The organism is Plesiomonas shigelloides, assembly GCF_900087055.1.
GTDB lineage: Bacteria > Pseudomonadota > Gammaproteobacteria > Enterobacterales > CAMTGL01 > Plesiomonas > Plesiomonas shigelloides.
The window spans coordinates 2,360,780-3,283,525 of sequence record NZ_LT575468.1 but is presented as its reverse complement, the minus strand read 5'-3'; the positions used below and the strand labels follow the sequence as shown (position 1 = coordinate 3,283,525).

770 protein-coding genes, 46 tRNA genes, 12 rRNA genes, 2 other RNA genes, 4 pseudogenes and 2 riboswitches (1 of these 836 running past the window's edge) are annotated in these 922,746 nt (G+C 53.5%); of the genes and pseudogenes, 493 read left to right on the top strand and 341 right to left on the bottom strand.

Annotated elements, in window-relative coordinates; all coding sequences use genetic code 11:
- Positions 1-15 precede the first annotated feature (15 nt).
- The 3 genes from NCTC9997_RS14595 to NCTC9997_RS14585 are packed head-to-tail and all read left to right on the top strand — an operon-like array spanning position 16 to position 3,167.
- Positions 16-945 carry a hypothetical protein gene (locus NCTC9997_RS14595; protein WP_064978337.1) on the top strand — a complete coding sequence of 310 codons (930 nt, stop codon included), beginning with the start codon at positions 16-18 and terminating at the stop codon, positions 943-945.
- Between the two features lie 15 nt (positions 946-960).
- The gene (locus NCTC9997_RS14590) at positions 961-2,082 is read left to right on the top strand and encodes a BamA/TamA family outer membrane protein (RefSeq protein ID WP_230405843.1); all 1,122 of its coding nucleotides are present in this window, start codon (positions 961-963) and stop codon (positions 2,080-2,082) included.
- A complete protein-coding gene (locus NCTC9997_RS14585) occupies positions 2,082-3,167 on the top strand; it encodes a DUF4056 domain-containing protein (protein ID WP_064978336.1) in 1,086 nt (361 codons plus the stop codon). The genes NCTC9997_RS14590 and NCTC9997_RS14585 overlap by 1 nt, the downstream gene beginning before the upstream one ends.
- Before the next feature lie 88 nt (positions 3,168-3,255).
- Here the strand turns inward: NCTC9997_RS14585 and NCTC9997_RS14580 are convergent, their stop codons facing one another.
- Positions 3,256-4,626 carry a sodium-dependent transporter gene (locus tag NCTC9997_RS14580; RefSeq protein WP_064978335.1) on the bottom strand — a complete coding sequence of 457 codons (1,371 nt, stop codon included), beginning with the start codon at positions 4,624-4,626 and terminating at the stop codon, positions 3,256-3,258.
- Positions 4,627-4,813: 187 nt separating this feature from the next.
- Between NCTC9997_RS14580 and NCTC9997_RS14575 the strand changes: the two genes are divergently transcribed.
- The 4 genes from NCTC9997_RS14575 to fre all read left to right on the top strand — a co-directional run bounded on the left by NCTC9997_RS14575 (position 4,814) and on the right by fre (position 9,841).
- Positions 4,814-6,385 carry a sensor domain-containing diguanylate cyclase gene (locus NCTC9997_RS14575; protein ID WP_064978334.1) on the top strand — a complete coding sequence of 524 codons (1,572 nt, stop codon included), beginning with the start codon at positions 4,814-4,816 and terminating at the stop codon, positions 6,383-6,385.
- A 165-nt stretch (positions 6,386-6,550) separates the two neighbouring features.
- Entirely contained in the window at positions 6,551-7,315 is a 765-nt protein-coding gene (gene udp / locus NCTC9997_RS14570; RefSeq protein WP_039046783.1) for a uridine phosphorylase, read from the top strand.
- 164 nt (positions 7,316-7,479) lie between these two features.
- The gene (gene ubiD, locus NCTC9997_RS14565; protein ID WP_064978333.1) at positions 7,480-8,976 is read left to right on the top strand and encodes a 4-hydroxy-3-polyprenylbenzoate decarboxylase; all 1,497 of its coding nucleotides are present in this window, start codon (positions 7,480-7,482) and stop codon (positions 8,974-8,976) included.
- Between the two features lie 163 nt (positions 8,977-9,139).
- Positions 9,140-9,841, top strand: a complete 702-nt coding sequence (fre, locus tag NCTC9997_RS14560) for an NAD(P)H-flavin reductase (RefSeq protein WP_010864998.1) — start codon at positions 9,140-9,142, stop codon at positions 9,839-9,841.
- A gap of 96 nt (positions 9,842-9,937) precedes the next feature.
- Here the strand turns inward: fre and NCTC9997_RS14555 are convergent, their stop codons facing one another.
- The 4 genes from NCTC9997_RS14555 to hemC are packed head-to-tail and all read right to left on the bottom strand — an operon-like array spanning position 9,938 to position 14,084.
- The gene (locus NCTC9997_RS14555; RefSeq protein WP_064978332.1) at positions 9,938-11,131 is read right to left on the bottom strand and encodes a heme biosynthesis HemY N-terminal domain-containing protein; all 1,194 of its coding nucleotides are present in this window, start codon (positions 11,129-11,131) and stop codon (positions 9,938-9,940) included.
- Between the two features lie 12 nt (positions 11,132-11,143).
- Positions 11,144-12,367 (bottom strand): uroporphyrinogen-III C-methyltransferase, encoded by a 1,224-nt coding sequence (gene hemX, locus NCTC9997_RS14550; RefSeq protein WP_064978331.1) that lies wholly within the window; start codon positions 12,365-12,367, stop codon positions 11,144-11,146.
- Positions 12,368-12,383: 16 nt separating this feature from the next.
- Entirely contained in the window at positions 12,384-13,127 is a 744-nt protein-coding gene (locus tag NCTC9997_RS14545; protein ID WP_047708262.1) for a uroporphyrinogen-III synthase, read from the bottom strand.
- A gap of 18 nt (positions 13,128-13,145) precedes the next feature.
- Positions 13,146-14,084, bottom strand: a complete 939-nt coding sequence (gene hemC / locus NCTC9997_RS14540) for a hydroxymethylbilane synthase (RefSeq protein WP_039046785.1) — start codon at positions 14,082-14,084, stop codon at positions 13,146-13,148.
- A 389-nt stretch (positions 14,085-14,473) separates the two neighbouring features.
- On the opposite strand from hemC, the gene NCTC9997_RS14535 reads away from it, so the two are divergent.
- Positions 14,474-17,026, top strand: a complete 2,553-nt coding sequence (locus tag NCTC9997_RS14535; RefSeq protein WP_081632909.1) for a class I adenylate cyclase — start codon at positions 14,474-14,476, stop codon at positions 17,024-17,026.
- Between the two features lie 87 nt (positions 17,027-17,113).
- On the opposite strand, the gene cyaY is transcribed toward NCTC9997_RS14535, so the two are convergent.
- Positions 17,114-17,428, bottom strand: a complete 315-nt coding sequence (cyaY, locus tag NCTC9997_RS14530) for an iron donor protein CyaY (protein WP_010864992.1) — start codon at positions 17,426-17,428, stop codon at positions 17,114-17,116.
- Between the two features lie 75 nt (positions 17,429-17,503).
- Between cyaY and lptM the strand changes: the two genes are divergently transcribed.
- From lptM to corA, 8 genes are all read left to right on the top strand, one after another.
- The gene (gene lptM, locus NCTC9997_RS14525) at positions 17,504-17,659 is read left to right on the top strand and encodes an LPS translocon maturation chaperone LptM (RefSeq protein ID WP_010864990.1); all 156 of its coding nucleotides are present in this window, start codon (positions 17,504-17,506) and stop codon (positions 17,657-17,659) included.
- A 92-nt stretch (positions 17,660-17,751) separates the two neighbouring features.
- On the top strand, positions 17,752-19,005 hold the full coding sequence (gene lysA / locus NCTC9997_RS14520; RefSeq protein ID WP_064978330.1) for a diaminopimelate decarboxylase: 1,254 nt from the start codon (positions 17,752-17,754) through the stop codon (positions 19,003-19,005).
- A gap of 14 nt (positions 19,006-19,019) precedes the next feature.
- Complete coding sequence (dapF, locus tag NCTC9997_RS14515) at positions 19,020-19,844, top strand: diaminopimelate epimerase (protein WP_064978329.1); 825 nt, start codon at positions 19,020-19,022, stop codon at positions 19,842-19,844.
- A 27-nt stretch (positions 19,845-19,871) separates the two neighbouring features.
- The gene (locus NCTC9997_RS14510) at positions 19,872-20,606 is read left to right on the top strand and encodes a DUF484 family protein (protein WP_064978328.1); all 735 of its coding nucleotides are present in this window, start codon (positions 19,872-19,874) and stop codon (positions 20,604-20,606) included.
- A gap of 57 nt (positions 20,607-20,663) precedes the next feature.
- On the top strand, positions 20,664-21,635 hold the full coding sequence (gene xerC, locus NCTC9997_RS14505; protein WP_082935573.1) for a tyrosine recombinase XerC: 972 nt from the start codon (positions 20,664-20,666) through the stop codon (positions 21,633-21,635).
- An 88-nt stretch (positions 21,636-21,723) separates the two neighbouring features.
- Positions 21,724-22,440: a 5-amino-6-(5-phospho-D-ribitylamino)uracil phosphatase YigB gene (gene yigB / locus NCTC9997_RS14500; RefSeq protein ID WP_064978327.1), complete on the top strand. Its 717-nt coding sequence runs from the start codon at positions 21,724-21,726 to the stop codon at positions 22,438-22,440.
- A 36-nt stretch (positions 22,441-22,476) separates the two neighbouring features.
- Positions 22,477-24,648, top strand: coding sequence for a DNA helicase II (uvrD, locus tag NCTC9997_RS14495; RefSeq protein WP_064978326.1), 2,172 nt, complete (start codon positions 22,477-22,479; stop codon positions 24,646-24,648).
- 602 nt (positions 24,649-25,250) lie between these two features.
- A complete protein-coding gene (corA, locus tag NCTC9997_RS14490) occupies positions 25,251-26,201 on the top strand; it encodes a magnesium/cobalt transporter CorA (RefSeq protein ID WP_010864982.1) in 951 nt (316 codons plus the stop codon).
- Positions 26,202-26,292: 91 nt separating this feature from the next.
- Here corA and NCTC9997_RS14485 read toward each other — a convergent pair whose 3' ends face one another.
- The gene (locus NCTC9997_RS14485; protein ID WP_156669273.1) at positions 26,293-26,874 is read right to left on the bottom strand and encodes a hypothetical protein; all 582 of its coding nucleotides are present in this window, start codon (positions 26,872-26,874) and stop codon (positions 26,293-26,295) included.
- Between the two features lie 245 nt (positions 26,875-27,119).
- On the opposite strand from NCTC9997_RS14485, the gene pepT reads away from it, so the two are divergent.
- The 4 genes from pepT (at position 27,120) to NCTC9997_RS14465 (ending at position 31,493) form a co-directional block, all read left to right on the top strand.
- Positions 27,120-28,370, top strand: coding sequence for a peptidase T (pepT, locus tag NCTC9997_RS14480; protein WP_064978531.1), 1,251 nt, complete (start codon positions 27,120-27,122; stop codon positions 28,368-28,370).
- Positions 28,370-29,728 carry a C4-dicarboxylate transporter DcuC gene (dcuC, locus tag NCTC9997_RS14475; RefSeq protein ID WP_064978324.1) on the top strand — a complete coding sequence of 453 codons (1,359 nt, stop codon included), beginning with the start codon at positions 28,370-28,372 and terminating at the stop codon, positions 29,726-29,728. Before pepT ends, dcuC (NCTC9997_RS14475) begins: the two co-directional genes overlap by 1 nt.
- 271 nt (positions 29,729-29,999) lie before the next feature.
- Positions 30,000-30,803, top strand: a complete 804-nt coding sequence (locus tag NCTC9997_RS14470; protein WP_064978323.1) for a DUF4396 domain-containing protein — start codon at positions 30,000-30,002, stop codon at positions 30,801-30,803.
- A 498-nt stretch (positions 30,804-31,301) separates the two neighbouring features.
- Positions 31,302-31,493 carry a hypothetical protein gene (locus NCTC9997_RS14465; RefSeq protein ID WP_039046110.1) on the top strand — a complete coding sequence of 64 codons (192 nt, stop codon included), beginning with the start codon at positions 31,302-31,304 and terminating at the stop codon, positions 31,491-31,493.
- A 94-nt stretch (positions 31,494-31,587) separates the two neighbouring features.
- Here NCTC9997_RS14465 and gorA read toward each other — a convergent pair whose 3' ends face one another.
- From gorA to NCTC9997_RS14450, 3 genes are all read right to left on the bottom strand, one after another.
- Positions 31,588-32,940, bottom strand: a complete 1,353-nt coding sequence (gene gorA / locus NCTC9997_RS14460) for a glutathione-disulfide reductase (protein WP_064978322.1) — start codon at positions 32,938-32,940, stop codon at positions 31,588-31,590.
- A gap of 30 nt (positions 32,941-32,970) precedes the next feature.
- The gene (locus tag NCTC9997_RS14455; protein ID WP_064978321.1) at positions 32,971-34,584 is read right to left on the bottom strand and encodes an EAL domain-containing protein; all 1,614 of its coding nucleotides are present in this window, start codon (positions 34,582-34,584) and stop codon (positions 32,971-32,973) included.
- 348 nt (positions 34,585-34,932) lie between these two features.
- Positions 34,933-35,775: a 23S rRNA (adenine(2030)-N(6))-methyltransferase RlmJ gene (locus NCTC9997_RS14450; RefSeq protein WP_064978320.1), complete on the bottom strand. Its 843-nt coding sequence runs from the start codon at positions 35,773-35,775 to the stop codon at positions 34,933-34,935.
- A 104-nt stretch (positions 35,776-35,879) separates the two neighbouring features.
- Here NCTC9997_RS14450 and prlC point away from each other — a divergent pair, with 104 nt between their 5' ends.
- The 3 genes from prlC (at position 35,880) to NCTC9997_RS15195 (ending at position 39,082) form a co-directional block, all read left to right on the top strand.
- Positions 35,880-37,943, top strand: a complete 2,064-nt coding sequence (prlC, locus tag NCTC9997_RS14445) for an oligopeptidase A (RefSeq protein WP_064978319.1) — start codon at positions 35,880-35,882, stop codon at positions 37,941-37,943.
- Between the two features lie 138 nt (positions 37,944-38,081).
- Positions 38,082-38,831, top strand: a complete 750-nt coding sequence (rsmJ, locus tag NCTC9997_RS14440; RefSeq protein ID WP_052021690.1) for a 16S rRNA (guanine(1516)-N(2))-methyltransferase RsmJ — start codon at positions 38,082-38,084, stop codon at positions 38,829-38,831.
- A gap of 89 nt (positions 38,832-38,920) precedes the next feature.
- A complete protein-coding gene (locus tag NCTC9997_RS15195) occupies positions 38,921-39,082 on the top strand; it encodes a hypothetical protein (protein WP_010864970.1) in 162 nt (53 codons plus the stop codon).
- 88 nt (positions 39,083-39,170) lie between these two features.
- On the opposite strand, the gene uspA is transcribed toward NCTC9997_RS15195, so the two are convergent.
- Positions 39,171-39,602 carry a universal stress protein UspA gene (gene uspA, locus NCTC9997_RS14435; RefSeq protein WP_010864969.1) on the bottom strand — a complete coding sequence of 144 codons (432 nt, stop codon included), beginning with the start codon at positions 39,600-39,602 and terminating at the stop codon, positions 39,171-39,173.
- Positions 39,603-40,068: 466 nt separating this feature from the next.
- On the opposite strand from uspA, the gene fabG reads away from it, so the two are divergent.
- From fabG to uspB, 4 genes are all read left to right on the top strand, one after another.
- The gene (gene fabG / locus NCTC9997_RS14430; RefSeq protein ID WP_010864967.1) at positions 40,069-40,800 is read left to right on the top strand and encodes a 3-oxoacyl-ACP reductase FabG; all 732 of its coding nucleotides are present in this window, start codon (positions 40,069-40,071) and stop codon (positions 40,798-40,800) included.
- Positions 40,801-41,134: 334 nt separating this feature from the next.
- Positions 41,135-42,175 carry an extracellular solute-binding protein gene (locus NCTC9997_RS14425; RefSeq protein WP_064978317.1) on the top strand — a complete coding sequence of 347 codons (1,041 nt, stop codon included), beginning with the start codon at positions 41,135-41,137 and terminating at the stop codon, positions 42,173-42,175.
- A 101-nt stretch (positions 42,176-42,276) separates the two neighbouring features.
- Positions 42,277-42,804, top strand: a complete 528-nt coding sequence (gene ftnA, locus NCTC9997_RS14420; protein WP_010864965.1) for a non-heme ferritin — start codon at positions 42,277-42,279, stop codon at positions 42,802-42,804.
- A gap of 56 nt (positions 42,805-42,860) precedes the next feature.
- Positions 42,861-43,205, top strand: a complete 345-nt coding sequence (gene uspB, locus NCTC9997_RS14415; protein WP_010864964.1) for a universal stress protein UspB — start codon at positions 42,861-42,863, stop codon at positions 43,203-43,205.
- A gap of 55 nt (positions 43,206-43,260) precedes the next feature.
- Here uspB and NCTC9997_RS14410 read toward each other — a convergent pair whose 3' ends face one another.
- Positions 43,261-44,739, bottom strand: coding sequence for an inorganic phosphate transporter (locus NCTC9997_RS14410; RefSeq protein WP_064978530.1), 1,479 nt, complete (start codon positions 44,737-44,739; stop codon positions 43,261-43,263).
- A gap of 404 nt (positions 44,740-45,143) precedes the next feature.
- Between NCTC9997_RS14410 and NCTC9997_RS14405 the strand changes: the two genes are divergently transcribed.
- The 3 genes from NCTC9997_RS14405 to spfP all read left to right on the top strand — a co-directional run bounded on the left by NCTC9997_RS14405 (position 45,144) and on the right by spfP (position 49,953).
- Positions 45,144-46,358 carry a BaiN/RdsA family NAD(P)/FAD-dependent oxidoreductase gene (locus tag NCTC9997_RS14405; protein WP_064978316.1) on the top strand — a complete coding sequence of 405 codons (1,215 nt, stop codon included), beginning with the start codon at positions 45,144-45,146 and terminating at the stop codon, positions 46,356-46,358.
- Positions 46,359-46,927: 569 nt separating this feature from the next.
- Positions 46,928-49,729, top strand: a complete 2,802-nt coding sequence (gene polA / locus NCTC9997_RS14400) for a DNA polymerase I (RefSeq protein ID WP_064978315.1) — start codon at positions 46,928-46,930, stop codon at positions 49,727-49,729.
- A 176-nt stretch (positions 49,730-49,905) separates the two neighbouring features.
- Complete coding sequence (spfP, locus tag NCTC9997_RS15520) at positions 49,906-49,953, top strand: small protein SpfP (RefSeq protein WP_071892919.1); 48 nt, start codon at positions 49,906-49,908, stop codon at positions 49,951-49,953.
- Between the two features lie 931 nt (positions 49,954-50,884).
- Here the strand turns inward: spfP and yihA are convergent.
- Complete coding sequence (yihA, locus tag NCTC9997_RS14395; protein ID WP_010864959.1) at positions 50,885-51,538, bottom strand: ribosome biogenesis GTP-binding protein YihA/YsxC; 654 nt, start codon at positions 51,536-51,538, stop codon at positions 50,885-50,887.
- A gap of 175 nt (positions 51,539-51,713) precedes the next feature.
- Here yihA and NCTC9997_RS14390 point away from each other — a divergent pair, with 175 nt between their 5' ends.
- The 4 genes from NCTC9997_RS14390 (at position 51,714) to hemN (ending at position 55,332) form a co-directional block, all read left to right on the top strand.
- Positions 51,714-52,340, top strand: coding sequence for a c-type cytochrome (locus NCTC9997_RS14390; protein ID WP_010864958.1), 627 nt, complete (start codon positions 51,714-51,716; stop codon positions 52,338-52,340).
- 535 nt (positions 52,341-52,875) lie between these two features.
- Positions 52,876-53,430, top strand: a complete 555-nt coding sequence (gene yihI / locus NCTC9997_RS14385) for a Der GTPase-activating protein YihI (RefSeq protein ID WP_047706592.1) — start codon at positions 52,876-52,878, stop codon at positions 53,428-53,430.
- A complete protein-coding gene (locus NCTC9997_RS14380) occupies positions 53,430-53,900 on the top strand; it encodes a DUF2489 domain-containing protein (protein WP_064978314.1) in 471 nt (156 codons plus the stop codon). Before yihI ends, NCTC9997_RS14380 begins: the two co-directional genes overlap by 1 nt.
- A 43-nt stretch (positions 53,901-53,943) precedes the next feature.
- Complete coding sequence (hemN, locus tag NCTC9997_RS14375) at positions 53,944-55,332, top strand: oxygen-independent coproporphyrinogen III oxidase (RefSeq protein ID WP_064978313.1); 1,389 nt, start codon at positions 53,944-53,946, stop codon at positions 55,330-55,332.
- A 150-nt stretch (positions 55,333-55,482) separates the two neighbouring features.
- Here the strand turns inward: hemN and add are convergent, their stop codons facing one another.
- The 5 genes from add to glnA form a co-directional block, all read right to left on the bottom strand.
- Positions 55,483-56,490 (bottom strand): adenosine deaminase, encoded by a 1,008-nt coding sequence (gene add / locus NCTC9997_RS14370; RefSeq protein WP_064978312.1) that lies wholly within the window; start codon positions 56,488-56,490, stop codon positions 55,483-55,485.
- A gap of 113 nt (positions 56,491-56,603) precedes the next feature.
- Positions 56,604-58,019: a nitrogen regulation protein NR(I) gene (glnG, locus tag NCTC9997_RS14365; protein WP_064978311.1), complete on the bottom strand. Its 1,416-nt coding sequence runs from the start codon at positions 58,017-58,019 to the stop codon at positions 56,604-56,606.
- Positions 58,020-58,145: 126 nt separating this feature from the next.
- The gene (gene glnL, locus NCTC9997_RS14360) at positions 58,146-59,198 is read right to left on the bottom strand and encodes a nitrogen regulation protein NR(II) (protein WP_064978310.1); all 1,053 of its coding nucleotides are present in this window, start codon (positions 59,196-59,198) and stop codon (positions 58,146-58,148) included.
- 129 nt (positions 59,199-59,327) lie between these two features.
- Positions 59,328-59,930 (bottom strand): hypothetical protein, encoded by a 603-nt coding sequence (locus tag NCTC9997_RS14355; protein ID WP_064978309.1) that lies wholly within the window; start codon positions 59,928-59,930, stop codon positions 59,328-59,330.
- A gap of 276 nt (positions 59,931-60,206) precedes the next feature.
- Positions 60,207-61,616, bottom strand: a complete 1,410-nt coding sequence (gene glnA, locus NCTC9997_RS14350; protein WP_010864950.1) for a glutamate--ammonia ligase — start codon at positions 61,614-61,616, stop codon at positions 60,207-60,209.
- 536 nt (positions 61,617-62,152) lie between these two features.
- Here glnA and typA point away from each other — a divergent pair.
- The 6 genes from typA (at position 62,153) to fabY (ending at position 68,293) form a co-directional block, all read left to right on the top strand.
- Positions 62,153-63,973, top strand: a complete 1,821-nt coding sequence (typA, locus tag NCTC9997_RS14345) for a translational GTPase TypA (protein ID WP_010864949.1) — start codon at positions 62,153-62,155, stop codon at positions 63,971-63,973.
- 186 nt (positions 63,974-64,159) lie between these two features.
- Positions 64,160-64,765: an HAD-IA family hydrolase gene (locus tag NCTC9997_RS14340; RefSeq protein ID WP_010864948.1), complete on the top strand. Its 606-nt coding sequence runs from the start codon at positions 64,160-64,162 to the stop codon at positions 64,763-64,765.
- Between the two features lie 71 nt (positions 64,766-64,836).
- Positions 64,837-65,703: a virulence factor BrkB family protein gene (locus NCTC9997_RS14335; protein WP_010864947.1), complete on the top strand. Its 867-nt coding sequence runs from the start codon at positions 64,837-64,839 to the stop codon at positions 65,701-65,703.
- A gap of 69 nt (positions 65,704-65,772) precedes the next feature.
- On the top strand, positions 65,773-66,756 hold the full coding sequence (gene pip, locus NCTC9997_RS14330; protein ID WP_064978308.1) for a prolyl aminopeptidase: 984 nt from the start codon (positions 65,773-65,775) through the stop codon (positions 66,754-66,756).
- A gap of 46 nt (positions 66,757-66,802) precedes the next feature.
- On the top strand, positions 66,803-67,237 hold the full coding sequence (gene dtd, locus NCTC9997_RS14325; protein ID WP_047706580.1) for a D-aminoacyl-tRNA deacylase: 435 nt from the start codon (positions 66,803-66,805) through the stop codon (positions 67,235-67,237).
- Between the two features lie 111 nt (positions 67,238-67,348).
- Positions 67,349-68,293: a fatty acid biosynthesis protein FabY gene (fabY, locus tag NCTC9997_RS14320; RefSeq protein WP_010864944.1), complete on the top strand. Its 945-nt coding sequence runs from the start codon at positions 67,349-67,351 to the stop codon at positions 68,291-68,293.
- Here fabY and NCTC9997_RS14315 read toward each other — a convergent pair.
- From NCTC9997_RS14315 to NCTC9997_RS14265, 11 genes are all read right to left on the bottom strand, one after another.
- Positions 68,227-70,293 (bottom strand): AsmA family protein, encoded by a 2,067-nt coding sequence (locus NCTC9997_RS14315; protein ID WP_064978307.1) that lies wholly within the window; start codon positions 70,291-70,293, stop codon positions 68,227-68,229. The genes fabY and NCTC9997_RS14315 overlap by 67 nt on opposite strands.
- Positions 70,294-70,338: 45 nt before the next feature.
- Complete coding sequence (locus tag NCTC9997_RS14310) at positions 70,339-70,632, bottom strand: hypothetical protein (protein ID WP_010864942.1); 294 nt, start codon at positions 70,630-70,632, stop codon at positions 70,339-70,341.
- Between the two features lie 148 nt (positions 70,633-70,780).
- Entirely contained in the window at positions 70,781-72,175 is a 1,395-nt protein-coding gene (locus tag NCTC9997_RS14305; protein ID WP_039046096.1) for a uracil-xanthine permease family protein, read from the bottom strand.
- 438 nt (positions 72,176-72,613) lie between these two features.
- Entirely contained in the window at positions 72,614-74,701 is a 2,088-nt protein-coding gene (gene recG, locus NCTC9997_RS14300) for an ATP-dependent DNA helicase RecG (RefSeq protein ID WP_064978306.1), read from the bottom strand.
- Between the two features lie 3 nt (positions 74,702-74,704).
- Positions 74,705-75,400, bottom strand: coding sequence for a tRNA (guanosine(18)-2'-O)-methyltransferase TrmH (gene trmH, locus NCTC9997_RS14295; RefSeq protein ID WP_064978305.1), 696 nt, complete (start codon positions 75,398-75,400; stop codon positions 74,705-74,707).
- A 6-nt stretch (positions 75,401-75,406) separates the two neighbouring features.
- Positions 75,407-77,527: a bifunctional GTP diphosphokinase/guanosine-3',5'-bis pyrophosphate 3'-pyrophosphohydrolase gene (gene spoT / locus NCTC9997_RS14290; RefSeq protein WP_010864938.1), complete on the bottom strand. Its 2,121-nt coding sequence runs from the start codon at positions 77,525-77,527 to the stop codon at positions 75,407-75,409.
- A gap of 26 nt (positions 77,528-77,553) precedes the next feature.
- Positions 77,554-77,829, bottom strand: a complete 276-nt coding sequence (gene rpoZ, locus NCTC9997_RS14285; protein ID WP_010864937.1) for a DNA-directed RNA polymerase subunit omega — start codon at positions 77,827-77,829, stop codon at positions 77,554-77,556.
- Positions 77,830-77,892: 63 nt separating this feature from the next.
- On the bottom strand, positions 77,893-78,516 hold the full coding sequence (gmk, locus tag NCTC9997_RS14280; RefSeq protein ID WP_010864936.1) for a guanylate kinase: 624 nt from the start codon (positions 78,514-78,516) through the stop codon (positions 77,893-77,895).
- A gap of 389 nt (positions 78,517-78,905) precedes the next feature.
- On the bottom strand, positions 78,906-79,265 hold the full coding sequence (locus NCTC9997_RS14275) for a YgiW/YdeI family stress tolerance OB fold protein (RefSeq protein WP_010864935.1): 360 nt from the start codon (positions 79,263-79,265) through the stop codon (positions 78,906-78,908).
- Positions 79,266-79,825: 560 nt separating this feature from the next.
- Positions 79,826-81,709 (bottom strand): methyl-accepting chemotaxis protein, encoded by a 1,884-nt coding sequence (locus tag NCTC9997_RS14270; protein ID WP_064978304.1) that lies wholly within the window; start codon positions 81,707-81,709, stop codon positions 79,826-79,828.
- Between the two features lie 245 nt (positions 81,710-81,954).
- Entirely contained in the window at positions 81,955-82,821 is an 867-nt protein-coding gene (locus tag NCTC9997_RS14265) for a LysR family transcriptional regulator (RefSeq protein WP_064978529.1), read from the bottom strand.
- A 131-nt stretch (positions 82,822-82,952) separates the two neighbouring features.
- Here NCTC9997_RS14265 and NCTC9997_RS14260 point away from each other — a divergent pair, with 131 nt between their 5' ends.
- Positions 82,953-84,404: a glycoside hydrolase family 1 protein gene (locus NCTC9997_RS14260; protein WP_064978303.1), complete on the top strand. Its 1,452-nt coding sequence runs from the start codon at positions 82,953-82,955 to the stop codon at positions 84,402-84,404.
- Between the two features lie 104 nt (positions 84,405-84,508).
- On the opposite strand, the gene NCTC9997_RS14255 is transcribed toward NCTC9997_RS14260, so the two are convergent.
- Entirely contained in the window at positions 84,509-85,585 is a 1,077-nt protein-coding gene (locus NCTC9997_RS14255) for an NAD(P)H-quinone oxidoreductase (protein WP_082935571.1), read from the bottom strand.
- A gap of 134 nt (positions 85,586-85,719) precedes the next feature.
- Between NCTC9997_RS14255 and NCTC9997_RS14250 the strand changes: the two genes are divergently transcribed.
- Positions 85,720-86,592, top strand: coding sequence for a LysR family transcriptional regulator (locus NCTC9997_RS14250; protein WP_064978302.1), 873 nt, complete (start codon positions 85,720-85,722; stop codon positions 86,590-86,592).
- 167 nt (positions 86,593-86,759) lie between these two features.
- Here the strand turns inward: NCTC9997_RS14250 and NCTC9997_RS14245 are convergent, their stop codons facing one another.
- Both NCTC9997_RS14245 and NCTC9997_RS14240 read right to left on the bottom strand, forming a co-directional pair.
- Entirely contained in the window at positions 86,760-86,963 is a 204-nt protein-coding gene (locus NCTC9997_RS14245) for a hypothetical protein (protein ID WP_064978301.1), read from the bottom strand.
- Positions 86,964-87,547: 584 nt separating this feature from the next.
- A complete protein-coding gene (locus NCTC9997_RS14240) occupies positions 87,548-88,411 on the bottom strand; it encodes a YicC/YloC family endoribonuclease (RefSeq protein ID WP_010864928.1) in 864 nt (287 codons plus the stop codon).
- A 166-nt stretch (positions 88,412-88,577) separates the two neighbouring features.
- Between NCTC9997_RS14240 and rph the strand changes: the two genes are divergently transcribed.
- Together rph and pyrE are read left to right on the top strand one after the other, a co-directional pair.
- Positions 88,578-89,294, top strand: coding sequence for a ribonuclease PH (gene rph, locus NCTC9997_RS14235; protein ID WP_039046090.1), 717 nt, complete (start codon positions 88,578-88,580; stop codon positions 89,292-89,294).
- 230 nt (positions 89,295-89,524) lie between these two features.
- On the top strand, positions 89,525-90,178 hold the full coding sequence (gene pyrE, locus NCTC9997_RS14230) for an orotate phosphoribosyltransferase (RefSeq protein WP_047708917.1): 654 nt from the start codon (positions 89,525-89,527) through the stop codon (positions 90,176-90,178).
- 133 nt (positions 90,179-90,311) lie between these two features.
- Here pyrE and NCTC9997_RS14225 read toward each other — a convergent pair whose 3' ends face one another.
- The 6 genes from NCTC9997_RS14225 to coaBC form a co-directional block, all read right to left on the bottom strand.
- Entirely contained in the window at positions 90,312-91,256 is a 945-nt protein-coding gene (locus NCTC9997_RS14225; RefSeq protein ID WP_064978528.1) for an urea transporter, read from the bottom strand.
- A gap of 80 nt (positions 91,257-91,336) precedes the next feature.
- Positions 91,337-91,735: a CrcB family protein gene (locus NCTC9997_RS14220; protein ID WP_010864924.1), complete on the bottom strand. Its 399-nt coding sequence runs from the start codon at positions 91,733-91,735 to the stop codon at positions 91,337-91,339.
- A gap of 15 nt (positions 91,736-91,750) precedes the next feature.
- Positions 91,751-92,134, bottom strand: a complete 384-nt coding sequence (crcB, locus tag NCTC9997_RS14215; protein WP_039046088.1) for a fluoride efflux transporter CrcB — start codon at positions 92,132-92,134, stop codon at positions 91,751-91,753.
- Between the two features lie 365 nt (positions 92,135-92,499).
- Complete coding sequence (gene slmA / locus NCTC9997_RS14210; RefSeq protein WP_010864922.1) at positions 92,500-93,090, bottom strand: nucleoid occlusion factor SlmA; 591 nt, start codon at positions 93,088-93,090, stop codon at positions 92,500-92,502.
- Positions 93,091-93,186: 96 nt separating this feature from the next.
- Positions 93,187-93,642 carry a dUTP diphosphatase gene (gene dut / locus NCTC9997_RS14205; RefSeq protein WP_010864921.1) on the bottom strand — a complete coding sequence of 152 codons (456 nt, stop codon included), beginning with the start codon at positions 93,640-93,642 and terminating at the stop codon, positions 93,187-93,189.
- Entirely contained in the window at positions 93,639-94,862 is a 1,224-nt protein-coding gene (gene coaBC / locus NCTC9997_RS14200; protein ID WP_064978300.1) for a bifunctional phosphopantothenoylcysteine decarboxylase/phosphopantothenate--cysteine ligase CoaBC, read from the bottom strand. The genes dut and coaBC overlap by 4 nt, the downstream gene beginning before the upstream one ends.
- Before the next feature lie 282 nt (positions 94,863-95,144).
- On the opposite strand from coaBC, the gene radC reads away from it, so the two are divergent.
- The 5 genes and pseudogenes from radC to mutM form a co-directional block, all read left to right on the top strand.
- Entirely contained in the window at positions 95,145-95,828 is a 684-nt protein-coding gene (gene radC, locus NCTC9997_RS14195) for a RadC family protein (protein ID WP_010864919.1), read from the top strand.
- Between the two features lie 35 nt (positions 95,829-95,863).
- Positions 95,864-96,715 (top strand): glycosyltransferase family A protein, encoded by an 852-nt coding sequence (locus NCTC9997_RS14190; RefSeq protein WP_010864918.1) that lies wholly within the window; start codon positions 95,864-95,866, stop codon positions 96,713-96,715.
- Positions 96,716-96,876: 161 nt separating this feature from the next.
- Positions 96,877-97,113, top strand: coding sequence for a 50S ribosomal protein L28 (gene rpmB / locus NCTC9997_RS14185; protein ID WP_010864917.1), 237 nt, complete (start codon positions 96,877-96,879; stop codon positions 97,111-97,113).
- Between the two features lie 11 nt (positions 97,114-97,124).
- A complete protein-coding gene (gene rpmG, locus NCTC9997_RS14180; RefSeq protein ID WP_010864916.1) occupies positions 97,125-97,292 on the top strand; it encodes a 50S ribosomal protein L33 in 168 nt (55 codons plus the stop codon).
- Positions 97,293-97,482: 190 nt separating this feature from the next.
- Positions 97,483-98,307: pseudogene (gene mutM / locus NCTC9997_RS14175) on the top strand (bifunctional DNA-formamidopyrimidine glycosylase/DNA-(apurinic or apyrimidinic site) lyase); the annotation flags it as partial.
- Between the two features lie 239 nt (positions 98,308-98,546).
- Here mutM and coaD read toward each other — a convergent pair.
- Positions 98,547-99,032 (bottom strand): pantetheine-phosphate adenylyltransferase, encoded by a 486-nt coding sequence (gene coaD / locus NCTC9997_RS14170; RefSeq protein WP_064978527.1) that lies wholly within the window; start codon positions 99,030-99,032, stop codon positions 98,547-98,549.
- 3 nt (positions 99,033-99,035) lie between these two features.
- Entirely contained in the window at positions 99,036-100,313 is a 1,278-nt protein-coding gene (gene waaA, locus NCTC9997_RS14165; protein ID WP_064978298.1) for a lipid IV(A) 3-deoxy-D-manno-octulosonic acid transferase, read from the bottom strand.
- A 196-nt stretch (positions 100,314-100,509) separates the two neighbouring features.
- Here waaA and NCTC9997_RS14160 point away from each other — a divergent pair, with 196 nt between their 5' ends.
- A complete protein-coding gene (locus tag NCTC9997_RS14160) occupies positions 100,510-101,274 on the top strand; it encodes a glycosyltransferase family 2 protein (protein WP_064978297.1) in 765 nt (254 codons plus the stop codon).
- Positions 101,275-101,399: 125 nt separating this feature from the next.
- Here the strand turns inward: NCTC9997_RS14160 and NCTC9997_RS14155 are convergent, their stop codons facing one another.
- From NCTC9997_RS14155 to rfaQ, 3 genes are read right to left on the bottom strand one after another with little or no spacing between them, the layout of a single operon-like run.
- Positions 101,400-102,497, bottom strand: coding sequence for a glycosyltransferase (locus tag NCTC9997_RS14155; protein ID WP_064978296.1), 1,098 nt, complete (start codon positions 102,495-102,497; stop codon positions 101,400-101,402).
- A complete protein-coding gene (locus tag NCTC9997_RS14150) occupies positions 102,494-103,624 on the bottom strand; it encodes a glycosyltransferase family 4 protein (protein ID WP_064978295.1) in 1,131 nt (376 codons plus the stop codon). Before NCTC9997_RS14150 ends, NCTC9997_RS14155 begins: the two co-directional genes overlap by 4 nt.
- Positions 103,617-104,717, bottom strand: coding sequence for a putative lipopolysaccharide heptosyltransferase III (gene rfaQ, locus NCTC9997_RS14145; RefSeq protein WP_064978294.1), 1,101 nt, complete (start codon positions 104,715-104,717; stop codon positions 103,617-103,619). Before rfaQ ends, NCTC9997_RS14150 begins: the two co-directional genes overlap by 8 nt.
- Positions 104,718-104,873: 156 nt before the next feature.
- On the opposite strand from rfaQ, the gene NCTC9997_RS14140 reads away from it, so the two are divergent.
- Positions 104,874-105,833 (top strand): polysaccharide deacetylase family protein, encoded by a 960-nt coding sequence (locus NCTC9997_RS14140; RefSeq protein WP_064978293.1) that lies wholly within the window; start codon positions 104,874-104,876, stop codon positions 105,831-105,833.
- 61 nt (positions 105,834-105,894) lie between these two features.
- Here NCTC9997_RS14140 and NCTC9997_RS14135 read toward each other — a convergent pair whose 3' ends face one another.
- The 7 genes from NCTC9997_RS14135 to rfaD all read right to left on the bottom strand — a co-directional run bounded on the left by NCTC9997_RS14135 (position 105,895) and on the right by rfaD (position 113,424).
- On the bottom strand, positions 105,895-107,127 hold the full coding sequence (locus NCTC9997_RS14135; RefSeq protein WP_064978292.1) for a glycosyltransferase: 1,233 nt from the start codon (positions 107,125-107,127) through the stop codon (positions 105,895-105,897).
- A complete protein-coding gene (locus tag NCTC9997_RS14130; RefSeq protein ID WP_010864906.1) occupies positions 107,124-108,230 on the bottom strand; it encodes a glycosyltransferase family 4 protein in 1,107 nt (368 codons plus the stop codon). The genes NCTC9997_RS14135 and NCTC9997_RS14130 overlap by 4 nt, the downstream gene beginning before the upstream one ends.
- Positions 108,211-109,434: an O-antigen ligase family protein gene (locus tag NCTC9997_RS14125; RefSeq protein WP_064978291.1), complete on the bottom strand. Its 1,224-nt coding sequence runs from the start codon at positions 109,432-109,434 to the stop codon at positions 108,211-108,213. The genes NCTC9997_RS14130 and NCTC9997_RS14125 overlap by 20 nt, the downstream gene beginning before the upstream one ends.
- Entirely contained in the window at positions 109,431-110,369 is a 939-nt protein-coding gene (locus tag NCTC9997_RS14120; protein WP_167550144.1) for a glycosyltransferase family 2 protein, read from the bottom strand. Before NCTC9997_RS14120 ends, NCTC9997_RS14125 begins: the two co-directional genes overlap by 4 nt.
- Positions 110,370-110,377: 8 nt before the next feature.
- Entirely contained in the window at positions 110,378-111,337 is a 960-nt protein-coding gene (gene rfaC / locus NCTC9997_RS14115; RefSeq protein WP_064978290.1) for a lipopolysaccharide heptosyltransferase RfaC, read from the bottom strand.
- On the bottom strand, positions 111,325-112,380 hold the full coding sequence (gene rfaF, locus NCTC9997_RS14110; protein WP_064978289.1) for an ADP-heptose--LPS heptosyltransferase RfaF: 1,056 nt from the start codon (positions 112,378-112,380) through the stop codon (positions 111,325-111,327). The genes rfaC and rfaF overlap by 13 nt, the downstream gene beginning before the upstream one ends.
- A 96-nt stretch (positions 112,381-112,476) precedes the next feature.
- On the bottom strand, positions 112,477-113,424 hold the full coding sequence (gene rfaD / locus NCTC9997_RS14105) for an ADP-glyceromanno-heptose 6-epimerase (RefSeq protein WP_010864901.1): 948 nt from the start codon (positions 113,422-113,424) through the stop codon (positions 112,477-112,479).
- Positions 113,425-113,531: 107 nt separating this feature from the next.
- Between rfaD and NCTC9997_RS14100 the strand changes: the two genes are divergently transcribed.
- Both NCTC9997_RS14100 and NCTC9997_RS14095 read left to right on the top strand, forming a co-directional pair.
- Positions 113,532-114,182, top strand: a complete 651-nt coding sequence (locus tag NCTC9997_RS14100; protein ID WP_010864900.1) for a TetR/AcrR family transcriptional regulator — start codon at positions 113,532-113,534, stop codon at positions 114,180-114,182.
- A gap of 141 nt (positions 114,183-114,323) precedes the next feature.
- Positions 114,324-114,791, top strand: coding sequence for an AraC family transcriptional regulator (locus tag NCTC9997_RS14095; RefSeq protein ID WP_152135658.1), 468 nt, complete (start codon positions 114,324-114,326; stop codon positions 114,789-114,791).
- A 29-nt stretch (positions 114,792-114,820) separates the two neighbouring features.
- On the opposite strand, the gene NCTC9997_RS14090 is transcribed toward NCTC9997_RS14095, so the two are convergent.
- From NCTC9997_RS14090 to gpmM, 3 genes are all read right to left on the bottom strand, one after another.
- Entirely contained in the window at positions 114,821-115,897 is a 1,077-nt protein-coding gene (locus NCTC9997_RS14090; protein ID WP_167550143.1) for a divergent polysaccharide deacetylase family protein, read from the bottom strand.
- A gap of 122 nt (positions 115,898-116,019) precedes the next feature.
- Positions 116,020-117,261, bottom strand: a complete 1,242-nt coding sequence (envC, locus tag NCTC9997_RS14085) for a murein hydrolase activator EnvC (RefSeq protein WP_064978287.1) — start codon at positions 117,259-117,261, stop codon at positions 116,020-116,022.
- Positions 117,262-117,268: 7 nt separating this feature from the next.
- Positions 117,269-118,813 (bottom strand): 2,3-bisphosphoglycerate-independent phosphoglycerate mutase, encoded by a 1,545-nt coding sequence (gpmM, locus tag NCTC9997_RS14080; protein WP_039046068.1) that lies wholly within the window; start codon positions 118,811-118,813, stop codon positions 117,269-117,271.
- A 286-nt stretch (positions 118,814-119,099) separates the two neighbouring features.
- Here gpmM and NCTC9997_RS14075 point away from each other — a divergent pair, with 286 nt between their 5' ends.
- The 5 genes from NCTC9997_RS14075 to cysE all read left to right on the top strand — a co-directional run bounded on the left by NCTC9997_RS14075 (position 119,100) and on the right by cysE (position 122,421).
- Positions 119,100-119,534, top strand: a complete 435-nt coding sequence (locus NCTC9997_RS14075) for a rhodanese-like domain-containing protein (protein ID WP_010864894.1) — start codon at positions 119,100-119,102, stop codon at positions 119,532-119,534.
- Between the two features lie 92 nt (positions 119,535-119,626).
- Positions 119,627-119,881, top strand: a complete 255-nt coding sequence (gene grxC, locus NCTC9997_RS14070; protein WP_039046067.1) for a glutaredoxin 3 — start codon at positions 119,627-119,629, stop codon at positions 119,879-119,881.
- A gap of 193 nt (positions 119,882-120,074) precedes the next feature.
- Complete coding sequence (secB, locus tag NCTC9997_RS14065) at positions 120,075-120,539, top strand: protein-export chaperone SecB (RefSeq protein WP_010864892.1); 465 nt, start codon at positions 120,075-120,077, stop codon at positions 120,537-120,539.
- Positions 120,540-120,560: 21 nt separating this feature from the next.
- Complete coding sequence (gpsA, locus tag NCTC9997_RS14060) at positions 120,561-121,565, top strand: NAD(P)H-dependent glycerol-3-phosphate dehydrogenase (protein ID WP_039046066.1); 1,005 nt, start codon at positions 120,561-120,563, stop codon at positions 121,563-121,565.
- A gap of 34 nt (positions 121,566-121,599) precedes the next feature.
- Positions 121,600-122,421 carry a serine O-acetyltransferase gene (cysE, locus tag NCTC9997_RS14055; protein WP_064978286.1) on the top strand — a complete coding sequence of 274 codons (822 nt, stop codon included), beginning with the start codon at positions 121,600-121,602 and terminating at the stop codon, positions 122,419-122,421.
- A 146-nt stretch (positions 122,422-122,567) separates the two neighbouring features.
- Here the strand turns inward: cysE and trmL are convergent, their stop codons facing one another.
- From trmL to cpxR, 3 genes are all read right to left on the bottom strand, one after another.
- Complete coding sequence (gene trmL, locus NCTC9997_RS14050; RefSeq protein WP_010864889.1) at positions 122,568-123,035, bottom strand: tRNA (uridine(34)/cytosine(34)/5-carboxymethylaminomethyluridine(34)-2'-O)-methyltransferase TrmL; 468 nt, start codon at positions 123,033-123,035, stop codon at positions 122,568-122,570.
- A 186-nt stretch (positions 123,036-123,221) separates the two neighbouring features.
- Complete coding sequence (gene cpxA, locus NCTC9997_RS14045) at positions 123,222-124,595, bottom strand: envelope stress sensor histidine kinase CpxA (protein ID WP_064978525.1); 1,374 nt, start codon at positions 124,593-124,595, stop codon at positions 123,222-123,224.
- Between the two features lie 32 nt (positions 124,596-124,627).
- The gene (gene cpxR / locus NCTC9997_RS14040; protein WP_010864887.1) at positions 124,628-125,314 is read right to left on the bottom strand and encodes an envelope stress response regulator transcription factor CpxR; all 687 of its coding nucleotides are present in this window, start codon (positions 125,312-125,314) and stop codon (positions 124,628-124,630) included.
- A gap of 202 nt (positions 125,315-125,516) precedes the next feature.
- On the opposite strand from cpxR, the gene NCTC9997_RS14035 reads away from it, so the two are divergent.
- The 3 genes from NCTC9997_RS14035 to pfkA all read left to right on the top strand — a co-directional run bounded on the left by NCTC9997_RS14035 (position 125,517) and on the right by pfkA (position 128,326).
- Complete coding sequence (locus tag NCTC9997_RS14035) at positions 125,517-126,029, top strand: Spy/CpxP family protein refolding chaperone (RefSeq protein ID WP_010864886.1); 513 nt, start codon at positions 125,517-125,519, stop codon at positions 126,027-126,029.
- 146 nt (positions 126,030-126,175) lie between these two features.
- A complete protein-coding gene (gene fieF, locus NCTC9997_RS14030) occupies positions 126,176-127,087 on the top strand; it encodes a CDF family cation-efflux transporter FieF (RefSeq protein ID WP_010864885.1) in 912 nt (303 codons plus the stop codon).
- 276 nt (positions 127,088-127,363) lie between these two features.
- On the top strand, positions 127,364-128,326 hold the full coding sequence (gene pfkA / locus NCTC9997_RS14025) for a 6-phosphofructokinase (RefSeq protein ID WP_010864884.1): 963 nt from the start codon (positions 127,364-127,366) through the stop codon (positions 128,324-128,326).
- Between the two features lie 306 nt (positions 128,327-128,632).
- Here pfkA and tpiA read toward each other — a convergent pair whose 3' ends face one another.
- A complete protein-coding gene (gene tpiA / locus NCTC9997_RS14020) occupies positions 128,633-129,397 on the bottom strand; it encodes a triose-phosphate isomerase (protein WP_064978285.1) in 765 nt (254 codons plus the stop codon).
- A gap of 363 nt (positions 129,398-129,760) precedes the next feature.
- On the opposite strand from tpiA, the gene NCTC9997_RS14015 reads away from it, so the two are divergent.
- The gene (locus NCTC9997_RS14015; RefSeq protein WP_010864882.1) at positions 129,761-130,204 is read left to right on the top strand and encodes a GNAT family N-acetyltransferase; all 444 of its coding nucleotides are present in this window, start codon (positions 129,761-129,763) and stop codon (positions 130,202-130,204) included.
- A 151-nt stretch (positions 130,205-130,355) separates the two neighbouring features.
- Entirely contained in the window at positions 130,356-130,769 is a 414-nt protein-coding gene (locus tag NCTC9997_RS14010; protein WP_064978284.1) for a DUF805 domain-containing protein, read from the top strand.
- 106 nt (positions 130,770-130,875) lie between these two features.
- On the opposite strand, the gene NCTC9997_RS14005 is transcribed toward NCTC9997_RS14010, so the two are convergent.
- Both NCTC9997_RS14005 and NCTC9997_RS14000 read right to left on the bottom strand, forming a co-directional pair.
- Entirely contained in the window at positions 130,876-131,622 is a 747-nt protein-coding gene (locus tag NCTC9997_RS14005) for an FAD-binding oxidoreductase (RefSeq protein ID WP_064978283.1), read from the bottom strand.
- Positions 131,623-131,632: 10 nt separating this feature from the next.
- Complete coding sequence (locus tag NCTC9997_RS14000) at positions 131,633-132,280, bottom strand: helix-turn-helix transcriptional regulator (protein WP_064978282.1); 648 nt, start codon at positions 132,278-132,280, stop codon at positions 131,633-131,635.
- Between the two features lie 382 nt (positions 132,281-132,662).
- On the opposite strand from NCTC9997_RS14000, the gene emrD reads away from it, so the two are divergent.
- Complete coding sequence (emrD, locus tag NCTC9997_RS13995; protein ID WP_010864877.1) at positions 132,663-133,871, top strand: multidrug efflux MFS transporter EmrD; 1,209 nt, start codon at positions 132,663-132,665, stop codon at positions 133,869-133,871.
- A 114-nt stretch (positions 133,872-133,985) separates the two neighbouring features.
- Here emrD and glpX read toward each other — a convergent pair whose 3' ends face one another.
- The 3 genes from glpX to NCTC9997_RS13980 all read right to left on the bottom strand — a co-directional run bounded on the left by glpX (position 133,986) and on the right by NCTC9997_RS13980 (position 137,763).
- Entirely contained in the window at positions 133,986-134,996 is a 1,011-nt protein-coding gene (gene glpX / locus NCTC9997_RS13990) for a class II fructose-bisphosphatase (RefSeq protein ID WP_010864876.1), read from the bottom strand.
- Positions 134,997-135,324: 328 nt separating this feature from the next.
- The gene (gene glpK / locus NCTC9997_RS13985) at positions 135,325-136,827 is read right to left on the bottom strand and encodes a glycerol kinase GlpK (protein ID WP_036770049.1); all 1,503 of its coding nucleotides are present in this window, start codon (positions 136,825-136,827) and stop codon (positions 135,325-135,327) included.
- Positions 136,828-136,920: 93 nt separating this feature from the next.
- On the bottom strand, positions 136,921-137,763 hold the full coding sequence (locus NCTC9997_RS13980) for an MIP/aquaporin family protein (RefSeq protein ID WP_064978281.1): 843 nt from the start codon (positions 137,761-137,763) through the stop codon (positions 136,921-136,923).
- A gap of 529 nt (positions 137,764-138,292) precedes the next feature.
- Here NCTC9997_RS13980 and zapB point away from each other — a divergent pair.
- The gene (gene zapB, locus NCTC9997_RS13975; RefSeq protein ID WP_010864873.1) at positions 138,293-138,532 is read left to right on the top strand and encodes a cell division protein ZapB; all 240 of its coding nucleotides are present in this window, start codon (positions 138,293-138,295) and stop codon (positions 138,530-138,532) included.
- 164 nt (positions 138,533-138,696) lie between these two features.
- On the opposite strand, the gene rraA is transcribed toward zapB, so the two are convergent.
- From rraA to priA, 7 genes are all read right to left on the bottom strand, one after another.
- Positions 138,697-139,182, bottom strand: coding sequence for a ribonuclease E activity regulator RraA (gene rraA / locus NCTC9997_RS13970; protein WP_010864872.1), 486 nt, complete (start codon positions 139,180-139,182; stop codon positions 138,697-138,699).
- 123 nt (positions 139,183-139,305) lie between these two features.
- Entirely contained in the window at positions 139,306-140,208 is a 903-nt protein-coding gene (locus tag NCTC9997_RS13965; RefSeq protein ID WP_039046057.1) for a 1,4-dihydroxy-2-naphthoate polyprenyltransferase, read from the bottom strand.
- Between the two features lie 208 nt (positions 140,209-140,416).
- Positions 140,417-141,751 (bottom strand): HslU--HslV peptidase ATPase subunit, encoded by a 1,335-nt coding sequence (hslU, locus tag NCTC9997_RS13960; protein ID WP_010864870.1) that lies wholly within the window; start codon positions 141,749-141,751, stop codon positions 140,417-140,419.
- A gap of 10 nt (positions 141,752-141,761) precedes the next feature.
- Complete coding sequence (gene hslV, locus NCTC9997_RS13955) at positions 141,762-142,292, bottom strand: ATP-dependent protease subunit HslV (RefSeq protein ID WP_047709348.1); 531 nt, start codon at positions 142,290-142,292, stop codon at positions 141,762-141,764.
- Between the two features lie 85 nt (positions 142,293-142,377).
- Positions 142,378-143,286 carry a cell division protein FtsN gene (gene ftsN, locus NCTC9997_RS13950; RefSeq protein ID WP_010864868.1) on the bottom strand — a complete coding sequence of 303 codons (909 nt, stop codon included), beginning with the start codon at positions 143,284-143,286 and terminating at the stop codon, positions 142,378-142,380.
- A gap of 268 nt (positions 143,287-143,554) precedes the next feature.
- The gene (gene cytR, locus NCTC9997_RS13945) at positions 143,555-144,559 is read right to left on the bottom strand and encodes a DNA-binding transcriptional regulator CytR (protein ID WP_010864866.1); all 1,005 of its coding nucleotides are present in this window, start codon (positions 144,557-144,559) and stop codon (positions 143,555-143,557) included.
- Between the two features lie 211 nt (positions 144,560-144,770).
- Entirely contained in the window at positions 144,771-147,017 is a 2,247-nt protein-coding gene (priA, locus tag NCTC9997_RS13940; protein WP_064978280.1) for a primosomal protein N', read from the bottom strand.
- Between the two features lie 280 nt (positions 147,018-147,297).
- Between priA and rpmE the strand changes: the two genes are divergently transcribed.
- Together rpmE and NCTC9997_RS13930 are read left to right on the top strand one after the other, a co-directional pair.
- Positions 147,298-147,507: a 50S ribosomal protein L31 gene (gene rpmE / locus NCTC9997_RS13935; protein ID WP_010864862.1), complete on the top strand. Its 210-nt coding sequence runs from the start codon at positions 147,298-147,300 to the stop codon at positions 147,505-147,507.
- Between the two features lie 205 nt (positions 147,508-147,712).
- A pseudogene (locus tag NCTC9997_RS13930) lies at positions 147,713-148,741 on the top strand (malic enzyme-like NAD(P)-binding protein); the annotation flags it as partial.
- A gap of 378 nt (positions 148,742-149,119) precedes the next feature.
- Here NCTC9997_RS13930 and metJ read toward each other — a convergent pair.
- Positions 149,120-149,437 carry a met regulon transcriptional regulator MetJ gene (gene metJ / locus NCTC9997_RS13925; RefSeq protein ID WP_010864860.1) on the bottom strand — a complete coding sequence of 106 codons (318 nt, stop codon included), beginning with the start codon at positions 149,435-149,437 and terminating at the stop codon, positions 149,120-149,122.
- Between the two features lie 279 nt (positions 149,438-149,716).
- Between metJ and metB the strand changes: the two genes are divergently transcribed.
- The 3 genes from metB to metF all read left to right on the top strand — a co-directional run bounded on the left by metB (position 149,717) and on the right by metF (position 154,535).
- Complete coding sequence (gene metB / locus NCTC9997_RS13920) at positions 149,717-150,874, top strand: cystathionine gamma-synthase (protein ID WP_064978524.1); 1,158 nt, start codon at positions 149,717-149,719, stop codon at positions 150,872-150,874.
- Positions 150,875-150,878: 4 nt separating this feature from the next.
- On the top strand, positions 150,879-153,320 hold the full coding sequence (locus NCTC9997_RS13915; RefSeq protein ID WP_064978278.1) for a bifunctional aspartate kinase/homoserine dehydrogenase II: 2,442 nt from the start codon (positions 150,879-150,881) through the stop codon (positions 153,318-153,320).
- A 327-nt stretch (positions 153,321-153,647) separates the two neighbouring features.
- Entirely contained in the window at positions 153,648-154,535 is an 888-nt protein-coding gene (metF, locus tag NCTC9997_RS13910) for a methylenetetrahydrofolate reductase (RefSeq protein WP_010864856.1), read from the top strand.
- Between the two features lie 203 nt (positions 154,536-154,738).
- On the opposite strand, the gene pstR is transcribed toward metF, so the two are convergent.
- From pstR to argE, 3 genes are all read right to left on the bottom strand, one after another.
- Positions 154,739-155,329, bottom strand: a complete 591-nt coding sequence (pstR, locus tag NCTC9997_RS13905) for a PadR family transcriptional regulator PstR (protein WP_010864855.1) — start codon at positions 155,327-155,329, stop codon at positions 154,739-154,741.
- Between the two features lie 671 nt (positions 155,330-156,000).
- Positions 156,001-158,634: a phosphoenolpyruvate carboxylase gene (gene ppc, locus NCTC9997_RS13900; RefSeq protein ID WP_064978277.1), complete on the bottom strand. Its 2,634-nt coding sequence runs from the start codon at positions 158,632-158,634 to the stop codon at positions 156,001-156,003.
- Between the two features lie 144 nt (positions 158,635-158,778).
- The gene (gene argE, locus NCTC9997_RS13895; RefSeq protein ID WP_064978276.1) at positions 158,779-159,954 is read right to left on the bottom strand and encodes an acetylornithine deacetylase; all 1,176 of its coding nucleotides are present in this window, start codon (positions 159,952-159,954) and stop codon (positions 158,779-158,781) included.
- 371 nt (positions 159,955-160,325) lie between these two features.
- Between argE and argC the strand changes: the two genes are divergently transcribed.
- The 4 genes from argC to argH all read left to right on the top strand — a co-directional run bounded on the left by argC (position 160,326) and on the right by argH (position 165,072).
- The gene (argC, locus tag NCTC9997_RS13890) at positions 160,326-161,330 is read left to right on the top strand and encodes an N-acetyl-gamma-glutamyl-phosphate reductase (RefSeq protein ID WP_064978275.1); all 1,005 of its coding nucleotides are present in this window, start codon (positions 160,326-160,328) and stop codon (positions 161,328-161,330) included.
- Positions 161,331-161,398: 68 nt separating this feature from the next.
- Complete coding sequence (gene argB / locus NCTC9997_RS13885) at positions 161,399-162,193, top strand: acetylglutamate kinase (RefSeq protein ID WP_039046822.1); 795 nt, start codon at positions 161,399-161,401, stop codon at positions 162,191-162,193.
- Positions 162,194-162,346: 153 nt separating this feature from the next.
- Positions 162,347-163,555, top strand: a complete 1,209-nt coding sequence (locus NCTC9997_RS13880) for an argininosuccinate synthase (RefSeq protein ID WP_010864850.1) — start codon at positions 162,347-162,349, stop codon at positions 163,553-163,555.
- Between the two features lie 122 nt (positions 163,556-163,677).
- Positions 163,678-165,072 (top strand): argininosuccinate lyase, encoded by a 1,395-nt coding sequence (argH, locus tag NCTC9997_RS13875; RefSeq protein WP_064978274.1) that lies wholly within the window; start codon positions 163,678-163,680, stop codon positions 165,070-165,072.
- 228 nt (positions 165,073-165,300) lie between these two features.
- On the opposite strand, the gene NCTC9997_RS13870 is transcribed toward argH, so the two are convergent.
- The 3 genes from NCTC9997_RS13870 to NCTC9997_RS13860 form a co-directional block, all read right to left on the bottom strand.
- The gene (locus tag NCTC9997_RS13870; RefSeq protein ID WP_010864848.1) at positions 165,301-165,600 is read right to left on the bottom strand and encodes a hypothetical protein; all 300 of its coding nucleotides are present in this window, start codon (positions 165,598-165,600) and stop codon (positions 165,301-165,303) included.
- Positions 165,601-165,889: 289 nt separating this feature from the next.
- Positions 165,890-167,338: a dihydrolipoyl dehydrogenase gene (locus NCTC9997_RS13865; protein ID WP_010864847.1), complete on the bottom strand. Its 1,449-nt coding sequence runs from the start codon at positions 167,336-167,338 to the stop codon at positions 165,890-165,892.
- A 133-nt stretch (positions 167,339-167,471) separates the two neighbouring features.
- Positions 167,472-168,203 (bottom strand): glutathione peroxidase, encoded by a 732-nt coding sequence (locus tag NCTC9997_RS13860; protein WP_010864846.1) that lies wholly within the window; start codon positions 168,201-168,203, stop codon positions 167,472-167,474.
- 157 nt (positions 168,204-168,360) lie between these two features.
- On the opposite strand from NCTC9997_RS13860, the gene oxyR reads away from it, so the two are divergent.
- Positions 168,361-169,269, top strand: coding sequence for a DNA-binding transcriptional regulator OxyR (gene oxyR, locus NCTC9997_RS13855; RefSeq protein WP_010864845.1), 909 nt, complete (start codon positions 168,361-168,363; stop codon positions 169,267-169,269).
- A 99-nt stretch (positions 169,270-169,368) separates the two neighbouring features.
- On the opposite strand, the gene sthA is transcribed toward oxyR, so the two are convergent.
- The gene (gene sthA, locus NCTC9997_RS13850; protein WP_064978273.1) at positions 169,369-170,778 is read right to left on the bottom strand and encodes a Si-specific NAD(P)(+) transhydrogenase; all 1,410 of its coding nucleotides are present in this window, start codon (positions 170,776-170,778) and stop codon (positions 169,369-169,371) included.
- A gap of 258 nt (positions 170,779-171,036) precedes the next feature.
- On the opposite strand from sthA, the gene fabR reads away from it, so the two are divergent.
- On the top strand, positions 171,037-171,663 hold the full coding sequence (fabR, locus tag NCTC9997_RS13845; RefSeq protein ID WP_010864843.1) for an HTH-type transcriptional repressor FabR: 627 nt from the start codon (positions 171,037-171,039) through the stop codon (positions 171,661-171,663).
- Between the two features lie 90 nt (positions 171,664-171,753).
- The gene (locus NCTC9997_RS13840) at positions 171,754-172,113 is read left to right on the top strand and encodes a YijD family membrane protein (protein ID WP_010864842.1); all 360 of its coding nucleotides are present in this window, start codon (positions 171,754-171,756) and stop codon (positions 172,111-172,113) included.
- 122 nt (positions 172,114-172,235) lie between these two features.
- Here NCTC9997_RS13840 and trmA read toward each other — a convergent pair whose 3' ends face one another.
- The gene (gene trmA, locus NCTC9997_RS13835) at positions 172,236-173,345 is read right to left on the bottom strand and encodes a tRNA (uridine(54)-C5)-methyltransferase TrmA (protein WP_047709338.1); all 1,110 of its coding nucleotides are present in this window, start codon (positions 173,343-173,345) and stop codon (positions 172,236-172,238) included.
- 105 nt (positions 173,346-173,450) lie between these two features.
- A riboswitch (cobalamin riboswitch) is annotated at positions 173,451-173,675 on the top strand.
- Between the two features lie 72 nt (positions 173,676-173,747).
- Here trmA and btuB point away from each other — a divergent pair.
- The 5 genes from btuB (at position 173,748) to rrf (NCTC9997_RS13810) (ending at position 181,700) form a co-directional block, all read left to right on the top strand.
- Positions 173,748-175,619: a TonB-dependent vitamin B12 receptor gene (gene btuB, locus NCTC9997_RS13830; RefSeq protein WP_064978272.1), complete on the top strand. Its 1,872-nt coding sequence runs from the start codon at positions 173,748-173,750 to the stop codon at positions 175,617-175,619.
- Positions 175,609-176,430: a glutamate racemase gene (gene murI, locus NCTC9997_RS13825; RefSeq protein ID WP_064978271.1), complete on the top strand. Its 822-nt coding sequence runs from the start codon at positions 175,609-175,611 to the stop codon at positions 176,428-176,430. Before btuB ends, murI begins: the two co-directional genes overlap by 11 nt.
- Positions 176,431-176,808: 378 nt before the next feature.
- Positions 176,809-178,350: ribosomal RNA gene (locus NCTC9997_RS13820) — 16S ribosomal RNA — on the top strand.
- Between the two features lie 191 nt (positions 178,351-178,541).
- A 23S ribosomal RNA gene (locus tag NCTC9997_RS13815) occupies positions 178,542-181,445 on the top strand.
- A 139-nt stretch (positions 181,446-181,584) separates the two neighbouring features.
- A 5S ribosomal RNA gene (rrf, locus tag NCTC9997_RS13810) occupies positions 181,585-181,700 on the top strand.
- Together the 16S, 23S and 5S rRNA genes form the textbook arrangement of a ribosomal RNA operon.
- A gap of 338 nt (positions 181,701-182,038) precedes the next feature.
- On the opposite strand, the gene NCTC9997_RS13805 is transcribed toward rrf (NCTC9997_RS13810), so the two are convergent.
- The 5 genes from NCTC9997_RS13805 to NCTC9997_RS13785 all read right to left on the bottom strand — a co-directional run bounded on the left by NCTC9997_RS13805 (position 182,039) and on the right by NCTC9997_RS13785 (position 188,589).
- Positions 182,039-183,697, bottom strand: coding sequence for a cation acetate symporter (locus NCTC9997_RS13805; protein ID WP_047707603.1), 1,659 nt, complete (start codon positions 183,695-183,697; stop codon positions 182,039-182,041).
- Positions 183,694-184,005, bottom strand: coding sequence for a DUF485 domain-containing protein (locus tag NCTC9997_RS13800; RefSeq protein WP_010864837.1), 312 nt, complete (start codon positions 184,003-184,005; stop codon positions 183,694-183,696). Before NCTC9997_RS13800 ends, NCTC9997_RS13805 begins: the two co-directional genes overlap by 4 nt.
- Positions 184,006-184,077: 72 nt before the next feature.
- A complete protein-coding gene (gene acs / locus NCTC9997_RS13795) occupies positions 184,078-186,039 on the bottom strand; it encodes an acetate--CoA ligase (RefSeq protein ID WP_010864836.1) in 1,962 nt (653 codons plus the stop codon).
- 70 nt (positions 186,040-186,109) lie between these two features.
- A complete protein-coding gene (locus tag NCTC9997_RS13790) occupies positions 186,110-186,733 on the bottom strand; it encodes a 3'-5' exonuclease (protein ID WP_064978270.1) in 624 nt (207 codons plus the stop codon).
- Positions 186,734-186,738: 5 nt separating this feature from the next.
- Positions 186,739-188,589 (bottom strand): DUF294 nucleotidyltransferase-like domain-containing protein, encoded by a 1,851-nt coding sequence (locus NCTC9997_RS13785; protein WP_064978269.1) that lies wholly within the window; start codon positions 188,587-188,589, stop codon positions 186,739-186,741.
- A gap of 234 nt (positions 188,590-188,823) precedes the next feature.
- Here NCTC9997_RS13785 and NCTC9997_RS13780 point away from each other — a divergent pair, with 234 nt between their 5' ends.
- The 15 genes from NCTC9997_RS13780 to birA all read left to right on the top strand — a co-directional run bounded on the left by NCTC9997_RS13780 (position 188,824) and on the right by birA (position 212,016).
- Entirely contained in the window at positions 188,824-189,957 is a 1,134-nt protein-coding gene (locus tag NCTC9997_RS13780) for a 3-phenylpropionate MFS transporter (RefSeq protein WP_064978268.1), read from the top strand.
- A gap of 75 nt (positions 189,958-190,032) precedes the next feature.
- Positions 190,033-193,515, top strand: coding sequence for a PAS domain-containing hybrid sensor histidine kinase/response regulator (locus tag NCTC9997_RS13775; protein ID WP_064978267.1), 3,483 nt, complete (start codon positions 190,033-190,035; stop codon positions 193,513-193,515).
- A gap of 523 nt (positions 193,516-194,038) precedes the next feature.
- A 16S ribosomal RNA gene (locus NCTC9997_RS13770) occupies positions 194,039-195,580 on the top strand.
- Positions 195,581-195,654: 74 nt separating this feature from the next.
- A tRNA-Ile gene (locus NCTC9997_RS13765) sits at positions 195,655-195,731 on the top strand.
- Positions 195,732-195,768: 37 nt separating this feature from the next.
- Positions 195,769-195,844, top strand: a tRNA-Ala gene (locus tag NCTC9997_RS13760).
- Positions 195,845-196,039: 195 nt separating this feature from the next.
- Positions 196,040-198,943: ribosomal RNA gene (locus tag NCTC9997_RS13755) — 23S ribosomal RNA — on the top strand.
- 144 nt (positions 198,944-199,087) lie between these two features.
- Positions 199,088-199,203 (top strand): 5S ribosomal RNA (rrf, locus tag NCTC9997_RS13750).
- A 923-nt stretch (positions 199,204-200,126) separates the two neighbouring features.
- Positions 200,127-201,278, top strand: coding sequence for an efflux RND transporter periplasmic adaptor subunit (locus tag NCTC9997_RS13745; RefSeq protein ID WP_197665215.1), 1,152 nt, complete (start codon positions 200,127-200,129; stop codon positions 201,276-201,278).
- A gap of 9 nt (positions 201,279-201,287) precedes the next feature.
- Positions 201,288-204,389, top strand: a complete 3,102-nt coding sequence (locus NCTC9997_RS13740; RefSeq protein WP_064978265.1) for an efflux RND transporter permease subunit — start codon at positions 201,288-201,290, stop codon at positions 204,387-204,389.
- Between the two features lie 457 nt (positions 204,390-204,846).
- A 16S ribosomal RNA gene (locus NCTC9997_RS13735) occupies positions 204,847-206,388 on the top strand.
- 57 nt (positions 206,389-206,445) lie between these two features.
- Positions 206,446-206,521 (top strand) — tRNA-Glu (locus NCTC9997_RS13730).
- A 129-nt stretch (positions 206,522-206,650) separates the two neighbouring features.
- Positions 206,651-209,554 (top strand): 23S ribosomal RNA (locus NCTC9997_RS13725).
- A gap of 139 nt (positions 209,555-209,693) precedes the next feature.
- Positions 209,694-209,809: ribosomal RNA gene (gene rrf, locus NCTC9997_RS13720) — 5S ribosomal RNA — on the top strand.
- A 171-nt stretch (positions 209,810-209,980) separates the two neighbouring features.
- Entirely contained in the window at positions 209,981-211,045 is a 1,065-nt protein-coding gene (gene murB, locus NCTC9997_RS13715) for a UDP-N-acetylmuramate dehydrogenase (RefSeq protein WP_230405842.1), read from the top strand.
- A complete protein-coding gene (gene birA, locus NCTC9997_RS13710; RefSeq protein WP_039046779.1) occupies positions 211,042-212,016 on the top strand; it encodes a bifunctional biotin--[acetyl-CoA-carboxylase] ligase/biotin operon repressor BirA in 975 nt (324 codons plus the stop codon). Before murB ends, birA begins: the two co-directional genes overlap by 4 nt.
- Before the next feature lie 76 nt (positions 212,017-212,092).
- Here birA and coaA read toward each other — a convergent pair whose 3' ends face one another.
- Positions 212,093-213,040, bottom strand: a complete 948-nt coding sequence (coaA, locus tag NCTC9997_RS13705; protein WP_010864829.1) for a type I pantothenate kinase — start codon at positions 213,038-213,040, stop codon at positions 212,093-212,095.
- A gap of 207 nt (positions 213,041-213,247) precedes the next feature.
- Here coaA and NCTC9997_RS13700 point away from each other — a divergent pair.
- The 13 genes from NCTC9997_RS13700 to rpoC all read left to right on the top strand — a co-directional run bounded on the left by NCTC9997_RS13700 (position 213,248) and on the right by rpoC (position 227,146).
- Positions 213,248-213,323 (top strand) — tRNA-Thr (locus NCTC9997_RS13700).
- A gap of 13 nt (positions 213,324-213,336) precedes the next feature.
- Positions 213,337-213,421 (top strand) — tRNA-Tyr (locus NCTC9997_RS13695).
- Positions 213,422-213,455: 34 nt separating this feature from the next.
- A tRNA-Gly gene (locus NCTC9997_RS13690) sits at positions 213,456-213,530 on the top strand.
- 7 nt (positions 213,531-213,537) lie between these two features.
- Positions 213,538-213,613: transfer RNA gene (locus tag NCTC9997_RS13685), tRNA-Thr, on the top strand.
- Positions 213,614-213,728: 115 nt separating this feature from the next.
- The gene (gene tuf / locus NCTC9997_RS13680; RefSeq protein WP_064978262.1) at positions 213,729-214,913 is read left to right on the top strand and encodes an elongation factor Tu; all 1,185 of its coding nucleotides are present in this window, start codon (positions 213,729-213,731) and stop codon (positions 214,911-214,913) included.
- A 192-nt stretch (positions 214,914-215,105) separates the two neighbouring features.
- Entirely contained in the window at positions 215,106-215,489 is a 384-nt protein-coding gene (secE, locus tag NCTC9997_RS13675) for a preprotein translocase subunit SecE (protein ID WP_010864827.1), read from the top strand.
- Between the two features lies 1 nt (position 215,490).
- The gene (gene nusG, locus NCTC9997_RS13670) at positions 215,491-216,036 is read left to right on the top strand and encodes a transcription termination/antitermination protein NusG (RefSeq protein WP_010864826.1); all 546 of its coding nucleotides are present in this window, start codon (positions 215,491-215,493) and stop codon (positions 216,034-216,036) included.
- A gap of 115 nt (positions 216,037-216,151) precedes the next feature.
- Positions 216,152-216,580 carry a 50S ribosomal protein L11 gene (gene rplK, locus NCTC9997_RS13665; RefSeq protein ID WP_010864825.1) on the top strand — a complete coding sequence of 143 codons (429 nt, stop codon included), beginning with the start codon at positions 216,152-216,154 and terminating at the stop codon, positions 216,578-216,580.
- Positions 216,581-216,584: 4 nt separating this feature from the next.
- Positions 216,585-217,286, top strand: a complete 702-nt coding sequence (gene rplA, locus NCTC9997_RS13660) for a 50S ribosomal protein L1 (RefSeq protein ID WP_010864824.1) — start codon at positions 216,585-216,587, stop codon at positions 217,284-217,286.
- A 261-nt stretch (positions 217,287-217,547) separates the two neighbouring features.
- A complete protein-coding gene (gene rplJ / locus NCTC9997_RS13655) occupies positions 217,548-218,045 on the top strand; it encodes a 50S ribosomal protein L10 (protein WP_010864823.1) in 498 nt (165 codons plus the stop codon).
- 63 nt (positions 218,046-218,108) lie between these two features.
- Complete coding sequence (rplL, locus tag NCTC9997_RS13650; RefSeq protein WP_010864822.1) at positions 218,109-218,474, top strand: 50S ribosomal protein L7/L12; 366 nt, start codon at positions 218,109-218,111, stop codon at positions 218,472-218,474.
- A 322-nt stretch (positions 218,475-218,796) separates the two neighbouring features.
- Entirely contained in the window at positions 218,797-222,825 is a 4,029-nt protein-coding gene (gene rpoB / locus NCTC9997_RS13645) for a DNA-directed RNA polymerase subunit beta (protein ID WP_010864821.1), read from the top strand.
- 97 nt (positions 222,826-222,922) lie between these two features.
- On the top strand, positions 222,923-227,146 hold the full coding sequence (rpoC, locus tag NCTC9997_RS13640) for a DNA-directed RNA polymerase subunit beta' (protein ID WP_064978261.1): 4,224 nt from the start codon (positions 222,923-222,925) through the stop codon (positions 227,144-227,146).
- 410 nt (positions 227,147-227,556) lie between these two features.
- Here rpoC and NCTC9997_RS13635 read toward each other — a convergent pair whose 3' ends face one another.
- A complete protein-coding gene (locus NCTC9997_RS13635) occupies positions 227,557-228,051 on the bottom strand; it encodes an Rsd/AlgQ family anti-sigma factor (protein ID WP_064978260.1) in 495 nt (164 codons plus the stop codon).
- Positions 228,052-228,162: 111 nt separating this feature from the next.
- Here NCTC9997_RS13635 and nudC point away from each other — a divergent pair, with 111 nt between their 5' ends.
- From nudC to hupA, 5 genes are all read left to right on the top strand, one after another.
- A complete protein-coding gene (gene nudC, locus NCTC9997_RS13630; RefSeq protein WP_064978259.1) occupies positions 228,163-228,972 on the top strand; it encodes an NAD(+) diphosphatase in 810 nt (269 codons plus the stop codon).
- An 87-nt stretch (positions 228,973-229,059) separates the two neighbouring features.
- Positions 229,060-230,127 (top strand): uroporphyrinogen decarboxylase, encoded by a 1,068-nt coding sequence (gene hemE, locus NCTC9997_RS13625; protein ID WP_064978258.1) that lies wholly within the window; start codon positions 229,060-229,062, stop codon positions 230,125-230,127.
- Positions 230,128-230,214: 87 nt separating this feature from the next.
- Positions 230,215-230,958, top strand: coding sequence for a deoxyribonuclease V (nfi, locus tag NCTC9997_RS13620; protein WP_064978523.1), 744 nt, complete (start codon positions 230,215-230,217; stop codon positions 230,956-230,958).
- A gap of 122 nt (positions 230,959-231,080) precedes the next feature.
- Positions 231,081-231,686 carry a YjaG family protein gene (locus NCTC9997_RS13615; protein WP_010864815.1) on the top strand — a complete coding sequence of 202 codons (606 nt, stop codon included), beginning with the start codon at positions 231,081-231,083 and terminating at the stop codon, positions 231,684-231,686.
- A 213-nt stretch (positions 231,687-231,899) separates the two neighbouring features.
- On the top strand, positions 231,900-232,172 hold the full coding sequence (hupA, locus tag NCTC9997_RS13610; protein WP_010864814.1) for a nucleoid-associated protein HU-alpha: 273 nt from the start codon (positions 231,900-231,902) through the stop codon (positions 232,170-232,172).
- 244 nt (positions 232,173-232,416) lie between these two features.
- Here the strand turns inward: hupA and phaC are convergent, their stop codons facing one another.
- From phaC to aspA, 10 genes are all read right to left on the bottom strand, one after another.
- A complete protein-coding gene (gene phaC, locus NCTC9997_RS13605; RefSeq protein ID WP_052242339.1) occupies positions 232,417-234,288 on the bottom strand; it encodes a class I poly(R)-hydroxyalkanoic acid synthase in 1,872 nt (623 codons plus the stop codon).
- 64 nt (positions 234,289-234,352) lie between these two features.
- On the bottom strand, positions 234,353-234,706 hold the full coding sequence (locus NCTC9997_RS13600) for a phasin family protein (RefSeq protein ID WP_010864812.1): 354 nt from the start codon (positions 234,704-234,706) through the stop codon (positions 234,353-234,355).
- 361 nt (positions 234,707-235,067) lie between these two features.
- Positions 235,068-236,381, bottom strand: a complete 1,314-nt coding sequence (purD, locus tag NCTC9997_RS13595; protein ID WP_064978257.1) for a phosphoribosylamine--glycine ligase — start codon at positions 236,379-236,381, stop codon at positions 235,068-235,070.
- A gap of 87 nt (positions 236,382-236,468) precedes the next feature.
- A complete protein-coding gene (gene purH / locus NCTC9997_RS13590) occupies positions 236,469-238,058 on the bottom strand; it encodes a bifunctional phosphoribosylaminoimidazolecarboxamide formyltransferase/IMP cyclohydrolase (protein ID WP_047709318.1) in 1,590 nt (529 codons plus the stop codon).
- Between the two features lie 327 nt (positions 238,059-238,385).
- Positions 238,386-239,006 carry a MarC family protein gene (locus NCTC9997_RS13585; protein ID WP_010864808.1) on the bottom strand — a complete coding sequence of 207 codons (621 nt, stop codon included), beginning with the start codon at positions 239,004-239,006 and terminating at the stop codon, positions 238,386-238,388.
- A 31-nt stretch (positions 239,007-239,037) separates the two neighbouring features.
- Complete coding sequence (locus NCTC9997_RS13580; RefSeq protein ID WP_064978256.1) at positions 239,038-239,697, bottom strand: response regulator transcription factor; 660 nt, start codon at positions 239,695-239,697, stop codon at positions 239,038-239,040.
- Positions 239,698-239,792: 95 nt separating this feature from the next.
- On the bottom strand, positions 239,793-241,655 hold the full coding sequence (locus tag NCTC9997_RS13575) for a protein-disulfide reductase DsbD (RefSeq protein WP_064978255.1): 1,863 nt from the start codon (positions 241,653-241,655) through the stop codon (positions 239,793-239,795).
- Positions 241,631-241,966 (bottom strand): divalent-cation tolerance protein CutA, encoded by a 336-nt coding sequence (cutA, locus tag NCTC9997_RS13570; RefSeq protein ID WP_010864805.1) that lies wholly within the window; start codon positions 241,964-241,966, stop codon positions 241,631-241,633. The genes NCTC9997_RS13575 and cutA overlap by 25 nt, the downstream gene beginning before the upstream one ends.
- 258 nt (positions 241,967-242,224) lie before the next feature.
- Positions 242,225-243,523, bottom strand: coding sequence for an anaerobic C4-dicarboxylate transporter (locus NCTC9997_RS13565; RefSeq protein ID WP_010864804.1), 1,299 nt, complete (start codon positions 243,521-243,523; stop codon positions 242,225-242,227).
- A 114-nt stretch (positions 243,524-243,637) separates the two neighbouring features.
- Positions 243,638-245,071, bottom strand: coding sequence for an aspartate ammonia-lyase (gene aspA / locus NCTC9997_RS13560; RefSeq protein WP_010864803.1), 1,434 nt, complete (start codon positions 245,069-245,071; stop codon positions 243,638-243,640).
- Between the two features lie 299 nt (positions 245,072-245,370).
- On the opposite strand from aspA, the gene NCTC9997_RS13555 reads away from it, so the two are divergent.
- The 3 genes from NCTC9997_RS13555 to groL all read left to right on the top strand — a co-directional run bounded on the left by NCTC9997_RS13555 (position 245,371) and on the right by groL (position 248,198).
- On the top strand, positions 245,371-245,892 hold the full coding sequence (locus NCTC9997_RS13555) for an FxsA family protein (RefSeq protein WP_370635670.1): 522 nt from the start codon (positions 245,371-245,373) through the stop codon (positions 245,890-245,892).
- 312 nt (positions 245,893-246,204) lie between these two features.
- Positions 246,205-246,498, top strand: a complete 294-nt coding sequence (locus tag NCTC9997_RS13550) for a co-chaperone GroES (RefSeq protein WP_010864801.1) — start codon at positions 246,205-246,207, stop codon at positions 246,496-246,498.
- A 53-nt stretch (positions 246,499-246,551) separates the two neighbouring features.
- A complete protein-coding gene (gene groL, locus NCTC9997_RS13545; protein WP_010864800.1) occupies positions 246,552-248,198 on the top strand; it encodes a chaperonin GroEL in 1,647 nt (548 codons plus the stop codon).
- Positions 248,199-248,488: 290 nt separating this feature from the next.
- On the opposite strand, the gene NCTC9997_RS13540 is transcribed toward groL, so the two are convergent.
- The gene (locus NCTC9997_RS13540; protein WP_039046340.1) at positions 248,489-248,821 is read right to left on the bottom strand and encodes a hypothetical protein; all 333 of its coding nucleotides are present in this window, start codon (positions 248,819-248,821) and stop codon (positions 248,489-248,491) included.
- A gap of 448 nt (positions 248,822-249,269) precedes the next feature.
- On the opposite strand from NCTC9997_RS13540, the gene NCTC9997_RS13535 reads away from it, so the two are divergent.
- The 3 genes from NCTC9997_RS13535 to ppnP all read left to right on the top strand — a co-directional run bounded on the left by NCTC9997_RS13535 (position 249,270) and on the right by ppnP (position 250,195).
- Complete coding sequence (locus NCTC9997_RS13535; RefSeq protein WP_064978253.1) at positions 249,270-249,401, top strand: entericidin A/B family lipoprotein; 132 nt, start codon at positions 249,270-249,272, stop codon at positions 249,399-249,401.
- Between the two features lie 41 nt (positions 249,402-249,442).
- A complete protein-coding gene (locus NCTC9997_RS13530; protein ID WP_010864797.1) occupies positions 249,443-249,796 on the top strand; it encodes a DMT family protein in 354 nt (117 codons plus the stop codon).
- 114 nt (positions 249,797-249,910) lie between these two features.
- Entirely contained in the window at positions 249,911-250,195 is a 285-nt protein-coding gene (gene ppnP / locus NCTC9997_RS13525; RefSeq protein WP_010864796.1) for a pyrimidine/purine nucleoside phosphorylase, read from the top strand.
- Positions 250,196-250,395: 200 nt separating this feature from the next.
- On the opposite strand, the gene NCTC9997_RS13520 is transcribed toward ppnP, so the two are convergent.
- Positions 250,396-251,469, bottom strand: a complete 1,074-nt coding sequence (locus NCTC9997_RS13520) for a DUF2157 domain-containing protein (protein ID WP_082935566.1) — start codon at positions 251,467-251,469, stop codon at positions 250,396-250,398.
- A gap of 142 nt (positions 251,470-251,611) precedes the next feature.
- Between NCTC9997_RS13520 and NCTC9997_RS13515 the strand changes: the two genes are divergently transcribed.
- Together NCTC9997_RS13515 and sugE are read left to right on the top strand one after the other, a co-directional pair.
- The gene (locus NCTC9997_RS13515; RefSeq protein ID WP_064978252.1) at positions 251,612-252,820 is read left to right on the top strand and encodes an MFS transporter; all 1,209 of its coding nucleotides are present in this window, start codon (positions 251,612-251,614) and stop codon (positions 252,818-252,820) included.
- A 116-nt stretch (positions 252,821-252,936) separates the two neighbouring features.
- Positions 252,937-253,251, top strand: a complete 315-nt coding sequence (gene sugE / locus NCTC9997_RS13510) for a quaternary ammonium compound efflux SMR transporter SugE (protein WP_010864792.1) — start codon at positions 252,937-252,939, stop codon at positions 253,249-253,251.
- A 158-nt stretch (positions 253,252-253,409) separates the two neighbouring features.
- Here the strand turns inward: sugE and NCTC9997_RS13505 are convergent, their stop codons facing one another.
- The 5 genes from NCTC9997_RS13505 to frdA all read right to left on the bottom strand — a co-directional run bounded on the left by NCTC9997_RS13505 (position 253,410) and on the right by frdA (position 257,503).
- Complete coding sequence (locus NCTC9997_RS13505; RefSeq protein WP_064978251.1) at positions 253,410-253,982, bottom strand: lipocalin family protein; 573 nt, start codon at positions 253,980-253,982, stop codon at positions 253,410-253,412.
- A 214-nt stretch (positions 253,983-254,196) separates the two neighbouring features.
- Positions 254,197-254,556: a fumarate reductase subunit FrdD gene (frdD, locus tag NCTC9997_RS13500; RefSeq protein ID WP_010864790.1), complete on the bottom strand. Its 360-nt coding sequence runs from the start codon at positions 254,554-254,556 to the stop codon at positions 254,197-254,199.
- Between the two features lie 12 nt (positions 254,557-254,568).
- Positions 254,569-254,967, bottom strand: coding sequence for a fumarate reductase subunit FrdC (frdC, locus tag NCTC9997_RS13495; RefSeq protein ID WP_010864789.1), 399 nt, complete (start codon positions 254,965-254,967; stop codon positions 254,569-254,571).
- Positions 254,968-254,975: 8 nt separating this feature from the next.
- The gene (locus NCTC9997_RS13490; protein WP_010864788.1) at positions 254,976-255,710 is read right to left on the bottom strand and encodes a succinate dehydrogenase/fumarate reductase iron-sulfur subunit; all 735 of its coding nucleotides are present in this window, start codon (positions 255,708-255,710) and stop codon (positions 254,976-254,978) included.
- Positions 255,710-257,503, bottom strand: a complete 1,794-nt coding sequence (gene frdA, locus NCTC9997_RS13485) for a fumarate reductase (quinol) flavoprotein subunit (protein WP_010864787.1) — start codon at positions 257,501-257,503, stop codon at positions 255,710-255,712. Before frdA ends, NCTC9997_RS13490 begins: the two co-directional genes overlap by 1 nt.
- 392 nt (positions 257,504-257,895) lie before the next feature.
- Between frdA and epmA the strand changes: the two genes are divergently transcribed.
- Positions 257,896-258,870, top strand: coding sequence for an elongation factor P--(R)-beta-lysine ligase (gene epmA / locus NCTC9997_RS13480; RefSeq protein ID WP_010864786.1), 975 nt, complete (start codon positions 257,896-257,898; stop codon positions 258,868-258,870).
- A 274-nt stretch (positions 258,871-259,144) separates the two neighbouring features.
- On the opposite strand, the gene mscM is transcribed toward epmA, so the two are convergent.
- The 3 genes from mscM to rsgA form a co-directional block, all read right to left on the bottom strand.
- Complete coding sequence (gene mscM / locus NCTC9997_RS13475; RefSeq protein ID WP_064978250.1) at positions 259,145-262,498, bottom strand: miniconductance mechanosensitive channel MscM; 3,354 nt, start codon at positions 262,496-262,498, stop codon at positions 259,145-259,147.
- Between the two features lie 77 nt (positions 262,499-262,575).
- Positions 262,576-263,496, bottom strand: coding sequence for an archaetidylserine decarboxylase (gene asd / locus NCTC9997_RS13470; RefSeq protein WP_064978249.1), 921 nt, complete (start codon positions 263,494-263,496; stop codon positions 262,576-262,578).
- Positions 263,497-263,824: 328 nt separating this feature from the next.
- Positions 263,825-264,868 (bottom strand): small ribosomal subunit biogenesis GTPase RsgA, encoded by a 1,044-nt coding sequence (gene rsgA / locus NCTC9997_RS13465; protein WP_010864782.1) that lies wholly within the window; start codon positions 264,866-264,868, stop codon positions 263,825-263,827.
- 86 nt (positions 264,869-264,954) lie between these two features.
- Here rsgA and orn point away from each other — a divergent pair, with 86 nt between their 5' ends.
- The 5 genes from orn (at position 264,955) to NCTC9997_RS13440 (ending at position 266,113) form a co-directional block, all read left to right on the top strand.
- Entirely contained in the window at positions 264,955-265,500 is a 546-nt protein-coding gene (gene orn, locus NCTC9997_RS13460; RefSeq protein WP_010864781.1) for an oligoribonuclease, read from the top strand.
- A 196-nt stretch (positions 265,501-265,696) separates the two neighbouring features.
- Positions 265,697-265,772: transfer RNA gene (locus NCTC9997_RS13455), tRNA-Gly, on the top strand.
- 34 nt (positions 265,773-265,806) lie between these two features.
- Positions 265,807-265,882: transfer RNA gene (locus tag NCTC9997_RS13450), tRNA-Gly, on the top strand.
- A 44-nt stretch (positions 265,883-265,926) separates the two neighbouring features.
- Positions 265,927-266,002, top strand: a tRNA-Gly gene (locus NCTC9997_RS13445).
- Between the two features lie 35 nt (positions 266,003-266,037).
- Positions 266,038-266,113: transfer RNA gene (locus NCTC9997_RS13440), tRNA-Gly, on the top strand.
- A gap of 490 nt (positions 266,114-266,603) precedes the next feature.
- On the opposite strand, the gene queG is transcribed toward NCTC9997_RS13440, so the two are convergent.
- Positions 266,604-267,800 carry a tRNA epoxyqueuosine(34) reductase QueG gene (gene queG / locus NCTC9997_RS13435; protein WP_064978248.1) on the bottom strand — a complete coding sequence of 399 codons (1,197 nt, stop codon included), beginning with the start codon at positions 267,798-267,800 and terminating at the stop codon, positions 266,604-266,606.
- Between queG and NCTC9997_RS13430 the strand changes: the two genes are divergently transcribed.
- The 12 genes from NCTC9997_RS13430 to NCTC9997_RS13375 all read left to right on the top strand — a co-directional run bounded on the left by NCTC9997_RS13430 (position 267,799) and on the right by NCTC9997_RS13375 (position 281,526).
- Positions 267,799-269,439: a bifunctional ADP-dependent NAD(P)H-hydrate dehydratase/NAD(P)H-hydrate epimerase gene (locus NCTC9997_RS13430; protein ID WP_064978247.1), complete on the top strand. Its 1,641-nt coding sequence runs from the start codon at positions 267,799-267,801 to the stop codon at positions 269,437-269,439. The two genes, queG and NCTC9997_RS13430, sit on opposite strands and share 2 nt — an antisense overlap.
- A 27-nt stretch (positions 269,440-269,466) precedes the next feature.
- Positions 269,467-269,931, top strand: a complete 465-nt coding sequence (gene tsaE / locus NCTC9997_RS13425; RefSeq protein ID WP_010864777.1) for a tRNA (adenosine(37)-N6)-threonylcarbamoyltransferase complex ATPase subunit type 1 TsaE — start codon at positions 269,467-269,469, stop codon at positions 269,929-269,931.
- 2 nt (positions 269,932-269,933) lie between these two features.
- Positions 269,934-272,090, top strand: a complete 2,157-nt coding sequence (locus tag NCTC9997_RS15455) for a LysM peptidoglycan-binding domain-containing protein (RefSeq protein WP_064978246.1) — start codon at positions 269,934-269,936, stop codon at positions 272,088-272,090.
- Positions 272,091-272,092: 2 nt separating this feature from the next.
- Positions 272,093-274,174, top strand: a complete 2,082-nt coding sequence (mutL, locus tag NCTC9997_RS13415) for a DNA mismatch repair endonuclease MutL (protein WP_064978245.1) — start codon at positions 272,093-272,095, stop codon at positions 274,172-274,174.
- A complete protein-coding gene (gene miaA, locus NCTC9997_RS13410) occupies positions 274,167-275,093 on the top strand; it encodes a tRNA (adenosine(37)-N6)-dimethylallyltransferase MiaA (protein ID WP_039045738.1) in 927 nt (308 codons plus the stop codon). Before mutL ends, miaA begins: the two co-directional genes overlap by 8 nt.
- A gap of 93 nt (positions 275,094-275,186) precedes the next feature.
- The gene (gene hfq / locus NCTC9997_RS13405; protein WP_010864772.1) at positions 275,187-275,480 is read left to right on the top strand and encodes an RNA chaperone Hfq; all 294 of its coding nucleotides are present in this window, start codon (positions 275,187-275,189) and stop codon (positions 275,478-275,480) included.
- A gap of 23 nt (positions 275,481-275,503) precedes the next feature.
- Complete coding sequence (gene hflX, locus NCTC9997_RS13400; protein ID WP_010864771.1) at positions 275,504-276,802, top strand: ribosome rescue GTPase HflX; 1,299 nt, start codon at positions 275,504-275,506, stop codon at positions 276,800-276,802.
- A gap of 42 nt (positions 276,803-276,844) precedes the next feature.
- Positions 276,845-278,044: an FtsH protease activity modulator HflK gene (hflK, locus tag NCTC9997_RS13395; protein WP_010864770.1), complete on the top strand. Its 1,200-nt coding sequence runs from the start codon at positions 276,845-276,847 to the stop codon at positions 278,042-278,044.
- Positions 278,045-278,046: 2 nt separating this feature from the next.
- Positions 278,047-278,946 carry a protease modulator HflC gene (hflC, locus tag NCTC9997_RS13390; RefSeq protein WP_010864769.1) on the top strand — a complete coding sequence of 300 codons (900 nt, stop codon included), beginning with the start codon at positions 278,047-278,049 and terminating at the stop codon, positions 278,944-278,946.
- A gap of 123 nt (positions 278,947-279,069) precedes the next feature.
- Positions 279,070-279,258: a DUF2065 domain-containing protein gene (locus NCTC9997_RS13385; protein ID WP_010864768.1), complete on the top strand. Its 189-nt coding sequence runs from the start codon at positions 279,070-279,072 to the stop codon at positions 279,256-279,258.
- A gap of 142 nt (positions 279,259-279,400) precedes the next feature.
- Complete coding sequence (locus NCTC9997_RS13380) at positions 279,401-280,699, top strand: adenylosuccinate synthase (RefSeq protein ID WP_047706696.1); 1,299 nt, start codon at positions 279,401-279,403, stop codon at positions 280,697-280,699.
- A gap of 197 nt (positions 280,700-280,896) precedes the next feature.
- The gene (locus tag NCTC9997_RS13375; protein WP_039045740.1) at positions 280,897-281,526 is read left to right on the top strand and encodes a tetratricopeptide repeat protein; all 630 of its coding nucleotides are present in this window, start codon (positions 280,897-280,899) and stop codon (positions 281,524-281,526) included.
- A gap of 110 nt (positions 281,527-281,636) precedes the next feature.
- On the opposite strand, the gene hmpA is transcribed toward NCTC9997_RS13375, so the two are convergent.
- Positions 281,637-282,824: an NO-inducible flavohemoprotein gene (hmpA, locus tag NCTC9997_RS13370; RefSeq protein ID WP_064978244.1), complete on the bottom strand. Its 1,188-nt coding sequence runs from the start codon at positions 282,822-282,824 to the stop codon at positions 281,637-281,639.
- Between the two features lie 176 nt (positions 282,825-283,000).
- On the opposite strand from hmpA, the gene nsrR reads away from it, so the two are divergent.
- From nsrR to alr, 9 genes are all read left to right on the top strand, one after another.
- Positions 283,001-283,429 (top strand): nitric oxide-sensing transcriptional repressor NsrR, encoded by a 429-nt coding sequence (gene nsrR / locus NCTC9997_RS13365; protein ID WP_010864764.1) that lies wholly within the window; start codon positions 283,001-283,003, stop codon positions 283,427-283,429.
- Between the two features lie 39 nt (positions 283,430-283,468).
- Complete coding sequence (rnr, locus tag NCTC9997_RS13360) at positions 283,469-285,877, top strand: ribonuclease R (protein ID WP_010864763.1); 2,409 nt, start codon at positions 283,469-283,471, stop codon at positions 285,875-285,877.
- A gap of 6 nt (positions 285,878-285,883) precedes the next feature.
- Entirely contained in the window at positions 285,884-286,624 is a 741-nt protein-coding gene (gene rlmB / locus NCTC9997_RS13355; RefSeq protein WP_010864762.1) for a 23S rRNA (guanosine(2251)-2'-O)-methyltransferase RlmB, read from the top strand.
- A gap of 304 nt (positions 286,625-286,928) precedes the next feature.
- Entirely contained in the window at positions 286,929-287,315 is a 387-nt protein-coding gene (rpsF, locus tag NCTC9997_RS13350; RefSeq protein ID WP_010864761.1) for a 30S ribosomal protein S6, read from the top strand.
- Positions 287,316-287,323: 8 nt separating this feature from the next.
- Complete coding sequence (gene priB, locus NCTC9997_RS13345) at positions 287,324-287,671, top strand: primosomal replication protein N (RefSeq protein ID WP_071849706.1); 348 nt, start codon at positions 287,324-287,326, stop codon at positions 287,669-287,671.
- A complete protein-coding gene (gene rpsR, locus NCTC9997_RS13340) occupies positions 287,646-287,873 on the top strand; it encodes a 30S ribosomal protein S18 (protein ID WP_010864759.1) in 228 nt (75 codons plus the stop codon). Before priB ends, rpsR begins: the two co-directional genes overlap by 26 nt.
- Before the next feature lie 43 nt (positions 287,874-287,916).
- Positions 287,917-288,369, top strand: a complete 453-nt coding sequence (rplI, locus tag NCTC9997_RS13335; protein WP_010864758.1) for a 50S ribosomal protein L9 — start codon at positions 287,917-287,919, stop codon at positions 288,367-288,369.
- Positions 288,370-288,538: 169 nt separating this feature from the next.
- Complete coding sequence (gene dnaB / locus NCTC9997_RS13330; RefSeq protein WP_010864757.1) at positions 288,539-289,939, top strand: replicative DNA helicase; 1,401 nt, start codon at positions 288,539-288,541, stop codon at positions 289,937-289,939.
- 12 nt (positions 289,940-289,951) lie between these two features.
- On the top strand, positions 289,952-291,034 hold the full coding sequence (gene alr, locus NCTC9997_RS13325) for an alanine racemase (RefSeq protein ID WP_010864756.1): 1,083 nt from the start codon (positions 289,952-289,954) through the stop codon (positions 291,032-291,034).
- Between the two features lie 182 nt (positions 291,035-291,216).
- On the opposite strand, the gene NCTC9997_RS13320 is transcribed toward alr, so the two are convergent.
- Positions 291,217-291,951: an MOSC domain-containing protein gene (locus tag NCTC9997_RS13320; protein ID WP_064978243.1), complete on the bottom strand. Its 735-nt coding sequence runs from the start codon at positions 291,949-291,951 to the stop codon at positions 291,217-291,219.
- A gap of 235 nt (positions 291,952-292,186) precedes the next feature.
- Here NCTC9997_RS13320 and pgi point away from each other — a divergent pair, with 235 nt between their 5' ends.
- A complete protein-coding gene (pgi, locus tag NCTC9997_RS13315; protein ID WP_064978242.1) occupies positions 292,187-293,836 on the top strand; it encodes a glucose-6-phosphate isomerase in 1,650 nt (549 codons plus the stop codon).
- Positions 293,837-293,978: 142 nt separating this feature from the next.
- Here the strand turns inward: pgi and zur are convergent, their stop codons facing one another.
- Positions 293,979-294,431 (bottom strand): zinc uptake transcriptional repressor Zur, encoded by a 453-nt coding sequence (zur, locus tag NCTC9997_RS13310; RefSeq protein WP_064978241.1) that lies wholly within the window; start codon positions 294,429-294,431, stop codon positions 293,979-293,981.
- Positions 294,432-294,642: 211 nt separating this feature from the next.
- Between zur and dusA the strand changes: the two genes are divergently transcribed.
- The 8 genes from dusA to NCTC9997_RS13270 all read left to right on the top strand — a co-directional run bounded on the left by dusA (position 294,643) and on the right by NCTC9997_RS13270 (position 302,778).
- Positions 294,643-295,707 (top strand): tRNA dihydrouridine(20/20a) synthase DusA, encoded by a 1,065-nt coding sequence (gene dusA / locus NCTC9997_RS13305; RefSeq protein WP_081632904.1) that lies wholly within the window; start codon positions 294,643-294,645, stop codon positions 295,705-295,707.
- A gap of 292 nt (positions 295,708-295,999) precedes the next feature.
- A complete protein-coding gene (gene pspG, locus NCTC9997_RS13300; protein ID WP_010864751.1) occupies positions 296,000-296,227 on the top strand; it encodes an envelope stress response protein PspG in 228 nt (75 codons plus the stop codon).
- A gap of 284 nt (positions 296,228-296,511) precedes the next feature.
- A complete protein-coding gene (locus NCTC9997_RS13295; protein ID WP_064978240.1) occupies positions 296,512-296,958 on the top strand; it encodes a copper chaperone PCu(A)C in 447 nt (148 codons plus the stop codon).
- A gap of 87 nt (positions 296,959-297,045) precedes the next feature.
- The gene (locus NCTC9997_RS13290; RefSeq protein ID WP_010864749.1) at positions 297,046-297,663 is read left to right on the top strand and encodes a TIGR04219 family outer membrane beta-barrel protein; all 618 of its coding nucleotides are present in this window, start codon (positions 297,046-297,048) and stop codon (positions 297,661-297,663) included.
- Positions 297,664-297,948: 285 nt separating this feature from the next.
- The gene (gene cysJ, locus NCTC9997_RS13285; protein ID WP_064978239.1) at positions 297,949-299,754 is read left to right on the top strand and encodes an NADPH-dependent assimilatory sulfite reductase flavoprotein subunit; all 1,806 of its coding nucleotides are present in this window, start codon (positions 297,949-297,951) and stop codon (positions 299,752-299,754) included.
- A complete protein-coding gene (gene cysI, locus NCTC9997_RS13280) occupies positions 299,754-301,484 on the top strand; it encodes an assimilatory sulfite reductase (NADPH) hemoprotein subunit (protein ID WP_064978238.1) in 1,731 nt (576 codons plus the stop codon). Before cysJ ends, cysI begins: the two co-directional genes overlap by 1 nt.
- Before the next feature lie 96 nt (positions 301,485-301,580).
- Positions 301,581-302,324 carry a phosphoadenylyl-sulfate reductase gene (locus NCTC9997_RS13275; protein WP_413463054.1) on the top strand — a complete coding sequence of 248 codons (744 nt, stop codon included), beginning with the start codon at positions 301,581-301,583 and terminating at the stop codon, positions 302,322-302,324.
- 244 nt (positions 302,325-302,568) lie between these two features.
- Complete coding sequence (locus NCTC9997_RS13270) at positions 302,569-302,778, top strand: cold-shock protein (RefSeq protein ID WP_010864745.1); 210 nt, start codon at positions 302,569-302,571, stop codon at positions 302,776-302,778.
- 95 nt (positions 302,779-302,873) lie between these two features.
- Here NCTC9997_RS13270 and NCTC9997_RS13265 read toward each other — a convergent pair whose 3' ends face one another.
- The gene (locus NCTC9997_RS13265) at positions 302,874-303,494 is read right to left on the bottom strand and encodes an FKBP-type peptidyl-prolyl cis-trans isomerase (RefSeq protein WP_064978237.1); all 621 of its coding nucleotides are present in this window, start codon (positions 303,492-303,494) and stop codon (positions 302,874-302,876) included.
- Positions 303,495-303,664: 170 nt separating this feature from the next.
- Here NCTC9997_RS13265 and NCTC9997_RS13260 point away from each other — a divergent pair, with 170 nt between their 5' ends.
- Positions 303,665-304,663 (top strand): LysM-like peptidoglycan-binding domain-containing protein, encoded by a 999-nt coding sequence (locus tag NCTC9997_RS13260; protein ID WP_156669270.1) that lies wholly within the window; start codon positions 303,665-303,667, stop codon positions 304,661-304,663.
- A gap of 111 nt (positions 304,664-304,774) precedes the next feature.
- Here NCTC9997_RS13260 and NCTC9997_RS13255 read toward each other — a convergent pair whose 3' ends face one another.
- Positions 304,775-306,748 (bottom strand): bifunctional 2',3'-cyclic-nucleotide 2'-phosphodiesterase/3'-nucleotidase, encoded by a 1,974-nt coding sequence (locus NCTC9997_RS13255; protein ID WP_156669269.1) that lies wholly within the window; start codon positions 306,746-306,748, stop codon positions 304,775-304,777.
- Positions 306,749-307,065: 317 nt separating this feature from the next.
- On the opposite strand from NCTC9997_RS13255, the gene cysG reads away from it, so the two are divergent.
- From cysG to cysQ, 5 genes are all read left to right on the top strand, one after another.
- Positions 307,066-308,487, top strand: a complete 1,422-nt coding sequence (gene cysG, locus NCTC9997_RS13250) for a siroheme synthase CysG (protein WP_064978235.1) — start codon at positions 307,066-307,068, stop codon at positions 308,485-308,487.
- Between the two features lie 9 nt (positions 308,488-308,496).
- Positions 308,497-309,405, top strand: a complete 909-nt coding sequence (gene cysD, locus NCTC9997_RS13245; RefSeq protein WP_010864740.1) for a sulfate adenylyltransferase subunit CysD — start codon at positions 308,497-308,499, stop codon at positions 309,403-309,405.
- A 10-nt stretch (positions 309,406-309,415) separates the two neighbouring features.
- The gene (gene cysN / locus NCTC9997_RS13240; protein ID WP_064978234.1) at positions 309,416-310,837 is read left to right on the top strand and encodes a sulfate adenylyltransferase subunit CysN; all 1,422 of its coding nucleotides are present in this window, start codon (positions 309,416-309,418) and stop codon (positions 310,835-310,837) included.
- Positions 310,838-310,991: 154 nt separating this feature from the next.
- Positions 310,992-311,645, top strand: a complete 654-nt coding sequence (gene cysC / locus NCTC9997_RS13235) for an adenylyl-sulfate kinase (RefSeq protein ID WP_082935565.1) — start codon at positions 310,992-310,994, stop codon at positions 311,643-311,645.
- A gap of 13 nt (positions 311,646-311,658) precedes the next feature.
- A complete protein-coding gene (gene cysQ, locus NCTC9997_RS13230) occupies positions 311,659-312,414 on the top strand; it encodes a 3'(2'),5'-bisphosphate nucleotidase CysQ (RefSeq protein WP_064978233.1) in 756 nt (251 codons plus the stop codon).
- 264 nt (positions 312,415-312,678) lie between these two features.
- On the opposite strand, the gene NCTC9997_RS13225 is transcribed toward cysQ, so the two are convergent.
- Positions 312,679-313,563 carry a TIGR03899 family protein gene (locus tag NCTC9997_RS13225; RefSeq protein ID WP_010864736.1) on the bottom strand — a complete coding sequence of 295 codons (885 nt, stop codon included), beginning with the start codon at positions 313,561-313,563 and terminating at the stop codon, positions 312,679-312,681.
- Positions 313,564-314,170: 607 nt separating this feature from the next.
- Positions 314,171-314,728, bottom strand: coding sequence for a YtfJ family protein (locus tag NCTC9997_RS13220; RefSeq protein ID WP_039045750.1), 558 nt, complete (start codon positions 314,726-314,728; stop codon positions 314,171-314,173).
- A gap of 502 nt (positions 314,729-315,230) precedes the next feature.
- Here NCTC9997_RS13220 and NCTC9997_RS13215 point away from each other — a divergent pair.
- Positions 315,231-315,437, top strand: coding sequence for a DUF1107 domain-containing protein (locus NCTC9997_RS13215; protein WP_010864734.1), 207 nt, complete (start codon positions 315,231-315,233; stop codon positions 315,435-315,437).
- Between the two features lie 192 nt (positions 315,438-315,629).
- Here the strand turns inward: NCTC9997_RS13215 and paeA are convergent, their stop codons facing one another.
- The gene (gene paeA / locus NCTC9997_RS13210; protein ID WP_047706716.1) at positions 315,630-316,985 is read right to left on the bottom strand and encodes a polyamine export protein PaeA; all 1,356 of its coding nucleotides are present in this window, start codon (positions 316,983-316,985) and stop codon (positions 315,630-315,632) included.
- A gap of 185 nt (positions 316,986-317,170) precedes the next feature.
- Positions 317,171-317,812, bottom strand: coding sequence for a peptide-methionine (S)-S-oxide reductase MsrA (gene msrA / locus NCTC9997_RS13205; RefSeq protein WP_064978231.1), 642 nt, complete (start codon positions 317,810-317,812; stop codon positions 317,171-317,173).
- A 191-nt stretch (positions 317,813-318,003) separates the two neighbouring features.
- Here msrA and tamA point away from each other — a divergent pair, with 191 nt between their 5' ends.
- Both tamA and tamB read left to right on the top strand, forming a co-directional pair.
- Entirely contained in the window at positions 318,004-319,674 is a 1,671-nt protein-coding gene (gene tamA / locus NCTC9997_RS13200) for an autotransporter assembly complex protein TamA (RefSeq protein ID WP_010864731.1), read from the top strand.
- Positions 319,671-323,582, top strand: a complete 3,912-nt coding sequence (gene tamB / locus NCTC9997_RS13195) for an autotransporter assembly complex protein TamB (RefSeq protein WP_064978230.1) — start codon at positions 319,671-319,673, stop codon at positions 323,580-323,582. The genes tamA and tamB overlap by 4 nt, the downstream gene beginning before the upstream one ends.
- A 103-nt stretch (positions 323,583-323,685) precedes the next feature.
- Here the strand turns inward: tamB and ppa are convergent, their stop codons facing one another.
- Positions 323,686-324,213, bottom strand: a complete 528-nt coding sequence (gene ppa / locus NCTC9997_RS13190) for an inorganic diphosphatase (protein ID WP_064978229.1) — start codon at positions 324,211-324,213, stop codon at positions 323,686-323,688.
- A 163-nt stretch (positions 324,214-324,376) separates the two neighbouring features.
- Positions 324,377-325,393 (bottom strand): class 1 fructose-bisphosphatase, encoded by a 1,017-nt coding sequence (gene fbp, locus NCTC9997_RS13185; protein ID WP_010864728.1) that lies wholly within the window; start codon positions 325,391-325,393, stop codon positions 324,377-324,379.
- A 180-nt stretch (positions 325,394-325,573) separates the two neighbouring features.
- On the opposite strand from fbp, the gene mpl reads away from it, so the two are divergent.
- A complete protein-coding gene (gene mpl / locus NCTC9997_RS13180; RefSeq protein WP_064978228.1) occupies positions 325,574-326,938 on the top strand; it encodes a UDP-N-acetylmuramate:L-alanyl-gamma-D-glutamyl-meso-diaminopimelate ligase in 1,365 nt (454 codons plus the stop codon).
- A 252-nt stretch (positions 326,939-327,190) separates the two neighbouring features.
- Positions 327,191-328,648, top strand: a complete 1,458-nt coding sequence (locus tag NCTC9997_RS13175) for a TrkH family potassium uptake protein (RefSeq protein WP_010864726.1) — start codon at positions 327,191-327,193, stop codon at positions 328,646-328,648.
- Between the two features lie 127 nt (positions 328,649-328,775).
- On the opposite strand, the gene NCTC9997_RS13170 is transcribed toward NCTC9997_RS13175, so the two are convergent.
- Positions 328,776-329,222 (bottom strand): universal stress protein, encoded by a 447-nt coding sequence (locus tag NCTC9997_RS13170; protein ID WP_010864725.1) that lies wholly within the window; start codon positions 329,220-329,222, stop codon positions 328,776-328,778.
- Positions 329,223-329,345: 123 nt separating this feature from the next.
- Positions 329,346-329,819, bottom strand: coding sequence for a transcriptional regulator ArgR (gene argR / locus NCTC9997_RS13165; RefSeq protein ID WP_010864724.1), 474 nt, complete (start codon positions 329,817-329,819; stop codon positions 329,346-329,348).
- Positions 329,820-329,917: 98 nt separating this feature from the next.
- Between argR and NCTC9997_RS13160 the strand changes: the two genes are divergently transcribed.
- Positions 329,918-330,685: a transporter substrate-binding domain-containing protein gene (locus tag NCTC9997_RS13160; RefSeq protein ID WP_039045757.1), complete on the top strand. Its 768-nt coding sequence runs from the start codon at positions 329,918-329,920 to the stop codon at positions 330,683-330,685.
- 142 nt (positions 330,686-330,827) lie between these two features.
- Positions 330,828-331,769 carry a malate dehydrogenase gene (gene mdh / locus NCTC9997_RS13155; RefSeq protein ID WP_064978227.1) on the top strand — a complete coding sequence of 314 codons (942 nt, stop codon included), beginning with the start codon at positions 330,828-330,830 and terminating at the stop codon, positions 331,767-331,769.
- 216 nt (positions 331,770-331,985) lie between these two features.
- On the opposite strand, the gene ispB is transcribed toward mdh, so the two are convergent.
- A complete protein-coding gene (gene ispB, locus NCTC9997_RS13150) occupies positions 331,986-332,954 on the bottom strand; it encodes an octaprenyl diphosphate synthase (protein WP_010864721.1) in 969 nt (322 codons plus the stop codon).
- Between the two features lie 261 nt (positions 332,955-333,215).
- On the opposite strand from ispB, the gene rplU reads away from it, so the two are divergent.
- From rplU to folA, 7 genes are all read left to right on the top strand, one after another.
- The gene (rplU, locus tag NCTC9997_RS13145) at positions 333,216-333,527 is read left to right on the top strand and encodes a 50S ribosomal protein L21 (protein WP_010864720.1); all 312 of its coding nucleotides are present in this window, start codon (positions 333,216-333,218) and stop codon (positions 333,525-333,527) included.
- 18 nt (positions 333,528-333,545) lie between these two features.
- On the top strand, positions 333,546-333,803 hold the full coding sequence (gene rpmA, locus NCTC9997_RS13140) for a 50S ribosomal protein L27 (protein WP_010864719.1): 258 nt from the start codon (positions 333,546-333,548) through the stop codon (positions 333,801-333,803).
- Between the two features lie 77 nt (positions 333,804-333,880).
- Entirely contained in the window at positions 333,881-334,834 is a 954-nt protein-coding gene (locus NCTC9997_RS13135; RefSeq protein ID WP_039045759.1) for a DMT family transporter, read from the top strand.
- Positions 334,835-334,863: 29 nt separating this feature from the next.
- Positions 334,864-336,045, top strand: a complete 1,182-nt coding sequence (cgtA, locus tag NCTC9997_RS13130; protein WP_010864717.1) for an Obg family GTPase CgtA — start codon at positions 334,864-334,866, stop codon at positions 336,043-336,045.
- A gap of 165 nt (positions 336,046-336,210) precedes the next feature.
- Positions 336,211-336,993, top strand: coding sequence for a threonine/serine exporter family protein (locus NCTC9997_RS13125; protein WP_010864716.1), 783 nt, complete (start codon positions 336,211-336,213; stop codon positions 336,991-336,993).
- Entirely contained in the window at positions 336,990-337,454 is a 465-nt protein-coding gene (locus tag NCTC9997_RS13120) for a threonine/serine exporter family protein (protein ID WP_036770028.1), read from the top strand. Before NCTC9997_RS13125 ends, NCTC9997_RS13120 begins: the two co-directional genes overlap by 4 nt.
- Before the next feature lie 75 nt (positions 337,455-337,529).
- A complete protein-coding gene (gene folA, locus NCTC9997_RS13115; protein WP_064978226.1) occupies positions 337,530-338,021 on the top strand; it encodes a type 3 dihydrofolate reductase in 492 nt (163 codons plus the stop codon).
- A gap of 82 nt (positions 338,022-338,103) precedes the next feature.
- On the opposite strand, the gene apaH is transcribed toward folA, so the two are convergent.
- The 6 genes from apaH to lptD all read right to left on the bottom strand — a co-directional run bounded on the left by apaH (position 338,104) and on the right by lptD (position 344,949).
- Positions 338,104-338,934, bottom strand: a complete 831-nt coding sequence (apaH, locus tag NCTC9997_RS13110; RefSeq protein ID WP_047706726.1) for a bis(5'-nucleosyl)-tetraphosphatase (symmetrical) ApaH — start codon at positions 338,932-338,934, stop codon at positions 338,104-338,106.
- A 6-nt stretch (positions 338,935-338,940) separates the two neighbouring features.
- Complete coding sequence (gene apaG, locus NCTC9997_RS13105; RefSeq protein WP_010864712.1) at positions 338,941-339,333, bottom strand: Co2+/Mg2+ efflux protein ApaG; 393 nt, start codon at positions 339,331-339,333, stop codon at positions 338,941-338,943.
- A 27-nt stretch (positions 339,334-339,360) separates the two neighbouring features.
- A complete protein-coding gene (gene rsmA / locus NCTC9997_RS13100; RefSeq protein ID WP_010864711.1) occupies positions 339,361-340,197 on the bottom strand; it encodes a 16S rRNA (adenine(1518)-N(6)/adenine(1519)-N(6))-dimethyltransferase RsmA in 837 nt (278 codons plus the stop codon).
- The gene (gene pdxA, locus NCTC9997_RS13095) at positions 340,194-341,189 is read right to left on the bottom strand and encodes a 4-hydroxythreonine-4-phosphate dehydrogenase PdxA (RefSeq protein WP_064978225.1); all 996 of its coding nucleotides are present in this window, start codon (positions 341,187-341,189) and stop codon (positions 340,194-340,196) included. The genes rsmA and pdxA overlap by 4 nt, the downstream gene beginning before the upstream one ends.
- Positions 341,190-341,260: 71 nt before the next feature.
- The gene (surA, locus tag NCTC9997_RS13090) at positions 341,261-342,562 is read right to left on the bottom strand and encodes a peptidylprolyl isomerase SurA (protein ID WP_039045763.1); all 1,302 of its coding nucleotides are present in this window, start codon (positions 342,560-342,562) and stop codon (positions 341,261-341,263) included.
- A 62-nt stretch (positions 342,563-342,624) separates the two neighbouring features.
- A complete protein-coding gene (gene lptD / locus NCTC9997_RS13085) occupies positions 342,625-344,949 on the bottom strand; it encodes an LPS assembly protein LptD (protein WP_064978224.1) in 2,325 nt (774 codons plus the stop codon).
- Between the two features lie 230 nt (positions 344,950-345,179).
- Between lptD and djlA the strand changes: the two genes are divergently transcribed.
- Positions 345,180-346,001 (top strand): co-chaperone DjlA, encoded by an 822-nt coding sequence (gene djlA / locus NCTC9997_RS13080; protein WP_010864707.1) that lies wholly within the window; start codon positions 345,180-345,182, stop codon positions 345,999-346,001.
- Positions 346,002-346,112: 111 nt separating this feature from the next.
- Here djlA and NCTC9997_RS13075 read toward each other — a convergent pair whose 3' ends face one another.
- On the bottom strand, positions 346,113-348,323 hold the full coding sequence (locus tag NCTC9997_RS13075; protein ID WP_064978223.1) for a GGDEF domain-containing protein: 2,211 nt from the start codon (positions 348,321-348,323) through the stop codon (positions 346,113-346,115).
- 347 nt (positions 348,324-348,670) lie between these two features.
- Positions 348,671-349,429 carry an enoyl-CoA hydratase-related protein gene (locus NCTC9997_RS13070; protein WP_064978222.1) on the bottom strand — a complete coding sequence of 253 codons (759 nt, stop codon included), beginning with the start codon at positions 349,427-349,429 and terminating at the stop codon, positions 348,671-348,673.
- A 215-nt stretch (positions 349,430-349,644) separates the two neighbouring features.
- Positions 349,645-349,735: riboswitch (TPP riboswitch) on the top strand.
- 167 nt (positions 349,736-349,902) lie between these two features.
- Here NCTC9997_RS13070 and thiB point away from each other — a divergent pair.
- The 3 genes from thiB to thiQ are packed head-to-tail and all read left to right on the top strand — an operon-like array spanning position 349,903 to position 353,217.
- On the top strand, positions 349,903-350,880 hold the full coding sequence (thiB, locus tag NCTC9997_RS13065) for a thiamine ABC transporter substrate binding subunit (RefSeq protein WP_064978518.1): 978 nt from the start codon (positions 349,903-349,905) through the stop codon (positions 350,878-350,880).
- The gene (thiP, locus tag NCTC9997_RS13060; protein WP_064978221.1) at positions 350,856-352,529 is read left to right on the top strand and encodes a thiamine/thiamine pyrophosphate ABC transporter permease; all 1,674 of its coding nucleotides are present in this window, start codon (positions 350,856-350,858) and stop codon (positions 352,527-352,529) included. The genes thiB and thiP overlap by 25 nt, the downstream gene beginning before the upstream one ends.
- Positions 352,513-353,217, top strand: a complete 705-nt coding sequence (gene thiQ / locus NCTC9997_RS13055; RefSeq protein WP_047706736.1) for a thiamine ABC transporter ATP-binding protein ThiQ — start codon at positions 352,513-352,515, stop codon at positions 353,215-353,217. The genes thiP and thiQ overlap by 17 nt, the downstream gene beginning before the upstream one ends.
- Before the next feature lie 169 nt (positions 353,218-353,386).
- On the opposite strand, the gene NCTC9997_RS13050 is transcribed toward thiQ, so the two are convergent.
- Together NCTC9997_RS13050 and NCTC9997_RS13045 are read right to left on the bottom strand one after the other, a co-directional pair.
- Positions 353,387-354,154: a DedA family protein gene (locus NCTC9997_RS13050; RefSeq protein WP_010864699.1), complete on the bottom strand. Its 768-nt coding sequence runs from the start codon at positions 354,152-354,154 to the stop codon at positions 353,387-353,389.
- A 231-nt stretch (positions 354,155-354,385) separates the two neighbouring features.
- A complete protein-coding gene (locus NCTC9997_RS13045) occupies positions 354,386-355,765 on the bottom strand; it encodes a PhoH family protein (protein ID WP_039045769.1) in 1,380 nt (459 codons plus the stop codon).
- Positions 355,766-355,999: 234 nt separating this feature from the next.
- On the opposite strand from NCTC9997_RS13045, the gene rapA reads away from it, so the two are divergent.
- The 5 genes from rapA (at position 356,000) to NCTC9997_RS13020 (ending at position 362,349) form a co-directional block, all read left to right on the top strand.
- Positions 356,000-358,912 carry an RNA polymerase-associated protein RapA gene (gene rapA, locus NCTC9997_RS13040; RefSeq protein WP_047706740.1) on the top strand — a complete coding sequence of 971 codons (2,913 nt, stop codon included), beginning with the start codon at positions 356,000-356,002 and terminating at the stop codon, positions 358,910-358,912.
- A 21-nt stretch (positions 358,913-358,933) separates the two neighbouring features.
- A complete protein-coding gene (gene rluA, locus NCTC9997_RS13035; RefSeq protein ID WP_071596491.1) occupies positions 358,934-359,683 on the top strand; it encodes a bifunctional tRNA pseudouridine(32) synthase/23S rRNA pseudouridine(746) synthase RluA in 750 nt (249 codons plus the stop codon).
- Between the two features lie 28 nt (positions 359,684-359,711).
- Positions 359,712-360,620, top strand: coding sequence for a manganese-dependent inorganic pyrophosphatase (locus NCTC9997_RS13030; protein WP_197665213.1), 909 nt, complete (start codon positions 359,712-359,714; stop codon positions 360,618-360,620).
- 380 nt (positions 360,621-361,000) lie between these two features.
- Positions 361,001-361,471 (top strand): Dps family protein, encoded by a 471-nt coding sequence (locus NCTC9997_RS13025; protein WP_010864694.1) that lies wholly within the window; start codon positions 361,001-361,003, stop codon positions 361,469-361,471.
- A 287-nt stretch (positions 361,472-361,758) separates the two neighbouring features.
- Positions 361,759-362,349 carry a cytochrome b/b6 domain-containing protein gene (locus NCTC9997_RS13020; RefSeq protein WP_010864693.1) on the top strand — a complete coding sequence of 197 codons (591 nt, stop codon included), beginning with the start codon at positions 361,759-361,761 and terminating at the stop codon, positions 362,347-362,349.
- Here the strand turns inward: NCTC9997_RS13020 and NCTC9997_RS13015 are convergent.
- Positions 362,338-363,219, bottom strand: coding sequence for a LysR family transcriptional regulator (locus tag NCTC9997_RS13015; protein WP_010864692.1), 882 nt, complete (start codon positions 363,217-363,219; stop codon positions 362,338-362,340). The genes NCTC9997_RS13020 and NCTC9997_RS13015 overlap by 12 nt on opposite strands.
- Positions 363,220-363,398: 179 nt before the next feature.
- On the opposite strand from NCTC9997_RS13015, the gene NCTC9997_RS13010 reads away from it, so the two are divergent.
- Together NCTC9997_RS13010 and NCTC9997_RS13005 are read left to right on the top strand one after the other, a co-directional pair.
- A complete protein-coding gene (locus tag NCTC9997_RS13010) occupies positions 363,399-363,749 on the top strand; it encodes an SMR family transporter (RefSeq protein WP_010864691.1) in 351 nt (116 codons plus the stop codon).
- Positions 363,749-364,063 carry an SMR family transporter gene (locus tag NCTC9997_RS13005; RefSeq protein ID WP_010864690.1) on the top strand — a complete coding sequence of 105 codons (315 nt, stop codon included), beginning with the start codon at positions 363,749-363,751 and terminating at the stop codon, positions 364,061-364,063. The genes NCTC9997_RS13010 and NCTC9997_RS13005 overlap by 1 nt, the downstream gene beginning before the upstream one ends.
- 139 nt (positions 364,064-364,202) lie before the next feature.
- On the opposite strand, the gene leuD is transcribed toward NCTC9997_RS13005, so the two are convergent.
- Genes leuD through leuA form a run of 4 tightly spaced genes read right to left on the bottom strand, consistent with a single transcriptional unit; the run spans position 364,203 to position 368,927 of the window.
- Positions 364,203-364,817, bottom strand: a complete 615-nt coding sequence (leuD, locus tag NCTC9997_RS13000) for a 3-isopropylmalate dehydratase small subunit (protein WP_064978219.1) — start codon at positions 364,815-364,817, stop codon at positions 364,203-364,205.
- A 14-nt stretch (positions 364,818-364,831) separates the two neighbouring features.
- Positions 364,832-366,241: a 3-isopropylmalate dehydratase large subunit gene (leuC, locus tag NCTC9997_RS12995; RefSeq protein WP_064978218.1), complete on the bottom strand. Its 1,410-nt coding sequence runs from the start codon at positions 366,239-366,241 to the stop codon at positions 364,832-364,834.
- An 11-nt stretch (positions 366,242-366,252) separates the two neighbouring features.
- On the bottom strand, positions 366,253-367,350 hold the full coding sequence (gene leuB / locus NCTC9997_RS12990) for a 3-isopropylmalate dehydrogenase (protein WP_064978217.1): 1,098 nt from the start codon (positions 367,348-367,350) through the stop codon (positions 366,253-366,255).
- Positions 367,351-367,358: 8 nt separating this feature from the next.
- Positions 367,359-368,927 (bottom strand): 2-isopropylmalate synthase, encoded by a 1,569-nt coding sequence (gene leuA / locus NCTC9997_RS12985; protein WP_010864686.1) that lies wholly within the window; start codon positions 368,925-368,927, stop codon positions 367,359-367,361.
- A 467-nt stretch (positions 368,928-369,394) separates the two neighbouring features.
- Between leuA and NCTC9997_RS12980 the strand changes: the two genes are divergently transcribed.
- From NCTC9997_RS12980 to ilvN, 5 genes are all read left to right on the top strand, one after another.
- Positions 369,395-369,919, top strand: coding sequence for a phosphatase PAP2 family protein (locus NCTC9997_RS12980; RefSeq protein WP_039045776.1), 525 nt, complete (start codon positions 369,395-369,397; stop codon positions 369,917-369,919).
- The gene (locus NCTC9997_RS12975; RefSeq protein WP_064978216.1) at positions 369,916-371,022 is read left to right on the top strand and encodes an MJ1255/VC2487 family glycosyltransferase; all 1,107 of its coding nucleotides are present in this window, start codon (positions 369,916-369,918) and stop codon (positions 371,020-371,022) included. The genes NCTC9997_RS12980 and NCTC9997_RS12975 overlap by 4 nt, the downstream gene beginning before the upstream one ends.
- 178 nt (positions 371,023-371,200) lie before the next feature.
- Positions 371,201-372,985 (top strand): AMP-dependent synthetase/ligase, encoded by a 1,785-nt coding sequence (locus tag NCTC9997_RS12970; RefSeq protein ID WP_010864683.1) that lies wholly within the window; start codon positions 371,201-371,203, stop codon positions 372,983-372,985.
- A 399-nt stretch (positions 372,986-373,384) separates the two neighbouring features.
- On the top strand, positions 373,385-375,109 hold the full coding sequence (ilvI, locus tag NCTC9997_RS12965) for an acetolactate synthase 3 large subunit (protein WP_064978215.1): 1,725 nt from the start codon (positions 373,385-373,387) through the stop codon (positions 375,107-375,109).
- The gene (gene ilvN, locus NCTC9997_RS12960) at positions 375,109-375,603 is read left to right on the top strand and encodes an acetolactate synthase small subunit (protein WP_010864681.1); all 495 of its coding nucleotides are present in this window, start codon (positions 375,109-375,111) and stop codon (positions 375,601-375,603) included. The genes ilvI and ilvN overlap by 1 nt, the downstream gene beginning before the upstream one ends.
- Positions 375,604-375,689: 86 nt before the next feature.
- Here the strand turns inward: ilvN and NCTC9997_RS12955 are convergent, their stop codons facing one another.
- Positions 375,690-376,376: a GntR family transcriptional regulator gene (locus tag NCTC9997_RS12955; protein WP_010864680.1), complete on the bottom strand. Its 687-nt coding sequence runs from the start codon at positions 376,374-376,376 to the stop codon at positions 375,690-375,692.
- Between the two features lie 282 nt (positions 376,377-376,658).
- Between NCTC9997_RS12955 and cra the strand changes: the two genes are divergently transcribed.
- Positions 376,659-377,696: a catabolite repressor/activator gene (gene cra / locus NCTC9997_RS12950; protein WP_036770611.1), complete on the top strand. Its 1,038-nt coding sequence runs from the start codon at positions 376,659-376,661 to the stop codon at positions 377,694-377,696.
- A 77-nt stretch (positions 377,697-377,773) separates the two neighbouring features.
- Here cra and NCTC9997_RS12945 read toward each other — a convergent pair.
- The 7 genes from NCTC9997_RS12945 to gltB all read right to left on the bottom strand — a co-directional run bounded on the left by NCTC9997_RS12945 (position 377,774) and on the right by gltB (position 387,462).
- A tRNA-Ile gene (locus NCTC9997_RS12945) sits at positions 377,774-377,849 on the bottom strand.
- A gap of 159 nt (positions 377,850-378,008) precedes the next feature.
- Complete coding sequence (locus NCTC9997_RS12940) at positions 378,009-378,614, bottom strand: TRIC cation channel family protein (protein WP_064978214.1); 606 nt, start codon at positions 378,612-378,614, stop codon at positions 378,009-378,011.
- A gap of 88 nt (positions 378,615-378,702) precedes the next feature.
- Positions 378,703-379,545 (bottom strand): vitamin B12 ABC transporter substrate-binding protein BtuF, encoded by an 843-nt coding sequence (gene btuF / locus NCTC9997_RS12935; protein ID WP_064978213.1) that lies wholly within the window; start codon positions 379,543-379,545, stop codon positions 378,703-378,705.
- On the bottom strand, positions 379,542-380,501 hold the full coding sequence (locus NCTC9997_RS12930; protein WP_064978212.1) for a cobalamin biosynthesis protein: 960 nt from the start codon (positions 380,499-380,501) through the stop codon (positions 379,542-379,544). Before NCTC9997_RS12930 ends, btuF begins: the two co-directional genes overlap by 4 nt.
- A gap of 21 nt (positions 380,502-380,522) precedes the next feature.
- Complete coding sequence (mtnN, locus tag NCTC9997_RS12925; RefSeq protein WP_010864671.1) at positions 380,523-381,221, bottom strand: 5'-methylthioadenosine/S-adenosylhomocysteine nucleosidase; 699 nt, start codon at positions 381,219-381,221, stop codon at positions 380,523-380,525.
- 341 nt (positions 381,222-381,562) lie between these two features.
- A complete protein-coding gene (locus NCTC9997_RS12920; RefSeq protein ID WP_064978211.1) occupies positions 381,563-382,978 on the bottom strand; it encodes an FAD-dependent oxidoreductase in 1,416 nt (471 codons plus the stop codon).
- 17 nt (positions 382,979-382,995) lie between these two features.
- Positions 382,996-387,462, bottom strand: coding sequence for a glutamate synthase large subunit (gene gltB / locus NCTC9997_RS12915; RefSeq protein ID WP_064978210.1), 4,467 nt, complete (start codon positions 387,460-387,462; stop codon positions 382,996-382,998).
- A 596-nt stretch (positions 387,463-388,058) separates the two neighbouring features.
- On the opposite strand from gltB, the gene mnmL reads away from it, so the two are divergent.
- Genes mnmL through arcB form a run of 3 tightly spaced genes read left to right on the top strand, consistent with a single transcriptional unit; the run spans position 388,059 to position 392,593 of the window.
- Positions 388,059-388,985, top strand: coding sequence for a tRNA modification radical SAM protein MnmL/YtqA (gene mnmL / locus NCTC9997_RS12910; protein ID WP_047706795.1), 927 nt, complete (start codon positions 388,059-388,061; stop codon positions 388,983-388,985).
- Positions 388,986-389,040: 55 nt separating this feature from the next.
- Positions 389,041-390,168: a diguanylate cyclase domain-containing protein gene (locus NCTC9997_RS12905; RefSeq protein ID WP_082935564.1), complete on the top strand. Its 1,128-nt coding sequence runs from the start codon at positions 389,041-389,043 to the stop codon at positions 390,166-390,168.
- A 43-nt stretch (positions 390,169-390,211) separates the two neighbouring features.
- Positions 390,212-392,593 carry an aerobic respiration two-component sensor histidine kinase ArcB gene (gene arcB / locus NCTC9997_RS12900; RefSeq protein ID WP_064978208.1) on the top strand — a complete coding sequence of 794 codons (2,382 nt, stop codon included), beginning with the start codon at positions 390,212-390,214 and terminating at the stop codon, positions 392,591-392,593.
- Positions 392,594-392,763: 170 nt separating this feature from the next.
- On the opposite strand, the gene arcA is transcribed toward arcB, so the two are convergent.
- Entirely contained in the window at positions 392,764-393,480 is a 717-nt protein-coding gene (arcA, locus tag NCTC9997_RS12895; protein ID WP_064978207.1) for a two-component system response regulator ArcA, read from the bottom strand.
- Between the two features lie 507 nt (positions 393,481-393,987).
- Here arcA and NCTC9997_RS12890 point away from each other — a divergent pair.
- Positions 393,988-394,527, top strand: coding sequence for a putative 4-hydroxy-4-methyl-2-oxoglutarate aldolase (locus NCTC9997_RS12890; protein WP_064978206.1), 540 nt, complete (start codon positions 393,988-393,990; stop codon positions 394,525-394,527).
- 131 nt (positions 394,528-394,658) lie between these two features.
- Here the strand turns inward: NCTC9997_RS12890 and NCTC9997_RS12885 are convergent, their stop codons facing one another.
- Positions 394,659-395,222, bottom strand: a complete 564-nt coding sequence (locus tag NCTC9997_RS12885) for a hypothetical protein (RefSeq protein WP_010864663.1) — start codon at positions 395,220-395,222, stop codon at positions 394,659-394,661.
- A 161-nt stretch (positions 395,223-395,383) separates the two neighbouring features.
- On the bottom strand, positions 395,384-397,126 hold the full coding sequence (gene aceK / locus NCTC9997_RS12880) for a bifunctional isocitrate dehydrogenase kinase/phosphatase (protein ID WP_064978205.1): 1,743 nt from the start codon (positions 397,124-397,126) through the stop codon (positions 395,384-395,386).
- 222 nt (positions 397,127-397,348) lie between these two features.
- Here aceK and NCTC9997_RS12875 point away from each other — a divergent pair, with 222 nt between their 5' ends.
- The 4 genes from NCTC9997_RS12875 (at position 397,349) to thrC (ending at position 403,321) form a co-directional block, all read left to right on the top strand.
- The gene (locus NCTC9997_RS12875) at positions 397,349-398,047 is read left to right on the top strand and encodes a tRNA/rRNA methyltransferase (RefSeq protein WP_010864661.1); all 699 of its coding nucleotides are present in this window, start codon (positions 397,349-397,351) and stop codon (positions 398,045-398,047) included.
- 578 nt (positions 398,048-398,625) lie between these two features.
- Positions 398,626-401,085 carry a bifunctional aspartate kinase/homoserine dehydrogenase I gene (thrA, locus tag NCTC9997_RS12870; protein ID WP_064978204.1) on the top strand — a complete coding sequence of 820 codons (2,460 nt, stop codon included), beginning with the start codon at positions 398,626-398,628 and terminating at the stop codon, positions 401,083-401,085.
- Between the two features lies 1 nt (position 401,086).
- Positions 401,087-402,034 (top strand): homoserine kinase, encoded by a 948-nt coding sequence (gene thrB / locus NCTC9997_RS12865; RefSeq protein ID WP_010864659.1) that lies wholly within the window; start codon positions 401,087-401,089, stop codon positions 402,032-402,034.
- Between the two features lie 3 nt (positions 402,035-402,037).
- Positions 402,038-403,321 carry a threonine synthase gene (gene thrC, locus NCTC9997_RS12860; RefSeq protein ID WP_064978203.1) on the top strand — a complete coding sequence of 428 codons (1,284 nt, stop codon included), beginning with the start codon at positions 402,038-402,040 and terminating at the stop codon, positions 403,319-403,321.
- Positions 403,322-403,616: 295 nt separating this feature from the next.
- On the opposite strand, the gene NCTC9997_RS12855 is transcribed toward thrC, so the two are convergent.
- The 4 genes from NCTC9997_RS12855 to NCTC9997_RS12840 all read right to left on the bottom strand — a co-directional run bounded on the left by NCTC9997_RS12855 (position 403,617) and on the right by NCTC9997_RS12840 (position 407,088).
- The gene (locus tag NCTC9997_RS12855) at positions 403,617-404,774 is read right to left on the bottom strand and encodes an SPOR domain-containing protein (RefSeq protein ID WP_064978202.1); all 1,158 of its coding nucleotides are present in this window, start codon (positions 404,772-404,774) and stop codon (positions 403,617-403,619) included.
- A gap of 22 nt (positions 404,775-404,796) precedes the next feature.
- Positions 404,797-405,972, bottom strand: a complete 1,176-nt coding sequence (locus NCTC9997_RS12850; protein ID WP_064978201.1) for a dicarboxylate/amino acid:cation symporter — start codon at positions 405,970-405,972, stop codon at positions 404,797-404,799.
- Between the two features lie 228 nt (positions 405,973-406,200).
- On the bottom strand, positions 406,201-406,584 hold the full coding sequence (grcA, locus tag NCTC9997_RS12845) for an autonomous glycyl radical cofactor GrcA (RefSeq protein ID WP_010864655.1): 384 nt from the start codon (positions 406,582-406,584) through the stop codon (positions 406,201-406,203).
- Positions 406,585-406,773: 189 nt separating this feature from the next.
- Positions 406,774-407,088, bottom strand: a complete 315-nt coding sequence (locus NCTC9997_RS12840) for a hypothetical protein (RefSeq protein ID WP_010864654.1) — start codon at positions 407,086-407,088, stop codon at positions 406,774-406,776.
- Between the two features lie 193 nt (positions 407,089-407,281).
- On the opposite strand from NCTC9997_RS12840, the gene ung reads away from it, so the two are divergent.
- The gene (gene ung, locus NCTC9997_RS12835) at positions 407,282-407,953 is read left to right on the top strand and encodes a uracil-DNA glycosylase (protein ID WP_413463044.1); all 672 of its coding nucleotides are present in this window, start codon (positions 407,282-407,284) and stop codon (positions 407,951-407,953) included.
- A 284-nt stretch (positions 407,954-408,237) separates the two neighbouring features.
- Entirely contained in the window at positions 408,238-408,783 is a 546-nt protein-coding gene (locus NCTC9997_RS12830) for a hemerythrin domain-containing protein (RefSeq protein WP_064978199.1), read from the top strand.
- Between the two features lie 91 nt (positions 408,784-408,874).
- Here the strand turns inward: NCTC9997_RS12830 and NCTC9997_RS12825 are convergent, their stop codons facing one another.
- Together NCTC9997_RS12825 and tal are read right to left on the bottom strand one after the other, a co-directional pair.
- Entirely contained in the window at positions 408,875-409,054 is a 180-nt protein-coding gene (locus NCTC9997_RS12825) for a DUF3545 family protein (RefSeq protein ID WP_010864651.1), read from the bottom strand.
- Between the two features lie 190 nt (positions 409,055-409,244).
- Positions 409,245-410,198 carry a transaldolase gene (gene tal / locus NCTC9997_RS12820; RefSeq protein ID WP_064978198.1) on the bottom strand — a complete coding sequence of 318 codons (954 nt, stop codon included), beginning with the start codon at positions 410,196-410,198 and terminating at the stop codon, positions 409,245-409,247.
- Positions 410,199-410,690: 492 nt separating this feature from the next.
- On the opposite strand from tal, the gene NCTC9997_RS12815 reads away from it, so the two are divergent.
- Positions 410,691-412,136 (top strand): alanine/glycine:cation symporter family protein, encoded by a 1,446-nt coding sequence (locus NCTC9997_RS12815; RefSeq protein ID WP_036770007.1) that lies wholly within the window; start codon positions 410,691-410,693, stop codon positions 412,134-412,136.
- A gap of 169 nt (positions 412,137-412,305) precedes the next feature.
- Entirely contained in the window at positions 412,306-413,082 is a 777-nt protein-coding gene (yaaA, locus tag NCTC9997_RS12810) for a peroxide stress protein YaaA (RefSeq protein WP_064978197.1), read from the top strand.
- A 136-nt stretch (positions 413,083-413,218) separates the two neighbouring features.
- Here yaaA and srmB read toward each other — a convergent pair whose 3' ends face one another.
- A complete protein-coding gene (srmB, locus tag NCTC9997_RS12805) occupies positions 413,219-414,631 on the bottom strand; it encodes an ATP-dependent RNA helicase SrmB (RefSeq protein ID WP_082935563.1) in 1,413 nt (470 codons plus the stop codon).
- Between the two features lie 114 nt (positions 414,632-414,745).
- Here srmB and NCTC9997_RS12800 point away from each other — a divergent pair, with 114 nt between their 5' ends.
- Both NCTC9997_RS12800 and brnQ read left to right on the top strand, forming a co-directional pair.
- Positions 414,746-415,534: a tRNA1(Val) (adenine(37)-N6)-methyltransferase gene (locus NCTC9997_RS12800; RefSeq protein ID WP_082935562.1), complete on the top strand. Its 789-nt coding sequence runs from the start codon at positions 414,746-414,748 to the stop codon at positions 415,532-415,534.
- Between the two features lie 278 nt (positions 415,535-415,812).
- Entirely contained in the window at positions 415,813-417,123 is a 1,311-nt protein-coding gene (gene brnQ / locus NCTC9997_RS12795) for a branched-chain amino acid transport system II carrier protein (RefSeq protein WP_010864645.1), read from the top strand.
- Between the two features lie 76 nt (positions 417,124-417,199).
- Here the strand turns inward: brnQ and fldB are convergent, their stop codons facing one another.
- Entirely contained in the window at positions 417,200-417,730 is a 531-nt protein-coding gene (gene fldB / locus NCTC9997_RS12790; RefSeq protein WP_010864644.1) for a flavodoxin FldB, read from the bottom strand.
- 169 nt (positions 417,731-417,899) lie between these two features.
- Here fldB and xerD point away from each other — a divergent pair, with 169 nt between their 5' ends.
- The 7 genes from xerD (at position 417,900) to cspE (ending at position 425,193) form a co-directional block, all read left to right on the top strand.
- Positions 417,900-418,748, top strand: coding sequence for a site-specific tyrosine recombinase XerD (gene xerD / locus NCTC9997_RS12785; protein ID WP_115150356.1), 849 nt, complete (start codon positions 417,900-417,902; stop codon positions 418,746-418,748).
- 55 nt (positions 418,749-418,803) lie between these two features.
- Positions 418,804-419,502, top strand: a complete 699-nt coding sequence (gene dsbC / locus NCTC9997_RS12780) for a bifunctional protein-disulfide isomerase/oxidoreductase DsbC (RefSeq protein ID WP_064978196.1) — start codon at positions 418,804-418,806, stop codon at positions 419,500-419,502.
- Positions 419,503-419,615: 113 nt separating this feature from the next.
- Complete coding sequence (gene recJ, locus NCTC9997_RS12775; protein ID WP_010864641.1) at positions 419,616-421,343, top strand: single-stranded-DNA-specific exonuclease RecJ; 1,728 nt, start codon at positions 419,616-419,618, stop codon at positions 421,341-421,343.
- A gap of 86 nt (positions 421,344-421,429) precedes the next feature.
- A protein-coding gene (prfB, locus tag NCTC9997_RS12770; protein WP_106911789.1) for a peptide chain release factor 2 occupies positions 421,430-422,528 on the top strand; the annotation gives its coding sequence in 2 pieces (ribosomal slippage) (positions 421,430-421,504 and positions 421,506-422,528; 1,098 coding nt in all).
- A 9-nt stretch (positions 422,529-422,537) separates the two neighbouring features.
- A complete protein-coding gene (lysS, locus tag NCTC9997_RS12765) occupies positions 422,538-424,052 on the top strand; it encodes a lysine--tRNA ligase (RefSeq protein WP_010864639.1) in 1,515 nt (504 codons plus the stop codon).
- Positions 424,053-424,316: 264 nt separating this feature from the next.
- A tRNA-Gly gene (locus NCTC9997_RS12760) sits at positions 424,317-424,390 on the top strand.
- 590 nt (positions 424,391-424,980) lie between these two features.
- Entirely contained in the window at positions 424,981-425,193 is a 213-nt protein-coding gene (cspE, locus tag NCTC9997_RS12755) for a transcription antiterminator/RNA stability regulator CspE (protein WP_010864638.1), read from the top strand.
- Positions 425,194-425,770: 577 nt separating this feature from the next.
- Here the strand turns inward: cspE and NCTC9997_RS15350 are convergent.
- Positions 425,771-426,013: a hypothetical protein gene (locus NCTC9997_RS15350; RefSeq protein ID WP_152135732.1), complete on the bottom strand. Its 243-nt coding sequence runs from the start codon at positions 426,011-426,013 to the stop codon at positions 425,771-425,773.
- Between the two features lie 37 nt (positions 426,014-426,050).
- Here NCTC9997_RS15350 and NCTC9997_RS12745 point away from each other — a divergent pair, with 37 nt between their 5' ends.
- Entirely contained in the window at positions 426,051-426,395 is a 345-nt protein-coding gene (locus NCTC9997_RS12745; protein ID WP_064978195.1) for a cystatin domain-containing protein, read from the top strand.
- Between the two features lie 122 nt (positions 426,396-426,517).
- Here the strand turns inward: NCTC9997_RS12745 and NCTC9997_RS12740 are convergent, their stop codons facing one another.
- From NCTC9997_RS12740 to nfrB, 3 genes are all read right to left on the bottom strand, one after another.
- Positions 426,518-427,381: a DUF4434 domain-containing protein gene (locus tag NCTC9997_RS12740; RefSeq protein ID WP_082935599.1), complete on the bottom strand. Its 864-nt coding sequence runs from the start codon at positions 427,379-427,381 to the stop codon at positions 426,518-426,520.
- 74 nt (positions 427,382-427,455) lie between these two features.
- Complete coding sequence (locus tag NCTC9997_RS12735) at positions 427,456-430,452, bottom strand: NfrA family protein (RefSeq protein ID WP_064978194.1); 2,997 nt, start codon at positions 430,450-430,452, stop codon at positions 427,456-427,458.
- The gene (gene nfrB / locus NCTC9997_RS12730) at positions 430,452-432,671 is read right to left on the bottom strand and encodes a cyclic di-3',5'-guanylate-activated glycosyltransferase NfrB (RefSeq protein WP_064978193.1); all 2,220 of its coding nucleotides are present in this window, start codon (positions 432,669-432,671) and stop codon (positions 430,452-430,454) included. The genes NCTC9997_RS12735 and nfrB overlap by 1 nt, the downstream gene beginning before the upstream one ends.
- Before the next feature lie 475 nt (positions 432,672-433,146).
- Between nfrB and NCTC9997_RS12725 the strand changes: the two genes are divergently transcribed.
- On the top strand, positions 433,147-434,406 hold the full coding sequence (locus NCTC9997_RS12725) for a dicarboxylate/amino acid:cation symporter (RefSeq protein ID WP_039045838.1): 1,260 nt from the start codon (positions 433,147-433,149) through the stop codon (positions 434,404-434,406).
- Between the two features lie 129 nt (positions 434,407-434,535).
- Here the strand turns inward: NCTC9997_RS12725 and NCTC9997_RS12720 are convergent, their stop codons facing one another.
- The 4 genes from NCTC9997_RS12720 to mutH form a co-directional block, all read right to left on the bottom strand.
- A complete protein-coding gene (locus NCTC9997_RS12720) occupies positions 434,536-435,009 on the bottom strand; it encodes a Dps family protein (protein WP_010864632.1) in 474 nt (157 codons plus the stop codon).
- A gap of 609 nt (positions 435,010-435,618) precedes the next feature.
- A complete protein-coding gene (locus NCTC9997_RS12715) occupies positions 435,619-436,653 on the bottom strand; it encodes an NADP(H)-dependent aldo-keto reductase (RefSeq protein ID WP_064978192.1) in 1,035 nt (344 codons plus the stop codon).
- An 87-nt stretch (positions 436,654-436,740) separates the two neighbouring features.
- Positions 436,741-437,484, bottom strand: a complete 744-nt coding sequence (locus tag NCTC9997_RS12710; RefSeq protein ID WP_010864630.1) for a TerC family protein — start codon at positions 437,482-437,484, stop codon at positions 436,741-436,743.
- A 134-nt stretch (positions 437,485-437,618) separates the two neighbouring features.
- Positions 437,619-438,296 carry a DNA mismatch repair endonuclease MutH gene (mutH, locus tag NCTC9997_RS12705; RefSeq protein ID WP_413463043.1) on the bottom strand — a complete coding sequence of 226 codons (678 nt, stop codon included), beginning with the start codon at positions 438,294-438,296 and terminating at the stop codon, positions 437,619-437,621.
- Between the two features lie 793 nt (positions 438,297-439,089).
- Between mutH and rppH the strand changes: the two genes are divergently transcribed.
- The 6 genes from rppH (at position 439,090) to NCTC9997_RS12675 (ending at position 444,657) form a co-directional block, all read left to right on the top strand.
- Positions 439,090-439,620, top strand: coding sequence for an RNA pyrophosphohydrolase (gene rppH, locus NCTC9997_RS12700; protein WP_064978190.1), 531 nt, complete (start codon positions 439,090-439,092; stop codon positions 439,618-439,620).
- 7 nt (positions 439,621-439,627) lie between these two features.
- Positions 439,628-441,892 carry a phosphoenolpyruvate--protein phosphotransferase gene (gene ptsP, locus NCTC9997_RS12695; protein ID WP_064978189.1) on the top strand — a complete coding sequence of 755 codons (2,265 nt, stop codon included), beginning with the start codon at positions 439,628-439,630 and terminating at the stop codon, positions 441,890-441,892.
- A 102-nt stretch (positions 441,893-441,994) separates the two neighbouring features.
- A complete protein-coding gene (locus NCTC9997_RS12690) occupies positions 441,995-442,783 on the top strand; it encodes a sulfite exporter TauE/SafE family protein (protein ID WP_010864626.1) in 789 nt (262 codons plus the stop codon).
- Positions 442,784-442,790: 7 nt separating this feature from the next.
- A complete protein-coding gene (lgt, locus tag NCTC9997_RS12685) occupies positions 442,791-443,600 on the top strand; it encodes a prolipoprotein diacylglyceryl transferase (protein WP_039045843.1) in 810 nt (269 codons plus the stop codon).
- Position 443,601: 1 nt separating this feature from the next.
- Positions 443,602-444,396: a thymidylate synthase gene (gene thyA, locus NCTC9997_RS12680; RefSeq protein ID WP_039045844.1), complete on the top strand. Its 795-nt coding sequence runs from the start codon at positions 443,602-443,604 to the stop codon at positions 444,394-444,396.
- A gap of 69 nt (positions 444,397-444,465) precedes the next feature.
- Positions 444,466-444,657 (top strand): hypothetical protein, encoded by a 192-nt coding sequence (locus tag NCTC9997_RS12675; RefSeq protein ID WP_156669268.1) that lies wholly within the window; start codon positions 444,466-444,468, stop codon positions 444,655-444,657.
- Between the two features lie 43 nt (positions 444,658-444,700).
- Here NCTC9997_RS12675 and NCTC9997_RS12670 read toward each other — a convergent pair whose 3' ends face one another.
- A complete protein-coding gene (locus NCTC9997_RS12670; RefSeq protein ID WP_010864623.1) occupies positions 444,701-445,852 on the bottom strand; it encodes a Na/Pi symporter in 1,152 nt (383 codons plus the stop codon).
- A 307-nt stretch (positions 445,853-446,159) separates the two neighbouring features.
- Between NCTC9997_RS12670 and nhaA the strand changes: the two genes are divergently transcribed.
- The 3 genes from nhaA (at position 446,160) to NCTC9997_RS12655 (ending at position 448,778) form a co-directional block, all read left to right on the top strand.
- Positions 446,160-447,329 carry a Na+/H+ antiporter NhaA gene (gene nhaA, locus NCTC9997_RS12665; protein WP_010864622.1) on the top strand — a complete coding sequence of 390 codons (1,170 nt, stop codon included), beginning with the start codon at positions 446,160-446,162 and terminating at the stop codon, positions 447,327-447,329.
- Between the two features lie 90 nt (positions 447,330-447,419).
- Complete coding sequence (gene nhaR / locus NCTC9997_RS12660) at positions 447,420-448,337, top strand: transcriptional activator NhaR (protein WP_010864621.1); 918 nt, start codon at positions 447,420-447,422, stop codon at positions 448,335-448,337.
- A 60-nt stretch (positions 448,338-448,397) separates the two neighbouring features.
- Positions 448,398-448,778 (top strand): ArsR/SmtB family transcription factor, encoded by a 381-nt coding sequence (locus NCTC9997_RS12655; protein ID WP_081632920.1) that lies wholly within the window; start codon positions 448,398-448,400, stop codon positions 448,776-448,778.
- A gap of 477 nt (positions 448,779-449,255) precedes the next feature.
- Here the strand turns inward: NCTC9997_RS12655 and rpsT are convergent, their stop codons facing one another.
- On the bottom strand, positions 449,256-449,516 hold the full coding sequence (gene rpsT / locus NCTC9997_RS12650; RefSeq protein WP_010864619.1) for a 30S ribosomal protein S20: 261 nt from the start codon (positions 449,514-449,516) through the stop codon (positions 449,256-449,258).
- 210 nt (positions 449,517-449,726) lie between these two features.
- On the opposite strand from rpsT, the gene murJ reads away from it, so the two are divergent.
- The 10 genes from murJ (at position 449,727) to carB (ending at position 463,075) form a co-directional block, all read left to right on the top strand.
- Positions 449,727-451,310 (top strand): murein biosynthesis integral membrane protein MurJ, encoded by a 1,584-nt coding sequence (gene murJ, locus NCTC9997_RS12645; RefSeq protein WP_064978187.1) that lies wholly within the window; start codon positions 449,727-449,729, stop codon positions 451,308-451,310.
- 67 nt (positions 451,311-451,377) lie between these two features.
- Positions 451,378-452,316, top strand: a complete 939-nt coding sequence (gene ribF, locus NCTC9997_RS12640) for a bifunctional riboflavin kinase/FAD synthetase (protein WP_010864617.1) — start codon at positions 451,378-451,380, stop codon at positions 452,314-452,316.
- Between the two features lie 37 nt (positions 452,317-452,353).
- The gene (ileS, locus tag NCTC9997_RS12635; RefSeq protein WP_064978186.1) at positions 452,354-455,164 is read left to right on the top strand and encodes an isoleucine--tRNA ligase; all 2,811 of its coding nucleotides are present in this window, start codon (positions 452,354-452,356) and stop codon (positions 455,162-455,164) included.
- Complete coding sequence (gene lspA / locus NCTC9997_RS12630; RefSeq protein WP_010864615.1) at positions 455,164-455,685, top strand: signal peptidase II; 522 nt, start codon at positions 455,164-455,166, stop codon at positions 455,683-455,685. The genes ileS and lspA overlap by 1 nt, the downstream gene beginning before the upstream one ends.
- Before the next feature lie 235 nt (positions 455,686-455,920).
- On the top strand, positions 455,921-456,367 hold the full coding sequence (gene fkpB, locus NCTC9997_RS12625; RefSeq protein ID WP_039045891.1) for an FKBP-type peptidyl-prolyl cis-trans isomerase: 447 nt from the start codon (positions 455,921-455,923) through the stop codon (positions 456,365-456,367).
- An 11-nt stretch (positions 456,368-456,378) separates the two neighbouring features.
- The gene (gene ispH, locus NCTC9997_RS12620; protein WP_064978185.1) at positions 456,379-457,323 is read left to right on the top strand and encodes a 4-hydroxy-3-methylbut-2-enyl diphosphate reductase; all 945 of its coding nucleotides are present in this window, start codon (positions 456,379-456,381) and stop codon (positions 457,321-457,323) included.
- An 88-nt stretch (positions 457,324-457,411) separates the two neighbouring features.
- Entirely contained in the window at positions 457,412-458,221 is an 810-nt protein-coding gene (gene dapB, locus NCTC9997_RS12615) for a 4-hydroxy-tetrahydrodipicolinate reductase (RefSeq protein ID WP_064978184.1), read from the top strand.
- Between the two features lie 207 nt (positions 458,222-458,428).
- A complete protein-coding gene (locus tag NCTC9997_RS12610; protein ID WP_152136883.1) occupies positions 458,429-458,623 on the top strand; it encodes a hypothetical protein in 195 nt (64 codons plus the stop codon).
- 43 nt (positions 458,624-458,666) lie between these two features.
- The gene (carA, locus tag NCTC9997_RS12605; RefSeq protein WP_036770580.1) at positions 458,667-459,827 is read left to right on the top strand and encodes a glutamine-hydrolyzing carbamoyl-phosphate synthase small subunit; all 1,161 of its coding nucleotides are present in this window, start codon (positions 458,667-458,669) and stop codon (positions 459,825-459,827) included.
- A 29-nt stretch (positions 459,828-459,856) separates the two neighbouring features.
- Complete coding sequence (gene carB / locus NCTC9997_RS12600; RefSeq protein WP_010864609.1) at positions 459,857-463,075, top strand: carbamoyl-phosphate synthase large subunit; 3,219 nt, start codon at positions 459,857-459,859, stop codon at positions 463,073-463,075.
- Positions 463,076-463,364: 289 nt separating this feature from the next.
- On the opposite strand, the gene dacB is transcribed toward carB, so the two are convergent.
- Positions 463,365-464,795, bottom strand: a complete 1,431-nt coding sequence (gene dacB / locus NCTC9997_RS12595) for a serine-type D-Ala-D-Ala carboxypeptidase (protein ID WP_064978181.1) — start codon at positions 464,793-464,795, stop codon at positions 463,365-463,367.
- Between the two features lie 219 nt (positions 464,796-465,014).
- On the opposite strand from dacB, the gene greA reads away from it, so the two are divergent.
- Positions 465,015-465,491: a transcription elongation factor GreA gene (gene greA, locus NCTC9997_RS12590; protein WP_010864607.1), complete on the top strand. Its 477-nt coding sequence runs from the start codon at positions 465,015-465,017 to the stop codon at positions 465,489-465,491.
- A 201-nt stretch (positions 465,492-465,692) separates the two neighbouring features.
- Here greA and yhbY read toward each other — a convergent pair whose 3' ends face one another.
- A complete protein-coding gene (gene yhbY, locus NCTC9997_RS12585; protein WP_010864606.1) occupies positions 465,693-465,986 on the bottom strand; it encodes a ribosome assembly RNA-binding protein YhbY in 294 nt (97 codons plus the stop codon).
- A 112-nt stretch (positions 465,987-466,098) separates the two neighbouring features.
- Here yhbY and rlmE point away from each other — a divergent pair, with 112 nt between their 5' ends.
- From rlmE to NCTC9997_RS12505, 16 genes are all read left to right on the top strand, one after another.
- Positions 466,099-466,728, top strand: coding sequence for a 23S rRNA (uridine(2552)-2'-O)-methyltransferase RlmE (gene rlmE / locus NCTC9997_RS12580; protein WP_010864605.1), 630 nt, complete (start codon positions 466,099-466,101; stop codon positions 466,726-466,728).
- A 46-nt stretch (positions 466,729-466,774) separates the two neighbouring features.
- Complete coding sequence (gene ftsH / locus NCTC9997_RS12575; RefSeq protein WP_197665211.1) at positions 466,775-468,811, top strand: ATP-dependent zinc metalloprotease FtsH; 2,037 nt, start codon at positions 466,775-466,777, stop codon at positions 468,809-468,811.
- A 90-nt stretch (positions 468,812-468,901) separates the two neighbouring features.
- Positions 468,902-469,732 (top strand): dihydropteroate synthase, encoded by an 831-nt coding sequence (gene folP, locus NCTC9997_RS12570; RefSeq protein WP_064978179.1) that lies wholly within the window; start codon positions 468,902-468,904, stop codon positions 469,730-469,732.
- Between the two features lie 12 nt (positions 469,733-469,744).
- On the top strand, positions 469,745-471,082 hold the full coding sequence (gene glmM / locus NCTC9997_RS12565; protein ID WP_047707976.1) for a phosphoglucosamine mutase: 1,338 nt from the start codon (positions 469,745-469,747) through the stop codon (positions 471,080-471,082).
- 242 nt (positions 471,083-471,324) lie between these two features.
- On the top strand, positions 471,325-471,669 hold the full coding sequence (gene secG / locus NCTC9997_RS12560; protein WP_010864601.1) for a preprotein translocase subunit SecG: 345 nt from the start codon (positions 471,325-471,327) through the stop codon (positions 471,667-471,669).
- A gap of 14 nt (positions 471,670-471,683) precedes the next feature.
- A tRNA-Leu gene (locus NCTC9997_RS12555) sits at positions 471,684-471,772 on the top strand.
- Between the two features lie 63 nt (positions 471,773-471,835).
- Positions 471,836-471,912: transfer RNA gene (locus NCTC9997_RS12550), tRNA-Met, on the top strand.
- A 223-nt stretch (positions 471,913-472,135) separates the two neighbouring features.
- Positions 472,136-472,591: a ribosome maturation factor RimP gene (gene rimP, locus NCTC9997_RS12545; protein ID WP_071849703.1), complete on the top strand. Its 456-nt coding sequence runs from the start codon at positions 472,136-472,138 to the stop codon at positions 472,589-472,591.
- Between the two features lie 21 nt (positions 472,592-472,612).
- Positions 472,613-474,106, top strand: a complete 1,494-nt coding sequence (gene nusA, locus NCTC9997_RS12540; RefSeq protein ID WP_039045855.1) for a transcription termination factor NusA — start codon at positions 472,613-472,615, stop codon at positions 474,104-474,106.
- 25 nt (positions 474,107-474,131) lie between these two features.
- Positions 474,132-476,846, top strand: a complete 2,715-nt coding sequence (infB, locus tag NCTC9997_RS12535; RefSeq protein WP_010864598.1) for a translation initiation factor IF-2 — start codon at positions 474,132-474,134, stop codon at positions 476,844-476,846.
- Between the two features lie 84 nt (positions 476,847-476,930).
- Complete coding sequence (gene rbfA, locus NCTC9997_RS12530) at positions 476,931-477,341, top strand: 30S ribosome-binding factor RbfA (RefSeq protein ID WP_010864597.1); 411 nt, start codon at positions 476,931-476,933, stop codon at positions 477,339-477,341.
- Positions 477,341-478,276 carry a tRNA pseudouridine(55) synthase TruB gene (gene truB, locus NCTC9997_RS12525; RefSeq protein WP_039045856.1) on the top strand — a complete coding sequence of 312 codons (936 nt, stop codon included), beginning with the start codon at positions 477,341-477,343 and terminating at the stop codon, positions 478,274-478,276. The genes rbfA and truB overlap by 1 nt, the downstream gene beginning before the upstream one ends.
- A gap of 160 nt (positions 478,277-478,436) precedes the next feature.
- Positions 478,437-478,706: a 30S ribosomal protein S15 gene (gene rpsO / locus NCTC9997_RS12520; protein WP_010864595.1), complete on the top strand. Its 270-nt coding sequence runs from the start codon at positions 478,437-478,439 to the stop codon at positions 478,704-478,706.
- A 448-nt stretch (positions 478,707-479,154) separates the two neighbouring features.
- Entirely contained in the window at positions 479,155-481,269 is a 2,115-nt protein-coding gene (gene pnp, locus NCTC9997_RS12515; protein ID WP_010864594.1) for a polyribonucleotide nucleotidyltransferase, read from the top strand.
- A gap of 101 nt (positions 481,270-481,370) precedes the next feature.
- Entirely contained in the window at positions 481,371-482,249 is an 879-nt protein-coding gene (gene nlpI / locus NCTC9997_RS12510) for a lipoprotein NlpI (protein WP_010864593.1), read from the top strand.
- Between the two features lie 156 nt (positions 482,250-482,405).
- Complete coding sequence (locus NCTC9997_RS12505) at positions 482,406-484,334, top strand: DEAD/DEAH family ATP-dependent RNA helicase (protein WP_010864592.1); 1,929 nt, start codon at positions 482,406-482,408, stop codon at positions 484,332-484,334.
- A gap of 147 nt (positions 484,335-484,481) precedes the next feature.
- Here the strand turns inward: NCTC9997_RS12505 and NCTC9997_RS12500 are convergent, their stop codons facing one another.
- From NCTC9997_RS12500 to NCTC9997_RS12490, 3 genes are all read right to left on the bottom strand, one after another.
- Positions 484,482-485,360, bottom strand: coding sequence for a U32 family peptidase (locus tag NCTC9997_RS12500; RefSeq protein WP_010864591.1), 879 nt, complete (start codon positions 485,358-485,360; stop codon positions 484,482-484,484).
- A 14-nt stretch (positions 485,361-485,374) separates the two neighbouring features.
- Positions 485,375-486,370, bottom strand: coding sequence for a ubiquinone anaerobic biosynthesis protein UbiU (ubiU, locus tag NCTC9997_RS12495; RefSeq protein WP_010864590.1), 996 nt, complete (start codon positions 486,368-486,370; stop codon positions 485,375-485,377).
- A 106-nt stretch (positions 486,371-486,476) separates the two neighbouring features.
- Positions 486,477-488,510 carry a putative bifunctional diguanylate cyclase/phosphodiesterase gene (locus NCTC9997_RS12490; RefSeq protein ID WP_064978178.1) on the bottom strand — a complete coding sequence of 678 codons (2,034 nt, stop codon included), beginning with the start codon at positions 488,508-488,510 and terminating at the stop codon, positions 486,477-486,479.
- A 306-nt stretch (positions 488,511-488,816) separates the two neighbouring features.
- On the opposite strand from NCTC9997_RS12490, the gene ubiT reads away from it, so the two are divergent.
- From ubiT to NCTC9997_RS12445, 9 genes are all read left to right on the top strand, one after another.
- Positions 488,817-489,338, top strand: coding sequence for a ubiquinone anaerobic biosynthesis accessory factor UbiT (gene ubiT / locus NCTC9997_RS12485; RefSeq protein WP_039045858.1), 522 nt, complete (start codon positions 488,817-488,819; stop codon positions 489,336-489,338).
- Positions 489,332-489,838 carry a GNAT family N-acetyltransferase gene (locus NCTC9997_RS12480; protein ID WP_010864587.1) on the top strand — a complete coding sequence of 169 codons (507 nt, stop codon included), beginning with the start codon at positions 489,332-489,334 and terminating at the stop codon, positions 489,836-489,838. Before ubiT ends, NCTC9997_RS12480 begins: the two co-directional genes overlap by 7 nt.
- Before the next feature lie 106 nt (positions 489,839-489,944).
- Complete coding sequence (locus tag NCTC9997_RS12475; protein WP_064978177.1) at positions 489,945-491,048, top strand: efflux RND transporter periplasmic adaptor subunit; 1,104 nt, start codon at positions 489,945-489,947, stop codon at positions 491,046-491,048.
- On the top strand, positions 491,045-494,167 hold the full coding sequence (locus NCTC9997_RS12470; RefSeq protein ID WP_064978176.1) for an efflux RND transporter permease subunit: 3,123 nt from the start codon (positions 491,045-491,047) through the stop codon (positions 494,165-494,167). The genes NCTC9997_RS12475 and NCTC9997_RS12470 overlap by 4 nt, the downstream gene beginning before the upstream one ends.
- A gap of 199 nt (positions 494,168-494,366) precedes the next feature.
- Positions 494,367-495,971 (top strand): peptide ABC transporter substrate-binding protein, encoded by a 1,605-nt coding sequence (locus NCTC9997_RS12465; protein ID WP_010864584.1) that lies wholly within the window; start codon positions 494,367-494,369, stop codon positions 495,969-495,971.
- A 340-nt stretch (positions 495,972-496,311) separates the two neighbouring features.
- The gene (gene speFL, locus NCTC9997_RS15515; RefSeq protein ID WP_071596488.1) at positions 496,312-496,413 is read left to right on the top strand and encodes a leader peptide SpeFL; all 102 of its coding nucleotides are present in this window, start codon (positions 496,312-496,314) and stop codon (positions 496,411-496,413) included.
- A gap of 601 nt (positions 496,414-497,014) precedes the next feature.
- Positions 497,015-499,177, top strand: coding sequence for an ornithine decarboxylase SpeF (speF, locus tag NCTC9997_RS12455; RefSeq protein WP_010864583.1), 2,163 nt, complete (start codon positions 497,015-497,017; stop codon positions 499,175-499,177).
- Positions 499,178-499,323: 146 nt separating this feature from the next.
- Complete coding sequence (potE, locus tag NCTC9997_RS12450) at positions 499,324-500,703, top strand: putrescine-ornithine antiporter (protein WP_081995635.1); 1,380 nt, start codon at positions 499,324-499,326, stop codon at positions 500,701-500,703.
- 340 nt (positions 500,704-501,043) lie between these two features.
- On the top strand, positions 501,044-501,325 hold the full coding sequence (locus tag NCTC9997_RS12445) for a GIY-YIG nuclease family protein (protein WP_052242181.1): 282 nt from the start codon (positions 501,044-501,046) through the stop codon (positions 501,323-501,325).
- Between the two features lie 157 nt (positions 501,326-501,482).
- On the opposite strand, the gene NCTC9997_RS12440 is transcribed toward NCTC9997_RS12445, so the two are convergent.
- The 7 genes from NCTC9997_RS12440 to yfcC all read right to left on the bottom strand — a co-directional run bounded on the left by NCTC9997_RS12440 (position 501,483) and on the right by yfcC (position 509,051).
- Positions 501,483-501,558: transfer RNA gene (locus NCTC9997_RS12440), tRNA-Thr, on the bottom strand.
- Between the two features lie 17 nt (positions 501,559-501,575).
- Positions 501,576-501,651 (bottom strand) — tRNA-Phe (locus NCTC9997_RS12435).
- Between the two features lie 143 nt (positions 501,652-501,794).
- A complete protein-coding gene (gene hisS / locus NCTC9997_RS12430; RefSeq protein WP_064978175.1) occupies positions 501,795-503,048 on the bottom strand; it encodes a histidine--tRNA ligase in 1,254 nt (417 codons plus the stop codon).
- 93 nt (positions 503,049-503,141) lie between these two features.
- Entirely contained in the window at positions 503,142-504,278 is a 1,137-nt protein-coding gene (locus NCTC9997_RS12425) for a histidine decarboxylase (RefSeq protein ID WP_064978174.1), read from the bottom strand.
- Between the two features lie 33 nt (positions 504,279-504,311).
- Positions 504,312-505,658 carry a histidine-histamine antiporter gene (hdcC, locus tag NCTC9997_RS12420; RefSeq protein ID WP_064978173.1) on the bottom strand — a complete coding sequence of 449 codons (1,347 nt, stop codon included), beginning with the start codon at positions 505,656-505,658 and terminating at the stop codon, positions 504,312-504,314.
- Between the two features lie 750 nt (positions 505,659-506,408).
- The gene (locus NCTC9997_RS12415; protein WP_197665209.1) at positions 506,409-507,473 is read right to left on the bottom strand and encodes a succinylglutamate desuccinylase/aspartoacylase family protein; all 1,065 of its coding nucleotides are present in this window, start codon (positions 507,471-507,473) and stop codon (positions 506,409-506,411) included.
- Positions 507,474-507,575: 102 nt separating this feature from the next.
- Positions 507,576-509,051 carry a putative basic amino acid antiporter YfcC gene (gene yfcC / locus NCTC9997_RS12410; protein WP_010864576.1) on the bottom strand — a complete coding sequence of 492 codons (1,476 nt, stop codon included), beginning with the start codon at positions 509,049-509,051 and terminating at the stop codon, positions 507,576-507,578.
- Between the two features lie 561 nt (positions 509,052-509,612).
- Here yfcC and NCTC9997_RS12405 point away from each other — a divergent pair.
- A complete protein-coding gene (locus NCTC9997_RS12405) occupies positions 509,613-510,995 on the top strand; it encodes an amidohydrolase family protein (RefSeq protein ID WP_064978172.1) in 1,383 nt (460 codons plus the stop codon).
- A 289-nt stretch (positions 510,996-511,284) separates the two neighbouring features.
- Here the strand turns inward: NCTC9997_RS12405 and NCTC9997_RS12400 are convergent.
- The 9 genes from NCTC9997_RS12400 to NCTC9997_RS15190 all read right to left on the bottom strand — a co-directional run bounded on the left by NCTC9997_RS12400 (position 511,285) and on the right by NCTC9997_RS15190 (position 515,407).
- Positions 511,285-511,360, bottom strand: a tRNA-Asn gene (locus NCTC9997_RS12400).
- A gap of 43 nt (positions 511,361-511,403) precedes the next feature.
- Positions 511,404-511,479, bottom strand: a tRNA-Phe gene (locus NCTC9997_RS12395).
- A gap of 38 nt (positions 511,480-511,517) precedes the next feature.
- Positions 511,518-511,593, bottom strand: a tRNA-Asn gene (locus tag NCTC9997_RS12390).
- An 81-nt stretch (positions 511,594-511,674) separates the two neighbouring features.
- Positions 511,675-511,750: transfer RNA gene (locus NCTC9997_RS12385), tRNA-Phe, on the bottom strand.
- Positions 511,751-511,861: 111 nt separating this feature from the next.
- Positions 511,862-513,046 (bottom strand): NupC/NupG family nucleoside CNT transporter, encoded by a 1,185-nt coding sequence (locus tag NCTC9997_RS12380; RefSeq protein ID WP_010864574.1) that lies wholly within the window; start codon positions 513,044-513,046, stop codon positions 511,862-511,864.
- Between the two features lie 336 nt (positions 513,047-513,382).
- On the bottom strand, positions 513,383-514,576 hold the full coding sequence (locus tag NCTC9997_RS12375) for a CD0519/CD1768 family membrane protein (protein ID WP_036769987.1): 1,194 nt from the start codon (positions 514,574-514,576) through the stop codon (positions 513,383-513,385).
- A gap of 110 nt (positions 514,577-514,686) precedes the next feature.
- Positions 514,687-514,762, bottom strand: a tRNA-Asn gene (locus NCTC9997_RS12370).
- A 37-nt stretch (positions 514,763-514,799) separates the two neighbouring features.
- Positions 514,800-514,875: transfer RNA gene (locus NCTC9997_RS12365), tRNA-Phe, on the bottom strand.
- A 154-nt stretch (positions 514,876-515,029) separates the two neighbouring features.
- Positions 515,030-515,407 carry a C40 family peptidase gene (locus tag NCTC9997_RS15190; RefSeq protein ID WP_010864572.1) on the bottom strand — a complete coding sequence of 126 codons (378 nt, stop codon included), beginning with the start codon at positions 515,405-515,407 and terminating at the stop codon, positions 515,030-515,032.
- A gap of 147 nt (positions 515,408-515,554) precedes the next feature.
- Between NCTC9997_RS15190 and NCTC9997_RS15185 the strand changes: the two genes are divergently transcribed.
- Positions 515,555-515,794, top strand: a complete 240-nt coding sequence (locus tag NCTC9997_RS15185; RefSeq protein WP_167550141.1) for a hypothetical protein — start codon at positions 515,555-515,557, stop codon at positions 515,792-515,794.
- Positions 515,795-516,197: 403 nt separating this feature from the next.
- Here NCTC9997_RS15185 and NCTC9997_RS12355 read toward each other — a convergent pair.
- The 4 genes from NCTC9997_RS12355 to mutY all read right to left on the bottom strand — a co-directional run bounded on the left by NCTC9997_RS12355 (position 516,198) and on the right by mutY (position 519,022).
- Positions 516,198-516,273, bottom strand: a tRNA-Asn gene (locus tag NCTC9997_RS12355).
- A 259-nt stretch (positions 516,274-516,532) separates the two neighbouring features.
- Entirely contained in the window at positions 516,533-517,612 is a 1,080-nt protein-coding gene (gene mltC / locus NCTC9997_RS12350) for a membrane-bound lytic murein transglycosylase MltC (RefSeq protein WP_047708176.1), read from the bottom strand.
- A gap of 55 nt (positions 517,613-517,667) precedes the next feature.
- On the bottom strand, positions 517,668-517,940 hold the full coding sequence (locus tag NCTC9997_RS12345) for an oxidative damage protection protein (protein ID WP_064978170.1): 273 nt from the start codon (positions 517,938-517,940) through the stop codon (positions 517,668-517,670).
- Positions 517,937-519,022 carry an A/G-specific adenine glycosylase gene (gene mutY / locus NCTC9997_RS12340; RefSeq protein WP_064978513.1) on the bottom strand — a complete coding sequence of 362 codons (1,086 nt, stop codon included), beginning with the start codon at positions 519,020-519,022 and terminating at the stop codon, positions 517,937-517,939. Before mutY ends, NCTC9997_RS12345 begins: the two co-directional genes overlap by 4 nt.
- A gap of 188 nt (positions 519,023-519,210) precedes the next feature.
- Here mutY and trmB point away from each other — a divergent pair, with 188 nt between their 5' ends.
- From trmB to NCTC9997_RS12315, 5 genes are all read left to right on the top strand, one after another.
- Positions 519,211-519,927 (top strand): tRNA (guanosine(46)-N7)-methyltransferase TrmB, encoded by a 717-nt coding sequence (trmB, locus tag NCTC9997_RS12335; RefSeq protein ID WP_010864566.1) that lies wholly within the window; start codon positions 519,211-519,213, stop codon positions 519,925-519,927.
- Positions 519,927-520,253, top strand: a complete 327-nt coding sequence (locus tag NCTC9997_RS12330; protein WP_010864565.1) for a YggL family protein — start codon at positions 519,927-519,929, stop codon at positions 520,251-520,253. The genes trmB and NCTC9997_RS12330 overlap by 1 nt, the downstream gene beginning before the upstream one ends.
- 199 nt (positions 520,254-520,452) lie before the next feature.
- Positions 520,453-521,373, top strand: a complete 921-nt coding sequence (glsB, locus tag NCTC9997_RS12325; protein WP_039045862.1) for a glutaminase B — start codon at positions 520,453-520,455, stop codon at positions 521,371-521,373.
- Between the two features lie 67 nt (positions 521,374-521,440).
- Positions 521,441-522,178, top strand: a complete 738-nt coding sequence (locus tag NCTC9997_RS12320; RefSeq protein WP_082935560.1) for a DUF2884 family protein — start codon at positions 521,441-521,443, stop codon at positions 522,176-522,178.
- A gap of 398 nt (positions 522,179-522,576) precedes the next feature.
- Positions 522,577-522,870, top strand: coding sequence for a hypothetical protein (locus NCTC9997_RS12315; RefSeq protein WP_010864562.1), 294 nt, complete (start codon positions 522,577-522,579; stop codon positions 522,868-522,870).
- 75 nt (positions 522,871-522,945) lie between these two features.
- Here NCTC9997_RS12315 and hemW read toward each other — a convergent pair whose 3' ends face one another.
- The 7 genes from hemW to NCTC9997_RS12280 form a co-directional block, all read right to left on the bottom strand.
- Positions 522,946-524,088 (bottom strand): radical SAM family heme chaperone HemW, encoded by a 1,143-nt coding sequence (gene hemW, locus NCTC9997_RS12310; RefSeq protein WP_064978168.1) that lies wholly within the window; start codon positions 524,086-524,088, stop codon positions 522,946-522,948.
- Positions 524,081-524,686 (bottom strand): XTP/dITP diphosphatase, encoded by a 606-nt coding sequence (locus NCTC9997_RS12305; RefSeq protein ID WP_064978167.1) that lies wholly within the window; start codon positions 524,684-524,686, stop codon positions 524,081-524,083. Before NCTC9997_RS12305 ends, hemW begins: the two co-directional genes overlap by 8 nt.
- A 193-nt stretch (positions 524,687-524,879) precedes the next feature.
- On the bottom strand, positions 524,880-525,383 hold the full coding sequence (locus NCTC9997_RS12300) for a DUF4426 domain-containing protein (protein ID WP_082935559.1): 504 nt from the start codon (positions 525,381-525,383) through the stop codon (positions 524,880-524,882).
- A 68-nt stretch (positions 525,384-525,451) separates the two neighbouring features.
- Positions 525,452-525,739 carry a DUF167 family protein YggU gene (yggU, locus tag NCTC9997_RS12295; protein ID WP_010864558.1) on the bottom strand — a complete coding sequence of 96 codons (288 nt, stop codon included), beginning with the start codon at positions 525,737-525,739 and terminating at the stop codon, positions 525,452-525,454.
- Positions 525,740-525,750: 11 nt separating this feature from the next.
- Positions 525,751-526,305 (bottom strand): YggT family protein, encoded by a 555-nt coding sequence (locus NCTC9997_RS12290; protein ID WP_010864557.1) that lies wholly within the window; start codon positions 526,303-526,305, stop codon positions 525,751-525,753.
- A gap of 28 nt (positions 526,306-526,333) precedes the next feature.
- Entirely contained in the window at positions 526,334-527,152 is an 819-nt protein-coding gene (gene proC / locus NCTC9997_RS12285) for a pyrroline-5-carboxylate reductase (protein WP_064978166.1), read from the bottom strand.
- 82 nt (positions 527,153-527,234) lie between these two features.
- Positions 527,235-527,942, bottom strand: a complete 708-nt coding sequence (locus NCTC9997_RS12280; RefSeq protein ID WP_039045867.1) for a YggS family pyridoxal phosphate-dependent enzyme — start codon at positions 527,940-527,942, stop codon at positions 527,235-527,237.
- 22 nt (positions 527,943-527,964) lie between these two features.
- Here NCTC9997_RS12280 and NCTC9997_RS12275 point away from each other — a divergent pair, with 22 nt between their 5' ends.
- The 3 genes from NCTC9997_RS12275 to npr all read left to right on the top strand — a co-directional run bounded on the left by NCTC9997_RS12275 (position 527,965) and on the right by npr (position 530,669).
- Positions 527,965-529,065, top strand: coding sequence for a type IV pilus twitching motility protein PilT (locus NCTC9997_RS12275; protein ID WP_010864554.1), 1,101 nt, complete (start codon positions 527,965-527,967; stop codon positions 529,063-529,065).
- A complete protein-coding gene (locus tag NCTC9997_RS12270; protein WP_010864553.1) occupies positions 529,049-530,158 on the top strand; it encodes a PilT/PilU family type 4a pilus ATPase in 1,110 nt (369 codons plus the stop codon). Before NCTC9997_RS12275 ends, NCTC9997_RS12270 begins: the two co-directional genes overlap by 17 nt.
- A 235-nt stretch (positions 530,159-530,393) precedes the next feature.
- Positions 530,394-530,669 carry a PTS phosphocarrier protein NPr gene (gene npr, locus NCTC9997_RS12265; RefSeq protein WP_010864552.1) on the top strand — a complete coding sequence of 92 codons (276 nt, stop codon included), beginning with the start codon at positions 530,394-530,396 and terminating at the stop codon, positions 530,667-530,669.
- A gap of 16 nt (positions 530,670-530,685) precedes the next feature.
- On the opposite strand, the gene ruvX is transcribed toward npr, so the two are convergent.
- The 4 genes from ruvX to rsmE all read right to left on the bottom strand — a co-directional run bounded on the left by ruvX (position 530,686) and on the right by rsmE (position 533,604).
- Positions 530,686-531,105, bottom strand: a complete 420-nt coding sequence (ruvX, locus tag NCTC9997_RS12260; RefSeq protein WP_064978165.1) for a Holliday junction resolvase RuvX — start codon at positions 531,103-531,105, stop codon at positions 530,686-530,688.
- A 24-nt stretch (positions 531,106-531,129) separates the two neighbouring features.
- The gene (locus tag NCTC9997_RS12255; RefSeq protein ID WP_064978164.1) at positions 531,130-531,693 is read right to left on the bottom strand and encodes a YqgE/AlgH family protein; all 564 of its coding nucleotides are present in this window, start codon (positions 531,691-531,693) and stop codon (positions 531,130-531,132) included.
- A gap of 213 nt (positions 531,694-531,906) precedes the next feature.
- Entirely contained in the window at positions 531,907-532,860 is a 954-nt protein-coding gene (gshB, locus tag NCTC9997_RS12250; protein WP_047708158.1) for a glutathione synthase, read from the bottom strand.
- A gap of 9 nt (positions 532,861-532,869) precedes the next feature.
- On the bottom strand, positions 532,870-533,604 hold the full coding sequence (rsmE, locus tag NCTC9997_RS12245) for a 16S rRNA (uracil(1498)-N(3))-methyltransferase (protein ID WP_010864547.1): 735 nt from the start codon (positions 533,602-533,604) through the stop codon (positions 532,870-532,872).
- Between the two features lie 181 nt (positions 533,605-533,785).
- On the opposite strand from rsmE, the gene NCTC9997_RS12240 reads away from it, so the two are divergent.
- The 4 genes from NCTC9997_RS12240 to NCTC9997_RS12225 are packed head-to-tail and all read left to right on the top strand — an operon-like array spanning position 533,786 to position 537,211.
- A complete protein-coding gene (locus NCTC9997_RS12240) occupies positions 533,786-534,298 on the top strand; it encodes a MarR family winged helix-turn-helix transcriptional regulator (RefSeq protein WP_010864546.1) in 513 nt (170 codons plus the stop codon).
- The gene (locus tag NCTC9997_RS12235) at positions 534,295-534,504 is read left to right on the top strand and encodes a DUF1656 domain-containing protein (protein ID WP_010864545.1); all 210 of its coding nucleotides are present in this window, start codon (positions 534,295-534,297) and stop codon (positions 534,502-534,504) included. Before NCTC9997_RS12240 ends, NCTC9997_RS12235 begins: the two co-directional genes overlap by 4 nt.
- Before the next feature lie 31 nt (positions 534,505-534,535).
- Positions 534,536-535,543: an HlyD family secretion protein gene (locus NCTC9997_RS12230; protein ID WP_064978163.1), complete on the top strand. Its 1,008-nt coding sequence runs from the start codon at positions 534,536-534,538 to the stop codon at positions 535,541-535,543.
- A 3-nt stretch (positions 535,544-535,546) separates the two neighbouring features.
- Positions 535,547-537,211: an FUSC family protein gene (locus tag NCTC9997_RS12225; protein ID WP_064978162.1), complete on the top strand. Its 1,665-nt coding sequence runs from the start codon at positions 535,547-535,549 to the stop codon at positions 537,209-537,211.
- Between the two features lie 127 nt (positions 537,212-537,338).
- Here the strand turns inward: NCTC9997_RS12225 and endA are convergent, their stop codons facing one another.
- The 3 genes from endA to metK form a co-directional block, all read right to left on the bottom strand.
- Positions 537,339-538,067, bottom strand: coding sequence for a deoxyribonuclease I (endA, locus tag NCTC9997_RS12220; RefSeq protein ID WP_064978511.1), 729 nt, complete (start codon positions 538,065-538,067; stop codon positions 537,339-537,341).
- Positions 538,068-538,157: 90 nt separating this feature from the next.
- A complete protein-coding gene (locus NCTC9997_RS12215; protein WP_052242174.1) occupies positions 538,158-538,766 on the bottom strand; it encodes a SprT family zinc-dependent metalloprotease in 609 nt (202 codons plus the stop codon).
- A gap of 217 nt (positions 538,767-538,983) precedes the next feature.
- Entirely contained in the window at positions 538,984-540,138 is a 1,155-nt protein-coding gene (gene metK, locus NCTC9997_RS12210; protein WP_010864540.1) for a methionine adenosyltransferase, read from the bottom strand.
- Between the two features lie 997 nt (positions 540,139-541,135).
- Here metK and speA point away from each other — a divergent pair.
- Both speA and speB read left to right on the top strand, forming a co-directional pair.
- Entirely contained in the window at positions 541,136-543,034 is a 1,899-nt protein-coding gene (gene speA, locus NCTC9997_RS12205) for a biosynthetic arginine decarboxylase (protein WP_082935598.1), read from the top strand.
- Positions 543,035-543,125: 91 nt separating this feature from the next.
- Complete coding sequence (speB, locus tag NCTC9997_RS12200; protein ID WP_010864538.1) at positions 543,126-544,046, top strand: agmatinase; 921 nt, start codon at positions 543,126-543,128, stop codon at positions 544,044-544,046.
- A gap of 93 nt (positions 544,047-544,139) precedes the next feature.
- Here the strand turns inward: speB and NCTC9997_RS12195 are convergent, their stop codons facing one another.
- The 4 genes from NCTC9997_RS12195 to map all read right to left on the bottom strand — a co-directional run bounded on the left by NCTC9997_RS12195 (position 544,140) and on the right by map (position 549,218).
- The gene (locus NCTC9997_RS12195; RefSeq protein WP_039045872.1) at positions 544,140-544,559 is read right to left on the bottom strand and encodes a DUF3461 family protein; all 420 of its coding nucleotides are present in this window, start codon (positions 544,557-544,559) and stop codon (positions 544,140-544,142) included.
- A gap of 235 nt (positions 544,560-544,794) precedes the next feature.
- Positions 544,795-545,619: a 2,3,4,5-tetrahydropyridine-2,6-dicarboxylate N-succinyltransferase gene (dapD, locus tag NCTC9997_RS12190; RefSeq protein WP_047708152.1), complete on the bottom strand. Its 825-nt coding sequence runs from the start codon at positions 545,617-545,619 to the stop codon at positions 544,795-544,797.
- A 97-nt stretch (positions 545,620-545,716) separates the two neighbouring features.
- A complete protein-coding gene (gene glnD, locus NCTC9997_RS12185) occupies positions 545,717-548,338 on the bottom strand; it encodes a bifunctional uridylyltransferase/uridylyl-removing protein GlnD (protein ID WP_082935558.1) in 2,622 nt (873 codons plus the stop codon).
- A 94-nt stretch (positions 548,339-548,432) separates the two neighbouring features.
- Positions 548,433-549,218, bottom strand: coding sequence for a type I methionyl aminopeptidase (gene map / locus NCTC9997_RS12180; protein WP_010864534.1), 786 nt, complete (start codon positions 549,216-549,218; stop codon positions 548,433-548,435).
- 315 nt (positions 549,219-549,533) lie between these two features.
- On the opposite strand from map, the gene rpsB reads away from it, so the two are divergent.
- The 23 genes from rpsB to tilS all read left to right on the top strand — a co-directional run bounded on the left by rpsB (position 549,534) and on the right by tilS (position 578,690).
- Complete coding sequence (rpsB, locus tag NCTC9997_RS12175; protein ID WP_010864533.1) at positions 549,534-550,259, top strand: 30S ribosomal protein S2; 726 nt, start codon at positions 549,534-549,536, stop codon at positions 550,257-550,259.
- Between the two features lie 129 nt (positions 550,260-550,388).
- On the top strand, positions 550,389-551,243 hold the full coding sequence (gene tsf / locus NCTC9997_RS12170; RefSeq protein WP_010864532.1) for a translation elongation factor Ts: 855 nt from the start codon (positions 550,389-550,391) through the stop codon (positions 551,241-551,243).
- Positions 551,244-551,389: 146 nt separating this feature from the next.
- Positions 551,390-552,112 (top strand): UMP kinase, encoded by a 723-nt coding sequence (gene pyrH, locus NCTC9997_RS12165; RefSeq protein WP_010864531.1) that lies wholly within the window; start codon positions 551,390-551,392, stop codon positions 552,110-552,112.
- An 85-nt stretch (positions 552,113-552,197) separates the two neighbouring features.
- Entirely contained in the window at positions 552,198-552,755 is a 558-nt protein-coding gene (gene frr, locus NCTC9997_RS12160; RefSeq protein ID WP_010864530.1) for a ribosome recycling factor, read from the top strand.
- Between the two features lie 238 nt (positions 552,756-552,993).
- Positions 552,994-554,184, top strand: a complete 1,191-nt coding sequence (ispC, locus tag NCTC9997_RS12155; RefSeq protein ID WP_064978510.1) for a 1-deoxy-D-xylulose-5-phosphate reductoisomerase — start codon at positions 552,994-552,996, stop codon at positions 554,182-554,184.
- A gap of 288 nt (positions 554,185-554,472) precedes the next feature.
- Positions 554,473-555,219 (top strand): (2E,6E)-farnesyl-diphosphate-specific ditrans,polycis-undecaprenyl-diphosphate synthase, encoded by a 747-nt coding sequence (gene ispU, locus NCTC9997_RS12150; protein WP_064978159.1) that lies wholly within the window; start codon positions 554,473-554,475, stop codon positions 555,217-555,219.
- Between the two features lie 34 nt (positions 555,220-555,253).
- Positions 555,254-556,108 (top strand): phosphatidate cytidylyltransferase, encoded by an 855-nt coding sequence (gene cdsA / locus NCTC9997_RS12145; protein ID WP_010864527.1) that lies wholly within the window; start codon positions 555,254-555,256, stop codon positions 556,106-556,108.
- Between the two features lie 57 nt (positions 556,109-556,165).
- Complete coding sequence (rseP, locus tag NCTC9997_RS12140) at positions 556,166-557,530, top strand: sigma E protease regulator RseP (protein ID WP_064978158.1); 1,365 nt, start codon at positions 556,166-556,168, stop codon at positions 557,528-557,530.
- A 31-nt stretch (positions 557,531-557,561) separates the two neighbouring features.
- Positions 557,562-560,003: an outer membrane protein assembly factor BamA gene (gene bamA, locus NCTC9997_RS12135; RefSeq protein WP_010864525.1), complete on the top strand. Its 2,442-nt coding sequence runs from the start codon at positions 557,562-557,564 to the stop codon at positions 560,001-560,003.
- A gap of 36 nt (positions 560,004-560,039) precedes the next feature.
- Positions 560,040-560,549: an OmpH family outer membrane protein gene (locus NCTC9997_RS12130; protein ID WP_010864524.1), complete on the top strand. Its 510-nt coding sequence runs from the start codon at positions 560,040-560,042 to the stop codon at positions 560,547-560,549.
- Positions 560,549-561,580 carry a UDP-3-O-(3-hydroxymyristoyl)glucosamine N-acyltransferase gene (gene lpxD / locus NCTC9997_RS12125; RefSeq protein WP_064978157.1) on the top strand — a complete coding sequence of 344 codons (1,032 nt, stop codon included), beginning with the start codon at positions 560,549-560,551 and terminating at the stop codon, positions 561,578-561,580. The genes NCTC9997_RS12130 and lpxD overlap by 1 nt, the downstream gene beginning before the upstream one ends.
- Before the next feature lie 142 nt (positions 561,581-561,722).
- Positions 561,723-562,175: a 3-hydroxyacyl-ACP dehydratase FabZ gene (gene fabZ / locus NCTC9997_RS12120; protein ID WP_010864522.1), complete on the top strand. Its 453-nt coding sequence runs from the start codon at positions 561,723-561,725 to the stop codon at positions 562,173-562,175.
- A gap of 3 nt (positions 562,176-562,178) precedes the next feature.
- Positions 562,179-562,967: an acyl-ACP--UDP-N-acetylglucosamine O-acyltransferase gene (gene lpxA / locus NCTC9997_RS12115; protein WP_010864521.1), complete on the top strand. Its 789-nt coding sequence runs from the start codon at positions 562,179-562,181 to the stop codon at positions 562,965-562,967.
- 38 nt (positions 562,968-563,005) lie between these two features.
- The gene (lpxB, locus tag NCTC9997_RS12110; RefSeq protein WP_064978156.1) at positions 563,006-564,178 is read left to right on the top strand and encodes a lipid-A-disaccharide synthase; all 1,173 of its coding nucleotides are present in this window, start codon (positions 563,006-563,008) and stop codon (positions 564,176-564,178) included.
- The gene (gene rnhB, locus NCTC9997_RS12105; protein WP_039045876.1) at positions 564,171-564,764 is read left to right on the top strand and encodes a ribonuclease HII; all 594 of its coding nucleotides are present in this window, start codon (positions 564,171-564,173) and stop codon (positions 564,762-564,764) included. The genes lpxB and rnhB overlap by 8 nt, the downstream gene beginning before the upstream one ends.
- Before the next feature lie 107 nt (positions 564,765-564,871).
- The gene (dnaE, locus tag NCTC9997_RS12100; RefSeq protein ID WP_010864518.1) at positions 564,872-568,351 is read left to right on the top strand and encodes a DNA polymerase III subunit alpha; all 3,480 of its coding nucleotides are present in this window, start codon (positions 564,872-564,874) and stop codon (positions 568,349-568,351) included.
- Positions 568,352-568,364: 13 nt separating this feature from the next.
- The gene (gene accA / locus NCTC9997_RS12095) at positions 568,365-569,324 is read left to right on the top strand and encodes an acetyl-CoA carboxylase carboxyl transferase subunit alpha (protein WP_010864517.1); all 960 of its coding nucleotides are present in this window, start codon (positions 568,365-568,367) and stop codon (positions 569,322-569,324) included.
- Between the two features lie 234 nt (positions 569,325-569,558).
- Positions 569,559-571,169, top strand: a complete 1,611-nt coding sequence (cadC, locus tag NCTC9997_RS12090; RefSeq protein ID WP_064978155.1) for a lysine decarboxylation/transport transcriptional activator CadC — start codon at positions 569,559-569,561, stop codon at positions 571,167-571,169.
- A 1,181-nt stretch (positions 571,170-572,350) separates the two neighbouring features.
- A complete protein-coding gene (gene cadB, locus NCTC9997_RS12085) occupies positions 572,351-573,661 on the top strand; it encodes a cadaverine/lysine antiporter (protein ID WP_010864515.1) in 1,311 nt (436 codons plus the stop codon).
- A gap of 114 nt (positions 573,662-573,775) precedes the next feature.
- The gene (locus NCTC9997_RS12080; protein ID WP_010864514.1) at positions 573,776-575,911 is read left to right on the top strand and encodes a lysine decarboxylase CadA; all 2,136 of its coding nucleotides are present in this window, start codon (positions 573,776-573,778) and stop codon (positions 575,909-575,911) included.
- 139 nt (positions 575,912-576,050) lie between these two features.
- Positions 576,051-576,908 carry a pyridoxal kinase PdxY gene (gene pdxY, locus NCTC9997_RS12075; RefSeq protein ID WP_010864513.1) on the top strand — a complete coding sequence of 286 codons (858 nt, stop codon included), beginning with the start codon at positions 576,051-576,053 and terminating at the stop codon, positions 576,906-576,908.
- 83 nt (positions 576,909-576,991) lie between these two features.
- Positions 576,992-577,381 carry a VOC family protein gene (locus NCTC9997_RS12070; protein WP_047708953.1) on the top strand — a complete coding sequence of 130 codons (390 nt, stop codon included), beginning with the start codon at positions 576,992-576,994 and terminating at the stop codon, positions 577,379-577,381.
- Positions 577,371-578,690: a tRNA lysidine(34) synthetase TilS gene (gene tilS / locus NCTC9997_RS12065; protein WP_064978154.1), complete on the top strand. Its 1,320-nt coding sequence runs from the start codon at positions 577,371-577,373 to the stop codon at positions 578,688-578,690. Before NCTC9997_RS12070 ends, tilS begins: the two co-directional genes overlap by 11 nt.
- A 91-nt stretch (positions 578,691-578,781) precedes the next feature.
- Here the strand turns inward: tilS and NCTC9997_RS12060 are convergent, their stop codons facing one another.
- Both NCTC9997_RS12060 and NCTC9997_RS12055 read right to left on the bottom strand, forming a co-directional pair.
- A complete protein-coding gene (locus tag NCTC9997_RS12060; RefSeq protein ID WP_010864510.1) occupies positions 578,782-579,033 on the bottom strand; it encodes a Rho-binding antiterminator in 252 nt (83 codons plus the stop codon).
- Positions 579,034-579,043: 10 nt separating this feature from the next.
- Positions 579,044-579,244 (bottom strand): YaeP family protein, encoded by a 201-nt coding sequence (locus NCTC9997_RS12055; RefSeq protein ID WP_064978153.1) that lies wholly within the window; start codon positions 579,242-579,244, stop codon positions 579,044-579,046.
- A gap of 185 nt (positions 579,245-579,429) precedes the next feature.
- On the opposite strand from NCTC9997_RS12055, the gene NCTC9997_RS12050 reads away from it, so the two are divergent.
- Positions 579,430-580,161, top strand: a complete 732-nt coding sequence (locus NCTC9997_RS12050; RefSeq protein ID WP_064978152.1) for a copper resistance protein NlpE N-terminal domain-containing protein — start codon at positions 579,430-579,432, stop codon at positions 580,159-580,161.
- Positions 580,162-580,381: 220 nt separating this feature from the next.
- Here the strand turns inward: NCTC9997_RS12050 and proS are convergent, their stop codons facing one another.
- From proS to metN, 6 genes are all read right to left on the bottom strand, one after another.
- On the bottom strand, positions 580,382-582,100 hold the full coding sequence (proS, locus tag NCTC9997_RS12045) for a proline--tRNA ligase (protein ID WP_064978151.1): 1,719 nt from the start codon (positions 582,098-582,100) through the stop codon (positions 580,382-580,384).
- An 87-nt stretch (positions 582,101-582,187) separates the two neighbouring features.
- The gene (gene tsaA / locus NCTC9997_RS12040) at positions 582,188-582,904 is read right to left on the bottom strand and encodes a tRNA (N6-threonylcarbamoyladenosine(37)-N6)-methyltransferase TrmO (RefSeq protein ID WP_230405867.1); all 717 of its coding nucleotides are present in this window, start codon (positions 582,902-582,904) and stop codon (positions 582,188-582,190) included.
- A gap of 36 nt (positions 582,905-582,940) precedes the next feature.
- Positions 582,941-583,318: an Rcs stress response system protein RcsF gene (gene rcsF, locus NCTC9997_RS12035; RefSeq protein ID WP_064978149.1), complete on the bottom strand. Its 378-nt coding sequence runs from the start codon at positions 583,316-583,318 to the stop codon at positions 582,941-582,943.
- A gap of 230 nt (positions 583,319-583,548) precedes the next feature.
- Complete coding sequence (locus NCTC9997_RS12030; protein WP_064978148.1) at positions 583,549-584,358, bottom strand: MetQ/NlpA family lipoprotein; 810 nt, start codon at positions 584,356-584,358, stop codon at positions 583,549-583,551.
- 102 nt (positions 584,359-584,460) lie between these two features.
- Positions 584,461-585,114: a methionine ABC transporter permease gene (locus NCTC9997_RS12025; protein ID WP_052181467.1), complete on the bottom strand. Its 654-nt coding sequence runs from the start codon at positions 585,112-585,114 to the stop codon at positions 584,461-584,463.
- Entirely contained in the window at positions 585,095-586,138 is a 1,044-nt protein-coding gene (gene metN / locus NCTC9997_RS12020) for a methionine ABC transporter ATP-binding protein MetN (protein ID WP_064978147.1), read from the bottom strand. Before metN ends, NCTC9997_RS12025 begins: the two co-directional genes overlap by 20 nt.
- Before the next feature lie 402 nt (positions 586,139-586,540).
- Between metN and gmhB the strand changes: the two genes are divergently transcribed.
- The 7 genes from gmhB to NCTC9997_RS11985 all read left to right on the top strand — a co-directional run bounded on the left by gmhB (position 586,541) and on the right by NCTC9997_RS11985 (position 592,633).
- Positions 586,541-587,101: a D-glycero-beta-D-manno-heptose 1,7-bisphosphate 7-phosphatase gene (gmhB, locus tag NCTC9997_RS12015; protein ID WP_230403538.1), complete on the top strand. Its 561-nt coding sequence runs from the start codon at positions 586,541-586,543 to the stop codon at positions 587,099-587,101.
- A gap of 357 nt (positions 587,102-587,458) precedes the next feature.
- Positions 587,459-589,000: ribosomal RNA gene (locus tag NCTC9997_RS12010) — 16S ribosomal RNA — on the top strand.
- A 57-nt stretch (positions 589,001-589,057) separates the two neighbouring features.
- Positions 589,058-589,133: transfer RNA gene (locus NCTC9997_RS12005), tRNA-Glu, on the top strand.
- A 129-nt stretch (positions 589,134-589,262) separates the two neighbouring features.
- A 23S ribosomal RNA gene (locus NCTC9997_RS12000) occupies positions 589,263-592,166 on the top strand.
- A 145-nt stretch (positions 592,167-592,311) separates the two neighbouring features.
- Positions 592,312-592,427 (top strand): 5S ribosomal RNA (rrf, locus tag NCTC9997_RS11995).
- A gap of 46 nt (positions 592,428-592,473) precedes the next feature.
- Positions 592,474-592,550 (top strand) — tRNA-Asp (locus NCTC9997_RS11990).
- A 7-nt stretch (positions 592,551-592,557) separates the two neighbouring features.
- Positions 592,558-592,633, top strand: a tRNA-Trp gene (locus tag NCTC9997_RS11985).
- Positions 592,634-592,667: 34 nt separating this feature from the next.
- Here the strand turns inward: NCTC9997_RS11985 and NCTC9997_RS11980 are convergent.
- The 4 genes from NCTC9997_RS11980 to smpB all read right to left on the bottom strand — a co-directional run bounded on the left by NCTC9997_RS11980 (position 592,668) and on the right by smpB (position 595,684).
- On the bottom strand, positions 592,668-592,949 hold the full coding sequence (locus tag NCTC9997_RS11980; RefSeq protein WP_156669267.1) for a hypothetical protein: 282 nt from the start codon (positions 592,947-592,949) through the stop codon (positions 592,668-592,670).
- Between the two features lie 12 nt (positions 592,950-592,961).
- Positions 592,962-594,488, bottom strand: a complete 1,527-nt coding sequence (locus NCTC9997_RS11975; protein WP_064978144.1) for an EAL domain-containing protein — start codon at positions 594,486-594,488, stop codon at positions 592,962-592,964.
- Positions 594,489-594,754: 266 nt separating this feature from the next.
- Positions 594,755-595,118: a transfer-messenger RNA gene (gene ssrA, locus NCTC9997_RS11970) on the bottom strand.
- A gap of 80 nt (positions 595,119-595,198) precedes the next feature.
- Positions 595,199-595,684 carry an SsrA-binding protein SmpB gene (gene smpB, locus NCTC9997_RS11965; protein WP_010864458.1) on the bottom strand — a complete coding sequence of 162 codons (486 nt, stop codon included), beginning with the start codon at positions 595,682-595,684 and terminating at the stop codon, positions 595,199-595,201.
- A gap of 146 nt (positions 595,685-595,830) precedes the next feature.
- On the opposite strand from smpB, the gene NCTC9997_RS11960 reads away from it, so the two are divergent.
- Together NCTC9997_RS11960 and NCTC9997_RS11955 are read left to right on the top strand one after the other, a co-directional pair.
- Positions 595,831-596,265 carry a type II toxin-antitoxin system RatA family toxin gene (locus NCTC9997_RS11960; protein WP_010864457.1) on the top strand — a complete coding sequence of 145 codons (435 nt, stop codon included), beginning with the start codon at positions 595,831-595,833 and terminating at the stop codon, positions 596,263-596,265.
- On the top strand, positions 596,258-596,548 hold the full coding sequence (locus tag NCTC9997_RS11955; protein WP_010864456.1) for an RnfH family protein: 291 nt from the start codon (positions 596,258-596,260) through the stop codon (positions 596,546-596,548). Before NCTC9997_RS11960 ends, NCTC9997_RS11955 begins: the two co-directional genes overlap by 8 nt.
- A 209-nt stretch (positions 596,549-596,757) precedes the next feature.
- Here NCTC9997_RS11955 and bamE read toward each other — a convergent pair whose 3' ends face one another.
- From bamE to nadK, 3 genes are all read right to left on the bottom strand, one after another.
- The gene (bamE, locus tag NCTC9997_RS11950) at positions 596,758-597,111 is read right to left on the bottom strand and encodes an outer membrane protein assembly factor BamE (protein ID WP_010864455.1); all 354 of its coding nucleotides are present in this window, start codon (positions 597,109-597,111) and stop codon (positions 596,758-596,760) included.
- 91 nt (positions 597,112-597,202) lie between these two features.
- The gene (gene recN / locus NCTC9997_RS11945) at positions 597,203-598,864 is read right to left on the bottom strand and encodes a DNA repair protein RecN (protein WP_064978143.1); all 1,662 of its coding nucleotides are present in this window, start codon (positions 598,862-598,864) and stop codon (positions 597,203-597,205) included.
- 136 nt (positions 598,865-599,000) lie between these two features.
- The gene (nadK, locus tag NCTC9997_RS11940; protein WP_010864453.1) at positions 599,001-599,882 is read right to left on the bottom strand and encodes an NAD(+) kinase; all 882 of its coding nucleotides are present in this window, start codon (positions 599,880-599,882) and stop codon (positions 599,001-599,003) included.
- A gap of 139 nt (positions 599,883-600,021) precedes the next feature.
- Here nadK and grpE point away from each other — a divergent pair, with 139 nt between their 5' ends.
- Positions 600,022-600,612 carry a nucleotide exchange factor GrpE gene (gene grpE / locus NCTC9997_RS11935; protein ID WP_010864452.1) on the top strand — a complete coding sequence of 197 codons (591 nt, stop codon included), beginning with the start codon at positions 600,022-600,024 and terminating at the stop codon, positions 600,610-600,612.
- A 138-nt stretch (positions 600,613-600,750) separates the two neighbouring features.
- On the opposite strand, the gene NCTC9997_RS11930 is transcribed toward grpE, so the two are convergent.
- A complete protein-coding gene (locus NCTC9997_RS11930; protein WP_197665205.1) occupies positions 600,751-601,350 on the bottom strand; it encodes an acetate uptake transporter in 600 nt (199 codons plus the stop codon).
- Between the two features lie 358 nt (positions 601,351-601,708).
- On the opposite strand from NCTC9997_RS11930, the gene dnaK reads away from it, so the two are divergent.
- Together dnaK and dnaJ are read left to right on the top strand one after the other, a co-directional pair.
- A complete protein-coding gene (dnaK, locus tag NCTC9997_RS11925) occupies positions 601,709-603,628 on the top strand; it encodes a molecular chaperone DnaK (protein ID WP_010864450.1) in 1,920 nt (639 codons plus the stop codon).
- Positions 603,629-603,719: 91 nt separating this feature from the next.
- Positions 603,720-604,853: a molecular chaperone DnaJ gene (gene dnaJ, locus NCTC9997_RS11920; RefSeq protein WP_010864449.1), complete on the top strand. Its 1,134-nt coding sequence runs from the start codon at positions 603,720-603,722 to the stop codon at positions 604,851-604,853.
- A 277-nt stretch (positions 604,854-605,130) separates the two neighbouring features.
- On the opposite strand, the gene NCTC9997_RS11915 is transcribed toward dnaJ, so the two are convergent.
- On the bottom strand, positions 605,131-606,393 hold the full coding sequence (locus NCTC9997_RS11915) for an MgtC/SapB family protein (protein ID WP_010864448.1): 1,263 nt from the start codon (positions 606,391-606,393) through the stop codon (positions 605,131-605,133).
- Between the two features lie 179 nt (positions 606,394-606,572).
- Between NCTC9997_RS11915 and NCTC9997_RS11910 the strand changes: the two genes are divergently transcribed.
- The gene (locus NCTC9997_RS11910) at positions 606,573-607,415 is read left to right on the top strand and encodes a M48 family metallopeptidase (RefSeq protein ID WP_064978142.1); all 843 of its coding nucleotides are present in this window, start codon (positions 606,573-606,575) and stop codon (positions 607,413-607,415) included.
- 39 nt (positions 607,416-607,454) lie between these two features.
- On the opposite strand, the gene NCTC9997_RS11905 is transcribed toward NCTC9997_RS11910, so the two are convergent.
- Positions 607,455-607,826 (bottom strand): type IV pilin protein, encoded by a 372-nt coding sequence (locus NCTC9997_RS11905; RefSeq protein ID WP_064978141.1) that lies wholly within the window; start codon positions 607,824-607,826, stop codon positions 607,455-607,457.
- A gap of 103 nt (positions 607,827-607,929) precedes the next feature.
- Between NCTC9997_RS11905 and NCTC9997_RS11900 the strand changes: the two genes are divergently transcribed.
- The 12 genes from NCTC9997_RS11900 (at position 607,930) to recD (ending at position 628,556) form a co-directional block, all read left to right on the top strand.
- Positions 607,930-608,430, top strand: a complete 501-nt coding sequence (locus NCTC9997_RS11900; RefSeq protein ID WP_064978140.1) for a pilus assembly FimT family protein — start codon at positions 607,930-607,932, stop codon at positions 608,428-608,430.
- Positions 608,427-609,290 carry a PulJ/GspJ family protein gene (locus tag NCTC9997_RS11895; RefSeq protein WP_064978139.1) on the top strand — a complete coding sequence of 288 codons (864 nt, stop codon included), beginning with the start codon at positions 608,427-608,429 and terminating at the stop codon, positions 609,288-609,290. The genes NCTC9997_RS11900 and NCTC9997_RS11895 overlap by 4 nt, the downstream gene beginning before the upstream one ends.
- Positions 609,287-610,405 carry a hypothetical protein gene (locus NCTC9997_RS11890; RefSeq protein ID WP_152136444.1) on the top strand — a complete coding sequence of 373 codons (1,119 nt, stop codon included), beginning with the start codon at positions 609,287-609,289 and terminating at the stop codon, positions 610,403-610,405. The genes NCTC9997_RS11895 and NCTC9997_RS11890 overlap by 4 nt, the downstream gene beginning before the upstream one ends.
- Positions 610,389-610,820 carry a type IV pilus modification PilV family protein gene (locus NCTC9997_RS11885; protein ID WP_064978137.1) on the top strand — a complete coding sequence of 144 codons (432 nt, stop codon included), beginning with the start codon at positions 610,389-610,391 and terminating at the stop codon, positions 610,818-610,820. Before NCTC9997_RS11890 ends, NCTC9997_RS11885 begins: the two co-directional genes overlap by 17 nt.
- Before the next feature lie 130 nt (positions 610,821-610,950).
- On the top strand, positions 610,951-611,949 hold the full coding sequence (locus NCTC9997_RS11880) for a BMP family lipoprotein (RefSeq protein WP_064978136.1): 999 nt from the start codon (positions 610,951-610,953) through the stop codon (positions 611,947-611,949).
- A 155-nt stretch (positions 611,950-612,104) separates the two neighbouring features.
- Positions 612,105-613,715, top strand: coding sequence for an ABC transporter ATP-binding protein (locus NCTC9997_RS11875; RefSeq protein ID WP_064978135.1), 1,611 nt, complete (start codon positions 612,105-612,107; stop codon positions 613,713-613,715).
- Positions 613,712-614,815 (top strand): ABC transporter permease, encoded by a 1,104-nt coding sequence (locus NCTC9997_RS11870; protein WP_064978134.1) that lies wholly within the window; start codon positions 613,712-613,714, stop codon positions 614,813-614,815. Before NCTC9997_RS11875 ends, NCTC9997_RS11870 begins: the two co-directional genes overlap by 4 nt.
- On the top strand, positions 614,815-615,789 hold the full coding sequence (locus NCTC9997_RS11865; protein ID WP_064978133.1) for an ABC transporter permease: 975 nt from the start codon (positions 614,815-614,817) through the stop codon (positions 615,787-615,789). Before NCTC9997_RS11870 ends, NCTC9997_RS11865 begins: the two co-directional genes overlap by 1 nt.
- 364 nt (positions 615,790-616,153) lie before the next feature.
- Complete coding sequence (gene recC, locus NCTC9997_RS11860; protein ID WP_064978132.1) at positions 616,154-619,618, top strand: exodeoxyribonuclease V subunit gamma; 3,465 nt, start codon at positions 616,154-616,156, stop codon at positions 619,616-619,618.
- A gap of 62 nt (positions 619,619-619,680) precedes the next feature.
- Positions 619,681-622,557: a pitrilysin gene (ptrA, locus tag NCTC9997_RS11855; protein WP_152136446.1), complete on the top strand. Its 2,877-nt coding sequence runs from the start codon at positions 619,681-619,683 to the stop codon at positions 622,555-622,557.
- A gap of 192 nt (positions 622,558-622,749) precedes the next feature.
- Complete coding sequence (gene recB, locus NCTC9997_RS11850) at positions 622,750-626,607, top strand: exodeoxyribonuclease V subunit beta (RefSeq protein WP_064978130.1); 3,858 nt, start codon at positions 622,750-622,752, stop codon at positions 626,605-626,607.
- Between the two features lie 11 nt (positions 626,608-626,618).
- Complete coding sequence (recD, locus tag NCTC9997_RS11845) at positions 626,619-628,556, top strand: exodeoxyribonuclease V subunit alpha (protein ID WP_064978129.1); 1,938 nt, start codon at positions 626,619-626,621, stop codon at positions 628,554-628,556.
- 159 nt (positions 628,557-628,715) lie between these two features.
- On the opposite strand, the gene argA is transcribed toward recD, so the two are convergent.
- Positions 628,716-630,050, bottom strand: a complete 1,335-nt coding sequence (argA, locus tag NCTC9997_RS11840) for an amino-acid N-acetyltransferase (protein ID WP_064978128.1) — start codon at positions 630,048-630,050, stop codon at positions 628,716-628,718.
- Between the two features lie 382 nt (positions 630,051-630,432).
- Between argA and NCTC9997_RS11835 the strand changes: the two genes are divergently transcribed.
- Positions 630,433-630,651, top strand: a complete 219-nt coding sequence (locus NCTC9997_RS11835; RefSeq protein ID WP_156669266.1) for a hypothetical protein — start codon at positions 630,433-630,435, stop codon at positions 630,649-630,651.
- Between the two features lie 399 nt (positions 630,652-631,050).
- Here NCTC9997_RS11835 and NCTC9997_RS11830 read toward each other — a convergent pair whose 3' ends face one another.
- From NCTC9997_RS11830 to NCTC9997_RS11815, 4 genes are all read right to left on the bottom strand, one after another.
- Entirely contained in the window at positions 631,051-632,163 is a 1,113-nt protein-coding gene (locus NCTC9997_RS11830) for a M20 family metallopeptidase (protein ID WP_197665203.1), read from the bottom strand.
- Between the two features lie 17 nt (positions 632,164-632,180).
- Positions 632,181-632,642, bottom strand: a complete 462-nt coding sequence (locus NCTC9997_RS11825; protein WP_010864431.1) for a YjiG family protein — start codon at positions 632,640-632,642, stop codon at positions 632,181-632,183.
- An 11-nt stretch (positions 632,643-632,653) separates the two neighbouring features.
- On the bottom strand, positions 632,654-633,385 hold the full coding sequence (locus NCTC9997_RS11820; protein WP_010864430.1) for a nucleoside recognition domain-containing protein: 732 nt from the start codon (positions 633,383-633,385) through the stop codon (positions 632,654-632,656).
- A gap of 651 nt (positions 633,386-634,036) precedes the next feature.
- Positions 634,037-634,113: transfer RNA gene (locus NCTC9997_RS11815), tRNA-Met, on the bottom strand.
- A gap of 440 nt (positions 634,114-634,553) precedes the next feature.
- Between NCTC9997_RS11815 and mltA the strand changes: the two genes are divergently transcribed.
- The 3 genes from mltA to NCTC9997_RS11800 all read left to right on the top strand — a co-directional run bounded on the left by mltA (position 634,554) and on the right by NCTC9997_RS11800 (position 636,890).
- Positions 634,554-635,615: a murein transglycosylase A gene (mltA, locus tag NCTC9997_RS11810; RefSeq protein ID WP_064978508.1), complete on the top strand. Its 1,062-nt coding sequence runs from the start codon at positions 634,554-634,556 to the stop codon at positions 635,613-635,615.
- 57 nt (positions 635,616-635,672) lie between these two features.
- Positions 635,673-636,497 (top strand): tRNA cyclic N6-threonylcarbamoyladenosine(37) synthase TcdA, encoded by an 825-nt coding sequence (tcdA, locus tag NCTC9997_RS11805; protein WP_039045197.1) that lies wholly within the window; start codon positions 635,673-635,675, stop codon positions 636,495-636,497.
- Between the two features lie 195 nt (positions 636,498-636,692).
- Complete coding sequence (locus NCTC9997_RS11800; protein WP_064978127.1) at positions 636,693-636,890, top strand: hypothetical protein; 198 nt, start codon at positions 636,693-636,695, stop codon at positions 636,888-636,890.
- Positions 636,891-637,031: 141 nt separating this feature from the next.
- Here NCTC9997_RS11800 and csdE read toward each other — a convergent pair whose 3' ends face one another.
- Both csdE and csdA read right to left on the bottom strand, forming a co-directional pair.
- A complete protein-coding gene (gene csdE / locus NCTC9997_RS11795) occupies positions 637,032-637,472 on the bottom strand; it encodes a cysteine desulfurase sulfur acceptor subunit CsdE (RefSeq protein ID WP_064978126.1) in 441 nt (146 codons plus the stop codon).
- A 21-nt stretch (positions 637,473-637,493) separates the two neighbouring features.
- On the bottom strand, positions 637,494-638,711 hold the full coding sequence (gene csdA / locus NCTC9997_RS11790) for a cysteine desulfurase CsdA (RefSeq protein ID WP_064978125.1): 1,218 nt from the start codon (positions 638,709-638,711) through the stop codon (positions 637,494-637,496).
- A gap of 377 nt (positions 638,712-639,088) precedes the next feature.
- Between csdA and NCTC9997_RS11785 the strand changes: the two genes are divergently transcribed.
- From NCTC9997_RS11785 to rlmM, 3 genes are read left to right on the top strand one after another with little or no spacing between them, the layout of a single operon-like run.
- Positions 639,089-640,003 carry a transcriptional regulator GcvA gene (locus tag NCTC9997_RS11785; protein ID WP_010864424.1) on the top strand — a complete coding sequence of 305 codons (915 nt, stop codon included), beginning with the start codon at positions 639,089-639,091 and terminating at the stop codon, positions 640,001-640,003.
- Positions 640,004-640,061: 58 nt separating this feature from the next.
- Positions 640,062-640,451 (top strand): DUF423 domain-containing protein, encoded by a 390-nt coding sequence (locus NCTC9997_RS11780; protein ID WP_039045194.1) that lies wholly within the window; start codon positions 640,062-640,064, stop codon positions 640,449-640,451.
- Entirely contained in the window at positions 640,444-641,565 is a 1,122-nt protein-coding gene (gene rlmM / locus NCTC9997_RS11775) for a 23S rRNA (cytidine(2498)-2'-O)-methyltransferase RlmM (protein WP_010864422.1), read from the top strand. Before NCTC9997_RS11780 ends, rlmM begins: the two co-directional genes overlap by 8 nt.
- Before the next feature lie 77 nt (positions 641,566-641,642).
- Here the strand turns inward: rlmM and xni are convergent, their stop codons facing one another.
- The 5 genes from xni to queF form a co-directional block, all read right to left on the bottom strand.
- Positions 641,643-642,437, bottom strand: a complete 795-nt coding sequence (gene xni / locus NCTC9997_RS11770; protein ID WP_064978124.1) for a flap endonuclease Xni — start codon at positions 642,435-642,437, stop codon at positions 641,643-641,645.
- Between the two features lie 464 nt (positions 642,438-642,901).
- Complete coding sequence (gene ppnN / locus NCTC9997_RS11765; protein WP_064978123.1) at positions 642,902-644,266, bottom strand: nucleotide 5'-monophosphate nucleosidase PpnN; 1,365 nt, start codon at positions 644,264-644,266, stop codon at positions 642,902-642,904.
- Between the two features lie 131 nt (positions 644,267-644,397).
- Positions 644,398-645,945 carry a GGDEF domain-containing protein gene (locus tag NCTC9997_RS11760; protein WP_010864419.1) on the bottom strand — a complete coding sequence of 516 codons (1,548 nt, stop codon included), beginning with the start codon at positions 645,943-645,945 and terminating at the stop codon, positions 644,398-644,400.
- 51 nt (positions 645,946-645,996) lie between these two features.
- A complete protein-coding gene (locus NCTC9997_RS11755; RefSeq protein ID WP_064978122.1) occupies positions 645,997-648,339 on the bottom strand; it encodes a tetratricopeptide repeat protein in 2,343 nt (780 codons plus the stop codon).
- A 119-nt stretch (positions 648,340-648,458) separates the two neighbouring features.
- Entirely contained in the window at positions 648,459-649,322 is an 864-nt protein-coding gene (gene queF, locus NCTC9997_RS11750; RefSeq protein ID WP_064978121.1) for an NADPH-dependent 7-cyano-7-deazaguanine reductase QueF, read from the bottom strand.
- 60 nt (positions 649,323-649,382) lie between these two features.
- Here queF and syd point away from each other — a divergent pair, with 60 nt between their 5' ends.
- Positions 649,383-649,949, top strand: a complete 567-nt coding sequence (syd, locus tag NCTC9997_RS11745; protein WP_052181470.1) for a SecY-interacting protein — start codon at positions 649,383-649,385, stop codon at positions 649,947-649,949.
- A gap of 106 nt (positions 649,950-650,055) precedes the next feature.
- Here syd and NCTC9997_RS11740 read toward each other — a convergent pair whose 3' ends face one another.
- On the bottom strand, positions 650,056-650,340 hold the full coding sequence (locus NCTC9997_RS11740; protein WP_064978120.1) for a hypothetical protein: 285 nt from the start codon (positions 650,338-650,340) through the stop codon (positions 650,056-650,058).
- Between the two features lie 2,008 nt (positions 650,341-652,348).
- Positions 652,349-653,386: a DUF3549 family protein gene (locus NCTC9997_RS11735; RefSeq protein ID WP_064978118.1), complete on the bottom strand. Its 1,038-nt coding sequence runs from the start codon at positions 653,384-653,386 to the stop codon at positions 652,349-652,351.
- 108 nt (positions 653,387-653,494) lie between these two features.
- Between NCTC9997_RS11735 and NCTC9997_RS11730 the strand changes: the two genes are divergently transcribed.
- The 6 genes from NCTC9997_RS11730 (at position 653,495) to pgk (ending at position 660,015) form a co-directional block, all read left to right on the top strand.
- On the top strand, positions 653,495-653,818 hold the full coding sequence (locus NCTC9997_RS11730; protein ID WP_064978117.1) for a YqcC family protein: 324 nt from the start codon (positions 653,495-653,497) through the stop codon (positions 653,816-653,818).
- Complete coding sequence (truC, locus tag NCTC9997_RS11725) at positions 653,818-654,651, top strand: tRNA pseudouridine(65) synthase TruC (RefSeq protein WP_082935556.1); 834 nt, start codon at positions 653,818-653,820, stop codon at positions 654,649-654,651. The genes NCTC9997_RS11730 and truC overlap by 1 nt, the downstream gene beginning before the upstream one ends.
- Positions 654,652-654,714: 63 nt before the next feature.
- Entirely contained in the window at positions 654,715-655,161 is a 447-nt protein-coding gene (locus NCTC9997_RS11720; RefSeq protein ID WP_010864410.1) for a flavodoxin, read from the top strand.
- Between the two features lie 257 nt (positions 655,162-655,418).
- Positions 655,419-657,416: a transketolase gene (gene tkt, locus NCTC9997_RS11715; protein WP_064978116.1), complete on the top strand. Its 1,998-nt coding sequence runs from the start codon at positions 655,419-655,421 to the stop codon at positions 657,414-657,416.
- 319 nt (positions 657,417-657,735) lie between these two features.
- Positions 657,736-658,749, top strand: coding sequence for an erythrose-4-phosphate dehydrogenase (gene epd / locus NCTC9997_RS11710; RefSeq protein WP_010864408.1), 1,014 nt, complete (start codon positions 657,736-657,738; stop codon positions 658,747-658,749).
- A 102-nt stretch (positions 658,750-658,851) separates the two neighbouring features.
- Complete coding sequence (gene pgk, locus NCTC9997_RS11705) at positions 658,852-660,015, top strand: phosphoglycerate kinase (RefSeq protein ID WP_039045184.1); 1,164 nt, start codon at positions 658,852-658,854, stop codon at positions 660,013-660,015.
- A 61-nt stretch (positions 660,016-660,076) separates the two neighbouring features.
- On the opposite strand, the gene NCTC9997_RS11700 is transcribed toward pgk, so the two are convergent.
- Positions 660,077-660,316, bottom strand: coding sequence for a hypothetical protein (locus NCTC9997_RS11700; protein WP_139799992.1), 240 nt, complete (start codon positions 660,314-660,316; stop codon positions 660,077-660,079).
- A 24-nt stretch (positions 660,317-660,340) separates the two neighbouring features.
- On the opposite strand from NCTC9997_RS11700, the gene fbaA reads away from it, so the two are divergent.
- The 6 genes from fbaA to ric all read left to right on the top strand — a co-directional run bounded on the left by fbaA (position 660,341) and on the right by ric (position 667,318).
- Entirely contained in the window at positions 660,341-661,417 is a 1,077-nt protein-coding gene (fbaA, locus tag NCTC9997_RS11695) for a class II fructose-bisphosphate aldolase (RefSeq protein WP_010864406.1), read from the top strand.
- 269 nt (positions 661,418-661,686) lie between these two features.
- Positions 661,687-662,565 (top strand): small-conductance mechanosensitive channel MscS, encoded by an 879-nt coding sequence (gene mscS / locus NCTC9997_RS11690; RefSeq protein WP_010864405.1) that lies wholly within the window; start codon positions 661,687-661,689, stop codon positions 662,563-662,565.
- Between the two features lie 610 nt (positions 662,566-663,175).
- The gene (locus tag NCTC9997_RS11685) at positions 663,176-663,892 is read left to right on the top strand and encodes an oxidative stress defense protein (protein ID WP_064978115.1); all 717 of its coding nucleotides are present in this window, start codon (positions 663,176-663,178) and stop codon (positions 663,890-663,892) included.
- 228 nt (positions 663,893-664,120) lie between these two features.
- Positions 664,121-664,780, top strand: a complete 660-nt coding sequence (rpiA, locus tag NCTC9997_RS11680; RefSeq protein ID WP_010864403.1) for a ribose-5-phosphate isomerase RpiA — start codon at positions 664,121-664,123, stop codon at positions 664,778-664,780.
- A gap of 278 nt (positions 664,781-665,058) precedes the next feature.
- On the top strand, positions 665,059-666,288 hold the full coding sequence (serA, locus tag NCTC9997_RS11675) for a phosphoglycerate dehydrogenase (RefSeq protein ID WP_010864402.1): 1,230 nt from the start codon (positions 665,059-665,061) through the stop codon (positions 666,286-666,288).
- A gap of 328 nt (positions 666,289-666,616) precedes the next feature.
- Positions 666,617-667,318 (top strand): iron-sulfur cluster repair di-iron protein, encoded by a 702-nt coding sequence (ric, locus tag NCTC9997_RS11670; protein ID WP_064978114.1) that lies wholly within the window; start codon positions 666,617-666,619, stop codon positions 667,316-667,318.
- A gap of 151 nt (positions 667,319-667,469) precedes the next feature.
- On the opposite strand, the gene NCTC9997_RS11665 is transcribed toward ric, so the two are convergent.
- The 5 genes from NCTC9997_RS11665 to zapA form a co-directional block, all read right to left on the bottom strand.
- The gene (locus NCTC9997_RS11665; RefSeq protein ID WP_064978113.1) at positions 667,470-670,511 is read right to left on the bottom strand and encodes an efflux RND transporter permease subunit; all 3,042 of its coding nucleotides are present in this window, start codon (positions 670,509-670,511) and stop codon (positions 667,470-667,472) included.
- A gap of 9 nt (positions 670,512-670,520) precedes the next feature.
- Positions 670,521-671,582: an efflux RND transporter periplasmic adaptor subunit gene (locus NCTC9997_RS11660; RefSeq protein WP_064978112.1), complete on the bottom strand. Its 1,062-nt coding sequence runs from the start codon at positions 671,580-671,582 to the stop codon at positions 670,521-670,523.
- Between the two features lie 204 nt (positions 671,583-671,786).
- Positions 671,787-672,467 carry a 5-formyltetrahydrofolate cyclo-ligase gene (locus tag NCTC9997_RS11655; protein ID WP_082935555.1) on the bottom strand — a complete coding sequence of 227 codons (681 nt, stop codon included), beginning with the start codon at positions 672,465-672,467 and terminating at the stop codon, positions 671,787-671,789.
- 254 nt (positions 672,468-672,721) lie between these two features.
- Positions 672,722-672,905: non-coding RNA, 6S RNA (gene ssrS, locus NCTC9997_RS11650), on the bottom strand.
- Between the two features lie 152 nt (positions 672,906-673,057).
- A complete protein-coding gene (gene zapA / locus NCTC9997_RS11645; RefSeq protein WP_010864397.1) occupies positions 673,058-673,393 on the bottom strand; it encodes a cell division protein ZapA in 336 nt (111 codons plus the stop codon).
- Positions 673,394-673,602: 209 nt separating this feature from the next.
- Here zapA and NCTC9997_RS11640 point away from each other — a divergent pair, with 209 nt between their 5' ends.
- The 8 genes from NCTC9997_RS11640 (at position 673,603) to dcuC (NCTC9997_RS11605) (ending at position 685,248) form a co-directional block, all read left to right on the top strand.
- Entirely contained in the window at positions 673,603-674,172 is a 570-nt protein-coding gene (locus tag NCTC9997_RS11640) for a UPF0149 family protein (RefSeq protein ID WP_039045179.1), read from the top strand.
- A 142-nt stretch (positions 674,173-674,314) separates the two neighbouring features.
- Entirely contained in the window at positions 674,315-675,643 is a 1,329-nt protein-coding gene (gene pepP, locus NCTC9997_RS11635) for a Xaa-Pro aminopeptidase (RefSeq protein ID WP_064978111.1), read from the top strand.
- A gap of 64 nt (positions 675,644-675,707) precedes the next feature.
- Positions 675,708-676,955 carry a 2-octaprenyl-6-methoxyphenyl hydroxylase gene (gene ubiH, locus NCTC9997_RS11630; protein ID WP_010864394.1) on the top strand — a complete coding sequence of 416 codons (1,248 nt, stop codon included), beginning with the start codon at positions 675,708-675,710 and terminating at the stop codon, positions 676,953-676,955.
- The gene (locus tag NCTC9997_RS11625; protein ID WP_010864393.1) at positions 676,942-678,147 is read left to right on the top strand and encodes an FAD-dependent 2-octaprenylphenol hydroxylase; all 1,206 of its coding nucleotides are present in this window, start codon (positions 676,942-676,944) and stop codon (positions 678,145-678,147) included. Before ubiH ends, NCTC9997_RS11625 begins: the two co-directional genes overlap by 14 nt.
- A 467-nt stretch (positions 678,148-678,614) precedes the next feature.
- Positions 678,615-679,712, top strand: a complete 1,098-nt coding sequence (gcvT, locus tag NCTC9997_RS11620; RefSeq protein WP_064978110.1) for a glycine cleavage system aminomethyltransferase GcvT — start codon at positions 678,615-678,617, stop codon at positions 679,710-679,712.
- 56 nt (positions 679,713-679,768) lie between these two features.
- Positions 679,769-680,185 (top strand): glycine cleavage system protein GcvH, encoded by a 417-nt coding sequence (gcvH, locus tag NCTC9997_RS11615; RefSeq protein ID WP_047708992.1) that lies wholly within the window; start codon positions 679,769-679,771, stop codon positions 680,183-680,185.
- Positions 680,186-680,394: 209 nt separating this feature from the next.
- Positions 680,395-683,319 carry an aminomethyl-transferring glycine dehydrogenase gene (gene gcvP / locus NCTC9997_RS11610; RefSeq protein WP_064978505.1) on the top strand — a complete coding sequence of 975 codons (2,925 nt, stop codon included), beginning with the start codon at positions 680,395-680,397 and terminating at the stop codon, positions 683,317-683,319.
- Positions 683,320-683,895: 576 nt separating this feature from the next.
- The gene (gene dcuC, locus NCTC9997_RS11605) at positions 683,896-685,248 is read left to right on the top strand and encodes an anaerobic C4-dicarboxylate transporter DcuC (RefSeq protein WP_010864389.1); all 1,353 of its coding nucleotides are present in this window, start codon (positions 683,896-683,898) and stop codon (positions 685,246-685,248) included.
- 172 nt (positions 685,249-685,420) lie between these two features.
- On the opposite strand, the gene NCTC9997_RS11600 is transcribed toward dcuC (NCTC9997_RS11605), so the two are convergent.
- Positions 685,421-686,629 (bottom strand): acetylornithine transaminase, encoded by a 1,209-nt coding sequence (locus NCTC9997_RS11600; RefSeq protein ID WP_064978109.1) that lies wholly within the window; start codon positions 686,627-686,629, stop codon positions 685,421-685,423.
- A gap of 309 nt (positions 686,630-686,938) precedes the next feature.
- Between NCTC9997_RS11600 and NCTC9997_RS11595 the strand changes: the two genes are divergently transcribed.
- The 3 genes from NCTC9997_RS11595 (at position 686,939) to NCTC9997_RS11585 (ending at position 691,446) form a co-directional block, all read left to right on the top strand.
- Positions 686,939-687,445: a DinB family protein gene (locus NCTC9997_RS11595; protein ID WP_064978108.1), complete on the top strand. Its 507-nt coding sequence runs from the start codon at positions 686,939-686,941 to the stop codon at positions 687,443-687,445.
- Positions 687,446-687,754: 309 nt separating this feature from the next.
- Positions 687,755-688,408 (top strand): PAQR family membrane homeostasis protein TrhA, encoded by a 654-nt coding sequence (gene trhA, locus NCTC9997_RS11590; protein ID WP_047708995.1) that lies wholly within the window; start codon positions 687,755-687,757, stop codon positions 688,406-688,408.
- 323 nt (positions 688,409-688,731) lie between these two features.
- Positions 688,732-691,446 carry a glycosyl hydrolase family 18 protein gene (locus tag NCTC9997_RS11585; RefSeq protein WP_082935554.1) on the top strand — a complete coding sequence of 905 codons (2,715 nt, stop codon included), beginning with the start codon at positions 688,732-688,734 and terminating at the stop codon, positions 691,444-691,446.
- Positions 691,447-691,627: 181 nt separating this feature from the next.
- On the opposite strand, the gene ygfZ is transcribed toward NCTC9997_RS11585, so the two are convergent.
- A complete protein-coding gene (gene ygfZ, locus NCTC9997_RS11580; RefSeq protein ID WP_064978105.1) occupies positions 691,628-692,620 on the bottom strand; it encodes a tRNA-modifying protein YgfZ in 993 nt (330 codons plus the stop codon).
- 279 nt (positions 692,621-692,899) lie between these two features.
- Here ygfZ and sdhE point away from each other — a divergent pair, with 279 nt between their 5' ends.
- Positions 692,900-693,166 (top strand): FAD assembly factor SdhE, encoded by a 267-nt coding sequence (gene sdhE, locus NCTC9997_RS11575; protein ID WP_036770508.1) that lies wholly within the window; start codon positions 692,900-692,902, stop codon positions 693,164-693,166.
- Positions 693,147-693,653: a protein YgfX gene (locus tag NCTC9997_RS11570; RefSeq protein ID WP_064978104.1), complete on the top strand. Its 507-nt coding sequence runs from the start codon at positions 693,147-693,149 to the stop codon at positions 693,651-693,653. The genes sdhE and NCTC9997_RS11570 overlap by 20 nt, the downstream gene beginning before the upstream one ends.
- A 186-nt stretch (positions 693,654-693,839) precedes the next feature.
- Here the strand turns inward: NCTC9997_RS11570 and nadB are convergent, their stop codons facing one another.
- Positions 693,840-695,498, bottom strand: coding sequence for an L-aspartate oxidase (nadB, locus tag NCTC9997_RS11565; RefSeq protein ID WP_064978103.1), 1,659 nt, complete (start codon positions 695,496-695,498; stop codon positions 693,840-693,842).
- Positions 695,499-695,742: 244 nt separating this feature from the next.
- Between nadB and rpoE the strand changes: the two genes are divergently transcribed.
- The 11 genes from rpoE to acpS all read left to right on the top strand — a co-directional run bounded on the left by rpoE (position 695,743) and on the right by acpS (position 705,013).
- Complete coding sequence (gene rpoE, locus NCTC9997_RS11560) at positions 695,743-696,318, top strand: RNA polymerase sigma factor RpoE (RefSeq protein WP_010864380.1); 576 nt, start codon at positions 695,743-695,745, stop codon at positions 696,316-696,318.
- 148 nt (positions 696,319-696,466) lie between these two features.
- Positions 696,467-697,075, top strand: coding sequence for an anti-sigma-E factor RseA (gene rseA / locus NCTC9997_RS11555; RefSeq protein ID WP_010864379.1), 609 nt, complete (start codon positions 696,467-696,469; stop codon positions 697,073-697,075).
- Positions 697,075-698,181: a sigma-E factor regulatory protein RseB gene (gene rseB / locus NCTC9997_RS11550; RefSeq protein ID WP_082935553.1), complete on the top strand. Its 1,107-nt coding sequence runs from the start codon at positions 697,075-697,077 to the stop codon at positions 698,179-698,181. Before rseA ends, rseB begins: the two co-directional genes overlap by 1 nt.
- A 101-nt stretch (positions 698,182-698,282) precedes the next feature.
- Positions 698,283-698,786, top strand: a complete 504-nt coding sequence (locus NCTC9997_RS11545) for a SoxR reducing system RseC family protein (protein ID WP_010864377.1) — start codon at positions 698,283-698,285, stop codon at positions 698,784-698,786.
- Between the two features lie 83 nt (positions 698,787-698,869).
- Positions 698,870-700,663 (top strand): translation elongation factor 4, encoded by a 1,794-nt coding sequence (gene lepA / locus NCTC9997_RS11540; protein ID WP_064978102.1) that lies wholly within the window; start codon positions 698,870-698,872, stop codon positions 700,661-700,663.
- A gap of 13 nt (positions 700,664-700,676) precedes the next feature.
- The gene (gene lepB / locus NCTC9997_RS11535; protein WP_039045167.1) at positions 700,677-701,573 is read left to right on the top strand and encodes a signal peptidase I; all 897 of its coding nucleotides are present in this window, start codon (positions 700,677-700,679) and stop codon (positions 701,571-701,573) included.
- 15 nt (positions 701,574-701,588) lie between these two features.
- Positions 701,589-702,266 carry a ribonuclease III gene (rnc, locus tag NCTC9997_RS11530; RefSeq protein ID WP_010864374.1) on the top strand — a complete coding sequence of 226 codons (678 nt, stop codon included), beginning with the start codon at positions 701,589-701,591 and terminating at the stop codon, positions 702,264-702,266.
- Positions 702,263-703,171 (top strand): GTPase Era, encoded by a 909-nt coding sequence (era, locus tag NCTC9997_RS11525; RefSeq protein WP_010864373.1) that lies wholly within the window; start codon positions 702,263-702,265, stop codon positions 703,169-703,171. Before rnc ends, era begins: the two co-directional genes overlap by 4 nt.
- A gap of 21 nt (positions 703,172-703,192) precedes the next feature.
- Complete coding sequence (recO, locus tag NCTC9997_RS11520; RefSeq protein WP_010864372.1) at positions 703,193-703,909, top strand: DNA repair protein RecO; 717 nt, start codon at positions 703,193-703,195, stop codon at positions 703,907-703,909.
- Complete coding sequence (gene pdxJ / locus NCTC9997_RS11515) at positions 703,902-704,633, top strand: pyridoxine 5'-phosphate synthase (protein ID WP_010864371.1); 732 nt, start codon at positions 703,902-703,904, stop codon at positions 704,631-704,633. The genes recO and pdxJ overlap by 8 nt, the downstream gene beginning before the upstream one ends.
- Positions 704,633-705,013 (top strand): holo-ACP synthase, encoded by a 381-nt coding sequence (gene acpS / locus NCTC9997_RS11510; RefSeq protein WP_010864370.1) that lies wholly within the window; start codon positions 704,633-704,635, stop codon positions 705,011-705,013. Before pdxJ ends, acpS begins: the two co-directional genes overlap by 1 nt.
- 175 nt (positions 705,014-705,188) lie before the next feature.
- Here the strand turns inward: acpS and barA are convergent, their stop codons facing one another.
- Entirely contained in the window at positions 705,189-708,026 is a 2,838-nt protein-coding gene (gene barA, locus NCTC9997_RS11505; RefSeq protein WP_064978101.1) for a two-component sensor histidine kinase BarA, read from the bottom strand.
- Between the two features lie 64 nt (positions 708,027-708,090).
- On the opposite strand from barA, the gene rlmD reads away from it, so the two are divergent.
- From rlmD to rpoS, 14 genes are all read left to right on the top strand, one after another.
- Complete coding sequence (gene rlmD / locus NCTC9997_RS11500; RefSeq protein ID WP_064978100.1) at positions 708,091-709,461, top strand: 23S rRNA (uracil(1939)-C(5))-methyltransferase RlmD; 1,371 nt, start codon at positions 708,091-708,093, stop codon at positions 709,459-709,461.
- Positions 709,462-709,577: 116 nt separating this feature from the next.
- Entirely contained in the window at positions 709,578-711,809 is a 2,232-nt protein-coding gene (gene relA / locus NCTC9997_RS11495) for a GTP diphosphokinase (RefSeq protein ID WP_010864367.1), read from the top strand.
- 192 nt (positions 711,810-712,001) lie between these two features.
- Complete coding sequence (gene mazG / locus NCTC9997_RS11490; protein WP_064978099.1) at positions 712,002-712,907, top strand: nucleoside triphosphate pyrophosphohydrolase; 906 nt, start codon at positions 712,002-712,004, stop codon at positions 712,905-712,907.
- A gap of 164 nt (positions 712,908-713,071) precedes the next feature.
- Positions 713,072-714,709, top strand: coding sequence for a glutamine hydrolyzing CTP synthase (gene pyrG / locus NCTC9997_RS11485; protein ID WP_010864365.1), 1,638 nt, complete (start codon positions 713,072-713,074; stop codon positions 714,707-714,709).
- 95 nt (positions 714,710-714,804) lie between these two features.
- On the top strand, positions 714,805-716,106 hold the full coding sequence (gene eno, locus NCTC9997_RS11480) for a phosphopyruvate hydratase (protein WP_010864364.1): 1,302 nt from the start codon (positions 714,805-714,807) through the stop codon (positions 716,104-716,106).
- Positions 716,107-716,464: 358 nt separating this feature from the next.
- Positions 716,465-716,758, top strand: a complete 294-nt coding sequence (ftsB, locus tag NCTC9997_RS11475) for a cell division protein FtsB (protein WP_010864363.1) — start codon at positions 716,465-716,467, stop codon at positions 716,756-716,758.
- On the top strand, positions 716,755-717,495 hold the full coding sequence (gene ispD, locus NCTC9997_RS11470) for a 2-C-methyl-D-erythritol 4-phosphate cytidylyltransferase (protein ID WP_413463042.1): 741 nt from the start codon (positions 716,755-716,757) through the stop codon (positions 717,493-717,495). The genes ftsB and ispD overlap by 4 nt, the downstream gene beginning before the upstream one ends.
- Before the next feature lie 77 nt (positions 717,496-717,572).
- Positions 717,573-718,055 carry a 2-C-methyl-D-erythritol 2,4-cyclodiphosphate synthase gene (ispF, locus tag NCTC9997_RS11465; protein WP_010864361.1) on the top strand — a complete coding sequence of 161 codons (483 nt, stop codon included), beginning with the start codon at positions 717,573-717,575 and terminating at the stop codon, positions 718,053-718,055.
- Entirely contained in the window at positions 718,048-719,094 is a 1,047-nt protein-coding gene (gene truD / locus NCTC9997_RS11460) for a tRNA pseudouridine(13) synthase TruD (RefSeq protein WP_230405840.1), read from the top strand. The genes ispF and truD overlap by 8 nt, the downstream gene beginning before the upstream one ends.
- Positions 719,075-719,824 carry a 5'/3'-nucleotidase SurE gene (gene surE, locus NCTC9997_RS11455; RefSeq protein ID WP_010864359.1) on the top strand — a complete coding sequence of 250 codons (750 nt, stop codon included), beginning with the start codon at positions 719,075-719,077 and terminating at the stop codon, positions 719,822-719,824. Before truD ends, surE begins: the two co-directional genes overlap by 20 nt.
- Positions 719,825-719,826: 2 nt before the next feature.
- Positions 719,827-720,456, top strand: a complete 630-nt coding sequence (locus NCTC9997_RS11450) for a protein-L-isoaspartate(D-aspartate) O-methyltransferase (protein WP_064978097.1) — start codon at positions 719,827-719,829, stop codon at positions 720,454-720,456.
- Positions 720,453-721,028, top strand: a complete 576-nt coding sequence (locus NCTC9997_RS11445) for a YqaA family protein (RefSeq protein ID WP_010864357.1) — start codon at positions 720,453-720,455, stop codon at positions 721,026-721,028. The genes NCTC9997_RS11450 and NCTC9997_RS11445 overlap by 4 nt, the downstream gene beginning before the upstream one ends.
- Before the next feature lie 15 nt (positions 721,029-721,043).
- The gene (nlpD, locus tag NCTC9997_RS11440; protein ID WP_010864356.1) at positions 721,044-721,979 is read left to right on the top strand and encodes a murein hydrolase activator NlpD; all 936 of its coding nucleotides are present in this window, start codon (positions 721,044-721,046) and stop codon (positions 721,977-721,979) included.
- Positions 721,980-722,033: 54 nt separating this feature from the next.
- Positions 722,034-723,017, top strand: coding sequence for an RNA polymerase sigma factor RpoS (rpoS, locus tag NCTC9997_RS11435; RefSeq protein ID WP_010864355.1), 984 nt, complete (start codon positions 722,034-722,036; stop codon positions 723,015-723,017).
- 245 nt (positions 723,018-723,262) lie between these two features.
- Here rpoS and mutS read toward each other — a convergent pair whose 3' ends face one another.
- A complete protein-coding gene (gene mutS / locus NCTC9997_RS11430) occupies positions 723,263-725,836 on the bottom strand; it encodes a DNA mismatch repair protein MutS (protein ID WP_064978096.1) in 2,574 nt (857 codons plus the stop codon).
- A 303-nt stretch (positions 725,837-726,139) separates the two neighbouring features.
- Here mutS and pncC point away from each other — a divergent pair, with 303 nt between their 5' ends.
- The 19 genes from pncC (at position 726,140) to luxS (ending at position 737,847) form a co-directional block, all read left to right on the top strand.
- Complete coding sequence (gene pncC, locus NCTC9997_RS11425) at positions 726,140-726,628, top strand: nicotinamide-nucleotide amidase (RefSeq protein WP_039045159.1); 489 nt, start codon at positions 726,140-726,142, stop codon at positions 726,626-726,628.
- A gap of 78 nt (positions 726,629-726,706) precedes the next feature.
- Positions 726,707-727,771 (top strand): recombinase RecA, encoded by a 1,065-nt coding sequence (recA, locus tag NCTC9997_RS11420; protein ID WP_039045158.1) that lies wholly within the window; start codon positions 726,707-726,709, stop codon positions 727,769-727,771.
- Between the two features lie 8 nt (positions 727,772-727,779).
- Entirely contained in the window at positions 727,780-728,322 is a 543-nt protein-coding gene (locus tag NCTC9997_RS11415) for a regulatory protein RecX (protein WP_413463041.1), read from the top strand.
- A gap of 227 nt (positions 728,323-728,549) precedes the next feature.
- On the top strand, positions 728,550-731,177 hold the full coding sequence (gene alaS, locus NCTC9997_RS11410; RefSeq protein ID WP_064978094.1) for an alanine--tRNA ligase: 2,628 nt from the start codon (positions 728,550-728,552) through the stop codon (positions 731,175-731,177).
- Positions 731,178-731,446: 269 nt separating this feature from the next.
- Entirely contained in the window at positions 731,447-731,632 is a 186-nt protein-coding gene (csrA, locus tag NCTC9997_RS11405) for a carbon storage regulator CsrA (protein ID WP_010864349.1), read from the top strand.
- 302 nt (positions 731,633-731,934) lie between these two features.
- A tRNA-Ser gene (locus tag NCTC9997_RS11400) sits at positions 731,935-732,024 on the top strand.
- A 14-nt stretch (positions 732,025-732,038) separates the two neighbouring features.
- Positions 732,039-732,115 (top strand) — tRNA-Arg (locus NCTC9997_RS11395).
- A 36-nt stretch (positions 732,116-732,151) separates the two neighbouring features.
- Positions 732,152-732,228: transfer RNA gene (locus tag NCTC9997_RS11390), tRNA-Arg, on the top strand.
- 43 nt (positions 732,229-732,271) lie between these two features.
- Positions 732,272-732,361, top strand: a tRNA-Ser gene (locus NCTC9997_RS11385).
- Between the two features lie 19 nt (positions 732,362-732,380).
- Positions 732,381-732,457: transfer RNA gene (locus NCTC9997_RS11380), tRNA-Arg, on the top strand.
- 71 nt (positions 732,458-732,528) lie between these two features.
- Positions 732,529-732,605, top strand: a tRNA-Arg gene (locus NCTC9997_RS11375).
- A 79-nt stretch (positions 732,606-732,684) separates the two neighbouring features.
- A tRNA-Arg gene (locus tag NCTC9997_RS11370) sits at positions 732,685-732,761 on the top strand.
- A gap of 83 nt (positions 732,762-732,844) precedes the next feature.
- Positions 732,845-732,921: transfer RNA gene (locus tag NCTC9997_RS11365), tRNA-Arg, on the top strand.
- Positions 732,922-732,996: 75 nt separating this feature from the next.
- Positions 732,997-733,073, top strand: a tRNA-Arg gene (locus NCTC9997_RS11360).
- A 380-nt stretch (positions 733,074-733,453) separates the two neighbouring features.
- A complete protein-coding gene (locus tag NCTC9997_RS11355) occupies positions 733,454-734,467 on the top strand; it encodes an NADP-dependent oxidoreductase (RefSeq protein WP_064978093.1) in 1,014 nt (337 codons plus the stop codon).
- Positions 734,443-735,015, top strand: coding sequence for a fructose-1-phosphate/6-phosphogluconate phosphatase (yqaB, locus tag NCTC9997_RS11350; protein ID WP_064978092.1), 573 nt, complete (start codon positions 734,443-734,445; stop codon positions 735,013-735,015). Before NCTC9997_RS11355 ends, yqaB begins: the two co-directional genes overlap by 25 nt.
- Positions 735,015-735,458: a YqaA family protein gene (locus NCTC9997_RS11345; RefSeq protein WP_064978091.1), complete on the top strand. Its 444-nt coding sequence runs from the start codon at positions 735,015-735,017 to the stop codon at positions 735,456-735,458. The genes yqaB and NCTC9997_RS11345 overlap by 1 nt, the downstream gene beginning before the upstream one ends.
- Before the next feature lie 92 nt (positions 735,459-735,550).
- Positions 735,551-737,107, top strand: coding sequence for a glutamate--cysteine ligase (gshA, locus tag NCTC9997_RS11340; protein ID WP_064978090.1), 1,557 nt, complete (start codon positions 735,551-735,553; stop codon positions 737,105-737,107).
- Between the two features lie 236 nt (positions 737,108-737,343).
- Positions 737,344-737,847 carry an S-ribosylhomocysteine lyase gene (gene luxS, locus NCTC9997_RS11335; protein ID WP_064978089.1) on the top strand — a complete coding sequence of 168 codons (504 nt, stop codon included), beginning with the start codon at positions 737,344-737,346 and terminating at the stop codon, positions 737,845-737,847.
- A 117-nt stretch (positions 737,848-737,964) separates the two neighbouring features.
- Here luxS and NCTC9997_RS11330 read toward each other — a convergent pair whose 3' ends face one another.
- On the bottom strand, positions 737,965-739,212 hold the full coding sequence (locus NCTC9997_RS11330; protein WP_370599034.1) for a CNNM domain-containing protein: 1,248 nt from the start codon (positions 739,210-739,212) through the stop codon (positions 737,965-737,967).
- 229 nt (positions 739,213-739,441) lie between these two features.
- A complete protein-coding gene (locus tag NCTC9997_RS11325; RefSeq protein ID WP_010864342.1) occupies positions 739,442-740,233 on the bottom strand; it encodes a cytochrome C assembly family protein in 792 nt (263 codons plus the stop codon).
- 161 nt (positions 740,234-740,394) lie between these two features.
- On the opposite strand from NCTC9997_RS11325, the gene ffh reads away from it, so the two are divergent.
- The 6 genes from ffh to NCTC9997_RS11295 all read left to right on the top strand — a co-directional run bounded on the left by ffh (position 740,395) and on the right by NCTC9997_RS11295 (position 744,690).
- Complete coding sequence (gene ffh, locus NCTC9997_RS11320) at positions 740,395-741,756, top strand: signal recognition particle protein (RefSeq protein WP_064978088.1); 1,362 nt, start codon at positions 740,395-740,397, stop codon at positions 741,754-741,756.
- Between the two features lie 162 nt (positions 741,757-741,918).
- The gene (rpsP, locus tag NCTC9997_RS11315) at positions 741,919-742,167 is read left to right on the top strand and encodes a 30S ribosomal protein S16 (protein ID WP_010864340.1); all 249 of its coding nucleotides are present in this window, start codon (positions 741,919-741,921) and stop codon (positions 742,165-742,167) included.
- Between the two features lie 18 nt (positions 742,168-742,185).
- Positions 742,186-742,716 carry a ribosome maturation factor RimM gene (gene rimM / locus NCTC9997_RS11310; protein ID WP_010864339.1) on the top strand — a complete coding sequence of 177 codons (531 nt, stop codon included), beginning with the start codon at positions 742,186-742,188 and terminating at the stop codon, positions 742,714-742,716.
- A 64-nt stretch (positions 742,717-742,780) separates the two neighbouring features.
- Positions 742,781-743,533, top strand: a complete 753-nt coding sequence (trmD, locus tag NCTC9997_RS11305; RefSeq protein WP_010864338.1) for a tRNA (guanosine(37)-N1)-methyltransferase TrmD — start codon at positions 742,781-742,783, stop codon at positions 743,531-743,533.
- 33 nt (positions 743,534-743,566) lie between these two features.
- Positions 743,567-743,914, top strand: a complete 348-nt coding sequence (gene rplS, locus NCTC9997_RS11300; protein ID WP_010864337.1) for a 50S ribosomal protein L19 — start codon at positions 743,567-743,569, stop codon at positions 743,912-743,914.
- A gap of 401 nt (positions 743,915-744,315) precedes the next feature.
- Complete coding sequence (locus NCTC9997_RS11295; protein WP_064978087.1) at positions 744,316-744,690, top strand: hypothetical protein; 375 nt, start codon at positions 744,316-744,318, stop codon at positions 744,688-744,690.
- Between the two features lie 147 nt (positions 744,691-744,837).
- On the opposite strand, the gene NCTC9997_RS11290 is transcribed toward NCTC9997_RS11295, so the two are convergent.
- From NCTC9997_RS11290 to NCTC9997_RS11265, 6 genes are all read right to left on the bottom strand, one after another.
- Entirely contained in the window at positions 744,838-745,287 is a 450-nt protein-coding gene (locus NCTC9997_RS11290; RefSeq protein ID WP_039045500.1) for a GNAT family N-acetyltransferase, read from the bottom strand.
- Between the two features lie 62 nt (positions 745,288-745,349).
- Positions 745,350-745,739, bottom strand: a complete 390-nt coding sequence (locus tag NCTC9997_RS11285) for a DUF2799 domain-containing protein (protein WP_010864334.1) — start codon at positions 745,737-745,739, stop codon at positions 745,350-745,352.
- A 91-nt stretch (positions 745,740-745,830) separates the two neighbouring features.
- Positions 745,831-747,177: an anaerobic C4-dicarboxylate transporter gene (locus tag NCTC9997_RS11280; protein ID WP_010864333.1), complete on the bottom strand. Its 1,347-nt coding sequence runs from the start codon at positions 747,175-747,177 to the stop codon at positions 745,831-745,833.
- Between the two features lie 568 nt (positions 747,178-747,745).
- Positions 747,746-749,176 carry a carbon starvation CstA family protein gene (locus tag NCTC9997_RS11275; protein WP_039045502.1) on the bottom strand — a complete coding sequence of 477 codons (1,431 nt, stop codon included), beginning with the start codon at positions 749,174-749,176 and terminating at the stop codon, positions 747,746-747,748.
- Between the two features lie 347 nt (positions 749,177-749,523).
- Positions 749,524-750,240: a two-component system response regulator BtsR gene (gene btsR, locus NCTC9997_RS11270; protein WP_010864331.1), complete on the bottom strand. Its 717-nt coding sequence runs from the start codon at positions 750,238-750,240 to the stop codon at positions 749,524-749,526.
- Positions 750,228-751,940: a sensor histidine kinase gene (locus NCTC9997_RS11265; protein ID WP_064978086.1), complete on the bottom strand. Its 1,713-nt coding sequence runs from the start codon at positions 751,938-751,940 to the stop codon at positions 750,228-750,230. Before NCTC9997_RS11265 ends, btsR begins: the two co-directional genes overlap by 13 nt.
- A gap of 248 nt (positions 751,941-752,188) precedes the next feature.
- Between NCTC9997_RS11265 and NCTC9997_RS11260 the strand changes: the two genes are divergently transcribed.
- Together NCTC9997_RS11260 and tyrA are read left to right on the top strand one after the other, a co-directional pair.
- Positions 752,189-753,265, top strand: coding sequence for a 3-deoxy-7-phosphoheptulonate synthase (locus tag NCTC9997_RS11260; RefSeq protein ID WP_039045505.1), 1,077 nt, complete (start codon positions 752,189-752,191; stop codon positions 753,263-753,265).
- 21 nt (positions 753,266-753,286) lie between these two features.
- Positions 753,287-754,417: a bifunctional chorismate mutase/prephenate dehydrogenase gene (gene tyrA, locus NCTC9997_RS11255; RefSeq protein ID WP_039045506.1), complete on the top strand. Its 1,131-nt coding sequence runs from the start codon at positions 753,287-753,289 to the stop codon at positions 754,415-754,417.
- Between the two features lie 129 nt (positions 754,418-754,546).
- Here the strand turns inward: tyrA and NCTC9997_RS15345 are convergent, their stop codons facing one another.
- The 4 genes and pseudogenes from NCTC9997_RS15345 to bamD all read right to left on the bottom strand — a co-directional run bounded on the left by NCTC9997_RS15345 (position 754,547) and on the right by bamD (position 758,689).
- Entirely contained in the window at positions 754,547-755,230 is a 684-nt protein-coding gene (locus NCTC9997_RS15345) for a hypothetical protein (RefSeq protein ID WP_230405866.1), read from the bottom strand.
- Between the two features lie 210 nt (positions 755,231-755,440).
- Positions 755,441-756,580: pseudogene (gene pheA / locus NCTC9997_RS15340) on the bottom strand (bifunctional chorismate mutase/prephenate dehydratase); the annotation flags it as partial.
- Positions 756,581-756,982: 402 nt separating this feature from the next.
- Complete coding sequence (raiA, locus tag NCTC9997_RS11245; protein ID WP_010864326.1) at positions 756,983-757,366, bottom strand: ribosome-associated translation inhibitor RaiA; 384 nt, start codon at positions 757,364-757,366, stop codon at positions 756,983-756,985.
- Between the two features lie 585 nt (positions 757,367-757,951).
- Entirely contained in the window at positions 757,952-758,689 is a 738-nt protein-coding gene (gene bamD / locus NCTC9997_RS11240) for an outer membrane protein assembly factor BamD (protein WP_010864325.1), read from the bottom strand.
- 145 nt (positions 758,690-758,834) lie between these two features.
- Here bamD and rluD point away from each other — a divergent pair, with 145 nt between their 5' ends.
- Positions 758,835-759,812 carry a 23S rRNA pseudouridine(1911/1915/1917) synthase RluD gene (rluD, locus tag NCTC9997_RS11235; RefSeq protein WP_064978084.1) on the top strand — a complete coding sequence of 326 codons (978 nt, stop codon included), beginning with the start codon at positions 758,835-758,837 and terminating at the stop codon, positions 759,810-759,812.
- Positions 759,812-760,543: a purine nucleoside phosphorylase YfiH gene (yfiH, locus tag NCTC9997_RS11230; RefSeq protein WP_047706661.1), complete on the top strand. Its 732-nt coding sequence runs from the start codon at positions 759,812-759,814 to the stop codon at positions 760,541-760,543. The genes rluD and yfiH overlap by 1 nt, the downstream gene beginning before the upstream one ends.
- 332 nt (positions 760,544-760,875) lie before the next feature.
- Here the strand turns inward: yfiH and NCTC9997_RS11225 are convergent, their stop codons facing one another.
- Positions 760,876-761,238: a hypothetical protein gene (locus tag NCTC9997_RS11225; protein WP_010864322.1), complete on the bottom strand. Its 363-nt coding sequence runs from the start codon at positions 761,236-761,238 to the stop codon at positions 760,876-760,878.
- 369 nt (positions 761,239-761,607) lie between these two features.
- Here NCTC9997_RS11225 and clpB point away from each other — a divergent pair, with 369 nt between their 5' ends.
- The 9 genes from clpB (at position 761,608) to pgpA (ending at position 771,770) form a co-directional block, all read left to right on the top strand.
- Positions 761,608-764,181 (top strand): ATP-dependent chaperone ClpB, encoded by a 2,574-nt coding sequence (gene clpB / locus NCTC9997_RS11220; protein WP_010864321.1) that lies wholly within the window; start codon positions 761,608-761,610, stop codon positions 764,179-764,181.
- Between the two features lie 207 nt (positions 764,182-764,388).
- Positions 764,389-764,838, top strand: coding sequence for a transcriptional regulator NrdR (nrdR, locus tag NCTC9997_RS11215; RefSeq protein WP_010864320.1), 450 nt, complete (start codon positions 764,389-764,391; stop codon positions 764,836-764,838).
- A 753-nt stretch (positions 764,839-765,591) separates the two neighbouring features.
- Entirely contained in the window at positions 765,592-767,088 is a 1,497-nt protein-coding gene (gene proP, locus NCTC9997_RS11210; protein WP_010864319.1) for a glycine betaine/L-proline transporter ProP, read from the top strand.
- Between the two features lie 254 nt (positions 767,089-767,342).
- The gene (gene ribD, locus NCTC9997_RS11205) at positions 767,343-768,446 is read left to right on the top strand and encodes a bifunctional diaminohydroxyphosphoribosylaminopyrimidine deaminase/5-amino-6-(5-phosphoribosylamino)uracil reductase RibD (protein WP_064978083.1); all 1,104 of its coding nucleotides are present in this window, start codon (positions 767,343-767,345) and stop codon (positions 768,444-768,446) included.
- 94 nt (positions 768,447-768,540) lie between these two features.
- Complete coding sequence (locus NCTC9997_RS11200; protein WP_010864317.1) at positions 768,541-769,209, top strand: riboflavin synthase; 669 nt, start codon at positions 768,541-768,543, stop codon at positions 769,207-769,209.
- Between the two features lie 137 nt (positions 769,210-769,346).
- Positions 769,347-769,811, top strand: coding sequence for a 6,7-dimethyl-8-ribityllumazine synthase (ribH, locus tag NCTC9997_RS11195; RefSeq protein ID WP_010864316.1), 465 nt, complete (start codon positions 769,347-769,349; stop codon positions 769,809-769,811).
- Positions 769,812-769,843: 32 nt separating this feature from the next.
- Positions 769,844-770,254 (top strand): transcription antitermination factor NusB, encoded by a 411-nt coding sequence (gene nusB / locus NCTC9997_RS11190; RefSeq protein WP_010864315.1) that lies wholly within the window; start codon positions 769,844-769,846, stop codon positions 770,252-770,254.
- A gap of 56 nt (positions 770,255-770,310) precedes the next feature.
- On the top strand, positions 770,311-771,285 hold the full coding sequence (thiL, locus tag NCTC9997_RS11185; RefSeq protein ID WP_064978082.1) for a thiamine-phosphate kinase: 975 nt from the start codon (positions 770,311-770,313) through the stop codon (positions 771,283-771,285).
- On the top strand, positions 771,285-771,770 hold the full coding sequence (gene pgpA / locus NCTC9997_RS11180; RefSeq protein WP_370586010.1) for a phosphatidylglycerophosphatase A: 486 nt from the start codon (positions 771,285-771,287) through the stop codon (positions 771,768-771,770). Before thiL ends, pgpA begins: the two co-directional genes overlap by 1 nt.
- 133 nt (positions 771,771-771,903) lie before the next feature.
- Here the strand turns inward: pgpA and dxs are convergent, their stop codons facing one another.
- From dxs to xseB, 3 genes are read right to left on the bottom strand one after another with little or no spacing between them, the layout of a single operon-like run.
- Positions 771,904-773,808 carry a 1-deoxy-D-xylulose-5-phosphate synthase gene (gene dxs / locus NCTC9997_RS11175; protein WP_010864312.1) on the bottom strand — a complete coding sequence of 635 codons (1,905 nt, stop codon included), beginning with the start codon at positions 773,806-773,808 and terminating at the stop codon, positions 771,904-771,906.
- Positions 773,809-773,835: 27 nt separating this feature from the next.
- The gene (ispA, locus tag NCTC9997_RS11170; protein WP_047706654.1) at positions 773,836-774,729 is read right to left on the bottom strand and encodes a (2E,6E)-farnesyl diphosphate synthase; all 894 of its coding nucleotides are present in this window, start codon (positions 774,727-774,729) and stop codon (positions 773,836-773,838) included.
- Positions 774,726-774,971 carry an exodeoxyribonuclease VII small subunit gene (xseB, locus tag NCTC9997_RS11165; protein WP_010864310.1) on the bottom strand — a complete coding sequence of 82 codons (246 nt, stop codon included), beginning with the start codon at positions 774,969-774,971 and terminating at the stop codon, positions 774,726-774,728. The genes ispA and xseB overlap by 4 nt, the downstream gene beginning before the upstream one ends.
- 263 nt (positions 774,972-775,234) lie before the next feature.
- Here xseB and pomA point away from each other — a divergent pair, with 263 nt between their 5' ends.
- The 3 genes from pomA to thiI all read left to right on the top strand — a co-directional run bounded on the left by pomA (position 775,235) and on the right by thiI (position 778,653).
- Positions 775,235-775,999: a flagellar motor protein PomA gene (gene pomA, locus NCTC9997_RS11160; protein ID WP_010864309.1), complete on the top strand. Its 765-nt coding sequence runs from the start codon at positions 775,235-775,237 to the stop codon at positions 775,997-775,999.
- Positions 775,999-777,033, top strand: coding sequence for a MotB family protein (locus NCTC9997_RS11155; protein WP_064978080.1), 1,035 nt, complete (start codon positions 775,999-776,001; stop codon positions 777,031-777,033). The genes pomA and NCTC9997_RS11155 overlap by 1 nt, the downstream gene beginning before the upstream one ends.
- Positions 777,034-777,198: 165 nt before the next feature.
- Positions 777,199-778,653 carry a tRNA uracil 4-sulfurtransferase ThiI gene (thiI, locus tag NCTC9997_RS11150; RefSeq protein ID WP_010864307.1) on the top strand — a complete coding sequence of 485 codons (1,455 nt, stop codon included), beginning with the start codon at positions 777,199-777,201 and terminating at the stop codon, positions 778,651-778,653.
- A gap of 127 nt (positions 778,654-778,780) precedes the next feature.
- Here thiI and yajL read toward each other — a convergent pair whose 3' ends face one another.
- Positions 778,781-779,386 carry a protein deglycase YajL gene (yajL, locus tag NCTC9997_RS11145; protein WP_010864306.1) on the bottom strand — a complete coding sequence of 202 codons (606 nt, stop codon included), beginning with the start codon at positions 779,384-779,386 and terminating at the stop codon, positions 778,781-778,783.
- Positions 779,373-780,296, bottom strand: a complete 924-nt coding sequence (panE, locus tag NCTC9997_RS11140) for a 2-dehydropantoate 2-reductase (protein ID WP_230405839.1) — start codon at positions 780,294-780,296, stop codon at positions 779,373-779,375. The genes yajL and panE overlap by 14 nt, the downstream gene beginning before the upstream one ends.
- Positions 780,297-780,366: 70 nt before the next feature.
- Between panE and NCTC9997_RS11135 the strand changes: the two genes are divergently transcribed.
- Positions 780,367-780,858: a YajQ family cyclic di-GMP-binding protein gene (locus NCTC9997_RS11135; protein ID WP_010864304.1), complete on the top strand. Its 492-nt coding sequence runs from the start codon at positions 780,367-780,369 to the stop codon at positions 780,856-780,858.
- A 143-nt stretch (positions 780,859-781,001) separates the two neighbouring features.
- On the opposite strand, the gene NCTC9997_RS11130 is transcribed toward NCTC9997_RS11135, so the two are convergent.
- The 7 genes from NCTC9997_RS11130 to NCTC9997_RS11100 all read right to left on the bottom strand — a co-directional run bounded on the left by NCTC9997_RS11130 (position 781,002) and on the right by NCTC9997_RS11100 (position 786,695).
- Entirely contained in the window at positions 781,002-781,733 is a 732-nt protein-coding gene (locus tag NCTC9997_RS11130) for an outer membrane protein OmpK (RefSeq protein WP_039045514.1), read from the bottom strand.
- 149 nt (positions 781,734-781,882) lie between these two features.
- Complete coding sequence (locus NCTC9997_RS11125; RefSeq protein WP_064978079.1) at positions 781,883-783,253, bottom strand: AmpG family muropeptide MFS transporter; 1,371 nt, start codon at positions 783,251-783,253, stop codon at positions 781,883-781,885.
- A 172-nt stretch (positions 783,254-783,425) separates the two neighbouring features.
- Complete coding sequence (locus tag NCTC9997_RS11120) at positions 783,426-783,758, bottom strand: hypothetical protein (RefSeq protein ID WP_010864301.1); 333 nt, start codon at positions 783,756-783,758, stop codon at positions 783,426-783,428.
- Between the two features lie 115 nt (positions 783,759-783,873).
- A complete protein-coding gene (locus NCTC9997_RS11115) occupies positions 783,874-784,440 on the bottom strand; it encodes a peptidylprolyl isomerase (protein WP_039045516.1) in 567 nt (188 codons plus the stop codon).
- Positions 784,441-784,448: 8 nt separating this feature from the next.
- Positions 784,449-785,024: a YajG family lipoprotein gene (locus tag NCTC9997_RS11110; RefSeq protein WP_010864299.1), complete on the bottom strand. Its 576-nt coding sequence runs from the start codon at positions 785,022-785,024 to the stop codon at positions 784,449-784,451.
- Between the two features lie 266 nt (positions 785,025-785,290).
- Positions 785,291-785,593 carry a P-II family nitrogen regulator gene (locus NCTC9997_RS11105; protein WP_039045517.1) on the bottom strand — a complete coding sequence of 101 codons (303 nt, stop codon included), beginning with the start codon at positions 785,591-785,593 and terminating at the stop codon, positions 785,291-785,293.
- 160 nt (positions 785,594-785,753) lie between these two features.
- On the bottom strand, positions 785,754-786,695 hold the full coding sequence (locus NCTC9997_RS11100; RefSeq protein ID WP_064978077.1) for a sodium-dependent bicarbonate transport family permease: 942 nt from the start codon (positions 786,693-786,695) through the stop codon (positions 785,754-785,756).
- Positions 786,696-786,927: 232 nt separating this feature from the next.
- On the opposite strand from NCTC9997_RS11100, the gene bolA reads away from it, so the two are divergent.
- From bolA to dinB, 10 genes are all read left to right on the top strand, one after another.
- The gene (gene bolA / locus NCTC9997_RS11095) at positions 786,928-787,239 is read left to right on the top strand and encodes a transcriptional regulator BolA (protein ID WP_010864296.1); all 312 of its coding nucleotides are present in this window, start codon (positions 786,928-786,930) and stop codon (positions 787,237-787,239) included.
- Between the two features lie 506 nt (positions 787,240-787,745).
- A complete protein-coding gene (locus NCTC9997_RS11090; RefSeq protein WP_010864295.1) occupies positions 787,746-789,089 on the top strand; it encodes a Na(+)-translocating NADH-quinone reductase subunit A in 1,344 nt (447 codons plus the stop codon).
- Between the two features lie 5 nt (positions 789,090-789,094).
- Positions 789,095-790,339 (top strand): NADH:ubiquinone reductase (Na(+)-transporting) subunit B, encoded by a 1,245-nt coding sequence (locus NCTC9997_RS11085; protein ID WP_010864294.1) that lies wholly within the window; start codon positions 789,095-789,097, stop codon positions 790,337-790,339.
- A complete protein-coding gene (locus NCTC9997_RS11080; protein ID WP_064978076.1) occupies positions 790,332-791,111 on the top strand; it encodes a Na(+)-translocating NADH-quinone reductase subunit C in 780 nt (259 codons plus the stop codon). The genes NCTC9997_RS11085 and NCTC9997_RS11080 overlap by 8 nt, the downstream gene beginning before the upstream one ends.
- Positions 791,104-791,733: an NADH:ubiquinone reductase (Na(+)-transporting) subunit D gene (locus NCTC9997_RS11075; protein WP_010864292.1), complete on the top strand. Its 630-nt coding sequence runs from the start codon at positions 791,104-791,106 to the stop codon at positions 791,731-791,733. The genes NCTC9997_RS11080 and NCTC9997_RS11075 overlap by 8 nt, the downstream gene beginning before the upstream one ends.
- Before the next feature lie 6 nt (positions 791,734-791,739).
- Positions 791,740-792,336 carry an NADH:ubiquinone reductase (Na(+)-transporting) subunit E gene (gene nqrE / locus NCTC9997_RS11070; RefSeq protein ID WP_010864291.1) on the top strand — a complete coding sequence of 199 codons (597 nt, stop codon included), beginning with the start codon at positions 791,740-791,742 and terminating at the stop codon, positions 792,334-792,336.
- A gap of 22 nt (positions 792,337-792,358) precedes the next feature.
- A complete protein-coding gene (nqrF, locus tag NCTC9997_RS11065; RefSeq protein WP_010864290.1) occupies positions 792,359-793,582 on the top strand; it encodes an NADH:ubiquinone reductase (Na(+)-transporting) subunit F in 1,224 nt (407 codons plus the stop codon).
- A gap of 8 nt (positions 793,583-793,590) precedes the next feature.
- Positions 793,591-794,625: an FAD:protein FMN transferase gene (locus NCTC9997_RS11060; protein ID WP_010864289.1), complete on the top strand. Its 1,035-nt coding sequence runs from the start codon at positions 793,591-793,593 to the stop codon at positions 794,623-794,625.
- A gap of 9 nt (positions 794,626-794,634) precedes the next feature.
- Positions 794,635-794,856: a (Na+)-NQR maturation NqrM gene (gene nqrM / locus NCTC9997_RS11055; RefSeq protein ID WP_010864288.1), complete on the top strand. Its 222-nt coding sequence runs from the start codon at positions 794,635-794,637 to the stop codon at positions 794,854-794,856.
- A 177-nt stretch (positions 794,857-795,033) separates the two neighbouring features.
- Entirely contained in the window at positions 795,034-796,089 is a 1,056-nt protein-coding gene (gene dinB, locus NCTC9997_RS11050; protein ID WP_010864287.1) for a DNA polymerase IV, read from the top strand.
- Positions 796,090-796,201: 112 nt separating this feature from the next.
- Here dinB and NCTC9997_RS11045 read toward each other — a convergent pair whose 3' ends face one another.
- Positions 796,202-797,662 (bottom strand): aminoacyl-histidine dipeptidase, encoded by a 1,461-nt coding sequence (locus NCTC9997_RS11045; RefSeq protein WP_064978075.1) that lies wholly within the window; start codon positions 797,660-797,662, stop codon positions 796,202-796,204.
- Between the two features lie 1,118 nt (positions 797,663-798,780).
- On the opposite strand from NCTC9997_RS11045, the gene gpt reads away from it, so the two are divergent.
- From gpt to NCTC9997_RS11005, 8 genes are all read left to right on the top strand, one after another.
- Positions 798,781-799,242: a xanthine phosphoribosyltransferase gene (gpt, locus tag NCTC9997_RS11040; RefSeq protein ID WP_010864285.1), complete on the top strand. Its 462-nt coding sequence runs from the start codon at positions 798,781-798,783 to the stop codon at positions 799,240-799,242.
- Positions 799,243-799,336: 94 nt separating this feature from the next.
- Positions 799,337-800,581, top strand: a complete 1,245-nt coding sequence (frsA, locus tag NCTC9997_RS11035) for an esterase FrsA (protein WP_064978074.1) — start codon at positions 799,337-799,339, stop codon at positions 800,579-800,581.
- A 61-nt stretch (positions 800,582-800,642) separates the two neighbouring features.
- Complete coding sequence (gene crl, locus NCTC9997_RS11030; protein ID WP_010864283.1) at positions 800,643-801,047, top strand: sigma factor-binding protein Crl; 405 nt, start codon at positions 800,643-800,645, stop codon at positions 801,045-801,047.
- A gap of 119 nt (positions 801,048-801,166) precedes the next feature.
- Positions 801,167-802,270 (top strand): glutamate 5-kinase, encoded by a 1,104-nt coding sequence (gene proB / locus NCTC9997_RS11025; protein WP_039045525.1) that lies wholly within the window; start codon positions 801,167-801,169, stop codon positions 802,268-802,270.
- A gap of 10 nt (positions 802,271-802,280) precedes the next feature.
- The gene (locus tag NCTC9997_RS11020) at positions 802,281-803,546 is read left to right on the top strand and encodes a glutamate-5-semialdehyde dehydrogenase (protein WP_064978073.1); all 1,266 of its coding nucleotides are present in this window, start codon (positions 802,281-802,283) and stop codon (positions 803,544-803,546) included.
- A 166-nt stretch (positions 803,547-803,712) separates the two neighbouring features.
- Positions 803,713-805,005 (top strand): efflux RND transporter periplasmic adaptor subunit, encoded by a 1,293-nt coding sequence (locus NCTC9997_RS11015; protein WP_082935551.1) that lies wholly within the window; start codon positions 803,713-803,715, stop codon positions 805,003-805,005.
- 15 nt (positions 805,006-805,020) lie between these two features.
- Entirely contained in the window at positions 805,021-808,245 is a 3,225-nt protein-coding gene (locus tag NCTC9997_RS11010) for an efflux RND transporter permease subunit (protein ID WP_064978072.1), read from the top strand.
- Positions 808,242-809,651: an efflux transporter outer membrane subunit gene (locus NCTC9997_RS11005; RefSeq protein ID WP_064978071.1), complete on the top strand. Its 1,410-nt coding sequence runs from the start codon at positions 808,242-808,244 to the stop codon at positions 809,649-809,651. Before NCTC9997_RS11010 ends, NCTC9997_RS11005 begins: the two co-directional genes overlap by 4 nt.
- Positions 809,652-809,848: 197 nt before the next feature.
- On the opposite strand, the gene lipA is transcribed toward NCTC9997_RS11005, so the two are convergent.
- The 13 genes from lipA to leuS all read right to left on the bottom strand — a co-directional run bounded on the left by lipA (position 809,849) and on the right by leuS (position 822,937).
- A complete protein-coding gene (gene lipA / locus NCTC9997_RS11000) occupies positions 809,849-810,814 on the bottom strand; it encodes a lipoyl synthase (protein ID WP_064978070.1) in 966 nt (321 codons plus the stop codon).
- Positions 810,807-811,478: a lipoyl(octanoyl) transferase LipB gene (gene lipB, locus NCTC9997_RS10995; protein ID WP_010864276.1), complete on the bottom strand. Its 672-nt coding sequence runs from the start codon at positions 811,476-811,478 to the stop codon at positions 810,807-810,809. Before lipB ends, lipA begins: the two co-directional genes overlap by 8 nt.
- A 55-nt stretch (positions 811,479-811,533) precedes the next feature.
- A complete protein-coding gene (gene ybeD / locus NCTC9997_RS10990; RefSeq protein ID WP_010864275.1) occupies positions 811,534-811,800 on the bottom strand; it encodes a DUF493 family protein YbeD in 267 nt (88 codons plus the stop codon).
- Between the two features lie 290 nt (positions 811,801-812,090).
- Positions 812,091-813,269, bottom strand: coding sequence for a serine hydrolase (locus NCTC9997_RS10985; protein WP_064978069.1), 1,179 nt, complete (start codon positions 813,267-813,269; stop codon positions 812,091-812,093).
- Between the two features lie 84 nt (positions 813,270-813,353).
- Entirely contained in the window at positions 813,354-814,118 is a 765-nt protein-coding gene (locus tag NCTC9997_RS10980) for an SPOR domain-containing protein (RefSeq protein ID WP_064978068.1), read from the bottom strand.
- Positions 814,119-814,126: 8 nt separating this feature from the next.
- Positions 814,127-815,245 (bottom strand): peptidoglycan glycosyltransferase MrdB, encoded by a 1,119-nt coding sequence (gene mrdB / locus NCTC9997_RS10975; RefSeq protein WP_010864272.1) that lies wholly within the window; start codon positions 815,243-815,245, stop codon positions 814,127-814,129.
- A complete protein-coding gene (gene mrdA / locus NCTC9997_RS10970) occupies positions 815,238-817,139 on the bottom strand; it encodes a peptidoglycan DD-transpeptidase MrdA (RefSeq protein WP_039045527.1) in 1,902 nt (633 codons plus the stop codon). The genes mrdB and mrdA overlap by 8 nt, the downstream gene beginning before the upstream one ends.
- Before the next feature lie 41 nt (positions 817,140-817,180).
- Entirely contained in the window at positions 817,181-817,651 is a 471-nt protein-coding gene (gene rlmH / locus NCTC9997_RS10965) for a 23S rRNA (pseudouridine(1915)-N(3))-methyltransferase RlmH (RefSeq protein WP_010864270.1), read from the bottom strand.
- Positions 817,652-817,654: 3 nt separating this feature from the next.
- Positions 817,655-817,972 (bottom strand): ribosome silencing factor, encoded by a 318-nt coding sequence (gene rsfS, locus NCTC9997_RS10960; protein ID WP_010864269.1) that lies wholly within the window; start codon positions 817,970-817,972, stop codon positions 817,655-817,657.
- 75 nt (positions 817,973-818,047) lie between these two features.
- A complete protein-coding gene (gene nadD / locus NCTC9997_RS10955) occupies positions 818,048-818,725 on the bottom strand; it encodes a nicotinate-nucleotide adenylyltransferase (RefSeq protein ID WP_064978067.1) in 678 nt (225 codons plus the stop codon).
- A complete protein-coding gene (gene holA / locus NCTC9997_RS10950; protein WP_064978066.1) occupies positions 818,722-819,759 on the bottom strand; it encodes a DNA polymerase III subunit delta in 1,038 nt (345 codons plus the stop codon). Before holA ends, nadD begins: the two co-directional genes overlap by 4 nt.
- A 10-nt stretch (positions 819,760-819,769) precedes the next feature.
- A complete protein-coding gene (lptE, locus tag NCTC9997_RS10945; protein ID WP_010864266.1) occupies positions 819,770-820,336 on the bottom strand; it encodes an LPS assembly lipoprotein LptE in 567 nt (188 codons plus the stop codon).
- 15 nt (positions 820,337-820,351) lie between these two features.
- Positions 820,352-822,937 carry a leucine--tRNA ligase gene (gene leuS / locus NCTC9997_RS10940; protein ID WP_039045529.1) on the bottom strand — a complete coding sequence of 862 codons (2,586 nt, stop codon included), beginning with the start codon at positions 822,935-822,937 and terminating at the stop codon, positions 820,352-820,354.
- A gap of 243 nt (positions 822,938-823,180) precedes the next feature.
- Between leuS and NCTC9997_RS10935 the strand changes: the two genes are divergently transcribed.
- Positions 823,181-823,663: a zinc ribbon-containing protein gene (locus NCTC9997_RS10935; RefSeq protein ID WP_039045530.1), complete on the top strand. Its 483-nt coding sequence runs from the start codon at positions 823,181-823,183 to the stop codon at positions 823,661-823,663.
- 141 nt (positions 823,664-823,804) lie between these two features.
- Here the strand turns inward: NCTC9997_RS10935 and lnt are convergent, their stop codons facing one another.
- From lnt to miaB, 5 genes are all read right to left on the bottom strand, one after another.
- Complete coding sequence (lnt, locus tag NCTC9997_RS10930; RefSeq protein WP_064978065.1) at positions 823,805-825,328, bottom strand: apolipoprotein N-acyltransferase; 1,524 nt, start codon at positions 825,326-825,328, stop codon at positions 823,805-823,807.
- A 5-nt stretch (positions 825,329-825,333) separates the two neighbouring features.
- On the bottom strand, positions 825,334-826,212 hold the full coding sequence (gene corC, locus NCTC9997_RS10925) for a CNNM family magnesium/cobalt transport protein CorC (RefSeq protein ID WP_010864262.1): 879 nt from the start codon (positions 826,210-826,212) through the stop codon (positions 825,334-825,336).
- A 17-nt stretch (positions 826,213-826,229) separates the two neighbouring features.
- On the bottom strand, positions 826,230-826,703 hold the full coding sequence (gene ybeY, locus NCTC9997_RS10920) for an rRNA maturation RNase YbeY (protein WP_112866333.1): 474 nt from the start codon (positions 826,701-826,703) through the stop codon (positions 826,230-826,232).
- Positions 826,703-827,809, bottom strand: coding sequence for a PhoH family protein (locus NCTC9997_RS10915; protein WP_010864260.1), 1,107 nt, complete (start codon positions 827,807-827,809; stop codon positions 826,703-826,705). Before NCTC9997_RS10915 ends, ybeY begins: the two co-directional genes overlap by 1 nt.
- A gap of 61 nt (positions 827,810-827,870) precedes the next feature.
- Entirely contained in the window at positions 827,871-829,295 is a 1,425-nt protein-coding gene (gene miaB, locus NCTC9997_RS10910; protein WP_039045532.1) for a tRNA (N6-isopentenyl adenosine(37)-C2)-methylthiotransferase MiaB, read from the bottom strand.
- Between the two features lie 304 nt (positions 829,296-829,599).
- Between miaB and ubiF the strand changes: the two genes are divergently transcribed.
- Positions 829,600-830,787, top strand: coding sequence for a 3-demethoxyubiquinol 3-hydroxylase (gene ubiF, locus NCTC9997_RS10905; protein WP_064978501.1), 1,188 nt, complete (start codon positions 829,600-829,602; stop codon positions 830,785-830,787).
- Positions 830,788-831,071: 284 nt separating this feature from the next.
- On the opposite strand, the gene NCTC9997_RS10900 is transcribed toward ubiF, so the two are convergent.
- The 15 genes from NCTC9997_RS10900 to nagB all read right to left on the bottom strand — a co-directional run bounded on the left by NCTC9997_RS10900 (position 831,072) and on the right by nagB (position 840,164).
- Positions 831,072-831,146, bottom strand: a tRNA-Gln gene (locus NCTC9997_RS10900).
- 22 nt (positions 831,147-831,168) lie between these two features.
- Positions 831,169-831,243 (bottom strand) — tRNA-Gln (locus tag NCTC9997_RS10895).
- A gap of 19 nt (positions 831,244-831,262) precedes the next feature.
- Positions 831,263-831,339 (bottom strand) — tRNA-Met (locus tag NCTC9997_RS10890).
- Positions 831,340-831,398: 59 nt separating this feature from the next.
- Positions 831,399-831,473 (bottom strand) — tRNA-Gln (locus NCTC9997_RS10885).
- Between the two features lie 25 nt (positions 831,474-831,498).
- Positions 831,499-831,573 (bottom strand) — tRNA-Gln (locus NCTC9997_RS10880).
- 22 nt (positions 831,574-831,595) lie between these two features.
- Positions 831,596-831,672: transfer RNA gene (locus tag NCTC9997_RS10875), tRNA-Met, on the bottom strand.
- A gap of 48 nt (positions 831,673-831,720) precedes the next feature.
- Positions 831,721-831,795, bottom strand: a tRNA-Gln gene (locus NCTC9997_RS10870).
- Between the two features lie 34 nt (positions 831,796-831,829).
- A tRNA-Leu gene (locus tag NCTC9997_RS10865) sits at positions 831,830-831,914 on the bottom strand.
- Positions 831,915-831,926: 12 nt separating this feature from the next.
- Positions 831,927-832,003: transfer RNA gene (locus NCTC9997_RS10860), tRNA-Met, on the bottom strand.
- Between the two features lie 527 nt (positions 832,004-832,530).
- A complete protein-coding gene (gene asnB, locus NCTC9997_RS10855) occupies positions 832,531-834,201 on the bottom strand; it encodes an asparagine synthase B (protein ID WP_064978064.1) in 1,671 nt (556 codons plus the stop codon).
- A gap of 154 nt (positions 834,202-834,355) precedes the next feature.
- Positions 834,356-836,005 (bottom strand): cation:proton antiporter family protein, encoded by a 1,650-nt coding sequence (locus NCTC9997_RS10850; RefSeq protein WP_064978063.1) that lies wholly within the window; start codon positions 836,003-836,005, stop codon positions 834,356-834,358.
- Positions 836,006-836,129: 124 nt separating this feature from the next.
- Positions 836,130-836,879, bottom strand: a complete 750-nt coding sequence (locus tag NCTC9997_RS10845; protein WP_010864255.1) for an HAD-IIA family hydrolase — start codon at positions 836,877-836,879, stop codon at positions 836,130-836,132.
- Between the two features lie 112 nt (positions 836,880-836,991).
- Positions 836,992-838,209: a DNA-binding transcriptional regulator NagC gene (gene nagC, locus NCTC9997_RS10840; RefSeq protein WP_064978062.1), complete on the bottom strand. Its 1,218-nt coding sequence runs from the start codon at positions 838,207-838,209 to the stop codon at positions 836,992-836,994.
- A 3-nt stretch (positions 838,210-838,212) separates the two neighbouring features.
- Positions 838,213-839,352: an N-acetylglucosamine-6-phosphate deacetylase gene (gene nagA / locus NCTC9997_RS10835; RefSeq protein WP_064978061.1), complete on the bottom strand. Its 1,140-nt coding sequence runs from the start codon at positions 839,350-839,352 to the stop codon at positions 838,213-838,215.
- Positions 839,353-839,363: 11 nt separating this feature from the next.
- Positions 839,364-840,164 carry a glucosamine-6-phosphate deaminase gene (gene nagB / locus NCTC9997_RS10830; protein WP_010864252.1) on the bottom strand — a complete coding sequence of 267 codons (801 nt, stop codon included), beginning with the start codon at positions 840,162-840,164 and terminating at the stop codon, positions 839,364-839,366.
- A gap of 337 nt (positions 840,165-840,501) precedes the next feature.
- Between nagB and nagE the strand changes: the two are divergent.
- From nagE to glnS, 3 genes and pseudogenes are all read left to right on the top strand, one after another.
- Positions 840,502-842,004, top strand: a pseudogene (nagE, locus tag NCTC9997_RS10825) (N-acetylglucosamine-specific PTS transporter subunit IIBC); the annotation flags it as partial.
- Positions 842,005-842,118: 114 nt separating this feature from the next.
- Positions 842,119-844,794, top strand: a complete 2,676-nt coding sequence (locus tag NCTC9997_RS10820; RefSeq protein ID WP_064978060.1) for a beta-N-acetylhexosaminidase — start codon at positions 842,119-842,121, stop codon at positions 844,792-844,794.
- Positions 844,795-845,092: 298 nt separating this feature from the next.
- The gene (glnS, locus tag NCTC9997_RS10815; protein WP_064978059.1) at positions 845,093-846,754 is read left to right on the top strand and encodes a glutamine--tRNA ligase; all 1,662 of its coding nucleotides are present in this window, start codon (positions 845,093-845,095) and stop codon (positions 846,752-846,754) included.
- Positions 846,755-847,002: 248 nt separating this feature from the next.
- Here glnS and fur read toward each other — a convergent pair whose 3' ends face one another.
- Positions 847,003-847,452, bottom strand: a complete 450-nt coding sequence (gene fur / locus NCTC9997_RS10810; protein ID WP_010864248.1) for a ferric iron uptake transcriptional regulator — start codon at positions 847,450-847,452, stop codon at positions 847,003-847,005.
- 242 nt (positions 847,453-847,694) lie between these two features.
- On the opposite strand from fur, the gene NCTC9997_RS10805 reads away from it, so the two are divergent.
- Positions 847,695-848,240 (top strand): DUF4442 domain-containing protein, encoded by a 546-nt coding sequence (locus tag NCTC9997_RS10805; protein WP_082935549.1) that lies wholly within the window; start codon positions 847,695-847,697, stop codon positions 848,238-848,240.
- 85 nt (positions 848,241-848,325) lie between these two features.
- Here NCTC9997_RS10805 and fldA read toward each other — a convergent pair whose 3' ends face one another.
- From fldA to NCTC9997_RS10785, 4 genes are all read right to left on the bottom strand, one after another.
- Positions 848,326-848,853, bottom strand: a complete 528-nt coding sequence (fldA, locus tag NCTC9997_RS10800; RefSeq protein WP_010864246.1) for a flavodoxin FldA — start codon at positions 848,851-848,853, stop codon at positions 848,326-848,328.
- A gap of 18 nt (positions 848,854-848,871) precedes the next feature.
- A complete protein-coding gene (gene ybfE / locus NCTC9997_RS10795) occupies positions 848,872-849,186 on the bottom strand; it encodes a LexA regulated protein (RefSeq protein ID WP_010864245.1) in 315 nt (104 codons plus the stop codon).
- Between the two features lie 30 nt (positions 849,187-849,216).
- Positions 849,217-849,438, bottom strand: a complete 222-nt coding sequence (locus NCTC9997_RS10790) for a DUF2788 domain-containing protein (protein ID WP_010864244.1) — start codon at positions 849,436-849,438, stop codon at positions 849,217-849,219.
- 61 nt (positions 849,439-849,499) lie between these two features.
- Positions 849,500-850,264, bottom strand: coding sequence for an alpha/beta fold hydrolase (locus NCTC9997_RS10785; protein WP_064978057.1), 765 nt, complete (start codon positions 850,262-850,264; stop codon positions 849,500-849,502).
- Between the two features lie 89 nt (positions 850,265-850,353).
- On the opposite strand from NCTC9997_RS10785, the gene seqA reads away from it, so the two are divergent.
- From seqA to phbB, 7 genes are all read left to right on the top strand, one after another.
- Entirely contained in the window at positions 850,354-850,875 is a 522-nt protein-coding gene (gene seqA / locus NCTC9997_RS10780; RefSeq protein WP_010864242.1) for a replication initiation negative regulator SeqA, read from the top strand.
- A 20-nt stretch (positions 850,876-850,895) separates the two neighbouring features.
- The gene (gene pgm, locus NCTC9997_RS10775) at positions 850,896-852,539 is read left to right on the top strand and encodes a phosphoglucomutase (alpha-D-glucose-1,6-bisphosphate-dependent) (RefSeq protein WP_010864241.1); all 1,644 of its coding nucleotides are present in this window, start codon (positions 850,896-850,898) and stop codon (positions 852,537-852,539) included.
- 224 nt (positions 852,540-852,763) lie between these two features.
- Positions 852,764-852,964 (top strand): YbfA family protein, encoded by a 201-nt coding sequence (locus NCTC9997_RS10770; protein ID WP_010864240.1) that lies wholly within the window; start codon positions 852,764-852,766, stop codon positions 852,962-852,964.
- A gap of 210 nt (positions 852,965-853,174) precedes the next feature.
- On the top strand, positions 853,175-854,122 hold the full coding sequence (locus tag NCTC9997_RS10765) for a YbgA family protein (RefSeq protein WP_064978056.1): 948 nt from the start codon (positions 853,175-853,177) through the stop codon (positions 854,120-854,122).
- Positions 854,112-855,584, top strand: a complete 1,473-nt coding sequence (gene phrB / locus NCTC9997_RS10760) for a deoxyribodipyrimidine photo-lyase (protein WP_064978055.1) — start codon at positions 854,112-854,114, stop codon at positions 855,582-855,584. Before NCTC9997_RS10765 ends, phrB begins: the two co-directional genes overlap by 11 nt.
- A 46-nt stretch (positions 855,585-855,630) precedes the next feature.
- The gene (locus NCTC9997_RS10755; protein ID WP_010864237.1) at positions 855,631-856,392 is read left to right on the top strand and encodes a Nif3-like dinuclear metal center hexameric protein; all 762 of its coding nucleotides are present in this window, start codon (positions 855,631-855,633) and stop codon (positions 856,390-856,392) included.
- A gap of 230 nt (positions 856,393-856,622) precedes the next feature.
- Complete coding sequence (phbB, locus tag NCTC9997_RS10750; RefSeq protein ID WP_039045541.1) at positions 856,623-857,369, top strand: acetoacetyl-CoA reductase; 747 nt, start codon at positions 856,623-856,625, stop codon at positions 857,367-857,369.
- Between the two features lie 200 nt (positions 857,370-857,569).
- Here phbB and NCTC9997_RS10745 read toward each other — a convergent pair whose 3' ends face one another.
- Positions 857,570-858,862: a citrate synthase gene (locus tag NCTC9997_RS10745; RefSeq protein WP_010864235.1), complete on the bottom strand. Its 1,293-nt coding sequence runs from the start codon at positions 858,860-858,862 to the stop codon at positions 857,570-857,572.
- Positions 858,863-859,392: 530 nt separating this feature from the next.
- Here NCTC9997_RS10745 and sdhC point away from each other — a divergent pair.
- The 8 genes from sdhC (at position 859,393) to sucD (ending at position 869,088) form a co-directional block, all read left to right on the top strand.
- Complete coding sequence (gene sdhC, locus NCTC9997_RS10740) at positions 859,393-859,782, top strand: succinate dehydrogenase cytochrome b556 subunit (RefSeq protein ID WP_064978054.1); 390 nt, start codon at positions 859,393-859,395, stop codon at positions 859,780-859,782.
- Positions 859,776-860,123 (top strand): succinate dehydrogenase, hydrophobic membrane anchor protein, encoded by a 348-nt coding sequence (sdhD, locus tag NCTC9997_RS10735; RefSeq protein ID WP_010864233.1) that lies wholly within the window; start codon positions 859,776-859,778, stop codon positions 860,121-860,123. Before sdhC ends, sdhD begins: the two co-directional genes overlap by 7 nt.
- Positions 860,124-860,181: 58 nt before the next feature.
- Positions 860,182-861,891, top strand: coding sequence for a succinate dehydrogenase flavoprotein subunit (sdhA, locus tag NCTC9997_RS10730; protein WP_230403198.1), 1,710 nt, complete (start codon positions 860,182-860,184; stop codon positions 861,889-861,891).
- A gap of 19 nt (positions 861,892-861,910) precedes the next feature.
- A complete protein-coding gene (locus NCTC9997_RS10725; RefSeq protein ID WP_064978053.1) occupies positions 861,911-862,630 on the top strand; it encodes a succinate dehydrogenase iron-sulfur subunit in 720 nt (239 codons plus the stop codon).
- 272 nt (positions 862,631-862,902) lie between these two features.
- Positions 862,903-865,710 carry a 2-oxoglutarate dehydrogenase E1 component gene (gene sucA / locus NCTC9997_RS10720; protein ID WP_010864230.1) on the top strand — a complete coding sequence of 936 codons (2,808 nt, stop codon included), beginning with the start codon at positions 862,903-862,905 and terminating at the stop codon, positions 865,708-865,710.
- Between the two features lie 23 nt (positions 865,711-865,733).
- A complete protein-coding gene (odhB, locus tag NCTC9997_RS10715) occupies positions 865,734-866,960 on the top strand; it encodes a 2-oxoglutarate dehydrogenase complex dihydrolipoyllysine-residue succinyltransferase (RefSeq protein WP_064978052.1) in 1,227 nt (408 codons plus the stop codon).
- An 89-nt stretch (positions 866,961-867,049) separates the two neighbouring features.
- Entirely contained in the window at positions 867,050-868,216 is a 1,167-nt protein-coding gene (gene sucC / locus NCTC9997_RS10710) for an ADP-forming succinate--CoA ligase subunit beta (protein ID WP_010864228.1), read from the top strand.
- Positions 868,216-869,088, top strand: coding sequence for a succinate--CoA ligase subunit alpha (gene sucD / locus NCTC9997_RS10705; RefSeq protein WP_010864227.1), 873 nt, complete (start codon positions 868,216-868,218; stop codon positions 869,086-869,088). Before sucC ends, sucD begins: the two co-directional genes overlap by 1 nt.
- A gap of 150 nt (positions 869,089-869,238) precedes the next feature.
- Here the strand turns inward: sucD and znuB are convergent, their stop codons facing one another.
- Positions 869,239-870,024, bottom strand: a complete 786-nt coding sequence (gene znuB / locus NCTC9997_RS10700) for a zinc ABC transporter permease subunit ZnuB (protein WP_039045543.1) — start codon at positions 870,022-870,024, stop codon at positions 869,239-869,241.
- The gene (gene znuC / locus NCTC9997_RS10695) at positions 870,017-870,778 is read right to left on the bottom strand and encodes a zinc ABC transporter ATP-binding protein ZnuC (RefSeq protein WP_010864225.1); all 762 of its coding nucleotides are present in this window, start codon (positions 870,776-870,778) and stop codon (positions 870,017-870,019) included. The genes znuB and znuC overlap by 8 nt, the downstream gene beginning before the upstream one ends.
- 121 nt (positions 870,779-870,899) lie before the next feature.
- Here znuC and znuA point away from each other — a divergent pair, with 121 nt between their 5' ends.
- The 5 genes from znuA (at position 870,900) to NCTC9997_RS10670 (ending at position 876,663) form a co-directional block, all read left to right on the top strand.
- Positions 870,900-871,811, top strand: coding sequence for a zinc ABC transporter substrate-binding protein ZnuA (gene znuA / locus NCTC9997_RS10690; protein WP_039045545.1), 912 nt, complete (start codon positions 870,900-870,902; stop codon positions 871,809-871,811).
- A gap of 18 nt (positions 871,812-871,829) precedes the next feature.
- Entirely contained in the window at positions 871,830-873,149 is a 1,320-nt protein-coding gene (mepM, locus tag NCTC9997_RS10685; RefSeq protein WP_010864223.1) for a murein DD-endopeptidase MepM, read from the top strand.
- A gap of 762 nt (positions 873,150-873,911) precedes the next feature.
- Positions 873,912-874,145: a FeoA family protein gene (locus NCTC9997_RS10680; RefSeq protein WP_010864222.1), complete on the top strand. Its 234-nt coding sequence runs from the start codon at positions 873,912-873,914 to the stop codon at positions 874,143-874,145.
- Positions 874,142-876,424, top strand: a complete 2,283-nt coding sequence (gene feoB / locus NCTC9997_RS10675; protein ID WP_064978051.1) for a Fe(2+) transporter permease subunit FeoB — start codon at positions 874,142-874,144, stop codon at positions 876,422-876,424. The genes NCTC9997_RS10680 and feoB overlap by 4 nt, the downstream gene beginning before the upstream one ends.
- Positions 876,421-876,663, top strand: a complete 243-nt coding sequence (locus NCTC9997_RS10670) for a FeoC-like transcriptional regulator (protein WP_010864220.1) — start codon at positions 876,421-876,423, stop codon at positions 876,661-876,663. The genes feoB and NCTC9997_RS10670 overlap by 4 nt, the downstream gene beginning before the upstream one ends.
- Positions 876,664-876,799: 136 nt before the next feature.
- Here NCTC9997_RS10670 and NCTC9997_RS10665 read toward each other — a convergent pair whose 3' ends face one another.
- From NCTC9997_RS10665 to NCTC9997_RS15255, 3 genes are all read right to left on the bottom strand, one after another.
- On the bottom strand, positions 876,800-877,246 hold the full coding sequence (locus NCTC9997_RS10665) for an HIT family protein (protein ID WP_064978050.1): 447 nt from the start codon (positions 877,244-877,246) through the stop codon (positions 876,800-876,802).
- Between the two features lie 24 nt (positions 877,247-877,270).
- The gene (locus NCTC9997_RS10660) at positions 877,271-879,874 is read right to left on the bottom strand and encodes a bifunctional diguanylate cyclase/phosphodiesterase (protein WP_064978049.1); all 2,604 of its coding nucleotides are present in this window, start codon (positions 879,872-879,874) and stop codon (positions 877,271-877,273) included.
- Between the two features lie 348 nt (positions 879,875-880,222).
- Positions 880,223-880,882: an META and DUF4377 domain-containing protein gene (locus NCTC9997_RS15255; RefSeq protein WP_064978048.1), complete on the bottom strand. Its 660-nt coding sequence runs from the start codon at positions 880,880-880,882 to the stop codon at positions 880,223-880,225.
- 342 nt (positions 880,883-881,224) lie between these two features.
- On the opposite strand from NCTC9997_RS15255, the gene lpxM reads away from it, so the two are divergent.
- Positions 881,225-882,184: a lauroyl-Kdo(2)-lipid IV(A) myristoyltransferase gene (lpxM, locus tag NCTC9997_RS10650; protein WP_036769922.1), complete on the top strand. Its 960-nt coding sequence runs from the start codon at positions 881,225-881,227 to the stop codon at positions 882,182-882,184.
- A 149-nt stretch (positions 882,185-882,333) separates the two neighbouring features.
- Positions 882,334-883,629, top strand: coding sequence for a polysaccharide deacetylase family protein (locus NCTC9997_RS10645; RefSeq protein WP_230405838.1), 1,296 nt, complete (start codon positions 882,334-882,336; stop codon positions 883,627-883,629).
- 164 nt (positions 883,630-883,793) lie between these two features.
- Here NCTC9997_RS10645 and pyk read toward each other — a convergent pair whose 3' ends face one another.
- Together pyk and NCTC9997_RS10635 are read right to left on the bottom strand one after the other, a co-directional pair.
- Entirely contained in the window at positions 883,794-885,236 is a 1,443-nt protein-coding gene (gene pyk, locus NCTC9997_RS10640; protein WP_010864214.1) for a pyruvate kinase, read from the bottom strand.
- Positions 885,237-885,497: 261 nt separating this feature from the next.
- Complete coding sequence (locus NCTC9997_RS10635) at positions 885,498-886,352, bottom strand: MurR/RpiR family transcriptional regulator (RefSeq protein WP_010864213.1); 855 nt, start codon at positions 886,350-886,352, stop codon at positions 885,498-885,500.
- Positions 886,353-886,698: 346 nt separating this feature from the next.
- Here NCTC9997_RS10635 and zwf point away from each other — a divergent pair, with 346 nt between their 5' ends.
- Complete coding sequence (gene zwf, locus NCTC9997_RS10630) at positions 886,699-888,168, top strand: glucose-6-phosphate dehydrogenase (protein ID WP_010864212.1); 1,470 nt, start codon at positions 886,699-886,701, stop codon at positions 888,166-888,168.
- An 80-nt stretch (positions 888,169-888,248) separates the two neighbouring features.
- Entirely contained in the window at positions 888,249-888,956 is a 708-nt protein-coding gene (gene pgl / locus NCTC9997_RS10625) for a 6-phosphogluconolactonase (protein ID WP_047709259.1), read from the top strand.
- A gap of 135 nt (positions 888,957-889,091) precedes the next feature.
- Here pgl and NCTC9997_RS10620 read toward each other — a convergent pair whose 3' ends face one another.
- Complete coding sequence (locus tag NCTC9997_RS10620) at positions 889,092-889,745, bottom strand: class I SAM-dependent methyltransferase (protein ID WP_064978047.1); 654 nt, start codon at positions 889,743-889,745, stop codon at positions 889,092-889,094.
- A 166-nt stretch (positions 889,746-889,911) separates the two neighbouring features.
- On the opposite strand from NCTC9997_RS10620, the gene NCTC9997_RS10615 reads away from it, so the two are divergent.
- Positions 889,912-890,742, top strand: a complete 831-nt coding sequence (locus NCTC9997_RS10615; protein WP_010864209.1) for an SDR family oxidoreductase — start codon at positions 889,912-889,914, stop codon at positions 890,740-890,742.
- A gap of 112 nt (positions 890,743-890,854) precedes the next feature.
- Here the strand turns inward: NCTC9997_RS10615 and rimO are convergent, their stop codons facing one another.
- Both rimO and NCTC9997_RS10605 read right to left on the bottom strand, forming a co-directional pair.
- A complete protein-coding gene (rimO, locus tag NCTC9997_RS10610; RefSeq protein ID WP_010864208.1) occupies positions 890,855-892,168 on the bottom strand; it encodes a 30S ribosomal protein S12 methylthiotransferase RimO in 1,314 nt (437 codons plus the stop codon).
- A gap of 120 nt (positions 892,169-892,288) precedes the next feature.
- The gene (locus tag NCTC9997_RS10605) at positions 892,289-893,530 is read right to left on the bottom strand and encodes a GGDEF domain-containing protein (RefSeq protein ID WP_167550139.1); all 1,242 of its coding nucleotides are present in this window, start codon (positions 893,528-893,530) and stop codon (positions 892,289-892,291) included.
- A gap of 320 nt (positions 893,531-893,850) precedes the next feature.
- Between NCTC9997_RS10605 and NCTC9997_RS10600 the strand changes: the two genes are divergently transcribed.
- The 3 genes from NCTC9997_RS10600 to NCTC9997_RS10590 all read left to right on the top strand — a co-directional run bounded on the left by NCTC9997_RS10600 (position 893,851) and on the right by NCTC9997_RS10590 (position 898,014).
- Positions 893,851-894,345, top strand: coding sequence for a SixA phosphatase family protein (locus NCTC9997_RS10600; protein WP_052181539.1), 495 nt, complete (start codon positions 893,851-893,853; stop codon positions 894,343-894,345).
- A gap of 685 nt (positions 894,346-895,030) precedes the next feature.
- Entirely contained in the window at positions 895,031-895,714 is a 684-nt protein-coding gene (locus NCTC9997_RS10595; protein ID WP_170919677.1) for a TetR family transcriptional repressor PsrA, read from the top strand.
- Between the two features lie 35 nt (positions 895,715-895,749).
- The gene (locus tag NCTC9997_RS10590; RefSeq protein ID WP_152136388.1) at positions 895,750-898,014 is read left to right on the top strand and encodes an acyl-CoA dehydrogenase; all 2,265 of its coding nucleotides are present in this window, start codon (positions 895,750-895,752) and stop codon (positions 898,012-898,014) included.
- A 119-nt stretch (positions 898,015-898,133) separates the two neighbouring features.
- Here NCTC9997_RS10590 and NCTC9997_RS10585 read toward each other — a convergent pair whose 3' ends face one another.
- A complete protein-coding gene (locus NCTC9997_RS10585; RefSeq protein ID WP_010864203.1) occupies positions 898,134-899,819 on the bottom strand; it encodes an aspartate:alanine antiporter in 1,686 nt (561 codons plus the stop codon).
- 298 nt (positions 899,820-900,117) lie between these two features.
- Between NCTC9997_RS10585 and ybjM the strand changes: the two genes are divergently transcribed.
- Complete coding sequence (gene ybjM / locus NCTC9997_RS10580) at positions 900,118-900,567, top strand: inner membrane protein YbjM (RefSeq protein WP_052181548.1); 450 nt, start codon at positions 900,118-900,120, stop codon at positions 900,565-900,567.
- 309 nt (positions 900,568-900,876) lie between these two features.
- Here the strand turns inward: ybjM and NCTC9997_RS10575 are convergent, their stop codons facing one another.
- Positions 900,877-901,143, bottom strand: a complete 267-nt coding sequence (locus tag NCTC9997_RS10575) for a GrxA family glutaredoxin (RefSeq protein ID WP_010864201.1) — start codon at positions 901,141-901,143, stop codon at positions 900,877-900,879.
- Between the two features lie 419 nt (positions 901,144-901,562).
- Here NCTC9997_RS10575 and NCTC9997_RS10570 point away from each other — a divergent pair, with 419 nt between their 5' ends.
- From NCTC9997_RS10570 to rimK, 5 genes are all read left to right on the top strand, one after another.
- On the top strand, positions 901,563-901,748 hold the full coding sequence (locus tag NCTC9997_RS10570) for a hypothetical protein (RefSeq protein ID WP_039045554.1): 186 nt from the start codon (positions 901,563-901,565) through the stop codon (positions 901,746-901,748).
- 550 nt (positions 901,749-902,298) lie between these two features.
- Positions 902,299-902,694: a DUF1499 domain-containing protein gene (locus NCTC9997_RS10565; protein ID WP_010864199.1), complete on the top strand. Its 396-nt coding sequence runs from the start codon at positions 902,299-902,301 to the stop codon at positions 902,692-902,694.
- 17 nt (positions 902,695-902,711) lie between these two features.
- Entirely contained in the window at positions 902,712-903,014 is a 303-nt protein-coding gene (locus NCTC9997_RS10560; RefSeq protein ID WP_010864198.1) for a DUF1418 family protein, read from the top strand.
- A complete protein-coding gene (gene nfsA, locus NCTC9997_RS10555) occupies positions 902,998-903,720 on the top strand; it encodes an oxygen-insensitive NADPH nitroreductase (protein ID WP_064978044.1) in 723 nt (240 codons plus the stop codon). The genes NCTC9997_RS10560 and nfsA overlap by 17 nt, the downstream gene beginning before the upstream one ends.
- Positions 903,721-904,617 carry a 30S ribosomal protein S6--L-glutamate ligase gene (gene rimK / locus NCTC9997_RS10550; protein WP_064978043.1) on the top strand — a complete coding sequence of 299 codons (897 nt, stop codon included), beginning with the start codon at positions 903,721-903,723 and terminating at the stop codon, positions 904,615-904,617.
- 77 nt (positions 904,618-904,694) lie between these two features.
- Here rimK and NCTC9997_RS10545 read toward each other — a convergent pair whose 3' ends face one another.
- The gene (locus NCTC9997_RS10545) at positions 904,695-904,889 is read right to left on the bottom strand and encodes a DUF4250 domain-containing protein (protein ID WP_010864195.1); all 195 of its coding nucleotides are present in this window, start codon (positions 904,887-904,889) and stop codon (positions 904,695-904,697) included.
- A 334-nt stretch (positions 904,890-905,223) separates the two neighbouring features.
- On the opposite strand from NCTC9997_RS10545, the gene NCTC9997_RS10540 reads away from it, so the two are divergent.
- From NCTC9997_RS10540 to rlmC, 6 genes are all read left to right on the top strand, one after another.
- The gene (locus NCTC9997_RS10540) at positions 905,224-905,697 is read left to right on the top strand and encodes a YbjN domain-containing protein (protein WP_039045557.1); all 474 of its coding nucleotides are present in this window, start codon (positions 905,224-905,226) and stop codon (positions 905,695-905,697) included.
- Positions 905,698-906,104: 407 nt separating this feature from the next.
- On the top strand, positions 906,105-907,163 hold the full coding sequence (potF, locus tag NCTC9997_RS10535) for a spermidine/putrescine ABC transporter substrate-binding protein PotF (RefSeq protein ID WP_413463053.1): 1,059 nt from the start codon (positions 906,105-906,107) through the stop codon (positions 907,161-907,163).
- A gap of 222 nt (positions 907,164-907,385) precedes the next feature.
- On the top strand, positions 907,386-908,519 hold the full coding sequence (gene potG, locus NCTC9997_RS10530; RefSeq protein ID WP_039045558.1) for a putrescine ABC transporter ATP-binding subunit PotG: 1,134 nt from the start codon (positions 907,386-907,388) through the stop codon (positions 908,517-908,519).
- A gap of 22 nt (positions 908,520-908,541) precedes the next feature.
- Positions 908,542-909,438: a putrescine ABC transporter permease PotH gene (potH, locus tag NCTC9997_RS10525; protein ID WP_010864191.1), complete on the top strand. Its 897-nt coding sequence runs from the start codon at positions 908,542-908,544 to the stop codon at positions 909,436-909,438.
- A complete protein-coding gene (locus NCTC9997_RS10520; RefSeq protein WP_010864190.1) occupies positions 909,438-910,280 on the top strand; it encodes an ABC transporter permease subunit in 843 nt (280 codons plus the stop codon). Before potH ends, NCTC9997_RS10520 begins: the two co-directional genes overlap by 1 nt.
- A gap of 135 nt (positions 910,281-910,415) precedes the next feature.
- A complete protein-coding gene (gene rlmC / locus NCTC9997_RS10515; RefSeq protein ID WP_064978040.1) occupies positions 910,416-911,558 on the top strand; it encodes a 23S rRNA (uracil(747)-C(5))-methyltransferase RlmC in 1,143 nt (380 codons plus the stop codon).
- A 206-nt stretch (positions 911,559-911,764) separates the two neighbouring features.
- Here rlmC and NCTC9997_RS10510 read toward each other — a convergent pair whose 3' ends face one another.
- The 13 genes from NCTC9997_RS10510 to hisG all read right to left on the bottom strand — a co-directional run.
- On the bottom strand, positions 911,765-912,265 hold the full coding sequence (locus tag NCTC9997_RS10510) for a methylated-DNA--[protein]-cysteine S-methyltransferase (protein WP_064978039.1): 501 nt from the start codon (positions 912,263-912,265) through the stop codon (positions 911,765-911,767).
- A gap of 277 nt (positions 912,266-912,542) precedes the next feature.
- A complete protein-coding gene (gene artM, locus NCTC9997_RS10505; protein ID WP_010864187.1) occupies positions 912,543-913,211 on the bottom strand; it encodes an arginine ABC transporter permease ArtM in 669 nt (222 codons plus the stop codon).
- Positions 913,211-913,885, bottom strand: a complete 675-nt coding sequence (gene artQ, locus NCTC9997_RS10500; protein WP_064978038.1) for an arginine ABC transporter permease ArtQ — start codon at positions 913,883-913,885, stop codon at positions 913,211-913,213. The genes artM and artQ overlap by 1 nt, the downstream gene beginning before the upstream one ends.
- A 6-nt stretch (positions 913,886-913,891) precedes the next feature.
- Positions 913,892-914,635: an arginine ABC transporter substrate-binding protein gene (locus NCTC9997_RS10495; RefSeq protein WP_010864185.1), complete on the bottom strand. Its 744-nt coding sequence runs from the start codon at positions 914,633-914,635 to the stop codon at positions 913,892-913,894.
- Positions 914,636-914,665: 30 nt separating this feature from the next.
- Entirely contained in the window at positions 914,666-915,394 is a 729-nt protein-coding gene (gene artP, locus NCTC9997_RS10490) for an arginine ABC transporter ATP-binding protein ArtP (protein ID WP_010864184.1), read from the bottom strand.
- Positions 915,395-916,054: 660 nt separating this feature from the next.
- Positions 916,055-916,672 (bottom strand): bifunctional phosphoribosyl-AMP cyclohydrolase/phosphoribosyl-ATP diphosphatase HisIE, encoded by a 618-nt coding sequence (gene hisIE, locus NCTC9997_RS10485; protein WP_064978037.1) that lies wholly within the window; start codon positions 916,670-916,672, stop codon positions 916,055-916,057.
- Entirely contained in the window at positions 916,666-917,442 is a 777-nt protein-coding gene (gene hisF, locus NCTC9997_RS10480) for an imidazole glycerol phosphate synthase subunit HisF (RefSeq protein WP_010864182.1), read from the bottom strand. The genes hisIE and hisF overlap by 7 nt, the downstream gene beginning before the upstream one ends.
- Positions 917,424-918,161, bottom strand: a complete 738-nt coding sequence (hisA, locus tag NCTC9997_RS10475) for a 1-(5-phosphoribosyl)-5-[(5-phosphoribosylamino)methylideneamino]imidazole-4-carboxamide isomerase (RefSeq protein WP_064978036.1) — start codon at positions 918,159-918,161, stop codon at positions 917,424-917,426. The genes hisF and hisA overlap by 19 nt, the downstream gene beginning before the upstream one ends.
- A 5-nt stretch (positions 918,162-918,166) precedes the next feature.
- Positions 918,167-918,775 (bottom strand): imidazole glycerol phosphate synthase subunit HisH, encoded by a 609-nt coding sequence (hisH, locus tag NCTC9997_RS10470; protein WP_010864180.1) that lies wholly within the window; start codon positions 918,773-918,775, stop codon positions 918,167-918,169.
- Positions 918,776-919,828, bottom strand: coding sequence for a bifunctional histidinol-phosphatase/imidazoleglycerol-phosphate dehydratase HisB (gene hisB, locus NCTC9997_RS10465; protein WP_064978499.1), 1,053 nt, complete (start codon positions 919,826-919,828; stop codon positions 918,776-918,778). It abuts the gene before it with no gap.
- Between the two features lie 77 nt (positions 919,829-919,905).
- Positions 919,906-921,045, bottom strand: a complete 1,140-nt coding sequence (gene hisC, locus NCTC9997_RS10460; RefSeq protein ID WP_082935546.1) for a histidinol-phosphate transaminase — start codon at positions 921,043-921,045, stop codon at positions 919,906-919,908.
- Positions 921,042-922,394, bottom strand: coding sequence for a histidinol dehydrogenase (hisD, locus tag NCTC9997_RS10455; protein WP_064978035.1), 1,353 nt, complete (start codon positions 922,392-922,394; stop codon positions 921,042-921,044). Before hisD ends, hisC begins: the two co-directional genes overlap by 4 nt.
- Positions 922,395-922,399: 5 nt before the next feature.
- Positions 922,400-922,746 carry the 3' portion of an ATP phosphoribosyltransferase gene (hisG, locus tag NCTC9997_RS10450; RefSeq protein ID WP_064978034.1) on the bottom strand. Its footprint extends 553 nt past the window's final position, so the window shows 347 of its 900 coding nt (coding positions 554-900); the start codon falls outside the window, past its right edge; the stop codon is at positions 922,400-922,402.

Genomic DNA, 922,746 nt, shown 5'->3' with positions numbered 1-922,746 from the left:
GCACGTGGAAATAGCATGCAAACATGGCGAAGTGGACTGACGGCAGCAATGGTGTTGTGGTCGGGAATGATGGTTCCGACTTATGCACAAGACTCGGCTCGGATGTTTCCTATCTGGGGTGAAGAGGCGAAAGCTGCTGGGTATGAAATCCCTGAGCCATTTGGCCTGAATATTAGCCATATGCAGGTAAAGCAAGGGATCCAAGTCGATTCCATTAGCTTTTCTGGTTTATTGCCTAAAGTAGCGATTATGCCTGGAATTGCTGCTGAAAATATCAAGTTAGCGCCTACTGTTCGAGAGACAAAACAACGCTCAGATACTTCAACATTACGTGCTGATATGTGGGTTTTCCCCTTTCTAAATGTTTATGGCTTAGTTGGAAAAACCGACGGTAGAACTGATTCTATTCTTGATATGCAGGGCTCACTGGATGTGAAGTTACATAAGCTTTCTATCCCTGTACCAATCGAAATTAAAGATATCCATTTCCCTCTGGAATTTCATGGTGATACTTTTGGCCTCGGCTTTGTCTTGGCCGGCGGTTACGGCAACTGGTTTGCGCTCACCGATGTCAGTTATACCCAAACTAAGATGGATATTCTGGATGGCAAAATTGATGCCTTAGTCGCATCACCGCGAGTTGGCTATCAGTTTTCCGTGCTCGATCGTCCGCTGCGGGTCTGGGCCGGTGGTATGTACCAGAGCATTGACCAATCATTTAGTGGCAATATTGCTGACCTGGCATTGCCCGCCAATCTCAAACAGATGCTACTGCTGGTCGACCCAAGCAAGAGTGGCAAATTCCATGTTGAGCAGCATCTGGAATCTCCATGGAATACTTTGCTGGGTGCTCAATATCAGATCACACCGAATTTGCTGTTGCTGACCGAATGGGGTCTCGGCAAACGCACCAGTGCATTTTTCACTTTGGATATGCGTTTTTAACGGAGGCGTTTGCTGATGCGACAGACTCATTTTTCCCTGTTGATGCTGAGTACGCTGCTGATGACGCCGCCGTTGTATGCAGCGCAGTGGGTGGATTCCCTTCTGGAGGATTTAGGCTCTTCCGAGACGGTTGATGAGAGTAAGCCGATTGATTGGGGGGTACTGCCGGGGCCGTTTTATAACCCAGAGATGGGCGTGGGCATTGGCGCGGCGGCCATTGGGTTATACCGCGTCGATAAGCAGGATCGGGACACGCAATACTCCACACTGTCATTTACTGGTTTTGCCAGTTCAACCGGTGCCTTTGGGGTGGGTTTCGAGAACAACACCTTTTTGCAGCAAGATGCTTGGCGGTTGTTTCTCAAAGGCGCGGTGAAAAATGTACCGACCTCGTTTTGGGGAATCGGCTATGCCGCAGGCAGTCAGGACTGTAATAAACGTGAGTATACCGCCAAGGCGTTGGAGCTGACCCCAGAGCTGGCCTATCGGGTGGCACCTGACTTGTATGCGGCGCTGGGCGGCTCTTTGGTCCGGTTAAGCACGGAGAGCGACGAACCGCTGTTTACCGCATTGCCAGGCGGTGAGCGTAATCAGAGTATCGGTGTGAGTGCGCGTTTGTCGTATGACAGCCGTGATTTTCTGCCCAATCCTTACCGTGGTCAGGTAGCCAGTGTGAAATACACGCGCTATTTGCCCGCGCTGGGTAGTGATGCTGATTTTTCCACCGTAGAGGCGCGTTATAGCTACTACTGGCAATTAAGCGCGCGCACCATTTTGGCCTCTGAGGTGTATGGCTATTTTACTCACGGTGATGTGCCGTGGAATCAGTTGGCCCAGCTCGGTAGTGATAAGCGGATGCGCGGTTATTACGAAGGGCAATATACCGACCGCAATTTACTGACGACGCAACTGGAATTGCGTCAGCAGCTGAGTGGGCGGCACGGCGTAGCGCTGTGGGCTGGTGCGGGAACCGTGACTGCCCATGCTCGTGAGTTGCTGGATGCGGAGGCCCATTGGCTGCCAAATGCTGGGGTCGGCTATCGCTTTGCGTTTAAGCCACGGGTCAATATTCGTCTTGATTGGGGTGTTGGACGCAACACATCTGGTTTTTATTTTCAGGTGAATGAGGCTTTCTGATGAAACGCGGCTTGGTCCCACTGTTATTGGTCTGGGGGATGGGCGGCTTGCCGCTGCCGGCACAAAGCGCACCGGTGGCACCGGATGCGCTGCGGCCTTGCTGTGCGCTAGGCATGGATTTACGTACTTCGCTGTTAGGTGTGCCGCTACCCTGGTATCGGATCCCTAATGTGTTGGACACCCAATCACTCGGTCATCATCACTATAACGATAGCGTGATGCGCTCGGCAGGTGCGGTGCTAGGCTTAGGCGATGAGAAAAATGGTCTTTTGGTTACCCACGATGGCGGAATTTTAGATACCGCGCACATCCGAGATACCGCCGATAATACCTTTTATCTTTACCAAACCCTCTTACCGCGCTTAGGCCAGGCATTCTCGCTGGTACTGGCATCTGAGTTAGGCCAGCGCCATGTGGTGCTGCGTCCCTTTACCCCACCTAGTGCGATGGCGGATCGGCGCTTACTGGCCGCGCGTATGGCGGCTTTAATCGCCTTCCAGCTGGCGGAATGGCATGAGATAGCGCAGTGGTACGGTTATCGCTCGGTACCGGCGATGGCTGAGACGGTATCGGCGTTTTCGCCAGAGGATCTGTACTCTAACTTACTCGGTGCGCGGCTCAGCTCTGAGCTGTTGCGTGAGCCGGGGGCGCCGGTGTCGGCGGAGGATTTTAATCACCGCTTTGATCGGGCGTTGCGAATGTATTTAGCGCAGGCCGGTGTTTATCCTGAGGCGCAAGCGCGTCAGGCGTTACAGCAATTGGATGGTGTGTGGTGGGATAGCACACGGCGCTTGCCAGATCGGCGCTTAGTGCTGCAGCGTAATTATCAGTTGGGTTGGGTGCGAACGCCGATGTTACCGCCCAATTGGCCGGCACCGGGACGCCGTTTGTGGTTGGCCAGTCGCTGGCAGGGGCAACCGCTGAGTGAATACGTACAGCTGCAGATTTGGCCGGATAAATCGACCCCTGCGTCGTTGAAGGCGGTATTGCCGCAGACCTTTTGGACGCGCGATGATTTTGTCCATTTTGCAACTGCTGCCGAGCAGCGAGAGGCAACTTGGCTGGCACAAAGTGAGCAGGATTAACGCGAAGAGAAAAAACAACAGGCGACCATCTGGTCGCCTGTTGTCTATATTAAGCTCAAATTAAGCACATCAGCGATATTCGAAGGGGTTAGAACAGATTCAACCCTTTGAGCATCACGATCAGTACCAGCAGCGGCGAGACAAAGCGCAGCAGCAGGAACAGGATGCGAGTCAGTGAGGCGTTGTGCAGCTGCCCGTGATTGCTGACTGCTTGGCTCAGGTGTTGGCGTCCCCATACCCAGCCGACAAACAGACTCAGCAAGATCCCACCTAGTGGCATCAGTACCTTAGAGCTGAGCGCGTCGAACAGATCAAACATGTTCAATCCGGCCACGGTGATATGGGCCAAGGTGCTGTTGGATAAGGCGCAGGTGGAGCCGATCAGGGCTAAGAACAGCACGTTGATCAGCACCGAGCGGGTACGGCTAATCTTAAAGCGCTCGCTGATCACCGATACCGGGACTTCCAGAATCGACAGCATCGCGCCGGTTGCCGCAATCGCCGATAGTACAAAGAATACCACCATCAGTAAGTGACCGAATGGCATCTGGGCAAATACCGCTGGGATAGTGATAAACAGCAGTGATGGGCCTGCGGATGGGGTAAAGCCAAAGCTGAAGACCGCAGGGAAGATGGCGATCCCCGCCAGCATCGAGACAAACAGATCGGCGGTCATCACGCGTAACGCGGTGGCGGGGATATTCTGGTCATCGCGAAAGTAGCTACCGTAGGTCAGCATGGTGCCCATCCCGATCGACAGCTTGAAAAACGCCAAGCCCATTGCGGTCAGGATCACGCCAGCATCAATTTTGCTAAAATCGGGGCTGAACAGGAAACTTAAACCTTCTGCCGCACCCGGCAGAGTCAGGCTGCGCACGGCAATAATCACCAGCAGCACAAACAAAATCGGCATCAGTTTCTTGGTTACCGCTTCAATCCCTTTCGAGACCCCGATAATCAGCACCCCGCCGATCACCAACAGGACTAACCATTGCCACAGTAGGGCTTGCCACGGATTGTGGATCAGCGCATCAAAGGCTGCGCCTGTCGCTTGCGGGCTGCTCGAGAGCAATGAACCGTCGGCGGATTTGAAAATGTAAGCAAAGACCCAGCCGGCCACTTCCGAGTAGAAACCCATGATCAAGTAGGCGCAAATAACGCCGAGCAGACCAATCACCCACCACGCTGAGCGGCGCGGGGCGAGTTTGACGAAGGTGGTAATGGCATCGGCTTTGGCGGCGCGGCCTAAGGTGAGCTCCGCAATCATGATCGGCAGGCCAATCAGCAAGGTGGCGAGCAGGTACACCAGCAGGAAGCTGGCACCGCCGTTGGCACCGGTCAGATAGGGAAATTTCCAGATATTGCCCAGTCCAACCGCAGAGCCTAACGTGGCGGCAATGACGCCAAAACTGGAGGTGAAACCATCGCGCTGCGCGGGTTTGGGAGTCGCATTACTCATAAATCAGAATATTCCTGTTTTATTATGATACATAAACCATGAGTGCACGTGAGATTGTTCTATCCTGCCTTTTATAGCCAAGAGCTTTTTGTCTGATTTATACTAACCCAATCATCGACATCATGCCCAAGTTTCACGCCAAGGCTATTTTGTGCCGTATTTGAGCCAAGGCAGGAGTTAAGATTACATGGAAAAACGCAAACCGCGGGCATTCTGGCAGGTATGGCGGTGGACTTTTTTTGTTTTTATTCTGTTATTCTTCGTGGATGTCAGCGCGTTTTACGAGTTGTCGCGTCAGAATAAAATTGAGCAACAGCGATTCTTTGCTGCTGAAGCTCGCGCGTATGTCGCGAAAGTCCGCGGTTCTATCAAAACCGATTTGCAATTATTGACGTCATTATCCTTAGGGTTCCGGCTCAATAATTACGTGCCACTGCGCGATATTCAGGCCTATATCGAGAGCATGCGCTTAAGTGCGCCACAAACCGTCAAGTTAGAGTGGTTTCCGCTGGTAACACAAGACCAAGTGGCTCCTTTTTTACAGCAGATGCGCAATATTTATCCGGCTTATCATTATCAAGGATGGTTATTTAGTGACAATACGCCGCTCGACACTCTATTGGCGCAGCCGTATATCTTTCCATTAGCGTTTGTCTATCCGGCTACCGAGCAAAATCAGCAATATTTAGGCTTGTTATTTGGCGGCGAAAAACGTGACAGTTATTTGGCTGATATTATTGCGGGCGCGGAGCAAATAATTACTGACCCGATTCGGTTATGGAATCAGCAGAGCAAAAATAACAATCGGAAAAATGGTTTTTTGGTGATCAACGCGGTGCGTAATATCCGCGATAAAAGTTTAGATGGCATATTTGTTTCGGTGATTAACAGCTATGCTTATTTTTCTCATGTGATAAACACCATTAATCCACGTCCGGGGATGGCGATTCAAATCAGTGACGTTTCATCGAGCTCAGAAATTGTGTTGTATCACTCAGCCGCCGCTGTTGCTGCGCCGCGCTCGGCAGGGCCGCTCATGCAGCACGTGGAATATATTGCCCAAGGTGATCGACACTGGAAGGTTTCGGTAACCGGCCATTGGGCGCTGTACGCCGAAAATCGCCTGCTGCTGAAGATTTTGTGGTGGGGCGGGCTGGTGGTTTCCCTGTTGGTCAGCTTGATTGTCGGTTATGTGGTGAACCGTACCGGTCTGTATGAATTTTTGCTGCAACAGCGCACGCGCGAGCTAGAGTTTATGTTGGAGCATGATCACTTAACGCGGGTGCTCAATCGCCGCGCTTATGATCGCTTGCTGGGGGAGTTTTGCCAGAGTACTCGGCCGTTCACCCTGTTTATGATCGATATGGATTATTTTAAGCGCATCAATGATTGCTTTGGTCATGCGGCGGGGGATGCGGCGTTAATTGAGGTGGCGCTGCGCTTGCAGCAAGCCGCCGGCAGCGGTACTTATCTGGCGCGCATTGGTGGCGATGAGTTTGCGCTGATGACGCCGGTGACTCAAAGCGATGCGGTGCAAAGTCTTGGCGAGCGAATGTTGCTGGCGGTGCGTGAGCCGGTATTCAGTTTCCGTCAGCAGGCAATTCATCTGAGCATTACCCTTGGCGCAGCGGTGTATCAGGCTGGACAAAATCCCGATCAGATCCAAGATTGTGCCGATCAGGCGCTGTATGCGGCGAAACAGCGTGGGCGCGGATGTTGCGTACAATATGTGCAATATATGAACGGACGCGCGCCATAGTCTGATATACATCACATAATTTAGGTAATATGTTGTATGTTAATTGCCTAGATTTGGCATTCGTCACATATCAGCAGGCGGCTCTTCGCTACAGTAATGACTTAATAGTGCAAGGACTCGCCTCCTGTATTCTGACCCATTCGATTAAAAGAAGGAGCCATGACCATGGCGAAATCAGATGTATTCCACCTTGGATTGACTAAAAGTGACCTGAAAGGCGCTACCTTGGCGATTGTTCCGGGCGACCCGGAGCGTGTGAAGAAAATTGCCGAGCTGATGGATAACCCGGTTCATCTGGCCAGTCACCGTGAGTTTACGTCTTGGTTGGGCGAACTGGACGGCAAGCCAGTGGTGATCTGCTCTACTGGGATTGGCGGTCCTTCTACTTCGATTGCAGTGGAAGAGCTGGCACAACTGGGCGTGCGTACTTTCCTGCGTGTAGGTACCACCGGTGCCATTCAGCCACACATCAATGTTGGTGACGTGCTGGTCACTACTGCCTCGGTACGTCTGGACGGTGCGAGCTTGCACTTTGCGCCAATGGAATACCCTGCGGTGGCTGACTTTGATTGTACGACTGCGCTGGTTGCGGCAGCGAAAGAGCGCGGCGCGAAGACCCATATCGGTATTACCGCTTCTTCCGATACCTTCTACCCAGGTCAAGAGCGTTATGACACCGTTTCTGGCCGTGTGGTGCGTCGCTTCCAAGGCTCGATGCAAGAGTGGCAGGATCTGGGCGTGATGAACTACGAAATGGAATCCGCGACCTTACTGACCATGTGTGCGAGCCAAGGCTGGCGTGCGGGTATGGTGGCCGGCGTGATCGTAAACCGCACCCAACAGGAAATCCCGAACGCCGAAACCATGAAAGCGACCGAAAGTGATGCGGTGCAGATCGTGGTTGAAGCGGCGCGTCGTCTGCTGGATTAAGCATTCTGACCTCTTCTGTACCGCCTGCAGCTCTGCAGGGCGTGGACGAAAAAACGCGGCGATGGCCGCGTTTTTTTATGCCTGTGATTCACCGCGCGGTGGTCGCTCGGCTTTAACCGCCAGAATGCTTATAATGGCGGACGCCGCCGAGAAAAGGACTGCCGATGAAATATAAAGATCTGCGAGAATTTATCGCCTTGCTGGAAGCGCGAGGTGAGTTAAAACGCATCCGGGTACCGGTATCGCCGGATTTGGAGATGACCGAGATTGCTGATCGCGTACTGCGCGCGGGTGGCCCGGCACTGCTGTTTGAAAATCCGACCGGTTATACCATGCCGGTGCTGTGCAATCTGTTCGGTACGCCGCAGCGAGTCGCGCTGGGGATGGGGCAAGATGATGTCAGCGCCTTGCGCGATGTCGGCCAGTTACTGGCCTTTCTCAAAGAGCCAGAGCCGCCGAAGGGATTTCGTGACCTGTGGGAAAAAATGCCCAAGTTTCGCCAGGTGTTGAATATGCCGACCAAGCGTCTCAGCAGTGCTCCGTGTCAGGAAGTGGTGCAACAAGGTGAGGCGGTGGATTTGACCGCGTTGCCGGTGATGCGCTGCTGGCCCGAAGATGCGGCGCCGTTGGTGACGTGGGGGCTGACGGTCACCCGTGGTCCGGTGCGGGAGCGGCAGAACCTTGGCATCTATCGTCAGCAACTGCTCGGTCGTAACAAACTGATCATGCGCTGGTTATCGCACCGTGGTGGCGCGCTCGATTTTCAAGAGTGGCAGCAGGCCCATCCTGGTGAGCGTTTTCCGGTGGTGGTGGCATTGGGCGCCGATCCAGCCACTATTTTGGCGGCGGTAACACCTATCCCCGATACCCTGTCAGAATATGCGTTTGCCGGTTTGCTGCGCGGTACTAAGACCGAAGTGGTGAAATGCTTAACCTGCGATCTGGAAGTGCCGGCGTCGGCGGAAATCGTGCTGGAAGGTTACATCGAGCCGGGTGAACTGGCACCAGAAGGGCCGTATGGCGATCACACCGGTTATTATAACGAAGTAGATAACTTCCCAGTCTTTACTGTCACCTGCGTGACCCGCCGCCGCGATGCTATCTATCACTCCACCTACACCGGACGGCCACCGGATGAGCCGGCGGTACTCGGGGTGGCGTTGAACGAAGTGTTTGTGCCACTGCTGCAAAAGCAATTTCCTGAGATTGTCGATTTCTACTTGCCGCCGGAAGGCTGTTCATACCGCATGGCGGTGGTGACGATGAAGAAACAGTATCCGGGGCATGCTAAACGGGTGATGATGGGCGTCTGGTCGTTTTTACGTCAGTTTATGTACACCAAATTTGTGATTGTGTGTGATGATGACGTTAATGCCCGTGATTGGAATGATGTGATCTGGGCCATTACCACGCGGATGGATCCGGCGCGTGATACGTTGCTGGTGGAAAACACCCCAATCGATTATCTGGATTTTGCCTCACCGGTTTCCGGTTTAGGCTCCAAGATGGGGATGGATGCGACCAGCAAATGGCCGGGGGAAACGGATCGTGAATGGGGCCGTCCGATTGCACGCGATCCCGCGGTGGTAGCCAAGATCGATGCGATCTGGGACAGCTTACAGCTGGATCCGCCGGCGTCAGAGGCTGCGGCGCAAAAATAAAGCGTTGCGGTAATCAATAAACGTGCATCTCGTTGGTCACAGGCTCATCGCTTGCCCGATGTGGTCAACGGGAAAGGGTCATCAGCCCTTGCTGAGTACGATAACAAGATCCAACACGAACAACAGACAAGAAAAACGCCGCTCGGGCGGTAGAGGAAAAGTCATGACAACGTTTTGCTGTAAAGTGTCGCTGGTTGAGCCGATCACCGAAACCGTCTATCGCGTCCGGCTGCAACCGGATCAGGCGGTCAGTTTTCGTGCTGGCCAGTATCTGATGGTGGTCATGGGGGAGCGCGATAAGCGTCCGTTCTCCATTGCATCGACACCGGACAATAGCCATGAGATTGAGCTGCATATCGGCGCTTCCGAGCATAATCCGTATGCCATGGCGGTGATGGATAAGATTAAAACCGGCGAGCCAGTGACGGTGGAAATGCCGTTCGGTGAGGCCTGGTATCGCGCCGATAGCCAAGCGCCGGTGATCTTGATTGCCGGTGGTACCGGTTTTTCCTACGTGCGCTCCATTGTGCTGGATCTGCTGGCGCAGCAGCCGCAGCGTCCGGTCTCTTTATATTGGGGCGGCCGTGAGCTGACCCACCTGTATGACCTGCCAGAATTGCAGGCACTGGCCGCCGAGCACCGTAACTTGCAGGTGATCCCGGTGGTGGAGCAACCTGCGGATAACTGGTCTGGACGCAGTGGCACCGTGTTGGCCGCCGTGATGCAGGATTTTGCTTCCTTGGCCGGTTATGACATCTATATCGCGGGACGGTTTGAGATGGCCAAAGTGGCGCGCGAGCTGTTCTGCGAGCAGCGTGATGCCGATGCCGCGCATCTGTACGGTGATGCGTTTGCCTTTATCTAATTTGCTCTGCGCGAAGCGCTAGGCATAAAAACGCGACATAAAAAAACGGGAGGCTAAGCCTCCCGTTGTTATTAGTACGCTGGTGATGGGGCCGAGTTAGGCGTGGTGCTCACCATCGACCAATGCCAGACCACGGCGGCGCATCTCACCGGCATCTTGCGGGTGACCGGCTTTTTCCAGCACGTTAGCCAGCAGCGCATAGTCAGCGGCGTTCGGCTGTTGTGCCAGTGCTTTGCGCAGGGCGCTTTCTGCTTCCGGATATTGGCCTTGTACCGCCAGTAGGTGACCCAGCGCGCGGTTCAGCAGTGCGTTCTCCGGATCTTTTTTCATCAGATGCTGCAGCACTTTTTCCACCGCAGCAGGATCGGTTGGGTGCAGACGACTCAACACGGTTAGCAGCTGTGGCTCGGACGATTTACGCAGACCGCTCAGCAGCACTTCTTGCGCGTGATGGTGATCATCACACTCAATCAGATGGTTGGCCAGCAGTGCTAAGGTCCGCGGATTGGTGCGACGACGACGTGGCTGATTGCGCAGCCAAGCCATCAAGCCTTCACTGCCGTTTTCCTTCATCGCCTTGTTCATCAGGCCATCTTCGGCATTCAGCTCGATTTGCTCCAGCTCTTGCTCTGGGAACAAACCGGATTTGGTCAGCTGTGGCAGCAGATCCAGCAGCGCGGCATACGCGCCCGCTTGGGTATAGGCTTGCTCGGCCAAACGCAGCACCTGTGGATGACGTGGCGCGACGGCCAGCAGATGATCGACGCCATGACGAGCGGCATGGATCTCGCCTTGGGCCAGTTGCAGGCGCACGCGGGTGATATCGACCGGCAGGGTATCGTTACCGGCCAACTCGGCGGCGCGGTGCAGATACTGGTTGCAGCTTAAGTTATCGCCGCGTTGCTGTGCCGCTTCGGCGGCCATCAGCAGGTTCACCACCGGTTGATCAGCATGCTCGGCGCTCTTCGCCATCAGGCGCTCGGCCTGTTGGTAATCACCTTCGGTCAGTTTCAGCAGACCGGCTAGGGTTTGTTTACGGGCGCGGTTTTGTTTGCGGCGTGCAAACCAGCCGTGGGTGGATGAGCCAATACGCAGCAGACGGCGCAGCACCGCATCCAGAATAAACAGCGCGGCCAGCGTCAAGATCACCAAGATGATCATGCTGGTCAGGCTCATTTCCACGGTATACGGACCGGCCACAATCAGCACATAGCCCTGATGACCGGCAAATTCCGGCCCGATCACCAGTCCGCCGATGATGATGGCAAGCAGTATAAAAATACGTGTCATGACAACTCCCGGTTAGTTAGTGGCGGGTGCCGGTGCCGCATTGGCTGGTGCACTGGTCACCGGAGCCGGTGCGGCATTGACGCCAGGCTGAGCCAGCAGGTTACGCACACGGGTTTGCAGCGCATCTTCAAGCAGCGGCTGGCTCTTGAGCGTGGTTGGCAAGTCCATGTAGATAGACTCTTGGCTCAAGGCTTCCAGCTCATTTAAGAACGCTTGGGTGCTGCTGTCTTGCATATCGAAGTAGGAGCGAACCCAGGTATCCACTTTTTCCAGTGACTGCTTATACAGCTCGTTCTGGTGCCGTGGAATAGCCATCGCAGCCATTTGCAGACGCTGACGGATATTTTCCCGCAGGTAGTAATCCTGATTAGGTGCCAGCAGTGGCTCGACATTCCCATCGCGACGACGCACGGTGATGAAGTCGTTCACGAAACTGTCCCAGCTCTTCATCAGGTTGGATTTCCAGTCGTTAATCGAGCTGCTCAGAGTCAGATCTTCGGTCGCCCCTTCTGCTGGTGGCAGTTGGGTGTCGGCCAGTTTCAGGTTATCAACCTTATTGGCCAGACTGGTGATCTCGAGGATCAGACCGTCGGTGTCCACTTTGTTGATGCCGGCCAGGGCGCTGATGTCATCTTTCAATGCTTGGCGGATTGGCAGCAGGCTGGGGTCATTCATCTGCGCCAAGCTGAGATCGGCACTTTTCAGCAGGGCACCGGCGGAGGTGACATCTTGCTCCATCCACAGTTTGCGACCGGCATTTTTGACCAGATAGTCGGCTTCGGCCAGCAGCCAGTCATTCGAGCGACGTCCGGCAACCTCGGTCAGCTGACGCTGCAGGGTGCGGATTTGCTCTTCTTGGGCCGCTTGGGTTTGGCGCGCCTTTTCCAAGGTTTGATTCATTTCGCTGCTCATCTCACCGGCCAGTTTTTTCTGGTTATCCAGAGCCTGAGTGAGGGCGCTGCTCAAGGTATCGACCTGTTGGCGCATCTGGGCCAGATCGCTCATCTGACTCTGATTTTGCTGGTGGCCGTGGTAGTACAAGCCGCCGCCGAGGGCAATCACCAGCGCAATGGCGATCGCGCCCAGCGTCTGACCCCCGCTGCGCGCAGGAGCGGCAGTGTCCGGCTTGGCCGGTGCGGGCTGAGTGACCGGCTGGGAAGCTGCTGTCTCTGGTACAGGGGTAGAGGAGGCTTGTTCATCCGCAGCGGGAGATGACTGGGGCTTTTGATCCGTCATTGAGATTCGTCCCGAGTTATTCAAATTGTTCAACTGCGGCAATCAGCGATCGGTTATCGGCGCGGTCGGAAATCACGATTTCCTGCCAGCCAAACTCCCGGGCCATTGCAGCAATACGTTTACTGACAACCACTAACCGGCAGGATGTCAGCCAGTGATGGGCAGTGTCAGGTACCAGTGCAACAAGTTGTTGCAGTATATCGCCGCTGGTGATCACCAGCAGATTTACATTGGCGCGCTGCCAGATATCGGTCTGTTGCGCGCCGCAATATTCCAAAGGAACGCGTTGATAGCATTCGCAAAAATTCACTTCGGCACCGCGCTCACGCAGCACCTGCGCCAATAACGGTCGACCGCCATTGCCGCGTAAAATCAGTACCTGCTGACCGCTCACGGTTTGCAGGGCGGGCAGCTGTAACAGCCCTTCGCTGGTTTCATCGCACGCCGGGAACAACACCGGTTGCCCACAAGCTTGTTGCAGATGCAGGGCGGTACTACGGCCGACCGCGGCATACTGCACGTGTGGCCAGCGGCCACCAATTTGCTCAACCGTTTGCTCAGCATAGCTGACCGCGTGCCCAGACGCAGCAATAATCCAATCACCGGGATTCAAGCGACTGAAATAGCCCGGCAGCAAGTTCAATTCACTGCCGGCGGCCAGTGTAAATAACGGCGCATGGATCGCCGCTCGTCCGGCGGCGGACAAGGCGGTGGTCAATTCGATGCCGGCCTGATCTGGCCGGGTGACTAAAATGGTCATGCCGCTGTGCTACTTCCGTTACTTCACTGCATGGCCGTACACGGCAGACAAGATACTACCGGCACCGGCGTCCAGCAGTTGTTCTGCCAGTGCGCTGCCGAGCTGTTCGGCTTCCGTGCGCGGGCCGCGGATCTCGGCTTGCAACAGGCGCGAGCCATCGGGCGCGCCGACCAGTGCGCGCAAATAGAGCTGATCGCCCGTCAGTTCGGCATAGCTGCCTATCGGCACCTGACAGCCACCTTGCAGGCGGTTGTTCATCGCCCGTTCGGCCACGACGCGATCGGCGGTGTCGGCGTGATTGAGTGGTGCTAACAGCGCGCGAACCCGCGCATCATCCAGTCGGCATTCGATGCCGATGGCACCCTGACCGACTGCTGGCAGCGATTGCTGCACGCTCAAACGGGCGCGAATACGCGCTTCTAGCCCCAAGCGGCGCAGGCCTGCAGCGGCCAAAATGATGGCGTCATATTCGCCGTTATCCAGCTTGCTCAAGCGAGTGCCGACATTGCCGCGCAGATCTTTGATGTGCAGATCGGGGCGCGCGGCGCGTAGCTGACATTGGCGGCGTAAACTGGAGGTGCCAACGATGGCACCCTGAGGCAGCGCATCCAGCGAGTCATAGTGATTGGATACCAGCGCATCGTGCGGATCATCGCGCTCGCAGATGCAGACCAAGCCTAAACCGTCTGGGAATTCGACCGGCACGTCTTTCATCGAATGCACGGCGATATCGGCGCGCTGTTCGAGCAGGGCCAATTCCAGCTCTTTGACAAACAGCCCCTTGCCACCGACTTTGGCCAGCGGGGTATCGAGGATCACATCCCCCTTAGTAACCATCGGCACCAGCGTTACCTCCAGATCTGGGTGCTGGGCACACAGTAACTGGCGAACATGCTCGGCCTGCCATAAGGCAAGCGGACTTTGACGGGTGGCGATGCGAATAAGCTGTTTGGACATGCTGTTAACCGTATGACGAAGATAGCTAATCCTACCACCGGGCGGTAGCAGGTGTCAGCGCATCGGATCGCACTCTGTGCGTTTGGCGGCGATATTCGGCGGCATAATTGTGAGAGCTATTGCGTTTTTCGTTATTTAATGTAAATAATTTGTGAACTTGATCTGGGTTTCACGACGGCCTGCTTTTTTCACTGTGGTGGTTGACGTGCAACAGGATTTCGTGGCTGGATTAACCTTGTTGTCTTTACGGTGACCGTTGAAAATGTTAAATTGATCACGTTTTCGACATCATCAAAAAGTAACAGCACAAGGCTTGGGTAAGACACGGATGTGCATGGTGTCGGTGGGTAGGTTACCGGGGCTCCGGTATTAATGTCAGGCAATGCGTATTGTACCTGTATATTGAGACACTCAAACGGCGAATGGATGCCATAAACCAGCTGCGCGTTGAACGTGCGTTGGCGGCGATGGGGCCTGCTTTTCATCAGGTCTACAGCCTGTTGCCCGTTTTGTTAAATTACAACCACCCGATGATGCCGGGCTACCTCGATGATGGGGTGCCGCATGGCGTCTGCCTGTTTACGCCTGATGAAATGCAACAGCAGTTCATCGACGACTGCTCCCGCGCTTGGGGGCAGCCACTCAGTGAGCCGCATCAAGGCGAGCTTCCGATCACCGCCATCTATTCGATGGGCAGTACCTCTTCCGTGGGTCAAAGTGCCGATTCCGATCTGGATATCTGGGTCTGTCACCAGTCGTGGCTGGATCGCGATGAGCGTCAGCGTCTGCTGGATAAATGCACTTTGCTCGAGCAATGGGCGCGCTCGCGTGGCGTGGACATCAGCTTCTTCCTGATTGATGAAAATCGCTTCCGTCACAACGAATACGACACCTTAAGTACCGAAAACTGCGGCTCGATGCAGCACCTGTTGCTGCTGGATGAGTTTTACCGCACCGCGGTGCGTTTAGCCGGTAAGCGGATTTTGTGGAATATGGTGCCGGTGGAGATGGAAGAGCAGTATGACGAGTATGTCTTGCTGCTGTACGCACAAGGGGCGCTCAACGCCAACGAGTGGTTGGACTTAGGCGGCCTAGGCAAATTGTCGGCGGCGGAATATTACGGCGCCAGCTTGTGGCAGCTGTACAAGAGTATCGACTCGCCGTACAAAGCGGTGTTGAAAAGCTTGCTGCTGGAAGCCTATTCCTGCGAATACCCCGAAACCGAATTACTGGCGTTGGAGATGAAGCGTTGTCTGCACTCCGGCGACATTATCAGCTGCGGTCTGGATGCTTACAGCATGATGCTGGGGCGGGTGACCCGTTACCTGACTTCGGTCGGTGACGAAACGCGTCTTGATCTGGCGCGCCGCTGTTTTTATCTCAAAGTGTGCGAGAAATTATCGCAGACTCCGACCGTGATCAGCTGGCGGCGTGAAGTGCTGCAAGGCTTAGTGGCCGAGTGGGGCTGGGATGCGGCCAAGATCCGTAAGCTAGATAACCGCGCGCACTGGAAAATCGAGCAGGTTCGCGAAGCGCACAATGAGCTGCTGGAAGCGTTGATGCAAAGCTATCGCAACCTGATCCGCTTTGCCCGTCGCCACAACCTCAGTGTCAGTGCCAGCCCTGAAGATATCGGGGTGCTGACCCGTAAACTGTATGCCGCATTCGAAGTGCTGCCGGGCAAGGTCACCTTGGTGAACCCGCAAATTTCGCCGGACTTATCCGAGCGTGACTTGACCTTTATTCAGGTACCGGATGGTCGCAGTAATGCCAAAGGCTGGTATCTGTATAACAAGGCGCCATTGCTGTTTGAAATTGCTGGTCGACCGAATCTGGAATACAACCGCTACCTGAGTAAGCTGGTGGCGTGGACCTATTTTAATGGTCTGCTGACGCCGCAAACCCGGCTGCATGTGCAGGGCGGCAGTGCCTGTGATACCGCCAAGCTGTGTCAGCTGGTGCAAGATATTCGCAGCCACTTCCCGATTAAGCGGCCGATGCCGAGCCAGAAAGAGCTGTATAGCCCGTGCGAAATTCGCCACCTCGGCATCATCATCAATCTGGAAGTCGATCCCACCGCTGATTTTAACAACACGGCGGTGCGTTTTGATTTTAGCCAAACCGATGTGTTCAGCTTCGGTCAGCAGCAGCAAAGCTTAGTCGGCAGCGTTGATCTGCTGTATCGCAATTCGTGGAACGAAGTGCGGACCCTGCATTTTCGTGGCGAAGAGTGCCTGCTGGATGCGATTAAAACCATCCTCGGCAAGATGCATCAGGATGCGGCCTTACCGGAAGCGGTCGAAGTGTTCTGCTACAGCCGTCATCTGCGGGCGATTATCCGCAACCGAGTCTCGCAGCTGGTGGCCGAGTGTATCGATCTGCGCTTGTCCAGTGAGCGCCAAGAGCCGAAACGCTTTAAATCGCTGCGCATTGCCGGCCAGACTTGGGGCTTGTTCTTCGAGCGGCGCGGTGTTTCGGTGCAAAAGTTGGAAAACGGCGTCGATTTCTACGGCTGTATCTCCAACACCAAATTGCACGGCTTCCCGCTGATGTTGGGTAGCGAAGAGCCCAATTTGCCGCCGATTGTCGATGCTTACGCCAGCGAAGGGATCATTCAGTTCTTCTTCGAAGACAGCGAACGTGGTTTTAATATCTACATTCTGGATGAGTCTAACCGCATCGAGGTGTATCAGAACTGCGAAGGTAACAAAGATGAGTTGGTGCAGGATGTGAACCGCTTCTACGCGGCATCGCATGACAAGCTGACATTCGGTGCCAGCATTATCAACTTCAACCTGCCGCAGTTTTATCTGATGGTACAGCGCGATGGGATGACCCAGATAGAGCCGTACCGCAGCGGCGCGCCGCGTGATACGGCGGCCAATCAGGATACGACCTGGACGCCCGAGGCGCTGTTTCAGCACAGCCGCTCACAGGCGTAAGCGTGACGGCGGCTGATTGACCGTTACCGCATTATGCGCCATTGAGTCAGTGGTGCAGGCAACATGGGTAACGGTCAATAACGCGCTTTAGCGCAGATCCACCTCTTCCTCGGCCTGACGGGTGCAGGCGACCGACATAAAATCCCAGAACTCCGCACCGCTGCGATCGCAGATCCACTCTTGGTCGACAAAGTTGAAATGGAAGCCGCCAAATTTGGTGGCGACCCAGATCTGATGCAGTGGCTGCTGGCGGTTGAGGATGATTTTGCTGTCGTTCTCAAAGGTCAGGGTCATCACCCCGCCTTGGGTGTCATAATCGATATCGGTATCGATCGCATCCAGTTTCTCTTCCAGCGCCAGCCAGATGGCGTCTGCGGCCTGATGAAATTCAGTGTCATTCATGGTGGCTATCCTATTGCTTTTCATGATCGAGCTGCGATTATAGAAGTCTTATTATCGTAAATAACAGGCAATCTCATGAAGAATTCTCTTTGCCGTGCATGGGCACTGGGTGTGGTACTGACGTTGGCGGGGTGTGGCGTAAAAGGTCCACTGTATATGCCAGCGCCAGAAAAGCCGGCGCCGACCGCGCCACAAGCGGCACCAGCCGCGGAAACCGCACCGGCAGCGTAATCGCCCACGCCGCATCGCGATGGACGCGAGGCGGCGTAGCATCCCAGCTCCCGGCAAGCAGAGCTTGATTGCACAACTCAAGGAAGGGCACGTTGGATCATTTTAACTATCAGGACGATCAGCAGTTATATGCTGAAGGCGTGGCACTGCCTGCATTGGCCGCGCAGTTTGGTACCCCGCTGTATGTCTATTCCCGCGCGACGCTGGAGCGTCACTGGCACGCCTTTGATACTGCAGTGGCCGGTCATCCACACCTGATTTGCTATGCGGTCAAAGCCAACTCCACCTTGGCACTGCTCAATCTGCTGGCCCGCTTGGGTTCGGGGTTTGATATTGTGTCTCGTGGCGAGCTGGAGCGCGTATTAGCCGCCGGCGGTGCGCCAGACAAGGTGGTGTTTTCTGGGGTGGCGAAAAGCCGAAGCGATATCGAGCGCGCCTTGGAGGTCGGGATCCGCTGCTTTAACGTGGAGTCGGAAGCTGAATTACAGCGCCTCAATCAGATTGCCGGTGAACGCGGTTGCCGCGCGCCAGTCTCGTTACGGGTAAACCCCGATGTGGATGCCAAGACCCATCCGTACATCTCCACCGGTCTGAAAGAGAACAAATTTGGCATCAGCCATCAAGACGCGCGGCGCATTTACCGTATCGCGCGCGATCTGCCGCATCTGCAGGTGGTGGGCATTGATTGCCATATCGGCTCGCAATTGACTGAATTAGCGCCGTTTTTGGACGCATTAGACCGTTTACTGCTGCTGATTGACGCATTAGCGGAAGATGGCATCCATTTACGCCATGTGGATGTCGGCGGCGGCCTTGGGGTGCGCTATGATAGCGAAACCCCACCGCAACCGGCGGAGTATGCCGCGGCGCTACTGGCCAAATTGGCCGGACGACCTGAGCTGGAGCTGGTGTTTGAGCCCGGTCGTGCGATTGTCGCCAATGCTGGGGTGATGCTGACACGGGTGGAATACCTGAAAGCCTCCGCCGATCGTCACTTTGCGATTGTGGATGCGGGGATGAACGACCTGTTGCGTCCGGCACTGTATCAGGCGTGGATGCAAATCCTGCCCGCCGATCGCGCCTTAGTACGCCCGAGCGCTTGCTACGATGTGGTGGGGCCGGTGTGCGAAACCAGTGATTTTCTCGGTAAGCAGCGAGAACTGGCCATCGCCCAAGGCGATTTGCTGGTGGTGCGCTCAGCTGGGGCCTACGGTTTTAGCATGAGCTCGAATTATAACTCTCGGCCACGGGCGGCTGAGGTGCTGGTTGACGGCACCGAATTTCACCTGATCCGAGAGCGAGAAACTTTAAGCGATTTATGGCGCGGGGAGCACCTGCTGCCGTGATAACGGAGAACCGCGTGCAATTTTCCAAGATGCATGGACTGGGCAACGACTTTATGGTTGTGGATGCGGTGACCCAGAACCTGTTTTTTTCACCGGAGCTGATCCGCAAATTAGCGGATCGCCATCGGGGGGTCGGCTTTGACCAGTTGCTGGTGGTCGAGCCGCCGTACGATCCGGATCTGGACTTTCACTACCGGATTTTCAATGCCGATGGCAGCGAAGTGGCGCAGTGTGGCAATGGCGCGCGCTGCTTTGCTGCGTTTGTGCGGCAAAAAGGGCTGACCAATAAGCGCGAAATTCGAGTCAGTACCCAAGTCGGCAAGATGATTTTGCAAGTGCAAGACGACGAGCAGATCACCGTCAACATGGGAGTGCCGGAGTTTGAACCGTCGCGCATCCCGCTGCGGGCGGTGAAAGAGGAAAAAACCTATATCCTGCGCGCCGGCGAGCAAACCGTGTTTTACGGCGCGGTGTCGATGGGCAATCCTCACTGTGTGTTGCAAGTGGAGAGCACCGATAGTGCGCCAGTGGAAACCTTAGGGCCGCTGCTGGAAAGTCATGAGCGTTTTCCTGAGCGGGTTAACGTCGGCTTTATGCAGGTGGTCAGCCGTGAGCACATCCGTTTGCGGGTATACGAGCGTGGCGTGGGGGAAACTCAGGCCTGCGGGAGTGGCGCTTGCGCGGCAGTGGCCGTTGGCATTATGCAAGGGCTGCTTGGCGAGTCGGTGCAAGTCGATCTGCCGGGGGGCAGTCTGCAGATTCGCTGGCGCGGCGCCGGTCAGCCGTTGTACATGACGGGCCCAGCGACCCACGTTTTTGATGGATTTGTCACCCTGTAAGAGGGGCTGAGAGGGAGTAACTCCGGCATGAGTGATGCCAGTATCAGTGAGCGGCCAGTGGCCGAGGCGCCGGCGTTGACCGACCGTCAGGTAGCGGACTATTTACAGCGCCAGCCGCAGTTTTTTATCCGTCAGCCGACGCTACTGAACAGTTTGCAGATCCCGCATTACAGCCGCGGCGCGGTGTCGTTGGTGGAGTTGCAACTGCTCAGCTTGCGTCAGCAAGTCAGTGACTTACAACAGCAGCAGCGTGAGCTGTTGGCGCGTGCCGCGGAAAACGAACGTTTGTTTTTCAGTCTGTTACCACTGCAACGTCAGCTGTTACAGGCACCGACCTTGGCCGACGGACTGCAGGCGCTGCAGCAATGGAGCCGCGCGCAAGGCTTATTGGCCTGTGGTTTGCGCCTCTTTAGTGACAGCTGGCAGCTAACCGCGCCGAGCACGGCTCATGAGCTGGCATTGAGTCAGCTGCAGTTTGAGCCAATCCGGGTACAGCGCTTTGGCCAATGTTTCTTTCCGGGGGCCAGTTACTTGGGACCCTTGAATGCCGTCGAGCAGCAATTGCTGTTACCGGATGTGGTGCGAGTAGGCTCGGTCGCCCTGCAGCGGTTGGGTGTCGAGCGCGAATGGGGGGTACTGGTGTTTGCCAGCCGCGACCCGCAGCATTTCCAGCCCGGTATGGCCACCCACCTGTTACAGCAGGTGGCGACGATGGTGGAGCACGCGTTGCCTGCGTGGGTGGCGCTGCGCGCACCGAGTTAAACTGGCGCGCGTGAGGGTATTCGCCTCACGCACCCGCCTGATAAACGGACATTCCTGATGCGAACCACGTTACCTTCTGCTGCGTCCTCTGCGGTGTCTACGACATCGACCGATTCGCCGGTCGACGATAACCCGCTGCACTCTTTGGCGCAGCAGTACTTGGACTTTTTACGCAATGAGCGCCAACTGAGCCCGAAAACGCTGGAAAGCTACCAACGCCAGTTAGGCGTGATCCAGCAACAGATGTTGGGCATAGGACTGCGTAGCTGGCCACAGTTGGATGCCGCATGGATCCGCCAGTTGGTGGCACGCGCTAAGCGCGAAGGGCTTAAAGAGAGTGCGCAGGCGCTGCGGTTGTCAGTGCTGCGCAGTTTTCTCGATTATTTGGTGCTGCACGGCGAGTTGGCGGCTAATCCGGCGCGCGGCATAGCGGCGCCGAAAAAGCCGAAACGATTACCGAAAAACATGGATGTGGATGAGGTCGGTCACCTGCTGACGGTCAACGACAGCGATCCGCTGGCGGTGCGCGATCGCGCCATCATGGAGCTGATGTACGGTGCGGGACTGCGTTTGTCGGAGCTGGTTGGTCTTAATTGCAACATGCTGGATCTGGCCGGTGGCGAGGTGCAGGTGTTGGGTAAAGGCAGCAAAGAGCGGCGGGTGCCGTTTGGCCGTACCGCGTTAGCATGGTTAGAGCGCTGGTTGGCGCTGCGGCCAAGTTTTGCGCCGCAAGATGAGGCGCTGTTTGTCTCACAGCGCGGCACGCGCATCAGTACTCGCAACGTGCAAAAACGGATGGCCGAATGGGGCATTAAGCAGGAAGTCAGCAGCCACGTGCATCCGCATAAACTGCGCCACTCCTTTGCCAGTCACTTGCTTGAGTCGAGCGGCGATTTGCGCTCGGTGCAAGAGCTGCTCGGGCACGCCAATTTATCGACCACTCAGATCTATACCCACCTCGATTTTCAGCATCTGGCTAAGGTGTATGATGCGGCGCATCCACGCGCTAAACGCGAATCTGATTCATAACGCGGCGCAATGGCCACGACCCCGCTCGGCTAACTCACGAGGCTAACTGGGCGGCGGGCATTGCGGCAGTGTATTACGGGAGCATGATATGCAGTTTTTCCGTCCGCTGCGGCCGATTGCGGCCCTCAGCTTTGATCTTGACGACACCCTGTACGACAACGAGCCGGTGATGCACGCCTGCGAGCAGGATGCGGCCGCGGCGTTAGGGCGTCGCTATCCGCAGTTAGCGCATTTGAGCGCCGCCGATTGGGCGGCACGCCGCCATCTGCGCGCCCAACGCGAGCCGGCGTTGCAGCATGATATGACGGCGCTGCGTGGGGCGACCATTGCCGCCGAGCTGGTGGCGCACGGTATGGCGGAAAGTGAGGCTGAACGCGGCGCGCAGCAAGGGATGGCCGAATTTATCCGCTTGCGAAATCGCATCCGCGTACCGCAAGAAACCTTGCAGGTGTTGGCGACGTTGGCTGAACGTTGGCCGCTGGTGGCCATTAGCAATGGCAATGCCGATCCGGCCTTGATTGGTCTGGCGCCGTACTTTCAGTTTTGTCTGCGCGCCGGCCCCGATGGGCGCGCTAAGCCCTATCCCGATATGTTCCAGCTGGCGGCGCAGCGTCTCGACATTCGTCCAGAAAGCTTGCTGCACGTTGGTGATCACCTGCAAACGGACGTGCAAGGGGCGATCCATGCCGGCGCACAAGCGTGCTGGTTGAACGATCATCAGCGGCAGCTGCGCCGCGACGATCACAGCCGCACCCTGCCGACCTTGGAAATCCGTCGGTTGGCCTCGCTGTGTGAGCTGTTATAATCCCTCATATTGTATAAAAACACAGTAGGTTTCCCGATGGATGTGTCCCTTCTGCTTGACGGCCTGAACGACAAACAGCGCGCCGTGGTTGCCGCGCCGCGCAGCAATTTGCTGGTACTGGCCGGTGCCGGCAGTGGTAAAACCCGCGTTCTGGTACACCGGATCGCTTGGTTGATGGCGGTAGAGCACAGCTCGCCGTACTCCATTTTGGCCGTGACCTTTACCAACAAGGCCGCCGCCGAGATGCGCCACCGGATTGAACAGCTGGTCGGCACCGCGCAAAACGGCATGTGGATTGGCACCTTCCACGGCATCGCGCACCGTCTGCTGCGCGCACACCATCTGGATGCCGGCTTACCGCAAGACTTCCAAATTCTCGACTCGGACGATCAGCTGCGCTTGCTGAAGCGTCTGATCAAAGCCATGAATCTGGATGAAAAGCATTGGCCGCCGCGTCAGGCTGCGTGGTACATCAACGGCAAGAAAGACGAGGGGCTACGCCCTGCGCACATTGAAACCTACGGCAACCCAACCGAAGCGGTATGGCTGAAAATCTATCAGGCTTATCAGGAAACCTGTGATCGCGCCGGACTGGTCGACTTTGCCGAATTGCTGCTGCGCGCCCACGAATTGTGGCTGCACAAACCGGCGATTTTGCAGCATTATCGCAGCCGTTTTGCCAATATTTTGGTGGACGAGTTCCAAGATACCAACCGCATTCAATATGCGTGGATCCGCATGCTGGCCGGCGATGAGAGCAAGGTAATGATCGTGGGCGATGATGACCAGTCGATCTATGGCTGGCGCGGGGCGCGGGTCGAGAATATCCAGCAGTTTCTGCATGATTTTGCCGGCGCCGAGACGATCCGTTTGGAGCAGAACTATCGCTCCACCGGCAACATTCTGGCCGCCGCCAACGCCTTGATTGCCAATAACAGCGAGCGGATGGGCAAAAAGCTGTGGACCGATGGTCAAGGCGGCGAGCCGATTTCCCTGTACTGTGCGTTTAATGAGTTAGATGAAGCGCGGTTTGTGGTCGGGCGGATTAAAGCTTGGCAAGACAAAGGCGGCGCGCTCGGTGATTGTGCCATTTTGTACCGCAGCAACGCCCAATCGCGGGTGCTGGAAGAGGCGTTATTGCAAGCCAGTATGCCGTATCGTATTTATGGCGGGATGCGCTTTTTTGAACGCCAAGAGATCAAAGATGCGCTGGCCTATCTGCGCTTGATTGCCAACCGCAATGATGATGCGGCGTTTGAGCGGGTGATCAATACCCCAGCTCGTGGCATTGGCGATCGCACGCTGGATTTAGTGCGTCAAGCGGCGCGCGATCAGCAGCAGACCCTGTGGCAGGCGGCGGAATACCTGCTGCGCGAAAATGTGTTGGCCGGTCGCGCGGCTGGCGCATTGCTGCGCTTTACCGAGCTGATCCGCGCGCTGGAAAGCGAAACGTGGGAGATGGACTTGCATCGCCAGACGGATCATGTGATCCGGCACTCTGGGCTGTGGCAGATGTACGAGCAGGAAAAAGGCGAAAAAGGTCAGGCGCGCATCGAAAACTTGGAAGAATTGGTGACTGCCACCCGTCAGTTCGAAGTGCCAGAAGAGGCCGACGAAATGACGCCGCTGCAGGCCTTCTTGACCCATGCGGCGCTGGAAGCCGGCGAAGGGCAAGCCGATGCCTACGACGATGCGGTGCAGTTGATGACTCTGCACTCGGCCAAAGGCTTGGAGTTCTTGCAGGTCTTTATTGTTGGTATGGAAGAGGGCATGTTCCCGAGCCAAATGTCCGCCGAAGAGAGCGGACGACTGGAAGAGGAGCGCCGTCTGGCCTATGTGGGCGTGACCCGTGCCATGCAAAAGCTGACCTTAACCTATGCCGAGTCGCGGCGGGTGTACGGCAAAGAGCAATATCATCGTCCATCGCGCTTTCTCAAAGAGCTGCCGGATGAGTGTGTCGAAGAGGTGCGCTTGCGCGCCACGGTGTCGCGTCCGGTTACGCAGACGCGCTTTAACAGCGCGCCGGCGGCGATGCGCAGCAATGACAGCGGCTTTTCCCTCGGTCAGCGGGTGCAGCATGCCAAGTTCGGTGAAGGTACCATCATCAATACCGAAGGCAGCGGTGAGCATGCGCGGGTGCAAGTGGCCTTTAATGGCGCGGGCATCAAGTGGCTGGTGGTGGCGTTCGCCAATTTGAGTCCGCTCTAACGACTGCCTTTGTGGGCGGAATCCGCTACAACACTTCATTTGCTATAACACTTCGCAATGGTGCGCGGTCAGCGCCATTGCGAAGCCTGTCATCCGTGTGTCATGGTCGTCCGCCAAGCTGTGGTTTGGGGGTTGTAAACCGAGAGTGAGCCGGTGAGCATGTTGACAGCATGGCGCTATTTTTCGCCCTTAATGGCGGGATTTTACCCAGAAAGCGCAAAAAAACGGCTTATTTTACTCAACTGTCTGAGATAACGGCCATCCTGTACCGCTGAGCGGACAAAATTTATCCGTTACAGACCGGTTGCGCGGTTGACAGTCTTTTCCTGTCAGGCGTAACATTCGCGCACTATCATTTGAGAGGACACCGCCTTGGACACACCCAGTCGATGCTGGAATGAGATTTTTGCCCGTTAACCTGTCCTCTCCTGCGTGTGAGTTGACAGAGTTTGGCTGTCAGCAAGCACCGCGTCATCATTACCTGAAGTCCGCTGCATCTGATTAAATCTCATTGCACCAGTTTTGAATTGGTGGAAGCTGCGTGCTTCTGGCAGTGCTTCAAAGCGTTGTTCATATCGTAACCGCAAGGGGAGGTATGACACATGCTGAGCGCATTTAAACTTGACGATTGCCGTTTACAGCGTCTGGAATTGGACGAGCAGGATAAACTCACCTCAGCACTGTGGGTTGACTTGATCGAGCCAGACGAAGAAGAGCGGGATCGGGTACAACATGAGCTGGGACAAGGGTTGGCGACCCGTCCTGAGTTGGAAGACATTGAGGCCAGTGCGCGTTTCTTCGAAGACGAAGATGGCCTGCACATTCACTCCTTCTTCTATTACGAAGACAACGAAGACTATGCCAGCAACGCCACGGTGGCGTTTACCATCCGTGATGGGCGTTTGTTCACCTTGCGTGAGCGTGAGCTGCCGGCGTTTCGTTTGTATCGGATGCGGGCGCGGACTCAGCGTCTACAAGAAGGCAATGCCTACGAGCTGCTGCTGGACTTGTTCGAAACCAAAATCGAGCAGCTGGCCGATGTCATTGAGAACATTTATAGCGAGCTGGAGACCATCGGTAAGGTGATCTTGGAAGGCAAGCAGGGCGATGATTTCGATGAGGCGTTGTCTAATCTGGCGGAGCAAGAAGATGCCGGTTGGAAAGTGCGTTTGTGTCTGATGGATACTCAGCGCGCCTTGAGCTTTTTGGTGCGCAAAGCCCGTCTGCCAGCAAATGAGCTGGAGCAGGCGCGTGAGGTGCTGCGCGATATCGAATCTTTGCAGCCGCACAACGAATCGCTGTTCCAGAAAGTGAACTTCCTGATGGATGCGGCGATGGGTTTTATCAACATCGAACAAAACCGGATCATCAAGATCTTCTCGGTGGTCTCCGTGGTGTTCCTGCCGCCAACACTGGTGGCGTCCAGTTACGGGATGAACTTTGAGTTTATGCCTGAGCTACATTGGGAGCTCGGCTATCCGTATGCCTTAATCTTGATGATTTTGGCCGGTTTAGCGCCGTACCTGTACTTCAAACGCAAGGGCTGGTTATAACCAGCCCCGCGCTATTTTCCCGACTTTCCTCTTGATTTGGCCTACCGATTTGGCCTACCGATTCAGCTAGTCTTGCCTCTCTTCTCGGCAGTTAACGCGCTAGCGTAAAACCGCACAGCAGGCCTTGTTCAATCAGGGCCGGCAGCAGCTGGCTCGGATCCATCGCTTGCACTTGGCCTAAGGTGCCACCTTGCTCAAAGTGGGCCAGTAAGACAAAGGCAAAATCATCCAACGGCAACAGCGCCGCTTGTCCGTTACGTGGAACCACGGCCAACTGACACGGCTGCTCAAGCTCGAGCACACTGCCTTCTTGCGGGGCCAACACCTGCTGATACAACGCCAACACCGCAAAGTCGGACTGGATCAGGCTCATACCCGGCGTAGGCGTGAAGACCAGATCGGCGTACTCATCGGCGGATAACGCCTGCAACGCGGCCAAATCAAACGCAGGGCTCGGCGTGGCTTGCACCGCCTGCTCAATGGCCCACTCTAATTCGGCCAAGTCGGCCAGCCATGGGCTGTCTGCTTCTTGCTGTTGTAATAGCGCGATCAGCTGCGCCGCAGTGCTCGCGGCTGGTTCGGCCGTGAGGGCATGCGTCTGGCACAGCGCATCAAATTCAGGAACACCCAGCAGGGTGCGACAGGCAGGAAACAGGGTGCCCAGTTCGGTCATGGTTCTCTCAAAAATGTTCAGTTGATCGGAATATGCACCGGCGTGAATGGGGCGGCCGGTCACGGTAAAACAGGTCGGCAGCAAACTGGTTGCATCTGTGTCACAACGCTTTGTGACATCACAAAACAGACGCGGACTTACTGAAAAGTGCGTCGCTTATCCGCATGCTGTGCGCCGGTGGCCGCGTTCAGACGGCCGTAAGCAGAATAATAACCGAATTTATTGTCGTCGGGATGGATGTGATGATGAATATTGTTGACCGATTTATTGCCTATACCGAGATTAACACCACCACCAACCGTGAAAACGGTGCAGCGGGGATCATGCCGTCGTCCCCGAATCAGTTGGTGCTGGCCAAAAAGCTGGGCGCTGAGCTCGAAGCGCTGGGCTTGATTGATGTGGTAGTGCGCGATACCGCCATTGTGACTGCTACCTTACCGAGCAATGTGGCGTACCCATTGCCGACCGTGGCCTTCTTCGGTCACTTAGATACCAGCGCCGAGCTCAATACTGATACCCACGCGCAGGTGGTGAACTATCAAGGCGGCGATATCTGCCTCAATGCCGAGCTGGATATCCATTTGCGCCAATCGGAGTTTCCTGAGTTGGCCAACTACCAAGGTCAGGACATTATCGTCACCGACGGCACCAGTTTGCTAGGCGCCGATGATAAAGCGGCGTTAGCCGCGATTATGGATGCGTTGCAATTCTTGCAAGCCAACCCTGATATCCCACACGGGACGGTGAAAGTGGGCTTTGTGCCGGATGAAGAGCAGGGGCTGCGCGGCGCCAAAGCGTTTGATGTGGCCAATTTCGGCGCCGACTTTGCTTATACGCTGGATTGCTGCGGCATTGGCGAGCTGGTGTATGAGAACTGGAACGCCGGCGATGTGGAAATCGTATTCACCGGTCAATCGGCGCACCCGATGTCAGCCAAGGGCAAGTTGAAAAACTCCCTGCTGATGGCGCATAAATTTATCGCCATGCTGCCGGGCGGCGAAGCGCCGGAGTACACCGAAGGGCGTGAAGGTTACTACTGGGTCAAGACGATGCAGGGCAACAGCGCGCGCACCGTGCTGAAGATGGATGTGCGTGATTTCACGCAGCAAGGCTATGAGAAGCGCATGCAGTTTTTGCGTCAGCTGAGCGAAAGCTGTGAAGGATTGTGGGGCGAAGGCAGTGTGCAGTGCAAGCTGGCTGACCGTTACGCCAACGTTTTCAATAGTCTGCAGGGCGATTCCGCCTATCCGATTGAGATCGTGAAGCAAGCCTATCGCAATCAGGGTATCGAGCCGAAAGTGATCCCAATGCGCGGCGGCTATGATGGCGCCGTGTTGTCGCAAAATGGTCTGCCATGCCCGAATATCTTTACCGGCGCCCATAACTTCCATTCCATCTACGAATACCTGCCGGTGGACTCACTGCAAGCCGCCAGTCGCGTGGTGGCCGAAGTGGTGCAAGTGACCGCCCAGCGCTTTGCTCCGCAGGAGGCGTAATGTTTCAGATTATTCTGGCACTGCTGGTTATTCTGGTGGTCGCCCGTCTGATCCTGCGCGGTTATAAAGCGGAGCCAGTTTTGCTTTTGGCCGGGTTGCTGCTGATGGCAGCAACCCAGTTATTCGGCTGGGGTAAGATCTTACAGTCCTCCGTGCCATCAACCGGTATTGCGGCATTAGATGGATTTGAAGTCATCCGCGATCTGTTTAGCAGTCGGGCAGCGCAGTTAGGCATGATGATCATGGCGCTGATGGGCTTTGCCCATTATATGGATCACATTGGTGCCAATGCGGCCGTCGTGCGGGTTGCCACTAAGCCACTGAAAAACCTTCGTTCACCCTACGCACTGTTGTTTTGCTCATATCTGCTGGCCAGTGCGTTGCAATTGGCAATCCCTTCGGCAACAGGTCTGGCTGTGCTATTGATGGGCACGATGTTCCCGATCATGCTGGGGCTGGGGTTGTCGGCGGGCTCCGCGGCTGGCGTGATTGCAACTTCGTTGGCGGTGGCATATACGCCGACAGCGATTGATGCGATCCGAGGTGCGGCGGCGGTGCAGCAAGATGTGGTGCAGTATGTTCTGTTCAGTCAGGGGCCGGCGGCACTGGTCACCGTATTGCTGATGGGGATCGTGCATATTTTCTGGCAGCGTCATTGCGACCGTCAGGAAGGTTTTGTGCCGCAGCCCGCCGCTGTTTCTGAGGGTGAAAAACAAGGCGCGCCAGCGTTATATGCCTGTTTGCCAATGCTGCCGATTGTGATGGCTGTCGGCTCATCGCAGCTATTTGTGCAAGGGATCCGGTTGGATGTCACCACTATCGTGCTGATCAGTATGGCTATCTGTATGTTACTGGAGTTGATTCGGTTACGAGATGCCAAGCAGGTCTGTGCTGGATTTGATGTGTTCCTTAAAGGGATGGGGCAAGCCTTTACCGGCGTGGTTGGGCTATTGGTTGCTGCAGGTGTCTTTGCTCATGGAATTAAGGTGTGTGGTGCAATAGATGTGTTGATTGAATTGGCGCTGCATGTTGGTTTGCCGCCATTTGCCATGGCTGTGGTGTTTGCCATTGTGACGTTTGCCGCCGCAATGGTCATGGGCTCTGGTAATGCGCCTTTCTTGGCATTCGTTGAGTTGATCCCGCAAATTGCCAGCAGCATGGGTGCTAATGCGGTCAGCATGATCCTGCCTATGCAGCAGGCATCACATATGGGGCGCGCAGTATCACCGGTCTCCGGTGTCATTATTGCGGTTTCCAGTGCCGCGCATTTAACACCATTTGCGGTAGTTAAACGCACAATGGTTCCGGTTGTGGCGGGATTAGTGATCCATACCATTATTATTGGTGTGTTTTATTAATTGATTGCGCTAAGTGAATTCCCTCTGAAAAAGACCGGCATTGCCGGTCTTTTTATTGGCGCACCAAGTGCGTCGGTTTACGCTCCTGCTATCGTTAATTGACCAATTATTCCACTGAAACGCATTCTTGCCGTTTGCAACATCCTGCTGTGTTACCGTTTTACTACTGTTCATTTATCGTGCATGACGCCGTTTGCTATTTTGGTCGTCTCTTATTCAAGCGTTCTTGACTAGAGTTATTACGGGGCCGATGCGCACAAGGAGTTGCTGTATGTTATTTCCCGCATGGTTGCAGACGCTGGCTTGGTTTTGGCTGCTCAGTGCTTTGGTGAGCGCCGTCATTATTTATTGGGATATTCGACATCATCCGCAAGCAATGTCGATCATGGCGATTGCGTGGCCCATTAACGCCTTGTATTTCGGCTTATTGGGATTAATCGCCTATTTTTGGTTTGGTCGTGCCAATGCAGTTTCGAAGGGCGCGCATGCCATGGTGCATTCTCATACCATGCCGGGGATGACAAACGCGCCGGCGGGCGAACACACTGCGCACGATATGCACGATATGCACGATATGCACGATATGCACGATATGCACGATATGCATGGCATGATGATGATGCATCACGGCAAAGTGACTTGGAAAAACGTGTTTAAAACCAGCACCCACTGCGGCACTGGCTGTACGTTGGCCGATATTATCGGTGAAGTGTGGGTTCTGTGTGTGCCGGTAACCTTGTTTGGCAGCGCGATATTTGGCAGTTGGACACTGGATTTTTGCTTGGCATTACTGCTTGGCATTGCCTTTCAGTATCTGCCTGCCCGTCAGATGGGTATGGCCCCGGCGGCGGCGTTGAAAAACGCCATCAAGGCGGATGTGTTATCCCTGATCTGTTGGCAGATTGGGATGTATATCTGGATGGCGATTGTGCTGTTTGGTTTGTTTGCCCCCGATATGCCACGCCTCAGTGCGGTGTACTGGTTCATGATGCAAATTGCCATGGTGGCCGGCTTTTTTACCGCTTATCCGATGAACTGGTGGCTGGTGAAAAAAGGCATCAAACACGCTATGTAAGCGGTGTTTTTGCCTGATGAGGCGCGCTATACCCTTCCTACTTGAAGCTGCAGCGGTGTTGGCTACGTTTGTTCACCCCAATCACATAGTTTACCTATGTTCATGGGGATTCACTCACTTGCCGCCTGCCTGCAACTTCAAGTTGTTTGGGTATATATCCGCCTGCGATATTTAAGCGGTGGGCGAGAGATTTCCTGCATTTTTCCTGCGCTTTGCTGTGGGGCGATGTGGGAATTTTTTTATTTGCGATTCGGTGGATGCGCGGTTCGGTCAGAACAATGCTAGCTGAAAGTCAGTCTTAGATGCAGTGAGTGCTGTTGCGTATCAGTTGCGAATGGTTTGTAGTGGTTTGTTTATGTCTTATATTTCTTTACGATTTTAACCGTGATCACAACGTATTGTTTTGCGAAACAAATATATTTTTTCGCCTTGCTATAGCACCATTTAGCCAAACTTGCAGGATGTAGGGTGGTAGGCCTCATGTCGTATGAAATCAGGATGATTTTATTCCTTGGTATTTTTATTATCGCCAGTTTGTGTTTATTCGATGTGCTGGTGGATTATCTGTTAGTTAATTATCGCGGCGGCATTTTACGTGTCATGATGCGTTTGATGATGGATTCGCCGTTTAATTATTGGCCCGGCCAAGATGAGGAAATGCTGCAGGCGTTGTGTGAGCCGTTAAGCTAATTGGCTGGATAATGTGAGAGCGGCGAGCAGTGGTAGCGGACAGTAAAAGGCGGCCACCTGCGGTGGCCGCATCAGTAGATCTTGGCATTGCGCCTTAGCGCATGGTCACAAACTCTTCGGCTGCCGTTGGGTGAATCGCCACGGTATTGTCGAAATCGCGCTTGGTCGCGCCCATCTTCATGGCGACAGCAAAGCCTTGCAGGATTTCATCCATACCAAAGCCGATGCCGTGGATACCAACAATCTTCTGCTCGGCACCGACACACACCAGTTTCATCCGGCACGGCTGACGGTGCTGAGTGACCGCCGTGTACATGGCAGTAAAGGACGAGGTGTAGACCTTCACATTGGCTTCGCCATACTGTTCGATTGCCTGTGGCTCGGTTAAGCCCACTGTACCGATTGGTGGATGGCTGAACACCACGGTCGGCACGTTGTCGTAGTTCAAGTGCTCGTTCGGCTTGTTGTTGAACAGACGCTCAGACAGACGACGACCCGCTGCTACCGCAACCGGTGTCAGCTCGATGCGACCGGTATTATCCCCTACCGCATACACGCCCGGCACATTGGTGTTCTGGTACATATCAACGCGGATATAACCGCGATCGTCAAGCTCCACGCCGCTGGCATCCAGATTTAGACGATCGGTAGCCGGTTTACGGCCAATGGCCCAAATCAGGCAATCGACGTGCAGACTGCGGCCATCTTCCAGATGCAGCGTTAAGCTGCCATCTGTGTGTTTTTCTACGCGCTGTGGCACCGCTTGAGTGTGCAGCTCTGGGCCTTCAGTTTTAATCACTTCCAGCAGCGTATCGACCAACATCGGATCAAAGCTGCGCAGCGGGGCGTGCTTACGCACCACCAGATGAGTTTCCGCGCCGAGGGCATGCATCACGCCGGCAATCTCTACCGCGATGTAGCCTGCGCCAACCACGGCGACCCGTTTTGGCAGCTCGCGCAGGGCAAAGAAACCATCGGAATCAATCCCGTATTCGGCTCCGGGAATGGCAGGGCGGGTTGGATAGCCACCGGTAGCAATCAGGATGTGATCGGCAGTGATTTGCTCGCCGTTGACTTCCACGGTGTGGGCATCGACAAAACGGGCAAAGCCTTGGATCACGTCAACCTTGTTGTTGCCCAGAACCCGCTCGTAGGATTGATGAATGCGATCGATGTACGCTTCGCGGCTGGCGATCAGTTGCTGGAAGTCGAACTGTTTTACATCCACATCAAAGCCATAGTCTGCTGCGTAGCGGTGCATGGCTTCTGCAATCTGGGCGCCGTGCCACATCACTTTTTTCGGCACACAGCCGACATTCACGCAGGTACCGCCGAGGGCTTTCGCCTCAATCAGGGCACACTTCTTGCCGTACATTGCTGCTCGGTTGACCGAGGCGATCCCGCCGCTGCCACCGCCGATTGCCAGATAATCATAATGTTTGGTCATTGTTTGCCGTCCATTGTCAGGAGCCTTGCTCTAATGGATTGATTCTAGCGATAGAGGGCAGGCTCCGGCAAATTTCTGCATCGGGTTTTGTAGCCACTCCTGCAGTTCCTCAATCCGCATAGGGCGGGCAAACAAGAATCCCTGCAGGGTTTGCACCCCTTTTTGGCGCAGATACATGGCCTGCACCCCGCTTTCGACCCCTTCGGCAATCAAGGCGATCCCTAGGCGCTGTGCCAGCGCAATGATGCTGTCGAGCACCACGGTATCCATCCCTTGGGCATCAATGCTGGCGGTAAAGCGTTTATCGATTTTCAGGTAATCAGGGCGCAGTTGGTTTAAGTAACCTAGCGTGCAGTGGCCGGTGCCGAAATCATCCAGTGCTAGGTGCACATCCGGCAGTGCTTGTAAGGCGTCGAGCTGGCGAATTTGGCTGGCATTGAAATGCAGCGGGCTGCGCTCGGTGATCTCCAAAATCAAGCGCGTTTGTGTCGGCAGCGCTTGGCGTAAGGTGCGGGTGTTATCCAGCAGCGCCGGCTCGTTGAAGTGATCGGGGGAGATATTCACGGAGACCCGAAAACCGGCGGGCAGGTTATCCAGCGGTAGCCGCTGCATGTCTTGGGCAATCAGCTGCATCAGGTGATGGGTCAGGTGCGGCATCAGATGATGCTGTTCCAGCTGGCTGATAAAGGCATCCGGCGATTGGGTGATGCCATGTGGTGTCCAACGCAGTAAGGCTTCCACCCCGACGCAGCGACCGCTTTGGCAGTCGATCAGCGGCTGATAATGCATGCGCAGTTTTTTCTGTCGGATCAGCGCACGCAGATCGTGACTGAAATGGTGGCGGTCACTGTACAGATGGAACACCAGCATAAACACACACAAGCCGAGTAACAGGGCAACGGAGACCGGCATCCCGCTCAGTAGCGGCACCAGCTGCCACCCTTCTGGGCCATACACGTTGAGGGTGACGTGATGGGCGCTGTCTTGCCAGCGGGCTTTTGGCGTGGCGAAGGTGGCGTCATCGGGCGCGATACTGCGCAAGGTCTGTGGATAGGGGTAGCTCACATCCATACTCAGGCCGGTGATATACGGCAGCTGTGGACGCAATAGGATATGGGTGAGCGGGTAGATATCTTGCACGTACAGCACCCCTTGCTCGGCTTGGCTGCTGTGCGGCCACCAGTACACCAGCACTGGCGCGCTACCAGCCATCTCTTTGAGCAACATCGGCGTGCGTGGGTGTTGCAACAGTAAATCGAGGTACGGCTGTAACATGCGCGCTTCATCGGCGGTGGACGAAGAGCAGTGGATTTGGCCTTGCTGAACCAGTAAGTAGCTACGCGCACTGTGATCTTGGGTGGCCGCTTGTTGCAGCTGCGGTTGCACCTGCGTGCACGGGTAGTGGCTTAAGGTCAGTAACCGATTTTGCCAGTTACGGCTAAAGGGCTGCTGGGTTTCAAAATAATCGCGCAGTTGTTGAACCGCTTTGTGCTGTTGCTGTAAGGCTTGCTGGCGCAGTTGTTGGTAGCTGCTAAATAACGACAATAGCGCGCACACGATGCCCGCCACCAAGGCGATCCCGCCACGGTGCAAAAGATAACGCTGGCGCAATAAGCTGCAAGTTGCGGTGGTGCGTACTGGCACTGTGCTGCCTCATCCTTGATGGCCGTTGTGTGGGTCAGGTGATTGCTGACGTGGCCTAACTTCCTGTTGATGCTTTCACTGAGCGTCAGGTTCATGTGCGATGTGTAAAAACGCGGTTGGCTATACCCGAGTGACGCTATTTGATTTCACTATATCTGACTGCGCGCTGAAAACCTGCTTAGGTGGATGCTTGCAGTGTGAAATTGCGGCCAAGGTCTAAGATTGTCACGGGGAAATTTAGCGCAGATGACAAAACGCCGCCCAGTCAGGACGGCGCAGTGCACCGGAGTGCTTACTTACTCGTGACATTCCCCAAGGGGAAATGGTGAGCCGAGTTTATGCCAGCATTTATTCCGGAACGACCCAAGTCACGCTGTGATGGCCAGTACCTTCTGGCACCATCACCTCGGTCAGCCATGGCAGCAGCTCTTGCATCTGGCTTTCCAGCTTCCACGGTGGATTGATCACAATCATACCGGAGGCGGTCATGCCGCGCTGATCGGAGTCCGGGCGCACGCCCAGCTCGATTTGCAGGATGCGACGAATGCCGGTGGCTTCCAGATCGCGCAGCATGCGCTTGATGGTCTGGCGCAGCACGACTGGATACCAGATGGCATAGGTACCGGTCGCAAAGCGCTTGTAGCCTTCGGTAATGGCGGTCACGACCTGCTGGTAGTCATCTTTAAGCTCGTACGGCGGGTCAATCAGCACTAAACCGCGACGCTCTTTCGGTGGCAGCTGAGATTTCAGCTGTTGGTAACCGTCACCGCGCTTGGCTGAGGCACGCGGGTCTTCGCGAAATTCATGGCGCAGCAGAGGGAAATCGGTCGGATGCAGTTCGGTCAGCAGCAAGCGATCGTGATCGCGCAGCAGATGCTGGGCAATCAGCGGCGAGCCCGGGTAATAAAACAGCTGCGGACCGCGGTTAACCGCTTTCACCGCCGACAGGTAAGGCTGCAGCAGCTCGGGAATATCATCGCGCTGCCAAATTCGGCCAATGCCTTCCAGATATTCACCGGTTTTCTCTGAATGGTCGCTTTTCAGGTAATAACGACCGGCACCAGAGTGGGTATCCAGATACACGAACGGCTTATCTTTTTGTTTCAGGGCGTCGATGATCAGCGCCTGAACGGTGTGCTTTAAAACGTCGGCGTGGTTGCCGGCATGAAAACTGTGTCGATAGCTGAGCATGGTGACCTCTCTCTTAGGTCGCATATTATGCCTGAGTGAGCATTGAATTTCGCCTGCAGGATCGCCATCTTAATAGAGATAATACATTTTAAGGATAACTGACCATGAGCAACCTGCAGTCTTCCAACCCACTGCTAAGCTTCACCGGATTACCACCGTTCTCACAAATCGAGCCGCAGCACGTGCTGCCGGCGGTGGAGCAGGCCATTGCCGACTGCCGCGCCGAGGTTGAGCGCGTATTGGCGCAGGATACCCCGTACACGTGGGCGAACCTGTGTGAGCCATTGGCAGAGGTGAATGACCGCCTGAGCCGCTTGTGGTCACCGGTCGGTCACTTAAATGCGGTGAAAAATTCCCCCGAATTGCGTGAAGCTTATCAGCAGTGTTTGCCGCTGTTATCCGAATACGGTACTTGGATGGGCCAACATGCCGGTTTGTATCAAGCCTACAAGGCGCTGCATGACAGCGAAGAGTTCAGCCGTCTGACTTCCGCCCAGCGCAAAGCGGTGGAAAACAGTTTGCGTGATTTTGAGCTGTCCGGCATCGGCTTGCCTGCCGAGCAGCAGCAACGCTACGGCGAGATCATGACTCGCCTGTCAGAGCTGTCTAACCAGTTTAGCAACAATGTGCTGGATGCCACTATGGGCTGGAGCAAGCTGGTCACTGACGTTAACGAACTGCAAGGGATGCCAGAGAGCGCGCTGCAAGCGGCCGCTGCTGCCGCGCAGGCCAAAGGCCAAGAGGGCTACCTGCTGACGCTGGATATCCCGAGCTATCTGCCGGTGCTGACCTATTGTGATAACCAAGTGCTGCGCCAAGAGCTGTATCAGGCCTATGCCACCCGCGCTTCCGATCAAGGCCCGAATGCCGGCCAGTGGGATAACTCGCCACTGATCGCTGAAATTCTGGCGCTGCGCTATGAGCTGGCCCAATTGCTGGGCTTTGCTACCTATGCCGATAAATCGCTGGCCACCAAAATGGCAGAAAACCCACAGCAAGTGCTGGAGTTTTTGAACAATCTGGCCAACCGCGCTCGCCCACAAGGGGAAAAAGAGCTGGCGGAGCTGCGCGCGTTTGCCCGTGAACAGTGCGGCGTCGATACGCTGGAAGTGTGGGATATCGCCTATTACAGCGAAAAACAAAAACAGCACCTGTTTGCCATCAGCGATGAGGCGCTGCGTCCGTACTTCCCAGAAGATCGCGTGATCAGCGGCTTGTTCGAAGTGCTGCGTCGGGTGTTTGGTATCGAAGCGCGCGAGCTGCCAGCCGGCAGTGTGGATGTGTGGGATCCGAGTGTCCGATTCTTTGAGCTGATTGACGGCCAAGGCGAGCTGCGCGGCAGCTTCTATCTAGACTTGTACGCCCGTGAACACAAGCGCGGCGGGGCGTGGATGGATGATTGCATCGGCCGTAATCGTCGCCTCGATGGCAGTTTGCAAAAACCGGTTGCCTACCTGACCTGTAACTTCAATAAACCGGTTGGCGATAAGCCGGCGCTGTTTACCCATGACGAAGTCACCACCTTGTTCCACGAATTTGGCCACGGCATTCACCATATGCTGACTGAAGTGGATACGGGCGCGGTGTCCGGTATCAATGGCGTGCCGTGGGATGCAGTCGAGCTGCCAAGCCAGTTTATGGAAAACTGGTGCTGGGAAGCCGAAGCGCTGGCGTTCATCTCCGGTCACTATGAAAGCGGCGAGCCGCTGCCACAGGAAATGCTGTCCCAACTGCTGGCGGCGAAAAACTATCAGGAGGCAATGTTTGTTCTGCGTCAGCTGGAATTCGGGCTGTTCGATTTCCGTCTGCACCACGAATACTCTCCGGCCGAGGGTGCCAAGGTGTTGGAGATGCTGCACGATGTGAAAGCCAAAGTGGCGGTACTGCAAGCGCCAAGCTGGCAGCGGATGCCGCATAGCTTTAGCCACATCTTCGCCGGTGGCTATGCCGCGGGTTACTACAGCTACCTGTGGGCGGAAGTGCTGTCTGCCGATGCGTTTGCCCGCTTTGAGGAAGAGGGCATTTTCAACCCGCAGACCGGACAAGATTTCCTGCACTGCATTTTAGAGCGTGGCGGCTCGGAAGAGCCAATGGCGCTGTTTAAGCGTTTCCGTGGTCGCGCGCCACAGCTGGATGCCTTACTGCGTCATAAAGGCATTGCCGGCTAACTGCTGCGTTAACTCGCGTGTAGCGTGAAATACCGCGCGTGAGATGTAGTATCATAAGGGTGCATAATTGCACCCTTTTTTCTTGCCGGCGCTAAGTATGCGGCGCTGCCAACCTGCGGGAGTTGAGCTTTGTATTCGATCCACCTGTCCACTGACGTTGCGGCGCGTGCGCCTGAGCTGGCCGTCTTAGCTGAGCGCTGGCAGCTGCAGCATGATGAAGAGGCGCAGTTTGCGCTGGTATTGACCGCTGAGCGTCTGGAGCTGCGTAAACGCGATGAGCCAAAGCTGGGCGCGATTTGCGTGGATTTTGTCGGTGGTACTATGGCGCACCGTCGCCGCTTTGGTGGTGGCCGCGGTGAAGCGGTGGCGAAAGCGGTCGGCGTAAAAAAAGGCTATCTGCCGGATGTGGTGGATGCGACCGCCGGCCTGGGCCGCGATGCCTTTGTGCTGGCCAGTATCGGCTGTCGGGTGCGTTTGTTAGAGCGTCATCCGGTAGTCGCCGCCTTGTTGGATGATGGTTTGCAGCGGGCGTATGCCGATCCGGAAATCGGCGGCTGGATGCGCGAGCGCATGCAACTGCTGCACGCCTCGGGCATCGAGGTGTTGGCCACTTTGTCGCCAGCGCCAGATGTGGTCTATCTCGATCCTATGTATCCGCACAAAACCAAATCGGCCTTGGTGAAAAAAGAGATGCGGGTATTTCAGTCGTTGGTGGGCGCGGATCTGGATGCCGATGATTTGCTGACCCCAGCGCGCGCCGTGGCACGTAAACGGGTGGTGGTTAAGCGGCCGGATTACGCCGAGCCGTTAGCCAATCAACCGGCGAGCGCGGCCATCAGCACCAAAAATCACCGTTTCGATCTTTATGTTACGCCTGCTGCCAGTTAACCGATTGACGCTATCGCGCCGGTGTGCCAGCGTGTAGAAAACGGCCAGCCACGGTGGTTTGGTCTAGAGAGTCACCGGAGGTCATCAAGGTGGAAATTCGCCGGTTATGCAAATGGGGGCGGGATGAATACAGCGAGCACTTCGCCTTGCTGTGCGAGATCACCCGTAAGCCGAAATTTACCTGTGAGCGTTGTGGCCGCAGTGCGCGCAAAAAGCGTTATCTGTGTAAGCCGCGTAAACGCGACGAGTGATGAATAATGAAAACTCCCGCCGTGGGCGGGAGTTGTATGAATGCTCAAAACGCGCGTTGGCGATGCGCGCTATCGGGCTCTGCTGAGCTTAGTCTTCGTCGCGCAGCGGCACAATCAGCATATCAATCGGGATATTGTTAATCAGCTGGCGTGCAGATGACATCAGCTTGCTCCAGAAATCCTGATGGTGGCCACACACCAGCAGATCCACGTCATATTGCTTGATCGCATCCATCAGAACCTGTCCCAGATCGCCGCTGCCACTTAAGGTTTCGGTGATCGGATAGCCGGCATTCAGCGCCAGTTCACGCAGGGCAGAATGGGTTTCTTCGGAAATCTTCTGCTGCATATCCCCAAGGTTGACATCAATCAGGCCGGTATACAGGTCTGAGTAATTGACATCAACATGGATCAGCGAAACTTTGGCATCGTTACGCTTGGCGACGCCGATGGCTTTTTTCAGCAGATAGTGACTTTCCGGCGACAGGTCGACAGCGACCAGAAGATGTTGATATGCCATGATGTTGCTCCTTTTCCATTCTTCCATACTCGGATACTAACATTAGTATAGATGGCGAAATGTTCAGTGGATCACAGCCCGTACCGCCATTGCCAGCCTCACAAAATGCCCTCACAAAAGGCTATAAAAGCCGCCATTTTAGCTTCAGCGCGTTCTAATGCGTTGACGGTCATTAACCAGTAAAAATCGGGGCACTTTTCCTTGTCACAAAAAAAATTTTCGGTTGAAAAAATGCGCGGCGTTAGCGTAACTGCGAGGTGGTGAGTATTGCCGTTGGTTTGTCGGGCTGCCTGTGCCCTTTTCCTTGCCATAAAACTTCACTGTAACTGACAGCTAAAAATTTGCCGCGATGAATTTCTGGTGCCATTGATTGCAGTATCTGACCGGACATGGTGACCCGTGCCACGGTGACAGCAAGGGCAAAGCCCAAAGTCTTACGACGGTAAAACTGAGCGGGAGTAGTGGTATGCAAAATAAAATCTGTGTCGTGACCGGTGGCGGTCGTGGGATTGGACGCCAGATAGTCAATACGCTGGCTGATGCTGGGGCGGCGATGGTGATTGCCTGCGATCTGGATGCGGCCGCCTTAGAAGAGACCGTCAACGGACGCGCTAACGTGCGCGGCCAATTACTGAACGTCAGTGACCGTAATAGCATGCCAGCATTCGTGGCGGCGGTGGTGGAGGAGTTTGGCCGCATCGATGTGCTGGTCAATAACGCCGGTGTTACCCGCGATAACTTAATCCAGAACATGAGCGAAGCGGAGTGGGATCTGGTGCTGGATATCAACCTCAAAGGGGTATTTAACCTCACCCAAGCCATCGCACCGGTGATGATGGCGCAAGGCAGTGGCGCGATTGTCAGCCTCTCGTCGGTGGTAGGGCTGGATGGCAACATCGGCCAGAGTAACTATGCCGCCAGTAAAGGCGGGGTGATCGCGCTGACCAAAACCTGGGCCAAAGAATTTACCCGTAAAGGCGCGGTGGTGCGCGTTAACGCGATTGCGCCAGGATTTATCCGCACCCCGATGACCGCGGTGGTGCCGGATAAAGTCATCGATCACATGGTCAGCAAAACCCCCTTGGGGCGGATGGGTACGCCGGAGGATATCGCCAACGCGGTGCGGTTCTTAGTCAGTGAGCAGGCGGCCTTCATTACCGGACAGGTATTGCGTGTCGATGGTGGGCTGACGATATAACATCAGAAACCCACTCGCGCTATGGCCACGTCAGAGGCCATGCACCTGAATAAGCCATAAGCACAAGAAAGTCAGTTCTGTGTATCTATTGCCCCGCTGGTCGGGGCTTTTTTTGTGCGTGCGATCTCGCTCTGCGGGATCGGCGTATGCAACAAGGCCAGAAAAGATCGTATCAGCAGTGAGTTTAGTTACAATCGCCGGGTGACCGGCGGCCATAGCCAGCGCGTTTGGACATGGCCAGTCACAGGGCAAGGCGCAGGCTAACGGTGTGCGCGTTGCGGAATAATCACCCGAATTCGATGTCCGCGGGACATCATGGGAGGAAACAACGACGATGAGTAAGCTGTGGGTGCAAAGCCTGGTTCTGAGCGCGACTGCCGTCATGAGCAGCGCAGGCGCCGCGCAAGAACAACTGTATGTGTATAACTGGACTGATTATATTCCGGCCGCGTTGCTGGAGCAGTTCTCCAAGGAAACCGGTATTGAAGTCATCTACTCCACGTTTGAAAGTAACGAGGAGATGTACTCGAAACTGAAACTCACTCAGGGTGCCGGCTACGATTTAGTGGTTCCTTCCACGTACTATATCAGCAAGATGGCCCGCGAAGGATTGTTGCAGGAAATCGATCAGAGCCAGCTGAAAAACTTCGCTAATCTTGACCCCGCATTACTGCATCGCGAGTTCGATCCGCAAAATACCTACTCCGTCCCTTATGTATGGGGTGTGACTGGGATTGCGGTCAACAAATCCGAGATTGATCCGGCCACGGTGACCTCATGGGCTGACCTGTGGAATCCGGCGTTTAAAGATCGCCTGTTGCTGACCAATGACTCGCGCGAAGTGTTCCACATGGCGCTGCTGGTCAACGGCAAATCGCCCAATACCACGAATCCCGATGACATCCGGCAGGCCTATGAAAAGCTGCAGCCGTTGATGCCGAACGTGCGGGTGTTTAACTCCGATGCGCCAGACGTGCCGTATCTGCAAGATGAGGTTTCGGTGGGCATGATCTGGAATGGTCCGGCGTGGCGCGCCAGCTTAGAAAACCCAGATTTAACGTTCGTCTATCCGAAAGAAGGGGCGATTTTCTGGATGGATAGCTTCGCCATTCCGAAAGCGGCCAAGAACAAAGCCGCCGCGCATCGCTTCATCGATTTCTTGCTGCGCCCAGAAAGTGCTGCCGCCATCATCAAAGAGCTCGGTTATTCGGTACCGAATCAAGCTGCGCTTAAACTGCTGCCGGTGGAGATGGTCAATAACCCAACCCTGTTCCCGCCAGAAGACGCCAAACAACGTGGCCAATTCCAAGCGGATGTGGGCGATGCGGTTCAGATCTACGAAGAGTACTGGAATAAACTGCGGACGGGGAAATAATCCGTTACGGGGGCCGGGATTGAATTCCCGGCCCGACGCGCTATTGTGTCAGCAGAGGGTGAAACTCTGCACCGTCACCGAATACATAACAAGGAGTCGCTATGTTGTCGCAAGCCATGACCGATAAGCTCAATGAGCAGTTGAATCTGGAATTTTTCTCATCCAACTTGTATTTGCAGATGAGCGCTTGGTGTGATCATCACGGCTTTGATGGCGCGGCGCTGTTCTTACGCCAGCATGCGCAAGAAGAGATGCAGCATATGCAGCGTTTGTTCACCTATGTCAGCGAAACCGGTGCGTTGCCGCTGATTGGTGCCATTGAGGCACCGGACAGTGATTATCAGTCATTGGCCGATGTGTTTCATAAAACCTACAGCCACGAGCAGCTGATCACGCGCAAGATTAACGAGTTGGTGCATGTGGCCTTCAGCACTCAAGATTACTCTACCTTCAGCTTCCTGCAGTGGTATGTGGCAGAGCAGCATGAAGAAGAGAAGCTGTTCAAAAGCATTCTGGATAAAATCGAGCTGGTGGGCGAAGATGGTAAAGCGCTGTTCTTTATCGATAAAGACTTGCGTGCACTGGCCGCTCAGGGCGAGCAGGCATCGTTGGCTGCCAGCAATCAGTAAATCGCTGTTGGCGTACAACTGAACTACCCTGAGTAAGGATACTTAGGAGAGCAGGAATGGATTTGAATATCGTCTTTTGGGTGTTGCTGCTGATGAGCGCGCTGAATATTGCGCGCTATCTGTCCAGTTTGCGGGTGCTGTTGTTTATCATGCGCGACAGTGATCCCTACCTGTATTTGCTGGTGGATGGCCGCGGTTTTTTCCGACCGACCGGCGTGATCTCAAAGCAGATCCGGCTGTTTCACTACCTGCGTGAACAGCGTTATGTCTCGCATCATGATCCGCGCTTTATCGCCAAGTGTGTGCAGGTACGTCAGCAATTTGTGCTGAGCAGTGCGTTGTTACTGTTAACGCTGGTGGTGTTAGTTCTGGGATGGGTGATGCCGGGAGTGACCCACTGATACCCGCCCGAAGGCGGGTATCGTGGTTGAACTGATAACGGTAGGAATGGGGCTGTCAGAGCAGGATATAGCTAGCAACCCAAAACAGCGTACAGGAAAGCAACATGGTTGCTGGCAAGGTGAAAATCCATGCCATCAGGATACTTTTAACCGTACCAGACTGCAGACGGTTTTTGTTTGCCAGCATTGAGCCGGCAACCGCTGAAGACAACACATGTGTGGTGGAAACCGGCATACCGGTGACGCTGGCAATACCGATTGCAGAGGCGGCGGTAATTTGCGCTGCCATCCCCTGTGAATAGCTCATCCCGCGCTCACCGATTTTCTCACCGACGGTGACCACGATCCGGCGCCAGCCGACCAAGGTTCCCAAGCCCAGAGCCATCGCCACCGCAACGATCACCCAAGTCGGGGCGTATTCGGTGGTGCTGTTCAGGTCATGGCGGAAGGTCGTCAGGCTTGCAGCATCGGCTTTGGACATTCCCGGCGCCGCGGCTACTTTCTTGGCGGTATCGTCAATGCACAGGATCAAACGACGCGCCATCCGGCGTTGGTCGGTATCCAGCTGTGCGTAATCTGATACGCCGTTCAGTAGCGAACTTAACCCATCCAGTGACTGACGTGTATTGGCCACATCGCAGTGGAACTTACCTTGCGGGATAGCGTTATCCTGCGCTTTTGGATGTGAGGCAATAAAGGCATCCAGCACGGTTGGGTTGCGCTCGTAAATGGCGGCAATATGCTGCGCAGCATCGGCGGTTTTCGCGATTTGATACTGGCTGGCATTCATGTCGACCACAAACTTGGCCGGTGCAATCCCGATCAGTACCAGCATCAGCAGGCCGATCCCTTTTTGTCCATCATTCGAGCCGTGTGCAAAGCTCACCCCGAAAGAGGAGAGGATCAACACAGTACGTGCCCAGAATGGCGGATGCTTTTTCCCGTCCAGCAATTGGCGCTCTTCAGGATTCAGGTGCATGTGCGAGGTCGGGAATAACCGCTTTAACAGCAGGAACACCGTTCCCGCCAGCAGCAAGCCGACAACAGGAGACACGATCAGTGACAGCATGACATCAACCGCTTTTTTGAGGTTAACGCCATCACTGATAGAGGTATGGGTCATCAGTGCGTTTGCCACACCCACGCCCAGAATAGAACCGATCAGTGTATGTGAGCTGGAAGCCGGCAAACCCAGATACCAGGTACCGAAATTCCAGACAATCGCGGTGAACAACATGGAGAACACCATGATGAGACCGTGAGTCGAGCTGATATTAACAAGCAGGTCGATAGGCAGCAGATGCACGATGGCATACGCTACGCTTAATCCTCCCAATAACACCCCGAAGAAATTAAAAATTCCAGACAGCACCACAGCCAGCTGCGCCGGCATCGCTTTGGTATAGATTACCGTGGCAACAGCGTTGGCAGTGTCGTGGAATCCATTAATAAATTCATAAGCCAAAACAAACAATAACGCCAAACCAAGCAGAATGGCGATATGGGCATCAAGACCGGTAAATATATCAAACATAAAATAAGCCATAAAACCGTCATCAGACCGGCGCATTATCGATATAAATACAGTCGCTAGAAAGGGGAAATTCCAGTTATTTTGCAAAAAGTGCGAATAATTTGCCGCGATAATCTGGTTTGTTACGCGTAACTTTGCGAATAAAATTTGTATAACCTAATGATTTAAAAGATTATTTAAAAACAATATAGAAATGAGACATGGCGCGCATTCAGTTGCGCTAATCGCACGGCGATTTGAACTGTATTTTGTGCCGGATTTGACACAATTATCTGCTTTGTCTGTTTTATCTGCAAAAGGCGTATGCAAGCTATCCAGCTGTCAACTAAAACCGGGTAATACTGGCTGTCTGCAGCAAAGCCCTTTACAATCGCCGGCGTTTTTACAGCGGCCGGGAGTAAACGGTGAAATCAGCATTTGATGTGGTCATTATCGGCGCCGGGGCAGCCGGATTATTTTGTGCAGCGCAAGCCGCCGCACGCGGGCTCAATACCTTGGTGGTGGATAACGGCAAAAAAGCTGGTCGAAAAATTCTGATGTCCGGTGGTGGGCGGTGTAATTTCACCAACCTCTATATTGAACCGGCCGCCTATTTATCTGCCAACCCGCATTTTTGCAAATCGGCACTGTCGCGTTATACCCAGTGGGATTTTATTGCCTTAGTGGCGGCGCACGGGATTGCCTATCATGAAAAAACGTTAGGCCAGTTGTTTTGTGACGACTCCGCCGAGCAGATCGTCGAGATGTTGCTGAGCGAGTGCGATAAAGCCGGCGCGCAGATCCGTTTACGCACCGAAGTGTTAAGTGTCGCGCGTAGCGATAGCGGACTGTTCACCCTGACTACCGCGCAAGGTGAGGTGCAGACGCACTCACTGGTGGTGGCTAGCGGTGGTTTGTCGATGCCGGGACTGGGGGCTGGGCCTTTGGGTTACCGCATTGCCGAACAATTTGGTTTACCGGTGCAGCCAACGCGGGCTGGCTTAGTGCCGGTCACTTTACATAAAGAGATGCTGCAAGCGCAGCAGTCACTGGCGGGGATTGCCGTTCCCGTCACCGTGAGCACCAGCCGTGGCCCACAGTTTCGTGAAAACCTGCTGTTTACCCACCGCGGCCTCTCCGGTCCGGCGATTTTGCAAATCTCCAGCTACTGGCAGCCGGGGGAAACGCTGGAGATCAATTTGCTGCCGGATTGCGATCTGGATAATGAGTTGGAGCAGCTGCGCCGCAGTCAGCCTAATTTAAGCCTGAAAAATGCCCTGACGCGCTGGTTACCTAAGCGCTTAGTGGAGTGCTGGATTGAGCAGCAGCGCTTGCCGAGTCCGACCTTAGCTCAACTGAGCCATGCGCAAAAACAGGCGGTGTGTGAGACGCTGCAGCAGTGGCGCATTAGCCCGAACGGCACCGAAGGCTACCGTACCGCAGAAGTCACGCTCGGTGGTGTAGATACGCGCGCTCTGTCATCGAAAACCATGCAGGCGACCAGCGTACCGGGCTTGTACTTTATCGGCGAAGTGGTGGATGTGACCGGCTGGTTGGGCGGCTATAACTTCCAGTGGGCGTGGAGCTCTGCCTATGCCTGTGCGCAGTCATTACCACTGCCCGAGGCGGCGGTGGAATAAAACGCGCAAGAATTCTGCGATTTGGCTTTACAAGGATAATGATAATCGTTATCGTTTGTTGGCTGGCAGAGCGCCTCGGGAAGGAAAGCTTTGCACGCACGACATTGCTCACAATTGCTTCCACATATCTTCTACCGGTTCTCCTTGTCGTGAACCGGTATTTTTTTGCCTCTCTTACACCGGTTGTCCACCGCTTACACGCCGAGTAGGTATGGTGGAGAGACGGCGATCGCGGCCAGCGCCTTGCCCCGTCTGCGCTCCAGCAAAGTCAAGTCTAAAAATGGTATCCACAGCAGATGATCATCAAATGATCGCGCGCCGATCAGGGTGCGCTTGCGTAACCTAATGAAATTTAATGGTAATTAACCATACATTCACCTGCTAACGCCAAACGATCACATCCCCTCGTTTTATTGTTCACAAAGTTATCCACAGGCTACGCGTCATCGGTAGGAAGGAATGGGGGGCGCGCCAGATACGTAGTGGGACAAAAATCCCGACCGGTAAATTCGTTTCTGCCGCTGGCTGTGGCATCCTTTAGGGATGATGACTGACCGGATAGTGTAATTATGGCCCAGATAGCGCCCAACCCGTTGATTCTGGTCGACGGCTCTTCTTATCTTTATCGTGCATTTCATGCGTTCCCACCGCTGACCAATGCTGGTGGTGAACCGACCGGCGCCATGTATGGCGTATTGAACATGCTGAAAAGCCTGCTTAACCAATTTGCGCCGACCGAAATGGCGGTGGTGTTTGATGCCAAAGGCAAAACCTTTCGTGATGAGATGTTTGCCGAGTACAAGGCGCATCGCCCACCGATGCCCGATGAGCTGCGCAGCCAAATTGAGCCGCTGCATCAGATGATCCGCGCACTCGGCTTGCCACTGTTGGTGGTGCCGGGGGTGGAAGCCGATGACGTGATTGGTACGCTGGCCAAACAAGCTGCCGCTAATGGGCGCGACGTGCTGATCAGCACCGGCGATAAAGACATGGCGCAGCTGGTGAGCGATAAGATCACCTTGATCAACACCATGAACAACACGGTGCTGGGGCCGCAGGAAGTGCGCGAGAAATACGGGGTCGGGCCGGAGCTGATCATCGATTTTCTGGCGCTGATGGGCGACTCATCGGATAACATTCCGGGCGTGCCAGGGGTGGGCGAGAAAACCGCGCTGGCGCTGCTGACTGGGATCGGCAGTCTGCGTGAGATCTACGCCAATCTGGATGCGGTGCCCGCTCTCGGTTTTCGCGGCTCGAAAACGCTGCCGGCCAAGCTGGAATTGCACCGTGACAATGCCGATCTCTCCTATGCACTGGCCACCATCAAAACTGATGTGGAATTGGAGCCCATTCCACTGACGCGCCAAAGCGCCGATACCGACACCCTGATTAGCCTGTTTGGCCGTTATGAGTTCAAACGTTGGTTGGCTGAGCTGCTTGATGGCGGCGATATGCTGACGCCTAATCCGGCAGCGGCTGCGCCACGCGCCCGACCAACCGCCTCGGTGAGCGATAGCGCCGAACCTGCCGCAGCGGCCATGGCGTCGGTGACGCTGGATCGCAGTGCCTACCAGACCATTTTGCAGATGAGCGAGCTGGACGCATGGTTGGATAAGCTGCGCGCGGCGCCTTACTGGGTGCTGGATACCGAAACCGACGGGCTGGATTACATGACCGCCAACCTGATTGGCTTGTCATTTGCCACCGCCGCTGGTGAGGCCGCCTATTTGCCGGTGGCGCACGATTATCTGGATGCGCCGGATCAACTGGATCGCGATACGGTGTTAGCGCGCCTGAAGCCGCTGCTGGAAGATACCGATTCGCGCAAAGTTGGGCAAAACCTGAAGTTTGATCAGAGCATTCTGGCGCGTTATGGCATCGAGCTGCGCGGTATTTGGTCTGATACCATGCTGGAGTCGTATGTTCTCAACAGTGTGGCTGGTCGTCATGATATGGATAGCCTGTCTGAGCGCCACTTAGGTCACCAGACCATCACTTTTGAGGAAGTGGCTGGCAAAGGTAAAAACCAGCTGACCTTTAACCAGATCCCGCTAGAGCAAGCGGCCACCTACGCCGCCGAGGATGCGGATGTCACCCTGCGCTTGCATGAAGTGCTGTGGCCACAACTGGAGCAAGAAGTCGGTCTAGCCTCGGTGCTGCAAGAGATGGAAGTGCCGCTGCTGTCAGTGTTGTCGCGGATGGAGCGCAACGGCGTGTTGATTGATCCGGCTTTGCTGGGACGGCATTCCATGGAGCTGACCACGCGTCTGGCGGAGTTGGAAAGCAAAGCCCATGAGCTGGCCGGTGAGCCGTTTAACTTGGCCTCTACCAAGCAATTGCAGGGGATCTTGTTCGAGAAGCTGGGCTTGCCGGTGCTGAAGAAGACCCCGGGCGGCGCGCCATCTACCAACGAAGAGGTGTTGGCCGAGTTGGCGCTGGATTACCCATTACCGGCAGTGCTGCTGGAGTACCGTGGGCTGGCCAAGCTCAAATCAACCTATACCGATAAACTGCCGCAGATGATCAATCCGGCGACCGGTCGCGTGCACACCTCCTATCATCAGGCGGTGACCGCTACTGGTCGTCTGTCATCCACCGATCCGAACCTGCAAAATATTCCGGTGCGTAACGAAGAAGGGCGGCGCATTCGTCAGGCCTTTATTGCTGGTGCAGGGAATCAGATTATCGCGGCCGACTACTCGCAAATTGAGCTGCGCATCATGGCGCATTTGTCGGGCGATGCCGGTTTACTGCGCGCTTTTAGCGAAGGCAAGGATATCCACCGCGCCACCGCTGCCGAAGTGTTCGGCTTGCCGCTGGAGCAGGTGAGCGCTGAACAGCGTCGTAGTGCCAAGGCTATCAACTTCGGTCTGATTTACGGCATGAGCGCCTTTGGTCTGGCGCGTCAGCTCGGTATTGGCCGTAACGATGCTCAGCGCTATATGGATCTGTACTTTGAGCGCTACCCGGGCGTGCTGACTTATATGGAGCGCACTCGTGAGCAGGCGCATGCGCAAGGCTATGTTGAAACCCTGTTTGGTCGTCGTTTGCAGTTGCCGGATATCCGTTCGCGCAATGCGATGCGGCGCAAAGGCGCTGAGCGCGCGGCGATCAACGCCCCAATGCAAGGCACAGCGGCTGACATCATCAAGCGCGCTATGCTGGCAGTGGATGCATGGTTGGCGACGTCAGAGGCAGACGGTATTCGCATGATCATGCAGGTACACGATGAATTGGTCTTCGAAGTGCCGCAAGAGAAAGTGGCGCTGTGCAGTGCCAAGGTGCGTGAGCTGATGCAGCACAGTGCCACGCTGGATGTGCCGCTGCTGGTTGAGGTCGGCGTGGGTGATAACTGGGATCAGGCACACTGATCGGGTGCTGCCGCGACTCACACTGAGCCTGAGCTATTTTCACTGAGAAAAATAACCTCGGGCTAATGTTACCGTCAGTAGTGAAGTGCGACATAAAAGTGAAAACAAACTACAAAAATTGCTTTCCTCGTCCGTCGAATTGTTGTACAGTTTTTCGCGTAGGGTACAGAGGTAAGATGTTCTATCTTTCAGACCTTTTACTTCACGTAATCGGATTTGGCTGAATTTTTAGCCGCCCCGCTCGTTAGAGCGGGGCGTTCTTTTATCTGCGTTTTGCCGCTTTTTTCCCCACAACGTCGCCCCTTGTTACCGTTTTTCCCGCTGCTGGTTACTCTTTTTCCCGTTGATGATGGCTCTTTTTCTCACACTGCGTCGTTTTTGTGAGCGCGGTCGCCGATTTTATCGCCTAGAAATTAGAGTAATTACTTTAAAATGTTTCTAAGTGCGATATAATCATTTCGCTCTTCTTGTTTATCTTATTTTTTGTCTGTGTGATGGCGGCGTTGTCACCAGACTCACATTTTTGCTTACGTATTTTTTTCGGGCCGGCTTTTGCCGGCCTTTTTGTTGCCTGTCTACCCGCTGCCCACCTTCTCCAGTAATTTGTTGTAAAGCTACAGCTTGCGCACACTTATTTCTCGATGAAAAATCAAATTGCCCTGTTGCGCGTGCTGCTGCACAAGCGCCGCACAAGCATAGTGTGGCATGGGTTTGCTAAGAGAGATTCGCACCACCGATTGTGAATACAAAGAGGTGTGGCCGTGAGCAGGGAAAAGGACAGAGAAGCAGAACAGGGAAACAGAACCGGTCGGGCGTATAACCGAATGCGCCAAACATAACACTGTCGTGTTAGATCGCGGCAGGATCTGACGTATCGTTGCTAAATCGGGCTTTTATCAGACAAGGTGCTATGAAGTAATGTGCGTATTCGTGAGGGGAATCAAGAGTGCAGCGCAAACTTATGTATGATGGTGCGATCTTACACAAAGATCTTGCGAAACCGCGCAGGATCGAAGATCCTTAACGGCATAACAATAAAAACCTCCTATTTCTCTCCCGTTGCCCCACCGTACGGTGGGGACTTATTTCCCTTTTCGCGACCCATCTCGCTTCGATCTAGCATAACGTGACAGGCAACGTGTCAGTCACCGAACTTTATTCTGCGTCGCTATCGTCCGCATCCAGTTCAGCCTGATTCAGGGCATCAATCTCGGTGGTAAACCAGGTATCCAGCTTCTGGCGCAGCTTATCCACACCCAGTTTTTTCAGGGAGGAGAACGCTTCGACTTGAATATCACCTTCGAACGCCAGTACGGCTTCGCGCACCAGATTCACCTGATTTTTACGGGCACCACTGGCCAGCTTATCGGCTTTCGTCAGCAGCACCAGCACCGGCAGGCCGGACTCTACCGCCCACGCAATCATCTGCTGATCCAAGTCTTTGAGTGGATGGCGGATATCCATCAGCACCACCAGACCACGCAGGCATTCGCGTTTTTGCAGGTATTCACCCAGCGCGCGCTGCCATTTGCGCTTCATCTCTTCCGGTACTTCGGCATAGCCGTAACCTGGCAAGTCGACCAGACGCGCCTGCTCGGCCACTTCAAACAGGTTAATCAGCTGAGTACGGCCAGGGGTTTTACTGGTACGCGCCAAGTTTTTCTGATTGGTCAGGGTATTGAGCGCGCTGGATTTGCCCGCATTCGAACGGCCGGCGAAGGCCACTTCGATGGCGTTGTCCACCGGAAGGTGACGGATATCCGGTGCGCTAGTAACAAAATGGGTAACGTGATAATTAAATTGAGCCACGGAGCGATCTCCACCTTAAGTCAAATGTGGTGTGATGATTTCTTTTATGTGAAAATGTGTAAAATATCTGTTGTAATAGTGCGTAAGGCACTGCGCTGACCGCCGAAACCTTACGGTAACGGACAGGATTATCCGTTATTGGCATAACAACAATCATATAGCTAAATGGAACGCCATGAAAAAATTTGCGCTCGTGATTTCAATGATGCTGGGTGTCAGCGGTGTTGCGCAGGCACAGGGAAACGCAGAAGCGGGTAAGAAGATCGCCGCTGCGGTGTGTGTGGCCTGCCATAATGCTGACGGGAACAGTACCATCCCCGTCAATCCAAAATTGGCCGGACAACATAACAAATATCTGCTCAAGCAGCTAAAAGAATTCAAACTGGCGGCGGACTCCGGCGGTAAGCAGGGGCGCGCGAATGCCATCATGCAAGGTCAAGTGGCGGCCTTGTCTGAGCAGGATATGCAAGATTTGGCCGCTTGGTTCTCCGAGCAAGTCTCGGCTCCTGCCTATACCGATAAAGCCAGTGTGGAGCTTGGCAAACAGCTGTACATGGCCGGGGATAAGCAGCGCGGCATTCCGGCCTGTGTCGCCTGTCATGGTCCGCGTGGTAATGGCACCGGCTTGTCGGGCTTCCCGAAAATCTCCGGTCAACATGCTGACTATATCAGTGCTCAGCTGACCGCGTTTCGCGCCGGACAGCGACAAAATGATCCGAACTTGATGATGCGGCAAGTGGCTGCGCATCTGACGGATGCAGAAATCAAAGCGCTGGCCGGTTATGTTGGTGGCTTGCACTGACCGTGTTGCTCGCTGGCCAGATTCTCTGGCCGGTGAGCAAATCGCGCAATGGTCAAATTTTCCGCTTTTTTACTGTGAAGTGGCGCACAATCACTGGGCCTTACGATTGCCTGCGCAGTACGGACGCGTAGATTAGCTGGGGCAGTGGAACCGGTATGGCGGGAATGCCGTGCCAGATAATGCGTCACCACCGACGCTGCTGTCAGGCAGTGGGTGAGTGGGGTTAGCGGCAGGACGCCGTGGTGGACATCAAAGATTGCACGGATGATAGAAAGCATCAGGATGGTGTGATAGCAAGAGCTTACGCGCAGGGAAAGCGGACAGACCAGTTTAGGATGCACTCGGGGAGAGTTGTTATCCCCAGATGAAAAGAAGACACGATTCTTTCATGGGCAGCGTTGAACGCTGCCTTTTTTATTTGCTATTTACCCTCTTTTTGCTAGATTCCGGCGCTTATATTCCAGAATGCTCTATTTCTGAGCGTAAACACTGGCATAATGTTGTTTACTGATCCCGCATCACAATTGGTGTTGATATGACCCGCGAAAAGAAATCCCGTAAAGTGCCTGCTCTGAAAAGTGCCCCTCGTGCGCCGAAAAAGAGCCGCGCTGAAATTGATCAGCTCTCCCGTGAGCAAAAACGTCTGAAAAAGCGTAAAGGTCTGCGCTCTGGTTCACGCCAGAATGTGGCTGAGCAAGGCCAGCAAAATGAAGGTCGCGCTGTAAAAGACCCACGTATCGGCAGTAAAAAGCCGGTGCCGTTGATGGTGGAATTTGTCAACCGTCAGCCGAAAAAACCGGCGGTTGCTGCCGCGCCAGCGAAACCAAAACTGACCCCAGCAGAAGAGTTGGCGATGCTGGAAAATGACGAGCGTCTGCACCTGTTGCTGGATCGCGTCGACGCTGGCGAAAGCTTGAGCAGCGAAGAGCAATCCTACGTGGATAACGCGCTGGATCGCGTGGATGAGCTGATGCAAATCCTCGGTCTGACCGACGAGGAAGAGAGTGCAGAACAAGACTCACAGGCGCCGGGCAATAGCCCAGAAGATCTGTGGGAGCGCTTTAACAACAGCGATCCGAAAGCATTCTGATGGCGTGGCAACAGGGATTAGTGCTTGCAGCAGTCATGGTACTGCTGCCGCTCGGTCTGTATGCCGGCTGGCTGCTCGGACGCCTCTGGCGTCAGGGGCAGCTGCAACGTCAGCAACAGGCTGCGCTGGCGGCGCATCGTCGCCAGCATATGCTCGATAGCATCCGTACCATCGCACGGGCGATGCAAAGCGGGCAGTGTGAATTGGCTGAAGGCGTGCTGCGCATTGGGCGGCTGCTGGAGCTGTTGGCGGAACAGGACAAACCGGAACTGGCGCGCGACTTTCCGGCGATGGCAGAGCTGTATCAGGTCGTGGCAGAAATGCCGACCCATGACGCTCGCAAGCAACACAAGCGCAATCAAATAATGAAATGGGATTTGGAGCGAGTCCGGGCCGAAGAGCGCCTGCAGCCCGCCATTGAACAGGAGTTGCCGCAGTTGCTGGCATGGTGCGCCAAATACCCTGAATAAAGTGCCGTCGCTGGAGCGGCGGCCATGTGGAAGGAATTAAAGCATGTCTGAGTCAGTGTCAGTGACGAACCCAACGCAGTGGGATTTAGATCTCATCCAAAAATATAACTATTCTGGGCCTCGTTACACCTCCTACCCGACCGCTCTTGAGTTTCACGAGGGCTACCAGCACAGCGATTTTGCCGAAGCGGCCGCCCGTTATCCAGAGCGTCCACTTTCGTTGTACGTACACATCCCATTTTGCCATAAGCTGTGTTATTTCTGCGGCTGCAACAAAGTCATCACCCGTCATGCTCATAAAGCCGACCACTATTTGGACGTGCTGGAGCAAGAGATCCGCGCCCGCGCCCAGCTGTTTGCTGGACGTCTGGTGACGCAAATCCACTGGGGTGGCGGTACGCCGACCTTCTTGAGTAAAGCGCAGGTTTCTCGCCTGATGGCACTGCTGCGGGAGAACTTCCACATCCTGCCTGAGGCTGAAATTGGCATTGAGCTGGACCCGCGTGAAATCGAGCTGGATATGCTGGATCACTTGCGTAGCGAAGGCTTTAATCGCATGAGCATGGGGGTGCAGGACTTTAACAAGGAAGTGCAGCGTCTGGTCAACCGCGAGCAAGATGAAGAGTTTATCTTTGCCCTGATGGCGCGGGCGCGTGAGCTGGGTTTTATCTCCACCAATATCGATTTGATTTACGGTCTGCCGAAGCAGACACCGGAAAGTTTTGCGTTTACCTTGCAGCGAGTGATTGAGCTCAATCCGGATCGGTTAAGCGTATTTAACTATGCGCATTTGCCAGCCCGCTTTGCTGCACAGCGTAAAATTCGCGATGAAGATTTGCCCTCTCCGGTGCAAAAGCTGGCTATCTTGCAAGAGAGTATCCAGATGCTGTGCGGGGCCGGTTATCAGTTTATCGGGATGGATCACTTTGCCCGGCCGCAAGATGAGCTGGCGGTGGCGCAGCGTAACGGCGAGTTGCACCGCAACTTCCAAGGTTACACCACCCAAGCGGAGTGCGATCTGTTGGGCTTAGGGGTCTCGGCGATCAGCATGCTGGGCGATCACTATGCGCAGAACCAGCGTGAGCTGAAGCATTATTATGCCGAGGTTGAAGCGCACGGCCATGCCTTAGCCAAGGGGCTACGCATGAGCGACGAAGATTGTCTGCGCCGTGATGTGATTAAAGCGCTGATTTGTAACTTCCAACTGCGCTTTGCCGATATCGAGCAGCAGTATAGTATCGATTTCAACCAGCACTTTGCCGAAGATTTGCAGCTGTTAGCGCCATTGGCCGCTGATGGATTGTTGGAGATGGATGCACAGGGCATTCGAGTGTTGCCGCGAGGTCACTTGCTGATCCGCAATATCTGCATGTGCTTTGATACTTATCTGCGCCAGCAAGCGCGTCGCCAGCAGTTCTCGCGTGTGATTTAAAACCTGCGAATGTGTGGGCGGCGTAAGCTGCGAGTACGAGTGAGTACGCAAAGCTCTCAGTACAGCAAATCAGGACAAAAAAAAGCGGCCTTTGGCCGCTTTTTTCTTGAACGCAATACGCACTGCTGTGGCGCAGCGTCGCGCGATGTATTACATGCTGCGCGCACGTGCTTGCGCACGCAGTTCGGCTTTATCGCTATCGCTTAAGAACGCTTGATGCATGCCGTTTTCCTGCGCTTGGCGAATTTGCGCTGGAGTCAGACCCGCTGCTGGTGCGGCGACATTGTATTCGTGCGCAATTTCGATGCCTTCTACTGCCGGATCGTCGGTATTGATGCTGGCGACAATGCCGTGCTGCAAGAAAGTTTTCAGTGGGTGGTCGGCTAGCGCGCTGACCGTGGTGGTCTGCACGTTGGAGGTCAGGGCTGATTCAATGCCAATGCGGTGCTCGGCCAGATAATCCATCAGACGCGGATCTTCGATGGCTTTTACGCCATGACCAATTCGCTCTGCGCCCAATTGCTGAATAGCTTGCCACATGCTGGCTGCGCCCGCCGCTTCTCCGGCATGCACGGTGATGTGTAAGTCGGCATCGCGTACTTGGCTAAAGTGCGGCACAAACAGCTCACCCGGTTGGCCGAGTTCATCACCGGCCAGATCGATAGCGACTAAGTGTTGGCGACAGGCCAGCAGCGCATCCAGCTCTTGCTGGCAGGCGGTGGTGCCGAACGTACGGCTCAAAATACCAATCAGGTTGGCTTTCACGGTAAAGTCACGGCGGCCTTGCGCAATGCCGTCGGCGACTGCTTCCACCACGCCCTGTACTGGCAGGTTGTGTTTCATCGCCATGTAGTATGGTGAGAAGCGCAGCTCGGTGTAATCCAGACCGGCGTTATCGGCATCTTGCATGTTTTCATAGGCAACGCGGCGGCAGGCATCCAGATCGGCCAGTACTGCCACGCCCCAATCCAGCTTTTGCAGGAAGCTGACCAGTGTCGGGGCATTCTCGGTGATTTGTACGTGCGGCAGCAGATCCGGCAGGTTATCGGCGGGCAGCATGATGCCGTGCTGTTGACCCAGCTCCAAAATGGTCGATGGACGAATATTGCCGTCCAGATGACGGTGTAAGTCGGTCAACGGTAAATCGCGTGCAATCATGCAAAGGCTCCCCAGTGTATTTTAGTTGGTGTGACAGTATAGACACTGGGGTGAAAATCGCCTAACCCTGTTACGGTTAAAAGTGTGACGAATATCGCTTTAATTTGCCGTGGTCAGTGGATCCCTAATTCCTTAAGTTTACGGGTCAGGGTATTGCGCCCCCAGCCCAGCAGGCGGGCCGCTTCTTGTTTGTGACCTCGGGTATGTTGCAAGGCAGCATCGAGCAGTAATTGCTCAAACTCCGGTTGCAAAGTGGTGAGTAAATCCTCCTGACCCCGCGCCAGTTGTTGTAACACCCACTGTTGCAGCGGTTGCTGCCAGTTTAGCGCCGAGGCGGCTGTATCAACACTGCTGGCGGGGCGGGTTAATTCAGCCGGTAAATCGGAGACAAAAATCTCCTTACCGGCGGCCATGACGGTCAAGCCACGACAGATGTTTTCCAGTTGGCGCACATTGCCCGGCCAGTGAAACTCGCTCATGACCCGTAGGGTATCCGGATGCAACGTTTTTGCTTCAACCCCGAGTTCGCGTGCGGCACTGAGCAGAAAATGGCGACTTAACGCGGCGATATCTTGGCGTCGCTCACGCAGGGCGGGCAGCTGTAAACGGATCACATTCAGGCGATGGAAGAGGTCTTCGCGAAACAGCCCTTCGCGCACGCGCGCTTCCAGATCTTGGTGGGTGGCGGCGATGATGCGCACATCCACGTGCAGCGGAGTATGGCCGCCGACGCGGTAAAATTGGCCGTCGGCCAAGACCCGTAGCAGGCGAGTTTGGATATCCAGTGGCATATCGCCGATTTCATCCAAAAACAAGGTGCCGCCGTTTGCCTGTTCAAAGCGCCCCTGACGTACCGCGCCGGCACCGGTAAAGGCACCTTTCTCATGGCCAAACAGCTCCGATTCAATTAAGTCTTTCGGAATGGCCGCCATATTCAGGGCGATAAAGGGCGCGCTGGCACGTGGGCTGTGGCGATGTAGGGCGTGGGCAATCAGCTCTTTACCGGTACCGGACTCGCCATTAATCAGCACGCTGATGGCGGTGCGTGATAGGCGGCCAATGGCGCGAAACACCTCTTGCATGGCCGGCGCTTCGCCGATGATTTCGGATTGCGCGCCGCGCACTGGTTCATTGGCGGGGGCGCGTTGCTGGCGCTGTTCAAGGCTGTGTTGCAAGGCGCGCTCAACCAGTGCCACCGCTTCATCTAAATCAAAGGGCTTGGGCAGGTAATCAAAGGCTCCGCGCTGATAAGCGCTGACCGCGGCATCGAGATCGGAGTGGGCGGTCATGATGATCACCGGCAGCTGCGGTGCTTGCTGTTGCAGCTGACCGAGCAGGGTCAGGCCGTCCATGCCCGGCATGCGGATGTCAGAGAGTAGGACATCCGGTTTGCTCTGTTGCAGCGCGTCTAGCACGGCGGCGGCGCTGTCGAATGTTTCACAGCGGATCTGGCTGCTACTGAGGGCCTTGTCCAGTACCCAGCGGATGGCGCTGTCGTCATCCACCACCCATACCCGTCCTTTCGTCATGCCGTGCGCCTCGTGAACTTGCTGATTGGTCTATGTCGCGATATTAGGCTATCGCGTGGGCTTAGTTTAAGCCGCTGGGAATTAACGTTCCAATATTCGAGCTAAATTCATGCCAACTTGATGCCGCTATTTGCGTAGCGGCAGGTAAATGGAAAATTCGGTATGCCCTGGCCAGCTGCTGCACTCAATCTTGCCGCGATGTTGGTCAATCAGATTACGGGCAATCGATAGCCCTAAGCCGTGGCCGCCTTCGCGTCCGCTGACCATCGGGTAGAACAGCGTATCTTGCAGCTGTGCCGGAATTCCGGGGCCGCTGTCGATGATATCGAGCCGTACCGCCAGCCGGTAACGTTCACCGTGCAGGGTTTGCTGAAAGGCGGTGCGGGTGCGCAGGGTGATGGTGCCGGGTTGTTCACCGAGGGCTTGGACGGCGTTGCGCACAATATTGAGGATCGCTTGCTCAAGCTGCTCAGGATCATGCTCGAACTCCGGCAGGCTGGGGTCGTAATCACGAATTAAGGTGATGTGGGTGGGGGTTTCCAGCTCCACCAGCTTGCGTACTTGCTCCAGTACCACATGCAGATTTTGTTCGCTGCGCACGCCCGGGCGCTGTGGGCCAAGCAGCCGGTCGACCAGATTACGTAAGCGATCGGCTTGGGCGATGATCATGCCGGTGTACTCGGTCAGTGCCGGATCGGGCAAGGCGCGCTCTAGCAACTGCGCCGCACCGCGCAGGCCACCGAGCGGGTTTTTGATTTCATGCGCTAGCCCACGTACCAGCTCGCGCGCTGCCGATTGTTGCGATTGTTGCAACTGCTCTTGGCTTAGGCGGCGATGGGTATCCAACGGGTGCAGCTCCACCAGCACGGTGTGCTGAGCACCGGTATGCAGGTGCTGGGCGGTGAGCTCGACGATGCTGGCTTTGCCGTCAATCACCAGCGTGACTTCGTTATCGGTAAAGCTTTGCTGCTGCTCCAATGCCTGGCGCATCAGCGTCAAATCCAGCGAGATATATTCAATCAAGGCAGGCAGCGGCACGCCAATCAGCTTGCGGGCGCTGTGCGACAGCAATTGTTCGGCGGCCGGATTGGCATAGTGGATGTTCAGGCTATTATCCAGCAACAAGACGCCGGTTTTCAGGTTGTGCAGCAGGGATTGAGCAATATCCGGCTCCATCATGGCTCCTTGGCAGCAAAGGTGCGCCGCGGGTGGCGGCGCACGGAAACTGTCTGTCACTATAATCGAGCCGGCGGCCTTTGCCACCTTAACTTATCGACGCGGGTCGGCACTGGCGCTGCATGATAGGCCTTACTTGGCGCGCGGCTGAATCGGCGGGTTGAGCGCTTCGCGGTTCAAAATGCTGGCGCGGTGTAAAAATACCGTGACAGGCGGTGCGGAGGCGATCACTTTACCGTTTTCCAGCAAATCCGCACTCAGCTGATGCGAGCCGCGATCGATATTGTTCAATTGCTGCTGGATACTGCGGCTCGGTTCCCCTACCGCTTGGCCATCGATTTTCAGCTGAATGGTTTGCTGCTCGGCCAATTTCGGCACCACCATCACGGTGACATCAATATTGCCGCTGTTGTTACGCACGGTCGCTTCATCAATCGGTGACAAGATGGCTATTTGGGTCGCCACGTTGCCTGCGAGTGCGGGGCCGGCATTAGTGCTGCTGCGGGTACTGCGCGCGGGCGCGTTCGCGTTATTGTTCAGGCGCGTCGAGGGCAGCTTGCCGCTGTCATATTTGATGGGAGCGGCCGGGGTGATTTCACGGCAGGTGGCCCCTTTGGGCTGGTTAGTGCTGAAGTGGGTAATGCCGTTGGCATCGGTCCATGAACAGATCAGCCGAGTCTCACTGGCAAACGCCGATAGGGTGGCAAACAGCAGTGTCAGGCAAAACAGGCGCATGACGTTCTCCGCAGATGAAAAAGGAAATGGCCGAGCGGGTAGCGCGTACTGCCAAGCAGTGGGGCGGACGCGGTTGGACGCTCAGACAATGATGCTTAAATAGCGGTGCTTAAATGATGGCGTCTAAATTATGGAGCCATAAGTTATGGCGCTAAGTGTCGATGCTCGGGGGCCGTGGCGGCAACCATAAAAAAGCCCGCCTGTGAGGCGGGCTGAAAGTTTCCACGGCAACAAAAAAGGTTGTTACACGCACTGCCGTTGAAATGACACGGCGTATTACACGCTGTAGTACATTTCGAACTCAACTGGGTGCGGCATCATGCGCACGCGGTCGATATCGGCGTGTTTCAACTCAATATAGGAATCGATAAAGTCGTCGGTGAAGACGCCGCCACGGGTCAGGAACTCACGGTCGGCATCCAGCTCGCTCATGGCCTCTTCCAAAGAGCCGGCCACGGTTGGGATCTCAGCGGCTTCTTCTGGCGGCAGATCGTACAGGTTCTTGTCCATCGCATCGCCTGGGTGGATCTTGTTGGCGATACCGTCCAGACCGGCCATCAGCTGAGCAGCAAAGGCCAAGTATGGGTTAGCACCTGGATCCGGGAAGCGTACTTCGATACGGCGCGCTTTCGGGCTCGCAACCACTGGGATACGGATAGACGCGGAGCGGTTACGCGCTGAGTAAGCCAGCATAACTGGCGCTTCATAACCTGGTACCAGACGCTTGTACGAGTTGGTGGTTGGGTTGGTGAAGGCGTTCAGCGCTTTGGCGTGCTTGATGATGCCGCCGATGTAGTACAGTGCCATTTCAGACAGGCCGGCGTACTTGTCACCGGAGAACAGGTTCACGCCGTTTTTCGCCAGTGATTGGTGGCAGTGCATGCCGGAGCCGTTGTCACCGAACAGTGGTTTTGGCATGAAAGTCGCGGTCTTGCCGTAGGCGTGCGCCACGTTGTGTACCACGTACTTGTAAATCTGGATTTCGTCAGCCTTGATGGTCATGGTGTTGAAGCGGGTCGCCACTTCGTTTTGACCGGCAGTGGCCACTTCGTGGTGGTGAGCTTCTACCACCAGCCCCATCTCTTCCATCACCAGACACATTGCAGAGCGCAGGTTCTGGGAAGAATCAACCGGTGCCACAGGGAAGTAGCCGCCTTTTACGGCTGGACGGTGGCCTTTGTTACCGCCATCGTATTCGGTGCCGGTGTTCCATGCCGCTTCGATATCATCCAGTTGGAAGAAGGAGCCGGAGATGCCGGTTTTGAAACGCACGTCATCGAACACAAAGAATTCTGGCTCTGGGCCAAACAGCACGGTGTCGGCGATGCCGGTGCTGCGCATGTAGTCTTCGGCGCGTTTGGCGATAGAGCGTGGGTCACGATCGTAACCTTGCAGGGTGCCTGGCTCTAAGATGTCACAACGGATAATCAGGGTGCTGTCATCGGTGAATGGGTCTAAAACCGCGGTTGCCGGATCCGGCATCAGAACCATGTCAGATTCGTTAATCCCTTTCCACCCTTCGATGGAAGAGCCATCGAACATTTTACCTTCTTCGAAGAAGTCGGCATTCACTTGGTGAGAAGGAATGGAAACGTGCTGCTCCTTGCCTTTGGTGTCAGTAAAGCGCAGATCAACGAATTTCACTTCGTGCTCTTGCAGCATAGCTAATACGTGTTCAGCTGACATGGTGTAACCTCCGATGTTGTCGCAATGTTTTATGTTGTCGTGGACTGCCAAAAATACTTTGTAGCGATGTAGGTCTTGGTCACTAGGCCGCTGCGGACCTTCATGGGGTATATAGCGAGAAGTGTGCCAAGTTTTCAAAACCTGTTTTGCCGCGTGCGGCTGCGGCTGGTCAGGGTGCAACGGCGCGGTATCCACAGAGGCGTTGCCATTTTTTGCACCGTGATGGGGAATCATTGCGCCATTTTGGTGCAATGCAGGAATTGATATCCTCTATAATAGGTTGGTTGTATAATCCTTCAGCAAAATTATGCGCAGAAAGCGCAACCCTGCCGTAAAGATCATATTGCCTGCGATATGTGGCAGCAAAATTACGATTCTTCTGTAATAATGTTCACACTTTGATTGTGCAGCTTGTGAAACGGCTCACGCCGGCAGTCAGCTAAACTTGCCAGTAATGTTTTGCTGTGATCTGTTTAGTCTTTTGCTCAAGCTGTGTACAATATCCGCTAATTTGTTAACCCCCAGAGACCACATCTGTGATTGAGAATCTGCGTAATATCGCCATCATTGCCCACGTTGACCACGGTAAGACCACCCTGGTTGATAAGTTGCTGCAACAGTCCGGTACCCTCGGAGATCGTAGCGACGCCACTGAACGTGTAATGGACTCCAACGATCTGGAAAAAGAGCGTGGGATTACCATCCTGGCTAAAAACACGGCCATCGAGTGGAATGGATACCGCATTAACATCGTTGATACCCCAGGTCACGCCGACTTCGGTGGTGAAGTAGAACGTGTGATGTCGATGGTAGATTCCGTACTGTTGCTGGTAGACGCAATGGACGGTCCTATGCCACAAACCCGTTTCGTTACGCAGAAAGCCTTTGCTTACGGCCTGCGTCCGATCGTGGTTATCAACAAGGTTGACCGTCCGGGCGCGCGTCCTGACTGGGTGGTGGATCAGGTGTTTGACCTGTTCGTGAACCTGGGTGCAACTGACGAGCAGTTGGACTTCCCTATCGTTTACGCTTCTGCTCTGAACGGTATTGCCGGTCTGGAAGCGGACGAGATGGCTGAGAACATGACTCCACTGTTCGAAACTATCGTTAAGCACGTTGAGCCGCCGAAAGTTGAGCTGGAAGCTCCATTCCAGATGCAAATTTCTCAGCTGGACTACAACAACTACGTAGGTGTTATCGGTATCGGCCGTATCAAGCGTGGTTCTGTTAAGCCAAACCAGCAGATCGTTATCGTGGATAGCGAAGGCAACCGTCGTAACGGTAAAGTCGGTAAAGTGCTGGGCCACATGGGTCTGCAACGTATCGAAGCGGAAGTGTGTGAAGCGGGCGATATCATCGCAATCACCGGTCTGGGTGAGCTGAACATCTCCGATACCCTGTGCGATCCATCCGCCGTTGAAGCGCTGCCAGCGCTGACTGTGGATGAGCCAACCGTAACCATGTTCTTCTGCGTTAACACCTCTCCATTCTGCGGCCGCGAAGGTAAATTCGTGACTTCCCGCCAGATCCTGGACCGTCTGCGCAAAGAGCTGGTACACAACGTGGCCCTGCGTGTTGAAGAAACCGAAGACCCGGATGCATTCCGTGTATCAGGTCGTGGTGAACTGCACCTGTCCGTTCTGATCGAAAACATGCGTCGTGAAGGTTACGAGCTGGCGGTATCCCGTCCGAAAGTAATTTTCCGTGACATCGATGGCCGCAAACAAGAGCCGTTCGAGCAAGTGACTCTGGACATCGAAGAGCAGCACCAGGGCTCTGTGATGGAAGCGATGGGTCTGCGTAAGGGTGAAATGCGCGACATGATCCCGGATGGCAAAGGCCGTATCCGTCTGGATTACATCATCCCTAGCCGTGGCCTGATCGGCTTCCGTACCGAGTTCATGACCATGACTTCCGGTACTGGTCTGCTGTACTCCAGCTTCAGCCACTACGATGACGTGCGTCCAGGTGAAATCGGTCAGCGCATCAACGGCGTTCTGATCTCTAACGGTACCGGTAAGGCTCTGGCGTACGCGCTGTACAGCCTGCAGGATCGTGGTCGTCTGTTCCTGGGTCACGGTACCGAAGTGTACGAAGGCCAGATCATCGGTATCCACAGCCGTTCTAACGACCTGACCGTTAACTGTCTGCAGGGTAAGAAGCTGACCAACATGCGTGCTTCTGGTACTGACGAAGCGACCACGCTGACTACCCCAATCAAGATGACTCTGGAACAAGCGCTGGAGTTCATCGATGATGACGAACTGGTTGAAGTGACTCCGCAGAGCGTGCGTCTGCGTAAGAAACACCTGACCGAAAATGATCGTAAGCGTGCGCATCGCGGCAGCAAAGACTAATTTGTCAGGCTAGTATAAAAAGACCGCAGGCATTAAGCCTTCTGTCGAATAATCCAAAGAGGGAGCCGGTAGGCTCCCTTTTTTTATGCTTTTTATCAGTGCGTTATAGCTGTGATTGGCTTTTGTCCCCAGCAGGTACTTATTAGACATCTGGCGATATTTAAGGCAACAGCAAGGAGTGAGCGGGTGTTATATATCTTTGATTTGGGCAATGTGATTATCGATATCGATTTTCAGCGCGTGCTACAGGTATGGAGTCAGCACAGTGGGGTGCCGGTGGCTACTTTGCAGGCGCGCTTTACCCATGATGCGGCGTTTTGTGAGCACGAGCGCGGGACCTTGAGTGATGCCGAGTTTGCCGAAGCGGTGAACCGAGTGTTAGGCATGCAATTGAGTTTTGCCCAGTTTGCCGAAGGGTGGCAGGCGATTTTTGGCGCGCTGCGTATGCCGGTGATTGAGCGCATGCAGCAACTGCGTGCGGCGGGTGAGACGGTGGTGGTGCTGTCGAACACCAATGCGCTGCACTGTGAGTTATGGCCGAGCCTATACCCACAAGTGGCGCACAGCGCCGATCGGGTCTATCTATCCAACGAGATGGGATGGCGTAAACCACAGCCGCAAATTTATCAGCAGGTGCTGGCAGATACCGGATTTACGCCGGCACAAAGCTGCTTTTTTGATGACAATGCCGACAATATTGCCGCCGCGCGCGCCTTAGGTATTGAGAGCGTGTGGGTAAAAGATGCGCAAACTGTCTTGGAATATTTCCGGCAGCGGGATCTCGGGGCGTAATTCGGCAACAGGATCGTTACTATAGGCACTGATTAATACAACGTGATTGATACAGTGAGAAGGACATTGTCATGGATACGCCATCTTTTGTGCGCAGTTGGGCGCAAGTACGGGCCTTTGCCGGTCTGCTATTGGCGCGCAGCAATGAAAACCGCCTGACGGTGACGGCCGGTTATTTAGCTTATGTGACGTTGCTGTCGTTGGTGCCGCTGGTGACGGTGGTCTTTTCGGTCTTTACCGCCTTTCCGGTGTTTGTCGGGGTGACCGATAAGGTGAAGCACTTTATTTTCAGCAACTTTGTCCCAGCGACCGGGGATGTGGTGCAAACCTATCTGGACGAGTTTGTCTCTAACTCCAGCAAGATGAGTGCGGTGGGGATCATCGCCTTGGTGGTGGTGGCGCTGCTGTTGATTTCGGCAGTGGATAAAACCCTGAACCACATTTGGCGTAGCCAGCGGCGTCGTCCGGCGGTGGTGTCGTTTGCCATTTATTGGATGATTTTGACGCTGGGGCCGTTGTTGGCCGGTGCCAGCTTAGTGACCAGCTCGTATCTGTTATCCCTGAAATTGCTTACCGATACGGGGATTAACGGGGTGCTCGACAACTTGCTGCTGCTGTTCCCGTTTGTGTTGTCCTCGCTGGCGTTTTGGTTGCTGTACAGCGTGGTGCCTACCGAGCGGGTACCGACTCTACATGCGCTCAGTGGCGCGCTGATCGCGGCGTTACTGTTTGAGATCAGCAAAAAAGTTTTCACCCTGTACATCACTTTTTTCCCATCGTATCAGGTGATTTACGGTGCGCTGGCGGTGATCCCGATTTTATTTGTCTGGGTTTACTTAAGCTGGTGTATTGTGTTGTTTGGTGCCGAAGTGACCGCAACCTTGGGTGAATGGCGACGGACACAGGCGCTGCAAGACGAGCCGTCACCCACGTTATAAATCGTGAACCGCTGGCCGCCATCAGGCTGGCACATATAGCTCGGCACCTATTCGCAGGAGGGAAGGCTTATGTTTCATCTGTATCCGCCCATTCAGCCGTATTACAGCGGGTTTATCCGCCGCGGTCAGCACCAGATTTATCTGGAGCAGGTTGGTAATCCGCAGGGGCTGCCGGTGCTGTTTGTGCATGGTGGACCGGGGGCGGGGTGCAATGAGACCAGCCGGCGCTTTTTCGATCCGCAGCGCTTTCGGGTCATTTTGTTTGATCAGCGCGGTTGTGGTCGATCATTGCCGCATGGGCAGTGGCACGATAATCAGGTCAGTGATCTGTTAGCCGATATTGAAGCGATCCGCGAAGAGCTGCAGATCCCACGCTGGCTGCTGTTTGGTGGCTCGTGGGGCAGTACGCTGAGCTTGCTGTACGCCGAGGCCTTCCCTGAGCGGGTGCAAGCGTTGGTGTTGCGCGGGATTTTCTTGGGGCGTCAGCGCGATCTGGAATGGCTGTATGGGCCCCATGGTGCGGCGCAAATGTTCCCGGAGCATTATCGGCACTTCATTGCGCCGCTGATGCCAGACATTGATGAGAGCAATGCACGTTTGTCGGCCGATACGGTGCTGGAAGGCTATTGGTCACTGCTCACTTCAAATAATGAGCTGGAGCGCAGCGCGGCAGCCCGGAGCTGGGCGTTGTGGGAAGCGCATCTGATACAGCTGCTGCCCGATCCGCAAATCTTAGAGCAGATGGGCAGTTTGCAGCATGCGGTGGCGCTGGCTACCCTCGAGTGCCATTACTTCCGCCATCGGTTATGGCAACCGGATAATCATATTTTGCTCAATGCCGAACGCTTGGCGGCGATCCCTCTGTATCTGGTGCATGGCCGTTATGACATGATTTGCCCGCTAGAAAATGCGTGGCTGGTGCAGCAGGCGTTGCCGCATGCTCAGTTGCAGGTGGTGCCAAATGCCGGTCACTCGGCGTTAGAGCCGGGGATCACTGATGCATTGATCCGCGCGTTGCACAGCGCGGCCGCCGACGCGGAGTCGGCCTCGTAAATCGTAAGAAAATCAGCAGTAGGTTGTACACAAGGAGTTGCAGTAAATGATTGGATTGATTCAGCGCGTCAGTGAAGCCAGTGTGACCGTTGACGGAGAAGTGACCGGCGCTATCGGCCCGGGCTTGTTGGTGTTGCTCGGTGTGGAGCAAGGGGATGATGAAGCCAAGGCGCGCCGTCTGGCGGATAAAGTGTTGGGTTACCGCATTTTTGAAGACGAGCAGGGCAAGATGAACCTGAACGTGCAACAAGCCGGTGGCAGTGTGCTGGTGGTATCGCAGTTTACCTTGGCGGCGGACACCCAAAAGGGGCTGCGCCCCAGCTTTTCCCGCGGCGCAGCGCCCGATGACGCGCAAGCGTTGTATCGCTATTTTACCGATTACTGCCGTGGCCAATTGCCGACCGAAGAGGGCCGGTTTGCCGCCGATATGAAAGTGGCTCTGGTCAATGACGGTCCGGTGACCTTCTGGTTGCAGGTGTAACCGGCAAGCTCTTCTTTGCTGCGCCGGCCAAACCGGTGCACTGGGTGAGTTTCTCACCGATACATCTTAGATCGATAGATCTCAGAGCGATGGATTGCAAGGAGTACAAGGATGTACCGCTTAAGTACCCCCACCACTGATGAAGCGCTGGCGCGCTATTATCACTTTCGCTGGCAGATGCTGCGGGCACCGCTGCACCAACCGCCCGGCTCAGAGCGCGATGGCTATGACGCCGGTGCGCATCACCAGATGGTGGTGGATGAGCACGATAATCCGGTGGCCATCGGGCGGGTCTATATCAATGCCGATGATGAGGCGGCGATCCGTTTTATGGCGGTGCATCCCGATTTACGCGGGCGCGGTTTGGGCACGCTAGTGGCCATGGCGCTGGAGTCGGTGGCACGGCAAGAAGGCGCGCGTCGTGTGGTATGTAGTGCACGGGAAGAGGCGGTGGCCTTTTTCACCCAACTGGGCTACCAGAATCAGGGGGAGTTGCAGACCGCCAGCAGCACGCCGGTACGCCATTTTCTGATGATCAAGCCGCTGGCTGACCTCGAGACTATCTTGCACCGTCCAGATTGGTGTTTGCAGCTGCAACAGGCGTGGTATCAGTCGATCCCGATCAGTGAAAAGATGGGGATCAAAATCATGCAGTACACCGGCCAGCGCTTTGAAACCAGCTTGCCGCTGGCGGCCAATCAAAATCCGTATGACAGCGTGTTTGCCGGAAGCCTGTTCTCGCTGGCGACTTTAACCGGCTGGGGCTTGATTTGGTTACTGCTGCGTGAGCGTAATCTGGGCGGTGAGATTATTCTGGCCGATGCCCATATTCGCTATCCGCATCCGGTCGGCAATCGACCACGGGCGGTGGCTGATTTGAACGATTTGGGTGGCGATTTGGATCGTTTAGGGCGCGGACGCAAGGCCCGCGTTCAGATGAAAGTGCGGTTGCTGTCGGATGACAGCCCCGGCGCGGTGTTCGTCGGGACTTATTTGGTATTACCGGCCGGTTGTGGGCCACATGCCGGTAACGGCGTGACGTCGACGCTGCTTTGAAGCGGCGGGGCTGCTACGGAATCGTCGGCGACAGCATTTGCTGGCGTGTTGGATTGCCAGTAGCGCGTGAGGTGCTCACACAAGCTGGGATTGGAGAGCGTCAGCTGCAACTGGGTGCGCTGGACGGCATCTGGCGTGCTGACGGTGCGTGCATAGCGACCGGTGAGGCTAAAGGGAAGCTGACCGGCGGCGCTGGCTTGTTCAATGTTCACCATCCCGCCAGCGGCGCGCAGGCGCAGTTGCAGATTACGCAGCAAGGTCATTTGCCCTTCTTGCTGGCTCAGATCCAACCAACGCCGTGGGTTGTCACCGGCTTTGGCTTCGGCAAACAGGCCGGCGGCCGCCGTATTTTGCAGCATCGCTTGCTCGGCGCTGACGGTCAGTTGTCCACTGAGTGGGCGTAGCCCTTGATCTGGGGCGCGTGCGCTGCTGGCCAGTTCCAGATGAATATTACCAAAGCCACGTAATGGCAGCGCTGACCAACCCCAGCGTTGCAGGCTATCTAAGGCCACTTGCTGGCCGGTGAGGCTTAAGGTGAACGGCCACTCCCCTTGTTGCTGCAAGCTGCCACTCCCTTCCCACAATCCTTGTCCACCAAAGGCGCTCAGCTCATGCAAGGTCAACTGACCGTCTTGTGCCTGCAGGTCTAACAGCAGGTGGCGTAAGTCCACTTTGTTGACGGTGGCATCGCGAGCATTCAGACGTAGACTGCCTTGCCACAGCCCCCAGTGCTGGTCACGGATCAGTTGCAGGTTACTGCCACTGGCACCCAGCGCGGTGAACTGGAAAGGAAAACGCGGACGGATATCCACCAGTAAGTTGTTATTTACATCGAGGCGCAGCACATTCAGCTGTTGCAGCCAGCTCGGTAGCGGTTGGGCGAGCCAGTGCAGCCAGCTATCAGGCAGGGTGTACTCAATACCGCTGATCCCCACTTCATCCAGCTGCAGGCTGTGTTGGGCGGCATTCCAACGCCCGTAGGTGCGCAGCAGTCCGTTTTCAAAGCGGGTGCTGACATCATCCAGCGTAATGCCATCAGGGGTGAAGGTCAGCTTGAGTACCGGATCGCGCAGGTGTACATCGCGGTAGACCAGATCGAGTGCATTCAGACTGAGCAAGCCATCGCGGGATTGCAGGCGGCCTTGGCCGAGTTGCAGGTCTTCGGCGCTCAAGTCCAGATCGTTAACCGACCAATCATTGCCCTCAAAGCGCGCATCCACCAGATCCAGATTGTGTAAGGTGATGGCCGGTAAACGCTGCCACAGACGACTGAGGACTTGCGGCAGACGGTTATCTTGCAAGCGCAAACGGGTTAGACGCAGATCGCGCAGACTCCAGTGGCCGTCGCGGCTACGCTCGCCGCGGCCACTGATTTGGCCTTGCAGCATATCAGCACCAAAATCTTGCAGCAGTAACCGGCCTTGTTGCCAGCGGCCGCGCAGCAACATCCGCTGCAATTCCAGTTCGCCATAAGTCAGGCTCTGGGCGCTGAGTTCAAAGCGTGAATCATCGCCGAGCCAGCCGCCGGGGCCGGGAATAAACGGGGTGATCCCGCCACTGACCGGATGCGCCACCAGTAAGCGGCCATCGAGTGGCGTACTGAGCGCCATGTTTTGCAGCAGCAGTTGGCGCGCTTGCAATGGGGGTTGGGCTTGCGGCTGTAATACCGCCGGTAGGCGCAGTTCACCGTCTTGCAGGCGAATTTGTTGCCAGTGGCGCGGATGGGTCAGGGTGTACCAACCCATGCGCAGGGTGACCGTTCCGGCATCCAGCAGCGGTTCACTTCCACGGCTGAGGCGTACTTCACGCAGGCGAATTTCGGCGGGATTAAGCGGACTGTGTTGTACGCCGGCAATGGTTATCTGGTACCCACTGCGGCGCGAGAGCAGATCACTGAGCCAGCCAGCACCGGTTGGCGTTTGCAGCAAGGCATAGGCGAGAACCAGCGCCAGAGCCAGCAAAATCAGAAGGGTGCACAGAAATTTGCTCAGTAATTTCATAGGCCATGCATCTCGTTTGGGTCCGCGCCATTACGATCGCCGCCGTCAGGATAACAGCAGATCGTTACATTTCTCCGCGTCACGGCGGGCCGCACCGGTGGCGAGCGGAGTGGCAGTCTCGGGCAGCCAATCGATAGTCAGTCCGCCGCAGCGCTGACGCAGTCGCGCCATGTGCTGTAACAGCTCGGGCACCGGTCCTAATTGCTGATGGGCGCTTTCCAGACAGCGTAAGGCCGGATGCAGCATATCTTGCTCGATAAGTAACGCGGCCAGCAATAACAGCTCTTCTGGGCGGCGTTGTTGCAGGATCTGATTGAGCAGGCGGAAATTATCGGTCATCACTCCTCCATGAGCAGATGGCTGCCTGATATAGCAGTCTGCCTGTTTCCGAGCAGCCTTACTAGAGGGTAGCCCAATAACTTGTCAGACAGATCACGTTCATCGGATGTGACAGACACCGGCCACCGATGTGGCCGGTGAGATGGGATCAGCGTGGTTCGGCAGGCAGGATCAGATTCAGGGCAATTGCAGTCAGGCCACCGGCGGCAAGGCCAGATGACAGCACGCTTTTTAGCCACTCAGGGGCAAATTGCAGAATTTGTGGTTGCTGCGCCACACCCAGCCCCATCGCTAACGAGATAGCGATGATCAGCACGGCGCGGCGATCCAGTTGTTCACGGGCCATGATGCGCACACCGGCAGCGGCGATCGAGCCGAACATCACGATAGTGGCGCCGCCTAAGACCGGCTCAGGGATACTCAGCACCCAGGTCGCGATAACCGGGAACAGACCCAGCAGGGCCAGCATGGCGGCCACGGCATAGCCTACGTAGCGGCTGGCTACGCCGGTCATTTGGATCACGCCATTGTTCTGGCTAAAGGTGGAGTTCGGGAAGCTATTAAACAGGCCGGCCAGCGCGGAGTTTAAACCATCGGCCAGCACGCCGCCTTTGATACGGCGCAGGTAGACCGGGCCACACACCGGTTGTTCGGACACTTCCGAGGTGGCAGTGATATCGCCAATCGCTTCCAGCGAGGTGACCAGAAAAACCAGCACCAGCGGCAGCAGCAAACTCCAATCGACACTCAGACCGTAGTAGAGCGGAGTAGGGATCATCAGCAGCGGCGCATCGTGGCTGGTGGTTGGCAGCATATCCAGCGCCCACGCCAGCAGGCAGCCCGCGCCCATGGCAATTACCAGTGACGCCACGCGCAGGTATGGATTACGCTGACGATTGAGCAGGACGATAATGCCCAGCACGGTACCGGCCAGCAGCAGGTTTTTCGGGTTACCGAAGCTGCCATCGCCGAGCGCACCATAGCCGCCACCGATGGAGACCAGCCCCACTTGGATCAGGGTCAGGCCAATTAAGGTGACCACAATGCCGGAGACCAGCGGGGTGATCACTTTTTGTGCCAGATGCAAAATGCGGGATAACAGCACTTCGCTAAAGGAGGCCAGAATGATGGTGCCAAACAGTGCCGCCATCATGGTCGGGACATCGGCGCCGCCTTGTTTGAGCGCCAAGCCACCGGCGATGATCGGGCCTAAAAAGTTGAAACTGGTGCCTTGAATCGAGAGTAAACCGGAGCCAATCGGGCCTAAAGTCCGGATGGTCAGGAAGGAGGCCAGACCGGAGACAAACAGTGACATGCTGATGATGCGTTGGGTGTCGGCAGCAGGCAGGCCCAGCGCCTGACAAATCAACAGAGGCGGGGTGATCACGGCCACGAACATTGCCAGCAGATGCTGACCGGCGGCAAACAGGGTTTGCGGCAGCGGCGGGCGGTCGTCAAGGCGGTAAACCAGATCCGGATTACGGCGGGAAGTGCTGGCAGGAGTGGTATCGAGGTGTTCCGTTTCGATAGCTTGTGAGCTCATGCTGATTCCAAAATGTCAGAGTAAAAGGATTCGGTTAACTGCTGTGACCAAGGCGATGGCTCGCCGTGCGGGTGGTCGTGCGTTCGGTATCGGTGCGGCGTCTGCGCCGTCTTATCGTGTCGGGGGGCAAGACGGCAGGTCATGCGTCTTTTCCTCTTATCCGGCGATAAATTATTCCAGTAATAGCGGAAGCAACCGTAAGTTCAGTACTGGCTGGTGTGCACGTTAAGCAGATAATGGCGCGCATTTTAGCCAGCTTTCGCCAAAAAGCAAACGTTTGCTTGTGATGGCGGTAACTTTTTTGCCGTGACATGCGTGTGGCTGCATAGCGGTGGATATATCAGAGAATATCTCGGGAAATACAGTGCAAGAACGCAGAGGACTATCAGGCGAGCCAGTTGGCGCGCATGCGGGAGTACACCGCAGTGTGCCGCGAGATTAAGCCTGAGAGTAATCGGTTCGCCGTGGCAGCCAGCGCTCGATTAAGGCGGCGGCGTGCTCGGGATAGCGCTCGTGCAGGTGACGGGCCAGTTTTTGCACTTCGGGGATCAGCGCCTGATCGCGCAGCAAGTCAGCAATTTTAAACTCAGCCAAACCGGTTTGCCGAGTCCCCAATAGCTCACCGGGGCCACGGATTTCCAGATCGCGCTGGGCAATCACGAAGCCATCGTTACTGTCGCGTAGCACGCTCAAGCGCTTTTGCGCGGTGGCGGTGAGTGGGGTCTTGTACAGCAGTACGCAGTGCGAGGCGACCGCGCCACGGCCAACCCGGCCACGTAACTGGTGCAACTGCGCCAAGCCCAGTCGCTCAGGGTTTTCGATGATCATCAAACTGGCATTCGGGACATCCACCCCCACTTCAATCACCGTGGTGGCGACCAGCAAGTCTAACGCGCCGGCTTTGAACTCGGCCATGACTGCCTGTTTTTCGGCGGCTTTCATGCGGCCATGCACCAAACCGATGCGCAGTGCCGGTAATTGCAGACGCAGATCGGCGGCGGTGTCTTCGGCGGCTTGTGCTTCAAGCTGCTCGGATTCTTCAATCAGGGTGCAGACCCAATAGGCCTGACGTCGCTCTTGCTGGCAGGCATCGCTGACGCGGCGGATGATATCGGCGCGTCGGGTATCGGGGATGGCGACCGTGGTGACTGGCGTGCGTCCGGGCGGGAGTTCGTCGATCACCGAGGTGTCGAGATCGGCATAGGCGGTCATCGCCAATGTGCGCGGGATAGGGGTGGCGGTCATGATCAGCTGATGTGGATACAGGCCGTTGCTGGCCCCTTTTTCGCGCAGGGTCAGACGTTGATGCACCCCGAAGCGGTGCTGCTCATCAATGATAATGAGGCCCAAGCGAGCAAAGTGAATTTCTTGCTGGAACAGCGCGTGGGTGCCGACCACCATCATGGCCTCGCCATCGGCGATCGCTTGTTGCTCCGCGATTCGTGCTTTGCCTTTTTGCTTGCCGGCTAGCCAGCCGACCCGAATGCCTAGCGGCTCAAACCAGCTGCGAAAGGTGGTGGCGTGCTGCTCGGCTAATAGCTCGGTCGGTGCCATCAAGGCCACTTGCTGACCGGCGCAAATGGCTTGCAACGCCGCCAGAGCGGCCACCAAGGTTTTACCGGAGCCGACATCCCCTTGCACCAAACGCATCATCGGCTGCGCTTTGGCCAAATCGGTGGCGATTTCACTCACTACGCGCTGTTGGGCACCGGTAGGCGAAAACGGCAAGGCAGCTAAAAACTGTTGATACAACGCGGCCTGCTGACATGGCGGCAAGCTCGGCGCTTGATGCGCTTGGGTTCCGGCGCGGACTTGTAGCATGCTCAGGTGATGGGCTAACAGCTCTTCGAGGATCAAGCGCTGCTGCGCCGGATGGCGGCCATGCTCCAGCGCCTCGGCGCTGATATCGGGCGTGGGCCGATGCAGCAGGTTTAACGCCTGCACAATGCTCATCTGACGGTGATTGAGGCTGTCGGGCAGTAACTCGGGGATGGCGACGCTATCGAGCATCGCTAATGCTTGATCGGTGAGTTTGCGTAAGCTGGCTTGCTTGAGCCCTTCGGTCGCCGGATAAACCGGGGTGAGCGTCTCTTCGACGCTGCTATCGGCCTGCTCACCGAGCAAGCGATATTCGGGATGCATCATCTCGGGGCCAATTTGCCCGCGTTTGACTTCACCAAAGACGCTGATGCGACGCCCCACCGCCAGCGAGTTTTTCATCGCCGCGGTAAAGTGGAAAAAGCGCAAACTGAGGATGCCAGAGCCATCACTAATCCGGCACAGCAGCATGCGCCGCCGACCACCGGTTAACTCACAGCTTTGGATGGTGCCTTCGACTTTGGCATGCACCAGCGGGAGCAAGCCGGCAATCGGCGTGATGCGGGTACGGTCTTCATAACGCAGTGGCAGGTGCAGCAGCAGATCCTGCACCGAGTGCAGGCCAAGCTTATCCAGCTTACCGGCCATGCTGCTGCCCACCCCAGACAGGGCGGTCAGCGGCAGTGCATCGAGCAGACGCCCGCGCATCGCTTAGTTATCCGCCGCCTGGATCGTCGCCCACCACTCGGGCGGTGCCACGATTTCGCCGTGTTGGTCAATCTGCGGCATCGGCAGCCCTTTGCGGCGCGCCACTTTGGCAATCACCGGATAGCCGCCTTCATACAGCAGACGTTGCTGCTCTTCTTCGCTCAGGCGACTGGCGGCGCTGCTGTCATACATGCCCGCCAGCTGACGCTGACGTTGGGCTTCGTACAAAATCAGCGCCGAGGCCACCGACACATTCAACGACTGCACCATACCGACCATCGGGATGATGATCTGGTGATCGGCTAACGCCAGTGCTTCTTCGCTGATACCGGTTTTTTCCTGACCGAGCAAAATGCAGGTTGGGCGGGTGTAATCGATGCTGCGAAAATCCACCGCTTTATCAGACAGGTGGGTGGCCAGCACTTGCATGCCTTGCGCTTTGAGATGGCCGACTGCCGCGCCAATGGTGCGGTGAGTGCGGATCTCCACCCAGTTGTTGCTACCGGCGGCGGTAGATACCAACGAGCGCATCCGATCGCCTGGCCATACCGCATGCACTTCGTGTACGCCGACCGCATCGGCGGTACGGATCACCGCCGACACATTGTGCGGCTTGTGCACTTGTTCCATGCAGACAGTCAGATCAGGCTGGCGCAAGGCCAGCATCTGTTGGATCCGTTGAAAACGTTCTGGAGTCATGATTAATCAGTAACGGTTACGGCTGACCTTGATGACATCCGGCATTACCCGGATTTTGCGCATGATGTTGGCCAAGTGAACCCGGTCGTGTGCGCTTAACCGGATGAAAATGTTGTACACGCGGCCATCGCGCTCTTCGGTGGTCAGGTTGTAAATATTGGACTCAGTGGTGGCAATCACCGCGGTCAGATCAGCGAGCGCGCCGTGATGGTTCACCATCTCGACTTTGATCTCGGTAATAAACTCTTGGCTAGCGGCGGATTTATCCCACTCGACGGCCATGAATTTTTCCGGCTCTTTCTGATAGCCGCGAATGTTGCGGCAAGACTCATGGTGGATCACCAAGCCTTTACCTGGGCTGACGTGGGCAATGATCGGATCGCCCGGAATCGGTCGGCAGCACTTGGCAAAGGTCAGCAAAATGCCATCGGCACCGCGGATCGGCAGCTTTTTGTGCGGTAAGGCTTTTCCACTTGGCTCCGGTTGCGGCTCACTGACTTCCTGTTGCAAACGGCGAGCAATCACCACGCTCATGGCATTACCGAGGCCAATTTCGGCCAGCAGGTCATCTTGCGTGTGCAGTTTCAGGTCATCCAGCACGCGTTTGACTTTCTCTGGCGCGATATCTTGCAGTTTCACACTGCCTAAGGCGTGATTGAGCAGGCGGCGGCCAAGGCTGACCGAGTCATCGCGTTTGAGGTTTTTCAGCATCTGGCGGATTTTGGCCCGCGCTTTGGAGCTGACCACAAAGTTGAGCCACGCGGCGTTTGGCCGGGTGCCCGGTGCGGTGATGATTTCCACCGTTTGCCCCGAGCTTAAGGCTTGCGACAGCGGGAATGGCAGGCGATCAACCCGTGCGCCAACACAAGTGTGGCCGATATCGGTATGCACCGCGTAGGCAAAGTCCACCGGTGTGGAGCCTGCCGGCAGCTCGACAATGCGGCCTTCCGGCGTGAACACGTAAATCTCATCGGGGAACAGATCGGATTTCACGCTCTCGATAAACTCAAACGAGTTACCGGCACTTTGCTGCAGCTCCAGCAAGCTTTGCATCCAGCGCTGGGCGCGGATTTGCGCGGTCGAGACCGACTCGCCTTGCTGTTTGTAGGCCCAATGGGCCGCCACCCCCATCTCTGCCATCTGATCCATATAATCGGTACGGATCTGCACCTCAACCGGTACGCCGTGCGGGCCGATCATCGAGGTGTGCAGGGATTGGTAGCCGTTGGCTTTGGGAATGGCAATGTAATCTTTGACGCGACCAGGGCGCGGTTTGTACAGACTGTGCATTTGACCGAGCACGCGGTAACAGCTGTCGACATCTTTGACGATCACCCGAAAGGCATAGATATCCATGATCGAGTGAAAACGCTGCTCTTTGAGCCGCATTTTGTTGTAGATGGAGTAAAGGTGTTTTTCTCGTCCGCTGACTTTGGCGCTGATCCCCACTTCACGTAGGCGACCGTCAATTTCGGATAAGATCTTTTGGATCATCTCTTTACGGTTGCCACGCGCCGCTTTCACCACCTCTTTGAGGACGCGAAAACGATTCGGGTACAGGGCTTCAAAGCCTAGCTCTTCCAGCTCGGTCTTCAGGTGATGAATACCCAGACGGTGGGCCAGCGGGCTATAGATTTCGAGCGTTTCGCGCGCAATACGCCGACGTTTATCAGGGCGCAGTGAGCCTAAGGTGCGCATGTTGTGCGTACGGTCGGCCAGCTTGATCAAAATGACGCGGATGTCTTGCACCATCGCCATGATCATTTTGCGAAAGTTTTCGGCTTGGGCTTCTTTCTTATCGCGGAATTTGAGCTTATCGAGTTTGGACACGCCCTCGACCAGCTCGGCCACGCTTTTGCCAAACCGCTCTTGCAGATCTTGATGGGTAATATCGGTGTCTTCAATCACGTCATGCAGCAGGGCTGCCATCAAGGTTTCGTGATCGAGGTGCATTTCGCCCAGAATACAGGCCACCGCCACCGGATGGGTGATGTAAGGCTCCCCGCTGGAGCGGGTTTGTCCTTCGTGTGCATCACGCGCAACAATAAATGCCTGCCTGAGGCGATCTATCTGATCCTCAGGCAGGTAGCGCTGTGCAACTTGGTACAGGCTCTCAAATAAATACAAGGCTTAAGGCGCACTCTGTAACAGAATTAACGACGGCCTTCAGCGATGGCTGCAACAGCTTGCAGTTCAGCCGCTTCTTGCTCCTGCTGTTCTTGACGCTCACGGGCATCCAGAATGTCAGCGTTGATCAGACCATCTTCGATCTCGCGCAGGGCGATCACGGTGTACTTGTCGTTCTCTTCCGGGACAAGCGGATCTTTACCCTGGGTTTGCATCTGACGCGCACGACGTGCAGCGACCAGTACCAGGTCAAAACGGTTACCAACTTTCTCAACGGCGTCTTGTACGGTTACGCGGGCCATGAACGACTCCAATGGATCCAATAGGGAAAAGACAAATGACTAGAAATGATACTCAATCCGAGCTTACTCTGCCAACAATTTGCTGATCATCGCACCGTGGCGCAGCCCCTGACGCTCTCGTTTTAGGCGCTCGGCGCGGATAATGTTCTTCAGATCAACCAGCGCTTGATCGAAATCGTCGTTCACGATCAGATAGTCATACTCATCGTAATGCGACATCTCGCTGACCGCTTTGGCCATGCGCTTGGCGATCACGTCATCACTGTCCTGACCGCGGCCACGCAGGCGGCGCTCCAGCTCTTCCCGTGACGGTGGCAGGATGAAAATGCTGCGTGCCTGAGGCATTTGCTCACGCACCTGACGTGCACCTTGCCAGTCGATATCCAAGAAGACATCGATGCCCTGATCCAACACTTTTTCGATGGTCGGGCGGGAAGTACCGTAATAGTTACCAAATACTTCCGCGTATTCTAAAAACGCTTGCTGCTCAATCAGCGCTTTGAATTCATCCACGCTGATAAAGTGGTAATGCTCACCATTATTCTCGCCCGGACGTGGTTCACGGGTGGTGTGCGACACCGAAACCTGCATGTCGTAGGTTGGGTGAGTTTTCAGCAATGCATTGATAAGGCTGGATTTACCAGCACCGCTCGGAGCGGAAACAATATACAGAGTACCTTTGGGCATAATGTCACTATACAGTTGCAGGTATACGGTTACAGGCATCCAGTTACAGGTACCCCGGTACGGGTGCCGAGCAGTGAAGTCGGTGACCGCCGCTATACGGGCAAAGGCCGGGGATTACGGGACGACAGGCTGTCAGTGTGCGGCGGTGCCTTTACGGCTAACCGAGCGGCAACTGACGGCGGGTAAACGATCATTTTAGCCCAAATTGCTCAGGCTGTCGTCAGGATTGTCAGGATCTGCGTTAGCCTCATGAGTGAGGTGCCCGATGAACGCGTATTGTCTGAAGAGGTTATCTGAAACTGTTATCGGAAAGGGAAACAGGGAAGACGGTACATCTAGGCATGCAAATACAGCCACCTAAGACGCGTTGCTTAGGTGGCTGAACAAAATTATTTCACTAACGAGATGGATTTCACATCCACTTTGTTTTTATCCATGCCCCACTCGCGATCGTATTCACCGGTAATTTTTACGGTGTCGTTCGGGCCGGCATTCACGCCATTCCACACTTTCTGATCGATCTCGACTTGGATTTCGCCGCTGCCGTCAGAGAACAGGTATTTGTCATGGCTAACTTGAGAAACCAGTTTGCCTTGCAGGGTTACCCACGCATCATTTTTCTGGTTAGCCAGATCTTTTACGCTGACTTGAGCTGCGGCTGGAGTACCGGTATAGGCTGCCATGGCCGGGGCCGCAGACAGAGCAGAAAACAGCGCCAGTGGTAATACGAATTTCAGCATTTTGTTCATAACGACCTCGGTAGATGGTTAAGCCAATTAAGTTAAGCTAACAATTCAGTGAGCGGGATACGCGGTATCCGTCATAACGATAGGTGTTGCTTAACGATGGAATGAATCATAACGCCAATTTTCTGAATGCGGGATGAATGAAAAAGTCAGTTTCTGTTTTTATTGGTTTGGCGTAGTTAGATACCATTGGTTACAGGTGCGCTAACAAAAACAAGGCCATTTATCACACCAATAATTATTTAACTCATTAATTATTCGGCACTATTTTATTAAATGCTTGGCGGTAAATTTATTTTTTGTCTGCGTGGTTTGGTCGGTGGGTTATTAAAAGTAGGCTAACCCTAAAAATAGGGGTTAGGTTATTTTCGGATGTGTTATATCGGATATGTTCTGCGGCGATAAGAATAAAGTTGAATATCAAGGCGGCATTTGAGTTCTGCCAAAAGAAAATAAATCAGGGCGACTGGTGTCGCCCTGATTTATGCCGCTAATAGAGCCAAGTTCTGGCGATAAAAAGCAGTGATAACAACAGTTATAAAATAACCGCTATAAAATGACCGTTATAAAATAAAGGTCGATACTTGCTGGCTCAGATTGCTGGCGCGACCTTTCAGGGCTTGCGCCTGATCCAGATCGCGCATGGCCGCGGCGGTGATCTCGTCGGTTACATCTTTGATCGCGGTGGTGTTCTGGGTGATTTCCCCCGTCACTTGGGTTTGCTCCTCGGCGGCGGTGGCAATCTGACTGGCCATATCGGAAATCAGCGCTACGGCATGAGTGATCTCTTCCAACGCTCGCGCCGCGGCATCGGCATCCTCCACACTGTTACCGGCCAGCGCCTGACTGGTTTGCATCAGACTCACCGCGCGGGCGGTGGTTTGCTGCAGGGTATCGATGGTGGAGTGGATCTCCTGCGTGGAGTCTTGGGTACGGCGTGACAATACCCGTACTTCGTCAGCTACCACCGCAAAACCGCGCCCTTGCTCTCCGGCGCGCGCCGCTTCAATCGCCGCGTTCAGTGCCAGCAGGTTGGTTTGCTCGGCAATGCCCTGAATGGTGGACAAAATACCGGAAATCGCCTGCGCATGCTGACTCAGCGCGCCGATCACTTCGGTGGCTTCGCTGACTTCATCGGCCAGATTATTGATGGACTGACGGGTCTTATTCACCAGCACTTTGCCTTGCTCGCTGCTGGCGGTGGATTGCTGAGCGGCGGTAGCCGTTTGCTCGGCGCTGTTGGCAATCTCTTGGGTGGCGCTGGCCATTTCGGTCACGGCGGTGGCGACCATGGTGACGTCTTGCTGCTGGCGCTGTAATTCGCTGACCGCTTCTTGGTTGATGACCAAGCTACGCTCGGCATCGGCGTTCAATTCGGTGGCCAAGGCGCGGATATGGGTGATCAGTTGATGTTGACTGCCGACAAAGCGGTTGAAGCTGTCTGCCAGTTGGCCGACTTCATCTTGAGTGTTAACCACAATGCGTTGGGTCAGGTCGCCGTTACCGTCGGCAATGCGTGCCAGCGCGCGCGCCACGTTACCCAGTGGGCCGAGCAGCACGCCAATCAGGTACGAGATAGCCCCGATGCTGCCGACCAACACCAGCAGTGCCAGCCCCAGTTGGGTCAACAGCAGGTTTTGCAGCGGTGCTTCCAGCGTGTCTTTATCCAGCACCAACACCAGCTCCCAATCGGTATCGGGAATGTTGGTAGCCCACACCAGCTTGTCGCGCTGCTCTTGCTCGAAATACAGCGGCGTCAGGGTATGGCCGTTTTTGCTCTGTTCGATGGTTTGGTTGTTCAGATCGTTATCGATTTCCGAAGCGGAGCGCATCGCCTTGGCCGCATCTTTATACGCGATCACCGTACCGTCTTTGTGCATCAAAATGGCAAAACCGTCGGCGGGCAGCACCATCTTGCTGATATCTTCCACGATCGTGTTAATCGCCAGATCGCCGCCCACGACCCCACTGACAAGGCCAGTGTTAACCGGCTGGGCAATGGTCAAAATAGTGCCTTCTGCCGCTACGCCCAGATAGGGTTTGGTGGTGATCATCTTGCCCTGTTGGCTGGCTTCCTGATACCACGGACGCGAGCGCGGATCGTACTGACTGCGATCGATTGTCGGGTCGGCATCGTGCATCACGCCATCGGCTTGACCAAAATAGGTCAGCTGGAAGCGACCGGAGTTTTGAGCTTGTTGCAGTACCGTCAGGGGTTGGGCGGAGATTTTACCGGCCATGGCCTGAATTACATCACGTCGCGCTGACAGCCAATCGCGAATGCGCTCCGCTTGCTGAATGCCCAGACGCTCGGTTTGTTCTTGCGCATCTTGCAACAAAATGGCTTTTTGCGCCGAGTAGCTGCGCCAAGATAACAAGGCGATCACCAGCGTCAGTGCCAGAGTGACCGAAAGGAGAATTTTGTGTTTGAGTGATAGCGTCTTCATAGGCGTGCTTCCTGATTGCTCCTGCATACGGCGCGGACGGATTACTGATCATCTTGGCTAGCGGCGTCGCAGGCGAAATCTGAAAGCGCAATGTTCTATTTTGTGACCGAGTCGTGCTTATCATAGCCAGAATGTAAATTCTGTGAAATTAAGCGACATTTCGTGCGGTTAATTGGGCGCGTCGAGTGCAAGCTGCGGGATGCATCACACTGGCTTGGGTACGCGCCACGTTGAGGGGCGATGGGTTAGCGGATCTCACTGAACTCGGCCACCGTGCGGCAAAATTCTTGCAGCAGTGGCGTGGTCGGCGCGGCTGGGCAGACGAGTCCGATTGTCCAGCACGCCGCGGGCTCGGTCAGGGGCAATACCCGCACCGCCGGATGATCGACCAAGGTGGACGAGGGCAAAATAGTCCATGCAATCCCGGCGGCGGCGGTGGCAATTCCGGCCGCAAAATCATTCAAATAATGCAGGCGCTGAAAACGTAGCCCGCTTTGCGCCAAATAGTGCATCAAGTTGTCGTAAAAAGAAGGCGCGCGATCGCGGCGTAACATCGCTAGCGGGTAGGCGGCCAACTCATCTAAGGCGTGGACGGGCGGGTAGTCAGCCGGCAGTACGGCCACAAAGTTGGCTTGCACCACCGGCATAGCATACCATCCGCGTGGGGCGGGTAGACGACAAAACCCCAGATCGAGACGATTTTCGCTTAAGGCTAAGATTTGGTGATGGGTGGACAGATCGTGCAGTTCAATATTAACCAGTGGCCGCTCACGGCGAAAGCGCGCCACCGCCGCCGGTACCAGACGATTGGTCGCCACACCAAAGCCGACTCGCAGCAGGCCACGGTTGCCGGCCAGCACATCTTGGGCAGTCAGCGGTAATTGCTCACTGCGGCGCACGATGTCGCGCGCTTCATCCAGCAATGCCCGTCCAAGTGGGGTAAGCGTGGTAGCGCCGGCACTGCGGGCCAGTAATGCGCCGCCGAGCGCTTGCTCCAGCCGTTTAATCTGCTTGCTGAGCGCCGATTGGGTAATGTGCAGCCGTTCGGCTGCCTGACTGAAATGCAGGACATCGCTTAAGGTGACAAAGGCTCGCAGATCGCGCAGTTCCATAGCTTCCCCCATCATTCCTCTGTGGAATGAAAAAGCAGATTAAATGTCATTGGACGGAATTGTAGGTCTGGGCGATGCTTATTGCCAAGCACGATCTGTACTGTGACCGCACTGTGACAAGGAGCTTTTGAATGCATCACTCTCACCTGCAGCCGTTTGCCACCGATTTTCTGTGGGGCGCCGCCTCCGCCGCCTATCAAGTGGAAGGGGCGTGGAATGAAGATGGCAAAGGGCCATCGGTCTGGGATCTGTTCACCAAAATTCCCGGCACCACGTTTCAAGGCAGTAATGGCGATGTGGCGGTCGATCACTATCATCGCATGGAAGAAGATGTGGCGCTGATGGCCGAAATGGGCCTGAAAGCCTACCGTTTCTCGGTCAGCTGGCCACGCATTTTCCCGACCGGGCGCGGTGCGGTGAATGAAGCCGGTTTAGCATTTTATGAGCGCCTGATTGATGCGCTGCTGGCGCACGGCATTGAGCCGGTGCTGACCTTATATCACTGGGATCTGCCGCAAGCGCTGCAAGATGAATACGGTGGCTGGGAAGATCGGCGCATCATTGCCGATTTTGAGCACTATTGCGTAACGCTGTACCGCCGCTTTGCCAACAAGGTGAAATATTGGGTATCGCTCAATGAGCAGAATTTTAATCTGACTAATGCCTACTTGCTGGGAACCCATCCGCCAGCGGTGCAAGATAGGAAACGCTTCTTTGCCGCCAACCATATTGCGTTTTTAGCCAATGCCTCCGTGATCAAAGCGTTTCGCCAGCATGTGCCGAACGGTTTGATAGGCCCTAGCTTTGCCTATTCGCCGGCCTATCCGGCCTCGGCGGCGCCAGCAGATATTCTGGCTTATGAAAACGCTGAAGAGATGACTAACTACTGGTGGCTGGATGCGTATTGCTATGGCCGCTATCCACAGGCTTCGTTGGCGTGGCTGCGTGAGCGCGGTGAGGCGCCGCAGATTTTACCGGGTGATTTAGAGCTATTGGCCGAAGGTAAGCCGGATTATATCGGGGTCAATTACTACTATACCCTGACCTATACCGATAACCCGCTCGATGGGCAGACGCTGCAGCGCATCAATAACACTGGGCGCAAAGGTACCACGCCATCTAGCGGTGTGCCGGGGCTGTATCGCACCACGCCGAACCCACATCTGGAGACCAGTAACTGGGATTGGGCCATCGATCCGACCGGTCTGCGCATTGCGCTGCGCCGTTTGGCCTCGCGCTATCACTTGCCGATGATGATCACCGAAAACGGTCTGGGTGAGTTCGATAAGCTGGAAGCGGATGACAAGATCCACGATGACTACCGCATCGATTACTTGCGCAGTCACCTGCTGGCTTGTCAGCAAGCGATGCAAGATGGCGTGCAGCTACTTGGCTACTGCGCTTGGTCATTTACCGACATTTTGAGTTGGCTCAATGGATATCAAAAACGCTACGGCTTCGTGTATGTGGATCGGGATGAGCAGTCGCCACGCACCTTGCGCCGGATCCGTAAAGACAGCTTCTTCTGGTATCAGAAGGTGATCCAATCCGCGGGCGCAGCATTACATGACCGTGTTGAGTGACCCCTATTCACGCAGCGCAGTCGGCCCATGAGCATGATCTCTACCAATGAGTATGTGGCCTGATTCAACAGGCTATTTTTCCCCGCCACCCGGCGGGGCTTTTTTTAGCATATGGCTTTATCGGTGCACGGTAGTGACGTGTGATCTGTAAGAGATCCAAAGTCGAAGACGATCTTGCCAAAATGACGCCCTGAGTCGAGCAATTGATGCGCGGCCGCCGCCTCATGCAGAGGGAAGGTCTGATAAATTTGTGGTTTAACTTGTCCACTTTCGAGCAGTGGCCATACGTGTTGTTTTAATTGCGCAATCAGTGCCGCTTTTTCTTGTGGAGTACGAGAGCGCAGCGTTGAACCTGTATGGGTAAGCCTTTTTTGCAGTAACGGGAACAGATCGAGTTGGCGAGCGGCGCCCGCTACGATGCCGATTTGGATGATACGCCCATGCATGGCGGCAGCGGCATAGTTACGCGCAACATAATCACCTCCAATAATATCGAGAATGATGTCGGCCCCATGGCCATCAGTGGCATGGAGTACGGCCTCAACGAAGTCCTCTTCTTTATAAAGTATGGCGACATCGGCACCGAGCTTTAGGCTGGCATCTCTGTTTTCCGGTGAACCCACCGTGGTAATGATTTTGGCCGCACCAAAAGCTTTAGCGAGCATGGTCGCTGTAGTGCCAATGCCTGACGCACCACCATGAATCAAAATGGTATCACCGGGTTTAAATTGACCCCGTTCAAACATATTGGTCCATACGGTCATCAATGTTTCAGGTAATGCGGCGGCATCGACAAAGCTCATTCCAGCAGGAAGCGGCATCGTATTGCTTTCGTGGGCAACACTGTATTGTGCATATCCACCGCCTGGGATCAGCGCCGCGACCTTATCTCCGATATTGAGATGAGAGACGCGATCACCTTTGGCCACGATGATCCCAGATACCTCTAATCCTGGAATATCGGTGACGCCGGCCGGTGCCGGATACAACCCTTTGCGTTGCATAGCATCAGGACCATTGATCCCCGCAGCATAATGGCGAATCAACACTTCATCACTTTTGGGCTGTGGTGTCGGGCGAGTGGTTAATTGCAAGACATCAGGTCCGCCCGGCTGGGTAATTTCTACGGCGTACATCGTGGCGGGAAGAGTAAAAGATTGTGGATGCGATTGTGGGTACATAGTGGGCTCCGATAGTAATTCGACCGCGGTAACGGGATCTCGTTGGTAGACGACGATAGTAGAAACTACCGATGAATAAACGCAGTATTAGCCCTAACCGATAATGCAAAAATGCATCTTGACGAGGAGATGTAATGAATTGGGATGATGCCAAGATTTTTTTGGCGCTATATCGTGAAAGGAGTTTGCGCGCTGCGGCGCGTGTCGTGGGGGTTGATCAAGCGACGATAGGTCGGCGTATTGCGGCGATGGAGCATGGATTGGCGGCCACATTGTTTTTGCGCACCTCGCAAGGCTATGTGTTGACCCCTGTGGGAGAGACGGTATTAGCCAGTGCCGAGCAGATGGAGTTGGCGGCTATGGATTTTGTCCGAGCCGCTCAAGGGGTGGATAACCGGTTGGTGGGGGAGGTGAATGTTGCGACCACCGATACGCTCGGTATCGATTTTTTACTGTCTGCGCTGCGTGAGTTACATCGGCATCATCCAGATATCCGGGTGATCCTCAATACTTCGACACAGGTGGCCAATCTGACCTTGCGTGAGGCTGATATTGCAATCCGCTCGGTGAAACCAACCAATCCCGATCTGATCATTCGTAAACTGGCCTCTTGGCCGATAGGCTTGTATGCCTCGGCCGAGTATTTGGCCCGCCAAGGAATGCCTGAGCAAGGCAATGGTTTTGCGGGCCATTCGCTGGTGGTTTACGAGCCACATTGGCAGAATTCTCGCACGCTAACGATGCTTGATGAACCGGCGGATGGGGCGAAAATTGCCGCTGGCGTTAATACCAGCTTAATGCTGCGTCACGCGCTGATGACGGGATTGGGGCTAGGTGAAATTGCGGTACCGCTGGCTGAGCAAGTCGGTTTGGTGCGCGTTTGGCCAGAAAGACAGTTACAAAAGCCTTATGAGGTGTGGTTAGTGATGCATCGAGATGTGCAGCATGCCGCGCGGGTTAGGGCGGTCATTAAGGCCATTGAAGTATCATTTGCGGCTATGTTCTAAATGCCGTCATGGCTTGTATTTCATGAGGCGCTTAGCGCAGTTAAAAGGTGACTCTACATGACATCACTACATGATAGTAATAATGATGAGAGTCGCCTTATTAACGTTCTTAGTGTGTGCTATCAACAAGAGGTCAGGGCGTCAAATTATCCCGTGAGCCACGAGGCTTATTTTTTGGCCTCGACGGTATTCAGTTTGGCTTGATGCACTTTTTTATGCGTGGCGGTTTTGTGGTGTTTTACCACCGCGCTGTGATGTGTCGTATGGGCTGGTGCTTTTTCTGGCATTTTCTCTGAGCCAGTGGCGGCAAAGCTCATGGCGGAAGACAGACTAAATACGGCGGCAACGGCGGTTAAGTAAATCTTTTTCATCTTTGAAGCCTTATGCGAAATATTATTGTTAAATAAAACTGCTCTTCTTACGTCTTCTTACTTTTACGTCTTCTTGCGAGGTTGCGAACACGGCGATCGCTCGGTGTTGGCAACGGCGAGAATGTATGCGCTCGGTTGCTTAGCTGCACGCGAATATTGATGTCGGACTGTAACCCTGCATGTCGATATTTGACTGATAATGGCTCGCATTTTCGGATTTATGCAGGATGAATAGCCTAATTAGCTCACGCTGTTTACCAAGTGCTTTATTTATCAAGTTGGGGCTATGCAGTGCTGCTGCATTAAAGGTGTTTCCGGCGTAGCGGCAAAATTTACAACTCAATAGCCGGCAGAATGAGGCCAGAAAAATTAATGTTCTCGGGTGGGAATGTTTTAAAAAACGGGCGGTCAAAATGCGGTTTTGGCTTAGATTTTAGTGTTGATTTTTGCTCACGTTTATTGCGTTTTATCGGCGCACTATTTGGGGGGATTATGAATGGGGGCGATGATGAATAGGTTGTCTTACGGGAAATAAAAAAGCGCCGTTACTGGCGCTTTTTTGGGGTATATCAAAACAGCTTGGCTTATTCGATATTCTGAATTTGCTCACGCATCTGCTCAATCAGCACTTTCAGCTCGACGCTGCAACCGGTGATTTCAGCATTGATGGATTTTGAACCCAAGGTGTTCGCTTCGCGGTTGAACTCTTGCATCATGAAGTCCAGACGACGGCCCACGGCTTCGTTCTTTTTCAAAATCGCGCGGGTTTCTTTCACGTGTGCTTCGAGGCGGTCGAGTTCTTCGGCCACATCCAGACGCTGGGCCAGCAGTACCAGCTCTTGCTCCAGACGGTTGTTGTCGGCCTGCACTTGCGCATCTTCCATCTTGCTTTGCAGACGCTCACGCTGCCACTGCAGCACATCTGGCATGTGACTACGCACGATCGCCACTTGGGCGCTGACGCCATCCAGACGCTGCTCAATCAGTGCTTTGAGTGCGCTACCTTCACGTTCACGGGCGGCCACGAACTCATCCATCGCTTGTTCAAAACCGGCCATTAGGGCGGCAGAAATCGCATCCAGATCTTGTTCGGCGGCGGCCATAACACCCGGCCAGCGCAGCACTTCCAGAGGATTGATGGTGCCTTCACCGCTGGTTTGCTGTACCCACTTTGCGGCGGCCATCAGCTGACGCGCCAGTTCTTCATTAATGGTCAGGGTGCTTTGTGCGGCCGGGTTGGCATCAAAGCGCAACGCGCACTCTACTTTCCCGCGGGTCAAACGCTGACGGATACGCTCACGCAGTACCGGCTCCAGAGAACGAAACTGCTCCGGCAGGCGCAGGTAAGTTTCCAGATAGCGCTGGTTTACGGAACGGATCTCCCAGGCGGCGGTGCCCCAGTCGCCTTTAACTTCGTTGCGAGCGAAGGCTGTCATACTACGGATCATGCGCGTGTATCTCGTCATCAAAATGAATGTCAGGCGATTATAACCCAGTGGCTCTAAGGCGTCAGTGCCAATCTCCGCGCGGGATTAGGCATCGGCGCCACAAATCCGTATAATGCGCGGTCAAACGATTTCCCCTGATACCTGATTCCCGATTAAGGAGGACGCGATGCGCCCGGCAAACCGACTGGCTTCGCAGGTTCGACCGATTACCCTGACCCGCAATTTCACCAAACATGCCGAAGGTTCGGTGCTGGTGGAGTTCGGTGAAACGAAAGTGCTGTGCACCGCGACCGTGGAAGAAGGCGTCCCTCGTTTCCTCAAAGGCAAAGGACAGGGCTGGGTCACCGCCGAGTACGGCATGCTGCCACGTTCGACCCACACCCGTAACCAGCGTGAAGCGGCCAAAGGCAAGCAAAGCGGCCGTACCATGGAAATCCAGCGTCTGATTGCGCGCGCATTGCGTGCGGCGGTAGACCTGACCGCGCTCGGTGAATACACCATCACTCTGGATTGCGATGTGATCCAAGCTGACGGTGGCACCCGCACCGCCTCGATTTCTGGTGCTTGTGTGGCTCTGGCCGATGCGTTGAACGCGCTGGTGGCTAAAGGCGCGCTGAAAGCTAATCCAATGAAAGGGATGGTGGCTGCGGTGTCAGTGGGCATCGTGGATGGCGAAGCACTGTGCGATCTGGAGTACGTGGAAGACTCCGCCGCCGAAACGGATATGAATGTGGTGATGATGGAAGATGGCCGCATGATTGAAGTGCAAGGCACCGCCGAGGGCGAACCATTCTCCCATGAGGAGTTGCTCAGCTTGCTGGCGCTGGCCAAGGCCGGCATTGCCGACATTATCGCCGCGCAGAAAGCGGCGCTCAGCGAATAATAAGAAAAGCGGCTTGATAGCCGCTTTTTTTTCGCCTGTTGCTATGTCTGATAAATCACGGCCGGATAAATCAAGGCACTGCCGATGTGCCGCATTAGATCTAGCAAACAGCGCGACAGCTGTTTTTGAAATGAACTATTGCTTTTGTAATGACTTAGTTAGGCGCAGCGCCGACAGGCGGCTGTGGCCGTGCATCACATCAACATCGTAACCGGTAACAAGGAAAGAGCATGAAAGCCTATCAGCGTGAGTTTATTGAATTTGCCCTGCGCAAGCAGGTACTGCGTTTTGGTGAGTTTACCCTCAAGTCCGGTCGCAAGAGCCCGTACTTCTTCAACGCTGGGCTGTTTAACACCGGTCGTGATTTAGCGCAGCTGGGGCGCTTTTATGCGGCGGCACTGAATGAATCGGGCGTCGAGTTTGATTTGCTGTTTGGCCCGGCGTACAAGGGTATTCCGATTGCCACCACCACCGCCGTGGCGCTGGCCGATCACTACGATCGCGATGTGCCGTATTGCTTTAACCGCAAAGAGGCCAAAACCCACGGTGAAGGCGGCAATCTGGTTGGTAGCGCGCTGCAAGGCCGCGTCATGCTGGTGGATGATGTGATCACCGCCGGTACCGCGATCCGTGAGTCGATGGAAATCATTGCCGCAAATCAGGCATCGCTGGCTGGGGTGATGATCGCCCTCAACCGTATGGAGCGCGGCCAAGGCGAGCTGTCAGCGATTCAGGAAGTGGAGCGTGATTATGGCTGTCAGGTGATTGCCATCATTACCTTAAACGATCTGATTAGCTATCTCGAAGAGCAAGTGGCCAGCCAGCCAGAGTTAGCCCCCCATCTGGATGCGGTGCGGGCTTATCGCGCAGAATATGGTGTGTAACTCGCACATGTAAAATAAAAAAGGCAGCCGATGGGCTGCCTTTTTCGTTGCGGCTGACGTGAAGGCGGGTACGCCATGGTTTAGGCGAAGCCTTCGCGCAATACCGTTGATGCTAGTGCCTTATTCTGGTGCATTATTCAGAGGCATTCGCCACAGTTGATGGCGGTTGCAGGGCGGGGCGCGCCAACATAAAAATCGCCAAGGTCAGCAGATAAGCTGCAGTAAAGGTGGGCAGCCCTAATGGGGTGAACAGGCGATTGAGCGCTGCTTGCACTAGCACTGTCACTAAGGTGGCGAAGATGGCTAACCATAAGCGCACTGGCGAACGTAGATAAAAGACGCGGCCAATGGCCAGCGCACTCAGTACCGGCGAAAAGCCGTACAGGCCGGTCAAAATCGAATAGGTATCGGCACCAAACAGGCGCGCCACGGTGGTGGCCAAAATCGCCCCGCCCAGCGTCGTCAGTGCCATCGCCCGTGAACGCCACGCCAAGCCAATTAAAATCAGCACGCCACTGACAGTATTGTTGAGCAAAAAGACTTGGGCAATGTTGCGGATACTGGCCTGAAACAGCATCAACAGAGTGACATGGTTTTCATCGGGATGCTGCACGGCGGCGGATAACACATGCAGATGCACCCCCGAGAGGTTATAACCGGCCAGCAACAGCATCCAACTGATCAGCACAAACGGCAAGGTAGAGCCGGGCACGCCCCAGCTGCGGGTGACCGATTGTTTAATTGCACATTCGGCAATCGGGCACAGCATCGCGCCGGAGATCAGCAGCACCCACATGAGTGGTGACGGGATGAAAAAGGTGGTCACCGTGATCCCAACCAAGATACCGTTAAAGCCGTGCAACCCTTGCGCGATGTCGTTATCGTCCAAGTGCAAACGGGTAGCCATCAAGGTAGATACCGTAAGGCCAACGATCGCGCCAAGGAGAGTATAAGGGGTGCCGTTTTGCAGCGCCGCAAAGGCAATGGCGAGTAAGAAAAAAGCGCCAGTGATGGCATTGCCGGCAAAAAAGACCTGTCCAGCACCGCGCAGTAGGGTACGAAGAAACTGATTGAACATGATGCTCACGTGTTGGGTGTTGACCAAAAAAAGGCGCAAAGACCAGCTTTGCGCCACCATAACTGTCGATAACGGTGATGTTACGGCTCTTGCTCGTCGCCTTGAGTGAGCCGCTGTCCGAGTAGCGTGCCAATGCCGGCGGCAGCTAATCCGGCCAGCAAACTGGCAGCGATATAGCACAGGGCCGTGCGAAAGGTGGCCGGGTTTTGCACCAAGGTCACCGCGGCATAGACAAAGCTGGAGAAGGTGGACATCCCACCCATGATGCCAGTGCCGACCAGCAGGTGCACATGTTCGTGGATCCGCAGGCGCTGACGACTGCCGGTGGACAAACCGAGTAAGAACGAGGCCAGCACATTGGCAAGGAAAATCGCCAATGGGAAATCACCGGCGTGGGTCGGAAACCCCAGCATAAAAAATTCGCGGCACATGGCGCCAAACGCGCCACCGACAAAAATCAGGATCACCAGATTAATCATGGTTGCGTTTCCCTCTTATGGCATCGCCAGCCAAGCACCCAGCGCGGCGGCAGCCATGCCTAGTGCGGTGGAGGCTGTTAAATAGGTCAATGCCAGCAGCGTTTTGTTATTTTGAATCAGGTGTGAGGCTTCCAGCTGCATACTGCTGAAAGTGGTGTAACCGCCCAAAAAACCGGTAATGATGGCCGCATTCACTGGCGTACCAATACGCGACGCCCAATCAACGCCAAATAACACGCTGAGAAACCCAATCACAAAGGCACCAAAAATATTGATGGTGAACGTGGCCAGCGGAAAGATCCCCTGGTAGCGGCGTTTAATTTGCACGCTAAACACGTAGCGCAATAACGCGCCGAGGCCGCCGCCTAAGCCGACCCACATCATGTCGAATGCAGTCACGAAATGCTCCTCGAAGTGATGGCATACAGGCGAGAAACAGCATGTACAGACCGCTGACACAGATGCCCAAGAATAATCTGAGTATTATTTGGTGTGGCGGCGGCGATAGCGACGTGAAACCTGTATCCGTTTATTAAAATTAGTAATCAAATACAACGCGCGGCAAACCTCGTGCGCAAAATTGAGAGCCTAAGCATGGATGTGGGGGAAAATAGCTCGCCAGTCGAGGATAAGACACCAACAACAGTGGCAGAGAGGCGGGTGCGGTAGATAGGGAGGCTGTAAGGTGTGTATGTATCTCGCAGAGAGACGTGACCGGCGGCAGTCCGCCGGTGCAGAGGTTCGCGCAGGCACGTAGCGTGGACTCAGCCGAGCTCCGCGGTCAGCAGTTGCCAGCGAATATCGAAATCTTGCGTGGGCAGATAGCGAAACTCGGAGCGAACAAAGCGTGACATCAGACCTTCACAAAACGCCAGTAACTGGCTAGCCAGCAGACCTTCGTCTTGAGCAAAGCCTTTGCCCTCGCGCAGTTTACGCTCGCGCATCACCTGACGCAGCTGGGTTTCAATGCGCTCAAACAGTTGATTGATCCGGTTTTGCAGCCGGTCTTGTTCAAACATGAGGGCATGACCGGTCAAAATACGGGTCAGCCCCGGGTTTTTCTCGGCAAAGCCTAGCAGCAGCTGAACGATTAAGCGCAGGCGCAGCAGGGTGTCTTTTTCATCTGTCAGGATCAGGTTGATCCGCGACATCAGGCTCTCTTCAATAAACTCGATCAGCCCCTCAAACATCCTGGCTTTACTCGGGAAATGCCGGTAAAGCGCCGCTTCCGAAACCCCGACCGTGGCCGCAAGGCGCGCGGTGGTGATCCGTTGTGACCCTTCACTGGACTCCAGCATTTGGGCTAGCGCCTGAAGGATCTCTTCTCGACGGTTTTTCTTATTATTTCCTGCCATTAATCGCGGTTCCCTTAAGACCAAAAGCCATCTGATGGGCCTCAGATGGCTGAAAATCAAAGCACCAGGGTAAGGCCGGGTACGGTGGTGTCAGTGTTACTGACGACCGGTATGGCCAAAGCCACCCGCACCACGTTCACTCTCGGCAAAATCGGTGACCAGATTGAATTCGGCCTGCACCACCGGCACGAACACCAGCTGTGCCAGACGTTCACCCGGTTCAATCACAAAGGTCTGCTGGCCACGGTTCCACACCGATACCATCAGCTGCCCTTGGTAATCGGAGTCAATCAGACCGACCAGATTGCCGAGCACCACACCATGCTTATGGCCAAGGCCAGAGCGCGGCAGGATCACGGCGGCTAATGACGGGTCACCGATATGAATCGCCAGACCGGTGGGCACCAGCACGGTGTTGCCCGGCTCCAGCGTAATGGCATCATCCAGACAGGCACGCAGGTCCAGACCCGCAGAGCCTTCAGTGGCGTAAGACGGCAGCGGAAATTGATCACCGATGCGAGAGTCGAGAATTTTCAGGTCTATTTTTTTCATGAGAGCGTATTGTTTGCTGTATGCCGGTAGAGCCGGACGATGTTGTCCATCAGTTGCTGGCCGAGAGCGGCCTTGCTGTCCAGCGCCAGTGAGTGTTGCCCGTCTTTCCAGAATAGATGCAGGGCGTTCTGATCGGCGTTAAAGCCTTGTCCCGGTAGGGACACGTCATTGGCACAGATCAGATCCAGATTCTTGCGGGCGAGCTTGTCGCGCGCATATTGTTCCACATTCTGGGTTTCAGCCGCAAACCCCACCACAAAGGGGCGCTGGGTGGTCATTGCACCAACGCCGGCCACAATGTCAGGATTTTTGACCAGCGTCAGGCTGATTTCGTCACCGGCTTTTTTGATCTTTTCCGGCGCGACGCAGGCGGCACGATAATCGGCCACGGCAGCGCAGGCAATAAAAATCTGGTGATGTGTGACTTCGGTCATCACCGCACTTTGCATTTGCAACGCGCTTTCCACATCAATGCGCTTAACCCCGGCAGGGGTTGGCAAATTGACCGGTCCGCTGACTAAGGTGACCTTGGCGCCACGTGCGGCGGCGGCGGCGGCAATCGCATAGCCCATCTTGCCAGAGCTGTGATTGCTGATAAAACGCACTGGGTCGAGCGCTTCGCGAGTTGGGCCGGCGGTGATCAGCACCGCGATGCCGGCTAAATCTTGTTGCTGGGCAAAGTGCTGGCTCACGCGTTGGCACAGCTCGGCTGGCTCTAACATGCGGCCTGGGCCGACATCACCACAGGCTTGCGCCCCTTTGGCTGGCCCCCAAATCAGCGCACCACGAGCGGCCAGTTTGGCGATATTTTCTTGGGTGACCTGCGCTTGATACATCTGCTGATTCATGGCCGGTGCAATCGCCAGTGGCGCGCTGGTGGCCAGACACAAGGTCGTTAGCAGGTCATTTCCCATACCCGCCGCCATGCGCGCCATCAGATCGGCGGTGGCCGGTGCCAGCAACACCAGATCGGCCCATTTGGCCAGCTGGATATGCCCCATGGAGGACTCGGCAGCCGGATCTAACAGATCATCAGCCACAGGGTGTCCGCTGACGGCTTGTAAGGTCAGTGGGGTAATAAAAGCTTTGGCGGCGGCGGTCATCACCACCCGCACTTCTGCGCCTTGCTCACGCAGGCGGCGTACCAGCTCCACACATTTGTACGCTGCAATCCCGCCGCTGATCCCGAGCAGGACTCGTTTATTGGTTAATGCACTCATGGCCGATTTCCGCCTCTGGCAAATTGGCTACATCACGTTGACTCAATGCGGCACACTTTACCACATCCGTCGGTGTTTGCGCTTCGCCCACCGGGCTTGCGCCGTGAAGCCGCGTACGTGGGCCGCTCTCTGGGCGCAAGTTGCGGTCAGTCTCGCAGCTTTTTGCCGCGGCGATCGCACACGCAGTCGAGATCTTCTACAACCTATCAGCGACCGATTACGGCCAGTATTAACCGTATATCGTCAAGACGCGTATTTTCACCGATGCAGGGAATGCCACAGATGACGCATGTTCCATTAAAAGCATTGCCGATGGCCGAGCGACCACGGGAGAAATTATTACAACAGGGGGTCGGTGCGCTGAGCGATGCCGAGCTCTTGGCGATTTTCCTGCGCACTGGTATTCAAGGTTGTAACGCGGTCGAACTGGCGCGGCGTCTGCTACGCGATTTTGGTTCGCTGCGCGCCTTACTGGCGGCAGACCAGCTGACGTTTTGCCGCCAGCATGGATTAGGTGAAGCCAAATATGTGCAGTTGCAGGCCAGTATCGAAATGTCACGCCGCTATTTGGCCGAGAAGTTGCAGCGCGACAGTGCCTTGAGTAGCCCGCAAGACACTCAGCAATATCTGCAAAGTTGCTTAAGCAGCCGCGAGCGCGAAATTTTTTTGGTCCTGTTTTTGGATAATCAGCATCGGGTGATCAAAAAAGAGGAGTTATTTGCCGGAACATTTAATAGCGCCACCGTGCATCCCCGTGAAATAATCAAAGCGGCACTGGCATGTAATGCAGCGGCGCTGATTTTGGCGCATAACCATCCCTCTGGCGTTGCTGAGCCCAGTCGAGCTGATCGGCAAATTACGCGTCAGATTCAAGATGCCTGTGCATTGGTGGAGATCCGCGTGCTCGATCATGTGGTGGTTGGCACCGGTGAAACCGTTTCGTTTGCGGAGCGGGGGTGGATTTAGCGTAAATTAATAATAAAAAGAGCATGGAAAATTGCATGATTGATAATCAGCATCAGCCACACCCATATGATAAATCTCATATTCGTCTGTCATATATCACGCACTTTTACTGCAACCAAACCAATATTGACTCGGTTACCGAGCTACTGCGCCATTATGAGCAGTATGATCCGGCCTTGCTGGATGTGATTGAATTTGTGATTGTGGATGATGGTTCACCGGTTGAATACGAGATCCCGCAGCTGAATCTGAACATCACTTGGCTGCGTATCAATGAGGATATCCAGTGGAATCAGGCCGGAGCCCGCAATCTGGGGGTCACCTATGCGAAGTCCGATCGGATTGTACTGTCTGATTTAGACCATATTTTCCCGCCTGAAACACTGCATTATATGGCGTACCGTCGTCATCCGGGGCGCAGCTTTTTTAAAGTGTACCGAACCGATGAGCAGGGCCAGCGGCAGACCGGCCACTCTAATTTATTTTACATGTCACGCGCACGCTTCATGCGTTTTTTTGGCTATGACGAAGATTTTGCCGGTCACTATGGGGCGGAAGATTACCGCTTCGTGAAGTTTCAAAAGCACCACGGCTCGCGGCAACGTTATTTGCCGGCGCGGTATCGCTGTTTTGAGCGGCAAAAATTAAACCGCAAGACCTCCTACCACAGTTTGAACCGCAGTTTGGCCTACAATACGCCGGTGGATGCGCGTAAAAAGCAGGAAATTGAGCAACACGGACGGGAATTTGGCCACAGTCGACTGTTTTTAAATTTTACTTGGCACGTGAAAGCGGTATTCTTACGCCCAGCCCCAGTAAAGCCATCCCACAAATTGTGGAAGCATCTTTGGTGGTTTAGATACTTGTCGGGGTATCTTGCCCGTTAACGGCAGATCCTTTCTTGATCCTGAGGGTGACTGCCTCTTGAGCAATGGCAAGATATCTTGTACAATCCCCGACCTTTGAGAATCACGGGTAAGGCACGTTGCCTGACGAGGTAGCCTTAACCTAACGACGCTCGAGCTGATTTGATTTTTGGAGAATTGACATGTCCCGAGTATGCCAAGTAACTGGCAAGCGTCCGGCAGTCGGTAATAACCGCTCTCACGCGATGAATGCGACTCGTCGTCGCTTCCTGCCGAACCTGCACACTCATCGCTTTTGGGTAGAAAGCGAGAAACGTTTCGTATCCCTGCGTGTTTCCACCAAGGGTATGCGTATCATCGACAAAAAGGGTATTGAAGCTGTTCTTGCTGAACTGCGTGCCCGCGGTGAGAAAGTGTAAGGAGCTGACTCATGGCTAAAGGTATTCGTGAAAAGATCAAGTTGGTGTCTTCTGCCAACACTGGTCACTATTACACCACTACTAAAAACAAGCGCACTATGCCTGAAAAACTGGAACTGAAAAAGTTCGATCCAGTTGTTCGTCAGCACGTAGTGTACAAAGAAGCAAAAATTAAATAATTTTTCTTCTCTGACTTGTCAAAAACCCAGCTTCGGCTGGGTTTTTTTATGTCTGCGATTTGGCCTGCGCGGAACATTTGCGTGTGGCGTGCGCTTTATGATGGGTTTGCTAAGATAGGGCGCATGTTGTTTGCACCTATGTTATCCATACCTTGGATGATAAGTGGTCGCGTGAAAAAGGATCGTTGTGATGCCTGAGTTGCCGGAAGTCGAAACTAGCCGCCGCGGCATTTTGCCGCATGTTTTACAGCAAACCATTGTACAGGTGGTGGTACGGCAGCCGAAATTACGCTGGCCGGTGGCCCCGGAGATCATGGCGTTGTCTGGCCTGTGTGTGACGGCAGTGGAGCGGCGAGCCAAATATTTGCTGTTGCAAATCAGTCAGCCTGCCACCTTGCAGGCGGTCGGATGGATCATTATCCATTTGGGCATGTCGGGCAGTTTACGTGTGGTGCCGGCCGGTACGCCACCGGCGTTGCACGATCATGTGGATGTACAACTGAGCAACGGGCGGGTATTGCGATATAACGATCCGCGCCGTTTTGGCTGTTGGTTGTGGAGTGAGACGCCGCTTTCACATGCATTATTGGCCAAATTGGGGCCAGAGCCGCTGAGTCCGGAATTTAATGCCGAGTATTTGTATCAGCGTAGCCGTAAACGGCGTACTGCACTGAAGGCGTGGTTGATGGACAATCAGGTAGTGGTCGGTGTGGGTAACATCTACGCCAATGAGGCCCTATTTCAATGCCGTTTGCATCCCATGTTACCGGCGCATTCGCTGACGTTGGCGCAATGTGAACAGTTGGTGAGCGTTATCAAGTCGGTGCTGACGCACTCGATTGAACAAGGTGGCACGACGCTGCGTGATTTTACCCAGCCCGATGGTCGCCCCGGTTACTTTGCGCAAACCTTACAAGTATATGGCCGCGCGGGTGAACCCTGCCGCGTGTGTGGTACCCCAATTGAAAGCGTGCGGATCGGCCAGCGCAACAGTTTTTATTGTCCACATTGTCAGCCGGTACCGGCGCAAGCGCCTGTAACGAAAGCGCCGGTCACGAAAGCATCGACAGCAAAATGATCTACAGAGAACGTCTTTACGGATAAGTGACCGCATAGCTCGTGTGAGCGAGTTTATCGGTCATGTTAACGTCAGATGGCGCTCAGACACCGGGGGCATGCGGCGGAGCCAGCCATGCTCCGCCGTTGTGAGGTCGTCGTGGGTTTAACGTGCAGGTGTTCGAGTATCGAGACGGCTTAGCGGTAAGTTTGTTTATGGCGCAGAACATCAAGGACGGCTGCCGGTACAAATTCGCTGACATCGCCGCCGTGTAAGGCGATTTCACGCACTAGAGTGGAAGAGATAAACGACCACTGTTCGCTCGGTGTGAGAAAAACGGTTTCCAACTCGGGCATCAAACGGCGGTTCATATTGGCCAATTGATGCTCGTAATCAAAGTCGGTGACGCCACGCACGCCACGCAGTAGCACCGTTGCGTGCTGCGCTTTGGCCAAATCGACCAGCAAGCCTTTAAAGCCGATAACCGTCACATTGGGGAGTGCGGCTACAGACTGGCGCAGGAGTTCAACCCGCTCATCCAGCGTAAATAACGGTTGTTTGCTTGGGCTGGCCGCTACGGCCACGGTGACTTGACCAAACAAGCGGCTGGCGCGCTGGATTAAATCCAGATGGCCATTGGTGACCGGATCAAAAGTGCCGGGGTAGATAACGTTCACACTCATCATTTATTTCTCGCTACCAGACAAAGCGGTATCCAATAGAGTTAATAGTCGCGACAGCGCACCTTGATTTTCCTGCATGAAGGTGAGTGCTTGCTTACCTTGGCGGGCAGCCAGTTCAGGCTGTTGCAAACGCTCGTTGACGGCTTGCTGTAAGCTACGCGCATCACTGACGCGTGTTAAGCCGCCGGCTTCTTCCAATTGCTGACAAATTTGCGCAAAGTTGAAGGTATGCGGCCCCATTAAGACCGGTAAGCCATAGGCGGCGGGTTCGAGCGGGTTATGTCCGCCGCGTTCAATCAGGCTTCCGCCGACAAAGGCCAGATCAGCCACGCCATACAGCACCATCATTTCGCCCATGGTATCACCTACCACTACTTGCGTTGTCGCCGTGACCGGTGCTTGGCTGCTGCGCGTGATACTTGAAAGTTGGTACTTACTTACTAATTCATGCACGGCAGTAAAGCGCTCGGGATGACGGGGGACTAAAATGAGCAGCAGATCTGGAAATGCAGCAAGCAGTGCTTGATGGGCTTGCAAGATAGCGCTTTCTTCGCCGTCATGGGTGCTGGCGGCAATCCACACGGGGCGCTGCGCCGCCCATTGTGCTCGTAGCGTGGTGGCGGCGTTTTGTTGCTCCGCAGTGACGCTGATATCAAACTTGATGCTGCCGGTTACGGTTAGTTGCGCCGCGGGCAGACCGAGTGCGATAAAGCGCTCGCCATCGGCAGGTGTTTGAGCGGCGATATGGGCAATTCTGGGTAATAATTGCGCCATAAAGCGCCGGATTTTTCCGTAACCGCGGGCCGAACGTGCAGACAGCCGTGCATTGGCAATCACTAACGGGATCCCGCGTCGGTGGGCATGCCAAATCATATTTGGCCACAGCTCGGTTTCCATCACGACGACTAATTTAGGTTGTAGATGACGATAAAAACGGCGCATGGCATCCGGTAAATCATACGGCAGATACAGGTGCTGCACGCTGTCACCGAATGCTGCGCGGGCGCGCTCTGAGCCGGTCGGCGTCATGGTGGTGACTGTGATCGGCAATTGTGGGTAACGCTGCTGCAGCGCTCGAACTAAAGGGACTGCGGCCAGTGTTTCGCCGACCGATACCGAATGCAAAATAATGCCGTGTTGTGATACCGGAGTTCGGTACAGGGCATAGCGCTCGGTCCAGCGACGGCGGTACGCCGGTGCTCGGCGGCCACGCCACCACAGACGCAATCCAATCAGCGGCTGGAGCACATAGAGCAGCAAGGAATAGCAAAATCGGAGCATGGAGTACCTGTTGTTGGTGGCCGGGGTAAAAATATCAGGGTGATCAATTATAAGGTACAATAAGCCACTGGGAAGGCGTGATTTATGCCTCAACCTCCGGTGCCTGCGTATCATGGGTACGAGTGGGTGTGCGTAACGTACGTGAGATAACATAACGATACGCCAGTATAGATAAGTAATAAAAGACAGGAACACCATGAAATTCAGCGGATTGGTCATCACCTTTAACGAAGAAAAAAATATTCAGGCTTGCTTGGCCTCGTTGCAGCAGGTGTGTGATGACATCGTGGTGGTGGACTCCGGCAGTCAGGACCGCACCTGTGAATTAGCGCGAGCCGCTGGTGCGACCGTGGTGACCAGCGTGCCGTTTCTCGGTGATGGGCCACAGCGTAGCCATGGCTTGCCGTTTTGTCAGCATGATTGGGTGATCAATCTGGATGCCGATGAACGTTTAGATGATGATCTCGTGGCCTATCTGCAGGGCACCGATGTGTCTGCGCTGGGTGTAGATGCGATAGAAAACCGCCGTAAGAACTATATTGGGCAACGGACAACGCCATATGCGGGTCAATATCCCGATTATATTTGCCGTATTTTTAACCGCACTCGTACTGATTTTTCACCGGTATTTACTCACACACGCATTATGGCGCGTAACACGCGCAAGATTGATCAGCACGTAATCCATTATTCGTATGCCGATTATCAGGATATGTTTGCCCGTTGTGTCAAATACGGTCACTGGCAAGGACGTACGCTGGCGGAGCGCGGTAAGCGGGTACAAGGCTGGCAGCCGGTGGTACACGGGGTGTGGACGTTCATCCGTTTATACGTGATTAAGCGCGGTTTCTTAGCGGGGTTAGATGGTTTTTCTATCGCCAAAGCCAAAGCGGTGAGTTCATACCTCAAATATGCCGTAGCGTGGGAATTACAGCAAACCGAGCAACAGACGAACAGATAAGATAGCGGCAGTATTTTTGTCCATCTTCATGGCGTATTCATAGTGTAAAAAAACGGGGGAGCATAGACGGATGCTCCCCGTTGTTTATGGAGTATCAGAAAAAACTCAACGCCAGTTTTGTACCTTTAGCACGCTAAATACTGCTCGCACGCTTGTGTGCGAGTGAACCGGCTAAGATCTACCGTGGATAAGTCTACCGGATGCGCCACAATTTCTCGCATCGCGTTAGCCAGTGCCGCAGCGGACATGTCGCTGGCCAGACCGCGCTGTAAGTCACCGACTAAAATCTCCTTTGGTCCGCCCGGACAAGGGGAGCTGATCACTTGCGTTTGGCAGGCGAGCGCTTCAACCAGCACGTTGCCAAACCCTTCACAATCGGAACTTAGCACTAAGGCGCGTGCGGCGCGCAGGTAGCGGTATGGGTTATCTTGAAAGCCCAGATAGCGTACTTTTTCGCGAATACCTAATTGCTCGGCTTGCTGGTTGATGGCCTGCACGGCCTCGTCACCGCCGTTGCCCAGTAGCACCAGCGGTTGTGATAAACCACTTTGGGCATAAGCATCGAGCAATCGGTCATGGCGTTTTTGTGGGTGCAAACGGCCGACATGCAGCAAGAAATCTTCGCCATCCAGTGGACAAGGCGCGGCGGCGTGCTGGCGGATGCTGTCGAAGTCAAACGGATTGTAGATCACTTTTTGCGCAGCCGGTACCACCGCAAACTCTTGGCATAAGTCATCCAGCACTGCTTGGGAGACGGCGATTAACTGCTTATGTTGATAGGTTCTGGCCATGCGCCACCGCTTCCACCAATGGGCGAAGCCTTGCTTGTGTGCCAGATAAGACAGAGAAAGCATGCTATGGATGCAGAACCATAGCTGTTGCGGTTGTAGGCTATGACAAAGAGATACAATTCGGTCAGTTTTCGGCAAATTGGAAAATACGCGATCAAAGACCCCCAAATCCGCTTGTAGCTGGGTAATGGCATGATCCAGCTGTTTGGCACGGCGGCGCAATTCACCAAGTTTGCGCAGTGGGCCGCGCGCCTGATCCGCTACGACCTGATAGTTAAGGCCTACGGGAAGAGAGTAGTGACACACATCGCGCAGGGAAATCAGCGTCACTTTATGCCCTTGCGCCAACATGCCTTCGGCTAAGGTCAGCACCACACGTTCGGCGCCGCCCCCCGGTAAGCCATCAATAATAAACAGAATATTCTGGCTCATTTATGTAGCAGCTCCCGGTACAAGTTGATCAGCTTTTCGGACATCTTTTGTGGTGAACAATCCAGTATTTGCTGGCGTGCGGCCTCACCCATGTTTGAGCCGAGCGCTCGCGGCGGTAATTGGCTGATGGCTTCTTGAATCGCGGCGGTATCCAACGCATCGGTCACAAAACCCTGTTGGCCGTTTTGAATAAATTCGGCGCCACCACAATGCGTGCTGGTGATGACCGGTAAACCGCAGGCCATCGCCTCGAGGATCACGTTAGGGAACGGGTCATAGCGTGTTGGCAGTAACAATGCATCGGCTGCGTGGTAAAAAGCTAAGACATCGCGCTGCATACCGAAAAAGTGAACTTGATGCTCAAGGCCCAAGCTGCGCGCGAGGGCGCGGTAACGTTGTTCGGCTTTGTCCTTACCAATCACCAACAGATGCCGTTGACTGCCTTGTAGCGCGGCGATAGCGGTAGCGAGCCCTTTGCGCTCAAAGCCGGAGCCGACGTAAATCAGATAGCTAGGCTCACTTGGCAGCCCTAAGTGGGCTATGGCTTGTTGGCGTTGTAGCTCGGTGGCGGGCACGAAGCGCGTGCTATCAATGCCGTTGTAAATCACGTGGATTTTTTCATCCGCCACCCCAAAATCGGCCATAATTTCTCGTTTGACCATTTCGGCATTACAAATCACCGCTTGCAGCTCTGGTGCAGTGAACATCTCACGCTCGGCTTGCAGTACATAGCGATGATAGGGGTCGGCGTACAGCAGTTTGCCGCGCCAGCCGGGCAGGGTACGACAACGCTGTTCTAAGTAGCGACGATGGACGCCATCACCTGCTCGGTATAAGCCACAACCGGGAATGCGCTCATGGCTTTGCACCAAATCAAAGCCTTGCTGTGTCCACAGCGCCCGCGCAGCATGGGCAAATCCACGTTCGCGGCTAATCCGGCCCCATTTCGGGGGATTACAGATGTGAATGTGCCAGTTAGGATTGACGGCATCATTCCACTGGCGGGTGATCACATTCAGTTCGATGTTTTGTCCTGATAACGCGGTCAGGGCGCGTGCCACAAAGCGTTCAGCGCCGCCATCAGGACGGTATTTTTGCCGGACGAGGGCAAGGCGGAAATTATCCATGTAAAAGCTCTCTGGCTGCCTGGATCACATCTTGACTGGGGATCAGATCCAGATAACGTTGTTCGGTGTGGGTATCAATGCTGTCCGGATCTGGCAAGGTGCCGTAATCTCCGGCCCAGAATACTTTCCCCTTGGCTTGCCACGGACGCCAAAAGTGTAGTTTAGTCGGTCCAAATAGGGCGATCAGCGGCGTTTGTAGCGCCGCGGCCATGTGCATTGGCACGGAATCAACACCGATAAACAGCGCGGCGCGGTCAATTAGGGCGGCGAGCTGAGGTAAGGTCAGTTGGCCGGAGAGGCTATAAGGCTGCCCCTGTCGGCACAGGGCTTGGATCTCCTGCACCATCTGCTGTTCACGGGCATCAGGACCACTGGTTAAAATAACAGCATAACCATCTTGCTGGAGCGCATCGATGACTTCGGCAAAGCGAGCATTTTGCCAACATTTAAAAAACCAGCGTGCAGAAGGCTGGATCACCACATACGGCTTATCAATCCCTAAGTCGTGGCAGCGTTCGACAACCTTGGCACTATCGGTAGGCGCATACGCCATGGTGACTTGTGCGTTCTGTGTGGGCAGTTGTAGTGGTGCTAAGATAGCCAGATTTTGCTCCACGGTGTGCATCTGCTGCAGTGGCTGGCAATCAATCAAAGTGGTGTGGCAGTGTGACCATAGCCAGCCACGACGTTTAGGCAGATCGAGGCCAATTCGCTGCGGCGCACCAGTAACGGCGGTCAGTATGGCACTGCGCCATTGATCGGCCAGATTAAGCACCAAATCGTAGCGTTGACGGCGTAGTTGGCGCAACAACGCGAACTCTTCCGCCAGTTGTCGACGAACACCCAATTTTTTCCATTGCCGATCGATGACCCGCAACGTATAAATGGCCGGATGTTGTGCCAGCATGGGCTGGGTTTCGCTATACAGCAGTACATCTATTTGTGCAGACGGATAATTGTCGTGCAAGGTGTTGATGACCGGCGTCAGCAGTAGCATATCGCCATGGTGGCGCAGTTTGATCACCAAGATCCGCTCAATAGAGTCAGAATGAGCTTGGCGCGCAGATTCGGTCGTGTGTGCTGAGTTAGGCATGCAAAATCATCACTGTGAGACATGACAAAAAAGCGTAAACTAACGCTTTGTATGCGAGGCAACAGGCGTTGGCTCGTTGGTCACTATTGTGGCTTACTATACCATATAACCCGTTATACGGCGGTACGGTCCGCGCTTACTCCTGCGAGCATCCGAATGAACAAACCTTTTTTTATTATCACCATCGATACCGAAGGGGATAATTTATGGCAGAACAGCCAGCAGATCACGACCAAAAATACCCACTATTTGCCACGCTTTCAGGCGTTGTGTGAAAAGTACGGGTTCAAGCCGGTCTATCTGACAAACTATGAAATGGCCTCGGATCCGGCCTATGTTGAGTTTGCCCGTGATGTGATCCGCCGAGGTCAAGGTGAGGTCGGGATGCACCTGCATGCCTGGAACAACCCGCCGTTACAGCCATTGACCCGTGATGATCTGGTACACAAACCGTATTTGATTGAATATCCGCAAGATGTGATGCGCGCTAAGGTCGATGTGATGACCAAGCTCTTGGAAGATAACTTCCAGACCAAGATGCTGAGTCACCGCGCCGGCCGTTGGGCGTTTAATAGCTTCTATGCGCAGTTGCTGGTGGAGTACGGTTATCAAGTGGATTGTTCCGTTACGCCATATGTCGATTGGCGTGGAGCGAAAGGTAATCCGCATGGGCAAGGGGGAACGGATTATCGCCATTTCCCCGCACACGCTTACTTCATGGATTTAACCCAAATTGAACGTGCCGGTGATTCGCGTTTGCTGGAAGTGCCGATGAGCACCTGCCTGAAGCATCCTAGCTGGTATAACGTACTGAAGGGTGGATATGATCGTTTACGTGGTAAACGGCGTGCGCCATCGGTCAGCTGGGTGAGGCCGCGCGGTGGCAATAGCGCCGAGATGCAGCGGGTGGCGAAAAAATACCTTAGCCAAGGCAGTGATTACGTGGAGTTTATGCTGCACTCTTCCGAGTTTATGCCTGGTGGTAGCCCAACGTTCAAAACCAAGCAGGATATCGAGCAGTTGTATCGCGATCTGGAAGAAACCTTTGCTTGGCTTGCACAGCGCACCCAAGGTGCCACGCTGGCGGAATATTACCAATATAAAACTGCCCGTTAACGGGCAGTTTTAGGCATGGTTGCGCTATCTTAATTGTCTGCGGCGAGATAAGTCCGGCCGTTTAGCGGCCGGCTAGGCTGCGCAAGCGTTGTAGCAGAGCCGTGGATAATTCCGCAAAACTACGGCTATGTTGCGCGTGTTGCTGCGCTGCACGGGACATTTCTGCGTAACGTTGCGGATTCTCACATAAGTGCAATACCGCTTGTGCGATTTGCTGCGGAGCCAACATGGTTGGTGCGGTTAAACAATCCAGATCTGGGCGATACACCAACGGTGAAAATGCGGTTGAAGCCCCTGTTAGCGCCGCATACTGTTCGACACTTAATTCTGGGCTGAGGCATAGACCGGTTTGTTGATTGATTACGGCTTCAGGTAATCCATCGACATTACTGGTGATGGTCGGAATGCCATACGCTGCCGCTTCTAGGCTCGTTAGCGATACACTTTCATGCATTGACGGGCACACATACACATTCAGTTGGCGGTAAAAGCTCGCCATATCATCTACATGTCCGAGCAGGGTGACTTGCTCATTGATACCCAGTGCCGTGATGGTCTGCTCCAGATAGTCTCTTTCTGGGCCATCTCCCGCAATATAACAATGACAAGGTCTACCGAGTTTATTCAGCTCTACGACGGTGAACAGTAATAGACCAAGGCATTTGAGCGGAACCATTCGTCCTGCGCTACCAAAGATGAGTGGTTTACCGGACTGCAATGGCTTGATGGGTTGCATAGCGGGGAGTAAACGCGGCGCGTTAAACTCAACGTCAATCGGCACCGATATTTTATGTTTGAGTTCCAACATCCTTTTGGCGGCATGAGAGACGGCAATGCAATGATCAACGTGGGCAAAAAAGCGCTGAGGTAGCGTTGGACGATGTTGATACCATGACATGCCATGCTCATAGTAAACCACGGGGCAGGGCAAATAGCGCTGCACCTGTTTGGCAGATAGATGCCACTCAGTGAACTGATTCCAGACTAAAATCACATCCGGCTGAATATCACGGATCATGCGTAGTCGATTCCACGCACGAAACAGTTTTGGCCGGTTAGGTAATTTTAGAAATGACAGACGCTTGATATCTTGCACCTGCAGCGCCGTTTGGGTAGCTAAGCGTGGCTGTAAGGGCGCCGCAATCGCGGCATGATCCATTAAGACCGAGTGCCGCACCGCGCCTAGGGCGGCAGGCTGTCGGACAAAGTCACAAAACATTGTCTCAACCCCACCGACTTTACGTAGGTCGATCAGGTGCAAGATGTGCAAGGTATCAGAAGACGTGCGGCTCATCGTTGCAGCGTGTCCTGATAAAAGTTAACCATCTCCTGCATCATATAATCGAAGGTCATAAATTGCTGAGCATGCTGCAAAGCATGTTGCTGGAGTTCAGTTTTCAGTGACGGATTTTCTACCAGCCGCTCGATAGCATGTGCTAGCGCATTGGCATCGCGTGGTGGGCAGAGTAGACCAGTTTTTTCATGCTGGATCATTTCTGGCAGCCCGCCGGTGGTGGTGGCAACGATATTCTTTTGCATAAAGAAGGCTTGCGCGACTAAGCGGGTTTGCGCTTCGGTGGCTACCGAGGCAATCACCACGATATCGGCTAACGCTAGGTAGTTTTCAATATCATTGTGATAACCGAGGAAACGAATTTGTTGCCCCAGATAAGGTTGAGCAGCGGCCAGTACTTGCGCTTTAAATTCTGCCGTTTGACCGGTTGCCTCACCCACTTGGATACAGGTCAGGGGGAGCCCTTTATCTAGCAGGGTTTTACAGGCATCAATGTAATAGTTCTGCCCTTTATCCGGGCGGATCATGCCGATGTTAGCAATTATCATATGCTCGGCAGGAATACCCAGTTCGCGGCGCAGAGCTTGGCTATCAAGCGAGGCTGTAAATCGCGCAGGATCTACGCCGGCAGGGGCGACCAGCGTCTTATCGCGATTCGGGATCCCAAGCTCTTCTAGCATATCCTGAATTTTTTTTGCGGTGGTAATGATGCCGTGATTGCCATGCCGCCAAACCAACCCGTGTAATCCGGACGTTTTAATGGGGTCAGTGACATGTCGTGAACGGATCACTTTAATGCCACTTAATGCCTTGACCAACGCACCATAGACACTGTCTCGGCTGCCGTGACAGTCTAAGAGTTGGATCTGATTTTGTTTGAGGAATTGCAGCAGACTTTTTAAGGTACTCGGATGTACCGAACCCCGCACGCGCAATTCAAACACGGGCAAGTTTTTTTCGCGCGCTTTTTTAATGATCGCCGCACCTGGACGGGCAACAATCCATGTCGGATGACCATGCTGGTTCAGCCATTCAGTCTGTTCTACGATCCGTAATTCCTGACCACCCCAATCCATGGAGGTTTCAAAGTGAGCTATTTTCATGTTGATTTCCGATCATGATCGCAAGTGCTAGTGCTGACATATAAGTAACCGCGACTTCTTGGCTGAAGAATAGAACATCGCTAAGACCATAAAGAATGATAGTTAAACTGATTGACAGCAATAAATAGTTTTTTTCTTTCAAACTGAATTTTATTGTAAATAGATAGAATAATATTAATGCTGAAAATCCGGTAATTCCTTGTAGAGATATTGTGTCAATCGTCTCATTGTGCAGGTGAACATCTACGTATCGATAAATCATGGGATTGATGATATTTTCCTTAATTTGTCTATCTATCGATTGATAGCGTTGCTCCGCTGATTGCCCGAGGGGATGAGAGTAGGTTGATTTAGCACCTGCGATCCACATAGTAAAACGGTTGCCAAGGGAACCATTATCTTTTGTTTGGTCGAAGTTTATAATCTCTGTGAACGCTTGTGTTGCTCGTGGCTTAACTATACCGTCATAGTTTATAATGGTAGCTACTGAAATAATGGTTGCAAGCGATAGCAAAACGGTTTTTCTTATTTCATTTTTTAGCTTAAACATGAGCATGAGTAATGCGATAAATGTAAAGGCTAATATTGCAGCGCGTGTTTGTGTTAATAGGATTGAGTAGAGGCAAGCTCCGAATACTAAGGCTAAAAATATAATGTTATTCAGTGAGGGTTTTTCTTTTATACAGCAAAATAGGCTAAGTAATAGAACTGGTGTCAACATATAGGCGGTTGCTGTTGCTCTGTTTGTTGATAATTCAGTGCGTGCTAAGCCAAGAATATGAAACTGATAGGCTGAGTATACAGCGATAGCTAAAGCGACAAATGGCATAACTAGCCGAATGATGTTCGTTAGCTTTTCCTTATGTACACTGTCAGTATTGATTGCAAATGAGACAAGGAATGATGCTATGACAAGTCTTTTTCCTACATCAAAATAAGAGTTGTAAACATTACTGAAGTTGGAACTACTTGGTTCGTAGTACATTGACCAGATTATTTTTGAAAGTCCAAGGAGTAAAATCGATAGAGGTAATGCATTACTGATAATAGTCTGCTTGTTGATATTTGTTAAAAAGTAAATGATAGATAGATATCCTGCAATATAAAAAGTATCACGAGAATATGCTATGTTAAACATCGCTAAGGAAATAGACGCGAAAATAAATAATATTGTCGTATTAGGCAGTAGTTCTTTTTTATTCATGTTACATTCATTACCTTAAGTTTTAGTAGCATTCTTTTCCTACTTAATCTTACTTTGGGATCTAGAACGAAGCTAAGAGTGTTTATAGTGCTAAGTTTTCTTTTTGCATTCTCAGGAATAGGTAGTCTACCTTTGCCTCGAGCAACAAGATCTGATATGCATTTTACCCATAGGGCATTAACGATATTGGCATACTTTAGTTGAGGTGAGAAAATGTTTTCGATTTTTTCTAATGCATCGAATAACATAGCAATTTTTTCACCGCCCTTATCATTAGATATACTGCCAGTTCTTTTCCTATAAAGATAGAGGTGGCTATTGCAAAATAAAATATCGGTTGATTTTGATATGGCGTGGCCAATGGTGATTATATCTTCATAGCAGAGTGTTTCAGGGAAAAAATCATCTGTTAATAGTGAACGTTTAATAAACTTTCCAGCAATGTGTCCTTCTATTTTTTTATGCGACAGAAATAGTTTTGTTGCATTATCTTGACTGATTTTTTCTTGTTGAGTTAAATGTGTTATTGCGTCAACCTGAAAGTTATTATATACCTCGCTAATGGGTGTTATTACCATGTCGTATTTATTTGAGACGAGGGTTTTTGTAATTAATGTTAATGCGTTATTTCGAAATGCATCATCGCTATCTAAAATAGTGATGTAATTGCCTTGGCATTGTTTAAATGCAAAACGTTTTACTTTTCCGACGTTATTATAGTTAACAGAGAAAAATCTTTTTTTAAAGTTATCTGGTTTATAGTTATTGATGATTGATACTGAGTTATCAGACGATGCATCATCAACGATGATTGCTTCAACTGTCGAACTTAATTTGTAGCCATGCAGAGCTTGATCTAAACTTTTTAGAGCTTGCTCAACATACTCTTCAGTGTTATGCACGGCAATAATTACGGATAAAATAATCTGTTCCATGATGCAATTCATCCAATATATATATCGATAATGTTGGATGCATTAATGCTATCCATATCATTATCGTTGGCAACTACTGATTCCTGCCCCTTCCCATACCCACCAATCAATCCCGGATCAGTTGGTCCATACAGCGTGATATTCGGGATATCCAGTGCGGCGGTCAGATGGCTGAGACCGGTATCGACGGAAATCACTTGCTTGGCACCGGCCAGTACGGAGGCAACTTGTGCCAAGGTTAGCTTGGGCAAAACGTCGACGTGGGAAAAGCCTGCGGCCAAGCGTTCTGCTCGTGCTTGTTCGTGCGGCGCTCCCCACGGTAATTTTATACGCAGTGCCGTATTTTTGCCGACCCAATCAATCAATTCGCGCCAGTGTGTCTCCGGCCAGTGCTTATCATCACGGGTGGTAGCATGCAGAAAGACCATATATTGGCCGGCATCGGCCGGTAGCGTGCTGGTGAAGTGACGGGCAATGGCGTAATCGCCCAGCTGTGTCGGCACTGGGTAGTTCAAACTTTGCGCGACCAGTTGCCGAGTGCGTTCGACCGCGTGTTGCTGAGTGGCCACTGGGTGCTTGCAGTCATAAAACAGACTGGCTAATGGCTCACGCGCGCTATGACGGTCAAAGCCATGCTTGGTGCCGTGACTTAAGCGGGTGATTAGCGCCGCGCTTTTCAGTAACCCTTGTGCGTCTATCACCACATCATAGGTTCGCGCTTGCAATTGCTGGCGAAAGGCATGCCATTCTTGACGGGTCTGTGGGCTCAACAAATTTTTGCGCCAGCGGCGGATCGCCACCGGGATGACGCGGTCGACGGCAACATGCCAGCTTGGGATTTGAGCAAAGCCCTCTTCGACGACCCAATCCACCTGCAAATCGGGGATTGCCCGCTTGGCATCGGTGAGCGCCGGTAGCGTGTGGATCACATCGCCCATGGAGGAAGTTTTGACCATTAACACGCGCATGCCGCTTGCTCCTGACTCAGTAACGGCTGCAGCGCATCCAATACCTGTTGTGGCGTAATATCAATCAGACTCTGGTGATAGCCGGCATCGGCATCCCCTTTGCGCACCTTATGGTAACCGCTAATCAGGCGCAGTACCGTTGATTTATCTGACAGCGGCGGCGTGAAGTCTGGGCTGCTCGGGCCGTACAGGGCGACCAGCGGACGACCGAGTGCGGCGGCCACATGCATCAAACCGGAGTCATTACTGACCACCGCTTGGCAATCGGCAATCAGCGCCACGGCTTGCGCCAGTTCGGTCTGACCGGCCAAATTAATGCAGTGCTCCTGCAACTCGGCAGGCAAGCTGGTGATAATCTGCTCACCAGCGTCTTTATCTTTGGCTGAGCCAAACAGACGTACTTGGTAGCCTTGGCGGATCAGCGCCTCGGCCAGTGCTGCATAGTGATAGTGTGGCCAGCGTTTGGCCGGACCAAACTCAGCGCCAGGGCAAAAGCCGATGGCTTGACGCTCATCATTCAGATCAAAGGCCGCACAGGTGTTGGCAATCTCGGTATCTTCAATGACCAGTTTCGGCCACAGCAGTGGCGTGGGCAGCTGTTCGGCGCGGCTAATTTGCCCGTCGTAGGCTAACGCAACGTAGCGCTGAACCATCAAGGGAAAGGCGGCTTTATCCAGCACACGCAGATCATTGAGCAAACCATAGCGCATTTCACCGCGCCAACCGGTACGGGTTGGGATCGAGGCAAAAAATGGGATCAGTGCGGATTTAAACGAATTAGGTAACACAATCGCCTGATCATAGCCCTCCGCTTGTAGCTGCTTACCCAGTGCCCGGCGCTCGGTCAGGGCAAAACGGCCATGACCAATCGGCATTGCAATTGCGCTGTGAACCTCGGGCATCAGCTCGAGCAGCGGGCGGCACCAAGCGGGTGCCATGACATCAATTACACAATCGGGATGCTGCGCTTTCAGCGTACGGTATAAGCTTTGTGACATCATCATGTCACCGACCCACGAAGGGCCTATCACCAGGATTTTCATGTGTCCTCAAAAAATAAAACGAGCAACCGTTGTTACTCGTCAGAAGATGGCGCACGACATTTGCCGTGCGCAGCAGTCGGGCATGGCAGGCCGCAATTAACGCTTATTCAGCCACGCCATATATTCCGCTACCCCTTCGGTCACGGTTTTGAATGGCTTGTTATAGCCAGCCGCGCGTACTTTGGTCAAGTCGGCTTGGGTAAAGGCTTGATAACGGCCCTTTAAATGTTCAGGGAATGGGATGTATTCCACCTGACCTTTTTGATGGTAGGCGGTGACTGCATCGGCAACCGCTTGGAAAGATTCCGCATTGCCGGTACCGCAGTTGAAAATGCCAGACACACCGGCTTCCCAGAACCACAGGTTCATGGCGGCGACATCACCGACATACACGAAGTCACGCTTGAAGTTTTCGCTACCGGCGAACAGCTTAGGATTTTCACCCTTGTTGATCTGAGTGTTGAGGTGGAACGCGACGCTGGCCATGCTGCCTTTGTGGCCTTCACGTGGTCCGTAAACGTTGAAGTAACGGAAACCGGTGATTTGCGACAGTGTTTCGCCATGTTCTTCGGCATCTTGCCACAAACGACGCACATAGTTGTCGAACAGCTGCTTGGAGTAGCCGTAGACGTTCAACGCGCCTTCATAAGGGCGTTCTTCGATAAAGTCGTGGTCACGGCCGCCGTAAGTGGCTGCCGAAGAGGCATACAGGAATGGGATCTGGCGATCCAGACAGTAATGCAGCAGCTCTTTGGAATACTCATAGTTGTTGAGCATGACATATTTGCCGTCCCATTCCGTGGTGGCAGAGCAAGCGCCTTCGTGGAATACCGCATCGATATCGCCGAAGTCATCGCCGGCCATAATCTGGGTAATGAAGTCCTCTTTATCCATATAATCAGCGATATCAAGATCAACCAGATTGACGAATTTAGTGCCGTCTTTCAGGTTATCGACCACCAGAATGTCGCTGCGTCCCATGTCGTTCAACGCTTTAATGATGTTGCTGCCGATCATGCCGGCGCCGCCAGTGACGATAATCATGGATGGAATCCTTCTTGTTTACACTACAGAGTGATTGCCCTTGGATCTGAGTCCGTTATCATAACAAACGGCTCAAGCTGGAGCCTTTGTTGAGGAGCGTTGTGCAGATGAAAACCCGTGATCGTATTATTCAGACCAGTCTGGAGTTGTTCAATCAACGCGGTGAGCGCAACGTAACCACCAACCATATCGCTGCACATCTGGGGATCAGCCCTGGCAACCTGTATTATCATTTTCGCAATAAAGAAGACATTATACACGCCATTTTGTGCGAGTATGCAGACCATTTGGCGCTGGCCTTCCAGCCTAAACAGCAATCTGAGCTCAGTCTGGATGTGCTGATGGGCTATCTGGATGCCATCTTTTACACCATGTGGCGCTACCGTTTCTTCTATGCCAATCTGGCCGACTTGTTAGGGCGCGATGAGCGTCTGCAGCGGCAGTACTTGGCGGCGCAGGCAGATCTTGACCAAAAGCTGATCGCCATCATGCGCAACATGCACGCTAGCGGTTTGCTGGATATGTCGGCGGAAGCGTTGCCAGAGTTCGTGCATACCATGAAGCTGATTGTCACCTGCTGGATCCCCTACCAGAGTACCCAATCCCCGCAAACCTTGATTACCCGTCAGGTGGTGTATCAGGGCGTGCTCAGCATGCTGAATCTGATGCGCCCGATGATGACGCCGGTGGGTAAAGAGCGAATTGAACGCCTCAGTGCCCATTACCGCGAACAGCTCGAGCGCGAGTTGCACGAGTAACGCCGGCGACCACGATTTTTCTCTAGCGAGATCGCTGTTTTTATATACAGTTGTGGCGACTTAGTCAGCGGCGGTCTATACCGGTTGAGTCGGTCACGGTGGCATGCCGTGATCATCTCTAGCCGGTGAGAGGGAAGCATCGTGTCAAATCCATCTATGCAATTACAAGACTTGGCTGCCTGTGAGTTAGCTGGGGTGCGCGTGACAGGGCCGTATGGTCAAGGTTACGAGGCCGCCATGCAGCATTTGATGCAATGGGTGCATCAGCATGGGGTCGCAACGCGCGAAGTGATTTTTATCTATCATGACGATCCGAATACCACCGCACCTGAGCAATGTCGTACCGATTGCTGCATTACGCTGGCCGAGCCAGAGGCGGTCGCGCCCAGTGAGGCGATTAGCCGCATCAGTTTACCGGGCGGGCGTTATGCCACCTTGCGCTGCCAGATTGCCTCGCCAGAGCAGTATGGCGCAGCATGGCAACAGTTGATGCAAGAGCTGGAGCAAGCGGGGTTACAGTGGGATGAGCGCCCATGCTTTGAGCTCTATCATCACAGCGGGCCGCAGGCGGCTAGTTATGATGTGAGCATCTGCATTCCGGTGCGCTAATCTCGGCGCTGTGTCGGTGTGGCTAGCGGTCATTCTTCGCGTTGACCGCGCAGCAGTGGCAAATGGCGATACGGAGGCACCGAGGTTGGTGCTGGCAGCAAGTCCAGCTGCTCAAGTCCGACTACACCGGTCTCGTTACTTGGTGTGAGGTTTGGTTTGTTAGGGGCGGTTGAAGGCTCGGCAGTCGAGTTCGCCTCTGTTGCCGCCGGCGTGCTAGTGCGCGTAGGCTCTATAATCGGCCCCGGTTGGCGCAGACTCGATGATGGGGCGCTGTTATGCTTGCCTGTGCCTGTGCCTGTGCCTGTGCCTGTGCCTGTGCCTGTGCCTGTGCCTGTGCTAGGCGCAGGTTGTTTACCGTCGGCCGGCAGCTCAGCGATCAATGCGCGTAAGCTGATCAATTGCACATCAGCTGGCAAATGGGCGAGGCCCTCTTGCAGCACTTTCAAGGTATTGGGCCGTGGATGGCCGATGGCGACCGCCCAGCCTTTGTGGCGCGCCATGCTCACCGCACGCTGAAACTCGGCCTGTACCTTGGTCAAACTGTTGTTGTCATCCAAAAACACTGTGCGCCGCAGCGTGGGCACCCCAAAACGACGCGCGGTAGACTCAGCCACGGTCGCCGCTGTGGTGCGGCTATCGAGAAACAACAGATGGCGAGCTTTTAGCTCTTGCATCAACAGCTGCATCAAGGCTGGATCGGCGGTAGCGGCACTGCCCATGTGGTTATTCAGCCCACGCGCGTGCGGTACCACCTGTAAGGCTTGTTCTAGGGTGCGACGTACCGCGGCGGCATCCATACCGGTGTGCAGGGCGCCGGCTTCAACACGCGTGCTACCGCGCGGTTGCATCGGCATGTGGATCAGCGCGTCGCGCTGCTGCTTGGCCGCTTGTTCGGCCATGCGGGCGGCATGCGGGGCGACCGGTAAAATGGCCACCGTCACCGGTAACGGCAAACGCATTACCGCCTGATCGGCAGGGCGGTAGCCGACATCATCAATCACAATCGCCAGTTTGCCGGCATGGGCATAGCCAGTCAGTGTGCCGCCAACCAGCAACGTGAGGCTCAAACGAGTGAGGTTTAAGCGTACGAGACGACTCGGTTGCAAGGTCAGCCTGTTGCAAGCGAATAGACAAGGGCGAGCGGATAAACAACGTCTGGCAGCCGAAAGAACGGCAGTGGCAGCCAGTGAAAGACGGGATAACAGCAAGGACGGGCTGGACACGCCGCTTAGCCACCTAGCCATGGGCGCGGGTTGACCGCTTGCCCTTGACGGCGAATTTCAAAGTACAGACCGGCACTACCCTGACCGCCACTGTCACCGACTAAGGCAATCGGCTGACCGGCTTTGACGTTATCGCCCGGCTGGAATAACACGGTTTGGTTATAACCATACAGGCTCATGTCGCCTTTACCGTGCTCGACCACCATCACCAGACCGTAGCCTTGCAGCCAGTCGGCCAAGAGCACTTTGCCGTCGGCAATGGCGCGTACTTCGCTGCCTTCTGGCGCGGCGATCACCATTCCTTTCCAGCGCAGTTCGCCTTCTTGGCTATCGCCGAAACGATGCAGGATACTGCCGCGTACCGGCCAGATATGTTGACCTGCCGGCCGGCCAAGACCGCCGCTTTGTGCCATCAAGGCCCGCTCGCGATCGTTAGGCACATACGGTTTACCGGTACGTTTTTCTTCTGCGGCTTGTTTGCGTGCTAGCTCGCGCGCTTCACGTTCGGCGCGCGCTTTGGCTTCACGCTCAGCGCGCGCGATTTGATCGCGCAGGCGTTGTTCGTTCTGTTTGAGTTGTGCCAGCTTTTGCTGGTTTTGTTGCAGGTCGGCTTCTAAGGCACTCAAGGTTTTCTTCCGCTCGGTGCGCGCTTGCTGCAATTTATCCTGTTGCTGTTTTTGACTTCCCAGCAACGTGGCTTGTTCTTTTTGTTTAGCTTGTAGCTCATCTTTTTGCTGCTGCAACTCGTGCTGATTCACGCTGATCTCGTTCATCACGGCTTGGCGTTCTTCATTGATGGCACGGTAGTAATGCAGCATGCGTTCGGCGCGGGCCGGATCATCCGAGGACAACATGGCCTGCAATTGGCCTTGTTTACCCTGTCGATAGGCGGCATCTAACTGGGCCGCTAAACGCTGTTGATGCTGTTGCTGCTGCTTTTCCAACTCGCTGATCGAGCTAGTCAGGCGTTTGAGATCGCGGGTTAAGCGAGTCAGCCGCTGCTCGGTTTGGCGCAGTGCTTTGCTGGCGGAGCTGATGGACTGATCTTGCTTACGTAGCGCCTGTTGCAGTTGCTGGCGCTGATCTTGTTGCGCGGCCACTTTACTGGCCTGCTGGGCAATTTCTTGTTGCACGCCCTGCAGCGCCGATTGGGGTGCTGCAGGGGCATACGGCGCGCACAGCAGCATACCGGTGCAAAGAGCACCGGTACACCATTGACTGATACGTGAGCCGTATGTATTTAGCATGTGAAAATTATTTCACGATAAACAGCGGCTTGCCAGTCATCTCTGCTGGAATTTCCATGCCCATCAAGGTCAGCATGGTTGGTGCCAGGTCAGACAGCTTGCCACCGGCGACCACTTCAGCCGGTTTGCCAACATAAATCAGTGGCACTGGCAGGTTGGTGTGCGCGGTGAATGGCTGACCAGTAGTCTGGTCTTTCATCAGCTCGGCGTTACCGTGGTCGGCGGTGATCAGCAGCTGACCATCCACTTTACGTACGGCGGCCACCACTTGCTCGATGCAGTGATCCAGCGCTTCAACGGCCTTCACTGCTGCATCGAACACACCGGTGTGGCCGACCATGTCGCCGTTCGGGTAGTTACAGATGATGGTGTCGTACTTACCGCTTTCGATTGCACCGACCAGCTTCTCGGTCAGCTCGGCAGAGCTCATTTCCGGTTGCAGATCATAGGTCGCCACTTGTGGCGATTGGATCAGAATGCGATCTTCGCCTGGGAACGGCTCTTCTACGCCACCGTTGTAGAAGAAGGTGACGTGCGCATATTTCTCGGTTTCCGAGATCCGCAGCTGGGTTTTGTCATGCTTAGACAGCCACTCACCCAGGGTGTTTTCCAGATTCTCTGGCGGATAGGCGCAGGCGGTTTTGATGTCAGCAGCATATTCGGTCAGCATTACGAAGTTGCTGAACTTAACCACTTTCTCACGGGCAAAGCCGGTGAAATCTGCGTTGATGAAGGTACGCGTCAGCTGACGCGCACGGTCGGCACGGAAGTTCATGAAAATCAGTGCGTCGCCATCTTGCATCGCAGCATCAGCTTCGCCTTCAGCGCGGATCACAGTTGGTTTGACGAACTCATCATTTTCTTCGCGCGCATAAGCGGCGTTCAGGCCGTCTAGCACGTTGCTGGCGTGGAATTCCGCTTTGGCTTGGGTCAGCAGATCGTAGGCCAGTTGTACGCGATCCCAACGGTTGTCGCGGTCCATGGCGTAGTAACGGCCAACCATCGAGGCGATGCGGCCTTTACCCAGCTCGGCAAAGTGGTGCGCCACGCGTGCCAGTGAATCTTCGGCGCTGCGTGGTGGGGTGTCACGACCGTCTAAGAAGGCGTGCAGGTAAATCTTGTCGGCGCCACGTTGGGCGGCCAGATCGATCATCGCCAAGATGTGATCTTCATGGCTGTGTACACCACCCGGTGACAGCAGACCCATGATGTGTACGGCTTTACCGGCGGCGACAGCGGTGTCGACAGCGCCAGTCAGCACGGTATTGTGGAAGAAATCACCATCTTTGATCTCTTTATCCAAACGGGTCAGATCCTGATACACGATGCGGCCGGCACCTAAGTTAACGTGGCCGACTTCAGAGTTACCCATCTGACCGTCAGGCAGGCCGACATCCAGGCCGGAGCCGGAAATCAGGCTGTGCGGACACTCGGCCCACAGCTTGTCCATGACCGGGGTGTTAGCATTTAAAATGGCGTTGTCCTGCTTATCTTCGCGGTAGCCATAGCCATCAAGGATGACCAGAACCATCGGTTTCTTCGCGGTAGTCATGTAAGACCTCTCGTCGATAATAAAAGAATAGCTGTGTATTGATAGTGCAGTGTTGAGGAATTTTACTACATTACTGACTCGTGTCAGCTAATGATTGCGCCAGAATGTGTGACTCACAGCACCCTGGTTGCCTGCTTACCTGCAATAATCTCTGATCATAGAGTAACCCATCGCTTGCGTTACTCCACATATTACTGTGATAGGCGGGGCTTAAAGCTGTAATTGGTGTGGCACGCAGGTATACTCAATCACCTTTCTTTCACCGATTTTTTGATGGCGAAATTCTATGCAGCAACAAGTGATGCTTTTTATTCAAAGTCACACCATTTTGAGCATGGCGTGGATTGCCCTGTTTGTAGCCGTGATCGTAATGACCTTCAAGAGCCGTTTTTCTGCGGTGAAGAGCATTGATAACGGCGAGGCGACCCGTCTGATCAATCAGGCCAACGGTGTGCTGGTGGATATCCGTTCGCCGGATGAGTTCCGCAAAGGCCATATCGTAGACAGCCTGAATCTGCTGCCATCCGCGATTAAAGCCAACAATCTGGGCGAGCTGGAAAAGCACAAAACCCAGCCTGTGGTGGTAGTGTGCGCAACCGGTATGACCGCGCGTACTGTGGCAGAAGATCTGAGCAAGCAAGGCTTTGCCCAAGTACACGTACTGCGTGAAGGCATTGCGGGCTGGAGCGGCGCGCATCTGCCATTGGTGCAGGGCAAATAATTCGGTCTTGGTGCGCTGGTACTCGGCGGGATAAGCCCGTTGTGGCAACGGCACCAAGATGTGGGACAACAGTGAATCCGGTGGGGTGTGTGATGGCCCAAATTGAAATTTACACCAAAGCGACCTGTCCTTTTTGTATCCGCGCCAAGGCGCTGCTGACCCGCAAGGGCGCAGCCTTTGACGAGATAGCTATCGATAACGATGCACAGGCGCGCGCAGTGATGATTGAACGCAGTGGCCGTACGACGGTTCCACAGATTTTTATCGACGGCCAACATGTCGGTGGGTGTGATGACCTGCACGCACTGGACGCTGCCGGTAAACTGGATCCGCTGCTGGCCCGCTAACGCGACTTTGGCGCACTGCGCACGGATTGGTGTCACTAATCTGAGTCACTGCGCTCTGCGTAATTTAAGTTGTGTCATTGATGAGTGGCTAGCCACTGACGCATTCGCATGGCAACGCTCGGGTATCCTGAGGGTTGCCTTTTCAGGAAGAATATTCCGTTTTCAAGGAACCAGAAACCAAAAGGTAAGAGTCATGTCTGAACAAAATCCAAACGAAACCCTGTTCCAAATCCAGCGCATTTACACTAAAGATGTGTCTTTCGAAGCGCCGAACTCACCAGTGATTTTCCAAAAAGAGTGGCAGCCAGAAGTGAAACTGGATCTGGACACTGCGTCAACTGATCTGGGTGACAACGCTTTTGAAGTGGTTCTGCGTCTGACCGTGACCGCCAACGTAGGCGATCAAGTGGCGTTCCTGTGTGAAGTGCAGCAGGCGGGTATTTTCTCCGTGGCTGGTCTTGATGGTGCGCAAATGGCACACTGTCTGGGTGCATACTGCCCGAACATTCTGTTCCCGTATGCCCGTGAGTGTGTAACCAGCCTGGTTGCCCGCGGTACATTCCCGCAGCTGAATCTGGCTCCGGTAAACTTTGATGCGCTGTTCATGAACTACCTGCAAGAGCAGGCGCAGCAAGACCAGAGCGTAGCGGCTGAATAATTCAGACCAAGAGTAAAGACAATGAAACCAGATGTAGCCATGACAGTGATCGGTGCCGGCTCTTACGGGACGGCTTTAGCCCTGACGCTCGCGCGTAATCAGCACCCCGTGGTGTTGTGGGGCCATGATCCGCAGCATATGGCACGTCTGGCGGCGGAGCGGGAAAATGCGGCCTTTTTGCCGGGGATCCCGTTTCCGCCGGATCTGCACATTGAAGCAGATCTGGCCAAAGCCGTGACCGCCAGCCGCGATATTTTGGTGGTGGTACCGAGTCATGTTTTTGGCGAGGTGTTGCAACAACTGCGTCCGTATTTACGCCCAGACAGCCGTCTGGTGTGGGCGACCAAAGGCTTAGAAGCTGAGACTGGTCGTCTGTTGCAGGATGTGGCGCGTGAAGTCTTGGGTGACGCTATTCCGCTGGCGGTACTGTCCGGCCCCACCTTTGCCAAAGAGATGGCGGTGGGCATGCCGACGGCGATTTCGGTGTCGGCCTCCGACCCGCAATTTTCCGCTGATTTGCAGCAACTGTTTCACTGCGGCAAGAGTTTTCGGGTTTATAACAGCCCGGATTTCATCGGCGTCCAACTGGGCGGCGCGGTGAAAAACGTGATTGCCATTGGCGCGGGGATGTCGGATGGCATGGGCTTCGGGGCCAATGCGCGCACCGCCCTGATCACCCGTGGTCTGGCGGAGATGACCCGTTTGGGCGTGGCGCTGGGCGCCGAAGCGGCCACCTTTATGGGGATGGCCGGTTTGGGCGATCTGGTGCTGACCTGTACCGATAACCAATCGCGTAACCGCCGGTTCGGCATGATGCTCGGTCAAGGGCATGATGTGACGCAGGCGCAGGCCAGTATCGGTCAGGTGGTGGAAGGCTATCGCAATACCAAAGAGGTGTACGTGCTGGCCCAGCGTCTGGGGGTGGAAATGCCGATCACCGAGCAGATTTATCAGGTGCTGTATTGCGGCAAAGATGCCCGTGAAGCGGCTGTGGCTCTGCTGGCGCGCGCCAGTAAGAGCGAATAAAGGTTAATGACATCATCTATTGGAGTCGGTTTGCATGTCTGAACCGGAACTGGAGTTGGTGTGGCAAGAAATCCAACAAGAGGCGCGTCGTCTGGTTGACGGCGAGCCGATGCTGGCCAGTTTTTTCCATGCCACCATCTTAAAGCACCGCCACCTTGGCAGTGCGCTCAGCTATATTCTGGCCAACAAGTTAGCCACCGCCACCGTACCGGCGATTTCGGTGCGTGAAATTGTTGAAGAAGCCCACGAAAGCGATCCGCAGCTGATTGTTAGCGCGGCGCTGGATATCAAGGCAGTACGTGATCGTGACCCCGCAGTCGGTAGCTGTACCACGCCATTACTGTACCTCAAAGGGGTGCATGCGCTGCAAGGCTATCGAGTGGCCAACTGGTTGTGGCGTCAGGGGCGCACGTCACTGGCGGTGTATCTGCAAAACCAGATTTCGGTCGCCTTTGCGGTGGATATCCATCCGGCGGCGCGCATCGGCCACGGCATCATGCTCGACCACGCCACCGGCATTGTGATCGGGGAAACCGCGGTGGTGGAAAATGATGTGTCGATTTTGCAGAACGTTACCCTCGGCGGTACCGGTAAAGAGTCTGGCGATCGCCATCCGAAGATCCGCGAAGGGGTGATGATTGGCGCCGGCGCGAAAGTGCTGGGCAATATTGAAGTGGGCTGCGGCGCTAAAATTGGTGCCGGTTCAGTGGTCTTGCAACCGGTACCGCCGCATACCACGGTGGCTGGGGTGCCGGCGCGGGTGGTGGGGCGTCCGTGTTGTGACAAACCATCGCTTGAGATGGATCAGGACTTCAGTGGCTTGATTCAGCAGTTTGCCCACGGTGATGGGATCTGAGCTGCGCGTCTCTCATCACAAACCACGAATGACTCATCGCGAACGACTACATCACGATCACGCACCGCCAAAATGCGGCGCTGAATGAGCTTCAGTCGCACCTTTGGATAACGCCCTGTCGCCGGTTGGCCGCAGGGCGTTGTTGTTTATCGCTTGGCGCCGGGATAACCAAGCTGCCGCCACGACTCGAACACCACCACCGCAACGGTGTTGGACAGGTTCATGCTGCGACTTTCTGGACACATCGGTAAGCGGATCTTCTGCTCGGGCGGCATCGCATCGAGGATTTCCGGCGGTAGACCGCGCGTTTCGGGGCCGAACAGCAGATAGTCACCGGCTTGGTACTGGATGTCGCTGTGCGCAGGGGTACCTTTGGTGGTCAGGGCAAACAGACGCGTCGGTTGTTCGCTGGCCAAAAAGGCAGCGTAGTCATGGTGACGCTGGATTTCGGTGAACTCGTGATAATCCAGACCGGCGCGGCGCAGGCGCTTGTCATCCCACACAAAACCGAGCGGTTCAATCAGATGCAGGCGATAGCCGGTGTTGGCACACAGGCGGATGATGTTGCCGGTATTAGGCGGAATTTCCGGCTGGTACAGAACAATATTCAGCATGATAGTGGTATGTCAGCGTGGGCGCGAAGGCCGGCGGATAAACGAATGAGCAGCAGGATACCCGATTGCAGTGATGGGGTACAACCGGCGGCGTGGTGAAGCTACGTTGTGGTGGAAATAAGCGCTGACTGGCGGTATCGGTCAGCGCTTTGGCGTGTGAGGGCCGCGTGATGTTCGTTTGGCCGTTTAGGCAAGCAGCGGTAAGCGCAGGATCAGCCGCAGTCCGCCCAGTGGGCTGGTGGCCGCTTCGATATGGCCTTGATGCTGGCGCAGGGCATTATCGACTATCGCCAAGCCAAGCCCGGTACCGCCGGAGGTGCGCGCCCGCGCTTCATCGGTGCGATAAAACGGGCGGAAAATTTTCTCGCGCTCGCTTTCCGGTACGCCTGGGCCATCGTCATCCAGTGTGATACAGAGCTCATGGCCGCCGTCGGGCAAGGCGGTACGGCAGAAGCTGACATGGATGTCATGGTGCGCATAGCGCAGGGCATTACGAATGACGTTTTCCAGCGCACTTTCCAGCAATGCACGATTGCCAGACAGCAGCCAAGGGCCTGGGGCGGCGCTGATGGTCAGCTGTTTACCGCTTTGTTCGGCTTCGAAGATGGCATCGTCTAACACCGGCAGCCACAGCTCATCGGCAGGCACGGTTTCACGCTCCAAATGGCTATTGAGCTGCAAGCGCGATAAGGCCAACAGCTCGCCAATCATGGCATCGAGGCGCTGAGCTTCGGTTTCGATACGCGCCAGTTCATGACTTTCCCCTTGGCGGCGGCGCACCAGTGCGGTGGCCAATTGCAGGCGCGTCAGTGGCGTGCGCAGCTCATGGGAGATATCCGACAGCAAACGTTGCTGATTACCCACCATCTGCTCCAAGGCCGAAATCATCTGGTTAAAGCTGCGGCCGGTAGCACGAAACTCTTTGGCACCGAGCTCAAGTTGCGGGTCGGGGGTTAGCTCACCACGCGCCACTTTGTTGGCCGCTTGCTGTAAACGCCGTGCTGGCCGAGCCAGACTCCAAGCGAGCCAGAGTAAAAATGGTGTACTGATCAGCATGGTCACCCCGAGCAACGTCAGCGGGTGATCGAGCAGGTAATTGAGAAAACCGGCCTTGCTACTGGCTGGGTGAGACAAAAATAGCCGGAACGGCTCACCGTGGACTTGGATCAGAAACGGGCCAATCACCATCCGTTGGTTATACAGTTTCTTACGCGGCGCTTGCAGCTCTTCGGACAGGGCGATGAAGTTATTCATCTCACGCACGCCCATGTGGTTGGTGTTGAGCAGCAGCCCATCGGCCCGTTGTAGAGTGATGCGCAGTCGGCTGTGATCGCTGTTGCGCAGCGCTTGGCGAATCTGCTGATCTTGGCTGTCGCTCGGCAGTGCTTGCAGGCGCTCGGCAATTTGGGTCACAAAGCGCTGGTAGTTCAGCTGCTCGCGCTCTGACAGTGCCGAGGCGTTACGGCTGTCCCAACGTGGCAACATCAGCACCACCAACAGCACCAGCGCCAGCGTAAACCAGAAGATGGCGAAGATACGTGCGGTCAGGCTGTTACACAGCCCGAATGTGGAGGCGCACAGGCGACGCGTATTCATGAGGCGGCCACCAGCAGATAACCGCGCCCGCGCAGGGTCTTAAACCACGGCAGACCGTCTTGGCGGTCGGGCAGTTTTTTGCGCAGATTAGACATGTGCATGTCGATCGAGCGGTCAAACGGTGACAGGCGTTTGCCGAGAATATCGAGGCTCAGGCTCTCGCGCGACAAGATCTCGCCCGGATGCTGCACCAGTTGTTGCAGCAGGCTAAATTCGGTGCCGGTTAGCTCCAATAAGGTGCCCGCAAAGCGCGCTTCTTGCCGCCCAGGATAGAGCTCCAGTTGGTCAAAGTGGAGGGTATCGCTGGTCTTTTCTTCGACCGGACGGCTGGTACGGCGCAAGATAGCGCGAATGCGCGCTACCAGTTCGCGATCGTTAAACGGCTTGGGCAGATAGTCATCGGCGCCAAGCTCGAGGCCCAGCACGCGATCCAGCTCGCTGCCGCGCGCGGTCAGCATCAACACCGGAGTATTGTGCTCTAGGCGTAAGGCTTTTAGGGTTTCCAGCCCATTGCGTTTGGGCATCATCACATCCAGCAAAATCATATCGATAGAGGCATCGAGCATCGCCAGAGCCTGATCGCCATCATGGGCGACCGTGACGCTAAAGCCTTCCATATCCAGCAATTCGGACAACAGATCGGTGAGCTCCAGATCGTCATCTACCAACAGTAATCGGGTCATGGGAACAGTCTCCATCAGTTATGCTTTATAAGGTAAGGGATCCCACGCAGCAGGGCTATTAGCCTTTACACAGCTTTACATCTACTGACAGCACTTTGCAGGAGACGGCGTACACTTAAATCCATAGACACATTGCACCAGAGAGTAACGCGCTTGGCGCTGCACTCGACATATATCGCACTGTTTTTTTGAGGAGATAACCATGCGTGTACTGAACAAAGTGATGATCGCATCTGTTGTGGCTCTGACTTCCACCATGGCATTTGCACAAGGTGGTCAAAATGACACCATGATGATGGGCAAAGGTATGATGGACGGCGGCATGATGCAAAAGCATCACAACGGTCAAGGCCGCGGCATGCGTTGTGCCGGTTTCGCCACCAAAGGTCTGAACCTGACCGAAGCGCAACAAAAACAGTTTACCGAGCTGTGCACTCAGCTGGATCGCCAGCCAATGATGGACGCGCAAATGCGTACCCAGATGCACGCTATCATGACCGCGCCAAAATTTGATGAAGCTGCGGCGCGCACCATGTTTGAAAAAATGAATACTCAGCGTATCGAGCAGCAAGTACAGCGTGCCAAGGTGCACAACCAAATGTACAACCTGCTGACACCAGAGCAGAAAGCCAAAGTTGACCAGCGTTTTGCGGCGCGTCAGCCGGTAGCGACACCAGCTCCAGCGGCGGCTCCGGCGACTCCCGCCAGCAACTGATTTTATAACAACAAAATAGCCTGTCTCACCCCGGTCTGCATTGCTGTGCAGGCCGGGGTTTTTCATTGTGCGACGCAGAGCGGCGTTGAAACCGGTATACTGAGCAGTGCCAATCGTCCATACAAATGAAGGCGGAGTACATTCAAATGAACAAGGAATACGGGCACTGGGTCAAACTGGCGGCGTTGTGTTCAACGTCGGTGGCGACCCTGTTGCTACTGGTCAAAATCGTGGCCTGGTGGAAGACCGGCGCTGTCAGTCTGTTGGCTTCGGTGGTGGATTCGCTGCTGGATATTGCTGCTTCATTGACTAACTTGCTGGTGATCCGCTACTCACTGCAACCGGCGGATGAAGAGCACCGTTTCGGTCACGGCAAAGCCGAGTCATTAGCTGCGTTGGCTCAGAGCATGTTTATCTCCGGCTCGGCTTTTTTCCTGTTGCTGCAAGGTGGCGAGCGTTTGATTAACCCGCAGCCGATGACCGATCCAGGATTAGGAATGGGCGTCACCGTGTTTGCGCTGCTGGTGACTTTGGCGCTGCTGGCGTTCCAACGTCAGGTGGTGCGCCGTACCGGCAGTCAGGCCATCAAAGCCGATATGCTGCACTACCAAAGTGACTTGTTGATGAACGGGGCGATTTTGCTGGCTATCGGCCTGAGCTGGTGGGGCATCGGTATGGCGGATGCGCTGTTTGCCGTCGGTATTGGTTGCTACATCCTGATCAGTGCGGTGGTGATGGGCTACCATGCGGTGCAATCGTTGCTGGATCAGGCACTGCCGGAAGAAGAGCGCGCCCAGATTTTAGAGCGTGTGCGCTCAACGCCGGGCGTGCGTGGCGTGCATCAACTGCGTACCCGCCGCGCGGGGCCTACCCGCTTTATCCAGCTGCATCTAGAATTAGACGATAACCTGCCGTTGGTCGACGCTCATCGGATTGCCGATGGGGTAGAGCACGATCTGATGGCGTTGTTCCCGGGGGCGGATGTGATCATTCACCAAGATCCGGTATCGGCGGTGCCATTGGAAATGAAAAACAGTGCTGTGAGCCAAATCTCGTAAACTTTTATCACAATCCTTCATGCTGAAAGGAGTAAGCCGATCGATTTTGCCCTTGCAGTGGGTGTGATGAGTTACTGTGATGCGTATCAATTTAGTTTTTTTTCAAAATTGTAATACTCATCACGTACTTATTTTTTCCTGTCATCTTATGTCCGCATAACTTGGGGTAAGATGCCGGAGTTTAGCTGCAATGGCATTCGGATCAGAACATTGGGGGATGTGGATCCGGGTGGGCAGTCTGAGCAGTAACTAACTTCCGAAAGTCAGAGGGTTGTCATGATTAAAAAGATTGGCGTATTGACCAGTGGTGGTGACGCACCGGGAATGAACGCTGCCATTCGCGGTGTGGTTCGGGCAGCATTGAGTGAAGGGCTGGAAGTTTACGGTGTGATGGATGGTTATCTGGGTCTGCACCAGAACCGTATCCGTAAACTGGATCGTCAGAGCGTGTCCGATGTCATCAACCGTGGTGGTACTTTCCTCGGTTCAGCGCGTTTCCCAGAATTTCGTGATGAAAAAGTGCGGGAACAGGCGGTGGCCAATCTGCGCAGTCATGACATCGATGCTCTGGTAGTAATCGGCGGTGACGGCTCCTACATGGGGGCTAAGAAGCTGACGGAAATGGGTTTCCCATGCATCGGTCTGCCGGGCACGATTGATAACGATGTGGCCGGTACTGACTACACCATCGGTTATTTCACCGCACTGGAAACTGTGCTGGAAGCGATTGACCGTCTGCGTGATACCTCATCTTCGCACCAGCGTATCTCTATCGTAGAAGTGATGGGCCGCCACTGTGGTGACCTGACACTGGCCGCGGCGATTGCCGGTGGCTGTGAGTTTATCGTGCTGCCGGAAGTGGAATTCAACCGCCAAGAGCTGGTGGAAGAGATCATGGCCGGGATCAGCAAAGGTAAAAAACACGCGATCGTGGCGATCACCGAGCACATCTGTGATGTGAACGAGCTGGCCAAGTTCATCGAGAAAGAAACCGGCCGTGAAACCCGCGCCACCATTTTGGGCCACATCCAGCGTGGCGGTGCGCCAGTGGCGTATGACCGTATTCTGGCTTCCCGTATGGGCGCTTACGCAGTTGAGCTGCTGCTGGAAGGTTACGGTGGCCGCTGTGTCGGTATTCAGAACGAGAAGATGGTGCATCATGACATCATCGATGCTATCGAGAACATGAAGCGTCCATTCAAAGCCGATTGGCTGGCGACAGCGAAAAAACTGTTCTGATACGCAACCCGTACTCTGAGGCGTATCGCCCATAGCTTATCGGTATGGCGAAGCGCATCTTAAAAAGCGGTCACTACGGTGGCCGTTTTTTTTATGGCCGGAATTCTGTGGCCAGCGCACGGCAAAGTGGAGGGAGGCAGTGGATAGGCAAGTGGAGCGAGTAGTGTGGAAAAAGCGTGTTGTGCCGATACTGAGCCGGTATGGATATAAAAAATCCCGGCCTCGAGAGCCGGGATTTTTGAATGCTGCGAGGAGCTCGCTGGCGTCGCCGTATCAATGTGACATCAATGAATGCGACGCGGAAAATTAGGCTTTGGCTTGCGCTGCCGCTTTAACGATCACCGCAAAGGCGTCCGCTTTCAGGGAAGCACCACCAACCAGCGCGCCATCGATGTCTGGCTGGGTGAACAGCTCAGCGGCGTTAGCAGCGTTTACGGAGCCGCCGTACTGGATGATCACTTGCTCAGCAACGTTGGCGTCATGCTTAGCCACGTGGCCACGGATGAATGCGTGCACGGCTTGCGCTTGTGCTGGAGTGGCAGACTTGCCAGTACCGATCGCCCATACTGGCTCGTAGGCAATCACTGCGCCCATGAACGCTTCGGCGCCCAGAGTGTTCAGTACGGCGTCCAGCTGCTTAGCGCACACCGCTTCAGTTTGGCCAGCTTCGTTTTCGGCTTCGGTTTCACCGATGCACAGTACTGGGATCAGACCGGCAGCTTTCAGTACGCCAAATTTTTGCGCAATGAACGCATCGCTTTCTTTGTGATAAGTACGACGCTCGGAGTGACCGATGATGATGTATTCAGCACCGAACTCTTTCAGCATGTCAGCAGAGATGTCGCCGGTGAACGCGCCAGACAGGTTTACGTCAACGTTCTGGCTACCCAGAGCAATGGCAGAGCCTTGCAGCGCAGTTTGCGCTTCGGCCAGATACATCACTGGTGGCGCAATCGCCACGCCACAACCGTCCACACCGTTCAATTCGGTTTTCAGGCCAGCAATCAGCTCTTGTACCATGGCTTTGTTGCCGTTCAGCTTCCAGTTACCCATAACTAATGGACGACGCATGCTTTACTCTCCAGTCAATATAGAGCGATCTGAATAGCCGCACTGGGCTACCGCCGCTGATCTGTTAAACATATCCGAAAAAATATAACAGTTATCTGAATCGATTTATCAGAGAATCATCATAGATTTGTGCTTCCATCGGCATTTTTTGTTGCCTATTTACGAAAGCCAGTAACTCAGCACCATACGCAATCGAGCATCAGGCTTTTGCTGCGTACCACTCTGGCTGGCCGGCGGTGATCCTGACTGCAAGTATGTGTAATAGTTGGGTGAGAGTGGGACAAAGCCACGGCACACTGTCGATTTTTTAACCCGAGTAGGCTAACGTTGAAACAGAGGATTGAAAAGGCCTAAGGAGAGGGCATGCGTCTGTTTAAAGCCGAAATCTGGAATTTGGAGCTACTGGCCGAGGCGTTTGAGCGTTATCGAGTGCTGTTTGGCGGGAAGCCGGATCTGAAGCGTTCGCAGGTCTTTTTGAAAAATCGCATCCGCTTTGATGAGAGCATCATTTTTGTCGCAGTCCAAGAGGAGTCGCAGCTGCTGGGTTTTGTGCAGTTGTATCCGCTGCTTTCTTCCATTGATGTGCAGCGCACGTGGCTGGTCAATGATTTGTACGTGGATGATGCGTTTCGCGAACAAGGGGTCGGACGGGCGCTGATGGAAAAAGCGCGCGAGTTTGCCGAATACACTAACGCTGGCGCGTTGGTGTTGGACACCGAGTTTGCCAATCATCCAGCACGGCAACTGTATCAGTCTTTGGGTTACCAACCTCTGGATAATCGCCTGCTGTATGCGTTGACCTTGTAGCTTCGCGTGAGCTATCAGCGGCGTGGATGTGGCACGTGGTAGGCGCTAAAGTTGTGTGCTTTCGCACGCCTTGCACTTTTACTGCTGGGAAGTTCCGTTGGAAGCAGGATAATGTGCGGCCTGATAGAGTGACTGGATACAAAGGTGAGTTATGCCGATAAGCACGTGGTTGTTTTCATTTCAGGGACGACTGGATCGTCGAGGATTCTGGCTGGGTATTGCAGTCTGTCTGCTGCTACTGATGCTGGGCACGGCGCTGTTATCGGCTTATCCGTTGCTGCGTGATGCGTGGGTATTGGTGTTGTTGTGGCCGCTGCTGGCGGTGATCAGCAAACGCCTGCACGACCGTGGCAAACCGGCGGGCTTTTCGGCTCTGCTGCTGATCCCTATTTTGTTTCCCGGTTTAGCGCCGCATGTGACCGATCCGTTTTGGCAATGGGCGATTGCACGCTTTATGCCGCTGTTTGTGCTGGTGGTGTTGGTGCTCGATTGCGGGGTGTTTCGCGGCCAGGCGGAAGCCAATCGTTTTGGTGACCTGCCAACCGCGATCCGTTGGCGTGGATAAACACGGCGACAGCGCAAACTGACAACAGAAAACAACATCAGAAAACATAAAAAAGTGGCCCACCGTGGCCACTTTTTTTGATCCGGCATGCGGTGCGGAGATTTGGTTACCAGTAGTGCTCGCTGGTGATCTGCCCGGGCTTGCGACGCAGGTGCTTGCTCAGGCCATATTGTTCTTTCAGTAAGGCTTGGGTGTCGCGTACCATCTGTGGATTTCCGCACAGCATCAGGTGACTGTGCTCGGCACTGATCGCTAAGTCGGCGGCCTGCTCGAGAGCGCCGCTGGTCAGCAGATCTGGGATCCGTCCTTCCAGCCCATCAGGATTGGCTTCGCGGCTGACCACCGTCAGGCAGCGTAGGCGGCCAGCGTAACGCTGCTCTAACTCGCGCATCTGCGGCAGGTAACTTAAATCTTCTTGCCGGCGCACGGCGTGGATCAGGCGCAGATGGGTAAAGCGTGTTAACGCGCTCGGGTCGGCCAGGATCGACAGGTAAGGGCCGATGGCGGTGCCAGTCGCTAGCATCCACAAATCGCGCGCGGGCGGGATCTCATCGAGGACAAAAAAGCCATTGGCATCGCGGGTTAACCACAGGGAGTCGCCCGGCTGCAGACGTTGCAGCGCCGGTGAAAGACGCCCTTGCGGCACCTGAATAATGTAGAACTCTAACTCCGGATTAGCGCTGCCATTGACATATGAGTAAGCGCGCTGCACGCGCTCACCATCGAGATCCAACGCCAGTTTAGTGAACTGACCGGCTTGAAACGGGGCAATATCAGCCCGTACTCGTAATGAGAACAACCGCTCAGTCCAGCGGGTGTTGCTGATCACGGTGCCTGCAACCCATTCAGTCATGGCTGACTCCTTATTGGGGCGAGAGGGGGGAGCAAGAGGCGTGTCGTGGGGTGATCCGGTAGGTACAGCGCCGGTCACCGCCGACAATATGTTCGGTTCGTTCAATGTGGCAGTCGTCACCCAGCAGGCGCTGGAATAAGCGTAGTTCACTGCTGCACAGTGCCTGACATTGACTGGCGGCGTGGCACACCGGGCAGTGTTGCTCGGTCAGGATAAAGGCGTCATCCTGCGCTTGCAGCGATGCCATGTAGCCATCTTGTTCACGCAGGCGCACTAAGGCGCTGAGCCGCGCTTCGAGGGTGGTGGCGTGCACCATCGCCTGCGCATATTGTGCAGCCAGCTGATCTTCCCGTGTTTGCAGCAACGAGGGTAGCGCCTGTTCGCCATATTGCTGCTGTACGGCCAGCAGCAGATGGGCGGAGAGTTCGGCATGCCGATCGGGAAACTGGGCATGCCCTTGTGCGGTCAGGCTCCAGTAACGCACCGGACGGCCAATTTTGACCCGCTGATCTTCGTAGCGCACCAGCGCTTGCTGCTCGAGTTGCTGCATATGCTGACGCACGCCCATGGTGGTCATGCCGAGTTGCTCGGCCAGCGCCTTGACCGGCAGCGGCCCCTGACTTTTCAGGCGGTGCAGGATGATATCCGCAGTTTTCATCTCATGACTCACTGGGTGACGGAAATTGTTAATATGTTGTGTATTATGCCCCCTGTTGTTTATAAAGCAATAGCTTTACTTAACTCGAATGGCAAGGCGTAGGCTGTGCACAGAGTCAGCGTGCAGGCATGCTGTGGAGGCGGTAGAGCATAAATGTAAAGTTTTATTTCCATTCGGTGCGGGGTTATTTGTACAGACGCCCCAAGGCGTTACAGGATAAGGAGTTGTGAGCAAGCTCACGACTTTGCTATCGTATCGCGTCTGATCATTTCGGTCGTTTTTCCATCTGATTTTCCCTTAATACCAAGAAGTAAACTCTGCATCTCACACTGTCTGCTCGCAGCCGGTGGGGCTCCGGCAGGGTAACTGAAGCCTGATTAAAATGAATAAAGCACAAGAAAATAAAATGTTATTGCTGCTGATTTTGCTGGTAGCGGTCGGGCAGATGACCCAGACCATCTACGTACCGGCAATGACGCAGATTGCCAGCGGCTTGATGGTGCGCCCGGGGGCAGTGCAGGCGGTGATGGCTGCCTATCTGCTGACGTACGGTTTATCACAGTTGGTGTATGGTCCGCTGTCGGATCGCTTTGGCCGTCGTCCGATGGTGTTGTCCGGCTTATTGGTGTTTGTGTTCGGCTGCGTGTTTGCGCTGCTGGCGCCGTCACTGGATATGCTGGTGGCCGGTAGTGCCATTCAGGGCATGGGTACCGGGGTGGCTGGGGTGATGATCCGTACCGTACCGCGGGATCTGTTTGAAGGCGCGGCACTGCGCCGCGCCAATAGCCTGATCAGTATGGGGATTATTTTCAGCCCTCTGCTGGCGCCGGTATTGGGTGGTGTGCTGTCGACTCACTTTGGTTGGCGCGCGTGCTTTGTGTTCCTGCTGTGTCTGGGAACGGGCGTGTGGCTGGCGATGGCGGCCTTGCTGCCGGAGACCCGTCCGGAAGCGGCGAAAAACAATGCCATGGGACTGGTGCGCAGCTATCGGCACCTGCTGGGCAATGCTGATTTCCTCGGTTACGTGCTGATCATGGTGTTTGCCTTGGCGGGGATCGCAGTATTTGAAGCCAGTGCAGGGGTACTGATGAGCAACGAGCTGGGCCTGAGCGAAGTGACGGTCAGCATTTTGTTTATTCTGCCATTACCGGCGGCGTTTGTTGGCTCGTGGCTGGCATCGCAAAAAAGCTTCTCTTTGCATCAGCTGATGTGGATTGCCGTTAGCGCGGCGCTGCTGGCTGGCTTTAGCATGTGGCTGTGCGGCGTGCTGGGCATGCTGAGCGTGTATAGTTTGCTGATCCCAGCGGCGATGTTCTTCTTCGCTGGTGGCATGCTGTTCCCGCTGGCGACCACCGGTGCGCTGAACCCCTTCCCACTGCTGGCCGGTACCGCTGGTGCGCTGGTGGGCGGTTTGCAAAATATGGGCTCGGGGATCACCACTTGGTTGTCAGCCAGTTTGCCGATGCACGGCCAGACCACGTTGGGTCTGTTGATGCTGAGCATGGCGGTGCTGATTGTGCTGAACTGGGCACTGATTGTGTGGCGGGCGCGTCAGCATGAGCAGATGCTGGTAAGTCGCCGGATTGGCTAAGCGGTGGCTGACACGACCAATAAAAACGGCGCTCATCATGAGCGCCGTTTTTGTTTGTGCGGTTTTGCGGTTTCGCAGCGCATGGCCGAGTGGCAAGGCGCTCAACGCGCAGCCTTACAAAATGATTTGGCAGATGGCGGCGTCTTTACGATCCAGATAATGGGTCGATTTGATACGGCGGATGGTGCGCGATTTACCGCGGATCAGCAAGGTTTCCGTGGTCGCCACATTGCCCTGACGGTGAATACCTTCCAGCAGGTCGCCTTTGGTGATGCCGGTGGCGGAGAAAATCACGTTATCGCTGCGTGCCATATCGGACAGGCTCAGCACTTTACCGGCCTCAATGCCCATTTCGGCGCAGCGCGCCAACTCGCTTTCACCCAGACGGCGGTTTTCGGCGCTATCGCCTTTCACGTCGTGACGGGCCAGCAGGCGGCCTTGCATATCGCCATCCAGCGCGCGGATCACCGCCGCAGAAATCACCCCTTCTGGCGCGCCGCCGATGCCGTACAGCACATCCACTTCGCTCTCGGGCATACAGGTCAGGATTGAGGCGGCCACATCGCCATCAGGAATGGCGAACACGCGCACGCCCAAGGCTTGCATCTCGGCAATCGCCGCTTCATGGCGCGGTTTGGCCAAGGTGATCACGGTCAGCGAGCTCAGCGGTTTATCCAGCTTGGCGGCTACGCGCATCAGGTTGTCAGCCAGTGAACGGTTCAAATCAATCACGCCTTTGGCGCCTGGGCCGACCACCAGTTTTTCCATGTACATGTCAGGGGCGCGCAGGAAGGTGCCTTTCTCGCCAACCGCCAGTACCGCCAGTGCGTTGGCTTGTCCCATTGCGGTCATACGGGTGCCTTCAATCGGATCGACGGCAATATCTACCGCATCGCCTTTGGTTGTCCCGACTTTTTCTCCGATGTACAGCATCGGCGCCTCGTCGATTTCCCCTTCACCGATCACGATTTCACCGGCGATGTCGACCTGATTGAGCATGATGCGCATGGCGCGGACGGCCGCATCATCGGCGGTATTTTTATCGCCACGACCCAGCCACTTGTACCCGGCCAGTGCCGCTGCTTCAGTCACCCGGGAAAACTCAATGGCTAATTCACGTTTCATGGGAGCAAACCTGTATGCAAGAGATTGAACAAAAAGACTAAGGATCAAAAAACGCCGCTGATGGTATCACAAAAGTCAAAGTAACCGTTTGCGTAATGGAAAATAAAAGCGTGATGCAGGATACATTTGTCGGATGACACTCGGCTGCAACAGCGAGCATTGAGGTGCGGTGGATGAATTATGGCGCAGAGCAATGGTATCGCGTAGATGAAAGGGCGATAGAAAACAGCAAAGGCGCTCGAGGGATAAAAAAAACCGCGCCGAAGCGCGGTTTGTCATAGGGTGGAGAGGGCTATCAGTGTGATAGCGGGTCAGCATACGGTGACGATCAATCTTCCCAGTGCTGGGCGCGGCTCACCGCTTTTTGCCAGCCTTTGTACAGACGGGCGCGTTCGCCTTCGGACATGCCTGGCTCGAACACGCGGTCGATCGCCGCTTTGCACTGCAGCTCGTCCAGATCTTTCCAGAAGCCGATGGCCAGACCGGCCAGATAGGCGGCACCCAGCGCAGTCACTTCACGCACCACTGGACGCTCAACGGTGGTGCCCAGAATGTCAGACTGGAACTGCATCAGGAAGTTGTTCTGCACCGCACCGCCATCAACGCGCAGCGCTTTCAGCGGCGTGCCGGAGTCGGCTTGCATCGCATCCAGAACGTCACGGGTTTGGTATGCCACGGATTCCAAGGTCGCACGGATCAGGTGGTCACGGTTCGCGCCACGGGTCAGACCGAAGATGGCGCCACGGGCATACGGATCCCAGTAAGGCGCGCCCAGACCGGTAAAGGCCGGCACCACATACACGCCGTTGCTGTCTTTCACTTTGGAGGCGAAGTATTCAGAATCGAACGAGTCGCCCAGCAGACGCAGCTCGTCACGCAGCCACTGAATCGACGCACCACCGATAAACACGGCACCTTCCAAGGCATAGTTTGGCTCGCCTTTTGGACCGCAGGCCAGGGTGGTCAGCAGACCGTGACGGGAGCGTACCGCTTCCTTACCGGTATTCATCAGCAAGAAGCAGCCGGTACCGTAGGTGTTTTTCGCCATGCCCGGCTGTACACACATTTGGCCGAACAGCGCGGCTTGCTGGTCACCAGCAATACCAGCGATTGGGATACGGGTACCGCCTTTACCACCAATGTTGGTTTGGCCGTACACTTCAGAGGATGGACGTACCTGTGGCAGCATTTCACGCGGGATGTCCAAGACCTCCAGCATCTTGCTGTCCCAATCCAAGGTGTGGATGTTGAACAGCATGGTACGGGAGGCGTTGGTGTAGTCGGTCACGTGTACGCGGCCTTGGGTCATCTTCCACACCAGCCAAGTATCGACGGTACCGAACAGCAGCTCACCACGCTTGGCGCGCTCACGGGCACCTTCCACGTGATCCAAAATCCATTTTACTTTGGTGCCGGAGAAGTACGGGTCAACCACCAGACCGGTGTTGTGGCGGATGTACTCTTCCAGACCTTGCGCTTTTAAGTCTTCGCAAATCGGTGCGGTACGACGGCACTGCCATACGATGGCATTGTAGACCGGCTTACCGGTTTCTTTTTCCCACACAATGGTGGTTTCACGCTGGTTGGTGATCCCGATACCGGCCACCTGATCTGAGGTAATACCGGCTTTGGCCAGAACTTCCACCAGTACCGCACTTTGGGTACCCCAGATTTCCATTGGGTCATGCTCAACCCAGCCGGCTTGCGGGTAATGCTGGGTAAATTCGCGCTGCGATACGCTAACGACATTGGCATTGTGATCGAGGACTATGGCGCGGGAACTGGTCGTACCCTGGTCCAGCGCGACCATGTATTTTTTTTCAGTCATCATCGATTCCATTGTTCTACCCTAGGTAATGTTTATTGTGGTGGTTTTTAGCGTATTGTTCATCAAGGGGTGCGAGTTTCCCCGCACCACTTTGGATCAGGCTTGCTTGGTTTGCGCGCTTTCGTCTTCATCAGACAGGCGGCAGGTATTGCATGGCAGGTTGCGACCAATCATGGCGCGGTAGCCCGCAGCACCCAGGCAGGCACCGACAATCGGCGCCACAATTGGCACCAGGAAATAAGGGATATCACGTCCGCCGGTTAAGGCCATGTCGCCCCAACCCGCCAAGAACGCCAGCAGTTTCGGACCAAAGTCACGCGCTGGGTTCATCGCAAAGCCAGTCAGTGGACCCATTGCGCCACCGATTACGGCAATCACCAAACCAATCAGTAGTGGAGCCATTGGGCCACGTGGCAGACCGTTACCATCATCGGTCAGCGCCATGATCAGGGCCATCAGCACCGCAGTGATCACCATCTCCACCACAAAGGCATGGCCAACAGAAATGGCCGCATGTGGATAGGTAGAGAAGACTCCGGCAGTTTTCAGGCTTTCGGCGCTACCACGCACGATATTGTGCGCAGTTTCATATTCAGCGAACAGATTACCATACAGGAAGTACACCAGTGCAGCCGCGGCGAACGCGCCCGCCACTTGGGCGAGGATGTATGGCAGCACACGTTTGCGTTCAAAACAGGCAAACAGCCACAGGGCGATAGTGACCGCTGGATTTAAGTGGGCACCGGAAACTCCGGCGGTCAGGTAAATTGCCATCGCAACCCCGACACCCCAGATGATACTGATTTCCCATAGGCTTAAGGCTGCACCGGCCAGATTGGCCGCAGCCACACAGCCGAGGCCGAAAAAGATTAACAGGCCGGTGCCGATAAATTCCGCGATACACTGCCCGGTCAATGAGGGCTGGGTCGTTGTGCTCATACGTGCTGTCCTTGAATTTATTGTGGGGTACGTTATCGGAAACACTATCTGGTTCGACCAGTTGGCTGGTCAATGGTGTAAATGTAACGTTAAAGCGCGAATACGAAAAACAGCAAAAGGTGAATGTGCGTTATTGGTCAAAATTTTAGAGAAAATGCTCATTATTTAGTGAACAGGCTCAAAAATTGGGCGTGTGCAGAGTAATCTGCTGCTAAGCCCTTTTCTGATAGCTGAATCAATTAAGCGAAAGAAAGGTTGCGAGTTTGCATGAATGTAATGAGTGTTAATTGATGGTTAACGCAAAAATCAGACTGTGGCATGGCGTTTTATTGCGATTTATTGCGAGAGCAGAAAGTCGGGCGTGATTAAGTCAGGTCGTTGCTCAGTGCACAATGCGCGATATGGAACATCGGTCGGTTACAGCGCAAATCCTGCGGCTCGCCGGATAGCGCTGGCTCGCAGCCGGTGGTAGAGTACAAGGAAATGCACACCGATCGCGATGAGGCGATGTTTAAGGGAGTCCTTATTTATGTCTTTTGAAGTATTTGAGAAGCTGGAAGCCAAAGTACAACAAGCAGTAGATACCATCCAACTGCTGCAGATGGAAATGGAAGATCTGAAAGAACAGAACCAAGCACTGGAACAACAAGTGCAGCAGAATGCGGCAGAACGTGAAGCGATGCTGCGTGAAAATGAACAACTGCGCGCTGAGCATCAAGGCTGGCAAGAGCGCCTGCGCATGCTGCTGGGCAAAATGGAAGAAGTGTAATTGGCCCGCCGTGGGGATGTGTAACCGGTTCAGTCTCGCTAGGCGAGTTTGCTTCGGTCGCTGCACGTGCTCACATCAAAGCTATTACAATATCAATAAAAAAACAGAGCATTATGCTCTGTTTTTTTATGGCGAACGTTGCACGCTACGCGTTAACAGCGGTGTTATTCCAGATCCAACGCTTCTGGCGACAGGATGATACCGGTGCTGTCAGCGTACACGTGGTCTTCCGGTAAGAAGGTCACGCCGCCAAAGTTGACCGGCACATCGGTTTCACCGTGGCCGTTGCTGTCTGCGCCTACCGGAATGGAGGCCAGCGCCTGAATGCCAATATCGCACTCTTCCAGCTCATCAACCTGACGCACCGCGCCATAAATGATCATGCCTTCCCATTCGTTCTCGGCTGCGCGGCGCGCCAGTTCGCCGTCGAGCAGTGCACGACGCAGTGAACCACCGCCATCGATCAGCAGCACCCGGCCAAGGCCGTTCTCTTCCACCACATCACGCAGCAAGGCATTGTCTTCAAAGCATTTGATGGTGGTGATTTTGCCGCCAAAAGAACTCCGTCCGCCGAAGCTGGAGAACATCGGCTCAACCACATCAACTTGGTCCAGATAGATATCGCACAGTTCGGAGGTATCGTATTTCATAGGATAAGGCTTTAGTTGTTGAAATTGTACGAAGTATAACCCCGTCTGGGGTGATTGCAAAATCACCAGCTGACAGCGTGTGATTTTGCAAGCAGGACGGCCGCCGAAAAGCGGCCACGAGGATCAGCTGAGTACCAGTCCGGCGGCAAACAGCACGTTGGTCAGCAGCGCGCCTTTCACCACTTGCTCCAGCAAAGGACGCAGCGCAGCGCCATTGGGCTCTTTCCACACTGCCACACCGTGACGCAGCAGCAGCGGGCTAGCCAGCAGGAACAGCCAGATCACCGCCGTATGCACTGCCAAGGCCGCGTACAGCGCCAAGCTCAGCAGCGCGCCACCTAACAGCAGCAGATGGTAGCGACGGCCCCACAGTGGCCCCATGCGCACGGCCAGGGTGTTTTTGCCACACTGACGATCGGTATCGATGTCACGCAGGTTGTTGAGGTTCAGCACCGCTGTAGCCAGCAGACCACAGCCGAGCGCTGGCAGCAGCACCATGGCTTCAAAGTGGCCGGTTTGCAGATAGTAGGTGCCGCCCACGCCGAGCAGGCCAAAGAAAATCAGTACCGAAATATCACCGAGCCCCATATAACCGTACGGCTTGTTACCCACGGTATAGGTAATGGCAGCCACGATCGCCAGCACGCCCATCACCAGAAATCCGAGAATATCTTCCGGCTTTTGGCAGGCTAGCAGGATCAACACCCCACCGCTCAGTAAAGTCAGCAGCAGTACCAGCAGCATGGCCCGTTTCATGGCCTGCGGCGTGATCAAGCCACTTTGTACCGCACGTCGTGGGCCGACTCTGTCCTTGTCAGTTCCCTTGACGGCATCGCCATAGTCATTGGCGAGATTAGAAAGAATTTGCAGCAGAGTCGCAGTCAGCAGTGCCAGTACTGTGATCCCTGCATGGAAGCGTCCTTGCCACATAGCAACCGCAGCGCCGGTGACAATGGAGGCCAGGGCCAGCGGCAGCGTACGCGGTCGGGCGGCTTCCAGCCAGATGGCAAATTTAGAGTTACTCATGGATATGGCTTCAGGCTAGTTAAAAAATGAGCGTGCTAGTTTACCGCAGAGCGTCGGCGGCGGGTATGCCTGTTTTTGGGTAGTGGCGTCGCCGATAATCAACGGCAGACCCTAAACAGCAGATAAAATAAAGGCGCCGTCAGCAGACGGCGCCCAGTCCAACCCGATGAGCGCGACAACATGCGCGCCGTCATCTGACGGGCAGCACTTACAGGATAAAGCGGCTCAAGTCTTCGTCTTCGACCAGCTCGCCCAAGTACTTACTGACGTAATCGGCATCGACGGTCAGTGTCTTGTCTTGACGCTCGCTGGCTTCAAAGGACACTTCCTCGAACAGACGCTCCATCACGGTGTGCAGACGGCGAGCACCGATGTTCTCGGTACGCTCGTTAACTTGGAACGCGGCTTCGGCCAGACGGCGGATCCCTTCATCGGTAAACGTCACGTTCAGCCCTTCGGTGGCCAGCAGTGCTTTGTACTGCTCGGTCAGGGAAGCGCTTGGCTCGGACAAAATACGCTCGAAATCACCGGTAGTCAGCGCTTCCAGCTCAACGCGGATTGGCAGACGACCTTGCAACTCTGGCAGCAGATCCGATGGACGTGCAACTTGGAAGGCACCGGAGGCGATGAACAGGATGTGGTCAGTGTTCACCATGCCATGCTTGGTGGAGACGGTACAACCTTCGACCAATGGCAGCAGGTCACGCTGCACCCCTTCACGGGACACATCAGGACCAGAGCTTTCGCCGCGCTTACAGATCTTGTCAATCTCATCGATAAACACAATGCCGTTTTGCTCAACCGCGTGGATAGCCTGCTCTTTCAGTTCTTCTGGGTTCACCAGCTTGGCCGCTTCTTCTTCAATCAGCAGCTTCATCGCTTCGGCAACTTTCAGCTTACGCTTTTTCTTCTGCTGACCGGCCAGATTCTGGAACATCGATTGCAGCTGGTTGGTCATCTCTTCCATGCCCGGTGGGGACATGATTTCCACGCCTACGTTACCGGCGGCAGAGATTTCGATTTCGATCTCTTTATCGTTCAGCTGACCTTCACGCAGTTTCTTGCGGAAAATCTGACGGGTATGTGATTGCTCGTCAGTCTTTTCGGTCTGGCCCCACTGATCGCGCGCTGGCGGCAGCAGTGCATCGAGAATGCGGTCTTCGGCCAGCTCTTCCGCGCGGAAGCGGTTTTTCTCGATAGATTGCAGACGCACCATCTTCACCGCGGCATCAGTCAGATCGCGGATGATGGAGTCCACTTCTTTACCCACATAGCCCACTTCGGTGAACTTGGTGGCTTCAACTTTGATGAACGGCGCGTTAGCCAGTTTGGCCAGACGACGGGCAATTTCGGTTTTACCGACCCCGGTTGGGCCAATCATCAGAATATTTTTTGGGGTAACTTCATGGCGCAGCGCATCAGGCAGCTGCATACGACGCCAGCGGTTACGCAGAGCGATGGCGACGGCACGTTTGGCTTTGTCCTGACCGATAATGTGGCGATCAAGTTCGTGGACAATTTCGCGAGGAGTCATTTCAGACATGGTCAGGCCCTTAGCTCTTACTTGGCAGTTCTTCGATGGTTTTGTGCTGGTTGGTGTACACACAGATGTCACCGGCGATAGTCAGCGCTTTTTCCACGATTTCGTGGGCGGACAGATCGGTATTTTCCAGCAGAGCGCGTGCAGCAGATTGCGCGAATGGGCCACCGGAGCCGATCGCAATCAGATCATTTTCTGGCTGAACCACGTCACCGTTACCGGTGATGATCAGCGAGGCATTCTCATCGGCCACTGCCAGCAAGGCTTCTAGCTTGCGCAGTGCGCGGTCGGAGCGCCAGTCTTTGGCCAGTTCAACCGCCGCCTTGACCAGATTACCTTGATGCATTTCCAGCTGGCGCTCAAAGCGCTCAAACAGAGTGAAAGCATCGGCGGTACCACCGGCGAAACCGGCAATCACCTGATCGTTATACAGACGGCGCACCTTACGGGCGTTGGCTTTCATTACGGTGTTGCCCAGAGAAACCTGTCCATCACCACCAATTACTACTTTGCCGTTACGGCGCACACTTACGATGGTTGTCACTGTGTGGTCCTCAGCGTGGGAATAGAAAATGCCCTGCAGGATGCAGGGCTCATATTTTCTTAGATGGGGATGGGGAAAGTAAGTTTCAACCCTGGACCGGAAGAATTAAACAGGACATACCACTGCCTTTAAGGCGTGATTGCTGTTTATCGGCCGCGGCACGGCTGCTGTACGGCCCTAATACCACGCGATGCCAGCTGTTGCTGGTACGCACGTTACTTTCGATCCCCTGAAAAGCCAGTGTAGCCTGAACTTCTTCGGCCTGCGATGAAGTACGGTAGGCACCGCACTGTACCAGCCATTTCTGACTGCTTTCGGCAGGTTTTTCGGCCGGCTTGCTGGTTTCGCTGTTACGCGGGATCGGTGGCGGCTGCACCAGTACCGGTTTGGCTTCGGTCACGCTAGGCGCCGGTTTGCTTGGCGGTGTCGGTGGCGTTGCCGGACGGGGTGGAATTTGCTCCACGCGCGCGGTTTGCCCTGTGCTGGCCGTTGGCGGTGTATACAGCGGTTTATCTGGATTCACCCGCGTTTCACCATCGATATTGCCGTTCCGATCCGCTTGCGGCAAGGTGATTGGTGCTTGCTTCATCTCGGCCTGCAACTGGCTCAAAATCGCCTGTTGCTCGGGGCTCAATTGGGTTGGTGGCGTGCTGTCTTGAACCGGATTGTGGTCAGTGACCACCACTTCTTTGTTTTCCAGCTCTTTAATATAGCTCCAGCGCTCTTCCGGTTTGACCGGCAGGCCGTTTTTATGCGGCTGTTGCTGCAGAGCCTGCGCTTGTTCGGCGGAGCGATGCTTAAGATAATACAGACCACCGGCAAGGCCAGCGATCAGCAGCACGGCGAGACCGATTGCCATAACAGGCAACGGCTTACGGGCTTTTTTGTTATTACGGCGGGTTCGCGCCGGAGCGGAACGTTTACCGCGGGATACATAGTCTCGTTGTGCCACAGTGAGTATCAGATCTGACGGGTTAACAGGTAAGTTAAGCATGTTACTGAAGTGGAACAGTGTTGACCAGTTACCCGGTGCAAAAGTTACACAGATTGGGGCATCGGTAACGGCATTTTATGCGGCTCGATGCGGAAATAAGGCATATCGCCTCGCTGGCGTTGATCTGGGTCTTGCTTTTACGTCAGCCACTCTATGTCGCGGGGTAGATGTAGCCTGGTGGCGTGCACCGGCTAAGGGGAAGGACATCAGGCCACAGCATACAGACCTCATGTCCGGTTAATCCCCGGTGTGACGAGTCACGTTCGGTTTAACGACGTGGCGGCGCAGCACTGGCACGCACCACCAACTTGGCCTCCAGCAGACGCGAGCTAGTACCGATATCCTGACCTTTGAGCATGTTCAGCAGTAAGGTCATGGATTGACGGCCAATTTCATAGCGTGGTTGGCTGACGGTAGTCAGTGGCGGATCGCAGAACTCCGAGAACTTGATGTCATCGAACCCGATGATCGACAAATCCTGTGGTACGCGAAAGCCCAGTTTTTTCGCCTGCTGCAAGGCACCAATCGCCATGACATCGCTTTGGCAGAAAATCGCGGTCGGTGGCGACGGTTGTGCCATCAGTTGCGATACCGCTTGTGCACCGGCTTCAAAGGTGAAGTTGCCGTAGGTCATGTAACGCTCTTCCACCGCAATACCGGCGCGGCGTAGTGCCTGAATGTAGCCTTGGGTGCGATAGCTGCACAGTGGCATGCTGCTTGGGCCGGCGATACAGGCCACACGCTTGTGTCCTAACTGAGTCAGGTAGTGCACGGCGTCAAAGGCGGCGGTCAGGTTGTCGATATGAACGGTCGGCAGCTCCAGCTCCGGTGAGAACTCATTGGCCATCACCATCGGTGGCAGGTTCTTCTGCTCCGGTTTGCTGATATCAAACGGCAGGTTGGAGCTCAACAGCAGCATGCCATCGGCTTGCTTAGTGAACACCAAATTGACAAAAGAACGCTCGCGGGCATTTTGCTGAGCACAATCGCCCAGTAATACCAGATAGCCCTCTTCGGTGGCGGTTTCCTCGATACCACGGATCACATCGGCAAAGAAGGGATCACTGATATCCGGCACGATCACCACGATCGTTTTTGATTCGTTGCGGCGCAGATTGCGGGCGAGTGAGTTCGGAGAGTAACCGACCTCAACCACGGCTTTTTCAACACGTTGTCGGGTCGCTGTTGAAACCTTATCCGGGTTCATCAGCGCACGTGATACCGTGGCGGTAGATACACCTGCAAGCTGGGCAACGTCCTTCATTGTTGCCATAAAACGGTTCTCCTACATCTGAAATTGACTTTCTCCCTGTCGGCAACAGGCTGCCAAAATCCGCAGCCAAAAAGTCAGCCGCCGAACAACCAATATTGTAAACAGCTGTGGCAGGAGGACAAACTCGTTTGCTTGCGGAAATTACATTCTTTTCGTGATGCAGTTCGCCTTTTAGAGCAAAGGTTTGCGCAGCCCTCTGGATCATCCCGATTTAGATCATCTCAATCGGATCGACATCGATGTTCCAGCGCACTTTGCGCGCTAGCGGTAATGCTTCAAAGGCGGGTCTGGCGATCGCCAAGATCTGCTGCAATTTACGCCGCGATGGGTGCTGTAACAGCAGTTGCCAACGAAAGCGTCCCGCGCGTTTGCTTTGCAGTGCTGGAGCAGGCCCCAGTAGCCAAAAATCGCTGTCCAGCAAGGGGCTGGCTTCGAGGATGGTACGCAGTTGCGTCAGCAGCTGGGCGGGCGGATCGCTTTGGTGATCTTCGGCGCGGATCAATACATGGTAAGTATAAGGTGGTAACCACGCCGCTTGGCGCTCGAGCAGAGCTTGCTGGGCGAAGGCGCCATAGCCGCTTTGTAGCAAGGTTTGCAGCAATGGGTGCTCAGGCTGGTGGGTTTGCAGTAACACTTCACCGGCTTTACCGGCACGACCGGCACGACCCGCTACCTGCGTATACAGCTGAGCAAAGCGCTCAGCGGCGCGAAAATCGGCGGAGAACAGCGCGCCATCCACATCCAGCAAGGCAACCAGCGTGACATCGGGAAAGTGGTGGCCTTTGGCCAGCATCTGGGTGCCGATCAAGATTTGGCTGCGCCCGTCGCGGATATCGTCCAGATGTTGCTCCAGCGCGCCTTTACGGCGGGTGCTGTCGCGATCAATCCGGCTGATGGCAAATTCCGGCAGCAATTGCTCTAGGGTGTGTTCGACCTGCTCGGTGCCAACGCCGACCGGCACCAGCTGTGTGGAGCCACACTGCGGACATTGGTGCGGCACCGGATGCTGGTTATCACACTGGTGACAGCGCAGGTCGCGGGTGGCCTGATGGAAAGTATACGGACGCTCACAGCGCGGACAGTGGGCAACCCAACCGCACTCATGGCACAGCAGCGCCGGTGAGAAACCACGCCGGTTGAGAAACAGCATCACCTGATTGCCCTTCTGCAAGTGCTGACGCATGCGCGCCAGTAAGGCAGCGGACAGTCCCGCTTGTACCGGCTGACCGCGCATATCTATCACATGCTGCTGTGCCGGGCGGGCATTACCGGCGCGGCTGGCCAGCGTTAAGAGGTGGTATTTCCCTTGTCGTGCATTAAGCAGACTTTCCAGCGATGGGGTGGCCGAGCCTAAGATAATCGGAATTTGCTCGGCATGGGCGCGCATCACCGCCAGATCGCGGGCGTGGTAGCGCCAGCCATCTTGCTGCTTGTAAGACGCGTCGTGCTCTTCGTCAATCACCAGCACCCCAGGGCGCGCTAAGGGGGTGAACAGCGCCGAGCGGGTACCGATGACAATGGCACTTTCACCGCAGCGCGCCCGCTGCCAGACGGCCAAGCGTTCGCTGTCATTGAGCGCGGAATGCAGCACATCTACTGGTACCGCAAAGCGCTGGCGAAAACGGCTGATGGTTTGCGGTGTCAGGCCAATTTCGGGCACCAATACCAGCGCTTGCTTGCCTTGGCTGAGCGCCCGCTCAATCACATTCAGATAGACTTCGGTTTTCCCCGAGCCGGTGATGCCATCGAGCAGCCACGCGGAAAAACCGTCTTGTGCATTGATGGCGGCAACCGCCGTGGCTTGCTCGGTGTTGAGGCGCAGCGGCGGCTCGGCGCCGTTGTGGCTCAGCACGCCGGTGCTACTGGCGTGCGCTGCGGGATAGCTACGCCGCCAGTCGGTCAGCTCTGGTTGGCGCAGTTGCTGGTCAATCAAGCCTTTTTGCCGCAGGGCATTAAAGGCGCTGTCGCTACAGCCTTCGGCCTGCAGGGCGCTTTTTTCCAACGCACCGTGGCGCAGCGCCTGAATGATCTGCCATTGCTTGGGCGAGCGTTTGAGCTGCTCAGGTGTGCACAGGCGACCGCTGTCGGTCAGTTGCCACACGGTTTGCGCGGCGGGCTCGGCGCTGTGCCCTTGGCGCAGCAGAACGGGCATTGCTTGGGCAAACACATCTCCCAGCGGATGTTGATAGTAGCTGGCGGCCCAGTGCAGCAGATCCCACATCGGGGTTGGCCACAGCGGCTCTTGATCCAGCACGGCCAGCACAGGTTTGCATTGATCGAGCGGGATCTCGGTGTGATCCGGCAGACTATCGATAACACCAATCAGCTCACGTTTGCCAAACGGCACCCGAACCCGTACACCAGGGCGAGCTTGCGCCTGCCAAGAGTGTGGCAAACAGTAATCAAACAGGCGGGGCAGTGGCACAGGAAGGGCCACGCGAACTAGAGTATCGCTCATCGAAGGGTCGCTGATCCGTTATCATTCAAAGTGTAAGCTGGTGTTGGCAGTGTACGGCTTTGGCGCGCTTTTGTCGCCTGCTGGGCGGCGTTGGCGCGTGAGGCGCGCGCGCTAAAAAAAGGCGAGCGGGAGCGGTGAAAAAGACGGCAGATGGCTTGAAAGGGGTAGGCGAATGCCGTATCATTCTGCGCCTTATAACTGAGTTATTAACCCTCGTGTGGTGTTTGGCTGGCAGTAGCTGAGACCAAATAGCGACACGGCCTTTACTTGAGGTTTCCCCATGAAACAAGGTATCCACCCAGAATACAAAGAAATTACTGCAACTTGCTCTTGCGGTAACGTAATCAAAATCGGTTCTACCGGTCACGACCTGAACCTGGACGTGTGCGGCAAATGCCACCCGTTCTACACTGGTAAGCAGCGTGAAGTGTCTACCGGCGGCCGTGTTGACCGTTTCAACAAGCGTTTCGGCGCACTGGCTTCCAAGTAATTTTTACTCGGACGACCACGAAAAAAAGCACCTACGGGTGCTTTTTTTGTTTCTGTGATCTGGGCACGGATCTGACGATCGTGCGCTGATCGGATCTGCATTATCCGGCCACGGTTATGCTGGGCATCCCGCCTGAGATTGATTATCATCCCCTGTGCTCCACTACCCTCATCTAATTATAATGTTATAAATGCAGGAAATTTTGATGTCTGCCGATTTACGTCAACAAGCACTGGATTACCACGCCTACCCGATGCCGGGCAAAATCACCATCGCACTGACCAAACCTGCCGATACGGCGCACGATCTGGCGCTGGCTTACAGCCCAGGTGTGGCTGAGCCGGTGCGCGAGATTGCTCGCGATCCAGAAAATGCCTACCGCTATACCGGTAAAGGCAATCTGGTGGCGGTAATTTCCAACGGTACCGCAATTTTGGGTTTGGGCAACCTCGGCCCGCTGGCGTCAAAGCCGGTGATGGAAGGAAAAGCCTTACTGTTCAAACGTTTTTCTGGGGTCGATGCGATTGATATTGAAGTGACCCATGATAAGGTCGATGAGTTTGTCGATACTGTGGCGCGCATTGCCGACTCGTTTGGCGGTATTAACCTTGAAGATATTAAAGCGCCGGAGTGTTTTGAGATTGAACAGCGTTTGATTGAGCGCTGCAATATTCCGGTCTTCCATGATGATCAGCACGGCACCGCGATTGTGACGGCGGCCGGTGTGCTCAACGCCTTGGAAATTCAGGGCAAAACCTTGAGCCAAGCGCGCATTGTGTGCTTGGGCGCGGGCGCGGCGGCCACCGCGTGCATGGATATGTTGGTAAAATGCGGCGCACAGCCGGACAACATGCTGATGCTGGATCGTAAAGGCGTGATCCACAGCGATCGCGGCGATCTCAACGAATTTAAAGCGCGCTTTGCGCGTCAAACCGATAAGCGCACTTTGCATGATGCGCTGACCGATGCCGATGTGTTCTTGGGCGTATCAGGCCCGGATCTGCTGCCAGCCGATGCGTTGGCACTGATGGCGCCAAATCCAGTGGTGTTTGCTTGTGCTAACCCAGATCCTGAGATCACGCCGGAGCTGGCGTTTGCTACTCGTAGTGATTTGATCATGGCCACCGGCCGCTCAGATTACCCGAACCAGATTAACAACGTATTGTGCTTCCCGTTCCTGTTCCGTGGCGCGCTGGATGTACGTGCGCGTGCCATTAACGATGCGATGAAGCTGGCCGCCGTTGAGGCGATTCGTCAGCTGGCGAAAGAGCCGGTGCCACAAGACGTGTTGCAAGCGGCTGGTGTTGCGGCGTTGGCGTTTGGTCGTGATTACATCATTCCAAAACCGATGGATTCCCGTTTGCTGGAAAAAGTGTCGCAGGCGGTGGCTAATGCGGCAATTGCATCAGGCGTGGCCAGTGCACAGGCCGTATCGGCTATGGAGCGCGCGCGTCACACTGAAGCGGCGAGTGCCTAAGCTCAGCTCTCCTCTGAGTCATAAAAAAACGCCGCAATCGCGGCGTTTTTTTATCTCGGTATTTTTTCTCGGTATTACGTGGCCTGAACAGCGCGCGCGTTTAGTTACGCACTAGCCACTGACCGGCAATGGTCATTAATATTCCCACTCATCGGGGTTGATCCCCATCTGACGCATCAGCTCTTTAGCCTCGACGGGGATCTCGTCATGGCGCTCTTTGCCCAGATCATCATCGGTCGGCAACGGCTGACCGGTAAAGGCGTGCAAAAAGGCCTCACACAGCAGCTCGCTGTTGGTGGCATGACGCAGGTTGTTGACCTGACGGCGGGTGCGCTCATCGGTCAGAATTTTCAGGACTTTAAGCGGGATCGACACGGTAATTTTCTTTACTTGTTCGCTTTTTTTACCATGTTCTGCATAAGGGCTGATGTATTCGCCGTTCCACTTAGCCATAAAACACCTTGTACTTGGGTCGCGGCACGACACTTAGCGCGTAAAGTTTTCGCGTACAGTTCTCGCGTAAAGTCAGCGTGGTCGTGCTATCAGAGAAGATTGAGATATACCTGCGCATAATTCTAACGGGTTATGTAAGGTCTTACAATCTAAACGCAAAGATGTTTAGACATCCAGATGTATTGACGGCTATATATAAAAGCCGCTACATTGAAGCATCGCATGCACGAGGGAAATCGTAGGCATGTGTTGGGTTTTCGCAGGGAGAGCATGACCAGCATGAGCAAACACTACCAACCGGCCACCGCCGCCATTCGTAGCGGGCTGAATAACGATGATCAGTTCGGCTGCGTGGTGCCGCCGATCCACTTGTCATCCACCTACAATTTTACCGGATTCAACCAGCCGCGGGTACACGATTATTCACGGCGCGGTAACCCCAGCCGCGATGTGGTGCAGCAGGCGCTGGCTGAGCTCGAAGGCGGTGTGGGCGCGGTGATGACCGCCAGCGGCATGGCGGCCATCCACTTAGTTTGCACGTTACTGCTGCGCCCGGGTGATGTGCTGGTTGCTCCGCATGATTGCTATGGCGGCAGCTACCGGCTGTTTGCCAGCCAGCATCAGCGCGGCGCGTATCGCGTGATTTTTGTCGACCAAGCGGATCCCGAGGCGCTGGCCGCGGCATTGGCCGAAAAACCGAAACTGGTATTGGTGGAAACACCGAGCAATCCGCTGCTGCGGGTGGTGGATATCGCCCAGATCTGTCAGCAAGCTCATGCCGTAGGGGCGCTGGTGGTGGCGGATAACACCTTTATGACTCCGCTGGGCCAACAGCCTTTGGCGTTGGGCGCCGATTTGGTGGTGCACTCGTGTACCAAATACCTCAATGGGCACTCCGATGTGGTGGCTGGATGCGTGATCGCGGCCGATCCGGCGCTGTATACCGAACTGGCGTGGTGGGGCAACAATATCGGTGTCACCGGTTCGGCGTTTGACAGCTACCTATTACTGCGCGGTTTGCGCACCTTGGCGCCGCGTATGCGCCAGCACCAAGAAAATGCCGATGCGTTGGTGGAATATTTGCGTCAACAGCCGTTGGTGAGTCGTTTATATCATCCTTCTTTACCCGAAAATCCAGGCCATGCAATTGCTTGCCGGCAGCAGCAGCGTTTTGGCGCCATGCTGAGCTTTGAATTGGCAGGGGATGTGGCCGATTTTGTGGCACAATTGCAGCTGTTTACTCTGGCAGAGTCACTGGGCGGTGTGGAGAGTCTGATTTCCCATGCGGCGACCATGACCCATGCCGGGATGGCGCCGGAAGCGCGCCGTACTGCGGGGATCTGCGATCAGTTGCTACGCATTTCCGTGGGCATTGAGGATGCACAAGATTTAATTGCCGATCTGGAGCAGGCGTTCCGGGTCGTGGCGGAGAGGTAACCGAATGAGCGTATACAGCGGAGCTGGGCAGGAGCGGCGTCCACTGCGACAGCTGCACAAATTTGGTGGCAGCAGTTTGGCCGATCCGAGCTGTTATCAGCGGGTCGCCAACATCATGATTGAACACAGTCAGCCCGGTGACCTGATGGTGGTATCGGCGGCCGGTAGTACCACCAACCAGCTGATTGCGTGGTTGAAGTTGGCGTATAGCGATACGCTGGCCGCCCATCAGGCGCAGCAGGAATTGCGTCGTTACCAGTGCAGCCTGATTGACGGTCTGCTGCCGGAGGCGCATGCCGAGGTACTGCGCCAAGCACTGTTGGCGGATTTAGACACGCTCGCGCGCTTGCTGCAAACCCCTTACAGCGAAGCGGTGTATGCCGAAGTGGTTGGCCACGGTGAAATTTGGTCGGCGCGCCTGATGGCGGCGTATTTAAACCAGCGCGATGTGGATGCCGCTTGGCTGGATGCGCGTCAATTTATGCGCGCCGAGCGCGCCGCTCAGCCGCAGGTGGATGAAGGGCGCTCTTGGCCACTGCTGCAAGCCTTACTGGCGCAGCATCCGCAGCGCCGTCTGGTGGTGACCGGCTTTATCTGCCGCAATGAAGCTGGTGAAACCGTCCTGCTCGGTCGTAATGGCTCGGATTACTCCGCGACCCAAATCGGCGCCTTGGCCGGTGTGCAGCGGGTGACTATCTGGAGTGATGTGGCCGGGGTGTACAGCGCAGATCCGCGCAAAGTCAGTGATGCTTGCCTGTTGCCATTGCTGCGTTTGGATGAAGCCAGCGAGCTGGCCCGTCTGGCCGCGCCGGTGTTGCACGCCCGCACCTTGCAGCCGGTGTCTGGTAGCGAGCTGGACTTGCAGTTGCGTTGCAGTTATCAGCCGGATCAAGGCTCGACTAAAATCGAGCGGGTACTGGCGAGCGGTACTGGCGCCAAAATCGTCACCAGTCACGATGATGTGTGCTTGATTGAAGTGAGTACCCAAGAGAGTGCCCGCTTTGAGGCGCTGCGTGATGATGTGCTGCGTTTGCTCAACCGCGCCCAAGTGCAGCCAATTGCCTACATGGCGCATCATGATCGTAACTTGCTGCAGCTGTGCTACACCGCCGAAGTGGTCAATAGCGCCTTTTTGCTGCTGCAAGAAGCCACCTTACCGGCGGAATTACGTCTGCGCGAAGGGTTAGCGATGGTGGCGCTGGTAGGCGCGGGGGTGTGCAACAACCCGCTGCACAGCCACCGTTTCTACCAACAATTGCAAGATCAGCCGGTGGAGTTTGTCTGGCAGTCGCCGGAAGGGATCAGCTTACTGGCGGTATTGCGCCAAGGGCCGACCGCGTATTTGATCCAAGGGCTGCATCGCCGTTTGTTCCAAGCGCAAAAACGCATCGGATTGGTGCTGTTTGGTAAAGGCAATATCGGATCACGTTGGCTGGAGCTGTTTGCCCGTGAACAGCGTAATTTGTCGGCGCGCTCCGGCTTTGAGTTTGTGCTGGCCGGAGTGGTCGATAGTAGCCGCAGCTGGTTGCACTATGATGGCCTTGATGCCAGCCGCGCGTTGGCGTTCTTCCACGATGAAGCGGTGGCGCATGAAGATGATGCTCTGGTGCAGTGGATGAGTCAGCATCCGTATGACGATCTGGTGGTGCTGGATGTGACCGCCAGCGAGCAGGTGGCCGGTCGTTACCGTCAGTTTGCCGAGTATGGTTTTCATGTGATCAGCGCCAATAAGTTAGCCGGTGCCTCGGGCGCGGGCGAGTACCGCCGTATTCGCGATGCGTTTGAAAAAACCGGTCGTCATTGGCTGTATAACGCCACGGTCGGGGCAGGGCTACCAATTAACTATGCGGTGCGTGACCTGCGCGAAAGCGGCGATACGCTGCTGTCTCTGAGCGGGATTTTCTCCGGCACGCTGTCGTGGCTGTTCCAGCAATATGATGGCAGCCGTCCGTTTACTGCGCTGGTGGAGCAGGCGTGGCAGCAAGGGTTAACTGAGCCCGATCCACGCGAAGATTTGTCTGGGCAAGATGTGATGCGCAAGCTGGTGATTTTGGCCCGCGAGGCCGGTTATCCGCTGGAGCCTGAGCAGGTGCGGGTGGAGTCACTGGTGCCAGCCGAGTTGGTTGAGTTGTCGCTGGATAACTTCTTTGATCAGGGTGAGGTGCTCAATCAGCACATGGCGCAGCGTTTGGCGGCGGCGCGCGAAGCGGGCTTGGTGCTGCGCTACGTGGCGCGCTTTGACGCTGGCGGTAAGGCGCGGGTGGGGATTGAGGCGTTGCGCCCCGATCATCCATTGGCCTTCTTGCTGCCGGGCGACAATATCTTTGCCATCGAAAGCCGTTGGTATCGGGATAATCCGCTGGTGATCCGTGGCCCAGGTGCGGGTCGCGATGTGACCGCGGGGGCGATTCAATCCGATCTTAATCGCTTGGCACAGCTGCTGTAATCCGCGAAACGCAGCACGAATCAGCAAGGGAAGACCGTCGGGTCTTCCCTTTTTTTATGCGCGTTTGCCAGCCCTACGGGGCGAGTTGTGTTTGGCGGGAAGGCATAATTTTATCGTGGCGAGGAGAGCAAATAACGCAGGATACACCGGCGAATTGCCGCATTGGCAGTGGATACCTTGGTTGCTTGATTTGAGCGTTGACAGGGGCGCAGACTTCGTTCATCTTGTGTTTAGCCATCTAAACGTATGGACGTCAATTAACGGATTAATTAGCCACCGCTTACGGTGGCCTGCACGAGCGGCCAGCAGGGCCGACAAGGAGCGCCCATGAGTTACCATGCCCATCAACTGGAAGCCTTAAATCAGAGCGTGGCCGAGCTCGACGGGCGCATTAATGTCTCGTTTGAGTTTTTCCCACCGCGCAGCGAAGAGATGGAAAACACCCTATGGCAGTCGATTCAGCGCTTGAGCGTGTTGCGCCCGAAGTTTGTGTCGGTGACTTACGGGGCTAACTCTGGTGAGCGCGATCGCACCCACTCCATCATCAAAGCCATCAAAGAGCAAACTGGCCTGTGCGCTGCGCCGCACCTGACCTGTATCGATGCCAGCGAGCAAGAGCTGCGCTGCATTGCCAAGGATTACTGGAACAACGGGATCCGCCAGATTGTCGCCCTGCGCGGTGATTTACCGGCTGGACAGGAAAAACCGGCGCTGTATGCCAGCGATCTGGTGGCCTTGCTGCGCGAGGTGGCAGATTTTGATATTTCAGTGGCGGCCTATCCAGAAGTGCATCCAGAGGCGAAAAGTGCGCAGGCCGATCTGCTGCATTTAAAGCGCAAGATTGATGCCGGTGCCAGCCGCGCCATTACCCAGTTTTTCTTTGATGTCGACAGCTACCTGCGCTTTCGCGACCGCTGCGCGGCGATCGGCATTGATGTGGAAATCGTGCCGGGGATTTTGCCGGTCTCCAACTTTAAGCAGTTGACCAAATTTGCCGCCCTGACCAACGTGCGAGTACCGAACTGGATGCAGCGGATGTATGACGGGCTGGATAACGATCCGGCGACCCGCAATCTGGTGGGGGCGAGCATTGCGATGGACATGGTGAAAGTGCTGTCCCGTGAAGGGGTGAAGGATTTTCATTTCTACACGCTAAACCGTGCTGAGCTCAGCTATGCCATCTGCCACACGCTGGGCGTGCGTCCTGCGGCGTGAACAGGATGTGACGCGGGGCGCTAACGTAATTGCTAAGCCAATAGCTAATCTACCCGCCAAGTTATATAGCAAGTTATATAGATAGAGGAAATTATCCCGCTGGCGGATAAAACAACCGGCAGTCGCTAAAGCGACTGCCGGAGGGGACGAGATCGGAGAGGGATGTAGCAATCAGCGGGCACAGGGCAGCATACCCTTCGTGCTTAGTAGCAGCTTTCTTCCAACTCTTTTTCCAGACGGGCGCGAGTGGCATTGAGCTCCAGCTCCGCCAACAGGTTTTGCGCCTCTTCCGCCCACATCAACCACGCTTGCTCTTGCAGCATGCCACGACGTAGGGTCAGATAGGTCAGCTTGTCTTCCAAGCTGAGGCTGTCCGGATCGGCAAATTGCTCGTTGGCCAGCAGCTGGTATTTCTCCAGACGCTCGTTATGCAGATGCGTTTGTTGAGTCAGTGACTGACGTACCGGCGCAATCGGGTAGTGGCTGCAGGCCAACATCCGCACCAGCAACTCATCGCGCTGTGGACGCTCTTCCACCGCAGTGCTGAGCCAGTTTTGCAGACACTGACGGCCAGAATCGGTAATGCTGTAAACTTTGCGATCAGGTTTGCCTTCTTGCGGGATCAGTTGGCTGGTCACCATGCCTTGTTCGGCAAGACGGCTGAGTTCGCGATACACTTGCTGGTGGCTGGCTGTCCATACCAATCCAACCACACGGCTGAATTCTTTGGTAATGTCATAGCCACTGGCGTCCTGACGACTCAGGAGTGTCAGAATAACCTGTGAGAGAGCCATAATTTCCTCATTTGCTCTTGGTGCTTCCCTGTCGCTGACTGCAACTTATATCTATGAATAACTTCCACAAAATCCCTGGCGTGGAAGGACGAGATACTTCCCGTCTGGCAACATGCTGAGTAGACAAAATCCTATTGCGAAACTGGCCGACCAGCATCCACCGCCGGTTATCGGTTATTCCGTCAATAAGCAACTAGGATGACATACAACGAATTGCAAAATCTTAGCAATGGGTGTTATGTAGAATATGCACAGCACAGCGTGTGATATAGCATGAAGTTATTAGATATTCATCTATAAAATATATTGTAGATAACAAAATGAGACTGTGCCGACAAATAATTGTCATTGCGTCACAAGGCTGTGAAAACCGCTGTTTACAAGGTGTTGTTTAAAATCGAACTGTTTTTTACGGCTATTTTACGTTGTTTATTCGTGCTAAGTTTGGAATGCAGTGCATATTTATCAAAATATTTATATTACATATTACGTTTTAAACGATATATATTTTTACGCTCAAAATCGTGTGATGAAATAAGCAGCGTTTTAGCCAGGAGTAATTTTCTTCCTAAAGCGAGGGATTGCTAGGAATAAAATAATATATAAAAAATAACCCCGGCGATAAAAATGCCGGGGTTAGCGATTAATGCCACAGGCTCTGCGGCGAGCGTTTAACCGGTGTTACGCATACCGGCGGCAATACCGGCAATGGTCACCATCAGCGCTTGCTCCACTTGCGGATCGGACTCGGTCAGCTGACGCGAGCGATGCAGCAATTCAGCCTGCAACACGTTCAGTGGATCGGTATAGATGTTACGCAGACCGATGGACTCTTTCAGCCACGGCTGATCGGCCATCGGGTGGTCATCATTGGCAATCGCCAGCACCACCCCGATGTCATGCTTAAGCATACGACGCAGTTGCTCGCCGAGCGGCCACAATGCTGGCTCCACCAAGCGTTGATCGTAGTATTCGGTCAGCCACAAATCGGTTTTACCGAACACCATCTCCAGCATGCCGATACGGGTGGAGAAGAATGGCCAATCGCGGCACATCTCTTCCAGAATGCCTTGCTGGCCTTGGTCGATCACTTTTTGCAGTGCATCGCCGGCGCCCAGCCAAGCGGGCAGCATCAGACGGTTCTGGGTCCAGGCAAAGATCCACGGGATCGCGCGCAGACTTTCTACGCCACCATCAGGGCGACGCTTGGATGGGCGCGAGCCCAGTGGCAGCTTAGCTAGCTCCCCTTCCGGCGTCGCGGCGCGGAAGTACGGCACGAAGTCAGGCTGTTCACGCACGATACTGCGATATACGCGGCAAGACTCGTCTGACAGCACATCCATAGTGTCGCGCCAGTTTTGCTTCGGCTCTGGCGGCGGCAACAAGTTGGCTTGCAAAATGGCACTGGTGTACAGCGATAAGCTGTTCACCGCCACTTCCGGCAGACCGAGTTTAAAGCGGATCATCTCGCCTTGTTCGGTCACGCGCAGGCCGCCTTTGAGCGAGCCCGGCGGCTGCGACAGCAACGCGGCATGGGCTGGCGCACCGCCACGACCAATGGTACCGCCACGGCCGTGGAACAAGGTCAGCTCGATACCAGCCTCTTCACAGGTTTTGATCAAGGCTTCTTGTGCGCGGTACTGCGCCCACGAGGCGGCCATCACGCCAGCATCTTTGGCTGAGTCAGAGTAGCCAATCATCACCATCTGACGGCCTTGAATAAAGCCGCGATACCAGCCGATATTCAGCAGGGCACGCACCACTTCATCGGCACGGTTCAGATCGTCGAGGGTTTCGAACAGCGGCGCGACCGGCAGGTGTACGGCGCAACCGGCTTCTTTTTGCAGCAGGTGGACTGCCAGTACATCAGATGGCTGACGCGCCATCGAGATCACGTAGGAGGCCAGCGCACCGGCCGGTTGTTCGGCAATCGCGCGGCAAGTCTCAATCACTTCTGCGGTGTCGGCGCTTGGCTGCCAGCTGTGTGGCAGCAGTGGACGCTTCGAGGTCAGCTCCTTAATCAGGAACGCTTGTTTGTCCTCTTCGCTCCACTGGGCATAGTCGCCCAGACCTAAGTAGCGGGTAATTTCGGCTACTGCATCGGTGTGGCGGGTGCTCTCTTGGCGAATATCGAGGCGCACCAGATGGATGCCAAAGCAGCGGATCCGGCGCAGGGTATCCAGCAGCAGGCCGTCGGCAATAATGGCCATGCCACTGTCTTTCAGTGACTGGTAACAGGCGTACAGCGGCGTCCACAGCTGTTCGTTGCAATCGATGATGTCATCTGGGGTTGCGTGTTGGCCTTTGAGGCGCGCATCCAGATAATCCAAGGTGTTTTGCAGACGACGACGCAGCTGCTTGAGCAGTACGCGGTACGGCTCGGCGGCCTCGGTACCCACTTCGGCGCGCAGCGCTGGGCTGCACTCGGTCATCGACAGCTCAGAAATCAGGTCATTCACATCGCGCAAGAACAGATCGGCGGCTTTCCAGCGGCTGAGCAGCATCGCTTTGCGGGTGATGTCGGCGGTGACAAACGGGTTACCGTCTCGGTCGCCGCCCATCCACGAACTAAAGCGGATCGGGATGGCGTCAATGGGCAAGCCGGTGCCAAAGGCTTCTTTCAGGCGGCTATCGAATTCACGCAGGAATTCCGGTACCCCTTGCCACAGGCTGTTTTCCACCACAGCGTAACCCCATTTGGCTTCGTCCAGCGGGGTTGGGCGCTCTTTGCGGATCTCATCGGTGTACCACGCCTGCGCAATCAGCTGCATCAAGCGCTTTTGCATTTTGTTTTGCTCACGCTCGGAAAGATCGTCGTGCTCTAAGCGATCTAAGCAGCGGTTGATCTGCACATGCTTGTGGATCAGGGTGCGGCGGGTGATCTCGGTCGGGTGCGCGGTCAGCACCAGTTCGATAGAGAGCTGAGCCACGGCAGCTTGGATCTTGTCTTCGCTGATCCCTTCGGTTTTCAGATGATTGAACAGGGTATCGAAGGCATCAGGACAGAAAATATTGGCTTCACAGTTACGTGAAATGGTGTGGTACTGCTCGGCGATGTTGGCCAGATTCAGAAACTGGCTGAACGCGCGGGCGACCGGCAGTAATTCGTCGTTGGACAGATTTTGCAAGGTCTCCAGCAGCTGACGGCGGTCTTGCTCATTGCCGGCACGAGAGGATTTGGATAATTTGCGGATAGTCTCTACCCGCTCCAGCAGGGATTCACCTCCGGCCTCGCGGATTGTCTCCCCCAACAGCTTGCCCAGCATACTCACGTTGCTGCGCATGGCGGCATATTGTGCGTTCATGGCTCTCCATCCATTTGGTAATTTTACTACATCCGTTACGCAGACAGCGCTGTCTGTTATCTAGCCATGAAGTCGGGCGTTCGTCAAATAGCCCGTCGCCCGTACTTAGGTCATACTTTTGTGCTAAATCAAGGTAATGTGAAATTAAATTACGCCATCTTCTACCTTGGGTCCGGCACTGATACAAAACTCGGTGATCAGGCGCGTCAGTAAGGTTTTGGTTGGCAGAATAAAGTCGGTCGACAGATATTCATCCGGCTGATGCGCTTGTTCGATAGAGCCGGGGCCCAACACCAGCGTTGGACAAACCTGCTGGATAAACGGTGCCTCGGTGCAATAATTGACGCTATCGCATGGCTCACCGAGCAGTCTCTCCACGCTACGTACAATCTCCGCGTCCGGTGGGCATTCGTAGCCGGGGATCGGATCGTGCAAGGCGCTGATCGACAAACGCCCCGGCCAGCGTGCTTGTACTGGTTGCAGCGCTTCTAGCAACAAGGCATCCAGCTCGCTCAAACTCAGCCCCGGTAGGGGGCGAATATCCATATGCAGTTCGCAGCAGCCACAAATACGGTTGGCCGCATCGCCGCCATGAATATGGCCGAGGTTCATGGTCGGGTAGGGAATGGTAAACAGCGGATGCTGAAAACTCTCACGCAGCCGATCGCGCAGTGGTAACAGGCAGGCAATCACTTCATGCATCAATTCAATGGCGTTCACGCCGCGATCCGGATCGCTAGAGTGGCCCGATTGCCCAGTGATACGAATGGCGTTCGACAGATGACCTTTATGGGCGCGAATTGGGCGCAGTGAGGTCGGCTCACCAATCACGGCATAATCCGGGCGGATCTGGGTGGTGGCAGCAAACAGCTGGGCACCGGCCATCGAGGTTTCTTCATCGGCGGTGGCCAATACGCGCAGTGGGCGCTGCAACGCCGAGCGATCCAGCTCGCGTACCGCTTCCAGAATAAAGGCAAAAAAGCCTTTCATGTCGGCGGTACCTAATCCATACAGACGACCATTTTCCTCCGTTAAGGTGAACGGATCTTTGCTCCAGCGCCCTTCATCAAACGGTACGGTATCGGTATGACCGGCCAGCAGTAGCCCGCCCGGGCCACTGCCGAGGGTGGCCAGCAGGTTGAATTTATGCCGCGTATGCGGAACTGGCTGCACCTCAACGGTAAAGCCTAAATGACTGAACCAGTCGGCCAGCAAACTGATCAACTGGTGGTTGCTTTGGTCCTGCGTACTGTCGTTGGCACTGATGGACGGCGTGGCGATCAGAGCCCGGTACGTTTCAAGAAAATGGGGAAATTTCATACAGTGATTGACAGTCCTTTGATTGAATGGTATCGATATATTAATGCACTATATGTGAATATAAATTCGATGTGAATCGATAATGCGCCAAGCAAGGTGAGCCTAAAAAGGACAGGCAAACCGGTGCGGCACCGTCATAACCCGAATGCTTTTTTTGTGGATGACCGCGACTATGATAGGGACTGTTTTCTCCTCACCACTGTCTATTTCCTTCCCTTCGCTCCGACGATGAGTCAGCCCGTTCGTGCGGCAGGATCTAACGGTGCATACCGTTAACTTACCTCGGCAGCTTATTTTCTGCACGATGAAATTGATCCCTTCCGCAGCCAGCTAATCTGTTTTTTTCTCTTTCGATACAGGAAAACGTTGTGATGCTTAACACCCTGATTATCGGTGCCAGCGGGTACACCGGTGCAGAGCTGGCAGCCATGGTGCTGCGCCATCCAAATCTCACTTTAGGTGGTTTATTTGTGTCTGAGGGCAGCCGAGATGCCGGTCGCCTGTTGTCGTCGCTGCATCCGCAGTTTAAAGGCGTGCTGGATGTGCCATTACAACCACTGAGTGATGTCGCCGCAGTGGCGGCCAGCGCCGATGTGGTGTTCTTGGCCACCGCCCACGAGGTGAGCCATGACTTAGCGCCGCAATTTTTAGCCGCCGGTTGTGTGGTGCTGGATTTGTCGGGGGCGTTTCGGGTGCGTGCCAGCGGGTTTTATCCCCGTTATTACGGCTTTGAGCATCAGCATTCGCAGTGGCTGGAGCAGGCGGTGTATGGCTTGGCCGAGTGGCAGGCCAGTGAATTGGTTGGCGCGCAGTTAATTGCCGTGCCGGGCTGTTATCCCACCGCGTCGCAATTGGCATTAAAACCGTTGGTGGAAGCGGGGCTGTTAGACCCACAGATGTGGCCGGTGATTAATGCGGTGAGTGGGGTCAGTGGCGCGGGGCGCAAAGCGGCGCTGGGCAGCAATGTGTGTGAGGTCAGTTTGCAGCCCTATGGCGTGTTTACTCACCGCCATCAACCGGAGATCGCCGCGCATTTGGGCATTCCGGTGATTTTTACCCCGCATTTGGGCAATTTCCCACGCGGGATTGTCGCCACTATTACGGCGCGTTTGTTGCCGCAGGTGAGTGATGCGCAAATTGCCGATGCCTTTAATCGCGCCTATGCCGCGCAGCCGTTAGTGCGGCTGTATGACAGCGGCTGGCCGTCAGTGCGCGCAGTGGTCGGTACCCCGTATTGCGATATCGGCTATGCCCGTGACGGTGAGCACCTGATTGTGGTGGCGGCCGAAGACAATTTATTGAAAGGCGCCGCGGCGCAAGCTATGCAGTGTCTGAATCTACGTTATGGCTTTAGCCAGACGCAGGCTTTGTTGTAACCGGTCGCGGTTAACGATGACCCATTCCCGGTAATTATTGACCCAGTTTAGAGAGCAAGGAGCACAGCATGACGGCACCGGTCACAACCCCGCTGGTGATTAAATTAGGCGGCGTACTTCTCGATAGCGAAGAAGCCCTGCAAAAACTGTTTTCCGCCTTGGTGACCTACCACCAGACTCATCCGCGTCCGCTGGTGATTGTGCATGGTGGCGGTTATTTGGTGGATGACCTGATGAAAAAGCTGGCGTTGCCCGTGCAGAAAAAACAAGGGCTGCGGGTCACCCCGCCGGAGCAAATTGGCATTATCACCGGCGCGTTAGCCGGTACCGCCAACAAGACCTTGCTGGCATGGGCGGTGAAAAAGCAGTTACCGGCGGTGGGCTTGAGCCTCGCCGATGGCGGGATCACTCAAGTGACCCAGTTGGCCGAAGAGTTGGGCTGCGTGGGCGATGCCAAACCGGGCTCACCGGCGCTGCTGCACCTGCTGCTTGGTGGCGGTTATCTGCCGATCATCAGCTCAATTGGTATTGATGCCAGCGGCCAGCTGATGAATGTGAATGCTGACCAAGCGGCCACCGCGATTGCCGAAACGCTGCACGCCGATCTGGTGATGCTGTCGGATGTGAGCGGCATTCTCGATGGTAAGGGCCAGCGCATCGCGCATCTGTCGAGCAAGAAGGCGCAGGATCTGATCACCCAAGGCATCATCACTGACGGCATGATCGTGAAAGTGCGTGCCGCGTTGGACGCGGCGCAAACACTGGGGCGTCCGGTCGATATCGCCAGCTGGCGCTACCCTGAGCTGCTGCCTGCCCTGTTTGATGGTGAGGCGATTGGTACTCGGATCAGCGCCGAGTCATAGCCGGTTAATCACAGGGCGCAAGCCCTGAATAAGACCACATACGACGCATTCCCTGCGTCACCAGATTTGCTTTAGCGGGTGGCCGGCGGCGCACGGCGTGGCCACGCGATGAAAACTCACGATTTTTGCCAATTCAACGGAAGGAAATTCAGCATGAAAAAGAGCGGCATCAACAAGATTGTTCTGGCGTACTCCGGTGGTTTAGACACTTCGGCGATCATCCCATGGCTTAAAGAACACTATGACTGCGAAGTGATCGCGTTCGTGGCCGATGTCGGCCAAGAGCGTGAAGATCTGGTCGGGATTGAAGAAAAAGCGCTGAAATCTGGCGCGTCTGCCTGCTACATCAAAGATTTGCGCGAAGAGTTCATCAAAGAGTATGTCTACCCAACGCTGCAAACCGGCGCGCTGTATGAAGGCACTTATTTACTCGGCACCTCGATGGCGCGCCCAATCATTGCCAAGGCGCAGGTCGAGTTGGCGCTGGAAATTGGTGCTGATGCGCTGTCACACGGCTGTACCGGTAAAGGGAATGACCAAGTGCGTTTTGAGACCACCTTTGCCGCCCTGGCGCCACAGCTGAAAGTGGTGGCGCCATGGCGGGAGTGGGATCTGCGTTCACGGGAAGCGCTGCTCGACTATCTGGCCGAACGCAATATTCCAACCACCGCATCACTGACCAAAATCTACAGCCGTGATGCTAACGCGTGGCACATTTCAACCGAAGGTGGCGTGCTGGAAAGTACTTGGAATCCATCGAATGCCGATTGCTGGGTATGGACGACCGATCCTGAGCAAGCACCAGAAAAAGCTGAATATGTCACCGTGCAGGTAGAAAAAGGTGAAGTGGTGGCGGTCGATGGCAAAGCCATGAGCCCGTATCAGTGCCTGACTTACCTGAATGACAAAGGCGCTCCACACGGCATCGGCCGGGTGGATATCGTGGAAAACCGTCTGGTGGGGATGAAGTCCCGTGGCTGCTATGAAACCCCGGGCGGCACCATCATGGTGACGGCACTGCGCGCGGTGGAGCAACTGGTACTGAATAAAGACAGCTTCAAGTGGCGTGAACAGCTGGGGCTGGAGATGTCACACGTGGTGTATGACGGCCGTTGGTTTACGCCACTGCGTAAATCGCTGGTGGCGGCAGCTAAAGTGCTGGCCGAAGATGTGAACGGTGAAGTGGTGCTGAAGCTGTATAAAGGCAACTGCAGCGCCATTCAAAAACGCTCACCGAACAGCCTGTACTCCGAAGACTACGCCACCTTTGGCGCCGATCAGGTGTATGACCACAGTGATGCCGATGGCTTTATCCGTCTGTACTCTCTCTCGGCGCGCATCAAGGCGCTGAGCGGCCAGTAAGTCCGGCGCGTGAGTCTGGACCGTTCGCCCGACGTAGGTTGGGCGAACGCTGAGAATAGCGATGAGAATAACGAGTGCAGAACATCGCACAGCAGAACCGACCATTGGAAAAGGAACCGACGATGACGCAGACCGGCGCATTATGGGGCGGACGTTTTAGTCAGGGCGCCGATCAGCGCTTTAAACAGTTTAATGATTCCCTGCGTTTTGATTATCGCTTAGCCGAGCAGGATATCGACGGCTCGCTGGCGTGGGCGCAGGCACTGGTGTGGGTTGGCGTGCTGACCCCAGCAGAGCAGCAGCATTTAGACAGCGCACTGCGCACGCTCAAAGCGCGGGTACAAGCTGATCCTGAGCAAATCTTGGCGTCTGGCGCCGAGGATATCCACAGTTGGGTGGAAGGGGCGCTGATTGCTGCGGTGGGCGATCTGGGCAAAAAACTGCATACCGGACGCAGTCGTAACGATCAGGTCGCTACCGATCTGAAACTGTGGTGTAAGAAACAAACGACCTTGCTGCAGCAATCGGTACGCCATCTGCAACAGGCGCTGGTGGTGACAGCCGAGCAGTACGCCCACACCGTGATGCCGGGCTATACCCATTTACAGCGCGCGCAGCCGGTGACCTTTGGCCATTGGTGTTTGGCGTATGTCGAAATGTTGGAGCGTGACCACAGCCGTTTGGGCGATGCGCTGCGCCGGATGGATGTCAGTCCGCTGGGGTGTGGGGCGCTGGCCGGTACCGCTTATGCCATTGACCGTGAGCAGTTAGCGCAGTTGATGGGTTTTGCCTGTGCCACCCGTAACAGTTTGGACACCGTGGCCGATCGCGATCATGTGGTGGAGCTGCTCTCGATTGCGGCTCTGAGCATGGTGCATCTGTCGCGCTTTGCCGAAGATCTGATTTTCTTTAATAGTGGGGAAGCCGGTTTTGTGGAGTTGGCCGATAAAGTCACCTCTGGCTCTTCGCTGATGCCACAAAAGAAAAACCCCGATGCCTTGGAGCTGATCCGCGGCAAAACCGGTCGGGTATGTGGCGCGCTCAATGCTTTCTTGATGACCATCAAGGGCTTACCGCTGGCCTACAACAAAGACATGCAAGAGGACAAAGAAGGCCTGTTTGATGCTTTAGATACTTGGCTGACGTGCTTGGATATGGCCGCATTGGTGCTGGAAGACATTCATGTGCGCGCGGTGCGCACCGCCGAGGCGGCGCAGCAAGGTTATGCCAATGCCACCGAGCTGGCCGATTATCTGGTGGCGAAGGGCATTGCGTTTCGTGAAGCGCACCATATCGTGGGCGAAGTGGTGCTGGCGGCCATTGCCGCTGGGGTGCCGCTGGAAGAGATGGCGTTGGTGCAGTTACAGCGTTTTTGTCCACTGATTGGCGCCGATGTTTATCCGGCGTTGTCGCTGGATGCGTGCTTGAATCAGCGCGTGGCCAAAGGCGGCGTTTCGGCGGCACAAATTCAAGCCGCGCTTGCAGAAGCGCGCAGTCGTGTCTTTATGAGTGAGTAACGCGTTATTCGTCACGCGCTACCGGTAAAGAAAACGATAGACAGCACCGGTGAGCAACTCATCAACTAAGCTGCTAATCAATTAAGTAGCTAAGTAACGAACAACACGCCGTCGCGTCAGGGAGGGCGTGTTTTTTTATTGGCTGATCGGCTGCACTTGAGTTTACGGCAGCTCAGAGTAGACGGTGAGTTATGTTGATGCGCGCTCAGGCCAACTTATGACGTCAATTTATAACGCTAAAGCGAGCTGCGCTTCTGCCGGGATAAACTTAACGTGCAGCTTATTACTGCGTGGAAACTCGCGGGCAATGACCGGTTTTAACACGGTTCGCAGCTGGGAATACGGACAGCGGATTTTCTGATCCATAAAGCCAAACACTTCCAAACTGAAGCAGCCGTCAGCGTCATCCAACTTTTCCAGCCAGTAGCCGCGGTCTTTTTTGAAACTGAAAATCCCTAAACGATCGCCGGGTTGAAATTTCTGACAGCGTTGCAGGGAATAAATCAGTGCATGAGCAGCTGGGATCATGACGTGCCCCCGAAGTGAATATTTTTAAGATATGCCTATTGTGGCAAAGGGCTGGCAGTGCGGCTATTCAGGAATTCTGACAGCGCAGTTCAAGTCTTTTGAATGGAATATAACGGGGCGTAGATAAGAAAAAACGGCCGGATTAGGGGAAATCCGACCGTTAGGTTGCAAGTGGCGAGTGCCGTGCGGGTCATTTCAGCGCTTGATTCAGAAGCCTACCTACGTCAGTGAGGGGATAACATCGGTAGGCCACGGTCTTAACTGACTTGACCCGCTGGTGGGCAGAGGCTTACTCGCCAGGGCAAGTCTGGCAGTGCGCCACCATCTCTGGGCCCAGTTTCAGTTTAGCTTGCAGATCACGCAGAGCGGTACGCAGCCCTTCTTCAATCACCGGATGGTAGAACGGCATATCCAGCATTTGGCTTACGGTCATCTGCTGTTGATGTGCCCACGCCAGCAGGTGCGCGATATGCTCGGCATCAGGACCCATCATCTCGGCGCCGAGAAAGCGGCCGGTGCCTTGTTCGCCATAGACGTGCAGCATCCCTTTATTACGCAGCATCACCCGTGAGCGGCCCTGATTTTCAAAGGACACTTCACCGGTGGCAAAGCAGCCGCAGCTCCCGTAACGGGCGGTCAGTTCACGGTGGGTACTACCGACCATCGCAATTTGCGGATCGGAGAACACCACCGAGATAGCACTACGGCGCAGGCCAGCGCGCAGATCCGGGAAGCGTCCAGCGTTGTCACCGGCAATCTTTGCCTGATCGGACGCTTCATGCAGCAGCGGTAGCTGGTTGCTGGCATCGCCGGCAATAAAGATGTGCGGGACGCTGGTTTGCATGGTGTAGCGATCGGCCTGTGGCACGCCGCGGCTATCTAATTCCAGCGCGGTATTTTCCAGTCCCAGATTATCCACATTAGGACGACGACCGGTGGCGGCCAGCACGTAATCGACTAGGATTTCCTGCATCTGGCCTTGCTTATCCTGATAGCGGATAAACACTTGCTCGCCTTCACGCTCCATACGCTCGACCTTGGCGTCGGCGTCCAGATAGAACTCTTGATTCAGCGCACGCTCAGCATAATCGCGGATCGCGCTGTCAGTCAGTGGGCCCACCAGACCGCCCATGCCAAACATCACCACGTTTACGCCCAGACGGTGCAGCGCCTGACCGAGCTCCAGCCCAATCACGCCCGGACCAAACACGGCTACTGAACGTGGCAGGGTATCCCAGTTGAACACGTCATCGTTGATGATCAGGCGATCGCCTAAGCTATTCCACGCCGCCGGCCAGCTTGGACGTGAACCGGTCGCAATTACAATCCGCTTAGCCTGAATCTGGGTGTGGTCATCGACTTGCAACGTGTGCGCATCGATAAAGCGTGCATAGCCAGCAATTTTGTCTTCGGCTGGAATACTGTCAACGCCTTCCAGCACGAAACCGACGAAGCGGTCACGCTCGCGCTTAACGCGATCCATCACTTCCACGCCATTAATCTGCGGCTTGCCGTTAGGGTGAATACCAAAGCCCGGCGCTTTTTCAATTTGGTGCACCGCTTCTGCTGCGGCAATCAGCAATTTGGATGGCATGCAGCCAACGCGTGCACAGGTAGTGCCGTATGGGCCGCCTTCAATCATCACTACGCTTGCGGTATGCGCTTTAGCGGCGCGATAGGCGCCTAAACCGGCGGTACCGCCGCCAATCACAGCCACATCAACCTGTAATTGTTTCATGGAAATATCCTTGCCTTAATGCTGTATTTATTCTTGGTAATTCGGGGCATGACCGAAATAGCGGGTAAAAAAAGGCGGGGATAAATCCCCGCCAAAAGTTTACGTTGGCTTTTCGGGTATGGAGTTATAGGAATTACTTGAACAGGTAAGTTTCCAAATCGTCGCTGCCGCCGATGTGCTTACCGCCGATAAAGACTTGCGGAACCGTGGTGCGGCCAGAGATGGCGCGCAGGCTGACGGTGGTCGCGTCTTTACCCAGAATAATCTCTTCAAAGGCGATGCCTTTATCCATCAGCATTTGCTTGGCCTTAGCGCAGTATGGGCAGCCCGGCTTGGTGATGATGGACACGGACTCTTGTACTTTGTACTCCGGTGACAGGTACTTCAGCATGGTGTCAGCATCAGAGACTTTGAACGGATCGCCCGGCTCTTCTGGCTCAACAAACATCTTCTCAACCACGCCGTTACGCACCAGCATGGAGTAACGCCATGAACGCTTGCCAAAGCCCAGTTCTTCTTTCTCGACCAGCATGCCCATGCCCGCGGTGAACTCACCGTTACCATCAGGAATGAAGGTGATGCGATCGGCTTTCTGGTCATCTTTCCAGGCGTTCATCACGAAGGTATCGTTGACGGAAACACACAGGATGTCATCCACACCCAGACGGGCAAATACCGGAGCCAGCTCGTTGTAGCGTGGCAGATGGCTGGAAGAGCAAGTTGGTGTGAATGCGCCTGGCAACGAGAACACAATCACGGTCTTGTTCTTAAACAGTTCATCGGTGGTGACATTCACCCACTGATCGCCTTGACGGGTGTGGAATGTAACCTGTGGTACAGCTTGTCCTTCGCGTGCAGTAAACATACGGTAGTTCCCCTAATAGCGTGGTGTGTCTTTTACTGTTCTGGTGTATGACGGTGTGTCCGTCATCTGATGTGTTGCATTATGTGATCCGGTGATTGATAGATCTAATTACTTGTCGCTATTCTACCGATAGGTTCTCACTATCAACTGGAAGCGCATGAACATTCGTGATCTGGAATATCTGGTGGCTCTGGCGGAGCATAAACACTTTCGCAAAGCGGCCGAGGCCTGTTATGTCAGTCAGCCCACCTTGAGTGGACAAATCCGTAAGTTGGAAGATGAACTGGGCGTGATGCTGCTGGAGCGAACCAGCCGTAAGGTGTTGTTTACCCAGTCCGGTTTGCTGCTGGTGGAGCAGGCGCGCAAGGTATTGCGGCAAGTGAAAGTGCTCAAGGAGATGGCCAGCGTGCAGGGCGAAGATATGTCCGGCCCGCTGCATATGGGCGTGATCCCAACGCTCGGCCCCTATCTGTTACCGCACATCGTGCCGATGCTGCGTCACACCTTCCCGAAATTAGAGCTGTATCTGCACGAAGCCCAGACCCATCAATTGCTGGCGCAACTGGATGCCGGTCAGGTGGATTGCGTGTTGCTGGCGTTGGTCAAAGAGACCGAAGCGTTTGTGGAAATTCCGCTGTTTGATGAGCCGATGCAACTGGCTGTGTGCTGCGATCACCCGTGGTCTAGCCGAGACAGCATCAACATGCGCGATTTGTCCGGTGAACATATCCTGATGCTGGAAGATGGCCACTGCTTGCGCGATCAGGCGATGGGCTTTTGCTTTGCCGCCGGCGCTGATGAAGATACCCATTTTCGCGCCACCAGTTTGGAGACGTTGCGTAACATGGTCGCCGCCGGTACGGGGATGACTTTGCTGCCGCAATTGGCTGTGCCGCCGGAGCGCAAGCGCGACGGGGTTTGCTACTTGCCGTGCCACAATCCTGAGCCGCGTCGTACCATCGGTTTGGTCTATCGTCCGGGCTCGCCGCTCAAGGCGCGCTATGAAAAACTGGCCGAGGCCATCAGCCAGCAGATGCAAACGGTGATAGCGCAGTCGCGCTCGTAAGCCGCGCTCATAAGCAAAGAACGGTTGTAGCTAAAAATGGGGTTTAACCGCGTGCAGCGCAGTGGCTGCACGCCTTGGCCATTCTTAAATTTATGACGCTTAAAACAATCGGTTCAAACCATTGAGCGCCGCCACCCGATAGGCTTCGGCCATGGTCGGGTAGTTGAAGGTGGTATTGATAAAATACTCCACACTGTTGGCGCTACCTTCTTGCTCCATGATCGCTTGTCCGATGTGGATAATCTCTGAGGCCCGCTCGCCAAAGCAGTGAATGCCCAAAATCGCTTTGGTCTCACGGTGAAACAGGATTTTCAGGCTGCCGACATTCATACCGGCAATCTGCGCGCGAGCCAGATGTTTAAACTGGGCGCGCCCCACCTCATACGGGATCTGCTGCGCGGTCAGCTCCTGCTCGGTTTTCCCCACCGAACTGATTTCGGGGATGGTGTAGATGCCGGTAGGAATGTTCTCGGCCCGTTTGCGCCGAATAGGATGCTTACCAATCGCTTGTGCCACTAAGCGCCCTTGGTCGTAGGCGGCGGAGGCGAGGCTCGGGTAGCCAATCACATCGCCCACCGCGTAGATATGCTCGGTGGCGGTGCAGTAGCTATCATCCACCGCCAACTGACCGCGGCTATCGGCGCTGAGGCCCGTATTTTCCAGTGCCAGCGCTTCGGTATTGCCGGTGCGTCCGTTGGCATACAGCAGGCAGTCGGCTTTCATCTTTTTGCCTGATTGCAGGTGCAGAATCACCCCATCGTCAGTGCCTTCGATATGGGAAAACTCCTCTTGGTGGCGAATTAAAATGCCGCTATTCCAAAAGTGGTAGGAGAGTGAGTCGGAGATCTCCTGATCGAGAAACGCCAGCAGACGATCGCGGGTGTTGATCAAATCCACCTTGACCCCTAATCCACGAAAGATTGACGCATATTCGCAGCCGATCACCCCAGCACCGTACACGATCACGTGGCGCGGATCGTGTTGCAAAGAAAGGATCGAATCGCTGTCATAAATACGCGGATGGTTAAAGTCGACCCCTTGCGGATGGTACGGGCGGGAGCCGGTGGCAATCACCACATAGCGGGTGCGCAGCACCTGCGGCGCGCCCGAGGTCGGTTGCACCTGAATGGTGTGCGGATCGAGAAACGAGGCTTGTCCAAAGAACAATCGGCAGTGGTTGCGATCATAAAAGCCTTGGCGCATCCGTGTTTGCTGGCCAATCACCTGCTGGGCGTGGGCTAGAATACGGGCGAAACTGCTGCGTAGTGGCACGGTATTGTCGCAGTACAGCGGATTGTGGTTGAATTCGATGATCCGGCTGACCGCTTGGCGCAGTGCTTTGGAAGGGATGGTCCCCCAATGGGTGCAACCACCGCCGACACTGGGGTGGCGCTCTACCACCGCCACCTGTAAGCCCTGTTTGACCAGCCCCATCGCCGCACCTTCGCCGGCTGGGCCGGAGCCGATCACCACCACATCCACATCACAGCTTGAAGTTATTGTTTGCATCGCCGCGTCCGCATCCTTTGGTTGTTGTAACAATATGGTAACGTGTTGCGAACCCCTGCCCAACATCCTTTTGTGGGAGGACGAGCAAAGCGTGAGCAAAATGGCATTTTTGTTGGCCGCGCTGCCTGTACGGCCGTACCAAGATGACGCGGTGGGAGAAAACCCGACAAAGCGGATGGGCAGCTTCGGCGGATCACGGTAGACTGAAAAGACCAAGAGTGAACGATTTGCATCATGACCAAAGTAGATAAACCGATTATGGGTGTTCGCGCCGAACAAAAAGAACGTACCCGCCGTGCATTGATTGATGCGGCTTTCAGCCAGCTCAGTGTCGAGCGCAGTTTTTCCAGCCTCAGTTTGCGCGAAGTGGCGCGTGAAGCCGGCATTGCGCCGACCTCGTTTTATCGCCATTTTCGTGACATGGATGAGCTGGGGCTGACCATGGTGGACGAAAGCGGTCTGATGCTGCGTCAGCTGATGCGTCAGGCGCGTCAGCGCATTGCCACCGGCGGCAGTGTGGTGCGCACTTCGGTGGAAACCTTTATGGAGTTTATCTGCAACAGCCCGAACGTCTTTCGCTTGTTATTACGAGAACGTTCCGGGACCTCGGCTGCATTTCGTGCGGCAGTGGCGCGCGAAATTCAGCACTTTATTGCCGAGCTGTCGGAATACATTGTGCAGCACACCAAGATGCCGATTCCGTTTGCCAATGCGCAGGCCGAGGCGATGGTGACCTTGGTATTTACCGCCGGCGCGGATGCGCTGGACATGGATGAGCATCACCGCGATTTGCTGGAAGAGCGTTTGGTACTGCAATTGCGCATGATCGCTAAAGGTGCATACTGGTATCGTAAGGAGCAGGAAAAGCGTGCTGCCGCACAGTAAGCCTGCTACCAATTACGCTATGCTAAGTAGGCAAAAGAACGCATAACGCGGATGCCGAAGAAAAAGCCGAAGAGAAAATAGGGTAGAACAATGAACGAGCAAACTCAGAAGAAAGAACTGAAACCGTTGCTTTTTGCGTTACTGACCGGATTTTGCGGCAATGCGTCAGTGGGCGTTCTGTTTAACAGCCATGTGACCTTTAGCCTGTTTCCGCTGATTGCGCTGGGCTTGTCCGTGTATTGCCTGTATCAGCGTTATGTAGCGGCGCCGCTGCAAAATGAGACCCCGCTGCTGAGTGGCTTGAGCTTCCTGTTCGGCGTGCTGGCCTATTCCGTGGTGGTGCGGGTTGAGCATCCGCAGATTGGCTCGAACTTTGTCCCGCTGATGCTGTGCATGGCACTGCTGTTCTGGATTTTGTACAAGATGGGTTTGATTAACCGTAAAAAATAAGCGCTGTGACACGTTCTGCTGAACTTACGCGCGCATACCAGTGAATCATCAATTGAGAAAATGCCGGCATCTGCCGGCATTTTTTTATCGGGTTTTTATTGTTGTGGTTAAAAGGCCGCGCTTTATGCTGCGCTACGGCGCACCAACAGCACCCCACTTTCCATATGATGGGTATACGGGAACTGATCAAACAGGGCCAAACGTTGGATCTCATGGGTTTGGCTCAGTACGCGCAGGTTATCGCGCAAGGTTTCTGGATTGCAGGAGATATACAAGATCCGCTCATACCCTTGCACCAGCTTCACGGTTTCATCGTCTAGTCCGCTACGCGGTGGGTCGACGAAAATGGTGTTGCACTGATAGCTTTTCAGGTCGATGCCTTTAAGGCGGTTAAATTCACGCACCCCCTGCATCGCTTGGGTAAAGTCTTCCGCCGACATCCGGATAATCTGCACATTATCCAGCTTATTAGCCGCGATATTGAACTGCGCCGCTTCTACTGACGGCTTGGCAATCTCGGTCGCCAGTACGCGGTTGAAGTTGCGTGCTAAGGCCAAAGAGAAATTACCGTTGCCGCAGTACAGCTCCAGCAAATCACCTTGTGCGCCCGCAGTGACATCTACCGCCCAATCCAGCATGTGCATGTTCACGACCGCGTTCGGCTGGGTAAAGCTGTTTTCCACCTGACGGTAGATCATCTCTTTGCCCTTCACCAGCAGGGTTTCGTCTACGTAATCGTGATCCAGCATGATTTTTTGCTTAGTGGCGCGGCCAATCAATTGCAGGTTAAAGCCTTCACAGCGCAGTGCATCGCGCAGATGGCGTGCGTCATGTTGCCACTGCTCATCCAGTTTTTTGTGATACAGCAAAGACACCACCACCTGATTGCTTAAGGTGGACAGGTAGTCAATCTGGAACAGCTTATTGCGCAGCACCGGATTGTGGCGGAGCTGATCCAGTAGCGCTGGCATCAAGCGGTTGATCAGCTTACTGGCGGCAGGAAATTGATCCACCCGAATACGCTGTTTGGTCTCTTGATCAAAGACGATGTGGTACAGATCATCACCGTCATGCCAGATCCGAAACTCTGCCCGCATGCGATAGTGTTGATGCTCCGAGGCAAACACCTCCGGTGCCGGCGGGGTAAATTCGGCCATCAGCGCCTGCAGGCGCGAGGTTTTCTCCGCTAGCTGCGCATCGTATTGTTCGACGGGTAAAGTACCGGGGGTCATGCTGTATCTCCGAAGACATCTCTATATTAGGAGGGAATTGTAGGCAAACGGGGCTTGAAGTCCAGCCGCGCCGCATTTGGCAATCTAGACATCTAAACTGACAGCCAGTAGTATAGCGCCTCCGGTCTCTACCTGAGTGAAAAGGGAATTTGGTGCAAATCCAAAACTGACGCGCAGCGGTAAGAGGGAACGAAGGTAGCAAGCAGATGATCTGCAGACACTGTTTCTTATGTCGGGTGACACTTTCTCACCCCGCGTAACAATGGGAAGTCGGCTACTGTAGGCAGACAGCCCTCAAGTCCGAAGACCTGCCGGAACTGACGAGCCTGTTGTTATCAGGTACGCCGCGGGATGCGGCCTGCTAACGGCGGCAATTGCTCGATTTGCAAGGCAGATAATTAGATGAATAACCCAACGTTGTTAGCCAGCGCGATTGCGGCTGTGCTGTTTTCTGGTGCGACTTACGCGCAAACTTCCTCCTCCAGCGAAAAAACCACCGCCGATGGCTCACCGATCATTGTGATCACCAGTGCCAACCGTTTTGCTCAGCCGGTGTCCTCGGTGTTGGCTCCGGTGGAAGTGGTGACGCAAAAAGAGTTGGCGCGCTGGCAAGTGACTACCGTGACCGAAGCTCTGCGTCGCCTACCTGGGCTGCAGATTGCACAAAACGGTGGCATGGGACAAAAATCCAGTGTGTTTATCCGCGGCACCGAATCCAAGCATGTGTTGATCCTGATTGATGGCATTCGCGTATCACAAGCGGCAGATCTCACCGGTTCGGTGGATTTCAGCCAGATCCCATTAGGTTTGGTACAACGCATCGAATATATTCGCGGCCCTCGCTCCTCGACCTTTGGTGCGGATGCGATTGGCGGGGTGATTAACATCATTACCGGTCGTGAAACGGATGGCGGCACGTTACAAACGAGTTTTGGCAGCAATCGCTATCAGAACTATCAAGGTAGCGTACGCCAAACCTTAGGCGAGCATACCCGCGTCTCATTGGCTGGCCAATTCGCTGAAACTCGTGGTTATGATGCGGTGGCTGGTTATCCGAATGCCTACTCTGGTGCGGAAACCGATCGCGACGGATTCCGTGGTCGTTTTGGTTGGGCCGCATTGGAGCATGATTTCTCCGAGGCGATGACCGCGTTTGCGCGTACCTCCGTTACCGCAAACCACACCGATTACGATGCGGGCATTCCAGCGCCGGGGGCTACTTACTATCCGAACGAAAGTCGCTTCTATACTCGCCAGTATGATGCTGGGGCGCGTTATCATCAGGATAAGTACTCCTCACAGCTGCTGGGTAGCTACCAAGATACGGATAGCCATAACTTTGGTGCCAACGTGCAGCAGAGCAACGAGCGTCGTGCGCGTTATAACCAGACCTCTTTGCAGTGGATGAACAACTATCAGGTTGGCTATGGTCAAGTGGGCGCAGGTGTTGATTGGTATCGCAACCGCATTGAGCCAGTACAGCAGGGCGCTGATGTCGGCCGTGAGGTGGATAATACCGGTGTGTACCTGACCACTCAGCAGCAAGTGGGGGATTGGACCCTCGAAGGTGCGGTGCGCCAAGATCACAACCAAGACTACGGTGATAACTTTACTTGGCAAGGGGGACTCGGCTGGCGCTTTATTGATAGCACCCAGGTCATTTTGTCCTATGGCACCGCGTTCAAAGCGCCAACCTTAGGGCAACTGTATGGTGCCGGTTACACCGTGGGTAACCCAGATCTGCAACCGGAAACCTCACGCAATCTGGAGCTGGCTTTTAGCGGACAGGTTCAGGCCCTCAACTGGCGTGTATCGGCCTATCGTAACCAGATCGATAACCTGATTGACTACGATGTGAATCAGTATCGAAATATTGAAGCTGCCACTATTAAAGGCATTGAAACGGAAGCCAGCTTCAGTACCGCGGCCTTCATGCATACGCTGTCGTTTGATTACCTTGACCCGACACGCTCTGATGGCAAGCAGTTGCCGCGCCGCGCTAAGCATAATTTCCGCTATGCGCTGGATTTCGCGATTGCCAATACGCAAATCGATGTGGCCTACAACTATGTTGGCAAGCGCTATGACGATTATGCCAATAAGCGTGAGTTGCCAAGCTACAGCCTGTGGGATTTGGCCGCGTCATATCCTATTACGCAAAGCCTGACCGCCCGTGGTAGAATCGCCAACCTGTTTGATAAAAAGTACGAAACTGCGTACGGTTATCCGGCGGCTGAGCGCGCCTACTATCTGACCTTGAGTTATGACTTCTGATGAACATCCGCTGATCCCCCGCGTTCTGATTTTTGATTCGGGCGTCGGCGGTCTTTCCGTGTATCAGGAAATCCGGCAGTTACTGCCGGATTTACCCTATATCTATGCCTTTGATAATGCCTGTTTCCCCTATGGTGAGCAGCCGCAAGAGCTGATTGTAGAGCGCGTACTGCGCACCGTCGCTGCGGTGCATCAGCGTCATCCGCTGTGCATGGCCGTGATTGCCTGCAATACTGCCAGCACCATTAGCTTACCGGCGCTGCGTAAAACCTTCAGTTTCCCCATTGTCGGCGTCGTACCGGCCATTAAACCGGCAGCCGCTGCTACCCGTAATGGTGTGGTCGGGTTGCTGGCTACTCGGGCTACCGTCAAGCGTCCGTATACGCATACCTTAATAAAGCAGTTTGCCAGTACTTGTGATGTGCGCTTGCTTGGTTCTGCGGAGTTGGTACAGCTGGCGGAAGAGAAGATGCAGGGAAAGGAAATCGATAAAGAGCGTCTGCGCGCAGTATTGCAACCGTGGTTAGATGCCAGGCCGTGTCCGGATGTCTGGGTACTGGCGTGCACCCACTTTCCTTTATTAAAAGCCGAGCTACAGCAACTAGCGCCTACTGGTGTGCAACTGATTGATTCCGGGCAAGCAGTCGCGCGCCGGGTAAAAAGCTTGTTCAGTGATGAGTTGCTGGCTGCTGCGCAGGGGCTGCCTGAGCCTAATCGCGCCTATTGCACCCATTGGGATGATAAAACCGCGACCTTAGCCAGCTTGTTTGCCCGTGAAAATCTGGGGCAATTACAGCTACTGCCGGTATAAACGGCAATAATCGCCGCATTATCACTCGGATCGATGTAAAAACACGCGCTTGAACTAAAAGGTCTAATTTATCCTTGCTAAGCGCGCCTAACGCCCTATAATGCGACCCCACTGACACGGCAGCTGTGATGCAAATCACTGATTGACCTGCAGTAATGAATATCGGCTCTTGAGAAAAAGCAAAACATTTTCTTGACAGCGAAACAGGATTGCGGAATAATTCACTTCCTGTCGCTGCTTCGGTAGCGAAACGCTCTTTAAAAAGTTAATCAGACAATCTGTGTGGGCACTCGTTTGAGAATGCTGATATCCAAAAGATATTAAGTTAAACGAGTGACTGAACAATTTATTTGCCAGTTTATTCGAGCGACAAACTTTAAATTGAAGAGTTTGATCATGGCTCAGATTGAACGCTGGCGGCAGGCCTAACACATGCAAGTCGAGCGGTAACACAGAGGAGCTTGCTCCTTGGGTGACGAGCGGCGGACGGGTGAGTAATGCCTGGGGATCTGCCCGATAGAGGGGGATAACTACGGGAAACTGTAGCTAATACCGCATAACGTCTACGGACCAAAGTGGGGGCTCTTCGGACCTCATGCTATCGGATGAACCCAGGTGGGATTAGCTAGTTGGTGAGGTAATGGCTCACCAAGGCGACGATCTCTAACTGGTTTGAGAGAATGACCAGTCACACTGGAACTGAGACACGGTCCAGACTCCTACGGGAGGCAGCAGTGGGGAATATTGCACAATGGGCGCAAGCCTGATGCAGCCATGCCGCGTGTGTGAAGAAGGCCTTCGGGTTGTAAAGCACTTTCAGCGGGGAGGAAGGGTCACTAGTTAATACCTAGTGGCATTGACGTTACTCGCAGAAGAAGCACCGGCTAACTCCGTGCCAGCAGCCGCGGTAATACGGAGGGTGCAAGCGTTAATCGGAATTACTGGGCGTAAAGCGCACGCAGGCGGTTTGTTAAGTCAGATGTGAAATCCCCGAGCTCAACTTGGGAACTGCATTTGAAACTGGCAAGCTAGAGTCTTGTAGAGGGGGGTAGAATTCCAGGTGTAGCGGTGAAATGCGTAGAGATCTGGAGGAATACCGGTGGCGAAGGCGGCCCCCTGGACAAAGACTGACGCTCAGGTGCGAAAGCGTGGGGAGCAAACAGGATTAGATACCCTGGTAGTCCACGCTGTAAACGATGTCGATTTGGAGGTTGTGCCCTTGAGGTGTGGCTTCCGGAGCTAACGCGTTAAATCGACCGCCTGGGGAGTACGGCCGCAAGGTTAAAACTCAAATGAATTGACGGGGGCCCGCACAAGCGGTGGAGCATGTGGTTTAATTCGATGCAACGCGAAGAACCTTACCTACTCTTGACATCCAGAGAACTTTCCAGAGATGGATTGGTGCCTTCGGGAACTCTGAGACAGGTGCTGCATGGCTGTCGTCAGCTCGTGTTGTGAAATGTTGGGTTAAGTCCCGCAACGAGCGCAACCCTTATCCTTTGTTGCCAGCGATTCGGTCGGGAACTCAAAGGAGACTGCCGGTGATAAACCGGAGGAAGGTGGGGATGACGTCAAGTCATCATGGCCCTTACGAGTAGGGCTACACACGTGCTACAATGGCATATACAAAGGGCGGCAAGCTAGCGATAGTGAGCGAATCCCATAAAGTATGTCGTAGTCCGGATTGGAGTCTGCAACTCGACTCCATGAAGTCGGAATCGCTAGTAATCGCGGATCAGAATGCCGCGGTGAATACGTTCCCGGGCCTTGTACACACCGCCCGTCACACCATGGGAGTGGGTTGCAAAAGAAGTAGGTAGCTTAACCTTCGGGAGGGCGCTTACCACTTTGTGATTCATGACTGGGGTGAAGTCGTAACAAGGTAACCGTAGGGGAACCTGCGGTTGGATCACCTCCTTACCTGAGATATTTGGCGCTTAAGCTGAGTGTTCACACAGATTGTTTGATGTATCTTCGGATGCACAACTGCTCTTTAAAAATTTGAAAACAAGCTGAAAAATAACTGAAGTTCTTAAGAACAAGCGACTTGAGAAACTGGCAACGACCAGTTTAGTGACTAGCATTCAGCCCGACATTATTTTGGGTTGTATGGTTAAGTGACTAAGCGTACACGGTGGATGCCTTGGCAGTCAGAGGCGATGAAGGACGTGCTACCCTGCGAAAAGGGTTGGTGAGCTGGGATGGAGCGCTATAGCCAACCATGTCCGAATGGGGAAACCCACCTAAGATAACTTAGGTATCGTTAAGTGAATACATAGCTTAACGAGGCGAACCGGGAGAACTGAAACATCTAAGTACCCCGAGGAAAAGAAATCAACCGAGATTCCGTTAGTAGCGGCGAGCGAACGCGGAGCAGCCCAGAGTCTGAATCAGTGGATGCGTTAGTGGAACGGATTGGAAAGTCCGGCGATACAGGGTGATAGCCCCGTACACGAAGACGCATTGCTGTGAGCTCGATGAGTAGGACGGGACACGTGGTATCCTGTTTGAAGATGGGGGGACCATCCTCCAAGGCTAAATACTCCTGACTGACCGATAGCGAACCAGTACCGTGAGGGAAAGGCGAAAAGAACCCCTGTGAGGGGAGTGAAATAGAACCTGAAACCGTGTACGTACAAGCAGTGGGAGCACCTTCGTGGTGTGACTGCGTACCTTTTGTATAATGGGTCAGCGACTTACATTTTGTAGCGAGGTTAACCGAATAGGGGAGCCGTAGGGAAACCGAGTCTTAATAGGGCGAATTAGTTGCAAGGTGTAGACCCGAAACCCGGTGATCTAGCCATGGGCAGGTTGAAGGTTGGGTAACACTAACTGGAGGACCGAACCGACTAATGTTGAAAAATTAGCGGATGACTTGTGGCTGGGGGTGAAAGGCCAATCAAACCGGGAGATAGCTGGTTCTCCCCGAAAGCTATTTAGGTAGCGCCTCGGACGAACACCTACGGGGGTAGAGCACTGTTAAGGCTAGGGGGTCATCCCGACTTACCAACCCTTTGCAAACTCCGAATACCGTAGAGTGCTATCCGGGAGACACACGGCGGGTGCTAACGTCCGTCGTGAAGAGGGAAACAACCCAGACCGCCAGCTAAGGTCCCAAAGTCATGGTTAAGTGGGAAACGATGTGGGAAGGCTTAGACAGCTAGGATGTTGGCTTAGAAGCAGCCATCATTTAAAGAAAGCGTAATAGCTCACTAGTCGAGTCGGCCTGCGCGGAAGATGTAACGGGGCTAAACCATGCACCGAAGCTGCGGCAATGACATTTAGGTGTTATTGGGTAGGGGAGCGTTCTGTAAGCGGTTGAAGGTGTGCTGTGAGGCATGCTGGACGTATCAGAAGTGCGAATGCTGACATAAGTAACGATAAAGCGGGTGAAAAGCCCGCTCGCCGGAAGACCAAGGGTTCCTGTTCAACGTTAATCGGAGCAGGGTGAGTCGACCCCTAAGGCGAGGCTGAAAAGCGTAGTCGATGGGAAACGGGTTAATATTCCCGTACTTGTGGTAACTGCGAAGGGGGGACGGAGAAAGTTAGGCTATCCGGGCGACGGTTGTCCCGGTTTAAGCGTGAAGGTGGAGAGACTAGGCAAATCCGGTCTTTCATTAACACTGAGGCGTGATGACGAAGCACTACGGTGCTGAAGTAGCTGATACTACGCTTCCAGGAAAAGCCTCTAAGCATCAGGTTACCAGAAATCGTACCCCAAACCGACACAGGTGGTCAGGTAGAGAATACTCAGGCGCTTGAGAGAACTCGGGTGAAGGAACTAGGCAAAATGGTGCCGTAACTTCGGGAGAAGGCACGCTGATGGTAGGTGAAGTCCCTTGCGGATGGAGCTGAACTCAGTCGAAGATACCAGCTGGCTGCAACTGTTTATTAAAAACACAGCACTGTGCAAACACGAAAGTGGACGTATACGGTGTGACGCCTGCCCGGTGCCGGAAGGTTAATTGATGGGGTTAGCGAAAGCGAAGCTCTTGATCGAAGCCCCGGTAAACGGCGGCCGTAACTATAACGGTCCTAAGGTAGCGAAATTCCTTGTCGGGTAAGTTCCGACCTGCACGAATGGCGTAATGATGGCCAGGCTGTCTCCACCCGAGACTCAGTGAAATTGAAATCGCTGTGAAGATGCAGTGTACCCGCGGCAAGACGGAAAGACCCCGTGAACCTTTACTATAGCTTGACACTGAACATTGAGCCTTGATGTGTAGGATAGGTGGGAGGCATTGAAACGTGAACGCCAGTTTGCGTGGAGCCGACCTTGAAATACCACCCTTTAATGTTTGATGTTCTAACGTTGTCCCGTAATCCGGGATACGGACAGTGTCTGGTGGGTAGTTTGACTGGGGCGGTCTCCTCCTAAAGAGTAACGGAGGAGCACGAAGGTTAGCTAAGCATGGTCGGACATCATGCGGTTAGTGCAAAGGCAGAAGCTAGCTTAACTGCGAGACGGACAGGTCGAGCAGATACGAAAGTAGGTCTTAGTGATCCGGTGGTTCTGAATGGAAGGGCCATCGCTCAACGGATAAAAGGTACTCCGGGGATAACAGGCTGATACCGCCCAAGAGTTCATATCGACGGCGGTGTTTGGCACCTCGATGTCGGCTCATCACATCCTGGGGCTGAAGTTGGTCCCAAGGGTATGGCTGTTCGCCATTTAAAGTGGTACGCGAGCTGGGTTTAGAACGTCGTGAGACAGTTCGGTCCCTATCTGTCGTGGGCGTTGGATGATTGAGGGGGGCTGCTCCTAGTACGAGAGGACCGGAGTGGACGCATCTCTGGTGTTCCGGTTGTCACGCCAGTGGCATTGCCGGGTAGCTAAATGCGGAAGAGATAAGCGCTGAAAGCATCTAAGCGCGAAACTTGCCCCGAGATGAGTCATCCCTGAGGCTTAAAGCCTCCTAAAGGGTTGTTGGAGACTACGACGTAGATAGGCAGGGTGTGTAAGCGTAGCGATACGTTGAGCTAACCTGTACTAATTGCCCGTGAGGCTTAACCATACAACGCCAAAGTGATGTTGGATGAATGAAGTCACGAGTTACTTGTTCAAAGAACAATACATCAGTTATTTAGCTTGTTTTTAGATTTTAACTCTGGCGCGAGACACAAGTAGTGTACGCGATAGAGAAACAGAATTTGCCTGGCGGCGATAGCGCGGTGGTCCCACCTGACCCCATGCCGAACTCAGAAGTGAAACGCCGTAGCGCCGATGGTAGTGTGGGGTCTCCCCATGCGAGAGTAGGGAACTGCCAGGCATCAAATAAGTGAGAAGCCCATCCTAACGGATGGGCTTTTTTCGTTTTTAGGTTTTGTATTTTCGTCTTCCTTCCCTGTATTTTTCCTTATTTATCTTTTGCTTTTCTTACCTTCCCCACGTGTTTTTCTGTTCCGGCTATTCTTCTCGACTATGCGGATTCTTTTTCTATCCCTCAGCGCTCATTTATTTTGCTCATTTCTCTTACTTAGATAGCCCATATTCGCAAATTTCCTCGTAAAACGAGCCATCTTGAACTGCAGAATCAACTTAAGCGGCAAATAAAAAACCCGCCGAAGCGGGTTTTGATAAGGGATGTTAGCGTGTTGCGCTACATGATTAATGCGAGCTGGCTTTCGCTGCGCCAATACCGGTTTGTGAGCGCACAAACTGGGGCAGGAATTTAGCATGCTCTTCTTGTGCCGAGCGTGATTTATCGGTGATGGAGAAGAAGAAGATCCCGATAAACGCGACCGCCATGGAGAACAGTGCCGGATATTCGTACGGGAAAATCGCTTCGGCGTGGCCGAGTACTTTTACCCAGACGGTTGGGCCTAAGATCATTAAGGTGACAGCGGTGATTAAGCCGGCCCAACCACCGATTACAGCACCACGGGTGGTCAGTTTTGACCAGTACATGGACAGGAACAGTACTGGGAAGTTACAGCTGGCGGCGATGGAGAATGCCAGACCTACCATGAAGGCAATATTTTGTTTTTCAAACAAAATTCCCAGCCCAATGGCGACTAAGCCCAGTACTAACGTGGTCAGTTTGGAGACTTTGATCTCTTCAGCTTCGTTCGCTTGCCCTTTATGCAGCACGTTGGCATACAGGTCATGGGAAACCGCAGAGGCACCGGCCAGCGTCAGACCGGCGACCACAGCCAGAATCGTGGCAAAGGCGACTGCGGAGATAAAGCCGAGGAACAAGCTACCGCCGACGGCATCAGCCAGATGGATAGCGGCCATGTTGTTACCGCCAATCAGTGCGCCGGTGGCATCTTTAAATTGCGGATTGGTGCTGACTAACAAAATCGCGCCAAAACCGATGATAAAGGTCAGGATATAGAAGTAACCGATAAAACCGGTGGCGTAGAACACGCTCTTACGTGCTTCTTTCGCATCACTGACGGTAAAGAAACGCATCAAAATATGCGGTAAACCGGCAGTACCAAACATCAATGCCAGACCCAGTGAGATGGCAGAGATAGGATCGGCGACCAGACCGCCCGGGCTCATGATTGCGGTACTCTTTGGATGCACTTTGATCGCTTCGCTGAACAAAGAGGCAAAATCGAAGTTTACGTGCTTGAGTACCATGATGGCCATAAAGCTAGCACCGGAGAGCAGCATAACCGCTTTAATAATCTGCACCCAGGTGGTCGCTAGCATGCCGCCAAACAGTACGTACATCACCATCAACACGCCGACTAAGATCACGGCGACGTGATAGTTCAGACCGAATAACAGCTCGATCAGCTTACCGGCTCCTACCATTTGGGCAATCAGGTATAACGACACGACAACCAGAGAGCCACAGGCCGACAAAATACGTACGTCTTTTTGCTTGAGGCGGTATGAGGCCACATCCGCAAAGGTGTATTTCCCCAAGTTACGCAGACGTTCGGCGATCAGGAACAGGATCAACGGCCAGCCAACCAGAAAGCCGATGGAGTAAATCAGGCCATCATAGCCGGAGGTGTACACCAGTGCGGAAATTCCCAGAAATGAGGCGGCAGACATGTAGTCGCCGGCAATGGCTAACCCGTTTTGAAAGCCGGTGATCCGGCCGCCTGCGGCGTAATAGTCAGATGCGGAGCGGTTACGTTTCGAGGCCCAGTAAGTGATCATCAGTGTTGCGCCAACGAACACCAAGAACATGACAATGGCCGAGACATTGATTGGTTGACGCTGTACGTCGCCGGTAATGGCATCGGCGGCTTGACTGAGCGTCGGTAAACCGAGCGCGGCCAGCAGTAGGATTGGGCGCAGGATCATGATTGCACCTCACGGATAATTTCCTGATTCAGTTGATCAAATTCGCCATTGGCGCGTTTGACATAAATACCCGTTAATACGAACGCGGCGATGATGATGCCCATGCCAATGGGGATCCCGCGAGTGATACTGGATCCTTCACTGATCGGTGCGCCAAGCCAGGTTGGCTCAAAGGCGATCAGTAAAATAAAGCCGAGGTAAAAGCCGAGCATGATGGCTGACAGCAACCAGGCGAAGCGTTGCCGTTTGCTGACCAACTCCTGAAAGCGTGGGTTGCTTTCAATTTTCTGGTAGATGTTATCGTTCATGGTGTTTGCTCTTCTTGTTGTAGGGGGATTGCCCTGCCGAGCGCGGAGGCTATCGACGACAGGGCTGGTCAGTTATTGTGCTTCGGCGTACAGCGCCTGTTTTTGTTCGATTAAGCGCTCAACAACACTTGGATCGGCCAGTGTGGAGGTATCCCCCAAATTACTGGTTTCACCGGCGGCGATTTTGCGCAAGATCCGGCGCATGATTTTGCCGGAGCGGGTTTTGGGGAGCCCATCGGTCCAATGCAGGACATCTGGGGTGGCAATCGGACCAATCTCTTTGCGTACCCAATCACGAACTTCCGCGTGCAGGGCTGTGCTGGGGTTTTCGCCGGCATTCAGGGTGATGTAGGCGTAAATGGCTTGGCCTTTGATGTCATGCGGCACACCTACGACTGCGGCTTCCGCAATTTTTGGATGTGAGACCAGTGCCGATTCAATCTCGGCGGTACCCAAACGGTGGCCGGAAACGTTCAGTACGTCATCGACTCGTCCGGTGATCCAGTAATAGCCATCGGCATCACGGCGCGCACCGTCACCGGTGAAGTACATACCTTTGAAGGTGGAGAAGTAGGTTTGTTCGAAACGGTCATGATCGCCATACAGGGTACGGGCTTGGCCTGGCCATGCATCTAACAGCACCAGATTGCCTTCGCACTCACCATCTTGAATATTGCCCATGTTATCGACGATAGCCGGTTGCACGCCGAAAAACGGACGGGTGGCGGAGCCGGGCTTGAGATCGGTTGCTCCAGGCAATGGGGTGATCAGGATGCCACCGGTTTCGGTTTGCCACCAGGTATCGACAATCGGACAACGGTTGTCGCCGATGGTACGGGAATACCACTCCCACGCTTCGGGGTTAATGGGCTCACCGACCGAGCCGAGTAGACGCAAACTTTGACGCGACGTGCCTTCTACAGCGGCTGTACCTTTGGCCATCAGGGCGCGGATAGCAGTTGGCGCGGTGTACAGAATATTGACTTGGTGTTTATCCACAATCTGCGCCATGCGGTTGACCGCTGGGTAGTTGGGCACCCCTTCAAACATTAATGTTGTCGCGCCATTGGCCAAGGGGCCATAGACCAGATAGGAGTGGCCAGTGACCCAACCCACATCGGCGGTACACCAGTAAATCTCGTCATGGTGATAGTCGAAGACGTATTTGAAGGTCATTGCGGCATACACCAAGTAACCACCGGTGGTGTGCAGTACGCCTTTGGGTTTGCCAGTGGAGCCGGAGGTGTAGAGGATAAACAGTGGATCTTCAGCGTTCATCTCTTCTGGCGGGCAGTCATCGGACGCTTGTTGGGTCAGTGCATCCCACCACAAATCACGGTGTTCGTGCCAAGCAATGGGGTTACCTGTACGGCGGTAAACAATCACTTTTTCCACCGTTTTGACATCTGGATGGGTCAGTGCTTCATCGACATTTTTCTTCAGCGGCACACTGCGACCGGCACGCACGCCTTCGTCAGCGGTGATCACCAGCTTCGCGCCGCAGTCAATGATGCGTCCTGACAGGGCTTCTGGCGAAAATCCACCAAACACGATGGAGTGAATGGCGCCAATGCGGGCGCAGGCCAGCATAGCAACTGCCGCTTCGACGACCATCGGCATGTAAATGGTGACCACATCGCCTTTGCGGATCCCTTGTGCTTTCAGGGCGTTGGCAAAGCGGCAGACTTGTTGGTGCAGTTCGCGATAGGTGACTTTTTTGTCTTCGGCTGGGTTGTCGCCTTCCCAGATGATCGCGGTTTGGTCGCCACGCTCGGCTAAGTGCCGATCCAGACAGTTGGCGGCCAAATTCAGGGTGCCATCCTCGAACCAGCGAATGCTGATATGGCCGGAGTCATAGGAGGTATTTTTGACCTGCTGGTATGGACGGATCCAGTCCAGGATTTTGCCTTGCTCACGCCAGAAACTGTCCGGATTGCTCACGGACTGGCGGTACAGGGTCTCATAATCCGCACGGGTAACCAGTGCGGTGCGGGCGAACTCGGGAATAACCGGATGGATCTGGACCTGACTCATAACGCTCTCCTTGGCAACATTCACATACTGCGTGTTAATAAAATGTGAACTTAAAGGCGCGCTTAGACAATTAGACTTTGGGATGAGAGATCCGGCTACCATAGCGCAAGCGCAAGAAAATCAGCGCGGCGGTCAGCGCATCATTCAGCGCATCGTGCTTAGCCAGCAGAGGTAAACCCAGATGACGGCAGATGTTGTCGAGCCCCAAATCGATCAACGCATCCGGTAATTGGTGAAAGACGCGGTCGTGATACAGGGTACTGACTTCAATTTGTTGGTGCGGCAAGCTAAAACCGTACAGCTCGCGGCAGTAGCGATTGAGAATATGCGCATCATAACGAATGTAATAACCGACCAAGGGGCGATTGCCGATAAAGGCCAGCAGCTGGGCTAAGGCTTGCTCGATACTGCAGCCTTGCTGCAAATCTTGATGGCGCAATTGGTGGATCACCACCGAATCGGCCTGCAAACTGGCCGGTGGCGTCAGGCGTAGATTCAGCGATTCGCTGAGTAAAATATGGTTATGCCGGATACGCAGCGCACCGATAGCCACGATTTCGGCGCGCTGGGGATTGAGGCCGGTGGTTTCAAAATCCAGCGCAACCCATTCATCCGGCAGTGGCGGTGCGAACAGTTGTGCATGCTCGCTATGTCGGAACCGATGTTGTAACCACAAGCGCTGTAACAAACCCATGAGCGTCAGACCTGAATGGCATAGCGGCGCGCCAGCCACTGTTGAAAAAGATGCACGACCTGAAAGGCATGACGCAGCAGATCACGCTCGCGATGGCGCAATTGCGCCGGTTGGAGCGCGGCGGAAAGTGAGGTTGCAGTGTGTGGGGATGCCAGCTCTGTGCTCTGTTCGGCCGAGGAGGGGGAAGCAGCGTGCAGCTGGGCATGCAGGCGTAAACGCAGCAGTAAGCGAAAGGCGGCCGCTATATCATCGGCAAAATCAGCCGACAGCACGCCAAGACTCGTGAGCGCTTGCAATCGCTCAAGGGTGTTGTGGCTTTCCAATCCGGCTTCTGCTGCTAGTACGCGTACCCCATGCATCAATGGAAACAGTCCACGCCGTTTGAGATCCACGCCCTGTTCATTGGTGCGCAATTGTCCGAACAGATTTAGCGGCGGTTCAAACATCAACGCGGTGCGGCACAGGCCGGCAGGTAATAAAGGGTAAGTCCGAAATTGTTCATGCAGTGTCTGTTGTACTGGTGTCAGTAAGGTTGCTTCACCGGCAATTGCCTGCATGTCACATAAGATGGCCAGCCACAGCAAATCATCGGCTTGTCCGCGCGCTGCCGCTTGCTGAATGGCCTGTTGCCACACACTGACTGTTTTAACCCATTGCGGGTTGCTGACCATGGCATGGCCAGGGCAGGGCGGATAGCCGAGTTGGCATAGCGCGGTAGTGAAACGTGCCAGATCGGCTTGCTGGGTTGGCCAATTAAGATCATCGGCAATCACCAGCGCATTGTCTTGATCGGTTTTAAGCAGCTGTTCGCGCCGCCCTTCCGAGCCCAGCACAAACAAGCAAACCTGCGTTTGGATGGTTTCGGGGATGGTGAGCGCAAATGTCTTTTCTATTAATAACTCATTTAAGCCGCTTATCAGCTGGCATAGCACCCGAATATGCACATCGTTATGGTGCAGCGTATTGAGTAGCATTGGCAGCTGGGCACTGATGAGGATTAATTCTTCCATTGTGCGCGCACGGCGGATACGCAGCGCGAGTGCGTGGGTATGGGTAGAGAACAGACTCAAAATTTGGGTCAGGTGTAAGATCCCGCACGGTTGCTGCTGCTCATCGACCACCACGATCCGTTTAATGTTATGCCGCATCATGCGTTGCATGGCGTTAAACAGCGAATCGCCCAACTGAACTTTTTGTAGCGTTGGGCGCGGCAGTAAAGCGATGGGATCGGTGAGTTGTCGATTCTCCTGCGTGAGTGCTTGCAGCAAGGTGGTGCGGGTTAGGATATACCATTGACCTTGATGCTGGCGCAGGGCGCAGTCTGTTTTACGAGCAAACATCAGTTGGCTGACGGCCTGAAGGGTTTGCTGTTCGTCAACGGTCAGCACTTCACTGAGCATGGCCGGTTGGATCGGTTGTAAGATAAATTCCGCCATACTGGGCGGCAGCGCGGGGTCGTGATCCGGTGAGCGAGCGGTGAGCATCGCGGTAAAGTAATGGCTGAAATCCGGATTCTCGCTGCACAGCTGCTGAAAAATCCGATAGGGCAGCGTAAAGCAGATGGTATCTTCTTCGGCTTGAAAGCGAGTCAGAGTATGGGGATCGGGTCGGATAAAGGCGGCGAAAATATCTTCCCCAGTATAGTCGCTGTGCGGCTCGCTATGGGCGGCACTGTATTCGGCCACGCGACCTTTGAGGATCACATACAGTGATTGTGCATCCAGGGGACTGTCGCTGCGCGTGATTTCGTCACCGGCGCGAAAATAGGTCAGATCCACATGCTGTTGCAGTATCTGTTGCTGCGCGGGGCTGAGTACATCAAAAGGTGGTCGCGCCAAATTGAGAATATCGGTCATGGCATACATCCCTGCAGCAGGTGCCGTTACCGGCTGTCGAGGCGGGTAATCCGACACCGGTCAACGGTGAATGTTTTTCAGTTTGAGCAATTTCACCGCAGCTGAATAGGCGACTTTAGTCGCAAAGCTGAGCTGAATCGAAGCAAGCCTTCGCAAAACGTTGCAACCCCAGTAGTGCTTTGTCAGAGTAGCGGTCTTTGTTGGGCGAGTTTATTTTGTGCTAGGAGAGCACCGATGACGCTGTCGTCGCCTTTATGGCTGGGAGTCTACTTTTTTACCTATTTTTTCACCTATGGCATCTATTTACCGTTTTGGTCACTGTGGCTATCCGGCATCGGCCAGTCTCCAGACAGTATCGGCTTATTGCTGGGCGTGGGGCTGGCGGCGCGATTCACTGGTAACCTGTGTCTGACACCGCGAGTTAAGCATGCCGGTTTACTGATCCATGCGCTGCGTTTACTCGGCGGGTTGAGTTTGGTGACTGCCGGCGGCTTTTTCTTCGGCCAGCAGCACCTGTGGTGGCTGTTTGTGGTGATGGTGCTGTTTAACCTGATCAATGGTCCGCTGATCCCGCTGGGCGATGCACTGGCAAATACTTGGCAACGGCAGGTGGGGTTGGATTATGGCCGCGCCCGCTTGTGGGGCTCGCTGGCCTTTATTGTCGGTTCGACGTTGATTGGTTGGGTTATTCAGCTCACCGACTATCGCGCCGCATTGTGGGGCTTACTGATTAGCTTAGTGGTGTTGAATCTGTGCTGGTGGATGCGTCCACGTACCGCGCCGGCTGATGTGGCGACGCGCCACGGTAGTCAAGTCAGTTTCGCGGATGTTTTACAATCGTCCAATGTCGTGCGTTTTATGCTCTGCGTAACTTTGCTGCAAGGCTCGCACGCAGCCTATTACGCATTTAGCACTATCTATTGGAGTTCGTTGGGATACAGCACGGCGACCATCAGTATGTTGTGGTCGATTGGTGTGGTGGCCGAAATCTTCGTGTTTGCCTTCTCCGGTCGAGTGGTCAGCAGTTGGGCGATTCGTACTTTGCTGCTGATTTCCGCCATCGGCGTGTTTATCCGCTGGGGCATGCTGGCTGAAGTACAAAGCTTGGGCGCACTGATTTTGGTGCAATTGATGCACGGCATTACGTTTGCCTTATGTCACGTGGCGTCAATTCGGTTTATCCGCGAGCAGCCCGAGAGCCATACGATCCGTTTGCAGGCCATTTATGCTGCGCTGGTTACCGGTGGTGGTATTGCGGTGATGACGGTCATCTCCGGTTATCTGTATGAAAGTCTGGGCAGTAACGTCTTCTGGTGCATGGCCTTGTTGGCTATTCCGGCCATAATGCTTCGCCCGTCACGTGGGTAAGTAAAAGCGATTGTTGTCCTGCCGAAACCCCGCCACAATGGCGGGGTTTGTTATTGATATGTTGCAGGATGCGCGATGCAGGGATGGGGCGTCATACTGGTCACGCTGGGTTGGCTCGGCGTGCTGTTTCTGGTGGCTTGGCTAGGTGACCGCTTCTACCGCGGTAATACGGCTTGGCGACCGTGGGTGTACAGCTTTTCCATCGCAGTGTACTGCACGTCGTGGACGTTCTTCGGCACGGTCGGGCAGGCCAGTCGCGATTTGTGGTCTTTTATCCCTATCTATCTCGGCCCCATTTTGGTGTTTGTGTTTGGTTGGCGCTTATTGGGGCGCATGATCCTGATTGCAAAACGCGAACACATCACCTCGATTGCTGATTTTATTGCTGCTCGTTACGGCAAAGCGCAGACCATTGGCGTGTTGGTCACCTTGATTTGTGTGGCTGGCGTGCTGCCTTATATCGCTTTGCAACTCAAAGCCATCAGCAGCGGTTTAACCATTTTAGCTCCGGATCTGATTGCGCGAGCTAGCCTCAGCGATCGGCAGCTCTCCTTGTTGGTGGGCATTGCACTGAGCTTGTTCGCTATCTTGTTTGGCACTCGACATATTGATGCTACCGAGCACCATCGTGGCGTGGTCTTGGCTATTGCATTTGAATCGCTGGTTAAGCTGGTGGCCTTCCTTGGCGTAGGAGCCGGTATTGTCTGGTTAGCCGCAGAGCAAGAGATTGCTTGGCAGTGGCCAACAGTGACTCAGAGCTTGCCGACTAATTTCAGCAGTTTTGCGATCCATCTGTTGCTGGCCGTTAGCGCCGTGATTTGCCTGCCACGCCAGTTTCATACCACGGTGGTGGAAAACAGCCATCCACAAGATTTGCATGTGGCGCGCTGGGTGTTTCCTTTGTATTTGCTGCTGATGAGTCTGTTTGTGGTGCCGATTGCCTTGATTGGTGCGGCAGTGTTGCCTGGGCAAGTGGCGGCCGATACTTATGTCATCAATCTGCCACTGGCATTTGGTCATTCCGGTTTGGCGTTGCTGGCCTTTTTGGGCGGCGCGTCGGCGGCGGCAGGGATGGTGATCGTATCGAGCATTGCGCTGGCCATCATGGTCAGCAATGACCTGATTTTGCCGCTGCTGCTGCGGCAAAAACGCTTTTCCCATCGTAGCTATCATCAGTTTGCTGGTTTACTGTTGAATGTCCGCCGTTTGACCATTGCGGTACTGTTTTTACTGGCTTGGCTGTGCTACCTCACCATTGATCCCATTCCGGCGTTGGCGGAAATTGGCTATTTATCGCTATCGGCCGTGGCGCAGTTTATGCCGGCATTGATTGGCGGCCTGTATTGGCGCTTGGGTAACCGCAAAGGGGTGTACGCCGGCTTGTGCAGTGGTTTTTTTCTCTGGCTGTTGGCGTTGATGGCACAAACCCAGTTATTAGCCGGTACTGCGGAAACCAACATCTTACTGCGGCTGGTTACGCCGCCGGCCATTCCTTATTTAGAGCATCTGTCACTGGCCGATTGGGGCGCATTGCTCAGTTTGCTGGTGAACAGCAGCTTATATATTGCGGTTTCACTGATGACGCGTGCATCACTGAGTGAGCGTTTACAAGCGGCGGGCTTTACCGGTGTGCCGGTACAAGAAGAGGATACCCAAACTCTGTACCAGAGCCGAGTCTCGGTGGAAGAGTTGGAAACGCTGGTGGCGCGTTTTCTTGGCCAGTTTCGCGCGCGGCGCGCCTTTATGCGTTTTGCCGATCAACATCAGCAAATTTTGACTCCTTCTTCGTTGGCTTCGGCGGATTTGATCCGCCACAGCGAGCGTTTATTAGCTGGGGTGTTTGGTGCCTCCTCAGCGCGCTTGGTTTTATCCTCGGCCTTACAAGGGCGCGATATGCAGCTGGAAGAGGTGGCCACCATCGTGGATGAAGCCTCCGAGCTGTTTGATTTTTCGCGCACCTTATTACAAGGCGCGATTGAGCACATTGATTTGGGCTTAAGCGTGATAGATAAGCAGTTGCGGCTGGTGGCATGGAATCGGCGTTATCTGGAGCTGTTTAACTTTCCCTCCGGTCTAATTCAAGTTGGCCGCCCGATTGAAGATATTATTCGCTATAACGCGCAGCAAGGGTTATGTGGCTCTGGGGATGTTGAAACCCAAGTGCGTCGACGTGTCGCTCATATGCAGCAAGGCACTTCACATCGCTCAGCCCGCCGCCGCAGCGATGGGCGGGTTATCGAGCTGCAAGGTAATCCGATGCCCGGCGGCGGCTTTGTCATGAGTTTTACCGATATCACCCCATTCATCGAAGCGGAAAATGCCCTGTTGGAGGCCAACGAAACACTGGAAGCGCGGGTGCAAGATCGTACTCGCGAGTTGACCTTACTCAATCAGCAGCTGGTGGCGGCGACCCAAGCGGCGCATCAAGCCGCGCACTCCAAGAGTCGTTTTCTGGCTGCCGTTAGCCATGACTTGATGCAGCCACTGAATGCCGCCAAGTTATTCAACGCTTCTTTATTAGAGATTTTACCGGCCGGTGAAGCACGCCGTTTGGCGGCGCAAGTGGAAGAGGCGATGACCTCCGCCGAAGAGCTGATCAGTGATTTGCTGGATATGTCGCGCATTGAGGCCGGTAAACTGAGCGTTCGGCGCACTGATTTTAATCTGTTTGATGTGCTAGATAACCTGCGCAGTGAATTCACCATTTTGGCGCAAGCTCAGCAGATGCGTTTAGAGGTGGTGGATACGCAGATGTGGGTCAACAGTGATAAAAAGCTTTTGCGCCGCATCTTACAAAACTTTCTCACCAATGCTTTTCGTTACGCGCCCTGCGGTCGGGTGGTCTTGGGTTGTCGTCGCCAAGGCAAAGATGTGTGGATCCAAGTCTGGGATAACGGGCAAGGGATCCCGCCTGATAAAGTGGAGATCATCTTCGAAGAGTTCTCCCGTTTGGATCACAGCCGAACCGCCAAAGAAAATGGTCTGGGCTTAGGCTTAGCGATTGCCAAAGGGATGGCCAGCGTATTGGAGCACGGCATCACCGTGCACTCCGAGTTGGGCAAAGGTTCGGTATTCAGTATTCGAGTGCCGCGGATCCGCCAATTACTGCCCGCAGCCACTGTCGTCGGTCGTCAACCAACCGAGCAAATGCCATTGCCTGAGTTTCAAGGCATGCGCATTTTGTGCGTCGATAATGAGGTCAGCATTTTAGATGCGCTCCAAGCGCTATTAAGCCGCTGGGGATGTGAAGTGCGTTTGGCCGAAGATCTGCATCAAGTCCAAGCGTTACTGCAAAGTGGCTGGCAGCCGCAGGTGATCCTGACGGATTACCACCTGGCGGAAAACTTAAGCGGGTTAGATGTACTACACCACATCAACGCCAAGTTTCCGGTTCGCTGTGGCGCCGTCTTAAGTGCCGATCGCTCACAACAGGTATTAACGGCCGTACAGCAAGCGGGTTATCCATTTTTGGCCAAACCGCTTAAACCCCTTAAATTGCGCCTTTTGCTCAACAGCTTTTATCAACAGAGCTTTCATCAATCGAGCGATCCGCGATGATCTGGCTACTTAACACTGTGCATACTCAACATGATCGGATGGTGTTTGGGCGATTGCTGACAAAAAACGAAGCAATAAAAGATCTTATTAGAGAGGGAAGAGAGAGTGTTTCGGTTAAAAAAGATCCAAAATACAGCGTAAAAGGCCTGAACTAGAGGGAAAAGGAGCTGTCTTGCTGTTTATTTGTGCAAACACATCATAAATCGAAGGTTTCTACTTGCGAAGATCCGTAGCATCCCTATAATGCGACCCCACTGACACGGCAGCAGTGATGCAAATCACGGTGGCGGTGGTCAACGAAACAACGCAGTTGAGCATGATAAAAAGTGCTTGACGGCACAACAGGAAAGCGGAATAATGCGCGTCCTGTCGCTAAGGGTGAAACCCGAAGCGAAACGCTCTTTAAAAAGTTAATCAGACAATCTGTGTGGGCACTCGTTTGAGAATGCTGATATCCAAAAGATATTAAGTTAAACGAGTGACTGAACAATTTATTTGCCAGTTTATTCGAGCGACAAACTTTAAATTGAAGAGTTTGATCATGGCTCAGATTGAACGCTGGCGGCAGGCCTAACACATGCAAGTCGAGCGGTAACACAGAGGAGCTTGCTCCTTGGGTGACGAGCGGCGGACGGGTGAGTAATGCCTGGGGATCTGCCCGATAGAGGGGGATAACTACGGGAAACTGTAGCTAATACCGCATAATGTCTACGGACCAAAGTGGGGGCTCTTCGGACCTCATGCTATCGGATGAACCCAGGTGGGATTAGCTAGTTGGTGAGGTAATGGCTCACCAAGGCGACGATCTCTAACTGGTTTGAGAGAATGACCAGTCACACTGGAACTGAGACACGGTCCAGACTCCTACGGGAGGCAGCAGTGGGGAATATTGCACAATGGGCGCAAGCCTGATGCAGCCATGCCGCGTGTGTGAAGAAGGCCTTCGGGTTGTAAAGCACTTTCAGCGGGGAGGAAGGGCTACTAGTTAATACCTAGTGGCATTGACGTTACTCGCAGAAGAAGCACCGGCTAACTCCGTGCCAGCAGCCGCGGTAATACGGAGGGTGCAAGCGTTAATCGGAATTACTGGGCGTAAAGCGCACGCAGGCGGTTTGTTAAGTCAGATGTGAAATCCCCGAGCTCAACTTGGGAACTGCATTTGAAACTGGCAAGCTAGAGTCTTGTAGAGGGGGGTAGAATTCCAGGTGTAGCGGTGAAATGCGTAGAGATCTGGAGGAATACCGGTGGCGAAGGCGGCCCCCTGGACAAAGACTGACGCTCAGGTGCGAAAGCGTGGGGAGCAAACAGGATTAGATACCCTGGTAGTCCACGCTGTAAACGATGTCGATTTGGAGGTTGTGCCCTTGAGGCGTGGCTTCCGGAGCTAACGCGTTAAATCGACCGCCTGGGGAGTACGGCCGCAAGGTTAAAACTCAAATGAATTGACGGGGGCCCGCACAAGCGGTGGAGCATGTGGTTTAATTCGATGCAACGCGAAGAACCTTACCTACTCTTGACATCCACAGAACTTTCCAGAGATGGATTGGTGCCTTCGGGAACTGTGAGACAGGTGCTGCATGGCTGTCGTCAGCTCGTGTTGTGAAATGTTGGGTTAAGTCCCGCAACGAGCGCAACCCTTATCCTTTGTTGCCAGCGATTCGGTCGGGAACTCAAAGGAGACTGCCGGTGATAAACCGGAGGAAGGTGGGGATGACGTCAAGTCATCATGGCCCTTACGAGTAGGGCTACACACGTGCTACAATGGCATATACAAAGGGCGGCAAGCTAGCGATAGTGAGCGAATCCCATAAAGTATGTCGTAGTCCGGATTGGAGTCTGCAACTCGACTCCATGAAGTCGGAATCGCTAGTAATCGCGGATCAGAATGCCGCGGTGAATACGTTCCCGGGCCTTGTACACACCGCCCGTCACACCATGGGAGTGGGTTGCAAAAGAAGTAGGTAGCTTAACCTTCGGGAGGGCGCTTACCACTTTGTGATTCATGACTGGGGTGAAGTCGTAACAAGGTAACCGTAGGGGAACCTGCGGTTGGATCACCTCCTTACCTGAGATATTCGGCGCTTAAGCTGAGTGTTCACACAGATTGTTTGGTTAATAAATACGAGCGACAATTACGATGGGTCTGTAGCTCAGGTGGTTAGAGCGCACCCCTGATAAGGGTGAGGTCGGTGGTTCGAGTCCACTCAGACCCACCACTTCTTGTACAAGAAAGTGGAAAGTAAGAAAAACGTCGGGGCTATAGCTCAGCTGGGAGAGCGCCTGCTTTGCACGCAGGAGGTCAGCGGTTCGATCCCGCTTAGCTCCACCATATCGCAAAATGAATTGAAATCAACAGTTTATTTTGCGATATGGTCATTGTGACGTAAGTCATTCTCGACATGCTCTTTAAAAATTTGAAAACAAGCTGAAAAATAACTGAAGTTCTTGAGAACAAGCGACTTGAGAAACTGGCAACGACCAGTTTAGTGACTGACATTCAGCCCGACATTATTTTGGGTTGTATGGTTAAGTGACTAAGCGTACACGGTGGATGCCTTGGCAGTCAGAGGCGATGAAGGACGTGCTACCCTGCGAAAAGGGTTGGTGAGCTGGGATGGAGCGCTATAGCCAACCATGTCCGAATGGGGAAACCCACCTAAGATAACTTAGGTATCGTTAAGTGAATACATAGCTTAACGAGGCGAACCGGGAGAACTGAAACATCTAAGTACCCCGAGGAAAAGAAATCAACCGAGATTCCGTTAGTAGCGGCGAGCGAACGCGGAGCAGCCCAGAGTCTGAATCAGTGGATGCGTTAGTGGAACGGATTGGAAAGTCCGGCGATACAGGGTGATAGCCCCGTACACGAAGACGCATTGCTGTGAGCTCGATGAGTAGGACGGGACACGTGGTATCCTGTTTGAAGATGGGGGGACCATCCTCCAAGGCTAAATACTCCTGACTGACCGATAGCGAACCAGTACCGTGAGGGAAAGGCGAAAAGAACCCCTGTGAGGGGAGTGAAATAGAACCTGAAACCGTGTACGTACAAGCAGTGGGAGCACCTTCGTGGTGTGACTGCGTACCTTTTGTATAATGGGTCAGCGACTTACATTTTGTAGCGAGGTTAACCGAATAGGGGAGCCGTAGGGAAACCGAGTCTTAATAGGGCGAATTAGTTGCAAGGTGTAGACCCGAAACCCGGTGATCTAGCCATGGGCAGGTTGAAGGTTGGGTAACACTAACTGGAGGACCGAACCGACTAATGTTGAAAAATTAGCGGATGACTTGTGGCTGGGGGTGAAAGGCCAATCAAACCGGGAGATAGCTGGTTCTCCCCGAAAGCTATTTAGGTAGCGCCTCGGACGAACACCTACGGGGGTAGAGCACTGTTAAGGCTAGGGGGTCATCCCGACTTACCAACCCTTTGCAAACTCCGAATACCGTAGAGTGCTATCCGGGAGACACACGGCGGGTGCTAACGTCCGTCGTGAAGAGGGAAACAACCCAGACCGCCAGCTAAGGTCCCAAAGTCATGGTTAAGTGGGAAACGATGTGGGAAGGCTTAGACAGCTAGGATGTTGGCTTAGAAGCAGCCATCATTTAAAGAAAGCGTAATAGCTCACTAGTCGAGTCGGCCTGCGCGGAAGATGTAACGGGGCTAAACCATGCACCGAAGCTGCGGCAATGACATTTAGGTGTTATTGGGTAGGGGAGCGTTCTGTAAGCGGTTGAAGGTGTGCTGTGAGGCATGCTGGACGTATCAGAAGTGCGAATGCTGACATAAGTAACGATAAAGCGGGTGAAAAGCCCGCTCGCCGGAAGACCAAGGGTTCCTGTTCAACGTTAATCGGAGCAGGGTGAGTCGACCCCTAAGGCGAGGCTGAAAAGCGTAGTCGATGGGAAACGGGTTAATATTCCCGTACTTGTGGTAACTGCGAAGGGGGGACGGAGAAAGTTAGGCTATCCGGGCGACGGTTGTCCCGGTTTAAGCGTGAAGGTGGAGAGACTAGGCAAATCCGGTCTTTCATTAACACTGAGGCGTGATGACGAAGCACTACGGTGCTGAAGTAGCTGATACTACGCTTCCAGGAAAAGCCTCTAAGCATCAGGTTACCAGAAATCGTACCCCAAACCGACACAGGTGGTCAGGTAGAGAATACTCAGGCGCTTGAGAGAACTCGGGTGAAGGAACTAGGCAAAATGGTGCCGTAACTTCGGGAGAAGGCACGCTGATGGTAGGTGAAGTCCCTTGCGGATGGAGCTGAACTCAGTCGAAGATACCAGCTGGCTGCAACTGTTTATTAAAAACACAGCACTGTGCAAACACGAAAGTGGACGTATACGGTGTGACGCCTGCCCGGTGCCGGAAGGTTAATTGATGGGGTTAGCGAAAGCGAAGCTCTTGATCGAAGCCCCGGTAAACGGCGGCCGTAACTATAACGGTCCTAAGGTAGCGAAATTCCTTGTCGGGTAAGTTCCGACCTGCACGAATGGCGTAATGATGGCCAGGCTGTCTCCACCCGAGACTCAGTGAAATTGAAATCGCTGTGAAGATGCAGTGTACCCGCGGCAAGACGGAAAGACCCCGTGAACCTTTACTATAGCTTGACACTGAACATTGAGCCTTGATGTGTAGGATAGGTGGGAGGCATTGAAACGTGAACGCCAGTTTGCGTGGAGCCGACCTTGAAATACCACCCTTTAATGTTTGATGTTCTAACGTTGTCCCGTAATCCGGGATACGGACAGTGTCTGGTGGGTAGTTTGACTGGGGCGGTCTCCTCCTAAAGAGTAACGGAGGAGCACGAAGGTTAGCTAAGCATGGTCGGACATCATGCGGTTAGTGCAAAGGCAGAAGCTAGCTTAACTGCGAGACGGACAGGTCGAGCAGATACGAAAGTAGGTCTTAGTGATCCGGTGGTTCTGAATGGAAGGGCCATCGCTCAACGGATAAAAGGTACTCCGGGGATAACAGGCTGATACCGCCCAAGAGTTCATATCGACGGCGGTGTTTGGCACCTCGATGTCGGCTCATCACATCCTGGGGCTGAAGTTGGTCCCAAGGGTATGGCTGTTCGCCATTTAAAGTGGTACGCGAGCTGGGTTTAGAACGTCGTGAGACAGTTCGGTCCCTATCTGTCGTGGGCGTTGGATGATTGAGGGGGGCTGCTCCTAGTACGAGAGGACCGGAGTGGACGCATCTCTGGTGTTCCGGTTGTCACGCCAGTGGCATTGCCGGGTAGCTAAATGCGGAAGAGATAAGCGCTGAAAGCATCTAAGCGCGAAACTTGCCCCGAGATGAGTCATCCCTGAGGCTTAAAGCCTCCTAAAGGGTTGTTGGAGACTACGACGTAGATAGGCAGGGTGTGTAAGCGTAGCGATACGTTGAGCTAACCTGTACTAATTGCCCGTGAGGCTTAACCATACAACGCCAAAGTGATGTTGGAAGAATGAAGTCACGGTTACTTGTTCAAAGAACAATACATCAGTTATTTAGCTTGTTTTTAGATTTTAACTCTGGCGCGAGACACAACAACATAGTGTGTACGCGATAGAGAAACAGAATTTGCCTGGCGGCGATAGCGCGGTGGTCCCACCTGACCCCATGCCGAACTCAGAAGTGAAACGCCGTAGCGCCGATGGTAGTGTGGGGTCTCCCCATGCGAGAGTAGGGAACTGCCAGGCATTAAATTAGTGAAGAGCCCATCCTAACGGATGGGCTTTTTGCGTTTGGGGATTTTGGTTTTAATGTCATTGCGGTTTTATCCTCTCTTTTTCCTTCCCAGCGTTATCCCCTGTTTGCCTTTTTATCTCAGCTTTCGCTCATTTCATTCTCTGTGTTCTCGTTTTCGATTGGGCTAAACGGCGGGCTGGTGTGGGCGTAGAGCTGCGGCCAGAACCGCAGACGCCAGCGTATCAGGCGCTATGTGGCCTTGCCGTTGGAAATGTGCTGATGAGTGATTTATGCAGCGTTAGGTACGCTGTGCTGTTGTTTGTGGTACTGGGTGTTTCCCGGTATTATTCTTATCTCTTAATCTCTGTATCCCTTTTTAGAGTGTTTCTCGCGTTATTTTTAGCAGAGACCTTGTGTTAGGTAGGTATATTACTTGGTATGAATAACGATAATTAAAATGCTTTATTTGTCGGTTGATGTTTGATGTCTTTATTTATGTTTTGATTAAGTGAATTAATCACTATTGAATCTATTCATTAATCTCTGATTTGGGATTTTGTTTTAGAGGGTTTTATATTCACGCAGTGAATTAGTTGTCGGGAATTAATTTAGAATGTGAATAATAATGTCTTTAATCTTGGTGTTTAAGTCGATTCGTTATTACTAATAAAGTGACTGTCTCTCTCCTTGGCTTTTCATTGTTAATTGTCTTGTGGTAAAAATAGGTTTGCATCACAAAACCAAGTTAATTTGCACTTTGTTATTTGTCCAGCCTAGTAATATAAGCCTCTTTTTATTTTGATTAATTCTTTAGCCAACACTTGTATCAGAGTGTCGTGGCTATGTTTTTATGGTGTAGCTATTTAATGATAGTCGGAGTAGTAACATGACTTTTCGTGTGGTAAAGGCTGTGCGCTGGAAACGGCATACATTAATGATCATCCTTGCCGGCAGTTTGGTTGGTTGTGGTGATGAGCCGGCCTCATCGGCACAGGTAGCGCCAGTGGTGCCTGTGGTAGTTGAAACTGTGCAGGCCAAGGATGTGCCTTTAACAACTGAGATGGTCGGAGAGACGGCCGGTTATCGGGAAATTGAGGTGCGTTCACGGGTTGGCGGTATTTTGCTTAAGCGCCATTATGTGGAAGGGCAACCTGTGGTCGCTGGGGACTTACTATTTGAGATCGATCCAGAGCCTTATAAAGTAGCACTGGAGCAAGCTAAAAGTTTATTAGCGCAAGAGAGTGCTCGGTTAAATAAAGCGCGTGCCGATCGTGCACGGGTGATTCCGTTATATAAGAAACAAGTTGTCAGCCGAAAAGATTATGATGATGTGATCGCCAGTTATGAGGCGGCAATCGCGAGCCATCAAGCGGCGCAAGCAAAAGTCAAAGAGGCGGAATTAAATCTTAGTTATACCCGAGTGACCGCGCCAATTGATGGCATGGCCAGTAAAAGCACTCAGTCTGAAGGCAGTTTAATTTCAACTTTAGGTGATAACAGCTTACTGACGACCATTACACAATATGACCCCTTGTACGTGAATTTTTCTTATTCGGAACAAGATCGACTTAATTTTGAACGTGGTATTAAAAGCGGTGCGATACAAGCACGTAGTGCGGCAGATTGGACGACCCGTATTCGTTTGGCCGATGGCTCATTATATTCGGAAGTAGGCAAATTGAACTTTTCGGATAATCGCGTAGATGGCAAAACCGGCACGATCCGGGCTCGGGCAATTTTTGATAATGAGCGCGGGATATTGTTGCCGGGGCAATTTGTTCGTCTAACCATTGATTTGGGTACGCGCAAAGACGCGATAGTGGTGCCAGCGAAGGCGATTGTGCAGTCACAGGCCGATCGGATGCTGATGGTAGTGGATGCGGAGAATAAGGTGGTACCTCGACCGGTGAAACTGGGCTCGGTGGTGGAAAGTGGGGTGTTGATTGAAAGTGGCTTGCAAGCGGGAGAGCGTTACATCGTTGAGGGTTTGATGAAAGCTCGCCCTGGTGTGGTGATCCAGCCGGTATCGGTACAAGAGATGAGCGCGATTAGCCAGAAGGTTGTCAGTGCCAGCGCGGCAAAATAAGGAGTTCGTATGTTTTCGAAGTTTTTTATCGAGCGACCTATTTTTGCCAGCGTGATTTCTATCATTATCGTGCTGGGCGGTTTGGCTGCGATGCGGGCATTGCCGGTAGAGCAATATCCGCAAATTACCCCGCCGGTGGTATCGGTAACGACTTATTACCCTGGTGCGACGCCGGAAGTGATTTCCCAAACGGTGGCGGCACCGTTGGAGCAGCAGATCAATGGTGTTGAGCGGATGATTTACATGCAATCCGGCTCGGCGTCCAATGGTCAGATGAACCTGAATATTTACTTTGAGATTGGCACCGATCCCGACCAAGCCACGATCAACGTGAATAACCGTGTGTCGGCTGCGATGGCGCAAATGCCGGAAGAGGTGAAAAAACAGGGGATCACGGTACGGAAAAAATCCACCTCCATCATGCAGGTATTAACGCTGCAATCACCCAATGGCAGCTATGACACTACCTATCTTTCCAACTATGCCTTGCTGAATATTATTGATGAGCTTAAGCGGATTCCTGGTATCGGTGATATTACGCTGTTTGGCGGTACCGACTATGCCATGCGGATCTGGTTGCGCCCCGATCGGCTGGCACAGCTGCAATTGACGCCGGCGGATGTGATTGCGGCGATTCGTGAACAGAATACCCAGTTTGCAGCCGGCAAGATTGGCGCGCAACCGACCAGTGCCCCAATTGATTTTACCTATACGGTGCAGACCAAAGGGCGTCTGGAGGATGTGAAGGAATTCGAGAACATCATTATTTTGTCGCGGCCAGATGGCTCTAAAGTGCGGGTTAAAGATGTCGCGCGCGTAGAGCTGGGCGGTAAAGATTATGACGTGACTGCGCGGATCAATAGCCAACCGGCGGTGGGGATCTTCACGTATTTGCAACCGGGGGCCAATGCGGTCATGGTGGCCGATGCGGTGCGCGACACCATGGAGCGGCTGAAAACCCGTTTCCCACAAGATTTGGAATACCAGATCCCGTATGACACTACCGAGTTTGTGAAAATCTCAATTGAAGAAGTGGTCAAAACGCTGTTCGAGGCTATCGTTCTGGTGTTTGTGGTGGTGTACCTGTTCTTACAAAACTTCCGTGCGACCTTGATCCCCTGTATTGCGGTGCCGGTATCGTTGATTGGTACCTTTGCTGGGATGTTGATGCTGGGTTTTTCCATCAACCTATTGACGCTGTTTGGCATGGTACTGGCGATTGGTATCGTGGTGGATGATGCGATCGTGGTGCTGGAAAACGTAGAGCGGATCATGACAGAGCGGCGTTGCTCGCCACGCGAAGCGGCAATTCTGGCGATGCAGGAAGTGTCTGGGCCGGTGGTGGCCATCGTTCTGGTGCTGTGTGCAGTGTTCTTGCCGGTGGCCTTTATGGGCGGGATGACCGGTGTCATGTACAAACAATTTGCGATTACCGTGGCGGTGTCGGTGGCGATCTCGGGCTTGGTGGCATTGACGCTATCACCGGCGTTGTGTGCGGTACTGCTAAAAGAAGGCCATCAGCAGCCAGCGCGCTTTTTTGTTTGGTTTAACCAGGCGTTTGACCGTTTAACTGTGCGTTATGTCGGCGGCGTGGCCTTTTTGAATCGGCGAGTCGGAGTGGCGTTCGGGATTATCGGGGCGCTATTGCTGTGCACCTACGCCTTATTTGCTCGCGTGCCGGGGGAGTTGGTGCCGAATGAGGATCAGGGCTATCTCATCTCATCGATTATGTTGCCGGATGCGGCATCGTTGAATCGTACGCAAAACGTGGCGGATCAGTTCGACCAGATCATCATGGCTAATCCGCATGTTGAGAATGTAGTGACCTTCTCGGGTTTCGATATTCTGTCGAACTCGATTGTCAGTAACCGTGGATTGTCATTTATCCCGTTGAAAGATTGGAGTGAACGCCAAGGCAGTGGGCAAGACTCCTTTGCTTTGGCCAAAACATTCCAAGGCTTGAGTGTGATGGGGCAATCTGATGGGGTTGCTGCCTCCTTCAATCCGCCACCGATTCAGGGCATGTCGACCACCGGTGGATTAGAAGGCTACCTGCAGAACCGAGGAAGTAGCGATACGCAGGCTTTTTCCGCCGAAGTGCAGCGCTTTTTGGATGCAGCGAAGAGCCGCCCTGAGTTTTCCAGCGTCACCACCACCTTTCGCGCGAATGTGCCACAGGTCTATATGGATTTGGATCGTGAAAAGGCTAAGGCGCTCGGCTTACCGATCAACGCGGTGTTCGACACGATGCAGGCAACGTTTGGCCAAGTCTATGTGAATGACTTCAACCAGTTTGGCCGTACTTATCGGGTGCAGTTACAGTCGGAGGCCGATTACCGCGCTAAGCGCGATGATATTCGCAATGTGTATGTGCGCTCGGTCAATGGCGAGATGATCCCGCTCAGCAGTTTGGTGACGGTACGTGACAGTTCCGGTCCGGAGCTGGTTGAACGTTTTAATATCTTCCAAGCGGCTAAAATCATGGTGCAACCAGCGGCCGGTTACAGCTCGGGGCAGGCTATCGCCGCGTTAGAACGAGTGGCGAGCGAGGTGCTCGGTAATGATGCCAAGCTGGAGTGGATCGGTTCGGCCTACCAAGAAAAAGCGGCGGCCGGCAGTGCGGCAATGGCGTTTGGCTTTGGTATCGTCATGATCTTTTTGATTTTGGCGGCGCAATATGAGCGTTGGAGCTTGCCGTTCGCGGTGATCACCGCAGTCCCGTTTGCGTTGTTCGGTGCACTATTAGCCACGTGGCTGGTTGGCTTAACCAACAACGTCTATTTCCAGATAGGATTGGTGACTTTGGTCGGCTTGGCGGCAAAAAATGCCATCTTGATTGTGGAGTTTGCAGTGATGAAGCATGAAGAGGGGATGAGTCTGCTTGATTCGGCTTTGGAAGCGGCACGCTTACGCTTTCGCCCCATCATAATGACCTCGATGGCCTTTATTTTGGGCTGCGTGCCGTTGGTCTTATCGAGCGGTGCCGGTGCGGCGAGTCGTCATGCATTAGGTTGGCCGGTGATTGGCGGAATGTTGGCGGCAACCTTTATCGCCATCTTCTTTATTCCGCTGTTCTTCCGGTTGATCATGCAACTCTTAGAGCGTAAATAAGCCTTCAGCTTATCAGCTCAATTTCATCGACCACCTAGCCCAGCCGTTTTTGCTGGGCTTTTTTTATTCTTTGGCCGCTTTATTTCACGCGTGGGGAGGCAAAGAATTCACGCCAGATATGCGGTTACGGAGGGCTACCTTGGTGCTTTTATCCGCATTAGTGGATGGATTTTAGGCTCCCTCTGCTTGATTTGTTCACAAAGTGCGCGCTTGATACATTTTTCGATAAAAAACGTGATTTAACCCTTGCGTCTTTTCGGCGTCTCCCTATAATGCGCTCCCTGTCGGCACGGAACGAAACGCGAAAGCAAATCAGACGTGAGGCGACATTGCTCTTTAAAAAGTTAATCAGACAATCTGTGTGGGCACTCGTTTGAGAATGCTGATATCCAAAAGATATTAAGTTAAACGAGTGACTGAACAATTTATTTGCCAGTTTATTCGAGCGACAAACTTTAAATTGAAGAGTTTGATCATGGCTCAGATTGAACGCTGGCGGCAGGCCTAACACATGCAAGTCGAGCGGTAACACAGAGGAGCTTGCTCCTTGGGTGACGAGCGGCGGACGGGTGAGTAATGCCTGGGGATCTGCCCGATAGAGGGGGATAACTACGGGAAACTGTAGCTAATACCGCATAATGTCTACGGACCAAAGTGGGGGCTCTTCGGACCTCATGCTATCGGATGAACCCAGGTGGGATTAGCTAGTTGGTGAGGTAATGGCTCACCAAGGCGACGATCTCTAACTGGTTTGAGAGAATGACCAGTCACACTGGAACTGAGACACGGTCCAGACTCCTACGGGAGGCAGCAGTGGGGAATATTGCACAATGGGCGCAAGCCTGATGCAGCCATGCCGCGTGTGTGAAGAAGGCCTTCGGGTTGTAAAGCACTTTCAGCGGGGAGGAAGGGCTACTAGTTAATACCTAGTGGCATTGACGTTACTCGCAGAAGAAGCACCGGCTAACTCCGTGCCAGCAGCCGCGGTAATACGGAGGGTGCAAGCGTTAATCGGAATTACTGGGCGTAAAGCGCACGCAGGCGGTTTGTTAAGTCAGATGTGAAATCCCCGAGCTCAACTTGGGAACTGCATTTGAAACTGGCAAGCTAGAGTCTTGTAGAGGGGGGTAGAATTCCAGGTGTAGCGGTGAAATGCGTAGAGATCTGGAGGAATACCGGTGGCGAAGGCGGCCCCCTGGACAAAGACTGACGCTCAGGTGCGAAAGCGTGGGGAGCAAACAGGATTAGATACCCTGGTAGTCCACGCTGTAAACGATGTCGATTTGGAGGTTGTGCCCTTGAGGCGTGGCTTCCGGAGCTAACGCGTTAAATCGACCGCCTGGGGAGTACGGCCGCAAGGTTAAAACTCAAATGAATTGACGGGGGCCCGCACAAGCGGTGGAGCATGTGGTTTAATTCGATGCAACGCGAAGAACCTTACCTACTCTTGACATCCAGAGAACTTTCCAGAGATGGATTGGTGCCTTCGGGAACTCTGAGACAGGTGCTGCATGGCTGTCGTCAGCTCGTGTTGTGAAATGTTGGGTTAAGTCCCGCAACGAGCGCAACCCTTATCCTTTGTTGCCAGCGATTCGGTCGGGAACTCAAAGGAGACTGCCGGTGATAAACCGGAGGAAGGTGGGGATGACGTCAAGTCATCATGGCCCTTACGAGTAGGGCTACACACGTGCTACAATGGCATATACAAAGGGCGGCAAGCTAGCGATAGTGAGCGAATCCCATAAAGTATGTCGTAGTCCGGATTGGAGTCTGCAACTCGACTCCATGAAGTCGGAATCGCTAGTAATCGCGGATCAGAATGCCGCGGTGAATACGTTCCCGGGCCTTGTACACACCGCCCGTCACACCATGGGAGTGGGTTGCAAAAGAAGTAGGTAGCTTAACCTTCGGGAGGGCGCTTACCACTTTGTGATTCATGACTGGGGTGAAGTCGTAACAAGGTAACCGTAGGGGAACCTGCGGTTGGATCACCTCCTTACCTGAGATATTTGGCGCTTAAGCTGAGTGTTCACACAGATTGTTTGAATTTAGTTGCGTCCCCTTCGTCTAGAGGCCTAGGACACCGCCCTTTCACGGCGGTAACAGGGGTTCGAATCCCCTAGGGGACGCCACTTATTGCTCTTTAAAAATCTGAAAACAAGCTGAAAAATAACTGAAGTTCTTAAGAACAAGCGACTTGAGAAACTGGCAACGACCAGTTTAGTGACTAGCATTCAGCCCGACATTATTTTGGGTTGTATGGTTAAGTGACTAAGCGTACACGGTGGATGCCTTGGCAGTCAGAGGCGATGAAGGACGTGCTACCCTGCGAAAAGGGTTGGTGAGCTGGGATGGAGCGCTATAGCCAACCATGTCCGAATGGGGAAACCCACCTAAGATAACTTAGGTATCGTTAAGTGAATCCATAGCTTAACGAGGCGAACCGGGAGAACTGAAACATCTAAGTACCCCGAGGAAAAGAAATCAACCGAGATTCCGTTAGTAGCGGCGAGCGAACGCGGAGCAGCCCAGAGTCTGAATCAGTGGATGCGTTAGTGGAACGGATTGGAAAGTCCGGCGATACAGGGTGATAGCCCCGTACACGAAGACGCATTGCTGTGAGCTCGATGAGTAGGACGGGACACGTGGTATCCTGTTTGAAGATGGGGGGACCATCCTCCAAGGCTAAATACTCCTGACTGACCGATAGCGAACCAGTACCGTGAGGGAAAGGCGAAAAGAACCCCTGTGAGGGGAGTGAAATAGAACCTGAAACCGTGTACGTACAAGCAGTGGGAGCACCTTCGTGGTGTGACTGCGTACCTTTTGTATAATGGGTCAGCGACTTACATTTTGTAGCGAGGTTAACCGAATAGGGGAGCCGTAGGGAAACCGAGTCTTAATAGGGCGAATTAGTTGCAAGGTGTAGACCCGAAACCCGGTGATCTAGCCATGGGCAGGTTGAAGGTTGGGTAACACTAACTGGAGGACCGAACCGACTAATGTTGAAAAATTAGCGGATGACTTGTGGCTGGGGGTGAAAGGCCAATCAAACCGGGAGATAGCTGGTTCTCCCCGAAAGCTATTTAGGTAGCGCCTCGGACGAACACCTACGGGGGTAGAGCACTGTTAAGGCTAGGGGGTCATCCCGACTTACCAACCCTTTGCAAACTCCGAATACCGTAGAGTGCTATCCGGGAGACACACGGCGGGTGCTAACGTCCGTCGTGAAGAGGGAAACAACCCAGACCGCCAGCTAAGGTCCCAAAGTCATGGTTAAGTGGGAAACGATGTGGGAAGGCTTAGACAGCTAGGATGTTGGCTTAGAAGCAGCCATCATTTAAAGAAAGCGTAATAGCTCACTAGTCGAGTCGGCCTGCGCGGAAGATGTAACGGGGCTAAACCATGCACCGAAGCTGCGGCAATGACATTTAGGTGTTATTGGGTAGGGGAGCGTTCTGTAAGCGGTTGAAGGTGTGCTGTGAGGCATGCTGGACGTATCAGAAGTGCGAATGCTGACATAAGTAACGATAAAGCGGGTGAAAAGCCCGCTCGCCGGAAGACCAAGGGTTCCTGTTCAACGTTAATCGGAGCAGGGTGAGTCGACCCCTAAGGCGAGGCTGAAAAGCGTAGTCGATGGGAAACGGGTTAATATTCCCGTACTTGTGGTAACTGCGAAGGGGGGACGGAGAAAGTTAGGCTATCCGGGCGACGGTTGTCCCGGTTTAAGCGTGAAGGTGGAGAGACTAGGCAAATCCGGTCTTTCATTAACACTGAGGCGTGATGACGAAGCACTACGGTGCTGAAGTAGCTGATACTACGCTTCCAGGAAAAGCCTCTAAGCATCAGGTTACCAGAAATCGTACCCCAAACCGACACAGGTGGTCAGGTAGAGAATACTCAGGCGCTTGAGAGAACTCGGGTGAAGGAACTAGGCAAAATGGTGCCGTAACTTCGGGAGAAGGCACGCTGATGGTAGGTGAAGTCCCTTGCGGATGGAGCTGAACTCAGTCGAAGATACCAGCTGGCTGCAACTGTTTATTAAAAACACAGCACTGTGCAAACACGAAAGTGGACGTATACGGTGTGACGCCTGCCCGGTGCCGGAAGGTTAATTGATGGGGTTAGCGAAAGCGAAGCTCTTGATCGAAGCCCCGGTAAACGGCGGCCGTAACTATAACGGTCCTAAGGTAGCGAAATTCCTTGTCGGGTAAGTTCCGACCTGCACGAATGGCGTAATGATGGCCAGGCTGTCTCCACCCGAGACTCAGTGAAATTGAAATCGCTGTGAAGATGCAGTGTACCCGCGGCAAGACGGAAAGACCCCGTGAACCTTTACTATAGCTTGACACTGAACATTGAGCCTTGATGTGTAGGATAGGTGGGAGGCATTGAAACGTGAACGCCAGTTTGCGTGGAGCCGACCTTGAAATACCACCCTTTAATGTTTGATGTTCTAACGTTGTCCCGTAATCCGGGATACGGACAGTGTCTGGTGGGTAGTTTGACTGGGGCGGTCTCCTCCTAAAGAGTAACGGAGGAGCACGAAGGTTAGCTAAGCATGGTCGGACATCATGCGGTTAGTGCAAAGGCAGAAGCTAGCTTAACTGCGAGACGGACAGGTCGAGCAGATACGAAAGTAGGTCTTAGTGATCCGGTGGTTCTGAATGGAAGGGCCATCGCTCAACGGATAAAAGGTACTCCGGGGATAACAGGCTGATACCGCCCAAGAGTTCATATCGACGGCGGTGTTTGGCACCTCGATGTCGGCTCATCACATCCTGGGGCTGAAGTTGGTCCCAAGGGTATGGCTGTTCGCCATTTAAAGTGGTACGCGAGCTGGGTTTAGAACGTCGTGAGACAGTTCGGTCCCTATCTGTCGTGGGCGTTGGATGATTGAGGGGGGCTGCTCCTAGTACGAGAGGACCGGAGTGGACGCATCTCTGGTGTTCCGGTTGTCACGCCAGTGGCATTGCCGGGTAGCTAAATGCGGAAGAGATAAGCGCTGAAAGCATCTAAGCGCGAAACTTGCCCCGAGATGAGTCATCCCTGAGGCTTAAAGCCTCCTAAAGGGTTGTTGGAGACTACGACGTAGATAGGCAGGGTGTGTAAGCGTAGCGATACGTTGAGCTAACCTGTACTAATTGCCCGTGAGGCTTAACCATACAACGCCAAAGTGATGTTGGATGAATGAAGTCACGAGTTACTTGTTCAAAGAACAATACATCAGTTATTTAGCTTGTTTTTAGATTTTAACTCTGGCGCGAGACACAAGTAGTGTACGCGATAGAGAAACAGAATTTGCCTGGCGGCGATAGCGCGGTGGTCCCACCTGACCCCATGCCGAACTCAGAAGTGAAACGCCGTAGCGCCGATGGTAGTGTGGGGTCTCCCCATGCGAGAGTAGGGAACTGCCAGGCATCAAATAAGTGAAGAGCCCATCCTAGCGGATGGGCTTTTTGCGTTTTTAGTCCCTCTTAAGCAACTGCTTACATCGCGGTAGGCACAAAATTCCAGTAGAATGACCGCAATTGAGTGAGTATTTACGCCGCAATTGTGCGTAATGGATAGAACCCAGGTCATCAGCATCTATGCCTACATCAACGCCAACAGCGATGTCATCAGCATCGTGGCCATCATTACAGCCTTTCCACACGTTCGGTTTGCCGGTACGAGCACGCAAAATCAGCCAAGTGACGCAATTGAGCGAGCTATTAGCATTAAGCCGTGCTTCATTGCAGGCTAATGAGCCACTGCTGATTTTAGGCGGTGGCAGCAATATGTTGTTTACTGAAGACTTTGCTGGGCATGTCATCGTGAACCGCTTACGTGGCATTTGTTGTAGCGAAAGCGAGCAGGCATGGCATCTGCATGTGGCGGCCGGGGAGAATTGGCACCAATTGGTGGAGTACACGCTGGCGCACAACTTACCAGGAATGGAGAATCTGGCATTGATCCCCGGCTGCTGCGGGTCGGCACCGATTCAGAACATTGGCGCTTATGGCGTAGAGTTTGAAAAAGTGTGCGAGTACGTGGAGGTGTTGGACCTGACGAGTGGCGAGACTGTGCGTTTATCGCGCGAAGAGTGCCAGTTTGGTTATCGCGACAGTATCTTCAAACATCGCTATCAGCATGGGTATGTGATCACCGCAGTTGGTTTGCGCTTGCCAAAAGCTTGGCAGCCGGTGCTCAGCTATGGTGACTTAGCTAAGCTGGATCCGCGCAGCGTAACGGCACAGCAGATTTTCACCATCGTGTGCCAGATGCGCCAGAGTAAATTGCCGGATCCGGCGCAGCAGGGCAATGCGGGTAGCTTTTTCAAAAACCCGTTGGTCAGCGGTGAAACGTTGGCCGATCTACGCCAAACATACCCGAGCATCCCGTGTTACCCACAACCGGACGGCCAGTATAAATTGGCGGCGGGCTGGCTGATTGATCAGTGTGGCTTGAAGGGACACCGTATTGGCGGTGCGGCGGTGCATGATAAACAAGCGTTGGTGCTGGTCAATCAAGGCAACGCTACTGCTCGTGATGTGGTGCAACTGGCACATACCGTGCGTCAGCAGGTGTTGGCGCGCTTTGCCGTCGCGTTGGAGCCGGAAGTTCGCTTCATGGGCGCCGATGGGGAAATTAACGCAGTACAGGCGATTGCATGAAGAACAGTGAGACTCCACTGCAGATCGTTCGCTGGTTAGCGGACGGTGAATTTCGCTCCGGCGAGCGTTTAGGCGAGTGGCTCGGGATCTCTCGCGCCGCTGTCAGCAAACATATCCGTACCTTGCAAAGCTGGGGCATCGATGTGTTTACTGTTCCTGGGAAAGGCTATCGTTTAGCCGAGCCGATGGAGCTATTGACGACCGAGCGTTTGCAGGCCTTAGCACCAGAAGCCCAGTTTGCGCTGTTACCGGTGATTGACTCAACCAATCAGTATTTACTGGATCGGATTGGGCAATATCCATCGGGCTATGCCTGTCTGGCGGAATACCAGCATGCGGGGCGTGGGCGCCGTGGGCGGGTGTGGCAATCGCCGTTTGGGGCCAATCTTTATTTATCGATGTACTGGCGGCTAGACCAAGGGCCGGCGGCCGCGGTTGGCTTGAGTCTGGCTATTGGCGTGATTGTGGCGGATGTGTTGACCTCGCTTGGCGTGGGGGATGTTAAGGTCAAATGGCCGAATGACTTGTACCTGAACGACAAAAAGCTTTCCGGTATTTTGGTCGAGCTGACCGGACAAACCGGCGATGCGGCACATATCGTGTTGGGGATGGGGATTAATGTAGCGTTACCGGCCTCGGTGCGTGAGCAAATTGATCAGCCGTGCGCCTGCGTGAAAGATGTGTGTCCGGAGTTATCGCGCAATCAACTGGCTGCGGCATTGTTGCAAGCGTTACAACAGCAACTGCCGCGTTATGAGCAAGCGGGCTTAGGGGCGTTTTATGAGCGCTGGAATGAGCTGGATAACTTCGCGGGCCGACAGGTGCGTTTGTTGATGGGCGAGCGCTGCGTGGAAGGGGTGGCGTGCGGTATCGATAGCCATGGCGCACTGCGTTTACGGTTAGCAGACGGTACGTTGAAAAGTTTTATCGGCGGTGAGATCTCACTGCGCCCGGTCACCGCCGCTCAGTAAGGGGGCATTGCGTAGTCTGGCCACAAAATCGCGAGGCATTAGGCCTCGCGATGGTCTCTAAGCTAGGTTGCTGGGCTTATTTGCGCAGACAAACACGCTCGACCGCGTGCTCTTTGCCCTTCGTCAAAATCAGACTGGCGCGTTCACGCGTCGGTAAGATATTTTGCTGCAGATTGAGCCCGTTGATCTCATCCCAAATCTGATTGGCGATACTGACGGCTTCCTCTTCACTTAACTTGGCATAGTTATGGAAGTAGGAGTTTGGATCAGAGAAGGCACCTTTTCTAAACTTCAAGAACCGCTCGATATACCAACTTTTCAGCAGCGCCGTATCGGCATCCACATAGATAGAGAAGTCGACGAAGTCAGACACAAACACCCGATGGGGGTCGTGCGGATAATCCATCCCGCTTTGCAGTACATTCAACCCTTCCAGCAGCAAGATATCTGGCTGCTCAATCACCTTCTCACCATCCGGCACAATGTCATAGATCAGGTGGGAATACACCGGTGCACTGACGCGTGGTTGGCCCGATTTAACATCGGAAATAAACTGCACGAAGCGGCGCATGTCATAGGACTCCGGAAAGCCCTTCTTTTTCATGATCCCACGTTCATGCAAGACCGCATTCGGATGCAAAAAACCATCGGTGGTGACCAACTCGACATGACGATGCTCCGGCCAGCGGCTGAGCAGCGCCTGCAAAATCCGCGCGGTGGTACTTTTACCAACCGCCACACTGCCGGCAATACCAATCACATACGGAATGCGCTGTCCTTCGCGTCCTAAAAACTGATCCAGCACCGATTGACGACGTAAATTGGAGCGGATGTAAAAGTTGAGCAAGCGGGAAAGGGGCAAGTAAATCTCAATGACCTCATCTAACGAGAGCTCATCGTTAATCCCTTTCAGACGCTCCAAATCTGACTCGGTCAGCGTCAGCGGGATCGCATCCCGCAGGTCAGCCCACTCTTGCCGCTCAAACGACACAAAAGGCGTGGTTATATCTTGATGTTTTGTCATAGCCAATCCGGGGTCGAACAAACGAATGTCCGACCACTAAAAAGAGATCGGTACAGAGCGCACCTGTCGCAAAGCGCATAGTATAAAGCGTTATAGGCATATGTTCTGAACAAAATCTAGGCGAACGACGCATTTCGGCAATTTTTTTGCGCTAAAGGTGTTGCATCCTTTCCAGAGTCACCATAGAATGCGCAGCACTTGTGGTACGCCGGCTTAGCTCAGTAGGTAGAGCAACTGACTTGTAATCAGTAGGTCGCCAGTTCGATTCCGGCAGCCGGCACCATAACAAAGAATCCGGAGGGATTCCCGAGCGGCCAAAGGGATCAGACTGTAAATCTGACGGCTCAGCCTTCGAAGGTTCGAATCCTTCTCCCTCCACCAAATTTTACCATATGTGGTAGCCGAGTTTCAGGATGCGGGCATCGTATAATGGCTATTACCTCAGCCTTCCAAGCTGATGATGCGGGTTCGATTCCCGCTGCCCGCTCCAACAAAGTGCTGATATGGCTCAGTCGGTAGAGCGCACCCTTGGTAAGGGTGAGGTCCCCAGTTCGATTCTGGGTATCAGCACCATTTCTTCCTGAACTCTTCTATCCCATTTTCACCGTTGATGTATACTCAGCAAGCACTACGCTTGGTTGATGTGGTAACTATTGCCACCGATAACCGTGTCTAGAGGGACAATTCAATGTCTAAAGAGAAATTTGAACGTACTAAACCGCACGTTAACGTTGGTACTATCGGCCACGTTGACCACGGTAAAACTACCCTGACTGCAGCTATCACTACCGTACTGTCTAAAGTATACGGTGGTCAGGCTCGTGCATTCGATCAGATCGATAACGCGCCAGAAGAAAAAGCTCGTGGTATCACCATCAACACTTCTCACGTAGAGTACGACACCCCAACTCGTCACTACGCGCACGTTGACTGCCCAGGTCACGCCGACTACGTGAAGAACATGATCACTGGTGCTGCTCAGATGGACGGCGCTATCCTGGTAGTAGCTGCGACTGACGGCCCAATGCCTCAGACTCGTGAGCACATCCTGCTGGGTCGTCAGGTAGGCGTTCCTTACATCATCGTGTTCCTGAACAAGTGTGACATGGTTGATGACGAAGAGCTGCTGGAACTGGTAGAAATGGAAGTACGTGAGCTGCTGTCTCAGTACGATTTCCCAGGCGACGACACTCCAGTTGTTCGCGGTTCTGCACTGAAAGCGCTGGAAGGCGATGCTCAGTGGGAAGAGAAGATTGTTGAACTGGCAGGCTACCTGGACAGCTACATCCCTGAGCCAGAGCGTGCTATCGACAAGCCATTCCTGCTGCCAATCGAAGACGTATTCTCTATCTCCGGTCGTGGTACTGTAGTAACTGGTCGTGTAGAGCGCGGTATCATCAAAGTTGGTGAAGAAGTAGAAATCGTTGGTATCAAAGAGACTACCAAGACTACTTGTACCGGCGTTGAAATGTTCCGTAAGCTGCTGGACGAAGGTCGTGCGGGCGAGAACGTAGGTGTTCTGCTGCGTGGTACCAAGCGTGATGACGTAGAGCGTGGTCAGGTTCTGGCTAAGCCAGGCTCAATCAACCCACACACCAACTTTGTAGCAGAAGTTTATATTCTGTCCAAAGATGAAGGTGGTCGTCACACTCCATTCTTCAAAGGCTACCGTCCACAGTTCTACTTCCGTACAACTGACGTGACCGGTACCATCGAACTGCCAGAAGGCGTAGAGATGGTAATGCCAGGTGACAACATTCAAATGGTTGTTACCCTGATTGCACCAATCGCGATGGACGAAGGCTTGCGCTTCGCTATCCGTGAAGGTGGCCGTACTGTAGGTGCGGGCGTGGTTGCTAAGATCATCGCCTAAGGCCTGATTGATACGCAGAAAAGGGCATCTTTATGATGCCCTTTTTCTACGTTTATCAGCAGGGATTACAATAAGTCTCGGTTGATAAGCGTATATAGGGTAATATACGCCTTACTGACTACCTCGCCTTGCGAGGTTGAGTTATTTGTATCAAGTTTATTTTTATTCGTTCGAGAGTAACAGGTGGGTTGTATGAATGCGAATACCGAAACCCAAGGCAGTGGAAGCAGCTTGAACATCGTTAAATGGGTTGGCGTTTTCGCTATCCTGATAGCAACCGTGGTCGGTAATGCTGTATTTGATGATGTCGCAGTCGTGCTCCGCGCTTTGGTGATTATTTTGATGGTGGCTGCGGCATTAGGTCTTGCTGCCTTTACTCGTCAGGGTAAATCTTTCCTGGAATTCGCTCGCGAATCCCGGATCGAAGTGCGCAAAGTCGTATGGCCAACCCGTCAGGAGACCACGCATACAACCCTGATTGTTGCGGCTGTTACTGTCGTTATGGCACTGGCACTGTGGGGACTGGATACAATTCTGGTTAACCTGGTGTCCTTTATTACAGGCTTGAGGTTCTAACATGACTGAGGCTCCTAAAAAACGTTGGTACGTTGTACAGGCGTTTTCCGGTTTTGAGGGCCGCGTGGCTCAATCGCTGCGTGAGCATATCAAGCTGCACAACATGGAAGAGCTGTTCGGTGAGGTCTTGGTACCGACCGAAGAAGTCGTTGAAATGCGCGGTGGTCAACGCCGTAAGAGCGAGCGGAAGTTTTTCCCTGGCTATGTGCTGGTTCAGATGGTGATGGAAGACCGCAGCTGGCACTTGGTGCGTAGCATTCCACGCGTGATGGGTTTCATCGGTGGAACCTCTGATCGTCCAGCACCAATCAGCGATAAAGAAGCGGATGCTATTTTGAATCGCCTGCAGCAAGTGGGTGATAAGCCACGTCCGAAAACCCTGTTTGAACCGGGTGAAATGGTACGGGTTAATGACGGTCCATTCGCTGATTTCAACGGCGTGGTGGAAGAAGTCGATTACGAGAAGAGCCGCCTGAAAGTGTCGGTCTCTATTTTTGGCCGAGCGACTCCAGTTGAACTGGACTTCAGCCAAGTCGAAAAGGCGTGATCAGATTTTAGTCTAATGCTTGAAAAGGGCGCGAAATTAAACTACAATTTCGCGCCTTTTTGTTATCGGGGAGCCTTAATTCTGAGGCGCTCGAACCCAAACTGAGGAAATATCAATGGCTAAGAAAGTACAAGCCTACGTTAAGCTGCAAGTTGCAGCTGGTATGGCTAACCCGTCGCCACCAGTTGGTCCAGCTCTGGGTCAACAGGGTGTTAACATCATGGAATTCTGTAAGGCGTTCAATGCTCGTACTGAGAGCATGGAAAAAGGCCTGCCAATTCCAGTGGTTATCACTGTTTACGCAGACCGTTCTTTCACCTTCGTTACCAAGACTCCTCCAGCAGCAGTTCTGCTGAAGAAAGCAGCTGGTATCAAGTCAGGTTCCGGTAAGCCGAACAAAGAGAAATGCGGTAAAGTTACTCGCGCTCAAGTTCGCGAAATCGCTGAAACCAAAGCGGCTGATATGACTGGTGCTGACGTAGACGCGATGATGCGTTCTATCGAAGGTACTGCACGTTCCATGGGCCTGCTGGTAGAGGATTAAGACAATGGCTAAGCTGACCAAGCGCATGCGCGTGATCCGTGACAAAGTTGATTCTACTAAGCAGTACGAAATCAACGAAGCCGTTGCTCTGCTGAAAGAGCTGGCGACCGCTAAGTTTGTTGAAAGTGTTGATGTTGCAGTTAATCTGGGTATCGATGCTCGTAAATCTGACCAAAACGTTCGTGGTGCTACCGTTCTGCCACACGGTACTGGCCGTACTGTTCGCGTTGCTGTGTTCACCCAAGGTGCAAACGCAGAAGCTGCGAAAGCCGCTGGTGCTGACCTGGTAGGTATGGAAGATCTGGCTGACCAGATCAAGAAAGGCGAAATGAACTTCGACGTAGTTATCGCATCTCCAGATGCAATGCGCGTTGTTGGTCAACTGGGTCAAATCCTGGGCCCACGCGGTCTGATGCCAAACCCGAAAGTAGGTACTGTAACCCCTAACGTTGCTGAAGCTGTGAACAACGCTAAAGCAGGTCAGGTTCGTTACCGTAACGACAAGAATGGTATCATCCATTCTACCATCGGTAAGGTTGACTTCACCGCCGAGCAGCTGAAAGAGAACCTGGAAGCTCTGCTGGTAGCTCTGAAGAAAGCGAAGCCTTCTTCTGCTAAAGGTGTGTTCATCAAGAAAGTTAGCATCTCCACCACTATGGGTGCTGGTGTAGCTCTGGATCAGAACAGCCTGAGCGCTGCTGTTTAATCAACAGCTTTGCTTTACAAAGGCGTTGGATTTCTATACAATCTAACGCCTTTGATTATGGTTGGAGCTTGGCCTTTTCCAAGCCTCCGTCCAAGACCGCAGGTGTACTGCGAAGTACTTAATCCGATCAACCTGCGTAGACGGTGACAGAACCGAAAGAATTTTTTCTGACTGGATTCTGCTCGCCGTGTATTACGCCCGTTTATTCGGGTGGTGTGAGTTCCGAGCAATTACGCTCGGCTAATCCAGGAGCAAAAGCCAATGGCACTGAATCTTCAAGACAAACAAGCGATTGTTGCTGAAGTCAACGAAGTGGCCAAAGGTGCGCTGTCTGCAGTTATCGCCGATGCACGTGGCGTTTCTGTAGCAAAAATGACTGAACTGCGCAAAACCAGCCGTGAAGCTGGCGTGTACGTACGTGTAGTACGTAACACCCTGCTGCGTCGTGCTGTTGCCGGCACCTCTTACGAGTGCATGGCTGATGCGTTTGTTGGTCCAACTCTGGTTGCATTCTCTAACGAACATCCGGGCGCAGCTGCTCGTCTGTTCAAAGCATTTGCTAAAGACAATGCCAACTTTGAAGTTAAGGGCGCAGCCTTTGAAGGCGAGTTTATCCAAGCGGCTCAAATTGACCGTCTGGCAACTCTGCCAACTTACGACGAAGCGATTGCACGCTTGATGGCGACCATGAAAGAAGCCTCTGCAGGCAAACTGGTTCGCACTATTGCGGCTATTCGCGACGCCAAAGAAGCAGCGTAATTACGCCTTTTTTAGCGTGTCGTTTGCAAGATAACCATCTTCTTATTTTAGGAAATAATTGCTATGTCTATCACTAAAGAGCAAATCATTGATGCAGTTGCAGCAATGTCTGTAATGGAAGTTGTTGAGCTGATCTCTGCAATGGAAGAGAAGTTCGGCGTTTCTGCTGCTGCTGCTGTAGCTGTTGCTGCGGGTCCAGCTGAAGCTGCTGAAGAGAAGACTGAATTCGACGTAGTTCTGTCTGCTGTTGGCGCGAACAAAGTAGCTGTTATCAAAGCAGTACGTGGCGCAACTGGTCTGGGCCTGAAAGAAGCTAAAGACCTGGTAGAATCTGCTCCAGCTAACCTGAAAGAAGGTATCAGCAAAGCAGAAGCTGAAGCTCTGAAGAAAGATCTGGAAGAAGCTGGTGCTTCTGTTGAAATCAAGTAATCGGACTTTCCAGTTCGTAGCCTGATTTGCAAAGGCTAATGGCTGGTGACTTTTTAGTCACCAGCCTTTTTGCGCTGTAAAGGATGCTTGTGGTGTTTCACACTGTTTGGCCATAAGTGATCCTCAATATTTGTTTCTATCGACGCCTTAATATACTGCGTCAGAGCCAGATCTCTGTGTAAAACGCAATGAAATGGTTTAAGAGTGATAGAAACAGGTATTGCGAAGGGTACATCGTCCTTCGGTCACAAAATAGTGTTGCACGAACTGTCCTATCAGGACGGACAGAATGGGTCGACTATTCAGCGAGCTGAGGAACCCTATGGTTTACTCCTATACCGAGAAAAAACGCATTCGTAAGGACTTTGGTAAACGTCCACAGGTTTTGGACGTGCCTTACTTACTCTCCATCCAGCTTGACTCGTTTCAAAAGTTTATCGAGCAAGATCCGGAAGGGCAGTACGGTCTGGAAGCGGCGTTCCGCTCCGTCTTCCCGATCCAGAGCTACAGCGGCAATTCTGAGCTGCAATACGTTAGCTATCGTCTCGGTGAGCCAGTCTTTGATGTAAAAGAGTGCCAAATCCGTGGCGTAACTTATTCTGCTCCTCTGCGTGTCAAACTGCGCATGACGCTGTACGAGAAAGACGCGCCAGAAGGCACAGTAAAAGACATTAAAGAACAAGAAGTCTACATGGGCGAAATTCCGCTCATGACCGAGAACGGTACTTTCGTTATCAACGGTACCGAGCGAGTTATCGTATCCCAGCTGCATCGTAGCCCGGGTGTGTTCTTTGACAGCGATAAGGGTAAAACCCACTCCTCCGGTAAGGTACTGTATAACGCACGTATTATCCCTTACCGTGGTTCTTGGCTGGATTTCGAATTTGATCCGAAAGACAACCTGTTTGTACGTATTGACCGTCGTCGTAAGTTGCCAGCCACCATTATCCTGCGTGCGCTGAACTATACGACTGAGCAGATCTTGAATCTGTTCTTCGAAAAGATTGTTTTCGAAGTCCGTCACGGCAAGTTAGAGATGACTCTGGTTCCAGAGCGTCTGCGTGGTGAAACCGCGACCTTCGATATCGAAGCTAACGGCAAAGTGTACGTAGAGAAAGGCCGTCGCATCACCGCTCGTCATATCCGCCAGTTGGAGAAAGACAGCGTTGAGCGTATCGACGTGCCGGTTGAATACATTGTCGGCAAAGTATCGGCAAAAGATTACGTGGATGCCTCCACTGGCGAGCTGATTTGCGGCGCCAACATGGAGCTGTCCCTGGAGACCTTGGCCAAACTGAGCCAAGCCGGCCACAAGACCATCGAGGTGCTGTTCACCAACGATCTGGATCATGGTCCGTACATCTCCGAAACCCTGCGTGTGGATTCCACCACTGATCGCTTAAGCGCTCTGGTTGAAATCTATCGCATGATGCGTCCTGGCGAGCCGCCAACACGTGATGCAGCAGAAGCGCTGTTTGAGAACCTGTTCTTCTCAGCTGACCGCTATGATCTGTCTGCCGTGGGTCGCATGAAGTTTAACCGTTCTCTGCTGCGCGACGAGATCGAAGGCGCGGGTACGCTGAGCAACGAAGACATCATTGATGTCATGAAGAAGCTCATCGATATCCGTAACGGTAAAGGCGAAGTCGATGATATCGACCACCTGGGTAACCGTCGTATTCGTTCCGTTGGCGAAATGGCCGAGAACCAGTTCCGTGTGGGCTTAGTACGTGTTGAGCGTGCGGTGAAAGAGCGTCTGTCTTTAGGCGATCTGGATACCCTGATGCCACAGGATCTGATCAACGCGAAACCAATTTCTGCGGCAGTGAAAGAGTTCTTCGGCTCTTCTCAGTTGTCTCAGTTTATGGATCAGAACAACCCGCTGTCAGAAGTTACGCACAAGCGTCGTATTTCTGCACTGGGCCCGGGCGGTTTGACCCGTGAGCGTGCTGGCTTTGAAGTGCGAGACGTTCACCCGACTCACTACGGTCGTGTGTGTCCAATCGAAACTCCTGAAGGTCCAAACATCGGTCTGATCAACTCCTTGTCTGTGTATGCACAGACCAACGAGTATGGTTTCCTGGAAACCCCGTACCGTCGCGTGAAAGACGGCGTGGTGACCGACGAGATTCATTACCTGTCTGCTATCGAAGAAGGTAACTACGTTATTGCCCAGGCGAACTCCAACCTGGACGAAGACGGCCGCTTCGAAGAAGAACTGGTAACGTGCCGTAGCAAAGGCGAATCCAGCCTGTTCAGCAAAGATCAGGTGGACTACATGGACGTTTCGACCCAACAGGTCGTTTCTGTCGGTGCGTCTTTGATCCCATTCCTGGAGCACGATGATGCTAACCGCGCCCTGATGGGTGCGAACATGCAACGTCAGGCTGTACCTACTCTGCGTGCTGATAAGCCGCTGGTTGGTACCGGTATGGAGCGCGCTGTAGCGGTTGACTCCGGTGTAACCGTAGTTGCTAAGCGTGGCGGTGAAATCCAGTACGTGGATGCATCCCGTATCGTTATTAAAGTTAACGAAGACGAGACCATTCCAGGCGAAGCTGGTATCGATATTTACAACCTGACCAAGTACACCCGTTCTAACCAGAACACCTGTATCAACCAGATCCCATGTGTATCACTGGGTGAGCCGGTTGAGCGTGGTGATGTGCTGGCAGACGGTCCGTCCACCGATTTGGGTGAACTGGCGCTGGGTCAGAACATGCGCGTGGCGTTCATGCCATGGAACGGTTACAACTTCGAAGACTCCATCTTGGTTTCCGAGCGTGTAGTTCAAGAAGACCGTTTCACCACTATTCACATCCAAGAACTGGCATGTGTAGCGCGTGATACTAAGCTGGGCCCTGAAGAGATCACGGCTGACATCCCGAACGTGGGTGAAGCAGCGCTGTCTAAGCTGGACGAATCCGGTATCGTGTATATCGGTGCGGAAGTGAAGGGCGGTGACATTCTGGTTGGTAAGGTAACGCCGAAAGGTGAAACCCAGCTGACGCCAGAAGAGAAGCTGCTGCGTGCGATCTTCGGTGAGAAAGCGTCTGACGTGAAGGATTCTTCCCTGCGCGTACCAAATGGCACCTCCGGTACCATTATCGACGTTCAGGTCTTTACCCGTGATGGCGTAGAGAAAGACAAGCGTGCACTCGAAATCGAAGAGATGCAGCTCAAGCAGGTTAAGAAAGACCTGACTGAAGAGTTGCAGATCCTGGAAGCCGGTCTGTTTGCTCGTATCCACGATCTGCTGGTTGCTGGCGGTCTGGAAGCGGAGAAACTGGCTAAACTGTCTCGCGACAAGTGGCTGGATCTGGGTCTGGATGATGAAGAGAAGCAAAATCAGCTGGAACAGCTGATCGAGCAGTACGACGAGCTGAAGGCTGAGTTCGAGAAGAAACTGGAAGCGAAGCGTCGTAAGATCACTCAAGGCGACGATCTGGCACCAGGCGTGCTGAAGATCGTGAAGGTTTATCTGGCCGTTAAACGTCAGATCCAGCCGGGTGATAAGATGGCGGGTCGTCACGGTAACAAGGGTGTTATCTCTAAGATTAACCCTATCGAAGACATGCCACACGATGCCAACGGTGTTCCGGTTGATATCGTGCTGAACCCGCTGGGCGTACCATCTCGTATGAACATCGGTCAGATCCTGGAAACTCACCTGGGTATGGCGGCGAAAGGTATCGGCGAGAAGATCAACGCGATGATCAAGCAGCAGCAAGAAGTTGCCAAGCTGCGTGAGTTCATCCAGAAAGCGTATGATCTGGGTAGCGATGTCCGCCAGAAAGTCGACATGAGCACCTTCTCTGATGACGAAGTGCTGCGTCTGGCGGAAAACCTGCGTAAGGGTATGCCACTGGCGACCCCAGTCTTTGACGGTGCGAAAGAGTCCGAAATCAAAGACCTGCTGGAACTGGGCGGCTTGCCACGTTCTGGTCAGATTACGCTGTTTGATGGCCGTACCGGTGAGCAGTTTGAGCGTCCAGTAACCGTGGGTTACATGTACATGCTGAAACTGAACCACCTGGTTGATGACAAGATGCACGCCCGTTCTACCGGCTCTTACAGTCTGGTTACTCAGCAGCCGCTGGGTGGTAAGGCGCAGTTCGGTGGTCAGCGTTTCGGTGAGATGGAAGTGTGGGCACTGGAAGCATACGGTGCTGCTTATACTCTGCAGGAAATGCTGACTGTTAAGTCGGATGACGTGAACGGCCGTACCAAGATGTATAAGAACATCGTGGATGGCGATCATCGTATGGAACCGGGTATGCCAGAGTCCTTCAACGTATTGTTGAAAGAGATCCGTTCTCTGGGTATCAACATCGAGCTGGAAGACGAATAAGGTCCTCTCTCGATTGCGGTTGCAATGACATCGCAGCAGGAAATAGGAGCGCGGCGCCGCCGCGCTCCACTGGTTTAACTCCGACGGGAGCCAATCCGTGAAAGACTTACTAAAGTTTCTGAAAGCGCAAACTAAGACCGAAGAGTTTGATGCCATCAAAATCGGTCTTGCGTCTCCAGACATGATCCGTTCTTGGTCTTTCGGCGAAGTGAAAAAGCCGGAAACCATTAACTACCGTACCTTCAAGCCTGAGCGCGACGGCCTGTTCTGTGCCCGCATCTTTGGCCCAGTGAAGGATTACGAGTGTCTGTGTGGCAAGTACAAGCGCCTGAAGCATCGTGGCGTGATTTGTGAGAAGTGTGGCGTCGAAGTGACCCAGACTAAAGTTCGTCGTGACCGTATGGGCCACATCGAACTGGCTTGCCCGACTGCGCATATCTGGTTCCTGAAATCTCTGCCATCCCGCATCGGTTTGCTGCTGGACATGCCTCTGCGTGATATCGAACGTGTACTGTACTTCGAATCTTACGTAGTTGTTGAAGGCGGTATGACCAACTTGGATCGTGGCCAGATGCTGACTGAAGAGCAGTACCTGGATGCACTGGAAGAGTTCGGTGACGAATTCGACGCCAAGATGGGTGCGGAAGCGGTACAGGCCCTGCTGAAAGCGATGGACCTGCCGGCTGAGTGCGAACAGCTGCGCGAAGAGCTGAACGAAACGAATTCCGAGACCAAGCGTAAGAAGATCACTAAGCGTATCAAGCTGCTGGAAGCGTTCATTCAATCTGGTAACAAGCCAGAGTGGATGATCCTGACCGTGCTGCCGGTACTGCCGCCTGATCTGCGTCCGCTGGTTCCGTTGGACGGTGGCCGTTTTGCGACCTCTGATCTGAACGATCTGTATCGCCGCGTGATCAACCGTAACAACCGTTTGAAGCGTCTGCTGGATCTGGCTGCGCCAGACATCATCGTACGTAACGAAAAACGTATGCTGCAAGAAGCGGTTGATGCGCTGCTGGATAACGGCCGTCGTGGCCGTGCGATTACCGGTTCTAACAAGCGTCCTCTGAAATCTTTGGCCGATATGATCAAAGGTAAGCAGGGTCGTTTCCGTCAGAACCTGCTGGGTAAACGTGTTGACTACTCCGGCCGTTCTGTAATCACCGTAGGTCCATACCTGCGTCTGCATCAGTGCGGTCTGCCGAAGAAGATGGGTCTGGAGCTGTTCAAGCCATTCATCTACGGCAAACTGGAAGCACGTGGTCTGGCGACCACCATCAAAGCGGCCAAGAAAATGGTCGAGCGCGAAGAAGCGGTAGTTTGGGATATTCTGGATGAAGTGATCCGTGAACACCCAATCCTGCTGAACCGTGCGCCAACCCTGCACCGTCTGGGTATTCAGGCCTTTGAACCGGTTCTGATCGAAGGTAAAGCTCTGCAGTTGCACCCGCTGGTTTGTGCGGCGTATAACGCGGACTTCGACGGTGACCAGATGGCGGTTCACGTTCCTCTGACGCTGGAAGCGCAGTTGGAAGCCCGTGCGCTGATGATGTCGACCAACAACATCCTGTCTCCGGCATCGGGTGATCCAATCATCGTGCCTTCTCAGGACGTGGTATTGGGTCTGTACTACATGACCCGCGACAAGATCAACGCCAAAGGCGAAGGCATGGTGCTGACTGGTCCGAAAGAAGCGGAACGTCTGTACCGCTCAGGCCAGGCTGAACTGCATGCGCGCGTTAAGGTTCGTATTACCGAGCACGTGAAGACCGATACCGGTGAAGTAGAAGTGTCTACTCGCCTGATCGACACTACCGTAGGTCGTGCGATCCTGTGGATGATCGTTCCACGTGGTCTGCCTTACTCCATCGTTAACCAAGCGCTGGGTAAGAAAGCGATCTCTCGTATGCTGAACACCTGCTACCGTGTGCTGGGTCTGAAAGCGACTGTCGTGTTTGCTGACCAGATCATGTACACCGGTTTTGCTTACGCAGCCCGTTCCGGCGTGTCCGTTGGTATCGACGACATGGTTATCCCGGAAGCGAAAGCCAAGATTCTGGCCGATGCGGAAGCGGAAGTGGCAGACATTCAGGAGCAGTTCCAGTCTGGTCTGGTAACTGCCGGCGAACGTTACAACAAGGTGATCGATATCTGGGCTGTGGCCAACGATAAAGTATCGAAAGCCATGATGGAAAACCTGTCTACTGAAACCGTGACTAACCGTGACGGCGAAGAAGAGAAGCAGTCTTCCTTCAACAGCGTATTTATGATGGCCGACTCCGGTGCGCGTGGTTCTGCTGCACAGATGCGTCAGCTGGCGGGTATGCGTGGTCTGATGGCGAAGCCAGATGGCTCCATCATCGAAACCCCAATCACCGCGAACTTCCGTGAAGGTCTGAACGTACTCCAGTACTTCATCTCTACTCACGGTGCGCGTAAAGGTCTGGCGGATACCGCACTGAAGACTGCGAACTCCGGTTACCTGACTCGTCGTCTGGTAGACGTAGCGCAAGACTTGGTGATCACCGAAGACGATTGCGGTACTTTGGAAGGCGTAGTCATGACTCCGCTGATCGAAGGCGGCGACGTGAAAGAGCCTCTGCGTGAGCGTGTACTGGGCCGTGTGGCAGCAGAAGACATTCTGATCCCGGGCACTGCAGACATTCTGATCCCGCGCAACACGCTGCTGGATGAGAAACTGTGTGACCTGATCGAAGAGAAATCTGTCGACAGCATCCTGGTTCGTTCTGTGGTTACCTGTAACACCGATTTCGGTGTGTGTGCGAAGTGCTACGGTCGTGACCTGGCCCGTGGTCACCTGGTGAACAAAGGTGAAGCGGTTGGTGTTATCGCGGCACAGTCCATCGGTGAACCAGGTACTCAGCTGACCATGCGTACGTTCCACATCGGTGGTGCGGCATCGCGTGCGGCAGCCGAGAACAGCATCCAGGTGAAGAACAAGGGTAGCTTGAAGCTGCACAACGCGAAGTTCGTAACCAACGCTGACAACAAGCTGGTGATCACTTCTCGTAACACTGAAATGACCGTGATCGACGAGTTCGGTCGTACCAAAGAAAGCTATAAGGTGCCTTACGGTGCCACTATGGCGAAAGGTGACGGCATGGAAGTGAACGCGGGTGAAACCGTGGCGAACTGGGATCCGCACACTATGCCGGTTATTACCGAAGTGGGTGGTTACATCAAGTTTGTCGACATGCTGGATGGCTTGACCATTACCCGTCAGACCGACGAACTGACCGGTTTGTCTTCTCTGGTGGTACTGGATGCAGCCGAGCGTACCGGTGGTGGTAAGGATCTGCGTCCTGCCCTGAAACTGGTTGATGCGAACGGTAACGACATTCTGGTTCCAGGTACCGATATGCCAGCGCAGTACTTCCTGCCAGGCAAAGCGATCGTTCAGTTGGACGACGGTACGCTGGTTGGCACTGGTGATGCTTTGGCCCGTATTCCACAAGAATCTGGCGGTACCAAGGATATTACCGGTGGTCTGCCACGCGTTGCGGACCTGTTTGAAGCTCGTAAGCCGAAAGAGCCTGCGATCCTGGCGGAAATCACCGGTATCGTATCCTTCGGTAAAGAAACCAAAGGCAAGCGTCGTCTGGTGATCACACCAACCGACGGTGGTGATGCTTACGAAGAGATGATTCCTAAGTGGCGTCAGCTGAACGTGTTCGAAGGCGAACTGGTACAGCGTGGCGATGTGATCTCCGATGGTCCAGAGACTCCACATGACATCCTGCGTCTGCGCGGTGTGCATGCGGTGACTAACTATATCGTTAACGAAGTGCAGGACGTTTACCGTCTGCAGGGCGTTAAGATTAACGATAAGCACATCGAAGTTATCATCCGTCAGATGCTGCGTAAGGGTACCATCACTGCCGCTTACGATTCTGAGTTCCTGGAAGGTGAGCAAGCCGAAGTGGCTCGCGTGAAGATCACCAACCGTGAGCGTGAAGCTCAAGGTAAAGAGCCAGTGACCTTCGAACGTGAACTGCTGGGTATTACCAAAGCGTCTCTGGCAACTGAGTCCTTCATCTCCGCGGCGTCCTTCCAGGAAACCACCCGCGTGCTGACTGAAGCGGCAGTTGCTGGTAAGCGTGACGAACTGCGCGGTCTGAAAGAGAACGTTATCGTAGGTCGTCTGATCCCGGCGGGTACCGGTTATGCGTACCACCAAGATCGCAGCCGTCGTCGTCAGAAGGCTGAAGCTCCAGTTGCGCCACAAGTGAGCGCAGAAGAGGCTTCTGCTAACCTGGCCGGTCTGCTGAGCGGTCTGGGCGCACTGGGTGACGACGAATAAGTCGTTCCTCGCGTGACGACTAAGGTCGTGACATCTTAAGCGTGAAAAGGGCACCGGAGACGGTGCCCTTTTTTTATTGCCGCGCGCTAAGCGGCAGTTGCCGAGCCGATGGGTAGGCCATGCATGGCGACGGGCTTGAAGCGTGATACTCCAAGCTTAATAAAACACGGAATAAAAAAGGGTAGCGAGTGACCGATAGGGCTGCGCGGCTTGGCTTGGTCTAACTTAGATTAGATAGTGTTGTGGTATTGCGCGTGAGAGATGGTTAATCGATGGGCAAAGGCGGTATCGCAGGTTGACTATCAGAGCGTGGAAGTAATACGGAAAAAGTCACGCGTAGAAAGGCGCGGGAACATCCTGTTCCCCGTACATGGTGCGTCGCGGCTAGAGGTTACTGTCTTCTCCGCGCGTTAGAAACTTTGCCCAGTGGTCAGTACCACGGCTTTGATCAGTTGATCTTCGAGGGCAAAGCGCTGCTCTAGTAACTCACCGAGCGCCGAAAGATTTTGATCGAGCTCCAGCAGGGCGTCGTCATCTTCGCTGATATCGGTATAGCAATCGTGAAAGTGCAGTAATTGCTGCGTATTGGCCGTCAGACGTGGATACAGCGATGGGTGCAGATTGAGTTTGCCTGCGCCATGCTGTTCGGCTTGGCTGATGATGCGATCATAGATTTCAAAGTGACCGGCGGAGAGGTAATCTACCAAACGGGCGTTGAAGGCGGTGATCTGTTCCAGTGTCGGGAGTGCCTGTTTCTCACGGTGAAACGGGGGCAAGCCCGCTAGTTGGCAGTAATGGATCAGTAGCGCTTTGCGTTCGTGTAGCCAGAGATCGATGATCTTGGCTTGACCTTGTTTTGCCTGTCCCTGTGTGGGAGCGGGATCGCGTGCAAGTTTGGTAAGCATGGTCTGTCTCCGCAGATACATTCAAGGCAAGGTTGCGACTCATGGTGAAACATATTGTGACAACCTTGTTATAAAAGATGCCAGTAAAATTGCATAGCTGCAAGGAGTGCTATGGAACAATTTCTTGATCCGCAGCAGCAGGGGTTTTGGTTGCTGATGCAAGAGGGGCAGTTATGGCTGCCCGGTGGAGAATTACCACACGGAGAAGCGTCTAGCTGGGGGCTTGCCGGACAACCGGCGCAGGCCGTCGGGCAGTGGCAAGGACAGACCCTATACCTGCTGATGGCCGAGGATATACCGGCTAAACCGGCCAGTGAGCGAGGTTCATTGCGCAGTTTGCTGGCGCAGCCTGAGGCACTGTTTCAGTTGGTTGGGCGCGCGGTGCAGTTGGCGCATTTTCAGCGTAGCCACCGTTTTTGCGGATTTTGTGCGGCACCACTCCAAAAAGTACCGACCCAGTGGGCGATGCAGTGCAGCGCCTGTGCGCAAACGGTGTATCCGGTGATCGCGCCGTGCGTGATTGTTGCGGTTCGCCGTGGGCACCAGATCTTACTGGCGCAGCATCCACGTCATCAGGGCAACATGCACACTGTGTTGGCCGGCTTTGTCGAGCCGGGCGAGACGTTGGAGCAAGCCGTTGCACGTGAAGTGCGTGAAGAGACCGGCATTGAGATTGAGCATATCCGCTACATTAAATCTCAGCCGTGGCCGTTTCCGAACTCGTTGATGGCGGCCTTTGTAGCGGAATATGCTGGCGGTGAGTTGTGCGTTGATCATCAGGAATTGGTGAGCGCTGATTGGTTTAGCCCCGAAGCATTACCGCCCTTACCGCCTGTTGGGACGGTAGCGCGGCATCTGATTAATCTGACTTTACCGTTGTGTCAGCAAGCGCAGGCAACAGCCGCCGCCGACAATCAGTGAGCGCGCTGGCAAGGCCGCCGCACGACAGGTGTATCTGCGCTGGACGGTGTTACAATCGGGCGCAATAGAATAAAAAGGAAGCCTAAGATGACCACACTGCAAAACGATCGCTATTTACGTGCCCTGCTGCGCGAGCCGGTAGACATGACTCCGGTTTGGATGATGCGCCAAGCGGGGCGCTATTTGCCGGAGTATCGGGCGACCCGCGCCGAAGCCGGGGATTTTATGTCCCTGTGCAAAAATCCGGAGCTGGCCTGTGAAGTGACCTTGCAGCCCCTGCGCCGTTTTGCGCTGGATGCGGCAATTTTGTTTTCCGATATTTTGACTATCCCTGATGCGATGGGCTTGGGGCTGTACTTTGAAACCGGCGAAGGTCCGCGTTTTGAACGTCCAGTGTGCTCCTTGGCCGATGTACAAAAGCTCGGGGTGCCCGATCCAGAGCAAGAGCTGGGCTATGTCATGGATGCGGTACGCACCATTCGCCGTGAGCTCAAGGGCGCGGTGCCGCTGATCGGGTTTTCCGGTAGCCCGTGGACGCTGGCGACTTACATGGTCGAAGGCGGTAGTAGCAAGGCGTTTACCCGCATTAAAAAGATGATGTACGCCGAGCCGCAGACCCTACATCTGCTGCTGGATAAATTGGCCGATAGCGTGATTGTGTATCTGAATGCCCAGATCCGCGCCGGTGCACAGTCGGTGATGGTGTTCGATACCTGGGGCGGCGCGCTGACTGGCCGTGATTACCGCGAATTTTCGCTGCACTACATGCACAAAATTGTCGATGGGCTGCTGCGTGAGCATGATGGCCGTCGCGTGCCGGTGACCTTGTTCACCAAAGGTGGCGGTCAATGGCTGGAAGCGATTGCCGATACCGGCTGTGATGCAGTGGGCTTGGATTGGACCACCAGTTTGGCTGACGCGCGTGCGCGCATTGGCTCGCGCGTTGCCCTGCAGGGTAATATGGATCCGTCCATGTTGTATGCGCCGCCTGCTCGTATCGAGCAGGAAGTGGCTAGCCTGTTGGCAGAGTTCGGCGCCGGCACCGGTCATGTGTGTAACTTAGGCCACGGTATTCATCCGGATGTCGATCCGGCCCATGCTGGGGGATTCGTGGAAGCGGTACACCGTTTGTCTCAGCCATATCACGCGCGCTGAGTGCGTATATGCTGCGCTCAGCGGCAATCAGGAGCCATTACCATGCCAAATGCCATGGTGAATGAGAACCAAGAGGTAACGCCAGAGATGAAGGTACCGACCACCGATTATGCCGCGCTGCGCGATGAGCAGCGCCGCTTAGCGGCCGCGGTGGAGCGTACCGACCGTGTGGGGCCGGTGCACGTTATTGGCGGTGCGGATGTTGGTTTTGAGCAAGGCGGCGCGGTCACTCGCGCCGCCATCGTGTTGCTGCGCTATCCCGAACTGACCTTGTTGGATTTTCGCATTGCGCGGGTACCGACGACGTTGCCGTACATTCCCGGGTTATTGTCTTTTCGCGAATGTCCGGCCCTGTTAGCCGCGTGGCAGATGCTACCACAACGGCCCGATTTACTGCTGGTGGATGGGCAGGGGATCGCCCATCCGCGTGGCCTTGGCGTCGCCAGTCACTTTGGTTTACTGGTGGATGTGCCGACCATTGGTGTGGCGAAAAGTCACCTGTATGGCAGTTATGCACCACTGGCTGACGGCGTTGGCGCAAGTTCGGCGTTGTGGGCGGGTGAAAGCTTGTTAGGCTATGTGTGGCGCAGTAAAGTGCGTTGTCGTCCGCTGTTTATTTCGGCTGGGCATCGGATCAGCCCTGATTCGGCGCTGCAGTGGGTGCAACGTTGTTGCCGCGGTTATCGCTTGCCGGAGCCGACCCGTTTTGCCGATGGTATCGCTTCGGCGCGCCCTACGTGGCAGGCGCTGTTGGCGGCGCATGCGGCGAACGGAGAAGCCAAGGTAGAGGCAAAGGCGGTGGCTTCTTGCGCAGCCGATCCCTCTTCATAAGGGGGCAAGGTGATCAATTGCTGCAAATCAGTGCAATCTCCCTGCTGGTGGCCGCTTATTTCTATCGATCAGCGTAGAAGATCAGTTACACTCAGGCGCTGAAACAGTATAGAGGACTGGGTATGTTACGTAATCCGATTCACAAACGTTTGGAACGTCTGGAGCCTTGGCAGCTGCAAACCTTTATGGTGTGCCTGTGCGAGCGGATGTACCCGAACTATCAAGCCTTTGCTTTAGCAAGTGGCTTTGGTAACCCTGTACTGTACCGTACGGTGCTGGATTTGGCGTGGGAAGTCCTGACAGTAAAAGGCGCCAAAGTTAATTTCGAAAACCAGCTAGAAAAATTTGAAGAACAAATCCCTGCGGCCGATGACTTTGATATGTACGGTGTTTTCCCGGCTATCGATGCGTGTGTCGGTTTAAGTGATTTGTTGCATTCACAGCTGAGCGGTGAAGAGCTGGCATTTGCGTTAAGCATCAGCCGGATCTCGATTAACACCGTGGCAATGCTGGAGATGCATGATCAAGACCGTGAGCTGTCCGAAGAGGAGCTCAAGGCGTTGCCAAATATCCAAAATGAGCTGGATGTGCAGTGGGAGATTTATCGTCTGCTGGCAGCCTGCGAAGAGCGTGACCTAGAGCTGATCAAGGGCCTGCGGGCTGACTTGCGTGAAGCGGGTATCAGTAATATTGGTATCGCTGCAGTGAGTGGCGTGCGAGAAGCGTGATTTAACGCCGGAATTCTCGCGAATCCGATCCCTTTGCGGGGCAAAGTGTTCTACATTTGGATTGGTTTGCATTGGCCCCATGGCGACGTGGGTAAGCGCATGTTGGCGTGGTGATCTCAAACGGATCAGGGCGCGTCATAGCGAAGTACACTAGACGGGTATGAGACCTGTATAGCTACGAGTAACGTGATAAATAAAACGTAAGGACAACCTATGAACAAGACTCAACTGATCGACGCGATTGCAGAAAAAGCGGATCTGTCTAAAGCGCAAGCAAAAGCAGCACTGGAATCCACGCTGTCTGCAATTACTGAATCACTGAAGGATGGTGATCCAGTACAGCTGGTCGGTTTCGGTACTTTCAAAGTGAACCATCGCGCGGCACGTACAGGTCGTAACCCACAAACCGGTAAAGAAATTCAGATCGCAGAAGCCAACGTGCCTGCGTTCGTAGCCGGTAAAGCGCTGAAAGATTCCGTGAAGTAATTTATCGCGCCAGATACAAAAAACGGGGAGTCCATGGACTCCCCGTTTGTTTATCTATCACTTTGTTTATCTATCATTTTGTATATCTAGTACGCTATTACCGTACTGACTTTCTGCCTGACCTGTTGGCGCTGAGTATTACAGCGGCTAACCCTCATACGCGCTGTTACTGTTAGCGCTGACTCGTATTGACCGCTTGTTTTTTTACTCACCGCTTTCCGGCTGATAGCGTTGTTGATAACGCTTAGGCAGCATTTTCCTCAGCGCTTTCTTCACTGCTCGGATGCAGCAAACTGGCTTTGATTTGCTGGTCAATGTCGCTGATGCGCACTTTGACATACTCACCCGGGGCATCACCTAACAGCGGCTGATTTTCACGTGCGACCGGCTGACGAGCGGGCACCGGTTTGCTGCCTTCTGGCAGATGGCTGACCAGCCATTGTTGCCAGTGTGGCCACCATGAGCCTTTATGGTGCTCTGCGGCATTCAGCCAAGCTTGCGAGTCATCCGGCAGGAAGCTGTTATCCGGATTACACCAGTAGCCGTATTTGCCTTTTTCCGGTGGATTGACCACGCCGGCGATATGGCCGGATTCGCCCAGTACAAAGGTCACATGGCTGTTGTCTTTGCCAATCACCTTAGCGCCGTCATAGGTCGCATCCCACAGTGCGATATGATCTTCGGCGGCCGAGAGGAAATACAGCGGTAATTTGATCTTATTCAGATCAATGGCCGTACCGCGAATCGAGATCCCTCCAGGCATGATCAGCTGGTTTTCCAGATAGCATTGGCGCAGCAGGAAGTTGTGGCAGGCGGCCGGTACGTTGGTGCTGTCGCAGTTCCAGTACAGGATGTCGAACGCCATCGGGCTCTTGCCCTTGAGGTAGTTATCGACAAAGTAGTTCCAGTACAGGGAGTTTTCCCGCAGCAGACTGAACGACACCGCAATTTGCCGACCATCCATGTAGCCTTTGATCTGGTTTTGCGTTTCCACCGCGCTGACGGTTTCTTCATTGATGAAGACCCCGATATCGCCGGGTTTAGCGAAGTCCAGCAAGGTGGTAAACAAGGTGCCGGTGCGGATGCGCTGCTTCATGCGGCGCGCAGCCAGATAGGCCATGGTGACTGACAGCAGTGTACCGCCGATGCAGTAACCGATACCGTTAACCTCTTTTTCGCCGGTGGCGGTTTCAATCGCATCCAGCGCGGCCAGCACCCCATCAATCACATAGTCTTCAAAGGTGATGTCTTTGTGTTCAGGAGTCGCATTGACCCATGACATCATAAACACGGTATGCCCTTGGCTAACCGCCCAACGGACAAACGAGTTTTGTGCCTGCAGATCCAGAATATAGAACTTGTTGATAAACGGCGGCACGATCAACAGTGGCCGCTGCAACACCTCTTCGGTGGTCGGCACATACTGAATCAGCTCAAACAGGTGATTGCGGAAAATCACCTTGCCCGGGGTGGTGGCCAGATTGTCACCGGGGCGGAAGGAGCTTTGATCGGTCATGCGGATATTCAGCGTGTCAGCGCTTTTCTCCATATCTTCGACCAGCAACTCCATCCCTTTAACCAGATTTTGGCCGTTGTTCTCCAGCGTCACCTTGAGCAGCTCAGGGTTACTCAGCAGGTAGTTGCTTGGCGACAGAGCGGATAAATACTGGCGGGTGAAGAACTCCAGTCGCTTGCGGGTTTCTTCATCCAGCGTTTCGAGCTGGTTGATGCTGCCGAGCACATTTTGCGTCGTCAGCAGATAAGATTGTTTGAGGTAATCAAACAGGATGTTTTGTTGCCACTCATCAGAGGTAAAGCGGCGATCACTGCGATCCGGTTGGATCACCGGTTCACTCGGCTGGCCAAACAGGCGCAATACCGCGTGCTGGGATAATTCAAGTTGCTGTTGCCACCACTTGAGCTGCTGCTCCACCAGTGCATTGGGTTGCCCAAATGCATGCTCAAAGAAGCGATTCGCATCGTTCATGTTGGCCTGCATCAATACTTGATTCAGCGGACCTTGAGCCGTAGAGCGCGACAGGTACAGCTCAACCAGCTTACGGTTCAGATCAGCCAGCGCATCCAGCGCTCCGTTGAACTGATTTGCAGAAGCCATGGTTTTCTCCCTGTAACACCATCATGAAAGAATGACACGCCCGCAGGCGTGTCGGCAGCCAAATTTAGTTGGCGTTAACTTGTAAATGAGAGAGTTGATCTTTGGTCAGCGTTTCCAGTTCTTTTTTGAACTGCTCGTTCATGGAAGAGAGCTTCTGGGTGTCGTCCAGCAGCTGCTTGGAGATTTTGTTCACCAGCTCCAGCTGCTTGTTACCAAAGGCAACCAGAGATTGTGGGTCTTTGATGTCACCCACGGCTTTGATCTGCTCCAGACCCAGCTCAGAATAAGCTTTGGCGGCCGACAGCTGCACTTTGCTCAGTTGCTCCAGATTTTCAGTCAGCAGACGGTTGTATTTATAAACCGGTGCATAGAAGTTTTGTGCCTGATCGGCGAAGGTTTTGAAAATTTCCGTACTCATTTCTATCTGCTCCTTGTGAATAACGCACATCGTGTGCTGTGCTGCAAACATACCGTTGGTGGCACACATACCTTTTACAGCACACAGTACCCTGATTTATATGTGCATTGTATTGCAGTGTAACGAAGCTTTTGTGTAAAAACAGGGTCACTAAGTGGTCAGAGTTGTAGCTTAACGTTAGCGTAAAGGTTAACTGATTAAGGCGAGCTGGCTTGGCGGGAAGGAGCGTCGCGCTTGGTGGGAAAAGAGCGCGGATAACGCAGCGGTGAAGTACGTTTGTTGACGTTCACGTTAACGTTATCCGCGACAAAGCGCGCTAAAGATATACCGATAAAGTCTAAAAACGGCGCTGATTACACCCTTATTTTTCTACCACGTGTTCGCGGGCAATGGCGCGAAAACCGATATCGGTGCGGTAGTAGATATCATCCCATTGAATCAAGGCCGCTTGCTGGTAGGCACGCTGCTGGGCAGCACTGACGCTGTCGCCCAATGCCGTGACGCACAGTACGCGGCCACCGGCGGTCAGCGCTTGCGCGGGCTGCTCAGGATTGCTGCGGGTTCCGGCGTGGAATACTTTGCTGTCATTGCCTGCGTTGGCGGCGGCTTGCTCGAGGCCGTGAATGACATCACCGCTGCGATAATCGCCGGGATAACCGCCGGCAGCCAGCACTACGCCGAGCGCTGGACGTGGATCCCACTCTGATCGGCACTGATCTAAGCGACCTGCGACAGCGGCTTGGCACAGTTCGATCAGATCGGATCGTAGGCGCAGCATGATCGGTTGGGTTTCCGGATCGCCAAAGCGGCAGTTGTACTCGATCACTTTCGGGGTGCCGTCAGCCATGATCATCAAGCCGGCGTACAAAAAGCCGGTGTAGACGTTGCCTTCTGCGGCCATGCCACGCACGGTTGGCCAGATCACTTCATCCATGACGCGCTGGTGGATCTCTGCGGTGACCACTGGCGCGGGTGAGTAAGCGCCCATGCCGCCGGTGTTCGGGCCGCTGTCTTGGTTGCCGACACGTTTGTGATCTTGGCTGGTGGCCATTGGCAAGACGTGCTCACCATCGACCATCACGATAAAGCTGGCTTCTTCGCCATCGAGGAACTCTTCCACCACGATGCGGTGCCCTGCATCACCAAAGGCATTGCCGGCCAGCATATCTTCGACCGCTGCTTCGGCTTCGGCCAAGGTCATGGCCACAATCACCCCTTTGCCTGCGGCCAGACCGTCGGCTTTGATCACGATCGGGGCACCTTTGGCACGAATGTAAGCCAGTGCTGGCTCGACTTCGGTGAAGTTTTGGTATTCAGCGGTGGGGATCTGGTGACGGGCGAGGAAATCTTTGGTGAACGCTTTAGAGCCTTCCAACTGAGCGGCGGCCTGAGTTGGGCCAAAAATGGGCAGGCCCAGCGCGCGGAAATGGTCGACCACACCCAGTACCAGTGGGACTTCAGGGCCGACAATGGTCAGTTCGATGCCTTCACGCAGAGCAAAGGCGCCGAGGGCGTGCAGATCGGTAACGGCGATATCCACATTGCTGACTCCCGCTTCGGTGGCGGTGCCGGCATTGCCGGGGGCGACATAAACGTGCGAGACCTGTGGGGATTGTACGGCTTTCCATGCCAGGGCATGTTCACGACCGCCACTGCCGATAATCAGGACTTTCATGCATGACTCCAGAGATTGAATGTTTCGGTGCGCGGCACCGGTCGGCCAAAAATGGACCGGCGGGACAAGCCCGCCGGTTTTGCTGTATCAGTGACGGAAGTGGCGCATGTGGGTAAACAGCATGCTCATGCCATGTTCGTTGGCGGCTTGGATCACTTCTTCATCACGAATCGAGCCACCCGGCTGGATCACGCAGGTTACGCCAGCGGCTGCGGCGGCATCGATACCGTCACGGAACGGGAAGAAGGCATCGGAGGCCATGACGCAGCCTTTGACTTCCAGCCCTTCGTCCGCGGCTTTGATGCCCGCAATTTTGGCCGAGTAGACGCGGCTCATTTGACCGGCTCCGACGCCGATGGTCATGTTGCCTTTGGCATACACGATGGCGTTGGATTTGACGTATTTGGCCACTTTCCAGCAGAACAGTGCATCGCGCAGTTCGTCTTCGCTTGGCTGGCGGGTGGTGACCACGGTCAGATCGGCGGCGCTGATCATGCTTTGGTCACGGTCTTGCACCAACAAGCCGCCGTTAACACGTTTGAAGTCTAGGCTGTGGGTTTTCGCACTCCATTCACCGCAAGCCAGTACGCGAATATTGGCCTTGGTGGAGAGGATGGCGGCGGCGCGTACAGTGATGGTCGGCGCGATGATCACTTCGACAAACTGGCGCTCGATAATGGCCTGCGCGGTATCGGCATCCAGCTCACGGTTAAAGGCAATGATGCCACCAAAGGCGGAAGTTGGGTCAGTACGAAATGCGCGATCGTAAGCTTCAAGGATATTGGCACCCAGTGCCACGCCGCACGGGTTGGCGTGCTTGACGATGACGCAAGCCGGCTCACTGAACTCTTTGACGCACTCTAGCGCGGCATCGGTATCGGCGATGTTGTTGTAAGACAGTTCCTTGCCTTGTAGCTGTTCGGCGGTGGCGACACTGGCTTCGTGCAGCTCACTTTCAACATAAAACGCGGCCGCTTGATGGCTGTTTTCGCCGTAACGCATATCCTGCTTTTTAACAAAGTTCAGGTTCAAGGTACGAGGGAAGCGGCCAGCAGGCTCGCGATGCTCGGCGTGATAGGCCGGAACCAAAGTACCGAAGTGGTTGGCGATCATGCTGTCGTAAGCGGCGGTATGCTCGAAGGCAGCGATGGCCAGATCAAAACGGGTGGCATGGCTTAAGGAACCTTGATGCGCATCCATCTCGGTCAGTACGCGGTCGTAATCGGCCGCATTGACGATGATGGTTACATCGCGGTGGTTTTTTGCCGCCGAACGCACCATGGTTGGACCGCCGATATCGATATTTTCCACCGCCTGCTCCAGTGTGCAGTCAGGGCGCGCGATAGTGGCGGCAAACGGGTACAGGTTGACGACTACCATGTCGATCGGGGCGATTTCATGCTGCTGCATGATGGCGTCGTCTTGGCCGCGACGACCGAGAATGCCGCCGTGAATTTTCGGGTGCAGGGTTTTAACGCGTCCGTCCATCATCTCCGGGAAACCGGTGTAATCGGAGACTTCGGTGACCGGCAGTCCGGCTTCGCTGAGTAGGCGCGCGGTGCCGCCGGTGGAGAGCAGTTCGACGTGGCGTGCGGCCAGCGCACGGGCGAATTCGACAATGCCGGTTTTATCAGACACGCTGAGCAGCGCTCGGCGTACAGGACGGTACTGTTCCATTGTAGATCACATCCCCTTGCAGTGAGCAGAAAGTAGTTTGCGCAAGCCTTGAGTGTGGCTTGCGCAAACAACCTGTCGTTCATGACCCTGCGCCGTTGTGCGCGGCCATTCTATACGAAAACGTTTGCGTCAGGGGAGCGTTTTTTTGTCGGCGGTTATATTGGGTGGTGATCTTCAAGGAGTTAGGTGTATGGCTGGTGGGGTGGTGTGGGTGAGCGAGCTGACAGGGTGATGAAAAGAACAATGAGGAGAAAGGAGAGGCGCTAAAGACCGGCCGCCGTGGCAGCCGGTGAGGAAATGGTGAGCGATACTCAGTGCGCGGTCGCTTTAGTGGGTCAGCGGTAAGAAGAAATCGCGCAACCCAACCAGCAGGTTGTTGACGGCCACCGCTGCCAAAATCAGACCCATCACGCGGCTGATCACCGAGGCACCGGTGCGCCCAATCACTTTCTGAATGCGCGAGGCACTGCGCAGCAGCAAGTACGTGATCAGCAATACCCCCAACATAACCAAGGCGGTGAGGGCTTGATCGATCAACGAGTAACGATGGTTATCGGTCAGCATGACCACTGCCATCATGGCACCCGGCGAGGCAATCGACGGTACGGCAATCGGGAAGACAGCTAAATCACTGATGTCATAATCCATCTGCATCTCTTGCTCGGGTTTACTCTCACCAAAAATCATGGTCAGAGCAAACAGCAGCAGCACCAATCCTCCGGCGGTTTGGAAGGCGCTAAGCGGGATCTGCATTGCTTCCAAGAGCAACTGGCCGGCAACCAGAAAAAACAGCAAGATTCCGGTTGAGACCAAGATGGCTTTGCTGGCCACACGGCGGCGATCCAATGCCGAGAGTGAGGCGGTTTTTGAGAGATAAACGGGGATCGAGCCGATCGGATCGATGACTGCCCACAGTACAACAAACTGAACGATCAATGATTCAAACATGCACACTTCCTGGTTAAACGGGGCGTGGGCATTATAACCCCGTTTGGCTTTTCAGCTCACTTTGTTGCAGCAGGATCACCGCTTGGGTGCGATTTTTTACCCCCAGCTTGCGAAAGATAGCGGTCATGTGCGCTTTGACCGTGGCTTCCGACACATTGAGGTCATAGGCGATCTGTTTGTTCAGTAAGCCGGCACTGAGCATTTCCAGCACTCGCTGTTGCTGAGCGGTCAAACTGCTGAGGCGCTCTTGTAGGATGCGCGCCTGTGGGTCGGGTTGCGGGGCTAAGGTATCCAGATCGGCAGGGAAGATGGTATCGCCGGCCAGCGCTTGCCCAATGGCATCAATCAGGACACTCAGTTGAGCGGATTTAGGAATAAAGCCCAGCGCACCGTGCTGGCGGACTTGCTGGATAATGGCCGGATCGTCGCTGGCGGAGATCACCACTATCGGCAGTAAGGGGTAACGCTGACGGAGGGTTTGCAGGCCGGAAAATCCGTTGGCGCCGGGCATTTTTAAGTCCAGCAGCAACAAGTCTGGATCGGGGTGCAGTTCGAGCAGTTGCAGCAAGCTGTCGAGCGAGTCGGCTTCGAACAGCTCGGCGCTGCTGACGCTAAGCGCCAAGGCCTGATGCAAGGCGGCACGAAACAACGGATGGTCGTCGGCGATCAGAAGGGTATAGGCGCTGTCCATAGCATTCCCTGTGAGAACATGTTTCCATTACGTTAATCACAGGGGATGCGATTGAGCAATCTATTGCGTGCCCATCTGTGCGGCACGCAACAAAATTATTGCAGTACCCGCTGCTGCAAATGCTGTAAGAACGGGCTGGCTGGCATAAAGCCGGTCACTCGGCTTTGCGGGATCTCGTGGCCTTGCGGATTAAAGAACAGCAGTGTCGGTAAACCCAGTACATTGAGCTCACGCAGCAAGGCCTGATCGGCGGCATTGTTAGCCGTTACATCGGCTTTGAGTAACACCATCTCAGAGAAGGCGTTTTGTACCTGGGCATCGCTAAAGGTGTATTTGGTGAACTCTTTACAGGCAACACACCAGTCGGCGTACAGATCCAACATCACCGGTTTACCGGCCGCTTGCTGCAACGCTTGTTGCAGCTCGGCCTGATTACGGATAGTGATAAAGTGCGGTGTGGATGTCAGCTCACGTGCAGCCGTGGCCGATTGTGGCGGGAAGACCCAATCTTGCAGCGGGCGTGCCAGCAAGATCATGCCAATCAGCGCCGCGATCCGCAGCACTAAAAAGCCGCGGCGGTGCGCTGGCAGGGTGCTGAACAGCCACCCTAACGCGCTCAGCGCCAGCAGGCTCCACAGGCGTAAAGTCCAAACCTCGGGCAGCAAGCGAGACAGGAGGAACACCGGCATCGCCAGCAGCAGGAAACCAAAACCGGTTTTGACTTGATTCATCCACGGACCGCTTTTCGGCAGCAGCCGGTTGCCAAATAAGGCGACGCCGACCAGTGGTAAGCCCATCCCGCAGGCCAGCAGATACAGCGTCAGCCCGCCGGTCAGCAGATCGCCGCTATCGGCCACATACAGCAGCGCACCCGATAACGGCGCGGTGGTGCAAGGCGAGCAGATCAGACCGGCAATCGCCCCCATCAAAAACACCCCCGGCAAGCTGCCGCCACGCTGCTGACCACTGAGTAAGCTCAGACGAGTTTGCAGCGCCGAAGGCAGTTGCAAACTGAACAGGCCAAACATGGATAGCGCCAGCAGGGTAAACAATACCGACAAGCCGATCAGTACGTAAGGGTGCTGTAGCGCGGCTTGAAATTGCAAACCGGCGGCGGCGACCACCAGTCCGAGCAAGGTGTAGGTGAGTGCCATTCCCTGCACATAGGCCAGCGATAACGCCAGCGCGCGGCCATGCGAGTGACGCTGACCGCCGCCCAAGACCACGCCGGAGAGCAGGGGGAACATCGGCAGTACGCAGGGGGTAAAGGCCAGCCCTAATCCCAGCACAAAGAACAGCAGGGGCGCCCAGCGGTTATCGGCCAGCCGTGATGCCAGTTGTTCTTGTTCTGGTGCGTTGTTATTCCGTGCGCCTGAGCTTGCCGTGCTCACGGCTTCGGCGTTGCTCTGGTTTGTAGCTGACGACGGCTTGTTGGCCGTGTCAGTCGTTGACGGTGCGGACTTCGCCGCTGTCGGTTCGGCAAGCGTGGCGCTTGGTGTGTTGGCGACAGTATTTGGGGTTGGCGCAACTAACGCATTTAATGGCACCACGCGCGTTTCTGGCGGGTAGCATAGCCCCGCGGCGGCGCAGCCCTGATAGGTTACGCTGACGCTTGGTTGCTGGCCGGTGGCTGCAATCGGGATGTTCAAGGTCAGCGGCGCGGTAAAGATGTGGGTTTCGCCAAAAAACTCATCACGATGAGCTTTACCGGGTGGCAGAGTGAAGTCACCTAACGTGGCATCGTTGGCGCTGACACTCAGCTGGTGGCGATACAGGTAATAGCCATCCTTGATTTGCCAGTGCAGCTCTAATTGGTTGCCTTGCTGGTGAAAATCAAAAGGGAATGCCTCATCCACCGGCACAAAACCCTGCGGATTGGCTTTGGGAAACAGATTCAGCGCCAGCGCACTGGTGCTGAGCAGCAGGAGGCTGATTAACGTAATGAGGCGCTGAGCCATGCCAGATACTCCTTGTCGCCATCCTCGACTGCTAACACCAAGATCTCTGGGGTTTGGTACGGATGCAGCTCACGCAGGCGCGCTTGCATGCCGGCCAGATGTTGGCGGTCGGTTTTCAAAATCAGTTGCACTTCCGCATCTTCATGGACTTCGCCCTGCCAGCGGTAGACCGACAGCATGCCAGGCAGCAGATTGGCGCAGGCCACCCATTGTTCGTTGACCAAGGTCCGCGCCAGCATCTGGGCGCAGGCCTGATCCGGAGCGGTGCACAGCACCAGACGGGCAGAAACCGCCGCAGTTACGGAATTCATCACATCAGGCTCTCACGTGGATAAAACATATACCGGCGTACTATACCTGAAATATACCGAAAACCGCTGTCCAATGTCGGCGAAGGCATGGTCTACCGGCGTGGTCGCGTGAGGCGGTTTCGTATTGCATGTGGTCAGTATGGTATTTGGAGGGAAGAGAAGATGATGAAGACTGCGAACCAGCGTATGGGCGCTAAAACAACAACAGGCACCGCATGGGTGCCTGTTGTCAGGTTTAACCTGTGGCGCTAAGTGCGATTACAGCACCATGCCACCGACCAGGAAACCGAACAGTACGGACAGACCGATACACAGCACACCCGGGATCATGAACGGGTGGTTGAATACCGCTTTACCGATACGAGTCGAACCAGTGTCATCCATTTCTACCGCCGCCAACAGGGTTGGGTAGGTTGGCAGAACGAACAGAGCAGAAACTGCCGCGAAAGAGGCGATAGCAGTAACTGGTGCTACGCCCAGCGCCAGCGCTGCAGGCAGCAGAGCTTTAGCCGTTGCCGCTTGGGAGTACAGCAGCATCGCAGCGAAGAACAGAACCACAGCCAGCATCCAAGGATATTGGTTCAGGATTGAGCTTGCGGTTTCCTTGATGCCGTCTAAGTGCGCAGCAACGAAGGTATCACCCAGCCAAGCCACACCCATCACACAGATACAGGCAGACATACCCGATTTGAAGGTCGCAGCGTTAACAATCTTACCTGAGTCAACTTTGCACAGTACGGTGATCGCGGTTGCTGCAGTCAGCATGAACGCAATGATCGCATCGTTACGTGGCATTACAGGGGTTTCAATCAGGCCCACAGTTGGGGAGATTGCCGTGGCGTAAGCCATTACCGCCAGAATAGCGACCAGGAAGATACCCACAGACAGCTTGGCACCTGGCAGCAGGGTCACTTCTTTAGTGCCACGCAGTTTGATTTGGCCTTTAGCCAGACGCTCTTGGTATACCGGGTCATCTTTCAGTTCACAACCTAAGAAGTTGGTCACGAAAGAGGTCAGGATCACCGCTGCCAGCGTCGTGGAGATACAGATCCCCAGAATTTGCAGGTAGCTCACACCCAGCGGCTCCATGATGCCAGAGAAGAACACCACGGCAGCGGATACTGGAGAGGCAGTGATTGCAATCTGGGAAGACACTACTGCGATAGACAGTGGACGAGACGGACGAATTCCCTGCTCTTTCGCCACTTCAGCAATGACCGGCAGAGTAGAGAACGCGGTGTGACCGGTACCGGCCAGCAGCGTCATGAAATAGGTTACCAGCGGTGCTAAAAAAGTGATTTGTTTTGGGTGCTTACGCAGCAGTTTTTCTGCTTCGCTCACCAGATAATCCATACCGCCAGCGATTTGCATTGCTGCGATGGCAGAAATTACCGCCATGATAATCAGGATAACATCCCAAGGAATATTACCCGGCTTCACGCCCATTAACGCGAGAACCAGAACACCTAGACCGCCTGCAAAGCCGATCCCGATGCCACCAATACGCGCACCAATAAAAATGCCGATGAGAACAACGGCTAACTCCATCCACATCATAGTGATATCTTCTCCAAAAGGTGTCGGACGACAAGAATCCTTTATTTGTAATAACGACACCAACTGAACTACAAAAAGCCGGCAGAAGCCGGCTTTATTGTACGTTCGAGCTGATTACGCCTCTTCTTCCGTGAAACGTTTTGCTTTGTACTGAGGGTTCATCAGGTTTTCAACGGACAGGATGTCGTCCAGTTGTTCCTCAGTCAGCAGACCGCGCTCCAGAACGACTTCACGTACGCCCTTGCCGGTTTCAGCACAAATTTTACCTACGATGTCACCGTTGTGGTGGCCAATGAACGGGTTCAGGTAAGTTACGATCCCGATAGAGTTGAACACGTAGGCAGCACATTTTTCTGGGTTAGCAGTAATGCCATCAACGCAGAAGTCACGCAGGTTCACGCACGCGTTCGCCATGATAGAGATGGACTCGAACATCGCTTGGCCAATTACTGGCTCCATTACGTTCAGCTGCAGCTGGCCGGCTTCGGCAGCGAAAGTGATAGCGGTGTCGTTACCGATCACTTTGAAGCAAACCTGGTTCACCACTTCTGGGATCACTGGGTTAACTTTAGCTGGCATGATGGAAGAACCGGCTTGCAGTTCTGGCAGGTTGATTTCTTTCAGACCAGCGCGTGGGCCGGAAGACAGCAGACGCAGGTCGTTACAGATCTTAGACAGCTTAACGGCAGTACGCTTGATAGCACCGTGAACCATGACGTAAGCGCCACAGTCAGAGGTGGCTTCGATCAGGTCTTCAGAGATCACGCATGGCAGACCAGTCACGTTAGACAGGTGGCCGATGATGGTTGAAGAGTAACCTTCTGGCGTGTTCACACCGGTACCGATCGCAGTCGCGCCCAGGTTCACTTCCAGCAGCAGCTCAGCAGTACGCTTCAGGTTGCGGATTTCTTCTTGCATCAGTACGGAGAACGCGTGGAATTCCTGACCCAGAGTCATTGGAACCGCGTCCTGCAGCTGGGTACGACCCATCTTCAGTACTTTTGCAAATTCGGTCGCTTTGTTATCGAAGCCCACTTTCAGGTATTCGATCTTCTCAATCAGCTGCATGATGCTGTTGTACACAGCGATACGGAAGCCGGTTGGGTAAGCGTCGTTGGTAGACTGGCTGGCGTTTACGTGGTCGCATGGGTTGATAACGTCGTAACGGCCTTTTTCCAGACCCATCAGTTCCAGCGCAACGTTAGCTACAACTTCGTTGGTGTTCATGTTTACGGAAGTACCGGCGCCGCCCTGATATACGTCAGTTGGGAACTGGTCCATGCACTTGCCAGTAGTCAGAATCAGATCACAGGCTTTAACAATCATGTCGCCGACATTCGCTGGGATTGCGCCCAGTTCTTTGTTGGCCAGCGCAGTGGCTTTCTTCACCATCACCATGCCGCGTACGAACTCTGGTACGTCAGAAATAGTGGTGTTGGAGATGTTAAAGTTCTCGATAGCGCGCAGAGTATGGATGCCGTAGTAAGCATCAGCAGGAACTTCGCGGGTACCCAGCAGGTCTTCTTCGATACGAATATTGTTAGCCATAATAGGTAAACCTTGAATGTACGGGTAATGAGTTTGTTAAAGTATAGTGTGTCGTTTTTATGCAAAACGGCAGGAAAAATTACCGTTCTTCCCTGAAAGTGTAGGTGATCTTATTGGAATGGCCGGGGGAAAAATTTACCTAGATCACTTTTTGTTGCATGTTACCTAAATAGAGTTAATAAATGTGATCCCACTCACGTGTCATCGAGGGTGAAATCCCTCTACAGTGAGCGGCGGATTGAAATTACGGTCAATCGCCCCCATCTTACTATTTAACGCTATTACGCATCGAGGAGCACATAGTGCGTCTTTTCTTTCTGCTGTTGCTGTTATTTCTGCCGTTTATTGAGATAACGATATTTATTCAGGTCGCTGATCAGATTGGCGGCTGGACAACGCTGGCACTGGCTTTGCTGGCATCGATGGTGGGGGTATCGCTGATCCGCAGTAAAGGGGTCAAGACGCTGATGCTTATCCAGCAAAAACTGGCGCAGGGTGAAATGCCGGCCCAAGAAGTGGTGCAGGCCGGTATGCTGGTTATCGCCGGTATTTTGCTGATTATCCCCGGCTTTTTAACCGATTTTGTGGCGTTGATTCTGCTGCTGCCGTGGGTACAAAAGGCGCTGGCGCATTGGGTGCTGCCGCGCATGCAAATTATTGGCACCGGCAGTGCAGGCTTTGGCACGTTTGGTGGTGAGGATAACCGCAGCGGTCATCGCACCTTTGATGGTGAGTTTGAGCGTAAAGACCCGCCGACTCATCAGGGCGATAACAGCCAGCAAGGGCCAGATGACCACGATCAGCCGCCACGCCTACATTAATCATGAATGTAGGCATGTCTGTCGGCATCGTGATGCGGCCTTCATCGCTATGTGCATGAAGGCGTAAGCTGGGCATGTAACGCTGTAAAGCTCTCAGGGATGAATGTGATCGCTTTCGCCATTCATCCCTTTTTTATGCCGGAATAAAAATTTTTTTGTTTGCCCCCTTGAAGCCGGCGCGGGTGTCCCCCATTTCAATTACCACAAGCGCGGCAGGCGTTAGGCCGGTCGCCACCTTTGAAACTACATATGAAACTACACAGCCGGTATGGAATTCCGGGTGTTAAATTTGTTATCTGGAGAGTAGAAACGATGAACATTCGTCCACTGCATGACCGTGTAATCATTAAGCGCAAAGAAGTTGAATCCAAGTCTGCTGGCGGCATCGTATTGACCGGATCAGCAGCGGGTAAGTCTACCCGGGGTGAAGTGTTGGCTGTCGGTAACGGCCGCATTCTGGACAACGGCGAAGTGAAGCCGTTGGACGTAAAAGTAGGTGACATCGTTATTTTCAACGATGGCTACGGCGTGAAGAGCGAGAAAATTGACGGCGAAGAAGTGCTGATCATGTCCGAAAGCGACATCCTGGCGATCGTTCAGGCCTGATAATCGCTCACTGCTTTTAACCCTTAACACAATTTTTGAAGGAAGAATCTGTCATGGCTGCAAAAGACGTGAAGTTTGGCAATGATGCACGCGTAAAAATGCTGCGTGGTGTAAACGTACTGGCTGACGCGGTAAAAGTAACACTGGGCCCGAAAGGCCGTAACGTGGTACTGGATAAATCTTTCGGTGCGCCAACTATCACTAAAGACGGTGTATCTGTAGCACGTGAAATCGAACTGGAAGACAAGTTCGAGAACATGGGGGCGCAGATGGTGAAGGAAGTTGCCTCTAAAGCGAACGACGCTGCCGGTGACGGTACTACCACTGCCACCGTACTGGCGCAGGCTATCGTGAACGAAGGTCTGAAAGCGGTTGCTGCGGGTATGAACCCAATGGATCTGAAGCGCGGTATCGACAAAGCGGTGATTGCTGCGGTTGAAGAGCTGAAAGCGCTGTCTGTTCCTTGTGCTGATACCAAAGCTATCGCTCAGGTAGGTACCATCTCTGCTAACTCTGATGAGACTGTGGGCACCCTGATTGCTGAAGCTATGGAGCGCGTAGGTAAAGAAGGCGTGATCACTGTAGAAGACGGCACCGGCCTGCAAGACGAGCTGGATGTGGTAGAAGGTATGCAGTTCGACCGCGGTTACCTGTCTCCATACTTCATCAACAAGCCAGAAACTGGCTCTGCTGAGCTGGATAACCCATTCATCCTGCTGGTAGATAAGAAGATCTCCAACATCCGTGAACTGCTGCCAGTTCTGGAAGCGGTGGCCAAGTCTGGTAAGCCACTGATGATCATCGCGGAAGATGTCGAAGGTGAAGCGCTGGCAACGCTGGTAGTGAACACCATGCGCGGTATCGTGAAAGTGGCTGCTGTTAAAGCGCCAGGTTTCGGTGACCGTCGTAAAGCAATGCTGCAAGATATCGCGACCCTGACCAACGGTACCGTGATCTCTGAAGAGATCGGTATGGAGCTGGAAAAAGCGACTCTGGAAGACCTGGGCCAAGCTAAGCGCGTTGTTATCACCAAAGACAACACCACCATCATCGATGGCGTGGGTGATGAAGCCGCTATCCAAGGCCGCGTAGCGCAGATTCGTCAGCAAATCGAAGAAGCCACTTCTGACTACGACCGTGAAAAACTGCAAGAGCGCGTAGCGAAACTGGCTGGCGGTGTTGCTGTGATCAAAGTCGGTGCTGCTACCGAAGTGGAAATGAAAGAGAAGAAAGCGCGCGTAGAAGATGCCCTGCACGCAACCCGTGCTGCGGTAGAAGAAGGCGTGGTTGCTGGTGGCGGTGTTGCTCTGGTGCGTGTTGCTAGCAAGCTGGTTGGCCTGACTGGTCAAAACGAAGAGCAAAACGTGGGTATCCGCGTAGCTCTGCGTGCGATGGAAGCGCCTCTGCGTCAGATCGTGATTAACGCGGGTGAAGAAGGCTCTGTGGTTGCGAACAACGTGAAAGCGGGCGAAGGTAACTACGGTTACAACGCGGCGACCGAAGAGTACGGCGACATGCTGGAAATGGGTATCCTGGATCCAACCAAGGTAACCCGTTCTGCACTGCAGTACGCAGCTTCCGTAGCCGGTCTGATGATCACTACCGAGTGCATGGTTACTGACATGCCGAAGGAAGAGAAAGCTGACATGGGCGCCGGTATGGGCGGCATGGGCGGTATGGGCGGCATGGGCATGATGTAATGCCTATACCTGACCTGTTCAGTGTATAAAAAAGAAAAACCCACCGTTAGGTGGGTTTTTTTATGGCGCTTATTTTTATGGAGCCCATTATTTATGGTGCTCTGTGATTTATGAAGCTCTGTGCGCAGTAATACGGCGTAAGAGTCATTACTGCGGTGCGCCGCGCTATCTGTTGCTATCACTGTTTATGGTTGTATCTGTCTGAGCTTATTATCGCCGGATCTTCGTCTATTTCTCGTGCATGTTTCGTATACAAGAAAGCACTTACGGGCGATGGAGCCAATACCGCGTTAACTCGCTTGCTGGATTCCCCGCAGCTGACAGCGCAGCTCGCTACGTAACAGCTCCAGCTTGTGCGCCAGTGTTGAAATGTGCACGTCAATCAGTGGGCTATCGGCCTGCATTTTCAGACCATCGAGCTCATACAATAACTCTTCCACATACGGACGAAAGCGCTGGCTACGGCTGTGAAAGCCTTGCGGCAGACTGAATAGGGCGCGGCGTGGGCTACGCTGCTGGCGAGGTTGGCGCAAAATAAAATCGTCTACCGTAGTGGCTTGATTCAGGGTTTGCCATAGATGGTGCTGGATCTGATGCAGAATTTGTTCGGGGTTGTTCAACATGCGCTACGTCCTTGTGTAGGTTCGGCCTGCTCTGGCAGGCACTGCTGATGCTCGGTATCACGGTGTATGACAGACGATGCACTGTGGAATCCAGGGTGGGTATCTACGCTGGCATCGGCTATCGCTGGCAGGGAGAAATCCGTCCGCCCTGAAAAGTGCCGTTAGCATGATGAGCGCATTGGGCTCACGGCTATTGGCGGCGTTCTTCGTGAACACCTTTCTTTGAGGCTAGTCGATCTTTGGCGTCGACGCTGTGATTTTGTGCGAGTTACCTCTGGTTTTATGCGGTTTTGTGGCAGCGATTGCGCTTTTTGCTGGAAGCTGGCGTATTGTCAGACCAAGCAAATTCACGCCGACAGGATGGGAAGGTGGGGTCGGTTATAATAAAATCAGACGTCTGTAGAGCTTGAATCTGGCCACCGGCCAGAGTGAACGCGTGAGGATAACCATGAAACCACGTATGATCTGGCTAGTTGTACCGTTACTGCTGGCATTTTTGACCTCCGGTTGTGAGACCACCAAAGGGTTTGGTCGTGATGTGCAAAAATTAGGTAGCTCTATTCAGCGCGCTGTCGATTAAGGCCGTTAATTGTTGAAGTACACCGTTAAAAAAGGAATGTTATGCCGCCGCTGGTAACAACCATAGGCCTGTTGTGTCTGAGCAATATCTTTATGACCTTTGCTTGGTATGGCCACCTGAAAAACTTCGCCCATAAACCTTGGTTGTTTGCTGCACTGATTAGTTGGGGCATTGCCTTGTTTGAATATTTGCTGCAAGTGCCGGCTAATCGCATTGGTTATACCGTCGCATCGCCTGGGCAGCTTAAAATCATCCAAGAGGTGATTTCGCTGTCGGTATTTGTGCCGTTCTCGTTGTACTACCTGAAAGAGCCGTTTCGGATGGACTTTGTCTGGGCCGGTTTATGTCTGCTGGGGGCGGTGTTCTTCATGTTTCGCGATAAGATTATGGGCTAACCGGACACGGGTTTTGCGGCGTGGTTTTTATCTAGTCAGAACAAAAAATCACCGGTATGCTGCCGACTGCAGGCTTGGGATTAGCCGAGCCATTTTGACAGGGAGAGTAACAACATGCTGGAAGTGAACGACTATTTTGCTGGGCAGGTTAAATCCATCGGTTTTCAAGATGGTGAGCGTCGGGCTACCGTTGGTGTGATGGCACCGGGCGAGTACCGCTTTAATACCGGCGCGCCGGAAGTGATGGTGGTGCTGCGTGGCGCGCTGACGGTGCGTCTGCCGGGTAGCGATGTGTGGCAGACCTTTGCGGCCGGCAGTGAGTTTCATGTCCCTGGTGACAGCGCCTTTGATCTGCAAGTGGCGCAAGATACTGCCTATTTGTGCCAGTTTGGTGGCTAAGCTGAGCTGAGCAATGCAACAAGTCATGAGCGAGTCACTAGTCATCTGATAAGCCGCGCCAATGAGCGTGGCATACGTCTAGATACACACGCCGAGATACAGACCGATTCGCATAAACGATAGTGGCTCGATTGCATAGCCCCGCATACGCGGGGCTATAATTTTTGCAGCGTCTGTAGCAATTTACGGTCTAGTCGCGCTTAGGCATCCAGATGCAAGCGGCGGCGCACCCAATTGGCAATCGCCACCTCATGCTGCTGCCATTTGACGCCAAGGCCAATCACCAACAGCCCTGCCGCGCACAGAATAAACGGGAACAGCGTGCTGTCTGCAAACAGTGACCATGCCAGATAGCCAAAATAGGCAAACACACCCAGCGTGCCATACAGGGTAAATACCCGTCGATTCAACAGCGGCCCCAGCAGCATCAGGCCTAAATTCAGCAAGCAGTAAATAAAGCGCCCCAGCTCGCTGTGACTGTCGAGCAAGGTCAGGCTAGTCCAACTGATGGTCAGCGCACTGACATACCACCAGTGAGCATAATCGGGCTGACGCCGATAGCGATGATCCAGCCAGCCGGCGATCCCCAACATACCCACGCCAATCAGCAGTGACAGCAGACACTGACGACGCCAGCCGCTATGCCACCAACTCAACAGATCGAGCGCGTTATGCAGCAGCGTGACCCACAGCAGTAAACTCAGTGGCAGCATCAACAGTGGCGCGCGGTAGCGCCACACCATCGCAAGGCCGGCCAGCAAACCGAGCACCTCCAACGATAACCAACGCTGATCGGCCATGCCCGGATAATCGAGATAAAACAGCGGTAGACGGGTGTGCGGATCATCCCACCATCCCCAATGCATTTGTAATCCGAGTAAAATCAGCGGCGCGGTCAGCATCACGACCGTAGCGCATAAGGCCGCTGGCAATGGGTAGCGACGCCGGTGCAGCACTTCAGCTAACAGTAACGCAATCAGCAGTAAAGCGGCGGACAACGCGCTGTAGGTCAGTGGGCCAAAGCGTGACCAACTTTGCTGCATAAAGACGGTCATCGCGCCAATCGCCAGCAAGCCGCCTAAGGTGTACAGCACCTGCGCGATAGTAAAACGCGGGCTCGGCGTCGGTGCTTGTTGGCAGACAAACTGCCATAGCGCCGCGGCTTGTCCGGGTTGCAGGATCTGTTGCTGCTCGGCCGCGCTCAGCAGTTGCGGCGTGAGCGGACGTGGCCGTTCGTCTTGTTCAGGCGTGGTCACGGGAGTCGTGTGTGGCATCATCGTTCCTTGTGGTGAGAGCGGAATCGGTAAAATCTGCCCTGACGCATATTCTGCTGAGATTATAACCATTATAGTGACGGACTGGGTGCAGTGATTTGGCGCACTGAAAGTATCGGTCGCCCCGAGGTAAGGACACAACATGATCACGCAGGGAAGCCGCGATTACCGGCGCGCCACCGCCGCGCTGGCGTTATCCTCTTTTCTGGTCTTTTGTAATTTGTACGCACCACAACCGATGTTGCCGCTGCTGGCGGCGCAGTTCGGTGCCAGTGCTAGCGAGGTGAATGGCATCTTTGCTGGCGCGTCGCTCGGGTTAAGCCTGAGTTTGCTGCCGTGGGCGATCGCCGCCGATGCGCTCGGTCGGCGTCGCATCATGCTGTGTAGCTTAGGGCTGTCGTTAGGGACGGCGCTGGCGCTGCTGTTGGCGCAGAGTCTCAGCAGCTGGATTGTGCTGCGGGTGATTCAAGGCATTGGGCTGGCCGGTTTTCCTGCCGTGGCGGTGGCCTACATGGCCGAAGAGTTTGAGTCCAAAGCCTTTATGCGGGCGGTGGGCAGTTATGTGGCCGCCAATTCGGTGGGCGGAATTGCGGGGCGTTTGATTGGCGGAGGGATGTCACAGTGGTTTGGCATTGAAGCCACGGTGTGGACTCTGGCGCTACTCACCGCGGCTGGCGTGTCGCTGGTGGCCATGTTATTACCTAAACCGCAGCATTTTCGTGCACAAGCCTTACGGCCGCGCGCACTGTTTGGCACCTTGTTGCGCCACCTACGCAATCCTTATCTGTGGCCGGTGTTTTTAATCAGCATGCTGGCGTTTGGTATTTTCATCAATCTGTTTTCGGTACTGACTTTTCGCTTACACGGCGCGCCGTGGCATCTGCCAGCCAGTGCGTTGTCATTGCTGTTTTTATGCTATTTAAGCGGCACGGTGTCGGCCAGTTTAGCCGGCCATTGGAGCGTACGTTATTCAGTTCCGGCGGGGATGGCGCTGGGCGTAGGGTGTTTGCTGGGTGGCACATTGCTGACGTTGAGTTTGCAGCTGTGGGTGATCATTGCCGGACTGTTGATTAATAGTATCGGTTTTTTCCTGCTGCACTCATTAGCCAGCGCATGGGTCGGTAAGCATGCCGGTGAAGGGCGTGCGATGGCCAGCGCGCTGTATTTAATGTTCTACTATTTTGGCTCTGCCGCTGGCGGTTTTTATCTGCTGTACTGGTGGGGAAGCGGCAACTGGCCAGCAGTAGTGGCCGCAGCGGTGGCCGCCTTGTTACTGATCCCCGGCTTGCTTTATGCGCTGCGCCGGCGCAATCTACCTAGCGACCTCGACTCTTCGCGTCAGCATTGCTAGTTTCTTTCTCGTGCGGCCCAGAGTCGCACGTTGTCTATTCAGTCCCGGGACGACCCGGTATGACTGCCTTTCGTATGGGGACGACCCCGAAGAATGCCATGGAGGAGTGTAGGACTATGGCGTGGGTATACCTAGTGATTGCAGGTATCTTTGAAGTGTGTTGGGCGCTGGCCTTAAAAGCCAGCCATGGGTTTAGCCGTCCGTTGCCGACGGTGATTTTTGCCTTAACCATCAGTGGCAGCATGGTGTTGCTAGCGATGGCGATGCGTCAGTTACCGGCAGGCAGCGCTTATGCGGTGTGGACTGGTATCGGCGCGGTCGGAACGGCCATCATGGGCATCATTTTGTTTGGCGAGTCCGCCTCTTTGGTGCGGGTCGGCAGTTTGGTGCTGATTGTGTGCGGGATCTTGGGGCTGAAATTCAGTAGTTGAGTTGCGCGAATATCTTCGTTGACCGGTCCGGTGGTGGATTCCCCACTGCTGATGGCCACCATTTCTGAACTTTATTATTGATGTCGGTGAGTGCGCCGCGATGCCTGTTTTATCCTTGTCTGGCAAGGGATGACTGGCGCGCGGCGCTGTCGCTTGGTTTAGGATGCTGGTGTGCTTGCCGGTTCACTTTGTGGTCGCGGAGTGCGCTGGTCGGTAAAAATCAGGGCGTCGGTGGCAAAACCGGCCGCTTTGGCTTGCTGTAAGAGTGCGTCGAGCTCGGCGGCGGGCAGAGTTGGCGTGCGGGCCAAGATCCACAGGTATTCATGGTTCGGGCCGCTGATCAGCGCATAGCGGTAGTCGTCAGACAGCTTAAGGATATGGTAGCCGCCGTAAAACGGGCCGAAAAAGGAGACTTTCAGTGAGCCCGGCATATCGGGCGCCAGTGAATAGGCTTTGCCCTCGGCAACTTGCCAGCGCTGTTTCGCGGGATCAAACCCACGGTTGATGACGCGGATCCCGCCATCATCACGCGGCAGATAGTCGGCTGTGACGTGAGTCAGGCCGCGCTCGAACGAGTGGTCGAGGCGCGCAATTTCGTACCACGTACCTTGATAGCGCGTTAGATCCAGTTGTTGAATCGGCTTGGCACCGGGCGGAACTTGCGTACAAGCGGTTAACAGTGCGGTTAACCACAAGGTGGCGGCGGAGAGCAGGAAGCGAGGTGACAGCATTGGCCTATCCTTAGCAAAATGCCTAAGCAAGATGAGAGTCATGCACAGAATCAGTGCCGTACAACTTTCAGTATCTCTGGTTTAGGTATAGCAAGGATAAGGATAAAAAAATACCCGGCGATGCCGGGTATTTTTATCTCTCACGGAGATCGCGCGGATATCGAACGCATGTCGAGGCGAACCGTGGCCAGCACGTTTCGCCTCGCTAGTAGGATTACAGCGTGAATACCACGATCAGCGCCAGCAGGCTGTAGATCGCAGACAGACCGTAAAACACCAGTTTACCCGCCGGTACGTGCACTTTCAGATCGTGCATCGCGTGGTGGATACGGTGCATACCACACCAGATAGGCAGGATCAGCATACCCAGCATGAACAGACGACCGATGATGCTCTGAGCAAAGCCCAGTACGCGCTCGTAGCTCATCGCGCCATCCGGCAGCATACCCAGTGGCAGCATAATGCCGACCAGCAGGATGATCACCGGAGAAACGATGGCGCTCCACATACCGCCCGCACCGAACAGGCCCCAAAATACCGGTTCGTCAGAACGCTGAGGGATTGATGGTTTCATCCTCTTCCTTCCTTAAATCAGTACGATAGCCAGGGCAAAAATAGTGAATGCCACCATTACTGCCCACAGTGCTTTAACAATTTTGCTCTCAGGCAGTTTTTCATCATTAATGATGATCATCTGTGCCTTCGGTGCCAGGTTGAACCAGGTTGCGGTGTGCAGCAGGGTCATACCCAGAGCAATCAGGTTCAGCAGCAGAACGATAGGGTTTTGCAGGAAGCCGACAAAGCTATACCAGCTGTCTACACCACCGCGCAGAGCAAACATGCCGTACAGCAGAACCAGACCGAACCATACGGTTGGTACAGCGCTGCCTTCACGGATCATGTAGAACTTGTAAAAGCCCAGTTTCTGCCACCAGTTCGCTTTCATCTCGCGAACATAAGGTTTACGTTTGGAGATAGTGCTCATTTCTTTCCTCACTGTGGCTTCAGCATGGCGATCATGAAGTCTTTGGCACTTTCTACCTTGCCCTGCTGGATAGCAGCGGCTGGGTCAACGTGCTTCGGACACACTTCAGAGCAATAACCGACGAACGTACAGCTCCACACACCGTTTTTGCCGTTCAGAACTGGCATACGCTCAGCTTGACCGTGGTCACGGCTGTCAGTGTTGTAACGCTGTGCCAGTGCCAGTACACCAGGACCTACGAACTCTGGGTTCAGGCCAAACTGTGGGCAAGCTGCGTAGCACAGACCACAGTTGATGCACATAGAGAACTGACGGTATTTCTCCAGCTGAGCCGGGGTCTGAACGTTTGGACCTTCAGACACTTTACGGTCATTACCGATGATGTATGGCTTGATGGATTCCAGACTCTCGATGAAGTGAGTCATGTCAACCACCAGGTCACGCTCGATCGGGAAGTTGGCCAGCGCTTCGATGCGCATGCCTTCGTCGGCGTAGTCACGCAGGAAAGTCTTACAAGCCAGCTTAGGCACGTTGTTAACCATCATGCCGCAAGAGCCGCAGATGGCCATACGGCAGGACCAACGGTAAGACAGATCGCTGTCGAGGTTGTCTTTGATATAGCCTAACGCATCCAGCAGGGAAGTGGCGTTGTCGTAAGGTACATCAAAGGTCTGGAAATAAGGCGCGGTATCCTGTTCAGGATTGTAGCGCATCACTTCCATCTTCAGAGTACGGCTTGCCATTATGCCTGCTCCTTCTTCTGCTTTTCTTGGTCTTCTGCTTCAGCGCCGTATACACGCTTGGCAGGCTGGGACTTGGTGATGCATACATCGCTGTATTCCAGACGCGGCGCGCCGCCGTCTTCGCTACGGAAGGCCAGAGTATGCTTCAGGAAGTTCACGTCATCACGCTCGGTATAGCCTTCGTCCAGACGCTGGTGCGCACCACGAGACTCTTTACGCGCCAGCGCAGAGTTCGCCATGGCATCGGCCACGTCCAGGCTGTAACCCACTTCGATGGCGTACAGCAGATCAGTGTTGAACACACTGGAGCGGTCTTTGATAGACACTTTCTTGATACGTTCTTTCAGCTCAGCCAGCTTATCAACGGTGGCTTGCATCAGATCTTCGGTACGGTAGATACCGCAACCTTCTTCCATAGACATGCCCATCTCGTCACGGATCTTCGACCAGGACTCATTACCTTCCTGATTCAGAACGCTGTGCAGACGGTTTTCGATGTCTTTGGCTTGTGCATTCAGAGCTGCATCGTTGGCTTCGCCCATTTCAGCGGCGCGTGCCACGGCATTTTCACCGGCCAGACGACCGAATACCACGATTTCAGCCAGTGAGTTAGAACCCAGACGGTTCGCACCGTGCAGACCCACAGAAGAACACTCACCCACTGCGAACAGACCCTTGATGCGGGTTTCGCACTGGTTATCGGTTTCGATACCACCCATGGTGTAGTGTACGGCTGGACGTACTGGGATTGGCTCTTTAACCGGATCCACGCCCACGTAAGCTTTCGCCAGTTCACAGATGAACGGCAGACGCTCGTTGAGGTACTTAGCACCCAGGTGACGCAGGTCCAGATGTACCGCATCGCCCAGAGGGGTAGAGATGGTGCGGCCTGCGCGCCACTCGTGCCAGAACGCCTGAGAAACTTTGTCACGTGGACCCAGTTCCATGTACTTGTTCTTCGGCTGACCGACTGGGGTTTCTGGTCCCAGACCGTAGTCTTGCAGGTAACGGTAGCCGTCTTTGTTCACCAGAATACCACCTTCACCACGGCAGCCTTCGGTCATCAGGATACCTGAGCCCGGCAGACCGGTTGGGTGGTACTGAACGAATTCCATGTCACGCAGAGGTACGCCATGACGGTAAGCCATCGCCATACCATCACCAGTTACGATACCGCCGTTGGTGTTGTAACGGTAAACACGGCCGGCACCACCGGTAGCCAGGATCACGCTGTTGGCGCGGATCTGTACCAGTGTACCTTCCATCATGTTCATTGCGACCAGACCACGGGCTTCGCCGTTGTCTACCAGCAGGTCCAGTACGAAGTGCTCGTCAAAGCGCTGGATTTGTGGATATTGGATAGACGTCTGGAACAGGGTATGCAGCATATGGAAGCCGGACTTATCCGCAGCAAACCAAGTACGCTCAATTTTCATACCGCCGAAGCGACGTACGTTTACAGAACCATCCGGACGACGGCTCCACGGACAACCCCACTGCTCCAGTTGGGTCATCTCAATCGGTGAGTGTTTAACGAAGTATTCGACTACGTCTTGTTCACACAGCCAATCACCACCGGATACGGTATCGTTGAAGTGGTTGTCGTAGCTGTCATGATCCAGTGCTACCGCTGCGGAGCCACCTTCGGCTGCAACGGTGTGACTGCGCATAGGGTATACCTTGGATACCAACGCGATCTTCAGATTAGGGTTGGCTTCGGCTGCGGCAATTGCGGCACGCAAGCCCGCACCACCCGCACCAATGATAGCGATGTCTGCGGTAAAGGTCTGCACAGCATTCCTCCGAAATATTGGACAAATTATAGTCGTCGGGATTAAAAAAAATAAATAAGGGGGAAATCCTCGGTTTCAGCGCGGCTATTGTAGTCATCGCACCTGTAACAAAACTTGATTTAGTTACCTGTTTTGAGAGTTTACTCACTCGAAAGAGTGAGCAAGATTTGATTTCGTGATCGAGCGCAAAAAACCGCACGGAGTCACAAAAATAGTGAATTTAAGAATTAATTTACATTAGTGCTTCATTTTTTCACTAAAGCGAAACCCCACGGCGGAATTTTTACATTTAAATGACGGCCAGACAGAGGAAATGCCGCCAAGGATTTGTCTGATGACGGACTCGCGGGTAGACTGCGGCACCAATTACGAGTGTTTATCCAGAGGAAATCATGAGCGAATCGGTGAACTGGCAGCCTTCAGCGCCAATGAGCAATCTGCTAAAGCGTGCCTCCATGCTGGCAGATGTGCGTCGTTTCTTTGCTGATCGGGGTGTGCTGGAAGTCGAAACGCCGGCAATGAGTCAGACTACCTTAGCGGATGTATACCAATTTCCGTTTCAACTGGAATACCAAGGCTGTGATGATTGTGAGAGCCAGAAACTGTATCTGGTCACCAATCCTGAATATCACATGAAACGCCTGCTGGCCGCGGGAAGCGGTCCGATTTTCCAGTTAGGTCGCTCATTTCGTAACAAGGATGCCGATAGCCGACATAATCCGGAATTTACCATCTTGGAATGGTACCGGCCGTGCTTTGATATGTACCGTCTGATGAATGAAGTGGACGATCTGCTGCAGCAGATCCTCGACTGTGAACCGGCGGAAAGTCTTTCTTATCAGCAAGCCTTCTTGCGTCATTTGGATATTGACCCGCTGTCAGCAGATAAAGCGGTGTTGGCTGAGCTGGTTGAAGCTAAAGGGCTAACAGATCTGCTAGAAGGGGAAGAGCGCGATTGCCTGCTGCACGTGCTGTTCCAGCGCGAAGTGGTGCCGAATCTGGGCCAAGAGAAACCGGTTTTTGTGTATCACTTCCCAGCCAATCAGGCGGAGCTGGCGCAAATCAGCTCGGAAGATCACCGCGTTGCTGAGCGTTTTCAGGTGTTTTATCACGCCATGGAGCTGGCAGACGGCTTCCATGAGCTGAGTGACATTGAAGAGCTGCGCAAACGCTTAGAGCAGGAAAATATCAAGCGGGCGGCACGTAACTTACCGACTTACCCCATTGATGAGCGTCTGATGGCCGCCGTGGCCGCCGGTATGCCGGATTGCTCAGGGGTTGCGCTGGGCGTTGAACGTTTGCTGATGGTGGCAGTAAATGCCGAAGATATCAGCGAAGTGATGGCGTTTCCGGTTTCGATCGCGTGAGTGTTGCTGAAGCGCGATAATTTATCGTTTATTGATAGCGAGCAGACAAAAACGGCAGTCCATCAGGACCGCCGTTTTTTTTATTTTTGCCGTGCCAGCTGGTGCAAAAACCTGTGGTCTGGCATTGCAATATGCGGGGGAGAGCGTGGCAGAAAACGGAAGGGCTGAAACCGATTTCTGTGCAGTCCTTGTACAATAAAGGAGAACTTACTTAAATGCAATGAGTTCTCATTATCATTTGCTGGTGAATCTAATTAGCGAGCAAGGCAACCCGTTAGATCGTCATCACATTACTCACCGCGCTGCGGCGTAGTGCTTCACTGGCCGGCATCTTCTCAACCCGAATCTGACTTGGCGGATACGGCAGTTCCAGTTCATGGGCGTGGAACAGAGCCAAGATCTGCTTGTGCAGCTCATGGCGAATAGGCATCCGATGGCCCATTTCCGCCGCGTACAAGCGGATCTCATAGAGCGGGATCCCTTGCTGCAAGTCGACCAGATACACCTCGGGCGCTGGGGTTTCCAAGGCATTCGGTGTATTTCGCGCGGCTTGCTCAATCAAACTGGTGACGAGTTGCGTATCGGCATGTTGCGGGGCGGGGATCCGCAGCACGATGCGGGTGATCGGATCGGACAGCGACCAGTTGATGAACTGCTCGGTGATAAAGGCCTTGTTCGGCACAATGATCTCTTTGCGATCCCAATCGGCAATAGTAGTGGCTCGAGTGTTGATTTTGGTCACCGTACCGGTCAGATCGCGAATCGTCACCGTATCGCCAATGCGGATTGGCTTTTCAAACAAAATAATCAGGCCAGAGATAAAGTTGGCGAAGATCTCTTGCAAACCAAAACCAAGACCAACACCGAGCGCCGCGACTAACCACTGCAATTTAGCCCAATCCACCCCAATCATCGAGGCGGTGATCATCACCCCGAATAAAATGATCGAGTACTTGGTTAAAGTGGTAATGGCATAACCGGTTCCCGGGGTCAGATCCAGATGCTGTAACAGTGCCAGCTCCATCAGCGCTGGCAGGTTACGGATGATCTTGGCGGTAATGATCAGCGCCAGACCGGCCAGCAGCAGCGAGCCCAGCGTAATCGGCTGGACGCTTTCAACGCCGTTAGTGATGTCGATGACATTCCACAGGTTGATGTTATCCAAGAAGGCAAACGCCGAGCGCAGCTCAGACCAAATCAACATCAGCGAGCCGAGGGCGGCCAGCGAGATCATCGAGCGCATCAGCTGCAAGGATTTGGCGCTGATCACATCCAGATCGATCACCGGCTCTTCAATCATGTCCTGCGCACCATCATTGCTGGTGGCATGCTCATCATCGTTATTGCGCGCTCGTTGCGCCAAGATTTCAGAGCGGCGCTGCTTGGCTCGCTCAAAGGCGATGCGCCGACGTTGGATCCACATCCAGCGACGGGTCAGGTAGTAGAACAGCAATAAGAACAGCCATACCACCAATGAGACCTCCACCCGCGCCAGCAGCGCCCGTGAGGTCGATAGATAGCCTAAGCAGGTGAACAAAATCGCCAGTGGCGGTGTGGCTAACACCACCCCCCACAGCAAGTAGTTAATCAGGTTCTGCCCCGAGCCCTGTGCGTTGAGGTACAGCGGCACTTTGGTGCGCCGCAAGCTGGCGGTCAGCACCATCAGCACGATGCACAGGCCAATAAAGGCCAGTCGCACCAGCGTATCGTTAAACTGGCGATCGTTAAGCGAGCTTAAGGTATCGGCGACACACCACAGCGGCACAAAGCTGGCCAGCGACACGGCGTAATAGCGCATCGCGCGGCCCACTTTCTTGCTGTCCCAACCAAAATGGACGATGAAGAGCCCCTTGGCGCGGGCAAAATTGGCGGTGATCACGAACAAGCTGATCACGATAACCAAATTGATCAGGCTTTCACCAAAAGCGATGGCCACCGGATAGGCCCACGCATTGAGCAGACTGTAACCTACCGCGGCCAGCAGCACCGGCGCGGGCAGGGAAACCCACACCGACCACAGCAAGGTGCGTAGCGTAAGACCGAAGCTGTCTAAGGTCACTTTGCCTACCCGGCTGGCGGCTTTGTCCAGAAAACGGCGGTAGTTGCCCATGCTGTAACGGCTGGCGATGCTGACGCCGATAGCGGCCAGCAACCACAAGAGGCTTTCGCTATGTAAGCTGGCGACAAAACCCTGCGCTATCTGACCGAACACATCCATCGCCACCAGTTGGCGCACATCGTGTAGCACCGCGAGTGGGAAGCCGAGGCCAATTGGGTTTAAGTCTGGCAACCAGAACAGATAGCGATTGGTGGCGACTTTAATTTCGCGCAGCACATCGATTTGTTGGTTCGTGGCCACTTTCAGTTTGGCCAGCTCCAGTATGCTGGTATCGGTGCCGGTGATCAGCGACGTCAGTAAGTCATGGCGGGTCTGATACTGGCTGTTCCAGATGTTACGCAGATTTTTCGGGAGCGCCTCAATTTGCGTGAGCTGCTCTTCGCTCAGGGGCGTATTTTGCATCTCATCATATTGCAGCCGTTGGGCGCGAATATCCGCCATTTCCCGATCCAATTGCTGTGGTTTGGGCATTTTCGGCAGTTTGGCAATTTGTGAGCGCAAACTCTCGCCGAGGGCGTTGGAAACCGATAACCACTGCGATTGTTCACGGATACTGCTCAGCGCTTGTTTGACCTGATTGATGTCCGCTTGGGTGCTGCGCTGCGCTTCCGCGGTGCGCTCTAAAAAGCTGGCCTGCTGATTGAGCGCCTGTGACAACTGCTGGTTTTGGTTAATCAACTCGGTGACAAACGCCGGCAGATCGGCGCTTTGCTCAATTAAGGCGGTACTTTGCTTGAGCGCTTGCTGCGCTTCTTGCTGGCGCTGCTCGTTAAAGGCATTGCGCAGGGCTTGCAGGCGGCTGTCGAGTTGATCGCGCTCCGTGCGCGAGATCTCTTGGCGCAGGCGTGCCAATTCCAACCGGTTGTTGGCCGACAGTTGCTCAAGCTCCAGGGTATCTACTTGCGCCTTGCGCGCAGTTACCTCGGCGCGCAGCGCTTGTTCTTGCGATTGCTGCAACGGGGTATTGCTGCTTGGCGGCAGCGTCGATAAGCGTTGCTCGGCTTGATTGAGGGCGGTACGCGCCTCACTTTGCCGCGTCGGAATATCGTTCAGCGAATCGATGATGGCCTGAATTTGATCGCTTTCTTGTTGCAGATCGCGCGTCGCCCCCAGCAATTTGCTGTTGGTTTGCAAAATTTGCTGCTCAAGCTCGGCCGTCGTCAGCCCTGCGCCATTGTGGGTATGGCTGGTGCTGTTAGCGCTGCGCTGTAGCTGTTGTAACTGCTGGCGCAATTGGCTGGTGAGGTTGGGATAGTTATCAATCGCCGCCTGATATTCCGTGCGCCGCTTTTGCGCTTCATCACGGGTTTTCAGCCAAGTCAGTGCCGTCTGCAGATTTTCTAAAATCGCTTTTTTATCGGGCAGATTACCAGCTTCGGTGGTGTCGATGGATTGTTGCAGCTTGTCTGCCGGTTGCAACACCTCTGCCTGTAGCGGCAGGCTGTTGACCAGTAAGGCACACAGCAGCAAAAAGAGGGAACAATAACGCTGTAAAGGGTGTCGTGACATGCGCGACCTCGCGGAACAAAGACCGCCGCGAACGACGGTCTAAATACTGTTAACGTTCAGCCGCAGGCTGGCGTTAGTCAGGCTCCGGAGTGCGGGGATGCGAGGGTGGTGTCACCTTCAACAGAAATCGGGGCACTCAGCAGCCGGGCAAAACGCTCGCCCATGCGGGTGGTAACACCTTGCTGTAATGTGCACTCAAATGCAACACTGCCTTCAGGAAACAGGTTGATTACCGTGGATCCGAGCTTGAAACGGCCCATTTCCTGACCTTTGGTCAGATGTACCGCTTGCTCGTCACCGGCGGCCGGATAAGTCCAGCGCTGCAACTCGCCACGGCGTGGTGGGGTAATGGTTCCCGCCCACACGGTTTCGATGCTGCCGACGATGGTGGCACCGACCAGAATCTGCGCCATTGGGCCGGCGGCGGTATCAAACAGGCAGATCACGCGCTCGTTACGGGCAAACAACCCCGGTACGTTTTCCGCGGTCAGTGGATTCACGGAAAACAGCTCACCCGGCACGTAAATCATCTCGCGCAGAGTGCCATCACACGGCATATGCACGCGGTGATAATCGCGCGGAGACAGGTAGGTGGTGGCAAAGGCGCCATGACGAAAACGTCGTACCCACTCGGTTTGGCCGGCCAGCAGCGCATCCAGTGAATAGTAGTGGCCTTTGGCTTGCAGCAGCAGATCGTCACGCAGCGGGCCAATCTGGCTGATCATGCCGTCAGCGGGCAGGCACAGGCAGTTGTGCGCAAAATCAATTGGACGCGCGCTGTGCTTTAGCGGACGGGTGAAAAATTCGTTGAAACTGGCATAGGCGCTCAGATCGCTCTTTTGCGCTTCTTGCATGTTGATGCCGTAATGACGGGCAAACAGCCGGATCACCCAGTGTGTCAGCGCGCCGGCGTTTTTTTCCGCCGCCCAGCCGGCCAGTTGGGTCAGCCGCTGTTTTGGCAGCAGATACTGCAGTGCAATTTTTACTTGGTTGAACACCTGTAGCTTCTCCGTTCACCTAGAGTCTGTGCGGGCAGTGTCATGGGGCGAAACTTCGTTATGTATCCGAGTTTGCCTGACTGCGTGCGCAGTGCGTATGCATAAAAGGCGCGCATTTTACCCGTAATCCGCCGCCTTGTCAGTGTTGATGCAGGTTGACCGCGCCGGTCAGCTGCGTCATACCTGCCATTTCTCTTATCACGTCATGCTGATGCGCATGGCATGCGACTCAGGCGATAGCACTAACACTGCGCGCAGCTAAGCGCTGTGTCGCACCGCTTAGCGTACGCAGAAGACGGCCTCACCGCGCAGGGTGAGGCGCACCGAGTTAATTATCGCGCTGTGGGAAGTGGCGGCGGGCACGGGCCAGCAGCATGCTTTCCAAAATGCGGTGATAACTGTCGTAACGGGTTTGGCTGATTTTGCCCGCCTCCACGGCTTCGCGGATCGCGCAGCCTGGGTCGTTATCATGCTTGCAGTCGCGGAATTTGCACAGGCCGAGGTAGTCACGAAACTCGATGAAAGATTCGGTAACTTGCTCCGGATCCAAATGCCACAGACCGAATTCGCGGATCCCCGGGGAGTCAATCAGGTCGCCGCCTTCCAGCAGGTGATACAGACGCGCGGCGGTGGTGGTGTGCTGACCGAGACCCGAGTTATCCGATACCGCGCCGGTACCGGCATTGGCCTCTGGCAGCAATGCGTTGATCAGGCTCGATTTACCTACCCCTGATTGACCCACGAAAATGTTGATGCGCTCGCGCAGGGCGTCATTGAGCTCATCCATGCCTTCGCCGGTATGGGAAGACACCCACAAGATGCGATAGCCGATGCTGTGGTATTGCTCCAGGGCTTCGACCGCCCATAAGCGATCTTCGGCGCTCAGCAGATCGACTTTGTTCAGCACAATCAACGGCGCGATGTTGACCTGCTCGCAGGCCACCAGATAACGGTCGATAATATCGGTAGACAGCTCTGGGACTACCGCCGAGACGATCACAATCTGATCGATGTTGGCAGCGACCGCTTTGACGCCGTCATAAAAGTCCGGACGGGTGAGCACCGAGTGGCGTTCATGCACGGCTTCGACCACGCCGCTGATCCCGTGAATATGCTCCTTGCCTGGCCGCCAAACCACTTTATCACCGGCCACCAAGCTGTTGATGGCGCGGCGCAGGTTACAGCGGTGCAGGCTGCCGTCTGCGGCCTCGATGTCGGCATGCATACCGAAACGGCTGATGACTACCCCTTCTTGGGCATCGCCGAGCAGGGCATCATCCCATTCCGGATTTTGGTCTTTTTGCTTCAACCGGCGTTGCTGGTTGGCATTGACTCGGCGTTGTTGGCCGAGGGTTAGCTTTTTCTTACTCAAAGTGATTTGCTCTTTGGTAATTACACGCAGGGAGTTTAAACCCTGTATCATACACGCAGTTTGCGAGAAAAAATGCAGGAGTGCCCATGGCCGCTGATAAAGAAAATTTAATCTGGATTGATATGGAAATGACCGGACTCAATCCGGATACCGATAAAGTGCTGGAGATCGCCACCATTGTGACCGACAAGCACTTGAACATTTTAGCCGAAGGGCCGGTACTTGCCATTCATCAGCCTGACGATGTTCTGGCGGGGATGGATGACTGGTGCACCCGCACCCATACCGAAAGTGGTCTGGTGGCCCGCGTGCGCGCCAGCACCTGCAGCGAAGCACAAGCCGAAGCGCAGACGCTGGATTTTCTGGCGCAGTGGGTGCCTGCGGGCGCGTCACCGATTTGTGGCAACAGTATCGGTCAAGATCGCCGCTTCTTGTATCGCCACATGCCGCAGTTGGAGCAGTACTTCCATTACCGCTATCTGGATGTCAGTACCTTAAAAGAGCTGGCGCGTCGCTGGAAGCCTGAAATTCTGGCTGGCTTTAGCAAGCAAGGCACCCATTTGGCGTTGGATGACATCCGTGAATCTATCGCGGAGCTGCGCTATTACCGCGAGAATTTCATCCGTTTATAAGTGACTTGCGCGCCGTGACGGCAAAATTTGCTGGCAAATTATCCGGATTGGCCGATTTGTCAGCAGACGCGCTGGCGATGACAAGTTTTTTGCTTTAGGGGGTTGCGTCGCGGGGGAATCTCCGTATAATTCGCAGCCCGTAGCAATGATGAATTCGACCTGTTCGAGTGCTTCGCTGTTACGCCGTGTAAGTGATGCGGGAATAGCTCAGTTGGTAGAGCACGACCTTGCCAAGGTCGGGGTCGCGAGTTCGAGTCTCGTTTCCCGCTCCAAACTTACACCGTCCGATGTCTGTTCTCTGTGAATGCGGGAATAGCTCAGTTGGTAGAGCACGACCTTGCCAAGGTCGGGGTCGCGAGTTCGAGTCTCGTTTCCCGCTCCAGACAGCCATCACGACGTAAAACCTCAGATTACACATTCTGCGATGCGGGAATAGCTCAGTTGGTAGAGCACGACCTTGCCAAGGTCGGGGTCGCGAGTTCGAGTCTCGTTTCCCGCTCCAATCTGATGTGTAAGATGAGCATGCCGACATACCGTGCGGGAATAGCTCAGTTGGTAGAGCACGACCTTGCCAAGGTCGGGGTCGCGAGTTCGAGTCTCGTTTCCCGCTCCAATCGTCTCACCGGTTCCACGTTATCTTCGTCACAAAAAATCGAATCTGAATAGCCCTCGAGGGCTTTTTGTCGTCTGCGGATTCTTTAACTGTTTTCCTCTGTGTTCAGACCGTTATACACAAGCGGGTCTATGCGCTGTGGCGCGTGGCGTTGCCGCACCTGTAAACAGAGTTATCCACAGCTTTACGCCTACTGAACCACTGCAGAAAGTCAGCTTTTTATGCTGAACTTTGCCCGTGGAAGCCGCTAATCCTGCGTAATCACGGGATTTTCCTGTGCTGCATCACTAAAACTGGCCACTTGCTTGCGCGTCGGTTTACGCCCTGCTTTAAATTGTTATCCACATATCCCCAGTGTAAGAACGCCTTGCGGTGCATCCGTCAATCACGACTGTGATAATTAGTGATCCGTTTCGCGCCGATGCGGATTGGGCGTTGCATAGGTTGTGGCTAAGCGTAGGGATTATCGGCGGTGGCGTTGCAGAGAAAATTAGGCGTCGCGTGGCAATCCTTTTTCGATGGCGCGCACCAGACGGCGCTGTTGGGTTGTCTGCACCGAACTGGCGTTGATGTTTTGTTCGGTTGCAGGTTGTACGCTAATGGCTAAGGCACTGCGTTTTTGCCACTGTTCGTCCAGCGCCCACTGAATGTGCTCATCCACCAATTCATCCGCCCCTAAGCGACTTTGCAAGGCCAGCACGATGTCGGCCTGATACGGGGCGTTACCCAGCGCTACGGCCAGATTACGCAGCCAGCGGCGATGCCCGATGCGCCGAATCGGCGAGCCTTCGGTCAGGCGCAAGAAGGTGGCTTCATCCCACTGCCATAGCGTTAGTAATTGCGGGGTATGCAGAGGCGCGCGCGGCGCAAAATCGGCTTCTTCGGTCAGCGGTGCGACTCGGCTCCACGGGCAGATTAGCTGGCAGTCATCACAGCCATAAATACGGTTACCCAACGTACGGCGCAGTTCGAGCGGAATAGCGCTGTCTGATTCGATAGTCAGATAGCTGATACAGCGCCGTGCATCGACCACATAGGGCGCAACAATCGCGCCGGTCGGACAGGTGGTCATGCAGGCCACGCAGCGCCCACACTCTTGCTCTACTGGTGTGTCGACCGGCAGCGGCAAGTCCACCAATAACTCGCCCAAGAAAAACCAAGAGCCTGCTTCACGATTAAGCAATAGTGAGTGTTTACCAACCCAGCCAAGGCCAGCATTGGCGGCCAGTGGCCGCTCCAAAATGGGGGCGGAGTCTACAAACGGGCGAAAGCCTAATGCGCCGACTTCGGCTTGGATTTTTTCGCCCAACTGTTTGAGACGCTGGCGCAGCAATTTGTGGTAATCGCGCCCCAGCGCATAACGGCTGATGTAGCCGCTCAGTGGATCGCGCAGCACTTTAGCAAAACGGGCATCGGGCGGGAGATAATTCATCCGCACACTGATCACCCGTAGCGTACCGGGATGCAATTCGCTAGGGCGTGCGCGCATCATGCCGTGGCTCGCCATCCACCCCATCTCACCATGGTAGTGATTATCCAGCCACGCTTGTAGGCGTGGCTCGTGTTCACGCAAGTCTGGCAGGCAAATGCCAACCTGCTGGAAACCTAGCGATTTACCCCATTGCTTGATAGATTGGGCCAACTGAACCAAATCAGGGGCCGCAGGCGTGGCGGATGATGATGTCATGGATAGATCAATTCGTTGTGAAGAGGCAGCAGCACAGATAGCGTCCAGTTTACCACATTCCTTATACGATACCGCGTGGGTCCGTCGGGCCGAGCAGCAGGCCGCGGCGGCGCAGGGGATCTCATTGTGGCAACTGATGCAGCGCGCAGGTGCCGCGGCGTGGCAGTGGATTGAGCAGCATTACCCTGACCTGCGTAGTCTGGTGATTGTATGCGGCAACGGCAATAACGGCGGCGATGGGTTGGTCTTGGCGGCGCTGGCTGCCCAAGCGGGTGTGCGCGTCAGTGTCTATATGCCGCCCTTTGCGGGGCAAACGCTGGTGCAACCGGCGCAGCAAGCATTGCAGGCGTGGTTGGCGCAAGGCGGCCATCTGCTACACGATCTGGCGCGGTTAGACACCCAAGCCGATTTGGTGGTGGATGCACTGCTGGGCATTGGTGTGCGCGGCGCAGTGCGCCCTGAATTGGCCAAGGTTATCCAGTGGGTGAATACTCACTCTATGCCGGTGCTAGCGTTAGATATCCCTTCGGGGTTACAGGCCGACAGCGGCACGGTGGCCGGTGTTGCGGTGCGCGCCAAGGCGACGTTAACACTGGTGGCTCTTAAGCGTGGGCTGTTTACCGGTCAGGCGCGCGATTATACCGGCGCGGTGTATTATGCCGCGCTCGGGCTTGATGCGTGGCTGGCGACTCACTCTTCGCCTTGGCTGCGCCTATCGCGCACGGATTTAGCGCGCTATTTACCGGCGCGTAGACCCTGTAGCCACAAAGGCGAGCATGGCAAGGTGTTGGTGCTTGGCGGTGAGCTGGGAACCGGTGGCGCGGTGTGTTTGGCGGCAGAAGCGGCGCTGCGAAGCGGTGCGGGTTTAGTGCGGGTACTGACGCGCGCCGAACATGTGCCGGTATTGCTCATCCGCTGCCCAGAAGTGATGGCGCACGTTTATACTCCCGCCTCGCTGCAAGAAGCGTTAGCGTGGGCGGACGTGATTGCGTGCGGGCCGGGCTTAGGGCAAGGCCCCTGGGCGCAGGAGATCGTGGCGGCGGTGCAGGCTGCGGGTAAACCAACGATCTGGGATGCGGATGCGCTGAATGTGCTGGCCTCCAATCCATTACGTTTTTTAGATCAAGCCAATCAAGCCGGCGCGCGCAGTGCGGGTACTGAGCCGCGTCATCGCGCTAACCATATACTGACCCCGCATCCAGGGGAGGCTGCGCGTCTGTTAGGCTGCTCAATTGCGGATATCGAACAAGACCGTTTTGCCGCTGTGCGCCAGTTACAAAAGCGTTGGGGCGGCGTGGTGATCCTCAAAGGTGCCGGAACCTTAATTGCGGATCGGGAACATATTGCGCTAGCCGATGTCGGAAATCCGGGAATGGCTTCCGGTGGCAGCGGCGATGTTTTGTGTGGCATTTGTGCAGCGCTTTTGGCACAGACTCTCTGTATTTACGCGCGGCAATGCTATGATCTGCATAACGAAGCTACGGAAGGTACAGCTGATCCCTTACAGGATGCGGCTTGCGCGGCAGTATTACTGCATGGCGCGGCGGCTGACCAATGTGCGTTACAGGGAATGCGCGGAATGCTGGCCAGTGATTTATTACCGGTTCTGCGGCAGCTGGGGAATCCCAACCAGAAATAATCCAATCAGAATTAATAACCAATGACGATGAAATCTGTGTCTTTTGATTTGGCGGATGAAGCTGCCACCGTAGAGCTGGGACGCCGTCTGGCACTGCACTGTTCGCAGGCCACTGTGTTGTATCTGCATGGCGATTTAGGCGCCGGTAAAACCACTTTTTGCCGTGGTTTCCTGCAAGCTCTCGGCCATGCTGGCAATGTCAAAAGCCCGACCTACACACTGGTCGAGCCGTATAACTTACCCCAGTGGGATGTGTACCACTTTGACCTGTATCGCCTCGCCGATCCGGAAGAGCTGGAGTTCATGGGGATCCGGGATTATTTCACCGAGCGCGCCTTGTGTCTGGTGGAATGGCCGCAACGTGGCGAAGGGTTCCTGCCGCCACCGGATCTGAGCCTGACTCTGCGTTATGACGGTGAAGGACGCCAAGCCCAGCTACAGGCCAACACGCCATACGGACAACAACTGGTTGAGCACCTGAGTGACGAATAAGGATGTGGATTAAACCTCGCTGGCCACTCGCTCTGGGGCTGTTGCTCTGGAGTATCGGCTTGCCGCTGTGGGCGGCAGTATTAACGGATATTGCGGTACGTGACGGCAGCGGCGGCAGCAATCAGGTGACCTTGAGCTTCTCCGGCAAACCCACTTATGGCTATTTCAGCTTGAGCGGGCCGGATCGGCTGGTGCTGGATCTGCGTAACACACGCAAAGAGATGAGTCTGCCGAAGCGCTATCGCGGCAAATTGGTGGAGACCATCCGCACCAGCACGCCGCCACAAGGCGGCACATTGCGTTTGGTGATGGAGTTATCGCAGCGAGTCAACGCCAAGGCGGTGACCGAGTCACGCGGTGGCAACAAATACCAAGTGGTGTTGACCATCAAGCCACAAAGCGGCAGTAGCCGCAGCAGCGCGACGACCAACAGCCGTCAGGAGCTGCGCAGCACGCCAGGGCGTAGCAGCGAGCGGATCGTGATCGCCATTGACCCCGGCCACGGTGGACAAGACCCCGGTGCGATCGGCAAAAATGGCCTGCGCGAAAAGCAGGTGACGATTGCGATTGCCACCAAATTGCGCGACTTACTTAACCGTGACGGCAACTTTAAAGCCGTGATGACCCGTGAGCGCGATTACTTTATTTCGGTGGGCGGACGCTCGGAGATTGCGCGCGGTAAAGATGCGCAGCTGCTGGTCTCTATTCACGCGGATGCGGCGCCCAATCGCAGTGCCAAAGGTGCCTCGGTGTGGGTGCTGTCTAACCGGCGTGCTAACTCTGAGATGGGGCGCTGGCTGGAAGATCATGAAAAGCAGTCTGAATTACTCGGTGGCGCCGGTGAAGTGCTCTCCGGTAACAACAATGACCGCTATCTGAGTCAGACCGTACTGGATCTGCAGTTCGGGCATTCGCAGCGTGTCGGCTACGATGTGGCATCTCGGGTACTGCGCGAGATGGGGCGGATTTCGCCACTGCACAAGCGTCGCCCAGAGCACGCGAGCCTCGGGGTGTTGCGTTCGCCGGATATTCCGTCATTGCTGGTGGAAACCGGATTTATCTCAAATCCTACCGAAGAGCGCTTGTTAGGTAGCAGTTCGCACCAAACTAAAGTGGCGACCGCGATTTATCACGGGATCCGCAGTTACTACCGTGACCATCCGGCAGCGCGCAGTACTCCAGCGCCACAGCCGCCAGCACGGAGCAGCAGCGTCAGCCAGCCAGAGCCAGTACGCAGTAGTGCCAGTAGCAGTGTCAGCAGTAAAGCGCCGGTGGTCGATATTGATCAGCCGGGGCCGATTGTCGAAAAAGCGCCGGTCAAAACCAGCAGTAGCGCGGCAAAAGCGCAGGTACACGTGGTGAAACGTGGGGAAACCTTGACCCGCATTGCTGAGCAGTATGATACCGATGTGGTGACCTTGAAGCGCTTGAACCGGATGAAGTCCGGTGAGCTGTTGGTCGGCCAGAAGTTGAAATTGCCGTCAGCGGCCAGCAGCAGTTCGGCCGAGGTCACGGAGAGCCGTCCACGCCCACCGGTAGTCGATCAGCCTGAGCCGGTTGTCGAAAGTCGTGCGGCGGCCAGTGCCACGAGCGTTCATACCGTCACGCGTGGTGAAACCTTACTGCGCATCGCGGAAAAATACGACACCACATTGGCTGAGCTGCGCAGCTTGAACAACCTCAAGCGCGATCAAGTCAATGTCGGGCAGAAACTGAAAGTGCCGTCCGGCAAAGCAGCCAGTGCACCGGTAAGCAGTAAATCGGCACCTGACAGCAGCAAAGCGCCGTCGCGTGGCAAGTTAGAGGTGTATCAGGTGCAGCGTGGCGACACGCTGGGCAAGATTGCCGCGCGCTACGCCGTTTCGATGGAGACCATCAAATTTGCCAACCAGATGCACAATAATCAGGTGCAGGTGGGGCAAAAACTGAAGATCCCGTTAGATGGCGCGGCGCCAAAAGTGAGCGACCAAGACCACAGCAAGGCGGGCAGTAAGAGCAAAGAAAGCGCGCGGCCAAGTCACCATAAGGTCAAAGCCGGTGAAACCTTATCTGGCATCGCTGATCGCTATGGCGTCGGTTTGTCGCAGCTGCGTAAATACAACCACCTGAAATCGGATCAGGTGAATGTCGGCCAGAGCCTGAAAATTCCGCAGGAGTAACTATGCCTATCCAGATCTTGCCTCCGCAATTAGCCAACCAGATCGCCGCCGGTGAAGTGGTTGAGCGCCCGTCGTCGGTGGTTAAAGAGCTGGTAGAAAACAGTCTGGATGCGGGAGCCACCCGCATTGAAATCGACATCGAAAAGGGCGGTGCTCGGCTGATCCGAATTCGTGATGACGGCTGTGGTATCGATAAAGAGCAACTGGCGCTGGCGTTGGCGCGCCATGCTACCAGTAAAATCAGCTCACTCGACGATCTGGAAGCGATTGTCAGCCTTGGATTTCGCGGCGAAGCGCTGGCCAGTATCAGCTCGGTATCGCGTCTGACGCTGACCTCACGTACCGCGGCGCAAAGCGAAGCGTGGCAGGCATACGCCGAAGGGCGAGATATGCAGGTGACGGTGAAACCGGCCGCTCATCCGGTGGGTACTACGCTGGAAGTGTTGGATCTGTTCTTCAACACGCCTGCACGGCGCAAGTTTTTGCGTACCGAAAAGACCGAGCTGGCGCATATCGATGAGGTGGTGCGCCGCATCGCCTTAGCGCGTTTTGATGTCAGCTTTATCTTGCGCCATAACGGCAAAGTGCTGCGCCAATATCGGGCCGCCGCGAATGCCGAGCAGCGTGAGCGCCGTTTAGCCGCGGTGTGTGGACAAGAGTTTTTGCAACATGCTCTCGCGGTGGAGTGGGAGCATGCCGACCTGAAAATCAGCGGTTGGGTGTGTACGCCACAAGGCTCGCGAGCGCAAAATGACATGGCGTACAGCTATGTTAATGGCCGTATGATGCGCGATAAGCTGATCCATCATGCGATCCGCCAAGCGTACCAAACCTTGTTGCAAGACTCTGAGCATCCGGCTTTTGTGCTGTATCTGGAGTTAGACCCGCATCAGGTGGATGTGAACGTGCATCCGGCTAAACATGAAGTGCGTTTCCATCAGGCGCGTCTGGTACATGATTTTATCTACCAAGCGGTGCTGACCGCGTTACAACATGCCAGCCCAGCGGCAACCGCAGCCTCTGATACGGCTGACTTTGCCCGTGATGCTCTGCAAGATGCCACGCCGCGCGCCGCTGCTGGCAGCAGTGAGTTTACGGCGGTCAGCACGCCGAGCGACTCTGCACCGCGAGACTCTGTATCGAGAGAGCATGCACCGCGAGAATATACCGATACCCCACCGGCGCGTGCGGCGTCGGCAGAGGCTCATCCGGCGAGCGTGCGCGAGCGTAGCGCTGGTTATGGTGGTCATGGTAGCTATACTGGCTCGTACGCTGGAGCGGCACCGGTGTCGCGCGAGCAGGCAGCGGCTTATGCTCGCCTGATGCAGCCTGCGCCAGTTGACACTTCTGACACTGAGGCAGCCTCGCCAACCGCCGCGACGCTGTTTCCGAGTGCGCCGTCTGTCGTGGCCACGACCGGGGCGGATCCCCGTTCAGATTCTGCCAATTCGGTAGGGGGGCATCCGGCGACCGCGGCTCAGCGCCCAGAGCCGCGCCCAGAGGTGAATGATTGCCGAGCGCCGCAAGGCTCGCTGGGGCGAGCGCTGAGTGTGGTCAATGGCCGTTTTTTACTGCTGGAGCAAAGCCAAGGGCTAGCCTTGTTATGCTTACCGCGCGCTGCCTTGTGGCGTGTGCAGGCGCAGCTAACCCCAGAGGGGCAGCCACTGAAAGCGCAGCCGCTGCTGATCCCCTTGCAATTGACGCTCAGCGCTGAGCACGTGACCTGTATTCGTAGCCAGCAGGCGTTGCTGCAGCAGTTAGGGCTAGATTTACACTGCTCTGAGCGTAACAAAGTCTTGGTACGCGCAGTGCCATTACCGCTACGGCATCACAACTTACAACAAATTATTCCGCATCTATTGAATAAACTCTGTGCTGACCCAACCATAGACATAGCGTTGCTGGTGGCGTGGTTGGCCGAACAACTCAAGGACGAGCAGGAGCGTTGGAGCTTGTCGCAGGCGGTGAGCCTGGTGGCGGATATCGAGCACTTGTGTGCCGAACGCGTGCGGCAGGAATACCAAACACTGATTAAACCTGTACAACTTGAGGCGGCGATGGCCGCATTTGACCATCATGACTAAATTACCACCAGCCCTCTTTTTGATGGGACCGACCGCATCCGGCAAAACTGATCTGGCGATCCGTTTACGGCAACAGCTGCCGGTGGAAGTGATCAGTGTGGATTCCGCCCTGATCTATCGCGGTATGGATATCGGTACCGCTAAGCCGTCAGCTGACGAGTTGGCGCTGGCGCCACACCGTCTGATTGACATTCGCGATCCGGCGCAGGCTTATTCTGCCGCCGATTTTCGTGCCGATGCGCTGCGCGAAATGGCCGAGATCACTGCCGCGGGTAAGATCCCGCTGCTGGTTGGCGGCACTATGTTATATTTTAAAGCCCTGTTAGAAGGGTTATCGCCGTTACCGTCGGCCGATCCGGTGGTGCGGGCAGAGATCGAGCAAGCGGCCGCAACCCGTGGTTGGGCCGCATTGCATGAAGATTTGCAACGTATTGATCCGGTCTCTGCGGCGCGGATCCATCCCAATGATCCGCAGCGTTTAAGTCGGGCATTGGAAGTTTTTGCCATTTCAGGTAAAACTTTAACAGAGCTGACGCAAATTCAGGGAGATCAACTCCCGTATCGCGTTCAGCAATTTGCAATTGCACCGGCAACGCGGGCGCAATTGCATGAACGTATCGCCATACGCTTTCAGAACATGCTGGAAGCAGGGTTTGAACAAGAAGTACGGAAGCTGTTCGAGCGCGGCGATCTTAATCCGGATCTGCCATCGATCCGGTGCGTCGGTTATCGGCAGATGTGGGAACATTTGCGCGGTGATTACGATGCACAGGAAATGGCGTACCGGGGTATTTGTGCCACCCGCCAACTGGCGAAACGGCAGATGACATGGTTGCGAGGTTGGCCTGAAGTAACGTGGCTGGACAGTGATCAGCCACAAGAAGCGTTACAAATCGTTATCAAAGCTATTAGAGGTTGAATAATGGTTTGTGTACAATCTTCTATGCTCCCATGTGCACTATTAATTAATTGAATAATTGCTACAACAACAAACAAATAAGGAAAAGAGAAAATGGCTAAGGGGCAATCTCTGCAAGACCCGTTTTTGAACGCACTGCGCCGTGAGCGCGTTCCGGTTTCTATTTATCTGGTTAACGGTATCAAGCTGCAGGGCCAGATCGAATCTTTCGATCAGTTTGTGATCCTGCTGAAAAACACAGTCAGCCAGATGGTTTATAAGCATGCTATTTCAACGGTAGTTCCGGCTCGCCCTGTATCGCATCACAGCAACAGTGGCCACACCGGTACAGCTCATGCCGCGCAGGGTTCTACTCCAGCACCGCAAGAACTGACTGACACTGAATAATTCCGGCTTTAGGAGCCATTAGCTTGTTTGATCGTTATGAAGCTGGTGAACAGGCGATATTGGTGCACATCAATTTCCCGCAAGAGCGGGATGTAGAGGATCTCAGAGAGTTCGAGACTCTGGTATCCTCTGCGGGTGTTACGGCGGTGCAGGTGATCACCGGTAGCCGCCGTGCGCCGCATTCCAAGTATTTCGTCGGCGAAGGTAAAGCCGAAGAGATCGCGGCGGCGGTAGCCGCCACTGGTGCATCGGTCATCCTGTTTAACCACGCACTCTCTCCCGCCCAAGAACGTAACCTTGAAGGTTTGTGTCAATGCCGCGTCATTGATCGCACCGGTCTGATCCTGGATATTTTTGCCCAGCGCGCCCGTACTCACGAAGGTAAGTTGCAAGTTGAACTCGCTCAGCTACGCCACTTAGCCACACGTCTGGTACGCGGTTGGACACACCTGGAGCGACAAAAAGGCGGTATCGGTCTACGTGGGCCGGGGGAAACGCAACTGGAAACGGACCGTCGTCTGCTTAAAGAGCGGGTCCGTGTGATTTTGAGCCGATTGGAGAAAGTCGCTAAGCAGCGCCAGCAAGGACGTCGCGCACGAAATCGTGCCGAGATCCCTACGGTGTCGTTAGTTGGCTATACCAACGCCGGTAAATCGAGCCTGTTTAACACCATCACCGAAGCTGGGGTATACGCAGCGGATCAGCTGTTTGCCACGCTGGATCCGACGTTGCGCCGGATTGACGTGACCGATGTTGGACCGGTGGTATTGGCCGATACGGTGGGTTTTATCCGTCACTTGCCGCACGATCTGGTCTCCGCATTTAAAGCTACGCTACAAGAGACGCAGGAAGCTACACTGTTACTGCATGTGATTGATGCGGCCGACCCGCGGATCGATGATAACATTCAGGCCGTGGAGCATGTGCTGCACGAGATTGAGGCCGACGAAATTCCGGTCTTGCGCGTGATGAACAAAATTGACCTGATTGATGAGGTCGTACCGCGCATTGCCCGTAATGACGAAGGTGTTCCAACCCACGTCTGGGTGTCAGCCCATACCGGTGCCGGTATGGATTTGCTGTTTCAGGCGATCAGTGAATTACTGGCACAGGATATTGTGGAGTATCAGCTGCATCTGTCGCCGCGCCTGTGGCGTCTGCGCAGCCGTCTGTATCAGCTCGACGCGTTAGTGGATGAACGTATCGATGAGGAAGACGGAAGCCTGTGGTTAAATATCCGAATGCCGGCGGTAGACTGGCGTCGTTTATGCAAGCAGGAAACCGAGTTGGAAGCGACAATTCATACCGAGGTATCTGCTTAAATTGTAGTGCCTGACGGCACGTTTTAGTTAATGGAGTAAGAGATGGCGTGGAATCAGCCCGGTAACAACGGACAGGACCGCGACCCTTGGGGTAACCGCAGTGGTGGCCGCGATCAGGGTCCTCCGGATCTGGACGATGTATTCCGCAAGCTTGGCAAGAAATTAGGTGGCGGGAAGAACAACAACGATGACCCGAATAATCCGGGCAGCAGTCAGGGCTTTAAGTTCACCCCGCGCTTGGTGGGTCTGGCGGTAGCCGCTGCGGTCTTGGTATGGGGCGTCAGTGGGTTCTATACGATTAAAGAAGCCGAACGGGGCGTAGTCACCCGCTTGGGCAAATATGACCGTATTGTGCAGCCTGGCCTGAACTGGAAGCCAACCTTCATCGAATCGGTCACCCCGGTGAACGTGGAGGCGGTACGTGAGTTACCGGCATCGGGTTTCATGCTGACTCAAGACGAAAACGTGGTGCGCGTGGAAATGAACGTGCAGTACAAAGTCGCCGACCCAGCCAAATACCTGTTTAGCGTCAGCAACCCTGATGACAGCTTGCGTCAGGCTACTGACAGCGCCCTGCGTTATGTCGTCGGTCACACCAAAATGGATGAAGTGCTGACCCGAGGCCGTGCCAAGGTTCGTCAAGATACTTGGGTGCTGCTGGATCAAATCATCGCGCCATACAACATGGGCTTGCAGGTGCTGGATGTGAACTTCCAGTCAGCGCGTCCGCCAGAAGAAGTGAAAGAAGCTTTCGATGACGCTATCGCGGCGCAAGAAGATGAACAGCGTTTCATCCGCGAAGCGGAAGCCTATGCGCGTGAAGTTGAGCCAAAAGCGCGTGGTAACGTGAAGCGGGTTGAAGAAGAAGCACAAGCTTATAAAGAGCGCGTGATTCTGGAAGCCAAGGGTGATGCGGATCGCTTCAATGCACTGCTGCCAGAGTATCAGGCGGCGCCTAAGGTAACCCGTGAGCGTATGTACCTCGATACCATGGAAAAAGTGTTGAGCAACAGCAACAAGGTGTTGGTGGATACCAATGCCAATAACGTGCTGATGCTGCCAACGGATTCCCTGATGAAGAAAGACGGTGCTCAAAGCGCAGCTGATGCTGCCGCCGCTGCCGTTAGCGTCCCGTCGTTGAACGAGATCGGCCGTAACTCCGGTACTTACAACAGTACCGAAGGACAAGGACAAGACAGCCGAACCAACGTCAACAGCCAAGACCGTCAGGGGAGATTCTAAGCATGAAGAAGTTTATCATCCCGGCGGTCATTGTGGCCGTGCTGTTGGGCTCCTCCTCACTGTTTGTGGTGAAAGAGGGCGAGCGCGGGATCGTGCTGCGCTTTGGCAAGGTCAAGCGTGATGGGCAAGATGTGGTGCAGGTGTATAACCCGGGCCTGCATCTGAAGATGCCGTTTATCGATAGCGTGAAACTGCTCGATGCGCGGGTCCAAACCATGGACGATCAAGCTGATCGTTTCGTGACCGCGGAGAAAAAAGATCTGATCGTCGACTCTTACGTCAAATGGCGGATCAAAGATTTTGGCCGTTACTATCTGGCGACCGGCGGCGGCAACATGCTGCAAGCGGAAGCGCTGTTGAAACGCAAAATCAGCGACCGTCTGCGCTCGGAAATCGGTAGCCGTACCATTAAGGATATCGTTTCCGGTTCACGTGGCGAGTTGATGGATGATGCGCGTACCGCGCTGAATACCGGCGCTGACAGCACCGCAGATCTGGGTATTGAGGTGGTAGACGTGCGGGTGAAGCAAATTAACCTGCCGGCTGAAGTCTCTAACTCCATCTATCAGCGGATGCGTGCGGAGCGTACTGCCGTGGCGCGTGAACACCGTTCACAGGGCCGCGAGCAGGCTGAGATCATTCGTGCCGATGTGGATCGCCGAGTCACCGTTATGCAAGCCGAAGCGGAAAGTAAATCCCGTACGCTGCGCGGTCAAGGTGATGCTACTGCCGCCAAGATCTATGCCGATGCGTATAGCAAAGATCCGGAGTTCTACTCTTTCATTCGTAGCTTGAAAGCGTATGAAAATAGCTTCCGTGGCAAGCAAGATTTGCTGGTGATCAAGCCAGGCAGTGACTTCTTCCAATATATGCAGTCACCGCAGCCACAGCCGCAAAAATAAGCCATAATACGGCGCTTAACAGGGGGACAAGATCGCAGGGTCTTGTCCTTTTTTATGTCTCTTTTTTAGCGCTTATGGGTCACCGATTGAGATGGGGTGGCCGGTAGGTAGGAGCCTTGAGCAATGAATCAAAGTATCTGGTTGGCCTTGGGTTTAGTGCTGATTATCGAAGGCTTAGGGCCGATGTTATGGCCAGAGCGCTGGCGTAGCATGGTGACCCAGCTGGCGGCACAGCCGCAGACCATGTTGCGCCGCATTGGTGGCGCGCTGGTGGTGGCTGGCGTGGTCATTTATGTCATGTGCAGCCGTTGAGTACTGCGCGGCTGCGGTGATGGCCGCGAGCGGTGACTGGTCGACAAAACATTGTGCAAAAACGCGGAAGCGGTATTTTAATGCTGGATACCGGTTTTCAGTTTGGTAAACTTCTCTTTTAACTGCAGGTGAATAAAGAACCATGGGCAAAAACGTTGTTGTACTCGGCACCCAATGGGGTGATGAAGGGAAAGGTAAGGTCGTTGACCTGCTGACCGAAAAAGCACAATACGTGGTCCGCTATCAGGGCGGTCACAATGCAGGCCATACTCTGGTAATTGACGGTGAAAAAACCGTACTGCATCTGATCCCGTCTGGGATCCTGCGTGAGAACGTGAAAAGTATTATCGGCAACGGCGTGGTGCTGGCACCGGATGCGCTGATGCGTGAAATGAAAGAGCTGGAAGCGCGCGGTATTCCTGTGCGTGAGCGTCTGCTGCTGTCTGAAGCCTGCCCACTGATCCTGCCATACCACGTGGCACTGGACATGGCGCGTGAGAAAGCGCGTGGTGCGAAAGCTATCGGTACCACCGGTCGTGGTATCGGCCCAGCGTACGAAGATAAAGTGGCGCGTCGTGGCCTGCGTGTTGGCGATCTGTTCGACAAAGAAAGCTTTGCCGCCAAACTGAAAGACGTGGTGGAATACCACAACTTCCAGCTGGTGAACCTGTACAAGGTTGAGCCAATTGATTACCAGACCGTGCTGGATGATGTGATGGCGATTGCTGATATCCTGACCAGCATGGTGGTGGATGTCACCGATCTGCTGGAAAAAGCGCGTAAGAACGGTGAATTCATCATGTTCGAAGGGGCGCAAGGCACCCTGCTGGACATTGACCACGGTACCTATCCGTATGTGACCTCTTCCAACACCACTGCCGGTGGCGTGGCGACCGGCTCTGGCTTCGGTCCGCGTTATCTGGACTACGTGATGGGGATTGTGAAAGCGTACACCACCCGTGTGGGCGCCGGTCCATTCCCAACTGAGCTGTTTGATGACGTGGGCGAGTACCTGTGCAAGCAGGGTAACGAGTTTGGCGCTACCACCGGTCGTCGTCGTCGTTGCGGTTGGTTCGATGCTGTTGCGGTACGCCGTGCTGCTGCGTTGAACTCTATGTCCGGTTTCTGTCTGACCAAGTTGGACGTGCTGGATGGCCTGAAAGAAGTGAAGATCTGTACCGCCTACCGCATGCCGGATGGCCGTGTGACCGACATTCCTCCAATGGCTGCTGAAGGCTGGGAAGGTATCGAGCCAGTCTACGAAACCATGCCAGGTTGGAGTGAGAGCACCTTTGGTGCCACTTCCGTTGAGCAGCTGCCACAGGCCGCGCGCGATTACATCCGCCGTCTGGAAGAGCTGACGGAAGTGCCAGTCGACATCATCTCTACTGGCCCGGATCGTAACCAGACCATGATCCTGCGCCATCCATTCGCAGAATAATCATCCGTTCACAGAATAGGATGTTGGTGGTTTGCTTCGTGCTGTAACGGGCACGGTAAAACAGACTGCCTGGTTTCCAAGCCGACCTTCGGGTCGGCTTGTTGCGTTTTAGGGGCGGGGGAATTGCGCGCCCGTTCAGTAAAGTTTGGCGTGTAGTGGCCGATACAAGCAAAGAGTAACAGTGACGGGATCAGATCATGAAACGCAGGTGGTTAGCGTGGTTGTGGCCAGCAGGTTTGCTGCTGAGCACGGCAGTGTATGCCGATGGTGGTTCACCGGTTGAGGTGTATCAGCAAGAGGCATTACTGCGTGAAATTGACAGTGAGCAGCACTTGAAACAGGTGCAGGCCGACCAGTGCCAGCTGGTGCAGGATATCGAGCTGCGCGCGCGTCAGGCCGAATACCCCGCTTACCAGTTCTTGTGGGGCGACATGCTGACCGAAGGGGTATGCATCCCACAAAACCCCGAATTAGGCGTTTATTACTTGCGCCAAGCGGCGCAGCAAGCACTGCCGGCTGCGTTCTTGCGTTTGGGACAATTGTACCGACAGGGGCGCTTTGTGCAGGCCGACGCCGATAAAGCGGTGCGTTTTTTCCGCGAAGCGGCAAGTTTAGGCAATACCCATGCGCGTATTGAACTTGCGCAAATGCTGGTGGCCAATCAGGGCAGTCCGCTCGACTATGAAGATACCTACCGCTGGCTGTCGGAAACCATCGTACAAGCCCCAGCGCAGCATCAGCTGATCAGCCGTCTGCGCGCTGCCTTAGCAGCTCGAATGCCGGCCAATGCGGTCCAGCGCGCGACCCGCCAGAACGGTTTTTGGTGAGCGCTCTACGAGCAATGCCGAGATAAAACAACGGGAAGCGTGCAGCTTCCCGTTTTGTTTACTGTGGTTGTCGTGCGTAGTGTGTTGTCGCCACCGTGGTCAGCGTTACGTTACAGCACCTTGTGCGGGCCAAAACACTCGTAATGCATACGTTCTTCTGGCACGCCCCATTGCTGCAGTTGCGCCGCCACATGCTGCATAAAGCCCAGTGGACCGCAGAAATAGTAGTGCATCTGCGCTTGATCCAGTGTTGCACGCAGCGGTTGCAGATCCATTAAGCCCTGATGCTGATAATCTTCCGCCTGACGATCGCTGGCCAGTGGCTCACGTAGCCAGACATGGTGGGAAAAGCCGTGCGCGTGGCATAGGGCGCGACTTTCGTCGTTGAACGCCAATTGGGCACCGTTTTCCGCCGCATGCAGCCAGTGCACCGGTTGCTGATGACCACGTGCCGCCAGATGTTGCAACATGCTCAGCATTGGCGTTTGTCCGACACCGGCCGAGAGCAAGCACACTGGTGTGTCACTTTGCGCCGGCAGGAAAAAGTCGCCGTATGGCGGCGCGACGTCGATACAGTCGCCTTCTTGCGCCTGATCATGCAAATAATTGGAGACCACGCCGCCCGGCTCACGCTTGACCGCGATGCGGTAATCGCGGCCATTTGGCGCCGCCGACAGCGAATACTGGCGGATCTCGCGGTAAGTAAACGATTCTGGCTGCAGATAAATCCCCAGATACTGACCTGGCAGGAAATCCACCACCGGCAGGCCATCAACCGGCGTCAGCACCAAGCTGGTGATCACGTCACTTTCCGGGTGTTTACGGCTGATCCGAAACGTTCGGGTACCGTGCCAGCCGCCTTGCGCGGTGGCGCGCTCGGCATAAATGGCGCTTTCGCGCTGGATAAAAATATCGGCCAGCAGCTGATAGGCCGCGCCCCACGCATCCAAGACTTCTTGGCTAGGATTGAGCAGTTCGCGAATGGTCGCCAGCAAATGCTCGCCGACAATCTGGTATTGCGCCGGTTGAATGTTGAAACTGGCATGTTTTTGCGCGATTTTCTCTACCGCGGGCAGCAGGGCGGCCAGATTATCGATATTATTGGCATAGGCCACAATCGCATTGAACAGCGCTTCACGCTGGCGGCCACTGGATTGGTGCGCCATGTTGAAGATATTTTGCAATTCAGGATTGTGAGCAAACATGCGATCATAGAAGTGTGCCGTCAGGGCTGGGCCGGTGGCCGCCACGGCGGGCGCGGTGGCTTTGATGGTAGCGATGATGTTGGGATCTAACATAACGTCTGTCTCTGCAGGTGTCGTTTATTGAAGCTAATTAATGAAGGTATAGTTATAATGCAACTTATGCTGAGTAAGTTGTATATTAAATATATCTTTAAGGTCAATCATTATCCGCAGAAACGGGGCAACTTTGTGCGCCGGTTAACATGCGTTTGCCGCAGGAGAAAAATGCAGTGCAACTGACCAGTTTTACCGATTACGGTTTGCGGGCATTGATTTACATGGCGTTGCTGCCACAAGGCCAGCTGACCAATATTACGGAAGTGACCGAGGTGTATGGGGTATCGCGTAACCATATGGTGAAGATCATCAACCAGCTCAGCCGGTTGGGGATTGTTGAAGCGGTGCGTGGCAAAAATGGCGGGATCAGATTAGGGCTACCGGCCGAGCAAATTCGGGTCGGCGATGTGGTGCGTGGTTTAGAGCCATTGCAGCTGGTCAACTGTAGCAGCGAGTTTTGTCATATCACCCCAGCGTGCCGGTTAAAGCAGGTGTTGGCGCAGGCGTCAGCGGCGTTTTTAGCTGAGTTAGACAAATTCACGTTGGCGGATTTGGTCAGTCAAAACTTGCCGTTACGTCAGCTGTTACACTTGTCAGAATAGGGTATACTCGGAACACCCCTCCCCAACCGGACAGTGATTATGTCGCAGGATCCATTTCTGGAACGAGAAGCCGAAAAATACGAGCATCCGATCCCAAGCCGAGAATTTATTCTGGCCCACCTTGCCGAGCGCGCCGCGCCAGCCTCCCGCGATGAGTTATGCGCAGAACTTGGGCTAACTGACGACGAATTACAAGAAGCTATGCGCCGTCGTCTGCGCGCTATGGAGCGCGATGGACAACTGGTGTTCACCCGTCGTCAATGCTATGCCTTGCCTGAGCGGCTGGATATGGTGCGTGGCACGGTGATTGGCCACCGCGATGGCTATGGCTTTGTCCGCGTTGAAGGACAGAGCGATGATCTGTTCTTGCCTAACGATCAGATGCGCCAGGTGTTGCACGGTGATGTGATCATGGCCCAACCGATGGGCATGGATCGCCGTGGTCGCCGCGAAGCGCGTGTGGTGCGGGTATTAGAGCCGCGCAAAGCGCAGATCGTGGGGCGCTATTTTATGGATCAGGGCATCGGTTTTGTGGTGCCGGATGATCAGCGGATCTGCCAAGATATTATGATCCCGCCTGACGATCGTCACGGTGCTCGCATGGGGCACGTGGTGGTGGTCGAGCTGACTCAGCGTCCAGGTCGTCGCATCAATGCCGTGGGTAAAATTGTCGAAGTGCTGGGGGAGAACATGGCACCCGGCATGGAAATCCAAATTGCCTTGCGTAACCACGATATTCCGCATGTCTGGCCGGCGGCAGTGGAAAAGCAAGTCAGCAAGCTGACCGAAGAAGTCCCCGAAGAAGCTAAGCAAGGGCGTATCGACCTGCGTGAGCTGCCACTGGTGACTATCGATGGTGAAGATGCACGCGACTTCGATGACGCGGTCTATTGCGAGCAGATCCCGTCTGGGGGTTGGCGTCTGTGGGTCGCGATTGCCGATGTCAGCTACTATGTGCGGCCAAAAACCGCGCTGGATGACGAAGCGCGTAACCGCGGCACCTCGGTGTATTTCCCATCACAAGTGATCCCGATGCTGCCGGAAGTGCTGTCGAACGGTCTGTGTTCACTTAACCCGCAGGTCGATCGCCTGTGTATGGTGTGTGAAATGACCATCTCTGCACGCGGTAAGCTCACTTCTTACACCTTCTATGAAGCCGTGATGAATTCCCACGCTCGTCTGACCTACAACAAGGTTTGGCGCATGCTGGAAGGGGATGAAGAGCTGCGTGAGCATTACGCGCCGTTGGTGCCGCACTTGGAAGAGCTGTATGGCCTGTACAAGATGCTGCGCAAAAACCGCAACCAACGCGGTGCGATTGATTTTGAAACCGAAGAAACCCAGTTCATCTTCAACGCTGAGCGCCGTATTGAGCGCATTGTGCCGCTGGTGCGTAACGATGCACACAAGATCATCGAAGAGTGCATGATCTTGGCCAACATCTCGGCGGCGCGCTTTATGGAGAAATACCAAGAGCCGGCGTTGTACCGCGTGCATGATTTGCCAGGCGAAGAGCGTTTGACCGGTTTTCGCAGTTTCTTAAGCGAGCTGGGACTGAGCCTTGGCGGTGGCATCAAACCGGAGCCGGCCGATTACGCCAAGCTGATGGAAGATGTGCGTGAGCGTACTGACCATGAGCTGATCCAGACCATGCTGCTGCGCTCCATGAAGCAGGCGATTTACGATCCGGATAACCGCGGTCACTTCGGTTTGGCGTTAGAAGCCTATGCGCACTTTACCTCGCCAATTCGCCGTTACCCGGACTTGTCTTTGCACCGCGGGATCAAGTACCTGCTGGCTAAACAAGCTGGACAGGCCAAAGAGCGTTGGACGCCAACAGGCGGCTGGCACTACCTCGACAGCGATATGGATGTGCTCGGCGAGCACTGCTCGATGTGCGAGCGCCGTGCCGATGATGCCACCCGTGATGTTTCCGATTGGCTCAAGTGCGAGTACATGCAAGATCACGTGGGCGAAGAGTTCCGCGGCGTGATTGCAGCAGTGACCGGCTTTGGCTTCTTTGTCCGTCTGGATGAGCTGTTTATCGATGGTCTGGTGCATGTGTCGTCACTGGCTAACGACTACTATCAGTACGATGCTATCGGTCAGCGCTTGATTGGCGAGAACCTTGGCAACATCTATCGCCTCGGCGATGCGGTGCAGGTCAAGGTGGCGGCTGTGCATCTGGATGAACGTAAGATAGACTTTATGCTAACCCAGACTGAGCGCCAGCCGCGCGGTGCTGGAAAGACCGCCCGTAAGGCGGCCAAAGACGCCTTGAAGAAAATTGCTGACCGCAAAGCAGAAAGCCGCGGTGGCAAAGGGACGCCGTTCTTTGAACCGACCAAGGCACCGGAAGGCCGCGGACCGAAAAAGTCCAAAGTGGTCAAGTCATCCCGCCCGTCCCGTACCGGCGGAAGCAAGAAACCTAACCGGAAGAAGAAATAATCGTTCATGAGTGATGTTATTTTCGGTATTCATGCCGTCAAATCCCTGCTGGAGTCTGATCCGGAGCGCTTTATCGATGTATTCGTGCTCAAGGGGCGTGAAGATGAGCGCATGCGTCCACTGCTCAACGAGCTGCGTCGTTTGGGCATCAGCATCCAGCTGGCCAACCGCGCCGTGCTGGACAACAAATCCGACGGTGCGGTGCACCAAGGTATTGTGGCGCGCGTGACCGAGGCCAAGCAGTATGATGAGCATGACTTGGGTGATTTGCTCGACCGCGTTGACGTGCCTTTCCTGCTGATCTTGGATGGCGTTACCGATCCGCATAACCTCGGCGCCTGCTTACGTAGCGCCGATGCGGCCGGTGTGCACGCGGTGATTGCCCCGCGTGATCGTTCCGCCAAGCTCAACGCCATTGCTAGTAAAGTGGCCTGTGGTGCGGCAGAGCACGTGCCGCTGATTAGCGTCACCAATCTGGCGCGCACCATGCGGATGCTGCAAGAGCGCGGTGTGTGGCTGGTGGGAACAGCGGGTGAAGCTACTCATGACCTGTACCACAGCAAACTGACCGGTCCGCTGGCGATTGTGATGGGCGCGGAAGGCGATGGCATGCGCCGTCTGACCCGTGAGCACTGCGATGAGCTGATCAGCATCCCAATGGCTGGTACTGTCTCTTCTCTGAACGTGTCCGTGGCAACCGGTGTATGCCTGTTTGAAGCGGTGCGTCAGCGTTTAGCGGCTAAATAATCGGTCTTTGGCCACGTGCTAAATCCGGAACTGATGCCGATGTGACCTTAGGGTGACGTCGGCATTTTTTATTTATCGGTAGCTGTCTGCCGCGCGGTACAACTGTTGCGCAGTCGGTTTACGTTTTCGCCGCCGTTGTTTTGTCGCTTTTCTGTTGGCGCAGCGCGAATATCCTTGTATTCCCCCGCCTGGTTCAGTACACTTCTGCGGCTTAAATTCAGTCGTACTTTAAAATCGTTCCTTGCTTCCGCGGGCTTGGCGACTGACCCGGATCGGAGGCTGAATAATCCGTAAGGAGCAATTGATGCGTCATTACGAAATCGTATTTATGGTTCATCCTGACCAGAGCGAACAGGTTCCAGGCATGATCGAGCGCTACACCGGCTCTATCAAAGCAGTTGGTGGTACTATCCACCGTCTGGAAGACTGGGGTCGTCGTCAGCTGGCTTACCCAATCAACAAACTGCACAAAGCTCACTATGTTCTGATGAACGTAGAAGCGACTCAGGAAGTGATTGACGAGCTGGAAACCAACTTCCGCTACAACGACGCTGTTATCCGTAACCTGATCATGCGTACTAAGCATGCAGTAACTGAAGCGTCTCCAATGGCTAAAGCGAAAGAAGAGCGTCGTGAGCGTCGTGAAGATTTCGCTGGTGCTGATGACAGCGCAGAGGAAGCTGCTGAGTAATTATCGCTATGACAACGAATCGTCTGGTTCTGTCCGGCACAGTGTGCAAGGCGCCCAAGCGATCCGTCAGCCCCGCTGGAATTCCGCATTGTCAGTTCGTACTTGAACATCGTTCAGTACAGCAGGAAGCGGGATTTCAACGTCAAGCTTGGTGCCGCATCGTCGTGGTACTCAGTGGGCAAGCGTCACAAGCCAATACTCACAGATTAGCGGTTGGCAGCAACCTGATGGCAAGTGGTTTTATCACCCAACATCAGACCCGAAACGGGCTAAACCAATTAGTGTTGCATGCCGAGCAGATCGAATTTATAGATTCAGGAGACAAGCCACATGGCACGTTATTTCCGTCGTCGTAAGTTCTGCCGTTTCACAGCGGAAGGCGTTCAAGAGATCGACTACAAAGATACCTTCACTCTGAAGAACTACATTACCGAAAGCGGCAAGATTGTTCCTAGCCGTATCACAGGTACCCGTGCTAAGTACCAGCGTCAGCTGGCACGCGCTATCAAGCGTTCACGTTACCTGGCTCTGCTGCCGTACACTGATTCTCATCAGTAATCGGCGACTGTCTGTATTTTGAGACTCTAAAGAGGACACGGTAATGGAAGTTATTCTGCTTGATAAAATTGCAAACCTGGGCAGCCTTGGTGACAAGGTAAACGTAAAGGCTGGTTACGCTCGTAACTACCTGGTGCCTCAGGGTAAAGCAGTGATGGCAACTAAGAAGAACATCGAGTTCTTCGAAGCCCGTCGCGCTGAACTGGAAGCCAAACTGGCTGAGACTCTGGTTGCTGCATCTGCACGCGCCGAAGCTCTGACCAACCTGGCTCGCGTAACCATCGTTTCTAAAGCTGGCGACGGTGGCAAACTGTTCGGTTCTATCGGTACTCGCGATATCGCTGATGCCGTAACCGCAGCAGGCGTTGAAGTTTGCAAGAGCGAAGTTCGTCTGGACAATGGTGCCCTGCGTACCACTGGTGAGCACGAAATCCGCTTCCAACTGCACGGCGAAGTATTCGCTACTGTAGTTGTAAACGTAGAAGCTGAAGCTTAATTGTTTCGCTCCCTCGTTTAAAGAAGACGCCGGCTTATGCCGGCGTTTTTCTTTGTCTGCAATCCGTCATTAATTACGGATTTTCTATCCTGCGTCCGCGCGTTATACTCGCAGGCTCAGTCTATTTTTGTCAGCCAGCGGCTGGCGCTCTCAGATACAGCGAACGTCTATGGCGGTCAAACAAATAAAACCCTCGCGTAAAGATACACAGGTTGACGGCATCAAGTTGCCACCTCATTCCCTCGAAGCCGAGCAGTCAGTACTTGGCGGATTGATGCTGGATAACGAACGGTGGGATAACGTTGCCGAGCGCGTGGTCGCACGGGACTTTTACAGCAAACCCCATCGTTTGATCTTCGAGCAGATGCAGCGTTTGCTGGAGAGCAGCCGACCTATCGATTTGATCACCTTATCGGAATCGTTAGAGTTACAAGGCTCGCTGGAAGATGTGGGCGGCTTTGCCTATTTGGCGGAGCTGTCGAAAAACACCCCGAGTGCGGCCAACATTGGCGCGTATGCCGATATCGTGCGTGAGCGCGCGATTGTGCGTGAGATGATTGCGGTAGCGCACGAAATTGCCGATGCCGGTTACGATCCGCAGGGGCGTAACAGCGAAGATCTGCTCGATCTGGCTGAGTCCAAAGTGTTCCAGATTGCCGAAAACCGTGCCAGTAAAGATGATGGCCCGAAGAGCATCGAGCAAATCTTGGAAGACACCGTATCCCGTATCGAGCAGCTGTATCAGCGCCCGCATGACGGGGTGACAGGGGTGTCGACCGGCTTTACCGATCTGGATAAGAAGACCGCCGGTTTGCAGTCGTCAGACTTGATTATCGTGGCGGCGCGTCCATCGATGGGTAAAACCACCTTTGCGATGAACTTGTGTGAAAACGCGGCCATGATGCAGGAAAAACCGGTACTGATTTTCAGTCTGGAGATGCCTGCTGAACAGATCATGATGCGTATGTTGGCGTCATTGTCGCGGGTGGATCAAACCCGGATCCGTACCGGTCAGCTCGATGACGAGGACTGGGCACGGATCTCCAGCACCATGGGGCTGCTGCTGGAAAAACGCAACATGTACATCGATGATTCCTCCGGTCTGACCCCGACCGAATTGCGCGCCCGAGCACGGCGGATTTTCCGTGAGCACGGGGGCCTGAGCCTCATCATGGTCGACTACTTGCAGTTGATGCGGGTACCGTCGTTATCGGATAACCGGACGCTGGAAATTGCCGAAATTTCCCGCTCCCTCAAAGCGCTGGCGAAAGAGTTGCAGGTTCCGGTGGTGGCACTGTCGCAGCTGAACCGGAGTCTGGAACAACGGGCCGATAAGCGCCCGGTGAACTCGGACTTGCGTGAATCAGGCTCCATCGAGCAGGATGCCGACCTGATTATGTTTATTTATCGTGATGAGGTTTATCACGAGAACAGTGATCTGAAAGGCGTGGCCGAGATCATTATCGGTAAGCAGCGTAACGGCCCGATTGGCTCTGTACGTCTGGCTTTCCAAGGGCAGTGGTCGCGGTTTGATAACTATGCCGGCCCAGCCTATGACGATGAGTATTAAGGATTAGACAAGATGAAAGCAGCTACCGCAGTGATTGACCGCGGCGCTTTGCGACATAATTTGGAGCAGGTGAAAGCGTTTGCTCCTAACAGCAACATTATTGCGGTGGTAAAGGCCAATGGTTACGGGCATGGCCTGCTGGAAGTGGCGCATACGGTAAAAGAACAAGCCGGCTGTTTTGGGGTGGCGCGTCTGGAAGAAGCGCTGGCGCTGCGCTCTGGTGGCATCGTCAAACCTATCTTGATGCTGGAGGGTTTCTTCTCGGCCGAAGACCTGCCGGTGTTGGTCGCCAATAACATCGATACCGTGGTGCACAGCATTGAACAGCTCGAAGCGCTGGAGCAATCTGAGTTAGAGCGTCCTGTGACTGTATGGATGAAGCTCGATACTGGTATGCACCGCTTAGGCGTGCGTCCAGAGCATGCTGAGGCGTTCTATCAGCGCCTGTCACGCTGCCCGAATGTGGTGCAGCCGGTGCGCTTTATGAGCCATTTTAGCCGCGCTGATGAGCCGCATGTGAGCACCACCTTGGATCAGATGGCCTGCTTTGACAGTCTGACCATCGGTAAGCCCGGCGCGCAGTCGATTGCTGCATCGGGGGGCATTTTGCTGTGGCCAGACTCGCATCGCGACTGGGTACGTCCTGGGATCGTGATGTACGGTGTGTCGCCATTTAGCACGCCGTATGCCTCGCATTATGGGTTGCGTCCGGCCATGACCTTGAAATCCAGCCTGATTGCGGTGCGTGAGCACAAAGCGGGTGAGGCGGTCGGTTACGGCGGTTGCTGGATCAGTGAGCGGGATACGCGCATTGGCGTGGTCGCTATTGGCTACGGTGATGGCTATCCGCGTGATGCGGCTACTGGCACCCCAGTGCTGCTCAATGGCCGTATCGTGCCGTTAGTGGGCCGGGTGTCGATGGATATGCTGACGGTAGACTTGGGGCCAGATTCGCAAGACAAAGTGGGCGATGAAGCCACGCTGTGGGGCGAAGGCTTACCGTGCGAAAAGGTGGCCGAGCATACCGGCGTGATCACCTATGAGCTGGTGACCAAGCTGACCTCACGGGTGCAGATGCAGTATGTCGGTGACTAATTCCTGATAGCTGTGCGTAGATATTGAGAAAAAAGCGCGTCCCAAGTTCCAAGGGGCGCGCTTTTGTTTTTGTCCCTGCGTGTTTTTTTGTTATTACGAGCCACGAGCCACGAGCCACGAGCCACGAGCCACGAGCCACGAGCCATGTGGCTTAGGGTTTATGCCAAGTGCCACTGAGCACGTCAGAGCGGTGAGTGCGGCTCCCGCGCCCACAGGGCATGACCGAATAAGCGGCGGTTCCAATCTTCCACCCAGCCGGTTTGCAGACGCTGCACCACTTTATCTTTCCAACTGGCCGACAGTTCGGCGCAATCAGCCATCGCGACTAAACCGACGTGATTGAGCGGCTCATTAAAGAAGATGTGGTTCATGTGATACAGCGACAGCGGTGTGCTGCCATGGGCTTCTAGGATCAGTTTATCCCCCGGTTTGACCCAACCCGGTTGCAGTACCCGCAGCAGCCAGCCGGTACGGCCACTTTTTTGCATCTGACAGGCCAAATCGACCACATCAAAGCGCAGATTCAGTTTGTAGCACGGTGAGCGTGGTTGGCTGATTTGCACGCGCGCTTCGCCGAGCCGAAAGATATCGCCAACGTGGCAGTTTTCTTCAGTCAGACCGATGCCGGAGAGGTTTTCGCCAAATCCACTCGGATGGAAGTGCGGCACTTCGGGGTAGCACGCTTGCCAGTAGGCGTAATGTTCGGCCGGATAATAGTGCAAGGCGCGATCAGGGCCGCCGTGATGGCGCAGATCGGCTTGTTCATCGCCTTGAAAGCCGGTTTCGCTCAGGTAAACCGCCTCTTGGCAGGGCATTTTGTAAATCGCGCTGCACAGTCCGTGCAAGGTTTCGGTTTTTTTGCCGGTAAAGAGTTGTATTTCGGTATCCAGCAAATGCTCGCTGTCTTCTGATCCCATGCTTTTTTCTCCTGCGCCTGTCTGCTGCAAAGCGGTCGGGACCGAATTGTAGTAATAAAACTGTGATCCTAATCTCTGTCTGGGGGGATCTTGGTTATTGATTGCGCTCAGAGTAGTAAACTTTCGTCAAACCCGGCTGCATAGCTGTGATTTGAGCTGTCATCCGTCGGAATTTGTTATTTAATTAAACCAATCTATGGTTATAAACGACCAAGCACTACATGGATGCATCACAATGAACTCGATTAATCCTACTCAGACTGCGGCGTGGCAGGCACTAACGCAACATTATCAATCCATGCGTAATGTAACATTACGCGATTTGTTCGCTGACGATCCCCTCCGTTTTAACGCATATTCCGCGACATTTGAAGATCAGTTTTTGTTAGATTATTCAAAAAACTTGATTAATCAATCAACTATGCAGCACCTGTTGGCGTTGGCGCACGAGACCAAACTGCCAGAGGCGATTGCCGCCATGTTCCGTGGGGACAAAATCAACCGCACCGAAGATCGGGCGGTGCTGCACGTGGCGCTGCGTAACCGTAGCAACACGCCAATCATGGTCGATGGTCAGGACGTGATGCCGCAAGTCAATGCGGTACTGGCTAAGATGAAAGCGTTTTGCGACAAAGTGATCAGCGGTCAGTGGACCGGTTACACCGGCAAAGCGATCACCGATGTGGTGAATATCGGTATCGGTGGTTCGGACTTGGGCCCTTACATGGTGACCGAGGCGCTTAAGCCGTACAAAAATCACCTGAACATGCACTTTGTTTCTAACGTGGACGGCACTCATATCGCCGAAACGCTGAAGAGTTTGGAGCCCGAGACCACGCTGTTCTTGGTAGCCTCCAAGACCTTCACCACGCAAGAGACCATGACCAACGCCCTGAGCGCCCGTGAGTGGTTCTTGCAAAGCGCCCATGAGCAAGCGCATGTGGCCAAGCACTTTGCTGCGTTGTCCACCAATGCCAGCGCGGTCGCGGCATTCGGTATCGATACCGCCAACATGTTCGAGTTCTGGGATTGGGTCGGTGGCCGTTATTCCCTGTGGTCAGCGATCGGTCTGTCGATTGCGCTGTCGATTGGTTTTGATAATTTCGAGCAACTGCTGTCCGGCGCGCATGCGATGGATCGTCACTTCGCCGAAACGGAGCTGTCACACAACCTGCCGGTACTGCTGGCGCTGATTGGCCTGTGGTACAACAATTTCTATGGCGCTGAAACTGAAGCGATTTTGCCATACGATCAGTACATGCACCGTTTTGCTGCTTACTTCCAACAGGGCAACATGGAGTCCAACGGTAAGTATGTGGATCGCAACGGTCAGCCGGTGGATTACCAAACTGGCCCGATTATCTGGGGTGAGCCGGGTACCAACGGTCAGCACGCGTTCTATCAGCTGATCCACCAAGGCACCAAGATGATCCCGTGTGACTTTATCGCGCCTGCGGTGAGCCACAATCCGCTGGGTGATCATCACGCTAAGCTGATGTCTAACTTCTTTGCTCAGACCGAGGCGCTGGCCTTTGGTAAAACGGCCGCGGAAGTGGAAGAAGAGTTTGCTGTGGCCGGTAAATCGGCGGCGGACGTGGCGCACATCGTGCCATTCAAGGTGTTTGAAGGTAACCGCCCAACCAACTCCATCTTGCTGCGATCTATCACGCCATATAGCTTAGGCGCGCTGATTGCACTGTATGAGCACAAGATCTTCACCCAAGGCGCTATTTTGAATATCTATAGCTTCGATCAGTGGGGCGTAGAGCTGGGTAAACAGCTGGCGAACCGCATCCTGCCTGAGCTGCAAGATAAAGACGCCATCAATAGCCACGACTCTTCCACCAACGGCTTGATTAACCGTTTCAAAGAGTGGCGCATCTAAGGTCTGCACTTAGCTTGTGAACGTAAGAAGCGAGCGCAAGAAGTAAGATGCAAAAAACCGGTCAGTCGACCGGTTTTTTTTATCTGTCTGGTGATGCCGATCCGGGTGGATATGCGGGCGGTGACACTGATTTCAGAGAGAGTCAGCCAAGTGTGCGGCAACGGGCACAGGTGCCATGCACCTCGACGATCCGGTGCTTGATTTGAAATCCGAGGCTGTCGGCCACTTCGCTCAGGGCCTGTTCTATCACCCCGCCACGACTTTCATCCACCGAGCCGCATTGATCGCAGATAAACAGCTGACTGTGATGGACATGCTCTTCAAAACCACTGCACAGCACAAACGCATTCACCGATTCCACTTTGTGCACAAAGCCTTGCTCCAGTAGAAAATCCAGTGCGCGGTACACGGTCGGCGGTTTGGCTTGCGGCTCGCGGGCGCGCAGGCGGTCGAGCAGATCGTAAGCGGTAATGGCGCCGGGTTGCTCGGCGAGCAGGCGCAGCACTTGCTGGCGCTGGGCGGTCAAACGCACCCCGCGTTGCTCACATAACTGCTGGGCTTTTTGAAGTAAACGTTGAATGGCTTGCTGATTCATGCCTGCGATCTGCAATTTGCGCTAGTGATACCGCTTTCCAGTGTAGCACGGCGCTGCCTGCAATAGTGACCGCTAGCGGTGAAAAGTCCGTGAGTTTTGTGGGGTTAGGCACGTTGTGACCGTGCGTGCTCTGGCCTGCTGCGACAGGGTGTAGCACGGCTAGGTCGCGACATCTGGACGTGATCTGGACTTCCTTGTGCTTCCCTCCCCAATGGCGGTAATTCGGGCTATACTGTCGCGCTTATTTTATCCACCCGAAAGAGAGCCGCAGACTTTGTCAAACCGTGAACAGCCGCAAGGCAACCCTCAATATTGGGCTGGCCGTTTCAGCGTCGCCCCGATGCTGGATTGGACCGATCGTCATTGCCGTTATTTCCATCGTCAGCTGAGTCAGCATACCCAGCTGTACACCGAGATGGTCACCACGGGCGCCATTATTCATGGCAAGGGCGACTATCTGGCCTATAACGAGGAAGAGCATCCGGTGGTGTTGCAGTTGGGCGGTAGTAATCCGGCCGATCTGGCGCAGTGTGCACGTTTGGCCGAGCAACGCGGTTACGATGAGATTAACCTGAATGTGGGTTGTCCATCGGATCGGGTACAAAACGGCATGTTCGGTGCTTGCTTGATGGGCAATGCACAGCTGGTGGCCGATTGCGTGAAAGCGATGCGCGATCAGGTCTCGATTCCGGTCACGGTCAAAACTCGGATCGGGATTGACGATCAAGACAGCTATGCTTTTTTGGTGGACTTTATCCAGACCGTGGCTGGTGCGGGCGAGTGCGATAACTTTATCGTGCATGCGCGCAAAGCGTGGCTGTCAGGGCTGAGTCCGAAAGAAAACCGTGAGATCCCGCCATTGGATTACGCGCGTGTCTATCAGCTGAAAAAAGACTTCCCGCAGCTGAAAATCGGCATTAACGGCGGTATTAAAACCTTGGATGAGGCGCGCGAGCATCTGCAGCATCTCGACGGCGTGATGATGGGGCGCGAAGCGTACCAAAACCCGAGCATTCTGACGCAAGTGGATCAACAGCTGTTTGACCCGAGTGCGGCGATCACCGACAGCATTGCCGCGGTGGAGGCCATGTACCCGTACATCGAGCGCGAGCTGAGCAAAGGCACTTATCTGGGCCACATTACCCGCCATATGCTGGGGATTTTCCAAGGCATTCCAGGTGCGCGTCAGTGGCGTCGTCACTTAAGTGAAAATGCGCATAAGCCGGGGGCCGGTATCCCTGTGTTGGAGCAAGCGCTGGCGATGGTGCGCCGCTAAGCTGCGATTGCCACACGCTATGCGGTGGTGAAATTGACGATATGGCGCAGCAAGTTGACCGCTAGGTGGTTAAATTGCGCAGCGCGAGCGGCGACCGTGCGCAGCGAATAACGCTAACTGATTGAATTACTAATTGAATTGATAAACTAACATGCCAGCTTCTAGCTGGCATGAAACTTGATTGCCTAGATGGATAAGAGCTAGATGGATAAGAGAATGGGAAGCACGCCGTCGAGGCTGTCTTTCCCACGTGGTCATCAGGTGATGCTGTGAGTACAGCAAGGGGTCAATGATGTTAGAACTGTTATTTGTTTTAGGCTTTTTTGTGGTGTTGCTGGCCACCGGTTTATCGGTGCTGGGCGCGTTACTGGCGTTGCTGGCCGGTTTTGCGTTGATGCTACTGGGCGGCATGCTGGCGCTGGCATTGAAACTGCTGCCGTGGTTACTGCTGGCGGTGGTGGTGGTTTGGCTACTGCGCAGTAAAGCTCCGGCCAGCCAGCGCTATTTTCGTCGACGCTAATCGATTAATGCAGTGATTGCGGTGGTTTTTTCACCGTTTTTGTGCACGCCACGGCTAGTCGAGGTTGACCATTAATGGCATGATGGCGACCCTGCGGCTATGGGCATCATACGTAGCTCTGTAAACACGGAGCGAGCAATGCAGAACGACAAACATTGATTTTGTAACATCATTGATTTGCCAAACAAAATAGTGGCAGAAGACGATTGGCCGATGACAGAGCGCTACCGATAGGTAAATACGTCGCCAATACCGTACCGTACATTCTGGAAAAGGAATTCATCATGCGAGCAGGACTGATTTCGCTGTTATTACTGGCGGCTGGATTTGCGCAGGCCGAGGTACTGGTTGCCGAACCGTATGTTCGTGCGACGGTGCCGGGCGCGCAGATGTCGGCGGCCTTTGCCACCTTGTTTAATCCGGAAGATGATGAGCGCCATCTGGTTGCGGTCAGCTCACCGGTTGCGAAACAGGTGGAGCTTCACGATATGGTGGTCAGCCCAGACGGGGTGATGAATATGCAAAAGGTGGAGCAAATTACCATTCCGGCCAAGGGCACCTTGATGCTCAAACCGGGCAGTTTGCATATCATGCTGTTGCAGCTCACCCAGCCGTTGCCGGCGGGAACGGAGGTTCCCTTGACCCTGACCTTCGATAACGGTCAGCAAGTTCAGATTCAGGCAACCGCACGCGAGGTTAAACCCGCTGGCCATCATCATCCAAAATCGTAATTTGGGGACTTTTGTGTGATTCCCGCAAAAACGCCGGCACAGGGGTGTTGGCGTGGCGGTGATTGGTTGTTGGGTAAAGGAAGTAAAATGAAAAAAAGTTTAGCTCTGGTTGCCATGTTGGTAGCCGCGCCGGCCATGGCCGACTCTCTGGCTGTTCGTGGTAGTGCCGAATTTATCGCCGGTGCGACATTGGACGCTGGTCACGGCTTCAAAGATAACAGCGCTGACGGCTACCGTGTAGGTCTGGAAGTGGTTCATCCAATTCCATTGCTGCCAAATGCGCTGGTGCGCTACCAGAATCTGGATGGTAGCTCGAATGGCATGGTGCTGGAGCAAGAAAAGCTGGACGCGATCGGCTACTACCAGCTGCTGGATAACGGCCTGATCAACGTGGATCTGGGTGCCGGCTGGCGTAAGCAGACCAACACCGTTGGTGGTTATGACGTTGAGCACGGTATGTTCCTGGCTTACTCTGCCGGTGAACTGCGTATTCCTGGCACACCACTGGCAGTGACTGGTGAGCTGAACATGCCATTCTACGACAACACCTGGGGCTACGACGGTCAGCTGGGTCTGGCGATGCGCATGGGCGCTATCAACCTGAAAGCCGGTTACCAGTGGGCTAAGATGGACTTCAACGAAAGCAACAAAGCGGGCGACGTGGATACCAACGGTTGGTACGGCGGCCTGACTTTCGGCTTCTAATCGTCGATCACGAGAATTTTATCGCCTAGTCGCGACTGGCTCCGTTATCTCTAACGATGCCATGGCGCTAGAGGCGTGAACAGGGCGTTTGCTGGTGCAAGCGCCCTGTTTTTTTCCGCCCATGGCAACGGGTATCTCCAGCTTCTTCTTCGACGCTGTTCTTTGTCTCCCTTTCCTTATTCCGCGTTTATTTCTTTTGGTTATTAACCATTGCTATCGATTCTTTATCGCGCTTTTAAATAGTGAGTAATCTGACGACATCTCTTCATAAGGAATGTCGTGATCATGAGTGCCAAGGATTTACTGACGACCGGAGCGCCGTTTCCTCCGGAACAACTAAGCCGACTGCAACAAACGCTGGCGCAGGCGTCTCCTCTGCAGCTGGCATGGCTGTCAGGCTATACATGGGCGCTCAGCCAATCTTCCTCTGTAACACTGACCGCCGAGGGTGCAGTGACGACCGCCGCGGCTCGTCCGCTGATCACCTTGTGGTCAGCCTCACAAACTGGCAATGCACGCCGTGTGGCCGAGCAGTTACAGCAACAGCTGCAAGCGCAAGGCTGGCAGGTGGAGCACTGGCGCAGTGGCGAAGTGAAAACCAAAACGCTGGCGCAGCTGTCGGTATTGCTGGTGGTGGCGGCAACCTATGGTGAAGGTGAGCCGCCCGAAGAAGCGTTGGGATTGCACAAGTTTTTACTCTCGGCGCGTGCGCCTAAGCTTGAGCAACTGCGTTATGCGGTGCTGGGGCTCGGAGATTCGTCTTACGAGCATTTTTGCCAGACTGGCAAAGACTTTGATCGCCGCTTAAGCGAGTTAGGTGCTCAGCCGTTGCTTGCTAGGGTGGATGCGGATGTGGATTTTGCTGCCACCGCCAGCCATTGGCAGCAAGAGGTGCTAGCTGCCTTGGCGCCGTTAGCCGCGGCTGCTGGCGAATCGCCGTCCAGCGTGGTAACACCGGTCGCGGCGGCGGTCGGTACGGTTTATCAGCGCGATAATCCTTGCACGGTGTCGCTGCTGGCAAGGCAGAAAATCACTGGGCGTAATTCCAGCAAAGATATCCAGCATATCGAGCTGGATTTAGCTGGCACCGGACTGACTTATCAGCCGGGGGATGCCTTAGGTGTTTGGCAACATAACGATCCGGCGCTGGTAGCGGAGCTCTTGCAGCTGACCGGCTTGCCTGCCGATGCACTCGTCACCCTTGATGGACAACCTTTGCGCTTGGCCGATGCCCTGCGGGAAAAGCTGGAGCTGAGCCAAAATGCGCCCACCGTAGTGGCCGCCTATGCCGAATTGAGTGGCGATGCGACCTTGTTGGCACTATGTGACGATAAAGCGGCGTTGCGTGCGTATGCCCAGCGTCATCCGGTGCCGAGCATGCTGGCCACGATTCCTGCCGCGCTGAGCGCCCAGCAATTAGTCGAGCTGCTGCGCCGCTTAACACCGCGTCTGTACTCGATTGCCTCTTCGCAAGCCGAAGTCGGGGAAGAGGTGCACCTGACCGTCGGAGTGGTGCGTTACGCGGAGGGCGATAAAACCCGCACGGGCGCGGCGTCCGGTTATCTGGGCGAGCGTTTATCAGAAGGGGACAGCCTGCGGGTGTTTGTCGAACCCAATGATCAGTTTCGCCTACCCAGTTCTCCGAATGCGCCGGTGATCATGATAGGCCCTGGTACTGGAATAGCCCCGTTTCGGGCCTTTATGCAGCAGCGTGCGGCGGAGGGGGCCGGCGGTCCAAACTGGCTCTTTTTCGGTAACCCTCATTTTACGGAAGATTTTTTGTATCAGGTGGAGTGGCAGCGTTGGGTTAAAGAAGGCATCGTCAGCCGCATCTCACTGGCGTGGTCACGCGATCAGGCGCAGAAAATTTATGTACAAGATCGCCTGCGCGAGCAGGGTGCTGAGATCTGGCAGTGGTTACAACAAGGCGCGCACCTGTATGTGTGCGGTGATGCCAGCAAGATGGCGCATGATGTACAGCAAGCGTTATTGGACATAGTGGCTCAGCACGGTGGCATGGACGCCGCGCAGAGTGAAGCGTATCTGGACGAACTGCGCGCCGCGCAGCGTTATCAGCGAGATGTATACTGATGAGTGACTATCAATTTAGCAGCAAGCATCCTGGCCCTCTGGTGGTTGATGGGCCGCTGAGCGATGCTGAGCGCATGAAGCGCGACAGTAATTTCCTGCGTGGCAGCATTGCCGCCGATTTACACGATGGCCTAACCGGTGGCTTTAACGGCGATAATTTCCTGTTGATCCGCTTTCACGGCATGTATCAGCAAGATGACCGCGATATCCGCGCCGAGCGTGCTGAACAAAAACTCGAACCGCGTCATGCCATGATGCTGCGCTGCCGTCTGCCGGGCGGCGTGATTACCCCGCAGCAGTGGCTGGGGATCGATCGTTTCGCCGTCGACAGCACCCTGTACGGCAGTATCCGATTGACCAACCGTCAAACCTTCCAGTTTCACGGCGTGCTAAAACCGAACGTCAAACCGATGCATCAGATGCTGCATGCGCTGGGGCTAGATGCACTGGCAACCGCCAATGACGTTAACCGTAACGTGCTGTGCACCTCCAATCCGATTGAATCGCAGCTGCATCAAGAGGCGTGGGATTGGGCACGTAAAATCTCCGAGCATCTGCTGCCGCAAACTCGCGCCTATGCCGAGATTTGGCTGGATGAAGAGAAAGTCGCCACGACGGATGTTGAGCCGATTTTGGGCGCGACCTATCTGCCGCGGAAATTCAAAACTGCGGTTGTCATTCCGCCACAAAACGATGTGGACGTGCATGCCAATGACTTGAGCTTTGTGGCGATCGCCGAGCAAGGAAAGCTGGTGGGCTTTAACGTGCTGGTCGGCGGTGGTTTATCCATTACCTTTGGGGATAAATCAACCTATGCGCGCACCGCTAGCGATCTGGGCTTTATCACTCCTGAGCAAACCTTAGCGGTGGCCGAGGCGGTGGTGACCACCCAACGCGATTGGGGTAACCGCAGTAATCGCAAAAATGCCAAAACCAAGTACACCATCGAGCGTGTGGGAGTGGATAACTTTCGCGCCGAAGTGGAAAAACGCGCGCAGGTGCAGTTTGCGCCGTCACGCGAGTATGCGTTTACCGGACGTGGCGATCGCATCGGTTGGGTGCAAGGTATTGATGGCAAATGGCACCTGACGCTGTATATCGAAAATGGGCGGATTCTGGATTATCCGCAAAAGCCGCTGAAAACCGGTTTGGCGGCCATTGCCCGCGTTCACCGTGGTGATTTTCGTCTCACCGCCAATCAAAACTTGATTGTGGCGGGGGTTGCGGAAGCCGATAAGGCGCAGATTGAGCAGTTGGCGCGTAGCCATGGCCTGATGAGCGATAGCTTAACGCCGCTGCGGCAAAATGCGATGGCGTGCGTCTCGTTCCCGACCTGCCCATTGGCGATGGCGGAAGCCGAACGTTTCTTACCGCGCTTGGTCGGTGATGTGGAAGCTATTTTGGCCCGTCACGGCGTGGCGCAAGAGAGCATTGTGCTGCGCGTCACCGGTTGCCCGAATGGCTGTGGCCGCGCCTTGTTGGCCGAAATTGGTTTGGTGGGTAAAGCACTGGGTCGTTATAACCTGCATCTGGGCGGTAATCGTGAAGGCACCCGTATTCCGCGCATGTACCGCGAGAATATTACTGACAGCGAAATTTTAACGATTTTGGATACGTTGATTGCCCGTTGGGCGGCTGAGCGTACGCCCGATGAAGGTTTCGGCGATTTTACTGTTCGCACAGGCATCATCCGCCCGGTGCTCGATCCGGCTCGTGACTTTTATGATTAATTTTTTATGAGTGAGGAGACGCAGGTCATTATGTCTAACTCATCTTCTACGTCGCCTGAGCGCCAGCCGACCCTGACTGAGCTGACGGTGCCACCGTTGGCTGAGTTACTGGCCTTAACGCCGTCAGAGCGCGAACTGGCACTGGCGGCGCTCAATCAGGCTCTATTGGCGCTACCCGCAGCGGCGCGAGTGGCGTGGGCCTTTGAGCATCTGCCGGGAGCGCATGTCCTTTCTTCCAGCTTTGGTATTCAGGCGGCGGTTAGTTTGCACTTATTGGTGCAGCAGCAGCCGACTATTCCGGTAATCCTCACCGACACCGGCTATCTGTTTGCTGAAACATACCAGTTTATTGATAGCCTGACCGAACGCCTGCAGCTGAATTTGCAGGTGTTTCGCAGCCCCTTATCGCCGGCGTGGCAAGAGGCGCGCTATGGCCGCTTGTGGGAGCAAGGCTTGGATGGGTTAGCGCAGTATAACCAACTGAATAAAGTCGAACCGATGCAACGCGCGCTCGAGCAATTGCAGGCCGGGACGTGGTTTGCTGGCTTACGCCGCGCACAGGCCAGTAGCCGCGCCAGTTTGCCGGTGCTGAGTGTACAGCGTGGCTGCTTTAAGTTTTTGCCGATTGTCGATTGGGATAACCGGCAGGTGCACCGTTATCTGACCGAACATGGCTTACCCTATCATCCACTGTGGGAGCAAGGGTATTTGTCGGTGGGCGATACCCATACCACGCGCAAATGGGAGTCGGGCATGAGCGAAGAAGAGACGCGCTTTTTTGGTTTGAAACGTGAGTGCGGCCTGCATGAATCAGGGGAAGATCAAGGCTCGGGGATCTAACGCGATCACAAATTCGGCGGCGGGGAGTGAACTTACCGGTAAAACGCGATGCGACGCGGCGTATTTTTTAACCAAGGTTGCTAGGATGACACTCTGTTTGGCTATCTTCGCTTTGCTGCTATGTAAGCTTGCGCGCCCCATCCGACAGCCTTGGTGTGGCTGCGGGATGGTAGGGCGTCACGATAGTCTGCGCACCGTTTAGCACTTTCGTTTAGAAATACCGTTTTGAACATAGGGAAAGACAATGTCGAAGTTGCAAGGAACCGTGAAGTGGTTCAATGACAGTAAAGGGTTTGGGTTTATTCAAAATGCTGGCGGGGAAGATGTGTTTGTGCACTTTTCTGCGATTCAGGGCAACGGTTTTCGCACGCTAAAAGAAGGTCAGCAGGTCACTTATACCGAGGTCAGTGACCAGCGCGGGAAAAAAGCCGAAAACGTCGAGCCAGTGGTGTAACTCACACCCAATCAAGAAACCAATAAAAAAGCCGTGTGAGTCACACGGCTTTTTTGCAGTATCGCTTTTAGCGTAGCGATGTCACTTGCTGATCCTTACAGGATCTCCAGCAGCTCTACATCAAACTGCAGCATGCTGCATGGTGGAATCGAGTGACCAGCACCGCGCTCGCCATAGGCCAGCTGATGCGGGATATACAAACGCCACTTAGAGCCAACTGGCATCAGGGTCAGCGCTTCAATCCAACCGGCGATCACGCCGTTGACAGGGAACTCAGCTGGCTGGCCGCGTTGTACCGAGCTATCAAATACAGTACCGTCCAGCAGGCTACCGGTGTAATGTACACGCACACGGTCAGTGCGCGCAGGGATTGGGCCGTCGCCTTGCTGCAGCACTTCGAACTGCAGGCCGCTACCGGTGCAGGTTACGCCTTCGCGAGAGGAGTTTTGCGCCAAGAACGCTTCGCCTTCTGCCGCGGCTTCTTGATACTTGGCTTGACGCGCCTCATCTGCGCGAGCATGCATTTCACGCAGCGCACGGTGAACCACATCGACAGCAACAGCCGGAGCATTGCCTTCCAGTGAGTCGCGCAGACCCTGAGTCAGGGCATCCAGCTCCAGTCCGGTCAGACCGCTTTCGGCCAGTTGCTGACCAATTTGCAGACCGATGCCATAGCTGGCCTGAGCTTCCATAGTATTAAGGGTTGAGGCTGTCATTTCTTTTCCTTACAGATAAACTGCTCACAGAGGTGCGAGCATATCAGTACCGGTGCATTCCGGCAAAAATAGGCGTCGCAAATGCGATTTTTAATAGTAAATACCGTGACTTTTCTCTGTGAAAAGGAAAAAATAAATCGATCGCGGTTTGTCTAGTGCATGGAGATGAAGTGGACCTGCGTACAGATAGCGGACCGGTAGGAAGACCGGGAAAAAAACGCCCCGCCAAGGCCGCGCCCAAGCAGCGCGCGCCCCGTTTTAATTGGCGGGAAAAATTGTCGTTGCCCGATTGGCAATGGCCGACGCTGAATATCAAACTCCCACCGGCAGAGATGGGGTTATCGGGCGTGTTGCGTGCAGCGCTGGTCGCGTTGTGGCATGTGCCGGATCGCTTTAACTGGCTTGGGCCGGTATCGCCGTTTCATCGCCGCTGGATCACCGTCAGTGCGCTAGTGGTGCTGCTTGGGATTGTGTTGCCGTCAGGTTCATCGGCGCCGGAGCAAAGTGAAGCGGCTTTGCCGGTGGCGGGAGCCGAGGGCGTGCAAGATAACACCCCGGTGGCCCTGACGCCGGAAGCATTGTCTGAGCGGCAACCGGATCGTCGCATCCCGCAAGAGATGCCAGAAGATCTGGAGCAGCGCAGCGAAGCGGTGCCGGTGAGCTCACCGCCGGTAACCCGTGCGGCACAGGCGCCAAGCAACACGGTGCGCCGTGAAGCGGAAAGCAAAGCGACTACTCGGGTGGCAGACAGAGCGCCTGAGCGTAGCGTTAGCAAACCAGCCGTCAAAGAAACGCCAGTAAAAGAAGCGCCAGTGCGTGAAGTGGCAAAAAAAACACCGGAAAAAGCCCCTGAAAAAGTGGCGGAGAAAAAGCCGGTGGAGAGCGCCGCTAAAACCAGCACTGCTGGCTGGCAAAGCTACCAAGTGGGTAAGGGCGTAACCTTGGCGCAAGTGTTCCGCTCCGGCAACCTGCCGCTACCGGATTTGATGGCCATGACGCGGGCACAGGCCGCGGATAAGCCGCTGAGCAATGTCAAAGCCGGTCAAACGGTACGGGTGAAAACCAATGCCAAGGGCGAGGTGGAAGCGCTACAGCTCGATGCAGTGGCGGGCAGCAAGCCAGTCGTCTTTGTCCGACTGGCCGATGGCTCGTTTGCCCAGTCGCAGTAATTGAATGTCGCCGTAATTGAACATCGAAACATAAAAAAGGCCTTCCATCATGGAAGGCCTTTTTGTTACTGGCGACGACTCACGTTTGTCAGTGCTCGTCAGCCTATTCGGTTACTGCTTGGCCGCAGGCGCATTCAGATCCACTTGATACAGGGCAAAGCCGTTTTCATCTTTACCAACTTGCTGCATTGGATACTGCGCATGTTCTTTGATGAACTGGCTGGCCTTGTCACTTGGTGAGGTTTCAAAGCGGATATCCAGCTTGGTTTTGCTGTTGATTGGCGCTAAACGCCAGTTGTTATCGGCTGTTGGCACCACTTGGCCTTGTTGCTTGCTCTGCTCGCTGATGTAGTTCGCTAGCACCTGACGGTTTTCATCTGGTGAGGCAAAGGCCACATACTGGCTACCGGTACCGGCAAATTTCTCACCGTAGGCGCGGTAGTTGTTGGTCGCAATCAGGAACTGCGCTTTTGGATCGACTGGCTTGCCGTTGAAGGTCAGTGCCTTAATTCGCTCCGAGCTTGGGTTGATCAACTTACATTCACCATCGAAACGAGCCGGTTGGGTCACGTCAATTTGATAGTTCACGCCATCAATCACGTCGAAGTTGTAGGTGCGGAAACCGTCCCAGTTGATCAGCTCTTGTGGCTTGCTGGAGTTCGGATCGATTTGGTTGAACTGTCCGGCGGAGCACTCCAGCCAATCTTTCAGCTGCGCACCGTTGACCTTCACGGTCACCAGCGTGTTCGGGTACAGATACAGATCGGCCGCGTTACGGAAGGTCAGCTCACCTTTCTCAACTTCCACGAAGCTGGATGGATCGTTTTTACGTCCGCCCACTTTAAATGGCGCGGCGGCAGACAGCACTGGGATTCCATCCAGATCCGGATCGCCTTGCACGAAGTGTTCAACGTAGGCTTTCTGAGCGTTGTTGACGATTTGCACGGTTGGATCATCTTGAATCAGCGCTAAGAAGCTGTACATGTTATCCGAGGCTTTACCAATCGGCTTGCTGACAAAATCACGGGTGCCTTTATGATCGGCAGCTAGAGCAGCAGTCAGTTTGGCATCGGCTTCGACCAGCGGTTTGTTGGCTGCTTTGTCAAAAATAGGACGTGCTTGGGCGCGGGAGTCAGTGATGCTCCACTGGCCTTTATCGTTGTTCAGGGTTAAATCGACTACGCCCAGATGGTCACCCCACTGACCCGGCATGACCGCCGGTACACCATTGATGGTGCCTTTACTCAGATCCACGCCCGGCAGGGTGGCAAAATCTTTGCTCGGGAACACGCCATGGGAGTGGCCGAACATGATGGCATCGATACCTTTAACCTGAGAGAGGTAATAGACCGAGTTTTCAGCCATCGCTTTATACGGATCGCTTGAAACGCCAGAGTGCGGAATCGCAATCACCAGATCCGCGCCTTCGGCACGCATCTTCGGCACCAGCTCTTCTGCGGTCTGCTTGATGTCTTTAACAGTGACTTTGCCTTCCAGATTGGCTTTATCCCACACCATAATCTGTGGCGGTACAAAGCCAATATAACCGATTTTGATGGTCTGCTTGTTACCCTCGTTATCCACCACTTCGGTGTCTTTGATCAGGTATTGCTGCAGCAGTGGCTTACCGGTTTTGGCATCAAACACGTTGGCGTTGATGTACGGGAAGGCGGCGCCCGCTAATGCCGTTTTCAGGTAATCCAGACCGTAGTTAAATTCGTGGTTACCCAAGTTACCCACTTGGTAATCCAGCAGATTCATCGCCTTATAAACGGGGTGTTGTTCGCCTTTCTTCAGACCTTTTGCAGCCTGATAGTCCCCCATAGGGCTGCCTTGGATCAGGTCGCCGTTATCCACCAACACACTGTTTTTGGCCTCTTTGCGGGCTTCACCGATCAGCGTAGCGGTACGGGTCAGGCCGAACTTCTCGGTCGGCTTATCCTTGTAGTAGTCATAATCCATCATGTTGCTGTGCAGGTCGGTAGTTTCCAGCACCCGCAGTTCAACGGTGGCGGCATTGGCAGAAGCGGCACAGAACAAACCGGCTGCAATGGCCAGTGCCAGCGGAGAACGGGACAAAGACATAGCGATTCCTCTGTCAGTCAGTAGGTTGTTGAGATAAGGGAAGGTAAAACTCGGAACAGGGTAACAAATCTCAATGTATGCCGCGTTTTCTCGCGATAGGAGTGTGAAGTTGGTCGCGAACAATCCGGTAACTCTGTCGTGAATCGTGGCATGGGGCGCGCGTCTTGCGAAGCGCATTGGCCGTGTGACCGTGCGGGCTGACTAAAGGCGAACGGCATTAGAACAAAACGGAATTGCAAAGATGAAATCATCATTTATGGGCCTCTCAATAAGCCTCTATATTGCTTGCATACGTAGGGATGTCAGGGGCCGCAGTGATGGAGTTTTTACCGGTTTTTGCCCGCTTAGCAGGGCGTAAGGTGTTAGTGGTGGGCGGCGGTGAAGTGGCTGAGCGCAAAGTGGCGTTATTGCTACGCGCAGGCGCACAAGTGCAGATAGTCAGCCGTACCCTGACGGCCGAATTGCAGCGTCGCGCTGAGCAGGGCGCGCTGCAGTGGGTAGCGCAAGAGTTTGCGGATACGCAGTTAGAACATGTGTTTCTGGTGGTGGCGGCGACCGATGATGAGCTGCTCAATCACCGCGTCAGTCGCGCTGCAGAGGCGCGCGCGGTGCTGATCAATGTGGTGGATAACAAGGCGCTGTGCTCTTTCATCATGCCGTCGATCATTGATCGTTCGCCGTTGGTGGTCGCGGTATCGTCGGGCGGCAGTGCGCCGGTGCTGGTGCGTTTGATCCGCGAAAAATTGGAAAGCTTGCTGCCTTCACGTCTTGGCGTCGTGGCGCAACTGGCGGATCGCTGGCGTGAGCCGGTGAAACAGGCGTTGCACGGTATCACCGAGCGTCGTCGTTTTTGGGAAGCCTTGTTCGGTGGCCGTTTTACCTCACTGGTGCAGCAAGAGCGGGATGATGACGCCGAGCAAGAGCTGGCACGTGCGCTGAAGGCCCATGCCCAGCGTGAGCAAGGGCGCGGGGAAGTGTTTTTGGTTGGGGCTGGGCCGGGCGATCCGGGTTTATTGACGCTGCGCGCCTTACAGGTGCTGCAACAGGCCGATGTGGTGCTGTACGACTATCTGGTCTCCGATGAGATCCGCGATTTGATCCGCCGCGATGCCGAGCAGATTTGCGTGGGCAAACGGGCTGGTGATCATTCGGTGCCGCAAGCAGAGATCAATCAAAAGCTGGTGGATTTGGCGCTACAGGGAAAACGTGTGGTGCGTCTTAAAGGCGGCGATCCGTTTATCTTTGGCCGCGGCGCCGAAGAGCTGGAAGCGCTGTTGCCACATCAGATCCCGTTTCAGGTGGTGCCGGGGATCACCGCGGCGGCAGGAGCTACCGCCTATGCCGGCATTCCACTGACTCACCGCGAACATGCGCAAACTGCGATGTTTATTACCGGCCACTGTCGCCCAGATGGCGATGCGCTGGACTGGTCGACACTGGCACGTGGACGGCAAACGCTCGCCATTTATATGGGAACGCTCAAAGCGGCAGAGATCAGTCAGCAGCTGATGGCCCATGGTCGTGCGGCGCAGACCCCGGTGGCGATTATCGTCAACGGTACGCGTAGCAGCCAACAGGTATTACGCGGTGAGCTGCAACAGTTGCCGCAGTTGGCGGCGCAAGCCGGCGCACCGGCACTGATTATTATCGGAGAAGTGGCGGCCTTGGCCGATTCTCTCCACTGGTTCGGCAGCCGGCCGCACAGCGAGCTGTGGCCTGCGGTAGTTAATCTGGGGTAGGACGAACTCATGAACGCAACACAACTGACGCATTTACAGCAGCTGGAAGCCGAAAGCATCCATATCCTGCGTGAAGTGGCCGCCGAATTTGCCAATCCGGTGATGCTGTATTCCATCGGCAAAGACTCCTCGGTAATGCTGCATCTGGCGCGCAAGGCCTTTTATCCGGGCAAAATTCCCTTCCCGTTACTGCACGTGGATACCGGTTGGAAGTTTCGTGAAATGTATGAGTTTCGCGATCGCATGGCGCGTGAGTGCGGATTTGAACTGTTGGTGCACCGTAATCCACAGGGCGTGGCGCTGGGCATCAACCCGTTTACCCACGGCAGTGCCAAGCATACCGATGTGATGAAAACCGAAGGTCTTAAGCAAGCACTGGACAAATACGGGTTTGATGCCGCCTTTGGTGGCGCGCGTCGTGACGAAGAAAAATCTCGTGCCAAGGAGCGGATCTACTCGTTTCGCGATCAGTTCCACCGCTGGGATCCGAAAAACCAGCGCCCAGAGCTGTGGCGCAATTACAACGGCCAAATTAACAAAGGCGAGAGCATTCGGGTCTTCCCTCTTTCTAACTGGACTGAGCTGGATATCTGGCAATACATCTATCTGGAAGGCATCGACATTGTGCCGTTATATCTGGCCAAAGAGCGCCCGGTGCTGGAGCGCGACGGCATGCTGATGATGGTGGATGATGAACGGATTGAGCTGCAAGCCGGTGAAACCATCGAACAGCGTAAAGTGCGCTTTCGCACCTTGGGCTGCTGGCCGCTGACCGGCGCCATTGAATCGCAGGCCGATACGCTGACCGCCATTATTGAAGAGATGCTGCTGTCGACCAGCAGTGAGCGCCAAGGGCGCTTGATTGACCGCGATCAGGCCGGCTCGATGGAGCTGAAAAAACGCCAGGGATATTTCTAAGGAGCCACGCATGAACAGTTCAATTGCCGCCCAAATTGCCGAGCATGGCGTTGAGGCTTACCTGCTGGCTCAGCAGCACAAAGGCTTATTACGTTTTTTGACCTGCGGTAGTGTCGATGATGGTAAAAGCACCTTAATCGGCCGCTTGCTGCACGATACCCGCCAGATCTATGAAGATCAGCTCAATACGCTGCATGCCGATAGCCGCCGTTTAGGCACTGCCGGTGAAAAATTGGATCTGGCGCTGCTGGTCGATGGCCTGCAAGCTGAGCGCGAGCAGGGGATCACCATTGATGTCGCGTACCGCTATTTCTCCACCGAAAAGCGTAAGTTCATCATTGCCGATACCCCTGGCCATGAGCAGTACACCCGCAATATGGCCACCGGCGCATCCACCTGCGATCTGGCGATCTTATTGATCGATGCGCGTAAAGGCGTGTTGGCACAAACCCGCCGGCACAGCTTTATTGCCAATTTGCTGGGAATCCGGCATTTGGTGGTGGCGGTCAACAAGATGGATCTGGTGGGTTACGATCCAGCCGTATTTGCGCGGATCAGTGCCGATTACCAAGCCTTTGCCGCCCGCCTCAATCCGCTGCTGCAGATCACCTTACTGCCGCTGTCGGCACTGGATGGCGATAACGTCGTCCAGCGCGGGCAAGCGTTGAGCTGGTTTGATGGTCCGACCTTGCTGGAAGTGCTGGAGAACGTTGAGGTCAGTCGCGAGCGGGCAGCGGCGGCGCTGCGTTTCCCGGTGCAATATGTCAATCGTCCGGATCGTGATTTTCGCGGCTATGCTGGCACCGTCGGTTCGGGTGTGGTGCGGGTCGGTCAGCCGGTGAAAGTACTGCCCTCGGGGGTGCGTACCGAAGTGGCGCGTATCGTGACCTTTGATGGCGACCTGACCCACGCGGTTCCCGGCCAAGCGGTGACACTAGTGCTGCGCGACGAAGTCGATATTAGCCGTGGCGATCTGTTGGTGGCGGCCGACGATCCGCTTAGCGTCAGTCGTCAGGTGGCGGCCGATGTGGTGTGGATGACCGAGCAACCGCTACGGGTTGGCGATATTTATGACATCAAGCTGGCCGGTCGTAAGACCCAAGCGCGGGTCACCGCCATTCGTCATCAGGTGGATATCAATAACCATGAACGCCACGCCGCCAGCGAGTTACCGTTAAATGGTATTGGGCAGGTCGAACTGGTCTTCAGTGAACCTTTGGCACTGGAGCCGTACGGACACAGCCAAGACAGTGGTAGCTTTATCTTTATTGACCGCCTAAGCAATGTCACGGTAGGCGCGGGGTTGGTGGATAGCGTACTGGGTGAACCGGCACGTGGTAGCCAGCACTACAGCGCGTTTGAGTTAGAGCTCAATGCACTGATCCGTCGTCAATACCCACACTGGCAGGTGCGTGATATCAGTCAGGATTAACGCTGACAATCAGCAGACCTGACCAGACCGTCAATGGCCGATATACCGCGTCACTGAGCGTGAGATATCGGCGATTTAATTCATGGGGCCGTTATTCATTTATGGGTGATGGAACCATGTTGCCATGGGATTACTTTGTCACAAGGAGCGCGCGATGTCCGCGACCGAATCTTCCGCCAATCTGGCCGCCACCTTACCGACCGGCGTTGCCACCGCGCATGGCGCTATCTGGCAATCCCACGTGATAGATCGCCGCCAGCGCGAGCAGCTAAATGGCCATCGCGGGGCGATCGTCTGGTTTACCGGTCTTTCAGGCGCTGGGAAATCGACGCTGGCGGGGGCGTTGGAGCAGGCGCTGTATCGACAAGGAGTTCGCACCTATCTGCTGGACGGTGATAACGTGCGTCATGGCCTGTGCGCCGATTTGGGATTTTCACTGGCCGAGCGGCAGGAGAATATCCGGCGCGTTGGCGAAGTGAGTAAATTGATGCTGGATGCCGGCTTGGTGGTGCTGACCGCCTTTATCTCGCCGCAACGGGCGGAACGCGATAGTGTGCGCCAGCAGGTCGATCCGGATCAATTTATTGAGGTGTTTGTCGATACTCCGCTCACGGAATGCGAACGCCGCGACGTGAAAGGGCTGTACAAAAAGGCGCGCGCGGGTCAGATTCAAGACTTTACGGGCATCGATGCCGTTTATGAGGCCCCGCAAAATCCGGAGGTTCATCTGCAGAGCGCTGAACATAGCGTGGATGAACTGGTGGTGACCTTGCTGGAGGCCCTGAGCGCGCGCGGCATCATCAGGTAGGCGAGGTACAGTTATGTTACAGGCGTTGGAGAAGATCGCACGTGAAGCTGGCGATGCCATCATGGCAGCCTATCAGCGTGAGGTCACTGTGGTACAGAAAGCCGATGACTCCCCGCTGACCGAAGCGGATCTGGCCGCACACCAGATCATCGTGCGTGGATTGACCGCGCTAACGGCGTCCATTCCGGTGTTATCCGAAGAAGCGGCCAACATTGATTGGTCGGTGCGTCGGCTCTGGCCACGTTTTTGGCTGGTAGACCCGCTGGATGGCACTAAAGAATTTATCAAACATAACGGTGAGTTCACCGTCAATATTGCCCTGATTGAAGAGGGGCGTCCGGTGATGGCGGTGGTGTATGCCCCGGCGCTGGATAAGCTGTACATGGCCGAAGGTGGCCAAGCGTGGCGCGTCGTGCAAGGCGTGCGTGAACCGTTGCAGGTACAGCAAGCGATGCCGCCGGTGGTGGTAGCTAGCCGTTCACATCAAGACCCGCGTTTGGCCTCCTATCTGGCTGAGCTTGGTCCGCATCAGCTGACCTCGGTCGGTTCATCCTTGAAATTCTGTCTGGTGGCCGAAGGGCAAGCGCAGCTGTATCCACGTTTTGGTCGCACCATGGCGTGGGATACCGCGGCCGGTCACTGCATTGCCGAAGCGGCAGGGGCGGTGGTGGAAACTTTGGATAACCAACCGCTGCGCTACAACCAGCAAGAGGATTTAACCAATCCACCGTTTATTGTTCGGGTGGCGTGGGCACGCGGTTGTTGTTAACCGGCTGCGGGTTACACACGAGTAAGCCATGGGGATGCGCTCGCTAAGTTCGCGCTTGGCGGGCGGCGTTCAGTGCGTTTTACGGTACGCGCCCAGAGCTCAGAGTGGAGTGAGCGGAGCGCGTAGTTGCGCATCGTTGAGCATGCTTTGGCGATGTCGGCTCTACACTCCGGCAACTTACCCTGCGATTTTTAAATTTAGTTTTTCACACTCGGTTTTTTACACTCGAGCCTCTGACACTCTCACCATGTATACAGCCACCGCTTAGACACTCACATTGGCACTGCGTGGCGTCACCGTTAGGTGGGCACCCAGCAAGCTGCTCAAGCACTGAATGTACTCGGGCAGTGATGTGCCAATCAGCAATTGTGACAACTCCTCACCCACCGGGCTGAAACGGTAGTAGGTAAGGCGATGGCCGGTGTCGTGGGTGGTCAGCGTCAAATCGGTACTGGCAAAACGCAGTGAATAGTTCTGCTCTGGCAGTAAACTGCCTGATTCTAGCTCTCCGCCGAGCAATAAGCCCAGCTCTTGCAGTAATAGCAGGGCGCTGAACGGCAGCTTGAAGCTGCCCAAATTGAGCTGCTCAGGCGCGGGCGCGCGAAAGAGGGATTTGAGACCGTTTTTGCCCGGGCGGATCCCGGTGATGATACGCTTGGCCGAGAGATCGGCGCCAAAGCTGCAGGCAACCGCACAGGCGCGCTGAAACAGCATGGCTTCGCGGTGCGTCATATCACGCAAGGTGCGTAGCGCCTTAATCGAAAAGCTGCCCGGCTGCACAATCTCTTGGGCTAAAATTCGCCCCCACAGGCGCTGCATCGGCGCGCCCCGGGTTTCTTGTGCTAGCTGTAAAAAGCTGCTGATCCAGTCTGGATCGCTTTCTGTCGCCAAGGTGTCCTGACACAAGCTGGCGGCAATCTGCATGATCTTCTCGAGATTTTCTTGTCGCTGTAGCTGCTCTTGTTGCAGACGGCGCTGCAGACGCTGTTCCAGTTTAGTCGGTTGCTGCGGATATATTTTCCCGTCGATATGCCGGTTGATGGCAAGATCAATGGCGCGCTGGCGTGCGCTGATAAGGCGGCTATTGTCAGTATGTTCGTTAGCGGATGCGGAGCTTTCCTGCCCGGCAGCCTGCTCTGCGCTGGTCATGTCCTTTGCTTCCTGCCGGATTTTTGCATTGACAATAAGTTGTCAAATGACCGAAATCCGCTTAATGTTAATTAATTGCTAATAAAAATGGTTTTATTACGGGTGGATAGAATGAAAAAGCATATTTGGGGCGTTGCTATTGCGCTGGGGTATGTGTTTTCACTGGTCATGCTGGCCCAGCATTTCAATTATTGAGTTTGGCTACCCGTCTACAAGAGCGGCTTGACTCGATTCTATCGGTTAGATTCTATCTGTTAAAGGTAGCGGCCATGCGCGTAGTTTCTTGATAGCCTGACGTTTCTTGATAGTCAGCCATGTCATGATGCTGATGCCTGTCACGTATTTTATCGCGCCACCTTCCTGAGTGCTGTAGCCAATCGCCTTATCACCTACTCACTTGCACAAAAACCATTTCATCGAAAACACCTTTATCGAGAATTGCTTCGTTAATAGTTTCTTGGCTAAGCGTTGCTGCGTTAATAGACCGTCTTGATGATGGGGTGTTTTAAGTACATGGAAATGGCGTTGCATGCGTAACGCATACACGCCCTCGCCATAGTTAACGTCAACCGGCGAGGGCATGTTAATGGAGGAGAAGAGCGTCAGCTTACTGCTGCAACTCTTTTTTGATCAGGGCCATGGCTTGGTCAATTTCGGCTTTGCTCATCGCGCCTTGTTTGACGAACAGCACTTTACCTTGAGGGTTGAGCACCATGATGGCGGAGCTCTTCGGCGCTAATTCCCACGCTTGTTGCACTACGCCGTTGGCATCATAGATAAATTGTGACCATGGGAACTCTTGTTTGCTGTCTTTCAGGCTGCTGCGCACAAAGGCACTGGTACCGATGATGGCATCGTCCGCATTCACGATGGTGGTGGTCTGGTAGCGGTCATGCGGCAACTTGGCGGCTTTGATGGCTTCGATAAACGGCGCATTCATCTCTTTAGCGGCGGTGCGACCGGCAATCGCCTGCACCACTCGCACTTTGCCCGGCAGCATGTTGGTGTTCCACGGGGTGTAGCTGATCTCTTTGCCTTGCAATACCAGCTCCCCTTGGTCGATGACGGTGGCTGCCGGCAAGCTCTGATTCAGTTGTACCGGTGTGGCGAGTGCCAGCGCAGGCAGCAAAGATACACAGGCCATCAGCAGAGTAGAGAGTTTCATCTTATCTTATCCTTATGAAATAAAAGATTATTTTATTAATTCTGTACATGCTCTTCAGCCGGTACTCTGCCTGTTTGACACGGGATGTCAATCTTTCGGCAACTACTCCGACCTGTGAATAGCATAGAAGGCGAGGGGAAATTTGTCGCGATGCCTCGGCAGCAAATCCGACAAAAGGTTATGCAAAGGTTACATTCCGCAATGGTATTGCAGGTGGCTATGCGGCAACTTTCTTATTCAGCGGCGGTCGAAGGAGACGTTCTTTGCATGATAAAATTGGGCATGAAATTTGTTAATCTTCACAAAATATCGTTTTAGTGAAAAATTTCAGCAATATTTTCCGACTATCATCAAAGACCTGACAGCTCATTATGACTATCCTACGGGGGTCATGATGACGACTTACACCATTTGTGTTACTGTTATGTTATCCGTTGCTGAGAATGATTTTCGGCACACCGCAGGACAGTTACTGGGTAGACTTGAACGGAGGTCAACTATGATGCGCATTTTCCAACGCTACAATCCTTTAATGATTGCTCGCCATGTGAAGGTTTTTTTCCGCGGCCGCATGTATATCAAGGGGGTAGGCGCATTCGAGTTTGATAACGGCAAGATTTTGCTGCCCAAGACCAAAGACAAACAGCATCTGACGGTGATGAATGAAGTGAACCGCCAGATCACCGAATTGCAGACGCAAGCGGCGTGAGAGCCTCTTTCTAGCCTATAGAGAATAGGCTGGCGGTAGCAGACAGTAGATAACACCCGCGAATATAAAAAAGGCCATCCGAGAGGATGGCCTTTTTGCGTAGTAAACCGATTATGTTCGCGATGCTGTGCTAGCCGACATTGCGTTAGGGCAGAAAGACCGGCGCCGTGAAAACCCGCGCCGATAAGCTAACTAATCGTTATCTGCTGCCTTGGCTTGTTCCGCACCATCACTGCTTTCTTCGTGCTGCTCGTCTTGCGGTACATCTTTTGGCAGACGGGTGATCAGCATTTGATCAATTTTGAAGTTATCGATATCGACCACTTCAAATTTGTAGTTGGCGTAGATGGTGTAATCGGTGCGTTTCGGGATCTTACGCAGCATATACATCATGAAGCCGCCAATGGTTTCGTAGTTATCGGAGTCTGGGAACTCATCGATATCCAGCGCACGCATGACGTCATCAATCGGCGTAGTGCCTTCAATCAGCCACGTATTTTCATCGCGCTTAACGATGAGCTCTTCCTGATTCTGATTGACCAGATCGCCCATCAGCGTGCTCATCACGTCATTTAAGGTGATGATACCGACGACCAGCGCGTATTCGTTTAAGATCACCGCGAAATCTTCGCTGCTGCCTTTAAAGCTTTCCAGCGTTTCCGACAAGGTCAGAGAATCCGGCACAAACTGTGGATTGTGCATCGGCAGACCTTGATGCAGGGCAATGCTCTGGCCGTTCAAAATCCGCATCAGCATGTCTTTGGAGTCGACATAACCGACCACGTTATCGATGGTGGTGTCACACACCAAAAACTTAGAGTGTGGGTGGGTGGAGATTTTCTCGCGGATGCTCTCTTCGCTTTCCCGAATATCAAAATAGATGATGTCTTCGCGTGGCGTCATCGAAGATGGCACTGTACGTGATTCGAGCTCAAACACGTTTTCAATCAGATGGTGCTCTTGCTTACCCAGCACCCCTGCCAAGGCACCTTGTTCGAACACGGTATAGATGTCATCGGAAGTGATGTCTTCTTTACGAGCGGTCGGTACGTTAAGCAGTTTAAAGATGGAGTTAGCCAAACCGTTGAAAAACCAGACCAGCGGTTTGAAGAGCTTAATGCAAAATTGCATTGGACCGACAATTCGGGTTGAAACGGCTTCAGGTGAGGCCATACCAATACGCTTTGGCATTAAGTCAGCGAACAGAATAAAACCACCGGTGACTACGGAGAAAGACAGCAGGAAGCCGATTTTTCCCGCTAGATCCGGTGACATCCAATGTACCAGCAAGCTTTCGAAATACGGGGAAAACGCGGTGTCGCCGATGATACCGCCGAGGATGGCCACGGCGTTCAAGCCGATTTGCACCACGGTAAAGAAGTTGCCGGGTTGCTCTTGTAATGCAATCACTTTGGCTGCGCGAATATTCCCTTCGTCAGCCATAACTTTTAATTTAATTTTCCGTGATGCAGCAAGAGAGATTTCCGAGATCGAAAAAAACGCACTTGCTGCGATCAACAGTGCGATGGCCAGTATATTTTCTAGCATTCTCACGAGACCTTAACTGTAATGATAGCCCGCATGACCGGGCCTTATAGTTGTCGATACTAAAGTCATGCGCACCATGATCCCTACTACAAGATCCAGTATCGCAGCCACTTTGTAGACAAAGTAACCAACTTAAACAACCTAAGCAGTATAGCTGTCCGCCGAGTCAGAAGCTAGGCGCGCTGTCAACCGCCTGCCGGAAAACAAATGCCGGTCCCACCTAGGCCACAGTATCCATGCGGATGTTTAAACAAATATTGCTGGTGTTCATCTTCCGCCAGATAAAACGGGCCTGCGGCGCGAATTTCGGTACTGATGGCATTGGGATGTCCCGCAGCAGCTAGCGCTTGCTGATAGTGGCGCGCACTTTGCTCGGCTTGCTGTTGCTGGGCCTCATCACAAGTATAGAGGGCTGAGCGGTACTGGGTGCCGAGATCATTGCCTTGGCGCATTCCCTGAGTGGGATCATGGCGCTCCCAGAACAATTGCAGCAGCTCGGCGTAACTTATGCTGGCGGGATCAAAAATTACCCGTACCGCCTCGGCATGACCGGTTAAGCCGGTACACACTTCTTGATAGGTCGGGTTTGGCGTATAGCCGCCCATGTAGCCGACGCTGGTGTGATACACCCCCGGTTGCTGCCAGAATAAGCGTTCAACACCCCAGAAACAGCCCATCGCAAAATAAGCCGTGGCATAATGTTCTGGGATAATAGGTTGTAACGGAAGACCTAAGATGGCGTGCTGCTGATGATGCGGCAGTGGCTGTGAGCGGCCGGGTAACGCCTGTTCTGGATTAATGATTGTGTGTTGGTGTGCATAAGTCATAAAATTCCCCGTAACTTTCGTTATGACATTGTTGTTTATTTTAGACATCGCTAAAGCGGCGCGGGAGTGCGCAGGGCGCTGTCGACAAGGCATCGGCTGACTTTTATTTAATCAACGTTATCACCGTTGGGGTATTTGTGCGCAAAAAATTATGGACCTTCTTATTCTTGTCTCTTATCTCGGTGCCGGCGATGGCCGCCGTGAAACTGCAGATAGAGGGGCTGAGCGGAGAGTTGCAGCGTAACGTGCGTGCGCACTTGTCCACCATTAAAGATGATGAGGTCGCGGCCAATGCGCGCTTTAAACGGCGAGTTCGCACTGGGATTGAAGATGGTCTGAAAGCGCTGGGCTATTTTGACCCCGAAATCCGCTTCGAGCTGATCCCGCGCAGTGCCCCTTTGCGCTCCTTGCTGGTGGCGCACGTCAATCCGGGTGAGCCGGTCAGAATTAAAGCCATCAATATCGAATTGATCGGGGAAGCGCGGCAAGACCCGGCGTTTACCGAACTGCTGACGACGACACCCAAAATTGGTTCGATTTTAAATCAGGGCGATTTTGATGCCTTTCGTAGCCGCTTGCGCTCGTTAGCGTTAGAGCGTGGCTACTTTAAGGCGGATTTAAAAGTCAGCCAGCTAAAAGTGGCTACAGGTCTGCACGAGGCCTTTTGGAATATCCAATTTGACAGTGGCCGACGTTATCGCTTTGGTGAGGTGACCTTTACCGGCTCGCAAATCCGGGAAAACCGTCTGCAGGGCTTGATCCCGTTCAAAGTGGGCGAGCCGTATTTGGCGGCGACGTTGGCGCAATTTAACCAGAATCTGTCGGAAACCAACTGGTATCGCAACATTGTGATTGACCCACAGTTTGCCAAAGTGGGTGAGAACATGGAGTTGCCGCTGTTTGTGACGGTGACGCCAAGAGCGCCGAACAACGTGGAATTGGGGCTGGGCTTTGCCACCGATATCGGGGTACGAACCAGTATGCGCTGGCGTAAACCGTGGGTGAATGCCCTTGGACACAGCATGGAAACGCTGGTGCGTTATTCCCAGCCAGAGCAATCAGTGGAGTTTGGTTACCGTATTCCGACCAAAGAGAGCCCGCTGCAAAAATTCTATACCTTAACCACCGCCTATAACGCCGAAAACCATAACGATACCAATGAGCAGTCGCTGTCGGCTTCGGTTGGTGCGTTCTGGAATGTTTCTTCGGGCTGGCAGCGTAACTTAACCATGAACGTCAGTTACAGCCGATTCGAACAAGGTCTGCAAGAGCACGATACCTTCTTGCTGTATCCGGGCGTTCAGTTTGCCCGCACCCGTTCGCGCGGTGGTTTGATGCCGTATTGGGGGGACTCGGAAGTGTTCAGCATTAACTATGCTAACACCGCGTGGTTGTCCGATATCGATATGCTGCAGTTACAAGCGCGCAGTACGTGGATCCGCACCTATGCCTCTAAGCACCGTTTTGTGGCAAGAGCGGAAGCCGGATGGTTAGAGAGCAGCGATTTTGACAAAGTCCCGCCGTCATTGCGTTTCTTCGCCGGTGGCGATCGCAGTATTCGCGGTTATAAATACAAATCCATCTCTCCGGTCGATAGCGAAGGCAAGCTCACTGGTGCATCGCGTATGGCGACCGGCTCGCTGGAATACCAGTACAACTTTACCGGCAACTGGTGGGGCGCGATGTTCTATGACACCGGTTATGCCACTAACAAGTTTATTCCAGAAGATCTGAAATCTGGGGTCGGGATGGGGGTGCGCTGGGCCTCACCACTCGGTCCGGTTCGTTTTGATATTGCCCATCCGTTAGCCAAAGGTAGCTCTGGCGTGGAAATTTACATAGCACTGGGGCCTGAGTTATGAATCCGTTAAAGAAGCTGAGTATTGGCTTTTTGATCACACTGCTGGTGCTGATTGCGGCGCTGGCGGGGTTGTTGGGCACCGAGTCTGGCTTACGTTTGTTGGTTAATGGGGCCAACCGTTGGGTGCCGGGCCTGCATATTGGCGAGTTTTCCGGTAACTGGGGCCGCGGTCTGCATCTGCAGCAGGTGTCCTTTACGATGCCGGGTGTCGATGTGGCGGTGGATGATGCCTTGCTTCAACTGCAATTAGGCTGTTTGCGCCGTAGTGAAGTGTGTATCCGTCAGGTGACGGTGGATAAAGTGCGCGTCGCGGTGGACACCGCCTTGTTGCCCGCCAGTGAGCCGACCCCTTCGGAGCCACTGACCCGCCTAAGCCCCCCGTACCCGTTGTTATTGCGTCTGCTACAACTGAATGATGTTGAGGTGACGGTGGATGGCACTCGCATCTCTCTGGGCCATTTTACCAGTGGCGCCCAGTGGCGCGGTGAGGCGTTAAGCCTGCAACCCACTGAGTTTAACGATCTGGCGGTGATCCTCGCCGCGCCAGCCGCCGATACGGCGAGCAGCGCGAAAGAGGCAAAAGAGGGCACGGTTGCAGAGAAAACCACTGCGACTACAGATACAGCGGGCACGTCAGCTAATTCGACCGCAGCAGCCACAGCGGTAACCACGAAGAGCTCTGATGCGAAAGCCGCCGCCGCCAAGTCAGCTGCCACACCGCCAAGCGATGCGAAAGCGGCGACGAGCGACGATCCGGCGGCGATGTTGCAACAGCTGTTTGCTTCTCCGTTGTTACCGCAGTTACCGGCAGTGGTGATCCCGCTGGATATCGAGGTTGCGCAGATCCACGGTAAAAATTTGCGGATTGATACCGGCACGCCGCAGACCATCGATGATCTGCTGATCAGTGCCAGCACCCAAGGTAATAAAGTTACCCTCAAGCAATTGCAGGTCAGCGCCCCGCAAGGGGACGTACAACTGACCGGATATGCTCGGTTACAGCAAAAGTGGCCCTTGGAGCTGAAGCTGTCGAGCTCGGTCAAATTGCCGGACTGGCCAGCGCAAAAGCTGCAAGCGACCTTGAGCGGTGCGCTGTATGACAAGTTGGTGTTGCAGGCGGAGTTAAGTGGCGCGCTGCAAGCTAACTTGCATGCGCAGACCGAGCTGGCGACCGCCGGCTTGCCGCTAGAGCTGACCTTACGTAGCCCTAAACTGGTGTGGCCGCTGCAAGGTGAGCCCGATTATCGGGTGCAAGGGGTGGCATTGGCGCTTTCTGGCAGTGCGCGTGATTACACCGCCAGCCTCAATGCCAGCTACAGCGGTAAAGACATTCCACAAGGCAAAGTGGCACTTAAAGCGGCCGGTGATTTGGAGCACGTGGCTATCTCGCTGCTGCGCCTTGATACCTTGCAAGGCTCGGCCCAGCTCAAAGGCTCCTTGGCTTGGCGTAAGCTGCTCAAATGGCGCGCGGATGTGAATTTATCCGGCATCAACACTGCGCAGCAGTGGCCGGAGTGGCCTGCACGCATCAATGGTCGTTTAAGCACCAAAGGGGAGTTGCAAGGCGATGCATGGGCGGTGGATTTACCGATTTTAAATCTGACCGGACAGGCACTGAATAAGCCGCTGGACGTCAACGCCGTCTTAAGTGGCCGCAGCACTGGCCGGTGGAATATCTCTGATTTGCGTATGAATGTCGGCGGCAACCGTCTGCAGGCCAAAGGTGTGATCAGCGATACGTGGAAGCTGGATGCGCAGATTAACGCGCCGCGCTTAGATGGCCTGTTACCGGGCCTCGGTGGACAGGTTAACGGTAACGTGGTGCTGCGCGGAGCCTTGATGACACCGGCGGTGAATCTGGATCTGCAAGCCAATGGATTACGTTGGCAAGACCTGACCATTGGCCGTTTGCAAGCTAAGGCTGATGTGAAGAGCCAGTCGCAAATTCAGGGCACCGTGGCCATCAACTTGCAGAATCTGGTGCAAGGCGACATGACCGTTAGCCGCGCTCAGCTGGATGCCAGCGGTAGCGAGCGGCAACATCAGCTGCGCTTTACCCTGCAAGGCGAACCGGTGTCGGCCGGCTTGCGGTTAACCGGCAGCTTCGATCGCAATAGCATGAACTGGCGCGGTACCTTGAGTCAGACTCAGGCGCAGACCCCGTTGGGGCCATGGACACTGCAAGCGCCGGTGGCGCTGGCGTACACCCATAGCCGTCAGCAAGTGAGCATCAGTCCGTTGTGTCTGACTAACCCGAATGCCGAAGTGTGCATCCCGCAGACCATGACCGCGGGTGCTAGCGGCCAAGGGCGCGTGCAGTTGCGCCGTTTGGATCTGGCGATGTTCAAAGAGCTACTCGGCGATGAGACCCGCGTTAAAGGTGTGGTGCAGGGCCAAGCGGAGTTCCGTTGGCAGGCCAATGGTGGCTTACCAACGGTGCGAGCGAACTTGAGTAGCAGCAATCTGCGGGTGATCCAGTGGTTGATGGGCCGCCGTTTACCGATTGATATCAGTCAGTTGGGGCTTAATCTGCGCCTAGAAAATGGCCGTTTGCAACTGAGCAATGACATACAACTTAAAGACAACGGCAGCTTCAATAGCCAAATCAACATCAGTGACTTGGCGGGACGTCGTCGCCTGAGCGGTAATGTGAACATTAATCAGCTGTCGCTGGCGTTGTTGTCGCCGATGCTAGAGAAAACCGAAAAAGCGGAAGGGATGATCGGTGCCCAGCTGCAATTGGGCGGGGTGCTGGATAGACCGTTGCTGCAAGGTCAGTTGGCGCTGCAAAATCCACAGCTGACTGGTGCGTGGCTGCCGGTGGATATTACCGGCGGTAACCTGACCATTCGCTTTGCTGGTGCGCGCTCGAACTTGAACGGTGCGCTGCAAACGCCGGAAGGGGTGTTGAACCTCACCGGTGAGGCGGATTGGCAGCGTCCAGAGCAGTGGAGCGCGATGCTGAACGCGAACGCCAATCGTCTGCGGATCGCATTGCCACCGATGGTGCGGCTGGACGTTAATCCCGATCTCACCTTCCGAGCGACGCCAAAAGCGATGGAGCTGACTGGCTCGGTGCGCATCCCGTGGGCGCGTATCGAAGTTGATAGCCTGCCGGAAAGTGCGGTGGATAGCTCGTCAGATTTGGTGTTGCTGAATAACCAGCTGCAGCCCATCAACGAAAGCAATCCTGCGATGGCGGTGAATACCGACTTGATGGTGCGGCTGGGCGATGATGTGCGCCTGAATGCCTTTGGTCTCAAGGCGCAGCTCAAAGGCAGCTTGCACGTACTGCAAAATGCCCAAGGGCCATCAGTGCGTGGGCAGGTGTATCTGGCCGATGGCCGCTTCCGCTCCTTCGGGCAGGATTTGGTGATCCGTAAAGGGCAGTTGCTGTTTGTTGGCCCGCCAACGCAGCCGATGCTGAACATCGAAGCGATCCGTAACCCAGAATCGATCCAAAACGATGTAGTGGCCGGGATCCGAGTCACCGGCATGGCGGATAACCCGCTGATGACTATCTTCTCGGAGCCGTCGATGTCACAGGCCGAAGCGCTGTCTTACATTCTGCGCGGCGAGCCATTGGATGACGGTAACTCCAATGATAACGGCGCGATGACCTCTGCCTTGATTGGGATTGGCTTGTCACAAAGCAGTCAGCTAGTAGGGCAAATTGGTCAGGCGTTTGGGATCAGCGATCTGGCACTGGATACGCAAGGGGTGGGAGATAACTCCCAAGTGGTGATCAGTGGCTATATCATGCCGGGTCTGCAGATTAAGTACGGGGTCGGGATCTTTGACTCGCTGGCAGAGCTGACCTTGCGTTATCGCTTGATGCCAAGTCTGTATCTGCAAGCCGTGTCGGGATTGAATCAGGCGGTGGATTTGATCTACCAGTTTGAGTTCTAACATTCACCGTCGCCGCCATCCGCTTGCGCATCGAGCGGATGGCCACAATAAAAAAACACCGCCTACTGGCGGTGTTTTTGTTTTTAGCTTACGTGCGAAAGACTTATTTTTGCGCGCGTGCGAAAGACTCTTGGATTTCCGCTTTGGCTGCGTCCACGCCTTCCCAACCTTCCACTTTCACCCATTTACCGACTTCCAGCTCTTTGTAGCGCTCGAAGAAGTGAGTGATCTGGGCACGCAGTAATTCAGGCAGATCGTTCACATCCTGAATGTGATCGTACTGCTTGGTCAGCTTGCTGTGTGGTACCGCCACGACTTTGGCATCGGCACCTGACTCGTCAGTCATCTTCAGCACGCCAACGGGGCGGCAGCGGATCACTGAGCCTGGTTGCAATGGATACGGGGTTGGCACCAGCACATCCACCGGATCGCCATCCAGCGACAGGGTATGGTTCACATAGCCGTAGTTGCATGGGTAGAACATCGGGGTGGACATAAAACGGTCGACAAACAGCGCGCCGGACTCTTTATCCACTTCGTATTTGATCGGATCGGCATTGGCCGGGATTTCGATGATTACATAGATGTCATCCGGCAGGCTCTTACCGGCAGGCACGTTGCTTAAGCTCATGTCAAATTCCTTGCTGTAAAATGTTATCGTTAGCGAAAATATTATAGCGAGGCCGGTTAAAATAGACAGAGGCAAAACAGGCTGCGTGCGCAGCCTGTTGCGGGGGAATGCATCGGGGACACTAGTTAGGCGGTGACCGGCTCTAACAGGTTATGCATTTTATTTAGAGTGGCGCCGGCGCATCGGGGAAATCGCGCATAAAGCGCTCAGCATCGTCCATCATGGCGTGTGAGCCGACGAAGAACGGGCAGCGCTGGTGCAATTCGGACGGCACGATATCCAAAATCCGCCGCTCGCCATCACTGGCGCGGCCACCGGCTTGCTCCGCCAAGAAGGCCATTGGGTTGCATTCATACAGCAGGCGCAATTTCCCTTTCGGGCTGTTGGCGGTGCTTGGGTAGATGTAGATCCCGCCTTTGAGCATATTGCGGTGGAAATCCGCAACCAGTGAACCGATATAGCGTGAGGTATACGGGCGCTTGGTTGGCGCATCGTGATCTTGGCAGTACTTAATGTACTTTTTCACCCCGAGTGGGAACTTGATGTAGTTACCCTCGTTGATCGAGTAAATAGTGCCGGTGTGCGGGATGCGGATACTTTCGTGTGACAGGCAAAAGACCCCGAGGCTCGGATCGTAGGTAAAGCCATGCACGCCACAGCCGGTGGTGTACACCAACATGGTGGATGAGCCGTAAACCACATAGCCGGCCGCAACTTGGCAATTCCCTGGTTGCAGGAAGTCTTCGCGGGTCACTGGAGTGCCAATCGGCGTGATGCGGCGGTAAATCGAGAAAATGGTACCGACCGACACGTTGACATCGATGTTGGAGGAGCCGTCGAGCGGATCCATCAGCACCACATACTTGGCGTTACGACCGCGATCTCCGTCGAACACCACGATGTCATCCTCTTCTTCGGAGGCGATCCCGGCCACTTCACCACGGGCTTGCAATGCCGCTTTGAGCTTTTCGTTGGCGTACAGATCGAGCTTCATCTGGCTTTCGCCCTGAATGTTGCTCAGGCCGTTGGCACCGAGAATATCGACCAAGCCGGCTTTATTGATGTCGCGGTGGATGATTTTGGCCGCCAGTTTGATGGCCGCCAGCAGCGAGGTGAGCTCCCCAGTCGCGTGTGGGAAGTCCTGCTGTTTCTCGACGATAAATTCGCCAAGTGTTTTCATTGTTATCTTCCTGATATTTTAGTTATGTAGGGTTGGGACCAGTCGCAAACCAAACGTTTGCGTACTTGTTCACAATTTTAGCGGCAATCGGGACAATTGTCCTGTTTTGTTGAGGATTTCCTCTCGTCAGCCGGTCAGAGTAGAATGCCAGTATTCGCATTTTTGTAGGACCGATGGGTTATGCATATTCATATATTAGGTATCTGCGGGACGTTTATGGGCGGGCTGGCGCTGCTGGCACGGGCACAGGGACACCGGGTGACCGGTTCAGATGCCAATGTTTATCCACCGATGAGCACGTTGCTGCAAGAGCAGGGCATTGAGATTATCGAAGGTTACGATCCGGCGCAGCTCGAGCCACGCCCAGATTGCGTGGTGATCGGCAATGCCATGTCGCGTGGCAATCCGTGTGTGGAGTACGTGCTGAATAACAACCTGCCGTACACCTCCGGTCCACAGTGGCTGCACGATCACCTGCTGGGTGAGCGTTGGGTGTTGGCGGTGGCCGGTACCCACGGCAAGACCACCACTGCCGGTATGCTGGCGTGGATTTTGGAGTCGTGCGGTTACGAACCAGGCTTTTTGATTGGCGGCGTACCGGGCAACTTTGGTGTGTCGGCGCGTTTGGGTAACAGCCCGTTCTTCGTTATTGAAGCCGATGAGTATGACAGCGCCTTTTTCGACAAGCGCTCCAAGTTTGTCCACTACAGCCCACGCACTTTGATCTTAAATAACTTGGAATTTGATCACGCGGACATCTTTGACGATCTCAAAGCGATCCAAAAACAATTCCACCATCTGGTACGCATCGTGCCGGGTAACGGCAAGATCATCACCCCGCAGCACGATCATAATCTGAAAGCGGTGCTGCAGATGGGTTGCTGGAGCGAGCAAGAAACCGTTGGCGATGACGGCCATTGGCATGCCGAGAAACTGTGCCACGATGCATCGCAATACAGCGTGCATCTGGATGGCAACTATGTCGGCGAAGTGCATTGGGGATTGGTTGGCGAGCACAACATGCATAACGGCCTGATGGCCTTGGCAGCGGCGCGCCATGTTGGCGTTGAGCCGTCACATGCCTGTGCCGCGCTGAGCCAATTCATCAACGCCCGACGTCGCCTTGAAGTGCGTGGGGAAGTCAATGGCGTGACCGTGTACGACGATTTTGCGCATCACCCGACTGCCATTGAGGCCACCTTGTCGGCGCTGCGCGCCAAAGTGGGCGGCACGCCGCGTATTCTGGCGGTGCTGGAGCCGCGCTCAAACACCATGAAGCTCGGGGTGCAAAAGCAAGATTTAGCGCCATCACTGGTGCGCGCCGATGAAGTGTTCTTGTTGCAGCCGACCAATATCCCGTGGCTGGTGACTGAAGTGGCGGAAGCCTGTGTACAGCCAGCCCATTGGGCGGGGGATGTGGATGCATTGGTCACGCAGATCATGCGTGTGGTGCGCCCAGGCGATCATATTCTGGTGATGAGTAACGGTAGCTTTGGCGGGATCCATGACAAGCTGCTGCACGCATTGGCGCAGTTAGTGCATTAATTTGCTGCTCAGCAGCGCCGGTCGGCTGATTCGAGTTTGGGGTTGGCTGACAGAACCGCTTACGATAAAACAGTCTGTAATGCCTGTCAGTTGATGCGCCGCTGACAGGCATTATTGGCGATTAGCACTTTGTGCGGTAGGATCATTCATAAGATAAAACGTCAACACAGTTAAGGATCACTGCGCCATGTTGTATGGTTCGGGAAGTCAGCGTATTGCCTGTGTTTACCCCATTCAGTTCAGGGCGCTGGTATGATTACCTCCGGTAAATTCAAGGCAATTCTAAAGATTAACAGTTATCTGTTAGCCCTTTATTCTGTCACTTTTATTATTCCCATCTTTGTCGCTATTTACGAAGGGGATGGCGAATCTGCCGCCTATTTTAAATCCTTCGTGATCTCCTTATTGCTCAGTTTGGTAACCTATTACCTGACCAAAAATAATAAATCGCAACTCGGCACCAAAGATGGATACCTAGTGGTATTGATCTTCTGGGTGGTGTTCTCGCTATTCAGTATGTTGCCGATGGTGATGCTAAAAAGTATCAATATCAGCATTACCGATGCGCTGTTTGAGAGTATCTCAGGGATCACCACCACCGGAGCGACCATTCTCAGTGACGTCACCAATGCGCCGAAAAGCTTGCTCTATTATCGGGCGCAGCTCAATTTCTTCGGTGGTTTGGGGATCATCGTATTGGCCATCGCCGTACTGCCATTTATCGGGGTCGGCGGCATGTTGGCGCAAACCGAAATGCCGGGGCCGATGAAAGATGAGAAGATGACGCCGCGCATCGTGGATACCGCCAAAAGCTTGTGGGTGGTGTACTGCGCACTGACGCTCGCCTGCATTGCCAGCTTTAAAGCGGTGGGAATGGGGTGGTTTGACGCCATTTGCCATGCGTTTGCCACCATTTCGCTGGGCGGATTTTCCACCTACACGGAAAGCGTGGCCTATTTCAACAGTGCCGGCGTCGAGCTGGTGGCTGGGGTATTCTCTATTCTGGCCGGTATCAACTTTGCCCTCTACTTTATTGCCTTCCAACGCCGTAATTTAAAAGTCATCAGCCGCAATGCCGAATTCCGTTTATTTATTCTGGTCTGTGCCTGCGTGATTGCATATACCGTGTGGGGCTTGTATCGCTCGGGCACCTTTGAATTATGGCCAGCGTTTTATCACGGCTTTTTCCAGTCCATGTCGGTGATGACCGATAACGGCCTCGGTACTGCCGGATACCCGGATTGGCCGGTGGATGTCACCTTCTTGCTGATTGGCGCCAGCTTCTTTGGTGGCTGTGTCGGGTCAACTTGTGGGGGTATTAAGGCGCTGCGGATTTTGGTGCTGATCGCGCAGAGCGTGAAAGAGGTTAAGCTGCTGATTCATCCGCGCTCGGTGGTATCACTGAAGATGTCCGGTAAGCCGATCCATGACCGACAAGGTTTGGCGGTGTTGGGCTTTTTCTTCTTGTACGTGATGATGACGATGATTTTTATCTTCTTGCTGACCACCTTTGGCGAGACGCTGGATACCGCGATTGGCTCTACTGCCGGGTGTATCAACAACATGGGGATTGGTTATGGCGCTTCGGGCTCGAACTTCAGTGGTCTGAAAGAGCCGTCTAAGTACGTGATGATGCTGGCCATGTTGTTTGGCCGACTGGAAATCTTCCCGTTCTTGGTACTGATGTCGCCAGCCTACTGGCGTAATTAAGAGCCACTTTAACGCTCTCATGCCCGGCATGACGCGATAAGCGCTAAAATCAGGCCGCCCGATGATAACTATTAATAACTATCATCGGGCGGCCTTTTTGTGGGTTTCTTTGTCTTAGGTAGCGAGTTTACTCGCTATCGCTGTCTGGCTTGATCACCAGTACGTGCACCGGTGAGTAGGCCACCACTTTTTCGGCCACCGAGCCGAGCATCACGCGGTCTAACTGCGAGCGCTCTTGGCTTGGCATCATGATCAGATCGCAACCTTGCGCTACGGCCACATCAATAATCGCTTCGTAGGTTTTGCCTTCGGCCACATGGCGATGGCAGCGGATATCGCTTGGCACATACTGCGCTTGCAGCTGTTGTAAGCGTTGCTCACTGCTTTCACGCATGCGCGCGGTGGCATCCGGCGGGAAAAAGTTCGAGACAATCGCGACATGGATCACCGGCAAGACATGCACCAGATGCAGCTCTCCACCGGACAGGCGAACCTGTTCGACCGCCATCTGCATGGTACGGTCAATCACATCACATTCATTCAGATCGATCGGGACTAAAATACGCTGGAACATCGCGAAATCCTTGTGCGCAGTTTTTTGTTTACTATACAAAAAAAGCGCACCACTCGGCGGATGCAGCACGAAAAAAAAGCCGCAATGCGGCTTTGATCAAGCTATTGGCCCGTCGCGCGAGGATCAGGCGGCGTGCTGTTCGAACAGATCCAGCACCGCAGCAAACAGATCTTCAATCGGAGTATCCCGAGTTGGTGTGATAAAGATCGTGTCATCACCGGCAATCGTGCCTAAAATACCCTCGGCTTTGCCGAGCGAGTCCAGCATGCGCGCAATCAGCTGCGCAGCACCTGGGCTGGTGTGGATCACAATCAGTGCGCTGTTGTAGTCGATGTCCAGCACCAGATTTTTCAGCGGACTGGAGGTGGTTGGGACGCCAAGTTCTACCGGCAGACAGTAAACCATCTCCATTTTGGCATTGCGTGTCCGTACGGCGCCGAATTTGGTGAGCATCCGTGAGACTTTAGACTGGTTGATATTACGAAAACCTAAGTCTGATAATGCTTGGACTATCTCACCTTGTGAGCTGAATTTCTCTTCTTTCAGCAGGGCTTTGAACGCGCGGATAAGTTGCTCTTGTTTGTCTGAGCTACGCATTATGGGCTCCCAAATGCAAAAAAACAGCGCTCATATTGCATAAAAATTCACTTTTTTTCAATACACAAACAACACGGATAGCCGGTTGAGGATGAAAAATGCGCCGTTTTCTTGTTTCAATTAGTTTCATAGCCGGTTTTCTCACCTGTTTTATGGTGCAGGCGGAAAGTGTCACGGTTTCTGCGCCCTTGCGCTTTGCCACCGAACCGACTTATCCCCCGTTTGAATACCACAATAATCAGGGGCAGCTAGACGGGTTTGATATCGCCCTAGCACAGGCGTTGTGCGATCGCTTGATGCGACGCTGTGAATTTGTGGAGCAGCCATTCAACACTATTCTATCCGGTTTGCGCCTCGGTGCCTATGACGCTGCGATTGCGGCGCTAGATATTAATGATAGCCGCTTGCAACTGATGAGCTTTACCCAGCCCTATCTGGCCAACTCCGCAGTGCTGCTGGTTAACCGCGATGTCATTACCGGTGACACCATCAGTAAAGAGAATTTAGTCGGCGTGCAGACCGGCACCACCTTGATGAACTTTGTGGTGGATGGCCGTTTAGGTGCTGACGTGACGCCACTGCCGTATGCCAGCTATGAAGAGGCGTTCGGTGACTTACAAGCGGGCAATATTGATGCGGTGTTTACCGATCAGGCGGTCGCCTTGAACTGGCTCAGTCAGCATCCGAAAGGGCGCTGGCAAGTGCTGGGCGAGCCTTACACCGCGCCGGAGTATTTTGGTCAGGGGCTTGGCATTGCGCTGTCTAAACAGAATTATCGCCTGAAGTTAGCGCTGGATAATGCCCTCGATGCGCTGCGCGCCGACGGGACTTTGCAGGCCCTTCAGAAAAAATATCTGCACCATTAATAGACAATGTAATGGGCAATGACCCGCAGGGTGCGCGAACTCTCAATCTGTGTGTTACTAATTTGTGTTTCTGCAGTTGTTGGATTAGTGTCTGTTTGTCTGATACCCAACACAATAGGATTTTATAAAGGAGCATTAAAGGATGAAAGTTGCGGTTTTAGGTGCTGCAGGTGGCATCGGCCAGGCACTGGCTTTACTGTTAAAAGTCCAGCTTCCCGCTGGTTCAGAGCTCTCCTTATATGACATCGCCCCAGTGACTCCGGGTGTGGCGGTGGATTTGAGTCATATTCCGACTGCCGTGAAGATCAAAGGCTTTAGCGGCGAAGATCCTTCTGCTGCGCTGGAAGGGGCCGATATCGTGCTGATCTCTGCCGGTGTGGCGCGTAAGCCAGGCATGGATCGCTCCGATCTGTTTAATGTGAATGCGGGGATCGTGCGCAATCTGGTGGAAAAAATCGCCCACGTTTGCCCGAAAGCCTGCATTGGGATCATCACCAATCCGGTGAACACCACGGTTGCCATTGCGGCAGAAGTGCTGAAAAAAGCCGGCGTGTACGACAAACGCAAGCTGTTTGGTATTTCAACGCTGGATGTGATCCGCTCCAATACCTTTGTGGCTGAGCTGAAAGGTAAGCAGCCAGAAGAACTGAATGTTTCCGTGGTTGGCGGTCACTCCGGTCTGAGCATCCTGCCGCTGCTGTCACAACTTGACGGGATCTCCTTTACCGACGCTGAGATCGCGGCGCTGACTAAGCGGATCCAAAACGCCGGTACCGAAGTGGTGGAAGCTAAAGCCGGTGGCGGCTCCGCGACTTTGTCGATGGGTCAAGCGGCGGCGCGTTTCGGTCTGTCTTTGCTGCGTGCAATGCAGGGCGAGAAGAACGTGGTGGAATGCACCTATGTTGAAGGTGATGGCCAATATGCCCGTTTCTTTGCTCAACCGGTACTGCTGGGCGTCAACGGTATTGAAGAGTACCTGCCAGTGGGCAAGCTGAGCGCGTTTGAACAGCAGGCGCTGGAAAGCATGCTGCCAACCCTGCGTGAAGAGATTGTGCTGGGTGAGAAATTCGTTAACGGCCAGTAAGCGCAGCGCGCTTTGGCTTGCGGCTTGCGTTTGACGCTTTCGTTTGGCGCAAGCAGCAAGTTTTGACCACCGATAAAAAAGCCACGCAGAGCGTGGCTTTTTTTGTGGGAATTTTTTATTGGCCTCTCGGTGCGCTGGCCGTGTCAATGACAGCATTTATGGCGGCATAACTCAGTGTGTGAATGCCACCAAGGCTACCGTTATCCGTAGATCCCATTAATGGTTACGGTGCACCGCCAGATGCGCCAAGCCAATTAATGCCTCGCGATAAGGCGAGTCTGGGATGCAAGACAGGGCTTGGATCGCTTTGTCGGCTTCTTCTTCGGCGCGCTGCTGGGTGTAGGCCAACGATCCACAGGCTTGCATGGCGGCCAATACCGGATCCAACAGATCGCGTCCGTTCCCTTCTTCGATCGCTTTACGGATCATCGCGGCTTGCTCAGGCGTGCCATTGTGCATCGCATGCAGCAGCGGCAGGGTAGGCTTACCTTCGTTGAGATCGTCGCCCAAATTCTTTCCTAGCTCGTTTCCTGCGCTGTAATCGAGCAGATCGTCAATCAGCTGGAAAGCCGTGCCGAGGTAACGACCATAATCTTGCATCGCCAGCTCTTGCTGCTCACTGGCTCCCGCCAAAATAGCCGAAGACTGCGCGGCGGCTTCAAACAGGCGAGCGGTTTTGCTGTAAATCACCTGCATGTAATTATCTTCGCTGATGTCCGGGTCATTGCAGTTCATCAGCTGCTGCACTTCCCCTTCGGCAATCACGTTGGTGGCCGAAGCCATCAGCTGCAAAATGCGCATCGAGTCGAGGCTGGTCATCATCTGGAATGCGCGGGTGTAGATAAAATCCCCCACCAATACGCTGGCGGCATTACCGAATGCCGCATTGGCGGTGGCTTTGCCACGGCGCAGATCAGACTCATCCACCACGTCATCGTGCAGCAAGGTGGCGGTGTGGATAAATTCAATCAGCGCAGCCACGGTAATATGACCATGACCTTGATAATCGAGCGCCCGTGCGGCTAGCACCGCAATCATTGGCCGGATCCGTTTTCCCCCGCCACTGATGATGTAGTAGCCCAGTTGATTGATCAGCGCCACATCGGAATTGAGTTGTTGCAAAATCGCCGCATTCACTTCTGCCATGTCGGCATCGCTCAGGGCGCGAATCTCTTCAAGCGTCATAGTCCGTCAGTCTTCTAATTTTGGTATCATGGGGGAAGCGCAGTCCATAATAAAACCCTGTCGGTATGGATTGTACCTCAAAAACGTGGGACGGAAACGCGTAAGGGCAAGTTGGAGAATTTTTCTCCGATATTGCCAGAAGAGCTCTTGTCATCGAGCGGCTTTTTGCGTAGAATTCGCGCCCTATTGAATAGTTTTATTGCGCACCCTGATTGGCTGATTTTAATGGAGCCTGCGGTGCCGAAAAGAGCGGAGTTTTATATGTACGCGGTTTTCCAAAGTGGTGGTAAGCAGCACCGAGTGAGCGAAGGCCAAACCGTTCGCCTGGAGAAGCTGGACGTAGCAACTGGCGAAGCAGTTGAGTTCAAAGATGTGCTGATGATCGCTAACGGCGAAGATATCAAGATCGGTGCACCTTTCGTTGCAGGCGGTGTGGTTAAGGCTGAAGTGGTAACTCACGGTCGTGGCGATAAAGTTAAGATCGTTAAGTTCCGTCGTCGTAAGCACAGCCGTAAGCAGCAGGGCCACCGTCAGTGGTTCACTGAAATCAAAATCACTGCTATCAGCGCGTAAGTTTAGGAGAACGGATAAATGGCACACAAAAAAGCTGGCGGTTCCACTCGTAACGGCCGCGATTCCGAAAGCAAACGTCTGGGTGTTAAGCGTTTCGGTGGTGAATCTGTTCTGGCAGGTAACATCATCGTTCGTCAGCGCGGTACCAAGTTCCACGCTGGTGTAAACGTTGGCTGTGGTAAAGACCACACCCTGTTTGCAACTGCAGACGGTAAAGTGAAATTCGAAGTTAAAGGTCCAAACAACCGTAAATACGTAAGCATCGTTGCTGAGTAATTACTGACCTTTACCGGTTCACAGGAAGAGCCCCGCGCAGTTGCGGGGCTTTTTTATATCAGCCATCGGGAGGTTGGATGTTGCGACAGCAGGCCACAATAGGATGTTTATTAGCTTTGCTGACGGCAGTATTCTGGGGTGCATTGCCGATAGCGATGAAACAGGCGCTAGAGGTGTTGGATCCTTACACCATTGTCTGGTTCCGGTTTGTCAGCGCAACGCTGGGGCTGGGTCTGTGGCTGGCATGGCGGCGGGGATTGCCTTCTCCGGTGCTACTCTGGCGTAATTATCGCGCCCTGCTTCTTGTTGCTACGCTGGGTTTAGCGGGTAACTTCCTGTTATTTAATTCTGCCCTACAATATTTAAGTCCGGCCGTGGTGCAGGTGGTGATCCAGCTGGCACCGGTGTTGCTGTTGCTGGCCAGTGTGTGGATTTTAAAAGAGCCACTGCAACGCCATCAGGGCATTGGACTGTTACTGTTACTGGGCGGCATGCTGCTGTTTTTCAATGAGCGCCTGTATGAGCTGTTTACCAGCTTAAGCAGCTATACCCTTGGGGTGTTGCTGGCGGTGGCTGCGGCGGTAGTCTGGGTAGCCTATGGCGTAGCGCAAAAGCTGTTACTGCGTCGGTTATCTTCCCCGCAGATTTTGCTGGTGCTCTACACCTTGTCGGCCTTGTTATTTACGCCGATGGCGCAGCCGCAACAAGCGGCGGCGATGGATATGCGCCAATGGGGCATGCTGCTGTTTTGCTGCCTGAATACGCTGGTGGGCTATGGCGCATTTGCCGAGGCCATGGCGCGCTGGGAAGCGGCAAAAGTGAGTGCTATCGTGACGTTGGCGCCACTGTTTACCATACTGTTTTTAGATCTGTTGAGCGTGAGTTATCCGGCCCTGTTTACTGCGGCGCCGCTTAACCTGCTTGGCTATATTGGTGCGTTGGTGGTGGTTGCCGGCGCCATGTTTTCTGCCATCGGCCATCGTTTGTTGCCACCGCGCGCTGTGAAGCCCGTGGCCACGGAAAGTGACTGAGCCGGTGGGCATTTTGCTCGGAGACGTTCATGAAGTTTGTCGATGAAGCGGTGATCCGCGTCGAAGCTGGTGACGGCGGTAATGGCTGTGCCAGTTTCCGCCGTGAAAAATATATTCCAAAAGGTGGCCCGGACGGCGGTGACGGCGGTGACGGCGGTGACGTATATCTGCTGGCGGACGAGAACCTCAATACCCTGATTGATTACCGTTTTGAGCGCAGTTTCCGTGCTGAGCGCGGCGAGAATGGCCGTGGCAGTAACTGTACCGGTAAGCGTGGTCAGGATATCACCCTGAAGGTGCCCGTGGGTACGCGCGCGGTGGATGAAGAGACCGGAGAAACCTTAGGTGACTTGACCCAGCACGGCCAAAAGATGCTGGTGGCCAAGGGCGGTTTCCACGGCTTGGGTAACACCCGTTTTAAATCCTCGGTGAACCGTACCCCGTATCAAAAAACGCCGGGTACACCGGGTGAGAAACGCGAACTGCGTTTAGAGCTGATGCTGCTGGCTGACGTGGGGATGTTGGGGATGCCGAATGCCGGTAAATCTACCTTTATCCGTGCGGTATCCGCAGCGCGTCCAAAAGTAGCGGACTATCCGTTTACCACCTTGGTGCCAAGCCTCGGTGTGGTACGGATGGACAGCGAGCGCAGCTTCGTGGTGGCCGATATTCCAGGCCTGATTGAAGGTGCGGCAGACGGTGCCGGTCTGGGGATCCGTTTCCTCAAGCACTTGGAGCGTTGTCGTGTGCTGCTGCACATCATCGACATCAATCCAGTCGATGGCTCTGATCCGGCCGAGAACGCGCGGATCATCGTGTCAGAGCTGGAGCAGTACAGTGAAATGCTGGCCGCGAAACCGCGTTGGCTGGTGTTTAACAAAGTCGATCTGATGAGCGAAGAAGAAGCCAACGAGCGGATCGCGAAGATCGTTGCCGATCTGGAGTGGGAGGGTGATTACTACACCATCTCTGCGGCCACCGGTAAGAACGTGACGCCACTGTGCTGGGACATCATGCAGCTGATCGAAAGCCTGCCGAAGGAAAGCGAGCAGCAAGCGCCAGCGGGCACCGAAGATGTGAAGTTCAAGTGGGATGATTATCATCGTGAACAACTGGACGAAGTCTGGGAAGGTTCAGATGATGATGACGATCTCGACGATGATGACTGGGATGAAGACGAGTACGACGTAGAGATCATCTACAAGCCGTAATCGTTTGAGGTAAGTATTGCCTTACTTACGCATCGCCATCGTATCGGCATAGTAAAGAAGCCGCTTCTGTTCGCAGAAAGCGGCTTTTTTCTTGCGTAAAATCAGCCTTTTTTGTCATGAAAACGGTTTTAATGTCACATTATGTGTGGTGAAGCGAGAAAGCAGATGCAACAAGGAGATCTGAACGAGCCGGCGCAGCGGGAAGTGACCCGTTTATGCATTCAAAGCGCCCTGATGCTGTTGCAGCACGGCGCGGAGAGTACGCTGGTCGAGCAAGTGTCGGAGCGCTTAGGGTTGGCGCTTGGGGCTGACAGTGTGGAAATTTCGATTTCGGCTAATGCTATTGTGCTGTCGACCTTGAGCCGACAACGCTGTATCACCACCACGCGGCGCAATGTGGATCGTGGGATCAACATGCAGGTGGTTACTGCGGTGCAGCACACCATGATCATGGCTGAACGCGGTTTGCTGTCAATTGGCGATGTACGCAAACGATTGGATAAGATCAAACCGCTCCGCTATCCACGTGGCTTAGTGGTGCTGATGGTGGGGTTATCGTGCGCCAGTTTCTCACATTTATCCGGTGGTGATGCGGCGGTGTTTGCCTTGACGTTTGTGGCCAGTGCCATTGCCATGTTGGTGCGCCAAGAGCTGGCGCATCGCCACTTTAATCCGCTGGTCAATTTTTGTGTCACCGCCTTTGTGGCCAGCTCAATTGCTTCGCTCGGGATCTCGTATCAAATTGGCAATTTGCCGTCATTGCCGATGGCATCCAGTGTGCTGCTGCTGGTGCCCGGTTTTCCGCTGATTAATGCGCTGTCCGATATGGTCAAAGGGCACGTCAACATGGGGCTGGCGCGTTGGACCATGGCGACCTTGCTGACCTTTGCAACCTGTGCGGGGATTGTGCTGGCGATGGCGCTATGGGATGTGCGGGGGTGGTCATGACCTTATTACCGGCGTTACTACAGGATATGTTTTTTGCTGCTATTCCGGCGGTGGGGTTTGCCTTGCTGTTTAACGTGCCTGTACGTGCGCTGCGTTACTGCGCGATGCTCGGCGCGTTGGGGCATGGGCTGCGCTTTTTGCTGCTGCATTATGGCTGGCCTATCGAATGGAGCACGTTGCTGGCGTCAACCACGATTGGCATGATCGGCGTGCATTGGTCACATCGCTATATGGCGCACCCGAAAGTGTTTACGGTGGCGGCGGTGATCCCGATGGTGCCGGGAGTCAAAGCCTACAAGGCGATGCTGGCACTGGTGGAGATCAATCACCGCGGCTATACCCATGAGCTGATGTCGCAAATGGTGACCCATTTCCTGCAAACATTCTTTATTGTCGGCGCGTTGGCCCTCGGCTTGGCGGTACCGGGATTGTTATTCTACCGCCGTCGTCCAGTGGTATAGTGCCGGTTTTAAGCAGTATTACCGCTAGCCGTGCAGATAACAGTGCTGATAGCGATGTAGAGGCAGGAGACAGCCATGAAAATCAGTTTAATTGCGGCGATGGCCGACGATCGGATCATCGGACAGGATAACCAGATGCCGTGGCATCTGCCGGCTGACTTTGCTTGGTTTAAGGCGCAGACCTTGGGTAAACCGGTGATCATGGGCCGTCATACCTTTGCCTCGATTGGCCGACCACTGCCGGGACGGCGCAATATCGTGCTGTCGCGCCAGTGCGGGGATGACCCACGGGTCGAGTGGTGTAGCTCACTGGAGCAGGCTCTGGCGTTGGTGGCCGGCGTTGAGGAAGTGATGGTTATTGGCGGCGGTCATGTGTACCAGCAGGCGCTGCCATTGGCGACTCATCTGTATCTCACGCTGATTGATGCTGAGGTGAATGGCGATACCCGCTTTCCTGACTGGCAAGCGGCGGGAGAGTGGCACGAAACGTTTCGCGAGGAGCGCCCTGCCGATAGCGCCAATGCGTATCGCTGCGCGTTTACTATCTGGGAGCGTCAGCCGGCATAGCGCTTGGTTGGCTTAGTGCTCACGCGTGAGTTCGACTCACCCAAGGTTGTCGCGGGTGAGTCGATAAACTTGAGAAACCCGTTTACAGACCACTGCCGTAGGCGCGCAGCGCCGGTTGGGTAAAGTAACGTTGGTCATCCCAGCGCAGTAAGGTCAGGTAATTTCCCCACACACAGCCGGTATCCAGCGCATACACTGCCGGTTGCTCGGTGACACCAATCAAGGCCGCCCAATGGCCAAACACCACGCGGTGGCGAGCCAACAAAGAATTCGGCAGGCGATACCAAGGTTGTAACTCGCCCGGCGCTTCCATTGGTGCCAACTTACAGTGCATATCGAGCCGGCCATCAGGGTGACAATAGCGCATCCGGGTCAGGGCGTTGATGCTGTAGCGCAGGCGCTCCATCCCGCGAAGGGATTCTGACCAGCGATCGGGCTGATCGCCATACATAGCGCGTAGCAGTGTCGGGTAGTCGTCTTGCTGTAGCGCATGCTCGACTTCGGCGGCGCACTGCTGAGCGGTCGCCAGATCCCATTGTGGCGAGATCCCGGCATGGGCCATCACAAAACTAAACTCGGGGTGGGTGAGCAGCAGCGGCTGGTGCCGCAGCCAGTGCATCAATTCGCTGCGATCGGGGGCATCGAGTACCGGTTGCAAGTAATCGCGCGCCTTGGCGCTGGCGATCCCCGCATCAATGGCCAGTAAGTGCAAATCATGGTTACCAAGCACGGTACGCGCGGCAGGCCCTAAATCACGCACCAGACGCAGACAGTCCAATGAACGCGGGCCGCGCGCCACTAGATCGCCGGTCAGCCACAGTTGATCGCAGGCTGGATCAAAATGCACCTGCTCAAGCAGGGCTTGCAGTTCATCAAAGCAACCTTGCAGGTCGCCAACAACATAAGTCGCCATAACGCTTTACTGTATGAGATGAGGGATGGCCAGTCGAAACACCGGAATCGGCACCTGATAGGTGTGCCCGTCAGGGGTGCTCATCAGGTAGTGCCCTTGTAAGGTGCCGACCGGAGTGGGCAAGACAGTGCCACTGGTGTAGCGGTAGCAAGAGCCCGGAGCCAGTACTGGTTGTTCGCCGACCACACCTTCGCCTTCGATGTCGGTTTGCTGACCGTTAGCATCGGTCAGCAACCAATAACGACGGCGCAATTGCAGCGTTAGCGCACTTTGGTTATGCAGGGTGACCGTGTAGGTGAACACAAAACGCGCCAACTCGGGCGCGGACTGGGCTTCCACATACGCAGGTTGAACTTCAACACTGACTGCGACACGGGCCTGTTCGGTGGGCTCCTGCATACCTGACTCCTTGTGCAAGGCCAAGGGTTACTCGGCGTTGCGGTTTTGCTCCGGTTGTGGCGGATTGTCGGACAACCAGTTAGCTAACCGGCAGAACTGCTCCACCGTGATGTTCTCGGCGCGCAGGGTCGGGTCGATCCCCAGCGCTTCGAGTTGTTCAACGCTAAACAGATGACTTAAGCCATTGCGCAGCGTTTTACGACGCTGGTTAAACGCATCAGTGGTGACACGGCTCAGCCAGCGCAGGTTTTTCACTGGGAATGGCTTTTGTGCGTGCGGCACCAAACGGACTACGGCGGAGTCAACTTTTGGCGCAGGCTTAAAGGCGTGCGGTGGCACTTCCAGTACCGGGATCACCTGACAATAGTATTGCGCCATTACGCTCAGACGGCCATAGGCTTTGCTGCCCGGGCCGGCGGCCAGACGGTTGACCACTTCTTTTTGCAGCATGAAGTGCATGTCACTGATGCTGTCAGTGTAGTCGAACAGGTGGAACATCAGTGGGGTGGAGATGTTGTACGGCAGGTTACCGAACACGCGCAGCTTTTGCCCTAACTCTGCGGAGATCGCCGAGAAATCGGCGCTCATGGCATCTTGTTCACGCACGGTCAGCTTGTCTTTCAGCTGAGGGTGATGACGCAGACGCTCGGCCAGATCGCGGTCGATTTCGATTACGGTCATGTGGTCCAGATCGCGGGCTACGGGCTCGGTCAGCGCCGCCAGACCTGGGCCGATTTCCAGCATAGCTTCGCCTTTGCGCGGGTTAATCGCGCTGACGATGCTGTCGATAACGAACACATCGTTCAGGAAGTTTTGACCAAAGCGTTTACGGGCGCGGTGCCCGAGGTGAACACTGTCATTCATTGTGTTTGTGAATCCGTCATAGTAATGGCGAGGGTTAGCGCAGTCCGGAAGCTGCCCTCGTCGGCAAATGGGGTAGCGGCAAGATCCAGTGCCGTTCCGTGATCCACCGACGTGCGGATATACGGTAACCCTAGCGTAATATTGACTGCGCGGCCAAAGCCTTGGTATTTAAGCACCGGCAGGCCCTGATCGTGGTACATGGCCAGTACAGCATCGGCGTCGCGCAGGTATTTGTCTTGAAACAGGGTATCGGCCGGTAGTGGGCCGATAAGATCCATCCCTTCACTGCGCAATTGGGCGAGCAAAGGTTCGATCACCTCGATTTCCTCATGCCCCATATGTCCGCCTTCACCGGCATGTGGGTTTAGCCCACAGATGTAAATACGCGGTTGCGGACGGGCAAATTTTTGCTGCAGATCGCGATGCAAAATGGTGATCACTTCACGCAGACTCTCTGCGGTAATGGCGTCAGCCACCTCACGCAGTGGCAGGTGGGTTGTCGCCAGTGCGACCCGCATTTGCTCGGTCGCCAGCATCATCACCACTTTGTGGCAGCCGGCGCGGTCGGCAAAAAATTCGGTATGGCCACTGAATGGGATCCCTGCATCGTTGATGATCCCCTTGTGTACCGGACCGGTGATAATAGCGGCAAACTCCCCCTGCTGACAACCGTCAGCGGCGCGCGCCAGTGTCGCTAACACGTAGTGTGCGTTGGCGCTATCGAGCTGACCGGGAATGGCGGGCGTGGACAAGCTGACCGGTAACAAAGTCAGGGTACCAGCGGCTTGCGCTTGTGGCGCGCGCTCCGGTTGATACGGCAACAAGGTCAGCGGTAGTTGCAGCGTCGCGGCGCGCGCTTGCAGCAGCGCCGGATCGGCGCAGACCACCAGTTCCGCTGGCCATGCCTGCTGCGCTAATTTGATGATGAGATCCGGACCGACACCGGCCGGCTCTCCGGGTGTGATAACCAGACGTGATACAGGCAGCGTCATGACATCCTACCTTAGTGCTATATGGCGCTAAAAACAGCACGGGCACCCGAAGGTGCCCGTGACGGCAACGATTAATGGGCGTCGTCTTGCGGGTCGACGATTTTAACGTAGGCAGCAGCGCGCTGCTCTTGCAGCCACACCGGCATCTCTTCGGCAAACTTCATGTTAAACAACATGCGGTAAGCGCGATCTTTGAGCGCCGCATCGGTGCGATCCACTTGCTTGGTATCCAGCAATTGCACGATATGCCAGCCAAATGGACTTTGGAACGGCTGGCTGATTTGGCCCGGTTTCAGGCTGTCCAGCTCGTTACGGAACTGCGGTACGAACACGTCCGGCGTAGTCCAACCCAGATCGCCGCCTTGCGCCGCGGAGCCCGGATCTTGTGAATATTCGCGCGCAGCGGCGGCAAAATCGATCTTCTTATTCAGAATATCGTTACGCAGTTGCAGCAGTTTAGCCCGCGCTTGCGCGTCATCTTGCATCACCGACGTTTTCAGCAGAATGTGGCGGGCATGCACTTCGGTGGCTTTAACACTTTGCTCGCTACCGCGCAGCTCGTTGACTTTCAGGATGTGGAAACCCACACCGGTGCGAAACGGACCAATCACCTGACCACGCTGCGCGCCGGCCACTTTCTCGGCAAAAATACTCGGGATGGCTTGTGGACGCACCCAACCTAAATTACCGCCTTCCAGTGCCCGTGGGCCGGAAGAGTTAGCGATCGCCAGTTTGGAGAAATCCGCGCCTTGCTTGAGCTCTTTGACCAGCTGCTCGGCGCGTTGACGTGCGGCATCCACTTCATCTTGGGTTGGATTTTCTGGCAGCGCAATTTGAATATGGCTGAGATTAATCTCTTCGCCTTTTTGCGCTTGTGAGCTGATCTGCTTGGCCAGATTATCCACTTCCTGTGGCAGGATGTTGATGCGGCTACGTACCTGTGAGTTACGCGCTTCGGTCGCCAGCATCTCTTTACGGATCTGCTCGCGGTAGTCGGCATAGTTGATGCCTTGCGCTTTCAAGGCTTGCTGCAGCTGTGCTGGGCTCATCTTGTTTTGCGCGGCAATGCCAGCAATCGCGTTGTCCAGATCGGCATCGCTGACGGTAATGCCCATTTTCGTGGCCAGTTGCAGCTGGATTTGATCCAGGATCAGTTTATCCAGCGCTTGATGGCGCAGAGCCTCGGCATCCGGTAATTGTTGACCGGCTTGCTGGGCATTCAGCTTGACTGAATGCACCAAATTATTCACTTCGCTTTGCAGTACCACCCCGTTATTGACGATGGCGGCGACTTGATCCAGTGACTGCGGAGCCGCAACCGCATTGGTACTGACGATTGCCAGCAGAGAAAGCCATGTTTTCCAGTTCTTCATTCGCCTATCCATCCTGCGTTTTGAAGTATGCAATTGAGTAAGAAAGCCTGAACCTGAGGCCATCAGTTATTCAGGTTAAACGGGCGTTGATATGGCAAAATACCGTCTCCCAGCATGCTACCGATGCCGGTGGAGTAGTTATTGCCCAGACCGCGGATTTCCACATTAAAGGAGATTCCGTTGTCGTAGATACCGCCACCGGTTTCACCAACGCTGGCGTCGTAGCCGATGATTTTACGCTCGTAAGTTAAGTTAACGGCCCAGCAGCAGGTGTTGTATTGCAAACCGAGCAGTTGGGTTGCCGGTTGCTGCTGTTTGGTATCGTAATAGTACTGACCCACCACGCCGATGCGGTCAGTGACCGGCCATGCTGCCACGACCCCAACCTGTGACAGGTCGGTCGGGTAGTTTTTATTCGGCAGTGCATCGTTGATGTACTCTTGGCTGGCATAGCGATAGTTCAGCTGTACCAGTCGTTCGGCATCTTTGCGGTATTCCAATACGGCATTTCCCAAAGACGCTTGATTGAGTTCGGTATCGTACTGTATTCCGGCCTTGGCACTCCAGTTTTGCGAGAACACGGCGTTAGACTCTGCGGCCCAGGCAGAAGTTCGCTGTTTTTCATCATCGTTAATCGGTGCTACTTGCGGGGTTTCAAAATAGAAAATTTGCCCGACCGCAAAGTTAAAGCGTTCATTCAAGGATGAATCAAAGAAGCGCGTCGTCAGACCGGTGGTCACCTGATTGGCGGAGGCGATGCGATCCAGACCGCTGTAACGGCGATCGCGGAACATGCCTAAGTAATCCATCTGCAGCGCGGTGGAGTCATAGCCTAGGCTGTTCGGCGCACCAATCCCAGTTTGGTCTCGGTACGGGCGATACAGGTATTGAATGCGCGGCTCCAAGGTCTGGGTATAGGCATCCAGCCACTTGGTATCGCGTTCAAACACCATTTTGCCGTCAATTTTGCCTTGTGGAATAAAGCGCGATACCGACTCTTCCATCTGGTTGCGGTATTGCACTGGAATATCCTGCTGGTAGTGCGTGGCATAAGCTTTGGCACTCACTTCCAGACTCCCCCAGCGGTTGGCGATGGGATAACTCACGGTCGGTTCAAAATGCACCCGCGTAGCGGTTGGCATCGCCGGATTATCGTTATCGAACCGCGCGACCTGACCATACAGATGCGTGTTGAGCTGCTCGTTGATCAGATCGTTGTTGTAATAGTTAATATCCAGCTGCGGCGCGGTACGATAGGCGCTGGCGACTTGGGTATTAAACAACTGGAACTGGGTGGCAGACAGGTTCACCATCCAGTTCGGGTCGGCATAACCAACACTGGCTTTTTGCGTGACATAGCCGTCGGTGGTGTTACCGTACGGTGAGCTTAAGTCATTAAAGTACTGCGGGTCACTGACCTTGGTGTAATCGACGTTAAAACGCCATACCTGATTCATGACGCCACTGTGATTCCAGTAGGTCAGGTAACGCGCTTCATTGTTATACAGCGGGTCATCGGGCAGATAGTTAAAGGCCAGCGTGCCAGTACCTGGTGTGGTCAGGTAGCGAAACTCAGTCATCCACTCGGTGCCACGTTTAGTCATGTAACGCGGCGTGATCGTGGCGTCGTAGTTAGGCGCGATATTCCAGTAGTAAGGAAGCTCCACTTGGAAGCCGGATTTGGTCGATGAGCCAAATGACGGCACCAGAAAACCGGAGCGGCGCTTATTGCCAATCGGAATTTGCAGGTACGGCGTGTAGAAGACCGGGACGCCAGCGACGCGAAAACGCGCGTTCCACAGCTCCGCCACTTCTTCATCGCGGTCTTGCACCATGGTGGTAGCGGCAATACTCCAACTGTCATCATCCGGCAGACAGGTGGTAAATACGCCACTTTTCATGATGCTGTAACGGTTATTGTCACGCAGCTGTAATTGACGTGCGGTACCGCGCCCTTGCTTGCCCACCAACTGGTAATTGGCGTCATCCACATCGGTATCTTTGCTATCCAGATCGGACCAGGCACGCGGACCTTTGAGGGTAATGGTGGGGTCAAAATAGTGCACATTACCACTGGCGGTCATTTCACGTTTGACCGGTTTACCATCGACCAGCTTTTGTGTCACTTGCGCTTCATGCGCGGTCAGTTGACGGTTACCTTGTTCGACATTGACGTTACCGGTATACAGCGCACGGTTCGGATAATCGACATCCGCATCGTCAGATAAGATGGTGACCGGTAAATTGTTCGGATCGCCATTTACCAGCGGCTTTGTATAATGAGGCACGCCGGCCAGACACTGGCTGCGCAGGTCAGCATAACTGTGCGGACTGAACAGAATCGCACTGATGGCGGAAGCCAGAATTGTCGGGAAAAATTTTTTCATACCAGATTGTGGGTCCTGCAACCTGAGCGGGCACCGTTGCCCGCAAGCAATTGAGCTTAATGCAGAGTATGATAAAGCAAATTGCCTTTCTCGGCACTTATATGATTGTTTGTATGATTCCGGCCGCAGATGTATGCCTCGAGCGGAACCAGCTGGCTGGCAATAACAGAAAAAATAATGCGTGGGCGCGATGCTGCGCAGCCTGAATAACGGGTTTAAGAGGGGCTTGAATGCAATTGTGGGGCAAACTTCTGGGCGTGGTGCTGGGCGTACTGGTCGGCGGACCTATTGGTGCGTTTTTTGGCCTGTTAATCGGCCATCAAGTGGACAAAAGACTGGCGGCACAATCCCATTTACAGGGTTATTTCAGTAATCAACAGGCCCGGCAGTCTCTGTTTTTTCAGGCCACCTTTTCTACCATGGGGCATCTGACCAAATCCAAGGGACGGGTGACCGAAGCCGATATCCACATGGCCAATGCCATGATGGACCGAATGAATCTGCACGGTGAGGCGCGTCGCGCCGCGCAAGAGGCGTTTCGTGCCGGTAAGTCGGCTGATTTTGCCTTACGCCAGACGTTACGCGATTTTCGTCGCGCCTGTTTTGGTCGCTTTGACTTGCTGCAGATGTTTATGGAGATCCAGCTGCAAACGGCGTTTGCCGATGGCTCTTTGCACCCGAGTGAGCGTGAAGTGCTGTATGTGATTGCCGAAGAGCTGGGTTTTTCGCGTCATCAGTTCGAGCAGTTGCTGTCGATGTTGGAGGGCAGTACTCAGTTTCGCGGTCATCAGCAATCGCATCAGGAAGGCTGGTCACCGCGTTCGGCAACACGGGGTCCTACGGTGGAAGATGCGTGTAAAGTGCTGGGAGTGCCAGCCGATGCCGATAATCAAACCATCAAGCGCGCTTATCGCAAACTGATGAATGAACATCACCCGGATAAATTGGTGGCTAAAGGCTTACCGCCGGAGATGATGGAGTTGGCCAAGCAAAAGGCGCAGGACATCCAAGCAGCGTATGACTTGTTACGTCGCGAGCGCGGTTTTCGTTAACACAGCTAATAAAAAAGCGGCGCAATAGCGCCGCTTTTTTTGTCTCTGCTTTCGCTTTCCGGCGCTGTTTACCAACCGGCGTGCATTGATGTTTGTGTTCAGCGTGCGCAGTTAGGTGCCACTGGCCAGCGGGAGGGCATTTTCTTGTCCGCCAGTCAGCGCCGCGCTTTGCCGCTGAGTCGCTTGCTGCGGGTTGCTATCCGTTAAGGTGGCTGGCCGATGGGTATGCGCCAGTTTGGCTTGTCCGCTGCGCGCAGTGCCCGCTTGTACCAGACAGTGGCGTCCGCGCTGCTTGGCTTGGTACAGTGCTTGATCGGCGCTGCGATACAGCTCGGTGCTGTTTTTCCCTTCTCCGCTGGCATAGCCGGCCGAGAACGTGAGGATCCCAAACGGTGAACCGCGATGTGGAATCGAGATCTGCTCGGTCAGGTTCATCAACTCGCCAATTAAGATGTCTAGCTGCGGCAACAGATCGGCGGGGATCAGGATCGAAAACTCTTCGCCGCCCATGCGTGACACCACGCAGCCGCGTCCCGCCGCTTTCAGCGCATCGGCAAAGGCGCGTAGGCACTCATCACCGGCTGGATGGCCATAGATATCATTAAAGGCTTTGAAGGCATCGATATCGATCAGGATTAAGCCCGGAGCCGGCGTTTGCGCCATCCATTCACTGATCACTTGATCAAAGTAACGTCGGTTAAATAACCCTGTCAGCGGATCGTGGTACGACAGCTCCAACAAACGTTGGTTGGCTTCGTTCAACTCTTGCGTGCGAGTTTGTACCTGATTATCCAGCGATAAGTTCAGCTGACGCAGTTGTTGCTCGCTTTGAAAACGGGCCATCAAACTGGCCACTACCGCCGAAAACAGATGCAAAATAGTTTGCTGGTGGCTGGTCATTACGCGGCGACTGAGCAGGTTGTCGGCAAAAATCGCGCCGTAGAAACGGCCACAGTGCCATAGGCCTGCGCTCAAGTGCCAGCCGATGCCAATTAAGTGCAAGTCGTTAAATAGCGGTGCGTCACGGCGGACTTTAAAATAGTCCTGTTCGGTCAGCATCGGCACGATAACCGGATCGGCGTACGGATCGATAGTCAGCGCCTGTTCATTTCGCAGTTGACCAATCTCGTCACAGCCGTACGTGCCGCGCAGCATCTGCTGCTCTGGATCCCACAGCAAGATCGCCGCCCGATCAACGCCCAGCGCTTTGATCTTCTCGACCGCCACTTTACAGGCTAATAGTAGATTATCGGCTTCGGCCATCGCCAACAGCCCTTCATGTAAAAAGCGCAGTTGTTTTTCGCGCAGCATCTGCACCAGCACCGAGGACACCATGCGGCTGAATGTGATCAGTAGCACTTGCTGGGCGGCGGTGAGCGGGCGCTGCGACAACAAATTATCCAGCGCAAACCACGCGATCGGGCCGTTTTCATCGCGCAAGATCACCATCGCATTCCACCCTACGCCGACGATGGTGTGCTGGGTGTACAGCGGGGCGTTGTCTTTGATCACCAATTCTTGATCTTGGCTGCGCAGTGCTTGATTAAATTCGCTGGTTTGATCGTGATAGTTGTAGATGATATGCCGCTCATCGGCGGTGTTACCTTCATTGTCGGTGCCGAAGGTGCCTTGGACTTGACCGGTGGCCGGATCGTACAGCATCAAGGCGCTGCGACAACCGGGTAGGATCGTGCGCAGCTGCTCGACTGCCAGCTTGTACAGCTCTTCCGGTTCGCGGCAGAGCATCATGGCGCTCATCAACTGCTGTAGCTCACGGATGGTATTGACTTGATTGCGTAAGTCATTGAGCTGATTAGCTAACATGGCTTCTTGTAGATCGCGTCGCCCACGTTCGCTGGTTGCTTGGCTGTCATCATGGTGTTTTTGCAGTAGTTGGCCAAAAAACAGCAATACCGCCACTTGCGTTGACAGATCGGTGGTCGACAGTTCGGTCGTTGGAAGATCGGTCGCTTGTGCGCTATCGTGATTCGGATTCTCTGGTGTTTGCCATACCAGAATACGCGGTTGTGCGCTGTTACCGCTTAAACGGCAGATATGCAGATTGGGCTGGTTGTTCAGGGTGTGCAAGATCCCGCTTTGCACTAAGACGTGATTTTTCAGCAACAAATCGGCATGACTGAATAACGCCTGATGATCAGCGTCTTGAGGCCAACTGGCCAGTGGCTGTGACTCTTCCAGTCCGACAAATAACCAGCAGTGGGAGGCGTTCAGGACCAGTGCTAGTTCAGGCAATGCTGAATCCAGCAGTGAGGGCTGATCGTAGGCTAATATCCATTGCTGAAGCATTCCGTGCGGGAGCATCGCGTATCCTTAACACCAAACAATGCGCAAAACATGCGATAGCATTATCTAAATAGAACAACGAGTCGATTACATCCGTAAAATCAATGCTGATTTTGAGCGGTAAGTCGATTTTTAACCGGTTGATCTGCGGGGAAGTTTCCCCGCACAGTCGCGAAGGCGTGGCGCTGATCACGTCGACAATTAGGCCGAGAATGACGCAATAGATGCCCTAGATAAGGGCGATAAAACCACCGCCGTGAGTTAGACGAGGGTTTTACCGCTCAGTAATGCAATGGCTAGCGAAAGATGTGGTTGTGTAGCCTAATATCAGCTTTTTGTGGTGATATTTATCCTGCTTTCGCGTTTTATTTCTTGGCGCTGATCGCGCTTAGCTTAGCGCTGACCCGTTGGCGGCTCTCTTCGCTGTGCAGTGCTTGCGAAAACGCGCGCGCTTCCAGATCGATGGTAAAGGGCACCGCCTGCTTTAATTCGTTTTTCAGCAAGGCTTTGCTGTTACGTAAGGCGTGCGGCGGCTTGTGTGCTAGTCGTACCGCTTGCGTGTGGGCAAAGGCCAACACCTCATTAGCCGGCAAACTGCGATTCGCGAGTCCAGCGTGCGCGGCTTGCGCGCCAGAAAATGCATCGCCCAGCAGCAACCACTCACAGGCGCGCACATGGCCAAGCGTACGTGGCAGCAGTAAGCTGGAGGCAAACTCGGGAACTAACCCCAAATCGATAAACGGCAGCTGCAGCACCGCATCATCAGCGACGTAAACCAGATCGCAATGCAATAGCAACGTAGTACCAATACCGATGGCCACACCACACACCGCCGCGACCACCGGTTTTGGGAAGGCTGCTAGCGTGTGTAGCATTCGAATGGCGGGATGTTCGTGATCCAGATTGCCACTTTCGAGAAAGACTGCCAGATCATTACCGGCGGTAAAGCAGCACTCGTTACCTTGCAGCACCACACTGCGTACGCGGTTGTCGCTCGCCGCATCACGCAGTGCCAGCTCCAGTGCGTGGTACATCTCCAGCGTCAGGGCATTTTTCTTTTCTGGGCGATTGAAGGTCAGACACAGCACGCCTTCGTCAGACCGAGTGATTAACAGGCTATCCATGCAAAATCCTTGTTATCAGGGGCGCACGTGACAACAGTGCGGCCGGAGTCGGGGAGAGGGACAATTTGCCATCCTCATTAACGTTGTTGGTACGACCAGTTAACAATAGCAGCATAAACCAGTGGCTGGCAGTTGGAAATCAAATCACACCGTTTGTCACTCCTGTGCTCGGTGTGTGGCTAGTACTGAAGGGGCGATTGCGAGTACAATAAGCGCCGTTCTCAACGGGGTGCCGCGAGGCTGAGATAACACCCGTCGAACCTGATCCGGTTTATACCGGCGGAGGGATTTGAGATCTGCTGTTTGGCGCCGGCGCGCATCAAGGTGAAAGATGCGGTAAGCCGACCATCTTCCGACAGCACTCAAAAACCTTTGCCGACTCCCACAAGGTTGTTAAGGAGCGCAAAGTGTCTGTGACCCCTGTTTCGTTGTTCTCTCGCTGTGTTCGTTCGCGTTTTGGTGTTGGCGCATGGCTGGCGCTGGGCGCGTTAAGTAGCTTGCCGTTGGCGCAAGCAGCTGAGCGCACGCTCACCGTGTATACCTATGATTCGTTTGCCTCTGATTGGGGCCCGGGCCCGGCGATCAAAAAAGCCTTTGAGGCTGAGTGCGGTGATTGTGAGCTGAAATTCGTGGCGCTGGATGATGGCGTGTCGATTTTAAATCGCGTGCGTATGGAAGGGAAAAACAGTCCGGCCGATGTGGTGTTGGGGCTGGATAACAATTTGGTCGCAGACGCCGAGAAAACCGGTCTGTTCGCCCCGCTTCCTGCACCGCAAACCAAGCTCACCCTACCGGGTGGCTGGAACAATACCCACTTCCTGCCGTATGACTACGGTTACTTCGCTTTCGTGTACAACCAAAAACGTTTGAAAACCCCGCCGCAAAGCTTGCATGACTTGGTGGATAGCAAGCAGCCGATCAAGGTGATTTATCAAGATCCGCGCACCAGTACACCGGGGCTGGGGCTGTTGCTGTGGATGAAATCGGTGTATGGCGATCAGGCGGCCGAGGCATGGCAGAAGTTGGCGGGGAAGACCGTCACCGTGACCAAAGGCTGGAGCGAAGCCTACGGACTGTTTCTTAAAGGAGAGGCAGATATGGTGCTGAGTTACACCACCTCGCCGATGTATCACCTGATCAGCGAAAACAATCCAGACTATAAAGCCGCTAACTTTGCCGAAGGTCACTATTTGCAAGTGGAAGTGGCCGGTCAGTTGGCGTCCAGCAAGCAGCCGCAGCTGGCGCAAGAGTTCTTACGCTTTATGCTAACCCCAGCGTTCCAAGATCAGATGGCCACCGGAAACTGGATGCTGCCGGTGACGGATGTGGCGTTACCAAAAGGCTTTGAGCAGGTGGAAAAACCGGTCAAGACGCTGGAGTTTACTCCGCAACAAGTCGAGCAAAATCGCAAGGCGTGGGTGCGTGAGTGGCAGATGGCGGTAAGCCGCTGATGATGGCGCGCGGTCGCTGGCCAGGGATTGTCGCCGGTGGATTACTGTTAGTACTGGCGGCGGCGGCGCTGCTGAGTTTGCTGTGGCAAGCGCCGCAGCAAGCGGGGCTGGAGGTGTTGCACGATCCGTATGTGTGGCACCTCTTACGTTTTACCTTCTGGCAAGCGGCGCTGTCGGCGTTGTTGTCGGTACTACCGGCACTGTTTTTGGCGCGTGCGTTGGCGCGTCGTCAGTTTGTTGGCCGCCGCCTGTTGTTGCGTTTGTGCTCGATGACGCTGGTGTTGCCGGTGTTGGTGGCGGTGTTTGGTCTGATCAGTGTCTACGGGCAAGAAGGGTGGCTGGCGCAGCTGTGTCGCGCTCTGGGGCTGGCGTATCGCTTTTCGCCGTATGGCTTGCAGGGCATCTTACTGGCGCATGTCTTTTTCAACTTGCCGCTGGCCACGCGGTTACTGTTGCAAAGTTTAGAGTCTATTCCGCAAGAGCAATACCAGATCGCCGCGCAGCTCGGCATGAACCAGCGCCAGTGTTGGCGTTGGGTGGAATGGCCACAAGTGCGCCGTCAGTTACTGCCGGCGGCCAGTTTGATCTTTATGCTCTGTTTTGCCAGTTTTGCCGTGGTGTTAGCCCTCGGTGGTGGGCCAAAAGCCTCGACACTGGAAGTGGCTATCTATCAGGCGCTAACCTATGACTTCGATTTAGGGATGGCGGCATGGCTGGCACTGCTGCAAATGGGGGTTTGTCTGGCCTTAGTGCTGGCTAGCCAAAAGCTGGCCGGTTCACTGGCGGCACCAGCGGGGCGTGGCCACGGCGTGCGTTGGTTGCCGGACAATCTCGCCAGTCGACTAACCGATGGCGTGTTGATCGCGGCGGCGATCTTGCTGCTGGTGCCGCCATTACTGGCGGTGGTGGTGGGCGGAATTAGCCGTGCGTTTTGGTCGGTGGTCAGTCAGCCGGCGTTGTGGCAAGCCACGTTGACCTCATTGAGTATTGCCCTGTGCGCCGGCGCGTTGGCGTTAGGGTTGGGCTTGATGATTGCGTGGAGTAGCAGCCGGATGCGTCTTGATGGCTGGCTGCGTAGTGCACGCTATCTGGAGCTTAGTGGCATGCTCATTTTGGCGATGCCGGGATTGGTGCTCGCCACGGGGCTATTTTTACTGCTGCAGCCTTATCCGGCGCTGCGTGCTCACCCGTTTGCCATCGTGGTGCTGTGTAACGCCATGATGGCGCTGCCGTATGTGCTAAAAACGCTGAGCGTGCCGGTATTGGACTGCGCGGCGCAGTACGATCGTTTGTGCGCGTCACTCGGTATGCACGGCTGGCGTCGCTGCTATTGGGTCGAGTGGCGGGCGCTGCGCCGTCCTTTGTCGTTGGCGTTTTCCTTTGCCTGCGTGCTGTCGCTGGGAGATTTTGGTGTGATTGCGCTGTTTGGCAGCGAAGATTTTCGCACCTTGCCGCTGTATCTGTATCAGCAAATTGGCGCTTATCGCAGCCAAGATGGTGGCGTGACGGCGCTCTTGTTATTGCTGCTCTGTTTTGGCTTATTTAGCCTGTTTGAGCATCGTCCTTCATCGTCGTCGGCTGCGCTAACCGGCTCGCCGTCTGACACCTCTGCCGCTAAGGATCGTGAGAAACATGCTGTATCTCGATGATGTGACTTTTCTTTACCAAAATCAGCCGATGCGCTTTGACTTGCAGGTGCGAGCCGGTGAACGGGTGGCCATTTTGGGCCCGAGCGGAGCGGGGAAAAGTACCTTGCTCAACTTAATTGCCGGATTTTGTCCGCTGCACAGTGGTCGGTTGTGGCTCAATGGCCAAGAGGCGACGACCTTGCCGGTGGCGCAGCGGCCGGTGTCGATGCTGTTTCAGGAGCACAATTTATTTATGCACCTGACCGTCGGGCAAAATATCGGGTTGGGGTTAGATCCGGGCTTGCGTTTGACTGCCGAGCAGCAGGCGCGCCTGGTGGCGGTCGCGGAGTCGGTGGGGCTGGCCGATTACCTGACGCGTCGGCCCGATACCTTGTCGGGCGGTCAGCGTCAGCGGGTAGCGTTGGCGCGCTGTTTGGTGCGTGATACGCCGATTTTGCTGCTGGATGAGCCGTTTTCCGCTCTCGATCCGGCGCTGCGCAGTGACATGCTGGCATTGGTGGAAGAGGCATGTGCGCGCTTGAATTTGACCTTGCTGATGGTGTCGCACAATTTGGATGATGCCGCGCGTATCGCACCGCGTACCTTGCTGATTGACGATGGTTGCATCTGTTATGACGGGCCGACCGCCGATTTACTCAGTGGCGCGGCGCCACAGGCGCGTATTCTGGGCGTCACGGTCAAGCCGTAATAGCCAAGTCATAACGGCAAGCCAGAGAGGTGGCCAGAGACGCGGAGAGTAGCGAGAGCGCTGACGGCAGGAAGAAAGCAGCAAACGTGAGAAGATAAAAAAACGCCCAGCGCGGCAATCGGTGCAGACGCTGGGCGTTTTTTTAAAGAGAGCTAAGCAGGTCTGCGCGTCAGAGTTTGAGTACGTCGCGCAGGTGATCCGCGTACAGTGGCATCAACGGTTGTTGTAACAGCCACAGCGTACTGACCACCGCCAGCAGCAGACTGACCATGGTCAGCCAGCGCAGGCGCGGTAACGTCAGGTACTTGCTAAACCAGTCCGCTGGGCGTTGGTCATGGCGCAGCCAGCGCCAGCCGAGCCAGACACTGAAGAACATCCCCGCCGCGCTTAACAGCAGCAGCACGCGGAACAGGCCGACGCTCTGTCCTTGTGGGATCCCCAGCGCGACCCCTGCTAAAATCCCCGGCAGCAGATAGACCGGAGGCCAAGTCGCACAGGCCAAAAAATTCGGCAGGGCAAAACTGCGCGGTGGCAGGTTCAGCATGCCTGCTGCCAGCGGCACAATCGGGCGTGTCGGCCCGATATGCCGGCCCCAGAAAATGGTTGGCATACTGTGCTGGTGCAGCGCATATTCAATTTTGCTGATGGTGCTTTGATAGCGCTGCAGCGGACGAAAGTTGCGTAGCGGCGCTTGGAAATAGTGACCGGCCAGATATGAGCCCCAATCGCCCACCATGCAGCCTAACGTAGCGGCCAACCATGCCAGCCAGAAATTCACTTCGCCGTGACCAATCAGCAGACCAATCGAGGTCATGATGACCGAGCTCGGCACCAACAGACCGATGAGCGCAATGGATTCAATCAACGCCGCCAAGAACGCAGCGCTGAGCGCATAGTGCATGGCATACAGCTGAAGATGGTTAAGTAATGCCTCCATCGGAACCTCTTTAAACGGGGCGGCAAGCCGAAATCGCGATACTGGTGGAGTCTGCGTACCTGAGTACAAGACGCACAGTGTTCAGCCGGTCAACCGCAAGGCGAGCTGACCGGCCAGTGAGGCTGATTGTGCAGAAGGGCTGAGGGAGCGTCAATCATGACGATGTCTCAATCTTTATTGTCTCAGCCCTTGTTTTATGTCTTTTGTTTTGAATCTTAAGTCAGTACGCGGTTACAGGTTTTCCTCGGCGAATGAGGCTAACCGGCTACGCACCACCCCGTTCAGATACAGGTTTACGCTGCCCTCAAAGTTTTTAAAGCGCTCCACAATATAGGTTAGCCCCGATGTGACCGGCGTCAGGTAAGGGCTGTCGATTTGCGCCAAGTTACCGGAGCAGATAATTTTGGTGCCTTCCCCGCAGCGGGTAATGATGGTTTTCAGCTGAGAGGCGCTTAAGTTTTGGCACTCGTCCAGCAGCACAAAGGCATTTTGAATCGAGCGGCCACGCATGAAGTTAATCGATTTAAACTGGATGTTGGCTTTGTCCTGAATGTATTTGATCGACGCTTCGGTGTTGTGGTCGTTTTTATGCAGCACTTCCAAGGTATCGGTGATTGCCGCTAGCCACGGCAGCATTTTTTCCTCTTCGGTGCCCGGCAGATAGCCAATCGACTCGCCGATATCCGGCGTGTTACGGGTGACAATAATCTTGTCGTACATCTTTTTCTCGACCACTTGCTCCAGTGCCGCCGCCATCGCCAGCAAGGTTTTCCCACTACCGGCCGGGCCGGTGAGGATCACCAGATCGATGCTCGGGTCGAGCAAGGCGTGTAACGCCATCGCCTGATAAATATTTTTCGGATGCACGCCCCACGCTTGCCGGTGCATCAGTTTTTCCCGTCCTAAATCGCGAAATGTGATGCGATCGCGGCCGATGGCGCTGACGCGACCGGCAAAGGTTTCGGTATCGTCAAACAGGTATTCGTTGATGTGGGTTTTGGGGATCAGGGCGGCATCCACCGCATGGTAGGTTTCGCGCCCTTCGTGCTGGGTTTGGCACACCTCCACTTTTTTCCAAAAATCGCCGTCGAGGTGACGAAAGCCTTTAGTGAGGAAGCGCACATCGTCGATCAGCTGATCGGTGCGATAATCTTCGACCCGCAACACCCCAGCGCCTTTGGCGCGCAGGCGCATGTTGATGTCTTTGGTGACCAACACCACGGGCACAGGGGCATGCAATTTTTGCAAGTACAGCACCGCGTTCAGAATGCGGTTATCGCCCTCTTTGCTGGGGAAGGCATGCACCTCTTCGGCTAACAGGTAGTCGGCGAAAATCGCCAGCGTGCCGGACGCTTGCGCCCCGTGTTTACTGAGCGGAACGCCCGCGGCAATCTCTTCGGCACTGGCATCGAGAAACACACTTTCGAGCATGCGGATAGCGATACGCGCCTCGCGTGAAACGTCGCGTTTACTATCCTTAATGCGGTCGAGCTCTTCGAGGACCGTCATCGGCACGATGACATTGTGTTCTTGAAAGGAAAAGATGGACTGAGGTTCATGCAGTAGGATGTTGGTATCGAGGACGAAGATTTTTCGTTCGGCTGAGCCCATACGGACCTCCTTGTAAGCGTAAAAACTGTGCCTGGTTGGCACCGGTGTTGCGCCTTAATCCGAGTGTAGCAACACTTTTACAATCAAACGCATCCTTGATGACAAGCTTGTGACAACTACAGAGATTTAACGCGATGAGGGACGGATAAATCCGTGACGAGGAACACACCTTGAATTACCATAACGCCCTTTCCCGCACCCACGCCAAACAAAGAAGAGAGTTGAGTCAGCACTATGCCTTTTGCACTTGGTCAACGTTGGATCAGTGATACTGAGAGTGAGTTAGGTCTAGGTACGGTTGTCGCTATTGAAGCCCGTACCATCACCATTCTGTTCCCTGTTTCCGGTGAAAACCGTGTTTATTCACGAGTGGACGCCCCGGTGACTCGCGTCATGTTCAACCAAGGCGATACCATCACCAGCCACGAAGGTTGGCAGATGCGTGTCGATGAAGTGCTGGAAGCACACGGTGTCCTGACTTATGTCGGTACCCGTCTGGATACTGAGGAAGAGGGCATCAGCCTGCGCGAAGTGATGCTGGATAACAAGCTGACCTTCAGCAAACCTCAGGATCGCCTGTTTGCCGGTCAAATCGACCGTATGGATCGTTTTGCCCTGCGTTATCGCGCGCTGAACCATCAGCGTGAACAATTCCGCTCGCCGCTACGCGGTCTGCGTGGCGCTCGTGCCAGCCTGATCCCGCACCAGCTGTACATCGCCCATGAAGTGGGTTGCCGTTATGCGCCGCGCGTATTGCTGGCCGATGAAGTGGGTTTGGGTAAGACCATTGAAGCGGGCATGATCATTCATCAGCAACTGCTGTCTGGCCGTGCTCAGCGCGTGCTGGTGATCGTGCCAGAAACCTTGCAACACCAGTGGCTGGTGGAGATGCTGCGTCGCTTTAACCTGCGCTTTGCGCTGTTTGACGAAGAGCGCTGCGCCGAAGCCGGTTTGGATGCGGAGAACCCGTTCGAGACCGAACAGCTGGTGATCTGCTCCTTGGATTTCATTCGTAAAAAGCGCCAGCGCTGTGAACAGGCGGCGGAAGCGGAATGGGATCTGTTGGTGGTCGACGAAGCCCACCATCTGGTGTGGAGCGAAGATAAACCAAGCCGCGAATATCAAGTGGTGGAAACTCTGACTGAAAATATCCCGGGCGTGCTGCTGCTGACCGCCACCCCGGAGCAGTTGGGTCAAGAAAGCCACTTTGCGCGCTTGCGTTTGCTGGATCCTGATCGTTTCCACGATTACGAAGAGTTCGTGGCCGAGCAACAGCAATACCAGCCGGTGGCCGATGCGGTTGCCGATATTACCGCCGGTAAGCCGCTGAGCGTGGAAGCGCAAAATCTGCTGACTGAACTGCTCAGTGAGCAGGATGTGGAGCCGCTGCTGAAAGTGATCAACGCGGCCGACGTGGATGAAACCGAGCGCCTGCTGGCGCGGCAAACTCTGATCAATAACCTGATGGATCGCCACGGCACTGGCCGCGTGCTGTTCCGTAACACCCGTCAGGGCGTGAAAGGCTTCCCGCAGCGCAGCTTAAACCAGATCACGTTACCGCTGCCAAGCCAGTATCAAACCGCGATCCGTGTGGCACGCCTGATGGGCGCGTCGAAGGTGGATGATCGCGCCCAGCAGATGCTGTACCCAGAGCAAATCTACCAAGCGTTTGAAGGCGAAAATGCCACTTGGTGGAACTTTGACCCGCGCGTGGAGTGGTTGCTGACCTTCTTGAAGAACAACCGCGATGCCAAAGTGCTGGTGATCTGTGCCAAGGCGCAAACGGCCGTGCATCTGGAACAAGCGCTGCGTGAGCGTGAAGCGATTCGTGCGGCAGTCTTCCACGAAGGCTTGTCTATCATCGAGCGCGACAAGGCTTCGGCTTATTTTGCGCAGGTGGAAGAGGGCGCGCAGGTACTGCTGTGCTCGGAAATTGGCTCCGAAGGCCGTAACTTCCAGTTCGCCAGCAATCTGGTGATGTTCGATTTGCCAATGAACCCAGATCTGCTGGAGCAGCGTATTGGCCGTCTGGATCGTATCGGCCAGCGTCAGGATATCCAGATCCATGTGCCGTGCTTGGAAGGCACCTCGCAGGCTCTGCTGTCGCGCTGGTTCCACGAAGGCTTGGATGCGTTCGAGCATACCTGCCCGACCGGTCGTCCGGTTTACGATGCGTTTGTCGAGCGCCTGATCCCATATTTGGCGGAGCCGGATAATCAAGAAGGCTTTGATGAACTGCTGGCCGATAGCCGCGCGATGCACGATAAACTCAAAGCGCAGCTGGAAAGCGGCCGCGATCGCCTGCTGGAGATGCACTCCAACGGTGGCGAGGAAGCGCAGACATTGGCCAGCGAAATTGCCGAGCAAGATGGCGATACCAAGCTGGTGAGCTTTGCCCTGAACCTGTTCGATATCATCGGTGTGCATCAAGAAGATCGCGGCGAGAATACCTTGGTGCTGGAGCCAACTGGCCACATGCTGGTGCCGGACTTCCCAGGTCTGCCATCCGATGGCTGTACGGTGACCTTCGATCGTGAAGTGGCGTTGTCGCGTGAAGATGCGCAGTTCCTGACGTGGGAACACCCGATTTTGCGTAACGGTATTGACCTGATCCTGTCCGGTGATACCGGTATGACCGCGATGTCGCTGCTGAAAAATAAAGCCTTGCCAGCCGGTACACTGCTGCTGGAGCTGGTGTATGTGGTGGAAGCGCAGGCGCCGAAGCACCTGCAACTGACGCGTTTCCTGCCGCCAACGCCGGTGCGTTTGCTGATGGATGTCAGTGGTAACGATCTCTCAAAATCGATTGGTTTTGAAGCGTTGAATCGCCAACTGAGCCCAGTGAACCGTCATACCGGCAGCAAGCTGGTGAACGCGGTGCAAAAAGAGATCCACGCGATGTTGACCATGGCCGAGCCGAAGGCTAATGAGCTGGCGCGGGTGGAAATTGATGCCGCGCGTAAGCTGGCGGACGACGTGATGACCGCCGAGCTGGATCGGATGTTGGCCCTGAAAGCGGTCAACCCGAACATCCGTGAGGATGAAATCAGCATGCTGGAACTGGGTCGTAAGCATGTTCTGCAGCATCTGGACGAAGCCAACTGGCGTCTGGATTCCCTGCGCGTGGTCGTGGTGACGCATCAGTAAGCGCTGCGAGCGGAGCACATTATGAGGAATGAGCCTGTGAAACCAACCGATACGGCGCCGCGTAAAGTGCGCAAGCCGACCGCCGAAGAGCGGGCCATTCCAAGTGGCGCGCCACCGCTGGAGGCCTATAACCCGCCGACCGATCCCTGGTTGCAGATCCTGTATCAGGACACGAGCATCATGGTGGTGAATAAGCCGAGTGGGTTGCTGTCGGTGCAAGGGCGCGCCGAAGAGCACCGCGATAGCATCATGCAGCGCATTCAGGCCGACTTCCCGTTGGCCGAATCGGTGCACCGGCTGGATATGGCCACCAGTGGCGTGATGGTGGTGGCGTTGACCAAGCAAGCCGAGCGCGAGCTTAAGCGCCAGTTTCGTGAGCGCGAGCCGAAAAAAGCCTATGTGGCGCGCGTGTGGGGACATCTGGCACAAGATGCTGGAGAAATCGACCTGCCGCTGATCTGTGACTGGCCAAACCGGCCGAAACAGAAAGTCTGCCATGAAACCGGTAAGCGGGCGCTGACCTTGTATCAGGTGCTCAGTCGCGATCCGGATGGCGCGAGCCGTGTTAAACTGACCCCCGTAACCGGACGCTCGCACCAGTTACGGGTGCACATGCTGGCGTTGGGACACCCTATCTTGGGCGATCGCTTCTACGCGCATCCCGATGCCTTAGCGATGGCGCCGCGTTTGCAACTGCACGCGCGTGAGCTGTCGATCACGCATCCGAAAACCGGCGAGCCGATGCACTTTTGCTGTGAGCCTGACTTTTAAGTGCAGGCCAGACGTACTGAAAGGAAAGATGATGATTCAAGTAGTTGGTCATAAAAACCCTGATAGCGATAGTATCTGTTCTGCACTGGTAGCTGCTGAACTGCTGAAAGCCCGTGGCCTGCAGGCGAAAGCCGTGCGTCAGGGTGATATCAACCGCGAAACACGCTTTATTCTGGAGCGTGCTGGGGTTGAGCAGCCAGAGATGTGCACTGGTGTTGCCGGTCAGAAAGTGTGGCTGGTGGATTACTCCGATCTGGCGCAAGGTCCAGACGATCTGGCGCAGGCAGAAATTCTGGGTATCGTTGACCACCACCGTCTGGGCGACGTGACCACGGCGCAGCCGCTGGAAGCGTGGATCTGGCCGGTAGGCTGCACCAACACCATCCTGTTCAATCTGTTCCGTATGGAGCAGGCCGAGATCACCCGTCCGCTGGCGATTCTGATGATGTCTGCCATCATCAGCGACACCGTGGGCTTTGCGTCACCAACTTGCACCGAGAAAGACAAAGAAGCGGTGTATGCGCTGGCTAAACTGGCTGATATCGCTGATCTGGATCTGTTCATCAAAGACCTGCTGATTGCTAAGACTGACATCGAAGGTCTGTCTGCGGCGGAGCTGGTAGAAAAAGATCTGAAAGGCTACCCACTGAACGGCCGTGACGTGGTTGTCGGTCAGATTGAGCTGGCGACACTGGAGCAAGTAGACGGCATGCTGGATGCGCTGAATGCGGATCTGCAAGCGCGTTGTGATAACGAAGGTCTGGCACTGGCCGCGCTGATGCTGACTGACATCACCACCGCGACTACCCGTCTGCTGTACAAAGGCGAATGGTCTGCCAAGCTGGATGCGCATGCTGACAACGGCGTACTGATGATGCAAAACACCCTGAGCCGTAAAAAGCAAGGTTGGCCGTGGCTGCAGCAGGTTCTGGCCTGATCGCATTGCGTGATTGTATCGAGTGGCCAGTATCGAGTGACTCTATAGCGTGACTGTATAGCCATCGTCACTTCGGTTTAAGGCAGCCTGCGGGCTGCCTTTTTATTGGCGCAACCGCGCTGTCGCACGAGGTTGTCGCACGAGATAGTTGGGCTTTTATTAAGAACTAATCGATATGATTTTCTTCATGTTTTCCCGAGTCTCGCTATAAACCGCACTTTTTTTATTAACGCTGCAAATACGCGCATATGGCAGGACATATTTGCTTGCACAACGAGGCAATTGGCGGCATTTGCTGACAGATAAACATGCGTAACAGGTCTATGTTTATTAACAACGAACGGCATTACCGTTAAGTTATTTGAACATGGAGATTGGTTATGAAAGTTGATATTTCACTGCCCGATGCCAGCCGAGAAAAAATTGCTGACAGCTTATCCCATCTGCTGGCCGATACTTTCAGCCTGTATCTGACCACCCACTATTTCCACTGGAACGTGAAAGGCATGCGTTTCCGCCCAATGCACCAGATGCTGGAAGAACAATATAACGAAATCTGGAATGCGCTGGATGAAATCGCTGAACGTATCCGTGAACTGGGCTTTGAAGCCCCCGGCTCACTGAGTGTGTACAGCAAAATGAGCACCTTGCCAGAGGCGCGTAGCGGCATGAACAACGCCGAAATGCTGGAGTTCTTGGTCAAAGGCCACGGCCAAGTGATCGAACGTATTCGCGGGATTTACCCACTGACCGGTGAAGTGAACGATGGCGCTACCGGCTCTTTGCTGGATGACCGTTGCAGCGCCCATGAAAAAATGGCGTGGATGCTGCGTAGCATGCTGGAAGAGTAATCGGCATCGTTTGACGGACTACCTTGTATCGCTCATCAACGCGATTACGCCGGAACGCTTGTGCGTCCCGGCGTTTTGTTGTCTGCGCTTATTTATTTGTTCGCGCTTTTGCGCTCAGCGCTTATCACGCTAACAGCATGCAACATCTTTGCTCGTCAGGATCTCAACTTTTCTTAGCGACTTATTCGAACGGATTAGGTCATAATCACTGATAGATGACACGGTGTTTTCGAGCAATTCAAAACAAGAAATACAGACCGGCCTGGCCGGATTAAGGATGAACTCTCATGCGGCTATTTTCTGATTTTTGGCGCTATCTGGGGCAATATCAGCACCGGTTTCTGCGCGTTTTGCACCTGACACTGGCGGCGCTGGTCATTCTGCAAATCCTCAACAGCAACGGGATGCAATTTACCGCCGAAGGCGCGATTAGCGCAGGGGTAGTCGCTCCGCTGTTTGTTTGGATGCACATCGGCATGGGCTGTACCGCGTTAGTGTTAGGGCTGTTACTGACCTTACATTGCCTGTTTTCTCGCGGATTACGCTATTTCTTTCCCTACTTGTGGGGGGATTTTTCCCAGCTGAAAGCGGATTTGCGCACCCTGTGGCAACGTCGACTGCCCGAAAGCGCCGCCGGTGGCTTAGCGCCTTGTATTCAAGGCTTAGGCTTAGGCGCGATTTTGCTGGTGGCCGGCTCTGGATTTACGTGGTTTTTACTGTGGCGCACCGGCTCTGTGTGGGCGCCGGATCTGAAATCCGTGCATAAAGCACTGACCGGTTTGATTGAAGCTTATTTGGTCGGTCACGGTGGCATGGCGTTACTGCACTTTTTCTTCTGGCGGCGTAACCAAGCGAAAACCGGTTCGTCAGTCGTATGATTCGAGCTCTTTTTGGATCTCTTGCTGGATCCACGAGAGCACCTTACCGTGATACGCGGCCGGTGAGGCATAGGCCGCGTAGTCACGCCACTGCATGCTGAATTTGTGTTTTAGCACCCGCAACTGATCTTGGCGTAGCTGCGTTTTAATCAGCGGGATGGGCAAAATCGCCCAGCCGAGCTTATCCATTACCGCATCACGCATCATCTCAAAGCACGATAAACCAATGTGATCGCCACTGACTGGCAGTAAGGTTTTCACCGATTCATGGTCGGCATACGACAAGGTGATTTGGGTATGCGATTCCAGATCGCTGTGTTGCACGCGCTTGAGCAGTGCCAGCGGGTGCTGCTTTTCCACCACCATCATGGTGCGTAGCGGGTGTAACACCTCGATTTTGAGCGAGGTACTCTCTTGCTCTTCGGTCAATAGGCCAAAGGCTGCATCCACAATGCCATCTTCCACCAACTGCGGCAGCTCCGGCGGTGAGGCCAACACCAAAGATACACTGGTACCGGAGAAGGTGTGTTTCAGATCCCCCAGCAGACGCCGCCAAAAGACTTCCGATAGCGCATCATCACGGGCAATACGCAGCACCGCTTCTGCTCCCGAGGCGTAGTGCTGGCATTTTTGTTCGATGATGTAGGCAATCTGCAGGATACGCTCGCTGTCATCCAAAATTTGTTCGCCGATCACCGTGAGTTCAGTGAGGTTGGAACCGCGTTCAAAAAGACTGACGCCCAAGCTGTCTTCCAGCGCGCTGATAGCGGTGCTGACGGTGCTACGACTTTTGTTCAGACGGCGCGCCGCTTCGGTGATCGAACCGCTATTTGCCGCTTCTACAAACATTTCTAACTGCGAGAGTTTCATATGTGTCTCCGGGAGCCTCTCGCTGATAGTAGAGAATGTAAATAATGTGTCAAATGTTAGCGTCGGAAAAATCGACGCTGAGCGATTGGAATTTGCATGGTGGCACCGGTAGAGTAATTCCTGTGCCGGAACATCTCAGTGACGAGAGTAAGGCGCTAAGGAAATCAAAGGGTACTATCATGTTATTCGCGTGGATGTTTTTACTACTGGCCATCATGACCGAAGTGGCGGGAACATCGTCTATCAACAAAATTATCGAAAACGGTTCATTAGCAAGTTATCTCCCAATGTGGCTGGGCATTTCGGTGTCGTATTTCTTCCTGTCCAAGGCCATTAAGCGCATCCCAATTGGCATTGCCTATGCGCTGTGGGAAGGTGTCGGTGTCACCCTGATTACACTGGTCTCTGTCTTTTATTTTGGCTACGACCTGTCGCTGCAAGAGATGGTAGGTCTGGGGCTGGCCGTTACGGGGATCGTGATGGTGAATGCCGGTGAGAGTCATCCGGAGCAGGCGGAGGAGGGCGCATAATGGTACATATCGGATTTGTGCTCGCAGCGGCGCTGCTGGATGTGGCCGCCAATATGGCGCTGAATAAATCACGTGGCTTTAAGCGTAAGCGCTGGGGCGTGTTATCGCTGGTATTGGTGATGAGTGCCTTTACCCTGCTGACCGAAGCGGTACGTGGGATGGATTTGGCGGTCGCCTATGCTTCATGGGGTGCGATCGGTATTCTGGGTACTGCCATTGGTAGTTGGCTGATCTTCAAAGAAAAATTAAAGCCAATTGGCTGGGCTGGCATTGCCGTGATCGCGTCGGCCGTGGTGATTATGCATACCGCATGAGTTCAATGCACATGATGGCGATAAAAAAGGTAACCCTGCGGTTACCTTTTTTATTATCTAGCGTATGTTTATTATCCAGTGCATGAGCTATCTGCCACTATTCGGCCTGACTCACCCATCACCCATCATCCATCACCTATTAGCGTAAAAACGCCGGTTGAGCCTGTTCATAACGCGTGATCGCGTCCGCATGTTGCAACGTCAGCCCGATGCTGTCCAACCCGTTTAATAAGCAGTGGCGATGGAACGGATCAATCGGGAAGTGGACACTAAACTCTTCGGCTCCGCCGCTAACGCGCACCGTTTGCGAGGCCAGATCCACGCACAGCTGCAAGCGGGTATGGGCGCGCTGCAGGGCAAACAACTGCTCAATGGCGGCCTCCGGCAGTCGCACCGGTAGCAGCTGATTGTTGATAGCGTTGCCATAGAAAATATCGGCAAAACTCGGCGCGATGATCACTTGAAAGCCGTAGTCGGCCAGCGCCCACGGCGCATGCTCGCGCGAGGAGCCGCAACCGAAATTTTCGCGGGTCAGCAAAATGGTGGCATCGGCAAACTCCGCTTGGTTCAACACAAAGTCCGGATTGGGTTGTTCGCCGGCATCATCCAGAAAACGCCAATCATGGAACAGGTGGCGACCAAAGCCGACGCGGGTGACCTTTTGCAAAAATTGCTTAGGGATGATGGCATCGGTATCGATATTGGCGGTATCCAGCGGAGCCACATAGCCGCAATGTTGAGTAAATCCTGTCATCTTGACTCTCCGCTTCAGTGTGACTCGTTCAAAGTGCGAATATCAGCAAAGCGACCGGTCACCGCCGCTGCGGCGGCCATCGCTGGGCTGACCAAATGGGTACGACCACCGCGCCCTTGTCGGCCTTCGAAGTTACGGTTACTGGTGGAAGCGCAGCGCTCACCGGCGGCCAGTCGGTCATTGTTCATCGCCAGACACATCGAGCAGCCCGGTAAACGCCACTCAAAACCGGCATCGATAAAGATCTGATCCAAGCCTTCGGCTTCCGCTTGCGCTTTCACAATGCCGGAGCCGGGCACGACTAATGCCTGCACGCCGTCGGCCACTTTACGCCCTTTGGCAATGGCGGCCGCGGCGCGTAAATCTTCAATGCGCGAGTTGGTGCACGAGCCGATAAAGACTTTATCGATGCGTACCTCAGACAGCTTTTCACCGGCCTGCAATCCCATATAGCGCAGGGCTTTTTCCGCCGAACTGCGTTCATTGGCATCGGCAAAGCTCTCTGGCGTTGGTACCGGCTGGTCGATAGCGATCACTTGCCCCGGATTTGTCCCCCAAGTCACTTGCGGGGCAATCTCAGCCGCTTGCAAGGTAATGATGGCATCAAAGTTGGCATCGGCATCGGAGTGCAGGGTGTTCCAGTACGCGACGGCGGCGTTCCAATCGCTGCCTTGCGGCGCAAATGGACGCCCCTGTAAATAGGCCAAGGTGGTGGCATCCGGCGCAATCAGGCCGGCTTTAGCGCCCAGCTCAATGGCCATGTTGCACACTGTCATGCGGCCTTCCATGCTCAGCGCTTGAATCGCCTCACCACAAAATTCCACCACATAACCAGTTCCGCCGGCATGACCGATGCGGCCAATGATCGCCAGCACGATATCTTTCGCCGTGATCCCCGGTGCGGTGTGGCCTTGCACCTCGATTTTCATGGTCTTGGCACGGCCCTGCTTCAGGGTTTGGGTGGCCAACACATGCTCGACTTCCGAGGTGCCAATACCGAAGGCCAGCGCGCCAAACGCACCGTGGGTGGCGGTGTGGGAGTCGCCACACACAATGGTCATTCCCGGCAGGGTCAGCCCTTGCTCCGGGCCCATCACATGCACGATCCCTTGATTCGGGTCATCCAAATCGTACAGAGTGATGCCAAATTCGGCGCAGTTTTTGGCCAGCTCTTGCATCTGAATACGAGCCATCTCGCCAGAGGCGGCAATATCCCGCGTCAGGGTGGAGACGTTGTGATCCATGGTGGCAAAGGTTTTGCTCGGTTGGCGTACCGGACGCTGCATTGCGCGCAGGCCATCGAAGGCTTGCGGCGAGGTCACTTCATGCACCAGATGACGGTCAATGTACAACAGTGGCGTTTCGCCTTCGGCGGCGTGGACGACATGGGCGTCATACAGTTTTTGGTATAAGGTTTTAGCCATCTCAGCACTCCTTAGGCATTGGTGATGGCAGCGGCAATGCAGCTACCCATTTCAGCGGTACTCACCGCAGGGCCGTTACCAGCCAGATCGGCGGTGCGGATCCCGCTGGCCAGCGTTTGGGTCACCGCGTGCTCGATGGCTTGCGCCGCTGCTTCTTCCCCCAAGCTGTAACGCAGCATCAAGGCAGCCGACAGAATTTGAGCAATCGGGTTGGCAATATTTTTTCCGGCGATATCCGGCGCCGAGCCACCAGCGGGCTCATACAGACCAAAACGGCTGGCATTGAGGCTGGCCGACGGCAGCATGCCCATGGAACCGGTGATCATGGCGCACTCGTCCGACAGAATGTCGCCAAACAAGTTAGAGCACAGCAGCACATCGAATTGATCCGGCGCTTTGATGAGCTGCATCGTGGCGTTATCGATATAGATGTGTTCAAGTTGTACATCCGGATACTCGCGGGCGACTTGGCAGACCACTTCGCGCCACAGCAATGAGCTTTGCAGCACGTTGGCTTTATCCACCGAGGTCACTTTATGGCGGCGGACGCGCGCCGCTTCAAAGGCCATGCGAGCGATGCGCTCAATTTCGGGGCGGTAGTAAATTTCGGTATCAAAGGCATGTTCTTGCGCGCCGCTGCCAGCACGGCCTTTTGGTTGCCCAAAATAAATGCCACCGGTCAGCTCGCGCACACACAGGATGTCAAAGCCGCGGGCAGAGATATCGGCACGCAGCGGGCAAAAGCTTTCCAAACCGCGGTATAAAGTAGCAGGGCGCAAGTTACAAAACAGTTGGAAGTGCTTACGCAGTGGTAGCAGCGCACCACGCTCTGGTTGCTCGGCCGGTGGCAGGTGTTCCCACTTCGGGCCGCCTACTGAGCCAAACAAAATGGCCTGCGCCGCTTCACAACCGGTGATGGTGGCCGCCGGCAGTGGTGTGCCGTGGCGATCAATGGCAATGCCGCCGACATCGAATTCTTGCAGCTCAAATTGCAGTGCAAAGCGCTGCGCCACCGCGGCCAGTACTTTACGCGCTTCTTGCATCACTTCGGGGCCAATCCCATCGCCTGGCAAAACGGCGATCCGGTAATTCCCTTTCGTTTCAGTCATAGTCCCTGTCATGGTTGTGAGGCCTCAATATTACGTTGCTGAATTCGTTGTTTTTCTTCTGAAACTCGACCGGCGCGGTGAATGGCATTCAACACATGCACCAACGCTTGCGCCGAGGATTCAATGATATCGGTGGCCAGACCCACGCCGTGAAAGCGTCGTCCTTGATAATCGGCCACGATGTCGACTTGTCCGAGGGCATCTTTGCCTTGGCCTTTGGCCGACAGCTGATAATTGACGATTTGGATTTCGTAACCGGTCAGGCGGGTGATGCACTGATACACCGCATCCACCGGCCCGTTGCCGGTGGCCGCCTCAGACACGGCCTCTTCACCACAGCGCAGACGCACCGACGCGGTGGCCATCACGCTGCCGCCCGATTGCACGCTCAGGTAATCCAAGCGGAAATGCTCGGGGTCTTCTTGCTGCATATTGATGAAGGCCAAGGCTTCCAAGTCGTAGTCAAACACCTGACCTTTTTTGTCAGCCAGCTTCAAGAACGCGGCGTACAGGCTGTCCAGATCGTAGCTGCCTTCGCTGTAGCCCATGGCATCCATGCGGTGTTTCACCGCAGCGCGGCCGGAGCGGGACGTCAGGTTCAGCTGATTTTGGTTCAGGCCAATCGACTCTGGCGTGATGATCTCGTAGGTCGACTTGTTCTTCAGCACGCCATCTTGGTGAATACCCGATGAGTGGGCGAACGCATTGGCACCGACAATCGCTTTGTTCGGTTGAATCGGCATGTTGCACAGCTGACTGACCAACTGACTGGTACGGTAAATATCTTGATGATGGATGTTGGTGTGCACATTCAGCAGATCGGCGCGGGTGCGGATGATCATGGCGATCTCTTCCAACGAGCAGTTACCGGCGCGCTCACCAATGCCGTTAACGGTACATTCAATCTGGCGCGCGCCCGCTTGCACCGCCGCAATCGAGTTCGCCACCGACAGCCCCAGATCGTTATGGCAGTGCACCGAAATCACCGCTTGATCGATATTCGGCACCCGATTAAACAGAGTCTCGATGATGCCACCAAACTGGCTGGGGATGGTGTAGCCGACCGTGTCGGGAATATTGATGGTGCGAGCACCGGCTTTAATTGCCGCCTCCACTACGCGGCACAGATTATCAATCGGGGTGCGGCCAGCGTCTTCGCAGGAAAACTCCACATCATCGGTATAGCGACGCGCGCGGGTTACCGCGTGCACCGCCATCGCCAACACATCATCAAAACTGCGGCGCAGTTTCGACTCGATATGCAGTGTCGAGGTGGCAATAAAGGTATGGATACGAAAGGCCTCAGCCACTTTCAGGGCTTCGGCAGCGACATCGATATCTTTGTCTACCGCGCGGGCCAAGGCGCAGACGCGGCTGTGCTTGATATGCCGAGCGATGGTTTGCACCGATTCAAAATCGCCCGGCGATGAGACCGGAAAACCGACCTCCATCACATCAACCCCAAGGCGCTCGAGGGCATAGGCGATCTGCAGTTTTTCTTTCACGCTCAGGCTGGCTCGCAGAGCCTGCTCGCCGTCGCGCAGCGTGGTATCGAATATGATCACCTGATTGCTCATGGTGGCGCTCTCCTTCCTTAAGTTGCGTTCAATCCCTGTCGTCACGCGGAAAAAAAAGCCCGCGCAGACGGCGCGGGCTTGGAGGTGGATGTCTGAACTTGCTGCACTGTAACGTTAAGACAAACCTCGAGCGGACCCGCGCTGGTGGGCAGCGAGTAGCAGTAGGTTTAGAAACAGGGCGCGGATGTTCATCATTATTAACGTATCTCGGTCTATATCGTGGCCGTGGCTGGCGTGCTCAGGTTACATCGTTTCGGGTAACGCTGGCACGGGGACGCAAACGGCGGAAATTTAATCGCTTGTGTTATGTGATACTTCAGATGTTGTATCCGTGTCAACCGTTTGCTGCAGCGGAAATTAAACTGCTGCAAAAACATCAAACAAATGTCATGTCCGCTTTATAGGGTGAACACAGGCTGAAACTGCGTATTGCGCGCGGTGCCGCATTGATTATCCGGGAGCTGAATATGGCCTTGTCACGCTTGTCGCCGCGCTGGCGTCTGCAACAGTTGGATCTGGCGCTCTCCACGTTTTGTCTGTGTCACCGTTTTAATCACCAGGTTGCGCGGGTGTGTCGCCTGATTTCCCGTACCGGCGATGGTCCTTGGTATCTGCTGTTGGCGCTGGTTTTGCTGCGCTGGGAGCCCGTGCATGGTGCGGCGTTTTTTACCGCGCTGCTGCTGGCATTTGCCATCGAGCTGCCGCTGTACTGGCTGCTGAAAAATGCCATTCGCCGTCATCGGCCATTGGATTTGCCTTGTTTTATTGTCCCCTCCGATAAATACAGTTTGCCCTCTGGTCACACTGCGGCCGCCTTTTTAGTTTGCGGCTTGATTGCAGCGTACTACCCGCTGTGGCTGTTGCCGGCCTTGTGCTGGGCGGCGTTGATTGGGCTGTCACGGGTGTTACTCGGCGTGCATTACCTGACCGATATTGTGGCCGGCGCACTGCTCGGCTTGAGCTGTGCCAAACTGGCGCTGGAGTGGTTATGAAACTGTTATATGGCATTCAGGGCACCGGCAATGGGCATTTGTCGCGGGCGCGTGAGTTGGTGCCGGCGCTGCGCGCGCAGGGGATTCGGGTGGATGTGTTGTGCTCTGGGCGCGCTGCCGACGCCTATTTTGATATGCAGGTGTTTGGTGCGTATCAGGTGCGGCGAGGCCTCAGTTTCATCACCCGCGCCGGGCGCGTGGATATGCGGCAGACTTGGCAACATAATCGGCTGCGCGAGTTTATGCGCGATGTTCGTGCGTTGGATGTCGGCAGTTACGATGCGGTGCTCAGTGATTTTGAGCCGGTAAGTGCTTGGGCTGCGCGCCGCGCTGGGGTGCCGAGTTTGAGCGTCAGCCATCAGGCCGCCTTTTTAGCGCCGATCCCCACCGAAGGCGATAACGCGTTCAACCGCTTATTGATGCGGCAGTTTGCTCCGGTGCAGCACAGTGTCGGTCTGCACTGGTTTCACTACAATCACCCCATTTTACCGCCGATTATCGCCACGCGCTGTACCGATGCGGTGACAGACAATGGCCGCGTTCTGGTGTATCTGCCTTTTGAATCGCTGAGCGAAATCAGCGCGTGGTTACAGCAGTGTCCGCAGACGGGCTTTGATTGTTTTCACCCTGAGGTAAAGAGTGAAGTTGTAATAAAAAACATCAGGTTAAAGCCACTTTCTTTACATGGGTTTCGCCGCGCCTTAACGGCGTGCCATGGCGTGATCGCCAATGCCGGCTTTGAGCTGCCGTCGGAAGCGATGGTGCTGGGAAAGAAGTTGCTGTTAAAGCCGCTGTACGGCCAGTTTGAGCAGCAAAGCAATGTGCTGGCATTGGAATTACTCGGTCTGGCTACGCGTCTGTTTACACTGGATACGCCGTCGTTACTGCGCTGGCTAGCCAGCCCCGCTGCAGGGCGGGTGTGCTTTCCCGATGTCGCGCAGGCGGTTGCCGCTTGGGTGGCGGAAGGGCATTGGGATTTTCCCGCCCGACTGAGCCAGCAGTTATGGCAAGCAGTGCGCTTTCCATGTGGTGTAGCGGAAAACGTACAAAGTTGGCTGCCAGACTCGTCGGCAGTGATGACTTCACCGCTATCTTCTACTTAAAAAGCCATACAAATCAGCTGGATGACAAAATCTTATCCTGCATATCCCTCATATTGTGAGGGATAAGGCATAAACAGACGTTTAAATCCTTTTCTTCCACAGATAAGTTCAGTTACACTTGTTGTCAGCTAAGCGTACACTTGTACGCTGAAATCCTAAGAACTGAATAAGGTGGAAAATGCAAGGTTATCACCTGATCGAGCGAATTCAGGATCAGATTACCCGTAACCCAGCCAAGGTTGCCATGCGTGATCAGCAGGGCAAGAGCTGGGTTGATATCTGCTGGCAGGATGTCAATCAGCGTCTGCGCGCCACCGCCCGAGCGTTACTGAGCCTCGGTGTTGGCGTGCAAGAGCGCGTCGCAATTTTTTCCCAGAACATGGCCGAGTGGACCATCACTGACATGGCCATCTTGCACCTGCGTGCAATCACGGTACCTATTTATGCCACTAACACTGCCGCCCAAACGGCTTATGTGTTGGATGATGCTGAAATCCGAATTTTGTTTGTGGGCGAGCAGGCGCAAATGGATGCCGCCATCGAACTGCAGGCGCTGTGTCCACAACTGGCGCACATTATCGCGCTGGATCCGAAAGTCGATCTTAAAGGTTGCAGCATCGCCTGCCATCTGGCCGATTTCCGCCAGCAAGGCTGCCCTGAGTGGGACAGCGTGTTGGAGCAGCGGATGGCCGAGCGTTCGTTAGACGATCTGTTCACCCTGATCTACACCTCCGGTACCACCGGCGAGCCAAAAGGCGTAATGCTGGATTACCGCAGCATCGCGACTCAGCTGCATTTGCACGATGAGCGCTTAAGCTTGAGCGAAGAGGATGTCTCCATGAGCTTCCTGCCGCTATCACACGTGTTTGAGCGGGCGTGGTGTTTCTACGTGCTGCACCGTGGCGCGGTGAACGTGTTCTTGCGTGATCCGCACAAAGTGCAGGCCGCCATTGGCGCTGTTAAGCCGACCGTGATGTGCGCTGTACCGCGTTTTTACGAGAAAGTGTTCAGCGCAATCCAAGACAAAGTGGCCAAAGCGCCGCTGTTGCGTCGTCTGATGTTCCGCTGGGCGGTGAAAACCGGTGAACGTCATTACTGGTGTCAGCGTGAAAATCGTCAACCGTCGGCATTGCTGGCGGCCAGTTTCCGTATGGCGGACAAGCTGGTACTGAGCAAACTGCGCGGCGCGCTGGGCGGTCGTACTCGCTTTATGCCAACCTCTGGCGCCAAGTTGGATGACAAGATTAACCTGTTCTTCCAATCCATCGGTATCAACATCAAGTACGGCTATGGCATGACCGAAACCTGTGCCACCGTTTCGTGCTGGGAAGATGACGAATACCGCTTTGGCTCGATTGGTACACCGTTGCCGGGCGTTGAAGTGCGCATTGGTGAGGAAAACGAGATTCAGGTGCGTGGTCCAACCGTGATGCGTGGTTACTTCAATAAGCCAGAAGAAACTGCCCGTACCTTTACCGAAGATGGCTGGCTGAAAACCGGTGATGCTGGTCAGCTGGATGCGCAGGGCAACCTGTTCATTACCGAGCGCATCAAAGATTTGATGAAAACCTCTGGCGGTAAGTACATTGCGCCGCAGATGATCGAAGGCACCTTGGGCCAAGATCGCTTCATCGAGCAGATCGCGGTGATCGCCGATACACGTAAGTTCGTGTCGGCGCTGATCGTGCCATGCTTTGAATCGCTGGAAGATTACGCGCGTAGCGTCAACATCAAGTATCAAGATCGCATGGAGCTATTGCGCCATAGTCAAGTGATGGAGATGTTTGAACAGCGCCTGAAAGCGATGCAAAAAGAGCTGGCCCGTTTTGAGCAAGTGAAGCGTTTTACGCTGCTGCCAGAAGCCTTCACGATGGAGCGCGGTGAGTTAACACCAACGCTGAAGTTGCGCCGTAAGATCATCACGCAGCGCTATGAGCGTGAAATTGAAGCGATGTACGACTAAATCACGTTTAAACTACGTCGCTAATTTGCCTATGTCGGCGGCACTCAAGAATGAGTGCCGCGCGGCTGACTAAAAACCACCGCTTTCGCGCGGTGGTTTTTTTGTGCCTGTTTTTCGATTGTCTTTTCTCTGCGCTTTCCCCCATTAAACCTGCCGCAATTTTCGCCTTTGCTAGTGTATTTCACTGCTAATTACTCTTATTGCAATTGTTAATCGTAAATATCGCCTTGGTGAGCGTTTTGTTTTGGATTAATTGGTTGTAATGATGGACTTTGTTACAAAATCAACGTTAAAGTGGATACGGATCCGTCTTCGTTATCAGGCGGAACAGGGAATACAGCGACAAGTCATTCGTCAGAGGGACTTACGACACAAAAAATCCAACCGGGAGGCAGACGTATGGAGATGTTGTCAGGGGCCGAAATGGTCGTGCGTGCATTGCACGATCAGGGGATCAAACATGTTTTCGGCTATCCGGGTGGTGCGGTGCTCGATATTTATGATGCACTGCATACCCTTGGTGGGATCCAGCACGTGCTGGTCCGGCACGAGCAAGCTGCCGTGCACATGGCCGATGGTTATGCCCGCGCCACCGGCGAAGTGGGGGTGGTGCTAGTCACATCCGGTCCCGGTGCCACCAATGCCATCACCGGTATTGCGACTGCGTATATGGATTCTGTGCCGATGGTCGTGCTGTCCGGTCAGGTGGCGACCAGCCTGATTGGTAATGACGCCTTCCAAGAGTGCGACATGGTCGGGATCTCCCGTCCGGTGGTTAAACACAGTTTTCTGGTCAAGCGCACCGAAGATATTCCGGTGGTGATGAAAAAGGCCTTTTATCTGGCCAGCTCCGGCCGCCCGGGTCCGGTGGTGGTGGATTTGCCGAAAGACATTCTTAACCCCGCCAACAAGTTGCCGTATGAATATCCACAGAGCGTCGAGCTGCGCTCTTATCACCCGAACGTCAAGGGGCATACAGGGCAGATTAAAAAAGGGCTGCAGGCATTGCTGGCCGCTCGTCAGCCAGTGATCTATGCCGGTGGCGGGGTGATCAGCGCCAACTGTCACGCCCAATTGGCGGCGTTGGCCAAGCGTTTGAACTTGCCGGTCACCACCTCTTTGATGGGGTTGGGGGCGTTTCCGGGCGACGATCCGCAGTGTTTAGGGATGCTGGGTATGCACGGTACCTACGAAGCCAATATGGCGATGCATCATGCGGATCTGATCTTTGGTATCGGCGTGCGCTTTGACGATCGCACCACCAATAATTTAACCAAGTACTGCCCGCACGCCACCATCTTGCACATCGATATCGATCCGACCTCGATCTCGAAAACGGTCGGCGCCGATATTCCGATCGTCGGCAGTGCCGATAACGTGCTGAACAAAATGCTGGCGTTGCTGGATGAGAGTGATGATGCGGTCGCTCAGCAAGCGCAGGCGCGCAGTGACTGGTGGCATCAGATTGCTACGTGGCGCGCCCGTGAGTGTCTGAACTTTGATACCAGTGGGCCAAAAATCAAGCCGCAGGCGGTGATAGCTGCGCTGCATAAACTGACCGGCGGCGATGCCTACGTGGCTTCTGACGTTGGTCAACACCAGATGTTTGCCGCTCTGTATTACCCGTTTGCCAAACCGCGCCGTTGGATCAACTCTGGCGGTCTTGGCACCATGGGCTTTGGCTTCCCCGCTGCCATTGGCGTCAAGATGGCGCTGCCGGAAGAGCAAGTGGTGTGCGTGACCGGCGATGGCAGTATCCAGATGAATATTCAGGAGCTGTCCACCGCGCTGCAATATGACGTGCCGGTTAAGATCATCAACTTGAATAACCGCTTCTTAGGTATGGTGAAGCAGTGGCAGGACATGATCTACAGCGGTCGTCATTCGCACTCGTATATGGAGTCGTTGCCGGACTTTGTCAAAATCGCCGAAGCCTATGGCCATGTGGGGATTGCGATCCGCACGCCTGATGAGCTGGAAAGCAAACTGACTCAGGCGCTGGCAATGAAAGATCGTCTGGTGTTTGTGGATATCACCGTGGATGAGACCGAGCATGTCTATCCGATGCAGGTGCGTGGCGGTGCCATGGATGAAATGTGGTTAAGTAAAACGGAGAGAACCTGATGCGCCGAATCTTGTCTGTATTACTGGAGAACGAGTCCGGGGCGTTGTCACGGGTGGTCGGGCTGTTTTCTCAGCGTGGTTATAACATTGAAACCCTGACTGTCGCGCCGACCGAGGATGCGACCTTATCGCGGATCACTATCGTGACCGCGGGCGATCAAAGCGTGCTGGAGCAGATCGAAAAGCAGCTGCATAAGCTGATCGATGTGTTGAAAGTCAGTGACTTAAGTCAAGGCGCACATGTCGAGCGTGAGTTGATGCTGGTTAAAATGCAAGCGCCCGCGAGCGTGCGTGATGAGCTCAAACGGATGAGTGATATTTTCCGCGGCCAGATTGTGGATGTGACCGGTACGTTGTATACGGTGCAATTAGCCGGTACCAGTGACAAACTGGATGCTTTTTTAGCGGCGGTTAAAGAGCATACCGATATTGTGGAAGTGGCGCGTTCTGGGGTAGTCGGAATATCACGCGGTGAGCGGTCAGTACATAATTAATACGTATTGTCATAACATTGACTGTCGTTTTATGCGGTAGCGCAAACAATAAAGGGGAAATCATTCCCCTTTATTCATTTATTCTGTTAGGCCAGTGCGTTTATTTTTTCCAAATAATGAATAGATTCTTTCATTAATTCGAGTGCGCGCTGTGAGTGTCGTTCCGTTAATTCAATCGCCAGAGGGATATTGCGATCCAGTACGGCCTGCATTAATTTTTCATGTTCGCCATTGTCGTGATAGCGCTGAGCGTAATCGAGACGAATATTGACCCAGATATGACGATAACGCGCCATCTGCTCCAATATATTCTCCATAAATTCCAGCATCTTGGGGCTGTTACAACCGGAGAGCAAAGAAAGGTGAAAGTGGTTGTGTCGCTCTTCCCACTCATCATAGTCGATGTCTGGGTTGGCCGGATCATCAATGCGTGCCAGTTTGTGGTGACTGGTGATTACATTGAGCTCCCACTCCTCATCCCCTTGTTCGATGGACTTGGTCAGTAGGATGCGTTCGAGGGTGTAGCGAGTATCCAGAATATCTTCCAATTCGGCAATCGAAACTGGGGCTACCCAGCAGCCTTTTTGTGGCTCAATATAAACGAATTTATTCCACGATAATTTAATTAAGGCTTCGCGAATGGGTGAAGCGCCGACGCCATAACGTTCTTTTAATTCCGCGACAACCAGTTTTTGACCTGGCTTTAATATTCCTAAGAGAATATCTTTTTTGATGACCTGAAAAATTTGATCCGTAATTGTTGGACTTGACACTCTTCCCCCCTGAAAGCAATACTTGTGTGATAAAATACTGCTTTACTTTGTACGACAAGCATAACTTCCCTGTCTTATAGCAGGGGGGCGCGGGTATATCAAAAAATTACATAAAAAATGTGAGCAACGAATAATTAATTTTCTGCCGTGTGAACCGCTGTTATTACGATACCCATAAAGCATGATCTAAGGCAGTTTCTCGCCGGAAAAAGGTATTGCATCCGGCCTATGTTATACGGTTAGATCTTGATTATTCATCGATCTCATCAGAAGGGGATGGTAGTGAAGCTGGATGAGATAGCCAGACTGGCTGGCGTGTCACGCACTACAGCAAGTTATGTCATTAACGGCAAGGCAAAACAGTATCGTGTCAGCGATAAAACGGTCGAGAAGGTGATGGCAGTGGTGCGTGAGCACAACTACCAGCCGAACGCCGTTGCTGCGGGTCTGCGTGCCGGTCGGACTCGCTCTATTGGCCTGGTGATCCCAGATTTGGAGAACACCAGTTATACCCGTATCGCCAATCATCTGGAGCGTCGTGCGCGTCAGCATGGCTATCAGTTATTGATTGCCTGCTCCGAGGATAAACCGGAAAACGAAATGCGCTGCGTCAGCCACTTGCTGCAGCGTCAGGTAGATGCACTGATTGTGTCGACTGCGTTGTCGTCGACACATGAGTTTTATCAGCAGTGGGCGGGGCGCGATCTGCCGATCATCGCTCTCGACCGTGCGCTCGATCCGCAGCACTTTATTAGCGTGGTCGGTGCTGACCGCGCCGATGCGGAAGTGTTGTGCCATGAGCTGCTCAGTCAGCCAGACGTGAAGTCGATTGTGTATGTCGGCGCATTGCCAGAGCTGTCGGTGAGTCAGCTGCGTGAGCAGGGCTTCCGTCAGGCCTGTGAAGGGGATAAGCGTCAGGTCACCTTCTTGCATGCGGCTAGCTATGAGCGGGAAGCGGCGGCAAGCCGTTTTGCGGCGTGGCTGAAAGAGAACCCGCTGCCAGATGCGCTGTTTACCACCTCGTTTGCCCTGTTGCAGGGGGTGTTGGATGAGATTATTGCCCGTTTTGGCAAGATCCCACCTTCGCTGACCATTGCCACGTTCGGTGACCACGAGTTGCTGGATTTTCTCGGCTGTAAAGTGATGTCGCTGTCGCAGCGTCACCGCGATGTGGCGGAGACAGTGCTGAAGCTGGTATTGGATAGCTTGGACGGTACCGAGAAGCCGCAACCGGGGATGACCCGTATGCAGCGTCAGCTGACGTGGCGTGGCACTCTGAGCCGTTTGCACGCACAGGATGCGTCAGCGGCGGCGGAGTAATCAGTTGTCGCTAACGCGCTAACGGCAAGATGCACAAAACAAAAAAGCCAGCAATCTGCTGGCTTTTTTGTTGGATTTGGTGGCCCCACCCCGGCTTGAACGGGGGACCAAGCGATTATGAGTCGCCTGCTCTGACCACTGAGCTATGGGGCCTGACGGGCGCAATTATAGGAAATCGGGGTGGGCGAGTCTACTCTTCATCGAGTTACTTGCTGTTTTTTAATACAACTTTCTATAAATAGCGTCACATTTTGAGGATCTGATAGAAAAAATCATTGATCCTACATCCCAGACTATCCAAATCGGGGATCATCAGTCAATACGAAAGGTCGGCAATTTCAGGTTCCAGCGGATCGCCGCCAAGCGGATCCCTAAGGTGCTGAATAAACCCAGCAGCATCGCATGTTGTGCGCCGACACCCAGGCTCAGCGCGCCGGTGTGCAGGATCCCGCCGATAATACAGGCGGTAGCGTAGATCTCGGTACGCAAGATCATGGGTACTTCACGGGCTAACACATCACGAATGATCCCGCCGCCTACGCCGGTGATCACGCCCATCACCACCGCGACCATTGGGCTAGCACCACACAGCAAGGCTTTGTTCACCCCGATCCCTAAGAAGACCGCCAAACCCACCGCATCCAGTACCGGCAGCACCCACCACGGGATCCGACGAGCAGGGCGGATCAGCAGCATACTCAGGGCACAGGTAATAAAAATCACCGTCAGATAGAAGGGATCGCGGATCCAAAATACCGGGCCGGCATCCAGCACCATATCGCGAATAGTACCGCCGCCAATGGCAGTTACCGCGGCCAGAACGACCACCCCGAACGGATCCATCCGCAAACGGCCGGCAAGGAGTACACCGGAGATGGCAAAAACAGCGGTGCCCAGCATGTCGAAGAAATACAGCATGTGATGGAAAGCCCTCAGAGTCAGTCAGTTTTAAAACGCCGGCGATTGTAGCGTTTAGCGGCCTGCTGGCAACGGGCTTTTTACTGAATTATGACGCAGGTGAGAGTTTCGCCAGTGCGGTGCAAATGTGCTGTGCGCCTTGCAGCATACGTGGCCCGCTGCGGCTTAACAAACTCTCCTCCACGGCGATAACAGGCACGTCTAACATCCCTTGCCAGTAGCGGCGAACTTCAGCTACCGTTTCGGCATTGCCGGGCACGATAATGGCGTGTGGTTTGCGTAGTAGAACTTGCTCACGGCTGATTTTTGGCCAGCTCAGGCCACTGTCAGCAAAGATATTTTTACCTCCACACAGGCTGACGATTTGCGATTGCAGGGTATCGACGCCGGGGGTAAACATCGCTTGCGTGCCGTATTGGATAAATACTGGAATGGGCGTTTGACGTTGATAGGTATGCTGTAGAATGCTGAATTGCTGGCGCAGTGCTTGGGCGTTGGCACGCGCTTCGTCTGGATGGGCACTGTAGGCAGCGAGCTGATCCAGCTCACTGGCCAGATCGTCCAAGCGGCGTGGATCTGCATAAAATACCGGGATCCCCAGTTGTTCGAGCTGTTGCAGTGGGCGCGTGGGATTCCCGCCTTTCCATGCCAACACCAGATCTGGCTTTAGTAGTAAGATCCGCTCGACATTGATCCCGCGGTGATCGGCAACCCGCTCGAGCTGTTGCGCAGCGGCAGGATAATCGGAATAGCTACTGGCGGCTACCATCTGCTCGCCCATGCCGGCGGCGTAGGCTAATTCGGTGGTAGAGGGCGAAAGGGAGATCACCCGTTGCGCCGCCGCTAGCAGGTTGCAGCTTACAAGCAGCAGACACAGTGCTAACGAGCGAGATAAGATGCGGTATAAGCGTGATGTCAGCGTCTTTCTCATCGCAGTAACACTCCGGCCGAGCTTAGCAATAACAGGATAAATGCATACAAATTTAAATCGCGCGCCAGTCGGTACAGGTCTCGGCTGTGTACCGGTCGACTGCCGCCTAGCGTTGGTCGTCCTACACGTATGCCTTGATAGCGCACCGGTCCACCCATCGCGATATCCAAGCGTAAACCGACTTGGGTATACAGAGCGCCGGTGAGCCAGTGGCTCCAGCCTTTGGCTTGAATTTGCATCCGTTGCCAGCGTTGGCGCAGATGACGCCCAGGGAGCAGCAGCAGCAATAGCAACAGATTGCCCGGCAACTCCAGTACGCTTTGCATGCGGGCGGCAAAGAGGCCGAAGGCGTGATTTTTCGGTTGTGCTGGTGACCAGCAACGCGCGGTCAGTTCGCAGCAGCGATAAAACAGCGCGCCACAGCCTCCGGCCAGTAGATACCAAAATAGGACATGAATTAAGCCGCGCAAATAGCCCATCAACAGGGTTTCCGCACCGGCTTTACCTAACCCGAGCAGGGAAAGCTCGGTGGTATCACGTTGCACTTGTTCGTCTAAGATGGTGCGCGCCAGATGTTTTTGTTCGCCTTGTAGCGCGCGGGCAAAACGTTGGTTATCCGGCCATAAAGCCGCCCAACTGAATGCCAGCCAGAGCAGTACGGCGTCAAACACCGGTTCGGACCAGGCCAAAATCTGCAGTGCCGGTAATAAAATCAGCAGGGGTAACAGCAGCAATAACCAGCTCAGCGCACCAGACAGGCGCTGCTGAGCGGGCGGGTTTTTCGCGTGTAGCATGCGGGCCAGCAAGCGGCTGGCCAGCAGAGTCCACCCCTGACGCAATGCGCGCGCCGGTTGTGGTAGCAGCAGGTGCAGTAGCACGCCGCCCCACAACGCCAGCAGCGGATACCAGAAAGCCAGTTCTCGGAAGTTGAGTTCAGTAACAGCAGGCTGGATCACGTCAGGCTCCGTGGTGGACGATTAGTAGGTGTTCAGTTGCTTGAGCATCGCGGCCACGATGACCGATGATTGCTGGGCGGCGACCGGCAGGAACTCTTCAAAGCTCATGCTGGCTTCTTTATCGGCCACATCCGAAATGGCACGCACCACCACAAATGGCAGTTGGTACTGGTTACACACATGGGCAACGCCAGCGGCTTCCATTTCCACTGCGGCAATTTGCGGGAAGTGTTGTTGAATGCGAGCCAGATTATCCGCGCCGTGTACAAACGCATCACCGCTACAGATCAGGCCTTGTACCGCGTTCAGACCGGCGCTGCGAATGCAGCTTTCTGCTACGTTGATCAGCTTCGGATCGGCAGCAAAGGCTTCTGGGCAACCAGGTAGTTGGCCATAGGCATAACCAAAAGCGGTGACATCGGCATCGTGGTAGCGCACTTCGCTGGAGACAACGATATCACCGACGTTCAGGCGGCTATCCAGACCACCGGCCGAGCCGGTATTGATGATGACATCTGGGGCAAAATGTTCAATCAACAAGGTGGTGCCGAGTGCCACGGCCACTTTACCGATGCCGGACTTGAGCAGCGCCACATCAGTACCGTGCAGAGTACCGCTGTAAATTTCGCAACCGGCGCGTTTGAACACCTGCAGATTGCTGATTTGGTCACGCAGGATGGCGACTTCCTGCTCCATTGCGCCAATAATGCCTACTTTCATGGGATCGGGCCTGCAAAAAAAGAAAACACGCACTGCGAAGCGGTTTAGCCGCCAGTCGCAGCATTTCAGTGATGCCTAGTCTAGCATGAAGCATCTGCGAGTCGGCATGCTTGTCATGACCGCGCCAGCCGAATAAAGGCGGCCATCGTGTTGGTATCGCGTGTGTGTAGAATTGGTATAGAAACGGCGTTGCAAAGATAACGGCCAACCGAGCAAAAACTTGATGCCGGTTGGCCGTGGAGAGTGCATTCGCGAGCCGGTTGATGATGGCCTACGACGCGAGCGGATAACTTAACGTAACTTAACTTAGGTTATGGGTTAGGCGTAGCGCACTGCGCGGATTAACAGCCCAGATAGTTCATGATCCCTTCTGCCGCCTGACGACCTTCGGCAATCGCGGTGACCACCAGATCGGAGCCACGCACGGCATCCCCGCCTGCGAAAATCTTGGCATGGCTGGTTTGGAAGGCGAACTCACGCTCGGCCGGCGCGACAATTCGCCCTTTGCCATCGAGTTCGACATCACAGGTCTCGAGCCATGGCATGGCGTGTGGCTGGAAGCCAAACGCCATGATCACCGCATCGGCGGGCAAGACATGTTCAGAGCCGGCCACCACTTGGGGGCTGCGACGGCCTTGTGCATCGGGCGCGCCGAGCTCCGTACGCACGACTTTCACGCCACACGCGCGGCCATGGGCATCGAGGGCAATCCCCAGAGGCTGCAGGTTGAACATGAACTCCACCCCTTCTTCACGGGCGTTTTTCACTTCACGGCGTGAACCGGGCATGTTGCTTTCATCGCGGCGGTAAGCACACACCACATGGGCTGCCCCTTGCCGGATTGCTGTACGCACGCAGTCCATCGCGGTATCACCACCACCGAGCACCACCACTTTTTTACCGGCCATGTCGATATACTCATCCGCTTGACGCTCAAAGGCCATCAAACGGTTGGTATTGGCAATCAGGTAGGGCAGCGCATCGTACACCCCGGCGGCGTCTTCGTTTTCCAAGCCACCGCGCATGTTACGGTAGGTGCCTACGCCTAAAAAGACAGCATCAAACTCGGACAGCAATTCGGTGAACGCCAGATCCTTGCCAATTTCGGTGTTCAGGCGAAACTCGACGCCCATCCCACTGAACACTTCGCGTCGGCGGATCATGACCTCTTTTTCCAGCTTGAAGGCCGGGATGCCGAAGGTCAGCAGGCCACCAATTTCTGGATGGCGATCGAACACCACCGGTTTCACGCCGTTACGCACCAATACGTCAGCGCAGGCAAGTCCGGCTGGGCCGGCGCCAATCACCGCCACTTTCTTACCGGTGTCCACCACGCCGGATAGATCCGGTCGCCAGCCCATCTCAAAGGCTTTATCGGTGATGTACTTTTCAATGTTGCCGATGGTTACCGCCCCGAACTCGTCATTCAGGGTACAGGCTCCTTCACACAAACGGTCTTGCGGGCACACGCGACCACAGACTTCCGGCAAACTGTTGGTGCGGTGCGATAATTCCACCGCTTCCAAAATACGTCCTTCATGGGCCAGCTTGAGCCAATTCGGGATGTAGTTATGCACCGGACATTTCCACTCACAATAAGGGTTGCCGCAGCCCAAGCAGCGATCGGCTTGGGCATGCACCTGTGATTCGGAAAAGTTTTCGTAGATCTCAACAAACTCAATTTTGCGGATCTTCAGCGGTTTTTTCGGCGGATCGACCCGCTGCAAGTCAATAAACTGATACACATTCTGGCTCATGGCTTACTCTCTCCCTGTTACTGCGCCTGAACCCGGAGTTCCGCCGAAGAGCGGCTACGGTGACCAAGTAATGCTTTAACATCGCTGGATTTTGGTTTCACCAGCGTGAACTTGTCGGCCCAGCTTTCCCAGTGCGCCAAAATTTCTTCGCCGCGTGCCGAGCCGGTGGCCTGCACGTGCTCGGTGATCAAACCGCGCAGGTGCTCTTGGTGGATAGGCAACTCGGTGACATCCAGCAGCTCGACCAGCTCGGGGTTAACCCGTTTGGCAAAATCGCCCTGTTCATCCAGAACATAGGCAAAGCCGCCCGTCATCCCGGCACCGAAGTTCACGCCGGTACGACCCAGTACGCAGATGATGCCGCCGGTCATGTATTCACAGCCGTTATCGCCGATTCCTTCGACAACCGCAATCGCGCCTGAGTTACGCACGGCAAAACGCTCTCCGCCGCGGCCCGCTGCGAACAGTTTGCCGCCGGTGGCGCCATACAGGCAGGTGTTGCCGATGATGGTGGCTTGGTGGGCTCTGAACGCTGAGCCTATCGGTGGGCGCAGGGCAATTTTGCCGCCGGCCATCCCTTTGCCGACATAGTCGTTGGCATCACCGGTCAGTGACAGCTCAACGCCTGGGGCATTCCACACGCCAAAGCTTTGTCCGGCAGTACCGCTGAATTGCACTTTTAGCGGTTCGCTGGCAATGCCGGCTTCACCAAACTGGCTGGCAATTTCACCGGACAAGCGTGCGCCAACCGAGCGATCGGTATTGCGGATATCGAAGAACAACTTTTTGCTCTTACGCTGGGTTAAGCACTCTTGGGCTTGCGCGACCAAACGGGCATTAAGCTCGCCTTGGTCAAATGGCGGGTTGCCTTCGGTGCAGTACACTGCTTTGCCCGGATGCGGCTTAGCGGTGGCCAGCAGCGCGGATAAGTCCAGTTTTTGCTGGCGTGCAGTAAAGCCGTCCAGCTCGGTCAGCAAATCGGTGCGGCCAATCAAATCGACCAGCTGGGTCACCCCCAATTCGGCCATCAGTTCACGAGTTTCTTGCGCAATAAAGCGGAAGTAATTCATTACTCGTTCTGGCAGGCCGTGGTAGTGGTCGCGGCGCAGCTTTTCATCTTGGGTTGCCACGCCGGTGGCGCAGTTGTTCAGGTGACAGATCCGCAGGTATTTACAACCCAGCGCTACCATCGGGCCGGTACCAAAGCCAAAGCTTTCGGCGCCCAAAATGGCTGCTTTGATGATATCCAGACCGGTTTTCAGTCCGCCATCGACCTGCAAACGGATCTTATGGCGCAGGCCATTGGCGACCAGTGCTTGTTGCGTTTCGACTAAGCCGAGCTCCCACGGGCAGCCAGCATATTTAACTGACGCCAATGGACTGGCACCAGTGCCGCCATCATAGCCCGCGATAGTGATGAGGTCGGCATAGGCTTTGGCAACGCCGGTAGCGATGGTGCCAACGCCCGGCTCAGAGACCAGCTTGACCGAAATCAGCGCCTTCGGATTGATCTGTTTGAGATCGAAAATCAGCTGCGCCAGATCCTCAATAGAGTAAATATCGTGGTGCGGCGGCGGCGAAATCAGGGTCACGCCCGGGACGGAGTAACGCAGACGGGCAATGTACGGAGTGACTTTATCTCCCGGTAACTGACCGCCTTCGCCCGGCTTGGCGCCTTGAGCCACTTTAATCTGAATGACATCGGCGTTAACCAGATAGTGCGGAGTGACACCAAAGCGGCCAGAAGCGACTTGCTTGATACGCGAGACTTTATTGGTGCCGTAGCGCGCTGGATCTTCACCACCTTCACCAGAGTTAGAATATCCACCCAAGGTGTTCATGGCTTGTGCCAGCGATTCGTGAGCTTCTGGGCTTAAGGCGCCGATTGACATGGCTGCTGTATCAAAACGACGGAACAGGCTTTCTTGCGGCTCGACGTGCTCCAATGCAACCGTCGATGTAGCCGGATTTGGGGTTAGTTGCAGCAGGTCACGTAAGGTGGCGGGTGCACGCTGGTTCACCAAATCGGCATAGCGGCGATAATCACGGTAGTCACCGGAGTGTACGGCTTGTTGCAGAGTCTGCACCACATCAGGGTTGTAGGCGTGGTATTCACTGCCGTGAACGTATTTGAGCAGGCCGCCTTGCTCCAGCGGTTTACGTACTAACCAGGCTTTGCGAGATAGATTGATCAAGTCTTGCTGGAAGTCAGCAAAGCTGGCCCCTTCGATGCGGCTAGGCACGCCACTAAAGCACAGATCAATCACGTCAGAGCCGATCCCTACCGCTTCAAACAACTTCGAGCAGCGGTAAGAGGCAATGGTAGAAATGCCCATTTTGGACATGATCTTGTACAGGCCTTTGTTGATCCCGTTGCGGTAGTTTTGCATTACCGTGCGGTACGGCTTGTTGATCGCGCCGTCATCCACCAGTTTGGCCAGTGATTCGTAGGCCAGATACGGGTAGATGGCGGTGGCGCCAAACCCGAGCAGCACTGCAAAATGGTGTGGATCGCGCGCGCTGGCGGTTTCTACCAAGATGTTGGCATCGCAGCGCAGGCTGTTATTGACCAAGCGGGTTTGCACCGCACCGACCGCCATGGCCGCCGGGATCGGTAAGTGATCGGCGCGTTGCTGGCGATCTGAGAGCACCAGCAATACGCAGCCACTGCGCACCAGTTGTTCAGCCTGATCGCAGAGGGCTTGCACGGCCTGTTGCAGATCGGTCTGCTGCGGATCGAAGCTCAAAGACAATACATCGTGACGGTAATATTTCGTGTCGAGCGCCAGCAGCTGATGGAAATCGGAGTACAGCAGGATCGGCGATTTGAAACTGACACGGTGCGCTTGTCCTTCGGCCTCACAAAAGACGTTCATCTCCTGACCAATGGAGGTGGAGAGTGACATGACATGTGCTTCGCGCAGCGGGTCAATTGGCGGGTTGGTCACCTGCGCAAACTGCTGGCGGAAGTAGTCATACAGGCTACGGCTTTGGCGCGACAGTACGGCAAACGGGGTATCGTCACCCATGGAGCCGACCGCTTCTTGCGCGTTTTCCCCCAGCACCTGCAGGATCTGCTCCAGCTCTTCATTGCTGTAGCCAAACAGTTTTTGGTAGGTCGCCAGCTGCTGATTGTTAAAATCACGGTTGCCAACCTGATCGTCGGGCAGCTGCTCGAACGGGATCAGGCGTTTAACGTTTTTCTGCATCCACTCTTTATAAGGATGGCGCTGCTTAAGATCGTTATCGATCTCTAGCGAGTGCAGGATTTTTCCGTTGCGGGTGTCGATCACCAGCAGCTCGCCAGGCCCAACCCGCCCTTTTTCTACCACTTCATCAGGCTGGTAATCCCAGATCCCAATTTCGGATGCGCAGGTGATCAGTTTGTCTTTGGTGATGACATAACGTGCCGGACGCAGGCCGTTACGATCGAGGTTACAGGCGGCGTAGCGGCCATCGCTCATCACCACTCCTGCCGGACCATCCCACGGCTCCATGTGCATGGAGTTAAAGTCGTAGAAGGCGCGCAGATCGTCGTCCATATCGGGGTTATTTTGCCAAGCAGGCGGGATCAGCAGGCGCATGGCGCGAAACGGATCCATCCCGCCGCTTAAAAACAGCTCCAACATGTTATCCAGTGAGCTAGAGTCTGAGCCGGTTTCGTTGACGAACGGCGCGGCATTTTGCAGATCGGGGATCAGTGGCGTGTTGAACTTATACGCCCGCGCCCGTGCCCATTGGCGGTTACCGGTGATGGTGTTGATCTCACCGTTGTGGGCCAGATAACGAAATGGCTGCGCCAGCGGCCAGCGCGGTACGGTATTAGTAGAGAAACGCTGGTGGAACAGGCAAATCGCCGATTCCATGCGTAAATCGGCCAGATCCAGATAAAAACGTGGCAAATCGGATGGCATGCACAACCCTTTGTACACGTTCACCAGATTAGAGAAGCTACAGGCATAGAAGTGTGGGTCGTCTTGCAGACGCTTTTCAATGCGCCGACGCATCACAAACAGACGTCGCTCCACATCGCGTGGACGCCAACCGGCAGGGGCGTTGACAAAGACTTGCTCGATCACTGGCAATGAACTGAGAGCTATCTCACCCAGTACATCAGGATTGGTCGGGACTACACGCCAACCGACTAAAGAGAGGGTTTCGCGCTGTAATTCTTCTTCGGTAATTTGCCTGGCAAGGGCCGCTTTGCTAGGGTCAGGATTGAGGAACAGCATGCCGACCGCGTAGTTTTTGGCCAGATGCCAACCGCGCTCTTCGGCCACCATGCGAAAAAAACGATCCGGCTTTTGCATCAACAGGCCGCAGCCATCGCCGGTTTTGCCGTCGGCTAAAATCGCACCACGGTGCTGCATTCTGGCTAACGCATGAATAGCGGTACGTACCACTTTGTGGCTGGGTTCACCCTCGATATGGGCGATCAGCCCGAAGCCACAGTTATCCCTTTCCTGGGATGAATCGTACAGCATGATTGCCTTCCTCCCTTGCCTGTACCGAACGACAAATTATTTGCATAAATCCGGTGAGCTCCATGCTCACCTCACAGCTTCCAGCCGACTTCCCAAATTAGCGATAAATGTTACATAGGTCAAACATTCTGTAATTGGCCAGCAACATCTAATTTCGCGATACAACAGACTATTTTTACTTAGTATTCATCGATTTATTAAGCTAGTTGCACAAATTAGGCGGCAAACGGCTGTTCTGTCGATTGGGCTTGCGGTAGCACGGCGTGAGTTTTTCTGGCCACTAGGCCAGTAATTCGTGGGTGGTGGGGGTGTCAGGTAAAATTTCGCTCTGTTTTTCTATCCTGTTGTAAAATAAAAAACAGGTCAGAACGTCGTTCTTTATGGATAGCGCGGAGCATAAACCGCGCACGGCGCACTGCATGATTATGAACAATTATTCGTTATTTATTCTTGCTCGGGGGCAGAGATCTTGGGCGGGATGAGTGCGTCATAAAAATGAGTCAATGTCAGGTTGGGCAAGGCTTTGATCCGAGTCAGGATCGGAGGTTGCGCAACACTGTAATCTGAATGGTTTCGATCGTGGAATATAGACGCTGATGCAACTGAATGAACTGGTAAATATGTTTGGCAGCGATTTACACCGCCGCTACGGGGAGAAAATCCACAAACTGACCCTGCATGGCGGCTTTAGTTGTCCGAACCGCGACGGTACGTTGGGGCGTGGTGGCTGCACCTTTTGTAATGTGGCCTCGTTTTCCGATGAAAATGCGCAATATAAAAGCATTACTGAGCAAATTGCTGAACAGTCGACTAAAATTCACCGTGCGCGTCGTTATTTGGCCTATTTTCAGGCGTATACCAGCACCTATTCCGAATTATGCTTGCTGAAAAGAATGTATGAAGAGGCGCTGCAGCAGGCGGATATCGTAGGGTTGTGTGTCGGTACGCGGCCTGATTGTGTCTCTGATGCGGTGTTGGATTTATTGGCCGGTTATCAGCAGCAAGGCTATGAAGTCTGGTTGGAGCTGGGGCTGCAATCGGCGCAGGATCGCACCTTAAAACGCATCAACCGTGGGCATGATTTTGCGTGTTATGTCAAAACGGCCCAAGCGGCGCGGGCGCGTAACCTGAAAGTGTGTACTCACCTGATTGTTGGCTTGCCGGGCGAAGACAAAGAAGATTGCTTGCAAACCTTGGCGCAGGTTGTCGCTGCCGGTACGGATGGGATCAAGTTACATCCACTGCACATTGTCACCGGTAGCACCATGGCGAAAGCGTGGGAAGCGGGGCGGCAGCAGGCGATTGAGCTGGAGCCTTATGTGGATATCGCCGCGGAGATGATCCGCCACACGCCGGCAGAGATTATTTATCATCGGGTGTCGGCCAGTGCGCGCCGTCCGACGCTGTTAGCGCCGCTGTGGTGTGAAAACCGCTGGACGGGAATGGTAGAGATAAATCGCATTTTGGCGCAAAGAGGCGCGCAAGGTTCGGCTTTAGGTTCCCCTTTTCAATTAATCGGGTAAAGTGGGACGTTTCGCTGCTTATTTATACGACTTTTCATCAATTGCCGGTACGTGAATGACCATCTCTGCACTGTTTATGTTAGGGGTTATCCTAGGAGGACTGGGGTTAACCCTGCTCCTGTTGGGAATGCGTGCCTCGCGGCATCGTCCGGCCGGCGTATTGACGGGCTATGTTTGCTGGGAGCGTTGGCGCTACCGCTGGCGTAGCCAGCCCTACCGTCACTCTGGACGCCTGATGCAACAGCTGTTTGATGCCAGCCCCGATCCGGTGGCGGTGATCAGCGAGCGCGGCGTTTATCTCACCTGCAATCAAGCTTTTGCCCATATGCTCGGTGGGCCGCAGTGCACGGTAGCGCAGATTTGTGGTACTCGGCCTGTGGCGTGGAGCGCTGAAGATCGGGTGGCGTTTTGGGCGTCACAAGAGCAGCAAGTGCTCAATAGTGGCCTGCCGGTGTGTTATGAGGACTACTTCAGCACCCCCGATGGCACGGTGCGCTGGTTGGAGATCACCAAATCACCCTGTAACGGCCCAGAATACGCGGAGCGTGCGGTGCTGATTGTGGGGCGCGATATTACGGAGCGTAAGCGCACCGAGCAGCAATTGGCCGATGCGATTATGGATCTGCACACCTTAAGCTATTTCGATTGTGTGACCCGCATTGCCAATCGGCGTCATTTTGAAGAGCAGCTACATCAGCAGTGGCGTACCCATCAACGTAATCAGCGCTCGCTGGCACTGCTGTTGATTGATATCGATTATTTCAAAGCTTACAACGATCGCTATGGCCATCAGCAAGGCGACTGCGGCTTGCAGGCGTTTGCCGAAGTGCTTACTCACTCACTGTGGCGACCGCAAGATCTGGTGGCGCGTTACGGTGGCGAGGAGTTTGTGATCTTGTTGCCGGAAACTGATGAGCGTGGTGCAGAAGAAGTGGCGCGCCGTATCCAGATCAATTTGCGTCAAGCGGATATTCCACATTCGGCGTCGGATATCAACGGCCACCTCACTTGCAGTATTGGCATTGCCGCGATGCAGCCCTCACCACTGGTGCATTGTAGCGAGCTGGTGCAACAGGCCGATTTGGCTCTGTATCAGGCTAAATCCCTCGGTCGTAACCGGATCTGTGTGACCGGTGAAACAGCCCACAGCGTCAAGGTGGAGCTGCAGGACGACACACAGTAAGATACCGCCCTAGGATATCATTTTAAAAAAACGGATCGGCGGTATGAACCGGATCAAGCTGCTTGCGCAATATTATGTGGATTTGATGGTGAAGCTGGGCATTGTCCGGTTTTCGCTGTTGCTGGCAACCGCGCTGGTGGCGCTGGCCTTGTTGGTGCAAATCGGGGTCACCTTGTTTTTACAAGGGCAGGTGCATGGCATCGATGTGGTGCGCTCGGTGTTTTTCGGGCTGCTGATCACCCCGTGGGCGGTGTACTTTTTATCGGTGGTAGTTGAGCAGCAAGAAGAGTCGCGCCAGCGTTTGTCAGCGTTGGTCAGTAAGCTCGAAGAGATGCGTGCGCGTGACTTGCAGCTAAATGCCCAGTTGCAAGAAAAAATCCAGCAGCTGAGCCTCGAAAACGAAGAGCGCTGCAAGGCTGAGCATGCGCGGCAGCTGGCCATTGAAGATCTGGAAAACGAAGTGTTCGAGCGTGAACAGGCGCAAATCCAGTTGGCCCAGCAAAGTGCGCTGTTACGCTCGTTTCTCGATGCCTCCCCCGATCTGGTGTATTACCGCAACGAAAATGGCCAGTTCTCTGGTTGTAATCGGGCGATGGAGCTGCTCACCGGTAAGAGTGAAAAGCAGCTAATTGGTCTGACGGCATGGGAGGTGTACAGCAAAGATATCGCGGCCAAAGTGGTGGAAACCGATACCAATGTGTTCCAGCACAATATGCCGCTGACTTATGAGCTGTGGCTGGATTATCCCGATGGGCGCAAAGCCTGTTTCGAGCTGCGTAAAGTCCCGTTTTATGACCGTAATGGCGTGCGCTGCGGCCTGATGGGCTTCGGGCGCGATATTACCGAACGTAAGCGTTATCAAGAGGCGCAAGAAAAAGCCAGCCGCGATAAGACCACCTTTATCTCTACAATCAGTCATGAGCTGCGTACCCCGCTGAACGGGATTGTGGGTCTTAGTCGGATCTTGCTGGATACCGAGTTGAGTCCGGAGCAGCAAAAATATCTGAAAACCATTCACTTAAGTGCGATCACCTTAGGTCATATCTTCAATGACATCATCGATATGGACAAACTCGATCGTCGTCGTCTGGATGTGGCCGCTAAACCGGTCGACTTCACCGGCTTATTAAGCGATCTGGAAAACCTCTCCGGTTTGCAGGCTGAACAAAAAGGGCTGAAATTCCAGTTGATCCGGCATGAACCATTACCGGATTGCATTGAGGCCGATGGCACCCGCTTGCGTCAGATCCTGTGGAATCTGGTGGGCAACGCGATGAAATTTACCCGCGAAGGGGGGGTGACTGTCAGCGTGCATGCCGAGCGGGACGCGGCGCAAACCCGCTTGTCGTTTGCGGTGCAGGATACCGGCATTGGTATTCCGGCTGCCGAGTTGGATAAGATTTTCGCCATGTACTATCAGGTCAAAGGCCAAGATGGGCGGCTTAATCCAACCGGTACCGGCATTGGATTGGCGGTATCTCGCAAGTTGGCGCAGATGATGGGTGGTGATATTCAAGTCACCAGTGAAGAAGGCAAGGGTACTTGCTTTACCCTGACTGTCACCGTGCGTGAGCTGGCGGCGGCGCAGCCGGAAGATGCACCGGTGGCGGAGTGTGTGCAACGGCCATTGCACATTCTGCTGGTCGAAGATATTGAGCTGAACGTCATTGTGGCGCGCTCGGTACTGCAAAAGTTGGGACACACACTGGATGTGGCGATGACCGGCGCCGACGCGTTTTCACTGTTTGATCCATCGCGTTATGACTTGGTGTTGCTGGATATTCAGCTGCCGGATATGACCGGTTTTGATATCGCTCGGCGCTGGCGTGAAACCTATACCCAGTTGCCGCCATTGGTGGCCTTGACCGCTAATGTCTTGAAAGACAAGAGCGAATACTTGATTGGTGGGATGGATGATGCGCTGAGTAAGCCGCTGTCAGTACAGGCGCTGCAGGCGATGTTGCAACGTCAGTTACCGCAGCCAGCAGAGCTGCCAGTCAGTGCTCCGCAGCCAACGCCGACAGCCGATGACAAAGCCGCGCCGGCACCGTCGGCCTTGTTAGATCTGACCATGCTCGAGCAATATCTGGAGTTGGTGGGGCCAACCTTGATGCTGAGCAATCTGGACTTGTTTGAGAAGGTGATGCCAGATTATCTGGCGATCCTCGACTCCAACATGACCGCCAAGGATCAAAAAGGCATTGTGTCGGAAGCGCACAAGATCAAAGGCGCCGCAGGTTCAGTGGGGCTTAAACATATTCAGCAATTGGCGCAGCAGGCACAATCACCGGATCTGCCGGCGTGGTGGGACAATGTGGCGGATTGGGTGGATGAGATCCATCGTGAGTGGCGTAATGACGTGCAGTTACTGCGCGGCTGGCTGCAAAGCCAAACGCCCGCAGAGCAGGGCAAAAAGCCGCGCTAAGTATATGGGTCGGTTAAGGTTAACCAACACACTAGCGATATGCAGCCAACAAGATGCAGTAAAAAATGTAGTGGGCGATATGTAGTATCGCTATATGTAGTTAAAAAATGCGCAATAAAAAAACAGGGCCGATGGCCCTGTTTTTGTTGGTCAATTACGTAGGCGTGGAATTACTCTTCCAGCTCGCCGCAGAAGCGGTAACCTTCACCGTGAATGGTGGCAATGATTTCCGGCGTATCTGCCACGGATTCGAAGTGCTTACGAATACGGCGGATAGTTACGTCAACGGTGCGATCATGCGGCTTCAGTTCACGACCGGTCATTTTCTTCAGCAGCTCGGCACGCGACTGAATCTTGCCCGGGTTTTCACAGAAGTGCAGCATGGCACGGAATTCACTGCGTGGCAGTTTGAACTGCTCGCCAGCCGGGCTAACCAGAGAACGGCTGTTGATGTCCAGAGTCCAGCCGTTAAAGCAGTACTCTTCCACCAGACGACGCTCTTCGCTGCCACCACCGATGTTCATGGTACGAGACAGCAGGTTACGGGCACGAATAGTTAACTCGCGTGGGTTAAATGGCTTGGTGATGTAGTCATCAGCGCCGATTTCCAGACCCAGAATCTTATCGGCTTCATTATCACGTCCGGTCAGGAACATCAGTGCGATATTGGCCTGCTCACGCAGTTCGCGCGCCAGCAGTAAGCCATTTTTGCCCGGCAGGTTGATATCCATAATGACCAGGCTGATATCGTGGTCAGACAGCATCTGATGCATTTCGGTGCCGTCGTTGGCTTCGTGAACGATATAGCCTTCGGCCTCAAAAATACTTTTCAGAGTGTTGCGAGTGACCAGCTCGTCTTCGACGATCAAAATGTGCGGGGTTTGCATGTATGCTACCTAAGACAATACCAAAAATATGAATCTTGTTGTGCAATGTTGTGCATTAAAACTTAACATATTTTATCGGTAAGTGTTTACGAATCAATGCACAGGAATTAACGTAGAATTCAACTGCTTGCGCCTTCCTTAGGAGCGATGCGGCACTGATGCTCGCCGTAACACCGCAGATGTCGTCAATGACTCTTAATGGCAGGATACCTTCTAGGTGCGCAATATTCTATCTATGTAACAGCCTTATAACAATGGGCTATGTCAGACTAGTTGAAATAACGTAAATTTGCTTGATATATGTCAAGTTTAGCCGATCTGTCTGCTACTGGCTGCAATGTTTTATAAAATATCATTATTTATCAATAAACTGTTTATCGATCTGTGCGGATTATCAGTTAATTGTTAACAGGGATTTTTGCCGCCAGTGGAGCGGCACACAGATTTAGCCAAAAAGATCGCGTATGTTAATAAAGTTTAGATGATGGATAACAGAAGGATCGGACGATGTTGGATCTTTTACCTGATTTATGCGATGTGTACGCTGAGTCACTGACTGTGTTACCGCCGTGGTTTCGCTCTTATGGCGGGCGCGCCATCTTTTTTGGCCCTGTGGTGACCGTGCGTTGCCCGGAAGATAACTCACTGGTGCGTGATTTGGTGGCTAAACCTGGCTATGGACAGGTGCTGGTGGTCGACGGGGCGGGTTCATTGCGCCGCGCCTTGTTAGGCGATCAGCTGGCGCACAAAGCGGTTGCCAATGGCTGGGCCGGTATTGTGGTGTTTGGCGCAGTGCGTGATGTGGGGGAGCTGGCGCAGTTGCCTTTGGGGATCCAAGCGCTCGGAGCTTGTCCTGTGAAAACCGATAAACGAGGCTTGGGCGAGCTGGGCATCAGCGTGGAGATTCAGGGGATCCGCATTCATCCCGGCGATTGGCTGTATGCAGATTTGAACGGCATTGCCATTGCCCGTGAAGAGCTGAATTTGCGCTGTTTGCCTTGTATGCAAGCGGCTAATCCGCCAAGCAATACCGATCCGACGTTATAACGCGCATCCGCAACCACACCCTACCATCCACAACCCACAACTTACAGTCAGTGAGCCGCCAAGATTGCTAGGTGCTCACTGATTTGTTTGATACATAAGGTTTTACGCGTGGATGTTTATCGAGATGGCGTTTAAAAAGTTACGCCCAGACCGAGACCGAGCTGCACATCGGTTTGCGGATTGCTTGGTAAGGTGGTGGTTTGCACATTCATCCCCGCTTTGACGGCCAAAGAGCGGGTCAGGCTCAAGGCGCTACCAAAGGCAATGCTGCTTTGTTGGGCATTGGGGCGATTTTCGCGGCCAATACGACTTTCCAAGCGCAGATTCTGACTCCATTGATAGCTTACCCCACTGACCACCCCATTACTGTTGGCCGCGCCGGTATCTCCGCCATTATAGGCTTGCGCGGCGGTTTGCGAGGTACCGACTTGGTTGGCAATAAACCATTGCCATTCCGGGGTAATGCTGACGCTGACGCCACTGGCCACGTGCCATTCATCAAAGGCAGTCATTTCGTTACCGGCATCAAAATACGGACGCACCGAGATATCGGCCATCGACAGCGCATGCGCTGGCGTGCTCAGCAGTAAAGTGGCACTCACGCTTGCCAATAACGCTTGGCGCAGGGAGAGTCGCATCACGCGAAGAGGATTGGCGTGGCGGCCGTGTAGCAGCAATGATGACAATGACAACATAGCCTCTCCCTGTGGCGTATAACGACTATTCATGTAAATAGCCAAAGACTCGCACGAAAACCGTGCGCCAATAGTGTGTCCGCTTTTACCACGCCGGTTTGCTGCGTGTCTCTCAGTATGGCTAAAAAATGACAAAATATCCGTTTAATAGCGGAACTTTTTTAATTTCGCGAGAAGCGTAACTTTCTGCGATAAGGAAAGACGTCTTCAATGTGGCCGTGGCGGATCTTATCTTGGATCTCTCGCCAGTAACGCGCTTCAAACAGATCCCCATGCAGTTCTTCAAAGATCTGGCGAATCTGGGGGTTGATACACAAGAACGTACGGAATTCCTCAGGGAAAATATCGTTCGGCCCGACGCTGTACCACGGCTCAGCCGACATCTCATCCTCCGGATAGCGTGGTGGGGGGATTTCGCGAAAATTCATCTCCGTCATGTAGTTAATTTCATCGTAATCATAAAACACCACGCGACCGTGACGGGTGACGCCGAAATTTTTGAACAGCATATCGCCGGGAAAGATGTTGGCGGCGGCCAGTTGTTTGATGGCGCTGCCATACTCTTCAATGACGGCGCGCAGTTGCTCGTCATTGGCCTGCTCCAGATAGAGGTTCAGCGGCGTCATGCGTCGCTCCATGTACAGGTGGCGGATAATCAGCTGGTCACCGTTTTCCTCCAACTGCGAAGGCGCTTCACGGCGCAGCTCATCCAGCAGCTCGCTGCAGACCCGATCGCGTGGCAGGATAAAGTTCTCATACTCTTGGGTATCTGCCATCCGCCCGACCCGATCGTGCTCTTTTACCAAGCGGTACTTGGCTTTTACCATCTCGCGGTTCATCTCTTTTTGCGGTGCAAACTGATCTTTAATCACCTTAAACACCGTGTCATAGGAGGGTAGGGTAAACACCAGCATCACCATCCCTTTCACGCCGGGGGCGATGATAAAAGGATCGTCCGAGTGCTCCAGATGGTGCAGATATTCGCGGTAAAACTCGGTTTTCCCGTGCTTCTGACAGCCGATGGCGGTGTACAACTCAGCGTGGCTTTTGCCTGGCAAAATGGTGTGTAACCAGCGCACAACCGCAGAAGGCACGGGGGCATACACCATGAAGTAAGAGCGGGCAAAACCAAACACAATGCTGGCTTCGTCAAACTCGGTCAGGCAGGTATCCACAAATATCCCGCTGGCTTCGTTATGGTGAATCGGCAGGATGAGGGGCGTGGGCGGCGCATCCGGCCATTCAATGCGGCCAATCAGGTAAGCGGCTTTATTGCGAAAGAAAGGTTCGCGCAGCATGGTCAGACTGGCTTGTGCTAGCGCCTCTTCACGAAAACGTGCGCGCAGCCGGCGCTGCAGCTGCTCGATATCCCGCGTGAGGTTTTCCCATGGCAGGGTAAACGGGGTGTCATTCAGCAATTGCGCCAATGCCTGTTCAAGGCGCGTGCTGACGCTAGCGCCTGACTGTTCGGTCAGTGGATAGCTTTTGTCTAATGGGCGCTGCGGCAGATCAAAGCGCGCCGGTTGTGAGCTAAACACAAACAGCTTATGCGGATTGAGGTTGCGGTGCGAGAAGATGCGGCAATACACCGAGTTAAAGAAACTTTCAGCAATTTCATAGCGCGGATAGTCGTGCAGCAAATCTTCGTAGGCACGTTTGACCCGCATCACAAAGTGAGCATCGGTATACAGGTTGCCGGTCATGCTTTTGAGCTGAGCGACGGCCAAGGTGACATGATGATCGTACAAATTGATCCGCTGCTTCATGGCGTCTTGCACCGCGGCCCATTGGGCTTGTTCGAAGCGCTGCTGGGCACCGGCGGTGATCTCTAAAAAGCGTCCGTATTGGGCATCGAATCCTTGCAGGATCGTATGCGCGATCAGGTGTTCCAGTGCCGAGGTCATCATGCCATTCCTTCTGCCTGTTGCGATCTGTTCTCTGACCAGCTGATGTCGCATCGCGGTGCTGGCTCATTGCGGGCGATCGTCCGTGCTTTTATTTAGGTGAATATATGCACTGCATGGATTCACTATGGCGATCTTTTAACCAATGCGCAACTGGGGGAAATTGCATTTCTGGCTAAACTCGTTACAGTTGCCGGCGGTGAATGAATCAGGAACAAAACAATGCAGTTTCATATCGTACTGGTAGAGCCCGCGCGGGCAGAAAATGTGGGTGCGGCAGCACGGGCGATGAAAACCATGGGGTTTAGCTCACTGCGCATCGTGAACAGTGATGCCCATCGTCAGCCGGCGGCCGGATGGGTTGCGCATGGCTCGCAAGAAATCCTTGCCGAGGCTAGTACGTATGCCACGCTGGCCGACGCGGTGGCGGATGTGGAATTGGTGGTAGCAACCACGGCGCGTGAGCGCGGTCGCTTCAATTATTACGCGACCCCCGCTGAAGTGCTGACGCAACTGCAAGAAAAGCAGCAGTGGATGGGCTCCGCAGCACTGGTTTTCGGGCGGGAAGACTCCGGCCTGACCAATGACGAGTTAGAACTGGCCGATATCCTGACCTGCGTGCCGATGCAGGCCGATTATCCCTCATTGAATTTGGGACAGGCGGTGATGGTGTACTGCTATCAGTTGTCGCAGTTAAATCAGTTGCAGCAAGAGCCGGAAACCCCGACCGATGCGGGGCAGTTAACCGCCTTACGTGCCCGCGTCGAGCGTTTACTGCAGACCTTGCAGGTGGCCGACGATCAGAAACTGGCCGATTGGTTAGATCAGCGCTTGGGGATGTTGGCTCAGCGAGATACCGCGATGCTGCACACCTTGCTGCATGATATCGAAAAAATGCTCGCGCCGAAAAACAACGCGTAATTATCAGATTGGCGCTGTGGGTTTCTCGAATTAACCGATTCAGCTAAAGCTGGCAGGATTTTATCCGGTAAAAATGGCTATTACTGGTGTGGATTGAGTGGTGGCTGCGGAGAGAAAATCAGCCGATTGATTGACTTTAGCGCAATTTTGCTTTAACCAATAGAGTCACGACTGCGCGAAAAGTCTGCCCAGCAGGCTATGGCAATCACGGATCACCAACAACAGTTCTCTTACGACAGCTTACAACGAGAAGACGTAACACTATGATGAACGCTCAGCTGGTTACCCTGATTACGATTACAACCACCACCATTACCTCCATCGGTAACGGGGCTGGCTGACGCGCGCAAATCAGATATCCAGGCCCGTTACCCTCACCGGAACGGGCCTTTTTTTTGCTACCCGTTTTCACAGAGCGACTCGGTGTCATGCGGTAACACGGAATGGATACGATGGATTGTTTGCTGTTACATGTCAGAGCGTGATCGCCCTGCATAACACGGCAAAACATAAAGTTAACGGAACCGTTATCCTGAGCGATACGGTAACGGAGATGGACTTGTAAAGGGAGTACAACGATGCGGGTATTGAAATTTGGTGGCACTTCTCTGGCCAATGCCGAACGGTTTGCACGTGCCGCTGACATCATCGAGAGCAATGCCCAGCAGGGGCAGGTCGCCGCGGTGTTATCGGCTCCAGCCAAAATCACCAACCATCTGGTGGCCATGATTGATAAAACCGTGGCCGGTCAGGATATCCAACCGAACCTCAATGATGCCGAGCAGATTTTTGCCGATTTAGTGCAGGGGCTGCATGCCGAGTTGCCAGCGTTTGCGCTGGAGAGCGTCAAGAGCATGTTGGCGCGCGAGTTTGCCAATTTGCGTCAGTTACTGCACGGGATCAGCTTGCTGGGGCAGTGCCCAGATAGCATCAATGCCAGCATTATCAGCCGTGGCGAGAAGATGTCGATTGCCATTATGGACGCGCTGTTTGTGGCGCGCGGCTATCCGGTTAAGGTGTTGGATCCGGTGGAAAAACTGCTGGCGCGCGGTGGCTATCTGGAATCGACCGTGGATATTGAGGTATCGACCGTCCGTTTTCAGGCCGATCCTATTCCGCAAGGCGCGGTGGCGCTGATGGCGGGCTTTACCGCCAGCAATGAAAAAGGTGAGCTGGTGGTGCTGGGGCGTAATGGCTCCGACTATTCCGCCGCAGTACTGGCCGCCTGTTTACGCGCCGAGTGCTGCGAAATTTGGACTGACGTCGATGGCGTGTATACCTGCGACCCACGTTTGGTGCCGGACGCGCGTTTGCTCAAATCCATGTCCTATCCGGAAGCGATGGAGCTGTCGTACTTTGGCGCGAAGGTTTTGCACCCGCGTACCATTTTACCGATTGCTCAGTTCCAGATCCCGTGCCTGATTAAAAACACCGCCAACCCGCAAGCCGAAGGCACCTTAATTGGCGCAGAAAGTGGCGCCGAACAGCTGGAAGTTAAAGGCATCACTAACTTATCCAATGTGGCGATGCTGAACGTGTCAGGCCCTGGCATGAAAGGCATGGTCGGCATGGCGGCGCGGGTGTTCTCGGTGATGTCACGCGCGGGGATCTCCGTGGTGCTGATCACCCAGTCGTCTTCTGAATACAGCATCAGTTTTTGTGTGCCACAAGCCGAGTTAGCCAAAGCCCGCCGTGCGCTGAACGATGAGTTTTATCTGGAGCTGAAAAACGGTCTGTTAGAGCCGTTAGATGTGCAGGAAAAACTGGCGGTAGTGTCGGTGGTCGGTGATGGTATGCGCACTGCGCGTGGCATCTCAGCGCGCTTTTTCACTGCGCTGGCACAGGCCAACATCAATATCGTGGCGATCGCGCAGGGCTCGTCTGAGCGCTCTATCTCCGCGGTGATTGCCGATGAGAAGGTCACCGAAGCGGTACGGACCTGCCATGAGGCGCTGTTTAACTCTCGTCAGGTGCTGGATGTGTTTATCATCGGCGTCGGTGGTGTTGGTGGCGCGCTGGTCGAGCAAATTCGCCGTCAGCAGCCACGTTTGCTGGCGCAAAATATTCAGCTGCGGGTGTGCGGCTTATCCAATTCACGCTCAATGCTGTTGGATGTTAATGGCATCGAGCTGGAGCACTGGCGCGATCAAATCAGCGCCGCCAATGAGCCTTATTCCTTTGCTCGCCTGATCCGGGTGGTCAATCAGTATCATCTGCTCAATCCGGTGATTGTGGATTGCACCTCAGATCAGAAAATTGCCGATCAGTATGCCGACTTCTTGGCCGCCGGTTTCCATGTCATCACCCCGAACAAGAAAGCCAATACGTCATCGCTCGATTATTACCGTTTGCTGCGCCGTACCGCACAAAGCAGTCGCCGTAAGTTTCTGTATGAAACCAACGTCGGCGCGGGTTTGCCGGTGATTGAAAACCTGCAAAACTTGCTCAATGCCGGTGATGAGTTGAGTCGCTTTAGCGGCGTGTTGTCAGGCTCCTTGTCATTTATCTTCGGTAAATTGGAAGAGGGCATGAGCCTGTCGGCGGCCACAGCGCTGGCGCGCCAAAACGGTTATACCGAGCCAGATCCGCGCGATGATCTCTCGGGGATGGATGTGGCGCGTAAGCTTTTGATCCTCGCTCGTGAAGCCGGTTACCCACTGGAGTTGAGCGATATTCAGGTGCAAGGCGTGTTGCCGGCCAGTTTCGATGCCAGTGGCGATACCGCCTCTTTCATGGCGCGTTTACCGCAGTTGGATGCGGAGTTTGCCGCGCGAGTGGCGGCCGCCAACAGCGAAGGCAAAGTGCTGCGCTATGTTGGGGTCATTGAAGAAGGTCAGTGCCGCGCTGAAATTCAGGCGGTGGGGGCCGATGATCCGTTATTTAAAGTCAAAGATGGCGAGAACGCATTGGCGTTTTATAGCCGCTATTATCAGCCGCTACCACTGGTACTGCGTGGCTATGGCGCGGGCAACGATGTGACCGCTGCCGGGATCTTCGCCGATTTGCTGCGTACCCTACCGTGGAAACGGGGAGTCTAAGATGGGAATCAAAGTGTATGCCCCGGCCTCGATTGGCAATGTGAGTGTCGGATTCGATGTGCTGGGCGCGGCGGTCAGTCCGGTGGACGGTACCTTGCTCGGGGATGTGGTCAGTGCCGAGGCCTGCAGCGAACCGTTTGAGTTGGCGTGCCGTGGGCGGTTTGTCGATAAATTGCCGGTTAATCCGCAGGAAAATATCGTCTATCAGTGCTGGGTGCTGTTCAGTGAGCGCCTGCGCTTACAAGGCGGCAAGGTCAAACCGGTGCGACTGGTGTTGGAAAAGAACATGCCGATTGGCTCGGGGCTAGGCTCCAGTGCTTGCTCGATTGTGGCGGCGCTGGTGGCGCTCAATGAGTGGCATGACCGCCCGTTTGACGAACATGCCATGCTGGCCATGATGGGCGAACTGGAAGGACGCATCTCCGGCAGCGTGCACTACGATAACGTGGCGCCGTGCTATTTGGGCGGCTTGCAGCTGATGCTGGAAGAGATGGGGATCATCAGTCAGTCAGTGCCTTGTTTTGACGAGTGGTACTGGGTGATGGCCTATCCGGGCATCAAGGTATCGACTGCGGAAGCGCGCGCAATTTTACCGGCGCAATACCGTCGCCAAGATTGTATTGCTCATGGTCGTCATCTGGCCGGATTTATCCATGCTTGTTACAGCCATCAGCCACGGCTGGCCGCGCAGATGATCAAAGACGTGATTGCCGAGCCGTATCGTGAGCGGCTATTGCCAGGCTTTGCCGAAGCGCGCCGTCAGGCGCGCGATTGCGGCGCGCTGGCGACCGGCATTTCTGGTTCTGGTCCAACCCTGTTCTCGGTGTGCGCCGATTACGCGGTGGCTAGCCGTGTTGCGCGCTGGTTAAGTGATAACTATCTGCAAAATGACGAAGGATTTGTCCATATCTGCCGCATGGATCGGGCAGGGGCACGCATACTGGGGTAACGCATGAAACTGTATAACATCAAGGATCACAACGAGCAGGTAAGCTTCGCGCAGGCGGTGCGTCAGGGATTGGGTCGCCAGCAGGGGCTGTTTTTCCCGTTTGATGTGCCGCTATTGGCCAATATCGATGAGCTGTTGGCATTGCCGTTTGTCGAGCGTAGTGCGCGTATTTTAAGTCGCCTGATTGGCGATGAGCTGACGCCGGAGCAGGTGCAGCAGATGGTGGCGACGGCCTTTGATTTCCCGCTGCCGCTGCAGCAGGTGTCTGACTCGGTCTATGCGCTGGAGCTGTTCCATGGCCCGACGCTGGCATTTAAAGACTTCGGTGGCCGCTTTATGGCGCAAGTGTTGGCTGAAGTGGCGGGGGATGAAAAGATCACCATCCTGACTGCGACCTCGGGGGACACTGGCGCAGCGGTGGCGCATGCTTTTGCCGGCATCGAGCAGATCCAAGTGGTGATCTTGTATCCGCAAGGCAAGATCAGTCCGCTGCAGGAAAAACTGTTCTGTACACTGGGCGGCAATATTTCCACGTTGGCCGTGGATGGCGATTTTGATGCTTGCCAAGCCTTAGTGAAACAAGCATTTGATGATGAAGCGCTGCGTCAGTCGATTGGCCTGAACTCGGCGAACTCGATCAACATCAGCCGCTTGCTGGCGCAAATTTGTTACTACTTCGAAGCGGTGGCGCAGTTGCCGCAGGCGGCGCGCAATCAGTTGGTGGTGGCGGTGCCAAGCGGTAACTTTGGTAACTTAACCGCCGGTTTGCTGGCTCAAGCGATGGGGCTGCCGGTAAAACGTTTTATTGCAGCCACCAATGCCAACGATACCGTCCCGCGTTATCTGGCTACCAAAGAGTGGGCACCGCGTGAGACGGTTGCCACGTTGTCTAACTCGATGGACGTGAGCCGGCCGAACAACTGGCCGCGCATTGAAGAGCTGTATCGCCGCAAAGAGTGTCAGATGCCGCTGTTGGCCTATGGCGCGGTTAGTGATGAGGCGGTCAGTGACACGCTGCGCACACTGGATGCGTTAGGTTATCTGTGTGAGCCGCACGGCGCCACTGCCTATCAAGTGCTGTCGGAGCAGTTGCGTCCGGGCGAAACTGGCGTCTTTTTGTGTACTGCGCATCCGGCTAAGTTTAAAGAGAGTGTTGAAGCTATCTTGGCGCGCGACATTGATCTGCCGCCAGCATTGGCCGAGCGTGCGCAATTGCCACTGCTATCGCAAGCCATGCCTGCGGATTTCGCTGCATTAAAACAGTGGTTACAACAGCATTTGCTGTAAGTGCTGGCTGTTAGCAGGGCATAAGCGAGCGAGATAAAACGCGCTTTTACTTTGCTATTGCGCTACTCGGCTGCTGCGTGAACAGCGCTGTGGCTGTCGTTATGAAGACCGTCTCCCTTGGGAGGCGGTTTTTTTATGGCGAAGCTTACTTTTGTTTTTTTGTTTTTGTGGCGGGGCTAAAAAGGAGCTGATATTTCAGCATTGACGTTATGGGCAAGAATATCGCGCCGGTTCGCGCTAGCGCGCGGCGGTATTAGGTATTAGGTATTAGGTATTAGGTATTAGGTATTAGGTATTAGGTATTAGGTATTGCGCTATGGGTGACTGATTTTCGGCTAGCGGGTGTTGCGCTCTTTTGTGGCGTGTTGGTTTTGGGCGCATTAGCGTTTAGCTCTTGATGCACTTTACGTACGCTTTTGACCCACGCATCGTGGTATAGCTGCGCCATTTTTTCGCTGGTTGCCGCGCTGCGCGCTTCGCTCAGGGTGGCAAACTCACCGGTGACCACCAAATACCAGTCTTGGCCGCTGCGCCAAGTGCGATACAGATAGAGTGGGCTTTTGATCCCCGGCTCTTGCAGTAAGGCTTGTGCGATCGGGTAGTTACGCGTAGCCAGCAGTTGGATGGTGTAATTGCTGTTATTCATGGCCCGTAATTTAGGCAGGGTTTGTTGCAATAATTCGGCCTTGTTCAGCGCTAAACCTAATTGCGCTTCATGGTTGGCACTCGGCGCTTGGCGCTGGTGGTCTGGCTCGGTTGTGTCGGCTACGGCTAAGTCAGCTGTTTGCGCCGCGCTAGGGGATGTGTCTGGATTCGAGGCTTCAGCTTCAACATCAGCATCAGTGGGAGTTGGAAGCGTTGTTTGTGCTATCAGAGGCTGCAATTGCATGCCGGCTTGAAACAGTACCGGCGTTTCGGCGCGCCGATGTGCGGAAACCTGATAACGACCGATATTGCTCTGCGCTTTCATGCTACTGACCAATGATTTGGCCACCACTTCATCATTGATGCCATTAATCAGGAGTGAGTTGCCATCAATCGGCATTTGAATAATGGGCGTTGCCAGCAGTTGGCCATCAATCAAAATCGCTAAATTGCCACGCACGTGTTCACTGGTTTGCTGCGAGAGAATCGCTTGCCCTTGCGGCGCGAGGTCAAGACGCAGTGTCGGCCCGCTGCCATCCATCGAATAGATATAAAACACATCATCAATGTGCTGGCATTGCAGCAGTGTCGGCGAAAGGTATAACTGCTCGCCTTCGGGATTGCGATAGGTGAGGGCCTGCGCGCTGGCGGATGGGTACAGCAAGTGCAGGGTCAGACGTGGGGTGCAGGTGGTCGGTTTGATTGGTGCGGCGCAACCGGACAGGAGCAACAATAAACAACACACGCTGTACGTCAGATAACGGTACAGCGTGTGTGAGTTGAACGGGCATCCGTGCCGGTTACGCATGGTTTGCTTAACTGAGCATCAATTAGGCTTCAGCAGGCTTGTTGCTGGCTTCGGTTTCCGCTTCAAACCCAGTATCGACCAGCAGGCTGATGGCGCCATCACCGGTTACGTTACAGGCGGTACCGAAGCTGTCTTGTGCCAGATACAGGGCAATCATCAGCGCCAGTTGCGCTTCGGTAAAGCCCAGCATTGAACCCAGCAGCCCCAGCGCTGACATCACCGCGCCACCCGGAGCTCCTGGTGCAGCAATCATGGTGATCCCCAGCATCAGAATGAACGGCAACATGGTCATCAGGCTTGGGATATCCATGTGCTGTGCCAGATACATCACCGCAGTAGCACAGGTTACCAGTGTAATGGTGGAGCCTGACAGGTGGATGGTGGCGCACAGAGGGATGGTGAAGTTCGCAACGCCTTCGTTCACGCCCATCGCTTTGGTCTGACGCAGAGTGACCGGAATGGTGGCGGCAGAAGACATGGTACCGACCGCCGTGAAGTAAGCTGGCAGCATGGTGCGCAGCAGGAACAGTGGTGAACGACCAGAGATGATCCCCGCGCCGACATACAGCACGGTCAGCCACAGCCAATGCATCACGATGGCCAGTGCCAGCACGATCCCGAAGGTTTTCAGGGTGGTGAATACCGTGCCTTCGATGGTCATTTCGGCAAAGACCCCGGCAATGTAGAACGGCAGTACTGGAATGATCACCTTGGCCAGCAGACCGTCGATGATATCGCGGCCGCCATCACTGGCTTCTTTCAGGGTTTTATTCTGGGTCTTGCTGATACCGATCCCGAACAGGAAGGCGGTCGCCAGCGCGGTCATCACGCCAAACAGTGGCGGGATCGACAGTTGAATAAACGGCGTCAGCTTGTTGGCAACGGCTTCTGCGTTCACTGCGTTTTCGGCGAGCAGTGGAATAACCTGACCGGCAATCAGGAATGCACTGGTACCTGCCACGATGGTCGAGGCATAAGCCAAGATCACGGTTTTACCCAGGATTTTCCCTGAGTTACGCGGCAAGCTGGCGATCCCACTGGTGATGAAGAACAAAATAATCAGTGGGATGGTGAAGTTAATCAGTTCTCCGATCAATGACTTGGCAGTCAATAGTAGACGGATAACCCATTCGGGGGCGTAAAAGCCCAAGAGTAGCCCGGCCAGTATCCCGGCGATGAGCTTGGCGATAAGTTTCATGAGAAGAATCCTGTACTAAATTCTAATGGCTATATTTTTTATTGCTAACAGTTACGAACTGTGTAGCTGTATCAAACAAAATACCATAATGAATTAGAGATTTCTGTGACTAATTACGGGGAGTATCAGGAGACTTCATGTAAATGAAACAGGCGGTTAGAAACCGCCTGTTGGAGAGAAGCATCAGAGTGGATGTGAACATCCGGCGGGGATTTTTCCCGCTGCCAATTACAGGCTCTGAGTGAAAGTACGGGTGATAACGTCGCGCTGCTGCTCTGGAGTCAGAGAGTTAAAACGTACCGCGTAACCAGATACACGGATAGTCAGCTGCGGGTATTTTTCTGGATGATTAACAGCATCTTCCAGCGTTTCACGCTGCAGAACGTTAACGTTCAGGTGCTGACCGCCTTCCACACGTACAGTCGGTTGTACGTCCAGTGCTACTTCACGGTATTCGATTTCGCCCAGATCGTTAACTGGAACGATTTGATCTTCAGCGTATTCGCTCTTGGCGCATACACAACGCGCTTCACCGGTGGTGCTATCCAGCAACCAGAAAGAGTTCAGCAGTGCATCATTGGCAGCTTTGGTGATCTGAATCCCAGTAATCATAGCGATCTCCCGCAAGGTAATTATAGAAAGAGTTGATAGTTTACAACCTTTGTTGATGGTTATTGTGTGACCTTGTTTGATGTATGTCAATATCCGGATTCAAAGTAAGGTTTATTCAAATGTATAAAAATGATCTCGCGCACATCGTGAGATGCGCGCTAAGAGGTGAAAATTGATCTGGATTCGGTTTTATGGCTGGCGTTTTTCGATTTTGTCGAACTGCAGAACGTTTAAGAAGTCGTGTTGATACTGCTCTTCCAGTGAATGGCGCCAGTATTGATTGGAGAGTGGAAGCAGAAAAAAGTATTCGCGCGCGGTGTCAGTCACAAAGGCCATACCGAGCGGCATCAGCTCATGATGAATGTCGTGCACAAAGTCCACGCTGAATTTAGTCCGTCCGCTGAGTTGGCTGATGTCCTTACGAGTCAGGTAGACGCCTTGTTTATTGTTTTTAAAGCGCTCAAACAGCCAGTGAGCAAACTCTTTTGCGCTGATCATCGACATAAGTTGCCTCACGCACAGTCAGAGGAGTGGTGTTAACAGTTTAGCAACAAGCGCAGAACTGCGCCAAACCGCCGGCGCTAAAATGCGACCTTAGCGCAGATCTGGCGCAGATAGGCGCGTGCAAGGCTGGATAAGCCAGTAGCGAAGGGGGTAAGCTTACGCCTTGTTAACGATTATCTGAGTGGAGATGCACATGCCCGAGCTGAACTGGAGCGATGTGATTGGCGCTGAAAAGCAGCAACCCTATTTTCTGGACACCATGGCCTATGTAGCGGCTGAGCGCGCGGCGGGGAAGGAGATTTATCCGCCGGAGCACGATGTATTCAATGCCTTTCGCTACACCCCATTTGATCAGGTAAAAGTGGTGATCTTAGGGCAAGACCCGTATCACGGCCCCAATCAGGCGCATGGTTTGTGTTTCTCGGTGCTGCCGGGGGTGCCGGTGCCGCCTTCACTGGTCAATATGTACAAAGAGCTGGCGCAGGATATTGCGGGCTTTCAGATCCCGCAGCACGGTTACCTGAAAAGCTGGGCCGATCAGGGCGTATTGCTGCTCAACACCGTGCTGACCGTCGAGCGTGGTCAAGCGCATTCGCACGCCAAGTTGGGCTGGGAAACCTTTACCGATCGTGTGATTGCCGCCGTCAACGAACATCGCCAAGGGGTGGTCTTCTTGTTGTGGGGCGCGCATGCCCAGAAAAAGGGCCGCATTATTGACCGTCAGCGTCACCATGTGCTCACGGCGCCGCATCCTTCGCCACTGTCGGCACACCGTGGTTTCTTGGGTTGTCGCCACTTTTCACAAACGAATCAGCTGTTAGCACAGCAAAATTTACCGGCCATTGACTGGCAACCGGTGCTCTAAATCGAGTTAGCTACGTGCTACAAGCGCGAGCCGTGTTGCATAGCTGAAACGCGTCACCTCAAGTGTGTGAGGTTGATTAAAAAATCAGCATTTATCCTCAGCAGTGTTGGCCGAGAGTGGTACAACAAGGAGTATTGGGGATAACACGCTAGAGAAGACCAGCGCCTGCGGGGATTGTCAGTACCGGTGGTCTGGGTCATCAAGCGCCGCCTTTCTATCGCGAAGGGAAGGGCGTCCTGTGTGGCCCCAAGCCAAGGACGATATCCACGGACAAGGAGAAGATCATGCTGCTGACCCAGTTGACGCGTGAGCATACCAATATCAGCCGGTTACTGGCGGTTCTGGAAGAAGAGTTAGCCGGGCTAGAGCGTGGCGACGGGGTAAATTACCGTCTGCTGCGCGATGTGGCGGAGTACCTGATCCCACATGCCGAACAGCACCACCACTGCCTCGAAGATCAGATTTATACCTATTTCAGCACCCAGTATCCGGATGAGGCGGCGCAGATAGCGTCACTGGCACAGGCCCATGAGATGTTGTCGGCGGCGTGTCAGCAGTTTTATGCCCTGCTGCAGATGGTGATGGCGGACCAGATTATTCCAACCGCGCTGTTAACGGAAAAAGTACGCTATTTCATTGCATTGCAGCGTCAGCATATCGTGTTGGAAGAGCAACAGATCTTTCCTTTGCTGAAAACCACCTTGCAACCGGCGGACTGGCAGCAGTTGATGGGGCAATTACAGCCGTTAACTGCCGATCCGTTATTCGGCGATGCGATCACTGCTCAATATGTGCAGCTGGCGACCCGTTTACAAAGTGCGGTGAGCTAAGGCTTCGGCGGGTGGCCAAGACTCTGTGTTGATAAACGCTAAGAGATGCTGAGAAACGGCAGACCCGCCAGCGGCGGGTCTGAAAAGGGGCTTAGAAACGCAGGTCTTCCAGTGAGTAGTCGTTCAGAATATCGATGCTTTTCAGTTCGCGTTGCAGGCGGTACTTGTCTTTCAGTGCTTCGATTTCACGCCATTTCCTTTTCTTCTGCTGTTTCCCTCCACGTGAAGTTTTCTCACTCGTGTCAGTTTCGTCGAAGAAATACCCTTCCATGGTGTTACCTCGCTACGTGTTAGTGCTACGTGGTTAATCGGTTTTGGTAATAGCACAGCAAGGTTGAAAATAGAACAAGTTGGTGACGGTTTTGTTGTGTGGCGATGAATTATTTTCTGGGCTGTGATCGGCAACAAAAAAGGTGCGATATACGCACCTTTTTGCAGATAGTTGCACAGCAACTGGGCGATTACAGACGCGCTTCGATCATCTGCTCCAGTTTGCCTTGGTCGACGGCAAACTTACGGATACCGTCAGACAGTTTTTCTACGGCCATTGGATCTTGGTTGTGCTGCCAGTAGAACTCCGCTTCGGTCATGCGTGCAGGACGCGGCAGAACTTCACCGTGGTACGCCAGTTTCACCGGCAGTTCGCCTTCGGCTTCCGCCAGCTCTTGCAGCAGGTTCGGGCCGATAGTCAGGCGGTCGCAACCGGCCAGCTCGGTGATTTCACCGATATTACGGAAGCTCGCACCCATAACCACAGTGTGGTAGCCGTGCTGCTTGTAATAGTTGTAGATAGAGGTCACGGAGATGACGCCCGGATCTTCATGCGGCGCAAAGCTCTTCTGTTCGGTGTTGGCTTTGTACCAGTCCATGATGCGGCCCACGAATGGGGAGATCAGGAACACACCGGCTTCCGCACAAGCGCGAGCTTGAGCGAAGGAGAACAGCAGGGTCAGGTTACAGTTGATCCCTTCTTGCTCTAAGATTTCTGCCGCGCGAATACCCTGCCAAGTCGAGGCCAGTTTAATCAGAATACGGTCATTGCTGATCCCGGCTTCGTTGTACAGACGGATCAGCTTGCGAGCTTTAGCCAGACTGGCTTCGGTGTCATAAGACAGGCGCGCATCTACTTCAGTGGAGATGCGTCCTGGAACAATTTTCAGAATTTCCAGGCCGATGTTGACAGCCAGTTTGTCGGCGGCATCAACGATTTGCTGGGCTTTATCCTGACTCAGTGCCTTGGCATAACGAACGGCATCATCGATCAGCGGCGCGTACTCCGGGATCTGGGCGGCGTTGAGGATCAGTGACGGGTTAGTGGTGGCATCTTCCGGTTGGTAACGTTTGATGGCTTCGATGTCGCCAGTGTCCGCTACAACTGTGGTGAGTTTGCGTAGAGCAGAGAGTTTGTCAGCCATTTGTAGTTATCTCGACGTTGGTGTGCGTGGAAAAACCGGTTCTCGGATTATCCGGATAATTCAGTACACGGCTGCATAAGCCAGTCGGTGTCAGGGCAGCAGACAATAGAAGAGGTGGCAGACCCAACCTCTGTGTTGCACTGGCATCAATTGCATATGCAGATCCTTCCTGGTTGGCTTGTGATAATAGCACGTGGGGGCATACCTGAGTAAGGGCAGAGGTTTTTGCGGAAACGGTTATCCGGTGTGATCTTTGTAACAATTTTCAGTGTATGCTATCTTATTTTTGCGCAATCGTTTGGTTAGCAATTGCAAATTGACCTTTTTATCTATACACCGTTACCCTGTTTTGGTTCTACGGCAGAACAATCTGCTCCGCAGCAGTGCCAACTGCAGTGACGGCAGCAGAAATAAGCTCTGAAGAAACGGAGCAACTATAATAATTTTAATATTAAATATCTGATTTCATAACTATTTTTCAGAGGGTTTGCTGTGAATGCCTTAATCTCGTTTGTTAACGATCTCCTATGGGGATCGGTGCTTATCTATTTCTTGTTGGGTGCTGGACTGTTTTTCACGCTGAGATTGGGTTTTCTGCAAATCCGTCATTTCGGTCATATGTTCTCCATCTTGCGTCGCAGCCGTCGTTCCGATGATTCCGGTATCTCCTCTTTCCAAGCTTTATGTACCAGTCTTGCCGCCCGTGTCGGGACCGGTAATCTGGCCGGTGTTGCCGTGGCGCTGACACTGGGTGGCCCGGGTGCCATTTTCTGGATGTGGGTGGTCGCTTTCATCGGTATGGCGACTGCGTTCGTCGAAAGTACGTTGGCGCAGCTGTACAAGACCAAAGATGATCAGGGCAACTACCGTGGTGGTCCGGCGTATTACATGGAAAAGGGCCTTGGCATGCGTCGGATGGGGGTGTTGTTCTCCATCTTCTTGATCATCGCCTTCGGTCTGGTGTTTAACGCGGTTCAGTCCAACTCCATTGCGCAAGCGATGCATGTGGCCTTTGGTGTGCCGCAGCTGGGCGTGGGGATTGGTCTGGTGGTGCTGACCGCGGTGATCATCTTCGGTGGTGTGCGCACCATCGCCCGCGTGGCAGAGCTGATTGTGCCGGTGATGGCGCTGGTTTATCTGCTGCTGGCCCTGTATGTCGTGGGTATCAACATCAGCAAGCTGCCGGATGTGATTGCACTGATCGTGAAAAGTGCGTTCGGTTGGCAGGAAGCGGCGGCCGGTACCTTGGCGTACACCATTAGCCAAGCGATGATTAACGGCGTGAAACGCGGTCTGTTCTCTAACGAGGCCGGTATGGGCTCGGCGCCAAACGCCGCCGCGGCCGCTTCGCCGTATCCGCCACATCCAGCTTCACAAGGTTATGTGCAGATGCTGGGCGTGTTTATGGACACTATCGTTATCTGTACCGCCACCGCGGCAATTATCCTGACTTCCGGCACGCTGGAAACTGGTCAGGGCATGAGCGGCATCGATCTGACGCAACGTGCGCTGTCGACTGCGGTGGGTGATTGGGGCGCAATCTTCATCGCAGTAGCGGTGTTCTTCTTCGCCTTTACCTCTATCATCGCCAACTATGCGTACGCAGAAACCAACTTGGTATTCTTGGAGCATAACGGCAATAAGCGTCTGCTGATGTTCCGTGGCATGGTTCTGGGCATGGTGATTTTCGGCGCCGTGGCCGAGTTGCCAATTGTTTGGGCGATGGCGGATATCTCTATGGGCCTGATGGCGCTGACTAACCTGATTGCTATCTTGTTGCTGTCAGGCACCGCTATCAAGCTGGCCAAGGATTACAACGAACAGCTCGACTCTGGCAAATTGCCAGTATTCGATGTGCGTAAGTATCCTGAGCTGCACAGCCAGCTTGAGCCGGGCATTTGGGATGATCCAGACGCGCTGCGTAAAATGGCCGAATAACAGATTCAGCTATTGCAGCCATTGAAAAAGCCACGCGGGGAGTTCTTCAACCCCGCGTGGCTTTTTTGTTACAGTAACCCATCAGATTGGAGCGAGTGTCGAGGCTCGCCGCGGTAAGGCGCATCGAGTGGCCTGTCGCCCTATTTTGTCGCATGAGGATGAGCGCGCTATGTTGATTGTTATCTCGCCGGCCAAAACGCTGGATTACACCAGTCCGCTGGCTACCACCCGTTTTACCCAGCCAACGCTCTTGGCACCGGCCGCTGAGCTGATTGACATCTGCCGTGCGCTGACTCCGGCGCAAATTGCTTCCTTGATGAGCATCAGTGACAAACTGGCTGGCCTGAATGCGGCCCGTTTTGCCGAATGGCAACCACCGCTTAGCCCAGAGAATGCGCGGCAAGCGATTTTGGCCTTTAAAGGCGATGTGTATACCGGTTTGCAGGCCGAGCAATTCAGTGAAGCGGATTTTGATTTTGCCCAGCAGCACCTGCGTATGTTATCCGGTCTGTATGGCGTATTGCGGCCGTTGGATTTGATGCAGCCGTATCGCTTAGAGATGGGTACCCGCTTGGCCAATCCAGCAGGTGCCGATCTGTACCGATTCTGGGGCGAGCAGATCACTGAGACATTGAATCAGGCCTTGCAAGAGCAGGGCGATGCGGTGCTGATTAATCTGGCATCGGATGAGTATTTCAAAGCGGTGAAACCGGCCAAGTTGCGCGCGACGATTATCAAGCCGGTGTTTCAAGACCGCAAAAACGGTAAGTACAAAATCATCAGCTTCTACGCCAAAAAAGCGCGCGGCCTGATGAGCCGTTTTATCATCACCGAGCGTTTGACCGAGCCTGAGCAGCTCAAAGATTTTGATTATGAGGGCTATGCCTACTGCCCAGAGGCATCCACCGAGTTGGAGTGGGTGTTCCGCCGCGATGCGGAGCTGTAAGTGCTGGTGAGTGATGGCGGTAGGGTTGCGTTCACTCTAACGTTAATTCACGTAAGCTCTAATGCAAGTAAGCGCCAAATAGCACACAGCCCGCGTAAGGCGGGCTGTGTATGGGGATGTGGGGTACGTTGACCGATTAATCGTCGTACTCATCCTCGGCGGCGCGTTGTGCAGCCAGAGCGCGTTTACGCTCGGCGCGTGCAGCGGCCTCCAGCTTTTGCTTCGCGGCCACGTTCTCTTCGCTACTCGCTTGACGACGCTTACCGATGTTTTTCTTGTCGCGAACCCGGATTTTGGTTTTCTCTTCCGTTTTCTGCTCCAGCTTCTCGGCGCGTTTTTTCTTCTGCCGCTCTTTTTGTTTCTTCGATGGCCCTTTACGACCTTCGTGCTTCGGCGCTTTGGTCTGTGGACGCAATTCGTCGACCACGCGGTACTTCAGCTCTTCGTTGATGTAGCGGGTAATTTTGCCCAGCAGGTCAAAATCGTGCGCTTCGACCAACGAGATGGCGGTACCTTTACGGCCAATACGACCGGTACGACCAATGCGGTGCAGGTAAGCATCGGCGGTGCGTGGCAGATCGAAGTTAAATACGTGGCTGATGTCATCGATATCGATACCACGGGAGGCGACGTCGGTCGCTACCAGCACTTTGATATCGCCGTTTTTCAGCTTATCAATGGCGCGGGTACGCTGGGTTTGCGCCATTTCCCCTTCCAGATAACCGGCAATAATGCCCTGACGGTGTAGGTTATCCACCAGCTCACGAACTCGCTCACGCTTGCGCACAAACACGATCGCGCGGGTGACATCGTCTTGCTTGAGCAGGTGCGCCAGCAGCGCAGTCTTGTGCTCCAGATTATCGGCGCGGTAGTAGAACTGCAGGATCTTCTTGCGCTCACGACGGCTCGGCTCAGCTTCGATCTTCACCGGATCGTTCAGCAGACGATCGGCAAAGTTTTGCAGCGCATCACCTTCCAGCGTAGCGGAGAACAAGAAGGTCTGGTTACGCCAGCGCGTTTCGGCAGAGATCTTCTCGGCGTCCTGACCGAAGCCCATTTGCAGCATGCGGTCGGCTTCGTCAAAGATCAGAATTTCAACGGCGCGGCAGTCAAAGTTCTCTTCTTTGATGTACTGCAGCAGACGACCTGGGGTCGCTACCACGATATCTTGGTTTTTGCTGAACACTTCAGCGTGATTCAAATACGCCACACCACCGGTGATGGTCGCAATCGCCAAATGGGTATTGGCGGCCAGCTCACGGGCCTGATCGGCGACCTGCATAGCCAGTTCACGGGTTGGTGTTAAGACCAGTACGCGTGGGGCACCCGGCTTTTTACGTGGGTAGTCCAGCAGGTGCTGGATAGCCGGCAGCAAAAACGTGGCGGTTTTACCGGTACCGGTAGGGGCCGAGCCCATTACATCGCGGCCTTCCATGGCAGCAGGAATGGCTTCGCTCTGAATGGCGGTTGGGCGTTCGTAGCCCTTGTCCTTCAGTGCAGCCAGAAGACGTGGATCAAGATCTAATTCGGAAAATTGTGTCGCTACCATGGTTCACCTCTTTTGCGAGGAAGGGATTATACCCTTGCCGGCGTTTTGCTTCACGCCCCTTCACGCGTTAATGTATTTCGCCTATTCTTGGCAGCCCGCAATACGGAGTCTGCCATGTCTGATAAATCCTCATCCCCTGTCACTGCGCCTCTTAATGCGTCGGCAACGCCGTCGCGAGCAGCATTGCCACGTAATGGCTTTACCTTTAAGCAGTTTTTTGTGGCACACGATCGTTGCGCGATGAAAGTCGGCACGGACGGGATCCTGCTGGGAGCCTGGGCTTCGCTGCAAGGCGTGACAAAGGTTCTGGATATCGGAACGGGAACGGGACTAATAGCGCTGATGTTAGCACAACGCTCGCCATCTGACACACAGATTACCGCCATCGATATTGATGCCGATGCTTGTCAGCAAGCGGCTGAGAATGTCGCGGCATCGCCGTGGCCAGATAAAATTCTGATTCAGCACTTATCGCTGCAGCTGCTGGCCGCCGAAGCGCCGGCCGAGCAGTTCGATTTGATTGTCTCCAATCCGCCCTATTTTACCCCTGGGGTAGCCTGCCGTGATAACCAGCGTGAGCAAGCACGTTATACCGATACCTTGACTCACCAAGCCTTGCTGGACGCTGCGCGGCCGCTGTTAAACCCGCTCGGACGCTTGTGTTTGGTGCTGCCGTACAGCGCCGGTTTGGCGTTGCAAAGTGCGGCGGAGCAACAGGGCTGGTTTTGTTATCAAAATGTAAGCGTAAGTGGTCGCGAGGGGAAAGCACCTCAACGGATTCTGCTGGAATTCGGGTTGTCGCCCCAAAAAACTCAGAACAATACACTGGTTATAAACAACTCTGACGGAAGTTATCACTGCAACTATCAGGATCTCACAAAAGATTTTTACCTTTTTATGTGATCGCATTGCACAGCCTAAGCGGATCATACATGATGCTGGTAAGTGAACAGTAAATAGCGGGTTATTCTGATTAACAATTAATCAACAGCCGGACAGGGTGTACTACCAATCTGATACGGCGCAGAATCCTGACAAATAAGCATCACTACTTTTCACGTTTACCAGCCAATTTATTATTCAGACTGTTTTTTCTGGTGATTTCTTCGCCACTGCCTTCTGTTGCCTGAATTCTGGTAAATGTGTTGACCGACAGACTTTTGTGAATAAGAGGTATTGCCGTGAAGCAGACATTAAAATGGCAAGATGTGATGGGATTGGGCATGATGACCTTTGCCTTCTTTTTGGGCGCAGGCAACATTATTTTCCCTCCGTTGGCTGGCCAACTGGCAGGTGACCATGCGCTGTATACCACCCTGGGCTTTTTGGCGACCGCTGTCGGCCTACCTCTGATTTCGATTATTGCCGTGGCCCGTGCGGGCGGCGGTCTGCCGAACATGACCCGCGATCTGCCGGCTGGGTTCGGTACTTTTGCTTCCGTGCTGCTGTTCATCGTGATTGGTCCTGCGTTTGCCGCGCCGCGTACCGGTCTGGTGGCTTATGAAATGGCGCTCAAACCGTATTTTGCTGCGCCGGATGCCACGGTGCAGATGCTGGTGACTGCCGGTTTCTTTGCTATCGCGATGGCGCTGTCGTGGAGCCGTGGTGCGCTGATCGACAGCATCGGTAAAGTGATGACGCCGGTGCTGTTCCTGCTGCTGGTGGTGCTGGCGGTTGCCGTGGTCGTTGCGCCGCAAGGCGTGGTAGAAGCTGCGCAAGGCGATTACATCGCAACACCGTTTACCAAAGGTTTCTTGGATGGCTATAACACCATGGATACCTTTGCGGCGCTGATGTTCGGCATGCTGATTGTGGATGTGATCCGCAGCAAAGGCATCACCGATACCAAGCAAACCTGTAACTACTTGATCATTGCCGGTCTGATTGCGGCGGCGGGTCTGGCGTTTGTGTACGTGTCCTTGTTCCGTCTGGGGGCCACTTCTGGTGCGATTGCCGGTGGTCTGGATAACGGTGGCGCTATCTTTGCTGCTTATGTACAAGCTCTGTTCGGTCAGCCGGGTCAGTGGATCTTGTCTGCCGTCGTTATTCTGGCCTGTATGACCACGGCGGTTGGCCTGATCAGTGCGTGCTCTGATTACTTCTCTAGCCTGACTGCACTGAGCTATCGTCAGTGGGTACTGATCTTAGGGGTTATCTGCGCAGTGGTGGCGAACGTTGGCTTGAGCACCTTGATCAGCCTGTCGGTACCGGTACTGTACGCGCTGTATCCGCTGGCCATTGGTCTGGTGATGCTGACTTTCGTGCGCCCATGGCTGAGAAATCCAGCGCTGAGCTATCGCTTGGTTCTGGGGGTGGCACTGGTGTTCAGCTTGATGGATGCGGCAGTGGCGGCGGGTGTCAATCTGTCGGTGATGAGCTTCCTGCCACTGTTTAGCAAGAGCATGGCGTGGGTACTGCCAACCGCAATCGCGTTGGTAGTGGCACTGATGTTGCCTGCTCGTGAGCAAGCCTCACAGGTGCAAACGGCTTAATTACTAGCCAAAAAAAGTGAAAGTTTAGAATGCAAAACGGCGCCTTGGGCGCCGTTTTTGTTTTGGTGCTCGCCGCTTACAACTGTTCGGCGATTTCCGTGAGGATCTGCTCACACCAGCGTTGGATACGCTCATCGCTTTGGCTGTACTGGCTCTCTTCATCCAGCGCCAGCCCAACGAAATGCTGCTGATCGTCGGTAAGGGCTTGTGAAGCACTGAACTCATAGCCTTCGGCGGGCCAGTAACCGATGCTGCGGGCGCCACAGGCACTGACTTTCTGATGCAGCATACCGAGTGCATCCAAGAACCATTCGCCGTAACCGAGCTGATCGCCCAAGCCATACAAGGCGACCAGTTTGCCTTGCAGGGCGGCGGTTTGCGCTGGGGTGTCGAACTCCGCCCAACGGGTAGCCCAATCTTCTTGTAGCTCGCCGAAATCCCAGGTCGAAATGCCGAGGATCAACGCATCGTACTGCGCCATGTCGGTCAGTGGCGTGTCTTTAATATTGTGCAGGGTCACCAACTCTGCCCCGATCGTATCGCGGATTTTTTCTGCTGCCATTTCGGTATAGCAGGTGGTTGAACCGTAGAATAAGCCGATTTTCATGTGACATACCGTATCCGGGTGGTGAATGCCGCGAGTGTAGCAGATCTTGCTTGCCATTGTGCCACAGCGCGGTAACGTAGAGCCCCATACCGATACAGGAGGAGCCGTGCAGCAGGATCACGCATTACAAAATATCGCACTGGTCGAACAATTTCTCGATGCCATCTGGATGGAGCGCAATCTGTCGGAGAATACACTGGCGTCGTACCGGCATGACATCAACCCGCTGTTGGCGCGTTTGGCGCGCAGTAATGCTTCTTTGCTGAGCGTCAGTAGTCTGGATTTGCAGGCGCTGTTGGCCGAACGGGTCGATCAGGGCTACAAAGCCAGCAGTACCGCACGTTTACTGAGTGCATTACGCCGGCTATTCCAGTATTTGTATCGTGAGAAATTGCGCGCCGATGATCCGACCGCCATCCTGATGCGCCCCAAATTACCACAGCGCTTGCCGAAGGATTTGAGTGAAGCGCTGGTGGAGCGTTTACTGGCCGCACCCGATCCGCAATTACCGCTGGAGCTGCGCGATAAAGCGATGCTGGAGCTTCTGTATGCCTGTGGGCTGCGGGTGTCTGAGCTAGTCGGGTTGACCATGGATAGTCTGAGCCTACGTCAAGGCGTGGTACGGGTGATCGGTAAAGGAAACAAAGAGCGACTGGTGCCGATGGGGGAAGAGTCTTTATACTGGCTGGAGCAGTTTCTGACCTATGGCCGTGCCAGCTTGCTGGGAGAGCAGTCTTCGGATGTGGTTTTCCCGAGCCAGCGCGGTAACCGGATGACCCGTCAGACTTTCTGGCACCGAATAAAACATTACGCCGTGCGCGCTGGCATTGATAGTGAACAGCTGTCGCCTCACGTATTACGCCATGCGTTTGCCACCCATCTGCTCAATCATGGCGCAGATTTGCGGGTAGTGCAGATGCTGCTGGGGCACACGGACTTATCCACCACCCAGATTTATACGCATGTGGCTACCGAGCGTTTGAAACAGCTGCATCAAGAGCATCATCCGCGTGCTTAATTTTAAGCTGCCTGCTGGCGCGGGCATCACCGAATAACGGAAACAGGATACTTACATGAAAAAGACGTTTACTGCTGCCGCTGTACTGAGTCTGTTTGTCTGGCAGGGTGCTCAGGCTGATGATGCTCAGATCCAAAGCAAACTGAGTGCGCTGGGGATCACCAATGCGCAGATCAAGCCATCGCCACTGGCGGGCATGAAAACGGTACTCAGCGACAGCGGTGTTCTGTATGTCAGCGATAACGGTGAGTTTATCCTGCAAGGGCCGATGTTCCAGCTGACTGGCCAACAGCCGGTGAACGTGACCAACCAGCTGCTGATGCAACAACTGGCCAAGATGGACAACGAGATGATCGTGTACAAGGCCAAAGATCAGAAGTACGTGGTCACCGTCTTTACCGATACCACCTGTGGCTATTGCCGCAAGTTGCACGATGAGATGAAAGAGTACAACGATCTGGGCATTACCGTGCGCTATCTGGCTTTCCCTCGTTACGGCATTGGCTCGAACTCGGCCAACCAAATGGCCGGTATTTGGGCTGCCGCTGATCGCAAGCAAGCCTTTAGCGATGCGATGGCAGGTAAAGAGGTGCCGGCGCAAGACAGCAAAGCATCGGTGATTGCGCAGCAGTTTACTTTAGGTCACCAATTTGGGGTGCAGGGCACGCCAGCGATTTTGCTGCCAAATGGCGATCTGCTGCCGGGCTATCGTGATCCGAAAGGTCTGCTGGAAGTGCTGAAAGCGTATAAATAACTCCCTTCGGCTGCGCATTGTCCTTTCGGCAATGCGCGCCATGCTTAGGTGTAAGACTGAGTCGGCTATCCGGCTGGTTTTCCCTCTCTACTGTCATGTGATCCGAGAAAGCGATGAACGTTGAGATTTGCCGGCGTCCTCATGTGGATGACGCCCACCTGTCTGCCGTGCAGCCGCCGCTGCTGCGGCAAATTTATGCCAGCCGTGGCGTGCAATCGATGCCAGAGCTGGAGCGCTCAGTAAAAGGGATGCTGGATTATCGTCTGCTGCACGGTGTCGATGCGGCGACGGAGTTGCTGTATCAGGCCATGCTGGCCGAGCGTCAGATCACGATTGTGGGTGACTTTGATGCCGATGGGGCCACCAGTACCGCCTTGAGCGTCTTGGCACTGCGCAGCCTTGGGGCGAACAAGGTCAATTTTCTGGTGCCGAACCGTTTTGAAGATGGTTATGGTTTAAGCCCGGAAGTGGTGGTGCAAGCCGAAGCGCTGGGCGCAGAGCTGATCATGACCGTGGATAACGGTATTTCGTCGCATAGTGGGATTGAAGAAGCGCATCGGCGCGGTATTCAGGTGCTGGTTACCGATCACCACCTGCCGGGCGATACTCTGCCGGATGCCGATGCCATCGTGAACCCGAATCTGGAGCAATGCGCGTTTCCGTCCAAAGCGCTGGCGGGGGTTGGGGTCGCATTTTATCTGATGTTGGCGCTGCGTACGCGTCTGCGTGAAGCCAATTGGTTCAGTGAGCGCCAATTAGCCGAGCCGAATCTGGCCGAGCTGCTGGATTTGGTGGCGCTGGGGAGCGTGGCTGATGTGGTGCCGCTGGATGCCAATAACCGAATTTTAATTTGGCAGGGCTTAAGTCGCATTCGCGCAGGGCGTTGTCGTCCGGGGATCACTGCGCTGCTGGAAATCGCTAACAAAGATCGTACTCAGTTAGTGGCGTCCGATTTAGGGTTTGCACTGGGCCCGCGTTTAAATGCAGCAGGACGTCTTGACAACATGTCATTAGGTGTTGCATTACTCTTGTGTGACGATATGGCAACAGCCCGTCAGTTAGCCTGTGATTTGGACGTTTTAAACCAGACTCGGCGCGAAATTGAGCAGGGTATGCAGCAGGAAGCATTAAATCTTTGCCAGAAACTAGATCAAGATCATAATTTGTTACCTTTCGGTCTTGCACTGTTTCACCCAGAGTGGCATCAAGGAGTGGTAGGGATTCTAGCTTCACGCATAAAAGAGCGTTTTCATCGTCCCGTGATTGCATTTGCACCAGCAGGCGATGGGATTATCAAAGGCTCGGGGCGTTCGATTAGCGGACTGCACATGCGTGATGCGTTAGAGCGAATTGACTCGCGTCATCCCGGATTGATTTTACGCTTTGGTGGTCATGCGATGGCAGCGGGATTGTCCATCCATGAACAGCGGTTCGACGATTTTCAGCGCTGTTTCGCCGACATTGTCACCGAGTGGCTCGAGCCTTCGGCACTGCAAGGCAAAATCTGGACTGATGGTCCGTTGCCGGCAGAGATGATGAGCATGCATACCGCTGAATTGCTACGCGCCGCCGGGCCGTGGGGACAAAACTTCCCCGAGCCACTGTTTGACGGGGAATTTAACCTGTTGCAGCAGCGTAAAGTGGGTGAGCGACACCTGAAAATGTTGCTAGAGCCGGTAGACGGTGGCCCATTACTGGATGGGATCGCATTTAACGTCGATACTCAGATTTGGCCGGATCCGTCAGTGCGAAAAGTGACCCTGGCTTATCGGTTGGATATCAACGAGTTTCGGGGTAACCGTAGCCTGCAATTGCTGGTGGAGCATCTGGAGCCGCATTAAGGTAACTCGGCCTGTAACTTAGGCCCTGAATCCGCTAGACTTCACCTGTTTTAGCCCGAAAATGATGAGTAAAGACGCGAATCACTATGTTTGAAATCAATCCTGTAAAAAACGGTATTCAAGACCTGACTGAGCGCACCAATACCCTTCGGGGGTATCTTTGACTACGATGCCAAGAAAGAGCGTCTAGAAGAAGTCAATGCTGAGTTAGAACAACCTGATGTGTGGAATGAGCCGGAACGTGCTCAAGCGCTGGGTAAAGAGCGCTCCGCACTGGAAGCGGTGGTTAACACCATCGACGAATTAGATCAGGGCCTGGAAGATGTGGAAGGCTTGCTGGAGCTGGCCGTTGAAGCGGACGATGAAGAGACCTTCAACGAAGCTGTCGCTGAATTAAGCGCTCTGGAAGCCAAACTCGCCAAGCTCGAGTTCCGCCGGATGTTCTCCGGTCCGAACGACAGTTCTGATTGCTATCTGGATTTGCAAGCCGGCTCTGGCGGCACCGAAGCACAGGACTGGGCCAGCATGTTACTGCGCATGTATCTGCGCTGGGCCGAAAGCAAAGGATTTAAAACTGAGATTATGGAAGTCTCAGACGGTGAAGTGGCAGGCGTGAAATCTGCCACCATTAAGATCAGCGGTGAGTATGCTTACGGCTGGATGCGTACCGAAACCGGTGTGCACCGCTTAGTACGTAAGAGCCCGTTTGACTCCGGCGGTCGTCGTCATACGTCATTTAGCTCCGTGTTTATTTATCCGGAAATTGATGACGATATCGATATCGAGATTAACCCGGCGGATCTGCGCATTGACGTATATCGCGCATCGGGTGCCGGTGGTCAGCACGTAAACCGGACCGAATCGGCGGTACGTATTACTCACTTGCCAACCAACACCGTGGTTCAGTGCCAGAACGACCGTTCCCAGCACAAGAACAAAGATCAGTGTATGAAGCAGTTGAAAGCCAAATTGTATGAGCTGGAACTGCAGAAACAAAATGCTGAAAAGCAAGCGATGGAAGACACTAAGTCTGACATCGGATGGGGAAGCCAGATTCGTTCTTACGTTCTGGATGACTCCCGCATCAAGGATTTGCGTACAGGAATCGAAAACCGCAATACACAAGCGGTATTGGACGGTGATTTAGATCGCTTTATTGAGGCCAGTTTGAAAGCCGGATTGTAAGGAACTCCCATGTCTGAACAACAAAATCTTGAGCAAGAAAGTACATTAGATCTGAACAGCGAGATGGCAACCCGACGCGCGAAGCTGGCAGCTCTGCGTGAAGAAGGGATTGCTTTCCCGAATGATTTCCGCCGTGACAGCATCTCCGGTGACCTGCATGCTGCCTTCGACGATAAGTCTAAGGAAGAGCTGGAAGCACTGGGTAAAGAAGTGGTTGTTGCGGGCCGTATCATGACTCGTCGTATCATGGGTAAAGCTGCATTCGTTACCCTGCAGGATATGGGTGGTCAGATCCAGCTGTATGTATCTCGTGATGAGCTGCCAGAGGGCGTTTACAACGAGAAGTTCAAGAAATGGGACATGGGCGACATCATCGGGGCACGCGGTAAGCTGTTTAAGACTCAGACCGGCGAGCTGACAATCCACTGTTCAGACGTACGTCTGCTGACCAAGGCACTGCGCCCGTTACCAGACAAGTTCCACGGCCTGTCAGACATGGAAATGCGCTATCGTCAGCGCTATCTGGATCTGATCACCAATCCGGAATCTCGTCGTACTTTCGAAATCCGCTCTAAAGTGATCAGCGGCATCCGTCGTTATCTGGAAGAGCAGAATTTCGTGGAAGTGGAAACCCCGATGCTGCACCCAATTCCGGGTGGTACCACTGCACTGCCATTTGCGACTCACCACAACGCACTGGATCAAGAAATGTTCCTGCGTATCGCGCCAGAGCTGTACCTGAAGCGTCTGGTGATCGGTGGCATGGAGCGTGTGTTCGAGATTAACCGTAACTTCCGTAACGAAGGTCTGTCTGCTCGTCACAACCCAGAATTCACCATGCTGGAATTCTACCAGGCGTATGCTGACTACAACGATCTGATGGACAAGACCGAAGACATGCTGCGTACACTGGCCATGAACATTCTGGGCAGCACCACCGTTCATTACGGTGACCACGTGTATGACTTCGGTAAGCCGTTCGACCGTCTGACTCCAGCGGAAGCGACTGTGAAGTACACTGAGCTGACCATGGATCAACTGGATACGCTGGAAGCTGCACGTGCGACTTGTGATGCGCACGGTATCAAGTACCAGCCACAGTGGGGCGTAGGTCGTCTGCAAGTTGAGATCTTCGAAGAGCTGGCTGAGCATTGCCTGATTCAGCCAACCTTCATCACCAAGCACCCAGCAGAAACTTCTCCGCTGGCACGTGCTAACGATGAAGATCCAACCGTAACTGACCGCTTCGAGCTGTTCATCGGTGCGCGTGAAATCGCGAATGCTTACTCCGAGTTGAACGACCCAGAAGATCAGGATCGTCGTTTCCGTCAGCAGCTGGTAGAGCGTGACTCCGGTGATGCCGAAGCAATGCACTACGATGCTGACTACATCATGGCGATGGAATACGGCCTGCCACCAACAGCCGGTGAAGGTATCGGTATCGACCGTCTGGCGATGATCTTCGCGAACGCGCCGAGCATCCGTGACGTGATCCTGTTCCCTGCGATGCGTCTGCAAAAATAAGTTAGACGCGTTACGCTAAGAACCAGAAAACGGAGCCTATGGGCTCCGTTTTTTTATGGGTAGCAACGGTTGGTCTCTGAAGTGGCGCGCCGGTGGTGAGGGTGGCGCTAGACATCACGGTTGCGAGTGATGACGCAGAAATGCGATATGCTGCACGGAAACAATTATCCATACTTTTTCCTGCTTAATTCTCAATCAGTTAAGCCTCTTTAGTCTTGCAGTGCGCAGGCAGGGGGTTATAATCGTTTTCGAATTACGGCGTGTGCGGGTGTAGTTCAATGGTAGAACGGTAGCTTCCCAAGCTGCATACGAGGGTTCGATTCCCTTCACCCGCTCCATTCATGCCTTCTTGAGTCACTCTCCTACGTGTTATTTTGTGTCATATCCCTCTAGCTTCTTTATTTTTATTTTTGCTTTTCATCGGGTTACTGTATCAATTGCTTTTTAGTGCTTTGGCGTTTAGTCATCATTCCCATTTTCGCTGACATGATGAAATAGGAATGCGTTGCCATTGGCGATAAACGGCAATGCAACGAGGTGCATTAAGACGGCTCAACATTCATCACGCACTATTGTCATTCAGCATGGCCATGAAAAAGCACCTTTACATCCTGTTGGCGTGGCTCTGATTGCTGATGCGCGGTGACAAGAGAAAAGATGAGAGAAAAATAAATGATGCGTAGGGCGGGGCGTTTAGCGAAAAAGAAAATTAAATGAAAAATAAACCTTTACTTAGGTAGCTAACCCAGCCATAATGCAATGGCTCTGTTGTTAAGAGAGTTATTAATAAAGCGTAAAGTAAAAGAAAAACCCTCAGAATTCCCGCGTAACCGTTGTTATTCCTTAGTGTTTCCCTTAGCTTCTTGCCTCATAAATAATTCGTTTCCTCAGCGCAACACAATAATTTAATTAAGAAAAGGGACGTATTATGTCTACTAAAAGCACTGGTTCAGTAAAATGGTTTAACGAAGATAAAGGCTTTGGCTTTATTGCTCAAGACAACGGCGGCGCAGATGTATTTGTACATTTCCGTGCCATTATCTCTGAAGGTTTCAAAACATTGAAAGAAGGCCAAAAGGTTTCTTTTGATGTTGAGCAAGGTGCCAAAGGCCCACAAGCGTCTAACGTTACCGCGCTGTAAGCCTCTCTGATACCTGAAAGCGGGCGCCAGCCGCCCGTTTTCCTTGTCACCGTTATCCTCGATACCCGTTCGATTTCCTATCCTGTTATTTCTGTTATTGATTGCTTTGAATCAACTTTATATTGACGTTGAAAGGCTACAGAAATTCAGCGTTGAATAATATATAAGGTTTTTTATGGCCAAAGTTAATGGCAGAAGCAGATTTTGGTTTTACCAAAATAAAGAAATCATTAAGAAAATAACTGAAGAATTAAAATAATGATTATAAAATTCACTGTGGGTGATTTCTCTTGGGAATCCTCATTGCATCAATTAAATAGTGATGCGCTTATTCGTCACATCCATTTTTATAGTGGGCATAGTAGTGTTGGCATCAGTATCAACTATTGTGAAAGTACCAGTCGGGGTAATATTTATTCCCGCGATGCATTAGTCGGTAATTTCGCTGTTCTATCGTAACAATTCATGCCACGGCATGATGCTTGCCGGCGTTGACGTTTGATGGTCTTTTTAATATTCCTACATCAGTTAATTATCGCAATGATTGAGCGTTGCTCTCTTTGCGCCGATTAACCTCTCATTTTTGCCAATAAACGCGTTGCTGACGAAAAATAATAATATTCCCTTGCAGCATGGCGTTTAGTTGCCTCTCAACTGATCTTTTTTCTCTGCTGGTGCTCATTAGATGAGTGGGACTCGATATCACCTGCAATACGTGGATACAGTGCACGGCACGCTCAATTGTTACGGCTGTAGCTGATTTGTATTTGGCGTGTAAATGTGGCATGGTGATATAAATCACACTTTTAGTGTTATTCATGTATGGCTCAAAATGAGCGTTAACACGGAGAGACAAGATGAAGAAAATGCTGATGGTTGCGGCACTGTGCGCCGGTTTGAGCGGCGTAAGCCTTAGTAGCTATGCTGCGCCTGCACCTGCGCAAAAGCCTCTGATGGGCGGTTGGAGTGCAGCCGAGGTAACTCCACAAGCCAAGCAAGCCGCTGAATTTGCATTTAAAGCGTCCAATGTATCTTCTAAGTTGGACAAAGTGATTGCGGTGCAGCAGCAGGTAGTATCAGGAATGAACTACAAAGTGATCTACCAGCTGGCTGACGGTTCCCGTTGGCAGGCGCAGGTTTACCGTGCGCTGGATGGACATGAAGAGCTGCATGCATTGAACCGTATTCCGGCTAATCAGTAATGGCCATATTGCCATATAGGCAGTGCAATCATTGAGAAGGGCGCGCTACGTTGTGTAGTGCGCCCTTTTGCTATTCTGCGCGGTGGTTTTATGTGAGGCGAGCAAATGCCATTCTTTACGCCTTACTGATAACTTAGCACACCTTTGGCGGCCGGTAAGTAACGCAGTGAGAACAACACGCTATCTTTTCCTGCGCAAGGCGGGATACTGCGTAATACCGCGGCATCCGAAGGATAAGCTGGTTCAGCATGAAATTGCTGGCCGGGTAGTGCGCGGAAAATTTCATACACCACGCCAGCGGCTGGGGTTGTGGTCGAGGCCGACGCTGCGCGGTTATCCAAGGTGCAGCCAGCACTGCTTTGTAGATACAAGGCTCGCTCAGCACCAGAGAGTTTGCCGACGCCGCGCCCATCTTGGATCCAAAATTGTACGCCGCTGCCTGATAACTCACTGATCAAGGCGCTATAGCCTTGCGGCGACATGTTACCGGCAAAAAAGCTGCTGATATATACCGGTTGGCGTGACAGCATCTGGAGCTCCAGTCGTTCCCGCTGTAGCCAATTCTTGGCCAATGCTTGACGCTCGGGGGCGCGCCAATTCACATCATCAACCTCCGCGCTGATATACCAGCCACTGACCGGCACGCTATCGGCAGCCTCCAGCCAGCGCTGGGCTTGGGCCCGATCTTCGCTACGCAGCCGGTTGAGGTAGTTACCCAGTGCTGCATCCGGCTGCTGTTGGCGGGCAAAAAAATCGGGATCGGCGAACAAGCCAACCACTATCTGCAATCCCGCTGCGTGGGCTAGCCGCGCTTGGCGTTGTAGCCATTGCTGATCTTCTTCGCTGGCAAAGGCATCGCCATAGCGCGTCCATTGCAAAACGAGCGTATCCATCCCCATGGTTTTGAGCTGTTGCATCAACGTTTGCCATTGAGCCGTGGAGACTTGGCGATCGCGGTTTTGTGGTTGGTAGATAACGGCATTCATGGCCTGCGCCGATGGGGCGATCAGCAGTAATCCCCCGAGCAGGAGTGAGGCGATAAGAGTGCGAACCTGTGCGATCACCAGCGGCCTCCTAGGGTCATAAATACGCTGTTATTATCATCGTTGAATGGATTATGGCTACTGAACGTATGTTGATACTCCAGGCCAACACTGACCTTATTCGGCCAAGCTTTGTCGCGGGTCTGGCCGCTCCAGATATTCCAGCGTACACCCACACCGGTTAAACCGGTACTGTGGATCAGCTCATCGTGGAAGCTGTTGTATTGGATATGCGCATACGGCTCAACGGTTTGCCCTGCGGCAATTTTTCGATGCCAACTGGCGCGATAATCGGCGGTATACGATTGCTGATTTTGGCGGACATAGTAGGCCGCGTCCAGATACAGGTTTTGCGCAAACCAGCCTTTCCCGTTGGGATGCCAATCATCACTAAATTTACCGCCGTTGAGTAACGAGGCACTGGCGCGCAGCATGACATCGGCCTTACCTGATTGCGCGGTGAGGGGGATCTGTTGCTCTGCCGCCAGATAGAAGGTGTGACTGAAAAACGGCTTCCAGCGGATCCCCGCGCCGAGCATGGGATCGTTCACCGGTAGCAGATTACCGTTTTCGCCGCTGCCAGCAAATATACGCGAGTAAGCAAACAGCGTATCGCCACTGCGCAGTTGATTGCGGCCAATGCGGTAGTTGGCTTCCAGTTGACCATAACTGCGATAACTTCGACCGGGCTGGGCGCTGCCGCTATTCGCGCTCGTCAGGGCGCTGGATTGCAGGCCTAACAAACTGTCGGCACTGAATGTCCAACGTTGGGTGGTGTCAGTGTACAGGCGGCGTAGGGCAAATTGCTCTTGTTGCTGTGCTGCGCTTAGCGGATACGGCGCGGCTGCGTTGCTGATATCGGCAATCGCCTGCGCGGCATAGCGCAAGGTTTGTGGGTCATCACCTAAACGCTGGTTTACGTAAGCGAGTTGGCGAATTAAGCCCGGATCGTCTGGCATGGTGTGCAAGGCTTGCCGCATCAACGTTCGAGCGGTTGCATAATCGCCCTCATCCAATAACGCATAGCCGAGCGCGGCTTGGTAATCGGCATTATCCGGCTCCATACGGTGCGCTTGGCGCAAATCGGCTAGCGCCGATTGAGGTTGTTTGAGCTGTTGCCAGATCACGGCGCGCGCCGCGTAAAAGCGTGCGAGCGGTTTTAGGTGTATTGCCTTATCCAGGGCGCTAAGCGCGCTCTGTGGGTCGGATTTTGGCGTATGCTGCGCAGTTAACCACCAGTAGCCGGCATAACCGCCCATACTGCGTTGCTGCATCAGCGATAGCCAGTGGCCGAGCGCCGTAGCATTGCCAGCGGCTTGCGCGGTGCTGGCGGCAGCCAGTAAATCTTCATCGCTAAGTGTGTTGGTCGGTAACTGCTGCCAGTAGTGTTCGGCCTGCGGATAGTTTTGTACTGCGGCGGCTTGGTAGGCGATTGCCAACTGATTGTAATGGGATGGTTGACGTTGCTCGCTTTGCTGATACGCATACAGCGCGAGTCCTGGCAGCTGTTTTTGGTAGCAGTTACCCAGCAAATCCCAACTGGCTGCAGGGTATGCCGGCGACAGATTTCCCAACAGCGTAGTGACTGCGGCGCAGTCATGGCGTGATGCCAGCCAGCTCGCTTGCTGCAAACGCAAATTCACATCCGGCTGTGGTCGGGATAATCGCGTCAAAACGGCCGGTGTGACGTACTGCGGATAACGCTCCAACAACTCAAACAGACGGGTGGCCAGCTGTGAACGCACGGTTCTGTTATATGGGCCGTGATATGGACCTTGGAATGGATAGTGCTGGAGCAGTAACTCAATGGCCGCCGCTGATTTGCCCGCTTGCAGTAAACGGTAGGACAGCGTATCGAGCAGCTGGCTGTTGCTCGGCTGCTGCCGATACAGCTGCTGGGCTAACGCCAGGCTATGGGTATTTCCCGGTTGCTGCAAACTGAGGCTAAACCGAGTCTCTAACCATTGGTTGGCCGGATAGTTGGCTAAGAAGGTTTGTGCGGCCGAATAGTCTTTGGCTTGCATTAGCCCTTCTAAGCGGCGCTGGGCAATCCATTGTTGGTTAGCGCTAAAACGGGCCGGGAAGTTCAGTACTGCTTGCTGCGGATTGGCACTGTAGCGTGACAGCAGATACAGCCAGCCTTGCTCTTGTTGAGCATTCGTAAAGGCGGGTGCAGGCGTTTGTGCTAAATAGTGGCGTAAGCGAGCGTGTTGACCTTGTTGGGCTAATTCGCTGGCATAGGCTAAGCGTTGTGCTGGGCTATCCATCACGCCTTGCGCTTGCAACTGCTGTAGGCGGTTATAGTCACGGGTCAGTAGTAGGATCTGAAACCATTGCTCTGCTTGCGCCGCGCTAAGTTTGCCTTGCTGGCGCAATGCATTGAACTCAGGCTCTACATATTGCCACTGCTTGAGATAAATAGCGCGTTGCTGTAAGTCGGTGCGTAGCGTGTGCCCTACGGCGCTGTTGGCAAAATTCGGGTCTTGCAGTTGAGCTGCAGCAATATCGAGGGCACTCAGGTGTAATGCAGCTTGTCCTACGGCAGCGCGGCAACGTAGAGTGGGCTCTTGGTCACACCTTGCTTGCTGCGCCAGCAGTTCGGTGCGGGTGATCTGCTTATCAAGGGGGATCGGGATGGCATCGAGCGCTTGGCGTAATGCGCGGTTGCCCGGCGCGCGCTTTAATTGATGTTGCAGTAACTGTACGGCTTGTTCATTGCGCCCGAAATGGCGATAGGCTTCGGCCAAGTACAGTGTTACCGCTATATTATCCGGCACTTCACGGTGCACATGCTCAAACTGGGTAATTGCCGTATGTGCATCATTGTTCTTCATCGCCTGCATGGCTTTTTGCAGGTGTGGATAGGAGATGAAGTAGTGGTAATCACTCATGCCCCAATTCGGCGCGGACAGTTCACTGCCCTTGGCATCCGGTGTTTTTGCAGCCAGTAATGTGCCACTCAGGGCGCAGTACAGCATGACCGCGAATGTGGAGCGTGCATAGGGAAGAGACATCAGGCCACCTCCTGTTGCAATTGCTGTAACTGTTGATGGCTGAGACCGGATTGTTGCAACAGCTGCGTCATAGATACCTGTAATTCGTCCTGTAATTCCAGTGCTCGCGTTAGTGTTTGTGGGCTAATGACGCCTTCATTGACTAAAAATGCGCCCAGCGGTTGCTCACAGCGCTCGTGACGCAGGAGCAAAGCCTTCATCGCGGCTGCATTGATATGGCCAAGTGAGGTCAGAATTTCGGCAAACAGAATTTGCTGCGAAACAAAGCGCTGCCAAAGTTGTGCGCTTTGGTCACGACTAAGCCAGCCTTGTTGTTCTGCGTGCGTGAGTAACGCGCGCTCATCGCTGCCTGGATGGCGGGCATACCAGTGGCGTAAACCCACCACCACTTGTCCGCGTGGCACGATGACATAGCGGATCGGGAGCTGCATCTTGCGCCCCAACGCGGCCAGCGAGACGGGGTCAATATTGTATTCGCTGGCTACCACCAGCGTATCGTGCTCTAAACGCACCGGCAGTACGGCATAATGCAACGCCACAGAGGCCGGCATTTGCGCAATTAACGCGGGATCCAAAGACCATGCATCGATGGATTCCATCGCAACACCACTTTGCTCGGCCAATGCGGCCGCCAGTTGGCGACACGTGATGATGCCTTGGTGCACCAGCATTCCGCCCAGACGTAACCCTTCAATCCGGTTGGTCAACGCTTGTTCCAATTGGGCATCGGTTAGTGCGCCTTGGCTTACTAAGATTTGGCCGAGTGGCCGTAACGCGCGATTGGTTCCGGTGACACTTGGAAAATCGTGGGTGGTTTTATCCCACGCCACGCGCCGCGGATCACCGTGCTGAATGACCTGAGTAATGGCACGCCAGTTGGCCATAAAGTTGATCAGGTTGCCCCAAAACAGGCGCAATACCGATAACAGCCCCTGCTTAATGCCGTAATACGCGGTCACGAAAATAATCCGCTGCGCTATCCGATTGAGCATCAAGGCAAAGTTGAGCCAAAGTAAGGTTTTCAGCCAAGGGCCACCGCTGAAAATGGATAAAAATTGCCACGCATCCGGCCAAAAATGTTGATACAGATACAGCACAATCAACTGCAGCATCAAGATCATGGCAGCAAAGCTGAGAAAATTACTGATGGCGCCTTTGCGATCACGCCAGAGAAAGTAGTTAATGGTCAGGTTGTCGCTCCAACGGTGCGTTTTGAAGCCTTGAAAGACAATCCCGATAATCCAGCGCGATTTTTGCCGCATGGCGGTAGTGAAGGTATCGGGGAAATATTCCCGTACACAAATGGTATTGGCCGAGCGCTGGCTTTGTAGCCACGGGCGTTTTCCGGAAGGCTCTGTTGGAATTACTGGGAAACGGACAAAAATCTCTTCCATCCCTTTGGTTTTTAAACGAAAGCCGATGTCATAGTCTTCAGTGAGACTCTGCACATCAAAGGCGATCCCATCACCGTCTTTAAGCAGTGCCATCACTGCTCGGCGGCTAAAACAGGTACCCACGCCCGCGCTCGGTACTTGACCGGCAATCGCTTCGCGCACCGGAACATCTTTACCGTGCAATTCGGCAAACTCATCGATGTAACTCATGCTGGTAAAGTGCGTCCACTCCCGTTCGAACGGATAGACGGGGATCTGGATCAGATCCTTGCGGTCAACCAAGTAGTTGAACAGGCGCAGCTCGAGCGGGGAGATCACATCTTCGGCATCATGCAAAATGAAGCCGGCAAAGGTGAAATTGGCGCTGCGCTCAAACTGGGTGATCGCATCGAGAATGTTGTTCAGGCAATCGGCTTTGCTGGTGGGGCCGGGTCGGGCACACACCACTTTGTGCACATTTACAAAGCGGGCGCACACGGCGTCCACATCACGTTGGGTGTCTGGGTCGTTGGGGTAGGTGCCGACAAAAATATGGTAGTTCTCATAGTCGAGCGTGGTGGCGGCCAATTCAGCCATATTGCCGATCACCCCAGTTTCATTCCACGCCGGTACCATGATGGCCAGCGGTTTTTCATCCGGTTTATATAATGCATCGTGGTGCATGCGTGGGTGACGTTGATACACCGTCAATGCACGCTTGATACGCCGCGTCCAGTACGTGATATCGATAAACAGATCGTCGAGGCCACTGATTAACATCAGCACGGCGAGAGTTATGGCGATCAGTTTTAGACCATACAAATAGGTGATGAATGCATCAATCATTCGTCATTGCCTTGGGTTATATGCCGGAAAATAGAGAACAGATGGAGAATGTTTTTAGTATTTTATCCGGCTTTATTGTAATAGATGGGAGCATTCCTTTGCTAAATGTGCATTTGATTGGTTTTTTGATGCACTAAATAGCCGTTTCGCTGTAATTTTGACCATGGTAGCATTTAGCCAAAAAGGCGCTCAAAGGCTTTTTTGCTTCATTGTGTGACCGAGATAGGCGATGAAAATGAGCAGTATAAAAATGGCTTGTTAAACAAATGTCATACCAATGCAAGTTTTCGCTTTAGCTAGGCCCAGCACGCACTGCGAAAACGCCATCAGGCACGCAACTGACCGGAGATCTGCTACCCCTAACCCCCAGCCTTAGGTAAAATCTGCCGCTTACTCTACGACATGCGGCGGCATCATCTGACCGCATGCCGGCATTTCCCGGACGGAAATCCGAACAACTGAGATACCATACAAAATGAAAATTCTGCGGCATTATGCCTTTACCCTCTGTTTGCTGGCGGGGATTGTTCTGGGCGGCGCGGGCGGCCTGCTTTTTGGTGAAAAAGCGCTACTGGTGAAGCCGGTGGGCGATCTTTTTTTGAATCTGATGTTTATGGTGATCGTGCCGCTGGTGTTTTTCAGCGTCTCCTCGTCGATTGCTGAAATGAAGCAGATGACCCGTTTGGGTAAAATCATGGGGACCGTGTTTGCGGTATTTGTCTGCACCGCGTTATTCGCAGCGGTGATTGGTTTGATTGGCACGCACCTGTTCAATCCATTCCAAAATGTGGATACCCAGAGTTTATTGGCGCAGTTGCCGCCGGTAGCCGAAACGGAGTCGGGTAAAAGCATTGGCCAGATCTTGGTGAGCACGTTTACCGTGCCGGATTTCTTGCAACTCTTTACCCGTTCGAGTCTGTTGCCGCTGATCGTGTTTTCCATCTTGTTTGGCCTGGCGACTGCCTTCTCGGGCGAGCAAGGCCGCCCGGTGGCGCAGCTGCTGTCCGCGGGTACTACCATTATTTTGCGCATGGTGAGCATCATCATGTACATCGCGCCGGTGGGCTTAGGTTGCTACTTTGCCGCTACTGTCGGTGCGCTGGGGCCGCAAATTATCAGCGGTTATCTCAATGCCTTCTTCTTGTATCTGGCGCTGACGGTGGTGTATTTCTTCGGGGCGAATACCCTGTATGCCTTTATTGCCGGTGGGATGGCGGGCGTGCGCATCTTCTGGGCCAACGTGGCGACTCCAGCGGTAACTGCGTTAGCCACCGCATCCAGTGCAGCCTGTATTCCGGTGAATCTGGTGGCGACCAAAAAGATGGGCGTGCCGGACGATATCGCAGAAACCGTGATCCCGTTAGGGGCTAACACGCACAAAGATGGCTCGGTGATTGGCGGGATTTTGAAGATCGTGTTCCTGTTTACCCTGTTCCATCGTGACATGAGCGATCCAGCTATGCTGGCGGCGATTATCGGTGTGGCCTTCTTGGTTGGCGCGGTGATGAGTGCCATTCCAAGTGGCGGCATGACGGGTGAGCTGATGATCTGCGCCGTGTTTGGTTTTTCACCGGAGCTGGTTGGTACGGTGATGATTATCAGCACCATTATTGATGCGCCGGCTACCTTGCTGAACTCCACCGGTAATACCGTATGTGCCATGTTGGTTAGCCGCTTTGTGGAAGGGAAAAACTGGTTGCAGCATAAAACGGGCTTGGCGAGCAGTCAGTCATAACGGTCGTCAGTGTCTGAGTGAGTTTTAGATACTTAAAAGACCATAAAGCCGTTCGCTTTTAGCTGCGAACGGCTTTATTTTTACTGACTAGACACTGACTGACTAAAAAGAACGTCAGTGGCTAAATGCTTAGGCCTGACGGAAAGAGCGCAGCATCCACACGGTTTTTTCTTGCTGTTGGATGTAGTCACTCATCAGGGCCACTGTTCCCTCATCACCGGCATCTGCTGCCATCGACAAAATCTTGCGTTGACGGATCAGCAAGGTTTGCAGACCACTTAATAGACCATCGATACAGCTTTTAGCATCGTGCACATTTTTGTGCTCTTTAATTTCGGCGTGTGCCAGATAATCACTGAAAGTATGCAGCGGCTGCGCTTCCACGGTCAAAATACGCTCGGCGATTTCGTCTACTTTCAGCAGCAGATCGTTATACATCTCTTCAAATTTGACGTGCAGCTGGAAGAATTGCGGGCCAGTAATGTTCCAGTGGTAACCACGGGTGTTCATGTACAGGATCTGGTAGTTCGCCAGCAGAATGTTGAGCTCCGGTGCCAATTTAACCAGATCTTCTGTTGCCAAGCCGATGCTAGATGTTGTCATAGCAAACTCCTTATTACCCATATTTAAAATTCGTTATACCTGACTCGGTGCGGCACAAAGTCAGCAGCAGACCAGCGTGGTCTGTGTCATTGAGGTTAAGTATAGGCAGGCCGCGCGCAGAGGGAAAAACCATTGTATTTATAGGTGTAATAGGTAAAACCATCTGTAATTTGGCGCGCATTGTTCGTAGTGGCGCTCTTGTGATACATCGGCAAGCGTGAAAACCGAGCGGCAAAGCCGCGTAGACAATGCAAGTGGACAGAAGATGTAACGCTGCGATGTCGATATCCAACGTAGCGAATGGCGCAGGAGCAGGCGTAGGCAGGCGGCGATGTACAGGAAATAGGCGCAAATGTATCTGCGCCGACAAGCTTCGTTACGCAATGAGCCGGATTGTTGCCAATCCCGGCTGGAGTGATCCAGCCGGAGTCCGTATTCTCAATCCCAAGAGATATTTACTTCTGAGAGCTTGAGATAAAGCTCTATTTGCACCAACCTGCGCGGAGTCGCAGGTTTTTTTTTGCTTATCTTTTCCCTTATCCGCTTTTTTATCGTTTCTCTGGCGCTTTCCCGCGCTCGCCCATTTTTCTGCTCCGGCGTGCTAGCGGCTTAAGGCGCTGGGTTAGGGTAGCGCGTATGGATTTCTTCGATACCTTGCAACACTTCATCTGGCAAACTGAGATGCTGACTGGCAATATTGGCGTGCAGCTGCGCTAGCGTGGTTGCGCCAATAATAGTGCTTCCCACAAAAGGACGACTGAGCACATAGGCCAGCGCCATTTGCGCCGGATCTAAGTTGTATTGCCGTGCCAGAGCTACATACTCAGCGGTGGCGGCTTCGGCTTGCGGATTAAAGTAACGCTTAAAGCGGCTGAACAAACTGCAGCGTGCCCCATCAGGACGCGCGCCATTGAGGTATTTGCCGCTTAAGATCCCGAATGCCAGCGGCGAATAGGCTAGTAGCGGCACTTGCTCGCGGTGACTGACTTCGGCCAGACCGATTTCAAAGCTGCGGTTGAGCAAACTGTACGGGTTTTGAATCGACACCATGCGCGGCAAGCCATGTTTTTCCGCCAGACGCAAATAGCTCATCAGCCCCCACGGCGTCTCGTTCGACACGCCCAGATAGCGAATCTTACCGGCGCGGACTTGCTCGCTTAAGGCCTCCAGCGTTTCAATCAACGGCACCTGATCTTCGTGCTCTTGCTGCTGGTAACCCAGTTTGCCAAAACAGTTGGTGTTGCGGTGTGGCCAATGCACTTGATACAGGTCGATATAATCGGTGCCGAGGCGGCGCAAACTGTCATCTACCGCTTGGCGGATGTGGCGGTGATTGAGCGCCATATCGGGGCGAATATAGGGCACATTGTGAGGTCCGGCGATTTTGGTGGCTAAGATCACCTGCTCGCGGCAGTTACGGCTTTTTAGCCAAGAGCCGATGTACTGTTCGGTTAGCCCTTGGGTTTCCGGTTTAGGCGGCACCGGATACATCTCGGCGGTATCGATAAAGTTGATGCCTTGCTCAAAAGCCAGATCCAGTTGCTGATGGGCATCCTGCTCACTGTTTTGCTCGCCAAAGGTCATGGTGCCAAGACACAGGGCACTGACCTCCAGAGTGGAGTGGGGAAGGGTATGATAACGCATAGGCATCCTTGTGATGACGTCATAACGGGATGCCTATAACTTAGGGGGCGCGGCGAGGAAAGTAAATTTCTCCGCCGCTTAATGCGCTTATTCTGGGATGTTTTTGTGCAGTTGTAGCGATTTTCCACGCTGCATACGGATATTGAGCAGCTCCACGGCAAAAGAAAAACCCATCGCAAAGTAGATGTAGCCTTTCGGAATATGCATACCAAAGCTTTCGCCGAGCAGAGTAAAACCAACCAAGATCAGGAAGGATAATGCCAGCATCTTGATTGGCGGGTGGTTATCCACAAAATCGCCAATGCTCTTGGCCGCCATCATCATGATCAGCACTGCAATCACAATTGCGATGATCATAATCGGAATGTCATTCACCAAGCCAACCGCGGTGATCACCGAGTCGAGCGAGAACACGATATCCAGCACGGCAATTTGCACCAGCGTCATCACAAAGCTGGTGGTGGCACGAATGTGCGGCGCGTCTTCGCCGCCGTTACCGGCTTGCAAGCTGTCGTGGATCTCATGGGTACTTTTAGCAATCAGGAACAGGCCACCGAAGAACAAGATCAGATCGCGTCCTGATACCGGATGATCCAGCAGCGTAAACAGCGGAGCGGTCAGGTGCATGATCCACGCCAAGGAAATCAGCAACAGGATACGGGTGCCCATCGCCAGAGCCAGGCCCAAGATCCGTGCCTTTTGGCGCTGCTGTTCGGGCAGGCGACTAACGATGATGCTAAGAAAAATAATGTTATCGATGCCAAGCACAATTTCGAGCGCGGTCAGCGTCAACAACGCCACCCACGCATGCGGATCTACAAGCCATTCCATGAAACTAAACCATCTGAAGAGCGGAGGATAAGGAGCCGTATAGGATAACGTATCTGGCGTTTTTTTTCATTATGTCAGGCATATGATTTTGCTTGTCTGACAATGCACTAGAGCCCACGCACGGCCGCGCTGGTTTACAGCGTCGGCGGCGTTAACCCGAAATAGCGATTTAAGATGGCGCGGGTAAAGGCTTTTTTCAGGTAGAAGCCGCGCGGCAAGGTTTTGATTGGCTGACCATAACGGCCAATTGCATCGGTTAGCGCGCGGCCATTATTGGCTTTGGGCCGCAGTTGCAGCACTTCACCGTGGCGTGCGGTGATGCTTTCCACCTCGCCGAGCACGATTTTGTCCATCAGTTCTTCCCAATCTTGGCGCAACAAGGCTTCTTCTTCGGCAGACGGCGTCCACAAAATCGGCATACCGATCCGGCGCTCACCGAGCGGGATCGTGCGTTCACCTTCCACCGGTAGCCACAACACACAGGCCAGCTTGTGTCGCACATGGCTGGTTTCCCAGCTCACACCACAGTTACCGGTCAGCGGTGCGACACACACAAAGGTGGTTTCCAGCGGTTGGCCGTGACGATCCACAGGGATGGTTTTTAGCTCCACCCCCAGATGCGGAAAATCTTGCTCCGGCTTACTGCCAGCATACGCGCCCAGATGTTGTTCGATCAGCGTACCAATCCACCCCTTGTCGCGCTTGAGGTTGGGCGGTACGGGCAATCCACGCTGCGCGGCTAACTCGGCCAGCGAATACCCCGCCAGATCACGGGCGCGGTCAAACAACGCCTGGCGAGAAACAGGAATCATGTCAGTGTTCATGCTCATTATCTTACCACCCTTTATGCCCTGTGGTGATCCACGGCACAGAGGTTACTCGCTGTTCATTTTTTGCTCAGCAAGATCGTTATTTATGGGATCCTTCACGAGCTCACGATCCGCCTATTTATAATGCAATGATTTATAAGGAAATATTAAATCATTTAGGGAGGCTAAGATCGCCGAGGCGAAATTATTGCTGGATAAATCACCGACAATGAACAGGATCTCCCCACTAGTTATCCACAGAAATCTTGGATAACCGTGGATAACCAGCCGATACTGGCTGGATGAACAGGGGTTTGTGGTCAAGGTTCCGTGCGAGGGTGCACAAAACTGTCGATCTTGTCAGCGGTATGTGTGGATAAATTCGGCGCTGGCGGATCTTTGCTCAATCATGGATCTTTACGATCCTTTTGGTTTGTCTGCTTGTGGATTGTTTTGCTTTTGCTTATTTAAATTATTGTTTTTAATTGTTTTAATTGAGTGTTGTTGGCGCTTTATAACCTGATCAGTGCGGCGATTTATATGCAAGCGAGATATTTTTTCACAGTGATATCCACAGAAAAAGTGAATAAATTCGCCGAATTTTGGCAGAAGGTGTTTATAACTTCTCCGCAAAGCAAAAGTTATCCAAGGAGTGGCGAATAAAACAGCAATGCAGGCGCTGAATGTTGATATATGACACACAGACTGCGCGCCACGACGTTCACCAGTTTACCGGTCAGGGGTTGTGTGAAACAATCAAAGGATAACTGACGCTTTTCAGTATTGAGGTAGTCCTGTGATTGATGGCGATGGCTACCGCCCGAATGTGGGAATTGTGATTTGTAACCGAGCGGGACAGGTGCTGTGGGCGCGCCGTTATGGGCAGCACTCGTGGCAGTTTCCGCAAGGCGGCATCAATCCCGGTGAAACGGCTGAACAGGCCATGTACCGGGAGCTGTTTGAAGAAGTGGGCCTGACCAAAAAGGATGTCCGGCTGCTCAGTTCCACCCGGAATTGGTTACGCTATAAATTACCAAAACGTCTGGTGCGGTGGGATACCAAGCCGGTTTGCATTGGCCAAAAGCAACGCTGGTTTTTATTGCAGCTGATGTGCGATGAGTCCAAAGTGAATATGCAGACCAGCGGGAATCCGGAATTTGATGATTGGCGCTGGGTAAGCTATTGGTATCCAGTGCGTCAGGTGGTGTCATTTAAACGCGATGTGTACCGGCGGGTGATGAAAGAGTTCGCGCCGGTGGTGATGCCGGCGGAAGAGGCAGTCAAGCCGCCCTATAAAGCCACCCGACATGTAAGAAGGAAAGGATAACCTGATTATGTTGACCAAACTGCGGGAAATTGTTGAACAGGTCGCTGCGGCCGCCGATTTACCGCAGGCGTTGGAGCTGTTGGTCAGCAAAACCTGCCAGATTATGAAAACCGAAGTGTGTTCGGTCTATTTAGCCGATCACACTCACCGCTGCTATCGGCTGATGGCTACCCGCGGTTTGGCTAAACCGGCTGGTAAACCGGTGTTGTTGGCTTTCGATGAAGGGGTGGTGGGATTAGTCGGCGCGCGCGCCGAGCCGATTAATCTGGCCGATGTGCGCCAGCATCCGAGCTTTAAATACTTGCCCGAAGTGGGTGAAGAGAGTTTCCGCGCGTTCTTAGGCACCCCGATTATTTACCGTCGCCGCTTGTTGGGCGTGCTGGTGGTGCAACAAAAAGTGGTGCGCGAGTTTGACGAGAGCGAAGAGTCGTTTCTGGTTACGCTGGCCACCCAATTGGCCGGGATCTTGGCGCACACCCAAGAGCAGGGCTTGTTATCCGATACCCAGCAGCGGCGTATTCGGGCGCAAGGTGCCGCTCCAGGCGTCGCGATTGGCACTGGTTGGCTAGATCAAACCCATCTGACGCTAGAGGATATCGCCGAGGCCTCTACCCTTGAGCCAGACAGTGAGCGCGAGCGGCTGTCACGGGCGATTGATTCGGCGGTCAACGAGTTTCGTCGCCACAGTAAGCGCTTTAATGTCGATCTCAGCTCCGATTCGGCCGCTATTTTCGATCTCTATACCCACCTGTTGTCCGATGTTGCCTTGCGTAATGCCCTGTCTACCCAGCTCGATACCGGCGTGGTTGCTGAATGGGCGGTACGTAAGGTGTTTGAACACTTTGCGACCCAATTTGCCAGTTTGCCCGATCCTTACATGCGTGAGCGTGCCAACGACATGCGCGCATTGGCGCAGCGCCTGCTGTTTCACCTGATGGATGTACCGCAAAGCGAGTGGAACCTGCCCGAGCAGTTTGTGCTGGTGACCGACGAGCTGACCGCCACCCTGATTGCTGAACTGCCGCGCGATAAGCTGGTGGGGATCGTGGTGCGAGATGGCGCGGCCAATTCGCATGCCGCGATTTTAGCGCGCGCCTTGGGCGTGCCGACTGTCATGGGCGTGGACATTGAGCCGGGGCGACTGGAGCAGCGTGAGCTGATTATCGATGGCTATCGCGGTAACGTGATTGTCGATCCGGATCCGGCGGTGCGCACCGAATACCTACGGCTGATTTTAGAAGAACAAGAGCTTGATAAGCGGGTGGCCGACGATCTGGATAAACCGGCGCTCACTGCCTGTGGACAACGCATCGAGATCCTATTGAACGCCGGCTTGAGTGCCGATTGCCATATTGCCATCAATCAGGGCGTCGATGGGGTTGGCTTGTACCGCACGGAAGTGCCTTTCTTGTTGCACGGCAGTTTCCCGTCTGAAGATGAGCAAGTCAGCCTGTATCAGCTGATTTTAGATAGCTACCCAGATAAACCGGTGGTAATGCGCACCCTCGATGTCGGTGGGGATAAACCGCTGCCGTACTTGCCAATCCATGAAGACAACCCGTTTTTAGGCTGGCGCGGTATTCGCCTGACGCTGGATCACCCCGATATTTTTATCGCTCAGGTGCGCGCCATGCTGCGCGCCAGTGTGAGCCATAACAATTTAGCCATCTTGCTGCCGATGGTGTCGGGCTTGGGCGAGGTGGATGAAGCGCGCGCACTAATCGATCGGGCGTATCGCGAGATCAGCGAGCAACTGGCGCAAGATGGGCAAACCCTCAGCATGCCGAAGGTCGGCATCATGGTTGAAGTGCCGTCGATGTTGTATCAGTTACACTTTCTGGCCGGCAAGATCGATTTTCTTTCGGTAGGATCCAATGATCTGACCCAATATCTGTTGGCTGTGGATCGCAATAACGCCCGTGTGGCGGATATCTTCGATGCCATGCATCCGGCGGTATTGCGCGCGTTGTATCAGGTGATCCGCGAGGGCGAGCAGCATCAGTTGCCAGTCAGCCTGTGCGGTGAGCTTGCGGGCGATCCGATCGGCGCATTGTTGCTGGTGGGGATGGGTTATCGCCGTTTGAGTATGAACGGGCGTAACGTCGCACGCATCAAATACCTGTTACGCGCCGTGGAGCTGGCGGATTTACAGACCTTGGCGGAGCGGGCGCTCAGTGCGCGCCTGACCACCGAAGTGCGCCATCTGACCGCAGCGTTTATGGAGCGACGTGGCTTGGGCGGTTTTATCCGTGGTGGTAATTCGTTTTACTAAGTCGCGCTTTTACGTATTCGCAGTTTTATGTATTCGCACAGAATCATGCACGGATATGGCTGTAACGGATATGACTGTATAGGAAAATGAGTTGAGGCAATCATGCTGTTGTTTGTTGTTGCCTGCCTGATTTTGGGTGGTGTTGTTGGGATCTTGGCCGGGTTGCTCGGGATTGGCGGTGGATTGATTATCGTACCCGCCTTGGTGGGCTTGTTACCGTTGGCGGGCGTATTGCCAGAACATTTGATGCCGATTGCCTTGGGTACCTCACTGGCCTCGATTGTGCTGACCGGGGTATCGTCATCTTGGCGTCATCATCAGTTGGGTAATGTGGATTGGACGATTGTCAAAGCGATGGTGCCGGGCGGCATTATTGGCGCGGTGATCGGGGCGCACGTGATCACCTTAATTCCATCGGACATGATCAGCAAAGTGTTCGGAGTGCTGGTGCTGCTGTTGGCGTTGCAAATGGCGCTGTCGGTGAAGACCCGTGCCGAGCATCCGTTGCCCACTAAAGGCTGGTTGTTTACTGCTGGGGGCTTGATTGGTATCTTCTCCAGCTTGGCCGGCATTGGCGGCGGCAGCTTAACTGTGCCGTACCTGAACTGGCACTCGGTGCCGATGCGCATTGCCATCGGGGTGTCGGCGGTGTGCGGTATGATGCTGGGCGTTGGGGGATCACTGACCCTGATCGTCAGCGGATTGCATGTCAGTGATTTGCCGGCCTACAGTCTGGGTTATGTCTATCTGCCCGCACTGGCCTGTATTGCCGTGACGTCGGTACAAACGTCCAAGGTTGGCGCGAATTTGGTCAGCCGTTTACCGGTACCTATCCTGAAAAAGGGATTTGCCGTTCTTTTGGTTTTTGTCGCATTAAAAATGTTGTGGTAACACGCTGATGAATAATAGCTATCTGACCTTTCCGCAAATCGATCCGGTCATTTTTCATGTCGGACCGTTAGCCCTGCGCTGGTATGGCCTGATGTACTTGGTAGGCTTTGTGTTTGCCCTGTGGCTGGCCGGCCGCCGCGCTGCCAAGCCCAACAGTGGCTGGACCAAAGATGAAGTCGAAAATCTGCTGTATGCGGGCTTTTTCGGGGTATTCCTCGGTGGCCGGATTGGCTATGTGATTTTTTATAACTTCGGCTTGTTCCTCGATAACCCGCTGTACTTGTTCAAAGTGTGGGATGGCGGGATGTCATTTCACGGTGGCCTGATCGGGGTCATCGTTGCGATGCTGGTTTTCGCGTACCGTACTAAGCGGACTTTTTTCACCGTGGCCGATTTTATTGCCCCGCTGATCCCGTTTGGATTGGGCATGGGCCGTATTGGTAACTTCATCAACGGTGAACTGTGGGGACGGGTGACCGATGTGCCGTGGGCCATGGTGTTTCCAGACGGCGGTCCGCTGCCGCGTCATCCGTCACAGCTGTATGAGGCATTCCTCGAAGGTCTGGTGCTGTTCATTATTCTGAACCTGTTTGTGCGCCGTCCGCGGCCTACCGGCAGTGTCTCCGGGATGTTCCTGCTATTTTACGGCCTGTTCCGTATCTTCTGTGAGTTCTTCCGTGAGCCGGACGCACAACTGGGCTTTTTCGATGGCTGGCTGACGATGGGACAGATCCTGTCTGTACCGATGGTATTGGGTGGACTGGGGCTGATCCTGTGGGCATACCGTCGTCATCCTGTGACTGCTGTACGGGGATAACATGCAACAATATCAAGATCTGATGCGCAAAATCTTGGCGGAAGGCGCATCCAAAGACGATCGTACCGGAACCGGTACCCGCTCGATTTTCGGCCATCAGATGCGTTTTGACTTGTCCAAAGGCTTCCCGCTGGTGACCACTAAGCGTTGTCACCTGCGCTCTATCATCCATGAGCTGCTGTGGTTTTTAAAAGGCGATACCAACATCGGTTATCTGCACGACCACAATGTCAGTATTTGGGATGAGTGGGCGGATGAAAATGGCGATTTAGGGCCGGTGTATGGCAAGCAGTGGCGCGCGTGGGGCGCCGCCGATGGTCGCACTATCGACCAGCTGAGCACCGTGGTGCAGCAACTGAAACAAGACCCCGATTCTCGTCGTATTATCGTATCCGCGTGGAACGTGGGCGAGCTGGATCAGATGGCATTGATGCCATGTCATGCCTTGTTCCAGTTCTATGTGGCCAACGGTAAGCTCTCTTGTCAGCTGTATCAGCGCTCTTGTGACGTCTTCCTTGGTCTGCCGTTTAACATTGCCAGCTACGCGTTGCTGACTCACATGCTGGCGCAGCAGTGTGATTTGGAAGTCGGTGATTTTGTTTGGACCGGTGGGGATACGCACCTGTACATGAACCACATGGAGCAGACTGAGCTGCTGTTATCCCGTGAGCCACGGGCACTGCCACAGCTGGTGATCAAGCGCAAACCAGCGTCTATCTTCGATTATCAGTTTGAAGACTTTGAGATTGTTGGTTACGACCCACATCCGGCGATTAAAGCGCCGGTCGCGGTGTAATTACGCTGTTTCGCTAGTGCTTAGCGGCTACTAAAAAGCGTCCTGTGGGGCGCTTTTTTTGTGCCTCGCATGGGGCGTTTACCTTGGGGAACGGCCGGCCATTATCGCGTAGAGCGTGTTGCGTGGCTTGAGTTTATCTTCATCGTCATCTTCATCGTTATCTTCTTAATTCCGCGTTACACCATGCGCAAGCAGCGCTACAACAACGATAAAACAACGCTAAAACAACGGCACTCAACAATAAAAAAACGGCCTGCATGAACAGGCCGTCCAAAAGGGAGAGTAGTTCTGGTCGCTTTTCGTATTAGCGGGTAGCCAGCAGCAGTATCCCTGGCAGGACAAAGAACACCCCGCTCAGATAACCCAGTACCGCCATCCGGTTTTTAATCGCGAGGGAAGCCAAACCTTCCGCAGCGCGCAGCGGCAGACGACGCAGTGCTGGGATCCCGTAAATGACCAACACCGCCAGTACGTTGAAGCTTAAGTGTACCAAGGCAATTTGCAGTGCCAGCAGCGCATTCGGGCCGGAAATCGCGGTAGCCGCCAGCAGCGCAGTGATACAGGTGCCGATGTTCGCGCCCAGTGTGAACGGATACACTTCACGCAGGCTCAGCAGACCATTACCGACAAACGGCACCATCAAGCTGGTGGTGGTCGAGGAAGACTGCACCAGGACGGTTACTGCGGCGCCAGAGGTAATCCCGTGCAGCGGACCACGACCGATAGCGTGCTTGAGAACTTCTTGGGCACGACCGACCATCAAACGCTTGAGCAGCTTACCCATACCGGTGATCGCCGCCATGATCAGCACAATACCAATCAGCGCCATCAGGGTACCGGCTAAGGTCGGAGACATACCGCTCAGCATACTTTTCACCATGCTCACGACCGGCTTGGTCAGTGGTTTGATGAAATCAAAGCCGACATAGTTCAGGTTGCCGGAGTTCGACAGCGGAGCGACCAGCCATTCGCTGATGTGCGCCAGAATACCGAATGCCATTTCCAGTGGCAGGAAGATCACCACCGCCAGCAGGTTGAAAAAGTCATGGATGGTGGCGCAGGCAAAGGCACGGCGAAACTCATTATTGCAACGCAGGTGGCCTAAACTCACCAAGGTGTTGGTCAGGGTAGTACCAATGTTGGCACCCATAATCATCGGGATGGCGGTAGCAATCGGCAGGCCACCGGCCACCAGACCAACGATAATGGAGGTCACCGTACTGGAAGATTGAATTAAGGCGGTGGCCAGCAGGCCCACCATCAGTCCGGCCAGCGGATGTTCGGCGAAGGCAAACAGTGCCTGCGCTTGGGTTCCTGCCGCCAGTTTAAAACCGTCGCCAACCATGGCCACGGCCAATAAAAGCAGATAAAGGGCGAAGAGCAATACCAACCAGGAAAACAGCGTCGTCAGCGGTGAGCGGCTGGTGCCGGTTTGAGCGTTGGGCATCTCGTTCATATGACTCTCTGATGTCAGATTTGTTACAAAAGTTTGGTTGCCGCAGATCCTAGCGGTGAAATATTACAGATATATTTCATCGGGCCAGAAAAGCGGGTGGCCGCACAGAATGTTAAAACAGAACCCCTGATCAAGGAGCGTATGTGAAGAGTGAGTGGTATGGTTAAGCTCGGTATTTCCGATGATTAACATCAATAGAAACGATTTTATCGAGCAAACCTTCTGTTTTAGACTGCGAGATAAGTGTTCACACGCGACAGATTGCATAGCTATTGCATAGCGTACGTAAAAGTTTTGGAGTTCCATCATGACCGATATGATTCGTCAGTTTTTACGACTGGAGTCAGCGGGGGGGATTTTACTGATCATCGCCTCCGCTGTGGCGATGCTGCTTGCCAACACCAGCCTAGAAGGAATTTATGATCAATTCCTCGCGCTGCCAGTGGCGGTGCAGTTCGGCAGCCTGCTGATAAATAAGCCGCTGCTGCTGTGGATTAATGACGGCCTGATGGCCATCTTCTTCCTGCTGGTCGGGTTAGAAGTTAAACGTGAGATGCTGGTTGGTGCCCTGAACAGCAAAGAAAAAGCCGTGTTCCCTGCCATTGCGGCATTGGGCGGTATGCTGGCTCCGGCGCTGCTGTATTTGGCGTTTAACGGTAACAATGATGTGGCACTGGCGGGCTGGGCTATCCCTGCCGCGACCGATATTGCCTTTGCGCTGGGGATCATGGCGCTGCTCGGTAAGCGTGTACCGGTTAGCCTGAAGGTCTTCTTGCTGGCGTTGGCGATCATTGATGACCTGGGCGTGATTGTCATTATTGCCCTGTTCTATACCAGCCAGCTGTCTGTGATGGCGTTGGCGATTGCGCTGGCGGCCACTGCCGGTCTGATTTACATGAATCGCCGTGGCGTGGCGTCCATCAGCCCGTACATGTTGTTGGGCGTAGTGCTGTGGGTAAGCCTGCTTAAATCTGGCGTGCATGCCACGCTGGCCGGTGTGATCTTGGGCTTCTGTGTACCGTTGAAAGCGCAAGATAAGCGTCCACTGGAGCATCTGGAGCACAGTTTGCATCCGTGGGTGGCCTATCTGATCCTGCCATTGTTTGCTTTTGCCAACGCGGGCGTGTCACTGAAAGGGATCTCGCTGGATGTACTGACCTCAGCTCTGCCACTGGGTATTGCTGTTGCCTTGTTTGTCGGTAAGCCGCTCGGGATCTTCTCCTTTAGCTGGCTGTCAGTGAAACTGGGTCTGGCTAAACTACCGGATGGGATTTACTTCCGCCATATCTTTGCGGTGTCAGTACTGTGCGGTATTGGTTTTACCATGTCGATGTTCATCGCTTCACTGGCCTTTGAGCATGCCGGTTTGGAGTATGGAGTATTCTCCCGTCTGGGGATCCTGATGGGATCGACCACGGCGGCGGTAGTGGGTTATTGCCTGCTGCGGATGGTGTTGCCCGCGCAGCCTAAGCGTTAAAACTGCGGAGCAGTGAACCGAGATGTCGCTGGTCAGAGAGCATGACCGGCGGCATACTGGTGCGGCAGCCGCTAATGAAGTGAGAAGCGTATGTCGCACCTGAATTTTAATCATCTGTACTACTTCTGGGCTGTGTGCAAACACGGCTCGGTGGCCAAAGCTGCCGAAACTCTTTTCCTTACCCCACAAACCGTGACCGGGCAGATCCGCGCGCTAGAGCAGCGTCTGGATGGCAAACTGTTTAAACGCAGTGGCCGAGGTCTGGAGCCTACCGAGCTGGGGCAACTGGTCTATCGCTATGCCGAGCGGATGTTCTCTCTTAGCCAAGAGATGCTGGATATCGTCAATTACCGCAAAGAAGCCAATATCCTGTTTGATGTTGGGGTAGCGGATGCGTTATCGAAGCGTTTGGTCAGTCGGGTACTGCAAACCGCAGTGCCGCCGAGTGAGCAAATCCATCTACGCTGTTTTGAATCCACCCACGAACTGCTCTTGGAGCAGCTGAGCCAGCACAAGCTGGATATGATCTTGTCAGATTGTCCGGTGGACTCCTCGCAAAGCGAAGGGCTGTTCTCGGTCAAATTGGGCGAGTGCGGGATCAGCTTTCTGTGTCGCCAACCGGCGCCACAGGCACCGTTTCCGGCCTGTCTACAAGAGCGCAAGCTGCTGATGCCGGGGCGTCGCTCGGCACTGGGGCGCAAACTGCTTACTTGGCTGGATCAGCAAGGGCTGCAGGTGCAGATCTTGGGTGAGTTTGATGATGCGGCACTGATGAAGGCGTTTGGTCACTACCACAATGCCATTTTTGTCGCGCCATCGTTGTATGTGGCTGAACTGAGCAGTGACGGGCAGACCGTCGAGCTGGGTAAAGTGCCCACATTATGTGAAGAGTATTACGCCATTTTTGCGGATCGTATGATCCAGCATCCGGCGGTAAAGCGGGTCTGTAGTGAGGATTTCACGGATTTGTTTTCCGGCCAGCTCGGCGTTATGCTCGGTGAAGAGTAGTCATCGTGTTGCATAGAGCAGCACCACAACGGGTGTATTCGTGATCCTATGATGAAAGATATGTCTGAAATTGCACACATGGAGCGTAATGTAGGTCAGGCCGTCACGCTGCTGAAGGCTATGGCCAATGAGCACCGGTTGTTTATTTTATGTCATTTACAGGATAAAGAAGTGTCGGTCGGCGTTTTGAGCGAGCGCTTGGGTTTATCCCAGTCGGCACTGTCACAGCACCTTGCTTGGTTGCGGCGCGATGGGCTGGTGAAAACGCGTAAAGAAGCGCAAACCGTCTACTACTCGTTAAGCAGCCATGCAGTGGCGGAAGTGATCCGTACCTTACATCGTTTGTATTGCGCGGCGGAGCAGCCTTCAGAGGCTGAGCTGGCTAGCGACGTGCCAGAGCGGCATAGTGAGCCGTCCGCGGCGTCGCATTCGGTCGGTTAAACTAATATACCCTTCCTACTTGAAGCTGCAGGGGTGTTGGCTACGTTCGTTCACCCCAATCACATAGCTTGTCTATGCTCATGGGGATTCACTCACTTGCCGCCTACCTACAACTTCACGTTGTTTGGGTATAGTTTGAAGGCTGTGCGTCGCCGGAATAGGTTGGCGCACGCCTGTTCGCTTTTGATTTTCTGTCTCGCCGTCATTTTCTTACTCTTTCTTTTTATTTTTATTTTTCTTCTTCTTTACTTCACTTAGCACCACAACAATTTAGAGCCACGGTCTCGAACCACCATCCAGCACAACAGCCCAGATAAGTGCACAGACAAAACCAAAGCCAAAGTTAAAGTTAAAGCATCAGGGAAGGGATGAGCAGAGCGGGGAGAAATGTGCGTAATGCGCAGCCAGCGGTAAATGACAGGCAAAAAAAAACCGGCATCAAGCCGGTTTTTCTCGGTATCTTAAATCAGGCAATGATTACATTGCTTTGATTTGAGCTACCAGGTTTGCTTTATGACGTGCAGCCTTGTTCTTGTGGATCAGGCCTTTGCTTGCCATGCGATCCAGAACTGGTTGCATGGTGGCAAATGCGGTCATTGCAGTTTCTTTGTTACCGGTCGCGATCGCAGCGTAAACTTTCTTAACGAAAGTACGCATCATGGAGCGACGGCTAGCGTTATGCTGACGACGCTTCTCAGCTTGGACAGCGCGCTTCTTAGCAGACTTGATATTAGCCAAGGTCCAACTCCCAAATATAACTTTTTGGACATTTCAAAGGCCGAGGACTATGCCTTTTTCGCCTTCTTTTGTCAATGGATTTGTGCAAATAAACGCCGCTTTCCCAAGGCTGGTGCAAGCAGCGCATGACGGTTATTATGACGGGTAATTTTAACAGCTTTTAATGCTGGAATACAGCGTCAGAGACGTATTTCAACGAGTGAGTAAATCTTGAGTAAGCGATTGTTGAAATCTGGGTTGGTTGTCAGCTCGATGACCTTGTTATCCCGGGTACTGGGTTTGGTCAGGGATGTCGTTATTGCCAACATGATTGGTGCCGGTGCCGCCGCAGACGTCTTCCTGTTTGCTAACCGAATCCCTAACTTTTTACGCCGTCTGTTTGCCGAAGGGGCGTTCTCGCAAGCCTTTGTGCCGGTACTGACCGAGTATCAAAAAGACGGTGATTTATCGAAGACGCGCGAATTTATCGCTAAGGTCTCCGGTACGTTAGGCGGTTTGGTCACCATTGTGACCTTGCTGGCGATGATTGGCTCGCCGGTGGTAGCGGCCATTTTCGGTACCGGCTGGTTCTTGGATTGGCTCAATGGCGGCCCCGATGCCGCTAAATATGAGCTCGCGTCATTCTTGCTGCGCATTACCTTCCCGTATCTGTGGTTTGTCACCTTGGTGGCCTTATCTGGCGCGGTGCTCAATACCATCGGTCAGTTTGGGGTGGCGGCGTTTTCGCCGGTACTGCTGAACGTGGCGATGATTGGCGCAGCGATTTGGATTGCCCCGCACACCCAATACCCGGAAGTGGGCTTGGCGATCGGTATTTTCTTAGGCGGTCTGCTGCAGTTTTTATTCCAGCTGCCGTACATGAAAAAAGCCGGATTGCTGGTGAAGCCGAAATGGGCTTGGCATGATCCGGGGGTGAAAAAAATTCGCACCCTGATGATCCCCGCGCTGTTCGGGGTGTCGGTAAGTCAAATCAACTTGCTGCTCGACACCTTTATCGCCAGCTTCTTGATGACCGGTTCGATCAGTTATCTGTATTACTCCGATCGTCTGCTGGAGTTCCCGCTCGGTTTGTTCGGGATTGCCATCGCGACGGTGATTTTGCCGGCGCTGTCGCGTCGTCATAGCGAAAAAGAGGAAGGCGAGACGGTCAGCGAACGCTTTAGCCAGACCATGGATTGGGGCGTGCGCATGATTTTCCTGCTCGGCATTCCCGCCATGTTTGGCATTATGGTGCTGGCCAAACCGATGATGATGGTGCTGTTTATGCGCGGCGAATTTACCTTTGCCGATGTGAATGCCGCCTCGTTATCTCTGTTGGCCTTCAACGCAGGTTTGGTGAGCTTCATGCTGATCAAAGTGCTGGCGCCGGGCTATTACGCGCGGCAAGACACCAAAACCCCAGTACGCTACGGCATCATCTCGATGATCAGTAACATGGGCTTTAACCTGCTGGCGATCCCGTTCAGTTATGTCGGCTTGGCGATGGCCTCGGCGATGTCCGGTACTCTCAACGCGTGGCTGCTGTATCGCGGTCTGGCAGTGAGCGGGGTGTACCGCATCCAACGCAATAGCGCGATTTTCATTGGTAAAGTGGCGTTGGCCGGTCTGGCGATGGCGGCGGCCGTAAGTTATTGCATGCCGGCGCTGAGCCTATGGCAAGCGCAGCATAATGGTATGCGGATGCTGTGGTTGGCTGGCCTGATTGGGCTCGCGGCCGTGGTCTATTTTGCCGCCCTTTTGCTGTTGGGCGTGCGCCCGCGCCATTTACGCGCAGATACTGACATCTCGCACTAAGACAATCGGGGCGGATGCGGTATAATCGGCGACAATTTTGTATAAGATCTGACAGGGTAACGTGCCCATGGAGCTGATCCGCGGTATTCAGAACATAAAGCCACAGCATCACGGCTGTGTTCTGACGATTGGTAACTTTGACGGGGTGCATCTGGGGCATCAGGCAGTCTTGGCGCAAGTGAAGGCGCATGCTGTTGCGCTCGGTTTGCCACTGACGGCGATGGTGTTTGAGCCACAGCCGCAGGAGTTGTTTACCCCGGAATTGGCACCGGCTCGGTTGATGCGTCTGCGTGACAAGTATGTCCATCTGGCGCGCGCCGGTGTTGACCGCCTGCTGTGCGTCAGTTTTAACCACCATTTCGCGGCGATGAGTGCAGAGCGCTTTGTCGAAGAGTTGCTGGTTGAAAAGTTGGGTGTTAAGTTTCTGGGGGTAGGTGACGATTTTCGCTTTGGTGCTGGGCGGCATGGCGATTATGCCTTGTTACAGCAGGCTGGCGCGAAACACGGTTTTGCCGTCGTCAACAACCACAGTTATTGCGTTGATGCGCTGCGGGTGAGCAGTACCGCTATCCGTCAGGCGTTATACCAAGATGATCTGGCTCAGGCGGAAAGCCTGCTCGGTCGGCCGTACAGTATCAGTGGCCGCGTCGCGCACGGTAACAAGCTCGGGCGAACCATTGGTTTCCCGACCGCCAACATTCCACTGAAGCGCCGCGTCGCGCCGGTCAATGGCGTGTATGCGGTGGAAGTGCTGGGGATTGGTGATACCCCCTTACCGGGCGTGGCGAATATCGGAACCCGCCCGACAGTTGATGGTGTGCGCCAGCAACTGGAAGTTCACCTGTTTGATATAAATGTAAATCTCTACGGCCGTCAGCTCGAAGTTGTGCTGCGGGAAAAAATCCGTCCGGAAATGCGTTTCAGTTCGTTTGAAGCGCTCACCGCGCAGATTGCGCAGGATGCCCGGACCGCCCGCCACTATTTCCACCTGCCGGTCGCAAGCTGACTTTTTCTTTTTGCCGAAAATACGGAATCGAGAATCAATGAGTGACAATAAATACCCTCTGAACCTTCCGGATACAGGGTTTCCGATGCGTGGCGACTTAGCCAAACGCGAACCTGGTATGTTGCAACGTTGGTATGATAACAATCTGTACGGCGCTATTCGTCAGGCGAAGAAGGGTAAGAAGTCCTTCATCCTGCATGATGGCCCACCGTACGCCAACGGTAACATTCACATTGGTCACTCCGTAAACAAGATCCTCAAAGACATTATTATTAAGTCCAAAGGACTGTCCGGCTTTGATTCTCCGTACATTCCGGGCTGGGACTGCCACGGCCTGCCAATTGAACTGAAAGTAGAACAACTGGTCGGTAAGCCGGGCGAAAAAGTGTCTGCGGCTGAATTCCGTGCGGCGTGCCGTAAGTATGCTGCCGAGCAGGTGGAAGGTCAGAAGAAAGACTTTATCCGTCTGGGCGTATTGGGTGACTGGGATCATCCGTATCTGACCATGGATTTTGGCACCGAAGCCAACATCATCCGTTCACTGGCCAAGATTGTCGGTAACGGTCACCTGCACAAAGGTGCTAAACCGGTGCACTGGTGTACCGAGTGTCGTTCTGCGTTGGCAGAAGCCGAAGTGGAATACTACGACAAGACCTCCCCAGCGATTGACGTGCGTTTCAACGTCGCGGACGAAGCGGCGTTCCTGGCTAAGTTCGGTACTGTTGCCGGTCACGGCACTATCTCGGTGGTGATCTGGACCACCACCCCGTGGACGCTGCCAGCTAACCGCGCGGTTGCTCTGAATGCCGATCTGGAATACCAACTGATCCAAGCTGGCGACGAGCGTCTGATTTTGGCTGCCGATTTGGCCGAAAGCGTGCTTAAGCGTGCCGGCATCGAAGGCGCGCAAGTGCTGGGCACATGCCGTGGCTCGGATCTGGAGCTGCTGACGCTGCAACACCCATTCTATGATTTCACCGTACCGGTGATCTTGGGTGAGCACGTGACCACTGATGCCGGTACCGGTGCGGTACACACAGCGCCAGGTCACGGTCAGGAAGACTTCGTAGTCGGCCAGAAATACCATCTGGAAGTGGCCAACCCGGTTGCGCCGGACGGCACTTACCTGCCAGACACCCCGCTGTTTGCCGGTCAATCAGTGTTCAAAGCGAATGATTCTGTGCTGGACGTGCTGCGTGAGCGCGGCGCGCTGCTGCACTTTGAGAAATTCCTGCACAGCTACCCACACTGCTGGCGTCATAAAACGCCGATCATCTTCCGTGCTACCCCACAGTGGTTTATCAGCATGGAGCAAGCCGGTCTGCGTCAGCAAGCACTGAACGAAATCAAAGGCGTGAAGTGGATCCCGGATTGGGGTCAGGCACGTATTGAGACCATGGTGGCTAACCGTCCTGACTGGTGTATCTCCCGTCAGCGTACGTGGGGCGTGCCAATTGCTCTGTTCGTGCATAAAGACACCGAAGCGCTGCATCCTCGCTCGGTCGAGTTGATGGAAGAAGTGGCGAAACGCGTTGAAGAAAAAGGCATTCAAGCGTGGTGGGATCTGGATCCGACTGAGATCTTAGGTAGCGATGCCGCCGATTACGTGAAAGTGCCCGATACGTTGGATGTGTGGTTTGACTCCGGTTCAACTCATGCTTCCGTGGTTGATGCGCGCCCAGAATTCAACGGCCACAGCGCCGATCTGTATCTGGAAGGCTCTGACCAACACCGTGGCTGGTTCATGTCATCATTGATGATCTCCACCGCGATGAAAGGCACCGCCCCATACCGCGAAGTGCTGACCCACGGTTTCACCGTAGATGGTCAAGGTCGCAAGATGTCTAAATCCGTGGGCAACGTGGTGAGCCCGCAGGATGTGATGAACAAACTGGGCGGCGATATTCTGCGTCTGTGGGTTGCCTCAACCGACTACACCGCTGAAATGGCGGTATCGGATGAGATCCTCAAGCGTTCAGCGGATGCTTATCGTCGTATCCGTAATACCGCACGTTTCTTGCTGGCTAACCTGAACGGTTTCGATCCGAAACTGCATATGGTGCAACCAGAAGAGATGGTGGTACTGGATCGCTGGGCGGTAGGTCGTGCGCAAGCGGCGCAGGCTGAAATCATCAAAGCCTACGAAGAGTATGATTTCCACATGGTGGTGCAGCGTCTGATGCAGTTCTGCTCCGTGGAGATGGGTTCGTTCTATCTGGATATCATCAAAGATCGCCAGTACACCGCGAAGACCGATGGCATCGCTCGTCGTAGCTGCCAGACTGCGCTGTATCACATCGCTGAAGCGCTGGTACGCTGGATGGCGCCAATCATGTCCTTCACTGCCGACGAAATCTGGAACTTCCTGCCAGGTGAGCGTTCAGAGTTTGTATTCACTGAAGAGTGGTACGACGGTCTGTTCGGCTTGGCGGAAGGCGAAGTGATGAACGACGCCTACTGGGCTGAGCTTCTGAACGTGCGTGGCGAAGTGAACAAGGTGATTGAGCAGGCGCGTAACGACAAGAAAGTCGGTGGCTCGCTGGAAGCGGAAGTGACCCTGTTTGCCGATGCCTCTTTGCAGCAGAAACTGGCTGCGCTCGGTGACGAGCTGCGCTTCGTGCTGCTGACCTCCAAGGCCGATGTGGCTGCACTGGACAATGCACCGGCTGAAGCCGTAGCGACCGAAAACAAAGGACTGACGATCAAGCTGATCCGCTCCGAGAATGCCAAGTGTCCACGTTGCTGGCACTACGCGGCAGACATCGGTAGCGTTGCTGCGCACCCGACACTGTGCGGTCGTTGTGTAACTAACATTGCCGGTGACGGCGAAACACGTAAGTTTGCCTGATGAAGAAACCTTTATTATCGACAGGATTGCGCTGGTTGTGGCTATCTGCATTGGTGTTTGTACTGGATATCGGTAGCAAACTCTGGTTTATGAACCACTTAGCGCTGTATGAGCTGATCCCGGTAACGTCATTTTTTAATCTGACGTATGTACAAAACCCGGGGGCAGCGTTCAGCTTTTTAGCCGAACATAGCGGTTGGCAGCGTTGGTTCTTTGCCGCCATCGCCCTGTTGGTAACCGGTGCTCTGAGTGTCTGGATGTATCGCACTCCGGCCAGCCACAAGCTGGCCAACGGTGCCTACGCCCTGATTATCGGTGGTGCGCTGGGTAACCTGTTTGACCGACTGGTCCATGGTTTTGTGGTCGACTTCCTCGATTTTTATTGGGGAAGCTATCACTGGCCGGCCTTCAATCTGGCCGATGTCGCCATCTGTGTCGGTGCGGCGCTGGTGGTGCTGGAAGGTTTTCTGGCTCCGGCCGATGACAGTGCATCTTCAGGGAAATCCGATCAGGCGCGCTAATTCGGCATCTGACCTCGGTTTTTGACTTAGGTGTGAAAATGAAAATAGGGCGCCGGCTTATATCAACATAGGTCGGCGACCGGCCAACAGGCTGGCTTCGGCCGGCCTGTTGCTTAAGTAAACGACCTTGTAGCTTTTAGGTGCGGTGATGAACGCATCATCGCCACCAAAAAATCATCCAAGGCTTAGGGATCAAGCGCCGCGATAAGGAAATGACAGTATGGACGCAAGCAGTATGGAAGCCCGCATTGGACCGAATAGCCAAGTTCTGATCCACTTTGATTTATGGTTGGCGGATGGCAGTGCCGCAGACTCGACCCGCACTCAGGGCAAGCCGGCACTGTTTCAGCTCGGCAACCGCTCGTTATCACCGGCACTGGAAGCGCAGTTGCAAGGCCTGAAAGCCGGCGATACTAAGCGCTTTACGCTGCAACCGGAAGAGGCCTTTGGCCTGCCAAGTCCTGATAACGTGTACCATTTTGAGCGTAGCCGGTTCAGTACTGAAACCGAGCCGCAACCAGGGATGATCATGCTGTTTGCCCAGCCGGGCGGGCAGGAGATCCCGGGCATGATTAAGGCGGTTGCCGGCGAATCGGTCACCGTTGATTTTAACCACCCCTTGGCTGGACAAGTTGTTACCTTCGATCTTGAGGTAATGGCAGTGCATCCGGCCGCTGACTAAGAGACAACTGCATGCAGATCCTGTTAGCCAATCCCCGTGGTTTTTGTGCCGGCGTTGACCGTGCGATCAGCATTGTCGAGCGGGCGCTGGAGTTATATGGCGCGCCGATTTATGTTCGCCATGAAGTGGTGCATAACCGCTACGTTGTGGAAGGATTGCGCCAGCGCGGGGCCGTGTTTGTCGAAGATTTGCATGAAGTGCCGGATGGCTGCATCGTGATCTTTTCGGCGCACGGTGTCTCGCAGGCGGTGCGCGCCGAAGCCAAATCACGCGATCTGAGCGTGTTTGATGCTACCTGTCCACTGGTGACGAAAGTGCATATGGAAGTTGCGCGCGCCAGTCGCAAGGGCATGGAAGCGGTACTGATTGGCCATGCCGGTCACCCTGAAGTGGAAGGCACCATGGGCCAGTACAGCAATCCGCAAGGTGGCATGTATCTGGTGGAGTCGCCCGAGGATGTGGCGAAACTGGTGGTCAAAAACCAAGAAAATCTGTGCTTCATGACCCAGACCACGCTGTCGGTGGATGATACGTCAGAAGTGATTGATGCACTGCGTCAGCATTTCCCGGCCATCATCGGTCCGCGCAAAGACGACATCTGTTATGCCACCACCAACCGGCAAGAGGCGGTACGCCAGTTAGCCGAGCAGGCACAAGTGGTGCTGGTGGTCGGCTCGAAAAACTCGTCTAACTCGAATCGCTTAGCTGAGCTGGCGCGTCGAGCGGGGAAAGCCGCCTATCTGATTGATGGTGCGGAAGATATCGATGAAGCGTGGTTGCAGGGCGTGGACACTGTCGGCGTTACGGCGGGCGCATCAGCGCCAGAGGTGTTGGTGCAGGCCGTGATTGCCCGCTTGCAAGACCTCGGAGCGGTGACTGTTACCGAAACCGAAGGGCGAGAAGAAAACATCACCTTTGAGGTTCCACGCGAATTGCGGGTGCAGCAAATTGATTAAAGGTTAAATAAAAAGGAAGCCACGGGCTTCCTTTTTTGTGTTTACCGGCTCAGGGTCGGCAGCGGATTACAACAAAAAAGGAAGAGACATGATCAAAATCGCAATTGCCGGCGCCGCCGGTCGTATGGGACGTCAACTGATTCAGGCTGTGTATGCCGCCTCCGGCGTTACACTGGGCGCCGCCCTTGAGCGCTCCGGCTCCAGCTTGATTGGTGCGGATGCTGGCGAATTGGCCGGTGTCGGTCCATTGGGGGTGACGGTACAAGAGTCACTGGATGCTATCGGAAATGATTTCGATATCCTGATCGACTTTACCGTACCGGCCGCCACCTTGACCCATTTGGCTTATTGCCGTCAGCACGGCAAACATATGGTGATCGGGACCACTGGTTTTGATGCTGACGGTAAGCAGGCGATTGCCGATGCCAGTGCCGACATCGGGATCGTGTTTGCCTCTAACTTTAGTGTGGGCGTCAATCTGGTATTCAAGCTGTTGGAAAAAGCGGCGCAGGTGATGGGCGATTACACCGATATCGAAATCATCGAAGCGCACCATCGTCATAAAATTGATGCACCATCCGGTACTGCGTTATCGATGGGGGAAGTGATTGCCGACACGCTAGGACGGGATTTATCACAATGCGCCGTGTACAGCCGTGAAGGGAACACCGGTGAGCGCCCACGCGACAGCATTGGTTTTGCGACCGTGCGAGCAGGCGACATCGTTGGTGAGCACACCGTGATATTTGCTGATATCGGTGAGCGAGTGGAGATTTCACACAAGGCATCCAGCCGCATGACCTTTGCTAATGGCGCTGTGCGCGCGGCAAACTGGTTGCATAATCAGCCAGCGGGGTTGTATGACATGAAGGATGTGCTTGGGTTGCACAACCTTTAATGGCGTGTTACTAACGGATCGAGTGACACGTTCGTAAGCATGCATATTGCTGTGCACTTTTCTTGTTAAAATAAGCATTTCACATCGAAATCGCACTATTGATATCATTAGTTGGTGTCTTGTGCGGTTTTTTTTTGTCTTTTCCCCTTTGTCGAGATTTTTGCCGTTTTTACTGCGTATTTTACTGCGGGTGAAAGTTATCTCTTCATGCAAACGGTTATCTTTTGTGTTTTTATCTTACTTTTAGCGCTGGCGTGGCGTTATTTCGCTGTGTTGGCGGTTTTTGTGTCTAAAGTGGGAGTTTTTTCTGGACAAGCGGTAAGCCCGTCTATAGAATTCGCGCAATTTGCCAAAAATTCATTATTTAACATGATTGACAGCGCTTTTGGCTCTCATGTATGAATGGTTATGTGGTAAAAAAGATTAAATATTCATGGAGGTTGTTTTGAGTAGGTCGGCACTGTTAGTTCTCGAAGACGGCACAGTCTTCAAAGGTACCGCAATCGGCGCAGAAGGCTCGGCGGTCGGCGAAGTTGTTTTTAATACCTCGATGACCGGTTACCAAGAAATTCTTACTGATCCTTCGTATTCCCGCCAGATTGTTACTCTTACTTATCCTCATATTGGCAATGTCGGCACCAACCCAGAAGATGAAGAATCCCCCGCCGTTCATGCTCAAGGTCTTGTAATTCGTGATTTACCCCTGATTGCCAGTAACTTCCGCAGTACCGAAACCCTTTCTGATTATCTCAAACGCCACAACGTTGTCGGCATCGCTGATATTGATACCCGCAAATTGACCCGCATTCTGCGCGAAAAAGGTGCCCAAAATGGTTGCATCATTGCCGGCGCACAGCCAGATGCCGCGCTGGCGCTGGAAAAAGCGCGCGCCTTTGGCGGTTTGAGTGGTCTGGATTTAGCCAAAGAAGTCACCACAGCCGAAGCCTACAACTGGACGCAAGGTAGCTGGACGCTGCAAAACGGCCTGCCACAGGCGGCAAACAATGATGACCTGCCATTCCATGTGGTGGCGTATGACTACGGTGTGAAGCGCAATATCCTGCGGATGTTGGTGGACCGAGGTTGCCGCCTGACTGTTGTTCCGGCGCAAACGCCAGCGGCGGATGTGCTGGCGCTCAATCCGGATGGGGTGTTCCTGTCCAACGGCCCAGGCGACCCAGCGCCGTGCGATTACGCGATCAGTGCTATTGAAGAGCTGCTGCAGCACGATATCCCTGTTTTTGGTATCTGCTTAGGTCACCAGCTGTTAGCACTGGCCTCCGGTGCCAAGACCGTGAAGATGAAGTTCGGCCACCACGGCGGCAACCATCCGGTGAAAGATTTAGACCGTAATGTGGTGATGATCACCGCGCAAAACCACGGTTTTGCCGTAGATGAAGCCACGTTGCCAGCCACTTTACGTGCAACCCACGTGTCACTGTTTGATGGCTCGTTGCAGGGGATTCACCGTACGGACAAGCCAGCATTTAGCTTCCAGGGTCACCCAGAAGCAAGCCCAGGCCCGCACGATGCCGCACCGCTGTTTGATCACTTCATCGAATTGATTGAGCAATATCGTCAGAACCAAAACGCAAACCAGCAATAATCAGCCGCAGCAGCAGGAGTTGTTAAGCAATGCCAAAACGTACTGATCTTAAAAGTATTCTAATCCTGGGTGCGGGTCCGATTGTTATCGGTCAGGCGTGTGAATTTGACTATTCCGGCGCGCAGGCCTGTAAGGCGCTGCGTGAAGAGGGTTACCGCGTTATTCTGGTTAACTCCAACCCGGCGACCATCATGACTGACCCTGAAATGGCTGATGCGACTTATATCGAGCCGGTGCAGTGGCAAGTCGTGCGCAAAATCATTGAAAAAGAGCGCCCTGATGCGGTGCTGCCAACCATGGGCGGTCAGACGGCACTGAACTGTGCGCTGGATCTGGAGCGTCATGGCGTGCTGGCGGAGTTCGGGGTGGAGATGATTGGTGCAACCGCCGACGCCATTGATAAAGCCGAAGACCGCCGCCGCTTTGATCAGGCGATGAAGAAAATCGGTCTGGATACCGCGCGTTGTGGTATCGCACACTCCATGGAAGAAGCTTACGGCGTACAAGAACAAGTGGGTTTCCCGTGCATCATTCGCCCTTCATTTACGATGGGCGGCACCGGTGGCGGTATTGCTTACAACCGTGAAGAGTTCGAGGAAATCTGTACTCGTGGTCTGGACTTGTCACCAACCAACGAGCTGCTGATTGACGAATCGCTGATCGGTTGGAAAGAGTACGAGATGGAAGTGGTGCGGGATAAGAACGACAACTGCATCATCGTTTGCTCGATTGAAAACTTAGATCCGATGGGGATCCACACCGGTGACTCCATTACGGTTGCGCCGGCACAAACCCTGACCGACAAAGAATACCAACTGATGCGTAACGCCTCGATGGCGGTACTGCGTGAAATCGGCGTGGAAACCGGCGGCTCAAACGTGCAGTTTTCGGTGAACCCGAAAGATGGCCGCATGATTGTCATCGAGATGAACCCGCGTGTATCGCGCTCCTCGGCGCTGGCGTCTAAAGCCACGGGTTTCCCGATTGCCAAAGTGGCAGCCAAACTGGCAGTCGGCTACACCTTGGATGAGCTGATGAACGACATCACCGGTGGTCGCACTCCGGCGTCCTTCGAGCCGTCGATTGACTATGTCGTCACCAAGATCCCACGCTTTAACTTCGAGAAATTTGCCGGCGCCAATGACCGCCTGACCACCCAGATGAAATCGGTGGGTGAGGTGATGGCGATTGGTCGTAACCAGCAAGAGTCGCTGCAAAAAGCGTTGCGTGGTCTGGAAGTGGGTGCGACCGGTTTCGATCCGAAGGTGAATCTGGATGATGCTGACGCGCTGACGCGCATCCGCTATGAGCTGAAAGAAGCTGGCTCTGACCGCATCTGGTATCTGGCCGATGCCTTCCGTGCGGGTCTGTCAGTGGATGGCGTGCATAACCTGACCAATATCGACCGCTGGTTCTTGGTGCAAATTGAAGAGCTGGTGCGTTTGGAAGAGAAAGTGGCCGAGGTGGGCTTTGCCGGTCTGGATGCTGACTTCCTGCGCGTGCTTAAGCGTAAAGGTTTCTCCGATGCGCGTCTGGCTAAACTGGTTGGTGTGTCAGAAACTGAGCTGCGCAAACTGCGTTATCGCCATGAGATTTTCCCAGTCTACAAGCGCGTAGATACCTGCGCCGCCGAGTTTGCCACCGATACGGCGTACCTGTACTCCACCTATGATGAAGAGTGTGAGTCGAACCCAACCAACCGTGACAAGATCATGGTACTGGGCGGTGGTCCAAACCGTATCGGTCAGGGTATCGAGTTTGACTACTGCTGCGTGCACGCCTCATTGGCGCTGCGTGAAGACGGTTACGAGACCATCATGGTCAACTGTAACCCAGAAACGGTGTCTACTGACTACGACACCTCCGATCGCCTGTACTTCGAGCCAGTGACGCTGGAAGATGTACTGGAAATTGTCCGCGTTGAACAGCCAAAAGGCGTGATTGTTCAGTACGGTGGTCAAACGCCACTGAAACTGGCGCGTGCGCTGGAAGCAGCCGGGGTACCGGTAATTGGTACCAGCCCGGATGCGATTGACCGCGCCGAAGACCGTGAGCGTTTCCAACAAGCGGTAAACCGTCTGGGTCTGAAGCAGCCGAAGAACGCCACCGTGACAGCGATGGAGCAAGCGGTTGAGCAGGCTAAACAGCTGGGTTACCCGCTGGTGGTGCGCCCGTCTTATGTGCTGGGTGGCCGCGCGATGGAAATCGTGTTCGATGAAGTCGACCTACGTCGTTACTTCACCACGGCAGTCAGTGTGTCTAACGATGCGCCAGTACTGCTGGATTGCTTCTTAGATGATGCGATTGAAGTGGATGTGGACGCCATTTGCGACGGTCAGCAAGTGCTGATTGGCGGCATCATGGAGCACATCGAGCAAGCCGGGGTGCACTCCGGTGACTCTGCCTGTTCACTGCCAGCTTACACCCTGAGCCAAGAGATTCAGGATGTGATCCGCCAGCAAGTGGAAAAACTGGCCTTCGAGCTGTGTGTTCGCGGTCTGATGAATGCCCAGTTTGCGGTGAAGAACAACGAAGTTTACTTGATTGAAGTGAACCCGCGTGCCGCGCGTACCGTGCCTTTTGTTTCCAAGGCGATTGGCGTACCATTGGCGAAGATTGCCGCGCGTGTAATGGCCGGTCAAAGCTTGGCAGCGCAAGGTGTGACGCGCGAAGTGATCCCACCATACTACTCAGTCAAAGAAGTAGTACTGCCGTTTAACAAGTTCCCTGGCGTTGACCCACTGTTAGGCCCAGAAATGCGCTCTACCGGTGAAGTGATGGGCGTTGGTAACACCTTCGCCGAAGCGTTTGGTAAAGGCTTGCTGGGCGGTAACTACAAAGTGCCGCGTCAAGGACGTGCGCTGCTGTCGGTGCGTCACGGTGACAAGAAACGTGTAATTGACTTGGCGGCTAAGTTGCTGAAGTTGGGCTTTGAGCTGGATGCGACGCACGGTACCGCCGTGGTACTGGGTGAGGCGGGGATTAACCCACGTCTGGTGAACAAGGTGCACGAAGGTCGTCCGCATATTCAAGATCGCATCAAAAACGGTGAGTACACCTACATCATCAACACCGCCGAAGGTCGTCAGGCGATTGAAGACTCTAAGTTGCTGCGCCGTAGCGCCCTGCAGTACAAGGTGCACTATGACACCACCTTGAACGGTGCCTTTGCCACTGCGATGGCGATGGCGGCAGACCCAACCGCTAGCGTGATTTCGGTGCAGGAAATGCACCAGTTGGTGAAATAAGCGCGATAATCCGTACGTCGCACTTATCGCAAACTTGTCGATAAGTGATGAAGAAACAAAAAGCCCGCCAAATGGCGGGCTTTTTTATGCTACATATCAGCCGATACGATTCTTGCGGCGGCGCAGCTGACCAATAATCTTACCGGTAGGCGTGCGTTTTACAGCTTGTCGCGCCTTGTTACCTCTGCTGACACTCAGTCTGGGCAGAGGATTGGTTACAATTTTGTACGCTGCCGGCAGTTGCAAGCCAGCACAGTAATAACGATGTGCTGGCATTCCAGCGGCGGAATTACTGGTTATAAATCGCCTTGTACAGCTGACCTTCAAATTTGTTCAGCCCAGCACGGCGGGTGCGGTGATCCAGCGCCGAATAGCTGGAGACAAACTGCACGAACGCTACCTGTTGGCCACTGGCGGTCCGCATGAAACCGGCCAGATTGTATACCCCTTGCAGTGCGCCCGTTTTGGCGTGTACCTGACCTTTGAGCGGCGCTTCACGCACGCTGGCGCGATAGCGCAACGTGCCATCCGTGCCGGAAACTGGCAGCATCGCGATGATCCCTAATTGATCGTCGTGTTTGGCGATGTACTGCAAGGTATCCATCATGGTTTGCGCTGACACCAAGTTATGACGCGATAAACCGGAGCCATCGGCCATCACGGTGTTACCAAAACGCACCCCAGCTTGTTTGGACAAAATCGCACGCACCGCATCAGAGCCGGCGCGGAAGGTGCCCGGTACATTAAAGTAGTGGTGACCGACGGTGCGGAACATCACATCGGCAATCTGGTTGTCCGATTCTTTGAGCATGATCTTCAGCAGCTCAGGCAGTGGTTTGGAGTTGTTTTCCGCCAGCACGGTAGGCATCGCTACCGGCTCGTTACTGATTTTGGTTTGCCCGCTGATGCTGATCCCCGCGCGCGTCAGCTCTTGGCGCACAATGCCGGCGGCATAGGCGGAAGGGTCTTGTACCGAGAAGCTCAAGCCAAACGGCTCTTTTTGCTGCACCAAACAACCGGTGAGCACGTAACGGTTGTTATCACGTGGCTGAACATCCAACTCACAGTAGCGTGCTTCCGGCATTTTACGCGTCACAGTTTTCACTTCGCTGACCACGGTCACTGGGTACCGAGAGGCTACCGAGGCAGTAGCTAGATTGCCCGGTGTCGCTGCGCTATTGAGCACGGCATAAAAGCAGTTGCCGTCAATGGAGGCAGCTGCTGGCAGGGCATTAAAGCACTGGGTCAAATCGTTCCACGACCAGCCGGGAGCCTTATCGTGGCTACCAAAAACGGAGGTATCAATCACCAGATTGCCCATCACCTGTTTGATGTTTTGCTGAGCTAAACGGTTCGCCATCAGTCGAATCTGATCGCGGGTCAGGCGCGGATCACCACTGAAACTGACCACCAGATCGCCCCACACCTTATTTTCTCGCACTTGCGCCGCGGTGCCCATCTTGGTTGGGAAACGAAAATCGGGGCCTAATTCCAGCATGGCGGCCAGCGCCGTAAAGACTTTCTGTGTACTGGCCGGTAACACCAGCTTGTCAGCCTGATAGGCCACCAGAGGCTGCGCGCCGTTAGTGGGTTGTACTAAAAGAGAAAGCTGGGTGCCAGGGGGCAACGCCTGCTCATAGTCGGTAACCGGAATGACACTGGCTGCCACTGGCAGCGAGAATACACAGGCGGCCACAGCCGCAGAAGTCAAAAAACGCATGATAAACAACAGGTGAGTAGATGTACTGGCATACTATGAATAAAGAGTGAAAAAGTAAACGATGACCCATCGTTCACTCCAAGTTAGAATACAGGCTAGAATAGAAGAACAGTTTAACGGATACCAGTCCCGGCTTCACAGTCAGGGTCAGGTGTCTTTTTGCGTTTTCATACGCCTCAAGATAAAAAAACAGTTCGTTTGTAAGGGGTAATTAGCTTTATGAACCAGATTCCAATGACCGTGCGTGGTGCAGAGAAGCTGCGCGAAGAGCTCGAGTACCTGAAAAACGTGCGTCGTCCCGAAATCATTGATGCCATTGCCGAAGCCCGTGAACACGGTGATCTGAAAGAAAACGCCGAATACCACGCAGCTCGTGAACAGCAAGGTTTCTGCGAAGGTCGAATTCAAGAAATTGAAGGCAAACTGTCTAATTGCCAGATCATTGATATCACTAAGATGCCAAACAATGGCCGCGTGATCTTTGGTGCGACAGTGACCGTTTTTAACACTGACAGCGAAGAAGAGCTGACCTACCGTATCGTGGGTGATGATGAGGCTGATTTCAAACAGAACCTGATCTCAGTGAACTCGCCAATTGCACGTGGCCTGATTGGCAAAGAGCAAGACGACGTGGTGGTGATCCGTACCCCAGGTGGCGAAGTCGAGTTCGAAATTTTGAACGTGCAGTACCTCTGAGTCTGGCACTTTTCGCTACACTTACCGTTTGGGACTCGGTGTTACACTGAGGTTCGGCTGCGCCAGCACGAAGCGGGTGGCTGATACCCAGACGGTATAATAAAAAAGGCCGTTATACGGCCTTTTTGGTATCACGTACCGGAATGAAACGGTTACCCGTTGCCATGAACCGGTTTCGGTAATGTGCGGTACGGCTGGTTATTAGCGAGGCAGAACGATTTTACGTTCTTCGCTTGGACGGAACAGAACCAGAATATTACCGATCACCTGAACTTTCAGTGCACCGGTTTCACGTACGATAGCATCAACGATCAGGGCTTTGGTTTCACGCTCTTCGGCGGCAACCTTCACTTTGATCAGCTCGTGGTGGTTCAGGGCGTTGTCGATTTCAGCCAGCACACCCTCGGTCAGGCCGTTAGCGCCAAGCAGTACCACGGGTTTCAGTGGATGGGCCAGCCCTTTGAGGTGCTGCTTTTGTTTGTTCGTGAGCGTCATGGTGCTTTTTTCACTCTTAAGGTTGAAAACGCGGCATTCTAACGCCATCTAGGGTTTATCACCAAGCGTGCGAGGCAATTCCGCGTAGTTTGTTTGCGTATTTGGATAGAATATGGTTAAGAAGAAGCGCACAGGCAGTTCATCCCGTTGGTTGGATGAACACTTCCACGATAAGTATGTACAAGAAGCGCAGAAATTGGGATTGCGTTCTCGAGCTTATTTTAAGCTTAAAGAGATCCAGCAGTCAGATAAATTATTCAAGCCTGGCATGACCATTGTGGATCTGGGTGCTGCGCCGGGAGGTTGGTCACAATATGTCGTTGATCAGATTGGTGATCAAGGGCATGTTATAGCCTGTGATATTTTGCCGATGGATCCGATTGTCGGCGTGGATTTTCTGCAGGGCGATTTTCGTGAAGAGGCGGTGCTCAATGCGCTGCTCGAGCGTACCGGCCAGGGCCAAGTCGATGTGGTGATGTCAGACATGGCGCCAAACATGAGCGGTAACTCGGTGGTTGACCAACCGCGCGCGATGTATCTGGTGGAGCTGGCTTTGGATATGTGCCGTCAGGTATTGGTACCCAAGGGAGCCTTTGTGGTCAAAGTTTTTCAAGGAGATGGATTTGACGATTACCTCAATGAAGTACGGAAAATGTTTACGACTGTAAAAATTCGTAAGCCAGACTCTTCGCGGTCCCGATCGCGAGAAGTTTACATTGTGGCTACAGGGTACAAACTGTAGTACTCTAGCTAAAGTTCACAGTCAGTTGTAATGCGAGGTTAATCCCTTGAGTGATATGGCGAAAAATCTAATTCTTTGGCTCGTCATTGCCGTCGTGCTTATGTCGGTGTTTCAGAGTTTTGGACCGAGCAAATCCAGTGACCGTCAGGTGGATTACACCGCGTTCGTGAGTGCCCTCGGCCAGAACCAGATCCGTGAAGTACGTATCGATGGTCGTGAAATTCAGTTCACCAAAACTGATGGTGCACGTTCAGTAACGTATATGCCGCTGAACGATCCTAAGCTGCTCGACGACCTGATCAATAAAAATGTGAAGGTGTTCGGTGAGCCGCCTGAGGAGCCAAGCCTGTTGGCTTCTATCTTTATTTCTTGGTTCCCGATGCTGCTGCTGATCGGCGTATGGATATTCTTCATGCGTCAAATGCAAGGCGGTGGGGGTAAAGGCGCGATGTCGTTCGGTAAGAGCCGCGCCCGTATGTTGACTGAAGATCAGGTGAAAACAACCTTTGCTGATGTTGCCGGTTGTGACGAAGCAAAAGAAGAAGTGACCGAGCTGGTGGAATACCTGCGTGATCCAAGCCGTTTCCAGAAATTGGGCGGTAAGATCCCGAAAGGCGTTCTGATGGTGGGTCCTCCAGGTACCGGTAAAACCTTGCTGGCAAAAGCCATTGCCGGTGAAGCCAAAGTGCCATTCTTCACTATCTCTGGTTCTGACTTTGTGGAAATGTTCGTGGGTGTCGGTGCCTCTCGGGTACGTGACATGTTTGAACAAGCCAAAAAAGCGGCGCCGTGCATCATCTTTATCGATGAAATTGATGCGGTAGGCCGTCAGCGTGGCGCCGGTTTAGGTGGTGGTCACGATGAGCGTGAGCAAACCCTGAACCAGATGCTGGTTGAGATGGATGGTTTTGAAGGCAACGAAGGCATCATCGTTATCGCAGCGACTAACCGTCCTGATGTACTGGACCCAGCGCTGCTGCGTCCGGGCCGTTTTGACCGCCAAGTGGTGGTGGGGCTGCCAGATGTGCGTGGTCGTGAACAGATCCTGAAAGTTCACATGCGTCGCGTGCCGTTGGGTAATGATGTTAACGCTTCGTTGATTGCTCGTGGTACGCCTGGCTTCTCCGGTGCAGATTTGGCCAACCTGGTGAACGAAGCGGCGCTGTTCGCGGCGCGTGGTAACCAGCGTGTGGTGTCCATGGTTGAGTTTGAAAAAGCCAAGGACAAAATCATGATGGGTGCGGAACGCCGCTCCATGGTGATGACCGAAGATCAAAAAGAAGCGACCGCCTTCCACGAAGCGGGTCACGCCATTGTTGGTCGTATCGTGCCGGATCACGATCCGGTGTACAAAGTCAGTATCATCCCGCGTGGTCGTGCGCTGGGTGTGACCATGTACCTGCCAGAGCAAGACCGTGTGAGCCACAGCCGTCAGTATCTGGAGAGCATGATTTCCAGCCTGTACGGTGGCCGTGTGGCAGAAGAGCTGATTTACGGTGCAGATAAAGTGTCGACCGGTGCGTCTAATGACATCGAACGCGCTACTGAAATTGCCCGTAAGATGGTGACCCAGTGGGGCTTCTCCGAGAAGATGGGCCCACTGCTGTACTCCGAAGAAGATGGCGAAGTGTTCTTGGGCCGCTCTATGGCCAAAGCCAAGCACATGTCGGATGAAACCGCGCGTGCCATCGATATCGAAGTGCGTGCCATTATTGACCGTAACTACCAGCGTACGCGCCAGATCCTGTCTGAAAACATGGATTTGCTGCACAGCATGAAAGATGCGCTGATGAAGTACGAAACCATTGATGCTCCGCAGATTGATGATCTGATGGCGCGGAAATCGGATATTCGTCCGCCAGCAGGCTGGAGTGACCATGCCACTGCGGCGCCGGCTAATGAGCCAGTCGCTAGCGCACCCGTCACTGATTCGGTAGTGAGTTCAGCCGCTCAACCTGCCGCTACAGCACCTGAGCAAGCACCAAGCGCGCAACCTGTGGCTGACACTGCGGAGCAGGCGCCAGCTTCAGAGAATGCAGAGAAGAAAGACGCGAATCCGTCTGACAATAAACCTGCACAGTAACTGATGTGGTAATCTTAAAACCCCGGGCTTGCCCGGGGTTTTCTATTTGTGGCCGTCTGTGCATTACCTAACGGTGAGGAGAATAACAACATGCAACTACACAGCCGTGGTCGGACGCTGGATCTGAGCCAACCGCAAATTATGGGGATTTTGAATTTCACTCCCGACTCATTTTCTGACGGTGGCCGTTTTTATGGTCAAGATAGCGCGTTGCGTCATGCCGAAGCGATGGTCAACGCCGGTGCTAGCATCATTGATATTGGCGGTGAGTCAACCCGTCCGGGCGCTGATGAGGTGAGTGAGGCCGAAGAGCTAGAGCGCGTCATTCCGTTGCTTGAACGCTTGAGTCGTGAGTTGGATGTGTGGCTGTCAGTCGATACCTATAAGCCAGCTGTGATGCGTGAAGCCTGTTTGGCGGGCGCGCATTTGATCAATGACATCAACGCGCTGCAAGCGCCCGGCGCACTGGAAGTGGCGGCAAAGGCGCAAGTGCCGATATGTATCATGCACATGCAAGGCCAGCCCCGCACAATGCAAGAGCAGCCGCACTATCAGGATGTGGTTGCTGAAGTGATGCACTTTTTAGCCGAACGCGCTATGGCATGCCAACAGGCAGGGATCGCGGCGAATAACATCATTCTCGATCCGGGATTTGGTTTTGGAAAAACCCTGGCGCATAATTACCAATTATTGAATCAGCTCGAAAAATTCCATGCACTGCACTATCCGTTGCTGGTAGGGATGTCGAGAAAGTCAATGATTGGTAAACTACTCAACAACCAAGCCGATCAGCGTCTGGCTGGTAGTCTGGCTTGTGCGCTGTTGGCGGCCCAGAAGGGCGCGCAAATTATTCGGGTACACGATGTGCAAGAAACGGCCGATGTACTGCGGGTAATGCAGGCAATGATGAATGCCCATTAAGGAAAATATTCAATGAGTAAGCGTAAGTATTTCGGCACCGACGGTATTCGCGGTACGGTAGGTCAGGCTCCTATTACTCCGGACTTTGTGTTGAAGCTGGGTTGGGCGGCAGGGAAAGTGCTGGCTCGCCACGGGTCACGTAAGGTGCTGATTGGTAAAGACACCCGCATCTCCGGTTACATGCTGGAATCTGCGCTGGAAGCGGGGCTGGCGGCAGCCGGTCTGTCTGCGGCGTTCACCGGTCCGATGCCAACACCGGCGGTAGCCTATCTGACGCGTACTTTCCGTGCGGAAGCGGGCATTGTGATCTCCGCTTCTCACAACCCGTACGATGATAACGGGATCAAGTTCTTCTCTATCGACGGGACTAAGCTGCCGGATGAAGTGGAAGAAGCTATTGAAGCTGAGATGGAAAAACCACTGACCTGCGTTTCTTCCGCTGAGCTGGGGCGCGCCAGTCGGATCACCGACGCGGCGGGTCGTTATATCGAGTTTTGCAAAAGCTGCTTCCCGAACGCGCTTAGCCTAAGTGGCTTAAAGATTGTGGTCGACTGTGCTAACGGCGCCACCTATCACATTGCACCGAACGTACTGCGTGAGCTGGGCGCTGAAGTGATCACCATCGGTTGCGAGCCTGATGGCATGAACATCAACGAAAAATGCGGCGCCACCGATACCAAAGCGCTGCAAGCGCGCGTGTTGGCTGAAAAAGCCGATGTAGGTATGGCCCTTGATGGTGATGGTGACCGTCTGATGATGGTTGATCATCTGGGTAACGTGGTTGATGGCGATCAGATCCTGTACATCATGGCGCGTGAAGCGCTGCGCAGCGGTAACCTTAAAGGCGGCGCCGTGGGCACACTGATGAGTAACATGGGGCTGGAAATTGCGCTCAAGCAACTGGGTATTCCATTCTCACGAGCCAAAGTGGGTGACCGCTATGTGCTGGAGATGATGCTGGAAAAAGGCTGGCGTCTGGGGGCGGAAAACTCCGGCCACGTGATTGCGCTGGATATGACGACCACCGGTGATGGCATTGTGGCAGGCCTACAAGTGCTGGCAGCCATGGTGGGTAATCGCATGAGCCTGAAAGATTTGACCAGCGGCATGACACTGTTCCCGCAAGTACTGGAAAACGTTCGCTTCTCTGGTAATGGCAATCCACTGGATGCCGAGGCAGTGAAAGCCGCCGTGATTGCCGTGGAAGAGAAAATGCAGGGCCGTGGCCGCGTATTGCTGCGCAAATCGGGCACTGAGCCACTGATCCGCGTGATGGTGGAAGGCGAAGATCTGGAGCAAGTGCGCCAGTACGCCAAAGCGATTGCGGCAGAAGTGCAGGCTGCCGGTTAAATCTCCGCGCTGACCATCAAAATGGCACAACTAACTGTGCCACGGTAAGCCAAGGTGGCCGTCACAGCAGGTTGTGGCGGCTGCCTGAAATTTCACCGATTGACTGTGAAAACAGAAAATTACCTTGCTTGTCAGGGGCGCTTTCGCTAGTATTCTCTCCGCTTCGTGGTTCACGGAGCGGCATGTCGCGCTGGCGGATAGTCTGACCAGCAAATGCAAAGCGTTAACAAATGGATTAGACCATGTACGAAATCTTACTCGTAGTATATTTGTTAATCGCGCTGGGGCTAATCGGCTTGGTATTAATCCAGCAGGGCAAAGGCGCGGACATGGGAGCTTCATTCGGAGCAGGTGCTTCGAACACTGTATTCGGTTCCAGTGGCTCCGGTAACTTCATGACTCGTACAACAGCAATCTTAGCCACACTGTTTTTCATTATTAGCTTGGTGCTGGGTAACATTACTCATACCCAAACCAAAGTAGGCAGTGAGTGGGAAGATTTGAGTCAACCGGCCGCTGCACAACAAAAAGCAGCAGAACAACCGGTGAAGGCTGCGGATAGCAACAACGATATCCCAACCAAATAAGCTGTAACGAATTTGCCGTGGTGGTGGAATTGGTAGACACGCTACCTTGAGGTGGTAGTGCCCATTTAGTGGCGTGCGGGTTCAAGTCCCGCCCTCGGCACCAATTACAGACCTGATAAATCTTGATTATAAGATGGTCGCCAGATAGAATATTGCACGTTTCGGACGCGGGGTGGAGCAGCTTGGTAGCTCGTCGGGCTCATAACCCGAAGGTCGTCGGTTCAAATCCGGCCCCCGCAACCAATTTCCTGAATGTATCGATGATAACAACTGTACAGATTTCATCTATACTTGCTTTCAGGGAAAGAGAAGAACAGACCGTTTATTCTTCTCGCGTCGCAATTGCGACAATCAGGGTCCAGTTGCTAAAAACCCCGATTATCTCGGGGTTTTTTGTTATCTGCAAACGGCGTCTTAGACGATGTAACTGGGCTTTAGGCCCTTTTTTTATTTCTTGGGGGTTGTCTTGGCAACGTTAGAACAGCAATTAACACAGATGCTTGAAGCTCCAGTGCAGGCGCTGGGCTATGAGTTGGTAGGCGTCGAGTTTATCCGTGCCGGCCACCATTCAACACTCCGCATCTACATTGACCATGAAAATGGGATTAATGTTGAGAACTGCGCCGAGGTGAGCCACCAAGCCAGTGCAGTACTGGATGTGGAAGATCCGATTTCCGTTGCCTATAACCTCGAAGTTTCTTCGCCGGGTCTGGATCGTCCTCTCTTTAGCGCCGCACATTACACCCGTTTTATCGGTGAAGAAGTCAGCTTTGTGCTGCGCATGGCGATTCAAAATCGTCGCAATTGGAAAGGGATCATTGCCGGCGTTGACGGCGAGATGATCACCATTACTGTTGATGGTAAGAATGAAGTGTTCGCACTGAGCAACATCCAGAAAGCGAACCTGGTACCAAAGTTTTAAGGTCTGGATGAGGCACCTGAGATGAACAAAGAGATTCTGGCTGTCGTTGAAGCCGTTTCCAACGAAAAAGCGCTGCCACGCGAGAAAATCTTCGAAGCGCTGGAAATTGCACTGGCGACTGCCACCAAGAAAAAATACGAATACGAAGTAGACGTACGCGTCTGCATCGATCGCCGCACGGGTGACTTTGACACCTTCCGCCGTTGGACCGTGGTTGAAGAAGTGACTCAACCAACGCGTGAAATGGAACTGGAAGCCGCTCGTCTGCTGGAAGAAAACCCAGCTCTGCAAGTGGGTGACTTCGTTGAAGACCAGATTGAATCTGTGACTTTCGACCGTATCACCACCCAAACCGCGAAGCAGGTTATCGTGCAGAAAGTGCGCGAAGCTGAGCGTGCGATGGTTGTGGATCAATTCCGCGAGCAAGAAGGTGAGATCATCACCGGTGTGGCCAAGAAGGTAAACCGTGACAGCATTATCCTGGATCTGGGTAACAATGCTGAAGCCATGCTGGCGCGTGAAGACATGCTGCCACGTGAAAACTTCCGTCCTGGCGACCGTATCCGTGGTGTACTGTATGCAGTACGTCCAGAAGCGCGCGGTGCGCAGCTGTTCGTGACCCGCTCCAAGCCGGAGATGCTGGTTGAGCTGTTCCGCATTGAAGTGCCTGAAATTGGCGAAGAGCTGATTGAAATCAAAGCCGCGGCCCGCGACCCAGGCTCACGAGCCAAGATTGCGGTGAAGAGCAATGACAAGCGTATTGACCCAGTGGGTGCTTGCGTGGGTATGCGTGGTGCGCGTGTTCAGGCCGTATCCGGTGAGCTGGGCGGTGAGCGTGTTGATATCGTGCTGTGGGATGATAATCCAGCGCAGTTCGTGATTAACGCCATGGCGCCAGCTGATGTAGCATCTATCGTGATGGATGAAGATTCTCACAGCATGGATATCGCCGTTGAAGCCTCTAACCTGGCTCAAGCAATTGGTCGTAATGGCCAGAACGTGCGTCTGGCTTCCCAGCTGACTGGCTGGAACCTGAATGTGATGACCGAGACCGATCTGGCGGCTAAGCACCAAGCTGAAGCGTCGGCGGCTATCGAACTGTTTACCAAGCATTTGGATGTTGATGAAGAGTTTGCCCAAGTTCTGGTGGAAGAAGGCTTCTCCACATTGGAAGAACTGGCTTACGTTCCAGTGAATGAACTGCTGGACATCGATGGTCTGGATGAAGAGATCGTTGAAGCTCTGCGTAACCGTGCCAAAGCGGCACTGACCACGCTGGCGCTGGCCAAAGAAGAGTCTCTGGACGGCGCTGAGCCGGCAGAAGACCTGCTGGCACTGCCAGGCTTAGAGCGTCAGATGGCGTTCAAACTGGCCGCTCGTGGTGTGACTACGCTGGAAGAGTTAGCCGAGCAAGGTATTGATGACCTGGCTAATATCGACGGTCTGGATGAAGATAAAGCGGGCGAGCTGATCATGGCCGCACGTAATATTTGTTGGTTTGGCAACGAAGCCTAATTAAACCGCAACAGGAAGGAGCAGCATGACTGAAGTAACCGTAAAATCTCTGGCCGAAGAAATTCAGACCCCGGTTGATCGTTTGCTGCAACAGTTTGCGAGTGCGGGCATCACTAAGAGCGCTGCCGACAGCGTCAGCCAGCAGGAAAAAGAAGCCCTGCTGGCGCATCTGAACCGTGAACATGGCGGCGATGGTGCCGCAGCGCCGAGCAAACTGACTTTGCAACGCAAAACCCGAAGCACGTTAAGTGTGCCAACGACCGGCGGTAAGAGTAAATCCGTTCAGGTTGAGGTACGTAAGAAACGTACTTATGTAAAACGTGACCCGCAGGAGCAGCAGAATGCTGACGCTCAGGCGGCAGAAGAGGCTGCCCGTTTAGCACAAGAGGAATTGGCTAAACGTGAGGCAGAAGAGTTAGCTCGCCGTGAAGCTGAAGAGGCAGCGAAACGTGCGGCAGAAGAAAAAGCTAAACGCGAAGCGGAAGAAAAAGCTAAACGAGACGCAGAGGATACAGCGAAACGTGAGGCGACGATTGCGTCCCAACGTGAAGCGGAAGATAAAGCTAAGCGTGCTGCCGAAGAGAAGGCGAAGCGCGAAGCCGAGGCCGCAGAACTGAAACGTAAAGCGGAAGAGGCTGCACGACGCAAAGCCGAAGAAAACGCAAAGCGTATGGCAGAAGAGGCTCGTAAGATGGCAGAACAGAACGAACTCACGACGGCACCCGTCGAGACGACTACCACCGAAGAAACCAGCGCCGATTATCATGTCACTACCTCACGTTATGCACGTGAAGCGGAAGACGAAGATGATCGTCGTGAAGAATCCCGCGGCCGCAGCCGTGGCGGAAAAGCAAAAGCAACCAAGAAAGGCAAAGTCTCTGAGTCTAAGGCTGAGCGCGAAGAAGCGCGTCGCGGTAAAGGCGGCAAGCTGAAGCGTAAGAGCTCTCTGCAGCAGCATGGCTTTAACAAGCCAGCACAGCCTGTGAACCGTGATGTTGTGATTGGTGAAACCATCACTGTGGGTGATCTAGCCGCGAAGATGGCGGTAAAAGGCTCCGAAGTCATCAAAGTGATGATGCGTATGGGCGCTATGGCCACCATCAACCAAGTGATTGATCAGGAAACCGCACAACTGGTTGCCGAAGAGATGGGCCACAAAGTTATCCTGCGTCGTGAAAACGAGCTGGAAGAGGCCGTCATGAATGACCGTGACACCGATGCAGTACGTGAACCACGTGCGCCGGTTGTGACCATCATGGGTCACGTTGACCACGGTAAAACCTCTTTGCTGGACTACATCCGTTCTGCCAAAGTGGCAGCCGGTGAAGCCGGTGGTATTACCCAGCATATCGGTGCTTACCACGTAGAAACCGATAACGGCATGATCACCTTCCTGGATACCCCAGGCCACGCCGCATTTACTTCAATGCGTGCACGTGGTGCGAAGGCGACCGATATCGTTGTTCTGGTGGTTGCAGCTGACGATGGCGTGATGCCACAAACTATCGAAGCTATTCAGCACGCCCGTGCTGCCGGCGTACCTCTTGTGGTCGCGGTGAACAAGATCGATAAAGATGCAGCGAACCCAGATCGCGTGAAACAAGAGCTGTCTCAATACGGCGTAATGTCCGAAGATTGGGGTGGTGATTGCCAGTTCGTTCACGTATCGGCGAAGACCGGTCAGGGCATCGATGAGCTGCTGGATGCTATCCTGCTGCAATCTGAAGTGCTGGAGCTGAAAGCTGTACGTGATGGTATGGCGAGCGGTGTCGTGATCGAATCCTATCTGGATAAGGGCCGTGGCCCAGTTGCTACCGTTCTGGTTCAAGACGGTACCCTGCATAAGGGTGACATCGTACTGTGTGGCTTTGAATATGGCCGCGTACGTGCAATGCGTGATGAGCTGGGTCGTGAGACCACCGATGCGGGTCCATCCATCCCAGTAGAAATTCTGGGTCTGTCCGGTGTGCCGGCAGCGGGTGACGAAGTGACCGTGGTGCGTGACGAGAAGAAAGCCCGTGAAGTGGCGCTGTATCGTCAAGGCAAGTTCCGTGATGTCAAACTGGCACGTCAGCAGAAAGCGAAACTGGAAAACATGTTCGCTAACATGGCTGAAGGCGACGTATCTGAGCTGAACATCGTTCTGAAAGCAGACGTTCAAGGTTCCGTAGAAGCTATCTGCGACTCCCTGATCAAGCTGTCTACCGACGAAGTGAAAGTGAAGATCGTGGGCTCCGGTGTGGGTGGTATCACCGAAACCGACGCAACTCTGGCTGCAGCATCCAACGCGATTCTGGTGGGCTTCAACGTACGTGCCGATGCGACTGCGCGCCGCGTAATTGACGCTGAAAACCTGGATCTGCGCTATTACTCAGTAATCTACCAGCTGATTGATGAAGTGAAGCAGGCCATGAGCGGCATGCTGGCTCCAGAGTTCAAGCAGGAGATCATCGGTCTGGCCGAAGTTCGTGACGTGTTCAAGTCACCGAAGATTGGTGCGATTGCCGGTTGTATGGTGACCGAGGGTACCGTGAAGCGTCATAACCCAATCCGCGTTCTGCGTGACAACGTGGTTATCTATGAAGGCGAGCTGGAATCTCTGCGCCGCTTCAAAGATGACGTTAGCGAAGTGCGTAACGGCATGGAATGTGGTATCGGCGTTAAGAACTACAACGATGTTCGCGTCGGCGACATGATCGAAGTGTACGAAATCGTTGAAGTTCAACGTACCATTGATTAAGTTGGCGGCAACAGACCTTCACCGGTCGTATTGATACACCATTGGGGGGCTTGTGCCCCCCAATCTGTCTTGGAGGATAGTACCATGGCAAAAGAGTTCAGCCGCAGTAAGCGCGTGGCGCAAGAGCTGCAAAAAGAGATCGCCGTGATTCTGCAACGTGAGGTGAAGAACCCGCAGATCGGTATGGTGACCGTATCCGGTGTGGAAGTGTCCCGCGATCTGGCGTATGCCAAGATCTTTGTTACCTTCCTGTTTGATGATCAAGATGCTATCGATAGCGGTCTGAAATCACTGCGTGAATCGACCGGTTATATCCGTACTCTGGTGGGTAAAGCGATGCGTCTGCGCATTGTGCCGGAGTTGCGCTTTGAATATGACCGCTCGCTGACCGAAGGTATGCGTATGTCTAACCTAGTGAGCAGCGTGATCCGTGACGATCAGGCGCGCCAGCAAAATGCCGCCGACGATAGCGACAACAGCGAGGAGAAGGCCTGATGTCTCGTCCACGCCGCCGCGGTCGTGATGTACACGGCATTTTGTTGCTGGATAAACCTCAAGGCATCACCTCGAACGATGCGCTGCAGAAAGTAAAACGTCTGTACAACGCCAACAAGGCCGGTCATACCGGAGCGCTGGATCCGTTGGCGACCGGCATGCTGCCGATTTGCCTAGGTGAGGCGACCAAGTTTTCCCAGTATCTGCTGGATTCTGACAAGCGCTATCGCGTGATTGCGAAACTCGGTCAGCGTACCGACACCTCCGACTCGGATGGTGAAGTGATCCAAGAGCGTCCGGTGCAGGTCACCGCAGAGCAACTGGATGAAGCCTTGACCCATTTTCGTGGCGATCTGCAGCAGATCCCGTCCATGTATTCGGCGCTGAAATACGAAGGCAAGCCGCTGTACGAATATGCTCGTCAAGGCATTGAAGTGCCGCGCGAGTCGCGTCCGATTACCGTGTACGAGCTGACGCTGATCCGCTTTGAAGGTGATGAAGTTGAGCTGGAAGTTCACTGCTCAAAAGGCACCTACATTCGCACTATCGTCGATGATCTGGGCGAGCGTTTAGGCTGTGGTGCGCATGTGATTTACCTGCGCCGTCTGGCTGTTGCCACCTATCCGATGGAGCGTATGGTGACATTGGAGCAGGTGGAAGCCTTACTGGAAAAAGCGCGCGCGGAAGACATTTCACCGAGCATCGAGTTAGACCCACTGCTGTTACCGGCCGACACCGCGGTGCAACATCTGCCACAAGTGAACATGCCGTCAGTGGTTGCCGGTTATGCCAAGCTGGGGCAGGCGGTACAAGTCAGTGGCGCGCCAGCGTCTGGTCTGGTTCGCATGACCGAAGGTGATGAGCAGGTCTTTTTTGGCCTCGGCGAAATCGATGATCAGGGCCGCGTGGCTCCGCGTCGGATGATGGTGCTGTAAGCATTGCGCAGCTGGCCGTGGGCGGAGAAATATTCGCCGTCCACTGGCGGTGTTATCTTGCTTTGCCGGTCGGCTACCGTTAGAATGCCGAGTCTTATTGCGGTGCTGAATTAGAGATCGGCGCCGCGTTTTATGAACTTAATGCTTTTAGGAGCGCACAATGTCTCTAAGCACTGAAGCTGTTGCAAAAATCGTTGCTGAATTTGGCCGTGATGAGAAAGATACTGGTTCTACCGAAGTTCAGGTAGCCCTGCTGACTGCTCAGATCAACCACCTGCAAGGTCACTTTGCTGAGCACAAAAAAGACCACCACGGTCGTCGCGGTCTGCTGCGCATGGTTTCCCAGCGTCGTAAGCTGCTGGACTACCTGAAGCGTAAAAATGCTGAGCGTTACACTGCTCTGATTGCACGTCTGGGTCTGCGTCGCTAATTATTGGCGAGATTCAGGAAAGGGGCCGCATGGCCCCTTTCTTCTATCAGCCTTACTCTCGCCAACTACTCTGGGCATAGTTCGTGTATGCCGCTATCTCACCGCGATGGCCACATTGAATAATGTATGCATGCGCGTGAGTATTCACTGTCGTGATGATCGGCAACGTGAAATTACACATGTCATGTAACCATAAAAATATGACAGAATAGTCAGTGAAGTGAGAGTCTGATACACACACCGTGATGGCTCCTTGAACGGAGCACGACAATACAGCGCATGAGTTCGCGCGGCTAACGGGAAGTTACTGGTCGACAGTGGTTTGCCGTTAGTCGCGAGAATGCGGGTATTTTCAACAATTACGGTGATAGGGCTAAGCGTAATGAGTGGTTATTCGATATACTCAGAAGCGCATTAGACAGTCGATATTTATTGGAAGGATAAACACGTGAATCCTATCGTACGTAAATTTAAGTATGGTCAGCATACCGTGACACTGGAAACCGGTGTTATGGGGCGCCAGGCCACTGCAGCCGTGATGGCTAGCATGGATGATACCTGCGTTTTCGTTACCGTTGTGGGTAAAAAAGAGACCAAACCAGGTCAAGACTTCTTCCCACTGACTGTAAACTACCAAGAGCGTACTTACGCTGCGGGTCGTATTCCAGGTGGTTTCTTCAAGCGTGAAGGCCGTCCGTCTGAAGGCGAAACCCTGACTGCACGTCTGATTGACCGTCCAATCCGTCCTCTGTTCCCGGAAGGTTTCCTGAACGAGGTACAAGTTGTGGCGACTGTGGTGTCTGTGAACCCACAAGTTAGCCCGGATATCGTGGCGATGATCGGTGCTTCTGCTGCGCTGACCCTGTCTGGTATTCCATTCAATGGCCCAATTGGTGCTGCCCGTGTCGGTTACATCAATGATCAGTATGTACTGAACCCAACGACTGCAGAGTTGGCTGAAAGCCGTCTGGATCTGGTGGTTGCCGGTACTGAAAACGCCGTTCTGATGGTTGAGTCCGAAGCGGACATCCTGACCGAAGATCAGATGCTGGGTGCGGTGGTATTTGGCCACGATCAGCAACAAGTGGTGATTGAGAACATTAAAGCGTTTGCTGCTGAAGCCAACATTCCTAAGTGGGAATGGAGCGCAGAGCCAGTGAACGAAACTCTGCAGTCTCGCATCGCGGAACTGGCAGCGGCCCGTATCACCGAAGCGTACCACATCAAAGAAAAGCAAGTACGTTACGAGCAAGTGGCAGCGATTAAAGCTGACGTGACTGCTGCGCTGCTGGCGGAAGACGAATCACTGGACGAAGGCGAAATCAGCGATCTGCTGGGCGAGCTGGAGTACCGTGTGGTACGTGACAACATCCTGAGCGGTGCGCCACGTATCGATGGTCGTGAACCAGACATGGTGCGTGCGCTGGACGTCCGTACTGGCGTGCTGCCACGTACTCACGGCTCTGCACTGTTCACCCGTGGTGAAACTCAGGCGCTGGTAACTGCGACTCTGGGTACTGAGCGTGATGCTCAGACTATCGATGAGCTGACCGGTGAGCGTACCGATCGCTTCTTGCTGCACTACAACTTCCCACCATACTCTGTGGGTGAAACCGGTATGATGGGTTCACCGAAGCGTCGCGAAATTGGCCACGGCCGTCTGGCGAAGCGTGGTGTGGCAGCGGTAATGCCAAGCGCAGCGGAATTCCCGTACACTGTACGTGTGGTATCTGAAATCACTGAATCCAACGGTTCTTCTTCCATGGCTTCCGTGTGTGGTGCTTCTCTGGCACTGATGGATGCGGGCGTACCAGTGAAAGCCTCTGTAGCGGGTATCGCTATGGGTCTGGTGAAAGAAGGCGAGCGTTTTGTAGTTCTGTCTGACATTCTGGGTGACGAAGACCACCTGGGTGACATGGACTTTAAAGTAGCCGGTACCCGTACTGGTGTGACTGCGCTGCAGATGGATATCAAGATCGAAGGTATCACCCGTGAGATCATGCAGATCGCGTTGAACCAAGCGAAGGGTGCGCGTATGCACATCCTGAACGTGATGGAAGAAGCGATCCATACTCCACGTAACGATATCTCCGAGTTCGCGCCACGTATCCACACCATCAAGATCAATCCTGAGAAGATCAAGGACGTGATCGGTAAAGGTGGTGCGGTGATCCGTGCGCTGACCGAAGAAACCGGTACCACCATCGAAATCGAAGATGACGGTACTATCAAGATTGCCTCTGCTGATGGCGATGCCGCGAAGAAAGCAATTGAGCGCATTGAGCAAATTACTGCTGATGTTGAAGTCAATCGCATTTATACTGGTAAAGTTACCCGTATTGTTGACTTCGGTGCGTTTGTCTCTGTGGTGGGTACTAAAGAAGGTCTGGTACACATCTCTCAGATTACCGATAAGCGTGTAGAGAAAGTTTCTGACTACCTGCAACTGGGTCAGGAAGTGCGCGTGAAAGTACTGGAAGTAGACCGTCAAGGTCGTATCCGTCTGAGCATCAAAGAAGCGATGGCTTCTGAAGGCGCAGAGCAACAACCTGCGGCTGAATAATACCGCTTGATGACGCGTTGCGGCCAAGATCGCACAGGCCAATCTCGTAAAAGCATCGGGGGGCCGGATGCCTCCCCGATTTTTGCGGTCAGGAGTTGGAAATGAACCCATTCTCGCGCTGGGTATGCGGTGTAATGGTGGTGTTGCTGACCGGATGTAGCAGCACAAGCTATGACTGGCGTCAGAGTGCCGTACTGGCAATACCATTGCAACCCAGCCTGCAACAGGAAGTCATGCTGGCCCGGATGGAGCAGATTCTCTCCAGTCGGGCGCTTAGTGATGGAGAACGCGCTCAGTTGCTGTATGAGCGGGGCGTGTTGTATGACAGCCTCGGTCTGCAGGCGCTGGCACGTAATGATTTCACTCAGGCTCTGGCCTTGCGTCAGGATATGCCAGAGGTTTTCAACTACCTGGGGGTATATTTTACCCAGTCAGGCCAGTATGATGCCGCCTATGAGGCGTTCGATTCAGTGCTGGAATTGGATCCTGAATATCGCTATGCCCTGTTAAACCGGGGTATAGCCTTGTACTACGGTGGCCGCTATAAGCTGGCCCAAGAAGATCTGCTCAATTTCTATCAAGATGATCCCGATGACCCGTATCGGGTGCTATGGTTATACTTGACGGAAAGCGAGTTGAACAAGGATGAGGCGCTCAAGGCGCTGCGGCAGCGTTACAACGCCGCAAGCCGTGATAATGTCGGCTGGAACATCGTTGCCCTGTACTTGGGTGATATGTCCGAAGCCGAATTTATGCGTCGTTTGCAGGATAACTCCACCGATAACACGTCTCTGGCAGAGCACCTAAGTGAAGCTTACTTCTACTTGGGCAAACGCTATCTAAGCAAGGGGGATGTCGATGGTGCGGTATCCCTTTTTAAACTGACGATGGCCAATAATGTGCATAACTTTGTCGAACACCGTTATGCCATGCTGGAACTGTCCCTGCTGGGACAAGGCGACACGTCAGAAGCCAACTAATTAAAATTTATGAGTTTTTGCCATTACCGTCCGGTAATGGCAAAGCTCGTCTTGTCATTGTGATTGCGTCAGTTCACATTTTTGGCTGAAAATCTTCGCGCATTTTCTCGCCAATTCAGGTAGACTGGCGCCCGTTTTTTATATTGAGACTACGTCATGGCTGAATTAGAGACTACTTTTGCTGAACTGGGTTTGCCGACCCCGATCCTCACCGCCATCGAGAGCATGGGCTATGAAAAACCGTCGCCAATTCAGGCTGCGTGTATCCCTCACCTGCTGGAAGGCCGTGATGTTCTGGGCATGGCACAAACCGGTAGCGGCAAAACAGCGGCCTTTGCGTTGCCGATGTTAACCCGTATTCAGCCTGAAGTAGCCCGTCCTCAGGTACTGGTTCTGGCTCCTACTCGTGAGCTGGCCGTGCAGGTATCCGAGGCATTCGGTGATTTTTCCAAGCACATGAGCGGTCTGCGTGTTCTGGCCCTGTACGGTGGCCAGCGTTATGACATCCAGCTGCGTGCTCTGCGTCAGGGCCCACAGGTTGTGGTAGGTACACCAGGTCGTCTGCTGGATCACATCAAGCGTGGTACGCTGGATCTGTCCGGTCTGAAAGGTCTGGTTCTGGACGAAGCAGACGAAATGCTGCGCATGGGCTTCATCGAAGACGTTGAAACCATTATGGCTGAACTGCCGGAAGATCATCAGACCGCGCTGTTCTCCGCGACTATGCCGGATCCAATCCGTCGTATTACCCGCCGCTTCATGCGTGATCCGCAAGAAGTGAAGATTCAGGCTGCCGTGCGCACCACGCCAAACATTGCCCAGAACTACTGGACCGTGTATGGCATGAGCAAAAATGATGCACTGGTACGTTTCCTGGAAGCGGAAGATTTTGATGCTGCTATCATCTTCGTGCGTACTCGTACTGCAACGCTGGATGTGGCAGAAGTGCTGGAGCGTAACGGCTACAGCTGTGCTGCGCTGAACGGCGACATGACTCAGCCACTGCGTGAGCAAACTCTGGAGCGCCTGCGTAACGGTCGTCTGGATATCCTGATTGCGACTGACGTTGCGGCGCGTGGTCTGGACGTTGAGCGTATCAGCCTGGTTGTAAACTACGACATCCCATTGGATGCCGAGTCTTACGTACACCGTATCGGTCGTACTGGTCGTGCGGGCCGTAGCGGTCGTGCGCTGCTGTTCGTCGAGCCGCGTGAGCGTCGTCTGCTGCGTAACGTTGAGCGCACCATGAACGTGAGCATTCCAGAAGTGGATCTGCCGACTAACGCGCTGCTGGCACAACGCCGCATCGAGCAGTTCAAGTCTAAGATTGCGCTGCAACTGGAAAACCACGATCTGGCCGCTTACCGTGAGCTGCTGAATGGTCTGATGGGCGAAGAGCAAGATCCAGCGGATCTGGCTGCTGCGCTGCTGATGATGGCGCAAGGCGATCGTAAACTGATCCTGCCTGCAGATCCGGTGATTGAGCGTCGTCCACGTCGTGAATTCCGTGACCGTGATGAGCGCGGTGGTCGTGACCGTCGTGACAGCCGTGATGGTCGTCGTGATGATCGTCCACGTCGTGATGGCGATCGTCCAGAGCGTCGTGAGCGTCGTGATGTGGGCCCAATGGACGTTTACCGTCTGGAAGTGGGTCGTGATGATGGCGTGGAAGTTCGTCATATCGTGGGCGCGATTGCCAACGAAGGCGATCTGAGCAGCCGTTACATCGGTAACATCAAGCTGTTTGACAGCCACTCTACTGTGGAACTGCCACGTGGTATGCCGTCTGACATGCTGGATCACTTTACCCGTACCCGCATTCTGAACAAACCAATCCGTATGCAACTGGTGGGTGAAGCGTCTCCACGTCCAGAGCGTCGTGAAGGTGGTGATCGTCCACGTCGCGAAGGCGGTGATCGTCCGCGTCGTGAAGGTGGTGATCGTCCACGCCGTGAAGGCAGTGATCGTCCACGTCGTGAAGGCGGTGACCGTCCACGCGGTAGCTTCGGCAACGGTGAGCGTCGTAGCGGTGAGCGTAGCCACAGCGGCGAGCGTCGTGAGCGTCGCGAGCGCAGCCAAGACTAAGTGCTGCTCAGTCTAAGCGATGCATCGCTAAGGCTAGCGCCGTAAGGTTCGAGAAATAAAAAAGCCCGTCACTGTGACGGGCTTTTTTTATGCCTAGTATCAGATCACAACGTCAGTGGCGATCAGGCGGCAAGCAGTGAGCTACGTTTACTCTTGCAGTACTAAACCGGCTAAGGCTTTCCAGTAGCCGTTGCACTCCTGGGCTTGCGCTAAGGCCAGCGGTTGACGACCTTGTTCATTGGCGCGAAAACGGCGCAGCATGTCCAAGGTATCTAGCCCCAGCGGCGAGAGGCGGACACTGTCGACCAGCCCATGCATCGCTTGCAGTTCATTACCGAGGTTGTAGCAGTAGCCGCTTTGGGTCTGGATCCCGTTCAGGGTAAAGACTTTTTGCTGCTCTTGTGAGTAGATCTGGCGGCCATTTGGGTAATTGATGCAGCAGGTGGCGCATTCATCTTTTGGCAAATTCTCCGCGCGCGCAGTAAAGCAGCGTGCCGAGTAAGCCAGCGGCAGATAGCCATAGCTGAACACTTCCACCTCGAATTTATCGCGGATCCCGAGCTCGTCACATTGGGTCAGTAAGTTGCACAGCCAATCGCGTGACAGCTCTACCGGCATGCACCAACGCTGCATCCCTTTTTGCTGCAATATTTTCAAGGTATGGGCGTTATAGCAATTGAGCGCAGGACCGGCCACAAAGGGCAGTTGCCGTTCGGCAGCCAGTGTGACCCCAGCCAGATCATTGGCTTCGATACGAAACTCGCCATTGTCGACCAAGCGCCGCAGTTGGGTGATTTCGGAAGGGGCTTCCAGCAGCGCCATGGTGGAGAGCACCACTTCTTTGCCGGTGGCCGACAGCATACGCGCCAGCTCCAGCCAATCAGCGAATTTCAGCTCACGGCGCTTGCTGCAGACGGTTTCGCCCAGATAAATGATGTCGGCATCCGACTGACTGGCCGCCTGATAAAAGGCTTCCATTTGAGCTTTGGGCCAGAAGTACAACACAGGGCCTAAGGCATATTTCATCGGTCGGCTCTCCTTTACTGCCATTTGCGGTGATACGCGCCGAGGGTCGTTTGGCGACCTTCCGAGACGGCGTCGAGCGCTTGCATCCACGCCGGCTCTGGACGGAAGTTGCTCGGATCGGCTTGATAGCGGTCAATTGCCTGACGCCACACTTTTGTGATCTGGCTGACATACGCCGGGCTGCGTTGGCGACCTTCAATTTTCACAGACGCAATGTTGGCGGCAAACAGCTCCGGCAGCAGATCGAGTGTATTTAAGCTGGTCGGCTCTTCCAAGGCATGGAACGGTGCGCCTTCACTTTGGTAGCGGCCTTTGCACAGGGTTGGATAACCGGCATGCTCGTGATCGGCGTAGCGGTCAATCAGCACATCGTTCAGCCGGCACTCGAGGCCCTGCTCGGTTTGTTGCCAGCGCACAAAGCGAGCCGGTGAACAGGCACCCACGGTATTTGGCGATTCGCCAGTGAGGTAGGACGACAGATAGCAACGCCCTTCGGCCATGATGCACAGGCTGCCAAAGGCAAACACTTCGAGCGGCACGCTGCTGCTGCGCGCCAGCTGTTTAACCTGATGGATAGAGAGCACGCGCGGTAGTACCACGCGGGCGACATCAAATTCTTGTTGGTAGAAGCGGATCGCTTCGCTGTTGGTGGCCGAGGCTTGCACGGAGACATGGCGCTCAATGTGCGGATAGCGGCGCGCGGCATAGTCCAGCATCGCCAAATCGGCCAAGATCAGGGCATCGGCACCCATTTGCGCCGCCATGTCGACCGCACGCTGCCAGCGCGCGAAGCCGTCAGGATGGGCAAAGGTGTTGATGGCCACATGCAGCTTACGCTGGTGGCGGCGGATGTAGCTTACTGCTTCATCCAGCTTGCGTTCGGTAAAGTTGAGACCGGCAAAGTGCCGGGCATTGGTGTCATCCTTGAAGCCGATATATACCGCATCTGCGCCGTTATCGACTGCCGCTTTGAGAGCAGGCAGGTTACCTGCGGGGCAAAGCAATTCCATATTGCGTTATCCTGTTGAATCTAACGGAGTAAAAACGCGATATTACGTGCTTTATCCGCGCATAATGTTGATATGCCGCAGTAAGCACGCGCATTTTTCCGTTCGGTTAACCGCTGGCCGCCGTCTTCATGCTGGGGCGCAGCAGTTGCTCGATCTCCTTGACCGGCATTGGTTTGAAGAAGTGGTAGCCCTGAATGCCATCGCAGTTTAGACCGGCAATCAAGGTGGCCTCTTCGTGAGTTTCCACCCCTTCCATGATCACGTGCATATTGAGCGATTTGCCCAGATTGATGATGCTCTCGACAATCGCCACTTGTTTGGGATTATGCAGAATATCGAGGATAAAGCTGCGGTCGATTTTCAGCTCATCAAACGGGAAATTGGCCAGATAGGAGAGCGAGGAATATCCGGTACCAAAATCATCAATCGACAGCACAAAGCCTTGGGCGCGTAGCTCTTGCAGTAACCGTGCGGCATGCTCTTGATCGGTCATCACCGCGTTTTCGGTGATCTCTAAAATGATGCGCCCAGGCGGGATCTGGTAGTGCTGTTGTAACGCCAGCACTTCGTTGAGCAGACCTGGGTTGGCAAATTGCTGCGGCGATAAGTTGATCGACACCTGACCGGGATTGAGCCCTTGTTTGAGCCAGCGCTGCACGGTGGCAAACACTTTTTCCATCACTACGCGGCCAAGCCAGTCAATCAGGCCGGCTTTTTCCGCGACCGGAATAAAGCGTGCGGGGCTGATAAAGCCTTCGGTGGGATGTTTCCAGCGTACTAACGCTTCCATACCAATCAGGCGAAAATCGCGGGTATTCACTTTCGGTTGGAAATAGACATCCAGCTCGCTTTTGCTCAGCGCTTTTTGCAGCTCCACTTCCAGCCACAGACGTAAGCGCGCTTCGCGATTCATCTGCGGTTGGTAGCAGGCCAGCCGGTTACGCCCTTGCGCTTTGGCATCATACATGGCGGTATCGGCGTGCTGCAGCAGATGGTGCGCTTCGTGGCCATCACCGGGGAAGACCACGCAGCCAATTGAGCAGGAGAGCTGTTTGCGCACCTGTTGCAGATCGAGTGGGTTTTTAATCGCGCGGATCAGGCTGTGGCCATACTGTTTGGCCGCATCTTGGCTAGTGTTCGGGAGGATGATGCCGAACTCATCGCCACCAAAATAGCCCAAGATGGCATTTTCGGGAAGGTGACTGCGTAGACGCGAGGCGATTTCGACCAGCACCTTGTCACCGACATGATGGCCTAACGAGTCGTTGATATTCTTGAAGTTATCCAGATCCAGATACAGCATCGACAGCGGGATATTGGCGCGGATCATGCTTTGCAACTGGCGCAAGGTGCTGTGGCGATTGAGCAAGCCGGTCAGCGGATCGCGCTGTTGCAGGTCGTCTGGCAGGCGATTGTCGCTGCGCATAATCACCATTTGCGCCGGATTTCCCATCGCGGTGATCGGCATCGATTGCAAACTGATGCGTTTACGCTGGCCCACTGCGGGCGCGGTATTCAGAATATGTTGCTGACAGTGGCTCAGCTGCTGGTGCAGCTGCTCAGGGATGTTGCCGGAGTGTGGGTCGCGCAAAAACTCCTGCAATGGCTTTCCGAGCAATTGCTGGGAATTGGTAACGCCAAGAATGCGCGCAGTGGACTCGTTAGCAGAGACAATGATGCCATTTTCCAGAATGCAAAATCCGTCATCCAGCATGGAGATCAGATTTTGGCAGTAGCGCTGCGTCTCTTGCAGGCTATCGAGCAACTGGTGCTTTTCGGTGACATCCGCGCCTTGGAACAGATAGCCACACAGTTGGCCTTCGTTGTGCGTCTGTTGGCCGAGCACCGGCGTGATGCAAAAATGGTAGCTGTTTGGCAGTGCGGCTTGCAGCATCACTTCGCCTTGTACGGTGGCCCCGGTCGCCGCCCGCACCAGATACGGATGCATGGATTGGTACAGTTCGCGCGGTAACAGGCGCGCTAGCGGTTTTTGCAGTTGGCCATCAGGTGTCAGGCCGAGGGTGCGGTAAAACTGCTCATTGGCCATCTGCAGGCGCAAATTGGCATCGAATACAGCAAACATGAACGAGCTGTACTGGGTTAGCTGGGCGAGTTCCGCCGTCAACGTTGAAAGCAGCATGTAAAATCATCCCCAAGTGCCAAGCTTTGGCGGCAATCATCAAAAAAGTGGTTCTCTAGCCGGGTGTCACGTTTATAGTTTTTTGTCTTATTTATTACTTAGCGGCATTTTCGCGAATAAATTAATATGTGAACCGCCAATAGGGAAGGGCATAAATGCCAATATCGTGACATGCTGCGAAACTTCAACTTTCTTGACGCAGGCCGTTATCCCGAAGCGTTGGCTGGGATACACTCGGAGATTGGTTTAAAAAGATACGATACTGGCTGACGGCCAGTCGAGTTCACGCGAGGAGAGAGGTTCAAGGTGCTGACGCAATTACAGGCACGACTGGTTAAAGAGGCCCCGCGCTTTTTGCGCATGCCGCTGCAGTGGGTCCCATTTGGGGTACAAAAGCAGGCGCTGGAGCAACTGCTGGGCTGGATGTTCCGTCAGGCGATGGAAGATGGCGAGCTGGATTTTCTGCAGCATCGCTGGTTGCAAGTCGAGGTGCCGGATCTGAACCTGAGCTGGTTTGTCAGTGTGCAAAATGCGCAGTTGGTGGTGGCCAAGCAGGCCCAACCGGATGTGATTTTCCGGGGTAACACCAATGAGCTGATCTTGATTGCGGCCCGTGTGGAAGATCCCGATACGCTGTTTTTCCAGCGTCGGTTGACCATTGAGGGTGACACCGAACTTGGGCTGTATGTGAAAAACCTGCTCGATGCTTTGGATATGGAGCAGATGCCAAAACCGTTACAGGCGCTGTTGCAACAGCTGGCGCAGTTTATTCAAAAAGGGCTGGCTGCTCAGCCGGCTGCGAACACTCAGGCGATAACATCATGCTGATTCGCGTTGAAATTCCGGTGGATGCCCAACCGGTCGCTCAGTTACTTAACCGCGCTTTTCCTTCTCCGGCGGAAGCCGAGTTGGTTCAGGCGCTGCGTGAAGCCGGCCAGTTGACGTTGTCGCTGGTGGCGGTGGATGATGAAGGTCAGTGCATTGGTTATCTGGCGTTTAGCCCGCTGCTGTTAGATGGCAACGATTACCAGTGGGTGGCGTTAGCACCACTGGCCGTGGATCCGGCCTATCAGGGGCAAGGCATTGGCCAAGCGCTGGTGCAAGAGGGGCTTAATAGCCTGAATGAGTTTGGCTATGCGGCGGCGGTCGTGCTGGGTGACCCACGCTATTACGCGCGCTTTGGTTTTGCGCCGGTCAGTGCGGATGTCGCGCCTTGCCCGTGGTCAGAGTATCAAAGCGCTTTCCAACTGCTGAAACTGGACAGTTTCCAAGCGCCACAAGCGCCGGTGCAGGCGGTCAATTATGCGGAGCCGTTTAGCCACTTGTAGCACGATTTTATTTGCACAAGGTTTACATAACTTGACACAAAATAGAGGTGACAGGCGTTAGACTGTCACCTCTATTTCTTTTTGTGTGCTCTGAGATCTTCAATTCATGACAGGTATCGTTGTTCGTTGCAGTGTGGCCCTGATGCTGGGCTGGCTAAGCAGTACGGCGCTGGCGCAGGGGAAACCTGATGCGCAGGCCGTGAAGGCCGTAAGTGTGGGCGTCCAACCGGTGGAAGAGGCGGTGCTGAGCCGTAAATTGCCCCTGGTCGGCAGCCTGATTGCCCGCCAAGGGATCACCTTGCAGTCTCAGGTGGAAGCCAATCTAGTACGGGTGAACATGCCGCAAAGTGGCCCGGTACAGCAAGGTCAGGTGTTGTTGCAGCTCGATGATGCACAGGCGCAGGCGGCGTTAGCCGAAGCGCGTGCCACAGCTACCGATGCCGAGCGTAAGCTGCAGGAGCTGTCACGTTTGGCCAAGGTGAAAGCGGTATCGAACACTGAGCTGGAATCGCAGCGCGCGGCGGTGGCGATCGCCAAGGCTAAAGTCGCTTCGGCGCAGGCTACCGTGGATAACTACCGCATTGTGGCGCCGTTTAGCGGTGAGGTTGGCCTGTATACCCTGACGCCGGGGCAGCTGATCAAAAAAGATACCGCCATTACTTCACTGGATGACCTGTCGCAGATGACGCTGGATATCAGCGTGCCGGAGAAGTTTTTATCTCAGCTCAGCATTGGCTCGCCGGTTTCGGCCACCACCGATGCGCTGCCGGGAGAGGTGTTCTCTGGCGTGGTGGCACACAAAGATATTCGTTTGGATAACATTACCCTGAACGGCAAGGTGCGGATCCGGTTTGAAAACCCGCAGCATTTATTGCGTCCGGGCATGTTGGTGAAAGCCGAGTTGCAATTAGATACCCGCAAATTGCCGCTGATCCCATCGCGGGCGTTGCTGTTCCAAGGTGAGCAGCGCTATGTGTTTGTGGTGGAAGACGGGAAAGCAGTACAAAAGCCGATTCGCATTGAGCGCATTTACGATGACCAAGTTGCCGTAGCCGACGGTTTACGCGCCGGTGATCAGTTGGTGGTCGACGGTACGGTCAAACTGCGTCCGGGCGTGGCGGTTCAGGCATTACCGATGACGGGAGCGAAGGCCGCCGTATCGGCGCCGACTGCAACCAATAAGGATACCAGCGGGAAGGTGCTGCCATGATTTTGGCCGACGTATCATTACGCCGTCCGGTACTGGCGGTGGTGATCAGTTTGCTGATGCTGGTGTTTGGTTTGGTGTCCTTCCAGCGCTTGGAAGTGCGCGAGATGCCGGAGACTGAAAAGCCGATGATCTCCATCAGTACCTCTTACAGCGGCACCTCGGCGGCGGTGATGGAAAGTCAGGTCACCAAGGTGCTCGAAGACCAGCTTTCTGGGCTGTCTGGCTTGAGCTCGATTCAGTCGAGCTCGCGCTATGGCCGTTCTAGCATCAATGTTGAATTTGACGCTGACCGCGATCTGGACTCCGCTGCCAACGACGTGCGCGAAGCGGTATCGCGCGCCACGCGTAAGCTGCCGGACGATGCCGATCCGCCGGTGGTGTCCAAGTCCGGTAACAACGACGATGTGATCATGTGGATCACGCTGGCGGGTTCGACGCTAGACCCCGTCGCGTTGTCGCGCTATGCCACCGAAGTACTGGAAAAGCGTCTGCTGCTGATTGATGGCGTGAGCTCAGTGAACATGTCCGGCTACCGCTCGCTGGTGATGAATATTCGTCTTGATCCGGCGGCGATGGCGGCGCGCGGGGTGACCGTGGCGGATATCAACAGCGCCCTGCGTAAAGAGAACGTCGAACAACCTGCCGGTGAGCTGCGTACCGCTGATTTGCAGATGTCGGCGCGGATCACCCGCAGCTTTAACTCCGCCGAAGATTTCTCGCGCATCGTGGTGCGTAGCACCGACGGCGAGCCAGTTTATCTAGGCGATGTGGCGACCCTCGAAGAGGGCGCGCGCGATAACGATTCTTTGTACCGCGCCAATGGTGAAAACGTGGTGGGGCTGGGCATTGTGCGCCAGTCGCAGTCTAATACCGTGGATGTGACTCATCGTGTGAAGGCTGAGCTGGATAACCTGCGTCAGAACCTGCCGCAAGGGGTGTCGATCAGCATCGGTTATGAAAGTGCTCAGTTCATCGAAAGCGCCATTGATGAGGTGTACAACACCTTGGCGATCACCGCCGGTCTGGTGGTACTGACGATTTATCTGTTCTTGGGCAGTCCGCGCGCCACCTTGATCCCGACTATTACGGTGCCGGTGTCGCTAGTGGCGGCGTTTATCTCCGCCTTGGTGTTCGGTTTTTCCATCAACCTGATCACCTTGATGGCGCTGGTGTTGGCCATCGGGCTGGTGGTGGATGATGCGATTGTGGTGCTGGAAAACGTGCACCGGCATCTGGAAATGGGGCGCTCGCCGCTGGCGGCGGCCTGGCATGGTACCCGTGAGGTCGGCTTTGCCGTAGTCGCCACCACCGCGGTGCTGGTGGCGGTGTTTGTGCCGGTGCTGTTTTTAACCGGTACCGTGGGGCGCATTTTTGCGGAATTTGCCATGCTGCTCAGTGCCGCGGTGGTGTTCTCCAGTGTGATTGCGCTGACCTTAACGCCGGTGATGTGCGCGCGCTTGTTGCGCTCTGAAATGCCGCAAAACCGCCTGACACGCGCCTTTGGCAATCTGGTGACCACGGCTGCGGCGCTGTATCGTCGTTCGCTGCAAGTGACTCAGCGTCGCCCTCTGTGGGCACCATTGGTGCTGGTGGCGCTGCTCGGTGCGAGCTATCTGCTGTATCAGCAGATCCCGCAGGCGCTGACGCCAAAAGAAGACCGCGGTAGCATCTTTATCATGACCCGCGCCGCCGAAGGGGCAGGCCCAGAGCTGATGCAGCGTAACATGCTGGAGCTGGAGCGCCGTTTGCAGCCGCTGTTAAAGCAAGGTGTGGCGGAGAATATCACGGTGCGAACCCCCGGATTTGGTGGGGCGGTGAACTCCGGTATGGCGATGATCACCTTAAAACCGTGGGAAGAGCGTAGTCAGAAAGCCTCCGATTTAGTCGGCTTTATTGCCAAAGCAACGGCCGATTTACCGGGGATGCGGATTGTACCGATTTTGCCATCCAGCTTGCGCGGCAGCTCCGATAACCCAGTGCAGTTTGTGTTGGGTGGACCGGATTACGAGCAGCTCAAACAGTGGATGGATACTCTGCTGAAAGCTGCCCGTGAAAACCCGGGGCTGACCGATATCGATATCGATTACCGCGAAACCACGCCGGAGTTGATGCTGGATGTGGATCGTGCGTTGGCCAACCAACTGGGGATCCCGGTGGCGGATATTGCCAGCACCCTGCAAACTGTACTCGGCGGCAGTGATGTCACTACCTTCGCCAAAGACGGCGAAGAGTACGATGTCTATCTGCGCGGTCTGAAGCAAAACTTCCGTGGTGCGGAAGACTTGGCGCAGATTTATCTACGTGCCAAAAACGGGCAGCTGGTGTCGGTATCGACGTTGATTAATGGTCAGGAGAAGGCTTCGGCCTCTACCTACTATCACTACAACCGTAATAAGTCGATCACCTTGTCCGCCAACTTGGCGCCGGGGTATGACTTAGGGCAAGCACTGGATTTCCTCGATACGCAGGCGCGCACTTTGTTACCGGCACAAGCGATTGTTGACTACAAGGGCGAGTCACTGGAGTACCGCACCAATCAGGGCAATATCCTGTTTGCCTTCGGCATGGCGATGGTGGTGGTTTATCTGCTGCTGGCGGCGCAATTTGAAAGCTTTGTTCACCCATTGGTGGTGATGCTGACCGTACCGCTAGGGGTAGCCGGTGGCCTGTTTGGCCTGTGGGTTACTGGGATGTCGCTCAATATCTACAGTCAGCTTGGCATGATCATGCTGGTGGGATTGGTGACCAAAAACGGGATCTTGCTGGTGGAGTTTACCAATCAGCTGCGCGATGCCGGTCAAAGCTTTGCTGAGGCGATTTTGAATGCGGCGGAAACCCGTTTTCGCCCGATCATGATGACGGCGCTGACCGCGATTATTGGCGGGATCCCGCTCATCTTCGCCTTTGGCGCAGGCGCCGAAGGGCGACAGGCGATCGGTATTGTGGTGGTGTTCGGGATGGCGATCGCGTTGGTGCTGACGCTGTATATCGTACCGGCCATGTACGCGTTACTGGCGCGGCACACCGGCTCACCGGATGATGCTTCGCGCCGTTTGGAGCAGGCGCTGGCCGATGATGAACTGGCCGAATTGGCCGGTGAAAAAGGGCGACAGCCTTAACCGCGCTCAAAACTCGCCCCTGACGCGATGCTGAGTTGGAGAGATAAAAAGCCTGCTTTTCCGAGCAGGCTTTTTTATTGGCCAGCGTGCGGCTGCACACGTTGCAAGAATGTGTAAGGCAGCTCCAAAACAGAGCAATTACGGGCGCTTAACCTCTGGTCGCTTCTTAAAATAGGGTTTTTCAGGGGGGAGTGTGGTCATGCAGGGAAAGAGTGGTTGGGGATGGGGCCTGTTGGCGCTGTCGTTATGTACCCAGGCGGCGGAAGTGCCGTTGGGGATGCCGTTGGCCAGTGAGCAGGTGTTAGTGCGGGCAAACGGCCAAGATCCGCAGCAGTTAGATCCCAATACGGTAGATGCGGATTTTGCCACTCAGGCGGTACTGTCGGATCTGTTTGAAGGGCTGGTGCAAGAAGACGATAACGGCACCATTATCCCGGCGCAGGCTGAGCGTTGGGAAGCCTCGGCGGATGGTAAATCGATCACCTTCTGGCTGCGTGATGCCGCGCGCTGGTCGGATGGGCAACCGGTTTTGGCGCAGGATTTTGTCTTGGGCTGGCAACGGGCGGTGAACCCGAAGCTGCGCATCAGTAACCGCAATTATCTGGCCGAGGCGGGAGTCGCCAATGCCGAGCTGATTGGTAAAGGCAAACTGAATCCAGAAAAACTGGGCGTCTCGGCACTGGAGCCGAAGGTGCTGCAAGTGACCTTTGATAAGCCGATGCCGTTTTTTATGTCGATGCTCTCTCTGCCATCGTTTATGCCTGCGCCATCGCATCTGGTGCAGCAAGGCATTGCCTATCCGGCTGGGCCGCTGGTCAGTAACGGTGCTTTTATGCTGGAGGAGTGGACGGTCGGTAAGCAATTACAGCTGATGAAAAATGCCCACTACTGGGACAACGCCCATACGGTGCTGGCCAAAGTGGTGTACTTGCCGCAGCGTTTTGCCCAGAGCGATATTCCGCGTATCGAGCAGGGTAACCTGCACATGACGGACAATGTGCCGGGCAGTCAGTATCGCCGTATTCAGAACAGTGTGCCGGAGTCGCTGCGGGCGTTTAACCTGCTCGGGCTGTACCAGTTCAGTTTGAACAACCGTCGTCCGCCGCTGGTGGATAACAATATTCGCCAAGCGCTCTCGATGGCGGTTAACCGTGAGCTGATCACCGATACCTTAAGCGGACAGTTGGTGAAGCCGGCCTATACCGTTATCCCCGATAATGTACCGCAATACCTGCCGGTGACGGCGGAGTTTGCCAGTGAGCCGCTGCGTATGCGCCAAGATCAGGCGCGCAAGTTGCTGGAAGCGGCTGGTTTTAGTGCTGAAAAACCGCTGCAAATTGCTCTGTCCTATCGCGATGACGATGAGCAGGAGCGTTTAGCCAACACCGTGGCCTCAATGTGGAAGGTGATTGGGGTGAAGGTCGAGATGAATCGTTTGACCGATCCGGCGTTTCGCGCCAGCCGCTATACCAATCACTATGATGTGGTCGGCACCTATATTTATGGCGACTACAACGAACCTTCTGCGCTGTTGAATGATTTTCGCTGCTATAACCCGTCGAACCTTAGCGGTTATTGCAACAAAGAATTTGATTTGATCTTGGATCAGGCGCAATCGGCAGATGCCGATCAGCGTGGTGTGCTGTATCGCCGTGCCGAAGAGCTGTTACTCAAGTCAACACCGTTGGTGCCGGTATTCCATGACACCAAAACACGGTTAGTCAGTGCCACCTTGCAAGGGCTACCGCAAATCAGTCCGCGAGGCATAGTGTTAAGTAAAAATTTGTATTTGACCGAAGGTTAAATAATTGTATTGATTTGGAGGTAAAGTTATATTCTTTACCTCCAACGATTAATTTAATAACAAAACTATTTCCATATATGTGTTAGCTTTGCGATATATAAATATCCTCGCCATGAAGTGTCGGCTATCTTATTGATTATAAATGGCTTCGTGAATCACTATGCGCAATTCGTGACTGCAATCACATGTAATACAAAATCAATTAGGCTTGATTTTGAAAGATGATCTGTGTCATGTTAATTGCAACTGCGAGGCGTAATATATTCCTCATGCAATACACCATTATTTATAGATATTATTTCCAGAAGAAGATAGCCAAATATGGCAAGGGAGATTGGAAATGAAAGGCTTGTCAATAATGAAACATATTCGGCGGACCAGACATCTGATGATGCCTATCTACCGTAGCTATTTTTCTTTTGCTTTCTTCTACTATAGATAATCCTGCCTTCATCCGGTGGCTGCTGCCTGTTTGTGGTGTGTCATCGTCTATTACCCGGCATGGAAAGGTCAACGTGACATTTTTGCCCGGAGTAAAGTTACTCTCAGTGTATGCCGGTCAGACCGCCAGTCTGTCCTAAGACTAACCTCCTGAACGCATTGCTTCGGGCTGGGGGTCGCATCACAACTGAAGTGGCTTGTCGTTGATAACACAATTTATACAGCACAAATAGGTTCATCCGCACGGTGATCTGCTGCCTGTGTACATAATACGTAAAATTAAATTTTAGTTGATATTAAAAGTAGTTCCATAAAGGGGTGTTTATGGAGTTGGCCTTTTAAAAAGACATACGTTTAATTGCGTTTGTAGTACAGTGCGTAAAAATTTCATGCTGAAACCAGTCCAGTAATAAACTTATTTATTACTGCGGGATTTCTTACGCCTAAAATAAGACTACATCGCAACGTAATACCGCGTGGCTCGGTAAACAATAATCGGAATATATCCGTAACGATTATTTGGTAGATGTTATTTACCGAACATGCTGCGTCACACCCTAAATTTAACAATGTCATTTTTAATAAATAGAGATAATGTTGCCATGAAAACTTTAAAAATAGCTGCCAGTGACAGTGTGTTATCCTGTTTCGACACGGAACGTGAAATTACGAATGTTCATACCACCGATTTCTCTGATATCGCGGCCATCGTAGTTTCTGTTCAAGACATCCACGACGGTATTCTGGCTAAAATCCACGCGACCGGCCTGTCTATCCCGACTTTTGCCGCGGTGTGCTGTGAAGAAGAGCTGTCTGCTGAGGTGCTGCCACAGCTGACCGGGGTATTCGAGCTGTGTGGTGAGAATACTGACTTCTACGGTAAGCAATTGGAGTCTGCGGCGCAGCGTTATGAAGAGAACCTGCTGCCACCGTTCTTCAATACCTTGAAGCAATATGTGGAAATGGGTAACTCAACCTTCGCTTGCCCGGGTCACCAAGGTGGTCAATTCTTCCGTAAGCATCCTGCCGGTCGTCAATTCTTCGAGTTCTTCGGTGAAACGCTGTTCCGTGCGGATATGTGTAACGCCGACGTGAAACTGGGTGACCTGCTGATCCACGAAGGTGCACCATGCGACGCGCAAAAACACGCCGCCAAAGTGTATAACGCGGATAAAACCTACTTCGTTCTGAACGGGACTTCTGCATCCAACAAGGTAGCCACTAACGCGCTGCTGGCTCGTGGTGACTTGGTGCTGTTTGACCGTAACAACCACAAATCCAACCACCACGGTGCGCTGTTGCAAGCCGGTGCGACCCCAGTGTATCTGGAAACCGCCCGTAACCCATTTGGTTTCATCGGTGGTATCGATGCGCACTGCTTTAGCGAAAAATACCTGCGTGATGAAATCCGCAAAGTAGCGCCAGAAAAAGCCGAGGCCAAGCGTCCGTTCCGTTTAGCCATCATTCAGCTGGGTACTTACGACGGTACTATCTATAACGCTCGTCAAGTGGTTGATAAGATTGGTCACCTGTGTGATTACATCCTGTTTGACTCTGCATGGGTAGGTTACGAGCAGTTCATCCCAATGATGAAAGACTGTTCACCGCTGCTGCTGGATCTGAACGAAAACGACCCAGGCATCATCGTGACCCAGTCTGTGCACAAGCAACAAGCTGGCTTCTCTCAGACCTCACAAATTCACAAAAAAGACAGCCACATCAAGGGCCAAGACCGTTATTGCAACCACAAACGCTTTAACAATGCTTTCATGATGCACGCTTCTACCAGCCCGTTCTATCCTCTGTTTGCGGCGCTGGATGTGAACGCCAAGATGCACGAAGGCGAAAGCGGTCGTCGTCTGTGGATGGAATGCGTTAAAAACGGTATCGAAGCGCGTAAATTGCTGCTGGAAACCTGCAGCATGATCAAACCGTTCGTACCGGTTACCGTGGATGGCCGCAAATGGCAGGATCATGATACCGAGGTGATGGCTAATGATCTGCGCTTCTTCAATTTCGTGCCGAGTGAGAAGTGGCATGGCTTTGAAGGCTATCAAGAACATCAATACTTTGTTGACCCTTGTAAGTTTATGCTTACAACGCCAGGCATTGATGCCGCAACGGGGGAATATACTGAATTTGGTATCCCAGCTACCATTTTGGCGAACTTCCTGCGTGAAAACGGCATCATTCCAGAGAAGTGTGACTTGAACTCCATTCTCTTCTTACTGACCCCAGCAGAAGATATGGCTAAGTTGCAACACCTTATCGCACAAATTGCACGTTTTGAACGCTACGTAGCAGAAGATGCTCCATTAAGTGAAGTGTTGCCGAATGTGTATCGGAGTAACGAGGCTCGTTATCGCGGTTATACTATTCGTCAACTGTGTCAGGAGATGCATAACCTGTACGTCAGCTATGATGTGAAACAGCTGCAAAAAGAGATGTTCCGTCAAGCTCACTTCCCGAAAGCGGTAATGAACCCGCAGGATGCCAACATTGAGTTTATCCGCGGTAACGTGGAGCTGGTTCCGCTTTGCAAGGCCGAAGGCCGTATCGCGGCGGAAGGTGCACTGCCATATCCACCTGGAGTTCTGTGTGTTGTTCCAGGTGAAGTGTGGGGCGGTGCGGTACAGCGTTACTTCCTGGCGCTCGAAGAGGGCATCAACCTGCTGCCAGGCTTCTCGCCTGAACTGCAAGGTGTCTACATCCAAGAAGAGGACGACGGTACTAAACGTGCGTACGGCTATGTAATGAAACAGTAAGCCGTCGTCAGGGGAGATGTACTAAGTAAGGTGCACGGATTACCGGCACAGACCGGTAATCCCTTCAGAATCTTCACTCTTCAAATCCTACCTCGGCAATGGCGTGTGCTGTTGCCTTGGCGGGGTATTACCTGAGAGTCAGTATTATGAGCAAACAAAATAATAAGATGGGGGTGGTGCAATTAACCATCCTGACCGCTGTGAACATGATGGGTTCGGGCATTATTATGCTGCCGGCCAAATTGGCACAGGTTGGTACCATTTCGATTCTGTCATGGCTGGTAACCGCTTGTGGTTCGATGGCGTTGGCGTTCGCCTTTGCCAAGTGCGGGATGCTGAGCCGTAAAAGTGGCGGTATGGGCGGCTATGCCGAGTATGCCTTCGGTAAGTCTGGTAACTTCATGGCGAACTACACCTATGCGGTGTCGTTGCTGATTGCTAACGTGGCGATTGCTATCACCGCGGTGGGCTACGGTACTGAGTTGTTTGGCGTGACCTTAAGTCCAGTCGGGATCTGTATTGCGACTATCGCGGTGCTGTGGATCTCTACAGTGGCTAACTTTGGCGGCGCGAAAATCACCGGTCGAATCAGTGGTGTTACCGTGTGGGGCGTGATCATCCCAGTCGTGGGGGTGTCTGTAATCGGTTGGTTCTGGTTTAACGGCAGTACCTATACTGCGGCGTGGAACCCACACGATAAGCCATTCTTCGAAGCGGTGGGTGCGTCTATCTCCATGACCTTGTGGGCGTTCTTGGGTCTAGAATCTGCCTGTGCTAACTCCGATGCGGTAGAAAACCCAGAGAAAAACGTGCCGATCGCGGTGATGGGCGGTACCTTGGCGGCTGCAGTTATCTATATCATTTCTACTAACGTGATTGCCGGTATGCTGCCAAACGCTGATTTAGCGGCTTCTTCAGCGCCGTTCGGTCTGGCTTTCTCGTACATGTTTAACCCAATGGTCGGTAAGATTGTAACTGCACTGGCGGTGCTGGCTTGTGTTGGCTCTCTGTTGGGCTGGCAGTTCACCATCGCGCAAGTGTTCAAGAGCTCTGCAGACCAAGGCTACTTCCCGAAACTGTTCTCCAAAGTCACCAAGGCCGATGCGCCAGTTAAGGGTATGATCTTGCTGACCGTGATCCAAACTGGTTTGGCGCTGATGACCATCAGTCCATCGCTGATCAAGCAGTTTGAGATCTTGGTAAACTTGGCGGTGGTGACCAACCTGATCCCGTATATCCTGTCGATGGCGGCGGTATTTATCATGCAGCGTTTGGCAAAAATCCCGGCCTCTAAGGCGCGCTTTGCCAACGTTATTGCCTTCATCGGTGCGATCTACAGCTTCTATGCGCTGTATGGATCCGGTGAGCTGGCGATGATGTGGGGTGCGATTGCGACCTTCTTCGGTTGGACTCTGTATGGCTTTATCGCTGATCGTTTCGAGATTCAGCCGGCTATCGAGATGGCAACTAGCAACACCGATAGTGATGCATCAGCGCAAAATAGCGGTGCGGTGACTTCCGCGTAACCGCGCGACAGCAAGATTCAATACACTATTTCGCCCTGCCTATTTTCTCCAGGTGCGGCGGGTTTGGACAGGAGCACGCTTCGCGGCGGCTCCTGTTTTTTTATGCCTGCTGTTTTATGCAGGTCTTTTTTATTGTGTGCGCCAATGGTCGACTTTTGCCACAATGCTCAGCAGCTCCCTCATACTTAAGCCGGATAAGAGAAACGCTGTGTCATCCTTTGAATATTCCCTGTCGCCTTGCCCCGATGATTCTGACCCGCTAACTGCGGGGAGCGCGCTGGTTGAGGCTTCGCCTGCGCTCAGTGCAGCACTGCCAGCGGCGTCTTGCTGGTGGCTGTATATGGTGCGGATGGCCGATGGGCGGCTATATACCGGCATCAGTACCGATGTGGCGCGCCGCTTTAGCCAGCATGTGAACGGCAAAGGGGCACGTGCTTTGCGCGGCAAAGGGCCGTTGGCGCTAGTGTGGCAGCAGCAAGTGGGCGCGCACAGTGTGGCGCTAAAACTGGAGTATCGCCTTAAGCGCTGGCGTAAAGCACGCAAAGAGGCGTTGATTAACTCACCGATGCTATTTGCTGAGTTACAGGCGCAGCTTGAATCGGAGTATGCCCTTCCTACTTGAAGCTGCCGCGGTGTTGGGTTGCTGATTCGTGCGTAAGGGAAGTAACGAAAAAAATAGAGCAGAAGGCGGCGAAGGATAACGAGATGAAAAAGGAAAATGGGTAAGCTCATAACGCCAATAACAAAAAAGCCTCCGAAAATTCGGAGGCTTTCTTATATGGTGCTGGCTATCGGAATCGAACTGATGACCTACTGATTACAAGTCAGTTGCTCTACCTACTGAGCTAAGCCAGCGTAAATCTTAAATTCTGTGGTGCCCGGACGCGGAATCGAACCACGGACACGGGGATTTTCAATCCCCTGCTCTACCGACTGAGCTATCCGGGCAGCTCGTGCTGCGTATTAAACGAAAATCGCGTTATAGAGTCAAGCGATATGCGAAATTACCCGAACTGTTTGATTAAATAGTGTTCTTGTGGCGTTTTTTTGCCCGTAATGCACGTACATTGACGCTCTAGCGCGGCGAGCGTTTAGCCAAGATACGCCAGCAGGTGATGCAGATCGTGTGGTGAAATCGTGGCTTTCTGATTGCTGGCCAGCACCCAAATACTTAAGGAGGTGGCGTCATTGAGGGTCAGGATGATGTTGGCGTGCTCCTTGATGGCCCGTTGATGCTGTTTTTTCAGCTTGGTGGCGGAATAGTCATGGCGCAGTTCGCAATCGGGTAGCAAGGCGTGCAGCTGATGGCCGAGTAACAGCATTTGGCTGAGCAGTGCTGGGTCTTCACAAGTGAAGCATATTTTCGGGTGTGTTGGCGCGGGCGCTGGCAGCGCTAAGGTGTCGAGCAGCAGCAGTAAACGCTCGATGCCGATGGCAAAACCGGAGGCCGGCAGCTGATAGCTACAGAACAAATTGACCAAGCCATCATAGCGCCCACCACCGCAGACCGTGCTTTGGGCGCCGAGCTTATCGGTGATCCATTCAAATACGGTGCGGGTGTAGTAATCCAAGCCGCGCACTAAGCGTGGGTTGATGGTATAGGCAATACCGGCGCGCTCTAAGGTCGCGCAGACAGAGTGAAAATGCTGGCGCGACTCGGCGCTTAAGTAATCGAGCAGTTGCGGCGCATCTTCCAGCATGCCTTGCATGTCGGGGTTTTTGCTATCGAGAATCCGTAGCGGATTCTTATCGAGGCGGATCAGGCTGTCGTCGTCGAGTAACTCGCGGTGCTGCTCAAAGTAGCTGACCAGTGCGGCGCGGTGTTCGGCACGCTCTTCTGGGGTGCCTAGTGAGTTGATTTCTAGCCGTACATGCTGCGCAATCCCTAGCGCGGTGAAGATGTCATGGGAGAGCAAGATCAGCTCGCTGTCGATCTCCGGCCCCGCCATACCAAAGGTTTCGACGCCAAACTGGTTAAACTGGCGCAAACGGCCTTTTTGCGGCCGTTCATAGCGGAACATCGGCCCTTGGTACCACAGGCGCTGTGTGGTGTGGTAGCACAAGTCATTTTCGATAATCGAACGTACACAGCCACTGGTGCCTTCAGGGCGCAGGGTGATGTGTTCGCCAGACTTATCAGTAAAATCGTACATCTCTTTGGCGACGATATCGGTCGCCGCGCCCACCGCGCGTTGAAAGAGCTCAATCGGCTCTAAGATCGGCAAGCGTATTTCTTGGTAGCTGTAACGGCGCATAATAGTGCGCAGGGTTGCTTCCACCCATTGCCACTGCGGTGTTTCGCTGGGCAATATATCTTTCATGCCGCGAATCGATTGAAATTGCATTATTCGATACTCCTTATCTCATCTTATTCAGACGGTGATACATAAAAGGCTGCGTGACATTTCTGACACGCAGCCTTGGCTAGAGGGAGTGAATTACGCTACTTGCTGGGTTTCATCAGCAATCACATCATTGATCAGGCTATCAATACTTTCATGGGTCAGATGGTGAGCGGAAACCACCATGTGCGCCAGACCGTTAGAAATGGCCAGACAATGTTTTTTCCAAACGTCTTCAGATGGACATGGGAACACCACGGTAATGGAGTTCTTATTCCGCCAAGCATTGACACCGGCTTTTTGGAATTGCTGCACCGCATATTCTGCCAGCTCCATACAACGGGTGATGCGTTGTTTCCATTCGGTAAAGGTGTGGCTATTAATGGCTTCCCACATCATCAGTGGAGTATGGCCATTACGTGAGCCGGTAATGGTTTTATCGTGAGCCGCGATGTAATCAATTTCTACGGAGATTTGATCCACATTTTTCTTTTTGGCAATCACAATACCGCATGGAATGGGTGAACCAATCATTTTGTGGCCGGACACCCCAATTGAGTCGATACCGTCGGCGAAAGTAAACGCTTGTGGATGATCAACGAATGGCAAAATCATCCCACTTAATGCGGCGTCTGCGTGAATATAATAATCTTCACGTTTGATACCTAATGCGGCGATCCGTTTTTGGATTTCGGCGATATCATCAATGGCACCTTTTACGGTAGTGCCAACGTTGGCAAAGATAATCGGGTGTTTTTCTCCATCCGCTTTGATTTTGGCAATTAAATCGTCATAGTCGATTTCACCATTGTCTTGTGATTCGACAACCTGAGATTTAATGCGCAGCAACTTAACAATTTTGGCTACAGAGTAGTGGGTGTCTTTGGAGTAATACAGGGTGCTGTTCGGGTACAGTTCGCGCGCCAGATAGCAACCAAACATATTACCTTCAGTACCACCGTTGGTGACATAGCCCCAAGAATCTTCAAATGGGATTTTGAATAAATCAGCAAAATACTCGATAACTTCTTTTTCAAAGTCAAAAGAGTTTAGCAAGTAGTTGCAATACTCAGCCCAGTCACCACAGTTATTGAGCGAGAAACGCAGGAAACGTTCTAAATTGGTGTAATCAAAATCAGCAGATTCTGGGTAGCCGATATTGAAATATTGATTTTTAACACAGTGAGCCCAGAAAGCGTCCAGTTTGTTTTGGTTTTCGATAGATAAAGTCATTTTAATTACTCTCTTATTAGATTCAGAACTGAATTAGATATCTGCGTTAACAACCACTTTCCCCGCGTGCGCTTTTTTGGCCGCGACAAAGGAGTACAGAGGAATAGTGCACAGCAGCATGACAACACCCCAGAAGATGGAGTCATTACCGGAGCCCAGCAGCGCGAAGATGGAATAGACCATACCGAGTGCGGTCAGTAGCGCATAAACATAGAATTTACGGCCAGTATCCAGTTTCTTGGCGGCCATGATGATTGGCAGAGCAATGATGGCGTACATGTACGGCAGCAGTGAGGCGAATACCGACATCAAGATAATGATCTGGAATTGGTCAGCCAGGTTAGGTGACGCGGTCATCAGTAGCACAATGCTCATCAGCACACCGGTGAAGATCAAGCTCTTCATCGGCACGTTGTTTTTATTCACCTCACCAAAGAATTTCGGGAACAGCCCTGATTTGGCACCGGCTTTTGGCGCTTCAGATTGTAAGATTAACCAGCCAGAGATAGAGCCAAAGCAGGCAATGATACTTAAGGCTGATGCAATATTACCGGCCATTGGGCCAAACATATATTGAGCAGCAGCGGCAAATGGCGCAGGGGATTTAATTAATACTTCGTGAGGAACAATACCCATAATCACTGCGCAGCTACCGACATAGCATACGGAGGTAATTAATAACCCATACACAGTGGCTTTCGGCACGGTTTTCTCTGGATCTTTAACTTGGCCAGAGGCGACCACCGCTGATTCAACCCCCAAGAAGCCCCACAGTGCAATCGATGCTGCGGATAAGATCGCATGCATATTGCTACCACCGGTGCCGTTATAAACTTGGGAATAAGTTTGTGGGTTAAACCAAGCCCAACCGACTAAGCCAACACCCAGAATAACAATCAGACCACACAAGGCAGTAAATGATTGTGCTTTAGTCGCCACATTAGCACCGAAGCTGGCGAGGGCAATAAAGGCCCACAGAATACAGATGGCGGTAACACTACCAATAGTAGGGTCTTTTAATTCGGGGAAGAAGAAACTTAAATAACCAACACCGGCAACCAGTAAGGCAACGTTACCAATCCAAGCACTAATCCAATAGCAAATGGTGCTTTGAAAACCAATAAATGGGCCAAACGCATCATTCGCATACGCCACAATGCCGCCATCTTTCGGATTGATTAAACTGATTTTGGCAAATACCAGTGCCAGTGACATTACGCCGATAATGGTAATTAGCCAACCATAAATTGAAATGGAGCCGATACCGGCCAAGTTGGTCGGCAGCATAAATACACCCGATCCCATCATGTTTGATGCAGTCACTAACGTTAGTGCGAGCACACCTATTTTGTGTGCCTGAGATACACTCATATCAGACATTGTTATTCCCTGGATTAAATTGTGATTTTATGGGTGCGCAAATTTATTCCATCGATAACGGTGAGCCAATTTACAGACGTAATAAGGCCGCACGGATCAATAGATATGAAAAGATAAATTTGTGCTGTATGGGATAAAAGCTATTAGAGAAATAGCTTTTGAATTAGCAAGAGAGGCTAGAGATGCAGTAGGCGTAATCAGAGTCATTACCATAGGTGGTAATGATGAGATTTAATCTGTAAGTTGACCAGCTTTGATTAATACTGAGAAGTTCCATCTTTTGTTCCAAAATAGACTTAACAAATACAAGCTACCTGTTCCTAATAATAATCGTCATACAAATAAGTTTTGTGATTTAGATCGCAAAATGGCGCAGGCCCATTAATCATGCGACTAACATGCATTAATTATGCATTCACTGCGTTAATTTTGATTTTTTATGCTAATTGCGATGGCGAGAGAAATAAAACGACACAGAAAGACATGGAAAATAAATAGGCGCAGAAAGGGGGATATTTCAGTTTTGGTGGTTGATGGTGAGGAAATTGATGACAAGGAGTAGGAAGGGCAGAGAATTGTGCACGAAAGAGAGGGAATTAGCGGAGTGCAGTGGGTGCGGTCTTGGTGTTGCCTGCCACGCAGGGCATGCAACACCAACGGAAGCTCCTGACACCAATATCGCGGTCGCGAGACGAAATATGTCAGATGAGATGAGCTTCACTCATGCCTAACTAATATTTCTAACTAATTTTAGTGCAGCAAGCGCACCAGCAAGCTGCCGCTTTCGCGTAGCGGATCGCTATTGATACTCAGCACATAACCGGCGCACGGCGCATGATAGCGCTCAATCTCTTCGCCAAATGCATTCCACTGGATAGCCAGTAACTGTCCAGCGACCACTTGCTGGCCGAGAATGACTTGCGGGAGCGCGTAGCCACTGCGCTTAGCGCGTAAGGTGGTGGTGGCTTTGCCTTCCACCGGCGCAGCGGCTGGCGCAATCACGTTGCCTTCTAGCATGCCTTGGTCGCGCAGGATGTTGTAAATGCCCTGCAGCGTGCGACTCACCATCGCCGGTTGGTAGCGCTTGGCGGTACCAACTTCCACGGTGATACAAGGCACGTTACGACGGTTCCATTCGGTTTCCAGCACGCCGGCATCGCCCGGATCGTCCAAAATGCAATCCGGCGCCATCAGGTGCGCCATACGCACGCAGGCATCGATGCGGTAATCGGCAAACACATACAGCGGGTATTCCGCGCCGCGGGTCTGAGTGTGCAGATCGAGAGTGAAATCGGCGTTCGGGGTCAGTAGGTGCTGCCACAGCGCATTCAAATAGCGACCGGCAGCAGTTGGGTGATTGGCATCGCCCGGGAACAGACGGTTGAGGTTGACCGGCGAGGCATCCGGATCGCTGGGGATAAAATCGCGACTACCGGCTAAGATCCCCGGAACGTTCATGCCGGAGACCAGCGTGATGGTACCGCTGATTTGAGCCGGGTCCAGCTCGCGCATCAGTTGCTGCACACACAAAACGCCGTTGAGCTCATCGCCGTGCACGCCTGAGGTGATCAGCAGGCGCTTACCCGGACGCGCGCCTTGAATTACGCTTACCGGCACATACCAGCCCTGACCGCTGGCCATGTCTTGCGGACGAAAGTAGAACAGATGACGGCCGGTCGGCAGATCGGCGCTATTGAGATGGCTGACGACCGCTTTGCCATCAATGCGATCTTCGGTAAAGCAGGTCGCCATTGGCGCGTTGGTCATGGGCGTGTCAGTGGTCGGCAGAGCGGCCGCAGCAGTGTTCACGGACATACAATAATCCCCGTAGCATAAAATAGAATCGGGACGCCATCTTAGGCATCCCGCGAAAAACGGGCGCTGATATTGTGGTCAGCGCCGAGAGAACGTGTTGGATCAGTGGTAGCCAAACAGCTGCGCGATCACCACAACGCTACTGGCCAGTACAAACAGCAGCAGCATAAAGCGCCAGCAGAAGCGCGCCCAATCACCCCAATCCACACGGCAGACCCCCAGTGTGCCCATCAAGGACGCCGAGGTCGGCACAATCACGTTGGTAAAGCCATCACCGAGCTGGAATGCCAGTACGGAGACCTGACGGCTTACCCCCACCAGATCGCCCAACGGCGCCATCAGCGGCATGGTCAGCGCGGCTTGACCGGAGCCCGAGGTCACAAAGAAGTTGAAGATGGATTGGAAGGTAAACATAAACCACGCGGCCAGCGAGTCATGTACGCCACCAATCAGGCCCGAGGCACTGTGCAAAATGCTGTTCAGCACGCTAGGTTCCCCTGTACCGCCGCTACCTACCAGCAGCAACACCCCTTTGGCAAAACCGACCAACAGCGCAGGGGCGATCATCACCGCCGCGCCATCACGAAACGCCGAAGCGATATCGTTCAAGGTCATGTTATTGAGGCGGAAAACCACGCCAATCAAACCGGCGACCAGACCCATGGTAAAGAACTGAGTCGCAATCTCGGGGATGTACCAAGCATGCACCACTACGCCCCAGATCACCCACACGGTAACGGCCAGCACGGTCAGCAGTACCAGTACATCGCCTAAACCGAAACGACTGTTTTGCAGATCGGCGGTTTGGCTACGAAAGTGCGCATCGGTGCGGCGGCTGTACGAAAGCTCAGGGTTTTTACGAATCCGCATTGCGTATTGCATGGTGAAGGCGATGCCGACCAGCGTAAACAGGCACCACAGCCCGATACGCACACTGGCACCTGACAGCACCGGAATACCGGCAATGCCTTGCGCGATGGCCACACTAAACGGGTTCATCCACGAAGTCGCAAAACCAATCTGGGTCGCCACATAGGTCACCATCACGGTGGTGATGCTGTCGTAACCTAAGCGCACCATCAATGGCGCGATAATAATGGCAAAGGCAATCGCCTCTTCGCCCATTCCGAATACCGCACCGCCCAATGAGAACAGGGTAAACATCACCGGAATAAACAGCAGTTCGTTGCCTTTGGTTTTGTCGATCAGGCGCAAAATCCCGTTATCGATGGTGCCGGTACGCATCACAATGCCAAACGCGCCGCCGATCACCAGCATGAACATGATCACGCCAATCGCCGAGCCCCATTTGTCGCCGGATACCAGCCCTTCAAATGGGAAGTTCAGCAGGCCGACATCATCGCCGGTGGCAAATAGCGCAATGCGTTTGTACTCCGGCGCGCCGGCGGCATCCATCACGTAAGAGAACGAGTCGGGGTTAACCACTTTGCGGGTCTTTTCCACGCCGTCCAGTACGTAATGTACGGTTTGATCCTGAAAAGCACCTACCGGAATAAAGTAGGTGAGAGCCGCAGCCAACAGGCCGACAAAGAAAATAATCACCAGTGTATCTGGCATCTGCCAGCGGTTTGGTGCGGCCTTGAGCTGAGTGGTGGAGGATGGCGTGCTCATGAATTCAACTTACCCTGTTGCTATCGTAATATCTATGAATGGAAATGTTCTCTTTTTGCATACGTTTGCGTTTTGCATACTACGGCAACTCTATTTCAGCCGTAAAGCATAAAATATCGCCATAACAGGATAAAATTCACACCTGTAAAATTACGGCGTAATTTATAACCATTTTGCTGCCAAATTGTATGAATTGATGAGGTTTGAGGCTGGCGGGCTATGCACGTTTTCGCTGCCGGTTTGTGGCTTTTCGCTAGGCGCGGCTGACTCTGTAAAAACACAACAACAAGTTTTCTTTATATCGGTGGCAAGTATCGAGGCTACCGATATGTATGCGGAAAGCCGGCCAAAAAGAGATCTTGGCAACGCTTCCACCACCGCTCTGTGTATTCCCAGCCTGATTTGCTTACCATGGCCGCGCCGAATTTCGGCAACCTTTATCGCTTGTGAAGAAGATGGATAGGTGCAGTGGTGAAACATTACTTTAAAAAAACAATATTACTCAGCATGTTAGCGTTAGCGGGTTGTAGCTCACTGAGCGAGCCGCGCGAAGCGGCCAGCATTATTATCAAAAACGGTACTGTGCTGACGATGGATCAGAACAACACCGTGATTGATAACGGTGTGGTGGTGATCCGCGATAACAAAATCGTGTCGGTCGGCGATGCTAAGTTGCTGGAGCGTTATCGCGCCGCCAAAGTGATTGATGCTGAAGAAGGCATCATCATGCCTGGGATGATTAACACCCATAACCATATCCCGATGGTGGCTTTTCGTGGGCTAGGGGAAGAGGGGATCAAAAACCGTCTGTTTGCTTACTTCTTCCCGCTGGAAGGGGAAAAACTCAGCCGCGATCTGATCTATAAAGCCACCGTGCACGGTAGCATTGATATGGCAATGTCCGGCGTGACCACTTATGCTGACATGTACTACCACATTGATGAAATGGCCAAGGCCAGCAAAGCAGTCGGCATTCGCGCGGTACTCGGGGAAACGGTGATCAAATTCCCGGTGGTGGATGCCAAAGAGCCGTATGGCGGGATCGACTATGCGGTCAACGTGATTAAAGCCTATCAGAATGATGAGCTGATCACGCCGGCCTTTGCGCCGCACGCACCGTACACCGTATCAAAAGAGAAAATGCAGCAGATCACCGCACTGGCCAAAGAATACCAAGTGCCGGTGATGATCCATGTGGGCGAGTTTGATGATGAAGACAAACGCCTGAAGCTGACCGATAAATCGGTGGTGGAGTATATGGATGAGATTGGCGTGCTTAATGAGCGCGTACTGCTGGCGCACGCCATCCATCTGCAAGATGGCGATCTGGATTTGATCAAAGCGCGTGGTGCGGCGGTGGCTTACAACCCAATGGCCAATGCCAAAGGCGCGACCGGTATTGCCCGCGCTTATGAGATGCTGAATAAAGGCGTGAAAGTCGGCTTAGGCACCGATGGCCCGATGAGCTCCAATCAGGTCGATCTATTCCGCACCTTAAGTTACGCCAGCAACATGCAGCGTTTGAAATATCAAGATCGCACCATCATGACTCCAGATGTGGTGGTACGCATGGCCACTATCGGCGGCGCGCAGGCACTGAATATGGCCGACAAAGTGGGCTCGCTGGAAGCGGGTAAACTGGCGGATGTGATTGTGGTCGAAACCCGCTCACCAAACATGATGCCGAACTATGATGCGTTCGCCACCTTGGTGTTCCAAGCCAATCCAGCCAATGTGGATACCACCATTATCAATGGCCGCATTGTGGTAGAAGACAAGCAGCTGAAAACCTATGACATCGAGCAAAATCGTCAGCAGATGAAAGCGATTGAAGCTGATATTGCTGAGTTCGCCCGTGGTTTGGCGCAAAAAGCCAAAAGTATGGATTAAGCCACTGCGCCTCACGGCGTGCGGTATTGTGGGTTAACCCGAGATGGCGTGGCAACACGCCATTTTTTTATCGGCTGATCGCGCTATGGTTGTCCCTTTTTGCGCTCAACGTTAATTGTGCTTCATTACGGTAGAACTGCGCTAGAGCGGTGGCAGAGTGAAGGTTTTCAACATTCACTATTTACCATTCAATAATGAACAGGGAACAGGCAAAGGGAAGGGGACAAACAGGTCACGAACAGAAGTACAAAGAAAAAAGCCCCGCTCAATGAGCAGGGCTTTTTTTGTATGGCTCCTCTGACTGGACTCGAACCAGTGACATACGGATTAACAGTCCGCCGTTCTACCGACTGAACTACAGAGGAATTGAATTGTTCACACCGAGATAATGTTATACGAGATTAAAGATGGTGCCCGGACGCGGAATCGAACCACGGACACGGGGATTTTCAATCCCCTGCTCTACCGACTGAGCTATCCGGGCACACCAAACGCTTTAACTCAATTAACTCGACGTTAATTTGGCTCCTCCTGCTGGACTTGAACCAGCGACATACGGATTAACAGTCCGCCGTTCTACCGACTGAACTAAGGAGGAATTGTTCTTGCTGCTTACACAGCGCAACACGTTGCTTTATCAAGCCACCATTTCTACAGTTCACTGAGTGACAAAGAGAAGTGGTGCCCGGACGCGGAATCGAACCACGGACACGGGGATTTTCAATCCCCTGCTCTACCGACTGAGCTATCCGGGCAGCGCGTTGTGGGGCGTATTAAACGGGTTTTGGGCAGCTGAGTCAACACCCTTTTGCAATAAATCCGTCAGAATACGCCCGTTTGACTCATTTTTCAGCTAAATGGTTATTTTATAGCATTAAACCGGCAACCAGAGCTGACAACACGCTGACTAAGGTTGAGCCGTACAGCAGGCGCAGGCCAAAGCGTGACACCATATTACCGCGCTCTTCATCCAAACCTTTCACTGCGCCGGCAATAATGCCGATTGAGCTGAAATTGGCAAAAGAGACCAGGAAAATGGAGATAACCCCAACGGTGTGAGCGCTTAAGGTCGCCGCTTGTTTTTTCAGCTCCATCATCGCCACAAACTCGTTGGTGACCAACTTGGTGGCCATGATGCTACCGGCATGCAGCGCTTCGGCGTGTGGAATGCCCATCAGCCACGCGACTGGGTAGAACAGGTAGCCCAAGGTGTCTTGGAAGCTAATACCGAACAGGGCGCTGAAGATATGGTTAATCATCGAGATCAGCGCGATAAAACCAATCAGCATCGCCGCAACAATCACCGCCACTTTAAAGCCTGCCAGAATGTATTCGCCCAGCATTTCAAAGAAGGTCAGCTTGTGCTCATCGGTTTCGATATTGGTCAGATCGTCTTCGGCTTCGCTGTCATACGGGTTGATGATCGATAGCACGATAAAGGTACTGAACATGTTTAAGATCAGCGCCGCTACCACATAGCGTGGTTCGATCAGCTGCATGTACGAGCCCACGATAGACATGGAAACCGTCGACATTGCCGTCGCCGCCATGGTGTACATCCGGCGCTCAGAGATGCGATGCAGCACGTTTTTATACGCGATGAAGTTTTCCGATTGGCCGATGATCATGGCACTGATGGCGTTAAACGACTCAATCTTGCCCATGCCGTTGACCTTAGACAGCACTAAGCCAATAAAGCGGATCACCACCGGCAGTACGCGGATATGCTGCAAAATACCGATCAGCACCGAGATAAACACAATCGGCATCAGCACCAGCAAGAAGAAGCTGAACTCGCCTTTATTCAGCAGGCCGCCGAACACAAAGTTGGTTCCGTCGCCGGCATATTCCAGCAGTTTGTTAAAGACGTCCGACAGCCCAGTGACGAGGCTCAAGCCGACTGAAGAGTGCAGCAAGAAGTAGGACAGGAACAGCTCGATGACGATGAGCTGCGCGATGTAACGCAGTTTTATCTTCTTACGATCCTTGCTCGCCAGCAGAGCCAAGGCGAAGACCACAACAAGTCCTAGAACAAAATGAATAATTTTCATACATGAAATACCGAGTCGGCTCACAAAACGAGAAGCAAGATACTGGATTGTCGAATTTATAGTTTGAAGTGTATTACAAAAATACGAATGCTTACATTTGAATGGCGTTAGCTCACGGACAAAGGCTATTCAAGCGGTGAAAAATAGCGCTTAACTGGGAAAGTTTGGCCAGATATCTGGCAATTTTATCAATCCGTGATGGCCGAATGCGTTTCACGCTCGGCTTGAACTTGCGTTGAATGCGGTATGAAGGCTCAAGGTCACAAACAAAAACGCCCGGCTCGCAACGGCAATGCGAGTCGGGCGTCATCGTATATTGAGGTAATGCTTAGCGCATTAGCCGAACAGGACAAACAGCTGGTGAGCACTGATCCCGGCCACTAAACCGCCCACGGTGTGTGCGGCAATGGCGCGTGAAGTCAGCGAGCGATAGCCCAGCGCATCCAGCATCGCGGTATGGGTGCTGAGAAAACCACTCCAGCACATTCCCATCGCAGTGAAGACCGCAATTTCATTACCAGTGATCAGCCCTTTGCTGATAAACGGCGGCACCAATGACATGGCCGCGCCCACCGCGCCGAGCGAGGTTGCCGGGAAGGCCACCAATTCTGGGTGCTTAAAGCCAAACAGGAAATCAAACACAAAACCCGCTTTAGCCGCCAGAGCTGGCAGCAGCGCCACTCCTTGGAAGGCTGCGCCGGTGTAACCTTCAGGCCCTGGGCCAAAGGTCAGTAGCATCACAAAGGTGCTGATGATCAACACCCCAGGGATCACCGCCATGCCAAGCTCGACCCCGGATTTACCGCCATCCAGCAGCGAGTTCAAAATACGCAGCCATACTGGCGTATTCTCGCTGTTTTCTTCGTGACTTACCTGAAACTGCTCCAACTCGGAGGCTTCTGGCTGCTGGCAGTCTAACGGTTCATCACCGACCAGTGGGCGCACCATGCGCTGCATTAAGCGGGTGGTTACGACAGAGCCAATCAGTGCGCCGGCCAGACCGAGCAGGGCGGCACGCACCGTATTGTGCTCAGGGCCTAACTGCAAGGTGGCCATAAAGGTCACCACAATCAGCCCCATGCCAAAGGCGGTACCGAAGTTGGTCAGCGAGATCAGCTGCCACGGGCGCAAGCCACGACGAAAACGTGCGTCTTTGGCTAGGCTAATGACTGCGGGGTTATCGGAGAAAAAGGTCATCAGACCGGCCAGCGCACAGCGCCCCGGCAGGCGATAGATTGGGCGCATCAATGGCGCCAGCAGCACTTCTAGCAAGCGGATCACGCCGAACTCGCTCAGCAGTTGGCTCAATGCACCAGAAAGTACCGTGATCCCCATAATGAACAGCACAGTATTGAGCAGCAGTTGGTGGGCGGTGTTGAAAATGGTGTTCACCATGGCCGACAGCCCCATCTGGTTACCCAGATAGCTGAACAACACGCCGAGAATAGATAAGACTAATACCGGTTCAACCCACTGTTTTATTCTTAATTTTTGAAGGATTTTGCTGTCGTCGGGTATTTGCGTAGTCATATCACATCTCTGGTTGATTTTAAGGCGGGAAGGATAACGCTTTCGCAGGGCTGGCGGCAACCAATAGACGCAACAAAAAAGCCCCGCTCAATGAGCAGGGCTTTCGAATTTGGCTCCTCTGACTGGACTCGAACCAGTGACATACGGATTAACAGTCCGCCGTTCTACCGACTGAACTACAGAGGAATTGATTGTGGCATGCACTCGACCATCGAAAAGGCGATGGTGCCCGGACGCGGAATCGAACCACGGACACGGGGATTTTCAATCCCCTGCTCTACCGACTGAGCTATCCGGGCAGCGCAATGCGGGACGTATTAAGCCATGAAGTAGGGCAGATAGCAAGTATAAAAATCAGCGCCCATTATCGGGTGCTGCAAAAAACAGCACTGTTTCCCTTGCTTACCGGTCAATGGCTGGTGCGTTGCTCGCCCTATTTAGTGGTCTTGCGGCTTACTCCCAATGCAGCTGCGGCGGCAAACTGATTTTGGCCGTTTCCAGCAATCGACGCGCGCCCAGATAGTGTTTACGCCAGTAATCATTATCCAGATGACTGATGCGAATGCGGCTGCCGGTATGCGGCGCTTCAATAAAGCGATTATTGCCCAAATAGATCCCCACATGGTCTGCGTGGCTGTGCTGCGGGCTATGGATATGGAAGAACACCAGATCGCCGGTTTCTAATTGCCCGCGCCGTACTCGGCTGGCGCTGCGCATATGGAACATGTTGTTCGCGGTGCGCGGCAGGTGCGGGGTGAACATCTTGTCATAAATAAAGTAGACCAAGCCGCTGCAGTCAAAACCGGTACGCGGTGAACTGCCCCCATACACATAGGGTTTCCCTAACTGGCGAATCGCTTTACGTACTACTAGTCGTTTGGCGATACGAATCTTATCGATGTGTTTACGCAGATGATGTTTCAGATGGGCAGATCTGGCTGGGTGTTTCTCCGCGTGTCGGCGGTGAGGGTGATTAGAGTGATGCGTAGCCTTGGTCTGCGCGTGATGTCCTGTGTGCGTATGGGAATGCTGAACGGCATGCGCAGAATGCGAGACATGCGAATGTGCATGCGTAAGCGCTGGCGCGTGCGTTGCCTTGGCGTGTTGGCGCGACGGTGTATGCCGGTGCGTGGGTTTTTGCTGGCGCGCTTTGCGCTTACGATGCGTCAGCTGATGGTGGCCCGTCGCACGTTGATGATGCGCGGCGTAGCAGCTTAAAGGCAGCGAACAGCCAAACAAAAACAAAAAAAACAATATGGGACGCAGCAAAGCTGCGGTAGTGAAGCTCATCATAATACTATCTGGTGAGTTCCTGCCGGACGGTATACGGTGTCAGCCACTTCATGCAGTGACGGATACCGATTCGGCATACAAATGGCAACGTAAGATGTCAGAACATGTCTTAGTCAAAAAGTTTCATAAAATGTGTGTGTGCAGACGTATTTGGAATAAAAACCGACAGCGCGCCGATTTATTACCCAGTGATAGCGAAGCCAAGAGGGCAAAGTTGAAGGTTTGCCAAGAGAGTTGAGAGTAGGGCGCTGGGGGTTAATAACGGATAAACCAATCAATAAACCGCAGATAGCAAAAAGCCCCGCTCATTGAGCAGGGCTTTCGAATTTGGCTCCTCTGACTGGACTCGAACCAGTGACATACGGATTAACAGTCCGCCGTTCTACCGACTGAACTACAGAGGAATTGCGTAGCAGACGTGTCTGCCTAACGGGGTGCTATTAAACGGATTTTTTCGCCAGAGTCAACGGTCAATGACACTTTTTTATCGCTATCGGCATGCGTTTGACTGCTTTTTAGTCATTGGCGCATAATTTCTGCGCTGAGCCTCTCATCGCGCTTAAGCGCTTGCGTAGCCGAAACCAGATCTCGGTAAATCTGAGTTCGGTACGCAGGCTCAGGCTCGCGGTGGCTACCGCTAAGCCTGATGGCTAAGTAAGATGGTCAGACTATCCGGCCGCGATAGTTACGCTGCGCGGTATTCACCTTGTACAGATAATGACGAGCTTGCGCCGAAGGGTGGCGAGTTGTCAGCACGTTGTACAGCTCATCTGGCGACATACTGTTGATGATATCCACCGCTTTTTGCTTATCTTGCGAGAAGATCCGCAGCACCGCCCCAGCACCACCGTTATAGGCCGAAATCATGGCATAACGACGGGAAACCGGATTGCGAATATTGGCCAGATAGTTGGTCTGCAAAATATGCAAGTACGCCGTACCGGTATCAATATTCTTTTCTGGATCAAACAGATAATCACGGCTTGGCGTGCCGTCTTTATTTTTGACCAGATTATACACATCGCGTCCGGCGGTGTGCTGCACCACCTGCATCAGCCCCAGCGCATTGGCCGAGCTGACCGCATACGGGTTAAAGCTCGATTCCACCTGCATGATGGCCAAGATCAGGCTTTCATCCACATTGTAGTTACGTGACGCTTTACGCACGATGTGGAGGTATTTCTTAGCGCGATAATTCAAGTGGTTAGCGATCATCGGAATATCGACATACCACACGGTACGGCCACCGATTTGGCGACTTTTCAGCTTGGTTTGCAGCAGATAATCGGCAAAACGACCGGCTTGGATCTGGTTGGTGATGGCTTTTTTCTGCTCATCCACCACTTGTCCGGCTAAAAACGGGTGCTTGCTAAAAGGCACATCGCTGTCGGAGAACAGATCGATCCCGTTCGGATCGTCGCCCATCAACAGGGTATGCACCATGGCATTACGCAGCTTATCCAGCGGGTTTTGGGTGGCGATAGTTTCCACCGTCACCATCCCGTTTTCAAAGTCGATATGACTGCGGGTATAGTAACGATCGGTGTACTTTACATAGTCTTTGCGGCTGGCAACCAGCATCTCGTTCAGACCCCACAGATCTTCGATATTGGCCGAAAACTGGCCCATCAAAATATCGAAGCCGTTGGTATCTTTAACGTATAGCGAAGGATCTTCCTTTGGTTTACTGGCACAGGCTGCCAGTAGAGGCAGGATCACACACCAAGTGAGTTTTTTCTTCATAAGTCAGGGCAATACATACCGAAGCGCCAGCAGCACTTCGGTAATAGATGGAATATTATTCACTCGGTGGAGTGTAGCCTTCAATCTGAACATCTTGCCCTTCGAACAGGAACTTCTCCATCTCCTGCTCCAAGAATTTACGATGTTCTGGATTCATCATGTTCAATTTTTTTTCGTTGATCAGCATGGTCTGCTTGCTTTGCCACTCTTGCCAAGCTTCTTGGCTGATGTGGTCATAAATGCGTTTACCCAGATCTCCTGGGTAGAGTTGAAACGCCAGTCCAGCGCCTTCTTTTTTCAGGCGGGCGCAAAATACGGTGCGACTCATCGTGATTCCTCGCTAGATAATTCCTCCGGTAGCAAGCGCAATAGGCGCTCTACCGGTGCAGCCAGTCCGACAGCTTGTGGTCGGGCTAAGTTATACCAGAGACCGTGCCCTTCATCCATGCAGTGATGGGATTCGCCCACCACCAACAGCGGAATAATATCCAGATGGAAGTGGCTGAAGGTATGGCGAAACGCCGTTAATTGACGACGTACCGTCAGACCACGCTGGGCCAGCCATTGTTCCGCTTCGTTGCGGGTCGCAAATTGGGGGAAGCAGAATAGGCCGCCCCACAATCCACTGGGTGGTCGCTGCTCTAGCCAGACCTGCGCATCGGGCAGTTCGGCCGGTGGCGACCACAAAATAAAGTAGCCCTCTTTTTCCGGCAGCGTCTGCTTAGGCTTTTTGCCGGGAAATGATTGCCAATCGGCGTGGGCATAGGCTTCGCAGCCATGTGCCAGCGGGCAGAGCGAGCATTTGGGTTTGCTGCGGGTGCACACCAGCGCGCCTAAATCCATCATCGCTTGATTGAAATACTGCACGCCCTCTTGCGGCGTGACTTTGGCGCTGATGTCCCACAGCCGATTTTCGACCGCCTTTTGCCCCGGCCAGCCGGCGACGCGATAACAGCGCGCCAAGACCCGCTTCACGTTACCGTCCAAAATAGGATAGTGCAGACCCAGCGAAAGCGACAAAATGGCACCTGCGGTGGAGCGGCCAATCCCCGGTAAGGCACAAATGGCATCAAAATCGGTCGGGAACTCGCCTTGATACTGTTCGGCAACAATTTGTGCGGTTTTATGCAGGTTGCGGGCACGGGCGTAGTAGCCGAGTCCGGTCCACAGGTGTAATACTTGATCCAGTGGCGCGGCCGCTAAATCGGTGACCGTGGGGAAGTGCTGCATAAAGCGCTCAAAATACGGGATCACCGTGGCCACCTGCGTTTGTTGCAGCATGACTTCGGATAACCAGACGGTATATGGCGTTTTCTGGCGCTGCCACGGCAAAGTCTTGCGACCAAAGGCGTGATACCAGGTCAACACGGCCTTGGAAAAGGCAGCTGCAGGGAAGTGCGCGGTTGGCATAACTGACTCGGGTAATTGCAGGAAGCGTGATTGCATCACAGCCTTGGCAGGCTGTAAACCGGATAATCGGTAAGGGAATCGCCCTTCACCGTGGCTTTCGGTGCTATCCTGCTTGCTATGTTGGGCCATCTTTGCATAATGCGCCTTCTATTAAGATTGATTGACGATGAATTCAGCAGGGTATGACCATGGGTGAGGTTACCATTCCAGAGTTTGATGAAGAAGGCCGCTATCTGCGTAAGATCCGCAGCTTTGTACGCCGTCAGGGTCGACTGACCAAAGGTCAGGAGTTGGCACTGGAGAACTACTGGGAGCAGATGGGCGTAGATTTTCAAGAGCAGGTGCTGGATTTTACCGCGCTGTTTGGCCGCGAAGCACCGGTGGTGCTCGAGATCGGCTTTGGTATGGGCGCATCGCTGGTGGAAATGGCGAAAAACGCACCGGAGAAAAACTTCCTCGGTATTGAAGTGCACACCCCAGGTGTGGGTGCTTGCCTGTCTTCAGCACATGAAGCGGGCGTGACTAACCTGCGCGTGATGTGCCATGACGCTATCGAAGTGCTGGAGAAGATGATTGCGGATGGCTCGCTGAGCACCGTACAGCTGTTCTTCCCCGATCCGTGGCATAAGGCGCGTCACCATAAACGCCGTATCGTTCAGTTGCCGTTTGCTGAGCAGCTGCGCGTGAAACTGAAAATCGGTGGTGTGTTCCATATGGCCACTGACTGGGAAAATTACGCCGAGCATATGCTGGAAGTAATGCAAGCTGCGCCAGGTTACCGTAACCTGTCTGCTAGCAATGATTTTATGCCGCGTCCTGAACACCGTCCGCTGACCAAATTTGAGCAGCGTGGCCACCGTTTAGGGCACGGCGTGTGGGACCTGATGTTCGAGAGGACTGAGTAATGGCAAAACACCGTAGTGCGCGTCTGCGTAAAAAGCTGCATGTGGATGAGTTTCAGGAACTGGGCTTTACCGTTAATTGGCAGTTTCCTGAAGGAACCAGTGCTGAGCAAATCGATGCCGCGCTGGATGCCTTTATCGCCGAAGTGATTGAGCCAAATGGCCTGTCCTACGACGGCAGCGGCTACCTGTACTGGGAAGGTCTGGTGGTGCTGCAGCAAGTGGGTAAATGTACAGATGAGCACCGTGCGCTGGTTCAAGCATGGGCTGAGAAGCAAGGGCTGCTGGAAGTTGAAGTTAGTCCACTGCTGGACGTCTGGTGGGATTAATTCCCCGCGCTGACTTCGCTATAATCTGGCCCCATTCGAGATAATTCGATGTGGTCGGGTAGTAGCAGGTTATCGGATGATGTAGTTCAGTGAATCTGCACTCTGAAACGGGCTCCCTCGGAGCCCGTTTTTTTTTGACGTGGAATTTTTGTTTTGCCCTGCGAGCCGGCAGCACATCTAGGTGTAAGGATAAAAGACAGTGATATTGAGTAACGCATTGCTGGAGGAGATTCTGGCAGAGGTCCGCCCGCAAATCAGTCGCGGTAAAGTGGCCGATTATATTCCAGCGTTGGCCAGTGTGCCGGCGGAGCGGCTCGGTATTGCGGTGTGCATGAATGATGGCACGGTTTATCAAGCTGGTGATGCGCAGGAGCGCTTTTCTATTCAGTCGATCTCAAAAGTTTTAACTCTGACGCTGGCGTTAACGCGTTACTCGGAAGAGGAGATTTGGCAGCGCGTCGGCAAAGAGCCGTCCGGTCAGCCGTTTAACTCGTTGGTGCAAATTGAGCTTGAGCGCGGAAAACCGCGCAATCCGTTTATCAATGCCGGTGCGCTGGTGGTGTGCGATATGCTGCAAACGCGCTTGAGCGCGCCGAAACAGCGGATGCTGGATCTGGTGCGTCAGCTGGCGTGTCAGGCGGATATCGGTTATGACAGCGTGGTAGCGCGTTCAGAGTTTGACCATTCGGCGCGTAATGCGGCGATTGCCTATTTGATGAAATCGTTCGGTAACTTCCATAATGATGTGACTGACGTACTGCAAACCTATTTCCACTACTGCGCCATCAAGATGAGCTGCACCGAGTTGGCGCGCGCCTTTTCCTACCTGGCCAATCACGGCCAGTCACTGTGCGCGCTCGAGCCGGTGATCTCCAGTCGTCAAACGCGGCAGATTAATGCGCTGCTGGCCACTTGTGGCCTGTATGATGGCGCCGGTGAGTTTGCTTATCGCGTTGGGATGCCGGGGAAATCCGGTGTCGGTGGCGGCATTGTGGCCGTCATTCCAGGTGAGATGAGTATCGCCGTATGGTCACCAGCGCTAGATGTAAACGGCAACTCGCTGGCGGGGATCTCAGCGTTGGAGCTGTTATCGCAGCGCTTAGGACGCTCGATTTTTTAATCTGGGTATTTAATCAAAGTTGTTAGCACGCAGACAAATGTGGCGCGGAAAATAACGAGGAACAACGATGAGAGCAAAACCGATGTTAGTCGCGCTACTGATGGCGATGGTAGGCGGCGCCATGACGCTGCCAGCGTTGGCGGCGGAGACTTGTCCGTACACGTTGAACCAGAATATCTACCTGACTCCAGAGGCGGTGGAGTTGCAGGGCAAAACCACGCAGCTGCGTATCAGCAAAGAAGGTGAGGTGAGCCGTAATCAGCAGCCGCTGACATTGGATCTGGCCGCTCAGCAGCAGGCATTTGTGCTACAGCAGCAATTACGCCGAGAGCTACCGGCGCTGGATAAACAGGCGCATCAGCAGTTACAGCAGGCGCAGCAAGGCCTCGATGATGTGGTGATCCGCCAGCTAGGGGGAAACAGTAAAGTGCGTGCGCAGCTGCGTGATCTGCACGCCTTGCTGACGGCGCGACTGGATAAAATCGTGGTGCATCAAAACGGTGGACTGGCAGTTCTCGCGGATGCATTGCCTGCCCAGCAGCAAGAAACCGAGCGTTTGGTGCAGCAAAAACTGGGTGAAATCTTGCAGCAAGGCTTGCAGGAGTTGAGTAGCCGACAAAGTGAAGGCGATGCCGCCAGTCAGCTCAAAGCGATGTTGGCGCAGGTAGCCAGCTTACGTAATGCGCTGTCTGCCGAGTGGAAAAGTCAGGAGCAGGGCTTTCGCCGCTTAGGCAGTGAAGCTTGTCATACCCTAGGGCGTTTGCAACAGCAGCAGCAAAAACTGGAGCAGTTACTGCCGCAGTAAGCTCACGTTAATCTTACCATCGCATATCGCTAATCTGTTATAGCTTACCGGTGGTGGCGGCCAAATGTTGGCTGCTGCTGCCGTGGAATTGCCGAGGAGATTTCCTGCGCTCCTGTTTTTCCCTTTCCCTTTGTCTCTCTTTTTATCCTTTTTAGTGCTTTCTTCAGCATGCTCTCTTGGTGTGTAGCGTGGCTCCCGTGTGCTGACGTAACGGTCGGCTACCTCTCTGTATTTCTGTTTTTGGTCACATTTTAGACTGTCGCTTGGCTGTAATCGGGCAGCTTCGCTTGTGTTTATGGTCTTTAGCTGACACGATTCAATTAAAGCCATATAGATAACATGGTTATTGGTGGTGTGTGGTGTCGATGTGGGCGTAATGAACGGAAAGGAGTCTGGGCATGGCGATGGTGTATCTGGCGATTAATGCAGTGCTGGCGTTGGTGTCGGTGTATGCGATTGGCGATTTGCTGGGCGGCTGGAGTGTGTCTTATGTGGCTGCCATTGCGCTGATTGTGTTTTTGCCGCGCTGGTTTGCGTTGCCGGCGATGGTCGGGGCGATGTATTGCTGGCAGTGGAGCCCGCTGGTGGCGGTAGCGGTATTAGGCTGGCCGTTACTGTTATCCTTGTATGGCCAAGGGCTGGAGAAATTGCCGGAGCTCAATAGTCGTTGGCGTCGGGTGCCGTCGCTCTGAGTTAGCCGCTATTGTATCATTTGAAAAAGCCCGGAGTCTCGCCGTGCGGGGAGGCTCTGGGCTTTGTCTTTTTTCTTACGCATCGAGCGTAATGAATAGCTCCAACAAGGAGTTGAGGAATAATTTACCGTGTTCCGTCAGCTGCCAATGCGTGGTGGTTTCTTCGATGTAACCGGCGCGCAGGGCTTGCTCGATAGCCGGACGAATACTCTCTTCGCTTAAGCCGGTAAAGCGTGGGAAATCGGCGCGCGGAGCCGGCTCTAGCAACCGAAAACGGTTCATAAAGAACTCGAATGGCCGGTCGTCCAACGCCACTTCGCTGTGATTATCAGTATAACGCCCTTGCAAATAGCCTTTTGGATGGCGGGTTTTCACCGTACGCAGAATGCGGCCATCGGTAAAACTCAGCTTGCCGTGTGCGCCGCAGCCAATCCCCAGATAATCGCCAAAACGCCAGTAGTTGAGATTATGTTGGCATTGGTAACCTGGGCGAGCATAGGCTGAGATTTCGTACTGCTCATAACCGGCTTCGGTCAGCAGTTTGTGCCCTTCGGAGAAGATCAGCCACAGCATATCTTCATCTGGCAGCACTGGCGGGCGCGAGTTGAACAAGGTGTTCGGCTCGATAGTCAGCTGATACCACGACAAATGTGGCGGGGCGAGGGCAATGGCTTGGCGCAAATCGGCCAGCGCTTCTTCTAGGCTTTGCTCCGGCAGGCCGTGCATCAGATCCAAATTGAAGCTGCGCAGACCCAAACCGGTGGCTAACTCGGCGGCGCGCACCGCCTCTTGCGGCCCGTGAATGCGTCCTAACCGCTGCAGCTTGTCGGCGGCAAAGCTCTGCACGCCAATTGAGATGCGGTTGATTCCGGCTTGTTGATAGCCGGTGAAGCGGTCGGCTTCCACGGTGCCGGGGTTGGCCTCCATGGTGATCTCTGCATCGGCGGCTACCGCAATACGCGCCCGCACGCCATCGAGCAGTTGTTGCATCCCTTCGGCGGAGAACAGGCTCGGCGTACCGCCACCGATGAAGATGGTGCCGATCTCGCGACCACTGGTCAGCGGCAGGTCAGCTTCCAAGTCATTCAGCAGATGGCCGATATACTCTTGCTCAGGTAGCCCTTGCTTGAGTGCATGCGAGTTAAAATCGCAGTACGGGCATTTTTGCACGCACCACGGAATATGGATGTACAAACTGAGCGGAGGTAACTCAAGCATGCGTCATGGCGTCCTGTAATTTTTTCAGCGCTTGTGCGCGGTGCGAGACCGCCTTTTTGTGCTCGGCGGTCAGTTCGGCCGAGGTGCAACCCAGCTCCGGCACGAAGAAAATCGGATCGTAGCCAAAGCCGCCTTGGCCAGCTGGGGCGCGGGTGATCATTCCTTCCCACTGGCCGTGACAAACGATCGGCGTTGGATCTTCGGCATGGCGTAAGTATACCAGCACGCAGTGAAAACGGGCGCGGCGCTCAGCGTCGGGAATGTCTTGCATCGCAGCCAGCAGCTTTTGCAGGTTCTCTTCATCGCTGGCGTTTTCTCCGGCGTAGCGCGCGGAATACAGGCCCGGTGCGCCGCCGAGGCAGTCCACCGACAAACCGGAGTCATCCGCGATGGCTGGCAAACCGGTCAGGCGGCTGGCATGACGGGCTTTGAGGATTGCGTTTTCGATAAAGGTCAGGCCGGTTTCTTCGGCGGAGTCGATCCCAAATTCGCTTTGTGCGACTACGTCCAGTCCAAACGCGGCCAGCAAGTCTGCCATCTCACGCACTTTGCCTTTATTGCCGGTGGCTAAAACCACTTTTTGTTGTGCTTTTTGCATCACGTCATCCGCCTGTATCAAATCAGTTTCAGTGGGCGAGATGGTAGCGCGCTTGGCTGCTGGGTGCCAGTGGCGCGCGTATTGAAGCCAAACGTTGAGGATGAAATACGCGCCTGCGCGGGGCACGACCGGCGCGTATGGGGAATGGGGTTTATTCTGCCAAGGTTATGCAGCTAAGGTTATTCAAACACGCTTAGTCAGTATAAAACGTCTGCTGAAAACGCACGGTGCCCGAGGCGGTTTTGGACTGAATATCTAAGGTAAAGCGATAGGTTTCTTCATTAACGATAGGTATTTCCGCTAAGTAATAACGGGCGCTACCTTCTTGTACCGCTTTAAAGCTCAGTTGGCGGGTGTTACCGATCAGGTTTTGCGCTTGGCCGCTGAGGTTGATATCTACCGCCGGTTTGCCGGCCACGCTGGCATCCAGTGCGGTTACGGTCAGTATGGCGCGGTAGTTACTGCGTGTCAGGCCATTACGGCTGGCTATCTCAGGCGTTAGCATGGTGGACGGGAAAACGCTGTAGTGGATTTCCAGATTACCGAGGGTCTGTAATTGTTCAGCACGCGCTGGCGTACTGAGCAGCAATACACTGCCGAGCAACAGCGTGACGAGACCGCGTAGGGAGACTGATGGCCAAGTCAGCGCAATACGGCGCAGCAAGGCATGAGCGCAAGGGTGGGTAAAGGCGAGCATGGTTTCCTCCTTGAAACCGAGAATGACCACCGCAGAGCATACGGTGATAGCGATGATCCGTGGTGTTGTTAGTTTAGCAGGGCTTGCACAGTCGCGGGGATTTGCTGCGGGTGCTCGATGCGCACATATTTGTGCCGTCCGAGCTCGCCTTTTTCGATGCAGACATTGCCCTTGGCGACGCGAAACTGTTTGGCCAGAAACTTGGTCAAATGCGCGTTGGCTTGTCCGTCTACCGGTGGCGCGGTGATCGCCACTTTCAGCTCATCCCCATGCAGGCCAACGATTTGATCGCGGCTGGCTTTGGGTTGGATGTAGAGGCGCAATAACAGCGCCTCGTCGGTACGGCTAACGGCCATGTTGTCCTGACTCACAGCTGCATCCACATGAAGCCGAACAGATCCGCGCCCAAATAGTTCAGGGCAATCAGGATGATAGACAGCAGCATTACGGACAGATCCAAGCCGCCCATCGGTGGCAGAATACGGCGTAGTGGTGCCAGCATCGGTTCAGTCAGCTGATACAGCACATAGTCCATCGGGCTGCGGCCTTGGCTCACCCAGCTCAGCAGAGCGCGGATCAGCAGTACCCAGAAGATCATCTTCCCGGCGGCTTTCAAGGTTGCTAGCACGCCTAACAGAATGTAACCCAAGCTCCAGAATGCCGCGCCGGTTTGTACCATCGCCAGCAGTGGGAATTTGATAATTTGGATCACCAGCACCAGCAAAATGGTGGCGATATCCCAGCCGCCAAAGCCTGGGATCAGACGACGGAGCGGCGCAACCACCGGCTGTGTGGCTTTAACCACGAACTGAGAGAACGGGTTGTAAAAATCGGCACGGGCAGCCTGCATCCATACCCGCAACAGCAGGACGAAGACATACAGGTCGATAACAGTACTCAGCAAAAAAGTCAGTGATTGCATTATGACGCCTTGCGGTTAAATAAAAGGATTAAAACAGTTTTTCCATTTCCTGTGCGCGTTGTACCGCGGCTTGCATGGCTTTGGCAACCATTTCTGGCAAATGTTCCTCATTGAACACTCGGATTGCTTCAGCCGTGGTTCCGCCTTTGGAAGTAACCTGTGCACGCAGCTCCGGCAAGGAGGTGTGCGGGTTTTCCACCACCATGCGCGCGGCGCCGAGCGCGGCTTGCTGCACCAGCGCGCGCGCGGTATCGGCGCTAAAACCTTGGCGCTGCGCTTCGGCTTGCATCGCTTCCATAAACAAGAAGAAATAGGCCGGCGCACTGCCTGAGGCGGCGATCACGCCATTAATGTCACTTTCCGCCGCGAGCCAGCAGGTTTTGCCAACTGCACTGAGCAGGGTATCGGCAAATTGGCGATCGGCTTGATTCACCGCTGGCGCGGCAAACAGCCCGCTCATGCCTTCGCCCAGCAGCGCTGGGGTATTGGGCATCACGCGAATAATCTGTGGCGCGCCAGACAGCAACTGCTGTAACCGCGCCACGGAAATTCCGGCGGCTAGAGAGATCACTAGCTTGCCGTGCCAATTCAGCGGCGCCAGCGGCGCTAGGGTGTCGGCCATATTTTGCGGTTTAACACCGAGCACGATGACATCAGCTTCGGCGGCGGCGCTCAGGTTATCGGCGGAGGTCTGGATCCCGAAGCGATCAGCTAGCGCATGGCGGGTTTCTGCCGTGCGGTTAGTGGCGCAGATCAGTGGCGCAGGATAGCCTGCACGTAACAAACCGGCGATGATCGCTTGCGCCATGTTACCGGCACCGATAAAGGTAATTTTACGCTGCTCCATATTCATCTCTTTTGTTGTCGCTCCATAACCTGAACGCGTCGTCAGTGGCTTGTACTAGCCGTGAGTCAACGTAATGCGAAACTCAGTGCTGACCGTAATCGCGTGCGCCAAAAATGGCGGTACCGATGCGCACCATGGTGCTGCCGGCGGCAATCGCGGCGCTCATGTCACCGGTCATCCCCATGGATAGGGTATCAATTTCTGGATGGGTTTGCTTGAGCTGCTCAAATACCGCGGTCAGCTTGGCAAAGTCCGCATATTGGGTGGCGTAATCGTGACTTTCTTGGGGAATGGTCATCAATCCGCGCAAACGCAGCTGCGGTAAGTGGGCAATCTGATCGGCCAAGGCGAGTACTTCGCTGGCATCGATACCGGATTTGCTCTCTTCGCTGCTGACTTTGACCTGAATCAGTACGTTCAGCGGCGCTTTATCCGCTGGGCGCTGTTCATTGAGACGCTGGGCGATTTTCAAGCGATCGACCGTGTGCATCCAATCAAAGTGCTCGGCAACCAGTCGGCTTTTGTTGCTTTGCAGTGGGCCGATAAAGTGCCATTCCAGCTCGGCAGCATACGGCGTAGTGGCAAAATGCTGGATTTTATCCACCCCTTCTTGCACATAGTTTTCACCGAAGGCGCGTTGACCGGCCTCGATGGCTTCCTGAACCGCACTCACAGGTTTGGTTTTGCTGACCGCCAGCAGTGTAACGGATTCAGGAGCTCGCTCGCATTTTGCAGCGGCGTCGGCGATTTGTTGCTTAATCGCGTGTAGGTTCTCTTTAATACTTTGCATGTCGTTGTTTTAAGGGACTTAAATGGACATAACAGAACTGTTGGCTTTTAGTGTAAAACATAATGCCTCGGATCTGCACCTATCTGCCGGTAACCCACCGCTGATCCGCGTCGACGGAGAAGTGCGTCGGGTCAATATGCCGGTCCTGGATGGCCGTGAAGTGCGCCGTCTGGTGTATGACATTATGAACGATGTTCAGCGCCGTGACTTTGAAACTGAGATGGAACTGGACTTTTCGTTCGAACTGAACGGGGTTGGCCGTTTCCGGGTTAATGCTTATCAGCAGCAACGGGGAATTTCGGCGGCACTGCGTACCATACCTACAGATATACCAACACTGGAGCAGTTAAACGCACCGGAAGTGTTTCGGAATATTGCCATGCAGCCGCGTGGATTGGTATTGGTGACCGGCCCGACCGGCTCGGGGAAGTCGACCACCTTGGCGGCGATGCTCAATTATGTCAATCAGCACATGCATCACCACATTCTGACCATTGAAGATCCGATAGAATTTATCCACACCAGTAACAAGTGCCTGATTAACCAGCGTGAGGTGCATCGGCATACCCACAGTTTTAATAATGCACTGCGCTCGGCGCTGCGTGAAGACCCGGATGTGATTTTGGTGGGTGAGCTGCGCGATCTGGAAACCATTCGTCTGGCACTGACTGCCGCCGAAACCGGCCACTTGGTGTTTGGCACCTTGCACACCAGCTCGGCGGCCAAAACCATCGACCGTATTGTGGATGTGTTCCCCGGCGCGGAAAAAGACATGGTGCGCTCGATGCTGTCTGAATCGCTCAAAGCGGTTATCTCGCAGGTATTGCTGCGTAAAGAAGGCGGCGGACGTGTGGCGGCGCACGAGATCATGCTGGGAACGCCAGCTATTCGTAACTTGATCCGTGAAGATAAAATTCACCAGATCTATTCGATTTTGCAGACCAGCTCGCGTCAAGGTATGCAGACGTTGGAGCAGGCGCTGAATGTGCTGACCAGTCAGGGCGTGGTCAGCTACGAAGAGGCGCAGCGCAAGATGAACTCGTTGATGGATGGCGGGATCCAAAACGGCAATACCGCGGGTGGCACCGGTGCAGGAGCGATGGGCTATGGTTTCGCTGGATGAGTTATTGCAGGAGATGCTGCGCCAGCAGGCGTCGGATCTGTATGTTTCGGTCGATGTGCCCGCGCAGCTGCGCATCAATCATGAGCTGCACCCACTAGGTGAGGCGCTGTCGATTGAAACGGTCACCGAGCTGGTGGCGCAGGCGATGGGCGCCGAGCGCTTCTTACAGTTTTGTCAGCAAAAAGAGGGCAACATGGCGCTGGTGCGTCCGTTTGCCCGTTTTCGGGTCTCCGGTTTTTGGCAGCGTGAATTGCCGGGCATGGTGATCCGTCATATTCGAACCGATATTCCGACCATTGAAGAGCTGGGCTTACCGATGTTAACCGGTGAGCTGGCGATGACGCGCAAAGGTTTGATTTTGGTGGTCGGCGCTACCGGCAGCGGGAAAACCACCACGCTGGCAGCGATGCTCGGCTATCGCAACGAGTTTGACCATTCGCATATTCTGACGGTGGAAGATCCGATTGAATTTATCCATCCGCATAAACGCTGTTTAATCACCCAGCGTGAAGTGGGGATGGATACCGAAAGCTACGAAGTCGCCTTGCGTAACGCGCTGCGCCAAGCACCGGATGTGATTCAGGTTGGCGAGATCCGCACCCGCGACACGCTGCAACATGCGATTGGCTTTTCCGAAACCGGTCATCTGTGTATCGCCACCTTGCACGCCAATAACGCCAGCCAAGCGCTGGAGCGGATGGTACACATGATCCCTGAAGGCAGCCGCGAAGCTTTCTTGTTTGATTTATCCAACAACTTGCGCGCCATTATCGGGCAGCAGCTGGTGCCGGGGATCACCCCAGGGCGCCGTTTACTGGTGCACGAGATTTTGATCAACACGCCGCGCGTGACCGATTTGCTGCGTAAAAATCAGTTGTATGAGCTGCGTGATGTGATGGCCAGTAACAGCGAGATTGGCATGTGCACCTTTGACCAATCGCTGTACGGCTTGTATCGGCGCGGGCTGATTAGCTATACCGATGCGCTGCATTATGCGGAGTCGGCCAATGATTTGCGCTTGCGGATCCGCAGTAGCGGGGATGAGCCGTTCTCACCGAACACCTTCGATGATGTGACGGTGGATTTAAGCTAATGCCAAAGGATGTTGAGCGCGGTGGCTTGCTGGCGGAGTGACAGCGCATCTCGCCAGTGAGCTTGCCCTGCGCTAAGATAAAGCCAAGACGCACATGCACGCTGTAAGCGCTGTGCTGAGATATTGCGTATCGTTACCGGCTGATGATGTCTGTGACATGACTGCGCCCCGTTTTGCTGGCCAAAGCGGGGCGTGTTGTCTTTATGGCCTATTGGTGGGCGAAGTAGGAGTGGCTATGACGTTGCAAACCTCGGTTGAGGTCAGAAACAAGCTGGGCATGCATGCGCGCCCGGCCATGATGCTGTTTGAGCTGGTACAAAAGTTTGATGCGCGGGTTGTACTGCGTAACGCCGCGGGCACTGAAGCGGAGGCCAACAGCATTATTGCCATGTTGATGCTGGAATCCGCGCAAGGCGGGCAGATCAGCGTGCAGGTCGACGGGCCACAAGAAAAAGAGGCGATGGCCGCAGTAGTGGCGCTGTTTGAAAGTGGGTTTGATGAGGAGGTCTGATCCTCCTCAGTCCTCATTACGCCAGATTCTGCTCGAACCAACTTTCCAGAATCACGCAGGCGGAAGCCGCATCGACGCGGCCTTTGTCCAGCGCACGGAAACCACCGCTGGCAAACAGATGCGAACGGGCTTCAACGGTAGACAGGCGCTCATCGTGCAGCACGACCTTTTGCCCGAAGCGCCCTTGCAGACGATTGGCAAATTTGCGCGCACAGGCGGTGACCGGTTGCTCGGTACCGTCCATATTCAGCGGCAGGCCGACCACCACCAGATCCGGTTTCCACTCGTTGAGCAGCTTTTGCAGTTGCTCCCAGTCTGGGATCCCATCGCGCGCTTTGAGCGAGGCGATAGGGCGCGCGGTGGCGGTAATTTCTTGCCCGATGGCGACACCGATACTTTTGGTGCCGAAATCAAAGGCCATCATGGTTCGACTCATAGATACAGGCTCACGTAGACAAAATTAAGCATGGCCAGCATGTGGCGCTATCTGGCGGATATCGATGCCCAGTTTGCGCGCGGCGGCTTGCCAGCGCTCATTGATCGGGGTGTTAAACAAAATGTCCGGATCGGCTTCCACTGTTAGCCACGCGTTGGCCTTGATCTCGTCTTCCAGCTGATCTTTTTCCCAGCCGGCATAACCTAGCGCGACCAAGACTTGCTTAGGCTGATTAGGCGTGCCGAGGGTTTCTAAAATATCGCGCGACGTGGTGATCATCACATCGGAAGTCAGCTGCAAGCTCGCGCCAAATTGATCGCTGGGGGTGTGCAGCACAAAGCCGCGATCGTTGGCGATCGGGCCACCGGCCAATACCGGACGGTTCAGGCGAATAGCTGGATCGCGCGGCTCTGGCGTGATCTCTATCTGCGCCAGCATCTCTTCCAGCGTCATTTCCGACGGACGGGTCAGGGTGATACCCATGGCACCGTCAGTCGCGGTGTGTTCGCAGATATACACCACCGAACGTTTAAAGAACGGATCCTGCATGCCCGGCATGGCCACGAGGAAATGGTTTTGCAAGTTCATGGTAGGTCGGAATCACCAGGTTGATAGTCACGAAAATCAGGACCGCTGCCGTAAGGCCGCGGAGCGAGGTGGACAAGTATGCCAGCCTTGTGGGGCTGTCGTCACGCCCGCTGGCGGGAGATCTGATGGCAGTATAGCGCCGGATAAGGGAAGAAATGCATCATGCGGCAATTTTCCCCTATCCGGCCAGCAGGCTAAGCCGGCTGAGCACGTTTAGGCGCGTTTACCTAAACGGCTTTCGATGGCATCCATCAGCATACCGGTGATCGAAACGGGGAACGCAGCTTCGATTTCGCGGATGCAGGTTGGGCTAGTGACGTTGATTTCAGTTAGCTTATCGCCAATCACATCCAGTCCGACGAAGATCAGCCCTTTTTGCTTGAGCACTGGCGCTACGGCGCGGGCAATCGCCCAATCCGATTCGCTCAGTGGACGCGCTTCACCGCGGCCACCGGCAGCCAAGTTACCTCGGGTTTCGCCTTTTTGCGGAATACGCGCCAAGCAGTATGGCACCGGCTCACCGTCGACCACCAAAATGCGTTTATCGCCTTCGGTAATGGCCGGAATAAAGGTCTGCGCCATACAAAAATGCTGCTGATAACCGGTCAGGGTTTCGATGATCACTGACAGGTTTGGGTCGCCGGCTTTGATGCGGAAAATCGAGGTGCCACCCATGCCGTCGAGCGGCTTGAGGATGATATCGCCATGCTGCTGGTGGAACGCGCGGATACGCTCGGCGCTACGGGTTACCAGAGTGGTTGGCGTTAGATCGGAGAACCACGCGGTAAACAGCTTTTCGTTACAGTCACGCAGGCTTTGCGGCTTGTTGACGATCAGCGTACCGGCTTCCTCGGCGCGCTCTAGAATGTAAGTCGCGTAGATGTATTCGGTATCAAACGGCGGGTCTTTACGCATCAGGATCACGTCCAGATCGGCCAGTGGCATATGCTGCTCGCTTGCGAAGCTGAACCAGTGCTGCTTGTCATCATGCACGCTCAGCAGGCGTGTACGGGCCTTAGCTTCACCGCTATCCAGATACAGGTCTGCCATTTCCATATAGTGCAGTTCATAGCCGCGCTTTTGCGCTTCTTGCAACATGGCAAAACTGGAATCTTTCTTGATGTTGATGGATGCAATCGGATCCATCACGATACCCAACTTGATCATAAGAACTCCTTAACCCAGATCGCCGAAGCGAACTTGTAATGCGGTGATCGCGGTCAATGCAGCGGTTTCGGTGCGCAAGACCCGTGGACCGAGCAGAATTTCAGTAAAGGCATATTGCTCAGTCATCGCAATTTCTTCTGCCGATAGACCGCCTTCCGGACCAATCAACAGGCGCACGCCTTCTGGCGGCAGTGTTGGCAGTGTATTGATGCTGTAGCGCGCGCGTGGATGCAGGTTCAGCTTCAGGCTGCCATCGTTTTCGGCGCACCAGTTTTCCAGCTTCATCGCCGGGCGGATCACCGGCACGGCGTTGCGTCCGCACTGCTCACAAGCGGCCACTGCAATTTTTTGCCACTGCTGGATTTTTTTCTCCATCCGCTCAGCATCGAGGCGAACCCCACAACGCTCTGAAATCAGCGGGGTGATTTCGGTGACGCCGAGTTCGACCGATTTTTGAATGGTGAACTCCATCTTATCGCCACGGGAAATCACTTGCCCTAAATGGATACGCAGTGGTGATTCACGGTTATCTTCGCTCGCTTCGGTGACGGTCGCCGTCACCTGACGTTTGCTGCTTTCAGTGATCCGCGCCCGAAAAACTTGGTTACTGCCATCAAACAGATCCAGTTCATCGTCCGCGGTCATGCGTAATACCCGGCCCACGTGGTTGGCCGCATCGTCACTCAGGGTTACCAGCTGGCCAACAGTCAGTGGTTCAGGGTGATAAATACGAGGAATGCGCATAGGTCAGTGTCGTCATTGAAAAAGTTTTAATGCATAACATCTTACCATGCCTGAATAGTTCCTGCTGCTTTGCATCGGGTTTTCGAATAGACGGTAATTTGGCTGGTAATTAGTTAGCTAGCTAATTACAATTGTGATCAACTTCAAAGGATTTCAAGAGTAGAATTTCGGAGATTACAGTATGTCTACCCAGCACCGGCTGACTTTGGCCTATTGCGAACAGCATTTACCGGACTTGGATTTGGAGCGTATTCGCCTTTCGATCGATTTTTTTGAAGAGATCGATAAGTTGCGCTGTGGCTTGTTGCAGATAGCGGAATTATCCGGCTTGCAGGTAGGACGTTTTTATATTTTGCGCATGTTGTTTGTCAGCCCAGAGCAGTCGTTATTACCGAGTGTTCTGGCTGAGGCTCTGGGGGTGGCGCGAGCTTCTATCAGTAAGCAGCTCGATATTCTGGAACAGCAAGGCATGGTGGCGCGCCGGATTAATCCTGAGGATCGGCGTTCAGTATATGTACAGCTGACACCGGCGGGTGCCGAATTTATGCGCCGAGAATTGCCGTTATACCTGCAGCGGGTTGACCGAGGGTTAACGGAATTTGAAACCACGCAGTTCAGTGCGGTGGTGGCACAGCTGCGTCGAGTACAACTCGGTATAGAACGAGAGTTAAGCGGAGTCAATGAGCAAGCATGAGTACGTTTTTGTCGCAAGATGTAGTGCTGTTTGATGTCTACATCCCGCGTCTGGTGGTGCTGGGGTTACTGGCGTTTATCTTCGTCTCGCTGGTGTTGCGGTTTACCGCCCGGCGTGGCTGGCTAGCCAAATTATGGCATCCACGTTTAGTGGTGTGGGTCAGCGGTTGTGGTGTATTGGCGCTGTTAAGCCTGATGTATCACTAAAAGTATAATTAACGATAAGTTTAAGAAGAATATGTCAGTCGATCCTCGTCGCCGTAAGGTACTGTTATCCCTTGGAGTTATGTTCGCCGCACTGCTGGTGATTGCTGGGGCGTTTAAATATCACCAGCGTTCGCCGCAAACCCGGCATGCGGTGGTACGGGCCAATATTATTGCCCTGGCGCCACAAGTGAGCGGCGCTATTGTGGATGTGGCGGTTAGCGATAACCAGCCGGTGAAAAAAGGGCAATTGTTACTGCGCATTGATCCGCGTCCGTACCAGTTAGCGGTGGATAAAGCCACCGTGGATCTGGCCAGTGCCCAGCAACAAGTCAGCCAATTAGAAGAAGCGGTGAAGAGCGCGCAAGCCAATGTCACCGCCGCGCAAACGCGCTATGAGTATGCGGTCAAAGAGATGTCGCGGGTGCAGCGTTTATGGCAGCAAAAAACCTTATCGCAAAGCACTTATGATCAAGCGCAGCGCGATGTGAATGTGGCGCGTTCGGATGTGCAAGCGGCGCAGAGCAAGCTGGCACAAGCGCATGCGCAGCTCGGCAGTGCGGGAGCCAATAACACCTTGCTGCGCGCTGCCAGAGTGGCGCTCGAAAAAGCGCAGTTAGATCTGGATAGAACCAGTTTGTACGCGGTGGCCGATGGTTATGTGTCATCGGTAAATATCCACAGTGGTGATTTTGCCCAAGTGGGCAAACCGGTGATCGCGCAAGTGGATGCGGAGCACATGTGGGTGGAAGGGGCATTCTCAGAAACCAATTTGGGCAATATCCGCGCCGGCATGCCGGCACAGGTCACGCTGATGGCGTACCAGAACCGAGTCTTGCGCGGCCATGTCGACAGCATTGGCCGTGCGCTCGATCCGCAGGATATGGGCAGCGGTAGCAGTCTGATCCCAAACTTGCCGAAAGTGTTCGACTGGGTTCGTTTGGCGCAGAATATTCCGGTGAAAATCCTGCTCGATCAGCGTCCTGCGGACATGGAAATCCTGCCCGGTTTGACCGCTACCGTTAATTTGCAGGCGCAGTAGGCCATGAATCGGTTACGTTTTTGGCGCTCGCTGCGCCTGACGGTGGCCATTATCCTCAGCCTGTTTCTTGCCATGGGGCTGGGGATGCACAACCCGTTGTGGGCACCGACCAGCGTGCTGATGGTCGAGGCCGGTACGGTCGGCGAAGCGCAGATGCGCTGGTGGCAGCGGATTGCCGGCACCGTGCTCGGCGTGCTGTGGGGCTTTTTCCTGATCTGGCACTTTGTGCAGCGCCCAGAGCAGTTGATTGTCCTGTGTGGCCTGAGCGCATTTGTGCTGGCCTATGCCAGCTTGACCCACTTTGCTTGGCAAGATTTCTGGCGCTGGGTGCTGGTGGGGCTGCTGGTGATGCTGTGCTACGGCATTTTGAACCCAATGGGATCGTTCAGCGTAATGGTCGATCGTATCGGTTGTGTGTTTATCGGTGCGACGACCATCTATGTGCTGCATATCTTGTGGCCGCTGGAGGTGGGGCGTAGCCATCAGGAGCAGCAACAAGCGCTATTGCGCTCGTTACAGGGCTGGCTGGATGCGAGCCCCGAGGCATTGCCGGGCCACTTTTTTGGCTTGCTTGGACAGCTGCGCATGCTGCGCTTTCGCCTGTCGCGTAACTACGGTGACTACCATGTGTTGCACGATCCGCAGCGAAAAGCGATTGGCAGTCTGTACGGCGTTGAGCTGCTGGCGCGGCATCTGTATGCATGGCGTGTCAAATGCCCGCAGCCGACGCAGGCCGAGCTGGAATGGGTGCGCGCGCTGATCGCTGCCTTGAGTGAGGGCGCGGTATTACCGCCGGCGCCGTCGGCACTGCGCAGTGGCTCGTTATTGTCGTTGATGCAGCAAGACGCCCAGCAGTTGCAGGCCGGACATAGCTGCTCGAAAAGCATGTTACGCTGGCAGTGGCAAAATCGACTGTTTCAGGCCGGTACGGACTCACCGCTACTGAGCGCACTGGTGATTGGCGGCGTGTGCGCGGCGAGCTTGCAGATTTGGCATTACACCGGCTGGCCGGGCGGCAATCTGGTGGTGCTGCTGGCCACGGTGTCGCTGTTGATGTCGCAGTATGCCGAGAAAGTCCCGACCCGCTTGTTCATGTTGCCGCTGTTCATCGGTAGTCTGGTGCTGTTTCCGATCTTCGTGTTTGTCTTGCCACAGCTGGGCTCCGATGATGCGCTGATCATTATGCTGGTGGCGGTGTACTTGCCGTTGGCGTGGTTACTGCACGGCTCTAACCGTACCTTGGCGGTGGTCGGCTCGTTGATGTCAGTGATGATTAACTCCGGCTCAAGCAACTACATCCCCAGTGAGCTGTATGTGCAGCGCTTTTTCGTGATGTGTTGGGCGTGTTTAGGGGTGGGGCTGTTATTTCCGGTGGCGCAGCATATCTTGCTGCCGGACGATACCGAGCAACGGCTGAAGAATCACTTTGCGGTGTGGCAGCGTGAATGGCGGCACTGGATGTTGCAGCCGTACCAGACCGATATGACGCGCAAGGCGGCGCAGATGGAGCGGCGCACCGATATCATTCTGGCGCTGTATGGCCGTTTGCCGAAAAACAAACAGGCCAATTGGCAGGCTAAGCTGGCGCAATTGCCGCTGCTGATGGCCACCTGTCAGCAGTGGAGCTACAGCAAACGTACCGAGCCGGTCGTGGCACATCGCCAGTAAACGCATATCGCTAGGATGCTAAGCGATACGCGCGGGCTGACATCGCAGCGTTTAATGTTCGCAAGTACAAAAACGGGAGCCTAGGCTCCCGTTTTTTATCGGTGTTGTGACCAGCAATACGCAAACGTCAGTCTTTCAGACCGGCTTTCGCACAGGCTTGCTGCACATACGGGTTATGGTTGCCTTGAATACCGGCGACCAGCCCATCGTGCTTACATTCCCACGCGGTCACCGGATAGGTTTTGTCCCAAGCGGTAAACAGTTGAGTTTGTTGGCGTGACAGACGCAAATCGTAATTATCCCGCATGTAGAAGTAGGTACGGGCAATGGCGCCGCGCGCGCGCGCCGGTGGCTCGGCACGTTTGCCTTTAAAGTCGACCTTCATCTCACAGTTACCATATTGGCCTTCGCCGCCATTCCACTGTGAATACTGGAAGTTGCTGCGATCGCCATTGACCTCACCGATGGCCGGTTGCAAGTTGTGCAGGTCAGACTCCATTTTGCGGAAACGGCCATCTTCACCACAGGCTTTGCGTCCACCTTGTTGCCAGCACTGCAACTGATGACCAAATTCCCACGCCGGTACTACGTGCTCCCACTCAATGCGGTTGGCACGGTTAGCGTTTTTACGTACTTGATAGCCAATCGCATCCAGCTCCGGCACCATTTTTTTGCCTTCAAAGCGAATTGGCGCGGCGCAGTAAAAGGTCACTGGATTTTGTTTCACGATTTTTACCCCAGCGGCTTTCGCTTGGGAAAAGTTTTGTGGCGCTGCGGCCAGGGCCGGCAGGGCTGGCGCTAATAGGGTCGGTAACAGCAGCCAGATGGCGGAGCGGCGAGCAAAAGAAAAAGACATAGTGGTTGAAATCAGTGGTTCAAACATACTGATTAGTGTAATTGACCAGACCTGAAATAGAAACTTTGTGTAATGAATGCCAGAGCGCCCTTAGCTGGCATTTCCCTCTGTCTTTTCTTCGGTAGTCGTTGTTGTGGCTAGTGCGAGCGGTTTTAGCTCCTGCTGACACTGACGGCACAGATAACGGCTTTCACCGCGCAGCACCCGATTATGTCGGCGAATACTGAGTGCGTGCTGCTGACAAGCACACTGATAGGCCACCGTGCGTCCACGCACGCTGCTGACATCAAAGCGGTGAGTGCGCCGTGCCGGACGACCCAGCACCGTTTCCATCAGCCAGCACCATTCGGCGCCGTGCGGGGCAATACGGCTACGCCGTTTGCGCCACGCAGCCGGTAACTGCGCGCTAAGTGCCGGTGAAATCGGCTGACAACAGAGCCAATAGGCCAGCAAATGCGCCAATTCATGGGGGATCACTTCTTGGATAAAGGCACTGCCGTTTTCTTGCAGCAAAACCGGATTGAGACGAATTTCACCGAGCTGCAGATGCGCGCTGCCGGCGCTCATCCCACGCTGGCGATAGCTGACTCGCGGCTCAGGAAAAGGGCTGTCAAAGTAGTCCGCGGCCATGGCCAGATACTGGCGTAGGCACTGCATGACTTCTTGTTGTAAGGCGGTAGGCAGTCGAGGGCTAGGCATAAGTCAGTACGGCGTGTTAATTCCAATCAAGAGTTGGGGGATAAGCGAGGCATTGTGACCAAAGCCGGCGGCCAGTGCAAACCGTAACGCAGGGAGGCAAACAGGCGCTTAACGATAAAAAGATGGCCAAAAGGATATAAAAAAGACATAAAAAAACCGGGCTGAGCCCGGTTTTTTTTGTGCAGATCACCCGCGTGGCGGCTGACTGACCGAGGTCTTATTTCAGACCAGCTGCTTCACGCAAAGCCGCGGCTTTGTCAGTGGCTTCCCACGGGAACTCTTCACGGCCAAAGTGACCGTAGGCAGCAGTCTTCTGATAGATTGGCTGGATCAGATCCAGCATCTTGATCAGACCGTAAGGACGCAGGTCGAAGAATTCACGTACCAGTGAGTTCAGCAGTTCTTGCTCAACTTTGGCGGTACCGAAGGTTTCCACCATGATAGAGGTTGGCTCAGCGACACCGATGGCGTAAGACACTTGGATCTCACAGCGATCTGCCAGACCGGCCGCAACGATGTTTTTCGCCACATAACGCGCCGCATAGGCGGCAGAGCGGTCAACTTTTGATGGGTCTTTACCCGAGAAGGCACCACCACCATGACGCGCCGCACCACCGTAGGTATCTACGATGATCTTACGACCGGTCAGACCGCAGTCACCCATAGGACCACCGATAACGAAACGGCCAGTTGGGTTGATGAAGTACTTGGTCTCTTTGGACAGCCACTCGGTTGGCAGCACAGGCTTGATGATGGTTTCCATCACCGCTTCTTGCAGCTCTTTGTGACCGATAGACTCGCTGTGCTGAGTAGACAGCACGACGGCATCGATACCGACAATCTTGTGATCTTCGTACTTGAAGGTCACCTGGCTCTTCGCATCTGGACGCAGCCACGGCAGCGTGCCGTCTTTACGTACTTGTGCTTGGCGCTCCATCAGACGGTGCGCATAAGTGATTGGCGCTGGCATCAGCACGTCAGTTTCGTTGGTTGCGTAACCAAACATCAGACCTTGGTCGCCCGCACCTTGCTCCAGAGGATCTTTACGGTCAACACCTTGGTTGATATCTGGAGATTGCTTACCGATCGCGCTCAGTACCGCACAAGAGTTGGCGTCAAAGCCCATTTGTGAACTGGTGTAACCGATGTCGCAGACGGTCTTACGCGCCAGCTCTTCGATATCGACCCAGGCGGTGGTGGTGATTTCGCCACCAACCAGCACCATACCGGTCTTCACGTAGGTTTCACAAGCCACGCGTGCTTTAGGATCTTGCTTCAGAATGGCGTCCAGTACGGCGTCGGAAATCTGGTCAGCAATTTTATCAGGATGCCCTTCAGAAACGGATTCTGAAGTGAACAGGTGTCTTGTCATGGGATGCCAAGCTCCGAAAATCAATCAAATAAAAATCTACTTTGTAGATATATCCACAAACCGATTGCTTGTGGATGTATCCACATCTGGACGGCTATTCTAATTTCCCGCCTTTGCTATTGCCAGCAAATTTTTTTGCAAATCGTTTCTTGTGATTGCGGTGGCATTTTCAGCAAAATTCAGCTTTGCATTTTGTTACAATTACCGGTATAACTCGCCGCGCATCCGGACGGAGTAGCCCGGCCCGCCTAGCGTGTCCATCAGTCATGTCACTCGCCATGTCACTGATGCATTACGGCGCAGTTGGCCTTGCTGAATCCCAGGTTGGCAAAACCCCTTTTATTTTCATTAACCAAATGCGTAAGCAAGAGGTGGTTTTTAACCCTTGGGACCTGAGATTCAGATGCATCCAAGGGGAGATGGAGAACCTGTAACATGTCTTTTTCTCTGTTTTCCGGCCACAACGGCCACATCCGTCCTTTCGCGTCCCGTGCGCGCACCGTTCATTCTCCTGTTATGTCCCGCTGTGCTCTTAGGCTGTTATCGAGGCCGATGCCCAGCGCCAGTCGTATTTGAGCTCATTGCCGCTTACTTTCTGATGTCTGACCGCTAGATATCTGAATGTTGGCGTACTGAGTTTTGCTTCGCTTACGTTTAACACCTTGTATTGATTTGCTAATAGTCTGTGCGAATAGACCTACTCAGTCTTCACCGGCTCAGTACGGTACTTGCACCGCATCACGGGCACCGGATTGGTCATCATCTGCCCTGTGAGCAGTTCGTGGTATCAGCGCTAGCGCAGCAATCATTGTGTTGAAGTAATTGACGGGGAAACTGCCCCGAACCGTCCCAGTGTTGGTTAACGTATCATCAGCCACGCTGGATGCCGTCCCACTGTCATGCCATGATCAGGAATACCGCAATGACAGATATTTTGGTTGAACGCCCGGTTGCCACCGGCAGTTATGTTGCCCCACATCAAAATGAGGAAAATACGATGCCTAGCCGTACCGCAGGTAAAGCGCTCCGTACTTATAACGTCGCTCACTGGGGCGGTGGCTATTTTGATGTGAATGAACTAGGTCACATTACGGTGTGTCCGAATCCAGAGCGCCCGGAAGCACGCGTTGATCTGGCCGATTTGGTACGCCAGCTGCAAAGCGAAGGTCAGCAGATGCCGACCCTGTTCTGCTTCCCGCAAATTTTGCAACACCGCCTGCGTTCGATTAACGCGGCGTTCAAACGTGCGCGCAAAGATTTCGGCTATGAAAACAATTACATGCTGGTGTACCCGATTAAAGTTAACCAGCATCGTCGCGTGATTGAATCACTGGTGCATGCCGGTGAGCCGTTGGGGCTGGAAGCCGGCTCGAAAGCCGAATTGATGGCTGTGCTGGGGCATGCCGGTCTGACTCGTAGCCTGATTGTGTGTAATGGCTATAAAGATCGTGAATACGTGCGTACTGCGCTGATTGGCGAAAAGCTGGGTCACAAAGTCTATCTGGTGATTGAGAAGCTGTCGGAAATCCAGTTGGTGTTGGAAGAAGCGCGTAAGCTGAATGTCACCCCACGTCTGGGCGTGCGTGCGCGTCTGGCGTCGCAAGGCTCGGGTAAATGGCAGTCCTCCGGTGGTGAGAAATCCAAGTTTGGTTTATCCGCAGAGCAAGTGCTGACATTGGTCGAGATGTTGCGCAGTGCCGGTAGCCTTGAGAGCTTGCAGTTGCTGCACTTCCACCTCGGCTCTCAGCTCGGCAACATCCGCGATGTGGCTACTGGCGTGCGCGAGAGTGCGCGTTTTTATGTTGAGCTGCATAAGCTGGGCGTTAACATCCAGTGCTTCGATGTCGGCGGTGGTCTGGGCGTGGATTACGAGGGCACCCGTACCCAATCCGATTGCTCGGTCAACTACGGCCTGAACGAATATGCCAGCACCGTGGTGTGGGGCATCGGTGAGGCGTGCCGTCAGAACAATTTGCCGCATCCTTTGATCATCACTGAGTCAGGCCGTGCTACTACCGCGCACCATGCGGTGCTGGTGTCTAACGTGATTGGCATTGAGCGTCATGATCCGAGCGAGCCATTGCCGCCGGCGGCTGATGCGCCGCGCGTGCTGCACAGCATGTGGGAAACGTGGCAGGAGCTGTGCCAGTCGCGCGACAAGCGCTCTTTGCGCGCATGGCTGCACGAAAGCCAGTTTGACCTGTCTGACGTGCACACCCAGTATTCTGTCGGCGTCCTTAATCTGGCGCAGCGTGCCTATGCCGAGCAGCTGCATCTGGCGCTGTGCATCAAGATTAACGAGCTGTTGAGCCCGAATAACCGTGCGCACCGTCCGGTGATTGATGAGCTGCAAGAGCGTTTGGCCGACAAGCTGTACGTCAACTTCTCACTGTTCCAATCGATGCCTGATGCGTGGGGGATTGACCAACTGTTCCCTGTGCTGCCTTTGGAGCACCTGAACGAAGTGCCAACCCGCCGCGCCGTGCTGCTGGATATTACCTGTGACTCCGATGGTGCCATTGATCAATACATCGATGGTGATGGGGTGGAAACTACCATGCCGATGCCAGAGTACGATCCCGAAAATCCTCCGCTGCTGGGCTTTTTCATGGTTGGCGCGTATCAGGAGATCTTGGGCAACATGCACAACCTGTTTGGTGATACCGCCAGCATGGATGTGCAGGTCTTCGATAACGGTGACGTGGAAGTGTACGCCTCCAGCGACGGTGACACTGTGGCTGGCATGCTGGAATACGTGCGTCTGGAGCCGGAAACCTTACTGACCCGTTACCGCGAACAAGTGGCGGCGTCTGGCTTGCCAGAAGAGGAGCAAGCAGCCTACTTGACGGAATTGGAAGCAGGTCTTTACGGTTATACATATTTAGAAGAAATTTAATGCTGGATGGCAGGCTTGCCTGCCATTAGAATCCACGGTTGCCAGCCGCGATGGGATCGTGGCGCACTGTTCTTTTTAAGTTGAGGTATTTATGAGCACCCTGGGTAATAAACCAGATATGTCTCTGGTTTCCAACGCGTTCGGTTTCCTGCGTCTGCCATTGAACTTTATGCCATATGACAGCGATGCCGATTGGGTGATTACTGGTGTTCCATTTGATATGGCAACCTCTGGCCGTGCGGGTGCCCGCCACGGTGCAGGTGCAATGCGTCAAGTTTCCACCAATCTGGCGTGGGAACATAACCGCTTCCCATGGAACTTCGATTTTCGTGACCGTCTGAAAGTGGTTGACTGTGGTGACGTGGTATTCAACTTCGGTGATGCCCGTGACATGAGCGAAACCCTGCAGGCGCACACTGAGAAACTGCTGGCCGCGGGTAAGCGTTGCCTGACTTTCGGTGGTGACCACTTCGTCACTCTGCCACTGCTGCGTGCTCACGCGAAGCATTTCGGTAAAATGGCGCTGATCCACTTCGATGCGCACACTGATACCTATGCTTGGGGTGCAGAGTTCGACCACGGCACTATGTTCTACACAGCGCCGAAAGAAGGTCTGATCGACCCAACTAAATCCGTACAGATCGGTATCCGTACCGAGTATGACCGTGACAACGGTTTCACCGTACTGGATGCGCCACAAGTGAATGATCGCACTGTGGAAGATGTTGTGGCTCAGATCAAATCCATCGTGGGCGATATGCCGGTATACCTGACTTTCGATATCGACTGTCTGGATCCAGCACACGCACCAGGTACTGGTACTCCAGTTATCGGTGGTATCACTTCTGACCGCGCTCTGAAGATTGTTCGTGGCCTGCAAGGTCTGAACATCGTGGGTATGGACGTAGTAGAAGTTTCCCCAGCGTACGACCACGCTGAGATGACTTCTCTGGCTGCTGCTACTCTGGCGCTGGAAATGCTGTACGTTCAAGCGGCGAACAAAGGCGAGTAATCCCGCTTTTGCGAGACTGAAAAAAGCCCCGTCTAGACGGGGCTTTTTGTTTGAGGTGGGGTGTCTTGCGCCACACTGTAGCGCAATAAGCCACTAGCGCTGCGCGGTTAATTTCTCCAGATCGGCTTCAATTTCCGCAATCTTATTGGCCACCACTTTTTCTAGGTGGCGCAAATCGCCCAGAATTTTTTGCTTCAATTCCGCTTCACTCAAGGTGCGGCCTGCGCTGGTTAAACTTGTGCTGCTATTACCGGTGACATGCTCTAATTCATCGAGCAAAAAACGCAGATTCGGATTAATTTCACTGACTGCCTGATAGTGCGCCGGCTGGCCATCGACCGGTAGGGTTTTATGCGGACGTGGATATTTGAATTTGACGCTTTTGGCAAAAAACTCGCCTTTTTCTTTCTGAAAATAGATTTTCAGAATATCGAAGTCAGCTTCCTGCCGCAGGCTGTAACGGTCAATCTCGTGCGGATGGGTAATTCCAAGCTTTTTCAGATTCTCGTACATAAAACGCACCGTTTTGTTTTTTATCAGTCATCCATACCAAACAGCATGCGTCAGTAGCACTTTTTTTGCTGTGATCCTGTTAAGGAAAATGAATGCTGAAAAAAAGTAATCACGATGTTATCAATGCGGCTTCGATGTGGTAGTGAGCGGGTGGGTGACTAGGATGTGGACGGCAAAGAAAGAAAAACCCGGACCAGCCGGGTTTAGAAAAAGATGATGCGAGCGTAGGTGAGGCTTAGTCGATGCTGCGCAGCAGCTCGTTGATGCCCACTTTACTACGGGTTTTGGCGTCGACTTTCTTCACGATCACCGCGCAGTACAGGCTGTACTTGCCACACTTCGAAGGCAGACTGCCAGAAACCACGACCGAGCCGGCTGGAACGCGGCCGTAATGGATTTCACCGGTTTCGCGGTCATAAATGCGGGTGCTCTGGCCGATAAATACGCCCATGGAGATCACCGAGCCTTCTTCCACGATCACGCCTTCCACTACTTCGGAGCGTGCGCCGATAAAGCAGTTATCTTCGATGATGGTCGGATTGGCTTGCAACGGCTCCAGTACGCCACCGATGCCGACGCCGCCGGACAGGTGTACGTTCTTACCGATTTGCGCACATGAGCCGACGGTGGCCCAGGTATCCACCATGGTGCCTTCATCCACAAACGCACCGATGTTGACGTAAGATGGCATCAGCACAGTATTGCGTGCAATGTGCGCGCCTTTACGTACGGTGGCCGAAGGCACCACACGCATGCCTTCTTGCTCGAAGCGTGCCTGATCGTATTCGGCAAATTTCAGTGGTGCCTTGTCAAAATAGCGGGTTTCGGCGCCATCAATGACTTGGTTTTCGTTGATGCGAAACGAGAGCAGAACCGCTTTTTTCAGCCATTGGTGAGTAACCCACTCACCATCAATCTTCTCGGCCACGCGCAGTTTACCGTGATCCAGCAGGTCAATCACCTGAGCGACCGCAGTGCGCAGCTCGGTAGTGGCATTGGCCGGCGTGATCTGGGCGCGATCTTCAAAGGCCTGTTCAATAATGGTCTGCAAATGATTCATGCTTCATCCTGTCTGAGTTGAGTCCGTAAACACATGCTGAAGCTGGCCCTGATATGTCAATCCGTGAGCCAGCGAAATCAATAATCCTGTAGTTGTATCACACTTTTTCGCTCTGGTTGAGCGCGGCGATCAGGCGCTGGCGTAAATCCTCGCAGGTTGCTGCATCCAGCGGCTTACGCTCGTGATCGCTTAAGATAAATAAGTCCTCCACGCGCTCGCCGATGGTGGTTATTTTCGCGCCGCGTAGCGACACGCCGGTATCGGCCAGCACAGCGCCCACTTGGGCGAGTAAGCCGGGGGTATCAAGCGCGACCAATTCCATCAGGGTGCGCTTATTGCCACGCGCCGGTAGGAAACTGATCTCGGTCGGTACGCTGAAGTGGCGCAAGCGCGGCGAAGGGCGGCGCGTACGCTGCTGTGGGCAATCTGGCTCGCTGAGGGCTTTTTCCAGCGCGTGGCGCAGGCTGTCGTGACGATCGGGAGCCAACGGTGAGCCATCCGGCTCCAGCACCACAAAGGTATCGAGGGCATAGCCATCGCGGCTGGTAATGATCTGTGCATCGTGGATGCTAAGATTGCGCCGATCCAGCTCTCCGGCCACGGTGGCAAACAGTCGCGGCTGATCTGGGCAATAGATGAAAATCTCAGTGCCGCCGCGGCTGGCATGGCGGCTGACCAGCACTTGGGTCTGCTCTTGTGGTGCGTGGAGGAGCGCCTTGGCATGCCAGGCTAGCTGGCGCGGCGTATGGCGCAGGAAGTAATCGGCGCGACAGCGTTGCCACAGCGCTTGCAGCGCCGTTTCATCGGTATTTTCCATGCGCAGCAGCGCCAGCGCTTGCTCGCGGTTGTGGCGGATCCGAATGCGTACATCCAGCCCATTCTCTAACCCTTGGCGCAGTTGACGCTCGGTGGCGAAGTAAAGCTCGCGCAGCAGCGTCTGCTTCCAACTGTTCCACAGGGTTTCATTGGTGGCGCAGATATCGGCGACCGTCAGGCACAAGAGGTAGTTCAGGTGCTCTTCATGGCGCACTTCACCGGCAAAGGTGCGCACCACTTCGGGATCATGAATATCTCGGCGCTGGGCGGTGACTGACATCAGCAAATGATGCTCCACTAACCATGCCACCAAACGCGCATCAGCTTCGCCATAGCCATGTAAGCGACAAAATTGGTAGGCATCGTGGCTGCCCAATTGCGAGTGATCGCCGCCGCGCCCTTTGGCGATATCGTGGAATAGGGCGCTGAGTAAAATAAGCTCACGCGAAGGCAAGCGCGGGAAGAGCTCTACACACAAGGGATGTTGCTGGCGCTGCGGCTCATCGGCAAAGCTTTCCAGTTTTAGCAGCACGCGAATGGTGTGCTCATCCACGGTGTAGGCATGGAACAGATCAAACTGCATCTGGCCGACAATTTGGCTCCACTGCGGCAAGTAGGCGGCCAGCACTCCGTGATGGTGCATTGGCAAAAAAGCTCGCGCAATGGCGCCCGGCTGAGCTAGCAGGGCAACAAAGAGTGCACGCGCTGCTGGGTTATCGCACAGGTAGCCTTGTAAGTTGCGCCGCGCAAAGCGCAATTGGCGTAAGGTGGTGGAGTAGATCCCACTGATTTGGCGATTGCGCGCCAGATGCAAAAACAGATCGAGAATGGTTTCTGGATGGGTAATGAAGTGCTGTGGATCGCACACATCAATCCGATTACCGCGCAGCTGGAAGTGCTCATCAAGCGGTTGCGGCTTTTCATTGGCACTGAGCGACAAAATGGCTTCGTCAAACAGTTGCAGCAGCATCTCATTGAGCTCACGCACTCGGTGCAAGGTGCGGTAGAAATCTTTCATCATCCGCTCGACCGGCTGGTTGCGCTCACCTTGGTAGCCGAGCATTTTGGCGACGGTAAACTGGCGATCAAACAGCAGACGGTTATCGTAGCGGGTGAGGCTTAAGTGCAGCGCAAAACGCACCTTCCACAAAAACTCCTGACATTCGAGCAGTTCGTGGTATTCGGCATCGGTGAGAAAACCAAAGCGGGTCATTTCATCTAAGCTGGCCGCGCCGAAGTGACGACGCGCCACCCAACTCAAAGTATGGATATCGCGCAGGCCACCAGGGCTGGTTTTGATGTCCGGCTCTAGGTTGTAGCTGGTGCCATGATAGCGGGCGTGCCGTTCACGCTGCTCTTGCTGCTTGGCGCGGAAAAACTCCGGTGATGGCCAAAAATCATCGGCGAACACATGTTGCTGTAAGCGATCGCACAGCGCCGGATTGCCGCATAACCAGCGCGATTCGAGCAAATTGGTAGCGACCGTGAGATCGTGCAAGCCCTCATCCAGACACTCTTGCAAAGTGCGCACACTGTGGCCGACGGTCAGACGCAAATCCCAGAGCAGGGTGATGAACTGCCCGATGTGCGCTGCCAGCGTTTCGTCGACCGGCAGCGCGGTTAAAATCAGCAGATCGATATCGGAAAGTGGGTGTAATTCCCCCCGGCCATAACCGCCGACGGCGACTAAGGTTAATGCCGGATTCTCTGCCAGACCAAATTGCTGCCACAGGTGGCACAATAGGGTATCGATAAAGGCGGTGCGCTCGGCGACCAAGTTGGCCACCGGACGGCCAGCGGCAAAATCGTCCGCCATACGTTGGCGCTGCTGTTCGAGGAGAAGTTTCAGCGCCGGCAACTGCATACCGGCGTCTTGCCATGCATCGTTCAGAAGGTGGGGCATCAGACGTTCCTTGGCCGCAAAACACGAGATCACAGATGTAAAAAAAAGCCGGAAATCTCCGGCTTTGTAAAGCATAAATTGCCGCGTCGGCAATTTAGTTATGCAGTACGCGTGGCAGGCTTTCGTCGCTGCGCAGAGTCAGGATCTCGCAACCGTCGGCGGTAACCAAAATGGTGTGCTCGTACTGCGCAGACAGGCTGCGGTCTTTGGTTTTGACCGTCCAGCCATCGCCCATCAGGCGTACTTGACGCTTACCGGCGTTGATCATCGGCTCAATGGTAAAGGTCATGCCTTCACGCAGGATCACGCCGCCGTCATCGGCATCGTAGTGCAGCACTTGTGGCTCTTCGTGGAATTCCGCGCCAATCCCGTGGCCGCAATATTCACGCACGATAGAAAAGCCTTCAGCTTCGGCAAATTTTTGGATGGCTTTACCGATTTCGCGCAGGCGCACACCCGGCTTCACCATTTTCAGTGACAGATACAGGCTCTCTTGCGTGATGCGGCACAGGCGCTCACCCAAAATTGTCGGCTTACCGACGATAATCATCTTAGACGTATCGCCGTGATAGCCATCTTTAATGACTGTAATATCGAAGTTAACGATATCGCCGTCTTTCAGCACTTTCTCACCAGGAATGCCGTGGCATACCACTTCATTCACTGAAATACAGGTGGATTTTGGGAAGCCGTGGTAGTTCAGTGGTGCTGGAACTGCTTGCTGCACATTGACGATGTAGTCGTGGCAGATTTTATCCAGTTCACCGGTGGTCACGCCCGCTTTCACGTGCGGTTCGATCATCTCCAGCACTTCCGCCGCCAGACGGCCGGCAACGCGCATTTTTTCGATTTCGTCTGCGGTTTTGATTGTAATAGCCATAAATAATTTTCCGGTATTCGCCGCGCGGGCGGCATCAGAGTCTGGGAGTATGGTAACAGGGCGCTACCCGAGTTGAAAACCAATCTCAACAAAAAGCAATTGAATCTGGAGTCCGCGGCTAAATTATGGTATAAAGCGCGCCGGATTCCGGAATTGTCAGTTTTGACCCGGAACGCCTAAAGAACTCATGTGAAATATCACACACGTATCGACACCGTGCTCCGGGGTGCTCTGTTTTCCCTTTCTGGAGAGATAGAGTCGGTTGCAGGGGATACGTGGAGGCTTAACCCCAATTTATTTTCTGAGGAAAAACTCATGGCAACTGTTTCCATGCGCGACATGCTCAAGGCCGGTGTACACTTCGGTCACCAGACCCGTTACTGGAACCCAAAGATGAAGCCATTCATCTTCGGTGCGCGTAACAAAGTACACATCATTAACCTTGAGAAAACTGTACCAATGTTCAACGAAGCTCTGGCTGAGCTGAGCAAAATCGCTGCCCGTAAAGGCAAGGTTCTGTTTGTTGGTACTAAGCGCGCTGCAAGCGATGCAGTTAAAGAAGCTGCACACGGCTGCGATCAGTTCTATGTAAACCACCGTTGGTTAGGCGGTATGCTGACCAACTGGAAAACCGTTCGTCAATCCATCAAGCGTCTGAAAGATCTGGAAACCCAATCTCAAGACGGTACCTTCGACAAGCTGACCAAGAAAGAAGCGCTGATGCGCACTCGTGAGCTGGAAAAGCTGGAGAAGAGCCTGGGTGGTATCAAAGACATGGGCGGTTTGCCTGATGCTATCTTCGTTATCGATGCTGATCACGAGCACATCGCTATCACTGAAGCGAACAACCTGGGTATCCCAGTATTCTCTATCGTTGATACCAACTCTGATCCAGATGGCGTAGACTTCATCATCCCTGGTAACGACGACGCCATCCGCGCTGTTCAACTGTACCTGTCTGCCGCAGCGACTGCAATTCGCGAAGGCCGTGGCCAGGATCTGGTTGCTCAGGCTGAAGAAGGCTTCGTAGAAGCCGAGTAATAAGGCCCGCTCGAACAGAGCCCTTATTAACCAGATAGTACACGTCAGATACTAGACTGATATGGTTAGCAGGGGCCGATGAGGCCCCTGTTTTTTATGATCTCCCCCGAGATAACCGAGGATAATACGATGGCAGAAATTACCGCTGCTCTGGTAAAAGAACTGCGTGAGCGTACCGCTGCAGGCATGATGGAATGTAAAAAAGCTCTGGTTGAAGCTAACGGCGACATCGAGCTGGCAATCGACAACATGCGTAAAAACGGTCAAGCCAAAGCGGCTAAAAAAGCTGGCCGTGTTGCTGCTGAAGGTGTGATTCTGGTTAAAGTTAGCGCTGACAACAAAGTTGCCGCTATCGTTGAACTGAACTGCGAAACTGACTTCGTTGCTAAAGATGCTGGCTTCAAAGCATTCGGCGAAGAAGTGGTTGAAGCTGCTCTGGCTGAGCGCATCGCTGACATCGCTGCTCTGCAAGCGAAGTTCGAAGAAACCCGTACCAACCTGGTTGCTAAGATCGGCGAAAACATCAACATCCGTCGTGTAACCATCGTTGAAGGCGAGCAAGTAGGTACCTACCTGCACGGTGCTAAGATCGGTGTTGTAGTTGCCGCTACCGGTGCTGACGAAGAACTGATCAAGCACATCGCTATGCACATCGCTGCTAGCAAGCCAGAGTACGTGAAGCCAGAAGACGTTCCAGCTGACGTTGTTGCTCACGAGCGTGAAATCCAGGTTGAAATCGGTATGCAATCTGGCAAGCCACGTGAAATCGTTGAGAAAATGGTTGAAGGCCGCATGAAGAAGTTCACCGGCGAAGTGTCCCTGTACGGTCAGGCCTTCGTAATGGACCCTTCTAAGTCTGTTGGCGATCTGCTGAAAGAGAAAGGTGCAAACGTAGTTAGCTTTGTACGTTTCGAAGTAGGTGAAGGTATCGAGAAAGTTGAAGCTGACTTTGCTGCTGAAGTAGCGGCGATGGCTAAGCATTAATTCTCTCTTTACATGAGAACCCCACTGAACCGCGGATATCTGCGGTTCAGTTTTAATTACCGGCATATAATTGCTAGTAATGCGGCGTAAGCCGCGTCTTTATATCCGTCAGACTATTCATCCACAGCGTGTCAGGAAGGAAAACCATGACCACCAATGCAAAACCGGCATATCAACGTATTCTTTTGAAACTGAGTGGAGAAGCTCTTCAGGGCGCAGAAGGATTTGGTATTGACCCGAGTATCCTCGATCGCATGGCTCAAGAAATTAAAGAGTTGGTCGAGCTCGGCGTTCAGGTTGGTGTCGTTATCGGCGGTGGTAACCTGTTCCGTGGCGCGGGTCTGGCGAAAGCGGGGATGAACCGTGTGGTCGGTGACCATATGGGCATGCTGGCAACCGTGATGAACGGTCTGGCTATGCGTGATGCACTGCACCGCGCGTATGTAAATACCCGTCTGATGTCAGCCATTCCATTGAACGGCGTGTGTGACAACTACAGCTGGGCTGAGGCCATCAGTCTGCTGCGTAACGGCCGAGTAGTGATTTTCGCTGCCGGTACCGGTAACCCGTTCTTCACCACTGACTCTGCCGCTTGCCTGCGCGGTATCGAGATTGAAGCCGATGTGGTGCTGAAAGCCACCAAGGTTGACGGTGTGTTTACCGATGATCCGGCGAAAAACCCGGATGCAGTCCTGTACGAAACCCTGAGCTATCAGGAAGTACTGGAAAAAGAATTGAAAGTGATGGATCTGGCCGCCTTTACCTTGGCGCGTGACCACGGTATGCCAATCCGTGTCTTTAACATGAACAAACCAGGTGCACTGCGCCGAGTGGTAATGGGTGAACGTGAAGGCACAGTAATTTCCTGATATTGCCCACGTTAAGTTTTTGCCTCAAAGGGGCAAAGCGCGGTATCTTACCACCTGTTCACTAGCAGAATTGAAGGGTTACATCGTGATCAACGCAATCAAGCAAGATGCGCAAGTGCGCATGGAAAAATGCGTAGAAGCATTCAATAACCATATTTCCAAAATCCGTACCGGCCGTGCGCATCCTAGCCTGCTGGAAGGGATCACCGTTGAATATTACGGCTCACCAACTCCGCTGCGCCAACTGGCCAACGTGGTTGCGGAAGATGCCCGTACCCTGGCGATCACTGTGTTTGACCGTAGCATCGGTGCCGCAGTAGAAAAAGCCATTCTGACTTCTGATCTGGGCCTGAACCCAAGCTCCGCCGGCGCGACTATTCGTGTTCCGTTGCCACCGCTGACCGAAGAACGTCGTAAAGATCTGATCAAGATCGTGCGTGCTGAAGCTGAGCAAGGTCGTGTGTCGGTACGTAACGTACGCCGTGATGCGAACGACAAGATCAAAGCGCTGCTGAAAGACAAAGAAATCAGCGAAGACGACGAGCGTCGTTCACAGGACGAAATCCAGAAAATCACCGATTTGATGGTGAAAAAAGTGGACGAAGCGCTGGCTGAGAAAGAAAAAGAGCTGATGGAGTTTTAATCTCCTCGCGCAGAAAAGCGTCGCCTTGGCGACGCTTTTGTTTTATGGATGCGTCAGATTTTGGTGTTAAACACTATTAACCTTGCGATATTCGCCGTATCATTTTAACCCGCCGTGTAAGTCATCGACTTTCAAACATACTGCTAACCGCTAACTCTGCGGTTCATCTCGGCAGATTGGCAACGATGTTATCCAGCTCCCAGCAAGTGATACCAAGCAGATCATGAGTAATCAACTGATGGTGAATTTAAGCGTTTTGGGCTCCACCGGCTCTATCGGTGTCAGCACTCTTGATGTCGCGGCACGTAATCCGCAGCGTTTCTCGGTGGTCGGGTTGGCCGCGGGTCGTAATGTCAGCGTCATGGTGCAGCAATGTCTGCAATTTCGCCCCCGTCTGGCGGCGATGGCCGATGCCGATGCTGCAGCGGCTGTGCGTGCACAACTGCAACAGCACGGCTGCCACACTGAAGTGCTCAGTGGTGAAGCGGGCGTGTTGGCGGTGGCCGCGCAAGAAGAAGCCCATCAGGTGATGGCGGCCATTGTCGGCGCCTCGGGCCTGCTGCCAACCCTGGCCGCGATTCGCGCAGGTAAGCGGATTTTGCTGGCCAACAAAGAAGCGTTGGTCACTTGTGGTCGCCTGTTCTTGCAGGAAGTGCAGCGTCATCAGGCGCAGTTGCTGCCGGTGGATAGCGAACATAACGCGATATTTCAGTGTTTGCCTGAAAATGTGCAGCGTGAGCTGGGCTTTTGCGATCTGGCAGCGGCGGGTGTCGATAAAATCGTCTTGACCGGCTCTGGCGGGCCATTTCGCACTACGCCACTGAGCGAGTTTGCCGCGCTGACACCGGCGCAAGCCTGCGCCCATCCTAATTGGTCCATGGGGCGAAAAATCTCGGTGGACTCGGCTACCATGATGAACAAAGGGCTGGAGTACATCGAAGCGCGCTGGCTGTTTAATGCCAGTGCTGAGCAGATGGAAGTGATTATCCACCCGCAGTCGATCATCCATTCGATGGTGCGTTTTAGCGATGGCAGTGTAGTGGCGCAGATGGGTAATCCTGATATGCGCACCCCAATTGGTCATGCTATGGCGTATCCTGAGCGTATTCAAACCGGTGTAGCGCCGCTCGACTTTTTCCGCTTATCGGGCCTGAGCTTTGAGCAACCTGACTTTAACCGCTACCCGTGCCTGCAATTGGCTATCGAAGCATGCCAGCAGGGGCAGATGGCGACGACCGCCTTGAATGCGGCCAACGAAATCAGTGTTGAGGCCTTTTTGCAGGGACAAATCGGCTTTACTCAGATTGCCACCGTGAACCGACAGGTGTTGGATACGCTGACGTTACCGGAACCTACCTCGGTTGAGGATGTCCTAGAGATTGACCGTCGCGCCCGCGCGTGCGCCGCGCAGCAGATCACCGCGTGTTAAATGCGGCCTGCCGCGGCGCGACGGCAGGTTTGTTCCGCTATTCACGAAGTGATATAGTGATGTTTTAAGCTGTCGCTTTTTCTCGGTCACGTTTTGACGTTGGTCGTAAATAACACAGTGATCGCGAACAAAAAGTAAGAAAGGCAAAAAAGAGATTGCGCAAGGCCGTGTGTTAACACGGCTTTTTTACGATCCGGTCCTCGACGCCGGCCAGAATTCCGCGGGCAGCCACTGGCGCCGCGGAGCAAAAAGCGCAGTAAGACTTTGACAGGAATGACTTAGACACCTATGGCAGAGCCGCAACCGCAAGCATTTACAGCCGAACAACTGCCTAAACACGTTGCTATTATCATGGATGGCAACGGACGCTGGGCCAAGCAACAAGGCAAAATGCGGATTTTTGGACATAAAGCAGGTGTTAAAGCTGTACGCCGTTCAGTCAGTTATGCCGCCCGCAACCATATCCAATCCTTGACCTTGTACGCATTTAGCAGTGAAAACTGGCGCCGTCCTGAGCAGGAAGTTTCCGCGCTCATGGAATTATTTATGCGCGCACTCGATAATGAAGCTAAGAGCCTGCACAAGAATAATATCCGCCTGCGGATTATCGGTGACATCTCCCGTTTCAGCACCCGGTTACAAGAGCGCATCGCCAGTGTGGAAGCGCTCACCGCCAACAACACCGGTTTGGTGTTAAATGTGGCCGCTAACTATGGTGGGCGCTGGGATATCGTACAAGCCACTCGGCAGATTGCTGCCCAAGTACAAGAGGGTAAACTTCACACTGATGATATCGACGAAACCTTGCTCAGTAAGGTGATATGCATGGGGGATCAACCTCCAGTAGACTTGGTCATCAGAACCAGTGGCGAGCATAGGATCAGCAACTTTTTGTTGTGGCAGATAGCCTATGCCGAGTTCTACTTTTCTGAGGTGCTATGGCCAGATTTTGATGAACAAGAATTTGACCGTGCTGTTTCATCCTTTGTCTGTCGCGACAGACGTTTTGGTGGTACTGGCGACAACGGCCGTTGAGCAACGGCGGATGAGTAGAGCTTAGGAGGTTTCATTGCTCAAGCAACGTATTATTACTGCACTGATTTTGGTTCCTTTAGTCATTGCAGGCTTATTTTTACTGTCGCCGCTGCATTTTGCCTTGCTGGCGCTGGCGTTGAGTATGCTGGCTGCCTGGGAGTGGGCATTGTTGGCTGGCTTTGAAAATAAAGCTGTACGCGCGGGTATCGCGGTGATTTGTGGTTTGGGCTTGGGCGCCTCCTTACTGGCTGTGCCGGTGCAGGATACCTCGATTCTATTGCAAAACACCTTTATCCGGACGGTGCTGATTATTGCCCCGTTGTGGTGGCTGCTGGCCTTAGGGTTAGTGCTTGGCTACCCGAGTTCGGCTAAATGGTGGCATAACGCCAAACGGTTGAAAGTTCTCTTCGGTTTGCTGACGCTGGTGCCGTTTTTCTGGGGCTTAATTGTGCTGCGCATGTACTCGTACAGCGTAGACAGCTCTTTTGGGGCTGTGTGGATTTTGTATCTGCTGTTCCTGATCTGGGGCGCTGACTCGGGGGCGTACTTTACCGGTAAGGCCTTTGGTAAGCACAAGCTGGCACCGAAAGTGTCACCGGCGAAGACTTGGGAAGGCGTGATTGGCGGCCTGACAACATCTGCCGTGATTGCGGTGGTGTTCGATCACTTCTCGCCACTGCAAGCCGGGACTCACAGCATGATCATCAGCTCGGTGATCGCCGTGGCCGTATCAGTACTGGGCGACCTGACCGAAAGTATGTTCAAGCGCGAAGCAGGCGTCAAAGACAGCGGACAAATTATGCCGGGCCACGGTGGGGTGCTCGATCGTATCGATAGCCTGACCGCGGCGGTGCCGGTATTTGCCTGCTTGTTACTGCTGGTTTTTTAATGGCGTTCAAGCCGTCATGCTGAATGGCAAGCTTACAGAGCAGACAAGGATAGAACGATGACAGGAGCGCTTTGGAATCTGCTGGCGTTTTTAGTGGCGCTGGGGATTCTGATTTCAGTTCACGAATTTGGCCATTTCTGGGTGGCGCGTCGCTGCGGGGTTAAGGTCGAGCGTTTCTCGCTCGGCTTTGGCAAAATTCTGTGGCGCCGCGTGGATAAGCAGGGCACCGAGTTTACCCTGTCGCTGATCCCACTCGGTGGTTATGTCAAAATGCTCGATGAGCGTGTGGCACCGGTACCGGATGAGTTGCGCACGCAGGCGTTTAACAATAAAACCGTCTGGCAGCGTGCCGCCATTGTGGCCGCAGGTCCGTTCGCTAACTTTGTGTTTGCGGTGCTGGCGTACTGGGCGGTATTCCTGCTCGGGATCCCGAGTGTGCATCCGGTGGTAGGCGCTGTGGCGCCGAATTCGATTGCTGCGCGTGCTGGAATTACGCCGGGAATGGAACTTAAATCGGTTGCCGGTATCGAAACACCTGACTGGGAGTCAGTGAATCTGGCGTTGGTGTCACTGATTGGTGATCAACAAGCCACGATCGACGTCAGCCCCTTTACCGCATCCGGTACAACTGCGGTGATGCAAAAAACGCTACCGCTGGATGGGTGGAGTTTTGAGCCCGATAAGCAAACCGCATTTGGTGCGCTGGGGATCACGCCGAAAGGCCCAAGCATTTTGACCGAGATTGCTTCTGTGGGCGCCGATTCACCGGCGACACAGGCTGGTTTGCAGGTGGGCGACAAGATTATTGCTCTCGATGGTCAGCCGCTGACTGATTGGTCTAGCTTCGTGCGTCAGGTACAAGCGCATCCGTTGCAACCACTGCAACTGGTGGCCGAGCGTGACGGGGTGACCCGAAACGTGACTCTGATCCCGCAAGAGCAGACTGACGGTCAAGGCCAACGCATCGGTTATGCCGGTATCGCACCAAAAGTGTTACCGTTACCGGCAGAGTATCAGTTTGTACGCCAGTTTGGTCTGGTTGACAGTCTGATCAAAGCGACACAAAAAACGGTACAATTGTCCGAACTAACCTTGGATATGCTGGGGAAACTCTTTACCGGCGATGTCGGTATCAAGAGTTTGAGCGGTCCGATCTCCATTGCCAAAGGTGCCGGGATGACGGCGGAATTCGGGCTGGTATTTTACTTAGGTTTTCTGGCGCTAATCAGCGTGAACTTAGGTATTATAAATCTGTTTCCTCTGCCGGTATTGGATGGCGGACATCTGCTGTTCTTGGCCATTGAAGGGGTGACAGGTAAACCCTTGTCAGAGCGGGTGCAGGAGTACTGCTTCCGTTTTGGCACAGTATTATTGGTGTTGTTGATGGGCGTTGCGCTATTCAACGATTTTTCCCGCCTGTAAGCGGGGCAATTAGGAAGAACGCATAATAAAGATGGCGATGAAAAAACTGCTTCTTGCGTCGCTGCTTTTCAGCAGCGCCACCGCTTACGGTGCCGACTTTGTAGTCAAAGATATCCAGTTTGAAGGTTTGCAACGTGTCGCCAAAGGTGCGGCATTGTTGAGCATGCCGGTACGAGTGGGTGATGAAGTTAATGACGACGAAGTCGCGCAGATTATCCGAGCCTTGTTTGCTACCGGTAACTTTGAAGATGTGCGCGTGCTGCGTGATGGCTCAACCTTGCTGGTGCAGGTCAAAGAGCGTCCGACGATTGCCAGCATTACCTTCTCCGGTAACAAGGCACTGAAAGAAGATGCCCTGAAACAAAACCTCGATGCTTCGGGGATTCGAGTGGGTGAAGCGCTGGATCGTACCTCGCTGTCCACCATCGAAAAGGGCTTGGAAGATTTCTACTACAGCGTGGGTAAATACAGCGCCAACGTGAAAGCGGTGGTGACGCCACTGCCACGTAACCGTGTCGATCTGAAACTGATCTTCACCGAAGGCGTATCCTCCAACATCCAACAGATCAACATCGTTGGGAACAAAGCGTTCAGCACCAATACCTTGCTGTCCCAATTTGCCCTGCGTGATGAAGTGCCATGGTGGAACTTGGTTGGCGATCGTAAGTACCAGAAACAAAAACTGGCCGGCGATCTGGAAACCCTGCAAACCTACTACCGTGACCACGGCTATGCCAATTTCCGTATCGAGTCGACTCAGGTCAGCTTGAGTCCGGATAAAAAAGGCATCTACATCACCATCAATATCGATGAAGGCAAGCAGTACAAGCTGCAAGGGGTGACCCTGACCGGCAATCTGGCCGGCCATGCTACGGCACTGCAAGCGCTGGTGCATGTTGAGCCAGATGAGCTGTATAACGGCACCAAAGTGACCCGAATGGAAGAGGACATTAAGTCCTTGCTGGGGCGCTATGGCTACGCGTATCCGAAAGTGACCACTCGCCCAGAGATGGATGAGAAAAACCAGACCGTCAAGCTGGTGATGAATGTCGAGCCGGGTGAGCGTTTCTACGTGCGTCGTATTCGCTTTGAAGGCAACGACATCACTAAAGATGAAGTGCTGCGCCGCGAAATGCGTCAGATGGAAGGCTCGTGGCTGGCCAGTAATCAGGTCGAGTCCGGTAAAGAGCGTCTGAACCGTCTGGGCTACTTTGAAACCGTGGATACCGAAACGGTACGAGTACCGGGTACCCGCGATCAGGTTGATGTGCTGTACAAGGTCAAAGAGCGTAATACCGGTAGTCTGAACTTTGGTGTCGGTTACGGTACGGAAAGTGGTATCAGCTTCCAGGTCGGGGTGCAGCAGGAGAACTTCCTGGGTACCGGTAATACCGTGGGGATTAACGCTACCCGTAACGATTACCAGACCTATGCGGCCTTTGAATACACTAACCCATACTTCACCAAAGATGGCGTGAGTCTGGGCGGTCGGATTTTCTATAACGACTTTAAAGCCGAGCAAGACTACAGCCTGTCTGAGTATAACAACCTCAGCTACGGTGTAGATGGCACACTGGGCTTCCCGGTCAATGAGTACAACAGCCTGCGTACCGGTATTGGCTATGTACACAACGAAATCTCCAATATCACCCCTACGGTGAACATGCTGTCTTATTTGAACAGCATGCAAGACAGCTTTGACAACCAAAAACTGTCCTCGGATGATTTCCAGCTGACTGCCGGTTGGACCTATAACAACTTGGACCGTGGTTTCTTCCCGACCAAAGGTATTCGAGCCAACTTGAACGGTAAGATCACTACGCCTGGCTCCGATAACCAGTTCTACAAACTGAACTTTGATATCGCCGGTTACTATCCGCTGGATCGAGACCGTGAGTGGGTGGTACTGGGTCGTTCGCGTTTAGGCTATGCTGATGGTTACGGTGATAAAGTGTTGCCGTTCTATGAGAACTTCTACGCCGGTGGTTTCAGTACTGTGCGTGGTTTCCGTTCTAACACCATCGGTCCAAAAGCGATTTACTTCTACAACAAAGGCACTGACGATCGTTGCACCAATCCAAAAGATCCAAGCACTTGTGTGCTGAGTGGCTCTGAGGATGCGGTGGGCGGTAACGCCATGGCAACGGCCAGCGCCGAGCTGATTGTGCCAACGCCGTTTATCAGCGAAAAATACCGTAACTCGGTACGTACCTCGGTGTTTGTGGATGCCGGTACGGTGTGGGATACCCACTGGAGCTCCAGTGCGGCGATCTTGAATGCCGGTTACGCGACAGAAAATCAGCAATACTTTGGTGATTACGGCGATCCGAGCCGGATCCGTATGTCTGCGGGTATCGCCCTGCAGTGGATGTCACCGCTTGGCCCACTTGTATTCTCGTACGCGCAGCCGTATAAGAAATATGAAGGTGACCGGGTTGAACAATTCCAGTTCAATATCGGCAGAACATTCTGATAGCCGTGCTATCAATATAAAAGTAAGGAGACAACCTTGAAAAAGTGGTTACAGGCAGCTGGCGTAGGTATTGCGCTGATGGCATCGAGTGCCGTGGTGAATGCCGCCGAGCAGAAAATTGCTGTTGTTGATGTGGCAAGTGTGTTCCAACAGCTGCCACAGCGTGAAAAGGTTGCGCGTCAGCTGGAGTCTGAGTTCAAGAGCCGTGCTTCTGAACTGCAGTCTCTGGAAAAGCGTATCCGTGATCGCATGGAAAAGCTGCAGCGTGATGGCAGCACGATGTCTAACAGTGACCGCACCAAAGCAGAGCGTGATATCGCCCAAATGCAGGCTGATTTCAATCTGAAAGGTCGTGCACTGGAAGAAGATAGCCGTCGTCGTCAGGCCGAAGAACGTAATAAGATCCTGCGTCAGGTACAAGATGCAGTGAAAACCATCGCTAACAAGGAAGGTTACAGCGCAGTTATTGATACCAACGCTGTCGTGTTTGCGCGCCCTGACATGGATATCTCTTCTCAAGTTATCAAAATGGTAGGCAACAAGTAATGTCAGGATTCCGTCTTGCGGATCTGGCTGAACATTTGGGTGCTGAAGTACACGGAGATGGCGATACCGTCATCTCCGGTATTGCTGCACTGGATAATGCTCAGGCCGGTCAAATCACCTTTCTGTCCAACAGTAAATACCGTACCCATCTGGCGCAATGTGCGGCCAGTGCTGTTGTTTTAACAGCAGACGATGTACCATTTTGCACTACCAATGCATTGGTCGTTGCTAATCCTTATCTGGCCTATGCTTTATTGGCGCAGTATATGGATACAACGCCGCAGCCGGCACAGGATATTGCTCCAAGTGCGGTGATCGCGGACAATGTACAGCTGGGTCAGAATGTGTCCATCGGTGCCAATGCCGTGATTGAATCCGGTGTGGTGCTGGGCGATGGTGTGGTGATCGGGGCGGGTTGCTTTGTCGGCAAACAGACCAAGATTGGCGCCGGTACGCGTTTGTGGGCGAACGTCACTGTGTATCACCGTATCACCATCGGTGAGCAGTGCCTGATTCAGGCCGGTACCGTGATTGGTGCTGACGGTTTTGGTTATGCCAATGATCGTGGTCGCTGGATTAAAATCCCTCAGCTGGGTGGCGTGCGTATCGGTAACCGCGTCGAGATCGGGGCTTGTACCTGTATTGACCGCGGCGCGCTGGAAGACACCGTCATTGAAGATGGTGCGATAATTGATAATTTATGCCAGATTGCCCATAACGTGGTGATCGGCGAAAATACCGCCGTAGCCGGCGGTGTGATTATGGCGGGCAGCCTGAAAATTGGCCGTCATTGTATGATTGGTGGTGCCAGCGTGATCAATGGTCACATGGAAATCTGCGATAAAGTCACTGTCACCGGTATGGGTATGGTGATGCGCCCCATTAGTGAACCGGGAATGTATTCGTCCGGTATTCCGCTGCAAAACAACAAAGCTTGGCGTAAAACGGCCGCTTTGGTGATGAACATTGATGAGATGAACAAGCGTCTCAAAGCAGTGGAGCGGAAGCTGGAAAAAGAAAGCAACGAGTAAGTGTCTTTTCACCCGTTGCCGCTGTCCCGCCGGGGCAGCCGCTGAAGTAGACTGACGGCCTGCCATGCGTGCAGGCCGTGTTATTCCTGACGTAACCCGAATACCTATTCCCGCTCAGATGATAAGAGACAGGAACATTATCTTGACGACTCAAGCAAACTCATTACAGATCGAAGAAATTCTGGACCTTTTACCGCACCGTTATCCGTTTTTACTGATTGATCGGGTGCTGGATTATAAAGAAGGTGAATACCTGCACGCACTGAAGAACGTTTCTGTGAACGAGCCGTTTTTCCAGGGGCACTTCCCGCAAAAGAAAGTGTTTCCAGGTGTGTTAATTCTGGAAGCCATGGCTCAGGCAACCGGCGTGCTGGCATTTAAAACCTTCGGCAAGCCAAACGGTAATGAGCTGTATTATTTTGCCGCGATTGATAATGCCCGCTTCAAGCGTCCGGTGACTCCTGGCGATCAGATGGTGTTTGAGGTGCAGTTCCTGAAAGAGCGTCGTGGTATTGCGCGTTTCACCGGAGTTGCCAAAGTGAACGGCGAAGTCGTGTGTGAAGCTGACTTAATGTGTGCACGTCGAGAGGTGTAATCCGTGATTCATGAAACGGCCTTCATTCATCCTTCTTCTATCGTAGAAGCAGGGGCGGTAATCGGTGCGGGTGTGCAAATCGGCCCGTTTTGTGTGGTTGGCGCTGATGTAGAAATCGGCGAAGGCACCGTACTGAAATCCCACGTGGTGGTGAACGGCCATACCCGTATCGGACGCGATAACCAGATTTATCAGTTCGCGTCGATCGGCGAAGCCAATCAGGATAAGAAATATCACGGTGAACCGACGCGAACCGAAATCGGCGATCGCAATGTGATCCGCGAAAGCGTCACCATTCACCGCGGCACCGTGCAGGATACCGGGATCACCCGTGTGGGTAACGATAACCTGCTGATGATCAATGCGCACATCGCGCACGACTGTGTAGTGGGCAATAACTGTATTTTCGCCAATAACGCTACGCTGGCAGGTCACGTTGAAGTGGAAGACTTTGCCATTGTCGGTGGTATGTCGGCAATCCACCAATTCTGCCGTATCGGTCAGCATGTGATGCTGGGCGGTGGCTCGATTGTGGTGCAAGATGTGCCGCCGTTTGTGATGGCCCAAGGCAACCATGCGGCGCCATTTGGCGTGAACATTGAAGGCCTGAAGCGTCGCGGTTTTGAAAAGCCGACCCTGCACGCGATCCGCAATGCCTACAAGCTGATTTACCGCAGTGGTAAGACGCTGGATGAGATTCGTCCTGAGTTGGCTGAGTTGGCCAATGCGCATCCGCCTGTACAGGCATTTATTGACTTCTTAGCGCAATCGCAACGCGGAATTATCCGTTAATACGAGACTTCGTTAAATCGAGACTATGCCTCAACACTATGCAGCCTGAGCAGACATCGTTACCGGTCACGCAACCTCTGGTGATTGGCATTGTGGCCGGAGAAACCTCCGGCGACATTCTCGGGGCCGGTTTGATCCGCGCCCTGCGTGCCCAGCATCCGGATGCCCGCTTTGTCGGCATCGCCGGCCCGCGTATGCAGGCCGAAGGGTGCGAAAGCTGGTTTGATATGGAAGAGTTGGCCGTGATGGGGCTGGTGGAAGTGCTCAAGCACTTGCCGCGTCTGCTCACGATCCGCCGGACTCTGGTGCAAAATTTTACTCGCCTCAAACCGGATGTGTTTATCGGTATCGATGCGCCAGATTTCAACATTGGTCTGGAGCTAAAACTCAAGCAGCATGGGATCAAGACGGTGCACTACGTCAGCCCATCAGTGTGGGCGTGGCGGCAAAATCGGGTATTCAAAATTGCCAAAGCCACCGATCTGGTGCTGGCCTTTTTGCCATTCGAGAAAGCCTTCTACGATCGCTTTAATGTCCCGTGTCGTTTTGTCGGTCATACCATGGCTGACAGTATGCCGTTGGAAGCTGATAAAGCCGGTGCGCGTCGGACGCTGGGCTTGAGCGAGGATGCCTCAGTGCTAGCGGTGTTGCCGGGCAGCCGGGCAGGTGAAGTGGCCATGTTGGCGGAGCCGTTTTTGCAAACGGCGCAGCGTTTGCAGCAGCTGCGTCCGGAGTTGCAAATATTAGTGCCGATGGTCAATGCGCGTCGTCGTGAGCAGTTTTTGGCGTTAAAGGCTGAGATTGCTCCGGATTTGCGTATCACCTTGCTCGATGGCCAAGCGCGGGACGCAATGACGGCGGCCGATGCGACGTTGTTGGCGTCCGGTACAGCAGCCTTAGAGTGCATGTTGGCCAAATCACCGATGGTGGTAGCGTATCGGGTCAAACCGCTGACTTACTGGCTGGCCAAAAAGTTGGTCAAAACCGAGTTTGTTTCGCTGCCTAACCTGTTAGCCGGTAAGAAAATCGTGCCCGAGCTGATTCAGGAAGATTGCACGGTTGAGCGCCTAACCGCCAAGCTCAGCATGCTGTTGTCGCAGGATAACCGCTGCTTAAAGCGGATGTTTACCGAGCTACATCAGAAAATTCGCTGCGATGCTGACCAGCAGGCGGCGGCAGCGGTACTGGATTTGATTCAACGTGATGACTGATTTATTTGTATATCCGGATGCTGGTTTGATTGCCGGTGTCGATGAAGTGGGGCGCGGTCCGTTGGTGGGCGCGGTGGTCACTGCGGCGGTGATCTTAGATCCCGCGCGCCCAATTGTTGGCTTGGCCGACTCGAAAAAGCTGTCAGAAAAAAAGCGTTTGGCGCTGTTTGATGAAATCAAAGAAAAAGCGCTGGCGTGGAGTTTAGGTCGCGCCGAGCCGCATGAAATTGATGAGCTGAACATTTTGCACGCCACCATGCTGGCGATGCAGCGCGCGGTGGCGGGGTTGCCTATCACGCCAGAGTTTGTGCTGATTGACGGTAACCGCTGTCCAGCGCTACCGATGCCAGCGCAAGCGGTGGTCAAAGGGGATAGTAAGGTCGCCGAAATCAGTGCCGCGTCTATTTTGGCCAAAGTGACCCGAGATCGGGAAATGGCAGAGCTTGATGCGCAGTATCCACAATACGGCTTTGCCAAGCATAAAGGCTATCCGACTGCCGATCACTTACGGCTGTTAGCCGAGCACGGCGCGATTGCTGAGCATCGTCGCAGTTTTGCGCCCGTGAAGCGGGCGCTCGGGCTGTAATCGACCGCTTAGCGAGCCAAAAGCACTAACGGGTGTGTACCCGACGTTATTGCGTTTAGATGCGCCGCATCTGAGCGATGGAATTGAGAGTTAAGGAGTGTTTCCTGATGGGGCAGCCCCGTTTTGTTCACTTACGGGTTCACAGTGATTACTCCATGATTGACGGGCTGGCGAAAACCGGCCCGTTGGTCAAAAAAGCCGCCGCACTTGCAATGCCGGCATTGGCTATCACCGATTTCACCAACCTGTGTGGTCTGGTGAAATTCTACGGCACCGCGCACGGTGCTGGTATCAAGCCCATTATCGGGGCTGACTTTTTAATGCATAACCCCTTATTGGGGGATGAGCTGGTGGAGCTTACCATTCTGGCGGCCAATAACACCGGTTATCAGCATCTGACGTTACTGATTTCGCAAGCGTACCAACGTGGTTATGTGCAAGGTGGGCCAGTCATCGAACGTGATTGGTTAGAGCAACACCACGAAGGACTGATTGTGCTTTCCGGCGCCCGTTATGGCGATGTCGGCAAGGCACTGCTGCGCGGTAATCAGGAGTTGGTGGATGAGTGCATCAACTTTTACCAAACCTATTTTCCGGATCGCTACTATCTGGAGCTGATCCGTACCGGTCGTCAAGACGAAGAGACTTACCTGCATTTTGCGGTTGAATTGGCTGCGCGTTGCGATCTGCCGGTGGTGGCGACCAACGATGTGCGTATTTTGACGCCGGAAGATTTCGACGCCCATGAAATTCGGGTCGCCATTCACGATGGCTTTACCCTCGACGATCCAAAACGACCGAAGAAATACAGTGCGCAGCAATATCTGCGTAGCGAAGACGAGATGTGCGAGCTGTTTGCCGACATCCCGCAAGCGCTGGAAAACAGTGTAGAAATTGCCAAACGTTGTAACGTAACCATCCGTTTGGGCGAGTACTTCCTGCCGCAATTCCCGACCGGCGATATGTCCACCGAAGATTTTCTGGTGATGAAATCCCGCGAAGGCTTGGAAGAGCGTCTGGAATTCTTGTTCCCCGATCCGGCTGTACGCGCCGAGAAGCGCCCCCCTTACGATGAGCGTCTGCAAATCGAGCTCGACGTAATTAACCAAATGGGCTTTCCGGGTTACTTCCTGATCGTGATGGAGTTTATCCAGTGGTCCAAGGATAACGGTATTCCGGTAGGCCCTGGGCGCGGCTCGGGTGCTGGTTCATTGGTGGCCTATGCGCTGAAAATTACCGATCTGGATCCGCTGGAATTTGACCTGCTGTTCGAACGTTTCTTGAACCCTGAACGGGTTTCCATGCCCGACTTTGACGTCGACTTTTGCATGGATAAGCGCGATCAGGTTATCGAGCACGTGGCCGATATGTATGGTCGTGATGCGGTATCCCAGATCATCACTTTCGGTACCATGGCGGCCAAAGCGGTGATCCGTGATGTGGGCCGTGTGCTGGGCCATCCGTATGGCTTTGTGGATCGCATCTCGAAGCTGATCCCGCCTGATCCTGGCATGACCTTGGCGAAAGCCTTTGAAGCCGAGCCACAGCTGCAGGCGGCGTATGACGCCGATGAAGAGGTGCGGGCGCTGATCGATATGGCGCGTAAACTGGAAGGGGTCACCCGTAACGCCGGTAAACACGCCGGTGGGGTGGTGATTGCGCCAACCAAGATCACCGACTTTGCCCCGCTGTATTGCGACTCCGAAGGTCATCATCCGGTAACCCAGTTCGATAAAAACGATGTGGAATACGCCGGTCTGGTGAAGTTTGACTTCCTCGGCCTGCGTACCTTGACCATCATCAACTGGGCGTTGGAGATGATTAACCCGCGCTTGGCCAAAGAGGGCAAGCCTCCGGTAGATATTGCGGCGATTTCGCTGACCGATCCGGCCTCGTTTGAGTTGCTGCAACGCTCTGAAACGACCGCGGTATTCCAGCTCGAATCGCGTGGTATGAAAGATTTGATCAAACGTCTGAAGCCCGACTGCTTCGAAGATATGATCGCGCTGGTGGCGCTATTCCGTCCGGGCCCACTGCAATCCGGGATGGTGGATAACTTTATCGACCGTAAGCACGGGCGTGAAGCGATCTCGTATCCGGACGTGCAATGGCAACATGAGTCACTGCAACCCATTCTGGAGCCGACCTACGGCATCATCTTGTATCAAGAACAGGTGATGCAGATTGCCCAGACGTTATCCGGCTATACGCTCGGCGGTGCGGATATGCTGCGCCGTGCGATGGGTAAGAAAAAGCCAGAAGAGATGGCCAAGCAGCGCGGCACCTTTAAAGAGGGCGCGGAGAAGAACGGCGTCGACGGTGAGTTGGCGATGAAAATCTTCGACTTGGTGGAGAAGTTTGCTGGCTACGGCTTTAACAAATCGCACTCCGCGGCCTATGCGCTGGTGTCTTACCAAACGCTGTGGCTCAAGACTCACTATCCGGCGGAATTCATGGCGGCGGTAATGACCGCCGATATGGATAACACCGATAAAATCGTTGGTCTGGTCGAAGAATGCCGTCGCATGGGGCTGAAAATTCTGCCTCCAGATGTGAATAGCGGTGAGCATCACTTCCGTGTCAACGAAGCGGGCGAGATTGTGTACGGCATCGGGGCGGTGAAAGGGGTCGGTGAAGGCCCGATCGAAGCGATTGTCGAGGCGCGTCAAGCCGGTGGTTATTTCCGTGACCTGTTTGATTTTTGTGCCCGCGTGGATGTTAAACGCATCAACCGCCGAGTACTGGAAAAGCTGATTTTATCCGGCGCGATGGATCGCTTAGGCCCGCACCGCGCGGCGCTGATGGCGAGTTTGGAAGAAGCACTGAAAGCGGCCGATCAGCATGCCAAAGCCGAAGCGTTGGGGCAGGCTGACATGTTCGGCGTGCTGGCCGATGCGCCGGAGCAAGTTGAACAGGCATATGCCAACGTGCCGCCGTGGCCAGATCAAGTGTGGCTGGAAGGGGAGCGCGAGACGCTCGGCTTGTATCTGACCGGACACCCGATCACCCAGTATCTGAAAGAATTAGACCGCTATGTGCCGTCGCGCTTAAAAGATATGGTGCCATCGCCACGCGGTCAGGTTACCGTAGCGGCTGGCTTGGTAGTGGCTGCGCGGGTGATGACAACGAAACGTGGCTCGCGGATCGGTCTGGTGACACTGGATGATCGTTCCGGCCGACTGGAAGTAATGTTATTCTCGGATGCACTCGATCGTTATCAGCATCTGGTGGAAAAAGACCGCATTTTGCTGGTTACCGGACAGGTCAGCTTTGATGACTACTCCGGCGGACTTAGAATGACGGCTAGAGAAGTGCTTGATATTGGTGAGGCGCGGGAAAAATACGCCCGTGCACTTGCCATCTCGTTAACAGACGGGCAAATTGATGACCAGTTTTTCAGCCGTTTCCGACAGGTGCTCGAGCCGCACCGCGCCGGGAGTGTGCCGGTCAATATTTACTACCAGCGGGATGACGCGCGCGCCCGGCTGCGTTTAGGTACTGAATGGCGTGTAACCCCATCCGATCAATTGCTACTCGGTCTGCGTACGCTGATCGGGAATGAACAGATCGAGCTGGAGTTTGACTAGGACAACCATAATTATGAGTCTGAATTTTCTGGATTTTGAACAGCCAATTGCCGAATTGGAAGCCAAAATTGATTCGCTTCGCTCGGTAAACCGCCAAAACGAGGATCTGGATTTCGATCTGGATGATGAGATCCGTCGTTTACAGGATAAGAGCGTAGAGCTGACCCGCAAGATTTTTGCGGATCTGGGCGCTTGGCAGATTGCCCAGCTGGCGCGTCATCCGCGTCGCCCTTATACGTTGGATTATATCGACCAGATCTTCACTGAGTTTGATGAGCTGGCCGGGGATCGCGCTTACGCCGATGACAAAGCGATTGTCGGCGGGATTGCCCGTTTGGAAGGGCGTCCGGTGATGGTTATTGGCCATCAAAAAGGCCGTGAGACCAAAGAGAAGATCCGTCGTAACTTCGGCATGCCAGCACCAGAAGGCTACCGTAAAGCCCTGCGTCTGATGAAGATGGCGGAGCGCTTTAAGCTGCCGATCATTACCTTTATCGATACCCCAGGTGCTTACCCTGGCGTGGGTGCAGAAGAGCGTGGCCAGTCCGAAGCGATTGCGCGTAACCTAAAAGAGATGTCGATGCTGACCGTACCGGTCATTTGTACCGTGATTGGTGAAGGCGGCTCTGGTGGCGCACTGGCGATCGGGGTGGGTGATAAGGTTAACATGCTGCAATACAGCACCTATTCGGTGATTTCACCGGAAGGCTGTGCCTCCATTTTGTGGAAGAGCGCCGATAAAGCGCCACTGGCCGCGGAAGCGATGGGGATCACCGCGCCGCGTTTGCATGAGCTGGGTCTGATTGACAGCGTGATCGGTGAGCCACTGGGTGGTGCGCACCGTGATATGGCGGCAATGTCGGCGGCACTGAAGGCACAACTGCAACAAGATCTGCAGGATTTGGACGTGCTGGATGAGAATATGCTGCTGGAGCGTCGTTATCAGCGTCTGATGAATTACGGTTATTGCTGATTTATGCAATAAATTTGATAAAATGCTTAAGAAGCGGCTGTGATGGCCGCTTTTTTATTATGTCGACAAGTCGCTGAGATTTGTCATTTTCACGCCGGTAGAACGCCCTTTTACATCAAGAAAACCTCATTTTCTCCACTTTGTGTGAGAGAGAAAGTTTTGCTGCGGGGAAAACCGTGCTAGCCTTGCGCACTCGAAATTTTGATCCGATGACATGAAACAATACTCAGTATAATGCGAGACGAATCCTACCGCGTGGGCGAATGGCTGGTTTCTGCAGCTGACAATAAGTTAATTCGTGGCGAACGGGTCTTGGTGGTTGAACCAAGACTTGTCGATATGCTGTGCTATTTTTCTACCCATCCGGGAGAAGTGCTCAGCCGCGATGAGCTGATTGATAATATCTGGACCCGCAATGTGGTAACGCCGCATGTGGTGACTCAGTGCATCTCTGAGTTGCGTAAATGTCTGAAAGATGGCCGGCCAGACGCGCCGGAATATATCGTGACCGTGCCGAAACGCGGTTACAAGCTGGTGGCCTCGGTCACGTTGTGCGTCGGTGATGCGCATGTTTCCGGTTATGAGCCGCCATTGGCTGCTGTGCCGGTAGAGCCTACCCCAGAAGTCAGCGCAGCCCCAGTCACGCCCGCAGAGCTGGTAAATCCAGCTGCCAGTATCAGCAGTGCGCCGGTGTCGACCACCGAGCAAGAGCTGTATGCGGCGGCTAAGCTTGCCTGTTTTGTCCCTCCTGCCGATACCGTAACCCAAGGTGTGGTTGCGCCGCGTTTTTCCTGGTGGAAAGTGCTGGGGATTGTCTTGCTGCTGAGCCTGTTTGCCGGAGGTTCAGCGTTTCTGTTCCGTCCAGTGCCGGATATGTCGCCGGTATTGATGGACCCGAATGCGGTGTCTATCCAGTGGGTCGCGAATCCAAACAGTGTGTGTGCCAATACTCAAGGGCCGATTAGTAGCGTCAATGAATTGCTGGCGCAGGCGCTGAATAACTACAGCCCGTACAATGCACACGACATGACCAATTACAGTGGTCGTAGTCTGCCGACGGCAGGGAAGACGCTGTATACCCAGTTTGAAAATCAGCAGCACCACCGCGTCAGTCAGTGTTTCTTATCGGTTTCACTGGTTAATAACGCTACGCGCAAAGTGCTGATGAGCAAGCGCTACATCATTACCGAAACCAACTTACTGACGGTGCAGGTAGATGTGCTCAACCATGTGTTTGCGGTGCTGGGCTTACAGCCGCCACAGACTTTGATTACCCGTTTGAGTAACGTAGCGCCGCAAGATGGGCATGTGCTGCGCCAGTACTATCATGCGCACCAGTTGATGCAAAGCGGGGATGTGGACTCCTTAATCGCGGCGCGCGATATTCTGCAAACCTTACTGAAAGATTACCCGAACTTCATCTATGCTCGTGCTGAGTTACTGCTCAACAATATGGTGTTGATGACATTGCAGCCAAGTGGTGATGCGGAGCAGCAGCGTTCGGCGATTAAAGATGAGCTGGCACGGATAGTGGATGCGCCAGAGCTGCACGGTAACCCGATCGTGTTGCAGCTGCAGGCGTTGTTCCAATTGAATAATGGCAATCTGGCGCAGGCGCAGATGTATGCTGAGCAGGCGGTGAAGCTGGAGCGTAACTGGCTGTCTTACGTGCTGCTGGGTAAGGTGTATGAGCTGGAAGGGCTGTTCAGTGATGCGGCGGATGCCTATCTGTCGGCGTACAATCAGCATCCGGGCAAGGGCACCTATTACTGGATTAAAAACGCTATCTTCCAAAGCGAGCTCAATGCCGTCGCGCCTTATCTGAACGATACCACCTTTGATTAATGGGTAACTGATGACGGTGTCGCGCCACGCTTTACGTCGTGGCGCAGCGGGGCGGTGTGGTGGCCGTTAGCCACGCTGAGTGGTGCGCTTGAGGCTAGGCATCCTAGGTCTTATTGAGTTGAGTGATGCTCAATGGGGTATTCGCGCTATCCTGTGCGTTTCTGTGTTTAGCTTTCCCTATTCTCATTTTTCCACTATATTTTCATCGTTTCATTAATCCCTACCATCTTATTAGCCGCTCTCATCTTCACCTGTTCCATTCTTTTTTATCCCGATCATTGTTTATTTCTTTCTCATACTTTCTGCATGTTCTGTGCTTGTTTTTTTAGCTTAGGTTTATTGGTTTAGTGTTCTTGGTTTAGTAGTTATTAGCTTAGTTTGGCTGGGCTTGATCCTCACGGTGCTATCTCTTACTTTTGCGAACATGCTGATTATTTATCTTCGCCATGCAATCTGGCGGTTTATTTTGGGGGTTGCCGTTGCTGTTTTCTTTTTTAACCGGATGTTTTCGAGGTTGATAGCGGAGAATAAATCGTCATTTTGCGCATAGTTATTGGCAAGGATGGGATATTAAGTAAACGGGTTGCCATGTATTGCGTTATGCGCATGGATATCCCTAAAGATGTTTGTTTGTTGCTGATGGTTAATATTGCGCCATGTTGACACTGCAAAAGCACAATATTGATGCGGGTAAAGTTAATGTCAACACGCTGATTTATATGTGTTTATATTTTAAATTTAGCGAGCGCAAACGGTTGGGTTACATTCTGCAATAAGTCTCATGGAATGTTTGGAATTGTCATTTCTTGAGAAGATTTAATAAGTTCACTTTAACTTTAGGACTTTTATTTGGCAGAGGGATAAAGTCCATCACACAAAACGAGTGACACTGTGTAAATGACACGCTTTTGATTCGCTCTTTTGTTGAACACAAAGTAATAAGCAGATGCAGATATCTCTTTTGGGTGCTTGCTGCTTTATCTGGTAAACCGCGATTGATGTGAATAAGACTCATGTGAATCAGGTTTAGCCACTTACATAAAACAATACTGCACGCTTGTGAAAAGAAGGGCAGGAATATAGTCAGTTTCTGTTCTCGGCATAAGTTAAGTAGTCACTGCGCTGAACATTGAAATTCGGACAGTGGTTAAGATTTCAAATATTGAAATTCAGGAGTCACCATGTCGTCGACTAAAAAAATCGGCCTGCTAGCCTGTACAGGTGTAGTAGCCGGTAACATGATGGGTAGTGGTATCGCATTGCTGCCAGCTAACTTGGCTCGTATCGGCTCTATCTCCATTTGGGGTTGGGTTATTGCTCTGATCGGTGCGATGTCTTTGGCCTATGTATATGCCCGTCTGGCTACTAAGAACCCTCAAGAGGGTGGCCCGATTGCATACGCTGGTGAAATCGCCCCAGTATTTGGTTTCCAAACCGGTGTTCTGTACTACCACGCTAACTGGATCGGTAACCTGGCTATCGCTATCACCGCGGTTGCTTACCTGTCTACTTTCTTCCCAGTTCTGAACGAGCCAGTGGCTGCCGGTATCGCCTGTATCGCTGCCGTATGGTTCTTTACCTTTATCAACCTGCTGGGTGGTTCTTGGGTGAGCCGTCTGACCAGTATCGGTCTGATTCTGGTACTGATCCCAGTAGTTGCTACCGCTATCTTCGGTTGGGCTTGGTTCGACACTGCAACTTACGTTGCTAACTGGAACACCACTGGTGAGCCAAGCACTAAAGCCGTTGTTAGCTCTGTTCTGCTGTGCCTGTGGGCGTTCGTGGGTGTTGAATCTGCTGCGGTAAGTACCGGTATGGTAGACAACCCACAGCGTACCGTACCAATGGCTACCATGCTGGGTACTGGTCTGGCGGGTATCATCTACATCCTGGCAACTCAAGTGATGTCCGGTATGTTCCCTGCTGCTGAAATGGCTGCGTCTGGTGCGCCGTTTGCAGTAAGTACTTCTAAGATGGTGGGTTCTTGGGCTGCGCCTCTGGTATCTGCTTTCACCGCTATCGCCTGTCTGACCTCTCTGGGTTCTTGGATGATGCTGGTTGGCCAAGCGGGTGCGCGTGCTGCACAAGACGGTAATTTCCCAGCTGTATACGGCGAGATGGACAAGAACGGCGTACCTAAGAAAGGTCTGATTCTGGCGTCTTGCAAAATGACTGTGCTGATGATCCTGCTGACTGTAGCAAGCTCTAGCGGTGCGAACGCTTCTGACCTATTCGGCCAGCTGACGGGTATCGCGGTACTGCTGACCATGCTGCCTTACTTCTACTCTGCTGTGAACCTGATCCGCTTCGAAGGCGCGACTACTCGCAGCGTACTGAGCATCGTGGCTTCCGTAATTGCTGCAGCGTTCTGTTTCGTAGCGCTGGCAGGTGCAACTTCAGCTCAGCTGACTGCCACCTTCATCGTGAGCCTGATCATCCTGATGTTCTACGCGAACAAGATTGGCCGTAAGAGCGCTGCAACTGCTGCGTAATGGCAAGTCTGAGTTAAAAGAATAGCTAAACCATATCCTCAAAAACGTGCTGCTTCACTCGATGTTATCTCTGACGGAAGAGGTGGCAGCACGGTATAAAGTAAGGGTTATATAATGAATATTATTGCTATCATGAATCACCTCGGTGCCTTCTTCAAAGAAGAACCGATCCGTGAATTACACGCTTCGCTGGAAGAAAAAGGTTTCCAGGTTGTTTATCCAAACGACCGTGAAGATCTGCTGAAACTGCTGGAAAACAACGCACGCGTTGCGGGTGTTGTATTCGATTGGGACAAGTACAGCCTGGATCTGTGCCGTGATATCAACGAACTGAACGAGAAACTGCCTCTGTTCGCGTTCGCTAACACTCACTCTACTCTGGACGTGAGCCTGAACGACCTGCGTCTGAACGTGACTTTCTTCGAGTACGCGCTGGACATGGCGTCTGACATCACTCTGAAGATCGAGCAAGCTGTTGCCGCTTACGTTGACGACATCCTGCCTCCACTGACCAAGGCGCTGTTCAAGTACGTTGAAGAAGGTAAATACACTTTCTGTACTCCAGGCCACATGGGCGGTACTGCGTTCCAGAAATCTCCAGTAGGTAGCATTTTCTATGACTTCTTCGGTGAGAACACCATGAAGTCTGATATCTCTATCTCTGTTGGCGAGCTGGGCTCACTGCTGGACCACTCCGGTCCACACAAAGAAGCGGAAGAGTACATTGCACGTACTTTCAACGCTGAGCGTAGCTACATGGTGACTAACGGTACATCTACTGCGAACAAGATCGTAGGTATGTACTCAGCACCAGCTGGCAGCACCATCATGATCGACCGTAACTGCCACAAGTCTCTGACTCACCTGATGATGATGAGCGACGTGACTCCGCTGTACTTCCGTCCAACCCGTAACGCTTACGGTATCCTGGGGGGTATCCCACACAGCGAATTCACTCGTGAAACTATCGAGCAGAAAATTGCTGAAACACCAAATGCTGAGTGGCCAGTTCACGCCGTAGTAACTAACTCTACTTACGACGGTCTGCTGTACAACACTGACACCATCAAGAAGACTCTGGATGTTAAATCCATCCATTTCGACTCTGCATGGGTTCCTTATACCAACTTCCACCCAATCTATAAGGGCAAGTGTGGTATGAGCGGTGACCGTGTACCGGGTAAAGTATTCTACGAAACCCAGTCCACTCACAAACTGCTGGCTGCGTTCTCTCAGGCTTCCATGATTCACGTTAAAGGTGACATCAACGAGGAAACCTTCAGCGAAGCGTACATGATGCACACCTCTACTTCTCCGCACTACGGTATCGTGGCTTCCACTGAAACCGCAGCAGCGATGATGAAGGGCAATGCTGGTAAGCGCCTGATCCAAGGCTCTATCGACCGCGCTATCCGTTTCCGTAAGGAAATCAAAAAGCTGCGTTCTGAGTGCGATGGCTGGTTCTTCGACGTATGGCAGCCAGAGAACATCGACGAAGTGGCTTGCTGGAACCTGGATCCGAAAGACGGCTGGCATGGCTTCAAGGACATGGACGAAAACCACATGTTCCTGGACCCAATCAAAGTTACCCTGCTGACTCCGGGCCTGAGCAAAGAAGGTACTCTGGAAGAACAAGGTATCCCAGCATCTCTGGTTGCTAAGTTCCTGGACGACCGCGGTATCATCGTTGAGAAGACCGGTCCTTACAACCTGCTGTTCCTGTTCAGCATCGGTATCGATAAGACCAAGGCTCTGAGCCTGCTGCGTGGTCTGACCGAGTTCAAACGTTGCTACGACCTGAACATGAAAGTTAAGAACGTACTGCCAAGCGTGTACGCGTCTAACCCAGAGTTCTACGCAGAAATGCGTATCCAGGAACTGGCACAAGGTATCCACAAGCTGATTTGCCACCACAACCTGCCAGAACTGATGTACACCGCGTTCGAAGTTCTGCCTAAGCTGGTGATGACTCCGCACGCTGCGTTCCAACAGGAACTGCGCGGTAACGTGGAAGAGTGCTACCTGGAAGAGATGGTTGGTAAGATCAACGCCAACATGATCCTGCCATATCCACCAGGTGTTCCTCTGGTAATGCCAGGTGAAATGATCACCGAAGAAAGCCGCCCAGTGCTGGACTTCCTGCAGATGCTGTGCGAAATCGGTGCCCACTTCCCAGGCTTCGAAACTGATATCCACGGTGCGTATCGTCAAGCTGACGGCCGCTACACCGTTAAGATCATCAAGCAGTAATTTGTGTATACAAAAAACGGCGCATTTCGCGCCGTTTTTTTTACTTTTTGCGGCGATAATCCGATATTCTTACGTCATCTCTTTTTAGTTTGCATAAAGCATGCGAATACCTGTTGGGGCATGCGGAGCTCATAAAATCATGAAAAACGTTCTGTCGATTCAGTCTCATGTCGTTTACGGCTATGCCGGTAATAAAGCAGCCGTATTACCGATGCAGCTGTTAGGTGTTGATGTTTGGCCGTTGCATACCGTTCAGTTTTCCAACCACACCCAATACCAAAAATGGCAGGGGATGGTATTCCCACAAGAACAAATTGGCCTGATCACCCAAGGCATGGATGAGATTGGCGTGTTGCCAGAGTGCGATGCGGTGCTGTCGGGTTATATCGGCGCGGCAGAACAAGGTCAGTCTATTTTGGCCACCGTGCGTGCGGTGAAAGCCAAAAATCCAAATGCGATTTATTTTTGCGATCCGGTCATGGGGCATCCAGAAAAAGGCTGCATCGTGGCACCGGGCGTGGCAGAGTTTTTAGAGCATGATGCGGTGAGCTGCGCCGATGTCTTAGCGCCAAACCTGCTGGAGCTGCAAGCGCTGTCTGGCTTGCCGGTCGAGAACTTCGAACAAGCGGTTGCGGCAGCGCGTCACTTGCTGAGCCGTGGACCGAAGAAAGTGCTGGTGAAACACCTGAGCAAAGCCGGTCGCGATCCGCAGCAGTTTGAAATGCTGCTGGTAAGTGCCGATGAAGTGCTGCATATCAGCCGTCCGCTGCATGACTTTGACCGCCAGCCAGTGGGCGTAGGCGATCTGACCAGCGCCATCTTCTTGGCCAACTTGCTGCAAGGCAAAAATGATCGTGAGGCCTTCGAGCACACCGCAAATGCCGTTAACGATGTGATGACCTGCACTCAGCAAAATGGCAAATACGAACTGCAGATCGTCGCCGCGCGTGAGCATATTGTGAATCCGGTCAGCCAATACCGCGCACAGGCACTTTGATCCTTGCATCTGACAGCGCAGAGCGTTAACGTTTCGCTCCTGACGGCAGTAACTGACTGCCGTCTGGCTGACAGAGGAAAGGGATGCTCAAACTCCGTGCCGTACACCATATCGCGCTGATCTGCTCCGATTACGCGCGTTCGAAAGCGTTTTATACCGAGATCCTCGGGTTTCGCGTACTGGCTGAGCATTACCGGCCAGAGCGTGATTCATGGAAGTTGGATCTGGCGTTAGACGGTCAGTACACTCTGGAGCTATTTTCATTCGCGCATCCACCGCAGCGGCTCAGCCAACCCGAGGCGTGCGGATTACGCCATCTGGCGTTTGCCGTCAGCGCGCTGGATGAGGCGGTGGCCACATTGCAGGCACACGGTATTGCCTGTGAGCCGATCCGCACCGATCCTTATACTCAGCGTCGTTTCACCTTCTTTGCCGATCCGGATCAATTACCTTTAGAACTTTATGAACAGTGACCCAATTCTGGCGCAGGCCGCCGCGTGTATCGGAGAGGACAACCGCGTACTGGTTGCCTACAGTGGTGGCGTTGACTCCACCGTACTGCTGCATTTGATGATGCGTTTGCGTCAGTTGCGCCCTGAGCTTCGGGTGCGCGCGGTGCATGTGCACCACGGCCTGAGCCGTTTTGCGGATGAGTGGGCGCTGCATTGCGAGCAGCAGTGTGCGCAGTGGCAAATTCCGCTGGATGTGGTGCGCGTGCAGGTGAAAAAAGCCCATATCAGCTTGGAAGCTTCGGCTCGCGATGCGCGTTATCACGCCATCGGATCACGCTTAGAAGCCGGCGAGAGTTTGGTCACTGCGCAGCATTTGGATGATCAGTGTGAAACGGTATTGCTGGCGCTCAAGCGCGGCAGTGGTCCGGCCGGGTTGGCGGCGATGACGGCGCGGATGCCGTTTATGCGTGGTCAGCAGGTGCGCCCGTTACTGTACGTTTCCCGCGCCGAGATTGAAGCCTATGCCGCGTTGCATCAGCTGAGCTGGGTTGAAGATGACAGTAACAGCGATCCGCGCTTTGATCGCAACTTCCTGCGCTTGCAAGTGATCCCTGAGCTGACCGCCCGTTGGCCACATTTTGGTGAAGCGGTAGCGCGCAGTGCCGCGCTGTGTGGCGAGCAAGAAGAGCTGCTCGATGAGCTGTTGATGGAGTCTTTGCAAACGCTGTTGGATGACGATGAGTCCATCGATATCGCTGGGTTGCAGCAGATGAGCGAAGTGAAACGCCAAGCGATTTTGCGCCGCTGGTTTGCGTGTCTCGGCGCATTAATGCCTTCGCGGGAGCAGCTGCAAAGCTTGTGGTATCAAGTGGCTATGGCGCGTCAAGATGCCGAGCCGGTACTGAATATCCAGCAGTGGCAGGTGCGCCGCTTCAAGCAGCGTCTGTATTTGCTGCCGAGCATGCGCTCACTCGCCGATTCGGTGCAGATGTGGGATGGTTTACGTCCGCTGGTGTTGCCGGATAACTTGGGCGAGCTGCGTTTACAAGAAGGCGGCTTAAGCGTGCGTGCGCCGCTGCCTGCTGAGTTTGTTAGCGTGCGTTTTCGTGCGCAGGGGCGTTTTCATATCATCGGGCGTAATGGTTCGCGTCAGATTAAGAAAATCTGGCAAGAGCGCAGCATTCCGCCGTGGCTGCGCGATCGCACACCGATGCTGTTTTACGGCGAAACCTTGATTGCTGCCTTTGGCGTGTTTGTCACCAAAGAAGGCCAACCGCAGCCTGATCAGCCACAGTGGCAGATTTACTGGGCCAAGCCATGGCTGTGCTAAGCACAGTTAGCTAGCAAAAAACGCAACACTGAACACGAAATACAAGGCGGGATAGGGCAAACCATCGCGCCTTGTGTCTGTTTAACCCTGCTCACTCCAAGTATTGCACGCCAAAGCGCTCATGGCTGAAGGCGTGCAGACTATCGAGCCGCAATCGGATTTCATGACCATCTGCCAGTTGCAGCAGAATAAATTCCTGATGATTCTCAATCTGCATGTCCATCGCGGTGCCTTCAATCACTTCACCGGACTTTTGCGTGATATGCAGCTTATAGTGGTGCATACAGGCCAGTTCCAGAAGATCGTAAGTTGCACATGAGATGGGCTGATAGTCATTGGTCATGATGAAATTCCTAATCCGTGCTGATGTCACTCATTAACAGATTGGCGGCGGCATAGGCTGCCTGATCGCGCACCGTTTCCGGTACGGCCGGATCTTCCGCTATCCGGTTCAATGTCTCCAGTACACAGTTTAGTGCATCTGGAATATAACCGAGCTCTCCGCTACCAATCTGTGCATATGCTCGGCGGATTCGCTCGCCATACTGCAACATAGCATTTCTCCTGCATGAAAATGAAAAATCGTCATGCGCTGTTATATCTTAATACCGCTGATTACACAAAAAGCGCCCTTTCTCTTGGCGGCTAAGCGTGATGCATGCGTAAAACAGCATGGTAGAGAGTGGCGGCAGGCGGTATCCTTAAGGGGTAGAGTCAATACAGAGAACAGGAGCACGTTATGGCATCCTCTTTTTTGCGCAGTGCGTTGGCCCTGTCTGTCATTTTCAGTCTGAGTATGCCGGTGGTGCAGGCCGCCGACAATGCGCGTACCACCGACAGCGAACCGGCAACCTTATTTGAAGGTTATCAAGGTGTGCTGCCGTGTACTGATTGTGATGGTATCGACACCCGGATCCGTCTGAATGATGACGGCAGTTTTGTGGAAACCGATACCTACCTGCAAGGACGCAGCGGACAGCTGTTTGCGGACTATGGCCGTTGGAGTCGGCAGGGCGAAAAATTGATCCTGACTTCCAGCAATGGTGATGTGCAAAGCTATCAGGTGCGCCCAGATAGCTTATTGATGCTGGATCAGGACGACAAACCGTTGCCGGATGAACATCAGTATGTGCTGCAGGGCGCCGAGGTGGCGTTGCCGAGCGATCCCATGTCGGTACGCGGGATGTATACTCCGCGCGCTACCGGTGCGGTCTTACAAGATTGTGCCACCGGTTTGACCTTCACCTTGCAAGGAGAGAGCAAAGCCTTGCAAACGGCTTATCGTAAAGCGGTGCAAAAGCTGCACGGTAAAGATCCGCAGAAACCTCTTTTGGTTGAACTGACCGCCCATTTTGCCGATAAGGCTGATAAAGCCGGGGATAGTGATGAGGTCTCAGCCAGCTCCGTGCTGGTGGTCGATAGCTTAGAAGGCTTTGTTCCTGCCGAGCCGTGTCAGTCAGAAGAAGAGTGACGCAGTGGGTAAGCTCTGGATGGGGACGTGCACATGGGTATGGGGAAGTGCGCATGGGAAAGAGCGGTAGTCAAACCTGAGGCTAGATGCTTTAGCGCTGTAATATCGCTAACTATTAGATAAAAAAGAACCCCGCACGGATCTCCGGCGGGGTTGCTTGTTTTCTGGTTTTGGCGCTCGTCTCATTGAGACGAGGCTCTTTGACGTAAGCGCTCGCGTATTAGCGCTTAATGTTGGCCAGCAGTACGCTCAGAATGTCATCACTCTTGATCATCTGCTTCTCGCCGCTGCGGCGCTGCTTATATTCCAGCTCATTGTTGTCGAGGTTGCGATCACCGATCACCACCACGTGCGGAATACCCATCAGCTCCATGTCAGCAAACATCACGCCCGGACGCTCTTTACGATCGTCCATCAGCACATCGATACCGGCCGCTTGCAGCTCGTTGTACAGCTTCTCGGCCGCTTCTTGCACGCGGTAAGACTTGTGCATGTTCATTGGCAAAATAGCTACGTGGAACGGAGCAATCGCATCAGGCCAGATAATGCCGCGCTCGTCATGGTTTTGCTCGATAGCCGCAGCAACCACACGGGAAACACCGATACCGTAGCAGCCCATCAGCATGGTCTGGTTACGACCATCTTCGCCCTGCACGCAGGCTTTCATCGCTTCGGAGTACTTCGTACCCAGCTGGAAGATGTGACCTACTTCGATACCGCGTTTGATCTGCAGCGTACCGTGACCATCCGGGCTTGGATCGCCCTCAACCACGTTACGGATATCCGCTACGTCGGCCAGTGGCAGGTCACGCTCCCAGTTGATACCGAACAGGTGCTTACCATCTTGGTTAGCGCCAGCTGCGAAATCGCTCAGCATAATCACGGCACGGTCGGCAATGATTGGCAGTGGCAGATTAACCGGACCCAGTGACCCTGGACCTGCGCCAATCGCGGCGCGGATTTCTGCTTCGTCCGCCATTTCCAGCGGATCGGCAACCAGTGGCAGTTTCTGCGCTTTGATTTCGTTCAGCTCGTGGTCGCCACGAACCAGCAGTGCAACCAGCTTGTGGCCGCTATCTTCAGCTGCGCGTACGACCAGTGTCTTCACGGTCTTCTCAACCGGCAGATTGAACTGCTCAGTCAGCTCAGCGATGGTTTTGGCATTCGGTGTATCCACCACACGCATTTCTTCGCTTGGTGCAGCACGCTCGCCCGCAGGCATCACGGCTTCTGCCATTTCTACGTTAGCCGCGTAGTCAGATGCATCAGAGAAGGCGATATCATCTTCACCGCTCTTGGCCAGTACGTGGAATTCGTGTGAAGAGCTACCACCGATAGAGCCGGTGTCAGCCAGCACTGGGCGGAAATCCAGATCCATACGCGAGAAGATGGCGCTGTAAGCGGCATGCATCTTGTCGTAAGTCACTTGCAGTGACTCTTGAGAGGTATGGAAGGAGTACGCATCCTTCATCAGGAACTCACGGGCACGCATCACACCGAAACGTGGACGTATCTCATCACGGAACTTGGTCTGGATCTGGAACAGATTCAGTGGCAGTTGCTTGTAGGAGAACACTTCGTTACGGATCAGGTCAGTGATCACTTCTTCGTGGGTTGGACCCAGCACGAATGGACGCTCGTTACGGTCAGCGATACGCAGCAGCTCCGGACCGTATTGCTCCCAACGACCGGTTTCCACCCACAGGTCAGCCGGCTGAACCACCGGCATCGACACTTCGATGGCGCCGGCTTTGTTCATTTCATCACGTACGATGTTTTCAACTTTCTTCAGTACGCGCAGACCGGTCGGCAGCCAAGTGTACAGGCCGGAGGCTAATTTACGGATCATGCCGGCACGGAGCATCAGCTGGTGGCTGATCACTTCCGCATCGGATGGAGTCTCCTTCAATGTGGAGAGCAGATAATTACTGGTACGCATGGATAGATTCCGTGAGTGATTCAGACAAAATCGGAAAGCGGCTAGTTTAGCAGTGTGACGAGAGGCCAAAAAGCCTCTTTGCTCAAATCAGCTGCGCTTTTCTATCATCAGCACCTCGGTTTGGGTGCCGGTGACCTGCCAGCGGACATTAAAGTCCAATAAATGGACGGCGTATTCGCGCGCATCCGTCTCTTTTTTACGATAGGCCGGGCGTGGGTCTTGCACCAGCACGTCGCTGATAAAACGGCGCAAGTGCGGATAGCGGTGCGCCTCTTGCTGCAAAACCTGCTCTGCCGCCGCGCTAAACAGCACCTGCATGTCAGATTTCGGTGCCTCTTGCGCAAAACCGGCGCGTGCATCGGGTTCGCTATCCACATACGACAAGTAAGGTTTGATATCCAAGATAGGGGTGCCGTCGACTAAATCGAGGCTGCCGAGCTCCAGATATACCTCGCCACCACGCACCTTAATGCCGCGCAGCTCGACTTTGGATAACCCAATCGGATTTGGGCGAAAGGTCGAGCGGGTGGCAAATACCCCTAGGCGCTCATTGCCGCCTAACCGTGGAGGGCGAACCGTAGGACGCCAGCCTTGTTCTTGGGTTTGGTGAAACACAAACACCAACCAGATATGGCTGAACTGCTCTAGGCCGCGCACCGCATCCGGTTGATTGTAGGGTGGCAGTAAACGCAGCTCACCGTTGCCATCTTGCACCAGCCCCGGTTGGCGCGGTACGGCAAACTTTTCTTTATAAGGTGATTGGATCACGCCTATCGGCGTCAGGGTTAAGGTTTCAGGAGACAGATCCAACAGCATCACCTCACAACTGGTTAATCAAGATTACTTGTTCACAATAATGGCCGAGCCTTGGCAGAGTGCCAGTTGCTCACAGCCCGGTACGCCAGTCAGCATCAGGCATTGATTCAGCAGCAAGCCATTGCCGCCCATCTCTTGCACCTTACGCAGGGTCACATTGCGCGCTTCGGTCAGGTTTGCTGGCTTATCACGGCTATCGGCCTGACACACATCGCCCTGTACATGGCCAATATTCTTATACTCCACGCCTTCCAGCTCACTGCTTTTTTCATACAGCGTGATCGTGCTGGGGGCAAAGTAGGTTTTCACATTTTGTGGATTCAGATTACTGTCCACATTGTAATGGGTGGCACAACCGGCCAGCAGGGTCGCGGCGGCAAACAACAGAATCGATTTAGACATTCCGGTATCCGTACTCAGGTTAAGTAAGAGCGCACACAAATAATGATGGCGTGGGAAACTGTAGCGTAAAAACACGCTCGCGTGCCTGATGGCGCTAAGAAACCCCGTACCATCTGCCATTATCAGATAAGCATTATCAGACAATAGTAAACAAAAGCACCACAAACCAAAAGAGCGCCGCATGGGCGCTCTTATCAGAGGGATAGCAAAGCGAAGCGAGAAAAGGAAGATTACCAGCCTTTCACCACGCCGCCTTTAAACACTTCATTAGCCGCTTGATACACTTCTTCGGTCTGGAAGGCTTTCACGAACTTTTGTACGTTCTCGGCATCTTTATTGTCTTCACGCGCCACAATCAGGTTGACGTATGGAGAGGCTTTGTCTTCAACAAACAGGCCATCTTTGGGTGGCGTCAGACCAATTTGGCTGGCGTACGTGGTGTTGATGATCGCCAAGTCGACATCATCCAGTGAACGTGGCAGCTGTGGCGCTTCCAGCTCAACCAACTTGAGTTTCTTCGGATTGTCGACCACATCCAGCAAGGTTGCGTTCAAACCGCTGCCGTCTTTCAGCTTGATCAGACCTTGTGCTTGCAGCAGCAGCAGTGAACGGCCCAAGTTAGTCGGGTCATTCGGTAGGGCTACGGAAGCGCCGTCGGCCAGCTCGCTGACGTTTTTAATTTTCTTCGAGTAACCGGCAATCGGGTACACAAAGCTATTGCCCACAATAGCCAGCTTGTAACCGCGGTCAGCAATTTGTTGATCCAGATACGGCTTATGCTGGAACGCGTTCACATCCAAGGAGCCATCGGCCAGCGCCGCGTTCGGGGTAATGTAGTCACTGAAACTCACCAGCTCCACATCCAACCCGTATTGCTGCTTTGCCACTTTCTTGGCGACTTCTGCCACTTGCTCTTCTGCGCCAGAGATCACGCCTACTTTAATCTTGTTGCTGTCTGCTTCTTTTTGACCACAGGCGGTCAGCAACAAGCTGCCAGCCAGAGCACTTACCAGAGCGAGGGTTTTAAACTTCAGTGTCATTGTCGATATCCTTCTTTATATCTTAGTAACCCGGGCATGGCGTCGTGTCGCCGTACCAATAAGGGAGAGATGTAACGTGAACGAGATTATTTATGAGCCGTATTATTTATGATCAGTGGCGCGAACCAGACGCTCTCCCACACTTTGGATGATTTGCACTAACAGCACCAAAATAGCGACGACGACTAACATTACGGTGCCGTCAAAACGCTGGTAGCCGTAACGGATCCCCACATCACCTAAACCTCCGCCGCCGACCGCACCGGCCATCGCCGAGTAGCCCACCAAGGTCACCAGCGTAATGGTGATCCCGTTGATAATGCCCGGCAGCGCTTCCGGCAGCATCACTTTGACAATTATCTGCAGCGGGCTTGCGCCCATAGCACGTGCCGCTTCCACCAAACCGGATGGGATCTCCATCAGTGCGCCTTCAACCAATCGGGCGATAAACGGCGTGGCGCCAATCGCTAGCGGCACAACTGCCGCCATGGTGCCAATCGAGGTTCCCACAAGCAGACGCGTCAGCGGAATGATCGACACAATCAGGATAATGAACGGGATAGAGCGCCCAATATTGACCACCGTACCCAGTGCTTTATTCAGCAGCGCATGTTCTTTGATTTGCCCCGGTTTGCTGATAAACAGCACTACACCGAGTGGGATCCCAAGCGCTAAACCAATCGCACCGGATACCAGCACCATGGTGAGGGTCTCGCCGAGCGCCTTAAACAACAATTCAAGCATGGCTTGCGACATAACCGAGTACCTCCACCTGTACATGATGCTGGGTAAAATAATCAATGGCTTGCTGGCATTGCTGCTCATCGCCTTCCAGCTCGGCCAACATGACCCCGAACTTTACGCCTCCGGCATAATCCATTTGCGCACACAAAATATTGCAATCAATGCCTTGCTCACGAGCGAGCTTCGACAGCAGCGGCGCATCCACCGATTGCCCCGAGAAGGCCAAACGCACCAGCGGGAAAAATCCGGCTTGTGGCGCGGCAGTTAAGCGCTCGGCGTAATCGGCCGGAATGTCCAAATCCAAGGTGGCTCGGATAAACTGCTGCGCCAATGGCGTTTTCGGATGCGAGAACACTTCACTGACCGTGCCTTGCTCAATAAGGCGGCCACCACTGATCACCGCCACCTGATCGCAGATGCGCTTCACCACATCCATTTCATGGGTGATCAATAAAATGGTCAGCCCCAAGCGGCGGTTAATGTCTTTGAGCAGCCCCAGAATCGAGCGCGTGGTGGCTGGATCTAATGCGCTGGTGGCTTCATCACACAGCAACACTTTAGGATTACAAGCCAGCGCTCGGGCGATCGCCACCCGTTGTTTTTGCCCGCCAGACAGATTGGCCGGATAGCTTGCATGCTTGTCCGCCAGTCCAACCAGCTCCAGTAATTCGGTCACGCGCTGCTGTAATTGCGCCTTCGGGCAGCCTTCTAACTCCAGCGCAAAAGCCACATTGCCAAATACGGTACGCGAAGAGAGCAAATTAAAATGCTGAAAAATCATCCCAATGTGGCGACGGGCCTGCGTCAATTCCTTATCGGACAGCGCCAGCATATCGCGGCCATCCACCACCACCTCACCCGAGCTTGGGCGCTCTAACAGGTTCACGCAGCGGATCAGCGTACTTTTACCGGCTCCTGAGGCGCCAATAACACCGAAGATCTGCCCTGCGGGAACATGCAAGCTGACATCATCCAGCGCATGCACCGTGCGGTTACCGGTGTGGAATACTTTACTTATGTGGCTGAGTCGGATCATGGTACGTCATGCTCTCCATGCAGAAACGGGTACAGACTTCTATCGCACAAAACGCTGTTGCAAACAATATACAACTGGGAAACATGCATGTTCATTCTGATAACGGATGCTAAGATGTCTGGACGTCTATCGTCAAGGGTTTTTACGTCTAGACGTCTAAAATAATTTGTACACTCAAAATCCAGTGAGCAAAAGAGGGGGACCAAAGATAACTGAGGGATAAGGCTGCGAGCTGCGTTTTCTTACGCGACGCCGATAACTTGCTATTGCGTTATCTATATAGAAAGCGTGATAGATAGCGCGCAGCACGAAGCAATCAGTACCGACGATGCTTTCCCATACGCTTTGCCTCTAAAACATGCGATAATTTTTCCTACATTAATGCCTTGGAGAGTACCCACAGTGGCACAAGCAGCTGTATTTCTGGATCGTGACGGCACATTGAATGTCGATCACGGCTACGTATATGAAAGTGATAACTTCGACTTTATTGATGGCGCTATTGACGCTTGCCGTGAATTGAAGGCGATGGGGCTGGCTTTGGTTCTGGTAACCAACCAGTCAGGTATTGCCCGTGGCTTGTTCAGTGAAGATCAGTTTATGCACCTGACCGAGTGGATGGATTGGTCCTTGGCGGATCGTGGCGTTGACCTTGATGGCATCTATTACTGCCCACACCACGCCGAAGCAGGCATTGGTGAGTACAAGGCTGATTGTGATTGCCGTAAACCGAAGCCGGGCATGTTGTTGGAAGCCAAACAATTCTTGGATCTGGATATGGCCGCTTCCGTCATGGTCGGTGACAAGAAAGAAGATATGCAAGCAGCGCAAGCAGCAGGCGTCGGTACCAAAATTTTGGTTCGCACCGGTAAACCTATCACTGCAGAGGGCGAAGCACTGGCCGATCACGTGGTAGATAGCCTGTCTGATGTTCCCGCGCTGCTCAAATCGCTGGGCTTTTAAGACGTTTGTTTGAAATTTGAACGAACGATTTAAAAAGTGTAATTATCGCTTGCCTCTGATGAATTAGTCCCTATAATGCGGCCCTCGTTGAGACGGCAAGCGATTGAATTTCTTGCTGAAGTGAAAGAAAGTTCTTCACTGAAATAAGCGTGAAATAAAGCTTGACTCAGTGCGGCGAAGAAAGTAAATTTCTCAGCCTGTCGACGCGAAGTAAAACGTAGCGCGACAACTGCTCTTTAAAAAGTTAATCAGACAATCTGTGTGGGCACTCGTTTGAGAATGCTGATATCCAAAAGATATTAAGTTAAACGAGTGACTGAACAATTTATTTGCCAGTTTATTCGAGCGACAAACTTTAAATTGAAGAGTTTGATCATGGCTCAGATTGAACGCTGGCGGCAGGCCTAACACATGCAAGTCGAGCGGTAACACAGAGGAGCTTGCTCCTTGGGTGACGAGCGGCGGACGGGTGAGTAATGCCTGGGGATCTGCCCGATAGAGGGGGATAACTACGGGAAACTGTAGCTAATACCGCATAACGTCTACGGACCAAAGTGGGGGCTCTTCGGACCTCATGCTATCGGATGAACCCAGGTGGGATTAGCTAGTTGGTGAGGTAATGGCTCACCAAGGCGACGATCTCTAACTGGTTTGAGAGAATGACCAGTCACACTGGAACTGAGACACGGTCCAGACTCCTACGGGAGGCAGCAGTGGGGAATATTGCACAATGGGCGCAAGCCTGATGCAGCCATGCCGCGTGTGTGAAGAAGGCCTTAGGGTTGTAAAGCACTTTCAGCGGGGAGGAAGGGTCACTAGTTAATACCTAGTGGCATTGACGTTACTCGCAGAAGAAGCACCGGCTAACTCCGTGCCAGCAGCCGCGGTAATACGGAGGGTGCAAGCGTTAATCGGAATTACTGGGCGTAAAGCGCACGCAGGCGGTTTGTTAAGTCAGATGTGAAATCCCCGAGCTCAACTTGGGAACTGCATTTGAAACTGGCAAGCTAGAGTCTTGTAGAGGGGGGTAGAATTCCAGGTGTAGCGGTGAAATGCGTAGAGATCTGGAGGAATACCGGTGGCGAAGGCGGCCCCCTGGACAAAGACTGACGCTCAGGTGCGAAAGCGTGGGGAGCAAACAGGATTAGATACCCTGGTAGTCCACGCTGTAAACGATGTCGATTTGGAGGTTGTGCCCTTGAGGCGTGGCTTCCGGAGCTAACGCGTTAAATCGACCGCCTGGGGAGTACGGCCGCAAGGTTAAAACTCAAATGAATTGACGGGGGCCCGCACAAGCGGTGGAGCATGTGGTTTAATTCGATGCAACGCGAAGAACCTTACCTACTCTTGACATCCACAGAACTTTCCAGAGATGGATTGGTGCCTTCGGGAACTGTGAGACAGGTGCTGCATGGCTGTCGTCAGCTCGTGTTGTGAAATGTTGGGTTAAGTCCCGCAACGAGCGCAACCCTTATCCTTTGTTGCCAGCGATTCGGTCGGGAACTCAAAGGAGACTGCCGGTGATAAACCGGAGGAAGGTGGGGATGACGTCAAGTCATCATGGCCCTTACGAGTAGGGCTACACACGTGCTACAATGGCATATACAAAGGGCGGCAAGCTAGCGATAGTGAGCGAATCCCATAAAGTATGTCGTAGTCCGGATTGGAGTCTGCAACTCGACTCCATGAAGTCGGAATCGCTAGTAATCGCGGATCAGAATGCCGCGGTGAATACGTTCCCGGGCCTTGTACACACCGCCCGTCACACCATGGGAGTGGGTTGCAAAAGAAGTAGGTAGCTTAACCTTCGGGAGGGCGCTTACCACTTTGTGATTCATGACTGGGGTGAAGTCGTAACAAGGTAACCGTAGGGGAACCTGCGGTTGGATCACCTCCTTACCTGAGATATTTGGCGCTTAAGCTGAGTGTTCACACAGATTGTTTGAATTTAGTTGCGTCCCCTTCGTCTAGAGGCCTAGGACACCGCCCTTTCACGGCGGTAACAGGGGTTCGAATCCCCTAGGGGACGCCACTTATTGCTCTTTAAAAATCTGGAAACAAGCTGAAAAATAACTGAAGTTCTTAAGAACAAGCGACTTGAGAAACTGGCAACGACCAGTTTAGTGACTAGCATTCAGCCCGACATTATTTTGGGTTGTATGGTTAAGTGACTAAGCGTACACGGTGGATGCCTTGGCAGTCAGAGGCGATGAAGGACGTGCTACCCTGCGAAAAGGGTTGGTGAGCTGGGATGGAGCGCTATAGCCAACCATGTCCGAATGGGGAAACCCACCTAAGATAACTTAGGTATCGTTAAGTGAATCCATAGCTTAACGAGGCGAACCGGGAGAACTGAAACATCTAAGTACCCCGAGGAAAAGAAATCAACCGAGATTCCGTTAGTAGCGGCGAGCGAACGCGGAGCAGCCCAGAGTCTGAATCAGTGGATGCGTTAGTGGAACGGATTGGAAAGTCCGGCGATACAGGGTGATAGCCCCGTACACGAAGACGCATTGCTGTGAGCTCGATGAGTAGGACGGGACACGTGGTATCCTGTTTGAAGATGGGGGGACCATCCTCCAAGGCTAAATACTCCTGACTGACCGATAGCGAACCAGTACCGTGAGGGAAAGGCGAAAAGAACCCCTGTGAGGGGAGTGAAATAGAACCTGAAACCGTGTACGTACAAGCAGTGGGAGCACCTTCGTGGTGTGACTGCGTACCTTTTGTATAATGGGTCAGCGACTTACATTTTGTAGCGAGGTTAACCGAATAGGGGAGCCGTAGGGAAACCGAGTCTTAATAGGGCGAATTAGTTGCAAGGTGTAGACCCGAAACCCGGTGATCTAGCCATGGGCAGGTTGAAGGTTGGGTAACACTAACTGGAGGACCGAACCGACTAATGTTGAAAAATTAGCGGATGACTTGTGGCTGGGGGTGAAAGGCCAATCAAACCGGGAGATAGCTGGTTCTCCCCGAAAGCTATTTAGGTAGCGCCTCGGACGAACACCTACGGGGGTAGAGCACTGTTAAGGCTAGGGGGTCATCCCGACTTACCAACCCTTTGCAAACTCCGAATACCGTAGAGTGCTATCCGGGAGACACACGGCGGGTGCTAACGTCCGTCGTGAAGAGGGAAACAACCCAGACCGCCAGCTAAGGTCCCAAAGTCATGGTTAAGTGGGAAACGATGTGGGAAGGCTTAGACAGCTAGGATGTTGGCTTAGAAGCAGCCATCATTTAAAGAAAGCGTAATAGCTCACTAGTCGAGTCGGCCTGCGCGGAAGATGTAACGGGGCTAAACCATGCACCGAAGCTGCGGCAATGACATTTAGGTGTTATTGGGTAGGGGAGCGTTCTGTAAGCGGTTGAAGGTGTGCTGTGAGGCATGCTGGACGTATCAGAAGTGCGAATGCTGACATAAGTAACGATAAAGCGGGTGAAAAGCCCGCTCGCCGGAAGACCAAGGGTTCCTGTTCAACGTTAATCGGAGCAGGGTGAGTCGACCCCTAAGGCGAGGCTGAAAAGCGTAGTCGATGGGAAACGGGTTAATATTCCCGTACTTGTGGTAACTGCGAAGGGGGGACGGAGAAAGTTAGGCTATCCGGGCGACGGTTGTCCCGGTTTAAGCGTGAAGGTGGAGAGACTAGGCAAATCCGGTCTTTCATTAACACTGAGGCGTGATGACGAAGCACTACGGTGCTGAAGTAGCTGATACTACGCTTCCAGGAAAAGCCTCTAAGCATCAGGTTACCAGAAATCGTACCCCAAACCGACACAGGTGGTCAGGTAGAGAATACTCAGGCGCTTGAGAGAACTCGGGTGAAGGAACTAGGCAAAATGGTGCCGTAACTTCGGGAGAAGGCACGCTGATGGTAGGTGAAGTCCCTTGCGGATGGAGCTGAACTCAGTCGAAGATACCAGCTGGCTGCAACTGTTTATTAAAAACACAGCACTGTGCAAACACGAAAGTGGACGTATACGGTGTGACGCCTGCCCGGTGCCGGAAGGTTAATTGATGGGGTTAGCGAAAGCGAAGCTCTTGATCGAAGCCCCGGTAAACGGCGGCCGTAACTATAACGGTCCTAAGGTAGCGAAATTCCTTGTCGGGTAAGTTCCGACCTGCACGAATGGCGTAATGATGGCCAGGCTGTCTCCACCCGAGACTCAGTGAAATTGAAATCGCTGTGAAGATGCAGTGTACCCGCGGCAAGACGGAAAGACCCCGTGAACCTTTACTATAGCTTGACACTGAACATTGAGCCTTGATGTGTAGGATAGGTGGGAGGCATTGAAACGTGAACGCCAGTTTGCGTGGAGCCGACCTTGAAATACCACCCTTTAATGTTTGATGTTCTAACGTTGTCCCGTAATCCGGGATACGGACAGTGTCTGGTGGGTAGTTTGACTGGGGCGGTCTCCTCCTAAAGAGTAACGGAGGAGCACGAAGGTTAGCTAAGCATGGTCGGACATCATGCGGTTAGTGCAAAGGCAGAAGCTAGCTTAACTGCGAGACGGACAGGTCGAGCAGATACGAAAGTAGGTCTTAGTGATCCGGTGGTTCTGAATGGAAGGGCCATCGCTCAACGGATAAAAGGTACTCCGGGGATAACAGGCTGATACCGCCCAAGAGTTCATATCGACGGCGGTGTTTGGCACCTCGATGTCGGCTCATCACATCCTGGGGCTGAAGTTGGTCCCAAGGGTATGGCTGTTCGCCATTTAAAGTGGTACGCGAGCTGGGTTTAGAACGTCGTGAGACAGTTCGGTCCCTATCTGTCGTGGGCGTTGGATGATTGAGGGGGGCTGCTCCTAGTACGAGAGGACCGGAGTGGACGCATCTCTGGTGTTCCGGTTGTCACGCCAGTGGCATTGCCGGGTAGCTAAATGCGGAAGAGATAAGCGCTGAAAGCATCTAAGCGCGAAACTTGCCCCGAGATGAGTCATCCCTGAGGCTTAAAGCCTCCTAAAGGGTTGTTGGAGACTACGACGTAGATAGGCAGGGTGTGTAAGCGTAGCGATACGTTGAGCTAACCTGTACTAATTGCCCGTGAGGCTTAACCATACAACGCCAAAGTGATGTTGGAAGAATGAAGTCACAGTTACTTGTTCAAAAGAACAATACATCAGTTATTTAGCTTGTTTTTAGATTTTAGCTCTGGCGCGAGACACAACAACATAGTGTGTACGCGATAGAGAAACAGAATTTGCCTGGCGGCGATAGCGCGGTGGTCCCACCTGACTCCATGCCGAACTCAGAAGTGAAACGCCGTAGCGCCGATGGTAGTGTGGGGTCTCCCCATGCGAGAGTAGGGAACTGCCAGGCATTAAATTTAGCAACCTATACTGATTGGGTTGGAAAAAGAATCGGTGGTGCGGTAGTTCAGTTGGTTAGAATACCGGCCTGTCACGCCGGGGGTCGCGGGTTCGAGTCCCGTCCGCACCGCCACTGATTTAGGGGCGTAGTTCAATTGGTAGAGCGTCGGTCTCCAAAACCGAATGTTGGGGGTTCGAGTCCCTCCGCCCCTGCCAGATAAAAAAGCCAGCAGAAATGCTGGCTTTTTTATTATGTATCGAACACCATTCCTGCATTCCTGCATTCCTGCATTCCTGCATTCCTGCATTCCTGCATTCCTGCATTCCTGCATTCCTGCATTCCTGCATTCCTGCATTCCTGCATTCCTGCATTCCTGCATTCCTGCATTCCTGCATTCCTGCATTCCTGCATTCCTGCATTCCTGCATTCCTGCATTCCTGCATTCCTGCATTCCTGCATTCCTGCATTCCTGCATTCCTGCATTCCTGCATTCCTGCATTCCTGCATTCCTGCATTCCTGCATTCCTGCATTCCTGCATAATCCTATGAGTGAATAAGTGATGCGAGTACCTGCTCAAGTGGTGCTGGTTTACTAAAGAGATAACCTTGTAGATAAGTCACATTTCGTTCCGTGAGATATTGCGCTTGTTGTTCTGTTTCGACGCCTTCTGCCACCATGGCCAGAGATAAGCGGTGCCCAAGATCGACGATATTCTCGATGATATGTTCAGATAATGAGCCTTCCCCAATTTGATTCACAAAAGAGCGGTCAATTTTGAGACTGCCAACATGCAGATATTGAAAATAATTCAGTGTCGAGTGGCCGGTACCAAAATCGTCAATGGCTAAGATCACCCCTAATGCCTGTAAAGCATCAAAAAGCGCTGCTGTATCGGCGGTATGCTCGATAGCTTGGCGCTCAGTGAGTTCTAGGACTAATTTGATATCCGTACCTTGGATGGTGTGCAAGAAGACCTGCACATCATCTAGGAGGCTCTGATGCTGGCAATGACGAGCGGTAATATTAAAGCCAATGTGAAACTCTGCCGGTAGCTGTTGTTGATAACGAGAGAGTACGCTGGCGGATTGCTTGAATAACGCGCTGGTCATCGGAATGATCAGATCTGATTCTTCAGCTTGCGGTATAAACAGATCTGGACGGATCAAGCCTTGTTGCGGATGCTTCCAGCGCATGAGGACTTCAATACCGATCACTTGCCGAGTTTTGGCATCAATGATGGTTTGTGCATATGGAATAAATTCGTTATTCAGCAGGGCTCGTTTTAGTTCGGTGGAAAAAGGGTAAGGCTTATTCAACAAATAACCAATGCCGGCGCTGAAGGCGCAAAGAAGGAGGAATAACCCCCAGATATAGGGTTGGTTATTGTGCCAAAAGGCTTGCCAGAATGAGGGATAGTTGAGTGAGGTCTCGATGGCAAACGGGAAGGCAGAAGATAGATATGTGCGGTGATTGATCCCATGCGCGAATGGGTTTTGAGTACTGAACTTCCCGTCTTTCGATAGCCAATGATCATCAATGCGAAGCGCTATCAATAGCTCCGGACTTTCCTGCTGTTGCAGGATACTCTGAAAATAGATGCTGCCGATACTGCTGAGGACGGCGATATTTCCTTTCGTGTTGCGCACAACGATCAGAGGATAGTTTGATTTGACCAAGGTGCCTGGAAGTAGCAGCAGTTTGCCATTATGGTAGCGCGTATATTCATCTTGAACGTGTACCGCGCCATATAGAGATGAGCAGTAAATTGCACCGTGTTGCGCTAGATTGACTGAGCGAACATAAGGTACGGTGGCAACTTGTTTGCGTAACGCTAGTACAATGTTATCGCATTGGGCCAAATCATGCGGCTTAGCCAAAATGGTCTGATTAGCTTGTTCAGCATAGCTTAATAGACCATTGACGGCTTCGGTAGTTTTTTTAGCGGTGTACTCTGCATCGTGGTTGATCTGTCGAATGTAGTCGCTGTACATCAGCCATAGCAGTAAGGAAAATGGGATGAGGATAATCGCAATACATAGCGTGAGTTTATGGCTCAGGCGATTGAGCATGTAACGGCTCCTTAGCCATACAGATGGTGCATTTAATCAAAAACAGCGGTCCGTAAGATATTTTTAGGCTACGCCTGTTTGCCTGATTTTGGTAAGTTTTCGCCGAAATATTGTGATCTTAATAAAGGAAGATAATCTCTAGGCGCGCGGCCTGTGCATTGCTCTGTGGCTGTTGGAGCACTAGAGAGGGCTGGATATTGGTGTTAAGCAGAGGAATAGATGCAAAAAGGGCGATAACTCAATGAGTTATCGCCCTTCCAATCGATTGGTGGAGCTGGCGGGAGTTGAACCCGCGTCCGAAATTACTACGCCGTCGGTACTACATGCTTAGTCTAGTCTTTACATTCGCCGACCAGCTGCGGACAGACACGCCACTGATAGACTATCCCGATTAGATTTAACGCTTCCGCCCCGGGCAAGGCTTCCACGCGATCTCGTTTTGGTTTGACCTCTCTTGATCCCCGTCCTACGAGCGGAGGCTAGGGAGAGAGGGCTCTATGCAGGTTATTAAGCTGCTAGTGCGTAGTTTTCGTCGTTTGCGACTATTTTTTGCGGTTTGTTAACGAGGCCTACCGCACCTCGGCATGCACCTTGGGTTTCGCCAATCCCGTCGAATCCAAAATCAGCCCCAAGTTGTGATTCTGAGTATACCAGAATCTTTTAGTGATGCGTCAACTTATCGCATTAAATAATGCTAAAAAAGTGCTGGATTAGCGCCCTGCGTGCTTCATGATCCGCTCTTTGGCCACTTGCCATTCGCGATCTTTGATATCCGCACGTTTATCATGCAGTTTTTTACCTTTGGCCAGACCGATTTTGACCTTCACCCATGGCCCTTTCCAGTACAGGCTCAGTGGCATCAAGGTATAACCATCGCGGTTGACGCTGCCATACAGAACATCCAGCTCGCGCTGCTTGAGCAGCAATTTGCGGGTGCGGGTTGGATCGCACACGACATGGCTGGACGCGACAGACAGCGGGTTGATGGTCGAGCCAAATAAAAAGGCCTCGCCGTCTTTTAGCAATACGTAGCTTTCACTGATGTTGGCTTTGCCCGCACGCAGTGATTTGACTTCCCAGCCTTGCAGTGACAGGCCGGCTTCCATGTCATTTTCGATAAAATATTCGTGGCGGGCTCGTTTGTTTAACGCAATGGTCGACGACCCCGCTTTTTTATTGGCATTTTTCTTTGTCATAAGACCACCTTAACTCAGGCCGAGCCTGATGCTTTGAATATGGTTGCTATTCTACCGTCTTTTACCGGTGATGAACCATCTCTGACTTTGGGAGTGTGAAATTGAATGCTATGATCGGGGCGTTTTTTGTGTTGTGAGGTATTGCTATGCCCCAGATCAGTCGTTCGGCGCTGGTTCCGTTCAGTGCTGAGCAGATGTATACACTGGTCAATGATGTGAGTGCGTATCCAGCGTTTTTGCCCGGGTGTGTTGGCAGCCGGATTTTGTCGCAGGCGTCAGATGAGATGACCGCGGCAGTGGATGTGTCGAAGGCCGGGATCAGCAAGACCTTTGTGACGAAAAATACGTTACAGCAAAATCAGAAAATTCAGATGAATCTGGTCGATGGTCCGTTTCGTAAGCTCAGCGGTGGTTGGCATTTTACTGCGCTCAGTGAGGATGCGTGTAAAGTGGAGCTGCATCTGGACTTCGAATTTACCAGTGTGCTGGTAGAAGCGGCATTTGGCCGGATCTTTAAAGAGCTGGCCGGTAATATGGTTAATGCATTTACCTCGCGCGCGAAGGAGGTGTACGGTGGCTGAGATTCATGTGGAAGTCGCGTATGCCTTGCCGAATGTACAACGCGTATTAAGTTTGTCGGTGCCGGATACGGCCACGGTGGAAGAGATTATTCTGCGCTCGGGGATATTACAGATGTGCCCGGATATCGATTTGCGGGTCAATCGTGTTGGTGTGTACAGCCGGATGGTTAAGCTTTCCGATCGTGTACATGACGGTGATCGAATCGAGATTTATCGTCCTTTACTGGCCGATCCGAAAGAGATGCGTCGTCTGCGTGCCGAGCGGGCGAAGAAAAACGCCTAGTTTGTTTTCTCATCGTGATGCGCTGCATGGCTGTCGATAAACACGTGACTGTTGGTAAAACAATAGTCGACAAACAATAAAAGCCAGATAAAAGATAAAGAAAAACCGGTCTTAGTAAGTCAGCAATGACTCGGACCGGTTTTTTTCTATTTTCTTTTCTGACGTGGTTTTTCTCGCCAGCGTGGTAATCAAGAGTTCGCGGCTGCTAATTAGCTATTGTGCTCGAGGTTAGCGGGCAGTTGGTCTTGATTTTTAATCTGACTCAGCAGTCCTTGGCTGTCGAAGCTCAAAACCAGTGTTTGCTGGGTTGGTGCATCGTGGCCTTTTTGCTGGCGGAACACGTAGTACCACGTATCGCTGCCAAATGGATCATTGAGCAGTGGCGTACCGAGCAGATACAGCACCTGATCTTTGTTCATTCCCTGTCGCAGCTGTGCGACATCCTTTTGCTCCAGGTAGTTACCCTGGTCCACATCAATGCGGTACACCACTTTTTCGACCGTGGAGCAACCTGCGGTGAGCATGGTCAGCAGACATGCAGTAATCAGTGTTTTACAGCGCATAGCGAGTCAGTATTCCTGTAAACGAGTTACCCGTGATAATAATCAACCCGGACGCTAAAGTAAAAACAGATATGTGATCTGTGCGACCGGATCACGCTGCCAGCAGTTCACGCGCATTGGCGAGGGTATTCTCTGTGATTTGGCTGCCGCCAAGCAAGCGGGCCAGTTCATTCAAGCGCGCTTCGTTACTAAGTAAAGTCATCCGCGTTTCAGTCATCTGGCCATCGGTGAACTTGCTGACAAAATAGTGATTATGGCCACAACCGGCGACCTGCGGCAGGTGGGTGACACACAACACTTGGGTGGACTCGCCGAGCTGACGCAGCAGCTTGCCGACAATCGCGGCGGTTGGGCCGCTGATCCCCACATCCACTTCATCGAAAATCAGGCTAGGAGTATCGACTTTACGTGCGGTGATCACCTGAATTGCCAGTGAAATCCGTGACAGTTCGCCCCCCGATGCTACTTTGCCCAGTGCTTGTGCCGGTTGGCCGGGGTTGGTGGTGACGGTAAATTCAATGTGATCAAAGCCAAGCGGCGTCAGACGCTGCTCGCTGGCGTTGAGTTCAATAAAGAAATTGCCATTTTCCATCGACAGCTCGCGCATGCTACGGGTGATGAGGCTCGCCAACTCACCGGCATAGCGTTGACGGCTCTGGCTGAGTTTCTCGGCGCTGTGTAGCATCGCTTCGCGGTAGGCTTGTTCACGCAGCTCGAGCTGCTCGCTATCGAGATCTTGTTCGCGCAAAGTATCGAGCTCATCGCGGATGCTTTGATGCAGCTCCGGCAGCTCATCGGGTTGAATATGATGCTTACGTGCCAGCTGCACCGCTTTGGCTAAGCGCTGCTCCAGATATTGCAGACGCTGCGGGTCTAGATCGAGGCGGTCTAAATAGTGGCGCAGTTCATCGCTGACTTCTTGCAGTTGGATGGTTGCTTCTTCCAGCATGTGTACCAGCGGTTGCAGCTGCGGATCCAACTCGGCAGACTGACTGACGCGCTGCTCGGCTAAACGCATCAGACTCAAAATGCTGTTTTCATCCGCTTCGTACAAAATCTGTAAGGATTCACCGCTCAGTTGCAGCAGCTCACCGCTGTTGGACAGCCGCTTATACTCCTCATCAATTTGCTGAAACTCACCGATTTGCAGTGCGAACTCATCCAGCTCTTTGACTTGATATTGCAGCAGTTGCAGACGAGCTTCGCGCTCGCTGCGGTTTTGCTCGAAGGCTTTGAGGGCATTTTTTTGTTCGCGCCAGGTTTGATAAGCCTGACGCATTTCATCCAGCAGCCCTTGGTGACCAGCATAGGCATCCAGTAATTGCAGCTGATAATCGGGCTTGAGCAGACGCTGGTGGGCATGCTGACCGTGAATATGAATCAGGTGTTGGCCTAAGTCGCGCAGCTGTGAGGCGGGCACTGGCGTGCCGTTAATAAAGGCTTTCGAGCGCCCATCAGCGCTGATCACGCGGCGCAGGATACAGTCATCGCCTTCATCCAGTTGGTTATCTTCCAACCAGCGGCGGGCGGCTGGGTTGCCTTGCAATAAAAAGCTGGCCGATACTTCAGCGCGCTTGGCATCTGCGCGCACCATTGCCGCTTCTGCACGCTCTCCGAGACATAATCCTAACGCATCAATGGCGATGGATTTACCGGCACCGGTTTCGCCGGTAATGGTGGTCATTCCGGCATGGAAATCCATCGCCAGTTCACGCACGATAGCAAAATTATTGACGGTTAATTGAGCCAGCATCGGAGAGCCTCTGTGCAAATATCCATTACTGTATACAAAGACAGTATATACTGGTTTTGTATACAGTAAAGATCTGCACGGCAAGATTCCCGCTGGTTACTCGGACTCTAAGAGGCGAGGTCAGGGTTGTGACGATTTAAAACAGCTTTTTCGACCACCCTAGCTTGCTGCTAAGAATATTGAAGTAGTTGTACTCTTTAGGGTGAATGAGGCGCAGGCGGTGCGGGCTTTTGCGGATCACCACTTCATCGCCTTGCTGGATAGGCAGGGCAATTTGGCTGTCGCAGCTGATTTCCAGCGTGCTAGTGGTGCCTTGGGAAAAGCGCAATCGAATGTGGCTGTTGCTGTCGATCACCAACGGGCGCGCGGACAGGGTATGCGGGAACATCGGCACCAAGGTGATGGCATCCAGATTCGGGGTCAGGATGGGGCCGCCAGCGGACAGTGAGTAGGCGGTGGAGCCGGTTGGGGTCGAGATAATCAGGCCATCGGAGCGTTGGGAAAACGCAAAGCGGTTATCGATGTAAACCTCAAACTCTATCATGTGCGCGACTTTACCGGGGTGCAGCACTGCTTCGTTGATGGCGCTGCTGGCGCGTTTAGGGCGATCGCCACTGAACACTTCCGCTTCCAGTAAAAAGCGGTCTTCGGTGAGGTAATCACCGGCCAGCACTTCGCTTAACTGAGTTTGTGCATTTTCTGGGTCGAGATCGGTTAAAAAGCCCAAGTTACCGCGGTTGACACCAATCATCGCCACACCGTAGCGCGCTAATACCCGTGCGGCACCCAACATATTGCCATCCCCCCCAATAACCACCGCGAGGTCAGCCTGCTGGCCAATTTCGGTCAAGCTGGCGGTGTTCGCATCGGTGATTTGCAGGGCATGAGCGACTTGGCGCTCTAACAGAACATGGTAGCCTTGAGCCGTCAGCCAGCGATATAGGGTCTCATGAGTTGCTAGTCCAGCTTGATGGCGAGGACGACCAACCAGAGCTATACATGTAAATCCTGAATTCATTTTTGTGCCTTTTCGCTGTAACTGAGATCTCGGCCGGATAATCCGGCGGCCGTTGGCCGGGATTTTACCCTTGAATCACCGCTTTTCGTCCCCATAATAAGCTAACTAAGGTTGAGAATGCCAAATCGCGGAGAAATTCATGAGCCAACAAGAGATTAATCCACAAACTGAACAGACTGAAGCCGAGCAAGCTGCGATGTCTGCTGAAGAAACTGAGCTGGAAGTGAGTGCTGATCCGCGCGATGCCCGTATCGCTGAGCTGGAAAAAGAGCTGGATGCAGCCAAAAGCAATGAGCGTGATAGTGTTTTGCGCGCGCGCGCTGAAGTTGACAACATCCGTCGTCGTGCTGAGCAAGATGTCGAGAAGGCGCACAAGTTTGCGCTGGAGAAGTTTGCTAACGAGCTGCTGCCGGTCATCGATAGCTTGGAGCGCGCCGTTGAGCTGGCTGACAAGCAAAACACCGATCTGCACGCCATGATTGAAGGCGTTGAGCTGACCTTGAAATCACTGTACAGCGCGATGAACAAGTTCGGTGTTGAGCCTGTTGACCAAGTTGGCTGCCCATTCAACCCTGATGTGCATCAGGCGATGAGCATGGTGGAATCTGCCGAACATCCAGCCAATCACATCGTGATGGTGCTGCAAAAAGGCTATACCCTGAACGGTCGTCTGATCCGTCCAGCGATGGTGATGGTATCCAAGGGTAACAGCGTCGATACTCAGGCTTAATGGCCGTTACTGACTCACGTTAGCGCGTGAGTCAGTGTCTAAGTCTGCGGAATATCGCTGATCTTCGTTGCAGACTGTGAATAAAAAAAGAGCACCGCGAGGGTGCTCTTTTTTATGGATAACGTGTAGAGGCGCTAATTACGCGGTTTGCAGCTGCGCCGCTGGCTGAGTTTTTTTCAGCTCACCTACAGGCAGTACGGTACGGCCATAGGTTTCGTTCAGCACTTGAGCCATCGCAAAGTAGATTGCGCTGAAGCCACAGATGATGCCTTCGAAGCCAGCAATGGTACCGATCAGTTCACTACCGGTCAGGTCACGCGCCGCCAGCAGGAAGAACAGCACGGTCAGGCTGGCAAAGACGAATTGCTTTGCGCGGCAGTATTTCAGGCTACCGAAGAACATGAACAGGGTGAAGATGCCCCACATGCCCAGGTACAGACCCATGAACGCGTGTTCAGTTGGTGCGGTCAGACCCATCGCTGGCAGCAGCCACAGGAATACCAGCGTCAGCCAGAACAGACCGTAAGAGGTAAATGCGGTTGTTCCGAAGGTATCCCCTTTCTTAAAGCACATAATCCCGACGATAACCTGCGCTAAGCCGCCGTAGAAAATACCCATGGTCATGATCATGGCGCTGACAGGGAAGAAACCGGCGTTGTGAATGTTCAGCAGCACGGTGGTCATACCGAAACCCATCAGACCGAGAGGAGCCGGATTGGCCAGATTGCAGTTGGACACGAAGTTCTCCTTTGATTGGTTTACACCAATACCCAAAAAAAGACGGTATACCGTCGGAAAATAAAAATTAGGGGAAAATGTAAGAAAATTTTAATGCGCTTAACTGCGCGCGCGAATGATACGTTTATTGTTGAAATAATCAATACACGGTTGAAAAAATACCCGGTCGTCCAGTTTCACTGCGGGGGGCAAAAAAAATTAAAAAAATTTCGCTTCTCCCCCTTGAGGTTCAAAAATGCGACCCCACTTATTAATCAACCGCAAGAGCGACGGGTGAGCCTAAGAGTACACAGACAAGAATGTGGACTGGCTTAGCCCGGATTAAACAGAATTTAAGTTAAAGTTTTGGAGATGCACTATGGGCAAGATTATCGGTATTGACCTGGGTACTACCAACTCCTGTGTTGCCATCATGGATGGTGACAAGCCACGTGTTATTGAGAACAGCGAAGGTGATCGCACCACGCCTTCCATCATCGCTTACACTCAAGACGGTGAAATCCTGGTAGGTCAACCGGCAAAACGTCAGGCAGTAACTAACCCGCAAAACACACTGTTTGCTATCAAGCGTCTGATCGGTCGTCGTTTCACTGACGAAGAAGTTCAGCGCGACGAAAGCATCATGCCATTCAAAATTGTTCAAGCGGACAATGGCGATGCGTGGGTAGAAGCGAAAGGCCAGAAAATGGCGCCACCACAAGTGTCTGCTGAAGTTCTGAAGAAAATGAAGAAAACAGCAGAAGACTTCCTGGGTGAGCCAGTCACTGAAGCTGTTATCACCGTACCTGCTTACTTTAACGATGCGCAGCGTCAGGCAACCAAAGATGCCGGCCGTATCGCAGGTCTGGAAGTAAAACGTATCATCAACGAACCAACTGCTGCGGCACTGGCTTACGGTCTGGACAAAGAAGGTGGTGATCACACCATCGCTGTGTACGACTTAGGTGGTGGTACTTTCGATATCTCCATTATCGAAATCAACGAGATGGATGGCGACAAGACTTTCGAAGTACTGGCAACCAACGGTGATACTCACTTAGGTGGTGAAGACTTCGATAACCGTCTGATCAACTATCTGGTAGACGAATTCAAGAAAGAGCAGGGTATCGACCTGCGTAACGATCCACTGGCGATGCAGCGTCTGAAAGAAGCAGCAGAAAAAGCCAAGATCGAGCTGTCTTCTGCACAGCAGACCGACGTGAACCTGCCGTACATCACTGCAGATGCCACCGGTCCTAAGCACATGAACATCAAAGTGACCCGTGCCAAACTGGAATCACTGGTTGAAGATCTGGTTCAGCGTTCTCTGGAGCCACTGAAAGTTGCGCTGCAGGATGCCGGCCTGTCTGTTTCTGAGATCGATGATGTGATCTTGGTGGGTGGTCAGACTCGTATGCCAATGGTTCAGAAGAAAGTTGCTGAATTCTTTGGTAAAGAGCCACGTAAAGACGTGAACCCAGACGAAGCAGTAGCTATCGGTGCGGCGGTTCAAGGTGGTGTTCTGGCCGGTGATGTGAAAGACGTACTGCTGCTGGACGTAACACCTCTGTCTCTGGGTATCGAAACCATGGGCAGCGTGATGACCAAGCTGATCGAGAAGAACACCACTATCCCGACCAAGCACAGCCAAGTGTTCTCTACTGCTGAGGACAACCAAACTGCAGTAACCATCCATGTTCTGCAGGGTGAGCGTAAGCGTGCCGGTGATAACAAGTCTCTGGGTCAGTTCAACTTAGAAGGTATCCAGCCAGGACCACGTGGTACAGCGCAGATCGAAGTCACCTTCGATATCGATGCCGACGGTATCCTGCACGTGTCTGCTAAAGACAAGAACACCGGTCGTGAGCAGAAGATCACCATCAAGGCATCTTCTGGTCTGAGCGATGAAGAAATCCAACAAATGGTACGTGATGCTGAAGCTAACGCGGATGCTGACCGTAAGTTTGAAGAGCTGGTACAGACCCGTAACCAAGCGGATCACCTGATCCACGGTACCCGTAAGCAAATCACCGAGCTGGGTGACAAGCTGCCAGCAGATGAAAAGACCAAGATCGAAGAAGCGCTGACTGCGCTGGAAAAAGCGGCGAAAGGCGAAGATAAAGCCGACATCGAAGCGAAAATTCAAGCTCTGGTTGAAGCATCTGCCAAGCTGATGGAACTGGGCCAGCAAGAAGCGCAAGCACAAGCTCAGGCTCAATCCGGCGCGGATACCGGCTCAGCAAAACAAGACGATGACGTTGTTGACGCTGAGTTCGAAGAAGTTAAAGACAAAAAATAATTCCTTGATAAAGGGATTGTGAGAACATGGTACGGGCGTTGGATGCAGATCCTGCGCCCGTACATTCATGTAGGGGCAGGTGAAAGAGATTATGGCGAAGCGCGATTATTACGAGATTCTGGGAGTTTCCCGCGAGGCGGATGAACGGGAAATTAAAAAGGCGTACAAGCGTCTGGCAATGAAATATCACCCGGACCGCAATCAGGGCGACAAAGAATCCGAAGACCGCTTCAAGGAAATTAAAGAAGCGTATGAGATCTTAACGGATGCTCAAAAGAAAGCGGCATATGACCAGTATGGTCACGCGGCGTTCGAGCAAGGTGGCATGGGCGGCGCAGGCGGTTTTGGCGGCGGTGCAGATTTCAGCGATATTTTCGGTGATGTTTTTGGTGACATTTTCGGTGGCGGCCGCCGTTCGCAACGTGCCAGCCGTGGTGCGGATCTGCGTTACACCATGGAACTGACTCTGGAAGAAGCGGTTCGAGGTGTAACCAAAGAGATCAAGGTACCGACCATGGTAGCTTGTGATGTTTGCGATGGTAGCGGTGCTAAGGCCGGTACTAAGGCTACCACGTGCCCGACCTGTCACGGTGCCGGCCAAGTCCAGATGCGCCAAGGCTTCTTCGCGGTGCAGCAGACCTGTCCAACCTGTCATGGTCGTGGCCAGATCATCCAAGATCCGTGCAACAAGTGCCACGGTGAAGGCCGTGTGCAGAAGACCAAGACACTGTCGGTTAAGATCCCGGCAGGGGTGGACACTGGCGATCGCATTCGTCTGTCCGGTGAAGGCGAAGCCGGTGAGTTTGGCGCGCCAGCTGGCGACTTGTATGTACAGGTACACGTTAAAGATCACCCAATCTTCAAACGTGAAGACAACAACCTGTACTGTGAAGTACCGATTAGCTTCACCATGGCAGCATTGGGCGGCGAAGTTGAAGTGCCAACCTTGGATGGTCGGGTTAACCTGAAGATCCCAGCCGAAACCCAGACTGGCCGTATGTTCCGTATGCGTGGTAAGGGCGTGAAATCTGTCCGTGGTGGCGCAGTGGGCGATCTGATGTGCCGCGTGGTAGTGGAAACGCCAGTGAAACTGAGCGAGCGCCAAAAAGAGCTGCTCAAAGAGCTGGAAGAGAGCTTCACCGGTGATGCTCGCAGCAAGCATAGCCCGAAAGAAAAAAGCTTCCTTGATGGCGTGAAGAAATTCTTCGACGATCTGACTCGCTAAGCGCAGTTCTATCATCTCACGGTGTCATATCGTGGTGCCGAGAGGTGAGAACGAGTTAAGACGCTAGTGCGTGAAGTTTTAGACGATTAGAGAAGATAGCTGACTGAAAACCCCGTCCGCCTTGGCGTGACGGGGTTTTTTATGCGCGTTATTTTATGCGTGTTAGTTGGGCGATGGCTGTTTTTTTGTTTGCTTTGCCGATGCTTAAGACGCAGGTTTTTCCTTTCTTTTTTCCTTATCTCTGCTCCTGTTAACGCGCGTGTTCATTACCGGCACATTAAAAGGTGCGCAGCAAGAGCAGACTGCCGGCGAGTACCGAAAGCAGTACCGGTGCGCCGGTCAAAAATCCCAATCGGCGATTACCGATAAACACAGTCATGGCCATCTTGACCACGCTATTGACGGCAGCAGCAATAAAAATCCCTTGTACCGCAATGGTCAGCGCACCGTGCCGGCTTTGCTGCGCGAGGGCCAACGTGATGGCATCCACATCGGTTAAACCTGATATCGCAGCCAGCAGCAAGGTGCCCGCTTGACCAAACCACAGTCCTAACGCTTTGGACAGGACAATAATCAGCAGCAGCAATAAGCCGAAAAACAGTGCCGCCGAGAGCGACAGCGGGTTTTGACTGCTGGCTGGTTGCTGATATTGCTGGTGGCGGTGACACCACCAGATAACGCAGGCCGGCAGATAAAAGCCAAGCATCATTAGCAGCATCGCCGGCCACAGCTCACGGAATAGCGCTGGATTGAGCACAAAGCAGACGAGCAGAACGCGCGGAAACATGGTGCCGCAACTGAGCAAAATTCCGCTGGCTAGCAGTGGGCTCAGTTCAGGCTCTTGGCGCGACAGGTGGGAAAATTGCAGCGTCAGTGCCGTAGAGGAGCTAAACCCCGCACAGACCGAGGTAAAGAGAATACCCTTTTGCGGACCGCCGATTTTGATGGCGAAGTGACTGATAAATGAGATCCCCGCAATTAGCACCACCATCCACCAAATCTGGTACGGGTTAATGGCCTGCCAAGGGCCAAAACCTTCATTGGGCAGCAGCGGGAGCATCACCACCGAGATCAGCAGCAGGCGCAGAGCTGCATCTAATTCGTACTCTTGTAATTTTTGCAGTGCATTGTGCAGCTCTTGCTTGTTATCCAAAATCAGCGTGGTCAGTACGGCCGCCGGCGCGGCCAACAGCGGATAGCCGGCGGTGGCCAGCGCACCAAGCAGGCAAGTGAGTAGCATGCCGACTGAGTCGGTAATGCTGAGATTCATGTGCTGCTGTTGGCGATAGTGGTAGGCCAGTGCAATGATTGCTGCCAGCGCCAGCAGTACAAAACCTAAGACGAGCGGGCTGAAGGCGCGCGACAGTAAGCCGCTGATCCCGCCGGTTAGCCCGATCAGTGAGTAGGTGCGGATCCCCGCAATGCGTCGCCCAGTTTCTTCATTGCGTAGTGTCCAACCGCGCTGTAGACCGATGACCGCGCCCAGACACAGTGCGATCAGTAGTGTCCAGAACGGGGCTAATTGCAGGTTCTGCTCCATGATGTCGACTCCCTGCGTAGGCTTATTCTTTCAGCATACTCCGCACGACTGCAGTGGACAAATTATCATCAATCCTCTGCGCTAGTACTACGCTTGCAGTTCGCTGAGCTGGGCGGTAATGTGCGCAGCAGTAAATCTCACCTCAATGGTTAGCTTAGGAAAACCTGACGGAGTTTGTTATGCAGCAGGGATGTCTTCCTTCAGTCCACAAAATACTCAAACGCAGCGTGTTGGTATCGTTATTGGCCTGCGGGCTAGCCGGTTGTGCTTCATCGCCGACTGGTCGTTCGCAAGTGTTGATGTACTCACCGGCGCAGATGGCGGAGTTAGGCGAACAGTCGTTTAGTCAGCTAAAACAGCAGCAACCGGTGGTGAAAGATGCACGAACTCGCCGCTATGTGCAGTGTGTCGCCGATGCGGTGACTTCGGCCTTGCCGGCTTATACCGGCGATCCGGCAGTTAGTGCTCAGCAGTGGGAAGTGGTGGTGTTTGATAGCCCAGAGGTTAATGCGTTTGCTCTGCCGGGCGGAAAAATTGGCGTTTACAGCGGCTTGCTGAAGGTGGCTGAAAATCAAGATCAGCTGGCGACCGTGATTGGCCATGAAGTATCGCATGTGCTGGCGCAGCACAGTAATGAGCGGTTATCGCGCTCACAGCTGGCGGCCCTCGGAATGAACATCGCCGGCTCGGTATTAGGTGAGCAGGCATACGGGCAAGAGGCTATGGCGGCGCTTGGCTTAGGGGTTCAGGTCGGTGTGCTGTTGCCGTATGGCCGAGCGCAAGAAAGTGAAGCCGATGACTTAGGCTTAACCTTGATGGCACAGGCCGGTTTTGACCCGCGTCAGGCCGTGATTTTGTGGCAGCGCATGGCGGCGCAAGAAGGCACTGCGCCAGTTGCGCTGCTCTCCACGCACCCGTCGAGTCAGACCCGCATCAGCCAACTACAAGCATGGGAAGCTAGAGCTTTACCGTTGATGCAACAAGCGCATGCAGCAGGGCGGCGTCCGCAGTGTAAGGCGTAAACATCCACATTTATGGCCCTTGGTTGGGAGGAGACTTGGCTACTCCCAGCAATTACTTGGTGTTTTATCACTGTGTTGATTGATAGTGAGGCTTAGGCAAGCGCTATCTTTGAGCTGTGAACCTTTTGCGGTGGCTTTCAGTTGATAGCCATTATCCTGAGCTTCAGTACTAAATGTGTAATAGCTACTGTTGCTAATACCGAGTTCGTTGATGTTATTTGAGTATTTGTGTGGGGTGGAGGTTAACCATTGTTTTTCTTGTTTAAGTTGTGCTTGCAGTAGTTGTGTTATGGCCTCTGAGCGTCGTGATTTCAGGATATGATTTTGATAAGACGGAATCGCGATTGCAGAAATTATGGCAATAACTGCAACAGTAATCATAAGCTCAATAAGTGTGAAACCGTTTTTCATGCTATTTCCCTAATAATTGGAATCCATCTCTAAGTAAAATGTGTGATTGCTCGTTTTATTTAAGCTGTAGGCGATAATAGTAGCGAATAATAAGGAGAGAGTCATGCAGAAAGGGCTGACACTAATTGAATTGATGGTTGCAATGGCCGTGGTGACAGTATTGTTATCTGTTGCTTTACCATCATATAGGCAGCTGCGTGATGATCGTCAGTTAGAACAAGTAGCAAATAATGTTTATGCATACTTACTTCAGGTTCAAAATATCGCATTTCGCGAAGGACGTAAAAATTATATTTATATCGGATATGTTAATGATAGCTTATGCCTGACATCATCTAAAGCTATGATTGATATCAATGATGGTCAGATTAAAAAATTGTGTAAGTCTAGTGATTATCCTTATCGATTGATGTTGATGTCAGGAGGGAATGTTGCGTTGAGGCAATATCAGCCTCTGTCTGGTTTTAAAAAATACATGGAAATTAATGGTGGTCGGAGAACAGTGGTTAATCAAGTTAATCTTGTTTTGGAAAACGACAAAACATTGTTTGATTTCTCAGTTAATGGTTATGGCGGAATTAACTTTGAGAGACGCTCAAAATGACTCGAGGCTTTACGCTAATAGAATTGATGGTTTCTATACTTATTGGTTCTTTAATTATTCTTGCTAGTGGTGCCGTACTGTCATCGGTAGTTTCGTTTCAAACGACAGTACAAGAGAACAATAAAGTAGATACAGCAATTAATGAAATCCTTGAGCTGATGGAGCGAGATATTAAGCGTGCCGGATTTTTTATGCCAGGGAAAGTGTCTTTAGCCGACAGTAACGTAACACATATCACATCCCTTCTACCTGTATCTCAAAGCTCTCTGACGGCAGAATCAGTAGCATTAACGGGGAAAACAGAATTTCATCGTTTTTTGACCTTTACTGATTTAGGTACTAATCAGGCTTGTGTGCTCCTTACCTATGACCTAAATCAAGATGGGTGTATTGGAAAGGCTAATAACGGAACACCTTGTGTCACTACTGATGCGACAACAGGAAAAATATTAAATAACACTAAAAACGTAACGGATGAGATATTCGGTTATCGCTGGATCAAGGGGCGTGATGGTGATGGCTATATTGCTACTCGAGAAACTGGTGTAACGCGAACGGCTATTGATACATGTGAGAAGCCAACAGGAAGCGGAGATGGATGTGCCGCATGGTTGTTCGCTGATAAAAACAATGGCTTTTGCAGTTCGGCTAACAACTGGACATCTGTGACGAAAAAAAATATTGCTATCGATGCCTTTTCGGTTAAAGAGATTACGAATTATACCGAGCATTTTATAGGCAATGGTAAAGGAGCATTGTATTTCCCGGCATTTAAAATTGAAATTACTGGAAGAATAAAAGATAGCGTCAGAGTTGTCACTCTCACTCGAATAGTGACATTGGAGAATCCTGCACAATGATGAAATTAACCAGTACGCCTGAAAAAGGGTTTGCAACATTGACAGTAACATTAATGTTGATGGCGGTGGTCGCTGTGTCGATTTTGGGATATGGTGCGATGGTCAACTCGATGGTGCAGACCAATCAGGATCGGATTCGATATTTAGAAAATAAAAATATTTCTCAATCTGGTATAGCGTGTGCAGTTAGTTGGATAAAAAATAACAATATTTCTAATACATCAGATGTAATCGTTGACTGCGGTAACCTAGTAAAAATAAAACCAATTAATAAATTAGGCAGCGTATTCCATTCTATTGAATCGTATAGCTATAACCAAGAGTCTGATAAAGACCATATAGGTACTGTTTTTGCGTCACAAGCCGTGATTGTTTCGAAAGGATATTCTACAGCACCTGATGCTGGATTGATTGCGGGAGGAGATGTTGATTTTACGGTTAATGGTTCATCTAATGCATCATCCGATATGACAGCATATACACCTCCCCATACTGCAGCGCCATTTCCGCCTTCTGGAGTGATATCCTCTGGTCAAGCCAAAGTCTGTAAACCTCCGTTGACGAGTGAGCAGGTAAGATTATGTGCTCAATATAATTTAGCCAATAAAGAAAGTGTGACTTTTAATGGTGGTTCACCATCATCGCATTATCTATCTGGGCTAAATAAGAATGTATTTGACATTCAAGTTTCTTCTTGTGAACAATTGCCTATTGATCTAAATAATAAATCTATCTGGATAGATCTAGGAGCAGGAGCAAGTAGTTGTGCTTTTAAAACATCAAGCATGAATAATGTGTTATTGGTGATCAGTAAATCGAAAGGTAATGAGTCAGTTACCTTGACTACTGCGCCTGCTGGCGTAGCTATGACGGTTGATGGCTTGATGGCATTTATTGATTCAAGGCCAAAACCAGTAAGCGAGCAGTTATCGTTGAAATTTGATTTTAGAGGGTCATTAGTTATTAGAGGTTCTTTTATTTCTGACGCAAAAGTATCCAATGGTGATGGTGCTTTCACCCTTTATTATGATTACCACAAGCTTCTAGATGTGGAGAAAAAAATTGATATCGGTGCAATGGCAATGAAAGGAACCTGGTATGACTTTTATCAATAAAAAAGGATTTAGTCTGATAGAGGTTCTCATCGCTGTATTGGTGTTGGGTGTATCAACCAGTGCTTTGATTGGCTACCAAATAAAACAGTCAACAACGTTGGAGTTTTCCAACATGACGTTGATTGCTACGGAGGCTGCAAATAATGTATTAGATGAAGTGCAGAGTAAATCGAAGGAAATCAGAAAAAAAGATGCTAAATGTGCACCTAGTAATCAATGTATCAGCGGTAGTTCACTTCCTACATTGTTCAGTGTAAACGGGTACAGTTTTTCACAACACTGTTCCTTATCTTGTCCGAATACGGCGCTAGATGTTTTTAAATATACCGTTAACATCAATTTTGCGTATAAAGATGAAGCAGGAAAAGTCAGCCTTTCACGCAGTCTAGCTACGGGCCAACATTATGTGCCTTAGTGCTACGGCTGCCATGAATGAATGTGATGTTGTGCACACTTAACATGCTTGATGAGTAGCTGAGATTGGAGAGCAGAGTATTATCTGTACACGTATTGCAGTTTTATTCGGCTAATTCATGGAGTGATGTATGCGCAAATGGAATGCGATCTCATATCTTGCTATTGCGATGGCAGTTTCTTTTTCCTCCCACGCTCAACCCCTCAAGCCCTCGGTCATTTATGACATGGGCGGCAAATTTGATAAATCGTTCAACCAGTCAGCCTATAACGGGGCGGAGCAGTTTAAGAAAGAAACTGGCATTAACTACGGTGAGTTCGAGATAACCAATGAAGCGCAGCGTGAGCAAGCGATGCTGCGTATGGCGCAAAAGGGTTTTAGCCCGATTGTGGCGGTGGGCTTCCAGCAAGCTCCGGTGATTGAAAAAGTGGCGAAGCAGTTCCCTAACACACAGTTTGTGCTGATTGATGCGGTGTTGGATATGCCGAATGTCCGTTCGGTGGTGTTTAAAGACCAAGAAGGGGCCTTTTTAGTCGGCGCGCTGGCAGCGATGAAATCGCAGAGCCAGCATGTGGGATTTATCGGTGGCATGGATATTCCACTGATCCGTAACTTTGCCTGTGGCTTTGAGCAAGGGGCTAAATATCAGCAGCCGGCGGTGAAAGTGCAAGTGAACATGACCGGCTCGACCCCATCGGCGTGGAACGATCCGACGAAAGGAGCGGAGCTGGCGAAAGCCCAGTTTGACCAAGGGGTGGATGTCGTCTTCGCTGCGGCGGGCGGCACGGGGGTTGGAATTTATCAGGCTGCCGCGGATGGCAAGAAATATGCTATCGGGGTCGACTCTAATCAGAACTACCTGCATCCGGGGGTGATGCTCTCTTCGATGGTTAAGCGGGTCGACGTTGCGGTCTACAATGCCTTTAAAGATGCGCAAGACGGCAAATTCACCGCCGGTGAGCAATCTCTGGGGCTGAAAGAGCAAGGCGTTGGTTGGGCTTTGGATGAATACAACCGTCCACTGGTGACGCCAGAGATGGAAAAACAGATGAACGATCTGCGTCAAGCGGTGATCGATGGCAAGGTGAAAGTGCACGATTACAATCTGACGCAGTCCTGCCAATACTAAGGCGCTGAGGCTCTGGCATGTGTGATGCGTGGTGATGCGCTAGGCATGTCGTTAAGCGGTATCGGTAGCGCTGTCGTGAATGAGTGCGTTACCGGTGATCGAATGTTGTTCTGCCGGACATGATGTCCGGCTGTTGTGATCAAAGGACTTGGCGGATGCAACAACCCTCCCAGCCGTTACCGGAGTCATTAGCAAAGCCTGAGCAAGGGGCGTTGGCTATTGAGCTGCGCCACATCAGCAAACGCTTTGGTTCGGTGGTGGCCAACCACGATATCTGCCTGCAGGTTACGGCAGGTACTATTCATGGCATTGTCGGTGAAAATGGTGCCGGCAAATCAACCCTGATGTCTATCCTGTACGGCTTTTATCAAGCCGATAGTGGCGAGATCCTGATTGATGGTCAACCGGCCACTATCCATAACTCCCAGCAAGCCATTGCTTGCGGAATTGGGATGGTGCATCAGCATTTTATGCTGGTGGAAACCTTTACGGTGCTGGAAAACGTCATGCTGGGGGCGGAGAGCAGCGCGTTGCTGCGTCATAGCCGTCGTCAGGCGCGTCAGGCGTTGGAGGAGATTGCGGCGCGTTATGGTTTGGCTATCGATCCCGACAGCGTAGTTGGCGAGTTACCGGTTGGCATGCAGCAGCGGGTGGAAATCTTAAAAGCGCTGTACCGCGGGGCGCGCATTTTGATTTTGGATGAACCGACGGGGGTCCTCACGCCGCAAGAAGCCGAGCAGTTATTTGCGATTTTACATACCTTGCGTGCGCAAGGAGTAACGATCTTGCTGATCACCCACAAGCTTAAAGAGATCATGGCGATCACTGATGCGGTCTCTGTGATGCGTCGCGGTGAGATGGTGGCGCATTGCCGAACGGCGGAAACCTCGCCACCGGCCTTGGCGGAGTTGATGGTTGGGCGCAAAGTGTTGCTGCGGGTCGATAAAGCGCCGAGCCACCCTGGTGAGGTCTGTTTGCGCGCATCGCACTTAAGCTATCGCGATCCGCAAGGCGTGTGGCGTTTGAAGGATGTCAGTTTTGCACTGCGTGCCGGTGAGATTTTAGGGATCGCCGGTGTGTCGGGAAATGGCCAGTCGCAGCTGCTGGAAGTGTTGGCTGGAACTCTGACACCGCAAATCGGTGAGCTGACACTGACCACGCAAAAAGGCAATCTGAATCTGGGCCCCAAGGATCGGCGCGATGCGCGGCAACTGCGTCAGTTCGGGGTGGCTCATGTGCCGGAAGATCGTCTGCGGCAAGGCTTAGTGAAAAGTTTTTCGGCGGCGGAAAACGCCATCTTGGGTTACCAGTATGATGCGGCGTATGGGCGTCACTCGCTCGATCCGCTCCGTGTTGAGAATGCAGCTCAGGCGCTGATGCAGGCGCATGATGTGCGTCCGCCACAACCTTCCCTCAAAACCGCCAATTTTTCCGGCGGTAATCAGCAGAAACTGATTTTGGCACGTGAAATGTCACGTCAGCCGCAGGTCTTATTGGTTGGCCAGCCCACCCGCGGGGTGGATATCGGCGCCATTGAATTTATCCATCGTAATTTGATTGCAGCCCGTGACGCTGGCGCGGCGGTGCTACTGGTGTCGGTCGAGTTGGATGAAATTATGGCGCTGGCCGATCGTATTTTGGTGATGGTCGATGGCGCGATCACCGGGGAAGTGAAAGCGGCGCAGACCAATGAGCGGGAGCTCGGCTTGCTGATGACCAGCAGCCAGTTTCCCGAGCGTGCGTCGCAAGATGGGGAGAAGGCATGATGCAGGGAAAAATGGCGCCGGCGTGGGTACGTAGCGCACTGATCCCGCTGTTGCAGCTGTTGCTGGCGCTGGGCGTTTCCAGTTTGGTGGTGCTGATGGTGGGCGAAGACCCGCTACGGGCGTTTGATGTGATGGTGGATGGGGCGCTGAATTTACAAAACGGCGGCTTGTCGAGCACCTTGTATTACGCCACTAACTTTATCTTTACCGGATTAGCGGTCGCGCTGGCCTTTAAGGCGGGGTTATTCAATATCGGTGGGGAAGGGCAGGCGTATCTGGGCGGGCTTGGGATTACATTGGTGTGCTTAGCCTTTGATCAGCGTTGGCCGATGTGGGTAATGGCGCCGGTCGTGATTTTAATGGCCGCACTGTTTGGCGCCGTGTGGGGCGCGATCCCCGGTTGGTTGCAGGCGCGCCGCGGTTCACACACGGTGGTGACCACCATCATGTTCAACTTTATTGCGGCCTCACTGATGGGCTATCTGGTGGTGGAGCACATCGCCAAATTAGGCGGTAATGCCACTGATTCGCGCTATTTTGCGCCCTCGGCGGTTTTCCCTAAGTTGCATGAATGGGCCGCCGGACATGGGATTGAGCTGCCCTTTTCCCTGCTTAACCCATCGTTATTGTTGGCCTTGCTGGCGGCATGGGCGGTGTGGTGGCTAGTGTGGCGCACCCGTTTGGGGTATGCCATTCGGGTGGTGGGAGAAAACCCGAAAGCGGCGGAATATGCGGGCATTGATACGGCGCGTATCGTGATGATTGTGATGGCGCTGTCGGGGGCTTTGGCCGGCATGATGGCGGTGAATGAGGTGTATGGCGCGCAAAACCGCCTGATCATGAACTTCACTAATGGCTTTGGCTTTATAGGCATTGCGGTAGCCTTGATGGGGCGTAATCATCCGGTTGGGGTAGTGCTGGCCGCGCTGCTGTTCGGCGCCTTGTACCAAGGCGGCACCGAGCTGCAATTTGAGATGCAGGAGCTTAATCCGGAGCTGATTATGGTGATCCAAGGGTTGGTGATTTTCTTTACCGGCGCGCTAGATCGATTGATTCGGGTGCCGGTTGAGCGCTGGTTTGAACCGAAGGAGCCAAGCTGATGGATGTGTTTACTTGGACTCTCTCTACGCTAGATTCTTCGTTGCGTCTGGCGGTACCGCTGATTTTTGCTGCGATGGGTGGGATTTTCTCGGAACGCTCAGGGGTAGTGGATATCGGCTTGGAAGGCAAGATGCTGTTTGCCGCTTTTATGGCGGCGGCGGTGTCGGCGGTGAGTGGCTCTGTGTGGCTGGGGCTGTTTTCCGCCATTGGCGCATCGGTTTTATTGTCGCTGGTGCATGGCTATGCCTGTATCAATCAGCGCGGCGATCAGGTGATTTCTGGGTTGGCGGTGAATTTCTTTGCTTCGGGGATGACCATCACGCTCGGGCATGCATGGTTTGGGCGTGGTGGGCAGACGCCAACACTGGAAAGCGGGCAGCGTTTTTTGGTGCAGACCCTACCAGCTAGCGAATGGATGAAAGCCCATGTCCCGATTATCGGCCCGTTGTATGAAGAGCTGATTTCTGGCCATACCTTGCTGGTCTATCTGGCATTCGTGGCGGTGGTGGTGACTGGCTGGGTGCTGTTTCAAACGCGCTTTGGGTTACGTCTGCGTGCGGCGGGGGAAGAGCCAAATGCGGTGGATACCGCGGGGATTTCGGTGGCGCGTTTACGCTATAGCGGCGTGATGTTGGCGGGGGTAATGTGCGGTTTTGCCGGAGCCTATTTGTCGGTGGCGCAAAATGCGGGCTTTGGGCGTGAGATGACCGCCGGACAAGGCTATATCGCGTTAGCGGCAGTCATTTTTGGTAAGTGGCGACCGTGGCCAACATTGTGGGCTTGTTTGCTGTTCGGTTTTCTCACTGCGCTGGAAACTCGTATGCAAGGGGTCTCGGTGCCGGGCATTGGCGTATTGCCAACCCAAGTCTTCTCGGCGCTGCCGTATGTGCTGACCGTGATTTTGATGGCCGGCTTTATCGGCCGTTCAGTCGCGCCCAAAGCGGTGGGTAAGCCGTACATTAAAGAGCGTTGAGGGATGACGAACTGATGTCGCTGATGTCTATGAGTGCGGGGCATTAGCGAGTTTACATGCCACGTTAATACTGCTTAATCTCGGGCCGGTGCGTGACGATTTGTGCGCGCTGGCCGGAAATTTGCGTGACATGAAACAGGCGGTGCCACGGCGACTACGGCGTGTAATAGCAATAAGCGAGTTTTGTGGCTTGTTGCGTGATCGGCCTGATTTTCTGCTACCTTTTCCCTTCCTTGTTAATGTTTTATTTGTGTTTTTTGTCTTTTAGTCGCCTGAATCTGTCATCATAATAAATAATCGGTATTGGCAGCCGCTCGGCGGTTAGCTGACAATGTGTGTCATCATGGATGTCTGAGGGTTACCCGTGTTCACTGTTTACCACTCCAATCAGCTGGATCTGCTCAAATCCCTGTTGTGTCAATTGATGCGGCTTAATCCGCTGGACGATCCGTTTGAACCGGATGTGGTGTTGGTGCAAAGCCCGGGGATGGCGCAGTGGCTGCGTTTGCAGGTCGCGCAGGAGTTCGGTATTGCCGCGAACATGGAGTTTCCATTGCCGGCGACCTTTATCTGGAACATGTTTACCTGCGTGTTGCCGGATATCCCGAAGCAAAGTGCGTTTGGCAAAGAGGCCATGACGTGGAAGCTGATGACGCTGTTGCCTGCGCAGCTAGATGACCCTTTGTTTGAGCCGTTACGCCACTATCTGCAAGGCGATTTACATGCCGATGAGAACCAGCGCAAGCTGTATCAGCTAGCAGCGCGTGTGGCGGACTTGTTTGACCAATATTTGGTGTATCGCCCGGAGTGGATTGCCAGTTGGGAGCGCGGCGAAACGGTCGCCGAGTTGGCTGATGAGCATCCGTGGCAGCCGGTATTGTGGCGTGAATTGGTGCGTTTGACGGCCGAGCTTGGTCAACCACACTGGCACCGAGCAAACTTGTACCAAAAGTTTATTCAAGCGCTCGAGCAGGCGCCCACTCGCCCACAAGGGATCCCCAAACGGCTGTTCATTTTCGGGATTTCGGCCTTGCCGCCGGTATACCTCAGCGCCCTCAAGGCGCTCAGCTTGCACTGCGATGTGCACCTGATGTTTACCAACCCAAGCCGCCATTATTGGGGCGATATTCAAGATCCGAAATGGGTGGCTCGCCAATGGCGCTCTCGCGATGGGGATACCACGCGACCATTTTTGCCACCACCGAATATTGGCAATCCGCTGCTCGCGTCGATGGGCAAGTTGGGGCGCGATAACTTTTATCTGCTGGCGCAATTAGAGCCGAATGACATTGAAGCGTTCGTTGAGCCACAGACCGATAATCTGCTGCATCAGTTGCAGCGCGATATCTTAAATCTGGATGACGGCACGGTGTTGATGCCGGATGTCGAGCATCCACGCCATCCGGTGGCGCAAAACGATCACTCGATTCGCATCAATGCCTGTCATAGCCCGATGCGCGAAGTGGAAGTGCTGCACGACCATTTGCTGCACCTTCTGCAAGCTGATCCGGACCTGACGCCGCGCGATATTCTGGTGATGGTGGCGGATATTAACCGCTATAGCCCTTACATTCAGGCAGTATTTTCGGCGGGAGCGAAAACTGGCGCAAGTGAGCAGGTACAGCGAATTCCGTTCTCCATTTCTGACCGCAGTGCCAGTCAAGCGCACCCGATTTTGCAGGCTTTTTTACAGCTGCTGCAGCTGCCATATAGCCGTTTTGCCGCTGAGGAAATTTTGGCGTTGCTGGAAGTGCCGGCGCTGGCACGTCAATTTGGCATTGATGAGCAGGGCTTAGTGTTGCTGCGCCAGTGGGTGGAGGAGTCCGGTATTCGCTGGGGGCTGGATGATGCGGCGGTGGCCGCTGAGGGCTTACCGGTGACCGGCAGCCATACTTGGCGCTTTGGGGTCGAGCGCATGTTGCTGGGTTATGCCATGCGCACCGACAGCGGTCTGTTCGATGATCAGCTACCCTATGATGAGGTGTCGGGTTTACGTGCCGCGCTGGTGGGGCAATTGGCGGCGTTACTGGAAACCTTGGCGCTGTGGCGACAAGCCTTCAGCCGCGCGCACACGCCACAGGCTTGGGCGGCGCTGCTGAGTGATTTTCTCAGTCAGCTGTTTGTCAGTGATACCGAAACCGAACCGGTATTGGCGCTGATCACCCGTCAAATTGAGCGGCTGGTGGAGCAGGCTGCGCTGGCTCGCTTTGATGCTCCGTTATCACTGGCAGTATTGCGTGATGCGCTGTCGGCGGCACTGGATAATGAGCGGATCAGTCAGCGTTTTCTGGCCGGTCAGGTGAACTTCTGTACCCTGATGCCAATGCGCTCAATTCCTTTCAAAGTGGTGTGTTTGCTGGGCATGAATGATGGCGTGTATCCGCGCAGCCTGCCGCCACTGGGTTTTGACCTGATGGCGGGGCGTAGTCAGCGTGGCGATCGTTCGCGGCGTGATGATGACCGCTACCTGTTTTTGGAAGCGATTTTGTCCGCGCAACAGCAGCTGTATATCAGCTATGTCGGGCGTTCGGCGCAGGATAATACGCCACGAGCACCGTCGGTACTGGTCAGTGAATTGCTCGATTATTTGCTACAAAGTCGGATTTTGGCTGCGGATGCTGCCGCGATTAAAGCGGCTTGTTCTGAGGCGCAGACCTCCAGTGCATCGCCGCAAAAGTTGTTACAACTTTACACTGACGCCGAGCCGCATTTGCAGGCACATTTAGTCTCAGAACAGACACTTACGCCGTTCAGTCCACGTAACTTTATGGCGGAGCCAAAAGACGAAGGTGGTGCGGCGCCGGCGGCGAACGCCGAGGCAAGCTCGCCGAGCAGTTTTGCGGGGCAGTGGCTGCCGTCGGCATCCCGTTCGGGAACGCCGGCTCCGGCGTTCTGGGCGCAAAGTTGGCAGCCGGAAGCCGGTGAGTGCGAACTGGAGCTCGATGCGGTGCGGCAATTTTATCGTCATCCGGTTCGGGCGTTTTTCCGCCAGCGCCTGCGCGTCAGTTTTGACGCGCCGCAAGCAGGGGTGCCGGATAATGAGCCGTTTGGTCTGGATGGTCTAGGCCGCTATGGCATCAATCAGCAGCTGCTGAATATTTTGCTCAATCACGAGTCACCTGAGCAGTTTTTTCGCCGCCTGCGCGCCGAAGGGCGTTTGCCGTACGGCAGCTTTGGCGAGTTGATTTGGGAAAATCTGTTAGCGGATATGCAGGCCTTGTCAGCGCGTATTGCCCATGAGCGACAAGACACCTTCGATTGGGAAGTAGAGCTGGAGTTAGGCGACGATAGCGCGTCGTTACAACTGCGCGGTTGGTTGCAAGGCGTGCAAGATAACGGACTACTGCGCTGGCGTCCTGGCACATTAAATGCTGTAGATGCACTGAACTTATGGTTGGAGCATCTGGTCTATTGCCTAGTGTGCCATCAGCACGCGGTCGAGCCGGGCGTGAGCCGTATGCTGGGGCGCGATGAGAGTCAGTATGCCTTTGCGCCACTGGCGGCGTCTGAGGCGCGCGTGCATTTGACGTGCTTGCTGGAAGGCTATCAGCTGGGGTTACAGACTCCGTTGTCACTGCTGCCGAAAACCGGCTGGGCATGGCTTAGCCGCTGTTATCGTGATGGCGCGATAGCCGACGATGCTGAGAGTCAGCAAAAAGCCCTGCGGGCGCTACGCGATTGTTATTTGGGCGGATACCAACATAACGGTGAAGGGGAAGACCCGTATTTGCAGCGTTTGTTCGGTGGTCTCAGTGACGATGCGCTGGCGCAAATTACTGCGCAGGCCACACGTTATTTATTACCGGTTATGCAGCACTTGAGTGCGTGACCTGAACTGTTAAAGAGGGAGGATGCCTGATGCGGCAACTGAACCAACCGTGGCGTTGGAAAATGTGGGTATGGAGTCTGTTGGTCTGCCTGCCGCTGCTTTGGAGTCAGCAATCATTGGCGGCCTGGCAGGTATTGCCAGAGCCGGTACAAAAAAGTGAGCGCGATAGCCGCGAGTATCAGCCGATCCGTCTGGATAATGGCATGACGGTGTTGCTGGTGTCCGATCCCAAAGCCACTAAATCCTTGGCGGCGGTCACTTTGCCGGTGGGCTCGATGGACGATCCAAACAGTCAGTTAGGGTTGGCACACTATCTGGAGCACATGATCCTGATGGGATCGAAGAAATATCCCGAAGCGGATGGCTTTTCCCTGTTCCTGAATAAAAACGGTGGCAGCCATAACGCCAGCACTGCGCCGTATCGCACCTCGTATTATTTGGAAGTGGAAAACAGCGCCTTTGATCCAGCGGTTGACCGCTTGGCCGATGCGTTGGCCGAGCCGCTGCTGGATGCCAAAAATGGCGATAAAGAGCGTCATGCGGTGAATGCGGAGCTGGTGATGGCGCGCTCGCGTGATGGCATGCGTATGGCCGGGGTGGATTCAGAAACCCTGAACCCGAAACACCCGACGGCGCGCTTCTCTGGAGGTAATCTGGAAACCCTGTCCGATAAACCGAACAGTAAGCTGCATACGGAGCTGCGTAAATTCTACCAGCGCTATTATTCGGCCAATATCATGCAAGCGGTGCTGTATTCCAACCAGCCGCTGGAGCAAATGGCGAAACTGGCCGATGCTAGCTTTGGTCGCATTGCCGATCATAAGATTAATGCGCCTCAAGTGACCGTGCCGCTGACCACTGAAAAAGAAGAAGGGATTATCCTGCACTACGTGCCGGTGCAGCCAATTAAAGCGCTGCGCATTGATTTTACTATCCCGAATGACAGCGCTGCGTTTCGCAATAAAGTGAACACCTATATCGGTTACATGCTGGATAACCGCAGCCCAGGTACGTTGGCTGACTGGCTGTTGCGCCAAGGATTAGCAGACGGCATTCAGAGCAATGCCGATCCGATGTTGGCGCGTAATGCCGGTACGTTCAGTATCTACATTTCGCTGACCGATAAAGGTCTGGCGCACCGCGATGAAATTGTGGCGTCTGTGTTCCGCTATCTGCGTGAGCTGGAGCAAAAAGGCATTCAGAAGAGTTATTTCGATGAGATTGCCGATGTACTGATGCTGGATTTCCGTTATCAGTCAATCACGCGCGATATGAGCTATGTGGAGGATTTATCCGACAACATGCTGCGGGTTCCGGTGCAAAATGTGCTGAACTCCGGTGTGTTAGCCGATCAATTTGACCCAAATGCGATCCGTGAACGCTTGGCGAGCATGACGCCGCAGCACGCACGAATTTGGTATATCAGCCCGCAAGAGCCGCACAACAAGAAAGCTTATTTTGTGAATGCGCCGTATTCGGTAAGCCGGATTACTCCAGAGCAATTCACGTTGTGGCAGCAGCAAGGCGCGGCTTTGAACCTGAAACTGCCGGCGCTGAATCCGTATATCCCAGATGATTTTAGTCTGCAAAAACCGGTTAAAACCGATAATGGTCAACCGGTGGCGGTGATCGCGAAAAACGATCTGCAGGCATGGTTGGCACCGAGCCAGTACTTTGTCGATGAGCCGAAAGGGGTTGTGACGCTGGATCTGCGCAATCCGCAGGCCGATAACAGCCCGCGCCATCAGGTGTTGTTTGCCCTGACTGACTATTTGGCCAGTTTGTCACTGGATGAACTGAGCTATCAGGCGGCTATCGGCGGGATCAGCTTTAACAGCGGTAATGACAATGGCCTGCAAGTCAGCGCCAGTGGTTTTACTCAGCATCTGCCAAAACTGATGCTGGCGCTGTTGCAAGGCTATCGCGACTTTAACCCAACCGCGGCGCAGCTGGCGCAAGCGAAGGCGTGGTATCGCGATCGTTTGGACTCCGTGGAGAAAATGCGTGCTTACCAGCAAGCGGTGCAACCGCTGCAATCACTCTCGGCGGTGCCGTATTTTGAGCGTAGCGAGCGTTTAGCACTGCTCGATAGCATCACGCTGGATGAGCTGTTGCAGTACCGTCAGCAGTTGCTGCAGCAATCTACGCCAGCTTTGTTGGCAGTGGGTAATTTCAGCGAAGAGCAGGTGAAGAATCTGGCCACACAGATCAAATCACAACTGCAAACCCAAGGTAAGCAGGCGTGGTATGGCGAAACCGTGGTGGTGAGCCGTGCGCATCATGGTTATTTGGCACGCCGCATCTCGGCCTCGGACTCCGCGCTGGCGGCATTGTACGTGCCGACTGGCTACAGCGAGCGTGATAGCCAAGCGCAAGCGGCCCTGCTGGGACAAATTTTGCAGCCGTTGTTCTTCAATCAGCTGCGCACCAAAGAGCAACTGGGTTATGCGGTATTCAGTTACGCGATGCCGGTTGGTCGCCAGTGGGGTCTGAACTTTGTTCTGCAAACTCCAGAGAAGACCCCCGCTTATTTGTTCGAGCGTTATCAGGCGTTCTTCAAGCAAGCCGATGCGCGTTTACAGAGCATGCCGGCGGAGGAGTTTGCCCAGTTCAAAAATGCGTTGCTCAATGAATTGCGCCAGCCACCACAAACGCTGGATGAAGAAGCGCAGCGCTTGAGTGGTGATTTCAGCCGTGGCAATGCGGCCTTTAATGGGCGTGCGCAGCTGATTGCAGCTCTGGAAAAACTAACCCAGCCGCAGGTGTACAGCTTCTACCATAACGCGGTGATGCGCGGTACGGGCTTGTCATTACTGTCGCAAGTACAAGGCGGTAAAGGCAAAGAGGGCTTTGCTCACCCGGCCGAGTGGAGTGCTGAGGCTTCGGTATCGGCGTTGCAACAGGCGCTGGATAAAATCAGTAACAGCGCAGCACATTAAGAGCTCTGAGCATTAAGAACTCTGCGCATTAAAAGCCGGCTTGTCCGGCTTTTATTTTTGGGGAAGTTAGCTATCGGGTGCGATTTTGTGAAGCGCTTGCCGAATCCGTTTGGCCTAATCATCGGTCACACTGGTATCATAACCTACTCACATTGAAGTCTTTTTTATCTCGCCGTCAGACAGGAATCTAGCATGACTGCGCAACCTCTGAATCCGCTTAGCCTGCCCTTATATGGCGAACGCCTGATTGAAGCGTCCGCCGGTACTGGGAAAACCTATACCATTGCGGCGCTCTATTTACGCTTGTTGCTCGGTTTGGGCGGCGATGCCGCCTTTACGCGTCCGCTACGGGTCGATGAAATCTTGGTGGTGACCTTTACCGAGGCGGCAACCGGTGAGCTGCGTGAGCGGATCCGCGCGCGTATTCGTGAAGGACGTTTGCTATTGATGCAAATGGTGCAGCAGCCAGCGCTGCGAGACCTGTTGCTAGCGGAGAAAGGGAAAAAAGATCCGTTGTTGGCACAGATGATGGATATTGCTCCCGCCGATTGTACTGAAGCGGCGCAGACTTTGCTGGCGGCTGAGCGGCAGATGGATGAGGCGGCTATCTACACCATCCACGGTTTTTGCCAACGGATGCTGACGCAAAATGCCTTTGAGTCCGGCAGTTTGTTTGAGCAAACCTTGGTGACCGATGAGCAAAGCTTGGTGCGGCAGGTGGTCACGGACTTTTGGCGACGTCATTTTTATCCGCTGTCGCGCGATATGGCGGCGGTGATCAGCCAAGAGTGGGCTTCACCTGAAGCGCTGCAACATGAGGTAGTGCGTTACTTAAGTGGACCGGCACCGCGCATTCATCGGCATGGCGAGGATACCGATCTGGCGGCGCGCCATCAGCAGATTGTCGCGCAGCTTGATGCACTTAAGCAGGCTTGGCTGGCGAATGCGGGTGAGATTGAGGCGCTGATTGCCAGCTCTGGAATTGCCAAGAACAAGTATCGTGGCGATTGGGTGAGCAAATGGGTGGGTGAAATCACCGCATGGGCAATGCAGCCGACTCCTGATTATCGCTATCCTGACTCGCTGGCACGCTTTGCACAGTCGCGGTTGCACGAGGCGACGAAAAAAGGCGAATGCCCGTCGCTGGCCTTATTTGACCAGGTTGAGCAGCTGTGTGAGCAAACACTTACTTTGCGCGATATCGTGCTGGCGCAGGCTATCGTTGAGCTACGCGGCGCGATGCAGCGGCATAAACTTGAGCGCGGTGAGATGTCGTTTGATGACTTGCTGACGCGCTTGTCGCAGGCGCTGCAGCAAGAAAGTGGTCCGGCGCTGGCTGAGGCTATCCGTCAGCGTTATCCGTTGGCGATGATTGATGAATTTCAGGACACCGATCCGCAGCAATACCACATTTTCCATACCCTGTATGGCGGGCGCAGCGATACCGGTTTATTGATGATTGGTGACCCGAAGCAGGCTATCTATGCGTTTCGTGGCGCGGATATCTTTACCTACATCGAAGCGCGTCGCAATGTAAGTGCCCACTATACGCTAGACACCAACTGGCGCTCGTCGGCGGGGATGGTCGATGCGGTCAATCGTCTGTTTAGCCTCTCGCCAGATCCATTTTTGTTCCGCGCCGATATCCCGTTTTCGCCGGTACAGGCATCGCCTGCGGCCAGTGGGTTGCATTTCACGCTCGAGCAGCAAGTGCAACCGGCGCTCACGTTGTGTCGTTTGCCGGGGGATCGCTGTAACAGCGGAGATTACCAACAGCAGATGGCTGCGGCGTGCGCCGATTCCATTGCCGGTTGGCTACAAGCAGGTGCCGAAGGGCGCGGGCAGATTGTGCGCGGTGGTAAATCGCGGCCAGTACAGGCGCAAGATATTGCCGTGCTGGTGCGTACTGGCCGTGAAGCGGCCTTAGTGCGACAAGCCCTGAGCGCGCGTGGCGTTGCTTCGGTGTATCTGTCAAACCGCGATAGCGTATTTGGTACGGCAGAAGCCACCGATTTGCTGCGCTTACTGCAAGCCTGTTTACAACCGGGACAAGAGCGTTTACTGCGCGCGGCTCTGGCCAGTAGCTTACTGGGGCTGAGTGCTGCCCAATTAGATGCGCTCAACCAAGATGAAGAGCGCTGGGAAAAGGTGGTCGCGGAGTTCGAAATGTATCGCCGCTGCTGGCAGCGCCAAGGCGTGTTGCCGATGCTGCATCTGGTGCTGCGTGAGCGTGAATTGGCAGAAACGCTGTTAGCGGGCACTGACGGTGAGCGTCGGTTGACCAACGTGCTGCATTTGGGCGAGTTGCTGCAAGAAGCGGCCGCCGAGTTAGATAGTGAGCATGCACTTCTGCGCTGGTTCGCGCTACAACTGGCTGAGCCGGCTTACGGTAGCGATGAACAGCAACTGCGTCTGGAAAGCGATGCCCATCTGGTCAAAATCGTCACCATCCATAAATCCAAAGGCTTGGAATACGGTCTGGTATGGCTGCCTTTTGCTTGCGGTTTTCGTAAAGCCGATGGCAGTTTGTACCACGATGACAGCTTACAGCCGGTGCTGGATTTAACCGGTGATCCGCTCGCGGCGGAGCGCGCCGAATATGAGCGCTTGGCCGAAGATATCCGTCTGATTTACGTTGCGCTGACCCGCGCGATTTATCACTGCCAAGTGGGCGTCGCGGCGCTGACGGTGGGTAATGGCAAGCGCGACAGCACCGATGTACACCAAAGCGCGTTTGGCTACTTGCTGCAACGCGGCGAAGCCGGTGACGCCGCCTTGCTGGATAGCTGCTGTCGTCATCTGTGTGAGGTGGGTAACGGTAATGTGGCACTTGCCGGTTTGCCTGAGGCGGCGCAATTTATGCCACCGGTGAGCGAAAGCGCGCCGACCTTAGCCGCTGCACAGTTTACCGGTCATATCGACCGTAACTGGTGGATCACCAGCTACTCGCACTTAAGTCGTCACCAAGAAGCGGTGGACTGGCTACCGCATTTTGATCAGGATGCCGCCGGCGAGCAACCTGTCAGTGCGGCGGCGCTCGCGGCAGAGTCGGTGGTGAGTCCAGAAAATAGCACTGCGTTGGCGGTTGCCGAGGCTGATATGGCCGCCGAGTGGCTCGGTACGCTCGCCATTGATAGTGCCATTGATAGTGCCATTGATAGCTCCAGTGATAACGCTAGTGATAAAGAAAGTGACTGGGCAGGTAAGCTCACATCGGATGCAGATTCCAACGCACTTGCGTCTATCGATCCCGCGCAGTCAACCGAGCCAGACGCGCCAGAAATCGAATACTCGCCGTTTACCTTCCCGCGCGGCGCTCGCCCGGGGACGTTTTTGCACAGCTTGTTTGAAACCTTAGAATTTACCGCTCCGGATACGTGGTCTGCGCCGTTGGCGCTGATGAGCGACGCACACGGGCTGGACGCCCAATGGCAGCCGGTATTGCAGCATTGGTTGACGCAGGTGCTATCGACCCCGCTCGATGGTGAGGCGTTAACCCTCAACCAAATCGGGCCACAAGATCGGCGTGTGGAGTTGGAGTTTTACCTGCCGATTGACTCTCCACTGCACGCTGCGCGGTTGGATAGCCTGTGTCGGCGCTACGATCCGCTCACGCGCCAAGCGCCACAGGGACTGGAGTTTGCCAGCGTGCAAGGCATGCTCAAAGGCTTTATCGACTTGGTGTTTCGCTGGCAGGGGCGCTTTTATGTGCTTGATTATAAGTCCAACTATTTGGGCGATACGGCGGCTGATTACGCTCCGGATGCGTTGGCGCGCGCCATGCTCGATCACCGCTATGACTTGCAATATCAGCTGTACACCTTGGCACTGCACCGCTATTTGAAAACACGCGTGCCGGATTACGACTATGAGCGTCATATCGGTGGTGTGTATTACCTGTTTTTACGTGGCATGCAAGGGGCGGATTCTAACGGTGATGAGCAACATGGCGCGAACGGGGTGTTCCATTGTCGTCCCGATGTGCAGCTGATTAACGAATTGGATCAACTGTTTGCCGCGTCGAGTGACGCCGCTGTCGCTGGCGAATAAGGAGAGCGCAGATGCTACAAGAATTACAGGCGCTGGTGGCCAAGCAGGTGATCCGGCCATTGGACTATCAATTTGCACGCTATCTGGCGGCTGACTTACCTGCGCCGCAAGGCCCATTACTGGCTTTAGTCGCGGCGATGACCAGTTTTGCAGCCGGTAGCGGGCATATCTGTCTGGATTTGCGCTGCCTGCATCCACAGCACTTATTTGGTTTGCGTGACACACAACATCTATGGCAAGCCATCGGGCTGCTGCCACTTGCGCAGTGGCCAACGTTACTGCGCACCTGTCCTGCCATCGGGGATGGCTCTCAGCCAACGCCACTGGTCTTGGATGGCGATTATCTCTATTTGCATCGCTTGTGGCAGGACGAAGGGCAGATCATCGCTTTCTTGCAACGCAGCGTGCAGCAAAGCGCCCAGTTGCAGCAACAGACGCCGAGCGCCCCATTACGCGGCATGCTCGATACCCTGTTTGCGCGTACCGAGCCGCAGACTGCGGAAGTCGATTGGCAGAAAACCGCGGCTGCGCTGGCGTGTACCAGCAGCATGGCCGTGATCTCGGGCGGCCCCGGCACCGGTAAAACCACCACCGTGACCCGCATGTTGGCGGCGTTATTGCTGCAAGCCGGTGAGCACAAATTGCGGATCAAACTCGTGGCGCCGACCGGTAAAGCTGCGGCGCGCTTAAGTGAGTCAATCAGCGCCGCGCGTGCCAGTTTGCCGGTGCCGGAGGCGATCCGTGAGCGTATTCCGGCGGAGGCGGGTACCCTGCACCGTTTGCTGGGGGCGCAGCCGAACAGCAGTCGTTTTCGCTATCATCGTGATAACCGTCTGCATCTGGATCTGCTGGTGGTGGATGAAGCCTCGATGGTCGACGTGTCTTTGATGGCGCGTTTGGTCGAAGCTTTGCCGGAGCATGCGCGTTTGATTTTATTGGGCGATCGCGATCAGTTAGCCTCAGTAGAAGCGGGAGCGATTTTAGGCGATATCTGTCAGCTCACGCAGCAAGGCTATAGCCCCGCGCAAGCCGAACGCCTTGGCGCGCTCACCGGCAGTGATTTATCGGTCTATGTGCAGCCGTGCGGCGAGGCGCTGCGCGATCAGATTTGTCTGCTACGTAAAAGCTATCGCTTTGCCGCCGGCTCTGGCATTGGGCAGCTGGCCAGTGCAGTAAACGTAGGCGATGCAGAGGCGGTACAGGCATTATTGAACAATAGCGCCAGCAGTGCCGATTTGCATTATTGCGCGTTTAACGAGCAGACGTGGACTGCGCAAGAATACCCGCAATTGCTACGCCAGTGTGTGAGTGGTTATCGTCCCTATTTGTCGGCAGTGCGCTCTTTGCTGGAGGCTTCCCCAGAGGGTAGTGTGCTGGATGAGTCGGCGGTGCGCGCTATTTTGCACCAGTTTGGCCAGTTTCAGTTATTGTGCGCGCTGCGCGAAGGGCCGTTTGGGGTCAGTGGCCTGAATCAGCGCATTGAACAAGCCTTAGAGCAGGCGGGTTTGATCCGACGCGATGAACAAAGCCGCTGGTATCCGGGGCGACCGGTGATGATCATGCAAAATGATAGCGCCTTGGGACTGTTTAACGGGGACATCGGGATCACGCTGGAAGACTATGATCGCGAAGGGAAGCGACGACTGCGGGTGTGGTTTGAAATGCCCGATGGCAGTGTGCGCGCCTATCTGACGAGTCGCTTACCGGCGCACGAAACGGTGTACGCGATGACGGTGCACAAATCGCAAGGCTCGGAGTTTGCCCATACGCTGCTGGTGTTACCGCCGCGCTATACGCCGCTGTTGACGCGAGAGTTGGTGTACACCGCGATTACCCGTGCTAAACAGCAATTGTCACTGTATGCACAGGCGCAGGTGTTACGCCGTGCGGTACAAACGCGCACCTTGCGCCACAGTGGCTTTGCCGCCCGTTTGCAGCGCGGCTACTGAGCTCGTGGCGCACGCATGGTGATAGCCATGTAGCCTGCCGGATTGACTACGTAAGTGGTATCCGGATAAAAAATAAGGATAAAGATAAGGCTCACTCAGCGCTCCGTTTGCCGCGACGCCCGTTTGTCGCGAACAGCACAAACGGGCGCTGGGCATGCGTTAGACCACGTCAGTGATCAGGATTTTCGATTTACGCTGATAGTTATACAGTGCCTGCTTACGCTCAGGCAGCACTTCAACCCCCGCTGGCGAAAAGCCTCGCTCTTGGAACCAGTGGATGCTGCGCGTGGTCAGCACAAACAACTGCTTCAGCCCCATCCGTTTAGCTTGCGCCATCACCCGTTCGAGCAGTACTTCGCCGCGCGAGGAGTTGCGGTATTCGGGATGCACGGCTACGCATGCCATCTCGCCCATCTCCTCTTCAGGGAAGGGGTAGAGCGCGGCACAGGCGATCACCAAACCATCGCGCTCGACCAGCGTAAACTGACTGATCTCCATCTCCAGCTGTTCACGAGAGCGACGCACCAAGATCCCTTGCTCTTCCAGCGGACGAATTAATCCCAAGATCCCACCAATATCATCAATGGTGGCCGAGCGGACTTGCTCGGCACTCTCCATCACGATCTGGGTACCGATCCCATCGCGAGAAAACAGCTCTTGTAACAGCGCGCCATCTTCCACATAGCTCAGCAAGTGGCAGCGTTTGACTCCCGCGCGACAGGCGGTGACCGCGGCTCGCAGAAAGCGGATCGTGGCAGAGTGGTAGTTGCCGAGCGCCTCTTGTTGCTGGATCAACTGCTGTGCTTCACTGGGGAATAACTCGGAGATCACGCTTTGTGGATCGTCCGGCTCCATCACCCCTTGCTCGGCGCAAAAGCCCAGCATCTTGTCGGCTTCCAATTTAATCGCCAGTTGGGTGGCAATCTCTTCCGACGTCAGATTGAAGCTCTCACCGGTGACCGATACCGCCACCGGCCCCAGCAGCACCACGCTGCCACTGTTGAGCTGACGGCGAATACCATCGACATCAATCCGGCGAATGCGGCCACTGTGGCAGTAATCAATGCCATCATCTACCCCCAGCGGCTGGGCAATCACAAAGTTGCCACTGACTACGTTCAGGTGCGCACCGGCCATCGGGGTGTTAGACAGACTCATCGATAAACGCGCCGTCAGATCCAGTTGCAGCTGACCGGCGGCCTGTTTGACCAGCTCTAAGCAGCGGCTGTCGGTAACCCGCGTGTGTTTGTGATAGCGGCATGGATAGGCGTGCTGCTCATGCAGCAGGTCAATCTGGCGTCGCGCGCCATACACAATTACCAGCTTGATGCCGAGGCTGTGCATCAGGCCCAGATCACTGATAATGTTTTTGTAATTGGCGTGCTCTACCACTTCGCCATCGAGCATGATGACAAAGATTTTACCCCGGTGTGCATTCACATACGGGGCAGACTGACGAAAGCCGTGTACCAGCTCCATGCTGCGTTCTTTCAATGGGGCGTCCTCGTGTCCGCAAAAAATACAGTATTGAATAAATATTCCTTTATTTTGCTTTTTTATTCTTAATGGGGCGGATTTGCAATACGCGGAAAGAAATTTAACATTTGTGTCTAAAAAGTCGGCGCGAAAGCGCTAGGCGCACTTAGAAATAATGCGTGAGCAGTAACAAATACTTTACGTGAGATGAGTAGTAGCAGGATGCGCGGTAAGGCATGGATGGAAGAGCGGATTTTACGCGTCCCCACGCTGTTGCGACAGGGGGCGCGCAGTGGAATCAGTGTGAAGAATTCCGATTCGGCATGCTAAAGATGCCGTCTAAACCCGGGAACTGGAATGACTCGCTACGGTACAGCACGCTATCGCAACTGGTGCACACATGCTGACGACGGAAGGAGTACGCCCGATCGACGCCGAAGTGATGTATTTTCCGGCTATGACAATGGTTGCATTTTATCTTGCTGAAGAGTTCGCAGCCCGGATGGGCTTTCAGATATTCCTGTTTGGTTGGCAGCATCTTCCACTGGCGCAGCAGGCGCTGGGTAATTACCACGTAGCTGCCGAGCAGCCCAATAGCCAGAACAAACATAATACCTGAAATAATCATCATAACCTTAACCTCAACATCGTTATCACCATTGCTTAATAGCGTTCATTGTGTCCTATTCGACTGTATCGTAATCAGTAACGAACTGAAAGATTTGCTTACCATTTTAACTTGTTGATTTTTAAGCAATCAAAAACGTAATACATGAAAATGTGATTTGCATCTCATTGTCTGTTTTGTCTACCAGTGCTATTGCATGATTATTCGCGCGTGAAATGAGTGTGTGCAGTGCTCGGCGTGAGGGGAAGAGGCTGGGCAAGAGGGCGCGGACAAATAAGAAAACCAAGTCGTTTGGGTATAGCTAAACCGGGCGTAGAGAAAGGCACGCTGTAAAAAACGCACCACAAAAAAAAACGGCTCACGAGGAGCCGTTAGTCAGACTAATTTTGCTTACAGGCTACGCAGAACGCGCTGTAACAGGCGTACACGTGGCAGGATGCTGTCCAGCACCAGATACTCATCTGGGCTGTGGAAGCCCGCGCCGATTGGGCCTAAGCCATCCAGTGACGGGATCCCCAGTGCTGCTGTCAGGTTAGCATCAGAGCCACCGCCGACCGCTTTCCACGTGATCTCGATACCTTCTTCTGCGCCGCAACGCTCAACCAGAGCCATCAGCTCTTCGGTTTGCGCAGACGGGGTCATCGCCGGTTTGTGCGCTTCGCGCTCCAGCGTGATACGTACGCCATCAATGAACGCTTGCTCTTGCTGAGCGGTCAGTTTGGCGTGGACTTCGTGGTATTCCGCGTTGTCCCAGAAACGTACGTCGACCAGCAATTCAGCGTGATCTGGCACGATGTTGGCGCCGTTGCCGCCTTTGACGATCCCGACGTTCAAGGTGGTGCCGGACTCAAAGTTGGTCATCGCATTGATAGCCAAGATCCAGTGCGCCATCTCGCTGATGGCCGAGCGGCCATTTTCTGGCTCGTTACCGGCGTGCGCCGCTTTACCGTGGAAAGTGATCTTGTAGCGTGCCATCCCTTTACGGGCTTTAACCAGAGAACCATCAGCACGAGCAGCTTCGGCCACCAGCACTTTCTTGGCTTTCTTCGCGACCGATTCGATCCATTCGTGAGAGTGGATCGAGCCAATCTCTTCGTCTGGGTTCATCAGTACGCCGATGGACAGACGCTGCAGCGTCTCTTGATCCAGATGACGCAGTGCCCACAGAATGTTCAGCAGACCGGCTTTCATATCAGAGACGCCCGGACCGTAAGCGCGCTCGGCATCGGTGCTCATTGGACGCTCAGCCGCGGTTCCTACAGGGAATACGGTATCCATGTGCCCGATCAGCAGCACATCAAAATGGTCTGGGTTTGGCTGGTTAGTGGCCAGCACGCCTGGACCGGCTTTCGCGCCCAGATCAACTACTTCGGTGTGCCAGTTCAAGTCACGGTATTTCTGTGCCATCATCTCAGCAACGGCGGCTACGCCTTCTACCGTGCTGGTGCCGCAGTCGATATTGATCAGCGGTTTCAGTTCTTCCAGATAAGCGTTCAGTTGCATATCCAATACACCTCGATTTAGATAATCACACGCATCAGTAACATCGCACCGAAGGCATTCAGTACGGAAATACCGATCATGACAGGGATCAGTTTGGCACGGGTGCCGATTACGCCCAGAATACGACCCGCGTATTGCACTTGGGAGCCCATCAGGTAGATAGCCGGAGCCAGAATGGCCAGATGTTCACCGGTCAGGATGCCATCAGTGAACAGACTCACCGCCACACCAACACCGCCGCCCATTGACATCCAGCCGCCCAGCAGCACAGCCGCTGCTTCACCTGGCAGGCCGAACAGCGCCATCACAGGTTCAAATACACCGGCCATCAGATCCAGCGCACCAGAGATTTTCAGCACCTTGATGATAACAAAAGCCATCAGGATATTGGGTACGGTGCTGGTAGTTGCAATGTTCCAACCTTTACGCGCACCGGCAACAAAGATATCCGTGATCATCGGTTTAGTTTGAGTAGTCATCAGGATGCTCCTTAGGCGTTAGTCTGGGCAGGCTTAGTGGTGTCAGATTCGGAATCGCCTTTACCTTCAGTCGCTTTCAGGTAAATGCGGAACAGGTTAGCGCCGACAATCTTCATCACGAACATCACCGCCACACAGGTACCGATCGATGCAGGAACGGCCAAGTTGCCATCGCTACCCACCAGAGTGAACAGCACCGCACCGGAGGAGAAGAAGTTCACCAGCATTGCGCCAGCAGAGAACTGGAACATCGTGAAAACGTCTTTTTCACGTTCAGTGATTTGTTTGTCATCGGCCAGTGCACGGGTCAGAGAAGCACCTACGTCGGTACTTTGCAGGCTGCCAATCATGGCCAGACCGGTGTTACCGGAGATCCCCATCAGTGGGCGCAGCAGCGGAGACAGCAGCTTACGTGCGGCATCCAGCGCACCGTAGTGCTCCAGTACGTTAATCACACCCAGTGCGAACATTACGGTTGGGATCAGACCAAAGGCAAACAGGAAGCCTTCCATCGCACCGTCACCGCCTGCACCACGCAGGGTTGAGGTGGAGGTGGTGATGGCATCGCCAGTTTGTTTCACGCCGCTGACCAGTTTACCGAAGGTACCGTTCAGGGTGGTGAAGTCAAACACACCTTGCCAGCCGGTGCTTTTCATCGCGCCGGAGAAGAAAATCAGGGCAAAGGCCAGCGCTACATAGGCGCCCCAGCGGACGGGTTTATTCTGATCGGTGGGTGTACTCATGGGCATTCTCCAAAGCTCTGGGCTGTTAACCAGGTTAAATATGCGAACAGTCATTTATTCGGCTCATGCGGGCAGCATAGGGATGGCGGGGAGATAAAAATTGATATAGATCAAGTTTTGTAAATTGAAAAAGTATGACCAATTGTAAATTTTAACTACGTCATGCTTTTTAATCCCACATATAAGATATATGCCTCTGCCTGTGTTTATTTTTGTGGAGTTATATGTTTACGCCATGTTGGCATAGTGTGGAATTCTGCCGTGTAATCCACAGGAGACAAGGGACCGCGCACATAGTCATGTTTTTCGATAAGTAAGGTGTCACTTTGATTCGGCAATATGGGCAGTTAGCAGAATTTTATCGCAGAATTTTTTACTGCCCGCTCTTGGCTCTCGTGCACCGCAGTACAAAAAGTGAATGCCAGTAGCACGCACTCAAGAAGGCGAGAAAACAAAGAAAATGAAAAAACAAATAAAGTGAAAAAACAAAGAAAGCGAAGACGAGGAAATCATCTAAGTAGGAATTAGACAGTAGGGGGGAAAGATAGAGCAGGAACGTAGAGAGGTAACTATGGACGTGACTGAAATTTAGGTACAAAAAAACCACCTTACGGTGGCTTCTGCTTTCTGACCCGAAACAGTCAGAAGAATTGGTTGCGGGGGCTGGATTTGAACCAACGACCTTCGGGTTATGAGCCCGACGAGCTACCAAGCTGCTCCACCCCGCGTCCGATGCAGTGCATAATACGCTCCAGCCGCGGGAATGCAAGCTTTTTATGTGACGAAAATTCGTTTTTTTGCGACAAAGCCACGTTAAAACCTGATTCAGGCCACAAAATAGGGAAGACGCTGCTCGCTGGGTTGCTGGCTTAGTGCAATCAGTTGCCATAGCCAGGTGTCTTGGCGAGCGTTTCCAAATGGCGCATGATAGTGGTGTAAATATCCCGTACCGATAATCCAGCACTGATCACAGAAAGTGATTTCTTTCTGCGTCGCCGTTTGCTATTTTTCGCCGATTTTCCGGTGTTCACCGGTATTACCGCTATCCAGTTATGAAAGAAGGGAGTCTGACGTGCGACCTGTATTTGCCCGTTTCACCGCCTCTGCCGAGGCAACAGTGGCCCGCGCCACCTATTCGTTGCGCCCATCGCGCTGCGGGATTGGCCTGATGGCGTGCCTGTTGCTGGCCTTGGCGGGCTGCGCCCCGAAAGCGCCACCGACAGATCGCGGTCAGCAATATAAAGATGGCGAAATTACCCAGCCATTGAAACCGGTCGCACAGGTGAATAGCCGTTTGCTGCCGCAAAACCAGAATGAATTTTCCCAGCAGGTTGAAAATGTGAAATTCGGTTCGCCGTCACTGCACTTTCGCCAGCAACACACCTATGCCGATATTTACCGTTGGCTCGATGCAGGGGCAGATCCGCGCAAATTAGCGCAATTTGGCTTGCAACCTTACCTGATGGCGGGGGGCGATAATCAAGGCAACGTGCTATTTACTGGGTATTACACGCCAGTATTGCAAGCGCGGCATAAGCCAGATGCGGTATACCGTTATCCGCTGTATGCCCTGCCTAAAGGCAATGCCCGCTTTACCCGCGCCGAAATTTATAACGGTGCCTTACAGGGTAAAGGCTTGGAGTTGGCCTACAGCGCCTCGATGCTGGATAACTTCATGATGGAAGTACAAGGCAGCGGTTATGTGGATTTTGGCAATGGTGAGCCGCTGGCTTACTTCGGTTATGCCGGCAAAAACGGGTATGCTTATACCAGTATTGGTCGTGTGCTGATTGATCGCGGCGAAGTGCCACGCGAGCAGATGTCACTGGATGCGATCCGCAAGTGGGCCAATACACACACGCCGCAGCAGGTGCAAGAGCTGTTTGAGCAAAACCAGTCTTACGTCTATTTTGAACCGCGCGCTGCCGCGCCGGTGGTTGGTGCCAGTGGCATTCCTTTGGTGGCCAAGGCCTCGGTGGCCGGTGACAAGAGTTTAATTCCGCCAGGCAGCGTATTGCTGGCCGAAGTGCCTTTGTTGGATGGACAGGGGCGTTTTACCGGCAAACATGAGATGCGTTTGATGCTGGCGCTGGATGTGGGCGGCGCTGTCAAAGGCAACCACTTTGATATTTACCACGGTGTCGGTGATGACGCTGGGAAAGAAGCCGGTTTCTATCAACATTTTGGCCGAGTGTGGGTGTTGAAATCGCCCGCCGATGGGCGCTTATAAGCCTGCGCCGGCATACTAAAACTGTAACATCAGCATGAATTCAAGCGAGGAGCTGAGATGTCTAAGCAGCAGACCGCATCTGCGGAGTATCAACAACGCTTTGGCGGTACTGCCCGTCTGTACGGGCGCAGCGAGTTGGAGATCCTGCGAGCGGCGCATGTCTGTGTAGTGGGCATCGGCGGTGTCGGCTCATGGGCGGCGGAAGCGCTGGCACGCACGGGAGTTGGCGCGATCACCCTGATTGATATGGATGACGTGTGCGTTACCAATATCAACCGTCAGATCCATGCCATGAGCGGCACGGTGGGGCGCGCCAAAATTGAAGTGATGGCTGAGCGGATCCGCGCCATCAACCCCGATTGTGCGGTGCATTTGATTGATGATTTCATCACGCCGGATAATCAGGCCGAGTATTTAAGCCGTGGCTACGATTATGTGATTGATGCGATTGACAGTGTGCGCCCGAAAGCGGCTATGCTGGCATACTGTAAGCGCAATAAGATCCCGGTCATTATGGTGGGCGGTGCGGGCGGTCAGATTGATCCGACGCAGATCCAAGTGGCTGATCTAACCAAGACCATTCAAGATCCGCTAGCGGCCAAAGTGCGCGGGATCTTGCGCCAAGAGTATAACTTCAGCAAAAATCCGAAGCGCAAATTCGGCATTGATTGCGTGTTTTCATCTGAGCATTTGATTTACCCGCAAGCCGATGGCAGCGCTTGTCAGGCCAAACAAACGGCAGAAGGCCCGAAGCGGATGGATTGTGCGTCCGGTTTTGGTGCTGCGACCATGGTCACGGCCAGCTTCGGTTTTATTGCCGTGTCGCGCGTGATCCAGCGTTTGCTGGCTAAAGCGCAGGCTCGGGCGCAAGAGGCAATTTAATAGCAAGAATAAGCGTAACGGAAGACGTTTAAGCGATACCCTTCCTACTTGAAGCTGCAGCGGTGTTGACTGCGTTTGTTCACCCCAATCACATAGTTTACCTATGCTCATGGGGTTTCACGCACTTGTCGCCTACCTGCAACTTCACGTTGTTTGGGTATCGATAGCCAGTTACTAACCAGAAGGGATGCCACGATGAAATTACGTGTAGAGTTAGATCTGACGCCGCAAGAGCTCACTGAGCTGACGCAAAACCATCAAGCGCTGTGGCAGAATCTGCAAATGCAATTTTGGTCACAGGTGTCGCAGCAGATGATGAAGATGTCGCCGCTAGGGAGCTTTTATCCAATGCCGGGGCAGAATAATGATGAGCGTGGTGGGCCGCGCGAGTAAGCGCGTCAATGTAATACAGCGTTGATGTATGACAGTGATGAGTCTCGCGGCCTAGCGCCGCGTTCTATAACGCAAAAACGGCAGCTCCACGAAATGTGGTGGCTGCCGTTTTTGTTGGCGTCGCTGGCAAAAATTAGCGTTTTAAGCGCCGTGCGCGGTACGAGCCAGTTCATGAAGACGGGCACTGATCGCCTCAATGCCTTGCGCCCGTGAGCTAGACAACTGATCGGCAATGCCGAGGCTGGCCAGTGCCGCGGGAATGTCGAGAGCCTGCACATCTTCTGCAGATAAGCCTTCGATACGGGTCAAAATGACCGCCAACAAGCCTTTTACGATGCGCCCTTCGCTGTCAGCATAAAAGTGCAAGCGGCCATCGGGCTGTACTTGCATCCCCAGCCAGACCCGATTCTCGCAGCCATACAGCTCGAGCTGACTGCCACGCTCTTGCTCTGACAGGCTCGGCAGCTGACGGGCGAGCAGGATCAGTTGGCGATAGCGGTCTTCCCACAATTTGCAGGCTGAAAAGCGACTTTCTAGCTCAGGCCACGTGATTTGGGTACCAAAAGGGTGTGAACCTAACATCCGTTATTCCTCGCGTATTCGTTATTCCTCGCGTAGCAGCGCGACGGCGCGCTGTAAGGCGCTAATAAAGGCGCTGACGTCTGCCTCGCTGTTGTACGGGGCAAAAGAGACGCGCACGGTACCGGAAACGCCGAGTGCTTCGGTGAGCGGCTGCGCGCAGTGCATACCGGCGCGTAGCGCAATCCCTTGTTCCGCTAGCAACGTGGCCAGATCGCCATGATGAAGTCCTGCGACATTAAAGGCGATGATCGTGCTGGCGTGTGGCGGGCGATACAGTTGCAGCCCATCAATGGCTTGCATCTGCTGCACCGCCGTTGCGGCGAGGGCGCAAGCATGCTGATCGGCGGCGGCCAGATCTTGTTGCGCCAACCATTCGAGGGCCGCATCAAAAGCCAGAATACCGGCGATGTTGGGGGTACCGGCTTCAAAACGCTGCGGGATCGGCGCCAGCGTAATGCCATCGAAACTGACTTGCTGGATCATTTTGCCGCCGCCATGCCATGGACGCATGCTTTCCAGCAGCGCCATCTTGCCGTACAGCACACCAACTCCGGTCGGGCCGTAGAGCTTGTGTGCTGAGAACGCGACAAAATCCGCATCCAGAGCTTGCACATCCACCGCTTCATGCGCCACCGCTTGCGCTGCATCCAACATCACCACCGCGCCAACCGCGTGCGCCGCGCGGATAATCGCTTCTACCGGCTGGCGACTGCCGGTGACATTCGACACCATGCCTACGGCCACCAGTTTGGTGCGTGCGTTCAGCAGGGTTGGCAGCGCCGAGATATCGAGCAACAACTCTTCGGTCATCGGTAGACGCACGATTGTTGCGCCGGTTTGCTCTGCCAGCAGCAGCCACGGCACCAAATTAGCGTGGTGCTCCATCGCACCGACCAAGATCTCATCACCCGGTTGCAGGCGATCGCGCAGATAGCCATTGGCCACCATGTTGATGGCCTCAGTGGTTCCGCGCGTCCAAATAATCTGGCGTGGGTCGGGCGCATTGAGTAGCGCAGCGCACGCGCTTCGCGCATGTTCAAAGCGGCGCGTAGCACTGGCTGCCGCCTGATGCTGGCTGCGGTGCACGGTTGCGCCATTGCTGCGGTAATAGGCATCACTGGCCTCAATCACTGGCAGCGGTTTGAGCATGGTGGCGGTGCTGTCGAGGTAGACGCCAGCGTTATTCTGCAATGCCGGAAATTGGCGGCGGAACGAGTCGGGAGCAAAAGCAAAGGTCATGACGGTAATCTGATCTGAGTGGCAATCAATTCTGGGGTGATCTTGGCGCGATCACGGCGACAGTGCAAGGGCGGGCTAAATGACAGATAAAAAAAAGCACCGCCAAAAGGCAGTGCGGAAAGAATTCACTATTGACAGACAGGGTCAAAATTGTACAGGAAGTGAAACATGGTGACTTTCGTCACCTGCCCGGTAAAACCGGACAACGTGCAAACACAACATTGCATGTCTTTGAACCTAAAGTATCTCCGAAGAGCTACTTGCCGTTTAGGCTCAGACCGCGTGGGTTAATATAGGGATTTGCTAGCCCTTCAACAACGGACAAATTATAATGCCCAACATTAGAATATCTAATATGTTGCTGAATGGTTATGGGTATGTCAAGACGACTTCCGCCGCTCAACTCGCTCAAAGTTTTTGAAGCCGCCGCGCGCCATTTAAGCTTTACCCGGGCAGCCGAAGAACTGTTTGTTACACAGGCTGCTGTCAGCCATCAGATTAAGGCTTTGGAAGAATTTCTGGGGCTAAAATTATTCCGGCGGCGTAATCGTTCGCTGCTGCTGACCGAAGAAGGGCAGGCCTATTTCCTCGATATGAAGGAAATTTTCACGGCGCTGTCTGATGCCACCGAAAAATTGTTAGCACGTACCGCCAAGGGCACCTTGACCGTCAGCTTGCCGGCCAGTTTCGCCATTCAATGGCTGGTGCCGCGGCTGGCGGATTTTAATGCCTCGCACCCCGATATTGATGTGCGCATCAAGGCGGTAGACATTGATGAAGGTTCGCTGACCGATGATGTGGACGTGGCGATTTATTATGGCCGCGGTAAGTGGTTCGGCCTGCGCGTTGACCTGTTATGTAACGAGTATCTGATCCCGCTGTGTTCTCCGGCGCTGCTGACCGGCGAGCATCCGCTGCTTTCACCGCATGATTTGGTGCACTATACGTTATTGCATGATACCTCGCGCCGTGATTGGCAAGCCTTTACCCGCCAGTTAGGGCTAACCGATATCAACGTTAATCAAGGGCCGATTTTCAGCCATACGGCGCTGGTGTTGCAGTCGGCGATTCATGGCCAAGGGGTGGCGCTGGCCAATAATGTGCTGGCGCAACCGGAGCTGAAAGCCGGTCGCTTAGTCTGTCCGTTTGATGATGTGTTGATGAGTAAAAACGCTTTTTATGTGGTTTGCCATGACACGCAGGCGGAACTGGGTAAAATAGCCGCCTTCCGGCAATGGATGTTGTCGCGGGCGCAGCAAGAACAAGACATGCTGCGACTTCGCAGCGTGTAACCGTGAGCGCCATGCTGGCGCGGCGGTCTTAACAGCAGACAGGGATGATAAGGAGAGCATGATGCTGCGATTTATTCTGCCGTTTGGTGCACTGAGCGGATTTTTTGTCGTCGCGTTTGGCGCTTTTGGTGCTCATGTGCTGAGCCGCTCACTGGCTGCGGCGCAGATGACCTTGATCCAGACGGGTTTGAATTATCAGATGTTTCACACCGCAGCACTGCTAGCGGTGGGAGTTTTAGGTTTGCAGTATCCGCGTCAGCGGCTGGATCTCGGCTGCTTGTGGTGGGTACTTGGCATTTTATTATTCAGTGGCAGCTTGTATGCCTACGCATTGTCCGGCCTACATTGGCTGGTGTGGTTAACCCCGGTCGGGGGCGTGAGCTTTCTGGCCGGTTGGCTGGTGCTGCTGAGCAAATTATTACAGTTGAGGAGAACCGCGCATGAATAAACTGGCGCTGTATTGTCGTCCAGGCTTTGAGAAAGAGTGTGCGGCGGAGATTACGGATAAAGCCGCCCAACTCGGGGTCTATGGTTTTGCCCGCGTAAAAGATAACAGCGGCTATGTGCTGTTTGAGTGTTATCAGTATGAAGACGCCGATAAGCTGGCGCAGGAGATCCCGTTTAAGACGTTGATCTTTGCCCGTCAGATGATCGTGGTGGGTGAACTGCTTAAAGATCTGCCGCAAGAAGATCGGATCACCCCGATCGTTGGCATGCTGACTAACGTGATTGAAGGCCCGGGTGAGCTGCGCGTAGAAGTGCCAGACACCAATGAAGCCAAAGAGCTGTCTAAGTTCTGCCGTAAATTCTCGGTTCCGCTGCGCGCGGCGCTGCGTAAAGCCGGTATCTTGCTGAACAAGGAAAACCCGTATCGTCCGGTGCTGCATGTGTTTTTCATCGCGCCGGGCTGCTGCTATGTCGGTTATTCCTACAGCAACAACAACTCGCCGTTGTACATGGGGATCCCGCGTCTGAAATTCCCATCCGATGCGCCAAGCCGCTCTACCCTGAAGCTGGAAGAAGCGTTACATCTGTTTGTGCCACACGATGAGTGGGATGAGCGTTTGGGCTCTGGCATGTGGGCGGTAGATTTAGGTGCTTGCCCAGGCGGTTGGACCTATCAGCTGGTACAGCGCAGCATGTTTGTGTACGCAGTGGATAACGGCCCAATGGCCGAAAGCCTGATGATGACCGGTCAGGTGACACACTGCCGCGAAGATGGCTTTAAGTTCCAGCCACCACGCTCTAATATTGCATGGTTGGTGTGTGACATGGTGGAAAAACCGGCCAAAGTGGCGGCATTGATGACCGATTGGCTGGTGAACGGCTGGTGCCGTGAGGCGATTTTCAACCTCAAGCTGCCAATGAAAAAGCGCTATGAGGAAGTGAGCCATATTCTGGAAAAAATGCAGACGGCGCTGAAAGACAATGGCGTCAATGCGCAGATTGCCGCCAAGCAGCTGTATCATGACCGTGAAGAGATCACCGTGCACGTGCGCCGTATTTGGGCGGCGACCAGTCCAAAAGCCAATGCTTATCGCCGCTATCGCGATGACGAGTAATGGCCTTTACGCATGACGATGACGTGCTTGAGCAGCAGAACGTGCGCTCAGTGAAACAAAAAATCCTGACCTTAAGGTCAGGATTTTTTTTGCCAACGTAACTGCTGCAAGTTGATCCCGAGCGGCAGATCGCGGCGTAGCGTTGCCACTTGGCGGCACAGGTGTGCCATCTCGCCTTGGTCACTCAGCTTTTTGAGCAGCGCCGGTGAATGGTCGGTGGCCGCGAGTACAGCCTCCAGTGAGCCATAGCGGTTGAGCAGTGTAGCGGCGGTTTTGCCACCGATCCCCGCAATGCCGGGAATTTTACTGCTGCTAATACCAGCCAATCCCCAATAGTCGGGAAGCAGGGCTGGAGCCACGCCAAATTCTTGTTCAACAAAGGGCAAATCCAACCAGCGTTTTTGGAAGTAGTCGCGAATTTGCAAGGTAGGTGCCAGTAACTGGCAATAGCCTTTATCGGTGGATACGATGGTGGCTTGGTGCCCGCGGCTGCACACTTGCCATGCCAGCGTGGCGGCCAAATCATCGGCCTCATCCTCTTGCGCGGTTAAACTGGCCACGCCCTGTTCGGCAAAAGCATCTTGAAACTGCGTTAATGCTGCCGCCAGATCGTCCGGCATGGCCGGTCGTCCCTCTTTGTAGCTGGGCAGCAGCTGGTGACGCCAGCCAGGTTCGCGCAGCGCGCTGTCAAATACTGCCACGGCATGCGTGGGCTGGGTATGCTGCAACAGCTGCTCGAGCGCATTGCGGCTTTGGCTGATGCAGCGCGCCATATCCACTGGCTGTTCGGGCGAAGTCTTATGGCTTTCATGCACGGCATGAATGCGGCGGATAAGATTCAGGGCATCCACCACCAGTAAATGAATCGTCATCAGGTAAACCCATCTCAGGTTAGCCTGACGCTACCGATACCCTTTCTACTTGAAGCAGCCGCGGTGTTGGCGATGTTCGTGCACCCCAATCACAGCGTTTACCTATGCGTATGGGAATGCACTTACGTGCCACCTACCTGCAACTCCACGTTGTTTGGGTATATTTCCCTGTTGATAAGCGTTGCTCTGCTAGCAGGGAAAAGAGAGCGGTTGGTCAGGTTAATCAAAAACATGGCAGCCGTGAGGCTGTCGTCATCCGTTGATGGTACTTGAGCGCGGCATGGTAGCGCAAATAAGGCTGGGAAAAGGATTGGGCCAGATAACGGCGAATAACCGCAGGTGGGGGATAAAAAACGCAGCGCATCGTGAAAGATGACGCTGCGTTTATCCGTTGTGCAGCAATGATAGCGATATGGGGAAAACACCGTAGAGCGCGACACCGGCAAGCGGCGCGCGACTAGCGGTTATTTCAATATTTCATAGCAAGGCACGTAGGCGCTGCCCGGCAGTTTCATTCGGTGCTGGTGGACAAAACTTTCCAGCAATTGATCCATATCCTGCATCAGTTGCTTATCACCATCTATCTGATACGGGCCGTATTTCTCGATGGCTTGGATCCCTTTATCTTTCACGTTACCGGCTACAATGCCGGAAAATGCGCGGCGAAGATCTGCGGCCAGTTCGGCGGCCGGTTGTGCCAGATGCAGATTCAGCTGACGCATATTCTCATGGCTCGGTTCAAACGGCTGCTGGAATGCATCATCAATTTTCAGTGACCAGTTGAAGCTGTAAGCATCGCCCGTTTGCATGCGGTGTTCTTTCACCGCCGGCATGCCTTCTTTCATGATTTGCGCCACTTTCACCGGATTATCGACCACGATTTGGTAACGCGCTTGCGCCTCAGGGCCCAAGGTTTTGCCAATGAAGGCATCCAAGGTGCGAAAATAGGCTTCGCTCTGTTTCGGGCCGGTGAGCACAATCGGCATTGGCTGCTCGCGGTTATCCGGATGCAGCATGATGCCAAGGATATACAACAGCTCTTCAGCCGTACCGACGCCGCCCGGGAAGATGATGATGCCGTGGCCCATACGCACAAAGGCTTCCAAACGCTTTTCGATATCCGGCAGGATCACCAGCTCGGTCACCAGTGGGTTCGGCGGCTCAGCGGCAATAATCGACGGCTCGGTAATGCCTAAGAAGCGGCCGGTTTTGATGCGCTGCTTGGCATGTCCAACCGCGGCGCCTTTCATTGGCGCTTCCATCGCGCCAGGGCCACAACCGGTGCAAATATTCAGGTCACGTAAGCCAAGCTCATGGCCGACCATACGAGCGTACTGGTATTCGCCTTCATTGATTGAGTGGCCGCCCCAGCACACCACCATGTTCGGGTATTCGCCAGTGTGCAACACCTTGGCGTTACGCAGCAAAGCGAACACCAGATTGGTGATATGCACTGAGTCTTTTTGCAGCTGTTGTTGCAGGTGGGGCATCGCGGCCAGTTGGCCGTTCACAAACAGAATATCGCGCAGCACCGCAAACAGGTGTTCGTGCAGACCGCGGATAATTTTACCGTCGACGAACGCGGTTTCCGGCGGATTGATCAATTCGAGTTTAACGCCGCGCTCACGGCGCACCACGTTGATGTCAAAACTGCTGTGTTTGGCCAGAAGCTCCTTGCTGTTATCGGTCTGGCTACCCGAGTTCAGTACTGCGAGGGAGCAGTTACGAAACAGTTGATACAGCTCGCTGGACGCAGTGCGTTTGAGCATGTCCACTTCGAGCTGGGAAAGTTGATCCATCGTACCGATGGGATTGAGGTGAGTAATCAAGAATGCCTCCTTTCAATTGAAAACGACAGCAACCTGATAGTGAGGCGTATTCACTTTACATGTTGTGTACGGCAACCTAAGCGAGATTACCGTACCGACACGTTAGCCTGCGCGGCCGGTGATGCCAACTCTCAATGTATGAAGATTTGATTTCGGCCGTTGTTTTTCGCGTGGTACAACGCCTTATCCGCTCGTTCTTGCCAAGTGCTGATGGTGTCACCACTTTGTAACTCACTGGCGCCGAGCGACACTGTGATGGAGACTTTGTCAGCGTGGAACTTAAATGGCAACTGGCTGATTTTCTCGCGGATCTCTTCGAGCTTGATGCTCAGTTCGTCCGGCGACATATCTGAGATCAGCAAGGCAAACTCTTCTCCACCGAAACGGGCGATAAAGTCGGTTTCGCGCAGCGATTGTTGAATGGCGCGCGCAATGATTTTTAACGCTTTATCGCCGGCCAGATGCCCATAAGTATCGTTCAGATCTTTAAAGCGGTCGATATCCACCATCACAAACCACAGCGGCTGCTGATAGCGCTGCCAGCGTTTGTACTCCAAATCCAAACGCTCTTGCAGCGCGGCTCGGTTGTACACTTTGGTCAGATGATCGAGGAATAGTCGGTGCTGTTGATCGAGCAAGCGATTACGGTAATCAGTGGTCTGCTCGATGATGGCGCACAGGCGTCCTTCATTGCTTTGTGAACGCTCGATGGAGCTGTACATCTGCTGACATAAGCGATGGTGACGCTCGGTAATACTGCGCAGTTGCTGTAAGGCAAATTGCACCTGTTCACCGGAGAGATTCGGTGCGCGTTCCAGCAATTGCAGGGTGTCTTGCATCTCGCGGTTCAAGCCTTGCATCCCTTTGTGGTCGCTGTAGGCCGATTCCATCGATTTATTCATGCTCTGATGCAAGGCGCTTAAATCATCGTTCAGTGCCGCCAGAAAACGGCGTGATAAACGCCGCTCAGTGCGGGTGCCTTGCAAAATCAGCTCGATGATTTCAAAGCTGTAGTGCACCAATTGCTGCACGCTGGTACCAATCAGCAGTTGATTGCGGATCTCGAGCAGACGCTCACCGGCATCAGAGTCAAAATCCAGTTCGGAGATCAGGTGTTGCAGCTCATCAGACATTTTTTGCAGCGTGTCTTGCTGCAGGGCTGCTGGTGCAGGGCGCGCATCTTGCTGATCGCCTAATGAGGCCAGCAAGCGAATAGCGCGCTCGGAGAGACTCAAGATCCGCTCGATGCGATCAATTTGCTCCGGATTTTGCTGGCGATCGAGCAGCATCACCACATCTTGGCGCAGCTGCGGTGGCAGCGCGGCGGTGGCTTTCAGACATTCGGCGGTATGCAGCACCGCTTCATTGATGCGTTTGTTATGGGTCAGACGCTGCTGGCTGTATTTAAATGCCAGACGCTCTAGCAGAGCCAGACGGGGGATCATCAACGAGGTGTCTTTGGTGCGATCGAGATCGATTCGGATGTCGGTCAATAAGCGATCCAGCTCGCTGTCCGATCCTTCCAGTGATTGCGCCAGTCGGCCCAATACCCGACGTAACAATTCACTTTCCCGCATGCTTTTGCGTGACAGTTGCTGATAGTGATCCTGAATTTGAGCCAGTTGCCGGTGTAAATCAGTCATGCTATCCATCGCCTGAGCCTGCGGAGTTTGAGTCATAGATTTAGCCTGTTAATGTTGACAGAATATACCGCTAATTCACCGCATTGACTATTCACCCACTGTGGCCAGCCTCGCAGGAGTGTGAGCTGGCGACGAGTATTGTGCCAGTAAGGTGACCCAGTCGACCGGATTGGGGGTATCGGAATGGGCAACTTTAATCAGCCCGCGCCGGATAGCGTCCAGACAGGCAACATACAGATCCCCTTGGAAACACGCCGGAGTGGCGGTCGGGATCGGTAACAACATCACCCAATGGTTCTGGTCATATTGCTGATTAAGTTGTGCGGCTGCGGTTTGCGCCAATTGTAACACGTTAAGCAATTCTGGTAACTGTACGCCACTGATTGCCCGTGGCAGCAGTGGGTAGTGGCAGGCACCAACACTGATTTGTCCGGCCGGCGCTTTGTACTGCGGGAATTGCTCGCAGGTGCGCAACAGGTACTCGGCAAACTCTTCCGGTGACGGGCTCACATCACCCGGCTCGACATATAAAAAGCCGCTGTCATTCAGATGGAACAGCTGTCCACGGCTGCCTAAGGTTGCTTGCAGGTAGTCGCCAAGCTCGCCTTCGAGTTTCACAATGGCTTGATAACTGAAATCAGGTCGTAACCGTAGTTCAGTTAACCAATTTAGGCGGATCAGCGCCACTTTCAGGCGTAAATCTTTAAACGGGTTGTCGTCCAACACGTTGGTCTGCTCGCCCGTGATTGCTTGTTCGCACAAGCGCACCGTGCCTTGTAAGTAACCCGGTAGCATGGCATTGAGCTTGCGCTGATTGGCCAAGTGAGTACGTGGATGACTAAAACCGATTTTGCGGTTACGACTCAGAGCGCCACGATAAGCGGAAGTGACAATCATGAAGTAACACATGGCGACAACTGCCACTAATATGGCACAGAGCAATAATTGATTAAGTTTGCGGCCACGTGAATATTGCCGCTCCAGTGACTGGTAGCTGGCTTGTAATTCATGGTTGGTATTAATTTTGTCAATCAACTGCTCATGCTGTAGCAGGGTTTCGGCATTGAACTCGACTTGTTGTGAACGAATCTGCTCGAGTAATTTAACTTTATCCTGTAAATACGCATTTTCCTGATTACGATTACCTATTTTCTGATAACCTTGAATCAATAATGAATATGCATATTTACGCAAGCTCAGGTCGTCGGGTGGTGTTTCTTTTAGCCCCTCATTGATGACACTTAATGCCGGTTTTATTTTATCGCTACGCAGTAAATATTCGCCTTTCAATAGCAAATAGACCGGGTGTAGCAATGGGCCCGCTTTTTTATCTGCGCTGATGATGTTATCAACCTGCTCGATATATTCTTTGGCTTTTTCTAACTCGTTTAGCTGTAAATAAACAAACGCCGTGCCGAGTTTAATATCAATCAACTTTCCTGGATTGGGAGCTGTATTGGCCAAATCAATGGCATTAAGGTAATTGACCAGCGCCAAATTAGGACGATCTTCATAACTGTGGATATGACCAATCAGCTTTAATGCACTCGCCAGGCTGCTTTTTTCACCCACTTTTTCATAAAATCCCGCGGCGCGCGAGGCATAGTTCAAGGCCAGTGAGTAGCCGCCATACGTGACATAGAAGTTAGCCAGTTGCAATTGGGCATCGGCCACCAAATCGTCTTCTCGATGCGCAATGGCGAGGCCCATCGCGGTCATTAATGCTTCTTGTGTGGCATTGCGATGTTGCAACAGAGTATTTAGACGACTTTCTGCCAAGTAATATTCAATTTTTAAGCGCGGTTCACTGACTTTATTCAGTAGCGCGTGCGCATCGTGCAGATATGCCTGAATTTGTGGAATGCTGCCTTTTTGGTGTGAAGGCGAGAGCGTATCGAGGTAAATCGATGCCATCAGCAGCTGATATTGCACCTGCACACTGGCAGATAAGTGCGTTAAATTTTGCGTTAGGTTGGATTGCGCCAGTGTCTGTAACGCAGTTTGGGGATTACCGGTTTGTAACCAAAGATATTGGGCCTTGAGCAATGTGGCTTTGGCTTGGATATGCGAGTTATTGAGGTTCTTCGCCAGTTGCATCAGGTAATCTAGCGTTTTTAAGGCGCCGCGGCGATTTCCGGTTTTGTTTTGTGCTTGGCTTTTTAGCAACAGCGCCTGAAGCATATTTTCGCGGCTTTGTTGCAGGTATTGTAGGCTCAGGTTACGCACCGAATTACTGGCGGTCAGGCCGCGATCAGGCTTCTCAATGTACGCATTGAGTTTTTCCAGCGCCAGCGCTGGGTCTGTTTTTAACAGTTCTTCTGCCTGAACTAATTCCGGCGTCGGCTCATACGTTGATAAATCATCAAGGGATATGGCATAGCTACCGGTAGAAAAAAAAGAGAACAACAGAAGAAAAAAAACACGCCACATCGCAAATATCTTAGTTATTTGTTAAGAGTAAATTGATTTTTTTATTGGCTAAAATAATTATTCTTAGTGTAACGGATGCGGTATCTGAAACCAAGCATACCGCATCGTGAACGATCACATTACTGACGCGCCAAACGGCGGTTTTGCGCCGGCATCGCTTCCCAATCAGAGCGGAACGGATTGATATCCAATCCACCGCGGCGGGTATAGCGTGCAAACACGGTCAGTTTTTCTGGGGCGCAAAAACGTTTGAGATCGGTAAAGATCCGCTCAACGCACTGCTCATGAAACTCATTATGGCTACGGAACGAGATTAAATAGCGGAGCAGGGCTTCGCGATTAATCTGCGGGCCGCGATAATGAATGCTGACAGAGCCCCAATCCGGCTGACGGGTGATCAGGCAGTTAGACTTAAGCAAATGGCTGACCAGTGTTTCTTCAACCATCGGCATCGGCTCACCGTTGGCTTGGCTGGCAGCACCTTGCAGATAATCGGCATTGAAATGGTAGTCATCAATGACGATATCCTGCTCATCAATACATTCGCCAGGGAAATCGGCAATCGCTTGACCTGGGTAGGCATCCACGCGGTGCAGCAGCACCTTAACGTCACCCTCAGCGCACTGGCTCAGATCGCGTTGTAAGGTGGCCGCTACGCTTTCCCAATCGGCAAAACGGGTCTGATTAAAGCTGTTCAGGTACAGCTTAAAGCTTTTCGACTCCACCAGATTGCGGCTGGTGGCCGGAATATACACATCGCCGATGGCCACTTGTGGCACACCGTTATTGTTCAGCCATGACAATTCATACAACGTCCACAGATCGGCGCCCGAAAAAGGCAACGAGCCGGTCAGCTGCAGGTCGTCGCGATTGAGCGCTCGCGGTACCGGTTGCAGCAACTGCGGGTTGTATTGATCACAGTAGTCCGTGGATTTTCCCAGCGTTAATCCCTGCAGCGCCGGATCATTGTGGTATTTGGTCATGATTTCTGCTCAGTGTCGGTTACAATATCTGGCAGTTTACCCCAAATTCTGAGTAAGACGATGCGAGATCAAGTGCAACAGCAAGTGATAGATGCCCTGCAACAGTTAAATCTGCGCTATGAGCAGTGTTGGCAGAATAACATGCAAACGCTGCCGCAGAGTGTCAGTTTGTGCGATATTTCATCACCTTGTGTGGTGTCTCAGGATAGTGAGCGGGTGTATTGGCAGCCACAACCGCGTTGCCAAGACATCAACTTACAGGCCGTCGAACAGGCACTTGATATTCAAATTCGAGAGGATATCCACGCCTATTTCAGTGCCCAGTTTGCCGCCGATATGGCCGTGAACTGGCAGAATCATGCCCTGATTTTGTTGCAGGTCTGGAACGAAGAGGATTGGTCTCGTTTACAGGAAAATCTGATTGGGCATCTGGTGGCACAGCGTCAGCGAAAATGCACGCCAACCTTATTTGTTGCGCTGACCGACGATGATAACCAGATAGTGTCGGTCTGTAACCTCACTGGCGCGGTAGTTCTTGAGCGTCTGGGCAGTAGCGAGCACACGGTGCTGGCTGACAATCTGGTCGCCTTTTTGGGCGGTTTGCAGCCGCGTATCGCCGAGCTGTAAGTACCTGATGGTTATGTCTAGAATCGAGATCTAACCTGCTATGCGCAGCGGTTGGCGTGAGGTCGGTTGTTACCTAACGCCAACGTGCTGTTGTTTCCGCGTACGCTTATTGCGTATTTTGGGCTGACAGGAGCGTAGCTAACTGCGCTTGTAGCGTCGCAACCTGCTGCTCTAAGTGGCTTACACGCTCCGCAAGTGTTGGCTCAGTCGTTGCCGCCGCAGGCGTAGCGAGCGGATTATGGCCGGCTTTATCGCGCGCCAGTACACTGACAATCAGCGGCAGTGGGACAGGCTGGCTGAGACGGCTTTTCAGCAGGGCTACCGAAGGCTGTTTTCCCTCGGCTTTTAGTTGCTGTAATACTTGCTCCAGTTCGCGGCTTACATCATTCATCGCTTTTCCTTTCCTTATCTCGATTTCGCGTGCACGTCGCTCGTTCAGCCTTCTTTATATAACGCTTCTTTATGTAACGCTTCTTTATCTAACAAAAAAGCCCTTACCCCATGATCGTTAATCGCATCATCACGCGCATAGCGGTGGCATGGGTCTGAACGCGGCCAGTGTTGCTGTAAAGCGTCAATCAGGGTCTAGATCAAAATAGAGATTATGTCGATTTTAGCGTTTAGCGGTGCGTGCTCAATTTAGCGAATTGTGCCCATGGGGTTGACTTATTCTAAAACCGATTCAGCAGATTGCGATATTGGCTATGTACTTTGTAAGAGATTTCCTACAGTAGTTGTGCGAGTTATGGAACGGGTTTTGACCGGTTACTGCGCTATGTAAAAAGCGTTTTTAATATAATTCAATTAGTTAATTTGTATGTTTTGCGTAGTAATCGAATACATCACACATAACTATTTGATATATCGCTTGTGAAAACTATGCAGAAAGGTAGTCTTAAGGGCGTCGGCAGGAAGCAAGCATAACGACAAGGATAACCACGGATGCGGTGGCTGTTTCAGGATGAAAGAGCCGGAATTCAGGATGAGTTCACGTGATCAGGATATCTCAAGGATGGATGCTGCAGTAATGCAGATGCAACCGGTAAGGATGCGGGTTGGTTAAGGATGACAACGGACTTCTTCGGGATGAAGAATCAGGATGCGCCTCAGGATGAGGAAGTGGATACTTCAGGATGAAGTCAGGGACACCTCCAGGATGGAGAAGTGAGCCGGAATAAGGACAGTACGGCGACGCAAGGACGGTACAAGGACGATTGTCAGGACGACAAAAGGACAGCTTCACGGATTGAAGAGCATAAAGGACAAGCCATAGGATATGGTGAGATTCACGGAGTGATGCAGGGAGCACACTTTGCAGCAGGATGGCTGTAGCAAGACCTGAGAGGGGTATCGTTTCGACGATACCCCTTTCTTCTTATATAAGTTTCTCATGCAAGTTTCTTATGTGAGGGATACTGAGGCTGTCCGTTGGCTTTTGCGCTGTGGTTGGCATTCGCGGTGCGGCATTGACTGACGTGAGTACCGGTCTTTTTTTACGTCATAGCTAATTGCATTTTTATACATAAAGTTCACATCACCGCACGGTCCTTGCGCTGGGCTGTGAGCAGAGGCCATTGACCCTCTTTAGTGCACTTCCTGCCAGTTTGCGGATTGTTTTGCAACAACCGCCGTCAGTTTCGACATTTCTTGTTGTACAAATAGTGCACTTGTCACACAAAAAAACAGTAAATGCGGACAAAAGTCCTTGACAAGTTACCGGTAACGTTGTTTTGCTGTTTGCGATATCTCTGCTGAATTTGTGCGAGATATCCTACACGCGGTGTGGGATTATCCTCATTTGTGCTGTGCTTTTTATCGTTTGCTTTTTTATCTAATTTGTTTTTAATCATGTGGTTAAGATATTTATTCTCACGAAACATCCAGAAATGTTTGGCGCTGTAAGCGCACAGTGGATTGAGAAGAGAATAAAAGGGGATATGATTAATCCATCGAACGGATATCGATGTCTTCAGGAAGAAGACGTATGGCGGAGCCCATACAGGATTGGACACCCGAAGGATTCGGGCCTCGTTTACCGGATTGTAAACGTATCAGGATGATGCAGGACACATTTCAGGATGAAATGAGGATGCAGCCTCAGGACGAGGGAGCGGATGCTTTAAGGATAAAGCAAAGGACACCTCCAGGACGGAGATGGACGTCAGACAAGAAGTCTGACCGCATAGGGATGGCCAAGGAAGATAACCGGGAAGGTTAAAAGGACAGCTCCACGGATGCGGAGAACCCGAGAAGGACTCAGCCAACGGATTTGGCGGTATCACGGAATGATGCAGGGAGCACCGATTCGCAGCAGGATCAGCTGTAGCAAGACCAGGAAGGGGCACCATACGGTGCCCCTTTCTCTTTTCTCTCTTAATCTAATTCGCTTTATTCTCGACTTATTCTGCTCTGAGCTGCAGTTGTTGCTGTAATGCGGTTAACGCATCAATCAGCGCACGTGGCGCACTTTCGCTTTGTAGCATGGCAAAAATCTGGCTACGCAAAAATGGCTGGGTGATCACTTCTGGGTACAGACGACCAAACAGTGGTGATCCCGCTAACGCTTCTAGATACACCGGCAAGATCTGCGGATCGCTCAAGCGGTGGATCAAACGTGCGGTTAGCACGATCAACCAGGCATTCACATCGGCTTGGCGTAATTGCTGCGTGATAAAATCGCGGATCTCCGGCAGATCCGGCGCATAGGCCAATGCACGTAACAGCAATAGGCGACTTTCAGTATCGGCCTCAGGGTTTTGATGCTGTAAGTGCTGGCGTTGTAATAAGACTTGCGCCATCTCGCGGCTAATATCACTTTGCTCCAAGCACAAACAGATCCCTTGCAAGGCTTGCTCGGGCGCGTGGGCTAAGGCTTGGCACAGCAAGGCATGGTTTTGCTCTTGACCACAGCGCACCACCACATCCGCTAACCCTTGTAATCCGACACCGTGCCAATTTTCCCATCCTGCCTTGCCACTGAGATAAAATTGCGCATGCTCATAATAGCGGGAAGCGGGTTGGTGCAAATCCCGCGCTAGCAGCGCATGGAACATTGCCATCCGCTCAGGCGACGGTTGCCAGTGCTGCGGATGTTGCGCCAGTGCGTTTTTCTCCTCTTCGGTGTGCGGCTCGCGGCTGAGATCGGCACCGAGAGTATTAAGCAGCAGGCGCGCAAAACGGGCGCACTCTTCTGGGATCAGCAGTCCGCGCTCATCTAAATTAATCTGTAAAAACCAGATGGATGGTTCACTTTCGCTGGGGCGTTGGCAGCACAGTGCCAAATGCGCTTGGCCGCGCAGCGGATAAGGGTAAGGGCGCTGCTGATTCTCCAACACGCCGAAGGTAACTAACGATAAAGGATACGGGCGACGGCCCAGATCGTAAAAACAGGCTTTTACCTGTGCGCGGGTGAGCAATTCTGTCAGGGCTGCAGTCATGGCGTCGTAGTCTTCGCGGGTTACGGTTGAGTCAGTAAACGTTAAATTATAGGGAGGTTCCGGGTTCAGTGGTATGCTTGGCCCCCATTTTTTACCGGAGGAAGGATTATGGAACGCGAGCAGCAAGTTCGTCAGTTGCTGGAGGATATCCGGCTGGTGATGATGGAATTGGCTTTGTGGCAGAAATTGCCGCCAGAGCCACAGGCTTTTCAGAGTGTCGAGCCGTTCAGTATCGATACGATGGAAGCGCAGGAGTGGTTGCAGTGGGTCTTTTTACCGCGCATGCATGCGTTGTTGGACGCCGGTGCGGGTTTACCGACTCGCTTTTCGATCACCCCGTATTTTGAAGAAGCGCTCAAAGAGCAGGAGCAGATTAGCCGGTTGCTGGCGCTACTGCGTGCGCTGGATGAACTACTCAATCAGGAAACCTAATGCACGATTTTTCTTCTTGCCCGGCCTCTGGCCCAGATAGCGCGCTGTTGCCGTCAGAGTCGATAGAGATCGCGTCCGATGCCGTGACCGAAAGTGCACCGGTACTGCCGGTGTTGTATCAGGATGAGCATATTATTGCCATCAACAAACCGGCCGGTTGGCTGGTGCACCGCAGCTGGCTTGACCGGCATGAAAAAGTGGTGGTGATGCAAACCGTGCGTGATCAGATTGGTCAGCATGTGTATACCGTGCACCGTCTGGATCGGCCAACGTCAGGCGTTTTGTTACTGGCGTTGTCCAGTGATGTGGCGCGTATCTTGAGCGGCATGTTCGAAACCCAGCAGATCAAGAAAACCTACCATGCGGTGGTGCGTGGCTATCTGACTGGGGAAGCGGAGCTGGATTATCCGTTGGTGGAAGAGCTGGACAAGATTGCTGATAAGTTTGCTAGCCAAGAGCGCACGGCGCAGCCGGCGGTTAGCCACTATTGCGGTTTGCAAACGGTCGAGATGCCGTATTCCGCTGGTCGTTACGCGACATCGCGCTACAGCTTGGTTGAGCTCCAGCCGAAAACTGGCCGTAAGCATCAGCTGCGTCGCCACATGAGCCATCTGCGTCATCCGATTATGGGCGATACCACCCATGGCGATCTTAAGCAAAATCGGGCGTTGAAAGAGCATTGTGGCGCTGGGCGCTTGATGTTACACGCCAGCAGTTTGACTCTGCCGCATCCGGTGACCGGTGAATTGCTGCAGATTAACGCGCCGTGGGACGACACTTGGCAGAGCCTGATGCAAAAATTTGGCTGGCCTGCGCAAAATCCTGTGACATAACCGGCTTGCACAAAACCCCACCACACGCCAAGATGAGTTAACTTTCATAACCAAGGGAACTCTATGGCTAGGGTGGGGATCTTTGTTGGCACCGTGTATGGCAATGCACAACTGGTGGCTGACGAGGCCGAACGGATTTTGCGTACCGCAGGGCATGATGCCAATATCTATGAGGAAGGCTCGCTGGAAGACTGGCAGCAATACCTCGAGGCTGTGGTACTGGTGGTGACATCCACCACCGGACAAGGTGATTTACCAGATACCATTGCGCCATTATATCTGGCTATGCAAGAGCCGGGGCTGTGGCAGCCAAGCTTGCGCTATGGCGTGATCGCATTAGGTGACAGCAGCTATGAAACCTTCTGCGGCGCCGGACGCAAGTTCGATGCTTTGCTGCAAGAGCAAGGTGCACAGCGGGTAATGAACCGTCTGGAATTGGACGCCACCGAACATCCCGAGCCAGAATTATCTGCTCGCTCGTGGATTGAAGCTTTCTCCAGCGCGCTATAGCGTTTCATTCTGCATTTTCGGTTGTTTTTGCCGCTCGCATGGCGGGCGGCAGTGACCTACTTCCATTACAGGTGGTTGTTTTTTCTACCTGCTGACTCGTTTAGTTAATCGATTTCCTGCAAAGAATCTGTAATTAGTCATATAAAACTGTGATCGCTAACACGTTATTCAGTCGGCGCTTGCCGTTTTAATGGCGACTCTGAGAAAATAGATCTCCGATTTCATTCTTCCGCCCTGCTAATCTCCAGGAGTAGAACATGCCTTCTCGCAAAGAACTTGCTAATGCCATCCGTGTACTGAGTATGGATGCAGTACAAAAAGCCAACTCTGGCCACCCAGGCGCCCCTATGGGGATGGCTGATATTGCCGAAGTTCTGTGGCGTGATTTTCTAAAGCACAACCCGAGCAACCCAGCTTGGGCTGATCGTGACCGTTTCGTGCTGTCTAACGGCCACGGCTCTATGCTGATTTACAGCCTGTTGCACCTGACCGGTTATGACCTGTCTATCGACGATCTGAAGCAATTCCGTCAGATGCACTCTCGCACCCCGGGTCACCCTGAGTACGGTTATGCGCCAGGCGTAGAAACCACTACCGGTCCTCTGGGTCAGGGCATCACCAACGCCGTAGGTATGGCGATGGCTGAAAAAGCGCTGGCCGCGCAGTTTAACCGTCCTGGCCACGACATCGTTGACCACTTCACTTACTGCTTCCTGGGTGATGGCTGCCTGATGGAAGGTATTTCTCACGAAGCCTGCTCTCTGGCCGGTACTCTGGGTCTGGGCAAGCTGGTGGCGTTCTATGATGACAACGGTATCTCTATCGATGGTCACGTAGAAGGCTGGTTCACTGATGACACCGCCATGCGTTTCGAGTCTTACGGCTGGCACGTCGTGCGCGCGGTTGACGGTCACGATGCGGCAGCGATTAAAGCAGCAGTAGAAGAAGCGCAAGCGGTGACTGACAAGCCATCTCTGATCATCTGCAAAACCATCATCGGTTTTGGCTCACCGAACAAGTCTGGCTCTCACGATTGCCACGGTTCACCGCTGGGTGACAAAGAAATTGCTGCGGCACGCGAATTCCTGGGCTGGAAAGAAGCGCCGTTTGTTATTCCTGCAGACATTTACGCTGAGTGGGATGCCAAAGAGAAGGGCCAAGCACAAGAGCACAACTGGGATGCAAAATTTGCTGCGTACCGTGCAGCGTTCCCAGAACTGGCTGCTGAGTTTGAGCGCCGTGTAATCAAGGGCGAGCTGCCAGCAGATTGGGCGGAGAAATCTCAAGCCTTTATCGAGCACCTGCAAGCTAACCCAGCCAAGATTGCTAGCCGTAAAGCGTCACAAAACGCGCTGGAAGCGTTTGGTAAGCTGCTGCCAGAGTTCATGGGCGGCTCCGCTGACTTAGCGCCGTCTAACCTGACCATGTGGTCTGGCTCCAAGTCACTGACTGGCGCTGACATGGGCGGTAACTACATCCATTACGGTGTGCGTGAATTTGGTATGTCCGCCATCATGAACGGTATCGCTCTGCACGGTGGTTTCATTCCATACGGCGCGACTTTCCTGATGTTCATGGAATATGCCCGTAACGCGCTGCGTATGGCTGCCCTGATGAAGCAGCGTTCTATCTTCGTTTACACCCACGACTCTATCGGTCTGGGCGAAGATGGTCCTACTCACCAGCCGGTTGAGCAGATCGCTTCTCTGCGTCTGACACCAAACATGAGCACATGGCGTCCATGTGACCAGGTTGAGTCTGCGGTCGCGTGGAAATACGCGATTGAGCGTCAAGATGGTCCATCATCACTGATCTTCTCACGTCAGAACCTGACTCAGATGGATCGCAGCAGCGAGCAACTGGCCAACATCGCCCGCGGTGGTTATGTACTGAAAGATTGCGCTGGTACGCCTGAGCTGATCTTTATCGCCACTGGCTCCGAAGTTGAGCTGGCTATGCAAGCGGCTGAGCAGCTGACTGCCGAAGGTCGTCAGGTACGTGTCGTGTCTATGCCGGCTACTGACGTATTCGACAAGCAAGACGCCGCTTACCGTGAGTCTGTACTGCCTGCGGCAGTAACCGCGCGTGTTGCGGTAGAAGCGGGTATCGCTGACTTCTGGTACAAGTATGTGGGCTTCGGTGGCCGTATCGTGGGTATGACTACCTTTGGTGAGTCTGCACCGGCAGAGCTGCTGTTCAAAGAGTTCGGCTTCACCGTAGAAAACGTGGTAGCTAAAGCAAAAGAAATTCTGTAATCCAGTTTTCTTATCGTTATTGCTTAACAGCACTGCATAAAAACAAAAAGCTGCCTACGGGCGGCTTTTTTTATACCGGTTTTTTATATCGGTTTTTTTATGTGGGTGATATGCGTTTTATATCCGTTATGGTTGAAAGGATGCGAGGGGCAAGAGACGAGAGCGAAGAGGCAAAGCGCGGGCAGTAAAAAAATGTCCGCCCACTGGGTAAAATAATGGCAGATTGCCAGTCTAATCAATTTCATCAGACAATAGATCCCGCATACTCAAGGTTTTGCTTCCTGCCGGAAGACCTCTGTTTAAAGGACACCCCATAATTATGACTATCCGTGTGGCAATTAACGGCTTTGGCCGGATCGGACGCAGCGTTCTGCGCGCGCTGTACGAAAGTGGAAAACGCGAACAGATGCAGGTGGTGGCGATTAATGAACTCGCCGCACCGGAAGGGATCGCACATTTGTTGCAATACGATTCGACCCATGGACGATTTTCGCGTTCGGTTTGCATTGATGGCGAGACATTAGATGTAGATGGTGATACGATTCAGCTACTGCATATCCGCGAACTTGAACAACTGCCGTGGGCAGAATTGCAGGTGGATGTGGTGCTCGATTGTACCGGTAAATTTGGTAGTCGTGCCGATGGCGAAGCGCATTTGCGCGCCGGTGCTGGCAAGGTGCTGTTCTCGCATCCGGCCGATACCGATATCGATGCGACGGTCATTTATGGCGTGAACCATCAGTTGCTGAAAGCCAGCGACCGGATCGTCTCCAACGGGTCGTGTACCACTAACTGCATCGTGCCGATTATTAAAGTGCTGGATGAAACCTTCGGCATTGATTCGGGCACGGTAACCACCATTCACTCGGCGATGCATGATCAGCCGGTGATTGATGCATACCACAGTGACCTGCGCCGGACTCGCGCGGCGGGCCAGTCTATCATTCCGGTAGACACCAAACTGGCGCGCGGGATTGGTCGGATTTTTCCGAAATTTTCCGACAGGTTTGAAGCTATCGCTGTGCGGGTGCCCACAATAAACGTCACCGCGATGGATTTAAGTGTGACCTTGAGCACGGATGTGAAAGTTTGCAACGTAAACCACGCCCTCGCGCAGGCAGCGCAAGGGGTATTACGTGGTATAGTGGATTATACGGAAGCGCCGTTAGTCTCAATTGATTTTAACCACGACAGCCACAGCGCTATCGTGGACGGGACACAAACCCGGGTGAGCGGTACGCGTCTGGTGAAGACGCTGGTTTGGTGTGATAACGAATGGGGTTTTGCGAATCGCATGCTCGATACCACGCTGGCCATGGCTACAGCCCGGTGACTCGCGAAGAGTGAACGGAAACTGACTGATTGTTTAGGTGTCGGCCACACACGCTGATGGTCGGCATTGAAAATCTTCATGGAATTAAATAGAGGACTCACCATGTCTGTTATCAACATGACTGATCTGGATCTGGCTGGTAAACGCGTACTGATCCGTGCTGACCTGAACGTACCGGTAAAAGAAGGCAAAGTGACTTCTGATGCCCGTATCCGTGCTTCCCTGCCTACCATTGAACTGGCGCTGAAACAAGGCGCAGCAGTAATGGTGACCTCCCACCTGGGTCGTCCGACCGAAGGTGAGTACAACGAAGAATTCTCCCTGCTGCCAGTAGTTAACTACCTGAAAGAAGTGCTGTCTGTACCAGTACGTCTGGCGAAAGACTACCTGGATGGCGTAGAAGTGGCTGCCGGTGAGCTGGTGGTACTGGAAAACGTTCGCTTTAACAAAGGCGAGAAGAAAGACGACGAAGCGCTGTCTAAGAAATACGCTGCGCTGTGTGACGTGTTCGTGATGGATGCATTCGGTACTGCTCACCGTGCACAAGCGTCTACGCACGGTGTGGCTAAGTTTGCACCAATTGCTTGCTCCGGTCCGCTGCTGTCTGCTGAGCTGGATGCACTGGGTAAAGCAATGAAGAACCCTGCTCGTCCGATGGTTGCTATCGTGGGCGGCTCTAAAGTGTCTACCAAACTGACTGTGCTGGAGTCTCTGTCGACTATCGCCGATCAGCTGGTGGTAGGTGGCGGTATCGCTAACACCTTCATCGCTGCAGCGGGCCACAATGTGGGCAAATCCCTGTGCGAAAACGATCTGATTGACACTGCTAAAGCACTGGCTGCTAAGTGTGATATCCCAGTGACCACTGACGTAGTCGTGGGTAAAGAGTTCTCTGAATCAACCCCAGCGACTATCAAAGCGGTTGCTGAAGTGTCTGATGATGACATGATTTTCGACATCGGCCCTGATTCAGCAAAAGTGCTGGCTGACATCATCATGAACGCGAAGACCATTTTGTGGAACGGTCCAGTTGGCGTGTTTGAATTTGATCAGTTCGCTAAAGGTACTGAAGTGATTGCTAAAGCGATTGCTGAATCTCCAGCGTTCTCTATCGCTGGCGGTGGTGACACCCTGGCCGCTATCGACAAGTTCGGTATCGCAGACAAAGTTTCCTACATCTCTACTGGCGGCGGCGCTTTCCTGGAATTCGTGGAAGGTAAAGTACTGCCAGCGGTTGCGATGCTGGAAGCGCGCGCAAAAGCGTAATTTAATCTGAAGCCGGGGCGAGTCTCCGGCTTCTATTCTTCAGGCGTGCCGCTGGTATCCCTCAGACAACCTTGTTTGTTTTGAGCGCGATAGCAAGCACATCAGGTACGCCGGTTTTCTGTTTAACGGCAGGTTTGGCCATCGGGCAAGCAACATCGGTTATACTGCTATGTAATCGGTTGCGTATGGAAAGAAACACGGCGCGTGCCACTTCTTTCTCAGCTTTAGGCTGGCATTGCCGGGGTACCGCCGCCGTGTTGGCGGTCAAAACCGACAGAGTAAAACTTTTTTCTACAATCACGGCTGACGAAACAGGACTAGGAACATGTCTAAGATTTTTGATTTCGTAAAACCAGGCGTTATCACCGGTGATGACGTTCAGAAAGTGTTTGAAGTGGCAAAAGCCAACAACTTTGCGCTGCCTGCGGTAAACGTAGTCGGTACTGACTCTGTGAACGCGGTACTGGAAGCGGCGGCGAAAGTTCGTGCGCCAGTGATTGTTCAGTTCTCTAACGGTGGTGCGCAGTTCTTCGCCGGTAAAGGTCTGAAACTGGAAGGTCAACAAGCAGCCATTCTGGGTGCGGTATCTGGTGCTAAGCACGTTCACGCAGTGGCTGAAGCTTACGGCGTGCCTGTGATCCTGCACACTGACCACGCAGCGAAGAAACTGCTGCCATGGATCGACGGCCTGCTGGCTGCCGGTGAGAAGCACTTTGCTGAAACTGGCAAACCACTGTTCTCTTCTCACATGCTGGATCTGTCTGAAGAGTCTCTGGAAGAAAACATCGACATCTGCTGCGAGTACCTGACTCGTATGGCGAAGATGAACATGACTCTGGAGCTGGAACTGGGTTGCACCGGTGGTGAAGAAGATGGCGTAGATAACAGCCATCTGGACCAGTCTTCCCTGTACACTCAGCCAGAAGACGTGGCTTACGCTTACGAGCGTCTGAGCAAAATCAGCCCACGTTTCACTATCGCGGCATCTTTCGGTAACGTACACGGTGTGTACAAGCCAGGTAACGTGAAACTGACTCCATCCATTCTGGATGCTTCTCAGAAGTACGTTTCCGAGAAATTTGGTCTGCCAGCTAAGTCTCTGAACTTCGTATTCCACGGTGGTTCAGGCTCTACTGCAGAAGAAATCTCCGAGTCTATCAGCTACGGTGTGGTGAAGATGAACATCGACACCGATACCCAGTGGGCGACTTGGGAAGGTGTTCTGGAGTACTACAAGAAGAACGAAGCGTATCTGCAAGGCCAGCTGGGTAACCCAGAAGGCGCGGATAAGCCGAACAAAAAATACTATGACCCACGTGTATGGCTGCGTTCTGCGCAAACCAGCATGATTGCGCGTCTGGAAAAAGCATTCAAAGAACTGAACGCGATTGATGTTCTGTAATCTGATTTAATATCAGTGATATATTCTAACCCCAGCAGAAATGTTGGGGTTATTTTTTACGCAAAGATAAAAACCTGTCAGCATTAATCTGCATATCTGTATTTCCCCCGTGCATTATTTGCGATACTATTCGCCCGCATTGCAGCTGTAATATTCACCATTTTTTAAAACAGTGACATTATTATTCTTGGTGCAATAGGCTGTATTTTTTCTTTATTTCTTCTTCCGCTTGATATGCAAAGCGAATAGTAAAATGGTAAGGCAAAGTCATGAAAAATATTGACCCGTCCGTTCTTAAGCCGCTTGATGTGGTGGACAGTATTCAGCATGCCAGTAGTTGGGTTGTTGATAATCAGGCATTACTGATCCAGTACGCTGTGAATCTGGTTGCGGCATTCCTGATTTTTATTTTCGGTTGGTTAGTGGCGCGCATTGTTTCTAATGGCGTGCATAACTTGATGGAGAAAAAAGGCCTGGATCGCGCGGTCAGCCATTTTGTGCGCTCTTTGGTGCGTTACTCCATTATTATCTTCACCTTGGTGGCGGCATTAGGTCGCGTCGGGGTACAGACATCGTCAGTGATTGCGGTGATCGGTGCGGCGAGCTTGGCAGTGGGCTTGGCGCTGCAAGGCTCCCTGTCTAACTTCGCGGCGGGTGTGCTGATTGTCGGCTTCCGTCCGTTCCGCGCCGGTGACGTGGTGGATTTGGGCGGCGTGAGCGGTACCGTTGAGAGCGTCCAGATTTTCTCTACCGTGCTGTGCACGGCAGACCGCAAAACCGTGATTATCCCGAACGCCAGCATCATGAGCGGTCGCATTATCAACTTCTCTTTGGAAGAGAAGCGCCGTATTGATCTGGTGATCAGCGTAGGCTACGAAGCCGATATCGATCAGGTAAAAGCGGTGCTGACTGAGGTGGTAAAAGCCGACTCTCGCGTGCTGGCCGATATGGATTGCACTATTCGTCTGATGACTATGGGTGCGTCATCACTGGATTTTGTGGTGCGTCCGTGGGTGAAAAATGCTGACTATTGGGCGGTATATTTTGACCTGATGGAGAATATTAAAAAGGCGCTGGATGCCAACAAAATTAATATTCCGTATCCGCAGATGGATGTCCATATGCGTACCGTCAGTAACGATCAATAATCGCTGAGCGAATAAGCACTAATACGCGATTGTCTGATGGAAAATAATCACTGGGTGAAACTAATTTGAGTTTTACCCAGTGCGTAAAATACCGGCTGAGATTGAATAAATAGGCGCTATTGATAGCGTTGTAATAATTCACGCTAGGCGGTTATTTTGCCTCGATACTTTCAATATTCTCGCTGTTTTTGAAACGGTAGCGTTTAACCGGATAACGCGTCGAGTGTTTGAGTGTGCGAGTACGATGATGAATCAGAATATAAAGCGCCGTTAGGCGCTTTTTTTCTGGGCGAATGTTGGCTTAGCACAAGGCGAGTGATGATAGAAAATGCGGCGTCATTGTCGCTAAGCGGCCTAGCCCGCAGCAGGTTATTTCTGGTTACATTAAAAATGGAATAGGGCTGTTTTTTTGCAGTCTAATCAGCACAGTATAAGCTCTAGATAAATGCGGTTGTTCACGTGTTATGGCGCAGTGCTTAGGCTTAGGTACACATGAAAACGCATGAGAACCTAGCTACAGGGTGCATGGGGATACACTCATGGATAAAAACGGCATGAATAACTGCGCCAGCGTGAACCATCCCAAACAGGCGATAGCAAGGAGTCTGATGTGAATCTGAAAGCATTAACCATCGCAGTAGTGTTGGCCATGGCGCCAGCAGTGAGTATGGCGGCCGAGTTACCTGAACTGCCAACTTTGGCCACTGTCGGGTATGGCGTGATTGATGCCAAGCCGAATATGGCAACGCTGTCGATTGAGGTCAACCAAACCGCGTCCACCGCCGCCAAAGCCAAGGCGCTGGCGGATGAGAAAGTGGCGGCTTACTTTAGTTTCCTAGAGAAAAACGGGGTAGCGACCAAAGACATCAATGCGGCCAATTTGCAGACTCAGCCTGAATATGAGTACGTCAAAGATCAGAGCCCGAAAATTATCGGTTACCGCGCTATCCGTAACGTGGAAGTCAAGTTGATGGACTTGAGCAAGCTGAATACCCTGATGGATGGCGCACTGAAAGCGGGCCTGAATGACATTCAGGGCATTCAGATGGGCGTATCTGATCCGGCGGCGTACCAGCAGCAAGCACGTGCAGCGGCGATTCAAGATGCCCAGAGCAAAGCCAAATCAGTAGCCAGTGGTTTCGGCGTGAAGTTGGGGGAAGTGTATCGCATTCGCTATGACACCAATCCGCAGCCACGCCCAATGCCACCGATGCTGCGTATGGCTGCCTTTGCTGCGCCAGATAACGCTAAAGTGAACGAAACTTATCAGCAGCAAAACCTGCACTTTACCGATCAGGTAGATGTGGTTTACACGCTGAACAAATAAGCCGGTATCGGCTGACATTGTGTAAATGCAGGCGCCGTTTGGCGCCTGTTGCGTTTATGCAGCTTTACTCATGCAAAGTGACCTCCTCGAATGGCGTGGGGCGCGCGAGTGTAAAAGCGTCAGTAAAGCGCACTTCCCAGTAGAAGCAGGTTCGCTATTAAGAGAAGCAAGCAGGGGCCGGCGGATGACGGTATAATTGCCGCACACCCATTCTCGGAGGATAGCGGGATGACACAAGACGAATTGAAAAAAGCAGTTGGCTGGGCGGCACTTGATTATGTGCAGCCGGGCAGTATTGTCGGGGTAGGTACAGGATCCACCGTAAACCACTTTATCGATGCGCTCGGTACTATGAGCGATAAGATCAAAGGGGCGGTATCCAGCTCGGAAGCCTCTACGGCGCGTTTGCGTGCGCTCGGCATTGAAGTGTTCGATGCCAACGAAGTGGGTTCACTGGATGTGTACGTGGATGGTGCGGATGAAATCAACCCGTACATGCAAATGATCAAAGGCGGCGGCGCAGCGCTGACGCGTGAGAAGATTGTGGCTGCCATTGCTAAGCAGTTTGTTTGTATCGTGGATGCGAGCAAGCAGGTGGATGTGCTGGGCGAGTTTCCACTGCCGGTGGAAGTGATCCCGATGGCGCGTTCGTATGTGGCGCGTCAGTTGGTGAAGCTGGGCGGCAATCCAGTGTACCGCCAAGGCGTGAAGACCGATAACGGCAACGTGATCTTGGATGTGCATGGCTTGTCGATTGTCGATCCGAAAGGCTTGGAAAACCAGATCAACAACATCGTGGGTGTGGTGACCGTGGGTCTATTTGCACAGCGCGGTGCCGATGTAGTGCTGGTGGGCTCCGCCGATGGCGTGAAAACCCTGAAAGACTAAGCGCGGTCGCGTTTAGCGTGGCTGGCGCAGGCTGATGATGCGGCGCTGGTCGATAAGGCATTGTTTTTTGTCGTGCTATTTTTCGGTAGCCGAGCAAAGAGCAATGCCTTTTTGTTTGCCGCTAAATCCCTCTTAAGTTAGTGGTTATTTTTCTACCACAATGGATGAAATGTGTACTTACCCCTGTGGAATTTTTCTGTTATGTTGATTTTAAGATTGTGCGGATGTGATTCAGCGCAAGAAAATCAACATTAAAGGAATGATGTAAGGACGTAAGTATGGCCAAGGTTTCACTGGAGAAGGACAAGATTAAATTCCTACTGCTAGAAGGGGTGCATCCAAAAGCGGTGGATTTATTGCGTTCGGCCGGTTATAGCAATATCGAATACCACAAAGGTGCGCTGGATACCGCGGCGTTGAAAGAGGCGATCCGCGATGCTCACTTTGTCGGACTGCGCTCGCGCACCCAACTGACTTCCGAGGTCATTGCAGCGGCTGAGAAGCTGGTGGCAATCGGTTGCTTTTGCATCGGAACGAATCAAGTGGATTTAGTGGCCGCGCAAAAACGCGGGATCCCGGTATTCAATGCGCCGTTCTCCAATACCCGTTCGGTTGCTGAAATGGTGCTGGGGGAGATCTTACTGCTGCTGCGTCGTATCCCAGAAGCCAATGCGCGTGCCCACCGTGGTGAGTGGAACAAGGCCGCCGATGGCTCTTATGAAGCGCGCGGCAAGAAGCTGGGGATCATCGGTTATGGGCATATCGGCACCCAGCTTGGTATTTTGGCCGAAGCGGTGGGGTTGAATGTCTTTTTCTACGATATCGAAACCAAGCTGCCGCTCGGTAATGCCACCCAAGTTTCTAGCTTAACTGACCTGTTGAACATGAGTGATGTGGTGTCACTGCATGTGCCGGAAACTCCGTCGACTAAAGAGATGATTGGCGCGGCGGAGCTGGCGTTCATGAAGCCGGGTTCGATTTTGATCAATGCATCGCGCGGTACGGTGGTGGAAATTCCATCGCTGTGTAATGCGCTTGCTTCGCGTCATCTGGCGGGGGCGGCGATTGATGTGTTCCCTACTGAGCCGGCTACCAATAAAGATCCGTTTACCTCGCCACTGTGCGAGTTTGATAACGTGCTGCTGACGCCGCATATCGGCGGTTCAACCCAAGAAGCGCAGGAAAATATCGGGCTGGAAGTGGCCGGTAAATTTATCAAGTATTCGGATAACGGCTCAACCTTGTCGGCGGTGAACTTCCCTGAAGCGTCGTTGCCAGGGCATGGCAATGCCAGCCGTCTGCTGCATATTCATGAAAACCGTCCGGGCATTTTGACCCAGATTAACCAGATTTTTGCCGAAGAAGGCGCCAATATCGCCGCACAATACCTGCAAACCACGCCAGAGATTGGTTATGTGGTGATTGATGTGGAAACCGAGCAGGCGGAACGGGCGCTGCTGCGCATGAAGCAGATCCCAGGCACCATTCGCGCACGAATTTTGTACTGATCCTCTCTCCCTGTTTTGCGCAGTCTTTGCGTATCTTTTCCCACCGGTCTTGTTTAAGGCCGGTTTTTTTATCTCTGCATTTGCTGTCGTTTTTCTTTCCGGTTAGTTGTTGCGCTTGCACAAAATAAAAGGTGCATATAATATGCATGTTAATGATGCATTTTAGATACCGTTTATGTCGTGCTCTGTGTTGGTGCGGTATTGTGCTGGCCGGTGTGAGAAACGCGTGATGTGCGCGAGTCACCAGTCAAGTGCTAATTCGATACCCAAGTTCTAGTTCAATACCTAGGTGCATCAATACACAAGAGCCAAGGCAACAGGAGGATATATGGATTGGCTGACTTGCCGCGTGGGCGAGCTCGTGGCGCAAGATTTTCGCGCGGCACATGTGTTTAGCCGTTTTGGCGTGGATTTTTGTTGTGGCGGAGGTCGCACCTTGGCGGCGGCGTGTGAGCGGGCGGGTGCCGAGCCACAGGCGGTGGTGGCAGAACTCAATGCGCTGACTGAACAAGGTAGCGCAGAAACGGTGTGGGCTGAACTCACGGATGAGGCGCTGATCCAGCATATTGTGGATACCCACCATGCTTACATTCGCCGCACCGCGCCGCTGCTGTTGGAATACAGCGAGAAGATGGTACGCGCTCACGGAGAGCGTTATCCGGAAATTCGTCCGTTGGCGGGCTTTATCCGTGCGTTGATGGATGACTTAGTGCCGCATTTGATGAAAGAAGAGCAAATCTTGTTCCCGGCGATGCGAGATTTGAGTCAAGGTGTGGTGCGTGAAACCTGCTTTGGTCATATTGGTAACCCAATCCGTGCGATGGAGCATGAACATCAAGATGCCGGCCAAATAATGGCGCGTTTGCGGGAAATGACCCAAGGCTTTGTTCCACCGGAGTATGCGTGCACCACGTGGCGCGTGTGTTTGGCGACCTTGGCCGAGTTTGAGGCCGATTTGCACCAGCATATCCATCTGGAAAACAACATTCTGTTCCCACGCATGCTGGCGAAAGCGGCACCTGCTGCATAAATTGCAGGGCGGCGACGGAATAGCTGCTATGGAATAGAGAATAAAAAAACGGCCATCCATAGATGGCCGTTTTTGGTTACGCCTGCGAGTATCGCTTACTTGGCTAACTTACTTGCATAGCTAGCGTACTCGCATCGCTCGTTAGCCGAGATTAGCTGTGCGTCATCTCATTGGCGCGAATGCGGAAGAACACGGTGTACACCACCGGCACCACAAACAAGGTCAGAACTGTCGCGAAGCCCAGACCGAACATGATGGTGACCGCCATGGATTTGAAGAACGGATCGAACAGCAGTGGCGCCACCCCCAAAATGGTAGTGATAGCCCCCATGGCGACCGGCCGTACCCGCGAGCGGGATGATTCCAGCACCGCGCGCAAACGCGGCTTGCCTTCGCGGATCTCCAAATCTATCTGATCGACCAACACGATAGCGTTTTTGATCAGCATGCCGGTGAGGCTGAGGAACGCCAACATGGCCATAAACTCAAACGGCGTTTGCGTTACCACCAAGCCAAAGCTCACCCCCACGACCGCCAATGGCACGATCATCCAGATAATCAGCGGCTGGCGAATGGCGTTAAACAGCGCCACCACAGTAAACACCATCGCTGCAAACGCGATTGGCAAGATTTGCATGATCCCCGCGTTAGCATCGGACGAATCACCAAACTCACCGCCCCAGCTCAGGCTGTAACCCGGCGGCAGTGGGATCGCTTCGACTTTCGCGCGCACGCGGTTAAACACCACCCCAGTGAGCTCGGTAGCCGGATCGCCTTGTACCTTGATGGTCGGGAAGCGATCGACGCGGCGGATAATGGCGTTTTCCCATTGCGGCTCCAGACGCAGCAAATACTGGCTCAGCGGCACGGTCTGCTGACTGCCAGCCGGCAAGACGCGCACGTTATACAGTGCATCGACCTGATCACGCTCCGCTGCTGGCGGACGCGCGACCACCGGCAGCAGATCACTGCCGCGCTGGTATTGGGCAATGGTAGTGCCGTTAAAGTAGTTGCTGGCGGCCAGATCCAAATCGCTGGCGTTAAAGCCGCTTTGACGCGCTTTCGCTTCGTTCCAGACCGGTTGGATCACTTTCACCGGCTGACGCCAGTCATCTTTAATCGCCGTCATACCGCCATCATCGATGTAAATCTGACGGGCTTTGGCGGCCAGTGAGCGCAGCACTTTCGGATCTGGGCCACTGAATTTCGCTTCAATCTTCGAGCCGCCACCAGGGCCGAGCTGGAACTTCCAGACTTTCGGCATTGCATCTGGGTAGTTTTGCTCGATGAAGCTGCGAATTTGCGGCATCAGGGCATCAATCTTGCGCCAGTCATCCACATCCACCAGTAACTGGGCGTAGCTGGTATTCGGCTCTTCCGCGCCATATACCAACATAAAGCGCAGGCCACCGGCACCGACCAGTGTGGTGGTGGCGGTTACATCCGGCAGGGTCTGTACAAACTCGGCAATTTCGCCGACTTCTTTGTTAGTACGCTCGATGTTGGTGCCTTGCGGCAACCAGTAATCCACCACAAATTGTGCGCGCGTTGAGGCTGGGAAAAAACCCGGCGGCACGTATTTGAGGCCGACTACCGCCAGCACCAGAAGGACTAAACACGCGCCCAGCGTTGGCCAGCGCAGACGGATACAGGCCGCCAGCAGACGCTGATAACCGAGCAAAAACTTGCCAGTCCCGGCGTTCGGGTTTGGCTTGGTGTTTTTGAACAGCAATACGCAGAACAGTGGCGTTAGGGTAACGGCCAGCAACCAGCTCATCAGCATGGAGTACAAAATCACCCAGAACAGACTACCGGCATATTCACCGGTGTTATCCGGTGACAGGCCGATGGCACTGAACGCCATGATGCCGACTACCGTACCTCCGAGCAGTGGCCACTGAGTTTGCTTGACGATTTTCAGCGCCGCATCGCGCGGCGATTCGCCTTGTTGGCTGCGGATCAAAATCCCTTCGGTCACCACGATGGCGTTATCCACCAGCATGCCGAGGGCGATAATCAGCGCGCCGAGTGAGATCCGGTGCATGTCGATGCCATCGAACTGCATGATGATCAAGGTCGCCGCCACGGTCAGCAGCAGAACAAAGCCAATCAGCAGACCCGAGCGCATGCCCATGAACAGCAGCAAGGTGACCACCACAATCAGTACCGCGGCAATCAGGTTATCGACGAAATCGCCAATTGAGGCATCTACGGTTTCGCCCTGATGAGAGATAACCTTAAGCTGCATTCCCAGCGGAATGCGTGATTCTAGCTCGGCCAAACGGGCGCTAACCTTTTCACCGAGGGTCACGATGTTACCGCCGGAGATATTGCTGATCCCCAGACCAATCGCCGGCTGACCATCAAAGTACAGCAGGCTGGTGGCTGGCTCGCGATAGCCCAATGACACCTGACCGATATCGCCAAGACGGAAAGTCTGGCCTTTGCCGTCACTGAGCAGCAGTTCGTTCAGCGCGCTGACATCCGCAATAGTGTTCATCGGGCCGACGGCCAGTCGCTCAGGGCCGACATCAATATTGGCGGTGGCCGTCGGGGTAATGGCATTACGCAGCTGCTGATAAATCTGCTCTGGTTGCAAGCCTAGGTTAGCCAGCTTACCGGTTGGGATCTCCAGATACACTTGCTCGGGCTGATCGCCCCACAGTGCCACTTTCGCCACCCCCGGCACTAATGCCAGCTCTTTACGCAGCATATCGGCGGTCTGTTTGAGCTCGCTAAAGCTGTAGCCTTCACCCGTTAAGGCGTAGAACAGGCCGTACACATCCCCGAAGTCATCATCAATCAGGATTGGGCCGGCGCCCGGCGGCAATTGACGTTCCACCGCCTGCATTTTGCGGCGCAGTTTGTCCCAAATTTGCTGCAGGCTTTCTTTGTCGTAGGCTACGCGCGCTTCAAATTGCACGCTGGAGAGTCCGCGATAAGAGTTAGAGCGGATTTCATCCACTTCTGGCAGCTGTTGCAGCGCCTCTTCAATTTTGTCGGTGACTTGGGTGGCGACTTGCTCCGCACTGGCGCCCGGAAATGGCGTCGTGATGGCAGCTACCCGAATCGTAAATTCAGGGTCTTCAAAGCGGCCAAGCTTTTGAAAGCTGGAATAACCAGCCAGCAGCAGCAAGATCACCAAAAAGGCGCTGACGACTTTTTTATCGATAAAGAATCTGACGAGATTCATCCGCGCTCCTTATTGCGTGACCAACGGATGAACCGGCATGCCTGCCTGCACCGCGTGCACGCCAGCAATGATGATTTGTTCACCGGCGCTCAGGCCGCTGATAACTTCTATGTTGTTGCCCTGAATCTGTCCGGTTTTTACTGGCACTTTTTCGGTCAACTGAGTGGTCGGGTTATAGCGCCAGACATAGTGCTCACCGTTGTCGCTGTCACTCAGTACGGCGACCGCGGGGATCAACCAATGTGCATTGGCTTGGTCGCTGGCCGGTGGATTGCCCGCGCCAACGGTCACCGTCATGCCGGAGAACAGACTCAAATCGGCTGGCGCAGGCATGCGCAGCACCACTTCATAGGTACCGGTCAGCGGATCAGGCTCTTTCGCCACAGAGTGGAAACTTAAGGCAAATTCACGTCCTGGAATGCCTTCGATACGGGCAAACAGCGGCGTATTGCGGTCATGGCGCTCCAGCAAATTACGCTCGGTAACGTGCAAGCGGATCTCAAAATAGCTGACATCCTGCACAATCACGACAGGCTGCTTGGCATTGATATTTTCGTGGTTGTTGACCAGCACGCGGCTCACGATGCCATTAAACGGCGCGGTGATTTGTGTATCGCGCAGCGCTTTACGGGCTTGCTCCAGCGCAGATTTTGCCACCGCTGATTGGGTGCGCAGTTTTTCTAACTCGGCGCGGGAAATGGCTTGCTTGCCATTAAACAGGGTCTGGCCACGCAGATAATCGGCATGTGCGCGCTGATATTCGGCTTCCGCGCTACGCACTTTACTGGCGAAGTCACGGTTATCCAGTTGCGCCAGTACCTGACCGGCCTTGATGGCTTGCCCTTCCTGAGCAGGTAACTGTACCAGTCGGCCAGCCACTTCAAAGGCTAGCTCCGCCCGTTGTCCCGCTTCCAGACGACCAGGCAGGGTCGCGGTGTTATGGGTTTCGGTGGCGATGGTATACAGCTTCACGGGGCGTGATACCGGCACTTGAGGTGCTTCGGCATCCGGTTTACAGCCCTGCAGTAACAGGGTCAGGGTGATAAGGGGCAAAGCAATGCGCAACTTCATGCAACAACCTTATTAAATGCTCGTCCTGATGATGAGGTGCGCTATTGTCGCAGCAATAATGTAACAAGGTTTTGCGATTCGTGTGATTGATAGCCAGCCAGCGTTCAAGCTCTTAAGTTCAAGAGCCTGAACCGCGAACGAAAGATAGGGATAAGGCGTCATCACCGTGGTTGGTGTAGAGCGTGGTTTTGCTGGTAAGTCAGCTTAGCTGTTGCGCCAATCCCAATGTCGCGTCGGCGTTAAAATCTCTGGTAATGGAATATCCCAAATTTGGCGAGGGATGTGTGCCACCTGCTGGCAATCATGCGCTAGCCCGATCGGATAAGGGCGTGCGGCATGCACCCTATTTAAGGCGTGCGGCTGACTACTGTGATGGATTGGTGCCAACGTGCGATCATAAAAGCCGCCGCCCATGCCTAGACGATGACCGTGGGCATCGAACGCTACCAGCGGCGTGGCGATCAACTCCAGCTGATGCAGCGGGCAGACCGCATGCAAATCCAACTCTGGCTCTAAAATGCCAAAGCGGTTAGCGCGCATCGGGCTATCGGGGCGGTAGGCCAAAAACAATAAATGACCGCGACTAAACGGATGTAACACCGGCAGATAGACTTGCTTGCCGCACTGCCACAGCTCGTCAATCAGCGGTTGGGTATCTAGCTCACCATCGACCGCCAAATACAGCGCAATGTGCTGCGCCTGCTGAAAACGTGGATGCTGCAACGCCCGTTCAGCCAGTGCATTGGCCGCAGCATGCTGTTGCGGTGCTGACAACCGACGGCGTCGTTCACGTACCGTCCGGCGCAGTTGCTGGCACAGTGCCGCGCTGTGCGGATCCGGCGACAATGCATGCGGCACGTTTGGGGTAACGGAATGGGCGCTCATCAAGGCAGTCCTGCTGGTCAAAAGAAAATAAAGTTAACGAGCCATCATGCGGATGGGAAAGCGGTGAGCATGACGGTTTATGCCAGCATAGCAGCTTAAGTCTGCGTGCCAATCGGGAGGTACAAAAATTGTGTCGGTGGTATATCAGCGGTGTGGGGGATCAGAGAATACTGAGAATATGAGCAGGTAGCGCGAGCGTGCGAGTAAAACTAGGGAGTAAAGGATAAAGAGAACAGAGATACAGAAGAAAAGCGAGAGTCCCCAAGATGCCGCTGCGGGTAGTAGCCCTTGAACCCGCGGTTCAAGGTGAGCCCATCGTTACAACCATTAGGCTTCTCAGCGAACTGAGCATGCTCACAGGCCGCATAGTCGACGGACTCTGGAGATGTTGAATATCGGCTCAGGGGACGAACCCACTGGCGAACATCTCAGGGACAAATTCTTGTTCAACGGCTGGCGTCAATCCCTGACTGGCCTTGTCTACATTAGCTAAATCATATTAGCTAATCAGACGGTGATACCCGACGCGTTGCATATCAGATATCGGCCTTACGTTTGTTATACCAGCTTATTCGCGACAGACAAGCAGATTATTCGAATCTTGTGCCATGACGCGTATGCGTTAACTGTCCCTGTTCAACGAGTGCCTGCTCGATGGTGCTTTGCAGCATCCGAATTCGCTGCTCCATACTGGCAGCATATTCTTGAGTCTTACGGCGTTCCAGCTCCAGTTCGTTAGCCATATTCAGAGCCACGATCAGAGCCAGTTGCTCGGTATTCGTCACTTTAGAGCGTTGCTTTAGCTCTTGCAAGCGCTTATTCAACTCATCAGCAGAGCGAAATAGCGCATTTTTTTGTTCTTCCGGGCAATTTACGCGAATTACGCGCCCGAGGATCTGAATATCAACCGGTTCTGCTGTGCTCATGCCAAGCTCCTGCCTGGTTTTTACGTTAAAAAGCCTGTACCAGAAGTGTCGATATTTCGTACATGACACCGGGTTGCCCCATGACAAGCGGGCGCCACTATATCGGCGGACCTCATAAGATTCAAGCGCTTTCTGGCGGCAGGCGTGGGCTGGTGATAGCATACCAATATCACTCTTAGCTTTATACCGCAAAAACGGGATCTCAACAGATGAATACGAGCGCGCTTCCAGATTACTCCTCCCTGACCGCTTCTTTGATGGCCGAAGGCATCGCCATCAGCGCGGCAGAATTGCATGGCCTGCTGAGCGGCTTGCTGTGTGGCGGTATTAAAGATGACAGCTGGCAGGTCTGGATGCACGATCTGACCAACGATGGTCAAGCTTATCCGTCTGAACTGGCGAAAGTGGCCCGCACCATGTATCTGCAAATCAAACAAACCCTGAATGAGGAAGAGTTTGGTTTCAGCTTGTTGCTGCCAGAAGATGATGAATCGGTGTTTGATCGCGTGGATGCGCTGGCCGAATGGGTAAGCCAATTCCTGGTTGGATTGGGCGTGGCGCAGCCGGGGCTGAAAAAAGGGCATGCTGAAGTGGGTGAGATGATTGATGACCTCACCAGCATTTCGCAGCTGGGTTACGATCTGGATGAAGATCAAGAAGAGCTGGAGCAGTCACTGGAAGAAGTGGCCGAATACGTCCGTATGGGCGCGATGCTGTGCTTTAACACCTTTGCTTGTGCGCCATTGGCCGGTGAGAACGCCAAACCAACGCTGCATTGATGATTCACAGCTGAACACTGCGATGCCACGGATTGATGCCATGGCTCTAGGTCACGGAAAAATAACGCGCAACTACAGAAAAGCAGGTGCAGAACATAAGCGAGCAGGTCATCGCGCATCAGGTTATGTGAGGATAAACACAATGGATATTCAAGAATGGATTAACCGCCGTCAGGCCCTGTTGGCTCAGATGGCACCGAACAGTGCGGCGCTCTTTTTTGCCGCACCGGAGCGGACTCGCAGCCGTGATAGCGACTACCTATTTCGCCAAAACAGTGATTTTTGGTATTTCTGTCCATTAAATGAACCGGAAGCAGCACTGCTGCTGATCAAAGACGCGCATGGTACCCGTAGCGTGTTATTCAACCGGGAAAAAGATCCGTTGGCGGAAGTGTGGCATGGCCGCCGTTTAGGCCAAAGTGCTGCGCCAGCGGCGCTGGCGGTGGATCAGGCGTTTGCCTATCCCGCGCTGGCACAAGAGCTGCCTGCTTTGCTCAGTGGTTTGGACGTGCTGTATCACGCTGAAGGCGAGTATGACTACGCCGACCAAGCGGTGGCGCAAGTGTTAACCACGCTGCGTAACGGTTTTCGCCAAGGGCTGCGCGCCATCAATACCCAGATGGATTGGCGTCCGCTGGTGCACGAGATGCGCCTGTTCAAATCACCGGCGGAAATTGCCCTGATGCGCACCGCGGCGGAGATTTCGGCGAAAGCCCATTGCCGTGCGATGGAAAAAGCGCGCGCAGGCTTGTTCGAATACCATCTGGAAGGGGAAATTCAGCACGAGTTTTCCCGTCATGGTGCCCGTTTTGCTGCCTATAACAGCATTGTCGGTAGTGGTGATAACGCCTGTATTTTGCATTACACCGAAAACGAGAGCGAGCTGCGCGATGGCGATTTGGTGCTGATCGATGCGGGCGCCGAATACCAAGGTTATGCCGGTGATATCAGCCGGACTTTCCCTGTGAGCGGTAAGTTTAGCGCCGCCCAGCGCGCGCTGTATGACATCGTACTGCGCGCCGAGTTGGCCGCGATTGAGGTGTTGGTGCCAGGGCACAGCATCAAGCAAGCCAACGATCTGGTGTTGCGCATTATGGTTGAAGGGCTGGTGGCGCTGGGCATTTTGCACGGTGAAACCGAGCAGCTGATCGCAGAGAAAGCCTACTTACCATTTTATATGCACGGTCTGGGCCATTGGTTAGGCTTGGATGTGCATGATGTGGGCGATTACAGCACCCCTGCCCGCGAGCGTATTTTGCAGCCCGGCATGGTGCTGACGGTCGAGCCGGGGCTGTATATTGCGCCGGATGCGGATGTCCCCGAAGCCTATCGCGGGATCGGTATTCGTATCGAAGATAACCTGCTGATGGTGGAAGGGGGCAATCAGGTGCTGACCGCTGGCGCGCCGAAAGACCCCGATGCCATTGAAGCGCTGATGGCTGCGGCACGCCACAGCGTTAGTGCGCATTAATTATTCGTGTACATGAACAGAGTTGCTTATTCCGTTAAGTGAGTACAAGTGAAGGAGAAGTAGGATGCAGCCTTCCGTGATCATTGCCGGCGGCGGCATGGCCGGTACTCTGCTGGCCTTGGCGCTTGATACCTTGAGTCAAGGTCGAGTGCGTATCGATGTCATTGAGGCGCAGTTACCGCAAGCGATGAGCGGTAGCGGCTTTGATGCGCGTTGCATCGCGTTGGCGCATGGCAGTTGTCAGCAGCTCGAGCAATTGGGGCTGTGGGCGCCATTAGCGACTCATGCGGCACCGATTCGGCGCATCCATGTATCCGATCGCGGTCACGCTGGGCGTGTACAGCTGGACGCCGCGGATTATGCCTTGCCGGCACTCGGTCAGGTAGTAGAGCTGCGCCGCGCCGGTGAGGCGTTACTGCAGCTGCTTGCTAAACGCCCATCGATTCACTGGCATTGTCCGGCCAGTGTGCGTGACGTGCAGCGAGAAACTGAGCGGGTCACAGTCACCTTAGACAATGGTCAGGCATTGCAGGCTCAGTTGCTGGTGGCGGCGGACGGTACGCACTCTCAGGTGTTGGCGCAGTGCGGCATTCGCCCTACCGCGCAGCCGTATGAACAGGTTGCCGTTATTGCCAATGTGCGTAGTGCTGTGGCGCATCAGGGGCAAGCTTTTGAGCGCTTTACCGCGCACGGCCCGCTCGCGCTGTTGCCGCTAGCGACCAGCGATGGTGCGCCAGCCGACAATCTTTGCTCACTGGTGTGGTGCCACCCGAGCGCGCAGCGTGAATCCGTGTTGGCGTGGGATGACGCCACCTTTTTGCAGCAGTTACAACAGGCGTTTGGTTGGCGCTTGGGGCGCTTTACCGCGGTCGGTGAGCGGCATGCTTATCCGCTGGCGTTATATCAGCATCCTCAACATGTGCATCATCGTTTAGCGCTGGTAGGTAATGCTGCGCAGACACTGCATCCGATTGCCGGCCAAGGCTTTAACTTAGGCTTGCGCGATGTGATGGCGCTGGCACAGGCTTTGGCTGATGCGTTGCCAAACAATGTGGAAAACTCCGCGGTCGATATTGGTGATTATCAGGTGCTACGCCACTACCAACGCCGCCGCCGCGATGACCAGCAAACCACCATTGATACTACTGATGGACTGGTGCGGCTGTTTGCCAACCGCTACGCGCCGTTAGTGGCAGGACGCAATACCGGTCTGCTCTTAATGCAGGCCCTGACCCCGTGGCGTGACCAACTCGCGCGCCGAATGCTGGGGGAGAGTGAATCAACAAAAGGAGTGCCGTGTGCAGGCTTATGATGTGGTGATTATTGGCGGCGGAATGGTCGGATTGACCGTCGCTGCGGCCCTGCATGACAGCGGATTACGTCTGGCGGTGCTGGAAGGTCAGCTGCCGCCGAGCACGCTGCCTGCGCAACCGGATGTGCGCGTATCGGCCATCAATTTGGCCAGTCAGAATATTTTGCAGCGTTTGGGGGTGTGGTCGGCCATCATGGCGCGTCGCAGTACGCCATACGCCAAGATGGAAGTGTGGGAGCAAGACAGCTTTGGCCGTATCGCGTTTGCCGCGAACGAAATCAATGCGCCGCACTTAGGCCATATCATTGAAAATAGCGTGATCCAGCAAGCGCTGTGGGAGCATGTCAGCCGTTTAGAGGGCGTGACACTGCTGGCACCAGCCCAGCTGAAACAAGCGGCATTCGGGGAAAATGAAGCCTTCCTCACCTTGGATGATGGTCAGATGCTGACTACCCGTCTGCTGGTTGGCGCTGATGGCGCGCATTCGTGGCTACGTCAGCAAGCCGATATTCCACTGACGTTTTGGGATTATGGCCATAGCGCGCTGGTGGCCAATATTCGCGTCGCTGAAGGGCATGAGAATTGCGCGCGGCAAATCTTCCGCCCTCAAGGGCCGCTGGCTTTTTTACCCTTGAGTGAACCTAATCTGTGCTCGATTGTGTGGTCATTACCACCGCAAGAGGCGGCTCAGTTGCAGGCTCTACCTGCCGAACAGTTCAACGCTCAGCTAAGCGCGGCATTTGATTTGCGTTTGGGGCTGTGTGAGCTGGTCTCTGAGCGTCAGGTGATCCCGCTGACTGCCCGTTACGCGCGCAGCTTTGCCGCGCACCGTGTGGCGTTGGTGGGGGATGCCGCGCACACCATTCACCCACTGGCGGGTTTGGGCGTGAATCTCGGCTTACAAGATGCGGCGGCGCTAGCGCAGGAGATTGTGCGTTTGCATCAAAGTGGGCGCGATATCGGCTTGCATGCGCATTTGCGCCGTTATGAACGCTGGCGTAAAAGCGAAGCAGCCTTGATGTTGGCGGCTATGCAAGGTTTTCGCGATCTGTTTGCTGGCCATAACCCAGCGAAAAAACTGCTGCGCGATGTGGGTTTAGTGCTGGCAGGCCAATTACCGGGCGTTAAACCACAGCTGATCCGTCATGCCTGTGGCCTAAGCGGTGAGTTACCGCAACTGGCGCGTCCTTAACGGCTACAGCGTTAAGGTTGTCACTGCAACTTATTGAATCTAAACGGATTCAGCCGGCGTTACTGTATCTGCAGTAGCGCCGGTTTTATTTTGGTCTTCTGTCTTCTGTCTTCTGTCTTCTGTCTTCTGTCTTCTGTCTTCTGTCTTCTGTCTTCTGTCTTTGCGCTTATCGCGTTGTCTTATCTCTTGATCATCACTCTGTGGTTATTTCCATTTGGAGGAAGGGAAAAGGCGCGCTGCAATTTTGCATTTGATCCGGCTCACTGCCTGTTATTTATCCGATAGGGTTCTCGGACAAGCCGGTATATAGTTTGTTAACGTTTTAATATCAATGCGAAGATGTGTTTGTAACATAATGCAGTGATACTGGCCGTGACTGGGTGTCTATAGCGAGAGGTGGCAAGTCCACCTTTCAGCGGTTAAACGGCATGATAACAACACCGCACCACAGAAGAAGGATGGCTATCATGGCAAAGCGTACGCCTCTTTATCGGCAGCACTTGGCCGCCGGTGGACGCATGGTTGACTTCCACGGTTGGGAGCTACCGCTGCACTACGGTTCGCAGTTGGAAGAACATCATCAGGTTCGCCGCAGTGTAGGGGTGTTTGATGTGTCACACATGACCATTATTGACCTGCATGGCGAACATTGCCGCCCGTTTTTACGCATCTTGCTGGCCAATGATGTCGCGCGGCTGACTACGCCCGGTAAAGCGCTATACAGTGCGATGCTCAATGAGCAAGGCGGGGTGCTCGATGATCTGATTGTCTATTTCCTGCGCGAAGATTATTTCCGTTTGGTGGTGAATGCCGCGACGCGCGACAAAGATTTAGCGTGGATCCGCGCCCATGCGCGCAATTACCAAGTGGACGTGCGTTTACGCGATGATTTGGCGTTGCTGGCCCTACAAGGCCCGCAGGCTCAGGCAAAGTTACAGCCCCTGTTACCGGTTGAGCAGCGCAGCGCCTTGGTAAGCTTAAAACCTTTTTTTGCGTTGCCGATTGGCGAATGGTTGGTGGCGGCGACCGGTTATACCGGTGAAGCCGGCTATGAAATTATGCTGCCTGCCGCGCAAGCACCAGCGCTGTGGCAAGCGCTTTGCGAACAAGGCGTTGCTCCCTGTGGCTTAGGCGCACGCGATACGCTGCGCTTGGAAGCGGGGCTGAATCTCTATGGGCAGGATATGGATGAGAGCGTGACCCCGCTGGCCGCCAATATGGGGTGGACGATCAGCTGGCAGCCGGAAGATCGCCACTTCATTGGCCGCCATGCCTTAGAGCAGGTGCGTGAGCAAGGATCGCACAAATTGGTGGGGCTCACCTTGCAGGAAAAAGGGGTACTGCGCCACGGTCAGACGGTACATTTTATCAATGCCTTGGGCGCCGAAGAGCAAGGCGTGATCACCAGTGGCAGTTTTTCGCCTACATTAGGTTATAGCATCGCGCTGGCTCGCGTGCCGGCCGATATTCCGCCGCAGGCCAGCGTGCTGATCCGTAACCGCGCGTTGCCGGTTACGGTCGGCGCACCAGGTTGGGTGCGCCATGGCAAAGCAATCGTCCGCTGAGCCTTAAATATGAGTCTAAAAATATACGTCTCTAACCGATACGAAAGGATTTTGTTATGAGCCATATTCCCTCTGAATTACGGTATACCGACACCCACGAATGGGTGCGTGAAGATGGCAACGGATGCTATACCGTGGGTATCACCGATCATGCGCAGGCCCTGTTAGGTGACATGGTGTTTATTGACTTACCGGATCCCGACTCCAGCGTGGCCGCCGGAGATGATTGTGCGGTGGCGGAGTCGGTTAAAGCGGCATCGGATATCTACGCTCCGCTGGCGGGGGAAGTGATTGCCGTCAACGAGGATCTGGCCGATCAGCCTGAGTTGGTCAATAGCGATCCGTATGGAGATGGCTGGTTGTTCCAATTGCGCATTGACGATCCGCGTGAGCTCGATGATCTACTGAGCGCCGAGGAGTACGCCCAATTGATCGCTGCCGAAGATGATGACAGCGGCGAAGACGAAGAGTAATTCGCGCCACTGATGGCGATATGCCCGAGCAACCTGTGCCGGCGATACCTTAGTCGCCGATTGTATTATTGTGCGATGGTATCGTCAGCATCGCGTTGCTCGGCAGTTTAGGTATGGCGGCCTTCGCCTGCGCGATGGCTGTTTTCTCGTGCGCTTTGCCGAAAGTCGGTTTGGACGAGGCCGCTTCGGCTGATTCAGGACTGCCACTTATGACCACTTCCTCGCAGCCGACCCCGTTGGCGCCGGCGTTATTTGCTCCCGATGCATTTATTGCCCGTCACATCGGCCCAGATGAGCAGGCGCAGCAGCAGATGCTGCATAGCCTCGGTGTCGCCAGCTTATCAGAACTGATCACTCAGACCGTACCAGCGGATATTTTGCTCTCACGACCTCCAGTGTCACTGCCGGCTGCGGATGAGCCGCAGGCTTTGCAAGAGCTCAAACGCATCGCTGCGCAAAACCAGATTTTTCGCAGCTTTATCGGCATGGGCTATAGCAACACAGTCACGCCGCCGGTGATTTTGCGTAATGTGCTGGAAAACCCTGCATGGTACACCGCGTATACCCCGTATCAGCCGGAAGTCGCGCAGGGGCGTTTAGAAGCCTTGTTGAATTTCCAGCAGCTGACCCTCGATCTTACCGGTTTGGATGTCGCCTCGGCCTCATTATTGGATGAAGCCACAGCAGCGGCGGAAGCAATGGCGATGAGCGCACGTGTGTGTAAGCGTAAAGGCGCGCAACAATTTTGGGTGCTGGACGATATCCACCCGCAAACATTGGGCGTGCTGCAAACTCGTGCCGAGGGGTTAGGAATCAGCTTACAGCGTGGCTCGCTGGATGCGTTGATGGCGCTAGAGCGCGGCGAGCGCGCGATGTTGTGTGGCGTCTTGGTGCAATATCCGGCCAGCAGTGGCGATATTCCAGATCTGGCCGCATTGTCGGCTTTCTTGCAGCCGGAGCAGATCTTACTGAGTGTGGCCGCCGATCCGTTGGCGCTGGTGTTACAAGAAGCGCCCGGGCGGCTGGGCGCTGATATTGTGTTTGGCTCGGCGCAGCGTTTTGGGGTGCCGATGGGATACGGTGGGCCACATGCGGCCTTTTTTGCCACCCGTGATGCGTATAAGCGTGCCATGCCGGGGCGCTTGATTGGCGTGTCTCGTGATGCCGCTGGTCAGCCTGCGCTGCGTATGGCGATGCAAACACGCGAGCAACATATCCGGCGCGAAAAGGCCAATTCCAATATCTGTACGTCACAGGTGTTACTGGCCAACATGGCCGGTTTCTACGCCGTGTATCACGGCGCTAAGGGGCTTAGCCGTATTGCGCAGCGGGTACACCGGTTGACCGGCATGCTCGCGCAAGCCTTGACGGATATCGGGATCGCTCCGCTTCATTCGCGCTGGTTTGATACCTTAACCTTTGCCCTGAGTGATACCGCCGCGGTTCGCGAACGTGCGCTAGCACGGCGCATCAATTTGCGCCTCGATCGTGCTGGCCACGTAGGGATCACGCTAGATGAAACCACAACATTGGCGGATTTAACCGATCTGTATCAGATCGTCAGCGGTCGTGAGCAAGAGGTGCCCGAGTGGGCGGTGCTCGACGGGCAGGTGGCTGCGCAATCACGTTTGGGCGCGGTGCGTAGTGCGCCAATATTGACGCATCCGGTGTTTAATCGTTACCACAGCGAAACCGAAATGCTGCGTTACTTGCAGCGTTTGGCGCGCCGCGATTTGGCGCTCGATCGCGCCATGATCCCACTGGGCTCTTGCACCATGAAGCTCAATGCCACCGCCGAGATGCTGCCAATCACGTGGCCAGAGTTTGCGGCGTTGCATCCATTTTGTCCGCCAGAGCAGGCCAAAGGCTATCAGATTTTACTGCGCCAACTGGCCGACTGGCTGGCCGCGTTAACCGGTTATGATGCGGTGAGCTTACAGCCGAACTCCGGCGCGCAAGGAGAATATGCCGGTTTAGTGGCCATTCGTCAGTACCACTGTGCGCAAGGGCAAGCGGCGCGCAATATCTGCCTGATCCCCGCGTCAGCGCACGGTACCAATCCGGCTTCGGCGCAGCTAGCGGGCATGCAGGTGGTGGTGGTGGCCTGCGATCGGCAGGGTAATATCGATTTGGCCGATTTACGTAGCAAAGCCGAGCAAGCCGGTGAAGCGCTTTCTTGCATCATGGTCACTTATCCTTCAACCCATGGCGTATATGAAGAAACCATTCGCGAGGCGTGCCAGATTGTGCATAGCCTTGGCGGACAGGTATACCTTGATGGCGCCAACATGAATGCGCAGGTTGGGCTGACCAGCCCGGGTTATATTGGCGCGGATGTTTCGCACCTTAATTTGCATAAAACCTTCTGTATTCCACACGGCGGTGGTGGACCGGGTATGGGGCCAATCGGTGTCAAAGCTCATTTAGCACCGTTCTTACCGGGCCATGCCTGCCTGCAGCTGCCGGGCTTGTGTGGTAATGGCCCTGCAGTATCGGCGGCGCCGTTTGGCTCGGCCTCGATTTTGCCGATCAGTTGGATGTACATCCGGATGATGGGTAGCCAAGGGCTGCGTCACGCCACCGAAGTGGCTATCTTGAATGCCAACTATCTGGCTGGCCGTTTGTCGGCGGCCTATCCAGTGCTCTATAGCGGCCGACAAGGGCGGGTGGCGCATGAGTGCATTTTGGATTTGCGACCGCTAAAAGAGCGCTCCGGGATCAGCGAGATGGATGTGGCCAAGCGTTTGATTGACTACGGATTCCATGCGCCGACGATGTCTTTTCCGGTTGCGGGAACCTTGATGATCGAGCCGACGGAGTCGGAAAGTTTGGCGGAGCTGGATCGGTTTGCCGATGCTTTGCTGGCGATCCGCAACGAGATAGCTCAGGTTGAGCAGGGCGTGTGGCCGCGTGATAATAATCCGTTGGTCAATGCCCCGCACACTCAAGCTGAGCTGTGCGCCGATGAGTGGTCTTATCCGTATTCGCGTGAGGTTGCCGCATTTCCCGTTGCGGGTTTACGCAGTGATAAATACTGGCCAACAGTGAAGCGCTTAGATGATGTGTTTGGTGACCGTAACCTGTTTTGTGCCTGTATTCCAACTGCCGAATATGGTGCATTGTCAGCGGAGTAATTTCGCAGAGTCATTTAGCGTAGTACTTTGCCGCACTACTTCGCGCCGCTCTTTGCGTAATCACGCTAAGTCGTAGCGCCCACGCTCTTGCTATAACGCCGACATGCTGTCGGCGTTTTTCTTTTCTCTGGTGCTTTTTGGCTCCGTGATTTTTGCGCCAATATTCGTTCTTACTGTGGGCTTAGCTATGAGTTTTAATCGCTTGGCGCATATTTTGGTGTCCGGACGCCATTTTATGACGTATTGCGCAGTGTAAACTCGATTTTAACCAGTGGAAAATCGCTAGCATGCGCGATAAACACTCATTTTATCTTCCTTGATGACAAGCACGCGATACGCGTGAAACAGCCGATTTTGCCAGCACAATGCACCGTGATACCGGCCATTAACCGGTCTGACTGTTACATAATTGTTTGAAAGCGTGCTATGCTTTCCAATTCGTCTGATAAATAGAGATATTCATCACGCGGCATTCGTAAAAAGATAGTCGGCATAAACCGGCTCATTTAGAGTTATTCACTGTTGTTAGCCTATCTTTAATTTGTACTTGAATCTGAATCATATCGAGGGATTGTTATGCTGGAGCTGTTAATCGGCATTCTTGTGGCCGCCGGCGTGGGGCGGTATATCTTCAAAGGTTATTCAGCCACCGGTGTACTGATGACCGGTGGCCTGTTGCTGCTGATTATTGCCGCCTTGTTGGGGCATTCGGTGCTGCCAAAAGGGGTGGAATCCACCGGTAATATGGCGACCGATGTGGTGGAGTATGTGAAATATCTGCTGATGAATCGCGGTGGCGATCTTGGCATGATGATCATGATGCTGTGCGGTTTTGCTACCTACATGACCCATATCGGGGCGAATGACATGGTGGTGAAGCTGACCTCGAAGCCATTGCAGAAGATCAAATCCCCGTATGTACTGATGGTGGCGGCCTATTTTGTGGCTTGTCTGATGTCACTGGCCGTGTCATCAGCAACCGGCTTGGGTGTGTTGTTGATGGCTACCTTGTTCCCATTAATGGTCAACGTGGGGATCAGCCGTGGCGCGGCGGCGGCAATCTGTGCCTCTCCGGCAGCGATTATTTTGTCGCCAACTTCCGGTGATGTGGTGGTAGCAGCCAACGCCGCTGGTTTGGATCTGATTGATTTTGCGTTTAAAACCACGCTGCCAATCTCCATCGTGGCGATTTTGTGTATGGCAGTGGCGCACTTTTTCTGGCAGCGCTATCTGGATAACAAAGAAGGCGTCAGCCATGAGCGTCTGGATGTGAGCGAAATCCAAGTCAATGCCCCATCGTTCTACGCGATTTTGCCTTTTACGCCGATTATCGGGGTACTGATTTTTAACGGTGATCTGGGCCCGAAATTGCACATCATCACTATCTTGGTCATCTGTATGATCATGACTGCGCTGATTGAATTTATTCGTAAGTTCAGCGCGCAAGAGGTGTTTAAAGGTCTGGAAGTGGCATACCGCGGCATGGCTGATGCGTTTGCTAGCGTTGTGATGCTGTTGGTGGCAGCAGGGGTCTTTGCGCAAGGCCTGACTACCGTGGGCTTTATCAACAACCTGCTCGGCTTGGCACAATCGTTCGGTAACGGCGGTTTTGTGATGATGATGGTGCTGGTGATTATTACCACACTGGCTGCTTTCACTACCGGTTCAGGTAACGCGCCTTTCTATGCGTTTGTGGAGCTGATCCCGAAACTGGCGGCGCAGATGGGGATTAACCCGGCCTTCCTGATTATCCCGATGCTGCAGGCGTCCAACTTGGGTCGTACCATCTCTCCAGTTTCTGGGGTTATTGTGGCGACATCTGGTATGGCGAAACTGTCTCCGTTTGAAGTAGTGAAGCGTACTTCAGTACCCGTACTGGTTGGCCTGATTGTGGTCATTATCGCAACCGAGATTATGGTGCCGGTATAAGCCTGTCTCTTAGATATAGAGATCTTAGGTAACTAAGATAACTAAGATAATCATGTAATGGTAATGCCCTGCTGTCTGCCGTGATAGCAGGGCATTTTTTGCGGGATAACCAATTGTTGCTGCTATCCCGATGGCGGTAAGACGCGCGTGGTGATTGTTACTTTGCGCCAGTTTAGGCCAGATTCGGTTGTGGTTTTTTCTGATATTGCGCCATCAGGCTGCGTAAAATCAGCTGCAAACGTCCTAGCATCAACTGGATTTCATGCCCACTCAAGGTCAGCGCGGGCATAAAGCGCAACAGGTTCGGACGCGGCGCGTTCAGCAGCAACTGCTGCAAGCGGGCTTCCACAACCGCTTCTTCGGCTATCGGATATTTCACATCCAGCGCCAGCAATAAACCGTGACCACGCACTTCGCCCATTCCCAGTTCGGCACTTAACGCTTCCAGTCCTGCGCGTAGCTGCGCACTGCTGTCGCGCACCTGTTGTAAAAAGTCGCGCTGCGCCACCGTGTTCACCACGGCTAACCCACCGGCACACATCAGCGGATTACCGCAATAGGTACCACCTTGATCGCCAGGCTCAAAGCAAGCGACCTGCGCACGCGCCAAATGCGCGGCCAGCGGGATCCCGCCGCCTAACCCTTTACCCAGCGTAACCATATCCGGCACGATATCGTAATGCTCAAAAGCAAATAGGGTGCCGGTACGACCAATGCCGGTTTGTACCTCATCGACAATCAGCAATAAACCCAGCTCGTCGCAGAGTGCGCGTAGCCCGTGCATAAAGCTTTTCTGGGCTGGGATAACGCCCGCTTCACCTTGGATTGGCTCCAACATTACCGCAATAGTTTGGTCTGTGACTGCTTGGCGCACAGCGTCTAAATCGTTATACGGCACTTTGATAAAACCGGGCACTTTTGGCTCGAACAGCGCCGCAAATTGCGGCTTGCCGGTGGCGGACATGGTGGCCAATGTTCGTCCGTGAAAGCTGTTGTCAAAGGTGATGATTTGATAAGCGCCATTTTTATGTTTTTGCCCGTAACGGCGAGCCAGCTTGATGGCACTCTCATTGGCTTCGGCGCCTGAGTTGGTAAAAAACACCTGATCCAGTCCTGACAAGGTCGCTAAGCGCGTGGCTAATTGCGCCATGGGTTGGTTAAAAAAGGCAGGGCTTGGATTGATCAGGGTTTGTGCTTGCTGGGTTAGCGCTTGGACCAGCTCATCAGGGCAATGGCCCAGACAGTTCACGGCCCAGCCTTGGACAAAATCCAAATACGCAGTGCCATCGCTGCTGTACAGCCAGTGTCCCTTACCATGGGTGAAATAGAGCTCCGGCCGGTGGGTTATGGTCATCAACGCGTCCGTGTTCAGTGTGGTCATCTCTGCTCCCTGCATTTGCTTTGTGCGGTCTGATTTTGGCAATGTAGTGAATAAAAACTGAATGTTCAATCGTTTTTTGTGACTAAAAATTCCAGTGTCACCACAATGGAAAGTTGCACTAGCGTGAACAGGTGCGACAGGAGTTTGTGATCTTTTTCTATCTTTGGATGGCTTTATCTGCTGTACAAATCTTAAACGTTAACAACTCGTATATTAACGGTTAGAATCCGCCCAGCCAAAGAGTCGCACCACGCCGGTGCCTCTTTGCCCGTGAAGATCTGTCAGCCAAGGAGTGAGCGCATTGTGAGTATGTTACCGCATCACCTTCAGCAGCAACTGCTCTACCACCGCTGGGCATACCGTATTTTGCAGCGTCAGTTACGTGGATTACCCACCGCGTTGCTCGTACAAGACAGTGGCCTGTCATTTGGCTCAATTCTCAATACACTCAATCATTTGTTGGTTTCTGAACGTCAGCAATTAGCTCGGGTGCTGCACCAGCCGGTACCGGATTTGGCGCCGGATACCATTGTCACTATCGATACTGCGGCGTTGTTTGAGCAACTGGAGCAGACCTGCGACCAGTGGCTGGCGATCACCACTCAGCTGGCGGAATTAGCACAAAGCCAGCGCCATGACGCCGATATTCAAATCTGTGAAGTCATTTTGCATGCGGTGCACCATCGCGGCCAAATCTCAGCGGTGATGACCAATCAAGGTTACCCCGCGCCGGGAATTGATTTTGCTGCCTTTCGACGCGCACAAGTCGCGCAGGCGGCAGCACAGCACGCAGAGGTCATCACTGACCACGTCTAATTCTGTGATAGAGAGGTTTGCGCAGCGCGCCTTTGTGGATGCAGTCATCGTCTGATGGCTGCGCCTACGTCACGGATCTCCTGCATTTCATTCACGTCATTTTGCTTATCTACTTTTCTTATTGATTTGCTTACGGGGGTTTTCTCGCTACTGCCACGCTGAATGGCGAGGCCGTGCAGTTTTTGTATTTTCAGCTTACACGTGTACGCCGAAAAGGGTATACTGTCATCATCGCAGACGTGCTGAGCGCGCCATGCGGCATGATGGATGGCCATCAGGTCAGGTATTGTTGAGTGTCGGAGTCACTGTATGTCATCGGTTAGTTCATCTACGGCGTATTCTGTTCACGAAGAATGGGTGAACAGTATCACTCACGGGTTAGGGGTTATTTTCGGGATTGTGGCGTTGGTGCTGCTGGTGATGCAGGGCGCCGTAGAGCATCAGGGGACCCGAGCGCTAGCCAGTTATGCGGTATACGGTAGCAGTATGATAGTGCTGTTTCTGGCCTCGACCCTCTACCACGCCATTTTGATCCCCAAAGCGCGGCGTTGGCTGAAAACCTTTGATCACTGTGCCATTTATCTGTTGATTGCCGGTACCTACACTCCTTTTTTGCTGGTGGCGCTAGATACCCCGTTAGCGACAGGTTTGATGGTGGTGATTTGGGCGCTCGCGGCAGTGGGCATCGTCTTTAAGTTGTTTTTCGTGCACCGCTTTCAGATTCTGTCGGTCAGCACCTATTTACTGATGGGCTGGTTATCTCTGGTAGTGATTTATCAACTGGCCATCTCGTTACCGCTCGGCGGTTTGGTTCTTTTGGCGGCGGGTGGCGCACTATACAGTTTGGGCGTGATCTTCTATCTGGCCAAACGTCTGCCGTTTAGCCATGCCATTTGGCATTTGTTTGTCCTCGGCGGCGCTGTGTGTCACTTCCTCGCGATATACTTTTATATTGCAAAATAACCTGACTAACGTTGCTGATTTCGCTGTTATTTGAGTAGCCTAAAACCGCTGGATTGCCACTGTGCACCGGCGGTTTTGCCTTAAGATGAGAAGCATTTCGCTGTCAGCGCATGCCAAATTTGTAAGCCCCGCTTTTCACACCTTCCCATGTTGCTTTTTTGTTAAGTGCAGACAATCATTTTTATTGTCTAAAAATAAGCCAAGACAATGTAACACCCGTTGGGATGGTGAGAGAGCTCTGCCGGTTATTACGTTGTACCCTTCGCGGCTGTAGCCCGCTTACCGTCATTTATGTTTGCTCTACCTTACAAGGATACGGGTAAATGCAATCTAAAGGATTCCCCCTTTCTGCTCTATGTTGTTCGCTGATGCTGGCAGGCATTGGTCAGGCGCAGGCCGCGCCCGGTAAACCGGTATTGGCCTGGAGTGAAACCAACTTTGCGATTGTGCAAGTCAATCAGGAAGCGACATCGTACAACGCGCTGGTGAAGGTCAATAAAGATGGCGCGCCGGTGCCGGTCGCGTGGGATCGCTGGTCTGGCGAGGCAGGCGATCGCTGGAAAGTGCTGCTCAATGGCCAATCGGTATTTGAAAAAAGTGTTAGTGCAGCCGCCTCGCAAAAAGACAGTGCCACCGTGTATGTGAAAAAAGGCGGCAAATACCAGATGCAGGTTGCGCTGTGTAGCGGCAGTGGCGCCAGCGAGAGTTGTACGCTGAGTGATGCCAAAGCGATCGTGGTGGCAGATACCGATGGTAGCCATTTAGATCCGCTGACCATGAGCGTCGATCCGAATAACAAAACCTACACCAATACCAGTGGCATGCAGGTCGGTACCTACTTTGTTGAGTGGGGCGTATACGATCGCAAATATCCGGTAGCGAAAATTCCCGCGCAGAACCTGACCCACATTTATTACGGTTTTACCCCGATTTGCGGTGGCAATGGTATCAATGATGGCCTGAAAGAGGTGGATAACGGCAACAGCTTCAATGCCTTGCAGCGTGCCTGCTTGGGGCGTGAGAATTTCAAAGTTGCTATCCATGATCCGTGGGCTGCGCTGCAAATGCCACAACCCGGGCAAGGGCAGTTTGATTCCTATAAGGGTAACTTCGGCAGTTTGATGGCGCTGAAAAAACGCTATCCAAATCTGAAGATCCTGCCTTCTATCGGCGGCTGGACGCTCTCCGATCCGTTCTTCTTCTTTGGCGATGATGCGAAACGTAAAGTGTTCGTTGATTCGGTGGAGGAGTTTATCCGTACCTGGAAATTCTTTGACGGGGTGGATATTGACTGGGAGTACCCGGGCGGCAAGGGGGTGAATCCGAAACTGGGCGATCCGGCTAAAGACGGTGCCACTTATGTCACCTTGATGCGCGAGCTGCGTGAAATGCTGGATCGGGTGGGCGCCGAAACCGGTAAGCGCTATGAGCTGACTTCCGCGATTGGCTCCGGTTACGACAAAATTGGCATCATCAATTATGCGGATGCGGCGCAGTATGTCGATCGCTTCAATGTGATGACCTATGACTTCTATGGGGCATGGAATAATGAGCCCGGCCATCAGGCGGCGCTGTACTGTGGCTCTCACTTGGAAGCAGCTCGCTGCCAAGGCACGGGCAAAGACTCCAGTGGGAAGGATTACACCAACAAGCCGGATTACAACACTGATAACGCCATCAAACTGATGTTGGCGAAAAAAGTGTTAGCCAGCAAGTTGAACGTTGGCGTTGCCATGTATGGCCGTGGTTGGAGTGGGGTCATGCCGGCGAGCTTGAAGATTGCCGGTAACCCGATGTCTGGCACCGGAGCTGGCGCGGTTAAAGGTACCTTCGAAGCGGGCGTGGTGGATTATTGGGATATTCTCAAACGCGCATTAGGCTCGACCAATGGCACTGGCGTGAATGGTTTCCAGTATGGGTATGATGAGCAAGCGCAAGCCCCGTACGTTTGGAATCAGTCAACCGGTGAGCTGATCACGTACGATAACCCACGCTCGGTATTGGCCAAGGGCAATTATGTCCGTGCCAACGGATTGGGCGGTTTGTTCTCATGGGAGATTGACGGCGATAACGGCGATATCCTTAATGCGATGCATGAATCACTGTCGCACCCTGTCGCCGGTAGTGGCGGCGGTGGCAGCACCTCCAACCAACCGCCGGTGGTGAGTGTCAGCAGTGCACTGAGTGTAGATAGTGGTAAGAGTATCAACGTACAGGCATCGGCATCCGATCCGGAAGGCCAAACGCTCACCTATGCGTGGACATTACCGGCCGGCTTTAGCGCGCCCGATCTCACCAAAGCGACGCTGGCCTTAACTGCGCCGCAGGTGGATAAAGACGCCGTCTATAATCTGGTGCTGAAAGTGAGCGATGGCAGCAATGTGGTGAACAAAACCATTGCTGTCACGGTCAAAGCGGCAGTGACGCCACCACTGAATACTGCGCCAACCCTGACCTTGCCGGCAACGTTAACCGTTGATGAAGGGAAAACGTTAGTGGTGACCGCGGACGCTAAAGATGCCGAAAGCGATCCGTTGACTTATAGCTGGAATACTGCCGGTTTAACGGCCAATGCGACCAATGCCGCCAGTATTACACTGACTGCGCCAAGCGTGACCGCTGACAGTAACTACACGGTGTCGGTAACGGTCAGTGATGGCAAGCTCAGCGTGACCAAATCGGTGGTGGTGACAGTCAAAGACGTACCATCGACTGGCGGTAATAGCGGCCAGACCACCTGGGATCCGGCTAAAGTTTATGTTGGTGGCGATACCGTGCTGTTTAACGGCGTGCAGTATAAAGCCAAGTGGTGGACGCAAGGCAATCAGCCAGACCAAGGCGGCCCATGGGAGGTGGTGAACTCTTCTTCCGGTAATGGCAGCGGTGGCAGTGCGACGGTGGCGAGCTGGAATGCGACTACCGCTTACTCGGGCGGCGCCAAAGTAACCTATAACGGCGCGACTTGGCAGGCACAGTGGTGGACACAAGGTGAAGTGCCGGGAAGCAGTCAGTCTGGTGCGTGGAAAAAAGTAAGCTAATCGTGAGCACCAATCGATGAAGGCTCGAAGGTAGACGTTTTAAAGATAGATGTCTTAAAGATAGAAGCCTTAGTGGCTGTCACAGTAAAAACCCCGCATTGCGGGGTTTTTTATCGCTAACCTAAGCCTATCGCGCGCTGTTTTGTATGCCAGCGGCGCGGGCGATATTATTCGACGCTATTTATTCGAGGCTATAAGGCAGCGCGACCGGATGCAGGCTGCTGTCGCTGTCACCGACAACGCGCAGGTGTGCATTGCTATCTAGCTCGTTATTCAGCACTGCTTGTACCCGCAGTTGACCGTCTTGCAACAGTGCTGCGGCCAGCACCGTACCGGTCCGACGCCAGTTTTCGTCCAGTTGTAACTCTAAGCTATCTCCGGCTTGCGGCGCGGTATGGCCATGACCGGCTAAAGTATACAGCGCGCGCTTGTTGGCGCCGCGGTATTTGGCGCGCGCCACCATCTCTTGACCGGCGTAACAGCCTTTGTTGAAGCTGACCGCATCCAGCGCCTGCAGATTTAGTGCTTGCGGGATAAATTCATTACAGGTCGCGGCGGATAATTGCGGTACCCCGGCTTCAATATCCAGCGCTAACCACTGCTGGTGGTTGTTATAGCTCGGCGCGGCTTGCTGTAAGCCATCTAACACTCGGCTTAACTCCGTGTGTGGCATCAGCAACGTAAAACGCTCTTGAGGTTGCGCTTGCCACAGTAACGTACAGTGATCGCTGCTGACACACGGCGCATCAGCATCCGGTAAACGGCTAAACAGCGCCGCTAAGGCTTGCCGTGCATCAGCGCCCGCCAATCCCAGCAAGGTGTAGTTGTTATCTTCACTGATGGTCAGTTTGGAAAACACGGCATATTTTTTTAGCTCTGGCAGTTGGCGTTCATTTAAGTCGGCTGCTTGCAACCAGCCAAAGCCGCCATCCAGCGCGAACAGAGTGAAAACACTCCACATTTTTCCTTTGGCATCACAATGTGCGCCCAGCGTGTAATGTTCGGGTGCCAGCGCTTGTACGTCACAGGTGACTTGGCCTTGCAGGTATTTAGCCGCATCCGGTCCGGTGATGGTCAATAACGCCAAATGCTCCAAAGACATCAACGTCAATGGCAATTGAGCGGCCGGCAGCAACGGGGCGGCGGCAAAAGGAGCAGTAACAGAGGCTGTCATAGTGGTGTCCGTATCATCTGATAATCTGAGTGCGGCCCGATAGTTGAGGGCCGGGTTACATGCAGAAAAGGTGTGCTTATGGCTCTCAATATAGCGTCCTGCTGCTGAGCTGACTACGGGGCAGGGTGAAATTCTGTCGCTGAAAACAGCTCAAAACACTGAACTTAGTCACAAATTTTGGGCGCTGCGCGGCGGTAATTTTCAAGATCAGTGCTAGGATCGAAAGCTGTGCAAAAAGGGGGCAGCCCTTTTTAATGACGGGACGGAGTTTAAGTTGTGATTGATGTGAATAATAGTGCCCGGGTTCGCTGGGCGTGCCGCCGCGGTATGCTGGAGCTGGATGTGGTGATCATGCCGTTTTTTGAGCATGAATACGAAGGCTTGAGCGATGAAGATAAAGCGACCTTTATCCGTTTGCTGGAGCGTGACGATCCGGATTTGTTCCGCTGGTTTATGAACAATACCCGTCCAGAAGATCCGGCGCTGGAAGCCATGGTCGCGTTGATTAAAGCGCGGAATAAAGCGCGTGGATTTACTGCCGTTTAATGTGCGGCCCTCACGCCGCAGCGTACAACTTCTGAGCGCCGGTTATGGTGTATTGGCGCTGTTGGCGTGCTATTACTTAGTCTCTGAGACATTGCTCAGCGAGTCGCTCAGTCCGCTGTGGTGGCTATTGGGCGGCGCGTTGTTAGTGGCCCTTAGCCTTGAGTTTCGGCATCGCTATCGGCGCTTGAGAGCACAACACGGCATCTTGGCGTGGGATGAGGGGCTTGGCATCAGCTGGCAAGGTCAGCGTTGGTCGTATCGTTCCGCCTTGTTTTTAGGGCGAGCGGGCGTCGTGATTTGGGTACGTCGTGAGCGTATTGATACAGCAGCGGATACCTCAAAGGGAAGCTCGGCACGTTGGCCGCAGTTTGTGCGTTTTAGCCGCGAGCCGATTTGGTTATTGCCAGATATGCTGTCGAACGCCGAGTGGCGACGCTTATGTGGTAAGTTAGTACAGACCGAACAGTTATTGGCGGAGTATCGCTAAATCCGGCTCTGTCTGCCACATCCTCGACTCACTCACCGATGTTCCCCTGAGATAACTGCTTAATCTTGGTTGTTGCGTTACTTTCTGTGGGTGGATATTTCGCGACATGTATTCGCGTATTCGCGCGATATTGATCGTCAGATAGTGGCGCGACTGACACCGCGCCACTACAGGGTGAGAGGCGGGTTACTGGAGAGGGTTTGCGTCGGAAAGCGCCTCAGTTGGCTGACCGGCTGACGGGGTCAACACACTTGGCCGCGATTCATCCAGCGCTTGCGGATAATCGAGCGTGTAGTGCAGACCGCGGCTTTCTTTACGCTGCAGGGCGCACAGCACAATCAACTCGGCAACTTGCACCAGATTGCGCAGCTCCAGCAGGTTATTCGAGACACGAAAATGCGCGTAATACTCTTGAATCTCTTGCTTGAGCATGTTGATGCGGCGCAGTGCGCGCTCTAACCGTTTGGTGGTTCGCACGATCCCGACGTAGTCCCACATAAAAAGGCGCAGCTCATGCCAGTTGTGCTGGATCACCACTTTTTCATCCGAACACTCGACCTGACTTTCATCCCACGCTGGCAGGGTATCGACCACATCGGCATACGGTAGCCATTGCAGCAAATCTTCCGCCGCTGACCAGGCATACACCACGCATTCCAGCAGCGAGTTGGACGCCATCCGGTTGGCACCGTGCAAGCCGGTATAACTGACCTCACCAATGGCATATAGTCCATCGACATCGGTACGTCCGTGTTGGTCGACCATCACCCCACCACAGGTGTAGTGTGCTGCCGGTACAATCGGGATAGGCTCGGCGGTCAGATCCAAACCTAGCGTGAGCAATTTTTCATAAATGGTTGGGAAATGCGCCTGCACAAATTCTGCCGGTTTATGGCTGATATCGAGGTACATGCAATCAGCCCCGAGACGCTTCATCTCATGGTCAATGGCGCGCGCCACGATATCCCGCGGAGCCAGTTCAGCACGCGAGTCAAAGTCTGGCATGAAACGGCTACCATCAGGGCGGCGCAGATAGGCGCCTTCCCCGCGCAGCGCCTCGGTCAGCAAAAAATTTCGCGCCTGTGGATGGTACAAACAAGTCGGATGGAACTGGTTAAACTCCATGTTGGCCACGCGACAACCTGCACGCCACGCCATAGCGATGCCATCACCGGAGGAAATATCTGGATTGGTGGTGTACTGATACACCTTGGACGCACCGCCGGTGGCCAGGATCACCGCTTTCGCACGGATGGTTTCGACCCGCTCCAGCTCACGGTTCCAAACATAGGCGCCCAGCACCCGATTGGGTTGCTGCGAGCTATCGGTCAATTCCAGTTTAGCGGTCGTGATCAGATCAACGGCGTTGTAGCGTTCGTACAACTGGATGTTAGGGTGTAGACGGGTTTTATCGACCAAGGTCGTTTGCACCGCTTTGCCGGTGGCATCGGCGGCGTGCAAAATACGGCGGTGGCTGTGGCCGCCTTCGCGGGTTAAGTGGAATTTTTGCGCGCCGTCGTGCTCTTCCACATCAAACGGTACGCCATAATCAATGAGCCATTGCACACAATCTCGTGCATTTTGTGCAATGAATTCAACTGCTGCTTTATCGCACAGCCCAGCACCGGCAATCAGTGTATCCTGAACGTGTGATTCAATGCTGTCAGTTTCATCGAACACCGCAGCGATGCCGCCTTGGGCGTAATATGTGGCACCTTCAGCAAGCGGTCCTTTGCTCAGTACGATCACCTTGCTGTGTGCCGCGACCCGAAGGGCAAAAGAGAGACCGGCAGCGCCGCTTCCGATCACGAGCACATCACAAAGATGTTCAAGGGATTGTTCCATAACGTATGATAGATACTGATAGATGACTAATAAGTGAGCGTATGGTAGATCAGCTCACCCCATATTTGTTACCGTTTTTACAGCATCAGCGAAGTTCAGCTCACAGAATTTAGTACAACGTTGAACTTCTGCGGGATAATTAAATCAAATAAATCAGCTGGCTCAATATTACGCTGTGTCACCCCGTGGGCGGCGGAGTAATACGAGATGCTGTACAAAGAATGTTTTGGAGAAGACACCTCGGATGAGCGAGCAGTTGACAGACCAAGTGTTGGTCGAACGTGTTCAGCAGGGGGATAAACGCGCTTTTAATCTTCTGGTTGCCCGCTATCAGCATAAGGTGGCTGGATTGGTTTCCCGTTATGTCCCACAGGGCGATGTGCCTGATGTTGTGCAGGAATCCTTCATCAAAGCATACCGTGCTTTGGGGTCGTTCCGTGGCGAGAGTGCTTTTTATACGTGGTTGTACCGTGTGGCGGTCAATACGGCCAAAAACTACTTGGTCGCTCAGGGGCGGCGTCCACCAAGCAGCGATGTCGATGCTGAAGACGCAGAAAGTTACGAAACTGGCAGTGCGTTAAAAGAAATATCGAACCCAGAGAATCTGATGTTGTCAGATGAACTGAAGAGGGTGGTATTTGGTGCTATTGAAGCCTTACCGGAAGACCTGAAAATGGCAATTACCTTACGTGAGCTAGATGGCCTAAGCTATGAAGAGATTGCCAGTATCATGGATTGCCCGGTGGGAACGGTTCGTTCGCGGATCTTCCGTGCGCGTGAATTTATCGACAGTAAGATCCAGCCGTTAATTCAGCGCTAATAGCAGCAATATCAAAATGAAAAGAGGTTGGTGCGTATCCGGTTTTTCTCTGTGTGCTCCTGTTATGTGAAGTGTGTGAGTGGTTTGAATGGCGCAGACAGTACTGGAATGTAACCTCGGGTAGGATAAGCAATAATAGGTAATAGGCATGCAGAAAGAGCAACTTTCCGCCATGATGGACGGCGAAACGGTAGATAGCGCACTGTTAAGTGAACTGTACGCTGACCGTGAACTGCAGCAGTCGTGGCGCGACTATCATTTAATCCGTGATACTCTGCGCGGTGACGTACCAGAGGTACTGCATTTTGATATTACCGCCCGGGTTGCCGCTGAGTTGGAAAATGAGCCAACCCTGTTGGTGCCTAATGCGGTACCAGAGCAGCAGCCGACGCCGGAAACTTGGCACAAGCTGTCCTTCTGGAACAAGATCCGTCCGGTACTGAGCAATGTCAGCCAGTTAGGGCTGGCGGCGTGCGTATCGCTGGGCGTGATCGTGGGCGTACAGTATTACAATCAGCCAGACGGTGCGGCGCAAGACATGCCAGTCTTTAATACCTTACCGATTGGTGGACAAGCATCGCCGGTGAGCTACAGCGTACCGACCTCCGGTATGCCAAGCGATCAGCAACTGCAAGAGCAGCGCAAGCGCATCAGCGCCATGCTGCAAGATTATGAGTTACAACGTCGTCTGAATGCCGAAAATATCGAGCAGCGTCAGGGCGACATGGCACAGCAAGTCGGGAATGCGCAGCGATAATGAAGCAATGGGTTGTTTTTTTGCTTGCGGTGCTGGGTTGTTACAGCACCTCCGCATTCTCCTCACAGGGGACGGCCGATCCGTCCTCTGTGGTGTCTAAACCACTTCCGTCTCCTGCCGAATCCTCATCTGCGCCAGCACCAGTGGCTGATACGGCAACGACTCCCGCTACCTCTTCTGCCAGTGCGAGCACCACGGCGGCGTCGCCTTCGGCGCAGCAAATGCTGGAGCGCATGACGCAAGCGGCGCAGGATCTCAGCTATGAGATGTCGTTTATTCGCGTGAACAAAAGCAGTATCGACGCTATGCGTTACCGCCATGCGCGCGTGAACAATCTGGATTTGAGCCAGATGCTGCAGCTCGATGGCCCGCGACGTGAAGTGTTGCAACGCGGTGGTGAAATCAGCTATTTCGAGCCGGGCGTGGAGCCGTTTACGATCCGCAGCTCGCATATCGTCGATTCTATGCCATCGGTACTGCATGCCGATTTCCAACTGCTCAGCCAGTACTATGATTTTGTGCCGGTCGGGCGGGCGCGGGTGGTCGATCGCCCTGCACAAGTGGTGCGCATAGTGCCGCGCGATGATTTTCGCTACAGCTATGTGGTGTGGTTAGACGAAGAGAGTAAATTACTGCTGCGGGCTGATTTGTTGGATCGCGATGGCGAAACGCTGGAGCAGTATCGGGTGATTTCCTACCTGATTGCGCCTGAGTTGTCGAAAGCCATGGCCAAACTCAATGAAGTGGCATTACCGCCAGTGATCACCTTCGAACCGCAAACCAAGCTGGATATGAGCTGGTCGCCGTCATGGTTGCCAGGGGGCTTTGCGGAGATCTCGCGTAGCCGTCATCGTCTGCCAAATGTCGATGTTCCGGTGGAGTCTAAATTGTACTCCGATGGGCTGTTTAGCTTTACCGTGTATGTTTCGCCTGCCGAAGGGCGCAATATTCGCGAACAGCTGGTGCGTCAAGGCCGCCGTACGGTACAGACTGAGCAGCAAGGCCAGTACGAGGTGACCGTTGTTGGTGAATTGCCGCCGGCAACCGCGAAGCGTATTGCCCACGGCGTGAAGTTTGCCGGTAGCTCTGCGCCAGCTGCGCAATAATGGGCGCTTTGCGTCATAATTGATATAACTGTGCCGAGAGTGGTTGTGCTGAAAGTACCGAGCAACGGGTTTATGTGTAATCACCTGATGAGCCATCCGTTATGATCCGCGAATTAGCCACGGTAGTGGCGTATGAAAACGGGGTGGCGACTGTCAGTTGCCAGCAAAAGTCTGGATGTAGTGGCTGCGCTAGCGCCAGCCAGTGCGGCATGAGCGCACTGGAGAAACTCACGGGCGATAATCCGCATCAACATACTTTGCAACTGACCTGCCGCGAGCCGCTGCAGGTCGGGCAGCAGGTTGAAATCGGGATTTCCGAGCGCAGCCTGCTCTCTTCTGCCTTCGTGATGTATTGTGTGCCACTGCTCGGTTTGATTCTCAGTGCGGTGCTGGCGTCACTCTTTACTGCCAATGAGCTGCCTATTATTGCTGTCGCGATGGCCGGAACGGCTGTCGGGATTGGCGTGTCACGTTATTTAGCCCGTCATCTGAGCCGTCAGGCCACATATCAACCGGTGATCCTGCGAAATTTAGGGGTGCCGCTGAGCTGTAATTCTGCCGACGCAGTGAATCTGCAAGTGAATGTGCGCAAGGATAGCGACTGACCGGTGATTCAGGTAGAATCCATCCACTTAAATTATTAATCCTGATTCTGCTCTGATTCCTAGCAAAGGTCGCGCAAATACTGATGAAGCATATTCGTAACTTTTCCATCATAGCCCACATTGACCACGGTAAGTCGACGCTGTCTGACCGTATCATTCAAATCTGCGGCGGCTTGTCTGATCGTGAAATGGCAGCCCAAGTTCTGGACTCCATGGATTTGGAGCGTGAGCGCGGTATTACCATTAAAGCGCAGAGTGTGACGCTGGATTATACCGCCCGTGATGGTCAGGTATATCAGCTGAACTTCATCGACACGCCGGGCCACGTTGACTTCTCCTATGAAGTATCCCGTTCACTGGCCGCCTGTGAAGGCGCGCTGCTGGTGGTGGATGCCGGTCAAGGCGTAGAAGCCCAGACTCTGGCGAACTGCTATACCGCTTTGGATATGAATTTGGAAGTGGTACCGGTTCTGAACAAGATTGACCTTCCAGCGGCTGAGCCGGAGCGGGTAGCGGAAGAAATCGAAGACATCGTGGGCATCGATGCCACCGATGCGGTGCGCTGCTCGGCGAAAACCGGGGTTGGCGTGCCGGATGTGTTAGAGCGTCTGGTACAAAGCATTCCGGCGCCAGAAGGCGATCCAGAAGCGCCACTGCAAGCCCTGATTATCGACTCTTGGTTCGATAACTATCTGGGTGTGGTGTCTCTGGTACGTATCAAGAACGGTTGCCTGCGCAAAAACGACAAGATCAAGGTGATGAGCACCGGCCAGACATGGGGCGTTGACCGTCTGGGGATCTTCACACCGAAGCAAATCGACCGTACTGAGCTGAACTGTGGCGAAGTAGGTTGGGTTGTGTGCGGTATTAAAGACATTCTGGGCGCGCCAGTAGGTGATACCCTAACGCTGGCACGTAACCCGGCGGAAAAAGCTCTGCCAGGCTTTAAGAAAGTAAAACCGCAGGTGTATGCCGGTCTGTTCCCGATTAGCTCGGATGACTATGAAGCTTTCCGTGATGCGCTGGGTAAACTTAGCCTGAACGATGCGTCCTTGTTCTACGAACCAGAAAACTCAACGGCGCTGGGCTTTGGCTTCCGCTGTGGTTTCTTGGGTCTGCTGCACATGGAGATCATCCAAGAGCGCCTGGAGCGTGAATACGATCTGGACTTGATCACCACCGCGCCAACCGTAGTGTACGAAGTGGCGATGACCAGCGGCGAAATTGTCTATGTAGACAGCCCGGCTAAATTGCCACCGCTGAACAACATTGCCGAGATCCGCGAGCCAATCGCTGAGTGTCATATGCTGTTGCCACAGCCATATCTGGGTAACGTGATCACGTTGTGTATTGAAAAACGTGGTGTGCAGACCAACATGGTATATCACGGCAACCAAGTGGCGCTGATCTACGAAATTCCGATGGGTGAAGTGGTGCTCGACTTCTTCGACCGTCTGAAATCAACCTCGCGCGGCTATGCGTCATTGGATTACGGCTTCAAGCGTTTCCAAGCGGCTGACATGGTGCGTGTTGATATCATGGTGAACGGCGATCGCGTCGATGCCTTGGCTATCATTACCCACCGCGCCAACGCACAGAGCCGTGGCCGTGAAGTGGTTGAGAAGATGAAAGAACTGATCCCGCGTCAGCAGTTTGATATTGCGATTCAGGCGGCGATCGGTAACCAAATTATTGCCCGTTCTACCGTGAAGCAGTTGCGTAAAAACGTACTGGCCAAATGTTACGGTGGTGACGTGAGCCGTAAGAAGAAACTGTTGCAGAAGCAGAAAGAAGGTAAAAAGCGCATGAAGCAGATCGGTAACGTCGAGCTGCCGCAAGAAGCCTTCTTGGCGATTCTGCATGTTGGTAAAGATTAATTAAGGAGTGGGCATGGCTAACACCTTCGCGCTGATTCTGGTGCTGGTGACTGTATTTACCGGGATCGTGTGGTGTCTGGACAAATTTGTTTGGGCACCCAAGCGTAAAGCCAAAGTCGAGGACGTTCGCGCGAAGGCCGGCGGCAATATTGATGAGGCCACACTCAACAGTGTGGCTCCACAACCGGGCTGGGTCGAAACGTGCGTTTCCGTCTTTCCGGTGATTGCGGTGGTGTTGGTGGTGCGCTCTTTCATCTATGAGCCGTTCCAAATTCCGTCCGGCTCTATGATGCCAACCTTACTGGTAGGCGACTTCATCCTAGTGGAGAAGTTCGCCTACGGTATTAAAGACCCGATTTTCCAGAAAACGCTGATTAAAACGGGTGAACCTAAGCGCGGTGACATTGCGGTATTTAAATACCCAGAAGATCCGAGCTTAGATTACATCAAACGCGTAGTCGGATTACCGGGCGATACAGTGGTTTATAAAGATAAACAGTTGTATATCAAGCCAGCCTGTCCATCAGGAAAAGAGTGTCAGCCGCTGACCAAACTCGAGTACAGCAATGTGCATCCGAGTCAGTTCTTCCAACGTAATGAGCAGTTGATTCAAGCAACTGAGCAGTTGGGGCCGGTGGCGCACAATATCCTGATCAATCCGTATGCTCCAGAGGCTACCGCCTATTACTACACACAACCGGGTGAGCCGGTGGGTGAGTGGGTCGTGCCACAGGGGTCATACTTTGTCATGGGGGATAACCGTGACAACAGTCAGGACAGTCGTTTCTGGGGCTTTGTCCCGAGCGCTAATCTGGTAGGTAAAGCGGTCGCTATCTGGATGAGTTTTGATAAAGAACCGGGCCAGTGGCCGACCGGTGTGCGCCTGAACCGGATTGGGGCGATTCATTAATCGGTTATGTAGTTGATGAATGCATCATTAAATACGCTGCAGCGTAAGCTGGGCTATACCTTTACAAATATTGATTTCCTGCAACTGGCACTGACTCATCGTAGTGCCAGCGGTAAACATAACGAGCGCCTGGAGTTTCTGGGCGATTCCATTTTGAGCTTTGTGATTGCTGACGCGCTGTATCACCAGTTCCCGAAAGTGGACGAAGGTGATATGAGCCGTATGCGTGCCTCATTGGTGCGTGGCAATACGCTGGCTGAGCTGGCGCGTGAGTTTGAGCTGGGCGAATACTTGCGTCTGGGCCCAGGTGAACTGAAAAGCGGCGGTTTCCGCCGTGAATCAATTCTGTCCGATACCGTGGAGGCCATTATTGGCGCCGTGTATCTGGATACCGGTCTAGAAGCGGTACGTGAGCTTATTTTGCGCTGGTATCAGGCGCGCTTGGAAGAAATTCGTCCGGGCGATCGCCAAAAAGATCCAAAGACCCGTTTGCAGGAGTATCTGCAAGGGCGTCGTTTACCGTTGCCGGTCTATCAGGTAATACAGGTGCGTGGTGAAGCGCACGATCAGGAATTTACCATCCATTGTTCAGTCGAAGGAATGGCGCAACCAGTGGTGGGCGTGGGATCAAGCCGACGTAAAGCCGAGCAGGCCGCGGCCGATCTGGCACTGAAGCAGTTGGAGCAGGTATGACCGAAACTGAAAAAACGCATTGCGGATTTGTGGCGATTGTCGGTCGCCCAAATGTGGGTAAATCGACACTGCTGAACCAGTTACTGGGACAGAAGATCTCCATCACGTCGCGTAAAGCGCAAACCACGCGGCACCGGATTGTCGGTATCGATACGCAAGGCGCTTATCAGGCCATTTATGTGGATACCCCGGGTCTGCACATCGAAGAAAAGCGTGCGATTAACCGCCTGATGAACAAGGCGGCCAGCAGCTCGATTGGTGATGTGGAGCTGGTCATTTTCGTGGTCGAAGGCACCAACTGGAACGACGATGACGAAATGGTGCTGGGCAAGCTAAAACAAGCGCGTTGCCCGGTGATCTTGGCGATCAACAAAGTGGATTGCATCAAGCAAAAAGAGATTTTGCTGCCGCATATCCAAATGTTGTCCGAGAAGATGAACTTCCTGCAAGTGGTGCCAATTTCTGCGGAAAATGGCACTGGGGTTGATGAAATTGCGCGTATTGTGCATGACCATCTGCCGGAAGGTACTCACCACTTCCCAGAAGATTACGTAACCGACCGTTCGCAGCGCTTTATGGCCTCTGAGATCATCCGTGAAAAGCTGATGCGTTTTATGGGTGAAGAGCTGCCGTATTCGGTAACGGTTGAGATTGAGCGCTTTGTGGTAAACGAGATGGGCGGCTATGACATCAATGCCGCTATCTTGGTGGAGCGTGATGGCCAGAAGAAGATGGTGATTGGTGCCAAAGGCAGCAAAATCAAAGTCATCGGTACCGAAGCGCGTCGCGACATGGAAGAGATGTTCGACACCAAAGTTCACCTTGAACTGTGGGTGAAAGTGAAATCCGGTTGGGCCGATGACGAGCGCGCCTTGCGCAGTCTGGGCTACACCGACGATCTCTAAGCCTCACTGACGAGGCTTGCGATGGAAGGCTGGCAGCGCGGTTTTGTGTTGCACGGACGCCCTTACAGTGAAACCAGTTTACTGCTGGATATCTTCACTGAAGAAGAGGGACGGGTGCGGATGCTGGCCAAAGGTGCCAGAAGTCGTCGTTCTCAGTTAAAGGGCTGCTTGCAGCCCTTTACGCCATTGTTATTACGCTGGAGCGGTCGTGGTGAGGTGAAAACCTTACGCAGCGCCGAACCGGCTGCCTTAGCGCTGCCTTTCAGTGGCATCGCACTGTACAGCGCGTTGTATGTCAATGAGCTGGTTACCCGCGTGCTGGAGCCACAAACTCCGTATAGCGGGGTCTTCACCGATTATCTCACCTGCCTGCGCGAGCTGGCCCAATACCCCAAAAATCCAGAACCGGCATTGCGCCGTTTTGAACTGGCGTTACTGCCAGCACTCGGCTATGGGGTGGATTTTCTGCATTGTGCCGGTAGCGGGCTCGCGGTCGAGCCGAACATGACTTATCGCTATCGCAGCGAAAAAGGTTTTATCGCCTCCATGATTGTCGATCCCTTGTCATTTACCGGTGATCAGTTGCAAGCGTTGGCGGCACGTCAGTTTGACAGCGCCGAGCAGCTCAAAGCGGCGAAACGCTTTACACGGATGGCGCTAAAACCGTATCTTGGCGGCAAACCATTAAAAAGTCGGGAACTTTTCCGTCATTTTTCCAAGGAGACGAAAAATGTCTAAGCTGTTGCTGGGCGTGAACATCGATCATATCGCCACTATTCGTAATGCCCGCGGAACGATTTATCCAGATCCGGTGAATGCGGCGTTTATTGCCGAGCAAGCCGGTGCCGATGGGATCACGGTACACCTGCGCGAAGATCGTCGTCACATTACCGATCGTGATGTGCGGATTTTGCGCCAGACGCTGCAGACCCGTATGAATCTGGAGATGGCCGTGACCGAGGAGATGCTGGACATCGCCTGTGAGATTCGTCCGCATTACTGCTGCTTGGTGCCGGAAAAGCGCGAAGAAGTGACTACCGAAGGCGGTCTGGATGTGGCCGGTCAATTGGAAAAAATGACCGCTGCCGTGGCACGTTTGCACGCTGCGGATATTAAAGTTTCTCTGTTCATCGACCCTGACATGCAGCAAATTGATGCCGCCGTGGCAGTGGGTGCGCCGTTTATCGAGCTGCATACCGGTGCGTACGCTGATGCCGAAACTGAAGACGCGCAAGCGATGGAGCTGGCCAAGATTGCTGCCGCCGCTGAATATGCCGCCGGTCGTGGCCTGATGGTGAACGCCGGACATGGCCTGACCTATCACAACGTAGCGGCCATTGCGGCGCTGCCAGAAATGCATGAGCTGAATATCGGGCATGCCATTATTGGTCGCGCGGTAATTGATGGCCTGAAAAATGCCGTGGCCGACATGAAGCAAATCATGCAAAACGCCCGTGCATAATGGCGATTTTCGGCCTAGGGACTGACATCGTTGAAATCGAGCGGATTGCTAAGGTGCATGAGCGCTCTGGCGATCGGCTGGCGCAGCGCATTTTAACGGCTAATGAGTTGGCGCAATATCAGGCTAGTGCGCAGCCGGTGCGTTTTTTGGCTAAGCGTTTTGCGGTCAAAGAAGCGGCGGCGAAGGCGCTAGGAACCGGTATTCGCAGCGGGTTGGCGTTTAATCAGTTTGAAGTGTGCAATGATGCGCTCGGTAAACCCTGTTTGCATTTGCACGGTGTGGCGGCTGAAATGGCCGCGCGCTATGGCATTACCCATCTGCATGTCACTATTGCCGATGAGCGGCACTATGCGGTCGCAACGGTGCTGTTAGAGTGCTGACCGGCGTGTGATGTCAGTACTGGGTATCACTGATGATATAAACTGGCTCATCACAACGGCGAGCCACAAAAAAGCCCACAAGCGAAAGCGGTGGGCTTTTTAATATCGGCGGATGCGTCGACTAAACGCGAATGCCTCATCCTACGAGCGATATACGCTGATGCTTGGGCCGGAGTCAGGATAAAACTTCAGCCGCCTCATGACGCACATTGGCAATTTCATCGAGTAACTCCAGCCATTCCGGCTCTAGCTCTGCGGGAGCCACGCCGTGGCGCAGCTGTTGTTCTAACTCGCGACACAGCTTTTTCAAACGAGGAACGCCACTGTAGCTGCAACTGCCGTGCAGGGTGTGGATGCTGGCGGTGATATCCACTACCGGCTGGTCATTGAGCACCGCATTCACTTGTTGTTCGATCTCATTGAGAAAATCGAGCAGCATTTGCAGCAGCTCACGGGCCAAATCATCTTTACCGCCGGCTTGCTGTAGTGCCAGCGGCCAGCTTAGTGAGACATCTTCCGCGCCGCTTGGCACTACTGGAGTGACTGCTACCGCAGGGGCGACAAGCGATGCCGGTGTCACAGTGCTAGGCTCCGGCAGTGCGATCGGCATGCTCGGGCTTGGTTCGGTCAGTGGCTGTGAGCTGGTGAGCGTGGCCTGACGCAGCCCTTGGCCGGTATGCAGCGCCATGATGCGTTGCAGCATACTTTCATCTATCGGTTTAGTCAGGTAGTCATCCATGCCCGCGGCGAGCAGGCGTTCACGCTCACCGCTCATGGCATGGGCGGTGACCGCCACAATCGGCGTATCGGCATTGTTTGGCAGCTGGCGGATCAACTCGCTAGTGCGAATGCCATCCATCTCCGGCATCTGAATATCCATCAGAATAATGTCGAAGGCATGTTGACCGGCTTGTTGCAGTGCTTCTTGGCCACTGCTGCACAATACCGTTTGTTCGACCATCTCGCCGAGCAAGGTACCGATCAGCTTGAGGTTAGCCGGGTTATCATCGACTGCCATCACGCGCAGCGGCAGTTTCGGCGTCAGTACCTGATCAGGCAGGGCGACTAAACAGCCATCTTGCAGCGTATGGAACAGACGGGTGCGCGCCAGCGGTTTGGTTAGGCAAGCTTCCGCTCCGGCTTGAACCAGCTCATCGGCAATGTTCAGATCTTTGCTCGGCAGGCCGATGACAACGCGTCCGGCATAGCGCCGCGCGACGCGAATTTGTTGCACCATGCTGGCGGTGTCGTGGGTCAGCGTGGCGGCAAAGCACAATAGCACTATCTCCACTTTCTCTGGCGGAGCGCTGGCTAACGAGTCGGCATGCTCAATGTGCACCGGCTGGTGCTCGAACATGCTCATCACCGCTTGGGCCGCATTCTCGTTCGGCTCAATCAGTAAAATGTGCTGGCCTTGCAACGATTGCAGTTTCGGCGCGTCATGGTGGGCGCTTTCGGTCAGCGCCAGCGGCACGGTAAACCAGAAGCTCGAACCTTTGTGCAGACGGCTTTGGAAGCCAATTTCACCGCCCATCTCTTTGACCAGTTTTTGTGTGATCACCAAACCTAAACCGGTCCCGCCATAGCGGCGTGAGATACTGGCATCGGCTTGACGGAAGGCTTGGAACAGCTGCGCTTGCTGGCGCTCGGAGATCCCGATACCGGTATCTTTCACCTGCAATAAGAGCTCGACGCTTCCCGGCGTGCGGCTGCGTTGCTCGATTTGCACATCAATATTGCCGTGCTCGGTAAACTTGATGGCGTTACCAATCAGGTTGGTTAGGATTTGCTGGATGCGCAGCGGGTCACCGACCACGTATTCCGGCACTTCTTGGCTTAAGGTCAGGGTGAGCTCAATGCCTTTTTCATGGGCATTCGGAGCCAGTAGCAGCATCACTTCATCGATAGTGTCGCGCACCCCAAACGGAATTTGCTCCAGCACCAGCTTACCGGCTTCCAGTTTGGAGAAATCGAGGATGTCATTGATGATCGTCAGCAGGTTATTTGCCGAACGCTCGATGGTTTGCAGGTAATCGGTTTGGCTTGGACTGAGCCGCGTTTTGAGCATCTGGCGGGTAAAACCAATCACGCCATTGAGCGGGGTGCGCAGTTCGTGCGACATGTTGGCCAAGAATTCAGACTTAATCCGCGCCGCTTCCTGCGCCCGTTTTTTGGCCAGATCCAGCTCCACGTTCTGGATCTCCATCTGCTCAAGGGTTTCGCGCAAATCCGAAGTGGCTTGATCGATACTCTGCTGCATCTCCTCGTGATAGGCCGTCAAGGAGACAGCCATCGAGTTAATCCCGTTTTTCAGCATATCCAACTCGCCCAGCATCTTGCCTTCCACGCGGCTATCGAGCTGGCCACGGCGAATTTGATCCACCGTATGCACCATGTGGGTAATTGGCACGGTGACGACACGCATCAGGCGATAGGCGAACACGCCGGCGATAATCAAGCAGAACACTAACATGCCCAAGGCCGCACCAATTTCTTGGTATTGCTGCAGCTCCATCGGCCGGACATCGAGCTCTACCGCGATATAACCAAGTGGCCGGGTTTTGTCCGGATCGCTGGTCGCGGCATCAGATAGCGTTGCATCGGCGAAAATCGGCGTGCGGATAATCAGCATCTGATCTTGGCGACTTAACATCACTTGCAGCGGAATATGGCTGGCATCCTCCAGCTGCAAAACCGAAAAGTTGCGATGGAAGTTCGAGGTGACGAACAGGCGGTTATCCGCATCGAACACCGCAATCGAGCGGACAATATTCGAGTGACGGCGATGCAACAGATTGATCAGTTGTTTGACTGACTCTCGGTTGCGAAAGGTCATCGCATATTCCGTGGACACGGATAAAGGTTCGATGATGGCGGTGCCTTCATCAATCAGTTGCTGTTCAAGATCGCGGTAGCGGTTCACCACAAAGAAGGCACTGAGCAGCAACCCGATGATCAGGGTTGGCGCCAGTGTCATTGTAATTACCCGAGCACGCAGGCCGTAATTGGTCATCGGTCGCTATCTGTGGGAAAATACTATTTAACCGCATAATTTACCTGATTCCGGCTAGACATTCATGGCGCAATTTTATACTCCGGCAAAAAAACGTCCTTCTGCGACCCAAAGCGCAGAAACCGAGATCCTCTCACTGGATTATCAGGGGCAGGGAGTGGCCCGTTGGCAGGGGAAGACCCTGTTTGTCAGTGGTGCACTGCCGGGGGAGCGCGTGATCGCCCGGATTTATGAAGATAAACGGCAGTACGCCAAGGCGCATTGCCAGAAAATCTTGCAACCGAGCGCCCAGCGCCAGACTCCGCCGTGTCCGCATTACCGCCAGTGTGGTGGCTGCCAGATGCAGCATGTCGATTATGCGTTGCAGGTGGCCAGTAAGCAGCAAGCGCTGCAGCGCATGATGAGTCGCGAAACTGGGCTTGCCGAGTTGCGCGTCAATGGCGGCGTGATTGAAGGGCCACAGTATGGCTATCGCCGCCGCGCCCGTTTAAGTGTACGGGTGGATAAAAAAACGCGTCAGTTGCAGCTGGGTTTTCGACAGGCCGGCTCGGATAACATCGTCGATATTCACACCTGTCCGGTGTTGCAGCCTGAGCTTTCGGCGCTGTTGCCTGCGCTACGTGAATGCTTAAGTAACTTGCAGGCGGTACGCGCGATTGGCCATATCGAATTGGTGGCCGCGGATAACGGCATCTTACTGGTGGTGCGCCATACACAAGCGCTGCCGGAGAGTGACAAACAAGCGCTGCTGGCCTTGGCGCAAGTTCGCCAACTGAACTTGTTTTCGGCACCAGACAGTGAACAGCTCACTTGCTGGTACGGGCAATGGCCGCTGTACCGTATTGATGGCCTGAATTTGCATTTTTCGCCGCGTGATTTCATTCAGGTTAATCCGAATGTGAATCAGCAAATGGTGGCACAAGCGCTGGCGTGGTTAGAACTGGATGCGCAAGACCGCCTGCTGGATCTGTTCTGCGGCATGGGTAACTTCACCCTGCCAGCGGCGAAACTGGCAGCAGACGTGGTCGGTGTGGAAGGGGTTGAGGCGATGGTGGAACAAGCGCGCCGTAACGCCGCCGACAACGCGCTGGCCAACGTGCGGTTTTACGCCTGCAATTTGGATGAGCCGTTGACTCAGCAATCGTGGGCGCAAGAAGGTTTCAATAAGGTGTTGCTGGATCCGGCGCGCGCCGGCGCGTTGGCGGTGATGCCACATATAGTGAACTTACAACCCGAGCGGATTGTCTATGTGTCCTGTAACCCGGCGACACTGGCGCGCGACAGTAAAGTATTGATTGAAGCTGGTTATCAGCTGGTACAACTGGGAATGCTGGATATGTTCCCGCATACGGCGCATCTGGAGTCGATGGCGCTGTTTATGCGAACGGGAAAAAAACGCTCTCCTGCATCCGTTAAGAATACTTTTGCGCAATAATCAGTAGTCGAGGCCGGTTTTTTTCTGTTAAAAACAGTATGCACAGCACGGACGGCTTCGCAAAGAGGAGCCGTCCGGTAAATATAACGATGAAAGCCAAGCTATAGGGATGAATTATGGTTGCAGTTCGTGGTGCGCACCTAAATAAAGACGGGGTGTTTGCGCTCGAAAAATGGATTAACAGCCTCGGGTTAAGCCCAGAGGCCGGAACCCGTGTATCCGAAACTTGGCGTTATTGTGAGGCTCAGATTGCCGATCCTGAGCATGCTGGCGTGTTGTTATCCCGCGGTCTGGAGATGGTGGAGATTTTGGCCACTCTCAGCATGGATATCGACAGCCTGCGTGCCGCCTTGATTTTCCCGTTAGTCTCCGATGGGGTACTGACGCCGGAACGCGTCGAGGAAGAGTGCGGTAAATCGATCATGAACCTGATCAGCGGCGTGATGGAAATGGATGCTATCCGCCAGCTGAATGCAACACAAAACGGCTCTACTTCGTCCGAGCAGGTGGACAACGTCCGCCGCATGCTGCTGGCGATGGTAGAGGATTTCCGCTGCGTGGTGATCAAGCTCGCCGAGCGCATCGCGCACCTGCGGGAAGTCAAAGACGCCGATGAAGAACAGCGGGTGTTGGTGGCCAAAGAGTGTACCAACATTTACGCGCCACTGGCCAACCGCTTAGGGATTGGTCAGCTCAAGTGGGAGCTGGAAGATTATTGCTTCCGCTATTTGCATCCTGCCGAATACAAGCGTATTGCGAAATTGCTGCACGAGCGCCGTATCGATCGTGAGCAGTACATCGATACTTTTGTCGATACGCTGCGCCGCTATATCAAAGAGTCTGGCGTACAGGCCGAAGTGTATGGCCGCCCGAAACACATCTACAGCATCTGGCGCAAGATGCAGAAAAAGATGCTGGAATTTGATGAGCTGTTTGATGTGCGGGCGATTCGGATCATCACCGAACGCCTGCAAGACTGTTACGCGGCGCTCGGGGTGGTGCATACCCACTTTAAACATCTGCCGAGTGAATTTGACGATTACGTGGCCAACCCGAAGCCAAACGGTTATCAGTCGATTCATACCGTGGTGTTAGGCCCGCAAGGCAAAACTATCGAGATTCAGATCCGTACCCGTCAGATGCACGAAGATGCGGAGCTCGGGGTTGCGGCGCACTGGAAATATAAAGAAGGCGGCGGCAACGTGCGCTCCGGTTACGAAGAGCGTATTGCTTGGCTGCGTAAGTTACTGGCTTGGCAAGAAGAGATCTCCGATTCGGGCGAAATGCTTGATGAGCTGCGCAGCCAAGTGTTCGATGACCGCGTGTATGTGTTTACGCCAAAAGGCGATGTGGTGGACTTACCGGCCGGCTCGACGCCGCTCGATTTTGCCTACCACATTCACAGCGATGTCGGGCACCGTTGTATCGGCGCCAAGATAGGTGGTCGGATTGTTCCTTTCACCTACAAGCTGCAGATGGGTGATCAGATTGAAATCATCACCCAGAAAAACCCGAACCCGAGCCGTGACTGGCTGAACCCAAACCTCGGTTTTGTGAACAGCAGCCGTGGGCGGGCGAAAATTCATGCCTACTTTAAAAAGCTCGATCGCGATAAAAACATCGCCGCCGGTAAAGAGATGCTGGAAGGCGAATTGTCGCGCATGGGCTTGGGCGTGAAAGATGTCGAAAAGCTGGTGCTGGAGCGCTTTAACGTCAAGACCATGGAAGAGGTGCTGGCCGGGATTGGTGGTGGCGATCTGCGCCTGAACCAGTTGGTCAACTTCCTGCAAAACCGGCTGATGAAGCCCGATGCCGAAACGGCCGATAAAGAAGCGCTGCGCACCATTGCCGCCAAGGCGCAACATGCGGCGGCCAACAAAGCCACTGAGCACAAGCCGGGTCGGATTGTGGTTGAAGGGGTGGGCAACCTGATGCACTACATCGCCCGCTGCTGCCAGCCTATTCCGGGCGATGAGATTGTTGGTTTCATCACCCAAGGGCGCGGTATCTCTATCCACCGTGCGGATTGTGAACAGCTGCATGAGCTGCTCAATCACGCGCCGGAGCGGGTGGTTGAAGCGGTGTGGGGCGAGTGCTACTCCTCCGGCTATACCTTAAGTTTGCGGGTGCTGGCCAACGATCGTAGTGGTTTGCTGCGTGATATCACCACCATCTTGGCCAACGAAAAGGTCAATGTGTTGGGCGTGGCCAGCCGTAGCGATACTAAAAAGCAGCTGGCGACCATCGATATGGAAGTGGAGCTTTATAACCTGCAGGCGCTGGGCCGGATTTTGACTCGTATCGGGCAGCTGTCGGATGTGATTGAAGCCCGTCGCTTGCGTGGCTGAGTCTGCTTAGGTGCTTAGGTGCTTTGGTGTTGGTCAGTACGCCAATTCAGCGCGGCATGACACAACATGACACTCATGACTACGGGCGCTGTTTGGCGCCCGTTTTTTTATCTATCGGTTTATCCATCAATTTCGTTTTTTCATCAGTGAGCTTTTTCACTACAGCGTTTTTAACTACAGGTAGAACATCGCATGTCTTCTTCGGATTCTTTATCCCGTTTACTTTCCATCATGCAGCGTCTGCGCGATCCGCAAGCCGGTTGTCCGTGGGACAAGCAGCAGACCTTCGCCAGCATCGCGCCTTATACTCTGGAAGAGACCTACGAAGTGATCGACGCTATCGCGCGCGAAGATTACACCGAGCTGAAAAGCGAGCTAGGCGATTTGCTGTATCAAGTGGTGTTCTATGCCCAGATGGCCAGTGAGCAAGGTTTGTTTGATTTTCACGATATCTGCGCCGCCATCAGCGACAAATTAGAGCGGCGTCATCCGCACGTGTTTGCGGGCCAAGATCACCAAGATCAGGATAACCAAGATCAGGATAACCAAGATCAAGCTAACCAAGCTCAAGATAATCGTGATAGTGAAGCGGTGGTGCCGGCAGATGCGCTCACCACTGAGGCAATTGCGCCGGAGACGGTCAGCGAGCGTTGGGAGACAATCAAGCAGCAAGAGCGTGCGGCCAAAGCGCAAACCTCAGTGCTGGATGACATTCCGAAAGCGCAACCGGCTTTGATGCGCGCCTATAAAATGCAGAAACGTTGTGCAACAGTGGGCTTTGATTGGGATACTTTGGGCCCAGTTGTCGAAAAAGTGCACGAAGAGATCGATGAAGTGCTAGCTGAAGCGTGTCAGGTGACAAAAAATGAGGTAAAATTAGCGGAAGAAATCGGAGATCTGCTTTTCGCTACCGTAAACCTCAGTCGTCACCTTGGGCATCGTCCTGAGTTGGCACTGCAACAGGCGTGTGACAAATTTGAACGGCGGTTCCGTCAAATTGAACAAGCTGTTGCGGCGAGAGGGGCGTTGATGAGCGAAACGTCGCTGGAAGAGATGGAAGCATTGTGGCAAGAGATCAAGCGCCGCGAGCCCTCTTAAGCGAGCAGTAGATACTGGCAGTGCGTTGCCGAGAGAAGTAAAGGACAACATGGCGTCGGGATAACCGGCTCGCTTCCCGTTTGTGGTCGGGGGGGAGCTCTGGTATACTATTATCCCGTCTTTGTTCTTCCTTTTCTCCCATAAACCTAACTCTCAGGTTCAGCATGACAACAAATTATATTTTTGTGACCGGTGGGGTTGTATCCTCGCTAGGTAAAGGCATTGCAGCAGCATCACTGGCCGCGATTCTCGAAGCGCGTGGCCTCAATGTCACCATCATGAAACTGGACCCTTACATCAACGTGGATCCGGGCACCATGAGCCCAATCCAGCACGGTGAAGTATTCGTAACGGAAGACGGTGCGGAAACAGACCTTGATTTGGGCCACTATGAGCGTTTTATTCGCACTAAGATGACCCGCCGCAACAACTTCACTACCGGTCGCGTATACGCCGACGTGCTGCGCAAAGAGCGCCGTGGTGATTACTTAGGGGCGACCATTCAGGTTATTCCGCATATTACTAATGCGATCAAAGAGCGTGTTATCGCCGGTGCCGAAGGCCACGACGTCGTTATCGTTGAAATCGGCGGTACCGTGGGCGATATCGAATCCCTGCCATTCTTGGAAGCTATCCGTCAGCTGGCGGTTGAAGTAGGTCGTGAGCACACGCTGTTCATGCACCTGACTTTAGTGCCATACATGGCCGCTGCCGGTGAAGTGAAAACCAAACCGACTCAGCACTCTGTAAAAGAGCTGCTGTCTATCGGTATTCAGCCAGATATCCTGATTTGCCGCTCTGACCGTGTTATTCCGGCCAACGAACGTGCGAAGATCGCTTTGTTCTGTAATGTGCCAGAAAAGGCGGTTATCTCACTGAAAGATGTGGATTCCATCTATAAAATCCCTGCTCTGCTGAAATCACAGGGCCTGGATCAGTACATTTGTAAGCGTTTCGGTGTGAACTGTCCGGAAGCTGACTTGTCTGAATGGGAACAGGTGATTTACGAAGAAGCCAATCCGACCGGTGAAGTGACCATCGGTATGGTCGGTAAGTACATTGAGCTGCCGGATGCGTATAAGTCCGTGAACGAAGCGCTCAAGCACGGCGGCCTGAAAAACCGTCTGACTGTTCACATCCGCTATATCGATTCGCAGGATGTGGAAAGCAAAGGTACTGACCTGCTGAAAGGCCTGGATGCAATCCTGGTTCCGGGTGGCTTCGGCAACCGTGGCGTAGAAGGCAAGATTATGGCGGCCCGCTACGCACGTGAAAACAATATTCCGTATCTGGGGATCTGTCTGGGCATGCAAGTTGCGATGATCGAATACGCGCGCAACGTAGCCGGTATGACAGGTGCCAACTCCACCGAGTTTGATGCCAACAGCAAATTCCCTGTTGTTGCGCTGATCACTGAGTGGAAAGATGAAGAAGGCAACGTTGAAGTTCGTACTGAAGCGTCTGATCTGGGCGGTACCATGCGTCTGGGTGCACAGCTGTGCCACCTGGAAGAAGGCAGCACCGCACGTAAACTGTATGGTCAGCCGACAATTCATGAACGTCACCGTCACCGCTACGAGGTCAACAACTATCTGCTGCCGCAGATTGAGAAAGCCGGTATGCGTGTAACAGGTCGTTCAGCGGACAAACAACTGGTTGAGATTGTTGAAGTGCCTAACCATCCATGGTTTGTGGCTTGCCAATTCCACCCAGAGTTTACTTCAACGCCGCGTGATGGCCACCCACTGTTCGAAGGCTTTGTGAAAGCCGCAGGGGATTATCAGGCGCGCCAGATTAAGTAACGAAAATCATGGAGTGTGCGGTATCCGCTGTTGATGCGGCACACTTTGGTGTTTCAGCTTAAAGTTCAGGCTCACTTTTAATAGGAAGAAAAGTTATGTCCAAGATCGTTAAAGTACTGGCTCGTGAAATCATCGACTCCCGTGGTAACCCTACCGTTGAAGCCGAAGTACACCTGGAAGGCGGCTTTGTAGGTATGGCTGCTGCGCCGTCTGGTGCATCTACCGGTTCCCGTGAAGCACTGGAACTGCGTGACGGTGACAAGTCACGTTTCATGGGCAAAGGCGTTCTGAAAGCTGTTGGTGCTGTTAATGGTCCAATCGCTGAAGCTCTGCTGGGCAAAGATGCTAAGCAGCAAGCTGAAATCGATCAGATCATGATCGATCTGGACGGTACTGAGAACAAGTCTAACTTTGGTGCGAACGCTATCCTGGCGGTATCTCTGGCGAACGCCAAAGCAGCTGCTGCTGCTAAAGGTATGCCACTGTTCGCGCACATCGCTGAACTGAACGGCACTCCAGGCGTGTACTCTATGCCTCTGCCAATGATGAACATCATCAACGGTGGTGAGCACGCTGATAACAACGTTGATATCCAAGAGTTCATGATCCAGCCAGTTGGCGCGAAGACTCTGAAAGAAGCCGTACGTATGGGTTCTGAAGTATTCCACAACCTGGCTAAAGTACTGAAGTCTAAAGGCTACAACACTGCAGTTGGTGACGAAGGTGGTTTTGCGCCAAACCTGAAGTCTAACGCTGAAGCACTGGAAGTGATCGCAGAAGCTGTTGCTGCTGCTGGTTATGTTCTGGGTAAAGACGTGACTCTGGCGATGGACTGCGCAGCTTCTGAGTTCTACGATGCAGAGAAGAAAGAGTACAACCTGAAAGGCGAAGGCAAAGTGTTCAGCGCGAACGCTTTCTCTGACTACCTGGCTGAGCTGACCACCAAGTTCCCAATCGTTTCTATCGAAGACGGTCTGGACGAGTCTGACTGGGAAGGTTTTGCTTATCAGACCAAGATCCTGGGCGACAAGATCCAACTGGTTGGTGACGACCTGTTCGTAACTAACACCAAGATCCTGAAGCGTGGTATCGACAACGGTATCGCTAACTCCATCCTGATCAAGTTCAATCAGATCGGTTCTCTGACCGAAACTCTGGCCGCTATCAAGATGGCGAAAGACGCTGGCTACACTGCAGTTATCTCTCACCGCTCTGGTGAAACTGAAGATGCGACCATCGCTGACCTGGCTGTAGGTACTGCGGCTGGCCAAATCAAGACTGGTTCTATGAGCCGTTCTGACCGTGTTGCTAAGTACAACCAGCTGATCCGTATCGAAGAAGCGCTGGGCGAAAAAGCTCCATACAACGGTCTGAAAGAAGTGAAAGGCCAGGCGTAATTGCCGCTTTAGCTTGAAACCCCTTTACGGCATTGTTTGATGCCGTAAAATCTGATGCAGAAAAGCCGCCCAATGGGCGGCTTTTTTTGTCCATTTTCCGGCATAAGGGTCAGTGTTACCACGCGGCTATTAATAAGCGGTATGAATTCTCAGGATTAAAAATAGCCGTGATGGATGCCGTGTCACCTCACCCACTTAAGCATCAGTGGGCATAAAATGAGCGCCGTAAAACGCTGACAACGTAAACCGGCAGCGTCGTGATTATTTTACAGTTTTCCCCTCAAGAGCCAGACTGTTATGGCAGTGGTAGAAAACCAGCAGATATGGGATGATAGCCGGGTTTTTCTGGGGGGATAAGATGAGTAAACTGAGCATACTTTTACTCGTGATATTGGGCTGGTTACAGTACAGCCTGTGGCTGGGTAAAAATGGTATCCATACTTATACCCGTATCCAGCAAGAAGTCGCGACACAAGAAGCAAGCAACGCCAAATTAAAAAGCCGCAACGAACAGTTGTTTGCTGAAATCGATGATCTTTCCAGTGGTCTGGAAGCGATTGAAGAGCGTGCCCGTGATGAACTTGGTATGGTGAAACCGGGAGAAACCTTCTACCGCCTGTTACCGGCGGATAAACCGACAAATACACAATGATGACCCATCCCGAGAGTGAGGCGCAGGCCTCTTTTGTTGCTGTCATTCCCGCAGCCGGCATTGGCTCGCGTATGCAAGCCGCTGTTCCAAAGCAGTATCTGATGTTGCACGGCAAAACCTTGCTGGAGCACACCGTAGCTGTGCTGCTACAAAACCCGCGCATCCGTAATGTAGTACTGGCGCTGCATCCGCAAGACCGCTGGTTTGCTGATTTGCCACTGGCCAAGGAGCCGCGTGTTAGGGTGGTAACCGGTGGCGAGAACCGCGCCGATTCTGTGTTAGCGGCCTTACAATCGCTGAGCTTGCCTGCCGAACAATGGGTGTTGGTGCATGATGCCGCGCGCCCTTGCCTGACCCAAACCGATTTAAACCGACTGCTGGATTTGACCTTGCAGCCAGATACCATTGGCGGCTTATTGGCAGCTCCGGTGCGCGACACCATGAAGCGCAGTAATGCCGATGGCTTGATTGAACAGACTGTTGAACGTCGTCAGTTATGGCACGCCTTAACGCCGCAAATGTTCCCACTGGGGCTGCTGCGCGCGAGCCTGCAACAGGCATTGCAAGACGGGGCAGAGATCACCGATGAGGCGTCTGCGTTGGAGTATTGCGGCTATCACCCTCAATTGGTCACCGGACGGGCCGATAATCTTAAGGTCACTCAGCCAGAAGATCTGGCGTTGGCCGACTTTTTCCTGTCTCAGCGGTTATCGGGGGCAGATGCCCAGCCGAGCTGACCCCATCTTTTTGTCTAACCGTTTTTTGTATGACGGTTTTCTGTACGACGGAACACCACGCGTGAGGAGAGCGAAATATGCGTATTGGACATGGTTTTGATGTACACCGATTTGGCGGCGAAGGCCCGATAGTAATTGGTGGCGTAACTATTCCTTATGCTCAGGGTTTGCTGGCGCACTCGGATGGCGATGTGGCGCTGCATGCGCTGACCGACGCTCTGCTGGGCGCTGCGGCGCTCGGTGATATCGGCCACCTGTTCCCAGATACCGATCCGGCCTATAAAGGTGCTGACAGTCGTGGTTTGCTGCGTGAAGCCTTCCGTCAGATCAAAGCGCGCGGTTACCGCATTGGTAACGTGGATGTCACCATCATTGCCCAAGCGCCAAAAATGGCTCCGCACATTAGCGCGATGCGGGAAAATATTGCTACCGATTTAGAATGCGCACTGGAGTGCGTAAATGTTAAAGCAACCACCACCGAAAAACTCGGGTTTACTGGCCGTGGTGAAGGGATTGCCTGTGAGGCCGTTGCATTACTGCTGGAGAGTCATTGTGAGTGAGTGTTGCTATCTGCTGGGAAAACCGGCACTGCGTGCCCGTCTGAAAGCCCAACCGGAAGATTTCAAGGTTGTTGAAGATTTAGGTTACGAGTTTGCCGGTGAAGGTGAGCACGTCATGGTGTATGTGCGCAAAACCGGCTGCAACACCAAGTTTGTGGCAGAAAAGCTGGCGCAATTTGCCGGTATTCCTGCGCGTAACGTGGCGTATGCGGGATTGAAAGACCGTAATGCGGTTACGGAACAGTGGTTTGGCCTGCATATCCCAGGCAAAGTGACGCCAGATTTTAGCCAATTTGCGCAGGAAGGCTGTGAAGTGGTGCAAGTGGTTCGCCACAACCGTAAGGTGCGCACCGGCGCTCTGCGCGGCAATCACTTTACGTTGCTGCTGCGGGATTTGACGCCAGATGCCGCCCTAGAGCAGCGTCTGCAAGCGATTGCTGAGTCTGGGGTTCCCAACTATTTTGGCGAACAGCGTTTTGGCCGTGATGGCAACAACCTGCAACTGGCTTTACGCTGGGCGCGCGGTGAAGTGAAGATTAAAGACCGCAACAAGCGCAGCTTCTGCCTGTCTGCGGCGCGCAGTGAACTGTTTAACCGCATTGTCAGTGCCCGTATTGAGCAAGGTTTGCAGCAGCAAGTGCTGGAAGGCGATGCCCTGCAACTGGCGGGTCGCAACAGCTGGTTCGTGGTGACGCCTGAAGAGCTGGCCGCATCGCAACAGCGTTTGCAAGAGCGTGATGTGAATATCACCGCACCAATGGTCGGCGATGGTGAGCTCGGCTCTCAAGGGCCGGCGCTGGCATTAGAGCAAGCGCAGCTGGAAGGACAAGATGATCTGCTGGCTCTGCTTAAGCGTGAGCGTTTAGAGCCGGCGCGCCGTGCGCTGCTGGTGGTACCGCAAGATCTGCGTTGGAGCTGGCTGGATGAGGGCCTACAACTGCAATTTTTCCTGCCAGCGGGCAGCTACGCAACCAGCGTGGTGCGTGAAATTGCAATAGTCGACGAGGAAGGAGACGGGCATGCGGATTCTGCTGAGTAACGATGACGGCGTTACCGCCCCCGGTATCCAAGCGATGGCGGCCGAGCTGCGCAAATTTGCTGAGGTGACAGTGGTTGCGCCAGATCGTAACCGCAGCGGCGCCTCCAACTCATTGACGCTGGAGATGCCCCTGCGTATTCAAAAGCTGGCCAATGGCGATTTTAGCGTGCGCGGCACCCCGACCGATTGCGTGCATCTGGCGGTGAATGGCCTGATGGCGCCGCTGCCGGATGTAGTGGTGTCAGGCATTAATGCCGGCCCCAATCTGGGCGATGATGTGATCTATTCCGGTACTGTTGCCGCCGCCACCGAAGGGCGGCATATGGGCTATCCGGCACTGGCGGTATCGCTCAATGGCACTACCCACTATGAAACTGCGGCGGTGATCACCGCCCGTTTCTTGCGTGCTTTGCAGCGCCGCCCTTTGCGCACCAATCGGATCTTGAATATCAATGTGCCAGATGTGCCATTGGAGCAAATCCGTGGCGTAAAAATTACTCGCTGTGGTCATCGTCATCCAGCCGGTAAAGTGATTTGTGAAAAAGATCCGCGCGGCAATGATATTTACTGGATAGGCCCTGTACCGGCAGCCAAAGATGCGGGTGAGGGAACCGATTTTCACGCCGTGGAGAACAATTACGTCTCCGTGACCCCACTGCATGTGGATTTAACGGCGCACCAGAGTCTGGACACGCTGACGGAGTGGATGGAAAACAGCGGAGAGTGGTAAGGATGATAAAGTCAGTCGAATTATCTCGGCTACTCATCAGACTGAAAGAACAGGGAATCAGGGATGAACAAGTGTTACACGCACTGGCCTGTGTTCCCCGGCACCGTTTCATTGATGAAGCACTGGCTCACAAAGCTTATGACAACACGGCGCTGCCCATCGGCGCCGGACAAACTATCTCGCAGCCCTATATGGTGGCGAGAATGACCGAACTGCTGGAGCTCACGCCCCAGTCGCGGGTATTGGAAATCGGTACCGGCTCAGGCTATCAGACCGCCGTTCTGGCACATCTGGTGGAGCGCGTGTGTTCGGTGGAGCGGATTAAAACGCTGCAATGGCAAGCCAAGCGACGTTTTAAACAGCTTGATTTACATAATATTTCTACCCGTCATGGTGATGGTTGGGAAGGGTGGTCGGCACGGGCACCTTTTGACGCCATTATCGTGACCGCAGCCGCCACCGAAATTCCACAGGCCTTATTGGGGCAGTTGGCGGAAGGCGGACGCTTGGTGGTGCCTGTTGGCTCGCATCACCAAGAGTTACAGCGGATCCGACGGGTACATAATCAGTTCCAACGGGAACATATTGAACAGGCGCGTTTTGTACCGTTAATACAAGGAGAATTGGCTTGAAATTGTTTGGCGCGGTTTATGATAAAGTCATGCTGTGGTCCCGCCATCCGAAAGCTGAATGGTGGCTGGGCGGATTGAGCTTTATCGAGGCCATCTTTTTCCCTATTCCACCCGATATTATGCTGGCGCCGATGTCATTATCTGCCCCGCAGCGTGCGGTGCGTTATGCATTATTAACGGCAATTACCTCGGTGTTAGGCGGTATTGTCGGCTATGCTCTGGGATATTATCTGTTTGATGTGATCCAGCCCCTGATTGCGCATATGGGATATCAGGCTAATCTGGATAAAGCCATGCAGTGGTTTAGAGAGTGGGGCGTACTGGTCGTTTTTATTGCCGGTTTTTCTCCCATCCCTTATAAAGTATTTACTATAACTGCCGGCTTATTAAAAATGGCCTTCTGGCCTTTTGTCGCTGCTGCGCTGGTTTCTCGTGCTGCGCGCTTTTTATTAGTTGCGCTGTTAATGGCGTGGGGCGGCAAACGAATGGAAGCCCAACTGCGTAAATATATAGAAATTCTAGGTTGGGGTACTGTGGCGCTGGCAGTGCTCGTGTATTTGATATATCGCTGAATTTTAGGTGAAAGGATGATTTCAGGAAGCCTAAACAAAACCCTGTCCAAGGCGGGTATTTGCTCTTGCTTATTATTAGCGCTCGGGGGATGTACAACATCCGAAACCGGCCCGGCGCCGGTCTCTTCGGCGACATCTGATGATGGGAATTACAGCTCATCACATAGCGGTACGCCGGATTATCGCCGGATCCAAAAAGGCAGCTATACCGGTACCACCTATCAGGTGAAAGACGGTGAGACACTGTTCTACATTGCCTATATTTCCGGTCGTGATTTTCGCGAACTGGCCTCGGCCAATAACATCGCGCCACCGTATACCATCTATCCAGGACAAGTGATCCGCTTGTCGGAAGGTGGCAGTGGTAGCTATGCAACTCCTCCGACCAGTATCGTCTCATCACAAAGTCCTATTGAACCGGTTGCGGTTAAGAATTACTCTGGCTCAGAGGGTAAACAAAATGTTAATCGCAAGCAGGGGGAGCTGCAGATTACTGAGACCGTTGTCTCACGTAAGCCGCAGACACCACCACCGGCAAGTGCCACCAGTAGCGCAAGCAGCAGTGTTGGCAATGCTGCGGTAAGCAGCTGGCGCTGGCCGGTACAGGGCACCGTGATTGACTCTTACTCCTCGGCTGAAGGGGGTAACAAAGGGATTGATATTGCCGGGCGTCGTGGTCAACCAATTTATGCCACCGCGCCAGGTAAAGTGGTGTATGCCGGTAATGCGTTACGTGGATACGGTAATCTTATTATCATCAAACACAACGATGATTATCTGAGCGCCTACGCCCACAACGATACATTACTCGTGAAGGAGCGGCAGGAAGTCAAAGCCGGTGAACAGATTGCGACAATGGGTAGCTCGGGTACCAGTTCAGTTCGACTGCACTTTGAGATCCGCTATAAAGGCAAATCTGTAAACCCGTTAGGATACCTTCCTAAGCGTTAAGCGGGCAGAGCGGGTTGTACTGCTTCGTATTTCTCTATCATGAGGGAATGAAGTATGAGCCACACCAATACTGCAGCAGAAGAACTGCATGAATTTGAGTTTGAAGAAGCCAGCCTGGAAGAGCTGGAGTCCGAAGCGTTCGAAGAGGCCGTTGATGAGGATGTCGAGGCCGATGAACAGTTTCCTCATATTGATGCGCAACGTGTTCTGGATGCAACCCAGCTCTACCTCGGAGAAATTGGCTTCGCGCCGCTGCTGACGGCAGCCGAAGAAGTCTATTTCGCCCGGCGTGCTCTGCGCGGCGATCTGGCTGCCCGTAAGCGTATGATAGAAAGTAATCTGCGTTTGGTGGTCAAGATCGCCCGTCGCTATGGCAATCGGGGCTTGGCACTGCTCGACCTGATTGAAGAGGGTAACCTCGGATTGATTCGGGCGGTGGAGAAGTTTGATCCAGAGCGTGGCTTTCGTTTCTCAACCTATGCCACATGGTGGATCCGGCAGACCATCGAACGGGCGATCATGAATCAGACCCGTACTATCCGTCTGCCAATTCATGTTGTGAAAGAGTTGAACGTCTATCTGCGTACCGCGCGTGAGTTAGCGCACAAGCTAGAGCACGAGCCGACCGCAGAAGATATTGCTGCGCTGCTCTCCTGCCCAGTCAGTGATGTTAGCCGCATGTTGCGCTTGAATGAGCGCATCACCTCAGTAGATACACCGATTGCCGGTGACTCGGAAAAAGCGCTGTTGGATATTCTGGCCGATGAAAAAGATCAAGGGCCAGAAGAAACTACCCAAGATAACGACATGCACCACAGCATCATCAAGTGGCTGTATGAGCTCAATCCAAAGCAGCGCGAGGTGCTAGCGCGTCGTTTTGGCCTGTTGGGTTATGAGGCGGCAACGCTGGAAGATGTGGGCAGTGAAATTGGCTTGACCCGTGAGCGGGTGCGCCAGATTCAGGTTGAAGGTCTGCGGCGGTTGCGTGAGATCCTGACTCAGCAAGGGTTGAGTATCCATGCGCTATTTCGTGAGTAGTCTCGCGAATGACGTGAATAGTGTCGCGAGTCGTTTGTGAAGCACACGCCAGAATATAAAAATCCCCGCTCTTGAGCGGGGATTTTTTTTGTGCCGGAGATTCAGCTCTGGTAGATAGGCATCGTTAGGTTATTACGCTAAACAATGCCTATCTCAGCCCCTTATCGCCAGTTCCCAATTATCGATGCCATCATCTTCTATGGGTGTATTCGCACTGAAAGATCATGGCCGCATTACGCGCGGTATTACAGCATCGCTTTGAGGCGATACAGCAGATCCAAGGCTTGGCGCGCACTCAGATTATCTGGATTTAACGCTTCTAACTCATCAATCACTGGATGCGGCAGCAAAGAGAGCTGAGGCGCTGCGGCGGCAGAACTTCCAGCCGATGCATTGGCGGCGCTTTCTGGCTGTGGTTGGCTTTCCAGTTCATGCAGCTTTTGCCGTGCGCGGCGGATCACATCGCGTGGCACCCCAGCCAACGCCGCGACCGCCAGACCATAACTTTTGCTCGCCGCCCCTTCTTGTACCGCATGCATAAAAGCGATGGTTTCGCCGTGTTCAACCGCATCCAAATGCACGTTGGACACGCCTTCCAGCCGCTCTGGCAGTGCAGTTAACTCAAAGTAGTGGGTGGCGAACAGGGTCATGGCTTGAATGCGCTGGGCCAGTGCTTCGGCGCAGGCCCAAGCCAGCGACAGGCCATCATAAGTAGAGGTGCCACGGCCAATTTCATCCATCAATACCAAGCTGTGCTGGGTCGCGTTGTGCAAAATATTCGCAGTTTCGGTCATCTCCACCATGAAGGTCGAACGGCCGGAGGCCAAATCATCGGCGGCACCGACCCGGGTAAAGATCCGATCGACCGGCCCAATCACGGCGCTTTCGGCGGGCACGAAACTACCGATATGCGCCAGTAACACGATCAGCGCGGTTTGACGCATATAGGTGCTCTTACCGCCCATGTTCGGACCGGTAATGATCAACATGCGACGCTGATGATTGAGCTGCAGCGGGTTGGCGATAAACGGCTCACGCAGCATTTGCTCGACCACCGGATGGCGACCATTTTCGATGGCGATCCCCGGTTGCTCACTTAATTGTGGACAGTGATAATCCAGCGAATCGGCGCGCTCGGCGAGGTTTGCTAGCACATCCAGCTCGGCCAGCGCGGTGGCACTTTGCTGCAATGCCGGCAAATGTGGCAGCAGCAGATCAAACAGCTCTTCGTACAGGCTCTTTTCCAAGGCTAGTGCTTTGCCTTTGGCGGTCAAAACCTTGTCTTCGTACTCTTTGAGTTCTGGAATGATGTAACGCTCGGCATTTTTCAGCGTTTGACGGCGGATATAGTGCGCAGGCACATGCTCGCTTTGGCCACGGCTGACTTGAATGTAGTAACCGTGTACCGCGTTGAAACCCACTTTCAGGGTATCCAGACCAAGGCGCTCGCGCTCGCGGATTTCCAATTGCTCCAGATAGGTGGTTGCGCCATCGGCCAGCGCACGCCATTCATCCAGCTCAGCGTTATAGCCCGGCGCCAGCACACCACCATCACGGATCAGCACTGGCGGGTTTTCAATCACGGCGCGCTCAAGCAGCGCACATAGCTCGGCAAAATCACCGATTTGCTGATTTAAATTTTGCAGTGGCGCACAGGCCAGCGCTTGCAGCAGTTGATTGATGTGCGGCAGCTGCTGGAAGGCATTACGCATCCGCGCTAAATCGCGTGGGCGAGCGCTACGTAGCGCCAGACGAGCCAAAATGCGCTCCAGATCGCCGATTTGGCGCAGCAGCGGTTGCAGCTCGCTCACCAACATCTCGTGTTGTAGCGTGCGAATGGCTTCTTGACGGTGGCTTAAGATCTGCCGATTACGAATCGGTTGATGCAGCCAACGTTTGAGCATCCGGCTACCCATCGCGGTTACGGTTTGATCCAGTACCGAAGCCAGCGTGCAATCGGTGCCGCCGCTCAGATTTAAGGTGATCTCCAAGTTACGGCGGGTCGCCGCATCCATGATGATCCCATCTTGTTGGCGCTCCATGATCACGCCACGAATATGTGGCAGGGCGGTGCGCTGGGTGTCTTTAACATACTGCAGCAGACAACCGGCGGCGCGCAGGCCGGCATCGGCCTGTTCTACACCAAAGCCGGTCAGATCGCGCGTGCCAAATTGCAAGTTGAGCTGTTGGCGCGCGGTATCAATTTCAAATTCCCACAGCGGACGACGACGTAGGCCTTTACGGTTTTCAATCAATGCGGCGTGAGGGAAATCTTCGGCGTACAGCAGTTCAGCCGGATTGGTGCGTTGCAGCTCGGCCAGCATCGCATCGGTGCTATCGGGCTCTGACAGCAAGAAACGGCCGGAGCTGATATCCAGCGTGGCATAACCGAACTTATCACCGTGGGCGCAGATTGCCGCCAGCAGGTTATCTTGCCGCTCTTGAAGCAGCGCTTCGTCACTGACGGTGCCGGGAGTGACAATCCGTACCACTTTACGCTCGACCGGACCTTTGCTGGTGGCCGGATCGCCAATCTGCTCACAGATAGCAGCCGATTCGCCGAGCTGGATCAGCTTGGCCAGATAGCCCTCAATCGAATGATGTGGCACGCCAGCCATCGGGATCGGTTCACCCGCCGATTGACCACGCTTGGTCAGCGAGATATCCAACAATTGCGACGCCAAGCGGGCATCGTCATAAAACAGTTCGTAAAAGTCACCCATGCGATAAAACAGCAAAATATCGGGGTGCTGCGCTTTGAGGCGCAGATACTGCTGCATCATGGGGGTGTGGGCATCAAGGTTCAGGCTGTCGCTCATAAGAGTTATCTTTTTAACGTCATCAGGTGAACAAAACCGCGCGCCGCAGGCAACATGGCTTCAGTGCGCGATTTAAAATACGAATAGGTCGGCAAGGTGCCTTGTACTGCAGGCAAGCTTATATGAGGGGCAAAGGCGCTGGCAAACCTTATTATGTCCTTATTATATAGACTGGGCATATAACCTGAGCGCGCTTAAGCGGCATGGCCATGTATACATTATGGATAACTGCGCCGCATCGCCCCTGAGCCTAAGCGCTTGGGTTACACTGGCAATACAGGGTGAAAAGATCTGGGGAAAAGTATGTATCAGAGTTTGTTATCACTGAGCGAAGCGGTGGGTGCCCGTTTAACCCAATTGGGCTGGAAAATTGCTGCCGCTGAATCCTGCACCGGAGGCGGGATCATGGCCGCGCTGACGGATATTGCGGGAAGCTCGCAGTATGTAGAGCGCGGCTTTGTCACTTATACCAATCAGGCTAAGCATCAGATGCTAGGGGTCTCTTGGCAGACGCTGGATACCTATGGCGCGGTCAGTGAACCGACGGTGTGCGAGATGGTACATGGCGCGCTGCTGGCGTCAGAGGCTGACGTGGCAATTGCGGTGAGCGGGATTGCAGGCCCGGGTGGCGGCAGCGAGAGTAAGCCGGTCGGGACCGTGTGGTTTGCCTTTGCCAGCCGTAGCGGGCGCACCTTAGCTTGCCATCAACTTTTCTCTGGCGATCGGCACGCCGTTCGTGAGCAGGCGGTGCATTTTGCATTGCAAACCCTGTTAAATGAGTTTCTCTTTTAAACAGGGCTTGATACTGTATGACTATACAGTATACTGTTCGGCATACAACGCGTGACTGATTTCGTGGGGATAAGAGTAATGGACGAGAACAAACAGAAAGCCTTGGCCGCAGCGTTAGGACAGATTGAAAAGCAATTCGGTAAAGGCTCTATCATGCGTCTTGGTGATACCAAGACGTTAGATATCGAAGCAATTTCTACCGGCTCTTTGGGTCTGGATATTGCGCTGGGTATTGGCGGTCTGCCGACCGGCCGTATTGTTGAAATCTTTGGTCCGGAATCGTCCGGTAAAACCACCCTTACTCTGTCTGTTATCGCTCAAGCGCAAAAGTGCGGTAAAACCTGTGCTTTTATCGATGCTGAGCATGCGCTGGATCCGGTTTACGCCGCCAAACTGGGGGTGCAGGTTGATGATCTGCTGATCTCTCAGCCAGATACCGGTGAACAAGCACTGGAAATCTGTGATGCACTGGTTCGCTCTGGCGCGGTCGATGTGATCATCGTTGACTCCGTGGCCGCACTGACACCAAAAGCCGAAATCGAAGGCGAGATGGGCGACTCTCACGTTGGTCTGCAAGCTCGTTTGATGTCACAGGCGCTGCGTAAGTTGACCGGTAACATCAAGAGCGCCAACTGCTTAGTGGTCTTCATCAACCAGATCCGTATGAAGATTGGTGTGATGTTCGGTAACCCAGAGACCACCACCGGCGGTAACGCACTGAAGTTCTACGCCTCTGTTCGTCTGGATATTCGCCGTGTTGGCGCTATCAAAGAAGGCGATGAAGTGGTCGGTAACGAAACACGCGTGAAAGTGGTGAAAAACAAAGTATCGCCACCGTTCCGTCAGGCCGATTTCCAGATTATTTATGGCGGCGGGATCTCGAAAGAGGGCGAGCTGATCGATCTGGGCGTGAAGCACAAGCTGGTGGAAAAATCCGGTGCGTGGTACAGCTATCAGGGCGAGAAAGTGGGTCAGGGCAAGGCCAACTCGATGAAGTACTTGCAAGAGCATCCAGAAATTGCGGCTGAGCTGGATAAAAAACTGCGTGAAATGCTGTTAAGTGCGGCAGCGACTTCTGCGGAAGCGCAAGCGAACAATGATGGCGATGACGAGTTTGGTCCAGATGAGGACGAAGCATTCTGATGAATGCCATGCTACTGAATCACGCGCTGCGTCTGTTGGCGCAGCGTGAACACAGTGAGCAGGAATTGCGCCGCAAATTAGCGGCGCAATTTGTTTCTGCCGCAACCCCCGCCGATGACGAGGGCGCGTTTACCCACGCGCGGCGTGGCACCAAGCGCTCGGCGGCTAAACCGGCGCTGCAATTTAGTCGCAGTGAATGGCCGGCTACTCCTGAGGCCTTTGCCACGGAGCTAGAGTTGGTGATCGCGCACTGTGTGCAGCAAAAATGGTTGGATGACCAGCGTTATGCGGGTATGTTTTTGCGCAGCCGTAGCCAAAAAGGCTATGGGCCACGGCGCATCGAACAAGAGCTACGCCAACGCGGCGTGCCCAGTGAGGCCATCACCCAAGCTCTGTTTGATTCGGATATCGATTGGAGCGCGCTGGCGGCACGGGTAGCCGAGCGACGTTTTGGTTCGCCGCTGCCGACCGAGCGATTACCACGCAGCAAAGTGATCCGCTTTATGCTGTACCGTGGTTTTTACCAAGAAGATATTCAATCTCTGTGGTAAGCGTCAGCGACAACATCCCTCTCGCTTACCAACGCTTGTCCTCATTTTCTCCTCATCTTTGCATTTCACTGCACTAAAGCGGGTGGAATCAGCATTTTCTGCCGCCGAAAGTGCTATCTGAATTTACATCACTTGTGAGAAAATTTATCTTATCCACACTTTGATCGCCCCCGCTGTACAACAGGGACGATTCCTCAGCAATTTGATCTGACTCAGGACTTAGCTGCATGAGCAAGAGCACTGCCGAGATCCGCCAGGCGTATCTCGACTTTTTCCAGAGCAAAGGGCATCAAGTGGTGTCCAGCAGCTCACTCGTACCGGGCAATGACCCGACGTTACTGTTTACCAATGCCGGTATGAACCAGTTCAAGGACGTATTCCTTGGTCTGGACAAGCGCCCTTATACCCGCGCGACCACCTCTCAGCGTTGTGTGCGTGCCGGCGGTAAGCACAATGACCTGGAAAACGTAGGTTATACCGCGCGTCACCACACCTTCTTCGAAATGCTGGGTAACTTCAGCTTCGGCGATTACTTCAAGCACGATGCGATTCGCTATGCGTGGGAGTTCCTGACGTCGCCACAGTGGCTGGCACTGCCGAAAGAGAAGCTGTGGGTAACGGTGTACGCCTCTGATGATGAAGCGTATGACATCTGGGCCAAAGAAATTGGCATTCCAGAAGAGCGCATCGTTCGTATCGGTGACAACAAAGGTGCACCGTACGCGTCCGATAACTTCTGGCAGATGGGTGATACCGGCCCATGCGGTCCATGCACCGAGATTTTCTATGACCACGGCGATCACATCTGGGGCGGTCCTCCAGGAAGCCCAGAAGAAGATGGCGACCGTTATATCGAGATTTGGAACAACGTGTTCATGCAGTTCAACCGTCAAGCTGACGGCACACTGCTGCCACTGCCAAAGCCATCGGTAGATACCGGTATGGGTCTGGAGCGTATCACTGCGGTTATGCAGCATGTGAACTCCAACTACGAAATCGACGTCTTCAAAGCATTGATCGCGAAAGCGGCCGAAGTGACCGGCGCGATCGATCTGGAAAGCAAATCACTGCGCGTAATTGCTGACCATATCCGTTCTTGTGCGTTCTTGGTATCTGACGGCGTTATGCCATCGAATGAAGGCCGTGGCTATGTGCTGCGTCGTATCATTCGTCGTGCAGTACGTCATGGTCACATGCTGGGTGCCAAAGACACGTTCTTCTACAAGCTGGTGGGTACGCTGATTGCCGTGATGGGCAGCGCTGCCGATGAACTGCAACAGCAGCAAGCACTGGTAGAAAAAGTGCTGCGTCTGGAAGAAGAGCAGTTTGCGCGTACGCTGGAGCGTGGTCTGGCATTGCTGGATGGTGCGCTGGCTGACCTGCAAGGCGACGTACTGGATGGCGAAACCGCGTTCAAACTGTACGACACCTACGGCTTCCCTCTGGATTTGACCGCTGACGTATGCCGTGAGCGCAACATCACCGTTGATGAAGCCGGTTTTGAAAAAGAAATGAAAGCCCAGCGTGAGCGTGCGCAGGCGGCTAACAACTTTGGTGCCGATTACAACAGCATGATCCGTGTTGACGGTCAGACCGAATTCCACGGCTATACCACTACCGCCCATCAAGGTCAGGTTGTGGCACTGTTCCGTGAAGGTCAGAGCGTTGAGCAACTGCATGCCGGTGAAGAGGCGATCATCGTCCTGAACGAAACTCCATTCTACGCTGAGTCCGGTGGTCAGGTGGGTGACAGCGGTCTGCTGTTGGCCGATGGCGTTGAGTTCATGGTGACGGATACCCAGAAATACGGTCAGGCTTTTGGTCACGTCGGTAAGCTGATGTCAGGGAGTGTAACGGTCGGTGATACGCTGCAAGCAGAAGTGGATGCTGCGCGTCGTCAGAGCATTCGTCTGAACCACTCAGCGACTCACCTGTTGCACGCAGCCCTGCGTAAAGTGCTGGGCGAGCACGTGGCACAAAAAGGTTCACAAGTGAGCGCGGATGCCCTGCGTTTTGACTTCTCGCATCTGGAAGCCATGAAGGCGGAAGAGCTGCGTGAAGTTGAGCGTTTGGTGAATGCGGAAATTCGTCGCAACCACAGCGTACAGACCGATGTTCTGGATCTGGACGAAGCCAAAGCCAAAGGCGCGATGGCGCTGTTTGGTGAGAAGTATGACGAGAAAGTGCGCGTACTGACCATGGGCGATTTCTCGGTTGAGCTGTGTGGTGGTACCCACGCTGCGCGTACCGGTGATATCGGCTTGTTCCGCATTACCTCTGAAGGTGGTGTAGCTGCAGGTGTGCGCCGTATTGAAGCGGTGACCGGTGAGCGGGCGATTGCCTTTACCGAGCGTCAGCAAGACCAGCTAGATGAAGCGGCCGGTCTGGTGAAATCCGACGCATTCAGCGTAGCGGAGAAAGTCCGTGGCTTGCTGGATCGCAGCAAGCAGCTGGAAAAAGAATTGCAACAATTGAAAGACAAGCTGGCCGCTCAGGAAAGCGCGGATCTGGTGCATAATGCTATCGAGGTTAAGGGTAAGAAGCTGTTGGTCAGCCTGCTCAAGAACGGCGATGCAAAAGCATTACGTACGATGGTCGATGACCTGAAAAACCAGTTGGGTTCCGGTATCGTGGTACTGGGTCTGGCACAGGATGACAAAGTCAGCCTGATTGCTGGTGTAACCAAAGACTTGGTGGGTCAGGTGAAGGCTGGTGAGCTGGTCAGCATGCTGGCGGCACAAGTTGGCGGTAAGGGCGGCGGTCGTCCAGATATGGCACAGGCCGGTGGCTCTGATGCTGCAGCATTGCCTGCGGCATTAGACAGTGTTCAGGCATGGGTTGCTGAACGTCTGTAACCGTTAAGCTGAAAAAAAACGTACTGACCTCACTTTGAGGTTAGTACGTTTTGTTTTTTGTGCAGTGTGTCGCTTGCTTCTGTCTGTACTGATGCCACAATAAAAATTGCAACTAATTGCACTTTATGAGGCAGGGTTGGGCAGTAGGGAACACTGTTTTATTAATTGAGTAGGCAAGAACTTTAGCTAATCGGCTTACGTTTTTGTGACTTATGTTGGATAATGTCAGTACAATTCTGACAATAAGCTATTAGTTCAAGGAGCAACGAATGCTAATTCTGACTCGCCGAGTTGGTGAAACCCTGATGATTGGTGACGAGGTTACCGTTACTGTACTGGGTGTAAAAGGAAACCAAGTCCGTATCGGTGTGAACGCGCCGAAAGAAGTCTCTGTTCACCGTGAAGAAATTTACCAACGCATCCAGGCTGAAAAATCTCAACAGCCTAACTACTAACCTTTTCCTTCCGGTTAGTACTGAACCTTCCCAGCGCGTCTCGCACTTTTTCTGTGGGACGCCGATTTTCCGATAAAGCTCACAAAACCCAACCCTGACTTGCTGGCATTATTAATGCCGTTGTGATGACGCACGCACAATAAAGCGAGTCAACGGTCTGCTGTGTTGATAAAAACGGCAGATGACCTGAAAAATCAGCAGATTGCCTGTTAAGTGTGCAAACGATATGATTTTACAGGATACTTCGGAAAAAACGTTTGACTTATAAGGCTGGGAAAGTAATATGTGCGCCACGCAACGCCGGTGAGATGGCCGAGAGGCTGAAGGCGCACCCCTGCTAAGGGTGTATAGGGGAAACTCTATCGAGGGTTCGAATCCCTCTCTCACCGCCATTTTGATTTGCAATGCATCCGTAGCTCAGCTGGATAGAGTACCCGGCTACGAACCGGGCGGTCAGAGGTTCGAATCCTCTCGGATGCACCATTTCAAAATGTATGCGGTCACAGGGAAATAAGTTGTGCATCCGTAGCTCAGCTGGATAGAGTACTCGGCTACGAACCGAGCGGTCAGAGGTTCGAATCCTCTCGGATGCACCATTTAATATCAATGATTCGCCAAGGTTGGCGGGTTATAAGTTTCGGTGAGATGGCCGAGAGGCTGAAGGCGCACCCCTGCTAAGGGTGTATAGGGGAAACTCTATCGAGGGTTCGAATCCCTCTCTCACCGCCATCATTTACGAAAGCACGATGCATCCGTAGCTCAGCTGGATAGAGTACTCGGCTACGAACCGAGCGGTCAGAGGTTCGAATCCTCTCGGATGCACCATCTTTTGTTTTGTGATGGCAGTGTGGAGCAATCCACGCACCTTGCTTCATGTTGTTGATGAAATACTCTATGCATCCGTAGCTCAGCTGGATAGAGTACCCGGCTACGAACCGGGCGGTCAGAGGTTCGAATCCTCTCGGATGCACCATATTTCATCAAGGTATGACGCAAGCAGTTGTGAATAAGCAACTGAACAGTACGAAAGTAAAACGTAAAGCACATGCAGGGCATCCGTAGCTCAGCTGGATAGAGTACTCGGCTACGAACCGAGCGGTCAGAGGTTCGAATCCTCTCGGATGCACCATTCCAACCTGCAGCAGCTATACTAAAAGCGCTAGTTTTTGCTAGTGCCAGTTTGGATAAATAAGATACACAAGTGTTACTCTTGCATCCGTAGCTCAGCTGGATAGAGTACCCGGCTACGAACCGGGCGGTCAGAGGTTCGAATCCTCTCGGATGCACCATACAAAAAGTGATAGTGATGAACGGCATTAAGCCGACATAAATCGGTATCACGGCTGTTACAGCCAACCAGATTTGCATCCGTAGCTCAGCTGGATAGAGTACTCGGCTACGAACCGAGCGGTCAGAGGTTCGAATCCTCTCGGATGCACCATCTAAAGTAGAAAGCCCCGTCATTGACGGGGCTTTTTGCGTTTATACCCTTCTGACTTGAAGTTGCTGCGTTGTTGGCTTCGTTCGCTTACTCTTTCCCTCTGAATTCATCTTATTTCCCTACCTACGCTTATTTTTTTTGTCTTGTTACGTTCGCGATTAACCGATTTTAGGCTAAACCGCAGTGGCAGTTTTGTTGCATGAAAGCTGCATCTAACCAGGGATTAGGCTAGAGTAACTGCGTTTTTACCCTACTGCCTGCGTTGTATGGCGTGAAAGCCTATTGGCTCTGGTGGTAAGGCGCGGCTCAGGCAGACCAACTCCCATGCAATGGCCGCAATTGGGCAACGGATCAGCAGATATTCAGCGAAGGAGTGACAGATGGCATCATCACAACAGGCTGCAGAATTTACGTGTGGCGAGAATATTGGGCTGGCGATCACCGCCTTTGGCGCGCCAGAGGTCTTGCAGGTGCAAACCTTGCCGATGCCGCAGGCCGGTGCGCAGCAGGTGGTGGTGCAAGTGGCTGCGGCGGGAATTAACCCGATTGATGCCAAAACTCGCGCAGGTTTAGGCTGGGCGGCACAGGCGCACAAAGATGATTTGCCTTGGGTACCCGGTTTTGATGTGGCGGGAACCGTTGTGCACGCGAGCAGCGATAGTGCATGGCAGTGCGGCGATCGGGTGGCCGGTTATGTGCAAGGTGGCGGCGGGTATAGCCGTTATTTGGCGGTACCGGATACATTGCTGGCACGGGTTCCAGATAACGTCAGTTTGGCGCAAGCCGGAGCCTTACCGGTGGCCGGGATCACTGCTTGGCAGATGGTACGCAAAATGGCGGTACAACCCGGAGAGCGGGTGCTGGTATCGGCGCCTGTCGGTGGGGTAGGTCATGTGTTGGTGCAGCTGTTACGCCGCGCCGGAGCGCAAGTCGTTGCGCTGTGTTCGGCACAAAAAAGTGCGTTAGCCCAGCAGTTAGGGGCGCACGAGATCATTGATTATCAGCAACCGTTGCCTACTGCTGCCGATATTTTGCCACGGCAGGTGGATGTCCTGTTCGATTTGGTGGGCGGCGATGCCGGCATCCGCGCTTTGACATGGGTGAAACCCTCCGGTCGCGTTCTGACACTACCGACCATCAGCGCTGAGCGAGTCTGCCAAGCGGCCGCAGAGCGAGGCATTTCAACGGCGGTTGGCTTATTGGCGCAGCCTAATGTGCACGATTTACAGGCATTGCTGGCGCTCATTGCGCAAGGCGAACTGCACATCATGCTTAGCAAGGAATATCCGCTGCAGGACGGTGCCGAGGCACACCGCGAGCTTGAACGAGGTCGCACCTGTGGCAAATTGATTTTTTCATTGGAGGAACCATGTACGACCGCTACCAAGGCCTGATTTTTGATATGGACGGTACCATCATTGAATCTTTGCCGGCACACCGCCAGGCATGGGAGGAGGTGTTGGGCCGTTACGGTTTGCCGTATGAGCCGGACTTTATGGCCTCGCAAAGCGGCGCGCCAACGTGGCAGATCGCCAGCTCGATCTTAACCCGTCACGGCGCTGATCTGGATCCGCGGCTGATCGCTAAGCAAAAAGCCGATGCGGTGGAGTTGCTGCTGTTTGATTTGTGTCGTCCGTTACCCCTGATTGAGGATGTGGTGAAAGCGTATCATGGGCGTCGTCCGATGGCGGTGGGAACCGGCAGTGAAACGGCGGTCGCCGAAGCGTTGTTGCGTCATATGGGGCTGCGCGATTATTTTGCGGCTCTGGTGGGAGCTAATGATGTGCAGGCGCATAAACCGGCGCCAGATACCTTTTTACTGTGCGCCGAGAAATTAGGCATCGCGCCACAGCATTGCGTGGTTTTTGAAGATGCAGAGTTCGGTCTGCAAGCGGCGCGCCGCGCCGGTATGGATGTGGTTGACGTGCGAACCCTGTACTGATGCTTAGTGCGGCATGGGAAAGCTATGGCCTGTGGGGGCTGCTGGCCAGCAGTTTCCTCAGCGCCACTATCTTACCGGGTAATTCGGAAGTGGTGTTGGTCTGGTTGCTGCACCAAGCACAGTGGCCACAGTGGCAATTGTTAGCCGCCGCCGTCGTGGGTAATACGCTGGGTAGCCTGTGCAGCGTGTGGATGGGGCGAGGTCTGGCGATCTTAAAACCGCAACGTGGATTAGATACCGCCACGCGCTGGATTGAGCGTTATGGCGTGTGGTCATTGTGGTTTAGTTGGTTGCCGTTGATCGGCGATATTTTATGTTTGCTTGCCGGTTGGTTTCGTTTGCCGTGGGCGTCATCCACACTGTTTATTTTGTTAGGAAAAACACTGCGTTATCTGGTAATCATACTTATTTTCAACGGGGCGAGCGGTATTTTATTCGGATAGGATAAAGAGTAACCGATTGTTATAACGTAGAAATTTACCTATTTAACCAGTATCCTTAACAGATTACGAGTTCAGGTAAAGGAAGGTCTATTTTGATTCCTGACGTATCAGCTGCATTATCATGGCTGGCGGCTAATCCGCACAGTGTTAAAGGTTTGGGACGCGGTATTGAGCGCGAAACCCTGCGTATTACGCCAGATGGCCATTTGGCGGCCACGCCACACGCCTCGGCGTTAGGCTCTGCGCTGACCCATAGCTGGATCACCACGGATTTTGCCGAAAGTCTGCTGGAATTCATCACCCCAGTGGAGCGTGATGTAGACCGTCTGCTGACATTTTTACGTGATATTCACCGTTATACTGCCCGTCAGGTGGAGAACGAGCTGTTTTGGCCGTTGAGCATGCCGTGCTTTATTGGCAATGAAGACGATATCGTTTTGGCGCAGTACGGCAGCTCTAACATCGGTAAGTTTAAAACGCTGTATCGCGAAGGGCTGAAAAACCGTTATGGCGCCTTGATGCAGGTGATCTCCGGGGTGCACTATAACTTTTCGTTGCCGGATACGTTCTGGCAATTGCGGTTTGCTGGTCAAGATCCGGCCACCTATCAGGAAAGTGTCTCGGATGGTTATTTCCGCCTGATCCGTAATTACTATCGTTTTGGCTGGGTGATCCCGTATCTGTTTGGTGCGTCACCTGCGCTGTGCCGTTCGTTTATCGCTGGCCGTGAAGATGTGCTGCCGTTTGAATCTAACGGCAAAGGGTTGATGTACCTGCCGTATGCAACTTCGCTGCGCATGAGTGATTTGGGTTACACCAATAAAGAGCAGAGTAAATTAGGCATTACCTTCAATCATCTGCACACTTATGTGGATGCGCTGAAAAAGGCCATTCATCAGCCTTCCAAGCAGTATGCTGAGCTGGGCGTGAAGGTAGATGGTCAGTATCGTCAGCTCAACAGCAATGTGCTGCAGATTGAAAATGAGTTCTATGCGCCGATTCGGCCTAAGCGTGTCACCTTACCGGGTGAGTCGCCGTCGGATGCGCTGCTGCGTGGTGGCATTCAATACATTGAAGTGCGCGCGCTGGATAACAACCCTTACTCACCAATTGGGATTGATGCCGAGCAGGTGCGCTTCTTGGATCTGTTCTTGATCTGGTGTGCGCTGGCCGATGCGCCAGAGATGAGCGAAGGTGAGTTGCTGTGTTGTCGTAAAAACTGGAACCGCGTGATCCTCGAAGGGCGTAAGCCGGGGCAGACCATCGGGATCGGGTGTGAGACTAGCCGTGAGCCGCTGTCGGAAGTGGGCCAGAAACTGTTTGCCGACTTGCGTAAAGTGGCCAGCGTACTGGATGCGGAGCAGGGCAATACTTATCAGGCGCTGTGCGATAAGCTCGAGCCGGCGTTTGCCGATCCATCATTGACCTTGTCGGCGCGGGTGTTGGATGACATGTTGCAGCAAGGCATGAGCGGCTTAGGTCTGGGGCTGGCGAGTCGTTATCATCGTCAATTAGCGTCCGAGCCAACCGAAATGGTGAGCGAAGCGGAGTTTGTGCAAGAGCGTGAACATTCGCAGCGTAAACAAGCTGAGATTGAAGCCGCTGATACGCTGAGTTTTGATGCGTATTTGCAGCAGCAACACTTTTGAGCGCTCCGATCGCGGGTTCAGTCGCAGGATTTTAACCGCGGCGCCCATAAAAAAGGCCACTCCAAGGTGGGGTGGCCGAAATACATCTCTGCGTGTGTAATTTCAGGGATGTGATGACAACAAAATAGCGCGTCTTACAGTAATTAAGACCGGATGCCGGATAAAAGGTTTCCCCTGTTTGACAAAATTTTTTTGTTTTTTTCACAGAAGATAAAATCAGTAAGGAAAACAGCCGCATGCCATTACTTGATAGTTTTACCGTCGATCATACCCGTATGGCTGCACCGGCCGTGCGCGTTGCCAAGACCATGCAAACACCGCATGGCGATACCATTACCGTGTTTGATCTGCGCTTTTGCGTTCCGAATCAGGAGATCTTGAGCGAAAAAGGGATCCACACGCTGGAGCACCTGTTCGCTGGATTTATGCGCGATCACTTAAACGGCAACGGAGTTGAAATTATCGATATTTCGCCGATGGGCTGCCGTACCGGCTTTTATATGAGCCTGATTGGTGCGCCGGATGCACAGCGGGTGGCAGATGCTTGGCTTGCCGCGATGCAAGATGTGGAGCAAGTGGCCTCGCAGGATGATATCCCAGAGCTGAACCGCTTTCAGTGTGGTACCTGTGCCATGCACTCGCTGAGCGAAGCGCAGCAGATTGCGCGTAATGTACTTAGCCGCGGTGTGGGCGTGAATCGCAATGACGAGCTGGCACTGGATCCATCGCTGTTGGGCTAACGCAATCATTGGGTAAGAGATTGGGGGCAACGGTTGGCATAATCGGAGCTCAGCATAAAAAAACCGCCACTAGCGAATCGCTGCGGCGGTTTTTTTTGCGTGCGCGGTTAGCCAGACTCAGCCATCATTTTCTGGCGTGGCATCGTCACCGTTATTTTTCGGATGTACCCGTACCAGTTTGACCATGTTGTCGCTGACTTCCAGAATATCGATCTGATGACCATACATGTGCACGCTGGTGCCGACATCAGGAATATCTTCCAAGTATTCGAGCAGCAAACCGTTGACGGTTCGTGGGCCATTGGTCGGCAGTTGCCAGTTAAAGGCCTTGTTCAGATCGCGAATATTGGCGGTACCTTCCACATAAATGGTGCCGTCACTTTGCGGAGTTACTTCTTCGGCCAGAGTTGGCGACATTGAGGTGGTAAATTCACCCACAATCTCTTCAAGAATATCTTCCAGCGTGATCAAGCCTTGAATATCGCCGTATTCATCGACCACCAGACCAAAACGCTGTTTATTGCGCTGGAACTTGAGAAGCTGCACGTTCAGCGGCGTGCCTTCCGGAACGAAATAAATCTCATCGGTGGCGCGCAGCAGCGTCTCTTTGTTGAACTCGTTCTTTTCCATCATCAAGCGGTAGGCTTCACGCACGCGCAGCATACCGATGGCATCATCCAAATTGTCGCGGTACAGCACCAAACGGGCATGTTGCGAGTGGTTGAGCTGACGGACAATACTCTTCCAATCTTCGTTGATATCGATACCGACCACTTCACTGCGCGGCACCATGATATCTTCCACTGTGATTTGCTCCAGATCGAAGATAGACAGCAGCATATCTTGGTTGCGGCGGGTAATGCGCGAGCCTTCATGCACAATCGTGCGCAGCTCTTCTTTGCTGACCGCTTGCGAGTTTTTCACATCGGAGCGCAAGCCAAACAGGCGCATCAAACCGGAGGTGATCAGGTTGGTAAACAGCACCACCGGCAGCATCAGCTTCATCAGCACATTCAGCAGCAGGGTGCTTGGGAAAGCAATTTTTTCCGGATACAGCGCAGCGATGGTTTTAGGCATCACTTCGGATACGATCAACACCACCAGAGTCAGCACACCGGTGGCAATCGCCACCCCGGCATCGCCATACAGGCGCATACCAATAATCGTGGCAATGGCCGAAGCGAGGATGTTAACCAAGTTGTTGCCAATCAGGATAAGGCTGAGCAGGCGATCAGGGCGCTGCAGCAAGTGTTCGGCACGCTTCGCGCCGCGGTGTCCTTCTTTGGACATATGCCGCAACCGGTAGCGGTTCAGCGACATCATGCTGGTTTCGGAGCCGGAAAAATAGGCAGAAATTAACAACATTAAAATCAGCACAATAAACAGTGTGCCGGTATGTATGTCGTCCAAGTAATGGTTCCTTTCGTCAGTAACAGTATTTCAGTAAAGACAATATCCAACAAAGACAGCGTCTTAGAAATGCTAAAGGGGCATTCAGGCTAGACAGTGTAGCAATAGCGACGCGGTCTGCGTAAACACGGTTTCAATAAATATGAGCTACATAGCGTAGAATCAAGCGGGTTGTGTCCGATAATCAGCGCAGGATCACTTCCTGCATAAAGCGGCTGCCAAAATAGGCCAGAGTCAGTAAGAACGCGCCGATCAGACTGAAGTAGACCATACGGCGTCCGCGCCAGCCTTGGCGAAAGTGTCCCCACAGCAGCACGCCATAGACCACCCATGCCAACATCGACAAAATGGCTTTGTGCGATTTGCCTTGCGCGAACATGTCTTGCAGGAAAAACCAGCCACTGATCAGTGTTAAGGTCAGCAGGATCTCACCAATTAAGGTGATCTGAAACAGCTGGCGCTCGATGGTCATCAATGGCGGGAAAATCGGGCTAAGCGGTAACCGTTTTTGCTTGAGGCGGTAATCCAACCACGCCAGTTGCAGGGCATACAAGGTGGCAATCATCAAGGTGGCATAGGCAAACAGAGCCAAGGTGATGTGCAGCAAAATACCGGCGTTATGCTCAAGATGCGTAATAAAGGCGCCGGGCAGGAAACTGGCTGCGGCCAGATTGATGGCGGCAAAACTATACACCACCGGCATCAAAAACCAGACCCGATAACGCAGGAGCGACAAGGTCATCAATAAGGTGATGATCAAGCCAACCAGCGACGCCACATTCATCAGGCTGAGGTTTTGTCCGCTGACCGCACCAAAAATGAGCTCTTGCAGGGTGATCCCATGAAACAGCAGTGCGAAACCGGCACAGGCAAACACGGCCCGTGGATTCGGTCCGTTTTTACGCAGCAAACTCGGAATAATCAGCCCCAGACAGGCGGCATAACCCAGTAAGGCGAGTGTCGCGAAAATTGGCATAAGTCGGTGTCAGTGGTTGCATAACCTGATAGAAGAAAAGCTAGTATACCGTCCCTTCGGCAATGCTCCAACCTTGTGACTGCCACATAAGCAGAATAATCAGGTATAATCCCTTCAATTATTAAGCCACACAGACCCTGTGCAAGCGGACACTGACTACGATGTTTGAGAATCTTTCTGATCGACTGTCGCGCACTCTGCGCAATATCAGCGGCCGTGGCCGACTGACTGATGAAAATATTAAAGACACCCTGCGTGAAGTACGCATGGCGTTACTGGAAGCGGATGTCGCTTTGCCCGTGGTACGTGATTTTATCAATCGCGTTAAAGAGCGTGCCGTTGGCCAAGAGGTCAACAAGAGCCTGACGCCGGGTCAGGAGTTCGTGAAAATTGTACGTAACGAACTCGAATTGGCGATGGGCGAAGCCAACAGTGACCTGAATCTGGCGGCGCAACCGCCAGCTGTGGTGCTGATGGCGGGTCTGCAGGGGGCCGGTAAAACCACCAGTGTGGCCAAGCTGGGTAAATTCCTGCGTGAGCGTAAGAAGAAAAAAGTGCTGGTGGTGTCCGCGGACGTGTATCGCCCGGCGGCGATCAAACAGCTGGAAACCTTGGCGGAAAGCGTTGAGATCGATTTCTTCCCATCGGAGCCGCAAGAGAAGCCGTTAGCGATCGTTAACAAAGCGCTGCAGCACGCCAAACTGAAATTCTACGATGTGCTGCTGGTGGATACTGCCGGTCGTTTGCACGTTGATGGCGAGATGATGGACGAGATCCAGCAGCTGCACGCGGCCATCAACCCAATCGAAACCCTGTTCGTGGTCGATGCCATGACCGGTCAGGATGCGGCCAATACCGCGAAGGCATTTAACGAAGCGTTGCCATTGACCGGTGTGATTTTGACCAAGGTCGATGGTGATGCCCGTGGTGGTGCGGCGCTGTCTATCCGTCATATTACCGGCAAGCCGATTAAATTCCTCGGTGTGGGCGAGAAAACCGATGCGCTGGAGCCGTTCTTCCCGGATCGCGTTGCGTCACGAATTCTGGGCATGGGCGATGTACTGTCGCTGATTGAAGATCTGGAGCGTAACGTTGACCGTGAACAGGCCGAGAAAATGGCCGAGAAGTTCAAGAAGGGCGACAACTTCGACCTGGAAGACTTCCGCGATCAGCTGCAACAGATGCGCAATATGGGCGGCATGATGAGCATGCTGGAAAAACTGCCGGGTGCCGGTCAGTTGCCGGATAACATCAAAGCGCAGATGGATGACAAGGTCACCGTGAAAATGGAAGCGATGATCAACTCCATGACCCGTGCCGAGCGCCGTAACCCTGAGCTGATTAAAGGTGGCCGTAAGCGCCGTATCGCCATGGGGGCCGGTGTTCAGGTGCAGGATGTGAACCGTCTGCTCAAGCAATTTACTGAAATGCAGCGCATGATGAAAAAAATGCGCAAAGGCGGCATGGCGAAAATGATGCGTGGCATGAAAGGTATGATGCCACCGGGCATGTTTGGCCGTTAATCCTTACCGTAGCGGTGCCTTGACAGGTGCCGCGTGTGTAAATCCGTTAAGGCAGGTTGCTTTTTACCCTGAAACGAGTAAAATTCGACAGCTTTTTCGCAGACCCCGGAGTCCGACCCTCAATACGGTCTCTGGGTGTTTTTGTTAATATAAGAGGACGTTATGGTAACTATTCGTTTGGCACGTGGCGGCGCTAAAAAGCGTCCGTTTTATCAAGTAGTCGTAACCGACAGCCGTAGTGCGCGTGATGGCCGTTTCATCGAGAGCGTGGGTTTCTTCAACCCAATCGCTGCTGGTGCGGCTGAGAAGGTTCGTCTGGACCTGGATCGCATCAACCATTGGCTTGGCCTGGGCGCTACTGTAAGCGACCGTGTTGCTAAGCTGCTGAAAGACGCGCAGAAAGCTGCGTAATCCGTCTGGGTGGTTTCAATGAGTAAGCTGCTTGAGCCTGTGGTGCTTGGGAAACTGGGTTCTACATACGGTATCCGTGGTTGGCTCAGGGTGTACTCCTCCACCGAGGATTCGGAAAGTATTTTCGAGTACCAACCTTGGTTCTTGAAAACAGGGGGTCAATGGCGTGAGGTGGAGCTGGAAAGCTGGCGTCACCACAACAATGACCTGATCATCAAGCTGAAAGGCGTTGATGATCGTGAAACAGCCCACGCAATGACTAATGCAGAAATTGCCGTGGATGCTTCACAGCTACCTAAGCTGGAAGAAGGTGATTATTACTGGCGTGACCTGATGGGTTGCAAGGTGGTAAACACCAGTGGTTATGAGTTTGGTAAAGTCACTGACATGATGGAAACCGGCTCTAACGATGTTCTGGTGGTGAAGGCAAACCTGAAAGATGCTTTTGGAATCAAGGAGCGGTTAATTCCGTTCCTCGATGGGCAGGTTATCAAAAAAGTCGATCTCGCTACTCGAACTATCGAAGTAGATTGGGATCCTGGTTTCTGACCCGGGGCAGAGCAATCTGTCTGACGAGAATTGGCACTAAATCTATGTGGATAGGCCGAAACCTATGTGGATAGGAATAGTAAGCTTGTTCCCTGAGATGTTCCGTACAGTGACCGATTTCGGGGTAACCGGCCGAGCGGTAAAAAATGGCCTGCTCAGCATTGAGTGCTGGAATCCTCGCGATTTTACGCACGACCGGCATCGCACTGTCGATGACAGACCTTTCGGGGGCGGGCCGGGCATGTTGATGATGGTGCAACCCTTACGGGATGCGATTCATGCAGCGAAAGCGGCTGCAGGTGATGGGGCGAAGGTAATCTATCTGTCGCCTCAGGGACGCACACTGGATCAGTCTGGTGTGAGTGAGCTGGCAACGAACGAGAAGTTGATTCTGGTTTGTGGTCGCTACGAAGGCATAGATGAGCGCGTGATCCAAACCGAAGTTGACGAAGAATGGTCAATCGGCGATTACGTTCTCAGTGGCGGTGAGTTACCTGCCATGACGCTGTTGGATGCAGTCGCGCGGTTTGTTCCGGGTGTTCTGGGCCATCAAGCGTCCGCAGAGGAAGATTCCTTTGCGAACGGGTTACTGGACTGTCCGCACTATACCCGGCCCGAGGTATTAGATGGGATGCAAGTGCCGCCGGTTTTATTATCGGGGAATCATGCAGAAATTCGTCGCTGGCGATTAAAACAGTCGCTGGGCCGTACTTGGCTGAGAAGACCTGAGCTTCTAGAAAGCCTAGCTCTGACTGACGAGCAAGCGGTGCTCCTGACTGAGTTCCAAGAGGAACATCAGGGCAGTGAGCAGAACTAAAGATTCAGTTAATTCTAGGGTTAAGAGAGAATTATGAGCAATATCATTAAGCAACTGGAACAAGAACAACTGAAACAAAACGTACCGGCGTTCCGTCCTGGTGACACCGTTGTGGTACAGGTTTGGGTTGTTGAAGGTGACAAAAAGCGTCTGCAGGCATTCGAGGGCGTGGTAATCGCTAAGCGTAACCGCGGTCTGCACTCTGCATTCACCGTACGTAAAATCTCCAACGGCGAAGGTGTTGAGCGTGTGTTCCAGACTCACTCTCCACTGATCGACAGCGTTGCTGTTAAGCGTCGTGGTGCTGTGCGTAAAGCGAAACTGTACTACCTGCGTGAGCGTTCTGGTAAGTCTGCTCGTATTAAAGAGCGTCTGAACTAATCGCTGCGCGATACGTTCTCAAAATAGTGCATACTATTTATAGCGGTTGGCGAAAGCTGACCGCTTTTTTTATCCCTGTGATTTGGGGTTAAGCGGTTTTTTTCGCTATTACCCGCTATTACACTTAGTTGTGATACTGCACCGATAGGGGGGGAAGTGGCTTGCGCTGGGAGTGAGCGGGGCTTACTGTTTCTGTCTTCTGTCTTCTGTCTTCTGTCTTCTGTCTTCTGTCTTCTGTCTTCTGTCTTCTGTCTTCTGTCTTCTGTCTTCTGTCTTCTGTCTTCTGTCTTCTGGCACTTTATTGGCTTGGCCCGTAAATTTTTTGCGCTGAACCTTTTCAATTTCTGTTGTCTCAATCAATATAGACAAGCCCGCAGGGTGAGTATTGAGGTGTGCAGGAGATGATTAAACGAATTCTGGCTGCGGTGACGTTGGCGTTGTCCGCATCATGCAGCTACGCGGCAGAAGAGCCGATCACCGTACAGGGAATGTATGTGTGGGGGGAAGGGGTGGAAACTTTCCAGCCATGCAATGACCCGAGCGTGTTTTGGTTAAACGGGGATGAGGCCAGTTTGCAGCCATTGCGTCAGTTGGCGGCGGAGGTGATGAAGAAAAAGCATCAGCCTTACCAGCCCATTTATGTGGTGTTGCAAGTGACGGAGGATGTGCCGCAGGGCGAGTTTGCTGAGGATTATGACGGTGTATACCGCCTGTCTAAGGTGGAATCTTTCAGCGCCCAAATTCCGAAAGGCTGTGAGCGGCAGCAAGTGTATTAAACATCACGTTAGGTGATAAAAAAGGCTTTGTGACCAAGGCGAGGTATGTGCGCTCTGTGGTCCAAAGCCTTTTTTGTTGCATGCGGTGTTTTGCCTAGCGTCTTAGCCTGTGTGCTGAAGCGCTAGGCAAGGTGTGGATGCTGATAATCAGTGTTGCAGCCACAGGTTATAGCTGTAGAACTCGTTATCGCGGATATAGCCTTCTTTTTCATACAGGCTTTGGGCGCGGGTGTTGTCATGTGCGGTTTGCAGCATGATATAACCGGCGTCAGTTTCTTCACCCAGCGCTTTGCAGCGTGCCAGTAAGGCTTCGCCAACACCTTGACGACGTGCGGATGGGGTCACGAACAGGTCGTACAGCCACCATACCGGCTTCATCTGCAGTGAGCAAAATGCAGGATACAGTTGGGCAAAGCCGACCGCTTCGCCAGCATCATTGACGGCGTAAAAGATCACGGATTGATTAAATTGCAGACGGGCTTGCATGAATGCCAGAGCTTGTTCAGGCATTGGGTCGACTTGATAGAATTCACGATATTGTACATATAATGGCGCTACTTTCGCGGCATCTTGTACGGCTGCCTGATAAATTTTCATATTGCTGTGCTCCGTGGTAAAGCGTGTGGTAAAGCCCGTTGTGAAGCTTATAGTGAAGTGGGCTAGCCCCAAAACGGTTGCCAATCAATCTGTGAAACCCACCAGTCCCAGCCGCGCTGCCATGCTTGCTGATACTCTTGTGCGCCAGGCAAGGAGTTACATCCTTGCGGATAGGCAAGACCACGCGCGCCCCAGCGGAACAGTTCATCATTGCGGCAGATGCCGGTGAGTGCTTGATTAAACCCTTTTTGGTACTCAGTGAAACTGATTGGAGCGGTGTGTCTTTGGCACAGCGTTTCAAGATCTTGCGCGGTACGTGCGGCCCGACCGGATAGGGCATCGCGTTGTCCGATGAGCTCGGCATTGCCCGCTCGGCATTGTTCGGCCATATAGCGGTTGGTACAACCCGTCAGCGTAAGAATCAGTAAGCCAAGCCATACCAGATGTCGCATACTTTGCTCCTCAATATGCTGTGGCAACATAGCAAAAAAAACCGGTCAGGAGACCGGCTTTTAACATTATGTAACGCTAAACCACACTCGGTTATAAAAAGGTCTCTACTAGTAAGAAGCCTACTGTACAGGCGGTAATTACGCCAATCAGTCCCGGAATAATAAAGCTGTGATTGATAATGAATTTCCCGATGCGGGTTGTACCGGAGCGGTCAAAGCCGATGCAAGCCAGATCACTTGGGTAGGTTGGCAGCACGAAGTAACCGTAACAGGCCGGGAAGAAGGCCACGATCATTTTCGGATCCACACCCAGCGCCAGACCCATAGGGGCGATGGCGGTCAGCGCAGCGGCTTGGCTGTTTACCAGTTTGGAGACGAGGAACAGCACCAGTGCGTAGGTCCACGGGTGGGCAACCACGACATCAGCCAACACGTCTTTCAATTGCACCATGTGCGCTTGGAAGAAGGTGTCACTCATCCAAGCAACCCCGAACACCGAGAAAATCGCGACCATACCGGCTTTGAAGACTGCGCCGTTGGCAATCTCACCCGGTTTGACTTTACACACCATCAGCATGATGGCACCGGCAATCAGCATCATCATCTGGATCGCCAGGTTCATTGACAGCATCTTGGTTTTGCCGTTTTCCAGCACAAACTCAGGACGCAGGCCATCAAACGCACCCAGTAACACCACCACGGCAATGGCGGCGAAGAAAATACCGGTCGCCCAGTAAGCTTCTTTCGGGAATGTTTGGTTCAGCAGGGTTTCAGTGCTGCCATAGATAAATTCACGCTGCTTGGGATCTTGCAGTTTAGCTTGGAATTCTGGGTCTTTATCCAGATCCTTACCGCGGCGCAGGCTCCACAGTGCGGCGACCATCACACCACACAAAGAGGCTGGTACGGAGATAGCCAGCAGGGTCAGCATGCCGATAGGCTCACCAATGCCTTGCTTGGCGGCCAGAATCGAGAGCAGAGAAACCACGGCTACCGATACAGGAGAGGCACAAATCGCCATCTGTGAGGCGACAGATGCTACCGCCATTGGACGCTCTGGACGGATATTCTTTTTCAGCGCGATGTCAGAGATGATGGGGAACATGGTGTACACCACGTGGCCGGTACCGCACAGGAAAGTCAGAGTCCAAGTGGTGAGCGGAGCCAAAATGGTGATGTATTGTGGATGACGGCGCAGCAGACGCTCGGCGTATTGCATCAATACGTTCAGGCCGCCGGCGGTTTGCAGTACGGAAGCACAGCCAATAACCGCCAAAATGGTCAGCATAACGCTCACTGGCGGCTCGCCCGGCATCAGGCCGAAGACGAAGGATAAAATAAACAGGCCAATACCACTGATTAAGCCCAGTCCCATACCGCCAAAGCGGGTACCAACTAATAAGCACAGCAGTACGACTATAAACTGCAAAGCAATCATAAAACCAATCCCTGTTGAGTAATTAACTAGAGTGAATTAATAGGTACACAAAAAGAAAATATCTGCACGGGGATATCATCGTCTATTTCATCGGACAAATCTGAGGAAATGATCACCGAACCAGAATGTGCATTAAATAATCTGCCGTTTTATTGATCTGAGTAAATAAAATTCCCATTCGTGACACCTATTGCGCCTTTTGTCAGGGAAATAGACATGCTTTACCGATGGTGAGTGAAATGACGATAAATAAGGTGTGCTGAGAATCATTAACGATAGGGCGGAATAAATCGGGCTATTAGCTAATAGTAAGAAACTCATAGCAAGAGCCGGTAATAAAAGAGAGTCTAAACGTTATCGTGAATACTTGTCGTAATATGGCTGTTATTGTCTTGCTAATAAAGCGTAGATAATAAGAGTGAAATAATTGTTGTCATGCGCAAATAATAGTCAGTGTGTTATGTTTTCTCGCTATTTCTATCGAATCCCTTCGTTAAAATGACAACAGCCGCAAGGGCGGCTGTTGTGGGGGCGATTTTTTTATCTGTAATGTTACTGATAGAGCGGATTAGCTGTTTTGCTCGGCCACAATCGCTTTGTCGCAGCGACGGATCTTCAAGAAGAACAGCACCGTTACTGCCACGGTCGCGCCCAGACCAATCACGGTCGAGATATCCATCGGCAGGTTAAATCCGATCTTGGCATTGGCCAGATAGGTAAAGCATACGGCGGTCATGAACATGGCCGGAACCGTGGCGACCCAGTGGAATTTACCGTGACGCAGCAAGTAAGCGGCGGCGGTCCACAGCATCATCATTGCAGTAGTCTGGTTTGCCCAACCGAAGTAACGCCAAATCACATCGAAATCGGTTTTGGTGATCATGTAACCCAGCACGAACATTGGCAGAGCAATCAGCATCCGCTTACTGATGGCTTTTTGTGGCATTTTCAAGAAGTCAGCAATGATCAGACGTGCAGAGCGGAATGCGGTATCACCAGAGGTAATCGGCAGGATCACCACACCCAGCACGGCCAGTGCTCCACCGACCATTCCCAGCAGCGAGGTAGACACTTCGTGTACCACTTTGGCCGGGCCTCCGCTGGCCAGCGTGGCATTTAAGGCGTCGCTGCTTTCGTAGAAGCTCAGACCCAGCGTACACCAGATCAGGGCAATCACACCTTCACCGATCATCGCACCGTAGAAAATAAAGCGGCCATGCTTTTCATTTTGCATGCAGCGCGCCATCAGTGGTGATTGGGTAGCGTGGAAGCCGGATACAGCGCCACAGGCGATAGTGATGAACAGCAGTGGCCACAATGGCAGCTCGGTTGGATGCATGTTGGTGAACACGTCCATTCCTGCGCTGTAGAACGGCTTGTCGCTGACCATCAAACCAATCAGCAGACCGGCCGACATAAACAGCAGCAGGGCGCCGAAAATAGGGTACAGGCGGCCAATGATCTTATCTACCGGCACGACCGTGGCCAGAATGTAGTAGCCAAAAATGATGGCAATCCACATTGGCACGCTCCAGCTGGTCAAATCCCCAAGCAGGCTGGCAGGGCTCAGTACAAACACCACGCCGACCAGTAGCAGCAGGATGATGGAAAACGCATTCATGAAGTGCTTGGCAACAGTACCCAGATGATTACCCACCACCGTTGGTACTGATGCACCGTTGGCGCGCACGCTCAGCATCCCAGAGAAGTAATCATGCACCGCACCGGCGAAGATGCAGCCAAACACAATCCACAACATGGCGACTGGACCATACAGCGCGCCCAGAATTGGGCCAAAGATAGGGCCGACGCCGGCAATATTTAGCAGCTGAACCAACCACACTTTGGCATTGGACATAGGGACATAATCGACACCATCTTGCATCGCCAGTGCAGGCGTTTGACGCTCTGGACGGGGATTAAAGATCTTCTCGATTATGGCACCGTAAATAAAATAACCGGCAATCAAAATGCCGACGCACAACAGAAACCAGATCATACCTGACTCACTCTTTTTGTTATGGTGAATGTACTGAAGGGGAATGTACAAAGAGGTAGCTATACTCTACGCAATATCAAGTTGAATAGGTCAGCTTTTACGCTGAGAGGTTATATTGGCGCTTAAGCGGTAATTATATTCGTTAAGTGGTTTTTTTGGGGGGGGAAGCGGTGGACGATTGTGAAATAGTGTTTTAAACATCAAGGTGAGCGAATAAATATAATTATGAGATGGTTCACATTTTTATATTGACTGTATTTGATGTTGAGACTGAACGTAATATCAGAAAAAACGTGGCGGCATTAAAATAACATGCCGCGAATGTGAGTTTTATCACAGAGAAACAGTTACGGAATATTCAGATAATCTTTTACTGCGCGTAAATAACGGCGACTGACCGGCACTTTATGTCCGCTACGGGTCACAATATCGACCTGCGCCGCATCCGTAAATTGCAGCTCGCAGATTTGCTCAGGATTGACCAGATATTGGCGATGACAGCGCAGCAGTGGGGTTTTTTCTTCCAATACCTTGAGTGAGAGTGGGGTATAGCCGCTTTGTTGGTGGGCCACCACTTGCACTCCGCTCAGATCGGTATGCGCGAACTCCACCTCTTCCAAATGTAAAAAGAAGATGCGCTGGTGACCCTGACAGGGAATTTGGCGCAGAGGCGGTGTCGGTTCAGGTAAGACGAGCGGCTGCGGCGCGCTGGCCTGATACAGGCGCTGCAAGGTTTTTTGTAGCCGCGCCGGATCAATGGGCTTGAGCAAGTAATCGAAGGCTTGCTCTTCAAAGGCCTGCAAGGCGTAGTCATCGAAGGCGGTGACAAACACGATGTGCGGCATGCGGTTTTTATCCAGCATGCTGACCATTTCCAGCCCGCTGATCCGCGGCATCTGGATATCTAGAAACACAATATCGGGCTGATGTTGGTTGATGGCGCTCATCGCTTCGACCGCATTGGCACATTCGGCCACGATGTGCAGTTGAGCTTGTTCTGCCAGCAGCTCGCGCAATTCGGCGCGCGCGAGTGGCTCGTCGTCGACAATCATTACGCTGAGCATACGCATTCCTCAGTTTCTTCGGCGCGGGGTAAATGTAAAGTGACGCAGGTGCGACGCTCCGGCTCGCAGTCGGTACTGACGCCGTAAGCCTCGCCATAGCGCGCTTTAATGCGCTTATCCACCAAGCTCATGCCGAGGCCATCACTGCGCTTATCGGCGCAAAACAGCCCTGCATTATCCTCTACCGCCAAAAACAGACCGCGCTCCGTTTGGCGTGCGCTGATCCGTATGTGGCCAGTTTCCAATGAGTGTGCGGTACCGTGCTTGATGGCATTTTCCACAATCGGCTGCAGGATAAAGGCTGGAACGCGGCAGTGATGCAATGCGCTCGGAATATCCATTTCTACCTGCAGGCGATCGGCAAAACGCGCTAACTCAATTTGCAGGTAGGCCGTAACATGCTCAATTTCGTCATGCAGGCTGACATCGCCACTGACACGTTTGAGATTTTTACGGAAAAACGTCGACAGGTATTGTACCAAGTCCCGCGCTTGCTGCGGGTTGCGCCGGATCACGGCAGCAATGGTGTTCAACGCATTAAACAGAAAATGCGGGTTCACCTGCGCATGCAGCAATTTGATTTCGGTTTGTGCCAGCATCTGTTTTTGCTGCTGCAACCGGCCTGCCAGTAACTGATTCGACAATAGACGCGCGATCCCTTCTCCCAATGTGCGGTTGATGGAGGAGAACAGCTTTCGTTTCGGCTCATACAGTTTGATGGTGCCGATCACCTGTTCATCTTCACCGCGCAGCGGGATCACCAGCGATGAGCCTAAGCGGCAGTCGGCGGCAATCGAGCAGCGATACGGATGCTCGTTACCGTCAGCGTACACCACCACATTGTCGGCAATCGCCTGCATGGTGTGCGGTGAGGTGATCGGGGTGCCGGGGCGATGATGATCATCGCCAATGCCGATAAAGCCGAGCAGGACTTCACGGTCGGTAATTGCCACGGCGCCCACATCAATTTCTTCGTAAATAGTCTGGGCAATTTGTTGGCTGGTGTGTTGGTTAAGCCCCTGTAGCAGCACGCCCACGGTGCGCTCGGCAATGCGTAGCGCCTTGGCAGAAAAGGCGATGGAGTATTTTTCAAACATGGCTTTGCGATCGAGGATGATGCGCATAAACATGGCCGCTCCGGTGGAGTTGGCAATCACCATCGGCAGAGCGATGTGTTGCACTAAGCGTTCGGCATCGGCGTAAGGTTTGGCCACTAGCAAAATCACCGCCATCTGCACAATTTCGGCCAGCAAGGTGATGGCGAAGACCACTAGGGTGTTAAACAGCAAATCGCCGTGGCCACGGCGCACCAGATAGCGATGTGCCAGCCCGCCCAGTAATCCTTCCAAGGTGGTGGAGATAGCACAGGCCAGATCGGTAAACCCCCCCAAGCTGTAGCGATGTAAACCGCCCGTCAGACCAACGGCCAATCCCACCACCGGCCCGCCGAGCAAGCCGCCGAGCACCGCGCCGATGGCGCGGGTATTGGCAATCGCATCTTGAATTTGCAAACCAAAATAGGTGCCCAGAATACAAAAGCCGGAAAACATCACATAACAGATGATCTTGTGTGGCAGGCGGACAGAAACCTGCATCAGTGGCGTGAACAGCGGGGTGCGACTTAATAGGTAAGCGATCACCAGATAAACGCACATCTGCTGCAACAGCAATGAGACCAACTCGATATGATTAATTTCCATGCCCAATCCCGCCGATTATCCGGCCGTCTATTCTACCGGATTATTTACTTTACAGTGGGTAATGTTTTCTTTACGAAAATGGCTTGAAAAGTTTACGCCAGTTGATATTGTGAGCTGACGCAGGATTGAACAACCTCCTGCTGCTCTGTTGCAAACACCCACAGGTTGTCACTGAGAACCACTGACCGGCAGGGTCAGGGCGCAGTGGCCGTAAACCCAAAAACGTTAAATCAAAGGATGAAGCCGTCATGCACAAAGATGCGTTAAATAATGTCCACATCAGCGCCGAACAGGTGATGGTGACCCCCGATGAACTGAAGGCCAAATTGCCAATCAGTGAACGTGCGTTGAATCAGATTGCGGCCTCGCGCCGTACCATTGCCGATATTATTCACCGCCGCGATCCGCGTTTGCTGGTGGTGTGCGGCCCATGCTCGATTCACGACCCTGAAGCGGCTATTGATTATGCTCGTCGTCTGAAAGCGCTTTCCAACCAGCTGAGTGACCAGTTGTATATCGTCATGCGTGTCTATTTTGAAAAGCCGCGCACCACAGTTGGTTGGAAAGGGCTTATTAACGACCCGTATATGGACGGCTCTTTTGATGTGGAAGCAGGTCTGCATATCGCCCGCTCGCTGCTGATCAATTTGGCGGAGATGGAGATCCCGTTGGCGACCGAAGCGCTCGATCCGATCAGTCCGCAATACATCGGCGATCTGTTTAGCTGGTCGGCGATCGGTGCGCGCACCACCGAATCGCAAACGCACCGCGAGATGGCCTCGGGCTTATCCATGCCGGTGGGGTTTAAAAACGGCACTGATGGCAGCCTGAGCACCGCGATTAACGCCATGAAAGCGGCCGCCATGTCGCACCGTTTCATGGGCATTAATCAGGCCGGACAGGTGGCGCTGTTGCAAACCCAAGGCAACCCTGATGGTCACGTGATCTTGCGCGGCGGCCATCGCCCGAACTATTCGGCGGCTGATGTGGCGGAATGTCAGGCTCAAATGGCAAAGGCAGGACTGACCGGTGCGCTGATGGTAGACTGTAGCCACGGCAATTCCGAAAAAGATTTCCGTCGTCAAGGTCAGGTATTGGATGCGGTGGTCAGCCAAATTCAGGCTGGTAACCGCTCCATTATCGGGGTGATGCTGGAAAGTAACCTGCATGAGGGAAACCAGTCGGCAGAGCAGCCGCGTGAGCAGATGCGCTATGGCGTGTCGGTTACCGATGCCTGCATCAACTGGGAGGAAACGGAACAAGTATTGTGCCGGATTCACAAAGAGTTAGCGCCGCACCTGAATGCGCGTCAGGCGGCGGCATAAAGCCCAACAAGAGGAAACACCATGGTGGCAGAACTGGCACAACTGCGCGATCAAATCGATGCTGTAGATCAGGAGATGCTGGGCTTGTTAGCCCGGCGTTTGGAGCTGGTAAAACAGGTGGGCGAAGTGAAAAGTCGCTGTGGCCTGCCAATTTATGTTCCGGAGCGCGAAGCCAGCATGCTGACCGCGCGGCGTGCGGAAGCGCAGCGCTTGGGCGTGCCGCCGGATCTGATTGAAGATATTCTGCGCCGCGTGATGCGCGAGTCTTACTCCAGCGAAAATGACAGCGGTTTTAAGACCGTGCATCCTGCGCTGCGACCGATTGTGGTGATAGGTGGCCGTGGGCAACTAGGTCAGCTGTTCTGCCAGTTATTTACGTTGTCTGGCTATCAGGTTCGAGTGCTGGAAAAAGAGGATTGGGCTGACGCCGACCATTTGTTGGCGGATGCGGGCATGGTGGTGGTGAGCGTGCCGATCTGTTTGACCGAAGAGGTGATTGGTCGGCTGCGTCAGTTGCCGGAAGATTGCATCTTGGCGGATTTGACCTCGGTGAAACAGCAACCGCTGCAAGCGATGCTGGAAATTCACCGTGGGCCGGTGGTGGGTTTGCACCCGATGTTTGGCCCGGATGTGTCGAGTCTGGCCAAGCAAGTGGTGGTGGCCTGTGATGGCCGCGAGCCAGAAGCTTATGCGTGGCTATTGGAGCAGATCAAAATCTGGGGCGCGCGGGTACACCGTTTGCCAGCGGCGCAGCATGACCAAGCCATGACGCTGATTCAGGCATTACGCCACTTTGCGACTTTTGCCTATGGCTCGCATCTGGCGCAGGAAAATGCTGACCTAGAGCAGTTGTTGGCGCTGTCATCGCCGATTTACCGTTTGGAATTGGCGATGGTTGGGCGATTGTTTGCCCAAGATCCGCAGCTGTACGCTGACATTATTCTGGCTCAGCCGCAGAATCTGGCGATGATCCGGCGTTTCCATCAACGCTTTGGTGAGGCGATTAGCTTGCTGGAGCACCACGACAAATCGGCCTTCATGCAGCGTTTTGCCGAGGTAGCACAATGGTTTGGTGAGTATGCCGAGCAGTTTCAGGCCGAAAGCCGCGTTTTGCTGCGCCAAGCCAATGACTCGTTGGTGCATCGTGCTTAATAGTCCAAAAATCGGCTAGCCAGAATAGTCGGTTGAACTCAGCATATTTGCTAATCATGCGATAACCACGAGAGCACAAGATAAAAAAGCGGCGCAGTGCGCCGCTTTTTTATTGCCGTTGATGGCATGTTAGCGCAGCGTTTGCATCAGTTCCCCGAAGGCCAGAGCATCCAGAGCGGCAGTTGAGTCGGTTTCAGCGGTGATTGACGCATCTCCCGGCAACGCCAGCGGCAGCAGTACGCCGTGCGCGCCAGCACTGCGCGCGGCTTGTACCAAGGCGGGTAATAAGCGGGCATCGCTGGCAAATACGCTCGGTGCTACTATGACCGGCATGTCTGCCTGTTGGCATAGCTGCGCGGTGGTGACCAGATCCCAACACGGTGCACTTTCTGTGGTGCGCTGGCTCCCCGTTTCACAAAAAATCACTTGCTGATTGCCTTGGCTGCGCACGGTATTGGCCGCCGCGAGCAAGGCGGCGTTATCCATGTCTGGCGCGCGACTGAGCATCACCGGACATGGCGTTTTTCCGGCAGCGTGTAGCAGCGCGGTGTTGTGCATTGCCTGAGGCGGGATGTACAGTAAATCGGCTTTAGCCGCCAGCGTGGTCAGGTGCGTGGTGGTGGTCACTGGCAGCAGCAACGGTAACTGATAGCGACGGCTAATATCGCGCAGCAAATCGGTCAGAGCTTGTTGCGCGCCACTGTTTGCCTGTGCCTCTTCGGCCAAGGTCAACGGTAAGCTGAACAGGGCGCCGCCAAATTGTTTAACGGTGGCAGCGCTTTGCAGCAGCGCCTCACGGCTTGCGCCATGCATCGGGCCGGCAAATACCCGAAACGGCTGTTGACCACCGAGAGTGACAGCGCCAATGCGGACATTACGGCACGGCGCAGCGTCGAGATCGTGCGTATCCTCGGTGGCAGTGGCGCGCACGCCGCGCTCAATACCATGTCCTAAGATAGGCTGCGCGCTCAGATGCATCGCTTCGCGTGAGTGTGGAATATGCGCTTCTGGCGGTACCTCGGTTGGGATCACGGTTTCTGATGGGTAGCAGCCCAGCACTTTGACATAGCGGGTCTGGCGGCTTAACAGGCGCAGCGCCGATTGCATACGCGCTTCGCTAAGATTGCCTTCCACATCCAGATAAAACATCTCTTCCCACGGGCGACCGTTGATCGGGCGTGACTCAAGCTTACTCATGTTGATGCCGTGATCGCGCAAAATCAGCAGCGCCTCCACCAGTGAGCCCGCATGCTGGGCGGTGGACATGATTAAGGTGGTCTTGGCGCTCACTTGTGCCGCCACCTCCACCGGCTCGCGGGCGACCACAATAAAGCGGCTGATGTTTTCCTGCTGATTGGCGATATTGCCTTGCAGAGCGTGCAGGCCGTATAACTCACCGCCTTCGGCATTGCTGATTGCCGCCACGTGCGGCGATTGCAATTGCGCCACTTTTTGCATCGCGTGCGAAGAGCTTTCACAGAACTCCAGTTGCACCTGACCCAGCGTTGCCAAGAACTGACTGCATTGTTGCAGCGGTTGCGGGTGGCTATAGACGGTGTGAATTTGATCGGCACTGGTCTCTTGCGCGACCAATAAACAATGCTCAATCGGGTGGGTCAGCTCACCAACAATCGACAGCTGGGTGTGCTGCAGCAGATCGTACACGTCATTAATCGAGCCGGAGCTGGTGTTCTCAATCGGCAGCACCCCGTAATCGGCTTGGCCTTGTTCAACTTGTTTGAGAATTTCATCAAAGGTGCGGCAACTGATCTCCACCAAACGGCCTGTGTGGCGCGCGGCGTATTTACGCGCCGCCAGATGGGAGTAAGAGCCGCGCATGCCGAGAAAGGCGATTTTATGCTGTTGGGTTTGCGCAGGGTTGAGCTGTTGTTGCAGGTAGGCTTGCTGGGTTAACACCGAATCTTCAATGATGGTGTGGTAAATCTGGGTGACATAATGCGGGTCTAACTGTAGCTCATGGGCTTGCTGGATCAGTGCGCTGAGTAAAATTTGCTCGCGTTCGGTATCGCGCAGCGCAGTCAGGCTCTTTTCCTTGCTGCGGGCCACATCCAGGGCCAGTTGGCGGCGCTCGGCCAGCAGTTTGAGCAGCGAGCGGTCCAACTGGCTGATGTGCTGGCGGATTTGGGTTAAGTCCTGACTCATGGTGTACATCCTTGCTGTGCGTGAAACGGGTAAAAAAAAGCCCCCCGAGGTGGGAGGCTGCTTTGTTCGTCTTGGTTTTCTTTTGCGCGTAACGAAGCGGCCTCCTAGTGTGGGCGGCTAAAAAAGCTGAAAAAGAAAACCATGAAAAACAAAGGCATAAAAAATCTCACTGGCGATAAGAAACAGGCAATGGAACGTGTGAAGTGGTTTTAAAGTAGCCAGAAGGGCGTGTGCTTGTCAACGGATTTATCGGTGCCGCGAGCGCGGGCGGGAAAGTGGGCGCGGTAGGCTGCGAGCCAGATAACGAAAAACGCACCCTTACGGGTGCGCTCTCCTGAAATTTGACCAGATAACCACTATGACTGAATCATTTATCGACAATGTCGTTTGTCATGTTATTGGTTATAGCGTGGTTTCAGCATCGTCCTCTTCAGCAATTTTTTCAGCCAGTTCTTCTTCCTGCAGACGGTTTGCTTCTTTCACGCTCTGCATTGAACGGCGCGATTCGCCTTTGTGTTGCAGCTTGTTCAGCTGACGTTCCAGTTTCAGCAGCATCTCATTAATGGCTGCATACATATCATGGTGTTCGGCGCTGGCAACCAGCTGACCATTGGCAATGCCGATATTGGCTTCGGCGACAAATTCACCTTTTGGCGTTTTCCCCAAGATCACGTGTGGTTTAATCAGCGGAGTTTGCCATTTTTCCAGTTTGGTCAGACGGTCTTCGACATGTTCGCGGATAGCCGGAGTGATGTCCATTTGTTTGCTAGTAATGTTAACTTTCATAGGCTTACCTCTTGTCTATCCCGCCATTGGGCTTAACTTCAGAATACTTAAGATGGATAAATAAAGTGTGATTCAGATCACATTATTTTGCTAATGAACATTCTGTTAAACAAAGTGTGAGTTGGTTAAGTAAAATTGATACGGTGGGCTTGCTGTTCCGAGAGTACTGGGGCAGGATGAGAGAGTTAAAGCGCAAGAAACGGGATGGCTTTTGTCTTTTTTCGTTTTAAAAACAGCGTCTTGAGTAAATGTTAAACAAGTGACCATTCCCTACCAAGATTCCCTTCAGTTGTTTTGCTGGTTCTGTTCCCTTTTACATCACTCTTAGCTGGCCGTTGAGCGGCAAAAGTTGTCTCGAACTGTTGCTGGTAGAGACTAACTGCCTATATTTGCTGGTGTTGGCGCGAGAAAAACACTGCGGTGACGATAAAAAAACCGATCAGAAAACGTATTTGGTGGGATAAATAAAGACAATAAAAAACGCGCCCCAAGGGACGCGTTGGTATTCTTTATTTCAATGCGCCGTTGTCAGTGCGGGGCTAATTCGGTACTGAGACCTACACTACACTGACGTTCGTGCGTGAATTAGGCGCTTACGGGGTTGGCAGCAATCAGCTTCGCCACTTTGGCCGCTTCAGCGGTCAGGCCCAGTTGCTGATAGGCATTTTCCATCAGCGGCAGGGCTTCACGGGCGGCTTGGGTGTCTGGATAATCACGCAGCATCTGCTCAACCCGATTAATCACCGCGACATACGCGCCACGTTTGGTATAGTACTCGGCCACGGACAGCTCATGCTTGGCCAGACGGTTTTTCAAGAATACCAGACGGGCATGGGCATCAGCGGCATACTGGCTATCAGGATAACGCTGGATCAGCATGGTGAAGTCACGGTACGCCTGACGGGCGTGATCGGGGCTACGATCAGAGCGATCGATACCGAAAATGCCGTGCAACAGGTTGTTATCATAGGCCATATCAGTCAGACCGCGCATATACAGCACGTAGTCCGCCTGAGGCGAAGTTGGGTTCAGACGCAGGAAACGGTCGATGGAAGCCATCGCCAAGGCCAGATCGGCTGACTTATAATAAGCGTAGATGAGATCAAGCTGTACCTGCTGGGAATACGGACCGAACGGATAGCGGTTGTCCAGCGCTTCCAGTTGGGTGATGGCCTCGCGGAAGTTACCGTCTTGCAGTTTTGCCTGTGCGTTGGCATAGAGTTCGGACGGCGGCACATCCGGTACGGTTTCCTTGGTGTTGGAGCATCCTGCTAACGTGACGGCAAGAGCAGCTGATACCATCAGGGCTGTAATACGCTTCATGACGTTCTCGATCATCCTCAAGTGGCTTGCGGGAGTCTTTTGGTTAAGATCCCAGCAAAGAAAATGTACAATTGCCGGCTATTCTAAACGGCATGCCGTTAAAACCCAACGTTAATACACTCAACGTTAATAAAGAAGTTGCGACATGGCACAACAAATTGAACTTACTGCGACAGTGGCTTACGAGCAACTCGGGCAACGCTTAGACCAAGCTCTGGCTGAGTTGTTCCCAGATTACTCCCGCTCGCGCATCAAAACCTGGATTCAGGATGGCTGCGTACGGGTCGATGGCACTGTCGTCGATCGCCCGCGGGAAAAGGTCCTCGGCGGTGAGCAGATCGCGGTCATGACCGTTATCGAAGAGCAGGAACGCTGGGTAGCTCAGGATATCGCACTGGATATCGTTTATGAAGATGAACATATTCTGGTGATTAATAAGCCGCGCGATCTGGTGGTCCATCCGGGCGCCGGTAATGCGGACGGCACTATTTTGAACGCCTTGCTGCACTACTGCCCATCGATTAGCGATGTGCCGCGAGCCGGGATCGTGCACCGTCTGGATAAAGACACTACCGGTTTGATGGTGGTGGCGAAAACCGTTCCGGCGCAAACCCACTTGGTGGAAGCGCTGCAGCGCCGTGAAATCACTCGTGAATACGAGGCGATTGCCATTGGCATCATGACCAAAGGCGGTACCGTGGATGAGCCGATTGCGCGCCATCCAAGTAAGCGTACTCACATGGCGGTGCACCCAATGGGTAAACCGGCGGTTACGCACTATCGGATCATGGAGCGTTTCCGCGCCCATACCCGTTTGCGTCTGCGTCTGGAGTCGGGGCGTACGCACCAGATCCGTGTCCACATGGCGTATATCAGCCATCCACTGATTGGCGACCCGTTGTACGGTGGCCGTCCACGTCCGCCAAAGGGCGCGTCGGAAGAGTTTATGCAGGTACTGCGTCGCTTTGACCGTCAGGCTCTGCACGCCACTATGCTGCGTCTGGTGCACCCGATCACCGGTGAGCAAATGGAGTGGCATGCGCCGATTCCACAGGATATGGTAGAGCTGGTGGAAGCGCTGCGTGCCGATACGCTGGCGCACAAAGACGAGATGGATGACTGATGAACTGGATTGAGCCGGACTGGCCAGCGCCCGCCAAGGTGCGTGCGCTGAGTACCACCCGTGACGGGGGGATGAGTGAAGGTCCGTATGCCAGCCTGAATTTAGGTTCGCATGTGGGCGATTCACTGAGCGCTGTCGATCAGAACCGTGCGTTGCTGCGTAACGCTGCGCGCTTGCCGCATGAGCCGGTCTGGATGGATCAGGTTCACGGTACACGTGTGCTGACCCTGCCGCTGGCTGACGGTGAAAGTAAACAAGCCGATGCGGCGTTTACCGCCACTGCCGGTCAAGTCTGTACCGTGATGACCGCCGATTGCTTGCCGGTGCTGTTTTGCAGCACCGATGGCAGCCAAGTCGCGGCAGCCCATGCCGGTTGGCGCGGCCTGTGTGACGGGGTACTGGAAAAAACCGTGGCCCGTTTTGGCGTCGCGCCAGCGCGCTTGATGGCGTGGATGGGCCCCGCGATTGGCCCACAGGTTTTTGAAGTGGGCGAAGAGGTGCGTGAGCGCTTTATCCAGTTCAATCCCGCAGCCGCTATGGCGTTTCAGCCGCATGGCGATCGCTACTTAGCCAACCTGTACCTGCTGGCGCGTCAGCGCTTGCTGGCGGCGGGAGTTGGCGCGATTTATGGTGGTGATTATTGTACCTATAGCGATCCTGAGCGTTTCTTCTCGTTCCGTCGGGAGTCAGAAACCGGTCGTCAGGCCAGCTTGATCTGGATTGAAGAGTAATCGCTTGTTTCTCGTTTCCCTCGATTTTCTTGGGTGAAGGCTTCCTGTGAGGAACGCACTGAGGGAAACGCCCTTGGTGAAAAATCCCTAGGGAAGATAAGGGAAGATAAGGGAAGCTCAAACAAGAAAAAGGCACGCTGCGGCGTGCCTTTTTTATTGGCCGAAACGGAGAGATCGGCACTTATGTAACAGAAGCTATCTTTAGCCAACGCTGTGTTTAACCAAAGAGGTGTTTAATCAAAGTTTCTTTAGCAAGAACATGGTTAACAAAAACCATGTCACCGCAATGGATTAATACCCGCATTTCGGCACAGAAAAAATCCGTACTGCGGCTATTCTTTATCGTGCGCGTGTTTGTGGTGCTCACGAGATGGCATTTTATGGTCGTGATGTTTCACATGGTGGTGACGCTCATCGCTGTGGGATGCGCCTTCACGGTGTTTAACGGGGTGTTTGTGTCCTTCCGGATCGCCACCATGCTGAGTATGTGGATGGCTCTCTTCATGTTCGCGCTCTGGGTGGTGATCTTTGTCGTGCACATGTTCACCGGCAGGCTCACCGTAGCGCGCCCGCATACTTTCATGCACGTGCTCGGCGGTATGCTGAGTTGTCAGTTCGCGAGTATGTGGCTCTTTACCGTGGCCTTGATGCGCCGCTGGTTCGCTGTGGCAGCAGCCTGATTTATGTTCTGACATATGAATCTCCTTAGTAACCCCGCGATCTGGGCGATCTAGCCGTACGGTGACGGGGAGGCAACAAAATAGATTAAGTACATCACCTCTTTTACGCCTTCAGCCACGAAAGCTCTATGCTTAAACGTTGAATAAAAACAACAAGATGTAACAGAAACTCCCAGAAGGAGAATCACTGTTTTTTTTACAAATTGCGGCAGGGTGTAATAGAAAAAACCATGACAGGCAGTACAGTGCGGAGTGAAATTTAATGAGACTGATTGTATAAGGCGAGTAAAACATTTTAGGTGTGATACTTGAAAAGAGCCGAACAGTCCTTATCTCTTGTTATGAGAGTAAGTATTTGCATACAACAACCTGACTGGAGGTGTTATGCGTCTGGATCGTCTTACAAGTAAATTTCAGGTTGCGCTGTCGGAAGCGCAATCGCTGGCGCTCGGACGCGATCATCAGTACATCGAACCGGTTCATTTAATGCTGGCATTATTGAATCAGGAAGGGGGTACTGTTCGACCGCTGCTGACGAGTGCCGGTATTGATGTGGCTGCTGTGCGCGCCGAGCTAAATCAGGAGCTGGATCGAATTCCGAAAGTCGAAGGGATCGGGGGCGATGTCCAACTGTCTCAAGATACCGTGCGTCTGCTGAACCTGTGTGACAAAATTGCGCAAAAGCGCAATGACAAATTTATCTCTTCTGAGCTGTTCGTTCTGGCAGCAGCAGAAGAGCGCGGCAAACTCGGTGAGTTGCTGCGCAAACAAGGTGCGACCTTAAATAAACTGAATGCGGCGGTCGATCAGATGCGCGGTGGTGAAAATGTGAATGATGCTAACGCCGAAGAATCGCGTCAGGCATTGAAGAAATTCACCATCGATCTGACCGAGCGTGCTGAGCAAGGCAAATTGGATCCGGTGATTGGCCGTGACGAAGAGATCCGCCGTACCATCCAAGTCTTGCAGCGTCGGACCAAAAATAACCCGGTATTGATTGGTGAGCCTGGGGTGGGTAAAACCGCCATTGTCGAAGGCTTGGCGCAGCGGATTATTAACGGTGAAGTGCCCGAAGGCTTGCGGCACAAGCGGGTGTTGTCACTGGATATGGGCGCGCTGATTGCCGGTGCTAAATATCGCGGTGAGTTTGAAGAGCGTCTGAAAGGCGTGCTGAATGAGCTGGCTAAAGAAGAAGGCAGCGTCATTCTGTTTATCGATGAGCTGCATACCATGGTCGGCGCCGGTAAAGGCGATGGCGCGATGGATGCGGGCAACATGCTCAAACCGGCACTGGCGCGCGGTGATTTGCACTGTGTGGGTGCCACCACGCTGGATGAATATCGCCAATACATTGAGAAAGACCCAGCATTAGAGCGTCGTTTCCAGAAAGTGTATGTGGCGCCGCCAAGTGTTGAAGATACCATCGCCATTTTGCGTGGTCTGAAAGAGCGGTATGAGCTGCACCACCACGTGCAGATCACCGACCCAGCGATTGTGGCGGCGGCAACCTTGTCGCACCGTTACATTGCCGACCGTCAGTTGCCAGATAAAGCGATTGACCTGATTGACGAAGCGGCGTCTAGCATCCGGATGCAGATTGACTCGAAACCTGAGCCACTGGATCGCTTAGACCGCCGGATTATTCAGCTGAAACTTGAGCAGCAAGCGCTGCAAAAAGAGTCGGACGAAGCAAGCCGTAAGCGTCTGACCATGCTGAACGAAGAGCTGGAAGCCAAAGAGCGCGAATACGCCGAGCTGGACGAAGTCTGGAAGGCAGAAAAAGCGGCGCTGTCCGGTACTCAGCACATTAAAGCCGAGTTAGAGCAAGCGCGTACTCATCTGGAGCAAGCACGTCGTGCTGGTGATTTGGCCCGGATGTCTGAGCTGCAGTACGGTAAAATTCCAGCCTTGGAAAAAGAGCTGGAAAACGCCAGTCAGACCGATACGCACGATCTGCAATTGCTGCGTAACAAGGTGACCGATACTGAGATTGCCGAAGTGCTGTCGAAAGCCACCGGTATTCCGGTTGCGCGGATGCTGGAAGGTGAGCGCGATAAGTTATTGCGTATGGAGCAAGAGCTGCATAAACGCGTGATTGGTCAAAACGAAGCGGTGGAAGCGGTATCGAATGCAATCCGTCGTAGCCGTGCCGGTTTGGCTGACCCAAATCGTCCGATTGGTTCGTTCTTGTTCTTAGGCCCAACCGGGGTGGGTAAAACCGAGCTGTGTAAGGCACTGGCTAACTTCATGTTCGACAGCGATGATGCCATGGTGCGTCTGGATATGTCTGAATTCATGGAAAAACATGCGGTGTCTCGTCTGGTCGGGGCGCCTCCAGGTTATGTGGGCTATGAAGAGGGCGGTTACCTGACTGAAGCGGTACGTCGTCGTCCATACTCTGTCATCCTGCTGGATGAAGTGGAGAAAGCGCATCCGGATGTGTTCAACATCTTGCTGCAAGTGCTGGATGATGGTCGTCTGACTGATGGTCAAGGGCGTACGGTTGATTTCCGTAATACCGTGGTGATCATGACCTCTAACTTGGGCTCTGATTTGATTCAGGAGCAGTTTGGTACGCTGGATTACGGTGAAATGAAAGAGTTGGTGATGAGCGTAGTGAGCCGTCACTTCCGTCCGGAATTTATCAACCGGATCGACGAAACCGTGGTGTTCCATCCACTGGGTAGCGATCAGATCAAGTCGATTGCGGCCATCCAGTTGCAACGCCTGTACAAACGCTTGGAAGAGCGTGGTTATCAGGTGCACATGAGCGAAGCGGCGCTGGAGCACATCTCTAAAGCCGGCTACGACCCGATTTTCGGTGCGCGTCCGCTCAAACGTGCTCTGCAACAGGAAGTGGAAAACCCACTGGCACAGCAAATTCTGTCTGGCGCTCTGTTACCGGGCAAACCGGTCGAGCTGGAGATGGAAGACGGCAAGATTGTTGCTCGTCAGTAACAGCAATCCGTTGCGAAACGTACAGAAAACAGGTGACTTCGGTCACCTGTTTTTTTATGTCGGTTAGCATGCCGTTGGCGGATTACGCAGCATAAATCGCTATGTTTGACCTTTCTGGCGTCGAGAATAACGGATTTTTTGCGCCGTATAGCGCCCTCAGAGTACACTACGGTGTACGAATCTGATTATTGCCGTACGGGAGGCTGTATGCACTGTCCTTTTTGTTCCGCCGTGGACACCAAGGTGATCGACTCACGTCTGGTGGCGGATGGAACACAGGTTCGCCGTCGCCGTCAGTGTCTGGAATGCAATGAGCGTTTTACGACCTTCGAAGTTGCCGAATTGGTGATGCCGCGGGTGATCAAGAGCAATGATATCCGCGAGCCGTTTAACGAAGACAAGCTGCGTAATGGCATGTTGCGGGCGTTGGAAAAGCGTCCGGTGAGTGCCGATGATGTGGAAAAGGCGATCAGCCATATTAAAAGCCGTTTGCGGGCAACCGGTGAGCGGGAAGTACCGGCCAAGCTGGTGGGCAATCTAGTGATGGATGCGCTCAAACAGTTGGATAAAGTGGCTTATATCCGCTTTGCCTCGGTGTATCGCAGTTTTGAAGATATCCGTGAATTTGGCGAGGAAATCGCACGCTTGCAGGATTGAGTGTTACGTGGCGCAAGGGGGAGATTATCTCCCTTGCGCCCATTTGCTGGATTGCCGAGGAGCGGCATACTCTCTTGTCTCTTGTCTCTTGTCTCTTGTCTCTTGTCTCTTGTCTCTTGTCTCTTGTCTCTTGTCTCTTGTCTTTTTGTCCCCTCGAACGCCTTTATTTTTATGCATTAATTATGCAATTTTGATTAGATGAACCTAGTCTAGATAACCGTTCTTTACAGTGGCTATTTCGCATAAAACCAATTTAAAAACAATGCGTTGTCTTTTTATGTGAACAGGTTGTTTACGCATGACACAGGGCGTAATGTCTGACGAAATCATGCGTTAATTTGAAAAATCAATCATCATACAGTATTCTATACAGCACTTGGACCTGAGATTCGGCGGTATCCACCCCCTCTGAATAAGAGCGGATACGGCCTTTCGTGACCGCAATGGCTCGAAACAGGTTCATCGCTCGTAACGCCATAACTCCGAATGGGGTGTGTGCTCTGCAATGCCATTCCGGTTTCTTTTGGCGTGTTCGCCAGATCCGGTATTTCTGGTAATGCCGGTACCCGCAGTACTGCTGCATTCGCAAAAAGCCTGTGATGTTTTGTTCCTCCGCGTGGGAGGTGTCTGACCGTTTGGCCGGTTAAGGGCTGCCGTTTATCTATGGCAACTCGATGGCTGCTAGCTGCATGCGTATCCGTTACGAATAAATTTGCTGTACGTTTTACGGTACAAAAAAGAGGTAGGATCTTAATGCGATTAAGAGGGAAGAAGGTAAAACCACTACAAATTCAAGATATTACTATTATTGATGACGCTAAACTGAAAAAAGCCATTACTGCAGCCGCTCTGGGTAATGCCATGGAGTGGTTCGATTTCGGGGTGTATGGGTTTGTGGCGTATGCCCTTGGGCAGATCTTTTTTCCCGGCGCGACACCTGGGGTGCAGGTGATTGCCGCGCTGGCGACATTTTCAGTACCGTTTCTGGTACGCCCGCTGGGCGGGATCTTCTTTGGTGCGCTGGGCGATAAATATGGTCGACAGAAAATTTTGGCCATCACCATCATTATCATGGCGATCAGCACCTTTTGTATTGGGCTGATTCCGTCGTATGACAGTATCGGTATTTGGGCGCCGATTTTATTGCTGCTGGCTAAGCTGGCGCAGGGTTTTTCGGTCGGCGGAGAGTACTCCGGTGCGGCCATTTTTGTGGCGGAATATTCGCCAGATAAAAAACGCGGCTTTATGGGCAGTTGGCTGGATTTTGGCTCGATTGCTGGCTTTGTGCTGGGCGCTGGTGTTGTGGTGGTGCTCTCTTCGGTATTGGGCGAGCAGCGCTTTATGGCGTGGGGCTGGCGACTGCCGTTTTTCCTAGCATTACCGCTCGGGGTTATTGGCCTGTATTTGCGCCATGCATTAGAAGAAACGCCTGCGTTTCAAAAGCACAGTGAAAATTTGCAACAACACAGTGCTGCCGACGCGCCGCAGCCGGTGTCATTTGCGGAGATTGCTCGTGGCCATTGGCGCAGTTTGCTCAGCTGTGTGGGGCTGGTGATTGCCACCAATGTCACTTACTACATGCTGCTGACCTACATGCCAAGTTATCTGTCGCATAACCTGCATTACCCTGAAGATCACGGGATCTTGATTATCATTGTGGTGATGCTGGGGATGCTGTTTGTACAGCCGGTGATTGGACTACTGAGTGACCGCTTTGGTCGACGCCCGTTTGTGATTGGCGGCAGCATTGGTTTGCTGCTGTTGGCGGTGCCTTGTTTTATGTTGATCACCAGCGGCTCACTGGTGCTGATTTTTGCCGGTTTATTGGTGTTAGCGGTGCTATTGAACGCCTTTACCGGGGTGATGGCGTCGTCCTTACCGGCGATGTTTCCGACTAAAATTCGCTATAGTGCACTGGCGATTGCGTTCAATATTTCGGTGCTGATTGCCGGTCTGACACCCACCTTGAGTGCCTGGCTGGTGGAAGTGACACAGAATTTGTATATGCCGGCGTATTACTTGATGGCCATTGCGGTGGTGGGTTTGATCACCGGTATTTTGATGAAAGAAACGGCCAATTTGCCCTTAAAAGGCGCGACACCGGCGGCGTCGGATAAAGCCGAGGCGCGCGAGTTGCTGCAAGAGCAATACGACACTATCGAGCAGAAAATTGAGGCGCTCAATGTGCAGATTGCGACCCTCGGTGCGCAGCGCCAACGCTTGATTGCGCAGCATCCTGATATCAATTGAGCCTGTTATCAATTGATCGAGTTCTTGCGATGAAAGATAACACGCATGCAAAAACCGGCCTTGCGCCGGTTTTTTTTCTGTCGCTCACTGCGGCGGACGAAATTGGAAGTGCTGAACGCGGTGACGCGTGATGCCAAGGATTGGATTTCTGCGCTGATGGTGCCAAACTGCAAGCAGTTAGTGGCAGTTTGATACGCTGTCGCACCAGAAAGAGTTTGGGTTGATAAGCTCAGACCGCAAGGGAAGTTGAAGCAATGAATGATGTGCAGTATATGGCGCGGGCGCTGGAGCTGGCGCGCCATGGCCGTTTTACGACGGCACCGAATCCGAATGTGGGCTGTGTGATTGTGCGTGACGGTGAGATTGTCGGTGAAGGCTATCACCAGCGTGCGGGCGAGCCGCATGCCGAGGTGCATGCGCTGCGTATGGCCGGTGACAAGGCACGTGGTGCTACCGCCTATGTGACGCTGGAGCCGTGCAGTCATCATGGCCGCACACCACCTTGTGCCGATGCACTGATTGCCGCTGGCGTGAGCCGCGTGGTGGCCGCGATGCAAGATCCCAATCCCGCCGTGGCGGGGCGCGGGTTGTATCGGTTGCAGCAAGCTGGCATTGCCGTGGAGCACGGGGTACTGCAAACCGAGGCCGAAGCGCTGAACAAGGGTTTTTTCAAGCGCATGCGTACCGGCTTTCCGTATATTCAGCTTAAGCTGGCGGCATCCGCCGATGGCCGTACCGCGATGGCCTCGGGCGAGAGTCAGTGGATCACCGGCCCTGCGGCGCGTCGTGATGTGCAGGTGTTTCGCGCTCAAGCCGGCGCTATCCTGACCGGCAGTGGCACCGTGCTGGCTGACGATCCGTCACTCAATGTGCGGCATGCCGATTTGCCGGCGGATATTCAGGCCGCTTATCCGAGCGCGGCCCTGCGCCAGCCATTACGGGTGGTGGTGGATAGCCGCAATCAGGTGCGTCCTGAGCATCGCTTGGTGCAGGTCGATGGTGAGGTGTGCTTGGCGCGGTTGAGCGCCGATACTCAAGATTGGCCGGAAACGGTGCGCCAGTTGACTGTGCCGGCGAACCGTGAAGGGAAAGTCGACCTGGTGACCTTGATGATGCAACTGGGCCGGATGCAGATCAATCAGGTGTGGGTTGAAGGCGGCGCGCAACTGGCGGGTGCACTGTTTGCGGCGGGCTTAGTGGATGAGCTGGTGTTGTATTTGGCGCCGAAATTGCTCGGTGACAGTGCGCGCGGTCTGATCGCATTGCCGGGATTAGAATCACTGGCGCAGGCACCGCAATTTCGCTTTGCCGATGTGCAGCAAGTCGGTGAGGATTTACGGCTGATAATGCTACCGTAATACTGAGTTGCGCGATAATATGCCAGCACTGGATTTTACCTGTCGCGGTGTGCGGGCAAGCGTGCGCCACGGCGGATCATACGGATAACCTCCTATGTTTACAGGAATTGTTGAAGCGGTGGGAACCCTTGCCGCGCTGACCCCGCAAGGGGCCGATGTGCGGGTAACGGTCAACAGTGGCAAACTGGATCTGAGTGATGTGCGCTTAGGCGACAGTATCGCCACCAATGGTGTGTGCCTGACTGTGGTCGCGCTCACGGCGCAAGGCTATCAGGCGGACTTATCGCTGGAGACCTTGCAGCGCAGTGCGTTTGCCGATTACCGTGCTGGCCAAGCGCTGAATCTGGAAAAAGCCCTGACTCTCAATACCCGTTTGGGTGGACATCTGGTCAGCGGCCATGTCGATGGCGTGGCGCAGGTGCTGCGTCGGCAAGATTTAGGGCGCGCCATTGAGTTTTGGCTGCGCGCACCGGCAGAGCTGGCGCGTTATCTGTCGGAAAAAGGCTCGGTAACGCTAGATGGCATCAGCTTGACCATCAATGCGGTAGACGGCGCCGATTTCAAGATAACCTTGGTGCCACACACCCAACAGGAAACTACCACGCTGAACTGGCAAACCGGCAGTAAGATTAATCTTGAAGTGGACTTACTTGCCCGTTATTTAGAGCGTCTGCTGCTCGGTGAGCGTGCGGCGGAGTCGTCAGCGGCTAACAGCGGTGGGGTGAGTATGGATTTACTGGCCCGCAGTGGTTTTCTGCGCTGAAGCGCAGCATTGCCCCGTTTTTACAGATAAAATAAAACGAATCTGTCGAGAGTGACCGAGCAAGCTCTGCACACTTGATAATACTGTGATAGAATCCGGCGCCTTATCGTCAGCCGGAATGAGCAACAGGAAGGATCATGAAGGTAATTGAAGGCTCTGTAGCCGCCCCGCAAGCACGTGTTGCCGTAGTTGTTGCACGTTTTAACAGCTTCATTAACGAAAGCCTGCTGGATGGTGCTCTGGATGCACTGAAGCGCATCGGTCAGGTTGCTGATGACAATATCACGTTGGTACGTGCACCGGGTGCATACGAGTTACCGCTGATTGCCCGTCGTCTGGCTAAAACCGGTAACTATGATGCGATTATCGCTCTGGGCACCGTGATCCGTGGCGGCACGGCACACTTTGAATATGTGGCCGGTGAGTGCAGCAAAGGTCTGGCTCAGGTCATGATGGAATCGGATATTCCGGTTGCCTTCGGCGTGCTGACGACTGAAACCATTGAACAAGCCATTGATCGTGCCGGTACTAAAGCCGGTAACAAGGGTGCAGAAGCTGCTCTGACTGCGCTGGAAATGGTTAACGTATTGAATGCAATTTGAGAGTCCTGAAGGGGGAAAGTGTGAAACCCGCCATGAAACCAGCTGAACGTCGTCGTGCACGCCAGTGTGCCGTGCAAGCCATCTATTCCTGGCAGATCTCCAAGAACGACGTCGCCGATGTAGAGTTACAGTTCCTGACGGATCAGGATATGAAAGGCACGGATATTGCCTATTTCCGCGATCTTCTGGTCGGCGTGGCCCTGCATCACGAAGAGTTGGATCGTGTAATGGCTCCACACCTTTCCCGTGCGATTGATGAGCTGGATCCTATTGAGCGCGCTATCCTGCGCCTGTCCGTGTATGAAATGACCAAGCGTCAAGACGTACCGTACAAAGTGGTGATCAACGAGTCGATTGAACTGGCCAAGATGTTCGGTGCAGAAGACAGTCACAAGTTTGTGAACGGTGTGCTGGACAAACTAGCCCCGCAGGTTCGTAAGTAATTCAAAAAAAGCCGGCATTGCCGGCTTTTTTTATCCCGCTGATTGATGATTGATTTATGTCTTGTGGTGAATTTGACCTGATTGCGCGTTATTTCACGCGTGACAGAGCTTCGCGTAAAGACGTGCAGCTCAGCATCGGCGATGATTGTGCGCTGATGACACTGGCAGAAAACCAGCAATTGGCTGTCAGTACCGATACGTTGGTGTGTGGCATCCATTTCCTAGCGGATATTGATCCGGCGGATCTGGGCTATAAAGCACTGGCGGTGAATCTGAGTGATTTGGCGGCGATGGGGGCGACCCCAGCGTGGCTGTCATTGGCGATCACCTTACCCGAGGTGCAAGAGCCGTGGCTGGCTGAGTTCAGCCGTAGTATGTTTGAGCTGGCCGATTACTACAGTGTGCAGCTGGTGGGTGGTGATACCACCAAAGGCCCACTCAGCCTGACGCTGACCGTATTCGGTCAGGTGCCGTATGGCAAGGCGTTGACCCGCAGTGGCGCGCATCCGGGCGATTGGATTTATGTCACCGGCACGCCGGGCGACAGCGCCGCAGGATTGGCGATTTTGCAACAGCGCTTGCAGGTGAGCGATCCTGAGGCTCGCACCTATCTGTTGCAGCGGCATTTACGCCCCAGCCCACGCATTTTAGTCGGCCAAGCATTGGCGGGTATTGCCTCTTCCTGTCTGGATTTATCCGATGGTTTGGCGTCGGATTTGCGCCATATCTTAAAACGCAGCCACTGCGGCGCGCGGGTCGAGCTGGATAAACTGCCGTACTCACCGGCGTTACGTAGCGTCACTGACCTTGAGCAAGCACAAGCGTGGGCGCTGGCGGGCGGTGAAGATTATGAGCTGTGCTTTACGGTGCCGGAAGTCAATCGCCTGCGTTTGGATACAGCGCTGGCGAATCTCGGCGTAAGCTATAGCTGTATCGGTCAGATCACGGCGCAAGATGGTCGTCTGGAGTTTATCCGTGATGGCGAAGTGCAAGCGCTCGATCTGCACGGTTTTGACCATTTCGGAGGCTGATGATGCGCGAAGGGTTGGATAAAGTGTCGCTACGCAATCCAGTGCATTTTTTGGCGCTGGGGTTTGGCAGTGGCTTATCGCCGGTAGTACCCGGCACCATGGGAACACTGGCTGCGGTACCGGTGTGGTGGTTGTTAGCGCACCTGAGCTTGCCGTGGTATTTGCTGGCCATCGTGCTGAGCTTTATCGTTGGGGTGTACCTGTGCGATAAAACTTCCCGTGACATGCAGGTGCATGACAGCGGCGCGATTGTCTGGGATGAGTTTGTCGGTCTGTTTATCACCATGCTGGCCTTGCCGGCAATGACGTGGCAGTGGGTGCTGACCGGCTTTGTGCTGTTCCGCTTTTTTGACATGGTAAAACCATGGCCTATCCGCTGGTTTGATCGCAAAGTGGATGGCGGCTTTGGCATCATGATTGATGATGTGATTGCTGGGATCATCGCCGCGGCCTTTTTATGGCTGGGTGCACAGTGGTGGGCGTAACTTAGGTTGGTGTAACTTAGGCAGGCCTAATAGCCGACTAGGGTATGCACGGCGGCGACACCACGGCTAATGTTGATGACAATAAAAAACGGCGCGATAAGCGCCGTTTTTTTAATGAGCGAAAGGCCGAAATTTATTTTTGCAGAGTAGCGCGCTGCGCTAAATACTCACGAACCTGACGCACAAAACCTTGCGCATCCAGACCTAAGTCATGGCGAATTTCATCTTGAGAGCCTTGCGGAATGAAAAAGTCCGGCAGACCGAGGTTCAACACCGGCTTACACACGCCCGCCGCCATCAAGGCTTCATTCACCGCGCTACCCGCACCGCCCATGATGGCGTTCTCTTCAACCGTCACCAGCACATCGTGCTCGGCGGCCAATTGCAAGACCAGCGCGGTATCCAGCGGTTTAACAAAACGCATGTCGGCAACGCTGGCATTGAGCTCTTGCGCCGCTTCCATCACTTGCGGTAACAGTGTACCGAAGTTCAAGAATGCGATATGCGGCTGATTGATATCGGCAGAGGCGCTCATTTCCCGCAGCAATACCCCTTTACCCAACTCTAAGGCCGCCAGAGGCTCTAAGATCGCGCCAGTGCCGGTGCCACGTGGATAACGCACCGCCGATGGACCAGAGTGCTGATAACCGGTGTACAGCATCTGCCGACACTCGTTCTCATCACTTGGCGTCATCACCACCAGATTTGGGATGCAGCGCAGGAATGACAGATCAAACGCGCCTTGGTGCGTCTGACCATCCGCGCCGACAATGCCGCCGCGGTCGATAGCAAACATCACCGGCAGATTTTGGATCGCCACATCGTGGATCACCTGATCGTAGGCGCGTTGCAAGAAGCTGGAATAAATCGCAACCACCGGCTTATAGCCACCGATGGCTAAGCCGGCGGCAAAGGTGGCGGAGTGCTGTTCAGCAATCGCCACATCGAAATACTGTTTTGGGTACTCTTTAGAAAAGCGCACCATGCCGGAGCCTTCGCGCATCGCGGGGGTAATTCCGATCAGTTTCTGATCTTTGGCCGCGATTTCGCACAGCCAATCGCCAAAGATGGCGGAGTAGCTTGGCAGACCGCCGCTGCTTTTCGGCAGGCTGTCTTGGGCCGGATCGAATTTAGGCACGCCATGATAGCCAATCGGATCTTTTTCCGCTGGCGCATAGCCTTTGCCTTTTTTGGTCATCACGTGCAGCAGCTGCGGGCCTTTCAGACCGCGCATATTTTTCAGCGTATGCACCAATTCATCGATGTTATGACCATCAATAGGGCCGATGTAGTTAAAGCCCAACTCTTCAAACAGCGTGCCCGGTACCACCATCCCTTTGATGTGCTCTTCGGTACGCTTGAGCAGCTCTTTGATTGGCGGCAGGCCAGACAGCACTTTTTTGCCACCTTCACGGATGCTGGAATACAGCGAGCCAGACAACACGCGCGCCAGATGGTTATTCAGGGCGCCGACGTTTTCCGAAATTGACATCTCATTGTCATTTAAAATGACCAGCATGTCAGGATGGAGATCCCCTGCATGGTTCATGGCTTCGAACGCCATACCTGCGGTCATGGCACCATCACCAATTACGGATACCACTTTACGCCCTTTGCCTTCGTATTCGGCGGCAATAGCCAAACCAAGACCTGCACTGATCGAGGTGGAGGAGTGGCCGACGGACAGCACATCAAACTCACTCTCTTCACGCCACGGGAACGGGTGCAGACCGCCTTTTTGGCGAATGGTCGGCATGCGATCACGGCGACCGGTCAGAATTTTGTGCGGATAGGCTTGATGGCCGACATCCCAGATCAAGTGATCAAACGGGGTGTTGTAGACATAATGCAGCGCCACGGTCAGTTCGACCGTGCCGAGGCCAGACGCCAGATGACCACTGGTGCGGCTGACAGAGTTAAGCAGATATTCACGCAGCTCCGCGCACAGCTGTGGCAGGCTGTCTTTCGGCAACAGACGTAATTCTTCTGGCGTATTGGTCAGTGCCAGCATAGGGTATTTAGCGATATCAAGATTCATCACAAACTCGCGTTGCGCGTTAGGGTTTTATTTGTCGCGCTCAATGATGTAACTGGCCAGAGCTTCCAGTGCTTTAGTATTGTACGGCAGAGTCTGCAATGCGCCTAAAGCTTCTTGGTATAATTCCCGCGCTTTGGCTTTGGCTCCTTCAATACCCAGCAGGGCAGGATAGGTACTTTTGCCCAGTGTAAGGTCTGATCCTTGCTGTTTTCCGATCACGGCGGTATCGCCGATCACATCCAGAATGTCATCTTGCACCTGAAATGCCAGACCGATAGCGTTGGCATAGCGATCCAGTGCCGGTAACGCAGCAATACCGGCAGGGCCTGCCGCCAACGCGCCTAAACGCACGGCACAGCGGATCAATGCACCGGTCTTGTGGGCATGGATTTGCTCCAATTGCGCCAGCGAACAGGATTTGCCTTCGGCGGCCAAATCCAGCGCTTGGCCACCGCACATCCCAGCCACGCCGCTGGCCTGCGCCAGTTCGCGCACCTGTGCCAGTTGGATTGCCGCGCTCACCGGTTCGCGCTCACTGGTCAGTATAGTAAACGCCAGTGTTTGCAGCGCATCACCGGCCAAAATCGCCTGCGCTTCGCCAAAGCGAATGTGGCAGGTCGGCTGGCCACGGCGCAGATTGTCATCGTCCATCGCCGGCAGATCGTCATGGATCAGCGAATAGGCGTGGATACACTCGACCGCCGCCGCGGGTGCATCGAGCGCGTCTAGCGGCACCGCAAACAGCTGACCGGTGGCGTACACCAAAAATGGACGCAGGCGTTTCCCGCCCAGCAAAGCACCGTAATGCATGGCCTGCACCATCTCTTGCTCTTGCAAAGGCAAGGCGGACAGCGAGTGGCTCAGAACCTGATCGATGCGCTCCCGATAAAGGGAAGAGAGTTGTGCAAACAGTGTGCTCATGACTGGCTATCGGTTGGATAAGGGGTTAATTCGGCGTTCGGGTTGTCGCTGAGCAGGATTTGCACCCGTTGCTCTGCCTGAGCCAGCCGCTGCTGACCTTCCCGTGCCAATACAATACCACGTTCAAAGGCGGTCAGCGCCTCTTCCAGCGGTAAATCTCCCGTTTCCAGACGGGTCACGATTTGCTCCAATTCAGTGAGCGTGGAGGCAAAATCGGTGGTTTTTTTCGCAGCTCTGGCCATAGCAGGTAAAAACTTGGGAAATCAATGCCGCAAAAGTTACCCCAGCCGTGCCGTCCGGTCAAATCGGCGCAAAATGAAGTGTGCGATATAGAGCGCTTTTTTTTGATTTTGCTGTCAATGTTTTGCACTTGCTGCCGACACAGTGCTATGGGGACGCAAATACGCATTTTTATTGTCCCTTTTCGCATAAAACCCAGAACAAAAGGGGTTTGCGGCGCGTTTTTTGCTGTCTGCCGGCGTTTTATTTGTAAGAGGAATCAGTTGTGGATTTGGCAACACTTATCGGTCTGATTGTTTCATTCGCATTTATCATCTATGCCATGATCATGGGTGGCAACGGACTGGTGTATGTGGACATTCCTTCCGTCCTGATTGTGGTGGGGGGCAGTATTTTTGTCGTGATGATGAAATTTACCCTCAGCCAGTTCTGGGGCGCGGCCAAAATTGCCACCAAAGCTTTTTTCTATCGCTCAACCCGCGCTGATGATTTGATCATGCAGCTGGTGGCGCTGGCCGATGCGGCACGTAAGGGCGGCTTCTTGGCGCTGGAAGAGGTGGAAATTGACCACCCCTTTATGCGCAAAGCGGTCGACATGCTGGTGGATGGGCACGAGCAAGCCACCGTGCGCATGACGTTGTCTAAAGATCTGAATCTGACGCTGGAGCGCCATGAGCGCGGCGAGCAGATTTTCCGCGCCTTTGCCGATGTGGCGCCGGCGATGGGGATGATCGGTACCCTGATTGGTCTAGTGGCGATGCTGGCGAACATGTCCGATCCGAAATCTATTGGACCGGCGATGGCGGTGGCCTTGATCACCACCTTGTACGGGGCGTTGATTGCCAACATGATTGCCAACCCGATTGCCGATAAGCTGGCGCTGCGCCGCGATGAAGAGGCGCTCAATCGCCGTCTGATTATCGATGGCGTGCTGGCTATCCAAGATGGCCTCAATCCACGGGTGATTGAGTCGTTACTGAAGAACTACCTGCATGAGTCCAAGCGTGAATTGATGAACGAGGCTGCCTGATGGACGAGCCGCGTAAAATTCCCCGTCGCACTGGAGGTGCGCCGGCTTACATGACCACCTTCGCCGATCTGATGACGCTGCTGTTATGCTTTTTTGTCCTTCTGCTGTCGTTTTCTGAGATGGATGTGGAGAAATACAAGCAGATCGCCGGTTCAGTGCGTAGCGCGTTCGGGGTACAAAACCGTCTGGAGCTGAAAGATATACCGAAAGGCACCAGCGTGGTGGCGCAGGAATACCGCCCTGGGCGTCCTGATCCGACGCCGGTGGAAGTGATCCAGCAGCAAACGGCGGATGTGACTTTGCCAACGCTGTATTTCCAGCCGGGCGATTCTGATCGCTCAGGGGCCAAAGTGCAGGTGGAAAAACAGCAGCAGGCGCATGAAGAGAATAAAGCCGCCTCCAAAGCGATGGATGAGGTCTATCAGCGTTTGAAGCTGATGATGGAGCGTGAAAACCTCACCGGCGGGGTCGAGCTGGAGATGTTAGGCCAGCAGCTGTTGATCCGTATGAATGAAGGCGTGGCGTTTGCCGCCGGTTCAGCCTTTTTGCAGCCGAAATTTCGTCCGGTCGTGGCGGATATTACGGCGCTGCTTAATAGCGTGCCGGGGCAAATTCGCATTATCGGGCATACCGATGATCGCAACGTGGATACCACCTTGTTCCGCTCGGCGTGGGATTTGTCTGCTCAGCGTGCGGCCTCGATTGCTATCGAGATGGAGAAAAACGAGCATTTCAATCCAGTGCGTTTGGAAGTGATCGGGGTGGCCGATAGCGAGCCGCGTTTCCCTAATGATAGCGAAGAGCATCGTCGGAAAAACCGCCGCGTGGAGATTTTGGTGTTGCAGGGGAAACCGACCGAATCTGGCGGATTAGATATTCCGTCTAGCACGTCGCTGTCACCGGCAGCGCCGGTACCGGCGAGTCAGCCCGCTGCGCAGGCCACAACGTCAACAGGAACAACGCCAACAGGTACAGCGGTAACAGATAGTGCGCCAGCTGCGGATGCTACGCCGGCCAGTGAGCTGTCATTCTGAGTGAGTCGCTTTTCCGTCAGACAGCCGTATTCGCTTTGCCGATACGGCTGTTTTTCTTTATCGCTTGCGCGCAGAATGGCTCAACAGTGAGACAGCATCTACGCTATTGTGTATAATCCGCGCCTTCGCGCACTCCTCTTAACCTCCACGTGTTACTGAAAGAATATGAAATTTATCGTCAAGCTTTTCCCGGAAATCATGATCAAAAGCGATTCAGTACGACTGCGCTTTGCCAAGATCTTGACCGGCAACATCCGTAACGTACTGAAAAAGTACGATGAAACGCTGGCTGTGGTACGTCATTGGGATCACATTGAAGTCCGCTCCAAAAACGACAGCGCGGAGAACCGTGCCCGTCTGTTGGACGGTCTGACGCAGACCCCAGGGATCCACCATATTCTGGAAGTCGAAGAGTGCGTGTATACCGATCTGCACGATATTTTCGAAAAGACACTGGCGGCCAATCGTGAACTGCTGGAAGGCAAAACGTTCTGTGTGCGTGCTAAGCGCCGTGGTAAGCAGAGCTTCAACTCACAAGACGTTGAACGTTATGTGGGCGGCGGTCTGAACCAGCATATCGAAACCGCGTCAGTAAACCTGAGTAATCCACAAGTGACCGTGCGTCTGGAAGTGGAAGATGATCGTCTGCGTTTGGTGAAAGCGCGCCATGAAGGTTTGGGCGGCTATCCAATCGGTACCCAGGAAGATGTGCTGTCACTGGTTTCCGGTGGTTTTGACTCCGGTGTATCGAGCTATATGCTGATCCGCCGTGGTTGTCGCGTGCACTACTGCTTCTTCAATCTGGGCGGCTCGGCGCACGAGATTGGTGTGAAGCAAGTATCTCATTATATCTGGAACCGTTTTGGCTCTTCGCACAAAGTCCGTTTCTGTGCCATCAACTTTGAGCCGGTAGTCGGTGAGATCTTGGAAAAAGTTGAAGACGGCCAGATGGGCGTGATCTTAAAGCGCATGATGATGCGCGCGGCATCAGCGGTGGCGGAGAAATTCGGCATTCAGGCGTTGGTGACCGGTGAAGCGCTGGGGCAGGTTTCGAGCCAGACTCTGACCAACTTGCGTCTGATTGATAACGTGACTGACACCCTGATCTTGCGTCCTTTGATCTCCCATGACAAAGAGCACATCATCCGTCTGGCGCGTCAAATCGGTACTGAAGATTTTGCTAAGACCATGCCTGAGTTCTGCGGTGTGATCTCCAAGAGCCCAACCGTGAAAGCGGTGAAATCTAAGATTGAAGAAGAAGAGAGCAAATTCAACTTCGCCATTTTGGATGACGTGATCGAAAACGCGCAGTACATGGATATCCGCGATATCGCTGAGCAAGCCAAAGAGCAAATTCCAGAAGTGGAAACCGTGGCGGAGTTCGGTGCTAACGAAGTGATCTTGGATATCCGCTCGCCTGAAGAGGAAGAGGAAAAGCCGCTGGTACTGGAAGGCGTGACCGTCACCTGCATGCCGTTCTACAAGCTGTCGACCCAATTTGATACGCTGGATCAGTCTAAGACTTATCTGCTGTTCTGCGAACGTGGCGTGATGAGCAAGCTGCAGGCACTGTATCTGCGCGAGAAAGGCTTCACGAACGTGAAAGTGTATCGCCCGTAATTAGCTTGTAAGCGAGTGAAAAAAACCACCTACGATAAGCATCGCTAGGTGGTTTTTTTATGGCGAGGATTTAGCTTTTTAGCTTTTTAGCTTTTTAGCTTTGTGGCCTTATGCCGAGGTTGACGGTTTAGTCAGCGTAATTGTAAATGCCCGGCGGCAGTACCAGCTCGTCCGCCACTTGCGCCGCGGTTTCTTTACCGCACAGGGTATCGATGATTTTCAAGGCAAAATCAATCGAGGTCGCGGGGCCTTGGCTGGTGATCAGATTAAACCTCGGATCGACTGTCACGCGCTTATTGATGCGGTGCTCTTCGGGGATGTCGGTCAACAGGCTGGGATAGCAGGTCATGTTGCTGTCAGCAAACAGGCCGCGCGCCTGTAAAAACAGCACGGGTGTGGCGCAGATAGCGGCCACCCAACGGCCTTCCAAATGCATCTGACGCACTTTTTCGGTCAGCAATTCGCTGCGGGCAAAGTACTCCGCACCGCCAAGACCGCCCGGTAAGACAATCATATCGAACGGCTGATCGGCCACATCGATTAACGCAGCATCGGCCAGCAACGTTGTTCCTCGTGAGCAGGTGACGGGCAGTGCGCCATCACCATCGACGCTAGCTAAGGTAGTACGGATGCCGGCTCGCGCCAGCAGGTTGAGGACGGTCACCGCTTCCAGCTCTTCCGAGCCAGGGGCGATACAGACCAGTGCCGTGGCGCGGTGTTCAGCGTTTGGCATGGGCAGACTCCAATTGTTTGATGGCCGCATACAGGGCCTGATGATGCGGGACAGCAAGACCATGTGCTTGCGCCCGACGAATTAAGTATCCAGTAATATAGTCAATTTCGCTCGCTCTTTGCAGAGTAATATCCTGATGCATCGAGGAAAAGTTCTCTGCTGTCGCCTGAATCACCTGATTGACTCCAGCCAGCAGTTGTTCAGCACTGACCGCGATACCCTCGGCATTCATCACCGCCGCCGTTTCGCCGCATAAGGCCTGCAGCTCGGCTTGCTGTGACAGCAGTGCGCCATTTCGACATTGCTGCAGCGCAGTCAGTGGATTGATTGCACAGTTCACCGCCAGTTTGTGCCACAGCCGTGGCCGGATATCGGTATGTGCGGTGACGGGCGGGAGCGCCGCATTGAGCGCATCGGTAATAGCGTCAAGCCGAGTTTGTCCGGCGGCATTGAGCGCACCGAGATGGGTTTCGCCGTAGCCGGTATGGCGTACGCTGTGGGTCGCATAGCGCAGCGCACCATGGCTGGTGATCCCTTGTAGCAGCGGTTGCTGAATTTGCGCCAGTTGTGGTTCGCTTAAGCTGCCCATGCCGTTATGCAGCAAGACGATCGCGCAGCTTGCTGAGAGCTTGTCGAGCAACGGTAACAGTGCTGGCGCAACGGCGCCAGCTTTGAGCGTCACCAGTAAGCAATCACTGCTGGCCAGATGGTGCGGGTCATTGCATGGCACCTGATACTGGCGTTCTTGGCTTGAGGCGCTGTCTGGCTTGCTTGGCGGCTGCAGAGTAAAGCGCACCGGCGCTGCCTCGGCGATGCGTTGCCAGCCTTGCACGGTATGCCCCTTAGCCTGCAAGTAGCCTAGCCATAGCTGGCCGACGGCACCACATCCCAGTACGGTAATTTTCATCATCTTTTCCCGTCGTTCCTGACTTTCTGCTATTATGCCCGCCATTGTTGAGTTGACAGAAGAGAGAGTCGTCATGCCTTCTTTTGATATTGTCTCTGAAATTGATATGCAGGAAGTTCGTAACGCGGTAAACAATGCCAACAAGGCACTGGAAAGCCGTTATGATTTTCGTAACGTAACTGCCAGCATCGAGATGAACGAAAAAAATCAGACCATCAAAGTTGCGACCGAGTCAGATTTCCAGATTGAGCAGCTGATGGACATCCTGCGCAGTGCGCTGGTTAAGCGTGAGATCCAAAATGGCGCGCTGGAAGAGCCAGATAGCTGTGAGCATAGCGGTAAAACCTTCAGTAAAGAAGTGAAGCTCAAGCAGGGTATCGAAACTGACATGGCCAAGAAGCTGGTGAAGCTGATTAAAGACTCCAAGCTGAAGGTTCAAGCGCAGATTCAAGGCGAGCAAGTTCGTGTGACCGGTAAGTCACGTGACGATCTGCAAGCGGTGATGGCACTGGTACGTGGCGCTGATCTGGGTCAGCCATTCCAGTTCAATAACTTCCGCGACTAATCTCGCTTTTTTGCCCGCATAATCATCTCTCGGCGCGCTGCGGTGTTCAGTATCCACGGAGCGCCGATAACGCGGGCACATAAAACGCGCATAAAAAAACGGACACCTTGGTGTCCGTTTTTTGTTGTAACCCGTCAGCGTTATCAGAAGTTGTACTTGATGGAGTACACCATCGCGTTCTGATAGGCTTCGCTACCCAGTTTTTTGTCCGCATAGCGGTACTGGATACCGGTAGTGATGCTTGGGGTTGGATGCCACCAAACAGCGGCTGCGCCGTTCAGACCATCTTTACCGCCATTGCCGTATGCTTCGTCACGGGCAAATTCATATTCGTTCCAGTTGGTGAAGCTGAACTTCTGGCCAGCTACTTGGAAGTCATAACCCAGAACCCAACCGAACATGTAGCCGTTGCTACCTTCGAAGAATTTGTTGTTGGTGTAGTTAGCTGCCAGGAATGGTTTTGCCCATACAGGACCTACGTTGAAGTTATAACCGATACCGTAGATCAGGTTATTTTCGTAGAAGCCTTTCATGGTGGTGTTGTAGTAGTGGCCGTACAGGTTAAAGCCTGAGTCGCCCAGGTAGTAACGCACGGTGCCTTTAGCTGCGATACGCATGCTACGGCCATCATCACGATCCCACTCACGAGTTGGGTTTTCCAGATCGAAGAAGCCGTACACTTCACCCCAGTTGTAACCGGCACCGCCTTCCAGCTCCAGATATGGGAAGTCTTTTTTACCAGTTTCGCTGGTGGTGCGGCTGCTCCAGTCGAGGTAGTTCGCACTTACGTTAGCAAAACTGTAGATAGGCTCGGCCTGAACAGAGGTAGCGGTCAGGGCAGCAAGTGCAGATAAACAGGCAAGACGTTTGTACATGAATACCTCAGAAAACGACAACGGGTAATGAAATAAAGTGTTACATCTCGGTGCAACAGGGCGCACATAATAAAAGCACTTCCCGTTCAGGGGAAGTGCCATAGTGAGAGCTCTCGCAGATTTTACAGCATATTGCGCAATCGATTTAGTTATTTGTGACTTGAATCACTCGTTGGCGCGCCATGGTCGGTGGTGAGGGCGGAAAATCGTTTGCCTACATACAACAGCAGGACTAATCCCGGCACCACCATCAGTGAGGTGCAGATGAAAAATAGCGTCCAGTTGCCGTGTAACATGTCCACCATTTGTCCGCTAAACGACGAGAGCGTGGTGCGCCCCAGATTCCCCAGTGATGACAGCAAGGCATATTGGGTGGCCGAGAAGGCGCGTCCACTGAGCCAGCTTAAGAACGAGACAAACGCTACCGAGGAAAAGGCGGTGGTAAAGTTATCCACGATAATGGTGGCGGCAAACAGATGCTCATTCGGTCCGACACTGGCAATCCATGCAAACATCAGGTTACTGCCGGCCATGGCAATTCCGCCAATCAGCAGTCCGCGCACAATCCCGAACCGCACGTTCAGCATGCTACCCATCAGGGTAAACACCACGGTGGCAAACCAGCCAATCAGCTTGGAATACTCGGCAATTTGCTGGTTGCTAAAGCCGATCTCTTTATAAAAAGTGATCGACATGCGGCCTAAAAAGGCTTCACCAATCTTGAACAAGAACACAAAGCTTAAGATAGACAGCGCCAATGATGCGCCGTTACGGCGGAAAAACTCGGCAAACGGCTCTACCACGGTGACTGCCAGCCAAGTGACTAGCTTACTGTTATGCAAATAGCGCGAGTAGTGGGCTTCGGCTTCGGCTTGTAATTCATCACGCCCGGTTTGGGGTTCACGGATCACTAAAACCCCCAGCAGCCAGCAGGCGCTGATGGCGCCCATGCCTAAAAATACGTGTTGCCAGCCGTATTGATCGGCAAAGTGAAATGCCAGATAGCCAGGTAGTGAATAGCCAGTCCACCAACCGATCACCGCCATTGCCGAGCCTTGCGGTAGCATTTCTTTGTCTTGCGACAGAATATCAATCCGGTAGCCATCAATGGCGATATCTTGCGTGGAAGAGGCCACCGCGATGGTAAAGGCCAGCAATGTTGTCCACAGCAGTGAATCGGCCGGATTGGTAAAGCCAACCGCCACCGTCGCCAGCAGGATGAAAATCTGCATTAACACAATCCAGCTGCGGCGTTGACCTAAACGGGCATGCAGCCACGGCAGGCGCACTCGGTCAATCAACGGTGCCCAGATAAAGTGGATGGCGTAGACGATAAAAATCGAACCAAAGAAACCGATGGTGGCGCGGGAGATACCGGCATCTTTCAGCCAGCCGCTCATACTGGAGCCGATCAGCACCCAGGGAAAACCACTGGCGCATCCCAGCAGAAAAATCCACCACAGCCGGATGTCAGCGTAACTGCGAAGGGTGCTTCGCAGACTTGAAGGAGAGGCTCGCATGCGCCTGTTACTCCGTGTGAAATTCAAAACAGCCACGATGCTATCAGGTAGGGGCGGCGGATGCATCCGTCAGATAGGGCAAACCATACGGAGAGTAGCGATAAACCACGCCCTCTAGCGGTTAAATGGGGCTTGATTGCGCGGCATGGTGTTGAGTCAGCCGAGCTTTGATTTACGGACGCGTACCACGAATAAAAACACCGGTACTGGTCGGATGCTGATTGAGTAAGGCTTGGCAGGTATGCAGGCGCTGACGTAAAAAACGATTGCCGCGTAGTTCATGCAGTGGGGTCGATTCGAGTAACGCTAAGGTATACCAGAAGGCATGTTCGGTGGGGGATAACGGGGTGTCGTCGGTAAGCTCGCGTCCCCACCAGTGGTGCAGGATCTCGTCGCGCAGCAATTGCAATGTCTCTGGCTGCGGCGTGCCATGTAAAATCAGGCGCAGGTGTTCGGCCAGAGCGTCTTGATACAGGGCGACAAATTCGGCGGCAGAGGCTGGCATGGTTCGCTCCTTTATCTTTGTTATATTTATCTTTGTTATATCTGTTGTGTTGTCGCGCGACAGAAAAACAATACAGCAGAAGGACAGCCTCAATACTGACCTTCTGCTGACAGGTTTAGCGCGTCACGCTGACTTTTTCAATCACAATTGGCGTGACCGGCACATCGGCCATCCCGCCGGCATTGCGCGTTGGAACGGCAGCCATTTTCTCGACCACATCCATCCCGCGGATCACTTTGCCAAACACCGCATAACCCGGACGGCCTGGGGTGTTATCCAGCATGGTGTTGTTGCTGATGTTGATATAGAACTGGCGGGTGGCTGAATCTGGATCGGAGGTGCGCGCCATGGCGATACTGCCATAACGGTTGGATAAGCCATTGGCTGATTCATTTTTCACCGGCGCATACTCAGGGCGTGGGCGCAGATCGGCATCCAGTCCGCCTCCTTGCACCACAAAGCCTGGGATTACGCGATGAAACTGCGTGCCGACATAGCTGCCGTCATCCACATAGCGCAGGAAATTGGCGACAGTTTGCGGTGCGGCTTGCGGATCGAGCTCAATCGCAATCTCACCTTGTGAAGTTTGCAGAGTTACCACTGGCGCTGCAGGCGCGGCGAACAGCGCGCTGCTCCAGCACACGAGCAAGGTGGCAGCAATAGACATTAAACGACGCATCATGGCTCCTATCAGCTGTTCTGACGGATATAGGTATTGATACTGTCATCCTGCGCCATATCGCTGATCACAGATTTCAGTACTTCGTTCAGCGCTTTGCTGATGTCTTCGTTCTTCGCCCCTAACGGCCCTTGAACGTTATAGGTTGCGCGGTACTCTTTCACCATCTCACCTTTTGGCGTACGCGTGATCACGCGAATTTTGGCTTTAGTGGTGATGTTGTGGCGCAGATTGCCTTCGGTCACATCGGCATAGATTTCAATGGGGATAATTTCCAGCGTGGCTTGACCGGTGGTACCCAGCATGTAGCCGCGTTTTTGCATCTGCTTTTCCAGCACTTCTTGCATCAAAAAACGCAGGTCGCGGGATGCGTACAGCGGCTCAGGTTTACCTTCGCCACGGCGTACCATCGCCACGTAAGGCTGTGGACGTTGATCCGAGCTGCTGATGGCAATCGTAGCACCCATCAGGGTTGGGTCTTGGTGTGGCAACGCAATCGGTGGATTGACGGCAACGGTATTGCTAGGTTGGCTGACACAGCCGGCCAGAGACAGGACGGCCAGTAATGGCAGGAGAAATTTTTTCATTGTGCGCACAATCCTTTAGCCTAAAAACTTTATATAAACGTGTCGAGACGTTGATGCTTTAAGAGGCAGCATAATAAACAACCCGCGATCGGGGTAAAAGAGCAAAACGGCAATATTTTCCGCTCCAGTCGCAAGTCGCATGACGGTCTGCGGCCAGTTTCACTCTTACCATGAAACGCGTGTCATCTGATGGGCGAGGTGCGCCGTAATTTGCGCAATGTAAAGGGCGTAAAAAATCGGAAGATATAGCACGCGCACCAGACACGTTAGAACTTGTCGGCGCGTAACACGCGTACCTCAGATAGCCACTGTACCAAGGCGTAATCTTGCCCGAACTCTTGCATGATCTCCGTGGCCAGCGCTTCTGCGGTAGCGGTAGTGGTGAGCAATTCAAGCTGAATGTTCTCGTTGGCATCAAAGCTGCCGCGTTTTTCGCCGTGATCGCCTTTGCCACGCGCCGCCACAATGGTCCACCCGCGGATCTGGCGGCGGTTAAACAGATCGACCAGATCGTTTTCCAAGATGGCTTCGGTCACGATGGTCAGCAAGGTGCGGGTATGAAACTGCATGTGTACTCCTTTTATATGGGCGTATATGGGCGTATATGGGTGCAGCTTATATGGGGATAGCGTATGGAGGTAGCGCTGATTGCATCATTCCATCCGATGCCTTTCATCAGGCTTATGCCATCAGGTACAGATTGCTCATCCGAAATACTACCGTGCGGGCCTACGCCGTCCACTGGGCAAATTGGTAATACAGCGGAACGCCCAGCAGTACGTTAAACGGGAACGTGATCCCCAAAGCCGCGCCCAGTGAAATGGCCGGATTAGCCTGCGGGATAGCCATCCGCATGGCGGCAGGGGCGGCGATATAGCTGGCCGAGGCGGCGAGCAGTGCCATTAAGGTCATGCCGCCGACAGATAATCCCATCAGCAGGGCAAAGCCAATCCCCACCCAGCTCAGCAGTACCGGTAGCCCCAATCCCATTAAGAGTAGTGTGAGACCATGTTGGCGCAGTGAACTGAATTTGCCCGCCACCACCAGACCCATCTCTAATAAGAACAACGTCAGCACCGGTTTGAACAAATCGATATAGAGTTTGTCCAGTGGCTTGATCCCCTCGGGGCCCGCGAGCACACCGATGAGCATCCCGCCGAGCAACAGTACGATACTTTTGCCTAATAGCACCTCATGCAGCAATTTCCCCCAGCCATGACCTCGCGGTTTTTCGTCATCGCGGCTGCCGCGGCGTGCCAAGATCACCCCAATCACCAGCGCAGGCATTTCCAGCAACACCAAGAACAGCGTGGTTTGTGATTCATAGGCAATCTGATGGCGGCTTAAAAACGCCACCCCAACGGCGAAAGTCACCACTGATACCGAACCATAGTGCGCCGCCAAGCTGGCTGCATCGGGGCGGGGGAGGGCCGCGAAACGCAGTAAAGGATAAACCAGCAGCGGGATCACCACGCCCATCAGCAGTACCCACAAGGTTTGCGGTAACACCTGCAACAGGGGTTGCTTGGCTAGCTCTAGCCCACCTTTAATGCCGATCGCCAGCAGCAAAAATACGGACAGCGTATCGTATAAAGACGGGGGCAATTTTAAGTCTGAGCGGGCTAAACCGGCCAGCAGCCCGAGCAGGAAGAATAAAACAACCGGATCCATCGGTGTGCTGGCTCCTTTGATACTAGAAGGGAGATAATTTGGCGCAATAGAACGAATCTACTACAATGGGTCAACAAAAAAAACGCTTAAAAACAATAAAGTATTAGCATGCCGCTTTAGCGTATTGCCGTGGTTGGCCAGGGAGCAGATATAGCCTTGGTCAATAAGCATCTCGCAGCATATCGGATAATAAAGAAGCGGCACGTGCACGGTCATCAATAGAGGGAAGTCTATGATACAAGAACAGATCATCGCTAAGTTGCAGGCCGCCTTTGCGCCGTTGCATCTGGACGTCATTAATGAAAGCCATCGCCACAATGTACCGGCTGGTTCGGAAAGTCATTTCAAAGTCGTACTGGTGAGTGATGCGTTTTGTGGGCAGCGTCTGTTAGCGCGCCATCGCGCGGTAAACGCCGCGTTAGCTGAGGAACTTGCGCATCATATTCATGCATTGGCGCTGCATACTTACACGCCGGAAGAGTGGGCCGCGATTCAGGGCGATTTCCCTGATTCACCGCAGTGTCTGGGTGGCAATAAGCGCTAAGTAGCACAGTAACCCTGATGTAAACAGATAATTAACCACAAAACCGGGGTGACCCGGTTTTTTTATTTGTGTTAATGACATGTGGTGCAGTTGGTGTTGCCAAATGTTTCGGTTTTTATTTTTTGTGTGATAATAAATCAACCGTCACGTTTTTCTGAGTGTGAGGCACCGATCACATTATTGAATATTGGCTCGTTTAAGCCTGCGTTTTTACCTCAATTTTGTGTGCTTTGTGTCAGAGAGAACCGCTTTCAGAATGGCATCAAAGAAGACAAAAATGCTAAAATATGCATCTTGTAATGGGTTTACATCTGTTACGGCTGTAGCGAAAGTTTTAAGAGTTTAACAGCGGGAATGGCGGTGAGCCGGCGGCGAAATGACAGGACGATTTTTGCCTACAGGTTCGATAAATCACATTCTCCACAGGCTCGGGTAAAGGCGTCAGGATGTCGTTTCTTGCTCGGACAAATCTTTCTTTCCTTCCCGATAAAGTAGTGCAAGTGAATATGATTACAATTACAAAGGGTCTGGATCTCCCTATTGCGGGTGTGCCGACGCAAGTAATCCATGATGGTCCGACCATCAACCAAGTCGCTACGCTAGGCGAAGAGTACATTGGTATGCGCCCTACCATGCATGTGCATGAAGGGGATGTGGTGAAAAAAGGCCAGGTTCTGTTTGAAGACAAAAAGAACCCAGGCGTGAAATTCACTGCACCTGCCAGTGGAAAGGTTGTAGCAATCAACCGAGGTGCCAAGCGTGTGTTGCAATCTGTTGTGATTGCCGTTGAAGGTGACGAACAAATTACCTTCAAGCAATACAGTGCAGACGAATTAACGACGCTGGATCGTCAGCAAGTTAAAGACAATCTTATCGAGTCCGGCCTGTGGACTGCGTTCCGTACCCGTCCGTTCAGTAAAGCGCCAGCCGTAGACAGTGAGCCAGTGGCCATTTTCGTTACGGCGATGGATACCAATCCATTGGCAGCGAATCCGGAAGTGGTGATCAACGAGCAGGCTGATGCTTTCGTACAGGGTCTGAATGTACTGACTCGTCTGACTGACGGCAAAGTGCACCTGTGTAAAGCGCCGGGCGCGAAGATCCCATTCACCACCGATGCACAAGTGGTGATCACCGAGTTTGCCGGTCCGCATCCTGCAGGTCTGGCGGGCACGCACATCCATTTCTTGGAGCCAGTTAGCCTGAACAAGATCGTTTGGCATATTGGTTATCAGGACGTGATTGCGGTCGGTAAACTGTTTACTACCGGTGAGCTGTACACCGATCGCGTGATCGCGCTGGGTGGCCCACAGGTGAACAATCCGCGTCTGATCCGTACCCGTCTGGGTGCCAGCACCGAGCAGCTGGTAGCCGGTGAGCTGAAAGACGGTGAAAACCGTGTGATTTCCGGTTCTGTACTGAACGGGACTATCGCTGCTGACAGCCATGCATTCCTGGGTCGTTTCCACAACCAGATTTCTGTGCTGCTGGAAGGTCGTGAGAAAGAGTTTATGGGCTGGTTGGTGCCGGGCGTAAACAAATACTCCCTGACTCGCACCACACTGGCGCACCTGTTTAAGAAGCATCTGTTCAAATTTACTACCGCAACTCAGGGCAGTGAGCGTGCCATGGTGCCTATCGGCAGCTATGAGCGTGTTATGCCGCTGGATATTCTGCCAACGCTGCTGCTGCGTGATCTGATTGTGGGTGATACTGACGGTGCTCAGACATTAGGTTGTCTGGAACTGGATGAAGAAGACTTGGCGCTGTGTACCTTTGTGTGCCCAGGCAAGTATGAGTATGCCCCAATCTTGCGTGATGTCCTGACCAAGATTGAGAAAGAAGGTTAATCGAGATGGGTTTGAAACACGCTCTTGAAAAGCTCGAACATCATTTCGAGCCAGGCGGCAAGTACGAGAAGTTCTATGCCGTATACGAAGCCGTGGCTACCATTTTCTATACGCCGGGTACTGTTACCCGTACGTCTGCCCACGTTCGTGACGGGATAGACCTTAAGCGTATGATGATCATGGTGTGGATCGCCGTATTCCCAGCCCTGTTTTGGGGTCTGTACAATACCGGTGCACAGGCCATTATTGCCCTGAACCATATGTACGGTGCTGAGCAACTGGCTCAGATCGTTGCCGGTGACTGGCACTACTCTCTGGTTGAAGCGCTGGGTGGTTCGATGACCGCGGCTGACGCTGGCTGGGGCAGTAAAATGCTGCTGGGTGCAACCTACTTCCTGCCAATCTTTGCCGTGGTATTTGCGGTAGGTGCGACATGGGAAGTGCTGTTTGCTATCGTGCGCGGCCATGAAGTTAACGAAGGTTTCTTCGTAACCTCTATCCTGTTTGCCCTGATTGTTCCGCCGACTCTGCCATTGTGGCAAGCCGCGCTGGGTATCAGTTTCGGTGTTGTGGTCGCTAAAGAGATCTTTGGTGGTACTGGCCGTAACTTCCTGAACCCTGCTCTGGCTGGTCGTGCATTCCTGTTCTTTGCTTACCCAGCACAAATCTCCGGCGATCTGGTATGGACCGCTGCTGACGGTTTCTCTGGTGCGACCGCGCTGTCCCAGTGGGCAACTCAAGGTCAAGCAGGTCTGGTGCACAATGCAACCGGTCAAGCAATCACGTGGTTCGACGCGTTCCTGGGTAACATTCCAGGCTCCATCGGTGAAGTGTCTACCCTGATGATCCTGCTGGGTGCGGCATTCCTGGTGTACATCCGTGTTGCCTCTTGGCGCATCATTGCCGGTGTCATGATCGGTATGGTGGTGACCTCCACGCTGTTTAACCTGATCGGCTCTGCAACTAACCCGATGTTTGCCATGCCTTGGTACTGGCATCTGGTGCTGGGTGGTTTTGCGTTCGGTATGGCGTTCATGGCGACTGACCCAGTATCGGCCTCTTTTACCAATAAAGGTAAGTGGTGGTACGGTGCGCTGATCGGCGTGATGGCAGTACTGGTTCGTGTGGTTAACCCGGCGTATCCGGAAGGTATGATGCTGGCAATTCTGTTTGCTAACCTGTTTGCCCCGATTTTCGACTATCTGGTGGTACAGGCAAACATCAAGCGGAGGAATGCGCGTAATGGCTAAGAGTAACGATAGCATCGCCAAAACGCTGCTGGTGGTAATTTCCCTCAGTCTGGTGTGCTCTATCATCGTAGCCGGTGCTGCGGTGGGTCTGAAGTCTACCCAGATTGAACAAAAGCAGCTGGATAAGCAGCGTAACATTCTGTCTGTTGCGGGCTTATTGCAGCCGAATGTCAATGTTAAAGAGACATTCAGCAAGTTCATCGAACCACGTCTGGTGGATCTGGCGACCGGTAACTTCGTTGAAGGTGATGCCACTCACTACGACCAGCGTGCTGCGGACAAAGACCCGGCACTGAGCATCAGCATCCCAGCTGATCAGGACGTAGCGAAGATCAAGCGTCGCGCGAAAGTGTCGGCGGTGTATCTGGTACGTGATACCGAAGGCAAGGTAACGCAAGTGATCCTGCCAGTACACGGTACCGGTCTGTGGTCCATGATGTACGCCTTCCTGGCGGTAGACATTGATGGCAACACCGTAAAAGGCATCACTTACTACGATCAGGGTGAAACCCCGGGTCTGGGCGGCGAAATTGAAAACCCGAACTGGCGTAAGCTGTGGGTTGGCAAGAAGCTGTTTGATGTCGACGGTAAGCCGGCAATTCATATCGTGAAAGGAACCGCACTGCCAAACGATCCGTATGCGATCGATGGTCTGTCAGGTGCAACTCTGACCGGTAACGGCGTACAGAACACCTTTGACTACTGGCTGAGCGAGAATGGCTTTGGTCCATTCCTGGCCAAGGTGCGTGCTGGAGAGTTGAACAATGGTTGATCGTAAAGAAATGAAAAAACTGTTGGTCGGCCCGGTACTGGATAACAACCCGATTGCACTGCAGATTCTGGGTATCTGTTCGGCACTGGCCGTGACCACCAAGATGGAAACCGCGTTTGTAATGACGCTGGCGGTAACTGTGGTAACCGCGTTCTCCAACTTGTTTATCTCACTGATTCGTAACCATATTCCGAACAGTGTACGTATTATCGTGCAGATGGCGATCATCGCCTCGCTGGTAATCGTGGTAGACCAGGTGCTGAAGGCGTATGCCTATGAGATCTCCAAGCAGCTGTCGGTATTCGTGGGTTTGATCATCACCAACTGTATCGTAATGGGCCGTGCGGAGGCCTATGCCATGAAGTCGCCTCCAAAAGAGAGCTTCTTGGACGGTATCGGTAACGGTCTGGGCTACGGTGCGATCCTGCTGGCCGTTGCGTTCCTGCGTGAACTGATCGGCTCCGGCAAACTGTTCGGCGTGTCCATTCTGCCTCTGGTACAGGATGGTGGCTGGTATCAGAGCAACGGTCTGTTCCTGCTGGCACCAAGCGCATTCTTTATCATTGGTGGTCTGATTTGGGCTATCCGTACTTACAAGCCTGAACAAAACGAGAAGGATTAACGGCAGATGGAACATTATATCAGTCTGTTTGTCCGCTCTATTTTCATTGAAAATATGGCGCTGGGCTTCTTCCTGGGGATGTGTACTTTCCTGGCAGTGTCCAAGAAAGTGGCGACCTCGTTTGGTCTGGGTATCGCAGTAACCGTCGTTCTGGGTATTGCTGTTCCAGTTAACAACCTGGTGTTCAACCTGATCCTGAAAGACGGCGCACTGGTTGCTGGCGTTGATCTGAGCTTCCTGAGCTTCATCACCTTTATCGGTGTAATCGCAGCTCTGGTACAGATCTTGGAAATGGTGCTGGATAAGTTCTTCCCACCACTGTACAACGCGCTGGGCATCTTCCTGCCGCTGATCACCGTAAACTGTGCGATCTTCGGTGGCGTATCTTTCATGGTGCAGCGTGACTACAACTTCAGCGAATCCATCGTATACGGTATCGGCTCCGGTATCGGTTGGATGCTGGCTATTGTGGCTCTGGCCGGTCTGCGTGAGAAGATGAAGTATTCCGACGTGCCGAAAGGTCTGCGTGGTCTGGGTATTACCTTTATCACTGTAGGTCTGATGGCGCTGGGCTTCATGTCCTTCTCCGGTATCCAGTTGTAATCAGGGCGTATAGGAACATTCAATGGAAATTATTCTTGGCGTAGTAATGTTCACCCTGATCCTGCTGGCATTGGTTTTGGTAATTCTGTTTGCCAAATCCAAGCTGGTAAGTTCCGGTGACATTACGATTGAAATCAACGGCGATCCTAACCTGACCATCACGACTCAGGCTGGCGGTAAGCTGCTGGGTGCTTTGGCAGCCAACGGGATTTTCGTTTCTTCAGCCTGTGGTGGCGGTGGCTCTTGTGGTCAGTGCCATGCCAAAGTGCTGGAAGGCGGCGGTGATGTACTGCCGACCGAACTGTCTCACATCACCAAGCGCGAAGCGGCAGAAGGTTGCCGTCTGGCTTGCCAGGTGAACGTGAAAGAAAACATGAAGATCGAGCTGCCAGAAGAGATCTTCGGCGTGAAGAAGTGGGAATGTGAAGTTATCTCTAACGATAACGTTGCCACCTTCATCAAAGAGCTGGTACTGGCTATTCCGGAAGGCGAAGAAGTGCCATTCCGTGCCGGTGGTTATATCCAGATCGAAGCGCCAGCGCACCACATTAAATACTCTGACTTCGATGTTCCTGAGGAATATCGTGAAGATTGGGACAAGTACAACCTGTTCCGTTATGAGTCAGTGGTTAATGAGCCAATCATCCGTGCATACTCCATGGCGAGCTATCCGGAAGAGAAGAGCATCATTATGCTGAACGTGCGTATCGCTACGCCGCCACCAAGCAACCCAGATGCCCCTCCAGGTCAGATGTCTTCTTTCATCTGGTCTCTGAAGAAGGGTGACAAGGTGACCATTTCTGGTCCATTTGGTGAGTTCTTCGCCAAAGACACCGACAACGAAATGGTGTTCATCGGTGGTGGTGCGGGTATGGCGCCAATGCGTTCCCACATTTTCGACCAGTTGAAGCGTCTGCACTCCAAGCGTAAGATGAGCTTCTGGTATGGTGCTCGTTCTAAGCGCGAAATGTTCTATGTAGAAGATTTCGATATGCTGGCAGCTGAGAACCCGAACTTTACGTGGAATGTGGCGTTGTCTGATCCGTTACCGGAAGACAACTGGACCGGTTACACCGGCTTCATCCACAACGTGATTTACGAGAACTATCTGCGTGATCACGAGGCGCCGGAAGACTGCGAATTCTACATGTGTGGTCCTCCAATGATGAACGCCGCGGTCATTAAGATGCTCAAAGATCTGGGCGTTGAAGATGAAAACATTCTGCTGGATGACTTTGGTGGTTGATATCCCGCATGTTTGTAAAAACTAAGCAATGGCTAGCCCTGGTCGGGCTGGCCTTTTTTCTAAGTGGGTGTAATGACAGTTCGTCAAACGAACAGATTGCCCTGCAAGGCCAAACGATGGGGACCTATTACTCCATCAAGTACATTAACCAAGATAATTTGCCAGCGCCGGAGCAGGTGAAAACCGAAATCGATAAGCGTCTTGAATTGGTCAATGACCAGATGTCGACCTATCGACCGAAATCCGAGCTGAGCCGTTTTAACAGCAGTACCGCCGTTAACACGCCATTTGCCGTGTCGGCCGATACTGCCAAAGTGGTGCGTGAAGCACTGCGCATCAATCAAGTGACACACGGTGCACTGGATGTGACAGTAGGGCCGCTGGTGAACCTGTGGGGCTTTGGTCCAGAAGGTCGCCCAGACAAAGTGCCAACACCTGAAGCGCTGGCGGAGCGCAAAGCGCGCGTCGGTATCCGTCATTTGTCGGTACAGGGCGATGCGTTGGTGAAAGCGATCCCTGAGCTGTATGTCGATTTGTCATCGATTGCCAAAGGGTTTGGTGTCGATCAGGTGGCCGAGTATTTAGCGTCGCTTGGGATCCAAAACTACATGGTGGAGATTGGCGGCGAAGTGCGTCTGCACGGTCATAACGCGCAGGGCAACCCGTGGCGTATCGCCATTGAAAAGCCGGTTGCGGGTGTAGACCAAACCGCGCAGGAAATTATCGCGCCGGGAAATATGGCGATTGCCACCTCTGGCGATTACCGCAATTATTTCGAGCAAGATGGGAAGCGTTATTCGCACACCATTGACCCGCGCACTGGCGAGCCGATTCAGCACAAGATGGTGTCTATCACCGTGCTGGCACCAACGTGTATGGAAGCTGATGGTCTGTCGACCGGTCTGAATGTCTTGGGCGAGGAAGAAGCGCTCAAAGTGGCTAACGCTCACAACATTGCGGCTTTTATGATCATCAAAACTGCCGATGGCTTCAAAGAAGTGGCCACCGAGGCGTTTAAACCCTATCTGCAAAAGCAACCGTAAGGAGCTTCGATGACCGTATTTATTGCTACGTTTGCGGTATTTGTGTTGGTCATTGCCGGTATGGCAATTGGCTATATTGTGCAGAAGAAAAGCATTCATGGCAGCTGTGGCGGAATTGCCAGCTTAGGTCTGGAAAAGGTCTGTAACTGCCCTGAGCCGTGCGATAAGCGTAAAGCTAAAATGGCGGAAGAGGCCCGTTTGGCCAAGCTGCAGGAAAATCGCATCATCTGATGCTTGCTCGCACTATTTGCCTGCTCTCACCCGCGTTGTGTGAACTGCGCGTAAACGCGGGAGTGATGCTCGATGGTACTGATATTGGCCCCTGTCACGACAGGGGCTTTTTTCTGCCTGCTGGATTGTCATTCAGCTATCACTGCATGTATATTTATACAGTGATGCGAGGCGGGTATGCGGAAGATTATTCATATTGATATGGACTGCTTTTATGCAGCAGTCGAAATGCGCGACAACCCCAAATTGCGCCATGTACCGTTGGCTATCGGCGGGCGAAGTGAGCGGCGCGGGGTGATCAGCACCTGTAATTATGTGGCGCGCCGTTTTGGTGTGCACAGTGCCATGCCTACCGCGCAAGCCTTTAAGCTGTGTCCGCATCTGACGCTATTACCTGGGCGGATGGATGTGTACAAACGGGTTTCACAACAGCTACATGCCATTTTCCGCCGCTATACCCCGCGTATTGAACCTCTGTCATTGGATGAAGCCTATTTAGATGTCACCGAGTGCAGCTTATTCCACGGCTCGGCGACCTGGATTGCCGAGGATATCCGGCGTGCTATCCGCGAAGAGTTACAACTCACAGCTTCCGCGGGTGTTGCGCCGGTAAAGTTTTTGGCCAAAATCGCCTCCGACATGAATAAGCCCGATGGGCTGTATGTGATTCGCCCAGAGCAAATGCCGGATTTTGTCGCCGCATTGCCGCTCAATAAAATCCCCGGTATTGGCAAAGTCTCGGCGCAAAAACTGGCTGATATGGGTCTGTATACTTGCGCCGATGTTCATCGTGTGGAGCTGAAAACGTTAGCCGACAAGTTTGGCAAGCAAGGCCATATGCTGTGGCAACGCAGTCAGGGGATTGATGAGCGGGAAGTTAACCCTGATCGGCAGCGCAAATCGGTTGGGGTAGAGCGCACCTTAGCCGAAGATATTAACTCGCTCGATGAGTGCCGCCGGTTGGTGACGGAGTTGTATCCCGAATTAGAGCGTCGCTTGCAGCGGGTGAGTCCGTCTTTGGCGATTGCGCGGCAAGGGGTGAAGCTTAAGTTTTCCGATTTTCAGCTCACCACCCAAGAGCATGTCTATCCGGTATTGTGCCTCGATGATTTGTTGCAACTGGCCGAGTCGGTTTGGCAGCGCTGCGAAGGGCGTGGGGTGCGTTTAGTCGGCTTACATGTAACCTTGCTTGACCCACAATTGATTCGGCAATTGGCTTTGCCGTGGAGCTAGTGGCAGACTGCGCATCACGTACTTCGCGAAATAAATTAGCGGCATAAAAAAGGGTTGTCCCTATGGACAACCCTTTTGTCATGGATAATCGGCCAGATAGGCTTACCGGCGATTAACCACGCGCAGGAATGTTTTTCAGCAGCATGGTCAGCAATTGCCAGTATTTATCGACGCTAGCAATGTGTACGCGCTCATCTGGTGAGTGTGGGCCACGAATGGTTGGGCCGACAGACACCATGTCCATCTGTGGGTATGGCTCTTTAAACAGGCCACACTCCAGACCGGCGTGGATCACCATGATGTTCGGGGTTTTGCCGAACATGTCTTGGTAGGTTTCACGCACCACTTGCATGATTGGTGAGCTGTTGTCTGGTTTCCAGCCTGGGTAGCCGCCGGTGAACTCAGCGTTTGCGCCCGCCAATTGAGCCAGCGCTTTGAGCATGTTTTGCACGCCACAACGGCCGCTGTCGATCAGAGAACGGATCAGGCAGACAATTTTCACTTCGCTGTCAGAGGTAGTAACAACACCGACGTTCAACGAGGTTTCCACCACGCCCGGCACGGCATCGCTCATGCGCATTACGCCGTTAGGGCAGCTGTGCAGCAGCGCCAGCAGACGTTGCTGTGCATCGTGGGCGAAAACTTGAGCCGGTTGCGCGGCGTTATCCAGCAGGATAGTCAGGTTTGGCTCGATCGCGCCCAGCTCGTTTTTCTGAATTTCAGTGAACTTGCTTACCAGTGCTTGCAGACGCTCTACGTTGTCTTGTGGCAGCACAAAGGTCGCAGCACCTTCACGAGGAATTGCGTTACGCAGGGTACCACCGTGAATGTCAGACAGACGCAGACCCAGCTCTTCAGCGTGACCGAACAGGAAACGGCCCAGCATCTTGTTAGCGTTGCCCAGATACAGGTGGATATCACCGCCGGAGTGGCCGCCTTTCAGACCTTTTACGGTCAGGGTGAAGGCGTGCATGTCAGCAGGTGTTGCTTCGCGGCTCACTGGCAGGGTCAAAGTGGCATCGATACCACCGGCGCAACCCATGTAAATCTCACCTTCTTCTTCCGAGTCGGTGTTGATCAGGATTTCGCCTTGCAGCCAGTTTGGTTGCAGACCAAATGCACCGGTCATTCCGCTTTCTTCATCGATCGTCAGCAGTACTTCCAGTGGGCCGTGCTCCAGATCAGACGATGCGACCACCGCCAGCGCAGAAGCCATACCGATACCGTTGTCCGCGCCCAGTGTAGTGCCTTGGGCTTTAACCCACTCACCATCAATATAAGGACGGATCGGATCACGGGTGAAGTCATGCTCAGTGTCGTTGTTCTTTTGCGGCACCATGTCCAAATGTGCTTGCAGCACCACCGGTTTACGGTTTTCCATGCCTGGCGTTGCTGGCTTACGGATCAGAATGTTGCCGACCTGATCACGCTCAACGTGCAGATTTTGGCTACGCGCCCACTCCACAATGTAGTGTGCCAGCGCTTCTTCGTGATGCGATGGGTGTGGAATAGAGCAGATCTTTTCGAAAAATTGCCACAAAGGTTGTGGTGACAGATGGCCCAATTGAGACACGGCGTGAACTCCTTTCGGGTGCCTGACAAAACAGCAATGAAGGGATACTGCTGTGTGGCCCCGTATTGTCAGTAATAGTGGAATCAACCCTGCGCTATTTATAACTACGTTGTCAAATAAAACAGCGTGTTATTTGGCAAATGCAGGTTTATGAGTCACAGCATACCACTGCCGTTGCAGAAGCAAAAAATGATCTGCCGTTTTCTGCGATAGATTTTACCCACATGACAGGCCGTAAAAGAGGTGACCCACGCGGCACATGCCATTTCACTGATAAGACAATGAGTTGCAAACGCTGAATTGTTGCGCTCTATCTGTAATTTTTAGATCAAGAATGAAGGGGTATTTTAGTGCTGAAAGGTTTTTGCGTGATTCATATCACTTTTTCTTGTAATTAAATTCCGAAGTGGTATTATTTTGAGCGTTGAGAAAAGCAACACAACAACATGCAACGCAACTTTAGAAAGCTTAAGGATTAAGCCCGTGTCTCACGCCTCCAAGGAACTGAGAACAAGTTAAAGGCGCCGCATTGGTCTTTAGTAACACTTGTTAATGAGGTGATTTATGCAAGGTATTTATTGCGATTTGTTCTGGAACCGTCGTGGTGTCTATACCGGACAACAGTTTGTTTATCCACGCGAGTTCGGCTACCGAATTTTCTGATTACCGGTTTCACTGCCCGGTAATGATGGCAACATTGAACGATTTTGTTCATCCCTATTGGTCTATCAGTGAATTATGATGGCCCACACCTGATTCCTAGGTATTTTTACCACCTTCCAGCGAAGGTGGTTTTTTTTGCCTGCAATTTACCAGTGCTGTAAAAAGCAGCAGTTGGCCGCACAATCCTTCAAAAGATTGCATATATCGCAGATTCTCTGCCTGAATCACTGGTTTTTGTCTGGTGTTGTCTCTATAATCGCGCCCCAACAGTTTTTGGCTCTTTTTTAGGTAAATTGGCAAACGTTTGCCACTGCATGCATACCAAGACCGATTTCACTAGGCTGTCGGGTTATCTGGCATTCTACTGAAATCGTTTTTATTCTTGATAACGTGTTACGTCCAACAAAATTGAAACGCAATGCCGCTGAGTACGGGTTGCGATCGGGGTTATCGCCATGACAGAAAAATATATCGTCAGCTGGGACATGCTGCAGATCCACGCCCGTAAATTGGCTCACCGTTTGCTGCCAGCCGAGCAGTGGAAAGGCATTATCGCGGTTAGCCGCGGTGGTCTGGTACCGGCAGCCTTGCTGGCTCGTGAACTGGGCATTCGTCATGTAGATACCGTGTGTATCTCTAGCTATGACCACGATCATCAGCGCGCCCTGACGGTGCTTAAGCGTGCTGAAGGGGATGGCGAAGGCTTCCTGCTGGTTGACGATCTGGTGGATACCGGTGGTACCGCTAAGGTGCTGCGCGAGATGTATCCGAAAGCGCACTTTGTGACAATGTTCGCTAAGCCGGCCGGTCGCCCACTGGTTGATGACTATGTGATTGATATTCCACAAGACACTTGGATTGAACAGCCGTGGGATATGGGTATCACTTTTGTCCCGCCAGTTGCCGGACGTGACTAAATATTGACTAAACGCCTCGCATCTTGTGGGGCGTTTTCTTATGCTGTGGCGTAAACTCGACAACATCATCGGATGACAGGAGTGTTGTACGTCAATGAGTGAACCTATCAACCGCTCGCAAAGTCTGTTTAAGCCGCAGGTTAATCAGCAGGAAACCTCGACGATAGCCCGTCGCCAACCGCGTATTGCCAATCCACAAATTAACTCCTCTTTAGATGGTCGAACTGAGCCTAGCTGGTATCGGGTCTTGAACCGTCCGCAATGGATTTGGCGCGGTATCAATCCTATTGATTTAGAAGCCACACTGGCGCGCATTGCGGTTAGCGATGCAGAGCGCACTCAGCCTCATTTGCTCGATACCGTGATTGGCTATCGCAGTGGTAACTGGATTTACGAATGGGCCAATCAGGCCATGCAGTGGCAGCAAAAAGCGCTGGATGCAGGCGATCAGGCGCAGGCCGGTGAACATTGGCTACAGGCTGCATTGCATTACAGCGTGGCCAGTTATCCGCATCTGCGCGGTGACCATTTGGCCGAGCAAGTCGAAGTGCTGGCTAACCGCGCTTACAAAGAAGCGGCGCATTGCTTGGGTTACAAGGTACGCGAACTGTCATTGCGCCATGAAGGACACCCGTTGCAGGCATATTTACACCTGCCGGGCGATGAAGGCCCTTATCCGGTCGTGATGCTGTGTGGTGGTCTTGATAGCCTGCATAGCGACTCGTATCGCTTGTTCCGCGAATATCTGGCCCCACGTGGTATTGCCATGGTGACCATGGATATGCCATCGGTCGGTGCGTCTTCACGCTGGACGCTAACCCAAGACACCAGCTGTTTGCATCAGGTATTGCTGCACCATCTGGAGCAAGAGCCGTGGGTCGATCATCATAAAGTGGTGATTTTAGGGATCCGGTTTGGTGCCAATGCCGCGCTCCGACTGGCGTTTTTAGAGCCGCAGCGTTTGCGTGGCGTCGCTTGTCTGGGCGCCGTGGTGCACCATCTGCTGTGTAGCCCACGTCAGTTTGACCAAGTGCCGCAGATGTATGTGGATATGCTGGCGAGCCGCTTGGGCATCGATGCCTCGGCGGAAGGGTTATTGCGCGCCGAACTGCAAAGTTACTCGCTGAAAAACCAAGGGCTATTGGGGCGTCGTTGTCAGGTGCCGGTATTGGCGGCGGGAATTGAGGGCGATCCGTTCTGCCCAGAAGAAGAAAACCGCTTTATCGCGATGTCTTCGGTAGAAGGACGACGCTTAAAAATTCCGTCCAGCCCTCTGCCAACCGGCTTCCAACGGGCTATGGAACAGATTGCTGATTGGATAGAACAAAAACTAATATAAAACAGCTTGCCAGCTCTCCGGTATTTGCTGCAAGAATAGGCAAATCACCAAGGAGGTGCATATGCTGGTTCTCGGGCAACCCCGCTCTAAGCTGATCAGAAAACTGACTGCTCTTGGCCCTTACCTGCGTGAAAGCCAGTGTCTGGAGCAGCAGTTTTTCTTCGATTGTCTGGCCGTTTGCGCCAATCCACGTCTACCCACCGAAAAACGAGAGTTTTGGGGCTGGTGGCTGGAGTTACAGGCTGATGCGGATCGTCAGGCGCTAACCTATCAGTATCGCTTTGGTTTTTACGATAAGAACGGTGATTGGTTGGAAAAACCGTTACCGGATAAAACCATTGCTGATGAAGTTCACAATACCCTACGGGTGTTCTATCCGCGATTACGCCAATTACTACACAGTTTGGAGATTGAACTGCAGCCTGCGCCCGGCGTATGTGGCATAGATCTCAATACGGCGGCCTGAACCTGCAACGGCGTGCTGAATCGTGAAAATTTTTGTGCAGTCAGTTGGCAGCGCCGCTGCAAGCTGCTACAACAAAGATTCACTTTTTTTCAGCCAAAGCAGGATTCAGGCATTATCCCATGAGCAGTTGTCAAACCATCGTTGTGAAATTGGGTACCAGTGTGCTGACAGGCGGTTCACGGAAGTTGAACCGCGCACACATGGTGGAGCTCGTCCGACAGTGTGCACAGATGCAGCAAGCCGGCCACCGTATGGTGATCGTAACGTCCGGTGCTATTGCTGCCGGTCGTGAACACTTGGGCTACCCCGATCTCCCTCCCACGATGGCGTCGAAACAACTGCTGGCCGCGGTGGGGCAAACATGCCTGATCCAGCTTTGGGAGCAGCTGTTCTCAATTTACGGCCTCAACATCGGGCAGATGTTACTGACCCGTGCTGACTTGGAGGATCGCGAGCGTTTTCTGAACGCCCGTGATATGCTGCGTGCCTTACTCGATCAGAATATTGTGCCGGTCATCAACGAAAACGATGCCGTAGCCACCACTGAAATCAAAGTGGGCGATAACGATAATTTGTCTGCGTTGGCGGCGATTTTGGCCGAAGCCGACAAACTGATTTTGCTCACTGACCAAGCAGGCTTATTTACCGCAGACCCTCGCAAACACCCTGAGGCCGAGCTCATTCGCGAAGTCCACGCCGTGGATGATACTTTGCGTGCACTGGCCGGTGACAGCGTATCCGGTTTAGGTACTGGCGGCATGAGCACCAAGCTACAAGCGGCCGATGTGGCCAATCGCGCCGGTATCGAAGTGGTGATTGCAGCGGGGAGCCGAGCGCATGTGATTGCCGATGTGGTTGCCAATCATTCCGTGGGCACCCGTTTTCATCCACAAACCACGCCATTAGAAAACCGTAAACGCTGGATTTTCGGGCCACCACCGGCGGGTGAACTGCAGGTAGATGATGGCGCGGCGCAAGCCATTTTACAGCGTGGCAGCTCTTTATTGCCAAGTGGCGTGGTCAGCGTAAGCGGTACCTTCTCGCGCGGTGAAGTGCTGCGCGTGCGGGCACCGAATGGTAAAGAGATTGCCCGTGGCATGAGCCGTTACAACAGTGATGCGCTCAGTTTGATTGCCGGACACCAGTCGCAAGAAATTGCCGACATTTTGGGCTACGAATACGGACGGGTGGTGATCCACCGCGATGATCTGATTCTGATTTAAGGGTAAGACAATGAATCGTTTAACGGATATGGGGTATGCCGCCAAACAGGCGTCATACCGTTTAGCTATCTTAAGTTCAGCCCAAAAGAATCAGGCCTTACATCTGATTGCCGATGAGCTGATGGCGCGGGAAGCTGAAATTCTGGCGGCGAATGCCCGTGATTTGTTTGCCGCCGAAGCGGCCGGTTTGAGCAGTGCGATGCTCGACCGCCTGTGTCTGACGCCTGAACGTCTACAAGGAATTGCCAGCGATGTGCGTCAGGTTAGTCGCTTGCATGATCCGGTCGGCGAAGTGATAGACGGTAGTCGTTTGGATAATGGGCTGGATCTGGTGCGCCGCCGCGTTCCGCTTGGGGTGATAGGCACCATTTATGAGGCGCGCCCGAATGTGACCATTGATGTGGCGAGTTTATGCCTGAAAACCGGGAATGCGGTGATTTTACGCGGTGGTAAGGAAACTGTGCATACCAATCAGGCGATGGTAGCTGTTATTCAGCATGCGTTGGCAGAATGCAATTTACCGGCAGCTGCTGTGCAGTCGATTGACGATCCGGATCGGGCGTTGGTGACCGAATTGCTGACACTGGATAAGTATGTCGACATGATTATCCCACGCGGTGGTTCAGGGTTGCAGGCCTTGTGCCGTGAACAAGCCACCATCCCCGTGATTACCGGCGGTATTGGCGTGTGTCATATGTTTGTGGATGCCAGTGCCGATTTGATTGGCGCCGTGAGTGTGATTGAAAACGCCAAAGTGCAACGTCCGAGCGTGTGTAACGCCTTGGAAACCCTGTTGGTGCATCGCCATATTGCGGCAGATTTTTTGCCGGAATTGGCCAATTATTTGCACAGTTTGGGTGTGACTTTACATGCTTGCCCAGAAAGTTTGGCGTTGCTGCAGGCGGCCGGTACACGTGCGCAGGTGATCCCGGTGCAGGCTGAGGATTATGTGGATGAGTGGTTGTCGCTGGACTTGAACGTCAAAATTGTGGGGGATCTGGATGAAGCGATTAGTCATATCAACCACCACGGTAGCGGCCATAGTGAAAGCATTCTGACTCAGACGCTGGCGCACGCAGATCGCTTTACCTTAGAAGTAGATGCCGCGGCGGTATATGTTAACGCTAGCACCCGTTTTACTGACGGTGGCCAATTTGGTTTAGGCGCCGAAGTGGCGGTCAGTACACAAAAACTGCATGCGCGTGGGCCGATGGGTTTAGAAGCCCTGACCACCTATAAGTGGATTGGCTACGGGGATAATCTAACCAGAAAATAACCCCTTGTTTTAATTAGCAAGCTTATTATTGACGCCGTCCGGTTATGCCGGGCGGCGTTTTTATTTTCGCCAAACTGACATTTTTGACCGCAAAAAAACGGCGCTCTTCTATGCTGATTAAAGGCATCTGTATGTCATAACCAGAAATGCAGCAAGGAACACGATTATGTGCCTTTTCTTATTCAGGAATGCTCAGCTTCCGCATGTTTCTTCTTTGCCCCACGCTGGTGCGTCTCGCCGCTTTGCTGCGTTGCTGACGCTGTGCTTCTCCTTGCTGTGGCTCACAGGCTGCGATGGTGATAAGACCGCAGCCGAAAGTGGCGCCTCGCCTGCGGCCATACCGGTCAAAACCTTACGCTTACAAGGCCAAGAAGTGCCAGAGGATTTCTCCTTTGTCGGCCTGACCAAGAGCTCGCAACAGGTCAACATTGTGTCGCGTGTAAATGGTTTTCTGGATAAGCAGGTGTATCAAGATGGCGCCATGGTAAAGCAGGGGCAGACCTTGTTTTTAGTAGATGCCAAACCATTCCAAGCGCAGTTACAAGCCGCGCAGGCCGCCTTGTCGCAGCAAAAAGCCAATTTGCTTGTCGCTCAGCAAAACTTACGGCGTATTAAGCCACTTGCCGCGCAAAATGCGGCAAGCCAAAAGGATCTGGATCAGGCGATAGGGCAGGAAAAATCCGCGCAAGCGCAAGTCGAAATGGCCAAAGCGCAAGTGGTGCAGGCGCAGTTAAATTTGGGCTATGCCACTATCAAATCGCCATTAGCAGGGATCAGCGGTGAAGCACTGATTGATGAAGGCACCTATGTCACCGCCAGCGACAAATTGACCTATGTGGCGGCGTTGTCTCCTATGTGGGTCAATTTCAGTATCTCGGAAGCCCAATCGTTAAAGCGCGATGAAATGATGCGCCAAGGGCTGCTGCGCTATCCGGGTGACAGCAAGTTTGATGTGCAACTGACGCTCTCAGATAACTCGGTGTATCCAGAAAACGGCCGCATCACTTTTGCTAATGCCGAATATGATTCGAAAACCGGCACTTTTTTGGTGCGGGCGAGCTTCGAGAATGCCGATGGCAAATTACGCCCAGGGCAGTTTGTTCGCGTGACCGTGAAAGGCGCGGTACGGCCAAATGCGATTTTAGTGCCGCAATCGGCGGTGATGCAGGGCGCCAATGGACACTTTGTCTGGGTGGTGAACAAAGACAACAAAGCCGAATATCGGGCAGTTACGGTCGGTAGCTACGTGGGTCATGACTGGTTAATCGAACAAGGTTTACAACCGGGCGAGCAGGTGGTGGTAGAAGGCGGCATGATGCTGCGTCCTGATACGCCAGTGGTTGCTACCGAGGTGAGTGCGACGGCCTTGAAAGCGGCTGACGCCGCATCAGCGGGAACGTCGAAACCAGAGTCGGTGCCTGCACCGAAACCCGATCAGAAGCCAGCACAGGCGCAATAATCAGGGGGCAGGATCATGTTTTCCCGCGTATTTATTGAACGACCGATTTTTGCCACGGTGTTGTCGCTGGTGATTGTGTTGGCGGGTGTCATTTCGGCCATGAATCTGCCGGTGGAGCAATACCCGTCGATGACGCCAGTGCAGGTGCAGGTCACGGCGGTGTATCCGGGCGCGGATGCGCAGACGTTATCCCAGTCGGTGGCTGGCCCCATTGAGGCGCAAATCAACGGCGTGGATAACATGCTGTACATGACGTCCAGCTCCTCGTCGAACGGGCAGATGAACATCAGCGTCTATTTCTCGTTAGATACCGATCCGGATATTGCACAGGTACAGGTGCAAAACCGCGTCAGTCTGGCATTACCTCAACTGCCGCAAGCGGTACAGCAAAATGGCGTACAGGTGCAAAAACGCTCGTCCAGTATCTTGATGCTGGTGGGGGTTTATTCGCCGGATAACCGTTATAACGCCGACTACATTGCGAATTACGCGAACGTTTATGTGCTCGATGCGATTAAACGTATTCCTGGGGCAGGGCAAGCGTCAGTCATGGGGTCGGCAGATCAGGCCATGCGCATCTGGTTAAACCCTGAAAAGATGGCCAATTTAGGGGTGACAACCGATGATGTGCAGCAAGCGGTCGCTAATCAAAACAAATTGTTCAGTGCCGGTCAGATAGGGCAAGCGCCCAACCCGCCGGGCACTCAGTTGACCTATCCGGTGGTGACACAAAACCCGTATGTTGAGCCGTCTGAGTATGAAAGCATTATCTTACGGGCGCAAAATAACGGCGCGGCGCTGGTGCGATTACAAGATGTCGCTAAGGCGCAGTTGGGGTTGAAGCAATATTTGGTGGATACTGCGCTGAATCAAGTCCCGGCGACGTTCTTGGCGGTCTATCTGGCTCCCGGCGCCAATGCGCTCGAAGTGTCCAAAAACGTGGCGGATACCTTAGAGCGCTTAAAGCCGACTTTCCCTGAAGGAATGGATTACAAGATCACGTTGGATACCACCGATTTCGTGCGGATTTCCATCGAAGATGTGCTGCACACACTGGTAGAAGCGATTGTGCTGGTTATTGCGGTGGTCTATCTGTTCTTGCAAAGCGTACGGGCGACTTTGATTGCGATTGCTGCGGTATTCGTCGCGTTAATCGGCACGTTCGTGGGCATGTTGGCACTTGGATTTACCATCAACCTGTTGACCTTGTTCGGTATGATCTTGGCTATCGGGCTGGTGGTAGATGACGCCATCGTGGTGGTGGAAAACGTTGAGCGTTTGATGCACGAGCAGCACTTATCGGCGAAAGACGCTTCACTGGCGGCAATGAATGAAATCTCCACCGCATTGATTTCGGTGGTATTGGTGCTGTCATCGGTATTTATTCCGGCAGCTTTCTTAACCGGTACCACTGGCCAGCTGTATAAGCAGTTTGCGGTGACCATTGTGATCTCGGTTGTGCTGTCGGGGTTCGTGGCGCTGACGTTAACGCCAGCGCTGTGCGGCTTGTTCCTCAAGCCTGGGCAGATGGCGCAGAGTGGCTTTTTCGGTTGGTTTAACCGGCTGTTTGCCTCACTCACCACTCGCTATGGCCGTGGGGTGCGCTTGACCATCGAGCGTACCACCTTGGCGCTGGTGCTGATGGGGGTGATGATGGGCGCCATCGTCATGATGTTTCGCGCCTTGCCATCCAGCTTCGTGCCACAAGAAGATCAGGGCTATGTGCTGGCAGGGGCGATTTTACCGGATGCCGCCAGTATCCGGCGCACCAAAGAGATCAGTGAACAGTTAGATGCGATTTTCGCCTCTAACCCTGAAGTGGATACGCGCTCGGCGATTACCGGCTATAACCTGCTCGACAGTTCATTTAAAACCAATACCGCGACGTTCTTCGTTACCTTGAAACCGTTTGAAGAGCGTACCGAGCCTTCGCAATCGGCGGATGCGGTGCTGCAAGATATCGCTAAGAAAGCGCGTGGTATCGAAGGTGCCTTTATTCTGCCGATCTCCCCACCTGCTATTCCCGGCTTGGGTGCTACTGGTGGCTTCCAGTTCTGGATCCAAGATATTGGCAATGGCTCTTTGGCGCAGTTGCAGCAAGTGACCAATCAGTTTTTGGCCAAGGCGCGTCAGCGCCCTGAGTTGACAGGGTTGTCGTCGACCTTTAACGCCGCCAGTACCCAATTGCAGGCGGATATTGATCGCGATAAAGCCATGCTGCTTGGGGTGCCGGTGCAAGAGGCTTACGGCACGTTGCAGACCTTCCTCGCGTCGTCCACGGTTAGTCAGTACTTTGACCAAAGCCGTGTGTGGAATGTTGTGCTGCAGGCCGAGGATCGTTTTCGCGATAATCCATCGTGGTTGATGCAGTTCTATACCCGTAACAATGTCGGCAATATGGTGCCGCTGTCGGCAGTGATGGAAACCAAATATGCTGCCGGTCCCGATTTAGTACCGCACTTTAACAGCTTCCCGGCAGCGCAAATCAACGGCTCAGCCGCACCCGGTTATAGCTCTGGTGATGCGATAGCTTTGATGGAGCAAATCGCTAAGGAGACTTTACCGCAAGGCTATAGCTTTGCTTGGTCAGGGCAAGCCTTCGAAGAGAAACAGGCGGGTAGTACCTCCACCGTTGCCTTTGCGCTGGGCTTGGTGATTGTGTTCCTGATTTTGGCGGCGCAGTTTGAGTCGTGGAGCTTGCCGTGCGCGGTATTAACTGCGGTACCGTTTGGCTTGATTGGTTCGCTGATTTTCACCATGGCACGTGGCCTTGAAAATGATGTGTACTTCCAAATCGGGCTACTGGTGTTGATTGGTTTGGCGGCGAAAAACGCCGTACTGATCATCGAGTTTGCGGTGGAGCTGCGACATAAAGGCAAAGGCTTGATTGAGTCGGCAATTGAGGCTGGTGAGCTGCGTTTGCGCCCGATTGTGATGACATCATTGGCCTTTATTCTGGGTACCTTGCCGCTGATGCTGGCCAGTGGCGCAGGGGCTAACTCACGTCACTCCATAGGGACAGGTATTGTCGGTGGGATGATCGGCGCGACCACCTTGGCGCTGTTTTATGTCCCGATGTTCTACGTCATTTTTGAGCGCTTGGCCGAGCGCGGGAAAAAATCGCCGCCTCCGAGCGGCGAGGGCGAGGTTACGCCGACAGCCGAGCCATCACCCCATGCGCAACAGCATGCCGATAAAGAGACAAAAGGCGGCCAGAGCAATCAGGAGGGGCAATCATGAGACGCAGCATTCGCCATGCAGTCACACTCACTGTTGCCGGAATACCGTGGTTGCTCAGTGGCTGTATCACTCCGTTTACGTACGAAAAGCCGAAGGTCAGCACTCCCGCTGAGTGGCGTGTGCCGTATTCACAGGCCAGTAAACAAGTGCAAATGCGCTGGTGGGAGCAATTTAATGATCCGGTGCTGACCCGCTTGATTCAAACCGCACTGCAGCAGAATTTGGATCTGGTGATTGCCACCCAGCGGATTGAAGAGGCTGCCGGCAAGCTTAGAGAGACGCGCTCTGATCTCTATCCGCAACTCGGTTATGGTGCAGGCGCCAGTCGGCAGCGGCGGTTAGGTGATTACACCTCGACCTATCAAGTCGGCCTGACCGCCAGTTGGCAGCTGGATTTATTCGGCCAGCTGCGGGCGGCGACAGAAGCGAGCAAGGCTCAAATGTTGACCGCTGAAGAGCAGCGCCAAGCGGTATTGCTGACGTTGGTGACGCAGGTCGCGAACAACTACATTCAACTGTTGAGTTTAGATCAGCAATTACATATTGCTCGTAGCACGGCTGCTGCGCAGCAGGAGTCGCTGCAGATCTTTCGTTTGCAGTTCAAGGCGGGCGTAATTTCACAGTTGCAGCTGAACCAAGCGGAGTCGCAGTACTACCAAGCGCAAAGTGAAGTGCCACGGTTGCAAGACAGCATAGCCCAGCAGGAAAATGCGCTGTCGGTATTGCTGGGGGTTAATCCGCAGGCGATCCCACGTGGGCAGACCTTGGATGGCTTGAGTTTGCCAGCCATTCCAGCGGACTTGCCATCTACGTTGTTGCAGCAGCGCCCAGATATTCGTGTGGCCGAGCAAAATTTGGTAGCCGCGCAGGCGAATTTGGCCGCGGCGCGTCTGGCTTACTTCCCGACCATTTCGTTGACCGGAGCGTTGGGCAGTTTGAGCTTGGCATTGACGGATTTGCTGACCGGCCCCGCGGCGCTGTGGAGCTTGGGCGCAGAGTTGGCTGGCCCCATTTTTACCGCAGGCAGTATTGAGGGCCAGATACAGCAAGCCAGTGCGCAGCAACAACAGTTGTTAGCGGAGTATCAAAAGGCGATTCAAAATGCTTTTGCCGACGCCAACAATGCGCTATCGGCGGTGGTGAAAATCAAAGAGCAGCAAGACACGTTACAGCAACAGGTGGATTCACTGCGTAGCTACGCACGCCTCGCGCGTTTGAGCTATGACAGTGGGAATACGCCATATTTGGAAGTACTGGATGCTGAGCAAACACTGTTTACCACGGAATTGAACCAAGTTCAGGTGCAAGGGCAGGCGATTCAGTCGATCGTGAATGTGTATGCGGCGATGGGCGGTGGCTGGGTAACACAGGCAGACAGCATGACGGTGAAGGGGAAAACCCGTTAAACCCGCAGCAGGCTAATAACGATGCAAGAGTGAACAAAGGCCACGTGGCAAAACTGCTCCGTGGCCTTCGGTTTGTTCAGTGTGTCATGTTCAGTGTGTAATAGCGCAGTTTGTAGCAGCACCGCTATAACAGCCGCTCGGTAACAGCGCCGTTACAGCGATGACGTTCTATCAGCGCCAATATACCAGCGTCGCTTTTATTTAACTTCTTCGCCTTTAGCCTGCAGATCCGCATGATAAGAAGAGCGGACAAACGGACCACACGCGGCATGGGTAAAGCCCATTTCCAGCGCTTTTTGTTTGAAGTCATCAAATTCTGCTGGGCTGACATAACGCTGTACCGGCAGGTGATGACGGCTTGGCTGCAGATATTGTCCCAGCGTCAGCATCGTTACACCGTGATCGCGCAGATCTTGCATCACTTGCAAAATCTCTTCGTTAGTTTCACCGAGCCCCATCATCAGGCCTGACTTAGTCGGCACATCCGGATGCAGTTCTTTGAATTTTTGCAGCAAGGTCAGCGACCACTGATAGTCTGCGCCCGGGCGAATTTGACGGTACAAGCGCGGCACATTTTCCAGATTGTGGTTGAACACATCCGGTGGGGTTTGCGCGAAAATATCCAGTGCCTTGTCCATTCGACCACGGAAGTCAGGGACCAGCGTTTCGATGCGGATATTTGGGCTTTCGGTGCGGATACTGCTGATGCAATCGGCAAAGTGCTGCGCACCGCCGTCGCGTAGGTCATCGCGATCGACCGAGGTGATCACCACATACTTCAGCTTCATATCACGGATAGTGCGGCCAAGTTTGGCGGCTTCTTCCGGATCAACCGGCAGTGGACGGCCATGTGCCACATCGCAGAACGGGCAGCGACGGGTACAGATAGCGCCGAGGATCATGAAGGTCGCGGTGCCGTGGTTAAAGCATTCAGCCAGATTCGGGCAAGAAGCTTCTTCACACACCGAGTGCAGACCGTTGTGGCGCATGGCAGATTTGATTTCTTGGATCCGGGTGGAATCAGCGGGCAGCTTGATTTTCATCCACTCGGGCTTACGCAGGCGCTCACTCTGTTCAGCGGCAACGTTTTTCACCGGAATCAATGCCATTTTATCGGCATCGCGGTATTTCACGCCCCGTTCAATCTGAATAGGTTTACTCATTGGTCAGTGGTTTCCAACTAGAATACTCAGCACCGGAGTAACCGAGTAATTTGATAAATTCCTGCACCAGAACCGGCTCGACCTCTGCCACCGTTTCAGGACCGCCCAGATCTTTTGTCTGAGTCATCTCCATGCCGGCGTATCCGCAAGGGTTGATTCGGGTGAAGGGAGACAAATCCATATTAATATTGAGGGCCAGTCCGTGGAACGAGCAGCCCCGCCGGATCCGCAGACCCAGAGAGCAGATTTTTTTATTATCAATATAGACGCCGGGAGCATCGGCACGCGCTGCGGCGGTCAGGGAGAAGTGGGCCAGTGTATTGATGACGGTGTTTTCGATATGGCTGACCAACTCGCGAACACCGAGACGGCGACGGCGCAGATCCACCAACACATACATAACGATTTGACCCGGACCATGGTAGGTGACCTGACCCCCGCGATCAGACTGGATCACCGGAATATCACCACAAGCCAGTAAGTGCTCAGCCTTGCCAGCTTGACCTTGGGTGAATACCGGTGGATGTTCGACCAGCCACACTTCATCAGCGCAATTTTCGCTGCGCTGATCAGTGAAGTCATGCATCGCTTGCCAGACCGATGCGTAATCCTGCATGCCCAAACGGCGTACAATCAAAGTTTGATGTTGCAAAAGCATCACCATAAAGTTGTGATTATCAGGTGCATTATACGGTGTTGCCGGACAAGCGAAAGCCTGATTACAGCACCATACGTACGATATCGATGGCACCCAGCTCTTCGTACAGGGTTTCGACCTGATCGATATGGGTTGCGGTGATAGTCACAGATACGGAGTGGTAGTTACCTTTGCTGCTTGGCTTAACGCTTGGGGTGTAATCGCCCGGCGCATGCTTTTGCACAACGTTCAGTACTTTGTCTACCAATTCTGGCTGTGCCAAACCCATGACTTTGTAAGTGAAAGAGCATGGGAATTCCAGCAGTTCATTCAGTTTGGTCTTTTGCATAATCATGTCTCCTATCAGGGGAGTGAGTGCCTCCGTTGCCAGATAAAATTAAAGGGTATCCCTACTCTCTAACAGGAATACGAGCACCGGATGGGATGCGTGTTATTCGCATCGCGCTAAGGCGGTGTGTATTATCCGCACGAATCTGCAGCCTTGTCAGCATATCTTTGTATGCCGACTTTCTTGCGTTGTACGCTATTGGCCGCAACAAAAAACGATCCCGGCAAGAGGCCGGGATCATCCTTGAGATAACGTTGTTACGCGTTACTGTTGACTATATGGGGGCGAAATTAGCCAAACCAACGGTGGAACAGTAAAGTGAAGTAATCCATCAGACGGCTAAAGATCCCGCCTTCTTCGACGTTATTTAATACCACCAGCGGCTGAGTATCAATATCTTTGCCATCCAGCTGGAAGTAGATTTTACCGACCGCTTCGCCACGCTTAAGTGGTGCTTTCAATTCTTTATCCAGCACAAAGTGCGCTTTCAGATCGTTAACGCGACCACGTGGTACGGTCAGGTAAACATTTTTCAGCACGCCGAGGCTAACTTCTGACTTGTCACCAAACCAAACGCGCTCTTTGGTAAATTCACGATCGGCTTTCAGCGGCTCGATGGTTTCAAAGAAACGGAAGCCCCACGTCAGCAGTTTTTTACTTTCTGCCGCGCGCTGTTGTGAACTGGAAGCACCAATGACTGCGGCAACCAGACGCATCTGGCCTTCTGTCGCGGAGGTCACCAAGTTATAACCGGCAGCGGCGGTGTGACCGGTTTTGATCCCGTCCACATTCATGCTCTTGTCCCACAGCAGGGAGTTACGGTTTGGCTGGGTGATCCCGTTATAGGTAAAGGATTTTTCCTTATACACGGCGTACTCATCCGGCACATCACGGATCAGCGCGGCGCCCAGTGTCGCCAAATCACGCGCGGTACTGTACTGTTCTGGGTTATCCAGACCGTGTGGGTTCATGAAGTGGGAGTTGGTCATGCCCAGTTGCTTGGCATAGTTGTTCATCATGTCGGCGAAGGAATCTTCGCTACCGGCAACGTGTTCAGCCATCGCCACACACGCATCGTTACCGGATTGAATGATGATACCGCGGTTCAGGTCAGCCACTTTGACCTGCTTACCCACCTCGATAAACATCTTGGAGGAGTCCGGGTAGTTTTTGCTCCATGCGTTTTTGCTCACGGTGACCATGTCGTCCGGCGAGATTTTACCGGCTTTGATTTCGCGGCCGATAACGTAGCTGGTCATCATCTTGGTCAGACTGGCCGGCAAAACCTTCATATCGGCATCGCGCTCAGCCAGAACTTTTCCTGAGTTGTAATCAATCAGGATATAAGACTTCGCCGCGATTTCAGGCGCTGCAGGAATGGTGGTATCTGCCTGCGCATAGCATGCGGAAACCGATAGAGTACCGAGCAGCAGAGCCCGAATAGATTGGGTAAATGTAGTTAATTTCATGGTCTGTGTGTGACTTCTTCCATGGTGAAACAAAAAGTTAAATGAACAAGGTATCCGCTACCCTCACTGACAGGGCGGGTTTTATCAGCGTCCGGCGCCCGCTAAAACAAACGCTTGCTGATAGTTTTCGACCTTCAGACTGTCTCGGAGTTCCTCAGCTTGTGCACGTGAGCTCAGCGGTCCTAGCTGAACTCGGTAAAACGCACCGGCCGGTTCGATTTTACCGCTGACTTGGTGACTTTGTTTAAGCTGAGTAAGCAATTGTTTGGCCCGCTCCGCATTACTGATCGCGACCACTTGCACCATGTAGCCATCAGCGCTGCTGGCGGCAGGAGTGTAAGTGTGTGTTGTCGCGGTGCGGGAGGCGACCGGCGCTGCCGCGGTAGGCTCGGGGATCACTTCGGGCTCACCGGCAGGGGCGGCAAAGTGAATGCGCGTATTGTTGCCTTCGGTACTGACCATGGTGGTGACACCGTTTTGATCGGTGTTGCTGTACATCGGTAAGGCTTGCTGCTTAGCCGGTGCATCTTCAATCGGGCCCGGTTGGCTCAGGGTTGGCTGCGCAGCACTGCTGGCATAACTGTTATCTGAATCGCTGCTTGCGGCGTAAGCGCTGTCTGCGCTGCGCGCCGCAGGTTGGGCATACTCAGGCTCACTGGCTTCGTGATTAACCGGTACGGCGCTACCCAGCGTCTCCATTTGTGGCGACATATCCAGAGCAAAAGATTGAGTCTCTTCACCCTGATCTTGTGGCTGATTGGCCGCATCCTGATGTGGCGCTGGCTGCTGGGCGGCACATCCTGCCAGCAGCAAACTGAAGACAATTGCGGAAACGCGTAAATTGCGCATGAAGTCCCTCATACGTTTTTAGATAACATTTTACGGTGGGTATGGATAGACATCACGATACCAAAACCGGCCATCAGAGCAATGATGGAAGTACCACCATGACTGATCAGTGGCAGCGGTACGCCCACCACCGGAAGGATACCACTGACCATACCAATATTCACAAATACATATACAAAGAAGATCAGGGTGATACCCCCGGCCAGCAGACGGCCAAAGGCGGTCTGCGCACGTGACGCGATCACTAGGCCACGGGCGATGACAAACAGGTACAAGGCCAGCAACACTAAGAAGCCGATCATCCCCAGTTCTTCGGCGATCACCGCGAAAATAAAGTCCGTGTGGCGCTCTGGCAAAAACTCCAGCTGGGACTGCGTACCGTGCAGCCAACCTTTACCGAACACGCCACCTGAGCCGATGGCAATCTTGGATTGGATAATGTGATAACCGGCGCCCAGCGGATCACTTTCTGGATTGAGCAGAGTCAGTACCCGCGTGCGCTGATAATCGTGCATCAGGAAGAACCACAGCACCGGCACGAAGGCGGCGATCAACAATACCGCGCCCAAAATGAAGTACCAGCTGATGCCGGATAAGAACACGATGAACAGACCCGAGCTGGCAACCAGCACCGAGGTCCCCAAGTCCGGTTGCGCTGCAACCAGCAAGGTTGGAACAAAGATCAGGATCAGTGCGATGACCGTGTTACGTGACGAGGGCGGTAATGGCTCGCGGCTGATAAAACGCGCCACCATCAGCGGTACCGACAGTTTGATCAGCTCCGAAGGCTGAAAGCGGATGAAGCCTAAGTCCAGCCAGCGCTGCGCCCCTTTGGAGATCGCGCCGAACAGGTCAACCAGCACCAGCAAAATCACCCCGACGATATACAGGTACGGTGCCCAGCTTTCATACACGCGCGGTGGAATTTGCGCCATGCCGAACATCGCCAGCAGACCTAAGCTAACTTGCGCGATTTTACGCTCCATCATGTCGATGTCCTGACCGCTGGCGCTGTACATCACAAACGCGCCCATCATCAGCAGCAGTAACAACCCCGTCAGCAGCGGGAGATCGATATGAATGCGATCCCAGAATGAACGAGGGCGATTGGGATTGGTATCAGTCATTCGGAGTATGATCCTGTGTCGCAGCCGGCAGATCGGTATCGTTCTTACCCAGCAAAATATGGTCGAAAATCTTACGTGCGATTGGTGCACCGTTGGTGGAGCCGCCACCGGCGTTCTCCAGCAAAATGGAGACGACGACTTGTGGGTTGTCATACGGCGCAAAACCGGTGAACCAAGCATGGTCGTGCAGGTAATTGGCCAGCTTCTTCGCATCGTAAGTCTGGTTTGGTGCCAGACTAAATACCTGCGCAGTACCTGACTTACCGGCGGACTTGTACGGCGTGCCAGCAAATGCTCTGCGCGCGGTGCCGTTTGGTCGGTGGTTTACCCCATACATACCGTCTTTGGCGATTTCCCAGTAGCCGGAGTCTTTCACGCCAATCGAGGGCAGATTTTCTTCCGGATAGTTCATGGTGATGCCGTTACCCTGAATGCTCTTTAACAGGTGTGGCGGTTTCACTTCGCCATCGTTGATTAAAATGGTCATGGCTTTAGCTAGCTGCAATGGAGTGGCGGTCCAGTAACCTTGGCCAATCCCCACCGGAATGGTATCGCCCTGATACCACGGCTTACGATAACGGGCCATTTTCCATTCCCGTGATGGCATGACGCCCGAGCGCTCTTCCGAGATATCCACGCCGGTATACTGACCGAAACCGAATTTCTTCATCCACTCCGACAGGCGATCGATGCCCATGTCGTAGGCAACCTGATAGAAGAAGGTATCTGCAGACTCTTCAATCGCTTTGGTGATATTCAGTTGACCGTGGCCCCACTTTTTCCAGTCGCGGTAGCGTTTTTCTGAGCCCGGCAGTTTCCACCAACCGGGGTCAAACAGCGTGGTTTTGGTGGTGATCGCGCCAGACTCCAGCGCCGCCACGGTAATCAATGGTTTGACGGTGGAGGCCGGTGGATAGGTACCTTGGGTGGTCCGGTTAATCAGCGGGCGATCTGGATCGTTGAGCAGGGCGCTATAGGTCTTGCTCGGAATACCGTTGACGAACAGGTTCGGGTCATAACTTGGGCTGGAGACCATCGCCAGAATGCTGCCATCGCGAGGATCCATCACCACGACCGCGCCGCGGCGTTTACCCAGAATGCGTTCGATATATTGCTGCAGCTCCAGATCTAAGCTCAGCGTAATGTTTTGACCGGCGGTGGCAGGCTGTTCACGCAGTTTGCGGATCACCTTGCCGCGGTTGTTGACCTCAACTTCTTCTGAACCCACTTGGCCGTGCAGGATGTTTTCGTAGTATTTCTCGATGCCGAGCTTACCGATATCGTGGGTACCGGCGTAGTTGGCCAGTCGACCTTCTTTATCCAGTCGCTCGACATCTTTATCGTTAATTTTGGCTACATAGCCGATGACGTGCGTCAGCGCCTCCCCATACGGGTAGTAACGCTTCAGGTAGCCTTTCACTTCCACGCCGGGGAAGAGGTATTGGTTGATGGCAAAACGGGCCACCTGCTCTTCATTGAGCGGCGTTTTAATTGGGATAGAGCTAAAACGGCGTGAGCGCTTGCGCTCTTTACGGAAGTTGGCGATATCTTCGTCGGTCAGGCCCACAATGGGACGCAAAGCAGCCAGCGTCTTATCGACGCTGTCGACTTTCTCCGGCACCATCTCTAATTGGAAAACGGTGCGGTTTTCCGCCAGCAAAATGCCGTTGCGGTCATAAATCAGACCCCGACTCGGCGGGATCGGCAGCAGTTTGATCCGGTTATCATTGGAGCGGGTCTGGTAGTCTTCGTAGTTCTGCACCTGAAGGTGGTACAGATTGGCAACCAGAACACCGCTTAACAGCAGAATGCCGATAAAGGCGACAATGGCCCGGCGAAAAAATAACGCGCTTTCCGACGAGTGATCCCGAAAATGCGTACGATCCTGCTTCATCCGCTATAACAATCCCAATGATAATGCTGTAAACAGCGTAATTATTCCCGGTGATAAGGGTGGTTAGCTGTGATGCTCCACGCCCGGTATAAACTTTCTGCCACCACGACCCGTACCAGCGGATGTGGTAAGGTCAGGGGAGATAAAGACCAACTTTGGTCCGCTGCCGCTTTACACGACGGCGCCAGACCTTCCGGCCCGCCAATCAAAAAGCTGACGTCGCGGCCATCTTGCTTCCAGCGCTCCAGCTGTTCGGCCAATTGCTCGGTCGTCCACGGTTTGCCCGGAATATCCAGCGTTACAATCCGGTTGCCTTTTGGGATGGCCGCCAGTGTTTGTTCGCCTTCTTTTTCCAGAATGCGCTTGATATCGGCATTTTTGCCGCGCTTTCCGGCTGGAATTTCCAGCAGTTCAAACGGCATGTCTTTGGGGAAACGGCGCACATATTCTTGAAAGCCCGTTTCAACCCAGGCCGGCATTTTGGTGCCGACCGCGACCAGTTGCAGTTTCACCGCTTAGCTCCAGAGTTTTTCCAGTTGGTACAGGGCGCGGCTCTCTTCTTGCATGATGTGCACAATCACATCACCCAGATCCACGATCACCCATTCACCGGTTTGTGTACCTTCGATCCCCATCATATCCGCACCTGCCAGACGGGCTTCTTTAGCCACATAGTCAGCGATGGAAGAGACATGACGGCTTGATGTACCGGTAGCGATCACCATGTAATCGGTGATGCTGGACTTGCCGCGTACATCTAAAGGCAGGATATCTTGGCCTTTCAGATCGTCAATTTTATCAATAACAAAGTCTTGGAGTGTCTTGCCTTGCAAAGGTTCCCCCTGACCGGAAATCAGTTCCGGTAATATGCAGTTAGCCGAAAATAGGCGGCGGAGTATAGCATGCGACTAGCGTGATGAGTACAGGCCATGCTGTGTGATGTAGGTGGCCACTTCGCAGGTAAGCCAGTCATCGCACGGTTGTCCGTTTTGCAAACGCTGGCGGATGGCGGTGGCTGAAATAGGATATTCCGGTGTTTCGGCCAAAAATACCGTACCGGCCGGTTGGTGGTGCAGCACGTTGCAATCCGTGGTCAGACGCGGGTGTAGCCAGCGCTGAAATGCCACATCATCCGGCATCCGCGCATAACCGGGGCGCGCGCATACCAGTAAGTGTGCGTAGTCAGTCAGCTCCTGCCAGCGAAACCAGCTGGGCAACGTGAGCAGGGAATCTTGACCGATGATAAAGGCCAACGGTTGGCGCGGGCCTATCTCATGTCGCACTTCTTCCAGCGTTTCGATGGTGTAGGACGGCGTGCTGCGTTGCAGTTCGCGCAAATCCGGTACAAACAGCGGGTTAGCTGCGCAGGCGAGACGCACCATCTCGGCGCGCTGGGCGGCAGATGCGACCGGTTGTGGCCGGTGTGGCGGCACATTGTTGGGCATCAGCCGCACTTGGCTCAGTTGTAACGTGCGGGCTAAGGCTTGCACTGGCTCTAAATGACCGCGATGCAGCGGATCAAAGGTGCCGCCATACAGACCGATGAGTGGCAGCGTGGCTGCTGGGGATAACGCATGCTCAGTCATGTCGATGGTGACCCCAGATCCAACACATGGCCACACACACCACAGCTGAGGGTTTGCAGTGCTGGCCACGGATTACTGCTGTAATCTTGTTTGACGCTGCGTTCGAGCGCGGCAAGTTGCGTGAACAGGACCGCCAGCTGTGGCAAGGTCAGCCGCTGGACTGCATGAGTCAGTAACGGACGACGGTTTTGCCACACTTTATGCTGATCGAACAGGGTGCGCAGCGGTATACCCCGTTGCATCTGCTGGTGAAATTGCAGCACCAGCTGTAATTCCCGTTGCAGGGTACGCAACAAGATCACCGGTTCGACATCTTCGTTTTTCAGCTGCTCCAAAATGCGCAGGGCGCGTTTGGTCTTGCCTTCGAGGAGCGCATCCAGCCAGTGATAAGGGGTAAAGTGCGCGGACTGGTTAACGGCAGATTCGACGCGTGGCAGTGATAATTTGCCATCGGGAAACAGCAGGCGCAGGCGCTCAAGAGCCTGACCCAGCGCCAGCAGATTGCCTTCGTAGCAATGACACAGCAAATTGAGCGCCGGTTCATCGAGTTGCAGTTTCAGCGAACGAGCACGCTGGCTAACCCAACGCGGAAGCTGGGCTAACTCCGGCGTCTGGCAGCTGACTAAGGTAGCGTTTTGCTGTGACAGCGCTTTAAACCATTTACTGTTTTCTTGTGCGCGGGTTGGCTTGCCGCCTTGGATCAGCAGCAAAATATCGGGATGTAACATGCCGGCCAGCGTAACTAGGGGTTCGCTGTTATGCGCGCCGGGGCCGCTTTCCGGTAAGGTGAGTTCGATAATTTGCCGAGCGGAAAACAGACTCATGGCTTGGGCGCAGTCAAAAATAGCATCCCAATCGGTTCTATTATCAAGGGTAAAGCTGTGGCGCTCTTCGAAGCCGTGTTGGCGGGCGTGCTGGCGTAGGGTATCGAGACTTTCTTGCAACAGCAGCGGTTCGTTACCAAGGAGCAGGTAACAGGCGCGCAGCCCGTGTTGCAGTTGCGCGCCAAGTTGTTCCGGATAAATTTTATTCATCAGGTTCAGATTATTGTGCCGGCGCAGAGTTGGCCGGCAGGGTGTCCGTAGCCGCTGGGGTACGGGCCTGAATAGTCAGCAATTTCAGCATCAGGCGGCGGGCCGCTTCCTCATACATCTCGTCGCGCAGCAAATCTTCTTCAGCTGCTTTGGCGAGTGCAGTATTCGGGTTATCGAAGAAAGAACGGGTTACCTGAACTGACAGCGGATAGAGATCCTGACCGGGGATCAATACGCTGGCATTCACGTTCAGAGTAATGTTTTTCTCGGCGGCAATACCGTTACGGAAAACTGACACGACCGCATCGCCTTGGCCGGAGCCGTTGATACGCAGCGTCGGTAACTGGTGTACCCCCGGCGTGGTATCACTGACGATAGTGATGTCATTGAGCTGCATTTGCTCGCGTACCGCGCGGGTTAGCGGGCCGTACGGGTCATAGCTTTGCAGGCTCATTTTCTGTAGCGGTTGTGGGATTTGAGTTGTCCCACGCAGATGGAAACCGCAGCCTGCCGTGGCGGCTAATGCCACCACGGTCAGGATTGTCATTAACGGCTTGAGTAGCGATGCTTTCAGCACGTAAATGCTCCTGTGTTAGCCGACAACCACGTTCAGCAGTTTGCCAGGTACGTAGATCACCTTACGGATGCTCACGCCTTCCATGTGTTTGGCGATGTTGGCATCAGCAAAGGCTACTTCCTTCACTTGCTCTTCGGTGGCATCGGCTGCAACAGTCACTTTACCGCGCAGCTTACCGTTCACCTGTACCACGACCAGCTTGCTGTCTTCGACCATTGCCGCTTCGTCAGCCACTGGCCATGGAGCAACGTCGATATCACCTTCGCCGCCCAGCTCTTGCCACAGAGCAAAGCAGATGTGTGGTGTGATTGGGTACAGCATACGTACCACTGCCATCAGCGCTTCTTGCAGCAGAGCGCGATCTTGCTCGGTCTCTTGTGGCATACGGGTCAGCTTGTTCATCAGCTCCATCACAGCCGCAATCGCGGTGTTGAAGGTCTGACGACGGCCGATGTCGTCGCTCACTTTAGCGATGGTTTTGTGCAGATCGCGACGCAGCGCTTTTTGATCTGCGTTCAGCGCAGCCACATCCAGCGCACTAACAGGGCCTTGTGCCAGATGTTCAAAGGCCAGACGCCACAGACGCTTCAGGAAGCGGTTCGCACCTTCAACGCCAGACTCTTGCCATTCCAGTGTCATTTCGGCTGGAGAGGCGAACATCATGAACAGACGCACGGTGTCAGCACCGTATTTTTCCACCATTTCTTGTGGATCGATACCGTTGTTCTTGGACTTCGACATCTTGCTCATGCCGGCATACACCAGCTCATGGCCGTCTTGGTCTTGTGCTTTCAGGATGCGGCCCTTGTCATCACGCTCGGTGATGATAGCGTCGGTTGGGGATACCCAAATACGCTCACCGTTGCTACCGGTGTAGTAGAACGCATCAGCCAGTACCATGCCTTGGCACAGCAGGCGCTTCGCTGGCTCGTCGGAGTTAACCAGACCGGCATCGCGCAGCAGCTTGTGGAAGAAGCGGAAGTACAGCAGGTGCATGGTCGCGTGCTCGATACCACCGATGTACTGATCCACTGGCAGCCAGTAGTTAGCTGCTGCTGGGTTCAGCATACCGTCGTTGTAATCCGGGCAGGTATAACGTGAGTAATACCAAGAGGATTCCATGAAGGTATCGAAGGTGTCGGTTTCGCGCAGGGCTGGCTGACCGTTAACGGTCACTTTCGCCCACTCTGGATCGGCTTTGATTGGGCTTTGTACGCCGTCCATGGTCACGTCTTCTGGCAGCACGACCGGCAGCATGTCTTCTGGTGTTGGGATTACGGTGCCGTCTTCCAAAGTGATCATTGGAATTGGCGCGCCCCAGTAACGCTGACGAGACACACCCCAGTCACGCAGACGGAAGTTCACGCGGCGCTCGCCTTTACCGATGCTGTTCAGCTTGTCAGCAACGGCATTGAACGCGCCATCGAAGTCCAGACCGTCGAACTCACCAGAGTTAAACAGAATGCCTTTTTCAGTGTATGCCTGAGCGGAGATATCCAGCTCGCTACCGTCAGCCGGTTTGATTACCGCGTCAATTGGCAGGCTGTACTTGGTGGCAAATTCATAATCGCGCTGATCGTGCGCTGGTACCGCCATGACTGCGCCGGTGCCGTAGCCCATCAGTACAAAGTTCGCTACCCATACAGGCACCTTGCGGCCGTTCAGTGGGTGGATAGCGTACAGGCCGGTGGCCACGCCTTTTTTCTCCATGGTCGCCAGCTCAGCTTCGGCCACCTTGGTGTTGCGGCATTCGTTGATGAAAGCCGCCAGCTCAGGGTTGTTCTCAGCGGCTTTTTGCGCCAGTGGGTGACCGGCGGCAATACCGACATAGGTCACGCCCATGAAGGTATCTGGACGGGTGGTGTACACGGTCAGCGTGTCATCCATGCCGTCGATATCAAAGGTGATGTCGACCCCTTCGGAGCGGCCAATCCAGTTGCGCTGCATGGTTTTCACCATGTCTGGCCATTCGTTCAGACCGTCCAGATCGCTCAGCAGCTGATCGGCGTAGTCAGTGATCTTGATGAACCACTGTGGGATCTCTTTTTGTTCAACTTTGGTGTCACAACGCCAGCAGCAACCTTCGATTACTTGCTCGTTAGCCAGAACGGTTTGGTCATTCGGGCACCAGTTCACGGAAGAGGTTTTCTTGTAGACCAGACCTTTTTCGTACAGTTTGGTGAAGAACCACTGCTCCCAACGATAGTATTCTGGCTTGCAGGTAGCGATTTCACGCTTCCAGTCATAGCCAAAGCCCAGCATTTTCAGCTGGTTTTTCATGTATTCGATGTTGTCGTAAGTCCACGGCGCTGGCGCGGTCTTATTTTTGATCGCCGCGTTTTCTGCTGGCAGGCCGAACGCATCCCAACCGATAGGTTGCAGAACGTTTTTGCCCTGCATGCGCTGGTAGCGGGAGATCACATCACCGATGGTGTAGTTACGCACGTGACCCATGTGCAGGCGGCCGGATGGATACGGGAACATGGAGAGGCAATAAAACTTCTCTTTGCTGGCATCTTCGGTAACCTGAAACGTTTTTTTGGTATCCCAATGTTGCTGAACCTTGCCTTCAAGGTCTTCCGGGCGGTATTGCTCTTGCATGCTGACAATCCAGAATTCTGTGGGGTTAGTTAAGTATCACACTTAGAAATTCTCATAGAATAACGTATTGAAGCAAGGTGCAACAATAGCAACCGGCTTTTCCCGTCGGAGTTTAGTGTTTTGCTGTCGATGGAGTACTCTTTTCTTGCAGATTACACTGAATAGAGCAGCGCCCGTGGTGGTGTTGCTGGCCGCGAACAAGCCGCTATCTACCGGTACAGCCTTGCAGGCTGAGGAGGCATGATGAGTAAGTGGACAAAGTACTATCAGGCGTTTATCGAGCGTTTCACCCGTGATTTGCAAACCGGTGAACACCAGATTAATAAGGCGGTGGAGACCACCGAAGCTTATCTGAATGCAACCAGCGATCTGACCCGTGATGAGTTGGCTCTGATCAATGCTTATATCGAACGTGACTTGGCGGAGTTTGCGCAGTCATATGAAGAGAGCAAGGCGGCGTTCAAAGACGGGGTGTTCTACCTGAGCCTGAAAGAAAGTATCTGGCAGGGGTTGGCGGAGATCACTGATAAAACCCAGCTGGAATGGCGTGAGGTGATTGATGATGTAACTCACCACGGGGTATACCAAAGCGGCGAGATTGTCGGTTTGGGGAATCTGGTGTGCGAACATTGCCATCATCGTTTGGTGTTCAACCATCCGGATGTGTTGCCGGTGTGTCCAAAATGCGGTGGTACCGAGTTTAGCCGTCAGCCATTTCAGCCGTAACGCGGATTGACGATATTCCAGATAGCAACATTTAAGACAACAGTATTCAAGATAAGAAAAACGCCGTCCTAAGACGGCGTTTTTGTTTGCGGTGCAGATACGTTGCTTACGGTGTGGCTACTCAGCGGTCGCCACTCACCATTAACGGCGCTGACGTAAAACCGCCGCCGCTGCGATGGCTAAGAGAGATGCAATCCACAATGGCCAGTCACCAAACCGAGCATAGGGTGTTTCACCGCGCATCGGCACCACGGTCGCGCTCAGCACCGCAGTTTTGAATTGCGGGATCTGCTGCTGAATTTCGCCATTGCTATCAATCACGGCAGTGACGCCGTTATTGGTGGCGCGTAGCAGTGGGCGACCCAGTTCCAGAGCGCGCATGCGTGCCATCTGGAAATGCTGCCACGGGCCGATAGAGTGACCAAACCACGCATCATTAGAGACAGTCAGCAGGAAATCGGTATCCGGATTTTGCAGGAAATTAGCGCGCATCCGGCTGCCCAGAATAATTTCGTAGCAGATAGCGGTTTCCAGATGGAATTGACCGGCCCGCAGATCCGGCTGCAGGTAATCGCCGCGGCTAAATGAAGACATCGGCAGATTGAACAGCGGGGCAATTTCACGCAGCAAACCTTCAAACGGTACGTATTCGCCAAACAGCACCAGATGGTTCTTGTTATAGCGATTACGGGTTGGGTATTGATAGGTCTCTTGCGGATCACCGAGCACAATCACCGTGTTAAAGAACTGCTTGGTCTGCGGATTACGATCCACCACACCGGTGATCAGCATCGATTTATTGCTGCGGGTGATGCTATCGAGCATGCTCAGCAGCTCATTTTCCTCGGTTTCCAGTGACGGAATCGCCGCTTCCGGCCAAATCACCAGATCGCCGCGTTGCAGATACGGACGCGACATATCGAGGTAAGTTTGCAGTGTCGGGATCCGATACGCTGGCTCCCACTTGAGCTCCTGATCGATATTGCCCTGAACCAGCGCCACGTTGATTTTGCGCTCGCCATCGGCTTTCACCCAATGCAGATTAGCCAGTGGCAATGCCGCGAGTGGTAGTGCGACCGCGACTACGGCAGGGATCACCTTACGACGCACCAGCGCCAGCGTCAGCAGGCCGCTGATGAGCATCAGGGCAAAGGTAATGCCTTGCACGCCAGTGATGGGCCCCAGCCCGTGCAGTGGGCCATCAATCTGGGTATAGCCAAATTGCAGCCACGGGAAGCCGGTAAGCATCCAGCCGCGCAGAAACTCGGTGAAGGTCCACAGTACCGGCGCGGCAAACACCAAACGCGCAGCATTGGCATACGGCAAGAGGCGCGCCAGTAAGGCGGCAAACAGCGCCGGATAGAGCGACAGGTAGGCAGCCAGTAACGCCACCAATACCCAGCCGACCGCCACCGGTAACCCGCCAAATTGCTGGATACTGACGTTGATCCAGCTAATGCCGGTGATAAACAGGGCAAACCCCCAGACAAACCCAACCAACGCAGCCTGTTTGGCCGAACGGTTTAAGGTCAGCAGGAGTAATCCCATCAAAGACAGCAGAGCACACGGCCAAAAATCAAACGGGGAGTAGGCCAGTGTACCCAAGGCGCCAAACAGCGCCGCCAGCGGTAGCGCAAACCGCCGGCGAGTTAACAGTTGCATCATACAGCTCAGTCAGCCAAATCAGGTTGAGGGGCATCGTCGGGAATGGTTACCCGCACTTGAATTATCCGGCGGCTGTCCGCCATGGTGACCTTAAACTGATAGCCATCGATGGTGACCTGCTCTCCCCGCGCGGGAAGATGGCCGAAGCTTTGCATGATCAGACCACCGATAGTGTCGACCTCTTCATCACTGAAGTGGGTGCCAAAGGCGTCATTAAATTCGTCAATCGGGGCGAGGGCATTGACCGCAAAGGTATGCCGGCTCAGCTGACGAATATCACGATCGTCCTCTTCGTCGTACTCATCTTCAATCTCGCCGACGATCTCCTCGAGAATATCTTCGATGGTTACTAGACCGGACACCCCACCGAATTCATCGATCACGATAGCCATGTGGTAGCGCTGTGAGCGGAAGTCCTTCAGCATGCGGTCAACCCGCTTACTTTCTGGCACTACCACGGCAGGGCGCAGCACTTTGCTGATGGCAAACGGCTCGGCATCGCTACGCATAAACGGCAGCAGATCCTTGGCCATCAGCAGGCCTTCGATGTGATCTTTGTCTTCGCTGATCACCGGAAAACGTGAATGGGCGGATTGAATAATCACGTCAATACACTCATCCAGTGACTGGTTGACCTTCAGGGTAACGATCTGAGAACGGGGGATCATGATATCGCGAACACGCAGTTCGGAGATTTCCATGACACCCTCGATCATCTCGCGGGTTTCCTGATCGATCAGCTCGTTCTGCTCGGAGTCCCGCAGGACCTCAAACAGTTCATCACGGTTTTTCGGTTCACCGTGAAAAAGCTGGGTTAACAGCTGACTGAAGAATCCCTTTTTCTGACTGGGGCCATCAGTGTTTTGCGAATGGTCGTCGCTCATGTGCTCTATTTAGTTAGTTAATCCAGGTCTTTTTCGGCAGCATACGGATCGGGATAACCCATCTCCTGCATGATTTCTGTTTCCAAAGACTCCATTTCTTCGGCTTCTTCGTCCTCAATATGATCATAGCCCAGCAGATGCAAACTGCCGTGTACCACCATATGAGCCCAGTGGGCCGAAAGCTCCTTTTGTTGCTCTACCGCTTCGGCTTCAACAACCTGACGGCAGATAATCAGATCGCCCAGCAACGGCAGTTCAATGCCTGGCGGGGCTTCAAACGGGAAAGATAACACATTGGTAGGCTTATCTTTGCCGCGATAGGTTAAATTTAGATGATGGCTTTCTTCTTCATCCACAATGCGGATGGTGACTTCGGCTTCCGGTTGAAAGCCGAGCACTGCGCCATCGAGCCAACGCTGAAAGTCAGCGGCGGCCGGTAAACCGGTATCATTCTGACAGGCAATCTGCAGATCGAGTTCCACGCTCATTATTATTCGTTCTCACTGGTAGGAGCAAGTGCTGTAATTTCAGTCACTTCCGAAGTCGCTGCTGGCGCTGACAGCGCTAAAGCTTCTAGGCGACGCTGTTCAGCCTTTTCTTCTCGGTGACGCTGGTCCTGTGCATCCCACGCTTCATAGGCCTGCACTACACGGGCGACAACCGGATGACGCACGATATCTTCGGTCATTAGGAAGTTGAAGCTGATGTCTTCCACATCCTTCAGCACTTCAATGGCGTGACGCAAGCCAGAGCGCTGGCCACGTGGTAAGTCAACCTGCGTGACGTCACCGGTGATCACCGCTTTGGAATTAAAGCCAATTCGCGTCAGGAACATTTTCATCTGTTCGCTGGTGGTGTTCTGGCTTTCATCCAAAATGATGAAGGCATCGTTCAAGGTTCGGCCACGCATGTAAGCCAGCGGGGCGATTTCAATCACGTTGCGCTCAATCAGCTTTTCTACGCGCTCAAAACCCAGCATCTCGAACAACGCATCGTACAGCGGACGCAGATACGGGTCGACTTTCTGGCTCAGATCGCCCGGCAAAAAGCCTAGCTTTTCACCGGCCTCTACCGCAGGACGCGTCAACAGGATACGACGGATCTCTTGACGCTCCAGTGCATCGACTGCGGCCGCAACCGCCAGATAGGTTTTACCGGTACCGGCTGGGCCGACGCCAAAGGTGATGTCATGGCCAAGGATATTGGCAATGTAATGGGCTTGATTTGGCGTACGTGGCTTAATCAGACCGCGTTTGGTTTTGATCACCACTTCTTTGCCGTATTGCGGCAACTCAGCATTGACCTGCTCCAGCACACGACTTTCGGTGATAGCCAGATGGATTTGGTCCGGCTCCAAATCAGGGATCACGCCACGCACCGGCGCGGTATCCACATACAAACGCGTGAGAATTTGGCTGACCGCCTCTACACACAGTTGTTTGCCAGAGATCTGGAAAAAGTTATCACGACGGATAATTTCCACGCCCAGACGGCGCTCCAGCTGTTTTAAGTTGTCGTCAAACGGGCCGCACAGACTCAGCAGACGCTTGTTATCCGCGGGGGTCAGGGAAATTTCGTGGGTATAGACCTTGTTCAAATTCAACCTCTTAAATTACTGCCCGCAGCGCGGGCAGTGTCAGTTAAGCGCTTAAGAGGATTTAAGGTGCGTAAGTACCAACCCCTAAATCATCTTCCTTACGGGTACGGGCGATCACGCTCTCTGGTGACTCGACGACCCGCAGATTCATTTCATCTTCGGTGCGCAGCAGTTTACCGCGCAGGGAGTTCGGATTGACATCGGTGATTTCGACATCAACAAATTTACCAATCAGATCCGGTGTACCTTCGAAGTTCACCACGCGGTTGTTCTCGGTACGGCCAGACAGCTCCATCACGCTCTTACGTGACAAGCCTTCCACCAAAATACGCTGTGTGGTGCCGAGCATACGGCGGCTAAACTGCATCGCTTGCTGGTTAATGCGCTCTTGCAGAATGTACAGACGCTGCTTTTTCTCTTCTTCCGGCACATCATCCGGCATATCGGCTGCCGGTGTACCTGGGCGTGCAGAGAAGACAAAGCTGTAGCTCATGTCGAATTCTACATCGGCAATCAGTTTCATGGTCTGCTCGAAGTCTTCTTGGGTTTCACCTGGGAAGCCGACGATAAAGTCAGAGCTGATCTGAATGCCTGGGCGCGCTTTGCGGATCTTGCGGATCAGCGATTTGTATTCCAGCGCCGTGTGCGCACGCTTCATCATGGTCAAAATGCGATCGGAGCCGCTTTGTACCGGCAGGTGCAGGAAGCTCACAAGCTCAGGGGTGTCTTCGTACACCGCGATGATGTCGTCAGTAAACTCGATCGGGTGGCTGGTGGTAAAGCGCAAACGGTCGATACCATCGATAGAGGCAACCAAACGCAGCAGTTCGGCGAAGGTGCACTCGCTGCCATCATGGTTAGTGGCGCGATACGCGTTCACGTTTTGACCCAGCAGGTTAATCTCACGCACGCCTTGTGCGGCCAATTGCGCGATTTCCAGCAGGATATCATCTGCCGGACGGCTTACTTCCTCACCACGGGTATACGGTACCACGCAGTAAGTACAATATTTGTTGCAGCCTTCCATGATAGAAACGAAAGCCGTCGGGCCTTCTGCTCGTGGCTCAGGCAGGCGGTCAAACTTCTCGATTTCAGGGAAGCTGACATCCACAATCGGGCTGCGATTGCCGCGCAGACGATTGATCATCTCAGGCAAACGGTGCAGGGTTTGTGGGCCGAATACGATATCCACATACGGTGCGCGCTGACGGATATGGTCGCCTTCTTGTGACGCCACACAGCCACCCACCCCGATGATCAGATCTGGGTTTTTCTCTTTCAGGTTTTTCCAGCGTCCCAGTTGATGGAACACTTTTTCCTGCGCTTTTTCCCGAATGGAGCAGGTATTCAGCAGCAGAACGTCTGCCTCTTCTGCTTCTTCAGTGAGCTGGTAACCGTGAGTGGAGTCCAGCAGATCGGCCATTTTAGATGAATCGTATTCATTCATCTGGCAGCCCCAGGTTTTGATGTGAAGTTTCTTCGTCATCGAATCTCAGTGCCCAAAACAAAGTGAAACGCCGGCCCGTCGCGGCGGGCAGACAGTATGCAAGCGAACTATTCTACTCATTCACCTGACCGGTGACCAGTTGGTTTGCGTATCGGTTTTTAACCGCTGTGCACCTAATGCCGCTTTTGGGGCTGTGAAGGCATAGTGTAGGAAAACGAGGTCTGAGCAAGGCGTGAACTTTTTCTTGAATCAGTGGCCTTCGGCGCTGAGTGCGGCGGGCAAATCCGGTACACTTCACCGTAAGCATAATCACAGATGATATTTACAGATGTCAGGTATGGATATGGACAGGCAACAACATACGCTTACGCCGGATCTGCTGGTGGTCGGTGGTGGCATGGTCGGCGCGGCTTTGGCGCTTGGCGCAGCGCAGCAGGGGCTCAGCGTCACCGTGCTCGAACAACACGAGCCCGAACCTTGGTCAGCTGAGCTGCCACCGCAAGTGCGCGTTTCAGCCATCAGTGTGGCGTCGGTCGCTCTGTTGCAGCGCTTAGGCGTCTGGCCACAGATTCAGGCTATGCGCACCTGTCCGTACCGCCACTTAGAAACCTGGGAGTGGGAAGGGGCGCAGACCCGCTTTTCAGCGCAAGAGCTCAATTTGCCCGAGCTCGGTCATATCGTGGAAAACTGCGTGGTACAGCTGGCGTTGTGGCAAGCGTTGCAGGCGCATCCAAAGGTGACGCTGCTGTGTGAGTCCGAAGGCTTTACCCTTACGCGCGAGGATAACCGTTGGCGACTGACCTTGGCCGATGGTCGTCAATGGCTACCGCGCTTGCTCGCGGGCGCAGATGGCGCGCAATCACGCGTGCGTGTCCAAGCCGGTATTGGCTTAAGTGGCTGGCAGTATCGTCAGTCTTGCTTATTAGTCACGGTGAAAACCGCCGCTTCGCAGCAAGACACTACGTGGCAGCGTTTTTATCCGTCTGGCCCGCGGGCATTTTTGCCGCTGTATGGTCAGCATGGGTCGCTGGTGTGGTATGACAAACCGGCGCGCATCAAACAGCTGTCGGCATTGCCGAATGCGCAGTTACACAAAGCTATCAGCCAAGCCTTTCCGGCGCGTTTGGGCGAGTTTGAGGTGCTAGATAAAGGCGCGTTCGCGCTGGTGCGTCGTCATGCGCAGCAGTATGTGTTACCGGGACTAGCATTGCTGGGGGATGCGGCGCACACCATTAATCCGCTGGCAGGGCAGGGCGTCAATCTGGGCTTTAAAGATGTGCAAGCCTTGCTGGAGGTATTGGACAGTGCGGTCAGCCATCAAGAAGAGATTGGCTCTCTGGCGGTGCTGCGCCGTTATGAGTGTCGCCGTCGACCGGATAACTTACTGATGCAATCGGGTATGGATCTGTTCTATGGCCTGTTCAGTAACGATTTACCGCCGCTGCGTATGCTGCGCAATGTCGGGCTGATGGTTGCGGATAAGTCTGGCGTGCTCAAACGTCAGGCACTGCGTTACGCGCTTGGCCTGTAGCGCCCTGAGCACAAGATCAGTGTAAGAAGAGAACATGGTAAGGCAGCGCGCTGCGGCAACGTAGCCAACATTGCTGCCGCTTCAAATAGAACGGATATACAACCTATCTAACCGGCGACCTCACACGAGCGCCGGTTTTTTTGTGTCGCGCAGCGCTCAAATACAGCCCGAAGCGCCTAGCCAAGTCATGGCTAGCCCAAATAATGAGAAAGGGAGAAAGAAATAGCTGAACGCCAGATAGCAAAAAGGCCCGCTAAAAGCAGGCCTTTTTACTTCGTGAAGAGTGGCTGGGGTGCCAGGATTCGAACCTGGGCATGGCGGGATCAAAACCCGCTGCCTTACCGCTTGGCGACACCCCAACAGGTGTTTCACTTTAAAATGTGGCTGGGGTGCCAGGATTCGAACCTGGGCATGGCGGGATCAAAACCCGCTGCCTTACCGCTTGGCGACACCCCAACAAGGTGTTTCAAATTAATGGTGGCTATGACGGGATTCGAACCTGTGACCCCAGCATTATGAGTGCTGTGCTCTAACCAGCTGAGCTACATAGCCATTAATCTGTTGTGCTCCCGAAGATCGGTTTTTCACGATTTCAGAAACTGTGTATTGAATGGCTGGGGTGCCAGGATTCGAACCTGGGCATGGCGGGATCAAAACCCGCTGCCTTACCGCTTGGCGACACCCCATCCGGGTATTCAATACAACTTAAATTGGCTGGGGTGCCAGGATTCGAACCTGGGCATGGCGGGATCAAAACCCGCTGCCTTACCGCTTGGCGACACCCCAAAAGAATATTTACGCAGTGAAATGGTGGCTATGACGGGATTCGAACCTGTGACCCCAGCATTATGAGTGCTGTGCTCTAACCAGCTGAGCTACATAGCCATCGTATTGTTTCACCCATCTTCTGCCGTTTTTCAACGAACAAGGAGATGGCTGGGGTGCCAGGATTCGAACCTGGGCATGGCGGGATCAAAACCCGCTGCCTTACCGCTTGGCGACACCCCAATCTCGTAAATCTGCAATACCTAAATCAGTGACATGGTGCGGAAGGAGGGACTTGAACCCACACACCTTGCGGCGCCAGAACCTAAATCTGGTGCGTCTACCAATTTCGCCACTTCCGCGCTAAAAAAAGATGGTGGCTATGACGGGATTCGAACCTGTGACCCCAGCATTATGAGTGCTGTGCTCTAACCAGCTGAGCTACATAGCCATCTTTTTTATCGCGTCACCTCATCGGCGTTGCGGGGCGCATTATGCGTATCCCAGCGAAAACCGTCAACCCTTTTTTATGCCAAGATTTCTAATTTTACCCTGTTTGCCTGTCTTGCAACCAGTTTGGTGAAAAAAAAACAAGAAAAGTTTAAAAATTAATCAGTTGTTTGTCAAAACTCGTGTGATAGAGCACAGAAAAAGTGTGCGCTCGGCATGACAAATTTACCGCTACTTTCCACTCTTCTCACTTTACCCGCTAGCGCGATAATGTAAATGGTCAAGAGATAATCAACTTTCGCCGCGAAGAATCATGTAGAAAGGCGTTAATCAGCATTTTGAACGGTGAAAATCCGTTTTTGCGCTGATTTAAGTAAGTTGTGGCGGGTGAATTGGTCTATCGATGAGCTGTCTTGCGTGTTGATGCAGTCCGGCCGATGTTAAGGATGTGATTACACCATGACCGGACTGCTGAGCGTTACTTAGTGCGACTGAGTTCTATTGCGTGAAGTCAGTGCGCTATTTGGCTTATGCGCCTTTGTAGGCATCCACGTGTACACCGGCGACGGCGCGACCGGATGGGTCAGCCATATTTTTGAAAGCTTCATCCCACTCAATGGCTTTAGCCGACGAGCAGGCCACCGATGGACCGCCTGGCACGCACTCCGCTGCGCTAGGTTGTGGGAACAGCTCTTCAAAGATTTCCCGGTATACGTAGGCTTCCTTGGTGGTTGGCGTGTTGTAAGGGAAACGAAAACGTGCCGTCGCCATCTGTTGCTCGGTCACTTGCTGCTCGGCTTGCGCTTTTAGCGAGTCAATCCAGCTGTAACCGACGCCATCAGAAAACTGCTCTTTCTGACGCCATGCAATACTGGCGGGCAGATAGTGGGCAAAACATTCACGCAGGATATGCTTTTCGATTTTACCATTGCCGCACATTTTGTCCTGCGGATTAATGCGCATGGCCACATCTAAGAAGCGTTTATCCAAGAATGGCACGCGCGCTTCCACACCCCATGCGGCCATCGCTTTGTTGGCGCGGGCGCAGTCATACATGTGCAGGGCCAGCAATTTGCGTACGGTCTCTTCGTGCAGCTCTTTGGCGTTAGGCGCTTTGTGGAAGTAGAGATAGCCACCAAACACTTCATCGGAGCCTTCACCGGAGAGCACCATCTTAATGCCCATGGCTTTGATTTTACGCGCCATCAGGTACATCGGAGTTGAAGCGCGGATGGTGGTCACATCATAGGTCTCAATGTGATAAATCACATCGCGGATCGCATCCAGCCCTTCTTGCACCGTAAAATGGATCTCATGGTGTACGGTACCAAGGTGGTTCGCGACCTCTTGGGCGGCGGCCAGATCTGGTGAGCCTTTGAGTCCGACCGCGAATGAGTGCAGCTGTGGCCACCAAGCTTCGCTTTGCTCATTATCTTCAATACGGCGGGCGGCAAACTTTTTGGTGATGGCGGAGACCACCGACGAGTCCAGCCCCCCAGAGAGCAATACGCCATACGGCACATCAGACATCAAATGGCTTTTCACCGCATCTTCGAAGGCTTCACGCAGCTGGTTAGGATCGGTGACGGCATCTTTAACCGCATCGTACTCCATCCAGTCACGTTGATAGTAACGGCGGATCTCACCGTCTTTGCTCCACAGATATGAGCCTGCTGGGAATTCTTTGATGGTGCGGCACACCGGCACCAGCGCTTTCATCTCAGAGGCCACATACAGGTTACCGTGCTCGTCATACCCCATGTACAGCGGGATGATACCGATATGATCGCGCCCAATCAGGTAGGCATCTTGCTCGGCGTCATACAGTACAAACGCAAACATGCCGTACAGCTGGTCAAGGAAGTCAGGACCATTCTGCTGATACAGTGACAAAATCACTTCGCAATCCGAATCAGTTTGGAACGCGTAGTCTGGCTGCGCGGCACGCAGCGCTTTGTGGTTGTAGATCTCACCGTTTACCGCAAGGATGTGGGTCTTTTCGGCATTAAACAGTGGCTGAGCTCCGTTATTCACATCGACAATCGCCAAGCGCTCGTGCGCTAAGATGGCTTTGTCTGTGGCATAGATCCCGGACCAGTCTGGCCCACGGTGACGCAGTAATTTGGACATCTCCAGGGCTTTTTTGCGCAGCTCACTGGGATCAGACTTCAGCTCTAAAATACCAAAAATCGAACACATACTTTCTTTCCTTGCAGTTGCGATCTTTTAAACCGGCTCACCTATCGGAGCTGAGCCGTACAGGTTTTGTTCATTCAATGTGCCAAGGCGCAGAATTTTTGCAAGCATTTTTTCTGACCTTGATTGATGAATCTTCATCCATAAATGAGTTTAGTTAGATATTGGTTATCCTTACCGCTGGCGTTTTTATCGTATCCTCATCAAAACGGCCAAAAAGTTGATCGGTGGATAAATGGCTGATCACGTGGCGAGCAAAACCACTACCGGCTTCGTTATAGATATTGAATGCGGCGTGGACACCGTCACCGGTTAGCTTTTCCACTTCATCTTGGTATTCGGCAATGGCGGCAATACGGCCGGTAAATTGACGATGGTGCAGGTGATCCAGCGCAAAATGGTTCACTTGCCAGTGTGGCATCGCCAGCAAGATTAACTTCACATTGCCGCGCGGTCGTACGCGCTCCCAAAAATCAGGGTCAGTGGCATCGCCTTGAATTACGTTACGTCCGCTTTGCCGATGTGCGAGCACGCTTTCGGGGTTGGACTCGATACCGAGCAAAATATCGCCATAACGCTCGCGCAGCTCATCATAAGCCCCAGAGCCAATGCGCCCCATGCCGAGAACCAGGATTTGCGCATCGCCGGGGTCAATCAGGCGGTCATCAGGGTGCAGATTGCGGTTTTCATCTGGTTTCGCCTGCTTGCGTAAAATGGCATACAAGCGATCGGTCATCTTGTTCAGTGGTACAGAAATCAGGAATGACAGCGCGGTCGTCAGTGCCAGCACCACCAACCAGCTGCTGCTGAGTAACCCTTGGCGTACGGCAATACCGCCGACAATCAGGCCAAATTCACTGTAGTTACACAAGGTCATCGCCAGCTGTAAGCTGGTACGGATCCGAAACCGAAACAGACGTGCGGCCAGATAGTAGAGCGCCGCTTTGACTGGCAATAAAAACAGCAGTAACACCGCCATACCTAAGCCTTGCCAGCTTGGGATCTCCTCAAGACCGATTTGCAGGAAAAAGCAGATTAAGAACAGTTCGCGCAGATTGAACAGCGATTTAGACAGTTCCGATGCGCGAGAATGACCGGCAAACAGCATCCCGATAATCAGCGCGCCCAGATCCGGTTTCAAGCCACACCAGCTAAACAGAGCCGCCCCTGGGATCAGAGCAAGGAAAATGCCACCCAGCACCAAAATCTCATCGTGGCCGAGTTTATCCAGCAGCCGATATAGCACAGGACGACACAGTGGCAACAGCAGCAGTAACGCCGCCCACGGATGCGGTAATTTACCGGTAGAGGCACTTAAGAAGATGACGGCGAACAGATCTTGAATAACTAAGATCCCAAGGGCTAATCGGCCATAGGTACTGAGCAGCTCTCCACGCTCTTGCATGGCTTTGACGGCCAGTACCGTAGAGGAAAAACTTAACGCAAAGCCGAGCAGCAGAGCGTTAGAAAAATCCAACTGCATTACCAGCAGCAAGGTGGTGACCTTCAACAAGGTCAAAACCAACGCCACACTTAAGGATGACAGCAGGGTGTAGCCACTGGCGCCGACCAGCACTTCGCGGCGCATCAACAGCCGGATATCCAGCTTGAGGCCGATGGTAAACAGCAGCAACGTTACCCCGAGATCAGCCAGAGCGCTCAGAGGGCTACCGGCACTGAAACCCGCGACATTCAGGCCAAAACCGGCCACTAAAAAACCGATGAGCGGAGGTAAGCCGACACGTTGCACTGCAAAGCCGGCAAAAAAAGCAATACTGATGAGTAGCAGGAGTTGAGAATCTATCATGCGTTCCTTTGCAGGGTCAGAGACACTGACCTGTCCATTAGAGATTAATCAAGCCGTTGCATTGAATGTTAGTGCATGGCGATAAGGCCCTTAACAAAACACCGCGTTAGCGCGGTGTTTGTGATTATAAAATATCGATGTCAGCCACTGAATCAAAAACATGATTCGGCCTAAACGGCATGGTCTCGATATCGGCATGCTTAGATACCCCAGAGAGCACCAAAACGGTCTCCAGACCGGCCTGAAAGCCTGCCAGAATATCGGTACGCAAGTTATCGCCGATGATCAGGGTGTTTTCGGAGTGCGCCTGCATCTTGTTCAGCGCGGCACGGATAATCCACGGGCTTGGTTTGCCGACGAAAAACGGCTTACGGCCGGTAATTTTTTCAATTGGGGCGCACAGTGCACCGCAGGCAGGGGCATAACTTGGGCCGTGGGTATCGGGGTTGGTGGCAATAAAACGCGCACCATTAGCCACAAAGCGCGCGGCTTTATGGATCATATCCCAGTTGTAGGAGCGGGTTTCGCCCACAATCACGAAATCGGGGTTGATATCGGTGATGGTAAAACCGGCCTTATACAGTTCGTGAATTAAGGCGCCTTCACCGATGACAAACGCTTTTTTCCCTTCCTGACGGCGCAGAAAATCAGCGGTCGCCATACCGGCGGTATAGAACACACTTTCTGGGACATCAAGGCCTGCGGAATGAAAGCGGTTAGCCAGATCCTGCGCGGTCTGTACGGGATAGTTGGTTAGGATCACCAGCGGGGTTTCTTGCTCGAGCAGGCGATGTAGGAATTCTTTTGCTCCGGGTACGGCGGTATTGTCGTGCAGTAACACACCGTCAATATCACAGATCACGCTTTTTTTCATGCCATCTCCGAATTAGCACAGGTAGGTGTAGGGCTGCATTATGCGCAGCCCACGAGTATACCACGGAGAAAATGACAACCGGATAAAAGCGGTGAATTATTGCGCCGTTAGCTTATTGTTCCAGCAAACGTTGTAGCAAAATACCATTAAGCATTGAGCGCTTGATAAGGGCAAACGCACCGATGGTCGGCTTGTCATACAGCTCGGAGGCGACCACCGACAGTTTTTGCCGGAATTCTTTGAGTGATTGAGTCTGAATACAGGCTTCAATGGCGGGGAACAGCACTTTTTGCGCTTCGGTAATTTCCCCAGCGATGATCACTTTTTGCGGGTTGAACAGGTTCACTGTAATGGCAATCGCCTGACCCAGTTTACGGCCCACTTGTTCAATCAGCTCCACCGCCAGCAAATCGCCCTTATTGGCCGCGTGACAAATGCTGTAGATATTCAGATCGTCAGCATTGAGCAATTTACTTGGGTAACCGGCTTGCAGCAATTCACGCGCGCGCTGTTCGATGGCGCTGTTGGCAGCGATGGTTTCTAAGCAACCAAAGTTACCGCAGTGACAGCGAGGGCCGAGCGGATCAATTTGGATGTGGCCAATTTCGCCAACGTTACGGTTATAGCCGAGGAAAATCTGTCCATGCACAATAATACCGGCACCGGTACCCCGATGCAGACGAATCAAAATGGAATCTTCGCAATCGCGACTGGCGCCAAAGTAGTGCTCAGCTAGAGCCAAACTGCGCACATCGTTACCGACAAAACAGCTGACGTCAAAGTGGCGACTTAAGATATCGGCCAGCGGCCAGTGTTGCACGCTAACATGCGGCATGTATTCCACTACACCGGTGTCGGGGTCGACTAAGCCGGGCAGGGTGATGGACATGGCAATCAGTTGGCGAATTTTACGCTGGTGGGTGGCGATAAACTGTTCAATCAGTTCAATCAGCTCTTTTTCCAGCTGCGCCTGATCGTGTTGGAGCAAGATAAAGTGCTCTTCGGCCAGCGATTTACTGCTGAGGTCGTAGAGTGAAATCGTGGCATCGCGGCGACCCAAACGCACGGCAATAGAGTGGAATGGCCGGGTTTCGGTGACGATGGAAATAGCGCGGCGACCGCCGGTTGACGCTTGTTGCTCAACCTCTTTGATCAGTCCGCGCTCAAGCAGCTGGCGGGTAATCTTGGTGACACTGGCCGGAGCAAGTTGGCTGTGATCAGCGACTTGGATCCGCGAAATAGGCCCTTGCTGGTCTATCAGGCGGTATACCGCTGCGCTATTGAGTTGTTTAACCAGATCTACGTTACCAATTTGTCCGCCAGTGCTCATAGTTTAGTGCCGCTCAAGCTGTCCGTTAACGATGGTCGCCTTGACTGTAAAGTCACGATCAAACACCGTTATGTTGGCAACTTTGCCGGCTTTAATCTGACCTAAGCGGTCTGCCACGTTAATGGCGCGTGCCGGATACAAAGTGGCCATACGCAGTGCTTCATCCAGTGCGATGCCGATGTGCTCGACGCAGTTTTGTACTGCTTCGATCATGGTCAGTGCGGAGCCGCCCAGAGTGCCGTTTTCATCTACACACTTCCCATCACGGTAATATACTTTTTTACCGACGAAAATGAAGTGGTCAATGTTAGCGCCTGCTGGAGCTGTGGCGTCCGTCACGAGAACCAGTTTCTCGCCTTTCATTTTGTGCGCCAGACGGATGTTGGACCAAGAAACGTGGAAACCGTCAGCAATAATGCCGGTGTACACATCTGGAGTGTCCAAAATCGCGCCAACCATACCCGGCTCACGGCCAGTGATTGGCGGCATGGCGTTGAACAGGTGGGTGGTGAAACTCACGCCGGCAGTAAAGCCTGCGCGGGCTTCGGCGTAGCTGGCGTTGGTGTGGCCACCGGAAACCACAATACCGGAGTCGACCAGCTTACCAATCAGGCTAGCGGGTGCCAGTTCTGGTGCCAAGGTGACTTTGGTCACGGCATCGGCGTGCTCGCAGATATAGTCCACCATTGCTTCATCCGCTGGGCGAATGAAGTCTGGGCTGTGAATCCCTTTTTTCAGGATATTCAGGTATGGCCCTTCCAGGTGCAGACCCAGCGCTTGGTTTTTGTGCGCTTGCAGATAGCTTTCCATCACGGCGATGGCGGTTTTCATTTCGCTATCGCTGGTGGTGATCAAGGTTGGCAGATAGCTGGTGCAACCGGATTTCAGGTTGGCGCGCTGCATGATATGCAAGGTTTCTTCGGTCACGGCATCGTTCAGCATCACGCCGCCACAGCCGTTCAGCTGGACATCAATGAAACCCGGGCTGACGTTGGCGCCATCCAGATCGACGATTGCGATCCCCGCCGGCAGTTCGCTCAACGGGCAGACTGACTCGATGACGTCACCGTTAATGATAACCGCATGGTTATCCAGAATGTCATAGCCGGAGTAAACACGGCAATTTGTCAGGGCATATTTCATAGATGACCTTCTTAAATATTGTTGATGTTGGCCGCTTCAAGCTCACGGAAGTATTTAACCGTTTTGACTTTCAGCTCCATGGTTGAAGGCTCGTCACAGACGATCATGGACTTCGGATGCAGTTGCAGAGCGGAAATCGTCCACAGGTGGTTGACGCAGCCTTCAACGGCAGCCTGCAGCGCCAGCGCTTTGGCATGGCCGGTAACTAGGATCATGATCTCTTCGGAGTCCAGCAAAGTGCCGACACCGACAGTCAGGGAGTACTTAGGTACCTGGGTCATGTCGCCGTTAAAGAAACGGGAGTTGGCGATACGGGTATCTTCGGTCAGGGTCTTGATCCGTGTACGTGAAGCCAGAGAAGACGCCGGTTCGTTAAAGGCAATGTGGCCATCGTTGCCAACACCGCCCATAAACAGATTGATTTTACCGTAGGACTTAATTTTCTCTTCGTAACGGCGGCATTCAGCATGAACATCTGCAGCATTACCGTCGAGCAGGTTAATATTTTCTGGTTTAATATCAACGTGGTCGAAGAAATTGCGATGCATGAAAGAATGGTAGCTTTCCGGATGATCTTCCGGTAAACCAACGTATTCATCCATGTTGAAGGTTACGACATTAGCAAAGCTCACTTCACCGGCTTTATGCAGCTCGATCAAGCGCTTATAGGTTGCCAGCGGTGTACCACCGGTCGGTAAACCTAATACGAACGGACGCTCAGCTGTGGGTTTAAAGGCATTAATGCGGTCGGCAATGTAACGGGCTGACCATAATCCAACGTCCTTGGCTGTTGATAGCGGAATTAAGCGCATTGTACACCTCTTAAACTAACCTGAATTGAGTAAAACCGTGTTGTGAGTGAGCTTATCGCAAACCTGAGCATGTTTTGGATGATAAAATAAGTTTTATGATCTGGCTAGCAAATTGCCTGTTTATTACCCCATTGCGGTGATTGTGATCACAAACAAGGTGGTTTTAATTTGCGAGGCAAAATAAAACTCTTACACTCGGTCATACCAAATAAAAGGTGTGTGGAAACATTCAGTTTTGCTTGTGTGACTCGTTTCATAACCAAAACTGAGTAGCGACGGGTAGAGAGCTGGAAGGCAGAAATAATTAGGTTTGGAAACCGAAATAGGGGATACCAACGTGAATATTCTAGGATACTTACAGAGAGTCGGCCGTGCATTGATGGTACCAGTTGCCACTTTGCCTGCTGCTGCAATTTTGATGGGGGTCGGTTACTGGATTGACCCGGTAGCTTGGGGTGGTAACAGCGCACTAGCGGCGTTCTTTATCAAGTCTGGCGCGGCAATTATCGACAACATGTCCGTACTGTTTGCGGTCGGTGTTGCTTACGGTATGTCAAAAGATAAAGACGGTGCTGCGGCACTGACCGGTTTCGTGGGCTACTTAGTCCTGACCACGCTGCTGTCTCCGGGGGCAGTTTCCCAGATCCAGGGTATCCCAATGGATCAGGTACCGGCTGCGTTCGGTAAGATTAACAACCAGTTTATCGGCATTCTGGTCGGTATCATCTCTGCTGAGCTGTATAACCGCTATAGCACTGTAGAACTGCACAAAGCGCTGGCATTCTTCAGCGGCCGTCGTCTGGTTCCAATCCTGACTTCTTTCCTGATGATTGCTGTTGCCTTCGTACTGATGTACGTATGGCCGGTGATTTATAACGGTCTGGTAAGCTTCGGTGAAGGCATCCAGGGTATGGGCGCTGTAGGCGCGGGTATCTATGCATTCTTCAACCGTCTGCTGATCCCGGTTGGTCTGCACCACGCACTGAACTCCGTGTTCTGGTTCGACGTTGCCGGTATTAACGACATCCCTAACTTCTTGGGCGGTCAGGCATCTATCGACGCTGGTAAAGCGGTGCTGGGTGTGACTGGTATGTACCAGGCTGGTTTCTTCCCAATCATGATGTTCGGTCTGCCGGGCGCTGCATTGGCGATTTACCACACTGCTAAGCGTGAAAACCGCGAGAAAGTTGCGTCTATCATGCTGGCTGCTGCGTTCGCTGCGTTTTTCACCGGTGTAACTGAGCCGCTGGAATTCTCCTTCATGTTCGTAGCGCCGGTTCTGTATGTGATCCACGCGCTGTTGACCGGTATCTCTGTATTCATCGCCGCTTCCATGCATTGGATTGCAGGCTTTGGCTTCAGTGCGGGTCTGGTGGATATGGTGCTGTCTTCACGTAACCCGCTGGCTACTCAGTGGTACATGCTGGTTCTGCAAGGCTTTGCCTTCTCCGCGGTGTACTACTTCGTGTTCCGCTTCGCTATCGTTAAGTTCAACCTGAAAACTCCAGGCCGTGAAGATGACGAAGACGAAGAGCTGGTTGAAACTGTGCACAGCACTGACAACCAAGAGCTGGCGAAAAAGTATCTGAAAGCGCTGGGCGGCCATGCCAACCTGACCACTATCGATGCTTGTATCACTCGTCTGCGTCTGACCATGAAAGACCGCAGCATCGCTGATGAGCGTGTACTGAAAGCGCTGGGCGCGAAAGGTGTGGTGAAGCTGGGTGAGAACAATCTGCAGATTATTCTGGGCCCACAAGCTGAAATCATCGCAACAGAAATGAAGCGCATCCCTGCGACTGAAGATCTGAGCAACATCAGCATTCCTACCGTAAAAGCGTAATCCGTTTTATCTCTATCTTTGTTTAGTTGTGATTTCCCGGTCCCTTTGGGGCCGGGTTTGACGGCCTGATCACATCTTTTTTCAGGCTCTTGGAGTGTTTTAGGGGGTTTTATGTTGAGATTATCTGCCATTGCTATCGCGACCACGATGGCGTTGACCGGTTGTGCCGGTAGCGGCGACAGCAACCAGACTCTGGTTAACCGTATGGGTAGCCAGTTGAATGTGCAGTACGCAGTACTGGATAACCACGGTGGCGAAAACGGTGTCAACTGTGGCGCGCTGGGTGCCGAGTGGGCGGCGTGTAACAAGGCCACGATTACACTGACCAACAATGGCGGTGAAATCAGCGGTAAAGCATGGACCATCTATTTCCACAGCATCCGCCAAATCCTGGCGGTGGAAAATGAACAATTCAAGATCTCTCACGTAACCGGTGACCTGCATAAACTGGAGCCAACTGACAAGTTTGATGGTTTCCAATCCGGTGAAGTGGTTGAAATTCCTATCATTGGCGAGTACTGGCAGCTGTTTGAAACTGACTTCATGCCACGTTGGTATGTCACCGCCGGTGATGCTAAGCCAAAAGTCATCAGCAATACTGACACTGAAAACGTGAGCGAGTTTTCGGCTCCAATCACCGGTGATAACTGGAAGCGTACCAGTGGTGACAAAAACGTGCTGATGAATGCGCAAACCCGTTACGCTAAGAACCAAGATGTGCCGGTTCTGCCAGCGCAGCAGCTGCGTGGTCAGATCCTGCCAACCCCAGTGGAAGTCACTGTGGGTAAAGCCGATGCCAGCTTGGCAAACGGTATCAATATCCAAACATTGGCACTGCCGAAAACCACACTGGACGCAGTTAGCGAGCGTTTGACGCAGTTAGGGGTGACAACCTCTAGCGCAGCGGATGCTTATCCGGTAGACGTGAAAATCAACAAGGCGGCGTTTAAAGGTAAGTGGCAGACCGAAGGGGCCTATACCCTGAAAGTGACACCACAAGGCGCGCAGATTGTGGGTAATGACGCCGCGGGTGCGTTCTATGGCTTGCAGTCTCTGATTTCACTGATCCCGATGGATGGCAGCAAAACCATCGCCACCGTGACTGTGAAGGATATGCCTCGCTTTGAACACCGTGGTATGCATGCCGATGTTGGCCGTAACTTCCACAACAAAGAAAGCATTCTGCGTCTGCTGGATCAAATGGCAGCGTACAAGCTGAACAAATTCCACTTCCACCTGAGTGATGATGAAGGCTGGCGTTTGGAGATCCCTGGTCTGCCTGAGCTGACCGACGTGGGCAGCCAGCGTTGCCATGATTTGAGCGAAACTCAGTGTCTGCTGCCTCAGTTGGGCTCAGGTCCTGACAGCAACAACCAAGGTAGTGGCTTCTACAGCAAGCAAGATTATGTGGATATCCTGAAGTACGCCAAGGCGCGTAACATCGAGGTGATCCCAGAGCTGGATATGCCAGCGCACGCGCGTGCGGCGGTCGTATCGATGGAAGCGCGCTACAAGAAACTGATGGCGGAAGGCAAAGAGGCCGAAGCGAACCAGTATCGTCTGCTGGATCCGCAAGATACCTCTAACACGCTGTCTGTACAGTTCTATAACCGCACTAGCTACCTAAACCCGTGCTTGGAATCGTCTCAAGCGTTCGTCGATAAGGTGATCGGTGAAGTGGCGGCGATGCACAAAGAAGCCGGTATGCCGCTGCAAACTTGGCACTTTGGTGGTGACGAAGCGAAGAACATTCGCTTGGGCGGAGGCTTCCAAGATGTGAACGCGGCCGAGAAAGTAGATTGGCGTGGCACGATCGACCAGAGCAAAGAAGATAAGCCGTGGGCCAAGTCTCCGGTATGTCAGAAGATGGTCGAAAGCGGCAAGGTTTCTGATTTTGAACACCTGCCAAGTCAGTTTGCGAAAGAAGTCAGCCAGTTGGTGAACAAGCATGGCATCACTACCATGATGGCGTGGCAAGATGGCCTGAAAGATGCCAGCGGCGCATCTGACTTTGCAACTAAGAAAACCGGTGTGAACTTCTGGGATACCCTGTACTGGGGCGGCTTTGATTCAGCCAATGATTGGGTGAACAAAGGCTATGAGCTGGTGGTCTCTAACCCAGATTACGTGTACTTCGATATGCCATACGAAGTGAACCCGAAAGAGAGCGGTTATTACTGGGCAACCCGTTTCAGCGATGAGCGTAAAGTGTTCGGTTTCGCGCCAGACAACTTGCCACAAAACGCGGAAACCTCAGTAGACCGTGACGGCAACCACTTTAACGCGAAGAGCGATAAGAAGTGGGGCGGCGCGACAGGCGTACAAGGTCAGTTCTGGAGTGAAAGTATCCGTACCGACCCTGGCATGGAATACATGATCTTCCCACGTATGCTGCCACTGGCTGAGCGTGCTTGGCACCAAGCGGATTGGGAGCTGGATTACGTGGCGGGTCGTGAGTTCAAAGGCGGTGAAACCCATTACGTGAACAGCAAAGCGCTGAACCGTGATTGGGCGCGTTTTGCCAACCTGTTGGGTCAGCGTGAGCTGGCGAAGCTGGATGCTGCCGGTGTGCAGTACCGTCTGCCGGTACCGGGTGCGGTAGTGACAGCAGGCGTGTTGGAAGTAAACACCGCGTTGCCGGGTCTGGCGGTTGAATACTCTGCCGACAACGGTAAAACGTGGCAGCGTTACGACGCCGCAGCGAAGCCGACTGTCACTGGTGAAGTACAAGTTCGTACTGTCAGCCCAGATGGCAAGCGTGCTAGCCGTGTAGAGAGCGTTAAATAAGCGTTGAGGTTTATCCCTCGGTAAATTTCCTTACCGGTTGGCCGCCGGTAAGGGAAGCGGTATTGGCCAACTTCCTAAACGGGACATGATTGCCTCCCCGACGCTTGCCACGGGAGGATTTTGGCGGCGAACGCCGTCTTCACACACTTTGTGCATGTTGTGCTCGGTTCAACCCGCCTAATGGCGGGTTTTTTTTCGGTTTTTGTGCAGTATTGTGTCTGCAACAGTTGTTTGCAGCACAGGTATTGTGGATGATACTAGGTTATGTTGTTGCATCACCGCGAGTGAGGGTAAAAAAATGAGTGAGGCTGAAGCCCGCCCGACTAACTTTATCCGTCAGATCATCGATGAAGATCTGGCGTCCGGTAAACATACCAGCGTGCATACCCGTTTTCCGCCGGAGCCAAATGGCTATCTGCATATCGGTCATGCCAAATCTATCTGCCTGAACTTCGGCATTGCCAAGGATTATCAGGGTCAGTGCAACCTGCGCTTTGATGATACTAACCCGGCAAAAGAAGACATGGAGTTCGTGGAATCTATCCAGAACGACGTGAAATGGCTGGGTTTTGAGTGGAGTGGGGATATCTGCTATTCATCCGACTATTTTGATCAGCTGCATCAGTATGCGATTGAGCTGATCCAAAAAGGTCTGGCGTATGTGGATGAGCTGACTGCTGAGCAAATGCGCGAATACCGCGGCACCCTGACTGAGCCGGGTAAAAACAGCCCGTATCGTGATCGCAGCGTAGAAGAGAACTTGGCGCTGTTCGAGAAGATGAAAAACGGTGAGTTTGCCGAAGGTAGCGCGTGTCTGCGTGCCAAAATCGACATGGCCTCTCCGTTCATCGTGATGCGCGATCCGGTTATCTACCGTATCAAGTTTGCTGAGCACCATCAGACCGGCAACAAGTGGTGCATCTACCCGATGTACGACTTCACCCACTGCATTTCCGATGCGCTGGAAGGGATCACCCATTCCATCTGTACGCTGGAGTTCCAAGATAACCGTCGTCTGTACGACTGGGTACTGGATAACATCACTATTCCTTGCCATCCACGTCAGTACGAGTTCTCTCGTCTGAATCTCGAATACGCCATCATGTCTAAGCGTAAGCTGAACCAGTTGGTGACCGAGCAAGTGGTGAGCGGTTGGGACGATCCACGTATGCCGACTATCTCCGGCCTGCGTCGTCGTGGTTATACTCCAGAGTCTATCCGTGAGTTCTGCCGTCGTATCGGTGTGACCAAGCAGGATAACTTGGTGGAGATGTCGGCGCTGGAAGCTTGTATCCGTGAAGATCTGAACGAGAACGCGCCGCGTGCGATGGCGGTTCTGGATCCGGTTCGCGTGGTGATTGAGAACTTGCCAGAAGGTCATCTGGAAGTGCTGCAAGCGCCAGTGCATCCGAACAAAGCGGAAATGGGCACGCGTGAGCTGCCATTTACCCGTGAGATCTTTATCGATCGCGCAGACTTCCGTGAAGAAGCCAATAAGCAGTACAAGCGTCTGGTGCTGGGCAAAGAAGTGCGTCTGCGTAATGCGTACGTGATCAAAGCAGAACGCGTTGAGAAAGATGCCGAAGGCAACATCCAGACCGTCTTCTGTACTTACGATGCCGATACACTGGGTAAAGATCCAGCCGATGGCCGTAAAGTGAAGGGCGTGATCCACTGGGTGTCTGCGGATAAAGGTGTGCCAGCTGAAATTCGTGTCTACGACCGTCTGTTCAGCGTGGCTAACCCGGCAGCGGCAGATGATTTCCTGTCGACCATCAACCCAGAGAGCTTAGTGATCCGCCGTGGTGTGGTTGAGCCAAGCTTGGCGCAAGCCCCAGCAGAAAAAGCCTATCAGTTCGAGCGTGAAGGTTACTTCTGCGTAGATAGCAAAGACTCATCGGCGGAGCATCTGGTCTTTAACCGTACTGTGGGTCTGCGTGATACTTATCAAGCAGGCTAAATCACGCAAGCTAAGCCGGTAAGGCGAGTATGGGTTAACCGGTCTTGATCTCTTGGCCGGTTAATATGCTCAATGATGGCGAATAAAAAAGCGCAGTCTAGACTGCGCTTTTTTTATGTGACTTGTCTTTTAACATCATGAGTGACGCGGTGATGTCATGCCTATGTCAGTACTATTAACCAGATAACCAGATAACCAGATAACCAGAGCGATCCAGTTAGCGACTGACCGAGGATAAGCTCGCCGAATCAGTTTTTCGGATCGTGCAGGCTTTCGTTCTGACGGCAGTCGCCATCGGCGCAGTGACCGTACAGGTACAGACTGTGGTTGGTCAGACGGATCCCATAACGCTGGGCAATCTCTTTTTGCCGCTGCTCGATAAAGTCATCACTAAATTCAATCACTTTGCCGCAATCAAGGCAGATCAGGTGATCATGGTGATGTTGCTGGGTCAGTTCGAAGACTGATTTGCCGCCTTCAAAGTTGTGGCGGCTGACGATGCCGGCATCATCAAACTGGTTCAGTACACGGTATACCGTAGCCAGACCGATCTCTTCACCCATATCGATCAGCTTTTTATACAGATCTTCCGCACTGATATGCTGACAATCCCCAGTCTGGAGCAGTTCAAGGATTTTCAGCCGCGGTAACGTGACCTTCAGACCGGCTTTTTTTAGCGCAGTATTATTATCTGTCATATATCCAGCGTTCCTGATTTTTTTGGTCTGGGCAGAGGGTATGTCTATCTATCGATATCTCTATGCCGGACGGTTATCTACATCGGACATGGCGACCGGAGTAGAAATGAGAGTGACTAGCATTATAAGAGGTGCGTAACCAAGTTAAAACCGTAAATCCCAGATAAAAACAAAATGGTTGCGCAAATGTTATTGTTTGGTAGAGTTTTTGCTCTGTCGACAAGGATAACAGGATAAACCGCATGCCAGCCTTTTTGTTTCGTGCGTGGATCTTCCGTTGGGCGTTGAATCTCTGGCCACCCTTTTTCGGGGCCGGTATTCGTATTCGTCGTCTAGACCGTGATTTTCGCTGTTGCGAAGTGACCTTGGCGTTTCGCTGGTGGAATAAAAACATCAATCGCAGTCAGTTTGGCGGCAGCCTGTTTGCCATGACCGATCCGATTTATGCCTTGATGCTCATTGGGCGCTTAGGGCCAGATTACATGGTCTGGGATAAAGCGGCAGACATTGATTTCATCCGCCCTGGCTGGGGTAAGCTCACCGCCAGTTTCGAAATCAGTGAAGGCCGTTATGAAGAGATTTTGGCGGCTACCGCCAATGGTGAGAAATGTTTGCCGCAGTTTACGGTGGCGATTAAAGATGCGCAGGGCGAGATAGTTGCACGGGTGAACCGCACCCTGTACGTGCGGCGTAAGTGCAAAACCGAAGAGGTGGTCGCGCCGTTAGATGCGCATCGGCCGCATTTCGCAACGGGTGATAAGCCGCATGAAAAGAATAAAGCCGGCTAAATGCCGGCTTTATTGCGGATGCCTGTTGCCCCATGATGAGGCCGGGCAGCAAGATTGACGTTAGCGAGACATTCGCTATCTAGATTTAGTTATCCAGCTCGGCCAGACACATCTCTTCGTATACTTGCTTCACCCACTTCTCGACACGCTCGGCAGTCAGCTCTGGCTGGCGGTCTTCATCGATGCACAGACCGACGAAGTTCTGGTCATCGACCAGTGCCTTAGACGCTTCAAAGTGGTAACCGGCAGTTGGCCAGTGACCGACGATCACGCCACCACGCGCTTCTACGATGTCACGCAGAGAGCCCATTGCGTCACAGAAGTACTCAGCATAGTCTTCTTGATCGCCGCAGCCGAAAATGGCAACCAGCTTGTTGTTGAAATCAATTTCTTCCAGAGTAGGGAAGAAATCATCCCAATCACACTGCGCTTCACCGTAGTACCAAGTTGGGATACCCAGCAGCAGCAGATCGAAGTTGTCGATGTCTTCTTTGCTGCTTTTGGCGATGTCACGTACGTCCACCAGGTGTTTGCCCAGCTGTTTTTGGATCATCTTGGCAATGTTTTCGGTATTGCCGGTATCGCTGCCAAAGAAAATTCCTACACTTGCCATTCTCTTATACCTTAGCGTTCATTTCGGGCTGTCAGTCAGGTTTAGCGCGAATTCTTCCGCATCCAAGCCCAACTTTTCCAGCAAAATTTGTTCGATCAGTTCACTGCGGCTCATTTGTTGCTCGTGAGCCAGCACGTTTAATGCTTCCACCACCCGGCTATCGACTTTCAGTTCAATTCGGCGTAATCCTTTGGATTTATCGCGCTTGAGCTGATTACGCTTATTAATCCGTAACTGTTCATGCCGGGGAAGCGGGTTTGTTTTTGGACGACCGGGACGACGTTCGTCAGCAAACAAATCAAGAGTGGTACGGTCTGTATTTTCTTTTGCCATTTGAACTACAAGTGCTGCTCTTGCTAAGAATCAACCGATACCAGCGCCTTCCCAGTAGAGCTGGATCAGACCTTTGGCAACGAAGCCTGCACATCCAAGAAACAAAACCAGCCAGACAATGCGGCGGCCAAACGGGGGAACATTGCCACGTTTTAGCACGTCCTGAATTGCCATCCCTATAAAAAAGAAGAGGACAATAAAGAATAAATCAAGGCCAATCGCCTCAATAGTTTCCATGTGCTTATAAAGCATGTGGCAATTCCATTTAGCCCGTCAGTTTAAGCCGGAACTATACCATAGCCCTTGTTCCCTGTTAACGGGAATCCGCATTGAGAAAGCGCCGGATTGCGCGTAATACCGCGTCTGGTTTTTCCGCGTGCAGCCAATGTCCGGTTCCCTGAATCACATGGGCTTTCGCTTGTGGAAACTGGCGCAAAATATCGGGGCGGAATTTGTCTTGAATGTAGGGGGAGTGTTCGCCTTTGATGAACAGCACCGGTTTATTAAACGGCGTACCTTCATTCCAGCCGACAATCTGCGGATAGTTGTTTTCTAGCTCACGCACGGCAAAGCGCCAGCTGCTCTCATCGCTGGGCGCAAAAGATTTAAGCAAAAACTGGATCACGCCTTCTTCTTTGAGATGGTGGCGCATCAGTTCGGCAGCTTGTGCACGGCGCGTTGGACGCGCTTGGTCGACGGCATGCAGGGCGCTGAACACCTGATCGTGGCGGCGAGTTTGGTAATCTACCGGTGACATATCCAGCACCACCAATTGTTCAACGCGCGTTGGTGCGAGCTGGGCAATCTTCATGGCGACTTTGCCCCCCATCGAGTGACCGATGAAGCTCGCTTGCGGGATCTGCAACTGATCCAGCAGTTGCAGCACATCCGCGGCCATGGCCTCATAATTCATCTCTGTGTTATGAAAACTCTGGCCGTGATTACGCAGATCGACCTGAATGATCCGGTAGTCATTAACCAGATCGCGAGCCAGTAAGCCGAGGTTATCCAGCGTGCCGAACAGACCGTGGATCAGCACCAGTACCGGACCTTCTCCCTGTTGTTTGTAGTTGATCATGAGCTAAACCAAGTTGGTGTATAGAGAATCATGGCCTGAGAAGGTATAATCGCCGAGTTATTCATGCAAGAGAACGACATTGGATCGACATGAAAATCATTGAAGTAGACGAAGAGCTGTACCGTATTATTGCGGGTCATACACAGCATATCGGAGAAAGTGCCTCCGACATTTTGCGTCGCATGCTGAATTTATCCCCGAGCAGCGAGCCACGTCCTGCCGGGATCGTGGTCAGCCGTGATGCTGGAAAAGAGTGTTCAGTCGATCGTGTACGGGCCGTGCGCGAGCTGCTGTTGTCAGATGAATATGCCGCCCAGACTAAAGCGATCGGTCGTTTCATGCAGATCCTCTCTTCTTTGTATTCGCTGGATCCAAGCGGATTTACTGCCGCTACAGAAGAGCTGCGCGGTCGTACCCGGGTTTATTTTGCCGAAGATGAGGCAACCTTGTTGCTGCACGGCACCCACACCAAGCCAAAAGCTATTCCGGGTACCCCTTATTGGGTCATTACCAACACCAACTCGGGTCGTAAACGCGCCATGGTCGAGCAGATCATGACGGCGATGCAGTTCCCCGCGGAACTGACGGATAAAGTTTGCGGCACCATCTGAGCGTTAGGGAGTAACGCCGTATGGCAATTCATCCGCGGGCCGGTCAACCGGCCCAGCAAGACGATCTGATCAATATTGGTCAGCTGGTTTCTGAATACTATGTTCTGCAACCGGATCCGAAAAATGCCGCTCATGCGGTACAGTTCGGGACCTCTGGTCATCGGGGCAGCTCGGCCCGCCATAGCTTCAACGAAGCCCATATTCTGGCTATTGCGCAAGCTATTGCTGAAGTGCGCATGAAGCAGGGGATCTTAGGCCCGTGCATCGTGGGTAAAGATACCCACGCCTTGTCTGAGCCGGCCTTTATTTCGGTTTTGGAAGTGCTGATTGCTAATGGCATTCAGGTGATTGTCCAAGAAAATAATGGCTTTACCCCGACCCCAGCGGTTTCCTACACCATTTTGTGCCACAACCGTAGCAACGGTGTGCTGGCAGATGGTATCGTGATCACGCCGTCTCACAATCCACCGGAAGATGGCGGGATCAAATACAACCCGCCTAATGGTGGCCCAGCCGATACCAACCTGACCAAAGCCATTGAGCAGCGCGCCAATGAACTGATTGCGGGCAATCTGGCGGAGGTGCGTCGCATTCCGTTTGCGCAGGCTAAGCAAAATGAGCTGCTGCTGGAGCAAGACTTGGTGCAGCCGTACGTGGAAGATCTGGTCAATGTCGTGGACATGGACGCGATCCGTAACGCCGGTCTGAAACTGGGTGTCGATCCGTTGGGTGGGTCGGGTATTGAATACTGGAAGCGTATTGCCGAACACTACAATCTAGATCTGACGCTGGTGAATGATGCGATCGATCCATCATTCCGTTTTATGTCATTGGATAAAGATGGCGTGATCCGGATGGATTGTTCTTCGCCGTATGCGATGGCCGGTCTGTTGGCGCTGAAAGACAAGTTTGATCTGGCTTTTGGTAACGATCCTGACTATGACCGCCACGGTATCGTGACACCAACCGGCCTGATGAACCCGAACCATTATCTGGCAGTGGCCATCAATTACCTGTTCAGTCATCGTCCACAATGGGGCGAAGAGGTGGGCGTTGGTAAAACGCTGGTTTCCAGTGCGATGATCGATCGCGTGGTTGCGGCACTGGGTCGCCGTCTGGTGGAAGTGCCGGTGGGCTTCAAGTGGTTTGTTGATGGTCTGCATGAAGGCTGGTTAGGCTTTGGTGGCGAAGAAAGTGCCGGAGCCTCCTTCTTGCGCTTTGACGGCACTGCGTGGTCAACCGATAAAGATGGCATCATCTTGTGCTTGTTGGCGGCGGAAATCACGGCTGTGACCGGCATGAACCCGCAGCAGCATTACGAGAAACTGGCCGAGCAATTTGGCTCGCCATGCTATTCGCGGATTCAGGCGGTCGCCAATAGTCAGCAAAAAGCGATCCTCAGCCGTTTGTCACCAGAGATGGTGAGTGCGGAAACGCTGGCAGGCGATCCTATCATTGCGCGTCTGACCCGAGCTCCGGGCAACAATGCACCGATTGGTGGATTGAAGATCGTGACGCAAAATGGGTGGTTTGCCGCGCGGCCATCCGGTACTGAGGATATCTACAAGATTTATTGTGAAAGCTTTGTCGGCCCAGAGCATCTGGCGCTGATTGAGCAACAAGCCGTGCAAATCATCGATAAGGTGTTGGCGGACGCACAGTAAACGGGCTAGATAATCCCTGTTGTTGCTCAAGGCGCAGACTTCCCTCTGCGCCTTTTGTTTTTCATATGTAGCCACAATGCTAAAATATGTAAAATAATTACAGAATGATGCAGATGCTCGTGCTTTTAAACACCAATTGATTAAAAAATGTGTAGTAAACTTACTTTTTCCTGATTACACTGCAAAGACGCAGTCGAAACGGTTCAACTATCGGGAGGAGTATGATGTACCAGAAGTATTCGTTAGCTCAGATTCTTCTGCGCCGCACTGGGGTGCTTATTGCAGGTTCTCTGGCGTTGCCGGTCATGGTCTTCCACCCGAACCGGGCACGCTTTTACAGCTACCTGCACCGGGTGTGGAGCAAAACCAGCAGCAAGCCAGTTTGGTTAGCGAGCTCAGAACGTAGCGTGCGCGATTTTTACTAACTTCGTGATTTACAACGCGCGTTAACACACCGCATTGTCGCGTAGCGACCACCGAATTTGATACAAGAAAGCCTCTCAGCGATGAGAGGCTTTTTTTATGGTCATTTCTGCTGCTCGGCGATAAATGTTAAGCTGATGTCAACATTCTGCGGTTGAACCGCATTTTGCGCGATACACTGTGACTATCTGAACCACATGGAGAGGGAACTGATGAGTACGCTGATACCTGTAGGCATAAGTGCCTGTGTGCTAGGGGAGTCGGTTCGCTTTGATGGCGGCCACAAACGCTTGCCATTTGCCACCGATCATCTAAAACCGTATGTCCGTTTTTATCCGGTATGCCCTGAGATGGCGATCGGGATGCCGAGTCCGCGTCCGGCGATCCGTTTGATCCGCGGCGAAGAGGGAGTGCAACTCGTCGGCAGCAGCCAAGATCTGAATGTGACCGAGGCAATGCAGGCGTTTTCCCGTGAGAAAGTGGCATCGCTCAGTCATTTATGCGGCTATATCGTGTGCGCTAAATCACCGACCTGCGGTATGGAGCGGGTCAAAGTGTACGATGCGGCTGGTAAGGGGGCGGAAAAAGTCGGCGTGGGTTTGTTTACGCAAGAGTTGATGCGCCAGATGCCGTGGTTGCCGGTAGAAGAAGATGGCCGACTCAACGATCCGGTGCTGCGTGAAAATTTCGTGACGCGCATTTTTGCGCTGCATGACTTTTATCGTCAGTGTGAGGCGGGGATGACGCGCGGTAAGCTGGTGGCATTTCATAGCCGTTATAAGTTGTTGATTATGGCCCATTCGCAAGCCGATTATCGCGCTTTAGGCCGCCGTGTGGCCGATCTGGACGCGATGCCGTTTGACGAGTTGTTGATTGCCTATCGGGATCATCTGATGCAGGCCCTCAGCAAGCGACCAACGCGGAAAAACCATTCCAATGTGCTGCAACATATTCAAGGCTATTTCAGTCGTCAGCTTTCATCACGACAGCGTAAAGAGCTATCGCATCTGATCGATCGCTATCGCCGTGGTACTCAGCCGTTATTGGCGCCTTTAACCTTATTACGCCACTATCTGGAAGAGCATCCCGATCCTTATCTGACGCAGCAAGTCTATTTCGAACCCTATCCGGAGGCGTTGTTGCTACGCTATGGCAGTTAATCAGACGCTCAGTCACTCAACGCCACACCATCTGGTGTGGCTACGCACCGATCTGCGCTTGACCGACAACCGTGCGTTACACGCGGCGTGCGCCGATCCGCATGCCCGTGTCTCGCTGCTGTTTATCGCAACGCCCACGCAGTGGCAGCAGCATGATATGGCGCCGCGCCAAGCCGAATTTATCCGGCAAAACCTGTGCCTGTTGGCGCAGGAAGCAGCGCAGCGCAACCTCGGTTTTCTCTACCGTGAAGTACCAGATTTCGCGGCTATACCCGCAACCATACAACAGCTGGTCGACGAGCAGGGGGTTACGCACCTGTATGCTAACCGCCAGTATGAACTCAATGAGCAGCGTAGAGATAGTCAGGTCAGTGCGTTACTTGGTGTTAGGTTGCCGATGACGTGGTGCGATGATGCATTGTTGGCCGCACCTGGCACTGTGCGTACTGGACAGGGTGAGATGTATAAGGTGTATACGCCATTTCGGCGTGCGCTGCTGGGGTTATTGGCGCAGCTGGATACCGCAAGCTTGCCAGCCCCTGCATGTCGGGCTCTGTGGATGACCACCCGTCCAGCTGACTCCGTTACGCCGTTTAGCTATCCGTGTCAGGACAACCCATTGTTTGTGGCTGGCGAAGCGGCAGCGTTGCAGCGCCTGCGCACCTTTTGCCAGCAGCAAGTGACACACTACCACGAACAGCGCGATTGTCCGGCACTGCCAGCGACCAGCTTGCTTTCGGCGTATTTGACGTGTGGCGTGCTTTCGGTGCGCCAATGCCTGAACCGATTGCGATTAGAGCATTCACACACCTACCTACAGCCAGAGAGCGGTGCTTTTAGTTGGCTCAATGAGCTTATCTGGCGTGAGTTTTATCATCATTTATTGGCGGCATTTCCTGATTTGTGCCGTGGGCGCCCATTTATCCCGTGGACCGATCATGTCGAGTGGTCTGCTGATCTAGAGCATCTGCAAGCATGGCAACGCGGTCAAACCGGCTATCCGATTGTGGATGCGGCGATGCGTCAGCTTAACCAGACCGGTTGGATGCACAATCGGCTACGCATGATCAGCGCAGGCTTTTTGGTCAAGGATCTGCTGCTGAATTGGCGTTGGGGCGAACGTTATTTTATGTCTCAGCTGGTGGATGGCTCGTTGGCGGCCAATAACGGCGGCTGGCAGTGGTCAGCGTCTACCGGTACCGATGCCGCCCCCTATTTCCGCATCTTTAATCCCACCACCCAAGGGGAGCGCTTTGACCCCGAGGGGCAATTTATTCGTCAGTGGGTGCCTGAGTTGGCCGCAGTGCCAGATCGTTGGGTACATAACCCGCATGCGTGGGCTGCCAAGCAAGGGGTGAGCTTAGATTATCCGCCGCCGCTGGTGGAGCATGCCAATGCCAGAAAGCAAACGCTGGCCGCCTATGAAATGGCACGTAACCTCTTTTCGGCCTCAGCGCAGTGACTCTTCATGCTATGATGCCATTACGTGAGAGAACAGACAGAAAACTATGCAAAATACAGAACTGGAACAGATACTTAACAGCGAATTGAATGTCAGCGCCATCCGCGACTATTGCCCAAATGGGTTACAAGTTGCTGGGCGCTCGGAAATTCACTCGATTGTCACCGGTGTCACCGCCAGTCAGGCGTTACTGGATGCAGCATTGGATCTGAACGCAGATGCCGTGTTGGTTCACCATGGTTATTTCTGGAAAAACGAGTCGCCAGTCATCAAAGGCATGAAGCGTGAACGTTTGAAGACCTTGCTGGCCAATGATATCAATCTGCTGGCATACCACTTGCCGCTCGATGTGCACCCTGTATTGGGGAACAACGCCCAATTAGCCCAGCATCTTGGCATCGAAGTGGCGGGGGGATTAGAGCCGGATAACCGCTACTCGGTTGCCTTGCATGGCAGTTTTGCCGCACCGGTGACCGCGCAGCAGCTAAGCGAGCGTTTAACCGATGTGCTCAATCGCACCCCACTGCACTGTGCCAGTGAACAAGCTCCAGATCTGATCCGCACCGTGGCTTGGTGTACCGGTGGCGGCCAAAGTTATATCGAGCTGGCCGCTGAAGCAGGTGTCGATGCCTTTATCAGCGGCGAAGCCTCAGAGCAAACCGTGCATATTGCGCGTGAGATGGGCATGCATTTCTTTGCGGCCGGCCATCATGCGACAGAACGTTTCGGGGTAAAAGCACTGGGTGAATGGCTGCACAGTGCCTATGGCTTGCATGTCACTTTCATCGATATCCCTAATCCAGTTTAATAATAACCAAATCAATAGATTAGCTAACAGAGTATCGATTTAATCTAGATAACCCTGTTGGCTAGTCTCTTTTTATATAAAGCATTGTGCATACGGTCACTATGGTGAAATATTCAGAAGGTAGTCTGTGATTCCTTGCAGGCTGCCTGCAATTTCATTGGCAATCATTGATTGCATATAAGAAATTTACTCTTTTTATTTCATATAGATACACGGAAGAGGGCTTGCTGATGGATAAAGTGCAAGTATGTTTAGTGACCGGTGGTGCAGGTGGGATTGGACGTGAAATCTGCCGCCGGATGGCAGCGGATGGCTATACTGTCGTTGCCGGTTGTACCAGTCTGGATGGCGCCAATGCCAAGGCATTTGCCGCAGAAATAGAACAAGATCGCTTGAATATCCGTTTGCAGGCATTTGATGTCAGTGATTTTGATGCTTGCCAGCGTACGATTATGGATATTGAAGAGTCGGTCGGGCCTATCGCCGTGCTGGTGAATAACGCCGGGATCACGCGTGATGGTACCTTACGCAAAATGAACCGTGCACAGTGGGACGAGGTGTTATCCGTTAATTTGGATAGCGTATTTAACTTATCCCGCGCCGTGATCAATCCAATGCTGGAGCGCCAGTACGGCCGGATCATTAACATTTCGTCTATTAATGGGCAAAAAGGGCAGTTTGGTCAGTGTAACTATGCGGCGGCCAAAGCGGCGATGTACGGTTTTAGCAAATCATTGGCGCAAGAAACGGCAGCCAAAGGGATCACCGTGAACTGTATCTCTCCAGGGTACATTGAAACTGACATGATCCTCGCGATTGATGAAACCATCCGTGACAGCATCCGCAAGCAAATTCCAGTGCAGCGCTTTGGCCAGCCATCGGAAGTTGCGCGCTCTGTTGCCTTCTTGGCTGCCCCAGAGGCGGGGTTTATCACCGGCTCTAATCTGGCCATGAACGGCGGCCAGTACATGGATTAATGCGCGTTATTAACTCATGCGTTACGAACATCCGAACCCCGCTGATGCGGGGTTTTCTTTTTCTATCTTTGTGTCGGACGTTTTAAAAAAGAACAAGGCAGCGAAACGCTGCCTTGGAAAGAATGGGTTTACATTTGCTGGCTATTTACTGGCTCAGTACGGCCAATAACCAGTCTAGCCATTATGTATCCGCGAAAGGGTTATTCGCGTTCATGCATGGCGTGAAATTCACGCTGGGTTTCACCGGTGTACAGCTGACGCGGACGCGCGATACGCAGTGCACTGCCTTCACTGTGCATTTCATTCCAGTGCGCAATCCAGCCAACGGTACGGGCAATCGCGAAGATAACCGTAAACATTGAGGTTGGGATACCCATCGCTTTCAGGATGATACCGGAATAGAAATCGACGTTCGGGTAGAGTTTCTTCTCGATAAAGTACGGATCAGACAGCGCAATGCGCTCCAACTCCATTGCCACATCTAACAATGGATCTTGGATATTCAGCGTCTTCAATACTTCATGGCAGGTATCGCGCATTACGGTGGCGCGTGGGTCATAGTTTTTGTAAACGCGGTGACCAAAGCCCATCAGACGGAATGGATCATTCTTGTCTTTGGCGCGGGCGATAAACTCAGGAATACGTTCTACCGAGCCGATTTGCATCAGCATATTCAGACAGGCTTCGTTAGCGCCACCGTGAGCCGGTCCCCACAACGAGGCAATCCCCGCCGCAATACAGGCAAATGGATTGGCACCGGAAGAACCCGCGGTACGCACCGTTGAGGTTGACGCATTTTGTTCGTGGTCAGCGTGCAGGATCAGGATCTTATCCATTGCGCGCGCCAATACTGGATTGACTTCATATTCTTCACATGGTGTAGCGAACATCATGTACAAGAAGTTGGCGGCGTAGGAGAGATCGTTGCGTGGGTAAATGAAAGGCTGACCGATAGAATACTTGTAACACATGGCCGCGAGAGTAGGCATCTTAGATAGCAGACGGAATGCCGCAATGGCGCGGTGATCGTCGTTATTGATATCCAAAGAGTCATGGTAGAACGCGGCTAACGCACCGCTCACCCCGCACATAACAGCCATTGGGTGGGCGTCGCGACGGAAACCGTGGAAGAAGCTGGAGATCTGTTCGTGCACCATGGTGTGGCGTTTGACGGTATGGATGAAGCGTTCATACTGCGCTTTGGTCGGCACTTCGCCGTACAGCAGGATGTAACACACTTCCAGATAGTCAGATTTGTTCGCCAGTTGGTCAATCGGGAAACCACGGTGCAGCAGCACACCGATATCGCCATCGATATAGGTGATTTTTGATTCGCAGGCAGCGGTGGACATAAAGCCGGGATCGAACGTGAACAGGCCGTGAGCGCCCAGCGGACGTACATCGACCACATCGTTTCCTAATGAGCCTTTATACACAGGTAACTCGATGGACTCACTGTCGCTCAATCGCAGAGTGACTTTTTGTTCTGCCATAACATTCTCCTTTGCTCTTATTTTTTGTCCTGATGCAGATCTAGCTTTGTGGTTGAGTTACCAGTGGTGTGTTGAGCCAATGCACGTTACGTCACCAAGCTAGTCCGAATTTTCCTCTTTCCAATGTTGCACAACTTAACAGGGAGGAAAAGAGGTATCTGGATAAACTTTGCACACCAGTCGAATTCGGGTGAGTATTTTGTAACCGACGCTTAGCATACATGTCAATTTGCTTTGCTGTATTTATAAAAAGAGCAAAACACGGTCTATGTCTCATAGTTTGTTTAAAAATTATTAACAACTCTTTCCTGAATTGTAATGAATGATGGTGAAAAGTATACTTGGCTCGGGTCTTCAGGTTAATGAAAGTATTGCCTAAATGTAAATGGATTTGGCGTTGCAGGCGTATCACCACCCAACACACCTCGCCCGGCGGTATGCTGAAACGCAAAAATGACTCCTGTTTACCCGGTAACTTTCAATAACCTGAAGGTTAGATAAGGAAAACAAACAGAGCTCAATGGAGCGGCGTGGGCAGAACCGTGAATAAGCAAAGACCTGTTAATCTTGATCTGAAAACGATCAGCTTCCCGATAACCGCAATCGCCTCGATTCTCCATCGGGTGAGCGGTGTCATTACCTTCATCGCATTGGGGATCTTGTTATGGCTGTTATCCCTGTCGCTCTCCTCTGAGCAAGGGTTTGCACAGGCGCAAGCCATTACCGATACCTTCCTTGTTAAATTCATTTTGTGGGGCATTTTGACGGCGCTGGCCTACCATGTGGTTGGCGGGGTACGTCACTTATTAATGGATTTAGGTTTTGGTGAAGAAAACTTGGCGGTTGCTAGCCGTAGTGCGCGGATTGCTTTTGCCATTACCATCGTTTTATCACTGCTTGCGGGGGGGCTGGTATGGTAACGAATGCCACTGCGTTTGGCCGAAGCGGCGTGCAAGATTGGATCTTGCTGCGAGCCACCGCCATCATCATGACGTTGTACATCCTCTATTTATTAGGTTTCATCGTTTCCGCCCCGGAAATGACATACGGGATCTGGAAGAACTTCTTTACCTTTGGCATCACGCAAGTGTTCACCATTTTGGCTGCCGTGTGTGTGCTGGTTCATGCCTGGATTGGACTTTGGCAGGTGTTAACCGATTACATCAAACCGGTCGCTTTACGTCTGGTTTTGCAGTTTGTGGTGGTGTTGGTACTGATGGTGTACCTGATTTCCACAGTCGTCATTGTGTGGGGGGCTTAAGGTGAATATAACAACAAAAGAATTTGATGCGGTCGTGATTGGTGCAGGTGGTGCTGGCATGCGCGCAGCGCTGCAGATTTCCCAGTCAGGTTTGAGCTGTGCGCTAATCTCAAAAGTTTTCCCAACCCGCTCCCATACCGTATCGGCACAAGGTGGGATCACCGTGGCGCTGGGCAATGCCCATGAAGATAACTGGGAATGGCACATGTACGATACGGTAAAAGGTTCTGATTACATCGGGGACCAAAATGCCATTGAATATATGTGTAAAACCGGCCCAGAGGCGATTTTAGAGCTGGAGAACATGGGCTTGCCCTTCTCCCGTTTTGATAATGGCCGCGTCTATCAGCGTCCTTTTGGTGGCCAATCAAAAAATTTCGGTGGTGAGCAGGCGGCGCGTACGGCGGCGGCCGCTGATCGTACTGGACATGCGTTATTGCATACCCTGTATCAGCAGAATATCAAAAATAAAACCACCATCTTCTCTGAATGGTATGCATTGGATCTGGTGAAAAACCAAGATGGCGTGATCCAAGGCTGTACGGCAATTTGTTTGGAAACCGGTGAAACCGTCTATTTCAAAGCCAAAGCGACAGTGCTGGCCACCGGTGGGGCTGGGCGGATTTTCGCTTCGACCACCAACGCCCACATTAATACCGGTGATGGCGTCGGGATGGCGGTACGCGCTGGGGTGCCGTTACAAGATATGGAAATGTGGCAATTCCACCCAACCGGGATTGCCGGTGCGGGCGTGCTGGTTACTGAAGGCTGTCGCGGTGAAGGCGGCTACCTGCTGAATAAGCACGGTGAACGCTTTATGGAACGTTATGCGCCGAATGCCAAAGACTTGGCCGGTCGTGATGTGGTCGCGCGCTCTATGATGATTGAAATTCGTGAAGGGCGTGGTTGTGATGGTCCGTGGGGGCCGCATATCAAGCTCAAACTCGATCATTTGGGTAAAGAGGTTCTGGAATCTCGCCTGCCAGGTATCTGTGAATTGTCACGCACCTTTGCTCATGTTGATCCGGTCAATGAGCCGATTCCGGTGATCCCAACTTGCCATTATATGATGGGCGGGATCCCGACTCAGGTCAGTGGACAAGCGGTGGGACAAACTGCGGATGGGCGTGATGTCGATATCCAAGGATTGTTTGCGGTCGGTGAGATTGCCTGTGTATCAGTACACGGGGCGAATCGTCTGGGAGGGAACTCGCTGCTGGATCTGGTGGTCTTTGGCCGAGCAACCGGTTTGCACCTTGGTGAAACGCTGGCGGCGCAAAGTGAAGCCCGTGCGGCCAGTGAGTCAGATATCGAGGCATCGTTGGCACGCGTGAATCGCTGGAACAGTACCCGTAACGGCGAAGACCCAGTGCAAATCCGTAAAGATCTGCAAAGCTGCATGCAGCGAAATTTCTCGGTATTCCGAGAAGGTGCGGCGATGGCTGAAGGGCTCGAAGAGCTCAAAACCATTCGTGAGCGTCTGAAGACCGCACGTTTGGATGATACATCCTCTGACTTTAATACCCAGCGGGTAGAGTGTCTGGAGTTGGATAACCTGATGGATACGGCTTATGCCACCGCGCTGGCGGCTAACTTCCGTACCGAAAGTCGTGGCGCGCATTGCCGCTTTGACTACCCAGATCGTGATGATCAGCAGTGGCTGTGCCACTCTCTGTACAATCCGGTCACCGACAGTATGAGTCGTCGTCAGGTTAACATGGAGCCGACATTGCGTCCGGCCTTCCCTCCGAAAGCACGTACCTATTAAGGGAATAAGGAGTCAGGGTATGCAAGTGCAGTTTTCGATTTACCGCTATAACCCGGAAACCGATAAGGCGCCTTATATGCAAACGTTGCGCCTGGAAACGGAAGATGGGCGAGACATGATGGTGCTGGACGCGCTTATCAAGTTAAAAGAACAGGACCCGACCTTAGCCTTTCGCCGTTCGTGCCGTGAAGGGGTGTGTGGATCCGACGGCATTAACATGAACGGTAAAAATGGGCTGGCCTGTATTACACCGTTATCGGCGTTAACGGGCAGTGGTCAACAGACCATTGTGATCCGGCCATTGCCGGGCTTACCGGTGATCCGCGATTTGATTGTCGACATGGGCCAGTTTTATACCCAGTACGAGAAAATCAAACCGTACCTGATTAACGATGGTAAGCAGCAGCCTGAACGTGAGTTTATTCAGATGCCAGCACAGCGTGAACATCTCGATGGTTTGTATGAGTGCATCTTGTGTGCCTGTTGCTCGACCTCGTGCCCGTCGTTCTGGTGGAATCCGGACAAATTTGTCGGTCCTGCCGGTTTACTGGCAGCATACCGTTTCCTGATTGACAGTCGTGACACCGCCACAGCAGAGCGTTTGGCTGATTTAGATGATGCTTTCAGTGTATTCCGCTGCCATGGAATTATGAATTGCGTTAATGTATGTCCTAAAGGATTAAATCCTACCAAAGCAATTGGACATATTAAGTCTATGCTGTTGCAAAAAGCGGTTTAAGTACGGTAAGCCATCAGTCGGATAGGGTAAATAGACGGAACGGTTCAGCCGATTAAGCGCACAAAAGATTGTGATATGTTGCGCGCTGATTGAAATTGTTGAACGAATACGTTAACTATCTGCGGTGAAAGCAAAAAGAAGAGAGCTCGGGTTTCCCGTCCGAGCACCATACCGGCTCTCGGTGAACGTCAGGGTATCCACATCCGGTCGGTTCACCGAGTTTCGGTATAAAACACCACGGCAAAACAACAAAATATATAAAAGGGATTAAGATGGAAAACGGAGTCATTCAGGACTGGTTGGACTCTTCCCCGCTGGCGGGCGCCAACCAAACCTATATCGAACAACTCTATGAAGATTACCTCACAGATCCTGCGTCGGTAGATGAGAACTGGCGGGCTATTTTTGATAGCTTGCCTGTCGTGAGTGTGGCCGCTGAGCAGCCCCATTCTCGGGTACGCGACTATTTCCGCAAACTGGCCCAAGAGCCAGCGCGTTACCGTCATACCCAAGCCGATCCTGAGGCTGACGTTAAACAGGTGCGGGTTCTGCAACTAATTAACGCATTCCGTTTTCGCGGTCATCAGCAGGCCACGTTGGATCCGCTGGGGCTGTGGAAGCAAGACCCTGTCGCTGATCTTGACCCTGCATTCCATAACCTGACCGCCGATGATTTTGGCTCCGTCTTCAATGTCGGCTCTTTTGCTTGTGGGCAAGAGAGTCTGCCGTTATCTGCACTCTACCAAGCGCTGAATGAAACCTATTGTGGCTCGGTGGGCGCAGAGTACATGCACATCACCAGTACTGAAGAAAAACGTTGGATTCAGCAGCGTCTGGAGTCGGTACAAGGTAAACCTGAATTTACGCCACTGGAACAGCGTACCTTCCTGTCAGAATTGACCGCCGCAGAAGGTCTTGAGCGTTATATTGGGGCGCGTTTCCCGGGCGCGAAGCGTTTCTCGCTGGAAGGTGGCGATGCCATGATCCCGCTGGTTAAAGAGCTGATCCGTGGCTCAGCCCAGCATGGTGCTCGTGAAGTGGTGCTGGGAATGGCGCATCGTGGCCGCTTGAACATGCTGGTCAACGTACTGGGTAAAAAACCGGCGGACTTGTTTGATGCTTTTGCCGGCAAGCATGATGAAGGCTGGGGCACTGGGGATGTGAAATATCACCAAGGCTTCTCGTCTGACTTTGCCACCGAGCACGGCACCGTGCACTTGGCGCTGGCATTTAACCCATCGCACCTTGAGATTGTAAATCCAGTGGTCGTGGGTTCCGTGCGTGCACGCCAAGATCGCCTAGGCGATCATGAAGGCAGCACGGTATTACCGATCACCATTCATGGCGATTCGGCGATTGCCGGTCAAGGGGTGGTGCAAGAAACCTTTAACATGTCGCAGGCGCGTGGTTACAAAGTGGGCGGCACCATTCGGATTGTGATTAACAACCAGATTGGTTTTACCACCTCGAACCCGAAAGACACGCGCTCGACACAATACTGCACTGACATTGCCAAAATGGTGCAGGCACCGATTTTCCACGTTAATGCCGATGATCCTGAAGCGGTCGCGTTTGTCGCTCGTTTGGCATTGGATTATCGTTTTACCTTCAAGCGTGATGTGATGATTGATCTGGTTTGTTATCGCCGTCATGGCCATAACGAAGCGGATGAGCCGAATGCTACGCAGCCGCTGATGTACCAGAAGATCAAAAAGCATCCGACGCCACGTAAGATTTATGCCGATCGACTCATCGAAAGTGGCCTGATTTTGCAAGAAGATGCCACCGAAATGGTCAACAACTATCGCGATGCGCTGGATAAAGGCGATTGCGTGGTGCCAGAGTGGCGTCCGATGCAGATGCACTCGGTTGACTGGGCGCCGTACTTGAATCATGAGTGGGATATGGCGTATCCGGCAGGGGTGGAATTATCCCGCTTGCAGGATTTGGGGCGCCGTGTTTGTCAGTACCCAGAAAGTCATGTACTGCATCCACGAGTAGAAAAAATTTATGCCGATCGCCGCGAAATGAGCGAAGGCTTGCGTCCACTGGATTGGGGCTTTGCCGAAACACTGGCGTATGCCACGTTGTTGGATGAGTCGGTGAATGTACGCTTGTCTGGGCAGGATGCTGGGCGCGGTACTTTCTTCCATCGTCACGCGGTGTTACACAACCAAAACGATGCCAGCATTTATCAGCCACTGACGCATATCCATAATGGCCAAGGCAAATTCGAAGTCTGGGATTCCGTGCTGTCAGAAGCGGCGGTACTGGCTTTTGAATACGGTTATGCTACGGCAGAGCCGCGCTCGCTGGTCATTTGGGAAGCGCAGTTTGGTGATTTTGCCAACGGCGCTCAAGTGGTGATTGACCAATTCATCAGCTCGGGTGAGCAAAAATGGGGTCGGATGTGTGGGGTGACACTGCTGTTACCACACGGCTACGAAGGCCAAGGCCCAGAGCACTCGTCGGCCCGTTTAGAGCGTTATTTACAGCTGTGCGCTGAGCAAAATATGCAGGTGTGCGTGCCGTCAACGCCAGCGCAGGTTTACCATATGCTGCGTCGCCAGATGGTTCGTCCAATGCGTCGTCCGCTGGTGGTTATGTCTCCGAAATCCTTGCTGCGCCATCCACTGGCAGTTTCTAGCCTCGAAGAGTTGGCCAACGGACAATTCCTGCCAGCGATTGGCGAGATTGATGCGTTGGATCCGGCTAAGGTGCGTCGCGTGGTGCTGTGCTCCGGTAAGGTGTACTACGACTTGCTGGAACAGCGTCGTAAGAATGAACAAACGGATGTGGCGATTATCCGGATTGAACAACTCTATCCGTTCCCATACGAGAGCGTGCGTGCACTGCTCAGTGCCTACGCCCACGTGACCGATTATGTCTGGTGCCAAGAAGAGCCGTTGAACCAAGGCGCCTGGTATTGCAGCCAGCATAATCTGCGTCAGGTGATCCCGGCGGGGGCGACACTGAATTATGCTGGTCGTCCGGCATCCGCGTCACCGGCGGTCGGTTACATGTCACTGCATACCCAACAACAAAAGAACCTGGTTGACGATGCCTTGCGCACGGAATAAGAACAAATAACGAAGGATTTTTTATGAGCAGCATAGATATTTTAGTTCCGGATCTGCCTGAATCCGTTGCCGATGCCACCATCGCAACCTGGCATAAAAAACCGGGTGATAGCGTCACGCGTGACGAAGTGATCGTCGAAATCGAAACCGACAAAGTGGTACTGGAAGTACCGGCAACCGATGATGGCGTGCTGGACGTGGTGCTGGAAGAGGAAGGGGCGACTGTTACCGGTCGTCAGCTGATTGGTCGTGTGCGTCCGGTTGCTGTAGCCGGTGAACCGACCGCCGCCAAACTGTCTGAACCAGTGGCAACTCCGGCGCAGCGCCATACTGCCGCGTTGACCGAAGAAAGCTCCGATGCGTTAAGTCCTGCGGTGCGCCGTATGATCGCGGAGCACAATCTGGATCCTGCCAAAATCAAAGGCTCTGGTGTCGGTGGCCGCATTACGCGTGAAGACGTAGAAAAATATGTCACTGAGATGCGCAAAGCCCAGCCAGCGGCTGTGCAAGCGCCTACCGCAGTTGCCGCTGCGCCAGCATTGCTGGCCGGTCGCAGTGAAAAACGTGTGCCAATGACCCGTTTACGTAAGCGTATCGCTGAACGCTTGCTGGAAGCCAAAAACACCACCGCAATGTTGACGACCTTCAATGAAGTCAATATGAAGCCAATCATGACGCTGCGTAAGCAGTATGGTGAGGTGTTTGAGAAGCGCCACGGTGTGCGTCTGGGCTTTATGTCGTTTTATGTGAAGGCGGTGGTTGAGGCGTTAAAACGCTTCCCTGAAATCAATGCCTCGATTGATGGCGACGATATCGTGTATCACAACTATTTTGATCTCAGCATGGCGGTCTCTACGCCACGTGGTCTGGTAACGCCGGTACTGCGTGACTGCGATACATTGAGTCTGGCGGATATCGAAAAGAGCATCAAAGTGTTGGCTGAGAAAGGCCGTGACGGCAAGCTGACCGTGGACGACCTGACCGGTGGTAATTTCACCATTACCAATGGCGGGGTGTTTGGCTCCCTGATGTCAACGCCAATCATTAATCCGCCACAAAGTGCGATTCTGGGTATGCATGCCATCAAAGATCGCCCTATGGCGGTAGACGGTAAGGTTGAGATCCTGCCGATGATGTATCTGGCACTGTCTTACGATCACCGTTTGATTGATGGTCGTGAGTCCGTCAGCTTCTTGGTGGCGGTGAAGGATCTGCTGGAAGACCCAACCCGTTTACTTCTGGACGTATAAGCGATAACGGGCCCGGAACCCGAGAAGAGCCCGGGCCCAGTTTCAGTGGTGACCCCCTAGGACAATATAACTAACATGGATAGAGCATCATGAATTTGCACGAATATCAGGGTAAGCAGCTGTTTGCTCAGTATGGTCTGCCCGTATCAGAAGGCTATGCCTGTAGCAGCCAGCATGAAGCGGTTGAGGCAGCTGATAAAATTGGCGGTGACCACTGGGTGGTAAAATGTCAGGTTCATGCGGGTGGACGTGGCAAAGCGGGCGGCGTGAAGCTGGCGCGCTCTAAGGACGAGATCCGTGAGTTTGCCCAGAAATGGTTGGGTAAAAATTTGGTCACGTACCAGACTGATGCCAAGGGGCAACCCGTTAACAAGATCTTGGTCGAAAGCTGCACTGATATCGCCAAAGAGCTGTATCTGGGCGCTGTCGTCGATCGCGCGAGTCGTCGTGTGGTGTTCATGGCGTCAACGGAAGGCGGCGTGGAAATTGAGAAAGTGGCCGCTGAAACGCCGGAGCTTATCCATAAAGCGGCGCTTGATCCTATCTGCGGTCCACAACCTTACCAAGGTCGTGAGCTGGCGTTTAAGCTGGGGTTAACCGGCGATCAAATCCGTCAGTTCACCAAGATTTTCATGGGCCTCGGTCAGCTGTTTTTGGATAAAGATCTGGCACTGATTGAAGTCAACCCATTGGTGATCACCGCGCAGGGCAACCTGCACTGTCTGGATGCCAAAGTGGTGGTGGACTCCAATGCGCTGTATCGCCAACCGCAACTGCGTGAGATGCAAGACCCGTCTCAAGAAGATGCACGGGAAGCGCATGCCGCACAGTGGGAAATCAACTATGTGGCGCTGGAAGGCAATATTGGTTGCATGGTCAATGGCGCCGGTCTGGCCATGGGCACCATGGATATCGTGAAATTGCACGGCGGCGCACCAGCAAACTTCCTTGATGTAGGCGGTGGCGCAACCAAAGAGCGTGTTACCGAAGCGTTTAAAATTATTCTGTCCGACGATAATGTCAAAGCGGTACTGGTGAATATCTTTGGCGGTATTGTCCGTTGCGATTTGATTGCTGACGGTATTATTGGCGCCGTAGAAGAAGTGGGCGTAAGCATTCCGGTGGTGGTACGTCTGGAAGGCAACAATGCCGAGCTGGGAGCCAAGAAACTGGCTGACAGTGGTTTGAATATCATCGCAGCAACCAGTTTGACCGATGCTGCACAGCGTGTCGTTCATGCAGCGGAGGGCAAATAATGTCTATTCTGATTGATAAAAATACCAAGGTTATTTGCCAAGGTTTTACCGGAGGGCAAGGCACGTTCCACTCTGAGCAAGCGCTGGCATACGGCACCCAGCTGGTTGGGGGCGTGTCACCGGGTAAAGGCGGGACTTATCATCTGGGGTTGCCGGTATTTAATACCGTGCGTGATGCGGTCGAAACGACTGGTGCGACCGCCTCGGTGATTTATGTTCCGGCACCGTTTTGTAAAGATGCCATCTTGGAAGCTATCGATGCTGGGATCCAGTTGATCGTCTGTATCACGGAAGGGATCCCGACGCTGGATATGCTGCAGGTGAAAGTGCGTCTGGAGCAAACTGGCGTGCGCATGATTGGGCCAAACTGCCCGGGCGTGATCACTCCGGGTCAGTGCAAGATTGGCATCATGCCGGGTCATATTCACCTGCCGGGCCGTGTTGGGATTGTTTCTCGCTCCGGTACGCTGACGTATGAAGCGGTTAAGCAGACCACCGATGAAGGTTTTGGTCAGTCTAGCTGTGTTGGTATCGGTGGCGACCCGATCCCAGGTTCGACCTTTATCGATATTTTGCGTTTGTTCCAAGACGATCCGCAAACCGAAGCGATTGTGATGATAGGTGAGATTGGCGGCAGCGCGGAAGAAGAGGCGGCGGCCTTTATCAAAGCGAATGTCACTAAACCGGTGGTGTCTTACATCGCGGGTGTTACTGCGCCAAAAGGCAAACGTATGGGCCATGCGGGGGCGATTATCTCTGGCGGCAAAGGCACGGCGGATGAAAAATTCGCTGCGCTGGAAGATGCGGGCGTGAAAACCGTGCGTTCATTGGCCGATATTGGTCAGGCGCTGCGTCAGGTCACTGGCTGGTAAGCGTGATGCCCGAGCCGAGCAGCAGTATTGCGATATAAAAAACCGGCGTGATGCCGGTTTTTTTATATGCTGTTTGCGCGTTGTTTTACGAATTGTTTGTCTGTCGCTTGATCGCACAACGGTTAAATCGCAAGGACCGATTTTTACGTCTCACGCACGCTGTTTTTTCAGCAGGCTGAGCATGAAAAGCGCAGCGGAGCAGATGACTACCGAAGGGCCGGCAGGCGTGTCATAAAACCACGATAACAGCAAGCCTCCGGTGACCGACAGCATCCCGAACAGTGATGCAGTGAAGGCCATTTGCTCAGGCGTGCTGGCAAAACGGCGTGCGGTGGCCGCCGGAATAATCAGTAAAGAAGTGATGATCAAGGCACCGACAAACTTCATCGCCAAACCAATAGTCACCGCGGTGGTCAGCATCAATAGCAGTCGCATCCGGTTGAGATTAATGCCATCCACAAAGGCTAATTCGGGGTTAATGGTGACAGACAGCAGTGCGTTCCATTGCCAGCACAACACGCCCAGCACTAACGCTGCGCCTAGACCAATCCACGCAATATCTTGCCATGTGATAGCCAGCAGATCGCCAAACAGGTAGGCCATCAAATCAACCCGCACATCAGACATCAAACTCACGGTCACCAGACCGAGCGACAAACTGCTGTGCGCCAATATTCCCAGCAGGGTATCGACCGCCAGTTGAGGTTTATGCTCCAGCCATACCAGTACGCCCGCTAAGGTTAAGGTTAACCCCAAGATAGTGATGTACGGATTGACATCCAGCAGTAAGCCAAGTGCCACCCCTAACAATGAGGCGTGCGCCAAGGTATCGCCAAAATAGGCCATGCGCCGCCATACCACGAACGAGCCCAGCGGACCGGTGGCGAGGGTGAGTAACATACCGGCCAGCCAGCCGGGTAATAAGATCTCAATCATGGCGGCATCCTTGATGATGAGTATGGATGACCTGACCATTTAACGCATGGCGATGATCATGATGGTGTTGATACAACGCCAGTTTGCCCGGCAACTGACGGCCAAACATCGAGATAAACTCAGGATGATGCGAGATATCCTCTGGCGCGCCCGAGCAGCAAATATGCTGGTTGAGACACAGCACCTCATCGGTTTTCGCCATCACCAGATGCAAATCATGCGACACCATCAGTACCCCACAGCCGAGCTCATCGCGCAGAACAGTGATCAAATCGTACAGTGCCGCTTGGCCGTTCACATCCACCCCTTGCATCGGTTCGTCCAGTACCAGCAGATCCGGTTTGTTCATCAGGGCTCGTGCGAGCAGCACGCGCTGGGTTTCCCCACCGGAGAGCTTTTGCATCGGTTGTTCGAGCAGGTGCAACACATTCACTTTACTGACTGCGCTTAGCATCTCTTCCGGATTAGCCGTCTTTTTCAGCGCTAAAAAGCGCCGCACGGTCAGGGGAAGGGTAGCATCGAGGTGCAGTTTTTGTGGTACGTAGCCGATTTTGAGATTACCAGCGCGCACGATTTGTCCGGCGCTCGGCGCCAATAAGCCAAGGACGACCCGAACCAAGGTCGATTTTCCCGCGCCATTCGGGCCGAGTAGGGTAATGATGTGGTTTTTCTTGATGTTGAGCGAAATGTTGTTCAGCACTTTTCGCTCACCCAAAACGACATCAATGTGATGAAGCTCAATGAGTGTTGACATGGTGTCTGTATGACCTGAGTGATCGCTATTCGGCACGGTGTGTGGCGATAAAATAAGTATGATTAAAAAATGTGATGTTATATTATAACAAAATCACATTGGGTACTCGAAAGGTTTTTGTATGATTAAGCGCATTTTTCTACTCAGTTTTTTGGCGTTACTGCCGATACAAAGTTTTGCCTCGGTGTTGGTATCAGTGCGGCCGTTAGGCTTTATCGCCGCGGCGATTGCTGATGGTGTCACGGATACCGAAGTTTTGCTGCCTAATGGTGCGTCTCCCCATGATTATGCGCTGCGTCCGTCCGATATTAAACGGATAAATAATGCGGATTTAGTGGTATGGGTGGGTGACGAGATGGAGCCTTTTTTAGTGAAGCCACTCACAGAAAAGGCGAATAATCAGCAAATAAAAGTAAAAAACTTATCTTCGGTCATGCCGTTATTGCGTCATGCTGACGATAATGATGAAGATGCGGAAGAGCATGGTGATGATCACGGTCATGCGCATGATCATGGTTCCACAGATTTACATGTCTGGATGTCACCTGAGATTGCTTTATATACAGCAGTCGCAATTTCTGAACGTTTGCAGGAACTTTTCCCAGAACAAAAAGACAAAGTGAAGGCAAATCTGCAATATTTTCAAACGCAGATTAACCATTTACCTGAAAAAATTGGTAGCATACTGAACCCAGTCAAGCAGCACGGTTATTTTGTGTTTCATGACGGGTACGGTTATTTTGAATCTTTTGCTGGCTTAAACAATGTTGGGCATTTCACCGTCAATCCGGTGATCACGCCGGGAGCTAGAACATTGAGCGAGATTAAGCAGAAGATAGAACAACATCAGGTTTCGTGCGTGTTTGCTGAACCCCAGTTCAGACCAGCAGTGATTGACGCTGTCGCGCGCGGCACCTCAGTCAATATAGGTACGCTTGATCCGCTCGGTGAGAAAGTTTCTCTCGGCAAGGACAGCTATGTGCAGTTTTTAGAGCAACTCTCCCAACAATACGCGAGTTGCCTGAGTAAATAAAAAAATTGGGGTAACAAAGTGCAAGAATTTGTCAGGTCAGTATCGCTAGCTCTTAACGGCCTGCCACGATTACATAAAGTGCTGCTGGGTATGCTCACCGCATTAACGTTGGCCGTTGCCGCGTGGAATCCGGTGTTGAACCATACTCCGCTTAAACGCGAAATTGCGCTGGATATTGAAACCCAGCGCGATTTGCAGCCGGAGGCAAGTGAGCCATTGGATCAGGTGATGCCAAATGATGCGCCCGAGCTGGAGCCAGAGAAAGATGATCTGGATAAAAAGCTCGAAGAGGCGGTACATGAGCACACCGTGGAAAGTGGTGAGACCCTCGGCAGCATTCTGACACAGTACGGCATTGATATGTCGGATGTGCATGCACTGACAAAAAGTAACCCCGAAGTTCAGCGTTTAGGGATTGGCCAAGAGCTGAGCTGGAAACTGGATGATGATGGTCTGCTCAAGCAATTGACTTGGGCGGTCAATAATCGTGAAACCCGCGTTTACGATCGTGCAGACAATGGTGCTTATAAGCGCTCTGTTGAAACCATGCAAGGGACGTGGCAAAACGATCGCGTTGCAGGCACTATCGATGGTAGCTTCGTATCCAGCGCGAAAGCAGCGGGTTTGTCGACCCGTGAAATTCAGCAGGTTACCAAAGCGTTGCAGTGGCAGGTGGATTTTCGCAAGCTGAAAAAAGGCGATAAATTCAGTGTTCTGATGTCACGTGAGTTTTTGGACGGTAAAGTGACCGGCTCCGGTGAAGTCAAAGCGGTACGCTTGAACTCCTCCGGCAAAGACTATTACGCGATTCAGGCTGAAGATGGCCGCTTCTATAACCGTGAAGGTGCGGGCTTAGCCAAAGGTTTCCTGCGTCTGCCAACTTTAAAGCAGTATCGCATTTCGTCGAATTTTAACCCACGTCGTCTGCATCCAGTAACGCGCCGTGTGGCGCCGCATAACGGTACTGACTTTGCGGCACCAATCGGTACGCCGGTGCTGTCTATCGGTGATGGTGAAGTGGTGAAAGCCGGTTACCACCCGTATGCCGGTAACTATGTGGTGATCCGTTTAGGTCGTCAGTATCAGACGCGTTTCCTGCACCTGAGCAAGATTTTGGTTAAGCAAGGGCAGAAAGTGAAGAAAGGCGACCGTGTCGCGCTGTCGGGTAACACTGGGCGTTCAACCGGGCCACACATTCACTATGAATTCTTGCTGAACTCCCGTCCGGTGGATCCGATGAAGGTGAAACTGCCGATGTCGGACGGTTTGGCTGGTCAAGAGCGTCGTGCCTTCTTGGCGCGTACCAAAGAGTACCTGCCACAGCTGACGCTGGATTAATCAATCCGTTACGCATATCTTTCTACATGAAAAAAGCCCGCAGAGTCTGCGGGCTTTTTTTATCTGCGCGTTCTATCCCATGTTTTATCTGTGCTTGCTAGGCGAGCGGGTTATGCGAGAGCCGTAAACCGGCATGGCGCGACCAATACACGATCAATGTTAGTAAGTTGCGGCGGATAACAGATGTTCAGTGGGGATAAGTGTCGGAATACCCCAGGGTGAGAGTCTGCCCAGCCTTAAATGCCTAGAATCAGAGTGTGAATTGCTGTGGCTAGGCCCAACCAAAAGAGAGGAAAGAGAAAACAGTCTTGTCACGGAGAGCGAGGCGGTAAAAGAGAGGAGGTAAAAAAATTGACGTGGCAGGCCAGATGACGTGCCACGGGTGCCAATGACACCTTCGCTTGCTGCCGGGAGCATGGCCTAGGGGCCACACTCTCTGATAAATCGGTAGATATCATGAACGGACATAAAAATATCTAATACAGAGAGATTTATGTAACTCAATGTTCTGACTTAACCGTTTATACCAGTTTTGTAACGAATTTATTAGCATGCGCACCATGAGTTTTATCGTTTCAGCTACCTTTAGCTAATTTATGCGAGACATGTTGCACAATCGTAGCGAGTGTGGTGGAGAGCTGAGTGACATGGATAGCGATTGAGCAGGGAAAGTTTGATCTTTGGCAAAAAGTGCTTGCTATGAAACCCGTACAATAATGATAATGATAATATATCTTATTTAATCTTTTTGGCGATTTGAACATGGTGACGTTGGCTGAGTTGAAGGTGGGAGACAAGGCGCGCGTAGTCAATATGCAGCGTCTGGATCGCCCATTGCGTAAAAAATTGATGGTACTGGGAGTGCTGCCTTCCAGTGAGATCCACGTAGTGCGTTTTGCCCCGTTGGGCGATCCGTTACAGATTGAGATTTGCGGAGTCAATATCGCTCTGCGCCGTACCATTGCCGCAGGCATCGATGTTGAGGTTTTGGCATGAATTTTTCGTTGTTAACCGTTGGTAATCCGAACAGCGGTAAGACCTCCCTTTTTAACGGGTTAACCGGTGCGCGCCAGCAAGTGGGCAACTGGAGCGGTGTGACGGTTGAGAAAAAAACCGGTCACTGCAAAGTCGGTGAGCACCAACTTCAGATCACTGACTTGCCGGGGGTGTACTCGCTGTCAGGTGATAACGTTGATAGCGGTAAAGACGAGCAGCTGGCCACCATTGTGGTCGAGTCGATGCCGGCGGATGTGATTTTGAACATCGTTGATGCCTCTGCGCTGGAGCGTAGCCTGTATTTGACGCTGCAGTTGTTGGAAACCGGTCGTCCGGTGATTGTGGTGATCAACAAAACGGATGCGCTGGAGCGTAATCGCCAGCAGATCAATGTGCCATTGCTGTCGCAGATGTTGGGCTGTCCGGTGTTTGCTATTTCAGCGCATAACCATCAGCAGGTGATGCAGTTTCGTCGCGAGCTGGTGGATATGCTGGCGAATGGTGTGACACCAACCAAACTGCAACTCGATTATGGTGAGGCGGTAGAAAACACTCTGCAACTGCTGGTGCCTTATTGCCCGCAGAATGAGCAAGCGAGTAGTCGCTCACTTGCGCTGCGTTTGTTAGAACATGACCGTTTGGTTGAAGGCCGTCTGAGCGCGGAAAACCAGACCTTGGTGGCGCAGCATTTACGGCATTTAGAGCAAGCAGTAGATACCGATTTGCAAATTGCTGATGTACGTTACAGCTTTATCCATCATCTGTGTCAGAAAACCCGCAAACACGTGGGAATGGTGAGTCACAAAACCAGTGAGCGTATCGATAAGGTAGTACTGAACCGCTATTTGGGGCTGCCGATTTTCTTATTGGTGATGTACTTGATGTTTGTGTTCTCCATCAAGATTGGTAGCTCGTTTATCGACTTTTTCGATATCTCGGTAGGTGCGCTGTTGGTCGACGGCACGCATCATCTGCTGGATGGTGTATTGCCAGTGTGGCTGGTGACGTTACTGGCGGATGGTTTTGGTGCCGGTATTCAGACCGTGGCGACCTTTATTCCGGTCATTGGTTGCTTGTATCTGTTCATGGCCATTCTCGAAGGTTCGGGGTACATGGCGCGCGCGGCGTTTGTGCTTGATAAGCTGATGCAGAAAATCGGTTTGCCGGGGCGCTCGTTTGTACCGTTGGTGATCGGCTTTGGCTGTAACGTGCCGGCTATCATGGCAACCCGTACCCTGACACAAGAACGTGAGCGCTTGCTTACCGTGATGATGACGCCATTTATGTCGTGTGGCGCACGTCTGCCGGTATATGCGTTGTTTGCAACGGCGTTCTTCCCATCATCGGCGCAAAATGTAGTGTTTGCGTTATACCTGATTGGTATTTTGGTGGCGGTCTTTACCGGTTTGCTGCTGCGTAAAACCTTGCTGCCGGGGATCAGTGAAAGCTTTGTGATGGATATGCCGGATTATGAGTGGCCGACACTGCGTAATATCGGGCTGAAAACCTGGCAAAAACTGAAAAACTTCGTGTTTGGTGCCGGTAAGACCATTGTGCTGGTCGTGGCCGCCTTGGGCTTCTTTAACTCCCTGGGTACCGATGGTTCGTTTGGTAATCAAAACACAGAAAATTCTGTGTTGGCTCAGGTAGCGAAAGATGTGACGCCTGTTTTGGCGCCAATCGGTATTGAGAAAGATAACTGGCCGGCCACGGTCGGTATTATTACCGGGATCTTCGCCAAAGAAGCGGTCGTGGGTACGCTCAACGCGTTGTATAGCGGTGAACCGGCGGATGCTGGCGATGAGTACAACTTCTTTGCCTCGTTCAAAGAAGCGCTGCTGACTATCCCAGAAAATCTGCTCAGTATTAATCTGGCCGATCCACTCGATATCAGTGTGGGTGATACCTCGGATCGCACCGCGGCAGCAGAAGCGCAGGAAGTGAATACTTCGACGTTTGATAAGCTGTCACAGAACTTTGCTGGCCCTGCGGCAGCCTTTAGTTACTTGCTGTTTGTGCTGCTGTATACCCCGTGTGTGGCGGCGATGGGCGCTTTTGTGCGAGAAGTTGGCCGTAACTGGGCGCTGTTTGTAGCGGGCTGGACCATGCTGCTGGCGTATGTGGTGGGTACGTGGTTCTACCAAATCATGCACTTTAGCCAGCATCCGGCACAAAGTGCGATGTGGTTGGCCATTACCGGTGGCATATTCCTTATCACCATTGCAGTCATGCGGGTTAAGGGAAGCCGTCAACAATCTCAACAGGTGAAATTGGCATGATCTTACAAGACCTGCGCGATCTTTTACAAAAACATGGCCGTATGACCCGTAAGGATCTGGCTCGTCAATTGAACAGCAGCGAAGATGGTGTTGATGCGATGCTGCAGGTATGGATGCGTAAAGGGCGGGTCAGTAAGGACGAGCAAAAAGTGTGCGGCGGCTCTTGCTGCGGCGCGGCGCAAGAGGTGTACTACCGTTGGCTCGATGCACAGGGCATTGCGCTAGTGGTGCGTCATTGAAGCTTGTGGTCACTTGAGTGGATTACGCGAATAAAAAACCGGCTGATTGGCCGGTTTTTTTTATGCACTGCTCTGCGTTATATCCAATAGCCTTAACGGAATAATCGTAACAGCGTAACCGGATTAACCCAGAATATTAGGCCGCGATAAAGTCTGCGGTATCCGCCAGTGCTTGTTGTAACTTACGCATTTCGGCTTGTTGCTGCTCTTCACTGCGCCAGCTGGCGGTCAGGCGACCCCAAATAGGCGCTGGCCAGACAGGATCGCTGCTAAAGCGTCCGACATGATGCAGGTGCAACTGTGGCACCATGTTCCCGATGGCGGCGATATTGAGCTTGTCTGGCTGATAAAGCGCGTTAATGACGCGCGAGACAGCGCTAGATTCGCGCAGTAACTGGATTTGGTCGGCGTCGCTGAGTTCATAAATTTCGCGAATGCCCATCTGGCGCGGAACCAAGATGATCCACGGCAGTTGTCCTTCGCGGCACAGCAGCACGTCACTGAGTGGATAATGCCCAAGGCAAGTGGTATCTGCCGCCAGTTGTGGATGCAGTTGGAAAGTGGCATCAGTACTCATCGTCATTCCTGTTCCCTGATAGACCGGCGGTTAGCTATTCGGCAGGATGTATAGCCGGTGTTGTCCTGTCGTATCATCGATAGCCCATTGTTCCAGAGGAACTGGGCGACTGAAATAGTAGCCCTGCGCTTTTTGTGCGCCCATTTTACGCAGTAACTCAGCTTCTTCGCGCTTTTCTACCCCTTCGGCCACCATCGGGACACTAAAACCGTGCGCCAGCTGCACCACCGAATTAAGCACTGCGGCGCAGTTTTGGCTATCGAGTAGGCCACTGACGAAAATGCGGTCGACTTTCAGGCAATCAAAGCTCAGTTTGTACAGGTGAGACAGACTCGAGTAGCCGGTACCGAAGTCATCGATGGCGATACGGATCCCGTGTTGGCGCAGTTCACGTAACCGCTCATCGATAAAGCTCAAGTTTTCAATCAACATGGACTCGGTGATTTCGAGCGTCAAGTTTGTCGCGGGTAGGCCGGCATCGTGCAGACATTGAGTCACCCGTTGGACGAAGTCCGCTTGCATCAGTTGCCGTACCGACAGATTAACGTGCAACTCGAAATTGGCTGGCCAGTGTTGCTCACGGATCTTATGCGCCACGGCGTGGCAAGCTTGCTGCAACACCCATGAGCCGAGCGGCAGGATCAAGCCGGATTTTTCTGCAATCGGGATAAACTGCGCCGGACTGACAAAGCCCAAGATCGGCGATTGCCAGCGGATCAGCACTTCAGCGCCAATAATGCGCTCACTATCAAGGGCAATAATCGGCTGATAATGCAGGTAGAGCTCATCTTGCTCGAGTGCATAATTGAGGTGGGTCAGAATTTGGGTTGAGAGCCCGACATTGGCATCCAGCGTTTTGTCGTAGGCAACGCCGGTGTTTTCCCCTTGCTTGCGCGCCGCTGACAGGGCAATGCTGGCCTGGGTGTAGGCCTCTTGCAATTTCGCTGCAGCAAAGGGGCGATTGAGATAACCCAGATTCACCGTGATTAAGACATCATCGTTGTGCAGTTTGAACGATTCGTAAAACACGTGGATCAGTTTGTGGTAGTCATATTCATGCGGCGTGAGATACGCCAGCATAAATTCATGATCAGCACTTTTAACGGCAATTACACTCAGATCCAGTTCTATGATGTATTGCTGTAAGCGCGCGCTGATCAGACGATACAGCTCATTGAGGCTGTCATCGCCAAGACTGTTTTTGATCACATCGGTGTTGTTGATGTTGACCAGCACCAGTCCGGATAGTGATGGCGCAGTGTGGCTATCGTCGGCGTACTGGTTATTCAGCCATTTTTTAAAGCCGGTGCGGTTCATCAACGCGGTATTGGCGTCATACTCGATGCTATATTCCAACTCATGGAATGCATCGGATAGCGAGCGCGACATGTCATTAAAGGCCGTGTTAAGCAGGCGAATTTCTTTCAGCTCAAACTGATCTTGTTTGACCGGTAACCACTGTTGGCGCGTTAACAGACGCGCAGCGTGGGCCACACTCAAGATTGGTGTGGTGACTTTTGATAATGCAAACCAAGTTAAAATCACGCCGCTAGCAAAGATGCACAGGATCCAAATAATCGTAGTACGGCGATCTTCATGCAGGCTACCAATCAAATCTTTTTCCGCGACGATAACGGCAACTTTCCAATTTTTCAGATTCAGTTCATTACCGACACTCATCATGCGGATGAAATACGTTTCACCGTTAAGCGTGAATGAGTGGGATTGATTGTCGGACACGGACATGAGCGGTGCTGCGACACGCACTAAGGGATTTTGACTTTGTTCTGGGCGTAATAGTTTTGGATCTTCCATCGAACTAAAATCAATAATGTTGCTTTTATGCTCGGTGAGCTCATCGGTGGAATGGGAAATAATCTGATTTTCTTCATTTAAAATCAGGATCACTGAATTACCAAGTCCGGCCACGTTGCGCAAGAAACGGTTAAATCCATTCAATTTAATATCAGACGTGATAATACCGATATAACGATTATCTTTATCGTAGGCGGGCGTGGAATAGGAGATAGTCACTCCGCGATTGGCATCATAATCTTGATAGGCTTTCGTCCACAGCGAGATTTTGCGGGTATCGGAGTCGCGATACCAAGGGCGAACGCGTGGATCGTAAATATCAAATTTGTTCAAGACCGCAGAGGTTGGCTCCATATCGGTGTAGAACATTAATGCCCCGCCGGTGGTGCTGTCTTTTAAGGTCAGGGTATATTTATTCTTCACAATTTCACGGCTGACGCCGGCATAGTTACCGTCAGTGGTGCCGATGGCGACAAAACTTAACTGTGGAACATTGGTAAATACGCGACTAATTGTGTCGTAAAGGTGTGGCGTTATTTCGGTCAGGTTTTGTGTATTGATATGCGGTGCTGATTTTAAGCTGATGGCAATAACCGCATTGGCTTGTGGCGGTGCGCTCAGGTAATTATTCAGATCATTTCGTACCAATTGTGCCCACGTTGACGCAATACGCTCGCTTAAATCTTCGATCATCGCGGTTTCATTACGATATTGGATGATCATCGATACACCAAAAATCGCACTGATCGCTGTCAGAAATAAAATGGTGACAACAAGTTTTAATGATAAGCGGCCAGACAGCTTTGCAGACAAGGACATAATTAATACATGTATTCAGTACGAAGTCGCATTGATGGGATTATATTGCAGTAAACTATTATAGCACGTAAACCATTTATTTTTTTGCGGCTATTTTCGGAATTTCGAGTTTTGCTATTTCTGTTTGGTATACTTGGTGCCGTTGATTGCGAGTGAGGCGGTGTGCGTTAAATGGTGTGGCTAGATGGCGAGCAGAATTAGGCTGGCATGGCTGCATGATTGTTCATGTTGCTGGTAAAACGACCATACCGACAGAAGAGTCCGGTATGGCGCGATTTGCTAAGGCGGCTGGTGTTGAGGCCGCTGATATAGAGCTTAAGCTATGCCGCCCGTAGAGGATGACTAGGATTACTGGGCGTCGACTACCGCAGATTCGACAATCATATCCAGCACCCAACGCTTAGAGGAGCCGTCGGCTGGAGGGTTTGCTACCTCGAACTCTTTGATACGCAGGCGGTAGCTGATCCCTGGCTCTGGCTCAAAGCCTTCGATGGTGCCGTAATAGTTTTGCCACGGCGCGTTGCTGTCTTCACGGATCTGCAGGCAAGATTGTGGCGCTACGCCCATGCACGGTTTGCGTTCGGCGGCAACATAGATAAATTTGGTTACGCCCTCAGCTAATGCGGGTTGAGCGCTAAATTGGTAACGGGTATCACCTTGGGTTAAGGTCAGCTGATTGTCCTTTAGGGAAATCGTCGGGCTGCTGGCCAAGAAGGTTGAGAACGCTTGCTCACGCTCCATGGCTTGTGGCTCACACATCATCATGCTGGCGGCCAATTGCTTTACCACCAGTTGATTATTTTCGACACTGGCAGCGCCCATCATGCGGTTACAGCCGGCAAATGCTGCCAAATGACCTTGCTGGATATCCAGAGTGGCAGGTTTGCTGTCGGCGGAGTTGTTGGTCTGTTGCCAACGTCCGTCAATATTCTCGATGTGATTTTGCATGGTATTACATCCTGCCAGCAGGGCTACTGCGGTGATCAGCGAAAGAGAACGTAAATGCATCAGGCCACTCCCTAAAAATTTTATCCAAACGTTACTGAAATTTACTGCGCCATACTAGGCGACTTATGCTGAAAAAGTCCAATTCACAAGATAGTTACTCTAAAGCGGTAACGAATTGGTTGAAGTTTTACTGTAATAATGCAGAAAAGTGAGGCAGTTACCGAGAGAGGCTAAATTGACGTCACTCTGTTTTGTATAAAAGGTAAAGGGATCATAACGTCAACGGCACCGTGAGTCTGAACGAAATGTGCGCCCAGAAAAAGGCCGAAAAGTACGGACAAGAATTGCAAAATTACAGATCCAACCTATCATAAGTCGGTTTTTATTAATGCCGGAATCCGCATGACACAGACACGAAAAGCCGAAGGGCATATACCGAAGTTTACGCTTGCAATGTTGCATCCGCGCTACTGGCCAGTCTGGCTGGGCTTGTTGCTGGTGGCATTAGTGGCTTTTTTACCCCATCGCGTGCGTGATGCATTGGCTGGCAAAGTAGGCCGTGCTGTGGGGCGGGTAGCGAAAAGTCAGCGCCGACGCGCCGCCATTAATTTGTCTTACTGCTTTCCTGAACTCTCTGACGCCGAGCGCGAAGTCTTGATTGATAAGACCTTCGCGACGGCCGCGCAAGTCATGCTGGCCATGGCGGAACTGGCCTTGCGCAGCAAATCGTTTTTAGACAGTCGTACCCGTTTTATCGGTTTTGAACATGTGGAGCAGGTCAAAGCTTCCGGTCGGAACATTATCTTTATGGTGCCGCATGCTTGGGCCATTGATTTTCCCGGCATCATTATGGCGTCCAAAGGAATGCCGATTGCTGCGATGTTTAATCCGCATCGCAACCCGCTGGTCGATTGGATTTGGAATAGTGTGCGTCTGCGTTTTGGCGGCCGTCTCCATACGCGCCAAGACGGTATCAAGGCATTTTTAAGTTCAGTGCGCCAAGGTTACTGTGGTTACTATTTACCGGATCAAGACCATGGTGCGGAAAAAAGTGAGTTTGTGGACTTTTTTGCCACTTACAAAGCGACGTTGCCAGGTTTAGGTAAAATGATGAAGGTGTGTAATGCGGCCGTGATCCCGCTGTTCCCGGTGTATAACAGCCAAGAAGGCGTGTTTGAAATGCATATCCGTCCGCCGATGGATGATTTGCAAGATGCTGAGCCTGCTGTCGCTGCACGCCGTATGAATGAAGAGATTGAGATCTTGGTGAAACCGAATCCGGAGCAATATATCTGGATTTTGAAATTGCTGAAAACTCGCCGAGAAGGGGAGATTGAGCCTTACAGCAGAACGGATTTATAACATTTCAAGCTGAACAGGATAACGCCGACCATTCGTGCCCGCGCGCAAGCATAAGACACGAAAATCGGCGTTTGTTATTTGCATGTGCTGTGGCATGCGGTAAGTATAAATATAGGTCAATTTGACGATCTGTAGTGGTATCAGGTGCGATGAAAACGCTGTTGAATGTGGTGAGCCGGAGCGGCGCTCTGGTGTTATTGATGTTGGCTTTTACCTGCCGTGCGGCAGAAAGCAATGAGCCGAAAATTAGGCCACTGGCAGAGCCGGAGGGCCATCAGTATGTTAAAGCGGTTACCCTGCGTGATACGGTGATCCAAGCGGATATCGCTGGCGTGCGCATGCCGGTGGCCACCTTGAACAAAGGGCAATCCATTGATGTGGATGTGCAGCAGCCAGGGTTATATCAAGTACGCTTTGGTAACGCGCAAGGGGATATTACGCCTGCCGATGTGCGGATTTTGCAAAAAGACAAGATTGACCATTTGCTCGATGGCCTCATTGATCAGGCCAGTGATGAGATGGAAGTACACCAGAAAAATATCCTGACCAAAACGCGGGTGCCGGTGTATGACAGTATCTCGTATCAGCCAAAGGTGTTTGCCTATCTGAATAGCAACTTGCGTTATCCGGTGCTGGGTAAGATTCAGGACAGCAATAATGTCAGCTGGTATCTGGTTAATTTAGCCGATCAGCTCAAGTACCTGAAAAGCTCGGATGTCGAGTTGGATCACGGGATCCCCGTCCTGACCTATCACCATCTGCTGACGAATGCGGAGAACAAGTATTTCCGCCATACGTCTACCACGACGTCGGATGCAGCGTTTAACAACCAGATGGCTTATCTCAAGCAAGCCGGTTACCAAACCCTGACTATGGAGCAGTTAGATGGCTATGTGCACGCCACCAATAATCTGCCGGCGCGGGCGGTGGTGCTGACCTTTGATGATGGTCTGAAATCTGTGTACAAGTATGCTTATCCAATCTTGAAAAAGTATGACTTGAACGCAGTGGCGTTTATCATCTCGTCTCGTATCAAGTACTTTCCCCAAAAGTGGGATCCGAATACGCTGCAATTTTTGAGTATTCAGGAGATTGATGCGATGTCGGATGTGTTTGAGATTGAATCCCATACCCACTTCTTGCATAAACGCGCGGCGACTCGCCATCCGATTTTGCTGTCTAAGTCTTATCACAATATCTATCGCGATTTTGTGCGCTCGAAAAAGGAGTTGGCCAAGTTTAATCATAACGCCGATTACCTGTCGTATCCGTTTGGTGGCTATAACAGCCGCGCGATTAAAGCGGCGAAAGAGGCCGGTTACCGTCTGGCGGTGACCACCGAGCAGGGGAAAGTGCAGGTACACGATAATCCGTACACCTTAAAGCGGGTGTATGTGCTGCGAACCGATCCGGTACAAGTCTTTGCCGAGAAAATTCGTAACTGATTTTGTGGATAGTGGATATCGGTGGAGTGCGGAGTATGGAGACGAAACTGCGTTTAAACGTGAATAACTGCACTGATTGACACATATAACGCAATAAAAAGCCCGCTATAGCGGGCTTTTTTACAGCGCTTACGGAGAAGCGCTGTGGATGGACGGATACCGTCTTATTCTACGCGCAGGATCCGGCAGGTGTTGGTGCTACCGATAGCGCCCATTTCGTCACCTTGCGTTACCATCACCAGATCGCCAGCCATCAGGAAACCTTTGTCCTTCAGCACGGAAACCGCTTCTTGCGCCGCTTCGTGGCCAGAAGTATGGGTATCAAAGAAGACCGGAGTCACACCGCGGTACAGCGCCGCCAGATTCAGCGTAGATTCGTGACGAGACATGGCGAAAATTGGCTTGCCGGAGCTGATACGGGACATCATCAGCGCAGTACGACCTGACTCAGTCATGGCGATGATAGCGGTAACCCCTTGCAGGTGGTTAGCGGCGTACATGGTGGACATCGCAATGGTCTCTTCGACGTTGTCGAAGGTGCGATCCATACGGTGGTTGGAGACGTTGATGCTTGGCATCTTCTCCGCACCCAGACATACGCGCGCCATTGCCGCTACGGTTTCTGCTGGGTACTGGCCTGCTGCGGTCTCTGCAGACAGCATCACGGCATCGGTACCATCCAGCACGGCGTTAGCCACGTCCATAACTTCAGCACGGGTTGGCATTGGGTTAGTGATCATGGACTCCATCATTTGAGTCGCAGTGATCACCGCGCGGTTCAGGCTACGGGCACGGCGGATCAGTTTCTTCTGCACACCAACCAGCTCTGGATCGCCGATTTCAACACCCAAATCACCACGGGCAACCATCACGACGTCAGAAGCCAGGATCACGTCATCCATCGCTTCATCAGTGGCAACGGCTTCAGCACGCTCAACTTTAGCAACGATCTTGGCGTTGCAGCCTGCATCGCGCGCCAGACGGCGAGCATAGTTCAGATCTTCACCGGTACGTGGGAAAGACACGGCTAAGAAATCAACATTGATTTTCGCCGCGGTGATGATGTCAGCTTTGTCTTTCTCGGTCAGCGCTTCTGCAGACAGACCGCCACCCAGCTTGTTGATGCCTTTGTTGTTCGACAGTGGGCCACCTACGGTGACTTCAGTGAAGACTTTAACGCCTTGCACTTCCAGCACTTTCAGTTGAACGCGGCCGTCGTCCAGCAGCAGGATATCGCCAGGCACTACATCGTTTGGCAGACCTTTGTAGTCAATACCGACTTGTTCTTTATCGCCTTCGCCTTTTGGCAGATCAGCATCCAACAGGAATTTGTCGCCCACATTCAGGAAGATTTTGCCTTCTTTGAAGGTAGAGACTCGAATCTTAGGACCTTGCAGGTCGCCCAGAATTGCAACGTGTTTACCCAGTTTAGCGGCGATTTCACGCACTTTGTTGGCACGCATCAGATGGTCTTCAGCGCTGCCGTGGGAGAAGTTTAGACGAACAACGTTAGCACCGGCGGCAATGATTTTTTCAAGATTATTGTCGCGGTCAGTTGCTGGGCCGAGTGTGGTAACGATTTTGGTTCTTCTGAGCCTTCTTGACATGGATAACTCCGTTATATAGTCGCTATACGATGCTGCCAGGCAAGGACAGCAGATTCGTCGTAGTCAGCGGAATGCGATAATCCGGCATGCCAATCGGAGGTTATCCACGATAGCCTGATGGCATGATGACTCCGTTTATTATCGCACTTTGCATGAAACTTGCGTTAGTGCTTTCATGCGGATTCCGTTGCGGTACATCAAGGCGAAGTACCGCAAAATGTGCAGTGATTATGCATAAGCATTCATGCACGCACCCTTATATCAGGCGGTAGGACCTTTTTCAAAGCGGGAATCGCGCAGTGCATCTTTAACCCGCTTGAGATTATCGCGGAATTTGGCGCCTCGGCGCAGTGTAAAGCCGGTGGCCAGTACATCAATCAGTGTCAACTGTGCGATACGCGAGGCCATTGGCATATAAACGTCGGTATCTTCAGGGACATCCAACGTCAGGGCCAATGACGCTTCACGCGCCAGCGGAGAGCCTTCCGAGGTAATGGCGATGACCGTGGCATCATTTTCGCGCGCCAGTTGCGCCACTTCCACCAGACTTTTCGTTCGACCGGTGTGTGAGATCAGTACGATGACATCATTTTCGCTGACATTCATGCAGCTCATGCGCTGCATAACCACATCATCAAACCACAATACCGGCACATTGAAGCGGAAGAATTTATTCATGGCGTCGTGCGCCACTGCGGCAGAAGAGCCTAAGCCGAAAAAGGAGATTTTCTTGGCTTGGGTCAGCAGATCCACGGCGCGATTGACGGCGCTGGTGTCTAAACTGTTTTTGGCCACTTCCAGACTCGCCATGGTGGATTCGAAAATCTTGGCGGTGTAGGCCTCGGCGGCATCATCTTCTTCCACGTTACGGTTTACGTACGGGGTACCGTTGGCAAGACTCTGAGCCAGATGCAGTTTAAAATCAGGAAAACCTTTGGTATCCAGACGACGGCAAAAGCGGTTTACGGTCGGCTCACTGACATCCGCCATTTTGGCCAATGTGGCAATACTGGAATGAATGGCAGTTTGGGGAGAGGCAATGATGACTTCGGCAACCTTGCGTTCCGATTTGCTAAAATGCTCCAAGCTTTTCTGGATTTTTTCCAGTGTGTTCATGCGGATACCACGCGCTGTTTGGAATGTAACTGAAATCCGTAATCCCCGAGATTCGTGGGAATATGCTGAAAATATACTACCAGAGGTAGTGGGTGCACAGCGTTGCAAAATCCGAATGATCGTATTTTTTCGTCAGAATATGACTGATGTCTAAAAATAGCGTGTATGGAAAGCACAGTGAGAGTGGGTGTTTTTATGGCTGACAGCGATTTATTGAGCGGCAAGGCCGGCGCGATGCAGCAGATCCGATTTGCCGGCTAGCGGTTTACTGCGCGAAATAAGTTGGCTAGCATGGCTGTGGTAAAAAAATTACATAGCCGGTAAACACGGCTTAAGGACTAGACAGATGGTATCAAAAGCACAGGCCTGTGATTTGGTTCTGTTCGGCACCAAAGGCGATCTGGCGCGCCGTAAGCTGCTGCCTTCCTTATATCAATTGGAAAAAGCAGGCTTACTGCATCAGGATACCCGTATTATCGGGGTCGGCCGTGCGGAGTGGAGTCAGGATGAGTATCACGACTTTGTTCGCAATGCGTTGGAAACCTTTGTAAAAGAAGAAATTGCACCTGCCGTTTGGGAAGTGCTCTGTCAGCGTCTGCATTTTTGCAATCTGGATGTGAATAACGAGGCCGATTTTGCTCAGTTGGCTGCACTGGCGGAGAGCAAAGAGCAAGTGATGGTGAACTATTTCGCCATGCCGCCAATGACCTATCCGGCGATTTGCCGTGGTTTGGCCGCCGTTGGTCTGAACAAGCAACCTCACCGTGTGGTGATGGAAAAGCCGATTGGTACCAGTTTAGAGACCTCGCGCCAGATCAATGATGGCGTAGCGGAATATTTTGATGAGTCGCAGGTCTACCGTATTGACCACTATTTGGGCAAAGAAACGGTATTAAACCTGCTGGCACTGCGCTTTGCTAACTCTATTTTTGCCTCGAAATGGGATAACCGCACCATTGATCAGGTGCAGATCACCATTGCCGAAGAAGTGGGGATTGAAGGCCGTTGGGGTTACTTTGACAAGGCCGGTCAGATGCGTGACATGGTGCAAAACCACCTGTTGCAAATCCTGACCATGATTGCGATGTCGCCACCGGTTGACCTGACCTCTGATCGTATTCGTGATGAGAAGGTGAAAGTCTTGCGCGCACTGCGCCGAATCGACCACACCAACGTCAATGAGAAAACCGTACGTGGCCAGTACACCGCCGGTTTTGTGCAAGGACAAAAGGTGCCTGGCTATTTGGAAGAAGAGGGCGCGAACAAGAGCAGCAACACGGAAACCTTCGTCTCTATCCGTGTGGACATCGATAACTGGCGCTGGGCAGGCGTACCGTTCTACTTGCGTACCGGTAAGCGGATGCCAGCGAAGTGCTCTGAGATTGTGGTGTACTTCAAAAACCCACCATTGAACCTGTTCAGTGATTCTTACAAAGATCTGCCACCGAACAAGCTGACCATCCGTTTGCAGCCAGACGAGGGCATTGAAGTTCAGATCCTGAATAAAGTGCCGGGTCTGGATCACAAGCACCGTTTACAGACGACTAAACTGGATCTGAGTTTCTCCGATACCTTCAGTGGCGAGCACATTGCCGATGCTTACGAGCGTCTGCTGCTCGAAGCAATGCGTGGTATTCAGGCGCTGTTTGTGCGCCGTGATGAGGTGGAAGAGGCGTGGAAGTGGGCTGACTCCATTATCGAAGCGTGGGCTGCCGATAATGAGCCGCCAAAACCGTATCAGGCTGGCACATGGGGCCCAGTGGCATCCATCGCCATGATCACCCGTGACAACCGCTCGTGGAGCGAATTCGCCTGATTTGAATGAGCGTGGGCACAGTGATGTACGACACTGTGCCTATCGGTCAGCCAACGCTGACCCCTAGCAAGGAGAACATGATGGCTATATCGGTACCGGTATTTAAAGAGTTCGCGGATGCGCAGGCGCTTAATAGCCAGTTGGCTGAGCGTATCGCTCAAGCGCTGCAACAGGGTGTGGATGAGCGTGGTGCTGCCAGTTTGGTGGTGTCCGGCGGACGTACCCCGATTGCGCTGTTTAGCGAGCTCAGCCAGCAACGCATTGATTGGAGCCGCGTGTATATCACGCTGGCTGATGAGCGTTGGGTGGATGTGCAGGATGAGTCCAGCAATGAAAAATTGGTGCGCGCCCATCTGCTGCAAGGTTTTGCGGCGTCCGCGCATTTTTGCGGTCTGAAGAATGCTTATTTGACCCCGTTTGCTGGTGCGGCGCTGACGGCGGAGCGTCTGGCACATTTGCCGCGTCCGTTTGATGTGGTGATTTTGGGGATGGGCGAAGACGGTCACACCGCGTCGCTGTTCCCGGGAGCGGAAAATCTGCCAGCGGCGCTGAACATGTATTCCGGTCAGCTGTGCATGGGCATGACGCCGTTGACCGCGCCACTGGATCGCATCACCTTGACCTTGCCAGCGTTGCTGGCCAGTCGGCAGATTTACCTGCATCTGGTGGGCGCATCGAAGCGGGTGGTTTACGAGCGTGCGTTGCAAGGCGATGATGTCAACGAGATGCCAGTGCGCGCCGTGTTGGGCCAGACCCAAACGCCAGTGGATGTGTACTGGACGGAATAAGCCTTATTGAGAAACGAGTCTACTCGTTGCTATCAGTGAGCAACATCCGTTATCAAAAAGTGTTCAAAATGCCGCATTGCGCGGCATTTTTTTCGTGTTTTTTACTTTGTATTTTTACCGATGGTATACGACGGTTCAGGAAGGCGATGCCGTCCGCGGTTTTTGTAGCAACACCACATCCTTACGGGGAATCTCACACTGCCATCCCCACATCTGTGCCAGCGTCATGAAGGTTTCTGCTTTGTAGAACACCACATGGGTGGGGTCACGGCGATAACTCCAATTCGCAAAACGGCTGTCATCGGTCTGAAAACAGGTCATTAGCGCGAGCCAGCCACCGGGGCGAACCAGTGAGCGCAAAAGCGCGAATTCTTGCGCGGGGGCATAAAAATGTTCGGCCACTTCGGTGCAGGTGACAAAATCATACTCACGGGCCAGCGTTGCCCGTTCGGGGTGAAAATAAGGGTCATACTTGTGCATGCGAAAACCGGTTTCTTCCAGCATTTGCGCCAATAACGGCCCCGGCCCACAGCCAAAATCCAATCCTTCAGCGCCCGGTAGCAGGCGATTTTGTAACGGCTCACTGATGCGGGTGAGAAAGTCGCGATACCCACTGTCGTGCAGATTATTTTCATGCAGCTGATATTCGGCCAATTCTGCCTGCGCACAGAGATGATGCTGGCTATCGAGCCATGTCGCCTGACAGTGTTGGCAGCGCCAGTAGTGGCGGCCATCAATTTGCTGAAACGGGATCCCGGCTGACGCCTCACACACACAACACGTTTTCATTTTCTTGCCATAATTCGAAGACACGCTGCCTACTATAACTGACTTCATGGCTGGCGCAGAGTGTTACAACTTGACGATGGGGAGGGATTTGCATGCCGGTAGGGGAAGTGTTATCACTGAACACAGGTACATACGGGCAGCACGGTCATGCTGTAGTGAGGCATTTATGAGCAAAGAAATTGCCATTATCGGGCTGGGCTGGCTAGGAATGCCGCTGGCTATGGCACTGCAGGCGCAAGGTCAGCATGTACTGGGCAGTAAAACCACACAGGATGGCGTGGATGCAGCCCGGTTAAGCGGTATCGAGTGTTATCGTTTACAACTGACACCAGAACTGGACGCGGACGATGACGATGTAACGCATCTGCTCGCGGCTCAAACGTTGATCATCAATATCCCGCCAGGTCGACATAATTGCGATGAGCTGTTTTATATCTCGGCGGTGCAGAATTTGGTCGATAGCGCCTTAGCGCAAGGGCAAGTGCAGCATATTATTTTTGTCAGCTCGACGTCGGTGTATGGCCGCGGTAAAGGGGCGGTGACTGAAGCGTCGGGATGTTATCCAGAAACGGCATCGGCGCGGGCGCTGCATGAGCTGGAAAATTGGTTGCATGCGTTGCCGGGTGTGCGCGTCGATATTCTGCGCTGCGCCGGTTTGGTCGGCCCTGGGCGACATCCGGCCCGTTTTCTGGCCGGACGGCAAAATCTAACCGATGGTGCGCAAGGGGTGAATTTTGTGCATCTGGATGATTGCATCCGCGCTATCGCGCTGTTGCTGGAATGCCGCTTACCACAGGGGCGTATTTACAATTTGTGTGCCCCTGAGCATCCGATCCGCTCGGTGTTCTATCCGCTGATTTCACGCTCATTAGGCGTCGAGCCACCGACCTTTTTGCCGGATACCAACGGTAAAATGCGGGTGATTGATGGCAGCTTGATTTGTCGTGAACAGGGTTTTAGCTATTTATATCCAGATCCCGCGCAGATGCAGTTTTGAGTTGGCTGTGCCTGTGCAAGCAATAAAAAAACCGGCACCTTGGGTAAGGTAGCCGGTTTTTATGCCATTTAGGCTTGGCTAAACAGCGATTGAGCTTAAATGAGGGCGGCGATTAAACGAGGCTGGCCCACAAATCGTATTCGTCGGCGTGCTCTACTTTCACGCGGACAATATCGCCTACATTCAGGTTCGTTTCACCGTTCAGGTAGACCGCGCCATCGATTTCTGGTGCATCGGCCATGCTGCGCGCGACCGCGCCTTCTTCATCCACTTCATCGATGATCACCAGCATTTCGCGGCCAATCTTCTCTTGCAGACGCAGCGCAGACACTTCCTGCTGGACTTGCATGAAGCGATTCCAGCGGTCCTCTTTCACCTCTTCCGGAATTTGATCCGGCAGGTCGTTCGCGGTTGCGCCATCGACTGGGCTGTACTTGAAGCAGCCGGCGCGATCGATCTTGGCTTCGCGCAAGAAGTCCAGCAGCATCTCGAAGTCTTCTTCGGTTTCTCCCGGGAAGCCGACGATGAAGGTGGAACGCAAAGTCAGCTCTGGGCAAATCTCACGCCAGCGCTTGATGCGCTCCAACGTGCGCTCCACAGAGCCCGGACGCTTCATCAGCTTCAGCACTTTCGGGCTGGCGTGCTGCAGTGGAATATCCAGATAAGGCAGGATTTTGCCTTCTGCCATCAATGGGATCACGTCATCCACATGTGGATACGGATACACATAGTGCAGACGCACCCACACGCCCAGTTTTGCCAACTGCTCACACAGTGACAGCATGCTGGTTTTCACTGGCTGGCCATTCCAAAAACCCGTCCGGTGCTTCACATCGACCCCGTAGGCCGAGGTATCTTGCGAAATCACCAGCAGCTCTTTCACGCCGGATTCCACCAGACGCTTGGCTTCATCCAGCACCGAGCCAATCGGACGGCTTTCCAGATCACCACGCAGGGATGGAATGATGCAGAACGTACAACGGTGGTTGCAGCCTTCAGAAATTTTCAGGTAAGCGTAATGACGTGGCGTCAGTTTAACGCCGGTTTCCGGTACCAGACTGGTAAACGGATCATGCTTTGGCTTCGGTACATATTTATGCACGTGGCTCAGCACTTGCTCATAGCTATGCGGGCCGCTGATCTCGAGCACTTTCGGGTGCACTTCGCGGATTTGATCTTCTTTCGCACCCAAACAGCCGGTCACGATCACCTTGCCGTTTTCATGCAACGCTTCGCCGATGGCTTCCAGCGATTCCTGTACGGCGCTGTCGATAAAGCCACAGGTGTTCACGATCACCATGTCAGCATCATCATAGCTTGGCACCACATGATAACCTTCGGTGCGCAGCTCCGTTAAAATACGCTCAGAGTCGACCAGATTTTTTGGGCAACCCAGTGATACAAAACCAATACGTGGCTGTTGCATGCTATTACGCTCACAAATCATTCAAAGAGGGAAAAACGCCGGCGATTCTACACAGGATCGCCGCGTTTTTCTAATGCTAACTCAGTCTGTTTCCGGTTCGCGTTGCCGATAGCCGACGCATTAATGGCTTACATCGGGAGGGAGGCTGCTTTCTGTGTTTTCCCGAAACAAGGTGACTTGATTTTTGCCGAGCGCTTTAGATTGATACAGGGCAATGTCAGCTTGTTTAAAGGTCAGCTCAAAACTCTGCTCCGTGCAAGCACTGACGCCAATAGACACGCTGATCCGCAAACCGTTAATCGGCGTTTCGGCGATGGTTTTCCGGATGAACTCGGCTCGCTCTTGAGCCACCGCCACATTATCGGTATACAGCACCAATAAGAATTCCTCTCCGCCCCAGCGGATCAGCAAGTCATCTTTACGGGCGCAGCGTTGAATAATTTCCGCCATCCCACGCAAAATTTTATCGCCGGTATCGTGACCATAGTGATCATTGATGGCTTTGAAATCATCAATATCCATCAGGATCACGCTATAGCAATGCCGTAAGCTGTGCTGTTTGCGTTGGAAATAACTTCGATTATGTAGCCCCGTCAGTTTATCCCGAAATGCCACCCCTTTAAGTTTAAAGTAGGAGTTAAACAACAACGTCGCGAGCGTTGCAATCGCTAAACTGAACAGCAGATGATGCCAGCTATCCGGCGTAAAGCGCGGGGTATAAATGTATTCCTGCGTGGTGATGCAAGGAATATTTAACGCCATCCCTTTGCTATCACTCAATTGGAAATAAGTATTATTCTCTTTATTAAATTTGCGAATCTTATATGCAATGTAATCACTATTTAAATCAACAATTGCCAGTGCGGAAACTTTTTTCTTATCAAAGATCGGCATAAAAATACTGAGCATTTGCTGATGTGAATATTCCTCTTTATAAACTTCGGATGTGCGGATATCACAAAATAAAAGGCTCTCATCAAACTCTTCGGCTAGATGATATTTTTTTAAAATCCCGAGGCTTTCGGGATCTTTTGCCAAAGAATTCAGGATAGCTTGGTAATGAGGACGATACGGAGTGAAATACCCATATTGGCCGTTTTTCTGCACTAATGATAATAAATGTGTGTGATTATCACTTTCAAGATCCAGCAAATTTTTGATTTTATTGAGCGATTCGTAAAGCTGGGGAACCGCATGGTGCTGCGGGTTGACCACTAAGGTCACGCCATCTTCAGCGGTGATGATGGGCAAATTAGGATTGCTGATTGCCGCTGAATTTGAAAAAGCCACTTTTACTCGGCGTAATGTCGAGTACATTTTCAGGAAAGATAAATTAATTTCATTATGCAGACGTGACATCATGTAGATATCACGTACTTGTTGTTCCGAATGGAACAAAACAGCACTGATTGAAAATGTTACAAAAAAAATAACAATGCGATATACCATGATATAAATACAAAAGGTTAGTTTTTCATCAATATGGCTGTTGTTTGGTTATGTTATAATCAATCCGAGGCTAGTGGTATAAGGATCAGAATTCTACTGCAGAGCATATCGTTTTCTTCTCTTTCTGTGCTCATGATGCTGCCTGATTGATTAAACCACTTTGTCACTTTTGTGTGGCATGAAATACCATAATTCGTGATTACGATAGCATTAATTTAAATAAATGAGGCGCTATGACGTGTGAATTAGTACTCGTCCGCCATGCCAAATCTTCATGGCGGCATCATATGGCATCCGATTATCAACGGCCACTGGCTAAACGTGGATTACGCCAAGCCACATTGATGGCGCAGCGCCAAGCCTTTATTCATGAGGATGCGTTGTTACTTTGCTCCCCCAGTGTACGGACGATGCAAACCGCGTCTTTGATGCTAGAAGGCAAACCGGCTTTGCAAGCCAGATTACGGCTCGCGCCTGAGTTATATGAAGCCACATTGCCGCAACTGTTAAAGCTGATCACGGCCACGCCTGACTCGGTGCAACAGTTGGTGTTGGTAGGCCATAACCCCGGTTTAGCCGATCTGGTCTTGCATCTGACCGATAATGAGCTAATTAAGTTCACCACCGCGATGCAAATTCGGATCACGCTGCCTAACTGGCATCAAGCCGGCAATGGTGCGGGTGTCTTAACGGATGTGATTTATGCCGAAGAGGGTGAGATTGGCTAACGCGATGGCCGTGCATATTCGGTACAGCGACTCGACTGGCATTACGTGTACCTAAACATTACATGTACCTAAAATAGTGCAGCCAAAAGCAATACAAACAGAATCAAACTGATAGGGATGAAAAGCGAGGGAAAAGTTAACGGATGAACAGTAGGAAGAAAAACGCCCGGTAACTGGGAACCAAAGATTACGTTACCGGGTTATCCTCTAAACTCAGGGGACATCAAAGAAAAAGCAGTGGCATATACTCAGACTCTGCTTTGCATCGGAAGTTTCACGTCAGCATCAAAAAATCTCATTTTTTTCGTCTTTTTCTTCAGTTTCTTTAGTGCGGGTTTGGGGCCGGCGGTTCCGGTGTGGTGGTAGCGAGCTTGTCGTGCGGTGTCATTACAATGTTGCGTCTTCCTTCCTTCCTTCCTTCCTTCCTTCCTTCCCTCTTGCTCTTGCCCTGATTCCTTTGTTGGCTTGTGCGTGAATGGGCGGGTTTGGTGTTTGCACGCGAGCGGTGTGTCTCATCGAACGGTATTTCACTCTAAATAACCATTTGATTTTAAATAACTAAATTTCTGCTGCTGTCGGCATTGGTACGCTGTTTACACAAAAATAAAACATCTGTTTAAAATCATTGACTGCAATGTTAATGGGATGTAGATTTTAAACATCTGTTTAATATGAGTGTATGACTATGACCGTCAGGCCCGATACCAAAGCCCGAATTCTTGATGCCGCTGAGCGGTTGTTTGCCGAGCAGGGCTTTAATGACACCTCACTGCGGACTATTACCGCAGAGGCTGAAGTGAATCTGGCGTCCGTCAATTATCACTTTGGCTCGAAAAAAGAGCTGATTCGTGCGGTGCTGGCACGGTATCTGGAAGTGTTTATGCCGGCCTTGGAGCTGGAGTTAGATGCGGTCTTACGTAGCGATCAAACCCCAAGTTTGCAGCAGGTCTTTCAGGCTTTTAAAGCGCCGCTGTTGCAATTGACCGCCTTACGGCCAGAGGGCACCACCTTATTTATGCAGCTGTTAGGGCGAGGATATACCGATGTGCAGGGGCACTTGCGTTGGTTTATCACCACCCGCTATGGCGATGTGTTGGCGTTATTCACCCGAGCGGTACAGCGGGCGAATCCAACACTGAATACCGCCGAATTATTTTGGCGTTTGCACTTCACGCTGGGGACGGCAGTGTTTGCCATGGCCTCCAATGTGGCTCTGCGTGAGATAGCGTTGGCCGATTTTGGTCAGCATATCCAGATCAGTGATCTGATTGACCGGATCATTCCGTATCTGGCTGGCGGCGTTGCCGCTCCAATTCATAGCGCTGAATTATTACTACAACCCGTCAGCGCAGCCGCCAACGGCGGATGATGAAGTTACCAACCCTATTATGAAGGATGAACATAATGACCAGTCTGCGCCAACGTTATATCTCAGGCCCGGCTTTTAAGGTATTCAAGCGCATTCTGCCGCCGTTGTCTGCGACAGAGCGTGAAGCCATGGAGGCGGGTACTGTCTGGTGGGAAGGGGACCTGTTTCGCGGTCAGCCTGATTGGAACAAACTGCATGCGCTGCCAAAACCCAAGCTGACAGCCGAAGAGCAATCGTTCCTGGATAATCAGGTGGAAACCCTGCTCAACATGCTGGATGACTATCAGATCGTGCATGAGTTAAACGATCTGCCGCCAGAAGTGTGGGAATACCTGAAAAAAGAGCGTTTCTTCTCGCTGATCATCGCCAAAGAGTTTGGTGGCCGTCAGTTTAGCTCTTTGGCTAACTCCACCATTGTGACCAAAATCGCCAGCAAGAGTACCACTGCGGCGGTGACCGTCATGGTACCAAACTCATTAGGCCCTGGCGAACTGCTGTCGCATTACGGCACAGAGGAGCAAAAGCAGCGCTGGTTACCGGGGCTGGCTGATGGCCGTGAGATCCCGTGCTTTGCACTGACCGGCCCTGAAGCGGGCTCGGATGCGGGCAGTATTCCGGATAAAGGCATTGTTTGCCGTGGCACGTATGACGGTAAAGACGTGCTGGGCATTCGCTTGAACTGGAACAAGCGGTATATCACGTTGGCACCGGTGGCGACGGTACTGGGCTTAGCGTTCAAAATGTACGACCCAGAGCACCTGTTGGGGGATAAAGAGGACATCGGGATTACTTGTGCCCTGATCCCAACCAATCACCCAGGTGTCGAGGTTGGCGCGCGTCATATTCCAATGGATCTGGCCTTCATGAACGGGCCTACATGGGGTAAAGATGTGTTTATCCCGCTGGATTGGATTATCGGCGGCCCATCTTATGCCGGTAAAGGCTGGCGCATGCTGGTGGAATGCCTTTCGGCGGGGCGCGGTATTTCGTTACCGGCGCTGGGCACTGCGATTGGCCATCTAACTACCCGTACCACTGGTGCGTATTCATATGTGCGTAAGCAGTTTGGTCTGTCGATTGGTCGCTTTGAAGGGGTGGCTGAGGCGATGGGACGCATTGGCGGTCTGACCTATTTGCTGGAAGCGGCGCGTACCTTTACCACTACGGCATTGGATACCGGTGAAACCCCGGGGATTGTGACGGCAATTGCCAAGTATCACATGACCGAAATTGGTCGTCAGCTGCTGAATGATTCCATGGATATCCATGCGGGTCGCGCTATCCAGTTAGGCCCAATGAACTATCTGGGACACCACTATTTTGGTATTCCGGTAGCCATCACGGTGGAAGGGGCCAACATCCTGACCCGTAACCTGATGATCTTCGGTCAAGGTGCGACCCGTTGTCATCCGTTTGTATTGGGTGAGATGGAAGCGGCGGCCAACCCTGATGAAAAAGCCGGTTTGCAGGCCTTTGATGAGTTGCTGTTCAAGCACATCGTTTTTGGTGTGACTAACTTCTTCAGCACTTTCTGGCAGGGCATTACGGCAGGTAAATTAAATGCCGCGCCATCGGGCAGTCCACTGAGCCGCTATTACAAGCAGCTAGGACGCATGAGCCGAGCGCTGGCCTTGACCGCAGATATGGCTATGTTGGTGTTGGGCGGCGATCTGAAGCGTAAAGAGATGCTGTCGGCGCGTTTGGGGGATGTCCTCAGCCACCTGTATCTGGCGTCTGCGGTACTGAAACGCTACGAGCAAGAAGGGCGTTTGAAGGAAGACCTGCCGTTGGCTGAATATGGTTTGCAATACTGCTTGTATCAGTGTGGCAAAGCCTTTGATAGCTTCTTCCAAAACTTCAGCAATCGCGCTGTTGCGATCATGCTGCGGGTGGCGGTGTTCCCGTACGGCGTAAGTTACAAGCCGGTTCAGGATGAAACGGCTCTGAAAATTGCCAAGCTGATGATGGTGCCAGGGGCGCAGCGTGATCGCCTGACTAATCTGTGCTTTGTCGGCCAAGCGCCGGATGAAGCCATTAATATCATGGAGTCAGCGTTCTTAGCGATGTATGGCGCGCGTGATATCGAACTGAAGCTGGCAGAAGCGCAGCGTAGCGGTAAATTACCACGTAAAGTTGCGCTCAATGAGCTGGTGGAGCAAGCCAAAGCCAGTGCGATTATCAGCGAAGCGGAAGCTGAGCAGATGTTGGCCGCCGAAGCATTGCGTAGCCGTGCGGTGCAGGTCGACCATGTGAATGGTCCGCATCCAAATCCAGCTTGTGCGGAAGACCGCGCTGCCTAAGCTGAGCCTATAAGCCGGCGCTGCAAGTTGAAAGGTATCGCTGTCGTTAGCAGCAATAAAAATCCCGGGGAACCCCGGGATTTTTTTGTGCATTTAATCACTGACGCTGAGGGTAGAAATCAGTGCCAGAACACCACGATCAAGGAGCCGGCCAGCGTCAACAGCACGTTAGCTATCGCATAAGTACCGGCGTAGCCGAGCGCCGGAATATTACTGCGCGACAGGGTATTGATCACTTCCATCGCTGGCGCCAAGGTACGGGCCCCCATAATGGCGCCGAACAGCATCGCACGGTTCATTTTCAGCACATAAGCACCGAACAGATAGGCAATAATGACCGGGCCTAAACTGACCAGTAAGCCACCGAAAATCATCTGTAACCCGATGCTGTCGACTTCATTGTTCATGCCGCTACCGGCGCTCAGGCCAACCCCCACCATAAACACCATCAAGCCAAACTCTTTGGTCATGGTCAGTGCCCCTTGCGGTACATAACCGAAGGTAGGGTGGTTCGCTCGCAAGAAGCCCAGCATGATGCCGGAGAACAGTAAACCGGCGGCATTACCAAAGCTGAAGGTAAACTGGCTAAACTGGAACGTCACTTGCCCCACCATCAAACCGATGATGAAGAAGCTACAAAACGCCAGTAAGTCCGCCACTTGACTGTGGATGGAGATAAAGCCAACCCGATCGGCCAAGCCGCGAACACGGCGGGCATCGCCGCTGACATGCAGCACATCACCTTTGTTCAGGACGATGGTGTCGTCAATTGGCATTTCGATTTGCGAGCGGACAATGCGGTTCAAGAAGCAGCCCTGATCGGTCAGACGCAGATGCGCCAGACGCTTGCCGACCACGCTGTCGTTTTTCACCACAATCTCTTCGGTGACAACACGTAAGTCGAGCAGGTCACGGTCGAACACCTCTTTACCTTCGCGAAAGCTCGGGTCAAGGCGCGCATGGCTATCGGGGTAACCTACCAGCGCAATCTCATCGCCAACTTGCAGCACCGCATCCCCATCGGGGCTGGCTAAGATGCCATTACGACGAATACGCTCGATATAACAGCCGGTCTGTCGATAAATCCCCAGTTCACGCAGGTTCTTACCGCCACTCCACTCGACCAGCTCCGGTCCCACGCGATAGGCGCGGATAATCGGCAGATACACCTTGCGCTGACTGTCTGGGTCAAGGCCACGTTCGCGGGCAATTTCTTGCGCACTGGTCACCAGATCCTGACGTTGCAATTTTGGCAGATAGCGCGCCGCCAAAATAAGGCTGACCAGACCGACCAAATAGGTCAGGGCATAACCGAGGCTGAGGTTACTCAGCGCGGTGCGCACCAGCGCCGGATCGGCGATATTGTGCGAGCCACTGAGGAGCGATTCTCTGGCCCCCACCAACACTGGGGTCGAGGTCATGGAGCCGGCGAGTAAACCGGCGGTTAGACCGATATCCCAGCCTAACCAGCGGCCAAGGGCAAAGGCAATGATCAGCGCAGTGACAACCACAACCAGTGCCAGCAGCAGGTAGTTCTTACCATCGCGGAAAAATATGGCAAAAAAGTTTGGGCCGGCTTCGATACCGACACAGAAGATGAACAGCATAAATCCAAGGCTCAGCGCTTCGGCATTAAGCGAGAAGTGCATTTGGCCGAGCAGCAGCGAAACGACCAGAACCCCGATTGAATTACCCAATTGGATAGAGCCGAAGCGTAATTTCCCAAGACACAGGCCGAGGGCCAGTACGACAAACAAAAGCAGTATGTCATTTCCATTGAGCAATGCTGATACGTCGATATTCACGATGGTAATTCTGTGGCTGAAGAGTAAATGTATAATGCCTGTTAAATCATGCAGCGCATGGCAGGACACAGCTTATTGTGAACGGAATGTTTTGATAACTTAAATGAAATGATGCGTTAACTCTCAGGATAATTATCAATTCCGTATCTGAGTTTTATTTTACATCTAACTTTTTTAGATTTCTTGTCTATTTGGCTATAAGTCTTGAACTTGGTCAGCATTTAGTGGTTTGCTTATTCTATTCCTGTATTCCGTGATGGTTTTTTTTCTGCCATCCCTCGTCGAAAGGAGTCGACTGATGCTGAAGTGGAACTGGAATGTGGTCATGCTGGGTGGATTTTTATTTTGTGTGATTTTCTTCTTTCAGGGCATGCACTATCCATATTCTGAAGCGGCTTATTCTGCCGATCCCCATAGCCATCCGGGGCTGTTGCTATTCATGCTGCCAGGCATTGTATCGGCGCATTTTGCGCGTCGTCATGGCCTCTTACATGGCTTGATGGGCGCGCTGGTGGTGGCTCCGCTGTGTATGCTGATCCGGCTCGCTGCGTTTTCCCGTTACGAGAGTTTTCTCGACACCGTGGTGTATTTTATCGGGGCCGCCTTCTGGTGCGGTTTGGGTACATTGCTGTATGTCTTTGGCAGCCGCATTTTACTGCATTACAAATCGCATGCTCGCCGCGCGTTGAGTCAGGCGCCACAAAAAAAATACAGTCAGTCCAATATTAGCCACACTAAAGTAAAATAATTGTATTTATTTTGATGCTAAATTGATCCGAGTTTAACCGTAAATAGAGATCGATAGCCTATCAGGGAAATTAGCTGCCAACTACCTGTGAAAATAGTACGCATGCAAATACGCGTGGAAAGAGTGCGTGTGAAAATATTTTCTGCATGAAAGTGTCACATTAATACGCGTTATAAATAAGACTGGCGCGGAGATAGGCGCAAGATACAAAAACAAAAAATGCCCATTACGGGCATTTTTTTATGTTCTCACGGCGCTGAGTGCAGCGTACAAATAATCTACTCGATTATGACGATACGAAGAGGCGAATTACGCGTTGTACAGGCTCAAATGCTCTTTGGCATAGGCTTCAAAATCCGTGCAGCCGCCGATGTGTTTCTGGTCGATAAAAATCTGTGGCACGGTTTCTACTGGCTTACCTACTGTCTTTTCCAGATCTGCTTTTGAAATGCCTTCCGCATGGATATCGATATAACGGAAACGGAAATCATCGCGCTCAGCACTGAGCTTTTCGGCCAACTCTTTGGCACGGACACAATAAGGGCAACCAGGACGACCAAAAATCACTGCAAACATTCAGAATCTCCTTTGAGTTACAAGGCGTTTACGCGAAATTAGCATTTTAAATGGAATACTTCCGGTTACTCTAACAGAAATAGATCCCTGCCGCATAAACTTCAATGCCGTCATTCGTCTCTTGCCACAAAGTCATTGTACATCGTGATCATTGTACATCATGACAGGCGGTGATTTTGAACGACTGGATATGGTGTGACACTATGCCAGCGGATTGATTTTGAATAAAATTGGTATCGCCTGTTAATTTGATAGGTTTTATCTATTAAATTGAGTTTTGGCATGAATGGACAGCAGTGTATGTCTTTATGTCCAGTCGAAATTTGCCATATTGTGCGCTGTCCCTTGTTATTTTCGGTGACTGCGTTAAATTTTGGCACGATGTAAGTTTTAGTAATTTTGCTCAAAAGGAATGCTTAATGAAGGACTCTTTTATTGCCCTTATGCTGATTGCGCTTCCAGTGGCAGCGTTTGCTTCATTTAGTATGCACCTCCATAACCAAAATCGTGAACCGGTCAGTGAGTTTCAGCTGCAGCCGGATTCGGCGTCTCATGTGACCTTGCGCCGTGGCGAGCCTGTCGTGCGCGCCAGCAGCGATCGTTAAGCGTCCGTGAGGCGAACGTGATTTGCTAACTGCAATCACGTTGCTTTGAGTCACCGCGTAGCTTGCCGTTACGCCACGTGAGATTCAATGAATGCGGTGATACGCGCGAGTTACGTGTCTGCGCCACTGCATTCATTGCTTTTATTTCTCTTCGATGATTTCGCTTCGCCGTCCTCTTTGACTGCTCGATGAGAGCGCCGCCACAACTTTTCATTCTGCTTTGCTCACCGCTTCCTTTCCGAATTTTTGCCCTGCATTATCAGTAAGCTGAATACCCTGACTGTACCCAAATGACTTGGCGTTACAGGGAGATGGCATGTGAGTGAATCCCCATGTGCATAGGCAAACGTTGTGCAAACGATATGATTGGGGGTGAGCAAACGTAGCCAACACCGCTGCAGCTTCAAGTCGCACGGGGATCAACGCGTGAAAGGGAATCCAACCAACCCCGTTGTGGGATGAAGTGACCTGTTCTGGTGAGCGAGTCCTGTGTACGCCTATCAGAGCACTTAGGTAGTAGAGCACCTAGTTAGCCAAGGAGAGTGTGAAGATGAGCCGGACTATTCCTTCCAGTCTGCCCGGATGCAGCAATGTGCATGCTGGCGTATCCAGTAGCGATCAGCATAAACGCAGTTATATCAGCCCATTGTCGTTTTCCGTGCCGCCCGATGTGGTGTGGCGGGCGCTGCGTCAGTTAGTGGTGAATTGGCCGCGTACTGACGTGATTAAAGATGTGCCGGGTTATTTGAAAGTGCTGAGCCATTCGCGGCTGTTGCGCTTACCAGACGAAGTCGAGTTTTTATTGGATACGCACCATGCTTGTATCTGCATCTGTTCTGTGTCTAAAGTGTTGCCTTACGATTTTGGCAGTAACCGCCGGCGTATTGAAAAATTGCGCGCCGCGTTAACAGCGCAATTAGCACAACATGATGCTCCTGCACCGTAATAACTGATGAGCTTTACATGACACAAAGACCTAAATTTGTCCTCCCTTGGCCGATTGTGATAAGCGAGGTGGTCGGTTTTTTACTGATTATTCTTGGCTACCTCGATATCAAACAAAGTTCTCTGTTACCGGCATGGCTCAGTGGCACGGGCAGTGCCGCGACGATGATCATTGTCGGACTGATTTTGATGTTACCGGCTGGGTTGTTTTTGGTGTCCGGCTGGTTTGGTCAGCTAGACAGCTGGATTAAACCGACGTTTAACCACAGTGCTGGGCATGAGCGTAAGAAAAAGGAGCATGATGATGACACCGACCATTGATCTGATCTGTTCACATCGTTCTATCCGTCAATTTACGGATCGGCCGATCAGCCCAGAGCAACTTCACGCCATTATCGATTCGGCGCGCGCGGCATCATCCTCCAGCTTTTTGCAGCTGGTCAGTATTATTCGGATCACCGATCCGGCCTTGCGTCAGCAGCTAGTGAAATTATCTGGCGAGCAGGCCTATGTGGCACAGGCGGCAGAGTTTCTGGTCTTTTGTGCCGACTTTAACCGTAATCAGCAGATTTACCCGCAAGCGCAGTTGGGATTTGCCGAGCAGCTGTTAACCGGCAGCATTGATGCGGCGCTGATGGGGCAAAATGCCTTACTGGCGGCAGAGTCACTGGGCATGGGCGGCGTATTTATCGGCGGTTTGCGTAATCATATTCAGGCGGTCACCGATCTGTTGCACTTGCCGCAGCATGTACTGCCATTGTTTGGTCTGTGTTTGGGTTATCCTGCGCAAGATCCGCAGCAAAAGCCGCGCCTACCGGCGTCGATTATGCTGCATGAAAACCAGTATCAGCCGCTGGATAGCGCGGAATTGGCGCAGTATGATGCGGAGATGGCGCATTATTACCAATCTCGTGGCAGTAACCTCAAGCAGCAAAATTGGAGCCAGCATATCTGTTCGACCTTAAGTAAAGAGTCGCGTCCTTTCATGCTGGATTATTTACATCGTCAGGGATGGATTACCCGCTAAATGCTCTCCATCGCGATCCTTTCACGGGATGCCTCTTTGTACTCGTGCCAGCGGCTGGTTGCAGCCGCTGAAGCGCGTGGTTTTCACATTGAGGTGATTGACCCGTTGCACTGTTACATCAATCTCAATGCCGATGAGCCTTCAGTGCACTGCCAAGGGCAACCTTTGCCGGTATACGATGCGGTGATCCCGCGTATTGGTGCCTCGATTACTTTCTATGGCACCAGCGTGCTGCGCCAGTTTGAAATGCTGGGCAGCTACGTACTGAATGACTCCACCTCTATCAGCCGTGCGCGTGACAAATTACGCTCACTGCAGCGCTTGGCGCGCAAAGGTATTGGCCTGCCGATCACTGGGTTTGCCAGCTCGCCAGGGGATACGGACGATCTGATCAAAATGGTTGGTGGTGCGCCATTGGTGGTGAAACTGGTGGAAGGCACGCAAGGCATTGGCGTGGTGCTGGCGGAAACCCGTCAGGCTGCGGAAAGTGTCATCGATGCCTTTCGGGGCCTGAATGCCAATATTTTGGTGCAAGAGTACATTGCCGAAGCGCAAGGCTCGGATATTCGCTGTTTTGTGATTGGCGATCGGGTGGTCGCGGCCATGAAACGGCAAGCCAAGGCGGGTGAGTTTCGCTCCAATTTACATCGTGGCGGGAGTGCCACACCGGTGGAAATCAGTGTCGCGGAGCGCGATATGGCGGTACGCGCCGCACAGATCATCGGCTTGAATGTGGCTGGGGTCGATATTTTGCGCTCGAAGCGCGGCCCACTGGTGATGGAAGTGAATGCATCGCCGGGGATTGAAGGTATTGAACGTGCTACGGGGCAAGATGTCGCGGGGCAAATACTGGATTATCTGGCCGAGCAGGTGATGCGTCATCGGCAGGACAGGTAGCGATGAGACAGGTTAAGTGGCGCGGTCAGCATCAGTGACCGCGCAGAGCGTCAGCGACAGGGAGTCTTGCGCTAATATTATACCGAACGGAACTGATTAAACTCCGGATGGTAATGAAAACCGCTGTGTTCGAGCTTTTCACACAGCGCGGCGGCATCAATATCGTAGGCCTGAGCCAGCTCGTACAGATTGTCGAACTCATTACGCAGCTTCATATTAACGATACTCATCAACATGGTGCTGTCCATTTGCGCAAAGCGGGTGAGATCCATCATACCTCCTCGTACCGCGAATAAGCACTGCCGGTACTTCTTCATTATCAACGTATCACATCGTGATGCCTTTTCAGGATGCATCACACAAGCATAGATGTTAATCAGAAAATTTCGAGTACAGATAAGCAAAGGCTCAGTTAAACCGGCGAATGACTTGAGCAAACGGCCTCAGAAAATGACCGAGGAAAACGTGGCGATTGGCCTGGTATTGGCTGGCGGCTGGCCACAATTCACGTCAGGACACGAATTATTGCGTGAGAGCATAGATAAATCACTGCCCATTTCGTAAGCTACACCGATAATTTCACGTGTACTTGTTGTGTAGTGTGGCATGAATAACTTACCTGTTCCCGATTTGACCGTATTGAAAACCTGGCTGCTGCAGTTAGGGATCGAGTTTTTCGAGTGTGAATCTTGTCAGGCTCTGCACCTGCCGCATATGCAGAACATCAACGGGATTTTTGATGCCAAAATTGATTTGCTGGATGAAGACATTATTGTCTTTTCGGCGGCCACTGAAGTGCGTCCAACCGGCTTGTTGCCACTGGTAGCGGGGCTCAGTGACATTAATGCTCAGTTCTCGCTGGTAAATGGTTTTGTGGATGTACAAGATGACAATCTGCCAAAACTCATCGTCACCCACTCACTGACTGCCGGTGCCGGTTTAACCCTGGCGCAGTTCCAGCGTTTTGTGCTGCAAACCCAGCAGCAAATCGAGCTGTTTGTCGAAAACGTCAAACTGAAAGGCTTCCTGTTTTTCCCAGAGGAAGATGAGTTTTCTGAGCAGGATAAAGTCCTGCATTAAGGCCAGATGCGCGGGTGGAGGATTATCTTGACCCGCGCCGTTTCAATGAGTCGGCTGCGCTACGCTTACCTTAATATCCCTTTCTTTGTGCTAATGGGGCTGCCAAATTCTTTGCGGCAATCCGTTTTTTACCCTCCGGTGTAAATACCTGACAACTTACTATAAAACCGCCTTTCCCACCTTGCATTTCACTGTTTTTTAACTCTTATGCCACAGGTGATAGAGCAATAATGGCTATTTGTCTTGCATGCTGTCGTTTTGCCCTCACCTTATGGTCTTAACATCCAGACAACGTTATGCTACTTAGCGTTATTAATCTGTTGGCTAACATGGAGGTTTTGGTAATGAATGCAGTGTTTGCGCGTCAGTTCACCGGGGCTAAATGGGTCGGAGCGATCCTGGCCTCCATGCTGGTTTTGTCTTCTGCGCAGGCGGAAGAGAAAACGCTGCATGTCTACAACTGGTCTGACTATATTGCCCCTGATACGCTGGCGAATTTCCAAAAAGCCAGTGGCGTGAAAGTCGTGTACGACGTGTTTGATTCCAACGAAGTGTTGGAAGGCAAACTGATGGCCGGTAATACCGGTTTTGATATCGTGGTGCCGTCGGCCAGTTTTCTGGAGCGCCAGATTAAAGCCGGCGTGTTTAAACCGCTGGATAAAAGCAAGCTGACCCATTACGCCAATTTGGATCCGGAGTTGCTCAAAATGCTGAGCAAACACGATCCGGATAACCAATACGGGATCCCGTATCTGTGGGCGACCACCGGAATTGGCTATAACGTCGATAAAGTCAAAGCGGTGCTCGGGGAAAATGCGCCGGTCGATAGCTGGGATCTGGTGTTGAAGCCGGAGAATCTGGCTAAGCTGAAAAGCTGCGGAGTGGCTTTCTTAGATGCGCCGAGCGAAGTGTACGCCACCGTGCTCAATTATCTGGGTAAAGATCCTAACAGCACCGATCCAAAAGATTACTCCGGTGCCGCCAATGATCTGTTATTGCAACTGCGCCCGAGCGTGACTTACTTCCACTCATCCCAATATATCAATGATTTGGCTAACGGTGATGTCTGCGTCGCCATTGGTTGGGCCGGGGATGTGAAGCAGGCGGCCAACCGCGCGAAAGAGGCCAACAACGGCGTGAATGTTGGCTACAGCATTCCGAAAGAAGGAGCATTAGCCTTCTTCGATATGCTGGCGATTCCCGCGGATGCGAAAAACACCGATACCGCCTATGCCTTTATGGATTATTTGCTGCAACCGGAAGTGATTGCCGGAGTCAGTGATGCGGTGTACTACGCCAACGGGAATGCGAAAGCGACCGAATTGGTAAAACCAGAGATCCGAAACGATCAGGGCATTTACCCGACCGCTGAAACGCGGGCCAAAATGTTCACCCTGACGGTTAAAGATCCTAAAGTGGACCGGGTGATCACCCGCTCCTGGACACGGGTTAAAAGCGGCCAATAACCCGGATTCCAAACGTTTAGCCGCGCTACAGTTGGCGTATCGACTGGGCTTGCTGGCCCAGTTTCGCTACAGCGGCGCTGGCGGAAATGGCAATTGAACATGCGTATTGCCGGTGTCTTGCAGGCAGCAAAACCTTGCAAGCACCGGATCACCCCTGATGTAACACGGATTGTGTTGATGATGGATCATTAACGGTTTTTGTTGTCTAGGAGACCCCCATCAGTGAAAGAGACGCAAGCTCGTCCTCAAAACAAAGCCCCCAAGCTGAAAACACCGTTGCTGGAAGTGCGTAACCTCACCAAATCCTTCGATGGTTCGTTGGCGGTGGATGATGTCGATCTGACTATCTATAAAGGTGAAATTTTTGCCTTACTGGGCGCCTCAGGCTGTGGCAAGTCCACCTTGCTGCGGATGTTGGCTGGATTTGAGTTGCCGACTAGTGGCCAGATTTTCCTCGACGGACAGGATTTGTCCGCCGTGCCGCCGTATAAACGCCCGATCAACATGATGTTCCAGTCGTATGCACTGTTCCCGCATATGACAGTGGAGCAGAACATTGCCTTTGGTCTTAAGCAGGACAAATTACCGACAGCGGAGATCCGCAATCGGGTGGCGGAGATGCTGGAACTGGTACACATGCAAGAGTTTGCCAAGCGTAAGCCACATCAGTTATCCGGCGGCCAGCGCCAGCGGGTGGCATTGGCGCGCAGTCTGGCTAAACGGCCAAAGCTATTGCTACTGGATGAGCCGATGGGGGCGCTGGATAAAAAGCTGCGTGACCAGATGCAACTGGAAGTGGTGGATATTCTCGAGCGCGTGGGCGCAACCTGCGTGATGGTGACCCACGATCAGGAAGAAGCCATGACCATGGCTGGGCGTATCGCCATCATGAACCGCGGAAAATTCGTGCAAATTGGTGAGCCAGAAGAGGTATACGAGTACCCGAACAGCCGCTTTAGTGCTGAGTTTATCGGCAGCATCAATGTGTTCGAAGGCATGTTGCAAGAAGAGCAGGAAGAGCACTATATCGTGCGCAGTCCTGGCTTAGTGCACCCACTGAAAGTTGAGCAAGAGGTCAAGATCACCCCGGATGTGCCGGTGATGGTGGCGCTGCGGCCAGAAAAAATTGCTCTGTGCGATGATGTGCCGGAAGAGGGCTGTAACTTTGCGGTGGGCGAAGTGGTGAACATCGCTTACTTAGGCGATTTGTCGATTTATCACGTGCGACTGCACAGCGGCATGATTTTGACCGCCCAGTTGCAAAACGATTGTCGCTACCGCCGCGGTATGCCGACGTGGGGAGATGAGGTGCGGCTGTACTGGAATCCGGACAGCTGTGTCGTACTGACCGCTTGACGCAAGGAACAAGGAGACAGGGATGAAATTGCTCGATTCTCGTCACCGTCCGGGCGGACGCCACGCGGTGATTGCGGCTCCCTATATCTGGCTGCTGGTCTTTTTTCTGGTGCCATTTCTGATTGTTTTCAAAATCAGTTTTGCTGAGATGCAGGTAGCGATCCCGCCGTATACCGATCTGGTTGAATGGCTGGATGGCAAACTGACCATCTCACTTAATCTGGGTAATTACGCCTATCTGATTGAAGACCCACTGTATGTTGATGCTTATCTGCATTCGCTGGAAATCGCGGGGATCTCGACATTGCTGTGTCTGCTGCTCGGCTATCCGATGGCGTGGGCGATAGCGAACAGCAGCCCGTCGGTGCGCAATATTTTACTGTTACTGGTGATTTTGCCGTCGTGGACCTCGTTTTTAATTCGGGTATACGCGTGGATTGGTCTGCTGAAAAATAACGGGGTGATTAACAATATCCTGATGTGGGCGGGCATTATCGATCAACCGTTACCGATGCTGCATACCGATTTTGCCGTGTACATCGGCATTGTGTATGCCTATTTGCCGTTCATGATTTTGCCGCTGTATACCGCGCTGCTAAAGCTCGATTACTCGCTGGTGGAGGCATCGCTTGATTTAGGCGCTAAACCGGTGCGCACCTTCTTTTCGGTGATCTTGCCCCTGACCAAAGGCGGCATTATTGCGGGTTCAATGTTGGTGTTCATTCCGGCGGTGGGGGAGTTTGTGATCCCAGAGCTACTTGGCGGTCCGGATAGCATCATGATTGGACGGGTGATGTGGCAGGAGTTTTTCAATAACCGCGATTGGCCGGTGGCCTCGGCGGTGGCGATTATCATGTTGCTGCTGTTGGCGTTACCGATCATGTGGTTCCATAAACACCAGAATCAGGAGGTGCGCTGATGAGCTCGATGCCGGCACAAAAAGGCTATTGGAAAGCCCTGATCCTGTTTATCGGTCTGAGTTTTTTGTATGTACCGATGATTATGCTGGTGGTGTACTCCTTTAACAGCTCACGTCTGGTCACGGTGTGGGCCGGATGGTCAACGATTTGGTATCGCGAGTTGTTTGCCGATCAGGCGATGATGGATGCGGTCTGGCTCAGTTTGACCATCGCTACCGCAGCGGCCAGTGCTGCCGTAGTGTTGGGCACGATGGCCTCCTTTGTGATGACCCGTTTTCGTCGTTTTCGCGGCCAGACCTCGTTTGCGTTTATGCTGACCGCGCCATTGGTGATGCCTGAGGTGATCACCGGTTTGTCGCTGCTGTTGCTGTTTGTGGCGATGGGGCAGTGGCTCGGTTGGCCGCAGCAGCGCGGCGCGATGACTATCTGGTTGGCGCACGTGACTTTCTGTACCTCCTATGTGGCGGTGGTAGTCAGTGCTCGCCTGCGCGAGCTGGATCGCTCGGTGGAGGAGGCGGCGATGGATCTTGGCGCGCCGCCGCTGAAAGTGTTCTTCGTCATCACGGTGCCGCAAATCGCGCCGGCATTGGTGTCTGGCTGGTTATTGGCCTTTACCTTGTCGTTGGATACCTTGGTTATCTCAAGTTTTGTCTCAGGGCCAAGCTCGACCACCTTACCGATGATTGTGTTCTCCAGTGTACGCATGGGGGTATCGCCGAAAATCAACGCCTTGGCGACCTTGATTATTTTGGCCGTGAGTCTCATCGGCTTGCTGTCATGGTGGTTGATGTCGCGCGCTGAAAAGCGACGTCGTTTAGAGATGCTGTTGCCACAAAAATAGTGCGCGTCCTGTGGGGGCGTATTGAGCGGCGCAGGCTAGGGCGCTGACAACAGTGTTGGCGCTAATTGGCAAGGAGGGGTAGAATTCTGCCCCTCTTTTTATTTTTACGCCACCCGATACGATTGCGAGGTTTGCATGCAGTGTGCGCACTTTCAGGCCGGTGAATGCCGCTCCTGTCATTGGCTTGACCGCCCTTATTCCGAGCAACTGCAGCAAAAACAGCATGACTTGCAGGCGTTATTTACCCCGATTGCGGTCGGTCAGTGGTTACCGGCAGTTTCTGGCCCTGAGCAGGCGTTTCGCAACAAAGCTAAAATGGTGGTCAGTGGCGCGGTAGAGCGTCCGCTGCTGGGCATTTGCGATGCCGCCGGCAATGGTGTCGACCTGTGTGATTGTCCGCTCTATCCGGCGGCGTTTCAGGCGCTATTCCCCGCCTTAAAGCAATTTATTGGCCGCGCCGGTTTAACGCCTTATCAGATTGCACGGCGCCGTGGCGAGCTTAAATATCTGCTGTTAACGCAAAGTACCCTCAGTGGCGAATTCATGCTGCGCTTTGTGCTGCGCTCTGACAGCAAATTACCGTTAATTCGCCGTGAACTGGGCTGGCTGCAAGCGCAGTTGCCACAGTTACGGGTGATCTCGGTGAATATCCAGCCGGTGCACATGGCCATTATGGAAGGGGAGCAGGAGATTATCCTGACGGCGGATGAAGCGCTAGAAGAGCAGTTTAATCGGGTGCCGCTGTATATTCGCCCGCGTAGCTTTTTCCAGACCAACCCCGATGTTGCGGCCAAATTGTATGCGACGGCGCGTGATTGGGTGCGTGCGTTACCGGTGCATTCCCTGTGGGATCTGTTTTGTGGCGTCGGCGGGTTTGGCTTGCACTGCGCCACGCCCGACATGGCGTTAACCGGTATTGAGATTTCCCCAGAAGCCATTGCTTGTGCGCAAAAATCGGCAGCGACCTTGGGGCTAAACAAGGTGCAGTTTCAGGCGTTAGATTCGGCGGATTTTGCCCATAGCCGCGATGCGGTGCCGGATCTGGTGCTGGTGAACCCCCCACGGCGTGGGATCGGGGTGGCGCTGTGCGAATACCTGTCGCGGATGGCGCCGGAGTATATTTTGTACTCCAGCTGCAATGCGGTCAGTATGCAGGCCGATGTAGCGCGCTTGACGGCCAATGGCCAGTATCAGCTGTTGCAAATGCAGCTGTTCGATATGTTCCCGCACACCGCGCACTATGAGGTGCTGGGGCTGTTGAAGAAATCTGCCTGTTAAGCATTTTCGCTAATACAATCGCTATGCGCTCGAGGTTTGTACGCGCATGCTGCAATACTTCGCGCTGAACAACAAAAAACCGCCAGTGATTGGCGGTTTTTTTATGGCAAATTTTTCTCTGGTAAAAAGTTGAGCATGGTATGGCATCTTCGCCGCTCTGCGGCGAGCACGGCCAGTACTGCTATTGATTGCGTCACGCGTTATTTTTACGCTGTTTTTGGCGCTTTCTTTTCGCGCCAAGTGACGCCTTCAAGCGTCAACAGCGCGGTTTTGATGGGTAGCCCACCGCTGTAGCCGGTCAGCGAGCGATCTTTGCCGAGGACGCGGTGACACGGGATGATGATGGCCAGTGGATTCGCGCCGATGGCACCACCGACGGCGCGCACGGCTTTCGGATTACCGATGCGCTGGGCGATATCGCCATAGCAGCGGGTGCCCGCATAGGGAATTTGCAGTAATTGCTGCCAAACCTGTTGCTGAAACGGAGTGCCGACAGGGGCGAGCAGTAATTGCTCGGCTGAAGGTTTTTTCCCCGCAAAATACGCATCCAAAAAGTCGCAGGCTTGCTCCAGTGGGCGATTTTTCCCCGCTTGCCACAGCGGATTATGCGGCGGGTTTTCCGATGGCAGATACAAATGGCGCAGACCATGACGGTCGGCAATCAGCAATAACTCTCCCAATGGGGAGGCGTATTTAACGTAATACATCAGGTTGGTGTCCTTGCGCGGGTTCTGACTGTAGCTAAGTTAGCCTGCTTTTTCGGTATGACAAAACCGACCTGTCACAAAAGTGCGGCTGATCCGGCCAGATGGCAGCGACTAAATGGTATTAAATGGCCGCGAGAATGTAGCGGGTGGCCGATAAGCCGAGGATGGCTGGGCTGATAGGATTTCAGTATAGAAAACGGCATCTCGTAGGATGCCGTTATAAATGAAACTCAGTTTATTGGATACGAAATGACATAGCCTAGCGAACGCATGCGATTTAGCAGCGCTGCTCGAATGCCAGCATCCGCTTTTCCATCTGACGCATCAAGATAGTCAGCAAACCATTCACGACCAGATAAATCACCCCAGCCATGCCAAATACCGCTAGCGTATCGTAGGTTTGGGCGTTCAGTTGCTGGGCATAGCCCATGATATCCATGATAGTGATGGTACTGGCCAGTGACGTGCCTTTAAAAATCAACACCACTTCGTTGGAATAAGCAGGCAAAGAGCGTTTCAATGCGTAAGGCACTAAAATGCGCAGCGTTTGCAAGCGGGTCATTCCCAGTGCGCTACAAGATTGCCACTGTCCCGCCGGAATCGCTTTTACTGCCCCGTAGAACAACAAGGTGGAGTAGGCCGCGCTATTGAGCGCTAAGGCCAGCATGGCGCAAAACCAAGGCTCGGACAGCAATGGCCACAGCACGCTGTTACGCAGGCTTTCAAACTGACCCGGGCCGTAGTAAATCAGAAAAATCTGAATCAGCAGCGGGGTGCCGGTGAACAACGTCAGATAGCCTTTAGTCAACCAGCGCAGCGGCCCTTTGCGACCGGCCATGATCACAGTCATCACTACCGCCAGAGTAAAACCAATCAACAGGGCGCACACGGTCAGCGATAAGCTGGTTTGTAGCCCCTGCAACAACGTTGGCAAATAATCCCACATCAGGCGGCACTCCTTTCAAAACGGGTGACATACAAATCCAGCCGGTGCAGCAAAAACTGGCTGATGAGCGTGACCACCAGATACAGCACGGCGGCCAACGCAAACCAGGTAAACGGCTGCCACGTTGAGGTGGCAATGGTTTGAGCCTGACGCATTAACTCATTGACCCCAATCAGGGAAACCAGCGCGGTGTCTTTCAGCAGCACCAGCCATTGGTTACCCAGCCCTGGCAGGGCGTGACGCCAGACTTGCGGCAGGATCACGCGCACAAAAATATCTTTACGCGTCATGCCGAGTGCCAAGCCAGACTCCCACTGCCCCTGTGAAATAGCCTTCAGCGCGCCCCGCAGTGTCTGCGAGGCGTAGGAGGCAAAAATCACGGCCAGTGCCACCGCGCCGCACCAAAACGGACTGAATTCGACAAATTCGCCGCTTAGCAGGAAGAGCACCTGTGTCGAGCCAAAATAAATAAACAATACGACCAGAATTTCCGGCAGACCGCGCAGTACCGTCACCAGCATACTGACAGGCCAACTGACGAAGCGCCATCGCACGGACTCAAGAACGGCAAATAACAGGGCCAGGATCAGCCCTATCACTAAAGAGGTGAGTGCCAGACCGACAGTCATGCCGGTCGCCGCCAGGAGTAGGTGGAGAAATTCTGTTCCGGCCATCGTTAATTATTTAAACCACTTGTTGTAGATGGATTGATAGGTACCGTTGGCATGCAAGGTATCCAGCGCGGTGTTGAGCTTGTTCAGCAGTTCGGTGTTGCCTTTGTTGACGGCAATGCCGAAGCCTTTACCAAAGTAAGCTTGATCGGTCACCGGAGCGCCGACAGGCTGCAGGTTGGCATCTTGCTTCAGCCACTCGGCAATCACCGCGGTGTCACCAAATACGGCATCAATCCGGCCATTTTTCATATCGATCACGGCATTTTGATAGCTACCGTAAGGCACCGATTTCAGATCTTTCATCTGCTCATTGATATAGGTTTGGTGAGTGGAGCCATTTTGTACGCCAACCCGCTTACCTTGCAGGCCAGCGGCATCGGCAAACTTACCTTTCTGGGCGATGAATACCGCGGCGTTGTCATAGTAAGGCTTGGTGAAGTCCACCTGCTTTAAACGCTCTTCGGTGATATCCATAGCGGAAATGGCTGCATCGTAACGACGGAATTTCAGGCTCGGGATCAGGCTGTCAAATGCTTGGTTGCTGAACGTACATTCCGCTTTGATTTCCGCGCACAGCGCTTTAGCCAGATCGACATCAAAACCGACGATTTCGTTTTTCTCGTTGGTGGACTCAAACGGTGGATAGGTTGCTTCCATGGCAAAGCGAATAGTGTCGGCGGCCATTACCGTACTGCTAAAACCTGCGCAAAGGCTGCTAGTCAGCAGAGCTGCGGTCAGTAATTTTTTCATGATGAACTCCTTGTAATACGCAGAGAAAACTCAGTGCGATAAATAACCGGCAAAGGCCGAGGTTTGAGGTTGAGTGAAGCAGGTGGCATTGCCTTGTTCGAGGATATGCCCTTGCTCCATGTAAATCACCTGACTGGCCACTTTCTTGGCCACTTCCACTTCGTGGGTCACGATAACCTGTGTGATCCCCGTTTGTGCCAACTCTTGAATGATGCTGACCACTTGTGCAGTGATCTCTGGATCTAGCGCGGCCGTCGGCTCATCAAACAAGAGCACTTGTGGCTCCATCATCAGGGCGCGGGCAATAGCGACCCGCTGTTGCTGACCGCCCGATAGATGCAGCGGATAACGGCCGGCATACGGCGTCAGACGTAACCGTTCCAGCAACACGTTAGCGCGGCTTTGAGCTTGTTCTTTGCTTAAACCCAATACTCGGCACGGGGCTTCAGTCAGATTTTCCATCACGGTCAGATGTGGCCAGAGGTTGTACTGCTGAAAGACCATGCCGACGTTTTGGCGCAGCTCACGCACGGCGCGACTGTCAGGTTCGCGCGATAAATCAAAGTCCATACCGGCAATGTGCAGAGTGCCACTTTTGGGCACTTCCAACAGATTCAATACCCGCAGCAGCGAACTTTTGCCGGCACCGCTCGGGCCGAGCAGTACCAGTGTCTCGCCAGCGCTGCATTCAAAACTGATATTGTGTAAGGCTTGGTGTTCGCCGTAAAAGCAATTCACCTGATTTAACTGAATACTCATGCGATCCAACTGAATAATGAGTTATTTTTGGTGATAGTAAATAGATTCGCATAATTATGCAATATAGATATGTAAGATAAGAATAAGAAAATGGTCTGATTTTTCTGTCATCTTGTTCTATGTCAGGCTTGGTGCGGCTTTCGTTGATACTTTTTGTCTTGAATTCATGGTGTGATAGGTCAAAGAAACGGCACGACACAGTGCGCTAAGGCAGTATTTGCCTTGAAGGGATAAAAAATCCAGCTTGAATAACTTTTCACTGTAAATGAAAGTGTAAACCGCACTTAAAATACTTTTTTTGTGGCGGTGAATACGGTAAATGCAGAGGATTATTCTGTGCCGAGCAGTGAAGCATGCTAACGATCGGGGCGTGAGTTCAGTGAGTCAGCCGTGTAGGTGATTAGCGGCGTGCACCAGAGGACGGGGCTGGCATTTTTAGCGGACACTTTTTCTTATGGTGATGCAATGCAAAGAGATGTGCAGAGCGGGATGGCTGAGCTAACTGTTTAGCGGTGGAGCTAATTTGCGCCACGCTGAACTGAAAAGAGGAAAAGAGGAAAAGAGGAAAAGAGGAAAAGAGGAAAAGAGGAAAGCGCATTACGCCAAAATAAAATGCGGGTATCAGGCGGTGTCGATAGATACCCGCAGAGTCGAAGAACGTTACCTATGACGTTCGCGCAAGCGGCGGATGACATCACGCAACTGCAGATCTTGGTCTTGCAGAAGCACCATCAGGTGATACAACAAATCCGCAGATTCATTGATCAGCTCATCTTTATCACCGGCCACCGCGGCCAGTGCGGTTTCCACTCCTTCTTCGCCTACTTTCTGCGCAATGCGCTTGGTGCCTTTGGCATACAGGCGTGCGGTGTACGACGTTTGTGGGTCAACGGTTTTGCGTGCCATTAAAATCGATTCTAACTTGCCGAGGAAAATCAAATCTGGCTCCACGGCAGTTTCTTCAAAGCAGCTGTCAGTCCCCAGATGGCACGTAGCACCGTGCGGTTCGGCTAAGATCAGTAAGGTGTCGTTATCGCAGTCCAGCCCCATGCGGGTGGCCCACAGAATATGGCCGGAAGTTTCACCTTTGGTCCACAGGCGCTGTTTGGTACGTGAAAAAAAGGTGACTTGACGGGTTTGCAGGGTTTTTCCCAGTGCCTCCGGAGTCATGTAACCAAGCATCAGCACTTCGCCGTTTTGGGCGTGCTGTACGATAGCCGGCAGCAGTCCACCGACCTTGTCCCAGTTGATCATTGCGCGTTGCTGTTCAGTTAACACAGTCTGATCTCCACACCTTGTTTGAAGAGGAATTCCTTGAGCTCACCGATATTGATGATTTGCTTATGGAATACGGATGCGGCCAGCGCACCGTCTACATCCGCATCGCGGAATGCCTCAAGAAAATGTTCCGGTCGTCCGGCGCCGCCCGAGGCAATCAGAGGAACCTGACATACCTCGCGTACCCGCTGTAATTGACGGATATCGTAGCCGCGGCGAACTCCATCTTGGTTCATCATGTTCAGCACAATTTCACCGGCGCCGCGTCGTTGCACTTCTTGCACCCAGTCGAGTGTAGACCACGCAGTGGCACGAGTGCGGCTTTCATCACCGGTAAACTGATAGACCTGATAGCTATCGAGGGCTTCGTCGTACCAAGTATCAATTCCGACTACTACACACTGTTGGCCAAAGCGTTCCGCCAGATCGTTGATCAGGGCCGGATTGGCCAGAGCCGGTGAGTTAACAGAAATCTTATCTGCCCCGTAAGCCAGAATCTGTGCGGCATCTTCCGCTGTACGGATCCCACCGGCGACACAAAAAGGAATATCAATCACTTCGGCGACTTTTGCGACCCAGCTCTTATCGACGGTACGACCATCAGAAGAGGCGGTGATGTCATAAAACACCAGCTCATCAGCGCCTTCTTGTGCGTAGCGACGCGCCAGCGGCACGATGTCACCGATGATTTCGTGGTTGCGAAATTGCACGCCTTTGACGACTTGGCCGTTGCGTACATCCAGACAGGGGATTATCCGTTTTGCCAGCATGCAATGGCCTCCTCGGTGTTGAATTTACCTTCCAGCAGCGCGCGACCGACAATCACGCCGCGTACGCCACTGCCACGAAGGGCACGAATGTCATCCAGTGAGCCGATGCCGCCGGAAGATTGAAACGCGAGCTGCGGGAAACGGGCGGCCAGTTCACGGTACAGACGCACGTTGGAGCCGGCCAGCGTGCCATCGCGAGAGATATCAGTGCACAATACGTGCTTGAGGCCCACGGTTTGGTACTCTTCCAGTAGGGTTTCGATGGCAAGGCCAGAGTCTTGTTGCCAGCCGCTGATAGCGACGCGTTTGACTTCATCGCTGCCGATGCGAACGTCTAATGCCAGCACCAAACGCTCGGCGCCGAAGCGGGCAAACCAGCGTTTAACTTCTGCAATATCACGCACCGCGGTTGAGCCAACCACTACGCGTGCGGCACCCGCCTCGAGTAGATCGGCCACATCCTGCTCGGTGCGCACGCCGCCGCCAATTTGGATATGCGCGGGCGTCGCTTTAATCAGGTGCGTGATCAGGGCTAACTGACGGCGTTGGGTGTCTTTGGCGCCGGTCAGATCCACTAAGTGCAGCCATTGGGCGCCTTGTTGCTGATATTCCTGCAGTCGCAGGGCGGGATCGGCTTGATAGTCGGTCTGACGGGCGTAGTCACCCTGTAGCAGACGCACGACTTTGCCGTCGATCAGATCCAGTGCGGGAATAATCATCCTTGTTACATCTCCAGAAAGTTTTTCAGCAACTGGGCACCGGCGCGGCCGGAGCGCTCGGGGTGAAACTGCACGCCGTAAAAGTTGTCTTTTTGTACCGCCGCAGAGAACGGCTCACCGTAGTTGCATTGGGCGATGGTCGCGGTGCTGACGGGCATCGCGAAGCTGTGTACGAAGTAGAAATACTCACCATCGGCGATGTTATTGAACAGGCGATGGCCGGCTTTCGGATAAACCCGATTCCAGCCCATGTGTGGCAGCGGCAGGCCAAAGTCGGTCATGCGCAGCACGCTTTCCGGAATGACGCCCAAGGTGTCAGTACTGCCTTCCTCGCAGTACTCCGCCATGATTTGCATGCCTAAACAGATCCCCAATACCGGCTGCGTGCAGGCTTTGATCAGCGCCGGAAGCTGGCGCTGGGTTAAGTTCTGCATGGCATTGTTGGCGGTACCGACCCCAGGCAGCAGCAGTTTATCGGCGGTGAGGATCACGTCGGGCTCTTTGCTGATTTGCGGCTCATAGCCTAGGCGCTGAATAGCAAAGTAGACCGAAGCCAAATTCGCGCAGCCGGTATCCACAATCACGACCCGGGTATGTGGCGTTTGTTGCGGCATTTACAGCACTCCTTTTGAGCTAGGCAGGGCATCACCCTCCACACGGATCGCTTGTCGCAGTGTGCGGCCAAAGGCTTTGAACAGACTCTCCACCATGTGATGGCTATTGTGGCCTTTGGTTTTCAGGTGCAAGGTGCAGGCTAGCGCATCACTCAGTGAGCGGAAAAAATGCTCGACCATTTCGGTGCTTAGATCGCCGACCTGCGCGCGGTCAAACTTGGCTTTGAATTTCAGGTATGGACGACCGGAAAGATCCAGCGCGCAGCGCGCCAAGCACTCATCCATCGGCAAGACAAAACCGAAGCGTCCGATGCCCCGTTTGTTGCCAAGTGCTTCTTTCAGCGCCTGTCCGAGGGCCAGCGCAGTGTCCTCCACGGTGTGGTGATCATCGATATGCAGATCGCCCTCGACGCTGACATTCATCCGAAAACCGCCGTGGGTGGCAATCTGATCCAGCATGTGATCAAAAAAGCCCAGCCCCGTCTGAATGTGATTCTCGCCAGTTTCATCCAGCCACAGCTCGACCTTGATATCGGTTTCGCGGGTGGTACGGGTGACGCATGCGTGGCGAGGAGGCAGGGTCAGGCGGCGCACAATCTCCGGCCAACCGGTGACGCCATTTTGGTAGCGGATCCCGGTGATGCCCATGTTGGTGGCCAGTTGCAGGTCGGTTTCCCGATCGCCAATCACATAGGAGTGCTCGGGGTTGATGCAATCCGCTTCCAGATAATGTTTAACCAGCCCTAGTTTGGGTTTACGGCAACTGCAGTTGTCGTGCTCAAAGTGTGGGCAGATCAGGATGTCGTCGAATTCCACCCCTTGTGAGCTGAAAATATCCAGCATCATTTGTTGCGGGAGATCGAAGTCCGGTTGCGGGAAGCTGTTGGTGCCAAGGCCATCTTGGTTGGTGATCATCACCAGTTTGTAACCTTCACGGCGTAACTTGAGCAGGGCGGGGATCACCGCCGGCTCCAGACGCAGTTTATCCAAACGGTCGACTTGAAAATCTTGCGGCGGCTCGGCGATCAGGGTGCCGTCGCGATCAATAAACAGGTAGTTCTCGGTGCGACTTTCAGTAGATTGTGCTGCGGGTACGGAACGACGTACCGATGGACGGAATTTTTTCTTTTTCACTGCATGGCTCCTTGCTGATACAGCGCGTCGATAGCGTTCAGGGTACGGCGGCATTCAGCCTCGGTTCCTATGCTGATGCGCAGACAGTTTTGCATGCCCGGTTGCTTGCCCTGATTACGTAAGATAATGCCCTGATCCCAGAGGCTTTTGAATACTTTTTCACCGTCAACGAAGCGAACGGTTAGCCAGTTACCTTCGCCAGTGTAAACTTCGCGGCACAGTGGGTTGCGGCGCAGCCCCTCGGCGAGCAAGGCGCGGTGGCGTAAGGTGTCGGCCACTTGGGTACGCATACGGTCTAATCCCGCGTCGCTCAAAGCTTGGGCGGCGATATCTGCCACCGGTTGTGGCACCGGATAAGGAGCAATCACCTTTTGCAGCAAACCAATCACCGGCGGATTGGCCAGCGCGAACCCGCAGCGTAAACCGGCTAAGGCGAAGGCTTTAGACAAGGTGCGCAGGATCACCAGATGCGGATATTGTGCCAGCAGCGGCACGCAGGTCGCCTGCGGACAAAACTCGATATAGGCTTCATCCACTACCACAATGGCGCGACCGGCGGCATCGTCCAACAACTGCACAATATCTTCGCGGCGCAGCAGATTGCCGGTGGGGTTGTTCGGGCTGCAGACAAAAATGACTTTGACGTTATCCATCTGAGCACGGATCGCCGGCAAGTCCAGTTGCCAATCAGCAGTGGCAGGGACAATCCGGCGCGCGACGCCTAATGTTTCGGCGCTGACGGTGTACATGCCATAGGTGGGCGGGCAGAACATCACCGCATCTTGCCCCGGCTCGCAAAACGCGCGGATCACTAGTTCAATGGCTTCATCTGCGCCACGACTGACCAGCACTTGCTCTGAAGTAACACCGGCATACGCCGCATAACGGCGGAGCACTTGCTCTGGCTGGCACTCAGGATAGCGGTTCAGTTTAGCTTCGGTTAGCTGATAATCCGGTGAGGTTGGGTATTCGTTGGCGTTTAGCCACACATCGCCTTGGCCGCCAATGCGCCGCGCCGACAGATAGGGCGTCAGCTCACGCACATTGCGCCGTGCCAGTGTCTCGATTGCGCGGGTATCGCAGGCCGCCGCGCTATCCCGTGCTGTTACGGAAGATTCCAGTGATGAGGTGCTCATTTCCCTTCTCCTTGGGCAGCGGCGGTTTGCATGGCTACATTCGGGTTGTTATCACGGCGGTCAGCGTGTAGCGCGGCGACGCGCAGTGTCACGGCAAGGCGGTGTGCATCGAGTTTTTCGGCTGCCGCCATTCGCTCGACGGTAGGAGCCAGAGCCAGAAGGCCATCGGCGGTCAGCTCTTGCACCGTCATCCGCTTCATGAAATCGGCCAGCCCTAAGCTGGAATAGGTGCGGGTGTAGCCGTAAGTCGGTAGCACGTGGTTGGTGCCAGAGGCGTAGTCGCCGGCGGATTCTGGCGTCCACGCACCGAGGAAAATCGAGCCGGCATTGTGCAGCGCGCTCAGTAGCTGGCGCGGAGAATCGGTCTGGATGATCAAGTGCTCGGGGCCGTATTGATTGCTGATCGCCACCGCTTGCGCCAGATCCGCGGTCAGAATAATCCGACTGGCAGCCAGTGCTTGTCCGGCGATGGTGGCGCGCGGCAGTAGGGCTAGTTGGCGGTCGACCTCAGCGGTTACTGCATCGGCCAGTGTCTGGCTTGGGGTCAGTAGAATCACCTGCGAGTCGGGGCCGTGCTCGGCTTGTGACAGTAAATCGCTGGCGATAAAAGCCGGGTTGGCATTGGCGTCAGCAATCACCAGCACTTCGGAAGGGCCGGCGGGCATATCCATCGCCGCGCCGCGGTGATCTTGGCTGACTTGCCGTTTGGCTTCGGTGACATAGGCATTGCCGGGGCCAAAAATTTTGTCTGCTTTCGGTACCGATTCGGTGCCATAGGCCATAGCGGCAATCGCCTGCGCGCCGCCAACATTGAAGATTTGGCTGATGCCACACAGGCGTGCGACATACAAAATCTCATCGGCAATCGGCGGAGGGGAGCATAAGATCACTTGTGGACAACCGGCAATGCGCGCCGGAATGCCGAGCATCAAGGTGGTCGACAGCAGTGGCGCTGAGCCGCCAGGGATATACAATCCGACCGATTGCACCGGACGGGTGATCACTTCGCAGGTCACCCCCGGCTGGGTTTCCACCCGCACCACCGATGGACGCTGCGCTTCGTGAAACGCCGCGATGTTACGATAGGCGTTTTGCAGTGCGGTTTTCATCTCGTCGCTTAAGCGTGCTTCGGCAGCATCCACTTCCGCGGCGCTGACGGCAAGCGTTGCAGGGCGCACGCGGTCAAAACGTTCGGTTAAGGCCAGCAGGGCGCTATCGCCTCCTTGTCGGACTTGCTGCACGATGTCGCGCACGCTGGCGCTGATGTCTTGCGCGGCACTGATGGCTGGACGCATTAAGGCCTGTTGCTGCTCAGCGGGGCTCAGGCGATCCCAATTCAACATTTCCATCGCCGTTACTCCATCATCTTTTCAATTGGCAGCACCAAAATGGAGCTGGCACCTAAGGCTTTGAGTTGCTCCATGGTTTCCCAGAACAGGGTTTCGCTGCTGACCATGTGCATGGCGATACGATTTTTCTCATTGGCCAGCGGTAACACGGTTGGGTGCTCGGCACCCGGCAGCAGCGCGATGATCTCTTCCAAGCGATCGGTGGGAGCGTGCAGCATGATGTATTTGGATTCGCGCGCCTGAATCACCCCTTGCATCCGCGTCAGCAGGCGATCGACCAATTGCTGTTTTTCGGCTGATAGCGTACCGGCGCGCTGAATTAAGGTGGCCTTGGAGCGGTAGATGACCTCTG

Bases quoted from the DNA above. Each gene is read 5' to 3' on its own strand.
- NCTC9997_RS14595 (WP_064978337.1), top strand. From the start codon at position 16: ATGCAAACATGGCGAAGTGGACTGACGGCAGCAATGGTGTTGTGGTCG.
- NCTC9997_RS14590 (WP_230405843.1), top strand. From the start codon at position 961: ATGCGACAGACTCATTTTTCCCTGTTGATGCTGAGTACGCTGCTGATG.
- NCTC9997_RS14585 (WP_064978336.1), top strand. From the start codon at position 2,082: ATGAAACGCGGCTTGGTCCCACTGTTATTGGTCTGGGGGATGGGCGGC.
- NCTC9997_RS14580 (WP_064978335.1), bottom strand. From the start codon at position 4,626: ATGAGTAATGCGACTCCCAAACCCGCGCAGCGCGATGGTTTCACCTCC.
- NCTC9997_RS14575 (WP_064978334.1), top strand. From the start codon at position 4,814: ATGGAAAAACGCAAACCGCGGGCATTCTGGCAGGTATGGCGGTGGACT.
- udp (WP_039046783.1), top strand. From the start codon at position 6,551: ATGGCGAAATCAGATGTATTCCACCTTGGATTGACTAAAAGTGACCTG.
- ubiD (WP_064978333.1), top strand. From the start codon at position 7,480: ATGAAATATAAAGATCTGCGAGAATTTATCGCCTTGCTGGAAGCGCGA.
- fre (WP_010864998.1), top strand. From the start codon at position 9,140: ATGACAACGTTTTGCTGTAAAGTGTCGCTGGTTGAGCCGATCACCGAA.
- NCTC9997_RS14555 (WP_064978332.1), bottom strand. From the start codon at position 11,131: ATGACACGTATTTTTATACTGCTTGCCATCATCATCGGCGGACTGGTG.
- hemX (WP_064978331.1), bottom strand. From the start codon at position 12,367: ATGACGGATCAAAAGCCCCAGTCATCTCCCGCTGCGGATGAACAAGCC.
- NCTC9997_RS14545 (WP_047708262.1), bottom strand. From the start codon at position 13,127: ATGACCATTTTAGTCACCCGGCCAGATCAGGCCGGCATCGAATTGACC.
- hemC (WP_039046785.1), bottom strand. From the start codon at position 14,084: ATGTCCAAACAGCTTATTCGCATCGCCACCCGTCAAAGTCCGCTTGCC.
- cyaY (WP_010864992.1), bottom strand. From the start codon at position 17,428: ATGAATGACACTGAATTTCATCAGGCCGCAGACGCCATCTGGCTGGCG.
- lptM (WP_010864990.1), top strand. From the start codon at position 17,504: ATGAAGAATTCTCTTTGCCGTGCATGGGCACTGGGTGTGGTACTGACG.
- NCTC9997_RS14510 (WP_064978328.1), top strand. From the start codon at position 19,872: ATGAGTGATGCCAGTATCAGTGAGCGGCCAGTGGCCGAGGCGCCGGCG.
- xerC (WP_082935573.1), top strand. From the start codon at position 20,664: ATGCGAACCACGTTACCTTCTGCTGCGTCCTCTGCGGTGTCTACGACA.
- yigB (WP_064978327.1), top strand. From the start codon at position 21,724: ATGCAGTTTTTCCGTCCGCTGCGGCCGATTGCGGCCCTCAGCTTTGAT.
- uvrD (WP_064978326.1), top strand. From the start codon at position 22,477: ATGGATGTGTCCCTTCTGCTTGACGGCCTGAACGACAAACAGCGCGCC.
- corA (WP_010864982.1), top strand. From the start codon at position 25,251: ATGCTGAGCGCATTTAAACTTGACGATTGCCGTTTACAGCGTCTGGAA.
- NCTC9997_RS14485 (WP_156669273.1), bottom strand. From the start codon at position 26,874: ATGACCGAACTGGGCACCCTGTTTCCTGCCTGTCGCACCCTGCTGGGT.
- pepT (WP_064978531.1), top strand. From the start codon at position 27,120: ATGAATATTGTTGACCGATTTATTGCCTATACCGAGATTAACACCACC.
- dcuC (WP_064978324.1), top strand. From the start codon at position 28,370: ATGTTTCAGATTATTCTGGCACTGCTGGTTATTCTGGTGGTCGCCCGT.
- NCTC9997_RS14470 (WP_064978323.1), top strand. From the start codon at position 30,000: ATGTTATTTCCCGCATGGTTGCAGACGCTGGCTTGGTTTTGGCTGCTC.
- NCTC9997_RS14465 (WP_039046110.1), top strand. From the start codon at position 31,302: ATGATTTTATTCCTTGGTATTTTTATTATCGCCAGTTTGTGTTTATTC.
- gorA (WP_064978322.1), bottom strand. From the start codon at position 32,940: ATGACCAAACATTATGATTATCTGGCAATCGGCGGTGGCAGCGGCGGG.
- NCTC9997_RS14450 (WP_064978320.1), bottom strand. From the start codon at position 35,775: ATGCTCAGCTATCGACACAGTTTTCATGCCGGCAACCACGCCGACGTT.
- prlC (WP_064978319.1), top strand. From the start codon at position 35,880: ATGAGCAACCTGCAGTCTTCCAACCCACTGCTAAGCTTCACCGGATTA.
- uspA (WP_010864969.1), bottom strand. From the start codon at position 39,602: ATGGCATATCAACATCTTCTGGTCGCTGTCGACCTGTCGCCGGAAAGT.
- fabG (WP_010864967.1), top strand. From the start codon at position 40,069: ATGCAAAATAAAATCTGTGTCGTGACCGGTGGCGGTCGTGGGATTGGA.
- NCTC9997_RS14425 (WP_064978317.1), top strand. From the start codon at position 41,135: ATGAGTAAGCTGTGGGTGCAAAGCCTGGTTCTGAGCGCGACTGCCGTC.
- ftnA (WP_010864965.1), top strand. From the start codon at position 42,277: ATGTTGTCGCAAGCCATGACCGATAAGCTCAATGAGCAGTTGAATCTG.
- uspB (WP_010864964.1), top strand. From the start codon at position 42,861: ATGGATTTGAATATCGTCTTTTGGGTGTTGCTGCTGATGAGCGCGCTG.
- NCTC9997_RS14410 (WP_064978530.1), bottom strand. From the start codon at position 44,739: ATGTTTGATATATTTACCGGTCTTGATGCCCATATCGCCATTCTGCTT.
- polA (WP_064978315.1), top strand. From the start codon at position 46,928: ATGGCCCAGATAGCGCCCAACCCGTTGATTCTGGTCGACGGCTCTTCT.
- NCTC9997_RS14390 (WP_010864958.1), top strand. From the start codon at position 51,714: ATGAAAAAATTTGCGCTCGTGATTTCAATGATGCTGGGTGTCAGCGGT.
- yihI (WP_047706592.1), top strand. From the start codon at position 52,876: ATGACCCGCGAAAAGAAATCCCGTAAAGTGCCTGCTCTGAAAAGTGCC.
- NCTC9997_RS14380 (WP_064978314.1), top strand. From the start codon at position 53,430: ATGGCGTGGCAACAGGGATTAGTGCTTGCAGCAGTCATGGTACTGCTG.
- hemN (WP_064978313.1), top strand. From the start codon at position 53,944: ATGTCTGAGTCAGTGTCAGTGACGAACCCAACGCAGTGGGATTTAGAT.
- add (WP_064978312.1), bottom strand. From the start codon at position 56,490: ATGATTGCACGCGATTTACCGTTGACCGACTTACACCGTCATCTGGAC.
- glnG (WP_064978311.1), bottom strand. From the start codon at position 58,019: ATGACGAAAGGACGGGTATGGGTGGTGGATGACGACAGCGCCATCCGC.
- glnL (WP_064978310.1), bottom strand. From the start codon at position 59,198: ATGATGGAGCCGGATATTGCTCAATCCCTGCTGCACAACCTGAAAACC.
- NCTC9997_RS14355 (WP_064978309.1), bottom strand. From the start codon at position 59,930: ATGCGCCTGTTTTGCCTGACACTGCTGTTTGCCACCCTATCGGCGTTT.
- glnA (WP_010864950.1), bottom strand. From the start codon at position 61,616: ATGTCAGCTGAACACGTATTAGCTATGCTGCAAGAGCACGAAGTGAAA.
- NCTC9997_RS14335 (WP_010864947.1), top strand. From the start codon at position 64,837: ATGGATACGCCATCTTTTGTGCGCAGTTGGGCGCAAGTACGGGCCTTT.
- pip (WP_064978308.1), top strand. From the start codon at position 65,773: ATGTTTCATCTGTATCCGCCCATTCAGCCGTATTACAGCGGGTTTATC.
- dtd (WP_047706580.1), top strand. From the start codon at position 66,803: ATGATTGGATTGATTCAGCGCGTCAGTGAAGCCAGTGTGACCGTTGAC.
- fabY (WP_010864944.1), top strand. From the start codon at position 67,349: ATGTACCGCTTAAGTACCCCCACCACTGATGAAGCGCTGGCGCGCTAT.
- NCTC9997_RS14315 (WP_064978307.1), bottom strand. From the start codon at position 70,293: ATGAAATTACTGAGCAAATTTCTGTGCACCCTTCTGATTTTGCTGGCT.
- NCTC9997_RS14310 (WP_010864942.1), bottom strand. From the start codon at position 70,632: ATGACCGATAATTTCCGCCTGCTCAATCAGATCCTGCAACAACGCCGC.
- NCTC9997_RS14305 (WP_039046096.1), bottom strand. From the start codon at position 72,175: ATGAGCTCACAAGCTATCGAAACGGAACACCTCGATACCACTCCTGCC.
- recG (WP_064978306.1), bottom strand. From the start codon at position 74,701: ATGCGCGGGCGTCTGCTCGATGCACTGCCGCTGACCGCCCTGTCTGGG.
- trmH (WP_064978305.1), bottom strand. From the start codon at position 75,400: ATGACTCCAGAACGTTTTCAACGGATCCAACAGATGCTGGCCTTGCGC.
- rpoZ (WP_010864937.1), bottom strand. From the start codon at position 77,829: ATGGCCCGCGTAACCGTACAAGACGCCGTTGAGAAAGTTGGTAACCGT.
- gmk (WP_010864936.1), bottom strand. From the start codon at position 78,516: ATGCCCAAAGGTACTCTGTATATTGTTTCCGCTCCGAGCGGTGCTGGT.
- NCTC9997_RS14275 (WP_010864935.1), bottom strand. From the start codon at position 79,265: ATGAACAAAATGCTGAAATTCGTATTACCACTGGCGCTGTTTTCTGCT.
- NCTC9997_RS14270 (WP_064978304.1), bottom strand. From the start codon at position 81,709: ATGAAGACGCTATCACTCAAACACAAAATTCTCCTTTCGGTCACTCTG.
- NCTC9997_RS14265 (WP_064978529.1), bottom strand. From the start codon at position 82,821: ATGGAACTGCGCGATCTGCGAGCCTTTGTCACCTTAAGCGATGTCCTG.
- NCTC9997_RS14260 (WP_064978303.1), top strand. From the start codon at position 82,953: ATGCATCACTCTCACCTGCAGCCGTTTGCCACCGATTTTCTGTGGGGC.
- NCTC9997_RS14255 (WP_082935571.1), bottom strand. From the start codon at position 85,585: ATGTACCCACAATCGCATCCACAATCTTTTACTCTTCCCGCCACGATG.
- NCTC9997_RS14250 (WP_064978302.1), top strand. From the start codon at position 85,720: ATGAATTGGGATGATGCCAAGATTTTTTTGGCGCTATATCGTGAAAGG.
- NCTC9997_RS14245 (WP_064978301.1), bottom strand. From the start codon at position 86,963: ATGAAAAAGATTTACTTAACCGCCGTTGCCGCCGTATTTAGTCTGTCT.
- NCTC9997_RS14240 (WP_010864928.1), bottom strand. From the start codon at position 88,411: ATGATCCGTAGTATGACAGCCTTCGCTCGCAACGAAGTTAAAGGCGAC.
- rph (WP_039046090.1), top strand. From the start codon at position 88,578: ATGCGCCCGGCAAACCGACTGGCTTCGCAGGTTCGACCGATTACCCTG.
- pyrE (WP_047708917.1), top strand. From the start codon at position 89,525: ATGAAAGCCTATCAGCGTGAGTTTATTGAATTTGCCCTGCGCAAGCAG.
- NCTC9997_RS14225 (WP_064978528.1), bottom strand. From the start codon at position 91,256: ATGTTCAATCAGTTTCTTCGTACCCTACTGCGCGGTGCTGGACAGGTC.
- NCTC9997_RS14220 (WP_010864924.1), bottom strand. From the start codon at position 91,735: ATGATTAATCTGGTGATCCTGATTTTTGTCGGTGGCGCGTTTGGCGCC.
- slmA (WP_010864922.1), bottom strand. From the start codon at position 93,090: ATGGCAGGAAATAATAAGAAAAACCGTCGAGAAGAGATCCTTCAGGCG.
- dut (WP_010864921.1), bottom strand. From the start codon at position 93,642: ATGAAAAAAATAGACCTGAAAATTCTCGACTCTCGCATCGGTGATCAA.
- coaBC (WP_064978300.1), bottom strand. From the start codon at position 94,862: ATGAGTGCATTAACCAATAAACGAGTCCTGCTCGGGATCAGCGGCGGG.
- radC (WP_010864919.1), top strand. From the start codon at position 95,145: ATGACGCATGTTCCATTAAAAGCATTGCCGATGGCCGAGCGACCACGG.
- NCTC9997_RS14190 (WP_010864918.1), top strand. From the start codon at position 95,864: ATGATTGATAATCAGCATCAGCCACACCCATATGATAAATCTCATATT.
- rpmB (WP_010864917.1), top strand. From the start codon at position 96,877: ATGTCCCGAGTATGCCAAGTAACTGGCAAGCGTCCGGCAGTCGGTAAT.
- rpmG (WP_010864916.1), top strand. From the start codon at position 97,125: ATGGCTAAAGGTATTCGTGAAAAGATCAAGTTGGTGTCTTCTGCCAAC.
- coaD (WP_064978527.1), bottom strand. From the start codon at position 99,032: ATGAGTGTGAACGTTATCTACCCCGGCACTTTTGATCCGGTCACCAAT.
- waaA (WP_064978298.1), bottom strand. From the start codon at position 100,313: ATGCTCCGATTTTGCTATTCCTTGCTGCTCTATGTGCTCCAGCCGCTG.
- NCTC9997_RS14160 (WP_064978297.1), top strand. From the start codon at position 100,510: ATGAAATTCAGCGGATTGGTCATCACCTTTAACGAAGAAAAAAATATT.
- NCTC9997_RS14155 (WP_064978296.1), bottom strand. From the start codon at position 102,497: ATGAGCCAGAATATTCTGTTTATTATTGATGGCTTACCGGGGGGCGGC.
- NCTC9997_RS14150 (WP_064978295.1), bottom strand. From the start codon at position 103,624: ATGGATAATTTCCGCCTTGCCCTCGTCCGGCAAAAATACCGTCCTGAT.
- rfaQ (WP_064978294.1), bottom strand. From the start codon at position 104,717: ATGCCTAACTCAGCACACACGACCGAATCTGCGCGCCAAGCTCATTCT.
- NCTC9997_RS14140 (WP_064978293.1), top strand. From the start codon at position 104,874: ATGAACAAACCTTTTTTTATTATCACCATCGATACCGAAGGGGATAAT.
- NCTC9997_RS14135 (WP_064978292.1), bottom strand. From the start codon at position 107,127: ATGAGCCGCACGTCTTCTGATACCTTGCACATCTTGCACCTGATCGAC.
- NCTC9997_RS14130 (WP_010864906.1), bottom strand. From the start codon at position 108,230: ATGAAAATAGCTCACTTTGAAACCTCCATGGATTGGGGTGGTCAGGAA.
- NCTC9997_RS14125 (WP_064978291.1), bottom strand. From the start codon at position 109,434: ATGAATAAAAAAGAACTACTGCCTAATACGACAATATTATTTATTTTC.
- NCTC9997_RS14120 (WP_167550144.1), bottom strand. From the start codon at position 110,369: ATGGAACAGATTATTTTATCCGTAATTATTGCCGTGCATAACACTGAA.
- rfaC (WP_064978290.1), bottom strand. From the start codon at position 111,337: ATGCGCGTGTTAATGGTCAAAACTTCCTCCATGGGCGATGTGATCCAC.
- rfaF (WP_064978289.1), bottom strand. From the start codon at position 112,380: ATGAAAATCCTGGTGATAGGCCCTTCGTGGGTCGGTGACATGATGATG.
- rfaD (WP_010864901.1), bottom strand. From the start codon at position 113,424: ATGATTATCGTCACTGGCGGCGCCGGCATGATCGGCAGCAACATCATT.
- NCTC9997_RS14100 (WP_010864900.1), top strand. From the start codon at position 113,532: ATGAAAACCCGTGATCGTATTATTCAGACCAGTCTGGAGTTGTTCAAT.
- envC (WP_064978287.1), bottom strand. From the start codon at position 117,261: ATGCTAAATACATACGGCTCACGTATCAGTCAATGGTGTACCGGTGCT.
- gpmM (WP_039046068.1), bottom strand. From the start codon at position 118,813: ATGACTACCGCGAAGAAACCGATGGTTCTGGTCATCCTTGATGGCTAT.
- NCTC9997_RS14075 (WP_010864894.1), top strand. From the start codon at position 119,100: ATGCAGCAACAAGTGATGCTTTTTATTCAAAGTCACACCATTTTGAGC.
- grxC (WP_039046067.1), top strand. From the start codon at position 119,627: ATGGCCCAAATTGAAATTTACACCAAAGCGACCTGTCCTTTTTGTATC.
- secB (WP_010864892.1), top strand. From the start codon at position 120,075: ATGTCTGAACAAAATCCAAACGAAACCCTGTTCCAAATCCAGCGCATT.
- gpsA (WP_039046066.1), top strand. From the start codon at position 120,561: ATGAAACCAGATGTAGCCATGACAGTGATCGGTGCCGGCTCTTACGGG.
- cysE (WP_064978286.1), top strand. From the start codon at position 121,600: ATGTCTGAACCGGAACTGGAGTTGGTGTGGCAAGAAATCCAACAAGAG.
- trmL (WP_010864889.1), bottom strand. From the start codon at position 123,035: ATGCTGAATATTGTTCTGTACCAGCCGGAAATTCCGCCTAATACCGGC.
- cpxR (WP_010864887.1), bottom strand. From the start codon at position 125,314: ATGACCCGATTACTGTTGGTAGATGACGATCTGGAGCTCACCGATCTG.
- NCTC9997_RS14035 (WP_010864886.1), top strand. From the start codon at position 125,517: ATGCGTGTACTGAACAAAGTGATGATCGCATCTGTTGTGGCTCTGACT.
- fieF (WP_010864885.1), top strand. From the start codon at position 126,176: ATGAACAAGGAATACGGGCACTGGGTCAAACTGGCGGCGTTGTGTTCA.
- pfkA (WP_010864884.1), top strand. From the start codon at position 127,364: ATGATTAAAAAGATTGGCGTATTGACCAGTGGTGGTGACGCACCGGGA.
- tpiA (WP_064978285.1), bottom strand. From the start codon at position 129,397: ATGCGTCGTCCATTAGTTATGGGTAACTGGAAGCTGAACGGCAACAAA.
- NCTC9997_RS14015 (WP_010864882.1), top strand. From the start codon at position 129,761: ATGCGTCTGTTTAAAGCCGAAATCTGGAATTTGGAGCTACTGGCCGAG.
- NCTC9997_RS14010 (WP_064978284.1), top strand. From the start codon at position 130,356: ATGCCGATAAGCACGTGGTTGTTTTCATTTCAGGGACGACTGGATCGT.
- NCTC9997_RS14005 (WP_064978283.1), bottom strand. From the start codon at position 131,622: ATGACTGAATGGGTTGCAGGCACCGTGATCAGCAACACCCGCTGGACT.
- NCTC9997_RS14000 (WP_064978282.1), bottom strand. From the start codon at position 132,280: ATGAAAACTGCGGATATCATCCTGCACCGCCTGAAAAGTCAGGGGCCG.
- emrD (WP_010864877.1), top strand. From the start codon at position 132,663: ATGAATAAAGCACAAGAAAATAAAATGTTATTGCTGCTGATTTTGCTG.
- glpX (WP_010864876.1), bottom strand. From the start codon at position 134,996: ATGAAACGTGAATTAGCCATTGAGTTTTCCCGGGTGACTGAAGCAGCG.
- glpK (WP_036770049.1), bottom strand. From the start codon at position 136,827: ATGATGACTGAAAAAAAATACATGGTCGCGCTGGACCAGGGTACGACC.
- NCTC9997_RS13980 (WP_064978281.1), bottom strand. From the start codon at position 137,763: ATGAGCACAACGACCCAGCCCTCATTGACCGGGCAGTGTATCGCGGAA.
- zapB (WP_010864873.1), top strand. From the start codon at position 138,293: ATGTCTTTTGAAGTATTTGAGAAGCTGGAAGCCAAAGTACAACAAGCA.
- rraA (WP_010864872.1), bottom strand. From the start codon at position 139,182: ATGAAATACGATACCTCCGAACTGTGCGATATCTATCTGGACCAAGTT.
- NCTC9997_RS13965 (WP_039046057.1), bottom strand. From the start codon at position 140,208: ATGAGTAACTCTAAATTTGCCATCTGGCTGGAAGCCGCCCGACCGCGT.
- hslU (WP_010864870.1), bottom strand. From the start codon at position 141,751: ATGTCTGAAATGACTCCTCGCGAAATTGTCCACGAACTTGATCGCCAC.
- ftsN (WP_010864868.1), bottom strand. From the start codon at position 143,286: ATGCTTAACTTACCTGTTAACCCGTCAGATCTGATACTCACTGTGGCA.
- cytR (WP_010864866.1), bottom strand. From the start codon at position 144,559: ATGGCAACAATGAAGGACGTTGCCCAGCTTGCAGGTGTATCTACCGCC.
- priA (WP_064978280.1), bottom strand. From the start codon at position 147,017: ATGAGCGATACTCTAGTTCGCGTGGCCCTTCCTGTGCCACTGCCCCGC.
- rpmE (WP_010864862.1), top strand. From the start codon at position 147,298: ATGAAACAAGGTATCCACCCAGAATACAAAGAAATTACTGCAACTTGC.
- metJ (WP_010864860.1), bottom strand. From the start codon at position 149,437: ATGGCTAAGTGGAACGGCGAATACATCAGCCCTTATGCAGAACATGGT.
- metB (WP_064978524.1), top strand. From the start codon at position 149,717: ATGAGCAAACACTACCAACCGGCCACCGCCGCCATTCGTAGCGGGCTG.
- NCTC9997_RS13915 (WP_064978278.1), top strand. From the start codon at position 150,879: ATGAGCGTATACAGCGGAGCTGGGCAGGAGCGGCGTCCACTGCGACAG.
- metF (WP_010864856.1), top strand. From the start codon at position 153,648: ATGAGTTACCATGCCCATCAACTGGAAGCCTTAAATCAGAGCGTGGCC.
- pstR (WP_010864855.1), bottom strand. From the start codon at position 155,329: ATGGCTCTCTCACAGGTTATTCTGACACTCCTGAGTCGTCAGGACGCC.
- ppc (WP_064978277.1), bottom strand. From the start codon at position 158,634: ATGAACGCACAATATGCCGCCATGCGCAGCAACGTGAGTATGCTGGGC.
- argE (WP_064978276.1), bottom strand. From the start codon at position 159,954: ATGAAATTTCCCCATTTTCTTGAAACGTACCGGGCTCTGATCGCCACG.
- argC (WP_064978275.1), top strand. From the start codon at position 160,326: ATGCTTAACACCCTGATTATCGGTGCCAGCGGGTACACCGGTGCAGAG.
- argB (WP_039046822.1), top strand. From the start codon at position 161,399: ATGACGGCACCGGTCACAACCCCGCTGGTGATTAAATTAGGCGGCGTA.
- NCTC9997_RS13880 (WP_010864850.1), top strand. From the start codon at position 162,347: ATGAAAAAGAGCGGCATCAACAAGATTGTTCTGGCGTACTCCGGTGGT.
- argH (WP_064978274.1), top strand. From the start codon at position 163,678: ATGACGCAGACCGGCGCATTATGGGGCGGACGTTTTAGTCAGGGCGCC.
- NCTC9997_RS13870 (WP_010864848.1), bottom strand. From the start codon at position 165,600: ATGATCCCAGCTGCTCATGCACTGATTTATTCCCTGCAACGCTGTCAG.
- NCTC9997_RS13865 (WP_010864847.1), bottom strand. From the start codon at position 167,338: ATGAAACAATTACAGGTTGATGTGGCTGTGATTGGCGGCGGTACCGCC.
- NCTC9997_RS13860 (WP_010864846.1), bottom strand. From the start codon at position 168,203: ATGTTTACTGCACGCGAAGGACAAGCTGTACCACAGGTTACATTCCAC.
- oxyR (WP_010864845.1), top strand. From the start codon at position 168,361: ATGAACATTCGTGATCTGGAATATCTGGTGGCTCTGGCGGAGCATAAA.
- sthA (WP_064978273.1), bottom strand. From the start codon at position 170,778: ATGCAAACAATAACTTCAAGCTGTGATGTGGATGTGGTGGTGATCGGC.
- fabR (WP_010864843.1), top strand. From the start codon at position 171,037: ATGGGTGTTCGCGCCGAACAAAAAGAACGTACCCGCCGTGCATTGATT.
- NCTC9997_RS13840 (WP_010864842.1), top strand. From the start codon at position 171,754: ATGAACGAGCAAACTCAGAAGAAAGAACTGAAACCGTTGCTTTTTGCG.
- trmA (WP_047709338.1), bottom strand. From the start codon at position 173,345: ATGACCCCCGGTACTTTACCCGTCGAACAATACGATGCGCAGCTAGCG.
- btuB (WP_064978272.1), top strand. From the start codon at position 173,748: ATGAATAACCCAACGTTGTTAGCCAGCGCGATTGCGGCTGTGCTGTTT.
- murI (WP_064978271.1), top strand. From the start codon at position 175,609: ATGACTTCTGATGAACATCCGCTGATCCCCCGCGTTCTGATTTTTGAT.
- NCTC9997_RS13805 (WP_047707603.1), bottom strand. From the start codon at position 183,697: ATGATCCTGCGCCCAATCCTACTGCTGGCCGCGCTCGGTTTACCGACG.
- NCTC9997_RS13800 (WP_010864837.1), bottom strand. From the start codon at position 184,005: ATGAACGATAACATCTACCAGAAAATTGAAAGCAACCCACGCTTTCAG.
- acs (WP_010864836.1), bottom strand. From the start codon at position 186,039: ATGAGTCAGGTCCAGATCCATCCGGTTATTCCCGAGTTCGCCCGCACC.
- NCTC9997_RS13790 (WP_064978270.1), bottom strand. From the start codon at position 186,733: ATGGGTTTGTTACAGCGCTTGTGGTTACAACATCGGTTCCGACATAGC.
- NCTC9997_RS13785 (WP_064978269.1), bottom strand. From the start codon at position 188,589: ATGACCGATATTCTCAATTTGGCGCGACCACCTTTTGATGTACTCAGC.
- NCTC9997_RS13780 (WP_064978268.1), top strand. From the start codon at position 188,824: ATGACGCTGTCGTCGCCTTTATGGCTGGGAGTCTACTTTTTTACCTAT.
- NCTC9997_RS13775 (WP_064978267.1), top strand. From the start codon at position 190,033: ATGCAGGGATGGGGCGTCATACTGGTCACGCTGGGTTGGCTCGGCGTG.
- NCTC9997_RS13745 (WP_197665215.1), top strand. From the start codon at position 200,127: ATGATCATCCTTGCCGGCAGTTTGGTTGGTTGTGGTGATGAGCCGGCC.
- NCTC9997_RS13740 (WP_064978265.1), top strand. From the start codon at position 201,288: ATGTTTTCGAAGTTTTTTATCGAGCGACCTATTTTTGCCAGCGTGATT.
- murB (WP_230405842.1), top strand. From the start codon at position 209,981: ATGCCTACATCAACGCCAACAGCGATGTCATCAGCATCGTGGCCATCA.
- birA (WP_039046779.1), top strand. From the start codon at position 211,042: ATGAAGAACAGTGAGACTCCACTGCAGATCGTTCGCTGGTTAGCGGAC.
- coaA (WP_010864829.1), bottom strand. From the start codon at position 213,040: ATGACAAAACATCAAGATATAACCACGCCTTTTGTGTCGTTTGAGCGG.
- tuf (WP_064978262.1), top strand. From the start codon at position 213,729: ATGTCTAAAGAGAAATTTGAACGTACTAAACCGCACGTTAACGTTGGT.
- secE (WP_010864827.1), top strand. From the start codon at position 215,106: ATGAATGCGAATACCGAAACCCAAGGCAGTGGAAGCAGCTTGAACATC.
- nusG (WP_010864826.1), top strand. From the start codon at position 215,491: ATGACTGAGGCTCCTAAAAAACGTTGGTACGTTGTACAGGCGTTTTCC.
- rplK (WP_010864825.1), top strand. From the start codon at position 216,152: ATGGCTAAGAAAGTACAAGCCTACGTTAAGCTGCAAGTTGCAGCTGGT.
- rplA (WP_010864824.1), top strand. From the start codon at position 216,585: ATGGCTAAGCTGACCAAGCGCATGCGCGTGATCCGTGACAAAGTTGAT.
- rplJ (WP_010864823.1), top strand. From the start codon at position 217,548: ATGGCACTGAATCTTCAAGACAAACAAGCGATTGTTGCTGAAGTCAAC.
- rplL (WP_010864822.1), top strand. From the start codon at position 218,109: ATGTCTATCACTAAAGAGCAAATCATTGATGCAGTTGCAGCAATGTCT.
- rpoB (WP_010864821.1), top strand. From the start codon at position 218,797: ATGGTTTACTCCTATACCGAGAAAAAACGCATTCGTAAGGACTTTGGT.
- NCTC9997_RS13635 (WP_064978260.1), bottom strand. From the start codon at position 228,051: ATGCTTACCAAACTTGCACGCGATCCCGCTCCCACACAGGGACAGGCA.
- nudC (WP_064978259.1), top strand. From the start codon at position 228,163: ATGGAACAATTTCTTGATCCGCAGCAGCAGGGGTTTTGGTTGCTGATG.
- hemE (WP_064978258.1), top strand. From the start codon at position 229,060: ATGACCACACTGCAAAACGATCGCTATTTACGTGCCCTGCTGCGCGAG.
- nfi (WP_064978523.1), top strand. From the start codon at position 230,215: ATGAAGGTACCGACCACCGATTATGCCGCGCTGCGCGATGAGCAGCGC.
- NCTC9997_RS13615 (WP_010864815.1), top strand. From the start codon at position 231,081: ATGTTACGTAATCCGATTCACAAACGTTTGGAACGTCTGGAGCCTTGG.
- hupA (WP_010864814.1), top strand. From the start codon at position 231,900: ATGAACAAGACTCAACTGATCGACGCGATTGCAGAAAAAGCGGATCTG.
- phaC (WP_052242339.1), bottom strand. From the start codon at position 234,288: ATGGCTTCTGCAAATCAGTTCAACGGAGCGCTGGATGCGCTGGCTGAT.
- NCTC9997_RS13600 (WP_010864812.1), bottom strand. From the start codon at position 234,706: ATGAGTACGGAAATTTTCAAAACCTTCGCCGATCAGGCACAAAACTTC.
- purD (WP_064978257.1), bottom strand. From the start codon at position 236,381: ATGAAAGTCCTGATTATCGGCAGTGGCGGTCGTGAACATGCCCTGGCA.
- purH (WP_047709318.1), bottom strand. From the start codon at position 238,058: ATGGAACAGTACCGTCCTGTACGCCGAGCGCTGCTCAGCGTGTCTGAT.
- NCTC9997_RS13585 (WP_010864808.1), bottom strand. From the start codon at position 239,006: ATGTTTGAATCATTGATCGTTCAGTTTGTTGTACTGTGGGCAGTCATC.
- NCTC9997_RS13580 (WP_064978256.1), bottom strand. From the start codon at position 239,697: ATGGACAGCGCCTATACCCTTCTGATCGCCGACGACCATCCGTTGTTT.
- NCTC9997_RS13575 (WP_064978255.1), bottom strand. From the start codon at position 241,655: ATGGCTCAGCGCCTCATTACGTTAATCAGCCTCCTGCTGCTCAGCACC.
- cutA (WP_010864805.1), bottom strand. From the start codon at position 241,966: ATGAATTCCGTAACTGCGGCGGTTTCTGCCCGTCTGGTGCTGTGCACC.
- NCTC9997_RS13565 (WP_010864804.1), bottom strand. From the start codon at position 243,523: ATGATGTGGATGGAGTTAGCCGTTGTTCTCATCGGCATTTTTATTGGT.
- aspA (WP_010864803.1), bottom strand. From the start codon at position 245,071: ATGGCTAACAATATTCGTATCGAAGAAGACCTGCTGGGTACCCGCGAA.
- NCTC9997_RS13550 (WP_010864801.1), top strand. From the start codon at position 246,205: ATGAACATTCGTCCACTGCATGACCGTGTAATCATTAAGCGCAAAGAA.
- groL (WP_010864800.1), top strand. From the start codon at position 246,552: ATGGCTGCAAAAGACGTGAAGTTTGGCAATGATGCACGCGTAAAAATG.
- NCTC9997_RS13540 (WP_039046340.1), bottom strand. From the start codon at position 248,821: ATGTTGAACAACCCCGAACAAATTCTGCATCAGATCCAGCACCATCTA.
- NCTC9997_RS13535 (WP_064978253.1), top strand. From the start codon at position 249,270: ATGAAACCACGTATGATCTGGCTAGTTGTACCGTTACTGCTGGCATTT.
- NCTC9997_RS13530 (WP_010864797.1), top strand. From the start codon at position 249,443: ATGCCGCCGCTGGTAACAACCATAGGCCTGTTGTGTCTGAGCAATATC.
- ppnP (WP_010864796.1), top strand. From the start codon at position 249,911: ATGCTGGAAGTGAACGACTATTTTGCTGGGCAGGTTAAATCCATCGGT.
- NCTC9997_RS13520 (WP_082935566.1), bottom strand. From the start codon at position 251,469: ATGCCACACACGACTCCCGTGACCACGCCTGAACAAGACGAACGGCCA.
- NCTC9997_RS13515 (WP_064978252.1), top strand. From the start codon at position 251,612: ATGATCACGCAGGGAAGCCGCGATTACCGGCGCGCCACCGCCGCGCTG.
- sugE (WP_010864792.1), top strand. From the start codon at position 252,937: ATGGCGTGGGTATACCTAGTGATTGCAGGTATCTTTGAAGTGTGTTGG.
- NCTC9997_RS13505 (WP_064978251.1), bottom strand. From the start codon at position 253,982: ATGCTGTCACCTCGCTTCCTGCTCTCCGCCGCCACCTTGTGGTTAACC.
- frdD (WP_010864790.1), bottom strand. From the start codon at position 254,556: ATGAAACCATCAATCCCTCAGCGTTCTGACGAACCGGTATTTTGGGGC.
- frdC (WP_010864789.1), bottom strand. From the start codon at position 254,967: ATGAGCACTATCTCCAAACGTAAACCTTATGTTCGCGAGATGAAAGCG.
- NCTC9997_RS13490 (WP_010864788.1), bottom strand. From the start codon at position 255,710: ATGGCAAGCCGTACTCTGAAGATGGAAGTGATGCGCTACAATCCTGAA.
- epmA (WP_010864786.1), top strand. From the start codon at position 257,896: ATGAGCGAATCGGTGAACTGGCAGCCTTCAGCGCCAATGAGCAATCTG.
- mscM (WP_064978250.1), bottom strand. From the start codon at position 262,498: ATGTCACGACACCCTTTACAGCGTTATTGTTCCCTCTTTTTGCTGCTG.
- orn (WP_010864781.1), top strand. From the start codon at position 264,955: ATGGCCGCTGATAAAGAAAATTTAATCTGGATTGATATGGAAATGACC.
- NCTC9997_RS13430 (WP_064978247.1), top strand. From the start codon at position 267,799: ATGGATAGATCAATTCGTTGTGAAGAGGCAGCAGCACAGATAGCGTCC.
- queG (WP_064978248.1), bottom strand. From the start codon at position 267,800: ATGACATCATCATCCGCCACGCCTGCGGCCCCTGATTTGGTTCAGTTG.
- tsaE (WP_010864777.1), top strand. From the start codon at position 269,467: ATGAAATCTGTGTCTTTTGATTTGGCGGATGAAGCTGCCACCGTAGAG.
- NCTC9997_RS15455 (WP_064978246.1), top strand. From the start codon at position 269,934: ATGTGGATTAAACCTCGCTGGCCACTCGCTCTGGGGCTGTTGCTCTGG.
- mutL (WP_064978245.1), top strand. From the start codon at position 272,093: ATGCCTATCCAGATCTTGCCTCCGCAATTAGCCAACCAGATCGCCGCC.
- miaA (WP_039045738.1), top strand. From the start codon at position 274,167: ATGACTAAATTACCACCAGCCCTCTTTTTGATGGGACCGACCGCATCC.
- hfq (WP_010864772.1), top strand. From the start codon at position 275,187: ATGGCTAAGGGGCAATCTCTGCAAGACCCGTTTTTGAACGCACTGCGC.
- hflK (WP_010864770.1), top strand. From the start codon at position 276,845: ATGGCGTGGAATCAGCCCGGTAACAACGGACAGGACCGCGACCCTTGG.
- hflC (WP_010864769.1), top strand. From the start codon at position 278,047: ATGAAGAAGTTTATCATCCCGGCGGTCATTGTGGCCGTGCTGTTGGGC.
- NCTC9997_RS13385 (WP_010864768.1), top strand. From the start codon at position 279,070: ATGAATCAAAGTATCTGGTTGGCCTTGGGTTTAGTGCTGATTATCGAA.
- NCTC9997_RS13380 (WP_047706696.1), top strand. From the start codon at position 279,401: ATGGGCAAAAACGTTGTTGTACTCGGCACCCAATGGGGTGATGAAGGG.
- NCTC9997_RS13375 (WP_039045740.1), top strand. From the start codon at position 280,897: ATGAAACGCAGGTGGTTAGCGTGGTTGTGGCCAGCAGGTTTGCTGCTG.
- hmpA (WP_064978244.1), bottom strand. From the start codon at position 282,824: ATGTTAGATCCCAACATCATCGCTACCATCAAAGCCACCGCGCCCGCC.
- rnr (WP_010864763.1), top strand. From the start codon at position 283,469: ATGTCGCAGGATCCATTTCTGGAACGAGAAGCCGAAAAATACGAGCAT.
- rlmB (WP_010864762.1), top strand. From the start codon at position 285,884: ATGAGTGATGTTATTTTCGGTATTCATGCCGTCAAATCCCTGCTGGAG.
- rpsF (WP_010864761.1), top strand. From the start codon at position 286,929: ATGCGTCATTACGAAATCGTATTTATGGTTCATCCTGACCAGAGCGAA.
- priB (WP_071849706.1), top strand. From the start codon at position 287,324: ATGACAACGAATCGTCTGGTTCTGTCCGGCACAGTGTGCAAGGCGCCC.
- rpsR (WP_010864759.1), top strand. From the start codon at position 287,646: ATGGCACGTTATTTCCGTCGTCGTAAGTTCTGCCGTTTCACAGCGGAA.
- rplI (WP_010864758.1), top strand. From the start codon at position 287,917: ATGGAAGTTATTCTGCTTGATAAAATTGCAAACCTGGGCAGCCTTGGT.
- dnaB (WP_010864757.1), top strand. From the start codon at position 288,539: ATGGCGGTCAAACAAATAAAACCCTCGCGTAAAGATACACAGGTTGAC.
- alr (WP_010864756.1), top strand. From the start codon at position 289,952: ATGAAAGCAGCTACCGCAGTGATTGACCGCGGCGCTTTGCGACATAAT.
- NCTC9997_RS13320 (WP_064978243.1), bottom strand. From the start codon at position 291,951: ATGGGATCAGAAGACAGCGAGCATTTGCTGGATACCGAAATACAACTC.
- pgi (WP_064978242.1), top strand. From the start codon at position 292,187: ATGAACTCGATTAATCCTACTCAGACTGCGGCGTGGCAGGCACTAACG.
- zur (WP_064978241.1), bottom strand. From the start codon at position 294,431: ATGAATCAGCAAGCCATTCAACGTTTACTTCAAAAAGCCCAGCAGTTA.
- dusA (WP_081632904.1), top strand. From the start codon at position 294,643: ATGGCGGTAATTCGGGCTATACTGTCGCGCTTATTTTATCCACCCGAA.
- pspG (WP_010864751.1), top strand. From the start codon at position 296,000: ATGTTAGAACTGTTATTTGTTTTAGGCTTTTTTGTGGTGTTGCTGGCC.
- NCTC9997_RS13295 (WP_064978240.1), top strand. From the start codon at position 296,512: ATGCGAGCAGGACTGATTTCGCTGTTATTACTGGCGGCTGGATTTGCG.
- NCTC9997_RS13290 (WP_010864749.1), top strand. From the start codon at position 297,046: ATGAAAAAAAGTTTAGCTCTGGTTGCCATGTTGGTAGCCGCGCCGGCC.
- cysJ (WP_064978239.1), top strand. From the start codon at position 297,949: ATGAGTGCCAAGGATTTACTGACGACCGGAGCGCCGTTTCCTCCGGAA.
- cysI (WP_064978238.1), top strand. From the start codon at position 299,754: ATGAGTGACTATCAATTTAGCAGCAAGCATCCTGGCCCTCTGGTGGTT.
- NCTC9997_RS13270 (WP_010864745.1), top strand. From the start codon at position 302,569: ATGTCGAAGTTGCAAGGAACCGTGAAGTGGTTCAATGACAGTAAAGGG.
- NCTC9997_RS13265 (WP_064978237.1), bottom strand. From the start codon at position 303,494: ATGACAGCCTCAACCCTTAATACTATGGAAGCTCAGGCCAGCTATGGC.
- NCTC9997_RS13255 (WP_156669269.1), bottom strand. From the start codon at position 306,748: ATGTCTTTGTCCCGTTCTCCGCTGGCACTGGCCATTGCAGCCGGTTTG.
- cysG (WP_064978235.1), top strand. From the start codon at position 307,066: ATGGAGTTTTTACCGGTTTTTGCCCGCTTAGCAGGGCGTAAGGTGTTA.
- cysD (WP_010864740.1), top strand. From the start codon at position 308,497: ATGAACGCAACACAACTGACGCATTTACAGCAGCTGGAAGCCGAAAGC.
- cysN (WP_064978234.1), top strand. From the start codon at position 309,416: ATGAACAGTTCAATTGCCGCCCAAATTGCCGAGCATGGCGTTGAGGCT.
- cysC (WP_082935565.1), top strand. From the start codon at position 310,992: ATGTCCGCGACCGAATCTTCCGCCAATCTGGCCGCCACCTTACCGACC.
- cysQ (WP_064978233.1), top strand. From the start codon at position 311,659: ATGTTACAGGCGTTGGAGAAGATCGCACGTGAAGCTGGCGATGCCATC.
- NCTC9997_RS13225 (WP_010864736.1), bottom strand. From the start codon at position 313,563: ATGACCAGCGCAGAGCAGGCTGCCGGGCAGGAAAGCTCCGCATCCGCT.
- NCTC9997_RS13220 (WP_039045750.1), bottom strand. From the start codon at position 314,728: ATGAAACTCTCTACTCTGCTGATGGCCTGTGTATCTTTGCTGCCTGCG.
- NCTC9997_RS13215 (WP_010864734.1), top strand. From the start codon at position 315,231: ATGCGCATTTTCCAACGCTACAATCCTTTAATGATTGCTCGCCATGTG.
- paeA (WP_047706716.1), bottom strand. From the start codon at position 316,985: ATGCTAGAAAATATACTGGCCATCGCACTGTTGATCGCAGCAAGTGCG.
- msrA (WP_064978231.1), bottom strand. From the start codon at position 317,812: ATGACTTATGCACACCAACACACAATCATTAATCCAGAACAGGCGTTA.
- tamA (WP_010864731.1), top strand. From the start codon at position 318,004: ATGGCCGCCGTGAAACTGCAGATAGAGGGGCTGAGCGGAGAGTTGCAG.
- tamB (WP_064978230.1), top strand. From the start codon at position 319,671: ATGAATCCGTTAAAGAAGCTGAGTATTGGCTTTTTGATCACACTGCTG.
- ppa (WP_064978229.1), bottom strand. From the start codon at position 324,213: ATGAGCTTAAGCAACGTGCCTGCCGGTAAGAGCCTGCCGGATGACATC.
- fbp (WP_010864728.1), bottom strand. From the start codon at position 325,393: ATGAAAACACTTGGCGAATTTATCGTCGAGAAACAGCAGGACTTCCCA.
- mpl (WP_064978228.1), top strand. From the start codon at position 325,574: ATGCATATTCATATATTAGGTATCTGCGGGACGTTTATGGGCGGGCTG.
- NCTC9997_RS13175 (WP_010864726.1), top strand. From the start codon at position 327,191: ATGATTACCTCCGGTAAATTCAAGGCAATTCTAAAGATTAACAGTTAT.
- NCTC9997_RS13170 (WP_010864725.1), bottom strand. From the start codon at position 329,222: ATGTTCCAGCGTATTTTAGTCCCGATCGATCTGAATGAATGTGATGTG.
- argR (WP_010864724.1), bottom strand. From the start codon at position 329,819: ATGCGTAGCTCAGACAAACAAGAGCAACTTATCCGCGCGTTCAAAGCC.
- NCTC9997_RS13160 (WP_039045757.1), top strand. From the start codon at position 329,918: ATGCGCCGTTTTCTTGTTTCAATTAGTTTCATAGCCGGTTTTCTCACC.
- mdh (WP_064978227.1), top strand. From the start codon at position 330,828: ATGAAAGTTGCGGTTTTAGGTGCTGCAGGTGGCATCGGCCAGGCACTG.
- ispB (WP_010864721.1), bottom strand. From the start codon at position 332,954: ATGACGCTTGAAGAGATTCGCGCCCTGAGCGATGCCGACATGGCAGAA.
- rplU (WP_010864720.1), top strand. From the start codon at position 333,216: ATGTACGCGGTTTTCCAAAGTGGTGGTAAGCAGCACCGAGTGAGCGAA.
- rpmA (WP_010864719.1), top strand. From the start codon at position 333,546: ATGGCACACAAAAAAGCTGGCGGTTCCACTCGTAACGGCCGCGATTCC.
- NCTC9997_RS13135 (WP_039045759.1), top strand. From the start codon at position 333,881: ATGTTGCGACAGCAGGCCACAATAGGATGTTTATTAGCTTTGCTGACG.
- cgtA (WP_010864717.1), top strand. From the start codon at position 334,864: ATGAAGTTTGTCGATGAAGCGGTGATCCGCGTCGAAGCTGGTGACGGC.
- NCTC9997_RS13125 (WP_010864716.1), top strand. From the start codon at position 336,211: ATGCAACAAGGAGATCTGAACGAGCCGGCGCAGCGGGAAGTGACCCGT.
- NCTC9997_RS13120 (WP_036770028.1), top strand. From the start codon at position 336,990: ATGACCTTATTACCGGCGTTACTACAGGATATGTTTTTTGCTGCTATT.
- folA (WP_064978226.1), top strand. From the start codon at position 337,530: ATGAAAATCAGTTTAATTGCGGCGATGGCCGACGATCGGATCATCGGA.
- apaH (WP_047706726.1), bottom strand. From the start codon at position 338,934: ATGGCGACTTATGTTGTTGGCGACCTGCAAGGTTGCTTTGATGAACTG.
- apaG (WP_010864712.1), bottom strand. From the start codon at position 339,333: ATGCAGGAGCCCACCGAACAGGCCCGTGTCGCAGTCAGTGTTGAAGTT.
- rsmA (WP_010864711.1), bottom strand. From the start codon at position 340,197: ATGAATGACAGTGTTCACCTCGGGCACCGCGCCCGTAAACGCTTTGGT.
- pdxA (WP_064978225.1), bottom strand. From the start codon at position 341,189: ATGACGCTGCCTGTATCACGTCTGGTTATCACACCCGGAGAGCCGGCC.
- surA (WP_039045763.1), bottom strand. From the start codon at position 342,562: ATGAAGAACTGGAAAACATGGCTTTCTCTGCTGGCAATCGTCAGTACC.
- lptD (WP_064978224.1), bottom strand. From the start codon at position 344,949: ATGAAAAAATTTTTCCCGACAATTCTGGCTTCCGCCATCAGTGCGATT.
- djlA (WP_010864707.1), top strand. From the start codon at position 345,180: ATGCAATTGTGGGGCAAACTTCTGGGCGTGGTGCTGGGCGTACTGGTC.
- NCTC9997_RS13075 (WP_064978223.1), bottom strand. From the start codon at position 348,323: ATGCTCCCGCACGGAATGCTTCAGCAATGGATATTAGCCTACGATCAG.
- NCTC9997_RS13070 (WP_064978222.1), bottom strand. From the start codon at position 349,429: ATGGATAGCCTGTTAATCACTCGGTCTGACGAAGGCGTGCTGTGTCTG.
- thiQ (WP_047706736.1), top strand. From the start codon at position 352,513: ATGCTGTATCTCGATGATGTGACTTTTCTTTACCAAAATCAGCCGATG.
- NCTC9997_RS13050 (WP_010864699.1), bottom strand. From the start codon at position 354,154: ATGGAGGCATTACTTAACCATCTTCAGCTGTATGCCATGCACTATGCG.
- NCTC9997_RS13045 (WP_039045769.1), bottom strand. From the start codon at position 355,765: ATGGGCTCAGCCGAACGAAAAATCTTCGTCCTCGATACCAACATCCTA.
- rapA (WP_047706740.1), top strand. From the start codon at position 356,000: ATGCCTTTTGCACTTGGTCAACGTTGGATCAGTGATACTGAGAGTGAG.
- rluA (WP_071596491.1), top strand. From the start codon at position 358,934: ATGAGGAATGAGCCTGTGAAACCAACCGATACGGCGCCGCGTAAAGTG.
- NCTC9997_RS13030 (WP_197665213.1), top strand. From the start codon at position 359,712: ATGATGATTCAAGTAGTTGGTCATAAAAACCCTGATAGCGATAGTATC.
- NCTC9997_RS13025 (WP_010864694.1), top strand. From the start codon at position 361,001: ATGAAAGTTGATATTTCACTGCCCGATGCCAGCCGAGAAAAAATTGCT.
- NCTC9997_RS13020 (WP_010864693.1), top strand. From the start codon at position 361,759: ATGCGGCTATTTTCTGATTTTTGGCGCTATCTGGGGCAATATCAGCAC.
- NCTC9997_RS13015 (WP_010864692.1), bottom strand. From the start codon at position 363,219: ATGAAACTCTCGCAGTTAGAAATGTTTGTAGAAGCGGCAAATAGCGGT.
- NCTC9997_RS13010 (WP_010864691.1), top strand. From the start codon at position 363,399: ATGTTATTCGCGTGGATGTTTTTACTACTGGCCATCATGACCGAAGTG.
- NCTC9997_RS13005 (WP_010864690.1), top strand. From the start codon at position 363,749: ATGGTACATATCGGATTTGTGCTCGCAGCGGCGCTGCTGGATGTGGCC.
- leuD (WP_064978219.1), bottom strand. From the start codon at position 364,817: ATGACAGGATTTACTCAACATTGCGGCTATGTGGCTCCGCTGGATACC.
- leuC (WP_064978218.1), bottom strand. From the start codon at position 366,241: ATGGCTAAAACCTTATACCAAAAACTGTATGACGCCCATGTCGTCCAC.
- leuB (WP_064978217.1), bottom strand. From the start codon at position 367,350: ATGACTGAAACGAAAGGGAATTACCGGATCGCCGTTTTGCCAGGCGAT.
- leuA (WP_010864686.1), bottom strand. From the start codon at position 368,927: ATGAGCAATCAGGTGATCATATTCGATACCACGCTGCGCGACGGCGAG.
- NCTC9997_RS12980 (WP_039045776.1), top strand. From the start codon at position 369,395: ATGGCCTTGTCACGCTTGTCGCCGCGCTGGCGTCTGCAACAGTTGGAT.
- NCTC9997_RS12975 (WP_064978216.1), top strand. From the start codon at position 369,916: ATGAAACTGTTATATGGCATTCAGGGCACCGGCAATGGGCATTTGTCG.
- NCTC9997_RS12970 (WP_010864683.1), top strand. From the start codon at position 371,201: ATGCAAGGTTATCACCTGATCGAGCGAATTCAGGATCAGATTACCCGT.
- ilvI (WP_064978215.1), top strand. From the start codon at position 373,385: ATGGAGATGTTGTCAGGGGCCGAAATGGTCGTGCGTGCATTGCACGAT.
- ilvN (WP_010864681.1), top strand. From the start codon at position 375,109: ATGCGCCGAATCTTGTCTGTATTACTGGAGAACGAGTCCGGGGCGTTG.
- NCTC9997_RS12940 (WP_064978214.1), bottom strand. From the start codon at position 378,614: ATGCTGTATTTCTTCGACATGCTGGGCACCGCTGTTTTTGCCATCTCC.
- btuF (WP_064978213.1), bottom strand. From the start codon at position 379,545: ATGAGAAAGACGCTGACATCACGCTTATACCGCATCTTATCTCGCTCG.
- mtnN (WP_010864671.1), bottom strand. From the start codon at position 381,221: ATGAAAGTAGGCATTATTGGCGCAATGGAGCAGGAAGTCGCCATCCTG.
- NCTC9997_RS12920 (WP_064978211.1), bottom strand. From the start codon at position 382,978: ATGAGCCAGAATGTGTATCAGTTTATTGACTTGCAGCGGGTCGATCCG.
- gltB (WP_064978210.1), bottom strand. From the start codon at position 387,462: ATGCTGTACGATTCATCCCAGGAAAGGGATAACTGTGGCTTCGGGCTG.
- mnmL (WP_047706795.1), top strand. From the start codon at position 388,059: ATGCAACTGAATGAACTGGTAAATATGTTTGGCAGCGATTTACACCGC.
- NCTC9997_RS12905 (WP_082935564.1), top strand. From the start codon at position 389,041: ATGACCATCTCTGCACTGTTTATGTTAGGGGTTATCCTAGGAGGACTG.
- arcB (WP_064978208.1), top strand. From the start codon at position 390,212: ATGAACCGGATCAAGCTGCTTGCGCAATATTATGTGGATTTGATGGTG.
- arcA (WP_064978207.1), bottom strand. From the start codon at position 393,480: ATGCAAACCCCGCACATTTTGATCGTCGAAGACGAGCTGGTCACTCGC.
- NCTC9997_RS12890 (WP_064978206.1), top strand. From the start codon at position 393,988: ATGTTGGATCTTTTACCTGATTTATGCGATGTGTACGCTGAGTCACTG.
- NCTC9997_RS12885 (WP_010864663.1), bottom strand. From the start codon at position 395,222: ATGTTGTCATTGTCATCATTGCTGCTACACGGCCGCCACGCCAATCCT.
- aceK (WP_064978205.1), bottom strand. From the start codon at position 397,126: ATGACCTCGGCACTGGAACACCTGATCGCGCATACGATCCTGCAAGGA.
- NCTC9997_RS12875 (WP_010864661.1), top strand. From the start codon at position 397,349: ATGCAGTTTCATATCGTACTGGTAGAGCCCGCGCGGGCAGAAAATGTG.
- thrA (WP_064978204.1), top strand. From the start codon at position 398,626: ATGCGGGTATTGAAATTTGGTGGCACTTCTCTGGCCAATGCCGAACGG.
- thrB (WP_010864659.1), top strand. From the start codon at position 401,087: ATGGGAATCAAAGTGTATGCCCCGGCCTCGATTGGCAATGTGAGTGTC.
- thrC (WP_064978203.1), top strand. From the start codon at position 402,038: ATGAAACTGTATAACATCAAGGATCACAACGAGCAGGTAAGCTTCGCG.
- NCTC9997_RS12855 (WP_064978202.1), bottom strand. From the start codon at position 404,774: ATGCGTAACCGGCACGGATGCCCGTTCAACTCACACACGCTGTACCGT.
- NCTC9997_RS12850 (WP_064978201.1), bottom strand. From the start codon at position 405,972: ATGAAACTTATCGCCAAGCTCATCGCCGGGATACTGGCCGGGCTACTC.
- grcA (WP_010864655.1), bottom strand. From the start codon at position 406,584: ATGATTACTGGGATTCAGATCACCAAAGCTGCCAATGATGCACTGCTG.
- NCTC9997_RS12840 (WP_010864654.1), bottom strand. From the start codon at position 407,088: ATGTCGATGATCAGCGCAAAAGAGTTTGCTCACTGGCTGTTTGAGCGC.
- ung (WP_413463044.1), top strand. From the start codon at position 407,282: ATGCCCGAGCTGAACTGGAGCGATGTGATTGGCGCTGAAAAGCAGCAA.
- NCTC9997_RS12830 (WP_064978199.1), top strand. From the start codon at position 408,238: ATGCTGCTGACCCAGTTGACGCGTGAGCATACCAATATCAGCCGGTTA.
- NCTC9997_RS12825 (WP_010864651.1), bottom strand. From the start codon at position 409,054: ATGGAAGGGTATTTCTTCGACGAAACTGACACGAGTGAGAAAACTTCA.
- tal (WP_064978198.1), bottom strand. From the start codon at position 410,198: ATGGCTGACAAACTCTCTGCTCTACGCAAACTCACCACAGTTGTAGCG.
- yaaA (WP_064978197.1), top strand. From the start codon at position 412,306: ATGTTGATTGTTATCTCGCCGGCCAAAACGCTGGATTACACCAGTCCG.
- srmB (WP_082935563.1), bottom strand. From the start codon at position 414,631: ATGGTAGCGACACAATTTTCCGAATTAGATCTTGATCCACGTCTTCTG.
- NCTC9997_RS12800 (WP_082935562.1), top strand. From the start codon at position 414,746: ATGTCTGATAAATCCTCATCCCCTGTCACTGCGCCTCTTAATGCGTCG.
- fldB (WP_010864644.1), bottom strand. From the start codon at position 417,730: ATGAAAATCGGCTTATTCTACGGTTCAACCACCTGCTATACCGAAATG.
- xerD (WP_115150356.1), top strand. From the start codon at position 417,900: ATGGAGCGCAATCTGTCGGAGAATACACTGGCGTCGTACCGGCATGAC.
- dsbC (WP_064978196.1), top strand. From the start codon at position 418,804: ATGAAAAAGACGTTTACTGCTGCCGCTGTACTGAGTCTGTTTGTCTGG.
- recJ (WP_010864641.1), top strand. From the start codon at position 419,616: ATGAACGTTGAGATTTGCCGGCGTCCTCATGTGGATGACGCCCACCTG.
- lysS (WP_010864639.1), top strand. From the start codon at position 422,538: ATGTCTGAACAACAAAATCTTGAGCAAGAAAGTACATTAGATCTGAAC.
- cspE (WP_010864638.1), top strand. From the start codon at position 424,981: ATGTCTACTAAAAGCACTGGTTCAGTAAAATGGTTTAACGAAGATAAA.
- NCTC9997_RS15350 (WP_152135732.1), bottom strand. From the start codon at position 426,013: ATGAATAACACTAAAAGTGTGATTTATATCACCATGCCACATTTACAC.
- NCTC9997_RS12745 (WP_064978195.1), top strand. From the start codon at position 426,051: ATGAAGAAAATGCTGATGGTTGCGGCACTGTGCGCCGGTTTGAGCGGC.
- NCTC9997_RS12740 (WP_082935599.1), bottom strand. From the start codon at position 427,381: ATGAATGCCGTTATCTACCAACCACAAAACCGCGATCGCCAAGTCTCC.
- NCTC9997_RS12735 (WP_064978194.1), bottom strand. From the start codon at position 430,452: ATGTCTCTTCCCTATGCACGCTCCACATTCGCGGTCATGCTGTACTGC.
- nfrB (WP_064978193.1), bottom strand. From the start codon at position 432,671: ATGATTGATGCATTCATCACCTATTTGTATGGTCTAAAACTGATCGCC.
- NCTC9997_RS12725 (WP_039045838.1), top strand. From the start codon at position 433,147: ATGAAAATTCTGCGGCATTATGCCTTTACCCTCTGTTTGCTGGCGGGG.
- NCTC9997_RS12720 (WP_010864632.1), bottom strand. From the start codon at position 435,009: ATGACAACATCTAGCATCGGCTTGGCAACAGAAGATCTGGTTAAATTG.
- NCTC9997_RS12715 (WP_064978192.1), bottom strand. From the start codon at position 436,653: ATGCGTTATCATACCCTTCCCCACTCCACTCTGGAGGTCAGTGCCCTG.
- NCTC9997_RS12710 (WP_010864630.1), bottom strand. From the start codon at position 437,484: ATGGAATGGCTTGTAGATCCGCATGCGTGGGTGGCGTTGTTGACGCTG.
- mutH (WP_413463043.1), bottom strand. From the start codon at position 438,296: ATGATTCCTGTTTCTCGCCAGGCGTTGTTTGACCGCGCCCGTGATCTG.
- ptsP (WP_064978189.1), top strand. From the start codon at position 439,628: ATGTTGACCAAACTGCGGGAAATTGTTGAACAGGTCGCTGCGGCCGCC.
- NCTC9997_RS12690 (WP_010864626.1), top strand. From the start codon at position 441,995: ATGCTGTTGTTTGTTGTTGCCTGCCTGATTTTGGGTGGTGTTGTTGGG.
- lgt (WP_039045843.1), top strand. From the start codon at position 442,791: ATGAATAATAGCTATCTGACCTTTCCGCAAATCGATCCGGTCATTTTT.
- thyA (WP_039045844.1), top strand. From the start codon at position 443,602: ATGCAACAATATCAAGATCTGATGCGCAAAATCTTGGCGGAAGGCGCA.
- NCTC9997_RS12675 (WP_156669268.1), top strand. From the start codon at position 444,466: ATGGGGCGTTTACCTTGGGGAACGGCCGGCCATTATCGCGTAGAGCGT.
- NCTC9997_RS12670 (WP_010864623.1), bottom strand. From the start codon at position 445,852: ATGAACGAGATGCCCAACGCTCAAACCGGCACCAGCCGCTCACCGCTG.
- nhaA (WP_010864622.1), top strand. From the start codon at position 446,160: ATGACCGATATGATTCGTCAGTTTTTACGACTGGAGTCAGCGGGGGGG.
- nhaR (WP_010864621.1), top strand. From the start codon at position 447,420: ATGTCGCACCTGAATTTTAATCATCTGTACTACTTCTGGGCTGTGTGC.
- NCTC9997_RS12655 (WP_081632920.1), top strand. From the start codon at position 448,398: ATGTCTGAAATTGCACACATGGAGCGTAATGTAGGTCAGGCCGTCACG.
- ribF (WP_010864617.1), top strand. From the start codon at position 451,378: ATGGAGCTGATCCGCGGTATTCAGAACATAAAGCCACAGCATCACGGC.
- ileS (WP_064978186.1), top strand. From the start codon at position 452,354: ATGAGTGACAATAAATACCCTCTGAACCTTCCGGATACAGGGTTTCCG.
- lspA (WP_010864615.1), top strand. From the start codon at position 455,164: ATGAAGAAACCTTTATTATCGACAGGATTGCGCTGGTTGTGGCTATCT.
- fkpB (WP_039045891.1), top strand. From the start codon at position 455,921: ATGGAAGCCCGCATTGGACCGAATAGCCAAGTTCTGATCCACTTTGAT.
- ispH (WP_064978185.1), top strand. From the start codon at position 456,379: ATGCAGATCCTGTTAGCCAATCCCCGTGGTTTTTGTGCCGGCGTTGAC.
- dapB (WP_064978184.1), top strand. From the start codon at position 457,412: ATGATCAAAATCGCAATTGCCGGCGCCGCCGGTCGTATGGGACGTCAA.
- NCTC9997_RS12610 (WP_152136883.1), top strand. From the start codon at position 458,429: ATGCAAACGGTTATCTTTTGTGTTTTTATCTTACTTTTAGCGCTGGCG.
- carB (WP_010864609.1), top strand. From the start codon at position 459,857: ATGCCAAAACGTACTGATCTTAAAAGTATTCTAATCCTGGGTGCGGGT.
- dacB (WP_064978181.1), bottom strand. From the start codon at position 464,795: ATGCGTTTTTTGACTTCTGCGGCTGTGGCCGCCTGTGTATTCTCGCTG.
- greA (WP_010864607.1), top strand. From the start codon at position 465,015: ATGAACCAGATTCCAATGACCGTGCGTGGTGCAGAGAAGCTGCGCGAA.
- yhbY (WP_010864606.1), bottom strand. From the start codon at position 465,986: ATGACGCTCACGAACAAACAAAAGCAGCACCTCAAAGGGCTGGCCCAT.
- rlmE (WP_010864605.1), top strand. From the start codon at position 466,099: ATGGTTAAGAAGAAGCGCACAGGCAGTTCATCCCGTTGGTTGGATGAA.
- folP (WP_064978179.1), top strand. From the start codon at position 468,902: ATGCAACTACACAGCCGTGGTCGGACGCTGGATCTGAGCCAACCGCAA.
- glmM (WP_047707976.1), top strand. From the start codon at position 469,745: ATGAGTAAGCGTAAGTATTTCGGCACCGACGGTATTCGCGGTACGGTA.
- secG (WP_010864601.1), top strand. From the start codon at position 471,325: ATGTACGAAATCTTACTCGTAGTATATTTGTTAATCGCGCTGGGGCTA.
- nusA (WP_039045855.1), top strand. From the start codon at position 472,613: ATGAACAAAGAGATTCTGGCTGTCGTTGAAGCCGTTTCCAACGAAAAA.
- infB (WP_010864598.1), top strand. From the start codon at position 474,132: ATGACTGAAGTAACCGTAAAATCTCTGGCCGAAGAAATTCAGACCCCG.
- rbfA (WP_010864597.1), top strand. From the start codon at position 476,931: ATGGCAAAAGAGTTCAGCCGCAGTAAGCGCGTGGCGCAAGAGCTGCAA.
- truB (WP_039045856.1), top strand. From the start codon at position 477,341: ATGTCTCGTCCACGCCGCCGCGGTCGTGATGTACACGGCATTTTGTTG.
- rpsO (WP_010864595.1), top strand. From the start codon at position 478,437: ATGTCTCTAAGCACTGAAGCTGTTGCAAAAATCGTTGCTGAATTTGGC.
- nlpI (WP_010864593.1), top strand. From the start codon at position 481,371: ATGAACCCATTCTCGCGCTGGGTATGCGGTGTAATGGTGGTGTTGCTG.
- NCTC9997_RS12505 (WP_010864592.1), top strand. From the start codon at position 482,406: ATGGCTGAATTAGAGACTACTTTTGCTGAACTGGGTTTGCCGACCCCG.
- NCTC9997_RS12500 (WP_010864591.1), bottom strand. From the start codon at position 485,360: ATGAAATATGCCTTAGGCCCTGTGTTGTACTTCTGGCCCAAAGCTCAA.
- ubiU (WP_010864590.1), bottom strand. From the start codon at position 486,370: ATGGAATTGCTTTGCCCCGCAGGTAACCTGCCTGCTCTCAAAGCGGCA.
- NCTC9997_RS12490 (WP_064978178.1), bottom strand. From the start codon at position 488,510: ATGCTGCTTTCAACGTTGACGGCGGAACTCGCCCAGCTAACCCAGTAC.
- NCTC9997_RS12480 (WP_010864587.1), top strand. From the start codon at position 489,332: ATGCTGATTCGCGTTGAAATTCCGGTGGATGCCCAACCGGTCGCTCAG.
- NCTC9997_RS12475 (WP_064978177.1), top strand. From the start codon at position 489,945: ATGACAGGTATCGTTGTTCGTTGCAGTGTGGCCCTGATGCTGGGCTGG.
- NCTC9997_RS12470 (WP_064978176.1), top strand. From the start codon at position 491,045: ATGATTTTGGCCGACGTATCATTACGCCGTCCGGTACTGGCGGTGGTG.
- NCTC9997_RS12465 (WP_010864584.1), top strand. From the start codon at position 494,367: ATGCAGGGAAAGAGTGGTTGGGGATGGGGCCTGTTGGCGCTGTCGTTA.
- speFL (WP_071596488.1), top strand. From the start codon at position 496,312: ATGAAAGGCTTGTCAATAATGAAACATATTCGGCGGACCAGACATCTG.
- speF (WP_010864583.1), top strand. From the start codon at position 497,015: ATGAAAACTTTAAAAATAGCTGCCAGTGACAGTGTGTTATCCTGTTTC.
- potE (WP_081995635.1), top strand. From the start codon at position 499,324: ATGAGCAAACAAAATAATAAGATGGGGGTGGTGCAATTAACCATCCTG.
- NCTC9997_RS12445 (WP_052242181.1), top strand. From the start codon at position 501,044: ATGGTGCGGATGGCCGATGGGCGGCTATATACCGGCATCAGTACCGAT.
- hisS (WP_064978175.1), bottom strand. From the start codon at position 503,048: ATGCAATTTCAATCGATTCGCGGCATGAAAGATATATTGCCCAGCGAA.
- NCTC9997_RS12425 (WP_064978174.1), bottom strand. From the start codon at position 504,278: ATGACTTTATCTATCGAAAACCAAAACAAACTGGACGCTTTCTGGGCT.
- hdcC (WP_064978173.1), bottom strand. From the start codon at position 505,658: ATGTCTGATATGAGTGTATCTCAGGCACACAAAATAGGTGTGCTCGCA.
- NCTC9997_RS12415 (WP_197665209.1), bottom strand. From the start codon at position 507,473: ATGTCCGTGAACACTGCTGCGGCCGCTCTGCCGACCACTGACACGCCC.
- yfcC (WP_010864576.1), bottom strand. From the start codon at position 509,051: ATGCCAGATACACTGGTGATTATTTTCTTTGTCGGCCTGTTGGCTGCG.
- NCTC9997_RS12405 (WP_064978172.1), top strand. From the start codon at position 509,613: ATGTTAGCGTTAGCGGGTTGTAGCTCACTGAGCGAGCCGCGCGAAGCG.
- NCTC9997_RS12380 (WP_010864574.1), bottom strand. From the start codon at position 513,046: ATGAAAATTATTCATTTTGTTCTAGGACTTGTTGTGGTCTTCGCCTTG.
- NCTC9997_RS12375 (WP_036769987.1), bottom strand. From the start codon at position 514,576: ATGACTACGCAAATACCCGACGACAGCAAAATCCTTCAAAAATTAAGA.
- mltC (WP_047708176.1), bottom strand. From the start codon at position 517,612: ATGAAGAAAAAACTCACTTGGTGTGTGATCCTGCCTCTACTGGCAGCC.
- NCTC9997_RS12345 (WP_064978170.1), bottom strand. From the start codon at position 517,940: ATGAGTCGCACCGTATTTTGCGCCCGCCTGAAAAAAGAAGGCGCTGGA.
- mutY (WP_064978513.1), bottom strand. From the start codon at position 519,022: ATGCCAACCGCGCACTTCCCTGCAGCTGCCTTTTCCAAGGCCGTGTTG.
- trmB (WP_010864566.1), top strand. From the start codon at position 519,211: ATGGGTGAGGTTACCATTCCAGAGTTTGATGAAGAAGGCCGCTATCTG.
- NCTC9997_RS12330 (WP_010864565.1), top strand. From the start codon at position 519,927: ATGGCAAAACACCGTAGTGCGCGTCTGCGTAAAAAGCTGCATGTGGAT.
- NCTC9997_RS12320 (WP_082935560.1), top strand. From the start codon at position 521,441: ATGAGAGCAAAACCGATGTTAGTCGCGCTACTGATGGCGATGGTAGGC.
- NCTC9997_RS12315 (WP_010864562.1), top strand. From the start codon at position 522,577: ATGGCGATGGTGTATCTGGCGATTAATGCAGTGCTGGCGTTGGTGTCG.
- hemW (WP_064978168.1), bottom strand. From the start codon at position 524,088: ATGCTTGAGTTACCTCCGCTCAGTTTGTACATCCATATTCCGTGGTGC.
- NCTC9997_RS12305 (WP_064978167.1), bottom strand. From the start codon at position 524,686: ATGCAAAAAGCACAACAAAAAGTGGTTTTAGCCACCGGCAATAAAGGC.
- NCTC9997_RS12300 (WP_082935559.1), bottom strand. From the start codon at position 525,383: ATGCTCGCCTTTACCCACCCTTGCGCTCATGCCTTGCTGCGCCGTATT.
- yggU (WP_010864558.1), bottom strand. From the start codon at position 525,739: ATGGCCGTTAGCCGTACCGACGAGGCGCTGTTATTGCGCCTCTACATC.
- NCTC9997_RS12290 (WP_010864557.1), bottom strand. From the start codon at position 526,305: ATGCAATCACTGACTTTTTTGCTGAGTACTGTTATCGACCTGTATGTC.
- proC (WP_064978166.1), bottom strand. From the start codon at position 527,152: ATGGAGCAGCGTAAAATTACCTTTATCGGTGCCGGTAACATGGCGCAA.
- NCTC9997_RS12280 (WP_039045867.1), bottom strand. From the start codon at position 527,942: ATGCAAAGTATTAAAGAGAACCTACACGCGATTAAGCAACAAATCGCC.
- NCTC9997_RS12275 (WP_010864554.1), top strand. From the start codon at position 527,965: ATGGACATAACAGAACTGTTGGCTTTTAGTGTAAAACATAATGCCTCG.
- NCTC9997_RS12270 (WP_010864553.1), top strand. From the start codon at position 529,049: ATGGTTTCGCTGGATGAGTTATTGCAGGAGATGCTGCGCCAGCAGGCG.
- npr (WP_010864552.1), top strand. From the start codon at position 530,394: ATGACGTTGCAAACCTCGGTTGAGGTCAGAAACAAGCTGGGCATGCAT.
- ruvX (WP_064978165.1), bottom strand. From the start codon at position 531,105: ATGAGTCGAACCATGATGGCCTTTGATTTCGGCACCAAAAGTATCGGT.
- NCTC9997_RS12255 (WP_064978164.1), bottom strand. From the start codon at position 531,693: ATGAACTTGCAAAACCATTTCCTCGTGGCCATGCCGGGCATGCAGGAT.
- gshB (WP_047708158.1), bottom strand. From the start codon at position 532,860: ATGATCAAGTTGGGTATCGTGATGGATCCGATTGCATCCATCAACATC.
- rsmE (WP_010864547.1), bottom strand. From the start codon at position 533,604: ATGCGCATTCCTCGTATTTATCACCCTGAACCACTGACTGTTGGCCAG.
- NCTC9997_RS12240 (WP_010864546.1), top strand. From the start codon at position 533,786: ATGTCTACCCAGCACCGGCTGACTTTGGCCTATTGCGAACAGCATTTA.
- NCTC9997_RS12235 (WP_010864545.1), top strand. From the start codon at position 534,295: ATGAGTACGTTTTTGTCGCAAGATGTAGTGCTGTTTGATGTCTACATC.
- NCTC9997_RS12230 (WP_064978163.1), top strand. From the start codon at position 534,536: ATGTCAGTCGATCCTCGTCGCCGTAAGGTACTGTTATCCCTTGGAGTT.
- NCTC9997_RS12225 (WP_064978162.1), top strand. From the start codon at position 535,547: ATGAATCGGTTACGTTTTTGGCGCTCGCTGCGCCTGACGGTGGCCATT.
- endA (WP_064978511.1), bottom strand. From the start codon at position 538,067: ATGTCTTTTTCTTTTGCTCGCCGCTCCGCCATCTGGCTGCTGTTACCG.
- NCTC9997_RS12215 (WP_052242174.1), bottom strand. From the start codon at position 538,766: ATGCCTAGCCCTCGACTGCCTACCGCCTTACAACAAGAAGTCATGCAG.
- metK (WP_010864540.1), bottom strand. From the start codon at position 540,138: ATGACAAGACACCTGTTCACTTCAGAATCCGTTTCTGAAGGGCATCCT.
- speA (WP_082935598.1), top strand. From the start codon at position 541,136: ATGCCTAGCCGTACCGCAGGTAAAGCGCTCCGTACTTATAACGTCGCT.
- speB (WP_010864538.1), top strand. From the start codon at position 543,126: ATGAGCACCCTGGGTAATAAACCAGATATGTCTCTGGTTTCCAACGCG.
- NCTC9997_RS12195 (WP_039045872.1), bottom strand. From the start codon at position 544,559: ATGTACGAGAATCTGAAAAAGCTTGGAATTACCCATCCGCACGAGATT.
- dapD (WP_047708152.1), bottom strand. From the start codon at position 545,619: ATGAATCATTTGCAGACCATTATTGAACAGGCCTTTGAAGATCGCGCC.
- glnD (WP_082935558.1), bottom strand. From the start codon at position 548,338: ATGCCCCACCTTCTGAACGATGCATGGCAAGACGCCGGTATGCAGTTG.
- map (WP_010864534.1), bottom strand. From the start codon at position 549,218: ATGGCTATTACAATCAAAACCGCAGACGAAATCGAAAAAATGCGCGTT.
- rpsB (WP_010864533.1), top strand. From the start codon at position 549,534: ATGGCAACTGTTTCCATGCGCGACATGCTCAAGGCCGGTGTACACTTC.
- tsf (WP_010864532.1), top strand. From the start codon at position 550,389: ATGGCAGAAATTACCGCTGCTCTGGTAAAAGAACTGCGTGAGCGTACC.
- pyrH (WP_010864531.1), top strand. From the start codon at position 551,390: ATGACCACCAATGCAAAACCGGCATATCAACGTATTCTTTTGAAACTG.
- ispC (WP_064978510.1), top strand. From the start codon at position 552,994: ATGGTGAATTTAAGCGTTTTGGGCTCCACCGGCTCTATCGGTGTCAGC.
- ispU (WP_064978159.1), top strand. From the start codon at position 554,473: ATGGCAGAGCCGCAACCGCAAGCATTTACAGCCGAACAACTGCCTAAA.
- rseP (WP_064978158.1), top strand. From the start codon at position 556,166: ATGACAGGAGCGCTTTGGAATCTGCTGGCGTTTTTAGTGGCGCTGGGG.
- bamA (WP_010864525.1), top strand. From the start codon at position 557,562: ATGGCGATGAAAAAACTGCTTCTTGCGTCGCTGCTTTTCAGCAGCGCC.
- lpxD (WP_064978157.1), top strand. From the start codon at position 560,549: ATGTCAGGATTCCGTCTTGCGGATCTGGCTGAACATTTGGGTGCTGAA.
- lpxB (WP_064978156.1), top strand. From the start codon at position 563,006: ATGCAGCCTGAGCAGACATCGTTACCGGTCACGCAACCTCTGGTGATT.
- rnhB (WP_039045876.1), top strand. From the start codon at position 564,171: ATGACTGATTTATTTGTATATCCGGATGCTGGTTTGATTGCCGGTGTC.
- dnaE (WP_010864518.1), top strand. From the start codon at position 564,872: ATGGGGCAGCCCCGTTTTGTTCACTTACGGGTTCACAGTGATTACTCC.
- accA (WP_010864517.1), top strand. From the start codon at position 568,365: ATGAGTCTGAATTTTCTGGATTTTGAACAGCCAATTGCCGAATTGGAA.
- cadC (WP_064978155.1), top strand. From the start codon at position 569,559: ATGCGAGACGAATCCTACCGCGTGGGCGAATGGCTGGTTTCTGCAGCT.
- cadB (WP_010864515.1), top strand. From the start codon at position 572,351: ATGTCGTCGACTAAAAAAATCGGCCTGCTAGCCTGTACAGGTGTAGTA.
- NCTC9997_RS12080 (WP_010864514.1), top strand. From the start codon at position 573,776: ATGAATATTATTGCTATCATGAATCACCTCGGTGCCTTCTTCAAAGAA.
- pdxY (WP_010864513.1), top strand. From the start codon at position 576,051: ATGAAAAACGTTCTGTCGATTCAGTCTCATGTCGTTTACGGCTATGCC.
- NCTC9997_RS12070 (WP_047708953.1), top strand. From the start codon at position 576,992: ATGCTCAAACTCCGTGCCGTACACCATATCGCGCTGATCTGCTCCGAT.
- tilS (WP_064978154.1), top strand. From the start codon at position 577,371: ATGAACAGTGACCCAATTCTGGCGCAGGCCGCCGCGTGTATCGGAGAG.
- NCTC9997_RS12060 (WP_010864510.1), bottom strand. From the start codon at position 579,033: ATGACCAATGACTATCAGCCCATCTCATGTGCAACTTACGATCTTCTG.
- NCTC9997_RS12055 (WP_064978153.1), bottom strand. From the start codon at position 579,244: ATGTTGCAGTATGGCGAGCGAATCCGCCGAGCATATGCACAGATTGGT.
- NCTC9997_RS12050 (WP_064978152.1), top strand. From the start codon at position 579,430: ATGGCATCCTCTTTTTTGCGCAGTGCGTTGGCCCTGTCTGTCATTTTC.
- proS (WP_064978151.1), bottom strand. From the start codon at position 582,100: ATGCGTACCAGTAATTATCTGCTCTCCACATTGAAGGAGACTCCATCC.
- rcsF (WP_064978149.1), bottom strand. From the start codon at position 583,318: ATGTCTAAATCGATTCTGTTGTTTGCCGCCGCGACCCTGCTGGCCGGT.
- NCTC9997_RS12030 (WP_064978148.1), bottom strand. From the start codon at position 584,358: ATGACACTGAAGTTTAAAACCCTCGCTCTGGTAAGTGCTCTGGCTGGC.
- NCTC9997_RS12025 (WP_052181467.1), bottom strand. From the start codon at position 585,114: ATGTCGCAAGCCATGCTTGAATTGTTGTTTAAGGCGCTCGGCGAGACC.
- metN (WP_064978147.1), bottom strand. From the start codon at position 586,138: ATGATCCGACTCAGCCACATAAGTAAAGTATTCCACACCGGTAACCGC.
- NCTC9997_RS11980 (WP_156669267.1), bottom strand. From the start codon at position 592,949: ATGCAGGAATGCAGGAATGCAGGAATGCAGGAATGCAGGAATGCAGGA.
- NCTC9997_RS11975 (WP_064978144.1), bottom strand. From the start codon at position 594,488: ATGCTCAATCGCCTGAGCCATAAACTCACGCTATGTATTGCGATTATC.
- smpB (WP_010864458.1), bottom strand. From the start codon at position 595,684: ATGACAAAGAAAAATGCCAATAAAAAAGCGGGGTCGTCGACCATTGCG.
- NCTC9997_RS11960 (WP_010864457.1), top strand. From the start codon at position 595,831: ATGCCCCAGATCAGTCGTTCGGCGCTGGTTCCGTTCAGTGCTGAGCAG.
- bamE (WP_010864455.1), bottom strand. From the start codon at position 597,111: ATGCGCTGTAAAACACTGATTACTGCATGTCTGCTGACCATGCTCACC.
- recN (WP_064978143.1), bottom strand. From the start codon at position 598,864: ATGCTGGCTCAATTAACCGTCAATAATTTTGCTATCGTGCGTGAACTG.
- nadK (WP_010864453.1), bottom strand. From the start codon at position 599,882: ATGAATTCAGGATTTACATGTATAGCTCTGGTTGGTCGTCCTCGCCAT.
- grpE (WP_010864452.1), top strand. From the start codon at position 600,022: ATGAGCCAACAAGAGATTAATCCACAAACTGAACAGACTGAAGCCGAG.
- dnaK (WP_010864450.1), top strand. From the start codon at position 601,709: ATGGGCAAGATTATCGGTATTGACCTGGGTACTACCAACTCCTGTGTT.
- dnaJ (WP_010864449.1), top strand. From the start codon at position 603,720: ATGGCGAAGCGCGATTATTACGAGATTCTGGGAGTTTCCCGCGAGGCG.
- NCTC9997_RS11915 (WP_010864448.1), bottom strand. From the start codon at position 606,393: ATGGAGCAGAACCTGCAATTAGCCCCGTTCTGGACACTACTGATCGCA.
- NCTC9997_RS11910 (WP_064978142.1), top strand. From the start codon at position 606,573: ATGCAGCAGGGATGTCTTCCTTCAGTCCACAAAATACTCAAACGCAGC.
- NCTC9997_RS11905 (WP_064978141.1), bottom strand. From the start codon at position 607,826: ATGAAAAACGGTTTCACACTTATTGAGCTTATGATTACTGTTGCAGTT.
- NCTC9997_RS11900 (WP_064978140.1), top strand. From the start codon at position 607,930: ATGCAGAAAGGGCTGACACTAATTGAATTGATGGTTGCAATGGCCGTG.
- NCTC9997_RS11895 (WP_064978139.1), top strand. From the start codon at position 608,427: ATGACTCGAGGCTTTACGCTAATAGAATTGATGGTTTCTATACTTATT.
- NCTC9997_RS11890 (WP_152136444.1), top strand. From the start codon at position 609,287: ATGATGAAATTAACCAGTACGCCTGAAAAAGGGTTTGCAACATTGACA.
- NCTC9997_RS11885 (WP_064978137.1), top strand. From the start codon at position 610,389: ATGACTTTTATCAATAAAAAAGGATTTAGTCTGATAGAGGTTCTCATC.
- NCTC9997_RS11880 (WP_064978136.1), top strand. From the start codon at position 610,951: ATGCGCAAATGGAATGCGATCTCATATCTTGCTATTGCGATGGCAGTT.
- NCTC9997_RS11875 (WP_064978135.1), top strand. From the start codon at position 612,105: ATGCAACAACCCTCCCAGCCGTTACCGGAGTCATTAGCAAAGCCTGAG.
- NCTC9997_RS11870 (WP_064978134.1), top strand. From the start codon at position 613,712: ATGATGCAGGGAAAAATGGCGCCGGCGTGGGTACGTAGCGCACTGATC.
- NCTC9997_RS11865 (WP_064978133.1), top strand. From the start codon at position 614,815: ATGGATGTGTTTACTTGGACTCTCTCTACGCTAGATTCTTCGTTGCGT.
- ptrA (WP_152136446.1), top strand. From the start codon at position 619,681: ATGTGGGTATGGAGTCTGTTGGTCTGCCTGCCGCTGCTTTGGAGTCAG.
- recB (WP_064978130.1), top strand. From the start codon at position 622,750: ATGACTGCGCAACCTCTGAATCCGCTTAGCCTGCCCTTATATGGCGAA.
- recD (WP_064978129.1), top strand. From the start codon at position 626,619: ATGCTACAAGAATTACAGGCGCTGGTGGCCAAGCAGGTGATCCGGCCA.
- NCTC9997_RS11835 (WP_156669266.1), top strand. From the start codon at position 630,433: ATGCTGACGACGGAAGGAGTACGCCCGATCGACGCCGAAGTGATGTAT.
- NCTC9997_RS11830 (WP_197665203.1), bottom strand. From the start codon at position 632,163: ATGCAACTGAACGCTTATCTGGAAGAACTGAAACCGCTGATCAATATC.
- NCTC9997_RS11825 (WP_010864431.1), bottom strand. From the start codon at position 632,642: ATGACTACTCAAACTAAACCGATGATCACGGATATCTTTGTTGCCGGT.
- NCTC9997_RS11820 (WP_010864430.1), bottom strand. From the start codon at position 633,385: ATGAGTACACCCACCGATCAGAATAAACCCGTCCGCTGGGGCGCCTAT.
- mltA (WP_064978508.1), top strand. From the start codon at position 634,554: ATGGCGTGCCTGTTGCTGGCCTTGGCGGGCTGCGCCCCGAAAGCGCCA.
- tcdA (WP_039045197.1), top strand. From the start codon at position 635,673: ATGTCTAAGCAGCAGACCGCATCTGCGGAGTATCAACAACGCTTTGGC.
- NCTC9997_RS11800 (WP_064978127.1), top strand. From the start codon at position 636,693: ATGAAATTACGTGTAGAGTTAGATCTGACGCCGCAAGAGCTCACTGAG.
- csdE (WP_064978126.1), bottom strand. From the start codon at position 637,472: ATGTTAGGTTCACACCCTTTTGGTACCCAAATCACGTGGCCTGAGCTA.
- csdA (WP_064978125.1), bottom strand. From the start codon at position 638,711: ATGACCTTTGCTTTTGCTCCCGACTCGTTCCGCCGCCAATTTCCGGCA.
- NCTC9997_RS11785 (WP_010864424.1), top strand. From the start codon at position 639,089: ATGTCAAGACGACTTCCGCCGCTCAACTCGCTCAAAGTTTTTGAAGCC.
- NCTC9997_RS11780 (WP_039045194.1), top strand. From the start codon at position 640,062: ATGATGCTGCGATTTATTCTGCCGTTTGGTGCACTGAGCGGATTTTTT.
- rlmM (WP_010864422.1), top strand. From the start codon at position 640,444: ATGAATAAACTGGCGCTGTATTGTCGTCCAGGCTTTGAGAAAGAGTGT.
- xni (WP_064978124.1), bottom strand. From the start codon at position 642,437: ATGACGATTCATTTACTGGTGGTGGATGCCCTGAATCTTATCCGCCGC.
- NCTC9997_RS11760 (WP_010864419.1), bottom strand. From the start codon at position 645,945: ATGACTCAAACTCCGCAGGCTCAGGCGATGGATAGCATGACTGATTTA.
- NCTC9997_RS11755 (WP_064978122.1), bottom strand. From the start codon at position 648,339: ATGTGGCGTGTTTTTTTTCTTCTGTTGTTCTCTTTTTTTTCTACCGGT.
- queF (WP_064978121.1), bottom strand. From the start codon at position 649,322: ATGACCAAATACCACAATGATCCGGCGCTGCAGGGATTAACGCTGGGA.
- syd (WP_052181470.1), top strand. From the start codon at position 649,383: ATGCGAGATCAAGTGCAACAGCAAGTGATAGATGCCCTGCAACAGTTA.
- NCTC9997_RS11740 (WP_064978120.1), bottom strand. From the start codon at position 650,340: ATGAATGATGTAAGCCGCGAACTGGAGCAAGTATTACAGCAACTAAAA.
- NCTC9997_RS11735 (WP_064978118.1), bottom strand. From the start codon at position 653,386: ATGACTGCAGCCCTGACAGAATTGCTCACCCGCGCACAGGTAAAAGCC.
- NCTC9997_RS11730 (WP_064978117.1), top strand. From the start codon at position 653,495: ATGGAACGCGAGCAGCAAGTTCGTCAGTTGCTGGAGGATATCCGGCTG.
- truC (WP_082935556.1), top strand. From the start codon at position 653,818: ATGCACGATTTTTCTTCTTGCCCGGCCTCTGGCCCAGATAGCGCGCTG.
- NCTC9997_RS11720 (WP_010864410.1), top strand. From the start codon at position 654,715: ATGGCTAGGGTGGGGATCTTTGTTGGCACCGTGTATGGCAATGCACAA.
- tkt (WP_064978116.1), top strand. From the start codon at position 655,419: ATGCCTTCTCGCAAAGAACTTGCTAATGCCATCCGTGTACTGAGTATG.
- epd (WP_010864408.1), top strand. From the start codon at position 657,736: ATGACTATCCGTGTGGCAATTAACGGCTTTGGCCGGATCGGACGCAGC.
- pgk (WP_039045184.1), top strand. From the start codon at position 658,852: ATGTCTGTTATCAACATGACTGATCTGGATCTGGCTGGTAAACGCGTA.
- fbaA (WP_010864406.1), top strand. From the start codon at position 660,341: ATGTCTAAGATTTTTGATTTCGTAAAACCAGGCGTTATCACCGGTGAT.
- mscS (WP_010864405.1), top strand. From the start codon at position 661,687: ATGAAAAATATTGACCCGTCCGTTCTTAAGCCGCTTGATGTGGTGGAC.
- rpiA (WP_010864403.1), top strand. From the start codon at position 664,121: ATGACACAAGACGAATTGAAAAAAGCAGTTGGCTGGGCGGCACTTGAT.
- serA (WP_010864402.1), top strand. From the start codon at position 665,059: ATGGCCAAGGTTTCACTGGAGAAGGACAAGATTAAATTCCTACTGCTA.
- ric (WP_064978114.1), top strand. From the start codon at position 666,617: ATGGATTGGCTGACTTGCCGCGTGGGCGAGCTCGTGGCGCAAGATTTT.
- NCTC9997_RS11665 (WP_064978113.1), bottom strand. From the start codon at position 670,511: ATGAATCTCGTCAGATTCTTTATCGATAAAAAAGTCGTCAGCGCCTTT.
- NCTC9997_RS11660 (WP_064978112.1), bottom strand. From the start codon at position 671,582: ATGAAGTTGCGCATTGCTTTGCCCCTTATCACCCTGACCCTGTTACTG.
- NCTC9997_RS11655 (WP_082935555.1), bottom strand. From the start codon at position 672,467: ATGAGCGCCCATTCCGTTACCCCAAACGTGCCGCATGCATTGTCGCCG.
- zapA (WP_010864397.1), bottom strand. From the start codon at position 673,393: ATGAGCACAGCAGAACCGGTTGATATTCAGATCCTCGGGCGCGTAATT.
- NCTC9997_RS11640 (WP_039045179.1), top strand. From the start codon at position 673,603: ATGAATACGAGCGCGCTTCCAGATTACTCCTCCCTGACCGCTTCTTTG.
- pepP (WP_064978111.1), top strand. From the start codon at position 674,315: ATGGATATTCAAGAATGGATTAACCGCCGTCAGGCCCTGTTGGCTCAG.
- ubiH (WP_010864394.1), top strand. From the start codon at position 675,708: ATGCAGCCTTCCGTGATCATTGCCGGCGGCGGCATGGCCGGTACTCTG.
- gcvT (WP_064978110.1), top strand. From the start codon at position 678,615: ATGGCAAAGCGTACGCCTCTTTATCGGCAGCACTTGGCCGCCGGTGGA.
- gcvH (WP_047708992.1), top strand. From the start codon at position 679,769: ATGAGCCATATTCCCTCTGAATTACGGTATACCGACACCCACGAATGG.
- gcvP (WP_064978505.1), top strand. From the start codon at position 680,395: ATGACCACTTCCTCGCAGCCGACCCCGTTGGCGCCGGCGTTATTTGCT.
- dcuC (WP_010864389.1), top strand. From the start codon at position 683,896: ATGCTGGAGCTGTTAATCGGCATTCTTGTGGCCGCCGGCGTGGGGCGG.
- NCTC9997_RS11600 (WP_064978109.1), bottom strand. From the start codon at position 686,629: ATGACCACACTGAACACGGACGCGTTGATGACCATAACCCACCGGCCG.
- NCTC9997_RS11595 (WP_064978108.1), top strand. From the start codon at position 686,939: ATGTTACCGCATCACCTTCAGCAGCAACTGCTCTACCACCGCTGGGCA.
- trhA (WP_047708995.1), top strand. From the start codon at position 687,755: ATGTCATCGGTTAGTTCATCTACGGCGTATTCTGTTCACGAAGAATGG.
- NCTC9997_RS11585 (WP_082935554.1), top strand. From the start codon at position 688,732: ATGCAATCTAAAGGATTCCCCCTTTCTGCTCTATGTTGTTCGCTGATG.
- ygfZ (WP_064978105.1), bottom strand. From the start codon at position 692,620: ATGACAGCCTCTGTTACTGCTCCTTTTGCCGCCGCCCCGTTGCTGCCG.
- nadB (WP_064978103.1), bottom strand. From the start codon at position 695,498: ATGGAACAATCCCTTGAACATCTTTGTGATGTGCTCGTGATCGGAAGC.
- rpoE (WP_010864380.1), top strand. From the start codon at position 695,743: ATGAGCGAGCAGTTGACAGACCAAGTGTTGGTCGAACGTGTTCAGCAG.
- rseA (WP_010864379.1), top strand. From the start codon at position 696,467: ATGCAGAAAGAGCAACTTTCCGCCATGATGGACGGCGAAACGGTAGAT.
- rseB (WP_082935553.1), top strand. From the start codon at position 697,075: ATGAAGCAATGGGTTGTTTTTTTGCTTGCGGTGCTGGGTTGTTACAGC.
- NCTC9997_RS11545 (WP_010864377.1), top strand. From the start codon at position 698,283: ATGATCCGCGAATTAGCCACGGTAGTGGCGTATGAAAACGGGGTGGCG.
- lepA (WP_064978102.1), top strand. From the start codon at position 698,870: ATGAAGCATATTCGTAACTTTTCCATCATAGCCCACATTGACCACGGT.
- lepB (WP_039045167.1), top strand. From the start codon at position 700,677: ATGGCTAACACCTTCGCGCTGATTCTGGTGCTGGTGACTGTATTTACC.
- rnc (WP_010864374.1), top strand. From the start codon at position 701,589: ATGAATGCATCATTAAATACGCTGCAGCGTAAGCTGGGCTATACCTTT.
- era (WP_010864373.1), top strand. From the start codon at position 702,263: ATGACCGAAACTGAAAAAACGCATTGCGGATTTGTGGCGATTGTCGGT.
- recO (WP_010864372.1), top strand. From the start codon at position 703,193: ATGGAAGGCTGGCAGCGCGGTTTTGTGTTGCACGGACGCCCTTACAGT.
- pdxJ (WP_010864371.1), top strand. From the start codon at position 703,902: ATGTCTAAGCTGTTGCTGGGCGTGAACATCGATCATATCGCCACTATT.
- acpS (WP_010864370.1), top strand. From the start codon at position 704,633: ATGGCGATTTTCGGCCTAGGGACTGACATCGTTGAAATCGAGCGGATT.
- barA (WP_064978101.1), bottom strand. From the start codon at position 708,026: ATGACCAATTACGGCCTGCGTGCTCGGGTAATTACAATGACACTGGCG.
- rlmD (WP_064978100.1), top strand. From the start codon at position 708,091: ATGGCGCAATTTTATACTCCGGCAAAAAAACGTCCTTCTGCGACCCAA.
- relA (WP_010864367.1), top strand. From the start codon at position 709,578: ATGGTTGCAGTTCGTGGTGCGCACCTAAATAAAGACGGGGTGTTTGCG.
- mazG (WP_064978099.1), top strand. From the start codon at position 712,002: ATGTCTTCTTCGGATTCTTTATCCCGTTTACTTTCCATCATGCAGCGT.
- pyrG (WP_010864365.1), top strand. From the start codon at position 713,072: ATGACAACAAATTATATTTTTGTGACCGGTGGGGTTGTATCCTCGCTA.
- eno (WP_010864364.1), top strand. From the start codon at position 714,805: ATGTCCAAGATCGTTAAAGTACTGGCTCGTGAAATCATCGACTCCCGT.
- ftsB (WP_010864363.1), top strand. From the start codon at position 716,465: ATGAGTAAACTGAGCATACTTTTACTCGTGATATTGGGCTGGTTACAG.
- ispD (WP_413463042.1), top strand. From the start codon at position 716,755: ATGATGACCCATCCCGAGAGTGAGGCGCAGGCCTCTTTTGTTGCTGTC.
- ispF (WP_010864361.1), top strand. From the start codon at position 717,573: ATGCGTATTGGACATGGTTTTGATGTACACCGATTTGGCGGCGAAGGC.
- surE (WP_010864359.1), top strand. From the start codon at position 719,075: ATGCGGATTCTGCTGAGTAACGATGACGGCGTTACCGCCCCCGGTATC.
- NCTC9997_RS11450 (WP_064978097.1), top strand. From the start codon at position 719,827: ATGATAAAGTCAGTCGAATTATCTCGGCTACTCATCAGACTGAAAGAA.
- nlpD (WP_010864356.1), top strand. From the start codon at position 721,044: ATGATTTCAGGAAGCCTAAACAAAACCCTGTCCAAGGCGGGTATTTGC.
- rpoS (WP_010864355.1), top strand. From the start codon at position 722,034: ATGAGCCACACCAATACTGCAGCAGAAGAACTGCATGAATTTGAGTTT.
- mutS (WP_064978096.1), bottom strand. From the start codon at position 725,836: ATGAGCGACAGCCTGAACCTTGATGCCCACACCCCCATGATGCAGCAG.
- pncC (WP_039045159.1), top strand. From the start codon at position 726,140: ATGTATCAGAGTTTGTTATCACTGAGCGAAGCGGTGGGTGCCCGTTTA.
- recA (WP_039045158.1), top strand. From the start codon at position 726,707: ATGGACGAGAACAAACAGAAAGCCTTGGCCGCAGCGTTAGGACAGATT.
- NCTC9997_RS11415 (WP_413463041.1), top strand. From the start codon at position 727,780: ATGCTACTGAATCACGCGCTGCGTCTGTTGGCGCAGCGTGAACACAGT.
- alaS (WP_064978094.1), top strand. From the start codon at position 728,550: ATGAGCAAGAGCACTGCCGAGATCCGCCAGGCGTATCTCGACTTTTTC.
- csrA (WP_010864349.1), top strand. From the start codon at position 731,447: ATGCTAATTCTGACTCGCCGAGTTGGTGAAACCCTGATGATTGGTGAC.
- NCTC9997_RS11355 (WP_064978093.1), top strand. From the start codon at position 733,454: ATGGCATCATCACAACAGGCTGCAGAATTTACGTGTGGCGAGAATATT.
- yqaB (WP_064978092.1), top strand. From the start codon at position 734,443: ATGTACGACCGCTACCAAGGCCTGATTTTTGATATGGACGGTACCATC.
- NCTC9997_RS11345 (WP_064978091.1), top strand. From the start codon at position 735,015: ATGCTTAGTGCGGCATGGGAAAGCTATGGCCTGTGGGGGCTGCTGGCC.
- luxS (WP_064978089.1), top strand. From the start codon at position 737,344: ATGCCATTACTTGATAGTTTTACCGTCGATCATACCCGTATGGCTGCA.
- NCTC9997_RS11330 (WP_370599034.1), bottom strand. From the start codon at position 739,212: ATGTTGTTAATTTCTGCCTATTTTTCCGGCTCCGAAACCAGCATGATG.
- NCTC9997_RS11325 (WP_010864342.1), bottom strand. From the start codon at position 740,233: ATGCCAATTTTCGCGACACTCGCCTTACTGGGTTATGCCGCCTGTCTG.
- ffh (WP_064978088.1), top strand. From the start codon at position 740,395: ATGTTTGAGAATCTTTCTGATCGACTGTCGCGCACTCTGCGCAATATC.
- rpsP (WP_010864340.1), top strand. From the start codon at position 741,919: ATGGTAACTATTCGTTTGGCACGTGGCGGCGCTAAAAAGCGTCCGTTT.
- rimM (WP_010864339.1), top strand. From the start codon at position 742,186: ATGAGTAAGCTGCTTGAGCCTGTGGTGCTTGGGAAACTGGGTTCTACA.
- trmD (WP_010864338.1), top strand. From the start codon at position 742,781: ATGTGGATAGGAATAGTAAGCTTGTTCCCTGAGATGTTCCGTACAGTG.
- rplS (WP_010864337.1), top strand. From the start codon at position 743,567: ATGAGCAATATCATTAAGCAACTGGAACAAGAACAACTGAAACAAAAC.
- NCTC9997_RS11295 (WP_064978087.1), top strand. From the start codon at position 744,316: ATGATTAAACGAATTCTGGCTGCGGTGACGTTGGCGTTGTCCGCATCA.
- NCTC9997_RS11290 (WP_039045500.1), bottom strand. From the start codon at position 745,287: ATGAAAATTTATCAGGCAGCCGTACAAGATGCCGCGAAAGTAGCGCCA.
- NCTC9997_RS11285 (WP_010864334.1), bottom strand. From the start codon at position 745,739: ATGCGACATCTGGTATGGCTTGGCTTACTGATTCTTACGCTGACGGGT.
- NCTC9997_RS11280 (WP_010864333.1), bottom strand. From the start codon at position 747,177: ATGATTGCTTTGCAGTTTATAGTCGTACTGCTGTGCTTATTAGTTGGT.
- NCTC9997_RS11275 (WP_039045502.1), bottom strand. From the start codon at position 749,176: ATGATCTGGTTTCTGTTGTGCGTCGGCATTTTGATTGCCGGTTATTTT.
- btsR (WP_010864331.1), bottom strand. From the start codon at position 750,240: ATGCTCAGCGTAATGATTGTCGACGACGAGCCACTCGCGCGCGCCGAA.
- NCTC9997_RS11265 (WP_064978086.1), bottom strand. From the start codon at position 751,940: ATGGAAATTAATCATATCGAGTTGGTCTCATTGCTGTTGCAGCAGATG.
- NCTC9997_RS11260 (WP_039045505.1), top strand. From the start codon at position 752,189: ATGCACAAAGATGCGTTAAATAATGTCCACATCAGCGCCGAACAGGTG.
- tyrA (WP_039045506.1), top strand. From the start codon at position 753,287: ATGGTGGCAGAACTGGCACAACTGCGCGATCAAATCGATGCTGTAGAT.
- NCTC9997_RS15345 (WP_230405866.1), bottom strand. From the start codon at position 755,230: ATGCATGGCGCAAGCCGTGAGGCGCTGCTGCAAAGCGCTGCCACCGTT.
- raiA (WP_010864326.1), bottom strand. From the start codon at position 757,366: ATGAAAGTTAACATTACTAGCAAACAAATGGACATCACTCCGGCTATC.
- bamD (WP_010864325.1), bottom strand. From the start codon at position 758,689: ATGAAGCGTATTACAGCCCTGATGGTATCAGCTGCTCTTGCCGTCACG.
- rluD (WP_064978084.1), top strand. From the start codon at position 758,835: ATGGCACAACAAATTGAACTTACTGCGACAGTGGCTTACGAGCAACTC.
- yfiH (WP_047706661.1), top strand. From the start codon at position 759,812: ATGAACTGGATTGAGCCGGACTGGCCAGCGCCCGCCAAGGTGCGTGCG.
- NCTC9997_RS11225 (WP_010864322.1), bottom strand. From the start codon at position 761,238: ATGTCAGAACATAAATCAGGCTGCTGCCACAGCGAACCAGCGGCGCAT.
- clpB (WP_010864321.1), top strand. From the start codon at position 761,608: ATGCGTCTGGATCGTCTTACAAGTAAATTTCAGGTTGCGCTGTCGGAA.
- nrdR (WP_010864320.1), top strand. From the start codon at position 764,389: ATGCACTGTCCTTTTTGTTCCGCCGTGGACACCAAGGTGATCGACTCA.
- proP (WP_010864319.1), top strand. From the start codon at position 765,592: ATGCGATTAAGAGGGAAGAAGGTAAAACCACTACAAATTCAAGATATT.
- ribD (WP_064978083.1), top strand. From the start codon at position 767,343: ATGAATGATGTGCAGTATATGGCGCGGGCGCTGGAGCTGGCGCGCCAT.
- NCTC9997_RS11200 (WP_010864317.1), top strand. From the start codon at position 768,541: ATGTTTACAGGAATTGTTGAAGCGGTGGGAACCCTTGCCGCGCTGACC.
- ribH (WP_010864316.1), top strand. From the start codon at position 769,347: ATGAAGGTAATTGAAGGCTCTGTAGCCGCCCCGCAAGCACGTGTTGCC.
- nusB (WP_010864315.1), top strand. From the start codon at position 769,844: ATGAAACCAGCTGAACGTCGTCGTGCACGCCAGTGTGCCGTGCAAGCC.
- thiL (WP_064978082.1), top strand. From the start codon at position 770,311: ATGTCTTGTGGTGAATTTGACCTGATTGCGCGTTATTTCACGCGTGAC.
- pgpA (WP_370586010.1), top strand. From the start codon at position 771,285: ATGATGCGCGAAGGGTTGGATAAAGTGTCGCTACGCAATCCAGTGCAT.
- dxs (WP_010864312.1), bottom strand. From the start codon at position 773,808: ATGAATCTTGATATCGCTAAATACCCTATGCTGGCACTGACCAATACG.
- ispA (WP_047706654.1), bottom strand. From the start codon at position 774,729: ATGAGCACACTGTTTGCACAACTCTCTTCCCTTTATCGGGAGCGCATC.
- xseB (WP_010864310.1), bottom strand. From the start codon at position 774,971: ATGGCCAGAGCTGCGAAAAAAACCACCGATTTTGCCTCCACGCTCACT.
- NCTC9997_RS11155 (WP_064978080.1), top strand. From the start codon at position 775,999: ATGGACGAGCCGCGTAAAATTCCCCGTCGCACTGGAGGTGCGCCGGCT.
- thiI (WP_010864307.1), top strand. From the start codon at position 777,199: ATGAAATTTATCGTCAAGCTTTTCCCGGAAATCATGATCAAAAGCGAT.
- yajL (WP_010864306.1), bottom strand. From the start codon at position 779,386: ATGCCAAACGCTGAACACCGCGCCACGGCACTGGTCTGTATCGCCCCT.
- panE (WP_230405839.1), bottom strand. From the start codon at position 780,296: ATGATGAAAATTACCGTACTGGGATGTGGTGCCGTCGGCCAGCTATGG.
- NCTC9997_RS11135 (WP_010864304.1), top strand. From the start codon at position 780,367: ATGCCTTCTTTTGATATTGTCTCTGAAATTGATATGCAGGAAGTTCGT.
- NCTC9997_RS11130 (WP_039045514.1), bottom strand. From the start codon at position 781,733: ATGTACAAACGTCTTGCCTGTTTATCTGCACTTGCTGCCCTGACCGCT.
- NCTC9997_RS11125 (WP_064978079.1), bottom strand. From the start codon at position 783,253: ATGCGAGCCTCTCCTTCAAGTCTGCGAAGCACCCTTCGCAGTTACGCT.
- NCTC9997_RS11120 (WP_010864301.1), bottom strand. From the start codon at position 783,758: ATGCCAGCCTCTGCCGCCGAATTTGTCGCCCTGTATCAAGACGCTCTG.
- NCTC9997_RS11115 (WP_039045516.1), bottom strand. From the start codon at position 784,440: ATGATGCGTCGTTTAATGTCTATTGCTGCCACCTTGCTCGTGTGCTGG.
- NCTC9997_RS11110 (WP_010864299.1), bottom strand. From the start codon at position 785,024: ATGAAAAAATTTCTCCTGCCATTACTGGCCGTCCTGTCTCTGGCCGGC.
- NCTC9997_RS11105 (WP_039045517.1), bottom strand. From the start codon at position 785,593: ATGCAGTTTCATACCCGCACCTTGCTGACCATCGTGACCGAAGCCATC.
- NCTC9997_RS11100 (WP_064978077.1), bottom strand. From the start codon at position 786,695: ATGGATCCGGTTGTTTTATTCTTCCTGCTCGGGCTGCTGGCCGGTTTA.
- bolA (WP_010864296.1), top strand. From the start codon at position 786,928: ATGATACAAGAACAGATCATCGCTAAGTTGCAGGCCGCCTTTGCGCCG.
- NCTC9997_RS11090 (WP_010864295.1), top strand. From the start codon at position 787,746: ATGATTACAATTACAAAGGGTCTGGATCTCCCTATTGCGGGTGTGCCG.
- NCTC9997_RS11085 (WP_010864294.1), top strand. From the start codon at position 789,095: ATGGGTTTGAAACACGCTCTTGAAAAGCTCGAACATCATTTCGAGCCA.
- NCTC9997_RS11080 (WP_064978076.1), top strand. From the start codon at position 790,332: ATGGCTAAGAGTAACGATAGCATCGCCAAAACGCTGCTGGTGGTAATT.
- NCTC9997_RS11075 (WP_010864292.1), top strand. From the start codon at position 791,104: ATGGTTGATCGTAAAGAAATGAAAAAACTGTTGGTCGGCCCGGTACTG.
- nqrE (WP_010864291.1), top strand. From the start codon at position 791,740: ATGGAACATTATATCAGTCTGTTTGTCCGCTCTATTTTCATTGAAAAT.
- nqrF (WP_010864290.1), top strand. From the start codon at position 792,359: ATGGAAATTATTCTTGGCGTAGTAATGTTCACCCTGATCCTGCTGGCA.
- NCTC9997_RS11060 (WP_010864289.1), top strand. From the start codon at position 793,591: ATGTTTGTAAAAACTAAGCAATGGCTAGCCCTGGTCGGGCTGGCCTTT.
- nqrM (WP_010864288.1), top strand. From the start codon at position 794,635: ATGACCGTATTTATTGCTACGTTTGCGGTATTTGTGTTGGTCATTGCC.
- dinB (WP_010864287.1), top strand. From the start codon at position 795,034: ATGCGGAAGATTATTCATATTGATATGGACTGCTTTTATGCAGCAGTC.
- gpt (WP_010864285.1), top strand. From the start codon at position 798,781: ATGACAGAAAAATATATCGTCAGCTGGGACATGCTGCAGATCCACGCC.
- frsA (WP_064978074.1), top strand. From the start codon at position 799,337: ATGAGTGAACCTATCAACCGCTCGCAAAGTCTGTTTAAGCCGCAGGTT.
- crl (WP_010864283.1), top strand. From the start codon at position 800,643: ATGCTGGTTCTCGGGCAACCCCGCTCTAAGCTGATCAGAAAACTGACT.
- proB (WP_039045525.1), top strand. From the start codon at position 801,167: ATGAGCAGTTGTCAAACCATCGTTGTGAAATTGGGTACCAGTGTGCTG.
- NCTC9997_RS11020 (WP_064978073.1), top strand. From the start codon at position 802,281: ATGAATCGTTTAACGGATATGGGGTATGCCGCCAAACAGGCGTCATAC.
- NCTC9997_RS11015 (WP_082935551.1), top strand. From the start codon at position 803,713: ATGTGCCTTTTCTTATTCAGGAATGCTCAGCTTCCGCATGTTTCTTCT.
- NCTC9997_RS11010 (WP_064978072.1), top strand. From the start codon at position 805,021: ATGTTTTCCCGCGTATTTATTGAACGACCGATTTTTGCCACGGTGTTG.
- NCTC9997_RS11005 (WP_064978071.1), top strand. From the start codon at position 808,242: ATGAGACGCAGCATTCGCCATGCAGTCACACTCACTGTTGCCGGAATA.
- lipA (WP_064978070.1), bottom strand. From the start codon at position 810,814: ATGAGTAAACCTATTCAGATTGAACGGGGCGTGAAATACCGCGATGCC.
- lipB (WP_010864276.1), bottom strand. From the start codon at position 811,478: ATGGTGATGCTTTTGCAACATCAAACTTTGATTGTACGCCGTTTGGGC.
- ybeD (WP_010864275.1), bottom strand. From the start codon at position 811,800: ATGCAAAAGACCAAACTGAATGAACTGCTGGAATTCCCATGCTCTTTC.
- NCTC9997_RS10985 (WP_064978069.1), bottom strand. From the start codon at position 813,269: ATGAAATTAACTACATTTACCCAATCTATTCGGGCTCTGCTGCTCGGT.
- NCTC9997_RS10980 (WP_064978068.1), bottom strand. From the start codon at position 814,118: ATGCGCAATTTACGCGTTTCCGCAATTGTCTTCAGTTTGCTGCTGGCA.
- mrdB (WP_010864272.1), bottom strand. From the start codon at position 815,245: ATGACTGATACCAATCCCAATCGCCCTCGTTCATTCTGGGATCGCATT.
- mrdA (WP_039045527.1), bottom strand. From the start codon at position 817,139: ATGAAGCAGGATCGTACGCATTTTCGGGATCACTCGTCGGAAAGCGCG.
- nadD (WP_064978067.1), bottom strand. From the start codon at position 818,725: ATGACTGAGCATGCGTTATCCCCAGCAGCCACGCTGCCACTCATCGGT.
- holA (WP_064978066.1), bottom strand. From the start codon at position 819,759: ATGAATAAAATTTATCCGGAACAACTTGGCGCGCAACTGCAACACGGG.
- leuS (WP_039045529.1), bottom strand. From the start codon at position 822,937: ATGCAAGAGCAATACCGCCCGGAAGACCTTGAAGGCAAGGTTCAGCAA.
- NCTC9997_RS10935 (WP_039045530.1), top strand. From the start codon at position 823,181: ATGAGTAAGTGGACAAAGTACTATCAGGCGTTTATCGAGCGTTTCACC.
- lnt (WP_064978065.1), bottom strand. From the start codon at position 825,328: ATGATGCAACTGTTAACTCGCCGGCGGTTTGCGCTACCGCTGGCGGCG.
- corC (WP_010864262.1), bottom strand. From the start codon at position 826,212: ATGAGCGACGACCATTCGCAAAACACTGATGGCCCCAGTCAGAAAAAG.
- miaB (WP_039045532.1), bottom strand. From the start codon at position 829,295: ATGACGAAGAAACTTCACATCAAAACCTGGGGCTGCCAGATGAATGAA.
- ubiF (WP_064978501.1), top strand. From the start codon at position 829,600: ATGGACAGGCAACAACATACGCTTACGCCGGATCTGCTGGTGGTCGGT.
- asnB (WP_064978064.1), bottom strand. From the start codon at position 834,201: ATGTGTTCGATTTTTGGTATTTTAGAGCTGAAGTCTGATCCCAGTGAG.
- NCTC9997_RS10850 (WP_064978063.1), bottom strand. From the start codon at position 836,005: ATGATAGATTCTCAACTCCTGCTACTCATCAGTATTGCTTTTTTTGCC.
- NCTC9997_RS10845 (WP_010864255.1), bottom strand. From the start codon at position 836,879: ATGAAAAAAAGCGTGATCTGTGATATTGACGGTGTGTTACTGCACGAC.
- nagC (WP_064978062.1), bottom strand. From the start codon at position 838,209: ATGAGCACTGGCGGACAAATTGGTAACGTAGATCTGGTTAAACAACTC.
- nagA (WP_064978061.1), bottom strand. From the start codon at position 839,352: ATGAAATATGCCCTGACAAATTGCCGTGTTTACTCCGGCTATGACATT.
- nagB (WP_010864252.1), bottom strand. From the start codon at position 840,164: ATGCGCTTAATTCCGCTATCAACAGCCAAGGACGTTGGATTATGGTCA.
- NCTC9997_RS10820 (WP_064978060.1), top strand. From the start codon at position 842,119: ATGTTGAGATTATCTGCCATTGCTATCGCGACCACGATGGCGTTGACC.
- glnS (WP_064978059.1), top strand. From the start codon at position 845,093: ATGAGTGAGGCTGAAGCCCGCCCGACTAACTTTATCCGTCAGATCATC.
- fur (WP_010864248.1), bottom strand. From the start codon at position 847,452: ATGACAGATAATAATACTGCGCTAAAAAAAGCCGGTCTGAAGGTCACG.
- NCTC9997_RS10805 (WP_082935549.1), top strand. From the start codon at position 847,695: ATGCCAGCCTTTTTGTTTCGTGCGTGGATCTTCCGTTGGGCGTTGAAT.
- fldA (WP_010864246.1), bottom strand. From the start codon at position 848,853: ATGGCAAGTGTAGGAATTTTCTTTGGCAGCGATACCGGCAATACCGAA.
- ybfE (WP_010864245.1), bottom strand. From the start codon at position 849,186: ATGGCAAAAGAAAATACAGACCGTACCACTCTTGATTTGTTTGCTGAC.
- NCTC9997_RS10790 (WP_010864244.1), bottom strand. From the start codon at position 849,438: ATGCTTTATAAGCACATGGAAACTATTGAGGCGATTGGCCTTGATTTA.
- NCTC9997_RS10785 (WP_064978057.1), bottom strand. From the start codon at position 850,264: ATGATCAACTACAAACAACAGGGAGAAGGTCCGGTACTGGTGCTGATC.
- seqA (WP_010864242.1), top strand. From the start codon at position 850,354: ATGAAAATCATTGAAGTAGACGAAGAGCTGTACCGTATTATTGCGGGT.
- pgm (WP_010864241.1), top strand. From the start codon at position 850,896: ATGGCAATTCATCCGCGGGCCGGTCAACCGGCCCAGCAAGACGATCTG.
- NCTC9997_RS10770 (WP_010864240.1), top strand. From the start codon at position 852,764: ATGTACCAGAAGTATTCGTTAGCTCAGATTCTTCTGCGCCGCACTGGG.
- NCTC9997_RS10765 (WP_064978056.1), top strand. From the start codon at position 853,175: ATGAGTACGCTGATACCTGTAGGCATAAGTGCCTGTGTGCTAGGGGAG.
- phrB (WP_064978055.1), top strand. From the start codon at position 854,112: ATGGCAGTTAATCAGACGCTCAGTCACTCAACGCCACACCATCTGGTG.
- NCTC9997_RS10755 (WP_010864237.1), top strand. From the start codon at position 855,631: ATGCAAAATACAGAACTGGAACAGATACTTAACAGCGAATTGAATGTC.
- phbB (WP_039045541.1), top strand. From the start codon at position 856,623: ATGGATAAAGTGCAAGTATGTTTAGTGACCGGTGGTGCAGGTGGGATT.
- NCTC9997_RS10745 (WP_010864235.1), bottom strand. From the start codon at position 858,862: ATGGCAGAACAAAAAGTCACTCTGCGATTGAGCGACAGTGAGTCCATC.
- sdhD (WP_010864233.1), top strand. From the start codon at position 859,776: ATGGTAACGAATGCCACTGCGTTTGGCCGAAGCGGCGTGCAAGATTGG.
- sdhA (WP_230403198.1), top strand. From the start codon at position 860,182: ATGCGCGCAGCGCTGCAGATTTCCCAGTCAGGTTTGAGCTGTGCGCTA.
- NCTC9997_RS10725 (WP_064978053.1), top strand. From the start codon at position 861,911: ATGCAAGTGCAGTTTTCGATTTACCGCTATAACCCGGAAACCGATAAG.
- sucA (WP_010864230.1), top strand. From the start codon at position 862,903: ATGGAAAACGGAGTCATTCAGGACTGGTTGGACTCTTCCCCGCTGGCG.
- odhB (WP_064978052.1), top strand. From the start codon at position 865,734: ATGAGCAGCATAGATATTTTAGTTCCGGATCTGCCTGAATCCGTTGCC.
- sucC (WP_010864228.1), top strand. From the start codon at position 867,050: ATGAATTTGCACGAATATCAGGGTAAGCAGCTGTTTGCTCAGTATGGT.
- sucD (WP_010864227.1), top strand. From the start codon at position 868,216: ATGTCTATTCTGATTGATAAAAATACCAAGGTTATTTGCCAAGGTTTT.
- znuB (WP_039045543.1), bottom strand. From the start codon at position 870,024: ATGATTGAGATCTTATTACCCGGCTGGCTGGCCGGTATGTTACTCACC.
- znuC (WP_010864225.1), bottom strand. From the start codon at position 870,778: ATGTCAACACTCATTGAGCTTCATCACATTGATGTCGTTTTGGGTGAG.
- znuA (WP_039045545.1), top strand. From the start codon at position 870,900: ATGATTAAGCGCATTTTTCTACTCAGTTTTTTGGCGTTACTGCCGATA.
- NCTC9997_RS10680 (WP_010864222.1), top strand. From the start codon at position 873,912: ATGGTGACGTTGGCTGAGTTGAAGGTGGGAGACAAGGCGCGCGTAGTC.
- feoB (WP_064978051.1), top strand. From the start codon at position 874,142: ATGAATTTTTCGTTGTTAACCGTTGGTAATCCGAACAGCGGTAAGACC.
- NCTC9997_RS10670 (WP_010864220.1), top strand. From the start codon at position 876,421: ATGATCTTACAAGACCTGCGCGATCTTTTACAAAAACATGGCCGTATG.
- NCTC9997_RS10665 (WP_064978050.1), bottom strand. From the start codon at position 877,246: ATGACGATGAGTACTGATGCCACTTTCCAACTGCATCCACAACTGGCG.
- NCTC9997_RS10660 (WP_064978049.1), bottom strand. From the start codon at position 879,874: ATGTCCTTGTCTGCAAAGCTGTCTGGCCGCTTATCATTAAAACTTGTT.
- NCTC9997_RS15255 (WP_064978048.1), bottom strand. From the start codon at position 880,882: ATGCATTTACGTTCTCTTTCGCTGATCACCGCAGTAGCCCTGCTGGCA.
- lpxM (WP_036769922.1), top strand. From the start codon at position 881,225: ATGACACAGACACGAAAAGCCGAAGGGCATATACCGAAGTTTACGCTT.
- NCTC9997_RS10645 (WP_230405838.1), top strand. From the start codon at position 882,334: ATGAAAACGCTGTTGAATGTGGTGAGCCGGAGCGGCGCTCTGGTGTTA.
- pyk (WP_010864214.1), bottom strand. From the start codon at position 885,236: ATGTCAAGAAGGCTCAGAAGAACCAAAATCGTTACCACACTCGGCCCA.
- NCTC9997_RS10635 (WP_010864213.1), bottom strand. From the start codon at position 886,352: ATGAACACACTGGAAAAAATCCAGAAAAGCTTGGAGCATTTTAGCAAA.
- zwf (WP_010864212.1), top strand. From the start codon at position 886,699: ATGGTATCAAAAGCACAGGCCTGTGATTTGGTTCTGTTCGGCACCAAA.
- pgl (WP_047709259.1), top strand. From the start codon at position 888,249: ATGGCTATATCGGTACCGGTATTTAAAGAGTTCGCGGATGCGCAGGCG.
- NCTC9997_RS10620 (WP_064978047.1), bottom strand. From the start codon at position 889,745: ATGAAAACGTGTTGTGTGTGTGAGGCGTCAGCCGGGATCCCGTTTCAG.
- NCTC9997_RS10615 (WP_010864209.1), top strand. From the start codon at position 889,912: ATGAGCAAAGAAATTGCCATTATCGGGCTGGGCTGGCTAGGAATGCCG.
- rimO (WP_010864208.1), bottom strand. From the start codon at position 892,168: ATGCAACAGCCACGTATTGGTTTTGTATCACTGGGTTGCCCAAAAAAT.
- NCTC9997_RS10605 (WP_167550139.1), bottom strand. From the start codon at position 893,530: ATGATGTCACGTCTGCATAATGAAATTAATTTATCTTTCCTGAAAATG.
- NCTC9997_RS10600 (WP_052181539.1), top strand. From the start codon at position 893,851: ATGACGTGTGAATTAGTACTCGTCCGCCATGCCAAATCTTCATGGCGG.
- NCTC9997_RS10595 (WP_170919677.1), top strand. From the start codon at position 895,031: ATGACCGTCAGGCCCGATACCAAAGCCCGAATTCTTGATGCCGCTGAG.
- NCTC9997_RS10590 (WP_152136388.1), top strand. From the start codon at position 895,750: ATGACCAGTCTGCGCCAACGTTATATCTCAGGCCCGGCTTTTAAGGTA.
- ybjM (WP_052181548.1), top strand. From the start codon at position 900,118: ATGCTGAAGTGGAACTGGAATGTGGTCATGCTGGGTGGATTTTTATTT.
- NCTC9997_RS10575 (WP_010864201.1), bottom strand. From the start codon at position 901,143: ATGTTTGCAGTGATTTTTGGTCGTCCTGGTTGCCCTTATTGTGTCCGT.
- NCTC9997_RS10570 (WP_039045554.1), top strand. From the start codon at position 901,563: ATGAAGGACTCTTTTATTGCCCTTATGCTGATTGCGCTTCCAGTGGCA.
- NCTC9997_RS10565 (WP_010864199.1), top strand. From the start codon at position 902,299: ATGAGCCGGACTATTCCTTCCAGTCTGCCCGGATGCAGCAATGTGCAT.
- NCTC9997_RS10560 (WP_010864198.1), top strand. From the start codon at position 902,712: ATGACACAAAGACCTAAATTTGTCCTCCCTTGGCCGATTGTGATAAGC.
- nfsA (WP_064978044.1), top strand. From the start codon at position 902,998: ATGACACCGACCATTGATCTGATCTGTTCACATCGTTCTATCCGTCAA.
- rimK (WP_064978043.1), top strand. From the start codon at position 903,721: ATGCTCTCCATCGCGATCCTTTCACGGGATGCCTCTTTGTACTCGTGC.
- NCTC9997_RS10545 (WP_010864195.1), bottom strand. From the start codon at position 904,889: ATGGATCTCACCCGCTTTGCGCAAATGGACAGCACCATGTTGATGAGT.
- NCTC9997_RS10540 (WP_039045557.1), top strand. From the start codon at position 905,224: ATGAATAACTTACCTGTTCCCGATTTGACCGTATTGAAAACCTGGCTG.
- potF (WP_413463053.1), top strand. From the start codon at position 906,105: ATGCTGGTTTTGTCTTCTGCGCAGGCGGAAGAGAAAACGCTGCATGTC.
- potH (WP_010864191.1), top strand. From the start codon at position 908,542: ATGAAATTGCTCGATTCTCGTCACCGTCCGGGCGGACGCCACGCGGTG.
- NCTC9997_RS10520 (WP_010864190.1), top strand. From the start codon at position 909,438: ATGAGCTCGATGCCGGCACAAAAAGGCTATTGGAAAGCCCTGATCCTG.
- rlmC (WP_064978040.1), top strand. From the start codon at position 910,416: ATGCAGTGTGCGCACTTTCAGGCCGGTGAATGCCGCTCCTGTCATTGG.
- NCTC9997_RS10510 (WP_064978039.1), bottom strand. From the start codon at position 912,265: ATGTATTACGTTAAATACGCCTCCCCATTGGGAGAGTTATTGCTGATT.
- artM (WP_010864187.1), bottom strand. From the start codon at position 913,211: ATGTGGGATTATTTGCCAACGTTGTTGCAGGGGCTACAAACCAGCTTA.
- artQ (WP_064978038.1), bottom strand. From the start codon at position 913,885: ATGGCCGGAACAGAATTTCTCCACCTACTCCTGGCGGCGACCGGCATG.
- NCTC9997_RS10495 (WP_010864185.1), bottom strand. From the start codon at position 914,635: ATGAAAAAATTACTGACCGCAGCTCTGCTGACTAGCAGCCTTTGCGCA.
- artP (WP_010864184.1), bottom strand. From the start codon at position 915,394: ATGAGTATTCAGTTAAATCAGGTGAATTGCTTTTACGGCGAACACCAA.
- hisF (WP_010864182.1), bottom strand. From the start codon at position 917,442: ATGCTGGCAAAACGGATAATCCCCTGTCTGGATGTACGCAACGGCCAA.
- hisA (WP_064978036.1), bottom strand. From the start codon at position 918,161: ATGATTATTCCCGCACTGGATCTGATCGACGGCAAAGTCGTGCGTCTG.
- hisH (WP_010864180.1), bottom strand. From the start codon at position 918,775: ATGCCGCAACAAACGCCACATACCCGGGTCGTGATTGTGGATACCGGC.
- hisC (WP_082935546.1), bottom strand. From the start codon at position 921,045: ATGAGCACCTCATCACTGGAATCTTCCGTAACAGCACGGGATAGCGCG.
- hisD (WP_064978035.1), bottom strand. From the start codon at position 922,394: ATGGAAATGTTGAATTGGGATCGCCTGAGCCCCGCTGAGCAGCAACAG.